804 protein-coding genes, 24 tRNA genes, 2 other RNA genes, 6 pseudogenes and 3 riboswitches (2 of these 839 cut by a window edge) are annotated in these 907,423 nt (G+C 69.6%); of the genes and pseudogenes, 322 read left to right on the top strand and 514 right to left on the bottom strand.

Features of this window, described 5'->3' with window-relative positions:
* From LAJ50_RS12935 to LAJ50_RS12945, 3 genes are all read left to right on the top strand, one after another.
* On the top strand, positions 1-651 hold the 3' portion of the coding sequence (locus tag LAJ50_RS12935; protein ID WP_138651943.1) for a nucleotide sugar dehydrogenase. Its footprint begins 633 nt before the window's first position; the window shows 651 of its 1,284 coding nt (coding positions 634-1,284); its start codon lies beyond the left edge, outside the window; the stop codon is at positions 649-651.
* 35 nt (positions 652-686) lie between these two features.
* Positions 687-1,694 carry an NAD-dependent epimerase gene (locus LAJ50_RS12940; RefSeq protein ID WP_130552974.1) on the top strand — a complete coding sequence of 336 codons (1,008 nt, stop codon included), beginning with the start codon at positions 687-689 and terminating at the stop codon, positions 1,692-1,694.
* Between the two features lie 141 nt (positions 1,695-1,835).
* A tRNA-Arg gene (locus LAJ50_RS12945) sits at positions 1,836-1,912 on the top strand.
* Positions 1,913-2,370: 458 nt separating this feature from the next.
* Here the strand turns inward: LAJ50_RS12945 and LAJ50_RS12950 are convergent.
* From LAJ50_RS12950 to lexA, 6 genes are all read right to left on the bottom strand, one after another.
* Positions 2,371-2,463: transfer RNA gene (locus LAJ50_RS12950), tRNA-Ser, on the bottom strand.
* A gap of 75 nt (positions 2,464-2,538) precedes the next feature.
* Entirely contained in the window at positions 2,539-2,748 is a 210-nt protein-coding gene (gene csrA / locus LAJ50_RS12955) for a carbon storage regulator CsrA (RefSeq protein WP_130552975.1), read from the bottom strand.
* Between the two features lie 143 nt (positions 2,749-2,891).
* Complete coding sequence (gene alaS / locus LAJ50_RS12960) at positions 2,892-5,540, bottom strand: alanine--tRNA ligase (protein WP_130552976.1); 2,649 nt, start codon at positions 5,538-5,540, stop codon at positions 2,892-2,894.
* A gap of 114 nt (positions 5,541-5,654) precedes the next feature.
* Entirely contained in the window at positions 5,655-6,176 is a 522-nt protein-coding gene (recX, locus tag LAJ50_RS12965; RefSeq protein ID WP_138651941.1) for a recombination regulator RecX, read from the bottom strand.
* A gap of 164 nt (positions 6,177-6,340) precedes the next feature.
* Positions 6,341-7,375, bottom strand: coding sequence for a recombinase RecA (gene recA / locus LAJ50_RS12970; RefSeq protein ID WP_130552978.1), 1,035 nt, complete (start codon positions 7,373-7,375; stop codon positions 6,341-6,343).
* A 173-nt stretch (positions 7,376-7,548) separates the two neighbouring features.
* Positions 7,549-8,196 (bottom strand): transcriptional repressor LexA, encoded by a 648-nt coding sequence (gene lexA / locus LAJ50_RS12975; RefSeq protein ID WP_130552979.1) that lies wholly within the window; start codon positions 8,194-8,196, stop codon positions 7,549-7,551.
* Positions 8,197-8,317: 121 nt separating this feature from the next.
* On the opposite strand from lexA, the gene LAJ50_RS12980 reads away from it, so the two are divergent.
* Complete coding sequence (locus LAJ50_RS12980; protein ID WP_138651939.1) at positions 8,318-8,554, top strand: hypothetical protein; 237 nt, start codon at positions 8,318-8,320, stop codon at positions 8,552-8,554.
* A gap of 112 nt (positions 8,555-8,666) precedes the next feature.
* Positions 8,667-8,879, top strand: coding sequence for a helix-turn-helix transcriptional regulator (locus LAJ50_RS12985; RefSeq protein ID WP_130552981.1), 213 nt, complete (start codon positions 8,667-8,669; stop codon positions 8,877-8,879).
* A 3-nt stretch (positions 8,880-8,882) separates the two neighbouring features.
* Here LAJ50_RS12985 and LAJ50_RS12990 read toward each other — a convergent pair whose 3' ends face one another.
* Together LAJ50_RS12990 and LAJ50_RS12995 are read right to left on the bottom strand one after the other, a co-directional pair.
* Entirely contained in the window at positions 8,883-10,550 is a 1,668-nt protein-coding gene (locus tag LAJ50_RS12990) for an AarF/UbiB family protein (RefSeq protein ID WP_138651981.1), read from the bottom strand.
* Between the two features lie 17 nt (positions 10,551-10,567).
* On the bottom strand, positions 10,568-11,059 hold the full coding sequence (locus LAJ50_RS12995) for a nicotinamide-nucleotide amidohydrolase family protein (protein WP_138651937.1): 492 nt from the start codon (positions 11,057-11,059) through the stop codon (positions 10,568-10,570).
* Between the two features lie 174 nt (positions 11,060-11,233).
* On the opposite strand from LAJ50_RS12995, the gene LAJ50_RS13000 reads away from it, so the two are divergent.
* Positions 11,234-13,525, top strand: coding sequence for a glycoside hydrolase family 3 N-terminal domain-containing protein (locus LAJ50_RS13000; RefSeq protein WP_138651935.1), 2,292 nt, complete (start codon positions 11,234-11,236; stop codon positions 13,523-13,525).
* Between the two features lie 170 nt (positions 13,526-13,695).
* Positions 13,696-14,709, top strand: coding sequence for a transporter (locus LAJ50_RS13005; RefSeq protein WP_205961510.1), 1,014 nt, complete (start codon positions 13,696-13,698; stop codon positions 14,707-14,709).
* A gap of 236 nt (positions 14,710-14,945) precedes the next feature.
* Here LAJ50_RS13005 and LAJ50_RS13010 read toward each other — a convergent pair whose 3' ends face one another.
* The 3 genes from LAJ50_RS13010 to LAJ50_RS13020 all read right to left on the bottom strand — a co-directional run bounded on the left by LAJ50_RS13010 (position 14,946) and on the right by LAJ50_RS13020 (position 17,454).
* On the bottom strand, positions 14,946-15,782 hold the full coding sequence (locus tag LAJ50_RS13010; RefSeq protein ID WP_138651931.1) for an aldo/keto reductase: 837 nt from the start codon (positions 15,780-15,782) through the stop codon (positions 14,946-14,948).
* Positions 15,783-15,943: 161 nt separating this feature from the next.
* Positions 15,944-16,333: an OsmC family protein gene (locus LAJ50_RS13015; protein ID WP_130552986.1), complete on the bottom strand. Its 390-nt coding sequence runs from the start codon at positions 16,331-16,333 to the stop codon at positions 15,944-15,946.
* Between the two features lie 143 nt (positions 16,334-16,476).
* Positions 16,477-17,454, bottom strand: coding sequence for a LysR family transcriptional regulator (locus LAJ50_RS13020; protein ID WP_138651929.1), 978 nt, complete (start codon positions 17,452-17,454; stop codon positions 16,477-16,479).
* A 104-nt stretch (positions 17,455-17,558) separates the two neighbouring features.
* Between LAJ50_RS13020 and LAJ50_RS13025 the strand changes: the two genes are divergently transcribed.
* On the top strand, positions 17,559-18,563 hold the full coding sequence (locus LAJ50_RS13025; protein ID WP_224096580.1) for an NAD-dependent epimerase/dehydratase family protein: 1,005 nt from the start codon (positions 17,559-17,561) through the stop codon (positions 18,561-18,563).
* A 449-nt stretch (positions 18,564-19,012) separates the two neighbouring features.
* Positions 19,013-21,607, top strand: a complete 2,595-nt coding sequence (gene mutS / locus LAJ50_RS13030; RefSeq protein WP_138651979.1) for a DNA mismatch repair protein MutS — start codon at positions 19,013-19,015, stop codon at positions 21,605-21,607.
* A gap of 219 nt (positions 21,608-21,826) precedes the next feature.
* Here the strand turns inward: mutS and LAJ50_RS13035 are convergent, their stop codons facing one another.
* Positions 21,827-22,474, bottom strand: a complete 648-nt coding sequence (locus LAJ50_RS13035) for a glutathione S-transferase family protein (RefSeq protein ID WP_138651925.1) — start codon at positions 22,472-22,474, stop codon at positions 21,827-21,829.
* 68 nt (positions 22,475-22,542) lie between these two features.
* Positions 22,543-23,238, bottom strand: a complete 696-nt coding sequence (locus LAJ50_RS13040) for a YafY family protein (protein ID WP_138651923.1) — start codon at positions 23,236-23,238, stop codon at positions 22,543-22,545.
* Between the two features lie 105 nt (positions 23,239-23,343).
* Here LAJ50_RS13040 and LAJ50_RS13045 point away from each other — a divergent pair, with 105 nt between their 5' ends.
* From LAJ50_RS13045 to LAJ50_RS13070, 6 genes are all read left to right on the top strand, one after another.
* Complete coding sequence (locus tag LAJ50_RS13045) at positions 23,344-23,973, top strand: DUF937 domain-containing protein (RefSeq protein WP_138651921.1); 630 nt, start codon at positions 23,344-23,346, stop codon at positions 23,971-23,973.
* Positions 23,974-24,132: 159 nt separating this feature from the next.
* Positions 24,133-26,325, top strand: coding sequence for a catalase/peroxidase HPI (katG, locus tag LAJ50_RS13050; RefSeq protein ID WP_130549621.1), 2,193 nt, complete (start codon positions 24,133-24,135; stop codon positions 26,323-26,325).
* Between the two features lie 243 nt (positions 26,326-26,568).
* The gene (locus LAJ50_RS13055; protein WP_130549622.1) at positions 26,569-27,708 is read left to right on the top strand and encodes a phosphotransferase; all 1,140 of its coding nucleotides are present in this window, start codon (positions 26,569-26,571) and stop codon (positions 27,706-27,708) included.
* A gap of 44 nt (positions 27,709-27,752) precedes the next feature.
* A riboswitch (TPP riboswitch) is annotated at positions 27,753-27,848 on the top strand.
* Between the two features lie 72 nt (positions 27,849-27,920).
* Positions 27,921-30,095 carry a TonB-dependent siderophore receptor gene (locus LAJ50_RS13060; protein WP_138651919.1) on the top strand — a complete coding sequence of 725 codons (2,175 nt, stop codon included), beginning with the start codon at positions 27,921-27,923 and terminating at the stop codon, positions 30,093-30,095.
* Positions 30,092-30,673, top strand: coding sequence for a nicotinamide riboside transporter PnuC (gene pnuC / locus LAJ50_RS13065; RefSeq protein WP_171044550.1), 582 nt, complete (start codon positions 30,092-30,094; stop codon positions 30,671-30,673). The genes LAJ50_RS13060 and pnuC overlap by 4 nt, the downstream gene beginning before the upstream one ends.
* Positions 30,674-30,733: 60 nt before the next feature.
* Complete coding sequence (locus LAJ50_RS13070) at positions 30,734-32,221, top strand: MATE family efflux transporter (protein ID WP_138651917.1); 1,488 nt, start codon at positions 30,734-30,736, stop codon at positions 32,219-32,221.
* Between the two features lie 15 nt (positions 32,222-32,236).
* Here LAJ50_RS13070 and LAJ50_RS13075 read toward each other — a convergent pair whose 3' ends face one another.
* The 10 genes from LAJ50_RS13075 to ffh all read right to left on the bottom strand — a co-directional run bounded on the left by LAJ50_RS13075 (position 32,237) and on the right by ffh (position 39,002).
* Positions 32,237-32,641: an RNA-binding S4 domain-containing protein gene (locus LAJ50_RS13075; RefSeq protein ID WP_138651915.1), complete on the bottom strand. Its 405-nt coding sequence runs from the start codon at positions 32,639-32,641 to the stop codon at positions 32,237-32,239.
* Positions 32,634-32,894 (bottom strand): hypothetical protein, encoded by a 261-nt coding sequence (locus LAJ50_RS13080; protein WP_138651913.1) that lies wholly within the window; start codon positions 32,892-32,894, stop codon positions 32,634-32,636. The genes LAJ50_RS13075 and LAJ50_RS13080 overlap by 8 nt, the downstream gene beginning before the upstream one ends.
* A 62-nt stretch (positions 32,895-32,956) precedes the next feature.
* A complete protein-coding gene (locus LAJ50_RS13085) occupies positions 32,957-33,241 on the bottom strand; it encodes a hypothetical protein (RefSeq protein ID WP_130549628.1) in 285 nt (94 codons plus the stop codon).
* Positions 33,242-33,364: 123 nt separating this feature from the next.
* Entirely contained in the window at positions 33,365-33,769 is a 405-nt protein-coding gene (rplS, locus tag LAJ50_RS13090) for a 50S ribosomal protein L19 (RefSeq protein WP_130519020.1), read from the bottom strand.
* 161 nt (positions 33,770-33,930) lie between these two features.
* Positions 33,931-34,698 carry a tRNA (guanosine(37)-N1)-methyltransferase TrmD gene (gene trmD / locus LAJ50_RS13095; protein WP_138651911.1) on the bottom strand — a complete coding sequence of 256 codons (768 nt, stop codon included), beginning with the start codon at positions 34,696-34,698 and terminating at the stop codon, positions 33,931-33,933.
* A gap of 116 nt (positions 34,699-34,814) precedes the next feature.
* Positions 34,815-35,330, bottom strand: coding sequence for a ribosome maturation factor RimM (gene rimM / locus LAJ50_RS13100; protein ID WP_138651909.1), 516 nt, complete (start codon positions 35,328-35,330; stop codon positions 34,815-34,817).
* Between the two features lie 40 nt (positions 35,331-35,370).
* A complete protein-coding gene (rpsP, locus tag LAJ50_RS13105; protein ID WP_130519026.1) occupies positions 35,371-35,634 on the bottom strand; it encodes a 30S ribosomal protein S16 in 264 nt (87 codons plus the stop codon).
* A 101-nt stretch (positions 35,635-35,735) separates the two neighbouring features.
* Positions 35,736-36,542: an aminotransferase class IV gene (locus LAJ50_RS13110; protein WP_224096319.1), complete on the bottom strand. Its 807-nt coding sequence runs from the start codon at positions 36,540-36,542 to the stop codon at positions 35,736-35,738.
* Complete coding sequence (locus tag LAJ50_RS13115; protein WP_130549631.1) at positions 36,539-37,609, bottom strand: nitronate monooxygenase; 1,071 nt, start codon at positions 37,607-37,609, stop codon at positions 36,539-36,541. Before LAJ50_RS13115 ends, LAJ50_RS13110 begins: the two co-directional genes overlap by 4 nt.
* A 7-nt stretch (positions 37,610-37,616) precedes the next feature.
* Positions 37,617-39,002 carry a signal recognition particle protein gene (gene ffh, locus LAJ50_RS13120; RefSeq protein WP_130549632.1) on the bottom strand — a complete coding sequence of 462 codons (1,386 nt, stop codon included), beginning with the start codon at positions 39,000-39,002 and terminating at the stop codon, positions 37,617-37,619.
* A 130-nt stretch (positions 39,003-39,132) separates the two neighbouring features.
* Here ffh and ccsA point away from each other — a divergent pair, with 130 nt between their 5' ends.
* From ccsA to LAJ50_RS13145, 5 genes are all read left to right on the top strand, one after another.
* Positions 39,133-39,924, top strand: a complete 792-nt coding sequence (gene ccsA, locus LAJ50_RS13125) for a cytochrome c biogenesis protein CcsA (protein ID WP_130549633.1) — start codon at positions 39,133-39,135, stop codon at positions 39,922-39,924.
* A gap of 99 nt (positions 39,925-40,023) precedes the next feature.
* Complete coding sequence (locus tag LAJ50_RS13130) at positions 40,024-40,485, top strand: MarR family transcriptional regulator (protein WP_130549634.1); 462 nt, start codon at positions 40,024-40,026, stop codon at positions 40,483-40,485.
* Positions 40,486-40,487: 2 nt separating this feature from the next.
* A complete protein-coding gene (locus LAJ50_RS13135) occupies positions 40,488-41,972 on the top strand; it encodes an efflux transporter outer membrane subunit (protein ID WP_138651907.1) in 1,485 nt (494 codons plus the stop codon).
* A complete protein-coding gene (locus tag LAJ50_RS13140; RefSeq protein WP_130549636.1) occupies positions 41,969-43,165 on the top strand; it encodes an efflux RND transporter periplasmic adaptor subunit in 1,197 nt (398 codons plus the stop codon). The genes LAJ50_RS13135 and LAJ50_RS13140 overlap by 4 nt, the downstream gene beginning before the upstream one ends.
* 10 nt (positions 43,166-43,175) lie before the next feature.
* Positions 43,176-44,762, top strand: a complete 1,587-nt coding sequence (locus LAJ50_RS13145; RefSeq protein ID WP_130549637.1) for a DHA2 family efflux MFS transporter permease subunit — start codon at positions 43,176-43,178, stop codon at positions 44,760-44,762.
* 191 nt (positions 44,763-44,953) lie between these two features.
* On the opposite strand, the gene LAJ50_RS13150 is transcribed toward LAJ50_RS13145, so the two are convergent.
* Positions 44,954-45,940 carry an alpha/beta hydrolase gene (locus LAJ50_RS13150; RefSeq protein WP_138651905.1) on the bottom strand — a complete coding sequence of 329 codons (987 nt, stop codon included), beginning with the start codon at positions 45,938-45,940 and terminating at the stop codon, positions 44,954-44,956.
* 103 nt (positions 45,941-46,043) lie between these two features.
* On the opposite strand from LAJ50_RS13150, the gene gcvA reads away from it, so the two are divergent.
* Positions 46,044-46,919, top strand: coding sequence for a transcriptional regulator GcvA (gcvA, locus tag LAJ50_RS13155; protein ID WP_205961509.1), 876 nt, complete (start codon positions 46,044-46,046; stop codon positions 46,917-46,919).
* A 13-nt stretch (positions 46,920-46,932) separates the two neighbouring features.
* Here the strand turns inward: gcvA and gorA are convergent, their stop codons facing one another.
* The 3 genes from gorA to LAJ50_RS13170 all read right to left on the bottom strand — a co-directional run bounded on the left by gorA (position 46,933) and on the right by LAJ50_RS13170 (position 50,175).
* Complete coding sequence (gorA, locus tag LAJ50_RS13160) at positions 46,933-48,297, bottom strand: glutathione-disulfide reductase (protein WP_138651903.1); 1,365 nt, start codon at positions 48,295-48,297, stop codon at positions 46,933-46,935.
* A gap of 84 nt (positions 48,298-48,381) precedes the next feature.
* Positions 48,382-49,623, bottom strand: coding sequence for a DUF418 domain-containing protein (locus LAJ50_RS13165; RefSeq protein ID WP_138651901.1), 1,242 nt, complete (start codon positions 49,621-49,623; stop codon positions 48,382-48,384).
* Between the two features lie 72 nt (positions 49,624-49,695).
* Complete coding sequence (locus tag LAJ50_RS13170) at positions 49,696-50,175, bottom strand: peptidylprolyl isomerase (protein ID WP_138651899.1); 480 nt, start codon at positions 50,173-50,175, stop codon at positions 49,696-49,698.
* 118 nt (positions 50,176-50,293) lie between these two features.
* On the opposite strand from LAJ50_RS13170, the gene LAJ50_RS13175 reads away from it, so the two are divergent.
* Together LAJ50_RS13175 and LAJ50_RS13180 are read left to right on the top strand one after the other, a co-directional pair.
* Positions 50,294-50,824 (top strand): C40 family peptidase, encoded by a 531-nt coding sequence (locus LAJ50_RS13175; RefSeq protein ID WP_224096582.1) that lies wholly within the window; start codon positions 50,294-50,296, stop codon positions 50,822-50,824.
* Between the two features lie 424 nt (positions 50,825-51,248).
* Positions 51,249-51,860, top strand: a complete 612-nt coding sequence (locus tag LAJ50_RS13180; protein WP_224096584.1) for a C40 family peptidase — start codon at positions 51,249-51,251, stop codon at positions 51,858-51,860.
* 142 nt (positions 51,861-52,002) lie between these two features.
* Here LAJ50_RS13180 and LAJ50_RS13185 read toward each other — a convergent pair whose 3' ends face one another.
* On the bottom strand, positions 52,003-52,494 hold the full coding sequence (locus LAJ50_RS13185) for a hotdog domain-containing protein (RefSeq protein ID WP_130549643.1): 492 nt from the start codon (positions 52,492-52,494) through the stop codon (positions 52,003-52,005).
* A gap of 150 nt (positions 52,495-52,644) precedes the next feature.
* Between LAJ50_RS13185 and LAJ50_RS13190 the strand changes: the two genes are divergently transcribed.
* On the top strand, positions 52,645-53,049 hold the full coding sequence (locus LAJ50_RS13190; protein ID WP_130549644.1) for a hypothetical protein: 405 nt from the start codon (positions 52,645-52,647) through the stop codon (positions 53,047-53,049).
* 143 nt (positions 53,050-53,192) lie between these two features.
* Here the strand turns inward: LAJ50_RS13190 and LAJ50_RS13195 are convergent, their stop codons facing one another.
* On the bottom strand, positions 53,193-54,515 hold the full coding sequence (locus LAJ50_RS13195) for a dicarboxylate/amino acid:cation symporter (protein WP_130549645.1): 1,323 nt from the start codon (positions 54,513-54,515) through the stop codon (positions 53,193-53,195).
* 198 nt (positions 54,516-54,713) lie between these two features.
* Here LAJ50_RS13195 and LAJ50_RS13200 point away from each other — a divergent pair, with 198 nt between their 5' ends.
* Positions 54,714-56,414, top strand: coding sequence for an alkaline phosphatase (locus tag LAJ50_RS13200; RefSeq protein ID WP_130549646.1), 1,701 nt, complete (start codon positions 54,714-54,716; stop codon positions 56,412-56,414).
* 234 nt (positions 56,415-56,648) lie between these two features.
* On the opposite strand, the gene LAJ50_RS13205 is transcribed toward LAJ50_RS13200, so the two are convergent.
* From LAJ50_RS13205 to LAJ50_RS13250, 9 genes are all read right to left on the bottom strand, one after another.
* Positions 56,649-58,541 (bottom strand): M61 family metallopeptidase, encoded by a 1,893-nt coding sequence (locus LAJ50_RS13205; RefSeq protein ID WP_130549647.1) that lies wholly within the window; start codon positions 58,539-58,541, stop codon positions 56,649-56,651.
* Between the two features lie 159 nt (positions 58,542-58,700).
* Entirely contained in the window at positions 58,701-59,045 is a 345-nt protein-coding gene (cyoD, locus tag LAJ50_RS13210; RefSeq protein WP_130549648.1) for a cytochrome o ubiquinol oxidase subunit IV, read from the bottom strand.
* Entirely contained in the window at positions 59,045-59,668 is a 624-nt protein-coding gene (cyoC, locus tag LAJ50_RS13215) for a cytochrome o ubiquinol oxidase subunit III (protein WP_130519064.1), read from the bottom strand. Before cyoC ends, cyoD begins: the two co-directional genes overlap by 1 nt.
* A gap of 1 nt (position 59,669) precedes the next feature.
* Positions 59,670-61,667: a cytochrome o ubiquinol oxidase subunit I gene (gene cyoB / locus LAJ50_RS13220; RefSeq protein WP_130550318.1), complete on the bottom strand. Its 1,998-nt coding sequence runs from the start codon at positions 61,665-61,667 to the stop codon at positions 59,670-59,672.
* Between the two features lie 2 nt (positions 61,668-61,669).
* A complete protein-coding gene (gene cyoA / locus LAJ50_RS13225) occupies positions 61,670-62,743 on the bottom strand; it encodes a ubiquinol oxidase subunit II (RefSeq protein ID WP_130549649.1) in 1,074 nt (357 codons plus the stop codon).
* Positions 62,744-63,758: 1,015 nt separating this feature from the next.
* Positions 63,759-64,148: a hypothetical protein gene (locus LAJ50_RS13230; RefSeq protein WP_130549650.1), complete on the bottom strand. Its 390-nt coding sequence runs from the start codon at positions 64,146-64,148 to the stop codon at positions 63,759-63,761.
* Between the two features lie 2,126 nt (positions 64,149-66,274).
* A complete protein-coding gene (locus LAJ50_RS13240; protein ID WP_224096586.1) occupies positions 66,275-67,204 on the bottom strand; it encodes an RHS repeat-associated core domain-containing protein in 930 nt (309 codons plus the stop codon).
* A 97-nt stretch (positions 67,205-67,301) separates the two neighbouring features.
* Positions 67,302-72,122, bottom strand: a complete 4,821-nt coding sequence (locus tag LAJ50_RS13245) for an RHS repeat protein (RefSeq protein ID WP_138651895.1) — start codon at positions 72,120-72,122, stop codon at positions 67,302-67,304.
* A gap of 845 nt (positions 72,123-72,967) precedes the next feature.
* Positions 72,968-73,043 (bottom strand) — tRNA-Thr (locus tag LAJ50_RS13250).
* Between the two features lie 166 nt (positions 73,044-73,209).
* Between LAJ50_RS13250 and LAJ50_RS13255 the strand changes: the two genes are divergently transcribed.
* A complete protein-coding gene (locus LAJ50_RS13255) occupies positions 73,210-74,184 on the top strand; it encodes a Dyp-type peroxidase (protein WP_138651893.1) in 975 nt (324 codons plus the stop codon).
* A gap of 9 nt (positions 74,185-74,193) precedes the next feature.
* Here LAJ50_RS13255 and ispH read toward each other — a convergent pair whose 3' ends face one another.
* The 5 genes from ispH to murJ all read right to left on the bottom strand — a co-directional run bounded on the left by ispH (position 74,194) and on the right by murJ (position 81,298).
* Positions 74,194-75,144, bottom strand: a complete 951-nt coding sequence (gene ispH / locus LAJ50_RS13260) for a 4-hydroxy-3-methylbut-2-enyl diphosphate reductase (RefSeq protein WP_138651891.1) — start codon at positions 75,142-75,144, stop codon at positions 74,194-74,196.
* 57 nt (positions 75,145-75,201) lie between these two features.
* The gene (gene lspA / locus LAJ50_RS13265) at positions 75,202-75,744 is read right to left on the bottom strand and encodes a signal peptidase II (RefSeq protein WP_138651889.1); all 543 of its coding nucleotides are present in this window, start codon (positions 75,742-75,744) and stop codon (positions 75,202-75,204) included.
* Positions 75,735-78,566 (bottom strand): isoleucine--tRNA ligase, encoded by a 2,832-nt coding sequence (gene ileS, locus LAJ50_RS13270; protein WP_138651887.1) that lies wholly within the window; start codon positions 78,564-78,566, stop codon positions 75,735-75,737. The genes lspA and ileS overlap by 10 nt, the downstream gene beginning before the upstream one ends.
* 76 nt (positions 78,567-78,642) lie before the next feature.
* Entirely contained in the window at positions 78,643-79,593 is a 951-nt protein-coding gene (locus tag LAJ50_RS13275) for a bifunctional riboflavin kinase/FAD synthetase (protein ID WP_138651885.1), read from the bottom strand.
* A gap of 112 nt (positions 79,594-79,705) precedes the next feature.
* Positions 79,706-81,298: a murein biosynthesis integral membrane protein MurJ gene (gene murJ / locus LAJ50_RS13280; protein ID WP_138651971.1), complete on the bottom strand. Its 1,593-nt coding sequence runs from the start codon at positions 81,296-81,298 to the stop codon at positions 79,706-79,708.
* A gap of 119 nt (positions 81,299-81,417) precedes the next feature.
* Between murJ and rpsT the strand changes: the two genes are divergently transcribed.
* Positions 81,418-81,687: a 30S ribosomal protein S20 gene (gene rpsT / locus LAJ50_RS13285; protein ID WP_130519121.1), complete on the top strand. Its 270-nt coding sequence runs from the start codon at positions 81,418-81,420 to the stop codon at positions 81,685-81,687.
* A gap of 221 nt (positions 81,688-81,908) precedes the next feature.
* Here rpsT and obgE read toward each other — a convergent pair whose 3' ends face one another.
* The 3 genes from obgE to rplU form a co-directional block, all read right to left on the bottom strand.
* Positions 81,909-82,985, bottom strand: coding sequence for a GTPase ObgE (gene obgE / locus LAJ50_RS13290; RefSeq protein WP_130549659.1), 1,077 nt, complete (start codon positions 82,983-82,985; stop codon positions 81,909-81,911).
* A 200-nt stretch (positions 82,986-83,185) separates the two neighbouring features.
* Positions 83,186-83,446, bottom strand: a complete 261-nt coding sequence (gene rpmA, locus LAJ50_RS13295) for a 50S ribosomal protein L27 (protein ID WP_130519125.1) — start codon at positions 83,444-83,446, stop codon at positions 83,186-83,188.
* Between the two features lie 12 nt (positions 83,447-83,458).
* On the bottom strand, positions 83,459-83,782 hold the full coding sequence (gene rplU / locus LAJ50_RS13300; protein ID WP_130519127.1) for a 50S ribosomal protein L21: 324 nt from the start codon (positions 83,780-83,782) through the stop codon (positions 83,459-83,461).
* A gap of 273 nt (positions 83,783-84,055) precedes the next feature.
* Here rplU and uvrA point away from each other — a divergent pair, with 273 nt between their 5' ends.
* The 3 genes from uvrA (at position 84,056) to LAJ50_RS13315 (ending at position 88,307) form a co-directional block, all read left to right on the top strand.
* On the top strand, positions 84,056-87,013 hold the full coding sequence (uvrA, locus tag LAJ50_RS13305) for an excinuclease ABC subunit UvrA (protein ID WP_138651883.1): 2,958 nt from the start codon (positions 84,056-84,058) through the stop codon (positions 87,011-87,013).
* The gene (locus LAJ50_RS13310; protein WP_130549661.1) at positions 87,013-87,441 is read left to right on the top strand and encodes a thioesterase family protein; all 429 of its coding nucleotides are present in this window, start codon (positions 87,013-87,015) and stop codon (positions 87,439-87,441) included. Before uvrA ends, LAJ50_RS13310 begins: the two co-directional genes overlap by 1 nt.
* 74 nt (positions 87,442-87,515) lie before the next feature.
* Positions 87,516-88,307 (top strand): enoyl-CoA hydratase/isomerase family protein, encoded by a 792-nt coding sequence (locus tag LAJ50_RS13315; protein WP_138651881.1) that lies wholly within the window; start codon positions 87,516-87,518, stop codon positions 88,305-88,307.
* Here LAJ50_RS13315 and LAJ50_RS13320 read toward each other — a convergent pair.
* The 3 genes from LAJ50_RS13320 to LAJ50_RS13330 form a co-directional block, all read right to left on the bottom strand.
* On the bottom strand, positions 88,282-89,136 hold the full coding sequence (locus tag LAJ50_RS13320; RefSeq protein WP_138651879.1) for a sulfurtransferase: 855 nt from the start codon (positions 89,134-89,136) through the stop codon (positions 88,282-88,284). The two genes, LAJ50_RS13315 and LAJ50_RS13320, sit on opposite strands and share 26 nt — an antisense overlap.
* Positions 89,133-89,933, bottom strand: coding sequence for a CoA pyrophosphatase (locus LAJ50_RS13325; RefSeq protein ID WP_138651877.1), 801 nt, complete (start codon positions 89,931-89,933; stop codon positions 89,133-89,135). Before LAJ50_RS13325 ends, LAJ50_RS13320 begins: the two co-directional genes overlap by 4 nt.
* Positions 89,934-90,030: 97 nt before the next feature.
* Positions 90,031-90,759 (bottom strand): FKBP-type peptidyl-prolyl cis-trans isomerase N-terminal domain-containing protein, encoded by a 729-nt coding sequence (locus LAJ50_RS13330; RefSeq protein WP_130549665.1) that lies wholly within the window; start codon positions 90,757-90,759, stop codon positions 90,031-90,033.
* 175 nt (positions 90,760-90,934) lie between these two features.
* On the opposite strand from LAJ50_RS13330, the gene LAJ50_RS13335 reads away from it, so the two are divergent.
* Genes LAJ50_RS13335 through nth form a run of 3 tightly spaced genes read left to right on the top strand, consistent with a single transcriptional unit; the run spans position 90,935 to position 92,756 of the window.
* On the top strand, positions 90,935-91,717 hold the full coding sequence (locus tag LAJ50_RS13335) for an enoyl-CoA hydratase-related protein (protein ID WP_138651875.1): 783 nt from the start codon (positions 90,935-90,937) through the stop codon (positions 91,715-91,717).
* Positions 91,717-92,082: a hypothetical protein gene (locus LAJ50_RS13340; RefSeq protein ID WP_138651873.1), complete on the top strand. Its 366-nt coding sequence runs from the start codon at positions 91,717-91,719 to the stop codon at positions 92,080-92,082. The genes LAJ50_RS13335 and LAJ50_RS13340 overlap by 1 nt, the downstream gene beginning before the upstream one ends.
* Complete coding sequence (nth, locus tag LAJ50_RS13345) at positions 92,079-92,756, top strand: endonuclease III (protein ID WP_130549668.1); 678 nt, start codon at positions 92,079-92,081, stop codon at positions 92,754-92,756. The genes LAJ50_RS13340 and nth overlap by 4 nt, the downstream gene beginning before the upstream one ends.
* Positions 92,757-93,362: 606 nt before the next feature.
* On the opposite strand, the gene LAJ50_RS13350 is transcribed toward nth, so the two are convergent.
* Positions 93,363-94,652, bottom strand: coding sequence for a porin (locus LAJ50_RS13350; RefSeq protein ID WP_138651871.1), 1,290 nt, complete (start codon positions 94,650-94,652; stop codon positions 93,363-93,365).
* A gap of 274 nt (positions 94,653-94,926) precedes the next feature.
* On the opposite strand from LAJ50_RS13350, the gene pstS (LAJ50_RS13355) reads away from it, so the two are divergent.
* From pstS (LAJ50_RS13355) to LAJ50_RS13395, 9 genes are all read left to right on the top strand, one after another.
* The gene (gene pstS, locus LAJ50_RS13355) at positions 94,927-95,937 is read left to right on the top strand and encodes a phosphate ABC transporter substrate-binding protein PstS (protein WP_224096588.1); all 1,011 of its coding nucleotides are present in this window, start codon (positions 94,927-94,929) and stop codon (positions 95,935-95,937) included.
* Positions 95,938-96,434: 497 nt separating this feature from the next.
* Positions 96,435-97,535, top strand: a complete 1,101-nt coding sequence (gene pstS / locus LAJ50_RS13360; RefSeq protein ID WP_130549671.1) for a phosphate ABC transporter substrate-binding protein PstS — start codon at positions 96,435-96,437, stop codon at positions 97,533-97,535.
* A 286-nt stretch (positions 97,536-97,821) separates the two neighbouring features.
* Positions 97,822-98,790, top strand: a complete 969-nt coding sequence (pstC, locus tag LAJ50_RS13365; protein ID WP_130549672.1) for a phosphate ABC transporter permease subunit PstC — start codon at positions 97,822-97,824, stop codon at positions 98,788-98,790.
* Positions 98,790-99,641, top strand: a complete 852-nt coding sequence (pstA, locus tag LAJ50_RS13370; RefSeq protein ID WP_138651867.1) for a phosphate ABC transporter permease PstA — start codon at positions 98,790-98,792, stop codon at positions 99,639-99,641. Before pstC ends, pstA begins: the two co-directional genes overlap by 1 nt.
* A 19-nt stretch (positions 99,642-99,660) precedes the next feature.
* Positions 99,661-100,491, top strand: coding sequence for a phosphate ABC transporter ATP-binding protein PstB (gene pstB, locus LAJ50_RS13375; protein ID WP_138651865.1), 831 nt, complete (start codon positions 99,661-99,663; stop codon positions 100,489-100,491).
* A gap of 160 nt (positions 100,492-100,651) precedes the next feature.
* Complete coding sequence (gene phoU / locus LAJ50_RS13380; RefSeq protein ID WP_130549675.1) at positions 100,652-101,383, top strand: phosphate signaling complex protein PhoU; 732 nt, start codon at positions 100,652-100,654, stop codon at positions 101,381-101,383.
* A gap of 104 nt (positions 101,384-101,487) precedes the next feature.
* Positions 101,488-101,808: an RcnB family protein gene (locus LAJ50_RS13385; protein ID WP_138651863.1), complete on the top strand. Its 321-nt coding sequence runs from the start codon at positions 101,488-101,490 to the stop codon at positions 101,806-101,808.
* A gap of 116 nt (positions 101,809-101,924) precedes the next feature.
* Positions 101,925-102,587, top strand: a complete 663-nt coding sequence (gene rnt / locus LAJ50_RS13390; protein ID WP_138651861.1) for a ribonuclease T — start codon at positions 101,925-101,927, stop codon at positions 102,585-102,587.
* Positions 102,584-102,925: a hypothetical protein gene (locus tag LAJ50_RS13395; protein ID WP_138651859.1), complete on the top strand. Its 342-nt coding sequence runs from the start codon at positions 102,584-102,586 to the stop codon at positions 102,923-102,925. The genes rnt and LAJ50_RS13395 overlap by 4 nt, the downstream gene beginning before the upstream one ends.
* A gap of 4 nt (positions 102,926-102,929) precedes the next feature.
* Here the strand turns inward: LAJ50_RS13395 and rhtA are convergent, their stop codons facing one another.
* The gene (gene rhtA, locus LAJ50_RS13400) at positions 102,930-103,820 is read right to left on the bottom strand and encodes a threonine/homoserine exporter RhtA (protein ID WP_224096320.1); all 891 of its coding nucleotides are present in this window, start codon (positions 103,818-103,820) and stop codon (positions 102,930-102,932) included.
* 99 nt (positions 103,821-103,919) lie between these two features.
* Here rhtA and LAJ50_RS13405 point away from each other — a divergent pair, with 99 nt between their 5' ends.
* Together LAJ50_RS13405 and LAJ50_RS13410 are read left to right on the top strand one after the other, a co-directional pair.
* Positions 103,920-104,462 (top strand): XRE family transcriptional regulator, encoded by a 543-nt coding sequence (locus tag LAJ50_RS13405; RefSeq protein WP_138651855.1) that lies wholly within the window; start codon positions 103,920-103,922, stop codon positions 104,460-104,462.
* 47 nt (positions 104,463-104,509) lie between these two features.
* Positions 104,510-105,016, top strand: coding sequence for an O-acetyl-ADP-ribose deacetylase (locus LAJ50_RS13410; RefSeq protein WP_138651853.1), 507 nt, complete (start codon positions 104,510-104,512; stop codon positions 105,014-105,016).
* 219 nt (positions 105,017-105,235) lie between these two features.
* Here LAJ50_RS13410 and LAJ50_RS13415 read toward each other — a convergent pair whose 3' ends face one another.
* From LAJ50_RS13415 to rnr, 4 genes are all read right to left on the bottom strand, one after another.
* A complete protein-coding gene (locus LAJ50_RS13415) occupies positions 105,236-108,241 on the bottom strand; it encodes a diguanylate cyclase (RefSeq protein ID WP_138651851.1) in 3,006 nt (1,001 codons plus the stop codon).
* Between the two features lie 36 nt (positions 108,242-108,277).
* Positions 108,278-109,024, bottom strand: a complete 747-nt coding sequence (gene rlmB / locus LAJ50_RS13420; protein WP_138651849.1) for a 23S rRNA (guanosine(2251)-2'-O)-methyltransferase RlmB — start codon at positions 109,022-109,024, stop codon at positions 108,278-108,280.
* A 142-nt stretch (positions 109,025-109,166) separates the two neighbouring features.
* Positions 109,167-109,616, bottom strand: coding sequence for a GFA family protein (locus LAJ50_RS13425; protein ID WP_138651847.1), 450 nt, complete (start codon positions 109,614-109,616; stop codon positions 109,167-109,169).
* A gap of 16 nt (positions 109,617-109,632) precedes the next feature.
* A complete protein-coding gene (rnr, locus tag LAJ50_RS13430) occupies positions 109,633-112,059 on the bottom strand; it encodes a ribonuclease R (protein WP_224096321.1) in 2,427 nt (808 codons plus the stop codon).
* A gap of 215 nt (positions 112,060-112,274) precedes the next feature.
* Between rnr and LAJ50_RS13435 the strand changes: the two genes are divergently transcribed.
* The 6 genes from LAJ50_RS13435 to LAJ50_RS13460 all read left to right on the top strand — a co-directional run bounded on the left by LAJ50_RS13435 (position 112,275) and on the right by LAJ50_RS13460 (position 118,448).
* A tRNA-Leu gene (locus LAJ50_RS13435) sits at positions 112,275-112,359 on the top strand.
* Between the two features lie 401 nt (positions 112,360-112,760).
* Positions 112,761-112,845, top strand: a tRNA-Leu gene (locus tag LAJ50_RS13440).
* A gap of 157 nt (positions 112,846-113,002) precedes the next feature.
* Positions 113,003-114,829 (top strand): SLC13 family permease, encoded by a 1,827-nt coding sequence (locus LAJ50_RS13445; RefSeq protein WP_138652609.1) that lies wholly within the window; start codon positions 113,003-113,005, stop codon positions 114,827-114,829.
* Between the two features lie 78 nt (positions 114,830-114,907).
* Positions 114,908-117,154: a DNA topoisomerase IV subunit A gene (gene parC, locus LAJ50_RS13450; protein ID WP_138652593.1), complete on the top strand. Its 2,247-nt coding sequence runs from the start codon at positions 114,908-114,910 to the stop codon at positions 117,152-117,154.
* Positions 117,155-117,257: 103 nt separating this feature from the next.
* Positions 117,258-117,791: a DinB family protein gene (locus tag LAJ50_RS13455; RefSeq protein ID WP_138652591.1), complete on the top strand. Its 534-nt coding sequence runs from the start codon at positions 117,258-117,260 to the stop codon at positions 117,789-117,791.
* Complete coding sequence (locus tag LAJ50_RS13460) at positions 117,792-118,448, top strand: thiopurine S-methyltransferase (protein WP_138652589.1); 657 nt, start codon at positions 117,792-117,794, stop codon at positions 118,446-118,448. It abuts the gene before it with no gap.
* A gap of 50 nt (positions 118,449-118,498) precedes the next feature.
* On the opposite strand, the gene LAJ50_RS13465 is transcribed toward LAJ50_RS13460, so the two are convergent.
* The 3 genes from LAJ50_RS13465 to LAJ50_RS13475 all read right to left on the bottom strand — a co-directional run bounded on the left by LAJ50_RS13465 (position 118,499) and on the right by LAJ50_RS13475 (position 120,617).
* Complete coding sequence (locus LAJ50_RS13465) at positions 118,499-119,440, bottom strand: aspartate carbamoyltransferase catalytic subunit (RefSeq protein WP_138652587.1); 942 nt, start codon at positions 119,438-119,440, stop codon at positions 118,499-118,501.
* Between the two features lie 81 nt (positions 119,441-119,521).
* Positions 119,522-119,971, bottom strand: coding sequence for a Holliday junction resolvase RuvX (gene ruvX / locus LAJ50_RS13470; protein ID WP_138652585.1), 450 nt, complete (start codon positions 119,969-119,971; stop codon positions 119,522-119,524).
* 79 nt (positions 119,972-120,050) lie between these two features.
* Positions 120,051-120,617, bottom strand: a complete 567-nt coding sequence (locus tag LAJ50_RS13475) for a YqgE/AlgH family protein (RefSeq protein ID WP_130549691.1) — start codon at positions 120,615-120,617, stop codon at positions 120,051-120,053.
* A 114-nt stretch (positions 120,618-120,731) separates the two neighbouring features.
* On the opposite strand from LAJ50_RS13475, the gene LAJ50_RS13480 reads away from it, so the two are divergent.
* Positions 120,732-121,307 (top strand): type 1 glutamine amidotransferase family protein, encoded by a 576-nt coding sequence (locus LAJ50_RS13480; protein ID WP_138652583.1) that lies wholly within the window; start codon positions 120,732-120,734, stop codon positions 121,305-121,307.
* Positions 121,308-121,337: 30 nt separating this feature from the next.
* On the opposite strand, the gene LAJ50_RS13485 is transcribed toward LAJ50_RS13480, so the two are convergent.
* From LAJ50_RS13485 to LAJ50_RS13495, 3 genes are all read right to left on the bottom strand, one after another.
* Positions 121,338-121,979: a hypothetical protein gene (locus LAJ50_RS13485; protein ID WP_138652581.1), complete on the bottom strand. Its 642-nt coding sequence runs from the start codon at positions 121,977-121,979 to the stop codon at positions 121,338-121,340.
* 124 nt (positions 121,980-122,103) lie between these two features.
* Entirely contained in the window at positions 122,104-122,775 is a 672-nt protein-coding gene (gene msrA, locus LAJ50_RS13490) for a peptide-methionine (S)-S-oxide reductase MsrA (RefSeq protein ID WP_138652579.1), read from the bottom strand.
* Between the two features lie 93 nt (positions 122,776-122,868).
* The gene (locus LAJ50_RS13495; RefSeq protein WP_138652577.1) at positions 122,869-123,135 is read right to left on the bottom strand and encodes a DUF2007 domain-containing protein; all 267 of its coding nucleotides are present in this window, start codon (positions 123,133-123,135) and stop codon (positions 122,869-122,871) included.
* A 306-nt stretch (positions 123,136-123,441) separates the two neighbouring features.
* Between LAJ50_RS13495 and LAJ50_RS13500 the strand changes: the two genes are divergently transcribed.
* The 6 genes from LAJ50_RS13500 to LAJ50_RS13525 all read left to right on the top strand — a co-directional run bounded on the left by LAJ50_RS13500 (position 123,442) and on the right by LAJ50_RS13525 (position 128,764).
* A complete protein-coding gene (locus LAJ50_RS13500; RefSeq protein WP_138652575.1) occupies positions 123,442-125,220 on the top strand; it encodes a glutamine--tRNA ligase/YqeY domain fusion protein in 1,779 nt (592 codons plus the stop codon).
* Positions 125,220-125,675 (top strand): hypothetical protein, encoded by a 456-nt coding sequence (locus LAJ50_RS13505; RefSeq protein WP_138652573.1) that lies wholly within the window; start codon positions 125,220-125,222, stop codon positions 125,673-125,675. The genes LAJ50_RS13500 and LAJ50_RS13505 overlap by 1 nt, the downstream gene beginning before the upstream one ends.
* A complete protein-coding gene (locus LAJ50_RS13510) occupies positions 125,675-126,232 on the top strand; it encodes a nucleoside deaminase (protein ID WP_138652571.1) in 558 nt (185 codons plus the stop codon). The genes LAJ50_RS13505 and LAJ50_RS13510 overlap by 1 nt, the downstream gene beginning before the upstream one ends.
* Before the next feature lie 50 nt (positions 126,233-126,282).
* Positions 126,283-126,792, top strand: coding sequence for a GNAT family N-acetyltransferase (locus tag LAJ50_RS13515; protein WP_224096323.1), 510 nt, complete (start codon positions 126,283-126,285; stop codon positions 126,790-126,792).
* Positions 126,793-126,841: 49 nt separating this feature from the next.
* Complete coding sequence (gene rlmM, locus LAJ50_RS13520; RefSeq protein ID WP_138652567.1) at positions 126,842-127,894, top strand: 23S rRNA (cytidine(2498)-2'-O)-methyltransferase RlmM; 1,053 nt, start codon at positions 126,842-126,844, stop codon at positions 127,892-127,894.
* Between the two features lie 150 nt (positions 127,895-128,044).
* Positions 128,045-128,764 carry a hypothetical protein gene (locus LAJ50_RS13525; protein ID WP_138652565.1) on the top strand — a complete coding sequence of 240 codons (720 nt, stop codon included), beginning with the start codon at positions 128,045-128,047 and terminating at the stop codon, positions 128,762-128,764.
* Positions 128,765-128,879: 115 nt separating this feature from the next.
* Here the strand turns inward: LAJ50_RS13525 and LAJ50_RS13530 are convergent, their stop codons facing one another.
* Both LAJ50_RS13530 and ubiH read right to left on the bottom strand, forming a co-directional pair.
* Positions 128,880-130,058: a UbiH/UbiF family hydroxylase gene (locus LAJ50_RS13530; RefSeq protein WP_138652563.1), complete on the bottom strand. Its 1,179-nt coding sequence runs from the start codon at positions 130,056-130,058 to the stop codon at positions 128,880-128,882.
* Complete coding sequence (ubiH, locus tag LAJ50_RS13535) at positions 130,055-131,263, bottom strand: 2-octaprenyl-6-methoxyphenyl hydroxylase (RefSeq protein ID WP_138652561.1); 1,209 nt, start codon at positions 131,261-131,263, stop codon at positions 130,055-130,057. Before ubiH ends, LAJ50_RS13530 begins: the two co-directional genes overlap by 4 nt.
* Positions 131,264-131,380: 117 nt before the next feature.
* On the opposite strand from ubiH, the gene LAJ50_RS13540 reads away from it, so the two are divergent.
* From LAJ50_RS13540 to LAJ50_RS13580, 9 genes are all read left to right on the top strand, one after another.
* Positions 131,381-132,001 (top strand): hypothetical protein, encoded by a 621-nt coding sequence (locus LAJ50_RS13540; protein WP_138652559.1) that lies wholly within the window; start codon positions 131,381-131,383, stop codon positions 131,999-132,001.
* 17 nt (positions 132,002-132,018) lie between these two features.
* Positions 132,019-132,582: a cob(I)yrinic acid a,c-diamide adenosyltransferase gene (locus tag LAJ50_RS13545; protein ID WP_138652557.1), complete on the top strand. Its 564-nt coding sequence runs from the start codon at positions 132,019-132,021 to the stop codon at positions 132,580-132,582.
* Entirely contained in the window at positions 132,579-133,487 is a 909-nt protein-coding gene (locus LAJ50_RS13550) for a histone deacetylase family protein (protein ID WP_138652555.1), read from the top strand. Before LAJ50_RS13545 ends, LAJ50_RS13550 begins: the two co-directional genes overlap by 4 nt.
* A gap of 114 nt (positions 133,488-133,601) precedes the next feature.
* On the top strand, positions 133,602-136,031 hold the full coding sequence (gene lptD, locus LAJ50_RS13555) for an LPS assembly protein LptD (RefSeq protein WP_138652553.1): 2,430 nt from the start codon (positions 133,602-133,604) through the stop codon (positions 136,029-136,031).
* 8 nt (positions 136,032-136,039) lie between these two features.
* Positions 136,040-137,473, top strand: coding sequence for a peptidylprolyl isomerase (locus LAJ50_RS13560; protein WP_138652551.1), 1,434 nt, complete (start codon positions 136,040-136,042; stop codon positions 137,471-137,473).
* Positions 137,474-137,485: 12 nt separating this feature from the next.
* Positions 137,486-138,466 carry a 4-hydroxythreonine-4-phosphate dehydrogenase PdxA gene (gene pdxA, locus LAJ50_RS13565; protein ID WP_171044573.1) on the top strand — a complete coding sequence of 327 codons (981 nt, stop codon included), beginning with the start codon at positions 137,486-137,488 and terminating at the stop codon, positions 138,464-138,466.
* 232 nt (positions 138,467-138,698) lie between these two features.
* Positions 138,699-139,511 carry a 16S rRNA (adenine(1518)-N(6)/adenine(1519)-N(6))-dimethyltransferase RsmA gene (gene rsmA / locus LAJ50_RS13570; protein ID WP_138652549.1) on the top strand — a complete coding sequence of 271 codons (813 nt, stop codon included), beginning with the start codon at positions 138,699-138,701 and terminating at the stop codon, positions 139,509-139,511.
* 20 nt (positions 139,512-139,531) lie between these two features.
* On the top strand, positions 139,532-139,912 hold the full coding sequence (gene apaG, locus LAJ50_RS13575; protein WP_130549710.1) for a Co2+/Mg2+ efflux protein ApaG: 381 nt from the start codon (positions 139,532-139,534) through the stop codon (positions 139,910-139,912).
* 5 nt (positions 139,913-139,917) lie between these two features.
* A complete protein-coding gene (locus LAJ50_RS13580; RefSeq protein ID WP_138652547.1) occupies positions 139,918-140,763 on the top strand; it encodes a symmetrical bis(5'-nucleosyl)-tetraphosphatase in 846 nt (281 codons plus the stop codon).
* 143 nt (positions 140,764-140,906) lie between these two features.
* On the opposite strand, the gene LAJ50_RS13585 is transcribed toward LAJ50_RS13580, so the two are convergent.
* The 9 genes from LAJ50_RS13585 to LAJ50_RS13625 all read right to left on the bottom strand — a co-directional run bounded on the left by LAJ50_RS13585 (position 140,907) and on the right by LAJ50_RS13625 (position 147,460).
* Complete coding sequence (locus LAJ50_RS13585; RefSeq protein WP_171044572.1) at positions 140,907-141,443, bottom strand: dihydrofolate reductase; 537 nt, start codon at positions 141,441-141,443, stop codon at positions 140,907-140,909.
* Positions 141,440-142,234, bottom strand: a complete 795-nt coding sequence (locus LAJ50_RS13590; protein WP_138652545.1) for a thymidylate synthase — start codon at positions 142,232-142,234, stop codon at positions 141,440-141,442. The genes LAJ50_RS13585 and LAJ50_RS13590 overlap by 4 nt, the downstream gene beginning before the upstream one ends.
* Positions 142,234-143,133, bottom strand: a complete 900-nt coding sequence (lgt, locus tag LAJ50_RS13595; RefSeq protein ID WP_130549713.1) for a prolipoprotein diacylglyceryl transferase — start codon at positions 143,131-143,133, stop codon at positions 142,234-142,236. The genes LAJ50_RS13590 and lgt overlap by 1 nt, the downstream gene beginning before the upstream one ends.
* A 108-nt stretch (positions 143,134-143,241) precedes the next feature.
* Positions 143,242-143,811, bottom strand: coding sequence for a hypothetical protein (locus LAJ50_RS13600; RefSeq protein ID WP_138652543.1), 570 nt, complete (start codon positions 143,809-143,811; stop codon positions 143,242-143,244).
* A 329-nt stretch (positions 143,812-144,140) separates the two neighbouring features.
* Entirely contained in the window at positions 144,141-144,629 is a 489-nt protein-coding gene (locus LAJ50_RS13605; RefSeq protein WP_138652541.1) for a TPM domain-containing protein, read from the bottom strand.
* Positions 144,629-145,531 carry a TPM domain-containing protein gene (locus tag LAJ50_RS13610; RefSeq protein ID WP_138652539.1) on the bottom strand — a complete coding sequence of 301 codons (903 nt, stop codon included), beginning with the start codon at positions 145,529-145,531 and terminating at the stop codon, positions 144,629-144,631. The genes LAJ50_RS13605 and LAJ50_RS13610 overlap by 1 nt, the downstream gene beginning before the upstream one ends.
* A 19-nt stretch (positions 145,532-145,550) precedes the next feature.
* Complete coding sequence (locus LAJ50_RS13615; RefSeq protein ID WP_138652537.1) at positions 145,551-146,207, bottom strand: LemA family protein; 657 nt, start codon at positions 146,205-146,207, stop codon at positions 145,551-145,553.
* 94 nt (positions 146,208-146,301) lie between these two features.
* Positions 146,302-147,039 carry a TerC family protein gene (locus LAJ50_RS13620; RefSeq protein WP_130549718.1) on the bottom strand — a complete coding sequence of 246 codons (738 nt, stop codon included), beginning with the start codon at positions 147,037-147,039 and terminating at the stop codon, positions 146,302-146,304.
* A gap of 16 nt (positions 147,040-147,055) precedes the next feature.
* The gene (locus LAJ50_RS13625) at positions 147,056-147,460 is read right to left on the bottom strand and encodes a diacylglycerol kinase (protein ID WP_130549719.1); all 405 of its coding nucleotides are present in this window, start codon (positions 147,458-147,460) and stop codon (positions 147,056-147,058) included.
* A gap of 432 nt (positions 147,461-147,892) precedes the next feature.
* Here LAJ50_RS13625 and LAJ50_RS13630 point away from each other — a divergent pair, with 432 nt between their 5' ends.
* Entirely contained in the window at positions 147,893-148,471 is a 579-nt protein-coding gene (locus LAJ50_RS13630) for an SGNH/GDSL hydrolase family protein (RefSeq protein WP_130550323.1), read from the top strand.
* Here LAJ50_RS13630 and LAJ50_RS13635 read toward each other — a convergent pair.
* The 7 genes from LAJ50_RS13635 to nudE all read right to left on the bottom strand — a co-directional run bounded on the left by LAJ50_RS13635 (position 148,468) and on the right by nudE (position 154,222).
* Positions 148,468-149,394 (bottom strand): isoaspartyl peptidase/L-asparaginase, encoded by a 927-nt coding sequence (locus LAJ50_RS13635; protein ID WP_224096324.1) that lies wholly within the window; start codon positions 149,392-149,394, stop codon positions 148,468-148,470. The two genes, LAJ50_RS13630 and LAJ50_RS13635, sit on opposite strands and share 4 nt — an antisense overlap.
* 13 nt (positions 149,395-149,407) lie before the next feature.
* Positions 149,408-150,670, bottom strand: a complete 1,263-nt coding sequence (locus LAJ50_RS13640; RefSeq protein WP_138652535.1) for a HAMP domain-containing sensor histidine kinase — start codon at positions 150,668-150,670, stop codon at positions 149,408-149,410.
* A 59-nt stretch (positions 150,671-150,729) separates the two neighbouring features.
* Entirely contained in the window at positions 150,730-151,431 is a 702-nt protein-coding gene (locus LAJ50_RS13645; protein WP_014159900.1) for a response regulator transcription factor, read from the bottom strand.
* 190 nt (positions 151,432-151,621) lie between these two features.
* Complete coding sequence (locus LAJ50_RS13650; protein ID WP_130549720.1) at positions 151,622-151,924, bottom strand: DUF962 domain-containing protein; 303 nt, start codon at positions 151,922-151,924, stop codon at positions 151,622-151,624.
* Between the two features lie 94 nt (positions 151,925-152,018).
* Complete coding sequence (mazG, locus tag LAJ50_RS13655) at positions 152,019-152,843, bottom strand: nucleoside triphosphate pyrophosphohydrolase (RefSeq protein ID WP_138652532.1); 825 nt, start codon at positions 152,841-152,843, stop codon at positions 152,019-152,021.
* A 39-nt stretch (positions 152,844-152,882) separates the two neighbouring features.
* Positions 152,883-153,677, bottom strand: a complete 795-nt coding sequence (gene cysQ / locus LAJ50_RS13660; RefSeq protein ID WP_130549722.1) for a 3'(2'),5'-bisphosphate nucleotidase CysQ — start codon at positions 153,675-153,677, stop codon at positions 152,883-152,885.
* A complete protein-coding gene (nudE, locus tag LAJ50_RS13665; protein ID WP_130549723.1) occupies positions 153,674-154,222 on the bottom strand; it encodes an ADP compounds hydrolase NudE in 549 nt (182 codons plus the stop codon). Before nudE ends, cysQ begins: the two co-directional genes overlap by 4 nt.
* A gap of 118 nt (positions 154,223-154,340) precedes the next feature.
* Between nudE and LAJ50_RS13670 the strand changes: the two genes are divergently transcribed.
* Complete coding sequence (locus tag LAJ50_RS13670) at positions 154,341-155,075, top strand: 16S rRNA (uracil(1498)-N(3))-methyltransferase (protein ID WP_138652530.1); 735 nt, start codon at positions 154,341-154,343, stop codon at positions 155,073-155,075.
* A 498-nt stretch (positions 155,076-155,573) separates the two neighbouring features.
* On the opposite strand, the gene LAJ50_RS13675 is transcribed toward LAJ50_RS13670, so the two are convergent.
* The 7 genes from LAJ50_RS13675 to pilG form a co-directional block, all read right to left on the bottom strand.
* Positions 155,574-155,975 (bottom strand): hypothetical protein, encoded by a 402-nt coding sequence (locus LAJ50_RS13675; RefSeq protein WP_138652528.1) that lies wholly within the window; start codon positions 155,973-155,975, stop codon positions 155,574-155,576.
* 84 nt (positions 155,976-156,059) lie between these two features.
* Positions 156,060-156,530 (bottom strand): chemotaxis protein CheW, encoded by a 471-nt coding sequence (locus LAJ50_RS13680; protein ID WP_130549725.1) that lies wholly within the window; start codon positions 156,528-156,530, stop codon positions 156,060-156,062.
* Between the two features lie 4 nt (positions 156,531-156,534).
* Positions 156,535-158,094, bottom strand: a complete 1,560-nt coding sequence (locus tag LAJ50_RS13685; RefSeq protein ID WP_138652526.1) for a chemotaxis protein CheB — start codon at positions 158,092-158,094, stop codon at positions 156,535-156,537.
* On the bottom strand, positions 158,081-165,430 hold the full coding sequence (locus tag LAJ50_RS13690) for an Hpt domain-containing protein (protein WP_138652524.1): 7,350 nt from the start codon (positions 165,428-165,430) through the stop codon (positions 158,081-158,083). The genes LAJ50_RS13685 and LAJ50_RS13690 overlap by 14 nt, the downstream gene beginning before the upstream one ends.
* 63 nt (positions 165,431-165,493) lie before the next feature.
* Positions 165,494-167,527 (bottom strand): methyl-accepting chemotaxis protein, encoded by a 2,034-nt coding sequence (locus LAJ50_RS13695; RefSeq protein WP_130549728.1) that lies wholly within the window; start codon positions 167,525-167,527, stop codon positions 165,494-165,496.
* A gap of 74 nt (positions 167,528-167,601) precedes the next feature.
* Positions 167,602-168,132, bottom strand: a complete 531-nt coding sequence (locus tag LAJ50_RS13700) for a chemotaxis protein CheW (RefSeq protein ID WP_130550327.1) — start codon at positions 168,130-168,132, stop codon at positions 167,602-167,604.
* 83 nt (positions 168,133-168,215) lie between these two features.
* Positions 168,216-168,617 (bottom strand): twitching motility response regulator PilG, encoded by a 402-nt coding sequence (pilG, locus tag LAJ50_RS13705; protein WP_130519276.1) that lies wholly within the window; start codon positions 168,615-168,617, stop codon positions 168,216-168,218.
* 196 nt (positions 168,618-168,813) lie between these two features.
* Here pilG and gshB point away from each other — a divergent pair, with 196 nt between their 5' ends.
* Positions 168,814-169,764 (top strand): glutathione synthase, encoded by a 951-nt coding sequence (gshB, locus tag LAJ50_RS13710; RefSeq protein ID WP_138652522.1) that lies wholly within the window; start codon positions 168,814-168,816, stop codon positions 169,762-169,764.
* Positions 169,765-169,772: 8 nt separating this feature from the next.
* A complete protein-coding gene (locus LAJ50_RS13715; RefSeq protein ID WP_138652520.1) occupies positions 169,773-170,648 on the top strand; it encodes an energy transducer TonB in 876 nt (291 codons plus the stop codon).
* Between the two features lie 194 nt (positions 170,649-170,842).
* Here LAJ50_RS13715 and tsaB read toward each other — a convergent pair whose 3' ends face one another.
* From tsaB to sucC, 3 genes are all read right to left on the bottom strand, one after another.
* Positions 170,843-171,562 carry a tRNA (adenosine(37)-N6)-threonylcarbamoyltransferase complex dimerization subunit type 1 TsaB gene (tsaB, locus tag LAJ50_RS13720; protein ID WP_138652518.1) on the bottom strand — a complete coding sequence of 240 codons (720 nt, stop codon included), beginning with the start codon at positions 171,560-171,562 and terminating at the stop codon, positions 170,843-170,845.
* Between the two features lie 412 nt (positions 171,563-171,974).
* Entirely contained in the window at positions 171,975-172,850 is an 876-nt protein-coding gene (sucD, locus tag LAJ50_RS13725; RefSeq protein ID WP_130549732.1) for a succinate--CoA ligase subunit alpha, read from the bottom strand.
* Between the two features lie 23 nt (positions 172,851-172,873).
* The gene (gene sucC / locus LAJ50_RS13730; RefSeq protein ID WP_130549733.1) at positions 172,874-174,043 is read right to left on the bottom strand and encodes an ADP-forming succinate--CoA ligase subunit beta; all 1,170 of its coding nucleotides are present in this window, start codon (positions 174,041-174,043) and stop codon (positions 172,874-172,876) included.
* A 185-nt stretch (positions 174,044-174,228) separates the two neighbouring features.
* Between sucC and LAJ50_RS13735 the strand changes: the two genes are divergently transcribed.
* The 7 genes from LAJ50_RS13735 (at position 174,229) to LAJ50_RS13765 (ending at position 184,103) form a co-directional block, all read left to right on the top strand.
* A complete protein-coding gene (locus LAJ50_RS13735) occupies positions 174,229-175,857 on the top strand; it encodes an ATP-binding protein (protein ID WP_130549734.1) in 1,629 nt (542 codons plus the stop codon).
* A gap of 90 nt (positions 175,858-175,947) precedes the next feature.
* The gene (locus tag LAJ50_RS13740) at positions 175,948-177,417 is read left to right on the top strand and encodes a sigma-54 dependent transcriptional regulator (RefSeq protein WP_130549735.1); all 1,470 of its coding nucleotides are present in this window, start codon (positions 175,948-175,950) and stop codon (positions 177,415-177,417) included.
* A 342-nt stretch (positions 177,418-177,759) separates the two neighbouring features.
* Positions 177,760-178,164 (top strand): pilin, encoded by a 405-nt coding sequence (locus LAJ50_RS13745; protein WP_138652516.1) that lies wholly within the window; start codon positions 177,760-177,762, stop codon positions 178,162-178,164.
* A gap of 108 nt (positions 178,165-178,272) precedes the next feature.
* Positions 178,273-179,985 (top strand): hypothetical protein, encoded by a 1,713-nt coding sequence (locus LAJ50_RS13750; RefSeq protein ID WP_138652514.1) that lies wholly within the window; start codon positions 178,273-178,275, stop codon positions 179,983-179,985.
* Positions 179,986-180,049: 64 nt separating this feature from the next.
* Positions 180,050-181,774 carry a type IV-A pilus assembly ATPase PilB gene (gene pilB / locus LAJ50_RS13755; RefSeq protein ID WP_138652512.1) on the top strand — a complete coding sequence of 575 codons (1,725 nt, stop codon included), beginning with the start codon at positions 180,050-180,052 and terminating at the stop codon, positions 181,772-181,774.
* 199 nt (positions 181,775-181,973) lie between these two features.
* Positions 181,974-183,236 carry a type II secretion system F family protein gene (locus tag LAJ50_RS13760; protein ID WP_138652510.1) on the top strand — a complete coding sequence of 421 codons (1,263 nt, stop codon included), beginning with the start codon at positions 181,974-181,976 and terminating at the stop codon, positions 183,234-183,236.
* Between the two features lie 3 nt (positions 183,237-183,239).
* The gene (locus tag LAJ50_RS13765) at positions 183,240-184,103 is read left to right on the top strand and encodes an A24 family peptidase (protein WP_130549744.1); all 864 of its coding nucleotides are present in this window, start codon (positions 183,240-183,242) and stop codon (positions 184,101-184,103) included.
* Between the two features lie 247 nt (positions 184,104-184,350).
* Here the strand turns inward: LAJ50_RS13765 and LAJ50_RS13770 are convergent, their stop codons facing one another.
* From LAJ50_RS13770 to gap, 6 genes are all read right to left on the bottom strand, one after another.
* The gene (locus tag LAJ50_RS13770) at positions 184,351-185,355 is read right to left on the bottom strand and encodes a class I fructose-bisphosphate aldolase (protein ID WP_138652508.1); all 1,005 of its coding nucleotides are present in this window, start codon (positions 185,353-185,355) and stop codon (positions 184,351-184,353) included.
* Between the two features lie 70 nt (positions 185,356-185,425).
* Positions 185,426-186,895 carry a pyruvate kinase gene (gene pyk, locus LAJ50_RS13775; RefSeq protein ID WP_130549746.1) on the bottom strand — a complete coding sequence of 490 codons (1,470 nt, stop codon included), beginning with the start codon at positions 186,893-186,895 and terminating at the stop codon, positions 185,426-185,428.
* 186 nt (positions 186,896-187,081) lie between these two features.
* Entirely contained in the window at positions 187,082-187,744 is a 663-nt protein-coding gene (locus tag LAJ50_RS13780; protein ID WP_130549747.1) for an HAD-IA family hydrolase, read from the bottom strand.
* Positions 187,745-187,825: 81 nt separating this feature from the next.
* Positions 187,826-189,001 carry a phosphoglycerate kinase gene (locus tag LAJ50_RS13785; protein ID WP_130549748.1) on the bottom strand — a complete coding sequence of 392 codons (1,176 nt, stop codon included), beginning with the start codon at positions 188,999-189,001 and terminating at the stop codon, positions 187,826-187,828.
* Positions 189,002-189,343: 342 nt separating this feature from the next.
* Positions 189,344-189,856, bottom strand: coding sequence for a hypothetical protein (locus tag LAJ50_RS13790; RefSeq protein WP_130549749.1), 513 nt, complete (start codon positions 189,854-189,856; stop codon positions 189,344-189,346).
* A 295-nt stretch (positions 189,857-190,151) separates the two neighbouring features.
* Positions 190,152-191,156, bottom strand: coding sequence for a type I glyceraldehyde-3-phosphate dehydrogenase (gene gap, locus LAJ50_RS13795; RefSeq protein WP_130520189.1), 1,005 nt, complete (start codon positions 191,154-191,156; stop codon positions 190,152-190,154).
* A gap of 219 nt (positions 191,157-191,375) precedes the next feature.
* On the opposite strand from gap, the gene LAJ50_RS13800 reads away from it, so the two are divergent.
* The 3 genes from LAJ50_RS13800 (at position 191,376) to LAJ50_RS13810 (ending at position 195,078) form a co-directional block, all read left to right on the top strand.
* Entirely contained in the window at positions 191,376-191,999 is a 624-nt protein-coding gene (locus tag LAJ50_RS13800; RefSeq protein WP_130549751.1) for an OmpW family outer membrane protein, read from the top strand.
* 222 nt (positions 192,000-192,221) lie between these two features.
* Positions 192,222-193,049 carry a S1/P1 nuclease gene (locus LAJ50_RS13805; RefSeq protein WP_224096590.1) on the top strand — a complete coding sequence of 276 codons (828 nt, stop codon included), beginning with the start codon at positions 192,222-192,224 and terminating at the stop codon, positions 193,047-193,049.
* A gap of 496 nt (positions 193,050-193,545) precedes the next feature.
* Positions 193,546-195,078 (top strand): aldehyde dehydrogenase family protein, encoded by a 1,533-nt coding sequence (locus LAJ50_RS13810; RefSeq protein WP_138652506.1) that lies wholly within the window; start codon positions 193,546-193,548, stop codon positions 195,076-195,078.
* A gap of 96 nt (positions 195,079-195,174) precedes the next feature.
* Here LAJ50_RS13810 and galA read toward each other — a convergent pair whose 3' ends face one another.
* The 4 genes and pseudogenes from galA to LAJ50_RS13830 all read right to left on the bottom strand — a co-directional run bounded on the left by galA (position 195,175) and on the right by LAJ50_RS13830 (position 202,741).
* Entirely contained in the window at positions 195,175-197,727 is a 2,553-nt protein-coding gene (galA, locus tag LAJ50_RS13815) for a beta-galactosidase GalA (protein ID WP_138652505.1), read from the bottom strand.
* Positions 197,728-197,744: 17 nt separating this feature from the next.
* Positions 197,745-198,830 (bottom strand): annotated as a pseudogene (locus LAJ50_RS13820) (arabinogalactan endo-1,4-beta-galactosidase); the annotation flags it as partial.
* A 49-nt stretch (positions 198,831-198,879) separates the two neighbouring features.
* Positions 198,880-201,552, bottom strand: coding sequence for a TonB-dependent receptor (locus tag LAJ50_RS13825; RefSeq protein WP_171044571.1), 2,673 nt, complete (start codon positions 201,550-201,552; stop codon positions 198,880-198,882).
* A 271-nt stretch (positions 201,553-201,823) separates the two neighbouring features.
* Positions 201,824-202,741: a LysR substrate-binding domain-containing protein gene (locus tag LAJ50_RS13830; RefSeq protein ID WP_138652503.1), complete on the bottom strand. Its 918-nt coding sequence runs from the start codon at positions 202,739-202,741 to the stop codon at positions 201,824-201,826.
* 285 nt (positions 202,742-203,026) lie between these two features.
* On the opposite strand from LAJ50_RS13830, the gene LAJ50_RS13835 reads away from it, so the two are divergent.
* From LAJ50_RS13835 to LAJ50_RS13890, 12 genes are all read left to right on the top strand, one after another.
* On the top strand, positions 203,027-203,767 hold the full coding sequence (locus LAJ50_RS13835; RefSeq protein WP_138652502.1) for an SDR family oxidoreductase: 741 nt from the start codon (positions 203,027-203,029) through the stop codon (positions 203,765-203,767).
* A gap of 4 nt (positions 203,768-203,771) precedes the next feature.
* Positions 203,772-204,398: a 2-dehydro-3-deoxy-6-phosphogalactonate aldolase gene (locus tag LAJ50_RS13840; protein ID WP_138652501.1), complete on the top strand. Its 627-nt coding sequence runs from the start codon at positions 203,772-203,774 to the stop codon at positions 204,396-204,398.
* Complete coding sequence (gene dgoD / locus LAJ50_RS13845) at positions 204,395-205,543, top strand: galactonate dehydratase (protein ID WP_138652500.1); 1,149 nt, start codon at positions 204,395-204,397, stop codon at positions 205,541-205,543. The genes LAJ50_RS13840 and dgoD overlap by 4 nt, the downstream gene beginning before the upstream one ends.
* Positions 205,544-205,547: 4 nt before the next feature.
* Positions 205,548-206,447 carry an SMP-30/gluconolactonase/LRE family protein gene (locus LAJ50_RS13850; protein WP_138652499.1) on the top strand — a complete coding sequence of 300 codons (900 nt, stop codon included), beginning with the start codon at positions 205,548-205,550 and terminating at the stop codon, positions 206,445-206,447.
* Complete coding sequence (locus tag LAJ50_RS13855) at positions 206,444-207,319, top strand: 2-dehydro-3-deoxygalactonokinase (RefSeq protein ID WP_138652497.1); 876 nt, start codon at positions 206,444-206,446, stop codon at positions 207,317-207,319. Before LAJ50_RS13850 ends, LAJ50_RS13855 begins: the two co-directional genes overlap by 4 nt.
* 83 nt (positions 207,320-207,402) lie before the next feature.
* Positions 207,403-208,965 carry a sodium/sugar symporter gene (locus tag LAJ50_RS13860; RefSeq protein ID WP_138652495.1) on the top strand — a complete coding sequence of 521 codons (1,563 nt, stop codon included), beginning with the start codon at positions 207,403-207,405 and terminating at the stop codon, positions 208,963-208,965.
* Positions 208,966-209,400: 435 nt separating this feature from the next.
* Positions 209,401-210,189, top strand: coding sequence for a class I SAM-dependent methyltransferase (locus tag LAJ50_RS13865; RefSeq protein WP_138652493.1), 789 nt, complete (start codon positions 209,401-209,403; stop codon positions 210,187-210,189).
* Positions 210,186-210,473 carry a DUF4190 domain-containing protein gene (locus LAJ50_RS13870; protein WP_138652491.1) on the top strand — a complete coding sequence of 96 codons (288 nt, stop codon included), beginning with the start codon at positions 210,186-210,188 and terminating at the stop codon, positions 210,471-210,473. Before LAJ50_RS13865 ends, LAJ50_RS13870 begins: the two co-directional genes overlap by 4 nt.
* 17 nt (positions 210,474-210,490) lie before the next feature.
* Positions 210,491-211,546 carry a quinone-dependent dihydroorotate dehydrogenase gene (locus LAJ50_RS13875; protein WP_138652597.1) on the top strand — a complete coding sequence of 352 codons (1,056 nt, stop codon included), beginning with the start codon at positions 210,491-210,493 and terminating at the stop codon, positions 211,544-211,546.
* On the top strand, positions 211,543-212,586 hold the full coding sequence (gene murB / locus LAJ50_RS13880) for a UDP-N-acetylmuramate dehydrogenase (RefSeq protein ID WP_138652489.1): 1,044 nt from the start codon (positions 211,543-211,545) through the stop codon (positions 212,584-212,586). The genes LAJ50_RS13875 and murB overlap by 4 nt, the downstream gene beginning before the upstream one ends.
* Positions 212,586-213,497 (top strand): DMT family transporter, encoded by a 912-nt coding sequence (locus LAJ50_RS13885; RefSeq protein WP_255469359.1) that lies wholly within the window; start codon positions 212,586-212,588, stop codon positions 213,495-213,497. Before murB ends, LAJ50_RS13885 begins: the two co-directional genes overlap by 1 nt.
* Before the next feature lie 19 nt (positions 213,498-213,516).
* On the top strand, positions 213,517-214,206 hold the full coding sequence (locus tag LAJ50_RS13890; protein WP_138652487.1) for an aspartate/glutamate racemase family protein: 690 nt from the start codon (positions 213,517-213,519) through the stop codon (positions 214,204-214,206).
* On the opposite strand, the gene LAJ50_RS13895 is transcribed toward LAJ50_RS13890, so the two are convergent.
* The gene (locus LAJ50_RS13895) at positions 214,207-214,866 is read right to left on the bottom strand and encodes a phosphatase PAP2 family protein (protein WP_224096592.1); all 660 of its coding nucleotides are present in this window, start codon (positions 214,864-214,866) and stop codon (positions 214,207-214,209) included. It lies immediately after the preceding gene.
* Positions 214,867-214,900: 34 nt separating this feature from the next.
* Complete coding sequence (ispG, locus tag LAJ50_RS13900) at positions 214,901-216,187, bottom strand: flavodoxin-dependent (E)-4-hydroxy-3-methylbut-2-enyl-diphosphate synthase (protein WP_165424049.1); 1,287 nt, start codon at positions 216,185-216,187, stop codon at positions 214,901-214,903.
* A gap of 122 nt (positions 216,188-216,309) precedes the next feature.
* On the opposite strand from ispG, the gene xseA reads away from it, so the two are divergent.
* Positions 216,310-217,653, top strand: coding sequence for an exodeoxyribonuclease VII large subunit (xseA, locus tag LAJ50_RS13905; RefSeq protein ID WP_138652485.1), 1,344 nt, complete (start codon positions 216,310-216,312; stop codon positions 217,651-217,653).
* A 199-nt stretch (positions 217,654-217,852) separates the two neighbouring features.
* Here the strand turns inward: xseA and LAJ50_RS13910 are convergent, their stop codons facing one another.
* The gene (locus tag LAJ50_RS13910) at positions 217,853-219,091 is read right to left on the bottom strand and encodes a virulence factor (protein WP_224096325.1); all 1,239 of its coding nucleotides are present in this window, start codon (positions 219,089-219,091) and stop codon (positions 217,853-217,855) included.
* Positions 219,092-219,272: 181 nt separating this feature from the next.
* On the opposite strand from LAJ50_RS13910, the gene LAJ50_RS13915 reads away from it, so the two are divergent.
* Positions 219,273-221,012: a VWA domain-containing protein gene (locus tag LAJ50_RS13915; protein ID WP_138652481.1), complete on the top strand. Its 1,740-nt coding sequence runs from the start codon at positions 219,273-219,275 to the stop codon at positions 221,010-221,012.
* Here the strand turns inward: LAJ50_RS13915 and LAJ50_RS13920 are convergent.
* A complete protein-coding gene (locus LAJ50_RS13920) occupies positions 221,009-223,909 on the bottom strand; it encodes an EAL domain-containing protein (RefSeq protein ID WP_138652479.1) in 2,901 nt (966 codons plus the stop codon). The genes LAJ50_RS13915 and LAJ50_RS13920 overlap by 4 nt on opposite strands.
* A gap of 234 nt (positions 223,910-224,143) precedes the next feature.
* Here LAJ50_RS13920 and LAJ50_RS13925 point away from each other — a divergent pair, with 234 nt between their 5' ends.
* The 9 genes from LAJ50_RS13925 (at position 224,144) to LAJ50_RS13965 (ending at position 231,732) form a co-directional block, all read left to right on the top strand.
* Positions 224,144-224,698 (top strand): RNA polymerase sigma factor, encoded by a 555-nt coding sequence (locus LAJ50_RS13925; RefSeq protein WP_130549772.1) that lies wholly within the window; start codon positions 224,144-224,146, stop codon positions 224,696-224,698.
* Entirely contained in the window at positions 224,695-225,777 is a 1,083-nt protein-coding gene (locus LAJ50_RS13930) for a hypothetical protein (protein WP_224096326.1), read from the top strand. The genes LAJ50_RS13925 and LAJ50_RS13930 overlap by 4 nt, the downstream gene beginning before the upstream one ends.
* Positions 225,774-226,370: a YigZ family protein gene (locus LAJ50_RS13935; RefSeq protein WP_138655184.1), complete on the top strand. Its 597-nt coding sequence runs from the start codon at positions 225,774-225,776 to the stop codon at positions 226,368-226,370. The genes LAJ50_RS13930 and LAJ50_RS13935 overlap by 4 nt, the downstream gene beginning before the upstream one ends.
* A gap of 139 nt (positions 226,371-226,509) precedes the next feature.
* Entirely contained in the window at positions 226,510-228,297 is a 1,788-nt protein-coding gene (locus LAJ50_RS13940; protein WP_138655186.1) for an ABC transporter transmembrane domain-containing protein, read from the top strand.
* Positions 228,298-228,389: 92 nt separating this feature from the next.
* Entirely contained in the window at positions 228,390-228,581 is a 192-nt protein-coding gene (locus LAJ50_RS13945) for a DUF3606 domain-containing protein (RefSeq protein ID WP_130549776.1), read from the top strand.
* Positions 228,581-229,150 carry a histidine phosphatase family protein gene (locus tag LAJ50_RS13950; protein ID WP_171044684.1) on the top strand — a complete coding sequence of 190 codons (570 nt, stop codon included), beginning with the start codon at positions 228,581-228,583 and terminating at the stop codon, positions 229,148-229,150. The genes LAJ50_RS13945 and LAJ50_RS13950 overlap by 1 nt, the downstream gene beginning before the upstream one ends.
* Positions 229,147-229,851, top strand: a complete 705-nt coding sequence (gene nfi, locus LAJ50_RS13955; protein ID WP_138655190.1) for a deoxyribonuclease V — start codon at positions 229,147-229,149, stop codon at positions 229,849-229,851. Before LAJ50_RS13950 ends, nfi begins: the two co-directional genes overlap by 4 nt.
* A gap of 281 nt (positions 229,852-230,132) precedes the next feature.
* Positions 230,133-230,996, top strand: coding sequence for a pirin family protein (locus LAJ50_RS13960; protein ID WP_138655192.1), 864 nt, complete (start codon positions 230,133-230,135; stop codon positions 230,994-230,996).
* Between the two features lie 262 nt (positions 230,997-231,258).
* Complete coding sequence (locus LAJ50_RS13965; RefSeq protein ID WP_138655194.1) at positions 231,259-231,732, top strand: hypothetical protein; 474 nt, start codon at positions 231,259-231,261, stop codon at positions 231,730-231,732.
* A 609-nt stretch (positions 231,733-232,341) separates the two neighbouring features.
* Here LAJ50_RS13965 and LAJ50_RS13970 read toward each other — a convergent pair.
* The 11 genes from LAJ50_RS13970 to rlmD form a co-directional block, all read right to left on the bottom strand.
* Positions 232,342-233,442: an IS1595 family transposase gene (locus tag LAJ50_RS13970; protein WP_138655196.1), complete on the bottom strand. Its 1,101-nt coding sequence runs from the start codon at positions 233,440-233,442 to the stop codon at positions 232,342-232,344.
* 455 nt (positions 233,443-233,897) lie between these two features.
* Positions 233,898-234,290 (bottom strand): hypothetical protein, encoded by a 393-nt coding sequence (locus LAJ50_RS13975; RefSeq protein WP_138655198.1) that lies wholly within the window; start codon positions 234,288-234,290, stop codon positions 233,898-233,900.
* 207 nt (positions 234,291-234,497) lie between these two features.
* Positions 234,498-235,403: a DNA adenine methylase gene (locus tag LAJ50_RS13980; protein ID WP_138655200.1), complete on the bottom strand. Its 906-nt coding sequence runs from the start codon at positions 235,401-235,403 to the stop codon at positions 234,498-234,500.
* Positions 235,404-235,428: 25 nt separating this feature from the next.
* Complete coding sequence (locus LAJ50_RS13985; protein ID WP_138655202.1) at positions 235,429-236,907, bottom strand: ParB/Srx family N-terminal domain-containing protein; 1,479 nt, start codon at positions 236,905-236,907, stop codon at positions 235,429-235,431.
* 334 nt (positions 236,908-237,241) lie between these two features.
* Positions 237,242-238,096 (bottom strand): pirin family protein, encoded by an 855-nt coding sequence (locus LAJ50_RS13990; RefSeq protein WP_138655204.1) that lies wholly within the window; start codon positions 238,094-238,096, stop codon positions 237,242-237,244.
* Positions 238,097-238,696: 600 nt separating this feature from the next.
* Complete coding sequence (locus LAJ50_RS13995; protein ID WP_130520125.1) at positions 238,697-238,903, bottom strand: cold-shock protein; 207 nt, start codon at positions 238,901-238,903, stop codon at positions 238,697-238,699.
* A gap of 92 nt (positions 238,904-238,995) precedes the next feature.
* The gene (locus LAJ50_RS14000; protein ID WP_138655206.1) at positions 238,996-239,742 is read right to left on the bottom strand and encodes an S-methyl-5'-thioinosine phosphorylase; all 747 of its coding nucleotides are present in this window, start codon (positions 239,740-239,742) and stop codon (positions 238,996-238,998) included.
* Complete coding sequence (locus tag LAJ50_RS14005) at positions 239,739-240,305, bottom strand: hypoxanthine-guanine phosphoribosyltransferase (RefSeq protein ID WP_130549783.1); 567 nt, start codon at positions 240,303-240,305, stop codon at positions 239,739-239,741. The genes LAJ50_RS14000 and LAJ50_RS14005 overlap by 4 nt, the downstream gene beginning before the upstream one ends.
* Positions 240,305-241,306, bottom strand: a complete 1,002-nt coding sequence (gene nagZ, locus LAJ50_RS14010; RefSeq protein ID WP_138655208.1) for a beta-N-acetylhexosaminidase — start codon at positions 241,304-241,306, stop codon at positions 240,305-240,307. The genes LAJ50_RS14005 and nagZ overlap by 1 nt, the downstream gene beginning before the upstream one ends.
* Before the next feature lie 114 nt (positions 241,307-241,420).
* Entirely contained in the window at positions 241,421-241,951 is a 531-nt protein-coding gene (locus LAJ50_RS14015) for a CYTH domain-containing protein (RefSeq protein WP_138655210.1), read from the bottom strand.
* A gap of 199 nt (positions 241,952-242,150) precedes the next feature.
* Positions 242,151-243,494 carry a 23S rRNA (uracil(1939)-C(5))-methyltransferase RlmD gene (gene rlmD, locus LAJ50_RS14020; protein WP_138655212.1) on the bottom strand — a complete coding sequence of 448 codons (1,344 nt, stop codon included), beginning with the start codon at positions 243,492-243,494 and terminating at the stop codon, positions 242,151-242,153.
* Positions 243,495-243,586: 92 nt separating this feature from the next.
* Here rlmD and LAJ50_RS14025 point away from each other — a divergent pair, with 92 nt between their 5' ends.
* The gene (locus tag LAJ50_RS14025) at positions 243,587-244,288 is read left to right on the top strand and encodes a response regulator (protein ID WP_171044685.1); all 702 of its coding nucleotides are present in this window, start codon (positions 243,587-243,589) and stop codon (positions 244,286-244,288) included.
* A 128-nt stretch (positions 244,289-244,416) separates the two neighbouring features.
* On the opposite strand, the gene recO is transcribed toward LAJ50_RS14025, so the two are convergent.
* From recO to rpoE, 9 genes are all read right to left on the bottom strand, one after another.
* The gene (gene recO, locus LAJ50_RS14030; RefSeq protein WP_224096327.1) at positions 244,417-245,163 is read right to left on the bottom strand and encodes a DNA repair protein RecO; all 747 of its coding nucleotides are present in this window, start codon (positions 245,161-245,163) and stop codon (positions 244,417-244,419) included.
* A 128-nt stretch (positions 245,164-245,291) separates the two neighbouring features.
* Positions 245,292-246,200, bottom strand: a complete 909-nt coding sequence (era, locus tag LAJ50_RS14035) for a GTPase Era (protein ID WP_130549789.1) — start codon at positions 246,198-246,200, stop codon at positions 245,292-245,294.
* 104 nt (positions 246,201-246,304) lie between these two features.
* Positions 246,305-246,985: a ribonuclease III gene (rnc, locus tag LAJ50_RS14040; protein WP_130549790.1), complete on the bottom strand. Its 681-nt coding sequence runs from the start codon at positions 246,983-246,985 to the stop codon at positions 246,305-246,307.
* Positions 246,972-247,355, bottom strand: a complete 384-nt coding sequence (locus LAJ50_RS14045; RefSeq protein ID WP_130549791.1) for a DUF4845 domain-containing protein — start codon at positions 247,353-247,355, stop codon at positions 246,972-246,974. The genes rnc and LAJ50_RS14045 overlap by 14 nt, the downstream gene beginning before the upstream one ends.
* Positions 247,356-247,385: 30 nt before the next feature.
* On the bottom strand, positions 247,386-248,180 hold the full coding sequence (gene lepB / locus LAJ50_RS14050) for a signal peptidase I (RefSeq protein ID WP_130549792.1): 795 nt from the start codon (positions 248,178-248,180) through the stop codon (positions 247,386-247,388).
* A gap of 109 nt (positions 248,181-248,289) precedes the next feature.
* The gene (lepA, locus tag LAJ50_RS14055) at positions 248,290-250,083 is read right to left on the bottom strand and encodes a translation elongation factor 4 (protein ID WP_138655413.1); all 1,794 of its coding nucleotides are present in this window, start codon (positions 250,081-250,083) and stop codon (positions 248,290-248,292) included.
* A gap of 137 nt (positions 250,084-250,220) precedes the next feature.
* Positions 250,221-251,762 carry a Do family serine endopeptidase gene (locus LAJ50_RS14060; RefSeq protein WP_130549794.1) on the bottom strand — a complete coding sequence of 514 codons (1,542 nt, stop codon included), beginning with the start codon at positions 251,760-251,762 and terminating at the stop codon, positions 250,221-250,223.
* 82 nt (positions 251,763-251,844) lie between these two features.
* A complete protein-coding gene (locus LAJ50_RS14065; protein ID WP_224096328.1) occupies positions 251,845-252,684 on the bottom strand; it encodes a sigma-E factor negative regulatory protein in 840 nt (279 codons plus the stop codon).
* A complete protein-coding gene (rpoE, locus tag LAJ50_RS14070; protein ID WP_130550332.1) occupies positions 252,681-253,298 on the bottom strand; it encodes an RNA polymerase sigma factor RpoE in 618 nt (205 codons plus the stop codon). The genes LAJ50_RS14065 and rpoE overlap by 4 nt, the downstream gene beginning before the upstream one ends.
* Before the next feature lie 233 nt (positions 253,299-253,531).
* On the opposite strand from rpoE, the gene LAJ50_RS14075 reads away from it, so the two are divergent.
* Together LAJ50_RS14075 and LAJ50_RS14080 are read left to right on the top strand one after the other, a co-directional pair.
* Entirely contained in the window at positions 253,532-255,613 is a 2,082-nt protein-coding gene (locus tag LAJ50_RS14075; protein WP_138651446.1) for a 3-hydroxyacyl-CoA dehydrogenase NAD-binding domain-containing protein, read from the top strand.
* A 367-nt stretch (positions 255,614-255,980) separates the two neighbouring features.
* Positions 255,981-256,154 carry a hypothetical protein gene (locus LAJ50_RS14080; protein ID WP_165394575.1) on the top strand — a complete coding sequence of 58 codons (174 nt, stop codon included), beginning with the start codon at positions 255,981-255,983 and terminating at the stop codon, positions 256,152-256,154.
* A 26-nt stretch (positions 256,155-256,180) separates the two neighbouring features.
* On the opposite strand, the gene LAJ50_RS14085 is transcribed toward LAJ50_RS14080, so the two are convergent.
* The 15 genes from LAJ50_RS14085 to LAJ50_RS14155 form a co-directional block, all read right to left on the bottom strand.
* Positions 256,181-256,771 carry a hypothetical protein gene (locus LAJ50_RS14085; protein ID WP_138651447.1) on the bottom strand — a complete coding sequence of 197 codons (591 nt, stop codon included), beginning with the start codon at positions 256,769-256,771 and terminating at the stop codon, positions 256,181-256,183.
* A gap of 32 nt (positions 256,772-256,803) precedes the next feature.
* Positions 256,804-257,151, bottom strand: coding sequence for a PilZ domain-containing protein (locus tag LAJ50_RS14090; RefSeq protein ID WP_130549798.1), 348 nt, complete (start codon positions 257,149-257,151; stop codon positions 256,804-256,806).
* Positions 257,148-258,107, bottom strand: a complete 960-nt coding sequence (locus LAJ50_RS14095; protein WP_130549799.1) for a DNA polymerase III subunit delta' — start codon at positions 258,105-258,107, stop codon at positions 257,148-257,150. The genes LAJ50_RS14090 and LAJ50_RS14095 overlap by 4 nt, the downstream gene beginning before the upstream one ends.
* The gene (gene tmk, locus LAJ50_RS14100; RefSeq protein WP_130549800.1) at positions 258,104-258,751 is read right to left on the bottom strand and encodes a dTMP kinase; all 648 of its coding nucleotides are present in this window, start codon (positions 258,749-258,751) and stop codon (positions 258,104-258,106) included. The genes LAJ50_RS14095 and tmk overlap by 4 nt, the downstream gene beginning before the upstream one ends.
* The gene (mltG, locus tag LAJ50_RS14105) at positions 258,748-259,875 is read right to left on the bottom strand and encodes an endolytic transglycosylase MltG (protein ID WP_138651448.1); all 1,128 of its coding nucleotides are present in this window, start codon (positions 259,873-259,875) and stop codon (positions 258,748-258,750) included. Before mltG ends, tmk begins: the two co-directional genes overlap by 4 nt.
* Positions 259,876-260,013: 138 nt before the next feature.
* Positions 260,014-261,372, bottom strand: a complete 1,359-nt coding sequence (locus LAJ50_RS14110) for an aminodeoxychorismate synthase component I (protein ID WP_130549802.1) — start codon at positions 261,370-261,372, stop codon at positions 260,014-260,016.
* 81 nt (positions 261,373-261,453) lie between these two features.
* Positions 261,454-262,692, bottom strand: a complete 1,239-nt coding sequence (gene fabF, locus LAJ50_RS14115) for a beta-ketoacyl-ACP synthase II (protein WP_130549803.1) — start codon at positions 262,690-262,692, stop codon at positions 261,454-261,456.
* Between the two features lie 128 nt (positions 262,693-262,820).
* Positions 262,821-263,060 (bottom strand): acyl carrier protein, encoded by a 240-nt coding sequence (gene acpP, locus LAJ50_RS14120; RefSeq protein WP_130520084.1) that lies wholly within the window; start codon positions 263,058-263,060, stop codon positions 262,821-262,823.
* A 116-nt stretch (positions 263,061-263,176) separates the two neighbouring features.
* Positions 263,177-263,926, bottom strand: a complete 750-nt coding sequence (gene fabG, locus LAJ50_RS14125) for a 3-oxoacyl-ACP reductase FabG (RefSeq protein ID WP_130549804.1) — start codon at positions 263,924-263,926, stop codon at positions 263,177-263,179.
* On the bottom strand, positions 263,923-264,870 hold the full coding sequence (gene fabD, locus LAJ50_RS14130; protein ID WP_130549805.1) for an ACP S-malonyltransferase: 948 nt from the start codon (positions 264,868-264,870) through the stop codon (positions 263,923-263,925). The genes fabG and fabD overlap by 4 nt, the downstream gene beginning before the upstream one ends.
* A 109-nt stretch (positions 264,871-264,979) precedes the next feature.
* Positions 264,980-265,771, bottom strand: a complete 792-nt coding sequence (locus tag LAJ50_RS14135) for a serine/threonine protein phosphatase (protein ID WP_130549806.1) — start codon at positions 265,769-265,771, stop codon at positions 264,980-264,982.
* 345 nt (positions 265,772-266,116) lie between these two features.
* Positions 266,117-267,112: a beta-ketoacyl-ACP synthase III gene (locus LAJ50_RS14140; RefSeq protein WP_130549807.1), complete on the bottom strand. Its 996-nt coding sequence runs from the start codon at positions 267,110-267,112 to the stop codon at positions 266,117-266,119.
* 85 nt (positions 267,113-267,197) lie between these two features.
* Entirely contained in the window at positions 267,198-267,392 is a 195-nt protein-coding gene (gene rpmF / locus LAJ50_RS14145; RefSeq protein ID WP_130549808.1) for a 50S ribosomal protein L32, read from the bottom strand.
* 45 nt (positions 267,393-267,437) lie between these two features.
* The gene (locus LAJ50_RS14150) at positions 267,438-267,944 is read right to left on the bottom strand and encodes a YceD family protein (RefSeq protein ID WP_138651449.1); all 507 of its coding nucleotides are present in this window, start codon (positions 267,942-267,944) and stop codon (positions 267,438-267,440) included.
* A gap of 156 nt (positions 267,945-268,100) precedes the next feature.
* Positions 268,101-269,966, bottom strand: coding sequence for a glycosyltransferase family 39 protein (locus LAJ50_RS14155; RefSeq protein ID WP_138651450.1), 1,866 nt, complete (start codon positions 269,964-269,966; stop codon positions 268,101-268,103).
* A 41-nt stretch (positions 269,967-270,007) separates the two neighbouring features.
* Between LAJ50_RS14155 and LAJ50_RS14160 the strand changes: the two genes are divergently transcribed.
* Genes LAJ50_RS14160 through LAJ50_RS14175 form a run of 4 tightly spaced genes read left to right on the top strand, consistent with a single transcriptional unit; the run spans position 270,008 to position 274,460 of the window.
* Positions 270,008-270,961 (top strand): MoxR family ATPase, encoded by a 954-nt coding sequence (locus tag LAJ50_RS14160; RefSeq protein ID WP_138651554.1) that lies wholly within the window; start codon positions 270,008-270,010, stop codon positions 270,959-270,961.
* A gap of 42 nt (positions 270,962-271,003) precedes the next feature.
* Positions 271,004-271,927: a DUF58 domain-containing protein gene (locus tag LAJ50_RS14165; protein WP_138651556.1), complete on the top strand. Its 924-nt coding sequence runs from the start codon at positions 271,004-271,006 to the stop codon at positions 271,925-271,927.
* Positions 271,924-273,906 carry a DUF3488 and transglutaminase-like domain-containing protein gene (locus LAJ50_RS14170; protein WP_138651451.1) on the top strand — a complete coding sequence of 661 codons (1,983 nt, stop codon included), beginning with the start codon at positions 271,924-271,926 and terminating at the stop codon, positions 273,904-273,906. The genes LAJ50_RS14165 and LAJ50_RS14170 overlap by 4 nt, the downstream gene beginning before the upstream one ends.
* A 26-nt stretch (positions 273,907-273,932) precedes the next feature.
* Positions 273,933-274,460 (top strand): Slp family lipoprotein, encoded by a 528-nt coding sequence (locus LAJ50_RS14175; RefSeq protein WP_130549813.1) that lies wholly within the window; start codon positions 273,933-273,935, stop codon positions 274,458-274,460.
* Between the two features lie 470 nt (positions 274,461-274,930).
* Here LAJ50_RS14175 and LAJ50_RS14180 read toward each other — a convergent pair whose 3' ends face one another.
* The 4 genes from LAJ50_RS14180 to dnaX form a co-directional block, all read right to left on the bottom strand.
* Positions 274,931-275,287: a histidine triad nucleotide-binding protein gene (locus LAJ50_RS14180; protein WP_138651452.1), complete on the bottom strand. Its 357-nt coding sequence runs from the start codon at positions 275,285-275,287 to the stop codon at positions 274,931-274,933.
* Positions 275,288-275,391: 104 nt separating this feature from the next.
* The gene (recR, locus tag LAJ50_RS14185) at positions 275,392-275,988 is read right to left on the bottom strand and encodes a recombination mediator RecR (RefSeq protein ID WP_138651454.1); all 597 of its coding nucleotides are present in this window, start codon (positions 275,986-275,988) and stop codon (positions 275,392-275,394) included.
* Between the two features lie 89 nt (positions 275,989-276,077).
* The gene (locus LAJ50_RS14190; protein WP_130549816.1) at positions 276,078-276,398 is read right to left on the bottom strand and encodes a YbaB/EbfC family nucleoid-associated protein; all 321 of its coding nucleotides are present in this window, start codon (positions 276,396-276,398) and stop codon (positions 276,078-276,080) included.
* Positions 276,399-276,405: 7 nt separating this feature from the next.
* Positions 276,406-278,274: a DNA polymerase III subunit gamma/tau gene (dnaX, locus tag LAJ50_RS14195; RefSeq protein WP_138651456.1), complete on the bottom strand. Its 1,869-nt coding sequence runs from the start codon at positions 278,272-278,274 to the stop codon at positions 276,406-276,408.
* A 178-nt stretch (positions 278,275-278,452) separates the two neighbouring features.
* Here dnaX and LAJ50_RS14200 point away from each other — a divergent pair.
* Together LAJ50_RS14200 and ffs are read left to right on the top strand one after the other, a co-directional pair.
* Positions 278,453-278,545 (top strand) — tRNA-Ser (locus LAJ50_RS14200).
* 235 nt (positions 278,546-278,780) lie between these two features.
* Positions 278,781-278,877: signal recognition particle sRNA small type (gene ffs / locus LAJ50_RS14205), an RNA gene on the top strand.
* A 150-nt stretch (positions 278,878-279,027) separates the two neighbouring features.
* On the opposite strand, the gene LAJ50_RS14210 is transcribed toward ffs, so the two are convergent.
* The 6 genes from LAJ50_RS14210 to LAJ50_RS14235 all read right to left on the bottom strand — a co-directional run bounded on the left by LAJ50_RS14210 (position 279,028) and on the right by LAJ50_RS14235 (position 282,943).
* Positions 279,028-279,459 carry a molybdenum cofactor biosynthesis protein MoaE gene (locus LAJ50_RS14210; RefSeq protein WP_138651458.1) on the bottom strand — a complete coding sequence of 144 codons (432 nt, stop codon included), beginning with the start codon at positions 279,457-279,459 and terminating at the stop codon, positions 279,028-279,030.
* A gap of 2 nt (positions 279,460-279,461) precedes the next feature.
* A complete protein-coding gene (locus LAJ50_RS14215) occupies positions 279,462-279,704 on the bottom strand; it encodes a MoaD/ThiS family protein (protein WP_138651460.1) in 243 nt (80 codons plus the stop codon).
* The gene (moaC, locus tag LAJ50_RS14220; protein WP_138651462.1) at positions 279,701-280,189 is read right to left on the bottom strand and encodes a cyclic pyranopterin monophosphate synthase MoaC; all 489 of its coding nucleotides are present in this window, start codon (positions 280,187-280,189) and stop codon (positions 279,701-279,703) included. The genes LAJ50_RS14215 and moaC overlap by 4 nt, the downstream gene beginning before the upstream one ends.
* 213 nt (positions 280,190-280,402) lie before the next feature.
* A complete protein-coding gene (gene moaA, locus LAJ50_RS14225) occupies positions 280,403-281,428 on the bottom strand; it encodes a GTP 3',8-cyclase MoaA (protein WP_138651464.1) in 1,026 nt (341 codons plus the stop codon).
* 1 nt (position 281,429) lies between these two features.
* Positions 281,430-282,185 carry an MBL fold metallo-hydrolase gene (locus LAJ50_RS14230; RefSeq protein WP_130549822.1) on the bottom strand — a complete coding sequence of 252 codons (756 nt, stop codon included), beginning with the start codon at positions 282,183-282,185 and terminating at the stop codon, positions 281,430-281,432.
* A gap of 8 nt (positions 282,186-282,193) precedes the next feature.
* Positions 282,194-282,943, bottom strand: a complete 750-nt coding sequence (locus tag LAJ50_RS14235) for a 3-deoxy-D-manno-octulosonic acid kinase (RefSeq protein WP_138651466.1) — start codon at positions 282,941-282,943, stop codon at positions 282,194-282,196.
* An 18-nt stretch (positions 282,944-282,961) separates the two neighbouring features.
* Between LAJ50_RS14235 and LAJ50_RS14240 the strand changes: the two genes are divergently transcribed.
* Positions 282,962-284,005, top strand: a complete 1,044-nt coding sequence (locus tag LAJ50_RS14240) for a glycosyltransferase family 9 protein (RefSeq protein WP_130549824.1) — start codon at positions 282,962-282,964, stop codon at positions 284,003-284,005.
* Between the two features lie 57 nt (positions 284,006-284,062).
* Here LAJ50_RS14240 and LAJ50_RS14245 read toward each other — a convergent pair whose 3' ends face one another.
* A complete protein-coding gene (locus LAJ50_RS14245; RefSeq protein WP_130549825.1) occupies positions 284,063-284,470 on the bottom strand; it encodes a DUF6165 family protein in 408 nt (135 codons plus the stop codon).
* 110 nt (positions 284,471-284,580) lie between these two features.
* Positions 284,581-284,670, bottom strand: a tRNA-Ser gene (locus LAJ50_RS14250).
* A gap of 207 nt (positions 284,671-284,877) precedes the next feature.
* Here LAJ50_RS14250 and LAJ50_RS14255 point away from each other — a divergent pair.
* Entirely contained in the window at positions 284,878-285,582 is a 705-nt protein-coding gene (locus tag LAJ50_RS14255) for a protein phosphatase 2C domain-containing protein (protein ID WP_130549826.1), read from the top strand.
* Between the two features lie 360 nt (positions 285,583-285,942).
* Here LAJ50_RS14255 and dnaQ read toward each other — a convergent pair whose 3' ends face one another.
* Genes dnaQ through LAJ50_RS14275 form a run of 4 tightly spaced genes read right to left on the bottom strand, consistent with a single transcriptional unit; the run spans position 285,943 to position 288,348 of the window.
* The gene (dnaQ, locus tag LAJ50_RS14260; RefSeq protein ID WP_138651468.1) at positions 285,943-286,698 is read right to left on the bottom strand and encodes a DNA polymerase III subunit epsilon; all 756 of its coding nucleotides are present in this window, start codon (positions 286,696-286,698) and stop codon (positions 285,943-285,945) included.
* A 3-nt stretch (positions 286,699-286,701) separates the two neighbouring features.
* Positions 286,702-287,250, bottom strand: coding sequence for a GNAT family N-acetyltransferase (locus LAJ50_RS14265; protein WP_138651470.1), 549 nt, complete (start codon positions 287,248-287,250; stop codon positions 286,702-286,704).
* Positions 287,247-287,696, bottom strand: a complete 450-nt coding sequence (rnhA, locus tag LAJ50_RS14270; RefSeq protein WP_130549829.1) for a ribonuclease HI — start codon at positions 287,694-287,696, stop codon at positions 287,247-287,249. The genes LAJ50_RS14265 and rnhA overlap by 4 nt, the downstream gene beginning before the upstream one ends.
* A gap of 16 nt (positions 287,697-287,712) precedes the next feature.
* Complete coding sequence (locus LAJ50_RS14275) at positions 287,713-288,348, bottom strand: methyltransferase domain-containing protein (protein WP_130549830.1); 636 nt, start codon at positions 288,346-288,348, stop codon at positions 287,713-287,715.
* 47 nt (positions 288,349-288,395) lie between these two features.
* Between LAJ50_RS14275 and gloB the strand changes: the two genes are divergently transcribed.
* Genes gloB through LAJ50_RS14290 form a run of 3 tightly spaced genes read left to right on the top strand, consistent with a single transcriptional unit; the run spans position 288,396 to position 291,208 of the window.
* The gene (gene gloB, locus LAJ50_RS14280) at positions 288,396-289,172 is read left to right on the top strand and encodes a hydroxyacylglutathione hydrolase (RefSeq protein WP_138651472.1); all 777 of its coding nucleotides are present in this window, start codon (positions 288,396-288,398) and stop codon (positions 289,170-289,172) included.
* Positions 289,169-290,356, top strand: coding sequence for a lytic transglycosylase domain-containing protein (locus LAJ50_RS14285; protein ID WP_130549832.1), 1,188 nt, complete (start codon positions 289,169-289,171; stop codon positions 290,354-290,356). Before gloB ends, LAJ50_RS14285 begins: the two co-directional genes overlap by 4 nt.
* A 60-nt stretch (positions 290,357-290,416) precedes the next feature.
* On the top strand, positions 290,417-291,208 hold the full coding sequence (locus tag LAJ50_RS14290; RefSeq protein ID WP_130549833.1) for an enoyl-ACP reductase: 792 nt from the start codon (positions 290,417-290,419) through the stop codon (positions 291,206-291,208).
* 225 nt (positions 291,209-291,433) lie between these two features.
* Here the strand turns inward: LAJ50_RS14290 and LAJ50_RS14295 are convergent, their stop codons facing one another.
* From LAJ50_RS14295 to tig, 9 genes are all read right to left on the bottom strand, one after another.
* Positions 291,434-293,404, bottom strand: coding sequence for a SurA N-terminal domain-containing protein (locus LAJ50_RS14295; protein WP_130549834.1), 1,971 nt, complete (start codon positions 293,402-293,404; stop codon positions 291,434-291,436).
* A 376-nt stretch (positions 293,405-293,780) separates the two neighbouring features.
* Positions 293,781-293,857 (bottom strand) — tRNA-Asp (locus LAJ50_RS14300).
* Between the two features lie 87 nt (positions 293,858-293,944).
* A tRNA-Asp gene (locus tag LAJ50_RS14305) sits at positions 293,945-294,021 on the bottom strand.
* A gap of 27 nt (positions 294,022-294,048) precedes the next feature.
* A tRNA-Val gene (locus tag LAJ50_RS14310) sits at positions 294,049-294,123 on the bottom strand.
* Positions 294,124-294,139: 16 nt separating this feature from the next.
* On the bottom strand, positions 294,140-294,412 hold the full coding sequence (locus LAJ50_RS14315) for an HU family DNA-binding protein (RefSeq protein WP_130549835.1): 273 nt from the start codon (positions 294,410-294,412) through the stop codon (positions 294,140-294,142).
* A 210-nt stretch (positions 294,413-294,622) separates the two neighbouring features.
* Complete coding sequence (gene lon / locus LAJ50_RS14320) at positions 294,623-297,064, bottom strand: endopeptidase La (protein WP_130549836.1); 2,442 nt, start codon at positions 297,062-297,064, stop codon at positions 294,623-294,625.
* Positions 297,065-297,209: 145 nt separating this feature from the next.
* Positions 297,210-298,496: an ATP-dependent Clp protease ATP-binding subunit ClpX gene (clpX, locus tag LAJ50_RS14325; protein WP_130549837.1), complete on the bottom strand. Its 1,287-nt coding sequence runs from the start codon at positions 298,494-298,496 to the stop codon at positions 297,210-297,212.
* A 230-nt stretch (positions 298,497-298,726) separates the two neighbouring features.
* Positions 298,727-299,353 (bottom strand): ATP-dependent Clp endopeptidase proteolytic subunit ClpP, encoded by a 627-nt coding sequence (gene clpP / locus LAJ50_RS14330; RefSeq protein WP_130519989.1) that lies wholly within the window; start codon positions 299,351-299,353, stop codon positions 298,727-298,729.
* A gap of 129 nt (positions 299,354-299,482) precedes the next feature.
* Positions 299,483-300,775, bottom strand: a complete 1,293-nt coding sequence (gene tig / locus LAJ50_RS14335) for a trigger factor (RefSeq protein ID WP_138651474.1) — start codon at positions 300,773-300,775, stop codon at positions 299,483-299,485.
* Between the two features lie 263 nt (positions 300,776-301,038).
* Here tig and LAJ50_RS14340 point away from each other — a divergent pair.
* The 6 genes from LAJ50_RS14340 to LAJ50_RS14365 all read left to right on the top strand — a co-directional run bounded on the left by LAJ50_RS14340 (position 301,039) and on the right by LAJ50_RS14365 (position 302,601).
* Positions 301,039-301,115 (top strand) — tRNA-Pro (locus LAJ50_RS14340).
* A 44-nt stretch (positions 301,116-301,159) separates the two neighbouring features.
* Positions 301,160-301,236, top strand: a tRNA-Arg gene (locus tag LAJ50_RS14345).
* Positions 301,237-301,272: 36 nt separating this feature from the next.
* Positions 301,273-301,349, top strand: a tRNA-His gene (locus LAJ50_RS14350).
* A 74-nt stretch (positions 301,350-301,423) separates the two neighbouring features.
* Positions 301,424-301,499, top strand: a tRNA-Lys gene (locus LAJ50_RS14355).
* 207 nt (positions 301,500-301,706) lie between these two features.
* A tRNA-Leu gene (locus LAJ50_RS14360) sits at positions 301,707-301,792 on the top strand.
* Positions 301,793-301,827: 35 nt separating this feature from the next.
* Positions 301,828-302,601 (top strand): Bax inhibitor-1/YccA family protein, encoded by a 774-nt coding sequence (locus tag LAJ50_RS14365; RefSeq protein WP_138651558.1) that lies wholly within the window; start codon positions 301,828-301,830, stop codon positions 302,599-302,601.
* Between the two features lie 119 nt (positions 302,602-302,720).
* On the opposite strand, the gene LAJ50_RS14370 is transcribed toward LAJ50_RS14365, so the two are convergent.
* The 3 genes from LAJ50_RS14370 to grxC all read right to left on the bottom strand — a co-directional run bounded on the left by LAJ50_RS14370 (position 302,721) and on the right by grxC (position 305,082).
* Positions 302,721-303,728, bottom strand: coding sequence for an isocitrate dehydrogenase (locus LAJ50_RS14370; protein WP_138651476.1), 1,008 nt, complete (start codon positions 303,726-303,728; stop codon positions 302,721-302,723).
* 692 nt (positions 303,729-304,420) lie between these two features.
* Positions 304,421-304,816: a carboxymuconolactone decarboxylase family protein gene (locus tag LAJ50_RS14375; RefSeq protein ID WP_138651478.1), complete on the bottom strand. Its 396-nt coding sequence runs from the start codon at positions 304,814-304,816 to the stop codon at positions 304,421-304,423.
* On the bottom strand, positions 304,813-305,082 hold the full coding sequence (gene grxC / locus LAJ50_RS14380) for a glutaredoxin 3 (protein ID WP_130519979.1): 270 nt from the start codon (positions 305,080-305,082) through the stop codon (positions 304,813-304,815). Before grxC ends, LAJ50_RS14375 begins: the two co-directional genes overlap by 4 nt.
* A 147-nt stretch (positions 305,083-305,229) precedes the next feature.
* Here grxC and LAJ50_RS14385 point away from each other — a divergent pair, with 147 nt between their 5' ends.
* The 8 genes from LAJ50_RS14385 to LAJ50_RS14420 all read left to right on the top strand — a co-directional run bounded on the left by LAJ50_RS14385 (position 305,230) and on the right by LAJ50_RS14420 (position 316,025).
* Positions 305,230-306,894, top strand: a complete 1,665-nt coding sequence (locus LAJ50_RS14385; RefSeq protein WP_224096329.1) for a M48 family metalloprotease — start codon at positions 305,230-305,232, stop codon at positions 306,892-306,894.
* 95 nt (positions 306,895-306,989) lie between these two features.
* The gene (gene phoB, locus LAJ50_RS14390) at positions 306,990-307,679 is read left to right on the top strand and encodes a phosphate regulon transcriptional regulator PhoB (protein WP_130519977.1); all 690 of its coding nucleotides are present in this window, start codon (positions 306,990-306,992) and stop codon (positions 307,677-307,679) included.
* Between the two features lie 133 nt (positions 307,680-307,812).
* Positions 307,813-309,147 carry a phosphate regulon sensor histidine kinase PhoR gene (gene phoR / locus LAJ50_RS14395; RefSeq protein ID WP_138651480.1) on the top strand — a complete coding sequence of 445 codons (1,335 nt, stop codon included), beginning with the start codon at positions 307,813-307,815 and terminating at the stop codon, positions 309,145-309,147.
* Complete coding sequence (gene ppk1 / locus LAJ50_RS14400) at positions 309,144-311,225, top strand: polyphosphate kinase 1 (RefSeq protein WP_138651482.1); 2,082 nt, start codon at positions 309,144-309,146, stop codon at positions 311,223-311,225. The genes phoR and ppk1 overlap by 4 nt, the downstream gene beginning before the upstream one ends.
* 58 nt (positions 311,226-311,283) lie before the next feature.
* Entirely contained in the window at positions 311,284-312,816 is a 1,533-nt protein-coding gene (gene ppx, locus LAJ50_RS14405) for an exopolyphosphatase (protein ID WP_138651484.1), read from the top strand.
* Between the two features lie 182 nt (positions 312,817-312,998).
* Positions 312,999-314,252, top strand: a complete 1,254-nt coding sequence (locus LAJ50_RS14410) for an EAL domain-containing protein (RefSeq protein WP_130549842.1) — start codon at positions 312,999-313,001, stop codon at positions 314,250-314,252.
* Positions 314,253-314,353: 101 nt separating this feature from the next.
* Positions 314,354-315,496 (top strand): glycosyltransferase family 1 protein, encoded by a 1,143-nt coding sequence (locus LAJ50_RS14415; protein WP_138651486.1) that lies wholly within the window; start codon positions 314,354-314,356, stop codon positions 315,494-315,496.
* A complete protein-coding gene (locus LAJ50_RS14420; protein ID WP_138651488.1) occupies positions 315,480-316,025 on the top strand; it encodes a phosphatase PAP2 family protein in 546 nt (181 codons plus the stop codon). The genes LAJ50_RS14415 and LAJ50_RS14420 overlap by 17 nt, the downstream gene beginning before the upstream one ends.
* Positions 316,026-316,041: 16 nt before the next feature.
* Here LAJ50_RS14420 and hflX read toward each other — a convergent pair whose 3' ends face one another.
* From hflX to acnD, 6 genes are all read right to left on the bottom strand, one after another.
* On the bottom strand, positions 316,042-317,400 hold the full coding sequence (gene hflX / locus LAJ50_RS14425; protein WP_130549845.1) for a ribosome rescue GTPase HflX: 1,359 nt from the start codon (positions 317,398-317,400) through the stop codon (positions 316,042-316,044).
* A gap of 142 nt (positions 317,401-317,542) precedes the next feature.
* Positions 317,543-317,827: an RNA chaperone Hfq gene (gene hfq, locus LAJ50_RS14430; RefSeq protein WP_130549846.1), complete on the bottom strand. Its 285-nt coding sequence runs from the start codon at positions 317,825-317,827 to the stop codon at positions 317,543-317,545.
* 149 nt (positions 317,828-317,976) lie between these two features.
* Complete coding sequence (gene miaA, locus LAJ50_RS14435; RefSeq protein ID WP_138651490.1) at positions 317,977-318,933, bottom strand: tRNA (adenosine(37)-N6)-dimethylallyltransferase MiaA; 957 nt, start codon at positions 318,931-318,933, stop codon at positions 317,977-317,979.
* A 175-nt stretch (positions 318,934-319,108) separates the two neighbouring features.
* Complete coding sequence (gene prpF / locus LAJ50_RS14440) at positions 319,109-320,296, bottom strand: 2-methylaconitate cis-trans isomerase PrpF (RefSeq protein ID WP_138651492.1); 1,188 nt, start codon at positions 320,294-320,296, stop codon at positions 319,109-319,111.
* A gap of 38 nt (positions 320,297-320,334) precedes the next feature.
* A complete protein-coding gene (locus tag LAJ50_RS14445) occupies positions 320,335-320,985 on the bottom strand; it encodes a 2'-5' RNA ligase family protein (RefSeq protein ID WP_130549849.1) in 651 nt (216 codons plus the stop codon).
* Positions 320,986-320,989: 4 nt separating this feature from the next.
* Positions 320,990-323,599 carry a Fe/S-dependent 2-methylisocitrate dehydratase AcnD gene (acnD, locus tag LAJ50_RS14450; protein ID WP_138651494.1) on the bottom strand — a complete coding sequence of 870 codons (2,610 nt, stop codon included), beginning with the start codon at positions 323,597-323,599 and terminating at the stop codon, positions 320,990-320,992.
* 205 nt (positions 323,600-323,804) lie between these two features.
* Between acnD and LAJ50_RS14455 the strand changes: the two genes are divergently transcribed.
* From LAJ50_RS14455 to LAJ50_RS14465, 3 genes are all read left to right on the top strand, one after another.
* The gene (locus LAJ50_RS14455; RefSeq protein WP_130549851.1) at positions 323,805-325,490 is read left to right on the top strand and encodes an electron transfer flavoprotein-ubiquinone oxidoreductase; all 1,686 of its coding nucleotides are present in this window, start codon (positions 323,805-323,807) and stop codon (positions 325,488-325,490) included.
* Between the two features lie 160 nt (positions 325,491-325,650).
* A complete protein-coding gene (locus tag LAJ50_RS14460) occupies positions 325,651-326,373 on the top strand; it encodes a glycosyltransferase family 2 protein (RefSeq protein WP_130549852.1) in 723 nt (240 codons plus the stop codon).
* A gap of 2 nt (positions 326,374-326,375) precedes the next feature.
* Positions 326,376-326,717: a lipid-A-disaccharide synthase N-terminal domain-containing protein gene (locus tag LAJ50_RS14465; RefSeq protein WP_130549853.1), complete on the top strand. Its 342-nt coding sequence runs from the start codon at positions 326,376-326,378 to the stop codon at positions 326,715-326,717.
* 1,033 nt (positions 326,718-327,750) lie between these two features.
* On the opposite strand, the gene LAJ50_RS14475 is transcribed toward LAJ50_RS14465, so the two are convergent.
* The 12 genes and pseudogenes from LAJ50_RS14475 to uvrB form a co-directional block, all read right to left on the bottom strand.
* Positions 327,751-328,083: a type IV secretion system protein gene (locus LAJ50_RS14475; protein ID WP_165424053.1), complete on the bottom strand. Its 333-nt coding sequence runs from the start codon at positions 328,081-328,083 to the stop codon at positions 327,751-327,753.
* 169 nt (positions 328,084-328,252) lie between these two features.
* Positions 328,253-328,837 carry a DUF4189 domain-containing protein gene (locus LAJ50_RS14480; protein WP_130549856.1) on the bottom strand — a complete coding sequence of 195 codons (585 nt, stop codon included), beginning with the start codon at positions 328,835-328,837 and terminating at the stop codon, positions 328,253-328,255.
* Between the two features lie 126 nt (positions 328,838-328,963).
* The gene (locus LAJ50_RS14485) at positions 328,964-329,464 is read right to left on the bottom strand and encodes a DUF4189 domain-containing protein (protein ID WP_130549857.1); all 501 of its coding nucleotides are present in this window, start codon (positions 329,462-329,464) and stop codon (positions 328,964-328,966) included.
* 38 nt (positions 329,465-329,502) lie between these two features.
* Positions 329,503-330,579 (bottom strand): type IV secretion system protein, encoded by a 1,077-nt coding sequence (locus LAJ50_RS14490; RefSeq protein ID WP_130549858.1) that lies wholly within the window; start codon positions 330,577-330,579, stop codon positions 329,503-329,505.
* A gap of 59 nt (positions 330,580-330,638) precedes the next feature.
* Positions 330,639-331,376 carry a hypothetical protein gene (locus tag LAJ50_RS14495; protein ID WP_130549859.1) on the bottom strand — a complete coding sequence of 246 codons (738 nt, stop codon included), beginning with the start codon at positions 331,374-331,376 and terminating at the stop codon, positions 330,639-330,641.
* Positions 331,377-331,463: 87 nt separating this feature from the next.
* Positions 331,464-333,932: a VirB4 family type IV secretion/conjugal transfer ATPase gene (locus LAJ50_RS14500; RefSeq protein ID WP_138651496.1), complete on the bottom strand. Its 2,469-nt coding sequence runs from the start codon at positions 333,930-333,932 to the stop codon at positions 331,464-331,466.
* A 63-nt stretch (positions 333,933-333,995) separates the two neighbouring features.
* Positions 333,996-334,244, bottom strand: a pseudogene (locus LAJ50_RS14505) (VirB3 family type IV secretion system protein); the annotation flags it as partial.
* A 55-nt stretch (positions 334,245-334,299) separates the two neighbouring features.
* The gene (locus LAJ50_RS14510; RefSeq protein ID WP_130550338.1) at positions 334,300-334,725 is read right to left on the bottom strand and encodes a hypothetical protein; all 426 of its coding nucleotides are present in this window, start codon (positions 334,723-334,725) and stop codon (positions 334,300-334,302) included.
* Positions 334,726-335,153: 428 nt separating this feature from the next.
* Positions 335,154-336,824 (bottom strand): type IV secretory system conjugative DNA transfer family protein, encoded by a 1,671-nt coding sequence (locus LAJ50_RS14515; RefSeq protein ID WP_171044536.1) that lies wholly within the window; start codon positions 336,822-336,824, stop codon positions 335,154-335,156.
* A 44-nt stretch (positions 336,825-336,868) separates the two neighbouring features.
* Entirely contained in the window at positions 336,869-337,138 is a 270-nt protein-coding gene (locus tag LAJ50_RS14520) for a hypothetical protein (protein ID WP_138651500.1), read from the bottom strand.
* 230 nt (positions 337,139-337,368) lie between these two features.
* A tRNA-Val gene (locus LAJ50_RS14525) sits at positions 337,369-337,443 on the bottom strand.
* A 127-nt stretch (positions 337,444-337,570) separates the two neighbouring features.
* A complete protein-coding gene (uvrB, locus tag LAJ50_RS14530; protein WP_130549866.1) occupies positions 337,571-339,592 on the bottom strand; it encodes an excinuclease ABC subunit UvrB in 2,022 nt (673 codons plus the stop codon).
* Positions 339,593-339,746: 154 nt separating this feature from the next.
* Here uvrB and LAJ50_RS14535 point away from each other — a divergent pair, with 154 nt between their 5' ends.
* Together LAJ50_RS14535 and LAJ50_RS14540 are read left to right on the top strand one after the other, a co-directional pair.
* Positions 339,747-340,298: a Tfp pilus assembly protein FimT/FimU gene (locus tag LAJ50_RS14535; RefSeq protein ID WP_171044537.1), complete on the top strand. Its 552-nt coding sequence runs from the start codon at positions 339,747-339,749 to the stop codon at positions 340,296-340,298.
* 637 nt (positions 340,299-340,935) lie between these two features.
* Positions 340,936-341,301, top strand: a complete 366-nt coding sequence (locus LAJ50_RS14540; RefSeq protein ID WP_130549868.1) for a hypothetical protein — start codon at positions 340,936-340,938, stop codon at positions 341,299-341,301.
* Positions 341,302-341,514: 213 nt separating this feature from the next.
* Here LAJ50_RS14540 and LAJ50_RS14545 read toward each other — a convergent pair.
* The 12 genes from LAJ50_RS14545 to grxD form a co-directional block, all read right to left on the bottom strand.
* Positions 341,515-341,591, bottom strand: a tRNA-Asn gene (locus LAJ50_RS14545).
* A gap of 95 nt (positions 341,592-341,686) precedes the next feature.
* Positions 341,687-342,097 carry a type IV pilin protein gene (locus LAJ50_RS14550; protein WP_305015712.1) on the bottom strand — a complete coding sequence of 137 codons (411 nt, stop codon included), beginning with the start codon at positions 342,095-342,097 and terminating at the stop codon, positions 341,687-341,689.
* Positions 342,094-345,816: a PilC/PilY family type IV pilus protein gene (locus LAJ50_RS14555; protein ID WP_138651504.1), complete on the bottom strand. Its 3,723-nt coding sequence runs from the start codon at positions 345,814-345,816 to the stop codon at positions 342,094-342,096. Before LAJ50_RS14555 ends, LAJ50_RS14550 begins: the two co-directional genes overlap by 4 nt.
* An 8-nt stretch (positions 345,817-345,824) precedes the next feature.
* Positions 345,825-346,328, bottom strand: a complete 504-nt coding sequence (locus LAJ50_RS14560; RefSeq protein WP_130549871.1) for a PilX N-terminal domain-containing pilus assembly protein — start codon at positions 346,326-346,328, stop codon at positions 345,825-345,827.
* 11 nt (positions 346,329-346,339) lie between these two features.
* Entirely contained in the window at positions 346,340-347,503 is a 1,164-nt protein-coding gene (locus tag LAJ50_RS14565; protein WP_224096330.1) for a PilW family protein, read from the bottom strand.
* On the bottom strand, positions 347,500-347,991 hold the full coding sequence (pilV, locus tag LAJ50_RS14570) for a type IV pilus modification protein PilV (RefSeq protein WP_138651506.1): 492 nt from the start codon (positions 347,989-347,991) through the stop codon (positions 347,500-347,502). The genes LAJ50_RS14565 and pilV overlap by 4 nt, the downstream gene beginning before the upstream one ends.
* A complete protein-coding gene (locus LAJ50_RS14575) occupies positions 347,988-348,509 on the bottom strand; it encodes a GspH/FimT family pseudopilin (RefSeq protein WP_130549874.1) in 522 nt (173 codons plus the stop codon). The genes pilV and LAJ50_RS14575 overlap by 4 nt, the downstream gene beginning before the upstream one ends.
* Before the next feature lie 183 nt (positions 348,510-348,692).
* Positions 348,693-350,075 (bottom strand): nucleotide 5'-monophosphate nucleosidase PpnN, encoded by a 1,383-nt coding sequence (gene ppnN, locus LAJ50_RS14585; protein WP_130549875.1) that lies wholly within the window; start codon positions 350,073-350,075, stop codon positions 348,693-348,695.
* A gap of 133 nt (positions 350,076-350,208) precedes the next feature.
* Entirely contained in the window at positions 350,209-353,541 is a 3,333-nt protein-coding gene (locus tag LAJ50_RS14590) for a TonB-dependent receptor (RefSeq protein WP_130549876.1), read from the bottom strand.
* A gap of 375 nt (positions 353,542-353,916) precedes the next feature.
* A complete protein-coding gene (locus LAJ50_RS14595; protein ID WP_130549877.1) occupies positions 353,917-354,516 on the bottom strand; it encodes a MarC family protein in 600 nt (199 codons plus the stop codon).
* The gene (locus LAJ50_RS14600) at positions 354,513-355,259 is read right to left on the bottom strand and encodes an SDR family NAD(P)-dependent oxidoreductase (RefSeq protein ID WP_130549878.1); all 747 of its coding nucleotides are present in this window, start codon (positions 355,257-355,259) and stop codon (positions 354,513-354,515) included. Before LAJ50_RS14600 ends, LAJ50_RS14595 begins: the two co-directional genes overlap by 4 nt.
* Positions 355,256-355,576 carry a Grx4 family monothiol glutaredoxin gene (gene grxD / locus LAJ50_RS14605; protein ID WP_130549879.1) on the bottom strand — a complete coding sequence of 107 codons (321 nt, stop codon included), beginning with the start codon at positions 355,574-355,576 and terminating at the stop codon, positions 355,256-355,258. The genes LAJ50_RS14600 and grxD overlap by 4 nt, the downstream gene beginning before the upstream one ends.
* Before the next feature lie 158 nt (positions 355,577-355,734).
* On the opposite strand from grxD, the gene LAJ50_RS14610 reads away from it, so the two are divergent.
* On the top strand, positions 355,735-356,313 hold the full coding sequence (locus LAJ50_RS14610) for a Fe-Mn family superoxide dismutase (protein WP_130519894.1): 579 nt from the start codon (positions 355,735-355,737) through the stop codon (positions 356,311-356,313).
* A 90-nt stretch (positions 356,314-356,403) separates the two neighbouring features.
* Here the strand turns inward: LAJ50_RS14610 and LAJ50_RS14615 are convergent, their stop codons facing one another.
* Both LAJ50_RS14615 and purE read right to left on the bottom strand, forming a co-directional pair.
* The gene (locus tag LAJ50_RS14615; protein ID WP_130549880.1) at positions 356,404-357,549 is read right to left on the bottom strand and encodes a 5-(carboxyamino)imidazole ribonucleotide synthase; all 1,146 of its coding nucleotides are present in this window, start codon (positions 357,547-357,549) and stop codon (positions 356,404-356,406) included.
* Positions 357,546-358,049 (bottom strand): 5-(carboxyamino)imidazole ribonucleotide mutase, encoded by a 504-nt coding sequence (gene purE / locus LAJ50_RS14620; protein WP_138651508.1) that lies wholly within the window; start codon positions 358,047-358,049, stop codon positions 357,546-357,548. The genes LAJ50_RS14615 and purE overlap by 4 nt, the downstream gene beginning before the upstream one ends.
* Before the next feature lie 58 nt (positions 358,050-358,107).
* Between purE and LAJ50_RS14625 the strand changes: the two genes are divergently transcribed.
* From LAJ50_RS14625 to LAJ50_RS14640, 4 genes are all read left to right on the top strand, one after another.
* A complete protein-coding gene (locus tag LAJ50_RS14625) occupies positions 358,108-358,374 on the top strand; it encodes a Trm112 family protein (RefSeq protein WP_130549882.1) in 267 nt (88 codons plus the stop codon).
* Positions 358,371-359,234: a carboxylating nicotinate-nucleotide diphosphorylase gene (gene nadC, locus LAJ50_RS14630; protein ID WP_138651510.1), complete on the top strand. Its 864-nt coding sequence runs from the start codon at positions 358,371-358,373 to the stop codon at positions 359,232-359,234. Before LAJ50_RS14625 ends, nadC begins: the two co-directional genes overlap by 4 nt.
* Positions 359,235-359,318: 84 nt before the next feature.
* Positions 359,319-360,392, top strand: a complete 1,074-nt coding sequence (locus tag LAJ50_RS14635; protein WP_138651512.1) for a DUF2272 domain-containing protein — start codon at positions 359,319-359,321, stop codon at positions 360,390-360,392.
* 43 nt (positions 360,393-360,435) lie between these two features.
* Complete coding sequence (locus LAJ50_RS14640; RefSeq protein ID WP_130549885.1) at positions 360,436-360,768, top strand: DUF3301 domain-containing protein; 333 nt, start codon at positions 360,436-360,438, stop codon at positions 360,766-360,768.
* A gap of 31 nt (positions 360,769-360,799) precedes the next feature.
* Here the strand turns inward: LAJ50_RS14640 and LAJ50_RS14645 are convergent, their stop codons facing one another.
* The 7 genes from LAJ50_RS14645 to LAJ50_RS14675 form a co-directional block, all read right to left on the bottom strand.
* Positions 360,800-361,039: a hypothetical protein gene (locus LAJ50_RS14645; RefSeq protein ID WP_138651514.1), complete on the bottom strand. Its 240-nt coding sequence runs from the start codon at positions 361,037-361,039 to the stop codon at positions 360,800-360,802.
* A gap of 159 nt (positions 361,040-361,198) precedes the next feature.
* Positions 361,199-361,642 carry a ClpXP protease specificity-enhancing factor gene (locus tag LAJ50_RS14650; RefSeq protein ID WP_130549887.1) on the bottom strand — a complete coding sequence of 148 codons (444 nt, stop codon included), beginning with the start codon at positions 361,640-361,642 and terminating at the stop codon, positions 361,199-361,201.
* Positions 361,643-361,742: 100 nt separating this feature from the next.
* Positions 361,743-362,360, bottom strand: a complete 618-nt coding sequence (locus LAJ50_RS14655) for a glutathione S-transferase N-terminal domain-containing protein (protein WP_130549888.1) — start codon at positions 362,358-362,360, stop codon at positions 361,743-361,745.
* 175 nt (positions 362,361-362,535) lie between these two features.
* A complete protein-coding gene (locus LAJ50_RS14660) occupies positions 362,536-363,282 on the bottom strand; it encodes a cytochrome c1 (protein WP_130549889.1) in 747 nt (248 codons plus the stop codon).
* Positions 363,275-364,540, bottom strand: coding sequence for a cytochrome bc complex cytochrome b subunit (locus LAJ50_RS14665; RefSeq protein WP_138651516.1), 1,266 nt, complete (start codon positions 364,538-364,540; stop codon positions 363,275-363,277). The genes LAJ50_RS14660 and LAJ50_RS14665 overlap by 8 nt, the downstream gene beginning before the upstream one ends.
* Positions 364,540-365,160, bottom strand: coding sequence for a ubiquinol-cytochrome c reductase iron-sulfur subunit (gene petA, locus LAJ50_RS14670; protein WP_130549890.1), 621 nt, complete (start codon positions 365,158-365,160; stop codon positions 364,540-364,542). Before petA ends, LAJ50_RS14665 begins: the two co-directional genes overlap by 1 nt.
* Positions 365,161-365,347: 187 nt before the next feature.
* A complete protein-coding gene (locus tag LAJ50_RS14675; protein WP_138651518.1) occupies positions 365,348-366,271 on the bottom strand; it encodes a lytic transglycosylase domain-containing protein in 924 nt (307 codons plus the stop codon).
* A 199-nt stretch (positions 366,272-366,470) separates the two neighbouring features.
* Here LAJ50_RS14675 and miaB point away from each other — a divergent pair, with 199 nt between their 5' ends.
* A complete protein-coding gene (miaB, locus tag LAJ50_RS14680; protein WP_138651520.1) occupies positions 366,471-367,901 on the top strand; it encodes a tRNA (N6-isopentenyl adenosine(37)-C2)-methylthiotransferase MiaB in 1,431 nt (476 codons plus the stop codon).
* A complete protein-coding gene (locus tag LAJ50_RS14685) occupies positions 367,898-368,716 on the top strand; it encodes a shikimate 5-dehydrogenase (protein WP_130549893.1) in 819 nt (272 codons plus the stop codon). The genes miaB and LAJ50_RS14685 overlap by 4 nt, the downstream gene beginning before the upstream one ends.
* A gap of 1 nt (position 368,717) precedes the next feature.
* On the opposite strand, the gene LAJ50_RS14690 is transcribed toward LAJ50_RS14685, so the two are convergent.
* The gene (locus tag LAJ50_RS14690; RefSeq protein ID WP_138651522.1) at positions 368,718-369,494 is read right to left on the bottom strand and encodes a helix-turn-helix transcriptional regulator; all 777 of its coding nucleotides are present in this window, start codon (positions 369,492-369,494) and stop codon (positions 368,718-368,720) included.
* A 121-nt stretch (positions 369,495-369,615) separates the two neighbouring features.
* Between LAJ50_RS14690 and LAJ50_RS14695 the strand changes: the two genes are divergently transcribed.
* From LAJ50_RS14695 to LAJ50_RS14730, 8 genes are all read left to right on the top strand, one after another.
* A complete protein-coding gene (locus LAJ50_RS14695; protein ID WP_171044538.1) occupies positions 369,616-371,022 on the top strand; it encodes an FAD-binding oxidoreductase in 1,407 nt (468 codons plus the stop codon).
* 10 nt (positions 371,023-371,032) lie between these two features.
* The gene (locus LAJ50_RS14700) at positions 371,033-371,944 is read left to right on the top strand and encodes a class I SAM-dependent methyltransferase (RefSeq protein WP_224096331.1); all 912 of its coding nucleotides are present in this window, start codon (positions 371,033-371,035) and stop codon (positions 371,942-371,944) included.
* A 7-nt stretch (positions 371,945-371,951) separates the two neighbouring features.
* The gene (locus LAJ50_RS14705) at positions 371,952-372,926 is read left to right on the top strand and encodes a PhoH family protein (protein ID WP_130549897.1); all 975 of its coding nucleotides are present in this window, start codon (positions 371,952-371,954) and stop codon (positions 372,924-372,926) included.
* Between the two features lie 12 nt (positions 372,927-372,938).
* Entirely contained in the window at positions 372,939-373,436 is a 498-nt protein-coding gene (gene ybeY / locus LAJ50_RS14710) for an rRNA maturation RNase YbeY (protein WP_138651528.1), read from the top strand.
* Positions 373,433-374,017 carry a hypothetical protein gene (locus LAJ50_RS14715; RefSeq protein WP_224096332.1) on the top strand — a complete coding sequence of 195 codons (585 nt, stop codon included), beginning with the start codon at positions 373,433-373,435 and terminating at the stop codon, positions 374,015-374,017. The genes ybeY and LAJ50_RS14715 overlap by 4 nt, the downstream gene beginning before the upstream one ends.
* A gap of 81 nt (positions 374,018-374,098) precedes the next feature.
* Positions 374,099-374,962, top strand: a complete 864-nt coding sequence (locus LAJ50_RS14720) for a transporter associated domain-containing protein (RefSeq protein WP_130549899.1) — start codon at positions 374,099-374,101, stop codon at positions 374,960-374,962.
* A 17-nt stretch (positions 374,963-374,979) separates the two neighbouring features.
* A complete protein-coding gene (locus tag LAJ50_RS14725) occupies positions 374,980-376,149 on the top strand; it encodes a DUF4105 domain-containing protein (protein WP_343228052.1) in 1,170 nt (389 codons plus the stop codon).
* A 163-nt stretch (positions 376,150-376,312) separates the two neighbouring features.
* On the top strand, positions 376,313-377,242 hold the full coding sequence (locus tag LAJ50_RS14730; RefSeq protein WP_138651532.1) for a peptidylprolyl isomerase: 930 nt from the start codon (positions 376,313-376,315) through the stop codon (positions 377,240-377,242).
* 31 nt (positions 377,243-377,273) lie between these two features.
* Here LAJ50_RS14730 and LAJ50_RS14735 read toward each other — a convergent pair whose 3' ends face one another.
* A complete protein-coding gene (locus LAJ50_RS14735; RefSeq protein ID WP_138651534.1) occupies positions 377,274-378,176 on the bottom strand; it encodes a DMT family transporter in 903 nt (300 codons plus the stop codon).
* A gap of 201 nt (positions 378,177-378,377) precedes the next feature.
* Between LAJ50_RS14735 and LAJ50_RS14740 the strand changes: the two genes are divergently transcribed.
* On the top strand, positions 378,378-379,313 hold the full coding sequence (locus LAJ50_RS14740; protein ID WP_130549902.1) for a LysR substrate-binding domain-containing protein: 936 nt from the start codon (positions 378,378-378,380) through the stop codon (positions 379,311-379,313).
* 41 nt (positions 379,314-379,354) lie between these two features.
* Here LAJ50_RS14740 and LAJ50_RS14745 read toward each other — a convergent pair whose 3' ends face one another.
* From LAJ50_RS14745 to LAJ50_RS14765, 5 genes are all read right to left on the bottom strand, one after another.
* On the bottom strand, positions 379,355-380,575 hold the full coding sequence (locus LAJ50_RS14745) for a bifunctional diguanylate cyclase/phosphodiesterase (RefSeq protein WP_130549903.1): 1,221 nt from the start codon (positions 380,573-380,575) through the stop codon (positions 379,355-379,357).
* 53 nt (positions 380,576-380,628) lie between these two features.
* The gene (locus LAJ50_RS14750; protein ID WP_165424057.1) at positions 380,629-381,903 is read right to left on the bottom strand and encodes an HD-GYP domain-containing protein; all 1,275 of its coding nucleotides are present in this window, start codon (positions 381,901-381,903) and stop codon (positions 380,629-380,631) included.
* A 184-nt stretch (positions 381,904-382,087) separates the two neighbouring features.
* Entirely contained in the window at positions 382,088-383,932 is a 1,845-nt protein-coding gene (locus LAJ50_RS14755; protein ID WP_138651566.1) for an ABC transporter ATP-binding protein, read from the bottom strand.
* 103 nt (positions 383,933-384,035) lie between these two features.
* Positions 384,036-384,515, bottom strand: coding sequence for a ribonuclease E activity regulator RraA (rraA, locus tag LAJ50_RS14760; RefSeq protein WP_138651536.1), 480 nt, complete (start codon positions 384,513-384,515; stop codon positions 384,036-384,038).
* A 22-nt stretch (positions 384,516-384,537) separates the two neighbouring features.
* On the bottom strand, positions 384,538-385,575 hold the full coding sequence (locus LAJ50_RS14765; RefSeq protein ID WP_130549907.1) for a lipid A deacylase LpxR family protein: 1,038 nt from the start codon (positions 385,573-385,575) through the stop codon (positions 384,538-384,540).
* 149 nt (positions 385,576-385,724) lie between these two features.
* Between LAJ50_RS14765 and LAJ50_RS14770 the strand changes: the two genes are divergently transcribed.
* Positions 385,725-386,573, top strand: coding sequence for a DUF72 domain-containing protein (locus tag LAJ50_RS14770; RefSeq protein WP_138651538.1), 849 nt, complete (start codon positions 385,725-385,727; stop codon positions 386,571-386,573).
* Positions 386,574-386,615: 42 nt separating this feature from the next.
* Positions 386,616-387,560 (top strand): DMT family transporter, encoded by a 945-nt coding sequence (locus tag LAJ50_RS14775; protein WP_138651540.1) that lies wholly within the window; start codon positions 386,616-386,618, stop codon positions 387,558-387,560.
* Positions 387,561-387,570: 10 nt separating this feature from the next.
* Here the strand turns inward: LAJ50_RS14775 and LAJ50_RS14780 are convergent, their stop codons facing one another.
* The 4 genes from LAJ50_RS14780 to ubiM form a co-directional block, all read right to left on the bottom strand.
* Complete coding sequence (locus LAJ50_RS14780; protein ID WP_138651542.1) at positions 387,571-388,644, bottom strand: sensor domain-containing diguanylate cyclase; 1,074 nt, start codon at positions 388,642-388,644, stop codon at positions 387,571-387,573.
* A gap of 91 nt (positions 388,645-388,735) precedes the next feature.
* Entirely contained in the window at positions 388,736-389,479 is a 744-nt protein-coding gene (locus LAJ50_RS14785) for a pseudouridine synthase (protein ID WP_138651544.1), read from the bottom strand.
* A 295-nt stretch (positions 389,480-389,774) separates the two neighbouring features.
* Positions 389,775-391,682: a DEAD/DEAH box helicase gene (locus LAJ50_RS14790; RefSeq protein ID WP_138651546.1), complete on the bottom strand. Its 1,908-nt coding sequence runs from the start codon at positions 391,680-391,682 to the stop codon at positions 389,775-389,777.
* Between the two features lie 130 nt (positions 391,683-391,812).
* Positions 391,813-392,967, bottom strand: coding sequence for a 5-demethoxyubiquinol-8 5-hydroxylase UbiM (ubiM, locus tag LAJ50_RS14795; protein ID WP_138651548.1), 1,155 nt, complete (start codon positions 392,965-392,967; stop codon positions 391,813-391,815).
* Positions 392,968-393,124: 157 nt separating this feature from the next.
* On the opposite strand from ubiM, the gene LAJ50_RS14800 reads away from it, so the two are divergent.
* The 3 genes from LAJ50_RS14800 to LAJ50_RS14810 are packed head-to-tail and all read left to right on the top strand — an operon-like array spanning position 393,125 to position 394,579.
* On the top strand, positions 393,125-393,637 hold the full coding sequence (locus LAJ50_RS14800; RefSeq protein WP_224096333.1) for a sigma-70 family RNA polymerase sigma factor: 513 nt from the start codon (positions 393,125-393,127) through the stop codon (positions 393,635-393,637).
* 40 nt (positions 393,638-393,677) lie between these two features.
* Entirely contained in the window at positions 393,678-394,328 is a 651-nt protein-coding gene (locus tag LAJ50_RS14805; RefSeq protein WP_138651550.1) for a hypothetical protein, read from the top strand.
* Positions 394,329-394,354: 26 nt separating this feature from the next.
* Complete coding sequence (locus tag LAJ50_RS14810; RefSeq protein WP_138651552.1) at positions 394,355-394,579, top strand: RNA-binding S4 domain-containing protein; 225 nt, start codon at positions 394,355-394,357, stop codon at positions 394,577-394,579.
* Between the two features lie 17 nt (positions 394,580-394,596).
* On the opposite strand, the gene LAJ50_RS14815 is transcribed toward LAJ50_RS14810, so the two are convergent.
* The 3 genes from LAJ50_RS14815 to LAJ50_RS14825 all read right to left on the bottom strand — a co-directional run bounded on the left by LAJ50_RS14815 (position 394,597) and on the right by LAJ50_RS14825 (position 403,925).
* The gene (locus LAJ50_RS14815) at positions 394,597-394,821 is read right to left on the bottom strand and encodes a hypothetical protein (RefSeq protein ID WP_130549918.1); all 225 of its coding nucleotides are present in this window, start codon (positions 394,819-394,821) and stop codon (positions 394,597-394,599) included.
* The gene (locus tag LAJ50_RS14820) at positions 394,818-403,379 is read right to left on the bottom strand and encodes a glycoside hydrolase family 94 protein (RefSeq protein ID WP_224096601.1); all 8,562 of its coding nucleotides are present in this window, start codon (positions 403,377-403,379) and stop codon (positions 394,818-394,820) included. Before LAJ50_RS14820 ends, LAJ50_RS14815 begins: the two co-directional genes overlap by 4 nt.
* A gap of 366 nt (positions 403,380-403,745) precedes the next feature.
* Positions 403,746-403,925 (bottom strand): CsbD family protein, encoded by a 180-nt coding sequence (locus tag LAJ50_RS14825; protein WP_130549920.1) that lies wholly within the window; start codon positions 403,923-403,925, stop codon positions 403,746-403,748.
* A gap of 190 nt (positions 403,926-404,115) precedes the next feature.
* On the opposite strand from LAJ50_RS14825, the gene LAJ50_RS14830 reads away from it, so the two are divergent.
* From LAJ50_RS14830 to LAJ50_RS14845, 4 genes are all read left to right on the top strand, one after another.
* Complete coding sequence (locus LAJ50_RS14830; RefSeq protein WP_138655142.1) at positions 404,116-405,363, top strand: ectonucleotide pyrophosphatase/phosphodiesterase; 1,248 nt, start codon at positions 404,116-404,118, stop codon at positions 405,361-405,363.
* Between the two features lie 26 nt (positions 405,364-405,389).
* Positions 405,390-406,922 (top strand): DNA-3-methyladenine glycosylase 2, encoded by a 1,533-nt coding sequence (locus tag LAJ50_RS14835; protein WP_224096334.1) that lies wholly within the window; start codon positions 405,390-405,392, stop codon positions 406,920-406,922.
* Complete coding sequence (locus tag LAJ50_RS14840; protein WP_138655140.1) at positions 406,919-407,431, top strand: methylated-DNA--[protein]-cysteine S-methyltransferase; 513 nt, start codon at positions 406,919-406,921, stop codon at positions 407,429-407,431. Before LAJ50_RS14835 ends, LAJ50_RS14840 begins: the two co-directional genes overlap by 4 nt.
* Before the next feature lie 159 nt (positions 407,432-407,590).
* Entirely contained in the window at positions 407,591-407,974 is a 384-nt protein-coding gene (locus LAJ50_RS14845) for a VOC family protein (protein WP_130549924.1), read from the top strand.
* A gap of 477 nt (positions 407,975-408,451) precedes the next feature.
* On the opposite strand, the gene LAJ50_RS14850 is transcribed toward LAJ50_RS14845, so the two are convergent.
* On the bottom strand, positions 408,452-408,619 hold the full coding sequence (locus tag LAJ50_RS14850) for a 30S ribosomal protein THX (protein ID WP_130516098.1): 168 nt from the start codon (positions 408,617-408,619) through the stop codon (positions 408,452-408,454).
* Positions 408,620-408,742: 123 nt separating this feature from the next.
* A complete protein-coding gene (locus LAJ50_RS14855) occupies positions 408,743-409,150 on the bottom strand; it encodes a MerC domain-containing protein (RefSeq protein ID WP_130549925.1) in 408 nt (135 codons plus the stop codon).
* Positions 409,151-409,248: 98 nt separating this feature from the next.
* Here LAJ50_RS14855 and LAJ50_RS14860 point away from each other — a divergent pair, with 98 nt between their 5' ends.
* On the top strand, positions 409,249-411,306 hold the full coding sequence (locus LAJ50_RS14860) for a TonB-dependent receptor (RefSeq protein ID WP_138655138.1): 2,058 nt from the start codon (positions 409,249-409,251) through the stop codon (positions 411,304-411,306).
* A gap of 182 nt (positions 411,307-411,488) precedes the next feature.
* Here LAJ50_RS14860 and LAJ50_RS14865 read toward each other — a convergent pair whose 3' ends face one another.
* The gene (locus LAJ50_RS14865) at positions 411,489-412,262 is read right to left on the bottom strand and encodes a DUF4349 domain-containing protein (protein ID WP_138655136.1); all 774 of its coding nucleotides are present in this window, start codon (positions 412,260-412,262) and stop codon (positions 411,489-411,491) included.
* Positions 412,263-412,438: 176 nt separating this feature from the next.
* On the opposite strand from LAJ50_RS14865, the gene LAJ50_RS14870 reads away from it, so the two are divergent.
* Together LAJ50_RS14870 and LAJ50_RS14875 are read left to right on the top strand one after the other, a co-directional pair.
* A complete protein-coding gene (locus LAJ50_RS14870) occupies positions 412,439-412,879 on the top strand; it encodes a MarR family transcriptional regulator (protein ID WP_130549927.1) in 441 nt (146 codons plus the stop codon).
* Positions 412,876-414,105: an MFS transporter gene (locus LAJ50_RS14875; RefSeq protein ID WP_138655134.1), complete on the top strand. Its 1,230-nt coding sequence runs from the start codon at positions 412,876-412,878 to the stop codon at positions 414,103-414,105. Before LAJ50_RS14870 ends, LAJ50_RS14875 begins: the two co-directional genes overlap by 4 nt.
* A 3-nt stretch (positions 414,106-414,108) precedes the next feature.
* On the opposite strand, the gene LAJ50_RS14880 is transcribed toward LAJ50_RS14875, so the two are convergent.
* The 3 genes from LAJ50_RS14880 to gltX form a co-directional block, all read right to left on the bottom strand.
* Positions 414,109-414,819, bottom strand: coding sequence for a hypothetical protein (locus tag LAJ50_RS14880; protein ID WP_138655132.1), 711 nt, complete (start codon positions 414,817-414,819; stop codon positions 414,109-414,111).
* Between the two features lie 87 nt (positions 414,820-414,906).
* Positions 414,907-415,398, bottom strand: a complete 492-nt coding sequence (locus LAJ50_RS14885; RefSeq protein ID WP_130549930.1) for a transcriptional repressor — start codon at positions 415,396-415,398, stop codon at positions 414,907-414,909.
* 16 nt (positions 415,399-415,414) lie between these two features.
* The gene (gene gltX / locus LAJ50_RS14890; protein WP_138655130.1) at positions 415,415-416,821 is read right to left on the bottom strand and encodes a glutamate--tRNA ligase; all 1,407 of its coding nucleotides are present in this window, start codon (positions 416,819-416,821) and stop codon (positions 415,415-415,417) included.
* An 81-nt stretch (positions 416,822-416,902) separates the two neighbouring features.
* Between gltX and lpxH the strand changes: the two genes are divergently transcribed.
* Complete coding sequence (lpxH, locus tag LAJ50_RS14895) at positions 416,903-417,646, top strand: UDP-2,3-diacylglucosamine diphosphatase (protein ID WP_138655128.1); 744 nt, start codon at positions 416,903-416,905, stop codon at positions 417,644-417,646.
* A 31-nt stretch (positions 417,647-417,677) separates the two neighbouring features.
* On the opposite strand, the gene LAJ50_RS14900 is transcribed toward lpxH, so the two are convergent.
* The 7 genes from LAJ50_RS14900 to LAJ50_RS14930 form a co-directional block, all read right to left on the bottom strand.
* On the bottom strand, positions 417,678-418,499 hold the full coding sequence (locus LAJ50_RS14900) for a ferritin-like domain-containing protein (RefSeq protein ID WP_138655126.1): 822 nt from the start codon (positions 418,497-418,499) through the stop codon (positions 417,678-417,680).
* On the bottom strand, positions 418,496-418,984 hold the full coding sequence (locus tag LAJ50_RS14905; RefSeq protein WP_130549934.1) for a T6SS immunity protein Tdi1 domain-containing protein: 489 nt from the start codon (positions 418,982-418,984) through the stop codon (positions 418,496-418,498). Before LAJ50_RS14905 ends, LAJ50_RS14900 begins: the two co-directional genes overlap by 4 nt.
* Before the next feature lie 18 nt (positions 418,985-419,002).
* The gene (gene purF / locus LAJ50_RS14910; protein WP_130549935.1) at positions 419,003-420,472 is read right to left on the bottom strand and encodes an amidophosphoribosyltransferase; all 1,470 of its coding nucleotides are present in this window, start codon (positions 420,470-420,472) and stop codon (positions 419,003-419,005) included.
* A 42-nt stretch (positions 420,473-420,514) separates the two neighbouring features.
* Entirely contained in the window at positions 420,515-421,291 is a 777-nt protein-coding gene (locus LAJ50_RS14915) for a CvpA family protein (protein WP_130549936.1), read from the bottom strand.
* 103 nt (positions 421,292-421,394) lie between these two features.
* Complete coding sequence (locus LAJ50_RS14920; RefSeq protein ID WP_130549937.1) at positions 421,395-422,405, bottom strand: SPOR domain-containing protein; 1,011 nt, start codon at positions 422,403-422,405, stop codon at positions 421,395-421,397.
* Positions 422,406-422,470: 65 nt separating this feature from the next.
* Positions 422,471-423,745, bottom strand: a complete 1,275-nt coding sequence (gene folC, locus LAJ50_RS14925) for a bifunctional tetrahydrofolate synthase/dihydrofolate synthase (protein WP_130549938.1) — start codon at positions 423,743-423,745, stop codon at positions 422,471-422,473.
* A 73-nt stretch (positions 423,746-423,818) separates the two neighbouring features.
* Positions 423,819-425,876, bottom strand: coding sequence for a phospholipase C, phosphocholine-specific (locus tag LAJ50_RS14930; RefSeq protein ID WP_130549939.1), 2,058 nt, complete (start codon positions 425,874-425,876; stop codon positions 423,819-423,821).
* 163 nt (positions 425,877-426,039) lie between these two features.
* On the opposite strand from LAJ50_RS14930, the gene LAJ50_RS14935 reads away from it, so the two are divergent.
* Together LAJ50_RS14935 and tdh are read left to right on the top strand one after the other, a co-directional pair.
* Complete coding sequence (locus LAJ50_RS14935; RefSeq protein ID WP_130549940.1) at positions 426,040-428,346, top strand: TonB-dependent receptor; 2,307 nt, start codon at positions 426,040-426,042, stop codon at positions 428,344-428,346.
* 106 nt (positions 428,347-428,452) lie between these two features.
* Complete coding sequence (gene tdh, locus LAJ50_RS14940; RefSeq protein ID WP_165424059.1) at positions 428,453-429,487, top strand: L-threonine 3-dehydrogenase; 1,035 nt, start codon at positions 428,453-428,455, stop codon at positions 429,485-429,487.
* A 123-nt stretch (positions 429,488-429,610) separates the two neighbouring features.
* Here tdh and LAJ50_RS14945 read toward each other — a convergent pair whose 3' ends face one another.
* From LAJ50_RS14945 to LAJ50_RS14965, 5 genes and pseudogenes are all read right to left on the bottom strand, one after another.
* Complete coding sequence (locus LAJ50_RS14945) at positions 429,611-430,315, bottom strand: TorF family putative porin (protein WP_130549942.1); 705 nt, start codon at positions 430,313-430,315, stop codon at positions 429,611-429,613.
* Between the two features lie 153 nt (positions 430,316-430,468).
* Positions 430,469-431,512 carry a sulfate/molybdate ABC transporter ATP-binding protein gene (locus LAJ50_RS14950; RefSeq protein ID WP_138652929.1) on the bottom strand — a complete coding sequence of 348 codons (1,044 nt, stop codon included), beginning with the start codon at positions 431,510-431,512 and terminating at the stop codon, positions 430,469-430,471.
* Positions 431,513-431,531: 19 nt separating this feature from the next.
* Positions 431,532-432,422, bottom strand: a pseudogene (gene cysW / locus LAJ50_RS14955) (sulfate ABC transporter permease subunit CysW); the annotation flags it as partial.
* Between the two features lie 20 nt (positions 432,423-432,442).
* The gene (gene cysT / locus LAJ50_RS14960) at positions 432,443-433,303 is read right to left on the bottom strand and encodes a sulfate ABC transporter permease subunit CysT (RefSeq protein ID WP_138652927.1); all 861 of its coding nucleotides are present in this window, start codon (positions 433,301-433,303) and stop codon (positions 432,443-432,445) included.
* Complete coding sequence (locus LAJ50_RS14965) at positions 433,300-434,340, bottom strand: sulfate ABC transporter substrate-binding protein (protein WP_138652925.1); 1,041 nt, start codon at positions 434,338-434,340, stop codon at positions 433,300-433,302. Before LAJ50_RS14965 ends, cysT begins: the two co-directional genes overlap by 4 nt.
* 194 nt (positions 434,341-434,534) lie before the next feature.
* Here LAJ50_RS14965 and kbl point away from each other — a divergent pair, with 194 nt between their 5' ends.
* Positions 434,535-435,743: a glycine C-acetyltransferase gene (gene kbl / locus LAJ50_RS14970; RefSeq protein WP_138652923.1), complete on the top strand. Its 1,209-nt coding sequence runs from the start codon at positions 434,535-434,537 to the stop codon at positions 435,741-435,743.
* 143 nt (positions 435,744-435,886) lie between these two features.
* Here the strand turns inward: kbl and LAJ50_RS14975 are convergent, their stop codons facing one another.
* The 3 genes from LAJ50_RS14975 to LAJ50_RS14985 all read right to left on the bottom strand — a co-directional run bounded on the left by LAJ50_RS14975 (position 435,887) and on the right by LAJ50_RS14985 (position 438,704).
* A complete protein-coding gene (locus LAJ50_RS14975) occupies positions 435,887-436,669 on the bottom strand; it encodes a pseudouridine synthase (protein ID WP_138652921.1) in 783 nt (260 codons plus the stop codon).
* A 46-nt stretch (positions 436,670-436,715) separates the two neighbouring features.
* On the bottom strand, positions 436,716-437,240 hold the full coding sequence (locus tag LAJ50_RS14980; protein WP_138652919.1) for a hypothetical protein: 525 nt from the start codon (positions 437,238-437,240) through the stop codon (positions 436,716-436,718).
* 384 nt (positions 437,241-437,624) lie between these two features.
* Positions 437,625-438,704, bottom strand: coding sequence for an OmpA family protein (locus LAJ50_RS14985; RefSeq protein WP_130549950.1), 1,080 nt, complete (start codon positions 438,702-438,704; stop codon positions 437,625-437,627).
* Between the two features lie 372 nt (positions 438,705-439,076).
* Between LAJ50_RS14985 and LAJ50_RS14990 the strand changes: the two genes are divergently transcribed.
* Entirely contained in the window at positions 439,077-441,134 is a 2,058-nt protein-coding gene (locus LAJ50_RS14990) for an NADPH-dependent 2,4-dienoyl-CoA reductase (protein WP_138652917.1), read from the top strand.
* Between the two features lie 325 nt (positions 441,135-441,459).
* A complete protein-coding gene (locus LAJ50_RS14995; RefSeq protein WP_130549952.1) occupies positions 441,460-441,918 on the top strand; it encodes a cell wall hydrolase in 459 nt (152 codons plus the stop codon).
* Between the two features lie 91 nt (positions 441,919-442,009).
* On the opposite strand, the gene prpC is transcribed toward LAJ50_RS14995, so the two are convergent.
* From prpC to prpB, 3 genes are read right to left on the bottom strand one after another with little or no spacing between them, the layout of a single operon-like run.
* Positions 442,010-443,164, bottom strand: a complete 1,155-nt coding sequence (gene prpC, locus LAJ50_RS15000; RefSeq protein WP_138652915.1) for a 2-methylcitrate synthase — start codon at positions 443,162-443,164, stop codon at positions 442,010-442,012.
* A 38-nt stretch (positions 443,165-443,202) separates the two neighbouring features.
* Entirely contained in the window at positions 443,203-443,808 is a 606-nt protein-coding gene (locus tag LAJ50_RS15005) for a DUF1003 domain-containing protein (RefSeq protein WP_130549954.1), read from the bottom strand.
* Between the two features lie 33 nt (positions 443,809-443,841).
* The gene (gene prpB / locus LAJ50_RS15010; protein ID WP_138652913.1) at positions 443,842-444,729 is read right to left on the bottom strand and encodes a methylisocitrate lyase; all 888 of its coding nucleotides are present in this window, start codon (positions 444,727-444,729) and stop codon (positions 443,842-443,844) included.
* Between the two features lie 112 nt (positions 444,730-444,841).
* On the opposite strand from prpB, the gene LAJ50_RS15015 reads away from it, so the two are divergent.
* Positions 444,842-446,071, top strand: coding sequence for a citrate synthase family protein (locus tag LAJ50_RS15015; RefSeq protein ID WP_138652911.1), 1,230 nt, complete (start codon positions 444,842-444,844; stop codon positions 446,069-446,071).
* Between the two features lie 64 nt (positions 446,072-446,135).
* Here LAJ50_RS15015 and prpE read toward each other — a convergent pair whose 3' ends face one another.
* The 5 genes from prpE to LAJ50_RS15040 form a co-directional block, all read right to left on the bottom strand.
* A complete protein-coding gene (prpE, locus tag LAJ50_RS15020) occupies positions 446,136-448,040 on the bottom strand; it encodes a propionate--CoA ligase (RefSeq protein ID WP_138652909.1) in 1,905 nt (634 codons plus the stop codon).
* A 134-nt stretch (positions 448,041-448,174) separates the two neighbouring features.
* On the bottom strand, positions 448,175-448,915 hold the full coding sequence (locus LAJ50_RS15025; RefSeq protein ID WP_138652907.1) for a hypothetical protein: 741 nt from the start codon (positions 448,913-448,915) through the stop codon (positions 448,175-448,177).
* A gap of 100 nt (positions 448,916-449,015) precedes the next feature.
* Positions 449,016-450,641 carry an acyl-CoA synthetase gene (locus tag LAJ50_RS15030; RefSeq protein ID WP_130549959.1) on the bottom strand — a complete coding sequence of 542 codons (1,626 nt, stop codon included), beginning with the start codon at positions 450,639-450,641 and terminating at the stop codon, positions 449,016-449,018.
* A gap of 169 nt (positions 450,642-450,810) precedes the next feature.
* A complete protein-coding gene (locus tag LAJ50_RS15035) occupies positions 450,811-451,797 on the bottom strand; it encodes a malate dehydrogenase (RefSeq protein WP_130528956.1) in 987 nt (328 codons plus the stop codon).
* Between the two features lie 270 nt (positions 451,798-452,067).
* On the bottom strand, positions 452,068-452,562 hold the full coding sequence (locus tag LAJ50_RS15040; protein ID WP_130549960.1) for a peptidylprolyl isomerase: 495 nt from the start codon (positions 452,560-452,562) through the stop codon (positions 452,068-452,070).
* A 101-nt stretch (positions 452,563-452,663) separates the two neighbouring features.
* On the opposite strand from LAJ50_RS15040, the gene typA reads away from it, so the two are divergent.
* From typA to LAJ50_RS15055, 3 genes are all read left to right on the top strand, one after another.
* Entirely contained in the window at positions 452,664-454,493 is a 1,830-nt protein-coding gene (gene typA, locus LAJ50_RS15045) for a translational GTPase TypA (RefSeq protein ID WP_130516021.1), read from the top strand.
* A gap of 78 nt (positions 454,494-454,571) precedes the next feature.
* Positions 454,572-455,048, top strand: a complete 477-nt coding sequence (locus LAJ50_RS15050) for a DUF2127 domain-containing protein (protein ID WP_130549961.1) — start codon at positions 454,572-454,574, stop codon at positions 455,046-455,048.
* 64 nt (positions 455,049-455,112) lie between these two features.
* Positions 455,113-456,711, top strand: coding sequence for an amidase (locus LAJ50_RS15055; RefSeq protein WP_138652905.1), 1,599 nt, complete (start codon positions 455,113-455,115; stop codon positions 456,709-456,711).
* 15 nt (positions 456,712-456,726) lie between these two features.
* On the opposite strand, the gene LAJ50_RS15060 is transcribed toward LAJ50_RS15055, so the two are convergent.
* Positions 456,727-457,890, bottom strand: coding sequence for a mechanosensitive ion channel family protein (locus LAJ50_RS15060; RefSeq protein WP_130549963.1), 1,164 nt, complete (start codon positions 457,888-457,890; stop codon positions 456,727-456,729).
* Between the two features lie 187 nt (positions 457,891-458,077).
* Positions 458,078-459,469 (bottom strand): 3-deoxy-7-phosphoheptulonate synthase class II, encoded by a 1,392-nt coding sequence (locus LAJ50_RS15065; RefSeq protein WP_130549964.1) that lies wholly within the window; start codon positions 459,467-459,469, stop codon positions 458,078-458,080.
* Positions 459,470-459,667: 198 nt separating this feature from the next.
* Between LAJ50_RS15065 and LAJ50_RS15070 the strand changes: the two genes are divergently transcribed.
* On the top strand, positions 459,668-461,791 hold the full coding sequence (locus LAJ50_RS15070) for a TonB-dependent receptor (RefSeq protein ID WP_138652903.1): 2,124 nt from the start codon (positions 459,668-459,670) through the stop codon (positions 461,789-461,791).
* A 67-nt stretch (positions 461,792-461,858) separates the two neighbouring features.
* Here LAJ50_RS15070 and LAJ50_RS15075 read toward each other — a convergent pair whose 3' ends face one another.
* From LAJ50_RS15075 to LAJ50_RS15295, 45 genes are all read right to left on the bottom strand, one after another.
* Complete coding sequence (locus tag LAJ50_RS15075; protein ID WP_130528946.1) at positions 461,859-462,392, bottom strand: disulfide bond formation protein B; 534 nt, start codon at positions 462,390-462,392, stop codon at positions 461,859-461,861.
* 146 nt (positions 462,393-462,538) lie between these two features.
* The gene (gene rplQ / locus LAJ50_RS15080) at positions 462,539-462,910 is read right to left on the bottom strand and encodes a 50S ribosomal protein L17 (protein WP_130516007.1); all 372 of its coding nucleotides are present in this window, start codon (positions 462,908-462,910) and stop codon (positions 462,539-462,541) included.
* A 271-nt stretch (positions 462,911-463,181) separates the two neighbouring features.
* Entirely contained in the window at positions 463,182-464,180 is a 999-nt protein-coding gene (gene rpoA / locus LAJ50_RS15085; protein WP_130516005.1) for a DNA-directed RNA polymerase subunit alpha, read from the bottom strand.
* Between the two features lie 49 nt (positions 464,181-464,229).
* Positions 464,230-464,859: a 30S ribosomal protein S4 gene (gene rpsD / locus LAJ50_RS15090; RefSeq protein WP_014161359.1), complete on the bottom strand. Its 630-nt coding sequence runs from the start codon at positions 464,857-464,859 to the stop codon at positions 464,230-464,232.
* A gap of 15 nt (positions 464,860-464,874) precedes the next feature.
* Positions 464,875-465,270, bottom strand: coding sequence for a 30S ribosomal protein S11 (rpsK, locus tag LAJ50_RS15095; protein WP_130516003.1), 396 nt, complete (start codon positions 465,268-465,270; stop codon positions 464,875-464,877).
* A gap of 12 nt (positions 465,271-465,282) precedes the next feature.
* Positions 465,283-465,639, bottom strand: coding sequence for a 30S ribosomal protein S13 (gene rpsM, locus LAJ50_RS15100; RefSeq protein ID WP_130516001.1), 357 nt, complete (start codon positions 465,637-465,639; stop codon positions 465,283-465,285).
* 352 nt (positions 465,640-465,991) lie between these two features.
* Positions 465,992-467,335, bottom strand: a complete 1,344-nt coding sequence (gene secY, locus LAJ50_RS15105; RefSeq protein WP_130516000.1) for a preprotein translocase subunit SecY — start codon at positions 467,333-467,335, stop codon at positions 465,992-465,994.
* Positions 467,336-467,342: 7 nt separating this feature from the next.
* Entirely contained in the window at positions 467,343-467,786 is a 444-nt protein-coding gene (gene rplO / locus LAJ50_RS15110) for a 50S ribosomal protein L15 (RefSeq protein ID WP_165394587.1), read from the bottom strand.
* Entirely contained in the window at positions 467,786-467,977 is a 192-nt protein-coding gene (gene rpmD / locus LAJ50_RS15115) for a 50S ribosomal protein L30 (protein ID WP_014161364.1), read from the bottom strand. The genes rplO and rpmD overlap by 1 nt, the downstream gene beginning before the upstream one ends.
* Positions 467,970-468,506, bottom strand: a complete 537-nt coding sequence (gene rpsE, locus LAJ50_RS15120; protein WP_130515996.1) for a 30S ribosomal protein S5 — start codon at positions 468,504-468,506, stop codon at positions 467,970-467,972. Before rpsE ends, rpmD begins: the two co-directional genes overlap by 8 nt.
* A gap of 155 nt (positions 468,507-468,661) precedes the next feature.
* Positions 468,662-469,018, bottom strand: coding sequence for a 50S ribosomal protein L18 (rplR, locus tag LAJ50_RS15125; RefSeq protein WP_138652901.1), 357 nt, complete (start codon positions 469,016-469,018; stop codon positions 468,662-468,664).
* An 80-nt stretch (positions 469,019-469,098) separates the two neighbouring features.
* Entirely contained in the window at positions 469,099-469,626 is a 528-nt protein-coding gene (gene rplF / locus LAJ50_RS15130) for a 50S ribosomal protein L6 (protein ID WP_130549966.1), read from the bottom strand.
* 16 nt (positions 469,627-469,642) lie between these two features.
* Positions 469,643-470,041, bottom strand: a complete 399-nt coding sequence (rpsH, locus tag LAJ50_RS15135) for a 30S ribosomal protein S8 (protein ID WP_130549967.1) — start codon at positions 470,039-470,041, stop codon at positions 469,643-469,645.
* Between the two features lie 186 nt (positions 470,042-470,227).
* Positions 470,228-470,533 (bottom strand): 30S ribosomal protein S14, encoded by a 306-nt coding sequence (gene rpsN / locus LAJ50_RS15140; RefSeq protein WP_130515988.1) that lies wholly within the window; start codon positions 470,531-470,533, stop codon positions 470,228-470,230.
* 14 nt (positions 470,534-470,547) lie between these two features.
* Complete coding sequence (gene rplE / locus LAJ50_RS15145) at positions 470,548-471,090, bottom strand: 50S ribosomal protein L5 (RefSeq protein ID WP_130515986.1); 543 nt, start codon at positions 471,088-471,090, stop codon at positions 470,548-470,550.
* A gap of 11 nt (positions 471,091-471,101) precedes the next feature.
* A complete protein-coding gene (gene rplX / locus LAJ50_RS15150) occupies positions 471,102-471,419 on the bottom strand; it encodes a 50S ribosomal protein L24 (RefSeq protein ID WP_130515984.1) in 318 nt (105 codons plus the stop codon).
* 15 nt (positions 471,420-471,434) lie between these two features.
* Entirely contained in the window at positions 471,435-471,803 is a 369-nt protein-coding gene (gene rplN, locus LAJ50_RS15155; RefSeq protein ID WP_014161372.1) for a 50S ribosomal protein L14, read from the bottom strand.
* 15 nt (positions 471,804-471,818) lie between these two features.
* Positions 471,819-472,085 carry a 30S ribosomal protein S17 gene (gene rpsQ / locus LAJ50_RS15160; RefSeq protein ID WP_130515982.1) on the bottom strand — a complete coding sequence of 89 codons (267 nt, stop codon included), beginning with the start codon at positions 472,083-472,085 and terminating at the stop codon, positions 471,819-471,821.
* Positions 472,086-472,096: 11 nt separating this feature from the next.
* Positions 472,097-472,282, bottom strand: coding sequence for a 50S ribosomal protein L29 (rpmC, locus tag LAJ50_RS15165; protein ID WP_130549969.1), 186 nt, complete (start codon positions 472,280-472,282; stop codon positions 472,097-472,099).
* Positions 472,282-472,695 (bottom strand): 50S ribosomal protein L16, encoded by a 414-nt coding sequence (gene rplP / locus LAJ50_RS15170; RefSeq protein ID WP_130515980.1) that lies wholly within the window; start codon positions 472,693-472,695, stop codon positions 472,282-472,284. Before rplP ends, rpmC begins: the two co-directional genes overlap by 1 nt.
* A 5-nt stretch (positions 472,696-472,700) precedes the next feature.
* Positions 472,701-473,420 (bottom strand): 30S ribosomal protein S3, encoded by a 720-nt coding sequence (rpsC, locus tag LAJ50_RS15175; protein ID WP_130515977.1) that lies wholly within the window; start codon positions 473,418-473,420, stop codon positions 472,701-472,703.
* Between the two features lie 4 nt (positions 473,421-473,424).
* Positions 473,425-473,766, bottom strand: a complete 342-nt coding sequence (gene rplV, locus LAJ50_RS15180; protein WP_130515975.1) for a 50S ribosomal protein L22 — start codon at positions 473,764-473,766, stop codon at positions 473,425-473,427.
* Between the two features lie 12 nt (positions 473,767-473,778).
* A complete protein-coding gene (gene rpsS / locus LAJ50_RS15185) occupies positions 473,779-474,054 on the bottom strand; it encodes a 30S ribosomal protein S19 (RefSeq protein ID WP_130515973.1) in 276 nt (91 codons plus the stop codon).
* Between the two features lie 6 nt (positions 474,055-474,060).
* Complete coding sequence (rplB, locus tag LAJ50_RS15190) at positions 474,061-474,888, bottom strand: 50S ribosomal protein L2 (protein WP_130549971.1); 828 nt, start codon at positions 474,886-474,888, stop codon at positions 474,061-474,063.
* 11 nt (positions 474,889-474,899) lie between these two features.
* Positions 474,900-475,199, bottom strand: a complete 300-nt coding sequence (gene rplW, locus LAJ50_RS15195; RefSeq protein ID WP_130515969.1) for a 50S ribosomal protein L23 — start codon at positions 475,197-475,199, stop codon at positions 474,900-474,902.
* Entirely contained in the window at positions 475,196-475,801 is a 606-nt protein-coding gene (gene rplD / locus LAJ50_RS15200) for a 50S ribosomal protein L4 (protein WP_130523414.1), read from the bottom strand. Before rplD ends, rplW begins: the two co-directional genes overlap by 4 nt.
* An 11-nt stretch (positions 475,802-475,812) precedes the next feature.
* Positions 475,813-476,466 (bottom strand): 50S ribosomal protein L3, encoded by a 654-nt coding sequence (gene rplC / locus LAJ50_RS15205; protein ID WP_130523413.1) that lies wholly within the window; start codon positions 476,464-476,466, stop codon positions 475,813-475,815.
* A gap of 11 nt (positions 476,467-476,477) precedes the next feature.
* On the bottom strand, positions 476,478-476,789 hold the full coding sequence (rpsJ, locus tag LAJ50_RS15210; RefSeq protein ID WP_014161383.1) for a 30S ribosomal protein S10: 312 nt from the start codon (positions 476,787-476,789) through the stop codon (positions 476,478-476,480).
* A 501-nt stretch (positions 476,790-477,290) separates the two neighbouring features.
* Positions 477,291-478,481, bottom strand: coding sequence for an elongation factor Tu (gene tuf / locus LAJ50_RS15215; protein WP_130515940.1), 1,191 nt, complete (start codon positions 478,479-478,481; stop codon positions 477,291-477,293).
* Between the two features lie 53 nt (positions 478,482-478,534).
* Positions 478,535-480,622 carry an elongation factor G gene (fusA, locus tag LAJ50_RS15220; protein WP_130549972.1) on the bottom strand — a complete coding sequence of 696 codons (2,088 nt, stop codon included), beginning with the start codon at positions 480,620-480,622 and terminating at the stop codon, positions 478,535-478,537.
* A gap of 183 nt (positions 480,623-480,805) precedes the next feature.
* Positions 480,806-481,273 (bottom strand): 30S ribosomal protein S7, encoded by a 468-nt coding sequence (rpsG, locus tag LAJ50_RS15225; RefSeq protein ID WP_130515959.1) that lies wholly within the window; start codon positions 481,271-481,273, stop codon positions 480,806-480,808.
* A gap of 11 nt (positions 481,274-481,284) precedes the next feature.
* Positions 481,285-481,659, bottom strand: coding sequence for a 30S ribosomal protein S12 (gene rpsL / locus LAJ50_RS15230; protein WP_130515957.1), 375 nt, complete (start codon positions 481,657-481,659; stop codon positions 481,285-481,287).
* 234 nt (positions 481,660-481,893) lie between these two features.
* Positions 481,894-486,117, bottom strand: coding sequence for a DNA-directed RNA polymerase subunit beta' (gene rpoC, locus LAJ50_RS15235; RefSeq protein ID WP_130549973.1), 4,224 nt, complete (start codon positions 486,115-486,117; stop codon positions 481,894-481,896).
* Between the two features lie 110 nt (positions 486,118-486,227).
* Complete coding sequence (gene rpoB, locus LAJ50_RS15240; RefSeq protein ID WP_130549974.1) at positions 486,228-490,421, bottom strand: DNA-directed RNA polymerase subunit beta; 4,194 nt, start codon at positions 490,419-490,421, stop codon at positions 486,228-486,230.
* Positions 490,422-490,718: 297 nt separating this feature from the next.
* Positions 490,719-491,087, bottom strand: a complete 369-nt coding sequence (gene rplL, locus LAJ50_RS15245; protein WP_130515951.1) for a 50S ribosomal protein L7/L12 — start codon at positions 491,085-491,087, stop codon at positions 490,719-490,721.
* Between the two features lie 42 nt (positions 491,088-491,129).
* Positions 491,130-491,666, bottom strand: coding sequence for a 50S ribosomal protein L10 (rplJ, locus tag LAJ50_RS15250; RefSeq protein WP_130549975.1), 537 nt, complete (start codon positions 491,664-491,666; stop codon positions 491,130-491,132).
* Between the two features lie 408 nt (positions 491,667-492,074).
* A complete protein-coding gene (gene rplA / locus LAJ50_RS15255) occupies positions 492,075-492,773 on the bottom strand; it encodes a 50S ribosomal protein L1 (RefSeq protein WP_130549976.1) in 699 nt (232 codons plus the stop codon).
* A gap of 4 nt (positions 492,774-492,777) precedes the next feature.
* Positions 492,778-493,206 (bottom strand): 50S ribosomal protein L11, encoded by a 429-nt coding sequence (gene rplK / locus LAJ50_RS15260; RefSeq protein ID WP_130515946.1) that lies wholly within the window; start codon positions 493,204-493,206, stop codon positions 492,778-492,780.
* Between the two features lie 204 nt (positions 493,207-493,410).
* Positions 493,411-493,968, bottom strand: coding sequence for a transcription termination/antitermination protein NusG (nusG, locus tag LAJ50_RS15265; protein ID WP_130549977.1), 558 nt, complete (start codon positions 493,966-493,968; stop codon positions 493,411-493,413).
* Positions 493,969-493,981: 13 nt separating this feature from the next.
* A complete protein-coding gene (gene secE / locus LAJ50_RS15270; RefSeq protein ID WP_165424061.1) occupies positions 493,982-494,374 on the bottom strand; it encodes a preprotein translocase subunit SecE in 393 nt (130 codons plus the stop codon).
* 59 nt (positions 494,375-494,433) lie between these two features.
* Positions 494,434-494,509, bottom strand: a tRNA-Trp gene (locus LAJ50_RS15275).
* A 173-nt stretch (positions 494,510-494,682) separates the two neighbouring features.
* On the bottom strand, positions 494,683-495,873 hold the full coding sequence (gene tuf, locus LAJ50_RS15280; RefSeq protein ID WP_130515940.1) for an elongation factor Tu: 1,191 nt from the start codon (positions 495,871-495,873) through the stop codon (positions 494,683-494,685).
* 51 nt (positions 495,874-495,924) lie between these two features.
* Positions 495,925-496,000 (bottom strand) — tRNA-Thr (locus LAJ50_RS15285).
* A gap of 53 nt (positions 496,001-496,053) precedes the next feature.
* Positions 496,054-496,127 (bottom strand) — tRNA-Gly (locus tag LAJ50_RS15290).
* A gap of 29 nt (positions 496,128-496,156) precedes the next feature.
* A tRNA-Tyr gene (locus LAJ50_RS15295) sits at positions 496,157-496,242 on the bottom strand.
* Between the two features lie 307 nt (positions 496,243-496,549).
* Here LAJ50_RS15295 and LAJ50_RS15300 point away from each other — a divergent pair.
* Entirely contained in the window at positions 496,550-497,710 is a 1,161-nt protein-coding gene (locus LAJ50_RS15300) for an isovaleryl-CoA dehydrogenase (protein WP_138652899.1), read from the top strand.
* A 215-nt stretch (positions 497,711-497,925) separates the two neighbouring features.
* Here the strand turns inward: LAJ50_RS15300 and ychF are convergent, their stop codons facing one another.
* The 8 genes from ychF to LAJ50_RS15340 form a co-directional block, all read right to left on the bottom strand.
* Positions 497,926-499,017, bottom strand: a complete 1,092-nt coding sequence (ychF, locus tag LAJ50_RS15305) for a redox-regulated ATPase YchF (protein ID WP_130515936.1) — start codon at positions 499,015-499,017, stop codon at positions 497,926-497,928.
* Between the two features lie 78 nt (positions 499,018-499,095).
* A complete protein-coding gene (gene pth, locus LAJ50_RS15310) occupies positions 499,096-499,677 on the bottom strand; it encodes an aminoacyl-tRNA hydrolase (RefSeq protein WP_130549980.1) in 582 nt (193 codons plus the stop codon).
* Positions 499,678-499,731: 54 nt separating this feature from the next.
* Positions 499,732-500,400 carry a 50S ribosomal protein L25/general stress protein Ctc gene (locus LAJ50_RS15315; protein ID WP_130515932.1) on the bottom strand — a complete coding sequence of 223 codons (669 nt, stop codon included), beginning with the start codon at positions 500,398-500,400 and terminating at the stop codon, positions 499,732-499,734.
* Between the two features lie 165 nt (positions 500,401-500,565).
* Positions 500,566-501,525 carry a ribose-phosphate diphosphokinase gene (locus LAJ50_RS15320; protein ID WP_138652897.1) on the bottom strand — a complete coding sequence of 320 codons (960 nt, stop codon included), beginning with the start codon at positions 501,523-501,525 and terminating at the stop codon, positions 500,566-500,568.
* Between the two features lie 147 nt (positions 501,526-501,672).
* Positions 501,673-501,750, bottom strand: a tRNA-Gln gene (locus tag LAJ50_RS15325).
* Positions 501,751-501,755: 5 nt separating this feature from the next.
* Positions 501,756-502,637: a 4-(cytidine 5'-diphospho)-2-C-methyl-D-erythritol kinase gene (ispE, locus tag LAJ50_RS15330; protein ID WP_130549981.1), complete on the bottom strand. Its 882-nt coding sequence runs from the start codon at positions 502,635-502,637 to the stop codon at positions 501,756-501,758.
* Positions 502,634-503,284 carry a lipoprotein insertase outer membrane protein LolB gene (gene lolB / locus LAJ50_RS15335; RefSeq protein ID WP_130549982.1) on the bottom strand — a complete coding sequence of 217 codons (651 nt, stop codon included), beginning with the start codon at positions 503,282-503,284 and terminating at the stop codon, positions 502,634-502,636. The genes ispE and lolB overlap by 4 nt, the downstream gene beginning before the upstream one ends.
* Positions 503,281-504,966, bottom strand: a complete 1,686-nt coding sequence (locus tag LAJ50_RS15340) for a tetratricopeptide repeat protein (protein ID WP_165424062.1) — start codon at positions 504,964-504,966, stop codon at positions 503,281-503,283. Before LAJ50_RS15340 ends, lolB begins: the two co-directional genes overlap by 4 nt.
* 64 nt (positions 504,967-505,030) lie before the next feature.
* Here LAJ50_RS15340 and hemA point away from each other — a divergent pair, with 64 nt between their 5' ends.
* Positions 505,031-506,311 (top strand): glutamyl-tRNA reductase, encoded by a 1,281-nt coding sequence (hemA, locus tag LAJ50_RS15345; protein ID WP_130549984.1) that lies wholly within the window; start codon positions 505,031-505,033, stop codon positions 506,309-506,311.
* On the top strand, positions 506,289-507,371 hold the full coding sequence (gene prfA / locus LAJ50_RS15350; protein WP_138652895.1) for a peptide chain release factor 1: 1,083 nt from the start codon (positions 506,289-506,291) through the stop codon (positions 507,369-507,371). The genes hemA and prfA overlap by 23 nt, the downstream gene beginning before the upstream one ends.
* Before the next feature lie 429 nt (positions 507,372-507,800).
* Here the strand turns inward: prfA and LAJ50_RS15355 are convergent, their stop codons facing one another.
* Together LAJ50_RS15355 and LAJ50_RS15360 are read right to left on the bottom strand one after the other, a co-directional pair.
* Positions 507,801-508,544 carry a zf-HC2 domain-containing protein gene (locus LAJ50_RS15355; protein ID WP_224096335.1) on the bottom strand — a complete coding sequence of 248 codons (744 nt, stop codon included), beginning with the start codon at positions 508,542-508,544 and terminating at the stop codon, positions 507,801-507,803.
* Positions 508,541-509,053 carry an RNA polymerase sigma factor gene (locus LAJ50_RS15360; protein WP_138655477.1) on the bottom strand — a complete coding sequence of 171 codons (513 nt, stop codon included), beginning with the start codon at positions 509,051-509,053 and terminating at the stop codon, positions 508,541-508,543. The genes LAJ50_RS15355 and LAJ50_RS15360 overlap by 4 nt, the downstream gene beginning before the upstream one ends.
* A 166-nt stretch (positions 509,054-509,219) precedes the next feature.
* On the opposite strand from LAJ50_RS15360, the gene LAJ50_RS15365 reads away from it, so the two are divergent.
* From LAJ50_RS15365 to LAJ50_RS15385, 5 genes are all read left to right on the top strand, one after another.
* Entirely contained in the window at positions 509,220-510,419 is a 1,200-nt protein-coding gene (locus tag LAJ50_RS15365; RefSeq protein ID WP_138655479.1) for a S8 family serine peptidase, read from the top strand.
* 83 nt (positions 510,420-510,502) lie between these two features.
* Positions 510,503-511,387: a hypothetical protein gene (locus LAJ50_RS15370; RefSeq protein ID WP_224096336.1), complete on the top strand. Its 885-nt coding sequence runs from the start codon at positions 510,503-510,505 to the stop codon at positions 511,385-511,387.
* Between the two features lie 108 nt (positions 511,388-511,495).
* Complete coding sequence (moaB, locus tag LAJ50_RS15375; RefSeq protein WP_138651337.1) at positions 511,496-512,014, top strand: molybdenum cofactor biosynthesis protein B; 519 nt, start codon at positions 511,496-511,498, stop codon at positions 512,012-512,014.
* 31 nt (positions 512,015-512,045) lie between these two features.
* Positions 512,046-512,825, top strand: coding sequence for a polyphosphate kinase 2 (ppk2, locus tag LAJ50_RS15380; RefSeq protein ID WP_138651336.1), 780 nt, complete (start codon positions 512,046-512,048; stop codon positions 512,823-512,825).
* A 161-nt stretch (positions 512,826-512,986) separates the two neighbouring features.
* Positions 512,987-514,060, top strand: coding sequence for a glycosyltransferase (locus LAJ50_RS15385; protein ID WP_343227861.1), 1,074 nt, complete (start codon positions 512,987-512,989; stop codon positions 514,058-514,060).
* 18 nt (positions 514,061-514,078) lie between these two features.
* Here LAJ50_RS15385 and yccX read toward each other — a convergent pair whose 3' ends face one another.
* Genes yccX through LAJ50_RS15400 form a run of 3 tightly spaced genes read right to left on the bottom strand, consistent with a single transcriptional unit; the run spans position 514,079 to position 516,206 of the window.
* Positions 514,079-514,351, bottom strand: a complete 273-nt coding sequence (gene yccX, locus LAJ50_RS15390) for an acylphosphatase (protein WP_138651345.1) — start codon at positions 514,349-514,351, stop codon at positions 514,079-514,081.
* Entirely contained in the window at positions 514,348-514,929 is a 582-nt protein-coding gene (locus LAJ50_RS15395; protein ID WP_138651334.1) for a TlpA disulfide reductase family protein, read from the bottom strand. The genes yccX and LAJ50_RS15395 overlap by 4 nt, the downstream gene beginning before the upstream one ends.
* A complete protein-coding gene (locus tag LAJ50_RS15400) occupies positions 514,929-516,206 on the bottom strand; it encodes a YihY family inner membrane protein (RefSeq protein WP_138651333.1) in 1,278 nt (425 codons plus the stop codon). Before LAJ50_RS15400 ends, LAJ50_RS15395 begins: the two co-directional genes overlap by 1 nt.
* A 229-nt stretch (positions 516,207-516,435) precedes the next feature.
* On the opposite strand from LAJ50_RS15400, the gene wrbA reads away from it, so the two are divergent.
* Genes wrbA through LAJ50_RS15415 form a run of 3 tightly spaced genes read left to right on the top strand, consistent with a single transcriptional unit; the run spans position 516,436 to position 517,935 of the window.
* The gene (gene wrbA, locus LAJ50_RS15405) at positions 516,436-517,035 is read left to right on the top strand and encodes an NAD(P)H:quinone oxidoreductase (RefSeq protein ID WP_130549995.1); all 600 of its coding nucleotides are present in this window, start codon (positions 516,436-516,438) and stop codon (positions 517,033-517,035) included.
* On the top strand, positions 517,032-517,394 hold the full coding sequence (locus tag LAJ50_RS15410) for a DUF2069 domain-containing protein (protein ID WP_171044527.1): 363 nt from the start codon (positions 517,032-517,034) through the stop codon (positions 517,392-517,394). The genes wrbA and LAJ50_RS15410 overlap by 4 nt, the downstream gene beginning before the upstream one ends.
* 55 nt (positions 517,395-517,449) lie before the next feature.
* Positions 517,450-517,935: an asparaginase domain-containing protein gene (locus LAJ50_RS15415; protein ID WP_138651343.1), complete on the top strand. Its 486-nt coding sequence runs from the start codon at positions 517,450-517,452 to the stop codon at positions 517,933-517,935.
* A gap of 367 nt (positions 517,936-518,302) precedes the next feature.
* Here LAJ50_RS15415 and LAJ50_RS15420 read toward each other — a convergent pair whose 3' ends face one another.
* From LAJ50_RS15420 to sufT, 3 genes are all read right to left on the bottom strand, one after another.
* Positions 518,303-520,030: a S8 family peptidase gene (locus tag LAJ50_RS15420; RefSeq protein WP_224096603.1), complete on the bottom strand. Its 1,728-nt coding sequence runs from the start codon at positions 520,028-520,030 to the stop codon at positions 518,303-518,305.
* A 489-nt stretch (positions 520,031-520,519) separates the two neighbouring features.
* A complete protein-coding gene (locus LAJ50_RS15425; protein ID WP_138651331.1) occupies positions 520,520-521,614 on the bottom strand; it encodes a branched-chain amino acid aminotransferase in 1,095 nt (364 codons plus the stop codon).
* A gap of 109 nt (positions 521,615-521,723) precedes the next feature.
* Positions 521,724-522,275, bottom strand: a complete 552-nt coding sequence (sufT, locus tag LAJ50_RS15430; protein ID WP_138651330.1) for a putative Fe-S cluster assembly protein SufT — start codon at positions 522,273-522,275, stop codon at positions 521,724-521,726.
* 185 nt (positions 522,276-522,460) lie between these two features.
* On the opposite strand from sufT, the gene LAJ50_RS15435 reads away from it, so the two are divergent.
* Positions 522,461-522,844 carry a hypothetical protein gene (locus LAJ50_RS15435; RefSeq protein ID WP_138651329.1) on the top strand — a complete coding sequence of 128 codons (384 nt, stop codon included), beginning with the start codon at positions 522,461-522,463 and terminating at the stop codon, positions 522,842-522,844.
* A gap of 27 nt (positions 522,845-522,871) precedes the next feature.
* On the opposite strand, the gene LAJ50_RS15440 is transcribed toward LAJ50_RS15435, so the two are convergent.
* On the bottom strand, positions 522,872-524,326 hold the full coding sequence (locus LAJ50_RS15440) for an NAD(P)(+) transhydrogenase (Re/Si-specific) subunit beta (RefSeq protein WP_138651328.1): 1,455 nt from the start codon (positions 524,324-524,326) through the stop codon (positions 522,872-522,874).
* Positions 524,323-524,622 carry an NAD(P) transhydrogenase subunit alpha gene (locus tag LAJ50_RS15445; RefSeq protein WP_130515887.1) on the bottom strand — a complete coding sequence of 100 codons (300 nt, stop codon included), beginning with the start codon at positions 524,620-524,622 and terminating at the stop codon, positions 524,323-524,325. The genes LAJ50_RS15440 and LAJ50_RS15445 overlap by 4 nt, the downstream gene beginning before the upstream one ends.
* A gap of 142 nt (positions 524,623-524,764) precedes the next feature.
* Between LAJ50_RS15445 and LAJ50_RS15450 the strand changes: the two genes are divergently transcribed.
* Genes LAJ50_RS15450 through LAJ50_RS15460 form a run of 3 tightly spaced genes read left to right on the top strand, consistent with a single transcriptional unit; the run spans position 524,765 to position 526,171 of the window.
* The gene (locus LAJ50_RS15450) at positions 524,765-525,337 is read left to right on the top strand and encodes an RNA polymerase sigma factor (RefSeq protein ID WP_138651327.1); all 573 of its coding nucleotides are present in this window, start codon (positions 524,765-524,767) and stop codon (positions 525,335-525,337) included.
* Positions 525,334-525,699: a hypothetical protein gene (locus LAJ50_RS15455; protein WP_130550002.1), complete on the top strand. Its 366-nt coding sequence runs from the start codon at positions 525,334-525,336 to the stop codon at positions 525,697-525,699. The genes LAJ50_RS15450 and LAJ50_RS15455 overlap by 4 nt, the downstream gene beginning before the upstream one ends.
* A gap of 4 nt (positions 525,700-525,703) precedes the next feature.
* Complete coding sequence (locus tag LAJ50_RS15460; protein ID WP_138651326.1) at positions 525,704-526,171, top strand: DUF3106 domain-containing protein; 468 nt, start codon at positions 525,704-525,706, stop codon at positions 526,169-526,171.
* Positions 526,172-526,408: 237 nt separating this feature from the next.
* On the opposite strand, the gene LAJ50_RS15465 is transcribed toward LAJ50_RS15460, so the two are convergent.
* The 3 genes from LAJ50_RS15465 to LAJ50_RS15475 form a co-directional block, all read right to left on the bottom strand.
* Positions 526,409-527,506 carry an NAD(P) transhydrogenase subunit alpha gene (locus tag LAJ50_RS15465; protein WP_138651342.1) on the bottom strand — a complete coding sequence of 366 codons (1,098 nt, stop codon included), beginning with the start codon at positions 527,504-527,506 and terminating at the stop codon, positions 526,409-526,411.
* A gap of 67 nt (positions 527,507-527,573) precedes the next feature.
* Positions 527,574-529,943, bottom strand: a complete 2,370-nt coding sequence (locus LAJ50_RS15470; protein ID WP_138651325.1) for a DUF1631 domain-containing protein — start codon at positions 529,941-529,943, stop codon at positions 527,574-527,576.
* A 135-nt stretch (positions 529,944-530,078) separates the two neighbouring features.
* Positions 530,079-532,307, bottom strand: a complete 2,229-nt coding sequence (locus LAJ50_RS15475) for a DUF1631 family protein (protein ID WP_138651324.1) — start codon at positions 532,305-532,307, stop codon at positions 530,079-530,081.
* Between the two features lie 139 nt (positions 532,308-532,446).
* Between LAJ50_RS15475 and LAJ50_RS15480 the strand changes: the two genes are divergently transcribed.
* The 5 genes from LAJ50_RS15480 (at position 532,447) to LAJ50_RS15500 (ending at position 536,266) form a co-directional block, all read left to right on the top strand.
* Positions 532,447-533,031 (top strand): nitroreductase, encoded by a 585-nt coding sequence (locus LAJ50_RS15480; protein ID WP_130550006.1) that lies wholly within the window; start codon positions 532,447-532,449, stop codon positions 533,029-533,031.
* A 114-nt stretch (positions 533,032-533,145) separates the two neighbouring features.
* The gene (locus LAJ50_RS15485) at positions 533,146-534,039 is read left to right on the top strand and encodes a 5'-3' exonuclease H3TH domain-containing protein (RefSeq protein WP_235872548.1); all 894 of its coding nucleotides are present in this window, start codon (positions 533,146-533,148) and stop codon (positions 534,037-534,039) included.
* Entirely contained in the window at positions 534,036-534,587 is a 552-nt protein-coding gene (locus LAJ50_RS15490) for an NUDIX hydrolase (RefSeq protein WP_130550007.1), read from the top strand. Before LAJ50_RS15485 ends, LAJ50_RS15490 begins: the two co-directional genes overlap by 4 nt.
* Entirely contained in the window at positions 534,580-535,356 is a 777-nt protein-coding gene (locus LAJ50_RS15495; RefSeq protein ID WP_138651323.1) for an N-formylglutamate amidohydrolase, read from the top strand. Before LAJ50_RS15490 ends, LAJ50_RS15495 begins: the two co-directional genes overlap by 8 nt.
* Before the next feature lie 43 nt (positions 535,357-535,399).
* Positions 535,400-536,266 (top strand): transglutaminase family protein, encoded by an 867-nt coding sequence (locus LAJ50_RS15500; RefSeq protein ID WP_138651322.1) that lies wholly within the window; start codon positions 535,400-535,402, stop codon positions 536,264-536,266.
* 13 nt (positions 536,267-536,279) lie between these two features.
* Here LAJ50_RS15500 and pip read toward each other — a convergent pair whose 3' ends face one another.
* Both pip and prmC read right to left on the bottom strand, forming a co-directional pair.
* The gene (gene pip / locus LAJ50_RS15505) at positions 536,280-537,221 is read right to left on the bottom strand and encodes a prolyl aminopeptidase (protein WP_138651321.1); all 942 of its coding nucleotides are present in this window, start codon (positions 537,219-537,221) and stop codon (positions 536,280-536,282) included.
* Positions 537,222-537,261: 40 nt separating this feature from the next.
* Positions 537,262-538,128 carry a peptide chain release factor N(5)-glutamine methyltransferase gene (prmC, locus tag LAJ50_RS15510; RefSeq protein WP_138651320.1) on the bottom strand — a complete coding sequence of 289 codons (867 nt, stop codon included), beginning with the start codon at positions 538,126-538,128 and terminating at the stop codon, positions 537,262-537,264.
* Positions 538,129-538,190: 62 nt separating this feature from the next.
* Between prmC and LAJ50_RS15515 the strand changes: the two genes are divergently transcribed.
* From LAJ50_RS15515 to LAJ50_RS15535, 5 genes are all read left to right on the top strand, one after another.
* Complete coding sequence (locus LAJ50_RS15515; RefSeq protein ID WP_171044526.1) at positions 538,191-539,030, top strand: alpha/beta hydrolase; 840 nt, start codon at positions 538,191-538,193, stop codon at positions 539,028-539,030.
* A 155-nt stretch (positions 539,031-539,185) separates the two neighbouring features.
* Positions 539,186-539,746: an alkyl hydroperoxide reductase subunit C gene (gene ahpC / locus LAJ50_RS15520; protein ID WP_130515863.1), complete on the top strand. Its 561-nt coding sequence runs from the start codon at positions 539,186-539,188 to the stop codon at positions 539,744-539,746.
* A 155-nt stretch (positions 539,747-539,901) separates the two neighbouring features.
* Positions 539,902-541,494: an alkyl hydroperoxide reductase subunit F gene (ahpF, locus tag LAJ50_RS15525; RefSeq protein ID WP_138651318.1), complete on the top strand. Its 1,593-nt coding sequence runs from the start codon at positions 539,902-539,904 to the stop codon at positions 541,492-541,494.
* Positions 541,495-542,158: 664 nt separating this feature from the next.
* Positions 542,159-543,121 carry a LysR substrate-binding domain-containing protein gene (locus tag LAJ50_RS15530; RefSeq protein WP_138651317.1) on the top strand — a complete coding sequence of 321 codons (963 nt, stop codon included), beginning with the start codon at positions 542,159-542,161 and terminating at the stop codon, positions 543,119-543,121.
* A 43-nt stretch (positions 543,122-543,164) separates the two neighbouring features.
* Positions 543,165-544,124 (top strand): transaldolase, encoded by a 960-nt coding sequence (locus tag LAJ50_RS15535; RefSeq protein ID WP_138651316.1) that lies wholly within the window; start codon positions 543,165-543,167, stop codon positions 544,122-544,124.
* A 91-nt stretch (positions 544,125-544,215) separates the two neighbouring features.
* Here the strand turns inward: LAJ50_RS15535 and serB are convergent, their stop codons facing one another.
* The 22 genes from serB to aspS all read right to left on the bottom strand — a co-directional run bounded on the left by serB (position 544,216) and on the right by aspS (position 563,261).
* Positions 544,216-544,929 carry a phosphoserine phosphatase SerB gene (serB, locus tag LAJ50_RS15540; RefSeq protein ID WP_138651315.1) on the bottom strand — a complete coding sequence of 238 codons (714 nt, stop codon included), beginning with the start codon at positions 544,927-544,929 and terminating at the stop codon, positions 544,216-544,218.
* A gap of 64 nt (positions 544,930-544,993) precedes the next feature.
* A complete protein-coding gene (locus tag LAJ50_RS15545) occupies positions 544,994-545,680 on the bottom strand; it encodes a YoaK family protein (protein ID WP_138651314.1) in 687 nt (228 codons plus the stop codon).
* Positions 545,681-545,909: 229 nt separating this feature from the next.
* On the bottom strand, positions 545,910-546,818 hold the full coding sequence (locus LAJ50_RS15550; RefSeq protein WP_171044525.1) for a DUF922 domain-containing protein: 909 nt from the start codon (positions 546,816-546,818) through the stop codon (positions 545,910-545,912).
* Between the two features lie 379 nt (positions 546,819-547,197).
* Positions 547,198-547,273, bottom strand: a tRNA-Lys gene (locus LAJ50_RS15555).
* A 70-nt stretch (positions 547,274-547,343) separates the two neighbouring features.
* On the bottom strand, positions 547,344-548,009 hold the full coding sequence (queC, locus tag LAJ50_RS15560; RefSeq protein ID WP_130550019.1) for a 7-cyano-7-deazaguanine synthase QueC: 666 nt from the start codon (positions 548,007-548,009) through the stop codon (positions 547,344-547,346).
* 85 nt (positions 548,010-548,094) lie between these two features.
* Entirely contained in the window at positions 548,095-548,778 is a 684-nt protein-coding gene (gene queE / locus LAJ50_RS15565; RefSeq protein ID WP_138651312.1) for a 7-carboxy-7-deazaguanine synthase QueE, read from the bottom strand.
* Positions 548,779-548,875: 97 nt separating this feature from the next.
* Positions 548,876-549,706 carry a tol-pal system protein YbgF gene (ybgF, locus tag LAJ50_RS15570; protein WP_138651311.1) on the bottom strand — a complete coding sequence of 277 codons (831 nt, stop codon included), beginning with the start codon at positions 549,704-549,706 and terminating at the stop codon, positions 548,876-548,878.
* A 168-nt stretch (positions 549,707-549,874) separates the two neighbouring features.
* Complete coding sequence (pal, locus tag LAJ50_RS15575) at positions 549,875-550,390, bottom strand: peptidoglycan-associated lipoprotein Pal (protein ID WP_138651310.1); 516 nt, start codon at positions 550,388-550,390, stop codon at positions 549,875-549,877.
* A gap of 90 nt (positions 550,391-550,480) precedes the next feature.
* Complete coding sequence (tolB, locus tag LAJ50_RS15580; RefSeq protein ID WP_130550023.1) at positions 550,481-551,809, bottom strand: Tol-Pal system beta propeller repeat protein TolB; 1,329 nt, start codon at positions 551,807-551,809, stop codon at positions 550,481-550,483.
* Between the two features lie 112 nt (positions 551,810-551,921).
* Positions 551,922-552,953 (bottom strand): cell envelope integrity protein TolA, encoded by a 1,032-nt coding sequence (gene tolA, locus LAJ50_RS15585; protein WP_138651309.1) that lies wholly within the window; start codon positions 552,951-552,953, stop codon positions 551,922-551,924.
* Positions 552,943-553,401: a protein TolR gene (gene tolR / locus LAJ50_RS15590; RefSeq protein ID WP_130550025.1), complete on the bottom strand. Its 459-nt coding sequence runs from the start codon at positions 553,399-553,401 to the stop codon at positions 552,943-552,945. The genes tolA and tolR overlap by 11 nt, the downstream gene beginning before the upstream one ends.
* A gap of 11 nt (positions 553,402-553,412) precedes the next feature.
* On the bottom strand, positions 553,413-554,186 hold the full coding sequence (gene tolQ / locus LAJ50_RS15595; protein WP_130550026.1) for a protein TolQ: 774 nt from the start codon (positions 554,184-554,186) through the stop codon (positions 553,413-553,415).
* 52 nt (positions 554,187-554,238) lie between these two features.
* The gene (gene ybgC, locus LAJ50_RS15600) at positions 554,239-554,688 is read right to left on the bottom strand and encodes a tol-pal system-associated acyl-CoA thioesterase (RefSeq protein ID WP_138651308.1); all 450 of its coding nucleotides are present in this window, start codon (positions 554,686-554,688) and stop codon (positions 554,239-554,241) included.
* A 52-nt stretch (positions 554,689-554,740) separates the two neighbouring features.
* Positions 554,741-555,781, bottom strand: coding sequence for a Holliday junction branch migration DNA helicase RuvB (gene ruvB / locus LAJ50_RS15605; RefSeq protein ID WP_138651307.1), 1,041 nt, complete (start codon positions 555,779-555,781; stop codon positions 554,741-554,743).
* 87 nt (positions 555,782-555,868) lie between these two features.
* Positions 555,869-557,791, bottom strand: a complete 1,923-nt coding sequence (locus tag LAJ50_RS15610; protein WP_130550029.1) for a potassium transporter Kup — start codon at positions 557,789-557,791, stop codon at positions 555,869-555,871.
* A 44-nt stretch (positions 557,792-557,835) separates the two neighbouring features.
* Positions 557,836-558,426 carry a Holliday junction branch migration protein RuvA gene (gene ruvA, locus LAJ50_RS15615; protein ID WP_130550030.1) on the bottom strand — a complete coding sequence of 197 codons (591 nt, stop codon included), beginning with the start codon at positions 558,424-558,426 and terminating at the stop codon, positions 557,836-557,838.
* Complete coding sequence (gene ruvC / locus LAJ50_RS15620) at positions 558,423-558,989, bottom strand: crossover junction endodeoxyribonuclease RuvC (RefSeq protein WP_130550031.1); 567 nt, start codon at positions 558,987-558,989, stop codon at positions 558,423-558,425. The genes ruvA and ruvC overlap by 4 nt, the downstream gene beginning before the upstream one ends.
* Before the next feature lie 115 nt (positions 558,990-559,104).
* Entirely contained in the window at positions 559,105-559,842 is a 738-nt protein-coding gene (locus LAJ50_RS15625) for a YebC/PmpR family DNA-binding transcriptional regulator (RefSeq protein WP_130515824.1), read from the bottom strand.
* A 76-nt stretch (positions 559,843-559,918) separates the two neighbouring features.
* Positions 559,919-560,479: an alpha/beta fold hydrolase gene (locus LAJ50_RS15630; RefSeq protein ID WP_138651306.1), complete on the bottom strand. Its 561-nt coding sequence runs from the start codon at positions 560,477-560,479 to the stop codon at positions 559,919-559,921.
* A gap of 83 nt (positions 560,480-560,562) precedes the next feature.
* Positions 560,563-560,838, bottom strand: a complete 276-nt coding sequence (locus LAJ50_RS15635; RefSeq protein ID WP_130550033.1) for a hypothetical protein — start codon at positions 560,836-560,838, stop codon at positions 560,563-560,565.
* A 63-nt stretch (positions 560,839-560,901) separates the two neighbouring features.
* On the bottom strand, positions 560,902-561,411 hold the full coding sequence (locus tag LAJ50_RS15640) for a GNAT family N-acetyltransferase (RefSeq protein WP_138651305.1): 510 nt from the start codon (positions 561,409-561,411) through the stop codon (positions 560,902-560,904).
* Positions 561,412-561,506: 95 nt separating this feature from the next.
* The gene (gene aspS / locus LAJ50_RS15645; RefSeq protein WP_138651304.1) at positions 561,507-563,261 is read right to left on the bottom strand and encodes an aspartate--tRNA ligase; all 1,755 of its coding nucleotides are present in this window, start codon (positions 563,259-563,261) and stop codon (positions 561,507-561,509) included.
* A gap of 165 nt (positions 563,262-563,426) precedes the next feature.
* Here aspS and LAJ50_RS15650 point away from each other — a divergent pair, with 165 nt between their 5' ends.
* Positions 563,427-564,137, top strand: a complete 711-nt coding sequence (locus LAJ50_RS15650; protein WP_130550036.1) for a DUF3011 domain-containing protein — start codon at positions 563,427-563,429, stop codon at positions 564,135-564,137.
* A gap of 527 nt (positions 564,138-564,664) precedes the next feature.
* On the opposite strand, the gene LAJ50_RS15655 is transcribed toward LAJ50_RS15650, so the two are convergent.
* Positions 564,665-564,961, bottom strand: a complete 297-nt coding sequence (locus LAJ50_RS15655; protein WP_138651303.1) for a zinc ribbon domain-containing protein — start codon at positions 564,959-564,961, stop codon at positions 564,665-564,667.
* Between the two features lie 64 nt (positions 564,962-565,025).
* Positions 565,026-566,327: a cation:proton antiporter gene (locus tag LAJ50_RS15660; RefSeq protein ID WP_138651302.1), complete on the bottom strand. Its 1,302-nt coding sequence runs from the start codon at positions 566,325-566,327 to the stop codon at positions 565,026-565,028.
* 223 nt (positions 566,328-566,550) lie between these two features.
* On the opposite strand from LAJ50_RS15660, the gene LAJ50_RS15665 reads away from it, so the two are divergent.
* Positions 566,551-567,792, top strand: coding sequence for an MFS transporter (locus LAJ50_RS15665; RefSeq protein ID WP_130550039.1), 1,242 nt, complete (start codon positions 566,551-566,553; stop codon positions 567,790-567,792).
* A 61-nt stretch (positions 567,793-567,853) separates the two neighbouring features.
* The gene (gene ggpS, locus LAJ50_RS15670) at positions 567,854-570,145 is read left to right on the top strand and encodes a glucosylglycerol-phosphate synthase (RefSeq protein WP_130550348.1); all 2,292 of its coding nucleotides are present in this window, start codon (positions 567,854-567,856) and stop codon (positions 570,143-570,145) included.
* Positions 570,146-570,342: 197 nt separating this feature from the next.
* Here the strand turns inward: ggpS and LAJ50_RS15675 are convergent, their stop codons facing one another.
* Together LAJ50_RS15675 and LAJ50_RS15680 are read right to left on the bottom strand one after the other, a co-directional pair.
* Entirely contained in the window at positions 570,343-571,671 is a 1,329-nt protein-coding gene (locus LAJ50_RS15675; protein WP_138651301.1) for a DUF6056 family protein, read from the bottom strand.
* Positions 571,668-572,180 (bottom strand): hypothetical protein, encoded by a 513-nt coding sequence (locus LAJ50_RS15680; RefSeq protein WP_130550041.1) that lies wholly within the window; start codon positions 572,178-572,180, stop codon positions 571,668-571,670. The genes LAJ50_RS15675 and LAJ50_RS15680 overlap by 4 nt, the downstream gene beginning before the upstream one ends.
* A 47-nt stretch (positions 572,181-572,227) precedes the next feature.
* On the opposite strand from LAJ50_RS15680, the gene LAJ50_RS15685 reads away from it, so the two are divergent.
* Positions 572,228-574,129 carry an ATP-binding cassette domain-containing protein gene (locus LAJ50_RS15685; protein ID WP_138651300.1) on the top strand — a complete coding sequence of 634 codons (1,902 nt, stop codon included), beginning with the start codon at positions 572,228-572,230 and terminating at the stop codon, positions 574,127-574,129.
* 43 nt (positions 574,130-574,172) lie between these two features.
* On the opposite strand, the gene LAJ50_RS15690 is transcribed toward LAJ50_RS15685, so the two are convergent.
* The 3 genes from LAJ50_RS15690 to LAJ50_RS15700 are packed head-to-tail and all read right to left on the bottom strand — an operon-like array spanning position 574,173 to position 577,695.
* Positions 574,173-576,110 (bottom strand): alpha/beta fold hydrolase, encoded by a 1,938-nt coding sequence (locus LAJ50_RS15690; protein WP_138651299.1) that lies wholly within the window; start codon positions 576,108-576,110, stop codon positions 574,173-574,175.
* The gene (locus LAJ50_RS15695) at positions 576,107-577,120 is read right to left on the bottom strand and encodes a DUF4105 domain-containing protein (RefSeq protein ID WP_138651298.1); all 1,014 of its coding nucleotides are present in this window, start codon (positions 577,118-577,120) and stop codon (positions 576,107-576,109) included. The genes LAJ50_RS15690 and LAJ50_RS15695 overlap by 4 nt, the downstream gene beginning before the upstream one ends.
* Entirely contained in the window at positions 577,120-577,695 is a 576-nt protein-coding gene (locus LAJ50_RS15700) for a TetR/AcrR family transcriptional regulator (protein WP_205961500.1), read from the bottom strand. Before LAJ50_RS15700 ends, LAJ50_RS15695 begins: the two co-directional genes overlap by 1 nt.
* Before the next feature lie 171 nt (positions 577,696-577,866).
* Between LAJ50_RS15700 and LAJ50_RS15705 the strand changes: the two genes are divergently transcribed.
* Positions 577,867-578,694, top strand: a complete 828-nt coding sequence (locus LAJ50_RS15705; protein ID WP_138651296.1) for an aldo/keto reductase — start codon at positions 577,867-577,869, stop codon at positions 578,692-578,694.
* A 246-nt stretch (positions 578,695-578,940) separates the two neighbouring features.
* Here LAJ50_RS15705 and ppc read toward each other — a convergent pair whose 3' ends face one another.
* On the bottom strand, positions 578,941-581,670 hold the full coding sequence (gene ppc, locus LAJ50_RS15710) for a phosphoenolpyruvate carboxylase (protein WP_138651295.1): 2,730 nt from the start codon (positions 581,668-581,670) through the stop codon (positions 578,941-578,943).
* Between the two features lie 99 nt (positions 581,671-581,769).
* A riboswitch (S-adenosyl-L-homocysteine riboswitch) is annotated at positions 581,770-581,860 on the top strand.
* Positions 581,861-581,898: 38 nt separating this feature from the next.
* Between ppc and ahcY the strand changes: the two genes are divergently transcribed.
* The 4 genes from ahcY (at position 581,899) to ybaK (ending at position 584,914) form a co-directional block, all read left to right on the top strand.
* On the top strand, positions 581,899-583,341 hold the full coding sequence (ahcY, locus tag LAJ50_RS15715) for an adenosylhomocysteinase (RefSeq protein WP_138651294.1): 1,443 nt from the start codon (positions 581,899-581,901) through the stop codon (positions 583,339-583,341).
* Between the two features lie 147 nt (positions 583,342-583,488).
* Positions 583,489-583,773 (top strand): DUF1778 domain-containing protein, encoded by a 285-nt coding sequence (locus tag LAJ50_RS15720; RefSeq protein ID WP_130550048.1) that lies wholly within the window; start codon positions 583,489-583,491, stop codon positions 583,771-583,773.
* Position 583,774: 1 nt separating this feature from the next.
* Positions 583,775-584,074: a type II toxin-antitoxin system RelE/ParE family toxin gene (locus tag LAJ50_RS15725; RefSeq protein ID WP_138651293.1), complete on the top strand. Its 300-nt coding sequence runs from the start codon at positions 583,775-583,777 to the stop codon at positions 584,072-584,074.
* A 366-nt stretch (positions 584,075-584,440) separates the two neighbouring features.
* Positions 584,441-584,914, top strand: coding sequence for a Cys-tRNA(Pro) deacylase (ybaK, locus tag LAJ50_RS15730; protein WP_138651292.1), 474 nt, complete (start codon positions 584,441-584,443; stop codon positions 584,912-584,914).
* Between the two features lie 34 nt (positions 584,915-584,948).
* Here the strand turns inward: ybaK and LAJ50_RS15735 are convergent, their stop codons facing one another.
* The 5 genes from LAJ50_RS15735 to LAJ50_RS15755 all read right to left on the bottom strand — a co-directional run bounded on the left by LAJ50_RS15735 (position 584,949) and on the right by LAJ50_RS15755 (position 590,343).
* Complete coding sequence (locus LAJ50_RS15735; protein WP_224096338.1) at positions 584,949-586,373, bottom strand: porin; 1,425 nt, start codon at positions 586,371-586,373, stop codon at positions 584,949-584,951.
* Between the two features lie 116 nt (positions 586,374-586,489).
* Positions 586,490-587,266 (bottom strand): ABC transporter permease, encoded by a 777-nt coding sequence (locus LAJ50_RS15740; RefSeq protein WP_130515792.1) that lies wholly within the window; start codon positions 587,264-587,266, stop codon positions 586,490-586,492.
* Entirely contained in the window at positions 587,250-588,083 is an 834-nt protein-coding gene (locus LAJ50_RS15745; protein WP_130515790.1) for an ABC transporter ATP-binding protein, read from the bottom strand. The genes LAJ50_RS15740 and LAJ50_RS15745 overlap by 17 nt, the downstream gene beginning before the upstream one ends.
* Positions 588,084-588,098: 15 nt before the next feature.
* Positions 588,099-589,175, bottom strand: coding sequence for an ABC transporter substrate-binding protein (locus LAJ50_RS15750; RefSeq protein WP_138651291.1), 1,077 nt, complete (start codon positions 589,173-589,175; stop codon positions 588,099-588,101).
* Between the two features lie 61 nt (positions 589,176-589,236).
* Positions 589,237-590,343: a 4-oxalomesaconate tautomerase gene (locus tag LAJ50_RS15755; RefSeq protein ID WP_138651290.1), complete on the bottom strand. Its 1,107-nt coding sequence runs from the start codon at positions 590,341-590,343 to the stop codon at positions 589,237-589,239.
* Between the two features lie 108 nt (positions 590,344-590,451).
* On the opposite strand from LAJ50_RS15755, the gene LAJ50_RS15760 reads away from it, so the two are divergent.
* Positions 590,452-591,372 carry a LysR family transcriptional regulator gene (locus tag LAJ50_RS15760; protein ID WP_138651289.1) on the top strand — a complete coding sequence of 307 codons (921 nt, stop codon included), beginning with the start codon at positions 590,452-590,454 and terminating at the stop codon, positions 591,370-591,372.
* 646 nt (positions 591,373-592,018) lie between these two features.
* Here the strand turns inward: LAJ50_RS15760 and LAJ50_RS15765 are convergent.
* Complete coding sequence (locus LAJ50_RS15765) at positions 592,019-594,898, bottom strand: TonB-dependent receptor (protein ID WP_224096340.1); 2,880 nt, start codon at positions 594,896-594,898, stop codon at positions 592,019-592,021.
* 141 nt (positions 594,899-595,039) lie between these two features.
* Here LAJ50_RS15765 and LAJ50_RS15770 point away from each other — a divergent pair, with 141 nt between their 5' ends.
* The 6 genes from LAJ50_RS15770 to LAJ50_RS15795 all read left to right on the top strand — a co-directional run bounded on the left by LAJ50_RS15770 (position 595,040) and on the right by LAJ50_RS15795 (position 602,451).
* Positions 595,040-595,822: a DeoR/GlpR family DNA-binding transcription regulator gene (locus LAJ50_RS15770; protein ID WP_130550051.1), complete on the top strand. Its 783-nt coding sequence runs from the start codon at positions 595,040-595,042 to the stop codon at positions 595,820-595,822.
* Positions 595,823-596,042: 220 nt separating this feature from the next.
* Entirely contained in the window at positions 596,043-598,133 is a 2,091-nt protein-coding gene (locus LAJ50_RS15775; RefSeq protein WP_138651288.1) for a glycoside hydrolase family 36 protein, read from the top strand.
* Positions 598,130-599,050, top strand: a complete 921-nt coding sequence (locus tag LAJ50_RS15780) for a DMT family transporter (protein ID WP_138651287.1) — start codon at positions 598,130-598,132, stop codon at positions 599,048-599,050. The genes LAJ50_RS15775 and LAJ50_RS15780 overlap by 4 nt, the downstream gene beginning before the upstream one ends.
* A 16-nt stretch (positions 599,051-599,066) precedes the next feature.
* Complete coding sequence (locus LAJ50_RS15785; RefSeq protein WP_138651286.1) at positions 599,067-600,356, top strand: D-tagatose-bisphosphate aldolase, class II, non-catalytic subunit; 1,290 nt, start codon at positions 599,067-599,069, stop codon at positions 600,354-600,356.
* Positions 600,337-601,500, top strand: coding sequence for an SIS domain-containing protein (locus tag LAJ50_RS15790; protein WP_224096341.1), 1,164 nt, complete (start codon positions 600,337-600,339; stop codon positions 601,498-601,500). The genes LAJ50_RS15785 and LAJ50_RS15790 overlap by 20 nt, the downstream gene beginning before the upstream one ends.
* Positions 601,501-601,503: 3 nt before the next feature.
* A complete protein-coding gene (locus LAJ50_RS15795) occupies positions 601,504-602,451 on the top strand; it encodes a BadF/BadG/BcrA/BcrD ATPase family protein (protein WP_138651284.1) in 948 nt (315 codons plus the stop codon).
* Positions 602,452-602,532: 81 nt separating this feature from the next.
* On the opposite strand, the gene LAJ50_RS15800 is transcribed toward LAJ50_RS15795, so the two are convergent.
* Together LAJ50_RS15800 and LAJ50_RS15805 are read right to left on the bottom strand one after the other, a co-directional pair.
* Positions 602,533-603,090 carry a DUF3228 family protein gene (locus tag LAJ50_RS15800; RefSeq protein WP_130550057.1) on the bottom strand — a complete coding sequence of 186 codons (558 nt, stop codon included), beginning with the start codon at positions 603,088-603,090 and terminating at the stop codon, positions 602,533-602,535.
* 6 nt (positions 603,091-603,096) lie between these two features.
* Positions 603,097-604,020, bottom strand: coding sequence for a M14 family metallocarboxypeptidase (locus LAJ50_RS15805; RefSeq protein ID WP_138651283.1), 924 nt, complete (start codon positions 604,018-604,020; stop codon positions 603,097-603,099).
* 137 nt (positions 604,021-604,157) lie between these two features.
* Here LAJ50_RS15805 and metF point away from each other — a divergent pair, with 137 nt between their 5' ends.
* A complete protein-coding gene (gene metF / locus LAJ50_RS15810; RefSeq protein ID WP_130550059.1) occupies positions 604,158-604,988 on the top strand; it encodes a methylenetetrahydrofolate reductase [NAD(P)H] in 831 nt (276 codons plus the stop codon).
* Positions 604,989-605,254: 266 nt separating this feature from the next.
* Complete coding sequence (locus LAJ50_RS15815; RefSeq protein WP_171044524.1) at positions 605,255-605,863, top strand: hypothetical protein; 609 nt, start codon at positions 605,255-605,257, stop codon at positions 605,861-605,863.
* A 76-nt stretch (positions 605,864-605,939) separates the two neighbouring features.
* On the opposite strand, the gene LAJ50_RS15820 is transcribed toward LAJ50_RS15815, so the two are convergent.
* The 3 genes from LAJ50_RS15820 to rimK all read right to left on the bottom strand — a co-directional run bounded on the left by LAJ50_RS15820 (position 605,940) and on the right by rimK (position 609,051).
* Positions 605,940-607,307, bottom strand: coding sequence for a HAMP domain-containing sensor histidine kinase (locus LAJ50_RS15820; protein WP_130550061.1), 1,368 nt, complete (start codon positions 607,305-607,307; stop codon positions 605,940-605,942).
* A complete protein-coding gene (locus LAJ50_RS15825) occupies positions 607,270-607,947 on the bottom strand; it encodes a response regulator transcription factor (protein ID WP_130515758.1) in 678 nt (225 codons plus the stop codon). The genes LAJ50_RS15820 and LAJ50_RS15825 overlap by 38 nt, the downstream gene beginning before the upstream one ends.
* A 186-nt stretch (positions 607,948-608,133) precedes the next feature.
* Positions 608,134-609,051 (bottom strand): 30S ribosomal protein S6--L-glutamate ligase, encoded by a 918-nt coding sequence (gene rimK / locus LAJ50_RS15830; RefSeq protein ID WP_138651282.1) that lies wholly within the window; start codon positions 609,049-609,051, stop codon positions 608,134-608,136.
* A 408-nt stretch (positions 609,052-609,459) separates the two neighbouring features.
* Between rimK and LAJ50_RS15835 the strand changes: the two genes are divergently transcribed.
* Positions 609,460-609,690 carry a hypothetical protein gene (locus LAJ50_RS15835; protein WP_130550063.1) on the top strand — a complete coding sequence of 77 codons (231 nt, stop codon included), beginning with the start codon at positions 609,460-609,462 and terminating at the stop codon, positions 609,688-609,690.
* A 126-nt stretch (positions 609,691-609,816) separates the two neighbouring features.
* On the opposite strand, the gene LAJ50_RS15840 is transcribed toward LAJ50_RS15835, so the two are convergent.
* Complete coding sequence (locus LAJ50_RS15840; protein ID WP_138651281.1) at positions 609,817-611,337, bottom strand: XVIPCD domain-containing protein; 1,521 nt, start codon at positions 611,335-611,337, stop codon at positions 609,817-609,819.
* 388 nt (positions 611,338-611,725) lie between these two features.
* Between LAJ50_RS15840 and LAJ50_RS15845 the strand changes: the two genes are divergently transcribed.
* The gene (locus LAJ50_RS15845) at positions 611,726-612,337 is read left to right on the top strand and encodes a DUF4142 domain-containing protein (protein WP_138651280.1); all 612 of its coding nucleotides are present in this window, start codon (positions 611,726-611,728) and stop codon (positions 612,335-612,337) included.
* Between the two features lie 141 nt (positions 612,338-612,478).
* On the opposite strand, the gene ligD is transcribed toward LAJ50_RS15845, so the two are convergent.
* The 5 genes from ligD to LAJ50_RS15870 all read right to left on the bottom strand — a co-directional run bounded on the left by ligD (position 612,479) and on the right by LAJ50_RS15870 (position 618,928).
* Positions 612,479-615,058, bottom strand: coding sequence for a DNA ligase D (gene ligD / locus LAJ50_RS15850; protein ID WP_138651279.1), 2,580 nt, complete (start codon positions 615,056-615,058; stop codon positions 612,479-612,481).
* A gap of 15 nt (positions 615,059-615,073) precedes the next feature.
* The gene (locus tag LAJ50_RS15855; RefSeq protein WP_138651278.1) at positions 615,074-615,250 is read right to left on the bottom strand and encodes a DUF3606 domain-containing protein; all 177 of its coding nucleotides are present in this window, start codon (positions 615,248-615,250) and stop codon (positions 615,074-615,076) included.
* A gap of 87 nt (positions 615,251-615,337) precedes the next feature.
* The gene (gene xth / locus LAJ50_RS15860) at positions 615,338-616,129 is read right to left on the bottom strand and encodes an exodeoxyribonuclease III (RefSeq protein WP_138651277.1); all 792 of its coding nucleotides are present in this window, start codon (positions 616,127-616,129) and stop codon (positions 615,338-615,340) included.
* Between the two features lie 823 nt (positions 616,130-616,952).
* A tRNA-Gly gene (locus LAJ50_RS15865) sits at positions 616,953-617,026 on the bottom strand.
* 105 nt (positions 617,027-617,131) lie between these two features.
* On the bottom strand, positions 617,132-618,928 hold the full coding sequence (locus LAJ50_RS15870) for an autotransporter domain-containing protein (protein WP_171044528.1): 1,797 nt from the start codon (positions 618,926-618,928) through the stop codon (positions 617,132-617,134).
* A 404-nt stretch (positions 618,929-619,332) separates the two neighbouring features.
* Between LAJ50_RS15870 and trmB the strand changes: the two genes are divergently transcribed.
* Genes trmB through LAJ50_RS15885 form a run of 3 tightly spaced genes read left to right on the top strand, consistent with a single transcriptional unit; the run spans position 619,333 to position 622,371 of the window.
* Complete coding sequence (gene trmB, locus LAJ50_RS15875; protein WP_138651275.1) at positions 619,333-620,067, top strand: tRNA (guanosine(46)-N7)-methyltransferase TrmB; 735 nt, start codon at positions 619,333-619,335, stop codon at positions 620,065-620,067.
* 36 nt (positions 620,068-620,103) lie between these two features.
* The gene (locus LAJ50_RS15880) at positions 620,104-621,966 is read left to right on the top strand and encodes an SLC13 family permease (protein WP_130550074.1); all 1,863 of its coding nucleotides are present in this window, start codon (positions 620,104-620,106) and stop codon (positions 621,964-621,966) included.
* Between the two features lie 24 nt (positions 621,967-621,990).
* On the top strand, positions 621,991-622,371 hold the full coding sequence (locus LAJ50_RS15885; protein WP_130550075.1) for an ACT domain-containing protein: 381 nt from the start codon (positions 621,991-621,993) through the stop codon (positions 622,369-622,371).
* Between the two features lie 23 nt (positions 622,372-622,394).
* Here LAJ50_RS15885 and LAJ50_RS15890 read toward each other — a convergent pair whose 3' ends face one another.
* Positions 622,395-622,718 carry a Rieske (2Fe-2S) protein gene (locus LAJ50_RS15890; protein ID WP_130550076.1) on the bottom strand — a complete coding sequence of 108 codons (324 nt, stop codon included), beginning with the start codon at positions 622,716-622,718 and terminating at the stop codon, positions 622,395-622,397.
* Positions 622,719-622,800: 82 nt separating this feature from the next.
* Between LAJ50_RS15890 and LAJ50_RS15895 the strand changes: the two genes are divergently transcribed.
* The 4 genes from LAJ50_RS15895 to LAJ50_RS15910 all read left to right on the top strand — a co-directional run bounded on the left by LAJ50_RS15895 (position 622,801) and on the right by LAJ50_RS15910 (position 625,797).
* Complete coding sequence (locus LAJ50_RS15895) at positions 622,801-623,076, top strand: hypothetical protein (protein WP_130523294.1); 276 nt, start codon at positions 622,801-622,803, stop codon at positions 623,074-623,076.
* Between the two features lie 58 nt (positions 623,077-623,134).
* Positions 623,135-623,842 (top strand): fumarylacetoacetate hydrolase family protein, encoded by a 708-nt coding sequence (locus LAJ50_RS15900; protein WP_138651274.1) that lies wholly within the window; start codon positions 623,135-623,137, stop codon positions 623,840-623,842.
* A 67-nt stretch (positions 623,843-623,909) separates the two neighbouring features.
* Positions 623,910-624,314 (top strand): large-conductance mechanosensitive channel protein MscL, encoded by a 405-nt coding sequence (gene mscL / locus LAJ50_RS15905; RefSeq protein ID WP_138651273.1) that lies wholly within the window; start codon positions 623,910-623,912, stop codon positions 624,312-624,314.
* Positions 624,315-624,387: 73 nt separating this feature from the next.
* A complete protein-coding gene (locus LAJ50_RS15910; RefSeq protein WP_138651272.1) occupies positions 624,388-625,797 on the top strand; it encodes a M28 family peptidase in 1,410 nt (469 codons plus the stop codon).
* A gap of 262 nt (positions 625,798-626,059) precedes the next feature.
* On the opposite strand, the gene LAJ50_RS15915 is transcribed toward LAJ50_RS15910, so the two are convergent.
* The 3 genes from LAJ50_RS15915 to cysD form a co-directional block, all read right to left on the bottom strand.
* A complete protein-coding gene (locus LAJ50_RS15915) occupies positions 626,060-626,914 on the bottom strand; it encodes a TrmH family RNA methyltransferase (protein ID WP_138651271.1) in 855 nt (284 codons plus the stop codon).
* Positions 626,915-627,162: 248 nt separating this feature from the next.
* A complete protein-coding gene (gene cysN, locus LAJ50_RS15920; protein WP_138651270.1) occupies positions 627,163-629,148 on the bottom strand; it encodes a sulfate adenylyltransferase subunit CysN in 1,986 nt (661 codons plus the stop codon).
* Positions 629,148-630,059 carry a sulfate adenylyltransferase subunit CysD gene (gene cysD / locus LAJ50_RS15925; RefSeq protein WP_138651269.1) on the bottom strand — a complete coding sequence of 304 codons (912 nt, stop codon included), beginning with the start codon at positions 630,057-630,059 and terminating at the stop codon, positions 629,148-629,150. Before cysD ends, cysN begins: the two co-directional genes overlap by 1 nt.
* Before the next feature lie 191 nt (positions 630,060-630,250).
* On the opposite strand from cysD, the gene LAJ50_RS15930 reads away from it, so the two are divergent.
* The 5 genes from LAJ50_RS15930 to LAJ50_RS15950 all read left to right on the top strand — a co-directional run bounded on the left by LAJ50_RS15930 (position 630,251) and on the right by LAJ50_RS15950 (position 638,142).
* Entirely contained in the window at positions 630,251-632,113 is a 1,863-nt protein-coding gene (locus tag LAJ50_RS15930) for an assimilatory sulfite reductase (NADPH) flavoprotein subunit (RefSeq protein WP_138651268.1), read from the top strand.
* 103 nt (positions 632,114-632,216) lie between these two features.
* Positions 632,217-633,929: an assimilatory sulfite reductase (NADPH) hemoprotein subunit gene (cysI, locus tag LAJ50_RS15935; protein ID WP_138651267.1), complete on the top strand. Its 1,713-nt coding sequence runs from the start codon at positions 632,217-632,219 to the stop codon at positions 633,927-633,929.
* Entirely contained in the window at positions 633,926-634,663 is a 738-nt protein-coding gene (locus LAJ50_RS15940) for a phosphoadenylyl-sulfate reductase (protein WP_138651266.1), read from the top strand. Before cysI ends, LAJ50_RS15940 begins: the two co-directional genes overlap by 4 nt.
* Positions 634,664-635,056: 393 nt before the next feature.
* Complete coding sequence (locus LAJ50_RS15945) at positions 635,057-636,448, top strand: APC family permease (RefSeq protein WP_138651265.1); 1,392 nt, start codon at positions 635,057-635,059, stop codon at positions 636,446-636,448.
* Positions 636,449-636,522: 74 nt separating this feature from the next.
* A complete protein-coding gene (locus LAJ50_RS15950) occupies positions 636,523-638,142 on the top strand; it encodes an AMP-binding protein (RefSeq protein WP_138651264.1) in 1,620 nt (539 codons plus the stop codon).
* Positions 638,143-638,188: 46 nt separating this feature from the next.
* Here LAJ50_RS15950 and LAJ50_RS15955 read toward each other — a convergent pair whose 3' ends face one another.
* The 6 genes from LAJ50_RS15955 to LAJ50_RS15980 form a co-directional block, all read right to left on the bottom strand.
* Complete coding sequence (locus tag LAJ50_RS15955) at positions 638,189-638,539, bottom strand: hypothetical protein (protein WP_138651263.1); 351 nt, start codon at positions 638,537-638,539, stop codon at positions 638,189-638,191.
* Between the two features lie 55 nt (positions 638,540-638,594).
* Complete coding sequence (locus LAJ50_RS15960; protein ID WP_138651262.1) at positions 638,595-639,068, bottom strand: copper chaperone PCu(A)C; 474 nt, start codon at positions 639,066-639,068, stop codon at positions 638,595-638,597.
* Positions 639,069-639,143: 75 nt separating this feature from the next.
* Positions 639,144-640,616, bottom strand: coding sequence for a PepSY domain-containing protein (locus LAJ50_RS15965; RefSeq protein ID WP_138651261.1), 1,473 nt, complete (start codon positions 640,614-640,616; stop codon positions 639,144-639,146).
* Positions 640,616-642,655: a TonB-dependent receptor gene (locus LAJ50_RS15970; protein ID WP_138651260.1), complete on the bottom strand. Its 2,040-nt coding sequence runs from the start codon at positions 642,653-642,655 to the stop codon at positions 640,616-640,618. The genes LAJ50_RS15965 and LAJ50_RS15970 overlap by 1 nt, the downstream gene beginning before the upstream one ends.
* An 80-nt stretch (positions 642,656-642,735) precedes the next feature.
* Positions 642,736-644,844, bottom strand: a complete 2,109-nt coding sequence (locus LAJ50_RS15975; RefSeq protein ID WP_138651259.1) for a TonB-dependent copper receptor — start codon at positions 644,842-644,844, stop codon at positions 642,736-642,738.
* Between the two features lie 63 nt (positions 644,845-644,907).
* Complete coding sequence (locus LAJ50_RS15980; protein ID WP_130550092.1) at positions 644,908-645,378, bottom strand: DUF2946 family protein; 471 nt, start codon at positions 645,376-645,378, stop codon at positions 644,908-644,910.
* Between the two features lie 140 nt (positions 645,379-645,518).
* On the opposite strand from LAJ50_RS15980, the gene LAJ50_RS15985 reads away from it, so the two are divergent.
* Positions 645,519-646,739, top strand: coding sequence for a GAF domain-containing sensor histidine kinase (locus LAJ50_RS15985; protein ID WP_138651258.1), 1,221 nt, complete (start codon positions 645,519-645,521; stop codon positions 646,737-646,739).
* Positions 646,740-646,752: 13 nt separating this feature from the next.
* The gene (locus LAJ50_RS15990) at positions 646,753-647,271 is read left to right on the top strand and encodes a nuclear transport factor 2 family protein (protein WP_138651257.1); all 519 of its coding nucleotides are present in this window, start codon (positions 646,753-646,755) and stop codon (positions 647,269-647,271) included.
* Positions 647,272-647,535: 264 nt separating this feature from the next.
* On the opposite strand, the gene LAJ50_RS15995 is transcribed toward LAJ50_RS15990, so the two are convergent.
* Positions 647,536-648,519 (bottom strand): LysR family transcriptional regulator, encoded by a 984-nt coding sequence (locus LAJ50_RS15995; RefSeq protein ID WP_130515697.1) that lies wholly within the window; start codon positions 648,517-648,519, stop codon positions 647,536-647,538.
* A gap of 161 nt (positions 648,520-648,680) precedes the next feature.
* Between LAJ50_RS15995 and cysG the strand changes: the two genes are divergently transcribed.
* Positions 648,681-650,132 carry a siroheme synthase CysG gene (gene cysG, locus LAJ50_RS16000; RefSeq protein WP_138651256.1) on the top strand — a complete coding sequence of 484 codons (1,452 nt, stop codon included), beginning with the start codon at positions 648,681-648,683 and terminating at the stop codon, positions 650,130-650,132.
* A 33-nt stretch (positions 650,133-650,165) separates the two neighbouring features.
* Positions 650,166-651,125, top strand: a complete 960-nt coding sequence (gene cysK, locus LAJ50_RS16005) for a cysteine synthase A (RefSeq protein ID WP_130550096.1) — start codon at positions 650,166-650,168, stop codon at positions 651,123-651,125.
* A gap of 38 nt (positions 651,126-651,163) precedes the next feature.
* Here cysK and LAJ50_RS16010 read toward each other — a convergent pair whose 3' ends face one another.
* The 7 genes from LAJ50_RS16010 to LAJ50_RS16040 all read right to left on the bottom strand — a co-directional run bounded on the left by LAJ50_RS16010 (position 651,164) and on the right by LAJ50_RS16040 (position 661,436).
* Positions 651,164-652,084, bottom strand: a complete 921-nt coding sequence (locus LAJ50_RS16010) for a glycerophosphodiester phosphodiesterase family protein (RefSeq protein WP_130550097.1) — start codon at positions 652,082-652,084, stop codon at positions 651,164-651,166.
* 4 nt (positions 652,085-652,088) lie between these two features.
* The gene (locus tag LAJ50_RS16015; RefSeq protein WP_138651255.1) at positions 652,089-653,108 is read right to left on the bottom strand and encodes a purine nucleoside permease; all 1,020 of its coding nucleotides are present in this window, start codon (positions 653,106-653,108) and stop codon (positions 652,089-652,091) included.
* A gap of 257 nt (positions 653,109-653,365) precedes the next feature.
* Positions 653,366-655,732 carry a TonB-dependent receptor gene (locus LAJ50_RS16020; protein ID WP_130550099.1) on the bottom strand — a complete coding sequence of 789 codons (2,367 nt, stop codon included), beginning with the start codon at positions 655,730-655,732 and terminating at the stop codon, positions 653,366-653,368.
* A gap of 116 nt (positions 655,733-655,848) precedes the next feature.
* Complete coding sequence (locus LAJ50_RS16025; protein ID WP_138651254.1) at positions 655,849-656,988, bottom strand: nucleoside hydrolase; 1,140 nt, start codon at positions 656,986-656,988, stop codon at positions 655,849-655,851.
* Positions 656,985-658,415: an adenosine deaminase gene (locus LAJ50_RS16030; protein ID WP_205961501.1), complete on the bottom strand. Its 1,431-nt coding sequence runs from the start codon at positions 658,413-658,415 to the stop codon at positions 656,985-656,987. Before LAJ50_RS16030 ends, LAJ50_RS16025 begins: the two co-directional genes overlap by 4 nt.
* A 172-nt stretch (positions 658,416-658,587) precedes the next feature.
* Positions 658,588-659,889: an NCS2 family permease gene (locus tag LAJ50_RS16035; protein ID WP_138651252.1), complete on the bottom strand. Its 1,302-nt coding sequence runs from the start codon at positions 659,887-659,889 to the stop codon at positions 658,588-658,590.
* Positions 659,890-660,416: 527 nt separating this feature from the next.
* Positions 660,417-661,436: a 3',5'-cyclic-nucleotide phosphodiesterase gene (locus LAJ50_RS16040; protein WP_138651251.1), complete on the bottom strand. Its 1,020-nt coding sequence runs from the start codon at positions 661,434-661,436 to the stop codon at positions 660,417-660,419.
* Positions 661,437-661,535: 99 nt separating this feature from the next.
* On the opposite strand from LAJ50_RS16040, the gene LAJ50_RS16045 reads away from it, so the two are divergent.
* Positions 661,536-662,039: an isoprenylcysteine carboxylmethyltransferase family protein gene (locus tag LAJ50_RS16045; protein ID WP_224096604.1), complete on the top strand. Its 504-nt coding sequence runs from the start codon at positions 661,536-661,538 to the stop codon at positions 662,037-662,039.
* 11 nt (positions 662,040-662,050) lie between these two features.
* Complete coding sequence (gene coaE / locus LAJ50_RS16050; RefSeq protein WP_138651250.1) at positions 662,051-662,662, top strand: dephospho-CoA kinase; 612 nt, start codon at positions 662,051-662,053, stop codon at positions 662,660-662,662.
* A gap of 16 nt (positions 662,663-662,678) precedes the next feature.
* Here coaE and LAJ50_RS16055 read toward each other — a convergent pair whose 3' ends face one another.
* Both LAJ50_RS16055 and LAJ50_RS16060 read right to left on the bottom strand, forming a co-directional pair.
* Entirely contained in the window at positions 662,679-663,638 is a 960-nt protein-coding gene (locus LAJ50_RS16055) for a Nudix family hydrolase (RefSeq protein ID WP_224096342.1), read from the bottom strand.
* A 197-nt stretch (positions 663,639-663,835) separates the two neighbouring features.
* Positions 663,836-664,819 (bottom strand): YafY family protein, encoded by a 984-nt coding sequence (locus tag LAJ50_RS16060; RefSeq protein WP_130523262.1) that lies wholly within the window; start codon positions 664,817-664,819, stop codon positions 663,836-663,838.
* 126 nt (positions 664,820-664,945) lie between these two features.
* Between LAJ50_RS16060 and LAJ50_RS16065 the strand changes: the two genes are divergently transcribed.
* Positions 664,946-665,557 carry a hypothetical protein gene (locus tag LAJ50_RS16065; protein WP_138651249.1) on the top strand — a complete coding sequence of 204 codons (612 nt, stop codon included), beginning with the start codon at positions 664,946-664,948 and terminating at the stop codon, positions 665,555-665,557.
* A 159-nt stretch (positions 665,558-665,716) separates the two neighbouring features.
* Positions 665,717-666,469, top strand: coding sequence for a DUF481 domain-containing protein (locus tag LAJ50_RS16070; protein ID WP_130550107.1), 753 nt, complete (start codon positions 665,717-665,719; stop codon positions 666,467-666,469).
* A gap of 445 nt (positions 666,470-666,914) precedes the next feature.
* On the opposite strand, the gene hemC is transcribed toward LAJ50_RS16070, so the two are convergent.
* The 5 genes from hemC to LAJ50_RS16095 form a co-directional block, all read right to left on the bottom strand.
* Complete coding sequence (gene hemC / locus LAJ50_RS16075; protein ID WP_138651248.1) at positions 666,915-667,835, bottom strand: hydroxymethylbilane synthase; 921 nt, start codon at positions 667,833-667,835, stop codon at positions 666,915-666,917.
* A 252-nt stretch (positions 667,836-668,087) separates the two neighbouring features.
* Positions 668,088-668,828, bottom strand: coding sequence for a LytTR family DNA-binding domain-containing protein (locus tag LAJ50_RS16080; RefSeq protein WP_171044698.1), 741 nt, complete (start codon positions 668,826-668,828; stop codon positions 668,088-668,090).
* Positions 668,829-668,835: 7 nt separating this feature from the next.
* The gene (locus LAJ50_RS16085) at positions 668,836-669,888 is read right to left on the bottom strand and encodes a histidine kinase (RefSeq protein ID WP_130550109.1); all 1,053 of its coding nucleotides are present in this window, start codon (positions 669,886-669,888) and stop codon (positions 668,836-668,838) included.
* 3 nt (positions 669,889-669,891) lie between these two features.
* The gene (locus LAJ50_RS16090) at positions 669,892-670,560 is read right to left on the bottom strand and encodes an alpha/beta hydrolase (RefSeq protein ID WP_130550110.1); all 669 of its coding nucleotides are present in this window, start codon (positions 670,558-670,560) and stop codon (positions 669,892-669,894) included.
* A 43-nt stretch (positions 670,561-670,603) separates the two neighbouring features.
* Complete coding sequence (locus LAJ50_RS16095; protein WP_138655372.1) at positions 670,604-670,825, bottom strand: rubredoxin; 222 nt, start codon at positions 670,823-670,825, stop codon at positions 670,604-670,606.
* A gap of 34 nt (positions 670,826-670,859) precedes the next feature.
* Between LAJ50_RS16095 and LAJ50_RS16100 the strand changes: the two genes are divergently transcribed.
* A complete protein-coding gene (locus tag LAJ50_RS16100) occupies positions 670,860-671,483 on the top strand; it encodes a thiamine phosphate synthase (RefSeq protein ID WP_138655374.1) in 624 nt (207 codons plus the stop codon).
* 28 nt (positions 671,484-671,511) lie between these two features.
* Here the strand turns inward: LAJ50_RS16100 and LAJ50_RS16105 are convergent, their stop codons facing one another.
* Together LAJ50_RS16105 and LAJ50_RS16110 are read right to left on the bottom strand one after the other, a co-directional pair.
* The gene (locus LAJ50_RS16105) at positions 671,512-672,777 is read right to left on the bottom strand and encodes a dipeptidase (RefSeq protein WP_224096343.1); all 1,266 of its coding nucleotides are present in this window, start codon (positions 672,775-672,777) and stop codon (positions 671,512-671,514) included.
* A gap of 118 nt (positions 672,778-672,895) precedes the next feature.
* Positions 672,896-676,072: a TonB-dependent receptor gene (locus LAJ50_RS16110; protein ID WP_130550112.1), complete on the bottom strand. Its 3,177-nt coding sequence runs from the start codon at positions 676,070-676,072 to the stop codon at positions 672,896-672,898.
* 312 nt (positions 676,073-676,384) lie between these two features.
* On the opposite strand from LAJ50_RS16110, the gene hemL reads away from it, so the two are divergent.
* Positions 676,385-677,677: a glutamate-1-semialdehyde 2,1-aminomutase gene (gene hemL / locus LAJ50_RS16115; protein ID WP_138655376.1), complete on the top strand. Its 1,293-nt coding sequence runs from the start codon at positions 676,385-676,387 to the stop codon at positions 677,675-677,677.
* Positions 677,678-677,858: 181 nt separating this feature from the next.
* Positions 677,859-680,612: a LuxR C-terminal-related transcriptional regulator gene (locus LAJ50_RS16120; RefSeq protein ID WP_224096607.1), complete on the top strand. Its 2,754-nt coding sequence runs from the start codon at positions 677,859-677,861 to the stop codon at positions 680,610-680,612.
* Between the two features lie 48 nt (positions 680,613-680,660).
* Here the strand turns inward: LAJ50_RS16120 and LAJ50_RS16125 are convergent, their stop codons facing one another.
* From LAJ50_RS16125 to LAJ50_RS16145, 5 genes are all read right to left on the bottom strand, one after another.
* On the bottom strand, positions 680,661-681,884 hold the full coding sequence (locus LAJ50_RS16125; RefSeq protein WP_138655328.1) for a pyridoxal phosphate-dependent aminotransferase: 1,224 nt from the start codon (positions 681,882-681,884) through the stop codon (positions 680,661-680,663).
* A gap of 22 nt (positions 681,885-681,906) precedes the next feature.
* Positions 681,907-682,401: a RidA family protein gene (locus tag LAJ50_RS16130; protein WP_171044694.1), complete on the bottom strand. Its 495-nt coding sequence runs from the start codon at positions 682,399-682,401 to the stop codon at positions 681,907-681,909.
* A 39-nt stretch (positions 682,402-682,440) separates the two neighbouring features.
* Complete coding sequence (locus tag LAJ50_RS16135) at positions 682,441-682,908, bottom strand: cytochrome c (RefSeq protein WP_138655330.1); 468 nt, start codon at positions 682,906-682,908, stop codon at positions 682,441-682,443.
* Positions 682,905-684,491, bottom strand: coding sequence for a flavin monoamine oxidase family protein (locus tag LAJ50_RS16140; protein ID WP_138655340.1), 1,587 nt, complete (start codon positions 684,489-684,491; stop codon positions 682,905-682,907). The genes LAJ50_RS16135 and LAJ50_RS16140 overlap by 4 nt, the downstream gene beginning before the upstream one ends.
* 136 nt (positions 684,492-684,627) lie before the next feature.
* Entirely contained in the window at positions 684,628-687,417 is a 2,790-nt protein-coding gene (locus LAJ50_RS16145) for a TonB-dependent receptor (protein WP_138655332.1), read from the bottom strand.
* 269 nt (positions 687,418-687,686) lie between these two features.
* On the opposite strand from LAJ50_RS16145, the gene LAJ50_RS16150 reads away from it, so the two are divergent.
* The gene (locus LAJ50_RS16150) at positions 687,687-688,349 is read left to right on the top strand and encodes an HAD-IA family hydrolase (RefSeq protein WP_171044693.1); all 663 of its coding nucleotides are present in this window, start codon (positions 687,687-687,689) and stop codon (positions 688,347-688,349) included.
* Between the two features lie 285 nt (positions 688,350-688,634).
* Here the strand turns inward: LAJ50_RS16150 and LAJ50_RS16155 are convergent, their stop codons facing one another.
* Together LAJ50_RS16155 and LAJ50_RS16160 are read right to left on the bottom strand one after the other, a co-directional pair.
* Entirely contained in the window at positions 688,635-689,213 is a 579-nt protein-coding gene (locus LAJ50_RS16155; RefSeq protein WP_138655335.1) for a YceI family protein, read from the bottom strand.
* Positions 689,214-689,293: 80 nt separating this feature from the next.
* Positions 689,294-689,884, bottom strand: a complete 591-nt coding sequence (locus LAJ50_RS16160) for a malonic semialdehyde reductase (RefSeq protein WP_138655336.1) — start codon at positions 689,882-689,884, stop codon at positions 689,294-689,296.
* Between the two features lie 168 nt (positions 689,885-690,052).
* Here LAJ50_RS16160 and LAJ50_RS16165 point away from each other — a divergent pair, with 168 nt between their 5' ends.
* Positions 690,053-691,012 carry a mitochondrial fission ELM1 family protein gene (locus tag LAJ50_RS16165; RefSeq protein ID WP_224096344.1) on the top strand — a complete coding sequence of 320 codons (960 nt, stop codon included), beginning with the start codon at positions 690,053-690,055 and terminating at the stop codon, positions 691,010-691,012.
* Between the two features lie 360 nt (positions 691,013-691,372).
* On the opposite strand, the gene glnE is transcribed toward LAJ50_RS16165, so the two are convergent.
* The 11 genes and pseudogenes from glnE to LAJ50_RS16220 form a co-directional block, all read right to left on the bottom strand.
* On the bottom strand, positions 691,373-694,204 hold the full coding sequence (gene glnE / locus LAJ50_RS16170) for a bifunctional [glutamate--ammonia ligase]-adenylyl-L-tyrosine phosphorylase/[glutamate--ammonia-ligase] adenylyltransferase (RefSeq protein ID WP_138655429.1): 2,832 nt from the start codon (positions 694,202-694,204) through the stop codon (positions 691,373-691,375).
* Positions 694,205-694,309: 105 nt separating this feature from the next.
* Positions 694,310-695,038, bottom strand: coding sequence for a lipoyl(octanoyl) transferase LipB (lipB, locus tag LAJ50_RS16175; protein ID WP_138655431.1), 729 nt, complete (start codon positions 695,036-695,038; stop codon positions 694,310-694,312).
* Positions 695,026-695,304 (bottom strand): DUF493 family protein, encoded by a 279-nt coding sequence (locus LAJ50_RS16180; protein ID WP_130550125.1) that lies wholly within the window; start codon positions 695,302-695,304, stop codon positions 695,026-695,028. Before LAJ50_RS16180 ends, lipB begins: the two co-directional genes overlap by 13 nt.
* A 170-nt stretch (positions 695,305-695,474) precedes the next feature.
* Entirely contained in the window at positions 695,475-696,674 is a 1,200-nt protein-coding gene (locus LAJ50_RS16185; RefSeq protein ID WP_130550126.1) for a D-alanyl-D-alanine carboxypeptidase family protein, read from the bottom strand.
* A 72-nt stretch (positions 696,675-696,746) separates the two neighbouring features.
* Complete coding sequence (locus LAJ50_RS16190; RefSeq protein WP_224096345.1) at positions 696,747-698,186, bottom strand: septal ring lytic transglycosylase RlpA family protein; 1,440 nt, start codon at positions 698,184-698,186, stop codon at positions 696,747-696,749.
* Positions 698,183-699,346 carry a lytic murein transglycosylase B gene (gene mltB, locus LAJ50_RS16195; RefSeq protein WP_138655310.1) on the bottom strand — a complete coding sequence of 388 codons (1,164 nt, stop codon included), beginning with the start codon at positions 699,344-699,346 and terminating at the stop codon, positions 698,183-698,185. The genes LAJ50_RS16190 and mltB overlap by 4 nt, the downstream gene beginning before the upstream one ends.
* 99 nt (positions 699,347-699,445) lie before the next feature.
* The gene (gene rodA / locus LAJ50_RS16200) at positions 699,446-700,561 is read right to left on the bottom strand and encodes a rod shape-determining protein RodA (RefSeq protein WP_138655308.1); all 1,116 of its coding nucleotides are present in this window, start codon (positions 700,559-700,561) and stop codon (positions 699,446-699,448) included.
* A 170-nt stretch (positions 700,562-700,731) separates the two neighbouring features.
* Positions 700,732-702,567: pseudogene (gene mrdA, locus LAJ50_RS16205) on the bottom strand (penicillin-binding protein 2); the annotation flags it as partial.
* Positions 702,568-702,583: 16 nt separating this feature from the next.
* The gene (gene mreD / locus LAJ50_RS16210) at positions 702,584-703,063 is read right to left on the bottom strand and encodes a rod shape-determining protein MreD (RefSeq protein ID WP_130515623.1); all 480 of its coding nucleotides are present in this window, start codon (positions 703,061-703,063) and stop codon (positions 702,584-702,586) included.
* Entirely contained in the window at positions 703,060-704,193 is a 1,134-nt protein-coding gene (gene mreC / locus LAJ50_RS16215) for a rod shape-determining protein MreC (protein ID WP_138655306.1), read from the bottom strand. Before mreC ends, mreD begins: the two co-directional genes overlap by 4 nt.
* A 143-nt stretch (positions 704,194-704,336) precedes the next feature.
* Positions 704,337-705,383 carry a rod shape-determining protein gene (locus tag LAJ50_RS16220; protein WP_130515619.1) on the bottom strand — a complete coding sequence of 349 codons (1,047 nt, stop codon included), beginning with the start codon at positions 705,381-705,383 and terminating at the stop codon, positions 704,337-704,339.
* Positions 705,384-705,684: 301 nt separating this feature from the next.
* Here LAJ50_RS16220 and LAJ50_RS16225 point away from each other — a divergent pair, with 301 nt between their 5' ends.
* Positions 705,685-706,617, top strand: a complete 933-nt coding sequence (locus tag LAJ50_RS16225) for a carbohydrate kinase family protein (RefSeq protein ID WP_130550133.1) — start codon at positions 705,685-705,687, stop codon at positions 706,615-706,617.
* A gap of 528 nt (positions 706,618-707,145) precedes the next feature.
* Here LAJ50_RS16225 and LAJ50_RS16230 read toward each other — a convergent pair.
* Positions 707,146-708,267: a porin gene (locus LAJ50_RS16230; protein WP_171044691.1), complete on the bottom strand. Its 1,122-nt coding sequence runs from the start codon at positions 708,265-708,267 to the stop codon at positions 707,146-707,148.
* A 291-nt stretch (positions 708,268-708,558) separates the two neighbouring features.
* Between LAJ50_RS16230 and LAJ50_RS16235 the strand changes: the two genes are divergently transcribed.
* Positions 708,559-708,729, top strand: a complete 171-nt coding sequence (locus tag LAJ50_RS16235; RefSeq protein WP_171044690.1) for a hypothetical protein — start codon at positions 708,559-708,561, stop codon at positions 708,727-708,729.
* A gap of 35 nt (positions 708,730-708,764) precedes the next feature.
* Here the strand turns inward: LAJ50_RS16235 and LAJ50_RS16240 are convergent, their stop codons facing one another.
* The 4 genes from LAJ50_RS16240 to flgA all read right to left on the bottom strand — a co-directional run bounded on the left by LAJ50_RS16240 (position 708,765) and on the right by flgA (position 711,111).
* Entirely contained in the window at positions 708,765-709,493 is a 729-nt protein-coding gene (locus LAJ50_RS16240; protein WP_130550134.1) for a hypothetical protein, read from the bottom strand.
* A 193-nt stretch (positions 709,494-709,686) separates the two neighbouring features.
* Positions 709,687-710,034, bottom strand: coding sequence for a flagellar protein FlgN (locus LAJ50_RS16245; RefSeq protein ID WP_224096346.1), 348 nt, complete (start codon positions 710,032-710,034; stop codon positions 709,687-709,689).
* Positions 710,035-710,036: 2 nt separating this feature from the next.
* The gene (gene flgM / locus LAJ50_RS16250; RefSeq protein ID WP_171044666.1) at positions 710,037-710,348 is read right to left on the bottom strand and encodes a flagellar biosynthesis anti-sigma factor FlgM; all 312 of its coding nucleotides are present in this window, start codon (positions 710,346-710,348) and stop codon (positions 710,037-710,039) included.
* A 97-nt stretch (positions 710,349-710,445) separates the two neighbouring features.
* Positions 710,446-711,111, bottom strand: a complete 666-nt coding sequence (gene flgA, locus LAJ50_RS16255; protein ID WP_138654808.1) for a flagellar basal body P-ring formation chaperone FlgA — start codon at positions 711,109-711,111, stop codon at positions 710,446-710,448.
* A 588-nt stretch (positions 711,112-711,699) separates the two neighbouring features.
* On the opposite strand from flgA, the gene flgB reads away from it, so the two are divergent.
* The 31 genes from flgB to fliP all read left to right on the top strand — a co-directional run bounded on the left by flgB (position 711,700) and on the right by fliP (position 742,435).
* Positions 711,700-712,074 (top strand): flagellar basal body rod protein FlgB, encoded by a 375-nt coding sequence (flgB, locus tag LAJ50_RS16260; RefSeq protein WP_130550138.1) that lies wholly within the window; start codon positions 711,700-711,702, stop codon positions 712,072-712,074.
* A 13-nt stretch (positions 712,075-712,087) separates the two neighbouring features.
* Entirely contained in the window at positions 712,088-712,495 is a 408-nt protein-coding gene (gene flgC, locus LAJ50_RS16265; RefSeq protein ID WP_130523233.1) for a flagellar basal body rod protein FlgC, read from the top strand.
* A gap of 32 nt (positions 712,496-712,527) precedes the next feature.
* Positions 712,528-713,223, top strand: a complete 696-nt coding sequence (locus LAJ50_RS16270; RefSeq protein WP_130550139.1) for a flagellar hook capping FlgD N-terminal domain-containing protein — start codon at positions 712,528-712,530, stop codon at positions 713,221-713,223.
* A 36-nt stretch (positions 713,224-713,259) separates the two neighbouring features.
* On the top strand, positions 713,260-714,480 hold the full coding sequence (gene flgE / locus LAJ50_RS16275; RefSeq protein ID WP_138654810.1) for a flagellar hook protein FlgE: 1,221 nt from the start codon (positions 713,260-713,262) through the stop codon (positions 714,478-714,480).
* A 208-nt stretch (positions 714,481-714,688) separates the two neighbouring features.
* Entirely contained in the window at positions 714,689-715,435 is a 747-nt protein-coding gene (locus LAJ50_RS16280; RefSeq protein ID WP_138654812.1) for a flagellar basal body rod protein FlgF, read from the top strand.
* A 30-nt stretch (positions 715,436-715,465) separates the two neighbouring features.
* Positions 715,466-716,251: a flagellar basal-body rod protein FlgG gene (flgG, locus tag LAJ50_RS16285; protein WP_130550142.1), complete on the top strand. Its 786-nt coding sequence runs from the start codon at positions 715,466-715,468 to the stop codon at positions 716,249-716,251.
* Positions 716,252-716,259: 8 nt separating this feature from the next.
* Entirely contained in the window at positions 716,260-717,033 is a 774-nt protein-coding gene (locus LAJ50_RS16290) for a flagellar basal body L-ring protein FlgH (RefSeq protein WP_138654814.1), read from the top strand.
* A gap of 11 nt (positions 717,034-717,044) precedes the next feature.
* Positions 717,045-718,157, top strand: a complete 1,113-nt coding sequence (locus LAJ50_RS16295; RefSeq protein ID WP_130550144.1) for a flagellar basal body P-ring protein FlgI — start codon at positions 717,045-717,047, stop codon at positions 718,155-718,157.
* 398 nt (positions 718,158-718,555) lie between these two features.
* A complete protein-coding gene (gene flgJ / locus LAJ50_RS16300; protein WP_138654816.1) occupies positions 718,556-719,719 on the top strand; it encodes a flagellar assembly peptidoglycan hydrolase FlgJ in 1,164 nt (387 codons plus the stop codon).
* A gap of 19 nt (positions 719,720-719,738) precedes the next feature.
* Positions 719,739-721,631 carry a flagellar hook-associated protein FlgK gene (flgK, locus tag LAJ50_RS16305; RefSeq protein WP_138654818.1) on the top strand — a complete coding sequence of 631 codons (1,893 nt, stop codon included), beginning with the start codon at positions 719,739-719,741 and terminating at the stop codon, positions 721,629-721,631.
* Positions 721,632-721,641: 10 nt separating this feature from the next.
* A complete protein-coding gene (flgL, locus tag LAJ50_RS16310; protein WP_138654820.1) occupies positions 721,642-722,844 on the top strand; it encodes a flagellar hook-associated protein FlgL in 1,203 nt (400 codons plus the stop codon).
* Positions 722,845-723,310: 466 nt separating this feature from the next.
* The gene (locus LAJ50_RS16315; protein WP_138654822.1) at positions 723,311-724,447 is read left to right on the top strand and encodes a flagellin; all 1,137 of its coding nucleotides are present in this window, start codon (positions 723,311-723,313) and stop codon (positions 724,445-724,447) included.
* 226 nt (positions 724,448-724,673) lie between these two features.
* Positions 724,674-726,032: a flagellar filament capping protein FliD gene (gene fliD, locus LAJ50_RS16320; RefSeq protein WP_138654824.1), complete on the top strand. Its 1,359-nt coding sequence runs from the start codon at positions 724,674-724,676 to the stop codon at positions 726,030-726,032.
* A 12-nt stretch (positions 726,033-726,044) separates the two neighbouring features.
* Complete coding sequence (fliS, locus tag LAJ50_RS16325) at positions 726,045-726,434, top strand: flagellar export chaperone FliS (protein ID WP_138654826.1); 390 nt, start codon at positions 726,045-726,047, stop codon at positions 726,432-726,434.
* On the top strand, positions 726,434-726,751 hold the full coding sequence (locus LAJ50_RS16330) for a hypothetical protein (protein ID WP_130550152.1): 318 nt from the start codon (positions 726,434-726,436) through the stop codon (positions 726,749-726,751). Before fliS ends, LAJ50_RS16330 begins: the two co-directional genes overlap by 1 nt.
* 89 nt (positions 726,752-726,840) lie before the next feature.
* Positions 726,841-727,422 carry a PilZ domain-containing protein gene (locus LAJ50_RS16335; protein WP_138654828.1) on the top strand — a complete coding sequence of 194 codons (582 nt, stop codon included), beginning with the start codon at positions 726,841-726,843 and terminating at the stop codon, positions 727,420-727,422.
* Positions 727,423-727,524: 102 nt separating this feature from the next.
* Positions 727,525-728,154 carry a response regulator transcription factor gene (locus LAJ50_RS16340; RefSeq protein WP_138654838.1) on the top strand — a complete coding sequence of 210 codons (630 nt, stop codon included), beginning with the start codon at positions 727,525-727,527 and terminating at the stop codon, positions 728,152-728,154.
* A gap of 371 nt (positions 728,155-728,525) precedes the next feature.
* Entirely contained in the window at positions 728,526-729,920 is a 1,395-nt protein-coding gene (gene rpoN, locus LAJ50_RS16345) for an RNA polymerase factor sigma-54 (protein WP_130550154.1), read from the top strand.
* A 1-nt stretch (position 729,921) separates the two neighbouring features.
* On the top strand, positions 729,922-731,424 hold the full coding sequence (locus tag LAJ50_RS16350) for a sigma-54 dependent transcriptional regulator (RefSeq protein WP_138654830.1): 1,503 nt from the start codon (positions 729,922-729,924) through the stop codon (positions 731,422-731,424).
* A gap of 57 nt (positions 731,425-731,481) precedes the next feature.
* A complete protein-coding gene (fliE, locus tag LAJ50_RS16355; protein ID WP_138654832.1) occupies positions 731,482-731,850 on the top strand; it encodes a flagellar hook-basal body complex protein FliE in 369 nt (122 codons plus the stop codon).
* A gap of 118 nt (positions 731,851-731,968) precedes the next feature.
* The gene (gene fliF, locus LAJ50_RS16360; RefSeq protein ID WP_130550157.1) at positions 731,969-733,678 is read left to right on the top strand and encodes a flagellar basal-body MS-ring/collar protein FliF; all 1,710 of its coding nucleotides are present in this window, start codon (positions 731,969-731,971) and stop codon (positions 733,676-733,678) included.
* Positions 733,679-733,691: 13 nt separating this feature from the next.
* A complete protein-coding gene (gene fliG, locus LAJ50_RS16365) occupies positions 733,692-734,675 on the top strand; it encodes a flagellar motor switch protein FliG (RefSeq protein ID WP_165424082.1) in 984 nt (327 codons plus the stop codon).
* 29 nt (positions 734,676-734,704) lie between these two features.
* A complete protein-coding gene (locus tag LAJ50_RS16370; RefSeq protein WP_343228053.1) occupies positions 734,705-735,286 on the top strand; it encodes a FliH/SctL family protein in 582 nt (193 codons plus the stop codon).
* On the top strand, positions 735,283-736,686 hold the full coding sequence (fliI, locus tag LAJ50_RS16375) for a flagellar protein export ATPase FliI (RefSeq protein WP_138654836.1): 1,404 nt from the start codon (positions 735,283-735,285) through the stop codon (positions 736,684-736,686). The genes LAJ50_RS16370 and fliI overlap by 4 nt, the downstream gene beginning before the upstream one ends.
* Positions 736,687-736,728: 42 nt before the next feature.
* A complete protein-coding gene (gene fliJ, locus LAJ50_RS16380) occupies positions 736,729-737,187 on the top strand; it encodes a flagellar export protein FliJ (protein ID WP_130550161.1) in 459 nt (152 codons plus the stop codon).
* Positions 737,184-738,782 (top strand): flagellar hook-length control protein FliK, encoded by a 1,599-nt coding sequence (locus LAJ50_RS16385; RefSeq protein ID WP_224096347.1) that lies wholly within the window; start codon positions 737,184-737,186, stop codon positions 738,780-738,782. Before fliJ ends, LAJ50_RS16385 begins: the two co-directional genes overlap by 4 nt.
* A gap of 324 nt (positions 738,783-739,106) precedes the next feature.
* Complete coding sequence (locus tag LAJ50_RS16390; RefSeq protein ID WP_224096348.1) at positions 739,107-739,619, top strand: flagellar basal body-associated FliL family protein; 513 nt, start codon at positions 739,107-739,109, stop codon at positions 739,617-739,619.
* Positions 739,616-740,623, top strand: coding sequence for a flagellar motor switch protein FliM (fliM, locus tag LAJ50_RS16395; protein WP_171044707.1), 1,008 nt, complete (start codon positions 739,616-739,618; stop codon positions 740,621-740,623). Before LAJ50_RS16390 ends, fliM begins: the two co-directional genes overlap by 4 nt.
* Positions 740,620-740,949 (top strand): flagellar motor switch protein FliN, encoded by a 330-nt coding sequence (gene fliN, locus LAJ50_RS16400; RefSeq protein WP_130515551.1) that lies wholly within the window; start codon positions 740,620-740,622, stop codon positions 740,947-740,949. Before fliM ends, fliN begins: the two co-directional genes overlap by 4 nt.
* Entirely contained in the window at positions 740,946-741,599 is a 654-nt protein-coding gene (gene fliO, locus LAJ50_RS16405) for a flagellar biosynthetic protein FliO (RefSeq protein ID WP_224096349.1), read from the top strand. The genes fliN and fliO overlap by 4 nt, the downstream gene beginning before the upstream one ends.
* A 20-nt stretch (positions 741,600-741,619) precedes the next feature.
* Positions 741,620-742,435, top strand: coding sequence for a flagellar type III secretion system pore protein FliP (gene fliP, locus LAJ50_RS16410; RefSeq protein WP_224096608.1), 816 nt, complete (start codon positions 741,620-741,622; stop codon positions 742,433-742,435).
* Between the two features lie 157 nt (positions 742,436-742,592).
* On the opposite strand, the gene LAJ50_RS16415 is transcribed toward fliP, so the two are convergent.
* Positions 742,593-742,967, bottom strand: coding sequence for a hypothetical protein (locus LAJ50_RS16415; protein WP_171044704.1), 375 nt, complete (start codon positions 742,965-742,967; stop codon positions 742,593-742,595).
* A gap of 1 nt (position 742,968) precedes the next feature.
* Complete coding sequence (locus tag LAJ50_RS16420) at positions 742,969-743,289, bottom strand: endonuclease domain-containing protein (protein ID WP_130550166.1); 321 nt, start codon at positions 743,287-743,289, stop codon at positions 742,969-742,971.
* A gap of 297 nt (positions 743,290-743,586) precedes the next feature.
* On the opposite strand from LAJ50_RS16420, the gene LAJ50_RS16425 reads away from it, so the two are divergent.
* From LAJ50_RS16425 to LAJ50_RS16485, 13 genes are all read left to right on the top strand, one after another.
* Entirely contained in the window at positions 743,587-743,856 is a 270-nt protein-coding gene (locus tag LAJ50_RS16425; RefSeq protein ID WP_130515545.1) for a flagellar biosynthetic protein FliQ, read from the top strand.
* Between the two features lie 19 nt (positions 743,857-743,875).
* Complete coding sequence (gene fliR / locus LAJ50_RS16430) at positions 743,876-744,664, top strand: flagellar biosynthetic protein FliR (RefSeq protein WP_138655419.1); 789 nt, start codon at positions 743,876-743,878, stop codon at positions 744,662-744,664.
* 15 nt (positions 744,665-744,679) lie between these two features.
* A complete protein-coding gene (flhB, locus tag LAJ50_RS16435; protein WP_138655417.1) occupies positions 744,680-745,849 on the top strand; it encodes a flagellar biosynthesis protein FlhB in 1,170 nt (389 codons plus the stop codon).
* 35 nt (positions 745,850-745,884) lie between these two features.
* Positions 745,885-747,927, top strand: coding sequence for a flagellar biosynthesis protein FlhA (flhA, locus tag LAJ50_RS16440; RefSeq protein ID WP_171044705.1), 2,043 nt, complete (start codon positions 745,885-745,887; stop codon positions 747,925-747,927).
* Between the two features lie 263 nt (positions 747,928-748,190).
* The gene (gene flhF, locus LAJ50_RS16445; protein WP_224096350.1) at positions 748,191-749,795 is read left to right on the top strand and encodes a flagellar biosynthesis protein FlhF; all 1,605 of its coding nucleotides are present in this window, start codon (positions 748,191-748,193) and stop codon (positions 749,793-749,795) included.
* Positions 749,782-750,630 carry a MinD/ParA family protein gene (locus tag LAJ50_RS16450; RefSeq protein WP_130550171.1) on the top strand — a complete coding sequence of 283 codons (849 nt, stop codon included), beginning with the start codon at positions 749,782-749,784 and terminating at the stop codon, positions 750,628-750,630. The genes flhF and LAJ50_RS16450 overlap by 14 nt, the downstream gene beginning before the upstream one ends.
* Positions 750,627-751,376 (top strand): RNA polymerase sigma factor FliA, encoded by a 750-nt coding sequence (locus tag LAJ50_RS16455; protein WP_138653434.1) that lies wholly within the window; start codon positions 750,627-750,629, stop codon positions 751,374-751,376. The genes LAJ50_RS16450 and LAJ50_RS16455 overlap by 4 nt, the downstream gene beginning before the upstream one ends.
* A 308-nt stretch (positions 751,377-751,684) precedes the next feature.
* The gene (locus LAJ50_RS16460) at positions 751,685-752,428 is read left to right on the top strand and encodes a flagellar motor protein (protein ID WP_130550173.1); all 744 of its coding nucleotides are present in this window, start codon (positions 751,685-751,687) and stop codon (positions 752,426-752,428) included.
* Positions 752,429-752,454: 26 nt separating this feature from the next.
* Complete coding sequence (gene motD, locus LAJ50_RS16465) at positions 752,455-753,432, top strand: flagellar motor protein MotD (protein ID WP_138653436.1); 978 nt, start codon at positions 752,455-752,457, stop codon at positions 753,430-753,432.
* The gene (locus LAJ50_RS16470; protein WP_130550175.1) at positions 753,432-754,211 is read left to right on the top strand and encodes a ParA family protein; all 780 of its coding nucleotides are present in this window, start codon (positions 753,432-753,434) and stop codon (positions 754,209-754,211) included. Before motD ends, LAJ50_RS16470 begins: the two co-directional genes overlap by 1 nt.
* Positions 754,208-755,647, top strand: coding sequence for a bifunctional diguanylate cyclase/phosphodiesterase (locus LAJ50_RS16475; protein WP_171044606.1), 1,440 nt, complete (start codon positions 754,208-754,210; stop codon positions 755,645-755,647). Before LAJ50_RS16470 ends, LAJ50_RS16475 begins: the two co-directional genes overlap by 4 nt.
* Positions 755,648-755,683: 36 nt before the next feature.
* Positions 755,684-756,340, top strand: coding sequence for a sensor histidine kinase (locus LAJ50_RS16480; RefSeq protein ID WP_138653440.1), 657 nt, complete (start codon positions 755,684-755,686; stop codon positions 756,338-756,340).
* Between the two features lie 102 nt (positions 756,341-756,442).
* Complete coding sequence (locus LAJ50_RS16485) at positions 756,443-757,522, top strand: HDOD domain-containing protein (RefSeq protein ID WP_138653442.1); 1,080 nt, start codon at positions 756,443-756,445, stop codon at positions 757,520-757,522.
* A 318-nt stretch (positions 757,523-757,840) separates the two neighbouring features.
* On the opposite strand, the gene LAJ50_RS16490 is transcribed toward LAJ50_RS16485, so the two are convergent.
* The 3 genes from LAJ50_RS16490 to fucP all read right to left on the bottom strand — a co-directional run bounded on the left by LAJ50_RS16490 (position 757,841) and on the right by fucP (position 762,320).
* The gene (locus LAJ50_RS16490; RefSeq protein ID WP_138653444.1) at positions 757,841-759,862 is read right to left on the bottom strand and encodes a M1 family metallopeptidase; all 2,022 of its coding nucleotides are present in this window, start codon (positions 759,860-759,862) and stop codon (positions 757,841-757,843) included.
* Positions 759,863-760,028: 166 nt separating this feature from the next.
* Positions 760,029-760,790: a bifunctional demethylmenaquinone methyltransferase/2-methoxy-6-polyprenyl-1,4-benzoquinol methylase UbiE gene (gene ubiE / locus LAJ50_RS16495; protein ID WP_138653446.1), complete on the bottom strand. Its 762-nt coding sequence runs from the start codon at positions 760,788-760,790 to the stop codon at positions 760,029-760,031.
* Positions 760,791-761,012: 222 nt separating this feature from the next.
* Positions 761,013-762,320 carry an L-fucose:H+ symporter permease gene (gene fucP / locus LAJ50_RS16500; RefSeq protein ID WP_171044607.1) on the bottom strand — a complete coding sequence of 436 codons (1,308 nt, stop codon included), beginning with the start codon at positions 762,318-762,320 and terminating at the stop codon, positions 761,013-761,015.
* A gap of 128 nt (positions 762,321-762,448) precedes the next feature.
* Between fucP and LAJ50_RS16505 the strand changes: the two genes are divergently transcribed.
* Positions 762,449-762,904, top strand: coding sequence for a nucleoside deaminase (locus LAJ50_RS16505; RefSeq protein WP_138653450.1), 456 nt, complete (start codon positions 762,449-762,451; stop codon positions 762,902-762,904).
* A gap of 159 nt (positions 762,905-763,063) precedes the next feature.
* On the opposite strand, the gene LAJ50_RS16510 is transcribed toward LAJ50_RS16505, so the two are convergent.
* From LAJ50_RS16510 to LAJ50_RS16525, 4 genes are all read right to left on the bottom strand, one after another.
* Positions 763,064-763,489, bottom strand: coding sequence for a hypothetical protein (locus LAJ50_RS16510; protein WP_138653452.1), 426 nt, complete (start codon positions 763,487-763,489; stop codon positions 763,064-763,066).
* Between the two features lie 226 nt (positions 763,490-763,715).
* A complete protein-coding gene (hslU, locus tag LAJ50_RS16515) occupies positions 763,716-765,083 on the bottom strand; it encodes an ATP-dependent protease ATPase subunit HslU (protein ID WP_138653454.1) in 1,368 nt (455 codons plus the stop codon).
* A gap of 102 nt (positions 765,084-765,185) precedes the next feature.
* Positions 765,186-765,737, bottom strand: coding sequence for an ATP-dependent protease subunit HslV (gene hslV, locus LAJ50_RS16520; protein ID WP_130515511.1), 552 nt, complete (start codon positions 765,735-765,737; stop codon positions 765,186-765,188).
* Between the two features lie 100 nt (positions 765,738-765,837).
* Positions 765,838-766,176 (bottom strand): hypothetical protein, encoded by a 339-nt coding sequence (locus LAJ50_RS16525; protein ID WP_138653456.1) that lies wholly within the window; start codon positions 766,174-766,176, stop codon positions 765,838-765,840.
* Between the two features lie 340 nt (positions 766,177-766,516).
* Between LAJ50_RS16525 and LAJ50_RS16530 the strand changes: the two genes are divergently transcribed.
* Entirely contained in the window at positions 766,517-767,743 is a 1,227-nt protein-coding gene (locus LAJ50_RS16530; protein WP_138653458.1) for a M23 family metallopeptidase, read from the top strand.
* Positions 767,744-767,782: 39 nt separating this feature from the next.
* On the opposite strand, the gene xerC is transcribed toward LAJ50_RS16530, so the two are convergent.
* From xerC to LAJ50_RS16575, 9 genes are all read right to left on the bottom strand, one after another.
* Positions 767,783-768,664: a tyrosine recombinase XerC gene (gene xerC, locus LAJ50_RS16535; protein ID WP_138653460.1), complete on the bottom strand. Its 882-nt coding sequence runs from the start codon at positions 768,662-768,664 to the stop codon at positions 767,783-767,785.
* Positions 768,665-768,673: 9 nt separating this feature from the next.
* Complete coding sequence (locus LAJ50_RS16540; RefSeq protein ID WP_138653462.1) at positions 768,674-768,919, bottom strand: hypothetical protein; 246 nt, start codon at positions 768,917-768,919, stop codon at positions 768,674-768,676.
* Between the two features lie 143 nt (positions 768,920-769,062).
* Positions 769,063-769,740, bottom strand: a complete 678-nt coding sequence (locus tag LAJ50_RS16545; protein ID WP_138653464.1) for a DUF484 family protein — start codon at positions 769,738-769,740, stop codon at positions 769,063-769,065.
* A complete protein-coding gene (gene dapF, locus LAJ50_RS16550) occupies positions 769,737-770,588 on the bottom strand; it encodes a diaminopimelate epimerase (RefSeq protein WP_138653466.1) in 852 nt (283 codons plus the stop codon). The genes LAJ50_RS16545 and dapF overlap by 4 nt, the downstream gene beginning before the upstream one ends.
* Positions 770,575-770,823, bottom strand: a complete 249-nt coding sequence (locus LAJ50_RS16555) for a lipoprotein (protein WP_130550190.1) — start codon at positions 770,821-770,823, stop codon at positions 770,575-770,577. Before LAJ50_RS16555 ends, dapF begins: the two co-directional genes overlap by 14 nt.
* A gap of 67 nt (positions 770,824-770,890) precedes the next feature.
* The gene (locus tag LAJ50_RS16560) at positions 770,891-771,316 is read right to left on the bottom strand and encodes a YbaN family protein (RefSeq protein ID WP_224096351.1); all 426 of its coding nucleotides are present in this window, start codon (positions 771,314-771,316) and stop codon (positions 770,891-770,893) included.
* A 142-nt stretch (positions 771,317-771,458) separates the two neighbouring features.
* On the bottom strand, positions 771,459-773,588 hold the full coding sequence (locus LAJ50_RS16565; RefSeq protein WP_171044608.1) for a S9 family peptidase: 2,130 nt from the start codon (positions 773,586-773,588) through the stop codon (positions 771,459-771,461).
* An 87-nt stretch (positions 773,589-773,675) separates the two neighbouring features.
* On the bottom strand, positions 773,676-775,775 hold the full coding sequence (locus LAJ50_RS16570; RefSeq protein ID WP_138653468.1) for a prolyl oligopeptidase family serine peptidase: 2,100 nt from the start codon (positions 775,773-775,775) through the stop codon (positions 773,676-773,678).
* Positions 775,776-775,849: 74 nt separating this feature from the next.
* A complete protein-coding gene (locus tag LAJ50_RS16575) occupies positions 775,850-776,188 on the bottom strand; it encodes a hypothetical protein (RefSeq protein WP_138653470.1) in 339 nt (112 codons plus the stop codon).
* A 115-nt stretch (positions 776,189-776,303) separates the two neighbouring features.
* Between LAJ50_RS16575 and LAJ50_RS16580 the strand changes: the two genes are divergently transcribed.
* Positions 776,304-776,915, top strand: a complete 612-nt coding sequence (locus LAJ50_RS16580; protein ID WP_224096352.1) for a lipocalin family protein — start codon at positions 776,304-776,306, stop codon at positions 776,913-776,915.
* 446 nt (positions 776,916-777,361) lie between these two features.
* Here LAJ50_RS16580 and secA read toward each other — a convergent pair whose 3' ends face one another.
* Both secA and LAJ50_RS16590 read right to left on the bottom strand, forming a co-directional pair.
* Positions 777,362-780,109, bottom strand: coding sequence for a preprotein translocase subunit SecA (secA, locus tag LAJ50_RS16585; RefSeq protein WP_138653472.1), 2,748 nt, complete (start codon positions 780,107-780,109; stop codon positions 777,362-777,364).
* A gap of 169 nt (positions 780,110-780,278) precedes the next feature.
* On the bottom strand, positions 780,279-781,232 hold the full coding sequence (locus tag LAJ50_RS16590) for a M23 family metallopeptidase (protein ID WP_138653474.1): 954 nt from the start codon (positions 781,230-781,232) through the stop codon (positions 780,279-780,281).
* A 9-nt stretch (positions 781,233-781,241) separates the two neighbouring features.
* On the opposite strand from LAJ50_RS16590, the gene LAJ50_RS16595 reads away from it, so the two are divergent.
* Positions 781,242-781,712 (top strand): DUF721 domain-containing protein, encoded by a 471-nt coding sequence (locus LAJ50_RS16595; RefSeq protein WP_171044609.1) that lies wholly within the window; start codon positions 781,242-781,244, stop codon positions 781,710-781,712.
* Between the two features lie 151 nt (positions 781,713-781,863).
* On the opposite strand, the gene lpxC is transcribed toward LAJ50_RS16595, so the two are convergent.
* From lpxC to mraZ, 15 genes are all read right to left on the bottom strand, one after another.
* A complete protein-coding gene (gene lpxC / locus LAJ50_RS16600; RefSeq protein WP_138653478.1) occupies positions 781,864-782,787 on the bottom strand; it encodes a UDP-3-O-acyl-N-acetylglucosamine deacetylase in 924 nt (307 codons plus the stop codon).
* 382 nt (positions 782,788-783,169) lie between these two features.
* Positions 783,170-784,429: a cell division protein FtsZ gene (ftsZ, locus tag LAJ50_RS16605; RefSeq protein ID WP_130550196.1), complete on the bottom strand. Its 1,260-nt coding sequence runs from the start codon at positions 784,427-784,429 to the stop codon at positions 783,170-783,172.
* 131 nt (positions 784,430-784,560) lie between these two features.
* Complete coding sequence (gene ftsA, locus LAJ50_RS16610) at positions 784,561-785,796, bottom strand: cell division protein FtsA (protein WP_130515479.1); 1,236 nt, start codon at positions 785,794-785,796, stop codon at positions 784,561-784,563.
* A complete protein-coding gene (locus LAJ50_RS16615) occupies positions 785,793-786,686 on the bottom strand; it encodes a cell division protein FtsQ/DivIB (RefSeq protein WP_138653480.1) in 894 nt (297 codons plus the stop codon). Before LAJ50_RS16615 ends, ftsA begins: the two co-directional genes overlap by 4 nt.
* A gap of 115 nt (positions 786,687-786,801) precedes the next feature.
* Positions 786,802-787,761, bottom strand: coding sequence for a D-alanine--D-alanine ligase (locus LAJ50_RS16620; protein ID WP_130550198.1), 960 nt, complete (start codon positions 787,759-787,761; stop codon positions 786,802-786,804).
* On the bottom strand, positions 787,758-789,209 hold the full coding sequence (gene murC, locus LAJ50_RS16625) for a UDP-N-acetylmuramate--L-alanine ligase (protein ID WP_130550199.1): 1,452 nt from the start codon (positions 789,207-789,209) through the stop codon (positions 787,758-787,760). The genes LAJ50_RS16620 and murC overlap by 4 nt, the downstream gene beginning before the upstream one ends.
* Complete coding sequence (gene murG / locus LAJ50_RS16630; RefSeq protein ID WP_138653482.1) at positions 789,206-790,279, bottom strand: undecaprenyldiphospho-muramoylpentapeptide beta-N-acetylglucosaminyltransferase; 1,074 nt, start codon at positions 790,277-790,279, stop codon at positions 789,206-789,208. The genes murC and murG overlap by 4 nt, the downstream gene beginning before the upstream one ends.
* On the bottom strand, positions 790,276-791,577 hold the full coding sequence (gene ftsW / locus LAJ50_RS16635; RefSeq protein WP_138653484.1) for a putative lipid II flippase FtsW: 1,302 nt from the start codon (positions 791,575-791,577) through the stop codon (positions 790,276-790,278). The genes murG and ftsW overlap by 4 nt, the downstream gene beginning before the upstream one ends.
* Positions 791,577-792,662, bottom strand: a complete 1,086-nt coding sequence (gene mraY / locus LAJ50_RS16640; RefSeq protein WP_130550202.1) for a phospho-N-acetylmuramoyl-pentapeptide-transferase — start codon at positions 792,660-792,662, stop codon at positions 791,577-791,579. The genes ftsW and mraY overlap by 1 nt, the downstream gene beginning before the upstream one ends.
* Entirely contained in the window at positions 792,652-794,064 is a 1,413-nt protein-coding gene (murF, locus tag LAJ50_RS16645; RefSeq protein WP_138653486.1) for a UDP-N-acetylmuramoyl-tripeptide--D-alanyl-D-alanine ligase, read from the bottom strand. The genes mraY and murF overlap by 11 nt, the downstream gene beginning before the upstream one ends.
* Positions 794,061-795,581, bottom strand: coding sequence for a UDP-N-acetylmuramoyl-L-alanyl-D-glutamate--2,6-diaminopimelate ligase (locus LAJ50_RS16650; RefSeq protein ID WP_130550204.1), 1,521 nt, complete (start codon positions 795,579-795,581; stop codon positions 794,061-794,063). The genes murF and LAJ50_RS16650 overlap by 4 nt, the downstream gene beginning before the upstream one ends.
* Positions 795,578-797,470, bottom strand: coding sequence for a penicillin-binding protein 2 (locus tag LAJ50_RS16655; RefSeq protein WP_130550205.1), 1,893 nt, complete (start codon positions 797,468-797,470; stop codon positions 795,578-795,580). The genes LAJ50_RS16650 and LAJ50_RS16655 overlap by 4 nt, the downstream gene beginning before the upstream one ends.
* The gene (gene ftsL, locus LAJ50_RS16660; RefSeq protein WP_130515460.1) at positions 797,467-797,730 is read right to left on the bottom strand and encodes a cell division protein FtsL; all 264 of its coding nucleotides are present in this window, start codon (positions 797,728-797,730) and stop codon (positions 797,467-797,469) included. Before ftsL ends, LAJ50_RS16655 begins: the two co-directional genes overlap by 4 nt.
* A complete protein-coding gene (gene rsmH / locus LAJ50_RS16665) occupies positions 797,727-798,665 on the bottom strand; it encodes a 16S rRNA (cytosine(1402)-N(4))-methyltransferase RsmH (RefSeq protein WP_130550206.1) in 939 nt (312 codons plus the stop codon). Before rsmH ends, ftsL begins: the two co-directional genes overlap by 4 nt.
* Positions 798,666-798,679: 14 nt before the next feature.
* Positions 798,680-799,126, bottom strand: a complete 447-nt coding sequence (mraZ, locus tag LAJ50_RS16670) for a division/cell wall cluster transcriptional repressor MraZ (RefSeq protein ID WP_130515456.1) — start codon at positions 799,124-799,126, stop codon at positions 798,680-798,682.
* A gap of 328 nt (positions 799,127-799,454) precedes the next feature.
* On the opposite strand from mraZ, the gene LAJ50_RS16675 reads away from it, so the two are divergent.
* Positions 799,455-800,216 carry an NRDE family protein gene (locus tag LAJ50_RS16675; RefSeq protein WP_138653488.1) on the top strand — a complete coding sequence of 254 codons (762 nt, stop codon included), beginning with the start codon at positions 799,455-799,457 and terminating at the stop codon, positions 800,214-800,216.
* Positions 800,217-800,508: 292 nt separating this feature from the next.
* On the opposite strand, the gene rnpB is transcribed toward LAJ50_RS16675, so the two are convergent.
* Positions 800,509-800,873, bottom strand: an RNA gene (gene rnpB, locus LAJ50_RS16680) — RNase P RNA component class A.
* Positions 800,874-800,988: 115 nt separating this feature from the next.
* Positions 800,989-801,807, bottom strand: a complete 819-nt coding sequence (gene rsmI, locus LAJ50_RS16685; RefSeq protein WP_138653490.1) for a 16S rRNA (cytidine(1402)-2'-O)-methyltransferase — start codon at positions 801,805-801,807, stop codon at positions 800,989-800,991.
* A gap of 230 nt (positions 801,808-802,037) precedes the next feature.
* Here rsmI and LAJ50_RS16690 point away from each other — a divergent pair.
* Both LAJ50_RS16690 and LAJ50_RS16695 read left to right on the top strand, forming a co-directional pair.
* A pseudogene (locus tag LAJ50_RS16690) lies at positions 802,038-803,261 on the top strand (penicillin-binding protein activator); the annotation flags it as partial.
* Positions 803,262-803,269: 8 nt separating this feature from the next.
* Positions 803,270-803,656 (top strand): YraN family protein, encoded by a 387-nt coding sequence (locus tag LAJ50_RS16695; protein WP_130550210.1) that lies wholly within the window; start codon positions 803,270-803,272, stop codon positions 803,654-803,656.
* A 29-nt stretch (positions 803,657-803,685) separates the two neighbouring features.
* On the opposite strand, the gene LAJ50_RS16700 is transcribed toward LAJ50_RS16695, so the two are convergent.
* From LAJ50_RS16700 to LAJ50_RS16735, 8 genes are all read right to left on the bottom strand, one after another.
* The gene (locus LAJ50_RS16700) at positions 803,686-805,275 is read right to left on the bottom strand and encodes a CocE/NonD family hydrolase (protein ID WP_130550211.1); all 1,590 of its coding nucleotides are present in this window, start codon (positions 805,273-805,275) and stop codon (positions 803,686-803,688) included.
* A 313-nt stretch (positions 805,276-805,588) separates the two neighbouring features.
* Positions 805,589-806,551: a thiamine-phosphate kinase gene (gene thiL / locus LAJ50_RS16705; protein WP_138653494.1), complete on the bottom strand. Its 963-nt coding sequence runs from the start codon at positions 806,549-806,551 to the stop codon at positions 805,589-805,591.
* Entirely contained in the window at positions 806,548-806,961 is a 414-nt protein-coding gene (locus LAJ50_RS16710; RefSeq protein ID WP_138653496.1) for a DUF2251 domain-containing protein, read from the bottom strand. Before LAJ50_RS16710 ends, thiL begins: the two co-directional genes overlap by 4 nt.
* A gap of 14 nt (positions 806,962-806,975) precedes the next feature.
* Entirely contained in the window at positions 806,976-807,449 is a 474-nt protein-coding gene (gene nusB, locus LAJ50_RS16715) for a transcription antitermination factor NusB (protein ID WP_130530729.1), read from the bottom strand.
* A complete protein-coding gene (gene ribH / locus LAJ50_RS16720) occupies positions 807,446-807,913 on the bottom strand; it encodes a 6,7-dimethyl-8-ribityllumazine synthase (protein WP_130515439.1) in 468 nt (155 codons plus the stop codon). Before ribH ends, nusB begins: the two co-directional genes overlap by 4 nt.
* Positions 807,914-807,967: 54 nt before the next feature.
* Positions 807,968-809,086: a 3,4-dihydroxy-2-butanone-4-phosphate synthase gene (gene ribB / locus LAJ50_RS16725; RefSeq protein WP_138653498.1), complete on the bottom strand. Its 1,119-nt coding sequence runs from the start codon at positions 809,084-809,086 to the stop codon at positions 807,968-807,970.
* On the bottom strand, positions 809,083-809,688 hold the full coding sequence (locus tag LAJ50_RS16730) for a riboflavin synthase (RefSeq protein WP_138653500.1): 606 nt from the start codon (positions 809,686-809,688) through the stop codon (positions 809,083-809,085). Before LAJ50_RS16730 ends, ribB begins: the two co-directional genes overlap by 4 nt.
* Positions 809,689-809,820: 132 nt before the next feature.
* A riboswitch (FMN riboswitch) is annotated at positions 809,821-810,038 on the bottom strand.
* A gap of 189 nt (positions 810,039-810,227) precedes the next feature.
* Positions 810,228-811,136, bottom strand: a complete 909-nt coding sequence (locus LAJ50_RS16735; RefSeq protein WP_138653502.1) for a LysR family transcriptional regulator — start codon at positions 811,134-811,136, stop codon at positions 810,228-810,230.
* 92 nt (positions 811,137-811,228) lie between these two features.
* On the opposite strand from LAJ50_RS16735, the gene LAJ50_RS16740 reads away from it, so the two are divergent.
* Positions 811,229-812,239, top strand: coding sequence for an NAD(P)-dependent alcohol dehydrogenase (locus LAJ50_RS16740; RefSeq protein WP_138653504.1), 1,011 nt, complete (start codon positions 811,229-811,231; stop codon positions 812,237-812,239).
* Between the two features lie 5 nt (positions 812,240-812,244).
* Here the strand turns inward: LAJ50_RS16740 and ribD are convergent, their stop codons facing one another.
* The 5 genes from ribD to LAJ50_RS16765 form a co-directional block, all read right to left on the bottom strand.
* On the bottom strand, positions 812,245-813,339 hold the full coding sequence (ribD, locus tag LAJ50_RS16745) for a bifunctional diaminohydroxyphosphoribosylaminopyrimidine deaminase/5-amino-6-(5-phosphoribosylamino)uracil reductase RibD (protein WP_224096353.1): 1,095 nt from the start codon (positions 813,337-813,339) through the stop codon (positions 812,245-812,247).
* The gene (locus LAJ50_RS16750; protein WP_138655240.1) at positions 813,332-813,808 is read right to left on the bottom strand and encodes a GNAT family N-acetyltransferase; all 477 of its coding nucleotides are present in this window, start codon (positions 813,806-813,808) and stop codon (positions 813,332-813,334) included. The genes ribD and LAJ50_RS16750 overlap by 8 nt, the downstream gene beginning before the upstream one ends.
* An 11-nt stretch (positions 813,809-813,819) precedes the next feature.
* Complete coding sequence (nrdR, locus tag LAJ50_RS16755; protein WP_130515424.1) at positions 813,820-814,353, bottom strand: transcriptional regulator NrdR; 534 nt, start codon at positions 814,351-814,353, stop codon at positions 813,820-813,822.
* A 105-nt stretch (positions 814,354-814,458) separates the two neighbouring features.
* Positions 814,459-815,727, bottom strand: a complete 1,269-nt coding sequence (glyA, locus tag LAJ50_RS16760; protein WP_138655238.1) for a serine hydroxymethyltransferase — start codon at positions 815,725-815,727, stop codon at positions 814,459-814,461.
* A gap of 230 nt (positions 815,728-815,957) precedes the next feature.
* The gene (locus tag LAJ50_RS16765; protein WP_138655236.1) at positions 815,958-816,488 is read right to left on the bottom strand and encodes an RcnB family protein; all 531 of its coding nucleotides are present in this window, start codon (positions 816,486-816,488) and stop codon (positions 815,958-815,960) included.
* A gap of 236 nt (positions 816,489-816,724) precedes the next feature.
* Between LAJ50_RS16765 and ettA the strand changes: the two genes are divergently transcribed.
* Together ettA and LAJ50_RS16775 are read left to right on the top strand one after the other, a co-directional pair.
* Positions 816,725-818,386 carry an energy-dependent translational throttle protein EttA gene (gene ettA, locus LAJ50_RS16770; protein WP_130550220.1) on the top strand — a complete coding sequence of 554 codons (1,662 nt, stop codon included), beginning with the start codon at positions 816,725-816,727 and terminating at the stop codon, positions 818,384-818,386.
* A 421-nt stretch (positions 818,387-818,807) separates the two neighbouring features.
* Positions 818,808-821,225, top strand: coding sequence for a membrane-bound PQQ-dependent dehydrogenase, glucose/quinate/shikimate family (locus tag LAJ50_RS16775; protein ID WP_130550221.1), 2,418 nt, complete (start codon positions 818,808-818,810; stop codon positions 821,223-821,225).
* A gap of 197 nt (positions 821,226-821,422) precedes the next feature.
* Here the strand turns inward: LAJ50_RS16775 and LAJ50_RS16780 are convergent, their stop codons facing one another.
* From LAJ50_RS16780 to LAJ50_RS16890, 23 genes are all read right to left on the bottom strand, one after another.
* Positions 821,423-821,884 carry a DUF2501 domain-containing protein gene (locus tag LAJ50_RS16780; RefSeq protein WP_130550222.1) on the bottom strand — a complete coding sequence of 154 codons (462 nt, stop codon included), beginning with the start codon at positions 821,882-821,884 and terminating at the stop codon, positions 821,423-821,425.
* 88 nt (positions 821,885-821,972) lie between these two features.
* Complete coding sequence (gene def / locus LAJ50_RS16785) at positions 821,973-822,500, bottom strand: peptide deformylase (RefSeq protein ID WP_130550223.1); 528 nt, start codon at positions 822,498-822,500, stop codon at positions 821,973-821,975.
* Positions 822,501-822,578: 78 nt separating this feature from the next.
* A complete protein-coding gene (locus LAJ50_RS16790; protein WP_130550224.1) occupies positions 822,579-824,039 on the bottom strand; it encodes a DUF1501 domain-containing protein in 1,461 nt (486 codons plus the stop codon).
* A 13-nt stretch (positions 824,040-824,052) separates the two neighbouring features.
* Complete coding sequence (locus tag LAJ50_RS16795) at positions 824,053-825,774, bottom strand: DUF1800 domain-containing protein (protein WP_130550225.1); 1,722 nt, start codon at positions 825,772-825,774, stop codon at positions 824,053-824,055.
* A 140-nt stretch (positions 825,775-825,914) separates the two neighbouring features.
* A complete protein-coding gene (gene pncB / locus LAJ50_RS16800) occupies positions 825,915-827,099 on the bottom strand; it encodes a nicotinate phosphoribosyltransferase (RefSeq protein ID WP_130550226.1) in 1,185 nt (394 codons plus the stop codon).
* A gap of 21 nt (positions 827,100-827,120) precedes the next feature.
* Entirely contained in the window at positions 827,121-827,984 is an 864-nt protein-coding gene (locus LAJ50_RS16805) for a glycosyltransferase family 2 protein (protein WP_138655234.1), read from the bottom strand.
* On the bottom strand, positions 827,959-828,804 hold the full coding sequence (locus tag LAJ50_RS16810; protein ID WP_224096354.1) for a glycosyltransferase: 846 nt from the start codon (positions 828,802-828,804) through the stop codon (positions 827,959-827,961). Before LAJ50_RS16810 ends, LAJ50_RS16805 begins: the two co-directional genes overlap by 26 nt.
* Positions 828,801-831,026 (bottom strand): type II secretion system secretin GspD, encoded by a 2,226-nt coding sequence (gene gspD / locus LAJ50_RS16815; protein WP_224096355.1) that lies wholly within the window; start codon positions 831,024-831,026, stop codon positions 828,801-828,803. The genes LAJ50_RS16810 and gspD overlap by 4 nt, the downstream gene beginning before the upstream one ends.
* A 48-nt stretch (positions 831,027-831,074) precedes the next feature.
* Positions 831,075-831,887, bottom strand: coding sequence for a general secretion pathway protein GspN (locus LAJ50_RS16820; protein ID WP_224096356.1), 813 nt, complete (start codon positions 831,885-831,887; stop codon positions 831,075-831,077).
* The gene (gene gspM, locus LAJ50_RS16825) at positions 831,877-832,512 is read right to left on the bottom strand and encodes a type II secretion system protein GspM (RefSeq protein WP_130550231.1); all 636 of its coding nucleotides are present in this window, start codon (positions 832,510-832,512) and stop codon (positions 831,877-831,879) included. Before gspM ends, LAJ50_RS16820 begins: the two co-directional genes overlap by 11 nt.
* Complete coding sequence (locus LAJ50_RS16830) at positions 832,496-833,635, bottom strand: PilN domain-containing protein (protein WP_138654696.1); 1,140 nt, start codon at positions 833,633-833,635, stop codon at positions 832,496-832,498. The genes gspM and LAJ50_RS16830 overlap by 17 nt, the downstream gene beginning before the upstream one ends.
* Positions 833,632-834,504 (bottom strand): type II secretion system protein GspK, encoded by an 873-nt coding sequence (locus LAJ50_RS16835; RefSeq protein WP_138654698.1) that lies wholly within the window; start codon positions 834,502-834,504, stop codon positions 833,632-833,634. The genes LAJ50_RS16830 and LAJ50_RS16835 overlap by 4 nt, the downstream gene beginning before the upstream one ends.
* Complete coding sequence (locus tag LAJ50_RS16840; protein ID WP_130550234.1) at positions 834,501-835,166, bottom strand: general secretion pathway protein GspJ; 666 nt, start codon at positions 835,164-835,166, stop codon at positions 834,501-834,503. The genes LAJ50_RS16835 and LAJ50_RS16840 overlap by 4 nt, the downstream gene beginning before the upstream one ends.
* The gene (locus LAJ50_RS16845; protein WP_138654700.1) at positions 835,163-835,576 is read right to left on the bottom strand and encodes a prepilin-type N-terminal cleavage/methylation domain-containing protein; all 414 of its coding nucleotides are present in this window, start codon (positions 835,574-835,576) and stop codon (positions 835,163-835,165) included. Before LAJ50_RS16845 ends, LAJ50_RS16840 begins: the two co-directional genes overlap by 4 nt.
* Complete coding sequence (locus LAJ50_RS16850; RefSeq protein WP_138654702.1) at positions 835,573-836,064, bottom strand: GspH/FimT family pseudopilin; 492 nt, start codon at positions 836,062-836,064, stop codon at positions 835,573-835,575. The genes LAJ50_RS16845 and LAJ50_RS16850 overlap by 4 nt, the downstream gene beginning before the upstream one ends.
* A gap of 7 nt (positions 836,065-836,071) precedes the next feature.
* A complete protein-coding gene (gene gspG, locus LAJ50_RS16855; RefSeq protein WP_138654704.1) occupies positions 836,072-836,509 on the bottom strand; it encodes a type II secretion system major pseudopilin GspG in 438 nt (145 codons plus the stop codon).
* A gap of 49 nt (positions 836,510-836,558) precedes the next feature.
* A complete protein-coding gene (locus LAJ50_RS16860; protein ID WP_130530655.1) occupies positions 836,559-837,776 on the bottom strand; it encodes a type II secretion system F family protein in 1,218 nt (405 codons plus the stop codon).
* A 96-nt stretch (positions 837,777-837,872) separates the two neighbouring features.
* On the bottom strand, positions 837,873-839,609 hold the full coding sequence (gene gspE, locus LAJ50_RS16865) for a type II secretion system ATPase GspE (protein ID WP_138654706.1): 1,737 nt from the start codon (positions 839,607-839,609) through the stop codon (positions 837,873-837,875).
* A 131-nt stretch (positions 839,610-839,740) separates the two neighbouring features.
* The gene (locus LAJ50_RS16870) at positions 839,741-841,678 is read right to left on the bottom strand and encodes a S8 family peptidase (RefSeq protein WP_138654708.1); all 1,938 of its coding nucleotides are present in this window, start codon (positions 841,676-841,678) and stop codon (positions 839,741-839,743) included.
* 147 nt (positions 841,679-841,825) lie between these two features.
* Positions 841,826-847,372, bottom strand: a complete 5,547-nt coding sequence (locus LAJ50_RS16875) for an ESPR-type extended signal peptide-containing protein (protein WP_138654710.1) — start codon at positions 847,370-847,372, stop codon at positions 841,826-841,828.
* A 395-nt stretch (positions 847,373-847,767) separates the two neighbouring features.
* Positions 847,768-851,817 carry a phosphoribosylformylglycinamidine synthase gene (gene purL, locus LAJ50_RS16880; RefSeq protein WP_138654712.1) on the bottom strand — a complete coding sequence of 1,350 codons (4,050 nt, stop codon included), beginning with the start codon at positions 851,815-851,817 and terminating at the stop codon, positions 847,768-847,770.
* A 190-nt stretch (positions 851,818-852,007) separates the two neighbouring features.
* Entirely contained in the window at positions 852,008-852,832 is an 825-nt protein-coding gene (locus LAJ50_RS16885; protein ID WP_130550242.1) for a thioredoxin fold domain-containing protein, read from the bottom strand.
* 369 nt (positions 852,833-853,201) lie between these two features.
* Entirely contained in the window at positions 853,202-854,269 is a 1,068-nt protein-coding gene (locus LAJ50_RS16890) for a site-specific tyrosine recombinase XerD (RefSeq protein ID WP_138654714.1), read from the bottom strand.
* 95 nt (positions 854,270-854,364) lie between these two features.
* Between LAJ50_RS16890 and LAJ50_RS16895 the strand changes: the two genes are divergently transcribed.
* The gene (locus LAJ50_RS16895) at positions 854,365-854,856 is read left to right on the top strand and encodes an RDD family protein (RefSeq protein ID WP_138654716.1); all 492 of its coding nucleotides are present in this window, start codon (positions 854,365-854,367) and stop codon (positions 854,854-854,856) included.
* A gap of 48 nt (positions 854,857-854,904) precedes the next feature.
* Here the strand turns inward: LAJ50_RS16895 and lptG are convergent, their stop codons facing one another.
* Positions 854,905-856,008 carry an LPS export ABC transporter permease LptG gene (gene lptG, locus LAJ50_RS16900; RefSeq protein WP_130550245.1) on the bottom strand — a complete coding sequence of 368 codons (1,104 nt, stop codon included), beginning with the start codon at positions 856,006-856,008 and terminating at the stop codon, positions 854,905-854,907.
* Positions 856,005-857,087 carry an LPS export ABC transporter permease LptF gene (gene lptF / locus LAJ50_RS16905; RefSeq protein ID WP_130550246.1) on the bottom strand — a complete coding sequence of 361 codons (1,083 nt, stop codon included), beginning with the start codon at positions 857,085-857,087 and terminating at the stop codon, positions 856,005-856,007. The genes lptG and lptF overlap by 4 nt, the downstream gene beginning before the upstream one ends.
* 141 nt (positions 857,088-857,228) lie before the next feature.
* On the opposite strand from lptF, the gene LAJ50_RS16910 reads away from it, so the two are divergent.
* The 4 genes from LAJ50_RS16910 (at position 857,229) to LAJ50_RS16925 (ending at position 863,334) form a co-directional block, all read left to right on the top strand.
* A complete protein-coding gene (locus tag LAJ50_RS16910) occupies positions 857,229-858,722 on the top strand; it encodes a leucyl aminopeptidase (protein WP_138654718.1) in 1,494 nt (497 codons plus the stop codon).
* Between the two features lie 117 nt (positions 858,723-858,839).
* The gene (locus LAJ50_RS16915; protein ID WP_130523125.1) at positions 858,840-859,262 is read left to right on the top strand and encodes a DNA polymerase III subunit chi; all 423 of its coding nucleotides are present in this window, start codon (positions 858,840-858,842) and stop codon (positions 859,260-859,262) included.
* 115 nt (positions 859,263-859,377) lie between these two features.
* Positions 859,378-862,206, top strand: a complete 2,829-nt coding sequence (locus tag LAJ50_RS16920) for a valine--tRNA ligase (protein WP_138654720.1) — start codon at positions 859,378-859,380, stop codon at positions 862,204-862,206.
* Positions 862,207-862,506: 300 nt separating this feature from the next.
* Positions 862,507-863,334 carry an EamA family transporter gene (locus tag LAJ50_RS16925; protein WP_138654722.1) on the top strand — a complete coding sequence of 276 codons (828 nt, stop codon included), beginning with the start codon at positions 862,507-862,509 and terminating at the stop codon, positions 863,332-863,334.
* A 198-nt stretch (positions 863,335-863,532) separates the two neighbouring features.
* On the opposite strand, the gene rimI is transcribed toward LAJ50_RS16925, so the two are convergent.
* The 3 genes from rimI to pssA are packed head-to-tail and all read right to left on the bottom strand — an operon-like array spanning position 863,533 to position 865,252.
* Positions 863,533-863,988 carry a ribosomal protein S18-alanine N-acetyltransferase gene (gene rimI / locus LAJ50_RS16930; protein WP_171044662.1) on the bottom strand — a complete coding sequence of 152 codons (456 nt, stop codon included), beginning with the start codon at positions 863,986-863,988 and terminating at the stop codon, positions 863,533-863,535.
* Positions 863,989-864,029: 41 nt separating this feature from the next.
* The gene (locus tag LAJ50_RS16935) at positions 864,030-864,479 is read right to left on the bottom strand and encodes an alanine acetyltransferase (RefSeq protein WP_224096357.1); all 450 of its coding nucleotides are present in this window, start codon (positions 864,477-864,479) and stop codon (positions 864,030-864,032) included.
* Positions 864,476-865,252 carry a CDP-diacylglycerol--serine O-phosphatidyltransferase gene (gene pssA, locus LAJ50_RS16940; protein WP_130550252.1) on the bottom strand — a complete coding sequence of 259 codons (777 nt, stop codon included), beginning with the start codon at positions 865,250-865,252 and terminating at the stop codon, positions 864,476-864,478. The genes LAJ50_RS16935 and pssA overlap by 4 nt, the downstream gene beginning before the upstream one ends.
* A gap of 140 nt (positions 865,253-865,392) precedes the next feature.
* Between pssA and LAJ50_RS16945 the strand changes: the two genes are divergently transcribed.
* The 4 genes and pseudogenes from LAJ50_RS16945 to LAJ50_RS16960 all read left to right on the top strand — a co-directional run.
* Positions 865,393-865,815 carry a DUF4124 domain-containing protein gene (locus LAJ50_RS16945; RefSeq protein WP_138653333.1) on the top strand — a complete coding sequence of 141 codons (423 nt, stop codon included), beginning with the start codon at positions 865,393-865,395 and terminating at the stop codon, positions 865,813-865,815.
* 129 nt (positions 865,816-865,944) lie between these two features.
* Positions 865,945-866,073: a DUF4124 domain-containing protein gene (locus LAJ50_RS16950; RefSeq protein ID WP_138653335.1), complete on the top strand. Its 129-nt coding sequence runs from the start codon at positions 865,945-865,947 to the stop codon at positions 866,071-866,073.
* 58 nt (positions 866,074-866,131) lie between these two features.
* On the top strand, positions 866,132-867,829 hold the full coding sequence (locus tag LAJ50_RS16955) for a proline--tRNA ligase (protein WP_138653336.1): 1,698 nt from the start codon (positions 866,132-866,134) through the stop codon (positions 867,827-867,829).
* Positions 867,830-867,997: 168 nt separating this feature from the next.
* Positions 867,998-868,357 (top strand): annotated as a pseudogene (locus LAJ50_RS16960) (H-NS histone family protein); the annotation flags it as partial.
* Between the two features lie 86 nt (positions 868,358-868,443).
* Here the strand turns inward: LAJ50_RS16960 and LAJ50_RS16965 are convergent.
* The gene (locus LAJ50_RS16965; RefSeq protein ID WP_130550256.1) at positions 868,444-869,682 is read right to left on the bottom strand and encodes a threonine/serine exporter family protein; all 1,239 of its coding nucleotides are present in this window, start codon (positions 869,680-869,682) and stop codon (positions 868,444-868,446) included.
* Between the two features lie 109 nt (positions 869,683-869,791).
* Between LAJ50_RS16965 and LAJ50_RS16970 the strand changes: the two genes are divergently transcribed.
* From LAJ50_RS16970 to LAJ50_RS16990, 5 genes are all read left to right on the top strand, one after another.
* Complete coding sequence (locus LAJ50_RS16970) at positions 869,792-870,685, top strand: DMT family transporter (RefSeq protein ID WP_138653340.1); 894 nt, start codon at positions 869,792-869,794, stop codon at positions 870,683-870,685.
* On the top strand, positions 870,682-871,800 hold the full coding sequence (locus tag LAJ50_RS16975) for an ABC transporter permease (RefSeq protein WP_130550258.1): 1,119 nt from the start codon (positions 870,682-870,684) through the stop codon (positions 871,798-871,800). The genes LAJ50_RS16970 and LAJ50_RS16975 overlap by 4 nt, the downstream gene beginning before the upstream one ends.
* 68 nt (positions 871,801-871,868) lie before the next feature.
* The gene (locus LAJ50_RS16980; protein ID WP_138653426.1) at positions 871,869-872,621 is read left to right on the top strand and encodes an ABC transporter ATP-binding protein; all 753 of its coding nucleotides are present in this window, start codon (positions 871,869-871,871) and stop codon (positions 872,619-872,621) included.
* 20 nt (positions 872,622-872,641) lie between these two features.
* Positions 872,642-873,568: an MlaD family protein gene (locus LAJ50_RS16985; RefSeq protein ID WP_138653342.1), complete on the top strand. Its 927-nt coding sequence runs from the start codon at positions 872,642-872,644 to the stop codon at positions 873,566-873,568.
* Positions 873,565-874,218 (top strand): ABC-type transport auxiliary lipoprotein family protein, encoded by a 654-nt coding sequence (locus LAJ50_RS16990; RefSeq protein WP_138653344.1) that lies wholly within the window; start codon positions 873,565-873,567, stop codon positions 874,216-874,218. Before LAJ50_RS16985 ends, LAJ50_RS16990 begins: the two co-directional genes overlap by 4 nt.
* A gap of 27 nt (positions 874,219-874,245) precedes the next feature.
* Here LAJ50_RS16990 and LAJ50_RS16995 read toward each other — a convergent pair whose 3' ends face one another.
* Entirely contained in the window at positions 874,246-874,827 is a 582-nt protein-coding gene (locus LAJ50_RS16995) for an alpha-ketoglutarate-dependent dioxygenase AlkB (protein WP_138653346.1), read from the bottom strand.
* 48 nt (positions 874,828-874,875) lie between these two features.
* On the opposite strand from LAJ50_RS16995, the gene LAJ50_RS17000 reads away from it, so the two are divergent.
* Positions 874,876-876,945 carry a glycoside hydrolase family 99-like domain-containing protein gene (locus LAJ50_RS17000; RefSeq protein WP_138653348.1) on the top strand — a complete coding sequence of 690 codons (2,070 nt, stop codon included), beginning with the start codon at positions 874,876-874,878 and terminating at the stop codon, positions 876,943-876,945.
* 17 nt (positions 876,946-876,962) lie between these two features.
* Here LAJ50_RS17000 and LAJ50_RS17005 read toward each other — a convergent pair whose 3' ends face one another.
* From LAJ50_RS17005 to LAJ50_RS17025, 5 genes are all read right to left on the bottom strand, one after another.
* A complete protein-coding gene (locus LAJ50_RS17005; RefSeq protein WP_138653350.1) occupies positions 876,963-877,595 on the bottom strand; it encodes a CoA transferase subunit B in 633 nt (210 codons plus the stop codon).
* The gene (locus tag LAJ50_RS17010) at positions 877,595-878,332 is read right to left on the bottom strand and encodes a CoA transferase subunit A (protein ID WP_138653352.1); all 738 of its coding nucleotides are present in this window, start codon (positions 878,330-878,332) and stop codon (positions 877,595-877,597) included. The genes LAJ50_RS17005 and LAJ50_RS17010 overlap by 1 nt, the downstream gene beginning before the upstream one ends.
* 183 nt (positions 878,333-878,515) lie before the next feature.
* Entirely contained in the window at positions 878,516-879,955 is a 1,440-nt protein-coding gene (locus LAJ50_RS17015; protein WP_171044604.1) for an alginate export family protein, read from the bottom strand.
* 23 nt (positions 879,956-879,978) lie between these two features.
* Positions 879,979-881,394: a UbiD family decarboxylase gene (locus tag LAJ50_RS17020; protein WP_138653356.1), complete on the bottom strand. Its 1,416-nt coding sequence runs from the start codon at positions 881,392-881,394 to the stop codon at positions 879,979-879,981.
* 122 nt (positions 881,395-881,516) lie between these two features.
* On the bottom strand, positions 881,517-882,866 hold the full coding sequence (locus LAJ50_RS17025) for an MFS transporter (RefSeq protein ID WP_138653358.1): 1,350 nt from the start codon (positions 882,864-882,866) through the stop codon (positions 881,517-881,519).
* A gap of 212 nt (positions 882,867-883,078) precedes the next feature.
* Here LAJ50_RS17025 and LAJ50_RS17030 point away from each other — a divergent pair, with 212 nt between their 5' ends.
* From LAJ50_RS17030 to LAJ50_RS17040, 3 genes are all read left to right on the top strand, one after another.
* The gene (locus tag LAJ50_RS17030) at positions 883,079-884,017 is read left to right on the top strand and encodes a LysR family transcriptional regulator (protein ID WP_138653360.1); all 939 of its coding nucleotides are present in this window, start codon (positions 883,079-883,081) and stop codon (positions 884,015-884,017) included.
* A 223-nt stretch (positions 884,018-884,240) separates the two neighbouring features.
* Positions 884,241-885,698: an aldehyde dehydrogenase family protein gene (locus LAJ50_RS17035; protein ID WP_205961531.1), complete on the top strand. Its 1,458-nt coding sequence runs from the start codon at positions 884,241-884,243 to the stop codon at positions 885,696-885,698.
* Positions 885,699-885,721: 23 nt separating this feature from the next.
* Entirely contained in the window at positions 885,722-886,324 is a 603-nt protein-coding gene (locus LAJ50_RS17040; protein ID WP_138653362.1) for a UbiX family flavin prenyltransferase, read from the top strand.
* Between the two features lie 142 nt (positions 886,325-886,466).
* Here LAJ50_RS17040 and LAJ50_RS17045 read toward each other — a convergent pair whose 3' ends face one another.
* The 9 genes from LAJ50_RS17045 to LAJ50_RS17085 all read right to left on the bottom strand — a co-directional run bounded on the left by LAJ50_RS17045 (position 886,467) and on the right by LAJ50_RS17085 (position 899,433).
* On the bottom strand, positions 886,467-888,161 hold the full coding sequence (locus tag LAJ50_RS17045) for a GMC oxidoreductase (RefSeq protein ID WP_138653364.1): 1,695 nt from the start codon (positions 888,159-888,161) through the stop codon (positions 886,467-886,469).
* Positions 888,162-888,278: 117 nt separating this feature from the next.
* Entirely contained in the window at positions 888,279-889,064 is a 786-nt protein-coding gene (locus LAJ50_RS17050) for an enoyl-CoA hydratase/isomerase family protein (RefSeq protein WP_138653366.1), read from the bottom strand.
* A gap of 35 nt (positions 889,065-889,099) precedes the next feature.
* A complete protein-coding gene (locus LAJ50_RS17055) occupies positions 889,100-890,623 on the bottom strand; it encodes an AMP-binding protein (protein WP_138653368.1) in 1,524 nt (507 codons plus the stop codon).
* Entirely contained in the window at positions 890,616-891,128 is a 513-nt protein-coding gene (locus tag LAJ50_RS17060; RefSeq protein WP_138653370.1) for a (2Fe-2S)-binding protein, read from the bottom strand. Before LAJ50_RS17060 ends, LAJ50_RS17055 begins: the two co-directional genes overlap by 8 nt.
* On the bottom strand, positions 891,116-891,943 hold the full coding sequence (locus LAJ50_RS17065; RefSeq protein ID WP_138653372.1) for an FAD binding domain-containing protein: 828 nt from the start codon (positions 891,941-891,943) through the stop codon (positions 891,116-891,118). Before LAJ50_RS17065 ends, LAJ50_RS17060 begins: the two co-directional genes overlap by 13 nt.
* Positions 891,940-894,936 (bottom strand): molybdopterin cofactor-binding domain-containing protein, encoded by a 2,997-nt coding sequence (locus LAJ50_RS17070; protein WP_138653374.1) that lies wholly within the window; start codon positions 894,934-894,936, stop codon positions 891,940-891,942. The genes LAJ50_RS17065 and LAJ50_RS17070 overlap by 4 nt, the downstream gene beginning before the upstream one ends.
* Entirely contained in the window at positions 894,933-896,336 is a 1,404-nt protein-coding gene (locus tag LAJ50_RS17075; RefSeq protein WP_205961532.1) for a sodium:solute symporter family protein, read from the bottom strand. The genes LAJ50_RS17070 and LAJ50_RS17075 overlap by 4 nt, the downstream gene beginning before the upstream one ends.
* A gap of 129 nt (positions 896,337-896,465) precedes the next feature.
* Positions 896,466-897,698 (bottom strand): alpha-hydroxy acid oxidase, encoded by a 1,233-nt coding sequence (locus LAJ50_RS17080; RefSeq protein ID WP_138653376.1) that lies wholly within the window; start codon positions 897,696-897,698, stop codon positions 896,466-896,468.
* A gap of 13 nt (positions 897,699-897,711) precedes the next feature.
* Positions 897,712-899,433 carry a thiamine pyrophosphate-requiring protein gene (locus LAJ50_RS17085; RefSeq protein ID WP_138653378.1) on the bottom strand — a complete coding sequence of 574 codons (1,722 nt, stop codon included), beginning with the start codon at positions 899,431-899,433 and terminating at the stop codon, positions 897,712-897,714.
* Between the two features lie 596 nt (positions 899,434-900,029).
* On the opposite strand from LAJ50_RS17085, the gene LAJ50_RS17090 reads away from it, so the two are divergent.
* On the top strand, positions 900,030-901,376 hold the full coding sequence (locus LAJ50_RS17090; protein WP_138653380.1) for a phosphomannomutase: 1,347 nt from the start codon (positions 900,030-900,032) through the stop codon (positions 901,374-901,376).
* A 67-nt stretch (positions 901,377-901,443) separates the two neighbouring features.
* Here LAJ50_RS17090 and LAJ50_RS17095 read toward each other — a convergent pair whose 3' ends face one another.
* The 5 genes from LAJ50_RS17095 to rfbB all read right to left on the bottom strand — a co-directional run bounded on the left by LAJ50_RS17095 (position 901,444) and on the right by rfbB (position 906,179).
* Entirely contained in the window at positions 901,444-902,610 is a 1,167-nt protein-coding gene (locus LAJ50_RS17095) for a nucleotide sugar dehydrogenase (protein WP_138653382.1), read from the bottom strand.
* 134 nt (positions 902,611-902,744) lie between these two features.
* Positions 902,745-903,638, bottom strand: coding sequence for a dTDP-4-dehydrorhamnose reductase (gene rfbD / locus LAJ50_RS17100; protein WP_138653384.1), 894 nt, complete (start codon positions 903,636-903,638; stop codon positions 902,745-902,747).
* Positions 903,635-904,192, bottom strand: coding sequence for a dTDP-4-dehydrorhamnose 3,5-epimerase (rfbC, locus tag LAJ50_RS17105; protein WP_138653386.1), 558 nt, complete (start codon positions 904,190-904,192; stop codon positions 903,635-903,637). Before rfbC ends, rfbD begins: the two co-directional genes overlap by 4 nt.
* On the bottom strand, positions 904,189-905,097 hold the full coding sequence (gene rfbA, locus LAJ50_RS17110; protein WP_138653388.1) for a glucose-1-phosphate thymidylyltransferase RfbA: 909 nt from the start codon (positions 905,095-905,097) through the stop codon (positions 904,189-904,191). Before rfbA ends, rfbC begins: the two co-directional genes overlap by 4 nt.
* Positions 905,098-905,120: 23 nt before the next feature.
* Entirely contained in the window at positions 905,121-906,179 is a 1,059-nt protein-coding gene (rfbB, locus tag LAJ50_RS17115; protein ID WP_224096358.1) for a dTDP-glucose 4,6-dehydratase, read from the bottom strand.
* Positions 906,180-906,408: 229 nt separating this feature from the next.
* On the opposite strand from rfbB, the gene LAJ50_RS17120 reads away from it, so the two are divergent.
* Entirely contained in the window at positions 906,409-907,155 is a 747-nt protein-coding gene (locus tag LAJ50_RS17120; protein ID WP_130530579.1) for an electron transfer flavoprotein subunit beta/FixA family protein, read from the top strand.
* A 102-nt stretch (positions 907,156-907,257) separates the two neighbouring features.
* Positions 907,258-907,423, top strand: the start of a protein-coding gene (locus LAJ50_RS17125; RefSeq protein ID WP_138653392.1) for an electron transfer flavoprotein subunit alpha/FixB family protein. Its footprint extends 773 nt past the window's final position; 166 of the gene's 939 nt are visible here — the first part of the coding sequence; its start codon is at positions 907,258-907,260; its stop codon lies beyond the right edge, outside the window.

Below are 907,423 nucleotides of genomic sequence, written 5' to 3' on the forward strand. Positions count from 1 at the left end.
ATCGAGAACACCCAGCGCGACGTCAACATCGCCCTGGTCAACGAACTGGCCCTGCTGTTCCATCGCCTGGGGATCGACACCGGCGACGTGCTGGCCGCGGCCGGCACCAAGTGGAACTTCCTCGGCTTCAAGCCCGGCCTGGTCGGCGGCCACTGCATCGGCGTGGACCCGTACTACCTGACCCACAAGGCCCAGCAGGTCGGCCATCACCCGGAGGTGATCCTGGCTGGACGCCGCATCAACGACGGCATGGGCGCGCACGTCGCCCAGCGCACGCTCAAGCTGATGGCCCAGCGCGGCCTGGCCATCGCCGGCGCGCGGGTGCTGGTGCTGGGCCTGGCGTTCAAGCAGGACTGCCCGGACCTGCGCAACACGCGCGTGGTGGACATCGTGGCCGAGCTGGCGCAGTTCGGCATCGTGCCGGACATCCACGACCCCTGGGTCGATGCGCAGCAGGCACACCACGAATACGGCCTGACCCTGCTGGACGCGCCCGCTGCGGCGCACTACGACGCGGTGATCCTGGCGGTGGCGCACCGCGAGTTCATCGCCCTGGGCGCCGAGGGCATCCGCGCGCTGCTGCGTCAGGACGGCGTGCTGTTCGACGTGCAGCGCGTGCTGGACCGCGCGCTGGTCGATGCGCGCCTCTGACGCCCTCCCATGACTCCGAACACGAGATCCACTCCATGAAGATCCTGGTCACCGGCGCGGCCGGTTTCATCGGCGCGCGCCTGAGCGAGCGCCTGCTGGCACGCGGCGACAGCGTGCTGGGCTACGACAACCTCAACGACTACTACGACCCCACCCTCAAGCAGGCGCGCCTGGCGCGCCTGACGGGACAGCCGGGTTTCGAGTTCGTCCATGGCGCGCTGGAAGACAGGCCGGCGCTGGAGGCGGCGTTCGACGCATTCAGGCCCGAGCGCGTGGTCAACCTCGCCGCGCAGGCCGGCGTGCGCTATTCGCTGGTCAATCCGCACGCCTATGTGGAAAGCAATCTGGTCGGTTTCATGAACATCCTGGAGGCCTGCCGCCACCGCGAGGTCGGGCACCTGGTCTACGCCTCGTCCAGTTCGGTCTATGGCGGCAACCGCAAGCTGCCCTTCGCCGTGGAGGACAGCGTCGACCATCCCCTGAGCCTGTACGCGGCCAGCAAGAAGGCCAACGAGCTGATGGCGCACACCTACAGCCATCTCTATCGCCTGCCGACCACGGGCCTGCGCTTCTTCACCGTGTACGGCCCCTGGGGCCGGCCGGACATGGCGCTGTTCCAGTTCACCCGGCGCATCCTGGCCGGTGAGCCGATCGAGCTGTTCAACAACGGCCAGCACACGCGCGACTTCACCTACATCGACGACATCGTCGAAGGCGTGATCCGCACGCTCGACCATGTGCCCGGGCCGGATCCGCACTACGACCCGCTGCAGCCCAACCCCGCCACCTCGGATGCGCCGTACCGGGTCTACAACATCGGCAACAGCGCGCCGGTGCAGCTGCTGGACTACATCGACACCCTGGAACGCGCGCTCGGCGTCAAGGCCGTGCGCAGGCTGCTGCCGCTGCAGCCCGGCGATGTGCCCGATACCTTCGCCGACGTCAGCGCCCTGCAGCGCGACGTGGGCTATGCACCATCCACGACCATCCAGACCGGCATCGCCGCATTCGTAGCGTGGTACCGGGCGTATTACGGGGTCTGAGCGCGGCGGGTCGCGCGGGCCGGCTGCGTGCAGCCTGTTCGCAGGCGGCGCCCAGACGGCCCTGACGGCGGACGCTAGAAAAGTTGAGAAAAAGTGTTGACGCGATGGCCCGAAACCCGAATAATCTCGCTCCTTCGCAGCGCGCCCGTAGCTCAGCTGGATAGAGTACCTGGCTACGAACCAGGCGGTCGGGAGTTCGAATCTCTCCGGGCGCGCCACTACAAAGACAAAAAAGCCAGTGCATTCCACTGGCTTTTTTGTTGCCTGTTTTCTGAGTTTGCGCGCGCGGCCAGCCGGCATTGCGACGATGCGCGGCGCGACGACACGCGCTTCCCTCCTTACTTCGTTTCGTGCGATGTGCGGGGCCACACGTTGCCGTACGCGTGCGGCGGGTGAAGCGAAGCGATGCCTGCGCCTGCCGTCGCATCGTCGGCAGGCGCCAAGCGCGCGGCTTGCGAGTACCGCGCTGTCGGCGCCTCCGGGCGCGCCTCGCCACCCTGTGCACGTCGCGCCATGCGACGCGCATGCGGACTTCCAGCGATGCTGCACGCATCCAACCCATGGCGAACCAGCGCAGCGCATGCGTGGAATCAGCGACCCGGCATGCGCCGGATCGCAAGCCTTCGCGGCCCTGCGCCGCAAACGAAAAACCCGCCTTGCGGCGGGTTTCACGGACTGGCGGAGTGAGAGGGATTCGAACCCTCGATAGAGCTTTTGACCCTATACTCCCTTAGCAGGGGAGCCCCTTCGGCCTCTCGGGCATCACTCCGAACAACGTCGTGCGGTGGCACTGCGCGACGGCCGGCAAGGATACCGGCTGAACGCTTCCACGGCAAACATTCCGTCAGTTGGAGCTGTTGCCCTCGACGCGATCCTCGGCACCGGCATCATCGCCACGCTGGATGCGCTGATAAATCTCCTCACGGTGCACGGCAACGTCCTTGGGCGCGGTGATCCCGATGCGCACCTGGTTGCCTTTCACGCCGAGGACGGTGACTGAGACCGAATCTCCGATCATCAGGGTTTCGCCGACACGGCGAGTCAAGATCAGCATTTCAATTCTCCGTAGGCCGGCTAGCGTATAGCCGGTGGAAGCATTTGGCCCGCGTAGTGCCAAAAACGCTTCCAGATAAGTTCATGGACGTGAAACATGGTAGCGGCCGGTCACCTCCAGCCGCAAGAGAAAAGGCGTCGCGCTCAGGCTGCCAGGCGCTGCGCCACCCAGGTGCTCACCCCGGCCAATGCCGAAGCAAGGGCGGGCCCGTCCTCGCCACCACCCTGGGCCAGGTCCGGGCGACCGCCGCCCTTGCCGCCGATCAGACCGGCGACGTGGCCCAGCAGTTCCCCGGCCTTGACCCGGCCCATTGCGGCGCCGTTCACGCCGGCCACCAGGGCCGCCTTGCCGCCCTCGGTACCTGCCAGCAGGATCACGCTGTCGCCCAGCTGCTGCTTGAGGCGGTCGACCGCATCGCGCAGCGCCTTGGCATCGAACCCCTCCAGGCGGGCGGCCAGGACCTTGATGCCGTCCACCTCGACCGCCTGACCCGCCAGGTCGGCGGTCGCGCCGGAAGCGGCCTTGGCCTTGAGGCTCTCCACCTCGCGCTCCAGCCTGCGCTGGCGCTCGGTGAGCTGGCGGATGCGCTCGACCACCTCGGCCGCACTGCCGCCGAGCAGGCCGGCGGCCTCGGCCAGGCGACGCTCCTCGCCGTCCACGTAGTCCAGCGCGCCCTGCCCGGTCACCGCCTCGATGCGGCGCACGCCGGCGGACACGCCGCTTTCGCTGACGATCTTGAACAGCCCGATGTCGCCGGTGCGCTGCACGTGGGTGCCGCCGCACAGCTCGGTGGAGGTATCGCCCATGCGCAGCACGCGCACGCGCTCGCCGTACTTCTCGCCGAACAGCGCCATCGCGCCGAACTCCAAGGCTTCCTGCATGCCCATGTTGTGGATCTCGGCCTGGTGGTTGGCGCGGACCTCGGCGTTGACCCGGCGTTCGATCTCGGCCAGCTCCGCCGGGGTTACCGGCTGGAAGTGGGAGAAGTCGAAGCGCAGCCGGTCCGGCGCCACCAGCGAGCCCTTCTGCTGCACGTGGGTGCCCAGCAGCGAACGCAGCGCGGCGTGCAGCAGGTGGGTGGCCGAATGGTTGAGGATGGTCGCGCCGCGGCGCTGGGCGTCGATCGCGCCGGCGACGAGATCGCCGACCGCCAGCGCGCCGTGCTCGACCTGGCCCAGGTGACCGTGGAACTGGCCGGCCAGCTTGAGCGTGTCGCTGACGGCGAACGCGCCGCCGGCGCCCTGCAGCCGGCCGGTGTCGCCGACCTGGCCGCCGGACTCGGCATAGAACGGGGTGCGATCCAGCAGCACCAGGCCAGACTGGCCGGCCTCCAGGCGCTGCACCGGACGGCCGTCGTGCAGGAGGGCGACGATCTTGAGGCCATCGGCCTGCAGCTGGTCGTAGCCCAGGAACTCGGTCGGCGTGAGCTGTGCGACCAGGTCGGCCGGCAGCGCGGTGCCGCCGGAGAACTTACCGGCCGCGCGCGCAGTCTGGCGCTGCTGTTCCATCGCCGCCTCGAAGCCGGCCATGTCCACGGCCATGCCGCGCTCGCGGGCGATGTCGGCGGTCAGGTCGACCGGGAAGCCGTAGGTGTCGTACAGGCGGAACGCGTCGGTGCCGGGAATGCTGCCCTGCGCGCGCGCGGCCACGTCCTCGAAGATGCGCATGCCGGCGTCGAGCGTCTCGGCGAAGCGCTCCTCCTCGGCGCGCAGCGCGCGCTCGACGAAGTCCTGCTTCTGCGCCAGCTCCGGATAGGCCTCGCCCATCAGCGCCACCAGGGTCGGCACCAGCTGGCTGAAGAACGGCTGGCGCACGCCCAGCATCCAGCCGTGGCGCAGCGCGCGGCGGATGATCCGGCGCAGCACGTAGCCGCGCCCTTCGTTGGACGGCAGCACGCCGTCCACGATCAGGAACGAACAGGCGCGGATGTGGTCGGCGATCACGCGCAGCGACTTGTTTTCCAGGTCGGCCGTGCCGGTGAGCTCGGCGGCCTTGCGGATCAGCGCCTGGAACAGGTCGATCTCATAGTTGCTGTGCACGTGCTGCAGCACCGCCACCAGCCGCTCCAGGCCCATGCCGGTGTCCACGCACGGCGCCGGCAGCGGCACCAGGGTGCCGTCGGGCTGGCGGTCGAACTGCATGAACACCAGATTCCAGATCTCGATGAAGCGATCACCGTCCTCGTCCGGCGAGCCCGGGGGGCCGCCGGCGATGTGCGCGCCGTGGTCGTAGAAGATCTCGGTGCACGGCCCGCACGGGCCGGTGTCGGCCATCTGCCAGAAGTTGTCAGAGGCGTACGGCGCGCCCTTGTTGTCGCCGATGCGGACGATGCGCTCGGCCGGCACGCCGATCATGTCGTGCCACAGGCCATAGGCCTCGTCGTCGGTGTGGTAGACGGTGACCAGCAGGCGCTCGGCCGGCAGCTTCCAGACCTGGGTCAGCAGCTCCCAGGCCCAGGCGATGGCCTCCTTCTTGAAATAATCACCGAAGGACCAGTTGCCCAGCATCTCGAAGAAGGTGTGGTGGCGCGCGGTGTAGCCGACCGAATCAAGGTCGTTGTGCTTGCCGCCGGCGCGCAGGCAGCGCTGGACGTCGGCCGCGCGCACGTAGCTGCGCTTCTCCGCGCCGAGGAACACGTCCTTGAACTGGACCATGCCCGAATTGGTGAACAGCAGGGTCGGGTCGTTACCCGGCACCAGCGGGGCCGAGGGCACGATGGTGTGGCCCTTGGCGCGGAAGAAATCGAGGAAGTCCTGACGGACCTGGCTGCTGCTGAAAGTGGGGGCGGTCATGTGGGCGCGGGCAATGGGCGAGCGGCTGGCAAAACAGGCCGCGGATCCCCTCTGGATGGATGCGACCTGCCCTGAAACAACCTTGAACCGCAAAGGGTAACAAAGCCGGGCGGCTCAGTCCTCCGGCAGCCCGCGCAGGACGGCGCGCACGGCCTCGCCGTCGAAGCCGCGCCGCAGCAGCAGGTCGGCGGCCTTGCGCTGGACAGACAGGTCCTCCAGCCGTTCCGGGCCGAAGCGGCGGGCGACCAGGTCGCGGGCCAGTTCGCGCCAGTCTCCCTCGAAGCTCGCCAGGGCCTTGTCCACCTGGGCGGCGTCCAGGCCGTGGGTCTCCAGTTCGACCCGGATGTAGCGCGGGCCATAGCCCGTGGCCACCCGGGTGCGGACCAGCGATTCGGCGAAGCGGGCGTCGTCCTGCCACCCCTCCCCGGCCAGGCGCTCGACGGCGGCGCGGGCCTCGTCGGCCTGGACGCCGCGCGCGGCCAGCTTGCGGGTTAGCTCCTTGCGCGAATGCTCGCGACGGACCAGCAGCGACAGGGCACGCTGGACCGGGGTCGGCTCGGGCCGGCGACGGCGCGGCTTGTGGCCCTGCTCCGCCGCGGCCGCGTCGGGAACATCGGGCGCGTCGCGCTCATCCATGGCGGGACACCCGAGCGCTGGCGTCCTGGCCGATCCGGCTCGTCCGAAACGCGGAACGGCGCCGCCCGCAAGGGCAACGCCGCTGTTTTCCGCTTGCCAAGGTCGCCCCGCGCGGGCCGGCGCCGCCACTGACAGCAGCGCCGGCCCGCGAGGAACGGATGCAATCAGGCGTCATCGCCTTCGTCGTTCTCACGGCCGGCAACCTCGGCCGGCTGGAACTTCTCGCGCAGCTCGGCTTCCAGCTTGGCGGCCACCTCCGGGTTCTCGCGCAGGTAGGTGCGGGAGTTGTCCTTGCCCTGGCCGATGCGCTCGGAGCCGTAGCTGTACCAGGCGCCGGCCTTGTCCACGATCTTGGCCTCCACGCCCATGTCGATCAGTTCGCCCTCGCGGCTGATGCCCTCGCCGTACAGGATCTCGGTAACGACCTGCTTGAACGGCGGGGCCATCTTGTTCTTGACGACCTTGATCCGGGTCTGGTTGCCGATGATCTCGTCGCCCTTCTTGATCGCGCCGATGCGGCGGATGTCCAGGCGCACCGAGGCGTAGAACTTCAGCGCGTTGCCGCCGGTGGTGGTTTCCGGGCTCTGGCCGGGCATCATCACGCCGATCTTCATGCGCAGCTGGTTGATGAAGATCACCAGGGTGTTGGAGCGCTTGATGTTGCCGGTCAGCTTGCGCAGGGCCTGGCTCATCAGGCGGGCCTGCAGGCCGGGCAGCTGGTCGCCCATCTCGCCTTCGATTTCGGCCTTGGGGGTCAGGGCGGCGACCGAGTCGATGACCACGATGTCCACCGAACCCGAGCGCACCAGCATGTCGGCGATCTCCAGCGCCTGCTCGCCGGTATCGGGCTGGGACAGCAGCAGGTCGTCGACATTGACGCCCAGCTTGGCCGCGTAGATCGGGTCCAGCGCGTGCTCGGCGTCGATGAAGGCGGCCGTGCCGCCCTGCTTCTGGCACTCGGCGATGGCCTGCAGGGTCAGGGTGGTCTTGCCGGAGGACTCGGGTCCGTAGATCTCGACCACGCGCCCCTTGGGCAGGCCGCCGATGCCCAGGGCGATGTCCAGCATTAGCGAACCGGTCGGGATCACCTCGGTGGCCTCGATGACGCGGTCGCCCATGCGCATCACCGAGCCCTTGCCGAACTGGCGCTCGATCTGGGTCAGGGCCGCGGCCAGGGCGCGCTTCTTGTTCTCGTCCATTGTCAGTGTCCTTGGAAGGTGTGGTGAGGTGATGGGAGCAATCTAGAGCAGGTGGATCGCACGGATTGAGACATCGGCGAGCCGTGCTGCAACGGTGCGCCGTGCGCCTGGCCGGCGGCAGCGGGCGATGCCGCCGTGGCGGGTCGGAAAAGTCCGGCCGGGAAGGTGGGACATCACCGGTTCGGCCGCACCAGGCCGCAATACAGGCCTTCGATGGCGAAGTCCTGGTCCGGACGCACGTCGATGGGTGAGTAGTCCGGGTTGCGCGGCAGCAGGCGGATCGAGTCGCGGCCGATCTTCAGCAGCTTGACGGTGATCTCCTCATCGATGCGCGCCACCACGATCTGGCCGCTGCGCGCCTCGCCGGTGCGGTGCACGCCGATCAGGTCGCCGTCGAAGATGCCCTCATCGCGCATCGAATCGCCCTTGACCTTGAGCAGGTAGTCCGGCGAGGGCGAGAAGAACACCCGGTCCAGCACCACGTAGTCGTGGTGGTCGGCGTCGGCGCCGATCGGCGCGCCGGCCGCGACCCGGCCCAGCACCGGCAGGCGCAGCGCGGAGGCATCGTCGTTGGCCGACGCGAACTGCATCGCGGCCTGGGCCGGCTGCGGCGCGTGCAGCAGACGGATGCCGCGCGCCCGGCCGGGGATGCGCTCGATGGCGCCCGCGGCCTCCAGGGCCTCCAGGTGGTACTGCGCGGCGCGCACGCCCTTGAAGCCCAGGGCGCGGGCGATCTCGGTCTGCGAGGGCGGCATGCCATCGGCCTCGAGCCGCTCGGCGATCAGGGCCAGGATGGTCTGCTGGGTGTCGGTGAGCTCCATGGTTAGTAGTAATACTACTAAGGGAAAACAGGAGCAAGCGGCGTTGACGGATCTGGAGAATAATTTATGTTTTGCATAAATTACTTCTAACGCGCCAACTATCACCCGCAGGAGACAACGCATGAAGCACGTCGCCGGTACCGCTCTGACCGTCTTTTCTACGCTGCTGCTCGGCTTTTACGCCCTGATCCTGCTGCTCGCGCCAGCGAAGGCCTTCGACGGGCCGGAGAGCCGCGTGGTGCTTGTCCACGCCATAGGTCTGGCCGGTCTGGCGCTTGCGGTCATGGCCGCGCGCGAGCTGCGCAGGCAGCGCCACGAGGCGTTGCGTCTGAAAGAAGACAGCGAGGGCTTCGTCTGATGGACGGAGGTCGGCCGTCTCTGCCCGTCATCGCCTGCGTCTGCCTCTACAGCGTCGCGCACCTGATGAAACTGGCCGCGGAAGCCGCCGCCGATGCCCGGGGCATCGTCTGATGCCGATCGTCGTCAACCTCGACGTGATGCTGGCGCGGCGCAAGATGAAGTCCAAGGACCTGGCCGATGCGGTCGGGATCAGCGAGACCAACCTGTCCCTGCTCAAACAGGGCCACGTCAAGGGCGTGCGCTTCGCCACGCTGGAGGCGATCTGCCGGGTGCTGGATTGCCAGCCGGGCGACCTGCTCGAGTATCGCCCCGATCCGGTCTGACGCTCAGCGCCGCCCGCTGCGCACGGTCCAGACCAGCAGCACCACTCCGCACAGGGCCGCGCCGATGAAGCCGGCCAGCCCCAAGGCGGTGCGGAAGTGGCTGGCGATGCCGCCGCTGTGGATGACGATGGAGGAACCGACGATCAGCGAGGCGGTGATGATGCCCATGGTCAGCCGGTTCACCGCGTGGGCGAACTGGTTGCCGAACGGGCGCAGGCTGGTGACCTCCAGCTTGACGTTGCCGCGGCCGTAGCGGCGCAGCAGCCGGCGCAGCTCGCGCGGCAGGTCCTCGAGCAGGTCCAGCGAACCGGCCAGCGCACGCTGGCCGCGGCGCGCCAGCCGGCGCGGGGCGTAGCGGCGCAGCATCGCCCGCTCCAGGAACGGCCGCGCCTGGCCGGCCATGTCGAAGTCCGGGTCCAGCAGCCGGCCCAGGCCCTCCAGCGTCAGGAAGGCCTTGACCATCAGCGCCAGGTCGCCCGGCAGGACCAGGCCGTGCTCGCGCAGCAGCGCCGAGATGCCCAGCAGCATCCGGCCCATGCGCAGGTCCTTGAGCGGCAGGCCGCGGTACTGGTCGATCATCTCGTCGATGTCGGCCTGCAGGCGTTCCTCGTCGACCTCGGCATCGCCGGCCCAGTCGATCAGGATGTCGGCCACGTCCTGCGGCTGCTGGGCCACCATGCCGTAAAGCAGCCGCGCGATCTGCGCCCGGCGCGGGGCGCTGACGTGACCGACCATACCGAAGTCGATCACCGCGATGCGCCCGTCCGGCAGGTAGAACAGGTTGCCCGGGTGCGGATCGGCGTGGAACAGGCCGTCCTCCAGCACCATCTTCATCACGATGTCGGCACCGGTCTGGGCCAGCGTGCGCCGGTCCAGGCCGACAGCTTCGATTCTGGCGATGTTGGCGCCGGGGATGCCGGCGACGAACGCCTGCACGTTCAGGCGTTCACTGGTCCAGGCCCAGTAGACCTTGGGCACGACCATCTGCGGGTGGTCGGCGAAGTTGGCCGCGATGCGCTCGGCGTTGTGGCATTCGGCGGCGAAGTCCAGTTCGTTGCGCAGCGAGGCGGTGAACTGCCGCACCATCTCGCGCGGGCGGTAGCGGCGCAGCTCCGGAGCGCGCGCCTGGACGATCTCGGCCAGCCGCGCCAGCAGGCGCAGGTCGGCCTCGATCGTCTCGCGGATGCCGGGCCGGCGGATCTTGAGGATCACCGCGCTGCCGTCGGCGAGCCAGGCGCGGTGGGTCTGGGCCAGCGAGGCGGCGGCCAGCGCGGTGGTGTCGATGCGGGCGAACACCGCCTCGGGCTCGGCGCCCAGGTCCTCGCGCACCTGCGGGCGGACCAGTTCGAAGTCCAGCGCCGGCACGTTGTTCTGCAGCTGGCCCAGCTCGCGCAGGAACTCCGGCCCCAGCAGGTCCACGCGCGTGGCCAGGATCTGGCCCAGCTTGATGAAGGTCGGCCCCAGCTCCTGCAGCGCCCGGCGCAGGCGCTCGGGCGTGGACATCGTCAGGTATTCCTCGGCGTGCTCCAGGCGCAGCAGGCGGCCGGCCTTCTCCAGTGCGCCGGTCATGCCGATGCGCCGGGCCACGTCGCCGAAGCCGTAGCGCACCAGCACGGTGGCGATTTCCTGGATGCGCCCCAGGTCGCGCACGGTGGACAGGGTTTCCCACAGCGCGCCGTGGGGCTTGTTCACAGCGCCTGTCCCAGCCCGCCCAGCGCCGCGGCCACGGTCTGGCGGCGCACCGCGTCGCGGTCGCCGTCGAAATGGAACACCTGGGCGCGGGCGTAGCCACCGCGGCGTTTCCAGCCGATCCACACCGTGCCCACCGGCTTGTCCTCGCTGCCGCCGCCGGGGCCGGCGATGCCGGTCACCGCCACCGCCACACTGGCGCCGGAATTGACCAGCGCGCCGGACACCATCTCGATCACCGTCTCGCGGCTGACCGCGCCGAAGGTCTCCAGGGTCTGCGGGCGCACGCCCAGCAACGCCTGCTTGGCCTCGTAGCTGTAGGCGGCCATGCCGCAGTCGAACCAGGCCGAGGAGCCGGCGATGTCGGTCATCGCCTTGGCGATCCAGCCGCCGGTGCAGCTCTCGGCGGTGACCAGGCGGTCGCGCTGCTCGTGCAGGCGCTGGCCGACCGCGGTGGCCAGTTGGGTCAGTTCGGCATCGGAAGGCGGCATGGGGCGTCCAGGGTCGGGCAAGTGCACTTCAGTATCCCAGATCATCGGGGGCGGCCTGGCCGCGCGTGACCATCGTGCGATGCCGCGTGCGTTTTTCGTGTAAACGATTACATTTTACCTCCCGACCCGCCACCCACGTGGCCCGAACACACGCTCTGCCCTGGAGGGAGCGGCATGACCCAACACCGAATCACGCGGCGACAGCTGCTTACCGCCGCGGGCGCGGCCACCCTGCTCTCGCAGCTGCCGATGGGCTTCGCGCTGGGCCGCGCGCGCGACGGCGCGAAGGCGCCGGCCTTCATCGACGACCTGATCGGCCGCATGAGCCTGGCCGAAAAGGCCGGACAGCTGACGCTGATGGCTTCGGCCAGCCAGAACGGCGCGGCCGCCGCGGCCAATCCGATCAGCAACACCTCGGCGGTCTCCGCGCAGGTGGCCGCGGTCAAGGCCGGCCAGCTGACCGGCGTGTTCAACAGCTCCAACGTGCTCTGGCACGAGCGCCTGCAGAAGGCCGCCATGCAGAGCCGGCTGAAGATCCCGATGCTGTTCGCCGCCGACGTCATCCACGGCTTCACCACGGTGTTCCCGGTGCCGCTGGGCGAGGCGGCCAGCTTCGAGCCGGAGTTGGCCCGGCGCACCGCGCGCGCGGCGGCGATGGAGGCGGCGGCGGTCGGCATCGACTGGACCTTCGCGCCGATGGTGGACATCGCCCGCGACGCGCGCTGGGGCCGCGGCGTGGAAGGCAGCGGCGAGGACGTGCTGCTGGGCCGGCGCATGGCGCAGGCCCGCGTGCGCGGCTTCCAGGGCGAGCGCGGCCTGGCCGACCCCGAGGCCGTGGTCGCCTGTCCCAAGCACTTCTGCGCCTACGGCGCGGCCGAGGGCGGCCTGGACTACAACACCACCGATGTGTCCGAACGCGTGCTGCGGCAGACCTATTTCCCGCCGTTCCAGGCCGGGTTCGATGCCGGCGCGATGACCACGATGGCCTCGTTCAACGAGATCTCCGGCATCCCGGCCACGGCCAACCACTGGCTGCTGGACGATGTGCTGCGCGGCGAATGGGACTTCACCGGCGTGGTCGTGTCCGACTACACCGGCGATGAGGAACTGATCGCCCATGGCTTCGCCCGCGACGGGCGCGATGCGGCGCGGCTGGCGATCCTGGCCGGCGTGGACATGAGCATGCAGAGCGCGCTCTACCTCAAGCACCTGCCCGCGCTGGTGGAAAGCGGCGAAGTGCCGATGGCGGTGGTCGACCGCTCGGTGCGGCGCGTGCTGATGCTCAAGGCGCAGCTGGGCCTGTTCGACGACCCGTTCCGCCGGATCAAGCCGTCGGCGCCCTCGCGCCAGCGCCTGCCCGAGACGCTGGAGCTGGCGCGCGAGGCCGCGCGCAAGTCGGTGGTGCTGCTGAAGAACGAGCACGATGTGCTGCCGCTGCGCAGCAGCGGCCAGCGCATCGCCCTGATCGGCCCGCTGGCGCAGGACTGGGACAGCACCAAGGGCCCGTGGACGCTGTTCGAGGGCGACGATTCGGGCAGCGACCTGGCCACCGGCATGAAGCAGACGCTGGCCGATCCCTCGCTGCTGCAGGTGGTGGCCGGCTGCGGCTACCAGAAGCCGCTGGCCGGGGGCGTGCAGGAGGCGGTGGCCGCCGCACGCGCGGCCGACGTGGTGGTGATGGCCATCGGCGAGTCGCGCGACGACTCGGGCGAGGCGCGTTCGCGCACCTCGATCACCGTGCCGCAGGTGCAGCAGGACCTGCTCGACGCGGTCGCGGCCACCGGCAAGCCGGTGGTGGTGGTGCTGGGCAACGGCCGCGCGCTGGCGCTGGGCCAGCTGGCGCCCAAGGCGCAGGCGGTGCTGGTGGGCTGGTACCTCGGCTCGAGTTCGGGCCTGGGGCTGTGCGATGTGCTGTTCGGCGCGCATGGGCCGTCGGCGCGCCTGCCGGTCAGCTTCCCGCGCGAGTCCGGCCAGGTGCCGTACTACTACGACCACAAGACCACCGGGCGGCCCGATCCGCAGCCGGAGAAGCTCAGCCCGTTCAAGACGCGCTACATGACCGCGCCCAACTCGGCGCTGTTCCCGTTCGGCCATGGGCTGACCTACGGGCGGATCGAATACGGCGGGCTGGACCTCGGCGATGGCCGGCTGCCCGCCGACGGCGCGCTGACGGTGCGCGCCACGATCAGCAACCGCGGCAGCCGCGCGGCCGAGGAAGTGGTGCAGCTGTACGTGCACGACCGCGTGGCCAGCATCACCCGACCGGTGCAGGAGCTGAAGGACTTCCGCAAGATCCGCCTGGAACCCGGCGCCAGCGCGCAGGTGGAGTTCACCCTGCGCCGCGCCGACCTGCTGTTCGTCGGCCAGGACCTCAAGCCCACGGTCGAGCCGGGCACCTTCGACGTGTGGGTGGCGCCGTCGGCCGAGGTGGATGGGCTGCACGGGACGTTCGAGCTGCTGGGCTGACCGGACAGAGCTTTTCGTGGGAGCCGCCATGGCGGCGATGGCTTTCCCGATAAAGCCCCATCGCCGCCGTGGCGGCTCCCACAAAGCCGGTGCCGGTGTGCCGGTGCTGTCGCATGCGGGACGGTTCGCTGGGCTACGCTTGCCCTTCCCGCCTGCCCTCGCCCGCGCGCATGCCTCAACTCGAGCACTACGGTTCCAACGAAGACGGCTTGATCTGGGGCTACCGGTTCGTGCCCGGCCAGCCGGCCGAGGCGTTCGGCAGCGAGGCCGTTGATGCCTTCCTGGCCGATCCGCAGGCCAGTGCGCGCGGCGAGTTCCTGTGGCTGCATTTCTCGCTGGCCAACCAGGCCTCGCGGCGCTTCCTGGCCAACCGCCTGACCCTGCCGGAAGCCTTCCACGACTCGCTCGGCAGCGGCATGGGCTCGACCCGGCTGGAGCTGGACGAGGGCGCGCTGGTGGCGGTGATCCACGACGTGCTGTTCGATTCCACCTTCGATGCGTCCGAGATCGGCACCACCACGCTGAGCATCGCGCCGCGGCTGGTGGTCAGCGCGCGGCTGCGGCCGCTGCGTTCGGTCGAGCAGCTGCGCACGGCGGTGCGCAACGGCCAGGACTTCCGCTCGCCGGTGGACCTGCTGGCGCATCTGCTGCGCGACCAGGCCAGCGTGCTGGGCGACATCGTGCGCAAGTCGACCGCGCGCGTGGACCAGATCGAGGACCGGCTGCTGGACAACCGCGTGGCCACCGACCGCAAGGAGCTGGGCGCGCTGCGCCGCTCGCTGGTGCGGCTGCAGCGGCTGCTGGCGCCCGAGCCCACCGCCCTGTTCCGGCTGCTCAACCGGCCGCCGGCCTGGATCAGCCGCGAGGACGTGATCGACCTGCAGCAGGCGGCCGAGGAGTTCTCCACCGCCGTGGGCGATTCGGCCTCGCTGGTCGAACGGGTCAAGCTGATCCAGGAGGAACTGGCCGCGCTGGTCAACGAGCAGAGCAGCCGCACGCTGTTCATCCTGACCGTGGTCACCGTGCTGGCGCTGCCGGTGAACCTGATCGCCGGCCTGTTCGGCATGAACGTGGGGGGCGTGCCGCTCGCCACCTCGGCGCACGGCTTCGCCGTGGTGGTGACCGGCCTGGTGCTGCTGACCGCGGTGCTGGCCTGGCTGGCCTTCGGTCGGCGCGCGGATTAGCCGATGCGGCGTTCCCAGCCCGCAACGCGCCTGACACGCGCTAGGCTCCGGCAGGAGCGCCTGACAAGCCCAGGGACCTTGCGAGCGCGACGGACCCGACGAAGGTGACGACCCGCCCAAGCCTCGGAACTCCTTCGGCGGCACGACAGGCGTCTGCCTGGCTTGGCCGCCCTGGCAGGTCATGCCGCACACGCGATCCGCCGGCGCCGACGCGCCGGCCCTGGCTGCCTTCCGCCTCAGAGCATCTCGAGCGCGCGCTTGGCCCGTGGCGGCGGGAAGGCACGGTCCAGGTCGGCCAGGTCCTCTTCGGTGAGCGTGAGCGACACTGCGCCGGCGTTGTCCTCCACATGCGCGCGGCTGGCGGCCTTGGGGATGGCGATGACGCCCGGGCGGCGCAACACCCAGGCCAGCGCGACCTGGAGGTCGCTGGCGCCGTGGCGCCGGGCGATCTTCTGCAGCGCGGCGTGGCCCTTGAGCCGGCCCTGCTCCACCGGGCTGTAGGCCATCGCGGCGATCTGGCGCTGTTCCAGCCACGGCAGCAGGTCGTATTCGGGGCCGCGCCGGGTGAGGTTGTAGAGGATCTGGTCGGTCGCGCAGTGCGTGCCGCCGGCGTCGATGAGTTCCTCCATGTCGTCCACATCGAGGTTGCTCACGCCCCAGTGGCGGATCTTGCCGGCCTGGCGCAGCGCCTGCATCGCATCGACCGTCTCGGCCAGCGGCACCGCGCCGCGCCAGTGCAGGAGGTACAGGTCGATGCGGTCGGTGCCCAGGTGGCGCAGGCTGCGCTCGCAGGCCTGCGGCAGGCGGCCGCGCGAGGCATTCTGCGGATAGGCCTTGCTGACCACGAAGACTTCGTCGCGCCGGCCCTGGATCGCCTCGCCGACCAGGCGCTCGGACGCGCCTTCGCCGTACATCTCGGCGGTATCGATCAGGCGCAGGCCCAGGTCGATGCCGCGCTGCAGGGCCTCGATCTCGGCCTTGCGGCGCGCCGGATCGTCGCCCATGTTCCAGGTGCCCTGGCCCAGGACCGGAACGTCCTGGCCGCCGAGCCGGGTGGTGGGGATGGGGAGCATGGCCGAACACCTGCGCTGCACGACGGGACTTGCCGTGCGGACGACCGTAGCCCCCGGGCGCTCAGCGAGGCGTGAGCGGCATGTGGCCGGAGTGTGCGGAAACGAAGGTCAGACGTCGTCCTTCGCCGTGCGGCATCGGCAGGGCCCCGCGCGCGTCGGGCTCAGGCGCGCGCGCTGGTGATCGTGGCGCCCTCGCGCATCACCAGGGTGACGGGCGTGCGCGCGACCACGTCGAGCAGACGTTCCCACTGCGCATCGCTCAGCGCCGCCGAGGCGTGCAGCGTGCGATGCACGTGCAGCTTGCCGTCGGCGTCGCGCTCGGAGGACAGCTCGGCGCTGAATTCGCCCAGGTCCCAGCCCTTCTTCTGCGCGTACATGCGCAGCGTGATCGCGGTGCAGGCCGCCAGCGAGGCCAGGTACAGGTCGAACGGCGCCATGCCCTGGTCCTGTCCGCCCAGCGCGGCCGGTTCGTCGGCCACCAGCGCGTGGTGACGGGTGGAAATGCGATGAGCGTAGTCGGTGCCGGTGGACTGGATACGGACGTGCGACATGGGGAACTCCTGTGGTTCAAAGGGGCGGTGCTGCCGTCGCATGCTGCGGCGACGAAGTTTCGATGGGGATCAGCGGCAGGAGGCGGATCATCCCGCAGGCTCGGCGCAGGCCCCGACCTGGTCGCACTGCCGGCGCAGCGCGCTCACTGCGACGCGCCCCGCGCCGGCCTTCCTCTGCGCGCTCGCTTGGTCGGCGCCGTGGCGCGCACGCTTGCGCCGACCGCCGGACGCGAGTGCGCGACATGGGCTTCCATGCACGCCACCAGCGCGTCGAAGACCGCCTTGCAGCGTCGGCTGCCGCGCAGGTCGCCGTGCATCGTCACCCAGGTTTCCAGCGGATAGGAAAAGGTGTCGGGCAGCACGCGGACCAGCGGCTCACCGCGCTGCGCCAGCGCCACCTGGCAGATGCCGATCCCGCAGCCGGCCCGGATCATGGCCAGCTGCGCCACGTCGCTGTCGCTGCACAGGGCGAAGGCCTCCCGGTCCAGGAACGGGAACCGCGCCTTGGCCGCGCGCAGGAAAGGCGTTTCGCGATCGAAACCGATCAGGGCGTGCTGCTTCAGTCCGGCGAGCGTGGCCGGCGTCCCGTGCCGTTCGAGATAGTCGGCGTGGGCAAACAGCCCCAGCTCGATGCTGCCGATCCGGCGTGCGACCAGGGCCTGCTGCCGGGGCGGGGTCATGCGGATGGCGACGTCGACCTCGCGCTGCAGCAGGTCCTGCACGCGGTTGGTCGGCACCAGTTCGATCTTCAGCAGCGGATGCGCGTTGCGCAGGCGGGCCAGCGCCGGCGGCAGCACCTCGATCCCGATCACCTCGCTGGCCGAGACGCGCACGGTGCCGCGGATGCCCTCGCCCTGGCTGAGGGCCTCGCGCTCCAGGGCGGCGGCGGTGTTGCGCATGGCCTCGGCGTGCCCCCGCAGCGCGACGGCGGCATCGGTTGGCACCAGGCCGGCCTGCGTACGGGTGAACAGGGTCTGCCCGAAGGCGGTTTCCAGAGCGGTGATGTGCCGGCCGACGGTCGGCTGGGTGATGCCCAGCGCCCGCGCGGCGCCGGACAGCGAGCCTTCCGTCAGGACGGACAGCAGGCTGCGGTAGTGTTCCCATCCGATCTTCTCGGCCATACGAAAATGTATAGCGGATCGATCGCGACCGGCAATTCACAACCATCCGGATCTGGCCGACGCTGGCTGCCTCCCATCGACAGGAAGGAAGCAGCTCCATGGATATCTCCACGAACAAGCGCGCGCTGGTCCTGGGCGCCAGCGGCGGCATCGGGGGCGAAGTCGCCCGCCAGCTGCGCGATGCGGGCTGGCAGGTCCGAGGGCTCAAGCGCGGCCTGGAATCGCTCACCGAGCAGCGTGATGGCATCACGTGGATACGCGGCGATGCGATGGCGCGAAACGATGTCCTGAGCGCGGCGCGCGGCTGCCAGGTCATCGTCCATGCGGTCAATCCGCCGGGCTATCGCCATTGGGGGCAGCGGGTGCTGCCGATGGTGGACAACACCATCGCCGCCGCCATCGCCGAACGCGCCACGATCGTCCTGCCGGGAACGGTCTACAACTACGGCCCCGATGCGTTTCCGCTGATCGCCGAGGAGGCGCCGCAGCATCCGGCCAGCCGCAAGGGCGGCATCCGCGTGCAGATGGAGCAACGTCTGCGCGATGCGACCGCGCAGGGTGCGCGCGCGATCGTGGTGCGCGCGGGCGACTTCTTCGGGCCGCGCGCGGGCAACAGCTGGTTCTCCCAGGGCCTGGTCAAGCCGGGCCAGCCGGTGAAGAAGATCCTGCTGCCTGGCAAGGCGGGCGTGGGCCACCAGTGGGCTTACCTGCCGGATGTGGCGCGCACGATGGTCGCGCTGCTCGATCGACGCGACGCGCTGGCGCCGTTCGCGCGCTTCCACATGACCGGCTACTGGGACGCGGACGGCACGCGGATGGCGCAGGCGATCCGCGCCGTCGCCCGCCGGCATGGCCAGCACCCGGTCGTGTCCGCCTTCCCCTGGTGGCTGACCTGGGCCCTGGCGCCCTTCGTGCCGACCCTGCGCGAGCTGAGGGAGATGCGCTATCTCTGGAACGCGCCGGTCCGCCTGGATGGCCGGCAGCTGGCGGCCGTGCTGGGCGAAGAGCCGCACACGCCGCTGGAGCAGGCCGTGGAAGCGACCCTGGCGGGAATGGGCTGCATTCCGCCGGCTATCGGCATGTCGTCCTCGCCAGCGCACGCGGCCTGACGCACCAGGTGCGCGACGCTGGCCGCTGGTGGCGGCAGTGGTAGAAGGCGCGAGTGGCGCGTGTCGTCGCTCCTGGGCGAGCCGGATGGATCAAGATGCAAGGCCCGCCGTCGGCCCCGGCCGAGCGCCACCGGCAAGGCCCAGTCGTCTTCTCCGCGAAGGTCCCGAACCCCGAAGCTTTGAAACGGAAGATGCCCCGGAACACCCGGTTCCCGTGCGGGGGAACGACGGGTGCGGCCAGCCGTTCTAAACTTGGCGCCAGCGCGTGCGCCGACCAGGCCGCTGCGACAGGCGCATCGCCTGATGCCAGGGGCAGCGCAGCCCCGAGCCCCTTGCTCCGCCGCCGACGGCCCCGCCCGACCTCCCCCACCGAGAACCCGATGTTGCAGTCCACCGATTCAGCAGCCAAACCCAGCAACAGCAAGGGCGCCGTTGAGCACACGCCGCTGATGAAGCAGTTCTTCGCCGCCAAGTCCGAGTATCCGGACCTGCTGCTGTTCTTCCGCATGGGCGATTTCTACGAGCTGTTCTACGACGACGCGCGCAAGGCCGCGCGGCTGCTGGACATCACCCTGACCCAGCGCGGCAGTTCGGGCGGCGCGCCGATCCCGATGGCCGGCGTGCCGGTGCACGCCTACGAGGGCTATCTGGCGCGGCTGGTGGCGCTGGGCGAATCGGTGGCGATCTGCGAGCAGATCGGCGATCCGGCCCTGGCCAAGGGCCTGGTCGAGCGCAAGGTGGTGCGCATCGTCACCCCGGGCACGGTCACCGACGAGGCGCTGCTCAACGAGCGCCGCGACACGCTGCTGATGTCGCTCTCGCGCGGCAAGGCCGGCTACGGGCTGGCGTGGGCGGATCTGGCCGGCGGGCGCTTCCTGGTCAACGAGGTCGAATCCGACGACGCGCTGGAGGCCGAACTCGCCCGCCTGGAGCCGGCCGAACTGCTGGTCCCCGACGAGGAAGGCTGGCCGGCCTTCCTGGCCGGGCGCAGCGGCGTGCGCCGGCGCGCGCCGTGGCTGTTCGACGCCGACAGCGGCCGGCGCCAGCTGCTGCAGTTCTTCAAGCTGCACGACCTGACCGGCTTCGGCATCCAGGACCGGCCGCAGGCCATCGCCGCGGCCGGCGCGCTGCTGGGCTATGTCGAGGAGACGCAGAAGTCGCAGCTGCCGCACCTGAGCGCCATCGCGCTGGAGCCTTGGGCCGAGGCCATCGCCATGAACGCGGCCACGCGCCGCCACCTGGAGCTGGACACGCGCGTGGACGGCGATGTGCGGCACACCCTGCTGGGCATCCTGGACAGCACGGTCACGCCGATGGGCGGGCGCCTGCTGCGGCGCTGGCTGCATCGCCCGCTGCGCGACCGGACGGTGCTGAACCAGCGCCACCATGCGGTCGAGACCCTGATCGAGCGCGGCACCGAAGCCGATCCTTCGACCAGCGCGGGCCAGGCGCTGCGCGAGGCCTTCCGCGCCTTCGGCGATGTCGAGCGCATCCTCACCCGCGTGGCGCTGCGCTCGGCGCGCCCGCGCGACCTGTCCACGCTGCGCAACAGCCTGGCGCTGCTGCCGCGCCTGCGCGCACTGCTGGCGCCGCTGGATTCGCCGCGCCTGGCGATGCTGGCCGCGGCCATGGGCGAACACGATGCCACCGCCCATCTGCTCATCACCGCGGTGGCCGAGCAGCCGCCGCTCAAGCTGACCGATGGCGGCGTGCTGGCCGAAGGCTTCGATGCCGAACTGGACGAACTGCGGCAGCTGTCGACCAACGCCGACCAGTTCCTGATCGACCTGGAGGCGCGCGAGCGCGCCTCCAGCGGCATCGCCACACTGAAGGTCGGCTACAACCGCGTCCACGGCTACTACATCGAGATCAGCAAGGGCCAGGCCGACAAGGCGCCGGTGCACTACACCCGCCGCCAGACGCTGACCAACGCCGAGCGCTACATCACCGAGGAGCTCAAGGCCTTCGAGGACAAGGTGCTTTCCGCGCGCGAACGCGCGCTGGCGCGCGAGCGTGTGCTGTACGAACAGCTGCTGGATGCGCTGTGCGCCGTGCTCGAACCGCTCAAGCGCTGCGCGGCGGCGCTGAGCGAACTGGACGTGCTGTGCGCCTTCGCCGAGCGCGCCCAGGCGCTGGACTGGACCCGGCCCGAACTGCTCGAAGCGCCCTGCCTGCTGATCGAACGCGGCCGCCATCCGGTGGTGGAGGCGGTGCGCAACGAGCCGTTCGAACCCAACGACCTGCGCCTGGACGGCAGCGACACCGCCGCCGCGCGGCGCATGCTGGTCATCACCGGCCCGAACATGGGCGGCAAGAGCACCTACATGCGCCAGAACGCGCTGATCGTGCTGCTGGCGCATATCGGCAGCTTCGTGCCGGCCAGCCGCGCGCAGATCGGGCCGATCGACCGCATCCTCACCCGCATCGGCGCCGGCGACGACCTGGCCCGCGGCCAGTCGACCTTCATGGTGGAAATGGCCGAGACCAGCTACATCCTGCATCACGCCACGCGCCATTCGCTGGTACTGATGGACGAGATCGGCCGCGGCACCTCGACCTACGACGGCCTGGCGCTGGCCGACGCGGTCGCGCGCCATCTGGCCGCGGTCAACCGCTGCTACACGCTATTCGCCACGCACTACTTCGAGCTGACCGCGCTGGCCGACGAGAGCGTCGAAGGCGGGCCCAGCGGCATCGCCAACGTGCATCTGGACGCGATCGAGCACGGCGACTCGCTGGTGTTCATGCATGCGGTCAAGGACGGCGCGGCCAACCGCAGCTTCGGCCTGCAGGTGGCCGCGCTGGCCGGCCTGCCGCGCAGCACGCTGAACCAGGCGCGCCGCCGCCTGGCCGAACTGGAGCGGCGCGGCAGCGACACCCACGCCTCGAAGATGGCGCCGCAGGCGCTGGACGCGCCGCAGCAGTTCGGCCTGTTCGCCGCCGCGCCCTCGGCGGCGCAGGAGGCCCTGGCCGCGCTCGACCCGGACGAGCTCAGCCCCAAGCAGGCGCTGGAGGCGCTGTACCGGCTGAAGGCGCTGCTGTAGCGAGCGCAAGCGGATTCGAGGATCCGCTTGCTTCAGCGCGCAGTCGCGGTGAAAACAGCAGAGCAGCTTGGTGAGACCAAATTGGTGGGAGCCGCCATGGCGGCGATGGGCTTTCCCGGAAAAGCCCCCACCGCCGCCATGGCGGCTTCCACAGTCAAGGAAGTTGCCTGGAAGGCGAGACCGCCACGAACAACATGGCGGTTCCCAGGCGCCAACTGATCAGGCCGCCACGCTCGCGGGCATGTTCGGATTGGGATGCCGGGGGATGAGCGCGTTGTCGAGCTCGCCTGCGCGCAGCGCGGCCGGGCGGTGGACATGGGCCTGGGCGAAGGCGACGAAGGCCGGGCGCGGCTCCAGCTTGCCGATGCGCAAGTAGTAGCCCAGACAGGCGGCCACATACAGATCGGCCGCGGTGAAGCGGTCGCCGGCCAGGTGGGTGCGGCCGTCCACGGCCCGCTCCAACGTCTCGAGCAGCACGCGCTCCTCGCCATAGCCGGCCGTGAACGCCGGCGCCAGCGCGCCGCTGTCCTTCGCGGTCAGGAAGGCCTCGAAGGGGCCGGCCATGAAGAACAGCCAGCGCAGGTAGGCCGCGCGCTCCGGTGTGTCTTCCGGCGGTGCCAGGCGGCGCTCGGGCACCAGTTCGGCCAGGTAGGCGCAGATCGCCGCGTTCTCGGTGACGATGGCCTCGCCGTGGCGCAGCGCAGGCACCTTGCCCATCGGATTGAGCGCGAGGTAGTCGGGCGATTTCATCGGCGCGCCGTAGTCGATGATCCTCGCTTCGTAGGGCAGGCCGGTCTCTTCGATCATCCAGCGGGCCACGCGGCCGCGGGACATCGGGTGGGTGTAGAGGATCAGCGGGTCTTGCATGGCGGCGCTCCGTCGTGGATGGGCCGCCAGTGTCACCAGCCCCTGCTGACAGCCACTGTCAGCAGCGCTCACCCCGCCGCGGGCGCCGGCTTGAGCTGGGCCCGCCAGCGCTTGATCAGCGCGTGGCGCTGGGACGGATAACGCTGCCCGGTGTCCACCAGCCACTGCATGCGATCGGCGCGGAAGTGGCGGAAGTCGCCGCGCAGTTCGCACCAGGCCGCCAGCAGGCGCCGGTCGTCCAGGAAGGCCATCGCGAAGGGCCACAGCGTGCGCTCGCTGTCGCGTCCTTCGCCGTCGCGATAGCACACGCGTACCGCATGCCCGGCGCGGATGGCCAGGCGCAGCGCCGGCAGCCACGGCTCGGGCGGCGGCGGCGTCCACTCCGGGGCGAACAGGCCGCTGGTCTCCACCTCCAGCCGCAGCCGCGCCGGCAGCACGCGGGTGACCCGCTCCATCGCGCGCTGCGCGGCGGCGGCCAGCTCCGGGTCGGCATGCGAGGCGACCCAGCGCGCGCCCAGCACCAGCGCTTCCAGCTCTTCCTCGCCGAAGTTCAGCGACGGCAGCAGGAAGCCGGGCCGCAGCAGATAGCCCACGCCCGGATCGCCGGCGATGTCCGCCCCCTGCCCGCGCAGCGTGGCGATGTCACGGTAGAGCGTGCGCAGGCTGACGCCGAGCGCTTCGGCCAGGCGCGCACCGGCCACCGGGTGGCGGCGGCCGCCGAGGGCGTCGAGCAGGTGCAGCAGGCGCGTGGCACGGGTGGTCATCGCCACCAGCATAGAGGGTGGCGGGCGCCCGTCCGCGGTTTAACCCCGCCGCAATCCGCCATGGGCTAACGTCCCCGCCCCGATCCCCAACGGCGGAGCCGCACGATGACCTCTTCCCTTTCCGGCATGGCCGGTGCCCTGTTCCAGCAGCTGCAGGGCGCGCCCGTGCAGCAGATCTCCGCGCAGCTGGGGACCGCACCGGCCCAGACCCAGAGCGCCATCGCCACCGCGCTGCCGCTGCTGCTGGGCGCGCTCGGCCGCAACGCGCAGCAGCCGCAGGGCGCCGAGGCGCTGCTCGGCGCCCTGCAGCGCGATCATGCCGGCGCGGCCCCGGGCTTCGACCTGGGCGGCCTGCTCGGCTCGGTGCTCGACGGCGGCGCCGGTCCGCGGACCGACGGTGCCGGCATCCTCGGCCACATCTTCGGCGGCAGCGCGCCGACGGCAGCCAGTGGGCTGGGCCAGGCGACCGGCCTGGGCGGCGAGAAGGCCGGCCAGCTGCTGGCGCTGCTGGCGCCGATCGTGATGTCCTACCTGGCCCAGCGTTTTCTCGGCGGTGGCCAGGGCGATGCCTCGCAGCTGGGCCAGGCGCTGGGCCAGGAGCACGCCCAGGTGCAGCAGTCCGGCGGCCTGGCCGGTGGCCTGCTGGGCAAGGTGCTCGACCAGGACGGCAACGGTCAGCTGGACCTGGGCGATCTGATGAAGCTCGGCGGCAGCCTGTTCGGCGGTTCGCGCTGAAGGCGTGCGCCCGGTGGTGAGCCGGGCGGGCGCCGCGCGCCCGCAGCGCGGCGCCTTTCGATAGCGAGCACCTATCAAGATGTTCAGATCTATCGACTATTCATAGTCATCAAGGGCCGATACCGTTGCCGCATCTTTCCACGCAACGAGCCAGCGCCCATGAGCACGCCCAGCGAACACGACACCCCCGCCCCGGTCCAGGCCCCGACGCCCGCGCCGGCCAAGTGCCCGTTCCACGAGGCGCCGCTGCAGGTGGCCGGCGGCGGCACCGGCAACCGCGACTGGTGGCCCAAGCAGCTGCGCGTGGATCTGCTCAACCAGCACTCCAACCGTTCCAATCCGCTGGGCGAATCGTTCGACTACCGCGCCGAGTTCGCCAAGCTCGACTACGGCGCGCTCAAGGCCGACCTGCGCCGCGTGCTGACCGATTCGCAGGCCTGGTGGCCGGCCGACTGGGGCACCTACGCCGGCCTGTTCATCCGCATGGCCTGGCACAGCGCCGGCACCTATCGCATGGTCGACGGCCGCGGCGGCGCCGGGCGCGGCCAGCAGCGTTTCGCCCCACTCAACAGCTGGCCGGACAACGTCAGCCTGGACAAGGCGCGGCGCCTGCTGTGGCCGGTCAAGCGCAGGTACGGCCAGCAGATCTCCTGGGCCGACCTGATGGTGCTGGCCGGCAACGTCGCGCTGGAGAACAGCGGCTTCCGCACCTTCGGCTTCGGCGGCGGGCGCGAGGACGTATGGGAGCCGGACCTGGACGTGAACTGGGGCGATGAGACCACCTGGCTCGCCCACCGCGATCCGGAAAGCCTGGCGCAGAACCCGCTGGCCGCCACCGAGATGGGCCTGATCTACGTCAATCCCGAAGGCCCCAACGCCAGCGGCGATCCGGCCTCGGCCGCGGCCGCCATCCGCGCCACCTTCGGCAACATGGCCATGGACGATGAGGAGATCGTGGCCCTGATTGCCGGCGGCCACACGCTGGGCAAGACCCACGGCGCCGGCGCCGCCGACCACGTCGGCGAGGACCCGGAAGCGGCCGATCTGGAGGCGCAGGGCCTGGGCTGGCACAGCAAGTTCGGCAGCGGCGTGGGCGCCGATGCGATCACCTCCGGCCTGGAGGTGGTGTGGTCGCAGACCCCGACCCAGTGGAGCAACCACTTCTTCGAGAACCTGTTCAAGTTCGACTGGGTGCAGACCCGCAGCCCGGCCGGGGCGATCCAGTTCGAGGCCAAGGATGCGGACGCGCTGATTCCCGACCCGTTCGATCCGTCGAAGAAGCGCAAGCCGACCATGCTGGTCACCGACCTGACGCTGCGCTTCGACCCGGAGTTCGAGAAGATCTCGCGCCGCTTCCTGGGTGATCCGCAGGCCTTCAACGAGGCCTTCGCCCGCGCCTGGTTCAAGCTGACCCACCGCGACATGGGCCCGAAGGCGCGCTACCTCGGCCCGGAAGTGCCCGCCGAAGACCTGATCTGGCAGGACCCGCTGCCGGCACCGAGCCACCAGCCCAGCCCGGCCGACATCGCCGAGCTCAGGCGCCAGATCGCCCAGGCGGGGCTGTCGGTGGGCGAGCTGGTATCGGTGGCCTGGGCCTCGGCCTCGACCTTCCGTGGGGGCGACAAGCGCGGCGGCGCCAACGGCGCGCGCCTGGCCCTGGCCCCGCAGAAGGACTGGGCGGTCAATGCCCGTGCCGTGGCCGCGCTGCCGGCCCTGCAGGCGATCCAGCAGGCCTCCGGCAAGGCTTCGCTGGCCGACGTGATCGTGCTGGCCGGCGCGGTCGGCATCGAGCAGGCCGCCGCCGCGGCCGGCGTCCAGATCGAGGTGCCGTTCACCCCAGGCCGCGTCGATGCGCGCCAGGACCAGACCGACGTGGCTTCCTTCGACGTGATGGAGCCCATCGCCGACGGCTTCCGCAATTACCGGCGCCTGCCCGGCGGTCCCACCACCGAGGCGCTGCTGATCGACAAGGCGCAGCAGCTGACCCTGACCGCGCCGGAGCTGACCGTGCTGATCGGCGGCCTGCGCGTGCTGGGCGCCAACGTGGACGACTGCGCGCACGGCGTGCTGACCGACCGCGTCGGCGTGCTGAGCAACGACTTCTTCGTCCACCTGCTGGACATGGGCACCGAGTGGAAGCCGACGTCCAAGGAGACCTACGAGGGCCGCGACCGCGCCACCGGCGAGATCCAGTGGACGGCCAGCCGCGCCGACCTGGTGTTCGGTTCCAACGCGGTGCTGCGCGCGCTGGCCGAGGTCTATGCCAGCGACGACGCCAGGGAGAAGTTCGTGCACGACTTCGTGGCGGCGTGGACCAAGGTGATGGAGCTGGACCGCTTCGACCTGGAGTAAGTCCCGAGCGCGCAGAGCCGCGACGCTCGGCGCCACGCCTCGATCGCACGACACCGCCCCTCCCCTTTGCGCAACGCGCAAGGGGGAGGCCGGGAGGGGGTGCTCTTCGCGCGAATCCCCCCACCTCGAACGCACGCGCTCGGCGCGGATGGAAACCTCCACCACCGCCTCGAGCCGCAACGACCAGCACCCTCCCCGCCTTGCCGCACAATACCGGGCCGATGCCACGCGCCCGTTCCCGCCATGAGTGATGCCTCCCACCGCGTGCATGGCGTGGGCCCCGAAGACGTCGCGCCGGACTGGCCCGCGCTACGCATCGACGAAATCGACACCGTGCTGGCCGCCTATCCGGCCCTGGCGGCAGGCCCACACCGCATCAGCTGGCACAGCCCGCGGCCGCTGTCGGCCGCCGCGCTGGTGGACACCGCGCGGGGACCGGTCTTCATCAAACGCCATCACCGCAGCGTGCGCAGCGCCGACTGCCTGGAAGAGGAACACCGCTTCATGGCGCACCTGCGCGGCCACGGCGTGCCCGTGGTGGAGGTGTTCACCGATGCGCACGGCCGCACCGCGCATGCGCGCGACGCGTGGACCTACGAAGTGCATCGCGCCGGCATCGGCACCGACCTCTATCGCGAGACCACCTCGTGGACGCCGCTGACCGATCTGGCCCAGGCGCGGCAGCTGGGCGCGATGCTCGCGCGGCTGCACCTGGCCGCGGCCGACTACGCCGCGCCCCAGCGCAGCACGCATCTGCTGGTCGCGCGCGACGACCTGATCCGCGCGGCCGATCCCATCGCCGCGCTGCAGGCGCAGTTCGCGCAGCGTCCGGCGCTGGCCCAATGGCTGCGCGGGCGCGACTGGCAGGCGGACTTCCGGCGCCACCTGCTGCCCTGGCATGCCGGTCTCGCCGAGGGCCTGCGCGGCGAGCCGCGCCTGTGGGCGCACAACGACCTGCACGCCACCAACCTGCTCTGGCAGGCCGACGGCGCCGCGCCGCACATCGGCAGCGTGCTCGATTTCGGCCTGGCCTCGCCGACCGGCGCCCTGTTCGACCTGGCCACTGCCATCGAACGCAACGCCATCGCCTGGCTGTCGCTGGACAGCGGCATGGACGCCGCGCACGTGGACACCGCGCTCGCCCTGCTCGCCGGCTATCGCGAAGTGGCGCCGCTGTCGCCGGGTCGCGTGCGCTTGCTGGCCACGCTGCTGCCGCTGGTGCACCTGGATTTCGCCCTGTCCGAGGTCGAGTACTTCCACGGCATCACCCGTGCGCCGGACAACACGCAGGTGGCCTACGGGACCTTCCTGCTCGGCCATGCCGACTGGTTCGCCAGCGCGCCCGGCCAGGCCCTGCTGCAGGCGCTGCGCGCGGCCGCCTGAATACGCAGGGTGTGCAAATCGCGCGCGGATGGTGTCCAATGCGCACTCTGAAGCGGGGGTGCCCGGCGTTGCCGGGCTGAGAGAGTCCCTTGGAACCTGATCCGGTTTGCACCGGCGTAGGGAGCTTTGAGCAGCACAGCAGGCACGCCCGGCCACGGCGTGCGCGCGTGCGCCGTCGCTTCGTCCTTGAGCCATTGCCTGGTGACGAACCGATGAACCGCCCACGCTCCACCCTGCTGCTGTCCTGCCTGCTGTCCTCCGCCGCGCTGCCGCTGCACGCGCAGCAGCACACCGACGAATCCGCGTCCGCCGCGAAGGCCACCGACCTTGCGACCGTGCAGGTCAAGGGCCAGGCCCAGGCCACGCCGACCAGCCAGTCCAACAGCTTCGGCCCCGGCACCTGGCGCGACACGCCGGCGGCGATCAACGTGCTGACCCGCGCCCTGATCGATGCGCGCCAGCCGCGCAGCCTGAGCGAACTGGCCCACAACGACGCCTCTCTGGGCGACAGCTACGCGGCGACCGGCTATTACCAGGACGTGTCGATCCGCGGCTTCGCGCTCGACCTGGCCACCAGCCTGCGCTTCAACGACCTGTCCATCGCCGGCGAGCAGCGCCTGGCGCTGGAGAACATCGCCCAGGTGGAGATCCTCAAGGGCGAGGCCGGCCTGACCGCCGGGATCATGGCGCCCGGCGGCATCCTCAACTTCGTGGCCAAGCGCCCCGAACGCGTGCAGGAGGTGACCCTGGGCACCGACTCGCATGGCTCGCGCTACACCGCCGTGGACTGGGGCCGCTGGCTGACGCCGAGCTTCGGCCTGCGCTTCAACGCGGCCTGGGAAGACACCCATTCCTACATCGAGCACCTCGACGGCCGGCGCAATTTCTATTCGCTGGCCGCCGACTGGCTGATCGGCGACAAGGGCAAGCTGGAACTGGACGGCAACTACCAGACCAGTTCGCAGCGCTCGGCCTCGGGCTACCAGCTGCTGGGCGGCGCTGCGCTGCCACCGCATCCCAGCGCGACCAAGCTGCTCGGCTACCAGCCCTGGGCGCAGCCGGTGGCGATCCAGACGGCCAACCTCACCGCCCGCTACCGCTACCAGTTCAACGCCGACTGGCAGGGCAGCGTCGCGCTCGGCAACAGCCGCAGCGTGATCGACGACAACGTGGCCTTCGCCTACGGCTGCTTCTATGCGCCGCAGTGCGCCGATGGCAGCGTGCCGGGCAACTACTTCGCGCCCAACGGCGATTACGACGTCTACGACTACCGCAGCCCGGACGACACGCGCCACAACCAGCAGCTGCGCGCACAGCTGCAGGGCAAGTTCCAGACCGGCGCGCTGCAGCACCAGCTGACCGTCGGCGTGGACGGCTATCGGCGCACGGTCGATCGCCGCCAGGATGTGTACGACTACGTCGGCACGGCGAACATCGACCAGGACACGCCGGTGTTCGCGCCCTCGCCCAACATGCCGGGCCCGTCCGCGCGCCGGCTGGACGACAAGCAGCGCGCGGTGTTCGCGCTGGATCGCATCACGCTGGGCGCAGGCTGGCAGTGGCTGGCCGGCGGGCGCTGGGTCCGGCTCACCGAGACGGCCAACGACGATGAGGGCGTGCGCGAGCGCCACACCGAGCTGACCAAGTTCCTGCCGCAGACCGCGCTGCTGTGGCAGGCCAGCCCGCGGCTCAACGCCTACGCCAGCTACAGCGAAGGCCTGTCGCTGGGTCAGGAAGCGCCTTACTGGACCTCCAACGCCGACAGCTTCCTGCCGCCGCTGCAGTCGCGCCAATGGGAGACCGGCGTGAAGTTCGCCGCCAGCGACGCGCTGGACCTGGGCGCGGCGCTGTTCCGCATCCGCCAGCCGTTCCAGTACGCGATGCCCGATGCCAGCGAGGCCGGCTACACCTTCGTCCAGCGCGGCCAGCAGGTGCATACCGGCCTGGAGCTCACCGCCAACGGCAGGCTGACCGAGCAGCTGCGCATCGTCGCCAGCGCCAGCGTGCTGCGCGCGCGCGCCGACGACAGTGGCACGCCCTCGGTCGGCGGCCACCAGCTGATCAACGTGCCCAAGGCGCGCGCCAGCGTGTTCCTCGACTACCAGCTGCAGTCGCTGCCCGCGCTGAGCCTCAACGCCGGCTGGCGCTATGCCGCCGCCAACGTCGCCACCCCCGATGGCGCGCTGCGCGTGCCCGCCTATCACGTGTTCGACGCCGGCCTGCGCCTGCGCAGCCAGATCGGCGGCCAGGCGCTGACCTGGCGGCTGTCGGTGGACAACGTGTTCGACAAGTTCTACTGGCGCGACACCGGCAGCAGCGGCGGCGACTATTACCTGTTCCCCGGCGCGCCGCGGCTGGCGCGGCTGACCGTGACCTGGGCGCTGTGAACATCGACGCGCTGGAATGGATCGGCGCGGCGGTCAGCGTGGCCGCGGTCTGGCTGGCCGCGCGCCGCCACATGCTGGGCTGGCCGGTGGGCCTGGTCTCGGTGGCGCTGTACGCCGGGGTCTTCGTCGAGGCACGGCTGTACTCCGACGCCCTGCTGCAGGTCGCCTTCGCCGGCTTCATCGTCTATGGCTGGCGCCGCTGGAAGGCCAACCTGGACGATGACGGCCTGGTGCGCGTGGCCGCGCTCGCGCCGGGCGCGGCGCTGCGCGACCTGGGGCTGGGCGCGCTCGGCGCGCTGCTGCTGGGCTTCGGCATGCATCGCTACACCGACGCGGCGCTGCCGTGGCTGGACGCGGCGCTGACGGCCTTCAGCCTGGTGGCGCAGTGGTGGCAGGGGCGCCGACACGTGGCCGCGTGGTGGCTGTGGATCGCGCTGGATCTGATCTACGTGGGGCTGTACCTGTTCAAGTCGCTCGAGGTGACCGCGGTGCTGTACCTGGGCTTCGTCGGCCTGGCGGCCATGGGTCTGCGCCAGTGGCGCCGGGCCGCCCGTACCGAGCCGCTGCCGGCGGCTTGACTGACGCGACTGTCAGGCGATGGTAGGGTGCCGGACCCTCGCCGGAGCCTCACCCTCCCAATGCCCGCACCCGCCGCCGCGCCACGTTCGCTGATCGAAGGCCCGATCGGCCGCAACCTGTGGCTGTTCTCGCTGCCGATCCTGGGCGGCAACGTGGCCCAGTCCTTGAACGGCTCGGTCAATGCGGTGTGGATCGGCAAGTTCCTGGGCGAATCGGCGCTGACCGCCACGGCCAACGCCAACAGCATCCTGTTCTTCCTGATCGGCTCGGTGTTCGGCATCGGCATGGCCGCCACCATCCTGATCGGCCAGGCGATCGGCGCGGGCGACATCGCCCGCGCGCGCCGGGTGTTCGGCACCAGCGCGAGCTTCTTCCTGAGCCTGTCGGTGCTGATCGCCTGCGGCGGCGTGTGGACCGCGCGCCATCTGCTGGCGGCAATGGGCACGCCGGCCGATTCGCTGCCGCTGGCCGAAAGCTATCTGCGCGTGATCTTCCTGGCGATGCCGCTGATCTACGCCTTCGCCTTCCTCTCGGCGGCGCTGCGCGGCGCGGGCGATGCCAGGACGCCGTTCCGCTACCTGCTGCTGGCCGTGGCGATGGACTGCGCGCTGGACCCGGTGCTGATGCTCGGCCTGGGGCCATTCCCGAAGCTGGGCATCGCCGGCGCGGCCTGGTCGACGCTGATCACCCAGGCCATCGCGCTGCTGGCCATGCTGCTTTCGCTGCGCCGCCGGCGCCACGCGCTGTGGCTCGGGCGCAAGGACCTGGGCCTGTTCCGCATCGACCCGGCCATCCTCCGGTCGCTGGTCACCAAGGGCGTGCCGATGGGGCTGCAGATGGTGCTGGTGTCGCTGGCGATGATCGCCATGATGACCCTGGTCAACCGCTTCGGCACCGACACCGCCGCCGCCTACGGCGCGGCGCTGCAGACCTGGGCCTATGTGCAGATGCCGGCCATGGCCATCGCCGCGGCGGTGTCCTCGATGGCCGCGCAGAACGTGGGCGCGCAGCGCTGGGATCGCGTCTCGGCGATCGCGCGCACCGGCGTGCTGTTCAACTTCCTGATGACCGGCGCGCTGATCGCGCCGCTGATCCTGCTGGACCACTGGACCTTCGGCCTGTTCCTGGCGCCGGGCAGCGCCGCCTTCGACACGGCGCGCCATCTCAATCACATCGCGATCTGGTCGTTCCTGTTCTTCGGGGTGATGTTCGTGCTGTCCGGCGTGGTGCGTTCGACCGGCGCGGTGATCCCGCCGCTGATCATGCTGGTGATCTCGCTGTGGGGCATCCGCGTGCCGTTCGCTAAACTGCTGCAGCCCACGCTGGGCGCCGATGCGGTGTGGTGGAGTTTCCCGGTCAGCTCGCTGTGCTCGATGCTGATGTCCATCGCCTATTACCGCTGGGGCGGCTGGCGCAAGGCGCGCATGGGCGCGGCCGACACGCGCACCATCGCCGTGCCCTCCGAGGTGCCGGCAACCCCGCCTTCGCCGGTGGCCGACCCGGCCGACCCGGACCGCGCGCCGGACGACATCCTGCAGAAGTCCTGAAGGCTTCGCCCGCGGTCAGAGCGCGTCGATATCGCCCAGCGCCTGGATCAGTCGCCGCGCGCGCTTGTCCGGCTTGCTCTCCGGCGGCCGATAGCCGGTGCGCTCGGCCGCGCGCAGCGCGCGCGCCTCGACGCGCCGCTGCCGCGACGCTTCGGTCTCCTGATACAGCGTCTGCGCGACCGGCGCCGGACCGCGCTGGTCGGACAGCCCGCACACGGCGACCTCGAAGCATTCCTCGCCCCGCTGCACGCGCAGCGCATCGCCCACCCGCACCGTGCGCGAGGGCTTGGCGCGCTGTCCGCCGATCTCCACCTTGCCCAGGGCCACCGCGTCCTTCGCAAGCGCGCGGGTCTTGAAGAAACGCGCGGCCCACAGCCACACGTCCAGGCGCACCGCCTGCGGGGCGACGGGCTCAGTCATGCTTTCCAGAGAAGTCCGGCTTGATCGTCTGACTCGCGCGCGGGCCGGGCTCGATCGAGGTTTCGGGATGACAGGGATCGCGCAGCGTGCTGGCCGACGAGCGCGCCAGCTGGCTGGCCGTGGAGGACGAGGCGACCTGGCATTCGGGCCGGTCGGCCGGACGCAGCGCGGTCGCATCGTCGCGCGCCTGGTGGCTGGCGCAGGCCGACAGCAGCAACAGCGCGGCGGCCAGCGAGGTTCCCTGCAGTTTCATCTTCGTGTTCCTGTGCATGCGTGTTTTCTTCAAGTGCCAGTGAGCGACGCGGTGGGTGAAGCTCACGTGCCCGGCTTGCTGCCGAAGCGGATCTCGGCGTGCGATTCGGTGTCGCGCTGGCAGGCCTGGCTCATGTGCGCATCGCGCACGCCCTGCTCGAACTCCCGGCCATGCTTGCCGTCGCGGATCTTGTCCGGAAACGGCGGCTGGTTGGCGGCGTCGCGCGCCTGCTGCTGGCATTCGTAGGCGAGGCTCGGGCCGTCCAGGCCGTTGGAGCTGGCGCAGCCCGCCAACCCCAGCGCCAGGCCGATGCCGGCGATCCACTTGCTGCTGATACCGCGTGACATTCCATCCTCCTTCCGTGGGCGCGCCTGGCCGCACGGGTGCGTGGCGCCAGAAAACAAGAAACCCGGCACGAGGGCCGGGTTCCGAGCTTAGCGCGGCGCACGCCGCGCGAATGTGCCGAAGGCTTACTCGGCAGCGGCAGCCTGGCGGGCAGCCTTGGCGGCGGCGGCGGCGGCCAGGTCTTCCTTGATGCGGGCGGCCTTGCCCTGCAGACCGCGCAGGTAGTACAGCTTGCCGGCGCGGACCTTGCCGCGGCGCTTGACTTCGACCGAGTCGATGGTCGCGCTGTGGGTCTGGAACACGCGCTCGACGCCGTAGCCGTGCGAGATCTTGCGCACGGTGAAGGCCGAGTTCAGGCCGGCGTTCTTCTTGGCGATGACTACGCCTTCGTAGGCCTGCACGCGCTCGCGGTTGCCTTCCTTCACCTTCACATTGACGACGACGGTGTCACCCTGGCTGAACTGCGGCAGCTCGCGGGAAATCTGGGCGGACTCGAACTCCGCGATGATGGACTTGTTCAACTTGCTCATGGTGGCACCGATTCGATGTTCGGGTGGGTGTGTCGGGTCTCGACAACAAAGGCTGATGCAGTCGCGGAGAAGTCGCTGCACGTTTATCGTGATCTTGCAGCCCGCCCAGGCCGACCGGCCCGCGGGAACTGCGCATTGTAGACGAAGTTTCCGGCGCGTGGCTAGTCGCCCCGCCCCTCTCCTTGGGCGGCGTGCTCGGCCCGGAAGGCCTCCAGCAGCTTGCGATCGGCCTTGGACAGGGCGGCCTCGTCCAGCAGGTCGGGCCGCCGCAGCCAGGTCCGGCCCAGCGACTGCTGCCGGCGCCAGCGGGCGATGGCGGCATGGTTGCCCGAGCGCAGCACCTCGGGCACCTCGCCCCAGGCGTGGCTGGCCGGATGCGTGTAGTGCGGGCAGTCCAGCAGCCCGGCCTCGCCTTCGAAGCTGTCCTGGGCGGCGGACTCGGCGTCGTTGAGCGCCCCATCCTGCAGGCGGGTGACCGCGTCGATCAGCACCGCTGCGGCCAGTTCGCCGCCGGAAAGCACGTAGTCGCCGATGGAGATCTCCTCGTCGACCTCGTGCGCCAGGAAACGCTCGTCCACGCCCTCGTAGCGGCCGCACAGCAGCACCAGCCGCGGCAGCGCGGCCAGGTCGCGCACGCGCGCCTGGGTCAGCGGCCGGCCCTGCGGGGTCAGGTAGATCACCGGCGCGGGCGCGGGATCGGCCTGGCGGACTTCGTCCAGGCAGGCGCGCAGCGGCTCGATCAGCATCACCATGCCAGGACCGCCGCCGAACGGACGGTCGTCCACGCGGCGGTAGTTGCCGGCGGCGTAGTCGCGCGGATTCCAGCCCTGCAAGGCCAGCAGCCCACGCTCGCGCGCACGACCGACCACGCCATAGCCGGCGCTCTGGTCGATGAACTCGGGAAACAGGCTGATGACGTCGATGCGCATGAGCGGGAGGCCAGGAACGCGTGCGGGAAAGCGAGAAACGAAAACGGAGCGGATGGAAACGGATCGAACGAAGCAACCCTAGCCTTTACTCGTTCCTCTTTCCTCTCGGCCCGTTCCTAGAACTCGGGGTCCCAGTCCACGCCCACCACGCCGGCCCCGAAATCCACGCCGGTCACGAAGTCCGGCTGGATGAACGGGATCAGCCGCTCCTTGTCGCCCCGCGCCACCAGCACGTCGTTGGCGCCGGTGGAGAACAGGTGCGAGACGGTGCCGAAGTCGCGGCCGTCGGCGTTGATCACGCGCAGGCCTTCCAGGTCGACCCAGTAGTATTCGTCGGGCTGCGGCGGCGGCAGCGCGCTGCGCGGCACGGCGATCTCCAGCCCGACCATCGCCTCGACCGCGTCGCGGTCCTCGACGCCGGGGAAACCGGCGATCAGGTGCTTGCCCGAAGGCTTGCCGCGCACGCCGGAAATCTCGCGCTCGCGGCCGGCCGCATCGCGCAGGGTCCAGGGCTGGTAGCGGAAGATGGCTTCGCGCGGCTCGGTCCAGGACTCGATCTTGACCTGGCCACGCACGCCGAACGCGCCGACCACCCTGCCCAGCAGGATGCGGCGCGTTGCGTTCTCACTCATTGCAAGAAGACCGGCCGCGCCAGGCGCGGCCGCAGCGCGATCAGGCCGAAGCCTGGGCGTTGGCCTTGGCCGCTTCCTTGTACAGGTTGCGGACCTTGTCGGTCAGCTGGGCGCCGTTGCTCACCCAATGGTCGACGCGGGCGGTGTCCAGCACCACGCGCGGCTCGGCGCCCTGGGCGACCGGGTTGTAGTAACCCAGACGCTCGATGTTGCGACCGTCGCGCGCGCTGCGCACGTCGGTGACGATGATGTGGTAGAAGGGGCGCTTCTTGGCGCCGCCGCGGGTAAGGCGGATCTTGACCATGGTGCTCTCGTGTTGCCCAGTCGCCAGGATGGCGAGGTAAGCCGGCGATTATAGCCGGCTGCGCGCGCCGCGCAAACCCGCCCTCCCCCCGCTACCGGGACTCAGGGCCGAACCCAAGGCTGGGTGTCCAGCGCCCGGGCCAGCAGGGTCAGCAGTTCCGGCGCGGCCGGCAGCGGCCTGCCATCGATCGCGCAGACCGGCGCGCATCTGTTCGCGTTGGCGGTGAAGGCGGCCAGCGTGCCCGCGCGTTCCAGCGTCACATCAACCCGCCGCTGCGGCACGCCCAGTGCGTCCAGGCCCCGCTGCAGCAGGGCTTCGCAGGTGCCGCGCAGCGCCGGGCCCTGCGGCCAAAGCACCTCGCCGCCGTCCCAGAACCCGATGTTCCAGACCGAGCCTTCCACGACGCGCGCGCCCTGCCCTGTCGCTTCGACTAACAGCGCGTCGTCGGCCCCGGCCTGCCGCGCCTGGCGCCGGTAGTGGAACAGCGGCAGCGTGGCGATGTGCTTGATCTGCGGCAGCGGGCGCACGAACGCATAGGACTTCAGGGCCAGCGGCGCGCCCGGCGGCGCCGGCCGCGCATCCCCCACGGAGATCAGCCATTCCGGCGTCACCGGCTTGAGCGGATCGCGGTAGTCGAAGTCGCGCGCGAAGCCGGTGATCCGCACCGAGGCGTCCTCCACCCCGTCGAGCGCCTGCCGCATCTGCGCAAGCAGCGCGGACGCGTCGAACGGGGCGTCGAACAGCGTCGCCTGACCCTCGCGCAGCCGCGCCAGATGCAGATCGAGCCCCTGCAGCGCGCCGCGGCGCGTGCGGAAGGCGGTGAAGTGGCCGTAGTTGGACTGCGCCAGCGGACGCAGGTCATCGTCCGTGGCGGGCCGGCCGGCGATGCTCAGGCGCGGCGTGCTCACAGCAGCGCGTCGGCCTGCGCCCACCAGTCCCGCAGCAGCGCGGCGGCGGGCCTGGCCTGCGCGGCCCAGGCCGACTGCCCGGCCCAGGCCTGCATCGCGTCGAGCCGGTCCTCGGCCACCGCCTGCTTGCGCATCGCCGCGGTCAGGCCGCGCTGCACCGGATAAGGCGCGGGCCGTGGCGCTTCAGGATTTGCCGCCGCGCGGACATAGGCCGTGGCGATCGAACGCCCGAGCCGGCCGGAAAACGCACGCGTCGGCCAGGTGTCCTGAGGCTCGGTCTCGGCCAGGGCCTGCGCCCAGGCCGGCGCGATGGCGGCTTCCGGCGCGCGCAGGAAGGCGGTGCCGACCATCGCCGCGCTCGCGCCCAGCGTCAGCGCGGCGGCCACCCCGCGGCCATCGGCGATGCCGCCGGCTGCGATCACCGGCACCGACAGCGCATCGGCCAGCCGCGGCACCAGCGCGAACAGGCCGACCAGCTGGCGCTCGGCCGCGGCCGGATCGAATGCGCCGCGATGCCCGCCGGCCTCGTAACCCTGGGCGATCACCGCATCGGCGCCGGCGTCCTGTGCGCACTGCGCTTCGGCCAGCGTAGTCGCGGTGGCGAACCAGGCGATGCCGGCACGGCGCAGCGCCTGCACCTGAGCCGGTTCCAGCACCCCCATGATCGTGGACAGCACCTGCGGCCGCGCCGCCAGCACCGCGTCGAACTGTTCGTCGAAATCCGCCGGCCGCGCATCGCCGGCGCTTGCGGGCACCTCCGGCCCCCACCGCGCGAGCAGCGCGCGCACGGCCGCCTCGGCCTGCGCATCGCGCACAGGCGGCGCGTCGGGCACCCACAGATTGACCTGTGCAGGCCCGCCGGAAAGACCACGGAAGTCGTCCATCCAGGCGCCGATGTCCTGCGGCGTGGACAGCACCGCGCCCATCGCGCCCATGCTGCCGGCCTCGGCCAGCGCCGCCGACAGCGGCACCGGGCAGGCGCCGGCCATCGGCGCCAGCAGCACCGGCACGCGCACGCCGAAGCGCGCGCGGAAGTCTTCGGATCGCTGGCGCGCGGCCGAGGCCATCAGCCGATCAGCGGAACGGCATGCCGCCGCGGCCGCCACCGCCCATGGCGCCCATCATGCCGCGCATGCCGCGCATCATGCCCTTCATGCCGCCGCGGCCGAGCTTGCCCATCATCTTTTCCATCTGCGTGAACTGCTTCATCAGCTTGTTCACGTCGGCCGGCTGGGTGCCCGAGCCCTTGGCGATGCGCGCGCGGCGCGAGCCGTTGAGCAGCGCCGGGTTGCGCCGCTCCTTCTTGGTCATCGAATTGATGATGGCGATCATGCGCGGCACTTCCTTGTTGCCGGCGACCTGCGCCTTGAGGTGCTCGGGCACCTGGCCCAGGCCGGGCAGCTTGTCCATCAGCGCGCCGATGCCGCCCATGTTCTGCATCTGCTCGAGCTGGTCGCGCATGTCGTTGAGGTCGAACTTCTTGCCCTTGGCGACCTTCTCGGCCAGCTTCTGCGCCTTGTCCTTGTCGACCTGGCTCTCGACCTGCTCCACCAGCGACAGCACGTCGCCCATGTCCAGGATGCGGCTGGCCACGCGCTCGGGGTGGAACACGTCCAGGCCGTCGGGCTTCTCGCCCACGCCGATGAACTTGATCGGCTTGCCGGTGATGTAGCGCACCGACAGCGCCGCGCCGCCGCGGGCATCGCCGTCGGTCTTGGTCAGCACCACGCCGGTCAGCGGCAGCGCCTCGGAGAAGGCCTTGGCGGTGGTCGCCGCGTCCTGGCCGGTCATCGAATCGACCACGAACAGCGTCTCGACCGGCTTGACCGCGGCGTGCAGCGCCTTGATCTCGGCCATCATCGCCTCGTCGATGGCCAGGCGGCCGGCGGTATCGACGATCAGCACGTCGGTGAAGGACCGGCGCGCGTCCTCGATCGCGGCGCGGACGATGGCCTCGGGCTGCTGCGAGGCCTCGGAGGGGAAGAACGGCACGTCCACCTGCTGGGCCAGCGCCTTGAGCTGCTCGATCGCGGCCGGGCGGTAGACGTCGGCCGAGACCACCATGACCTTCTTCTTGCGCTTTTCCTTCAGGTGCTTGGCGAGCTTGCCCACGGTGGTGGTCTTGCCGGCGCCCTGCAGGCCGGCCATCAGGATCACCGCCGGCGCCGGCACGTTGAGGTTGAGGTCCTGGGCGGTGGAGCCCATCACCGCAGTCAGCTCGTCGCGCACGACCTTGATCAGCGCCTGGCCGGGGGTCAGCGACTTCAGCACTTCCTGGCCGACCGCGCGCACCTTGATGCGCTCGACCAGCGCCTGGACCACCGGCAGGGCGACGTCGGCCTCCAGCAGGGCGATGCGCACCTCGCGGGTGGCCTCGCGGATGTTGTCCTCGGTCAGGCGGCCACGGCCGCGCAGGCGCTCGATGGTGCCGGACAGGCGCTGGGTCAGGGATTCGAACATGGGGGCAACCGGAAGCGGAGGCGAAGCGGGCGCGCAGTATATCCGGGTGGGTTTCGCGCACTCCTCGGCGCGCCGCGCGTTCAACAAGAATGGTTCTCGAAAAGCGGAGCCGCGTGCGACACTGCGCGCCATGGGGTTCGTCCTTCCTTCCTGCGCGCTTTACCTGCTGGCGACCGTGCTGCTGGTGGGCGCTTTCGCGCGCGATGCCAGCGGGCCGAACCGCGGCTGGCGGGTGCCGGCGTTGCTGGCCATCGTCCTGCACGGCGGCTATCACCTGTGGGTGGCCTGGCGCACGCCGGGCGGGCCGGACATGCATTTCTTCTCGGCCCTGTCGCTGGTCAGCCTCGGCATGGCGGCGATGACCGCGCTGGTCGCGCGCGGGCGCATGGCGGCCGTGGGCGTGGTGTCCTTCCCGCTGGCGGCGCTGCTGCTGGCCGTCTACCACGGCTACGGCCACCGCCCCTCCTCGGGGCTGGACTGGCGGCTGCAGCTGCATGCCTGGCTGGCGCTGCTGTCCTACGCCACGCTGGCCGTGGCGGCGCTGCTGGCGATCATGCTGTGGGTGCAGGAACGCGCCCTGCGCCGGCGTGCGTTCCACGCCTGGCTGCGTGCGCTGCCGCCGCTGACCGAGCTGGAGACCCTGCTGTTCCGCACGATCGCGGTGGGCTTCGCGCTGCTGACCGCCACGCTGCTGACCGGGATGATGTTCGTGGAGAACCTCTTCGCCCAGCACCTGGTGCACAAGACCGTGCTGAGCGTGCTGTCCTGGCTGGTGTTCGGCGGCCTGCTGCTGGGCCGCTGGCGGCGCGGCTGGCGTGGCACCACCGCCGTGCGCTGGACCCTGGTGGCCATGGCCCTGCTGTTGCTGGCGTTCTTCGGCAGCAAGGCGGTGCTGGAGCTGATCCTGAAGCGCACCTTATAAGCTGACCGTTCTGTCAGCAGAATGGCGCGCCACGGCATTCCATTGCTGAAACAATATTTGCATTGACAAATATTCCAAGTGTGCGGATCATGCCGCGCCATGAATTCCCCCGCGTCCATCTGCCCGCCCGCGAGCGGGTCCTCGCTCGGCCTGCTGATCCGCCAGACGCGTGATGCGATCTGGCAGGCGATGGAGCGCGAACTGATCGCCGTTGGCCACGACCTGACCTTCAGCCAGTTCGTCACCATCAAGAAGCTGGCCGACGGCATCGCCAGCGTGACCGACCTGGCGCGCGCGGCCGAGGTCCACCCCGGCGCGATGACCCGCCTGCTCGATCGCCTCGAGGCGCGCGGCCTGGTCACGCGCAAGGCCGATCCGGGCGATCGCCGTGCCCTGCACATCCACCTCACCGAGGCCGGCACCGCCATCTGGCAGGACATCAACCTGTGCGGGCAGCGCGTGCTGCAAATCGCGACCCGCGGCATGACCGAAGCCGAGTCCAGCGAACTGATGCGCCTGCTGGAGCAGGCCCGCGACAACCTCACCTCCGAGACCGATTGACCATGTCCACGTCCGTTCCCCCACGCCTGCACGGCAGGCTCGCCGTGGCGCTGACCTGCGCGCTGGTGCTGGCCGGCTGCGCCAGCAGCCACGGCCTGACCACCAGCGGCCAGCCGCTCGACGCAGACACCCTTGGCGCCCGCCAGGTGCTGGGCAGCGATGCCTTCAGCGCCGCCGCCTTCCCGCGCCAGGACTGGTGGAACGCGCTGGGCGACCCGCAGCTGGACGGCCTGATCCGCGAGGCCCTGCAGGGCAGTCCGTCGCTGGCCGCGGCCGACGCGCGCCTGCGCCAGGCCAAGGCCCAGGCCGGGTTGGCCGATGCGCAGCGCAAGCCCACCCTCGACGCCACCGGCGAATACAGCGGCGTGCAGCTGCCCAAGGGCCTGGCCGGCCCGGAGATCGGCGGCGATGTGATGTGGGCCAACGTGCTGATGCTGGACTTCAAGTGGGCACCGGACCTGTGGGGCGGCCAGCGCGCCGCCTACGAGGCCGCCGTCGGCCAGGCGCGCGCCGCCGAGGTCGACGCCCAGGCCGCGCGCCTGACCCTGTCGGCCAACATCGCCCGCACCTACATCTCGCTGTCGCAGGCCTATGAGGCGCTGGACGTGGCGCGCCGCGAGCAGCAGCGCTCGGGCCGCCTGCGCGACCTGAGCCAGCAGCGCGTGGACGCCGGCCTGGACAACAACCTGCAGCTGCGCCAGGCCGAGAGCACCATCGCCGGCGCGCGCCAGCAGGAGCAGGCCGCCCAGCAGCAGATCGACGCCCTGCGCAATGCGCTGGCCGCCCTGCTCGGCAAGGGTCCGGACCGGGGCCTGACCATCGCCCAGCCCAAGCTGCTCGCCGCGCCCGCACCGTCGGTGCCCGGCGTGCTGCCCAGCGAACTGCTCGGCCATCGCGCCGACGTGGTCGCCGCGCGCTGGCGCGTGGAAGCGGCCAACCGCGGCATCGACGCGCGCAAGGCCGCCTTCAAGCCCAGCGTGAACCTGTCGGCGATCGTCGGCCTGGCCTCGGGCAACCTGTCGGACCTGTTCGACAGCGACGCGGTGCTGGGCCTGGGCGGCCCGGCGATCAGCCTGCCGATCTTCGACGGCGGCCGCCTGCGCGCCAACCTGGACAACGCCGACGCCCAGTACGACCTGGCCGTGGCCGGCTACAACGACGCCCTGGTCGGGGCCATGCGCGAGGTCGCCGACGCGGTCCAGTCGGCGCGCTCGCTCGATGCGCAGGTCGCCTCGCTGACCGAGGCGCGCGATGCGGCGCAGAAGGCCTACGACCTGGCCTCCAGCCGCTACGACGCCGGCCTCGGCAGCCAGCTGGACGTGCTCGCCGCGCAGCGACCGCTGCTGCAGCTGGAACAGCAGCTGGCCGACCTCCACGCCCGCCGCTACGTCGCCGTGGTCGATCTCGACCAGGCCCTGGGCGGCGGCCTGCCGCTGACCGCGCCGACTCCCTCTTCCACCAATACCGCCGATACCTCCACGCCATGAACACACAGACTCCCACCGCCCAGGCGGACGCGCAGCCGCCGAAGAAGAGCAACCGCAAGCGCTCCCTGCTCATCCTGCTCCTGGTGATCGTCGTGGCCGGCGCGGGCTGGATCGCCTACGAGCTGCTGTACGGCCGCTGGCACCAGAGCACCGACGACGCCTACGTCGCCGGCAACATCGTCTCGATCGTGCCGCAGACCATGGGCACGGTGGTCAGCATCGACGCCGACAACGGCATGCGCGTCCAGGCCGGCCAGCCGCTGGTGCACCTGGATCCCAACGACGCCCAGGTCAGCTACGACCAGGCCGTGGCCAACCTCGCCGGTACGGTGCGCCAGGTGCGCGGTCTGTACAGCAGCGTGGAGTCCAGCGAATCGGACCTGCGCGCCCGCCAGGTCGCCGTCGATCAGGCGCGCGCCGACGTCAAGCGCCGCGAAGGCCTGGTCGCCACCGGCGCGGTCTCGCGCGAGGAGCTGGCCCACGCCCGCGACATCCTGGCCTCGGCCGAGGCCGCCCTGGGCGGCGCGCGTGGCAACCTGCAGCGCACCCGTGCGCTGGTCGATGCCACCACCGTGTCCAAGACCCCGCAGGTGCAGGCCGCGTCCTCGCAGCTGCGCCAGGCCTACCTCAACCTGCAGCGCACGGCGATCCTCGCGCCGGTCTCGGGCTACGTGGCCCAGCGCCGCGTGCAGCTGGGCCAGCAGGTCCAGCCCGGCACCACGCTGATGACGATCGTGCCGATCGACCAGGTGTGGATCGAAGCCAACTTCAAGGAGACCCAGCTGGGCAAGATGCGCATCGGCCAGCCGGTCGAGGTGCATGCCGACCTGTACGGCGACGACGTCACCTACCAGGGCAAGGTCGACAGCCTGGGCCTGGGCACCGGCAGCGCGTTCTCGCTGCTGCCGGCGCAGAACGCCAGCGGCAACTGGATCAAGATCGTCCAGCGCCTGCCGGTCAAGATCGTGCTCGATCCCAAGCAGCTGCAGTCCCACCCGCTGCGCATCGGCCTGAGCACGGACGTCAACGTGAGCCTGAAGGACCAGAACGGCCCGGTGCTGGCGCCCGCCCGCCAGGCCGACGCCAAGCCGCTGATGAGCACGGCCGCCTACGAGAAGCAGTTGGCCGACGCCAACCAGCTGATCACCTCGATCATCGAGCAGAACCTGCCCGAGTCGGCCAAGACCAACTGAGCACGCCCTGATGTCCACCATCGCCGAAGACGCGGGCGGCGGCGCGCCGGCTACTCCCCAGCCGGCGGCGCAGCCGTTCCGCCCGCCGAACATGGCGCTGACCACGATCGGCCTGGCCCTTGCATCGTTCATGCAGGTGCTGGACACGACCATCGCCAACGTCTCCCTGCCCACCATCTCCGGCAACCTGGGCGCCAGCGCCAACCAGGCCACCTGGGTCATCACCTCGTTCGCGGTGAGCAACGCCATCGCGCTGCCGCTGACCGGCTTCCTGACCCGCAAGTACGGCGAGGTGCGGCTGTTCACCCTGGCCACGCTCGCCTTCGTGGTGGCGTCGTTCCTGTGCGGCATCGCCAACTCGATGGGCCTGCTGGTGGTGGCGCGCGCGCTGCAGGGCTTCGTCGCCGGCCCGATGTACCCGGTGACCCAGGCGCTGCTGATCTCGATCTATCCACCGCACAAGCGCGGCCAGGCCATCGCCCTGCTGGCGATGGTCACGGTGGTCGCGCCGATCGCCGGACCGATCCTGGGCGGCTGGATCACCGACAACTACAGCTGGGAATGGATCTTCTTCATCAACATTCCCATCGGCGTCTTCGCCAGCTTCGTGGTGGGGCGGCAGATGAAGGGGCGGCCCGAACAGCTGCAGTCGCCGAAGATGGACTACATCGGCCTGGCCACGCTGATCCTGGGCGTGGGCGCACTGCAGATCATGCTGGACCTGGGCAACGACGAGGACTGGTTCAACTCCACCAAGATCGTGTGGCTGACCATCGTGGCGGTGATCGCCCTGGCGGTCTTCATCATCTGGGAGCTGACCGAGAAGGATCCGATCGTCAACCTGCGCCTGTTCCGCCATCGCAACTTCACCGCCGGCACGCTGGCGATGGTGCTGGGCTACGCGGCCTTCTTCGCCATCGGCCTGTTGGTGCCGCTGTGGCTGCAGCGCAACCTGGGCTACACCGCGCTGTGGGCGGGCCTGGCGTCCGCACCACTGGGCATCCTGCCCGTGCTGCTGACGCCGTTCGTGGGCAAGTACGCCTCGCGCTTCGACCTGCGGCTGCTGGCCAGCTTCGCGTTCTTCGTCATGGCCTCCACCAGCTTCCTGCGCTCGGGCTTCAACCTGGACGTCAACTTCGGCCGCGTGGCCGAGGTCCAGCTGATCCAGGGCCTGGGCGTGGCGCTGTTCTTCATGCCGGTGTTGACCATTCTGCTCTCGGACCTGGAGCCGCATGAGATCGCCGCGGGATCGGGCCTGGCCACCTTCGTGCGCACGCTGGGCGGCAGCTTCGCCGCCTCGCTGACCACCTGGGCCTGGAACCAGCGCACCACGGTGCACCATGCGCAGCTGACCGAGCACATCAACGCCTACGATCCGGCCATGCAGCAGACCGTGAACCAGCTCGGCCGCGGCGACCTGCAGACCGGCGCGGTGGCGCTGAACCAGATGATCGGCCAGCAGGCCGCGCAGATCGGCTTCAACGAGATCTTCCACCTGCTCGGCATCATCTTCCTGTCGATCATCGTGGTGGTGTGGTTCGCCAGGCCGCCGTTCACGGCCAAGGCCGGTGGCGCCGCCGCGGCCGGCGGCCACTGAGGCACCCACCTTCCGCGCCACAACAAAGGGCCGCAGCGATGCGGCCCTTTGCTTTTGACAGTACGAGCAGGCCCTCCGCCGTCGTTCCCGCGAACGCGGGAACCCAGCGACTTTCGCACGCAAGCAGCCAAGGCACTCGATCCCCGCGTGCGCGGGAATGACAGGCTGTTCTCAGCCGCCCCGCCCCGGGCTCACAGGATCCCGATCTCCTTCAGCCACTGCTCCAGCAGCACCGGCCACATCTTCACTACCGGATGTTGGGACGGGCGCAGCCCGAAGGCGTGCCCGCCCTTGGCGAACAGGTGGACCTCGGCCGGCACGCCGGCCTGCTCCAGCGCGCGCGCATACAGCGTGCTGTTGCAGATGTCGTCGACCGGATCGTCCCAGTCCTGCAGCAGGAAGGTCGGCGTGGTGCGCGCGGTCACCTTGAAGCCCGGGGCGAACTTGCCGTCGCGGCACAGGTGCCCGGGGTAGGCCGCGATCGCGAAATCCGGACGGCTGCTGAGCCTGTCGGCCGCGTCCACCGGCGCATAGCTGGAGGTGAAGATGTTGCTGGCCTGCGCCACCAGATAGCCGCCGGCGGAGAAGCCGATCACGCCGACCTTGGCCGGGTCGATCCGCCACTGCGCCGCATGCGCGCGCACCAGCCGGATGGTGCGCTGCGCGTCCTGCAGCGCGAACGGCGTCCTGGGCGTGACCGCGCAGTTGCAGTCCTTGTCGTAGTGGTGGTTGCCGCCCGGCACCCGGTACTTGGACAGGATGCAGGTCATGCCGCGGGAGGTGATCCAGTCGCAGATCTCGGTGCCTTCCAGGGTGATGGCCAGCATCACGAACCCGCCGCCGGGAAAGACGACCACGGCCGCGCCGGTGTTATGCCCCTTCGGCGGGTAGACCGTCATGGTGGGAACGCTGACGTCGAACACGCCCTGCGACACGTCGCCGCCGAGCGCATCCGGCGTGACGCTGGTCCGCACCCGCTCCGGCTTGCGCGTGGTCTCTTCCGGATCCGGCGCGGCGTGTGGCCAGATCGGCAGCTGCGTCTTGCCATCGGGTGCCTGCCACACCCCGACACGCTCGACGTCCGCCGGGAGCGGATTGGCCGGCGCCGCCAACGCCGCACGACCGGACAGGCCAAAGACAACCGCCGCACACACCACGCCATACAGGATTCGATGCATGTTCCGACGCCTTCCGACTGAGAAAAAGGTCGGCGCTATAGTCTGATCCGCCCTGTACGCGCGCAAAGGATGTTGTCTCTTGGCAGCTTCAAGAAGATCTCATGTGCCCGTGGGCCCATCGGTGTCGTTGAACGCGCTCAAGGCCTTCGAAAGCGCGGCCAGGCACCTGTCGTTCACCGTGGCCGCCGACGAACTCTCGGTCACGCCCGCGGCGATCAGCCATCAGGTCAAGTCGCTCGAGGACCGGCTGGGCGTGCGCCTGTTCCGGCGCACGTCCAGGGGCCTGGTCATCACCGACGAAGGGCTGGCCCTGGTGCCGACCCTGAGCGAGACGTTCGCGCGCCTGGGCCGGCTGCTGGAGCAGTTCGAGCACGGCCACCGACGCGAGGTGCTGACGGTCAGCGTCGTGGGCACCTTCGCCATGGGCTGGTTGCTGCCGCGCCTGCAGGCGTTCGAGGCGCGGCACCCGATGATCGACCTGCGTCTGCTCACCAACAACAACCGCGTGGACGTCGCGGGCGAAAGCCTGGATTTCGCGATCCGCTTCGGCGACGGCGCCTGGCACGGGCTGCAGGCCGAGCGCCTGCTGGACGCACCGCTTTCACCGCTGTGCTCACCGGCGATGGCCGCGCCGCTGCGCACGCCCGCCGACCTGAAGGACCTGCCGCTGCTGCGCTCGTATCGGCCGCAGGACTGGCCGGCCTGGTTCGAGGCCGCCGGTTGCGCGACCGTGCCGCTGCGCGGCCCGGTCTTCGACGCGTCGACACTGATGGCGCAGGCGGCGATCGACGGCCACGGCGTCGCCCTGGTGCCGCCTCGCATGTTCGCGCGTGAGATCGAAAGCGGGCGCCTGGTCCAGCCGTTTCCCATCGCCGTCAGCACCGGCGCGTACTGGCTGACGATGTTGAAGAGCCGTCCCATCGCACCGGCGATGTCGGCCTTCAGGCGATGGCTGCTGGCGGAAGGACCAGGGGCATAGCGCGCCGGGCGCGCTAGCGCAGCAGGACCACTTCCTCGGCGCTGGTGGGATGGATGGCGACGGTGTCGTGCAGATCGTCCAGGGTGGCGCCCAGCTTCACCGCGACCGCGAAGCCCTGCAGGATCTCGTCGGCGTTCTCGCCCATCAGGTGCACGCCGACCACGCGCCGTTCCGGGCCCGCGCACACCAGCCGGAACAGGCTGTGCTGCGGCGCGTCGGCCAACGCATAGAGCATCGGCCGGAAGGTGGTCGAGTAGACCTTGACCGCCTCCTCGCCGAACCTGGCCTGCGCTTCCTTCTCGCTCAGGCCCACGCTGCCCATCGGCGGGTGCGAGAACACCACGCTGGGAATGTTGTCGTAATCCAGCTTCGCCTTGGGCTTGCCACCGAACAGCCGGTCCATCAGCCGCCGCGCGGCGGCGATCGCCACCGGGGTCAGTTCGACGCCGACATCGGTGACATCGCCGATCGCATGGAGGCCCGCCACGTTGGTGTCCTGCCACGCATCGACCTGCACGTAGCCCTCGTCATCGGTGCGCACGCCGACCGCCTCCAGGCCCAGGTCATGGGTATTGGGCGTCCGGCCGGTGGCGAAGATCACGCAGTCGTACTCGCCCGGCATCGGGCCGGTGTCGGTGAGCACGCGCGTGGCCTGGCCGTGGCGTTCCAGCGCGGTCACCTGCATGTCGAAGAACAGGCGGATGCCACCCTGGCGCAGGTTCTCGGCCAACTGGTGGGTCAGGCCGCGGTCGAAGGTTTGCAGCAGGCACGGGCCGCGCACGAACAGTTCGACCTGGCTGCCCAGCGCCTGCAGCACCCCGGCCAGTTCGACGGCGATGTAACCGCCGCCGATGATCGCCACCCGCGGCGGCGCCGAGCACAGGTTGAAGAAGCCGTCCGAATCGATCGCCAGTTCCGCGCCTGGGATGTCCGGCCGCTTCGGATGGCCGCCGGTAGCGATCAGCACATGCCGCGCCTTGAACTCCAGCCCGTCCTCGCAGCGCACCCCGCCCGGCACCAGCCGGCCGCGCGAGGGAATGCGGCTGATGCCGGCCTTGTGCAGCCGGCGACGGTAGCTGTCGTGGATGCCGGCGATATAGCGCTGGCGATGGACCACGAACTCCTGCCAGTCCAGCGGCCCGTGCTCCACCTGGAAGCCCAGATCGCTGGCCATGTCCAGATGCCGGGCGATCTCGGCCGCCAGCCACATCGCCTTCTTCGGCACGCAGCCGACGTTGACGCAGGTGCCGCCCAGTTCGCCCGGTTCCAGCAACGCCACGCTGGCGCCGTACTCGGCCGCGCGGAAGGCGCCGGCCAGCCCCCCGGAGCCGCCGCCGATGACGATCAGATCGAAGGCGCTGTCAGCCGCTGCCTGCATGGATGTTCACTCCGCTCGCTTCTCAATGTGTCCTCGCAGCATGCCCGCGTCCCGGCCCACGAGGGGTGAGGACCGCGCGAGGGATCAATGCCTTGTCCGGCGCGGCGGGCGCGCATAGGTCAACGTGCGCAGCACCCATTCGGCAGGCCCGGCGCGGCCACGCGCGATCCACCATCGGCTCAGCGCCAGCTGCAGCGCGAAAATCACCAGCGCCAGCGGCAACTGCCAGCGCCGCGCCAACCCGAAGGCGCCCAGGCCATAGCCGTAGAAGAGCGCGGTGCACACCAGCGACTGCAGCAGATAGTTGCTCAGCGCCAGGCGGCCGGTCGCGGCCAGCGCCGCGCGCAGGCCGCCGGCCACGGGCCGCGCCTGCAGCCAGCGCAGCGTCCAGGCCACATACCCCAGGCAGATCGGCAGGCTCGCCGCCGAAGCCAGCGCGCTGCCGAGGCAGGTGCGCAGGTCAGCGTGGCCCGGCTCGATCCGTGGTGCCAGCCACACCGCCAGCGCCATCGCCCCAAGGCCCAGCGGCAATGCGACCCAGCGCATCGCCCACAGGGCACGTGCATGCCGCGACGGCGCGGCGATGACCCCGCCCAGCCAGCCGCCCACCAGAAACAGGCCGAAGACCTGCGTCGCGTTGATCGGCAGCGCCAACAGGGTGCTGACGAAGTCGTGCAGCCGTTGGCGCGTGGCGGCGAGGAAGTCGCCATGGGCGTAGGCGTTGACCTGCGCCTGCACATGGGTCTGAACGTTCACCGTCTGGTCGTGCAGGGTCTGCTGCCAGGCAGGATCCTGCGCCAGCGACGCGCCCATCGCCGCGACGCCCAGCAGTGCTCCCGCCGGTGCCAGGAACAGCACCACGCCGATCCACGCCAGCAGGCCACCGAGGGTCTCGCGAAACCCCAGCAGCACCAGCCCGCACAGCGCGTAGGTCACCAGGACGTCGCCGGACCAGACCAGCAGCGCGTGGGCAAGTCCGATCAGCAGCAGGCCCGCGCAGCGCCGCAGCCAGACCGGCGCCAGCGCCCAGCCCTCGCGCTCGGCGCGCGCGGCCAGGCCGGCGAAGCCGGCGCCGAACAGCAGCGAGAACAGCGCGATGAACTTGCCCTGCACCAGCACGTAGATCGCCGCATCCACCCAGCGGTCCGCACCGGACAGCGCGGGGTCCACGCCGGTGCCCATCATCGCCGGCGGGCCGGCGAAGCCCTCCAGGTTCATCAGCAGGATGCCCAGCAGCGCGATCCCGCGCAGCACGTCCATCGCCGGCAGGCGCGCGTCCTCGCCCAGCGGCGCGGGCCGCGTCAGCGCGGTCGGCTCAACGCGCATCGCGTCGATCCAAAACGACGACGGCCCGCATCACGCGGGCCGCCGCCAGGCTCGCCGAGGCAAGCGCATGCATCAGTGCTGGTGACCGCCATCGCCGTGCACGTGGCCGTGCTCGATCTCCTCCGGCGAGGCCTCGCGCACCTCGACGATCTCCACGTCGAAGTGCAGGTCCTTGCCGGCCATCGGGTGGTTGAGGTCGACGTCGACCACGCTCATGCCGACCTTCTGGATGGTCACCGCGCGCGGACCGAAGTTGGTCTGCAGCACGACCTGCTGGCCGGCGGCGAGCTTCTGGCCGCCGAAGTGCTTCTTGGGCACGCGCTGGCTCAGGCCATCGCGGCGCTCGCCGTAGGCATCGGCCGCGGCCACGTCCACGCCGAAGCTTTCGCCGGCTTCCTTGTCCATCATCGCGGCCTCCAGGCCGGGGATGATGTTGCCGTGGCCGACCAGGATGGCCAGCGGCTCGCGGTCCCTGGAGGACTCCAGCGGCTCGGCGCCGACTTCGGACACGGTGTAGTGGAAACGCACGACGCTGTCTTTGGCGATTTTCATTGCAAACTCTGGTGAAGGCCGCGGTGGCGCGGCTGGGGGCGCGGCTTGTCCGCCGCAGGGCGTGCGGACCACAATGGCCGCGATGAAGACCGTCCATTATCCGGGCTCGCCCCGGCGCATGCCAGCCGCCCTGCCCGGACGCGGCCTGGCCGTTGCCGGACTCGCACTGGTCCTGGCCCTGCTGGCCGGCTGCGGCAGCGAGCGCCCGGTGGTCCGGGCCAAGGCGCCGCCACCGCCCCGGGTCTGGTCGGTGCAGCCGGTGGCCGACCCGATGGCGGTCAATTCGGTGGTCATGCGGGCGCTGGGCCTGGTCGGCACGCCCTACCGCTACGGCGGCAACACGCCCGACTCGGGCTTCGACTGCAGCGGATTGGTCAACTACGTCTACCGCGACATGCTCGACCTGCGCCTGCCGCGCACGTCCCGGGAGCTGGCCCAGATCCAGGGTCCTCGGATCGAGGAGACCCGTCTGGCGCCGGCCGACCTGGTGTTCTTCGGCACGCCCGGCAGCGTCAGCCACGTCGGCATCTATGTCGGCGAGGGCCGCTTCGTGCACGCCCCCAGCAGCGGCGGAACGGTCCGCCTGGACTCGCTGGACGGGGTCTACTGGCGGGATCATTACAGTGGCGCGCGCCGGGTTGTTAATTAAGCGTGATTCTTAAAATGTGATGGGTGTCGCAACCACCTCCACGCTCCTGTAACGAACTTTGAACAATTTCACCGGCATCTAACGGCAAACTCCAGTCTCCGCCGCGAACCTTCACCAGCCCGTGACGAACGACGACCTGAAGTTGGGCCAGCCGCTCACCACCCGCAAACTGCGTCGTGGCCCGCTTCCCCTGCTGATCCTGGCTCTGCTTGGCACCGGTGCCGCGCCGCTGGCGATGGCCCAGGAAGCCACCTCTCCTCCCGCCGCGCCGTCCCCGGACGTGGCCACGGTCACCAGCCCGGTGGCCACCACGGTCGCCACCGGCGTACCGACTCCGATCAATACCAACGCCACCGCCGCCGTTCCGGCCGGGCAGCCGATCGCCGCTCCTGCGGCGCCGGCCGTGACCGTCCCGGTCGCGGCGCTGGCCCCGGCGGCCGCCGTGCCGGCCGTGGCCGCCAGCGGTTCGCTGCGCGACAAGGCCACCGAGGCCGCCGCCGCCACCCTCACCGCGCTGCTGCCGCGCCTGGCCGCCAGCGACACGGTGCCGGTCATGGACCGTTCCACCACGCTGGCCGGTGACCTGAGCCGCCTGCTGAGCCACTACAACCTGGCCGGTGCCGCGGCTGCGGCCGGCGGCCAGGCCGATGTCGGCAAGGTGCAGAGCGTCCTGCAGAGCGCCCTGGCCCTGCTCGGCACGCCCTACCGCTGGGGCGGCACCGACCCGGACAGCGGTCTGGATTGCAGCGGCCTGGTGAGCTACGTGTTCCGCACCGCCCTGGGCGTGGACCTGCCGCGCGTCTCGCGCGACATGGCCGCCGATGGCGAGGGCGAACTGATCAGGAACCGCGAGCAGCTGCGCCAGGGCGACCTGGTGTTCTTCGGTGCCCGTGGCCGCGTCAACCACGTCGGCATCTATGTCGGCGAGGGCCGCTTCCTGCATTCGCCCAGCACCGGCAAGGACGTGCGCGTGGATACGCTGACCTCCGGCTACTGGGGCGGTCGCTTCATGCAGGCGCGCCGCGTCTCGCTGTAAGCGCGGACTCAGGGCTGCAACCGAAAGCCGGCGCATGCGCCGGCTTTTTTGTTGTTCGCTCTGATCGAGGGACTTGGCGCGTGCCAGTGCTGCTTCGGACGGGCAACGGTCCGGCGGGCGGTGGCCGCCTATCCCTGAGGGTCTAGGCGTGGAACGCGGCCACGGTCTGCTCGATGTCCTTGCTCAGCTCCATCACCTTGATGGCGTAGTCGGCCAGGCGCTGGTCCGCCTCGCTGGTCGGCGTCCATGGCGGCACGGGGGTCGGCTTGCCCTCGGCCTGATCCATGGCCACGAACACGATCACGCAGTGCGTGCACAGGCGGCTGACCGCCTCGCCTTCGCCCGGCTCCAGGTCGCGCGCGCGCACGTCCACGGCGAAGTGCATGCTGCTGGTGCCGGTGTGGACCAGCTTGGCGGTGACCGTGACCAGGTCGCCGATGCGGATCGGGGCGACGAAGCGGATGCCGCCCACCGCGACGGTGACGCTGTAATGTCCGCTCCAGCCGACGGCCGCGGCATAGCCGACCTGGTCGATCCAGCGCATGACCACCCCGCCGTGGACCTTGCCGCCGTAGTTGACGTCCTTGGGTTCGGCCAGGAAGCGGAAAGTCAGTTCGCGTTGCTCGCCACGCATGGGGTCTCCTGAAGATCGGGCTGGGGCGCGCGCCGCGCCGGGCTGGTCGAGGGGCCGGCGCCGACGCCGGTCGGGCGAGGATAGTCGGTTGCGGGTCGGGCGACTTTCGCGCCATCCTGTTGGCTTCCCGCTCAATGGAATGAACACCGCATGCGCACCTCCCTCGGCCTGCTGTTGGGCATCGTCGTCGCCGCCGCCGTCGTGGCCGGCGGCGGCTATGGCTACCAGCACCTGTACCGCCTGCCCTCCGGCCCGGACTTCTATACGGTCTCCAACCTGGCCGAATACGCCATGGCGGCGCCGCGCGAGGCGCTGGCCTGCCTGATCGGCGGCTTCGCGCTGGCCGGGCTGTTCGGCGGCGCCGTCGCGGCCAAGATCTCCAGCGCCAACCGCAGCGCCCCGGCGATCACGGTGGGTGCGCTGGTGATGGTGGGCGTGATCGCGCTGGCGGTGTTCGTGCCCTTCCCGGCCTGGGTCACGGTGGTCGCGCTGCTGCTGCCGATCCCGATGGCCCTGTTCGCCACGCGCCTGGCCACGCCGCGCCACGAAGTCTGAGCGCAGCACGCGGGGCGCCTGATCGCCTCGATGCGGACGACCAGCGACGCGACGCCGCGAATGCCGAAGCGGCGCACGTGGCGAAAACGCAAAGGGCGCGCTGCCAGGCAGCGCGCCCTTTGCTTTGACGAGGCGTTGGACGGTCAGCGCTGCGGAGCCGACTCCACGCCGACGTTGGTCGGCGCCGCATCGTAGACCTGCTTGTCGAGCAGGCCGGTCTCGCGCGCCACCAGGGTCGGCACCAGCATCTGCCCGGTGACGTTGGTCAGGGTGCGCATCATGTCCAGGATGCGGTCGATGGCGTACAGATAGCCGATGGTCTCCAGCGGCAGGCCCGCGGCGGTCAGCACCACCGTGGCCATCACCACCGCCGTGCCCGGCACGCCGGCGGTGCCGAAGCTTCCGAGCACCGAGGCGATCAGCACGATGAAGTACTGGTTGGCGGACAGCGGCACGCCGGTGTACTGCGAGATGAAGAGCGCGCACAGCGCCGGGTAGATCGCCCCGCAGCCGTCCATCTTGATGCTCGCGCCCAGCGGCACGGCGAAGGCCGCGTAATCCTTGTTCACGCCCAGGTTGTGGGTGATCGAGCGCATCGACACCGGCATGGCGGCGAAACTGGACGAACTGACGAAGGCCACCTGCATGCCCGGCGCGGCGCCACGGAAGAATTTCAGCGGGTTGAGCCCGTGGATCAGCAGCAGGCCGCCGTAGACCACCACGATGTGCAGGATGCAGGCGATGTACAGGGCCAGCACGAAGTTGCCCAGCGGCAGCAGTTTCTCGAAGCCGTAGGCGCCCACCAGCGCGGCGATCAGGCCGAAGGTGCCGATCGGGGTGACCTCCAGCACGAAGCGCGTCACCTGGATCATGATCTCGCTCATCTGCGCGGTGACCTTGCGCGCCTCGGCCACGCGATCGCCCAGCTTGACCATGGCGAAGCCGAGCAGCGCGGCGAAGAAGATCACGGGCAGGATGGAACCGCGGCCCGCCGCCAGCACCGTCTCACCGGCCGCGTTGGTCCGCGTGCCGATGCCGGTCAGGGCGAAGAACGGGTTGGACGGGACCACGTCCAGCAGCACCTTGATCGGGCTGGGCACGTCGCGCGGCTTCCACGCCGAATCGATGGCGATGCTCAGCGCGCCGCTGCCCGGCTGCATGACCGTGCCGACCAGCAGGCCCACGCCCACCGCCAGGCAGGCGGTGACGACGAACCAGCCGAAGGTGCGCGCGCCGAGCGCGGCGATGGACTTCTGCCCGCTCAGCGCCGAGATCGCGTTGATCACCGCGAAGAACACCAGCGGGATGGCGATCATCTTGATCAGGGTGACGTAGAGATCGCCCAGCGGGCCGAACCAGGTCTCCGCGCGCGGCCCGAGCGCCCAGCCGGCCAGCGCGCCGAGCACGAAACCGGCCACCACCCGCTGCCAGAACGGGATCTTCAGCCATGCCTGCACGAGTTTCACGAAAGGGCGCCCCGCCGTCGATGCAAGCACGCACCTTACCGCGCGCCGCCCGCGCATGGCGATGCCCGGCGTGGAACCCGGCGGGCCAGCAGCGGGACAGGTCGGGCCTGCGCCGCGCTGGGACGCCGGTCCGGATCGTCATCTGGCTGTTGTCTGGGCGAGGCAGACTTGGCGGTCGGTCCATTCCAACGTCCCCGCATGCGCCTGTCTCCCCGCCCCGCCCTCGCCCTGACCGCCTCCCTGGGCCTCACCCTGCTCACCGGCTGCGCCAGCAGCGGCGGCGCCAGGCCCGCGACCGCCGTCGCGGCCCCGGACGTGCCGCAGGTCGCCCACCCGCAGGGCGAGACGCCGCAGTGGTGGTATCGCAGCGGCGCCGCGCGCGCGGCGGGCAACGGCGCGATGGCCGGCAAGGCGCGCAACGTGATCCTGTTCCTGGGCGACGGCATGAGCCTGACCACCGTGGCGGCCGCGCGCATCCTGGAAGGCCAGCGCCGCGGCGCTTCCGGCGAGGAGAACGCCCTGAGCTGGGAGACCTTCCCCGCCACCGCCCTGAGCAAGACCTACAACACCGATTCGCAGACGCCCGATTCGGCCGGCACCATGACCGCGATCATGACCGGCGTGAAGTCGCACATGGGCGCCATCGGCGTCAGCGCCGGCACCCGCGGCGACTGCGCCGACAGCTTGAACAAGGGCCTGCTGACCTGGCTGCAGCTGGCCGACAGCGCCGGGCTGGCCACCGGCATCGTCACCACCACGCGCCTCACCCACGCGACCCCGGCGGCGACCTACGCGCACAGCCCCGAGCGCAACTGGGAGAACGACGCCGACCTGCCCGAGGCCGCGCGCCAGGCCGGCTGCACCGACATCGCCCAGCAGCTGCTGACCGACGCGCGCTTCGGCCGCGGTCCGCAGGTGGTGCTGGGCGGCGGACGCAGCCAGTTCCAGAGCGCCACCGAGCGCGACCCGGAGTACGACGACAAGGTTGGCCTGCGCCTGGACGGGCGCGATCTGGTCGATGAGTGGAAACAGGCCCATCCGGGCGGCGCCTACATGTGGAACGCGGGCCAGTTCGAGGCGGCCAAGGACGCGCCGGCCCTGCTTGGCCTGTTCGAGCCGGACCACATGCAGTTCGACCACGACCGCAACCGCGGCGCCCAAGGCGAGCCCAGCCTGGCGCAGATGACCACTGCGGCCATCCAGTCCCTGGCGCGCCAGCCGCAGGGCTTCGCGCTGATGGTCGAAGGCGGCCGCATCGATCACGCCAACCATTACGGCAACGCCTTCCGCGCGCTGGACGAGACCATCGCCCTGTCCGACGCGGTGCGCGCCGCGGTCAGGACCGCGCCGCCGGACACGCTGATCATCGTCACCGCCGACCATTCGCATGCGCTGAACTTCGTCGGCTATCCGGTGCGCGGCAACCCGATCCTGGGCAAGGTGCGCGGCGTCTCCGGCGAGGATGGCGACCGTTCGCAGTACGCGCGCGACGCCAACGGCCAGACCTACACCACGCTCAACTACGCCAACGGTCCGGGCTATCCCGGCGCGAGCAACGCCCAGCCGGCCGGCCCCAAGCGCTTCCCGCACGAGCCCTCGGAGTTCAAGGCCGCGCAGGGCCGCCCGGTGCTCGACGAGGTCAACACCGAGGATCCGGACTACCTGCAGGAAGGCATGATCCCGATGAAGTCCGAGAGCCACGGCGGCGACGATGTCGGCGTCTGGGCCATCGGACCGGGCAGCGAGGCGGTGCACGGCACGATCGAACAGAACACGCTCTACCACCTGATCGTGCAGGCCACGCCCGCGCTGCGTGCGCGCCTGTGCAAGGCGGGGACGTGCAATGCCGATGGCGTGCCGGTGGAACTGCCGGTGGTGGGGGCGTTCGAGGTGAAGTGAGGCGGCGTTTCTTGTTTCGTGGCGTCATGAAGCAAGAGCAGAGCAAGAGCGGAAGGAGCAAAGTCCCTGGATTCCCGCTTTCGCGGGAATGACGACCGGGGAGTGATGCTCTGCTCGCTGCTCCTGCTGCGATCGCGGTTGCTTTTACCAGGCGCCAAAAAGGAAAAGGCCGCTTTCGCGGCCTCTCCTCCGGCTTGGCGCCCGCACCACCCCGGGCGGACGCCAACCCCGGACTCAACGCGCCTCGAGCAGCTTGCTCAAGGTGTCGGTGGTGCCGGCCACGCGTTCCAGCGACGGGTACTGCAGCCCCCCGTGGTAATCGAGCTTGTAGGTGTCGTAACGGTCGAAGTTCTTCACCAGCAGCTCGATCGGCGCCTTGCCCGTCTTGGCCGCGGTCACCGCATCCTTGATCGCGTCGCCGGAATAGGCCTGGCCGTTGACCGCCACGATCGTCATGCCCGGGGCGATGCCGGCCTGGAACGCCGGGCTGTCCCACAGCACATCGCCCACGCCGCCGTCGCTGCCCACCGACAGGCCCAGCGAATAGGTCAGGTTGGTCGACTTGCTGCGGCCCTCGGCGGCCTTGATCGCGGCGCTGGGCTTGTCGCTGAACACCAGCTTCCAGCCGCTGGCCTCGATGCCGCCGGTCAGCGGCTTGCGGCCATCCAGGCGGTCGCGCAGGAACGTGGCCCAGTCGTAGGCCGCCACGCCGTTGAGCGTGGCCACGACCTCGTCGAAGTCGTACGGCTTGACCTGGTAGCTGCCGTTGTCCATGCCGAAGAAGGCCTTGGCGAAATCGTCGATCGACTTCTTGCCCCGGCTCAGCTCGCGCAGCTTGGCGTCGGCCTCCAGCCACACCATCTGGCCACCGGAGTAGTAGTCCTCGCTCAGCTGGTAGCTGCGATAGGCCTGCGGGCGGCGCATGTTGATGGTTGGATCGTTGGTGGTGTCCTGCAGCGGACGCCAGTCCAGGCCCGGCCGGCCGCGGGCGTAGGTCGCCGCGACGCTGGCCAGAGCGTCCATCGTCTGCTCCTTGGACCACAGGCCCGAGCGCGCGGCCAGCACATAGCCGTAAAACTGGGTCTGCCCCTCGTAGACCCACAGCAGGCTGTCGCCCATGGGCACGTTGAAGTTGGGCGTGGCCAGGTCCGCGCCGCGGCGGAACTTGCCGTTCCAGGAGTGGTTGAACTCGTGCGGCAGCAGATCGCGGCCGCCCCAGGTCTCGTCCCACTTGGTGAAGTAGTCCGGGCTGCCGCTGTTCTCGCTGGAGCGATGGTGCTCCAGGCCGATGCCGCCCATCTGGTTGGTCAGCGCCAGCAGGAAGTCGTAGTGGTCGTAATGGTGCGCGCCGTAGAGCTTGTAGGCCTGCTCGACCAGCGCCTTGTGCTTGGCGATCTGCTCGGGCTTGGCCTCAAGCGACTTGGGCGCATCGGCGAACACGTTGAGCTTGACCGGCGTCTCGCCCTGGCTCAGGTCGAACTGCTTGTAGTACTTGCCGGCGAACAGCGGCGAATCCTGCAGCACGTTCCACGGCAGGGTCTTGAACTGCACCGTGTCGCCGGCCTTGCTGGCGGTCTCAGCGGCGGTGGCGTAGGACCAGCCGGCCGGCAGCTTGACGCTGGCCTGCACCGGGATCTGGCGGCTGTAGTAGCCGGCCGGATACAGCACGGTGAGGTTCCACTGCAGGTTGAGCATGGCCGGGGTCATCACCACGCGGCCCTGGTCGCGGCTCAGCGGCGAGAGGTAGTCGAACTCCACCTGCAGCTCGCTCACGCCCTCGGGAATGTTCACCTTGTAGGCGAACACGTCGTACTGGTCGCGCGTCCAGGCCAGCTTCTGGCCGTTGGCGGTGAACTTCAGCCCGGCGACCTTGGCCACCTGCCCGGTCGGGCTGTGGTTGCCGGGGATCCATTCCGGATACAGCAGGGTCAGCTCGCCCGCCTTCACCGGCAGGGTCTCGCGCACCTTGAAGATGCGCCGGCCCAGATCGGTGGCATCCACGTCCACCCGCAGGGTGCCGGGATACGGGATGTCCTGCGGCGCAGGCGTGCTGGACTGCTGGGCCTGCGCGGCGCCGGCGAGCGCGCACAGGACGGCCAGGGCGACAGGCGAGAAAGCGATCTTCATGGAGTCTCCGGGACGGGGAAGGCCAACGCGGCAACCCTCGATGCTATCCCCTGTCGCCCGCCTGACGTTCCTGCCATTGGTCACGGTCGCCGCGTCGGGGCCCACGAAAAAGGCCGCCCGGAGGCGGCCTGTTCGTGACGCGGCGCGACCCGAAGGCCTTCAGTGCATCATGTTCGCGTTCATGTTGTGCAGCACCCACAGCGAACCGACGATCACGATGCCGATCACCACCACCGTGGAGATGAACACCATGGTGTTGCTGCGCTGGGCCGGGGTCAGGTCCATGTGCAGGAAGTACACCAGGTGCACGACGATCTGCGCCGCCGCGCACAGCGCGGCGATGGCGGCGGTGACGCCGGCGGGGAAGAACCCGCTCATCGCCAGGCCGAACGGAATGACCGTCAGGATCACCGCCCAGACGAAGCCGATCAGGTAGGACTTCACGCTGCCGTGGCCGGCCGCCTCGTGGGCGTGGTCGTGGGAAGAATGGACAGGACCGCTCATCACAGGGCTCCCAGCAGATAGACGACGGTGAACACACCGATCCAGATGATGTCCAGGAAGTGCCAGAACAGGCTCAGGCAGGACAGGCGGGTCATGACCCGCGGCGTCAGGCCCTTGGTCAGGACCTGGATCACCAGCACCGCCATCCACAGGATGCCCGCGGTCACGTGCAGACCGTGGGTGGCCACCAGGGTGAAGAACGCCGACAGGAACGCGCTGCGCCCCGGGCCCGCGCCCTCCTCGATCAGGTGGTGGAACTCATAGAGTTCCATCCCCAGGAAGCCGGCGCCGAACAGGAAGGTGATGAACAGCCAGCCCAGCAGCTGGCCCTTGCTGCCCTTGTGCGCGCCGATCATCGCCAGGCCGAAGGTCAGGCTGGAGAACAGCAGCAGGAAGGTCTCGACAAGGACGAACTTCAGGTCGAACAGCTCCTTGGCCGTGGGGCCATCGACCGTGGCGCCGGACAGGACCGCATAGGTGGCGAACAGGCCTGCGAAGATCAGGCAGTCGCTCATCAGGTAGATCCAGAAGCCGAACACCGAATTGGCGCCGGCATCGTGGTGCCCGTGGTCGTGGGCGTGCGCGTCGTGGTGCGCGTGGCTCATGGTGTTGCTCGCGGACATGTCAGAGGGCCCCCGTCTTGGCGGCACGCAGGCGGTCGAGCCGGTCATAGCGCGCGTTCTCGATGCGCGCCACCTCGGCGGCCGGCACGTAGTAGTCGATGTCGTCGTCGAAGGCACGCACCAGGAAGCTGCCGATCATGCCGACCAGGCCGATGATGGCCATCCACCAGATATGCCAGATCATGCCGAAGCCCAGCAGCACGCTGAAGGCACCCATCCACACGCCGATGGCGGTGTTGCGCGGCATGTGGATGTCCTCGAAGTGGGTCGGACGCTGGTAGGCGGTGCCGGCCTCCTTGTCGCGCCAGTGCTGGTCCAGGCCGTTGACCTTGGGCAGGTGGGCGAAGTTGTAGAACGGCGCCGGCGAGGAGGTGGCCCATTCCAGCGTGCGGCCATCCCACGGATCGCCGGTCAGGTCCGGATTTTCCTTGCGCTTGATGATGCTCCAGACGATCTGGACGATGTTCAGGAAGATGCCGCAGGCGATGATCAGCGCACCGCAGGCGGCCACCATCAGCCACGGGGTCCATTCCGGGTTGTTGTAGCTGTTGAGGCGACGGGTCATGCCCAGGAAGCCCAGCACGTACAGCGGCATGAACGCCACGAAGAAGCCCACGATCCAGCACCAGAACGAGGCCTTGCCCAGCTTGTCGATGAGCTTGAAGCCGAACGCCTTGGGGAACCAGTAGGTCAGGCCGCACAGGCAGCCGAACACCACGCCACCGATGATCACATTGTGGAAGTGCGCGATCAGGAACAGCGAGTTGTGCAGCACGAAGGACACCGCCGGGATCGCCATCATCACGCCGGTCATGCCGCCGATGGTGAAGGTGACCATGAAGCCCACCGTCCAGTACATCATCGAGGTCATCTGCAGACGACCGCGGAACATGGTGAACAGCCAGTTGAAGATCTTCACGCCCGTGGGCACCGCGATGATCATCGTGGTGATGCCGAAGAAGGCGTTGACGTTGGCGCCCGAACCCATCGTGAAGAAGTGGTGCAGCCACACGATGAAGGACAGCAGGCCGATGCAGCTGGTGGCCCACACCATCGAGGTGTAGCCGAACAGCGGCTTGCGCGAGAACGTGGACACCACCTCGGAGAACACGCCGAAGCACGGCAGGATCAGGATGTAGACCTCCGGGTGGCCCCAGATCCAGATCAGGTTGATGTACATCATGGCGTTGCCGCCACCGTCGTTGGTGAAGAAGTGCGTGCCCAGGTAGCGGTCGGCGGTGAGCAGCGCCAGGGAGACGGTGAGGAACGGGAACGCGGCGATCATCAGGATGTTGGTGATCAGCGCGGTCCAGGTGAAGATCGGCATGTGCATCATCTTCATGCCCGGCGCGCGCATCTTGAGGATGGTCACCAGGAAGTTGATGCCGGTCAGCGTCGTGCCCAGGCCCGAGATCTGCAGCGCCCAGATGTAGTAGTCGACCCCGACCCCGGGACTGTATTGCAGCCCCGACAGCGGCGGGAACGCCAGCCAGCCGGTCTGGGCGAACTCGCCCACGAACAGCGACAGCATGATCAGCACCACGCCGGCCACGAACAGCCAGAAGCTCAGCGAGTTCAGGAACGGGAATGCCACGTCGCGCGCGCCGATCTGCAGCGGCACCACCAGGTTCATCAGACCGGTGATGAACGGCATGGCCATGAAGAAGATCATGATCACGCCGTGCGCGGTGAAGATCTGATCGTAGTGGTGCGGGGGCAGGACGCCGGCGGCACCGTCATGGGCGAGCGCCTGCTGGGCACGCATCATGATCGCGTCGGAGAAGCCGCGCAGCAGCATGACCAGCGCCACGAAGATGTACATCACACCGATCTTCTTGTGGTCGACCGAGGTCAGCCACTCGCGCCACAACCAGCCCCACTTCTTGTAGTAGGTCATCAGCGCCAGCACGACCAGCCCGCCCAGCGCGACACCGGCGAAGGTCGCGATCAGGATCGGCTCGTGGTACGGGATCGCCTCGAGCGTCAGTTTGCCGAACAACATTAGTGCGTCTCCTGCGGATTCTGCGTCTCACCCGCCGGCGCCTTGGCGTCGTCGTGGTGCATGTGCTCCATGCCGGGCATGGCGTCCATGGACTGCATGTCGTGGCCGTCGTGCGCGTTGCCCGGCGGCGCCTGGTCGCCCGCGTGGGCTTCGGCCTGCTGCGCGGCCTCGGTGCCCGGCTCGGCCGGGTTGTCCATGCCGAGCATCTTGTGCCCGCCCTTGCCGTGCGAGCCCATCATGTACTTGGCGATGATGCCGTTGAACAGCTCCGGCTTGACCGACGCGTAGTAGATCGGCGCCACGTTCTCGCTGGGCTTGGCCAGCTCGGCGTAGCTGGCATCGTCCAGGGCCTTGCCCGAGGCCCTGGCCTTGGCGATCCAGGCCTCGAAGCCGGCCTGATCGGTGGAGATGGCCTTGAAGTGCATGCCCGAGAAGCCCTGGCCGCTGTAGTGCGAGGACAGGCCGCGCAGATCGCCCTGCTCGTTGGCGATCAGGTGCAGCTTGGTCTCCATGCCCGCCATCGAGTAGATCATCGTCCCCAGCTGGGGGATGAAGAACGCGTTCATCACCGAATCGGAGGTGATGCGGAAGTTGAGCGGGGTCTTCTCCGGGAAGGCCATCTCGTTGACGGCCGCCACGTTCTGCTCCGGATAGATGAACAGCCACTTCCAGTCCAGCGACACCGCCTGGATCGTCACCGGCGTCACGTCCGAATCCAGCGGGCGGTACGGATCCAGCGCATGCGAGGAGCGCCACACCAGCACGCCCAGCACCGTGATGATCACGCAAGGGATGGCCCACACCACGATCTCGATCGGCGTGGAGTGGTGCCACTCGGGCTCGTAGCGGTTCTGCTTGGAGGCCCGGTAGCGGTAGGCGAACACCAGCGCCATCACGATGACCGGCACCACCACCAGCAGCATCAGCACCGTGCAGGTGACGAGCAGGTTGCGCTCATCGATGCCGATCTGCCCCTTCGGGTTCAGGATGGCGGACTGGCACCCGCCGAGAAACAGCACACTTGCCAGCAAGACCCATGGACGCAGCCGTCCAGGAAGCTTCAGCAGGGACATGATCTATCCAGTTGCGAGAAGAAATCGGCTACCTAGACGGACGGCCGGAGGCCGGCCGTCCGCAGCGCAGGCCGCGCGTGGGCTGCCGCACAGGCGCCCGGACGCGGGCAGAGCCTGCGCTAGAACCGCACTATCTTATGCTGCCAAGCAACATCAAGGAATCCCTTGGCCGACGCGATCGCGTCAGTGAGCCGCGATCTCGCCGACCCACCTCGTGTGATCCATGTCCCAAGGCGAATGCGGGCTCGGCGCTGGCTTTCGCGACAGGAGCGATGCCACGCCCGTTGGCGTGTCGCGCTGTCGACACAGCGCACAAGAACGCCAAAAAAGAAAGGCCCCGCCAACGCTGCGGCGGGGCCTTGAGAATGACCTTGGTGCCGGAAACAGGAGTCGAACCTGCGACCTATCGCGCGGGGATGTTCCTCCGGATCACCTCATCCTGCCACTCATAGCCTGTTCAGCCGATCGATGTCTGAGGGAGCGCCGACGCAACTACTCATCGCCTCGCTACCGAACTCGTCGCAAGCTCCCGATCTGCGGCTCTGTAGAAGGGGCAAGGCCCAAGTTTACAGAGCCATTTTCGAAAGCGTTTTTTTGGCCTCTTTCCTTACCCACGCCTTGGGATGGCTTTTTAGTAGCTCCACGCGATCGCGAGCCTGCTCAAAGTTTCCACCATCAGTTTTGCTACCTAGGCAGATATACCGCCCATCCAGATCAGTAAACCGATATGGGTCATTGTTGGCTTAAGAGAGATTGCCACCGTTATAGACGGTGTTGCCGTTTTCCTGTAGCTAATAGGAAGAAGCGTTGCCGACAGCGCTCCACGAAACGGTGTAAGAACCCGTACTGCTCGAGCCCGGAGCACTGACGGCAGGCGCGCCCGATGGCGGCGTCGGTATCGTCAACGCGACCGGCGCGCCTGGATCGGATGCCAATCATGTCGCCGAAAAGAGGGGCTTGTTCAGAGGTTTCTTAGCTAACACTTGCGGGACCGTTACCCGGCAAGGGGCATCACTCACTCATGCACTCTTGCATGAACTTCAAAGCTAACTGCTCGCCCGTCACTATCTAGCAACAGGCGGCCTTCGAAGGTGCCTTGTATCTGAGCATAGGGCTGTCCTCTGTTGGCGTACGCAAGCTCTTCCAATAGCAGGGCAGTTGATCTTCTGTATTGAGGCAAGTCTGAGAATACTGCTGCCAACACGTCAGACCCGTCAGGTTCGTCTACTAGATAGGCGCCATGGCGGGTTGATATCAAGTAAGCGTTAATTTTGATGGAGCGGTTAGAACAAGTCTCTTTTCTCTCCTTGACATCTGATGCGGTTGAGCAAACTTCTTTGCCGGAATCAGCCGTCGCGTATCCCGGGAAAAGCGCGGCAAAAATCAATAGAGCTGTTGCCTTCATTCGCATGCTCCTGGCTCTTCGCAAACTGAATTCGTAGATCAGTCTGCGCCTATGAGTATCGCATCAGAGTTGATCTCGCCACCTGGGTTCAATAGCCCATATGGATTGATCCGCGCGCCCTGATAAAAATTCGCCTCAGCCGTATAAACTCTAATCTCACCAGTGTTGATCTCCTCACGCCTGTATGGATCTAGCCGTCACCACCCTTTCGACTCAGCTGCTGCACGCTCCTCGGGGGTACGCCTGTCCCGCGTCGTGAGGTGGCCAAAGGGGTCGGAACCTAAGCGCTCACTGGTCTTCTCGTCGGTCTCGGTGTCCATAGCAGCAGCCTACGGGCCATCGGCGCACTGCTTCATGAAGGCGCACCTCATCTTCATCTCAGAGAGGGTTGCGGCACGGCTTTTTAGGATGTCCGACTCTTATGCAGGACTCTGCATTTTTCACTTAGGATTACAAAAATTTATTTGCTGCAAGACATCCGCCGAAACTCTGCCAGTCAAAGCCTCGGAGCACGACACACATATCAGCTACCACACCTGATCGCTTATAGATTTCTCTTCTATACTTCGATAATTGCCAAGAATTTGGCGAAAGAAGTAAAAAACTGCCAAACCAAGCCCAGCCCCCCACGCCGAAACAATTCCAATGAATACTAACCACTGCAACACCCTGCTACCTGTCAGCAAAGTCAGTAAAACCCAAAACCGCCAAAGACCAGCGAGAGTAATGCTATAGATACGATCAACCAGAACAGTTTCGGCTTTTTTGTCTTACGATCAAAGAGAGTCTTCATTCCTTACTGCCCTCCCGAAGAGGCGGAGTGACCAAGGTCCATGTATATATTTTTCCACCACCGACCCTAGGTAACTACCCACTCCTGGCTTGAATCCAGCGGAAGCACTCCCCCCACTACTCCACTGTACAGCGCCACCAACGTCCAATGGAGTGCCGGTAGCCGTAACCGCTGTCGCCCGAGCGAAGGCCACATTTGACGTGGAAAATCCTGTTTCCAAGGGGCCGTTCTTCAAACCACCTTGAAAGTTCCCCGACGCAACAGCACCACCGCCTACAGACGGACCATCCCTAAGTTAGCTTGAAGATCAATCTGACCGGAGCTTAAATTCGCTACTACTCCCAAATCACCAAGAACAGTCAGTCCCAAAGGAGCTGTATTTGGCCCAATAGGTGTACCTAGCATGCCAGCTATGCCGACACTTACTACCACGTCATGTTGACTAACATAATTTCTCAGGTCCTGCTTGCCACTTTCGAACGCAGCCTTTCCTTCAGCACCAAGTGCCCTATCGAAAGCAACTGTTTTCTCCGCTACAAAGGTTAGCGCCTCAGCTTTTGCTACTTAAACGATTTTTTTGCAAGGCCCGCAGTGATGCAGAATGCCGTCGCCGGCACCTGCATTATCTACAACAGGCTCACCATTTTCCACAACTGCGCCCCGCATCACGACAGCTGGATGGAGGGGGTGACCAGGCAATTTATGTTGATAATTTGCGCGCGGCTGGCGCTCGCGCTGCATCTCTACGTGCCTATAGTGCCGTGTAGCCGCGCACCGCCAACGAAGTGATGGAAGCACAACAAGGCCCGCAGCGCGGCCTTGTGCTTTCGCTTCACAAGCAAGCTCTATGGCACATCTTCGTAGCTAATGTAAGCGCGCCTATTTTGTGCTCGCCCATCTTCTGTCTCGTTACTGCTAATAGGCCTTGCACTACCCAAACCCTTTGGTGCAGACAACCGAGACTTAGATACACCATGATTGAGCAACCAATCTTGCAAAGCTTGTGCTCTGCGTAGCGACAATTCAGAGCACGACAACCCGGAGCATTCTTCTGAGTCTGTAAATCCTAAAACTCTTAAGGGGACATCCGGCGGCATCCTTTTAAGGAGCGCAAGGTCATTCTCCAACGCTTCTTGATCGCGAGGGCCGGCCACCGCTTCCAGCAACGCCTTGCCAGAAGCTGGCTGGCCAGTCTTGAAGTTGACGCCCCAGAAGTCGCCAGGATCAGCAAAATAACCTTCCTTGCTAACGGTAGCAGTAGATTCAAGATGGGACGAGCTTGCGCAAGCCGAGATCGCGGCCACGGCTAGGCAAACAAAGAACGATCGACCTTTCATCGGCAACTCCCCTCGCTCGAACCCGCGCAGGATGACATGACAGAGAAATTCGCTCTCGCATCAACCGCGTTTTCATTTATGCCATCGCCGGGATTCCAAGGTGCCCAAAGATTATTGGCATTCTGAAGAAAGCCCGTTGCCTTCTGGAAATAGGCCTCGGAGCGATACGCCGCCTGCTCTCTTCCGAATCGTTCCAACTTCGATCCTGGAAAGCCTTCTTGTACAATTCGAACCCCATGATCTCCCTCGTGCAGTGCTCTCATAGCAAGCCCGCTTATCAACCCTGACTCTCCAGGACTCTTTTTCCCGATGGCTGTTAAATCAAACTTGACGGTTCCTTTTCCTTCTCTATTTGTATTGATCAGGCCGTAGTCTCCTTTCAAATCACCAAATGAAACTTTGATGTCTGAATTCCCCTTCTCCCCAAAAAAATTCACAGCTGCGCTGAGCTGACCCCTTTGCCCTTCCGTGAGCTTTGAGCTAGTAGAAGCTGCTTTAGCCGCGTCAATTGCTTTGTCAAAGTTCCCACAATCAGTTTTGCTGCCTGAGCAGACATACCGTCCATCTGGATCAGTAAACCGATATGGGTTATTGCTAGCATACCAGTACCGATTGAAGTTGACGCCGGGCTTCGCGTAAGCAGTAACCGGATCGACGGACAGGAACAGTCCGATCATCGGGTCGTAATAGCGCTGCTGCATGTAGTTCATGCCCGTGGCAGCATCCAGGACATGCCCGGTGTATCCAGGGCCATCTGTGTCGGGTCGGTTGAGTAAATCGCCATATGGGGCGTACTCGCTACGCTCAATCACCTGCTGGCTGGCATTCGTGACCGCGATAGGGCTTCCCAACGCATCGGTGTGGATGTACTCGACCGTCTGAGCGTATGCCGGCACTCCAACGCAGGCACACCACAGCGCGAACATGAACCAGAGCAGCCGATTCGCGCCCCAACGGATCCTTGCGAAACTGCCTGTCGAATTACTATTCATTAATACGGATCCTTGACAGCTCGAATTTGATTCAGAACACCGCAGACCATGCCGAGCACCCGGTCGCATTGCAAGCGCGCACGCGGTACGTGGGATTGTTGGAGGGAGGATTGACCCCAACCTTCACCGTGGACGCAGAGGTGTTCGGACCCGAGTAAGTGATGTAACCCTGAAGCTCATAGCTCGTGGCATTGGGAGCCGCATCCCACCAAGCCGTGTATTGCCAGCGTTTCCCGCCGGTATTAGTCAAATCCTGCTGCGTGTTGACAGGTGTTGGTGGGATCAACGCCACTGTGGTTGACGCGCTAGCGCTCCACGGGCCACACCCGACGTTATTGCATGCTCGAGCCGTGTAAGCGTAAGTGCCGTTGCCGCGCCCACCGATTGCTAGGGCGAGATTGCCACCGCTGTAGACGGTGTTGCTGTTTTCCTGCAGCTCATAGGAAGAAGCGTTGCCGACCGCACTCCACGAAACAGTGTAGGACCCGGTGCTGCTCGAGCCGGGAGCGCTGACAGTGGGCGCACCAGATGGCGGGGTCGGGATCGTCACCGCGACCGGCGCACCGGCGCTCCACGGTCCGCACCCGACGTTGTTGCATGCTCGGGCGGTGTAGGTGTAGTTGCCCGTCCCACGACCACTGATGCCAGCCGACAGGTTGCCCCCGCTGTAGACGGTACTCCCGTTCTCCTGTAGCTCATAGGAAGAAGCGTTGCCGACGGCGCTCCACGAAACGGTGTAAGAGCCTGTACTGCTTGAGCCCGGAGCACTGACGGCAGGCGCGCCCGACGGCGGCGTCGGGATCGTCACCGCCACGGTGGCCCCTGCGCTCCACGGCCCGCACCCGGCGCTATTACAGGCACGGGCGGTGTAGGTGTAGTTGCCCGTGCCACGCCCGCTGACCGAGGTCGATAGCCCGCCCCCGCTGTAAAGGCCGTTGCCGTTCTCTTTCACCTCATACGACGTGGCCGTATTCACCGACGTCCAGGAAATGGAATAGGCACCATTGCTGCTGTTCGCGGGCGCGCTGACGGCAGGAGCGGCCGAGGGCGCGCTGGGCAGCGTCACCGCAACGGTGGCTTCGTTGCTCCAGCCGCCGCAGGTACTGCCGGCGCATGCTTGCACCCGATAACTGTAGACACTGGTGCCCTTGCCGCTGGCGCCGTAGCTTGTGGCACTCCCGCTGTAGACCGTGGTCCATGCCCCGGTGCTACCGACCTTTTCCTGCAGGGTGTAGGTGATGGCGTCGGTGACCGCGGTCCAGCTGACCGTATAAACGCCGGTGCCATTCGAGGCGGGCACGCTGGTGGTCGCGGTGCCCACGCTCTGCACGTTAGTGATCCGCGCCACAAGGCTGCCGCCGAGATAGATGTATTCGTATCGGCGATTCGCGCGCTGGTTCTGCTGATAGCGCAGCACGCCGTCCTGGCCATAGAGCGAGTAGATGTTGCCATTTGAGGCGACCGATAACACGCGGCGCCCGCTGGCGTCGTAACGATAGGACTCCTTGTTCGGGACCGAGCGCAGACGATTACCGTAGTCGAAGGCGTAGGTCTGACCGTTCTTGTTGGCCAGGTTGCCTTGCGCGTCGTAGCCCAACCCGATCACCGCGCTGCCGCTTCCGGCGTTGCTGACCGTTTCCAGCTGCTGCCTGGCGTTGTACGCATAGACGTAGTTGGACACCGCCCCGACCTTGAAGGTCTTGAGGTTGTCCAGTGCGTCATAGGTGAACGCAGCCTGGTTGTCGCCGCCGAACATCACCGATTGGGTGGTGGCCAGGCGATCCAGTCCGTCGTAGGTCATGCTGCGGGTCTGGCGGCCGTCCACGTAGTCGGTGACCGCGCTGACGTTGCCGTTCGGGTCGAAACCGTAGGCCATGTCGATGACGGCGCCGCCGCCCGTGTCGGTGCTGCGCGCCGGCATCTGGCGAGCGTTCTGCGCCATGGTGTGGACCACACCATTGCCGTACGTGAACTGCTTGATCGCCCCGTTGGGGTAGTACGACACGCCCGTGGCGTAGGACCCCGCCTGCGTCGGCTGGCCCAGCGCGTTGGGGGCGTAGGACAGGGTCAGCCCGGAGGGATAGGTCTGGGTGGCAAGGTTGCCGTTGGCATCGTATCCGTACCCGATAGATAGCGCCGCGGCCTGGCCCGCCTGCGCCATACCTTCGCCGATGAGCTGGCGACGCGCGTTGTAGGTGTAGGTGTTGATGACACTTTCCGCCCCGCTTCCGGCATTGGCGGTGGTGACTTGGTAAGGCTTACCGTCCGGTGTATATGTCCAGGTCTGATTACCCCGTCCGTCCGGAAAACTCAACGTACTGAGCCGATTCCGAGCGTCGTAGGTACGCCCGACTTTTCGAGCGGAGACAGCCGTGCCGCTACCATCATCACAAGCCTGCGTCGCGGCCAAACCCGCGGCGGTCCAAGCCACGTTTCCAGCCAAGTCATAGCCGACCAGGGTTGCGCCGCTTTCCGGTTCCACGCTGCGACAAAGTTGCTGATAGCCGTTATAGATATAGCTGCGAGTGACGCTGACCGTATTTGAAACATCTCGCCGGGTAATTGCGGTGGGCTTGCCAAAGTCATCACGATTGATCTCAGTGATAGTGCCCTCGGCAGCCTCTATCTTTATAGGAAGATCGTAGCTCGGCTGATCGTAAGCCTTGAATGAGGTGATCTTCACTCCGCCGCGCGGATCGGTAGTGCGCGTCTTGAAACCGCTCAAGTATGCAGTGGTGGCCACCTGGACACTTGGCGTCAGTTCGGTGTCCTGACCTACCGACGTCTCACGTCCCAACGCATCATAAGAAGTCCAGGAGCCAGTGGCCAAGCTATCTGTCGTCCCCGGATAAGAGGCAAAGGTGGTCCTGCCTTCGTGATCGTATGCGAATCGCCGGAAACGCTTGGTGGCAGTCTCATTCCCATTGTCGTATTCCCGGGTCACGATCGGACGCCACAAGCTGTCGTAGTAAGCTACCTTCCGCGCGTTACCAGTCGAAACGGTCTGTCGCCAATGACCGGCCGCCAGTCCGAACTCGGCCATGCCAATCGGTTCAAACACCTGTGTCGTGGGATTCGCTGGTGCACCATCGCTTGGGTAACTGGTCGAGGCCAATCGCCCCGCCCCATCATAAGTAAAGATGTACTGGTAGCCGATTTCATCGGTATGACTGGTAATCCAGCCAGCGTCACTGACGACCGCCGAGCGTCCATTTCCATCAGCGTACCCGACACTTTGCGGGATACCGCGCTTCCAGTTGGAGTAAGTTGTCGTGCGATTATTCGGGTCGGTCACCGTGGAAAGCATTCCACCCGTCCCGTATCCATAGATGCCCGTCAGTCGGCCGAACGCATATGTCTTGGTCAACTGGCCCAGATTGTTGTACTCGCCAGCAGCGACAACCAGTCCGTTCCCCAGATTGGTGACCGAAGCTGGCTGGTCCATCACCCAGATGGAAGGAAGATCCGAATAGATCGTTTTCTCCGTCACAGCAGCGGAAGGGCCACTGCGAGTTACCTGCGAAGGCCGTGCCATCGCATCGAAGGTCGTGGACCACGAAAAAGTGACGCCGTCTTGTTGAATAACCCTTTGTTTGACAGGGTGGTGGCGGCTCGCATAGCCACCGTCGCCTCGAGGCTGGATACTGAAGCCGATGCTTGTCGGATACGGCCCTTCGTCTGGCGCGCCATAGGCCACTGTTTCCGTACGAAGCGCCGCAGTGCCGGATATCGCAGTCTGCGTGGACAGCAGCTGTCCTTCATCGACCTGCCACCGATTGCCATAGACATGCTTGTCCACACTTCCGTCAGGATTGGTGACAGTTGCTGTCCGGACCGATGGTGTCGATGAAGTGCACTTGGGAGCACCGCTGGCGTTGGCCTGTACAGTCGCCGGATCCCAGCAGCCTGCCGTTCCATCGTAGCTGTATGTCCAGTTGTATCCCGCGCTTGGCAAGCCTGGTCCGTTGATACTCTTGGACACCAAGGCCATGACGAACGACTCTTTGGGATAGTACGCACTCGTCGGCGCACCATCCACGTAGAAGCACTCACGCGGCACCCACGTGCGCGACATGCGTACTGCCTGTAGTCCGAACGTGACCACCGCACCACTGGGATGCGTGACGCTTCCGGTGGAAGTTCCACCGCCGTTCGTATTATCGCATTGCCCATTCTGCCCAGGCGTTCTGGAGACCAGGGATTGGAGATTGAACTTCCAGCTACTCTGATCGGGCAGAGTAACCTGACTCAGCGATATGGAAGAGGTATAGGTATAGGTCCATGTTCGCCCTGCACTGCTCGCCGACTGTATCTGATAGCCCGCACTGTCAACGTAGGTAAAGCTTATGGAACGACCATCACTGCTGGTGATGGACTGCAACTGGTTGGGATTGGAAGAATTCCAGTTGTAGGTGACAGAGTTGCCGAATCTATCCGTTACCTGAGTGGGATAAATAATGTACTCATCTCGATACAAAATATACCCATTGATAGCCTGCGGAGTCACTCCGGTTGCCAGCCTGGCAGAAGCGGCCTGCGGAGCCGGCAATGATTTCTTCAGGGCCGAATGGGCACGGGTGACCATGTGGTCAAACCTGTAGTGCGTGCCATCCCGGGTCACGACCTCGAACCCCTCACCCACGGAAGGGTTACTGCCAACGGCGAGGTTGGCGACGCAAGATACCGCCGAACCATCCGCCAAGGTCAAAGGATATGCGCGACCATCGGTCGGCATGGCGCTGGAGGGGTAACTTAAAAGTTCCTGGTCTCCTTTCCCGGGCAGGTAGACGAAAGTCCCCTGCCAGTACTCGGTTGCTGAAAAATCGCCCCCCTGCTGACCGACAGCATCCAAAGGAGCTTCATAGCTGGAACAACGCTTGCCATATACGGACGGAACACCGAACGCCCACTTGCTCCCCTGCGGAAACACTCCGTGAATACTGGGAATGGAGAGATCCCAGTCCCCGAAGAATCCCCGAAACCGTCGACTCCCTGACCCGCGCTCAGCCGGCGGGTAAGTTCGACCGCCAAGCCTGAATTCCCAGGCACTGAAACATCTGTCTGAGTTAGACCGAGCGAACCGCTGTAGAGATTGACCTCGTCACCCACCAGACCAGTGTTTAAGCCCTTTACCTGCGAGGTGGCTGTCACCAGCTTGCCGAACTCTTCAGGGACCGTGACGGTCTGGGCATCGGCTCGCGCCATGACCGCCAGCGCTATCACCCTAGGTAGGAAAGAAAACAACGCTCGAGCGCAACACGACCTGAGGCCGGCACTTTGATTCGCACGCATCGACATCCCCTGTGCTAGGGGCTGCAGCCCCATACCGCTTGTTCCCTAGCAGTTCGAGCCATTAGCCGGCAAAGATGTCAGCCTTGTCAAGTGCGGCCCTCGAAAGTAATGCCGCGGGAGGAGGGGCCATTGAGGCAACTGAGGCCCGTCTGTGAACTACCCCCCCCGGCGCACGCAGTTGTTCATGGCAAGCAGTATGGCCTGCGTCAGTTAGTAGAAGTGGGCATCGGGGGCGGGGGCAGACCGGCGAGCCTGCGTGTGACCGTAAGCGGCTGGGAAGCCGACTTAGGATTGACAGGCGAGCCATGCTCGGATGCGGGTCGTCCACGCCGGGCGTACACCAGAGCGTAAGCCCTTGAAAAGAAAGGCCCCGCCAACGCTGCGGCGGAGCCTTGAGAATGACCTTGGTGCCGGAAACAGGAGTCGAACCTGCGACCTACGCATTACGAATGCGCCGCTCTACCAACTGAGCTATTCCGGCGGGGAGGGCGAATTCTAGGGACCGTGCCGCCTCCGGTCAATTGAGCAGGCGGGCGCGATCCGTCCAGCGGCGCTGCCGGTGCGCGACGCGGCGTGCGGGACGCGGCATCATCGCGCTGGACGCGCCTCGGCGCCCTGCCCCGTCCTCGCCGCCGCAAGGAGCCCCCATGCCTGCCCGCACCACCGCCGCTTCGTCCGACGCCACGCCTGCCGGCGCCGAGCCGCAGGCCATCGACGCGCCGCTGTCCATCGCCGCGACGTTCCTGGTGCTCAACGTCAAGGACACGCCACAGGCGCAGGCGTCCGTGCGGTCCACGCTCGGTGCCACCGGCGACCTGGTCAAGACCATCACCAGCCGCGACCTCAGCCGTGGCTTCACCTGCAATGTCGGCATCGGGTCGCGGGTCTGGGAGGCGCTGACCGGGCTGTCCAAGCCACGCGAGCTGCATCCGTTCAGGGAGATCCGCGGCGCGACCCACACCGCTGTCTCCACGCCGGGCGATCTGCTCTTTCACCTGCGCGCGCCATCGATGGACCTGATCGTGGAGTTCGAAAAGCTGCTGCTGCAATCCTTCGGCGATGCGGTCGAGCCGGTCGATGAAGTCTGTGGTTTCCGTTATTTCGACGGGCGCGATCTGCTCGAGTTCGTCGACGGCACGGCCAACCCGGACGGACTGGCGCTGCCGCAGGCCACGCTGGTGGGCCAGGAGGATCCGGATCACGTCGGGGGCAGCTATGTGGTAATCCAGAAGTACCTGCACGATCTGGACGCCTGGCGCGCGCAGCAGGTGGAGGCGCAGGAGACGATCATCGGACGCAGGAAGTTCGACAACACCGAGTTGCCGGACGCCCCCGCGCCGGCGCAGAAATCGCACAAGACGCTGTGCACGATCAGCGATGACCAGGGCGAGCACGACATCCTGCGCGACAACATGCCCTTCGCCTCGCCGGCGCGCGGGGAGTACGGCACCTACTTCATCGGCTACACGCGTCACCTGTGGGTGATCGAGAAGATGCTCGAGCGCATGTTCATCGGCGACCCGGCGCCGCTGCACGACCGCATCCTGGACTTCTCCACTGCCAAGACCGGGGTGGTGTTCTTCGTGCCGGCACGCGCGGTGCTGGACGCGATGGGCGACTGAAGGCGCCGATCAGTCCACCAGCTGCAGGCGCAGCTCCTTGGGCAGGGCGAAGACCATGCTCTCCGGCTCGCCGGCCAGTTCGCTGACGTCGCTGGCGCCCAGCTCGCGCAGGCGCGCGATCACGCCGTCGATCAGCACGTCCGGCGCCGAGGCGCCGGCGGTCACGCCGACCCGGCGCTTGCCGTCGATCCAGCGCGGATCGATCTCCTGCGCGCCGTCGATCAGGTAGGCCTCCACGCCATCGCGCTGGGCCAGCTCGCGCAGGCGGTTGGAGTTGGAGCTGTTGGGCGAACCGACCACCAGCACCAGGTCGCATTCGCGCGCCAGGTCGCGCACGGCGTCCTGGCGGTTCTGCGTGGCGTAGCAGATGTCGTCGTTCTTCGGCCCCTGCATCGCCGGGAAGCGCGCGCGCAGGGCCTCGATGATGCCGACGGTGTCGTCCACCGACAGCGTGGTCTGGGTGGTATAGGCGAAATTGTCCGGCTGCGCGATCTGCAGCGTGGCGACATCGTCGATGTCCTCCACCAGATAGATGCGGCCGGTGCCGCGTTCGCGGTCCCACTGGCCCATGGTGCCCTCCACCTCGGGGTGGCCGGCGTGGCCGATCAGCACCACGTCGCGTCCGGCGCGGCAGTGGCGCGCCACTTCCAGGTGGACCTTGGTCACCAACGGGCAGGTCGCGTCGAACACCTTCAGCCCGCGCCGGTTCGCCTCGGCGCGGACGGCCTGCGACACGCCGTGGGCGCTGAAGATGACCGTGTTGTTGTCCGGCACCTCGTCGAGCTCCTCGACGAAGATCGCACCGCGACGCTTGAGGTCATCGACCACGAAGCGGTTGTGCACGACCTCATGGCGTACGTAGATCGGCGCGCCCAGGGTTTCGATGGCGCGCTTGACGATCTCGATGGCGCGGTCGACGCCGGCGCAGAAGCCGCGGGGATTGGCGAGCAGGACGTCCATGGGAGGCAGTGTAGAGGAGTGAGGGGGAAGGAAGGCGTAACAGCGGTCCCGTGGACCCTACGGCCTCTCCGTGGCCCGCGCCTCGGCCCCACCCTTCTTGCTCAGCCCGAACAGCGCGATCCCCACCGCCCCGCAGACGATGGCGGAGTCGGCGATGTTGAACGAGGGCCAGTAGTGGTCGCCCACGTACCACTGGATGAAATCGACCACATGGCCGTGCACCAGCCGGTCGATGACATTGCCCAGCGCGCCGCCGATGACCAGGGCGTACGGCAGGGCCATGCGCCAGTCGCTGCGCGGGGTGCGCGACAGCCACCAGCCCAGCAGGCCGCACACGCCCAGCGCCAGCGCGGTGAAGAACCAGATCTGCCAGCCGCCGGCGTTGCTGAGGAAGCTGAAGGCCGCGCCGGTATTGTAGGTGCGGTACCAGTTCCAGAAGCCATTGATCACCTTGACCGCCTGGAACTCCGGCAGGCTGGCCAGCACCCAGGCCTTGGACCACTGGTCCAGCCCGATGACCACGGCCGACAGCAGCAGCCAGATCAGTGCCGAAGGCTGCCGCGTCCCGGAGCCCGGATGCTGCGCTTGGTTCAGAACCATTGCCGGTCCTCCCCCGCGCCATCGACATTGTCTACGCAGCGCCCGCACAGTTCCGGGTGGGCCGCGTAGGCACCGACGTCGGCGCGGCGCTGCCAGCAGCGTACGCACTTGGGCTTGTCGGTCGGCTGGGCGCTGACGAAGAGTTCCTCGGCGCTGGCCTGGCGCACGTTGACATCGCCGCTGATGAACAAGAAGCGCAGCTCATCGGCCAGCGGCTGCCAGCGCGCGGCGGTGGCCGCGTCGGCGGCGATCGCGATCTCCGCATCCAGCGCCGCACCGATCGCGCCGCTGGCGCGCATCGGTTCGAGCACCTTGGCCACCTGCTCGCGCAGGGCCAGCAACGCGTCGAAGTCGGCCTCGCCGAGCTTCGCATCGGATGGCAGCGGCGCCAGGCCGTCGTACCAGGTGGCGAACAACACGTTGCCCAGGCGGTTGCCGGGCAGGTAGCCCCACATCTCGTCGGCGGTGAAGCTCAGGATCGGCGCGATCCAGCGCGCGAAGGCCTCGGCGATGCGGTACATGGCGCTCTGCGCGCTGCGGCGGCCGCGTGAGTCCTCCTGCATCGTGTACAGGCGGTCCTTGGTCACGTCGAGATACAGCGAGCCCAGGTCCACGCTGCAGAAGTTCAGCAGCGCCTGCACGATCGCGGCGAAGTCGTAGCGCGCATAGGCGGCCTTGATCTTCTCCTGCAGCTCGAATGCGCGGTGCACGATCCAGCGGTCCAGCGCGACCATGTCGTCCAGTTCGCGCAGGTGCACGGCCGGGTCGAAGCCATGCAGGTTGCCCAGCAGGAAGCGCGCGGTGTTGCGGATGCGGCGGTAGGCGTCGGCGTTGCGCTTGAGGATCTCCTGCGACAGCGACATCTCGTTGCTGTAGTCGGCGCTGGCGATCCACAGGCGCAGGATGTCCGCGCCCAGGGTCTTCATGATGTCCTGCGGCTCGATGCCGTTGCCCAGCGACTTGGACATCTTGCGGCCGTGCTCGTCCACGGTGAAGCCGTGGGTCAGGCACTGCCGGTACGGCGCGGCCTTGTCGATGGCCACGCCGGTCAGCAGCGAGGACTGGAACCAGCCGCGATGCTGGTCGCTGCCTTCCAGGTACAGGTCGGCCGGCTTGCCGAAGCCGCGCTCCAGCAGCACGCCCTCGTGGGTCACGCCGGAGTCGAACCAGACATCCAGGATGTCGGTGACCTTCTCATAGTCCGCGGCCGCATCGCCGAGCAGTTCTGCCGGATCAAGGTCGTACCAGGCGTCGACGCCGTCCTGCTCCACCTTCAGCGCCACCTGCTCCATCAGCGCGACGCTGTCCGGATGCGGCAGGCCGGTCTCGCGGTGCATGAACAAGGCGATCGGCACGCCCCAGGTGCGCTGGCGCGAGATCGTCCAGTCCGGGCGGCCTTCGACCATGCCGGCGATGCGCGCGCGGCCCCATTCGGGGTACCACTTCACCGTGTCGATGGCCTTCAGCGCGTCGCCACGCAGGTTGGCCTGCTCCATCGAGATGAACCACTGCGGCGTGGCGCGGAACACCACCGGCGTCTTGTGCCGCCAGCAGTGGGGGTAGCTGTGGGTCAGCGGGTGGAAGGCCAGCAGCGCGCCATTGCCGCGCAGGCCTTCGACGATGGCGTCGTTGGCCTTCCAGATGTGCTGGCCGGCCAGGGCCATCTCGCCGAACGGCGGCGTGGACGGCAGGTACACGCCACGGCCATCGACCGGGGTGATCTGCGCGGCGGTGTAGCGATCGATCAGACCGTACTTCAGGCAGACCGCGTAGTCCTCCTGGCCGTGGCCGGGCGCGGTGTGGACCGCGCCGGTGCCGTCCTCGGCCGAGACGTGCTCGCCCAGGATCAGCGGGATGTCGCGCTGGGCGTAGAACGGATGGCCCAGCAGCAGGCCTTCCAGCGCCGCGCCCTTGGCATGGCCGTGCACTACCACCTCGGGCACCCCATAGCGTGCCAGGGCACGCGCGGCCAGCGCCTCGGCCACCACCAGCCAGCGCGGCGCGCCGTCGCGGGCTGGGCCTTCGACCAGCACGTAGTCCAGCTCCGGGCCCAGGCTCACCGCCAGCGAGGCCGGCAGCGTCCACGGCGTGGTGGTCCAGATCGGCACGGCCACCTCGGTGCCGGCCGGCACCTGCGCGCCGAACGCCGCGGCCAGGGCCTGCGGATCGCGCGCGGCATAGGCCACGTCCACCGCCGGCGAGACCTTGTCCTGGTACTCGATCTCGGCCTCGGCCAGCGCCGAACCGCAGTCGAAGCACCAGTGCACCGGCTTGGCGCCGCGCACCAGATGGCCGTTGGCGACGATCTTGGCCAGCGCGCGGATCTCGTCGGCCTCGAAGCGGAAGTTCAGCGTTTTGTACGGGTTGTCCCAGTCGCCGATCACGCCCAGGCGCTTGAAGTCCTTGCGCTGCAGGTCGATCTGCTCCTCGGCGTACTCGCGGCACTTCTGCCGGAACGCGCGCGCGTCCAGCTTGGTGCCCACCTTGCCCCACTTCTTCTCCACCGCGATCTCGATCGGTAGGCCGTGGCAGTCCCAGCCCGGCACGTAGGGCGCATCGAAGCCGTCCAGGTAGCGCGACTTGACGATGATGTCCTTGAGGATCTTGTTGACCGCATGCCCCAGGTGGATCGCGCCATTGGCGTACGGCGGGCCGTCGTGCAGCACGAACAGCGGCCGGCCCTTGGCGTTGGCCCGCAGCTGCGCGTACAGGTCCTGCTCGTACCAGCGCTTGAGCGTGTCCGGCTCGCGCTTGGGCAGGTCCCCGCGCATGGGGAACTCCGTGGCCGGCAGGTGCAGGGTGGCTTTGTAGTCGGTGCTCAAGGGTGAAGAGTCTCTACGGCTGTACGGGTGAAGCCTGCGCGGGGCGGCGCGGGCCTGGATTCAAAACGGATGTCCTTCAGGCCGTGGCCCGCAGGCGTTCGGCGGACAGCAGCTGGCGTGCATGGGCGGCATCGCGCTGCATCTGCTCGGTCAGCGCCTCCAGCCCATCGAACTTTTCCTCGTCACGCAGCTTGGCGACGAATTCCACGCGCAGGTGGCGCCCGTAGAGGTCGCCGCTGAAGTCGAACAGGTGCGCCTCCAGCAGCGGCTCCACGCCCTCCACGGTGGGCCGGGTGCCGAAGCTGGACACCGACGGCCAGGGCCGCTCGGTCAGCCCATGCACCCAGGTCGCGTAGATGCCGCTGAGCGCCGGCGTCTTGGGAAAGCGCAGGTTGGCGGTCGGGAAGCCCAGCGTGCGACCCAGCTGCTTGCCGCGCACGACCCGCCCGCCGATGGCGTAAGGATGTCCGAGCAGGCGCTGTGCGTGGAGGAAATCGCCCTGGCGCAGCGCGGCGCGGATGCGGGTGGAGGACACGCGCTCGCCATCGGCGCAGTGCACCGGCTCGATCTGGCCGGCAGCGAACCCCAGTTCCGCGCCCATGGCCTGCAACAAGGCCACGTCGCCGCCGCGCTTGTGGCCGAAGCGGAACTCCGGCCCGATCCACACCTCGCGCGCGGCCAGGCGCCCGACCAACAGGGTGTGCACGAAATCCTGCGCCGACATCGCGGTCATGCGCCGGTTGAAGCGCAGCAGGCCAATGCGGTCGGCCCCGCCCTGCAGCAGGCCCTCGACCTTGGCCCGCGGCAGGCTCAGGCGCGGCGGCGGATCCTGGGGCTGGAAGAACTCGCGCGGCAGCGGTTCGAAACTCACCGCCACCAGCGGCAGCCCCAGCGCGCGGGCGCGCGCCTGGGCATGGCGCAGCAGCGCACGGTGGCCAAGGTGCAGGCCATCGAAGGCGCCGATGCACACCACGCTGCCACCCGGGGTCAGTACCCCGCCTTCGATGTCACGGAACAGCCTGCTCATCGGGTATCGGACGATCGGGCGGCCACGGGAGGCCGCCGCGGAAATCTCTGGGGAAACCCGTGAAGTATAGCCGCCGGGCGCAGGCGCAAGGCCTCGAAGCCCATCGCACGCGCTAGTGCCCACGCAGGTCGCGCGGGCGCAGGCCCAGCGCGACCTGCACCGCGCCGTAGGTGACCGCGCCGGCGGCGACCAGGCCCAGCAGACCGGCCACGCGCGTCGTCTTGGGCAGCACGGTGAAATCGGGCAGCCAGGACAGGCCGGCGCCGACCACGGCGGCCATCGCCGCGCAGGCCAACACCAGCCGCAGGACGAACCCGCCCCACCCCGCCTTGCGCTGGTACACGCCGGCGCGACGCAGCCAGATCCACAGCAGGCCCAGGTTGATGTAGCTGGCCACCGCGCTGGCGATGCCCAGGGCCAGGTGCAGGCCCGGCGTCCGCGCCAGCGCCTCGGTCACGCCCAGCGCACGCACCTCCGGCGTGACCATCAGCTGGTACAGCAGCGCCAGAAACAGCAGGTTCAGCACCATGTTGGACACCAGGGCCACGATGCCGGCGCGCACCGGCGTGGTCGTGTCCTGGCGCGCGTAGAAGGCCGGCAGCACGATCTTGAGCAGGGCGAAGGCCGGCAGGCCGAAGCTCAGCCCGAACACCGACATGGCCGCCATGTGGGTATCGAAGGCGGTGAACTTGCCGTACTGGAACAGCGTGGCCACCAGCGGCACGCTCAGCAGCATCAGCCCCACCGCCGCCGGCACGGCGATCAGCAGGGTCGTGCGCAGGCCCCAGTCCAGCGCCGCCGAGAACCCGGCGGCGTCGGTCTTGACGTGGTGGCGCGAGAGCGCGGGCAGGATCACCGTGCCCAGCGCCACGCCGAACACGCCCAGCGGCAGCTCCAGGAAGCGGTCGGCCTGGGAGAGCCAGCTCTGCGAGCCGGCGAACAGGAACGAGGCGATCACCGTATCGAGCAGCAGGTTGATCTGCGCCACCGAGGAGCCGAACAGGGTCGGCACCATCAGCCGCAGCACGCGGCGCACGTCCGGATGCGACCAGCCCCAGCGCGGCAGGGTCAGCAGGTCGATCCCGCGCAGCGCCGGCAGCTGGAACAGCAGCTGCAGCGCGCCGGCCGCCAGCACCGCCCAGCCCAGCGCCAGGATCGACATGCCCATCAGCGGCGCCAGCCACAGCGCGCCGGCGATCATGCACAGGTTGAGGATCACCGGCGTCAGCGCCGGGATCGCGAAGCGGTTGAAGCTGTTCAGCGCCCCGCCCGCCAGCGCGGTCAGCGAGACGAACAGCAGGAACGGGAAGGTCAGCCGCAGCAGGTCCACGATCAGGCCGAACTTGACCGCGTCGTCGGCCGAGCCGGGATTGAACACCAGCGCCACCTGCGGGGTGAAGATCAGCCCCAGCGCGGTGACCACCAGCAGCACCCCGCCCAGCGTGCCCGACACGCTGGCCATCAGCGCGCGCAGGTCGGCGTGCGGCCGGGTCTCCTTGACCTCGGTGAACACGGGCACGAAGGCCGTCGAGAACGAGCCTTCGGCGAACAGCCGGCGCAGGAAGTTGGGGATGCGGAACGCCACCCAGAACGCGTCGGTGACCGCATTGGCGCCGAAGCTGGCGGCGATGGCCTGGTCGCGCACAAGTCCCAGCACCCGCGAGATCATGGTCATGCTGCTGAACGACAGCAGCCCCTTCAGCATCTTCGGCGTGCTCACGCCCTACCCCAGCCGCCGTGGTTGACGCAAGTCTTTGAACAGCCCATAATTTCCCGTTCGTTTTTCCGCCCGCCGTCAACCCCAAGTCTTCTCAGGATCCCAACGTGGCCAATATCAAGTCCGCCAAGAAGCGCGCCAAGCAGACCGTCGTGCGCAATGCGCGCAACGTCGCTCAGCGCTCCATGCTGCGCACCGCCGTCAAGAAAGTCATCAAGGCGCTGGACGCCAACGACGCCGCCGGCGCCGAAGCCGCCTTCGCTACCGCCCAGCCGCTGCTGGACCGTTTCAGCTCGCGTGGCCTGATCCACAAGAACAAGGCCGCCCGTCACAAGAGCCGCCTCACCGCGCGCATCAAGGCCCTCAAGGCCGCTTGACGCTCCACTGACGGCAAGGGCAACAGGAAACCCGGCTCCGGCCGGGTTTTTTGTTGCCTGCGCTTGCGCCGTGGTGATCGCATGGACGGCGCGCCGCGCGCCGGCGATCGTCGCGCGGCCCGGCCTGCGGGCGGCAGTAAGCACCGCGCGGGCATCGCCGCCAGCGCGTGAAGCCCTACCGGGAAGGAAGACGCCCAAGGCGGCGCGGTCCGCGTCCGGACTCAGCCGGCGGCGTCGCGGTCTGCGGCCGCTTCCAGCGCCTCTTCGCGCTGACGGTCGAAGAAGGCCATGATCGCCTGCATGATCGGCCAGGTGCCCTCGCGCGAGATCGCCGAGGTCACATACCACGGGCCGGTCCAGCCGAGTTCGTCGATGACCGCCCTGGCGCGCTCGGCGGCCTCGTCCTCGAACATCAGGTCGGCCTTGTTGAGCACCAGCCAGCGCGGCTTTTCCAGCAGCTCCGGGTCGTGCTTGCGCAGCTCGCGCTCGATCGCGCGCACCTGCTCGGCCGGCGAGACGGTCACGCCGGTGTCGGCAAAGGCCTCGTCCACCGGCGCCATGTCCACCAAGTGCAGCAGCAGACGGGTGCGCTGCAGGTGGCGTAGGAACTGCGTGCCCAGCCCGGCGCCCTCGGCCGCGCCCTCGATCAGGCCCGGCACGTCGGCGATGACGAAGCTGCGGTGCGGCTCGACGCTGACCACGCCCAGATTTGGGTACAGCGTGGTGAACGGATAGTCGGCCACCTTCGGCGTGGCCGCCGACACCGCGCGGATCAGCGTGCTCTTGCCGGCATTGGGGAAGCCCAGCAGGCCCACGTCGGCCAGCAGCTTGAGCTCGAGCTTGAGCAGGCGCTCCTCGCCCTCCTCGCCCGGCGTCGCCCGGCGCGGGGCGCGGGTGATCGAGGACTTGAAGTGCATGTTGCCCAGCCCACCCTTGCCGCCGCGCGCCACCAGCAGGCGATCGCCGTGGGTGGTGAGGTCGCCGATGACTTCGTCGGTGCCCACGTTGACCACCATCGTGCCGACCGGCACGGTGATGGTCAGGTCCTCGCCGGCCTTGCCGTACATCTGCCGACCCATGCCGTTCTCGCCGCGCTGGGCGCGGAAGTTCTTCTGGTGGCGGAAGTCGACCAGCGTGTTGAGGTTCTCGTCGGCCTGCAGCCACACGCTGCCGCCATTGCCGCCGTCGCCACCGTCCGGGCCGCCCAGCGGGATGAACTTCTCGCGCCGGAAGCCGACGCAGCCATTGCCGCCATTGCCGGCGATGACCTGGATTTCCGCTTCGTCTACCAACTTCATGGGATTCGGGATTCGCGATTCGGGATTGGGAAGAACCACCGGACGCCGCAGTTTAGCGAGCCCGGCAAAGAACGGAGACAAGGAATCGAAGAACGCAAGGAATCCGCCTTTGCGAATCCCAAATCCCCAATCCCGACATCCCGGCTACAAACGAAAAACCCCGCCGAAGCGGGGCTTTCGCGACGCAGCGACGCGAAGGCTCAGCCCTCGGTCACCACGCTCACGGTGCGACGCTTGGCCGCGCCCTTGACCGAGAAATCGACCTTGCCGTCGACCAGCGCGAACAGCGTGTGGTCGCGGCCCAGGCCGACGCCCGGACCCGGGTGGAACTGCGTGCCGCGCTGGCGGACGATGATGTTGCCGGCTTCGATCGCCTGGCCACCATAGACCTTCACGCCCAGCATCTTCGGGTTGGAGTCGCGGCCGTTGCGCGAAGAACCTACGCCCTTTTTGTGTGCCATGACTTGCGCTCCTTACTTGTTGTCGCCGGAAGCGTTGATTCCGGTGATCTCGATTTCGGTGTAGTGCTGCCGGTGACCCTGGTGCTTCATGTGGTGCTTGCGGCGGCGGAACTTGATGATCTTCACCTTGTCGGCGCGGCCGTGCGACTTGACCGTCGCGGTGACCGTGGCGCCCTTCAGCGCGTCGCCCAGCTTGATGCCGTCGTCGCTGCCGAGCATCAGCAGGGTGTCGAAGGTGATGGCCTTGCCGGCTTCGGCGTCGAGCTTCTCCACGCGCAGGGTCTCGCCCTGCATGACGCGGTATTGCTTGCCGCCCGTGACCAGAACTGCGTACATGGGTGCTTCCTCTTGTGTTGGCTTTTCGTAGTTATTCTCATGCCTGCCGCCCATCGAGGGGCGGACAGAAGCGGAATGATAGCCGGATCAGTGACTTGGAGCAAGTCACCCCATGCCGTGACCGCCGGCGGTCCCCGCGGGTCGTCCGGCCGTCCCGGGCCCTTCCGAAATCCGTCAATTGCCCCCATACAGGGGACTCGCTAGGCTGACCGATTCGCGACGGATCGACACGCGCCGGCGCTCCCCCTCCTGCACAGGCCAGACCCCCCAGGCATGGACAGTATCCGCATCCGCGGCGCTCGCACGCACAACCTCAAGAACATCGATCTCGATCTGCCGCGCGACAAGCTGATCGTGATCACCGGCCTGTCCGGCTCGGGCAAGTCCTCGCTGGCCTTCGACACCATCTACGCCGAAGGCCAGCGCCGCTACGTCGAGTCGCTGTCGGCCTACGCGCGCCAGTTCCTGAGCGTGATGGAAAAGCCGGACGTGGACCACATCGAGGGGCTGTCGCCGGCCATCTCGATCGAGCAGAAGTCCACCTCGCACAACCCGCGCTCGACGGTCGGCACGATCACCGAGATCTACGACTACCTGCGCCTGCTCTACGCGCGCGTGGGCATCCCGCGCTGCCCCGACCACGGCTATCCGCTGGAGGCGCAGACGGTCAGCCAGATGGTCGACCAGGTGCTGACGCTGGATGGCGAGCAGCGCTACATGCTGCTGGCGCCGGTGATCCGCGAGCGCAAGGGCGAGCACGCCCAGGTGTTCGACCAGCTGCGCGCGCAGGGCTTCGTGCGCGTGCGCGTGGACGGCGAGCTGTACGAGATCGACGCGGTGCCGCCGCTGGCGCTGCGCGTCAAGCACACCATCGAGGCGGTGATCGACCGCTTCAAGCCGCGCGAGGACATCAAGCAGCGCCTGTCGGAGAGCTTCGAGACCGCGCTGAAGCTGGGCGACGGCATGGCGGCGGTGATGTCGCTGGATCAGCCGGACGCGCCACCGCAGCTGTTCTCCTCCAAGTACTCCTGCCCGGTGTGCGACTACTCGCTGCCCGAGCTGGAACCGCGCCTGTTCTCGTTCAACTCCCCGGTCGGCGCCTGCCCCAAGTGCGACGGCCTGGGCGTGGCCCAGTTCTTCGACCCGGCGCGGGTCGTGGTGCATCCGGAGCTGTCGCTGGCCGCCGGCGCGGTGCGCGGCTGGGACCGGCGCAACGCCTACTACTTCCAGCTGATCGCCTCGCTGGCCAAGCACTACAAGTTCGACGTCGACGCGCCGTGGATGATCCTGCCGGAGAAGGTCCAGCAGGCGGTGCTGTACGGCAGCGGCGATGAGCTGGTGACTTTCACCTACCTCACCGAGTCGGGCGGGCGCACCCAGCGCAAGCACAAGTTCGAAGGCATCGTGCCCAACCTGGAGCGCCGCTACCGCGAGACCGAATCGCCGGCCGTGCGCGAGGAGCTGGCCAAGTTCATTTCCGAGCAGCCCTGCCCCGAGTGCGGCGGCGCCCGCCTGAACCGCGCGGCGCGCAACGTGTTCGTGGCCGACCGTCCGCTGCCGGAGATCGCCGTGCTGCCGGTGGACCAGGCGCTGGCGTTCTTCCGCGAGCTCAAGCTGGCCGGCTGGCGCGGCGAGATCGCGGTCAAGATCATCAAGGAGATCGCCGAGCGGCTGGGCTTCCTGATCGACGTGGGCCTGGACTACCTGACCCTGGAACGCAAGGCCGACACGCTGTCCGGCGGCGAGGCCCAGCGCATCCGCCTGGCCAGCCAGATCGGCGCCGGCTTGGTCGGCGTGATGTACGTGCTGGACGAGCCGTCCATCGGCCTGCACCAGCGCGACAACGAGCGTCTGCTGGCCACGCTCACGCGGCTGCGCGACCTGGGCAATACGGTGATCGTGGTCGAGCACGACGAGGACGCGATCCGCGCGGCCGACCACGTGCTGGACATTGGTCCGGGCGCGGGCGTGCACGGCGGCGAGATCGTCGGCGAAGGCACGCTGGAGGACCTGCTCAAGGCGCCGCGTTCGCTGACCGGGCAATACCTGTCGGGCAAGCGCCGCATTGAGGTGCCCAAGGCGCGGCACAAGCCCAATCCGAAGATGACGCTCAAGCTCACCGGCGCGCGCGGCAACAACCTCAAGGGCGTGGACCTGGAAATCGCCGCGGGCCTGTTCACCTGCATCACCGGCGTGTCCGGCTCGGGCAAGTCGACGCTGATCAACGACACGCTGTTCACCCTGGCGGCCAACGAGATCAACGGTGCCTCGCACCAGGTCGCGCCCTACGACGAGGTCACCGGGCTGGATCTGTTCGACAAGGTGGTGGACATCGACCAGTCGCCGATCGGGCGCACGCCGCGCTCCAATCCGGCCACCTACACGGGCCTGTTCACGCCGCTGCGCGAACTGTTCGCGCAGGTGCCCGAGGCGCGTGCGCGCGGCTACTCGCCGGGGCGCTTCAGCTTCAACGTGCGCGGCGGGCGCTGCGAGGCCTGCCAGGGCGATGGCCTGATCAAGGTCGAGATGCACTTCCTGCCCGACGTCTACGTGCCTTGCGATGTCTGCCACGGCAAGCGCTACAACCGCGAGACGCTGGAGATCCTCTACAAGGGCTTCAACATCAACGACGTGCTGGAGATGACCGTCGAGGACGCGCTGAAGCTGTTCGAGCCGGTGCCGTCGATCGCGCGCAAGCTGGAGACGCTGATGGACGTGGGCCTGAGCTACGTCAAGCTGGGCCAGAGCGCGACCACCCTGTCCGGCGGCGAGGCGCAGCGCGTGAAGCTGTCCAAGGAACTCTCGCGCCGCGACACCGGACGCACGCTCTACATCCTGGATGAGCCGACCACCGGCCTGCACTTCCACGACATCGAGCACCTGCTGGCGGTGCTGCACAAGCTGCGCGACGACGGCAACACCATCGTGGTGATCGAGCACAACCTGGACGTGATCAAGACCGCCGACCAGATCGTCGACCTCGGCCCAGAGGGCGGCCACCGCGGCGGCACCATCATCGCCACCGGCACGCCGGAGGAAGTGGCGGCCAACCCGGCCTCGCACACCGGCCGCTTCCTGGCGCACCTGCTGCCGGACACCCGGGCCAAGGCCAGCAAGCCGGCGGCGACGGCCAAGGACGAGGTGCTGCCGCCGCGCATGGCCGCCAAGAAGGCGGCCAAGTCCGCGGCCAAGGCCGCCAGGATCCCGAGCAAGAAAAAGGCATCTTCCTGATGAACGAAGCGACCGATACCCCCATCCCGCGCAAGGTCCTGGCGCGCGTGCCGATCTCCGTGCGCTGGCGCGACATGGATGCCTACGGCCACGTCAACAACGCCAAGTACATCTCCTACCTGGAGGAAGCGCGCGTGCGCTGGCTGCACGGCGTCACCGGCGGCCAGACGATGGGCAGCGGCATCTCGCCGGTGGTGGCCAATACCGACGTCAACTATCGCCGCCCGATCGTGTGGCCCAACGACATCGTGGTCGAGCTGTTCGTCGAGCGCCTGGGCAATTCCAGCGTCACCATCGGCCATCGCATCGTGGCGGACAACGACGACACGGTGCTCTACTCCGATGGCCACGTGGTGGTGGTGTGGATCGACACGGCCACCGGCAAGAGCGCGCCGATCCCCGACGCGGTGCGCCAGGCCAGCGTCTGACGCCGAAGCCCTATCCATACCTCGCCGCACGGGCCGCTATCATGCGGGCCCGTTGCATTTCCAGGAGGCGCACGATGTCCGAGCTGGTCCAGGTCCTGTCCCATGGTGCCGTGCGCGAACTGCGGCTGGCGCGGCCGCCGGTCAACGCGCTCGACGATGCGCTGATGCGGGCGCTGCGGCGCGCGCTCGAGGACAGCTTCGCCGATGCCCGGGTCGCCGGCGTGGTGCTGTCGGGCAACGAGCGGGTGTTCAGCGGCGGATTGGACGTGCCGCACCTGATCTCGCACGGACAGGATCGCGACGCGCTGCGCGCGACATGGTCGGCCTTCCTCGGCTTGGCCGGCGTGATCGCCGCCGCGCCCGTGCCGGTCGCCACCGCGCTGACCGGCCACGCGCCGGCCGGCGGCTGCGTGCTGGCGCTGTGCAGCGACTACCGGGTGATGTGCCGCAGCGCTGATGCGGCGCGTCCGCTGCAGATCGGCCTCAACGAGACCCAGGTCGGCCTGGCGGTGCCCGACGGCATCCAGCACCTGATGCGCCGCGTGATCGGCGCCCACCAGGCGAGCCTGCTGGTCGTGCCCGGGGCCATGGTCAGCGCCGAGCATGCGCTGCGCATCGGCCTGGTCGACGCGCTCGCCGACGATGCGCAGGCCACGGTCGAACATGCGGTGCAGTGGCTGCACGGGCTGGCGCGCCTGCCGCAGACGCCGCTGCGCAGGACCCGCGCGATCGCCCGCGCCGACATCATCGCGGCGCTGGAGACGGTGGTGCTGGAGGAGTTCATCGAGCAGTGGTTCGGCCCGGACACCCAGGCCGCCCTGCAGGCGATGGCCGCGCGGCTCAGCAGGTCGCCACCGGCCGCGTAGGGTCGGCGATCCAGCCGCTCCAGGAGCCGGCATAGAGCTTCGGCCCGGGCAGGCCGGCGTGTTCGAACGCCAGCAGCAGATGGCAGGCGGTCACCCCCGAACCGCACATCAGCACCGCATCGCCGGGCGCGTGCGGGCCGAGCAGCGCGAGCAACTCCAGCCGCAGGGCCTGCGGATCGCGGAAGCGGCCGTCGACCAGGTTGTCCTGGAACGGGCGGTTGACCGCGCCGGGGACATGGCCGGCGACGCGATCGACCTGCTCCTGCTGGCCGCTGTAGCGCGCGAAGGCACGCGCGTCGATCAGCCAGCCCGGCGCCTCGGACAGGCGCGCGGCGACCTGGGCGGCATCGACGATGCGCGTGCGGTCGAAGTGGCCCGGATACGGCGGCAGCGATGCCGGCGCGGGCGCCACCTCGGTCTCCGGCAGGCCGGCGGTGCGCCACGCGGACAGGCCACCGTCGAGCACCGCCACCCGCGCATGGCCCAGCAGGCGCAACAGCCACCACAGGCGCGCGGCGGCCATGCCGCCGTCGCCGGCGTCGTAGACCACCACCTGATGCTGGGGCGCGATGCCCCAGCGCCCCAGCGCGGCCTTGAACGCCTCCTCGTCCGGCAGCGGATGCCGGCCCTGCCCGTCCGCGATGCGCGAGAGGTCGGACAGGTCTTCGTTGAGATCGGCGAAGACCGCGTGCGGCAGATGCGACTGCGCGTAGCCGGCGCGGCCGGCGGCCGGGTCGGTCAACACGAAGCGGGCATCGACCAGGCGCAGGTCCGGGTCGTGCAGATGCAGCAGCAGGAGCGTGGGGTCGACCAGGGTGGTCCAGTTCATGCCACTGCCTCCAGGCGTCGGCGCAGGTTGTAGAGGATGGCCGCGGTCGCGCCCCAGATGCGCTGCGCGGCCCAGTCGTATTCCAGCACGGTGCGTGCGCGTCCCTTGAACGACAGCTCCACGCTGCGCAGGTTGCCCGGCGCCATCAGATAGTCCAGCGGCACTTCGAACACCTCGGCGACCTCGCCGGGGTTGGGCACTGGCACGAACGCCGGATCCACCACCGCCACCACCGGCGTGACCAGGAAGCCGCTGACGGTAGCCAGTGGATCGAGCAGGCCCAGCGGCTGCACCTGGTGACGCGCCAAGGCGATCTCCTCCTGGCTCTCGCGCAGGGCGGCGTCGATGGCATCGGCATCGCCCGGGTCCACGCGACCGCCCGGGAAGCTCACCTGGCCGCCGTGGTGGCGCAGATCGTCATGGCGGCGGGTCAGCAGCACGGTCGTGCCGGCGGCGCGCGGCACCAGCCCGGCCAGCACCGCGGCGGCCGCGCTCGGAGCGGTCCTGGGCAGGTCGTCGAGTTCGGCCTGGTTCCAGCCGCGCGTGACCGGCGCCGCGTCCAGCGGATGCAGCGCGCGCTGCAGCTGCGGGTACTCGGGCAACAGCGCGGGAAGATCGGAAGGCATGCGACGCAGCGGCAGACGGTTCATCAAGGCCAGACGCGCATCATCGCCCATCCGCGCCCAGCCGGCGATTTCATCCAGCGTGCGCAGGCAGCCCGCGCACAGCCCGTCGGCGCGCATGCGGCACACGCCGATACACGGCGACAGCAGGCTGGGGGCGGAGGCGGCAGACATGGACGATCGAAGCGGAACGAAGTTTTGGGACGGTTGAAACGACGATGCGCCGGACTGGCCGGCGCATCGTCTGGTCACGCAGCGAATGCGCGAGGGCTTACTTGACGCCGACCAGCTTGACGTCGAACACCACGGCCTGGTTGGGGCCGATCGGCGACTGCGGCGTGTTGCCGTAGGCCTTCTCCGGCGGCAGCACCACTTCCCAGCGCGAGCCGGACGGCATCTGCACCAGCGCATCGCGCAGGCCCGCCAGCGGGATCTCGCTGACCTTCAGGCTGGCCGGCGGCGGCGGGGTGGTCTGGCCCTGCTGCGGGCTGAAGGTATCGACGAAGGTGCGGCCATCGGCCAGCGAACCCTTGTACTGGATGGTCACGGTGCTGGCCTGGGTCGGCTTGGCGCCGCTGCCGGCTTCGACCACGCGGTACTGCACGCCGCCCGGCAGGGACTGCACGCCGGCCTTGGCCTTGTTCTGCGCCAGGAAAGCGTCGGACTTGGTCTTGTTGGCGGCGGCGGCCTGATCGAACGCGGCCTTGGCCTTGGCCATCTGGCGCGCTTCCATCTGCTGCACGGCGGTGCGCAGCTGTTCGACCGGAACCGAGGGCTCCTTCTTGGCATAGCCTTCGTTCAAGGCCTTCTGCACGGTGGCCAGATCGACGGACTCGCCGCTTTCGATCAGGTTACGGCCCAGGTCGTAGCCCAGCGCGTAGCTCAGGGCATTGCGGTCGGGAGCCGGCGTGGAAGCCGGGGCAGTCGAGGTCTGTGCGGCGGCGGTGCCTGCGGCCAGAGTCATGGCCAGCACGCTGGCGGGAAGCAAACGCAACTTCATGTCTTACAAACCTCCGGGGTTCAAGGGTTGGGTCCAGCAAGCACTTGCGGCCCAAATGGACGCGCTAGGATAGCCCCCGCCGGACTTAACGGCCAGTGAGGCATGGGCGCGATTGACCGGCCTGCCCGCGGGAAAGTTCCCGCTTCACCAATTTTTCACGAACTAGGCGTTTTGCATGGCTGAGAACTCCGTTTTGGTCGCCGACGACGGCGCCGTGCGCCGCATCACCGTCCACCGCCCCGACAAGCTCAACGCGCTCGATGCCGCCACCATCGGCGCCCTGACCGAGGTCTTCCAGGCGGCCGATGCCGATCCTGGCGTGCGCGTGGTGGTGCTGACCGGGGCCGGGCCCAAGGCGTTCGTGGCCGGGGCCGACATCGCCGGCATGGCCACGATGGACGCGATGGCCGGGCGCGACTTCGGCCTGCGCGGACAGCGGCTGATGCGCACCATCGAGACCCTGACCAAGCCGGTGATCGCGCGGGTCAACGGCTTCGCCCTGGGGGGCGGGCTGGAGCTGGCGATGGCCTGCCACCTGCGCATCGCGGCCGAGACCGCCAAGGTCGGGCAGCCGGAAATCAACCTGGGCCTGATCCCCGGCTTCGGCGGCACCCAGCGCCTGCTGCGCCTGGCCGGGCGCGCGGCAACGCTGGAGCTGTGCCTGCTGGGCGCGCCGATCAGCGCCGTGCGCGCCCTGGAGCTGGGCATCGTCAACGAGGTGGTGTCGCCCGAGGCGTTGGATGCGCGCGTGGACGCGCTGGCCGCGCAGCTGGCCAACGCCGCGCCGCTGGCGCTGCGCGCGATCCTCGAATCGGTCATCCATGGTGGCGAGTGCGCGCTGGGCGAAGGCCTGCAGTTCGAAGGCGCGCAGTTCGGGCTGATGTTCGCCACCGCCGACATGCGCGAGGGCACCGCCGCCTTCGTGGAGAAGCGCAAGCCGCAGTTCTCGGGGCAGTGATGGGCACGGACGGACACGACTGCGCGCAGCTGCGGGCGCTGGCCGCGCTGTTGGCCGCGGACCGCGTCGATGCCGCGCTCGAGGCCGGACTGATGGAGGTCCATGCCGAGGCCGGCGCCTGCGCGCCGTGCGTCGAGGCGTGGGCGCAGGTGTCCGCGGCGCAGCAGCGTCTGCGCTTCGCCTGGGCCGCGCGGGAGCGCTACCGCGCGCGCGAAGCCCGCCTGGCCCGGCGCGCGGCCGAGCGCCAGGCGCGCCGGATCAAGCCCGCCGCCACCCCGAGCCCGCAGGCGCCCGCCCTGCCCCCCGCCGTAGCCGCCGCCCTGGCCCGGGCCAAGGCGCGCGCCGCCGGAACCCCGCGCACGTGAGCCCCGCCTCGTCACGCCGCTCCCGCACGCTCACGCGCGCGGAGATCGCCGAGCTGTTCTCGCGTCTGGCCGAGCTCAATCCCAACCCGACCACGGAGCTGGAATACACCACGCCGTTCGAGTTGCTGATCGCGGTGATCCTGTCCGCGCAGGCCACCGATGTGGGGGTCAACAAGGCCACGCGCCGGCTGTATCCGGTGGCCAACACGCCACAGGCGATCCTCGCGCTGGGCGAGGAAGGGCTGAAGCGCTACATCTCCACCATCGGCCTGTTCAACGCCAAGGCCAAGAACGTCATCGCCACCTGCCGGATCCTGGTCGAGCAATACGATGGGCAGGTGCCGCGCCAGCGCGAGGCGCTCGAGGCGCTGCCCGGCGTGGGTCGCAAGACGGCCAACGTGGTGCTCAACACGGCGTTCGGCGAATCGACGATGGCGGTGGACACGCATATCTTCCGCGTCGCCAACCGCACCGGCCTGGCGCCGGGCAGGAACGTGCGCGAAGTCGAGGACCGGCTGGTCAAGGTGATCCCGCCGCAGTACCTCTACAACGCGCACCACTGGCTGATCCTGCATGGCCGCTACGTGTGCAAGGCGCGCAAGCCGGACTGTCCGCAGTGCGTGATCCGGGATCTTTGCCGGTTTCCGGACAAGACGGTCGAGCGGCAGGAGTGATCGGCGGGATGAAGAAAGCGGCAGATCTGCCGCTCTCACGCACGCCTTTTTGCTCTTCTCAAAGAGGTTCTCTGCAACTGGCGGAGCGGACGGGACTCGAACCTGCGACCTGGTGCGGGCGTGCGACGCCTGCGCGTTTGGACGTCGGAAGGGCAGCGGGCCGGCGGGCGGCGTCCGCGCCTAGCGAGGCAGGAAGCCGAGCGCCCGAACCAGGGCCGGATGCCCTGATTGAGGGAAGCGCGGACGCCGCCCGCCGGCCCGCTGCCTCGCGCTTTGAGTAAGCAGGCTTCGGTTCGAAGAAGTCCTGATCTTTCTTCTCGCGGAGCGCCGACCCACTCCCCGTGGGAGCCGCCATGGCGGCGATGGGGCTTTCCCGGTAGAGCCCCATCGCCGCCACGGCGGCCCCTACCGGCGCATGAGGCGTGGTCAGGCGCTTCCCGTTCAAGTGCCAGCGATGAAGGAACAACCGAGCCGAGGAGACGCGCCCGGCCGGGTCGAGGCTGGTGAGCGAAGTATCGCTCGCTGCCCCTTGCTCCCTCGAAGGAACAAAAAAAGCGGCGGAGCCTTCGCTCCGCCGCCGGATGCCGTCGATCGAGGTGAAGTCGATCAGAACGACACGTCGCCCCACACGCCGAACTCGCTGGTCTTGGTGTCGATGTTGCGGTCGTTGTCGCGGTGCGTGTTCTTGTAGACGGTGGCCAGCTTGAAGCCCTTGGTCACCGGGAACTCGACGCCGAGGTTGTAGTAGGTCTCTTCCAGGTTCGGATCGACGTCCTTGCTCAGCTTGGCCTTGTCGTAGCGGGCGAACAGGTTGATGCCGCCGTCGGTCAGCGCCACGTTGGCCCAGCCCGAGTAGCCGTCGGCCTTGTCGTCGACCGTGTTGGTGACGGCCCAGTTCTTGGCCTGGAAGTACTCCACGCCGGCGCGGAACCTGGAACCGGCATAGGCGGCCATCGCATCGAAGCGCTTGGCGGTCTGCGGCGGGTCGAAGTTCTGCGTTTCCTTGGCGCGCTCGCCGGTGTAACCGCCGATGGCGATGATCGTCTCCGGCGTCGGCGCGAAGCCCAGGCGGCCTTCCCAGTCCATGCCCTTGCTGCGGCCCGGATTGCGGTAGCCACCGCCACTGACCACCGAGGCGGCGTAGTTGAAGCCGGCGCCCAGGTCGCCGAAGGCGTGCACGCCCCAGTCGGCCGAGGTGCCATAGGACAGGCGGTCGATCAGCGTGTTCTCGACGTAGCGGTAGCCGTAGTACTTCTCCACGAACGGCACCCACGGCATGTCGGCCGCACCGACGCGCACGGTGAAGGCGTCGTCGAACTTGCCCTGCACATAGGCCTTCTTGATGAAGACCTCGACGCTGTCGGCGCGCTTGCCGTCGCCGTTGGCGCTGCCCGGGCCCGGGGTCACCGAGAAGTACTGCGCGTCGGTGGTGATGTTGGCCGACCAGATGTCGTTGAACTTGTGGTCGAAGCTCAGGTAGAAGCGCTTGACGTCGAAGCCGGTACCGGTCGAGTTGGTCTTCACGCCATTGCTCTTCTGGTCGACGCTGGTCAGGTCGAAGAAGATGCGGCCGCCGATCTTGTTGTCGTTGACCAGCTTGGACAGGCTGTCCACCTTGGTGGTGGTGGCGGCCGAGGCCTCGATGGCCTGCGCCTGGACGACGTTGACCTCGGACTGGGCGTCGGACTGCGCTTCCTGCTGGGCGACCTGGGTCTGCAGCTGCTGGATCTGCGACTGCATCGCGGCCAGCTGCGCCTTCAGCGCCTCGATCTCGGTCGCGGTCGAGGACGTCGCGGCGGCGGGCTTGGCCTTCTTGCTCGACTGGGCGTGGGCATAGGGGCTCGACGCCAGGCCGAGGCCGGCGATGACGGCCACGGCAAGGATATGGGAACGCATGGTTCTCTCCGGGTGGTGGGATGCGAGGTCTGTGCCCCTGGTGCTCCCCCGGGGCGACGGCGTGAAGATTCCGCTAAGCCGATGACGCTCACGCGTCACTTCGATGACAGTCGCAAGACACCGCGGCGGATCCCTGTCACGGCAGGGACGTCATCCAGCTGTCACGAATATTTCTTCAAAGCATCATCGAATCGTCCTGCAATGGCGCCCATCGCCGGCAATGCCGCCGGTGCACCACCCGCCAGGAGCTTCCTTCGTGACCCACCTTTCCAAGATCCGCGTACTCGCGGGTGCCGTCGTCGCCACCCTGGCGCTGACCGCCAATCCGGCCTCGGCTGCCGACATCACCGGCGCCGGCGCCTCCTTCATCTATCCGGTGGTGACCAAGTGGTCGGCCGACTACGCCACCGCCACCGGCAACAAGGTCAACTACCAGTCGATCGGTTCGGGCGGCGGCATTGCCCAGATCAAGGCCAACACGGTGGACTTCGGCTCGTCGGACAAGCCGCTGGATCCGGCCGAGCTGTCGGCCTCGGGCCTGGTGCAGTTCCCGTCGGTGATCGGCGGCGTGGTGCCGGTGCTCAACGTGGCCGGCGTCGCCCCGGGCGCGCTGAAGCTGGACGGCGCCACCCTGGCCAACATCTTCCTGGGCAAGATCGCCAAGTGGAACGATCCGGCGATCGCCGCGCTGAACCCGGGCCTGACCCTGCCCGACCAGAAGATCACCATCGTCCACCGCTCCGACGGTTCGGGCACCAGCTTCAACTTCACCAACTACCTGTCAAAGGTCAGCCCCGAGTGGAAGTCCAAGATCGGCGAAGGCACCACCGTGCAGTGGCCGGCCGGCATCGGCGGCAAGGGCAACGAGGGCGTCGCCGCCTACGTCAAGCAGATCAAGGGCGGCGTGGGCTACGTCGAGTACGCCTATGCGCTGCAGAACAAGCTGGCCTACGCGTCGATGCGCAACTCGGCCGGCAAGTTCGTGCTGCCCAGCGATGAGACCTTCTCGGCCGCCGCCTCCAGCGCCGACTGGTCCAAGTCCAAGGACTTCAACCTGGTCATCACCAACGCCCCGGGCGCCGAGGCGTGGCCGATCACCGCGACCAACTTCATCCTGATGCGCAAGTCGCCCAAGAGCGCCGCCAGCGCCAAGGGCGCCAAGGAGTTCTTCAAGTGGGTCTACGCCTCCGGCGACGCCCAGGCCAAGGCACTGGACTATGTGCCGCTGCCCGACGCGCTGGTGCAGCAGATCGAGACCTACTGGTCGACCAACCTGAAGTACTGAGCGGACGCGCGGCCTCCTGCGGCCGCACGACGTTCGATGACGCGGCCCTTTGTGGGCCGCGTTTTTTTGTGCGGGGAGGCACATAACCTCGCCGCAGACGAAGGGGCGCTCGAAGTCACGACCTAGCGACTGAAGGGCGGTGTGCTTTTGCTACTCGCTTCGGTGGCCGGCCCGGGAAAGCCCCGACCCCTCCCCATCCCTCCCTGCGCTGCGCGCAAGGGAAGGGGCACAAACCGAAGCCCTGTGGCCTGGCGCGCGAGGCAGCGGTCCGGCGGGCGGGGGCCGCGCCGAGCGAGGCAGGAAGCCGAGCGCCTTCAGGCAGGGCAGGATGCCCCGATCAAGGGATAAGCGGCTCCCGCCCGCCGGACCGCTGCCCCTCCGAAGCCGGAAAACGTGCCCCGGCCACGGCGTCATGACCCTGTAACAAAAGCATCATCCAATAGCGCCAAGCAGGCCGGATGTTCGTCTGCGCCCTCTTCGCTTCCCTGGAGTTGCCCATGCGTTTCAAGCCGGCCCGCGCGGCCCTGCTGTCCCTGTCCGTTGCCCTGGCCGTCGCGGCCTGCAGCAAGCCCGCCGACCAGGCCAACACCGCCGCCACACCGGGCGCCGACGGCGCTCCCCAGCCGGCCGCGGCCGCGAAGAACCCCAACGCCGCGCAGATCTCCGGCGCCGGCGCGTCCTTCATCTATCCGCTGGTGTCCAAGTGGTCGTCCGACTACGCCGCCAGCACCGGCAACCAGGTCAACTACCAGTCCATCGGCTCCGGCGGCGGCATCGCCCAGATCAAGGCCAAGACCGTGGACTTCGGTTCTTCGGACAAGCCGCTGTCCAGCGAGGAACTGGCGCAGTCGGGCCTGGGGCAGTTCCCCTCCGCCATCGGAGGCGTGGTGCCGGTGGTCAACCTGGACGGCGTGGACGCCGGCAAGCTGCGCCTGACCGGCGAACTGCTGGCCAACATCTTCCTGGGCAAGATCGCCAAGTGGAACGACCCGGCGCTGGTGGCCGTCAATCCGGACCTGAAGCTGCCGGACGCCAAGATCAACCTGGTGCACCGCTCCGATGGTTCGGGCACCAGCTTCAACTTCACCAACTACCTGTCCAAGGTCAGCCCGGAGTGGAAGTCCAAGGTCGGCGAAGGCACCTCGGTGCAGTGGCCCGACGGCGTGGGCGGCAAGGGCAACGAAGGCGTGGCCTCGTACGTGAAGCAGATCAAGAACTCGATCGGCTACGTCGAGCTGGCCTATGCCCTGCAGAGCAACATGCCCTACACCGCCATGCAGAATGCGGCCGGCCAGTGGGTGCAGCCGGATGCGGCCTCCTTCGCCGCCGCGGCCGAGAGCGCGGACTGGGCCAACGCCAAGGACTTCAACCTGGTGATCACCAACGCGCCCGGCGAGAAGGCATGGCCGATCACCGCCACCAACTTCATGCTGATGCACAAGCAGTCGGCCGACGCCAAGCGCAACGCCGACACGCTGGCGTTCTTCAAGTGGGCCTTCGAGCACGGCCAGAAGCAGGCCGAAGACCTCCACTACGTGCCGCTGCCGGCGCCGCTGGTGCAGCAGATCGAGGCGTACTGGACGGCGGAGTTCAAGTGACGCAGCGGCGCGGCTGGGCCATAGGCCCGGCCGCCTTTGCCGCTGCCGGAGGCGGCATGCCGCCTCCATCCACGCGAAAGCGGGAATGACCAGTTGAGAGACGGCTTTCCGCTTCCGCGGCAATGAAGAGTTGAAAGAACACTTGCCCGCTTTCGCGGCAATTGAAGAATTGAAAAGCCGCTTTCCCGCCTCCGCGGCAATCACGAACTGAAAGATTGTGCGTTCACGCTTTCGCGGCAACAACGCCGCGTCGCGTCTCCCGCCCCCCTCCGAGCCCTCATCCTGCATGAACGCAGCAACGCTCCCCCTTCCCGACGGCAACTCGCGCGACGCGCGCGATGCGCGTGCCGACCGCCTGTTCCGCTGGGTGCTGGTCGGCACCGTGGTCTTCGTGCTGGTCGCGCTGGCCAGCGCCGCCCTGTCCATGCTCTGGGGCGGGCGCCACGTGCTGCTCGACCAGGGCTGGCACTTCATCACCTCCACCGACTGGAATCCGGTGGAGAACAAGTACGGCGCACTGGCGCCGATCTACGGCACGCTGGTCACCGCCGTCATCGCCATGATCATCGCCGTGCCGGTGAGCTTCGGCATCGCCTTCTTCCTCACCGAAGTAGCGCCGCGCTGGCTGCGCGGCCCGATCGGTACGGCCATCGAACTGCTGGCCGGCATTCCCTCGATCATCTACGGCATGTGGGGCCTGTTCGTGCTGGTGCCGGTCATGACCGAATACGTCACGCCCTGGCTCAACGACAGCCTCGGCACCCTGCCGGTGGTCGGCGTCCTGTTCCAGGGACCGCCGCTGGGCATCGGCATCCTGACCGCCGGCTTCGTGCTGGCGATCATGGTCATCCCCTTCATCTCCTCGGTGATGCGCGAGGTGTTCCTGACCGTGCCCACGCGCCTGAAGGAATCGGCCTACGCGCTGGGCGCGACCAAGTGGGAGGTGAGCTGGGACATCGTCCTGCCCTACACCCGCTCGGCGGTGATCGGCGGCATTTTCCTGGGATTGGGCCGTGCGCTGGGCGAGACCATGGCCGTGGCCTTCGTGGTCGGCAACAGCGTCAGCCTGTCGGCCTCGCTGCTGATGCCGGGCACCACCATCGCCGCGCTGATCGCCAACGACTTCGGCGAGGCCACCGAGACCTACCGCTCGGCGCTGCTGCTGCTGGGCTTCATCCTGTTCATCGTGACCTTCGCGGTGCTGGCCGCCGCGCGCTTCATGCTGATGCAGCTGTCCCGCCGGGAGGGCAACTGATGTCCAGCGCCGCCATCTATGCGCGCCGCCGCGTGGTCAACGTGCTGGCGATCTTCATCTCCTGCATCACCGCGCTGTTCGGCCTGGCGTTCCTGGCCTGGATCCTGTGGACGCTGGTGGCCAAGGGCATCGCCGGGATCAACCTGGACCTGTTCGTCCAGAACACGCCGCCGCCGATGCAGGAAGGCGGCCTGCGCAACGCCTTCTTCGGCAGCGCGGTGATGTGCGTGCTGGCGATCGTGATCGGCGCGCCGCTGGGCGTGCTGGCCGGCACCTGGCTGGCCGAGTACGGCAACGCGCGCAAGGCCGGCACGGTGGTGCGCTTCGTCAACGACATCCTGCTGTCGGCGCCCTCGATCGTGCTGGGCCTGTTCGTATACGCGATGGTGGTCTCGGTGATCGGCTTCTCGGCGCTGGCCGGTGCGATTTCGCTGGCCTTCATCGTGCTGCCGGTGGTGGTGCGCACCACCGACGAGATGCTGCGCCTGGTGCCGGCGCAGATGCGCGAGGCCGCGCTGTCGCTGGGCATCCCGCAGTGGAAGGTGATCATGCAGGTGCTCTACCGCAGCGCCTCTGCGGGCATCGTCACCGGCATCCTGCTGGCGCTGGCGCGCATTTCCGGCGAGACCGCGCCGCTGCTGTTCACCGCCTTCGGCAACCAGTTCTGGAGCAGCAACATCTTCCGCCCGATGGCCTCGGTGCCGGTGGTGATGAACCAGTTCGCCGGCAGCCCCTACGAAACCTGGCAGACCCTGGCCTGGGCCGGCGCGCTGGTCCTGACCGTGTTCGTCCTGCTTGTCAGCCTCGGCGCGCGCTTCTTCCTGCTGCGCAACCGGATCTCCAATGACTGATCTCTCGATGGATCCCACCATGAACGATGTGCAGCACGCCTCGCCCGCCCCGCGCCTGACCCCGGTCACCACCGAGCGCGGCGCGCTGCCGCCGGCCGAGGTCAAGCTCGAAGCCCGCGGCCTGGACTTCTACTACGGCAACTTCCACGCGCTCAAGGGCATCAACCTGCAGATCCCGGAGAAGCGCGTGACCGCGCTGATCGGTCCCTCGGGCTGCGGCAAGTCCACGCTGCTGCGCATCTTCAACCGCATCTACGCGCTCTATCCCAAGCTGCGCGCCACCGGCGAGGTGCTGCTGGACGGCGAGGACATCCTCTCGCCCAGGTATCCGATGAACCGCCTGCGCAGCAAGGTCGGCATGGTGTTCCAGAAGCCGGTGCCGTTCCCGATGACCATCTTCGAGAACGTCGCCTACGGCATCCGCCACCACGAGAAGCTGTCCAAGGCCGACATGAACGATCGCGTCGAGCAGGCCCTGCGCCAGGGTGCGCTGTGGGACGAGGTGAAGGACAAGCTGGGCCAGAGCGCGCTCGGGCTGTCCGGTGGCCAGCAGCAGCGCCTGTGCATCGCCCGCGCCGTGGCGCTGCGTCCCAGCGTGCTGCTGCTGGACGAGCCGACCTCGGCGCTGGACCCGATCTCCACCAGCCGCATCGAGCAGCTGGTCGAAGAGCTCAAGCAGGACTACACCATCGCCATCGTCACCCACAACATGCAGCAGGCCGCGCGCGTGAGCGACTACACCGCCTTCATGTACCTGGGCGATCTGATCGAACACGATGCCACCTCGATCATCTTCTCGCGTCCGTCCAAGCAGCAGACCGAGGACTACATCACCGGGCGGTTCGGTTGAAGCCAGGAGCGAGACGCGAGGAACGGGTCGACGCGGGGATGTGCCGCCCTCCCGCTGATCCACACGCCCCGTCGCGCTCGCCCCTTCGTCGCGCCCCTCGTTTCTCGTTTTCCGCCGCCCGTTCCTGGCTCCCCACACTCTCCCCTCACTTCCCGCGCCCATGAACAACTTCCCGCACGACCACATCGTCAAGAGCTACGACGAAGAGCAGCGCCGCATCGCGGCCGAGATCCTGCACATGGGCGAGATCGCCGTGGCCCAGCTGGAAGCGGCGCTGGACGTGGTCGAGCGCCGCGACGACCGCGCCGCCGAGCGCATCATCGCCAACGACGAGGCCATCGACACGCTGGAGGACAAGGTCAGCCACGACGTGATGCAGCTGGCCCTGCGCGGTCCGATGGCGCGCGATCTGCGCGTGATCCTGGCCGCGCTGCGCATCCCCAACGACATCGAGCGCATCGGCGACTACGCCTCCAACGTGGCCAAGCGCTCGATGGCGCTGAACATGCTGCCGCCGGTGCCGCACGCCACCGGCCTGCGCTCGCTGGGCCAGCTGGCCGCCGAACTGGTGCGCGATGCCATGGCCGCCTACCGCGACCAGGACGCGCAGCTGGCGCTGGACGTGCGCGACCGCGACGCCGAACTGGACGCGATGTACACCTCGCTGTTCCGCGAACTGCTGACCTACATGATGGAAGACCCGCGCAACATCACCTCGTGCACGCATCTGCTGTTCATGGCCAAGAACCTCGAGCGCATCGGCGACCATGCGACCAACATCGCCGAGAACGTGTGGTTCCTGGTGCAGGGCGATCATCCGCTGCCGCCGCGCGACAAGCGCGACGAGACCTCGACGACCAATATCCCGTCCGGCGGGTTTTCGCAATCCTGACTCCCGAGTGCGGGGCGTAACGAAAATTTTTAGCGTGTTCATATTCGCCAGCGCAGGCTGCACGCGAGCCCGGAGACCCGGGCCCCCCTGCAGAGGAGAACGCCATGAAACGCTTGTCCACCCTCTTCCTGGCCCTGTCGCTGGCGGCGAGCGGCACCGCGATGGCCGCTCCGCAGCATCATGGCGATCGCCATGACGACCGCCGCGGCCCGCCGCCGCCGGCGCACCGTCGTGATGGTCCGCATCACTGGAGCCGTGGCGAGCATCTGCGCCACGATCACCGCGGCGTCTACGTCCGCGACTACCGCATCCACCACCTGCCTCCGCCGCCGCGCGGTCACCAGTGGCGCCGCGTCGACAACGACTATGTGCTGGTGGCCGTGGCCACGGGCATCATCACCAGCGTGATCGCGGCCAGTCACTGACCCGCTGGCCTCATGCGGCGATCGAAACGGACGCGCCGGCGACGGCGCGTCCTTTTTCATGGTCGCGAGCGCCGGGCGCGGGCGGACGCGCGAGGCCGGTCTGCTAGGCTTTCGCGATGCAAGACGCCCCCGTTCCCCCTTCCCCCGCCCCGTCCGCCGCTTCGTTCACGCCCATGGCGCGCCGCTTCCGCGGCTTCCTGCCGGTGGTGGTGGACGTGGAGACCGGCGGCTTCGACTGGAACCGCCACGCGCTGCTGGAAATCGCCGCCGTGCCGCTGGACCTGGACGAGACCGGCCGCTTCGTCCTGGGCGAGACCGCCTGCGTGCACCTGGAGCCGGCGCCGGGGCTGGAGATCGACCCCAAGTCGCTGGAGATCACCGGCATCGTGCTCGACCATCCCTTCCGCCTGGCCAAGCCGGAGAAGGAGGCGCTGGACCACATCTTCGCGCCCGTGCGCGCGGCGGTGAAGAAGCACAACTGCCAGCGCGCGATCCTGGTCGGGCACAACGCGCATTTCGACCTGCATTTCCTCAACGCCGCGGTGGCGCGCACCCAGCACAAGCGCAATCCGTTCCATCCCTTCAGCGTGTTCGACACGGTGACCCTGGGCGGGCTGGCCTACGGGCAGACGGTGCTGGCGCGCGCGGTGCAGGCGGCCGGCATGCACTGGAACGCCGAGGAGGCGCATTCGGCTGTCTACGACGTCGAGCAGACCGCGCGGCTGTTCTGCAACATCGCCAACCAGTGGCCGCGGACGCAAGCCGCGTCCGAATCATGACGCGCGAAGTCCCGCCGCCGGCTGACGCCTCGCTGCAGCCGATCATCGATGTGCTGGACGCCTTGATCCAGGTGCTGGAACAGGACGGCGATACCCACTGGAGCGCGTGGATGCGGCGCGCGAAATCCCGCCTGGCGCAAGGCGACGATCGCGGCGCGGACGACCTGCTTGGTGCCTACGGCGGCATGGGATCGTTCAACGACCTGATCCTCGGCCAGTCGTACCAGGACGGACGCTTTGCCTGGAAACCGGGCTACGCCGACCTCAATGAGCGCTTCGACGCGTTGCGCGGCCGCGCCTGGGAACTGGCGCAAGGGATCCGGCGGCGTCGCGCCTGAGTGCCTAGTCCGGCAGCCGCGCCGCCGGTGGCGGGGTCCGGGCGCCCAGCGTGGCGCCGGCCGAGGCCACGATCACCGCGGCGATCGCCAGCCACTGCAGGCCCGACAGGCGCTCGTGCAGGAAAGCCAGGCCGCACAGCGCGCCGACGGCCGGTTCCAGGCTCATCAGCATGCCGAAGGTGCGCGTGGGCAGACGGGTGAGCGCCATCATCTCCAGCGAATACGGCAGCGCCATCGACAGCAGCGCCACGCCCAGCGCCGCCGGCAGCAGCGCCGGCGCCAGCAGCCCGCTGCCGGCGTGGATCACGCCCCAGGGCACGGCCACCACCGCGGCGATGGACGACCCCAATGCGACCATGCGCGGGCCATGCCCGGCGCCGGCCTTCTGACCGAAGACGATGTACAGCGCCCAGCACACGCCGGCGCCGACCGCGCAAGCCACGCCGAACGGGTCCAGCGCCGCGTCGCGGCCCGGCCACGGCACCAGCAGCGCCAGGCCGAGCGCGGCCAACAGCGCCCACAGCAGATCCAGCGCGCGGCGCGAGCCCAGCAGCGCCAGCGCCAGCGGCCCGGTGAACTCCAGCGCCACCGCCAGGCCCAGCGGCACGGTCTGCAGGGCGAGATAGAACAGGGTGTTCATCGTGCCCAGCGACACGCCGTAGCCGACCAGCATCTTCCACGGCAGCGCGCGCCAGGGCAGCGTCCAGGGCCGGAAGGCGATCCACAGCAGCACCGTGCCGAAGCCGAGCCGCAGCGCGGTCGCGCCGGTGGCGCCGACCGCCGGGAACAGCGTCTTGGCCAGGCTCGCGCCGGCCTGGATGGACACCATCGAGGCCAGCAACAGCAGCACCGGGAACAGCACCGAGGACTTCAGCGAGGGGGACGAGGTGGACACGAAGAGCCTGTAGTGGATGAGCGCGAGCCTGCGCACTATATTGCGCAGGATGGTCAGTCTAATGACGCGCAATATAGTGCGCAACCGGACGGAGTCACGATGAGCGTGCTCGAACATGTGGCCGGCAATCTGCGCCGACTGCGCCAGCAGGCCGGCCTGAGCCAGCAGGCCCTGGCCGAGGCCGCCCAGGTCAGCCGGCGCATGCTGGTGGCGATCGAATCGGGCGATGCCAACGTCAGCCTCAACACCCTGGACCGCTTGGCCGCGTCGCTGGGGGTGCAGTTCGCCGACCTGCTCAAATCCGCGGCGATCGACGACCCGACGCGTGTGGATGCGCTGGCCTGGCGCGGACGCGACCCCGCCTCGCGCGGCGTGATGCTGTCCAGCGTGCCGGCGGGCCATCAGGTCGAACTGTGGCAATGGACGCTGATGCCGGGCGAGCGCTATGCCTCGCAGGCCGATCCGGCCGGCTGGCGCGAGCTGCTGCTGGTGATCGAAGGCACGCTGACGCTGGAGAGCGTCCACGGCCTGCGCCAGTTCGCCGCTGGCGAACACCTGGTGTTCGCCAGCGATGCCGGCGACTACGCCTACCGCAACGACGGCGACGCACCGCTGCGGCTGGTGCGCAACGTGGTGTACTGACGGCCGTCTTCGCATCCAGGCCACGCGCGCCGTGGCAGGCTGCTCCCATGCCCGCTCAACTCCGTGCCCTGCGCGCCGACATCACCACGCTCCAGGTCGATGCCATCGTCAATGCCGCCAACAGCAGCCTGCTCGGCGGTGGCGGTGTCGATGGCGCCATCCATCGCGCCGCCGGGCCGGAACTGGTGGCAGAGTGCCGGCTGCTCGGCGGCTGCCAGACCGGGCAGGCGCGCATCACCGCCGGCTATCGCCTGCCGGCGCGCTACGTGATCCACACCGTCGGGCCGGTCTGGCGCGGCGGCGAGCACGGCGAGGCGGCGCTGCTGGCCGACTGCTACCGCAACAGCCTGCGCCTGGCTGGCGAACGCGGCGTGGCCAGTCTCGCCTTTCCCTGCATCAGCACCGGCATCTACGGCTTCCCGCCGGCGCCTGCGGCGAAGATCGCCGTGGAGACCGTGCGCGCCGAGGCGGTCGCGTATCCAGGCCTGCGCGAGGTGCTGTTCTGCTGCTTCTCGCAGGAGGACCTGGCGCTGTACGAAGCGCTGCTGCGCTGACGCCTGTCACGGCGCGGGCCTGGCACCAGACCGGCAAGACCTGAGCTCGCCAAGCTCGACCCTGAAAGGCATCCACTGCCCTGCGGCCTCGGACCCACACGCCCGACAAGATCTCGTCATTCCCGCGCAAACGGGAATCCAGGGACTTTCGCGCGAGGAGCCCCAGGTCGCTGGGTTCCCGCCTTCGCGGGAATGCCGAGCGCACGCGCCCCCCAGCGCTCAATCGTGCTCGATCCGGTCGCGGCCATTGCGCTTGGCGCGGTACAGCAGGCGGTCGGCGCGCTGGTACAGCGCGGCCGGCGCGGCGTCGCCCGGCTCCAGCATCACCAGGCCGGCGCTGAAGGTGATGGCCAGGCCGGCGACCCCGCCCCAGTCGCGGCGCGCGTGGAACAACCCGCGCAGCCGCTCGCAGGCGCGCGCGGCCTGTTCCAGCGTGGTGTCCGTGAACAGCAGGCAGAACTCCTCGCCGCCGCTGCGCGCGGCCATGTCGGCCTCGCGCTGCTGCGCGGCCAGCAGCCGCCCGACTTCGCGCAGGACCGCATCGCCGACCGTATGCGAGTGCTGGTCGTTGACGCGCTTGAAGTGGTCCACGTCGAGCATCGCCAGGCACAGCGGCTGCCCGCTGCGCCGGGCACGGGCCATTTCCTGCGCCAGCCGCTCCTCGAACGCGCGGCGGTTGGGCAGGCCGGTCAGCATGTCCTCGCGCGCCTGGCGCTCGAAGGCCTCGGCCTGCACGCGCATCTGCTGCAGCAGGTCGGTCTTTTCCTCGTCGGCCTGGCGCAGGCGCTGCGCCTGGGCCTGCAGGTCGCGCGTGCGCGCATCGACCAGCCCGGCCAGGCGCGCGGTGCGATGCCGGTAGCGGTGCATGCGATAGCGGTACAGACCGAACAGGGCCAGCACCAGCAGCGCCGTCGCCGCGAACTGCACATCGTGGCGCTGCCACAGGAGGGGATCGACGGTGAAGCGCAGCACCGCGGGCGGATCGCTCCAGGCGCCGTCCGGATGCGCGGCCGAGACGCGCAAGGTGTAGTCGCCAGGCGGCAGCCGCGCCAGTTCGATGCTGCGCTGGTGGCCGCGGCGCACCCAGTCGCTGTCCAGGCCGTCGAGGCGGGTGCGGTACTCGGTGCGCTCGGGCATCAGATAGCTCAGGCCGACGTAGCTGACCGTCAGGCGCTGGTCGCCGTTGAGCCGCAGCGGCCGCTCGGTGCGCCAGGCCAGGGGCGCGCCGTCGCGCTGGACATCGTCGATCACCACCGGCGGCGCGGGCCGGTCGCGGAACCACTGCATGCGCGCGGGATCGACGATGCTCACGCCGCCGGCCGTGGCGATCCACACCGTGCCGTCGCCGCGCACCACCTCGGTCGGCCCCGAGCTGCCGTTGGCCTGCGAATTGGCCATCCCGTCCATCTCGTTGAAGCTGGTCATCAGCACGCGCGGCTGCAGGCCGTCGGCGACGCGGTCCAGGCTCGCCAGGCTGGTGTACAGCACGCCGCGGTTGCTGGTGATCCACAGGCGACCGGCGTGGTCGGGCTTCAGTTCGAACACCGTGTCCACCGGCACGCCCTGCTCGCGGCCCACGCGCGCCAGGGCGCCGTTGCGCTCGCGATACAGGCCGCGGTCGGTGGCGATCCACATCGCATCGCCCAGGCGGGTGAAGCCGAACACCGTGCGCGCGCCGCCCATGGCGCCCACCGGCAGCGCCCGCACCTGCGTGCCGCGCAGCACCAGCGCGCCTTCCAGCGTGCCCATCCAGACCGCCCCGGGCTCGCTGTGGACCGCGGTGATCAGGCCGCTGGGCAGGCCGGCCACCTGCGGGCGCACCGCGCGTGCGCCGTCGATGTAGGCCAGGCCGCGCTGGGTGGCCAGCCACACCACATCGTCCGCGCCCACGCTGATCGCCCGCACCGTGCCCTGCGGCACGCCCTGCTCGGTGCCGTAGCGCGCGATCGCGCCGTGGACCGGCACGCGGTACACCCCGTCGCTGGCCGTGCCCACCCACAGCGTGCCGTCGCGCTGGCGCGCCAGGCTCAGCACCGAGGGCGGCTTGCCGGTCTGCGTGGGCAGGGCCACGGAGGTCACACGGCGATCGGCCTCGATCCGCTGCAGCCCCAGCGGATGGCCCACCCACATCGCGCCCTCGCCGTCCTCCAGCAGCGCGCGCACGTAGTCCGAGTCCAGGCCGTGGCGCTTGGTGATGTTGGAGAACAGGGTCTCGTGCAGGCGGAACAGGCCGCCGTTGGCGCCGATCCAGAGGCTGCCCTCGGCGTCCTCCTTCAGGCTGGTGATGCGCCCGCCCGGCAGCGGCCAGGCCGAGGTCAGGGTCTCCACGCCGTTGCGGCCGATGCGCAGCACCTCGCCGCTCTCGGTGCCGAGCCACAGCTCGCCGCGCCGGTCCTGCACCATCGAACTGGGGCGCCCGACGCGGGGCAAGACATGGCGCAGCACCAGGCGCTGGCCTTCCATCCGGTACAGATGGTCCTGCGCGACCACCCACAGCGCGCCGTCCGGCGCCAGGTAGGGCCAGGCCGCGCCGGCCGGCAGGCCGGCCTCGCGGGACACGTTGTGCAGGGTGCCGTCCTGATCGCGGCGCAGCAGGCCCTCGGTGCTGCCCACCAGGACGCGGTCCTGGGCATCGATGGCCAGGTGCGCGTAAGCCGTGCGCAGCGGCGAATCCGGCCCCGGCGTCTCATAGCGATAGCGGCCGTCCGGTTCCAGGCAGGCCAGGCCGCGGCCCTCGAACAGCATCCACAGCCGGCCGTGGCGGTCCATGGTCATCGCCGGCAGCAGCACCTCGGGCGCGTCGGCCGGACGCGGCCAGATCTTGAAGGTGCCATCGCTGCCGTAGCGGCTGATGTTGCCGCGCGAATCGCTCAGCCACAGCGCGCCGTCCGGGGCCACGTACAGGGCGCCGATGCCGTTGTCGGCCAGCGCCGGCCGGGTGCCGCGGTCGAAGGTGGTGAAGTCCAGGCCGTTGTAGCGGGTCAGGCCTTCCCAGGTGCCGAACCACAGGTAGCCATCGGGCGTCTGGGCGATGTCGCGGATCGAGTTGTGCGGTAGCCCCTCGCGCGAGGTCCACAGGTCGATGGCGTAGTCGCGCAGCGGCGGCGCCGGTGCGATCGGCGCGGCGGCCGGCACCGGCCCGGCCAGCGCCGAGAGCAGGAGGCCCAGCACGAGCAGCGCCCACGCCCGTGGCCAGCCGGCGCCATGCCGATGCGTCCGCCTCATGCGCCCCCCGCCCGCACGTGGTCCCCCTTGTCCGCCTCAGGCGCCGCGCTGGCGCACGGCCTCGAACAGGGTCACGCCGGTGGCGACCGAGACGTTGAGGCTTTCGATGTCGCCCGGCATCGGGATCTTCACCAGCCCGTCGCAGTGCTCGCGCGTGAGCCGGCGCATGCCGTCGCCCTCGCCGCCGAGCACCAGCGCGACATTGCCGGTCAGGTCCAGTGCGTACAGCGAGTTCTCCGCCTCGCCGGCCAGGCCGTAGATCCACACGCCGGCCTTCTGGATCTCGCGCAGCGTGCGCGCCAGGTTGGTCACGGCGATCACCGGGATGCGGTCGGCGGCACCGGCCGAGGTCTTGCGCACGGTGGCGTTCAGGCCGACCGACTTGTCCTTGGGGATGACCACCGCCGTGACCCCGGCCGCGGCCGCGCTGCGCAGGCAGGCGCCGAGGTTGTGGGGGTCCTGCACGCCGTCGAGCACCAGCAGCAGCGCGCGGCCCTGAGCCCCCTCGATCAGGCCGGGCAGCTCGCCCTCGTCCCAGGTGCGCGCGGCGGCGTAACGCGCGGCCACGCCCTGGTGGCGCACCTGGCCGCCGACGCCGTCCAGCGCCTGGGTGGTGACCCGGCGCACGTCGATGCCCTTGCGGCGCGCGTTCTCCTCGATTTCGATCAGGCGCGCGTTCTTGCTGCCGCCATCGATCAGCACTTCGCGCACGTGGTCGGCGTCGTTGTCGATGGCCGAGGCGACGGCGTTGACGCCGACGATCCATTGGTTCTGTTTGCTCATGGGGGGAACGTCTTGAGGAATCGGCTTGCTTGGGACGGGACGCGGGGCTTGCGGCTCTGGAACGGGGCGATGCGGTGGCGCGATGCAGGGAGGCCATCAGCCCCCGCGTGTACTCCTGGATCCGGATCCCTGGCCCGTCAGGTCAGAGATCGCGGTCAGGATGCTGGAACGAGACGATGCGCGACAGGAACTCCAGCGACTCGGCGTCCTGTTCGGTGCGACGCGTCGGCAGTCCATGCAGCGCATCGACGAACGGCAGCCGACCTTCCACGCCGTACTGGATGCGCGGCGGGAATAGCGCCGGGGTGTCGAACGCGCCGGCCGCCAGCGCCACGCCATCGGGCGCCTCGTAGGTCAGCGGCGTGCCGCACTGGTTGCAGAAGCCGCGTTCCACCAGGTTGGAGGAGGCAAAGCGCGTGGGCTGCCCCCGCGTCCAGGTCAGGGTGGCGCCGCGCGTGGACACCAGCGGCGCGTAATACGCACCGAAGGCCTTCTGGCACATGCGGCAGTGGCAGATCGAGGCGTCCTCCAGCGTGCCGCTGACGTGGAAGCGCACCGCACCGCACTGACACCCGCCGCTGTACTCGCCCATCGCCCGCCGCCCCCGCTCAGTACTTCTGCTTCTTGCGCTTGGCCGGGAACGCGCGCGGCGGCTGCTCGTCCGCGGCGGCCCCGTCCTGGCGCTGCTCCACCAGCCGGAAGTCGATCTTGCGCTCCTCCATGCTGGCCTTCATGACCTGCACCTGGACCGCATCGCCCAGGCGGAACTCCATGCCGCGGCGCTCGCCGGAGAGCGTCTTGCGGATCGGATCGAAGTGGTAATAGTCGTGCGGCAGCTGGGTCACGTGCACCAGGCCGTTGACCTTGGACTGGTTGAGCTCGACGAACAGGCCGAAGCTGGTCACCCCGCTGATCACGCCGTCGAAAATGCCGCCGACGTGCTGTTCCATCCACGCGGCGCGGTAGCGCTCGTCGACCTCGCGCTCGGCCTCGTCGGCGCGGCGCGCGCGTTCGGAGCACTGCAGCGACAGCGCGGCCATCTCGCGCGGGCTGTACTGGAACTTCTCCACCGGCTTGCCGCTGAGCGCGTGCTTGATCGCCCGGTGCACCAGCAGATCCGGGTAGCGGCGGATGGGCGAGGTGAAATGCGCGTACGCATCCAGCGCCAGGCCGAAGTGGCCGGCGTTGTCCGGCGTGTACACCGCCAGGCTCTGGCTGCGCAGCACCACCGACTCCAGCAGCGCCACGTCCGGGCGCTGGCGGATCTTGTGCAGCAGCGCGGTGAAATCGCGCGGCTCGACCTTGCTCCACGGCGGCATGGACAGCTTGAACTCCTTGAGGAACTCCAGCAGGTCGGCGTACTTGGACTCCGGCGGACGCTCGTGCACGCGGTACGGCGCCGGCACGCCCTTGGCCAGCAGATAGCGCGCGGCCTGCACGTTGGCCGCGATCATGCATTCCTCGATCAGCTTGTGCGCGTCGTTGCGCACCTGCATGCCGGCCTGGGTGACCTCGCCCTTGTTGTCCAGGACGAAGCGCACTTCGCTGGTCTCGAACTCGATCGCGCCGCGCTTCTGCCGCGCCTTGGCCAGCAGGCCGTACAGCGCGTGCAGGCGCTGCACGTGCGGCAGGATGGCTGGGCCGATCTGGGCCTGCGCCTCAGCATCGTCCTCGCCCACCGCCTTCCACACCTGGTCGTAGGTCAGGCGCGCGTGCGAGCGCATCACCGCCTCGTAGAACTTCGACTCGGTGACCTCGCCCTCCTTGTTGACCTGCATGTCGCACACGAAGCACATGCGGTCCACGTTGGGATTGAGCGAGCAGATGCCGTTGGACAGGGTCTCCGGCAGCATCGGCACCACGAACCCGGGGAAGTACACCGAGGTCGCGCGCAGCTGCGCCTCCTCGTCCAGCGGCGTGCCGGGACGCACGTAGTGCGACACGTCGGCGATGGCCACCACCAGCCGGTAGCCAGAGCGGTTGCTGATGCGAAGGCCCTTGCGGTTGGACTCGCAGTAGACCGCGTCGTCGAAGTCCTTGGCGTCGGCGCCGTCGATGGTCACCAGCGGCATGTCGCGCAGGTCCACGCGCCCGCCGATCATCGACGGCTCGACCTTCAGCGGCACCGCGGCGGCCTCGTCCAGCACCGCCTGCGGGAATTCGTAGGGCAGCTCGTGGCCGTGGATGGCGGTCTCCACCACCAGCGAGGGGGTGAGCTTGTCGCCGAGCACGGCGATGATCCTGCCGATCGGTTCGCGGCGTCCGTCCGGCGCGTGGGTCAGCTCGCACACCACCAGCTGGCCGTCGCGTGCCTCGCCGCGCGCGTCCGGCGGGATCAGCACGTTGCGCTGCATGCGTTTGTCGTCGGGCACCACGAAGCTCACGCCCGCCTCCAGCGCGAAGCGGCCGATCAGCCGGTTCACCCGGCGCTCGAGCACTTCCACGATCGCACCCTCGCGGCGGCCGCGGCGGTCCATGCCGGTGACGCTGGCCAGGACACGGTCGCCGTGCATGACCTTGCGCATCTCAAACGGGGGCAGGAACAGGTCGTCGCCGCCCGCCTCGGGCCGCAGGAAGCCGAATCCTTCCGGATTGGCGATCACCACGCCCGGCACCAGGTCCATCTGCTCGGCCGGGGCATAGCCGCCACGGCGGTTGAGCAGCAGCTGGCCGTCGCGGACCATCGCATTGAGCCGCTTGCCCAGCGCCTCGAAGCGGTCCGGCGCGGTCAGGTCGAGCTTGGCGGCCACTTCCTCGGCGGTCAGCGGGCCTTCGCTGGCGGCCAGCGTGCCCAGGATCACTTCGCGGCTGGCGATGGGCTGGGCGTAGCGCTCGGCCTCGCGCGCGGCGTGCGGGTCGACGAAGCCGGCCTGGCCCGCGCCCTGCGCGGGCACCACCACGCGCGGACCGCGCGGGCGACGTTCGAAGGGACGCGGGCCGGCATCGCGCTGGCGCTCATCGCCGCCGCCGCGCCGGCCGCCGGACGCGCCCTTGCCCGAGCGCGCCGGGGCGGGCGCGTCTGGCAGTTGTGGCATCCAGGGGGGGAGCGACTTGCCGGCGGGCTTCTTTCCGCCGCCGGAGGCGGTGCGTGATTTGGAAGGCGGAGCCTTGCCCGATGGGGGGTTGCGTCCGCCCGATCCAGTTTTTTTGGTCATGGGTGCATGGTACACCGCCGGCCCGCGCCCACCGGCGCGGTGTGGGCCGTTGCGTTGACAATCCTCGCCGTTCACCGCACCATACGCGCCCCGTTGCCCAGGTGGCGGAATTGGTAGACGCACTAGTTTCAGGTACTAGCGGGTAAAACCGTGGAGGTTCGAGTCCTCTCCTGGGCACCAACGGATCGGCAGGCCACTGCCACACATCAAACCCCGCCAACGCGGGGTTTTTTGTTGCGCTTCTCCTGGGCGGCGAGGGAGCGTGGTGCACTGGCCTTCTGGCTTCGTGGGCAGCGGTCGGGCAGGCGGGCGCGCGTAGTGCTCGCCGAACCCGGTGGAAGCCGGTCAATCGGCCCTACCCTAGAGTCAACCCTGGGTGGCGGACCGAGCCGAGGAGTTGCGCCTGCCCGGGCCCAGGCCGGCTGGCGAAGTGCGCTCACCCGCCCCGCACGCTCATCAAAGCGTCTGCGCTCACGGACTTCGGCGAAGCGACTTTCCGATCTTCCTGCCCACGCGCGTGGCGTGATGCGCCGAACCTGTTGACGCGCCCCCCGCCCTGACCGCAGAATGCGCGCCCCGTTGCCCAGGTGGCGGAATTGGTAGACGCACTAGTTTCAGGTACTAGCGGGTAAAACCGTGGAGGTTCGAGTCCTCTCCTGGGCACCAACGGATCGGCAGGCCACTGCCACACATCAAACCCCGCCAACGCGGGGTTTTTTGTTGCCGTCGCGGCGCGCCGCTTCAGGTCCAGGCGCATACACCGTGCGCATGGAGCCCCGGCTTAAGCTGGCGCGCGCCTTCCTCCCGGAGCCATCGCGTGCCACTGGAACCTCAGCAGCTGCTCTTCCTGGTCATCCTGGCGGTGACGCTGGCGCTGTTCGTCAGCGAGAAGCTGCGCGTGGACCTGGTGGCCATGCTGGCCATGCTGGCCCTGACCCTGACCGGCATCCTCAACCCGCGCGAGGCGCTGTCGGGCTTCTCCAGCGAGCCGGCGATCATCGTGGCGGCGGTCTTCGTGCTCTCGGCGGGCCTGGCCGCGACCGGGATCACCGACCGCATCGGCCAGGCGATCGGCCGGGCCGCCGGCGGCAGCGAGTGGCGCACCATCGCGGTGGTGATGCCGGCCACCGCGGCGCTGGCCGCGTTCTCGCACCATCTGATGGTCACCGCGATGATGCTGCCGATCCTGATGCGGCTGGCGCGCGAGCAGAAGCTGGCGGCGTCGCGCCTGCTGATGCCGATGTCGCTGGCCGCCTCGCTGGGCACCACGCTGACCCTGATCAGCGCGCCGGCCTTCCTGCTGGCCAACGACCTGCTCAAGCGCTCGGGCCAGGACGGGCTGGGGTTCTTCGCCATCACCCCGATCGGCGCGGTGCTGGTGCTGCTGGGCACCGTCTACATGCTGCTGGGCCGCTGGCTGGTGCCCAAGCGCAGCGGCGAGTCCGGCAGCGACAGCTACATGCGCCTGGAGCGCTATTACACCGAGCTGGTGGTGGACGAGGACTCGCCGTGGATCGGCCAGTCCTACGAGGCGTTCCGCACGCACTTCGGCGAGCGCCTGCAGGTGGTGAACTGGCTGCGCCACGGCGTGCGCCGGCCCCGGCAGCGCGCCGACAGCCCGCTGCAGCGCGGCGACGTGCTGCTGGTGCGCGCCTCGCCCGACGAGATCGCCTCGATCAAGGACGAGCCCGGCCTGTCGCTGCATGCGGTGGTCAAGTACGGGGAGCAGCCGCGCGACGATGCGCGCAAGACCGAGCTGCTGGGCGAGGAGCAGCTGGTGCAGGCGGTGGTGGCGCCGCATTCGGAGTTCGTCGGTCGCAGCGTGGCCAGCATCGACTTCCTGCACACCCTGGGCGTGGTGGTGGTCGGCCTGTGGCGCAAGGAGGGCTGGCTGCACGGCGAGCTGTCCGAGGTGGCGCTCGAGGAAGGCGACCTGCTGGTGCTGTGGGGCCGCCAGAACACCTTCGGCAAGCTGGCCCAGCACCATGGCTTCCTGATGCTGATGCCGTTCGAGGCGCACCAGCGCAGCCGCCGGCGCGCGCCGCTGGCCCTGGCGATCATGGTGGCCTCGGTGGCCGCCGCGGCCAGCGGCTGGCTCAGCCCGCAGATCGCCTTCCTGGCCGGCGCGGTGGCCATGGTCGTCACCCGCTGCGTGGGCGTGGACCGCGCCTACGAGGAAATCGATGTGCGCATCTACGTGATGATCGCCGGCGTGATTCCGCTGGGGATGGCGATGGAGAAGACCGGCACGGCCGCCTGGTTCGCCGACATCCTCGGCCGCCATGCCGCGCACTGGAGCGCGCTGACCCTGCTGCTGGTGATGTTCGCCGGCGCCGCGCTGCTGACCCAGATCCTCTCCGACGCGGCCACCACCGTGCTGCTCACGCCCATCGCCCTGGCGATGGCCCAGGCGCTGGGCGAGCCGCAGACGCCGTTCGTGATCTGCATCGCCATGGGCGCGGTGGCCTCGTTCCTGACCCCGATCGGCCACCACGGCAACCTGCTGATCCTCAACCCGGGCCAGTACACCTTCGGCGACTTCCTGCGCGTGGGCGCGCCCCTGACCGCGCTGATCGCCCTGGCCACGGCCTGGATGGCGCGCTGGATGTGGCTGGGCGGGCCGCTGCTGCCGTTCGGCTGGGGTGGCTGAAGGCCGGCGCGCCGTGTCGCGGGCGTTGCGACGGGCGGGGGGCTAAAATCGGCGGGTTCACCTCAACCGCAGTGCCGCATGACCGACGACGCCATCCGCCCCACCTTCCACGGATTCGAACAGATCCCGCTGCGCGAGTACGCCGAGCGCGCCTACCTGGACTACTCGATGTACGTGGTCCTGGACCGTGCCCTGCCCTTCATCGGCGACGGGCTCAAGCCGGTCCAGCGCCGCATCATCTATTCGATGAGCGAGCTCGGCCTGGGCGCCGCCGCCAAGCCGAAGAAGTCGGCGCGCACCGTCGGCGATGTCATCGGCAAGTACCACCCGCACGGCGATTCGGCCTGCTACGAGGCGCTGGTGCTGATGGCCCAGCCGTTCTCCTACCGCTATCCGCTGATCGACGGCCAGGGCAACTTCGGCTCGTCCGACGATCCCAAGTCGTTCGCGGCCATGCGCTACACCGAGTCCAAGCTCACCCCGATCGCCGAGGTGCTGCTGGGCGAGCTGGGCCAGGGCACCACCGACTGGTCGCCCAACTTCGACGGCACCCTGGAGGAACCGACCTGGCTGCCGGCGCGCCTGCCGCACCTGCTGCTCAACGGCACCACCGGCATCGCCGTGGGCATGGCCACCGACGTGCCGCCGCACAACCTCAACGAGATCGTCAGCGCGCTGATCCGCCTGATCGACGACCCCGACGCGACCGTGGCCGACCTGTGCGAGCACGTGCGCGGCCCGGACTACCCGACGACCGCCGAGATCATCACCGCCCCGGCCGACCTGCGCGCGATGTACGAGACCGGCAACGGCAGCGTGCGCGCCCGGGCGACCTTCACCCGCGAGCACGCCAACATCGTGGTGACCGCCCTGCCCTACCAGGTCTCCCCGTCCAAGGTGATCGAGCAGATCGCCGCGCAGATGCGCGCCAAGAAGCTGCCCTGGCTGGAGGACATCCGCGACGAGTCCGACCACGAGAACCCGGTGCGCGTGGTGCTGATCCCGCGCTCCAACCGCGTCGACGCCGACCAGCTGATGGGTCATCTGTTCGCCACCACCGACCTGGAGAAGAGCTACCGGGTCAACCTCAACATCATCGGCCTGGACGGCCGCCCGCAGGTCAAGAACCTCAAGTCGCTGCTGGGCGAATGGCTGGGTTTCCGCTACGACACGGTCACCCGCCGCCTCAAGCACCGCCTGGAGAAGGTCGAGCGCCGCCTGCACCTGCTGGAAGGCCTGCTGATCGCCTTCCTCAACCTGGATGAGGTCATCCGCATCATCCGCAGCGAGGACGAGCCCAAGCCGGCGCTGATCGCGCGCTTCAAGCTGTCCGAGGAACAGGCCGACTACATCCTGGAAACCCGCCTGCGCCAGCTGGCCCGCCTGGAAGAGATGAAGATCCGCGGCGAGCAGGACGAGCTGGCCAAGGAGCGCGAGAAGCTGATGGCCACGCTGGATTCCAAGACCAGGCTCAGGAAGCTGGTCAAGGACGAGCTGCTGGCCGACGCCAAGAAGTTCGGCGACGAGCGCCGCTCGCCGCTGATCGCCCGCCAGGCCGCGCAGGCGCTGGACGAGACCGAGCTGGTCGCCAGCGAGGCGATGACGGTGGTGGTCTCGGAGAAGGGCTGGGTGCGTGCGGCCAAGGGCGGCGACATCGACACCGCCAAGCTGTCCTACCGCGATGGCGACGGCCTGCTGGCGGCGGTGCGCGCGCGCAGCAACCACCAGGTGGCGTTCCTGGATTCGACCGGGCGCGCCTACTCGACCGCGGTGCACACCCTGCCCTCGGCGCGCGGCAACGGCGAACCGCTGACCGGGCGCTTCTCGCCGGCGGCGGGCGCCTCGTTCCAGGCGCTGGCCTCCGGCGAGAACGACACCCGCTTCGTGCTGGCCTCCTCGCACGGCTACGGCTTCGTCACCCGCTTCGAGAACCTCACCAGCCGCAACAAGGCCGGCAAGGCGATGTTCAACCTCACGCCCAACGCCAAGGTGCTGCAGCCGGCGCTGGTGGCCAACCCGGCCACCGACCGCATCGTCGCGGTGACCAGCGCCGGCAACCTGCTGGCGATCGCCGCCAGCGACCTGCCCGAGCTGGACAAGGGCAAGGGCAACAAGCTGATCGACATCCCCAAGGCCAAGCTGGCCACCGAGCGCGTGGTCGCCATCGCCGCCATCGGCCCCGGCGGCACGCTGGCCGTGCACAGCGGCGCGCGCACCATGACCCTGTCGTTCAAGGACCTGGATCTGTACACCGGGACGCGCGCCACGCGCGGGATGCTGCTGCCGCGCGGCTGGCAGAAGGTCGATGGGCTAGATGTCCAGTAGCTCACCGTTCTGGCGCGCAGCGGCGCGTTCCTCGTCGCTGCGACTGACCCTGTTCGCGGCGCGGCAGAAGGGTGATGGGCTGGATGTTCGGTAGCACCCGGTGATGACGCCAGACGCCGCCGTCCTGATGGCCGCCTACAACCGCTGGATGAACCGGCGAATGTACGAAGCCGCAGCGCAGCTGCCGGAGGCGGCGCTGCGCCAGGATCGCGGCGCCTTCTTTGGCTCCATCCAGGCCACGTTCAATCACATCGCCGTGGGCGACACCGTCTGGCTGCACCGCTTCGCGCAGCCGGAGGCGGCTTCGATGCTGCGCGAAGCGCTGCAGCCCTTTCCGCTGCCGACCTCGCTCCGGCAGGAGCTGGCGGATTCCTTCGCCGGGCTGCAGCGCTACCGTGCCGCGCTGGATGCCGTCATCGTGCGGTGGGCCGGCGCGCTCACCAATGCGCAGCTGGAAGGCGAGCTGGTCTATCGCAATACGACCGGCAAGACGTTCAGGCGCTCCTGGCAGCAGCTGGTCCTGCATTTCTTCAACCACCAGACGCATCATCGCGGCCAGGCCAGCACGCTGCTGTTCCAGGCGGGCGTCGACGTGGGCGTGACCGACCTGATCGCGCTGCCGACCGAGGAGCTTTGAATGCAGCCGGACTTCTGGCTTCAGAAATGGCGGGACCACCAGATCGGCTTTCACCAGGACAAGGTGATGCCGCTGCTAGAGAAGCACTGGCCGTCACTGCAGCTGCCTGCCGGCAGCCAGGTGTTCGTGCCGCTGTGCGGCAAGTCGCTGGACCTGGCCTGGCTGGCCGCGCAGGGCCACCGCGTGCTGGGCCTCGAGCTGTCGCCGCTGGCGGTCGCGCAGTTCTTCGCCGAGCACGGGCTGACGCCGCACACGCGCGTCACCCGCTACGGCACCCACTACACCGCCGGCGACATCGAGCTGATCTGTGGCGACGTGTTCGACGTCGATGCCGGGCTGCTGGCCGACTGCGCCGGCGTCTACGACCGCGCCGCGCTGATCGCCCTGCCCGAACCGCTGCGGGCGCGCTACGTGGAGGAGGTCTACGGGCGCCTGCCGGCGCGCTGCCAGGGTCTGCTGATCACCCTGGAATACGCGCAGCACGAGAAGGCCGGTCCGCCGTTCTCGGTCGATGCGGACGAGGTGCAGGCGCGCTATGGCGCGCACTGGACGATCGTTTCGCTGGCGCGGCGCGAGATCCTGGCCTACGAGCCGCGCTTCGCCGCCGAGGGCGTCACTTCGCTGCAGACCGCGGTCTATCAGCTGCGGCGGCGCTGATCGGCCAACCGCTCGTGCCCGCAGGCGCGAGCGGTGCCACTCCGAGGGTCTCAGCCCAGCAGCATCTCCAGCACCGCCATGCGGATGGCCACGCCGTTGCCGACCTGACGCAGGACCAGCGACTGCGGGCCGTCGGCCACCTCGTCGGTGATCTCCACGCCGCGGTTGATCGGGCCCGGATGCAGCACCACCGCCTCGGGCGCGGCCCGCTTCAGGCGCGCGGCGGTCAGGCCGTAGTCGCGGTGGTAGTCCTCCAGCGAGGTCACCAGCCCTTCCTCCATGCGCTCGCGCTGCAGACGCAGCATCATCAGCACATCGGCGCCCTCCAGCGCGGCATCGAAGTCGCCGGTGGTCCCGCAGCCGGCGCACACCTCGCCGCCGGGCAGCAGCGTGTCCGGCGCGCACAGGGTGATGTCGGTGGCGCCGAGCGTGCGCAGCGCATGCAGGTCCGAGCGCGCCACGCGCGAATGCTTGATGTCGCCGACCATCACGATCTTGAGTTTGGAGAAGTCCGGGCCCTTGGCCTGGCGGATGGTCAGCACGTCCAGCAGGCCCTGGGTGGGATGCGCGGCGCGGCCGTCGCCGGCGTTGATCACGGTGGTGCCCTCGTGCGCGTGCGCGGCCAGCATCTGCGCGGCGCCGTCGTCGGGATGACGCACCACGAAGCCACGCACGCCCATCGCCTCCAGGTTGCGTAGGGTGTCCAGCGCGGTCTCGCCCTTGCGCGCCGAGGAGGTCGAGGCGTCGAAGTTCACCACGTCCGCGCCCAGGCGCTGGGCGGCGATCTGGAACGAGCTGCGCGTGCGCGTGGAGGGCTCGAAGAACAGCGTGCACACCGTGCGCCCGACCAGTGTGTCGCGCTTGTGCGTGCGGCCCAGCGCGGTGTCGCGGATCATGCCGGCGCGGTCGAGGATGCGGCACAGCGTGTCCTTCGGCAGGCCCTCCAGGGTCAGCAGGTGCAGCAGGCGTCCGTTGGAATCCAGTTGGCTCATGGTGTGCTCGTGGTGAGGCGAGGGAGCCGCGCGCGCGGCGCGCGGCGGGAAGGAATCAGGCGATCGGCGCCGCGCACGCGCTCAGGGCACATGCGTGGCGTCCTGCGGCGCGGCCAGCCAGCGCTCGACGATGACCGCGGCCGCCACCGCGTCCAGCGCCGCGGCGTCGCGCTTGCGCTTGCGCCCCTGCGCGCGGTCGACCGCGAAGCGTTGCGCGGCCTCGACCGAACTGGAGCGTTCGTCCACCAGCACCACCGGCAGCTGGTAGCGCTGGCGCAGCTCGCGGGCGAAGGCATGGGCACGCTTGCGGATCGGCTGGTCGCCGCCGTCCAGGGTCATCGGGTCGCCGACCACGAAGCCGTCCGGGCGCCATTCACCGCGCAGCTTGTCGATGGCGGGCCAGTCCGGCCCGCCCGGATGCACATCGACCACGGCCAGCGCGCGCGCGCCGGTGCCGAAGGCGCTGCCCACCGCCACGCCGATGCGGCGCGCGCCCACGTCGAAGCCCAGGACCGTGCCGTCGAGCCTCATCGACACACCGGAACGAAGGGGAAAGGCGACACCGCCGGAATCGCGCGGCGCCCTGCGGCACGGTGTCCGGCCGCCGTCTTCATGCGTGTCCGCTGTAATCCGTCATGCGGGTCATGTCCACGCCGATGCGGCCCCCGGCGGCCTGCCAGCGCTGGTCCAGCGGCAGGTCGAACAGCAGCTCGCCATCGGCCGGCGCGGTCAGCCAGCTGTTCTCGCCCAGCTCGAACTCCAGCTGCCCGGCGCCCCAGCCGGCGCAGCCCAGCGCGACCACGGCGTGGGCCGGGCCGGCGCCGCGCGCCATGGCTTCCAGGATGTCGCGCGAGGTGGTCAGGTACAGGCCGGCGCCGATCTGCATGGTCGACTCCCACGCCTCGCCGCCATCATGCAGGACGAAGCCGCGCTCGGGATGCACCGGGCCGCCGTACAGCACCACGCGGTTGCGCAGCGCCTCGTCGGTGGTCTCCAGGTTCATCTGCTGCAGCACCTCGCCCAGCGTGTACTCCGAGGCCCGGTTGACGACCACGCCCATCGCGCCATCGCCGTCGTGCTGGCAGATCAGCGCCACGCTGCGCGCGAAATGCGGATCGTCCAACGCCGGGAGCGCGATCAGCAGCTGGTTGGCCAGGTTGTCGGTCAGCAGGGACATGGCGGTCATTCTAGGGCATCGCCTGTCGGCAGGACGTCCCCGGCGCTGTCACTTGCGCGCCCGCACACGCCTGCCACACTCGGCCCCCAATCCTTTGACGGAGCACGGGCGGCAATGGGCACGATCGCGGTGGTGATGGTCGATGGCGTGGCGGACTGGGAGATCGGCGTGGTCCTGCCGGCGGCGCGGGCCTGGTTCGGCGATACCGTGCTCAGCGCCAGCATCGACGGCAAGCCGGTGACCAGCATCGGCGGCCTGCAGATCGTGCCCCAGTTCGCCCTGTCCGACCTGGCGCCGCTGGAGGCGGACCTGTGGATCCTGCCCGGTTCGGACCAGTGGCAGGCCGGCGAGATCCCCGGCCTGAGCGGCCTGCTGCGCGAGCGCGTGGCCGCCCAGCGACCGGTCGCGGCGATCTGCGGGGCCACCCTGGCCCTGGCCTACGCCGGGCTGCTGGACACGCGGCCGCATACCAGCAATGCGCTGGCCTTCCTGACCGAGCGCCTGGGCCCGGTCTATGCCGGGCAGGCCCACTACCGCGAGGAGAAGGTGGTCAGCGCCGACGGCGTGGTCACTGCGCCAGGCACCAGCCCGGTCAGCTTCGCTACGGCCTGCCTGCGCCTGCTGCATCCCGAGCGCGAGGACGACATCGCCGGCGTGGAGGCGATGTTCGCCGCGGAGTTCGCCGACTGACCTGATCGACAGGCTCAGCGCGGCCCCAAATCAACCGACCACGAAGGTCAGCGCGTGGTCCAGCATGAACATCGCCAGGACCACGAGAAACGGGCTGCGCAGCAACGGCCGCCCATAGGCGAAGCGGGCATGCAGCCAGAAGACGATGATCGCCAGATACAGCGCGATCATCGTGTAGATCACGCCCGCGAAGCCGCCGGCCAGGTGGATCCCCAGCCGCGCCAGACCAGGCTGGGCCACCATCAGCGCGGCAGCGACCACGAAGGCGACGTGCCGGAAGAAGCGGCGCCGGTACAGCAGCGCGAGCGCGTAGAACGCCACGAAGAACGCCGGATCGAACAGGAGGCCCGGTGAAAATCGTCGCCACTGCAGCCAGCCGACGCTGCCCGCGAACAGGACCACCAGCGCGATGGAAGCCCAGCCCAGCCAACGGTGCACGCGCGGCCTGCCCGCCTCGATCAGGAAGGGCTGCACGATCAGCAGCGCAAACCAGGCGACGCAGACGAGCGCGTGGAAGTGGACCGCGGCCGGCACGCCCGCGAAGTCCGGCGCGCGACCGAGATAGCCGAAGAACGGCGTGCCCGGGATACGCGGCGTGAAGCCGGCCAGGACCAGTGCCAGCAAGCCCAGGAAGAAGAAGCCGAGGTGGCGGTACGGGCGGCGCGCGGTCATGACGGAGAACTCGAGGGCTCGATGACACCAACGCCGCCTCGAGGCGGCGCAGGTCAGCCCCGGTTGAGCCGCGTCACCGGCATGGGCGGCCGATGACGCGCACGCGATCCGGCCAGCGGACCGATCAGGCCTCCAGGCCGATCGGGCAGCTCACGCCGGTGCCTCCCAGTCCGCAATAGCCGGCCGGGTTCTTGGCCAGGTACTGCTGGTGGTAGTCCTCGGCGTAGTAGAACGGCGGCGCCGGGTAGACGATCTCGGTGGTGATCTGGCCGTAGCCGGCCTCGCCCAGGCGCTGCTGGTAGGCGTCGCGGCTGGCCAGCGCGGCGTCGTACTGGGCCTGGGTCTCGCAGTAGATCGCCGAGCGGTATTCGGTGCCGCGGTCATTGCCCTGGCGCATGCCCTGGGTGGGATCGTGGTTTTCCCAGAAGGTGCGCAGCACCTCGTCCAGCGACACCTTGGCCGGGTCGAACACCACCCGCACCACCTCGGCGTGGCCGGTCATGCCGGTGCAGCTTTCCTCGTAGGTCGGGTTCGGCGTGAAACCGCCCTGGTAGCCCACCGCGGTGGTGACCACGCCCGGCAGCTGCCAGAACTTGCGTTCGGCGCCCCAGAAGCAGCCCATGCCGAAGCCGATGGTCTCCATGCCCGGGAACTCGCCCTTGAGCGGCTGGCCGTTGACGAAATGCACGTTGCGCAGCGGCAGCGGCGTCTGACGGCCGGGCAGCGCTTCTTCCGCGCGCGGCAGGCGCTGCTTGAACGCACCGATGCCGAGACGGCTGGTGAGGGACTCGAGCATGGGAAACCTCCTTCCAACGGATGGGTGGGGCGCCGCCGCGGCTTGTCATCGCGCCCCGGCGGAGCGCGTCGAAGCAGGATGGGGGGACTGGCCCTAAGCCGGCGACAGGCCCGGATCGGCGAACTCCCCAAAGATGGGGTCGACCGGGGGATCGAGCAAGCCCGCCGCCGCCAGCGCATCGCGCGCCTGCGGCAGGGCCACGTCCGGCACGCAGACGCGCAGCACGCCGAACAGCGGCAGTTCGCCGCCGGCGCCCAGCAGCGATTCGCCGAAGACGAAGGCCGGGATGCCCGCGTCTTCCAGCGCATGCCGCGCCAGGTGGGCATCGAACAGGTTGTTGGCGCGATAGGCCACTTGCATGCGGACCTCCAGCAGGGCTGCGGACTGGCGGCGAGCATACGTCCGGCGCGGCGGTTGGCCCGTCGATGCATCCGCCGCCCGGTGGGAGCCGCCATGGCGGCAATGGGCTTTACCGAAAGTCCTGCCAATCTTCTAGGTAGAGCCTCACCGCCGCCATGGCGGCTCCCACCGGGCCTCCACCCAGCTCACCCAGGGCTCAGACAACGCTTCGCATGGGCGCCCGCAGCGCACGCAGCGCGAGACTTCAGGCAGAGGGCCCGCGGCCGCTTGGGCTAGACTTGGCGTTTGAATCACGTCCTGCCTCCCATGTCCGATACGCCTGCCGCTTCCGCCGATTCCGCGCCCGAAACCCGCGCCCCCGACGCCCAGGCGCCGGCGGAGAAACGCGATTTCATCCGCCAGATCGTGCGCGAGGACCTGGCCCAGGGCCGCCACCAGGGCGTGCGCACGCGCTTCCCGCCCGAACCCAACGGCTATCTGCATATCGGCCACGCCAAGGCCATCTGCCTGGATTTCGGCGTGGCGGCCGAGTTCGGCGGGGTCTGCAACCTGCGCCTGGACGACACCAATCCGGCCAAGGAAGACCCCGAGTTCGTCGCCGCCATCCAGGACGATGTGCGCTGGCTGGGCTTCGACTGGGCCAACCTGCGCCATGCCTCGGACTACTTCGACGTGCTCTACCTGGCCGCCGAGAAGCTGGTCCAGCAGGGCGACGCGTTCGTCTGCGACCTCAGCGCCGAGCAGGTGCGCGAGTACCGCGGCACCCTGACCGAGCCGGGCCGCAACTCGCCCTGGCGCGAGCGCAGCGTGGAGGAGAACCTGGACCTGCTGCGCCGCATGCGCGCCGGCGAGTTCCCCGATGGCGCGCGCACGCTGCGCGCCAAGATCGACATGGCCAGCGGCAACATCAACCTGCGCGACCCGGCGCTGTACCGGATCAAGCACGTCGAGCACCAGAACACCGGCAACGCCTGGCCGATCTACCCCATGTACGACTTCGCCCACTCGCTCAGCGATGCGGTGGAAGGCATCACCCATTCGCTGTGCACGCTGGAGTTCGAGGACCACCGCCCGCTGTACGACTGGTGCGTGGAGAAGGTCGACCTGATCGGCCACCCCGAGCTGCTGCAGCCGCTGCTGGACAAGGGCTTTCCCAAGGAAGCCGACAAGCCGCGCCAGATCGAGTTCTCGCGCCTGAACATCAACTACACGGTGATGAGCAAGCGCAAGCTGACCACGCTGGTCACCGAGGGCCTGGTCGAGGGCTGGGACGATCCACGCATGTACACCCTGCAGGGCCTGCGCCGCCGCGGCTACACCCCGGCGAGCCTGCGCCTGCTGGTCGATCGGGTCGGCATCTCCAAGCAGAACTCGGTGATCGATTTCTCGGTGCTGGAGGGCTGCCTGCGCGACGACCTGGACGCCAGCGCGCCGCGGCGCATGGCGGTGATCGACCCGCTCAGGCTGGTGCTGACCAACCTGCCCGAGGACCACGCCGAGTCGCTGACCTTCGCCAACCACCCCAAGGACGAGGCGGCCGGCACGCGCCTGGTGCCGTTCTCGCGCGAGCTGTGGATCGAGCGCGAGGATTTCGCCGAGGTGCCGCCCAAGGGCTGGAAGCGCCTGGTGCCCGGCGGCGAAGTGCGCCTGCGCGGCGCCGGCATCATCAAGTGCGAGGAGGTCATCAAGGACGGCGAGGGCCGTATCGTCGCGCTGCACGGCACGCTCGATCCCGAGTCGCGTCCGGGCATGGAGGGCGCCAACCGCAAGATCAAGGGCACGATCCACTGGGTCGACGCCAGGGCGGGCGTGGCGGCGGAGATCCGGCTGTTCGATCGCCTGTTCTCGGTGGCCAAGCCGGACGATGAGAGCGAAGGCAAGACCTACCGCGACTACCTCAACCCCGAGTCCAAGCGCGTGGTCGCCGGCTTCGTCGAGCCGGCCGCGGCCCAGGCCGCGCCGGAGCAGTCGTTCCAGTTCGAGCGCACCGGCTACTTCGTCGCCGACCGCCGCGACCACACCCCGGACAAGCCGGTGTTCAACCGCAGCGTGACGCTGCGCGACACCTGGGCGGCGCAGGCCTGATGCGCCCCTGGCGCGCCCTGCTCGCCCCGCTGCTGGCCGCCGTGCTGCTGGCCGGCTGCGCCGCGCCGGCCAATACCCAGGGCGTGCAGCCGTCGCCCGCGACCGACCCGGCGCCTGCGCCGGCCCCCGGTGCGCAGACCGGCTCGAACGCCACGCCCGCGCCTTCGCGCCCCCCCAGCACGCCGGCCAAGGTCCAGACCCAGTGCACGAGCGACGCGCAGTGCGTGGTCAAGAACATCGGCAGCTGCTGCGGCGAACTGCCCGCCTGCGTCAACGTGGACAGCCCCACCGACCCGGCCGCGGTCCAGGCGCAGTGCCAGGCCAGCGGCCGCATGGGCATCTGCGGCTTCCGCCCGATCAGCGCCTGCCAGTGCCAGGCCGGCACCTGCCAGCCGGCGGGCGACGGCGCCGGCAGCCTGACCCCCGCTTCTTCCGCACCGCTGCAGATCCGCTGATGCTTTACGCCCAGGTCCATCTCACCCTGCCCGCCTGGGTCCACGACGCCGTGGACCTGGGTCGCGCCTACGCCGGCGATGCCGACAAGGTGGCGCTGGCCATCACCCTGTCGCGGCTGAACGTCGAGCACGCCAGCGGCGGGCCGTTCGGCGCGGTGGTGTTCGACGGCGACCGCATCGTCGCGGCCGGCGTCAACCGCGTGGTGCCGCACAACACCTCGCTGGCCCATGCCGAGAACATGGCCTACATGCTGGCCCAGCAGCGCACGCAGAGCTTCCGCCTCAATGCGGTCCTGTCCGGCCCGGTCACGCTGGCCACCTCGGCCCAGCCCTGCTGCCAGTGCTTCGGCGCCACGGTGTGGGCCGGCATCGACCGGCTGCTGATCGGCGCGCGCGCCGAGGACGTCGAATCGCTGACCGACTTCGACGAAGGCCCGCTGCCGGCCGACTGGGTCGGCGAGCTGGGCAAGCGCGGCATCGAGGTCGTGCGCGACCTGCACCGCGACGACGCCCGCGCGGTGCTGGCCCACTACGGCCAGCACGGCCCGCAGTACTGAAGACCCCCGCTTCGATGCCCGCGAACGCAGCCGCCCGCGTCCTTTCGGCCGTGACGATCCGCCCCCTGACCGTGGCCGACGCGTCCGCGCTGAAAGCGTGCCGCGTGGCCGGGCTGCAGGAAACACCCGAGGCCTTCCTGTCCACGGCGGCCGAGATCCAGGCCACGCCGCTGGCGCAGTTCGAATCCGAACTGGCCGACGCGGATATCCGCTATGCCGGCGCCTTCGACGGCGAGCGGCTGGTGGGCTTCATGCGCACGGTGCGTTTCTCGCGGCGGGCGCGGCGCCACGTCGCCGAGGTCCGCAGCGTGGTGGTGCGCGCGTCGCATCGCCGCCAGGGCATCGCCGGCCGCCTGCTCTCGCACCTGATCGCACAGGCGCGCGACAGCGGCATCGAGGCGCTGCTGCTGACCGTGGTCGCCGACAACCTGCCGGCCCGCCGCCTGTACGAGCAGGCCGGCTTCGCTGTCTACGGGATCGAACCGTGCGCCGTGCGCCGGGACGGTGTGGATGAGGACCAGCTGCTGATGCGGCTGGCGCTGCAGGCGCCGGGCCCATGAGCGGCCACGCAGCGGTCGGTTCGCAGCCGCGCGCACGCCGGAGGCAGGCATGAAGGCCATCGGCCTGCTGTGCTATTGCCGCCAGGGCTTCGAGCCGGAGCTGGCGGCCGAGCTGACCCAGCGTGCGGCCGAGGCCGGGCTGGCCGGCTATGCCCGTACCCAGCGCAACGAGGGCTATGCGGTCTTCGCCTGCGAGGACGCGGGGCTGGGCCAGGCCCTGCCCTGGCGCACGCTGGTGTTCGCACGCCAGAAGCTGGCGCTGATCGCCGAACTGCGCGGGCTGGACCCGGCCGACCGCATCACGCCGATGCTGGCCGCGCTGGACGGCCTGCCGCGGCTCGGCGATGTGTGGGTCGAGCACCCGGATTCGGACACGGCCAAGCCGCTGGCCGGGCTGGCGCGCAGCTTCGGCAATGCGCTGCGTCCGGCGCTGCGCAAGGCCGGCCTGCTCAGCCCCAGGGAAGACCCGCGGCTGCCGCGCCTGCACGTGCTGTTCGTCGCCGGCGACCACGCGCTGCTGGGCCTGGCCCAGCCCGGCGACGCCGCGCCCTGGCCGCTGGGCATCCCGCGCCTGCGACTGCTGCCCGAGGCGCCGTCGCGCTCGGCGCTGAAGCTGGAGGAAGCCTTCCTGGCCCTGCTCGATGCCGACGAGCGCGCGGCGCTGCTGCGCGCCGGCATGCGCGCGGCCGACCTGGGCGCCGCCCCGGGCGGCTGGACCTGGGTGCTGACCCGCCAGCAGCTGCAGGTCACCAGCATCGACAACGGCCCGCTGCGCCAGCACGTGCTCGAGACCGGCCTGGTCACCCACCTGCGCGCCGACGGCTTCCACTGGAAGCCCGCCCAGCCGCTGGACTGGATGGTCTGCGACATGGTCGAGCAGCCGCGCCGCGTGGCCGAGCGCATGGCCACCTGGCTGCGCGAGGGCTGGTGCCGGCACAGCGTGTTCAACCTCAAGCTGCCGATGAAGAAGCGCTGGGACGAGACGGTGCTGTGCCTGGAGATCCTGCGCACGCAGTCCGGCGGCCTGCGCACCCTGCGCGCCAAGCAGCTGTATCACGACCGTGAGGAGATCACGGTGTTCGCCTCCAAGGGCGAGAAGTGAGCCCAGTCGGGTAGCGGCGGGCGACCTCGCCCGGTCGCGTGGCTTGACGCATTGCCCATTTCGCCCGGCGCCCCATCGCCGGCCGTGACGGTCTCAGCCCCTGCAATCGCCCCATGCGATGCTGGCATCCGTCAAAGGGAGGGCCGCGCCATGCAACCGATCCAGCTCAAGGACCCGGCCGGGTTCGCCGAGGAATTCCTGCGCCTGTCGCTGATGCAGGGCTTCGGCTCGCTGAACAAGCGCGACCTGGAACTGCTGACCTTCGTGCTGCTCGAGCGCGATGGCGCGATCCCGCGCGACAGTTCCAACGCCGCGGCCGCCTTGCAGCTGCGCATCACCGCCACCCGGGTCAAGAGTCTGCGCCGCGACGGCTATGCGCGCTGGCGGGCGCTGGTGCCCGAAGAACCCGACGCGGCCCTGCAGCGGATCGTGGCCACCGTGCTGACCGAGGACAACCTGCGTTCGGGCGCCAAGCACGTCAGCGAACGCGCCAAGAAGGACGGCTTCCTCGCCATCCGCGTCGAGCATCCCGACGATGCGCAGCAGTTCGAGCAGGCGATCCTCGAGGTCGGCGCGCTGCCGGTGTACGAGCGCAACCGCGAGGTGGTGGCGGTGCGCTTCGACACGCTGCTGAAGATCGCCGAGAAGTGGGGCTACCTGCAGCCCGACCCGGCCGCCGTTGCCCGCGAACTGAAGAAGCTGCAGCCGGCCTCGGCCGAGGTGGCCGACCTGCTGCAGAAGGACGTGACCAAGCTGCGCTGGGTCGACGCCCGCAACGCGCTCAACAGCCTGGGCGCCAAGGCCATCGCCTCCACCGCCGAGGGCGGGCTGAAGGGACTGCTGAAGCTGGTGTTCCCGTTCCTGCCGTAAGCACAGCGACGGCGGACGCCAGCGCCTGTGGAGCGGAGCTGGCTCCGCTGCGGCTTTCCATGACCTGGCCGAAGAACAGCGGAGCAAGCTCCGCTCTACAGACCGCGACGCCGCGTTAGAGCCCCGCGGCGCGACGCCACAGCAGATCGGTCAGCGGCGGCAGCCTGCCGGTCAGGCCGAGCAGCGGGCCGCGCGCCAGGGTGGTGTGCAGCTCGTCGGTGGAGAACAGACGGTTGATGCCGTCGAAGGTGTAGGCGGCCACGGTGTTCTCGCTCAGGCGCGTGCGCGCCCAGCGCTGCAGCCGGTGCGCGCCGTCCCACGGCGCCTGGCGCGCCTGCGCCTGGGCCACGCTGTCCAGCAGCCCCGCCACGTCGCGCAGGCCCAGGTTGACGCCCTGCCCGGCCAGCGGATGCACCGCGTGCGCGGCGTCGCCGAGCAGCAGCACGCGGCCCTCGACATACTCGCGCGCCAGCTGCAGGCGCAGCGGGAACGCCGCGCGCGGCGAGTCGACGACCAGCTCGCCCAGGCGCCCGCCGAAGGCCAGGGTCAGCTCGCGCGAGAACGCGGCCTCCTCCAGCGCCAGCACGCGCGCGGCCTCGGCCTGCGGCAATGTCCACACGATCGAACTGCGTCCCTGGGTGCAGGGCAGCACGGCCAGCGGACCGGTCGGCAGGAAGCGCTGCCAGGCGGTGTCCTCGTGCGGGCGTTCGGAGCGGATGTAGCCGACCACGCCCTGCTGGCCATAGTCGTGCCCCTGCGTGCCCAGCCCGGCCAGCTGGCGCAGCGTGGAGGCCGCGCCGTCGGCGGCGATCGCCAGCCGGGCCTCCAGCCGCGCACCGTCGTCCAGCGTCAGGCGCACGCCGGTCGCGTCCTGTTCCATCGCCTCCACCCGCGCCGGGCAGCGCAGCTGCACGCCGGCCGCCGGCAGCGCGGCCCACAGGCGATCGGCCAGCAGGCCGTGTTCGATCAGCCAGCCCAGTTCGCGCCGGCCCAGGCGATCGGCGTCGAACACCAGCTCGCCGCCGCCGGCCGCGTCCCACACGCGCATGCGGCGGTACGGCTGGGCACGCGCCCCACGCACCGCGTCCCACACGCCCAGGCGCTGCAACAGCGCGGCATTGTCCGGGGCGAAGGCGTAGACGCGCAGGTCCGGCGTTTGCGCCGACCACGGCGTCGGCGCCTGGCCCTCGACCAGCACCACGTCCAGCCCGCGCCGGGCCAGACCCAGCGCGCAGGCGGCGCCGACCACGCCGCCGCCGACCACGATCACATCGCTGCGCGCGCGCCGGCTCATGCGCTCGCCTCCCGGCACAGCGCCGGCACGTCGCCGGCGAAGCCCATCGCGCCGCCGACCAGCATCGACTGCACGCCCGGCAGCCGATCGATGGCCAGCAATCCGGCGCTGCGCAGCGGCCGCAGCAGCGGCGCCGCGTTGCTGGTCAGCCGCGCCAGGCCATCGGAGAAGCGCAGCGTGCGCTCGCGATCCGGGCCACGCCGCGCTGCATGGCCGGCCAGCAGCGCCTCCTCGCCCGGGTCGTCGCCTGCGGCGATCAGTTCGGCCAGGGTCAACGCATCGCGCAGGCCCAGGTTGAAGCCCTGCGCGCCCAGCGGATGGATGGTCTGGGCGGCATTGCCCAGCAGCACCGCGCGCGGCGCGACCGTGCGCTGCGCCAGCACGCGCACGATCCGGTAATCGCTGCGCGGCCCGCTGGCGACGAAACGCCCGGCGCGCCAGCCGAACACCGCCTGCACCCGCGCCAGCCACGCCGCCTCGTCCAGCGCGGCCACCGCATCGGCGTCGTCCTCGCGCACGGCATGGATCAGCCCGTAATGGCGATCGCCGCGCGGCAGCAGCGCGGTCGGGCCGTCGTCGGTCAGCCGCTCCCAGGCGCTGCCGTCCGGCGCGCGGCTGGTGCGCACGCGCGCCACGAACAGGCGCTGGCAGTAATCGTGCCGCTGCGCCTCGATGCCCAGTGCCTCGCGCACGCTGCTGGCGCTGCCGTCGGCGCCGACCAGCAGCGGGGTTTCCAGCGCCTGTTCGCCCGCGTCGGTGGCGATGCGCAGCCGGCGCACGCCGTCGGCCATGCCCGCCAGCGCCACGAAGCGCGCCGGCCGGTAGCGGGTCACGTGCGTGCACGCACCCAGGGCCTCTTCCAGGGCCTGGCCGAAATCGCGCGCCACCACCACCTGGCCGAAGGCCTCGCGGCCGTAGTCGGCCGCCTCCAGCAGCACCCGGCCGAAATCGCCGCGGCGGCTGACATGGATGCGGCGGATCGCGCCGGTGGGCGCGTGCAGCCGCGCCATCACGCCCAGCGCGGTCAACGCATTGACCGTGGCGGCGGCGAAGCTGAGATTGCGCTCGTCGAACACCGCCGGCATCTGCCCCGCCGGGGTCGCCTCGATCAGGGCGACATCGCGCCCCAGCCGGTCCAGCGCGATCGCCAGGCTGGCCCCGACCAGGCCGCCGCCGACGATCACCACATCATGTCGTGCACTCATGCGGCCATGATACGGCCCGGTCCGTCACGGACGCTGCAGGCCCGCGCACGCATCCGCGCAGGCCCCATGCGGCGCGAACGCGCGATAGAATCAGCGTTCATGCACCAGACCGCCCCCATGACCCCGCTCCCCACCCGCACCGGCCCGCGCGCGGCCATCCTGGCCGTGCTGGCCGCCGTGATGATCGCCACCCGCCTGCACCTGCCGGCGCTCTCCACCCACATCGGCGCGCTGCCGGACGCCTCCTGGGCGGTGTTCTTCATGGCCGGGTTCTACCTGCGCGGCTGGTCGCGCTGGGCCTTCCCGCTGTTCATGGCCCTGGCCGTGGGCGTGGACTATGCGGTCATCACCGGCCTGGGCCTGGATTTCTGGAAGCACTACTGCGTCTCTGCGGCGTACTGGTGCCTGGTGCCGGCCTACCTGGCGCTGTGGCTCGGCGGCAGCCTGACCGCGCGCGCCGCCGCGCACCTGCGCCAGGAGCGCGCCCTGGGCCTGGCCGTGGTCGCGCTGGTGGCCGCGGTGGCGCTGTGCCACCTGATCAGCCAGGGCAGCTTCTACTGGATCAGCGACAGCGTGCCGCAGCCGACGACGCTGGCCGGCTGGTGGAAGAACTACAGCGACTGGTTCTGGCCCTTCCTGCGCAGCACCGCCATCTACGTGGGCCTGGGCGTGATCGTCCATGCCGGCGTGCAGCAGGTCGTGCGCCTGGCCCGCCCGCGGGACCGCACCGCCGGCTGAGGGCCGGCGTGCCGCGCATGGGACACCGCCTGTCGCGCATCTATACGCGCACCGGGGACGACGGCACCACCGGCCTGGGCGACGGCAGCCGCACCGGCAAGGATTCGGCCCGGGTCACTGCCTACGGCACCGTGGACGAGGCCAATTCGGCCATCGGCGTGGTGCTGGCGGCCCCCGGCGTGGCGCCCGACATCCAGGCGCTGCTGACCACGGTCCAGCATCAGCTGTTCGACCTGGGCGGCGAGCTGTGCATCCCCGGCCATGCCGCCATCGCCGCGGCCGACGTGGACGCGCTGGAGCGGCAGCTGGACCGCTACAACGAGGCGCTGCCGCCGCTGAAGGACTTCATCCTGCCGGCGGGCGGCGAGGCGGCCGCGCGCTGCCACCTGGCCCGCACCATCGTGCGCCGGGCCGAGCGCGAGACCGTGGCGCTGTCGCGCCTGGAGCCGGTGCGGCCCGAGGCGATCGGCTACCTCAACCGGCTCTCGGACCTGTTGTTCGTGCTGGCCCGCGTGCTGGCGCGGGCCGACGGTGCCGGCGAGGTGCTGTGGGACCACCGGCGCCGGCTGCCGGCGCCGTGATCATCCTCACCCACCCGGCCTGCCTGGGCCACGACACCGGCCCGGAGCATCCCGAGCGCCAGGCGCGGCTGGAGGCGGTGCTTGCGGCGCTGCGCCGCGATCACGGCGACCTGGACTGGCGCGAGGCGCCCGCGGCCAAGCTCGGCGACCTGCGCCGGGTGCACACCCCCGAGCACATCCATGCGGTGATGGAACACGACTTCAGCGGGCATGTGATGCTCGACCCGGATACGGTGGTCGGCCCCGGCTCGCGCGCCGCGGCGCTGCGCGCGGCCGGGGCGGTGATCGCCGCGGTCGATGCGGTGATGGACGGCCGCGACCCGGTCGCCTTCTGCCCCGTGCGCCCGCCCGGGCACCACGCCACGGCCAGCGCGGCGATGGGGTTCTGCCTGCTCAACAACATCGCCATCGGCGCGGCCCATGCCTGCGAGCACCACCGGCTGGAGCGGGTGGCGGTGGTGGATTTCGACGTGCATCACGGCAACGGCACCCAGGCCATCTTCCAGGACGACCCGCGCGTGGCCTACTTCAGCAGCCATGAGTCGGGCCTGTTCCCCTACAGCGGGGCGCCATCCGAGCGCGGCGTCGGCAACGTGCTCAACGCCCTGCTGCCGCCGGGCAGCGGCAGCTTCGCCTTCCGCAACCTGTGGGAGGACCGGATGCTGCCGGCGATCGAGGCCTTCCGCCCGCAGCTGCTGATGATCTCGGCCGGCTTCGACGCGCACATGCGCGACCCGCTGGCCGACCTGATGCTGGACACCGAGGATTTCGACTGGATTACCGGGCGCCTGCGCCGGATCGCGGACACCCACGCGTCGGGCCGGATCGTCTCGGCGCTGGAGGGCGGCTACGACCTGGAGGCGCTGGCCGAGTGCGCCAGCGCGCACGTGGCGGCGCTGCGCTGAGGCCCCTGCGGGCCGCCCTGAACCCGAGCCGGACGTTGCCGGCGCGTCTTCATTGCCCCGTCCATCCCGATACGGCAAGCTAACGGCCGTTTTTCGTCCCGGATTCCCCAACGCGTGCGCCGAGCCTTCCGCCTGCTGCCCATTCCGTTCAGCATTGCCTTGGCCCTGCCGGCCATGGCCGCCGACGAAAAACCCGTCAGCTACGCGCTGTGTCCGGTCCAGGATGCGATCCCCGCCTTCGATGGCGCGCCGGCCGCAGTCGCGCCCCAGGACCAGGCCGCCCAGCGCCAGCAGAGCCAGCTGCTGCCCACCGATGTGACCGGCGACACCCTCAACGGCAACAACATCGACGGCACCGCCAACTACCAGGGCAACGTGCGCCTGATCCGCGGCGACCAGTTCCTCAATGCCGACAACCTGTTCCTCAACCAGGACAACGGCACCTACACCGCCGACGGCAACGTGCGCTACCAGGACGCGGGCATCCGCGTCATCGCCAAGCGCGCCAGCGGCAACCAGAACGACGACTCGCACCACATCGAGGACGTGCAGTACCAGCTGATCTCCCGCCGCGGCAACGGCGTGGCGGACACCATCAACATGGTCGGCCCGCAGGGCGAGCTGATCGGCTCGACCTACACCACCTGCGACCCGGAAGACCCGGCGTGGCAGCGCTGGTACCTGCGGTCGCGCGAGATCGACGTCAATACCGACGAGGGCTTCGCCACCGCCCACCACGCGGTGGTGCGCATCGGCAACGTGCCGATCCTGTACGCGCCCTGGTTCAAGTTCCCGATCGACGATCGCCGCCAGACCGGCCTGCTGTTCCCGCGCGTGGGCCTGTCGGGCAAGAACGGCCTGAGCTACGAGCAGCCGATCTACCTCAACCTGGCGCCCAACTACGACTCCACCCTGTACCCGCGCTACATGAGCGACCGCGGCGTGGTGTTCGGCGGCGAGTTCCGCTACATCTACCACGGCGGCGAAGGCAAGCTGGAAGGCGCATGGATGCCCAGCGACGACCTGGTGCGCCGCCGCGAACGCGACTACGCCAACGCCCTGCCCGGCAGCGGCGACGAGAATATCTACAACGATCCGCTGCAGGACAAGAACCGCGGCTTCTTCCGTTTCCGCGGCCATCACGACCTCAACAGCACCTGGCAGGCGCGCGCCGACTTCTCCTGGATCAGCGACTCGCGCTACCTGGAGGACAACGGCGGCATCTCCAACGGCACCAACGGCGGCTACGGCTATGCCACCTCGGCGCTGACCAGCACGGTCGGCGTCTACGGGCGCTCGCAGTACTGGAACGCCGGCGCCGAGACCATCACCTACACCTCGGCCGACTACACGGTCGACAAGTCCACCCTGCCCTACAACAGCCTGCCGCGCCTGTTCTTCAACTACGACCGGCCGGTGCTGGACTGGCTGACGGTGGGCCTGAAGAGCGACCTGAGCCGCTTCGACCACAGCGACAAGGACGGCGGCAGCCGGCTGGACCTCAAGCCTTACCTGTCGGTGCCGTTGCGCGGCGCCTCCTGGTTCATCGAACCGGGCCTGGCCTACCGCTACACCGCCTATCGCCTGGAGCAGGGCCTGGCCGACCAGCTCGGTGGCGACCGCACGCCGACCCGCTCCACGCCGATCACCACGGTGGACGCCGGGCTGTTCTTCGATCGCGACACGCACTGGGGCGACACGCCGTATCTGCAGACGCTGGAGCCGCGGCTGTACTACCTCAACGTGCCCTACCGCAACCAGAACAACCTGCCGCTGTTCGACACCGGCGACATGACCTACAGCTGGGGCCAGCTGTTCCGCGACAACCGCTTCTCCGGCGCCGACCGCCAGACCGACGCCAACCAGCTGACGCTGGCGTTGACCAGCCGCAGCATCCGCCAGACCGACGGCCTGGAGAAGTTCAACATCAGCCTGGGCCAGATCCTCTATTTCGAGGATTCCAACGTGGTGTTGAACCAGAACTCGCAGCCGATCGAGAAGGGCAAGTCGGCCTGGATCGTCGACTCCAACTACATGCCCACCGATCGCTGGACCCTGGGCGCGTCCTACCAGTACGACGCCAAGAACAGCCGCGCGGACCTGATCAGCTTCCGTTCGCGCTACCTGATCGGCAACGACGGCGTGGTCAACCTGTCCTACCGCTATCGCCGCGACCTGCTCAAGCAGGCCGACCTGTCCTTCCTCTACCCGATCAACCCGGTGTGGAGCGTGGTCGGGCGCTACTACTACTCCTTCCAGGACAACAAGTTGCTGGAAGCCATCGGCGGCGTGCAGTGGGACAGCTGCTGCCTGGCCGTGCGCCTGCTGGGCCGCCACTACGTGCGCAATCTGCAGGGCGAGTCCGACAACCAGATCCAGGTGGAGTTCGTGCTCAAGGGCCTGTCCTCGCTGGGCCAGAACACGGACAAGACCTTGCGCCGTGGTATTCTCGGCTATTACCGCGACGACCTTTACCTGGTTCCTCCCAGCGTCGCCGCCCCGGATCTCGACGACAACGACGACACCGGCTCCGATCCGTTCTGAAGACATCCATGACCATTCGATCCCTTTTCGTTGCCGGCCTGCTGGCCGTGACCGTCATCGCGCCGGTGCGCGCTCAGGAATCCCAGCCGCTGGACGGCATCGCCGCCGTGGTCAACGAGGACGTGGTGCTGAAGAGCGAGCTGGACCGCGCCGTGGCCAACGTCCAGGCCCAGTACGCCAGCAATCCCGGCCAGCTGCCGCCGCCTGACGTGCTGCGCCGGCAGGTGCTCGAGCGCCTGGTGCTGGTCAAGCTGCAGGTCGCCCGCGCCCAGGAAAACGGCATCAGCGTCAGCGACGAGGAAGTCAACAGCGCGGTGGCCAGCGTGGCCCAGCAGAACAACACCACGGTCGATGGCCTGCGCCAGCGCCTGGCGGCCGAAGGCCTTTCCTTCGACGAGTTCCGCAGCTCGCTGCGCGACGAGATCACCGTCCAGCGCCTGCGCCAGAGCTACGGCCAGAGCCGCATCCGCGTCAGCGAGGCCGAGGTCGACGCCGCGCTCAAGGCCCAGGCCAACGGCGGCGTGCAGTACCACCTGGCGCACATCCTGATCGGCCTGCCCGAGGGCGCCACCGCCGAGCAGATCGCCACCGGCCAGAAGAAGGCCGAGGGCGTCAAGAGCCTGCTGGACCGCAACGAGATGGACTTCTCGGCCGCGGCCGTGCGCTATTCCGACAGCCCCAACGCGCTGGAAGGCGGCGACCTGGGCTGGCGCAGCCTGGACGAGATCCCGGTGGCCTTCGTCGACACGCTCAAGAACATGCAGGCCGGCCAGGTGGTGGGCCCGATCCGCGGCCCGTCGGGCTTCCAGCTGCTCAAGCTGGTGGAGACCCGCGACGCTTCGCAGGCGCCCAGCCAGATGACCACCGAGTACCACGCCCGCCACATCCTGGTGCGCGTCACGCCGGTGCAGGACGCCGCGGCGGCCAAGGCCAAGATCGACACCCTGCGCGCCCGCATCGCCGGCGGCGCGGACTTCGCCGAGCTGGCCAAGGCCGACTCGGAGGACGCCAACACCAAGAACGACGGCGGCGACCTGGGCTGGTTCACCGCCGACCAGTTCGGCCCCGACTTCGGTCAGCGCCTGACCGCGCTGAAGGACGGCGAGGTCAGCGAACCGTTCCGCACCGAGGCCGGCTGGCACATCGTCCAGCGCGAAGGCACCCGCCAGACCGACGTGACCGATCAGAACCGCCGGGCCCAGGTGCGCGACACCATCGGCCGGCGCAAGCTGGAAGAGGAGTACAACCGCTACCTGCTGGAGCTGCGCGGCGAGGCCTACGTCAGCTTCCGCACCGGCGATGCGGCCATCGACAGCGCCACGCCGGACACGGCGATGAGCGCGCCTGGCGCGGCCGAGGAAGCGGCCAAGGCCGGCAAGAAGCAGCGCGGCGGCGACAACAACGACATGCCCGGCTCGGCCTCGTCCAACCAGATGCCGTAAGGCGTTGACGCGATGATGCGGCCCGACCTGGCGCTCGTCCCCGGCGAGCCGGCCGGGATCGGGCCGGAACTGTGTATCCGGCTGGTCCAGCAGCCGCGCCAGGACTGCCGGCTGGTGGCCTTCGGCGATGCCGACACCCTGCACGCGGCGGCCCGTGCGCTGGCGCTGCCGCTGAAGCTGCTGCCTGCCGACGCGCAGCCCGAGGCGCCCGGTGACCTGGCCTTCGTGCCGGTGCCCAATGCCGTGCCCAGCGCGTTTGGCGCGCCGGATCCGCGCAACGCGGCGGCAGTGATCGATGCCCTGCTCGCCGCGGCCGATGGCTGCATCGCCGGCCGCTTCGCCGGCGTGGTCACCGGCCCGGTGCACAAGGCGGTGATCAACGACGGCGGCATCGCCTACACCGGCACCACCGAGCTGCTCGCCCGCCACGCCGGCCGCGAGGTGGTGATGATGCTCGCCAACCAGATCGTGCGCGTGGCGCTGGTGACCACTCACCTGCCGCTGCGCGCGGTGCCCGATGCGATTACCGAGGCCGCGTTGCGCCACGCCGTGCATACCACCGCGCAGGCGCTGCGCGAGGACTTCGGCATCGCCCGTCCGCGCCTGTGCGTGCTCGGCCTGAACCCGCATGCCGGTGAGGACGGCCACCTCGGCCGCGAGGAACTGGACCTGATCATCCCCACGCTGGAGGCACTGCGTGGCGATGGACTCGACCTCATCGGCCCGCTGCCCGCCGACACGGCGTTCCTGCCCGACAAGCTGACCGGCTTCGACGCGGTGCTGGCGATGTATCACGACCAGGGCCTGCCGGTACTCAAGTACAGCGGCTTCGAGCACGCCGTGAATCTCACCCTGGGCCTGCCCTACCCGCGCGTGGCGGTCGACCACGGCACCGCGCTGCCGCTGGCCGGCAAGGGGGTGGCCGACCCGTCCAGCCTGTTTGCCGCGGTGCGCACCTGCGCGGCCATGGCCGCGCACAGGCGTACACGGTGAGGCCGGCGGCAAGCCCCGGGGAGGAAGCAACTGCCCCCCTGCGGAACGGAGCTTGCTCCGCTGAGGCTTTCCCGACGATCCGACGGATGTAGAGCGGAGCTTGCTCCGCTGGGGCTTTCCCGATGATCGGGCCGGAGCGCAGCGGGGCGAACTTCGCTCTACAGGGATGCCGGAACGTATGCGGCTCCCATGACGAAGAGGATGGCCCGCGTAGGCCGGGTAAACTGTCGCAATGACCGCTACCCCCCACTTCAGTGCACCGGCCAAGAAGTCGCTCGGCCAGCACTTCCTGCACGAGCGGCACTACATCGACCGCATCGTGCAGGCGGTCGACCCCAAGCCCGGCGATACCCTGGTGGAGATCGGCCCGGGCCAGGGCGCGATCACCTTCCCGCTGCTGCGCCGGCATGGCGCGCTGACCGCGATCGAGTTCGACCGCGACCTCATCGCCCCGCTCACCGCCGCCGCGCAGGGCGTGGGCGAACTGACCATCATCCACCGCGATGTCCTGTCGGTCGACTTCACCGAGCTGGCCGCCGGACGCACGCTGCGCCTGGTCGGCAACCTGCCCTACAACCTGTCCTCGCCGATCCTGTTCCATGCGCTGGACCACGCCGCCTCGATCGCCGACATGCACTTCATGCTGCAGAAGGAAGTCGTCGACCGCATGGCGGCGGGCCCCGGCAGCAAGGTCTACGGTCGACTGAGCGTGATGCTGCAGGCCTACTGCGAGGTGACGCCGCTGTTCGTGGTGCCGCCGGGCGCGTTCAGCCCGCCGCCGAAGGTCGACTCGGCGGTGGTGCGCCTCGTGCCCAGGGACCCGGTGCGCATCGAGGTGCGCGACCCCAAGCGCCTGGAAGCGGTCGTCCGCGCGGCCTTCGGCCAGCGCCGCAAGACCTTGCGCAACGCGCTGTCGGGCGTGTGCGAGGTGACGCAGATCGAGGCCGCCGGCATCCGCCCCGATGCGCGCGCCGAACAGGTGGCCGTGCGCGATTTCATCGCGCTGGCCAACCTGCCGCACGGCGAGGCGGCCGAACCGGGCTGAGGCTTGAGTACACTGTGCGCATGAGCAGCAACGATTACGCCATCGATGTCGATGTGGCCACGCGGTTCCTGGAAGAACGCTCGGAGCCTGACAGCGGCCATTACGTCTTCGCCTACACCATCGTGATCCGCAACCGCGGCACGCAGGCGGCGCGCCTGCTCGCGCGCCATTGGGAGATCACCGACGGCAACGGCAGGATCGAACGCGTCGATGGCGAGGGCGTGGTCGGCGAGCAGCCGCGCCTGCGTCCCGGCGAGCTGTTCCAGTACACCTCCGGCGCGGTGCTGGAGACCGACCACGGCACCATGCGCGGTCGCTACGACATGGTGGCCGACGACGGCACGCACTTCGATGCCCCGATCGCGCCGTTCGCGCTGTCGGTGCCGCGTACGCTGCACTAAGCGCCATGGCGGTCTGGGCGATTGGCGACCTGCAGGGCTGTTACGACGCCACGGCACGGCTGCTGGAAAAACTCGACTTCGATCCCGCGCGCGACCGCATCTGGTTCTGCGGTGACCTGGTCAACCGCGGCGGACAGTCGCTGGAGACCCTGCGCCTGGTGTATTCGCTGCGCGACCACTGCGAGGTGGTGCTGGGCAACCACGACCTGTCGCTGCTGGCGATCGGCGCGCGCACCGAAGAGGAACAGCGCAAGGTCAATCCGGACCTGGGCCGGATCGTGCAGGCGCACGACCGCGACACGCTGCTGGAGTGGCTGCGCCACCGCGAGCTGGTGCATGTGGACCGCGAACTGGGCTGGATGATGCTGCACGCCGGCCTGGCCCCGCGCTGGAGCTGCGCCGCGGCCGAGGGCTATGCGCGCGAGGTGGAAAGAGAGCTGCGCGGCCCGGGCTTCCGCAAGCTGATGCGCAGCATGTACGGCGACAAGCCCAACTGGTCCACCGGCCTGGCCGGTCCGGACCGCTGGCGCGCGATCATCAACGTGCTCACCCGCATGCGCTACTGCACGCCGCGCGGGCGCATCGCGATGGAGGAAAAAGGCATGCCGGGCACGCAGGCGCAGGGCCTGTATCCGTGGTTCGACGTGCCGGGCCGCGAGGCCCGCGACCTGAAGATCGTCTGCGGCCACTGGTCGACGCTGGGACTGATGCTCGGCCTGGGCGTGCACGCCATCGATACCGGCGCGGTCTGGGGCGGCAGGCTCACCGCGCTACAGCTGGACACCGACGAACTGCGCGTGGTGCAGGTGCCGGGGCGCGATGTCGATCCGGGCACGGCCCGGCGCGATTAGCGCCGAAGCGTTGTTCCCGCGAAAGCGGAAATCATGGACGTTGACTCGGGAAAGCCGCCAACAGGCGCTGGGTTCCCGCGCGTGCGGGAACGCCGGTAGAGGGTTCTTTGCAGCGGCTTTCGGGTCTGCCGCGACGGCAGAGACTAGGCCTGCCTGACGTAATCCACGAACTCGAACGCCAGCGCGTGGCGCTCGTCGGCCGCATGCGGCTGGCGCGCCGTGACGCGCCACTGCGCTGGATCGAAACGCGGGAAGAACGCCTCGGCGCCCTGCACTTGGGTGTCCACGTGGGTCAGATACAGCGCGTCGGCCAGCGGCAAGGCCAGCGCATACACCTGGCCACCGCCGATCACGCACAGCTCCGCGGCGCCGCGTTCGCGCGCCAGCTCGATCGCCGCTTCCAGCGACTCGACCGCGACCATGCCCGCGAACGGCACCTGCACGCTGCGCGTCAGCACCAGGTTCAACCGCCCCGGCAACGCACGCCCCAGCGACTGCGCGGTCTTGCGCCCCATCAGCACCGGCTTGCCCAGGGTCAGCGCCTTGAAGCGCTTGAGGTCGTCGGGCAGGCGCCACGGCAGATCGTTGTCGCGGCCGATGGCGTTGTGGCGGTCGAGCGCGGCGACGAGCGAGATGCGGGGCCCGGAGGACGCGGGCGCCCCGGACGAGGCCTGCGTCATACCGCCACCGGCGCCTTGATCGCCGGATGCGGGTCGTAGCCGAGGATCTCGATGTCCTCGAAGGTGAAGCCGAACAGATCGGTCACCTCCGGATTCAGATGCAGCCTGGGCAAGGCACGCGGCGTGCGCGTGAGCTGCTCGCGCGCCTGCTCGAAGTGGTTCGAATACAGATGCGCATCGCCCAGCGTGTGTACGAAATCGCCCACGCCCAGGCCGGTGGCCTGGGCCACCATGTGGGTCAGCAGCGCGTAGCTGGCGATGTTGAACGGCACGCCCAGGAAGATGTCGCCGCTGCGCTGGTAGAGCTGGCAGCTGAGCTTGCCGTCGACCACGTAGAACTGGAACAGGCTGTGGCACGGCATCAGCGCCATCTGCGGCAGCTGCGCCACGTTCCAGGCGCTGATCACCAGCCGGCGCGAATCCGGGTTGCGCTTGATCTCCTGCACCAGCCACTGCATCTGGTCGATGGTCTGGCCGTCGGCGCCTTCCCAGCTGCGCCATTGCTTGCCGTAGACCGGGCCGAGGTTGCCATCCTCGTCGGCCCACTCGTCCCAGATGCTGACCTTGTTGTCCTTGAGATAGGCGATGTTGGTGTCGCCCTGCAGGAACCACAGCAGTTCATGGATGATCGAGCGCAGGTGCAGCTTCTTGGTCGTGACCAGCGGGAAGCCTTCGTTCAGATCGAAGCGCATCTGCCAGCCGAACACGCTGCGCGTGCCGGTGCCGGTGCGGTCGGACTTCTCCGCGCCGTGTTCCAGGACGTGGCGCAGCAGGTCGAGGTACTGGCGCATCAGCGGGCCTCCGCGGGCGTGGCCTGCGCCGGCGGGAGCGGCTGCAGCACCGGCGCGCGCCGCGAGCGCCACAGCAGGAACAGGCCCAGCGCCACCAGCGGCAGGCTCAGCAGCTGGCCCATCGTCACCCAGCCGAACGCCAGATAGCCCAGCTGCGCGTCGGGCACGCGCACCAGTTCGACCAGGAAGCGCGAGAGGCCGTAGAGCAGCGCGAACAGCCCGGACACCGCATAGCGATGGCGCGGCCGCATCGAGAACACCCACAGCACCGCGAACATCAGCACGCCTTCGAGCAGCGCCTCGTACAGCTGGGAAGGATGGCGCGCGTAGCGGTCGAGCGCGCCGGCGGCGTACTGCGCCTGCAGCTGCGCCTGGCTCAGATGCTGCTCGTAGAGGGCCGGGTCGGTGGTCGGGAAGATCACGCCCCAGTGCGTGCCGGTGTACTTGCCCCACAGCTCGCCGTTGACGAAGTTGGCCAGGCGCCCCAGGCCCAGGCCCGCCGGCACCAGCGGCGCCAGGAAATCCATGGTGTCGAAGAAGTGCAGCCGGTGCCGGCGCGACCACAGCCAGGCGGCGGTGAGCACGCCGAGCAGGCCGCCGTGGAAGCTCATGCCGCCTTCCCAGACCTTGAAGACCTTCAGCGGGTTGTCCAGGTAGACCGGCAGGTCGTAGAACAGGATGTAGCCCAGTCGCCCGCCCAGCACCACGCCGAGCATCGCGTAGAACATCAGGTCGGAAAAATGCTCCAGGTTCACGCCCGGCAGGCGCCCGGCCTGGACGCGGCGGCGGCCCAGGTACCAGGCGGCGAAGAAGGACAACGCGTAGGCGATGCCGTACCAATGCACATCGACCGGGCCGATGGAGAAGGCGATGGGGTCGAGGTGGTGCAGGAAGATCATGCGTGGCCGACGGCAGACGAAACAGCCGTCATTCTGACCTACACGGCTGGCGCGCGCATGCGGCGCACCGCAACGCGACGATCCGCCGCCAGGCGCGACGGCGGTGGATCAGGGCGCCGAGCTTTCCCCGACCGCCGGCGTCGGCGGGCGCACGCGGAACAGGCGAAGGCCCGCGGCCTGCAGCGCGGCACGGGCCGGTTCGGCCAAGTCCTCCTGGCCCGCCAGCCAGGATTCGACCAGCGTCCGGTCGCTGCGGCAGGCCAGCAGCAGCTCGTGCGCCGGCACCGTGGGGCTGGCCTGGGCGACATCGCGCAGGAAGGCCTGGCGCAACCGCAGCGAGCCACGCAGCGCCAGCACGGTCTGCACCAGCAGGAAGGCGCCGATCCCCCAGGCGGCATCCCCCACCCCGCGCGCCGTGGTCAGCCAGGCGAAGGCCACGCAGGCCAGCGCCCGGACCAGGGTGGCGCGGGTGTTTTCGCCCGGCATCGCCCAGCGCTGGTGGTGCAGGTACTCGAACCAGGTCAGCACCAGCGCGAACGCCGCCAGCGCGTTGCAGCCGGCCAGGACCAGCGCGCTGGACGCCGCCACGGCGATGGCCAGGTCGCGGCGACGCGGCCGCATCGCGGCGGTGTACAGCCTGGGCAGGCGGGCCAACGTGTCGGTCAGAGCTGGGTGCATGGAAACATCCTGGCGCGGCGGGCGGGGCGGCGGACGAGGCCGGCGGCGCGCACGGCGCCTGCCTGGACTTCGCTGCACGGCGCGTGCCGGGAGACGAAGCAGGTCCCTGGATGATGCCGCAGTGCGGCAGTGTCGTGAAGGGCGCGTGATGAATATCGGCGAGCGGCGGGCGTTCCTGTGGTTCGCGTCACAGGATGCTGCTGCGCGGTCCGGGTGGGCCCTTCAAGATCTGCTCCTGCGGGAGCCGCCACGGCGGCGAGCGGCGCTACCGGGAATGCCTCATCGCCGCCATGGTGGCTCCCACCGGGCCAGCGTCACCCTGCAGCCGATCAGAGGATCCGAGGCAGATCCGGCAGTTCGTTGTCGCCGCGCTGCCCGGGCACCGCCGGGAACGCGCGGGCCAGCAGCGCGGAGGCGGCCTGCACCCCGGCAACGACTGCCGCCTCGGGATCGCCCTGGCGCATGCCGGCTTCGATCTGCGCGCAGACCTGGCGCCATTCCTCTGCGCTGACGCGCCCTTCCAGGCCGCGGTCGGCGACGATCTCGATGTGGTGGTCGGCCAGCAGCAGGTAGATCAGCACGCCGTTGTTGGCGGCCGTATCCCAGGTGCGCAGGCGGGCGAAGGCGGCGTGCGCGGCCGCGCGTGCGTCCACGTCTGCCAGCACTGCGCGCAGGTGCAGGCCGGATTCGACGGCGAACATCACCTCGCCACTGTGCAGGCGCTCGCCCTCGGCGATGGCCTGGGCGATGCGCTGCAGGCGCTCGGCCGGGAACAGCCGGTGCGAGGACGGGGGAAACAGGTGCCGGAACCAGCGCATCACCAACTCCCCGAGGCGCCACCGCCTCCGGACGAACCGCCGCCGCCGCTCCAGCCACCGCCGCCGCCGAAGCCGCCCCCTCCACCGAATCCGCCGCCGCCCCAGCCGCCGCCGCCGAGGCCACCGCCCCAACCGCCGAAACCGCCCGGCCCGGCGAAGCGCCCGCCCGAGCCGCCCAGCAGCCCCATCAGCAGGCCGATCACGCCCGCCAGGCCACCGATCAGGACCGACGCCAGCAGCCAGGCCACCGCGCCACCGGCCGCGCCGCCGGCCAGCGCGCGCAGCGGTCGCGGCAGCGCGCGCAGCACGGTGCGGGTGAAGCCGGCCACGATCAGGCCGGCGACCAACGCGAACAGCCAGTCGCCGCCGCCCCGGCGCTCCGCGGCCGGGTGCGAGCTTTCCGGAGCCGGCAGCGGCTCACCGTCGATCAGCTTGACCAGCACCGCGGTGGCGTCGGCCAGGCCGCCGGCGTAGTCGCCCTGGCGGAACTTCGGCGCCAGGTATTCCTGGATGACGCGGTTGGCGATGGCGTCGGGGATGGCGCCCTCCAGGCCGTATCCGGGCTGGATGCGCACGCGCCGATCGTCCTTGGCCACCACCACCAGCACCGCGTCGTCCACGCCCTTGCGGCCCAGCTTCCACTGGTCGAAGACCCGCTGGGTGTACTGCTCGATCGCTTCGGGCTGGGTGGTCGGCACCATCAGCACCTGCAGCTGGGCGCCCTTGCGCTGCTGCAGGTCCAGCGCCTGTTGGCGCAGCGCGCCGGCCTGCTCGGCCGAGAGCGTGCCGGTGGTGTCGATGACCGGCGAATCCAGGGTCGGAATCGCCGCCTCCTGCGCCAGCGCCATCGGCGCCAGCAGCAGGACCAGCAGCAGCGCGGCCAGGCGCGGCAGCGGTTTCATCGCGGAGGGCGGCGGCAGCTTACTGAGCCGGGGTCGTGGCCGGCGGTGGGGTCTGCTGCGGTGCCTGCGACTGGACCGGCGTGCTCGGCGGCGGCTGGCTGAAGTCCACCGTCGGGGCCTGCGAGATCTGCGCCTCGTTGGCGACCGAGAAGTTGGGCTTCTCCTTGGCCCCGGTCACCTTGGCCGTCAGCGCCTGCGGGAACTGGCGGATGTAGGTGTTGTAGTCCTGCACGGCCTGGATGTAGCGGCCGCGGGCCACGGTGATGCGGTTCTCGGTGCCTTCCAGCTGCGCCTGCAGATCGCGGAAGTTCTGGTCGGACTGCAGGGTCGGATAGTTCTCGCTGACCACCAGCAGGCGGCTCAGCGCGCTGCCCAGCTCGCCTTGGGCCTGGGAGAACTGCTGCAGCGAGTTCGCGTCATCGGCGTTGACCTGGATCTGGCCGACCCGGGCGCGGGCGTTGGTGACCTCGGTCAGCACCTGGCGCTCCTGCTGGGCGTAGCCCTGCACGGTGCGCACCAGGTTAGGGATCAGGTCGGCGCGACGCTGGTACTGGTTCAGCACCTCGGACCAGCCGGCCTTCACCGCCTGATCCTTCTGCTGGATGGTGTTGTAGCCGCAGCCGGCCAGCAGCGTCAGGGCCGCGAGCATCAGCAGGGATCGGAAGACGTGGCGCATGGCGTGACTCTCCTGAAGGGTCGACCGGCGGCGCGAGGTGCGCACGCCGCGCATCATGAACAGGCTTTCATTAAAACGCCGTGGCCGGCCGCCGTCAGGCATCGACCCCGTGCGCCTGGGCGCGGCGGCGCATCAGCAGGTTCAGCACCTCGACCAGCGCCGAGAAGCCCATGGCGAAGTACACGTAGGCCTTGGGCACGTGCACGTCCAGGCCGTCCAGCACCAGCACCACGCCGACCAGCACGATGAAGGCCAGCGCCAGCATCTTCACCGTCGGGTTGGCGTCGATGAAGCGGCCCAGCGGATTGGCCGCCAGCAGCATCACCAGCACCGCCAGCACCACCGCCGCCACCATCACCGGGATGTGGCTGGCGAAGCCGACCGCGGTGATCACCGAGTCCAGCGAGAACACGATGTCGATGATCGCGATCTGCGCGATCACCATGCCGAACACCGCCGAGGCCTTGGTGGTGTTGGGGTCGCCATCGTCGCCGCCGGTGATCAGCTCGCGGATCTCGCCGATGCCCTTCACCACCAGGAACACGCCGCCCACGATCAGCACCAGGTCGCGGATGGAGATGCCCATGCCGCCCACCTGGAACAGGTCGCTGCTCATGCGCGACAGGTAGGCCAGCGACACCAGCAGCGCGATGCGCGTGATGCAGGCCACCGCGATGCCCAGCTTGCGCGCCTTCGAGCGCTGGCTCTCCGGCAGGCGGCTGACCGCGATCGAGATGAAGACCAGGTTGTCGATCCCCAGCACGATCTCCAGCGTGCTGAGCGTCAGCAGCGTCAGCCAGGTATTGGGGTCGGCGAGGAAGTCCAAGTTCATGCGCGGGGGAAGCCTTCTAGAGCGAGGGGGAGAACAGCAGCAGCCACAGGCGCGGGCCGGCGATCAGCCCCCAGCACAGCAGCACGTTGAGCATCGTCATCAGCACCGCGGCCGAGCCCATGTCCTTGGCGCGGCCGGCCAGTTCGTGGAACTCGGCGCCGTAGCGCTCGATCACCGCCTCCACGGCGGAATTGAGCAGCTCCACGGCCAGCACCAGCAGCAGCGAGCCGACCAGCAGCGCGCGCTGCACGCCGTCGCCGCCCAGCCACAGCCCCAGCGGGGCCAGCACCACGAACAGCACCACTTCCAGGCGGAAGGAGGACTCGTGCAGCCAGGCCGCGCACAGCCCCTGCCAGGACCAGCGCGCCGCCTTGAGCAGGCGCGCGGGGCCGCGCGGGGTGTGGCCGTACAGGTCGGCCATGGTCAACGCGCGTCCCGCGGGCGGATCGGGGACGACGGAAGCGGCTGGAGCATGGGCCGGATCGGGAGGCAGCGGCGGAAAGTGGCGATTTTGCCATAGCCGGCACACAGGCCGGGGTCGCCCTACGCTGGCGCGCCCGTCGCCCGTTTCCCGGCAAGCCATGCCGATGCTGCAAGGGCGATGCGAGCTGCCGGGGTGGACGGCAGGCCTCGGGCTGGTTCACTGTGCGCCGCTGTTCCGAGTTCCGTGGAGGGTTCTACCGTGTCGATCAAGTCGAGTGCTTCCCTTGTGTTGGCCGCCTGCGTGGCCCTGCTGAGCGCCTGTGCGCAGACGCCGGTCGCCACCGCGCCCGCCCCGGCCGCCGTCGTCGCGCCGGCCGTAGCGCCGGAAGTGGCCAGCGGCGCGGTGTCCAACCCGGCGTGGGCCAAGGACATGGACGCCTTCGCCGCGCAGGACGCGGCCAACCCGCCGCCCAGGCATGCGGTGCTGTTCATCGGCAGTTCCTCGATCCGCATGTGGAGCACGCTGGCCCAGGACTTCGCCGGCACGCCGGTGATCAACCGCGGCTTCGGCGGCTCGGAGGTGCGCGACAGCACCTACTACGCCGACCGCATCGTGGTGCCCTACCAGCCGCGCGAGATCGTGTTCTACGCCGGCGACAACGACCTGGCCGCCGGCCGCAGCGTGCAGCAGGTGGTGCAGGACACCTTCGCCTTCATCGCCCGCGTCCGCCGCGACCTGCCCGGCGTGCCGGTGGTGTACCTGTCGATTAAGCCCAGCCCCTCGCGCGCGCAGCTGCTGCCGCAGATCCGCCAGGCCAACGCGCAGATCGCCGCGCGCGCCGCGCAGCTGCAGGACGTGCACTTCGTCGACGTGTTCACGCCGATGCTCGGCGCCGACGGCCAGCCGCGCCGGGCGCTGTTCCGCGAGGACATGCTGCACATGACGCCCGAGGGATACGCCATCTGGACCCGCGCGCTGAAGCCCTACGTGGAAGGCGGCGCGCGCTAGGCGTCGAAGATCGCCGTGCCGCGCCGGCCGTCGCGATCGATCCAGCCGCGGTACATGCCGCCGGTGTTGAACAGCAACGCCAGCCGGCCCTGCGCATCGACGGCGATCACGCCGCCATCGCCGCCCAGCGCCGGCAACGTGCCGAAGACCACCGCTTCGGCGGCTTCGCCCAGGCTGGCGCCGCCGTGGGCCACGCGCGCCGCGATGTCGTGCGCGGCCGCGCAGCGGATGAAGGCCTCGCCCCAGCCGGTGGCCGAGACCGCGACCCGCTGATCGGCCCAGGTGCCGGCGCCGATCAGCGGCGAATCGCCCACGCGCCCCCAGCGCTTGTTGGTCATCCCGCCGGTGGACGTGGCCGCGGCCAGATGGCCCTGCCGGTCCAGTGCCACCGCGCCGACCGTGCCGAAGTAGCGGCCCGCCGCCGACGCGCCCTCGCCCGCCTCCGCCTGCGCGCGGTGCAGCTGCGCCAGCCGCGATGGTGTGTCGAACCAGGCGTTGTCCACGCGCGCGATCGCGGGCTGGGTGTCGGCGAACTGTTCGGCGCCCTGCCCGGCCAGCAGCACGTGCGGGCTGTGGTCCATCACCGCGCGCGCCAGCCGGACCGGATTGCGCACCGTGCGCACGCCGGCCACCGCGCCGGCGCGGCGGGTGTGGCCTTCCATCAGCGCCGCGTCGAGCTCGTGCTCACCCCGTGCGGTGTAGACCGCGCCATAGCCGGCGTTGAACCACGGCGCCTCCTCCAGCGCGACCACCGCCGCCTGCACGGCGTCCAGCGCGGCGCCGCCGCGTTCGAGCACCGCGGCGCCGGCGTCGAGCGCCTGCTCCAGGGCCGCATGGATGGCCTGCCGCTGCACCGGCGCCATCGCCTCGATCACGCCCGCGCCGCCGTGCACGGCCAGGGCGATGGGCGGATCGTCGGTCACGGCGGCGCGCCCTCTAGAGGAAGCGCACCGTGGCGGTAGTGCCCTGCCCCAGCACGCTGTCCAGCTCGATCTTCCAGCCGAAGCGCTGGCACAGCCGCGAGACGATCGACAGCCCCAGCCCGGCGCTGTGCTGGCGCGCATCGTCGGCGCGGTAGAACGGTTCGAACGCGCGCTGCATCGCGTCGGAGGTCATGCCGATGCCGGTATCGCGCACCACGAAGTGATCGCTCTCCAAGCGCACCTCGATCTGGCCTTCGTCGGTATAGCTGCAGGCGTTGCGCAGCAGGTTGCTGACCACCACGTGCATGACCCGCGGCGGCGCATGCAGGCGCGGCCTGGCGTTGCACACCACGGTCAGGTCGACCGGCTTGCCGATCAGCAGGTCGCGCGCGCTCTCGGCTTCGTCCAGCACCACGTCGACCAGCTCGAAATCCTCGCTCTGCGGCTCGACGTCCGCCTCGCGCGCCAGGATCAGGAAGGCGTCGATCACCGCCTCCATCTCCCGCGCCGAGCGCTGGATCCGCTGCAGCGAGCGCACCGCGCGCGGCGGCAGTTCGCCGGCCAGGGCCAGGTCGGTCGCCACCCGGATCACGGTCAGCGGCGTGCGCAGCTCGTGGCTGGCGTCGCGGGTGAAGTCGCGCTCGCGCGCGACGTGGGCCTCCACGCGCTGGGACAGGCCGTGCAGCGCCTCGGCCAGGCTGCGCGCTTCGCCCTGCACCTCGCGCGGCAGCTTGTCCGAGGCCAGCGCCGAGGTGTCCGGCGCGCGCGGGTCCCATTGCGAGACCTGGCGCGCGAGCCAGGAGGTCGGCGACACCAGCGGCCGGAAGAAGCGGTAGGTCAGATAAGACGCGCCATACAGCGCGCCCAGGCACAGCAGCAGCGGCAGCGCGCCGGACCAGAAGAACAGGCGCTCGGCATCGGTCCCCAGCCAGGCCAGGTAGAGCCGCCCTTGCGGGCGCTCGTCGACCAGCACGACCTCGCTGCCGACGGTGTGCACGCCGGGCGCAAGTTCGCGCAGGGGTTCTGGCAGGGTGAGCTCGGACTGCCCCGGCTGGACCAGGTAGCCGCGCAGGTCATGCGTATTCGGCGGCGGCTGCACCTTGGAGGTGGCGTACAGGTCCCAGTAGTGCGTAGCCTCCTCGTGCAGCATGGTCCGCACCAGGCTGCGCTTGATGACCGCCGAGACGATCAGCACCGACGCGATCACCGCCAGGCTGGCCAGGGCCACCCTGAGGATGAAGGCGATGCGGATGCTATGGGGAAGTTCCTGAGGCACGGCGTGCGTTACGTATCAGGAGAACTGCACACCACCGCGCCGGACGGCGCCTGTGCGCATCAGGCGATGTCGGCGACGCGATAGCCGGCGCTCTGCACGGTGTGCAGCAGCGGCTTGTCGAACGGCTTGTCGATCACCTTGCGCAGGTTGTAGAGGTGGCTGCGCAGGGTGTCCGAATCGGGCAGCCCGTTGCCCCAGATCTCGCGCTCGATTTCCTGGCGGGTCACCACGCGCGGCGACTCGCGCATCAGGATGGTCAGCAGGCGCAGGCCGATCGGCGAGAGCATCAGCTCGGTGCCGCCGCGGGTGACCCGCATGCTGACCGGGTCCAGCACCAGGTCGGCGACCTTGAGCACTTCAGAACCGACTTGGCGGCGCTCGCGGCGGATCAGCGCGCGCAGGCGCGCTTCCAGTTCCTGGATGGCGAAGGGCTTGGTCAGGTAGTCGTCGGCGCCGGTGCCCAGGCCGCTGAGCTTGTCGTCCAGGGTGTCGCGCGCGGTCAGCATCAGCACCGGGGTGGACTTGCGCGCCTCGCTGCGCAGGCGGCGACAGACTTCCAGGCCATCCATGCGCGGCAGCATCAGATCCAGCACCAGCACGTCATAGCTGTTCTCGGTGGCGAGGCGGTAACCGTCCAGGCCGTCGGAGGCGTAGTCGACCTCGAAGCCCTTGCCCTCCAGATACTCGCCGATCATCTCGGAGATGTTGCGGTTGTCCTCGACGACCAGAACCAGGCCCGAGGTTTCCTGTGCGTGACGCATGACGTGATCTCCGAAAAAAGTGCCCAAACTTTCAGGTTTGTGAAGCTATCGGGCGTGGAGTCGACAATGCGTGAAGACGACACGGCGATCACGCGGCGGAACGTGATCGGATGCGGATGCGGTGTCGGGCCACCTCGCGACAGGCGGCAGGCCGCGCGTGCGCCACGAAGACTCAAGCCCTGCCGGCGCGTCAGAGACGCACCCTGCCACGCAGGATATCCACGAACATCACCCAGTCGCCGGCCAGCGAGTAGAACGGGTGGCGGAAGGTCGCAGGCCGATTCTTCTCGAAAAAGAAGTGCCCGATCCAGGCGAACCCGTAGCCGCAGACCAGCGCGCCCAGCGCAAAGCCCCAGCGCCCGGTGCCCAGCGCAAGCGCCAGCAAGGCCAGCACGCCGCAGCTGCCCAGGAAGTGCAGCCGCCGCGAGGTGCGGTTGGCATGCTCGCTCAGATAGAACGGATAGAACTCGCGGAACGAAGCGAAGCGGCGCATGCGGGCGAAGCCTGGGCGTTGGACCTGCAGCAGTGTGCCGCCACGCCGCCGACGCGGTCATGCTGCGCTGCGGCCGTCGCGCTGGGCGGCGGCCTCAGCCCGCGTCGCCGCGCTCGGCGCGCTTGACCTGTTGCCACAGCGCCTCCTGCGCGGCCAGGTCCAGGTCGGCGAAGGCGGCGCCCTGCCCGACGGCGGCCGCCTCCATCGCGCGGAAGCGGCGCTCGAACTTGGCATTGGCGTGGCGCAGCGCGCCGCCGGCGTCCACGCCGGCCTTGCGTGCCAGGGTGAGGCATACGAACAGCACATCGCCGATCTCGTCCTGCAGGCGCGCGACGCGCTGCGGGTCGTCGTCGGCGCGCGCCAGTTCGGCCCGCACCTCGTCGATCTCCTCGTGCAGCTTGTCCAGCACCGGCGCCGGGTCCGGCCAGTCGAAGCCGGTCCGCGCCGCGCGCGCCTGCAGCTTGGTCGCGCGCTGCCACTCGGGCAGGCCGCGCGCGATCCCGGCCAGCGCGGAGGAGTCGGCCTGGCCCTTGGCCGCGCGCTCCTGGCGCTTGATGTCCTCCCAGCGGGCGCTGACCGCCGCGCTGCCGTCCACCTGCGCCTGCGCGAACACGTGCGGGTGGCGCCGCACCAGCTTGTCGCAGATCGTGCGCGCCACGTCCTCGAAGGCGAATGCGCCCTGTTCGTCCGCCATCCGCGCATGGAACACCACCTGCAGCAGCAGGTCGCCCAGTTCGTCCTTCAGATCGTCCAGGTCGCCGCGGTCGATCGCGTCGGCGACCTCGTAGGCCTCCTCGATCGTGTACGGCGCGATGCTGGAGAAGTCCTGCTCCAGGTCCCACGGGCAACCGCCGTCGGGATCGCGCAGCTGCGCCATGATCGACAGCAGGCGTGCGATCTGCGTGCCCGGCTCGGCCATGGGGTCATCTCCTGCGATGTGGGGAAGATCGGCGGCGCGTCAGAGCCAGTCGCGCCACGGCAGCGTGGGGTCGCCCAGCGCCATGAAGTCGCCGTTGAGCAGGCTCTCGCGCCGGTTGTAGCGGAAGGCGCGGCCATCGGGCGCCAGCAGCGCGCCGCCGGCCGCTTCCAGGATGCATTGCCCGGCCGCGGTATCCCATTCGCAGGTCGGGCCGAAGCGCGGGTACACGTCCAGCGCGCCTTCCGCGAGACGGCAGAACTTCAGCGACGAGCCCAGCGGCACCGGTTCGGCGCCCGGCAGCTGGTCGAGCACCGCCTGGGTGCGCGGATCGCGGTGCGAACGGCTGGCGGCCACCCGCAGCGGCGCGCGGGCCGGCTGGCGCGTGCGCAGCTCGCGGTCGGTCTGCCCATCGCGGCGCAGCGCCACCTGCCCGGCCTGCGCGTGCCACAGCGTGCCGGTGACCGGCGCCATGATCACGCCGAACACCGGTTGGTGCGCCTCGATCAGCGCGATGTTGACGGTGAACTCGCCGTTGCGCTTGACGAACTCGCGCGTGCCGTCGAGCGGATCGACCAGCCAGTAGGCGTGCCAGTCCTGGCGCGCGGCCCACGGCGCCTTGGCGCCTTCCTCGCTCAGCAGCGGCAGGTCCGGCGTCAGCCGCGCCAGCCCGTCGGCGATGATCCGGTGCGCGGCCAGGTCGGCGCGCGTCAGCGGGCTGTTGTCGGCCTTGTGCTCGACGGCGAAGTCCTCGGCATAGACCCGCATGATCGCGTCGGAGGCGTCGCGGGCGATGGACAGCACCGCCTCGTGCAGGTCCGCGGTGATGCGGCTCATGCCTGGGTCGCCAGCCACTCGCGGGCGATGAACAGCGCCGCCAGTGATCGGCCTTCGGAAAAGTCCTCACGCAGCATCAGCTGGTCCAGCGCATCGAGCTTCCACGGCACCACTTCAAGTTCCTCGGGTTCATCGCCCGGCAATCGCTCGGGATACAGATCGCGCGCCACCACCAGCCAGGACTGGTGGCTCATGTAGGTTGGAGCCAGGGTCAGGGCGCGCAGCACGTCCAGTTGGCGCGCGCCGTAGCCGGCCTCTTCCTTGAGCTCGCGGTCGGCGGCCTGCAGCGGCGTCTCGCCGGCGTCGATGCGGCCCTTGACCAGCCCCAGTTCGTAACGGTGCATGCCGGCGGCGTACTCGCGCACCAGCAGCACGGTGTCCTTGTCGATCAGCGGCACCACCACCACCGCGCCATGGCCGCGGCTGACCTGGCGGTCGAACACGCGCCGCTCGCCGTTGGAGAACTCCAGGTCCAGCTTTTCCAGGCGCAGCGGGCCGGCCTGGTGCTCGGTCACGCCATGGATCACGGGCAACTTGCGGCTCATGCGGACAGCCTGCTGCCGCGCGCGGCAGCGGTCGATATCATGGGCGCATGCGAGTCGATCATCAGCCGCGAATGCTAGCAGAGCAGGCCTGCGGTGCGCCTGCTGCCAGGGCCACCCCATGCGTTTGACGCGCGTGCATGTCGACGCGGCGCTGGCGCCGGGGCAGGAGGTCGCACTGCCGGAGGACGTCGCTGCGCACCTGGGGCGCGTGCTGCGCCTGCGCGAAGGCGATGCCTGCGTGCTCTTCAACGGCGATGGCCACGACTATCCGGCGCGCCTGGTCGCGCTGGACAAACGCCAGGTGCGGGCCCGCATCGAGGCCGCACAGCCGCTGCGGAACGAATCGCCGCTGCGCATCGTGCTGCTGCAGGGCGTGGCCCGCGGCGAGAAGATGGACCTGATCCTGCAGAAGGCCACCGAACTAGGTGTGGCGCAGATCCTGCCGGTCGACTCCGAGCGCTCGGAGGTCAAGCTTTCCGGCGAACGTCTGCACAAGCGACTGGCGCACTGGCAGGGCGTGGTCGTGGCCGCCTGCGAACAGTCCGGGCGTGCCCGCGTGCCGGAGGTCGCCGCCCCGCAGCCGCTGATCGCCGCCGCCGCGGCCTTGCCCGACGACGCCCTGCGCCTGCTGCTCGATCCGCAGAGCGCACACGTCCTGAGCACGCTGCAGGCCCCGGCCTCGCAGCGGGTGGTGATCGCCATCGGCCCCGAGGGCGGCTGGTCGCCGCGCGACCGCCAGGCGCTGGAGGCCGCCGGCTTCCAGGGTCTGCGTCTGGGCCCGCGCGTGCTGCGCACCGAGACCGCCGGCCTGGCCGCCATCGCCGCGCTGCAGGCGCGGCTGGGGGATTTGTAACGGCAGCCCCATTTGCACGGTCACTTCGAAAGGCCAGGCAAAGCCTGCTGGCCCATCGAAACGGCGAGCCACTGTTTTGTGCGCTTCGACTTTTGCAGCGCTTCGACGGATGCGCGACCGGGGACCACGCCTCGCGCACCCACTTCGAACCGAAGCCCGCGAGCCTGACGCGCGGCAGCGGTCCGGCGGCCGGTGTCCGCTCCAAGCGAGGCAGGAGCCGAGCGCCCGAGTCAGGGCGGGATGCCCTGATCGAGGGATAAGCGGATACCGGCCGCCGGACCGCCGCCCCTCCGAAGCCCAGACGCGCTACGCATGAGGCCCACGCCAGGGATCACCCTCCTCTCTTGCGCTCCGCGCGAAAGTTCCTGGGTTCCCGCGTTCGCGGGAGCGACGGTAAAGATAGTTCAGCGGCTTTACGCTGAGGACGACTTCAGCGGTGTGTTGCGGAGAGACGCCGATCGCGCGCGGTGATGCGAGGAGACGCGCTGGCTCAGGCCGTCAGTGCCACTGCGCCAATTCCTGCGCGGTGATCTTGCCGTCGTGGTTCTTGTCGACCAGGCGGAACTCGCTGTGCAGCGCGTGGTTCTCCGGCACCTCGTCCAGGGTGATGACCCCGTCGCCGTTCTTGTCCAGCTGCTCGATGGTCGCCTGGTAGTCGGCGGCGTTGGCCAGCGTGCTGGACTGGCCCCAGTTGACCGTCACCGGACCCTGCGGGGTCTGCATGGTCATCGTGCGGAACCCCTGCGGCGGCAGTTCGGCGGTGAGCGTATTGGGTGCCGAAGCCGGCGGCGGCGCGACGGTCTGGGCCGGTGTCGCCTCCGGACGGGTCTGCGCCTGGGCGCCCGCGGCCAACAGCGCGAGCGCACCGCTCGAGAGGACGCAGCGCAACGGAGTCTTCATGGACAGCCCCTGTAGGTTCGAACGTGCCAGGCGCACGCTCGCATCGGGCTCGCGAATGAGGCGTGAATCCCGCAGCGCCGGGCCTCAGGCCGGCTCGGCCAGCACCTGCGCCAGCATCGCCTCGATCGCCTCCAGGTCCGGCAGCAGCGCGGCCTCGTCGCCCAGCAGCACACGCATGTGCACGCCATGCGGCAGCGCCTCCTCGCTGGCGTCGGCCAGCAGCCCGTCGCGCGGCACCGAGATCAGGCGCGGGAAGGACTGGGTCAGCAGGCCGATGTAGGGCATCGTCTCGCCGCCGGTCAGCGTCTTGAGCACCACGAACTTGCTGGTGGCGTCCACGCGCTCGCGGCCCAACCCGCCCAGGGCGACCATCGAGAACAGCGGCACCTGCCAGCCGTGCCAGTCGATGGTGCCGGGCAGCCAGTGCGGGGCATCGGCGACCGGCCGCACAGGCACGCGCGCCAGCACCTCGGCCACCGTGGCGTTGGGCAGCAGCACGCGTTCGTCGCCGGTCTGCACCAGGACGCCGCGGATTTCGTCATTGGCTCGTGCCATGGCGTCAGACTCCCAGATGTTGTGCGACGCGGTGGGCCAGTTCCTCCGGGGCCGCGGTCTCGCCGCCTCCGGCTTCCAGTGCGCGCGAGGCCGCCCAGTCGTAGCAGCCCTGCAGCGACTGGCCACCGACTAGGCCCCCGCGCGCTGCCAGCATCAGCGCGGGCTCGGCGTGGGCCGGGGCCGCGCCGCTGAGCAGCAGCACGGCGGTGCGATGCGGCGGCAGGCCGCCCAGCAGCGCCGTGACATCGGTCGGCTCGGCGACGAACTCCACCTTGCCGCCGCGCGCCCGCGCCGACAGGTCGTCGGGGACCACGTAGACCACGCCGGCGCGGGCGACCGCGCCGGCCACCGGCAGGGTCACCGGCAGCGGCGACACCCGCTCGATCTGCCGCAGCAGGTTGTCGTAGCGGCCGCCGTCCAGGCGCAGGTGCACCAGCACCGGCTGCTCCAGGGTGGGCGGCAGTTCGGCCAGCACCCGACGTACCGCATCGGGCCCGCCGATGCCGGCGAACAGCAGCACCGCGCCGGGCACCGCCTCGCTGCCCGGCAGCGAATCGGCCGCGACGCCGTGCGCGGGGTCCAGCGCCTCGAGTTCCAGGTTGAGATCGCCGAAACCCGGGGGCAGCGGTGGCGGCTCGGAGGGCGCGCGCTTGTCCGGCACCGTGACCTGGAAATCCTCGACCAGCGACAGCGTGCCGAACGAAGGCCGCGGCCGCGGCGGCGGCGCCGGCGGTTCGTGCGCGACCGGTGGCGCTTCTACGGCGGGTGCGGCCGGGGCCTGCGGCTCGAGCACGGGCGTGTCCACCAGCGCCTGGCGCTCGGGCGCTTCAGGCGGTGCCCAGTTTTCCAGGTCGATGACGAAGGCGTCGGCCGGCTGCGCGCTGGCGCCTTCGTCCTCGAATTCCAGCGGCGGCAGCGTGGCCTCGCTCGGCACGGCGGGCGGCTGCACGGGCTCGGGCGCGTCCTCCAGGGTCAGGGGCGCGGACCACCGTGGCGAGCTCGCCGTATCCAGACTGTCGTGTGCGTCGCCGCCGGTCTCGAGCGCGGGCGCCGGCGCGTCGAAGCCGGCATCGACCGGCAGCGAGACGGCCTGCCCGGCCGCCTCGTCCAAGTGCGGGTCCAGCGGCGCGTCCTCGTGCAGCTGCGCCGGCGCCGGCGGCCGCCCGGGTTCGGGCGCCTGCGGCGGCTCGATCTCGGCACCAGGCGGCAGCACGTCGCGGTGCCCGTGCAGTTTCGCGTTCAGGTGCCGGGCCCAGCGCTGCGCGTCCCAGCCCTCGCGGGCGCTGGCCAGCGCGGCCTCGTCGTAGATCACGGTCAGGTCCGGATCGGACAGCACCGGGTCCAGCCGCGCCAGCGCGTCCTCGATGGCCGGCTCCAGCGCCACCAGCACCGCCTGCGGGCGGCTGGCGGCCAGGGTGTCGGCATCCAGGCTGTTGGGATCGTCTTCCAGCGCGATCTGCGCGCCGGCGCCGAGCAGCGCGCCGCGCAGCTGCTCGCGGGCGGCGCCCGGACGCGCCAGCAGCACCACGCGCGGCGCGGGCAAGGCGGGCTCAGTCGCGGACACGGGCGATCCCCAGCAGGTCGTAGACGTTGCGCATCAGATCCAGCTCCTGGTACGGCTTGCCCATGTAGCGCTGCACGCCGATCTCCAGCGCGCGCTGGCGGTGCTTGTCGCCGGTACGCGAGGTGATCATCACGATCGGCACGCCGGCGAAGCGCGGGTCGGCGCGCATGGCGGTGGCCAGCTCGTAGCCGTCCATGCGCGGCATCTCGATGTCCAGCAGCATCAGATCGGGCACGCGCTCCTCCAGCCGCTCCAGCGCCTCGATGCCGTCGCGCGCGGTGGCGACCTCGAAGTTGTGCCGCTCCAGCACGCGCCCGGTGACCTTGCGCATGGTCAGCGAATCGTCGACCACCATCACCAGCGGCACGTGGCGCTGCTCGACCTGGGCCGAGGCCGGCACGGCCGAGACCGGCTGGGCGATGTAACGGCGCACCAGCGGCGCGGCGTCCAGGATCACCACCACGCTGCCGTCGCCGGTGATGGTGGCGCCGTAGATGCCCGGGATCGACCCGATCTGCGGGCCCACCGGCTTGACCACGATCTCGCGGTTGCCCAGCACCTGGTCCACCGCCACGGCGGCGCGCAGTTCGCCGGCGCGCACCAGCAGCAGCGGCACCTGCGGCTGGCCCTCGGCCCGGGCCGGGGCCTGGCCGACCAGCGTGCCCAGATCGTGCAGGGCGTACTCCTCGCCACCGTAGACGTAGCTGCCGCTGCCCGATTCGTAGCGATCGCGGCTGATCCGGCCCACGCCGCCCACCGCCGCGACCGGCACGGCGAACTGGGTCTCGCCGATCTGCACGAACACCGCCTGGGTCACCGCCAGGGTCTGCGGCAGGCGCAGGGTGAAGCGCGTGCCCTGGCCACGGGTCGAGTCGATCTCCAGCGAGCCGCCGAGCTGGCGCACCTCGTTGTGGACCACGTCCATGCCCACGCCGCGCCCGGCCAGCTGGCTGACTTCCTCGGCGGTGGAGAAGCCCGGTTCCAGGATCAGCCGCTCCAGATCCACATCGGCGATCTCGGCCCCGGGCTGCAGCATCCCGCGCAGTTCGGCGCGACGGCGGATCGCGGCATGGTCGATGCCGGCGCCGTCGTCGGCCACCTGCAGCACCATTTCCGAACCCTCGCGGCGCAGCACCACGCGCACCGTGCCTTCCTCCGGCTTGCCCGCCGCGCGGCGCGCCTGCGGCGACTCCAGGCCGTGGGCCACGGCGTTGCGCAGCAGGTGTTCCAGCGGCGCGGTCATGCGTTCGAGCACGTTGCGGTCCAGCTCGCCGTGCGCGCCCTCCAGCTGCAGCTGGGCCTGCTTGCCGGTGTCGGCCGCGGCCTGGCGCAGCACCCGGCGCAGGCGCGGCACGCTGCCTTCGAAAGGCACCATGCGTGCGCGCATCAGGCCGTCCTGCAGCTCCGAGCTCACCCGCGACTGCTGGCCGAGCAGGCTGTCGTTCTGCCGCGCCAGTTCGTCCAACACGCTCTGCAGGCCGCTGATGTCGGCGGCCGATTCGGCCAGCGCGCGCGACAGCTGCTGCAGGGTGGAGAAGCGGTCCAGCTCCAGCGGGTCGAACGCGGTTTCGCGCGTGTCCTGCTCGCGCTGGTAGCGGGCGACGATCTGCGCCTCGGTCTCCAGGTCCAGGCGGCGCAGCTGGTCGTGCAGACGGGTATTGGTGCGGTCCAGCTCGGCCATGGCCGCGCGGAAGGCGCCCATCTGCTGTTCCAGGCGGGCGCGGTAGATCGCGACCTCGCCGGCGTGGTTGACGAGCTGGTCGAGCAGGTCGGCGCGCACCCGCACCTGCTCCTGGCCGCTGCCCGGCGAGGTCTGTTCGTCCTCGCCCTGGCCATGCAGGTCCAGCGGCGCCGACAGCGGCGGCAGCTCTGGAATCGGCTGCGGCAGCAGCGCCGGCATGGCCGCCGGCGCCGGCGATTCGGCGACCGGTTCGGTGGAAGCAGGCGGCGGCTCGGGCGCGGCATCGGCCGGCGCCGCCGCGAACGGGGCGGCATCGACGAAGGCCGCGTCACTGGCCGGTTCAGTCGAAGGACTCGCCGCACGCTCGGCCTGCGCCTGACGGATGGCGTTGGCGTAGGACGTGCCCAGCGCCACATCCAGCGCGGCCAGCAGGTCGGCGTCCAGGTAATCGGACGTGGGCGCAGGCGACGGCTCTGCGGGCGCCTCGTCCTTTGCCGGGGGCGGCGTTTCGGCTTCGCTCTCGCGCGCCCGGACCGGCGGCGGCGCGTCGTCGGAACGGACGCTGGTCGCTGCCGGATCCTGTGGCGCCTGGCCGGCATCGTCCTCGAGCGCGAACCCGAAGGCCTCGGCATCCTGGCTGTCCGGCAGCGCTTCGTCGGCCGCCTCCAGCATCTCGGCCGGCTCGGCCGGCAGCGCGCCTTGGTCCTCGGGCGCGAGGCCGAACCCGAACGCCTCGCCTTCCCGATCGGCCGCCGATTCGCCGGCGCCGTCGTCCTGGTGCTGCGCGCGCGCCGCCTCGGCGTCGGCGGCAGGCGTCGCGTCGATCGGAAGCGGCGCATGATCGGGCGCGGTTGCTTCGGGCGTCGCGGCCTGGAGCGGTGCGACGTCGTCGAAGGACACGTCCTCGATCCGCGGTTCTCCGCCCACCGGCGACTCGAATGGCGCGACCTCGGCCGCGCGCGCATCCGTGACCACCTCGCCACGAGCACGGGCGTCGAACTCGGCCACCAACTCCGGCTGCGCGGCGGCGATGCGGTAGGCGGCGGTGCGTTCGAGCATGCCGTGCAGCGCATCGAAACCACGCTCCAGCAGCCCGATCACGCCGCGGTCCACGTCGGCGCGGTGTTCGGCGACCTGCTCCAGCAGCGATTCGATCGCGTGGCCAAGGTCGCCGATCGGCTCGATGCCGGCCATGCGCGCGCCGCCCTTGATGGTGTGCAGGTCGCGCTGCAGTCCGATCACCAGGCTGCGGTCGTCCGGCGCCTGGCGCAGGCGCGCCAGCAGCCCGTCGGAATGGTCGAGCAGGTCGTTGCCTTCCTCGACGAAGATGTCGACCAGATCGCGGTCGAGCACGCTGAAATCCAGCGACTGCGCGGCATCGTCAGCCGCGGATGCCGCCGTCGCAGGCGCATGGGCGACGTCGTGCGACGCGCCGTGTCCGGCGGCGCCGTCCAGGGCCTCGATGTCCTCGGCCTGGCCTTCGGCGAACAGGGCCTCGGGCGCGTAGTCGTCCTGCGCAGCGGTCTCAGCCGGCGACTCGGGCTGCACGTCCACGGGCGCGATCTCCAGCGGCGCGTCTTCGGCGGTCTCGGCCGCGGCTTCCAGCGCCACCGGCCCAGCCTGCACCACCTCGCTGACCTCGGCGACCGGCGGCTCGCCGGCATCGGGTTCCACCGACGCCGCCGGTTCCGACGCCTGCGCGTGTTCGTACCAGGCCATGGCCTCGCTCGCCGCTTCCGGCTCGGTCAGCGCGACATCGCCATCGGCCGGTACGTGGTCGAGGGCCTCCAGCTCTGCCCGCTCCTCCTCGCTTAGGTCGTCCGCGTCGGCCAGCGCCTGCACATCGGCATCGTCGGCGGTGTCCGGCAGATCCTCGAGGGTGAGCAGGTCCGGATCGATCCCCACGTCGCGCTCGGCATGGGCCTCCAGCGAGACGTCGTCGGCCTCGCCTTCGGCCGGCGGCGCGCCGGTGTCGAAGGCGGCCAGCTCCGGCGGCAGCGGCGCTTCGAACGTCGGTACCGGCGGCTCGGCCATCGCCCTGACCGGACGCTCGGCCTGGTAGTCCAGGCGCAGGTCGAACCAGGTCGCATGCCCATCGTCGACCGGCGGCGCGTGCGGCGCCGGCGGTTCGAAGGCGTCCAGCGTCGGCACGAATTCCACGTGCCCGTCGACGAAGCGCGACAGGTCCATGGCGCCGGTGAGTTCGAGATCGCCCGGCACCTCCGGCTTGAGGACGCCGGCGGGCGCCAGCGTCGCATAGGTGGACTGGCCGTGGTCCTCCACCGCGGTCGAGGACAGGCGCTGGGCCGCGGGCAGGCCATCGCGCAGCTCTTCGAGCAGCGCACGCAGCACCATGAACTGCGGGATGCGCGGTTGCGGGCCCTGCAACGCGACGATGGTGGCACGCACGGCCGCGGCGGCCGAGGCCAGGCCTTCCACGCCGGCCGGATCGGCCTGGACCTGGTTGGCCAGCAGGCGCTTGATGTACTGCTCGGCGCGGCCGGTGACCTCGATGATCTCCGGCACATCGGCCATCGCGAAGGCGCCGTTGATGGTGTGGAAGGCGCGCAGCAGCGGCTCGCTCGCCGCGGCGGACTGGGCGTTGCGCGCCTGCGCCAGCCAGGCATCGACCACCTGCAGGTGGTTGGCGACCTCGGTCTCCAGGATCTCGCGCAGCACGCTGTCCACGGTGGCGGGCGTGCCGTCGCTCGAGGCCGCGGGCGGGGCCGCTTCGCTCTCGTCCTGCGCGGCGACTGCCACGGGGGTTTCGCTGGCGGGGGCGGCGGCGTACCAGGCCTCCTCGCCGGCGGCCAGTCGCTCGGCGATCGCCTCGATCCCGGCCAGGTCGGCCTGCACGCCGGCGCGGCCGCGCAGGGCCTCATCCAGCTGGGGCAGCGTGTCGGTCGCCTGCTGCAGCAGCGTCTGCACGGCCGGACTGGGGGGGCGCGAGCCGTCCAGCACGCGGTTGAGCATGTTCTCGATCTTCCACGAGAACTCGCCGAGCAGGCGCGCGCCGACCAGGCGACCGCTGCCCTTGAGCGTATGGAACACGCGCCGGATCGGGCGCAGGCGCTCCAGGTCCTCGGGCTTGGCCAGCCACAGCGGCAGCAGCTGGCGCAGGTTGCCGATCTCCTCGTCGAATTCCTCCAGGAACACGTCGCGGATCTCGTCGTCGATGTCGTGGCCGGACACCTCGAAGCCGGCGGCCAGCGCGGGCGCGTCCGCGGACTGCGCGGGGGCGTGCTGCTGGAGCGCGGAGGCCGGAGACGCGGCGGGCTGTTCGGGCGCAGGCGTCACTGGCGATTGGGCGGACGCGGCCGTATCGGGTTCGTAGGCGAACGCCGGCTGGCTGACCGAGGGCAGCTGCGCTTCCAGCTCCGGATCGGGCCGCAGCGACTCGACCGCCGTGTGATCGTGTTCGAGCAAGCGCTCGTCGGCTTGTCCGGCGCGCTCCGCGGCAAAGGCGTCATCGTCGGAATCGAACGCCGACGCGTCGAGGTCGGCCCCGGCAGGCGCGCGATCGTCGCGTGCCTCCGTCTCCAGTTCCCCATCGGACGGCGGGAACCGCACCTCCTCGTCCGTCGCATCGGTGGGTGCGATGTCGAATTCGCTGGCCACCGGATCGAACGCCGAGGCATCGCTGGCCTGCGGCTCGAACGCCGGCAGCGCGTCGGGGCGCTCGAGCGCCTGGTGCAGTTCCGTATCGATGACTTCCACAGGCGTGGCCTGGTGGCCCTCGAACTCGCTGGCCACCGGGTCGAATGCGGAGGCGTCGCTGGCCTGAGGCTCGAAGTCCGGCAGCGTCGGCGCGCGCTCGATCTCCAGCGGCGCGCCCGCGAACCCTGCTTCGACCACACCCTGCGTCAGGTCATCCGCCTGGCCGGACGGCGTTTGCGCGAGCGGAGCGGCGGCGCCCTGCGCGCCTGCCCCTTCCTGCGCTGGCATGGCCTCCTGTGCCGGGCCCACTGCGGCCGCGGGCGCCGGCAGCGGCCAGTAGCGCAGCGCTTCCAGGCTGGAGCGGGTGATGCCGAGGATCTCCTCGCGGTTGGGGCGATGCTCGCGCAGCGCTTCCAGGTAGTACTCCAGGCTGGCCATCGCGTCGGCCAGCGTGTCCAGCTGCGCCCCGCCCGGCACGCGCCGGCGCTGGATCAGTTCGGTGCCTATGTAGCGGCGCACGCCTTCGACGTAATCGGACGGTTCGTCCAGCTCGAGCATGCGCAGCGCGCCGGCGACCTCGGCCAGCAGGCGCGGCATCGCGTCCAGCTGCGCATGGTCCCACCCGGTCTCGATGAAGGCCACGAACTGCTGCCGCGCCTCGGCGAAATTGCGCATCGCCTCGCCGGCCAGCGCCTCGACCGTGCGTCGCGATTCGGCCGCCTGCGCGTCCGGCGCGCCGCCGGCGTCGCCCAGGTGCGCGACCTGGTCGTCCAAGGAGGCGTCGACGTACAGCAGCGCGCCGGCGATATCCAGCAGCGCGCTCTCGTCCGGCGTGCGCCGGCCCTGGACCAGTTCGGCCAGCGAGTCGCGCTGCTGCAGCACCACGTTGCGCGCCAGGCCCAGGCCCATCATGCCCAGCGTGTCGCCGACGCTGCCCAGCTGCGCCACCTGCGGCGCCAGGTCGGCGATGTCCGCGCCGGTGCGCAGCTGCAGGTCCAGCGCGTCCTTGACCCGCATCAGCTCTTCCTTGACCACGCCGCCGACGGTGTCCAGCAGCGCGCGGTTGCGCCCGCTCAGGCTGCTGCGGGCGTGTTCGATCTCGGCCTGGCTGGGCGAGGCGGCGGACAGGTCGAAGGCGCGGCGCAGGTCTTCCAGCGCCGGATGGCGCGCGTCGGTCTGCGCGACCTGGTAGAGCAGCAGGCGCGTGGGCTCCTGCCCCGGCGCCGCCCCGGGTACCAGGCCCTGGCGCAGCTGCCGCACCGCGCGCAGGACCGCGGCGAAGCCCTGGTGCAGGGCCGGGCTCGGGCGCAGCGCGCCGTCGCGCAGGGCCTCGGCCACGCTGCTGGCCACCCACAGCATGCGTCGGGCCGCGGTGTGCTCGGCCAGACGCTGCAGCGGCATCAGGGCCGCGGCCAGGGCGCTGGCGTCGGTCGGCGCGGCGTCCTGCGGCCAGCCGGCGAAGATGCGTTCGAGATGCTCGCCCGCCTGGGCGAAGCGGGCCTCGCGGGTGCCGGACGGCAGCGGCTCGGTGGCCGGCACGTCCTGCGGCAGCGGGCGGCTGAGATCCGGGGCGAACAGCACGCTCTCGCTCAGGCCGGGCTCGCCGCGCGCGGCGCGGATCTCGTTCAGCAGAGGCAGTAGCACGATCGGAATGTCGCGATGGCCGCTCTGCAGGCGTTCCAGGTAATCGGGCAGCAGCACGGTGCCGCGCATCAGGGTCGCGCAGCCCTCGGCCGGATCGGCGACCTGGCCGTCCTGCAGGGCCTGGGCGAGCTTCTCCAGCTCCTCGGCGACCATCGCCGGCGCATACAGTTCGACCATGTGCAGGGTGCCCTGCACCTGGTGCAGATAGCCCACGCACACGTGCATGCGCGAGACATCCTCCGGATGCTCGGCGAAGGACTCGATCTCCCCGCGCACCAGACGCAGGGTCTGATCCAGCTCGGGCTTGACCCAGCCGAGCACGGCGTGGCTCATCGCCTCCCGCAGCGCGCTCATCGCAGGCCCCGCATGCCGGGGTTGGCCGGGTTGTGGACGATGCTGCTCATGCGTTCAATGTCCTCAGCCCGGCAGCTTGAAGTCGGCCACGGAGCGACGCAAATCGGATGCCAGCTGGGTCAGGTGTCCGATCGATTCGGCGGTCTGCCCGGCGCCCTGCGAGGTCTGCAGGGTGATGCGGCGGATCACGCCCATGGTCTGGGTGATGTCCAGGGCCGCGGTCGACTGCTGCTGGGCGGCGGCGGAGATGTTCTTGATCAGCTCGTTCAGGTCGCTGGACACGCGCTCGATCTCGCCCAGCGCGGTGCCGGCGTCCTCGGCCAGACGCGCGCCGGAGACCACTTCGGAGGTCGTCTGCTCCATCGAGCTGACCGCCTCGTTGGTGTCGGCCTGGATCGCCTGGACCAGCGACTCGATGCGCTTGGTCGCGCCCGAGGTGCGTTCGGCCAGGCGCTGCACTTCGTCGGCCACCACCGCGAAACCGCGTCCGGCCTCGCCGGCGGAGGCCGCCTGCACCGCCGCGTTGAGCGCCAGGATGTTGGTCTGCTCGGAGATGTCGTTGATCAGTTCCACCACCGAGCCGATCTCCTGCGAGGACTCGCCCAGGCGCTTGATGCGCTTGGAGGTCTCCTGGATCTGGTCGCGGATCTGGTCCATGCCGCGGATGGTCTCGCGCACCACGCCCGCGCCCTCGGTGGCGATCAGCACCGAGCGCTGCGCCACCTCGGCCGAATCGGAGGAGTTGCGCGAGACCTCCTCGATGCTCACGGCGATCTCGTTGATGCGGTCCGAGGCGGTGGTGATCTGCTCGGCCTGGTGGTTGGCCGCTTCGGCCAGCTGCAGCGCGGTGGCCTGGGTTTCCTGGGTCGAGGCGGCTACCTGCACCGAGGTGTCGTTGATCGTGGTCACCAGGTTGCGCAGCTCGTCGACCGCATAGTTGATCGCGTCGGCGATGGCGCCGGTCATGTCCTCGGTGACCGAGGCCTTGACCGTCAGGTCGCCCTCGCCCAGCGAGGAGATTTCGTCCAGCAGCCGCATGATCGCCTGCTGGTTGCGGCTGTTGTACTCGACCTGGGTCTGGTAGCGGAGTTCCTGTTCGCGCTGGCGCCCGGCGTAGAGGCTGTAGAGCAGCGCGATCAGCGACAGCACCAGGATCGCGCCGCCGACGATGGTGTACCAGAGATTGGGGAACACGCGCGTGTCGCGCACCGAGCCGAACGCGGAGAACGCGTCGAACAGCTTCTTGCTGTCCTCCAGCATCTTGCCCGAGCCGTCGGTGATCGCCGCGGCCGAGGACTGCGCGGCGAACAGGCTGCGCGCGCTGCCCAGGATCGCGTCCAGGTCGCGCTTCATGCCGGTCCACAGTGTCTGCGACTGCTCCAGCGCCTGCACCGCCGCCGGCACGCGCAGCGGCGCGATGCCCAGTTCCTCGTTGCCGTTGCGCAGGCCCTCGATCACCTGGCCGAACAGCAGCGCATCGCGCGCCAGCGCGTCGCCGGCCATGGTCGCGGTGCTGCCGCCGGCGCGCATTTCGGTGACGTTGCGGGCCATGCGGCCGGCCACCACCACCTGCTGCAGCGCGCTGTAGACCTGCGAGGACGGCGCGCCGCTGGCGGACATGGCGCGCACCACCTCGTTGAGCTGCGCCTGCAGCTGCGGCACCTGCGCGCCGAAGCGGTTGGCGTTGCCGGCCAGCGCCAGCACCGCCGGCTCGGCATTGACGATCTGGCCGGCGCTGGCGTCCAGCGGCTTCCAGGTCGTCAGCAGCTGCTGCAGCGCGCCCTGCACGCCCGGCTCCTGGCCGAAGCGCTCCTGCAGCCCGGCCAGCGTCTTGTTGATCTGGGCGCGGGTGTTCTTGAACGCGGCGTAGGCCGGCGCGTTGCCGCCGACCGCCTCGTTGGCCTGGTTGGCCAGCTGCTGGGACAGCACCTGCAGGTCGGCCGCGCCCGTGGCGGCGCCGGACAGGCGGCTGCCCTGGTAGGTCGACATGGCCGTGTTGGCCGTCACCACCAGGAACGACAGCACCAGCAGGATCGCCCAGAACGTGGTTCCCATGCCGCCCAGCCTGGCCTTGGGCGCTTCCGCGGCAGTACTCATTGCTTCATCCCCGAAAAAACATCAGTGAATGCGCGCACGCCGCCACCCCGGCGACGCCCGCGCCCGGTGCCCCGCTATTGCGCGGCGTGCCGGAACTCCGGCGTCCGCGCCAGCAGCGACAGCGCGAACACCCCCCAATCCTGGCCGTCGCTGGAAAACGCCTGCGAGACGAAATGCCCGAACCGGCCGTCGGCCAGCGCCCCCGGCGCGGTCACTTGGTCGCGGCCGAAGCTGCGCTGCCCGTACAGCTCGTCGATGGTCAAGGCCACGTCGCCGCCGGCCTGGCGCATCACCAGCACGCGCTGGCCCTCATGCAGCACGGTGCGTTCGCCCTGCAGGAACTGCTTCAGGTCGATCACCGGGAACAGGTTGCCGCGCAGATTGCCCACGCCCAGCAGCCACGGCTGCGCGCCGGGCACCGGCGTCACCGGGGGAATCGGCACGATCTCCACCACCTCGTCGAAGCTGGACACCAGCCGGCGCGAGCCGATCCGGTAGGCCACCCCGCGCCACTGGTCCTCCTCGGCACGCGCCTGCGGCAGGGCCACCGCATGGGCCAGGCTGCGGCGCTCGTAGTCGGCCAGGATGTCGAACGGCGTGCGGATCATGCCGGCACCCGCGACAGTGCGACGCCGGAGGCGCGGGCGGCGGGGCGATGGGAAACGGCGTCCATGGCGTTCCCTGCGGCTCAGGCGGCGACGTGGGTGCGGATGGCCTCGAGCAGCTCCTCCCGCGTGAACGGTTTGGTGAGGTACTGCTCGGAGCCGACGATGCGGCCGCGCGCCTTGTCGAACAGGCCGTCCTTGGAGGACAGCATGATCACCGGCGTGCTCTTGAAGACCTGGTTGTTCTTGATAAGCGCGCAGGTCTGATAGCCGTCCAGGCGCGGCATCATGATGTCCACGAAGATGATCTGCGGCTGCTGGTCGGCGATCTTGGCCAGCGCCTCGAAGCCGTCGGTGGCGGTCACCACCTCGCAGCCCTCGCGCTTGAGCAGGGTCTCGGCCGTGCGCCGGATGGTTTTCGAATCGTCGATCACCATCACCCGCAGGCCGTCCAATCCACCGGCCTGGCTATCGTTGTCTGTCATGGCGGAGCATTCCCCTGGCGCGCGACGCTTCATCGGCGGCATCGCTGCGAAGCGCCTTATATCCCACCCGTCCACGCGACCTGTCAAGACGGCGCAGCCGGTGGCGCGCGCTCTGTGACGCCCATTGCAGAACCATGGGCCGCGGCCGGCGCCTGCTACCATCAAGACCCTGTCGCACCCCCTTCCTGTACGCCCCATGCCTCTCGACGTCATCGTGGTGATGGACCCCATCGGGTCGATCAAGATCGCCAAGGACACCACCTTCGCCATGCTGCTCGAGGCCCAGCGGCGCGGCCACCGGCTGCATTACGTCATTCCGGGCGGGCTGTCGCTGCGCGGCGGGGCGGCGCTGGCGCGCACCGCGCCGCTGACCGTGGCCGACGACAAGGCCGGCTGGTTCAGCCTGGGCGCCGAGACCGAGACCGTGTTCGGCCCGGGCCAGGTCGTGCTGATGCGCAAGGACCCGCCGGTCGATCCGGAATACGTCTACGACACCCAGGTGCTGGAGATCGCCCAGCGTGCCGGCGCGCTGGTGGTCAACAACCCGCAGGGCCTGCGCGACTACAACGAGAAGCTGGCCGCCCTGCTGTTCCCGCAGTGCTGCCCGCCCACGCGCGTCAGCCGCAGCGCCGCCGAGCTCAAGGCCTTTGTCCACGAACACGGCCAGGCGGTGCTCAAGCCGCTGGACGGCATGGGCGGGCGCTCGATCTTCCGCACCGGCACCGGCGATCCCAACCTCAACGTGATCCTGGAAACGCTGACCGACGGCGGCCGCAAGCTGGCGCTGGCGCAGCGGTTCATCCCGGACATCAGCGCGGGCGACAAGCGCGTGCTGCTGGTCGACGGCGAGGTCATCGACTACTGCCTGGCGCGCATCCCGCAGGGCGATGAGTTCCGCGGCAACCTGGCCGCCGGCGGCCGCGGCGAGGGCCGCCCGATCAGCGAGCGCGACCGCTGGATCGCCAGCCAGGTCGGCCCGGCGATGAAGGCGCACGGCATGCTGTTCGTCGGCCTGGACGTGATCGGCGACTATCTGACCGAAGTCAACGTCACCAGCCCGACCTGCGTGCGCGAGCTGGACGCCCAGTTCGGCCTGAACATCGCCGGCCAGCTGTTCGACGCGATCGAGCGCAGGCTCGCCGCCTGACCCGCGTCATGCCGTCCGCCGCGCTGCCCGCGCCCCCGCTCGACGAGAACGCCCGGCTCGGCGCCACCCTGGCGCTGTCGGTGCTGATCCACGGCATCGTGCTGCTGGGGCTGGGCTTCGCGCTGGACGACAACGCGCCGGTGGTGCCGACCCTGGACGTGATCCTCAGCCAGACCAGCACGCCGCTGACGCCCAGGCAGGCGGATTTCCTGGCCGCGGCCAGCCAGCAGGGCGGCGGCGATGCGGAGAAGTCGCGGCGGCCGCGGGAAAGCCAGGCCGGCGTGGTGCCGCAGGCCGAGGCCGGCGTCTCGCCGGTGCCGCTGCGCGCGCAGTCCCCGGATGCCGCGCCACCGCCACAGACCCGGGTGGTCACCACCGCCGATTCGGCGCTCACCGTCCCGCCGCAGGAGGCGCATCCGCGCCCGGACCGGCCGGACCTGCCACCGGGCGAGCAGAAGATCGAGCACGACATGGAGATGGCGCGCCTGGCCGCCGAGATCCACCTGCGCTCGGACCTGTACGCCAAGCGGCCCAAGCGCAAGTTCGTCTCGGCCAGCACCCAGGAGTACGCCTGGGCCAACTACCTGCGCGCCTGGGTCGACCGCGCCGAGCGCGTGGGCAACCTCAATTATCCCGACGAGGCGCGCCGCAAGCGCCTGTCCGGGCAGGTGGTGATCTCGGTGGCGGTGCGCCGCAACGGCACCGTCGAGCAGAGCCGGATCATCCAGTCCAGCGGCGTGCCGCTGCTGGATTCGGCCGCCCTGCGCGTGGTCACGCTGGCCGCGCCCTTCCCGCCGCTGCCGGACACCGACGAGCACGTGGACATCCTGCACGTCACCCGGACCTGGGTGTTCCTGCCGGCGGGCGAGCTGCGCGATCAGTAAGCAGCGGAAGACGGGGCCGATGTCGCGGTGCCTGTCGAGGGCACGTGGACTGGCCGGGCGCGGCCCTCCCGAACGTCTGGCGCTGCGACGTCGGCTTGCAAGCCGTCCACCGCAATGGCCGCTCCAAGCGTCGTCATCGCGGCAATCAGGCCTCACCGTTGCCGTAACGCCTCACTCGCGGCGTGGGCACCCGCTCATTTCGCGGCGCCAGCCGCCTTCGCCGCGCGCAGCGCCTGCTGTTCCTCCAGCGTGAGCGCCACGTTGTTGCGCAGATACGCCGGTTCGACCGATTCGGGAGACGGGCGCTCGCCGCGCGCCCAGGCCTGCAGCGCCAGGGTGGCCACGTCGGCGGCATGCGGCAGCGCGCCGGCGTCCACGGCGATGAGCTGGCCCTGCAGGCGCGCGGCAAGCGCGCCGTCGACCGCCGCGAACCCGGTGCCGACGGCCTGCCAACCGCCCTCACCATCGGCCAGGGCCACCCCCTCGGGCGCGCCCACGGTCTCGGCGCCCAGCGCCTCCAACATCTCGCCCTGGCGGCGATAGCAGGCGGCGTAGACCTCGCCCATGCGCGCGTCGATCGCCGCCACTACACGCGTGGCGTCGACGGGGGCGCGCAGCGCCAGGGCCTGCAGCGTCGAGACCGGCAACAGGGGCCGGTCCAGCGCCAGCGCCAGCCCCTGGCCCAGCGCGATCGCCAGGCGCACGCCGGTGAACGCGCCGGGCCCGCGCCCGACGGCGATCGCGTCGAGCTGCGACTTGGCCACCCCCGCCTGGTCCAGCAGCGCCTGCGCCCACGGCAAGGCGAGCTCGGCATGGCGACGCGGCGCGACCTCGAAGCGCTCGATCACCTGCCCGTCGATGGACAGGGCGACCGAACAGGCTTCGGTGGAGGTTTCAAGGGCGAGCAGGCGCATGCGGCGGATCGGAAGCGAAGAGGCAGTGCGCCATTCTGCGCCCTCGAACCGGCTCGGCCAAACGCGCCAGGGTTGACTGCGCCCACGGCCGCTCCCTTCGCTGTCCTGCACGTGCGCGGGCACAGCCCGCGCTTGCTGGGAGAAGTGCGCATTACCGCCGCTCCCGCCAAAGCAGGAACCCAGCGACTTTCGCGCGCAGGAGCCAGAGGCACCGGGTTCCCGCTTTTGCGGGAACGACGATAGAAGGCTTGTCGGCGGCTCCTCGTCTTCTGCAGTGAAGGACGAAGCTAAGCGCCTGATTCAGCAATAGATCCGTCACTTCGAGCCGCCTTTCGCCGCACGAAGGCGCCAAAAACAAAACGGGCCGCCCGAAGGCGACCCGTCGTGTACAGCGCACCGTTGGCGGCGCGGCTTACTTCACCAGCGCGGCAATCGCGGCACCCAGGTCGCCCGGCGAGCGGACGGTCTTGACGCCCGCGGCTTCCATCGCCGCGAACTTGCCTTCGGCCGTGCCCTTGCCGCCGGAGGCGATCGCGCCGGCGTGGCCCATGCGCTTGCCGGCCGGGGCCGAGGCGCCGGCGATGAAGCCCACGACCGGCTTCTTGACGTGCTTGGCGATGTACTCGGCACCGGCCTCCTCGGCGTCGCCGCCGATCTCGCCGACCATGATGATGCCCTCGGTCTGCGGGTCCTCGTTGAACAGCTTGAGGCAGTCGACGAAGTTCAGGCCGTTGATCGGATCGCCGCCGATGCCGATGCAGGTGCTCTGGCCGAGGCCGACCTCGGTGGTCTGCTTGACCGCTTCATAGGTCAGCGTGCCCGAACGCGAGACGATGCCGATCTTGCCCGGCTTGTGGATGTGGCCCGGCATGATGCCGATCTTGCACTCGCCCGGCGTGATGACGCCCGGGCAGTTCGGCCCGATCAGCACGGTGTCCGGGTGCGCGCGGTTGAGCACGTTCTTGACGCGCAGCATGTCCAGCACCGGGATGCCTTCGGTGATGCACACGATGACCTTGATGCCGGCCGCGGCCGCTTCCAGGATCGCGTCGGCCGCGAACGGCGGCGGCACGTAGATCACCGAGGCGTCGGCGCCGGTGGCCTGCACCGCGTCGGCCACGGTGTTGAACACCGGCAGCTCGAGGTGGGTGGTGCCGCCCTTGCCGGGGGTCACGCCGCCGACCACCTGGGTGCCGTAATCGAGCATCTGGGTGGCGTGGAAGGTGCCCTGCTGGCCGGTGAAGCCCTGCACGATCACCTTGGTGTTCTTGTTGATGAGGACAGACATTGGATTTCCTTCGGTGTCGTGGATCAGGCGGCGTTCTTGACGGCTTCAACGACCTTCTTGGCGCCGTCGTTGATGTTGTCGGCCGGGATGATGGCCATGCCGCTGTCGCGCAGCAGCTGCTTGCCTTCCTCCACGTTGGTGCCTTCCAGGCGCACGACCACGGGCACCTTGACGCCCACTTCCTTGACCGCGGCGATGATGCCTTCGGCGATCATGTCGCAGCGCACGATGCCGCCGAAGATGTTGACGAAGATGCCCTGCACCTTGTCCGAGGACAGGATCAGCTTGAAGGCCTCGATCACGCGCTGCTTGTTGGCACCGCCGCCCACGTCGAGGAAGTTGGCCGGCTCGCCGCCGTTGAGCTTGATCACGTCCATGGTGGCCATGGCCAGGCCGGCGCCGTTGACCATGCAGCCGATGTTGCCGTCCATGGTCACGTAGTTGATGTCCAGCTCCGAGGCGATCACCTCGGTCGGGTCTTCCTGGGTCTTGTCGCGCATGGCGACCAGATCCTTGTGGCGGAAGTTGGCGTTGTCGTCGCTATTGAACTTGCCGTCCAGCGCGTACAGGTTGCCATCGTCCAGGATCGCCAGCGGGTTGATCTCGACCAGCGCCAGGTCCTTGTCGTTGAAGATGCGGTACAGGTTGACCATGATGCTGGCCAGCTGGCCGGCCTGCTTGGCGCTCAGGCCCAGCTTGAAGCCGATGTCGCGGCCGTGGTAGCCCTGCACGCCTTCGACGAAGTCGACGTTGAGCGTATGGATCTTGTCCGGCGTCTCCGCCGCGACCTGCTCGATTTCCATGCCGCCTTCGGAGGAGGCGATGTAGGTGATGGTCTTGGTGCCACGGTCGACCAGGACCGACAGGTACAGCTCCTTGACGATCTCGCCGGCGGTGGTCACCAGCACCAGGCCGATCGGCAGCTCGACGCCGGCGGTCTGGTAGGTCGCCATCTTGGTGCCGAGCATCTTGGCCGCGGCCGCCTTCACGTCGTCGGTCGTCTTGCAGAACTTGACGCCACCCGCCTTGCCGCGGCCACCGGCGTGGATCTGGGCCTTGACCATCCAAGGGCCCTGCCCCAGCGACTTGGCCACTTCAACCGCTTCGTCCGGGGTCGCGGCGACCTTGCCGGCCGGGACCGGGATGCCGTATTCGGCAAGCAGTTGTTTTGCCTGGTATTCGTGGAAATTCATGCGTCACCGTATTGATAAGGTCAGTACGCATCGCGCGCGTCGGCGCGCCCCGCGAGAGGGGGCAGCCGGGGCGCCGATGGGCCGCACATTGTCGCCCATGGCCCTGTTGCGACGCAAAAGCGGCGGTTTTGGCGCCGGGCTCCTATACTCGGGTTCGTTCCATCCAGTGGAAGGATTCCTCCAACTTGAGTATCGGGCCCGCCAAGACGCCGACCCTTCCCCTGGCCTCGGTCCCGCGGCGCGAACTCTATTCCCTGGCGCTTTACCGGGTGCTCGAGGCCGGCATCCTGGCCGGCCTCCTGTTCAGCCCGCTCTCGGACATCCTGAGCGGGGACGACATCCAGTCGCCCCTGCTGGTCACCTGCGTCACGGTGTTCTACCTGGCGTTCTCGGTGGCGATGCTGATCTTCGGGCGCAACGAGAAGCACCTGCTGCCGATCGTCACGCTCGGCGTCGGCGTCGACATCACCGTGGCCTGCGTGGTGACCTCCGCCCTGCCCCAGTCCACGCAGGGCGTGGCGATGCTGCTGCTGTTCAATGTCGCCGCCGCCTGCGCCCTGCTGCCCCTGCGCTGGGGCATCGGCGTGGCGGTGGCGGCGACGGCGGCGCACTTCGGCCAGTACTTGGTGGCGGCCTTCGCATTGAATGCGCCGCCGCGACCGGTCGCCGAAGTGGTGATGTTCTGCGTCAGCTACCTCGCCGTGGGCCTGCTGTCGGTCCAGGTCGGCCTGCGCGCGCGCCGCAGCCAGCAGCTGGCCGACGAGCGCGGGGCCGAGGTCGCCAACCTGGTGGAGGTCAATGAACTGATCATCCGCCGCATGCGCACCGGCGTGCTGGTGGTCGACGGCGGCGGGCGCATCCGCCTGTCCAACGAGGCGGCCACCGCGCTGCTCGGCGCGGTGGCCGAGGTGCCCGAGGCCAGCGAAGGCAATCTGCTGCAGAACGTGTCCCCGGAACTGGCCCGGCGCATGCAGCGCTGGCGCAACGGCTGGCAGCAGGAGGAGACGCCGCTGGCGCTGTCGCCCGATCAGCCCGACATCCAGCCCCGCTTCGCCCGCCTGCTGGCCGGCAGCGACCTCTCGCTGGTGTTCCTGGACGACGCCACCGTGGTCTCACGCCGGGCCGAATCGCTGACCCTGGCGGCGCTGGGCCGCTTCTCGGCCAGCCTCGCCCACGAGATCCGCAATCCGCTGGCGGCAATCAACTATGCGGTGCAGCTGCTGGAGGAGTCGCACGAGTTCAACGCCAGCGATCGCCACCTGCTGGGCATCATCCACCAGCAGTGCCAGCGCACCAACGGCATCGTCGAGAGCGTGCTGGGCCTGGCCCGGCGCGAGCGCGCCATCCCCGAACATACCGACCTCAACCTCTTCGCCCGCCAGTTCGTCGACGAGTACCAGCAGTCGATGGCGATCGAGACCGACAGCCTGGAGGCGGTCACCGGCAGGCATCACGTGACCGCCTTGGTCGACCCGCGCCACCTGCACCAGGTCTGCACGGTGCTGGTCCACAACGCCTTCAACTACGGGCGCCTGCCGGGCGAGCCGGCGCGCGTGCGCCTGCGCGTGTTCCAGCTCGACAAGCGCGCCATGATCGACGTGCTCGATCGCGGTCCGGGCATCCCGCCTTCGGTGGCGGCGCAGCTGTTCCGCCCGTTCTTCACCACCTCCGAGCATGGCACCGGGCTGGGCCTGTACATCGCCCAGGAGCTGTGCCGGGCCAACCAGGCGACGCTGGACTATGTTTCGGTACCCGGAGGCGGCAGCTGTTTCCGCATCGCCATGCCCGGCCCCAACGCGTTGCTGGCGAGCTAGAAGGTGAGGTCACTGCGACCTCCCGCCGCGGGCGTCTCGCCCAGCGGCCCGTTCAGCCGGTAGACTGGCAGCGAACCACGCGAGACCACGATGAGCGACCCCCGAAGCGCATTGATCGTCGACGACGAACGCGACATCCGCGAACTGCTGACCCTGACCCTGGGCCGCATGGGCATTCGCATCGACACCGCCGCCAACCTGGGCGAAGCGCGCGAGCTGCTGGCCCGCAACGCCTACGACCTGTGCTTCACCGACATGCGCCTGCCCGATGGCAACGGCATCGAGCTGGTCGGCGAGATCTCGCGGCAGTTCCCCAAGACGCCGGTGGCGATGATCACCGCGTTCGGCAACGTCGAACTGGCGGTGGAGGCGCTCAAGGCGGGTGCCTTCGACTTCGTCAGCAAGCCCGTGGACATCAACGTCCTGCGCGGCCTGGTCAAGCACGCGCTGGAACTCAACAATGCCGAGCGCCCCGCGCCCGCTCCCGCGCCGGCCCAGCACGCCATGCGCCTGCTCGGGCAATCGCCGGCCATGGCCGAGCTGCGCGATACCATCGCCAAGGTCGCGCGCAGCCAGGCGCCGGTCTACATCCTCGGCGAGTCGGGCGTGGGCAAGGAACTGGTGGCCCGCACCATCCACGAGCAGGGCGCGCGCGCGTCCGGACCGTTCGTGCCGGTCAACTGCGGCGCGATTCCAGCCGAACTGATGGAAAGCGAGTTCTTCGGCCACAAGAAAGGCAGCTTCACCGGGGCGCACGCCGACAAGCAGGGCCTGTTCCAGGCGGCCAGCGGTGGCACGCTGTTCCTGGACGAGGTGGCCGAGTTGCCGCTGCCCATGCAGGTCAAGCTGTTGCGCGCCATCCAGGAGAAGGCCGTGCGCCCGGTCGGCGCATCGGGCGAGATCCAGGTCGACGTGCGCATCCTGTCCGCCACGCACAAGGACCTGGGCGAACTGGCCCACGACGGCCGCTTCCGTCATGACCTCTACTACCGCATCAACGTCATCGAACTGCGCGTGCCCCCGCTGCGCGAGCGTACCGGCGACCTGCCGCAACTCACCGGTGCCATCCTCAACCGGCTGGCGGGAAGCCAGGGGCGCCCGGCCCCGCGCCTGACCGCCGCCGCGGCCGATGCGCTGTCGCATTACGCCTTCCCCGGCAATGTCCGCGAGCTGGAGAACATCCTCGAGCGCGCCATGGCCATGGCCGATGAGGACGCCATCGACGCCAGCGACCTGCGCCTGCCCCAGGGCGAGCGCCGGCCGGCCGCGGCAGCGCAGCCTCCCGCGCCATCCGCTGCCCCGCCCCAGGACCACGACCCGTTCCGCCCAGCGCCCGCGCCCCAGTTCGGCCAGGGCCTGCCGCCGCAGCCGGGCGCACCGGCCTCGCACTCACCCAGCGATGCCGAAGGCCCGCTGCCCTCCTACATCGAGCAGATGGAGCGCGCCGCCATCCACAAGGCGCTGGAGGACAACCGCTGGAACAAGACCAAGGCGGCGGCGCAGCTCGGCATCACTTTCCGCGCGCTGCGCTACAAGCTCAAGAAGCTCGGCATCGAATGAGTCGCACGCCTGCCGGCATGGAAGTGAGACTCAGTGTGCGACTTGGACTGAGACTTCACCCAAGTTTTACTCGAAATCCTTTCTCACCCGCCCGGCAAAGTGACGCAGCGCGTCACTTTCCGACGCAACAAGGCACAACCGGATCGAGACTTCCCGGTGAGCTAAGCCGAATCCCGTGTAACTCGCTCGTTTTGCTGGCATAAGGCGGCGGCGAGGTTGGCACGCTTCCTGCTGCAGTCCCCCGGCACGTGGGAATCCACGGCGCCCACGGTCCGCGACATACCAGGGACACGGGGAGACAGTGTCCCTAACCAGTTCCACCACCCTTCGAAGGAATTGCTCATGAAGAAGAACATGCAGGGCTTCACCCTCATCGAACTGATGATCGTGGTCGCCATCATCGCCATCCTGGCCGCCATCGCGCTGCCGGCGTACTCCGATTACACCAAGAAGGCCAAGGTCTCCGAAGTCATTCTCGCGGCTTCCTCTGCTCGTACTGCAGTTGCCGAGTACGCCGCTGGAAACAACACTCTGCCCCCGACCACTTGGGCGCCGGAAGTTCAGTCGTCCAAGTATGTCTCCGGACTTGCATGGAGTGGCGGCAAGATCGTTGCCACCAGTACTGTGCCGGGCGCGACCGGCAACATCACGCTCACCCCGACTCTTAACACGGCAAATTCTCAAGTCACCTGGGTCTGTGATGGCTCTGTTTCTTCCAAGTATCGCCCGGGCACCTGCCAAGGCTGATATGAACTAAGCAAGTTCATAATGCTTCTACAAAAGAGCGGAGGGTTCCTCCGCTCTTTCTTTTTTGGACAACCGATGCGAAGAATATTCAGTAGCAGGAATCTTGTTTTGTCGCTTCTAGCGGCCCTTGCTGCCCTTGCCTGCATTCCGAGAATCGATATCGGAATTTCCACGTTGGATGACGGCTTTTATGCATACGCGGCCGAGTCCATCTTGGATGGAAAACTCATTCACAGGGATTTCTTTTCGCAGTACGTTGGCTATCAGCACTATATTCATGCCCTTTTTTTTCGTCTGTATGGCGAAAATTATCTGACGCTGAGATATCCGTTAATTATCAGCCAGTTCATCTCTTGCCTCGCTGCGGCTCTTATATTCAGACAAAAGCCATTTATAGTTCAGTTGGCAGCCATCACAATCGCGTTGGGATTTGGGGTTCTTTTATTCAAAAACCCAAGTACAAGCTGGAGCTGTGTTGCTCTCGTACTGGTCATCACTGCATTACTTTCTTCGTCTAAGCCCGGCAATCCTTCGCGAAGTAAATTACTTGCATTGGGCTTGCTGCTAGGGCTGGTCTTCGGCATTAGGCATCCTACCGCTATTTTTCTGGGAATGGGCGTGCTGTGCCATCAAACAATATTAACGACGCGTAGCGAGGCTACATTTAAATCAAGTCGAGCAAGCAATGTCGTGCTTACTCTTGGGCTTCTTCTCGCGCTGACTTCACTTTTGGCTTACATGCTTAAAGCCAGCACTGTCGTCGATCTCGCGCCGTGGTTTGTAGCTCCAGTTTCATACATGGTTTATTCCTTAAGTAATGTCAAACGTACTGATTCACACCAAACCCTCGCCAATCTAACGTGGATTGGTGTTGGGTTCATCGCTGCGATCTCACCTTGGCTGATCTCCACCACGGCGCACAACAACTGGAAAGCGACATGGATTGATCTGAGCACAATGCCCACCGACTATTCGTCAATGTTGACCTTCACCACTGCCGATTTCGCCGGTAACATCTTGTTTATCGTCAGCCATCCCCCTAACGCACAAGCCATACTTGGCGCAGCCGTCTCAGCAGTAGGCCTACTTTTTCCTCTCCTGCTAGCGGCATCAATCTGGAGATTGCACAAAAATCCCCGCATCCAAGCTTGGGCACTCTCGCCAGTAAGCATAATGGCTGCCTTCCACACACTGGTGCTAGTCGCATTGGTCTCAAGCCTCTACTTGTCCTACGTTCTTTGCCTCCAATTCTTATCAATCCTAGCGTTGGCCACCCAGATCAAGAATCATAGGGCGCGGAACGCTGCAATTAGCGCATTGATTGCAACTAGTGCCGGCTCATTTGTTTTTCTAACACCACAGTTTGAGCCAGCCGGAAACGTGAGCTACCTTGGCAGTATGCCGAGAACACTATCAAAATGCTGGCTACCACGCTGCGATCTTCGGACTATCGCTGACAATAACATTATTTCCAAAGAAGCTTATGATGCTCTGGAAAAAATCAAACGCCCTGATTCCACGGTCACCGTATTGCCATGGGGATATCACTATGAATTCTCCTACCCCTCTAATTATCGCCCCAAATACCCTGATATAAGACTCCCTCTTTATCGACATGTTCCTGCTGAAATCGCCTTTCAGGACATTCTTAATGAAAGAGATCCTGTAATTTTGATTGAGAAGGTTGCCATGAGGGACGAATCAGTTTATCCGGAGTTCTTGAACTATTTTGCAATCTATTTTGCGAAAGCGTATGACGGGCCAATTTTCATGATTCTGGTCAAGAAAAATCGTTCCCAGCGGGCTAGTCACCAGTCTTAAAAGTATCTGTCATCATTCAAGTTGCTTATTGCTGAAAGTATTCAAAATCTCCGGAGAGACGAAGATGACTCTTGCTCCAGCTCCCAATCTTGTCGGTGTAACGGGCATCGCACGGCGTCTAGTGATGGATGGCGCGATGGATGAAGCAACCGCACGCTCGGTCATGACCGATGCATTCCAAGCGAAGATCCCCTTGTCACAATGGATCCACGAGAAGAAGCTTGTCACTCCATCGCAATTAGCAGCGGCCAACGCCATCGAGTTCGGCATTCCCCTAATCGACGCGTCGTCATTTGACCCCAGCCAGAACGCCTTGAAACTGGTAAGTGAAGAACTGTTGCAAAAGCACCAGGTTCTTCCGATGTTCAAACGCGGCAACAAGCTTTATGTAGGCGTTTCGGACCCTACACGCATGGAGGGGCTGGACGAAATCAAGTTCCACACTAATTTGGTCGTGGAGCCTATCTTGGTAGCCGAGGACCAACTCCGCCGCACTTTAGAGACGTGGACTAATGCTTCCGACTCACTCGCTGGCATGGGTGGCGACGAAGAGGATTTTGGCAGCCTAGACACTGCGGGCGGGGATGAAGAGAGCAGCGACACCGGGATCGACGCCAAAGGCGAGGACACGCCGGTCGTGAAGTTCGTGAACAAGATGTTGGTCGACGCGATTCGCCGCGGCGCCTCGGATATTCATTTCGAGCCTTACGAGACGGACTATCGCGTCCGTCTGCGCATCGACGGCATCCTCAAGACCGTCGCGCGCGCGCCACAGAAGCTTAACCAGCGCATCGCCGCGCGCCTGAAGGTCATGTCGCAGTTGGATATCGCTGAAAAGCGCGTACCGCAGGACGGCCGCATCAAACTCAATCTGTCCAAAACACGTCAGATCGACTTCCGCGTCAGCACCTTGCCGACGCTGTTCGGCGAAAAGGTCGTGCTGCGTATCCTGGATGGCAGCGCAGCCAAACTGGGCATCGACAAGCTGGGCTATGAGCCGGACCAACAAAAGCTGTTCCTCGACGCGATCCACAAGCCGTACGGCATGGTGCTGGTCACCGGTCCGACCGGTTCGGGCAAGACCGTATCGCTGTATACGGCCCTGGGGATCCTCAACGACGACACCCGCAACATCTCCACGGCGGAGGACCCGGTCGAAATCCGCCTGCCCGGCGTCAACCAAGTGCAACAGAACAACAAGCGCGGAATGACATTTGCCGCGGCGCTGCGCTCGTTCCTGCGTCAGGATCCGGATATCATCATGGTCGGCGAAATCCGCGACTTGGAGACGGCCGAGATCGCGGTCAAGGCCGCCCAGACCGGTCACATGGTGCTTTCTACCCTGCATACCAACGACGCGCCGCAGACCATCGCCCGTTTGATGAACATGGGCATCGCCCCGTACAACATCACCTCGTCGGTGACGCTGGTAATAGCCCAGCGCCTGGCACGCCGCCTTTGCCCACGCTGCAAGCGCCCTCACGACATCCCGCCACATGCCCTGCTGTCGGAAGGCTTTACCCAAGCCGATCTTGACGCGGGCCTGACCCTTTACCAGGCGGTTGGCTGCGACGAGTGCACGGAAGGCTACAAGGGGCGCGTAGGTGTCTACCAAGTCATGCCGATGACGGACGAGATTGCCGCGATCGTGCTGGAGGGCGGCGGCGCAATCCAGATCGCCGAGGCCGCCCAGCGTTCCGGCATCCGCGACCTGCGCCAGTCGGCGCTCTGGAAGGCCAAGCAGGGATTGACCAGCCTGGCCGAGATCAATCGCGTCACCAAGGATTGATACTCCTCCTACAGGGGCGCACCGCAAGAGAGCGCGATGAGGCTTTTCAGGCAAAGCCCTCGCATCCACCCTCCGGTGCGCCCCTACCCGAGTGCTTTTCCAAGGGAATCTGACACTTGCACGTTGTTTTGCCAGCGGAACCCGCTAACATGCGAGTCGAGCTACCCGGCATGGGGATGCCGGCAACTGGGGAACCAAGATGGCCGTAAGCCGTTCAGCCGCCAAGAAATCCGTCCCGGTCGCGCGCGATACCAAGCAGCTGGCTGTCTTCGTCTGGGAAGGCACCGACAAGCGCGGCGTGAAGATGAAGGGCGAGCAGGAGGCTCGCAATGCCAATCTGCTCCGTGCGGAGCTGAGAAGTAAGGGCATCTCTCCCACTACGCTCAAGCCAAAGCCCAAGCCGCTCTTCGGGGGGGCCGGCAAGCCAATCAAGCCGTCCGACATCGCTTTTTTCAGCCGCCAGATGGCTACGATGATGAAATCCGGCGTGCCAATTGTGACGTCGTTGGAGATTATTGGCGGCGGACACAAGAATCCGCGCATGAAGAAGATGTTGGATTCGCTGCGCGCCGATATCGAAGGCGGCTCGTCTCTTTCCGAGGCGATCAGCAAGTTTCCTGTACAGTTCGACGAGCTGTATCGCAATCTGGTGCGCGCCGGCGAGGGCGCGGGCGTTCTGGAAACCGTGCTGGACACGGTGGCGAGCTACAAGGAGAACATCGAGGCGTTAAAGGGCAAGATCAAGAAGGCGTTGTTTTATCCCGCGATGACCATCGCGGTCGCGGTTCTGGTGAGCGCAATTCTTTTGATCTTCGTTGTGCCCACCTTTGAAAAGGTCTTCGCCGATTTCGGCGCAGAACTGCCCGCCTTCACAAAGATGATCATCGCCGCCTCGCACATCGCCGTGGACTATTGGTGGCTGGCGATGATCGTAATCGTCGGCGGCGGCATCGCGGCAGTGATGGCCTTCAAGCGTTCACCCAAGTTCCAACACTTCATGGATCGAGTGGTGCTGAAACTACCCGTTATCGGCGCCATCATGCATAACAGCGCGATCGCACGTTTTTCGCGGACGCTAGCGGTCACTTTCCGTGCTGGCGTTCCTCTGGTGGAAGCGCTCGACACGATCGCTGGCGCAACAGGAAACACGGTGTACGAGCACGCGGTTCATCGGATCAAGGACGATGTTTCCGTGGGCTACCCGGTCAATATGGCCATGAAGCAAGTCAATCTCTTTCCTCACATGGTCATCCAGATGACCGCCATTGGCGAGGAGGCGGGAGCGCTCGACACCATGCTGTACAAGGTTGCCGAGTACTACGAGCAAGAAGTCAACAACGCCGTGGATGCGCTCAGCAGCCTGATTGAGCCGATGATCATGGTGGTGTTGGGTATCCTTGTCGGCGGCATGGTCATCGGCATGTACCTGCCCATCTTCAAGCTCGGCGCGGTGGTCGGCTGATCCATGGCGTTTCTTGATCAACACCCCGAGCTGGGGTATCCGGTGGTGGGCGCGCTTGGCCTGATGGTCGGCAGCTTCCTCAATGTGGTGATCCTGCGGCTGCCGCGGCGGCTGGAGTGGCAGTGGCGGCGCGATGCCACCGAGATCCTGGAGCAGCCTGACCTGTACGATCCACCGCCGCCGGGGATCGTGGTCGAGCCTTCGCATTGCCCGCACTGCAAGCACAAGCTGGCGTGGTTCGAGAACATTCCGCTGTTCAGCTGGCTGGCGCTGAGGGGCAAGTGTCGTTACTGCCACGCGCCGATTTCCGTGCAGTATCCGGCGGTCGAGCTGCTGGTCGGGCTGCTGGCGGTCACCTGCGTATGGCGCTTCGGCTTCGGCTGGCAGGGATTCGGGGCGGCGGTGTTGAGCTGCTTCCTGGTCGCGCTGTCGGGGATCGACCTGCGCACACGGCTGCTGCCCGATACGTTGACCTTGCCGCTGATGTGGCTGGGGCTGGTCGCCAGCCTGGAACATCTCTACATCCAGCCCAAGCCCGCGCTGTTGGGCGCGATGGCGGGCTACGTGTCGCTGTGGTCGGTCTGGTGGCTGTTCAAGCAGCTCACCGGCAAGGAGGGCATGGGCCACGGCGACTTCAAGCTGCTGGCGGCGATCGGGGCCTGGGTCGGGTTGCGCGGGATCCTGCCGGTGATCCTGTTCTCGTCGCTGATTGGCGCGGTGGTGGGTGCGGCTTGGCTGGCGACCAAGGGCCGCGATCGTTCGACCCAGATCCCGTTCGGACCTTACCTGGCCGTGGCCGGGTGGGTGGTGTTCTTTTGGGGCGACCAGATCATCGACGGGTATCTGCGGTTGTCGGGGATGCGATAGCGCGACTTGTCCACGTCTTCGATACGAAAACGCCGGCTTGACGCCGGCGTTTTTGTTTGGCGAAGGCTGATGTGCCAGTGACGATGTCAGGGGAGCCATTGGATCCCCACCTGCACGGCGATGATGCCCTGAAGGGAGCAGAGCGCGGCCCGCCTCTGACCACCAGTTTTTGCAGGACGCGGCAGCGAGAGCGCAGTTACCGGCTAACCCAGGAATGGCGATTGTCGCCGCAAGTCACCGCCATGCCCTACCCCTTCCACTTCCCTAGCGCCGCCAGCCCATTCTCCTTCGCGCGCTCCAGCACGATGGCCTGGGCGGCGGAGAAGTTGCCGGTTGGATCCTGGGCCCAGTGGGCCAGCGCGGCCTGTTGCATGGCGCGGCCGTAGGAGAAGCTCAAGGGCCACGGCAGGTTGCCAAGGCGGTTCATCGCGTCCAGATGCGCGGTGGCGTCCTCGTCGGACTGGCCGCCGGAGAGGAAGACGATGCCGGGCAGGATCGCCGGCACGGTGCTCTTCAGGCACATCACGGTCGAGTCGGCGACTTCCTCGACGTCGGCCCGCTCCTCGCAGTCCTGTCCCGGCACGACCATCGAGGCCTTGAGCAGCGTGCCCTCCAGCAGCACGCCCTGATCGTGCAGCGCACCGAACAGCGAGCGCAGCATCGCCTCGGTGACCTCGTAGCAGACCTGAATGTCGTGGTCGCCGTCCATCAGCACTTCCGGCTCGACGATGGCGACCAGGCCCTGCTCCTGGCACAGCGCCGCGTAGCGGGCCAGGGCGTGGGCGTTGACCTCGATGCAGGTGCCGGAGGGGATGTCCTCGCCGATGGTGATCACCGCGCGCCACTTGGCGAAGCGCGCGCCCAGGGCGTAGTAGGCCTTGAGCCGGTCGCGCAGGCCGTCTAGGCCCTCGGTCACCAGTTCACCCGGGCAGCCGGCCAGGGGCGAGGTGCCCTTGTCGACCTTGATGCCGGGGATGAGGCCGTGGCTGGCCATGTACTTGGGGAACGGGGTGCCGTCCTCGGTGCTCTGGCGCAGGGTCTCCTCGAACAGGATCGCGCCGGCGATGTGATCGCTCAGCCGGGGCGTGGTCAGCAGCAGCTCGCGATAGCGGCGGCGGCGCGCCTCGGTGTTCTCGATGCCGACCGCGGCGAAACGCTTGCCGATGGTGGCCGTGGATTCGTCGATGGCGAGGATGCCCTTGCCGGGGGCGACCAGCGCCTGCGCGGTTTCGGCGAGCGATTCGATGCTCATTGGAGCTCCTGGGGAACGCACTGCGAGGGGGCCGCAGTATAGCGGCGCCCCCTCGCCGCCCAGGGGCGGCTTACAGCTCGCCCAGGCCGCTGGCGCGGCCGTCCTCGCCCACTTCCAGCAGGCGCAGGGTATTGGTGGCGCCGTGGGTCTCCATGTGCTCGCCACTGGTGAACACCACGCGGTCGCCCGGCCCCAGGGCGCCGGCCTTGACCAGCATCTGGATGCTCGCGCGGGCGGCCTCGCGCGGCACCATGCCGCGGCTGTCGAAGGCGATGGGATGGACGCCGCGCATCAGCGCCATGCGCCGCCGCGCGCCGCCGTGACGCGAGAAGGCGTACACCGGCACGGTGGAACGGAACCGCGACAGGAAGCCCGCGGTACCGCCGGATTCACTCAGGGCCACCACGCCGCCCAGCTTGATGTGCTCGGACAGGAACATCGTGGCCATCGCGATGGCGTGGTCGGCGCGCTGCAGGTTGCGCTGGGCCGCCTCGAAATCGGTATCCATCGAGAACGAGCGTTCGGCGCCCACGCAGATGCGCGCCATCGCCTCCACCGCGCGCACCGGATAGGTGCCGGCGGCGGTCTCGGCCGAGAGCATCACCGCGTCGGTGCCGTCGATGACCGCATTGGCCACGTCCATGACCTCCGCGCGCGTGGGCAGCGGGCTCTCCACCATCGACTGCAGCATCTGGGTCGCGGTGATGACGACCTTGTTCTGTTCGATCGACTCGCGAATGATCTGCTTCTGCAGCCCCGGCAGCTCGGCGTCGCCGATCTCCACGCCCAGATCGCCGCGCGCGACCATCACCACGTCGCTGGCGCCGACGATCTCCTTCAGGTTCTCGATGGCCTCGGTGCGCTCGATCTTGGACACCAGGAAGGCGTCGCTGCCGTGCTTGCGCGCCAGGCTCCGCGCTTCCTCCATGTCGGCCGCGTTGCGGCAGAAGGAGACGGCGATGAAGTCCACGCCGATGTCGGCGACGATGGCGATCAGCTCGCGGTCGCGGTCGCTCAGCGCGCCCAGCGACAGGCCGCCGCCCTGCTTGTTCAGGCCCTTGCGGTCGGACAGCACGCCGTCGTTGAGCACCTGGGTGACGATGCGCTCGCCTTCCACGGCGGTGACGCGCAGCTGCATCATGCCGTCGTCGAGCAGCAGCACATCGCCGGGCGCCACGTCGCCTGGCAGGCCGAGGTAGCTCACGCCGACCTGGGTCTCGTCGCCGGCCGGCACGCCCTCGCGCGCGACCAGGTCGAAGCGCGCGCCGGTCTTCAGCTGCACCTTGCCCTGCGCGAAGCGCTCGATGCGGATCTTCGGACCCGGCAGATCGGCCAGGATGCCCACCTCCAGGCCCAGCTTGCTGGCGGCGCTGCGCACGGCTTCGGCGCGGTCGCGCTGGGCCGACGGGTCGCCATGGGAAAAGTTGAGACGCACCACGTTCACGCCGGCGCGCAGCAGATCCTCCAGCACGCCGGGCGGATCGGTGGCAGGGCCGAGCGTGGCCAGGATCTTGGTGCGGCGGGCGTTGGATTGGCTCATGTCATAGGTCTCCGTCTTCGCCGTAAACGCTACCACAGGACTGGTGGTGGTCCGCTTCTGCGCTGCAGCAAACATCCACGCCGTCTCGCCCTGCTGCACCGGCGTTGCGCCAACTCCTTGATGCAAAAAGGGCTTTGGATCGGACCGCCAAGAACGCTTGGGACCGAAATGGATTTGTAATGGTATTCAACCGCGCGGCAGCACGACGCCGAGCACGTCAGCCAGCGCCGACGGCGTCCCGACCACCTGCCCGGCGCCGGCCGCGAGCAGTTCGTCGCGTTCGCCGAAGCCCCACAGCACGCCGATGCTGCGCATCGCGTGGGCCGCGGCGCCTTCGATGTCCATGCGGCGGTCGCCGATCATCACGCACTCGCCGGCCTGCCCCTGCAGCCGCGCCAGCGCCTCGGCGATCAGGTCGGGCTTGAAGCGGCGCGTCCCGTCGTCGCTGGCGCCGACGATTTCCTCGAAGGCCGCGCCGAACGGCAATGCACCCAGGATGCGCCGCGCCGCGCGCTCGTTCTTCGAGGTCACCACCGCCAGTCGATGGCCGGCCTGCGCCAGTGCCTCGATCAGCTCAGGAATGCCGGGATATACCGTCAGCTCAGTCCAGCCCAGCGTGTCGTAACGCTGCCGGTAGAGCGCAAGCGCCTGCGTCACCCGCGTCTCGTCGCCGAAGGCGGCCTGGAAGCTGTCGCGCATCGGCGGGCCGATCCATGCGCGCAGCGCCTCGCGCGGCGGCACGGGCTGGCGCAGCGCCTCGAACACATGCGCGATGCCGTTGACGATGCCGGGCTCGGAATCGACCAGCGTGCCGTCCAGGTCGAAGAACAGGGTAGGAAGAAATGCCATGCGGACCTCGTGATGCAAACCAAAGAAGCCCGGCTTTTCAGGGCCGGGCTTTGCAGGAACGGCGCGAACGCGGCGAGGCGATCAGCGGCCGCGCGCTTCCAGCGCCGCGACCGCCGGCAGCGTCTTGCCTTCCAGGAACTCCAGGAACGCGCCGCCGCCGGTGGAGATGTAGGACACGTCCTTGGCGATGCCGTACTTGTCCACGGCCGCGAGCGTGTCGCCGCCGCCGGCGATGGAGAAGGCCGGCGAGGCGGCGATCGCGCGCGCCAGGGTCTCGGTGCCCTTGCCGAAGGCGTCGAACTCGAACACGCCGACCGGGCCGTTCCACACCACGGTGCCGGCCTTGGCGATCAGCGCGGCGTAGGCCTGGGCGGTGTCCGGGCCGATGTCCAGGATCAGGTCATCGGCCTCGACCTTGTCGACCGGCTTCACCGTGGCGGCGGCGTCGGGCAGGAACTGCTTGGCCACCACCACGTCAGTCGGCAGCGGGATCTCGGCGCCGCGCGCCTTGGCGTCGGCGACGATCTGCTTGGCCGTGCCGATCAGGTCCGGCTCGCACAGCGACTTGCCGACGCTGTCGCCCGCCGCGGCGATGAAGGTGTTGGCGATGCCGCCGCCGACGATGAGCTGGTCGACCTTGCCGACCAGGTTGGACAGCAGCTCGAGCTTGGTCGAGACCTTGCTGCCGGCGACGATGGCCAGCAGCGGCTTGGCCGGGTTGTCCAGCGCCTTGCCCAGCGCGTCCAGCTCGGCCATCAGCAGCGGGCCGCCGGCGGCGACCGGCGCGTACTTGATCACGCCATGGGTGGAGGCCTGCGCGCGATGCGCGGTACCGAAGGCATCCATGACGAACACGTCGCACAGCGCGGCGTACTTCTTCGACAGCGCCTCGTCGTCCTTGGCCTCGCCCACGTTCATGCGGCAGTTCTCCAGCAGCACGACCTGGCCGGGCTGGACCTCCACGCCGTCGACCCAGTCGCGCACCAGTTCGACCTTGACGCCCAGCAGGGCGGTCAGGCGCTCGGCCACCGGCGCCAGCGAATCCTCCTCGCTCCAGGTGCCTTCTTTCGGCCGACCCAGGTGCGAGGTGACCATCACCGCGGCACCCTGCTCCAGCGCGGCCTTGAGGGTCGGCACCGAAGCGGTGATGCGCTGCTCGGAGGTGATCTGGCCGTTCTCGATCGGGACGTTGAGATCCTGCCGGATCAGCACGCGCTTGCCGGACAGGTCGAGGTCGCTCATGCGGACGATGGTCATGCTTGGGTCCTGTACAGGGGGAAGATCAGACCCCCATTGTCCGCGCTGTGGGACGGAGCGGCAAACCTGGCGCTCGAATTCCGGAGCGTATCGGGAAGATCGCGTTGGCGATCACCAGGCCCCAGATCGCGAACCAATACTGCGAGGCTTGCTGGACTTGCGCGCCCGTTCAATGGTGGTCAACAACCTGCCCTTGATTCCCGAAGGGACCAGAGATCGATCGACGGACTTCGCCCATCAGGCTCGACCTGGCCGAGCGCGTCTCTTCGGATCGTCGATCCAAACGAAGAACCCCGCGCTTTTGGCGCGGGGCTCGGAGTGCAAGCTGCGGGAGGCCCCGCCTTACTCCATGTCGAACGAGGTCACCACGCCGCCCTGCAGCTGGATGGTCAGCCGCGAGGCACCATCGGACTCGGCCGACGCATCGGCGTCGGTGCCCGCGCGCGCGGACAGCCGGTCGGCGGCGTTGGCGCTGCGCTGCGCGCGATAGCTGTTGGACGCCACCTCGCCGCCGACATTCTTGCCGGTCAGGTCGGAGACATCGCCCAGCACACCACGCAGCGAGCCCACCATCTTGCCGAAGCCCGATCCGGCCGAGGCCGCCGGCTTCTTGGCCGCGCCCTTGACGTAGACGTAGGTCTCCGAGGCACCGCCGGAAGAACTCAGCTTGGCCTTCTTCGAGGTCGGCTCGCCGAAACTCTCCAGGACCTGGGCCTTGGTTGTCTTGCCGGCCACCAGGTGCCCCTGCACGTAATCGATGTCGAAGATGTTCGCCGTCTGCGCCCAGGCGCCCGGAGCCATCAACGCCGCGGCCACCACCACCAGACCGCACCCAAACCACTGCTTGATCTTCATGAAACGCCTACCCCTTGAGTGAAATACGCTTCCCTGCCCCACGGCTTGGACCGCTGGACGATCAGCGGGAGATTCATACCACGACATTCTTTCCGAAAAAAGAGACCCGCACCACCACTTGCGCCCGCCCCCGCGCAGATGGCCCTGGCCGATGGGACGCCATGTCCTCATGACGGCACCAAAACAAAGAAGGCCCGATGGTGCCCTTGCGCTTTTGACGGGCTCGGACTGGAACGACGGACCGAACCCGCCGCTCCCGCCGAGGGCGGGAGCGGCGACATGGGTCTTGAGGCGCTTACTTGCCCGCGACGACCTTGACCATCTCCAGGCACTTGTTGGAATAGCCCCACTCGTTGTCGTACCAGGACACCAGCTTGACGAAGGTGGAGTCCAGGGCGATGCCGGCCTCGGCATCGAACACCGAGGTCCGGGTCTCGCCGCGGAAATCGGTCGCCACCACCTTGTCCTCGGTGTAACCCAGCACGCCCTTCAGCGCGCCCTCGCTCTGGGCCTTCATCTCGGCGCAGATCTCGGCGTAGGTGGCCGGCTTCTCCAGCTCGCAGGTCAGGTCCACCACCGACACGTCGGAGGTCGGCACGCGGAAGCTCATGCCGGTCAGCTTCTTGTTGAGCTCGGGGATCACCACGCCCACGGCCTTGGCCGCGCCGGTGGACGAGGGAATGATGTTCTCCAGGATGCCGCGGCCGCCGCGCCAATCCTTGTTGGACGGGCCGTCGACGGTCTTCTGCGTGGCGGTGGCGGCGTGCACGGTGGTCATCAGGCCGCGCTTGATGCCCCACTTGTCGTTGATCACCTTGGCCAGCGGCGCCAGGCAGTTGGTGGTGCACGAGGCGTTGGAGATGATCGCCTGGCCGGCGTAGGTCTTGTCGTTGACGCCGAAGACGAACATCGGCGTGTCGTCCTTGGACGGCGCGGACAGGATGACCTTCTTGGCGCCGGCGTCCAGGTGCTTCTGCGCACCTTCCTTGGTCAGGAAGATACCGGTGGATTCGATCACCACCTCGGCGCCCACTTCGTCCCACTTCAGCGCGGCCGGGTCACGCTCGGCGGTCAGGCGGATCTTCTTGCCGTTGACGATCAGCGTGGTGCCCTCGACCGAGATGGTGCCCTCGAAGCGGCCGTGCACCGAGTCGTACTGCAGCATGTACGCCAGGTAGTCGGGTTCGAGCAGGTCGTTGATGGCGACGATCTCGATCTCGCCTTCGAAATTCTGCACGGCCGAACGCAGCACATTGCGGCCGATGCGGCCGAAGCCGTTGATGCCTACCTTGATGCTCATTGCTGGAGGACTCCTGTAAGCGGCACGCGGGGGCGCGACGCGGCGGTGAAGGGGTCAGCATTCTAGCAGCGCGCCCCGTTGCCGCCGGGTCGTGGTGTACCGGGCATTTGGAATCGATTCCAAGGCGGCATCGCCCCGCGATTCGCCTTGATCCGGATCAAGGCGCGCGCCCGGACCGGGGCCGAGCATGTGCGCCACACACACCGGAGAGTCATCGTCATGCGCAAGTCCCTCACCCCCTGCCTGATCGCCCTGGCCCTGGGCGGCATCTCGGTCCAGGCCGCCGCCCAGTCGCGCGGCGACTTCACCGTCGGCGTCGGCATCCACCAGGTCAATCCGAAGTCGGACAACGGCAAGCTGGCCGGCGGCGCGCTGCCGGTCAGCGTGGACAGCAGCACCCGCCCCAGCGTCACCGGCGAGTATTTCGTGGCCGACAACCTGGGCATCGAGGTACTGGCCGCCTGGCCGTTCCAGCACGACATCAACATCAAGGGCCTGGGCAAGGTCGGCACCACCAAGCAGCTGCCGCCGGTGGTGTCGCTGCAGTACCACTTCAACCACGCCGGCAAGGTGTCGCCCTTCGTGGGCCTCGGCGTGAACTACACCAAGTTCTTCAGCACCGACGCCAAGGGCGCCCTGGCCGGCAGCGACCTGGACCTGGGCGACTCCTGGGGTCTGGCCGCGCACGCCGGCCTGGACTTCGCGCTGAGCGCGCGCAGCGCCCTGCGCGTGGACGTGCGCTGGGCCGACATCGACACCAAGGTCAAGCTCAACGGGGCCAAGCTGGGCACGGCCAACATCGATCCGATGGTCTACGGCGCCGCCTGGGTCTATCGCTTCTGAGCAGACGCGACGCGCGCGCCCGCGATGGACGTGCGCGCATGCCGGATGGGGACCGGCCGGGATGGCCGGGTGTCCTGCCGCCACGGAAGGCGGTTCTCGGCGCATGACGCGCGGCGACGCTGGCCGTCAGTGCGCGACGCCACGGCGCACGCGTGACATCGAGCCGGCGCCGGCACGCGGGTATCATCCGCGGCTCGTGTGTCGAAAGCCGGATGTCGCGTGTTGAAGATTCCGTTCGTGCGGCCGGTGGCCGCGTTGCTGTCCCTGAGCCTGCTGGCCTGCCCATCCTCCGCCTTCGCCTGGGGCCGCACCGGCCACCGGCTGGTGGCCGAACTGGCAGCGCCCGACCTCACCGCGCAGGCACGCGCGCAGATCGACGCCCTGCTGGCGCTGGAACCCGGCGCGACGCTGCCCGGCATCGCCAGCTGGCCCGACGAACTGCGCGAATCCGACCCGGACCTGGGCAAGCGCACCGCCGCTTGGCACTACGTCAACCTGGGCGAGGACGACTGCCATTACGACCCGCCGCGCGACTGCCGCGACGGCAACTGCTCGGTCGCCGCGCTCACCGTGCAGACCAAGGTACTGGCCGACCGCAACGCGCCGGCGGCCGCGCGCCTGCAGGCGCTGAAGTTCGTCGTGCATCTGGTCGGCGACGCCCACCAGCCGCTGCATGCCGGCTTCGCCCGCGACAAGGGCGGCAATACCGTGCAGGTCAACGTGGATGGCCAGGGCAGCAACCTGCATTCGCTGTGGGACAGCGGCCTGCTGCGCCACACCGGCCTGGACGAGGACGCGCTGCTGGCGCAGATCCGTGCCCTGCCCCGGCCCGCGCCGGGTGCGGGCGCCGGCTTCCCGCCGGACGCGAGCTCATGGGCCGAAGCGTCCTGCCGCATCGTCCGTTCGCCAGGGTTCTACCCGGCCCGGGCCAAGCTGGACCCGGCTTACTTCGCCACCTGGACGCCGGTGGCCGAGCAGCAGCTGCGCCTGGCCGGCGTGCGCCTGGCGGCCGTGCTGAATGCGGCGCTGGGGCAGACCCAGGGCGGCTGACGAAGGCCACCTGTCGCGGCCTGCGACGCGCTGGGCCCTGGACGCAACGGGTGAGGGTTGCTCTCTGCCTCAGCCACTCGGCGCTTCCCGATGATCCCCACCTCCCTCGCGCAGCGCTGGAAGTGGAGGAATGCTTTTCGCGGCGCTCACGGCAACGGCAACAACCAACCCCTCCCCCTCAGTCGCTAGCCGCGACTTCGAGCTCCCCTGCTTCGCCAGAGAGGGGGCAGACCTTGTGGTCGGAGGCGCTGCTGCCCGAACCCCCAATCCCCAATCCCCAATCCCCAATCCCCAATCCCCAATCCGGGGCACCCGTGCCAAAGGCGGAGACGGCGCTGAGCAGCACACCTCGAGCGTTAGCCTGCGGCAGCGAACGCGGCCTATCCCGGCCTGCGCCCCCTGGCCTGGCCCAGGCCTGGCCGAGCGGCCTGCTAAAATTGCCGATCCTGCCGCGCTCCCCCGCCCGCGGCACCTCGCATTCGAACACGGAGCTTCCATGTCTGCTGACCTGCTCAAGGCCCTGGGCCTTGGCCCGACCAATCCCGGCACCTACCTCGGCAACGGCCAGTGGTCCGACACCACCGACGCCGGAGTGCTGGAGTCGGTCAACCCGACTACCAATGCCGTCATCGCCACGGTCCATGCCAGCAGCCAGTCCGATTACGACACCGTGATCGAACGCGCGCAGGCGGCCTTCAAGACCTGGCGCACCACGCCGGCGCCGCGTCGCGGCGAGGCCGTGCGCCTGTGCGGCGAGGCGCTGCGCAAGCACAAGGACCTGCTCGGCTCGCTGGTGGCGCTGGAGATGGGCAAGTCCAAGCCGGAAGGCGATGGCGAGGTGCAGGAGATGATCGACATCGCCGACTTCGCCGTGGGCCAGAGCCGCATGCTCTATGGCTACACCATGCATTCGGAGCGCCCGGGCCATCGGATGTACGAGCAGTACCACCCGATCGGGCTGGTCGGCATCATCAGCGCGTTCAACTTCCCGGTCGCGGTGTGGTCGTGGAACGCCTTCCTGGCCGCCATCTGCGGCGACATCTGCATCTGGAAGCCGTCCAACAAGACTCCGCTGACCGCACTGGCCACGCAGAAGATCTGCAACGACGCGCTGAAGGACGCCGGCTTCCCCGACCTGTTCTTCCTGATCAACGATGCCGGCATCGAACTGTCGCAGCAGCTGGTGGACGACAAGCGCGTGCCGCTGATCAGCTTCACCGGCTCGACCGAGGTCGGCCGCATCGTCGGCGAGCGCGTGGCCCGTCGCATGGGCCGCAGCCTGCTGGAGCTGGGTGGCAACAACGCCATCATCCTGGACGAGACGGCCGACCTGAAGCTGGCCGTGCCGGGCATCGTGTTCGGCGCGGTGGGCACCGCCGGCCAGCGCTGCACCACCACCCGCCGCCTGATCGTGCACGCCTCGATCTACGACACCGTGCTGGCCACGCTGGTCAAGGCGTACAAGCAGGTCGAAGGCAAGATCGGCGATCCGCTGGACGCGGCCAACCTGATGGGCCCGCTCAACAGCAAGGCCGCGGTCGATGCCTTCCTGAAGTCCATCGAGCAGGCCAAGGCCGCCGGCGGCACGGTGGAGACCGGCGGCAAGGCGCTGGAGCGCGAGGGCAACTTCGTCCTGCCGACCATCATCTCGGGCCTGAAGAACTCCGATGCCATCGTCCAGCACGAGACCTTCGCCCCGATCCTGTACGTGATGAAGTACGAGACGCTGGAGGAGGCCATCGACATGCAGAACGGCGTGCCGCAGGGCCTGTCGTCCTCGATCTTCACCAACAGCCTCAAGTCGGCCGAGAAGTTCCTGTCGGCCGCCGGCAGCGACTGCGGCATCGCCAACGTCAACATCGGCACCTCCGGTGCGGAGATCGGCGGCGCGTTCGGCGGCGAGAAGGACACCGGCGGCGGGCGCGAGTCCGGTTCGGATGCGTGGAAGGCCTACATGCGCCGCCAGACCAACACGATCAACTACTCCGATTCGCTGCCGCTGGCGCAGGGCATCAAGTTCGATCTTTAAGGGGCCAACAGTGCACGGAACGGCCTTGGGGCCGATCCGTGCCTGATCTCGCCGTCGCCGTACGGCCGGCGACGGCGCATCTCAGGTCGCGCGCGCCTAGGCAGGCGCGACCAGGACTTCCAGCTCCAGCACCGCACCCCGCAAGCCGGGCGCGCTGGCCTGCAGCCGCAGCCGGCCCGGCGCACGCGCACTCTGCACGATCGCCTGGCACAGGCCGTTGAAGGCGCGGCGCCGCGCGGCCTTGTCGGCCTCGTGGCTGGCCGGGTCGCCGTTGCCGACGCCGATCAGCGCCCCCGCCCCGCTGACCTGGAAACGAACCTCGTCGCTCGCGGTCGGCACCTGCCGGCCCTGCGCGTCGACGATGGCCACTTCGATCATGCCCACGTCCTGGCCGTCGGCCAGCAGGCTGGCGCGCTCGCAGCGCAGCGCGATGGCGGCCTGCGCGCCGGTGGTCTCGCGCCGCTGCACCAGCACCTGCTCGCCGCCGCGATAGCCGCGCGCCTCGATCGCGCCAGGTGCATAGCGCACGCGCCACTCCACGTGGCCGTAGCGCGGCACGCGGCGCCGGCCTTGGCTAACGCCGTTGACCCACAGCTCGACCTCGTCCAGGTTGCTGTGGCACCACACGTCCACCATGCCATTGGCCAAGGCCGGCAGCGCGTCCCAGTTCCAGTGCGGGAACAGGTGCAGCACCGGCGCCTGCGTCCACTGCGCGCGGTAGTACCAGGCGTTGTCCTTGGGGAAGCCGCAGCTGTCGAGCACGCCGAACTGCGAGCCCACGTTGGGCCAGCGGTTGTAGGGCGTCGGCTCGCCGCGATAGTCGAACCCGGTCCAGACGAAGCCGCCGGCGATCCACGGCCGTTCGGCCACGAACGCCCACCACGACTCGGACGTGGACGCCCACCACGGGTGGTCGACGTCGTAGGCGCGCGTATAGCCACGGGCATCGTCGACGAAGTAGTTGCCGCGCACCGACACCGTGCTGGCGGTCTCGCTGCCGTACACCGGCCGCTGCGGATCGCGCGCGTGGAAGGCGTCCATCTGGTTGGTGCGATAGTTGAAGCCGACCACGTCCACCACCTGCCCCACGCCCTCGCCGAAGCCCTTGTCCATGGCGAAGGTAGTCGGCCGGGTCGGATCGAGCCGGCGTACCAGCGCCTGCATCGTGCCGACGATGCGCGCACCGCGCGCGGTGACCATCTGCGGCTCTTCGTTACCCAGCGACCAGGCGATCACGCTGGGCCGGTTGCGGTCGCGCAGCAACAGGCGCTGCAGCTCGTGCATCGCCTCCGGGTCGGAGGACATGCGCCGGGTCTCGGCGATCACCAGCATGCCCAAGCGGTCGCACAGGTCCATCAGCGCCGGGCTGGCCGGGTTGTGCGCCATGCGCCAGGCGTTGCATCCCAGGGCCTTGAGCTGCTGCAGGCGCCAGGCGTGCAAGGCGTCGGGGATGGCCGTGCCCACGCCGGCATGATCGTGGTGGTTGCAGGTGCCCTTGAGCTTGTACGGCGCGCCATTGAGCAGGAAGCCGCGCTGGGCGTCGAAGGCGATGCTGCGCACGCCGAACGCGACCTGGACCGCATCGCGCGCGACGCCCTCCACGCGCAGTTCGGCCAGCAGTTGGTACAGCACCGGCGTCTCGGGCGACCACAGCTGCGGCGCGTCGAAGGCCAGCGCGTGGCGGACCGTGGCCGAATCGCCCGGCGCCACCTGCGCCGCCGGCAGCCGCGCGTTGGCGACCACGCGCCCGTCGGGGGCCAGGACCTGCAGCACCAGCATGCAGGCCTCAGCCTGGTCGCCCGCGTTGTGCAGGGTCGCCTCGACCGCGCAGGCGGCCTGCCCGGCGCGGGGCGTGGCGCGCACCACGATCCCGCCGGCGGGGATGTGCAGCGGATCGGTCCTGCGCAGCCAGACATGGCGGTAGATCCCGGCGCCTTCGTAGAACCAGCCTTCGCCCAGCGTGGCATCCACGCGCACGGCGATCACGTTGCGGGCGCCGTAGTCGACCACATCGGTGATGTCCACCTCGAAGCCGCTATAGCCGCTGGCGTTGGTGCCGACGATATGGCCGTTGCAGAACACGACGCAGTCGCGGAACACCCCGTCGAATTCCAGCACCAGGCGCCGACCCGCATCGCCGGCGGGAATGTCCAGTTCGCGCCGGTACCAGCCGACGCTGGTCTCGGGGTGGTCGCGGCCCACGGGACGATAGCCGTGCGCGGCGGCCGGATCGTCGACGCCGGCGGGCGGTCGGGGATTGGGCACGAAGGGCAGTTCCACCGCCCAGTCGTGCGGCAGCGACAGCGCGCGCCAGCCCGCATCGTCGTAAGCGATCTGCGCCGCATCGGCGGTGTCCTTGCCGGCCTTGGCGTAGGTGCGCTGGTAGGTGCCGAAGTTGAAGTCGCGCGCCGGGTCATCGGCGTGGCCGAAGGCGAAGCGCCAGTCGGCATCCAGGCGGTCGCGCTGACGCGCGCCAGGCGTTGGACGCCCGGCCGGCGCCCGCGGCAATGCGAGTGCCGAGGATGCCTGCGCGACGGCCGCGTCACCGGCGGCGCTCGGTGTCGCCGCCGCGCGGCCCGCCGGCACGGCGACCGCCACGCCACCAGCCATCAGCGCGCGCAGCAGTTCGCGTCGGCTCAACTCGCTCATCGCGGCAGGCGGTAGTCGTGGCGCATGAAGTCGATGCCCGGCAGCAGCGCGTTGCCGTGCCGGAAGTCGAAGAACGTGGCGTTCTCCCAGGACGAGCCGGTGCCCCAGCGCGTCTTGCAGCGGCTGGTGGTCCACTCCGGCGCCCAATAGACCACGCCGCTGCCGTCGTTGTCGGCCACCAGTTGGGTCAGGTCGGTGAGATAACGCAGCTGCCCATCGGGCGTGGCCGGATAGCCTGGGATCAGCGAGTCCTCACCGAGCAGGTTGTGCGATGCGTCGCCCGCTTCCAGCGTCCACGGGTACGCCGTCTCCACCACCACCACGTCCCTGTCCGGATAGGTCTTGCGCAGGCGCGCGATGGTCTGGCCCAGCTGCGCCATCGTCTGCGTGGACCACTTGCGGTAATAGCTGATGCCGATCAGCTCGAAACCGCGCACCCCGGCGCGCTCGGCTGCCGCGAACCAGGGCTCCACGTTCTCCGGCTGGGCAATATGCAGCATCACCCGCGGCCGGATCCTGGAGTGGGCGCCGGCATCGTGGACCGCGCGGATGCCGGCGTTGAACAGGGCCGCGTTGCGCGTCCAGTCGATGCGGTCCTTCTGCTTGTCCCAGACCCGGGAGCTCATCAGCTCGGGATTGGTCTCGTTGCCGACCTGGATCAGCTCGGGCATCAGCCCCTCGCGGTCCAGCGCCATCAGCGTGTCGTAGGTGAAGTTGTAGAGCGTGCGCGCCAGGTCGTCGGTATCGGCGATGTCGGCCCAGGCCTTGGGGATGTACTGCTTGTCGCCGTCGGCCCAGTCGTCGGAGTAGTGCAGGTCCAGCAGCACCTGCATGCCCTGGGCGCGGGCCCGGCGCACGGTCTTCTTCACGTCCGACAGGTCGCTGTAGCGCGTCCAGCGCGCGTCGTTCCACAGCCGCACGCGCACCAGGTTGGCGCCATGGGCGCGGAAGAGCGAGAACACGTCCTCGACCTTGCCGCCCTCGCGGTACTGCACGCCGCAGTCCTCCATCTCGTTGGCGAAGGACAGGTCCGCGCCGAGATAGAACGGGCGCCCGGGCTCATCGGCCCAGCCCGGCAGCGCCACCAGCGACGCGGCCAGCAACGCGGCGCGCAGCCATCCTCTGCTCCGATTGGTCACAGGCGCAGCTCCTTCAGAACCGGAACGTGGCTTCCAGCGAGAAACGCCGGCCGAACAACTGGTAGCCGCCGTCGTCCATGTTGGCCAGGCGATACGGCAGGTTGTCGGTATAGGCGCGCATGGCCTCGTTGGTGAGGTTGCTGACCTGCAGCTTCACGCCCCAGCGCGGATTGAACTGCCAGCCCACGCTGGCATCCCAGGTGCCCATGCTGTCCAGGCGCACCAGGTGGGCGGCGTTCCAGCCGTACACCGTGGTGTAGGGGCTGTGGTAGCTGTAGCCCGCGCGCGCCTCCAGCGTGCCGTTGCTGTACCACAGGTCGGCCGAACCGGTGCGCCGCGCCAGCCCGCTCAGCGGCAGCGGATTGTTGGCCGGCGAGAACTCGTGCAGGTTGGAATCGACGTAGGAGAGGTTGGAATAGATGCCGAAGTTCTCCATCCCCGGGATGAACCAGAACGGCGTCTGGAAGGTCAGCTCGACGCCGTCGATGTAACCGCCGCCGCCGTTGAACGGGCCACTGATCAGGTAGTCGCGGCCGTCAATGGTCTCGTGCTCGGTCTTGTAGCCGATGCTCGAATCGACCCACTTGCGATACACCGCCAGCGCGGCCAGCGCCTCCTTGTGGAAATACCACTCGTAGGACAGGTCGAGCTGGGTGGCGCGGAACGGGTCCAGCCGCGGGTTGCCGCCGCTGCCGGTGAGCTGGCCGCTGACCGTGGCCGGATTGTCCAGGTAACGACCGGTGCGCAGCTCGTCCAGCGGCGGCCGAGCGACCACCTTGGCGGCGGACAGGCGCAGGATCTTGTCGTCGGCGATGAGGAAGTTGACCGTCGCGCTGGGCAGCACGTCGGTGTAGTCCTTGCTCGCGCTGCTGGGCGCGTAGGTGTTGCCATCGACGGTGTCGTAGCCGTCGCTGCGGGTGCGCGTGGCGACCACGCGCACGCCGACATTGCCGGTCACGTCCACGCCCAGCCAGTTGGAGCTGAAGTTGGCCTTGGCGAAGGCTTCCTTGACCCGCTCGCGCACGTTCCAGTGATCCAGCATCTGCTCGGCCAGCGCGGAAGGAGCGAAGCCGCCGAAGCCCAGCCCGGCGATGTCGTCCACGTTGCCGGCATAGACCGGCGGCACGTTCAGGCCGGGAATCTCCAGGGGATGGATCAGACCGGCATAGGCCGAGATCGGCTGGTCGTAGTCCGAGTAGTTGGCCAGCTCGTGGCGGTTGCGCTTGACCCGGTCGGAAACGCGCGCGCCGAACGAGAGCCGGTTGAACGCGCCATCCAGCGGACGGCTGGCATCCAGCGCCAGCGCGACGATGCGGTCGCGCAGGGTCTGCGGCTCGTCGCTGCCGGCGATGCCCCAGGCCGGCGTGGCGCTGCTGGTCGAGATCCAGGGCGCGTGGCCCGGCGCGAAGTCGAAGGACACGCTGTCCGGATTGAGCCCGAACTGCACCGAGCGCCAGCGGTTCTCGCGCTTGGCCTGCGAGGCCGACAGATCGGCGCCGAGGGTCCACACCTCGCCGGTCCACTTGCCGTTGAGGCCGCCGGCGGTGAGCGTCTTGACCTCGTTGTACTTGGCCAGCACCTGGTCCATCTCCAGCGGCGTGCCCCACTGCGAGTTGATCAGCGTGCCGCCGACCACGTTGTGGTCGATCATGTGGATCGACGAGCCCGGCTGGCCGTACGGGTTCCACCACGACCAGATGCTGTCGTCCCAGTTGCGGTACCAGGTCTGCGACTGGTCCTCGTCGATGCGCACCTTGGAATAGAGCGCGTCGGCCTTGAGTTCGAAGTTGCCGCTGCGCCACTGCAGCGCGGCCATCGCGCCGGTGCGTGTCTGGTCGATCAGCTTGAGCTGGTCGGCCGCGCCCCAGGGGGTGTAGTCGCGCGTGCCGTCGCCGTCCACGTCCACCGCGCTGGCGTCGTCGGTATAGCCCCAGCTGCCGATCAGCGCGTTGGCGTTCTTCTGCTTCTGGTAGGTCGCGCCCACGGCGATGGCCAGGTCGTCGTTGATCCGGCGCACCCAGCTGGCGCCGAAGCGGCTGCCCCAGGGGCTGTAGCCGTCCACGTCCTTGCCCTGGTCGTAGAACACCGGCCCAGCGCTGGCCACGAACTGCGGGCCGGTGTAGGTGAGCGGATCGATCGTGGCGATGTCCACGGTGGCGGCGATGCCGCCGGCGATCAGGTCGGCCGAGGGCGTCTTGTAGACCTTGACCGAGGACACGATCTCGGTGGGAAAGATCTCCCAGCGCACCGCGCGGTCCGGCTCGGACGAGGCGATCTCGCGGCCATTGACGGTGCCCATGGTCATCCGCGGGCCCAGGCCGCGCACGGTGGCCAGGCTGGCGTTGCCGCGGTCCAGCGTGGCCGTCACGCCCGGCAGGCGCGCCAGCGCCTCGGCCACGGTGACGTTGGGCATCTGGCCCATGTTGTCGGCCGAGACCACCTCGACCACGTGATCCTCCATCTGCTTGACCGAGACCGCCTTGTCCAGCGCAGCGCGCTGGCCGGTGACGGTCACGGTGTCCAGGCGGGTGATGGCGTCACTGTCCTGGCCGGCGTCCGGCTTGCCGGACGCGTCCTGGGCCAGCGCCTGGCCGCCCAGGATGCCGAGCACGGCGACGGACAGCAGACTGAGGACGAAACGTCCCGACGCGCCGCGATGCAGGGCGCGCATGTGGTGCACTGGCATGATTTGTTCCCTCCCAAGGACAAATTGGCCGAACGAGTTGTGAGCTGGCACGGGGCGCAACTGGCCAGGCCGGCACCGAGCCGCGAGGGCGGTACCGCCGTGCCGATCAGCCGGACCTCAGGTCCGAGGCCTTGCCTGCCACGATCGGCAGGGTCGGTTGGACCCGGCAGGGCCACGATGTGTCTGCGGGGCGGCAGCATAGGAATGGCAGACATGCCGCACAAATGAAATATTCACAGGGAGCTATCTCACCCAGGAATACGTGCGACCCTCACGCCGGCGTGTCGTAAAGCCCCCGCGCCGTTTCGCGCAGCGCCTCAAGGACGCTGGACGCGGCGGGCGAAAGCTGGTGGCCGCGGCGGCGGACGATGCCGAAGTCCTCCATCTGCACATCCATGTCGATCGGCAGCACCGCCAGCTGCCCGGCCTGGACGTGGGCCGCCACCGAGCGCGCCGGCAGCACGGTCAGGAAGTCGCTCTCGGCCAGCAGCGCGGTGATCACCGGCAGGGCCGAGGTCTCGATGACGTTGTCCGGCCAGGGCATGCCGTACTGCATGAACGCCGTGCCCAGCCGCGCGCGCAGCACGCTCTCGCGCGGCGGGACGATCCAGCCGCATCCGGCCAGGTCGGCGTGCGACAGCGGGCGCCCGCTCAGCGGATGGCCGGCGCGGGCGATCACCGCGTGCGGCTCGTCGGCCAGGCGCTCGAACTCCAGCTCATCGCGCAGCTCGGCATCCATGATCCGCCCCACCACGATGTCCAGCTGGCCATCGAGCAGGCGCGAGACCAGCGGCCGGCTGTAGTCCATCTCCACCCGGACCAGGATGCCGGGGAAGGCGCGCTTGACCCGCGCCACCGCCAGCGGCACCAGGTTGGTGCCCGGGTTGACGACCGTGCCCAGCGCCGCCTGCCCCAGCCGCCCCTCGCGCAGCGCGGCGATCTCATCGCCGGCATGGGCCAGCTCGGACAGCGCCGCCCGTGCATGGCGCGCCAGCACCTCGCCGTAGCGGGTCGGTTCGACGCCGCGCGCGTGGCGCTCGAACAGCGGCACGCCCAGCAGGCTCTCCATCTCGGTCAGCAGCTTGGAGGCGGCCGGCTGGGTCATCCGCGTCGCCTCGGCGGCGCGCAGGACCGAGCGTTGCTCGTGCAGATGCTGCAAAAGCAGAAGGTGGCGCGTCTTCAGCAGCATGGTCCAGTCCCCTTTCTCAACCGGCGTCGATGACGCGGACGGTGGCGGACCGTAACGTATTCCGTGGCGAAATAGAACTCTCGAAAAATTTCATTTGCCAGGCATAGCTTGGCTTCCAATAATCAGCGCCGCTCCCACCCCGCGGTCGCGGTGGGAGCGACCATTCCGGTAGCGTCGCGTGAAGACGGCCGCACCGGACCATTCCGTCACGGATCGTGATGAACCGAGGAGGGGTTCCATGACGCATTCGCAGACAGACGCCGGCCCGTTGCCGGCGCCTTGCGCATGAGCGGCCGGCTGTCCGGCAAGCTCGCGCTGGTCACCGGCGCGGCCAGCGGCATCGGCGCGGCCACGGCCGCGCTGTTCGCCGAGCACGGCGCCACGGTGATCGGCCTGGATCGCAACGCGCCGGCCGCGGCCGATGCGCGCCTGGCGCTGGTGCAGGGCGACATCACCGACGGCGCAAGCGTGCAGGCACTCGTCGCCGACGTGCTGGCACGCCACGGCCGCGTCGATGTGCTGGTGAACAACGCGGGCGCGGACGTGTTCTCCGATCCGCTTCAACTGGGCGATGCCGACTGGCAGCGCTGCCTGGACCTCAACCTCAAGGGCGCCTGGAACCTGTGCAAGGCAGTGCTGCCGGCGATGGTCGCCGCCGGCGCCGGCAGCATCGTCAACATCGCCTCGGTGCACGGCCACAAGATCATCCCGCACGCCTTCCCCTACCCGGTCGCCAAGCACGGCCTGATCGGGCTGACCAAGGCGTTGGGCATCGAGTACGCCGCGCGCGGCATCCGGGTGAACTCGATCTCGCCCGGCCTGATCCTGGTGCCGCGCATCGAGGCCTGGTTCGCCCGCGAACCGGGCGCGCGCGAACGCCAGACCGCGCTGCTGCCCCCGGGCCGCATCGGCACGCCGCAGGAGGTGGCCTACACCGCCCTGTTCCTGGCCAGCGACGAGGCCCGCTTCATCAACGCCACCGACATCCTGATCGATGGCGGCCGCTCCCAGCTCTATCACGAGTAAGTCCATGTCCCACGACACGCGCCTGTTCAAGCTGCCGCTGGTCGCGATCCTGCGCGGCATCACGCCGGAAGAGACCGCGACGCATGTCGATGCCCTGGTCGGCGCCGGCTTTGACGCCATCGAGATCCCGCTCAATTCGCCGCGCTGGCAGGACAGCATCGCGCTGGCCCATCGCGAGTACGGCGCGCACGCGCGGATCGGCGCCGGCACCGTGCTGCACAACGAGCAGGTCGATGCGCTGGCCGAGATCGGCGCGCGCTTCATCGTCACGCCCAACACGCGGCCCTCGCTGATCCGCCATGCGGTCGAGTGCGGCATGACGGTGGTGGCCGGCTTCGCCACGGCCAGCGAGGCGTTCGATGCGATCGATGCCGGCGCGCAGATCCTCAAGCTGTTCCCCGCCGCCACCTACGGCGCCGGCCATGTGCGCGCGCTGCGCTCGGTGCTGCCGGCGGCGGTGCCGGTGTACGTGGTCGGCGGCGTCACCCCCGACACGCTGGCCGGCTTCCTCGCCCAGGGCGCGGCCGGGGCCGGCATCGGCGGCGAGCTGTACCGGCCGGGCCAGACGCCCGAGACCACCGCCGCGCACGCGCATGCCTTCGTGCAGGCCTACCAGGACGCTCAGGGATGAAGATCACCCGCTTGACCACCTACCACGCCGCGCCGCGCTGGCTGTTCCTCAAGGTCGAGACCGACGAGGGCATCACCGGCTGGGGCGAACCGGTCATCGAAGGCAAGGCGCGCAGCGTCGAAGCAGCGGTGCACGAGCTGTCGCAGTACGTGGTCGGCCAGGACCCGGCGCGCATCAACGACCTCTGGCAGACCCTGTACCGTGGCGGCTTCTACCGTGGCGGCGCGATCCTAATGAGCGCCATCGCCGGCATCGACCAGGCGCTGTGGGACATCAAGGGCAAGGCGCTGGGCGTGCCGGTGTACCAGCTGCTCGGCGGCCTGGTGCGCGACCGGATGAAGACCTATCGCTGGGTCGGCGGCGACCGCCCGGGCGACATCGTGGCGCAGATGCAGGCCCATCAGGCGCTGGGCTACGACACCTTCAAGCTCAACGGCACCGAGGAGATGCGCCTGATCGACAGCCCGCGCGCGGTCGATGCGGCGGTGGCCAAGATCGCCGGCATCCGCGCGGCGCTGGGCGACACGGTGGACTTCGGCATCGACTTCCACGGCCGCGTCGGCGTGCCGATGGCCAGGACGCTGCTGCGCGAGCTGGAACCCTACCGGCCGCTGTTCGTGGAGGAACCGGTGCTGGCCGAACACTACGAGCACTACGCGCGCCTGGCCGATGCCACCAGCATCCCGCTGGCCGCCGGCGAGCGCATGTACTCGCGCTTCGAGTTCAAGCACGTGCTGGCCCAGGGCGGCCTGGCGATGCTGCAGCCGGACTTGTCGCATGCCGGCGGCATCACCGAATGCCTGAAGATCGCGGCGATGGCCGAGGCCCACGACGTGGCGCTGGCGCCGCACTGCCCGCTCGGCCCGGTCGCGCTGGCCGCGTGCCTGCAGGTGGATCTGGTCTCGCACAACGCGGTGCTGCAGGAACAGAGCATCGGCATCCACTACAACCAGGGCGCCGACCTGCTGGACTATCTGGTCAACAAGGAAGATTTCGCCTGCGTGGACGGCTACATCGCCGCGCTGCCCAGGCCGGGCCTGGGCGTGGAGATCGACGAGGAGCGGCTGGTCCACGCCAACCGCACGCCGCCGGACTGGGCCAACCCGCTGTGGCGCCATGCCGATGGCAGCGTGGCCGAATGGTGAGCCGATGAGCGCCGCGGCCAGCGTCGCCCTGGCGGTGGACAGCCGCTGCACGCACGGCGAAGGCGTGCTGTGGTGCGAACAACGGCAGGCCGTGTTCTGGGTGGACATCAGCGGGCAGCGCCTGTGGCGCCACGACCCGGCCGACGCCCTCACCCGATCCTGGTCGTTGCCCGACCGTCCGGCCTGCCTGGGACTGATGGAAGACGGCCGGCTGCTGGTGGTGATGGCCAAGTCGATCGCCCTGGCCGACCCGGACGCGCCCGCCGGCGCGCTGCCGCTTCAGACGGTGTGCGCGGTCGAGGCCGATCAGCCGCATACGCGCAGCAACGATGGCCGCGCCGACCGCCACGGGAATTTCGTGTTCGGCACCATGGACGAGCATCCCGACAAGGCCGCGCGCGGCGCCTTCTACCAGTTCTCCTTCGCCCATGGCCTGCGCCGGCTGCCGCTGGGCGGGGTCTCGATTCCCAACTCGATCTGCTTCAGCCGCGACGGCCGCACGCTGTACTACTGCGACTCGTTGCAGCCGCGCATCCTGTGCTGCGACTACGATCCGGACCGCGCCTGGACCGGCAGTCCGCGCGTGTTCGCGCAGGTCGATGCCGAGGGGGCCGAACCGGATGGCTCGGTCATCGATGCCGAAGGCCATCTCTGGAACGCGCAGTGGCGCGCCTGGCGCGTGGTGCGCTATGCGCCCGATGGCCGGATCGAACGGATCGTGCCGATGCCGGTCAAGCATCCCACCTGCCCGGCCTTCGGCGGGCCTGATCTGCGGCATCTGTTCGTGATCAGCTCGCGCCTGGACCACACCGCCGAGGAACTGGCGCGCACGCCGCAGGCCGGCGGGCTGTTCGCCTGCGCACCCGGCATCGCGGGCCTGCCCGAAGGCCGGGTGCGCGCATGATCGCCATCGACTGGGGCAGCAGCAGCCTGCGCGCCTGGCGGCTCGACGCGAACGGCGCGATCGTGGACACACGGCGCGCGGATCTGGGCGCGCTCGGCCATGGCGCGGCGACGCCGGCACTGCTGGCCGATGCGCTGCAGGGCTGGGACGACACCGAGCTGCTGCTGTGCGGGATGGTCGGCGCGCGCGGCGGCTGGTCCGAGGCGCCCTACCTGCCCTGCCCGGCCACGCCGGCCGCGCTGGCGCAGGCGCTGCAGGAGATCCCGACCAGGCACACCGTCCTGGAAGGCCGACGCGTGCGCGTGGTGCCAGGCGTGTGCGACGGCGCCGATGCCGTGCCCGACGTCATGCGCGGTGAGGAAACGCAGATCGTGGGCCTGCTGCGACGACAGCCCGACGCGACCCTGGCCTGCCTGCCAGGGACGCACAGCAAGTGGGTGTCGCTGGAAGCCGGTGCGATCGCCGCCGTGCGCACCGCGATGACCGGCGAGTCCTACGCCCTGTACCGCCAGCACAGCATGCTGGCGCGCAGCATGCCGCCAGCGCGGGACCAGGACGCCTTCGATGGCGAGGCGTTCGCCGCCGGCGTGCGCCGCAGCGGCGAGCCGGGCGGGCTGCTGCAGCATCTGTTCGGGCTGCGCACCCTGGGCCTGTTCGACCGGCTGGCGCCGGCACAGGCGCCGTCCTATCTGTCCGGCCTGCTGATCGGCCACGAGGTCCGCGCGCGCATGCCGCTGCCGGCGCCGGTGCACCTGATCGGCAGCCCGGCGCTCGGCGCGCGCTACCGGCGGGCCTTCGACTTGTTGGGAATCGACAGCGTCCCGCACGACGAGGATCTTGCCGCCAGCGGGCTGTACCAGCTGTCCCGATGAAACGTCCCTCCGCCCTGCCTCGCACCGTCCGTCCCGCGCGGGCGGAGGCGCGGCCGGGCGATCCTGCCAGGAACCCCTGAACCATGCGCCTGTCCCCGCTCGACACCTGCATCGTCGTCCTCTATGCGATCTTCATCTTCGCCCTGGCCCAGTGGGTCTCGCGCGAGAAGCGCGGCGGGCAGCGCAGTGCGCAGGACTATTTCCTGGCCAGCCGTGCGCTGCCGTGGTGGGCCATCGGCACCTCGCTGATCGCGGCCAACATCTCGGCCGAGCAGATCATCGGTATGTCCGGCTCGGGCTATGTGATCGGCCTGGGCATCGCCTCCTACGAGTGGATGGCGGCGCTGACGCTGATCATCGTCGGCAAGTTCTTCCTGCCGATCTTCCTGAAGAACGGCATCTACACGATGCCCGAGTTCCTGGAGAAGCGGTACAGCCCGACGGTGCGCACGGTGATGGCGCTGTTCTGGCTGGGCGTGTACGTGTTCGTCAACCTGACCTCGATCCTGTGGCTCGGCGCCACCGCAGTGCATACCGTGGCCGGGGTGGACGTGGACGTGGCGCTGGTGGCGCTGGGCCTGTTCGCCGGCGCGTACGCGCTGTACGGCGGGCTGAAGGCGGTGGCGCTGACGGACTTCGTGCAGGTCTCGCTGCTGGTGCTGGGCGGTCTGCTCATCACCTGGATCGCGCTGGACAAGGTGGCCGACGGAGCGGGCGTGGTCGCCGGCTTCCAAGTCCTGCTGCAGCGGGCGCCGGAGAAGTTCCACATGATCCTGGACCGCTCCAATCCGCACTACAAGGATCTGCCGGGGCTGTCGGTGCTGCTGGGCGGCATGTGGGTGATGAACGTGTCCTACTGGGGCTTCAACCAGTACATCATCCAGCGCGCGCTGGCCGCCAAGAGCCTGGGCGAGGCACAGAAGGGCATCGTGCTGGCGGCGTTCCTGAAGCTGATGATGCCGCTCATCATCGTGGTACCGGGCATCGCGGCGGTGCTGCTGGCGCCGGGCCTGGAGCGTCCGGACGCGGCCTATCCGCATCTGATGAGCCTGCTGCCCAACGGGATCCTCGGCGTGGTGTTCGCGGCGCTGATGGCGGCGGTGATCGCGTCGCTGGGCTCCAAGATCAATTCCATCGCGACCATCTTCACCATGGACGTCTATCGGCCGCTGCGGCGTGGGGCCTCCGAGAAGCAGCTGGTGCGGGTGGGTCGCATCGCCGCGGCGCTGGCGCTGGTGCTGGCCATCTTCTCGGCGCGTCCGCTGCTGGGCAGCTTCGATCAGGCGTTCCAGTACATCCAGGAGTTCACGGGCTTCTTCACCCCTGGCATCTGCGTGATCTTCCTGCTGGGCATGTTCTGGAAGCGCACCACGGCCACGGCGGCCTTGGTGGCCGCGGTGGCCTCGGCGGTGCTGTCGCTGGCGTTGAAGCTGTGGCTGCCTTCGGTGGCCTTCATGGACCGCGTCGGCCTGGTGTTCCTGGCCTGCATCGCGCTGGCGGTGGTGATCTCGCTGGTGCAGCGCGGTGGCCAGAGCCGCTACAACGTGGAATTGGACGACATCGACTACACCACCAGCAAGGGCTTCAATCTGGCCGCGCTGCTGGTGGTGGTGATTCTGATCAGTCTGTACGCCGTGTTCTGGTGAGTCTGCAGCCGAGTGGCTAACGCTTAGACGACGTGCTGGTGTCCGTTCGTCCTGACTGTTGGCATGTGAAGCAGGCCCGGAAGCGGTCCTTCTCCCGGTGGGGATTGCGGCGCCTGAGCTTTTTTGACTTCGGAGGGGCAGCGGTCCGGCGGGCGGCCGCTTGTCCCTCGATCAGGGCAGCCTGCCCTGCCTTAAGGCGCTCGGCTTCCTGCCTCGCTAGGCGCGGCCACCGCCCGCCGGCCCGCTGCCTCGCGAGTTGAGATAGAGGATTTCGGGTCGTAAGCACCCCTGACCGTGTGCGTCAGAACCTGAATCTTCCCGGCTCGAACCCAGTGGGCGAAGTGCAGCCGCCCAGCCCCGCGCCGGCGAAGGGCCTAAAATCTGCGGACCGATCGCAGTCCGGACGTCTCCCGGGCCGGTTACCGGGAGTTCCGCATGTCGCTGGATTCAACCCAACGTTTCACCTCGCGCGTGGCCGACTATGTGCGCTATCGGCCCGATTACCCACCCGCGCTGATCGAGTGGCTGCAGGGGCCGATGGGCGTGGCGCGCGACGCGTCGGTGGCCGACATCGGCGCCGGCACGGGCATTTCCTCCAAGCTGTTTCTCGACGGCGGCCATCCGGTCACCGCGGTGGAGCCCAATGCCGCCATGCGCGCGGCGGCGGTGGAGTGGCTGGGGGGCGATGCGCGCTTTGCCGCGGTGGACGGGACGGCCGAGGCGACCACGCTGGCCGACGCCAGCGTCGGGCTGGTGATCGCGGCGCAGGCGTTCCACTGGTTCGACCAGCAGGCGGTTCGGCGCGAGTGGGCGCGCATCCTGCGGCCCGGGGGGCTGGCGGTGGTGTTCTGGAACTCGCGCCGGCTGACCGGCACGCCGTTCCTGGAAGGCTATGAGCGGCTGCTGCTGGACTACGGCCTGGACTACACCAGCGTGGCCGAACGCTACAGCGACGATGCGGCGATGAGGGCCTGGTTCGGCGGCGGGCTCAGGGGCATGGTGCGCTTCGACCACGGCCAGCGGCTGGATTTCGACGCACTGCGCGGGCGCCTGCTGTCCTCGTCCTACGCGCCGCAGGCCGGCCATCCGCGCCATGCGCCGATGATCGCCGCGCTGCGCGCCCTGTTCGAGGCCACCGCGGTGGACGGGACGGTGTCGTTCGACTACGACACGCGCGCCTTTGCCGGTACCCTTGCCTCACCGCCCGAAGGAGCCGCCGCATGAACGTCGCCGTCGCACGTCCCACCAGCAGCCTGGCCGTGGTCTCGCTGGTGTTCGGCATCCTGGGCTGGAGCCTGCTGCCCACCATCGGCGCGCTCGTGGCGATCATCACCGGCCACATGGCGCGCGCCGAGATCCGCCGCAGCCAGGGCGCGATGGATGGCGACGGCATGGCCGTGGCCGGGCTGGTGCTGGGCTGGCTGCACCTGGTGCTGCTGGTGCTGGGCATCGCGGCGCTGTTCCTGTTCTTCGGCGGCCTCGCTGCGCTGGCGGCGTACGCCAACTGAAGGACCGCATGATTCCGATGTATTCCCTGGCGCGCCCGTTCCTGTTCGCCCTGGACGCCGAGCAGGCGCACGGCGCCGGCCTGCGGGCGCTGGAGCTGGCCTACCGCACCGGCACGCTCGGCCTGGCCACGCGCCAACCCGGGCCGATGCCCACGCGCGTGCTGGGGCTGGACTTCCCCAATCCGGTCGGACTGGCCGCGGGCCTGGACAAGAACGGCGCGCATATCGACGCGCTGCTGGCGCTGGGCTTCGGCTTCGTCGAGGTCGGCACGGTCACCCCGCGCCCGCAGGCCGGCAATCCGCAGCCGCGCATGTTCCGGCTGCCGCAGCACCGGGCGGTGATCAACCGGCTGGGCTTCAACAACGAAGGCGTCGATGCGCTGGTGCGCAACGTGCAGCGCGCGCGCCGCAAGGGCGGCCTGCTGGGCATCAACATCGGCAAGAACAAGGACACGCCCAACGAGTCGGCCGCGCAGGACTACCTGTTCTGCCTGGAACGCGTGTATCCGCTGGCCGACTACATCACCATCAACATCTCCTCGCCCAACACCGCCGGCCTGCGTGAACTGCAGGAAGAGCAGTCCCTGCGCCAGCTCATCGGCACGCTGCGCGAGGCGCAGGAGCGGTTCGGCGCGCAGCACGGCAAGCGCGTGCCGATGCTGGTCAAGGTGGCCCCCGACCTGTCCGACCCGGACATCGACGCGGTCTGCCGCGTCCTGGCCGACCTGTCGGTCGATGGCGTGATCGCCACCAACACCACCATCGACCGCAGCGCGGTGATCGCCCATCCGCACGCCGGCCAGGCCGGTGGGCTGTCCGGCGCGCCGCTGATGGGCCAGTCCACGCTGGTACTGCGGCGCATGCGCACGCGCCTGCCGCAGGAGATCCCGCTGATCGGCGTGGGCGGCATCACCTCCGGGGCCGACGCGGTGGCCAAGATGTCGGCGGGCGCCTCGCTGGTGCAGCTGTATTCGGGCCTGGTCTATCGCGGGCCCTCGCTGGTCCACGAATGCGTGGAAGCCATCCGCCGCCGCCGCGAGCAGCCCAGCGGCGGCCCGGTCGCCCCGGCATGAGCGCATCGCGCTGGCTGCTGACCGAGCACGCCCCGCTCCGTTCCCGCAACACCTTCGGCGTCGCCGCGCAGGCCCGCTACCTGCTGCAGGTGGCCGACCTGGCCGCGCTGCCCGAGGCCCTGGCCCTGCCGGCGGTCCAGGGCCAGCCGCTGCTGCCCATCGGCGCCGGCAGCAACCTGCTGCTGGCCGGCGATCTGGACGGCGTGGCGCTGGGCTTCGACGCGCGGCGCATCGACCTGCTCGACGACGACGAGGCCGGCGTGCGGGTGCGCGCGGAGGCCGGCGTGGTCTGGCACGAGCTGGTGCTGTGGACCCTCGCGCAGGGCGCGTTCGGCCTGGAGAACCTGGCCCTGATCCCCGGCACCGTGGGCGCCTGCGCGATCCAGAACATCGGCGCCTACGGCGTGGAGGTCGGCGAGCACATCGACAGCGTCGAGGCCTGGGATACCCGCGCCGGCGACTGGTGCCGGCTGTCGCGGGCCGAATGCGCCTTCGGCTACCGCGACAGCGTGTTCAAGCGCCAGCCCGGGCGCTGGATCATCACCGCGGTGACCTTCGCCCTGTCGCGCGTGGCGGACCTGCGCCTGGACTACGCGGGGCTGCGCGCCGAGTTGGACGCGATGGGCGTGGCCGAGCCGGGCCCGGCCGAGGTAGCGCAGGCGGTGATCCGCGTGCGCAGCCGCAAGCTGCCCGACCCGGCGGTGCTGGGCAACGCCGGCAGCTTCTTCAAGAACCCGATCGTACCGGCGGCGCTGGCCGAACGGCTGGCGGCCGATTTCCCCGGCCTGCCGGTGTTCCCGGGCGATGCCGCCGACACGCGCAAGCTCCCGGCGGCCTGGCTGATCGAACAGGCCGGCTGGAAGGGCCAGCGCGACGGCGACGCCGGCGTCTCGCCCGACCACGCGCTGGTGCTGGTCAATCACGGCGGCGCCAGCGGCGCGCAGCTGCTGGCGCTGGCACGGCGCATCGCCGCCTCGGTGCAGGCGCGCTTCGGCGTGGCGATCGAACCCGAACCGCGCATCGTCGGCGCGACGTGGTGATCGCCCCGGCGCCGGTCGCGCCGCTGCGCGCGGCGCTGCTGATGCTGGCCAGCACGCTGTCCTTCGGCCTGATGGCCATCAGCATCCGCCTGGCCTCGCAGTCGCTGGGCACCACCGAGATCGCCTTCTTCCGCAACGCCATCGGCCTGGCCGTGCTGCTGCCGATGGTGCTGCGCCCGGGCCGACCGGCGCCGCGTACCGCGCACCTGCCGCGCTATCTGGTGCGCACCCTGATCGGGCTGTGCTCGATGCTGTGCGGCTTCTGGGCGATCGCGCACCTGCCGCTGTCGCAGGCCATCTCGCTGTCGTACTCCACGCCGCTGTTCGTGACCATCGCGGCGGTGTTCTGGCTGGGCGAACGCGTCCACGTGCGGCGCTGGCTGGCGGTGGCCGCGGGCTTCATCGGCGTGCTGGTGATCCTGCGCCCCGGCTCGGCGCAGTTCTCGCCCGGGCTGCTGGTGGCGGTGGCCGCGGCGGTGACCAGCGCGGTGGTGGCGATCCAGATCAAGCAGCTCTCGCGCATCGATCCGCCGGACACGGTAGTGTTCTACACCTACCTGTTCTGGGTGCCGATGTCGCTGCTGCTGGCGCTGGCGCACTGGCGCTGGCCGCAGGGCATCACCTGGCTGTGGCTGCTGGGCTGCGGGGTGTTCGGCACCGGCGGCCAGCTGCTGTGGACGCGCGCGCTGAAGCTGGGCGAGGTCTCGGCGCTGCAGCCGATCAGCTTCATGCAGCTGCCGCTGGTGATCGTGCTGGGCGGCTGGCTGTTCGGCGAACGGCTGGATGGGTGGACGGCGGTCGGCGCCGGCATCATCCTGGCCTCCACGGCCTACATCGCCCAACGCGAGGCCACCCTCGCCCGGCGCGCGGCGACCACCGCCCCGGTCGAGGGCGCCAAGCCTGGCGAATGACCCCACATCAGGAGATCCAATGCAGACCATCGGCCTGATCGGCGGCATGAGCTGGGAATCCACCCTGCCCTACTACCGCCTCATCAACCAGACCGTGCGCGAGGCGCGCGGTGGGCTGCACTCGGCCAAGGTGCTGCTGTACAGCGTGGACTTCCACGAGATCGAAGTGCTGCAGCACGCCGGCGACTGGGACGCGGCCGGCGCGGCGATGGCCGACGCCGCGCGCCGCCTGCAGGCCGGCGGCGCGGACTTCATCGTGCTGTGCACCAACACCATGCACAAGGTCGCCGACGCGATCACCGAAGCCACGCCGCTGCCGTTGCTGCACATCGCCGATGCCACCGCCCAGGCGCTGATCGAGGCCGGCATCGGCCGCGTCGGCCTGCTCGGCACGCGCTTCACCATGGAGCAGGACTTCTACCGCAAGCGGCTGGAAGCGCGCGGGCTGGAGGTGATCGTGCCGTCGGCGCCGGACCGCGACACGGTGCATCGCATCATCTACGACGAACTGTGCCAGGGCGTGATCGACGACGCCTCGCGCGAGGCCTACCGCGAGGTCATGACGCGCCTGGTTGCCGCGGGCGCCGAAGGCATCATCCTGGGCTGCACCGAGATCTCGCTGCTGGTCGGCGAGGCCGACGCCAGCGTGCCGCTGTTCGACACCACCACGCTGCACGCCCGCACCGCGGCGCTGCATGCACTGGACTGATCAGCGCGCCGGCGGTTCGACCTGCGGCGTCTTCCACGGCCGCCGCGCGCCGCGGAACACCGCGGCATAGACACCGACGGTCCAGGCGATCGCCGCGGCCCAGCCGCCCAGGATGTCCGACGGGTAGTGCACGCCGAGGTAGACGCGCGAGGCGCCCACGGCCAGGGCGACCATCGCGCACAGGACCAGCACCGGCCAGCGCCCGCGCGTGCCCCAGGCCAGCAGCACCAGCACCGCCATCAGCGTCATCGAGCCCATCGCATGGCCGCTGGGGAAGCTGAAGGTGTCCTCGGGCGAGATCGATTCCCACAGACTCGGCCGCGCGCGCCCGAACAGCTGCTTGGTGCCCATGTTCAGCAGGGCCGAGCCGACCACGGTCGCGCCGACGAAGGTGGCCTCGCGCCAGCGCCGCGCCAGCAGCAGGCCTGCCACCAGCAGCGCATCGACCAGGATCACGCCCTGGTAGCCGGCCCAGCTGATGCCCAGGAAGGCCTGGTCCAGCCACGGGCCGGACAGCGCCTTGGCGCGCAGCAGGATCGGATCGTCGAAGACGAAGCTTTCGGCCTCGTGCACCTCGTCGCCCAGCTCGGCGAAGCCCCACAGCGGCAGCAGGATCGCCGCGAACAGCAGGCCCATGCGCCAGCCGATGCGCTGCAGGATGCGGGCGACGACGCCCGCGCCGTCGCGGGGACGCTCAGCCCGCACTGGGCGCGTAGTGGCGGTCGACGTACTCGTCGATCAGGGCGACGAACTCGTGCGCGATGTTCTCCCCGCGCAGGGTCACCGCCTTCTCGCCATCGATGAACACCGGCGCCGACGGCGCCTCGCCCGTACCCGGCAGCGAGATGCCGATGTTGGCGTGGCGCGATTCGCCCGGGCCGTTGACCACGCAGCCCATCACCGCCAGGGTCATGTGCTCGGCGCCGGGGCGGGTGATCTTCCATTCGGGCATCTTGCCGCGCACATGTTCCTGCACGACCTTGGCCAGCTCCTGGAAGAACTCCGAAGTGGTGCGTCCGCAGCCCGGGCAGGCGGTGACCATCGGCGTGAACGCGCGCAGGCCGGTGGTCTGCAGCAGTTCCTGGGCGACGATGACTTCCTGCGTGCGCGAGGTGCCGGGCTCGGGTGTGAGCGAGATGCGGATGGTGTCGCCGATGCCTTCCTGCAGCAGCACCGCCAGCGCCGCCGAGGACGCCACGATGCCCTTGGAACCGATGCCGGCCTCGGTCAGGCCCAGGTGCAGGGCGAACTCGCTGCGGCGCGCCAGGTCGCGATAGACGGCGATCAGCTCCTGCACGCCGGAGACCTTGGCCGAGAGCACGATGCGGTCGGCCGGCAGGCCCAGCTCCACCGCGCGGTGGGCCGAGTCCAGCGCCGAACGGATCAGCGCCTCGCGCAGCACCGCGGTGGCCTCCCAGGGCTGGGCGCGCTGGGCGTTCTGGTCCATCAGCGCGGCGGCCAGCGCCTGGTCCAGCGAGCCCCAGTTGGCGCCGATGCGCACCGGCTTGCCGTAGCGGATGGCGAACTCGATCAGCTGGGCGAACTGGGTGTCCTTCTTCTTGCCGAAGCCGACGTTGCCGGGGTTGATGCGGTACTTGGCCAGCGCTTCGGCGCAGGCCGGTTCGCCCGCCAGCAGCTGGTGGCCGTTGTAGTGGAAGTCGCCGATCAGCGGCACCTCGATGCCCATCATCGCCAGCTTGTCGACGATGCGCGGGATGGCGGCGGCGGCCTCGGGCGTGTTCACCGTCAGGCGCACCAGCTCCGAACCGGCCCGCCACAGCTCGGCCACCTGCTTGACGCTGGCGGCCACGTCGGCGGTGTCGGTGTTGGTCATCGACTGCACCACCACCGGCGCGCCGCCGCCCAGCTGCACCTTGCCCACGCGCACGCCATGCGTGGCGCGCCGCGGCTGGCTGCCGGCGGCGATGGGCGTGGGTTCGGACACGGGCAGCGGGGTGGGAATGGCGTTCATGACGCGCATTTTAGCCCGTGCCAGGTGTGGGAGCCGCCACGGCGGCGAGAGGCTTTACCGGGAACGCTTCATCGCCGCCATGGCGGCTCCCACCAACCCACCCACACGGGCGCGGCTACACTGGCGCGCTGATGAACGAACTGCCCGACCGCGACGTCCTGACCCCGTCCCAGCTCAATACCCTGGCCCGCGACCTGCTGGAAGGCAGCTTCCCGGCGATCTGGGTGGAGGCCGAACTGGGCAACGTCACCCGGCCCGCGTCGGGACACCTGTACTTCACCCTGAAGGACGCGCGCGCCCAGGTGCGCTGCGCGATGTTCAAGCCCAAGAGCAGCTGGCTGAAGTTCGTCCCGCGCGAGGGCCTGCGCGTGCTGGCACGCGGGCGGGTCACGCTGTACGAGGCGCGCGGCGAGTACCAGCTGGTGCTGGACCACATGGAGGAGGCCGGCGAAGGCGCGCTGCGGCGGGCGTTCGAGCAGCTCAAGGCGCGGCTGGCGGCAGAGGGCCTGTTCGACCCGGCGCGCAAGCGCGTGCTCCCGGCCTTCCCGCGCCGGCTGGCGGTGATCACCTCGCCCAGCGGCGCGGCGGTCCGCGATGTGATCAGCGTGCTGGGCCGGCGCTTTCCGCTGCTGGAGGTGGAGGTGCTGCCGACCCAGGTGCAGGGCACCGCGGCGGCGGCGCAGATCGCTGCCCTGGTACGCGCCGCCGGCACCAGCGGCCGCTACGACGCGCTGCTGGTCACGCGCGGCGGCGGCTCGATCGAGGACCTGTGGGCATTCAACGACGAGGCGCTGGTGCGCGCGGTGGCCGCCTGCGCGGTGCCGGTGGTGTCGGCGGTCGGCCACGAGACCGACTTCACCCTGTGCGATTTCGCCGCCGACCTGCGCGCGCCCACGCCCTCGGCCGCGGCCGAGCTGCTGGTGCCGTCCATCGCCGACCTGGGCACCCGCCTGCGCGGCCTGGGCCGGCGCCTGCACACCCTGCACGCGCACCGCATGGACCGCGTCCAGCAGCGCGTGGACCGCGCCTGGCTGCGCCTGCAGGCGCAGGGTCCGCAGGCGCGGCTGGCGCTGATGCGCCGCCGCCACGCCGACGCGCTGCGCCACCTGCAGGCGCAGTGGCAGCGGCAGCTGGAGCAGCGCCGGGCGCGGCTGCGCCACGCCGAGGGCGTGCTGCGCGCGCATTCGCCGCAGCGCCGGCTGGCCGCGCTGGCCGAGCGCCTGGCGGCCCTGCAGACGCGCCCGCAGGCGGCCATCGGCCGCCATCTGCAGCGCGAGGCCCTGCGCCTGGCCGGGCTGGCGCGCTCGCTGGAGGCCATCAGCCCGCTGGCGACGGTGGCCCGCGGCTATGCGCTGGTGAGCCGGGAGGACGGCACGCTGGTGCGCAGGGCCACGCAGGTGACGGTGGGCGAGCGGCTGGAGGCGCGGCTGGCCGACGGCACGCTCAGCGTGCAGGTGCTGCCGCCGCGCGACTGAGCGCCGGCCCCCAATCCGTGACGGAATCCGGGTGATCCGGCCGGCGATCGGGCCGGCCCCGGAAGGGGCGTGCGCCTGGCGCCACGCGCACGTCCACGCCGCTGCCGTCGAAGACCATCGACCGGTGCGGGCTTGCAGCAGTCTCGCCAACGAGGGGTGACGCGCAGACCTGGCGCATGGGAGGCCCGCGCCTGGCCGGTTACCGCGCCGGAGATTCGGGCGCGGGGGCGTTGCGCTCGAAATTGGCGCGCAGGCGCTCGACCATCGCCGGGACGTTATGGTCGAAATGATGCCCCCCTGCGGTCTTGGCCACGCGGATGCCGCGCGCGGCCAGCGTCGGGCACAGCGTGTCCTTTTCTTCCTCGCCGTAGACGCACAGCAGCACACCGGGCGGCAGCTTGGCCAGCTCCGGCTCGACCGGCGCATCGTCCGAGGACGGCGTCCCCAGCCAGCCGCCGACCGAGACACGGAACGAGGCCTCGTGCCCCAGGCCGAGCAGCGAGATCGAGCGCACGCTGGCGCGGGTAGCGGGCGGCAGGCGATTGTAGAGGAAGGGCATGGCGTCGGCGCCGAAGGAATAACCGATCAGCTCCACCTCGTCGGCATGCCAGCGCCGGCGGTATTCGTCGATGACCGCCGCCAGGTCCGCGGCGGTCTCCTCCGGCGTGCGCCGCGACCAGAAGTAGCGCAGGCTGTCCCAGCCGATCACCGACACGCCCTGCGCGCGCAGGCCGCTGCTGACGCCCTTGTCGAGGCTGCGCCAGCCGCCGTCGCCGGAGATGAAGATCGCCAGGCGATGGCTGCCGGCGGCGGGCAGTTCGATCAGCGGCAGGCCGCGGAACGCCGGCTCCGGCCGCGGCAGGTGCGACACTACCGCATCGGCCACCGCCTGCGGCCCGGCCTGCTCCAGCACGAAGCCCTGCTCGGCCGAGGACGGCGCCACCGCACAGCCGGCGGGCGCGGCCGCGGCGAGGCCGTTCAACACCGCGCCGACCACGGTCTGCGGCAGCGCGTTGGCCACCGCCAGCCGCGCCAGCGCACCGCCCGTCGCGTCGGCGCCGACCAGCATCGGCGCGAAGTAGGCGTCCACCTCGCCCTGGCGCATCAGGCGCCGGCCCACGCGCTCGACGCTGTTGGCGACCAGCTCGCAATGCTGCGGATCGACGTGGGCCAGCGCCTGGGCGGCGGGCACCAGCGCCACCAGCAGGCCGCGGTCGGCCAGCGACTGCGCCAGCTCCGCCGCCGCGCCGTGCCGTCGCGCGCGCTCGGCCATCACCACCACCACGCCGCGCGGCTTGCCGGCCGGCTCGAAGGTCAGCGCCACGCCGAAGGGCTGGCCCAGGTGGCTGCGGCGCAGGTGCGAGGCCAGTGCCACGCACGCCAGCGCGCTCAACACCAGGGTCAGCAGCGTCCAACGGACCCAGGGGCGGATGCGCATACGGTTCCCGAAGGAAGGAAAAGGTCGCGCAGCCTAGCGCCATGGCGTGGCAAACGCGCACGCCGGCCGTGCGGACGTTTCGTCCCGGTTGAACTGGCCTGGCCGCCGGTCATTCACGACCGCAACCCCATCGCGGCGGTTGGCGCGTTTGCAGGCCCGTCCCTCCCAACGAGTCACCGACATGTCCCGTACGCCACACACCTGCCTGTCCCTGCTGATCGCCGCCACGTTGGCGGCCTGTTCCTCGACGCCCCCCTCGCCTGAAGCGCAGGCGCGCTTCCAGGCCCAGGAGACCGCCAAGGTCGCGGTGGCCGAAGCACCCCTCGTCCAGGCCGAGCGCATGGTCATGCCGGCGCCGCCCGCCCCGCCACCGCCGCCCGCGCCCCAGCGCGGCGCGCGCAGGGCGATGCCGGCCGGGATCATGCCGCCCCTGCCCTCGCCCATACCGCCCCCGCCCGCGGTCAACACCGAGCGCTACGCCCACCAGGACGACAACCCGGTGCGGCGCACCGTCGAGCAGCCGGTGTCGACCTTCTCCATCGACGTGGACACCGGCAGCTACAGCAACGTGCGGCGCATGGTCCGCGCTGGCCAGCGCCCGCCGGCCGACGCGGTGCGCGCCGAGGAATTCATCAACTACTTCGATTACCGGCATCCGGCGCCCGAGCGCCGGGCCGTACCGTTCCGCGTGACCACCGAGCTGGCGCCGGCGCCGTGGAATCCCCGGCGCCAGCTGCTGATGATCGGCATCAAGGGCTACGAACTGCCCAGGCGCGAGCTGCCGCCGTCCAACCTGGTGTTCCTGATCGACACCTCCGGCTCGATGGACGAACCGGACAAGCTGCCGCTGCTCAAGCAGTCGCTGGCGATGCTCGTGCCGCAGCTGCGCGCGCAGGACCGCGTGTCGATCGTGGTCTACGCCGGCTCGGCCGGACTGGTGCTGCCGCCGACCCCGGGCGATGCGCACGCCACGATCCTGGCCGCGCTGGACCGGCTGCAGGCCGGCGGCAGCACCAACGGCGGCGCCGGCATCGCCCTGGCCTATGCCATGGCGCGCCAGGCCTTCATCCCCGGCGGCAGCAACCGCGTCCTGCTGGCCACCGATGGCGACTTCAATGTCGGTACCGTCGATCAGCGCGCGCTGGAGACCCTGGTGGGCGATGCGCGCAGATCGGGAGTGGCGCTGAGCACGCTGGGCTTCGGCCAGGGCAACTACAACGATGCGCTGGCCGAGCGCCTGGCCGACGTCGGCGACGGCCAGCACGCCTACATCGACTCGGACCGCGAGGCGCGCAAGGTGCTGGTGCAACAGCTGCAGGGCACGCTGCTGACCATCGCGCGCGACGTCAAGATCCAGGTGGAGTTCAACCCGGCGGCGGTGGCCGAGTACCGCCTGATCGGCTATGAGAACCGGGCCCTGGCGCGCGAGGACTTCGCCAACGACAAGGTCGATGCCGGCGAGATCGGCGCCGGTCACGAGGTGACCGCGCTGTACGAGCTGACCCCGGCCGGTTCGGACGCGGCGCGCCTGCCGGCGCTGCGCTATGGCGCGCCGGTGAGGCCTTCGGCCGATGCGCGCGAGATCGCCGACCTGCGCCTGCGCTACAAGCGCCCCGGCGAGGACGCCAGCCGCCTGATCGACGCGCCGATCCTGGCCTCCTCGGCCCGGACCCAGGGCAGTGCCTCGCTGCGTTTCGCCAGTGCGGTGGCCGGCTATGCCGACCTGCTGCGCGGCGGCACACGCTTCGACGGCTGGGGCTGGGACCAGGTGATCGCCACCGCGCGCGCGGCCAGCGGGCAGGATCCGGATGGCCTGCGCCACGAGTTCGTCGAACTGGCGACCACCGCCCGCGCGCTGACGACGCCTGCCCAGGGAGACGGCGTGGCCGCCGCGCCCGCGGCGCCGGCCCTGGTGCGTTAAGGCACGCGCTCGCCCAGCACCGGCCCGGGCCGGCCCAGCAGGTAGCCCTGCGCGTAGTTGCAGCCCAGCTCGCGCAGGGCAGCCAGCTGCGGCTCGGTCTCCACGCCTTCGGCGATGGTCTCGATGCCCAGCGTGCCGGCCAGGGCCAGGATCGCCCGCACCAGGGCCAGGCTCCCCTCGCGGTGCTCGGCGCCCAGCCCGGCGATGAAGCTGCGGTCGATCTTCAGCGCCGAGATCGGGAAGCGGTGCAGGTAGGACAGCGCCGAGAAGCCGGTGCCGAAGTCGTCCAGCTGCGCCAGCACGCCGCGCGCGCGCAGCTGCTCGAGCATGCGCAGCGCGCGTGGCGCATCGTCCAGCAGCGCCATCTCGGTGATCTCCACGCGCAGCTGCGCGGGGTCGGCGCGGTGCTGGTCCAGCAGCCGCAGCAGCCGTCCGGCGAAGTCGGGCGAACGGAAGTGCCGCGGCGAGACGTTGACCGAGACGTAGCCTTCCACGCCGGCGGCGATGCGGCCGACCACCTGCTCGTAGAGCAGCCAGTCGATCTGCTCGATCAGGCCGCTGTCCTCGCCCTGGGCCAGGAACTGCCCGGGCAGCAGCAGGCCGCGGCGTTCGTGATGCCAGCGCAGCAGCGCCTCGTTGCCGATCACCGCGCCATCGGACAGGCGCAGGATCGGCTGGAAGTACGGGCTGAAATGCTGGCTGTTGATCGCACGCCGCAGGTCGGCCTCCAGGTCCAGGCTCTGCATGGCGGCCTCGCGCATGCGCTCGTCGAACACCGCGCTGCGCTCGCGCCCTTCGGCCTTGGCTCGGTACATCGCCGCGTCCGCGTCGCGCAGCATGTCCTCGCCGCGCTGGTAGCGCGGGTGCCAGGCGGCGATGCCGATGCTGGCGGCCGGGAACAGCTCGCGTCCGGCGACCCACATCGGCCGGTTCAGCGCCTCCAGCAGGCGCGAGGCGAATTCCACCGCCTCGTGCGCGCCGCGCCGGCAGGCGATGACCATGGCGAACTCGTCGCCGCCCAAGCGCGCGACCAGGTCGCCCTCGCGCACCTGCGAGGTGATGCGGCGGGCCACTTCGATCAGCAGTTCGTCGCCGGCGGCGTGGCCGATCGAGTCGTTGACCAGCTTGAAGCGGTCCAGGTCCATGAACAGCACCGCGAAGTGCTGCCCCGGATTGGTCTGGGCGCGGGCGATCGCGGCGGTCAGGCTTTCCAGCAGGAAGGCGCGGTTGGGCAGCCCGGTGAGCGCGTCGTGCGTGGCCTGGTAGGTCAGACGCTGCTCGGCGCGCAGGCGCTCGCCGATCTGCGCCATCAGCTTGGCGTTGGCCTCGGCCAGTTCGAAGGTGCGCGCCTCCACCCGCGCCTCCAGCTCCAGGTGCGCGGCGCGCAGCGACTCGCGCGCCCGCTGCCGGGCCAGGCCGGCGCCGAAGTGATGGGCGACGAAGGACAGCAGGTTCTGGTCGTGCAGGGTGTAGTGCACCTCGCTCGAATAGCTCTGCACCACCACGCAGCCGCGGGTCTCCCCGCCGTGGTCCAGCGGCACGCCCAGCCAGCTGTACGCCGGCGGGCCGTGCTGGATCACCTGGCCGCTGGCCACCAGCTCGGCCACGTCCTCGGCCTCGGCCAGCAGCGGCTGGCCGGTCCGGATGACGTATTCGGTCAGGCCCTGGATGGCGCGGCGCGAGCGGCGCACCGGATCGTGCTCGTCCACCGAATACGGGAAGTGCAGCGTCTGGCTGTCGTCGTCCAGCAGCGCGATGTAGAAGTTGCGCGCCACGATCAGCTCGTCCACCACCCCGTGCACGGCGGCGTAGAACTCCTCCAGCGAAGTCGAGGTATTGGCCAGGTCGGTGATGCGGAACAGCGCGGCCTGCAGCTTCTCGGCGCGGCGACGCTCCTGGATCTCGGCCTGCAGCTCGCGGTTGGTCTGCCGCAGCTCGTGCGTGCGCGCCTCGATGCGCGCTTCCAGTTCCTCGTGCGCGTGGCGCCGGTCCAGCGCGGTCAGGATGTGCTGGGCCACGTAGCTCAGCAGCGCGCGATCCTCGTCGGTGTAGCTGGCCGGGGTGTCGTAGCTCTGCACCACGATCGCGCCGCACACGCGGTCGTCGCGGCGCATCGGCACGCCCAGCCAGTCCACGCTTTCCGGGCCATGACTGGCGTCCAGCGTCACACCCAGACGCTGGCTCACCGCCGCCGACGGTCCGCGCATCGGCTTGCCATGGTGCAGCAGCGCCAGGGTCACGCTGTTGCGCATCTCGTCCTCGCCGAACTCGCGCTCCGGGTCGGCCACGTACGGGTCGATCAGGTCGGCGAAGTAGAGGAAGCGCAGCGTGCGGCGCACGTCGTCGTAGAGCACGATGTAGCAGTTCTCCGCGTACATCAGCGAGCCGACCACCGCGTGGATGCGGGCCAGCATTTCGTTCATCTCCAGATCGGCGCTGGCCAGGTCGGCGATCTCGTACAGCGCCTGCTGCAGGCGCTTGGACTTCTCCAGCGTGACGATCCGGGCGCGGGCGCGCTCGGCCTCGAGCACGGCGCCGACCAGCGCCTGCGCGGCCGCCTTCCAGGCGCTGACCTGCGCCGGCGTCAGCGGCGCGGCGAGGCTGGCGGCCAGCGACATGCGCGCGTTGCCTTCCAGGTTGGACCAGGCCAGCAGCAGTTCGTCCTCGTTGCGCACCACGTGCTGCGGGTTGTCCCACAGCGCCTGCTCGGCACGCCGGCGCAGCGCGGGGCTGGCGTCCTCGCTGATCGCGCCACCGGCTCCGATCGCCCAGTCCCGCCAGCAGGCCACGACCTGCGACCCCTCGGGCAGCAGGCCGCACAGCACCCGCGCCACGGCGTCGGCCGCCACGGCGCTGGCACCGGCCTGCTGCACGGCAGTGGCGGTCTGGCCAAGCATCTGTTCCCCTCTGTCGCGGCGATTACATCGGAGCCAATGCACACTTCGTGCCAGCTTCTTGCCAGCGGCGTGATGGTGGCGCGACCCCGCTCCGGGCCCCTGGACGTTCGCCCTTCCATGCCTGTGGCCCGAGCGAACGCGCGAGTATACGGATGCCCGCTCCGCCCGCGCGGCCGCGGGGTCCGGCGGCCTGCCGACTTTGAGACGCAGGCCTCAGCCCTTAGGCTAGCCGTGGTGAACGATGCCGCCGAGCCCGCCGACGACGCCCTGATGCTGGCCTACGCCGCCGGCGACGTGCGTGCCTTCGAGCAGCTCTACGCGCGTCATCGCGGACCGCTGTACCGCTTCCTGCTGCGCCAGCTGCGCGATGGCGCGCTGGCCGACGAGCTGTTCCAGGACGTCTGGCAGCGGGTGATCGGCGCGCGCGCCAGCTGGCAGCCGGAGGCGCGCTTCGCCACCTGGCTGTACCGGATCGCCCACAATCGCCTCAACGACCACTGGCGCGCGCTCCGGCACCGCCCGCCGGCGCCGGAGGACGCCGACGCGCGGACCGAACGGGTCGAGGATCCGGACACGCCGGAGCGGCAGCTCAGCGCGTTCGAGTCCCGCCGCGAGTTGCAGCGCGCGCTGGATGCGCTGCCCGACGAACAACGCGAGGTCCTGCTGTTGCGACTGGAACAGGAACTGACCCTGGAGGAGATCGGCCAGATCACCGGCGTGGGCCGCGAGACGGTCAAGTCGCGCCTGCGCTATGCGATGGACAAGCTGCGCACGGGGCTGGGCCGATGAACACGCCGCGCGAACCGCTGACGCCGGAAGAACGCGCCCTGGCCGAGCGCCTGGCCGCCGGCGATGCGCGGCGCGAGCCCGGTCCGGCGCTGGACGCGCGCATCCTGGCCGCGGCTCGCGCGGCCGTGGACGCGACCGCGCCCACGCACGCGGCGGGCCCGTCCCTGCCGCCCGCGCCCCCGGTCGCCCTCGGCGCGTCGCGTGCGCGCCGCCCGCGCCGACGCTGGTCGCTGGGCCTGGGCGTCGCCGCCTCGCTGCTGCTGGCCGTGACCCTGGCCTGGCAGCTGCGCCCGCAGCGCACGTCCCAGATCATTCACGAAGGCCCGGCGCCTGCGTCGACGACCACGCCGCTGCTGGTGCTGCCCACCGCGCCCGAGGCCGCGCCCGCGCCGGCTGAGGCCGAGGCAGACAGCGCGCCGCTTGAGGAAGCACACCCGGCGAACGCCGCGCGAGGCCGGGCCCCGCGCGACATCGCGTCCGTGCCCCCCCTGCCCGCGCCCCTGCCTCCGCCTCCGGAAGCGCCTGCCGTCGTGCCCGCCGAGCCGGCGCGCGTCCAGTCCCCGGAAGCGACCGCGCAGGCCGCGCCCAAGCCGTCGGCCTCCAATCGGGCGCAGGTCGACGCCGATTCGGCCGCGGCCGCGCCGGCGCGGAAGACTGAGCTCTACACGCCGCCTGCCCCGCCCGCCCCGCCCCCGCCGCCGCCGGCTCCCGCGGCCGTGCAGGCGCTGTCGCGCGAGGTCGAGCGCCAGGCCGAAACCGCCGCAGTACAGGAAGACCGCAAGCCCGAGGCCAGGCGCGCCGCGCCGCCGGCCGGCGAGGCCCTGCGCGCGCCCCAGGTCCAGGCCGCCGGAGACATTCCGCAGCCCCGCACCATCGACATGCCGCAGGATCAGGCGCCGCCGGCGCTGGAACGCGCCCTGGCCGAGGATCGCGCCCTGCCGCCGGCGCAATGGCTGCAGCGCATCCGCCGCCATCGCTTCGAGGGCGACGGCGCGCTGGCCCGCGCCAGCCTGGCCGCCTTCGTCCAGGCCCATCCCGAGCAGCGGATCCCCGAGGACCTGCGCGCGCTGCTGCCATGAGCGACACCTTGGCCGCGCCACTGCGGCACGAGCAGTTGGTCAAGCACAGCCGCTTCCTGGTCCAGGCCGGGCCGGTGGCGTCGGCCGACGACGCCATGGCCTTCATCGCCGCGGTCAGCGACGCCGATGCCACCCACAACTGCTGGGCCTGGCGCGTCGGCGAGGCGTTCCGCTCCAGCGACGACGGGGAACCCGGCGGCAGTGCCGGCCGGCCGATCCTGGCGGCGATCGACGGGGCCGGCTTCGACCAGGTCGCGGTGGTGGTCACGCGCTGGTTCGGCGGGATCAAGCTGGGCGTGGGCGGGCTGGTGCGCGCCTACGGCGGCAGCACCGCCAGCGCGCTGCGGCAGGCGCCGCGCGTGCCGCTGGTGGCGATGGCCGGCCTGGAGATCGGCTGCGGCTTCGACGACCTGGGGCATGTGCACGCGGCGCTGCTGGCGTTCGCCGCGCACAAGGACGCCGAGACCTTCGACGCCGCCGGCGCGGTGCTGCAGGTGCAGCTGCCGCTGGATCGCCGCCAGGCGCTGGAAGACGCCCTGCGCGAGGCCACCCGCGGTCGCGTGCGCTGCCGCGGCTCCGCACCGGCGCATTGAAAACCACGCGCGCCACCGCCACCCATGGCAGGATGCGCGCCCGGCCGGCCGCGGCGGCCTGACGCCTTCTCGCCGGCAACCGGCACGCGATCGGCCGGAGCGATCCCGGCGCTCTCTCCCTCACTGGCTGTCCGAACCGATGAACTCCCAAGCCCAGACGCTTCCCGCCACCGGCGCGCCGGCGACGCGCCCCAAGGCCAGGCTGGGCAGCCTGCGCGCGCTGTGGCCGTTCGTGCGCGCCCATCGCGGGCTGTTCGTGAGCTGGCTGATCGCGCTGGCGGTGGCCTCGGCCGCGACGCTGAGCCTGCCGTACGCCTTCCGGCAGATGATCGACCAGGGCTTTTCCAGCGGGGCGAACATCGATCGCGCGTTCCTGGGCCTGTTCGGCGTGGCCGTGGTGCTGGCGCTGGCCAGCGCCGCGCGCTTCTACTTCGTCTCGCTGCTGGGCGAACGCGTGGTGGCCGACCTGCGCCGCCAGCTCTACGCCCACCTGCTGGGCCTGGATGCGCAGTTCCACGACCGCACCCGCAGCGGCGAGCTGGTCTCGCGCCTGTCGGCGGACTCGGAGCTGCTGCGCAGCGTGGTCGGCAGCGCGATGTCGGTCGCGGTGCGCAGCGCGGTCACGGTGATCGGCTCGGTGGTGATGATGTTCATCGCCAGCCCGCACCTGGCCGCGTTCGCGCTGGTCGGCATCCCGGTGGCGGTGGTGCCCATCGTGCTGGGCGCGCGCAGGCTGGGGCGGATCGCGCGCGCCAGCCAGGATCGCGTGGCCGACGCCAACACCCTGGCCGGCGAATCGCTGGGCGCGGTGCGCACGGTGCAGGCGCATGCCCGCGAGCCCTACGAGCAGGCGCGCTTCGAAGCGGCGGTGGACGTCGCGGTGCAGACCGCGCGCAAGCGCATCCGCGCCCAGGCGATGGTCACCGCCGGGGCGATCACCCTGGTGTTCGGCGCGATCACGCTGGTGCTGTGGTCCGGCGCACACGACGTCATCGCCGGGCGCCTGAGCGCCGGCACGCTGGCGCAGTTCGTGCTGTACGCGCTGATCGGCGGCGGTTCGATCGGCTCGCTGGCCGAAGTGTGGAACGAGCTGCAGCGCGCGGCCGGCGGCATGGGCCGCATCGGCGAACTGCTGGACGAATCCGCGCACGTGCGCGCGCCCGCCCAGCCGCTGGCGCTGCCGCGCCCGCTGCGCGGACAGGTGCAGTTCGACCACGTCGCATTCCGCTATCCCACCCGGCCCGATGCGCCGGCGCTGGACGACTTCACCCTGGACATCGCCCCCGGCGAGACCGTGGCCCTGGTCGGCCCGTCCGGCGCGGGCAAGAGCACGGTGCTGTCGATGCTGCTGCGCTTCCACGACGTGAAGGCCGGCGCGATCCGCATCGACGGGCTGGACCTGCGCCAGCTCGACACCGCCGCGCTGCGCGAGCAGATCGCGCTGGTGCCGCAGGCACCGACGATCTTCGCCGCCAGCGCCGCCGAGAACATCCGCTACGGCAGGCTCGAGGCCACCGACGAGCAGGTGCGCGCCGCCGCGGTGGCGGCCGAGGCCGACGGCTTCCTGCGCGAACTGCCCGAGGGCTACGACAGCCAGCTGGGCGAGCGCGGCGCGCGCCTGTCCGGCGGCCAGCAGCAGCGCATCGCGATCGCCCGCGCGCTGCTCAAGGACGCGCCGATCCTGCTGCTGGACGAGGCCACCAGCGCGCTGGACGCACAGAGCGAGCGCGCCGTGCAGAGCGCGCTGGAGCGCCTGATGGCCGGGCGCACCACCCTGGTCATCGCCCATCGCCTGGCCACCGTGCTCAAGGCCGACCGCATCGTGGTGATGGACCGCGGCCGCATCGTCGCCCAGGGCACGCACGAGGCGCTGATGGCCCAGGGCGGACTGTATGCGGAACTGGCGCGGTTGCAGTTCATCGACTGAAGTCACCGTGTGCGGACGCACGGCGCGGCTCACGCGCCTTTACGGTGCGCGTTCGCAGGCTGGTCGCCTGTTTCCCGCACCGCGAGCCCGCCATGAGCCCCGCCGACAATTCCCGCATCCCCAAGGACATCGCCAAGGTCGAGCTGACCGAGGAATGGGAGCTGGCCTACTGGACCCGGCACTTCAACGTCAGCGAACAGGACCTGCGCGCGGCCGTGCAGGAAGCCGGCGACGCCACCGACCAGGTCAAGCGCCACCTCGAATCGCGCCCGCAGAAATCCTGATGCCCGCAGTGCGCACGGTCTCCAGGCGCGCGCGCCTGGGCGCGGCCGCAGGCGGCCTGGTGCTGCTGGCCGGCTGCGGCACGGCGCCGTCCCTGCGCACCGTGACTGCGAGCGCGACGGGGGCGACGTTCCTGCTGGTGGCCAACGCCGACGCCGTCGCCGGCGCGGACGAGGATCCACCGCTGTCTCCCGCAGGAGAGGCGCGCGCCGAACGGCTGGCGCAGGCGTTGGCGGACGCGCCGCTGGTGGCGATCTACACCGATGAGTTCAGGCGCACCCAGCAGACCGCGGCACCTGTGGCCGCGCAGCATCCGCGGGCCGAACGCCTGCGCTACTTCTCGCGGGGACCGGCGCAGGACAGCGCGCGCCAGTGGCGCTCGGCGTACGACCGCGACACGGTGCTGGTCGTGGCCCAGCCCGACACGCTGGCGCCGCTCGCCGACGCCCTGTGCGGATGCACCGTGCGTCCGATGCGCGCCGGGCAGGTCGACCGGCTGCTGCGCATTCACCTGCCCGCGCACGCCGCGGCGCAGGTGCAGGACATGCGCTACGGCGGGCCCGCGCCATGACCTCCTCGGTCTTCGCCGGCTGGGACGGCAGCATCCCCGGCGCGCGCGCGCTGCAGGAGCGGCTGGCCGCAAGCGTGCTGCTGGAGGATCGCGTGCCCGGGGCGCCGCGCACGATCGCCGGCTTCGACGTCGGCTTCGAGGACGAGGGCCGCGTCACGCGTGCCGCGGCGGTGCTGCTGGACGGCGCCACGCTGCAGCTGCTGGCCAGCACCGTGCAGCGCGTGCCGACCTCGATGCCTTACGTGCCGGGCCTGCTGAGCTTCCGCGAACTGCCCGCGCTGGTGCAGGCGCTGGAATCCCTGCCGCAGGTGCCGGACCTGGTCGTGGTCGATGGCCAGGGCATCGCCCATCCGCGCCGGCTGGGCATCGCCGCGCACTTCGGCGTGGTCACCGGCCTGCCCACCCTGGGCGTGGCCAAGCAGGTGCTGTGCGGGCGGTTCGAGCCACCCGGTGCGCAGCCGGGCGATCACACGCCGCTGATCCATCGCGGCGAGCAGATCGGCTGGGCCCTGCGCAGCAAGCTGCGCTGCAATCCGCTGATCGTCTCGCCGGGGTACGGCATGACGATGGACGGCGCGCTGGCCTGGACCCGCGCGCTGCTGCGCGGCTACCGCCTGCCCGAACCCACCCGCCTGGCCGACCGCCTGGCCTCACGGCGCGGCCCGATGCCGGGCGACACACCGCAGCTGCCGCTGGCCTAGCCGCGGCCTCGAACTCCGCGGTTGCCCCTCCCCTTTCGCGCAGCGAAGGGGGAGGCTGGGAGGGGGTGCTTTTGCTGTTGCCTTTCCCGCGAAGAGCACCCGTCCCCATCAGTCGCTAGCCGCGACTTCAAGCTCCCCTGGGCCTGCGGCCAAAGAGGAAGGAGCAGAACACGCGCGTCTACTTTCCACCCGAACTGCAACAATCCGTTGTGCGCGATCGTCAGGCCGCGCGCCCGGCCGGCATGCGATCCTGCCGGCCTTTCGAACCGGAGCCGACGCCCATGACCGCCACCGTCATCGAACCGCGCGTGCACGACCTGGGTGGATTCCAGGTCCGCCGCGCCGTGCCCACCGTGCAGGCGCGCAGCGTGGGACCGTTCGTGTTCGTCGATCACATGGGGCCGGCCGAGTTCGATGCCGGGCACGGCATCGACGTGCGCCCGCATCCGCATATCGGCCTGGCCACGGTCACCTTCCTGTGGGAAGGCGCCATCGGCCATCGCGACACGCTCGGCTCGGACACGATCATCCGTCCCGGCGACGTGAACTGGATGACCGCCGGCCGCGGCATCGCCCATTCCGAGCGCAGCCCGCAGGCCGAGCGGGTGGACCATGCGCCGCTGCACGGCATGCAGACCTGGGTGGCGCTGCCGAAGTCCGACGAGGAAGTCGCGCCGGAGTTCTACCACCATGCCGCCGCCACCCTGCCGCACTGGGACCAGCACGGCGCGCGCCTGCGCGTGATCGCCGGCCGCGCCTGGGGCCGCGAATCGCCGGTGCGCGTGTACTCGGATACGTTCAACGTCGCCCTGGACCTGGCGCCGGAGGCCGAACTGGCCATCGACGACAGCGCGGTCGAGCGCGCGCTCTACATCCTCGACGGCCAGGCGCAGCTGGACGGCAGCGACGTGCCGATGCGCCACCTGATCGTGCTCGAACGCGGCACCCGCCCGGTGCTGCGCGCCAAGACGCCGCTGAAGGCCATGCTGGTGGGCGGCGAGCCGCTCGATGGCCCGCGCCATCTGTGGTGGAACTTCGTGTCCAGCTCCACCGAGCGCATCGAGCAGGCCAAGCAGGACTGGCGCGAGGGCCGCTTCGGCCACATCGCCGGCGATCCGGAGTTCATCCCCCTGCCGGAACGTTGACGCGGCGCACAGTCCCCAAGGCGGCCGCATGCGGCCGGATGAACACGCAGGGCCGGGTTTGGCTTATGTTGCAATGCGATGCCGGCACGCGCCCAGGCGCGGCGGCATCGACTACACGACGCGTCGACCGGGCGGCCCGCACCAGCGTGCGGACGCGCAGGGGAGCTCCAGGGGTGCGCGGCATGGCCCGGGCGAGGCGTTCGTTTTCCATCCACCGCGCATCGCCCTGAAGCGATGCGCCCTGCGCATTGGGGATCGTTCGATGAAAGCCTGCCTTGCCTCCGCCGCCGGCCTGCTGCTGTCGCTGGCCGCCGCCGGCGCGTCCGCCCAGTCCACGGCCAGCCAGTCCACGGCCGCGTGTCCGCAGTTGCCGGCCGGCAGCGGGCTGCGCTGGGAACAGAGCGGCACCGCCGCGCTGGTGATCTGCAAGGCCCTGGACGACGGGGGGCAGCAGGCTTTCGGCGTGATGCTCACCACCAAGGAGCCGGACAAGCCGGCCGGCGCGCGCGAGGAGAAGACCGAGATCGACGGCCGCAAGGCGCGCTGGTACCACACCCGGATCGCCAACCGTCCCGACGCCCAGAACCGCATGGCGGTGATCGAGCTGGGCGACGAGCGCTGGGCGCAGCTGTGGATCGACGCCCCCAGCGAGGCCGCGCTGCAGGCGACGATGGCCACCGTGCGCAACCTGCGGTTCGACCCGGCCTCGATGGCCGACGCGAACCCGCGCCGCTGAGCCACCCCTGCAACAACGAAAAGGCCGCCTAAAGGGCGGCCTTTTCGCGTTGGGACCGCCATGATGGCGCAAACGCCCAATGATGATCTTGGCCCGTATCGATAGCCTTATCGCATGCGGACCAAGACTCCCTCCTCCCTGAAATGGCTTGTTGACCGTCGATCGCGAACCCTCGGCAGCAAGAAAGCGCAGTTACGCAAGGCCAAGGCCTCAATCGATGAGGCCGATCGCCTGAGACAGGTAGCGGCGAGCCTTCAAGCGGATCTGGACAGCATCGACAGAGTGCTATCGATGCATGAGGTTCCGTTGGACCCATCAATGATCGCGCCCAGGAAGACGCCGCAGGGCAGATTGCTGCCCTACGGCAAAGTGACACGGGGGATCTATGCGTGCCTACGAAAAGCTGAAGGCCGATGGTGCTCCACGACTGAGGTCTTGGTTTTTGTCGCACAAAGACAGGGGCTCTCAGTTTGCTCCGAGACCTACGCCCATGCCCGACTGGTCGTGCGTAGGAGGCTGAGAGCCTTGGCATACGCCGGCAAGATTCGCCGGCGGCCAGAGCCAAAACTCCATCTGGAAGCCTATTGGGCGCTAAACCCCAAAACCAGCCTAACGGCGCAGGTCCCGCCACCTGTTCAATAGGATTTCCGACCCTCGGTGGTGACCCTGGTAGTACCCGCGCCACCACCAAGAAAAGCCCGACGTCATGGCCCGGCGGAGAATGTCCTTTAGGAGCATGCTGAGCGGGATACGCCGACTGTCTTCACGCCATGCCATCTCGTTGGCCTTGTCGGCCAGGTAGGTGGGCGTCATCCGATGGGCGACGCCCAACTCGTGACGCCGCTGTCGAGTAAAGAAGGATTCCGCCTGATTTTCATTCACTCCATCAGACCTGACAAACATTCGGCCGTGATTGACTGGTTCGTGGTCGTGCGTCATGCCGAGGGGCGTATAGGCGGGATTCTCGTCGGTCCAGATAATGGCGTCTGGATCGACATACCGATCAACGAGTTCCCGCACGTCCGCTTCGTTTTCTGACAAGGCGACCGCCGTAATGGTTCGTGTCGCGCCCCTGCGGTGCGGTCCTTGTTGCCTGAGCACCATGACCACCCGCTTGTTCCTTCGCTTATCCCAATTCTGCTGGGTCATGCCTGCGGCATGCCATGGCTTCCGGCCTGGCATGGGGCGCCCCGTCAACCTAGCCGCAATCATCCTGTCGTTTCGGCGTCCTCGATGATTGGGCTTGCGAGGTTTGCCTCCGAAATAGCCGCCGTCGATCTCGACAATGCCCTTCAGCGGCGTTTCGTCCTGCGTCCGAAGCAAGGCCTCGCGCAGCTTGCCCAAGGTGACGTGCGCGGCCTTGGGGGAGTAGTCCCCTGAGCGACTGAGCTGCAGTCCTGCAAGCCCTTTGGGCGAAGTTACGTAGTGGAAGAGTGCCGCCAGGATGTGCTTGAGCGACTTCTTGTGGTTGGCGAACGCGGTACGCGAGGTAACTGTGAAATCGGTCCTGCAGGCCTTGCATCGCCATTGCTTCCGCCGCGCGCGCCAGTAATGGACGTCCCACGCCCCGCAAGCAGGACAGCCTTGATGGGTTAGCGAATCCCATCGGGCGAGGACATACATTTGGTGGACCTCATTATCTGACATCGCGTAGATCGCGCCGAGCGTGAGATCGCGATAAGCGGCGCTTCGTAGGTAGTGTTGGCTCATAGTTGGTGTCCGAGAGCCGTTCACGGGACGGCCGGGGCCCTCCGCGAGAACGGAAATCAAAAGACCGGGACAAGCCCCTCCTGCTCACGCCCGCAGGGCATGTTGACTTTGGTCAAAGGAGGGGTGCACTATGGCAAAACAGTCTTCAGCTGCTTGCCACAAGAAGCCCAGATCCCTGCCAGGGGAGCTGGGCTTTGTGCTTTCTGCCCAGATGAAATTGCGGTCACTCAGGTTTGGGCTGATCGATAGGCGTAGTCCTTCGTCGCGTCGAGAGGTGGGGCGCGTCTGCAGGCATTGGCCGGAGGCAAGCAAGAGACGACAGTGGTCGCGTCCGGAATGTACGGTCCGACGCCGCCCGAGTGTCTCAGTCCGCGGAAGGAAATGGAAGCTAAGTTATTGATTTGTATGTGCAAAATGTGTGCATTGTATGTGCATTGCACGTACACGAGCTTAGATCAGTGGTCTCGCACTTCTACGTCCCGATTTGTGAAAATCGTTTCGAGCGTCGCAGGGCTCATCTGGGTTCGTGTCGAACGGGACACCTGCTCCAAGGCAATCTCCATTCTGTAATCGTGGAAGAACCGAACTAGATCATCCTGTGAGACCGTTGCGGTCATCGAATTGCTCTTACCCACCAAGATGTGGACGATCAAGGCTAGCGGCCCTGTAAGCGCATGAAGAACGGCCGGATCGCGGGACCCAAGTTCGCAGTCTAAGACCTCAAGATCACGCGCAATTGAGTTAAGCCAGAAGTCCGAGAGTTGGCTAGGAAGCGCTGCATCAGCCGATTTGGATAAGATTTCTTCCTGCAACCGCTCCAGGTCCGTAGCAGGAAGCTCAGTGGTCATGCCCGCGGCCATCGATAAGGGATTTTAGACGGACGTGACGCTCGGGATCACGCCGACGACAGCTGATTCAATAGTCTCTAGCTTTTCATGGGGTCTTTTCGAGACCCCATGCGACGGGACTCGCCTCCAAGATGATCGTATAAAGCCGCGTCAAGCACTGGACCTTCCGAGCCGAGAGGTGCCACCGACGGTCTACAGATCTTACGTTCAAGCAGTTGCAAACTTTGAACCAAATTCTTCGACAGCCCAGGGACGCCGACAGCGCGATCTCACCCCATCCATGTCTGGAGGCGTAAGCTTGTCACTGAAGAAAACCAATTCATTCCCGACGCGCGCGTGCTCTTGCGCGCTATAGTGAAGTGCCAGATCGGTCGAGCGGAACGGCTTGTAGATTTCGCGAATAAGGTCGTGTGCGTCGTAAGACACTATCCAATGGCAAGGAAGCTTCGCAACCAAGCGGGCGAGCCGGCGATGATCGTCCTCTTCGTAAGCATTTAGATACAGTCCAGGACCTTTATCTACATATGGTGGGTCTAGGTACATCAAAGAACTTTCAGTCGCACGATCGCAATAGGAAGAGACCAGGTCACATGCATCTAAATTGGTGACCGCGATCCGACTCCGCAATTTTCCAATGCGTTCGATACGCCCAATCAAGTCGACCTTGTTCATTCGGGCATCTAAAGACCACTTGCCCGTTTGCTCTTTACCGCCGATCACCCCGCCTTTGAGGATGCCAGATCGGTTCGTTCTATTTAGGAAGAAAGTGGCGAATCCCAAGTCATGCAGGCTCGAAACATCAGAAGACCTGTAAATGGCTTTGCAGTCATACCAAGTCTCCATTGAGCACGGAGTTTCCTCAATTCGTGCGCACAGTCGGTCCGTATGATCTACAGCTTCTCGCCAGAAAGCGAACACTGCGCGGTCTAGATCATTGAGGTGTATCGCCGATACAACGCCTGCTCGCAGCAGCTCAATGGCCAGCCCCGCTCCGCCGCAGAACGGCTCAACATATGTACAGTCATACAAGTTGTTCTGCGCGATTAGGCGCTGGAAGTACTTGTATAACTTGGCTTTTCCGCCCGGATAGCGGAGAGGGGTGACGTTAGGCATCGTGCCAGTTCGTGGAAGTATGCACCTATTGTGCAGGAGCCTCGGGGTGTTGGCCACCGCCTCGACTGACTCGACGCCAAGCCAGTCGTAGCGCCGGTTCGATGGAGTCCCAAGTCGCTCTAACATGGTCTGGCGATAGGCTGACGTAGACATTGTGAGTCGCGTCACTCAATCCTTCGTATACACCCGCGTCTTTCAAGAGTGCGCGACCGATCGCAACTCTATCTGCAGGCTCGTCACTAATGCGAGGCTGCGACATCAGGTCCTGCGCCATAGAGCTGATGTTGTTCGTGAAATTTCCGGTAATGCGAAGCTCAAATCGACTCAGGTAAGTATGTGCTGTCAATTCTAGGAGCGAGCGCACCAAAAACGCACATGCATACGGTGCCTCGGAGACCTTAACCTTCCCCATCAACTCGTCATGGATTCGTCGGCACTTCTGTTGGTTGACCGGAAGTGGGCTTCGACGATCAATTAGATAGTGACGAACTCTTGGCGCCCGCGGGCGGGGTACTGCAGTTCCCCCCGGCAACGGCGTCCCCGTCGGCGGCGGCGGTTGGGGCCTCGGCATTATATTGGGGGTAGGCGTGCCTCCGGGTGATGCAGGCGAAGCGGCTGTGTTCGGCTCGTCATTGATCGAATCGGGATCGTCGTCAACGGCGTCTGCCTCAGTGGTGCCTTCAAATGCCCTGTAGATGGGCTCCAAATACCGAGCGACATCTTCGGTTAACTGGATGGTGCGTGAGGTAATTTCGCCAGAGGCGGTATCGTTTGCGATCCTAGCCCAGCCAAAGAGCGCGCGCGATGGGTTGATGCCCTCGTCATACGCATCCGTAGCTATGCGACCGCCGAACCTAGTGGTGAACTCCGTGCTTCCGGCAGCACGCTCGAAAGTCGAGATTGAAAATTCACTGGAATCGAGTTGGCCTAAAGTTTGCGAGTTGAGCAGCCCATCAACACGAAGGCGTGTTAGCAGCTTAAACGTTCCAGTGTCCTCGAACCTGGCTTGTTGCATCGGCGACCAAGCGCTTCGGCCAGCCCCCTCCAGCGCGCCCGTGTGCTTTAGGCGGATGAACGGGCGAGCTTCCTCTCGTGAATCAGCAAGAGCGACGTCAATTCTTGTTGAAATTTCGTCGATCGCATACTCGTTTCGGAGCGCATGCATCCGACGATTTAATGAAGCCGGCATGCCTATATCATCACGATCAAGCAGAGTGGGCTCGGTAAGTAGCTTGAGAGCTGTTACTCGCCTATTACCATCCAGCACGATGTAGCGCCCTGGAGCCTGCGGGTTAGCGATCACAATTAGCCGCTCGCTAGGATCTATGCTGGCGAGTTCGCAGATACTCTTGGCTAAGACATACACCTTTTCGCCAATGCGCTCGCCGATTCGCTCGGACTGCAGAATTTCCGAAATGGCTTGGGTCTGATGTTGCGCTGGATCGATCCTCGGGTTCCGAAGATCTAGGTCCAGTGTTGCGAGGTCAACAGTCAAGCTCTGCATATGGGCCCCTGGTCCGTCAGTATGTGCCCGCGCTGCAGGCCCCCACAGGTTAACCGATGGGAGTCACCGCTAAAGACGCTGGGAAAGCGGCTCAGCGCCGTTCGATGGCGGGCAGCATGGCGACCTCGGCGGAGAAAAGCGCGCTTGGGCAATCCAGCCTTGCTCGGAGCCTGGCAAGACCGGTGGGCACTCGGATGTTGCTGGTGGAGGGGCGTCGACCTTAAGCGTTTGGACAGCGCGGCTAATTGCGATCGCCAATCCCACAGACTAGGGGCGTTTGCGCCATCAGGGCGCGTTGGGACAGCCGCGCAGGCGGCTTTCCGAGTGGCCCGCTCTAGAAGCGGCCCTCCTGGAAATCGACGAAGGCCTGCATCAGCTCCTGGCGGGTGTTCATGACGAACGGGCCGTGGCGCACCACCGGCTCGCGCAGCGGGCGGCCGGCGACCAGGATCACGCGCGCGCCCTGCGCGCCGGCCTGCAGGACCAGCGACTCCCCGCCGCCGAGCACCGCCAGCGTGCGGCTGGGCAGTTCGCGTGCGCCGTCGCCCTCGCCCACCGTGACCTCGCCTTCGTAGGCATAGGCGAAGGCGTTGTGGCCTGCGGGCAGGGCGTAGGTCCAGCGCGCGCCGGGCGCGAGCGCGATGTCCAGGTACAGCGGGTCGGTCGCCGGCTGCACGATCGGCCCGGTCACTTCGCCGACCGCACCGGCGATCACCTTGACCTCCACGCCGGCCGACGGGGTGGCCACCGGGATGCGCTCGGGGGCGAACTCCTGGTACCTGGGCGCGGTCATCTTGTCCTTGGCCGGCAGGTTGACCCACAGCTGGAAGCCGCGCATGCGGCCGGATTCCTGCTCGGGCATCTCCGAATGCACCAGGCCGCGCCCGGCGGTCATCCACTGCACGCTGCCCGGGGTGAGCAGGCCTTCGTTGCCATGGTTGTCGCGGTGGCGCATGCGCCCGTCGAGCATGTAGGTCACCGTCTCGAAGCCGCGGTGCGGGTGCTCGGGGAAGCCGGCCAGGTAGTCCTCGGCCTTGTCGGTGCCGAACTCGTCCAGCATCAGGAACGGATCCAGGTCCGGCAGTTCGGGCGTGCCGATCACGCGGGTCAGCTTGACCCCGGCGCCGTCGGACGCGGGCATGCCGCGCACGGTACGGACGATGCGGGCCGCATGGGCGGTGTCGTTCATGGCATTACTCCAGAAGGCTTGCGTCTGGCCAGATGATGGCGACGCCGCGCGGCCGACAGTACCGCCACGCCGCGCAACGATCCATTGCGGCTGACGACGGCCGGTGCTGGAGCCTGCCTGAAGGAGTTCTTTGCGACGCGCGGAGAAGCGGGCAAGTCGAAGATACGAACGCTGGCTCGGCGAGCGGACTTCGCCGACCAGCCTCGACCCGGCCGGGCCTGGGCTCCTCGGCTCGGTCCGCCATCCTGGCAGACTCGCCGCCGCGGGCCATCCGTGGCTCGCTCTCCGCCAGGCCCCGGCCGGGTCGAGGCTCTGCGACGGATCGATCGAGACTTCTTTTGACTTTCGGCCCAACGTCTCCGGACGTGATGCGCGCGGCAGCGGTCCGGCGGGCGGTGGCCGCGACGAGCGAGGCAGGACGCCGAGGCCCGAATCAGGGCAGGATGCCCTGATTGAGGGAAAAGCGGCCACCGCCCGCCGGACCGCTGCCCCTCCGAAGTCAACAAACTCACAGACACACCGAGGTTCCTTGATCAGGAGCAGGGCCATAAAAAACCCCGCCGAAGCGGGGTTCAAGAAAACGGTGCGAGTTCGGCTTCTTCAGGTGGCCGGGGTGATGTTGGACGCCTGCGCGCCCTTGGGGCCCTGCGTCACCTCGTAGCTCACGCGCTGGCCTTCCTGCAAGGTGCGGAAGCCTTTGGCGTTGATCGCGGTGTGATGCGCGAAGACATCGGCGCTGCCATCTTCCGGCGCGATGAATCCGAAGCCCTTCGCATCGTTGAACCACTTGACGGTACCGTACGGCATAGCTCTCTGTATCCCCAGATTTGGATCGGTGGTGTTGCGCTGCCAGGTAGCCGCGCGTGTCCGAGTATGCAAAGACGCGCGGAGCTTGACAATCACCCGCGCGCCAGTTCGCCCACCAGCTCGGCCATGCCCGAGGACGCCGCCTCCACGTTGGCCAGCACCTCGGCCATGGTGATCTCCTCGCCGGTGCCGCAGCCGGCGGCCCAGTTGGCCACGATCGCCAGGCAGGCGTAGTCCAGGCCCAGCTCGCGCGCCAGCCCGGCTTCGGGCATGCCGGTCATGCCGACCAGGTCGCAGCCGTCGCGCTTCATGCGCGCGATTTCCGCCTTGGTTTCCAGGCGCGGGCCCTGGGTGGCGCCGTAGCAGCCGCCGTCGACCACCTTGACCCCCGTCACCCGCGCCGCGGCCAGCACCTTGTGGCGCAACATTGGCGTATAGGGATCGCCGAAGTCCACGTGCAGCACCTGGCCGCCCTCCTCGCACAGCGTGGAGATGCGGCCCCAGGTGTAGTCGATGAGCTGGTCCGGGCAGGCCAGCACGCGCGGGCCGAAGCGCTCGGTGATGCCACCGACGGTGTTGAGCGCCAGCACGCGCATGGCGCCCAGCTGCTTGAGCGCGGCCAGATTCGCGCGGTAGTTGACCTTGTGCGGCGGCAGCGAATGGCCCTCGCCATGACGCGCCAGGAAGGCCACGCGCCGGCCCAGCACCGTGCCCACGCGGACCGGACCGGAGGGCGCGCCGTAGGGCGTGTCGACGTGGCGGGTTTCCACGTCGTCCAGCGTGGCCAGCTGGTACACGCCGGTGCCGCCGATGACGGCCAGGTCGATGCGCTGGCTCACGCGCCCTCCTTCATCGCGTAGATGGCCGGCAGGTTGCGCAGGTGCTCGTGCACGTCCATGCCGAAGCCGAACACGTAGCGGTCCGGCACTTCGACGCCGACGTAATCGGCCTTGACCTCGGCCAGCGCGCGGTCGTGGCGCTTGACGGTAAGCGCGGCGATGCGCACGTCGGTGGCACCCTGCTCCAGGCACCACTGGCGCACCGCCAGCAGGGTCAGGCCTTCGTCGAGGATGTCGTCCACCAGCAGCACGCGGCGGCCATACAGCGCGGTGGCCGGGCGATGCTTCCAGACCAGTTCGCCACCCTCGGTCTCGCCGCGGTAGCGCGTGGCGTGCAGGTAGTCGTACTGCAGGTCCAGGCCGCGCAGGCCCAGTTCCAGCGAGAGCTGGCCGGCGAACGGCAGGCCGCCGTGCATGATGGTCAGGAACACCGGCACCTCGCCGGCGTAGTCGCGCGCGATGGCGTCGGCCATCCTGGCGATGGCGGCATCGATGGTCGGGCGATCCACCAGCAGGTCGGCGTTGGCCAGGGCCTGGCGGATGGTCGGAGCGGTGTTGGACATCAGGCGGTTCCCTTGGAGGAGGACAGGCGCGCGAGCGCGGTCTGGTGGCGCGTGTCGGCCAGCAGGCCTTCCCACGCGCGCGGGCCGCGGCCGATCAGCCCGATCAGCGCGGCGGTGTTGAGAGAACGGCCCTCGACGGCGCGCAGCGCCTCGTCGACGACCTCGGGATGGCAGGCCAGCACTACGTCGCAACCGGCGTCCAGGTGCAGCGCCACGCGCCTGGCGACGCCGCCGGCGGCATGCGCGGCGGCCATGGAGATGTCGTCGGAGAACACCACGCCGCGGAAGCCCAGGTCCTCGCGCAGCAGGCGCACCCAGCGCGGCGAATAGCCGGCCGGCTCCGGCGCCACCGCCGGATACACCACATGCGCCATCATCACCGCGTCGGCCCCGGCGTCGATGCCGGCGGCGAAGGGCACCAGGTCCTGCGCCTGCAGCTCGTCCAGCGGGCGCGGATCGGTGGCCACATCGACGTGGGTGTCCTCCAGCACGGTGCCGTGGCCGGGGAAATGCTTGAGCGTGGCCGCCATGTCGGCCGCGTGCATGCCGGCCACGTAGGCGCGGGTGAGCGCGGCTACCACCTGCGGGTCGGCGGCGAAGGCGCGGTCGCCGATGGCGCGGTTGCCGCGGCCCAGGTCGACCACCGGGGCGAAGCTCAGGTCCACGCCGCTGGCGCGCACCTGGCTGGCCATCAGCCAGGCGTGCTCACGCGCCGCTTCCAGCGCGCCGGCCGGATCGGTCGCGTACTGCGCGCCGAAGCTGGCCAGCGGCGGCAGCGCGGCGTAGCCGTCGCGGAAACGCTGCACGCGCCCGCCTTCCTGGTCCACGCACACCAGCAGCGGACGCGGGGCCGCCTGCCGGATCGACGCGCTCAGCGCCGTGACCTGCTCGCGCGAGGCGAAGTTGCGCGCGAACAGGATCACCCCGGCCACCGCATCGTGCTGCAGCCAGTCGCGTTCCCGGGGGGCCAGTTCGGTGCCGGCCAGGCCGATCACGAGCATTGGGTCGAGACTCCGTGGGCCGCGCGGTCGCGCGGGATCGAAAGATTGTCGCAGAAGCACCGGTCCGCTGGCGTCCCGAGGCCCGCGACACGGGGCTTCGGGGCGCGCAGGGGTTCAGCCCGCGGGGGCCGCGGCGGCCTCGCCGGCGCGCTCGGCCGCGCTCCATTGCGCGTAGGGCCGGTCGGCCAGGGCCAGGTTGTAGTAGCGCGGCTGGTCGGTGACCTCCGCGCCGAGCCAGGCGGGACGTTCGAACGGCTCGTCGGCGTGGGCCAGCTCGATCTCGGCCACCACCAGCCCGGCGTTGTCGCCGGCGAACGCGTCGATCTCCCACAGGTGCGCACCCACCTGCACCAGGTGCCGGGTCTTCTCCACGCGCCCGCCCACGCACAGCCGCAGCAGCGCCTGGGCGTCGGCGACGGGGATCGGATACTCGAACTCCTGGCGGGTATGCCCGAGCTGGCGCGACTTGATGTTCAGCGCGGCCGCATCGCCCTCCAGGCGCACCCGCACCGAGGCCAGCTGCGCGCCGCCGGACACCACCGACAGGTCGTTGAGATAGCCCTGCGCCATCGGAATGGCGCGATGCGCCGCCGCGCGCCACCCCTCGTTAGCCAGCAGGAACTTGCGTTCGATTTCGATGCCCATGGCGTTGCCTGTGTGTGGGGGGACAAGGAGGTGCGTCTACTCTTGCCCCCTCCCTTTTGCGCGCAGCGCAAAGGGGAGGGTTGGGGTGGGGTCGCTTTTGCTCTTGCTCGTGCTTGGCCGCGAAGAGCACCGCCTCCCCCCGCAATCGCTAGCCGCGATTTCGAGCTCCCCTTCGCTGCGCGATACGGAGGGAGCGGAGTCACTCCCGCTCGAACAGCGCGATCGACTCCACGTGCGCGGTCTGCGGAAACATGTCCATTGCGCCAGCAGAGACCAGCCTGAAGCCGCATTCGTTGACCAGATAGCCCGCATCGCGCGCCAGCGAGCCGGGATGGCAGCTGACATAGACGATGCGCGAGAACTGTTGCAGCGGCAGCTGCCGCAGCACGTCGATCGCGCCCGAGCGCGGCGGGTCCAGCAGCAGCTTGTCGAAGCCCGCGCGCATCCACGGGGCGTCGCGCTGGTCGGTGGTCAGGTCGGCGGCGAAGAACTGCGCGTTGGACAGGCCATTGCGCTGCGCATTCTCCTGCGCGCGCGCCACCAGCCCGGCCTCGCCCTCCACACCGACCACCTCGCCCACCAGCCGCGCCAGCGGCAGGGTGAAGTTGCCCAGCCCGCAGAACAGGTCCAGCACGCGCTCGCCCGGCTGCGGATCCAGCAGCGCGAAGGCATGCGCGATCATCTTCTCGTTGAGCTTGCCGTTGACCTGGATGAAATCCAGCGGCCGGAACGCCAGCTCGATGTCCCACGGCGCCAGCCGGAAGGACAGCGGCACCTGCGCCGGCCACAGCGGATGCACGGTGTGGTTGCCGCCCGGCTGCAGGAAGATGGCGAAGTCCTGCTCCTGGGCGAAGGCGGTCAGGATGTCCAGGTCGTCCTGCACCAGCGGCGCCAGGTGGCGCACGACCAGGGCGATGGCCGCATCGCCGGCGATGAACTCGATCTGCGGGATGTCCGCGCGCCCGGCCAGGCGGTCGATGCACTGCGCCAGCGCTTCGATTCTGAAGCCGATCTGCGGGATCAGCGTATGGCACTCGCGCAGGTCCGCGACGAAGCGCGGGTCCTGCTCGCGGAAGCCCACCAGGGTCTTGTCCTTCTTTTCCACGCGCCGCACCGAGAAGCGGCCCTTGCGCCGGTAGCCCCAGCTGCCTTCATGCAGCACCGGCAGCACGCTGGCCGGCGCGACATGGCCGATGCGCGTCAGGTTCTCCAGCAGTGTGTGCTGCTTGTAGGCGATCTGCTTGGTCTCTTCCAGGTGCTGCAGCACGCAGCCGCCGCAGGTGCCGAAATGCGGGCAGCGCGGCGTGACGCGGTCGGGCGAGGCCTGGAGCACCTCGAGCGTGCGCGCCTCGTCGAAGTGCTTGCTGCGCGCGGTCTGCTCCACCCGCACGCGCTCACCCGGCAGCGCGCCGGTGACGAACACGGCCTTGCCCGACTCGCCGGGCACGGCCGGGGGGCGGCGGGCCACGCCGCGACCGTCGTGGCTGAGGTCGTGGATGTCCAGTTCGAAGGGGGTCTTGTCGATGCGCGGGGAACGGGCCACGTGGCGATGAGCTGCGTGCGGGGAATCGCGTATTGTCGCAGATGCGCCGGGGCCGACGCCCGGCGCGGCCCGCCGCCGCGAAAGGAGCCCGCATGGCCCCCACCCCCCATATCCTGCTGGTCGAGGACGATCCCACCACCGGCGAGTTCATGCGCGCCGCGCTCGAAACGCTGCCGGCCACGGTGTCCATCGCGCGCAGCCAGGCCGAGGCGCTGCGGGCCGAGGGCCGCTTCGACCTGTGCCTGGTCGACGCCAACCTGCCCGACGGCCGCGGCGATGCCCTACTGGCGCGCCTGCGCGCGCGGCAGCCGGCGCTGCCGGCGCTGGCACATACCGCCGACCCCTCGCCCAGCCTGCACGCCGCGCTGTGCGCCTCGGGCTTCGCCGCGGTGGTGGTCAAGCCAGTCGGCGCGGCCTCCCTGCGCGAGGCGGCGCGCGACGCGCTGCACGCGCGCACGCCGCCGGAGACCGCGACCATCCGCACCTGCAGCGACGAGGTGCCGGTGTGGGACGACGCGGCGGCGCTGGCGGTGCTGGGCGGCAACGTCGAGCATCTGCGGACCCTGCGCGGGCTGTTCCTGCAGGAGCTCGACGCCCAGGCCGCCGCGATCGAGGCCGCCCTGGCCGCCGACGACCTGCCCGGCGCCCACCAGCAGCTGCACCGCCTGCGCGCCAGCAGCGGCTTCGTCGGCGCCGCGCGCCTGCACGCCGCTGCCAAGACCCTGGACGCCAGCCTCCCCGACCGCGCCGCCCAGGCCGAATTCCACGCCGCCTGGCAACAGACGCGCGCCTGAGCGCCGCGGCGCCGAAGCTGCCCTTCTGGAAGCTTCTCGGTGGGAGTTGCTCGGTGGGAGCCGCCATGGCGGCGATGAGGCTTTCCCGGTAAGGCGCCTCGCCGCCATGGCGGCTCCCACCGAGCGAATCAGGGGGCGCCTTCGCCGGCGGTGGGCGTCGCCCGGCGCGGCAGCGCAGCCAGCATGTCCCAGGACTTCAGGCCACGGGCGCCCAGGTGGTGGGCCAGCAGCTGGCGCATCGCCCGGCGCAGGTCGGCCAGGTCGGCCGCCTCGGGCTGGACGTCGGAGGCCAGCGCCAGCAGCGCGCGGCCGCTGGGGGCCGCGGCGCGCTCGCCGCTGCGCTCGCTCAGCAGGCGGCGCGGGCCGTGCTCGGGGTCCAGGCGGTAGCGCGCGGCCGGGTCGACCGGCGCGCCGTCGCCGTCGTGATCGAACACCAGGCCGAAGCCGATCGCCTCGAGCAGGTCGCGCTCGAACCGGCGCAGCGACCACCCCAGCGGTTCGTCGTGGGCCAGGCGCGCGCGCACCCGCGCATAGGCCAGATACAGGTCCGGCAGCGGGTCCTGGCGCGGGGCCAGGCGCAGCACCAGCTCATTGACGTAGAACGCGGCGAGCATCGCATCGCCCTGCAGGCGCGGCGCGGCATCCAGCGCCTCGGCACCGGTCAGCCGCCCCAGCTCGCCGCGCAGCTGCGCTTCGAGCCGTATGTGCTGCAGCGGCTGCAGCGCCGCGCGCAGCACCTGCTTCTTCGGACCCTGCACGCCGCGCGCCACCACGCCCAGCCGCCCGTGGCCGGCGGTCAGCACCTCGACCAGCAGGCTGGTCTCGCGCCAGGGCCGGGCGTGGAGGACGAAGACCGGCTCGGCGATCAGCTGCATGGGGGCAGACGCGCGCGGAGCGACGTCGGCGATGAGCAAAAGCCAGCGACACCCAGGGCGCCTGCAGTCGCGCGACGGGTTGTGCGCCCAGGCGGCTTCTCGCTGCTCACTTCGCTTCGCCCGCTCCCCTACTCGTACCCGAACGCCTTCAGCGCGGTCTCGTCGTCCGACCAGCCCTCGCGCACGCGGACCCAGGTCTCCAGGAACACCTTGCGGTCGAACAGGTGCTCCATCTGCTGGCGCGCCTTGCTGCCGATGTCCTTCAGGCGCGCGCCGCCCTTGCCGATGACGATGGCCTTCTGGCTCTCGCGCTCGACCCAGATCACCGCGCCGATGCGCAGCATGTTGCCGTCCACGGTGAAGTGCTCGATCTCGGTCGTGGTGGCGTACGGCAGTTCGGCGCCGAGCTGGCGCATCAACTGCTCGCGCACCAGTTCGCCGGCCAGGAAGCGCTCGCTGCGGTCGGTGATCTCGTCCTCGCCGTACATCGGCGGCGCTTCGGGCAGCTGCGCCAGGATGTCGCGCACCAGCGCGTCCAGGCCACTCTTCTTCAATGCCGAGATCGGGTGCACCGCGGCGAAGCTGCGGCCCTCGCTCACCTGCGCCAGGAACGGCAGCAGCTCGGACTTGTCCTTGAGCCGGTCGACCTTGTTGATCACCAGCACGACCGGGATCTTGGTGTCGCTGAGCACGTTGTAGGCCAGCGTGTCGGTCTCGTCCCAGCGCCCGGCCTCGATCACCAGCAGGCCGGCATCGACCCCCTCGAGCGCGCCGCGCGCGGCGCGGTTCATGACCCGGCTCATGGCCGAGGCCGAGTACTTGCCCTGCTGCTTGTGCAGGCCGGGCGTATCGACCAGCACGATCTGCCCTTCCGGAAAGGTCGCGATGCCCAGCAGGCGGTGGCGCGTGGTCTGCGGCCGGCTGGAGGTGATCGATACCTTGGCGCCGACCAGCGCGTTGGTCAGGGTGGACTTGCCGACGTTGGGACGGCCGATGACCGCAACGCTGCCGCTACGGTGGGGCTTGGACTCGTTCATGGGGACAGCTTAGGACGTGTGGACGGGGGCGATGTGTACGGAGGTGGCGAACGGGGCGGTCGGCCAACAGAGCGCGGGACCGAACCGCGGGCCGGCGCGGGCGATTACTTGCGCGGCAGCTGGGCGATCACGGCGGCGGCGGCGGCCTGTTCGGCGGCGCGGCGCGAGCCGCCCTCGCCCTCGGCCGACAGCGCGGGGTCGGTCAGCACGCAGCGCACCTGGAAATGGCGCGCGTGCTCCTCGCCGCTCTCGGAGACCAGCTCGTAGCTGGGCAGCGCCTTCTGCCGGCCCTGCAGCCATTCCTGCAGCCGGGTCTTGGGGTCCTTCTCCGGCTTGCCGACCGGCAGCGCGGCCAGGGCCGATTCGAACCAGGGCAGCACGCAGGCGCGGCAGGCCTCGAAGCCGGCATCCAGGTAGATCGCGGCCACGACCGCCTCCAGCGCGTCGGCCAGGATCGAATCGCGGCGATGGCCGCCGGACTTCAGCTCGCCCGGGCCCAGGGTCAGGCGCGCGCCCAGGTCCAGTTCGCGCGCCAGGGTCGCCAGCGAGCCCTCGCGCACCAGCTCGGCGCGCGCGCGGGTCAGCGCGCCCTCGTCGGCCTTGGGCCAGCGCTGGAACAGCGCTTCGGCGATCAGCAGGTTGACGATGCTGTCGCCGAGGAACTCCAGCCGTTCGTTGTGGACCGCGCCGGCGCTGCGATGGGTCAGCGCCTGGGCCAGCAACTGCGCATCGGCGAAGACATGGCCGATGCCCGCACCGCCAGCCGAAGGCTCAGCCTTCGCCACCACCGCTCCGCACGATGTCCTGCGAGGTCTCGAACTTGCCGACGACGTCCAGGTTGCCGACCATCGGCCGGCGCACTTCGTACTGCACGTGCAGGTTCCAGCCGTTGCTGATGCGCTTGAACTTCACGTTCTCCGGCTTGACGTTCTCGGAGTAGTTGATGTCCAGGCGGCGGAAGAACAGGTCCTGCAGCCGCGCCGGATCCATGTCGGCCGAGCCGGACTGTTCGGCCAGGCCCTTGGCCGCGGCCTTGACCGAGTAGAACTCCTGGTACATCGGGAACAGCTTCATGCCGATGTAGGCGGCGAATCCGACCACCGCCAGCGTGATCACAAAACCGATCAGCGTCATGCCGCTCTGGTTGCGCTTCATGTCCTTCCCCTCATCCCCTGTGGAACCGCGTCACTCGATCCGGGTCCCGATGCGGGAGGGATCGAACCCGTTCTTGCAGAACCAGCCCTCGCAGTTGAGCCAGATCACGAACGCCTTGCCGCGCAGGTTGGCTTCGGGCAGGAAGTGCGTGTCCGGCCACAGGCGGCTGTCCTCGCTATTATCACGATTGTCGCCCATCACGAAATAGTGACCCGCCGGCACCGTCCAGGTGCCCTCGCCCACGTAGTGACCCAGGTCTTCGTAGAGGGTGTGGGTCTTGCCCGGCAGGTCTTCCTGCAGCAGGGTCACCCGGTCGCTGCCCGGCGGCAGGCCGCGGCCGGTGTAAGTGCCCAGCGGCTTGTACTGCACCGGCACGCCGTTGATCGCCAACGTGTTGCCGGAGAAGGTGATGGTGTCGCCCGGCAGGCCGACGATGCGCTTGACCCAGTTGTTCTCCGGATCCATCGGCGGCTTGAACACGACCACGTCGCCGCGCTTGGGCTCGCCCAGCGGCAGGAACTTGGTGTTGGTGATCGGCAGGCGCAGGCCGTAGGAGAACTTGTTGACCAGGATGAAGTCGCCGATCAGCAGGTTGGGCATCATCGAGGCCGACGGGATCTTGAACGGCTCGGCCACGAAGCTGCGCAGGATCAGCACGATCGCCAGCACCGGGAAGAACGCCTTGGAGTAATCCACCAGCACCGGCTCTTCGTCCAGCAGGCCGGCCTTGGCGGCGCGGCGCTTGGCCAGGAACAGCTTGTCCAGCAGCCAGATGAAGCCGGTCAGCAGGGTGAGCACGACCAGGATTGTTTCGAACCAGACCATCGCTTGTCCTTATCGCGCGATGCGGCGGGCACCGCGCGTACTTGCACAAAACTAGGGCGGGCCATGCGACCCGCCCCGCCTGCAGCCGGCGCCCGCGCCGGCCTGCCTCTTACTTGCTGTCCACCTGCAGCACGGCCAGGAAGGCCTCCTGCGGGATCTCCACGCGGCCGACCTGCTTCATGCGCTTCTTGCCTTCCTTCTGCTTTTCCAGAAGCTTCTTCTTGCGCGTGATGTCGCCACCATAGCACTTGGCCAGCACGTTCTTGCGCATGGCCTTGACCGTGGAACGGGCGATGATCTGCGCGCCGACGGCGGCCTGGATGGCCACGTCGAACATCTGCCGCGGGATCAGTTCCTTCATCTTCTCGCACAGCTCGCGGCCGCGGCGATCGGCCTGGCTGCGGTGCACGATCAGGCTCAGCGCATCGACCTTGTCGCCGTTGATCAGCGTGTCCAGGCGCACGAACGGGCCGGCCTGGAAGCGCAGGAACGAATAGTCCAGCGAGGCATAGCCGCGCGAGACCGACTTGAGCTTGTCGAAGAAGTCCAGCACCACCTCGGCCATCGGCAGTTCGTAGCTGATCTGCACCTGGCTGGCTAGGTACTGGATGCCGATCTGCACGCCGCGCTTTTCCTCGCACAGCTTGATGATGTTGCCGATATAGGCTTCCGGCGTGAGGATGTTGGCGCGGATGATCGGCTCGCGCACCTCCTCGATCAGGTTGGACTGCGGCAGCTTGGCCGGGTTGTCCAGCGAGATGATGCTGCCGTCGGTCCTGAGCACCTCATAGACCACCGTCGGCGCGGTGCTGATCAGGTCCAGGTCGTACTCGCGCTCCAGGCGCTCCTGCACGATCTCCATGTGCAGCATGCCCAGGAAGCCGCAGCGGAAGCCGAAGCCCATCGCCTCGGAGCTTTCCGGTTCGAAGCGCAGGGCCGCATCGTTCAGGCGCAGCTTCTCCAGCGCCTCGCGCAGGGCCGGATAGTCCTCGGCATTGGTCGGGAACAGGCCGGCGAACACGCGCGGCTGCATCTCCTGGAAGCCCGGCAGCGGCTTGGGCGCGGGGTCCGCGGCCAGGGTCAGCGTGTCGCCGACCGGCGCGCCGTGCACGTCCTTGATCGAGGCGGTGATCCAGCCCACCTCGCCGGCACCCAGCCTGGGCAGCTCCTTGCGCTTAGGCGTGAACACGCCGACCTTGTCCACCTCGTGGGTGCGGCCGGTGGACATCACCAGGATCTTGGACTTCGGGCCGATCTCGCCCTGCATCACGCGCACCAGCGAGACCACGCCCAGGTAGTTGTCGAACCACGAGTCGATGATCAGCGCCTGCAGCTTGTCGGTGTCGCGCGGCTGCGGCGGCGGGATGCGGTGGACGATGGCCTCCAGCACCTGCTCCACGTTCAGGCCGGTCTTGGCGCTGACCGCGACCGCGTCGGTGGCGTCGATGCCGATCACCGCCTCGATCTCGGCCTTGGCCTTCTCGATATCGGCGGTGGGCAGGTCGATCTTGTTGAGCACCGGCACCACTTCCAGGCCCTGCTCGACGGCGGTGTAGCAGTTGGCCACCGACTGCGCTTCCACGCCCTGGGCGGCATCGACCACCAGCAGCGCGCCCTCGCAGGCGGCCAGCGAGCGGCTGACCTCGTAGGAGAAGTCCACGTGGCCAGGGGTGTCGATGAAGTTCAGCTGGTAGGTCTGGCCGTCCTGCGCCTTGTATGGCAGCGAGACGGACTGGGCCTTGATCGTGATGCCGCGCTCGCGCTCGATCGGGTTCGAGTCGAGCACCTGGGCCTCCATCTCACGGGCCTGCAGACCACCGCACAGCTGGATGATGCGGTCGGCCAGGGTGGACTTGCCGTGGTCGACGTGGGCGATGATCGAGAAATTGCGGATGTTCCGCATCGAAGCGGGCGATTCAGGCGGCATGGGGGCGGCGGGCGGGGGCCGTCGAAGGGCAAACGGGGATTATCGCATGGCCGCCGCCGCCCCGCCGTCCGGCCCCGGCACCGGGATCGCCCGGCGCCAGGACCGGGGCGCGCTCAGCGCGCGCCGCCGACGGTGACCGCGACGAACTGGCGCACGCCGCTGCGGCCGCCTTCGACCAGCAGCATCAGCACATCGCCCTTCTTCAGGCCGGCGGTGGCCTTGTTGAAGTCCTCCAAGCTGCCGATGTCGCGGCGGTTGGCCTGGACGATGGCCCAACCGGGCTCCAGGCCGGTGTCCTGGCTGACCGTCGGGCTGACGCCCACGATCACGACCTTGCCGCGGCCGTCGGCCTGCACCGAGAAGCCCAGCTCCTTCGCCGTCAGGGCCGGGGACGCACGGCTGCCACCCTCCTCGTCCTGGGCGCCGGGGCCGCCGCGGCCGCCCATGGCCAGCTTCGGGTCCAGCTCGGTCAGGGTGACGTCGACCTTGCGCGGCGAACCGTCGCGGATGACCGTCAGGGTGACCTTGGTGCCCGGCGGCAGCGGCGCCACGCGCGAGGGCAGATCGGAGTAGTCGGTGATCCTGGCGCCGTTGAACTCGGTGATCACGTCCATCGGCTTGAGGCCGGCCTTGGCCGCGCCGCTGCCCGGGGTCACCTGGGTCACCAGCACGCCGTTGGTGTCGGGCAGCTTGAGCGTCTTGGCCATCGCCTCGCTGATGCGCTGGTTCATGCTCACGCCCAGCATCGCGCGGCTGACCTTGCCGGTCTTCTTCAGCTGGTCGGCGGCGCTGACGGCCAGGTCGATCGGGATCGCGAAGCTGATGCCCATGTAGCCGCCGGACTGGGAGAAGATCTGCGAGTTGATGCCGACCACCTCGCCGGAGGTGTTGAGCAGCGGTCCGCCGGAGTTGCCCGGGTTGATCGCCACGTCGGTCTGGATGAAGCGCACGTAGTTGCTGCCGCCCATGCCCGCCTGGGTGCGCCCGGTGGCGCTGACCACGCCGGCGGTGACCGAGTGATCCAGGCCGAACGGGGAGCCCAGCGCGACCACCCACTGGCCCGGCTTGAGGTTGTTGGACTCGCCCATGCGCAGCGACGGCAGGCCGGTGGCGTCGATCTTCAGCAGCGCCACGTCGTAGCCCTGGTCGGCGCCGACGACCTTGGCCTTGAACTCGCGGCCGTCGGAGAGCTTGACCTTGACGTTCTTGGAACCGTCGACCACGTGGTTGTTGGTCAGGATGTAGCCGTCGGGCGAGATGATGAAGCCCGAGCCCATCGATTCGCCGCGCGGACGGCCACCGCCGCCGCGACCGGGCCCCGGGATCTGCATGCCGGGCCCGAAGATCTGGCGGAAGATCTCCGGGATCTGCGACTGGTCCATGCCCTGGTCGTCGTCATCGTCCTGGGTGAGTTCCTCGTCGGCGCTGCTGTCGTCGCCGCCGATGCTGGCATCGACATTGACCACGCCCGGGGCGACCTGCTCGACCAGCTTGGTGAAGTCCGGCAGGCCGGTGACGATCTGCGGCGCGCTGCTCTGGGCGATGGTGGGCGCCACCGCGGCGGCGCCGCTGCCGCCGCCCTGCTGCGCGCAGGCGGACAGCGGGACGGTGAGGGAAACCAGGCCGATCAGGCCCATGCGGATACGTGGATTCATCGACTGCTCGCCTTTTGCGTCGGAAGAAGAAGTGGGAGGTGTGGCGGCCGTCCGGCACCCCAGGCGCCGGAGGCCGCCGGGATCACGGCTGCGCCGGTGCCGGCTGGGCCGGCGACGCCGGCTCGCTCACGGGCACGCGCGGCTGGAACGGGTAGTACGACGCCTGATCGCCGGTCGCGTAGCCGGTCGCGTAGGCGCCGTTGCCGCGCAGCTGGGACAGGCTGGAGCGCGGCCACGGCCGTGCCGCGGGCTGGCCCAGGTGGCTGCCGGCGAACGGATCCTGCGGGATCGCGGCAGCCGCGGCCGGCGCCGGTGCGTTGACCGCGGCCAGGGCCTGCCGGGTGATCGCCGCGGTCGCGCGCGCGGCCTGCTGGTTGCGCGTGGCGCTGCCCCGGCGGCTGTCCTCGGCCCGGCCCGGCAGGCTGGCCACGGCCAGCGCGGACGAGGCGGCCAGCGCCGAACCGGCATCGGCCGGCGTGCCGGCGGGCGTCGCGCCGCCCTGGGCGGGCGAAGCGGCGGGCGCGCTGGCGCTGGCCAGCGCCGGGGTTTCGGACGAGGCCGCGGGCCGGCCACTCTGCTGCCCGGCCATGAACACCGCCACCAGCGCCACGGCCGCGGCGATCGCACCGCCGCCCCAGCGCAGGACCCGTCCACCGCGGGCCGGGGCCTGGTTGGCCGCCGGCTGCACCGGCTGCGCCGCGATGGCCGCGGCCACGCGGTCGGCGAAGCCCTGCGGCGCCGGCGCCTGGGCCTGACCGCGCAGCACGTCGCCGCACAGCTGCCAGCGTTCCCAGGTGGCGGCCAGGGTCTCGTCGTCGGCCATGCGCTTCATCAGGAAGCGCGCCTGGTCGGGGGCCAGCGCGCCGTCCATCAGCGCGGACATCTGCTGCCGGTAATGCTGCTGGAACTTGTCGTCGATCATCGTTTCTGCTCCCGGGTGGCGCTGCCGGTGTCCAGCAGCGGCCGCAGCTCGGCATCGATGGCGTCGCGGGCGCGGAAGATGCGCGAGCGCACCGTGCCGATCGGACAGCCCATCTTCGTGGCGATCTCCTCGTAGCTCAGGCCCTCGACCTCGCGCAGGGTGATGGCCGTGCGCAGTTCCTCGGGCAAGGCATCGACCGCGCGCATCACCGACTGCTCCAGCTGCTGGCGCATCAGCTCACGCTCGGGCGTGTCGGTGTCGCGCAGCCGCGCGCCGGCGTCGTACTGCTCGGCGTCGGCGGCGTCCACGTCGTCGGTGGGCGGGCGTCGGTTGTGGGCGACCAGATGGTTCTTGGCGGTGTTCACGGCGATCCTGTGCAGCCACGTATAGAACTGCGCGTCACCACGGAAATTCCCCAGCGCGCGATAGGCGCGTATGAAGGTTTCCTGCGCCACGTCCTGGCACTCGCTCCAGTCGTGCACGTAGCGACCGATCAGCGCCAGGATCCGATGCTGATACTTGCGCACCAGCAGATCGAAGGCGGCGCTGTCTCCGCGCTGGACGCGCTTGACCAGCTCGAGATCCAGCTCGATGGGTGGATCAGCGTCGCGCATGCCGGGCCGCACGGAAGTGGGCGCCGTCATGAGCCGGATCCTGTGACCGCGGCGACGCAGAAAAGTTCACCGGCGGCATGGCAGTCCTGCTGCAAGGGGGTCGGAGCGGAAAAATAACGCATCGCGCGTGGCAGGCCTGTCGGCGGTGGAGCCTCGAACGTGGGGATTTGACGCGACCCAGACAAGCTCCCGATCATAACGGTCTTCCCATACTGCAACGGATGGTCCCGCTCATGGCAGCCAGCTTCGATGGGCTTCGATTCAGTCACTGGCGCACGGAGCACCGTCCGGAAGGCGTGGTCGTCCTGTGGCTGGACCGTCAGGACGCCTCGGTCAACGCCTTCTCGCAGGACGTGCTGATCGAGCTGGGCGACATTGTCGAACGCCTGGCCATCGACCCGCCCAAGGGCGTGGTGGTGGCCTCGGCCAAGGCCAGCGGCTTCATCGCCGGCGCCGATCTGAAGGAGTTCCAGGAGTTCGACCGCCGCGGCACGGTCAACGACGCGATCCGGCGTGGCCAGATGGTGTTCCAGAAGCTGTCCGAGCTGCCCTGCCCGACCGTGGCGGCCATCCATGGCTTCTGCATGGGCGGCGGCACCGAGATCTCGCTGGCCTGCCGCTATCGGGTGGCGTCCAACGATGCCTCCACCCGCATAGGCCTGCCCGAGACCAAGCTCGGCATCTTCCCCGGCTGGGGCGGCAGTGCGCGCCTGCCGCGCCTGATCGGCGCGCCGGCGGCGATGGACCTGATGCTCACCGGCCGCACCGTCTCGGCCAGCGCCGCGCGCGGCCTGGGCCTGGTCGACAAGGTCGTGGACAAGGCGGTGCTGATCGACACGGCCGTGTCGCTGGCGCTCAAGGGCACCGTGCGCCCGTTCAAGCAGCGCGCCACCGCGTGGGCCACCAACACCTGGCCGGCGCGCAAGCTGCTGGCGCCGCAGATGGCCAAGCAGGTCGCGCGCAAGGCGCGCAAGGACCAGTACCCGGCGCCCTACGCACTGATCAACGTGTGGGAGCGCAGCGGCGGCCAGGGCATCGGCGCGCGCCTGGACGCCGAGCGCCGCGCGGTGGTCAAGCTGGCCGGCACGCCGACCGCGCGCAACCTGATCCGCATCTTCTTCCTCACCGAGCGCCTCAAGGGGTTGGGGGGCAAGGATGGCGGCGGCATGCCGCTGCCGGGCATCAAGCATGTGCATGTGGTGGGCGCCGGCGTGATGGGCGGCGATATCGCCGCCTGGTCGGCCTATAAAGGCTTCGAGGTCACCCTGCAGGACCGCGAGCAGCGCTTCATCGACCCGGCCATGACCCGCGCCCAGGCGCTGTTCGAGAAGAAGGTCAAGGACCCGGCCAGGCGTCCGGCCGTGGCCGCGCGCCTGAAGGCCGACCTGGCCGGCGCCGGCGTGGCCAGCGCCGACCTGGTGATCGAGGCGATCATCGAGAACCCGGAAGCCAAGCGCGCGCTGTACGAGACCCTGGAACCCAATCTCAAGCCCGACGCGCTGCTGACCACCAATACCTCCTCGATCCCGCTGGTCGAACTGCGCGAGCACATCGACAAGCCGGCGCAGTTCGGTGGCCTGCATTACTTCAACCCGGTGGCGATGATGCCGCTGGTGGAGATCGTGCAGCACGACAGCATCGCACCGGAGACCGTGCAGCGCCTGGCCGCATTCTGCAAGGCGCTGGACAAGTTCCCGGTGCCGGTGGCCGGCACGCCCGGCTTCCTGGTCAACCGCGTGCTGTTCCCGTACATGCTCGAGGCGGCCAACGCCTACGCCGAAGGCATTCCCGGCCCGGTGATCGACAAGGCGGCGGTGAAGTTCGGCATGCCGATGGGCCCGATCGAACTGATCGATACCGTCGGGCTGGACGTGGCCGCCGACGTGGGCAAGGAGCTTTCGCCCTTCCTCGGCCTGCAGGTGCCGGCGGCGCTGGCCACGGTCGAGCCGGACAAGCGCGGCAAGAAGGACGGCCAGGGCCTGTACAAGTGGGAGAACGGACGCGCGGTCAAACCGGAGGTGCCCAAGGACTACCAGGCCCCGGCCGACCTCGAGGACCGCCTGATCCTGCCGCTGCTCAACGAGGCGGTGGCCTGCCTGCACGATGGCGTGGTGGCCGATGCCGACCTGCTCGATGCCGGCGTGATCTTCGGCACGGGCTTCGCCCCGTTCCGCGGCGGCCCGATCCAGCACATCCGCGCCGCCGGCGCCGACGCGCTGCTGGAACGCCTTCGCGCCCTGCAGGCGCGCCATGGCGACCGCTTCGCCCCGCGCCCGGGCTGGGACAACCCGGTGCTGCGCGAGCCGGTGGCGTAAGTCGCGCTACGGCGGTACGTGACTTGGCGACACGCTGTCGGGTAACCGCGGCTTACAAACTCGTCACTCCGGAGGATGCAGGAAGTGCGTGCTGGCGGACGCATGTCTGACCTTCCAGCGCCTCTGGATCAGCGGGACAGCCGTTGGGCTCCCGCCTTCGCGGAACGACGATAGAAGGTTCGCGGCCGGTTTCGCGCGCAAAGCACGCTGCGCGAGGAGCGCGGCGTCAGCGCTCGCCCGGGCAGGCGCGCACGAACCGACTTCATCCGCATCCGATCTCGAGCACACCTGCCGGCGCTGCCGCCCGGCGGCGCGTTGCGGCATCATGGCGCCTCAGCCCTGACGAAAGACCGCGAGCCGATCGCCCATGTTCAATCTGTCCCCACCGACCTCCGGCATGTTCTTCCTCTCGCTGCTGCTCGGCGGCCTGGGCGTGGCGGCCAAGCTGCACTACATCCCGGCGCTGGTGCCGTACGCGTTCTGGCTGGTCTGCGCCGGGCTGGTCGTGCTGCTGATCGGCAACCTGTTCAAGGGGCTGTAGGCGTTACGCCAGCACAAGCCTCTGGCTCAGCAACCCATCGCGATGGGTACATCGAATTCCAGGTCGACCACCCACTCCGCGCCGTCCCAGCGCTGCACCTGCATGCGAAGCAGGCTCGGGGCGACATAGGACGCGCCCTGTCCGGCATGCGAGACGGCCTTGGCCAGCGTGATCCACTTCCCTTCGCCGCCATGGGCCCGCACCGCGGCTAGCAGCTCGGCCTGACCGAACGACGGGAAGCAGCTGGCTTGCTGCGGCGTGGGCGGTGGAATGTCGAAGCGCCCGTCACCCGGGTCGGCGATGGACTGCCAGGCCGTCGTGCAGTGCTTCCAGTCCAGCAGATCCAGATGCGGCCCCTCGTCACCGAGCGCCAGACTCGTTTGGTACTGGAAACGGATCCGGAGCTTCTCGCGCGGCGCATCTTCGCCCTGCTCCACCTCGACCGTGTGCACGCTGCCGCCAAGCTCGGGCTCCAGCGTGTAGCGACGCTGCAAGGGCGGGGCCTGCTTCCAGAGCGCCGCCGGCGCCTGATCCGTCCACACTTCGATGCGGCGAATCTCCGCCTGCGCCGACGGCGACATCGGCAGCGCCAGACAGAGGCAGACCGCCAGCCACACTCCCCGAACTTGCCCGAGGAGCAGGCGCGCACTCACATCGTGTGCGTCGGCTTGTCGGCGTTGAGGGTGCCGGCCAGCAGGGTCTCGATGCGGTTGCGGACCGCGTCGCCCTCGCCGCCTTCGCTGAACTGCACGCCGATGCCGGCGGTGCGGGCGCCCTGCGCGCCGACCGGCGTCACCCAGATCACCTTGCCGGCCACCGGCAGGCGTTCGCTGGATTCGGGCAGGGTCAGCAGCACGAACACCTCGTCGCCGAGGAAGTAGCGCTTGGGCGTGGGCACGAAGATGCCGCCGTTGCGCACGAACGGAATGTAGGCGCTGTACAGCTGGGCCTTGTCCTTCACCATCAGCGACAGGATGCCGCCCTTTGTTGCATTCATCCTCGTCCTCCGTTCGACGCATCACGCGTGCCGCGCCAGGCAAGCAACAGGTCCACGATCGCCAGGTCGGCGCGCACCGTGGTGCGCAGCAGGTCGCGCGTGCGGTTGGCCGCATCGAACCACGCGGCCAGCTTGTTCAATCGCGCCGGATCGGTCAAGGCCGCCTCGGTCGACTGCGTCAGCGCCAGCTCGGCGGCGAAGCGCAGGCGCAGCGCGGCGTGCTCGTCGCCGGCCCAGCGCTGGGCGGTCTCCACCGCCGACACCTGACCGCGCTCGAGCTTGGCCAGGTCGCCGGCGACCTCGCGGCGCAGCGCCATGCCGCCCTCGGCCAGCCACGACAGCGCCAGGCCGGGATGCCCGCGCGCGGCGTCCAGCGCCTCGGCCGCCGCGCCCTGCGGATAGTCCTGCGCCGCCAGCCAGGCCAGCGCCTCCTCGCGCGCCGGCATGCGGATCTCCAGGCGCTGGCAGCGGCTGCGGATGGTGGCCGGCAGGCGCATGGGCTCGGCGCTGAGCAGCCACAGATAGCGGCCGGGCTGGGGCTCCTCCAGGGTCTTGAGCAGGGCGTTCCAGGCCGCGGTGTTGACCGCGTCGGCCGGATCGATGATCGCCACCTGCGCGCGGCCATACTGCGGGGTCAGCGAGAGCTTCTGCGAGAGCTCACGGATCTGGTCGATCACGATCTCGGTGCGCAGCTTGGTGCCATCGCGCGTGGGGATGAAAGACACCCGCTGCAGGTCCGGATGAGTACCGGCATCGATCAGCTGGATATCGCGGTTGTCGCCGTCGGGCGCGCCCGCGCTGAGCACGTACCGCGCCAGGCGCTCGGCGACCGCGCGCTTGCCCACGCCCGCCGGACCGGCCAGCACCAGCGCATGGCCCAGCCGCCCGGCCTGCAGCGCGGCCAGCGCCTGATCGTAGGCGCGCTGCTGCCAGGGTGTGAACGCGGCCGCGCTCATGCCTGCGTGTCCAGCCAGGCCTGCACGGCCTCACGCACGGCGGCCGCCACGTCCTGCGGCGACTGCGCCGCGTCGATCACGCGGAAACGCTGCGGGAAGGCCTGCGCGCGCCGGCGATAGCCTTCGCGTACCCGTTCGAAGAAGTCGTCCTGCTCGCGCTCGATGCGGTCCGGCCACAGGTCGCGGCCGGCGGTGCGCGCGCGGCCCACGCGCACGTCCAGGTCCAGCAGCAGGGTCAGCGCCGGCGCCACATGCACCACGCGCTGCTCCAGGTCTTCCACCAGCGCGCGATCCAGACCGCGCCCATGTACCTGGTAGGCGTAGCTGGAATCGGTGAAGCGGTCGCTCACCACCCAGGCGCCACGCGCCAGCGCCGGAGCGATCACGCGCTGCACGTGCTGGGCGCGCGCGGCGAACATCAGCAGCAGTTCGGCCTCCGGCGCCAGGGCCTCGTCGCCCGGCTGCAGCACGATGTCGCGCATGCGCTCGGCCAGCGGCGTGCCGCCGGGTTCGCGGGTCAGCAGCACCTCGTGTCCGGCCGCCTGCAGGGTCTCGCGGATCGCGCCCAGCGCGCTGGTCTTGCCGGCACCCTCGCCGCCTTCCAGGCTGAGGAAGTGCCGGTGCTCGAGCGGACGCGGGCTCACGGCTGCCTGGCCCGGGCGTCCTGCGCCGGGGCGGCCTGGACATCACCGGGCGCCGGGGCGGCATCCTCCGGCAGCGGCGGGCGACGCAGGCGGTCCAGGTACTGGCGCACGGCCGCGTTGTGCTGGTCCAGCGTGGCCGAGAACACATGCCGTCCGCTGCCATCGCCCAGCGCCACGAAGTACAGCGCATCGCCATCGGCCGGATGCAGCGCGGCGTCCAGCGCCGCGCGGCCGGGCATGGCGATCGGGGTGGGCGTCAGGCCGGTGCGGGTGTAGGTGTTGTACGGCGTGTCGGTGGTGAGGTCGCTGCGGCGGATGTTGCCGTCGTAGCGGCTGCCGATGCCGTAGATCACGGTCGGGTCGGTCTGCAGCTTCATGCCCAGCCGCAGGCGACGCACGAACACGCCGGCGATCCGCGCGCGCTCCTCGGCGATGCCGGTCTCCTTCTCCACGATCGAGGCCAGGACCAGCGCCTGCTCGGGCGAGTCCAGCGGCAGCTCCGGCGCCCGGGTGGCCCACAGCGCCGCCAGCGTCTTGTCCATGGCCTCGTGGGCGCGCTTGAGCACCTCCAGGTCCGAATCCCCGCGCGCGTAGAGATAGGTCTCCGGCAGGAAACGACCCTCCGGATGTTGCCCCGGGTAGCCCAGCCGGGCCATCAACGCCGCATCGTCCAGCTGCGTGGTCTCGTGACGCAGCGGCGTGGCCGCGTTGAGCGCGGCGCGCAGCTGGCGGATGTTCCAGCCTTCCACGATGGTGAAGCGGTACTGGATCGTGCGGCCCGCACGCATGGCCTGCAGCAGCGAACGCGGGGTGGTCACGCCGGGCTCGAGCGCGTACTCGCCGACCTTGAGCTTGCCGGCCGCGTCCAGACGGCGCGCCAGCAGCTGCCATTCGATGTCCGCCCCGGTCGTGATGCCCTGCGCACGCAGGTGCGCCAGCACGCCGCGGAAACTGTCGCCCTGGCGCACCTGCGCGACCTGGTCGGGCTTCAGGCCCGGCAGCGGCTGCGACTGGAAGGCCTGGTAGTGCTGCCAGCCCCACACGCCGACGGCGGCCACGGCCAGCGCCAGCAGCACGACGATGAACACGAGGGCGCGGCAACCGCGCTTGCAACCTGACGCCACGGCGGGATCGGGTGGTGAGAGAAGTGGGCGGCAGGATACCAGCCGGAGAATCGCGTGCAGAGGAACGAGCAGCGAGGGGGAGCCGGCTTCGGTCCCGCCTTCACTCGTTCCTGGTTCCTCCTTCCCGTTCCTGCCGCCTCACTCCTGCCCCAGCGCCAGCAGCATCCCGCGCGCCTTGGCCCGGGTCTCGCCCAGCTCGGCCTGCGGGTCGGAATCGATCACGATGCCGGCGCCGGTGCGGAAGCGCAGCGTGGTGCCGTGGGCGTCTTCGTCCAGCTGCGCGCTGCGGATCAGGATGTTGAGGTCCATGTCGCCATCGCGCCCCAGCCAGCCGAATGCGCCGGTATAGGCTCCGCGCGGGGTCCGTTCCAGCTCGGCGATGATCTGCATGCAGCGCACCTTGGGACACCCGGTGATGGTGCCGCCGGGAAAGGTCGCGGCGATCACCTGCCCCGGCGTGACCCCGGCGCGCAGCCGGCCGCGTACGTTGCTGACGATGTGATGCACGTGGGCGTAGCTTTCCACCGTCATCAGCTCGTCGACCTCGACGCTGCCGGGCGCGCACACGCGGCCCAGGTCGTTGCGCTCCAGGTCGATCAGCATCACGTGCTCGGCGCGTTCCTTGGGATGGCCGACCAGCTCGCGGATGCGCGCGGCATCGTCGTCGCCTGCGAAGCGCGGGCGGGTGCCGGCGATCGGGCGTGTTTCCACCACGCCGTCGCGCACCGACACTAGGCGCTCCGGCGAGGCGCTGACCACGGCGTGTCCGTCGTACTGGAACAGCCCGGCGAACGGCGCCGGATTGCTGGCCCGGAGCCGCGTGTACAGCGCGGCCGGCTCCAGCCGCGGCGCGAACCGCGCCTGCCAGCCGCGCGAGAGATTCACCTGGAACACATCGCCGGCGGCGAGGTAGTCCAGGATGCGGCGCACGCCCTCTGTGAAGCGCTCGGGCGCGTCCTCGTGCAGCGCCTCGGGCGCGTGCCAGACAGGCGCCTGCAGCGTCGCCGCCCGCGCCAGATCCGCGGCGATCAGGTCCAGCAGCGCCTCGCATCCGGGCTCGGCCACGGCCACGCAGCGGCCGCTCGCGCGATCGCGCAATACCGCGCCGGGACACCGCAGCGCCAGGGCCACCGGACCGGCGCCCTCGCCCTGCGGCAAGGCCAGCACCGGCTCGACCTGTGAGGCCAGCTCGTAATCCAGCATCAGCGCCCAGCCGCCGTGGAACGGCCACGGCGAGGCCGCGCGCGCCGTGCGCAGCGGCTGCCACGCGGCATCGAGGAGTTCGAGGAAATCACCCTCCAGCGGCGCGCCGTCCAGCGTGCGGGTCGCGCCATCGCCTTCCAGGCGCAGGCCTTCGCCCGTGCTCGCCAGCAGCAGGTCCCAGCGCCCGTGCACCGTGCCCGAGGCGACCGACTCCATCAGCAGCGGATAGCGCGCCGACGCGCTGCGCTGCAGGGCCAGCAGGTCGGTGTCGCCGGGCAGTTCGTGGATCAGCATGGAGGCATCGTCATCCCGCAACGCACATCGGGAGCGGCCTTGAGGCCGCTCCCGATGCGGGTGTTGCATGGCGCGGCATGCTCAGAGGCGCTTGAACACCAGCGTGCCGTTGGTCCCGCCGAAGCCGAAGCCGTTGGACATGGCCACGTCGATCTTCTTCTCGCGCGCCACGTTGGGCACGTAGTCCAGATCGCAGCCCTCGCCCGGGTTGTCCAGGTTGATGGTCGGCGGGATCACGCCCTCGTGCAGCGCCATCACCGAGAAGATGGCTTCCACGCCGCCGGCGGCGCCGAGCAGGTGACCGGTCATCGACTTGGTCGAGCTGACCATCATCTTGTAGGCGTGATCGCCCATGGCGCGCTTCATCGCCAGGGTCTCGGCCACGTCGCCCAGCGGCGTGGAGGTGCCATGCGCGTTGAGGTAGGCGACCTCTTCCGGGTTCACGCCGGCATCCTTCATCGCCATGGTCATGCAGCGCGCCGGGCCGTCGCCGTCCTCGCTGGGCGCAGTCATGTGCCAGGCGTCCTGGCTGGCGCCGAAGCCGGCCAGCTCGCAGTAGATGCGCGCGCCGCGGGCCTTGGCGTGTTCGTACTCCTCGATCACCAGGATGCCGGCGCCGTCGCCCATGACGAAGCCGTCGCGCTCGGCGTCCCACGGCCGCGAGGCGCGGGTCGGATCGTCGTTGCGGGTGGACATGGCCTTCATCGAACAGAAGCCGGCCATCGAGGTCGGCGAGGAGCCGCGCTCGGCGCCGCCGCAGACCATCACGTCGGCATCGCCGTACTGGATGGTGCGCATGGCCATGCCGATGGAGTGGTTGGCCGTCGCGCACGCCGACACGGCCGAGAAGCCAGGCCCTTTCAGACCCTTCATGATGCTCAGGTGGCCCGGCAGCATGTTGATGATCGTGCTGGGGATGTAGAACGGCGAGACCTTGCGCGCGCCGCCCTCCAGGTACTTCTCGGTCTGCTGCTCGATGCCCAGGATGCCGCCGATGCCCGAACCGACCATCGCGCCGATGCGCTCGGCGTTGGCTTCGGTGACTTCCAGGCCCGAGTCCTGGAGCGCCATCAGCGAGGCCGCCACGCCGTAATGGATGAAGGCATCCATCTTCTTGGCGTCCTTGGGATGGATGAACTGGCTGATGTCCAGATCCCGCACCTCGCCGCAGATGCGGGTGGCGAAGGTCGAGGCATCGAACGAGGTCAGCGGACCGATGCCCGAACGGCCATTCTTGATGCCGTCCCAGCTGGAAACCAGATCGTTGCCCAGCGGCGAGACCATGCCCATGCCGGTAACGACGACGCGACGTCGGCTCATAACGTTCTACTCCGCAATGCTGCAGGCCGGTCCGGAACCGGCGTTGACAGGGGTGTCTGCGCACCTGCGACCAGATGCGCGCGGGGCCGCAAGCGCGGCCCCGGCGTGATGCTTCGCGTCAGCGCCGATCAGGCCTTGACGTGGGCCTTGACGTAGTCGATGGCCTGCTGGACGGAGGTGATCTTCTCGGCCTCTTCGTCCGGAATTTCGCACTCGAACTCTTCTTCCAGCGCCATGACCAGCTCGACGGTGTCCAGCGAGTCGGCGCCCAGATCGTCCACGAACGATGCGTTGGTGGTGACTTCTTCCTCTTTGACGCCAAGCTGTTCGACAACGATCTTCTTGACGCGTTCTTCAATGCTGCTCATGGATTCGCTCCAGACGGAGGTGGGTAGTAAACACGGGATAGTGTAGTGGAAACAGGACGTTACGCGCGTGTGTGCGTATCGCCCCGCGAATCAGCCACTTAGGGCGGATTTCTGCCTTACGGCATGTACATGCCGCCGTTGACGTGCAGGGTTTCGCCGGTGATGTACTTGGCGCCCGGCCCGGCCAGGAAGGCCACGGCGTTGGCGATGTCGGCCGGCTCGCCCAGCTGGCCCAGCGCGATCTGGCCCAGCAGCGCCGCGCGCGCATCCTCGGGCAGGGCCTTGGTCATGTCGGTATCGATGAACCCGGGCGCCACCACATTGACGGTGACCCCGCGCGAGCCGATTTCCTTGGCCAGCGACTTGGAGAAGGCGATGATGCCGGCCTTGGCCGCGGCGTAGTTGGTCTGGCCCGGGTTGCCGGTCACGCCGACCACCGAGGCGATGTTGATGATGCGGCCGCGGCGCGCCTTCATCATGCCGCGCATGACCGCCTTGGAGGTGCGGAACACGCTGGACAGGTTGGTGTCCAGGATCGCGTTCCAGTCCTCGTCCTTCATCCGCATCAACAGGTTGTCGCGGGTGATGCCGGCGTTGTTGACCAGGATCGAGACGGGCCCGAATTCCTTGGCGGTGGCTTCGATCAGCGCCTCGATCGCCTCGGCGTCGGTGACGTCCAGGGTGCGGCCGTGGCCGCCCAGGGTCTCCATGCGCTGGGCGATGGCCTGCGCGCCGGCGTCGGTGGTCGCCGTGCCGATGACGGTGGCGCCCTGCGCGGCCAGCGTGTCGGCGATGGCCGCGCCGATGCCGCGGCTGGCGCCGGTCACCAGGGCGATCTCGCCGGCCAGGGGGAGTGCAGCGTTCATGCGGTCTTCCAGGTCTCGAGCGCCGAAGCGAAGTCGGCCGGGGTGGACAGCGCGCGGCCGTCGAGGGACTTGTCGATGCGCTTGACCAGGCCGGTCAGCACCTTGCCCGGCCCGCATTCGGCGATGCGCGTGGCACCGCCGGCGGCCAGCGCCTGCACGCAATCGGTCCAGCGCACCGGCAGGTACAGCTGGCGCACCAGCGCCTCGGCGATCGACTCGATCGAATCGTGCACCTGGGCATCGACATTCTGCACCACCGGCAGCGCCGGCAGATGCCAGGACAGGCCCTTGATGGTCTCGGCCAGGCGGTTGGCGGCCTCGCGCATCAGCGGGGTGTGCGAGGGCACGCTGACGGCCAGCTTGACCGTCTTGCGGATGCCGCGCGCGTTGAGTTCGGCGATGGCCGCATCGACCGCCTCGGCATCGCCGCCGATCACGATCTGGCCAGGCGAGTTGTAGTTGGCCGGCACCACGACCTTGCTGCCGGAGACCTGCGTGCAGACCTCGGCCACCAGCGCATCCTCGGCGCCGAGCACGGCGGCCATCGCGCCGACGCCGGCCGGCGCGGCCTCCTGCATCAGCTGGCCGCGGATGCGCACCAGGTGCGCGCCGTCCCGCAGCGACAGCGCACCGGCGGCGACCAGCGCGGTGTACTCGCCCAGGCTGTGACCGGCCAGTCGGGCCGGCGTCGGGCCGCCTTCCTTGCGCCACAGGCGCCACACCGCGATGCCCGCGGCCAGCAGGGCCGGCTGGGTGTATTCGGTGCGATTGAGGAGTTCTTCCGGGCCGCCCTGCGAGAGCGCCCACAGGTCCGTGCCGGCGCCGTCGGACGCCTCGTTGAAGGTGTCGCGCACCTGCGGGTGCAGCTCGGCCAGTTCGGCCAGCATGCCAACCGACTGCGATCCCTGGCCGGGAAACACGAAGGCAAGTGAGGTGTCAGTCACGCGCAAGAACGCCCTGCTGGAAAAAACGAGCGGCGATGATAAGCGTGAAAGGCGCGCGCCGTCTGTACTGGGGCGTATGCCGGCGGCCGGCATTGCGCCGATGCGCTGTTCATCCCGCCAGCAGGCGCAGCACGTCCAGGTCGCCGTCGCTGAACCAGTCGATCGCCAGCGTGCAGATGACCAGCACGCTGAAGGTGCTGGCCGCATGCAGCACCAGCAGCGCATGCGCCAGCCGGCGCGACTTGCGTCCCAGTCGGTTGCACACCGCCGCCAGGCGCTGCAGGCGACCGGTGACCCGATGGGTCTGCTGCTGCACGTCGCTGGCATCGCGTGCCATCGCCTCGTGCATCAGCGACTGCAGCGCCTCGGGCCGGTGCTCGTAGTAGCGCGCCACGCCGTAGCCGAACATCAGCCAGTCGCGCGCCTGCGCCTGGGCCAGGCTCATCACTTCCAGCGGGTCTTCCTCGAAATCGATGAAGCCGATGCGCTGCCCGTCGTAGGTCATGTTGCGCGGCAGGGGCTGGCCGAAGTAGGCACCCTCCGCGTGCGCCCGGGCCATGGCCTCAAGCGCCAGGCGCACCAGGCGATCGCATTCGGCGTCGTCGCGCGCCTCGCGCAGCCAGCTGGCCAGCGACCTTCCGTTGTCGCTGAGCACCAGCGAGGCGCGACCGCGCCCGATCACCGCGGGCACATGCACGCGCTGCGCGGCCAGTTCGCCGAGGCGGCGCGCCTCGGTATCCATCGCGACGGCGCCGACGTGGTGCGGCGGCGGCCGCAGCGGATCCATACCGAGCCTGTCGGCGATGAAGTTCAACGCACCCAGCGACAGCAGGCGGCTGCCGCCGTCGCGATAGTGCTTGAGCCAGGCCTGCCGGCCGTCGATCAGGATCGGTTCCACCATGGGGGTTCTCGCGCTCCGGGCCTCCGCCCGACATGTCAGAAACATGTTAAACCCAAGCGTTAGCGCGATTACAGCCCTCCAGTCGCGCGGGTCACGATGCGTTAGGCATGCGAAGGCCCGACGCGCGCCAGGAATCGGACGCACCCACCATGCGGCGCGCGCCGCCTGCTCGACTCACGGGAAGAAAACGGCCTCTCTTTTGATCGCTTGATCTGGCGTGGGAGCGTGCTGGTTTCGGAAGGGCAGCGGCCCGGCCGAGTCGAGGCGGGCGAAGTCCGCCCACCGACCGCACACATCAAAAAAAGAAGGGCCGGAAAAGCGCCGCGACAGACGCGCGGCGCGCTTTCAGAAGCGCAGCAGCACCGAGCCCCAGGTGAAGCCGCCGCCGAAGGCCTCCAGCAGCACCAGCTGATCACGCTGGATGCGGCCGTCGCGCACGGCTTCGTCCAGCGCGATCGGCACCGAGGCCGAGGAGGTATTGCCGGTGCGGTCGACCGTGACCACCACCTGCTCCATCGACATGTCCAGGCGCTTGGCGGTGGCCTCGATGATGCGCAGATTGGCCTGGTGCGGCACCAGCCAGTCCAGGTCGCCCTTGTCGAGCTGGTTGGCCGACAGGGCCTCGTCCACGACCGCGTCCAGCGCCTTGACGGCGTACTTGAACACGTCGTTGCCCTTCATCAGGATGCGCGAACCGTTGTTGGGCTCCTCCGGCTTGAAGCCCGCGGACACCCCGACGGGGTTCCACAGCAGCTCCTTCTTGCTGCCGTCTGCATGCAGATGCGTGCTGAGGATGCCGGTGCTGGCATCGGCCTTGAGCACCACCGCACCGGCGCCGTCGCCGAACAGCACGCAGGTGGTGCGGTCGCTCCAGTCGGTGATGCGGGTCAGGGTCTCGGCGCCGACGACCAGCACCGTGCGCGCATCGCCGGTGCGGATGAACTTGTCGGCCACCGACAGCGCGAAGATGAAGCCCGAGCAGGCCGCGTTGACGTCCAGCGCGGTGCAGCCTTCGGCGCCCAGCTTGGCCTGGATCAGGCAGGCGGTGGAGGGAAACACCAGATCCGGCGTGGTGGTGCCCACCACGATCATGTCCAGCTCGGACGGCGCCACGCCCGCGGCTTCCAGCGCGCGCAGCGCGGCCTGGTGGCCCAGCGTGGCGCTGGTCTCGCCTTCGCCGGCGATGCGCCGCTCACGGATGCCGGTGCGGGTGCGGATCCACTCGTCGCTGGTGTCGACGATCTTGGAAAGGTCGTCGTTGGTCACCACCTTGTCCGGCAGGCAGCTGCCCGTGCCTGCGATACGCGAGTAGATACGACCGTTCGTCACCGGCTGGCTCATCGTGATTCCCGTTGCGCGACCCGCAAGACGGGCCTGAATGATGCGGCGATCGGGCGCGCGTCGTTCCGCACGCGCGCCGTCAGGCTCATTCTTCGTCGACGGCAGCCGACTTGGTCGCGATGACCTTCTTGCCGCGGTAGTAGCCGTCGGCCGTCACGTGGTGGCGGATGTGGGTCTCGCCGGTGGTCGGGTCGGTGGCCAGCTGCTTGGCGGTGAGGGCGTCGTGCGCGCGACGCTGGCCGCGGCGGGACGGGGTGACGCGGGATTTCTGAACTGCCATGGTCTTGCTCCAAACGTGTCTGCGATTCAACCGCCTGCGGGGCGGTCAGTTCTTCTTGAGCGAAGCCAGTCCCGCGAACGGGTTGGCCTTCGCCAGTTCTTCCTGCTGCGGCGGAGCCTCGAGCTCCACCGCGGGCAATTCCGGATTCATCGGCACCGCGGGAACCGCCAGCACCAGCTCGTCCTCCACCAGGTCCAGCGTGCGCAGGATGCCGTCCTCGGGCACCAGCAGCGCTTCCATCTCCGGCGGCAACGCCGCTTCCTCGGCCTCGTCCCGGATCAGGCCGAGCCGCTGCACCATCGACACCGGGAACAGGAACCGCTGCAGGCTGCGCTGGCATTCCAGCGGCAACGCGGCATCGATCGTCAGTTCCACATAGGGCACCTGCAGCGCGTCGCGATCGAACTGCATCGCGAAGCCGACATCGCCCTGCGCATCGGTCAGCAGCCCGTCCAGCCGGCGGAAGGCCGCCAGCGGCACCCTGCCTTCGAGACTGCGCCGCCCGGCCACCATGCGCCAGACATCCAGGGTTTCGGGCACGTGCGCGGACATAAGCCGCAAAATGTTAAAGAGCCGGCCTGGCCATGTCAAATGCGCCGGACCGCCACCCGGCCTGGCCCGCCGATCGCCGCCCTGCTCCGCTCCATCGCGCCCGGGTCCTGGCGGATGGCCGCGGAGCGGCCTGGCCGGGCGGCTGGCGACGCCGCCTCAAGGCTTCCGCAGTCGGATCGGCTGCTCGGACCAGTCCTCCACGCTGCCGTCGCGCCCGTGCAGGCGCAGCCCCAGCCAGTGCTGGCCCGGCGCCAGGCCGCTGGCATCCACCCGCGCGCGGAAGCCCACGTCCGGATGGCGCGGGTCGTTGGAGATCTTCCAGTAGGTCGCCACGCCCGGCGCGGGCAGTCCGTAGTGGGCGCGGGCCACGACCCGGCCGTCGATCAGCACCTCGACCGCCTCCAGCCCGACCCCGTCCTTGAACGCCCACCCCGCCAGGTCGAACACGCGCGGCACGTCCGCGCCGCCCACCGGCGTATCGATCCAGGCCATCGCCGGGGTCACGCACGGCTGCGCGCGGGCGGCCTCCAGTTGCGCCGCATCCCGGCGCGGCAGGCGGAACAGCAGGAAGCGCTGGCGGCCATGGTCGACGTTGATCACCCGGGGTGGCGGCAGCGGCCCGACCTGCGAACACAGGAAGTGGTACTGCACCAGCAGATCCTTGTAGGACACCTCGCTGGCGCCGACCACCAGCAGCTGCGGGGTGGGGCTGGCACCGTCGCTGTGCAGGCCCCACAGGCGCAGCTGCGGCGCGCGGCCGTGCTTGATGTTGAGCGGATGGTCGAGCACCGGGATCGCATCGTCGCCCAGCGCGAAGCCCAGCTCGGCGCCGACCTTGAAGTTGTCGGCCAGCATGCCGGTCGGCTCAGGCGCGCGCGCCAGCTCCTCGCGTACCGCGTCGGCCAGCACGTTCCAGCCGGCGAAGTTGTAGGGATAGAACTTCTGCCCGGCCAGGTCGGCGCGCCAGCGCGGCACCGAGGCGACCAGGTAATAGCCCAGCACGCTGGCCAGGCCCAGCCCGCACAGGATCCAGGTCGCGCGCCGCAGCCACGGCGACCAGGCGCGCAACAGCACCGGCACGGCCAGCAGCAGCGGCAGATAGCCCGGCAGCGGCCAGTGGAAGCTGACGCGTTCGACATCGGCGAAGAAGCCCAGCACGAAGAAGCCGATCGTGGACACCGCGCCGAGCAGGCCGAAGTAGCGCCGCTGCGGTGGCAGCGCGTCGCCCTTGCGCAGCGCGCGGGTCAGCACCGTGAGCAGGGCGAAGAACAGCAGCGGCGTCACCAGTGCCGCCTGCACCAGCAGGAACCACAGCCCGGTCCACTGGAATGTCCAGGGATGGCGTTCGACCAGCTGGAAGCGCAGGCCGGCGTCGGCGTTCTCGATATTCCAGGCGATCAGCGGCGCCCAGGCCGCCACGCCCATGGCCAGCGCCACCCACACGCGCACGTCGCGCAGCACGCGCCGGCCCTCGGGAATCAGCAGCAGCGCGATCAGCCCGGTGCCGATCACGCCGACGAAGCGATAGTGGCTGAGCGCGCCGATGGCCAGGCCGAGCGCGAGCTCGGCCGCGCCGGCCGCATCGATCCGCTGCAGCAGGCGCGCGCCCGCATCCAGGCACAGGACCGTGGCGAAGGCCATCGGCACATCGGGAATGGCCAGGATGCCCAGGCTGCCCGACAGCGGCATCAGCAGCAGCAGGCTGCCCGCACGCCAGCCGGCCACCGCGCTGAACCAGCGCGTGCCGATGCCGACCAGCAGCCACGGCAGCAGCGCCGACAGCAGCAGGAACGGCATGCGGATGGCCAGCACGTGCTGCCCGCCGATGAGTGTGCCCAGGCGCGTCATCCACGCGGTCAGTCCAGGCAGGTCCGAATACGCCGCGGCCAGGTGCCGCCCCTCCTGCCAGTAGAACGCCTCGTCGACGAACAGCGGCAGGCGCGCGGCGATCATGACCTTGATGACAGTCAGGACGATCCACAGCGCCAGGAACGTGCGCTGTGCGCGCGCTTCTTCATTCATATAGCCGCTACACTCGGAAAAAAGGACAACGTGGAGCCATGATGCAGCTCAGGTCTTCAGCACGCCCCATGCTAACCGAGGCCTTGTCGACGGCTCTGCAGCAGGCCCAGGCGCAGGTCAATGGACTGGTGCTGGGCAAGCCGCGCCAGGTGCGCCTGGCCTTCGTCGCCCTGCTGGCCGATGGCCATCTGCTGATCGAGGACCTGCCCGGCCTGGGCAAGACCACGCTGGCGCATGCGCTGGCGGCCACGCTGGGACTGACCTTCCAGCGCGTGCAGTTCACCTCCGACCTGTTGCCCGGCGATGTCCTGGGCGTGTCGATCTACGATGCGCAGGCGCGCCGCTTCCAGTTCCATCCAGGTCCGGTGTTCACCCACGTGCTGCTGGCCGACGAGATCAACCGCGCGCCGCCGCGCACGCAGAGCGCGCTGCTCGAGGCGATGGCCGAACACCAGGTCACGCTGGACAGCACCACGCACCGGCTGGAGGAGCCGTTCTTCGTCATCGCCACGCAGAACCCCGTCGACCTGTCGGGCACCTATCCGCTGCCCGATTCGCAGCTGGACCGTTTCCTGCTGCGCATGGCGCTGGGCTACCCCGAACCCAAGGACGAACGCGCACTGCTGGCCGGCAGCGACCGGCGCGAACTGATCGCCCAGGCGCGTCCGCTGCTGGGCGTGGAGCAGGTGCTCGAACTGCGCGCCGCCGTGTCCCAGGTGCATGCCAGCGATGCACTGCTGGACTACGTGCAGGCTCTGGTGAACCGCAGCCGCCGCCAGCCCGGCGTGCGCGTGGGCCTGTCGCCGCGCGCCGGCCTGGCGCTGCTGCGCGGCGCGCGCGCGCATGCGCTGCTGCTGGGCCGCGACCACGTGATTCCCGAGGACGTCCAGGCCTTGTTCGCCGCCGTGGCCGCGCATCGCCTGGTGCCCGATGCCGAGGGCGCCTCGGCTACCGAGCTGGCCCAGGCCATCGCCCAAGCCGTCGCGGTGGACTGAGGCGTGGCGTTGCTCGCGCGCCTGCGCAGCAAGGCGGCGCTGATGGCTCGGCCGCAGGCGCCCGAGTCGCTCCCGGTCAGCCTCGACCGGCGCCGCGTCTATGTGCTGCCAACCGGCTTCGGCCTGTTCGCCGGCGGCCTGGTCGGCGTCATGCTGCTGGGCGCGCTGAACTACAACAACAACCCGGCCCTGCTGCTGGCGCTGCTGCTGGCCGCGACGCTGATGGCCAGCCTGATGGCCGCGCACCTGCAGCTGTCGGGGCTGCGCGTCGATGCGATCGGCGCCGAGCCCGTGCATGCCGGCCTGCCGCTGCAGTTGCAGCTGGCCGTGTCCGCGCGCGATGCGCGTCCGCGCATCGGCCTGCGCCTGCGCGCCGGCCAGGACGAGGCGCTGGTGCCGGCGCTGCACGAGGGCCAGCAGGTCATCGCCACGCTCGACTATCCGACCGCCACGCGCGGCTGGCTCACGCTGCCGCGCCTGCGCCTGTCCACCACCCAGCCGCTGGGCGTGGCGCGCGCGTGGTCGTGGATCTGGCCTGAGACCACGTTGCTGGTCTATCCGGCCGTGGAAGTCGATGGCCCGCCCCTGCCCGAGCCCGGCGGCGCGTCGCGCCAGACGCGCGTGGACGCGGCCGGCGAGGAGCTGCACCACCTGCGCGCCTATCGTCCCGGAGATGCGCAGCACACCATCTCCTGGAAGCCCTCGGCGCGCCGCGACACGCTGCTGGTGCGCGAGTACGAACGCCCGGTCGGCCGCGAGGTCGTGCTGGACTGGTCCACGCTGGCTGCCCTGCCGCAGGAGGCGCGCATCGCGCGGCTGACGCACTGGATCGAACTGGCCGAACGCCAGGCGCGGCGCACGCGCCTGCTGCTGCCGGGCCAGGCGCCGATCGGGCCAGGTTGCGGACCGGCCCATCGCCACCAGTGCCTGCGCGCGCTGGCGCTGCTGCCCAGGAGCAAGGCGTGATCGGCCGACGCGCGCGTGTCGACTCGCCCGCGCTGGATGGGCGCAGCCGGCTGTGGACGCTGGCCTCGGCCGGCTTTGGCCTGCTGCCGCTGCTGCTGCAACTGCCGGGTGGCACGGCCCTGGCAATCGGGGCGATCGGCGTGCTCAGCGCGGGCGCCTCGTGGAGGCGGCGCATCCCGCTGCCGCTGCGCGTGCTGCTGGCGCTGGCGGCGCTGGTCGCGGTGCTGTGGTCGGCCGGGCCGCGTTTCGGCCGCGACACCGGCTGCGCGCTGCTGGCGGCGATGCTGGCGATCAAGCCGACCGAGACCACCACGCTGCGCGACGGCCGCAGCCTGGTGGGCTTCGCGCTGTTCGCGCCGTTCGCCGCGTTCCTGCTCGACCAAGGGCCGCTGACCATGGCGCTGGGCCTGGTCTCGGTGCTGTGCGCGCTGGTGGCGATGCTGCGCCTGGCCGCGCTGGAATCGGGCCTGCTCGACGCCAGCGGCGCCGGCGCGGTTGGCATCAGCCCGTGGCAGCTCGGCCGGTTGGTGCTGATGGGCCTGCCGCTGGTGCTGCTGACGTTCTGGCTGTTCCCGCGCCTGGGCAGCCCGCTGTGGGGCCTGCCCGACCGCGCGGTCGGCCGGCCCGGCCTGTCCGACGACATGCGGCCGGGCGACTGGATCGACCTGCTGGCCGACGACACGCCGGCCGCGCGCGTGACCTTCTTCGGCGCCACGCCGCCGCCATCGCAGATGTACTGGCGCGGGCCGGTGCTGGACGATTTCGACGGCCGCGTGTGGCGCCGCGGCTGGAGCGGTGGACGCGCACCGGCCGAGGCGCCGCGCCAGGGCCCGCGCTACGACTACCAGCTCGATTACGAGCCGACCGACCGCAGCCAGCTCATCGCGCTGGACCTGCTCGTCGATGCGCCCGAGGGCACGCGGCTGTCGGCCGACTACGAACTGAGCGCGCAGCGCCCGCTGGCCTCGCTGACGCGCTGGCGCATGCAGGGCCAGGCGCCGGCACGCTTCGATGCGCAGATCCCGCCGCAGGCGCTGCAGCGGGATCTGCGCCTGCCGCCGGGGTTGAATCCCCGCACGGTCGCGCTGGGCCGGCAGTGGCGCAGCGAAGCCGGTGCCCATGGCGATGCCGCCATCGTCCAGCGTGCACTGACCTGGATCCGCAAGGACTTCGGCTACACGCTGGACATCCCGCTGCCGGGACGCGACATGGCCGATGAGTTCCTGTTCCAGACCCGGCAGGGGTTCTGCGAGCAGTTCAGTTCCTCCTTCGTGATCCTGATGCGCGCGGCCGGCATCCCGGCGCGGGTGGTCACCGGCTACGTCGGCGGGGTGCGCAATCCGTTCGGCGGCGGCTACTGGATCCTGCGCCGCCAGGACGCCCATGCCTGGGCCGAGGTCTGGCTGCCGCAGCGCGGCTGGGTGCGCGTGGATCCCACCGCCGCGGTGGCGCCGGAGCGCATCTACGACACGCTGGACGACCGTGCCCAGGCCGGTGGAGACGCTGGCGAGGATCTGTTCGGCCTGAGCCGCTACGCGCAGGTCAGTGACTGGCTGCGGCGCGGCTGGAACGACCTGGTGCTGGGCTTCGACGTCGAACGCCAGCGCCGGCTGCTGCAGCCCTTCGGCATCGAGCGCCTGGACGAGGGTCGCCTGGGCCTGCTGTTCGCCATCGCCGGCGGCGGCGCGCTGCTGGGCATGGCCTGGCTGCTGGCGCGCGGCGAACGCGAGCGCGATCCGCTGCTGCGGCAGTGGCATGCGCTGGGACGGCGCTACCGCCGCTTCGACCTGGCGCCCGGCGCCGACGAGCCGGCGCAGCGCTGGGCGCAGCGTGTGGCGAGCGCGCGACGCGACGCCACCGCAGCGCACAAAAACGAGGAACTCATCTCACTCAGCCGGCGTTTCGCACAGGCACGCTACGCTGCCGGTCACGCGGACGTCCGGGCGCTGATACGCGATCTTCGCCGGCACCGTCCGTGACCCATTCCGAGGCCTGTATGAAGCGCATGTCTTTCCTCCGTCCGCTGGCCGTGACCGGCCTTGCGATCGCCCTCGGCGCCTGCGCGACCGCGCCCAAGCCGCTGCAGGGTCAGTTCCCCGGTGTGACGCCGCGCGATGCGGTGGTCGGCGTGCAGACCGGCGCGCAGGTGCGCTGGGGTGGCCGCATCGTCGAGACCAAGCCGGGGGCGAACAGCACCTGCTTCGAGATGATTTCCGCGCCGCTCAGCGCCACCGGCCGTCCGCAGAGCGATACGCCGGATGCGACCGATGGGCGCTTCATCGCCTGCCGCGCGGGCTTCTACGATCCGGCGATCTTCGCCAAGGGCCGTGAGGTGACCTTCGTCGGCCGGGTGTCCGGCACCGAGACCACGCGCATCGGCGAGTACGACTATCGCCTGCCCAAGGTCGACGCCGACGTGGTCTACCTGTGGCCGAAGGTGCGCGAGGTGCAGGTGCGTCCGTATCCGTACTACGACCCGTTCTGGGGTCCGGGCCCGGGCTGGGGCTGGGGTCCGCGCTGGGGCTGGTGGTAAGTCGCCTCAGTTTCGGCGTAGTAGAGAAAGGCCGGCGATTGCCGGCTTTTTCTTTTGAGTTCTTCTGCCTATCAATTGATCGCTGGCGTAGGGCGTCCGGCTTCGGAGGGGCAGCGGTCCGGCGGGCGGGGGCCGCTTATCCCTCAATCAGGGCATGCTGCCCTGATTCGGGCGCTCGGCGTCCTGCCTCGCTAGGCGCGGCCCCCGCCCGCCGGCTCGCTGCCTCGCACGTTGGTTCCGCAAGCTTCGGCTCGAAGAAGTCCCAAGCTTTCCGCTCGCGGAGCCTCAACCCCGCCGGGCCTGGCGGAGAGCGGGCCAGGGATGGCCCGCGGCGGCGAGTCCGGAGGGCGGACCGTACCAAGGGGCCAGCCCGGTCGGGTCGAGGCGGGTCGGCAAAACCCGCTCATGCTTCGCACGCATGTCATCAACGATGGAAGCCGTTCCATCTGCCCGCGGGACGTCGTGCGTCTTCAGCCGCCTAGTGCACCGAAGTGGCCCAGCGCCGCGCCGGCCAGCAGGTGCAGGTGGATGTGATAGACGGTCTGCCCGGCATCGTCGCGGCAGTTCATGACCACGCGATAGCCCTTGCCGGCGAAGCCTTCCTGGCGGGCGTACTGCGCCGCGGCCAGCACCAGCTTGCCCACCAGCGTGGCCTGGTCCGGCGTGAGGTCGTCCAGCGTGGGCACGTGCACCTGCTTGGGAATGAACAGCACGTGCACCGGCGCCTGCGGCGCGATGTCCTTGAAGCCCAGCACATCATCGTCCTCGTAGACGATGGTGGCGGGGATTTCGCGCCGGATGATCTTGCCGAAGATGGTGTCGTTCATTGAATGAGCGCAGTGAAGTCAGAAGTGGGAAGAGCTTAGCGCGATGCGCAAGAAAGGAGCTCCGGCCTCTGCTCACTCCTCACTTCGCTCCACTCAGGCCTGCTTCAACTCATCTCGCTGCGCGAACCGAACGCATGCGACAGCGTGCCGCGATCGACGTACTCCAGTTCGCCGCCCAGCGGCACGCCGTGCGCCAGGCGCATCGGCTTGACGCCTGCCTGCCGCGCCAGCTGGCCCAGGTAGTGCGCGGTGGCCTCGCCTTCGACGGTGGGGTTGGTGGCGATGATCAGTTCGCCGACCTCGCCCTGGGCCAGGCGCTGGGACAGCTGTTCCAGGCCGAGTTCGCGCGGGCCGATGCCATCCAGCGGCGAGAGCCGGCCCTGCAGGATGAAGTACAGACCGCGATAGCCGGTGGCCTGCTCGATGGCCAGCCGGTCGGCCGGGGATTCGACCACGCACAGCTGGTGGCGATCGCGGCTGGGGCTGGCGCAGATGGCGCACAGCGCGCCCTCGGTGAAGTCGCGGCACTGCTGGCAGTGGCCGATGTGCTCCATCGCCTCGGCCAGCGCGGTCGACAGCCGGCGACCGCCGGCGCGATCGCGCTCCAGCAGCTGGTAGGCCATGCGCTGGGCGCTCTTACTGCCCACGCCGGGCAGGACCTTGAGCGCGTCGATGAGCTGTTCGAGCAGCGAGGAAGTCAAAGCAGGAAAGGCCGGAAGTCAGGGGCCAGAGACCAGGGAAGCCGCAGGGGCACGCCGGCCCTTGCTCCCTGCCCTCTGATCCTTGTGCTTCAGAACGGCAGCTTCATGCCGGGCGGCAGCTGCATGCCGGCGGTGGCCGAGCCCATGCGCGCCTTGGATTCGGCGTCGATCTTGTTGGAGGCGTCGTTGAACGCCGCGGCGATCAGGTCCTCCAGCATTTCCGCATCGGACAGCAGGCTCGGGTCGATGCGCACCTTGCGGCACTCCTTGGCGCCGGTCAGCGTCACGCTGACCATGTTGCCGCCGGCGTTGCCGGTGACTTCCAGCTTGGCCAGCTCTTCCTGCGCCTTCTGCAGGTTTTCCTGCATCTTCTGCGCCTGCTGCATGAGTTGGGCGATGTTTCCACGCATGGTCGGGTTACTCGTCGAAAGGGCGGATGGAATCGGGCACCACGCGCGCGCCGTGCTGCTGGATCAGCCGCTGCACGTCGGGGTGGTTCATGAACTGTTCTTCGGCCGAGGCACGGCGCGCGTCCTGCTGGCGCGCATCGCGCATGGCCAGCGTCTCGGCGCCTTCGCCGGCGACCGCGCCGGTGTCGAACACGATCTTCGGCACGCGCCCCAGGGACGCCGACAGCGCATCGGCCAGGTCGCCCACCGAGCGGTCGGTGCGCAGGTAGTCCAGGCCCGGCGCCAGCGACAGGCGCAGCACCGCATCGCCGTAGCTGGCGAAGGCGACATTGGCGGCGAGCTGGCGCGAAGGCCCGCTCAGCTTGGCCGAGGCGACCAGCGCCAGCCAGTGATCGGCATCGGCAATGCCGTCGCCGGACGGAGGCGGCGGTGGCGCGGACGGAGCTCGCGCGGGCGTGGCAGGCGCGGCGCTGGCGTTCGGGGCGGCCTGCACCGGCTCGGCGACGCGGATCTTCTGCGCCGGCACTTCCCAGGGCGGGACGTCGTCCGTGGCCGGTGCTGGCGCTGGCGTGGACGGGGCTTGCGCCGGTGGCACGGCGGCGAACGGCGCTGCCTCCGGTTCGGGCGCCACGGACGGCTTCGGCACGGGCGCGGACACGGGCTCGGCCGGCGCGTGCGGAGCGGTCGCCATTTCCGGCATCAGCGGGGCCGCTGCGGCGCGTCCGCTGTTGGCCTCGTCCCCGGTGCCCGCGGCCGGCTTGGCCGGCGCGGCCGAGGCCGGCGCGACATCGCCCTCGCCCGCCGGGCGGAAGGCCAGCATGCGCAGCAGGCTCATCTCGAACCCGGCGCGCGGGCTCGGCGCCAGGTAGAGATCGCGGCGGCCGTTGAGCGCCATCTGGTACCAGAGCTGGACCACTTCCGGGCGCAGGCGCTGGGCGAAGCCTTCGGCGTCGACGCCCTCGGCCTCGATTGCCACGCCCGGCACCAGCTGGCGCACCTGGATGCGATGCAGCGCCTCGGCGAAGGCCTCCAGCACCCCACCCCAGTCCGGCGAGAACTCGGCCAGCGTGGCGATGGTGGCCATCAGCCGCGCACCGTCGCCATCGGCCAGCGCGTCGAGCAGCGCGCCGACCTGGGTGCGGTCGACCGTGCCCAGCATGGTGCGCACGCCGGCATCGCTCAGCTCGCCCGCGGTATAGGCGATGGCCTGGTCCAGCAGCGACAGGCCGTCGCGCAGCGAACCATCGGCGGCCTTGGCGATCTGGCGCACCGCGCCGTCTTCCGAAGGAATCTGCTCGGCGCCGAGGATCTTGGTGATCTGCCCGCCGATCTGCGCCTCGTCCAGCCGCTTGAGGTTGAACTGCAGGCAGCGGCTGAGCACGGTCACCGGCAGCTTCTGCGGATCGGTGGTGGCCAGCAGGAACTTCACGTGCTCCGGCGGTTCCTCCAGCGTCTTGAGCAACGCATTGAACGCCGCCTTGGACAGCATGTGCACTTCGTCGATCAGGTAGACCTTGAACTTGCCGCGGCTGGGCATGTACTGCGCGTTCTCGATCACCTCGCGCACGTCGTCCACGCCGGTGTTGGAGGCCGCGTCGATCTCCAGCAGGTCGATGTAGCGCCCGGCGTCGATGTCCAGGCAGGCGGCGCACTGGCCGCACGGGTCGGCGCTGGTGCCGGTCTCGCAGTTAAGCGATTTGGCGAAGATGCGCGCGATGGTGGTCTTGCCGACCCCGCGCGTGCCGGTGAACAGGAAGGCGTGGTGGATGCGGCCGCTATCGAGCGCGTTGGACAGCGCACGCACCACGTGCTCCTGACCGACCAGTTCGGCGAAACGCTTCGGGCGCCACTTGCGGGCCAGGACGAGGTAGGACATGTGGTCATTGTGCCGCGCCGGGGGGGGCGTTCCAAGGACGAAACGCGTCGGGCCCTCCGCCGCGTGCCGCGGCGTGAACGGCCCCGCGCGCGGGGCGCTGACCGGGACTCGCAATAAATCCGGCGCACGGCTAGAATCTGCGCCCCTGAGCGCGGCCCCGCGGTCGTGTTCAGGTCCCGGAGAGGTGTCCGAGTGGTTGAAGGAGCACGCCTGGAAAGTGTGTAAGCGTCTAAACCGCGCTTCGGGGGTTCGAATCCCCCTCTCTCCGCCAGTTTGAAAGTGTCGAGATGGCCCAGCCGCGTGAGTTTCGCCGGCGTCTGGGAGGGGGTGAGAACCCCCGGGTTCGACAGGTGGCGCAGCCACCTGCACGGCGAAGCCGCCCGCAGGGCGAGGCATCGAAAGATGCCGAGTGAATCCCCCTCTCTCCGCCAGTTACAGGTCGTCGCCTCCAACGACGACGCAACGCACCCGGGCCGCGCGATGCGCGGCCCGCGTCCATGGTGGCCCCGTCGGCCCCTCGCGACGCTAGGTCGAAAATCCCGCCAGGGCCGGAAGGCAGCAACGGTATCGACTGACGCGGGCGCCGAGGTCAGCCGGCGGGGCCGCCACCTTTTTCAGGCCCTGCCAACTCGCGCAAAGCGAGGCGCGTTCGCGCAGCACACGACCCCATCCACGAAAAGCGGGCTGCGGAAGTCCTGCAAAGTGCGGCGCCTCCTGGGTCAACGTGCGCCGGCACCAGCGCACGAGAGCGCCCTACTCGGCGACCGAAGCCCCCGGATGCAGCCATGCCTGCGCGCCATCGAGGTAGCGCTCCTGCTTCCAGATGGGGACGCGCGCCTTGGTCTCGTCGATGATCCAGCGGCAGGCGGCGAAGGCGCCGTCGCGGTGGCCGGCCGACACGCCGACCCAGACCGCCATCTCGCCCACGGCCAGCTCGCCGACGCGATGCACGCAGCGCGCGTCGACGATGTCGAACCGCGCCAGCGCCTCGTCGAGGATCTTCTCGCCCTCGGCGCGCGCCAGCTCGGCGTAGGCCTCGTAGTGCAGGCCGGAGACGCCCTGGCCGTCGTTGTGGTCGCGCACCCAGCCTTCGAAGCTGGCGAAGGCGCCCGCACGCGCGCTCAGCAGCTGCGTGCGCAGCGGCGCGGGCGCGATCGGCTGGTCGGTGATGTCGAAGCGGGTCATCCTCAGCCTCCGCTGACCGGCGGAATGAAGGCGATCTGCGCGCCTTCGGCGATCGCATCGTCCCAACGCGCGAAGGCGCCGCCCTGGGCCACGCGCAGATGCGCCGGTTCCCAGGCGAAGCCATGGCGCTGCTTCAGTTCGGCATACAGGCCGGCTAGGTCCGAGGCCGTGGTCTGCACGCTCTCGCGCTCCACGCCGGCGGCCTGACGCAGGCTGGCGAAATACAGCACCTGCACGCCGGTCATGCCGACACTCCGAAGTCGCGCTTGCCGCCGTGCTTGCCGAGCAGCCGCGCCGGGCCCAGCACGATGGCGTGCGAGAGCGCCTTGCACATGTCGTAGACCGTCAGCGCCGCGACAGTGGCGCCGGTCATCGCCTCCATCTCCACGCCGGTACGATGGGTGGTGCGCACGCTGCATTCGATGCGCAGCGTGTCGGCGTCGTGCCAGTCGACGGCCAGCCGGCAGCCGTCGATGGGCAGCGGATGGCAGAACGGGATCAGCTCGTGGGTGCGCTTGACCGCCATGGTGCCGGCGATCACCGCGGTCTCGACGATGCCGCCCTTGGCGCTGCGCAACGCATCGTGGCGCAGTTGCGCGGCCACCTCGCGCGGGAACGCCACCAGGCATTCGGCCGTGGCCTGGCGCGCGGTGACGGCCTTGTCCGAGACATCGACCATGGCCGGCTGGCCCGCGGCGTCCAGATGGGTGAGCGTGTGCGGTGCATTCATCGCGCAAGGGTAGTGCAAGTGAGGCTTGGTCGGCGTCTAGGCCGGCCGCCGCTTGCGCCGGTGATGGCAGCGACGGCGCCTGGGGCGGCAACAGGCTCGACGGAGGGCTCGACTGGCAGCGCCTGCGGGCGACCCGGGGCGATGCGAACCTGCGGCCGCTTGGCGCCGGCTCCCGTTGTTCCGGCCGCCAGAACGCCGCGCAGCATCCGCGCGTCAGCCTCCGATCAGGAACATCTCCACGCGCCTGCGCGGCGGCTGGACCGGCTCACCGCGCAGTTCGCTGTAACGGTCGGCGCGGCGCGACCACAGGCCGGCCAGCCGTTCGGCCAGTGGCAGCTCGCCCTGCGCCAGGCTCGGGCGCAGGTCGGTGGAGGCCCCGGAAAACAGGCAGGTATACAGGCGGCCGTCGGCAGACACGCGCGCACGCTGGCAATCGCCGCAGAACGGCGTGCTGACCGAGGACACGAAGCCGATCTCGCCGCCGCCATCGTCGAAGGCGTGGCGCACCGCGACTTCGCCGCGGTAGTGCGCATCCAGCGCATGCAGCGGCCAGCGCGCGTGGATCGCGTCGCGCAGCTCGCGTGAGGTCACCACCTGCGTCGCGCGCCAGTCGTTGCAGGTGCCCACGTCCATGAATTCGATGAAGCGCAGCACGTGGCCGCTGCCACGGAAGTGTTCGACCAGCGGCAGCACCTGGTCCTCGTTGACGCCGCGCTGGACCACGCAGTTGAGCTTGAGGCTGGCGAAACCCGCGGCCTGTGCCGCGTCGATGCCGCGCAGCACCGTGGAAATGTCGCCGCGTCCGCCGGACATCTGCGCGAAGCGCTGTGGGTCCAGCGCGTCCAGGCTGACCGTGATGCGCTGCAGGCCGGCATCACGCAGCGCCTGCGCGTGGCGCGCCAACAGCGCACCGTTGGTGGTCAGCGCCAAGTCGTCGATGCCCGGAATGTTCGCCAGACGCGCGATCAGCAGCGGCAGGTCCTTGCGCAGCAGCGGCTCGCCGCCGGTGATGCGCAGCTTGTTCACGCCCACCCGCGCAAAGCCGCGCACCAGCGTCTCGATCTGGTCGAAGGACAGGCGCGAGGCCGCGTCCAGCCCGTAATCGTCGGGCACCTTGTCGGCCGGCATGCAATAGCCGCAACGGAAGTTGCAGGCCTCGATCACCGACAGGCGCAGGTCGCGCAGCGGCCGGCCGCGCTGGTCCAGCGGCAGTTCCGGCGTGCGTGGCAGGGCGTTCATGTCAGGACGGCAGGGGGCCTGGGATCGGGTCGGGTAACGCTAGCACCTGCCCGGGCAAGGCGACGCGATGGCCGCGCCCGGCCAGGGCGCGCGCGTCCTCGGCGCTGGCGTGGTGGTAGAGCACGCAGCGCGCCAGCAGCGCGCGCGGGTACTCGCGCTCGAGATCCTCGATGCCGCTGTGCGAGGGATTGCCGTGCAGCGCGCAGTCGTGGGCGATCACTTCGCCGGCGTCGGCGTACTGTGCCAGCATCTCCGGGATCGGCCGGGTGTCGCCGGTCCACACCAGCGCGCCGGGCAGGCGCAGGCCGAAGGCCGTCTGCGGCCAGTGGTGGCGCACCGGGAACGCCTCCAGCCGCACCCCGTCGTGCCAGAACGCCTCGCCCACCGGCACCAGGCGGAAGGCGTCCCAGAAGTTCGCCCCACCCTCGGCCAGCACGTTGGGATACTCGGCCACCCGCTGGTGCAGCAGCGGCACGATCGGCGCGGGCACGTACAGCCGCACCTGCCCGCGCCGTGCCGGGTCGAAGTAGGCGCTGCCGAACAGGCGCTCCAACCCGCCGACATGGTCCAGGTGCGTATGGGTGATGAACACCGCCGACGGCGCCTGCCCGTACTGGCGGATGAAGGCGTCCAGGCCCTCGCTGCCGCAGTCGATGGTCAGCCACGGCGCGCCGTCGCGCTCGAGGGTCGCCATCGCCGAGCCCAGCTCGACCGCCGAGGCATTGCCCACGCCCTGGAAACGCAGCGACCAGTTCATGCGGACCCTCAGAAACCCCGTTCCCACGCGCGGTCGTAGGCCTTGCGCAGGCGCGCGAAGTCCTCTTCCACCTGCGGCCGGTCGCGGTCTCCGCGCAGCTTCATCAGCGAGCGCAGCAGCCGCGCCAGGTTGGCCTCGCGCCAGCGCGTGGCCGGGATGCGCAGCACCCCACGGTCGAAATCGATCAGCCAGCCGTGGCCCTGCGCGTCGAACAGGATGTTGTGCGCGTTGAGGTCGGCGTGGTCCAGCCCGGCCCGGTGGAAGCGCGCGATCAGGTGCCCGGTCTCTTCCAGTGGCGCGGCTTGCCCGCCGGCCTGGTAGCGGTCGGCCAGCGAGCGCACATCGGCCAGGCGTTCCATCAGGATCGCCGCGCGGTAGGTCGCGCCCTGGCGCAGGTAGCTGGCCACGAACGGCTGCGGCACCGGCAGGCGCAGGCGGTGCAACGCGCGGGTCAGGCGGAACTCGGCGAAACTGCGCGTGCGGTTGGCGCCGCGCCACAGGTAGCGATCGCTGCTGACGCTGGCCGCCAGGCCGCCGCGCCGGTACTGGCGCAGCAGGCTCTGCCCGAACGGCGCGTCGACGAACCAGGCCCCGCCGCGCCCGCCGCTGTCCACCGGCCGGGCGCGGTCGCCCCAGTGCGCGGGGTTCAGCCATTCGGGCTGCGCTTGCCGCAGGCGCTGGCGGTCGAACAGAATCGCGCCGTCGCCGCGCGCATCGCGGTACGGCATCAGCACTTCCGTCGCGTCAAAAGCGGCCATCGCGCGAGTCTAACAATTTTGTCCAACGCCCCTGAGTCCCTGTGCCTGCTGCGCCTGTCCGCCCTGGGCGATGTCACCCACGTGGTGCCGCTGGTGCGCACGCTGCAGCGCGCCTGGCCGCAGCTGACGCTGGACTGGATCATCGATGGCGGCGGGCGCAAGCTGCTCGACGGCCTGCCGGGGGTGCGCTTCCACGTGTACGACAAGAAGACCGGGCTGGCCGGCATGCGCGCCCTGCGCGCCACCCTGCCCGGCCGCTTCGAGGTGCTGCTGCAGATGCAGGTCGCGCTGCGCGCCAACGTGCTGTCGGCCTTCGTCCCGGCCCGCCGCCGCATCGGCTACGACCGCAGCCGCTCCAAGGACCTGCACGGCCTGTTCGTCAACGAGCGCATCGCCGACCGCCCGGGGATCCATGTGCTGGACGCCATCGGCAGCTTCTGCGAACCGCTGGGCCTGCGCCAGGACGTGGTGACCTGGGACCTGCCGGTCCCGCCCGAGGCCTGGGAGTGGGCGCGCGCGCAATGGCCCGACGATGGCCGGCGCGTGCTGATGATCTCGCCCTGTTCCAGCCACGCGCGCCGCAACTGGTACGCCGATCGTCATGCCGCGCTGGCCGACCACGCCATCGCCCAGGGCTGGCGCGTGGTGCTGTGCGGCGGGCGCAGCGCGCTGGAACGGCAGACCGCCGACGCCATCGCCGCGCAGATGCGCGGGCCGGCGCTGGACCTGGTCGGCAAGGACACGCTCAAGCAGCTGCCCGCGCTGCTGGCCCGCGCCGACCTGGTGGTCACGCCCGACTCGGGGCCGATGCATATCGCCAATGCCATGGGCACCAAGGTGCTGGGCCTGCATGCGGCCAGCAACCCGCTGCGCAGCGGGCCGTACTCGGATGTGCGCTATTGCGTGGACCGCTACGACGATGCCGCGCGGCGCTTCCTGCACAAGCCGGCGAGCGAACTGAAGTGGGGCACCAAGATCGAGTTCGACGAGGTGATGGCGCTGATCACCGTGGACGACGCCATCGCCGCGTTCGAGCGCTACCGCGCCGACACGTCGAACTGAGCCTGGAGAACGAAAGGTCCGCCTTGGCGTTCCTTTCGCTCGCCCTCGCCCGGCGCGTCAGGGCGCGGCGCCGGTGCCGTAGTCCTCGTAGGACTTCTCCTCGACGTAGGCCGAGCCCAGCGCCAGGTTGATGTCCTTCTTGATCCGCGCGCGCGTGTCGTTCTCGAAATACACGCTGCGTGCCAGGCGGATGAACTCCTCGTCGAAGGCCTGCGCCTTCTCCTTGAGCCGGATGTCGTCCTCGATCACCCACAGCCGCTCGTTGACCGCCTTGAGCTCGGCGCGCAGGCGGGCGATGTCCTGCACCGCGGCCGGATGCGCCATCCAGGTCTGCTCCAGCGCCGAGAGCTCCTTGCGCACGTTGGCCAGCTTGGCCGCATCGGTCATGCGCTCGGACTTGATCTGCAGGATCGAGATCTTGTCCAGCAGCTCGCCGAAGGAGACGGGAGTGAGGATTTCGGACATGGCGCACCATCGCGATGAAAGGGCGCCAGTGTACCGGCGCGGCCGGGGGCGCGAGCCGGTGCGCGACGGGCCCAAATGCAGACGGCCCCAACGGGGCCGTCTGCGAAACATGGCGGAGAGGGTGGGATTCGAACCCACGGTACGCTTGCACGTACGCCTGATTTCGAGTCAGGTACATTCGACCACTCTGCCACCTCTCCGGGTGTCGCACCGCCTGGCGGCGGTCCCGGGGTCGATCCGGGGTTGCGCATGATACGGGCCGCGCGGGCCCGGGACAAGCACCGCGCGGAGGGCGCCGCTGGCGCGAACGCGTCCACGACGCCGGCGCATCGTGCGCTTGTCCCCTGTCCGCTTCGACGCGATCATGGCGTTCGTTTTCCAGTACAACCCGGGACGCCAGGCGCCACATGATCGAGTTCGGACACCTCAGCCACGTCGGCCTGCGGCGCGCCCTGAACGAAGACACCTATCACGGCGACAGCGCGCTCGGTCTGTGGCTGGTCGCCGATGGCATGGGCGGGCACGCCTGCGGTGAAGTCGCCAGCGCCCTGGCGCGCGAGACCATCGTGCGCGAGATCCGCGCCGGCACCGCGCTGGGCCAGGCGATCCGCGTGGCCGACGAGGAGATCATCCGCGCCTCGCGCCGGCGCAACGACTCGCTGCCGATGGGCACCACCGTGGTCGCCGCGCGCGTGCAGGGCGACCGCTTCGAAGTGGCCTGGGTCGGCGACAGCCGCGCCTACCTGTGGCGAGATGGCCAGCTGGCCCAGCTCAGCCAGGACCACAGCTACGTGCAGGAACTGATCGCCCAGGGCGCCCTGACCAGCGAGCAGGCGCGCTCGCACCCGCATCGCAACGTGGTCACCCAGGCGCTGGGCGTCACCGACCCGGCGCAGCTCAACGTCGAGACGCTGACCGGCGAGTTCCGCCCCGGCATGCAGCTGCTGCTGTGCAGCGATGGCCTGACCGAGGAAGTGGACGACCGCGGCATCGCCGCGATCCTGCGCCAGGACGACTGCAGCGCGCAGGAAAGCGTAGACGCGCTGATCGCGGCGGCGCTCGACGGCGGCGGCTCGGACAACGTCACCGCGATCCTGGTGCGCTGCAGCTGATCGGGGGCGAAGCAGCAGTGCCGACCGCAGGGCGCTGCTGACTTCGGGCGCCTCGCCGTGGGCGCGGAGCCGGCTCAGGAAGTGCCCTCTCCACCCCACCTGGCAGGCCGCGGCTGCGCATTTCGCGCCGCCCACCCACCTACCCATCGCTGCCATTCCGGCGAACGCGGGAATCCAGGGGCTTTCACCTGCAGCGCTAAAGGCGCTGGATGGTCAGACATGCGTCTGCCAAGGAGCACTTCCCGCTTTCGCGGGAATGACGGAAGCGGTTGGCCCTTCTCAGGGTTTCGCCCTCTCGATGCCGGGGCTTGCAGGCCCGCCTCGGGTCATTCGCGCCGTGCCCGGGCCTCACAGCACCCGTCAGGCGACTGCGGCGGCCTCGGTGTTGGCCGGTGCCGGCGGCGCTTCGACCAGGTCCCACAGGCAGGGCCCGCCCGCCTTGGCGCGGAGCTTCTCCAGGCGCTTGGCATGGGCTTCCAGCTCGCCGGCGGTCGGCAGCACGCGCGCGCGCAGGCCGACGTTGCTGACATCGAAGGCGTAGACCACCGGCGCGGCGTGGCCGCCGGCCTCGTCGAAGCCGCCGAAGCCGATTTCCTCCTGGCCCGAGGTCAGCGCGATGTAGACATCGGCCAGGATCTGCGCATCGAGCAGGCCGCCGTGCAGGTGGCGGTGGGTGTTGTCCACGCCCAGGCGCTTGCACAGCGCGTCGAGCGAGTTGCGCTGGCCCGGGTAACGCTCGCGCGCCATGGCCAGGGTGTCGACCACGGTGCAATAGTCGGTGAAGCGGCCGTACTGCGGGCCGAGCCGCGCCAGCTCACTGTCCAGGAAGCCCACGTCGAACGAGGCGTTGTGGATGATCACCTCGGCGCCGCGCACGTAGTCCAGGAACTCCTCGACGATCTCCTCGAACGCCGGCTTGTCGGCCAGGAACTCCAGCGTCAGCCCGGTCACTTCCTGGGCGCCGGGTTCGAACTCGCAGTCCGGCCTGAGGTACTTGTGGAAGTTGTTGCCGCTGGGGCGGCGCTCGACCAGCTCGACCGCGCCGATCTCGACGACGCGGTTGCCCTTCTTCCATTCCAGGCCGGTGGTTTCGGTGTCCAGGATGATCTGGCGCATGGCCTAGCGGTCCTCGTGCAGCGTGATGGAGAACTGCCGCAGCGGATGGTCCAGGCCGGGCAGCTGGGCCATTGTCTCAAACACGAAGCCCAGGCGGTCCATCACCGTCAGCGAGGCGGTGTTGGTGGGATTGACCAGCGCCAGCACGCGCGGCAGGCGCAGCACGTCGCGCGCGTGATCCAGCACCGCGCGCGCGGCCTCGGTGGCGTAGCCCTTGCCGCGCCCCTCGGGCAGCAGCGCATAGCCCAGGTCCGGCGCGGGCAGACATTCGCGCGTGACCAGGCCGGCCTGGCCGATGTCGCGGCCGCTCGCGGTTTCCACCACCCGGCACAGGCCCAGGCCGTTGGCGGCGCGATACGCCAGCGGCCCGCGCCGCACCGCCTCGCGCGCCGTGGCCAGGTCGCGCACGCCGGCGTCGCGGACCTGGGCGATGAAGTCGGCATCGTTGAGCACCGCCAGCATCAGCGCCGCGTCGCGCTCGCTGTCGGTGGGCAGGTGCAGGGTCAGGCGCGCGCTGCGCAGCTCCGTCTGTCCGGGCGCCGGGGCACTCACGCGGCGGCGCCGTCGCGCACGGCGATGGCGGCATTGCGCGCCAGGATGTCCACGCGCTCATTATCGGCGTCGCCCGAATGGCCCTTCACCCAGCGCCAGTCGATCCGATGGCGCTGCGTGGCGGCGTGCAGGCGCTCCCACAGCTCGCGGTTCTTGACCGCGCCGCCGGCGGCGGTCTTCCACTGCTTGCGGATCCAACCGGGCATCCATTCGGTGATGCCCTGGCGCACGTACTGCGAGTCGGTGATCAGGATCACCTCGCAAGGCTCAGTCAGCGCTTCCAGCGCCATGATCGCGGCCATCAGCTCCATGCGGTTGTTGGTGGTATGCGCCTCGCCGCCGAACAGCTCGCGCTCGATGCGGCCGTAGCGCAGCAGCGCGGCCCAGCCGCCGGGCCCGGGATTGCCCAGGCAGGAGCCGTCGGAATGGATGGTGATCTGTTTCATGGAACTCCGCGCAGGGTCAGGCCGGCACCGCGCCGGGCTGCCATCGCGGCGGCCGGGCGGGCGAGAGGATCAGGTCGGGGCCGCGCTTGTCGGCCTGCAGCAGGCACACCGCCCGCATCATGTCCGGCGCGCGGCCATCGTTGCGCCAGGCTGGCCCCAGCCACTGCGGGGGATGGGCCTCGCAGTCCAGGCCGGCCTGCTGCAGCAGCCGGCGCCAGCGGCCGGGACCGCGCACGGACAGCCCGGTGCGGCGCCAGCGCAGGCGATAGGGGCTGACCGGATTGAGCGCGAACAGCCACAGCCGGCCGCCCGGCTCGAGCACGCGCGCGCATTCGGCCAGCACGCTGCGCGCGCCGTTCTCCGGTACGTGCTGCACCACCACCGCGCTGAAGCTGTCCGAGGCCAGCGGCAGGCTGTGCCCGCAGCGCAGCGGCCCGTCGAAGCCGCCGCCATGGGCCTCCAGCGCCAGCCCGGCGGCGACCACCGACACGCCGGCCCCGGCGCCGGGATGCAGCCACAGCGTGGGCGCGGCGGCCTTGGCGGCCAGCAGGGAGGCAATCGGCGGCTGTTCAGCCGCCAGCAGGCGCTGACCATCCGCAGTCCCGAACCACGCCAGGGGCTCGGGTTGACGTTGGGAGGCGGCGGCAGGCATGGTCGGGGATTGTAGAGGACGCCCCCGCGTCTGCCGACCGATTCACGATGCCAAGCCTCACCGCGCTGCGCGCCTTCGACGACAACTACATCTGGGCGCTGGCCGGCGACGCCGGGCAGGCGCTGATCGTCGACCCGGGCCAGGCCGCGCCGGTGCTGGAGGCCGCCGCGCAAGGCCTGGCGCCCGCCGCGATCCTGCTCACCCATCACCACGACGACCATATCGGCGGGGTGCCCGAACTGATGGCGCGCTGGCCCGGGCTGCCGGTGATCGCCGCCGACGATGACCGCATCGTCACCGCCACCCACCGGGTGCGCGACGGCGAGACCTTCGAGGCCGCGGGCATGGCGTTCCAAGCCCTGTTCGTGCCCGGGCACACCCGCAGCCACGTCGCCTTCCATCGGCTGGCGCCGGGCGGCGAACTGTTCAGCGGCGATACCTTGTTCAGTCTGGGCTGCGGGCGGCTGTTCGAGGGCACGCCGGCGCAGATGCTGGCCTCGCTCGACCGGCTCGCCGGCCTGCCCGGCGACACGCCGGTGTGCTGCGGCCATGAGTACACCGCGAGCAACGCGGCGTTCGCGCTGGCGGTGGACCCGGGCAACGCCGCGCTGCGACAGCGCGCCGACCAGGTCGCCGCCCTGCGCGCCCAGGGCCGGCCGAGCCTGCCGGTCAGCCTGAGCGAGGAACGCGCGACCAACCCGTTCCTGCGCGTGGACGCGGCCGAGGTCGCCCAGGCGGTGGACGCCTGGCTGGGGCATCGGGCCGGCGACCGGGTGGAGACCTTCGCCGGGCTGCGGCGCTGGAAGGACGGCTTCCGCGCGTGAGGCGGGTGGCGGCCGCGTGCCTGCTGGCCCTGGCCAGCGGCATCTTTCCGGGCTGGGCGCAGCAGGCGGCCGACCTGCCACCGGGCGGACCCGCCGGGCCCGCACCAGCCGATGCGGACGCCGAGCCGGTCCAGCAGACCCTGGACGGCGGCGAGATCTTCCGCCAGTTCCGCGAAGGGCTGGCCGAACCCAGCTGTACCGCGCAGGCCAGCGATGCCCAGTACCGCCGCAACTTCGCCCATGCGCCGAGCCGGCTGGCCGATCGCGACGACGACATCCTGCCGCTGTTCGGTTACGTGGTCGGCGCGATGCGTCAGGCCAACCTGCCGACCGAGTACGCGCTGATCCCCTTCGTCGAAAGCGGCTACCACCCCGGCGCCGCCAACGGTTCGGGCCCGGCGGGGCTGTGGCAGTTCGTCTCGCTGACCGCGCGCCACCACGGCGTGCGCATGCGCAAGGGCTACGACGGGCGCCTGTCGCCGGTGGAATCGACCCAGGCCGCGGTGCGCTACCTGAAGACCCTGCACGACATGTTCGGCGGCAACTGGCGCCTGGCGATCATGGCCTACAACGCCGGCGAGAACCGCATCGTGCAGGCGGTGCGCCGCGCGGGCCACGGCACGGCGATGGAACGGCCCACGACGCTGCCCGGGGTCTCGCGCAACACCGTCGCGTACGTGGACAAGCTGCACGCGCTGGCCTGCGTGCTCGAGGACGCGGGGGAGCGCCCGGAATGGCTGGCCTCGCTGGCGCGGCCGGTCGCGCACCTGCAGGCCACGGCGCTGCCGGCGGACTACGGCTCGCTCTCGGCCTGGGCCGCGCGCGAGGGCCGCGATGCCGACCAGATCACCGGGCTCAACCCGGCGGTCTCACGCCTGCGCGGCGGTCTGGGCGGCGAAACCATGTGGGTGCTGGCCGGCCCGCGCAGCGGCGCACCGTCGGTGGCGTCGGACCTGCGCGCGCTTGGCGGTGGCGATGCCGGCCCCGCAAGCCCCGACCCGATGCCCTCCGGCGCCGCGTCCGATCCTCCCGCCACGCACGTGGTCGCGCGCGGCGAGACGCTCTCGGCCATCGCCCGCCGCTACGACGTGCGCACCGCACAGCTGATCCGCTGGAACGCGCTGGGCAAGCGCGCCCTGATCAAACCGGGCATGGTGCTCAAGCTGGCCGATCCGGCGCGCTGAAACCGCATCGCGGCGCGATGGCAGAATGACGCCTCGTTCCAGCCAGTCGCGAGAGGCGCAATGGGGTTCCTGCAAGGCAAACGTGTCCTGATCACCGGCATCGCTTCCGACCGCTCCATCGCCTGGGGCATCGCCGAGGCCATGCATCGCCAGGGCGCCGAACTGGCGTTCACCTACCAGAACGACAAGCTCAAGCCGCGCGTGCTGCAGGCGGCGACCGCCTTCGGCAGCGAGATCGCCCTGCCGCTGGACGTGGCCCACGATGCGCAGATCGACGCCTGCTTCGAGGCGCTGGCCGAACACTGGGACAGCCTGGACGTGCTGGTGCATGCCATCGCCTTCGCGCAGGGCGAGGCCATTGCCGGCGAGTTCCTCGATGGCCTGACGCGGGAGAACTTCGCCGAGGCCCACGACATCTCGGCCTATTCGCTGGCCGCCCTCGCCCACGCGGCACGGCCGCTGATGCGGGGGCAGCAGGGTGCGATCCTCACCCTGAGCTATCTCGGCGCGCAGCGCGCGCTCTACAACTACAACCTGATGGGCGTGGCCAAGGCCAGCCTGGAGGCCACCGTGCGCTATCTGGCGCTCAACCTCGGCCCCGAGGGCACGCGCGTCAACGCCATTTCCGCCGGGCCGATCAAGACGCTGGCCGCCTCTGGCATCGCGGGCTTCCGCAAGACGCTCAGCTATGTCGAGGAGCATGCGCCGCTGCGCCGCAACGTCTCCATCGACGACGTGGGCAACGCGGCGGCGTTCCTGTGTTCGGATCTGGCTGCCGGTATCACCGGCGAGATCACCTATGTCGACGCTGGCTACAACATCCTGGGCATGAGTGGGGTCGACGGCGGCTGAGGCGGGACTAGTCGCGCTTGACGACCTTCATCCGCGGTTAGTGATCGCGGTGCGTGGGTGCGCTGGCTTCGATTGGGCAGCGGTCCGGTGGGCTTTGGCCGCTTTTCCTCGGTCAGGGCATCCTGCAACGATGCGAGCGCTGCGCGTCTACGCCCCGAGACCGGCGCGAACAAAAAAGCCGCGCCTATCAGGCGCGGCTTTCGAAGTCCTGCGACGAAGCGCGGCTTACAGCTTGTCTTCGTGCACCACGACCTTGAACTTGCGGCGCGTGTCCTTGATGTACTGCTGCACGTCGGCGCCGGCGTAGAGCTGGGTGACCTGCTGGCGCAGCTGGTCGCGCTGGGCCTCGGGGAGCTTGCTGGCATCGCCCGGGGTGACCTTGTCCACGGTGAACACCACGAAGCGGCCGTCCTCCAGGCGCGCCTTGCCCGGGGTGACCTTGCCGGCCTCAGGCACCGGCGCGGCGAACAGGGCCTGGCTGCCTTCGCGCGAGGGAATCGGCGTGCCGCGCGGCAGGCCCGGGATCTGTCCGGACTGGTACTGCGCCGCGTCCGCGATGGCCTTCAGGCTCTCGCCCTTCTTCACCCGCGCCAGCACGTCGTCGGCCAGCTTCTCGGCGGCCTTGGCGCTGCGGTCGGCGCGCACGGCGGCGACGACCTGTTCCTTGACCCGGTCCAGCGGCTGGTCGGTCGCGTCGCTGTGGTCGGTTACGCGCACCACCAGCGCATGCGTGTCGTCGATCTTGATCAGCTGGCTGGCCGTGCGGTCGGCGATCTGCTGCTCGTCGAACACCACGCGCAGCACCTGCGGGTTGGCCAGCAGGCCCGGCGCGTCGGCGCGCGAGAACGGACCGGCCTTCTGCACCTGCAGCCCGGCTGCCTGGGCGCCGGCGGTGAGCGAATCGGGATTGTCCAGCGTGGCGGTGACCAGCTTGCCGGCGACGTCGTTGTACTGCTTGGCGTCGGCTTCCTTCTGCGCCTCGGCGGCCAGCTGGGCGCGCACGTCCTCGAAGGGCTTGCCGGACTGGCCCTTGACCTCACGCAGCTTGATCACGTGATAGCCGAACTCGCTCTTGATCGGGCCCACCACCTCGCCCGGCTTGGCGATCCCGAACAGGGCCTGCTCGAACGGGCCGACCATCATCCCCCGCGTGACCCAGCCCAGGTCGCCGCCGTTCTCGGCCGAGCCCGGATCCTGCGAATTGGCCTTGGCCAGCGCGGCGAAGTCGGCGCCCGGCGCCTTGGCCTGTTCGGCCAGCTTGGCGGCCTTGTCCTCGGCCGCCTTCTGCGTGGCCGCATCGGCGCCGGCGGGCACCGAGATCAGGATGTGCGAGGCCAGGCGCTGCTCGGTGGAGAAGCGCGCGGTATCGGCCTCGTAACGCTTGCGCAACTCGGCCTCGTCCACGGCCGGTGCGGGCGGCAGCTTGGACGCGTCGACCTCGACGTATTCCACGCTGACCTGCTCGGGCTTGCGGAAGTCGGCGCGGTGGGCGTCGTACCACTGCTTGGCCTGGGCATCGGTGACCGGTGCCGTGTCCGGGGTCGGCGCCGGCAGGGTGGCCAGGGTCACATCGCGCGTCTCGCCCATCAGCTTGAAGAACTGGTCCATCTGCTGATCGGTGACGAAGCTGCCCAGCGCCAGGCCCTGCGGCACCAGCGAGATGGTCATGTCTTCGCGCAGCTGCTGCTGGTAGGTGGTCGGCGTCAGGCCGTTCTGCTGCAGGATCGTCGCGTAGGTGGCACCGTCGAACTTGCCGCCCTGCTGGAAGCTGGCGTCGGAGGCGATCGCCTCGCGCAGCGCGGCATCGCTCACCGCCACGCCGGCGCGGGTGGCCGCCAGTTCCACGACCTTGCGGTCGATCAGGTCGTCCAGGATCTTGCGCTTGTTGGCGGCCGAGTCGAACTCGCGCGCGTCGAAGGCGTCGCGCAGCTGCGCCTGCTGGCGGCGGCGCGCGTCGCTCACGGCGCGCTGGTAGTCCTGCACGCTGATATCGGCGTGCTGCCACAGCAGCGACAGGGGCGGCCACGACGGTGCCGAGGGCCACCAGGTCGGGGGAGCCTGCACGCGCGCCACGGAGGAATCCGGACCACCGCTCATGTACTCGTTCACGCCCACGAAGGCGAACGGAACGATCAGCAGGCCCATCACCACGGTGGCGATCCAGCCTGAGGTCTTTTCGCGAAGAGTCTGCAGCATCGAGTCGTTAGGTCAGGTTCGGCAAGCCGCGCAGTTTAGCGTGGTTCCACGCGCAATGCCGCCGGCTAGGCCGCGCCCCTGACACGATGCTCAGGCACGGGAAAAGGCTCATCCTGGGATCGGGGGATTACGGCGCTCGGGTGTTTCGGCTTGGGAGGCCAGCGGCCCCGCTTCGGAGGGGCAGCGGGCCGGCGGGCGCCGGCCCGTTGCCTCGCGCGTTACGCCTTAAGACTTCGGGTGGAGAAAAATCCCAATCATCCGTCGAGTAAACGTGCCCGATCGTGCCAAGGCTGGCGAAACGTATTTGCCCGCGCCGCGTGCGGTGAAGCACAAAAGAAAACGCCCGCCGGGGTCGCCGGCGGGCGTTTTGAACAACTGGCGGAGTGGACGGGACTCGAACCCGCGACCTCCGGCGTGACAGGCCAGCATTCTAACCGACTGAACTACCACTCCGCGCTTTGGAACGCTTTGCGAAACTTCTGTGCCTTCTCTCTTTAGGGAAAGCAAAGCCCCCAATCGCTCGGGGGCTTTTGGAACAACTGGCGGAGCGGACGGGACTCGAACCCGCGACCTCCGGCGTGACAGGCCAGCATTCTAACCGACTGAACTACCGCTCCGCGCTTGAAACTCTTGGCTGTGGTGCTTGGTGGGTGCTGAGGGTTTCGAACCCCCGACCCTCTCCGTGTAAAGGAGACGCTCTACCGCTGAGCTAAGCACCCTGGCGAGCTGAGCGGATTAGTTTACAGCGTCCTTCAGAGCCTTGCCAGCCTTGAATGCCGGATTCTTCGAAGCGGCGATTTCGATGTTCTCGCCGGTCTTCGGGTTGCGGCCCGTGCGCGCGGCGCGGCCACGCACCTGGAAGGTGCCGAAGCCCACGATGGTGACCGAGTCGCCGCCCTTCAGCGCGTCGGTGATGCTGGCCACGACGGCGTCGACGGCACGGGTGGAATCAGCCTTGCTCAGGTCGGAACGGCTGGCGACAGCCTCGATCAATTCGGCTTTGTTCATTGAGATACTCCATGTGCGGCATGCAACCGCTGAATGTGTGACCGGCCCGGGGCTTGCGCCACGTCGGGCCGGTTTGGATCCCGCTGCGGACGACCGTTGGGGACGTCCTCGGGTGCGGCTTTTATACCAGCCGCACCCCGGTGCCGCAACCGAAAAACCTAATAACGGCGCGGGTTTCAGCGGGTTTCAAGCTTCATGAACCGCGCGAAGTCAATGCTTGACATCGCGCTGCGGCGCAGGCTTGGCCGCCTGCGGCACCTCCACGCCCTTGTCTCCGCCCGAGCCGCCGACCGGCCCGACCGGGCGTTCCAGCGCCAGGTCCAGCACCTCGTCGATCCACTTGACCGGCACGATCTTCATGCCCTTGAGCACCGACTCGGGGATGTCCGCCAGATCCTTGCGGTTCTCCTCCGGGATGACCACGGTGGTGATGCCGCCGCGCATGGCCGCCAGCAGCTTCTCCTTCAAGCCACCGATCGCCGAGACGCGGCCGCGCAGGGTGATCTCGCCGGTCATCGCCACCTCGGCCTTGACCGGGTTGCGGGTCAGCGTGGACACCAGCGCGGTCACCATGGCGATGCCGGCGCTCGGACCGTCCTTGGGCGTGGCGCCGTCGGGCACGTGCAGATGCACGTCCTGCTTCTGCAGGAACTCGGTATCGATGCCCAAGCTCTCGGCGCGCGAGCGCACCACCGACAGCGCGGCCGAGGCCGATTCCTTCATCACATCGCCGAGCTGACCGGTGAGGGTCATGCCGCCCTTGCCCGGCACCAGCGTCACTTCGATCTGCAGCAGGTCGCCGCCGACCTCGGTCCAGGCCAGGCCGGTGACCAGGCCGATCTCGTTGGCTTCCTCGGCGCGGCCGAAGTCGAAGCGGCGCACGCCCTGGTACTTCTCCAGGTTCTTCTCGGACACCACGATGCGCGCCTGCCCCTTCTTGGTCTTCTTCTCCGGCTGCGGACCGGCCAGCGCGATCTCCTTGACCACCTTGCGGCAGATCTTGGCGATCTCGCGCTCCAGGCTGCGCACGCCGGATTCGCGCGTGTAGTAGCGCACGATGTCGCGCACCGCGCTCTCCTCGATCTTCAGCTCGTCGGGCTTGAGGCCATTGGCCTTGAGCTGCTTGGGCACCAGGTAGCGCTGGGCGATGTTGAGCTTCTCCTCCTCGGTATAGCCGGGGATGCGGATCACTTCCATGCGGTCCAGCAGCGGGCCGGGGATGTTGAGCGAGTTGGAGGTCGCCACGAACATCACGTCCGACAGGTCCAGGTCCACTTCCAGGTAGTGGTCGTTGAAGGTGTGGTTCTGCTCGGGGTCGAGCACTTCCAGCAGGGCCGAGGACGGATCGCCGCGGAAGTCCATCGACATCTTGTCGATCTCGTCCAGCACGAACAGCGGGTTCTTGGTGCCGACCTTGTTGAGGTTCTGCACGATGCGGCCCGGCATCGAGCCGACGTAGGTGCGGCGATGGCCGCGGATCTCGGCCTCGTCGCGCACGCCGCCCAGCGCCATGCGCACGAACTTGCGGTTGGTGGCCTTGGCGATGGACTGGCCCAGCGAGGTCTTGCCCACGCCCGGCGGCCCGACCAGGCACAGGATCGGGCCCTTCATCTGCTTCACGCGCGACTGCACGGCGAGGTACTCGAGGATGCGTTCCTTGACCTTCTCCAGGCCGTAGTGGTCGGCGTCCAGCGTCTCCTGGGCGACCTTGAGGTCCTTGCGCACCTTGGAGCGCTTCTTCCACGGCACGCCCAGGATCCAGTCCAGGTAGTTGCGCACCACCGCGGCCTCGGCCGACATCGGCGACATCTGCTTGAGCTTGTTGAGCTCGTTGCGCGCCTTGGTCTCCACCGCCTTGGGCATGCCGGCGGCGGCGATCTTGCGGGTCAGCTCCTCCAGCTCGTTGGGCGCGTCGTCCAGCTCGCCCAGCTCCTTCTGGATCGCCTTCATCTGCTCGTTGAGGTAGTACTCGCGCTGGGACTTCTCCATCTGCGACTTGACCCGGCCGCGGATGCGCTTCTCCAGCTGCTGCACGTCGATTTCGCCGTCGACGAAACCGACCAGCAGCTCCAGCCGCTCGCCGACCGGAATGGTTTCGAGCAAACGCTGCTTGTCGCTCAGGCGCACGCCCAGGTGCGCGGCGATGGTGTCTGCCAGGCGCCCCGGCTCGTCGATGCCGGCCAGGGTCTGCAACAGCTCCGGCGGCAGCTTGCGGTTGGTCTTGACGTACTGCTCGAACAGGCTCATCAGCGAGCGGGCGACGGCCTCGATCTCGCGCGACTCGGCGGCCTCGTCGGTTTCGATCTCCTCGCCCTGCCCGTACAGCGACTGCTCGCGCTCGACGATCTCGCTGACCGCCACGCGCGCGATGCCCTCGACCAGCACCTTGATCGTGCCGTCGGGCAGCTTCAGCAGCTGCAGCACCTGGGCCAGGGTCCCGATCTGGTAGAGGTCGGCCGCGGTCGGGTCGTCGGTGTCGGCCGACTTCTGCGCGACCAGCAGGATGCGCTTGTCGGCGGCCATGGCCTGCTCCAGCGCGCGCATCGACTTGTCGCGGCCGACGAACAGCGGGATGACCATGTGCGGGAAGACCACCACGTCGCGCAGCGGCAGCACGGGCAGGTCCAGGATCTGGGGTTCGGTACGGGCCATGGGGGCTCCAGGAGAGTGCGGGGAGGCAGGCTTGGAAGCAGTGCGAACACGTGCCGCAAAAATGCCAATGGCCCCGTTATGGGGCCATTGGCTGGGCGATGCAAGCGAGAATCCGGAGCCCTTTCGCGATCAAGGACTTACCCGATCATTCGGCCGATGCAACCTTGGGCGCGACCGGCGGATTCTGGTAGATCAGGTAGGGCTCGGACTTGTGCTCGATCACCGACTCGTCCACCACCACCTTGCCGACGTTTTCCAGCGACGGCAGGTCGTACATGGTGTCCAGCAGCACCGACTCGACGATGGTGCGCAGGCCGCGGGCGCCGGTCTTGCGCTTGAGCGCCTTGCGCGCGATCGCCGACAGCGCGTCGGGGCGGAATTCCAGCTCAACGCCCTCCATGTCGAACAGCCGCTTGAACTGCTTGGTGATGGCGTTCTTCGGTTCGGTCAGGATCTTCACCAGCGCCGGCTCGTCCAGCTCCTCCAGCGTGGCGACCACCGGCAGGCGGCCGACGAACTCGGGGATCAGGCCGAACTTGATCAGGTCCTCCGGCTCGACCTCGGACAGCACCTTGCCGATCTCCGGCTTCTTCTCCGAGGACTTGACCTTGGCGCCGAAGCCGATGCCGCTGGCCTCGGTCGAACGCGCCTGGATGATCTTGTCCAGGCCGGCGAACGCACCACCGCAGATGAACAGGATGTTCTTGGTGTCCACCTGCAGGAATTCCTGCTGCGGGTGCTTGCGGCCGCCCTGCGGCGGGACGCTGGCCACGGTGCCTTCGATCAGCTTCAGCAGCGCCTGCTGAACGCCTTCGCCGGACACGTCGCGGGTGATCGACGGGTTCTCGCTCTTGCGCGAGATCTTGTCGATCTCGTCGATGTAGACGATGCCCTGCTGCGCCTTGTCGACGTCGTAGTCGCACTTCTGCAGCAGCTTCTGGATGATGTTCTCCACGTCCTCGCCGACGTAGCCGGCCTCGGTCAGCGTGGTCGCATCGGCGATGGTGAACGGCACGTTGAGCAGCCGCGCCAGCGTCTCGGCCAGCAGCGTCTTGCCCGAACCGGTCGGCCCGGCCAGCAGGATGTTGGACTTGGCCAGCTCGACGTCGTCGCTCTTCTGCCGGCTCTCGATGCGCTTGTAGTGGTTGTACACGGCCACGGCGAGCGTGCGCTTGGCGCGCTGCTGGCCGATCACGTACTGGTCGAGCACCTCGAGGATCTCGCGCGGCTTGGGCAGCGAGCTGCGCGCCGACTGCGCCTTCTCCTCGAGTTCCTCGCGGATGATGTCGTTGCACAGCTCCACGCATTCATCGCAGATGAACACGCTCGGGCCGGCGATCAGCTTGCGGACCTCGTGCTGGCTCTTTCCGCAGAACGAGCAGTACAGGATTTTGTTGCTCTCGCCGGAACGGCCTTGGCGGTCTTCGCTCATGCTTGTTTTACCCACTCACAGCTGCCCCCGCGGGGGCATTCGATTTCGAGAATAGCACCGGATCGGCGCCGTTGGCGTCTGCCCGGCGCCGCGCCCGGAACGCAGAAATCCGTCTGCAAGTTCCGGGCCCTGGACCGCTCCGGGCGGCTTCGCCTGCGGAAACGACGCGCGCCGGGTCGTTGCCGCCCGGCGCGCGAGGGCCGAAGGATCCCGGCCAGTCGGCCGTTCGTTCAGGCAGACTGGATCGACTCGTCCGGACGGCGCTCCAGCACCTCGTCCACCAGGCCGTAGGCCTTGGAGTCCTGGGCGCTCTTGAAGTTGTCGCGCTCGGTGTCGCGGGCGATGGTCTCCAGCGACTGGCCGGTGTGCTTGGCCAGGATCTCGTTGAGCTTGTGGCGCAGGGTCAGGATCTCGCGGGCATGGATGTCGATGTCCGTGGCCTGGCCCTGGAAGCCGCCCAGCGGCTGGTGGATCATCACGCGCGAGTTCGGCAGCGCGTAACGCTTGCCGGCCGCACCGGCCGCCAGCAGCAGCGCGCCCATCGAGGCCGCCTGGCCGACGCAGATGGTGCTCACGTCCGGCTTGATGTACTGCATGGTGTCGTAGATCGCCATGCCGGCGGTGACCACGCCACCGGGCGAGTTGATGTAGAAGCTGATGTCCTTTTCGGGATTCTCGGCCTCGAGGAACAGCATCTGCGCCACGATCACGTTGGCCACGTGGTCGTCGACCGGCCCGACCAGGAAGATCACGCGCTCCTTGAGCAGGCGGGAATAGATGTCGTAGGCGCGCTCGCCGCGGCTGGTCTGCTCGACCACCATCGGAACGAGGTTCAAGGCCTTGGTCAGGTTATCCATGGAGTGAGGCACCTTGTCGTTGTTGGATCCGTCTCCCCCGCGAAGGGGACACGTGGATTGCGCTGGATCCCGCCTCACCGCACCGGCCGGCGCCCTGGGGCGCCGGACCGATGGCGAAACCGGGGACCGTTACTGCCGGATCGCGTCCTGGAAGGACAGGGCCTGTTCCGTGTGCTGGGCGCGCTCGGCGATCCAGTCGATCACCTGCTCTTCCATCACACGGGACTGCAGCCCAGCCATCATCTGGGGGTCGTTGCGGTACAACTCAATGACCTGCTCGGGCTCCTCGTAGGTGGAGGCGATCAGGCGCATGGTTTCCTGCACGCGCTTGGGGTCCAGGCGCAGTTCGTTGCGGCGGGCGACCTCGCCCACCAGCAGGCCGACCAGCACGCGCTTGCGCGCCGGGTCCAGGAACCCCTGGTAGGCGTCGTCCGGCACCTGCAGGTTCTGGCCCTGGCGGCGGGCCTGCTCGACCTGCTGGGCCAGCATGGAGCGGGCCTCGTTCTCGACCAGGCGCTCGGGCATCTCGACCGAGGCGTAGGCGGCGATCAGCTGCTCACCCACCTCGCGGCGCAGGCGGTTGGCCAGCGCGCCCTTGAGCTCGCGCTCCAAGTTGGTGCGGATATCGGCGCGGAACTGGGCCTCGTCGCCGCTCTTGACGCCGAAGCTCTTGATGAAGTCCTTGTCCACCGGCGGCAGCACCGAGGCGGACACGTCGGTCACCTTCAGGTGCACCTGGACGCTCTTGCCGGCCAGCTGCGGCACGCGCCAGTCGGCCGGGAAGGCGACGGTGATCTCTTTCTCCTCGCCCTTGGCCATGCCGACCAGGGCCTGCTCGATGTCGGCGAACATCACGCCAGAGCCGATCAGGGTCGCACCGGTCTCCACGCCCTCGGCGGGCAGGCGCTCGCCGCCGGCCTGCGACCAGGTCTCCAGCGCGACGCGGTCGCCCTCGGCGGCGGGACGGTCCACCGGCTCGAAGGTGCGGCGCTGCAGGCGCAGGTTCTCGATCATCTGGTCGATGTCGGCGTCGGTCACCTCGGCGGTGTGGCGCACGACGTTAAGCTTGGAGACGTCGATCTCGCCGAAGTCCGGCACCACCTCGAAGGTCGCGACCCACTCCAGCTCGCCCTCGCCGGCCGGCTCCAGACGCGGATTGCCGGCCAGCTGCAGGGCCTGTTCGCGCACCGCCGAGTCGAAGGTCTCGCGCAGCAGCCCGTCCAGAGCCTCGGCGCGCACCTGCTTGCCGAAGCGCTGCTCGATCACCTTGGCCGGCACCTTGCCCGGGCGGAAGCCCTTGATGCGCACGGTGCGGCTGAGCTCGCGCAGGCGGCCGCCGATGTGGTTGTCCAGGCGCTCGGCCGGCAGCGTGAAGCTCATGCGGCGCCCAAGGCTGCCGGTCGATTCGACGGAAACGGTCATCTCACTTAGCTCCTGCAACCGCGACGCAAGGCTGGTCGCGGGTCATCGTTGTTGAAGGTTGAAGGGGTTGCTTCGGACGCGGGCCGCGGATGCCGCGGTCGGGGCCCCTTGCCGAACGCGCTAGTTTCGCCGATCGGGCGCGGTTTGACCACAAATGCGTCCGTGCGCGTTGACAGGTGCACCCCGCATCCAGACAATACGCGTCCTTTCCGGCGGGCAACGTCGGTCAGGGACCGGCGAGTCGCCGGCCCGCACACGGTTTCCGGGGTATAGCGCAGTCTGGTAGCGCGCCTGCTTTGGGAGCAGGATGTCGGGGGTTCGAATCCCTCTACCCCGACCATCCAACGCGGTCCGATCGATGTAGTCCGGATGCGATCCAGCCGGGCGCCCGTAGCTCAACTGGATAGAGCACCGGCCTTCTAAGCCGGCGGTTACAGGTTCGATTCCTGTCGGGCGCGCCAATTCACCGGTGCACGAGGCTGGATGCGGTATCAGTGGTGGCTGTAGCTCAGTTGGTTAGAGTACTGGATTGTGATTCCAGATGTCGGGGGTTCGAGTCCCCTCAGCCACCCCACTTTCGCATCGGCTTTCTTCGACAAGGGTGTTGCACAAACCGAATCATCGCGTATACTGCGCGACCAGTTTTCGGGGCCGTTAGCTCAGTTGGTAGAGCAGTTGACTCTTAATCAATAGGTCCAAGGTTCGAATCCTTGACGGCCCACCAAACAGGAAGGCGTCCAGTGCTCTGGGCGCCTTCTTTCTTTTCCGGGTTCGCACGCCGTCCGCGCCGGCAGGCCGAAATGCAGCGCGCGACCATCGCTCGTCCCGGCCCACCCACCGGCGCATGCATCGCGAAGTCGGCACGCCGACCGCTAACAGCATCGTCAGCGCCGACTGTCTCAATGGACAGGTAGAATGCGCGCGACCTCATGCGAAAGTGGCGGAACTGGTAGACGCACTGGATTTAGGTTCCAGCGGGTAACCCCCGTGCGGGTTCGAGTCCCGCCTTTCGCACCAGCATCATTCGAAATATCGCCCAGGGAGGCAGCATGATCCGCAGCGGCAATCCGGCTCTGAAAGAGTCCACGTTCCTCGACCTCGGCACCGGCGCGGTGGTCACCCGCGACGGCGGGGCGATGACCCTGAACGGCACGGTCAACAAGACCGGCTTCCTGCTGCTGCTCAGCCTGCTGACCGCGGCCTTCGCCTGGAACCAGTCCACCATCACCCTGCCCAACGGCGAGATGGCGGCGGCCGCCGGCGCGGCGGTCTATGTGATCGGCGGCGCGATCGGCGGCTTCGTGCTGGCGCTGGTGACGGTGTTCAAGAAGGAGTGGTCGCCGGTCACCGCGCCGCTGTACGCGCTGGTGGAAGGCTTCTTCCTCGGCTCGGTCTCGGCGCTGTACGAAATGCGCTTCCACGGGGTGGTATTCCAGGCGGTGCTGCTGACCTTCGGCACGCTGTTCGCGCTGCTGATGGCCTATCGCAGCGGGCTGATCAAGGCGACCGAGAACTTCAAGCTGGGCGTGGTCGCGGCCACCGGCGGCATCATGGTGATGTACCTGGTGTCGATGGTGATGCAGCTGTTCGGCATGAACGTGTCCTACCTGCACGGCTCGGGCGTGGTCAGCATCGGCATCAGCCTGGTGGTCGTGGTGGTGGCGGCGTTGAACCTGGTGCTGGACTTCGATTTCATCGAATCCGGCGTGGACGCGGGCGCGCCCAAGTACATGGAGTGGTACGGCGCCTTCGGCCTGATGGTCACGCTGGTGTGGCTGTACGCGGAGTTCCTGCGCCTGCTGTCCAAGCTGCAGTCGCGGAACTGACGGGAATGGGGAATCGGGAGCGGAGAATCGTGAAAGCCCCTCCTCTCGCTCACTGACCGAAGTGCATACGAAAAAAGGGCGCCGTGAGGCGCCCTTTTTCGTTGCGGGGATGGCCAGGCTCAGAGGCGGCTGGCGATGGCCTTGGCGAAGCCCATGGTGTTGCCGGTGCCGCCCAGGTCCGGGGTGACCGAATCCTTGGCCTCCAGCGTGGCCACGATCGCCTTGCGCAGGCGCGTGGCGTTCTCCGGCTGGCCGATATGGTCGAGCAGCTGCGCGGCGGCGAGCAGCAGCGCGCAGGGATTGGCCTTGCCCTGCCCGGCGATGTCCGGCGCCGAGCCGTGCACGGCCTCGAAGATCGCGGCATTGGTGCCGATGTTGGCGCCCGGGGCCAGGCCCAGGCCGCCGACCAGGCCGGCGCACAGGTCCGAGAGGATGTCGCCGAACAGGTTGGTGGTCACGATGATGTCGAACTGCTCCGGACGCATCACCAGCTGCATGCAGGTGTTGTCCACGATCATCTCGTTGCACTCGATGTCGGGGTAGTCCTTGGCCACTTCGCGGCCGACCTTCAGGAACAGGCCCGAGGTCGACTTGATGATGTTGGCCTTGTGCACCAGGGTGACCTTCTTGCGGCCGGTGGCGCGGGCCAGGTCGAAGGCGTAGCGCACGATGCGCTCGGAGCCCTTGCGGGTCACGCGCGCCATCGACACCGCGGTTTCGCCGTCGGCGGAGACTTCCTGGCCCTCGCTCAGGTAGGCGCCCTCGGTGTTCTCGCGCACTGTGATCAGATCCACGCCGCTGCCGAAGCGCGACTTGGTGTTGGGGAAGGAGATCGCCGGACGCACGTTGGCGTACAGGTCGAAGTGGCGACGCATGGTCACGTTGATCGAGGTGAAGCCCTCGCCCACCGGCGTGGTCAGCGGGCTCTTCAGCGCGACCTTGTTCTTCTCGATCGACGCCAAGGTCGAGGCGGGCAGCAGGTCGCCGTGCTTCTCCAGCGCGACCAGGCCGGCGTCGGCTTCTTCATAGGTCAGGCCGGCCTTGAGCGCGTCGAGCACGTACAGGGTGGCTTCCATGATCTCCGGGCCGATGCCGTCGCCGCGGATGACCGTGATGGTTTGCGTCATTGAGGGGGTTCCAAGCTGTGGCGCGCTGCAGGAGTGGCGCGCGGGGTGCTCGCCAGTATGCCGGGTCGGCCGCTTGCCCTCAAATGCAACCATTGGCGTGGATGCCCTAAGTTCCTCTAAATCTTCAGAAAGCCGGCGATCTTGTCGTCAACAATCGTGAAACCATGAGTATGCCGATTCAGGTATGCATTAAGAATGCATACCTGAAGAGCCATGAAAAGTGCCGCCGTGCGCAGGATCGGGTCCTTAGCCGGGGTGCGGTGACGTGAATGCGCTACGCGCGCGGGAGGGGGCTCAAGCCTAAGCCCAGTGACCTGACGCGCGGCAGCGGGCCGGCGCGTGGGGCCGCGCCTGGCGAGGCATAAAGCCGAGCGCCCGAATCAGGGCAGGCTGCCCTGATTGAGGGGAAAGCGGCCCCCGCCCGCCGGACCGCTGCCCTTCCGAAGAACGCTCAAACGCAACGCGATCTCGGGAGCGCGAGAAGAACCTGTTCTTCGTGCTCGGAGCGAAAGTCCCTGGGTTTCCGCATTCGCGGGAACGACGATAGGGGTGTGCCAGGTGCGGCAGATGACCCGACAAAGAGAAAGGTGGACGCCGCCCACCCGACCGCTGCCCCGTTGAAGCCGAACCGCAACCTTTGCGAGCGGCAAGGCCCTCGCACCGAGCGCCCCGACCAGCAAAAGAACCGCCCGTCAGCCGTGATCGTGCGCGGCAGGCGCCGGCGCACCGCCTTCGAGCTGGTCGAGGAAATCCACGGCGCGCCGCAGGTGCGGGATCACGATCGAACCGCCCACCACCAGCCCGACCGAGAAGGTCTCGAAGAACTCCTCGCGGGTCACGCCGACCTCCTTGCACTGGGCCACGTGGTAGCTGATGCAGTCGTCGCAGCGCAGCACCATCGAAGCCACCAGGCCGAGCAGCTCCTTGGTCTTCACGTCCAGCGCGCCGGGCTGGTAGGTCTGCGTATCGAGCGCGAAGAACCGGCGCACGACCTGATTGGGCTCGGCCAGGATGCGCTGGTTCATGCGCTGGCGGAACTCGGTGAAGGCCTGCACGCGGTCGGCCTCGGTCTCCCCGCCCTGGCTCATGCCGCGTCCCCGGCCAGCAGCGGCTCGAGCTTGCCGGCACGGTGCAGCGCCATCATGTCGTCGTAGCCGCCGACGTGGGTCTCGCCGATGAAGATCTGCGGGACGCTGGTGCGCCTGGTGCGCGCCATCATCTTCTCGCGCTCGGCCGGATCGGTGTCGATGCGCACCTCGGTCCAGGTCTGGCCCTTGGACTTTAGGAAGTTCTTGGCGGCCACGCAGTACGGGCAGACGGCGGTGGAATAGAGGGTGATCTGGGGTGCGCTCATGGGGAATTCTCGGCACGTGGGAAGGTCTGAAGACGCATCATGGTGGCATGTCACCGGCGGACCAGAGGGCGCAATGCAACGCTGCGGATTAACCACGGATTCACCCCGGGACACAGGCGCACCGCCATGCTGCGCGGATTTCCGCCGATGCATCGAGGGATCGACCGCGTGCGCCTGACCCTGCTGGCCACCGCCCTGACCATGCTGATCGCCGCACCGCTGGCGTTCGCCCAGGCCGACAGGCTGCCCGACATCGGCTCATCGGCCGGTGAACTGCTCACCCCCGCCCGCCAGCAGCAGTACGGCGCGATGACCCTGCGCGAACTGCGCAACTACGGCTACCTGCTGGACGACCCGCTGATCGACGACTGGCTGGACCGCGTGGGCGGCAAGCTGGCGGCCAACAGCGACCGGCCCTCGCAGCCCTTCACCTTCTTCATGCTCCGCGACCGCCAGATCAACGCGTTCGCCACGCTGGGGGGCTACATCGCGGTCAATTCCGGCCTGGTGCTGACCGCCGAGCGGGAGGACGAAGTGGCGGCGGTGCTCTCGCACGAGATCGCGCACGTCACCCAGCAGCACGTGCTGCGCAGCGTCGAGCGCGCCCAGCGCGACCAGATCCCGATCCTGCTGGGCATGCTGGGCGCGATCATCGCCGCGCAGGCGGCCGGCGGCCATTCCAGCGGCGATGCGACCCAGGCCGCGGTGGTCAGCGGCATGGGGCTGATGCAGCAGCGCCAGATCGACTACACCCGCTCCAACGAGTCCGAGGCCGACCGCATCGGCATCCAGACCCTGGCCCGCGCCGGCTACGACCCCGACGCGATGGCCGGCTTCTTCAGCCGCATGGACCAGGCCATGCGCGCCAACAAGGGCGGCGAGCGCGAGCAGACACCCGACTACCTGCAGACCCACCCGGTCACCAGTTCGCGCATCAGCGAGGCCCACGACCGCGCCGAGCGGATCAAGCGCGAGAAGAACGTCATCACCACGGTCAGCACCCCGGGCGGCAAGATCGTCGAGTCCAGCCCGCGCGAGGGCGAGTACGCCGCCGGCGCGCGCAGCAACAACCCGCTGCTGCCCTTCCAGGTGACCCTGCCGCAGGCCAGCTTCGACAATGGCGCGACCGGGCTGTTCCAGTGGGCCAAGGAGCGCCTGCGCGTGCTCAGCGCCAACACGCCCGACCAGGCCATCCGCGAGTACGAGAGCATCCGCCGCAGCACCGGTGAACTGACCGAGCCCCAGCAGTACGGCCTGGCCCTGGCGCAGCTGCGCAACAACCAGGCCGGCGCCGCGGTGGCCGCCCTGACCCCGCTGCTGCAGCGCTCCCCCGGCAACCAGTGGCTGGGCATCGGCCTGGCCGAGGCCCAGGCCCGGGCCGGCGACGTGCCCGGCGCCAAGGCGCGCTTCAAGGAGCTGATGGCGCGCACGCCCAACAGCCGCGCCGTGGCCCTGGGGTACGCCCAGGTGCTCAACGGCCAGGGCGACCGCGCCGGCGGCCAGCAGGCCCAGGCCGTGCTGCAGCCGCTGCTGGACGCCAGCGCCCAGGACCCGATCTTCCAGCAGGCCTATGCCCGCGCCTGCGAGCTGGCCGGCGACGGGGTCCGGGCCGGCGAGGCCTACGCCCAGGTCGCCTACCTCAACGGCCGCCCCGAGCAGGCCCTGACCCAGCTGACCAACCTGAAGAAGCGCGAGGCGCTGGACTACTACGCCCGGGCCCGCATCGACGCCCGCATCGCCGCCATCACCCCCGAGGTGCTGGCCCTGCGCGATGCCGGGGTCAAGGATCCGGACCTGGACCGCAACCGCTGAGGGGCCGCGGGCGCACAGGCCCGCGGCGGGTGTCACAATCGAGTCACAAAATTGTCGTCTACTGCCGCACGTCCCCAATCGTCCGGCCCCGTCCCGTGCAGAAGCGCATCCTGATCGTCGATGATGAACCCGCCATCCGTGACATGGTGGCCTTCGCCCTGCGCAAGGGCGAGTTCGAGCCGGTGCACGCCGGCGATGCCCGTGAGGCCCAGGGCGCCATCGCCGACAAGGTGCCCGACCTGATCCTGCTGGACTGGATGCTGCCCGGCACCAGCGGCCTGGAGCTGGCGCGCCGCTGGCGCAAGGATGCGCTCACCCGCGAGGTACCGATCATCATGCTGACCGCGCGCGGCGAGGAAAACGACCGCGTCGGCGGCCTGGAAGCGGGCGTGGACGACTACGTGGTCAAGCCGTTCTCCGCGCGCGAACTGCTGGCCCGCATCCGCGCGGTCATGCGCCGCTCGCGCGAGGACGAGGAGGACGGCAGCATCGCCCTGGGCGCGCTGCGCATCGACGGCGCGGCGCACCGGGTGTTCGCCGAGGACACGCCGGTGCCGATCGGCCCGACCGAGTACCGCCTGCTGCACTTCTTCATGACCCATCCCGAGCGCGTCTACACGCGCACCCAGCTGCTCGACCACGTCTGGGGTGGCAGCGTCTATGTGGAGGAGCGCACCGTGGACGTCCACATCCGCCGCCTGCGCAAGACGCTCGAACCGCACGGCGTGGACAACATGGTGCAGACCGTGCGCGGCTCGGGCTATCGCTTCTCGGTCTCCACTTGAGGCCAGGAACGAGCGCCGAGGACCGAGGATCGCGTTGGCCGCTGCGCGGCCAGGACGTGCCAGCTTTCGCTCGCTCCTCGTTCCTCTTGGTTCGTTCCTCGTCCTGTCACGCGTTCTGACTCACAATCCCCACATGCCTCAGCACCTGCGCTCGGCCTGGAACCGCACCCTGTTCCGCCTCGCCACCCTGCTCCTGATCGTCGCGGTCGTCGGCTGGCTGGCGGGCGCGTTCTGGCCGGTGCTGGCGGTCGGCGCGCTGTGCGTGGTGGCCTGGCAGTTCCTGCGCCTGCGGGCGGTGCTGCGCCGGCTGACGGCACGCGCGCGGATCAAGCCGGCCGAAGGCGACGGCGTGTGGAACGAGCTGGACCGCCTGCTGCACCGTGGCCAGGTCGAGATGCGCACGCGCAAGCGGCGCCTGCTGGCGATGCTGCGCGCCTACCGCGCCGCGGCGGCCGCGCTGCCGGACGCGGTGGTGGTGATCGACCGCAACAGCCAGCGCGTGCAGTGGTTCAACAAGGCCGGCACCACGCTGCTGGGCCTGCGCCATCCGGCCGATCTGCATGCGCCGGTGGTCGATCGCCTGCAGCCGCTGCCGATGGCGCACTGGCTGAGCGCCGGGCGCAACGCCGAGCCGATGCTCGACGCCGCATCTCCGGTCAACCCGGACCTGCGCCTGAACCTGCGCCTGATCCCCTACTCGGACCAATACTGGCTGCTGGTGGCGCGCGATGTCAGCAAGCTCAACCGGCTGGAGGAGATGCGTCGCGACTTCGTGGCCAACGTCAGCCACGAGCTGCGCACGCCGCTGACCGTGGTGCACGGCTACCTGGACATGCTCGACGCCGACGAGATGCCCGAGTGGAAGCCGATCCTGGACGAGATGCAGAAGCAGTCCGCGCGCATGACCCAGCTGGTCGAGGACCTGCTGACGCTCTCGCGCCTGGAAGTGCAGGACAGCCTGGCCGACGACGCCATCGCCATGGCCCCGATGCTGGCCACGCTGCGGCGCGAGGCCGAGGCGCTCAGCCGCGGCCGCCAGACCGTGGTGGTGGAAGACAGCGGCGACATCGACCTGCGCGGCTCCAACAAGGAACTGCACAGCGCCTTCTCCAACCTGGTCAGCAACGCGGTGCGCTACACCCCGGCCGGCGGCACGATCACCATCAGCCTGGCCCATGAGGGCGCCGGCGCGGTGCTGAGCGTGCGCGACACCGGCTACGGCATCCCCGCCGCGCACCTGCCGCGCGTCACCGAGCGCTTCTACCGCGTGTCCACCAGCCGCTCGCGCGAGAGCGGCGGCACCGGCCTGGGCCTGTCCATCGTCAAGCACGTGCTGAACCTGCACCAGGCGCGGCTGGAGATCGAGAGCGCCGTCGGCCAGGGCAGCACCTTCTCGGTCCACTTCGGCCCGGCGCGCGTGCAGCCGCGCGAAACCGCCTTCCCCTTTCCGCAGAGCCTGCCCGCATGATCGCCGCCGTCGAGCCGAACCTTGAAGTCGCAGATCCGCTGCGCGATGCGTCGCTGTACTTCAACCGCGAGCTGTCGCAGCTGGACTTCAATTTCCGCGTGCTGGCCCAGGCGCTGGACGGGAACGTGCCGCTGCTAGAGCGGCTGCGCTTCCTGTGCATCAGCTGCACCAACCTGGACGAGTTCTTCGAGATCCGCGCCGCCACCGTGCGCCACGCGCAGGACTTCGGCCTGCCGCCGGGGCCCGACGGCCTGACGCCGGCCGCGGTGCTGGCGCGCATCCACGACCGCGCCGCCGAGCTGGTCGATGCCCAGTACAAGTGCTGGAACCAGGTGCTGCGCCCGGCGCTGAACGAGGCCGGCGTGCGCGTGCTCAGCCAGTCGGTGTGGAACGCGCGCCAGAAGCGCTGGCTGCGCGCCTACTTCCGCAACGAGATCATGCCGGTGCTCTCGCCGCTGGGCCTGGACCCCTCGCACCCGTTCCCGCGCATCCTCAACAAGTCGCTCAACATCGTGGTGGTGCTCAAGGGCAAGGACGCGTTCGGCCGCGCCGGCCACATGGCCATCGTGCGTGCGCCGCGCTCGCTGTCGCGCATCATCCACCTGCCCCAGCGCGTGTCCGGCGGCGAGCACGACTTCGTGCTGCTCTCCAGCGTGCTGTCGGCGTTCGTGGACGACCTGTTCCCGGGCATGGAGGTCAAGGGCGCCTACCAGTTCCGCGTCACCCGCAACTCCGAGCTGGTGGTCGACGAGGAGGACGTGGAGAACCTGGCCCTGGCCCTGCGCGATGAGCTGGCCGGCCGCGGCTACCGCCCGGCGGTGCGCCTGGAGATCGCCCACGACTGCCCCAAGGCCATCGTCAACACGCTGCTGGAGAACTTCAGCCTGACCGAGAACGCGGTCTACCGCATCGACGGCGCGGTCAATCTCAACCGCGTGATCCAGGTTTACGACCTGGTGCAGCGCCCTGAGCTGAAGTACCCGCCCTTCACCCCGCGCCAGCTGCGCGATGGCGATGCGATGTTCGAGACGGTGGCCGACGGCGACGTGCTGCTGAGCCATCCCTTCGATGCCTTCACCCCGGTGCTGGAGCTGCTCAAGCAGGCCGCCACCGATCCCAACGTGCTGGCGATCAAGCAGACGCTGTACCGCACCGGCAAGGACTCGGCCATCGTCGATGCGCTGGTGCTGGCCGCGCGTAACGGCAAGGACGTCACCGTCGTGGTGGAACTGCGCGCGCGCTTCGACGAGGAGGCCAACCTGGGCCAGGCCGACCGCCTGCAGGCCGCCGGCGTGCAGGTGGTGTACGGCGTGGTCGGCTTCAAGACCCACGCCAAGATGCTGCTGATCGTGCGCCGCGAGGGCCGCAAGCTGCGCCGCTACGTTCACCTGGGCACCGGCAACTACCACGCCGGCACCGCGCGCGCCTACACCGACCTGGGGCTGATCACCGCCAACCAGGACATCGGCAACGACGTGCACCTGCTGTTCCAGCAGCTCTCCGGGCTGGCGCCGACCACCAAGCTCAAGCTGCTGCTGCAGTCGCCCTTCACCCTGCACCCGGGGATGATCAAGAAGATCGAGCGCGAGGCGCGCTTCGCCCGCGCCGGGCGGCCGGCGCGGATCATCATCAAGGTCAACGCGATCAACGAGCCGCGCGTGATCCGCGCGCTGTACGCCGCCTCGCAGGCCGGCGTGCAGATCGACCTGATCGTGCGCGGCGCCTGCACCGTGCGCCCGGGCGTGCCGGGCGTGTCGGAGAACATCCGGGTGCGCTCGATCGTCGGGCGCTTCCTGGAGCACAGCCGCGTGTACTGGTTCGGCAACGACGGCGATCCGGAGCTGTACTGCGCCAGCGCCGACTGGCTTGAGCGCAATCTGCTCAACCGGGTCGAGGCCTGCTTCCCGATCCTGGACGAGAAGCTGTCCGCGCGCGTGTTCCGCGACCATCTGCAGAACTACCTGGACGACAACACCAACGCCTGGGAGCTGGATACCAACGGGGTCTACCACAAGCTCTCGCCCGGTCCGGACCAGGCGCCGCATTCGGCGCAGGGCACGCTGCTGGCCAAGCTCTGAGGCCGTGCCCGCCGGTCCAGGCACGGACGAGGGAGCGGCTTCGGCTACCATGCGCGCCATGCCTTTCACGCTCCTCGAGACCCTTTCCAGCCCGCTGCAGGACAACGACCAGCTGGCCGCCGTGGACCTGGGGTCCAACAGCTTCCACATGGTCGTGGCCCGCTACACCCAGGGCCAGCTGCGCGTGATCGATCGCCTGCGCGAGACCGTGCGCATGGCCGACGGCCTGGACGCGCGCGGCGGACTGTCGCAGGAGGCTCACCAGCGCGCGATCGACTGCCTGTCGCGCTTCGGCCAGCGCATCCGCGAGCTGCCCGCCTCGCGCGTGCGCGCGCTGGCGACCAACACCGTGCGCCGGCTGGCGCTGCCGCAGAGCTTCCTGGTGCCGGCCGAGGCCGCGCTCGGCCACGCCATCGAAGTGGTATCCGGCCGCGAGGAGGCGCGCCTGATCTACCTGGGCGTGGCCCAGGCGCAGCCACCGAAGCCGGGTACGCGCCGGCTGGTGATCGACATCGGCGGGGGCTCCACGGAATTCATCATCGGCAGCGGCCTGCAGCCGCTGGAGCGCGAGAGCGTCCAGGTCGGCTGCATCGCCAGCACGCGGCGCTTCTTCCCCGGCGGCAAGCTCTCGCGCAAGCGCTGGATGTCGGCCCTGACCGAGATCACCGCCGAGCTGCAGCAGTTCGCCCAGCAGTACCGCGCGCTGGGCTGGCAGGAGGCGATCGGTTCGTCGGGCACGGCCAAGGCCATCGGCGACATCTGCGCGGCCATGAAGCTCACCAAGGGCGCGATCACCGCCGAGGCCCTGCCCCAGGTGCGCGACCGCCTGCTGCAGGCCGAACGCGTGGACCAGATCGACCTGCCGAGCCTGAGCAAGGACCGCCAGCCGATCATCGCCGGCGGCGTGCTGGTGATGGAGGCGGCGTTCCAGGCGCTGGGCATCGACCGGATGATGGTCAGCAAGGCGGCCATGCGCGAAGGCATCCTGTACGACATGCTCGGCCGCCGCGGCAGCGACGACCCGCGCGAGCTGTCGGTGGCCACGATGATGCAGCGCTACGGCGTGGACACCGAGCAGGCCGACCGCGTGGATGCCACGGCGCAGCGGCTGTTCGAGCAGGTCGCCAAGGTCTGGGACCTGGGCGAGGACGACGCCCGCCTGCTGCACTGGGCCGCCCGCCTGCACGAGATCGGCCAGGCCGTCGCGCACAGCCAGTACCACGTGCACGGCGCCTACCTGCTGGAGCATTCGGATATCGCCGGCTTCTCGCGCCAGGAACAGCTGATGCTGGCCGCGTTGGTGCGCACGCACCGCCGCGGCATTCCCAAGACGGCCTTCGACGCGCTGCCGGACCGCCGCATCCCGGCGGTCCGGCGCCTGGCGGCGCTGCTGCGCCTGGCGGTGCTGCTGCACCGGGCGCACGACGCCACGCCCATTCCGACCCTGGAACTGACCGCGGACGGCGATACGCTGCGCCTGCTCCTGGACAAGCAGTGGATCGACGCCCGCCCCCTGCTGCGCGCGGACCTGATCGGCGAATCGGACGATATGCCCGGCCTGGGCGTGGCCTTCAAGCCCTTCGTCACCTGACCGCCGCGATCGTCGCCCCACCCGGCGCGTCTCCTGTACAGCGATTCTGACCGACTTGCGCCCGGCGCTGGTCGCTTGTAACAGCGGCCAATGTTACGTTTGGCTGAACTAAACAGGCAGGACCGCGCTGGTGTCGACGTTCCTGTGCCTGGCATCGGCGATGTCCACGGAGGGCCTGCTGCATGGTGCACGACAAGTCGGAAGACCTCATCCAACGGGTGCTGACGCAGATCACGTCGGCGTCGATCTCGATCGACCGCAACATCGAGAAGATCCTGGGCGTGCTGCGCGACCACCTGCAGATGGACGTGGCCTTCGTGTCCGAATTCGGCTCGCGCGATCGCATCTTCCGCCACGTCATCAACCCGGTGGGACGCGTGGTCATCAATCGCGGCGACACCATGTCCATGGACGCCGGCTACTGCCCGCGCGTAGTTGATGGCCGGCTGCCGTCGCTGATTCCCGACACTGCCCGCGTCCCCGAGGCGATGCGGCTCTCGGAAACGACGGACATCCCGATCGGCTCGCACCTGAGCGTGCCGATCCAGCTCTCCGATGGCAGCGTCTATGGCACATTCTGCTGTTTCGGCTTCGCGCCCAAGCCCACGCTGGACGAGCGCGATCTGCACGTGATGCGCGCCCTGGCCCAGCTGGTCGCGCTGCAGGTCGAAGGGGATCTGGATGCGGTGCGCCACCACAACGAGAAGCTCGCGCGCATCAGCGACGTGCTGGAAATGGGCCAGCCGCGCGCCGTCTATCAGCCCATCTACCGGCTGCACGATCGCGCCCTGATCGGCGTCGAATGCCTGTCGCGCTTCGACATGGAGCCCAAGCGCTCGCCCGACGCGTGGTTCAACGAGGCCAAGGAGATCGGCCTGGGCATGCGCCTGGAGATCAACGCCATGCTGACCGCGCTGGATGGCCTGCGCGACATGCCCGGCGATTTTTATGTCTCGGTCAACATTTCGCCGCAGACCCTGGTCGCCCAGGACATCCTGGACTACCTGGATGTGATCGAAGCCGACAGGCTGGTGCTGGAGCTGACCGAGCATGCGCTGGTGGACGACTACCCGCCGCTGCAGGTGATCATCGAGCGCCTGCGCGCGGCCGGCGTGCGCTTCGCGGTGGACGACGCCGGCGCCGGCTACTCCAGCATGCGCCACATCCTCACCCTGCACCCGGACATCATCAAGATGGACATCAGCCTGACGCGCGAGATCGACCGCGACCGCGCGCGCCAGGCGATGGCCGCGGCGATCGTCGGCTTCGGCCGCCAGACCGGTAGCCATATCACCGCCGAAGGCGTCGAGACACGCGAGGAACTGGAGGCGCTGCAGTCGCTCGGCGTCGACCAGGGCCAGGGCTACTACCTGTCCCATCCGCTGGGGCAGGACGACCTGCGCACCCTGCTGCGCCCCGATACCGCCCTCCCCTGATCCGCGCCCGCGACCCGTCGTGGCTTTCATGCAACTGACATCGCGCTGACATCGGCGCTGCATCCACGCCTCCCACCCTGTGTCAAACCCGGGAGGCGCCCATGCGCTACGCGATCGTCACCGAGACCTATCCGCCGGAAGTCAACGGCGTGGCCCTGACCGTGCAGGGCCTGGAAGACGGCCTGCGCCAGCGCGGCCACCACGTCAGCGTGGTGCGCCCGCGCCAGGAGGGAACCGGCGACGCCTCCCCGGACACCCTACTGGTGCGTGGCGCGGGCCTGCCGCGCTATCCCGGCCTGCGCTTCGGCCTGCCGGCGCCGCTGCAGCTGAAGGAGCACTTCCGCGCCTTCGCCCCCGACGCGATCTACGTGGCCACCGAGGGCCCGCTGGGCTGGTCGGCGCTGCACGCCGCCCGGCGCCTGGGCATCCCGGTGGCGACCGGCTTCCACACGCGCTTCGACCACTACATGGGCGACTACGGGCTGCCCTGGCTGCAGCCGGTCGCGCTGGGCTGGATGCGCCGTTTCCACAACCGCGGCAACGCCACGCTGGTGCCGACCCACGAACTGGCGCAGTGGCTGCAGCACCAGGGCTTCGGCAAGGTCAAGCGCCTGGCGCGCGCGGTGGATACCGGCCAGTTCCATCCGGAATTCCGCAGCGACGCGCTGCGCGCGCTGTGGGGCGCGGGCGAGGCCACGCCGGTACTGCTGTCGGTGGGGCGCATCGCCGCCGAGAAGAACCTGGGCCTGGCGGTCGAGGCCTTCCGCGCCCTGCAGGCGCGCGTGCCGCAGGCGCGCATGGTCTGGGTGGGCGATGGCCCGGAACGCGCGGCGCTGCAGCAGGCCCATCCGGATTTCGTGTTCTGCGGCGTGCAGCGCGGCGCCGAGCTGGCGCGGCACTACGCCAGCGCCGATCTGTTCGTGTTCCCCAGCCGCAGCGAGACCTTCGGCAACGTGACCCTGGAAGCCATGGCCAGCGGCCTGGCGACGGTGGCATTCGACTCCGGCGCAGCGCGCGAGCATCTGCGCAGCGGCCTGCACGGCGCGGCGGTCGCCGAGGACGCGCAGTTCGTGGCATCGGTGCTGGAACTGGGCGGCGACGTACAGCGGCTGCGCGCGATGGGCGCCGCGGCGCATCAGGCGGTGCAGGCATTGCAGCCGGCCCAGGTCGCCGCTGACTTCGATGCCCTGCTGGCAGGGCTGGCCCATCCCCGCGAGGAGCCCGCCGATGCGCTCGCCGTCTGAACTCTCACTGCCGCGCGAAGCCCACGTGTGCCTGCTGGCCAACCGCCTGGGCCGCCGCAGCGATGTGCGGCGCTTCTTCGCCATCGTCAGCCGCCTGGGCGACGGCGTGTTCTGGTACGCGCTGATGGGCGCGCTGATCGTGTTCGACGGCTGGCACGGCCTGGCCGCGGCGGCGCACCTGGCGGCGACCGGCGCGATCGCGCTGGTGCTGTACAAGGGCCTCAAGCGCTGGACCCGGCGGCCGCGGCCGTTCGCGTCGGATGTGCGCATCCAGGCCTGGGTGGCGCCGCTGGACGAGTTCTCCTTCCCCTCCGGCCACACCCTGCATGCGGTGGCCTTCACCCTGGTGGCGCTGGCGCATTACCCGGCGCTGGCGCCGCTGCTGCTGCCCTTCACCGCCTGCGTGGCGACCTCGCGCGTGGTGCTGGGCCTGCACTATCCCAGCGATGTGCTGGCGGCCACCGCGATCGGCATCGGCCTGGCCGCGCTGGCGCTGTGGGTGGTGCCGGGGGTCAGCCTGTTCGCCTGAGGGCGCCGCGCCAGGCTCAGGCTTCCCACTGCTCCACTTCCACCGCAGGCAGCAGCGGACGCAGGGCCTCGCCACCGGGCTGGGAAAGCAGCTTCTGCGCGTCGCTGCGCGCCATGTCCAGGGTCAGGCGCCAGCCGGCTTCTTCGTGGGCCTCGCCGCGCACGGCCTCCAGATCGAACAGGCGGGCACGCAGCCGGCCGGCGCTGGACGGCAGCAGCACTTCGCCGCGGATGCGTTCCAGGCCCAGGCGCTGGGCGAGCGCGTCCTGCAGCAGGTCCAGGCCGACGCCGTCGCGGGCGCTGATCCACACCCGCTCGCGCGCCAGGCCGAGCGTGCCGGGCTCGGTCGTCTCGTCAGGCGCGCCCTCGGGCGCGTCGTGGCGCGGCTGTGCGCCCTCGATGCGGTCGATCTTGTTGAACACCAGCAGCTGCGGGATGTCGCCGGCGCCGATCTCGTTCAACACCAGGTCGACCTGGGCCATGCGCTCCTCGCGCAGCGGATCGGCCGCGTCGACCACGTGCAGCAACAGGTCGGCCTCGCGCGCCTCGGACAGGGTGGAACGGAAGGCGGCGACCAGCTCGTGCGGCAGATCGCGCACGAAGCCGACCGTGTCGGCCAGCACCACCGCGCCGCCGGCCAGGTTCACCCGGCGCACGGTGGGATCCAGCGTGGCGAACAGCTGGTCGGCCGCATACGCCTCCGCGCCGGTCAGCGCGTTGAACAGAGTCGACTTGCCGGCGTTGGTATAGCCGACCAGCGCCACCCGCGGCAGTTCGCTGCGCACGCGCGCCCGGCGCATCTGGGTGTGCTGCACCTCGACCTTTTCCAGCCGCTTCTGCAGCTGGTCCACGCGCTTCTGCAGCAGGCGGCGGTCGGTTTCCAGCTGGGTCTCACCCGGGCCGCGCAGGCCGATGGAGCCGCCGCGCTGGCGCTCCAGGTGAGTCCAGCCGCGCACCAGGCGCGTGGCGATGTGCTTGAGCTGGGCCAGCTCGACCTGCAGCTTGCCTTCGTGGCTGCGCGCGCGCTGGGCGAAGATGTCCAGGATCAGCCCGGTGCGGTCCAGCACGCGGCGCTCCAGGGCCTTTTCCAGGTTGCGCTCCTGGCCCGGGGTCAGGGCGTGGTTGACCAGGATCAGGTCGGCGCCGGTCGCGTCGGCCGCGGCCTTGACCTCCTCCAGCTTGCCGCTGCCGATGAAGGTCGAGGGGCTGGGGCGGTCGGCGCGGGCGGTGACGAGCGCGGCGATGGTCGCGCCGGCCGAGCGCGCCAGCTCGGTGAACTCCTCGGCGGCGTCCTCGTCACTGGAGGCGGCGGCGGTTCCCCCGCGCACCGGCTGGATCAGCAGGGCGTGTTCGCCCCGGCGGGAACGTTCGAACAACTCGGTCGGCATCGGTCACGGCAATCACGGACAAGGTCCACAGGATGGTGGCGACCATGCCCGGCTTCAACCGCCGGCGGGCGCCCGCGGCGCCCGTTCCGACCAATGGACGCCCGACGCTGATGCGGGCGACAAGGGGGGATTACTCGTCTTCGGGATCGTCCGAGGCCGGTTCAGCACCGTCCGCGCCCGGCTGGACGTAGCCACCGCCCGGCCCCACGCGCACGTTGCGCGCCGGCACCACGGTGGAGATGGCGTGCTTGTAGACCATCTGGCTGACGGTGTTGCGCAGCAGGACCACGAACTGGTCGAACGACTCGATCGTGCCCTGCAGCTTGATGCCGTTGACCAGGTAGACCGAGACCGGAACCCGCTCGCGCCGCAGCGCGTTGAGGAAAGGATCCTGCAGGGATTGCCCCTTGGACATGCGAATGCTCCCGCCCATTCTTTCGATGGGACTGTTCTTGTAATGGGCCGGCGCGGTGACTGCTCCCCGAACCGCGGCCGGTCAACCGATATTACACAAGGCCGGCGGATTGACCAGACGCCGCGTCGCGGTTTTCGCCAGCCGTCGCCTCAATGGCCCAGAAACAGCGCCAGCGCGTCTTCCAGCCCGGCACGCTGGGTCGCGGGATCGAACCAGCGCAGGTCCGGTCGTGCACGCAGCCAGGTGAACTGGCGCTTGGCCAGCTGCCGGGTGGCGGCGATGGCGCGGGTGCGGAAGTCTTCCGCGTTGCCCTGCCCGTCCAGGAACTCCCAGGCCTGGCGGTAGCCGACCGCGCGCACCGCCGGCAGGTCCAGCGGCGCCGGGGCGGCCTGCATCTGCGGCAGCGCCCGCAGCGCGCGCACTTCATCGAGGAATCCGGCCGCGAGCATGCTGTCGAAGCGCTGCGCGATGCGCGCATGCAGCACCGCCCGGTCGGCCGGCGCCAGCGCCAGTCTGAGCAGGCGCACGGGCAGGCGCGCGCCGCCGCGACCTTCGGCCTGCCAGGCGCTGATCGGCTTGCCGCTGAGGCGGTAGACCTCCAGCGCGCGCTGGATGCGCTGCGGATCGGTCGGCTTGATCCTGGCCGCTGCCTGCGGATCGACCTGCGCCAGCTGCGCGTGCAGTGCGGGCCAGCCTTGGGCGGTGGCCTCGGCGGCGATGGCGGCCCGCAGCGCGGAATCGGCCTGCGGCATGGCGGCCAGGCCTTCGGTCAACGCCTGGAAGTACAGGCCGGTACCGCCCGCCAGGATCGGGATGCGGCCGCGCGTGAGGATGGCGTCGATGGCGGCGCGCGCATCGAGCGCGAACTCAGCGGCCGAATACGTCTGCCAGGGATCGCGCACGTCGATCAGGTGATGCGGCACCCGCCCCTGCTCCTCGGCGCTGGGCTTGGCCGCGCCGATGTCCAGGCCGCGATAGACCAGGGCCGAATCGATGCTGACGATCTCCCCCCCCAGCCGCTGCGCCCAGTCCAGCGCCAGCGCGGACTTGCCCGAGGCGGTGGGCCCGAGCAGGGCGATGGCAGGCGGCGGCAGCAGGTTCGACATGCGCGACAGTCTGCGGGGTGTCGGGCGAGGGGTCCATTGCGCCAGGGGCGGGCTTAGTCGGCGCTTGGCGATCGACCTCTCTCTGAAGCCCATGAACGCGAGCCGGGAAGGTTTCCCGGGAAAGCCCATCGCCGCCATGGCGGCTGCCACAGGAGCGGGTTTCGGCCTCAGGCCGTCAGAAACTGTCGCCGGGGACCCGGACCCAGCCTTCCATCAGCACGCGTGCGCTGCGGCTCATGAGGGCCTTGGTGACCTGCCACTGGCCATCGACCTGCTGTGCCTCGGCGCCCACGCGCAGCGTGCCGGAGGGGTGACCGAAGCGCACCGCGCTGCGCGGCCCGCCGCCGGCGGCGAGGTTGACCAGCGTGCCCGGAATCGCCGCCGCCGTGCCGATGGCCACCGCGGCGGTGCCCATCATCGCGTGGTGCAGCTTGCCCATCGACATCGCACGCACCCGCAGGTCGATCTCGCGTGCCTCCACGGTCCTGCCGCTGGAGGCGATGTAGGTGTCGGCCGGCGCGACGAAGGCCAGCTTGGGTGTGTGCTGCCGCCGGGCCGCCTCGTCCAGCGTCCGGATCAGGCCCATGCGCAGCGCGCCGTGGGCGCGGATGGTCTCCAGCCGTGCCAGGGCCGCGGCGTCTTCGTTGATCGCGCCCTGCAACTCGCTGCCCGTGTAACCCAGCGCCGCGGCGTCGAGGAAGATCGTCGGGATGCCGGCATTGATCAGCGTGGCCTGGAAACTGCCCACCCCCGGCACCTCCAGCGTGTCGACCACATGCCCGGTGGGGAACATCGCGCCCCCCTCCTCGCCATCGTCGGCCGGGTCGAGGAACTCCAGCTGCACCTCGGCCGCCGGGAAGGTCACGCCATCGAGTTCGAAGTCACCGGTCTCCTGCACCTGCCCGTCGGTGATGGGCACGTGGGCGACGATGGTCTTGCCGATGTTGGCCTGCCAGATGCGCACCGTGCACAGGCCATCGCGCGGCACCTTCGCCGGATCGATCAGGCCGGAGGCGATGGCGAACGGCCCCACCGCCGCCGACAGGTTGCCGCAGTTGCCCGACCAGTCCACGAAGGCGCTGTCGATGGACACCTGGCCGAACAGATAGTCCACGTCGTGATCGGCGTGCGCGCTGCGCGAGACGATCACCGCCTTGCTGGTGCTGGACGTCGCGCCGCCCATGCCGTCGATCTGCTTGCCGTACGGATCGGGGCTGCCGATCACCCGCAGCAGCAGCGCGTCGCGCGCCGCGCCGGGCGCCTGCGCGCGCTCGGGCAGGTCCTGCAGGCGGAAGAAGACGCCCTTGGACGTGCCGCCGCGCAGGTAGGTGGCGGGGATCCGGATCTGCGGTACGTAGGACATGCGAACTTCCTCGGAGCGTGCGCGCGGCACGCATTGCGTCAGAAAAGCGGGGCCTGCCGGGCCTGCGGCGCGGCGGGCGCCAGCGCCCAGCGCGACAGGGTGCGATAGCGGTAGGGATCGCCGCTGCCGACGGCCAGCTCGAAACTCTCGATCGGCCAGTCGATGGCGCGGATCGGCTTGGTGCGCTGGCGTCTGGCCTCGACGTCGTAGCGGTAGCTCAGCGTCACGTGCGGGCGGTGGCCCTTGCGACCAGTCAACAGGCCTTGGTCGGCGATGGCCAGCTTCAGCGCGAGCAGCAGTGCCTTCAATGCATCGACCGGCTGCGAACAGCACAGCTCGATATTGGCGCTGGCGCGCGCATTGGGGCTCACCCGCAGTTGGTCCAGCGACAGCAGGAAACCGTGCGCCCGCACGGCCTCGCCTGCCTGCAGCAGCAGCGTGCGCGTCTGCGGCGAATCGATGAAGCGGTCCGACAGCGTCTGGTGCCAGTTGACCAGCGGAAACATCGCCAGCCCGGTGGCGGCCTGGATGCCCTGCTCGCGCGTGGAGGCATCGAACACCTCGCGCATGGCCGCATCGGGCCGGGCGATGAACAGCAGGCGATCGCCGCCCATCTCGGCGTGCCACAGCCGGTCCAGCAGTTGGCCCGGCGGCGGCGTGGTCGACTGCGGTCGCAGGGTGGTCAGCACGCGATCAGGCCGCCTTGGACGACTCGAGGAAGTCCTGGGCGAAGCGCTGCAGCACGCCACCGGCCTCGTAGATGGATACCTCTTCATCCGAGTCCAGCCGGCAGCGCACCGGCGCCTGTTCGGGGCCGCCATCCTTGCGGTGGATCACCAGGGTCAGCGTGGCGCCCGGCGCGCGCTGGCCGACGACATCGAAGGTCTCGGTGCCGTCCAGACGCAGGATGCGCCGGTCGGTGCCAGGCAGGAACTCCAGCGGCAGCACGCCCATGCCGATCAGGTTGGTGCGGTGGATGCGCTCGAAGCCCTCGGCCACGATCGCCTCGACGCCCGCCAAGCGCACGCCCTTGGCGGCCCAGTCGCGCGAACTGCCCTGCCCGTAGTCGGCGCCGGCGATGATGATCAGCGGCTGGCCGCGCTGCATGTAGGTCTCGATGGCTTCCCACATGCGCACGACCTGGCCATCGGGTTCGATCCGCGCCAGCGAGCCCTGCGTCTCCACGCCGTCGATCACCGCCATCTCGTTGAGCAGCTTGGGGTTGGCGAAGGTCGCGCGCTGGGCGGTGAGATGGTCGCCACGATGGGTGGCGTAGGAGTTGAAGTCCTCCTCCGGCACGCCCATGCGCGCCAGGTATTCCCCGGCCGCGCTGCTGGCCAGGATGGCGTTGGATGGCGAGAGATGGTCGGTGGTGATGTTGTCGCCCAGCAGCGCCAGCGGGCGCATGCCGCGCAGCGTGCGCGCGCCGGCCAGCGCGCCCTCCCAGTACGGCGGACGGCGGATGTAGGTGCTCATCGGCCGCCAGTCGTAGAGCGGGCTGATCTTCTGCCCGTGTTCGACGCGCACGTCGAACATCGGCCCGTAGACCTTGCGGAACTGCTCGGGCTTGACGCTGGCCCTGACCACCGCGTCCACCTCCGCGTCCGAAGGCCACAGGTCCTTGAGCGTGATCGGCTGGCCGTCGGCGTCGAAGCCCAGCGCATCCTTCTCGATGTCGAAGCGCACCGTGCCAGCGATGGCATAGGCGATCACCAGTGCCGGCGAGGCCAGGAAGGCCTGCTTGGCATAAGGATGGATGCGGCCGTCGAAGTTGCGGTTACCGCTGAGCACCGCGGTGGCGTAGAGGTCGCGCTCGATGATCTCCTGCTGGATCTTCGGATCCAGCGCGCCGCTCATGCCGTTGCAGGTGGTGCAGGCGAAGGCGACGATGCCGAAGCCCAGCCGCTCCAGCTCGGGCAGCAGTCCCGACTCCTCCAGATACAGCTGCACTGCCTTGGAACCGGGCGCCAGCGAGGTCTTGACCCACGGCTTGCGCGTCAGTCCGCGCGCGTTGGCATTGCGTGCCAGCAGCGCGGCGGCGATCACGTTGCGCGGATTGGAGGTGTTAGTGCAGCTGGTGATCGCCGCGATGATCACCGCGCCATCGGGCATCAGGCCGTTGGCCTCCTCCGCGCGCGCCTTGTCCAGGTCCACGGCGATGCCGCGCTCGGCCAGCGCGCGGGTGGGCAGGCGCCGGTGCGGGTTGGAGGGGCCGGCCAGGGTGCGATCGACCGTGGACAGATCGAACTGGAGCACGCGCTCGTACTGCGCGCTCGCCAGGTCATCGACCCAGATGCCGGCGGTGCGCGCGTAGGTCTCGACCAGCCGCACCTGCGCCTCTTCGCGGCCGGTCAGGCGCAGGTAGTCCAGGGTCTGGTCGTCGATGTGGAACAGCGCGGCGGTGGCGCCGTACTCGGGGCACATGTTGGAGATGGTCGCGCGGTCGCCGATGCTCAGCGTCGCCGCACCCGCGCCGTAGAACTCCAGGTAGGCGCCGACCACCTTCTGCTTGCGCAGGAACTCGGTCAGGGCCAGCACGATGTCGGTGCAGGTGATGCCCTCGCCCGGGCGGCCGGTCAGCTCGACCCCGACGATGTCGGGCAGGCGCATCCACGAGGCGCGGCCCAGCATCACGTTCTCCGCCTCCAACCCGCCCACGCCGACGGCGATCACGCCCAGCGCGTCCACGTGCGGGGTATGGCTGTCGGTGCCCACGCAGGTATCGGGGAAGGCCACGCCGTCGCGGGTGTAGATCACCGGCGACATCTTCTCCAGGTTGATCTGATGCATGATCCCGTTGCCCGGGCCGATCACCTCGATGTTGCGGAACGCCTTGGCCGTCCAGTCGATGAAGTCGAAGCGGTCGGCGTTGCGGCGGTCCTCGATGGCGCGGTTCTTGGCGAACGCCTGCGGATCGGTCCCGCCGCATTCCACCGCCAGCGAGTGGTCCACGATCAGCTGCACCGGCACCACGGGATTGACCTGCGCCGGGTCGCCGCCCTGCTCGGCGATGGCATCGCGCAGCCCGGCCAGATCCACTAGCGCCGTCTGCCCCAGGATGTCGTGACAGACCACGCGCACCGGGAACCAGGGGAAATCCAGATCGCGCCGGCGCTCGATCAGCTGGCCCAGGTAGGCCGGCAGCTGCGCCGGATCGGCGCAGCGCACCAGGTTCTCCGCATGGACCCGCGCGGTGTACGGCAGCCCCGCCCAGGCGCCCGGCGCGAGCGCCTCGACCGCGGCGCGGGCGTCGAAGTAGTCCAGCGAGGTGCCGGGGAGCGGGACGCGGTAAGCGGTATTCATGGCGGGATCCTGCGATCAGATCTGGCGAGCGACGAGCGGCGCGGAAGCGGGCCGCGCCAGGGCGCAATCTGGCACCGCACGATGCATTGATCAATCTTGAGCGGCAGAATCAATATATCTGCGCGGACCCGCGTGAATTCAAACGCGCGTTTGGCTTCGCTATGATGGCGCCCCCTTCGCCATGCCCCACGATGGAGCACAGCCGATGACCCCCGACGCGCTACTCGCCCAGTACGGGCCCCGCGAATCGATGGAATACGACGTGGTGGTGGTCGGTGCGGGCCCGGGCGGCCTGGCCACCGCGATCCGGCTCAAGCAGCTGGCTGCCGAGGCCGGTCGCGACGTGTCGGTGTGCGTGCTGGAGAAGGGCTCCGAGCCCGGCGCCCACATCCTGTCCGGCGCGATCATGGACCCGCGCGCGCTGACCGAGCTGTTCCCCGACTGGAAGGAAAAGGGCGCCCCGCTCAAGCAGCCGGTGACCGAGGACCAGTTCCTGTTCCTCAGCGACACCGGCGCCAGGGCGACCCCGCATGCGCTGCTGCCCGAGTGCTTCCACAACCAGGGCAACTACATCATCAGCCTCGGCGCCCTGACGCGCTGGCTCAGCGCCCAGGCCGAAGGGCTGGGCGTGGAGATCTTCCCGGGCTTCGCCGCCACCGAGATCCTCTACACCGACGCCGGTGCGGTGAAAGGTGTGGCCACCGGCAACATGGGCCTGGGCAAGGACGGCGAGCCCACGGCCGAGTTCCAGCTGGGCATGGAGCTGCACGCCAAGTACACGATCTTCGCCGAGGGCTCGCGCGGCCAGCTCGGCCGCCAACTGCTGGCCAAGTTCTCGCTGGACGCCGGCAAGGATCCGCAGGCCTATGGGCTGGGCATCAAGGAGCTCTGGCAGATCGACCCGGCCAAGCACACGCCCGGCCTGGTGGTCCACACCGCCGGCTGGCCGCTGGACGCGGACACCTATGGCGGCTCGTTCCTGTACCACGCCGAGGACGACAAGGTCGCCATCGGCCTGGTGGTGGGGCTGGACTACAAGAACCCCTGGCTGAGCCCGTTCGAGGAGTTCCAGCGCTTCAAGACCCATCCGGCGATCCGCAAGTATCTCGAAGGCGGCAAGCGCATCGGCTACGGCGCCCGTTCGATCACTGCCGGCGGCCTGATGTCGCTGCCCAAGCTGGTCTTCCCCGGCGGCGCGCTGGTCGGCTGCGAGGCCGGCACGCTCAACGCCAGTCGCATCAAGGGCAGCCACGCGGCGATCAAGACCGGCATGCTGGCCGCCGAGGCCGCGTTCGCTGCGCTGGGCGAAGGCCGCAGCGGCGATGAACTGAGCGCCTACCCGGCGGCCTTCGAGGCCAGCTGGCTGTACGCCGAGCTGCAGCAGTCCAAGAACTTCAAGCAGTGGTTCAAGAAGGGCCGCACGCTGGCCACGCTGATGACCGGCATCGAGCAGTGGCTGCTGCCCAGGCTGGGCATCCGCAACCCGCCGTGGACGCTGCGCCACAGCACGCCGGACCATGCCTGCCTGGAGCCGGCCAACCAGCACCAGAAGATCGCCTACCCCAAGCCGGACGGCCAGCTGACCTTCGACCGGCTGTCCTCGGTGTTCCTGTCCAGCACCAACCACGACGAGGACCAGCCGGCGCACCTGACGCTGAAGGATCCGGCCGTGCCGGTGGAGATCAACCTGGCGACCTATGCGGGCCCCGAGGCGCGCTATTGCCCGGCCGGCGTCTACGAGTTCGTCGCCGCCGACGGCGGCGGCCAGCGCCTGCAGATCAACGCCCAGAACTGCGTGCACTGCAAGACCTGCGACATCAAGGATCCGACCCAGAACATCGTCTGGGTCGCCCCGCAGGGCGGCGGCGGGCCGAACTACGCGGGCATGTAGGCCCGCTTTCACCGCAAGGCACCGGCGGATGCGCCAGCCGCGCCTCCGACCGGATTCCGACAGGGCGCTACGGTCTACTGCGTCCGGCCGGCCCGGCACGCGATGCGCGCGGGCGCGGTTCCAGTCGTCCCCTGCCGGCAAAACCCCGATAATGCGCGCCATGCAGAATCCCGCCCTGTCCGTCGTCGTCCCCGTCTTCAACGAGCGCGACAACACCGCCCCTCTGGTCCACGAGATCCTCGCCGCCCTGCGCGGCGTGGTGCCGTTCGAGATCCTCTACGTCGACGACCACTCGCGCGACGACACCTTGGCCACCCTGCAGGCGCTCAAGGTGCAGGTGCCCGAGCTGCGCGTGCTGCAGCACCAGACCCAGAGCGGACAGAGCACGGCCATCCGCACCGGCGTCAAGGCCGCGCGCGCGCCGTGGATCGCCACGCTCGATGGCGATGGCCAGAACGACCCGGCCGATCTGCCCAAACTGCTGCGCGAGCGCGACGCCGGCGATCCGCAGGTCAAGCTCTACGCCGGCTGGCGCGTGAACCGCCAGGACAGCGGCAGCAAGCGATGGGCGTCCCGCTACGCCAACGCCATCCGCGTCCGCATGCTGCACGACGACACCCCGGACACCGGCTGCGGGACCAAATTGTTCGAGCGCGAGGCCTTCCTCGACCTGCCCTACTTCGACCACATGCACCGCTACCTGCCGGCGTTGATGCAGCGCGCCGGGTGGAAGACCGTCAGCGTGCCGGTCAACCATCGCCCGCGCGGCGCGGGCGTGTCCAAGTACAACAACCTGCAGCGCGCCCTGGTCGGCATCCGCGACCTGCGCGGCGTGGCTTGGCTGATCGCGCGCAGCAAGCGCACCGCGGTCAAGGAACTCTAGGCATGGAAATCCACTGGCTGGACCAGCCGATCCAGGCCCTGTTCTGGACCGGCATCCATATCACCGGATGGAAACTCATCGGCTACACCGGCGCGTTGATGTTCGGCGGCCGCTGGCTGGTGCAGTTCATCGCGTCCAAGCGCGCCGGCAAGCCGGTGATCCCGCGGCTGTTCTGGTACATGAGCGTCGTCGGCAGCCTGATGACGCTGGCCTACTTCATCTTTTCCGCCAAGCAGGACTCGGTGGGCGTCCTGCAGAATCTGTTTCCCGCCTTCACCGCGCTCTACAGCCTGCATCTGGATATCAGGCACCGCGGCTGGAAGCGCGATCGCGCCACCCACTAGTCGCGGTGGTTCTACTCCCTGTCCCTAGGCATGGTGCAGTTCGAGTAAACCACCTTGCACGACGCATTGGGTTCGCTCTTCCCCCTCGCAATACCTTGTGGGGACATTGAGGCACGCGGCCTTCAGGCCAGGCAAAATTTCCTCAATAGCTCTGGTAATAGGGCTCACTGCATTCGGCCACTACAACCTGACAAGTGTGCCCGGCGTTATCCTTCTGACATCCTGACATCGCCAACTCGCTCGCCCGTTCAACACTGCCCGCAGCCGACGTCATGGAGACGCCCTGCTCCCGACCCTGTGCGATCGCCACACACTGGTTAAAGTAGGTAAAGGTACTCCGACAATCTCCTCCACCCTTTTGCTTGCACGCCGCGACGGCCGCCGCGATGGCTTCCTTCTTGGAAGCAAATCCTTTGGCTGTAACGCCAGCTGGGGGGTTAAGGGAAGTCGCAACCGCACCCCACGTTCTCTGCCAGTACCCACCTGGACGTGACGCTGCATTACCGGAGGCATTCACTCCCGGACCAGGCGCGCAGCCTTGCCACCCTGGACCGCTTTGCGGGAAATATCCAGGCGGACAATTCCCTTCAGCGTGGACATATTCGATCGGCAAGGCGAAAAGAATAGCAGCCAACAAGAATTTATTCATTTCGATTCCCGAAGTAGGCAGCCCAGCACCGACTTTAAACTCTTCCATCCTTCGTGAGATTAACAGCCTCTGGCGCAACGGAAGAGTACCCAGTGTTAGGAGGAAGTATGTTCCGCGACCCGGCAGAACTTTCCCCAAGAACCCTGGGCGGCGGCAAGCCTGGCGTCTGACTCATGCGCGCCTGATTCGAAGTAGCAGGATTGCTCGTCGCGGAGCCCGGCCCGATCTGCGAATAGGAAGAGAACTGCCCCAGCATGCCGTTGATGAAACTTGCCGCCATTGGGGGGCCGGTAATGATCAGCATCGTCAGGATGAGACCGAGCCCCCCGTCTGGATGGCGATGGTTCTCATGCCATCCGAGTTGTCGGCAAGCGCGCTTCCTAGCTAGAACGACGCGGCGACCGCAAGCATCATCTCGGTGGCGATGATCAGGACGACATACAACACCGCCAGGGCGAACATCGTGCCGACGCCGTAGAAGAGCCACTTCTGGAACAGCCCCTTGGTCACATCGAACAGCAGGCACATGATGAAGAAAGGCCCGAAACCGATGAACATCGCCATCGCGAGCTTGTTCAACGTGATCATCGTGCCTCCGGCCAAAGCCGGACCGCCTGCACCGAAGGCGGCAGTCGCCTCGATCAGGATCTGATCGGAAGTCGCATCGCCATGCCCGCTTCCATCACGCCCTTTCTCCACCGCGGCAATGGCGCCCAAGGACAGCTAGGTTGGCTGTCCATGATGTGATACATGCTGTCGATGTCGTCATTGCTGCCAGTCACCGCACCGTACACAACCTTGCCCAGTCCATCGGTCAGGCTGGAATAGAGTGTCGTCGTACTCCAGCCCAGCTGGTGGCGACATCGATGATCAGAGTCGCGCGTGGCTAATCCCTGTAAATGGGCATAGAACAATCCGAGTACGTTACTTTGCACGACGCGCTGGACCCGTTTTTCTCGCGGCAATGCTTGATTCCCACTTCGCCGGCGAGCTCGATCGATTCGGCTGCCTGAATGTAATTAGAGGCGCCAAGGACATCGGGATCGATCACCGCCACGCATTGGTTGAAGTAGGTAAAGGAAACAACGCAGGAACGTCCCCCGCGCTCCGCACAAGCCTCAAGCGCCTGTTGCTCGGCGGCCCGCTTGGACAACGCGCCTTTTGACACGCCACCAATCAAGTTGGGGCTGTCAGCGATTGCGCCCCAGGTCTTATCCCAATGACCAACGATCTTAACGATGGTTTTCCCCGAACCGGATCCGGATTGAGGAAGATCGGGCTGGCACAACACAGAGCCCGCCGCGACACCGCCGGGACAGCGCGTCTGAGCACCTGCACCAGACACCGCCAGGCCCAGCGCAGCGACTAGACCCAGCAACAAAGTCAGAAGACGCGAGCACACCATTGGCCCGCCCGGCATCTCCCAACCGGTTGGTGGCACCGAACGCACACCCTCGCTCGTTGTCGGCATAGCGATTATCCAAGCACTAGCTGGATTCCAAAGCGCTGAGGATCACGCGCAGAATTGCGGTGGGAATGTCGCCGTCAACCGCGACCTGATAAGGCATCAAGCTCGAAAACGCATAATCAAAAATCCTTAGTAAGGACGATAGACCGGCTCAGTGCATTCCGACACCACAACCGCGCACACCTGACCTGGATTCTTATCTTTACACCCGGCCATCGCCAACTCACTGGCATGTTTGATGCTTTCTGCAGCGACTCTGTTTTCAATTCCGCCGGTTGGGATTTGAGCAATCGCCAAGCATCGGTTGAAGTAGCTATAGGTACCTTCGCAGTCCTTGCCCCCCTTCTTCCTGCACTCCGCCACCGCCGCTTCCATCGCCTCTTGCTCGGAGAAGAATCCGGTGACCGTTGCGCCGAGAGGAGGATTGGACGAGTTGGCGATCGCGCCCCAAGTCTTCTTCCAAAAACCGTCGGGAACTGCAATTTCAGCCTGGGCCGAGTTGATCGCCGGACCGGGCGCGCATCCCTGCCACCCGGCGCCTCCCTGCGGAAAATAGCCAGGAGGGCATCGACCCTCTGCGTAAACGGACTGAGCCGCCAGCAAAAGAAGGAACGAAAGAAACTGCTTCATAGACTTGAATCCTAGTACCCGTTCTCAACCGCGTGCTCTCACCTGCCTGCTAGACCCACTGACTCCGGCTTGGTCGCAGTTCCCGGCAGATACGACGTGCCAGGCCGATAGTTATCTGGAGTGGCGCCGCCCCTCGCAGGCGGCGGGAGGCCAGGGGTCTGGTGCATGCGCGCCTGATTCGAAGTAGCAGGATTGCTCGTCGCGGAGCCCGGCCCGATCTGCGAGTAGGAAGAGAACTGCCCCAGCATGCCGTTGAAGAAACTGGCCGCCATTGGGGGGCCGGTAATGATCAGCATCGTCAGGATGAGACCGAGCCCCCCCGTCTGGATGGCGATGGTTCTCATGCCATCCGAGTTGTCGGCAAGCGCGCTTCCTAGCCAGAACGACGCGGCGACCGCAAGCATCATCTCGGTGGCGATGATCAGGACGACATACAACACCGCCAGCGCGAACATCGTGCCGACGCCGTAGAAGAGCCACTTCTGGAACAGCCCCTTGGTCACATCGAACAGCAGGCACATGATGAAGAAGGGCCCGAAACCGATGAACATCGCCATCGCGAGCTTGTTCAACGTGATCATCGTGCCTCCGGCCAAAGCCGGACCGCCTGCACCGAAGGCGGCAGTCGCCTCGATCAGGATCTGATCGGAAGTCGCATCGCCATGCCCACTTCCATCACGCCCCTTCTCCACCGCGGCGATGGCGCCCAAGGCCGCCGTGGTGACAGCCAGGTTGGCGTCCATGATGTGATACATGCTGTCGATGTCGTCGTTGCTGCCAGTTACCGCACCGTACACAACCTTGCCCAGTCCATCGGTCAGGCTGGAATAGAGTGTCGTGGTATTCCCAGCCCAGCCGGTGGCGACACCGATGATCAGCATCGCGCGCAGGGAATCTCCCACCAGGCCCATCATCGACTCGCGCGATCTACCGGAGACGACGCGCCAGCCCTGCCAGAAGATCCAGATGGTCAGGATGGACAAGGCGGTGACGCCCAGGATCTGTGCGAACTCACCGAGCACCCGACCCTGGAAATCATCGAGTCGCTCCCGCAAATAGGTCTGTATCCGTTCATAGAAATACAGATTGGCCAAGCCGGAAATATCAATTGGCACCGCTTTCTCCTACGTGCCGCTGAAGCCAAGACGCGTTCCAGATTCGCCCTGGCAGAGCGTCAGAATGAACCGATCAAGTTGCCGACTGTGGGCGCAAGCTGCAGCGCAGCCTCCAGTATTGCCGCCGAAGCGAGCGCCCCCGCGGGATTGCTCTTATCTCCGTTCGACAGCTTCTTGGCGTAGTCCGCCAGGCGCGCGCGTTGCGCCGACAGGTAGCGATCGTAGCTCGCGATGGTTAGCTTGTAGTTCGACTCATCGATCTGGAGCTGGGCCTGAAGGGCCAGCAGACGATTGGTATTCGACTGGATCTGCCCCATCTCATGCTCCCCGCCGGACTCGATGTTCTGACGCTCCTGCAGGATCGCCTTGAGCTCCTGCTGCCGGTCACGCATCAAGGACAGCATATCGATCATGTAATTCTGCAGCCGTGACTCGCGCTCCACGATGTCCTTGCAAACGGGCTGTTGCAGCGACTGCTTGGGGTTGCTCGACTGCTCTGGGCAGCGGTCCGCGAGGATCTTATTGAGGCTTTCCGAAGTGATCTTCGCAACCTCACGCTGGCCGGAGATGTCCTGCTGACCATTGCCGCCGCTGCTGTCATCGAACTGCAGCGTCAGGCTCTTATGCGTGTCCGGGTTGTAGGTCTCTCCGGTGACGTTGGACTGCTTGTAGATCTTGTCCAGGCGATTGTTGATGTCAGTCTGAAGATCGCTGATCCCCTGATGGGTCTGCTCGTCCGTGACTTCCCATTGCGCGAACGCGGGCGCCCACGCCGCAAGCAGGAACGCAGCCAGCATCAATCTGGCCGTGATCGAGTTCGCGCCGAGATGAAGTATGCGATGAAATTGAGTTCTCATATGATTCCTAACGTCTGGGCCGAAACGTCAGCGCCCTGCCGCAGCGCTGGTTTCCCGGCGGGGGGAGTTAAGGGATCTCGCCTTACCCGAACCCTTACGATCCTTGTAGAACTGCTCGAGCCACTCTTCTGGCGCAAGGTCGGCTGAAGGCTTCTCAAGCTCGATCGAACGCTGCGCCAGCACCTGATGCATGATCTCGATGTTGTCGGTGGAGGCCGAGATCACCGAGAGCGCGTCATCGAGGCCACGCAGATTCAGCTGGCACACCACCGAGCCGTGGCCCTGTTTTACCAAGAAGCAGCGCGAGCGCTCGTCGAGGCTGACGACGACCTGGTACTCGGCCTCGGTCAGCTTGAGACCCTCGATGTAATCCTCCCGGCTCGCGTTCGGATTCGGCAGCAGGATCAGGGTGGCGGTCTGCTCGATCAGCGCCGCGGAGATGTCGCTGGCCAGCGCGTCCTCGGGGCTTTGCGTGGCGAAGATGCCCAGGCCATTCTGCTTTCGGATGGTCTTCTGCTTGTTCTTCGCGAACTCCTTCAGCCCGCCCTTTCCGTCCAGGATCTTCCAGAACTCGTCCATGACATAGATCAGCGGACGACCGTCGATCAGTTCCTCCAGGCGGTGCAGGAGATAGTTGATGACCGGCGCGCGGACTTCCGGATTGTCGATGATGTCGGTGTAATCGAAGCCGATGATGTTGGCCTTCTGCAGGTCGATCGTGTCCACCGGATTGTCGAACACCCAGCCGAGCGAGTTGCCCGCCGTCCACTTGCGGATGCGCGCGTACAGGCCGTCGTCGCCCATGTTGGGCAGGCTCTTCTGGAAGTTGGTCATCGTCCGCAGGTGCAACGGCGTGTCCAGGATGTTCTCGACCGCCCGGAAGATGTCCTCCTCCTCGCGCGCGGTGTAGGCGATCTTGCCGGCCAGCACCTTGATCAGGTCGGCCAGGAACTGGACGTTGGCCTCGTTGCGCTCGCACTGGAACGGGTTGAACCCGGTCGGCTGGCCATTCTCCAGCGCCAGATAGTTGCCGCCACACGCACGCACGAAGATCTCCGCACCGCGATCCTTGTCGAAGAAGAAGATCGTCGGCGACGGCGTGTACTTCTGCACCTGGCTCAGCAGGAAGTTGATCAGCGCCGTCTTGCCGGTACCCGACTTGCCGATGACCATGGTGTTGGCGATGGCCTTCTCGCCGAACGAGTTTTCCGCCGGGTGCGTGGCATGGAAGTTGAAGTAGTAGGGCTGCCCGTTGGTGGTCTGCAGCGTGGTGATGCATTCGCCCCAGGGATTGTTGTCCTTCTTGCCGGTCGCGAAGTTGTGCAGCGGCGAGAGGCCCAGGAAATTCAGCGAACTGATGTTGGCCGGCCGCGTCCGATACTTCCAGTTGGCCGGCAGCTGCGAATAGAACGAGGCGGTGACCGCCAGGTCTTCCTTGGCCGAGACGAAACCCGCATTGGACAGCTCGGCTCGCGCGGTGGCCACGTTCTGCTGCAGCTGCGTCTGGCTGTCGGCGTAGAGCGCCATCACGAAGTGATACTCGCCAAGCACGAAGTTGCCCGAGGACAGCTGGTCCATGGCGTGGTCGAGCTCGGCGATCTGGCTGACGGCCTTGTCGCCCGAGGAAATCATCATGCCCTTCGTACGGTCGAGCACCTTCAATGCGTCGTGCCGGCCCATCGGGCTGAAGGAGTGTGTGATGACGTACTCGAAGTCCAGGTACTTCAGGCCGTTGAGGATTCCCGGAAAGGTCCCGTCCGGATACTCCTTCACATTGAGGATCGCGCCGTAGTGCTTCTCGCCGTTGGGCGTGGCGATGATGTAATCGCCGGTCTTGGCCGAGAACAGGTGCTTGCTGACGGGCAGATAGTCCTTGATCGACGCTCCCAGCACCGGAACCGGCTCGGTCAGGCGATTGAGGACGTAACCCAGGAACTCCAGCGTCTCGGAGAACACGATGCCGTTGCGCGCCTCGTAGACACCCAGGCGATACGGCGAGTAATCCTTGAGCACCGCCTCGACGTTGCCGGCCAGTTCCAGGACCTTGGCCACGGCCTGCTCTTCCATCGTCCGCAGCCGTTCCAGATCACCGGTCTTTTCCACGAAGGCCTTGCCGGCGACGATCGGGCGATAGAGCAACGTCAGATACATCTCGTTGCGCATCACCTTCTGGCTGGACAGGCTCTCGAAGTAGTCGTCCGACAGTTGCTGGTTGAACTTCTGCGCGAAGGTGCTGCGCTGCTTGATGCTGCCACGGCGACGCACGTCATGGACCCAGAACGCCACGTTCACGAAGTCCGGCGCGCGCAGGGTCTGCAACATCCGGTTGAACGTGTTGTGCCGATGCTCCAGCTCCCATTCCTCGCGCCCGACGAACGGCAAGCCGCCCAGATGCCAGGTCAGCAGGTAGTCGCCGCCCGTGGTCTTGACCACGGACGGCGCGACATGGCTCGAGTAGGGAATGAACTCGCTGACGGGCGAATCGGGATTGAACATAGGACCTTCCTGGTTACTGCAACTGCCAGGCGCCGATCGGTGCCTGGCACAAACTTGAACTGCCTACTCTCGTTCGGCAGGCTTCTTTCGATAGGGGTTTGGCGAGAACACCCAAAGCCCATCGTTGTGCCGGATGTTCCGGGTCCGCATGCGGAACTGCAGACGCAGCCCCATCAAGCGGAAAATCATCTCGTCGCGCTTGGCCATCTGTCGCATCACGAAGATCACCACAGGCAAGGCCAGCAGCCAGAGCAGGTTGCCGCTGTACATCGCGAAAAGCAGCGTGCCGCCTGCCCCGATGAAGAACGGGACTGCGCCTGTCAGGGGTTGATGATGCCGGCGCCCATCGACGCCGACGTGGGGAATCTCAAGGCTTGGAGGGCGCGGCAGACGCCGGCGCGATCGTTGGCGCAGGCGCGGGTGCGGCGGATGTCGAGGTCACTGTGATCCTGTTGCCCACCACCGAGACCGCGATGCCGCGCGCGCCATACGCGCTGGTCAGCTGCGCCGCCGCGTCGCGGATATCGGTGGTATCGATCTGCGAGACCGGGCCGTACAGCGTGAAATCCGATCCGAAGCGGTAGTCCAGCTGCATGCCGCTGTCCTTGGCCCAGCGGGTGAGCATGGTCTTCAGGGTGCCGTCCATGGGCGAAGCCTGGAAGATGTAGGTGCTCGACAGGGGGATCTCGATCGGCGTTTCGGAATAGTTGTTGATCGGCCGCCACTTGCCGCCGAAGTCGGGTGCCGGCGTGGTGCCGCACCCGGCGAGCACGACGCTCGACAGGGCAAGCATCGAGGAAAATTTGACGATGTTCCGCTGCAACACGGCAACTCCTGTAAGGGGATCCGGGCGATGCGCACGCGAACGACGCGCCATCGGCATGCCGGAATGACGATCTAACGTTGGGAATACCCGAAGAAGAAAAGGCGACGCGCCTGATCGATGCGATCAAAGTGTCCGCGTGGCTCGACCAGCCTGTTGATGTGGCCTTCGCGTGCCACGCAGCGCGCATCAAGCGCTGAAGAATCTCCTGACATCCTTTGTCCACCCCCTTGCTTACAACGCCGTCGACGCCGAAACGCCACGGCCACTACCACCCGGAAGGACTCCGCTCCAGGTGCCCCATGTCATAAAGCTAACGTGCCCCTCTGGAGGCCGTCAAGCATTCAGCAGAGCGTCATCAACCCTTCACTCGATGTGCACGCCGCGTGTGTCATGGATCAAATTGTGATGCGTTCCACATCAATTTTGTCCATCAGTCGTGATGTGAAGTAGCGGTCCTTGTAGTACTTGATCTTCTCGCACTTCACCGGGTGCGCGATGCCCTCGTACAGGAAAACCTCCTGGTCGAATCCCATCGCCTTGAGTTCCTGCGGCAGCATCAGCGCGCGCCGCTCCTCGGAAATGCTGCGGGTGACCTCGCGTCCGCGGGTGATGTTGCGGCGCTTGAAGGTGGTATAGCCCAGCATCTCCGAATAGTCGTTGGCGTCCTGCTGCTCGCGCGGCGCATAGATGATCTGCAACGCGTGATTGGTGATGATGGTGCGCGAGACATCCTTGCCGTAGGTCGCGTCCAGCTGCGCCATGGACTGGATGATCGGCAGCAGGCGAATGTTGTAACCCGCCATGTACGACACGGCCGAGGCGATGATGTCGACCTTGCCGATCGCGGTGAACTCATCCATCAACAGCAGGCACTGGTACTTGAGCTCGGGATTGCTCTGCGGCAGCTCGCGGGTGTTGAGGTTGATGATCTGGCTGAAGAACAGATTGACGATGAGCCGGCTCTCGGCCAGCTTGTTGGGCTGGATGCCGACGTAGATGCTCATCTTCTTCTTGCGCAGATCGGTGAGCAGGAAGTCGTCGCCGGAGGTCGCCGCGTCCAGCACGGGATTGATCCAGGCGTTCAGCGGCTCCTTCAGCGTGCCCATGATCGAGGCGAAGGTGTCGTCCGCCTGCGAGAGCAGATTGGAGAACGCCGAGCGCGCGTTGTCGCTGAGGAACTTGCGCGAGGCCAGCCCGCGCAGATAGGCCTTCAGATCGGTGCCGTCGCCCGAGGACAGGCGATAGATGCGCCCCAGCGTCGGCGCGCCCGAGGAGAACGGAAAGCCCGTGGCGATCTCGTCGTCGTGATTCTCGAACAGGAACAGCGCGAAGGCCATGAACGCATTGCGCGCCTGGCTGACCCAGAACTTCTGCTCGTCGGCACCGTCCGGATACAGCATGGCCGCGATGCTCATCAGGTCCGATACGCGGAAGGCCGGATCGCTTGAGACGTAGGTCAGCGGATTCCAGCGATGGGTGCGACGGTCCTCGGCGAAGGGATTGAAGAGGTAGACCTCATGTCCTTGCGACTTGCGCCAGCCACTGGTCAGGTCGAAGTTCTCCTGCTTGATGTCCAGCACCACGACCGACTCGGCGTAATCGAGCAGGTTGGGAATCACGATGCCCACACCCTTGCCCGACCGCGTCGGCGCGGCCAGGATCACGAACTGCTGCCCAGGCAGGCGCACCAGCTTGCCGCCGAACCTGCCGACGATGATGCCGGTGTTCGAAGGCTGCAGCATCTTGTGCTTGTTCAGGTCGCCGGCGTTGGCGAAGCGCGCATCGCCGTGCAGCGACGGCTTCTTCTGCTTGAACAGCAGGGCCAGGATCAGGATGTAGACGATCAGCACGCCGCCGAAGCCGATCCAGCCGGCCGCCTTAATCTTGCCGGCATACGGCCCGTAGCGCGGATCACCCAGCGCCTGGACGTATTCGATGTAGGTATTCCAGTGCAGCGGCGCATGCACCTTGAGCAGCGCCATGGTCACATAGCCGGACAGATACAGCCCTGCCACCGCGGCCAGCGCCGTCAGTGCGACGGCGAATCCAAGTTTCCCCTTGCTCAAGCACTCCTCCTTGAAGCCGGCGCGAGCGCGCGCGGCGCGAATGGTCAACGGATCAACCGGGCCGTCTTGGGCCGCACCGACTTGCGGCGGCGCGGACGCGCATCGTCGGCGCGGATCGGCTGCTCGTCCTCGATGAGTTGTTCCATGTACAGGCGCGCCTGCTCCAGCGAGGCTTCCTCGCGCAGCTTGGCGCCCGAGTCGGTCACCACGGCGTAGCCGATGACCTCGTCCGGCGCATAGGCCGGATCCGCGTCGCGCGTGAGGGCGACCACCTGATAGCCGTTCTTCTGCAGGAGCGTATGCCGGTATTCCATCCCTGGCGTTCCTCTCGAGACGTAGGACACCGCGATCCTAAGCGATCCAGGCTTGCCGCGGCCACCTTGGCCGGCGATGAGGCACAGGACCGGCTCCAGCTGGGCCGGACCTGCGCTCGGCGGTCCTGGTGAATCGACCGGTCGCAGCCCTGCGAAGGCGAATTCAGACATGAAAAAACCGGGCCCTGCCCGGTCTGATTCATCTTCACCCGCCTGCCCGATGCAGGAGGTGGTGGGCGGTACAGGGTTCGAACCTGTGACCCCTACCATGTCAAGGTAGTGCTCTACCGCTGAGCTAACCGCCCGTTGCGACATCCCGTCGCCGCGCCCTCGGTGCGAGGGGCGCGCATCATAACATCACCCGCGCGCCGCGTGAACAGCCAGCCGCGGCTTTTTCATGGGGTCCGGCCCCGCCCCGGCCTGTGGCCCGCTTCACACGGTCAGACTCACCGACTTGAGCTTCTGGATCTCGTCGCGCAGGCGGGCCGCGTCCTCGAACTCCAGATCGCGCGCGTGCTGGTACATGCGCGCTTCCAGGGTCTTGAGACGGGCCGCGATCTGCTGCGGGCTGAGCGCGCCATAGTCCTCGGCCGGTTCGGCGACCTTGCGCCCCTTGCCGCGCTTGGGCGCATCCTCGTTGGCGGCCTCGCGCGCGCCCTCCAGGATGTCCACGATGGGTCTGGCCACCGACCTGGGCACGATGCCGTGCTCGGCGTTGTACTCCTCCTGCTTGGCGCGGCGGCGGTCGGTTTCGTCGATGGCCGCCTTCATCGACGGCGTGATCCGGTCCGCGTACAGGATCGCCTTGCCGCGCAGGTTGCGCGCGGCACGGCCGATGGTCTGGATCAACGAACCGGTGGAGCGCAGGAAGCCCTCCTTGTCCGCATCCAGGATCGCCACCAGCGACACCTCGGGCATGTCCAGGCCCTCACGCAGCAGGTTGATGCCCACCAGCACGTCGAACTTGCCCAGGCGCAGGTCGCGGATGATCTCCACCCGCTCGACGGTGTCCACGTCCGAGTGCAGATAGCGCACCTTGATGCCGTGCTCGCCCAGGTACTCGGTCAGGTTTTCGGCCATGCGCTTGGTCAGCGTCGTCACCAGCACGCGGTCGCCCATCGCGATGCGATCGTTGATCTGGGACAGCAGGTCGTCGACCTGCGTGCCGACCGGCCGGATCTCCACCTCCGGATCGGTCAGACCGGTCGGGCGCACCACCAGCTCGGTGATCTCGCCGTCGGATTCGCGCAGCTCGTACGGCCCCGGCGTGGCCGAGACATAGATGCTGCGCGGCGAACGCGCCTCCCACTCCTCGAAGCGCAGCGGGCGGTTGTCCAGCGCGGAAGGCAGGCGGAAGCCGAACTCCACCAGCGTCTCCTTGCGCGAACGGTCGCCCTTGTACATCGCGCCGATCTGGGGAATGGTCACGTGCGATTCGTCGATGACCAGCAACGCATCGGCCGGCAGGTAGTCGAACAAGGTCGGCGGCGGCTCGCCCGGCGCCTTCCCGGTGAGGTGCCGCGAGTAGTTCTCGATGCCGCTGCAGAAGCCCACCTCGGCCATCATCTCCAGGTCGAACTGGGTGCGCTGCGCCAGGCGCTGCGCCTCGACCAGCTTATTCTGCTGGTACAGCTGCTCCAGCCGCTCCTTCAGCTCGATCTTGATCGTGTCGACCGCGCTGAGCGTGCGCTCGCGCGTGGTGGCGTAGTGGGTCTTCGGGTAGACGGTGTAGCGCGGCACCTTGCGGATGGTCTCGCCGGTGAGCGGGTCGAACAAGGTCAATCCTTCGATCTCGCCATCGAACAGTTCGATGCGCAGCGCCTCGACATCGTTTTCCGCCGGATGCACGTCGATCACCTCGCCACGCACGCGGAAGGCGCCGCGCTGCAGTTCGTACTCGTTGCGGGTGTACTGCAGATCGGTGAGGTGGCGGATCAGCTGGCGCTGGTCGATGTGTTCGCCGCGCGAGAGGATCAGGCGTAGCGACAGGTAGTCCTCGGGCGCGCCGAGGCCGTAGATCGCCGAGACCGTGGCCACCACCAGCGCGTCGCGCCGCGACAGCAGCGTCTTGGTCGCCGCCAGGCGCATCTGCTCGATGTGCTCGTTGATCGAGCTGTCCTTCTCGATGAAGGTATCCGAGGACGGGACGTAGGCCTCGGGCTGGTAGTAGTCGTAGTAGCTCACGAAGTACTCCACCGCGTTGTGCGGGAAGAACGACTTGAACTCGCCGTACAGCTGCGCCGCCAGCGTCTTGTTGGGCGCCATCACCAGCGTAGGCTTCTGGATGCGCTCGATCACATTGGCGATGGTGTAGGTCTTGCCGGAACCGGTCACGCCCAGCAGCGTCTGCTTGGCCAGACCCGCCTCGAAATTCTCGGTCAGGCGTTCGATGGCCAGCGGCTGGTCGCCCGAAGGCGAATACGGGGAAACGAGCTGGAAGCGTTCTTCACTCATGGTCACGCCTTCGAAGTCAAAAAAAGTATAGCGCCGGGTGTGGTGAGCCCCGGATGCAGACATTTCCTACCGATCAATGCGCCGAGCACCGATGCCGACGGGCGCCGGCGGAAGCCAGGCTAGATGCACCCCACTCCGGACAAGGAATGCCCCGATGGACGCCCACCCGCTCCGCAAGCACAGCCCGCACGCCCGTGGTTTCACCCTGGTCGAATCGCTCGTGGTCATGGCCGTGGCCAGCATTGGCCTGGCGGTCGGCGTGCCGTCCTACAACGCTCTGATGCGCCACCAGCGCGAAGCCGCCACGACCAACCTGCTCAGCTCTTTCCTGGCCTCCGCGCGCAGCACCGCGATCAGCTATCGCATCCCGACGGTGGTCTGCCCGTCGCTGGACAAGAAGGAATGTCGGGACGACAGCGACTGGACACAAGGCTGGATCATGTTTTTCGACCCGGACGGCAACCGGCGCCCCGACCTGCCCGAGGATCTGCTGCGCGTCGAATGGGCCCCAAGCGACCCCGACCTGCGGATCATCTCCACCGACGGCCGCCCCAAGATCACCTTCCTGGCCAATGGCAGCGCCGCCGGCACCAACCTGACCATCCGGCTGTGCCGTGGCGCCACGTCCAACGCGGCGGTGATCGTCAACCAGAGCGGCCGCACGCGCGTCGAGAAGCCACGGACGTCGAAAGGCTGCGCAAGCTGAACAGTTGGCCGCAACCATCCCGCACCTTCCTCCCTTGTCGCCAACCCGTTCAGCGGAAAACAAAGACTCTACGTCGACCAACGACACGCTCAGCAAAGCTGCGATCAGATAGCACCTTAAACCCCCCGCAGCGCGCAGAAGCCACGGTCCGCGTCAACGTGGGCCGTGTCTTGCATCTTGGCGCCCTAAGTTTGACGCAAGTAACGCCAACTCCGAAGATTCCAAACAAACATAGGCAGAGCTTTTATCTCGAATTGCTTGCCACAACCGCCCGCTTCGCACCATGCCCGTCCTTGCGCGCTGACAGGCAGCTGCAGACGCTTCGTTCATAAGCGTCACCCTACGGCTTGTGACTCAACTGCACTTTGTTCTGATCCACCCAACGTCTTCAGCGGTCGAGGCCGAACGGCGAAGCGGGAACTGGCAGGTCTCCTGATGGATACCGCCCGCGCCAGGGCGCGCCGGAGATGAGCAGTCTCAAGCAGCGCGACGCCTGCGGTGATAATGTCGCCTATGACACCTGCGCCTGAAGCCGCTTTCACCGCAACAAAGCGCCGCGCCGGAACAGATGACCCAGATCGGAGTTGTAGTGAAACCCACGCCCCAAGGGAATTGGGGCATCACAAGGAGAATGTCAGTGAAAGCAATGATTTTGGTTGCCGGGCTGTTGGGCATTGGGATGATGGTCAGCGCAGAGAAGGCCGAGGCCGCGGTCCAGTACAGCCGCACGATTCTTTACTTCGACTCCAGCGAGAACCTGATCGGTCAAAGCATCCTGTACTGCAGCAACCAGGCAGAGCATCAGGGGACGACGTCTGGTCCTGTGCGTGTCACGATCACCTACTCGTGTGAGACTTACGAGACCAACTCCCTGAGCTACTCCGGGGCGTCGGCCGGCCTGCGCAGTGCGTTCTGCGACACCTGGGGACAGGGGATGTGCGACTCGGGCCCTTGGCGGAACAGTGACCTGACCAGTCCCTGGTCGGGCGGCTTCTACCAATAACTTGTTGGGATAGGGCCGGCATATGTCGGCCCTATCACCGCTACCGTCACAGTCAAGCCGCATGTTGGTCACCGCAGACCCGGACGGCGGCAAGGTGGACGCTACTGGGCCATGAGTCCAAGATGCCAGCAGCCCGCAGCACCGCAGACAACCCTCAATCCACGCCCAAGCACGAAAAGGGCCGCTATCGCGGCCCTAAGTGCTTGAATCTTTTGGCGCCCGAAGTTGGACTCGAACCAACGACCCCCTGATTAACAGTCAAGTGCTCTAACCGGCTGAGCTATTCGGGCGGGGGAGCGCATTCTAGCGGCCGGGTCCGTCTGATGCAACCGGATGCTGGCATCAAACGTTCGGGCCGACGTGCTTCTTTTGCAGCTGCCTCGGCTTACCAGCAGCTGGCAAGCGTTCCAGCCGAGTTCGTCTTGACCCCTGCCTGATTGATGCTCAGGTTCCCGCATTTGTCCGAGGTCTGCGGACCTTTCGCAGTTGCCGTGATCAGGAATGTGGCCTGGGCCTGGTTGGAGAGCGCCAGGGTGTAGTACGCGGTGCCACCCTCACGCGGGGACTGCGTAGTCGGCAGGGTGAAGTTCGCATAGGTGTTGTTCACCGTATGGAAACGCTCGGCGAGCTGGGCGTACTCCAGCAGGTCGGCCTTGGCCTGGGCGCGGCGTGCCTTGCGCACGTAGTCCTGGTAGGACGGATAGGCGATCGCGGCGAGGATCGCGACCACGGCGACGACGATCATCAGTTCGACCAAGGTAAAGCCAGACAAAAGTCTGCTGCCACGCATACTCATCGGATCTGTCTCCAAGACTGACGCCCACAGGGCCTGGGCACATACAAGGGATCGGCGCCCGCGACCTGGACGACCATGGAACAGCGTGCTCCCAACGCATCCTTTTGTTCGTCCGCCGTCGGCTTCGCGCTACTCAACGGGGCGACGCGCGCCGTGGACATGACAGCCACGTCCTTGACAGGCGAGGAGCCGCTCGTCGTCAGCGTCAAGGCTCCGGTCCCCGTCCCCGGGGTCGAACCAGTCGGTGACCCGACCCGGACCACCGACAGCCCGGCGCCGCCCGACAAACCGTTCAATCCATATAGCCGGTTGATGCCCTCGCCCGCGCAGGAGCCATTGCTCTCAGGCGAGTACGTGGGGAAGTACACCAGGCCGCTGTCCACCCGCGGATAGCCGACGAAACGTTCGCCGGACGGCGCGACGACCCCGCCGCTGGTGATGCCCAGGTCCATGAACCAGCCACGCTTGCCCGCGGGCACCACGTTCGAAGTGACGGTCCGCGTCGTGCCGGCGGCCTGTTTGGTCTCGGCGGTGATGCTCTGCTGCTGCAGGTCCGAGCGCCCGCTGATGCTGGACCCTGAATCGAGGATGCCGTAGAGCGTCTGGATCTGCTTGTCGCTCTTGTCGTCCTCGAAGGAAAAACTACCCGTCCCGAAGTACAGCATGACACCGCCGCCCGCTCCGGAGGCGGCATCGAAGCCGCCCATGATGGGCTGACGCACACCGCTGGGATCGGTCGCCACGAACAGCGGCGTGGTCGGAACCGAATTGTTGCGCAGGTCGAACTTCCACACCGCGCCGTTCTGGTCGCCCGCGTAGACGGTGTCGGCATAGCCATCGCGTCCGGCGGTCGCGCTGGTGCCCACGTAACGGTCCAGCACCACCACGTTGCCAAGCCCGTTGGCGATGGCGTCACGCCCGGCTTCCTTCGCCACGATCGTGGTGGTCGCACCCGTCTCCATGTCCACGACGAACAACACCGCACGGTTGCTTACGCTGTTATAGCCGTTACCGAAGATGGCCTTCCATCGGACTGTTCCGTCGGCGGCCTTGACCGGAACCACCACAGGTTTGCCAAGCACGTAACCGATGTTGTTCTTGATGTTGGTGGTGCTGACACTGTCGTTGACCTCCCAGAGCACGCTGGCCGCGCCGACACTGGAGGGGCTGGTCACATTGAGGGCGAACACGCCACGCCCACCAGCGCCCAGCGCTCCGACGGCCACCGTCTTCCAGGTCGATCCCCAGTAGGCATCGGACACCACCGACGGGCCGTCGACGAAGAAGGTGTGGCGGAAGGCCTGGTTGTTCTTGTCGTCGGCGTTGTAGGGAAACAGCAGATTGCCCATATGGCCAACCGAGGCCGAAGGTGCATAGGCAAACAGCTCGGCCCCGGTCTTGCCGTCGAATCCGTGGTAGAAGCCATCGTTGGCCCCGACATACACCATTGGACGATTGAGGGTCTTCTTGGTTTCCAGGTACGCGCTGTAGCTGGTCGCGTATGGATAGGTGGAACCACCGTTGGCCTGGATATCGCGCAGGGAGTTCGCGTATCCATAGTCATCGGTCGCCGCACTGATGACGGGCGTGGAGTTGACCAGATCGCCAAGGCGGGTGCTGCGCGTGCGCAAGGGTGTGGACGCATCCTTCTCAAGCGTCTGATCGCCACGCAGATAGTCCACCGCCTGGTCCAGCGTCACCTTGAGTTTACTGTCGGGCCCGACGATGCCATTGCCCGAACCGCTGGCGGAGCAGCGCGTCAACGCATCGGAGCAGAGCACCGAGGCGTCCGCGATGTTTGCGCTGGTAAAGGCCATCACCGCCGGCTTCACCGCGCCCGCGGTCCTGCCGAACAGGAGATTGCGCGAGGCCGCGGCCGGAATCTTGCCGGCGTCTGTGGCCTCCCAGAGCTTGCTGTAGGAGATCGCGCCGGTCAGGATGTCACTGGAGACCGACTGGGCCGTCAGCGTGCTGTACCAGTCCGTGCTGTTGTTGGTGGATGTATAGGCAGGGACCACCGTCAACGAGCCGGCGCCGATGCGCGCGCCCGTCAGACCAATGCTCCCTGATGGTGTGGTGCCGGCGCCCACGGACGCCAGGATGCGGCGCATGGCTTCCGAGATTTCCGCAGGCGACTGGGCATTGATGAATTCGCCACGGGTATTAAGCGCGGCATGCCAGATGTCATCGACGTTGGCGGGCTGCAGGTTCATGGAGCCCGTGGCGGACCACGTGGGAGGATACTTGTAGGGGTCCGCCGTCGACGCGGCATTGACCCCGTACACCTTGCCCACGGCACCGAGCGTGATCCCGTAGAAGTTGACGTGCTGGTTCTTGTTGCAGTCGAGCTTCAGGTCCGGATTGGCGCCGCTGCACGCGTCCGGCACCGGCACCTGACCAGGCACCAGATCAGGGCGGATGTTGTTCTCGTACGACCAGCTCGCGAAATCGGCGATGGTGTCTTTCGACGGGCTTCCGTTCAGTGGGACGGGCAGCGAGCCATCGACGTCACCCACGCCGATGCTCCCGCCACCGGTGTAACTGTCATTGGTATACCCGTCCGTGAAGAGCATGGAGGCGTTCTTCTGGCAGGAGAGTTGGACCGGCGCCCCGATGTCCTTCCGGCGGAACTGGTCGCCCATGAAGCGGACCGCCTGGCGCAACGGCGTGCCGGAATTGCCGGTCAGCGCGCGCATGTTGGAATAGAGCGTCTGGCGGTCGCCAGCGACGTTCAGATCGAACATCGTCACCGCATTGCGCTTGTTGATCGTGAAGTAGCCCACGCGCATGTCTTTCACTTCCGCAATGGACTGGGTCATCGCGGCAATCGTGGCGCGGTTACGGTTGCCGTGATACGTCCACCAGTTGGCGAAGTTCTGGACCGCCGTCGCGCCGCCGGTCGTGAAATTGCCTTCGAGGTATTCGTACTTGTAGAGATTGCTTCCCCCCGGGCCGGCGCCGGTGATCAGGACACGCTTGCTCAGGTTGAATCCAGGCGGCGGCGTCGCGTTCTCACTCAGATAGACGACCGCGGGGTAGTAGCGCAGCCTGATATTGCAGTTCGACGCGAGCGTCAGATTCGAAGAAAGCGTGATCCATTCATTGGTCGGCGCACCGACGCCTGGCGTCGGTGTATTGCTACACCTGTCGCTGTTGAGATAGGTCGTTCCTTCAAAAAGGGTCATGCCGGCGGTGTAGGCAATGGCGCCCGAGTCAATCGTCTTGGTGAAGTCGAACGTGGTGCCGGAGTTGGACCTGACATCCTCCTTGGCCGCCGTAGGACTGGAGTTGGCCTCGTAGCTTCCGTCGGAAGTCTGCCAAGGCAGATAAGTGACCGCCGGATTGAAATAAGCTCGGTTGTACTCCGGATCGCGTGCCGCCCCATACTGGTCGGCCCTGGGCACGCCGCTGCTCACCGCCTTGCTATAGCAAGTACCGGAGCCCAACGGCGTTCCGTCCGCGGCGAAGAAGCTCTTGGTGCTGTTGTTCCAGCATCCGGCGCCGGACGATGTGGCGAACAACAGTTCGTCGGTGATCATCGAGCCCGAATCGTCGACGCCCATGATGAAAGCGGGTTTGATGTTCGTCTCGATGTTCAGCGGCGACTGGGAGAGCGTGCCCGCGCCCTGCGCCGCGAAGACCGAATAGGCGACGTATCCGGCGCCCCCGGCCAGGGCCAGGAGGAGACAGGAGGACAGTAGTAGGCGACGGTGCTTCATGTCGGGCCTCAAGGGCGGAAGATGGTGTCGACGGCGGCGTCGGCCGACGGCGCGGTATCCACGTCGGTGGCGTAAGCGCTGATTTGATAGACGGGGTTGGGATCTTCGCTTTCCGGCCGACCGCCCATCGCCAGGCTGGTGTTGCCGGAGATGCAGCGCCCGATCGATCGCACCTTGGTGCTGTCCGCGGGCGAGTTGTTCATGGAGCGCTGGTACGCCCAGCTGGTGGCGTCAAACCCGGTATCGCAGACCAGGTCCACCGTCACCGCGTCGCAGGTGGTGGACGACCGGTTGACCTGGGCCTCGACATAGCATTCGGCCTGGCGGGCCCTGGCTTCGGCGTTCTGGAAGGCCGTATTGCTGTTGCGGTAGTTGGCCGACATCTTTTCCTGCAGACCGGAGACCTGCATGCCGACCACGCCGAGCAGCGCCAGCAGAATCAGCATGATCAGTGCGACGTACAGCACCGCGCCGTGCTGGGAGGAAGGCGAAGAAAGAGAAACGGATCGCATCGGCTTGACCTTCAGTTTCCGTAGAGTCGGTTGCGCAGGGCGACGACGGACTCGTAGGAAGAGCGATATCGCCCGTCATTGGGCGCGGTGAAACTCGTGCCCAGTGCCGTGAGAGAACCCTGTGTCCGCTGTGCGGAGTTCGCCACTTCCGCACTACTGGCGATGACGCCGATGCGCACCTGCTCCACGCGGCGCCACGCATTCTCATTGGCAACCGCCGGACCCAAGGTGTTCGCCGTGGCCAGGACGCCGACGTTGCCGGTCAACGAGCTGACGTCGACCGATTGGTCCTGGCCGTAGATCAGCTGGATGCTGTCGATGCCTTCGACCAGCTCCTCCGTCGTCGTCTTAACCGCAGCGCCGTTGACGTCAGTACCGAAGCGGGTCCTGTAGAGCGACGAGACCGGCGCACCCTGACGGGTGGCCACGTAATACACCATCGATTCGGCTCTGTAGAGCGTGGCCTGGCCCGAAGGGGTGGCCGTGTAATGACCAACGAAGTCGGGGATGCCGGTTCGCACGCCATCGGAGTTGGTGGTCGTCACCGTGCCAGCGCCGGAGTCGGTCGCGCTGGCCTGGAAGACATCCGCATAGGAGCAGTCCCCCACGCCGAACAGGGCGGGACTGCCCACACCGTCGCCCGTCAACGCGCCCCAGTTCGCCGCGAGCACGGTGAGCTGAGCGGGGCCGACGACGGTCACCGGAGCGCCGCTCCCATAGAAAAAGCGCATCACGATGATGTCGCTGCCGGGCTTCGGATTGAGCCCCGACAGGTATGCGGGCAACCCTGGCTGCCAGCCCGCCGTCGGCGTCGCCAGGTTCACCGTATCGGCCGGGCCGGAGCCGTTGGCCTCATAACCCTGAAGGGAAATGGCGAAATTGAGGGGGTTGTCGCCGCCGGTCACGTAGGAGGTCAACAGGCCCGGCGTCTGCAGTCGCGCCTGATCGTTGACGCAGCCGTAGTGGCCGACCATGCGCACATCGCGCTGCAGATAATCCATGGCGAAGCGGCCGTTCTCCTGCACCCGGGCCATGCCCTGCGAGAGCTGGTAGGCATTGCGCGAGGCCGAGAACACCTGGATCACCCCAAGCATCAGGATCGAACCGATCAGCAGCGCGATCATCAGTTCGATCAGGGACAGGCCCAGGGCATGCTTTCGTGTGGAGGCATTCACAGGCGGCTGCTCATCGTGACGTTGCCCGTCTGGAAAACACCCGTGGTGCGGCTCGCATCCTTTTCCCAGCGCTGGTCGTTCCAGTTGAGAGACACCGTGGCCACGCCGTTGGCATAGGTCACCACGGCCGAAGAGCCGTCACCCAGTGTTGCGCGCGCCCGGCACTGCCAGAGCGCGATACTGTCGGAGACGCTGATCGCCGTGCCCGAGGCTGGATAGTCGCAGGTGGTGCCGGTCGCGGTCGAGGTATAGCTGGCGGCGGTGTACTGGGCGACGAGCAACCGATTCGAGCGCATCTGGTCGAGCAACTCGTACACGAGGTTGGTGGCCTGGGTGCGCTGGTTCGAGCTTTCGCTGAAACGCACGCTCATGGTCTGCATCATGGCCAGCCCGAGCAGGCCGAATCCCAGGATCAGGATCGCGACCATCACTTCCAGCAGGGTGAAACCGCCGGCGTGGCGTCCGCCGATTGGCTTGTGATGGTTCATGGGCACGTGACCTGCTCGCGAGTGACCTGGCCGCTGGGGTTGACCGTCAGGACGTTCCTCAGCCTCTGGCCGGACGGACACGGATCGGAAGACACCGTCAGCACCGTCCCTCCGGTCAGCGCCGTGTTCGAGGCGTCGCGCCCGGTTGCCCGGCCACGCGCATCGAAATTGATCTGATTGGCCTCGCCGCCGGTGATCGTGATGTTCGCAGGCTTGCTGGAATAGCTCACGATCGGCTCAGTGCCGTCGAGGTTGCCGTTGCGATCGACGTCCTGCCAGACCAGCCAGCCATCGGCCCAGTTGCCGCTGCAGGAGGTGGCGTTGGAGCTCGGGCAGAGCCCGGCGGCACGCGACTTGATGGCCTCGGTCCGGGCCAGGGAGATCGCGGCCAGCAGCTGGTTGCTCGCGGTCGCCACCCGCGTGGAACGGATGGTGTTCTGGAAGCTCGGAAACGCGATCGCCGCCAGGATCGCCAGCACGGCGAGCGTCACCATCAGTTCCAGCAGCGTAAAGCCCATCGTGTGCGAGCGTCTGCCCATTCCCGGTCCCATCCCCATTTCGGCAGATGCAGGGTACGGGGACGACCGCCGTCCGCCCAGCGCGGCACGATGGGCGGTCGGTTCAGGGAGACGAACGACGCGACGGCCCGCCCCCGGCCACGTCCACGCGAGGCCAAAAGGCGATCCGGCCCCGCGCGACGGTCAGGTCACCACCCGATAGCAGGGCTTGTAGTCGCCGGCGATCTTCATGCGGCGCTGGGCGACGAAGGCCTGCAACAGGTCGTCCAGGGCGGCCATGATCTGCGGGTCGCCATGGATCTCGAACGGCCCGAACTCCTCGATCCGGCGCATGCCGTCCTCCTTCACGTTGCCGGCGACGATGCCCGAGAAGGCGCGACGCAGGTCGGCGGCGATGGCATGCGGGGCGCGGCCGTGATGCAGGTCCAGCTGGGCCATGGCCTCATGGGTGGGCGCGAACGGCTGCTGGAAGGCCAGCGGAATATCGATCGACCAGTTGAAGTAGTACGCATCGCGCGCCTCCTTGCGGTGCTCGCGCACCTGGGCGATGCCGGCTTTCATCGCCTGCGCCACCGCCACCGGATCGCCGATGATGATCTGGTAGCGCGAGGCAGCGGCCTCGCCGAGGGTCAGGCGGATGAAGGTATCGATCTGCTCGAAGTACGGCGCGGCCACCACGGGCCCGGTCAGCACGAGCGGGAATGGCAGGTGTGCGTTCTCCTCGCGCAGCAGGATGCCCAGCAGGTAGAGGATCTCCTCTGCCGTGCCGACACCGCCGGGGAAGACGATGATGCCGTGGCCGATGCGGACGAAGGCCTCCAGGCGCTTCTCAATGTCCGGCATGATCACCAGGTGGTTGACGATCGGATTGGGCGACTCGGCGGCGATGATCCCCGGCTCGGTCACGCCGATGTAGCGGACCTGCTTCTGTCGCTGCTTAGCATGGGCGATGGTGGCGCCCTTCATCGGGCCCTTCATCGCGCCCGGGCCGCATCCGGTACAGATGTCCATGCCGCGCAGGCCCAGCTCGTAGCCCACTTCCTTAGTGTAGAGGTACTCCTCGCGCGAGATCGAGTGGCCGCCCCAGCACACCACCAGGTTGGGCTCCTGCGGCTTGATGATGCGTGCGTTGCGCAGCTGGCCGAACACCGCGTCGGTGATGCCGGCCGAGGTCTCCAGGGTGCTCGCGTACTCCTCGCCCAGCTCGATGGCCATGTAGGCCAGGTCGCGCACCACGGCAAACAGCAGCTCGGCCACGCCGCGGATGATCTCGCCATCGACGAAGGCCATCGCCGGCGCGTTGAGCAGCTCGATGCGCACACCGCGGTCGCGCTGCAGCACCTGAATGTCGAAGTCGGGGTAGAGATCGCGCGCGGCGCGCGGGTCGTCGGAGGCACTGCCGCTGGTCAGCACCGCCAGCGCGCAGCGGCGCAGCAGCTCGTGCATGCCGCCGGCCGAGGCGTCGCGCAGACGCGCCACTTCGGTGCGCGACAGGATGTCCAGCCCGCCGCGCGGATAGATGCGGGTGCTCACGACCGGCAGCGCCCGGGTTTCCACTTCACTCATTGCATGTTCCTGCTTGTTCGTCTGTCTTGTCCAAGGACTTTAGCGCAGCGGACCAGCGGCGGGTATGTCGCGCCCGCGCACAGCAAAACGGCCGGGTTGCCCCAGCCGTTCTGATCCTGCGTCCGCTACCCGATCAGAAGGTGTAGCGCAGCGTCAGCAGGGCGGCCCAGCGCTGCGAGGGCGTGAAGCTCTCGTTGACCGGCAACGAGGTCGGCTGGTAGACGCCGTTCTTGACCTGGCTGCTGATGTCGTAGATGTACTTGCCCGTCGCCGCGTCCACGCCCGCGTAGTTGGCCAGCACGCGCTCCAGCGGGAAGCTGGCGCGCTTCTCCACGCCCCAGTCGCGGTTGAGCATGTTGAGGAAGTTGAAGATATCCAGGCGCACCACCGCCTTGTGACCTTCCATGAAGCCCGGGATCTCCTGGCTGAAGGACACATCGAGCTGGTTCACCCAGGGCGCACGGCCACTGTTGCGGTCGAAAATCCGCCCCTTGCGCGAGGACAGTTCCGGCTGGTTGCCCACGTACTCCCAGAACGATGCGGCGGCGGCGCGCGATGCGGCATTGGCCCACACCACATCGCTCGGGCCGGAGGGAATGTAGGCCAGGTCGCGGCTGTAGGAGTCGCCGTTGACATCGTTGCCGAAGATCCAACTGTACGGCGCGCCGTCATGGCCGTCGTAGAACGCGCTGATCGTGGTCGCGTTATCGCCGAACAGGTTCTTGGACCAGGTGAGTTGGGCGATGACGCGGTTGGGAATCGAGTAGTTGGAGGTCGCCTCGTAGTCAGCGTTCGGGTCGATCCAGTCGCGGTTCTGGAAGCTACTGTTGGCGACGCTGGAGGTGCCCGGGTTGACCTCGGTCACACGCGAGTAGGTGTAACCGACCATCCAGCTCCAGTTGTCCTGGAACGGCCGGCGTAGGGAGACGGTGAAGCTGTCCGACTTGCCCTTGTCGGTGTTGGTCAGATAGATCACCTGCTGACCGAAGGACGGGTTGGCGTTCCAGCGCGTGGTGTTGGCGCTGGCCGGCGCCTGGTTCGGGAAGCGCGCGTAGCTGGAGCGGCCATCCGGCAGCACGCCGGTCGGCGTACCGAGGTTGAGGTTCTGGTACAGGATGCCCTTGACCACATCCAGGTGCTGGTATTCGGTGGTGAAGACGATGCCGCTCCACGGGAGCTCGTGATCCAGGCCCAGGGTGTACTTGGCGACGGTCGGCAGCTTGAAGTCCGGATCGACCACGCTGACGTTCATCGACGAGCTGCCCAAACCAGGCGGCAGCACCGTGGTCCCGGGAACGTTCTGGTTGTACGGGTCGGTGCTGAAGGCCGGATCGGTCGCGGTCTTGCGACGGTTGATGTCGTAGCTGGTGACCTGGATACCGGTGTTCGAGTAAGGATTGGACAGCCAGACCGCCGGCGTGTTGGAAACGAACAGACCCGCGCCGCCGCGCAGCTGCGTCGGCCGCTCGGTATCGAAGTCGTAGTTGAACGAGAAGCGCGGCTGGAGGCGATTGTTGCCGTCGATCGTGCCCTGATTGGTGAAGCCGTAGCCGCCGGTGGCGGCATTGGGATTGGCTGCGTTGGCACGCAGTCCGCAGTTGCCGAAGTTCCCCAGGGTGCCCGGGTCGGCGGCGAAGCAGGGGTTGTACATCGGCTCAGGGCTGACCTTGGGCATGTCGTAGCGCAGGCCGAACTGCAGCGAGAGTCGGTCGGTCGCCTGCCAGGTGTCCTGCAGGAACAGGCCGTAGTTCTTCTGGGTGAATTGGGCCGAGACATCATCCAGGCTCAACGTCCCCGACGGCACGCTCAGACGGTAGCGGCTGTAGGTGCCGGAATTGAAGTCGGCGATCGAACTGAACTCGTAGGAGCCCATGTAGTTCTGAAGGAACAGGTTGTAGACCTCGTCCTTGCGGAAATCGGCGCCGAACTTGAGGGTGTGGGCGTCAAGGAACAGGTTGCCGACGAAGGCGGCGTTCCAACTCTTGACCTGCAGGGCGTTGGCCTGGCTGGAGAATTCCGTGCCAAGTTCGATGCTCGGGCCGCTGGTGGCGCCGTTGGCCGCCGGGGTTCGAATGACGATGTCCGGCTGGAAGCCGCCGGTGATGGGGCCGCGGTCCTGCTTGAATTCGTTGTAGCCGACCGAGGTCTCGGTCGTGAAGCTGTCGGACCAGTCGTCGTAGGCGATCAGGGCATAGCTGGTGTTCTTCTTGTCCAGGCCGTAGTAGTTGCTGGACAGGGTCAGCTTGGGATTTGAGCCGGTGATGGTGCCAGCGGTGAGGATCGGCTCGAATTCCTTGGTCTGGCTGACGCGCAACGCCACGCGATGGGCGTCGTTGATGTTCCAGTCGAGCTTGACGAGCCCGCGCTTGCTCTCGATATCGGCGGTGTATCCGCTGTAGTTGCCCGGGGTCAGACCCTTGGCGGTCGCGGCGGCGATCACCGCGTCGACGTCAGCCTGGGTCACGCCGGGAACCTTGAAGTTGGCGTTGGAGTCGCTGGGGCCGTAAACCGAGCCGGCACCGGTCTTCTCCTCCTTCTCATAGGAGGCGAAGAAGAACAGCTTGTCCTTGATGATCGGGCCGCTGAAGGTCCCGCCCTTAACCACGTCCTTGCTGTAGCCGGTCCACTTGGTCTTGCCGGTGGTGGCGTCCTTGCCGATCATGTCGTCGGCGTTCTGGAAGGTGTAGTAGGCCGAACCGTGGAACTCGTTCGAGCCGCTCTTGGTCACCGCGTTGACCTGCGCGCCGACGCAGCGGCTGGTCACGTCGTAGTCGGTGGTCTTCAGGTCGTAGCTTTCGATCGCGTCCTGGGAGATCGGGGTGCCCTTGGTCGGCAGGCCGTTGTCGTTCAGGCCGTAGGGGTCGCCGGCCTGGATGGTGTCGATGGTGATGCAGTTGTAGCGGAAGTTCTGGCCCATCGCCGAGAACGCGCCGCGATCGCGGTCGGTCACCACGATGCGCGGATCGGCACGCACGATGTTCTGGATCGAGCGGTCCGGGGACGGCATCCGGTCCATATCGGCGCGGGTCAGATTGGTGCCGATTCCCTTGTTGTCCGCATTGAACGTGGCCGCGTTGCGGCTGGCGGTCACCGCCACGGCGCCCAGCGTGGTGGCCGTGTCGGACCCGATCTGCGCGTTGACGGTGGAGACCTGGTTCAGGCCCAGATAGACGCCCTCCTCGGTCTTGGTGCCTTCGCCGGGCTTGGTGATGGTGATGGTGTACGGGCCACCCACGCGCAGGCCACGGGCGGTGTAGCGGCCGGCGGCATCGGTGGTGGCACGGCTGACCGTTCCGGATTCCACGTGGGTGATGGTCACCTCGGCGCCGGCGACCGGCGCACCGCCGGAACCGACGACCTGGCCGCCGACGCCGGCGGACGTGGTCTGCGCCATGGCCGGCGCAGCGGCCAGCGCGGCCAGCAGGCCCAGGGCAAGTTTGGAAGTCCGGATACGATGCTGTGTCATTGCGCTGCCTCGAAAGTTTTTGGCGGTCATAAGAAAAATCGTGCCGGCCGGCCATGCTGTGGCATGGCTCTCATGGACTTGCTTGGAAGATGTGGCCCCTGGAACGCGCGACAGGCACGGCGGCCGCGCGTTAACGACAGGTTAACACGGTAAAGGCGAGATGTGACCGGATCGTGACGACTTTTGCGCGACGCGGCATCGGCACGGGCGCGAGGGCGAAATTCCTTACCATTCAATCACCTGAACGGTCTTTCTGCGGCTGCATGCGCTTGTTGTCGTCACTTAAATGACATCTTCGGGGCATTGAGCGCCCCCGCCCCGGCTTGGGCGGAGCATGGGGTACGCCGGGCTGGCGCCCGCCAGACGCGCGGGGCCTCAGCCGCCGCGCAGGGCACCCAGATAGGTGCCGATGCCATCCAGCAGCATCTGCACGGAGATGGCCACCAGCAGCATGCCCATCAGCCGCTCGATCGCGGTCAGCGCGCGCATGCCCAGCCACTTGTAGACCAGCGTGGCCGAGAACAGGATCGCCGCCGTCGCCAGCCAGGCCAGCCCCAGGGCCAGGCTCCAGCCGAGCAGGCGCTCGGGTTCGTTGCTGCCCATCAGCATCACCGCGGCCATGCCGGAGGGCCCGGCCACCAGCGGGATGGCCAGCGGCACGATGAACGGCTCGCCGCCGGGGATCTCGCCCATCAGGCCTTCGGGCCGCGGGAAGATCATGCGGATGCCGATCAGGAACAGCACGATCCCGCCGGCGATCTGCACCGACTCCTGGCGCAGGTGCATCAACTCCAAAAAGTACTTGCCGCCCCACAGGAACCCCATCAGCACGACCAGCGCGATCAGCAGCTCGCGGGCCAGCACGATGCGCTGACGCTTGGGCGGCAGCGGCCGCAGCACCGACAGGAACACCGGGATGTTGCCCAGCGGGTCCAGGATCAGGAACAGCAGCAGCGCTGCGGACAGGATGGTCATGCCAGGGGATTCCAGACCAGACCGCGCCGCTCGGCGCCGTCTGGAGAAAGCAGGGTCACGCAGTGCGAGGCGTACTGGTCGGCATCGGCCAGCGCCGGATCGGTGTCCTCGGCGTAGGCCCGGGCCCGCAGCATGGTGCGCATCGGCCCGGGCTGCAGCGCGCTGACCCGCACCGGCGTGCTGGCCAGTTCGGCATGCAGCATCTGCACCAGGCAGGCCAGCCCGTGCTGGGCCACGCCGTAGCCGCCCCAGTAGGCGTGGCCGACGCGGCGCGGGTTGTCCAGGGTGAACACCAGCGCGCTGTCCGGCGCGCGCCGCAGCAGCGGCAGGCAGGCCTGGCTCAGCCACCAGGCGGCGGTGAGGTTGACGTGGAGGGCGCGTGCGAAGACCGCGGGGTCGGTGTGCTCCAGCGGGGTCAGGCCGCGGAACTCGGCCGCGCAGTGCAGCACCCCGTCGAGACGGCCGAGGCTGGCCTCGATGCGCTGGGCCAGTTCGGCATAGTCGTCCGGCGCGGCGCCTTCTAGGTCGAGCGGATAGAGCAGCGGCTCGGGGCCCAGCTGCGCGCAGGCGTCGTAGACGCGGCCAAGCTTGGCCGGCCGGCGACCCAGCAGCACCAGGGTGGCGCCGGCCTGCGCGCAGGCGCGCGCACTGGCCTCGCCCAGGCCGCCATGCGCGCCGCTGATCAGCACCACGCGCCCTGCCAGGGACTGCGCCGGACGCACGGGCACCTGGAGCAGTGTCACCGCGGCATGGCCTCGGCGACGATGCGTTCCAGTTCGCCCGATTCCTGCAGCTCCAGGGTGATGTCGCAGCCGCCGATCAGTTCGCCATGGATGAACAGCTGCGGGAAGGTCGGCCAGTTGGAGAAACGGGGCAGGTTGGCGCGGATCTCGGGCTCTTCCAGCACGTTGATCGCGCGCAGGTCCGCCGCGCCGGCCGACAGCAGCGCCTGGACCGCGCGGCTGGAGAAACCGCACATCGGATACTCCGGCGTGCCCTTCATGAAGAGCACCATCGGATGGCGGTCCAGCTCCGCCTGGATACGTTCCAGCACCGGCATGTTGCGTTCTCCTGCGTTGCCGCACGCCCTTGACGGCATGCGCACCCTCGTCGAGTAAACTGCGCGGCGCTTTCCATCGCCGCTGGTCGGACGCAATTGTAAGCCCTGCGCCCCCGCCCCCGGCATCTGCCAGACACGCCAAGCCAAGAGGAACCGCCATGGCCATCGAGCTCCCCGCCCTGCCCTACGACCGCACCGCACTGGAACCGCACATCTCCGGCGAGACCATCGATTTCCACTACGGCAAGCATCACAAGGCCTATGTGGACAACCTCAACAAGCTGATCGAGGGGACCGAGTTCGCCGACCAGCCGCTGGAGAGCATCATCAAGAAGTCCCAGGGTGGCGTGTTCAACAACGCCGCGCAGGTGTGGAACCACACCTTCTACTGGAACTGCCTGTCGCCCAACGGCGGCGGCGCGCCCAGCGGCAAGCTGGCCGAGCTGATCAACGCGGCCTTCGGCGATTTCGAGAAGTTCAAGGAAGAGTTCACCAAGACCGCCATCGGCACCTTCGGCTCGGGCTGGGGCTGGCTGGTGCAGAAGAAGGACGGCAGCGTCGGCCTGGTGAGCACCTCCAACGCCGCCACCCCGCTGACCGGCGAGGACACCCCGCTGCTGACCATCGATGTGTGGGAGCACGCTTACTACATCGACTACCGCAACGCGCGTCCGAAGTACGTCGAGTCGTTCTGGTCGCTGGTCAACTGGGATTTCGTAGCCAAGAACCTGGCCTGATCCTTCGCTGGATGGACGAAAAAGGCCGGGGATTCCCGGCCTTTTTCATGGGCGTGTCCAGCGGCGGCCGGGACGCGGGAGGCGATCGTCTCAGCCGCGCGCCAGGCGCTCCAGCACTGGCTGCACCTGGGCCTGGCGCGACAGCGCCTCACCCGCGGCGGTCAAGGCCGTGGACAGCGCCTGTGCGCTATCGGCCCGCAGCGTGGCGTGGCCGACCTTGCGGCCCTCACGCGGCGACTTGCCGTAGTCGTGCCAGTGGCCGCCAGGCTGTGCGAGCACGCCGTTGGCGTCGGGCATCTGCCCGAGCCAGTTGAGCATGCAGGCATGTCCGCGCATGGCCGGCTCGCCCAGCGGCAGGCCCAGCACCGCCCGCAGGTGCGCCTCGAACTGCGAGACCTCCGCGCCTTCGATGGTCCAGTGGCCGGAGTTGTGCACGCGCGGGGCCATCTCGTTGGCCAGCAGTGTCTCGCCCTGGCAGAACAGCTCCAGCGCGAACACCCCGACATAGTCCAGGCGTTCGGCGACGCGGCGGGCATAGTCGACCGCCTGCGCCTGCAGGGCTTGGCTGGCCTGCGCCGGCGCCAGGCTGGCCGACAGCACGCCGTCGACATGCCAGTTCTGGGTCAGCGGGAAGGCCTTGAACTCGCCATCGCGGCCGCGCACGGCCACCACCGACACCTCGCGGTCGAAGGCGACAAAGCCCTCGACGATCAGCCCCACGGTGCCGGCCTGGGCGCCCAGCGCATCCCACGCGGCCTGCGCGTCGGCCGGCGACTTGACCCGGAACTGGCCCTTGCCGTCGTAGCCGAAGCGCCGCGTCTTGAGGATGCAGGGCGTGCCGATCTGCGCCAGCGCGGCCTCCAGCCCCTCGCGCGAGTCGACCGCCGCGAATGCCGGCACGGGGATGCCCAGCTCGCCGAACAGCGTCTTCTCCGACAGCCGGTCCTGCGCCACGCCCAGCGCCTGCGGATTGGGATACACCGGCACCCGCTCGGCCAGCCACTGCGCACTGGCGGCCGGTACGTTCTCGAAATCGAAGGTCACCACATCGACCTTCGACGCGAACTGCGCCAGCGCCGCCTCGTCGTCGAACGCGCCGACCTGCAGCGGTGCGCACTGGCCGGCGCAGGACTCGGCCGACGGGTCCAAAACGAGGAACTTCAGCCCGAGCGGCACGCCCGCCAGCGCCAGCATGCGGGCCAGTTGCCCGCCGCCCAGGATGCCGACCGTGCTCATCGCCGGGGGTCGTCCTGGTCCATCACATCCTGCGTCTGCCTGGCCCGGAAGGCGTCCAGCGCCTGCGCCACGGCCGGCGCTTCCGGCGCCAGCATCGCCGCGGCGAACAGCGCCGCATTGGCCGCGCCGGCGTTGCCGATGGCGAAGGTCGCCACCGGAATGCCGGCGGGCATCTGCACGATGGACAGCAGCGAATCCATCCCGTTCAGGGCCTTGGACTGCACCGGCACGCCCAGGACCGGCACGGCCGTCTTGGAGGCCAGCATGCCTGGCAGGTGCGCCGCGCCGCCGGCGCCGGCGATGATCGCGCGCAGCCCGCGCGCGGCGGCATGCTCGGCATAGGAGAACAGCACGTCGGGCGTGCGGTGGGCCGAGACGACCTTCACTTCATAGGGCACGCCCAGCGCGTCGAGCTTCTGCGCGGCGTGCTGCATGGTCTCCCAATCCGAACGCGAGCCCATCACGATGCCCACGCGCGGCGCTGCCAGATCGTCGGTCATTGGCCCTGCCCTGCGACAAAACGATATTCTAGCGATCTTGTTCGCCAACGGACCTTCCATGGACCGCAAACTGCTCGATCTGCTGTGCTGCCCCGTCTCGCGCCAACCGTTGGGCCCGCTCGAGGCCCGCGGCGTGGAGGCGCTGAACCGCGCCATCGCGGCCGGCGCGCTCAAGCGCGTGGACGGCAGCGCCCAGGCCGAACCGCTCAGGGAAGCCCTGGTCACGCGCGATCGCAAGACCGTCTACCGCGTCGAGGACGGCATCCCGGTTCTGTTGCCCGAGGAAGGCATCGCCACCGTCCAGGTCGCCGACTTCCCGGCGTGAGCGCCGGCGCGCCACTGCCGCCGCCGCAGGCGGTGGTCCTGGACGATGTGCGCCGCGCCCTGGCCGAGGACCTCGGCGCGGGCGATGTCACCGCCGCGCTGCTGCCGGACACCGACGATGTCGCCTATCTGCTGTGCAAGCAGGACGCGGTGATCTGCGGCCGGCCGTGGTTCGACGCTTGCCATCGCCAGCTCGATCCGCAGGTCTCCATCGACTGGCGCGTGGCAGAGGGCCAGCGCGTGGCCGCCAGCACCGTGCTGGCCACCCTGCGCGGGCGCTCGCGCACCCTGGTCAGCGCCGAACGCACCTCGCTCAACTTCCTGCAGACCCTGAGCGGCACGGCGACGATCACCGCGACCTTCGTCGAGGCGGTGCGCGGGACCGGCGCGCGCATCCTGGACACGCGCAAGACCGTGCCGGGCCTGCGCCTGGCGCAGAAGTACGCCGTGCGCTGCGGCGGCGGCGACAACCACCGCATCGGCCTGTTCGACATGGTGATGCTCAAGGAGAACCACGTGCGCGCCGCCGGCGGCATCGCCGCGGCCATGCGCGCGGCCCGCGCCCTGCACCCGCAGCTGCCGCTGGTGGTCGAGGTCGAGTCGCTGGACGAGCTGCGCCAGGCGCTGGAACTGCCCTGCACCCGGATCATGCTCGACGACTTCAGCCCCGAGCAGCGCCGCGAAGCCGTGCGCATCGCCGCCGGCCGCGTGCCGCTTGAGGTCTCCGGCATGGTCGATCTGGACAGCGTGCGCGCCGTGGCGCAGGACGGCGTGGACTGCATCTCGATCGGCGCGCTGACCAAGCATGTGCACGCCGTGGACCTGTCGCTGAAGCTGGGTCCGCCACCGCACAGCACCTGATCGGCGTGCGGTTTCACGCGTCATGGCCTGCGATTCTGCCAGCGTACGTATTGAGAACCCACCTCCATCAAGGATCCGCCGACGATGCCGTTTCGCTGGACGCGCGCCCTGGCCCTGCTGCTGTTGGGCATCGGCACCCGGGCGCACGCGATCGAGGTCTGCGATGCGCCGCCGCGTTTCGGCCTCAGCCAGACCGCCGTCGCCATCGTCCGCACCGCCTGCGAGGAGCACCGGCAGTGGATGCGTCCCTTCATCGACCGTCAGGGTCGACTGGCCTCGCTGCGCGTCACCGAGGCCGAGAGCGGCAACCTGGCCGACCATGGCCTGGTCCCCTGGCAGCGCGTGGCCAGCTACTGGCGCGAGAGCGGCACCCTGTCCCAGGTCGCCGGCGAACCCGGTGCCGCCAGCTGCTGGGCGTCGCCGGGAAACCGCTTCACGGATAATGACTGCCGCGCGTTCCTGATCGATACGCCGTGGTCGGCGGCCTTCGTGTCCTGGGTCATGACGCGGGCCGGGGTGCCGGGCTTTACCCGATCGCCGCGCCATATCGATTACATCCGCGCGGCCTTCCTGGATGGCGCCAGTGGCGGCCCCTACCGCTTCACCGATCCGGCGACGGAAAAGCCCGCGCCCGGCGACCTGCTGTGCTTTATCCGCAATCGCCGGCAGGTGATGGGCTTTGCCGGACTCAACGCCGCCCTGGCCGCGCGCGCGGGCGTCCCGAACGAGTCCCACTGCGACATCGTGGTGGCGGCCAATGTCGGCGGCGACCGCACCCTGCACCTGATCGGCGGCAACGTGCTCAACGCGGTGACCATGCGCCAGCTGGACCTGGATCGCAGTGGCCATGTGGTCCTGCCGCTGCCGCGCGTGACGGGCGAGGACGGCGCCGACACGAGCGGCCCGGGCGTGGAATGCACGCCCGCGCAGCCGGACCAGTGCAACTTCAATCGCCAGGACTGGGCGGTCCTGCTGAAGCTGCAGGCGACCGACCCGGTGCCCGCCGCACCTGCCCCGCCGCCCTCCCTCGACACGCAGTCCACACCTGCGCTCCCCCCTGCGCCCCAGGCGTCCGGCCAGGGGCCGGCCAACGGCGCTGCGCCCGCGCCGGCATTGCCGGGCGGCGCGCCGGCACCGCCCTTGAAAACCGGCGAATGATCCACGACTGCCGCGCCGGCCCGCGCACGGCTAGAGTCGCACCATGACCCCGATCCTCATCCTGATCCTCGGCGCGGCCGTGTTCTTCTGGTGGAACGCCTCGCGCGCCGCGGTCGAACGCGCCACCGAGGTCGGACGCAACGCCTGCGAGGCGGCCGGCGTGCTGTGGCTGGACCAGAGCGTGCAGGCCACGGGCGTGCGGCTGCGGCGCGGTGAGGACGGCAGGCTGGGACTGGAGCGCGGCTTCCGCTTCGAGTATTCGCGTGACGGCATCGAGCGTCACACCGGCCGGATGGTGCTGCACGGCCAGCGGCTGGTGTCCTTCGTCGGGCCCACGCGCGCGGACAACACGGCGCAGTTCCCCACCCTGCACTGAGGCAGGACCGCCGCCGCGGACGAGGTGGACCTCAGCGGCCGCGCGGCGGCTCGCCCTTGAGCACGCAGACCAGCACCAGCAGCGCCGTGGCCACGACGAAGACGGTCACGTGGGCCAGCGCGTGATGCCCGTGGGGGAACAGCACGCTCGCACCGACCACCACACCCAGATACAGGACCATCGTCAGCCAGCCCTGCCAGCGGCACGGCAGGCCCCAGCCGAAGCCGAAGCGCTTGGCGGGGAACCAGTAGTCTGACTGCGGATCGGGCATGGCGGCGTTTCCCAGCGACAGCGGTGCAGGTTTGGAACGATTCGCGGCCCCGTCGTTCCCGCGAAAGCGGGAATCCAGCGCCTTGGGTTGGCCTTGCCGCGTAAAGTCGCTGGGTTCCCGCTTTCGCGGGAACGTCGGTCGAGACTTTGTCGGCGCCCTTTACTTCACCACGCGCAGGTGCGGGCGCTTGGCCGGCGGCGGGGTCGGATCGTCCGGGGCCGCGCCATCGGGCGAAGGCGGTTCGTCATCGTCGTGCGGACCTTGCCCGGCGGCGATGTCCTCGGGCAGCGCCATGCCCTGGCCGGTTTCGCGCGCGTAGATCGCCAGCACCGCCGAGATCGGCACGTTGACCGGATAGCTCACCCCGCCGAAGCGGGCGCTGAAACTGACGGTCAGGTTGTCGATCACCAAGTGCGCGACGGCGCGCTGGGCGATGTTGAGCACCACCCTGCCTTCCTTGACCGCACTGGAAGGCACCTGCACCCCGGCCTGGGTCGCATCGACCAGCAGGTGCGGGGTCATGTCGTTGTCGGCGATCCACTCGGCCAGCGCCCGCAGCAGATACGGGCGATGGCTGGTCATCGGGGGCACGTCTTCAGTCATGCCCGCAGTTTAGCCAAGTGCGGGGAGAGAGGGGGAGAAGGCGGCGGCGCAAGCGCCCCCTGCTTATCCGCGCCTCAGCGCCCCACGCTTACCGCTGCCCTCAGGCCGGCAGATCGCGCAGCTTCTTTTCCTGCTCGGTCAGGCTGCGCACGAAGCCCGGATTGCGGAAGATGCGGTTGCCGTAGTCCTCGATCGCCTTGCCGTCCTTGGGCAGGCCGACGTCCAGCGACTGCAGGCGCCAGATGATCGGGGCCATGGCGCAGTCGGCCAGGCTCATTTCCGGGTTGAGGAAGAACTTGCTGGCCTTGAACAGCGGCACCGAGGCGGTCAGCAGCTCCTTCAGGCGCTTGCGGCCGGCATCGGCCTGGGCCTTGTTGCCGAGCTGGATCGCCTGCACCTGCGGCACCCAGTCCACCTCGATGCGCAGCATCGCCAGGCGCAGGCGCGCGCGCGAGAGCGGATCGACCGGCATCAGCGGCGGGTGCGGGTAGCGCTCGTCCAGGTACTCGCTGACCACCGAGGCGGCGTACAGCGTCAGGTCGCGTTCGACCAGGGTTGGCACCGAGTGATAAGGGTTGAGATCGATCAGGTCCTCGGGTGGATTCTGCGGATCGACCGGCACCAGGTCGTAGCTGACGCCTTTGGCGGCAAGCACCAGCCGCACGCGATGGCACAGCACGTCATCGACGGAGGAGAACAGCGTCAGGGTATTTCGCATGCGGGCACTCGTCACCTTATCGGGCTCATCCAGCGACCGGCGTCCGCCGGCCACGCCTGTGTCTGCCAGGCTCCCTGCCTGGGCATCGCGTCGCGGCGTGCCGCGAGACGCGATGAACGTGAACATAGCAGGCAGCCGCGGATTTGCGCACCCCTGCTGGAGGTCATGACCCCGCTTAATGAACGTCCTTCCAGAACTCCTTCTTCAGCAGGAAGGCCAGGAAGGTCAGCGCCGCCAGGAACAGGATCACCCACACGCCCAGGCTCTGGCGCTTGAGGGCGGCCGGCTCGCCGGCGTATTCCAGGAAGTTGGTGATGTCACGCACGGTGCGGTCGAACTCGGCCGGGCTCTCGGTGCCGGGCGAGGCCAGCTCCAGGGCTTCGACCGGCTTTTCCTTGGTCTGCGGGTCTTCCGGGCCGAACTTGGCGTGCTGCAGGCCCTGCAGCTCCCACAGCGGGTTGGGCATGGAGGCGTTGGGGAACAGCTTGTTGTTCCAGCCCAGCGGCCGGCTCTCGTCCAGGTAGAAGGACTTGAGATAGGTATAGACCCAGTCCGGGCCGCGCACGCGCGCGATCAGGCTCAGGTCCGGCGGCATCTTGCCGAACCACTTGGTCGCCCCGTCGTGCGGCATGGCCACCTGCACCTGCTGTCCCACCGGCGCGCCGGTGAAATTGAGGTTGGCCGTCACCTGGTCCTCGGTCAGGCCCAGGTCCTCGGCCATGCGCGAATAGCGCAGGTACTTGAGCGAATGACAGCCCGAGCAGTAGCCCATGAACAGCTTGGCGCCGCGCTGCAGCGAGGCCTTGTCGCTCAGGTCGTTGCCCGCCTGCAGCGTCGCGCCGCCCTCGGCGGCCAGCAGCGAGGTGCTCAGCAGCAGGCCGGCGGCGAAGGCCGCCAGCCGCGGGAGAAGGCGCTTAGTCATGCGTGCTCACCCGGTCGGGCACCGGCTTGGTGCGTTCAAGGCCGAAGAACGTGTACACCCACAGGAAGATGAAGAAGCCGAAATAGCAGCAGGTCAGCACCCGGCCGATGTAGGTCTCGGTGATGTCCGTGCCGGGGCCCGACCCGATCTTGCCCAGGTAGACGAAGCTGAAGGCGAAGATGCCCAGCGCGATCTTGTAGGCCAGGCCGCGGTAGCGGATCGAGCGCACCTTGCCGCGGTCCAGCCAGGGCACGGTGAAAAGGATGGCGATGGCCGAGAACATCACCAGCACGCCGCCGAGCTTGTTGGGCACCACGCGCAACATCGCGTAGTACGGCGTGTAGTACCAGACCGGCTTGATGTGCTCGGGCGTCACCAGGCGGTTGGCCTCGGTGAAATTGTCGTGCTCGAGGAACAGGCCACCGAAGGCCGGCGCGAAGAAAATGATGAACGCGCCGATCACCAGCAGGAAGCCCACGCCGACTAGGTCCTTGACCGTGTAGTACGGGTGGAACGGGATCGTGTCGATCGGCGCGGTCCTGCTCCAGCGGTTGCCCTTGGGCCCGTGCTTGGTGTCCACGCCCTGCGGGTTGTTGGAGCCGACCTCGTGCAGCGCGCCCAGGTGCAGCACCACCAGCAGCAGCAGCACCAGCGGCAGCGCGATCACGTGCAGGGCGAAGAAGCGGTTGAGCGTGGCGTCGCTGGGCAGGTAGTCGCCCATGATCCACTCGGTCAGGCCCTGCCCGATCACCGGGATCGCGCCGAACAGCGAGATGATCACCTTGGCGCCCCAGAACGACATCTGGCCCCAGGGCAGCACATAGCCCATGAAGGCCTCGGCCATCAGCACCAGGTAGATCAGCATCCCCAGGATCCATACCAGCTCGCGCGGCTTCTGGTAGCTGCCGTACATCAGCCCGCGGAACATGTGCAGGTAGACCACGATGAAGAACAGCGAGGCGCCGGTGGAATGCATGTACCGGATCAGCCAGCCCCACTCGACGTCGCGCATGATGTACTCGACCGAGGCGAAGGCCTCGGCCGCGCTGGTCTTGTAGTTCATCGTCAGGAAGATGCCGGTGACGATCTGGTTGGCCAGGATCAACAGGGCCAGCGAGCCCATGTAGTACCAGAAGTTGAAGTTCTTCGGCGCGTAGTACTCGCTCATGTGCTTGCGGTACATGGGCATCAGCCCGGGCGCCCGCGCCGTGACCCAGTCGAAGACCCCGTTGGCCGCGCGCGTGATGACGTTGGACATCAGGCAGCTCCTTTCGGATCGACGCCGATGATGATGGTGTTGTCGTCCTGGTAGTGGTGCGGCGGCACCAGCAGGTTGATCGGCGCCGGCACGCCCTGGAACACGCGTCCGGACATGTCGAAGCGCGACTTGTGGCAGGGACAGAAGTAGCCGCCCTTCCACTGCGGGTCGAACGGTTCGGGCCGGATCTCGGCGATGATCTCGGGCGAGCAGCCCAGGTGCGTGCACAGGCCGACCAGCACCGAGATCTCCGGCTTGATCGAGCGCAGCTCAGGGTTGCCCTTCAGCACGTAGGCCGGCTGCTGGTCCTTGTTCTCGCTCTTGGGATCGCGCAGGCGATCGTCCAGGCTCGGCAGCGCGTCCAGGATCGCCTTGGAGCGCTTGACCACCCAGATCGGCTGGCCGCGCCATTCCAGCACCATGCGCTGGCCTTCCTGCAACCCGGTGATGTCGGCGGTCACCGGTGCGCCGGCCAGCTTGGCCCGTGCGCTTGGATTCCATGACTTGATGAACGGGACGGCCAGAAAACCCGCACCCACGGCACCGACGACTGCGGTGGTGGCCGTCAGGAACCGGCGGCGCCCCGCATCCACGGGCATTGTGACCTCGTCGTTGGCCATCCCTTACTCCGCGAAAACATCTTGAGGTAGCTGTCTGGCTGCCAGTGATGGGGCCGGTCGAACGGCCTCATCGCAAGAGCGGGTCGGAGTCTAACTGAATAAAAAATTTCGTCACAACAATCCCTTTCCCATCAATCAGTTGGAAAAGGAACACCGGCCGATTCCGGTACTGCAACGCAACATCCGTTCAGCGAAGGCCGACCGTCCCAAGGTTGGCGCGGTAGCGCTCGGCCAGCACGCCCACCCGCTGCACGTAGCGCTGGGTCTCGGCATAGGGCGGCACGCCGCCGTTGCGGTCCACCGCGCCCTCGCCGGCGTTGTAGCCGGCCGCGGCCAGGGTCAGATTGCCCTGGTAGCGCTTGAGCAGCCAGGCCAGGTACTGGACGCCGCCGCGGATGTTCTGCGTGGCGTTGTACGCATCGTCCACGCCGAACCGACGCGCGGTGGCCGGCATCAGCTGCATCAGCCCCATCGCGCCGGCGCGCGAGAGCGCCAGCGGGTTGTAGGAGGATTCGGCGTGAATGATCGCGCGCACGATCGCCTCTTCCACGCCGAACTCGCGCGCGGCCGCGGCGATCTCACTCGAATAGGCGACCGTGTTCAGCCGCACCGCGCCGAAGTTGAGAGTGGGATTGCCGCAGGCGTAGCAGGTCTCGATGAAGCTGTAGTGGATGGTGCGGACCTCGGCGCTGGCCAGCCCGCGCGGACGCGCGCTGGTGTAGTTGCGCACCCCGTCCTTGACGAAGGAATACACCTGGCCGCTGACCACCCGTCGCGAAGGCGCGGCGGGCGGTCTGAGCGCGACCGGAGCAGCCGGCGGTGGCGCGGCCGGCACGATGGCGGTGGAACGCCGCGGCTCGCCACTGGCCGGTACAGGACTCGGGACGGGGGCAGGAAGCGAGGTGGGCCTGGATGCCGGCGCGCTGGCCTGGGCGCGGCGCGCCGGCTCGGGCCGGTACTGGCTCACCACGGTGCAGGTGGCACCGGACATGCGCTTGCTGACATAGGCCGGGACGCCGTCGGCGCCGACGCACTTGTACAGCGTGCCGGCGCTGGCCGGCAGCGCGACCAGCGTGGCAGCGATCATCCCCAGTCGCAGCAGCCCCCTCATGGCCGCGAGTGTCCCAGCTTATCAAGGACTTAACAAGCATTCGGCGCGGGATTCACGGGGTCGGCCAACTGCCGCGAAGGCGTGCTTTCGGTGCCTGGAGAGCACCGCCTTGGCCGCGGCCAGCACCCGGAGGCCCGGCACCGGCCGCCAAGCCGCTAAACTAGCCGGCTTCCCCGCCCACCCGACTGGATTAAGCGCCATGACCGGGACGCCAGACGTCACTCCGCCCACCCCGGGCGACACCTCGCTCGTACCCCTGCCCTTCGTCGCCGCCAGGCCGACCGAAGTCCGCGGCAAGCTGTACATCAAGACCCACGGTTGCCAGATGAACGAGTACGACTCGGCGAAGATGGCCGACGTGCTCGCCCAGGCCGAAGGGCTGGAGCTGACCGACCGGCCCGAAGAGGCCGACGTCATCCTGGTCAACACCTGCTCGATCCGCGAGAAGGCGCAGGAGAAGGTCTTCAGCCAGCTGGGCCGGTGGAAGGACTTCAAGACCGGCGGCCGCGAGGTCATCATCGGCGTCGGCGGCTGCGTGGCGTCCCAGGAGGGCGAGGCCATCGTCAAGCGCGCGCCTTATGTGGATCTGGTGTTCGGCCCGCAGACCCTGCATCGCCTGCCCGAGCTGATCCGCGCGCGGCGCGAGCAGAACCGCCCGCAGGTGGACATCAGCTTCCCGGAGATCGAGAAGTTCGATGCCCTGCCCGAACCGCGGGCCGAAGGCCCCAGCGCGTTCGTGTCGATCATGGAGGGCTGCAGCAAGTACTGCAGCTTCTGCGTGGTGCCCTACACCCGCGGCACGGAAGTGAGCCGGCCCTTCGAGGACGTGCTGGTCGAGGTGGCGCAGCTGGCCGCCCAGGGCGTGCGCGAGATCAACCTGCTCGGCCAGAACGTCAACGCCTATCGCGGGCCGTATGGCGAGGGCGAGATCGCGGATCTGGGCATGCTGATCCGCACCATCGCCCAGATCGAGGGCGTGGGCCGCATCCGCTTCACCACCTCCCATCCCCTGGAGTTCTCCGACACGCTGATCGACGCCTACCGCGACGTGCCGCAGCTGGCCAACTACCTGCACCTGCCGGTGCAGGCGGGCAGCGACCGCATCCTCAGCGCGATGAAGCGCGGCTACACCGCGCTGGAGTTCAAGTCCAAGATCCGCAAGCTGCGCGCGGTGCGGCCGGACATCTCGATCAGCTCGGACTTCATCGTCGGCTTTCCCGGCGAGACCGATGCGGACTTCGAGAAGACCATGAAGCTGATCGAGGACGTCGGCTTCGACCAAAGCTTCTCCTTCATCTATTCGCGCCGTCCCGGCACGCCGGCGGCCGACCTGGCCGACGACACGCCCAGCCAGACCAAGCACGCGCGGCTGGAGCGCCTGCAGGCGCGCATCAACGCCTTCGCCGCGGAGATCTCGCAGAAGATGGTCGGCAGCGTGCAGACCGTGCTGGTCGAGGGCCCGTCGAAGAAGAACCCCAACGAGCTCACCGGCAAGACCGAGAACATGCGCTCGGTGAACTTCCCCGCGCCGCAGCGCCTGATCGGCCAATTCGTCGATGTGCTGATCACCGAGGCGCTGGCCAACTCGCTGCGCGGGCGCGTGGTCACCGACACGGAGCAGGCCGCATGACCGGGCGCATCAGCCGCGACACCCAGCTGTGCATGTCGCTGTCCGGGCGGCCGGGCAACTTCGGCACGCGCTTCCAGAACTATCTCTACGACGCGCTGGGCCTGGATTACCTGTACAAGGCGTTCACCACGACCGACCTGGACGGCGCGATCGCGGGCATCCGCGCGCTGGGCATCCGGGGCTGTGCGGTGTCGATGCCGTTCAAGGAAGCGGTGATCCCGCTGCTGGACGGGCTGGAGCCTTCGGCCCAGGCGATCGATTCGGTCAACACCATCCTCAACACCGACGGCGTGCTGCGCGGTTACAACACCGACTACACCGCGGTGGCCACCCTGATCGCCGACAGCGGCCTGGCGCCGGACACGCCGGTCGCGCTGCGCGGCAGCGGCGGCATGGCCAAGGCCACTGCCTGTGCGCTGCGCGACCGCGGTTTCACCCGGGGCTGGGTGGTGGCGCGCAACGCGGTGGCCGGTCAGCGTCTGGCGCGTACCGCCGGCTGGCAGTGGTCCGAGGACATGCGTGGCGTGGCGGCCGGCCTGCTGGTCAACGTCACCCCGATCGGCATGGAGGGCAGTTCCGACGCGCAGGCGCTGGCCTTTACCGAAGAGGAGGTCGCCGCGGCGCAGCTGGTGTTCGACGTGGTCGCCATCCCGGTGGAGACGCCGCTGATCCGGCTGGCGCGGTCGCTGGGCAAGCCGGTGATCACCGGCGGCCAGGTGATCGTGCTGCAGGCGGTCGAGCAGTTCGTCCTCTACACCGGCGTGCGGCCCGAGCCCGAACTGATCGCCCGCGCCGCCGCGCACGCGCTCGCCTGATCTAACGCCGCGTGCGCCTGCGCGGATCGTGTGCGGGCGTGGCGGCTGCGGTGCGCAGGCTCTCGGCCAGCGAGAAGACCCATGGCCGCAGCGCGACCAGCATGCCGACGCTGCGGCGCCGCTCTGACGGCAGGCTGACGTCCAGTTCCGCCGCCTCCTTGAAGTCGGCCACCAGCTTGTCCACCTTGCGCCGCAACGTGGCGACCGAGGCCTCGCCGAGTTCGCGGATTTCCAGCGCGAAATGCGCCTCGGCCGCGGCGAAGTCGTCCCGGAGGAACTCATGACTGGCCATCTGCAGGTAGCGCGCACGCACCGGCCCGTCGTCGCGCCATGAGAAGTCGCGCGGAACGCGCAGGCGCACATGGTTGCCGGGCAGCAGTTCCAGCAGGCGCAGGCGGTCCAGCTGCGCCAGCAGCCGCACCAGTTCGGGCGGCTTGAGGCCGTAGCCCTCGCCGATCGCCGCGGTGCGCCAGCCCTGGCACAGCAGGTGGAAGACGGTCATCAGCCGCGGCTCGGCCGCCAGCGCCTGCTCCTGGTGCAGGGTGAGGTGGCGGCGCGATTCGCGCGTGCCGCGGGCGCTGCGCGCCAGTTCGAAGAAGTCGATGTCCAGCGCGTCGCAGATCTGCTCCAGGCGGGCCAGGTCCATGCGGCCGCTGGACAGCACGCGCTTGATCGTCGGCTCGGACACGCCAAGCGCGGCGGCCAGGTCGGCATAGCGCCAGCCGCGTTCCCTGAGCAGGCGCTTGAGCGCGACGAGCAGGCGTTCGCGGTCGGCCATGGCGGTCTTCGGCTCCTCACATGCGGGTGTCAGGGATCATATTCCGATACTTCAGCGACCGCGATTGCGGATGGCGATCCCCGGCGGCGACGTTAGGCGCTCCTCCACCGAAGTGACGCGTATGTCCGCCCTGCCCGCCCCGGCCTGTCCGCCCGCCGAACGGCTCAACGATGTCCATGCCCGACTCAACCCCACCCGCGCACGCGTGCTCCGGCCCGGCTCGGTGGACCAGGCCTGCGATGCGATCCGCGCCAGCGCGCGCGCCGGCTTGCCGCTGATCGCCGCCGGCGCGCGCCATGCGATGGGCGGGCAGCAGTTCCTCGCCGACGGCCACGTGCTCGACACCGCGGCCCTGGATCGTGTCGTCGCCTTCGACCCGGTGCGCGGGCTGGTCACGGTCGAAGCCGGCATCCGCTGGCCCGCCTTGCTGGCCTGGCTGGCGGCGTGCCCGGACAACACCGCCGGCTGGACGATCCGCCAGAAGCAGACCGGTGCCGATGGTTTCAGCCTGGGCGGCGCGCTGGCCGCCAACATCCATGGGCGCGGGCTGTGCCTGGCGCCGTTCGTGGAGGACGTGGAGGCCCTGGTGCTGGTCGATGCGCAGGGCCAGCGCCTGCAGGCCAGCCGCGGCGAGCGGCCCGAGCTGTTCGCGCTGGTGGCGGGCGGCTACGGGCTGTTCGGCCTGGTGGTGCAGCTGACGCTGCGCCTGACGCGCCGGCAGACGTTGCGACGCCAGGTGTCGCTGGCCCGCGTCGGCGGCGTGCAGCGCGCATTCGAGGACGCGATCGCGCAAGGCTGCACGTATGGCGATTTCCAGTTTTCGATCGATCCGCGCAGCGAGGATTTCCTCGATCTGGGCGTGCTGTCCTGCTATCGCCCCGTCGATGGCGCCGAACCCGACACGCCGCGCCACCTGCAGGCCGAGGACTTCGGCCGGCTGCTGGTGCTGGCCCACCACGCGCCCTCGTGCGCGTTCCAGGAATACGCCGAGTTCTATCTGGCCACCGATGGCCAGCACTACGCTAGCGATGCGCAGCAGACCGGCGTCTATCTGGAGGACTACCACACCGCGGTCGATCGCAGCCTGGGCCACTGCGGCTCGGAGATGATCACCGAGCTGTACGTGCCGCGCGGCGCGCTGGCGCGGTTCATGGGCCGTGCCGCCGACAGCCTGCGTCGCCACCAGGCCGAGCCGGTCTACGGCACCGTGCGCCTGATCGAGCGCGAGGCGACCAGCCTGCTGGCGTGGGCGCGACAGGACTGGGCGTGCGTGGTGTTCAACCTGCACGTGCAGCATGGCCCGGCGGGCGTGCAGACCGCGGCGGTGGCCTTCCGCGCGCTGATCGACGATGCGCTGTGGTTCGGCGGCAGCTACTACCTGACCTATCACCGCTGGGCCACGCGCGAGCAGGTGCGGGCGGCGCATCCGCGCTTCGCCGAATTCCTGCGCGCCAAGCGTGCGCTCGATCCGTATGGCCGCTGGCAGAGCGACTGGTATCGCCACCACGCCGCGCTGGTGACCGGCTGACATGGCCGGCATGTCCACCGCGATGCTGCTGGCCGCCGCCGCGGTGCGTCAGGCGCATACGGATCGCACGCCGGAAGCGCAGCGCAACGCCGCGATCGCCCGCGCCTGCCTGCAGCGCGCGGGCGAAAGCGCGGAGCGCCTGCTCCGGGCGGTCGACGGCCGCCTCGGGCGCGGCCTGCTGGGCCTGCTGGAAGCCGCCTGCGTGCCCGGCATCGGCGCGCACTACGCCTGGCGCAAGCGTCGGATCCGGCAGTGGGCGCGACAGGCCTGCGCCGACGGCGTGCGCCAGGTCCTGATCCTGGGCGCCGGCTTCGACGGGCTGGCGCAGACGCTGCTGGATGCGGCACCGGCGGCGCGCGTGTTCGAGGTCGACCGGCCCGCGACCCTGGCCGTCAAGCGCGCCGCGCTGGCGGCGCTCGGCCTGGACGATGCGCGTCTGCAGCTGTGTCCGGGCGAACTCGGCGCGCTGCCGCTGGCGCGCTGGCTGCGCGGGCTGCCCGGCTTCGCGCCCGAGCTACCGACGCTGGTCATTGCCGAAGGCGTGTTCATGTACCTGCCGCTGGACACGGTGCAGACGCTGCTGCGGCAGCTTGCCCGCGCATTGCCGGACGCGGACCTGATCGCCACCGCGATGGACCTGCGCCGCGACGGCACGCCCGGCTTCGCCCGGCAGCGTCCCTGGGTGCGTCGATGGCTGCAATGGCGTGGCGAACCCTTCCGCTGGGGCGCGAGCCGCCAGGCCCTGCCGCTGCTGCTGGGCCAGGGCGGCGTGCGGCTGGGCGATGTCGCCGCCCCCGACGATGGGGAAGATCCCGATCCGGCACCGGGAGAATGGCTGTTCCACGGGTGTTTGTCGCATCCGGATCACCCTGTTCCGGCGGGCCGCACACATGCCCCGCTCATGGCCGCCGCGCTACCCTAGGCGGTCTATGACGACACATCATCACGATTTCACCCTCGATCCCTACGACACCGAGCAGCTGGCCAACCTGTCCGGCCCGTTCGATGCGCACCTGCGCCAGATCGAACTGAAGCTGGGCGTGGAGATCTCCAACCGCGGCAACGTGTTCCGCGTGCAGGGCCCGGACCGTGCCGTCGCCGCGACCGAGCAGCTGCTGCAGGCGCTGTACGCGGAAGCGGCGACGGAGACCTTCGATGCCGACGCGATCCATCTGCGGCTCAACGAAGCCAACCTCGAGCAGGTCGCCGCCGGCGGCTACGCGCCGCAGGACGTGGCGATCAAGGTCAAGCGCGGCACCGTGCGCGGGCGCGGCCCCAACCAGGCCGCCTATCTGCACGCCATCGCCACCCACGACATCAACTTCGGCATCGGCCCGGCCGGCACCGGCAAGACCTTCCTGGCCGTGGCCATGGCGGTGGAGGCGCTGAACGAGGCGCGCGTGCAGCGGCTGGTGCTGGTGCGCCCGGCGGTGGAGGCCGGCGAGAAGCTCGGCTTCCTGCCCGGCGACCTGAGCCAGAAGGTGGATCCCTACCTGCGCCCGCTCTACGACGCCCTGTACGAGATGCTGGGCGTGGAGAAGGTCGCCAAGCTGCTGGAGAAGAACGTCATCGAGATCGCGCCGCTGGCCTACATGCGCGGGCGCACGCTCAACGATGCCTTCGTGATCCTGGACGAGGCGCAGAACACCACCGTCGAGCAGATGAAGATGTTCCTGACCCGCATCGGCTTCGGCAGCACCGCGGTGGTGACCGGCGACCTCAGCCAGACCGACCTGCCCAAGCACATCCGCTCCGGGCTCAAGGACGCGCTGGAGGTGCTGCGCGGCGTGGACGGGATCTCCTTCAGCTTCTTCGGCGCGCGCGATGTGGTGCGGCATCCGCTGGTGGCGCGCATCGTGCGGGCTTACGATGCGCGCGACGACAAGGCCGCCGATCCGGCGTGAGTTGAAACCGACATGACCCAGGGTCCGATCCATCTGCAGGTCGCGGTCAGCTATGCGCTGCCGCGCGCCGGCCTTCCGTCCGCGGTGAGTTTCCGCAAGTGGGTCGCCGCGGCGCTGAAGGGCCGCATCCGCGATGCCGACCTGGCTATCCGCCTGGTCGATGCGAAGGAAGGCCGTGCGCTCAACCGCCACTATCGCGGCAAGGACTACGCGACCAACGTGCTGTCCTTCCCGGGCGAGCTGGACGAGACGATCAAGCTGCCCAAGGGCGTGACCATGCCGCTGCTGGGCGACCTGGTGATCTGCGCGCCGGTGGTGGCGCGCGAGGCGCGGGAGCAGGACAAGGCGCTGCTGGCGCACTACGCGCACCTGACCGTGCACGGCACCCTGCACCTGCTGGGCTGGGACCACGAGGACGACAAGGAAGCCGAGGCGATGGAGCGGCTGGAGCGGGAGATCCTGGCCGAACTGGGCATCGACGATCCCTACGCGGCGGATGGCGCCGCATGAGCCGGCGCGCGCTCGCCTTCGCGCTGCTGCTGTGCGCACCGTTCGCCCCGACGCGCGTGCGCGCGACCGAGGCCGCCCCCATCGCCAAACCCGACCTGGCCGCGCTGATCGAATGCCGCAAGGACGTGCCCGACTTCCTGGCGCTGTCCCCGGCGCTGTCCGATCCGCTGAAGGCCGTGGCACTGGGCTGGAAGCCGCTGCCGCAGGTCAACCAGTTCATGACCGAGTTCCAGCTGGCCGCGCCGATCACCGTCTTCGGCCATGCCACCGACCGGATCGCCTTCGCCGGCGACAGCATCATGGCGATCCTGGACCTGCCCGATCCGCGCCCGCTCGCCCACCAGCTGCAGCTGGAGACCGGGCTCGACACGCCGCAGAAGGCCATCTTCGGCAAGCAGCTGCGGGCCACCGAACGCACCGACCCGGCCAGCGGCCAGACCCTGATCCAGGCGATCATCCTCAACGTCTCCAATGTCGCCAGCCACCCGGGCAAGACCCTGGCCGGCTGCAGCTACAACCTGGATACCGAAGGGCCCGATCCGGCCCCGCCGGCGCCGGCCGCGCAGGCCCAGGCCCCCTGAAGGCAGCGTCAAACGGCCGTCCAAAACGTTCTGCTAGACTGCCGGCCACGCCCGCGATCGCCGGGTGCCGTCCACCCCCCAATGTCAGAAGACGACAGTACTACCGCGTCGGAAATCCCTGAAAAACGACGCAGCTGGCTGGAACGCCTGAGCCAGGCGTTCTCCGGCGAGCCGGAATCCCGCGAAGACCTGCTCGCGCTGCTGCGCGACGCGCAGCACAACGGCCTGCTCGAGGCCGATACCGTGACGATGATGGAAGGCGCCATGTCGGTGGCCGAACTCACCGTGGGCGATGTGATGGTCTCGCGTTCGCAGATGGTCTCCCTGGCGGTGGATACGCCGTTCCTGCAGCTGATGCAGCAGGTGGTCGAGTCCGGCCACTCGCGCTTCCCGGTGCACGGCGACAACAAGGACGAGATCCTGGGCATCCTGCTGGCCAAGGACCTGCTGCGCGGCGTGGTCGCCGACAACGGGCCGGGCACGGTGCGCGAGCTGCTGCGCCCGGCGGTGCTGATCCCCGAATCGAAGAAGCTCAACCTGCTGCTCAAGGAGTTCCGCCTCTCGCGCAACCACATGGCGCTGGTGGTGGACGAGTACGGCGGCGTGGCCGGCCTGGTCACCATCGAGGACGTGCTGGAGCAGATCGTCGGCGAGATCGACGACGAGCACGACGAGGCCGAGGACGAGGCCTCGCGCATCGCCGCGCAGGCCGATGGCCAGTACGTGGTCGATGCGCTCACCCCGATCGAGGACTTCAACGAGCGCTTCGGCGCCGATTTCCCCGATGACGAGTACGACACCGTCGGCGGCCTGGTCACCGACGCCATCGGCCATCTGCCCGAGACCGGCGAGGAGCTGACGCTGGGGCGCTTCGCCTTCCGCGTGGCCAAGGCCGATGCGCGCCGCGTGCACGCCTTCCACGTCGGCGTGCTGTCCGAGGGCTGAGCTTGAAGAGGACCGGCCTGCTCGCGCGCGTGCTGTGCGCGCTCGTCTTCGCGCTGCTGGCCTGCGCGGCGCCGGCCGCGCCGCGCATCGGCGTGATGACCATGCAGCCGGGGGAGGTGTTCTTCGAGCGCTTCGGCCATGACGCACTGGTGGTGGCCGACCCGCAGACCGGCCAGGCCACCTCGTACAACTTCGGCTTCTTCGACCCGGACGAACCGGGCTTCGTGCGTCGTTTCATCGACGGCAAGATGCTGTACTACCTGGTGGCGCTGCCGCTGCAGGAGGACCTGCAGAGCTACCGCGCCGAAGGCCGCGGCGTGTCGATCCAGTGGCTGGACCTGACGCCGCAGCAGGCGCAGGCGCTGGCCGATTCGCTGGCCTGGCGCGCGCGCCCGGAGAACGCGCGCTATCCCTACGACTACTTCAACAGCAACTGTGCCACCCAGGTGCGCGATGCGCTGGATGCGGCCATGGGCGGCACGCTGAAGAAGCAGCTGGCCGGCCGCTCGCGCGGCAACACCTACCGCAGCGAGTCGGTGCGCCTGGCCTCGCCGGCGTGGTGGATGTGGATCGGCTTCGACCTCGGCTTCGGCCCATATGCCGACCGCCAGCTCTCGCGCTGGGACGAGGCCTTCGTGCCGATGCGCCTGGCCGATGCGCTGGCCCAGGTGAAGAACACCCAGGGCCGCCCGCTGGTGCAGTCGACCCAGCAGCTGCTGCCGCACCGCATCGCGCCCGAACCGCCGGAGGCCGCGCGCGTCTGGTGGCCCTGGCTGCTGGCCGGCGTGCTGGTGGCCTTCGCGCTGGTGTGGCTGGGCGCGCGCGCGCGGCGCGTGGTCGGCGGCGTGGCGCTGGTGTTCTGGCTGGTGTGCACGCTGGCCGGCGCGCTGATGCTGTTCATCTGGTTCGGCAGTGGCCATGTGGCGGGCTGGGCCAACCGCAATCTGCTGCTGCTCGATCCGCTGTGCGTGCTGCTGCTGCCGGCGGCGGTGCAGGTCCTGCGTGGCCGCGCGCTGGCCGCCTGGTCGCGCTGGCTGCTGCGCCTGGTGGCGGCGCTGTCGATGCTGGCGTGGATGCTGCACTGGTTCCCGTTCAACGTGCAGGCCAACATCGCCTGGGTCGCGCTCCTGGTGCCGGTGCACCTGGCGCTTGCCTACGTACTGACCGTGCAGCGCGCGACGCGCTGAGCCGGACCTTGCCCGCATGCCCCTGCGGCACGGCGGGCGGGCGCATGATGGACCCGATCTGCCTGCCCCGCTCCCGCGTGGCTGCGCGAGTCGCTTGCCTGCCGCTGGCGTGGCGCAGGGTGCCCGGTCAGAATCGGGCATCCTTCCACGCCACGAGTCGCCCATGCCCGCTTCCACCCGTCTCACCGCCGCGCTGCTGATCGCGTTGTTGCCTGCCGTGGCCGCGGGCGCGGACGCGCCGGCGAAGAAGCCCTATCGCAGCGGGCAGCAGATCCTCGACGCGTCGCCGGCCAGCGACTGGCGCACGCTGGATCCGGCGCGCACGCTCTACCTGGAACTGGCCACCGGCCGGGTGGTGATCGAACTGGCGCCGGCGTTCGCGCCCGAGCACGTCGCCAACATCAGCACGCTGGCCCACGAGCACTTCTGGGACGGCACCAGCATCTACCGCTCGCAGGACAACTTCGTGGTGCAGTTCGGCGACGTCGATGGCGAGGATCCGGCCAAGGCCAAGTCGCTGGGCAGTGCGAAGACGCATCTGCCGGCCGAGTTCCACCGCAGCGCCAAGGGCCTGGCGTTCCAGGCCCTGCCCGACAGCGACGGCTGGGCCCGGCAGGTCGGCTTCGTCGACGGGTTTCCGGCCGCGCGCGACGGTGCCGACGGCAAGGCCTGGCTGGCACACTGCTACGGCACGCTGGGCGCGGGCCGCAACAACGCCGACGACAGCAGCATCGGCGCCGAGCTGTACGTGGTCATCGGCCAGTCGCCGCGCCAGCTGGACGACAACATCACCGTGGTCGGCCGCGTGGTGAAGGGCATGGAGCTGCTGAGCACGATCCGGCGCGGCCCGGACCCGATGGGCTTCTACACCGACCCGGCGCAACGCACGCCGATCAGGTCGATCCGCCTGGCCAGCGAGGTGCCCGCCGCCGAGCGCACGCCGCTGGAGCTGCTGCGCACCGACAGCCAGACCTTCCACGATGTGGTCGAGGCCAAGCGCAACCGCGTGGACGATTTCTACAAGCGTCCGGCCGGGCATATCGACCTGTGCAACGTGCCGCTGCCGGTGCGTACGCCGGGAAGTCAGAAGTAGGCGGAGGGGCGCAAGGGGTCAGAGCCCGCGCTCAGCGTCTGGCGGCACGCTGGCTGGCCGCCACGCTGCCCAGGATCAGCACCGCCGCCAGCAGCATCGTCCAGGTCAGCGGCTCGCCCAGGATGGCCCAGGCCAGCAGCGCGCCGAACACCGGGATGAGATAGGTCACCGTGGACGCGCGCCCCGGACCGATGCGCTGGATCAGGCGGTAGTACACGCGGTAGGCCAGGCCGGTGCACACGATGCCCAGCGCACCGGCGCAGGCCCAGGCCACGCTGGGCACCGGCGCCGCGGGCCAGTGCGTCGCCGCCAGCGGCGAGAGCAGCAGGGCGGCGCAGCCCAGCGTCGCCGCCGCCGAGCTGGCCGGCGGCAGGTCGGCCATCTGCCGCTTCACCAGGTTGTAGCCGATGCCGTACAGCAGCGAAGCGGTGGCGCCGGCCAGCGCCGCCGGGCCCACGCTCAGGCCGCCGGCCTTGCCGGTGGCCAGCACCAGCACGCCGATGAAGCCGACCAGCAGGGCAACCGAGCGGCGCGTGCCGATCCGCTCGCCGAAGAACAGGAACGCGATCAGCGCGGTGAACAGCACGGTCATCGCGTTGGTGATGGCGCCGATCGCCGCCGGCGCGTGCTGCGCGCCCCAGGCGAACAGCAGGAAGGGCAGCGCCGAGTTCAGCACCCCGATGCCGGCCAGCACCGGCCAGCGCCTAGCGGGGAACCGCGCCCGGTCGCGCCACAGGAACGGCAGCAACACCAGCGCGCCCAGGCACAAACGCAGCTCGACCAGGGCGTAGGGCCCGAAATGCGGCGCGGCCACGCGCATGAACAGGAACGAGCTACCCCAGATCACGCCCAGCACGATCAGTTCGATAGGCGTGCGCCAGTCGCGGGCGGTGTCGGTGGGCGGGCAGGCGGCCGAAGGCGAGGCATGGGACATGGCGCGGTTCCACGTGAGGATCAGGAGGGAGCGAGAGCGGACCGGCAACGCCCGCCGGCAGGCGTCGCCAGCCTGCGGGATGCGGCGGCGGCGCGCTGGCCGGTTCCGGACATCGCAGCGTCATTGCATGGTCGGGCGCCCGGCCTGCCCCTACAAGCGCGTAGTATCGGCGCCTGCCACAAATCTGGTTTGTGTCTTGCCATGCACCTGCGCCCGACCCTGCTGCCCTCGCTGGGCGTGTTCGCCGCCGCCGCCCGCCACCAGAACCTGGCGCATGCCGCCGAGGAGCTGCACCTGACCGCGAGCGCGGTCAGTCATCACGTGCGCAAGCTCGAGGCGCTGCTGGGCGTGAGCCTGTTCCAGCGCCATGCGCGCGGGGTCAAGCTGACCCCGGAGGGCCGCCAGCTGGCCGACGCCGCCACCGCCGCGCTGGCCGACGTGGCCGCGGTCGCCGGCGCGCTGCATCCGCAGTCCGAGGTGGTGCCGCTGAAGGTGACCACGCTGCATTCGCTGGCCTACTGCTGGCTGCTGCCGCGCCTGCCCCGCTTCTGCGCCGCCTACCCGCGGGTGCGGGTGGAACTGGATTCCAGTCCGGCGATGGCGCGCTTCGACGACAACGGCCCGGAGATCGGCATCCGCTACGGCAGCGGCGACTGGCCCGGCATCACCGCGCACCACCTGATGGACGACGAGCTGTTCCCGGTCGCCTCGCCTGCGCTCCACGGCCTGCGCGAGGTGTCCACGCCAGCGCAGATCGCGCAGCTACCGCTGCTGGCCGACCTCGGGCTGCAGGGCTGGCGCGAGTGGTTCCGCGAGGTCGGCGTGCACGGCGCGCAGCTGCCGATCGCGCACGTCTTCAGCGACAGCACCGATGTGATGCGCGCGGCGGTCTACGGCCTGGGCGCGGCGCTGGCTCGCAAGCACATCGCCCTGCCCTACCTGCAGCGCTACGAACTGGTGCGCCTGCCCGGCCCGGCCATCCGCGCGCGCTTCGCCTACTACGCCGTGCATGCCACCCATCGCACGCTGTCGCCGGCCGCGCGGCTGTTCATGGACTGGCTCAAGGAGCAGGCCAAGGACACGCGCACGCCGATGCCGGCGGTGCCGGACGAACTGCTCGGTCGCGCACCGGGCTGAGGGCGCCGCATCGGCGGCCGGCGCCGGCGCGCGGGAGGCCCTCAGCCGACGAACTGCGCCAGCGCCTCTTCAGCCGGTGCCGGCCGACCCGGGTAGTAGCCCTGCCCCAGGTCGCAGCCGAGCTCGCGCAGGCGGGCCCACACCGCCGAGCTCTCGATGCCTTCGGCCACCACCACCGCCTCCATGCTGTGGCCCATGTTGACGATCGACTCCACCAGCCGGCACATGCGCCGGCTTTCGATGATGTCGCGCACGAAGCTCATGTCGATCTTCAGCTCGTCCACATGGAAATGGCGGAAGTAGGACAGCGAGGAATAGCCCACGCCGAAATCGTCCACGGCGATGCGCAGGCCCATCGCGCGCAGCCGGGTGAGCGCCTGGCCGATCTGCTGCGGGTTGTCGACGAAGGCGGTCTCGGTGACTTCCAGCACCACCTGGGCGGGGTTGACGTTCCAGATGCGCAGGGCCGAGTCCATCTGCTCGACGAAGCCCCCCGCGGTCAGCGCGATCGGCGAGACGTTCAGCGCGCACTGCAGGCCCGGGTTTCCCGCGAACACCGGCGCGCAGTGGCGCAGCGTGGCGTTGACGCTCCAGCGGGTCAGGCCGTCGATCAGGCCGGTCTGCTCGGCGGCGATGACGAACAGGTCCGGCGGCACCGGGCCCAGCACCGGGTCCTGCCAGCGCGCCAGCGATTCGAAGCCTTTCAGCGCCCCGCTCTCGAGGGCGAAGATCGGCTGCAGGTAGACCTTCAGTTCGTTGTGCTGGATCGCGCGATGCAGGTCCTCGTAGCCGACGCTGGCCCGCACCTGTCCCGCGTACAGCGCATGGTGCTCGGGCAGGTGGGCGGCGCTGGCGCAGGCCGCGTCGGCGCGCCGGCACAGCATCTCGGCGTCGGCCGCGTCGGCGGCCATGGCCACGCCGACCGCCACGGTGACCCGCGAGGGGCGGCCACCGGCCTCCAGCGGATAGCGGAAGGCGCGTGCGATCTTGCCCGCCGCCAGCATGGCCAGGTGCTGGTCGCGCACGCCGGGCAGCAGCACGGCGAAATCGCACTCGCCGATGCGCAGCTGCACGTCGGCATCGCGCAGGCAGTTGCCCAGGCGCACGGCGAAGGCGTCGACCAGGGCGTCGCTGGCGCCGTAGCCGAACACCGCCTCGTACTCGCGCAGCCGCTGCATGCGCACCAGCAGCAGCGCGCCGCCGGCAGCGGGCCCGGGCGCGTGGCGCGCGATGGCGTCGAACAGAAGGTCGCGATTGAGCATGCCGGTGTCCTACCGCCCTGGCTGGCGCGACGCGGTGCCGGCCTGCGCACCGGTCACAGATAGAGTTCCTTGGGATCGAGCCCGTAGCTGCCCGGCTTGAGCCCCTTGCGGATGCTGATCTGCCGGTTGTCGTGCGCGCTCCAGGTCTCGCGCAGGTCCAGCGGCGCGAAGCTTTCCCGGCGCTGCTTGTCGGCATCGGTCAGCAGCATCACTTCGGGGAACAGGCGGCGGACCGGGTTCTGCGCCACCACGATGGCCACCTCGCCGGTGGACAGCTCCACCAGGCTACCGGTGGGGTAGACGCCCAGGCACTGGACGAACTGTTCGACCAGGTCGGGCTGGTAGGCCGTACCGCGCTGCTTGTAGAGCGCCTGCATCGCCTCGTAGCGTGACAGCGGCTCGCGGTAGGGCCGCAGGCTGGTCATCGCGTCGAACGAATCGACGATCGCCGCGATCCGCCCGAACAGCGGGATCTGCGCGCCGGTCAGCCCGGCGGGATAGCCCGAGCCGTCCTCGCGCTCGTGATGGGTCAGGATCATCTCGCGCACGACCGCGTTGGAGGCGCCGGAGGCGTCGTACAAACGCAGGCTGTGGCCCAGGTGGCTACGCAGCAGCTCCAGCTGCGCCGGCTCCAGTTCACCATCGTGCTCCAGCAGCGCCTCGGGCAGCGCGGTCTTGCCGATGTCCAGCAGCAGCCCGGCCGTGGCCAGGTCGTGCAGGGCCTCGTCCGGGAAGCCCAGGTGGCGGCCGAAGGCGGCCATGAAGCCGCAGCAGTTCACCGCGTGGCTGTAGGTGTAGCCGTCGTGGTGGCGCAGCGTTTCCAGCCAGAAGAACGCGTCGGGATTGCGCACGATGCTGTCCACCACCGGCGTCACCGCCTCCTCGACCGCCTCCACGTCCAGCCGCCCGCCGTTGCGCAGCTCGGAAATGATGCCGCCGGCGGCGCGGTCCACCGCCTCCAGTGCCTCGCTGGCGCGCGGCACCTCGTCCTGGACGCGCGCGAGGATCGGACGCGGATTGGCGCGCAGCGCGGCCAGATCGGGAATCACATAAGGCTTGCGCCGCGGCGCCGGCGGGGGCGGCGGATCCGCGGTCACCATGGGCGCGGCCGCCGGCTTGCGCAGGGCGGCATGCACGAAGGTCTCGCTCTTGGCCACATCGACGGTGACGCTGGCGCAGTACTTGGCCAGCTCGGCGATGTCGGCCGGGTTCTCGATCAGGAACCCCTCGAGCATGTACGGCGTGCCGAGCCAGTCGCGGTCGAGCCGGCTGACGTACATTCCCGGGCGCAGCTCGCCCACCTGCAGTTCGCGTTCCTCGATCCACATCCGTTGATGCCTGCCCCTCGCAGTACTCGCAGCATTCGCAGCCTTCGCAGTCCCTGCGGTCCCTGCAGTCGCATCACGCATCATGCAACCCCTCTCCCTGCACGCATCATCCCTAGACGCCGCCGGTCTTTCAAGAAAGACAGACTGAGCAGCCTAACGGCGCGCGCGCGTCTTTCTTTAGCCGCTAGCGCGGGGCCGGCGGATCGGCGGCGACGAACCCCCCGGTCTGCCGCTGCCACAGGCGCGCATACAGGCCGCCCCGGGCCAGCAGCTGGGCGTGGGTCCCCGTCTCCACGATCCGGCCCGCGTCCATCACCACCAGCCGGTCCATCCGGGCGATGGTGGACAGCCGATGCGCAATGGCGATGACGGTCTTGCCCCCCATCAGCGCGTCCAGGCTGTCCTGGATCGCCGCCTCGACCTCCGAATCCAGCGCCGAGGTGGCCTCGTCCAGCAGCAGGATCGGCGCGTCCTTCAGCAGCACCCGGGCGATCGCGATGCGCTGGCGCTGGCCGCCGGAGAGCTTGACCCCGCGCTCGCCCACGTGCGCCGCCAGGCCGGTGTGCCCCTCCCCGTCCACCAGCGCGTCGATGAAGCCCTCGGCACGCGCCTGGGCGATGGCGGCCGCCACCTGTTCGGGCGTCGCGTCGGGACGGCCGTAACGCAGGTTGTCCAGGATCGAGCGGTGCAGCAGCGAGGTGTCCTGGGTGACCACGCCGATCTGGCCGCGCAGGCTGGCCTGGGTGACGCCGGCGATGTCCTGACCGTCGATCAGGATGCGCCCGGCCTCCAGGTCGTACAGGCGCAGCAGCACGTTGACCAGGGTCGACTTGCCGGCGCCGGACGGGCCGACCAGGCCGATCTTCTCGCCGGGGGCCACGGTCAGGTCGAGGCCGGCGATCACCCCGCCGCGCTTGCCGTAGTGGAAGTGGATGTCCTCGAAGCGCACTTCGCCCGCGGTGATCCGCAGCGGCTGCGCGCCGGGCCGGTCGGTCAGGGTGTGCGGCTGGGCGATGGTTTCCATGCCGTCCTGGACCGTGCCGATGTCCTCGAACAGGCCATTGACCACCCACATGATCCAGCCGGACATGTTCTCGATGCGGATCACCAGGCCCGTGGACAGGGCGATGGCGCCGACGGTGATCGCCCCGCGCTGCCACAGCCACAGGCCCAGGCCGGCGGTGCCCGCGATCATCAGGCCGTTGAGCACGGCGATGACCACGTCCATCGAGGTGGTCATGCGGGTCATGCGCTGCACGCTGCCCAGGTTCTCGCGCACCGCCTCGGCGACATAGTCGTCCTCGCGCTGCGGGTGCGGGAACAGCTTGAGCGTGGCGATGTTGGTGTAGCCGTCCACCACCCGGCCCATCAGCCTGGACCTGGATTCGGAGGCGCGCCAGGAGCGCTCCTTCACCCGCGGCACGAAGTAGGCCAGCGCGGCCACGTAGGCCAGCAGCCAGGCGATCAGCGGCAGCATCAGCCGCCAGTCCGACTGCGCGAACAACACCAGCGCGCTGCCGGTGTAGACCGCCACGTACCACAGCGCATCGATCATCTGGGTGGCCGACTCGCGCAGCGAGGCGCCGGTCTGCATGATCCGGTTGGCGATGCGCCCGGCGTAGTCGTTCTGGAAGAAGGACAGGCTCTGCCGCACCACGTGCCGATGCTGCTGCCAACGGATGCGCGCGGTCAGCGCCGGGGTCACCGACTGGTGCATCAGCAGGTCGCCCAGCGCCATCAGCAGCGGCCGCAGCAGCAGCGCCACGGCCGCCATGCCCAGCAGCTGCGGGCCATGGCGCTCGAAGAAGCCGGCCGCCGTTTCGTCCTTGGCCAGGTCCACCAGCTTGCCGAGGAAATCGAACAGGGCCACTTCCACCAGCGCCACCGCGAAGCCGACCACGAACATGGCCGCGAGCACCCAGCCGCCCGGCCGCAGGTAGTGCAGGTAGAAGCGCAGCAGCCCGCGCGGCGGCATCGCCTCGTCGGGACGGCCGAACACGTCGATCAGCGATTCGAACCAGCGGAACATCATGGCAGCAGGCGAGTCTAGAGGAGTGCGGCGTGAGCCACCGCGAAGGCCAGGGCGGCGCCGCCCCTGCCCGCTCCTCAATCCTCTGCGCCGGCGTGCGGACTCAGGTCAGCGCATGCTCGGCCACGATCACGCCGTTGGCGTCGGCGTACAGCCACTGCCCGGGCACGAAGGACACCCCGGCGAAGCGCACCGGCACATCGACCTCGCCCAGGCCGCGCTTCTCGGTCTTCATCGGCACGGCCGCCAGCGCCTTGATGCCCAGCGGCAGATTGGCCAGCACTTCCACGTCGCGCACGCAGCCATGCACCAGCACGCCGGACCAGCCGTTGGCCACGGCCTTCTCGGCCAGCATGTCGCCCAGCATCGCGTGGCGCAGCGAGCCGCCGGCCTCGATCACCAGCACCTTGCCGGTGCCGGCCTGTTCGACCTGCTCGCGCACGCGCGAATTGTCCTCCGGGCAGCGCAGGGTGACGATCGCGCCGCTGAAGGCCGCCGCGCCGCCGAAGTCGCGGAACAATGGCTCGGCCACCTGCACCTCGGGATGGGCGTCGCACAGTTCGGGCGTACTCCACTGGGGCATGGCGTTCTCCGCTGGGGCCGGATTACAGCGCGCGGCTGATGGTGAAGCTGCCGAACACCGGCGGCTCGCTCTGGCCGTCGAACTCGCGGCTGGAATGGTAGCGCGCCACGGCGAACTTCCAGCGCCCCTTCATGACCGCCACGCCGTAGCCGACGTAGCCCACCACATCGCGCTTGTCCACGCTGTGGCTGTCCTTCCAGGTGTTGCCGTCCAGGGTGATGTCACGCAGCACCCAGCGCACGTCGGTGGTCAGGAAGGCGTGGAAGCGCCATTCCCCACCCGGACGGGTCTGGCTGGCCGGGGCGGTGTTCTCGCCCGCCGGGCGCAGCGGGGTGCTGCCGAAGTCGTCGGGCAGGTGGCGGCCGAAGCGCAGCTCGGCCCCGCCGTTGGCGAAGGTCTGGAAGTTGCCCAGCGCCGCGCCGTAGTGCGTGATCGCATCCCAGGTCCACAGCCCCGAGCCCCAGGCGAAGCGATGCATGCGCTCATGGCGCAGCAGGAACAGCGGCTCGTCGCGCAGCTGGTTGTCCCAGCCTCGGAACTTCTTGTCGCTGAGCACCCGGTGCACCGCCTCCTGGATCTGCTTGCCGCGCGCCGACGGCCCCACCCAGCCCAGGCCGATCTGCGTGGTCTGCAGCGCGTCGCCCTTGCGCGCGTTGTAGCCAAAGGTGGCCATCAGCACGCCGGCATAGGGCCGGTCGTCCGGGATCAGGTCGCTGCGGGTGTTGTCCTTGGGCGTGTACAGCGCCTGGCCGATGTTGAAGACCATGTTCTGCTCATCGAAGCCCTCGGGCTGGATCGCGCTGAGGTAGCGATTGACCAGGCGCGCCATCCGCGGCAGGCACGGATCGTCCTGGTAGTCCTTCAGGTTGGCCGAGACCCAGCTCAGTTCGACGCCGCTGGTATAGCCCTGGTCCTGGTGATCGCCGCCGAACAGGTCGTTGTCGACGCGGAGGCTGACGGCCTTGGGAATGTCGGTGCGGGTGGGACACTGCTCCGACGTGGCCGCCTGCGCGCTGCCGCTCGCCGTGGCCGCGATCAGCAGCCAGCCTGCCTTTGACATGGGATTCCCGCGTGAAAGTTGAGTGCAGAGAATCATGAACGGATCAGTATTGAAATTGGTGTGAAGGCTTGGCACGCAGCGTCGCGGCCATCGGTCTTCCCGACCACCCCGGCTATGCTGGCAGGCCTTCGTCCTTCCGGAGTCCCGTGATGGCCCGCCGCCCCTCCGCCCCGGCCGACGCCGACCTGTTCGCCCCGCGCGTGGCCTCCAAAGGGATCCGGGTCGGCATCGGCGGCTGGGTGTTCGCGCCGTGGCGCGACAACTTCTATCCCGCCGGGCTGGTCCAGCGGCGCGAGCTGGAATACGCCAGCGCCCGCCTGAGCGCGATCGAGATCAACGGCACCTACTACGGCACCCAGCAGCCGGCCACCTATGCCAAGTGGCGCGATGCCACGCCCGAGGGCTTCGTGTTCTCGGCCAAGGCGCCCAAGCGCATCACCCAGTCGCGCAAGCTGACCGGCACGCGCGCCCAGGTGGAGGATTTCATCGGCGGCATCAGCGAACTGGGCGACAAGCTCGGCCCGCTGGTCTGGCAGTTCGAGGCCGGGCGCAGGATCGATGGCGAGCAGTTCGAAGGCTTCCTCGACCTGCTGCCGAAGAAGGCCGGCAAGCGCGCGCTGCGGCACGTGCTGGACGTGCGCGATCCGGACTTCATCACGCCGGACTTCCTGGCCCTGGTCCGCGCGCACGGCATGGGCACGGTGTTCTCCGAATCCACCGAGTATCCCTCCTTCGCCGATATCACCGGCGACTTCGTCTATGCGCGCCTGATGGCCAGCCGCAGCGACGAACCCACCGGCTACCCCGCCGCCGAACTGGACGCCTGGGCGCGCCGCGCGCGCGCCTGGCGCGCGGGCGAGGACCCCGAAGACCTGCCGCACGTGGGCCCGACACCGGCGCCCAAGCGGCCGCGCGAGGTCTTCGTGTTCTTCATCTCCGCGGCCAAGGAGCGCAATCCGGCCGCCGCCATGGCCCTGCTGGAACGGTTGCGCGAATAATCGTTTTCGCCATGGCGGGGCGGCACGGCGATAATCGCGGCCATGCCCATGTCCGTCCGCCGCAAGGCCCACCTGCAAGTGCACCTGTGCGTGCTGCTGTGGGGATTCACCGCCATCCTCGGCAAGCTCATCACCCTGCCCGCACTGCCGCTGGTGTGGTGGCGCATGCTGCTGGTGGTGCTCGCCCTGGCGCTGCTGCCCGCGGTCTGGCGCGGCCTGCGCACGATGCCGGTGCGGCGGCGCTGGGCCTATGCCGGCATCGGCGCGCTGGTGGCGCTGCACTGGCTGACCTTCTATGGCGCGATCAAGCTGGCCAACGCCTCGGTCGCGGCGACCTGCATCGCGCTGGCGCCGGCGTTCACCGCGATGATCGAGCCGTGGGTGACGCGGCGGCCGTTCGACGCGCGCGAGCTGTTCTTCGGCATCGCCACCCTGCCCGGCGTGGCGATGGTGGTCGGTGGCGTGCCGCACGAGATGCGCGCCGGCATCGTGGTCGGCGCGCTGTCGGCACTGCTGGTGGCGGTGTTCGGCTCGCTCAACAAGCGCATGGTCGAAGGCGGCGAACCGTTGACGGTCACCGCCCTGGAACTGGGTGCCGGCACCGTGCTGCTGACCGCGCTGGCGCCGCTGATGGCGCTGGTGCCCGGCTTCGGCGGCGCACTGCTGATCCTGCCCAGCCTGCACGACGCGGTGCTGCTGGTGGTGCTGTCGCTGGCCTGCACGCTGCTGCCCTTCGCCCTGGCGCTTGTGGCCCTGCGCCAGGTCAGCGCCTACGGCATGCAGCTGGCGACCAACCTGGAGCCGGTCTACGCGATCCTGCTGGCCATCGTGCTGCTGGGCGAGCAGCGCGAACTCACGCCGATGTTCTACGGCGGCGTGGCGATCATCCTGGTCGCGGTCTTCGCCCATCCGGTGGTGGCCCGACGCAAACCGGCGGCGCATCCGGAGCTGCTGGCGACCGCCGAGGCCAAGAGCGTGGCCGACTGAGCGCGCCCGGCTAGGGCGCCAGCACCACGCGGTCGCGGCCGCCGCGCTTGGCCGCATACAGCGCCTGATCGGCGCGGCGGAAGGCGTCCTCGGCCGTATCGTCGCGGCGCCGGCATTCGGCCACGCCGATGCTCACCGTCACCGGCAGGTCGACCGGCAGCGAGGTGGCCGCGGTGCGCAGGAACTCGCACTGCGCCCGCGCCTGCTCGCCGGTGCTGTCCGGGAACAGGATCACGAACTCCTCCCCGCCATAGCGCGCGGCCATGCCGTCGGCGCTGTGCGCGCGCAGGGTGTCGGCCAGCGCCACCAGCACTTCATCGCCCGTGGCGTGACCATGCACGTCGTTGATCACCTTGAAGTGATCCACGTCGACCACCGCGACGCTGACGCCCTTGCCCCATCCGGCCGCGTGTTGCTCCAGCGCCATGTCCAGGGCCATGGTCAGCGCGCGGCGGTTGGGCAGGCCGGTCAGCGGATCGGTGCGGGTCTGCGCGGCCAGGTCGGCGTTCTGGACTTCCAGCTCGTCCTGATACTGGCGCAGCTGCTGCTCGTACCAGTCGCGCTCGGCCATCTGCGTGGCCAGCGCGCTGGAGATGCGCCGCAGCTCCAGCAGATACATCACCTGGCGCGCCAGCGCGCGCAGCGCCTCGGCCTGCCCGGGGCTGAGCGTGCGCGGCTTGCTGTCCAGCACGCACAGCGCGCCCAGCGCCTGGCCATCGGGTGTCACCAGCGGCGCGCCGGCGTAGAAGCGCACGCCCAGCGCGCCGGTCACCAGGGGGTTGTCGAGGAAGCGCGCATCGGTGCTCGCATCGCGCACCACCGTCGTTTCCTCGGGCGCCAGGATGGCGTGGCCGCAGAAGGAAATATCGCGCCCGGTCTGCCGTGCCTCCAGTCCCTTGCGCGACTTGAACCACTGGCGATCCTCGTCGATCAGGCTGATCGCCGCGATCGGCGCATCGCAGATGCGCGCGGCGATGGTGACCAGATCGTCGTAGGCCTGTTCGCTCTCGCTGTCCAAGATGTGATAGCGCGCCAGGACGGCCTGGCGCCTGGCTTCGTCGTGCGGATGCGGGGGACTTGGCATCCGGCGAACTTAGCCAGCGACCGTTCGTCGGACCAATCGAGGAAAGCTAAAACCAGGCACCCTGTCACAGGGCGAACTCAGAAACGCGTGCTCACCATTGCGTCAGATCGGGCAGCAGGCCGCGCAGCTCGGCGTCGGTGAGGTTGCGCCAGCGCCCGGGCTTGAGCGGGCCCAGCTTGACGTTGTCGATCCGCACCCGGCGCAACTGGGTGACGCGGTAGCCGAAGGCCGCGGCCATCAGCCGGATCTGCCGGTTCAGCCCCTGGGTGAGCACGATGCGGAAGCCGAACTTGGCGATGCGCCCGGTGCGGCACGGCAGGGTCATCTGGTCGTGGATGCGCACGCCCTTGGCCATGCCGCGCAGGAACTCCTCGGTCACCGGCTTGTTGACCTCGACCAGGTACTCCTTCTCGTGGCGGTTCTCCGCGCGCAGGATCTGGTTGACGATGTCGCCGTTGCTGGTCATCAGGATCAGCCCCTCGGAGTCCTTGTCCAGCCGCCCGATCGGGAAGATGCGCTGCTCGTGGCCGACGAAGTCGACGATGTTGCCTTTGACGCTGGACTCGGTCGTGCAGGTGATGCCGACCGGCTTGTTCAGCGCGATGTAGACGTGGCGACGCCCGCTCGACCTGGACACGGTCCGCGCGCGCAGCGGCTGCCCATCGATCAGGACCACATCGTCGGGCCCCACCACCGCGCCCGTGCCGGCCGGATGCCCGTTGACCGTCACCCGCCGCTCCCCGATCAGCCGATCGGCCTCACGCCGCGAGCAGAAGCCGGTCTCGGCGATGTGCTTGTTGAGGCGGGTGGGGGTGGGGGGGGCGGGGTCGGTCATGGTTCGGGATTCGGGATTCGGGATTCGGGATTCGGGATTCGGGATTCGGGATTGGGGATTCGGGATTGGGGATTCGGGATTGGGGATTGGGGATTGGGGATTGGGGATTGGCAGCGTCGCGTCAGATCGCGTGATCCGCCCCCTCCCTTGCGCGCAGCGCAGGGGAGGGCTGGGGAGGGGTTAGCTGTTGCTGTTGCTCTTGCTGTTGCGGTTGCCCTTTAACCCAAGCATCGCGCGGAGCGCCGAAAGCGCCCGTTCCGGCCCTCCTGCGCTGCGCGCAAGGGAGGCTCGAAGCTCACTCCTTCGGCGGGCCCTTGCGGTGCGGCCTGGGCGCCGGCTTGAAGCCGGGCTTGCCGCCTGGGCGCGGCTTGGGCGCGCCGGGCCGGGCGGACGCGGGGCGGTAGCCGCGCGGGGCCTCGTCGCCGGCGTCCTCGCCGACCTTGTGGATCTTCAGCTGCTGGCCCGACACCCAGACCTTCTTCAGATGGGTCAGGGTCTCGCGCGGCATGCCTTCGGGCAGATCCAGGATCGAATAGTCATCCTGGATGTCGATGCGGCCGATGTAGCGGCTCTCCAGCCCGGCCTCGTTGGCGATGGCGCCGACGATGTTGGCCGGCTTGACGCCATGGGCGTGGCCGACCTCGATGCGATAGCGCTCCATGCCGACTTCGGCCTCGCCGGCCGGCGCGCGGCGCGGGCGTTCGGTCGCGACGTCGTCGAAGGAGGCGCGCGCCGGGCGCTCGGGGCGCGGGCGTTCGCCCGGCTCGAAGCGCGCCGGACGCTCGGGGCGCTCGGGACGCGGGGCACGCTCGTAGCGTTCGCTGCGTTCCGCACGCGGGGCGCGCTCGGCACGCTCGGCGCGCGGCGTGCGGTCGGCCGAGAGCAGCAGCGGCGTGTCGCCCTGCAGCAGGCGCGCCAGCGCGGCGGCGATGTCCACCGCCGGCACGTTGTGCTCGCGCTCGTAGGTCTCGATCAGCGCGCGGTACTCGCCCGCCTCGCCGGTGGCCAGGGTGTCGGTGATGCGCGCCAGGAACCGCGCCACGCGGCGGTCGTTGACCGCCTCGACCGTGGGCAGCTGCATCTCGGTGATCGGCTGGCGCGTGGCGCGCTCGATCGCGCGCAGCATCGACTTCTCGCGCGGGGTGACGAACAGGATCGCCTCGCCGCTGCGTCCGGCGCGGCCGGTGCGGCCGATGCGGTGGACGTAGCTCTCGGTGTCGTAGGGAATGTCGTAGTTCAGCACGTGGCTGATGCGCTCCACGTCCAGCCCGCGCGCGGCCACGTCGGTGGCCACCAGGATGTCCAGCTTGCCGTCCTTGAGCTGGGCGATGGTCTTCTCGCGCTGCGCCTGCTGCATGTCGCCGTTGATGGCCGCGGCGGCCAAGCCGCGGGCCTGCAGCTTCTCGGCCAGTTCCTCGGTGCCGGCCTTGGTGCGGGCGAAGATGATCATCGCATCGAAGGTCTCGGCCTCCAGGATGCGGGTCAGCGCGTCGAGCTTGTGCAGGCCCGAGACGAACCAGTAGCGCTGGCTGATGTTGGCCGAGGTGGTGGTCTTGGACGCAATGGTGACTTCGACCGGATCGTTCAGATAGGTCTGGGCGATGCGGCGGATCTGCGCCGGCATGGTCGCCGAGAACAACGCCACCTGGCGCGTGGCCGGGGTCTTCTGCAGCACGGTCTCGACGTCGTCGATGAAGCCCATGCGCAGCATCTCGTCGGCCTCGTCCAGCACCAGCGTGGTCAGGCCGGACAGGTCCAGCGACCCGCGCTCCAGGTGATCGATCACCCGGCCCGGGGTGCCCACCACCACGTGCACGCCGCGCTTGAGCGCCTGCAGCTGCGGGTAGTAGCTCTGGCCGCCGTAGATCGGCAGCACATGGAAGCCGGGGATCTTCGCGGCGTACTTGTGGAAGGCCTCGGCGACCTGGATGGCCAGTTCGCGCGTGGGCGCCAGCACCAGCACCTGCGGCTTGCCGGCGGACGGGTCCAGGTTGGACAGCACCGGCAGGGCGAACGCCGCGGTCTTGCCGGTCCCGGTCTGCGCGGTGCCCAGCACATCGCGACCGGCCAGCATCGCCGGGATGGTGGCGGCCTGGATGGGCGAAGGCGACTCGTAGCCGACGGCGACCAGGGCGGCCTGGACCGGCGCGGACAGGCCGAGGGCGGAGAACGGCACCGCGGGTGCGGCGGTTTCGGAAGACATGATGCAGCTCGCTTGAAGACGCGTAACGGCCGCCTATTGTGCGCCCTGGCGGCCCGACGCGCCTTGAATGCCGCCGCCGCCGCCCCCGGCGCGGCCTATTCCGGTCGATTTCCCGGCCGCCGGCGGCGCGTCAGCGCTGCAGATGCTGCTGCAGCGCGTGCCGGAAGGGCGTCACCGCCGCGACCAGGCGCAGCGCGCCCCCGCGCAGCAGGCGCGCGGCCGGGCGCTCGTCCGTGTACAGCCGCGCCACCAGCTGGGTGGCCGCGTACAGCGGCCAGGTTGCGCGCCGGTGGGCGCGGGCATAGGCCTGCAACGGCGCCAGCGCGCCGGCGTCGTCCTGGCCGTCCAGCGCCTGGGCCAGGCGCCCCACCCCGCCCAGTCCGAAGTTGAAGCCGTGCGCGGTCACCGGGTGCATGCCCACGGCCGCGTCGCCGGCCAGGGCGAAGCGGGCGCCGGCCAAGCGCCGGGCATAGGTGGACACCAGCGGATAGACGTGGCGGGTGCTGAACAGGCGCATCGCGCCCAGGCGGCCCTCGCACAGGCGCGTGACCTCGGCCGAGAACGCGTCCTCGTCCAGGCGCAGCATCGCCGCGGCCCGCTGCGGGGTGAGGGTCAGCACCAGCGAGGACACATCGCCGGTCAGCGGCAGCAGCGCCAAGGTCGCCCCGTAGGCGAACCACTCCAGCGCCACGCCCTGATCGGCCTGTTCGTGGGCGACATGGCAGACCAGCATGCTGCGGCCCAGTTCGTGCAGCTCGGCGCCGACCCCCAGCTGCCGGCGCAGCGCCGACAGGCGCCCGTCGGCGGCCACCAGCAGCTCGGCGTGCAGGGCCAGGCCGTCCTCCAGCGTGGCCTCGACCTGGTCGGGATGGCGGCGCAGGCCAGCCACGCCGGCACTGTCGAGCAGGGTCACGCCGGGATGCGCCAGCGCGGCCTCGCACGCCGCCCGCCGCAGGCGGTGGTTGGCCACCAGCCACCCCAGCGGCGCGTCCTGGCCGCGCTCCGCGCCGATATCCAGCGCGAACGGCGAGACGCCGTCCTGCACCCGTGCCTGGCGCAGCGGCGAGATCGTCTCCGCGTCCAGCCTCGGCCAGACCGAGAGCGCCTCCAGCAGCTGTCGCGACGCGTGGGTCAGGGCGATCTCGCGCCCGTCGAAGGCCGGCGCTTCCAGGGCGGCGCGCGGATGGCGGTCGACCACCGCGACGCGGCGCCCCTGTTCGGCCAGCGCGCGCGCCAGGCACAGCCCGACCGGTCCCGCCCCGCCAATGACCACGTCGAACCGCATGTCGCACCCGCCAAGATGAGAATGGCTCGCATCCTAGCGGCGGCCCGCGCGCGCCGCATTGATCTGGCGCAAGGCCGGCTGTGACAACCGTGCCGCCTGGCCGAATCATCCGGGCATCGACGCACAATCTCCGGCATCCCCCATGGAAGAGCTCGCAATGCCCTCGGCCCCCGCGCAGGACCACACGACCCAGGCGCGCTTCCAGTCCCTGCTGGAAGCCCATCGCGGCATCGTGCTCAAGGTCGCGGCCAGCTATGCCTTCCATCCCGAGGACCGGGCCGAGCTGGCGCAGGAGATCGCCGCGCAGCTGTGGCGCGCGTTCGCCCAGTACGACCCGGCGCGGCCGTTCTCGACCTGGATGTACCGGATCGCGCTGAACGTGGCGATCTCGCAGGTGCGCACGACCGCGCTGCGCCAGCGCCATGCCGCGCCGCTGGACGAGGACCTGCACGACCTGGCCGACCCGAACGCGGCCGACCCCGAGCGCGACCAGCAGCTGCGCCTGCTGCGCGGCTTCATGGCCCGTCAGCCACCGCTGGAGCGCGCCCTGCTGGTGCTGTACCTGGAAGACCGCCCCACGCGCGAGATCGCCGAGATCCTGGGCCTGACCCAGACCAATGTCACCACCAAGATCGCCCGGCTCAAGCAGCGCATCCGCGCCGAACTCTGACCCCTTCCGCTTTCCTCCCTCCCGACCTGGGAATTCCCACATGGACCACATCATGGAACCCGACGAACTCAAGGCCGCCTGGCAGACCCTGGGCCGCCGCATCGAACATTCCGACACGCTGACCCGGCAGCTGCTGCGCGAACGCAGGCTGGACCGGGTGCGCGGCAACCTGCGCTGGATGTACGCGGGCAAGATCGCGCAGATCCTGTTCGGCGACGCGCTGATCTACTTCGGCATCACCACCGGCCTCAAGCACCTGGCCACGCCGCACCTGCTGGCCTGCAGCGTGTTCATGCTGGCCTATGGCGTGCTGACCCTGGTGCTGGCCGGGCTGACGCTGAGCCGGATCTCGAACATCGATTACGCCGCGCCGGTGCTGGACATCCAGCGACGCGCGTTGGGCCTGGTGCGCCTGCAGACCCTGGCCAACCGCTGGCTGGGGCTGCCGTGGTGGTTCCTGTGGATCGCCATCTTCGCCCTGGAAATGAAGGCGAACCTGGGCGTGGACCTGTTCACCACCGCACCGGCCTTCCTCTGGGCCAGCGCGGCGGTCGGCGCGGTCGGCCTGGTGGCGAGCCTGGCGTACCTGCGCCGTCGCGACGCCCGCCTGGGCGAGGGGCACGATGCGCCGCGCCGCCTGCGCGACGCCAGGCGCACGCTGGAGGAACTGCAGGCCTTCGAACGCGAATGAGCGCCTCGGCCCGCTAGACTGCGCGCATGCAGATCCTCGAATTCGATCTCGACGGCGAATACGTCGAACTCCACATCCTGCTCAAGCTGTGCGGCCTGGTCGACAGCGGCGGCATGGGCAAGCAAGTGGTCGCCAGCGGCGTGGTCAGCGTCGATGGCGTGCAGGAACTGCGCAAGACCGCCAAGATCCGCGCCGGCCAGGTGGTGCGCGTGGACGATGAGGTCGAGATCCGGGTGATGGATCCGGCCTGAGCCCAGCGGCGCGGCGCTCAGGCCTGTCTTTCGCTCCCGGGACCGTGGCGCGCGAGGATGACGCGGATGCGGCTCCGCGCGTGCTCCACATCCTCGGGCGCGGCCTGGGACACGATGTCCGCGCACAGCGCATCGAACTGCTTGCGGAAGATGCGCGGCTCGCGCAGGTGCGTGACCCATTCGGCCACGTCGCGTTCCAGCCGATCCAGCGCGGCGTCCAGCGCCTGGCGTGTCAGGGTCATGGCGAACCTCCCGGCAGATCGATCTGCACCTGGTGGACCGCGCCATCGTCGTGCAGCGACAGACGGTTGTCCGGCTGGCGCACGCCGTCCACCGAGAGCGACGGTGCGACCACCTCCCCGTAACGCACCGTGATGGCGTAGGTGGCCTGGCCGGCCGCGTACTGCAGGCTGAAGGTCTTCCAGCCGGCCGGCACGCGCGGCTCCAGCAGCAGCGTGTCGCCCTGGCGCTTGAGGCCCAGCAGCGATTCGAGCAGCAGCCGGTACATCCAGCCCGCCGAGCCGGTGTACCAGGTCCAGCCGCCGCTGCCGGCGTGGTCGCCCACGGCATAGACATCGGCCGCCATGACATAGGGTTCGACCCGGTAGCGCGCCACGCCCTGCGCGTCGCGCGCGTGGTGGATGGGATTGATCATCTCCAGCAACTGCCAGGCGCGTTCGACCAGGCCCAGTTCGGCGAAGGCCATCACCGTCCACACCGCGGCGTGGGTGTACTGGCCGCCGTTCTCGCGCACGCCGGGCACATAGCCGCGGATGTAGCCCGGATCGGGACCGTGACGGTCGAACGGCGGATCCAGCAGCTGGATGAGCCCCGCCTCGGGCTTGACCAGATGCGCGTCCAGCGCGGCCATCGCCTGCTGCACGCGTTGGGCCTGGCCGGCGCCGGACAGCACCGCCCAGCTCTGCGAGATCGAATCGATCCGGCATTCCTGCGCCTGCGCCGAGCCCAGTGGCGTGCCGTCGTCGAACCACGCGCGCCGGTACCAGCCGCCGTCCCAGGCGTGCTCCTCGATGCGCGCGGCCAGCGTATCGGCCTGCGCCTGGCACCAGTCCGCGAACGCGGTCTCCCCGCGCCGCCGCGCCACCGGGACGAAGGCCTTGAGCACGTGGATCAGGAAGAAGCCCAGCCACACGCTCTCGCCGCGCCCGTGCTCGCCGACCTTGTTCATGCCGTCGTTCCAGTCGCCGGTGCCCATCAGCGGCAGGCCGCGCTCGCCGAGCAGGCGACAGCCGCGGCGCAGCGCCAGCACGCAGTGCTCGTACAGGCTGGCATCGCCGGCCGAGACCACCGGCAGGTCGTAGTAGGACTCCTCGTCATCGTTGACCGGGCGGCCCTCGACGAAGCGCGCGCGCGCCTCCAGCACGCCCCAGTCCTGGGTGACGTCCAGATAGCGGCAGGTCGCCAGCGGCAGCCACAGGTAGTCGTCCGAGCAGCGCGTGCGCACGCCGCGCCCGGTCGGCGGATGCCACCAGTGCATGGCATCGCCCTGCGGGAACTGCTGCGCGGCGGCGCGCAGCAGGTGCTCGCGCGCGACCTGCGGCAGGGCGTGGACCATGGCCATGCAGTCCTGCAGCTGGTCGCGGAAGCCCCAGGCGCCGCCGGACTGGTAGAAGCCGCTGCGGCCGAAGTAGCGGCTGGCGATCACCTGATAGAGCAGCCAGCCGTTGGCCAGCAGGTCGAAGGCCGGGTCGGGCGTCTTCACCCGGATGCCGCCCAGCACGCCGCGCCAGTGGATGCGCACGCGGTCCAGCGCATCGTGCGCCGCACCGGCGCCGCGGGTGCGCCGCGCCAGTTCGAGCGCGGCGCCGACATCGGCCGCCATGCCCAGCCGGAAGGTGGTCTCGAAGCTGCTGCCGGCCTCCAGCGCGATCGGCACCTGCAGCGCGGCGCAGGCGTCCAGCGCGGGGCCGAAGCGGCCCGACAGCCCCTCGCGGCGCAGCCCCGCCGGCGCGGCCAGGCTGCCGTTGCGGCCGAGGAACTCGAGCCGGTCGGCGGTGAACTGGCGCAGCAGCGTGCCGTCCTCGGGATTGACCCCGGCATCGACGTCGAAGAACGCGCAGCGCCCCTCGAAATCGCCGTTGAACGGATTGCGCGCGGTGAGCACGCCGCTGGCCAGGTCCACGTCGGTGATCAGATGCATCTGCGAGCGGCTGCGCAGGTCGGCCAGCACCCATTCGACATAACCGGTGGCGCTGAGCCGGCGCGCGCGATCGGACAGGTTGCGCAGCCTGAGCACGCTGTACTTCACCGCCAGTTCGGCGTCCACGTACAGCCACAGCTCGCTGTGGATGCCGTCCTCGACATGCTCGAACACGCTGTAGCCGAAGCCATGGCGCACCCGGTACGCGCCGCTGCCCGGGCACGGCAGCGGCGTCGGCGACCACAGATGGCCGCTGTCCTCGTCGCGCAGGTAGAACGCCTCGCCGCTGCTGTCGCACACCGGGTCGTTGTCCCAGGGCGTGAGGCGGTATTCGTGCGCGTTCTCGCCCCAGCTGTAGCCGGCGCCGGATTCGGTCACCACCGCGCCCAGCACCGGGTTGGCCAGCAGGTTGCTCCACGGAGCCGGCGTCGGCCGGCCGGGCGCCACGGTGATCACGTACTCGCGGCCATCGGCGCTGAAACCGCCGGTGCCGTTGTCGAACTGCAGCGGCCCGCCCTGCAGCGGCTCGAACGGCCAGGGATCCTCGTCGGCCGGATCGGTCTGCAGCGCGGGCGGCAGCCCGGCGACCGCGTCCTCACCGGCCCGCCAGGCGGCCGGCCGCGGCGGCGGCGCCGGCAGCGGTGCGGGCGGCTCGCGCTCCAGCACCGGCAGCCGGTCGACCTGTTCGGCCAGTGTGCCGGCGCGGTCGGTCAGCACTACGCGCGCCACCGACAGCAGCAGCACGCGGTCCTCCTGGCCCAGCTGCTGCGCGGCGCGCACGAAGATGCCGCCGCGCCGCTCCAGGACCTCGGCGCGCTGGTCGCGCGCCAGCAGCGCCAGGATCTGCTCCTGCAGCTGCTGGCGATAGCCGGCCTGGCTCTCGTTCCAGATCACCAGGTCGGTCTCCAGGCCCTTCAGGCGCCAGTACTGGTGCGCCTGCACGACCTGTTCGACCAGCGGCAGGTGGTCCACGTCGGAGACCTGCAGCAGCACGATGGGCAGGTCGCCGGAGATCGCCTGCGACCACAGCGCCGGCTGGGCGCGACGGTTCTGGCGCAGGGTGTCGGCATCGGCGCGCAGCACCGGGTCCGGCTGCAGCACCAGCGCGGCCAGGCGCTCGTAGACCTGCACATCGGCCTCGTGCGCGTTGATCTGGCGGTGCACGACCTGGCTGTGGGTCCAGGCCAGATCGAACACGCGGTCGGCCAGGCGCCGGTCGCGGTACTTCTCGATCAGCGCATCGCAGGCGCTCTCGTCCTCGCCCACGCCGGTGACCAGGTCGAGCAGGGCCTGCTGACCGGGCTGCAGCGTGATGCGCACGCGGATGGCGACGATCGGGTCGAGCACCGAGCCTTCGCTGTTGTCCAGCGCCAGGCGTTCCATCGCCAGCGGCCGCGCCGCGCTGCGCCCGCGGCCGATGAAGCGGGCGCGGTCGGTCTCGTAGGAGATCTGTTCGATATCGCAGTCGTGCGCGGCCACCAGATGCAGCAGTTGCGGCGGCCGCTCGCCGGCCTCGCGCGCGCGGCGCCGGCAGACGATGGCCTGCTTGGCGGCCAGGATGCGGGTCTGCACGAACAGGTTGCCGAACGCCGGGTGCGCCTCGTCCGCGCGCGGCGCCTGCAGCACGACCTCGGCATAGGTCGTCACCTCGACCGTGCGCGGATGGCGCGCGCGGTTCTTCAGGCGCAGGCGCCGCAGTTCGATGTCGTCCTCGGCCGACACCGCGATCTCCAGGTGGCTGTCGATGCCGCGATGGCGCACGCGGAACTCGGCCTTGGCCTGGGAGAAGATCGCCTCGAAGTGCTGGGTGCGCACGCAGGTGGGCTGGTAGGCCGCCGACCAGTACTCGCCCGATTCGGCATCGCGCAGATAGCAGAAGCTGCCGTAGGCATCGCGCGTGGGGTCCTCGCGCCAGCGCGTGAGCGCGGTGCCTTCCAGGCGCGCATAGCCGCCGCCGGCGACGGTGAGCATGGCGTGGTAGCGCCCGTTGGACAGCAGCTGCACCTCCGGGCGCGGGCCGTCGGGATCGCGCAGGATGCGCAGCTGCGGCCCGGCCGCGGCCGCGGCGCCGTCGGCGGGGCCGGGCGTTTCGGATTCGTGCGCCGGCACCACGCCGGCGACGGGCATGCGCTCCTGCAGCAGCAGCAGCGCCGCGCGCAGGGCCGGATCGGCGGCGAAGCGCTTCTGCATCGGCTGCTCGACGAGCAGGTAGTCCAGCGACAGCAGTGCCATGCCCTGGTGGTGGGCCATGTACGAGCGGATCACCACGTGGCGCTCGCCGCGCGGCAGGCGCTCGGCGGTGTAGTCCACCGCCTCGTACATGCCGAACGCGCCGGAGAACCCCTGCGCCGCCATCGTCCGCAGGTTCTCCAGGGCCGCGGGCGGATCGACCATCAGCGCCATCACCGTGGCGTAGGGCGCGATCACCGCGTCCTGCGCCAGGCCGCGCTTGAGCCCCAGCCCCGGCACGCCGAAGGCGCGGTACTGGTAGTTCATGTTCACGTCCACGGCGTTGTAGCCGGACTCGGACACGCCCCACGGGATCTGGCGCGCCTGGCCGTACTCGATCTGCGCCTGGATCACGCCGCGCGCGGTCTGGTCGAGCAGCGAGCCGGGATAGCTGGGCATCACCAGCTGCGGCATCAGGTACTCGAACATCGAGCCGCTCCAGGACACCAGCACCGGCTCGCCGCCGCCCTCGGTCAGCAGCCGGCCGAGCGCGAACCAGCTCTCCTGCGGCAGCTGGCCCTGGGCGATGGCCACGAAGCAGCCCAGCCGCGCCTCGGAGGCCAGCAGGTCGTAGAAGCCGGCGTCCAGGCGGCTCTCGTCGACGTTGTAGCCGATCGACAGCATCCGCTGCGCCGGGTCGTAGAGGAAGCGGTAGTCCTGCTCGGCGTGCCGGGCCGCCAGTTCGGCCAGCGCTTCCAGCGCCTCCAGCTGGCGCGCCGCGAGGCCGCCGGGCTCGGCGTCGGCGAGTGAGCGCAGCGTGGCCTGCGCGCCGTCTTCGCCGGTCGGCGTGGTGCTCGCCTGTTCCAGCATCGCCAGCGCGGACTGGCAGGCCTCCAGCAGCCGCGCCGGCCAGTCGATGGGCGCATGCGGCAACGCGGCCTGCGTGGCCGCCGCATCCAGCGCCTGCGCGCGCTCGAGCAGCGTGCGCGTCAGCGCCAGCCGTTGCGGCGCAGGCAGTGCCGCATCCGCGCACAGCGGCTGCAGCGCGTCGGCGACGGCCCGCAGCGGGGCGGCCAGTGCCTCGCCCAGGCCGGCGCGCCGGGCGTCGTCTTCCAGCACGCCCAGGGTGTCGGCCAGGCCGTCGAAGGTCTTGGGCGCCAGCAGCGGCGCGTCGGCCAGCTGCAGCAGGCCCTGGCGCAGGGTCAGCAGGTGGCCGGTGAGGTTGCCGCTGTCCACGGTGGAGACATAGCGCGGCGCCAGCGGGCGCAGCGTGTCGGTCGCATACCAGTTGTACAGGTGGCCGCGGTGGCGTTCGAGCCGGCCCAGCGTGTCCAGCGTGCCGCGCACGCGCGCCAGCACGCCGGGTAGCTGCAGGTAGCCCAGGTCCCAGGCCGACAGGTTGGCCAGCAGCGACAGGCCGATGTTGGTCGGCGAGGTGCGCCTGGCCAGCACCTGCGCCGGATGTTCCTGCAGGTTGTCCGGCGGCAGCCAGTGTTCCTGCGGACCGACCCAGGTCTCGAAGAACGCCCAGGTACGCCGCGCCAGCTGGCCGAGGAAGCGACGCTGTTCGTCGCCCAGATGGGTCGAGGCCGGCGGCGGGCGCCGGCTCAGCCAGCCCATCAGCCAGGGCGAGGCCGCCCACAACGCAAGGCATGGCACGGCCGCCGGCAGCGCCCCTGGCTGCAGCAGGGCCACGGCGACCAGCACGACCGCGGCGAATGCCGTGACCGGCCACATCAGCGCCACTTCCGGCATCTCGCCGCGCACGCTGCGCTCGACATCGCGCGAGACGTTCCACTGCAGCAGGTGCCGGCGCGAAACGGCCAGCCGCCACAGCGTGCGCACGATCGCCAGCGCGTTGCTGCCGGCCTGGTGCGGCAGGCAGGCGAAGGTCACCGCCGCCCGGCGCAGCTCGCGCAGCGTGCGCGTGCGCAGCAGCGACAGGTGCGCATCCAGCGGCAGTTCGCCGGGGCCGGCCAGCGCATCGCGCAGCGCCGCCAGCAGCGGCGGCAGCCACCACGGGCACAGCAGCCACAGCGTCCAGACCAGCGGCGCGGGCACCACGCACCAGCCGGCCACCAGCAGCGTCAGCACGGCGATCGGCACCAGGCTGCGGCGCAGGTTGTCGGCCAGCTTGCCGCGCGAGAGCCACGACAGCGGGCTGCGCTCCCAGCCGTGCGCGGTGGGCACGCGCGGCAGCAGCCACGGCAGCAGCTGCCAGTCGCCACGGACCCAGCGCTGGCGACGCTTGGCATCGGCGAAGTAGCGCTCGGGATAGTCCTCGTACAGGCGCACCTGACTGACCAGGCCGGCGCGCGCGTAGCAGCCTTCCAGCAGGTCGTGGCTGAGGATGGCGTCGTCGGGCATGCGCCCGGCCAGCACCTGCTCGAAGGCCTCGACCTCGTAGATGCCCTTGCCGACGAAGGAGCCTTCGGCGAACAGGTCCTGGTACACGTCGGAGATGGTGCGCGTATACGGGTCGATGCCCGCCTCGCTGCCGAACATGCGCGCATAGCGCGAACGCAGCGCCATCGCGCTGCCCAGGCCCGGTTGCAGGATGCCGTAGCCGCGCACGACCTTGCGCGTGGCCGCATCGACCAGCGGCCGGTTGAGCGGATGGGCCATGGTGCCCACCAGCGCGCGCGCCGATTCCAGCGGCAGCTGGGTGTCGGCATCCAGGGTGATCACGTAGCGCACGCCGCGCAGCACCTCGGCGCGCCCGACGATGCAGCTGAACGGCGCGGCGTCGCCCTCGCGCAGCAGCGCGTTGAGCGCGGCCAGCTTGCCGCGCTTGCGCTCCAGGCCCATCCAGCGGCCCTCGCGCGCGTTCCACTGGCGCGGGCGATGGAACAGATAGAACAGCTCCCCTTCGGCCGCATCGCGGCCCTGTCCGTGGCGCGCGTTGAGCGCGGCGATGCGCGCCTGGGCGTGGGCCAGCACCGGGGCGTCCTGCGGCAGATGTTCCTGGGCGGCATCGGCGAAGTCGGTCAGCAGGCCGAAGTGCAGATGCGGCCCGCGGTTGGCCAGGAAACGCACCTCCAGGGCATCGACCAGTTCATCGACCGCCTCGGTGTCGGGGATCATCGAGGGCACCACCACCAGCGTGCGCGCCTGCGCCGGGATGCCGGACTGGTAGTCCAGGCTGGGCAGCGGATGCGGCGTCACCAGGTTGCTCGCGGTCCAGTTGACCAGGGCCACGCCGAGTTCGCTGAAGGCCAGCAGCGCCAGCACCGCCGCGCCGGCCACCCAGCCCCACGCCGGCAGCGGCTGGACCAGCGTGCTGGCCAGCAGGCCGGCGGCGAACAGCGCGGCGAACACCGCGATGGGCCCGGCATAGGCGATCAACGGCACCGGCCGCGCGTCGGGCAGCAGCCGGCGCCAGCCGCGCCCGGCCAGGGCGCGGGCGATCTCGCGCGCGCCATCGCCCAGCAGCCACCAGCCGACGTGGCCGCGGCCCGCGGGCGCGTCGGCCGCAGCCGCGCGGGCGCGTTCGAGCACCATCGCGGCGATCTCGCCTTCCGGCCGCCCCGCGCGCCGGGCCATGGTCTCGACCACGCGCCGGTACTGGTCGCGGCTGGCGAAGTCCATGGCCGGATAGGTGCCGTCCGGGTCCTGGCGCAGCAGGTGTTCGATCACGCTGCAGCGCTCGACGAAGCCGCGCCAGTCCAGGCTGGTGATGAAGCGCAGGCTCACGATGCTGTTGCGGATCGAGGCCTGGGCGGCGGCCTGGCGGATGCTTTCGCGCTGGACCACGGCGTCGAGCGAACGCCCGCTCTCGGCCACCCACTGCTCCAGCCAGTCGATCGGCATGTGGGTGGCGAAATTGCCGCCACGCAGGTGCCGCAGCAGCTCGGACACGAACGCCCCGCGCACCGGCGGCTGCGAGCGCAGCATGTCGGCCAGCACCAGCACCACGTCCTTGGGCGCGCGCTGGGCCGCTTCGGCCATGCGTCTGGCCCAGGCCTGGGCCAGGCGGTGGTCGCCGACATCGCGGGTGATGCGCGCGGCGATGCGGCGCAGGTTCTCGATCACGGCCAGGCGCAGCATGATCGGCACCGCCCACAGCTCGCCGATGCTCAGCGCCTGCTCCTGCTGGTAGCCGCCGACCAGGCGCTCCAGGGTGTGCGCGTCGACCTGGCCGTCGCCATGCGACACCGCCTGCATAGCCAGGTCATAGACCCGCGGCAGGCCGGCCGAGCGCCCGCTGGCCAGCGCCGGCAGCGCGCGGCTGTAGCCGCTGGGCAGGTGGCGGCGCGCCAGCCGCACCTGCTCGTCGATCAGGTAGTAGTTGTCCAGCAGCCATTCACCGGCCGGCACCATCGGGAGCTTGTCGCGGGCGAAGGCATCCAGGGCCTGGACCGCGCCTTCCAGCACGGCGCCGTTCTCGGCCAGCCGCGTCAGCATCCGTTCCGGGCCCTGGCCGGCCTGCAGCGTGTGCTGCTGGGCCAGGCGCCGTCCCAGCTGTTCCATCTGCGCGGCGTTCAACAGCTGGGCGCGCAGCGGCGGCTCGGGCGTGGCGCTGCGGACGGCGGTGTCGTGGCGGCCGCGCCGCCATGCGACCAGCAACCGCCTCAAGATCCTCCTGCTTTGCCGCCTCCACCCTGCACGCATATGACGTCCCGTTGAACGGTTGGAAGAAAGACGCGCGCTCCCTGCAGGGCGGCGGTACGCAACCGCTGCCTGGAAGAGACCCAGCGCCTTCCGGAGATCTTCGGACCCCGCGCCACACCTGGAGCGGGGACCAAACGAACAGGCCGGAGCGAACGCTCCGGCCTGTCAGCTGATACGCCAGCACGCGTGATCGCCCCGTGGCGGACGCGTCGGTCCTGCCAGCCCTCAGTGCTTGGGGCGCCTGGACGCGTCGGCCGCCTTGCCGACTTCCTGCTGGACCTTGCCGGCATTCTTCTCCAGCTTGCCGGCCGCTTCCTTGGTCCTGTTGCCGGTCAGCTTGCCGGCGGCTTCCTTCAGGCCGCCCTTGACCTGGTGCTTGGCCCCTTCCACGCGATTCTTGTCCATCGTGCGTACTCGCTCGAGCTCGCCACACATGTGGCGCAGACCGTGTAGACCCGGCAGCGCAATGCAGGAGTGAAAGCGGCGCGTGGACGCCTTCACGCGCATCGATGCATCGGCGTGCCACCCCGGTCTGCCGTGCGCCGGTCATGGCTTTCTGCCAAGCTCGAAGACCTCTTTCTGATTCGTGTCCCGCATGGTTTCGTCTGTTTTCCGGAGCGCGTGGCTGGCCGTCCTGGTGCTGCTGTCGGCCTGCGCCTCCGCGCCGGTCCAGCCCGCACGCCCCGACCCGGTCCTGCTGATCTCCATCGACGCGCTGCGCGCCAGTTACCTCGGCCGGGGCGACACCCCGCGACTGGACGCGCTGGCGCGCGACGGCGTGCGTGCGCAGTGGATGACGCCCTCCTATCCGGCGCTGACCTTTCCCAACCACTACACCCTGGTCACCGGCCAGCGCCCGGACCACCACGGCGTGATCCACAACTCGATGCGCGAGGACGGCCTGGGCGAATTCAAGGTCGCCGACACCCAGTCCACCGCGGATGCGCGCTGGTGGAGCGAAGCCATGCCGATCTGGGTCACCGCCGAACAGCACGGCCTGAAGACCGCGATCTGGGCCTGGCCCGGCAGCAGCGCGCCGATCGGCGGCGTGCGGCCCAACGAATACCGCCTGTTCGACACCGCCATCCCGGCCGCCGCCCGCGCCGCCGACGTGGCCGGCTGGCTGACCGGGCCGGCCCAGGCGCGCCCGGCGCTGGCCGCGCTGTACATGGAAGACGTGGACGAGGAAGGCCACAACCATGGCCCCGATTCGCCGCAGGTGCGCGCGGCCCTGCGCCGCGTGGACGCGGCGGTGGGCGCGCTGCTGGACACGCTGCGGGCGCACGGCCAGCTGGAGCGCACCAACATCGTGATCGTCTCCGACCATGGCATGGCCACCGTCGCGCCCGAGCATGTGGTCGCGGTGGAGGACATGGTCAGCAAGCAGGAGGCGGTGGTCGTGTCGGTCGGCCAGGTGATCGGCGTGCAGCCCAATTCGGGCTTCGAAGCCGCGGTCGAAGCGCGCCTGCTCGGCCGCCACGCGCCCTACACCTGCTGGCGCAAGGGCGAACTGCCGGCGCGCTGGCATTACGGCAGCAATGCGCGCATCCCGCCGATCGTGTGCCAGATGGACGAGGGCTGGGACGCCCTGCCGGCCGAACAGGCCGCGCGCCGACGCACGCTCGGCCACGACCGCGGCTCGCACGGCTACGACCCGGCGCTGGAGTCGATGCGCGCCATCTTCATCGCCCACGGCCCGGCGTTCCGGCGCGGGGTGGTGCTGCCGGCATTCGACAACGTCGACGTCTATCCGCTGCTGGCGCGGCTGCTGGAGATCCCGCCGCAGCCGAACGACGGCACGCTGGCGCCGCTGCAGGCCGGGCTGCGGACGCCCGCGCATTGATGTCCGAAAACGGCCAGTAGGGCGGCATGGCCGGTGCTAGCCTGCCGGCCATGTCCTCGCCCCTGCCCGATGCCGCCCTGTGCGAACGCGCCCGCCTGAGCCGCGATGCGCGCTTCGACGGGCTGTTCTTCACCGCAGTGTCCAGCACCGGCATCTATTGCCGCCCGGTGTGCCCGGCGCCGGTGCCGCGGCGCGAGAACGTCAGCTACTTTCCCTCGGCCGCCGCGGCCGAGGCCGCCGGCTACCGCCCCTGCCTGCGCTGCCGGCCCGAGCTGTCGCCCGAGCACGGCGCCTGGCGCCGCGGCGACGACGCGGTGGCGCGTGCACTCAAGCTGATCGACGCCGGCCTGCTCGCCGACGCGCCGCTCTCGACGCTGGCGCAGCGCCTGGCCCTGAGCGAACGCCAGCTGCGGCGCCTGTTCGCCGATCGCCTGGGCACCTCGCCCCTGGGCGTGCACGCCACGCGCCGGCTGCTGTTCGCCAAGCAGCTGCTGACCGAGACCGCGCTGCCGATCACCGATGTGGCCATGGCCGCCGGCTTCGGCAGCCTGCGGCGCTTCAACACCGTGTTCAAGGAGGCCTATCGCATGGCCCCGCGCGAGCTGCGCAAGCGCGAGGCGCCGGCGGCCGCCGACGAGACCCTGGTGCTGCGCCTGGGCTATCGCCCGCCGTACGACTTCGGCGCGATGCTCGACTTCCTGCGCGGGCGCGCGCTGCCGGGCGTGGAGCACGTCGATGCGCTCTCCTACGCGCGCGTGGTCGGTCCGATCGAGGCGCCCGGCTGGCTGCGCGTCAGCGCCTGGCCGCGTGGCGAACACGCGCTGCGGCTGGAACTGCGGCGGATCGCGCCGGCGCGGATGCTGGGCGTGGTCGCGCGGCTGCGGCGCATGTTCGATCTGGATGCCGACCCGCAGGCGATCGCCGCGGCGCTGAGCCACGATGCGCGCCTGGCGCCGCTACTCGAACGCCGGCCCGGCCTGCGCATTCCCAGCGGCTGGGATGGCTTCGAGATCGCGGTCCGCGCGGTGATCGGCCAGCAGGTCAGCGTGGCCGCCGCGCGCACCTTCACCGCCCGGCTGGCGCAGGCCTTCGGCGCACCGCTGCCCGAGCCGCTGCGCAGCGAGACCCACACGCATCTTTTCCCCACGCCCGAGGCCCTGGCCGATGCCGATCTCACCGCGATCGGCCTGACCCAAGCCCGCGCGGCCACGGTGCGCACCGTGGCCCAGGCGGTGCTGGACGGGCGCGTGGACTTCCGCCCGGACGCGCCGCTGGACGACTTCGTCGCGCGCTGGGTCGCGCTGCCGGGCATCGGCCCGTGGACCGCGCACTACCTGGCGCTGCGCGGGCTCGGCCATCCCGACGCCTTCCCGGCCGAGGACCTCGTGCTGCAGCGGGCACTGCCCAACGACGGCACGCGCCTGAGCGCGCGTGCACTGGCCGCGCATGCGCAGGCCTGGCGGCCTTGGCGCGGCTACGCCGTGCTGCACCTGTGGAAGGACGCCATGCCGGCCACGCCCCTCCGATCGCCCGAACGCCCTGCCAAGGACCTGCCATGACCATCTTCGAACGCCACTTCCCCAGCCCGGTCGGCCCGCTGCGCGTGGCCGCCAGCGATGCCGGCCTGCACGGCATCGAGTTCCCGGAGAACCGGCACCCGGTCAAGCGCCTGGAAACCTGGGAACCGGGCGACCATCCGCTCCTGCGCGAGGCGCAGGCGCAGCTCGACGCCTATTTCGCCGGCCGCCTGCAGGCCTTCGACCTGCCCCTGGCCCCGCATGGCACCGCCTTCCAGCGCGAGGTCTGGCTGGCGCTGGCGCAGATCCCCTTCGGTCAGACCTGGAGCTATGCGCGGCTGGCCCAGCGCGTCGGCCGCCCCGGCGCCAGCCGCGCGGTCGGCGCGGCCAACGGCCGCAATCCGCTGCCGATCGTGCTGCCCTGCCATCGCGTCATCGGCGCCGACGGCACCCTGACCGGCTTCGGCGGCGGCCTGCCGACCAAGCAGTTCCTGCTGGAACTGGAAGGCGCGCTGCCGTCCGCGCCGATGCGCGCGTCGCTGTTCAACTGACCCAGCGCGCGCCACCTGCGCGGGCGCGCGGCCCGTGGCGGCGCGCATCGCGCTAGGATGCGCGCTGCCTGCGGACACCGCTCCGTCCCTTGCGCGCATGCCAGCCCTCCGGGCACCGCCCCGTCCCTGGCCGCTGCGCGATCGCGTTGGAGTTCAACCATGTCCGTCACACCCGCATCCCCGCACGCCATCGGCTTCGGCCGGATCGCGCCGACCCTGCCCGTCACCGACATCGAGCGGGCGCTGGCGTTCTACGTCGGCGTCCTGGGCTTCGCCAAGACCTTCGAGAACGGCACCCCGGTGGGCTTCGTGATCCTCAAGAAGGACGCGGCGGAGCTGCACCTTTCCCTGGACCGGTCGCACAAGCCGGACCCGCGCAACCTGGCGCATCTGCTGGTCGACGACGCGGCCGCGCTCTACGCGCATCTGCAGCAGGCCAGCACGCGCATCATCAAGGCGCTGCGCGACGCGGACTACGGCCTGCGCGGCTTCGTCTTCGCCGATCCGGATGGCAACCGCATCGACGTCGGCCAGCGGCTTTAGCGTCTGAAGCAGGCAGGAAAGAAGCCGCTCTGGCGCATCAAGGGATCTTGGCGCGTGCGCGTGCTCTGACTTCGGAAGGGCAGCGATCCGGCGGGCAATGGCCGCTTATCCCTCAATCAGGGCATCCTGCCCTGATTCGGGCGCTCGGCGTCCTGCCTCGCTTGGCGCGGCCATTGCCCGCCAGACCGCTGCCGCGCGCGTCAAGATCAAGACTTCGTTTCAGAAGTAGTCCAGATCCATCTGCAGGGGGCCTCTGCCGGTTGGGTGCGGCCCCTGTGCCCGTGGGAGCCGCCATGGCGGCGATAGGGCTCGTCCGGCGGTGCTGGAGCGCGGTGGAGCTTTAACGGGAAAGCCCCATCGCCGCCCCGGCGGCTCCCACCGAAGCTTTACCGACCTCGCACTCCAACGGAGAGCCCAAAAGAAAACGCGGCGCCAGAGGCGCCGCGTTCCTGTTTGCAGAGCGATGGGAGGCGGCGATCAGCCGGCCTTGGCCACCGTCTTCTTCGCCACGGCCTTCTTGGCCGGCGACTTGGCGACCGACTTGGCGGTCACCGGCGCGGCGACGGCGGCGCCGTGCTTGCGCGAATTGCCATAGCTGGCGTTGTAGCGCTTGCCCTTGGCGGTTTTGCGATCACCCTTGCCCATCTGCGTACTCCTCGTGTTGGTGGCCCGCCGGTTGATGCGGGTGCGCCGCCGGCGTGAAGGCCGGCGCGCAGGGCCGGAGAGGCTACCACAGCGCCGCGTGGCACCACAGGGCCGCCCTGGCCTTCAGTGCGCGCAGCGCGCGTCGTGGACGTGGCCGTGGTTCAGGCGCAGGTTCACCAGGTGCGCCACGCCCACCAGCGTGCCGCCGAAGGTCATGGCCACCGCATGCGGCACCAGGCTGTGATGCAGCGGCGGGTACAGCACCGCGATCCACAGCACCGCCAGTCCCACCAGCAACAGGCCCAGCGCGCGCAGCACCCGGTGCCGGCGATAGCCCGCGGCCAGGCTGAAGACGCCCAGCAGCGAGGCGAACACCACGAAGATCCGCTCGAAGCCCTCGCCCAGCCAGGCCGACAGCCCCAGCGCCGGCAGCAGCGCGATCAACAGCGGCAGCACCGCGCAATGCACGGCGCAGACCAGGGAGCCGGTGGCGCCGATGCGGTCCAGCCAGGAACGGAAGGGAGAGCTCATGGGGTCGAGTATGACTTTCGGGCCAGGCACCGAGTTGATGTCGATATATTATAACGTTAATGTTTCCTGATGACCTCCCTCCCCAGAAGTTGCCATTTATGACGCGATCTTCCTTCCGCAGCGCCGGTGTGGCCGCGCTGTCACGCGCCCCCCTCGCCACCGCCCTCGGCCTGGCCCTGATCGGCTTCGGCGCCCACGCCCAGGAGGCGACCACCGCCCCGTCCAGCGACAGCCGCCACGGCCGCGCCGAGCACCTGCATGCCAAGGACCTGGACGCGATCAAGGTGACCGCCGACCCGTTCCGCAGCGCTGCCGACGACCTGAGCCAGCCGGTCAACGTGCTGGCCGGCGAGAAACTCGACGAGGCGCGCGCCGCCAGCCTGGGCGAGACCCTGCAGGGCATCCCGGGCGTGCAGTCGTCCAACTTCGGTCCCGGCGTGGGCCGGCCGATCATGCGCGGCCTGGACGGCCCGCGCGTGGCGGTGATGTCCGACGGCATGATCACCCAGGACGTGTCCACGGTGAGCCAGGACCATTCCCCGGCGATCGAGCCGTTCCTGGCCGACCAGATCGAGGTGCTCAAGGGCCCGTCCACCCTGCTCTACGGCAATGGCGCCATCGGCGGCGCGGTCAACGTGGTCGACGGCCGCATCGCCGAGACGCCGGTGCAGGGCGTCAGCGGCCGCGCGGAAACGCGCGTGGACTTCGGCGACAAGGACGGGCAGACCAGCATGGCGCGCATCGACGCCGGCAACGGCGGCCTGTCGATCCACGCCGACGGCGTGTACCGCAACGCCAAGGACTACGACACGCCCAAGGGGCCGCAGGCCAACACCTTCCAGGACACCAAGACCGGCTCGTTCGGCGCGTCGTTGTCGGGTGACTGGGGCTTCCTCGGCGCCTCGGTCTCGCGCTTCAACGACAGCTACGGCAACCCCGGCGAGCCGGGCGACCTGGCGCAGGGCGAGCGCGGCGTGCACCTGGAGCTGCACCAGGACCGCTTCGACGTGAAGGGCGGCCTCAACGATCCCTGGGGCGCCGGAAGCGGCCTGCGCTACAGCTTCTCGCACACGCGCTACGACCACACCGAGTTCGAGGGCGAGGAAGTCGGCACCAGTTTCTTCAAGCGCGCCAACGAGGGCCGCGTGGAAGCGACCTTCAGCGCCGACAGCGGCTGGCAGAGCGCGATCGGCCTGCAGGGCACCGACAGCACCTTCCGCGCCGTGGGCGAGGAATCCTTCGTGCCCAAGACCGACACCAAGTCGGTCGGCCTGTTCGCGGTGACCAAGAACGCCTGGGGCCGCTTCTCCACCGAGCTGGGCGCGCGCATCGACCGGGTCAAGTACGAGACCGACACCGGCCTGTCGCCCGACTTCAAGCCGACCAGCTTCTCGGCCAGCTTCGGCTTCGGCCTGGCCGAAGGCTGGCGCCTGACCGCCAACCTGGACCACTCCGAGCGCGCGCCGGTGGAAGAGGAGCTGTTCGCCGATGGCCCGCACATCGCCACGCTGGCCTACGAGATCGGCGATGCGACCCTGGACAAGGAAAAGGCCAACCAGGCCGAGCTGGGCCTGCAGTACAGCAACGACTGGATGGAGGCCAAGCTCTCGGCCTACTACAACCGCTACGACAACTTCATCTACGTGGCCGATACCGGCGGCCAGTGGTACCACGAGGAGGACGACGACTACCTGCCGATCCGCCAGTGGACCCAGGCCGATGCGACCTTCCACGGCTTCGAGGGCGAGGCCGACTTCCACCTGGCCAAGTCCGACACTGCCGGCGACTGGGATCTGCACGTGTTCGGCGACACCGTGCGCGCGCGCCTCAACGATGGCGGCAACGTGCCGCGCATCCCGCCGGGCCGCTTCGGTGCGCAGCTGCGCTGGCAGGCCACCAACTGGCGCGCCTCGCTGGGCGCCACGCGCTACATGAAGCAGGACAAGCTGGGCGCCAACGAGACCGAGACCGCCGGCTACACGATGGTCGATGCCCACCTGGCCTATCACATCGACACCGGCTCGACCGCCTGGGAAGTGTTCCTGGACGGCAACAACCTGCTCGACCGCGATGCGCGCGTGCACACCTCCTTCCTCAAGGACGACGTGATGCTGCCCGGTCGCAACGGCACCTTCGGCGTGCGCGTGTTCTTCTGATCCAACCCGGGCGCGTTCTTCCCGATGGGAAGGGCGCGCCGTCCAGGCCGACCCCGCGCGCGGCGCGTTTGCTCTCTCCCGCGCCGCCGCACGGGACTGCGGGCCGGAAGACCTCCCCTGTCTTCCGGCCCGCTTTTTTTTTTGCGCATCATGCGTGGCGCCGAAGGCGCTTGGTCACCCCGTCAGGGCTTGCGCTGCCCGCGGCGCGTCATGCGGCGCCACAGCGCCCACCAGAGCAGGGCCAGCGGAAACGCCAGGATCAGGAAGGGCAGGCAATAGGCCAGACCCGGCAGGGCCGCACCGATCCCCTCCTTCAGGCCAGCGACCATGTCCTCCCCCAGGTCGCCAAGCGCACCGCGGCCGTCGTGCCGCGGATCGGCGAAGTCGAACGCGACCAGGTTGGTGTCCAGCCGCATTTGCTGGGTCGCCGCCGTCGCCTCGAGCATGCGGCGCTTCTCGGCAAGGCCCGCCTGCTCCCGACTCAGCGCGATCAGGTCGGCGACCGCGAGATCCTTGCGCGCCGCCAGCGCGTCCAGTCGCCGGGCGTAGTCCTCGAGCTGGGCGCGGTCGCGCTGGGTTTCCTGGACGGCCTTGCCGATGTCCTCGGCCTGGGTGCGGCGCGACGCGATCCTGCCGCCCTGCCCGGCCAGGGCGGTCATGCGTTCGACGCCGCCCGGAACGATGCGCAGCGTCAGCGCGCCGCCATGTCGGGACTGCACGATGGACAGCACATTGCAGGCCCCGAACGCCGACGCGGTACAGGCCTTGCGCAGCGCGGCGATCCGCGTTGGCACCTGCTCTTGCTCCAGCTCGATCGAGAGCGTGTGCTCGTAGGCCAGCATCGCGCCGGACCCGCCCTGCTCTCCGACGACAGGGGGCGGCGCACCCGCCTGCTGCTGCGCGCAGCCCATCATCGTCGCGACCATCGCCAGCAGCGCGATCCGCCATCCCCGCATGCCCCTGCTCCCTCCCGGATTTGGCCGCACGATGCCACGAACCCGAGTCGCGCGACAGCGCGGCACCGCGAAGCCGGCGACCGACCCGCACGTGGAATCCGGCATTGCGGAGGGCCGGATTTCAAATAGGTGCATATGCATGCATCATGCGGACAGCCACCCGCTGGAGCCACGCCATGTCCCTGTCCCCGGACGCCGCCTGTACCTGCTTCCGGCTGCGCCGCGCCGCGCGGCAGGCCTCGCAGCTCTACGACCGCGCCCTGGCGGCGATCGGCCTGAGTCTCAACGAATACTCCATCCTGCGCCGCGCGCAGAAAGGCACGCGCACGCTGGGCGAACTGGCCGAGGTCTGCGGCATGGACCGCAGCACCCTCACCCGCAACCTCAAGCCGCTGCTCGCCGCGGGCCTGCTGCGCGAAGCGCGCGGCGACGATGCGCGCCAGCGCCTGATCCAGCTCACCCCCAAGGGGGCGCGCGCCATCGCCCAGGCGATCCCGCGATGGCAACAGGCCCAGGCGCAGATGACCGCGCTGTTCGGCGCCGGCCCCATGCAGCGCCTCAACGCCGACCTGGATGCCCTGCATGCCGCGCTGCGCCCGCTGCGGGAGGCCGCATGAACGCCGCCGCCCCGCGCACGCCCTGGCTGCTGCTGGCCATCGCCTCGGCGATGCTGCTGCTGACCATGGGCGTGCGCCAGACCACCGGCCTGTTCGTCAAACCCATCGCCGCCAGCACCGGCATCGGCATCGCCTCGATCAGCTTCGCACTGGCGATCGGGCAGCTGGTGTGGGGCGCCGTACAACCGGTGTTCGGCGCGATCGCCGACCGCCATGGCCCGGCGCGGGTGCTGGTGTTCGGCGGCCTGCTGATGGCCGCCGGCTGCGCGCTGACGCCGTTCATGACCAGCCAGGGAGGCCTGATCCTCAGCCTGGGACTCATGGCCGCGGCCGGCGCGGGGGCCGGCAGCTTCTCGATCCTGATCGGCGCCACCGCCCAGCACATCCCGGCGGCCAAGCGCTCGTTCGCGTCCGGCGTCATCAATGCGGGCGGGTCGCTGGGGCAGTTCCTCTTCGCGCCGCTGGTGACGCTGGGCATCAGCGTGGCCGGCTGGTCGGCCGCGATGTTCGGCCTGGCCCTGGCCTCGCTGCTGACGCTGCCCCTGATCGCGCCGCTGCTGAGGCCGCGCCGCGACGACCCGGCCGCCGCCATCGCGCAGGCCGCCGAGGCCGCGCATCTGACCCTGCGCGAACAGCTGCGGCTGGCCCTGCAGGACCGCAGCTACTGGCTGCTGCATCTGGGCTTCTTCACCTGCGGCGTGCACATCGCCTTCCTGGTCACGCACCTGCCGGGCGAAGTGGCGCTGTGCGGCCTCTCGCCGGGCGTGGCCGGCACCTCGATCGCGCTGATCGGCCTGTTCAACGTCGCCGGCAGCCTGACCGCCGGCGCACTCGGCCAGCGCATACCGATGAAATACGTGCTGGCCGCGATGTACGGCAGCCGCGCCCTGCTGATCGCGCTGTATCTCCTCTCCCCGCCCACGCCGATGACCTTCTACATTTTCGCCGCGGCGCTGGGCTTCACCTGGCTGGCGACCGTGCCGCCCACGGCGGGCATCATCGGCAAGCGCTTCGGGCCGCGCTACCTGGGCACGCTGTTCGGCCTGACGCTGCTGTCGCACCAGATCGGCGGCTTCTTCGGCGCCTGGCTTGGAGGGGTGGCGCTGGAGCGCTCGGGGAGCTATCTGTGGATGTGGTACGCGGACATGGCGCTGGCGATCGTGGCGGCCGTGGCGAACCTGCCGATCCGGGAGCGGGCGTTGGAGGCGCGACCCGCAGCAGCCTGAGGCTTACCCGGCAAGGCCAGCCATGTACGCGCAGATCGCCTGCCAAGCCGGCCAGTGGGCGATCAGCTCGAAACCCGCATCCTGCACCACCAGCACGATCAGCAGCAGCGGATACGGCGGGCGCAGCGGGCCCTCGCGCATGTCGCGCGCGATCAGCACCAGCACGACCAGCGCGCTGAGCGCCATGGCGCTGTGGAATGCCGCCTCGAACGAATGGATGCCCGGCACGAAGAACCCGAGCGCGCGCGCGAGCGCCGGCGGCAGGACCAGCACGGCGGTGGACGCCATGTAGCGCGCATGCAGGGGTTTGTGCCGGCGATGGCGGATGGCCATGGCGTAGCAGAACGCGAAATAGCCCAGTGCGATCAGGTCAACGAACGTCAGCCGCGGCGCGAACGCCTTCTGGAACGGATTGGTCCCGGCCAGCGCGTCGCACAGCAGCGCCACGCCACTGATCAGGAACAGCGGCACCAGCACCAGCGACGACCAGCCCAGGGTGCGGTGCAGCGCGTAACGTCGCGTGCGCGCCAGCAGGCCCTGCGCGATCAGCAGCAGGATCCAGGCCACGGCCAGGCCGCCGTGCACATGGCGCAGCAGGCCGGCCTCGGCCAGGCGGGAAAAGTAGGTGGGATAGAACCCGACCAGTGCGGTCAGCAGCACCAGGCCGAAGTAGTAGGGCGTGTTGTCGTGCGAACGGGCACCGACCAGGCGCATCGCGATCTTCCATCAGTGGGAATACCGGGATGAACGCACCCTCGGACCGGTTACGGCCAGGGCGCGGCGGCGCTCGGCGCCTGCGGATCAGGCCTGCGCGCAGCGCGCGCACAGTCCATGCACTTCCAGCGTCTGCGCCTGCGGCTGGAACCCCAGCGCCTTGGCCCGCGCCTCCAGCTGGTCGACCACCACCCGGTCCTCCAGCTCCACCGCCGAATGGCAGCGGTCGCAGATCAGGAAGGGCACCGAATGGGCCGCGCTGTTGGGATGGTGGCAGGCGACGAAGGCGTTGACCGACTCGAGCTTGTGCACGAAGCCGTTGGCCATCAGGAAATCCAGCGCGCGATACACCGTGGGCGGGGCGTCGGCGCCCACACCCTTGGAGGCGCGCACCAGGTCGAGCAGTTCGTAGGCCTTGATCGGCTTGCCCGCCTCGGCGATCAGGCGCAGCACGCGCGCCCGGATCGGGGTCAGGCGCAGGCCGCGCTCGCCGCAGGCGTGCTCGACCGCGTCGACGAAACCCTCGGCGTTGTGCACGTGATGGTGTGGCGCGATGCAGGCGGGCTCGGCGGCGGCCATGGGGCGACTCCTTCGATCAGGCGGCTTGCGCGGTCTTGATAAGCGCCGCGTCGATGCGTTTCAAGGCCTGCTCGCGGCCGGCCAGGTAAACGGTATGGGAAATGTCCGGGCTGACCTGGGTGCCGGTGATGGCCACCCGCAGCGGCTGGGCGACCTTGCCCATGCCCAGGTCCAGGGCGGCGGCGGCCTCGTGCAGCGCGGCGGACACCGCGTCGACCTGCCACTCGTCCAGCGCCGCCAGCAGTTCGCGCGCCTTGGCCAGCGGCGCGGCGGCGGCGGGCTTGAGGTGCTTGGCCACGGCGGCCTCGTCGTACTCGGTCAGCGGCTGGTACCAGACCACGGCCTTCTCGGCCATTTCCTTCAGGGTCTGCACGCGCTCGCGCAGGGCGATCACCACGTCCACCGGCGCCGGGCCCGCGGCGAGGTTCACGCCCAGCTTCTCCAGCTGGTAGACCAGCTGCGGGGCGATGGTCTCCGGCGCGTCGGTCTTGAGGTAGTGCTGGTTGACCCAGCCCAGCTTGGCCATGTCCAGGCGCGCGGCCTTGGAATTGACGTCCTTGACGTCGAACAGGTCGATCAGCGCCTGGCGCGAGAACAGCTCCTGGTCGCCATGCGACCAGCCCAGGCGCGCGAGGTAGTTGATCAGCGCGTGCGGCAGGTAGCCGGCGTCCTTGTACTGCATCACGTCGGCCGCGCCGGTGCGCTTGGACAGCTTGGCGCCCTGCTCGTCCAGGATCATCGGCATGTGCGCGAACTTCGGCACCGGCGCGCCCAGCGCCTGGTAGATGTTGATCTGGCGCGGGGTGTTGTTGATGTGGTCGTCGCCGCGGATGACCTCGGTGATGCCCATGTCCCAGTCGTCCACCACGACGGCGAAGTTGTAGGTCGGGTAGCCGTCCGGGCGGAAGATCACCATGTCGTCCAGCTCGGCATTGGCGATCTCGATGCGGCCCTTGATCAGGTCGTCGAACACCACGCTGCCCTCGAGCGGGTTCTTGAAGCGGATCACGCGGTTGGGGTCGTCGCGCTGCGGCAGGCCGGCCTCGCGCGCGGCGCCGTTGTAGCGCGGCTTCTCCTGGCGCGCCATGGCGGCCTCGCGCATGGCGTCCAGTTCCTCGCGCGTCTCGTAAGCGTAGTAGGCCTTGCCCTGCGCCAGCAGCTGTTCGGCCACTTCTCGGTAGCGGGCCAGGCGCTGGGTCTGGTAGATCGGGCCCTGGTCGTAGTCCAGGCCCAGCCAGTCCATCGCCTCCAGGATCGCGTCGATGGCGGCCTGGGTGCTGCGTTCGCGGTCGGTGTCCTCGATGCGCAGGACGAACTCGCCGCCGCGATGGCGCGCCTCCAGCCAGCAGTACAGCGCGGTGCGCGCGCCGCCGATGTGCAGATAGCCGGTGGGACTGGGAGCGAAGCGGGTACGGCAGGTCATGAAGAGCCCAGGAGAACGTGCGGACGCGGGAGGGCCACCATTTTACCCGGCGCCGCGCGGCCGGGCCGGTATCATGCGCCGATGACCACGCTGTTCATCTCCGACCTGCACCTGGACGCCAGCCGTCCGGCCATCACCGACCTGTTCCTGCGGTTCCTGCGCCACGAGGCGCTGCAGGCCGAGGCGCTTTACATCCTGGGCGACCTGTTCGAGGCCTGGGTGGGCGACGACGATCCTTCCGAACTGGCCACGCAGGTCGCCCAGGGGCTGCGCGCGGTCAGCGAGGCGGGCGTGCCGGTGTTCTTCATCCACGGCAACCGCGACTTCCTGCTGGGCCAGGACTACGCCGAGCGCTGCGGCATGCGCCTGCTGCCCGACCCGGCGGTGGTCGAACTCTACGGCGAGCCGGTGCTGCTGCTGCACGGCGACCTGCTGTGCACCTCGGACGTGGCCTACCAGCAGGTGCGCGCGCAGACCCGCAACCCGGCCTGGCAGGCGCACATGCTGGCCCAGCCGCTGGCCGCGCGCATCGCCTTCGCCGCGCAGGCGCGCGCGGCCAGCGCCGCGCATCAGGGCGGGATGAAGGGCGACAGCGCCAAGTTCGAGACGCTGACCGACGTCACCCCGGCCGAGGTCGAGACCAGCTTCGTGCGCTACGGGCTGACGCGGATGATCCACGGCCACACCCACCGCCCGGCCGTGCACGAGCTCATCGTCGACGGCAAGGCCTGCACCCGCATCGTGCTGGGCGACTGGTACGAGCAGGGCTCGGTGCTGCGGGTGACGCCGCACGGCTACGACCTGCAGTCGCTGCCGGTGCAATAGAGGCGCCGCTTGGGGCAGCTCAGGCCCGGGCTCAGGGCGCCTCCAGCGCCGCCAGTTCGTCCTCGTCGAAGCCGGCCTGCAGGCGCGCTTCCAGATTGAACGGCCCGCGCAGGTAGCCGCCGGCGTACTGCCGCAGCAGTTCGCGGAACCGCGCGCGCGGCTCGACGCCTTCGCGCGCGCAGTACCAGCGGTACCAGCGCGAGCCGGCCGCCACGTGCGCCACTTCCTCGCGCAGGATCAGCTCCAGGATCTCCACGGTCTGGGCATCGCCCAGCGAACGCAGCTTGGCGATCATGCCCGGGGTGACATCCAGCCCGCGCGCCTCCAGCACGCGCGGCACCAGGGCCATGCGCGCCAGGCCGTCGTGGGCGGTCTTCTCGCACATCTCCCACAGGCCGTGATGCGCGTCGAAGTCGCCGTAGTCGTAGCCCAGCGCCTGCAACCGCGCGCGCAGCAGCATGAAGTGGCGCGACTCGTCGTGCGCCACGCCCACCCAGTCCGCGTAGAACGCCGGCGGCAGGCCGCGGAAGCGGTAGACCGCGTCCCAGCCCAGGTCGATGGCATTGAGTTCGATATGGGCGATGGCGTGGACGAAGGCCGCGCGCCCCTCCCCGCTGCCCAGGCCGCGCTTGGGGACCTCGCGCGGATGCACCAGCCGCGGTCGCGGCGGGCGGCCGGGCATGCGGATCGGGTCGGGCGGCGGCGCGTGGCCGGGGATGGGCAGCGCACCGCGCGCGAACGCGGCCGCGTAGCGCTGGGTCAGGGCGACCTTCTCGGCCGGATCGGCCGCGTCCAGGCATTGGCGCGCGGCGTCGAACAGGTCGCGCGCGGGGCCCAACACCGCCGCGCTCATTCGAGCGCGATGGAAATGTCGTCGATGGCCACGCCCGGCGGCAGCGACGCGACCTGCGCGTGCAGCTGCCCGGACAGCGACAGGTACGTCGCCAGGTCGGTCGGCTCCAGCGCCTCGCTGGTGCGCGCACCGCCCAGCACCGGCGGCACGCGGAAACTCCACACCTGGCCCGGGGCCAGCGCCTCGCCGGCGCGCAGCCGCGGCGCGACCAGGTCAAAGCGGAAGCAGTGCGCGACGAACTCCGCATCGCCCAGCCGCTGCAGGAACTCGGGCAGATCGTCGGCGACCTTCTCCAGCACGCCATCGACGCAGTCGAGGAAATGCACGGCCTGTTCCCGACCGGCCTGCACGAACGCATCGCCCGCCACGCCGACCATCAGCGGCCGCGTGTCGCCGCCGGTCAGCCAGTCCCAGTCGGCCAGCAGCGTGGCGCGGTCGACGTCATCGCCCAGCGCCACGCACAGGTCTTCCAGGGTGATCGCCATCGCGACGCGGCCGCGCGATCAGACCGCGCGGCGCTTGCGCTTGGCTTCGTCCGAACGCAGCTGCTGGATGCGCTCGAAGTAGCCCGGCTCGATGCCGGTGACATAGTCGCCGTCGAAGCACGAGGAATCGAAGCGCTTGAGCTGCGGGTTGCCCTCGCGCACCGCCGTTTCCAGGTCGTCCAGGTCCTGGTAGATCAGCCAGTCGCAGCCGAGGAATTCCTGGATCTCCTGTTCGGTACGGCCGTGGGCCACCAGCTCCTCGGCGGCGGGCATGTCGATGCCGTAGATGTTGGGATGGCGCACCGGCGGCGCGGCGCTGGCCAGGTAGACCTTGCGCGCACCGGCGTCGCGCGCCATCTGCACGATCTGGCGGCTGGTGGTGCCGCGCACGATCGAATCGTCCACCAGCAGCACCACACGGTTGCGGAACTCCAGGTGGATCGGGTTGAGCTTGCGGCGCACGGACTTGGTGCGCTCGCCCTGCCCCGGCATGATGAAGGTGCGGCCGACGTAGCGGTTCTTGACGAAGCCCTCGCGGTACTTCACGCCCAGCACGTTGGAGATCTCCAGCGCCGCGTCGCGCGAGGTGTCGGGGATCGGGATGATGGTGTCGATGTCGTGATCGGGCCGCAGGCGCAGGATCTTCTCGCCCAGCTTCATGCCCATGCGCATGCGCGCCTTGTGCACCGAGACGTTGTCGATCATCGAATCGGGTCGGGCGAAGTACACGTACTCGAAGATGCACGGCGCGTGCTCGGTGCTGGTCGCGCAGACCTCGGAGAACAGTTCGCCGCGCGCGGTGACCACCAGCGCCTCGCCCGGGCGCACGTCGCGCACGCGCGCGAAGCCCAGGATATCCAGCACCGCCGATTCGGAGGCCACGATGTATTCGTCGCCCTCCACGCTCTCGCGCTTGCCCAGCACCAGCGGACGGATGCCGTGCGGGTCGCGGAAGGCCACCAGCCCCAGGCCCAGCACCACGCTGACCACCGCGTAGCCGCCGCGGCAGCGCCGGTGCACGCCGGCCACCGCGCGGATCGCCGCCTCGGGGGTGAGCATGCGCTGGGCGTCCAGCTCGTGGGCGAACACGTTCAGCAGCACCTCGCTGTCCGAATCGGTGTTGATGTTGCGGCGATCGGCCTCGAACACCTGCTGGCGCAGGGCCTCGGTGTTGGTCAGGTTGCCGTTGTGCGCCAGGGCGATGCCGTAGGGCGAGTTGACGTAGAACGGCTGCGCCTCGTCCATGCCTTCCGAGCCGGCGGTCGGGTAGCGGCAGTGGGCGATGCCCACGCGCCCTTCCAGCACCGCCATGCGCTTCTCGTCGAACACGTCGCGCACCAGGCCGTTGGCCTTCTGCACGCGTAGGCGGGTGCCGTTGGCCGTGGCGATGCCGGCCGCATCCTGGCCGCGGTGCTGCAGTACTGTCAGGCCGTCATAGAGCTGGCCAGCGACGTTCTGGGTACCGACGATTCCGACGATGCCGCACATGGGGATTCTCCGCTCGGGTTGCTGCGAGGTGACTTGGCGAAACTAGCGCGGCCGTTCCTGGCCTTTGGGCGTAGGCACGACCCGCGCCGGGTCGCGTTCGTTGGGATGCACCTGGGCCGGATCGCCCGCCGCAGGGTCTTCAAGGGGCTGGGGCAAGCGGCCTGGATCGCGTCCGCCATTGCCCTTCAGAGCCTCGGACACCGTCTGCCCGAGTTGCGGCAGCTGCGCGGCCGCCTGCTGGAACTTGTCGTTGAGGGCACCATTATCGCCTGACAAGGCCGGATTGTTGAGATCCAGGTTGCGCAACCGGTCCACGTTCATGTCCCGCAGATCGGGCATCGTCGGCATCTGCGGCACGGACAGTTCCGGCAGCTGGCCGCGCATCCAGGCCGCGCCGGGCTCGATCAGGGGCATCAGGTGCGACTGTCGCCAGGCCGCCTCGCGCGGCAGCGGCGTGAAGGACAGCAGCAGCACCAGCACGCAGGCGAAGAATCCGCCGCGCACCAGCCCCAGGCCGCCGCCGGCCAGGCGGTCCACGCCGGACAGCCGGGTATTGCGCACCGAGGCCTTGATCACCATGCCGATCAGCGCCACCACGATCATCACGCCGACGAAGGTCAGCGCGTAGCCGCCCAGGTAGTCGGTCATCCCCGGCGCGCCGCCACCGGCGAACTGGCGCGCGGCGCGGTCGCCGAACAGGAAGGCCGCCAGGCCCGCCAGCAGCCAGGACAGGGTGCCGACCACGATCCCGACGAAGCCGCGCAGCAGGCCCAGCAGGGTGGACACCACGATGACCGTGCCCAGGACCAGGTCGATCACGGGCGGCTCCCCGGGCGTCGACGCCCGGCGGAGGTGGAGAGGTTGGCGCGCATCGGGGTCATCGGTCCTCCTTCCCTGGACGAGCCGGCGTCAGAGCGTGCGATCAGGGATGCGGGCGGACGATGCCGGTCAGGCCATTGCGCGCGGCGACCTGCGCCTTGAGCTGGTCGGCCTCGGCCCGGGTGGAGACCGGTCCGACCCGCACCCGGAACAGCCGCCCGCCGTCGGTGGAGACCGGCTCGACGAAGGCGCTGAAGCCGTTGCCGCGCAGCTTGTCGCGCAGGCTGTTGGCATCGGCCTCCTTGCCGAACGCGCCGACCTGCACGGCGAAGCCCACGCCGGTGGCGGCCGGCTTGGGCACCGCGGCGACCGGCGGCTTGGAGGCGACCGGCGCGGCCGGCTTGGCCGGGGTCGGCTTGGCGGCCGGTTCAGGCTTGGCCGCGGGCGCGGGCTTGGCCGGCGGCGGGGTCTCGGAGGCCAGCTGGGCGGCATCGGGATTGGGTACGGCCGGGGTGGCGGCCGGCGGCGTGGACGCCGCGGGCGCGGTGGCCGGCGAGTTGCTGCCGGCATCCAGCGCGATCACCTCGGCCTTGACGTCGCTGCGCACCTTGACCGCGGCCAGGCGCGCGATCTCGGCCTGCGCGCGGTCGGCATACGGCCCCACGCGCACGCGCCAGGCCGGCTTGCCGCCAATGGTGGCCTCCTGGCGGAAGGCCTCGAGCCCGGACTGGCGCAGGCGGTCGATGACCACGTCGGCGTCGGCCTGGCTGGCATAGGCGCCGAAGGTCACCGCATAGTCGCCGCCCGCGGTGGCCAGCGGCAGGCCCTGGGCGTTGGTCGCCGGCTTGGGCGCGTCGGCCGGGGTCAGGGTCTCGGTGGCCGGCTTGGCCTGGGCGGGCATGCCGGTGGCGCCGTTGGCGCCCGGCTGGCCGGGCGTCACCAGCGGCAGGTCGCGGGTCTCGAACTGGCCGTCCGGCGCCTTGGGCACATCGGTGGAGACATCCGAGACGCCGCTGTCGCTGGCGGGGCCCTTGATCAGCATGGGCAGGAAAATGACGGCCAGGGCGACCAGGACGACGGCGCCGATGATGCGGTTTCTCAAAGCGGTATCCATCGTCGCGGGCGACGGCTTTGGTGATGAGGTGGCGAATTATAAGCGCGCCGGCGGCGGCGCTCTCCTCATGCGCCTGAATCCAGCACCGCCAGCGCCTCGGCCACGGTGTGGAACGAGCCGAACACCAGCACGCGCTCGCCCGGCGCGGCGGCCTGCAGGGCGGCGCCCAGCGCGTCGGCGATGCCGGCGAAGCGCTCGCCCCCCGCCGCCTGGGTGCCGGCCAGGCGCGCGGCGAGCGCGTCGGCGTCCTGCCCGCGCGGCGTGCCCGGCTCCAGCCCGGCCAGGAACCAGCGGGCGATGCGCCCCGCCAGCGCCGTGGCCACGCCCGCCGCGTCCTTGTCCGACAGCGCGGCGTAGACCGCCAGCGTGCGCGCCGGATACCGGTTCAGGAACGCGGCCAGTTCGCGCGCGGCCTGCGGGTTGTGGCCCACGTCCAGGCGGATCTCGATGCCCTCGCGCTCCAGCCGCTGCAGGCGCCCTGACACGCGCGCCTGGGCGATGCCGGCCGCGAAGGCGCTGGCCGGCAGCTCCTCGGGCAGCGCGCGCAGCGCGGCGATCGCGGTGGCGGCGTTGGCGCGCTGGACCGGGGCGTCCAGCGGCGGCGTGGGCAGCAGCAGTTCGGTCCCGACCTCGCGCCAGCGCCACTGGCCATCCCCGGCCGCCTCGTGGAAGAAGTCGTTGCCCAGCTGGATCACCGCCGCGCCGATGGCGTAGGCGTGGCCGAGCACGCTGGACGGCGCGGTGACCTCGCCCAAGACCAGCGGCGTCCACGGCCGGGCGATGCCGGCCTTCTCCTTGCCGATGGCCTCGCGGTCGGCGCCCAGCCAGTCGGTGTGGTCGATGTCCACGGTGGTGATCACCGCCACGTCGGGGTCGATCACGTTGACCGCGTCCAGCCGGCCGCCCAGGCCGACTTCCAGCACGGCCAGGTCCAGCCCGGCGCGCTGGAACAGCCACAGCGCCGCCAGCGTGCCGTATTCGAAATAAGTCAGCGGGGTCCGGCCGCGCGCGGCCTCGACCGCCTCGAACCCCTCCACCAGCGCCGCGTCGTCGGCCTCCACGCCGTCGATGCGCACCCGCTCGTTGTAGCGCCGCAGATGCGGCGAGGTGTAGGCGCCGACCTTCCAGCCGCCGGCACGGGCGATGGCCTCGGTGAAGGCCACGGTCGAGCCCTTGCCGTTGGTGCCGCCGACCGTGACGACCTGGCGCGCCGGCTTGCCCAGGCCCATCGCCTCGGCCACCGCGCGCACGCGCTCCAGGCCCAGTTCGATGGCGCTGGGATGCTGGGCCTGGATGTAGGTGAGCCAATCGGCCAGGGAACGGGAGGTGGGGGCAGACATCGGGCGGTGCGGGCGTTGGCGGGGCGCCATTGTGACCGCACCCCGCCCGCGCCGCGAAGCGCGCCCGCCGCGTTCAGCTCGCCCGCCCGATCGCCGGGTCGCTGCGGCTGGAACGACCGGTTTCCAGGTGCCCGGCCAGGCGGCGGCGGAACGCGCTGCCCGGCTGGGTGAGTTCCAGGTCGTACCAGTGGTCGGCCTGGGCCACCTCGACGCGCACGGTCTGTCGCTCACCGGGGCGCAAGCTGATCCTGCGCGGCGCCGGGTCGGCGTAGTCCAGCGCGCGCAGCTGCAGCGCGACCAGCGCGCGCGTGGGATTGGACAGCTGCAGCACCAGCGTCTCGCCGTCCTGCGTCGCCTCGACCGCCGGCGCGGCATGGCCCTCGCCGGCGAACTCGCGCAGGAAGCCGTTCGGGCCGTGCACCGCCAGCGCGTAGGCGCCGGCCGGCAGCGCGTGCGGCGCGTCCTCCAGCGTGCGGCCCGGCAGCACCGTGTAGTACCAGGGCCCGGCCGCGCCGCCCTCGGCGTAGACGTTGAACACCGCCGCCGCCTGCCCGTCGTTGACGAAGACCAGGCGCAGTCCATCCTCGCCCTGGCGCGCATGCACCTGCAGCGCGTACGGCAGGGCGCGCGCCGGACGCTGGCCGGGTTCCTGCTTCGGCTGCGCGCCCGGCACCGGCACCACGGGCGCGGGCTGGCGCGCGGCGGCCTGCATGCGCTGAAGGTAGTCGGCGGTGGACGGCAGGGCCGAGAGCGCCGAGTCGTCGGGCGTGGCGAAGTCGAACACGCTGGTCAGATCGCCGGCCACCGCGCGCCGCCACGGGCTGATGTTCGGCTCGGCCACGCCGAAGCGCGCTTCCAGCAGGCGCAGCACCGAGGTGTGGTCGAACAACTGCGAATCGACCCAGCCCCCGCGCGTCCACGGCGAGACCACCGTCATCGGCACGCGCACGCCCAGGCCGACCGGCGTGCCCCTGTAGCTTTCGCCGCGCACATCGACCTGGCTGGCGCCCATGCGCGCATCCAGCGCCGGCAGCGGCGCGGGCACGTGGTCGAAGAAGCCGTCGTTCTCGTCGTAGTTGATGATCAGGCAGGTCCGCGCCCAGACCTCGGGCACCGCGGTGAGCGCATCGAGGATGCGCGAGGCCAGCGATTCGCCATGCGCCGGCGTGGCCTCGGGGTGCTCGCTGTACGGATACGGCGCGACGATCCACGACACCTGCGGCAGCCTGCCGTCACGCACGTCGGCGGCGAAGGCATCGACCAGGTGCTGGGCGGTGCTGTGCTGCGCATTGCCGGCATCGGAACCGGGCACGATCCCGCGCCCGCGCCGGTACAGCGGGTCGCGCACGTCCATGGCGCGGAAGCGCGCGAACGAGGACAGCGGGTTGTCGCCGTAGTTGTCGTACTCCTGGTAGACGCGCCAGTCGATGCCGGCTTCCTGCAGGCGTTCGGCATAGGTGGTCCAGCGCAGGCCGGTGAAGTCGGCCCGGTCGCGCTTCATGTCCGCGGTCCAGTTGCCGTCGTCGGCGTTGTCCACCGCCTGGGCGCCGTCGTTGCCCGCGGTCAATCCGCTGCTGCCGGTGAACAGGTACATGCGGTTGGGATTGGTCGGCCCGTGCAGCGAGCAGAAATAGCCATCGCACACGGTGAAGGCATCGGCCAGCGCGTGATAGAACGGGATGTCGTCGCGCTGCAGATGCCCCATGCTCAGCGCGCCCTTGTACGGCACCCAGCAGTCGTAGTGCTGCCAGCGCGCCGCGTCCTGCCCCGGCGCGCCCTTCCAGTTGTGGTCCAGGCTCTTCATCACCGCCGCGCTGGTGGCGCGCGTGTCCAGGTGGAAGGGCAGCACCGGCGCGCCGCCGTCCTGGCGCTGCTGCCACACCGGCGCGCCGTCGCGCAGCCGCAGCGGGCGCGGGTCATCGAAGCCGCGCACCCCGCGCAGCGTGCCGAAGTAGTGATCGAACGCGCGGTTCTCCTGCATCAGGATCACCACGTGCTCCATGTCGGCCAGCGTGCCGCTGCGCACCTGCGCCGGCAGCGCCAGCGCGCGGCCGATAGAAGCGGGCAGCACACCGGCGGCGGTCAGGGCCGACAGACGCTGCAGGAAATCGCGACGCGAAAGCTTGTGCATGCCAACCTGCTCGAAACGAAAGATTGCCCGGCGCGGCGCCGGCGCACAGCGGTATACGCCAGATGTTTGTCAGACGCACGACAGGCCATGGGTCATCGGAACGTCATCGCGGCTTCATGAAGCGATGACACCGTTCCGCCGCCTCCCCTTACGGCTGTCACCGATGTCACTTTCGATTCCCTCGCCGCGCCGCAGCGCCCTGGCGCTCGCCCTGCTCTGCTCCCTCTCCGGCCTGGCCCGGGCCGCCGACCCGCCGGCGGGCGTCGCCGAGGCGGCCCCGGCCGATGCCAAGCAGCTCGACGCGGTCTCGGTGGTCGCCCGCGGGGCGACGCGCCAGGTGCAGCGCGTCAACCAGCAGGACATCGAACGCCTGCCCGCCGGCAGCAGCGCGCTGAAGGCGATCGACAAGCTGCCCGGCGTACAGTTCCAGTCGGCCGACGCCACCGGCGCCTACGAGTGGTCCACCGCGATCTATCTGCACGGCTTCGACCAGAGCCGCCTGGGCTTCACCCTGGACGGCGTGCCGCTGGGCAACATGAGCTACGGCGTCACCAACGGCCTGTCCATCACCCGCGCCATCCTCTCCGAGAACATCGCCGCGGTCGAACTGGCGCAGGGCGCCGGCGCCCTGGGCACCGCCTCCAACAGCAACCTCGGCGGCACGCTGCAGTTCTACTCGGCCGACCCGGAGACCGAGTTCGGCGGCCGCTTCTCCCAGACCGTCGGCGACCGCAACGCCAGCCGCACCTATGCGCGCCTGGACACCGGCGAGCACAACGGCCTGTCGGCCTACGTGGCCTATGCCGACTCGGACATGGACAAGTGGAAGGGCGACGGCAGCCAGCGCTACGAGCAGTTCAACGCCAAGGCGCTGTACGCCTGGGGCGAGGGCAACCGCGTGAGCCTGTTCGTGGACAAGTCGCGGCGCAAGGAACAGGACTACATGGACCTGTCCCTGACCAGCCGGAAGGTGCTGGGCTGGGACTACGACTACCTGGTGCCGGACTGGACCACCGCCGCGCAGATGGCGCGCGCCTATCAGGGCACCGGTGCCTACGCCGGGGTGGCCAACGGCTACCCGGCCTCGCTGGCCGGCCTGCCGGCCGACTACGACTGGCTGGACGCGACCTACTACTGGGGCGCCGGCCTGCGCGCCGACACCCTGGCCGCGCTGGCCGGCAGCTTCGTCTTCGGCCCCGCCGTCTCGCTGGATGTGACCGGCTACTACCACGGCGACCGTGGCGAGGGGCAATGGGTCACGCCCTACGTGCCGACCTCGGCCAGCGTGCCGCTGTCCATGCGCACCACCGACTACGGCCTTGACCGCTTCGGCGGCACCGCCGCGCTGAAGTTCAACATCGGCATCAACGAGATCGAGCTCGGCGGCTGGGCCGAGAACGCGCAGAACACCCAGGAGCGCAACTACTTCCAGCTGGGTGGGCCGTTCACTTCCATGTTCAACTTCTACGAGGCCGGCGACCCGTTCTACCGCCAGTTCCTGCAGAAGTACCAGACCCGCACGCGCATGGCCTACGCGCAGGACACGCTGCGCCTGCTCGACGACCGGCTGAGCCTCAACTTCGGCGCCAAGGCGGTGAGCACGCAGATCCAGGCGCGCTCGCTGGTGCCCAGCAACAGCTATGCGCAGGGCACGATCAAGGCCGACGACCACTTCCTGCCGCAGGTCGGCATCAGCTACAAGCTCGACGAGGCGCAGGACATCTACGCCTCCTACAGCAAGAACATCGCTGCCTTCGGCTACAGCCCGTTCGCCACCAACCAGGCCACGTTCGACCAGCTCAAGAACACCCTCGACCCGGAGCAGTCTCAGACCGTGCAGGCCGGCTGGCGTACCCATGGCGAGCGCTACGAGGCCTCGGTCGGCGCCTACTACACGCGCTTCTCCAACCGCCTGCTGACCATCTCCCCGTGCAGCGCCATCCAGACCTGCTCGGCGATCCTGAGCAACGTCGGCGAGGTGGACAGCTCCGGCGTCGACCTGGCCCTGGTGTGGAAGCCGATCGACGGGCTGAGCTGGCTCAACACGCTGTCCTGGAACCGCTCCAAGTACCAGGACGACTACCTCAACAACGGCGTGGTGGCGACCCAGGGCAAGCAGGTCGTCGGCCTGCCGGAATGGATGTTCTCCTCGAGCCTGTCCTGGCGGCAGGACGGCTGGCACGCCTCGATCGACGGCAAGTACACCGACAAGCGCTACCTCACCTACCTCAACGACTCCAGCGTGCCCGGCTACTGGCTGTTCAACGCCGGCGGCGGCTACGACTTCGGCCGGGTGGGCGCACTGTCGCGCCTGGACGTCTCGGTCAACGTGACCAACCTGGCCGACAAGCGCTACTTCGCCACCACCGGCACCAACGGCTATGTCGCCTCCGACCCGGACGGCTACAACCAGACCCTGATGGCCGGCGCCCCGCGCCAGGTGTTCTTCACGGTCGACGCGCGCTTCTGATCGCGCCAGCCCTGTAGCACCGGCCGCGGCCCGGCGTGGATGAAAGGTCCACGCCGGGCCGCGGCTTATAATCGCCGCCTTCTTTGGTCTTGGGTTGCAACGCACCATGGCGGACACGATGAAAGCGCTGGTCAAGCGCGAAGCGGGCAAGGGCATCTGGATGGAACAGGTCGCCAAGCCCACGCCCGGCCCCAACGAGGTGCTGATCAAGCTGGAGAAGACCGCCATCTGCGGCACCGACCTGCACATCTACCTGTGGGACGAGTGGAGCCAGCGCACCATCAAGCCGGGCCTGACCATCGGCCACGAATTCGTCGGCCGCATCGCGCAGCTGGGCTCGGCGGTGACCGGCTACCAGGTCGGCCAGCGCGTCTCGGCCGAGGGCCACATCGTCTGCGGTCACTGCCGCAACTGCCGCGGCGGGCGCCCGCACCTGTGCCCGAACACGGTCGGCATCGGCGTCAACGTCAACGGCGCCTTCGCCGAGTACATGGTGATGCCGGCCTCCAACCTGTGGCCGATCCCCGACCAGATTCCCTCCGAGCTGGCCGCGTTCTTCGACCCGTACGGCAACGCGGCGCACTGCGCGCTGGAGTTCGACGTGATCGGCGAGGACGTGCTGATCACCGGCGCCGGCCCGATCGGCATCATCGCCGCCGGCATCTGCAAGCACATCGGCGCGCGCAACGTGGTGGTCACCGACGTCAACGACTTCCGCTTGAAGCTGGCCGCCGACATGGGCGCCACGCGCGTGGTCAACGTCGCCAACACTTCGCTCAAGGACGTGATGGCCGACCTGCACATGGAAGGCTTCGACGTCGGCCTGGAGATGAGCGGCAACCCACGCGCGTTCAACGACATGCTCGACTGCATGTACCACGGCGGCAAGATCGCCATGCTCGGCATCATGCCGCGTGGCGCCGGCGCCGACTGGGACAAGCTCATCTTCAAGGGCCTGACCGTGCAGGGCATCTACGGCCGCAAGATGTACGAGACCTGGTACAAGATGACCCAGCTGGTGCTGAGCGGCTTCCCGCTGGGCAAGGTGCTGACCCACCAGCTGCCGATCGACGACTTCCAGAAGGGCTTCGACCTGATGGAGGAAGGCAAGGCCGGCAAGGTCGTGCTGAGCTGGAACTGAGTCCGCCGCAGGGACCCGCCTCGAAGGCGCCGCAAGGCGCCTTTCGTTTGCATGTGCCGCTGCGCCTGGAAAGCAGACAGGGCGCCTTGCGGCGCCCTGCTGCTGGATCGAGCCGGCAGAACCTCAGTTGGCCACGGTGACGCTGACCACGAAGCGGCTGTCCGCGATATGGCCGTAGGCATCGCGGCCATCGCCGTCGGTGCCGATGTAGGCCGCGGTCAGCGTCGCCGGGCCGAAGGCCTTGGACAGACTCACCGACCAGTCCTTGTAGTCGCGACCGACGCTGCCGTCCTCGAACTCGGTCACGCCGCCGGTGGCGGCCACGCTGAAATCGTGCGGAAGGCCCCAGCTCACACCGCCCTGGTAGTACCAGCTGTCGGTGTCTGAATTGAAGATGTTGTCGGTATAGGCCACCAACGCGGTGAAGTGGGAGGCGATGGTGGCCTTGGTGATGAACTCGTTGTAGTTGCCCGAACCGGCGCCCGGGTAGTTGTAGCGGTTGATCATGAAGTCCAGGTTGAGCCAGTCGCTCGCATCGACGTTGTAGCCGACGAACGCATCGACCTCGTAATCCGGGTCGCCCTTGCCGAAGTCCACGTTCGATGCCCACGTGCCGACATACAGACCGATCGGGCTGTGGTAGGTCAGGCCGGGCTGGAAGGCCGGGCCGACGTCGGTCTGCGACAGTCCGCGGAAGCGGTAGTCGGTCGTGGCGGTGAGCGACCACTTCCAGGAAGAGGCGGGCTCCGCCGCCTCCTGGGCAAAGGCAACCAACGGCAATCCGGCCAGGGCCAAGGCCAGGGCAATACGCAGCTTCTTCGACTTCATGGGACGCTCCTGAGGGGTAGGGCGGAGGTTTGTCGGATCAGTCAAACGTGCGACATGCGATGCAACGGGATTTTCACTCCTTTTTAACCAGCCCGATAGTGCGTCGCACCATCCACCCCCGTCAATCCCTGGCCAAGGACCCCGCCGAGGCCTTCATTCGCCGGCGAAAACGCCCCATCGCGTCGGCACTAGACCGATCCTCTCGCCGACCCGTGCGCTTCCGGTAGCGGCCGGCAGCTCCAGCTCGAGCAGCGCGCCGTCGTCGATGCGGGCATGGACGCGCTGCCGCGGTCCACTGCGCTGCACGCTCTCCACCTGCGCCAGCCAGCCGCCCTGCCCCGGCGCGACCGGCTGCAGGTCCTGTGGACGCACGAACAGCGCCACCGCCCCGTCGGGCAGCGCATCGCCTTGCGGCGCCGGCAGTTCCAGCCCGCCCACCCGCAGCGCGCCGCCGTCCTTGCGCCCTGACAGGCGGTTGGCCTCGCCGACGAAGCCGTAGACGAAGGCCGAGGCGGGCTGGTCGTAGATCTGCGCCGGCGTGCCGACCTGTTCGATCCGGCCCCTGTTGAGGATGGCCACGCGGTCGGCCAGTTCCAGCGCCTCCTCCTGATCGTGGGTGACGAACACCGTGGTCACCCCGGTCGCCTCGTGCACCTGCCGCAGCCAACGGCGCAGGTCGCGGCGCACCTTGGCGTCGAGCGCGCCGAAGGGCTCGTCCAGCAGCAGCATCTTGGGCTCGATCGCCAGCGCGCGGGCCAGCGCCACGCGCTGGCGCTGGCCACCGGAGAGCTGGGTGGGATAGCGCCCGCCCAGGCCTTCCAGCTGCACCAGCGAAAGCAGTTCGCGCACCCGCGCGGCGATCCTGGCCTTCGGCCAGCGCGCGCCGCCGCGGCGGACCTTGAGGCCGAAGGCGATGTTCTCCTCCACCCGCATGTGCTTGAACAGCGCGTAGTGCTGGAACACCACGCCCACCTGGCGCTGCTGTACCGGCAGCATCGAGGCGTCCTGGCCGTCGAACAGCACGCGCCCGCCGTCGGCATGCTCCAGCCCGGCGATCACCCGCAGCAGCGTGGTCTTGCCCGAGCCCGACGGGCCCAGCAGCGCCAGCAGCTCGCCCGGACGGATGTCCAGATCGATCGCGTCCAGCGCGGCGAAGGCGCCGAAGCGCTTGGAGAGGTGTTCGACGGTGATGCCCATGGGTGTCGCGGACCTTGAATCAGTGTCGGTGGCGGGCCGCCAGCGCCTCGCCGTGGCGCCATTCCAGCCAGGCCTTGAGCGCCAGGGTGACCAGCGCGCTCAGCGCCAGCAGCGAAGCGGCGGCGAACGCCGCGCTGTAGGCGTACTCGTTGTAGAGGATTTCCACGTGCAGCGGCAAGGTATTGGTGCGTCCGCGGATGTGCCCGGACACCACCGAAACGGCGCCGAACTCGCCCATCGCCCGCGCCGCGCACAGCAGCACGCCATACAGCAGTGCCCAGCGGATGTTGGGCACCGTCACCCGCCAGAAGGTCTGCCAGCCGCTGGCGCCCAGCGTGAGCGCGGCCAGTTCCTCGTCGCTGCCCTGCTGCTCCATCAGCGGCATCAGCTCGCGGGCGATGAAGGGGAAGGTGACGAAGGTCGTGGCCAGCACGATGCCCGGCAGCGCGAACACGATCTTCGGCAGCTGGATCAGCGTCTCGCCCAGCAGCGGCAGCTGCACGCGCCAGCCCTCGTCGATCAGCGGCCAGGCCCAGCCCTGGCGGCCGAAGATCAGCATGAACACCAGGCCGGCCACCACCGGCGAGACGGCGAACGGCAGGTCGATCAGGCTGACCAGGATGCGCTTGCCGGGGAAGCGGTGCTTGCTGACCGCCCAGGCCGCGGCGACGCCGAAGACCAGGTTCAGCGGCACCACGATCGCGGTCACCACCAGGGTCAGCCGGATCGCCGCCAGCGCGTCCGGATCGGTGATCGCCTTGAGGAAGGTCGCCAGGCCGCTGCGCAGCGCTTCGGTGAACACCAGCACCAGCGGCAGCAGCAGGAAGGACAGCAGGAACAGCAGCGCCAGTCCGACCAGCGTCCACCGCACCCAGGCCGGCTCGGTGGTGGGCGCGCGCAGGACGCGCCGTGGCGCGGGCACGGCTGCCATCAGGCCGCGACCTTGAGGCCGCGGCGCGCCAGCCGCGCCTGCAGCGTGTTGATCACCAGCAGCATGGCGAAGGACAGCAGCAGCATCGCCGCGGCGATCGCGGTGGCGCCGGCATAGTCGAACTCCTCCAGCTTGATGGTGATCAGCAGTGGCGCGATCTCCGACACGCCCGGCAGGTTGCCGGCGATGAAGATCACCGAGCCGTACTCGCCCACCCCGCGCGCGAACGCCAGCGCGAAGCCCGACAGCACCGCCGGCCAGACCGTGGGCAGCACCACCTGGACGACGGTGCGCAGGCGTCCGGCGCCGAGGCTGGCGGCGGCCTCCTCCAGTTCGGATTCGACCTCGGCCAGGACCGGCTCGACCACGCGCACCACGAACGGCAGCCCGATGAACACCAGGGCCACGGTGATCCCCAGCGGGGTGTAGGCGACCTTGAGGCCGCCGGCCTCCAGCCAGCGGCCGATCCAGCCGGTCGGGCCATAGAGCTGGGTCAGGGCGATGCCGGCCACCGCCGTGGGCAGTGCGAAGGGCAGGTCCACGATGGCATCGAACAGGCGCTTGCCCGGAAAGTCGTAGCGCACGAACACCCAGGCCACCAGCGTGCCGGCGACAGCGTTGAACGCCGCTGCCGCCAGCGCGGTGGTGAAGCTCACACGCAGCGCGGCCAGCACGCGCGGGTCGGTCCACACCGCCCACAGTCCGTGCCAGCCCAGTCCCGCCGACTTGATGAACAGACCCGCCAGCGGCAGCAGCACGATCAGCCCGAGCCACAGCAGCGTGGTGCCCAGGCTGAGGCCGAAGCCGGGAATCACCCGTCTTCGGCGCCGGTGCGACGCGGCAGGAACGGCGACGCTCAAGGCCGCTGCTTTCCCGCCAGCATCTTGTCGAACTCGCCGCCGTCGGCGAAGTGCGTGGCCTGCGCCTTGGCCCAGCCGCCGAACACCTGGTCCACCGTCACCAGCTGCACCTTGGGGAAGCGTGCGATGTCGGCCGGATCGGCGAACTCGGGATGGCGCGGGCGGTAGAAGTTGTGGGCGATGATCTTCTGCGCCTCCGGCGTGTACAGGAACTCCAGGAAGCCCTGCGCCTCGGCGCGCGTGCCGTGCTTGTCCACGTTCTTGTCCACCAGCGCCACCGGCGGCTCGGCCAGGATCGACAGCTTGGGCACCACGATGTCGAACTTGTCCTTGCCCAGCTCCTCCTGCGACAGGAAGGCCTCGTTCTCCCAGGCCAGCAGCACATCGCCGATGCCGCGCTGGACGAAGGTGGTCGTGGCCCCGCGCGCGCCGGTGTCCAGCACCGGCACGTTGTTGTACAGCGCGGTCACCATGCGCCGGGTCTTGACCTCGTCGCCCTTGAAGATGTGCAGGCCATAGGCCCAGGCGGCCAGATAGTTCCAGCGCGCCCCGCCGGAGGTCTTGGGATTGGGCGTGATCACCTGCACGCCGGGCTTGAGCAGGTCGGGCCAGTCCTTGATCTGCTTCGGATTGCCCTTGCGCACCAGGAAGACGATGGTCGAGGTGTAGGGCGCGCTGTTGTCCGGCAGGCGCTTCTGCCAGTCGGTCGGCAGCAGCTTGGCCTGGCTGGCGATCGAGTCGATGTCGTAGGCCAGCGCCAGGGTGACCACGTCGGCCTCCAGGCCATCGATCACCGCGCGCGCCTGCTTGCCGGAGCCGCCGTGCGAGCTCTCCACGCTGACCGACTCGCCGTGCTTGGCCTTCCAGTCCTGGGTGAACGCGGCGGAGAGCGACCGGTAGAGCTCGCGCGTGGGGTCATAGGACACGTTGAGCAGCTGCTTCTGCTGGGCCATGGCCGCCGCGGCCACGGTCAGCAGGCACGACGCCAAGACCAGCGCGAACAGGCGGATCAGGCGACGGGTGCGGGTGGGGGTCATGGCGGATTCCTTGCGTAATGGACAGCGAGCGGGGCTGCATTCAGGAATGCTTATGCTGCCCAGGCATGAATGTGCCACGAAATAATGAAAGCGCGCGTGCTTATCGCCAACGGGAATCAGCCTGAACCGGAGACCGGCCACAGCGGGGGCGATGCGTAAAATGCGCCCTCCGTTCCCGCCCCAGGCCCGCCGCGATGACCGATGCCCTCCCCGCCCCGACCCACCGCTACGCCGAGGAGCTGGACGGCATCCGCGAGGCCGGGCTGTTCAAGTCCGAGCGCATCATCACCGGCCCCCAGGCGGCGCAGATCACCCTGGCCGACGGACGCCAGGTGCTGAACTTCTGCGCCAACAATTACCTGGGCCTGGCCGACCATCCGGACATCATCGCCGCGGCCAAGCAGGCGCTGGACACGCACGGCTTCGGCATGGCCTCGGTGCGCTTCATCTGCGGCACCCAGGACCTGCACAAGCAGCTCGAGCAGACCATCGCACGCTTCTTCGGCAAGCAGGACACCATCCTGTACGCGGCCTGCTTCGACGCCAACGGCGGCCTGTTCGAGCCGCTGCTGGGCGAGGACGACGCGATCATCTCCGACGCGCTCAACCACGCCTCGATCATCGACGGCGTGCGCCTGTGCAAGGCCAAGCGCTTCCGCTACGCCAACTGCGACATGGCCGACCTCGAAGCGCAGCTGCAGGCCGCCGACGCCGCCGGCTGCCGGACCAAGCTGATCACCACCGATGGCGTGTTCTCGATGGACGGCTTCATCGCCCCGCTCGACGAGATCACCGCCCTGGCCGCCAAGTACGGCGCGCTGGTCCACATCGACGAATGCCACGCCACCGGCTTCCTGGGCCAGACCGGGCGCGGCTCGGCCGAGGTCAAGGGCGTGCTGGACCGGATCGACATCATCACCGGCACGCTGGGCAAGGCGATGGGCGGCGCGCTGGGCGGCTTCACCACCGCCAGCGCCGAGGTGATCGAACTGCTGCGCCAGCGCTCGCGTCCCTACCTGTTCTCCAACTCGCTGCCGCCGCACGTGGTGGCCGCAGGGATCAAGGCCTTCGACATGCTGGACGCCGCCGGCGACCTGCGCACGCAGCTGCGCGAGAACACCGCCTACTTCCGCGAGAAGATGACCGCCGCCGGTTTCGACCTGAAGCCCGGCGTGCATCCGATCAGCCCGGTGATGCTCTACGACGCGCCGCTGGCGCAGCGCTTCGCCGAACGCCTGCTGGAAGAAGGCATCTACGCGATCGGCTTCTTCTTCCCGGTGGTGCCCAAGGGACAGGCCCGCATCCGCACCCAGATCAGCGCCGCGCATACCCGTGAACACCTGGACCAGGCCATCGACGCGTTCACGCGCATCGGCCAGGAGCTTGGCGTGTTGAAGGGCTGATTCCTTCGCCGCCGACCAGACCGATGGCGCGCCGGGCTGGTGCGCCCACCTAGGGCGCTCGGTACGCACCGGCGCCCGGTTCGCTTTGCGAAGGAAGCGTGCATCGAGGCCGCCCGCACTGGCGTCCGCGCGCCGCGGCCGCGTCAGGATCCGGGGCCCCTCCCCGGACTGACGGCGTTGGAAGGCGGCGCGAGCGCGCTCACTTCCTGTGGCGTCAGTTCACGCCAGGCGCCCTTGGCCAGTTTTCCCAACGGCAGCTCGCCGACCGCCACGCGTACCAGCCGCAGCGTGGACAGGCCGAACGCCTCGAGCAGCCGCCGGATCTGGCGGTTGCGCCCCTCGTCCAGCGTGATCTCCAGCCAGGCATTGCGCCCGCCGCTGCGCAGCAGCTGCGCGCGGGCGGCACGCAGGTGTTCGCCGTCGACCGGCACGCCCTGCTCCAGCCGCGCCAGCAGCGCGGCATCGGGAATCGCGTCAACCTGCACGTGATAGGTCTTGCTCGGCCCCGTCGCGGGATCGGTGATCGCCGCGGCCCAGGCCGGATCGTTGCTCAACAGCAGCAGGCCCTCGCTGGCCTTGTCCAGCCGACCCACCGGCGCCAGCCACGGCAGATCCGCGCCATCCAGGCAGCGATAGACCGTGTCGCGCCCCTGCTCGTCGCGCGCCGTGGTAACCAGGCCGCGCGGCTTGTTGAGCATCAGGTAGCGGCGTTCGGCGCCCGCGTCCGGCTGCCCATCGACCTCGATCCGCGAACGGCCGGCAACGGTCGGAAACTCGGGATCGCGCACCACGCGCCCGTCGACGCGCACTCTTCCGGCCGCGATCCAGCGCGCCGCCTCGGTACGCGAGCACAGGCCCAGCTTGGACAGCGCGCGCGCCAGGCCATGCCGCGGCGCATCGCCGCGAACCGGTTTGCGGGTGGCCATGGAGTGCGCCCTCCGAGCCGTCGACGCACGCGCCGACGCGGCCGCCTTACTGCTTGTCGGCGGCCGGCACCACGGCAGCGGGCGTGGCCGCGGCGGGGGCCACCGGCGCATCACCCGGGACGGCGACCGCGGCGGCCGGCTTGGCCTTGACCACGCGCACGCCGCGCGACTTCATCCATGCATCGAATTCATCGGCCGTCATGCGCTTGCCGCCCTGGTTCATGTCGAAGCGCCAGGGCGAGTTGTCGTACTGGGTCTTGGGCTTGTAAGCGGCGGGATCGTTGGCCTTCACCGCCGGCGTGGCCATGGCCAGTTCGCGGCAGCCATCGACCTTCATCCGCAGCAGCACGCGATCGACCGACTGCGCCTCGTCGTAGGACTGCGCCAGCACGCCACTGGGCGCGCCCAGGCTGGTGGTGTTGGCGAACAGTTCCACGGCCACCGGCGAGAGGATGGTCGTGCGCTGCGGCAGCGGCTGCGGCACCACGCCGTTGCAGTCCTGGGCCGCTTCAGCGTGTGCGAACGGGGCAACGGCGAGCAGGGAGACGACCGCAACGAGGGATGCGCGCATAGGGACTTCGCAAGGGAAAAAAGAGGGTTGCGGGAGTTTATGCAGGCCGCGTGCGCGCAATCAACCGTTACGCGATGTTTTCCGCGCAAATGACTGAAAGAAAAGACTGAATACGATGGCGAAGCGAATCCGTGCGACTGAAGTGCATGCTGCGCCAGCGCTCGGAAGCTTGAACGCGTCGATGGGATGGGTGCTGGCCGGTGAGCTTGCTCCGTGCGGCGGCTTCTACCCGCCACGCGCGACTCATCGGCTCGGACGGCCCCGCTGACGGAAACGCCGCGACGCCTCGATAGCGGGAAAAGAAAAAGCCCGGCACAAGGCCGGGCTCTTCTTCACTGCTGAAGGTGGCTGCGGATTCCCGCAGCCAACCCCTGAGCGGCCAGATCAGTTCTGGACGTTCAGCTCGGTGCGACGGTTCTTCGCACGACCCTCGGCGGTGTCGTTGGTGTCGATCGGGCGGGTCTCGCCGTAGCCGATCGGGCCCACCAGACGCGAGGAGGACACGCCATTGCTGGTCAGGTAGTCGTACACGGCCTTGGCGCGACGCTCCGACAGCTTCTGGTTGTACTGCTCGGTACCGACCGAGTCGGTGTGGCCGGCGACTTCGACGCGCAGATCCGGGTAGCGGTTCAGGATCTGAACGGCCTCGGACAGGATCGCCACGGCGTCCGGACGCAGGGTCGACTTGTCGAAGTCGAAGTTCACGCCCTTCAGGTCGATGGTGACCGGAGCCGGGCAGCCGTCCGGACCGATGGTCTGGCCAGCCTGCGAACCGGGGCACTTGTCGTCGCAGTTGTTGACGCCGTCACCGTCGTCATCCAGATCGGCGCAGGTCTGAGCCGGCGGCGGCGGCGGCGGCGGGGCGACCGGCTCGGCCTTGGTGCCCAGCGGGATCACGACGCCGACCGAAGCCAGCACGTCACCGAACCACGACTCGTCCGGAGCGCGGTGGCTCTGGTCGTTGAAGTCGCCACGGTAGGCCACTTCGGCGCGCACGGCGACGCGGCTGTCGAAGGTGGTCTGCAGGCCGACGCCGACCTTGGCGGCGAAGTTGCCGTCCTTGTTCTTGGCCGGGGAATCCGGGTTCGGGAAGTTGTCGTACTCCTCTTCCGAGCGCTGGTAGCCCAGCCCCATCAGGACGTACGGGTTCCAGCCGCGGCCTTCCTGGATGAAGTGGCGACGCAGGTCGAACGAGATGCCGTACTGCGACCAGTTCAGGTTGTCTTCCGGATCCAGGCTCGGGTTCTGGTAGTTCAGCTCACCGTCCAGCGACCAGTTCGGGCTGATGAACTTGCCCAGGCCCAGGGTGGCGAACGGAGCGTCGTCGGTCTTGCGATCGCTGTCCTGCAGGTTGTAGCCGACCGAACCGGTCAGATACCAGCGGTCATCAAACTCCTGAGCCGAAGCGGCCTGCGCCACGCTCAGTCCGGCCAGCATCGCGGCGCAGAGAAGTTTCTTGTTCATTTGCGACTCCTTGAGAGTTCAGGTTTTTGAAAACCGACTGCGTGGGCGTGGGGGGTTCCCGAGCCTTACGGCATTCAGTCCAATGTTTAAACGACATGGGTAGCCGTCAACACCGGCGCAGATTATGCAGGGGCTTGTGAAGACGACGTTAACAGCAGCCTAACAAGTGGATCTGCGCCCTGCAGTGCGCGGGGCACGTTATACGGGCGCCAAAGCGCAGACGATGTGAAAAGCGTGCGCCAAACTTGTGTCCGAATCGTTCATTGCCTTCGGTTCAGGTGAAGCCGCCGTTGGATTTGCGTCAGCGCCTCTTGTCCGGCGCAGCGCCTTGCGGCATGGTGCGCGCACTCTTCCATACGCAAGCGTATTGACATGCCCAGCCAAGCGCCGAGCCAGGCCGATCCGACCCAAGCCTCCCACGCCTATCCGCATCTGCTGGCGCCCCTAGATCTCGGCTTCACCCAGCTGCGCAACCGGGTACTGATGGGCTCGATGCACACCGGCCTGGAAGACCGCGCGGCCGACTTCCCCAAGCTGGCCGCGTACGTGGCCGAACGGGCGCAGGGCGAAGTCGGGCTGATCGTGACCGGCGGCTTCGCGCCCAATCTGGTCGGCTGGCTCAAGCCGTTCGGCGGCAAGCTGTCCTGGCCCTGGGAAGCACGCCCGCACCGTCAGGTCACCCAGGCCGCGCACGCCCATGGCGCGAAGATCTGCCTGCAGCTGCTCCACGCCGGGCGCTACGCCTACCATCCCTTCTCGGTGGCGCCCTCGCGGATCAAGGCGCCGATCAATCCCTTCACACCGCGCGCCCTGAGCGCGCGCGGCGTCGAGCGCCAGATCGACGCCTACGCCCATGCCGCGCGCCTGGCCCGCCAGGCCGGCTACGACGGCGTGGAGGTGATGGGCTCGGAGGGGTATCTGATCAACCAGTTCACCGCCGCGCGCACCAATCATCGCAGCGACGCCTGGGGCGGCGATGCCGAACGCCGGATGCGCTTCGCGGTGGAGATCGTGCGACGCGTGCGTGAGGCCTGCGGGCCGGACTTCATCATCATCTACCGCCTCTCGCTGGTGGATCTGGTCGAAGGCGGCAACGCCTGGCCCGAGATCGCCGCGCAGGCGCGCGCGGTACAGGCGGCGGGGGCGACGCTGATCAACTCGGGCATCGGCTGGCACGAGGCGCGCGTGCCGACCATCGTCACCTCGGTGCCGCGCGCGGCCTTCGCCGAGGTCACCGCCAAGCTCAAGGGCGAGGTGTCGGTGCCGGTGATCGCCACCAACCGCATCAACATGCCGCAGGTGGCCGAGGACCTCCTGGCGGCGGGCAAGGCCGACATGGTGTCGCTGGCGCGCCCACTGCTGGCCGACCCGCACTGGGTGCGCAAGGCGCGCACGGGCGATGCGAACCGGATCAATACCTGCATCGCCTGCAACCAGGCCTGCCTGGACCACGTCTTCCAGAACAAGCGCGCCAGTTGCCTGGTCAATCCGCGCGCGTGCGCCGAGACCGAACTGGTCTACCGCAGGACGCAGACCCCGCGCCGCATCGCGGTGGTCGGTGCGGGCCCGGCGGGCCTGGCCTGCGCCACCGTGGCGGCCGAGCGCGGGCACCAGGTGAGCCTGTTCGAAAGCGGCAGCGAGATCGGCGGCCAGTTCAACTACGCCAAGCGCATCCCGGGCAAGGAGGAATTCCACGAGACGCTGCGCTACTTCCGCCAGCGCCTGGAAGACACCGGCGTCGAGTTGCGCCTGGACACGATGGCCGACGTGGACACGCTCAAGGGCTTCGATGCGGTGGTGCTGGCCACGGGCATCACGCCGCGCACGGTGCAGATGCCGGGCGCCGATCATCCCAAGGTGATCAGCTATGTGGACGTGCTCTCCGGGCGCGTGCAGGTCGGCGCGCGCGCGGCGTTGATCGGCGCCGGCGGCATCGGCTTCGACGTGGCCGAGTATCTGGTCGAACACGGTGCGTCGCCGAGCACCGATCCCAAGCGCTGGATGGCGCAATGGGGCGTGGACGCACGCTTCGAAGCGCCGGGCAGTCTGGTCAAGCCGAATCCCGAACCGCCGGCACGCGAGGTGTGGCTGCTGCAGCGCACGCCGGGGCGACCCGGTGCGCGCCTGGGCAAGACTTCGGGCTGGGTGCATCGCGCCACGCTGAAAGCCAAGCAGGTGCGCATGCTCGGCGGCGTGGAGTATCTGGGCGTGGACGACGAGGGCCTGCATCTCCGCGTGGACGGATCCGAGCAGACGCTGCCGGTCGACCATGTGGTGATCTGCGCAGGTCAGGAACCGCGACGCGAGTTGTTCGATCTGCTGCAGGCGCAAGGCATCACGCCGCATCTGATCGGCGGTGCGGATGTCGCGGCCGAACTGGATGCCAAGCGTGCGATCGATCAGGCCAGTCGTCTGGCCGCAACGCTCTGAAGGCATGCAATGCGAGCGATGTAAACGTGCTGCATCGCGACATCAACATCGCACTGCCATGAGACGCTGACTGCCGTAGTCAGCGTCGTGATGCAAGCGCCGATATTCAGTTGACGTTTTGAATTCGGCCCGTACCTTGCGCCGACTTTCCGACCCGCCGCCCAGTTCAGGCGGGTCTTGTCTGGCCAACCTTTCATTCAAGGCCAGCACCCGGGTAGCCCGTGAGATGGCTGCCTCCCCATGACGCCCAACCGCTGTGCCGGCCGTCTTCCCCAGTTTCGTGGGACGACCCCTTCGCATGCGGCCAAACGGAGCAAGGAGTTCGATGAAACTGGCCTGGATCTTATGGCTGTCGTCGCATGTGATGCCGCAGCCGGCCGCCGATTCGCTATGTCTGTCCACCACCGTCTATCTCGAGGCGCGGGACCAGAGCATGCGTGGACAAGAAGCCGTTGCGGAAGTCGCGCTGCGACGCCGCGACAGCGGGCTGTGGGGCAACTCGCTGTGCGAGGTCGTCACCGCACGGCATCAGTTCGCCCCCGGCATCGTGCCCAGTTCCACGCGCCTGCAGAACGGCGGCGCATGGTCGCGCTCGGTCTCGGTCGCGCTGGATTCGGAACGCAACTGGGCGCTGCCGCGCGGCGCGCGGCGCGAGATCGTCCCCGGTGCCAGCCACTTCGCCGCGCACGAGCTGGTCGCGCCCAGCTGGGCCAATGCCTACACCGTGGCGACCATCGGCGATCACACTTTCTATCGCGTGCAGTCGCTCAAGCCGCGCTCGTGATGCAGCGGCCACCGTCGGTGGTCCGCGGACAAGCAAGAAGGGCCGGCAATGCCGGCCCTTCTTGTTTACGACATGATCTGGATGGTCTCGATCAGCCGCGCTTGGCCAACGGCACGAACTCCAGGTCCTCAGGCCCGGTGTAGTTGGCGCTGGGGCGGATGATCTTGCCGTCGATGCGCTGCTCGATCACGTGCGCGCTCCAGCCCGCGGTGCGCGCGATGACGAACAGCGGCGTGAACATCGCCGTCGGCACGCCCATCATGTGATAGCTGACCGCACTGAACCAATCCAGGTTGGGGAACATCTTCTTGATGTCCCACATCACCGTCTCCAGGCGCTCGGCGATGTCGTACATCTTGGTGCTGCCCTGCGCCTTGGACAGATCGTGGGCGACCTGCTTGATCACCTTGTTGCGCGGATCGCTGACCGTGTAGACCGGGTGGCCGAAGCCGATCACCACTTCCTTGCGCTCGACGCGCGCCTTGATGTCGGCCTCGGCCTCGTCGGGCTTGTCGTAGCGCTTCTGCACTTCGAAGGCCACTTCGTTGGCGCCACCGTGCTTAGGCCCGCGCAGCGCGCCGATGCCGCCGCAGATGGCGCTGTACATGTCGCTGCCGGTGCCGGCGATGACTCGGCAGGTGAAGGTGGAGGCATTGAACTCGTGCTCGGCGTAGAGCACCAGCGAGGTATGCATGGCTTCGACCCATTCCTTGCGCGGCTCCACGCCATGCAGCAGGTGCAGGAAGTGGCCGCCGATCGAATCGTCATCGGTCTCCACATCGATGGCGCGGCCGTTGTGGCTCCAGTGGTACCAGTACAGCAGCATCGAGCCCAGGCAGGCCATCAGCCTGTCGGCGATGTCGCGCGCGCCTGGATGGTTGTGGTCGTCCTTCTCCGGCAGCACGCAGCCCAGCACCGACACGCCCGTGCGCATGACATCCATCGGATGGGCCGAGGCGGGCAGCTCCTCCAGCGCGGCCTTGACCGCGGCGGGCAGGCCGCGCAGCGATTTCAGCTTGGCCTTGTAACCGCGCAGCTCGTCGCGCGTGGGCAGCTTGCCGTGCACCAGCAGGTAGGCGACTTCCTCGAACTCGCTCTTGGCCAGGTCCAGGATGTCGTAGCCGCGGTAGTGCAGGTCGTTGCCGGTGCGACCGACGGTGCACAGCGCGGTGTTGCCCGCTGGCGTGCCGGACAGGGCGACGGATTTCTTCGGCTTGAAGCCGGGGGCGGTGGTTTGCTCGGACACGGTGTTTCCTCCCGATGTTGGGCTTTGACGTGAGGTGTTCAGGACGATGCGGCCGGCGGCGCGTCGCGCTGGGCCAGCAGCTGCTGCAGCATCTCGATCTGGCGGTTCTGCAGTTCGACCAGCGTGGCCCAGTCCTGTTCGCGCAGCTGGTTGAGCTTCTCGTGCACCTGCAGGATTTCCAGTTCGGATTTGACGTTGACCTGGTAGTCGTTCTCCGCGCGCAGACGGTCGGAGGCGGCCTGGCGGTTCTGGCTCATCATGATGATCGGCGCCTGGATCGCGGCCAGGCACGACAGGCACAGGTTGAGCAGGATGTAGGGATAGGGATCGAACGCCCTGGCCAGCACGAAGCTGTTGATCCCCATCCACACCGCCAGGAACACGCCGAAGGCGATGATGAAGCTCCAGCTGCCGCCGACCTCGGCCACGCGGTCGGCCACGCGCTCGCCCAGGCTACGGTTCTGATTGAACTCGCGCGCCACGTTGCGCGCGACCTGGCGCTTGGCGATGAAGCGCTCGACGATCGCGCGCTCCTCACCCTGCAGCTTGTCCAGTTCGGTCTGCAGCAGGTGGCGCGCGGTTTCGCGCCGGTCGATGCGGGTACGACGCTGGCGTTCGGCGGCGGGCGGGCGCGGGATGTTCATGGGCAGGCGGGGATCAGCTCGGTGGGAGCCCGATCATGCGCGCTTGCCGGCGAACAGCGCATCCAGCTTGTGCTCGAAGGCGTGGTAGCCGATGCGTTCGTACAGCTCCTCGCGGGTCTGCATGGTGTCCAGCACCGCCTGCTGCGAGCCGTCCTGGCGGATCGCCTGGTAGACGCGCTCGGCGGCCTTGTTGGCGGCGCGGAAGGCCGAGAGCGGGAACAGCTGGATCGCCACGCCGACGCTGGCCAGTTCCTCGCGGGTGAACAACGGCGTGGCACCGAACTCGGTGATGTTGGCCAGCACCGGCACCTTCACCGCCTCAACGAAGCGCCGATAGGTGTCCAGGTCATAGGCGGCCTCGGCGAAGATGCCGTCGGCGCCGGCCTCCACGCAGGCGATGGCGCGTTCGATCGCCGCATCCACGCCCTCGGCCTGGATGGCGTCGGTGCGCGCGATCAGGAAGAAGTCCGGATCGGTCTTGGCGTCGGCCGCGGCCTTGACCCGGTCGGCCATCTCGCCCTGGCTGACGATCTCCTTGCCCGGGCGGTGACCGCAGCGCTTGGCGCCGACCTGGTCCTCGATGTGGCAGGCGGCCGCGCCGGCCTTGATCAGCGACTTGATGCTGCGCTCGATGTTGAACGCGCTGGCGCCGAAGCCGGTGTCGATGTCCACCAGCAGCGGCAGCTCGCACACATCGGTGATGCGGCGGGTGTCGATGAGCACGTCCTCCAGGGTGTTGATCCCCAGGTCCGGCAGGCCCAGCGAGCCGGCGGCGACGCCGCCGCCGGACAGATAGAGCGCCTTGTAGCCGGCGCGCCTGGCCAGCAGGGCGTGGTTGGCATTGATCGCGCCGATCACCTGCAGCGGGGACTCGGCGGCCAGGGCGGCGCGGAAGCGGGCGCCGGGGCTGGAAGTGGACATGGCGGACTCCTGGATCGGGATGGAGGCGCGGCGCGGGGGCGCTCGCGGGACGACGCGCAATCTGGCACCCTGCGATGCATTGATCAATCTTGATCGCACAAATCAACCTGTCATGGACCATGACCTGATTCCGGCCGCCACGGCCTGCGAGCTGCTCGGCATCACCAGCGCCACGCTGTACGCCTATGTCAGCCGCGGCCTGCTGGAATCGCGTCCCGGCCCGGACCATCGCAGCCGCATGTACCGGCGCCAGGACGTGGAACGGCTGGCGCAGAACAAGCGTGCCGGTCGCGGCGCGGCGCGCGGCGCGGCACAGAGCCTGGATCGCGGCCTGCCCGTCCTGGAGACGGGCATTTCACTGATCCAGGCCGACGGCCCCTACTACCGGGGCCGCTCGGCGGTGGCCGCCGTGCGCGCGGGCGCGACGCTGGAACAGACCGCGCGGCTGCTGTGGGACAGCGGCGGCCACGATCCTTTCGCCGCGCCGCCTCCGCCCTGGTCACCGACCGTGGCGCGGCTGGCGCTGGACCAGGGCCTGCCGCCGCTGGAGCGCACCCTGGCCTGCATGCCGCTGCTGGCGCTGGAGGTGCGGCATTCGTTCAACCTGGCACCGGCGGTGCGCTTCGACGTCGCCGCGCAGCTGCTGCGGCAGAACGCGGCGCTGCTGATCGGCCGGCAGCCCGCGCCCGAGCCCGTGCACCTGCAGCTGGCTCAGGCCTGGGTGCCGGGCGATGCGGACTTCGCCGAACTGGTCCGCGCCGCGCTGGTGCTGTGCGCCGACCACGAACTGAATGTCTCGGCCTTCGCCGCGCGCGTGGTGGCCTCCACCGGCGCGCACCTGCACGCCACGGTGTGCAGTGGACTGGCCGCGCTGTCCGGCCCGCGCCATGGTGGCGCGACCGCGCGTGCCTATGCGCTGCTGCAGGCCGGTGCCTACGAAGTGGCGGCGCGCTGGGCGCGCGGCGACGACCTGCCCGGCTTCGGCCATGCGATGTATCCGCATGGCGATCCGCGCGCGGCCGAGCTGCTGACGATGCTGCGCGCTCGCCGCGCCGATTGCCCGCGCCTGGCGCAGCTGGAGGCGCTCATCGCCCGTGCCGAAGAGGCCAGCGGCCTGCGTCCCAACGTCGATCTGATGCTGGCCGCGCTCTGCTTCCTCTACGACCTGCCGGCCTCACCCGCCCTGGTGCTGTTCGCCAGCGGTCGGCTCGCCGGCTGGCTGGCGCACGCGCTGGAGCAGCAGACCCTGGGCAAGTTGATCCGCCCGCGTGCGCGGTACGTGGGGCTGCCGCCGGAGGAGCCAGGAACGGGTGGAAAGCAGCGAGAAACGAGGAACGGGTAGAAAGAGAAGCGCAAGCGCGGCTCGCCGCGCCCACTCGCTCCTCTCCACCCGCTCCTGACGCGGCTCAACTCCCCGCGTCCGGTCCACGCGACAGCGCGCGGCGCACTTCCTCCAACGCATTGGGATCGTCCAGCGTGGACAGATCGCCCGGGTCGGCTCCCTGAGCCAGGGCCTGGATCGAGCGCCGCAGCAGCTTGCCCGAGCGCGTCTTGGGCAGCGCGTTGACGATGTACACCCGCGCCGGCCGCGCGACCGCGCCCAGATCGGTCTCCACGATCCTGCGCATGCCATCGGCCGCGCTGTTGCGGGCGGCGGCTTCGTCGGTGGCCTGGCGCAGGGTCGCGAACACGATCGGCACCTGACCCTTCACCTCGTCCGCCACGCCCACCACCGCCGCCTCGGCCACCGCACCGAAGCCGGATACCGATTCCTCGATCTCGCGCGTGCCCAGCCGGTGCCCGGCCACGTTGATCACATCGTCGGTGCGGCCGAGGATGAAGGTATAGCCGTCCTCGTCGCGGATCGCCCAGTCCAGCGAGCTGTACAGCAGTTCCTTGAAATGGCTGAAGTAGCTGTCGAGGAAACGCTGGTCGTCGTTCCAGATCGTGCTCATGCAGCCCGGCGGCAGCGGCGGCTGCATGACCAGCACACCCTTCTGGTTGGGGGCGACTTCCTCGCCGGTGGCCTCGTCGATGACCTTCATGCGGTAGCCGAGGTTGGGGAACCCCGGTGAGCCGAAGCGGACCGGCTTCATGTCCACGCCCGGCAGCACGCACAGCGCGGGCCAGCCCGTCTCGGTCTGCCAATAGTTGTCGATCACCGGCTTGCGCAGCGCGTCGGTGATCCAGTGCGCGGTGGGCTCGTCCAGCGGCTCGCCGGCGAGGAATAGGTACTTCAGCTCGGACAGATCGTGGCGCCGGATGAAGTCGACATCGTGCTTCTTCAGCACGCGGATCGCGGTCGGCGAGGAGAACATCGTGCGCACGCCGTACTGCTCGCACAGCGCCCACCAGATGCCCGGGTCGGGATGGGTGGGCAGGCCTTCGTACAGCAGCGAGGTGCAGCCGCCGATCAGGGGCCCATAGACGTTGTAGGAGTGCCCCACCGCCCAGCCCACGTCCGAGGTGGAGAACATCACCTGCCCCGGCGCGCAGTCGAAGATGGTGCGCATCGATTGCGCCATCGCCACCGCATAGCCGCCGACATCGCGCTGCACGCCCTTGGGCTTGCCCGTGGTGCCGGAGGTGTAGAGCAGATAGCTCGGCTCGTTGGACTCCAGCCATTCCACTGGCACCTGCGTCTGGCCGACCTGCGCGCGCAGGGTGGCGTAGTCCTCGTCGCGGCCGGGCACCTTGGGTTCGGCCGGATCGAGATCGCGCGAGACGATCAGCACCTTGGGCGGGGCGAACCTGGCCTCGGCGCAGGCCGCATCGATCATCGGCTTGTACGGAATCACCTTGCCGCCGCGGATGCCCGCGTCCGCGGCGATCAGCAGCTTGGGCCTGGCGTCATCGATGCGCAGGGCCAGGTTGTGCGCGGCGAAGCCGCCGAACACCACCGAGTGGATCGCGCCGATGCGCGCGCAGGCGAGCATGGCGAACACCGCCTCGGCCATGTTGGGCATGTACACCACCACCCGGTCGCCGCGGCCGACGCCCAGCTGCCTGAGCACCGCGGCGAAGGCGTTCACCTCGGCGTGCAGCTGCCGGTAGGTGATCTCGCGGGTGACGTTGGTCTCGGTGGACACGGCCACCAGCGCCAGCTGGTCCGGGCGCGTCTCCAGATGGCGATCGACGGCGTTGTAGCAGAGGTTGGTCTGCCCGCCGACGAACCACCTGCGGAACGGCGGATTGGAATAATCCAGGATCTGCCGCGGCGGGACATGCCAGTGGATGGCCTTGGCCTCCTCCGCCCAGAACGCCTCCGGCTCCTCGACCGAACGGCGGTACACCTCTTCGTACGATGACATCCACGCCCCTCCCGAGAGCCGATGCCCGGGAGCATAGAGGGCGTCCGCGCGCCCGGCCGTTGGACCATGGTCGATGCTTGGACCATGGTCGAAGCCGGGCCGCGGCGGCGCCTCAGCCGTCGAGCTCTCTTGGCCTACTTCCCGGCAGCCTCGAGCTCGCCGACGGTGACGTGCCCCTTCCATCCGTCAAAATACTTGTCCGAATAGACCCGGATCGCGCGTACGACTGCGTCTTCGGAGGCCGAGGTACATGCTTCCGGCGTTCCGTTCCCTTGGGCCTCCAGCCCCTCGATCCGCGTAATTCCCACGCCATTGACGCCGCTGAAGCACCAACCCGTCCCGTAGGCCGGATTGCTGGTGATCTCCTTGAGGTTGCGGTTCAAGCGCCGGTCCGCCCGAAGCGCGGCGAACGCATCCCCGTAGCGTGGCTGCAACTGCTGCCGGAGCAAAGTCGCGCGCTCCTTCTCGGCGGGGGAAACCTTGGACAGTGCCGACTGATAAAGCGCCACCGCGTCCGGCTCCTTGCGCTCGGCGGCGAGCGCCAGCCAGGCCAGCCCCAGCGGTCGATCCTGCGGCACGTGGTCCCCATTGAAGTACGCAGTCCCCAACGCCCGCTGCGCGAACTTGTTGCCCCACCCCGCGGACAGCCTGAACATCTCTTCGGCCTGTTGATACTTGTCCTCAAGCCAGTAGCGCTTGGCCAAGCAGAAGTTGAACTCGCCCGGCAGCACGCGGAACATCAGCTCGCCGCAGGACGGATTGACGCGTCCATCGGTCGAGGCCACCCGGGCCGCCTCCTCGGACATGGTCTCCTCGTCCTGCGTGGACGCCTTCTGCTGTGCCTGCGCGGCCAGCGGCATCCATGACAGGGTCAAGGCCGCCAGCAAGTTCAGGGCAGCCCTCGCACACCGCATTCCAACGTCCATTGCGCACTCCTTCGCTGTGGTGGACCGATCATGCCAGAACGAGGCGCCGCTAGAGCTCCCGCGCCCGGTCGCGCAGCACGAATTTCTGCACCTTGCCGGTGGCCGTGCGCGGCAGTTCGCCGAAAACGAAGGCGCGCGGCACCTTGTAGCCGGCCAGGTGCGTGCGGCAATGCTGCTGCAGGGCGTCCACGTCCACTGGGGCCGCGTCCGACTTGAGTTCAACGAAGGCGCACGGCGTCTCGCCCCACTTCTGGTCTGGCCGCGCCACCACGGCCGCGGCCATGACCGAGGGATGCCGGCACAGCGCGTCCTCGACCTCGATGGAGGAAATGTTCTCGCCGCCGGAGATGATCACGTCCTTGGAACGGTCGCGGATCTTGGCGTAGCCATCGGGATACACGACGGCCAGGTCGCCGGTGTGGAACCAGCCGCCCTCGAACGCCCGCGCCGTGGCATCGGGATTCTTCAGGTAGCCCTTCATGGTGATGTTGCCGCGGTACATGATCTCCCCGACCGTCGTACCGTCCCACGGCACCGGCGCCAGCGTCTCCGGGTCGAGCACCTGCATGTCCTCCTGCAGCAGGCAGGCCACGCCCTGGCGACTGTTGAGCTCGGCGCGCGCAGCGATGTCCAGCGACTCCCATTCCGGCCGCGGGATGCACAGCGACGCCGGCCCGTAGACTTCGGTCAGGCCGTAGACGTGGGTGATGTGGAAGCCCATGCGCTCCATGCCCTCGATCACCGCCGCCGGCGGCGCGGCGCCGGCGATCTGCGCGCGGACGCCGCCGATGCCCTGCTTCCATGCCTCGGGCGCGGCCACCAGCGCGCTGTGGATGATCGGCGCGCCGCAGTAATGGGTGACGCCGTGCTCGCGCATCAGCTCGAACACGCGCCTGGCATCGAACCTGCGCAGGCACACCTGCAGGCCGGCCACCGCCGCCATCGTCCAGGGGAAGCACCAGCCGTTGCAGTGGAACATCGGCAGCGTCCACAGGTACACCGGATGCTGCGGCATCGACCAGTCGATGATGTTGGCCACCGCATTCAGGTACGCGCCGCGGTGGTGGTAGACCACGCCCTTGGGATCGCCGGTGGTGCCGGAGGTGTAGTTGAGCGAGATCGCCTCCCACTCGTCGTCCGGCAGCCTCATCCCGAACTCGGCATCACCGCCCGCGAGGAACGCCTCGTACTCGATCTCGCCGAGGAACGCGCCTGTGTCCACCTCCGCATCGTCCACGTCGATCACGCGCGGCTTGTGGCGGCACAGTTCCAGCGCCTGGGCGATCACCGGCGCGAATTCCCGATCGGTGAACAGCACCTTGGCCTGCGCGTGATCGAACATGAAGGCCAACGTCGCCGCGTCCAGGCGCGTATTGAGCGTGTTGAGCACCGCGCCGAGCATGGCCGGGCCGTAATGCAGCTCGAACATCGCCGGCGTGTTGGGCAGCATCGCCGCCACCGTGTCGCCCCTGCCCACGCCCCAGCGCTGCAGCGCGCTGGCCAGGCGCCGGCAGCGCGCGTCCTCATCGGCCCAGGTCAGTCGGCGCTCGCCATGGACCAGGGCCACGCGCTGTGGATGCACCTGCGCGGCCTTGCGCAGGAAGGTCAGCGGCGAGAGTGCGGTGAAGTTGGCCGGGTTACGCTCCAGCCCGGCGGCATAGGCCTGCTGCGACATGACACCTCCCTGGTGGCGGAAGCGCCAGCGTAGCGACGCAATCCGGGCGGCGCGGCTCGACCTTGGTCGAAGCCCAAGGCATGTCACGAACGATGACCGACGCGCCCCCAAAGCAGAACGCCGGACCTCACGGCCCGGCGTTCGCGTCACACATGTCCTGCGCGGCGGATCAACCCAGCAGGTGGGCCACGCCGCTGCGCTCTTCTTCCAGCTCGGCCAGGGTCTTGTCGATGTACTTCTGGCTGAAGTCGTCGATCGGCAGGTCCTTGACCAGGGTGTACTCGCCGTTCTGGGTGGTCACCGGGAAGCCGAAGATCACGCCTTCCGGGATGCCGTAGGAGCCGTCGGAGGGCACGCCCATGGTCACCCACTTGCCGTTGCTGCCCAGCGCCCAGTCGCGCACGTGGTCGATGGCGGCGTTGGCGGCCGAGGCGGCCGAGGACGAACCGCGCGCCTCGATGATCGCCGCGCCGCGCTTGCCCACGGTCGGAATGAAGGTGTTGGCGTTCCATTCCTGGTCGTTGATCGCCTCGCCGATCGAGGCGCCGTCGGCGGTGGCGAAGCGGTAGTCCGGGTACATGGTCGGGCTGTGGTTGCCCCACACCACCAGCTTCTCCATGCCGGCCACCGGCTTGCCGAGCTTGAGCGAGAGCTGGCTCAGGGCGCGGTTGTGGTCCAGGCGCAGCATCGCGGTGAAGTTCTTCGCCGGCAGGTCCGGGGCGGACTTCATGGCGATGTAGGCGTTGGTGTTGGCCGGGTTGCCGACCACCAGCACCTTCACGTTGCGCGAGGCGACCTTGTTCAGCGCGGCGCCCTGGGCGGTGAAGATCTTGGCGTTCTCCAGCAGCAGGTCCTTGCGCTCCATGCCCGGGCCGCGCGGACGGGCGCCGACCAGCAGGGCGTAATCGGCGTCCTTGAAGGCCACTTCCGGGTCATCGGTGCCGACCATGCCGGCCAGCAGCGGGAAGGCGCAGTCCTCCAGCTCCATCATCACGCCCTTCAGCGCGGCCTGGGCCTTCTCCATCGGCAGCTCGAGCAGCTGCAGGATGACCGGCTGGTCCTTGCCCAGCATCTCGCCGGAGGCGATGCGGAACAGCAGGGCGTAGCCGATCTGGCCGGCGGCACCGGTGACGGCGACTCGGACGGGTTGTTTCATGGTGTGGATTCCTCGTGCATCGGATGGCGGGTGCGATGCCCGCCTGATGGGATAGGCGCTAGACGCGCCAGGCGGATGGAGGGGTCACGGAGGCCGACGTCACGATCCCGCAGGCATCCAGCGGATGGCAGCGCGAAATCGGCATGGACGGCGGGCTCCTGGTGGCGCCGCCTCGATTGTGCGGCGCGGAATTTTAGCACGCGTCCCCGGCGCGACCGCGTTCGACCAATGGTCTACCTGCGGGCCCGCCGAGGGGCGGGCGGGTCGCGTTCAGGCGGCCAGGTGCTTGTTCCACTCGGCCACGCGGTCGGCCTTGGCGGCCAGGACGGCGTCGGCGTCGCCCTCGATCACCACCGACTCGATGGTATCGCCCTGCTTGACCGCATCGACGGCCTCCAGGCCCGAGACGACCTTGCCGAACACGGTGTGCTTGCCGTCCAGCCACGGGGTGGCCACGTGGGTGATGAAGAACTGGCTGCCGTTGGTGTTGGGACCGGCGTTGGCCATGGACAGCACGCCGCGCTCGTGGCGCACGCCGTTGCTGGTCTCGTCCTCGAAACGGTAGCCCGGGCCGCCGCGGCCGGAGCCTTCCGGGCAGCCGCCCTGGATCATGAAATCGGGGATGACGCGGTGGAAGTTCAGCCCGTCGTAGAAGCCGCGCTTGGCCAGGTTGACGAAATTGGCCACGGTCAGCGGCGCCTTGTCCGGGTACAGCTCGACCTGGATCGGGCCGCGGGAGGTGTTGAAGGTGGCGGTCAGGGACATCGTGGAACTCCTTGGGAGCAGGCAGCCCGGTTGTGGGCGGTAACCGGCTATAATACGCGCTTCCCTCCCCATCCCTGCGCGCACCGCCGCGCCCGTGCCGCATGTCCATTGAAAACCTTCGCAACATCGCCATCGTCGCCCACGTCGACCATGGCAAGACCACCCTCGTCGACTGCCTGCTGAAGCAGTCCGGCACCTTTTCCGAGCGTGCCGTCATCGCCGAGCGCGTGATGGACAGCAACGACCAGGAAAAGGAGCGCGGCATCACCATCCTGGCCAAGAACACGGCCATCAAGTGGAACGGCAACCGCATCAACATCGTCGATACCCCCGGCCACGCCGACTTCGGCGGCGAGGTCGAGCGCGTACTGTCGATGGTGGACACCGTGCTGATCCTGGTCGATGCGATGGACGGCCCGATGCCGCAGACCCGCTTCGTGACCCAGAAGGCCTTCGCGATGGGCTTCAAGCCGATCGTGGTGGTCAACAAGATCGACCGCCCCGGCGCGCGCCCGGAGTGGGTCGTGGAGCAGGTGTGGGACCTGTTCGACCGCCTGGGCGCCACGCCCGAGCAGATGGACTTCCCGATCGTCTACGCCTCGGCGCTGAACGGCTACGCCTCGCTGGACGAGAACGCCCGCGACGGCGACATGACCCCGCTGTACGAGGCGATCATGCAGCACGCGCCCAAGCCGGAGGTCGACCCGGAAGGCCCGTTCCAGATGCGCATCAGCCAGCTGGACTACAACAACTTCGTCGGCGTGATCGGCATCGGCCGCATCCAGCGCGGCACGCTGCGCAAGAACATGCCGGTGGCCGTGATCGACCGCGAGGGCAAGAAGCGCCAGGGCAAGGTGCTGCAGGTGCTCGGCTTCCTGGGCCTTGAGCGCATCGAGCAGGAGACCGCCGAGGCCGGCGACATCGTGGCCATCTCCGGCATCCAGGAGCTGACCATCTCCGACACCGTCACCGCCCTGGAGGCGCCCGAGGCGCTGCCGGCGCTGACCGTGGACGAGCCGACCATCTCGATGACCTTCCAGGTCAACAACTCGCCCTTCGCCGGCAACAAGGACCTGTCCGGCGGCAAGTTCCTGACCAGCCGCCAGCTCAAGGACCGCCTGGAGCGCGAGACCGTGCACAACGTGGCGCTGAAGGTCGAGCAGCTGGAGGACGCGGACAAGTTCCTGGTCTCCGGCCGTGGCGAACTGCACCTGTCGGTGCTGATTGAGAACATGCGCCGCGAAGGCTACGAGTTGGCCGTCTCGCGCCCGGAGGTCATCATCAAGGAGATCGACGGCCAGCAGATGGAGCCGATCGAGCAGTTGGTGGTGGACGTGGAAGAGATCCACCAGGGCGGCGTGATGGAGAAGCTGGGCGTGCGCAAGGGCCAGCTGAAGAACATGGAGCCCGACGGCAAGGGCCGCGTGCGCCTGGACTATGAAATCCCGGCGCGCGGCCTGATCGGCTTCCAGAACGAGTTCAAGACCCTGACCCAGGGCTCGGGCCTGCTGTTCCACGTGTTCGACCACTACGGTCCCAAGGAACAGGGCGCCATCGCCAAGCGTCCCAACGGCGTGATGATCGCCAATGCGCCCGGCGCCACGCCGGCCTACTCGCTGGGCCCGCTACAGGAGCGCGGCAAGCTGTTCGCCGCCGAGGGCGACAACGTCTACGAAGGCCAGCTGATCGGCATCCACTCCAAGGACAACGACCTGACGGTCAACGCGATCAAGACCAAGCCGCTGACCAATATGCGCGCCTCGGGCAAGGACGACGCCATCCAGCTGACCCCGGCGATCAAGTTCACCCTGGAGCAGGCCCTGGACTTCATCGACGACGACGAGCTGGTGGAGATCACCCCGAAGGAGATCCGCCTGCGCAAGAAGCACCTGACCGAAAGCGAGCGCAAGAAGGCCTCGCGCGCGGCGTAAGGCGGTCTGTGCAAGCTGGCGCGGGTGGCGGCCCACGGGTCGCCGCCCGCGCACCAACCGGCGTATCCTTCCGGCCCGATGCCTCATACCCAACGTCCCTACGATCCGGATCCGCACGCGCATCCGGGCCTGCATGCGCTGGCGTTGTTCGAACTGGCCAAGGGCCTGCTGGCCCTGATCGCCGCGGCCAGCCTGGAAGTCCTGGGGCCCGACCCGATCCGGCGCGCGGTGTACTGGCTGATCGAGCGCTTCCATCTGGACCCGGCGCACGGCGCCCTGCCCTCGCTGCTCAAGCAGATCGACCCCAAGGCGGTGCACCTGGCCGTGGCCGTGGTCGCCATCTACGCGCTCTGGCGGTTGGTGGAATCCTGGGGCCTGTGGCGGGCCAAGGCGTGGGCCTCGTGGCTGGGCTGCGTGGGCACGGCGGTCTACCTGCCCTTCGACATGTACGCGCTGTTCCGGCATCCGGCCTGGCATACGGCCGTGGTGGTGTTGATCAACGTGATCGTGGTGGCCGTGCTGGCCCGCGACCTGATCCGCCGCCGGCGCCACTGAGCCGCTTGCGGCGCCCGCGCCGCTGCGTTTAGCCTGCGACGATCCGCATGAGGGGATCGAACCGATGCACGCCTGCAGGCTTGCGCTGACGCTGTCGTGCCTGGCCGCGCTGGCCGGCTGCACCGCCCCGGCATCCGCCCCGCCCAAGGCCGCGCAACCGGCCCAGTTCCGCTACGCCGAACTGACCATCGCCCAGCTGCAGGAGCAGATGCAGCGCGGCGCGCTGGACAGCCGCACCCTGACCCGCGCCTACCTGGACCGCATCGCCCAGGTCGACCGCGCCGGGCCGCACCTCAACGCCGTGATCCAGCTCAACCCCGAGGCGATGACCGAGGCGGCGCTGCGCGACCGCGAGCGCGCCGGCGGCACCGTGCGCGGCCCGCTGCAGGGCATCCCGATCCTGCTCAAGGACAACATCGACGCCACGCCGATGGCCACTACCGCCGGCTCGCTGGCGCTGCGCGATTTCCGCCCGAAGGCCGACGCCTTCCTGGTCAAGCGCCTGCGCGAGGCCGGCGCGGTGATCCTGGGCAAGACCAACCTGTCGGAGTGGGCCAACTTCCGGTCCAGCGACTCGATCTCCGGCTGGAGCGCGGTCGGCGGCCAGACCCACAACCCCTATGTGCTGGACCGCAATCCCTGCGGCTCCAGCGCCGGCAGCGGCGTGGCCGCCTCGGCCAACCTGGCCGCGGCGACGGTCGGCACCGAGACCGACGGCAGCATCATCTGCCCGGCGGCGGTCAACGGCGCGGTGGGGCTGAAGCCCACCGTCGGCCTGGTCAGCCGCGACGGCATCGTGCCGATCTCCTGGAGCCAGGACACCGCCGGGCCGATCACCCGCACGGTGTCCGATGCCGCGATCCTGCTTGCGGCGATGGCCGGGCGCGACAGCGCCGATGCCAGCACCGGGTACGCCACGCTCAATGCGCCGCTGGACTATGTCGCGCGCCTGCGGCCCGGCGCGCTCAAGGGCGCACGCATCGGCGTGGTCCGCAGCAGTTTCAAGTTCGGCCCCGACGTGGCCAAGGCGATGGAGGGCGCGGTCGCGACCCTGCGCGCGGCCGGCGCGACCGTGGTCGATGCCGAGATTCTCACCGCCGGCCAGTGGGACCAGGACGAGCTGCTGGTGCTCAAGACTGAGTTCAAGAACGGCCTGGCGCGTTACTTCGCGACCAAGGGCGCGCCGGTGGACTCGCTGCAGCAGCTGATCGGCTTCAACCAGCAGCATGCTCGCGAGGAGCTGGCACTGTTCGGGCAGGACCTGTTCGAGCAGTCCGCGGCGATGGGCGGCCTGAACGACCCGGCCTACATCCAGGCCCGTTCGCGCATCAAGCGCCTGGCCGGTCCGGAGGGCATCGATGCGGCGCTCAAGGCGCAGCACCTGGACGCCCTGGTCGCCGCGGCGACCGGCCCGGCCTGGCGCACCGACCCGGCGTTCAAGGATCCCTTCCCCGGCGCCGGCTATGGCGCGGCGGCGGTGGCCGGCTATCCCAGCCTGACCGTGCCGATGGGCGACAGCCGCGGGCTGCCGTTGGGCCTGCTGTTCATGGGCACCGCCTGGAGCGAGGCCAAGCTGATCGGGTTGGGCTACGACTACGAACAGCGCACCCAGGCGCGCGTGCCGCCGACGTATCGCGCCACGCTGGAACCGCGCACGCCCTGAGGGCGGCGGGGCGGCTCAGCGCGACGGCGGCGGCACCGGATCCGGTGCGTCGGGCGAGACCGGCGGCGGGCCGTCCTCGGCGCCGGGCGAAGAGGTCTGGCGCGCGCTGGGCAGCACCTGCGGCGTGTCGGGCGGGGTCTGTTCGCGGGTGAGCATGTTGCGCTGGCGCGGCAGCGCGTCGGGATACTCGCGCGCCAGGTAGTCCAGCACGCGCTCACGCACCACGCAGCGCAGGTCGAAGGCATCGCCGGAGCTGCGCGCGCTGACCAGCAGGCGCACCTGCATGGCGGTCTCGGAGGTCTCGGTGACCTGGGCAATGCAGACCCGGCCGTCCCAGCGCGGGTCCTCGCGGCACACGCGCTCGGTTTCGGCGCGCACGGCGGCCATCGGGGTGCGGTAGTCCAGCCACAGGAACACCGTGCCGAGCATGTCGGCGCTGCGCCGGGTCCAGTTCTGGAACGGGTTCTCGATGAACCAAGTCAGTGGCACCACCATCCGCCGCTGGTCCCAGATGTGCACCACCACGAACGAGCTGGTGATCTCCTCGATGCGGCCCCATTCGCCCTCGACGATGACCACGTCGTCCAGGCGGATCGGCTGGGTCAGCGCGATCTGCAGGCCCGCGATCAGGTTGCCGAACACCGGCTTGGCCGCGATGCCCGCCACCAGGCCCAGGATGCCGGCCGAGGCCAGCAGCGTGCGGCCGAGCTGGCGCACCTCGTCGAACTGCAGCAGCACCACCGAGACGCCGACCAGGATCACCGCGCCGGAGGCCACCCGCCCCAGCACCCGCGCCTGGGTATGGATGGTGCGCGCGTGCAGGTTGTCGGCCACATCGATGCGGTTGTCGCGCAGGATCGCCGCCACCACGCCGGCCACCACGCGCACCACCAGCCATGTCACGCAGCCAACGATGCCGATATGCAGCAGCTGCTTGATCAGCACCAGCTGCGCATCCTTCAGCGGCGTGGCCTCCAGCCCGGCGCGCAGGAACACCAGCGGCAGCACGAACGCCAGCGGCAGGCTGAGGATGCGGGTGATGCGCGCGCGCCGGAAATCCTTGCCGCGCGAGCGCCGCTCCAGCCAGGCGAACAATCCCCAGGCGAGCACGCCCAGCGCCAGGGAAATTCCCAGCGGGATCACGTACTCGCGTGCGGTCATCCAGTGCAGGTCGGCCATCCCCACCGGAGACTGCCAAAGCGCGCGTCGAGGGCGTGTGGGCACGCGCCGCGGACGACAGGGCGAACCGTGCACTCGGCGCGACGCCCCGGATGGCGAACGAAGGCAAAGCGCGGCCTTGCAGCCGTCAGCACCTTCTCGACCTTCGTTCCCGCGAAGGCGGAGGCGGCGATGTCCTTGAGCCGTCTTAGCCCACCGTTGCCTGCAGCTGCCGCTGCTTGCGCACGATCGACATGGCGATCTCCAGCGACTGCTCGTAGTTCAGGCGCGGATCGACGGTCGAGCGATACGCGCGCTCCAGGTCGATGTCGGTCAGCTCGCGCGCGCCGCCGGTGCATTCGGTGACGTCCTCGCCTGTCAGCTCCAGGTGGACACCGCCCAGGCGCGTGCCCGCCGCGGCATGCAGGTCGAAAGCCTGCTCGACCTCGCCGCGGATGTTGTCGAAGCGGCGCGTCTTGAAGCCGTTGCTGGTCGACTCGGTATTGCCATGCATCGCATCGCAGATCCACAGCACGCGGCGGCCGTCGCGCTTGACCGCCTCCAGCAGCGGCGGAAGCCTGTCGGCGATCTGCGCCGCGCCCATGCGGTGGATGAAGGTCAGCCGGCCCGGCTCGTCGTCCGGGTTGAGAATGTCCATCAGTTCCAGCAGCTGATCGGGCTTGACCGACGGACCGACTTTTACCGCGATCGGATTGCGCACCCCGCGCAGGTATTCCACATGCGCCCCGTCGACCGCCGCGGTGCGCATGCCGATCCAGGGATAGTGCGTGGACAGGTTGAACCAGCCGTGCTGGCGCGGCACCTCGCGGGTCAGCGCCTGCTCGTAGGGCAGCAGCAGCGCCTCATGCGAGGTGTAGAAGTCGATGCGGTTGAGGTTGTGCACCTCGGCGCCGGCGAGGGTCTCCATGAAGCGCACCGCGCCGCCGATGTCGGACACCATCTGCTGGTACTCGTTGGCCAGCGGCGAATAGCCGACCCAGCTGAGGTTCCAGTACTCGGGGTGGTGCAGGTCGGCGAAGCCGCCGTCGATCAGCGCCCGCACGAAGTTCATCGTCATGGCCGAGCGCGAGTGAGCGCGGATCATGCGCTGCGGATCGGGGATGCGCGCGGCGGCGGTGAATTCCGGCCCGTTGACCAGGTCGCCGCGGTAGCTCGGCAGGGTGATCTCGCCGCGGGTCTCCATGTCGGTCGAGCGCGGCTTGGCGTACTGCCCGGCGAAGCGCCCGACGCGCACCACCGGCAGCTGCAGGCCGTGCACCAGCACCAGGCTCATCTGCAGCAGCACCTTCAGCCGGTTGGAGATCAGGCCGGACTCGCAGTCGGAGAAGCTCTCGGCGCAGTCGCCGCCCTGCAGCACGAAGCGCTTGCCCTCCTGCGCCTCGGCCAGCTGCTTCTTCAGCGCGAAGATCTCCCAGGAGGTCACCAGCGGTGGCAACTTGCCGAGTTCCTCGACCGCGCGGGCCAGGGCGTCGGCATCGGGATAGGTCGGCAGCTGCATCGCCGGCCGCGTGCGCCAGCTGTCGGGACGCCAGTCGCCGGAGGTGGCAGAGAAAGGAACGGCGGGGGCTGCGGCGGACATGCGGGGCTCCAGGAGGAAGCCGACATGATCGCAGAGCGGGGGCCAGGGGCGCACTTCCTGACGATTCCGACAGTTTTCTGAGGTCTCTAAACCCCGGGAAACGCGGCAACGGACCCCATGACTTTCGGCCTAGGCGCGACAAGCCCGACAGGAGGACCGTTACTTCATAACATTTCCCCAACGGCCCCACGCCCCGCCATGAAGACCCCGAACCTGCTCGCCTCCGCCATCGCCCTGGCCCTGGCGACCACGCCCCTGCTCGCCCTGGCCGATGACGCCCCCACCGATGCCACCGTGGACCTGGACGTGGTCAAGGTCCACGCCAAGCTGGATGCGGCGCGCAACGCGCTCTCCCCGGACATCGGCAGCAGCCAGTTCACCATCAGCGCCGCCGACATCGACCGGCTGCCGCTTGGGGCCTCGACCCCGATAAACCAAGTGCTGCTGCAGGCGCCGGGGGTCGTCCAGGACTCCTACGGCGGCGTCCACGTGCGCGGCGACCACGCCAATCTGCAGTACCGCATCAACGGCGTGATCCTGCCCGAGTCGATCTCCGGCTTCGGCCAGAGCCTGGACCCGCGCACCGTGTCCAGCATCCGCCTGCTCGACGGCGCGCTGCCGGCGCAGTTCGGCGACCGGACCGCGGCGGTGGTCGACATCACCACCAAGAGCGGCCAGGCGCTCGGCAACGGCGGCAGCGTCGGGGTGACCGCAGGCTCGTTCGGCACCTTCAATCCCTCGCTGGCCTGGTGGGGCAGCCAGGGCCGCTGGAGCTGGTTCGTGACCGGCGACTACGACCAGAACAAGATCGGCCTGGAGAACCCCACCAACAGCCGCACGCCCGACCACGACAAGACCCACCAGGGCAAGGCCTTCGCCGACCTGACCTATCTGGTCAACGAGGACACGCGCCTGAGCGTGATGGCCGGCTATGCCAACAACCGCTTCCAGGTGCCCAACAACCCGGGCCAGACCCCGGCCTTCGACAACCAGGGCCAAACCGACTTCGATTCCAGCGCGCTGGACGAGCGCCAGCGCGAGAACACCCGCTTCGCCACCGTCGCGCTGCAGGGCCTGGTCGGCGACAGCGCCTACCAGGTCTCGCTGGGCCAGCGTTACAGCAGCGTGGCCTTCGATCCGGACGTCACCGGCGACCTGATCTTCGACGGCGTCGCCTCGCAGGTCGATCGCGGCAACCGCGCCAACGTGCTGCAGGCCGATGTCTCCACCCCGCTGGGCGCGTCGCATACCTTGCGCTACGGCCTGTACGGCGACTTCGAACACGCCACCGCCAGCAACAACAGCTGGGTGTTCCCGGCCGACGCCGACGGCCACCAGACCAGCAACATCCCCGAACTGATCGGCGACAGCAGCCGCTTCCACGCCAGCACCACCGCGCTCTACCTGCAGGACGAATGGAAGCTCGGCGAGGACTGGACCGTGAACTACGGCCTGCGCGCCGACCGTTACAAGGCCTTCGGACGCAGCGAGAGCCAGCTCAGCCCGCGCATCGGCGCGATCTGGCAGGCCACCGACAGCACCACCCTGCACGCCGGCTACGCCCGCTACTTCACCCCGCCGGCCAGCGAACTGATCTCCGCCGGCGATATCGCCCTGTTCGATGGCACCACCAACCAGCAGGTCGCCGCCGGCGCGCAGGTGCCGCTCAGCGAACGCAGCGATTACTACGACCTGGGCATCTCCCAGCAGGTCGGCGACCACCTGACCCTGGGCCTGGACGCCTACGACCGCCTGGCCGACCGCCTGCAGGACGAGGGCCAGTTCGGCGCCGCCTACATCTATTCGACCTTCAACTACCGCTACGGCCACGTCCACGGCCTGGAGTTCTCGGCCGACTACGACAACGGCCCGGTGAGCGCCTACTTCAACGCGGCCTACAGCCGGGCGATGGGCAAGCAGGTCATGACCGGCGCCTACAACTTCGACCCCGACGCCCTGGCCTATGTGGCGGAGAACTGGATCCACCTGGACCACGACCAGAAGCTCACCTCGTCGGGCGGCATCAACTACAGCTTCGCCGGCCACAACCGGGTGGGCGCCAACTACCTCTACGGCAGCGGCCTGCGCACCGATACGCCGACGGTGCCGAATGGCGCGGCGCTGCCGTCCTACTTCCAGCTCAACCTGAGCGCGGGGCACGACTTCGAGGCCGACACCGCGCATCCGCTGCATGTGCAGGTCGCCGCAGTGAACGCGCTGGATCGCAGCTACCAGCTGCGCGACGGCGGCGGCATCGGCGTGTTCGCGCCGCAATGGGCGCCGCGGCGCGGCGTGTTCCTCAGCGTGCAGCAGGACTTCTGAGGCGACCTGCGCCGCGTCCAGGCTGCGGACCGGTCGACGCGCGCGACCGGTCCGAAGCCAGGTGCGCTCAGGACGGGCGCAGCTCGCGCAGCAGCGTGCGCTTGCGCCGGCGGAAGGCGGCCATCAGCAGCCACAGCGTCAGCACCACGAACCACAGCAGGCTCCACTCGGGCATCGACAGGCCCAGCAGACGCCAGGTGACCTCGGCGCACTCGCCCGACCCGGTCAGTACCTGGCGCAGCACGTCGCCCAGCGGGAAGGCCTCCATCATGTAGGCCAGGTCGGGGCCGCACGCCGGCACCTTGTCGGCCGGCAGATGCTGCAGCCACACGTGGCGACCGGCGATGCCGATGCCGATCAGCGCCGGCACCAGCCCCAGCAGGCCGTAGACGATGCGCCCGCCGCGGCTGCGCGGCCCGTGCAGGCCGCCGATCAGGAACACCAGGCCCAACAGCGCGAACGCGCCTCGCTGGAAGCTGCACAGCGGACACGGGATCTGGTGCTGGTAGTACTGGGTGTACAGCGCGGCGCCCAGCAATCCGACGCATACGAGGAAACCGGCCAGGAACTGCGCGCGGAAGGACCAACGGAAAGGATTCATGGGCAGCGGCAACAGGGAAGTGCCCGCATTATCGCCACCCCGCGCGCCCGGGGCCAAATCCGCCCCCTCCGCACGACCCGCGCCCAAAACGCAAAACCCCGGCCAGGAGCCGGGGTCTGCGGGTGACGCGTGCGGGACTGGGTCGATTACTCGGCCGCTTCCGGACGATCGACCAGTTCCACGTAAGCCATCGGCGCGTTGTCGCCAGCGCGGAAGCCGCACTTGAGGATGCGCAGGTAGCCGCCCGGACGCGACTGGTAGCGCGGGCCCAGGGTGGTGAACAGGGTGCCGACCGCTTCCTTGTCGCGCAGACGCGCGAAGGCCAGGCGGCGGTTGGCCACGCCATCGACCTTGGCTAGGGTGATCAGCGGCTCGGCGACGCGACGCAGTTCCTTGGCCTTGGGCAGGGTGGTCTTGATCAGGCCGTGCTTGATCAGCGAGGCGGCCATGTTGGAGAACATCGCGGCGCGATGCGAGCTGGTGCGGCTGAACTTGCGGCCGGCTTTCTGGTGACGCATGAGGTGGATTCCTGATGAATGGTGCGGCTGTTGAGGTTCGCTGTCGCCTTCGTGGCGTTGTTGCCTGGACTGCGGTTGGTCCTGATCCGGTCATCCTGTCCGGACATCGCGCGGGCCTTTGCGGCCCGTCGTCGAGGTGTTGCGGGTAAAGCGGTATCGCTGGACTTACTCTGGTGAAGCATCGAGCCGGGACGGATCGCCCGCCCCGGCCCGGCGCAGCGCGCCGGGCGTTCGCCCAAGCGCGCGGCAGTGCCGCGCAAGCGGCTTGGGCTTACCCCATCATCCCGTGCTGCGAGACACCGGCCGGCGGCCAGTTCTCCAGCTTCATGCCGAGCGACAGGCCGCGCTGGGCCAGGACTTCCTTGATCTCGGTCAGCGACTTCTTGCCGAGGTTCGGGGTCTTGAGCAGCTCCACTTCGGTCTTCTGGATCAGATCGCCGATGTAGTAGATGCTCTCGGCCTTGAGGCAGTTGGCCGAACGCACGGTCAGCTCCAGGTCGTCGATCGGGCGCAGCAGCACCGGATCCACGCCGCCGGTCTGCTGCTTCGGCGCGCCGCGGTCGCGGTGCGTGAAGTCGCCGAACACCGACAGCTGGTCGCTCAGGATGTCGGCGGCGGTGCGCACGGCTTCCTCGGCGTCGATCGTGCCGTTGGTCTCGATGTCCAGGACCAGCTTGTCCAGATCGGTGCGCTGTTCGACGCGAGCGGACTCGACGGCGTAGGCGACGCGACGGACCGGCGAGAACGAGGCGTCCAGCACCAGGCGGCCGATGGCGCGGTTCTCTTCGTCCGGACGACGGCGGGCGGCGGCCGGCTGATAGCCGAAGCCGCGCTCGATCTTCAGGCGCAGGTTGACCGCGATGTCCTTGGTCAGGTGCGCGATCACGTGGTCGGGATTGAGGATCTCGACGTTGTGGTCGGTCTTGATGTCGCCGGCGGTGACCACGCCCGGGCCCTGCTTGGTCAGGCTCAGGGTGGCGTTGTCGCCGGTGTGGATGCGGATGGCCACATCCTTGAGGTTCAGCAGGACTTCCAGCACGTCTTCCTGCAGACCCTCGATGGTGCTGTACTCGTGCAGCACGCCGTCGATCTCGACCTCGGTGATCGCGAAGCCGGGGATGGACGACAGCAGCACGCGGCGCAGCGCATTGCCCAGCGTATGGCCGTAGCCACGCTCCAGCGGTTCGATGACCACCTTGGCGCGGTTGTCGGTCAGGCGCTCGATCTGCGGGCCGCGGGGGCGCAGCACTTGCTGAGTGATACCCGTCATGTTGCTTTGTCTCCTGCAAACCCCCGCCAGGGCGGGGGTGCGTGTGTGATTACTTCGAGTACAGCTCGACGATCAGCGCTTCGTTGATGTCGGCGGGCAGGTCCGAACGGACCGGCACGGCCTTGAACACGCCGGCGAACTTCTTCGAATCCACCTCGACCCAGGACGGGCTCAGGTCCAGCTGCTCGGCCACGGTCAGGGATTCCTGCACGCGCAGCTGCTTCTGGGCCTTCTCCGACAGCTCGATCGCGTCGCCGGCCTTGACCTGGTAGGAAGGCAGGTTGACCGACTTGCCGTTGACCAGCACGCCGCGGTGCGAGACCAGCTGGCGGGCGGCCGGACGGGTGACCGCGAAACCCATGCGGTAGATCACGTTGTCCAGGCGGGTTTCCAGCAGCTGCAGCAGGTTCTCGCCGGTGTTGCCCTTCTTGGTCGAGGCCTTCTTGTAGTAGTTGCGGAACTGGCGCTCCAGCAGACCGTAGATACGCTTGACCTTCTGCTTCTCGCGCAGCTGGGTGGCGTAGTCGGACAGCTTGCCCTTGCGGGCGGTGGCACCGTGCTGGCCGGGCTTCTGCTCCAGCTTGCACTTGGAGTCCAGCGCGCGCGCCGGGCTCTTGAGGGACAGGTCTGCACCTTCGCGACGGGCGAGTTTGCAGGTAGGACCGATATAACGAGCCATTTCTAATCGCTCCCTTTAGACGCGACGCTTCTTCGGCGGACGGCACCCGTTGTGCGGGATAGGCGTCACGTCGATGATGTTGGTGATCTTGTAGCCGACGTTGTTGAGCGAACGCACGGCCGACTCACGGCCCGGACCCGGACCCTTGATGCGGACTTCCAGCGACTTCAGGCCGTAGTCCAGCGCGGCGCGGCCGGCCTTCTCGGCGGCGACCTGCGCAGCGAACGGGGTGGACTTGCGCGAACCGCGGAAGCCCGCACCGCCCGACGTGGCCCACGAGAGCGCATTGCCCTGGCGGTCGGTGATGGTGACGATGGTGTTGTTGAACGAAGCATGGACGTGGGCGACGCCGTCGGTGACGACGCGCTTGATCTTCTTCTTCGGTGCCTTGGCGGCGGACGGCTTTGCCATGATGTGCGCCCCTTACTTCTTGATGGCTTTACGCGGACCCTTGCGGGTACGGGCGTTGGTACGGGTGCGCTGACCACGCAGCGGCAGGCCGCGACGATGGCGCAGGCCGCGGTAGCAGCCCAGGTCCATCAGGCGCTTGATCGCCATGCCGACTTCGCGACGCAGGTCGCCCTCGACGATGTACTTGCCGACCTCGGCGCGCAGGCGCTCGACTTCCGGCTCGGACAGGTCGCGGATCTTGGTGGTCACCGTCACGCCTGCGGCTTCGCAGACCTTCTTGGACCGGGTACGGCCAATGCCGTAAATGCTCTGCAGCCCCACCCAGACGTGCTTCTGGGCAGGCAGGTTGACACCTGCAATACGCGCCATGACGCGATTCTCCAAACTGTTTGATGGCCGGCTGCACGCCCTCCGTGAACACGGATTGACGGCATATGGCGTAGGGAACTGGAAATTGTACCAAGGTCTCGGGTTGCTTGGAAGTCCATGGAACCTGGGGAGGTTCCACGGACCCGGCATGGGGAGTGTGCCCATGCTCCGGCGCCGGAAGCCGCTTACCGGACGGACCCGAGGATCCGCCGGTGCCCGCGCTACTCTGGCGCAGGGACGAGCCGCTTCACACTCGCGCGCGAGACCGCCGCACGAGCCGCCCATTTTGAAAGTCCGGCCGCTGGCCGGGCTTGGTGGCGGATGGGACCGCCGAGATTACGACCCGCCGAGGTCAGCCGCGCGACAGGCCGCGGTTGCCGCCCTTCAGGTTGGCCTTCTTCAACAGGCTTTCGTACTGGTGGGACATCAGGTGCGCCTGGATCTGCGCGATGAAGTCCATCACGACCACCACCACGATCAGCAGCGAGGTGCCGCCGAAGTAGAACGAGGTGCCCAGCTGCGTACGCATCACTTCCGGCAGCAGACACACCGCCACCAGATACAGCGAACCGGCGGCCGTCAGGCGGGTCAGCACGCCGTCGACGTAGTCGGCGGTGGCCTTGCCGGGACGGATGCCCGGGATCAGCGCGCCGGACTTCTTCAGGTTCTCGGCGGTTTCCTGCGAGTTGAAGACCAGCGCGGTGTAGAAGAACGCGAAGCCGATGATCATCGCCGCGAACACGATCATGTGCAGCGGCTCGCCCGGCGACAGCGCCTGGGAGATGCGCTGCAGGGTCACCGCCATCGGCGACTGGCCAGACCACATCGCCAGCGTGGCCGGGAAGGCCAGGATGGACGAGGCGAAGATCGGCGGGATCACGCCGGCCATGTTGAGCTTGAGCGGCAGGAACGAGGTCTGGTTCATGTACGCGTTGCGACCGCCCTGGCGGCGCGCGTAGTTGACCGTGATCCGGCGTTGCCCGCGCTCGACGAACACCACGAACCAGGTGAACGCGAACACCACCACCGCCACGATGATCAGCGCGATGGGGCTCATCGTGCCGTCGTTGACGGCGCCGAAGGTGTGGATCACCGCGGCCGGCAGGCCGGCGACGATGCCCGAGAAGATGATCAGCGACACACCGTTGCCGATGCCGCGCTCGGTGACCTGCTCGCCGACCCACATCAGGAAGATGGTGCCCGCGGTGAGCGCCACGATCGCGGTGACCACGAAGCCCAGGCCCGGGGCGTACACCACCGGCGCGCCGCCCGGCGCGGTTTGATGCTGCAGCGCCAGCGCGATGCTGCCGCCCTGCACCACCGCCAGCAGCACCGCGCCGATGCGCGAGTACTGGGTGATCTTGCGACGGCCGGACTCGCCCTCCTTCTGCAGCGCCTTGAGCGCCGGGAAGATGTGGGCACCCAGCTGGATGACGATGGACGCCGAGATATACGGCATCACGTTCAGCGCGAAGATGCTGAAACGGTGCAGGGCGCCGCCCGAGAACATGTTGAACATGTCCACGATGCCGCCGCCCTGCGCCTGCATCAGCGCGAGCATCGCATCCGGGTTGACGCCCGGAACCGGAACGAAGCAACCGATCCGGTAGACGACCAGGGCACCCAGCACGAACAGCAGACGCTGCCGCAGCTCGGTGAATTTGCCCAGACCACCCGCGATGCCCTGCTGCGCCATGCCGTGCTTACTCCTGGATGCTGCCGCCGGCAGCTTCGATGGCCGCCTTCGCGCCCGCCGTGGCCTGCACGCCCTTGAGCGTGAACGCCTTGGTCAACTCGCCCTTCTTCACGATCTTGGCGCGCTTGGCGGTGCTGGGCACCAGCTTGGCAGCGCGCAGGGCCGCGAAATCGATCTCGCCGGCTTCCAGACGGTCCAGCTGATAGGACAGCACCTCGGCGGTGTCCTTCTTCAGCTTGGAGCGGAAACCGACCTTCGGCAGACGCTTGATCAGCGGCATCTGGCCGCCTTCGAACTTCGCCTTGATCTTGCCCTTACCAGCGCGGGCGAACGAACCCTTGTGGCCGCGGCCGGCGGTCTTGCCCAGGCCCGAACCGATGCCGCGACCGACGCGCTTGCGCTCGGTGCGGGCGCCTTCTGCAGGCGACAGAGTGTTGAGACGCATGTTGATTACTCCTCGACGCGGACGAGGTAGTGAACCTTGGCGATCAGGCCGCGCACCTGCGGGCTGTCCTTGAGTTCACGCACATCGTTGAGCTTGTTCAGGCCCAGCGCCTTCACCGACAGGCGGTGACGCGACTGGGAACCACGCAGGCCGCGCACCAGGCGCACCTTGACGGTCTTGTTGGACTCATTAGCCATGGGTGAGTTCCTCCACCGACTTGCCGCGCTTGGCCGCGATGCGGGCCGGCGACTGCATGTCTTCCAGGCCGCGCAGCGTGGCGCGCACCAGGTTGATCGGGTTACGCGAACCAACGGCCTTGGCCAGCACGTTCTTCACGCCCACCGCTTCCAGCACGGCGCGCATGGCGCCACCGGCGATGACACCGGTACCTTCCGAGGCCGGCTGCATGAACACCCGGGCCGCGCCGTGGCCGGCCTTGACCGGGTGCCACAGGGTGCCGTTGTTCAGGTCGACGTTGAGCATGCCCTTGCGCGCGTACTCCATCGACTTCTGGATCGCCACCGGGACTTCGCGGGCCTTGCCGTAGCCGAAACCGATGCGGCCGTTGCCGTCGCCCACCACCGTCAGCGCGGTGAAGGTGAACTGGCGACCACCCTTGACCGTCTTGCTGACGCGGTTGACCGCGATCAGCTTCTCGATCATGCCATCGTCGACTTTCTCTTCGCGGTTGCGATCGCGCCCGCGCGAGCGTTGTTCTTCTGCCATGTTGTTGATTCCTGTTGAGAGGGTCTGTACGGCTTGGCCGCTTATGGTTGTGGTCTACCGCAGTGGAGCGTGGCGCGGCTGCAGAAGAGCCGCGGCGCCCGGCGCAATCCGCGCCGGCAGAGGTTGCGTGGGGATGGACCCCACGCGGTTCAAGCTTAGAACTGCAGGCCGCCTTCGCGCGCGGCATCGGCCAGCGCCTTGACGCGGCCGTGGTAGCGGTAGCCCGAGCGGTCGAAGGCGACCTTCTCGACGCCAGCGGCCTTGGCGCGCTCGGCGATCAGCTTGCCGACCTTGGCGGCGGCGTCGCTGTTCTTGCCGTTCTTCAGGCCTTCCTTGACGTCGGCCTGCAGGGTGTTGGCCGAAGCCAGCACCTTGGAGCCGTCGGCAGTGAAGATCTGCGCGTACAGGTGCTGGCCGGTGCGCAGGACGCTCAGGCGCGGCACACCCAGGCTGCGGATGTGAGCGCGGGTCGACTTGGCGCGGCGCAGGCGGGCGGTGTTCTTGATGCTCATGTTCAGTGACCTCGTGGAAGCGGATCGGCGTTGAGCCAGCGGGGAGGCAGCAGCGAGATGCCCTCGCCTCCCGACTGCCGTTAAGCCTTCTTGGCTTCCTTGCGGATGATGGTTTCGTCGGAGTACTTCACGCCCTTGCCCTTGTAGGGCTCCGGCGGACGGAATCCGCGGATCTTGGCGGCGACTTCACCGACGCGCTGCTTGTCGGCGCCCTGCACCAGGATCTCGGTCTGGGTCGGGGCGGCCAGCGTGATGCCTTCCGGCGCCTTGAACACGATCGGGTGGGAGAAACCCAGCGACAGGTTCAGGTCCTTGCCGGACATCGCGGCGCGGTAACCCACGCCAACCAGCTCGAGCTTGCGCTCGAAACCATCGGACACGCCCTTGACCATGTTGGCCAGGATCGCGCGGATGGTGCCGGTGATGGCGTCGTGGTCCAGCGTGGACGGCGACAGGTTCACGGTGCCGTTCTCGACGGCGATGTTCACGCCTTCCGGCTGGGCGATCGTCAGGGTGCCCTTGGGGCCCTTGACGGTCACGGTGCCGTTGGCGTTGTTCAGTTCGGTGCCCTTGGGCAGGGCGATCGGCTTCTTGGCGACGCGGGACATGTGAGAACTCCTTCCCTTAGGCCACGAAGCACAGGACTTCACCACCCACGCCGGCCGCACGGGCCTGCGCGTCGGTCATGATGCCCTTCGACGTGGAGATGATGGCAACGCCCAGGCCGTTGAGGACCTTGGGCAGTTCGTCCTTGCCGCGGTACTGGCGCAGGCCCGAGCGCGACACACGCTTGAGCGTGTCGATGACCGGCTTGCCTTCGAAGTACTTCAGGACGATCTCGAGCTCGGCCTTGTTGTTCTCGGTCTTGGTGACGCGAGAATCGGCGATGTAGCCCTCGGACTTCAGGACGCCGGCGATGGCGACCTTGATGTTGGACGACGGCATCTTCACCGTCTGCTTGCCGACGGCAGCCGCATTCTTGATGCGGACCAGCATGTCGGCGATGGGATCAGTCATGCTCATGTGCGATTCCTATGAGTAGCACCGATATCCGCTTTCGCGAAAATCTCGTGTTGTGGGTGGCGCGGGCCTGATGGCCTGAGCCCTTGCGCGGAAGATCATTCCGCACCAAAGCCCGGCGCCCGTCGGGCCGCCAGGCTCTAGTGGTGAAAATCCGGGGAGCGGATTCTACACCACTCCCCGGCCGTGTTACCAGCTGGCCTTGCGCAGGCCGGGCACGTCGCCACGCATGGTGGCTTCGCGCAGCTTGTTGCGGGCCAGGCCGAACTTGCTGTACACGGCGCGCGGGCGGCCGGACAGCTCGCAACGGGTGCGGAAGCGGCTGGGCGAGGAGTCGCGCGGCAGCTTCTGCAGCTTGGTCGAGGCCTCGATCTTCTCGTCGTAGGACGCGTCCTGGCTGGAGATGATCTTCTTCAGTGCTTCGCGCTTGGCCGCGTACTTCTTGGCCAGCTTCGCCCGCTTCAGGTCGCGGTTGACCATGGAGGTCTTTGCCATGTCTTGTCCTCGACTTAGTTGCGGAACGGGAACTTGAACGCCTCGAGCAGCGCCTTGGCTTCGGCGTCGGTCTTGGCGGTGGTCGTGATGGCGATATCCATGCCGCGGACCGCGTCGACCTGGTCGAAGTCGATTTCCGGGAAGATGATCTGTTCCTTCACGCCCATGTTGTAGTTGCCGCGGCCGTCGAACGAACGGCCGGACACGCCACGGAAGTCGCGCACGCGCGGCAGCGAGATGCTGATCAGGCGGTCCAGGAACTCGTACATGTGGGCGCGACGCAGGGTCACCTTGCAGCCGATCGGCCAACCGTCACGGATCTTGAAGGACGCGACCGAGACGCGCGACTTCGTCGTGACCGGCTTCTGGCCGGAGATCTTGGCCAGGTCGGCGACGGCGTTCTCCAGGATCTTCTTGTTGGTCGCAGCCTCACCCACACCCATGTTGATGGTGATCTTGGTGAGCCTGGGGACCTCCATGGGGTTGGAGTAGCCGAACTTCTTGGTCAAGGCCGGGACGACCTCTTCCTTGTAGATTTTTTCGAGACGAGTGGTCATGACCTCATTCCTCAGGCGTCGAGCGCCTCACCGCTGGAGCGGAACACACGCAGTTTGCGTCCATCCTCCAGCACCTTGAAGCCAACGCGCTCGCCCTTGCCGGAAGCGGCATTGAACAAGGCGACGTTGGAGATATGGATCGAGGCTTCGCGCTCGACGACGCCGCCGGCGACACCCGCCTGCGGGTTCGGCTTGGTGTGGCGCTTGACGATGTTCACGTTGGACACGACCACACGGTCGCCATCCACACGCAGCACGTCGCCCTGCTTGCCCTTGTCCTTGCCGGTGATGACGACCACCTGGTCGCCCTTCTTGATACGGTTAGCCATTGTGATTTCCTCCGCTCACAGCACTTCGGGTGCGAGCGAGACGATCTTCATGAACTTCTCGGAGCGCAGTTCGCGGGTCACCGGTCCGAAGATACGGGTGCCGATCGGCTCCTGCTTGTTGTTCAGCAGGACGGCGGCGTTGCCGTCGAAGCGGATCAGCGAACCGTCGGCGCGACGCACACCCTTGCGGGTACGCACGACCACGGCGTCATAGACCTCGCCCTTCTTGACCTTGCCACGCGGGATCGCGTCCTTGACGGTCACCTTGATGATGTCGCCGATGCCGGCGTAACGGCGCTTGGAGCCGCCCAGCACCTTGATGCACATCAGCTCCTTGGCACCGGAGTTGTCGGCCGCATCGAGATAGCTCTGCATCTGGATCATGATTCAGGACTCCTCTTATTCGGCCGCGCGGGCGACGATCTCGACCACGCGCCAGTTCTTGGTCTTGGACAGCGGCGCGATCTCCACCACGCGGACCAGGTCGCCTTCGTTGCAGGCGTTGTCGGCGTCGTGGGCGTGCAGCTTGGTCGAGCGCTTGATGTACTTGCCGTACAGGGCGTGCTTGACCTGACGCTCGACCAGGATGGTGACCGTCTTGTCCATCTTGTTGCTGACGACACGACCTTCGATCGTGCGCTGCGTTTTCTGTTCGTTATCACTCATGTCGGCGGTCCTTACTTCTTGCTGCCGAGCAGGGTCTTGACGCGAGCGATCTCGCGGCGGACCCGGCGGGTGTCGTGGGTCTTCGGCAGCTGGCCGGTCGCCTTCTGCATGCGCAGGGAGAACTGCTCCTTGCGCAGCTCGCCCAGGTGGGCGTTCAGCTCGTCGGCAGACTTCTCACGGAGTTCCTTGATAGCCATTAGCGCACCGTCCGGGTCACGAAAGTGGTGGTGACCGAGAGCTTGGCGGCGGCCAGGCGGAACGCCTCGCGTGCCGTTGCCTCGTCCACGCCCTCGATTTCATAGATCATGCGGCCCGGCTGGATCTGGGCCACCCAGTACTCCACGTTGCCCTTACCGGAGCCCATGCGGACCTCGATCGGCTTCTTGGTGATGGGCTTGTCGGGGAACACGCGGATCCACATCTTGCCGCCGCGCTTGACGTAGCGGCTGATGGAACGGCGCGCGGCCTCGATCTGGCGCGCGGTCAGCTGACCGTGCGCGGTGGCCTTCAGGCCGTACTCGCCGAACGAGACGAGGTTTCCGCTCCAGCTCAGGCCTTCGTTACGGCCCTTGTGCATCTTGCGGTATTTGGTTCGCTTGGGTTGCAACATTGCCGTTACCTCGCGTCACGATCGCGGGACGGGCGCGACGGACGTTCGCTGCGCTCGGGGCGCGCGTCGTCCTGCTTCTCCTGACCCACCTGGCTGAAGTCGAACACTTCGCCCTTGTAGACCCACACCTTGATGCCGATGATGCCGTAGGTGGTCTTCGCCTCGGCAAAGCCGTAGTCGATGTCGGCGCGCAGGGTGTGCAGCGGCACACGGCCTTCGCGGTACCACTCGGAACGGGCGATCTCGGCGCCGTTCAGACGGCCGGCGACGTTCACCTTGATGCCCAGGGCACCCAGGCGGATCGCGTTGCCGACCGCGCGCTTCATCGCACGGCGGAACATGATGCGGCGCTCCAGCTGCTGGGCGATGGACTCGGCGACCAGCTGGGCGTCCAGCTCGGGCTTACGCACCTCGGTGACGTTGATGTGCGCCGGGACGCCCATCAGATCGCTCACTTCCTTGCGCAGCTTCTCGATGTCCTCACCGCGCTTGCCGATCACCACGCCCGGGCGGGCGGTGTGGATCGTCACGCGGGCGGTCTTGGCCGGACGCTCGATCAGGATCTTGCTGATCCCGGCCTGGGCCAGCTTCTTGCGGAGCATCTCGCGGACCTTGAGGTCAGCGGCCAGGTAGCTGGCGTACTCGCGCTTGTTGGCGTACCACTTGGAATTCCAGTCCTTGGCGATGCCCAGGCGAATACCGGTCGGATGTACTTTATGGCCCATAGTCTTATTTGCCCTTGCCTTCGCCAACCACCACAGTGATATGGCTGGTGCGCTTGAGGATGCGCGTGCCGCGGCCCTTGGCGCGGGCCATGAAACGCTTCAGCGTCGGGCCCTCGTCGACCATGATGGTCTGGACCTTCAGCTCGTCGACGTCGGCGCCCTGGTTGTTCTCGGCGTTGGCGATCGCCGACTCCACCACCTTCTTGATCAGGTGGGCGGCCTTCTTGTCCGAGAACTTCAGCAGATTGACGGCGCGCTCGGCCGACAGGCCACGCACCTGGTCGGCGACCAGGCGGGCCTTCTGCGGGGAGATGCGCGCGGTGCGCAGGATGGCTTTCGCTTCCATTGTCATCTCTCCTTACTTCTTGCCGCCGGCTTTCTTGTCGCCACCGTGACCCTTGAAGGTCCGGGTGACGGCAAACTCGCCGAGCTTGTGGCCGACCATGTTCTCGTTGACCAGCACCGGAACGTGGTTCTTGCCGTTGTGCACGGCGATGGTGAAACCCACCATCTCCGGCAGAATCATGGAGCGACGCGACCAGGTCTTGATCGGGCGCTTGCTACCGGCCGCAGCCTCCACCTTCTTGACCAGGTGGTGATCGACGAACGGGCCTTTCTTGAGTGAACGTGCCATGGTCGATTAGCCCCTACGATCGCGGACGATGAATTGCTGCGTGCGCTTGTTATGGCGCGTCTTGTAACCCTTGGTCGGCACGCCCCACGGGGTGACCGGGTGCGGGTTGCCCTGGCCGGCCTTGGCCTCACCACCGCCGTGCGGATGGTCGACCGGGTTCATGGCCGCACCGCGAACGGTTGGACGCACGCCGCGCCAACGCTTGGCACCGGCCTTGCCCAGCTTCTCGAGGCTGTGCTCGTCGTTGCCGACTTCGCCGATCGTGGCGCAGCACTCGGCCGGAACCTTGCGCATCTCGCCCGAACGCAGGCGCAGCGTGGCGAAGCCCTGCTCACGCGCGACCAGCTGGACCGAGGCGCCGGCGGCGCGGGCGATCTGGGCGCCCTTGCCGACCTTCAGCTCGATGCAGTGCACCGTGGTGCCGACCGGGATGTTCAGAAGCGGCAGGGTGTTGCCGGTGCGGATCGGGGCGTCGCGGCCCGCGATCACCTGGTCGCCGGCCTTCAGGCCCTTGGGCGCGATGATGTAGCGGCGCTCACCGTCGACGTAGCACAGCAGCGCGATGTGCGCGGTGCGATTCGGGTCGTACTCGATGCGCTCGACGCGGGCGGGAATGCCGACCTTGTCGCGCTTGAAGTCGATGATGCGGTAATGCTGCTTGTGGCCACCACCGATATGACGGGTGGTGATGCGACCGTGGTGGTTGCGACCGCCGGACTTGCTCTGCTTCTCCAGGAGCGGAGCGTGCGGAGCACCCTTGTGCAGGTCGGGCGTCACCACGCGCACGGCCGAACGGCGGCCGGCGGAAGTGGGTTTGAATTTCATCAATGGCATGTGGGTCTACCTCAGGCCGTGGCCGACACGTCGATGGCCTGGCCGTCGGCCAGACGCACATACGCCTTGCGCCAGTCGCCGCGACGGCCACCGCGGTTACGGAAGGACTTGTTCTTGCCCTTGACGTTGACCACGTTGACGGCCTCGACCTTGACGTCGAACAGCTGCTCGACCGCGGCCTTGACATCGGCCTTGGTGGCGTCGTTCGAGACTTCGAAGACGTACTGGTTGCTTACTTCCTGCAGACGTGCAGTCTTTTCGGACACGCGCGGGGCGCGCAGCACGCTGAAGATTTTCTCGTTGCTGATCATGCCAGCCACTCCTCGATCTTCTTCACCGCATCGGCGGTGATCACGACAGTGTCGGCACCGACCAGCGACGCCGGATCCAGCGCCTGCACGTCGCGCACTTCCACGTAGGGAAGGTTGCGAGCGGACAGATACAGGTGCTCCGAAGCATCCTCGGTGACGATCAGCGGACGCTTGCCGACGTTCAGTTCCTTGAGCTTGGAGACCAGGCCCTTGGTGCTGGAGGCATCGACGTTGAAGGCGTCGACGACGGTCAGGCGGTCCTGGCGAGCCAGCTCGCTCAGGATGGCCTTCATCGCGGCGCGATACATCTTGCGGTTGACCTTCTGGTCGAAGCTACGCGGCTTGGCCGCGAAGGTCACGCCGCCGCCGACGAAGATCGGGGCCGTCAGGGCGCCATGACGCGCGCCGCCGCCCTTCTGCTTCTTCGACTTCTTGGTGGTGCCGTTGACTTCCGCACGGGTCTTCTGGGCCTTGGTGCCCGCACGACCGGCGTTGCGGTAGGCGACGACGACCTGGTGCACCAGGTCCTGACTGAATTCGCGACCGAACACTTCGTCGGAGACCGACAGTTTGTTGGCGCTGCCGTTGATGGCGAGTTCCATGTTGGTTCTCCTTATGCCTTGCTCGCCGGACGCACGATCACGTCGCCACCCGGCGCACCCGGCACGGCGCCGCGGACGGCGATCAGGCCGCGCTCGGCGTCCACGCGGACGACTTCCAGGTTCTGCGTGCTCTGCTGCACGGCGCCCATGTGGCCGGACATCTTCTTGCCCGGGAACACACGGCCGGGGGTCTGACGCTGGCCCAGCGAACCCGGCGCGCGATGCGACAGCGAGTTACCGTGGGTGGCGTCGCCCATGCGGAAGTTCCAGCGCTTGATCGTGCCCTGGAAGCCCTTGCCCTTGGTCACGCCCTGGACGTCGACCTTCTGGCCCACTTCAAAGATGTCGGCCTTGATCTCGCCGCCGACGCTGAAGTCACCGATCTTGTCGGCTTCCACGCGCAGCTCCCACAGGCCGCGACCGGCTTCGACCTTGGCCTTGGCCAGGTGACCGGCGACCGGCTTGGTGATCAGCGCAGCGCGACGCGAACCCACGGCGACCTGCACGGCGCTGTAGCCGTCAGTCTCGGAGGTCTTGATCTGGGTGATGCGGTTCGGGGTGGCTTCGATCAGGGTGACCGGGATGGACTTGCCATCTTCGGTGAACACCCGGGTCATGCCGGCCTTGCGGCCAACGATGCCCAACGAATATTTCTTCGCAGTCATGGTCGGTGCCTTTAGGTCAGCTTGATCTGGACGTCAACGCCAGCCGCCAGCTCGAGCTTCATCAGCGCGTCGACGGTCTTGTCGTTGGGATCGACGATGTCCAGCACGCGCTTGTGCGTACGGGTCTCGTACTGGTCGCGCGCGTCCTTGTCGGCGTGCGGCGACACCAGGATGGTGTAGCGTTCAATCTTGGTCGGCAGCGGGATCGGGCCGCGCACCTGCGCGCCGGTCCGCTTGGCCGTTTCGACGATCTCGCTCGCCGAGCGATCGATCAGGCGATGATCGTAGGCCTTGAGCCTGATACGGATCTTCTGGTCCGCCATGACGGTTTCCTGTGTTGAAAGAGCGACGGGCGCGGCCTCTGGGATGCCTTGCCCCGGTAATGGTCCACAAGCTTTTTTCTCGAAGTCCCTGCGCCTTGAGTCACCCCTTGCCGGGGGACGCGCCGGGGCCGCGAGGGCCCGGGAATCTTCCTGAAAAACAAGGCAGACCGATGAACGGCCTGCCCAGACGAAAGAGTATAGAACGCGTCAACTGCGCCCGTCAACAGCCCGGACGCATGGCGACGCGAAAAGTCGCCTTTTCGCGCCACCGGTTCACACGTTCAACGTCCTTATCTGGCGAACACGAGGCGCTTCCTGCACCTCTTTTCGCGGTAGGCCGGCCACACCTCCCAGGGAGGGGCCGGCGGGTATTGCGGTGTTGACCTGGTCCCGGACTGGCCGGGGCGTGCAGTCTACTTCATCGGAGCGGTGGATCCCCGCTTTCGCGGGGATGACGTTCCGGCAAAGGCGCCCGCGCTTGCGCGCGAGCGCGCCATCACATCACTTGATGATCTTGGCCACCACGCCGGCGCCGACGGTACGGCCGCCCTCGCGGATCGCGAAGCGCAGGCCTTCGTCCATCGCCACCGGGTTGATCAGCGTGACCTTCATCTTCACGTTGTCGCCCGGCATCACCATCTCGGTGCCTTCCGGCAGCTCGATCGCACCGGTGATGTCGGTGGTGCGGAAGTAGAACTGCGGACGGTAGCCCTTGAAGAACGGCGTGTGACGGCCACCCTCGTCCTTGGACAGCACGTACACCTCGGCCTCGAACTCGGTGTGCGGGGTGATCGAACCCGGCTTGGCCAGCACCTGGCCGCGCTCCACGTCGTCACGCTTGGTGCCGCGCAGCAGCAGGCCCGCGTTGTCGCCCGCCTGGCCCTGGTCCAGCAGCTTGCGGAACATTTCCACGCCGGTCACGGTCGTCTTCTGGGTCGGACGGATACCGACGATCTCGATTTCCTCGCCCACCTTGATCACGCCGCGCTCGATACGGCCGGTCACCACGGTGCCGCGGCCCGAGATCGAGAACACGTCTTCCACCGGCATCAGGAACGCCTTGTCGACGTCACGCTCCGGGGTCGGGATCCAGGTGTCCAGCGCCTCGACCAGCTTCAGGATCGCCGGCACGCCGATCTCCGACTGGTCGCCTTCCAGCGCCAGACGGGCCGAACCGTGGATGATCGGGGTGTCGTCGCCCGGGAACTCGTACTTGCTCAGCAGTTCGCGGACTTCCATCTCCACCAGCTCCAGCAGCTCGGCGTCGTCCACCATGTCGGCCTTGTTCAGGAACACGACGATGTACGGCACGCCCACCTGGCGCGAGAGCAGGATGTGCTCGCGGGTCTGCGGCATCGGGCCGTCAGCGGCCGAGCACACCAGGATCGCACCGTCCATCTGGGCGGCGCCGGTGATCATGTTCTTCACGTAGTCGGCGTGGCCCGGGCAGTCCACGTGCGCGTAGTGGCGGCTCGGCGATTCGTATTCCACGTGCGCCGTGGAAATCGTGATGCCGCGCGCCTTCTCTTCCGGCGCCGCGTCGATCGCGTCGTAGGCCTTGAACTCGCCGCCGAAACGCTCCGCGCCCACCTTGGTCAGCGCCGCCGTCAGCGTCGTCTTGCCATGGTCAACGTGACCGATCGTGCCCACGTTCACGTGCGGCTTGGTGCGCTCGAACTTACCCTTTGCCATTGTCGTAATCCTTCAAAAGTTGTGTCAGTTGGAATGCGGTGCGGAGCGGTCGATTACTTTTTGGTGACTGCTTCGGCGATGTTGGCCGGCGCTTCGGCGTAGTGGTCGAACTCCATCGAGAAGGTCGCGCGACCCTGCGACATCGAGCGCAGCGTGGTGGCGTAGCCGAACATCTCGCCCAGCGGCACCATGGCGTTGATGACCTTGCCCGACGGGCTTTCGTCCTGGCCCTGCAGGATGCCGCGACGACGGCTCACGTCGCCCATCACGTCACCCAGGTAATCCTCGGGCGTGACGATCTCGACCTTCATCATCGGCTCGAGCAGGACCGGCGAAGCCTTGGAGAAGGCCTCCTTGAACGCCATCGAGCCGGCGACCTTGAACGCCATTTCGTTGGAGTCCACGTCGTGGAACGAACCGTCGACGGCCTTGACCGCGACGTCCACCACCGGGAAGCCGGCCAGCGGACCATTGCGCATGGCCTCTTCGATGCCCTTGCCCGCGGCGGCGACGTATTCCTTCGGCACCACGCCACCGACGATCGCGCTCTCGTAGCTGAAGCCCGCGCCACGCTCGGCCGGCTCCATCTCGATCACGATGTGGCCGTACTGGCCGCGACCGCCCGACTGGCGCACGAACTTGCCGTCCTGCTTGACGCCCTTGCGGATCGTCTCGCGGTAGGCCACCTGCGGCTTGCCGACGTTGGCTTCAACGTTGAACTCGCGCTTCATGCGGTCGACGATGATTTCCAGGTGCAGCTCGCCCATGCCGGCGATGATGGTCTGGCCGGATTCCTCGTCGGTCCGCACGCGGAACGAGGGATCTTCCTGCGCCAGGCGACCCAGCGCCAGGCCCATCTTCTCCTGGTCGGACTTGGTCTTCGGCTCGACCGCCATCGAGATCACCGGCTCCGGGAACGTCATGCGCTCCAGGGTGATGATCTTGTCCTGCGCGCACAGCGTGTCGCCGGTGGTGACGTCCTTCAGACCCACCGCCGCGGCGATGTCGCCCGCGCGCACTTCCTTGATCTCCTCGCGGTTGTTGGAGTGCATCTGCAGGATGCGGCCCACGCGCTCCTTCTTCGACTTGACCGGGTTGTAGACCTGGTCGCCGGAGTTGAGCACGCCCGAGTAGACGCGGAAGAAGGTCAGCGAGCCCACGAACGGGTCGGTCATGATCTTGAACGCCAGCGCCGAGAAGGGCTCGTTGTCGCCCGCCTTGCGGCTGTCTTCCTGCTCGTTCTCGTCGATGCCCTGCACCGGCGGACGATCCACCGGCGACGGCAGCAGCTGGATCACGCCGTCGAGCATGGCCTGCACGCCCTTGTTCTTGAAGGCGGTGCCGCAGTAGACCGGCACGATCTCCACGCGCAGGGTGCGCTCGCGCAGACCGCTCAGGATCTCGGCCTCGGACAGGTCGCCCTCGTTGAGGTACTTGTCCATCAGCTCTTCGCTGGCCTCGGCCGCGGCCTCGACCATGAAGCTGCGGGCCTCGTCGGCCTTGGACTTCAGCTCGGCGGGGATGTCGCGGTACTCGAACACGGTGCCCTGCGAGGCGGTATCCCAGTGGATCGCCTTCATCTTGACCAGGTCGATCACGCCCTCGAAGCCGTCCTCGGCGCCGATCGGCACCTGCATCGGCACGGCGTACGCGCCCAGGCGGGCCTTGAGCTGGTCCACGACCTTGTCGAAGTTGGCGCCGGTGCGGTCCATCTTGTTGACGAACGCCAGACGCGGCACGGCGTACTTGTTGGCCTGACGCCACACGGTCTCGGACTGCGGCTGCACGCCGCCGACGGCGCACAGCACGAACACCGCGCCGTCGAGCACGCGCAGCGAACGCTCGACTTCGATGGTGAAGTCGACGTGGCCGGGGGTGTCGATGATGTTGAAGCGGTGCTGCGGCATGGACTTGTCCATACCCGTCCAGAACGCCGTGGTGGCGGCGGACGTGATGGTGATGCCGCGCTCCTGCTCCTGCTCCATCCAGTCCATCGTGGCGGCGCCATCGTGCACCTCACCGATCTTGTGGCTGACACCGGTGTAGAACAGGATGCGCTCCGACGTGGTGGTCTTGCCCGCGTCGATGTGGGCCATGATGCCGAAGTTGCGGTAACGCTCGATGGGAGTGGTGCGAGCCACGAGGAGTCTCTCTTTTTGATGAAAAGAACGTCGCGCCATGGGCGCGGACGGGAGCGATGATCACGGGTCCTAAAGACCGAATGCCGCCCGGGGGCGGCTTTCGCTGTCGTGCGCGATGATCAGCGCGTTGTGTGGCGCCTAAATGGCGCCTGGGGCCCGAAGATTCAAGGCCCCGGCATTGCCTTACCAGCGATAGTGCGCGAAGGCCTTGTTGGCTTCGGCCATGCGGTGGGTTTCTTCACGCTTCTTGATGGCGCCGCCACGGTTCTCGGAGGCGTCGATCAGTTCGGCGGCCAGCTTGCGCGGCATGGTGTTCTCGCCACGCTTGCGCGCCGACTCGATCAGCCAGCGCATGGCCAGGGCCAGGCGGCGCGAGGCGCGCACTTCGACCGGCACCTGATAGGTGGCACCACCGACGCGGCGCGACTTGACCTCGACGGCCGGCGCGACGTTGTCCAGCGCCTTCTCGACCAGCTCGAGGGCGTTGGGATTCTTTTCGCCGATGACGTCCATGGCGCCGTAGACGATCTTCTCGGCCACGGACTTCTTGCCGCTCAGCATCACCATGTTGATGAAGCGGGCGATGGTGTGGCTGCCGTGCTTGGGATCGGGCAGAACGGTGCGCTGCGGCGCGGAACCTTTACGAGACATGTCTTATTCCCTTAGCTCTTCGGACGCTTGGCGCCGTACTTGGAACGGGCCTGGCGGCGCTTGGCGACGCCGGCGGCATCGAGCGAACCGCGCACGGTGTGGTAACGCACGCCCGGCAGGTCCTTGACGCGACCGCCGCGGATCAGCACCACCGAGTGCTCCTGCAGGTTGTGCCCTTCGCCACCGATGTAGCTGATGACTTCTTCCTGGTTGGTCAGGCGCACCTTGGCCACCTTGCGCAGCGCCGAGTTCGGCTTCTTGGGCGTGGTGGTGTAGACGCGCGTGCAGACGCCGCGGCGCTGCGGACAGTTGTCGAGTGCCGGCGAGGCGCTCTTGTAGGTCGTCGCCTGCCGCGGCTTGCGGACCAGCTGGTTGATCGTTGCCATCTTTGGATTCTTTGGATGAAGGCCGTGACGCCGGGCCTTTTGCGTGAAAACGACGGCAGGCCGTAGATGCGGCCTGCCGAGACAGGAGAGTATAGCTGGCAGCGGAATTTGTCGTCAACCGACGAATCCCTCAACTGCCGTCTGGCCGGTCCCAGGCCGGGATACGGGGCGCATCCTGCACCCCCTTCCGCTTGGTCGGGCCGGCCCCGCGGGGCCGGCCCGTCTTGCTTAGGCTTACTGCTCGGTGCTGCTTTCCGACTCGGCTTCGCCACCTTCGGCCACGGCCTCGGCGGTCACCGGCCCGGACAGGGCGGCCATCTCCGACTCGGTCAGGCCCGAGGCGTTGCGGCGGCGCTGGCTGTGGTAGGTCAGGCCGGTGCCGGCCGGGATCAGACGGCCGACGATCACGTTCTCCTTCAGGCCACGCAGGCTGTCGCGGGTGCCGCGCACGGCCGCCTCGGTCAGCACGCGGGTGGTCTCCTGGAAGGAGGCCGCGGAGATGAACGACTCGGTCGCCAGCGAGGCCTTGGTGATGCCCAGCAGGACCGGCTCGTACTGCGCGGGCAGCTCGTTGCGGGCCACCAGCTTGGCGTTCTCCTCGATCACGCGCTGCTTCTCGACCTGCTCGCCCGCCAGGAACTTGCTGTTGCCCGCGTCGGTGATCTCCACCTTGCGCAGCATCTGGCGGGTGATCACCTCGATGTGCTTGTCGTTGATCTTCACGCCCTGCAGGCGGTAGACGTCCTGGATTTCCTTGACCAGGTACGCGGCCAGCGGCTCGACCCCCAGCAGGCGCAGGATGTCCTGCGGGCTCGGCTCGCCGTCCACGATGGTCTCGCCCTTGGCCACGTGCTCGCCTTCGAACACGATGATCTGGCGGAACTTGGGAATCAGCTCCTCGTGCTCGTTGCCGTCGGTGTCCTTGATGATCAGGCGCTGCTTGCCCTTGGTGTCCTTGCCGAAGCTGATCACGCCCGAGCGCTCGGCCAGGATCGCCGGATCCTTGGGCTTGCGCGCCTCGAACAGGTCGGCCACGCGCGGCAGACCACCGGTGATGTCGCGGGTCTTGGACGCTTCCTGCGGCACCTTGGTGACCACGTCGCCCACGCCGACGGCGGCGCCGTCCTGCAGGTTGACCACCGAACGCGGCGGCAGCAGGTACTGGGCCGGCATGTCGGTGCCGGGGATCGACAGATCCTTGCCGTCCTTGTCGACGATGCGCACCAGCGGACGCAGGTCCTTGCCCTGCGAGCCACGACGCTTGGGATCGGTGATCTCACGCGAGGCCAGACCGGTCAGTTCGTCGGTCTTCTCGATGACGGTGATGCCGTCGACGAAGTCCACGAAGCGCACGAAACCGGCCACTTCCGACACGATCGGGTGGTTATGCGGATCCCAGTTGGCCACGGTCTGGCCGGCCTTGACCGCATCGCCGTCCTTGACGGTGATGGTGGCGCCGTAGGGCAGCTTGTAGCGCTCGCGCTCGCGGCCGTGGGCGTCCAGCACCGACAGTTCGCCCGAACGCGACACCGCCACCAGCGAACCGTTGGCGTGCTCGACCGACTTGAGGTTGTTGAACTTGACCGAACCGGTGGTCTTGACCGTGATGTTGTCCACGGCGGCAGCACGCGAAGCGGCACCACCGATGTGGAACGTGCGCATGGTCAGCTGCGTGCCGGGCTCGCCGATCGACTGGGCGGCGATGACGCCGACCGCTTCGCCGATGTTGACGATGTGGCCACGGGCCAGGTCGCGGCCATAGCAGTGCGAGCACACGCCGAAGTCCGAGGCGCAGGTGATGGTCGAACGGACCTTCACCATCTGCACGCCGGCATCTTCCAGCTTCTGCACCCAAGCCTCGTCCAGCAGCGTGTTGCGGGTGACGATCGGATCCTCGTCGTTGCCGGGCAGGAACACGTCCTCGGCCACGATGCGGCCCAGCACGCGGTCCTTCAGCGGCTCGACCACGTCGCCGCCTTCCACGATCGGGGTCATGGTCAGGCCTTCGGTGGTGCCGCAATCGACCTCGGTGATCACCACGTCCTGCGCCACGTCGACCAGGCGACGGGTCAGGTAACCGGAGTTGGCGGTCTTCAGCGCGGTATCGGCCAGGCCCTTGCGGGCGCCGTGGGTGGAGTTGAAGTACTCCTGCACGTTCAGGCCTTCGCGGAAGTTCGCCTTGATCGGCGTCTCGATGATCGAACCATCCGGACGCGCCATCAGGCCGCGCATGCCGGCCAGCTGGCGGATCTGCGCCTGACTACCACGCGCGCCGGAGTCGGCCATGATGTACAGCGAGTTCATCGACTTCTCGTTGATGGTCTCGCCCTTGGCGTTGAGCACCTTGTCGGTACCGATGGTGTCCATCATCGCCTTGGCGATGCGCTCGTTGGTGCGCGACCAGATGTCCACGACCTTGTTGTAGCGCTCGCCGGCGGTGACCAGACCGGACTGGTACTGCTCCTGGATCTCCAGCACTTCCTGCTCGGCCTCGCCCAGGATGCCCTTCTTCTCGTCCGGGATGACCATGTCGTCGATGCCGATCGACACGCCCGCGCGGGTGGCGTAGGCGAAGCCGGTGTACATCAGCTTGTCGGCGAACACGACCGTGTCCTTCAGGCCCAGCTGACGGTAGCTGGAGTTGATCAGACGCGAGATGTTCTTCTTGGTCAGGTCGGTGTTGGCCAGCGCGAACGGCAGGCCGTCGGGCAGGATCTCGGCCAGCAGCGCGCGCCCGACCGTGGTGTCCACGATCGAGGTCTTCTTGCTGCGGCTGCCGTCATCGGCGATCACCGTCTCGGTGATGCGCACCTTGACCTTGGCGTGCAGCTCGACCACGCGGTTGTCGTAGGCGCGCTTGACCTCGGCGATGTTGGCGAACGCCATGCCCTCGCCCGCCTTGTTCTCCAGGGCGCGGGTCATGTAGTACAGACCCAGCACCACGTCCTGCGAGGGCACGATGATCGGCTCGCCGTTGGCCGGGGAGAGGATGTTGTTGGACGACATCATCAGCGCGCGCGCTTCCAGCTGGGCTTCCAGCGAAAGCGGCACGTGCACGGCCATCTGGTCGCCGTCGAAGTCGGCGTTGAACGCGGTGCAGACCAGCGGGTGCAGCTGGATGGCCTTGCCCTCGATCAGTACCGGCTCGAACGCCTGGATGCCCAGGCGGTGCAGGGTCGGGGCGCGGTTCAGCAGCACCGGGTGCTCACGGATGACTTCTTCCAGGATGTCCCAGACCTCGCCTTCCTCGCGCTCGACCAGCTTCTTGGCGGCCTTGATCGTGGTGGCCAGGCCGCGACGCTGCAGCTTGGCGAACACGAACGGCTTGAACAGCTCCAGCGCCATCTTCTTGGGCAGGCCGCACTGGTGCAGCTTGAGGTACGGACCGACCACGATGACCGAACGGCCCGAGTAGTCCACGCGCTTGCCGAGCAGGTTCTGGCGGAACCGGCCCTGCTTGCCCTTGATCATGTCGGCCAGCGACTTCAGCGGACGCTTGTTGGTGCCGGTGATGGCGCGACCGCGACGGCCGTTGTCCATCAGCGCGTCGACCGATTCCTGCAGCATGCGCTTTTCGTTGCGCACGATGATGTCCGGCGCGTTGAGCTCCAACAGGCGGCGCAGGCGGTTGTTGCGGTTGATGACGCGGCGGTACAGGTCGTTCAGGTCGGAGGTCGCGAAGCGGCCACCGTCCAGGGGCACCAGCGGGCGCAGGTCCGGCGGCAGCACCGGCAGCACGGTCATGACCATCCACTCCGGACGGTTGCCGGACTCCAGGAAGGCCTCGACCAGCTTGATGCGCTTGGTCAGACGCTTGAGCTTGGTCTCCGAACCGGTGCTGGCGATTTCCTCGCGCAGTTTGACCATCTCGGCCTGCAGGTCGATATGGCGCAGCAGTTCGAACACGGCCTCGGCGCCCATGGCGGCGTCGAAGTCATCGCCATGCTCCTGGCGCGCGGTCAGGTACTGCTCTTCGGTCAGCAGCTGGCGGCTTTCCAGCGGGGTCAGGCCCGGCTCGGTCACCACGTAGGCTTCGAAGTACAGCACGCGCTCGATGTCGCGCAGGGTCATGTCCAGCATCAGGCCGATGCGCGAGGGCAGCGACTTGAGGAACCAGATGTGCGCGACCGGCGAGGCCAGATCGATGTGGCCCATGCGCTCGCGGCGCACCTTGGCCAGGGTCACCTCGGTGCCGCACTTCTCGCAGACCACGCCGCGGTGCTTCATGCGCTTGTACTTGCCGCACAGGCACTCGTAGTCCTTGATCGGTCCGAAGATGGCGGCGCAGAACAGGCCGTCACGCTCGGGCTTGAAGGTCCGGTAGTTGATGGTTTCCGGCTTCTTCACTTCGCCGAAGGACCAGGAGCGGATCAGATCCGGCGACGCCAGCGCGATCTTGATCGCGTCGAAGTCCAGGGTCTGGCGCTGCTGGTTGAAGAGGTTGAGCAGGTCTTTCATGAGTTTCTCCGGGATTCGGAATTCGAGATTGGGGATTCGTCAGAGCGAGGATCCGGGAGCGCGGGAGCGGCTTGCGCCACTCCCCGATCCCGAATCTCCAATCCCGAACCTCAGTTGTCTTCCAGCTCCATGTTGATGGCCAGCGAGCGGATTTCCTTCACCAGGACGTTGAAGGACTCCGGCATGCCCGCGACCATCTCGTGTTCGCCATCGACGATGTTCTTGTACATCTGGTTGCGGCCCTGCACGTCGTCCGACTTGACGGTCAGCATTTCCTGCAGGGTGTGCGCCGCGCCGTAGGCCTCCAGCGCCCAGACTTCCATTTCGCCGAAGCGCTGGCCGCCGAACTGCGCCTTGCCGCCCAGCGGCTGCTGGGTGACCAGCGAGTACGGGCCGGTGGAACGGGCGTGCATCTTGTCGTCGACCAGGTGGTTCAGCTTCAGGTAGTGCATGTAGCCGACCGTGGTCTTGCGATCGAACGCCTCGCCGGTGCGGCCGTCGTACAGCTGCATCTGCGTCTTGCTGGCGTTGAAGCCGAGCAGTTCGGTCTCCGCATCGCCGTCCGGATAGGCCAGGTTGAGCATCTCGCGCAGCTCGTCCTCGTGGGCGCCGTCGAACACCGGGGTGGCCATCGGCACGCCGTCGGTGAGGTTCTGCGCCAGGCCGATCAGCTCGTCATCGCTGAACTGGTCCAGGTCCACACGATCGCCGGCCAGGGCCTTGTCGTGGTTGTAGACCTTGGCCAGGAACGCGCGCAGCTCGCTGACCGCGCGCTGCTGCTCCAGCATCGTCTGGATGCGCTTGCCCAGGCCCTTGGCGGCCCAGCCCAGGTGCACCTCGAGGATCTGGCCGATGTTCATGCGCGAGGGCACGCCCAGCGGGTTCAGCACGATGTCCACGGTCTGGCCATTGGCCATGTACGGCATGTCCTCGACCGGCACCACGTTGGAGACCACGCCCTTGTTGCCGTGACGGCCGGCCATCTTGTCGCCCGGCTGGATGCGGCGCTTCACGGCCAGGAACACCTTGACCATCTTCAGCACGCCCGGCGCGAGGTCGTCGCCCTGGGTGATCTTGCCGCGCTTGTCGGCGAAGCGACGCTCGAACTCCTTCTCGTGCGCCTGGACCTGCTTCTGCGCACGCTCGATGGCGTCGGCCGCGTCGTCATCCTTCATGCGGATGGCGAACCAGTCGGCCTTCTTCAGGCCGTCCAGGTAGGCGTCGGTGATGGTGTCGCCCTTCTTCAGGCCGGCACCGCCGTTGGCCACCTTGCCGACCAGCTGCGAGCGCAGGCGGGCGAAGATCGCGTTCTCCAGGATGCGGAACTGGTCGTCGAAGTCCTTCTTGACGCGCTTGATCTCGGAATCCTCGATCTGGCGCGCGCGCTTGTCCTTCTCGATGCCGTCGCGGGTGAACACCTGCACGTCGATGACCACGCCATCCATGCCCGGGGGCACGCGCAGCGAGCTGTCCTTCACGTCCGAGGCCTTCTCGCCGAAGATCGCGCGCAGCAGCTTCTCTTCCGGGGTCAGCTGGCTCTCGCCCTTCGGCGTGACCTTGCCCACCAGGATGTCGCCGGCGCGCACCTCGGCGCCGATGTACACCACGCCGGACTCGTCGAGGCGGTTCAGCGCGCTCTCCGAGACGTTCGGGATGTCGGCCGAGATTTCCTCCGGCCCCAGCTTGGTGTCGCGCGCCTGGACGGTCAGTTCCTCGATGTGGATCGTGGTGTAGCGATCCTCTTCCACCACGCGCTCGGAGAGCAGGATGGAGTCCTCGAAGTTGTAGCCGTTCCACGGCATGAACGCGATCAGCATGTTCTGGCCCAGGGCCAGTTCGCCGATGTCGGTGGACGGACCGTCGGCCAGCACGTCGCCGCGCGCCACCACGTCGCCCACATTCACCAGCGGACGCTGGTTGATGCAGGTGTTCTGGTTGGAGCGGGTGTACTTGATCAGGTTGTAGATATCCACGCCGGCATCGTGCTCGCCGGAGATCTCGTCCTCGTTGATCTTGACCACGATGCGGGCCGCGTCGATCTGCACCACCTCACCGCCGCGACGGGCGTTGACCGTCACGCCCGAGTCGCGCGCCACGGCGCGCTCGATGCCGGTGCCGACCAGCGGCTTCTGCGCACGCAGCGTCGGCACGGCCTGGCGCTGCATGTTGGCGCCCATCAGCGCGCGGTTGGCGTCGTCGTGCTCCAGGAACGGCACCAGCGCCGCGGCGATGGAGACGGTCTGCATGGGCGAGACGTCCATGAAGTCCACGTCCGACGGCGGCTTGAGCAGCGACTCGCCCTGGAAGCGGCACGGCACGAACTGCTCGGTCAGCTGGTTCTTGGCATCGCTGAGCGCATTGGCCTGGGCGATGACGTACTCGTTCTCCTCGATCGCCGACAGGTACTCGATCTCGTCGGTGATGCGGCCGTCCACGACCTTGCGGTACGGCGTCTCGAGGAAGCCGTAGGCGTTGGTGCGGGCATACACCGCCAGCGAGTTGATCAGGCCGATGTTCGGGCCTTCCGGCGTCTCGATGGTGCAGACGCGGCCGTAGTGAGTCGGGTGCACGTCGCGCACTTCGAAGCCGGCGCGCTCGCGGGTCAGGCCGCCCGGGCCCAGCGCCGAGACGCGACGCTTGTGCGTGACTTCCGACAGCGGGTTGTTCTGGTCCATGAACTGGGACAGCTGCGAGGAGCCGAAGAACTCCTTGATCGCGGCGGCCACCGGCTTGGCGTTGATCAGCTCCTGCGGGGTCAGGCCTTCGGACTCGGCCATCGACAGGCGCTCCTTGACCGCGCGCTCGACGCGGACCAGGCCCACGCGGAACACGTTCTCGGCCATTTCGCCGACCGAACGCACGCGACGGTTGCCCAGGTGATCGATGTCGTCGACCCCACCGCGGCCGTTGCGGATCTCGGTCAGGACCGAGATCACGTCCAGGATGTCCGAGCTCTGGCCGTTGGTGGCGACCAGGCGCTTGGATTCCTCGTCGTTGCGCACGCTGAAGTACTTGTGGTCGTACAGCACCGACTCACCGGTGGTTTCCTTGCGGCCCACGCGGCGGTTGAACTTCATCCGGCCCACGGCCGACAGGTCGTAGCGCTCGAAGGTGAAGAACAGGTTGTGGAACAGGTTCTGCGCGGCGTCCTTGGTCGGCGGCTCGCCCGGACGCATCATGCGGTAGATCTCGACCAGGGCCTCGAGCTGGGTCTTGGTCGGGTCGATGCGCAGGGTGTTGGACAGGTACGGGCCACGATCCAGATCGTTCACCCACAGCGTGCCCACGACCTCGACGCCGGCCTTGCGGAAGGCGGCCAGCTGGTCGTCGGTGATCTCGTCGTTGGCGTTGGCCAGCAGTTCGCCGGTCGAGGCATCGACCACGTCGTGCGACAGGATGCGACCCACCAGGTACTCGTCGGGCACGGCCAGCGCGGCGATGCCCGAGGCCTCCAGCTGCTTGACGTGACGCGCGGTGATGCGCTTGCCGGCCTCGACGATGACCTTGTCGCCATCGGCCAGGTCGAAGTTCAGGGTCTCGCCGCGCAGGCGCTCGGGCACCAGCTCAAGCTGCACGCCTTCCTTCGGGTCGATGTGGAAGGTGTTGATCTCGAAGAAGTGGTTGAGCATCTCCTCGTTGGAGTAGCCCAGCGCGCGCAGCAGGATCGACACCGGCAGCTTGCGGCGGCGGTCGATACGGGTGAACAGCGCGTCCTTCGGGTCGAACTCGAAGTCCAGCCAGGAGCCGCGGTAAGGGATGATGCGGGCGCTGTACAGCAGCTTGCCCGAGCTGTGGGTCTTGCCGCGGTCGTGGTCGAAGAACACGCCCGGCGAGCGATGCAGCTGGGAGACGATGACGCGCTCGGTGCCGTTGACGATGAAGGTGCCGTTGTCGGTCATGAGCGGGATCTCGCCCAGATAGACCTCCTGCTCCTTCACGTACTTGATGGCCTTGGTCGAGGACTCGCGGTCGTAGATGACCAGGCGCACGGTCACGCGCAGCGGCGCGCCGTAGCTCATGCCACGCTGACGGCACTCGCGCTCGTCGAACGCCGGCTCGCCCAGCTTGTAGCCGACGTATTCCAGCGCGGCGTTGCCGGAGTAGCTGGAGATCGGGAACACGGACTTGAGCGCGGCGTGCAGGCCACGGTCCTCGCGCTTGGCGGCGTCAACGTGCTCCTGCAGGAACTCGCGGTAGGAATCGACCTGGATGGCGAGCAGGAACGGGACCTCGAGGATCGACCGCTGCTTGCCGAAGTCCTTGCGGATGCGCTTCTTTTCGGTGAACGAGTATGTCGTCGACATGGGACATTGCCTCTGGCATCGGGGGACCACGCATGCGCGGTACCCGGGGGAACATTCTTTCGAATGGGAAGAACTGTCAGTTGGAAGTCGCTGGTATTGCCGGCACCAGCACGCCATCTCCCGCTACTTCCAACTACCAACTCGTGGATTTTCTCGCCGCGATGCGGCGGAACAACGAACGGCCAGCTGTGTTGCCAACTGCGTGTTGCGGACTGCTTTTTCAACAACGACCGAAGGCCAGGGGCTTTCGCCCCCGGCCTTTGGGTGTCGCCGATGGAACTAGGCGACGAATTGCAATTACTTCACTTCGACGGTCGCGCCAGCGGCCTCGAGGTCCTTCTTCATCTTCTCGGCATCTTCCTTCGAGACGCCTTCCTTCAGGACGCCACCGGCCTCGGTGAGGTCCTTGGCTTCCTTCAGGCCCAGGCCGGTGATGGCGCGGACGGCCTTGATGACGTCGACCTTCTTGGCGCCGGCGTCCTTCAGGATGATGTTGAACTCGGTCTGCTCTTCGACGGCGGCGGCCGGGCCAGCGGCGGCGGCAACGGCAACCGGGGCGGCGGCGGAGACGCCAAACTTGTCTTCGATCGCCTTGACCAGCTCCATGATCTCCATGAGGGTCTTTTCAGCGATGGCGTCGACGATCTGCTCGGTGGACAGGGACATTGTGTTTACCTTCGGTCAAATTTCTGGAATGGGATACGGGAATCAGGCCGTTTCAGCCGGGGCTTCCGCCTCGGCCGGCGCTGCATCGCCACCGCCCTGCTGATCGGCCACGGCCTTGATGGCGCGGGCGAACATCGTGACGGGTTCGGCCAGGACGCGGGCCAGCATGGCCAGGGCCTGATCGCGGGTCGGCAGCGAAGCCAGCACGTCGACGTGGCTGGCCGGATACAGCTGGCCGCCCACGGCCACAACCTTGGGCTGCAGCTTGTCGTTGGACTTGGCGAATTCCTTGATCAGGCGACCGGCAGCGCCGGGCTCCTCGGTCGAGAACGCGTACAGCAGCGGACCGACCAGCGAGTCCTTGGCGCACTCGTATTCGGTACCTTCGACAGCACGGGCGGCCAAGGTGTTCTTGACCACGCGCAGGTACACGCCGGACTCGCGCGCCTGCTTGCGCATCGCGGTCATCTGGGAAACCGTGGTGCCTGCGTACTCGGCGGCGATCAAGGAGTGCGCCTTGGCGGCGACGTCTGCCAGCTCGGCGACAACTTCTTGCTTCTGGGACAGATTGAGAGCCATTAATCACTCCTCATTGTGAACTCCGCTCACGGCTCCTGCCGCTTGCGGTCCAGGGCAGCGTCCGTCCTGGACGCCGGGGACGCCTTCGCGTCCCACTGGTGGCCTTATCAACTGGCCTGCGCGAAGCAAGACCAGAAACCGATGAAGGCGGCACCATCTGCGCGGGCTGGCACCAGGCCAATCAAGCAGTCCCGCTAGCGCCGACGCCGAATCCCTGCCAGGACCGAGCTTCCCTGCCCGTCGTCGGAGCGCGCTGACCGCACCTGCGGTCTTTGACGGCTTTCTGCGGCTCGCACCGCAGATCGCCCCCAAACGCGGGAACACATGGCGGGGATCGAGAAACGAGTGGCCGGCGCTTTTGCTTTGCCTTGACTCGTCGCCCTGCCCCGCTACGCGCTCCCGTCTTTCTTACTTCAGATTCAGCGAGGACTGGTCCACGGTCACGCCGGGGCCCATGGTCGAGCTGATCGAGATCTTCTGCAGGTACTGACCCTTGGCGGTCGAGGGCTTGGCCTTGACCAGGTCGGCCAGCAGGGCCTGCAGGTTGTTCTTCAGGGCTTCGTCCTCGAAGGAGGCCTTGCCGATGGTGCAGTGGATGATGCCGGCCTTGTCGGTGCGGTAGCGCACCTGACCCGACTTGGCGTTCTTCACCGCTTCGGCCGGGTTCGGCGAGACGGTGCCGACCTTCGGGTTCGGCATCAGGCCGCGCGGGCCCAGGACCTGACCCAGCTTGCCGACCACGCGCATCGCGTCCGGGGTGGCGATGACCACGTCGTAGTTCAGATCGCCGGCCTGCATCTTCTCGGCCAGATCGTCCATGCCGACGGCTTCGGCGCCAGCGGCCAGGGCCTCGTCGGCCTTGGCGCCGGCCGGCGCGAACACCGCCACGCGCACCGACTTGCCGGTACCGGCCGGCAGCACGGTCGAACCGCGCACCTGCTGGTCGGACTTCTTGGCATCCACGCCCAGACGCACGGCCACGTCGATCGACTCGACGAACTTGGCCTTGGCGGCGGTCTTGAGGATGTTCACGGCCTCTTCGAAGGCATACGCCTTGCCCGGGGTCACGGCGGCCAGGATGGCCTTCTGTCGCTTGTTCATTGCCATGTCGTTAGCCCTCGACCGTCAGACCCATGGAACGGGCCGAGCCCGCAATCGTGCGCACCGCCGCGTCCAGGTCGGCCGCGGTCAGATCGGGTTCCTTCGCCTTGGCGATGTCCTCGAGCTGCTTGCGGGTGACCTTGCCCACCTTCTCGGTGTTGGGGCGCTTGGAGCCGGACTGGATGCCGACGGCCTTCTTCAGCAGCACCGAAGCCGGGGTCGACTTGGTCACGAAGGTGAACGTGCGGTCCGAATAGGCCGTGATGATGACCGGGGTCGGCAGACCCGGCTCGAGCTTGGAGGTCGCCGCGTTGAACGCCTTGCAGAACTCCATGATGTTCAGGCCGCGCTGACCCAGCGCAGGACCGACCGGCGGCGAGGGGTTGGCCTGGCCGGCCTTCACCTGCAGCTTGATGTAACCGACAACTTTCTTTGCCATTTCAATGCTCTCCGGGTGCTAGCGCCTTGGATCAGGCTCCCCATCGGATCGGGAAAATCACGCGTCCCGACATCGCGTATCTCGTTCGCGACAAAGGCCGCCATCGAGGGCGGCCATTGCGGTTGCCCGGCTCGACCGGACAAGGGAGCCGCGCACTATAGCAGGTTTTCGGCCGTCCGGCGCAAGTGGCGCCGGCGGCGGGGCTCAGGCCTTCTCGACCTGGCCGAATTCCAGCTCCACCGGGGTGGAGCGGCCGAAGATGAGCACCGCCACGCGCAGGCGGCTCTTCTCGTAATTGACTTCCTCGACCACGCCGTTGAAGTCGTTGAACGGGCCGTCGACCACGCGGACCATCTCGCCCGGCTCGAACAGCACCTTCGGGCGCGGCTTCTCGACGCCTTCCTGAACACGGTCCAGGATGGCGGCGGCCTCTTCGTCGCGGATCGGCAGGGGACGATCGGCGGTACCGCCGATGAAGCCCAGGACCTTGCTGGTGTCCTTCACCAGATGCCAGGACTCGTTGTCCATGCGCGGGATGCCGGCCTCGTCGTGGGTCTCGATCTGGACCAGCACATAGCCCGGGAAGAACTTGCGCTCGGAACGGCGCTTCTGGCCCGAACGCATCTCCACCACTTCCTCGGTGGGCACCAGCACGTCGCCGAAGCGATCCTGCATGCCGTCGCGCACGATGCGATCGCGCAGCGCCTGTGCCACCGACTTCTCGAAGCCCGAATAGGCGTGTACCACGTACCAACGCTTCACTGTCGAAATCTCCTCAACGACCCATCGTGAACAGTTTTTCGACCAGCCACTGAATGGCGAAGTCGAAGCCAGCCAGGATCAGGCTGAGGATCACCACCACCACCATCACCACCCAGGTCATGCGCAGCGACTCCTGACGGGTCGGCCACACCACCTTGCGCAGCTCGAAGCGCGACTCGGACAGGAATTCCACCGTGTCCTTGCCCTTGGCCGTGGCGACGAACACCGCCGCGCCGGCGACCAGGCCGACGATCACGATCAGGGCGCGCAGCGGGGTGGGCCACTGGCCAGCAGACCACCACCACACCACCAGGCCGGCAACGACCAATGCCCCGGCCGCCACGTACTTGGCGATATCGCCCGCGGACGTGGTCGGCGCCTTGGATGGTTGGATCTTGCTGTTCATTCGGGTTGGATGTGCCGCCTTGCACTGCACCGCCTGCATCGGCGGGACGATCTGGACAGTGGCACGCCAGGAGGGACTCGAACCCCCAACCTGCGGTTTTGGAGACCGCTGCTCTGCCAATTGAGCTACTGGCGTATGAACTGTAAAGGCACCGGCGAACCGAAAGACTCGCCCGTGCCGATGCGTGGACTCCCGCGGGTGCGGGACTGATAGCTTGGTGCGTCTATGCCGACTCGCTGGATCCCCGCTTTCGCGGGGATGACGTTCCGGCAAAGGCGCTCGCGCTTGCGCGCGAGCGCGCCGTCACATCACTTGATGATCTTGGCCACCACGCCGGCGCCGACGGTACGGCCGCCTTCACGGATCGCGAAGCGCAGGCCTTCGTCCATCGCCACCGGGTTGATCAGCGTGACCTTCATCTTCACGTTGTCGCCCGGCATCACCATCTCGGTGCCTTCCGGCAGCTCGATCGCACCGGTGATGTCGGTGGTGCGGAAGTAGAACTGCGGACGGTAGCCCTTGAAGAACGGCGTGTGACGGCCACCTTCGTCCTTGGACAGCACGTACACCTCGGCCTCGAACTCGGTGTGCGGGGTGATCGAACCCGGCTTGGCCAGCACCTGGCCGCGCTCCACGTCGTCACGCTTGGTGCCGCGCAGCAGCAGGCCCGCGTTGTCGCCCGCCTGGCCCTGGTCCAGCAGCTTGCGGAACATTTCCACGCCGGTCACGGTCGTCTTCTGGGTCGGACGGATACCGACGATCTCGATTTCCTCGCCCACCTTGATCACGCCGCGCTCGATACGGCCGGTCACCACGGTGCCGCGGCCCGAGATCGAGAACACGTCTTCCACCGGCATCAGGAACGCCTTGTCGACGTCACGCTCCGGGGTCGGGATCCAGGTGTCCAGCGCCTCGACCAGCTTCAGGATCGCCGGCACGCCGATCTCCGACTGGTCGCCTTCCAGCGCCAGACGGGCCGAACCGTGGATGATCGGGGTGTCGTCGCCCGGGAACTCGTACTTGCTCAGCAGTTCGCGGACTTCCATCTCCACCAGCTCCAGCAGCTCGGCGTCGTCCACCATGTCGGCCTTGTTCAGGAACACGACGATGTACGGCACGCCCACCTGGCGCGAGAGCAGGATGTGCTCGCGGGTCTGCGGCATCGGGCCGTCAGCGGCCGAGCACACCAGGATCGCACCGTCCATCTGGGCGGCGCCGGTGATCATGTTCTTCACGTAGTCGGCGTGGCCCGGGCAGTCCACGTGCGCGTAGTGGCGGCTCGGCGATTCGTATTCCACGTGCGCCGTGGAAATCGTGATGCCGCGCGCCTTCTCTTCCGGCGCCGCGTCGATCGCGTCGTAGGCCTTGAACTCGCCGCCGAAACGCTCCGCGCCCACCTTGGTCAGCGCCGCCGTCAGCGTCGTCTTGCCATGGTCAACGTGACCGATCGTGCCCACGTTCACGTGCGGCTTGGTGCGCTCGAACTTACCCTTTGCCATGGCTGCTTCTTCTCGGATCGTTAGATAAGAGGGTGAAACGTACTGCTTGGATGGTGCTCACGAAAGGAATCGAACCTTCGACCTCCTCCTTACCAAGGAGGTGCTCTACCGACTGAGCTACGTGAGCGTGAAACCTGTGGCAGCTGCGGACCATCTGGCGACGACGGAGCGGCAGTTCAATGGAGCGGGAGACGGGAATCGAACCCGCACCATCAGCTTGGAAGGCTGAGGTTCTACCGTTGAACTACTCCCGCGCCGGGATACCGCAACTGCTCGAACTTCTTGGTGGAGGGAGGTGGATTCGAACCACCGAAGGCGTAAGCCAGCAGATTTACAGTCTGCCCCCGTTGGCCGCTTGGGTATCCCTCCGGATGACGCTTGGGTCCGGCCTTTCGGGCCGGGGTGAAACAGCCGGTGATTCTGGCGTGGGATCGATGTGCTGTCAACGACTGCGCGAGGATCCGGCCCGATTCACCGATGCGCCTGGAGCGGGCGCACGCTCGCCTGCGAGGGCGAGCCCTGCGGCGGCCTGCCGCGGGGGCGCGCATTGTGGCAGGCAATGGCCGCCACGGGAAGCACCATGTTGCCCTGCGGCGTGCCATCACGGGCGGTCGTCTTCAGCCTGTATGGTGCGCAGCGCGTCGAATCGTGGCGTGGCGCCTGACTTCGGAGACTCATGACACAGGATTTCAGCTTCGAGCTTGGCGAGGACATCGACCAGCTCCGCGACGCCGTGCGCACGTTTTCCAGCGAGGTGATCGCCCCGCTGGCCGACCAGGCCGACCGCGACAACGCCTTTCCCAACGCGCTGTGGCCGCAGCTAGGGCAGATGGGCCTGCTCGGCCTGACCGTGGAGGAGGAATACGGCGGCACGGCGCTGGGCTACCTGGCGCACGTGGTGGCCATGGAGGAGATCTCGCGCGCGTGCTCGGCCATCGGCCTGTCCTACGGCGCGCACTCCAACCTGTGCGTCAACCAGCTGCGCAAGAACGGCGACGCCGCGCAGAAGGCGCGCTACCTGCCCAAGCTCGTCAGCGGCGAGCACATCGGCGCGCTGGCGATGAGCGAGGCCGGGGCCGGCTCGGACGTGGTCAGCATGAAGCTGCGCGCGGACCGGCGCGGCGACCGCTACCTGCTCAACGGCACCAAGATGTGGATCACCAACGGGCCCGACGCGCACACGCTGGTGGTGTACGCCAAGACCGATCCGGCGGCCGGGGCGCGCGGCATCACGGCGTTCATCGTCGAACGCGGGTTCAAGGGCTTCTCGACCGCGCAGAAGCTGGACAAGCTGGGCATGCGCGGGTCGAACACCTGCGAGCTGGTGTTCGAGGACTGCGAAGTGCCGGAGGAGAACATCCTGGGCGGCCTGGGCCAGGGCGTGAAGGTGCTGATGTCCGGCCTGGACTACGAGCGCATCGTGCTCTCCGGCGGCCCGCTGGGGATCATGGCCGCGTGCCTGGACACGGTCCTGCCCTACGTCCGCCAGCGGCGGCAGTTCGGCCGGCCGATCGGCGAGTTCGAACTGATGCAGGGCAAGCTGGCCGACATGTACGTGGGCTTCAACGCCTGCCGTGCCTACGTGTACGCGGTGGCCCGCGCCTGCGACCGCGGCCGCAGCACGCGCAAGGACGCGGCCGGGGCGATCCTCTACAGCGCCGAGAAGGCCACCTGGATGGCCGGACAGGCGATCCAGGCGCTGGGCGGCAACGGCTACATCAACGAGTACCCGACCGGGCGGCTGTGGCGCGACGCCAAGCTGTACGAGATCGGCGCGGGCACCTCGGAGATCCGGCGCATGCTGATCGGGCGTGAGCTGGTGGGGAGCTCGGATTGAGCGGTCCGGACGGATCCGGGAAAGGATGACGCCTGCCGCGTCGGCGGAGCCCAGCGCCCTTGGCTCACTGCGCAAAGTCGCCGGGTTCCCGCGTTCGCGGGAACGACGACAGGAGGCCTGTCCGCGACTCCCAGGGGCATGCAACGAAAAGGCCGCGCAGTGCGCGACCTTTTCATGACGGCTGGCAATGGCGACCCACCCGGCCGCGCGAGGCTTCAGACGTTGAAGCGGAAGTGCAGGATGTCGCCCTCCTGCACCTTGTACTCCTTGCCTTCCAGGCGCAGGCGCCCGGCTTCCTTGGCCCCGGCCTCGCCCTTGTACTTGATGAAATCGTCGTAGGCGATGGTCTCGGCGCGGATGAAGCCCTTCTCGAAGTCGGTGTGGATCACCGCCGCCGCCTTGGGCGCCGTCGAGCCGGCCTTGACCGTCCACGCGCGCACTTCCTGCACGCCGGCGGTGAAGTAGGTCTGCAGGCCGAGCAGCTGGTAGGCGGCGCGGATCACGCGGTTCAGGCCGGGCTCTTCCAGGCCCAGGTCGGCCAGGAAGGCGTCGCGGTCGGCGTCCTCCAGCTGCGAGAGCTCCTCCTCGATCGCCGCCGACACCGGCACCACCTGGGCGCCCTCGGCCTGCGCACGGGCGCGCACGGCGTCCAGGTGCGGGTTGTTCTCGAAGCCGTCCTCCAGCACGTTGGCGATGTACATCACCGGCTTGAGGGTCAGCAGGAACAGGTCGCGCACCAGCGCCTTCTCCTCCTCGTCCAGGCCGGCCGCACGACCGGGCTTGCCGTCGTCCAGCGCCTTGCGCAGCTTCTCCAGCACCGGCTTGCGCGCGATCATCTCCTTGTCGCCGCCCTTGGCGCCGCGCTCGGCGCGGTTGAGCGCCTTCTCCACGCTGTCCAGGTCGGCCAGCGCCAGCTCGGTATCGATGGTCTCGATGTCCGAGATCGGATCGACCTTGTTGTTCACGTGGATGATGTCGCCATGCTCGAAGCAGCGCACCACGTGGGTGATCGCATCGACCTCGCGGATGTGCGCCAGGAACTTGTTGCCCAGCCCTTCACCGCTGGCCGCACCGGCGACCAGGCCGGCGATGTCGACGAACTCCACCGCCGTGGGCACGACCCGCTGCGGCTTGACGATCTCGGCCAGCGCGCCCAGGCGCGGATCCGGCACCGGCACCACGCCCACGTTGGGCTCGATGGTGCAGAACGGGAAGTTGGCCGCGGCGATGCCCGCCTTGGTCAACGCGTTGAAGAGGGTCGACTTGCCGACGTTCGGCAGGCCGACGATGCCGCATTTGATGCCCATATGTGTATCCGGGAATGGAGAATCGGGAATAGGGAATTGGAAAGCCTAGCCGCCTTTCCATTCCCCATTCCCCATTCCCTACTTGCCCTGCGTATGCAACCGCTTCATCGCCTCGTTGAAATCGCCGGCCACCGCCAGCGGCAGCACGTCCAGCGCGTCGTCGATCGCACGGCCGATCAGGATTTCGTCGTCCGCGCCCGGTCGGCCCAGCACCCAGCCGGTGACCTTGTCCTTGTGGCCGGGATGGCCGATGCCGATGCGCAAACGGCCGAAGCGCGCATGGCCCAGCAGCCTGATGGTGTCGCGCAGGCCGTTCTGCCCGCCGTGGCCGCCGTCGAACTTCAGGCGTGCGACGCCGGGCGGCAGGTCCAGTTCGTCGTGGACCAGCAGCGCCTGCTCGGGCTCGAGCTTCCAGAAGCGCAGGGCCGCCACCACCGCCTTGCCCGATAGATTCATGTAGGTGGCCGGCTTGAGCAGGCGCACCGTCTGCCCGCCCACGGTGACCTGGGCCGTCTCGCCGAACAGCTTGGCGTCCACGGCGAAGCGCGCGCCCAGCTGCATCGCGAGGGTGTCGACAAAACGGAACCCGGCGTTGTGCCGGGTCCGCAGGTGTTCGGGTCCGGGATTGCCCAGCCCGACGATGAGACGCACGCCTTCCATCGAAGGTTCGCCGAACCGCCGGGACGCGCCGCTGGCGCGCCCCGGCGCGTCCGGTTACTCGGCGTCCTTGGCTTCGCTGTCGTCGGCGACCTTGGCGGCCGGCACGTCGGCCGACGCCTCGCCCTCGGCGGACTCGTCCTCGACCTTGACGTACTTGGCGGTGACCACGGCCACGTCGTGCTCGGCGCCCAGCTTCAGCTCCGGCAGTTCCACGCCCTTGGGCAGCTTGAGCTGCGAGAGGTGGATCACGTCGCCGACGGCCAGGTTGGACAGGTCCAGCTCGATGAACTCGGGCAGGTCGCCCGGCAGGCACTCGACCACGACTTCGTTGAGCTCGTGGGCGACCACGACGTCGGCGGCCTTGCCGGCCGGCGAGGTGTCCTGGCCCAGGAAGTGCAGCGGCACGGCGGTGCGGATGGACTCCTTGTCGTTCACGCGCTGGAAGTCCAGGTGCATGATCTGCTGCTTGTACGGATGGCGCTGCATGTCACGCAGCAGCACCTTCTGCACGTCGCCGTTGAGGCTCAGCGAGAGGATCGAGGAGTAGAACCAGTCGTGCTGGCTGGCCAGCCAGACGTCGTTGTGGCTCAGCTGGATGCTGACCGGCTTGAGGTCGCCACCGTAGACGATGGCGGGGACGCTACCGGCGTGACGCAGGCGGCGGCTCGCACCCTTCCCCCCGTCCTCGCGGCGCTCCACCTTGATTTCATGTGTCGTTGCCATGGGTTTTCACTTCTTTGCTTGAGTTAAGCCACCTCGCGGTGGCGATGCGACTCTCCCGCGACCAGGAGAGTCGTTGGAAGGCCGGGATTCGGCATTCGGGATTGGGGATTCGCCAAGCGCGCTAACGCCTTGCGAATCACCAATGCCCAATCCCCAATCCCGACCTCAATCCACGTACAGCGAGCTGACCGATTCGCCGAAGGCGATGCGGCGGATGGTCTCGGCCAGCATGCTGGCCACCGACAGCTGGCGGATCTTGCTGCAGCCCTTGGCCGCATCCGACAGCGGGATGGTGTCGGTGACCACCAGCTCGTCCAGCACCGACTTGTCGAGGTTGTCCACGGCCGGGCCGGACAGCACCGGATGGGTGCAGTAGGCGGCGACCTTGGTTGCGCCCCGGTCCTTCAGCGCGGCCGCGGCGGCGCACAGGGTGCCGGCGGTGTCGACGATGTCGTCGACCATCACGCACTCCTTGCCCTCGACGTCGCCGATGATGTTCATCACCGTGGACACGTTGGCGCGCGGACGGCGCTTGTCGATGATCGCCAGCTCCGCGTCGTCCAGGCGCTTGGCCACCGCGCGGGCGCGGACCACGCCACCCACGTCCGGCGAGACCACCATCATCTTGTCGGTGCCGTAGGCGCGCCAGATGTCGGCCAGCAGCAGCGGCGAGGCGTAGACGTTGTCCACCGGGATGTCGAAGAAGCCCTGGATCTGGTCGGCGTGCAGGTCCACGGTCAGCACGCGGTCGGCATTGACCGCGCTGAACATCTTGGCGGCGACCTTGGCGGTGATCGGCACGCGCGAGGAGCGCAGGCGGCGATCCTGGCGCGAGTAGCCGAAGTACGGCACCACCGCGGTGACGCTGGCGGCGCTGGCGCGCTTGAGCGCGTCGATGATCACCAGCAGCTCCATCAGGTTCTCGGCGCTGGGCGCGCAGGTCGGCTGGATCACGAACACCTCCTGCCGGCGCACGTTCTCCTCGATCTCCACCTGCACCTCGCCGTCGGAGAAGCGCGAGACCATCGCCTTGCCCGGACGCACGCCCAGTTCGCGGCAGATGCTGTGGGCCAGCGGCTTGTTGGCGTTGCCGGAAAAGACCAGCAGGCTGCGATCGTCTTGCATGGGAATCTCGTGGGGCAGCGGCGTGGAGGCGGAAGGGGACGGCGGTGCGCGACCTCCGGGCTGCAGACACTGCAGACCGATGACCGCCTTGCGCGCCCCGGGTCGGACTCAACCCGGCGCGGGCAGCGCGCGCATGCTTCAGGACATTGGCTGGGGCGGTAGGATTCGAACCTACGAAATGCCGGGATCAAAACCCGGTGCCTTAGGCCTCTTGGCGACGCCCCAGTGGATCAGTCCTTGCGTGCGCTCCCGTCCAGGGCGTCCAGCAGGGGCGAACGCGCCGCCCCGGCCACCACCCAGCCGCGCAGTTCGCTCGGCAGCAAGGCCAGTCCGGCCTGGGCGGCCTGAAGGCTTGCGAACTCCACGAAACAGCCGCTGCCCGTCCCCGTCAGTCGTGGCGTCCCGATGCGCGAGAGCGTGGCGAACACCGCCTCGATGGCAGGTTCGCGACGACGCAGCACCGGCTCGAACACGTTGTCGGGCACGGATCCGGAAAGGAAGTCCGCTATTTTCACGGGTGCGGCATGGCGCGTCAAATCCGGGGAGGCGAACAGGACCGGCGTGGCCACGTGCAGGCCGGGGTCGACCAGCACGTACCAGGCCGGCGGCAGCGCGATGGGGGTCAGGCGCTCGCCGACGCCCTCGGCCCAGGCGTTGCGCCCGCGCACGAAGATCGGCACGTCCGCGCCCAGCGTCAGGCCCAGCGCGGCCAGCGCGTCCTCGCCCAGCGCCGTGCCCCACAGGTGGTCCAGCACGCGCAGGACGGTGGCGGCATCGGACGAACCGCCGCCGAAGCCACCGCCTGCCGGGATGCGCTTTTCGACGCGGATATCCGCACCAAGAGCGACGTTGGCGCGCGTTTGCAGCAACTTAGCGGCGCGGATCAGCAGGTCGTCGGCCTCCGCCACGCCCGGCACCGAGTCGCCGACGCGGGCGATCACCCCGTCCTGCCGCAGCCGGATGCCGACCGTGTCGCCCCAGTCCAGCAGCCGGAAGGCGCTCTGCAGCTCGTGGTAGCCGTCCGGGCGCCGGCCGGTGATGCGCAGACACAGGTTCAGCTTGGCCGGCGCCGGCCACCAGGACCAGTCGCCGGCCGCAGTCGCCTGGCTCATGGCGTGGGGCCTGCCGCCTGCCAGGTGTCGACGATCAGGCGCACGCGCGCGTCGCCGCGCTGGGCCTCGATCCGCGCCGGCAGCGCTGGCGTGCCGTCCGCCGCCGGCGGCTGCCAGGCGGTGAAGTCGATGGTCCAGCCGCCTTGCCGCAGCTGCGACAGCTGGCCGTCGGTGCCATAGGCGAGCTGGGCCGGCGCCAGCGTCGGCGCGGCCTGGCCGCGGATCCAGTAGGCCAGCGCCTGTACCGGAATCTCCCAGCCGGTGGTCTCCAGCAGCAGCTGGTCGGCATCGGCGCCCTGGCGCGGGCCGCCGTCGACGCCCTCCAGCCGTACCTGCCCGGCGCTGCCGACCAGGCGCCAGGTCTGGCGCGTGACCGGAGCAGCGAGCGACACGTCGAACGCGTCGCCGCGCTGGGTCCAGTCGATGCGGCCGCTGCCGCCCTTGTCAGCGCGGCGGATCGCCACCCGCCCGGTCATCGACCAGTCGCGGTGCGTGGCCAACCAGGCCTCGCGCGCGGCCTGGGCCTCGGCCGCGATGCCCGCGTCGACGGGCGCCGGCGCCGGCCCACGCGCGCCAGGGCCGGCGGCGCAGCCGGCCAGCAGCAGGGCGCCGCACAGCGCGGCGATGGACAGGATGCGAAAGCTCATGCGCCGGTCTTCTCCAGCGCGCGCTGCAGCGAGCGGTTGTCCGGATCCAGCTTGCGCGCCTCGTCGAACAGCTTGCGCGCCTCCTCGTGCTGGCCCTTCTCCCACAGCAGCTGGCCCAGGTGGGCGGCGATCTCGGGATCCTTCATCAGCGTGTAGGCGCGGCGCAGCTGCACCAGCGCCTCGTCCTTGCGGCCCAGGCGATAGAGCACCCAGCCGTAGCTGTCGATGATCGCCGCCTCATCCGGCGCCGCGGCGCGGGCGCGGTCGATCAGTTCCAGCGCTTCCTTGTAGCGGTCGGTACGGTCGGCCAGGGTGTAGCCCAGCGCGTTGAGCGCGGCGGTGTTGGTCGGGTCGGTGACCAGCACGCGGCGCAGGTCCGCCTCGGCGCGGTCGATGCGGTCGCGCCGCTCCCAGGCCAAGCCACGCGCATAGAGCAGGTTGTTGTCGTCGGGATAGGCGGCCAGGCCACGGGCCAGGGCGTCCAGTTCGCCGGCATCGTCGTCGTGCTTCTGGCGCAGCTCGGCCTCCAGCAGGTAGGCGTCGCGGCGGGCGGATTCATCGATGGCCGCGTCGGCCTGCATCGCATGGACGCGGGCGAAGGCCTCGTCGGTGCGACCGAGCTGGTCGAGCGTGCCGATCGCGCGCAGGCGCGCCTCGATCGCGTGCTCGCCGGCGTCGACGCCCTCATACCAGCCCAGCGCGTCCTGCGGGCGCTTGAGGTACTCGGCGATCTGGCCCAGCAGCAGGCGCTGGGCCGGATCCTGGGCCTCGCTGGCCGAGGCCTTGGCCTCGTCGTAGAGCGCGGCCAGGCCGGCATCGTCCTGGGCCTTGGCCAGCAGCGAGGCGCGCAGACCGAAGCTGCGGGTGTCCTGCGGCCCCTTGGCCAGCGCGGCGGCGGCCAGCCCGGGCGAACCCAGGCTGTCGTACTCGGCGGCCACGCCCAGGCGCACCGACGGGTCCAGGTTGGCCTGGCCCTGCAGGTCGACCAGCACCTGGCGGGCCTGGTCGAACTTGCCGGCCTGGCGCAGCTGGCTGGCATGCAGCAGGGCCACCCGCGGATTGACCGGGAAGCGCTTGACCACCTCGCCGACGATGCGTTCGGCCAGCGCCGGCTGGTCCAGCGACTGGGCCAGGCCGCCGAAGGCCAGCCAGGCGGTGAGTTCGTTGGGCAGCGCCTTGTCGTCCAGCAGCTGGCCGAGCAGGCGCCCGGCCAGGGCCGGATCGCGCCCGCCGCTGCCCAGCACGGTCAGGGCATAGCGCCAGCCCTGCGGATCCTTGTCGCGCAGCAGCGATTCGAGCTGGCGCCGGGCCTCGCGTTCGCGCCCGGCGCGCAGCGACACGGTGGCCTGGGCCGCGCGCATGGCCAGCGAACTGGGCGCGCGCTGCTGCCACAGCGCCAGCGCCTGCGCGGCACGCGCGTCGTCGTTGGCCAGCAGGGCGATACGGGTGGCCAGTTCGGCCAGGCCGACGTCGTGGCCGGCCTGGGCGGCCTGCAGGTACCAGCGCGCGGCCTCGGGCAGCTTGCCGGCCTGCAGGGCGAACTCGCCGGCCATGACCGGCTCGAGCAGCGCGCCGGTCGTCCCGCCTGGCGGGACGGACTCCTTGGCGAGCACCGCGGCGGAGGATGCGAATCCGGCAACGAACAGCAGCAACGGCGGGACGAAACGCATCTTTGCGGGCATTAGGAGGAACCGGGCCGTAAAATGGCGGGCAACAACACGCCAGCAGCTTAGCGCAAGCCCCGAAATGACGTTGTGGGTCCTTGGACTGAATCACCAGACCGCGCCGGTCACCCTGCGCGAACGGGTGGCCTTTGCCGGCGAGGCGCTGCCGGCGGCGCTGGACGCGCTGCGTGCCCTGCCGCAGGTCAGCGAGGCCGCGCTGCTGTCCACCTGCAACCGGACCGAGCTTTACGCCGTAGCCGACGACGCGACGCCGCTGGTGCAGTGGCTGGCCGCGCACGGCGAGGGGCTGGACACCTATCTGTACCGCCACCGCGACGCCGACGCCGTGCGCCACCTGTTCCGCGTGGCCACCGGGCTGGATTCCATGGTGCTGGGCGAGCCGCAGATCCTGGGCCAGGTGAAGGACGCCTGGGCGCTGGCGCGCGAGCATCACGCGCTGGGCAACGGCCTGGACCGGCTGTTCCAGCAGGCCTTCGCCGTGGCCAAGCGCGCGCGCACCGACACCCGGGTCGGCGCCAACCCGGTATCGGTGGCCTCCACCGCGGTGCGGCTGGCGCAAAACTCCTTCGCCCGCCTGAGCGACTCGACGGTGCTGCTGGTCGGCGCCGGCGAGACCATCGAGCTGGCCGCCCGGCATCTGAGCGAGGGCAAGGTACGGCGTCTGCTGATCGCCAACCGCACCCTGGCCCATGCCCAGGCGCTGGCCAGCCAGCACGGCGGCTATGCCCTGCCCCTGGACGAACTGGACCGGCACCTGGCCGAGGCCGACGTGGTGTTCTCCGCGACCGCCGCGCGCGAGCCGGTGATCAACCGCGCGCAGGTCGCCCAGGCGCTGACGCGGCGCCGGCACAAGCCGATGATGCTGTTCGACCTGGCCGTGCCGCGCGACATCGAGGCCAGCGTGGCCGACCTGGCCGACGCCTATCTCTATACGGTCGACGACCTGGAGCGCGCGGTCGAGGAAAACCGCCGCAGCCGCCGCCAGGCCGCCGACGAGGCCGAGGCCATCATCGACCTGCAGGTGGCGCGCTTCGTCGAGACCCTGCAGGCCGCCCCGCGTCAGGAACCGCTCAAGCGCCTGCGCGCCTACGGCGAGACCACCCGCCGCGACGCGCTGGAGAAGGCCCAGGCGCAGCTGGCCAACGGCCGCGATCCGGCCCAGGTGCTGGAGCAGCTGGCCCACACCCTGACCAATCGCCTGCTGCACCCGCCGACCGCCGCCCTGCGCGAAGCGGCGCTGCGCGGCGACACCGAACTCACCCGCGCCGCCGAACGGCTGTTCCCGGCCAAGGCCCCCTACTCCCACGCCACGTTGCCCGATGACGCCGACCCTGCGCCGTAAGCTGGAGGCGCTGGCCGAGCGTCGCGAAGAACTCGAACGCCTGCTCGCGGACCCGTCCGTCGTCGCCGACACCACGCGCTTCCGCGACCTCTCGCGCGAGTTCGCCCAGCTGGCGCCGCTGGCCAGCGCGCTGGACGCCGAGGCCCGCGCCAAGGCCGACCTGGTCGCCGCCGAGGCGCTGCGCGCCGACCCGGAGATGCGCGAGCTGGCCGAGGAGGAAATCGCCACCGCCCAGGCACGCCTGGCCGAGCTGGAGGACGAACTGCTGGCCCTGCTGGTCCCGCGCGATCCGCGCGACGAGGGCAACCTGTTCCTGGAGGTGCGCGCCGGCACCGGCGGCGATGAGGCAGCGATCTTCGCCGGCGACCTGTTCCGCATGTACGCGCGCTACGCCGAGCGCCAGGGCTGGAAGGTGGAAGTGGAATCCGACAGCCCCGGCGAGCACGGCGGCTACAAGGAGGTGGTGGCGCGCATCGTCGGCCGCGGCGCGTACTCCCGGCTGAAGTTCGAATCGGGCACCCATCGCGTGCAGCGCGTGCCGGCGACCGAATCGCAGGGCCGCATCCATACCTCCGCGGCGACGGTGGCGATCATCCCCGAGGCCGACGAGGTCGAGGAGATCGTGATCAACCCGGCCGACCTGAAGGTGGACACCTTCCGCTCCTCCGGCGCCGGCGGCCAGCACGTCAACAAGACCGATTCGGCGATCCGCATCACCCACGTGCCGACCGGCGTAGTGGTCGAGTGCCAGACCGAGCGCAGCCAGCACGCCAACCGCGACAAGGCGATGAAGCGGCTCAAGGCCCAGCTGCTGGACGCCGAACGCAGCCGGCAGGCCGCGGCCGAGGCGCAGACGCGCAAGCTGCAGGTCGGCAGCGGCGACCGCAGCCAGCGCATCCGCACCTACAACTTTCCGCAGGGCCGCATCACCGACCACCGCGTCGAGGGCCTGACCCTGTACGACCTGCCCAACATCATCGAAGGCAGCCTGGACGAACTGATCGGCCGGCTGGCGCACGAGCATCAGGCAGACGAGCTGGCGCGGTTGGCCGAGGGCTGAGCCAAGCGCAGCGCGCCGGCGCGCCTACTGGTTTGGATCAGGCGGTCATTTTGGTAGACGCGTATCGGGTCGAGGAACGACGCGGCAGGCTGAAGACCCAGAGCCGCGGAGAGAACCCGCGCCATCCATGCACTCGCGGACATCGATCGAACCGTCATTCCCGCGAAGGCGGGAATCCATGGACGTGAAGCCTCAGATCGAAGGACCTCGGACCAGAGGATGGCCGCCCCAGGCAGGACACCACCAGCCGTCGTTTCCGCGAACGCGGGAACCTAGCTTTGAGTTTCCCGCGCCAACGCCCATGGGTTCCCGCGTTCGCGGGAACGACGGTAGAGGGGCCGTGGGGTTTGAAAGAGGAAACCGACTGCGCAGTGCACGCTTCCAGGAAGCGACAGCTCGCCTGACCTGTTCCGCCAGCTAATCCGGCACTCAGCGCCAGCCCGCCTTGCGCGCAGCTTGCTCGCCACCGGCATCCAGCGCATCGCCGTCGATCCGTGCATCCACCGCGTCGAGCACCGCCGGCGGCAGCGGCGAGGCCGCCTGCCTCAGTTCGCCCTGCGCGTGCTCGGCGTCGCGCGCCAGCACCGGCAGCGACCAGCCCTGGGCGCCGCGGCAGGCCAGGCCCGCGGTCCTGGCCGACGCGACGCGGAAGGCGCGGCAGTACTGTCCGTCCTGGTCGCGGAAGCTCAAGGCGATCCGAACCTTGCCCACGTGGTCGGCGGAGAGCTGATCATCCAGCGCGGCGGCCAGCGCGCCCCGCGCCTGCAGGCCGTCGGCGCCCTGGACCCAATCCGCATCACCGGCACCGCGCAGCCAGGGCAGCGCGACCACCGCCAGCACGACGCCGGCGGCCAGTGCGCCCAGATGCGTCCACAGCGTGCGCGCCCGCCTGCGCGGCGGGAACGCCACCACGTTGCCCGCCGCTGGAGTCGTCGGCTCGGCCGACGCATCGGGCGCCGCATCGCCCAGCACCAGACGCACCAGCGCGTCGGGCGCCGCTTCCTCGACCGCCGCCGCGTGCGCGGTGCGCAGGCGCGCGTCCAGGCGCCGCTGGCGCGCGATGCGCGCGGCCAGCTCGGGGTCGCGCGCCAGCGCCGCGTCGACCTGCGCGGCCTCCTGCGCGTCCAGCTCGCCGTCCAGGTAGGCCATCAGGGTGGCGTCGTCGAAGTTCATGTCGCGTCTCCAGGTTCGTCGCCCAGCAGGGCCTGCAACGCCTCGCGCCCGCGCGCCAGCCGGCTGGTCAGGGTGCCGATCGGGATCTCCAGCACCTGCGCGGCCTCGCGGTAGGCCAGGCCTTCCACCAGCACCAGCGCGATGGCGCTGCGCTGTTCCTCCGGCAGGCGCGCCATCGCCGCCTCCACCGACAGGCGCACCGCGTGCGCCCCGACCGCGTCCTCGCCGACCTGTTCGCCCAGTGCGGCGTCGGCGAACACCTCCTGGCCGCGCTGGCGCGCACGCACCTCGTCGATCCAGGCGTTGCGCACGATGCGGTACAGCCAGGGATCCAGCGGCTGGGCCGGATCCCACTGCGAGGCGCGCGCCAGCGCGCGCTCGGCAGCGACCTGCAGCAGGTCGTCGGCATCGTGCGGCGTGCCCGCCAGGTTGCGTGCGTAGCGGCGCAGTTTGGGCAGCCGCTCGCACAGCGCCTGACGGAAGGGCAGGCTCGCCGCGTCGTGCTTCATGCTTGATATACGATCGGGAAGCCAGATTGCTTCCATGAGCCGCGCACCATTTTTCCTCCCGCCACGGCGCACCCGGCGCGGCGCGATCCTAGCGCGAACGGCCGCGCTTGCGGCGCTGCTGGCATTCGCGCCGGTCGCGGGGGCGCAGCTGCAGCCGCTTCCGCCCATGCAGCAGGCTGTCTCACCGGTTACCCGGACGCTGGGGCAGGTCGTCGACCCGCTGATGCGCGACGCCACCACCCTGGCCGACCGCACCTTCACCCAGGCACGCCAGCTCGGCCAGCGCCGACTGCTGCGCGAGCATCGCGACGTGCTCGATACGGACCCCAACGACAACGTGGTGATCCGCAGCCAGGTCCTGGCGCTGGCGCCGACCCCCGAGGCGCTGGAACGCGCGCGCCAGGCCGGCTTCACCGTCGAGGCGCCGCGCCGCCTCGACGGGCTGGACCTGGAGGTCGTGCCGCTGCGCGCTCCGGCCGGTCAGTCCACGCGCCGGGCGGTCGAGGCGCTGCGCGCACTCGATCCGGCCGGCAGCTACGACTACGACCATCTCTATGCCAGCAGCGGCGCGGCCGAGGCGGCCAGTGGCGCTGCGGCGACGTCCGCCGCCGGGGCGGCCACGCCCTGGCGCGTCGGCCTGGTCGACAGCGGGGTGGATGCGGGCCATCCCGCGCTGAAAGGTGCGCAGGTGCAGCGCTGGGGCTGTGAAGACCAGCCGCATCCAGACCTGCACGGCACCGCGGTGGCCTCGCTGCTGGTCGGCGATGGCCAGCGCGCGCAGCCCGGCGTGCAGCTGTTCGCCGCCGATGTGTACTGCGGTGCGCCGACCGGCGGCAACGCACTGGAGGTCGCCCAGGCCCTCGCCTGGCTGGCCCGGCAACAGGTCCGCGTGGTCAATCTGAGCCTGGTTGGCCCGGACAATGCGCTGCTCAAGCGCGCGGTGGCCTCGGCCATCGGTCGCGGCATGGTCGTGGTCGCCGCGGTCGGCAACGACGGGCCGGCGGCGGCGCCGCTGTTCCCTTCGGCCTATCCGCAGGTGATCGGCGTGACCGCGGTCGATCCGCGCGATCGCGTCCTGCCGGAGGCCGGGCGCGGCCCGCAGGTGGACCTGGCCGCGGTCGGCGCGCAGGTCGAGGCCGCCGCGCCGGGCGGCAGGTTCGAACGCATGCGCGGCACCTCGTTCGCCGCCCCGCGCGTGGCCGCGCTGGCTGCGCAGGCCCTGGCCACGCATCCGGACGAGGATGCCGATGCCCTGCTTTCCGCGCTGGCGGCGCATGCGCGCGACCTCGGCAAGCCGGGCCCGGACCCGGTCTACGGCCGCGGGCTGGTCCCGGGCACGCCGGATGAACAGGCGGCAACACGTTAGGAGCGTCGGGAAGAAACTTCCTTGCCGGGCCGTAGTGCTTCCTGAAGGCAGCGGATTTCCCGCGCCAACGAGGGAGACCTCTCATGCGTCACAACACTCTGACGTGGGCCACGGCCGCCATCATCGCGCTGGCCAGCACCGGTGCATCGGCTCAGGTCCTGGGCGGCCTGGGTGGGCAGGTGGGCGGCGCCATCGGCGGCGCCGGCAACCTTGGCGGTCAGATCGGCGGCGTCGGCGGGCCCGTGAACGGCATCGGCAACACCATCGACAGCACCCGCGGCATGGCCGGCGACCGCCTGCAGCAGACGCGCAACCGCGCCGAGCGCGCCACCCAGCGCGCCCAGCAGCGCGCGTCGGACACCGCCGCGTCGGTGCGCGATCAGGCGCAGTCGGTCGGCGGCCAGACGCAGGCGCTGGGCAGCGCCGCCGGTTCGGCCGCATCGCTGACCAGTGACGCGAGCGGCACCGGCAACGCCGCCGCCAGCGCCTCGAACGGCGACCTGAGCGGTGCGCTCAACGGGGCCGGCAACGCGGCTGGCTCGGCCAGCGTCGACACCAGCGGTGTGGCCAGCGCCGCCGAGTCCAGCGCGGCGCAGGCCGCCGGCTCGGCCCGCGCCGGCGCCAGCCAGGCCGCGCAGGGCGTGCGCAACACCGCCGACCGCGTGCGCAATGGCGCGCAGGCCGCCGCGACCCGCGCCCAGAGCGGGGTGCAGGGCGCCGCCAGCCAGGTCGGCAGCGCCGCCTCGCAGGCCAGTGACAGCGCCGCGTCGACCAGCGCCAACGGCTCGGCCTCGGGCAACGCCAACGGCAGCGGCGCGCTGGGCAACAGCCTGGGCAACAGCACCAGCAACGCCGCCGCCTCCGGCAATACCAGCGGCAACGCCAGCGGCAGCGCCTCGCGCGATGGCGTGAACGCCTCGGTCGGCGGCTCGGCCAACGGGTCGGCCAACGCCAGCACCCAGCCGTAAGCGTCAGCTGCGGTCCGCACCGGCGCCGGCTTCCTTCGGGAGGCCGGCGCCTTTCGTTTGTACGCAGCCTTCGTTGAAGCCTCACCGCTCAGCGCTTAGGCTGGCGCGATGAGCCATGCCGACACCCTGATCCCCCTGCGCCTGTGCGTGCTGACCGTCTCCGACACCCGGACCCTGGCCAACGACAGCTCCGGCGATTATCTGGTCCAGGCCGCCACCGACGCCGGCCACCTGCTGCACGGGCGCACGCTGGTGAAGGACGACATCTACCGCATGCGCGCCATCGTCTCGGCCTGGATCGCCGATGACGAGGTGGACGGCGTGCTGATCACCGGCGGCACCGGCTTCACCGGACGCGATTCCACGCCCGAGGCGATCGCGCCACTGCTGGACAAGCAGATGCCCGGATTCGGCGAGTTGTTCCGCGCGGTCAGCGTGGACGAGATCGGCACCTCGTCGCTGCAGTCGCGCGCCTTCGCCGGGCTGGCCAACCAGACCTTCGTGTTCTGCCTGCCCGGGTCGACCTCGGCCTGCCGCACGGCCTGGGAGAAGATCGTCTCGGCCCAGCTCGACGCCCGCACCCGCCCCTGCAACCTGGCGACCCTGCGGCCACGGCTGAAGGAATAAGCTCGGCCGCCACGCCCGCGCCAGGATCTCCATGAGCAAGAAACTCAAGCGCAAGGATTACGAGGCGCAGCTCGCGCCGCTGCAGCTGCAGCTGGTCAACCTCTCGCGCTGGCTGCTGCACACCGGCAAGCGCGTGGTGGTGCTCTTCGAGGGCCGCGACACCGCCGGCAAGGGCGGGGCCATCGACGCGATCCGCGAACACCTCAATCCGCGGCAGTGCAAGGTCGTGGCGCTACCCAAGCCGTCCGATCGCGAAGCCACGCAGTGGTACTTCCAGCGCTACGTGCAGCAGCTGCCGGCCGGCGGCGAGATCGTGCTGATGGACCGCAGCTGGTACAACCGCGCCGGTGTGGAGCGGGTCATGGGCTTCTGCACGCCGGACCAGTACACCGCCTTCCTGCAGCAGGTGCCGATTTTCGAACGGCTGCTGATCGACGACGGCATCCTGCTGTTCAAGTACTGGCTGACCGTGGACCAGGCCCAGCAGGAAGCGCGCTTCGCCGAGCGCTTGGAAGACCCGCTCAAGCGCTGGAAGCTCTCCCCGGTGGATCTGGAGGCGCGCAAGCAGTACGCGGCCTACACCGAGGCCCGCGAGGCCATGCTGGCTGCTACCCATACTCACCACGCGCCGTGGACTCTGGTGGACTTCAACGACCAGCGCCGCGGGCGCATCACCCTGATCCGCGACCTGCTCTCGCGCCTGCCCGACACCACGGTGGCGCCCGCCAGGCTGAACATGAAGCCCCTGCACGGCAAGCTGCTGACCGAGACCTTCCAGCTGCTCAAGCCGATCCCGGACACCAGCGCCTGAAGCTGAACAGCGGTAGCGCCCCGGCGCGGACTGGCGCCGGGCAGATCGCCCCGCGGACTGAATACGCGGTGACAAGTGTTGGCGCCGACCCCGTGACGGAAGGCCTAAAACCTTTCATCATGTGTTCATCACGGCACCTGTGCCCGTGCCGGACGTCATTCATGGCTCTTTTCGCTCCTGTCTCCGCCCAGCCCGACCTCTCACCGCGCGTTCGCCTGATCACCCGTGACAACGGTGTGGGGCTGCGCCGCGACCTGACGATCATGTCCAGGGCCCTGTCCGGCGCGCAGATCGGCAGCCAGGCGCTGGCCTTCGGCGGCTCGCGCCTGGGCAACCACCTGCGCCAGGCGCGGACCCGGCTGGGCGCGCTGGCGACCGGCCGCATCGAGACCCAGGTATTCCTGGAGCGCATCTACCGGAGCTGTCTGCCGGCCGCCCGCCGCAACCTGCTGGTGCCCAACCCGGAGTGGATGCTGGACAAGTGGCTGCCGCTGCTGCCGCGGTTCGAAGGGGTGCTGTGCAAGACCCGCCACGCCGAACGCGTCTTCGGCGCGCTGGGCTGCGATACCCGCTATATCGGCTTCACCAGTGAGGACCGTTTCGATGCCGGCGTGGTGCGCCGGCGCGCCTTTCTGCACGTGGCCGGGCGCAGCACCGCCAAGGGCACCGAGGCGGTGGTCCAGGCCTGGCTGCGCCATCCGGAGTGGCCCACGCTGACGGTGGTGCAGTCGCGCGACGTGCCCAGGATCGTGGCGCCCAACATCGACCATCGGCTGGACTACCTGGACGATGCGCAGCTGCGCCAGCTGCAGAACGCGCACGCCTTCCACCTGTGCCCGTCGGAGGCAGAAGGCTTCGGCCATTACCTGGTCGAGGCGCTGAGCACCGGCGCGGTGGTCATCACCACCGACGGCGAGCCGATGAACGAGCTGGTCACGCCCGAACGCGGCCTGCTGCTGCAGCCCTCCGCGCAGCGGGCGATGGCGCTGGGCACGCGCTACCGCGTGGACGCCGAGGCGATCGAAGAGGTGGTCGAGCGCGCGCTGTCGCTCAGCCTGCAGGCCTGCGCGGCACTGGGCGAAGCGGCACGGACCTTCTTCCTGGACAACGACGCGGCCTTTCCCCACCGCCTGGCCCTGGCGCTGCAGCCCTCGCTGGATGCCGGCACGCCGGTGCCGCGCCGCGGACTGGCCCGGCTGGCGACCGCCCTGCTGCCGCACCACGGCCCGGGCTGAGCCCCGCCGCGGCGGTCGTCAGCCGATGCCGAAACCCGGCGCGACCGTCCCCTGCCAGTCCGCGCGCTCCAGCGCATCGACCTGCGCCGGCGCCGGACCCCGCGTCAGCCAAATGGCCAGCGTCTCCACGGCGGCGGGCTCGCCACGCGCCACGACTTCGACCCGGCCATCGGCCAGATTGCGGGCGTACCCGTCCAGCCCCAGCGCCCGGGCCTGCTCGCGGGTGGACGCGCGGAAGCCCACGCCCTGCACCCGTCCACCGACCAGGAACCGGGCGGCGATGACGCTCAGGACCTGGCCGCCGCGCCGGCGTCCACGGCCTGTTCGATCTCCTGCGGGGTGACCGGCCCGAGGAAGCGCTTGGCGACCTTGCCCTGCGGGTCGAGCAGATAGGTCGTCGGCAGGCCGGCGGGCGGCTCGAACGCCGCGGGCGGGTGGTCCATCGACACCTGCGCGATCGGATAGGCGACCGGGTGCTGCTTGAGGAAGGCCACCAGCGCGTCGGGCGCGATGTCGTCGAAGGCCAGGCCGACCACGTCGATGTCCTGGCGGCGCTGGTCCAGCTCGGACAGCGCCGGCATTTCGGCCAGGCACGGATGGCACCAGGTCGCCCAGAAGTTCACCACCACCCAGTGGCCGCGATGCGCGGCCAGATCCAGGGTGCTGCCGTCGGTGGCCGTGAGCTTCAGCGCGATCGGACCACCGGCGGGGGCAGCAGGAACGGCTGGAGGAGACGGTGCGGCGGCCCGCTCGGCCACGACGGCCGGCGAGGAAGCCGCAGGCGCGGACGCGCGCTCGCACCCGGCCAGCATCAGCAGCGCAGCGCAGGCCAGGGACAGCGGCAGGACGCGGGAAGGGAACGAAGACATCAGGGGGTCGACTCCGGCGGGTTGCGGTAGATCGTGCTGGCCGGATGCTGCAGCAGCTCGCGCACGGGCAGGCGGACGCGGTCCAGCGCTTCGCGCGCGACCACGCCCAGCGCGTCGTCCTGGCAGGGCAGCGCCACATCGGCGATGGGAATGCGTAGCTGGCAGGCCTCGTAGAGTTCGGCCAGCGAGGTGTCGTCCAGGTCGCGGGCCAGGAGCCACTGGCCGTCGTCCGTGCAGCGCAGCAGGTTGATCCGCGACAGGTGGCCGATCAGCTCCTGCACCAGCGAATCGGTCAGCATCGGTTCGAGCTTCATGATCTGGTTGTCGCTCAGCCCGTGGCCGTCGCGCCGCGCCTCGACCAGGCGCCCGAGCAGGCGCAGCAGGCCGTAGATCTCGAACCCCTCCGGCAGGCGCATGGCCCGTGGCTGATAGCGGAAGGCCGCCATCGACGAGGCCAGCGAGGCGCCGAGCAGGATCGAACTCCAGCTCAAGTAAATCCACAGCATCAGGATCGGCGCCACCGCCACCGTGCCATAGATGCGGGTGTAGGAGTTGAAGCTGGCCAGGTACAGGCCCATGCCCCACTTGATCGCCTCCAGCCCCACCGTGGCCAGCAGCGCGCCGGCGAAGGCGTAGCGCCAATGGATCGAGCGGTGCGGCACCACCCGGTAGATCGCGGCGATGGCGCACAGCTCGATCAGCACCGGCGCCAGCGACAGGGCCAGCGAGGCCACCTGGCGCCCTTCGGCCGTCCGGAACAGGGGCAGCGCGAACACCTTGGCGGTGATGGCCAACGAGGCGGCCGACAGCAGCGCGCCCAGCGTCAGCACCGTCCAGTACATGACGAAGCGCCCCAGCCGCGGGCGCGTGCCCGACACGCGCCAGATGCGGTTGAACGCGGCCTCGACGCTGTTGAGCGTGATCAGCAGCGAGATCACCAGGGCGATCACGCCGGCCACGGTCAGATCGCGCGCCGCCGCGGCGAACTCCTTCAGATAGCCCTGCGCCGAGCGCGCCGCGCTGGGCACGAAATTGGAGAACACGTAGTCGCTGAGCGTATCGCTCCACTGGCGGAAGCCGGGGAACGCGGCCAGCACGCCGAACACCACCATTGCCAGCGGCACCAGCGCGAACATGGTCGTATAGGCCAGCGCCGCGGCGGTCTGGAACAGGCGATCGTCCCAGAAGCGTCCCAGCAGGAAGCGCGCGAACGCCGTCAGCCGCGCCCGGTCGCGCACGTGCTCGTTCCAGCGATGCAGGGTGGAGGCCAGGGACATCGGGGCCAAGCCTAACCGAAGTGGCGTGGGCAGCCGTGCTGGCGGGCATCCTCCGCCGCCGCTGTCACGAGGGAACTCAGGCCTGCCCGCTCCTCCGACAACGGCGGCGACAACCGCTTCCGCGGCGCCGCCGGAAGCTCGACGCCGCCCTCGCACCTGCCCGCGGCCGCGACAAGCCGGCCTGCCAGCGCCGATACTGGCGCCCCCTTGCCGCTGGACGCCCCCGCCGATGCCCGAGATCCTGGTCCTCTACTACAGCCGCGGCGGTTCGGTCGCGCGCCTGGCGCGGCAGATCGCGCGCGGCGTCGGCGAGGTCGAGGGCATGCGCGCGCGCCTGCGCACCGTGCCGCCGGTGGCGGTGGTGACCGAGCGCAGCGCCCCGCCGGTTCCGGACGAAGGCGCGCCCTACGTCGACAAGCAGGACCTGGCCGACTGCGCCGGGCTGGCGATCGGCAGCCCGACCCGCTTCGGCAACATGGCCGCGCCGATGAAGTTCTTCTTCGATTCGCTGGGCGCCGAATGGGCCAGCGGCACGCTGGTGGGCAAGCCGGCGGCGGTGTTCACCTCCACCGCGAGCCTGCATGGCGGCCAGGAAGCGACGCTGCTGAGCATGCAGCTTCCGCTGCTGCACCACGGCTGCCTGATCGCCGGCATTCCGTTCACCGAGCCGCAGCTGAGCACCACGCGCACCGGCGGCACGCCTTACGGCGCCAGCCATGTGGCCGGCGGCGAGGACGATCCGCAGCCCAGCGAGGAAGAGGCCGCGCTGGCGCGTGCGCTGGGCCGGCGCCTGGCCGACATCGCGCGTCGGCTGCAGGCCACGGCATGAGCGGCATGCGCACCCCGCGTCCGCTGCTGGCGCTGATGCTGCTGGCGCTGTCGGCGCTGTTCGGCTGGTGGTTCCGCGACGACCGCCATGTGCTGGCCACGCTGCTGGTGTTCACCGCGCCACCGCTGGTGCTGGCCATCGGCGCCCGCCTGGGCTCGCGGCTGGCGGTGTTCTGGTCGGGGGTGCTGGCGCTGGGCTGGTTCAGCCACGGCGTGATGACGGCCTGGTCGCATCCGGAGGTGCGGCTGTACGGCTGGATCGAACTGTTGCTGGCCCTGGCCATCGTGCTGGCTTCCAGCTGGCCCGGCCTGCGCGCGCGGCTTGCCCGCAAGCCGAAGACCGGCGGCGACCCACGTTAAAATCGCCTCCATCGCTCTCTGCCTGGACCACGCCGTGAATGCTCTTTCCTCGCCCATGGACGATCTGCTGGTCGTCACCACCGGCGGCACCATCGACAAGATCTATTTCGACGACAAGTCCGACTACCAGGTCGGCGAGCCGCAGATCGGTCGCATCCTCAAGGAGCTGGGCGTGGCGTTCCGCTTCACGGTGATCCCGATCATCCGCAAGGATTCGCTGCACATCACCGACGCCGACCGCGAGCTGCTGCGCGCCACCATCGCCGCGCAGTCCGCGCGCCATGTGCTGATCACCCATGGCACCGACTCGATGGTGCAGACCGCGCAGGCGCTGGCCTCGCTGGAGGACCGCGTGATCGTGCTCACCGGTGCGCTCAACCCGGCCGGCTTCCGCGGCTCGGACGCCGAGTTCAACATCGGCTGCGCGGTCGGCGCGGTGCAGTCGGCGCCCGAAGGCGTGTGGATCGCCATGAACGGCCGCATCTGGAACCCGCGCCATGTGCGCAAGAACGTGGCCGCCAACCGCTTCGAATCGGCCTGAGACACAGGCGGCTAACGGAATTTCCCAGCGGAATTCCGGAAAGAGGTCTGGTCCTGATCGAGTGAGCTGCGGCCTGAGCGATCGGCTTCGGAAGGGCAGCGATTCGGCGTAAAGGGTCGCTTTTCCCTCGGTGAGGGCATCCTGCCCTGGCCCAAGGCGCGGCCCTTCCTGCCGGCCTGCTGCCTCGCGCGTCATGTTTTGAGGCTTCTGCTCGAAAGAAGCCCTGATCACAATTCCGCTAAGAATAAAAAAACCTGCCGGGCATCCCTGCGCCGGCGGGTCGTTCGTTGCGCGCGTCCTTACGGCGCAGGGCGGGCGTCCTTTACCCCGCGCAATCCTTGCGCGACCCTGCGAACCTGGTGACGGATTACGGGGTGTAAGTCCCGGTCAGCTTCACGCCCGAATAGGTCGAGTAGGCCTTGACCCGCACGTAGTAGGTGCCGGTCTGCGGCGTGGCGAAGCTGCAGGTCTCCGAATTGCCCGACTTGTACGGCCGGCAGGCGTAGGTCGAATCGGTCGGGGCGCTGCCGAAGCGCACGTACAGGTCCGCATCGCCGGTGCCGCCGCTGATGGCGAAGCTGAGGTTGGTGGCGCCGGCCGGCACGTTGAGCGTGTAGTTCACCGAATTGCCGGTGCTGGCCGCCAGGCCGGTCACCGCCACGCCGTTGGTGAGCGTCGAACCGCCGCCACCGCCCGTGCTGCCACCGGCCTTGGCCGCGTCCACCGCCGCGCGCGCCTGCAGGATGCCGGTACCGATCGACTGCGAGGGCGTGGACGGGAAAGCCCGCGCCGTGTTCTTGAGGATCGTCTCCACCTGCGCCGGGGTCAGCGCCGGGTTGGCCACCGACTGCATCAGCGCCACCACGGCCGCCACGTGCGGGGTGGCCATCGAGGTGCCGCTATAGGAGGCGTAGGTCTCCGAACCCGGCGAGGTGGTGCCGGAGTTGAGCGTGGAGAGGATGCCCGAGCCCGGCGCGGCGATGTCCACCAGCGAGCCGTAGTTGGAATAGCTGGCCCGCGCCCCGGTGCTGGTGGTCGCGCCGACGGCGATGACGTTGTTGCAGTTGGCCGGGCTGGCGTTGGAGACGTTGGTGTTGTCGTTGCCGGCGGCGATCACCAGCGTGGTGCCGCGCGAGACCGCGCCGTTGATCGCGCTCTGCGTGGTCGTGCCGCAGGCGCCGCTGCCGCCCAGGCTGAGGTTGATCACCTCGGCCGGGTTCTGGTTGGCGGGCACGCCGCTGACCGTGCCGCCGGAGGCCCAGACGATCGCGTCTGCGATGTCCGAATCGAAGCCGCCGCACTTGCCCAGCACGCGCACCGGCACGACCTTGGCGCCGTAGGCGATGCCGGCCACGCCCTTGCTGTTGTTGGTGACCGCGGCGATGGTGCCGGCCACGTGGGTACCGTGCCAGCTGCTGTTCTGCGCCGACTGCGGGACCGGGCGGCCCGACGAATCGGTGCCGCACTCACCGGCGGCCATCCAGTCGCCAGGATCGCTGGGATCCGAATCGCGGCCGTTGCCGTCGTTGCCGATGGTCGTGCCACCCGGCAGGGTATAGGCGGTGATGAAGTCGTAGCCCGGCAGGATGTTGGCGCTGAGATCCGAGTGCGAGGTGATGCCCGTATCCAGCACCGCCACGACCGCGCCTGCGCCGTTGGTCACGTCCCAGGCGGTGGTGGCGTACATGCCGCCGGTACCGGTGCCCAGGTCCCACTGTTCGCTGAAACGGGTGTCGTTGGGCGTCAGCGTGGGGCGGTTGAGCTTGTCCACTTCCACGTAATCCACGTCGGGATCCGCGGCCAGCTGGCGCATCAGCGTCTCCGCGTCCGCGCGGTCCAGCTTGCGGCTGGCCACCAGGACGTCGGAGCCCACCGCGGTGCGGCGCAGGTGCCGCAGACCCAGGGCGGCCGCTCCCTGCGCCGAGGGCACGGCGCGCGCGACGCTGCTCAGGGACTGGGTCAGCGACGTATCGCTGGTCGCCTTGGTGCTGCCGTCGCGGTACTTGACGATGAAGCGCTGGAATCCTTGCTGCTCGGTCGACTGCAGGCCGCTGAGGTTGACCCGGCCCTGGGCCATGGCCGGGGTGATGGCCATCGCGGACAGCGCGATGGCGGTGGCGGCGGTCAAGGCACGCAGCTGCAGACGACGCTTGAACGGAACATCGGACATCGTGAATTCCTTTTTCGCTTGGGATGACCGCGCCTCGGCGCGGGGAAGAACCGGCGATGACCCACGGCCACATCATCGGGGGCTGTTGGGGCGGACTGCGGCGTGCGTGATCTCCGGAAACCGGTCGCCTCGGCGGCGAACCTGACCGAAACCTAACCGAGCCGGATGTGACGCGAGATGGCGTCAGCGTCGTTCTGTGACCGATTGCGTCATGAAAAAAACTCATTTAGCGCCCTGGCGAAACCATCAGGATGCGATCGGTTGCCTTCGAAACCTGTCCTGTACTGTCCCTTCATGGTCATAACGGGTCATCCAGGTCGCCATCCGGGACACCGGATGACCACAAACGACAACGCCCGGCGCGGGGCCGGGCGTTCGGTGTCGCTTGGTGCGACGGGACGAGGCGGCGCGCGCTCAGCCGTCCAGGCGCACCAGCCAGCCGTGGCGGTCGGGCAGACGGCCGTACTGGATGTCGGTCAGCTCCTTGCGCAGCGACATGGTGACCTCGCCGGCCGGCGCGTCGGGGCTGCCGACCGCGAAACCCTCGCCCTTCAGCTCGCCGATCGGGGTGACCACCGCGGCGGTGCCGCAGGCGAAGACCTCGGAGATCGTGCCGTCGGCCACCCCCTGCTTCCATTCGTCGATGGAGACCTTGCGCTCCTCGACCTGCAGGCCGCGGTCGCGCGCCAGCTGCAGGATGGATTCGCGGGTGATGCCTTCCAGGATGCTGCCGGACAGCGCCGGGGTGACCAGGCGTCCGTCGCTGAACACCAGGAACACGTTCATGCCGCCGAGTTCCTCGACGTACTTGCCCTCGACCGGGTCCAGGAACAGCACCTGCGAGCAGCCCTGCGCCTGGGCGATGGTCTGCGGCAGCAGCGAAGCGGCGTAGTTGCCGCCGCACTTGGCCGCGCCGGTGCCGCCCTTGCCGGCGCGCGCGTAGTCGGTGGACAGCCAGATCGACACCGGCGCCACGCCCTTGGTGAAGTACGGGCCGGCCGGGCTGGCGATGACGTAATAGGACGCCTTCTGCGCCGCGCGCACGCCCAGGAAGGCCTCGTCGGCGATCATGAAGGGGCGAAAGTACAGGCTGGTCTCCGGCGCCGAGGGCACCCAGGCGCCGTCGACGGCGATCAGCTGGCGCAGCGACTCGACGAACAGCTCCACCGGCAGCTCCGGCAGCGCCAGACGCTTGGCCGAGCGCTGCAGGCGCGCGCCGTTGGCCTGCGGGCGGAAGGTCCAGATCGAGCCATCGGCGTGGCGATAGGCCTTGATGCCCTCGAAGATCTCCTGGCCGTAGTGCAGCACCGAGGCGGCCGGATCCAGCGACAGCGGGCCGTAGGGCTGCACGCGGGCGTCGTGCCAGCCGTCGGCGCGCGTCCAGCGGATGGCGACCATGTGGTCGGTGAAGTGGTTGCCGAAGCCCGGTGCGGCGAGGATCGCCTGGCGATCGGCATCGCTGAGCGCGGCGGCGGAGGGCTGGACGGTGAAAGCCTGGGACGAAGACATGGACCGCGACCTTGCTGGAGGACAAAACCCGGCAAGGATAGCGCCGCGCGCGCGGCGATTCACCCGACGCGACCACACGCAACCAATGCGCCGGCCCCGGCACGGCGCCTTACAGCATGCCGGTTTCCAGGCGCGCGGCCTCGGACATCATCGTGCGGTTCCACGGCGGGTCGAACACCAGCTCGACATCGGCCTCGGTGATGGTGGGGATCATCTCCAGCTTGCTGCGGACATCGTCGACCAGGATCTCGCCCATGCCGCAGCCGGGCGCGGTCAGGGTCATCTTGACGCCCACCTCGCGCTGCCCGCCTTCGCGATGGCGCAGGTCGACCTCGTAGACCAGACCCAGATCGACGATGTTGAACGGGATCTCCGGATCGAAGCAGGTGCGCAGCTGGCGCCAGACCAGCTGCTCGACCTGCTCGTCGCTGGCGTTTTCGTCCAGTTCCAGCGGCTCGGGCGGCTCCTTGCCCAGTGCATCGGCGTCCTTGCCCGCGATGCGGAACAGGTTGCCTTCGACGAAGACGGTGTAGCTGCCGCCCAGGGCCTGGGTGATGTACCCGTAGGTGCCGGCCGGCAGCGTCACCGACTCGCCCGCGGGCACCATGACGGCGGCGCAATCGCGCTCGAACTGGACCGGTTCGCTGCTGCTGGAATACATGCGGGGAAGATGGGGACGCGAGGCGGCAAGGCAAGCGCGCATTCTACCCGGCGCTTGGCCCGGCCACGGCGCCCCGGCATGCGCCACAGCGTTGCGGACCAGTCGCGCCGGCCGGGACGGGTATCCTTGTCCGATTGCCCTGCGCACCGCTGCCGATGCCCGCCCCGTCCGTCCGTTTCCCTCCGTTGACCGCCCTGCTCGTCTTCGCGCTGCTGGCCCTGCTGCAATCGCTGATGTGGATTGGCCAGGCCGCCTGGCTGGACCGCCAGTGCGGCTGGATGGCGCTGCTGCCGGCGCTGACCGCGGCCTGGGTGCTGCGCGCCGGTGGCATGGCACCGGGCTGGACGCGCGGGCTGTGGGCAGGCCTGCTGACCCTGCTGACCATGGCCTGGGCCAACTGGGGCATCGTGGTGCTGCAGGTAGGCGTGATGATGGGCGTGACGCCGCAGGAATCGGCCGGCAAGCTCGGCGCGCACCTGGCCTGGACCCTGATCACGCTGGCCACCACGCCGCTGGACTGGGCGCTGATGGCGCTGGCGGTGATCGTGGCCGTGGTGCTGGCGCGCTAGGCCGGGCAGGCCGCATGCGCTGGCGGCTCAGTGGCCGCCGTCGAGCGCCTTGAGTTCGCTCACCAGCGAGCTGGCCATCTCAGCGCCGTCGCCGTAGAGCATGCGCGTGTTGTCGGCGTAGAACAGCGCGTTCTCGATGCCGGCGAAGCCGGTGCCCTTGCCGCGCTTGATCACGATGACGTTCCGGGACTCGACCACGTCCAGGATCGGCATGCCGTAGATCGGGCTGGCCGGATCGGTCTTGGCGACCGGATTGACCACATCGTTGGCCCCGATCACCAGCGACACGTCGGTATTGGGAAACTCGGGGTTGATGTCGTCCATGTCGGCGATCAGGTCGTAGGGCACGCCTGCCTCGGCCAGCAGCACGTTCATGTGCCCGGGCATGCGCCCGGCGACCGGATGGATGGCGAACTTCACCTTCACCCCGCGCGCGATCAGGCGCTGGGCCAGTTCCCAGATCTTGTGCTGGGCCTGGGCCACGGCCATGCCGTAGCCGGGCACGATCACCACGCGCTCGGCGTAGGCCATCATCGCCGCCACGTCGCCGGCCTCGATCGGCTTCTGCGTGCCGCTGATCTCGGCCGCCGCACCGCCCCCGCCGAAGTTGGAGAACAGCACGCCGCTGACCGGGCGGTTCATCGCCTTGGCCATCAGCCGGGTGAGCAGGATGCCGGCCGCGCCGACCATCATGCCGGCGATGATCAGCGCCTCGTTGCCGAGCACATAGCCCTCGAAGGACACCGCCAGGCCGGTGAACGCGTTGTACAGCGAGATCACCACCGGCATGTCCGCCCCGCCGATGGGCAGGGTCATCAGCACGCCCAGCGCCAGCGCGGCCACGAAGAAGGCCACGATCGCCAGCGGCGACAGCGACACCGCCGCCCACACGCCCAGCGCGACCACGGCCAGCGCCACGCCCAGGTTGAACAGCTGCTGGCCCGGAAAGGTCACGCGCCGGTCCAGGCGCCCGTCCAGCTTGGCCCAGGCGATCACCGAGCCGGTCAGCGACACCGCGCCGATGGCCGAGCCGATCACCGCCAGCGCCAGCGTGGTCGCCCCGGGCGCCCGGGCGGCGAGCTGGGCCACGGCGGCCTCGCTCCAGTTGGACGTGTCGCGATGGACGATGAAGGCGTAGCGCAGCAGCTCGACCGCGCCGATGGCCGCGGCCGAGCCGCCGCCCATGCCGTTGTACAGCGCCACCATCTGCGGCATGTCGGTGATGGCCACCTTCCTGGCCGAGACCCAGGCCGCGCCGACGCCGATCGCCATCGCCAGCACGATCAGCGCGAGGTTGTGCAGGCCTGGCAGGAAGAACGTGGCGGCGGTGGCCAGCAGCATGCCCGCGCCGGCCCAGCGGATGCCGCTGCGCGCGGTCACCGGCGAGGCCATGCGCTGCAGGCCCAGCAGGAACAGCGTGGCCGCCACCAGGTAGCTGGCGCTGACCAGCCAGTCCAGCAGCTGCATGGTGGTCGGGCTCACGGCGCGTCCCCGGGCTTGCGGCTGGGCTTGAACATGTCCAGCATCCGCTCGGTCACCACGTAGCCGCCGGCGGCGTTGCCAGCGCCCAGCAGCACCGCGACGAAGCCCAGCGCCTTCTCCAGCGTGGTATCGGCATGGCCCAGCACCACCATCGCGCCGATCAGCACGATGCCGTGGATGAAGTTGGAACCGGACATCAGCGGCGTGTGCAGGATCACCGGCACGCGCGAGATGATGACGTGGCCGGCGATGGCCGCCAGCATGAAGATGTACAGCGCAACGAAGCCGTCGATCATGGAACCGCGCTCCTTCCGGACAGGCCCGGCAACGACCGGGGCGGGCGCATCATAACCGCGACCTGACCGGGGCCGCCGCGCCCGTCAACCGCACCACGCGGCGCGCGTTTGCTCCGGTAACCGTGCTGCGTTGGCTATCCTCGTGCTGGTGAGTCCCCTGCTCCCCGATCCACCCGACGTCCAATCGCCCGCGCCCGCCGAGCCCCCGGCGTCGCTGGAGGCGTTCCTGGGCGGCATCTCCACCCGCGCCTTCCGCTTCGCCGAAGCGGGCCTGCGCAGCCGCGAGGACGCGCTGGACGCGGTGCAGGATGCGATGATCAAGATGCTGACCTATGCCGACAGACCCGCCGCCGAGTGGACGCCGCTGTTCTGGAGCATCCTGCGCAGGCGCATCATCGACCTGCAGCGGCGCGGCCGCTTCCGCCTGCGCTGGATGGTGCCGGCCAGCGAGCGCAGCGAGGAGTCGTTCATCGACTGGGCCGATCCGCACGCCGGCCCGGCCGACGCGCACGACCAGCGCGAAGGCTATGCGCGCCTGGTCCAGGCCCTGCGCGGCCTGCCGGCCAGGCAGCGCGAGGCCTTCACCCTGCGCGTGCTGGAGGAGCTGGACGTGGCCCAGACCGCGCGCGCGATGGGCTGCTCGGAAGGCTCGGTCAAGACCCACCTGTCGCGCGCGCGCGACGCGTTGCAGAAACAGCTGGAGGAGTTCCGATGAACGCCCCGTCCGACTTCGACCGCCGCATGCGCCAACGCCATGCCGCCGCGCTGCAGGCGCTGTCGCCGCAGACGCTGGCGCGGCTGCGCGATGCGCGCCATGGCGCGGCCCGCGCGCACCGGCCACGCGGCTATGCGTGGCTGGGCGCCAGCGCGCTGGCCGCGGTCCTGGCGGTGGTCGCCGCCGCGCGGCTGATGCCGCCCTCGTCCCAGACCGCATCGTCCGGCGCCACCCAGGTGCTGGCGGTGCAGGCCACACTCCCCTCCGATGCCACCGACACCCAGCTCAGCACCGCCGATGTGCTGGACCAGAACCCGGACCTGTACGTCTGGCTAGGGGCCTCGGACACCACGATGGAATGACGCCATGCGCCGTTTTGCCTCCCCGATCCTGCTGTTGCTGCTCGCCGTCTGCTCCACCACGGCCGCGGCGCAGGACCGTCGCCCGCCGCCACCGCCTCCGCACGACCACGGTCCGCAGCAGGACTGGCCCGCCTGGGACCAGCTCACCGCGCAGCAGCGCGACGTGCTGGTGTCGCAGCTGCGCGATCGCTGGAACGACGACCCGGCTCGGCGCGGCCGGATGATGGACCACGCCCAGCGCTGGCAGCGCATGAGCCCGCAGCAGCGCGACCAGGCCAAGCGCGGCATGGAACGCTACGAGCGCATGAGCCCGGAGCAGCGCGACCAGGCCCGCGCCCTGTTCGACCACATGCGCACCCTGCCCCCGGCCCAGCGCAAGCAGCTGCGCGACCAGTGGGACGCCATGACCCCGCAGCAGCGACAGGACTGGGTCCGCGCCCACCCGCCACTGCCGGAAGACGATCCGGATTGACGGTGTGCGCCGTTCTGGCGGGCGCGTTGGCCCGTTGCTGCGGTGGATTTCCGGGTCAAGCCTCATCGCCGGCATGCCGGCTCCCACAGCCGAACTGCCGCAGGCGCTTGCGGATCACGTGGCCGCTGCTCCTGTGGGAGACGCCTTCTGGCATTTGGGCCAACGGCGGCGAGGGTTTGACTGAAAAGCGCTGAAGCGGCCTTGCCTGCCCTGTGTCGCCCGGTCCCGCGCTCGCTTTCAGGCCGTCACGGCCTCCGCCTGCCACCGGGTCTTGGCCAGCAGCTCGTCGTCCCAGTCGAACGACAGGGCATCGCCCTTCAGAAACAGCGCCACGAAGTTGTAGACGTTGCGCGCGTACATCTCGCTGGCGTGCACGGCGCCCAGGCTGGCCAGGTTGAGCGGCCCGGCGATGGTCACCCCGCCTTCGGTGGTCACGGTCTGGCCGGGCTGGGTCAGTTCGCAGTTGCCGCCGGTCTCGGCGGCGAGATCGACGATCACGCTGCCCGGTCGCATGCCCGCCACCATCGCGGCGCTGACGATCGTCGGCGCCGGGCGCCCTGGCACCGCGGCGGTGCAGACCAGGGTGTCCACGCCCTTGAGATGCTCGGCCAGGCGGCGCTGCTGTTCGGCGCGCTCCTCATCGGTGAGCTGGCGCGCATAGCCGCCCTCGCCGGCGGCGCTCACGCCCAGGTCGAGGAACTTGCCGCCCAGCGATTCGATCTGCTCGCGCGTCTCCGGGCGCACGTCGAAGCCTTCCACCTGGGCGCCCAGCCGGCGCGCGGTGGCGATCGCCTGCAGCCCGGCCACGCCGGCGCCGACGATCAGCACCTTCGAGGGCCGGATGGTGCCGGCCGCGGTGGTCAGCATCGGGAAGAAGCGCGGCGTCAGTTCGGCCGCGATCAGCACCGCCTTGTAGCCGGCCATGCCGGCCTGCGAGCTCAGCACGTCCATGGCCTGGGCGCGCGTGGTCCGCGGCAGCCGCTCCAAGGGGAAGGCCACCACGCCTGCGCGCTGCAGGGCCTGGGCGCGGTCCGGATCGGCCTGCGGATGCAGGATGCCCACCAGCACGGTGCCGGCCGGCCAGGCGGCGATGGCCTGCGCCGAGGGGCACTGCACGCACAGCACCAGCCCGCCGGTGGGCGGCGTTGCGGCATCCACGACGGTCGCGCCGGCCTCGCGATAGGCCTGGTCGGAGAACCCGGCCGCGGCCCCGGCGCCGGACTCGACCTGCACCGCCGCACCGGCGGCCACGAGCTTCTTCACGGTCTCCGGGACGGCGGCCACGCGCCGTTCGCCCGCTGCCGTTTCCCGCACCACCCGCACCTCGACCGTCATCCCGGTTGCGCCTGCCATCGAAGGAGCCGCGATGCTAGCAAAGCGTCGCGCGGCTGGTGGCCAGGCCTCAACTCTGGCCGGGCTGGCGCAGCACCTCGTCCAGGCGGTCGATCACGCCCTGCATGGCGCTGTCGAAGGCGTCCTCGTGCCGGTGCCGGCGCAGGCGGCCCAGCCGCACCATCACCGCCAGTTCCTCGGGCGAGGCCACGCAGAAGCGCACGCCACGGCGGTTGACGAACAGCAGCCGCGCCGAGATCGGGCTGACCCAGGACAGCTTGCCGGCCTGGACCTTGTTGTCCTTGTCGATGAAGTCCAGCCAGGTGCCGATCGGCAGCCCCCGGAAATGCTCGGCGTCGGCGCTGTCGAACTCCAGCGCGTCGGTGCCGCCGACCAGGGCCAGGCTGGGCGACTGCGCGGCGGCGGCCTGCGCGGCCGGCTCGGCCACCGGCGGCAGGTCGGGCAGCGCGCGCTCCAGGTCCGGGCGCGAGACCGACACCGCCTGCAGCGTGTCGTGCAGCGCATCGATCGCCGCACCGGCGGCCTCGCCGCCCATGCCCACGCTGCTGAACACCTTGATCAGTCCGTGCCGCCATTCGGACAGCCACGGCTTGCCGACCACCTGCGCCTGCGCCTCGGCCAACTCGTGCAGCACGCCATCGGCCAGGGCCAGCGCGCTGGCCGCCATCTGGCTGTCCTCGCCCTCGCGCAGCAGCGCCATGGTCAGATGGTGCGCCCAGGGCTGGCGCAGGAAGTCCTCGATGGCCTGCGGCACGCGCCGGCCTTCCAGGCGCTTGCCCAGCTCGACCGCCGCGCGCGCCCGCGCCGCCTCCAGCCGCTCCTGGCCGCGCTGCAGCTCGGTCGCGCGGCGTTCGGCGATCTCGATGCGGCGCTTGTGCTGGCCGAGGAAGTCGCGGAACTCCTCCTCGAGGGTCTGGAAGATCGCCAGGTTCTCGTTGAACTCGGTCACCAGCCGGTCGACCACTTCCTCGACCTTGGCCAGCAGCGTGCGGTCGGCCTGCGACTCGCCGGTGTTGCCCTCGCAGGCCTCGGCCAGCACGTTGAGCAGCCGCCGCGCCGGATGGGTCTTCTGCACGAACATGCGCCGGTCCAGCAGGGCGACCTTGACGAAGGGCACCACCAGCTTGCCCATCAGCTCGCGCGAATGGGTTTCCAGGTCGCGCTCGTCGAGCATCACGTCGAACAGCATGCCGACCAGGTCGATCGCGTCCTCGTCCACCGGCGACAGGCGGGTGGCGCCCGGCTCCATGCCCAGGCGCGAGGCGTTCTCGATGACCTCGTTCTTCAGGCGCTGGGCCAGCGATTCATTGCTGCTGCCCGTCGCCACGTGCTGCAGCGTGTCGCTGGGCGTGGACTGCAGCATGGACAGCACCGAGAGCATCTCGCGCTTGGACAGTGAACGGCTGTCCACCCCCTCCACGCCGGGGCCGCGCCCCTCGCCCGGCGCGGCATCGCCGACACGCTGGCTGCGCGATTCCTGCAACAGGTGGTGCAGGGCCTCCAGCAGGACGCCCTGCGCGCCCGGCGCCAGCGGCGCCTGAGCGCCCGTCCAGGCGCCGTAGCCCTCGTTGCCGCCGCCCTCGCCGGACCAGCGCTGCGGCGATCCCATGCGTTCGCTGAAGCGCGCCATCCAGGCCGGCAGCGCGTCGTCGTCGTTGACCGCAGTCTGGCCCTCGGCGTCGGCCTGACGCAGCTCCACCGATTCCAGGCCCGGGATCGCCGGCGGGGGCGATGGCGGGCGCGGCGTCGGCCTGCGTGCCGCCCCGGGCTGCTCGGTGGCCACCCCGGCCTGGGCCAGCAGCAGATCCAGCGTGTCGTAGATGCGGCCCAGCTGCGGGACCAGTTCGCGCTCGCCCAGCTTGAGCACGGTCAGGCGCACCTCCAGGGCGAAATCGCAGGGCGCGAACGCCTCGTGCAGGGCCACGCCGATGTGTTCGGCACCGATCGGGTTGTGCTCGGCGTCCAGCGCCTCGACCCCGGCGATCAGCGCCAGGCGCCGGTCCAGGCGCTGCAGCACCTGGCGGCAGTCGCGACCGACCACGCTGGCCAGGTTGCGCGCGGCCAGACGCGATTCCAGTTCGGTCTCCGACAGCAGGCTCAGGCCGGTGACGTTGGCGTCGGTCAGCGCCGTGTCGACCGACAGCGGCTTGCCCTCCTCCAGCGCGCGCCAGGCCTTTTCCAGGTGATCGCGGAAGCGGGCGACCGAGGGTTCGCGCTGGCGGCGCAGTTCGCGCATACCGTCCAGGAAGGCCATCTGCGCCGGACCGGCGCGCTCGGCGCGGTCGAACAGAGCATCGTCGAACCGCCCCAGCGCGTCGCCGAAGGCCGCGGTCAGGGCAGGCAGCACCGTCCGTCGGGCCTGCTCGAGCAGACGCGGACTGCGTCCCAGGCCGTGCTGGAAATCGGCGTAAGAAGACATACGGGCATCGTGTCCGTGGGGTCAGACTTGGGGGAATGCGGTCCCCGACCGCAGGCTCATCCTAGTGTGAGCCCGAGGCATGAACCGTGACGAAACTCCCACTGCCTTGCCCGCCAAAAACAAAGACTTAGCGTTTCAGCCTTCCAGCTGGTCGATCGCGCCCTGCATGGCGCTGTAGAAGGCGTCCTCGTGCCGGTGCATGCGCACGCGGTCCAGCTGCGCCAGGGCCGACAGTTCGTCGGCAGAGGCCACGCACATGCGGCTGCCGCTGCGGTCCACGAACATCAGCCGCGCCGAGATCGGGCTGATCCAGCTCAGCTTGCCCGCGCGCACGCTGCCGTCGCGCGAGACGAAGTCCAGCCAGGTGCCCATCGGCAGCTGGCGGAAGTAATCGGCAGTGACCTCGTCCACCTCGGTCAGTGCGTGCGGCTCCTCCCAGGCGGCCGGCGCGGGCGCCTCGGGCTGGGCGATGAGCGGCGGGCGTGGCAGGGGCGGCAACTCGGACAGCGTGGCCGCGTCCTGGCGGGCCTGGCCCGAGAGCGCCTCGCGCAGCGCCGCGCGCGCGGCGTCGGCGTCGGCCTGGCTCAGGCCCAGGTTGTCCAGCAGCTTGCTCAGCGCCGGCTGCAGCTGCTCCAGCCAGGGGCGGGCCTGGTCGTGGACGCGGGCCAGGTCCAGTTCCTCCAGCAGCGCGTCGGCCAGCGCCAGCGCCTGGGCCAGGTCGTCCGCGCCGCTCTCTCCGCGCAGTGCGGTCATGGCGACGTAGGGCGACCAGTAGCGGGTCATGAAATCGCCGATCGCCGGCGGCAGCGTGCGCCCCTGCAGGCGCGCGGCGGCGGCGCCGTCGGCGAAGCGGCGCGCCTGCTCGCGGCGCTCCTGGGCGCGATGCAGCTCGGTGGCGCGGCGCTCGGCGATCTCGACCCGGCGCTTGTAGCTGGCGAAGGCGCTGCCGAAGGATTGCAGCCAGCCGGCGAAGACCTCGGTGTGTTCGGCGAAATCGTGCTGGATGGCCTCCACCGTGCGATCGAACTCCACGCGCAGCGCCTTCTCGGCCGCGTCGTCGCCGCTCAGGGACTCGGCCGCATCGGCCAGCAGGTTCAGCAGGCGGCGCGGCGGGTCGTTCTCGCGCAGGAACAGGTCCGGGCTCAGCAGCGCGACCTTGGCGTAGGGCACCAGCAGCAGCTGCATGTCCTGGCGCAGCGCCCCATGCAGGTTGCATTCGTCGAGCATCACCTCGAACAGCATCGCCACCAGGTCCAGCATGTCCTCGTCGACCGGATCCAGGCGCACGCGCGCCGGGTCGATGCCCAGCTTGGCCCCGGTGGTACGGATGTCGTCCTTGAGCTGGTCCTTCAGCCGGCCCGCGCGCGGGCCCGGGGGCGGCTCCTCGGGCATGGACTGCAGCAGCGAGAGCACCGAGAGCAGTTCGCGCTGGGACAGCGCCCGGCGGGGGTCAGGGGCCGCCGCCGGTTGCTCGAACTCGCGCGTGCGCTGCAGCAGGGCATGCAGGTCCGCCGGCAGGATCTCCTGCACGGCGCGGGCGTGCTCGTTGCCGGCCGGGGTGACGCCGACCGTGGCCGGCGGCTGCCACTGCGCGAAGAAGCGCGCGATCCAGTCCGGCGCCTGCTCGCCCTCGACCCCGACGTCGGCGAGCAGCCGCGCGCTGGGGATCCGCCGGCGCGAACGCGGTTGCAGCAGCGCGCGCTCGGAGGCCTGCACCACCTGCATCAGGCGCTGCTCCAGGCCGGTGTACAGCGCACCGAGGCGCGACTGCAGCTCTTCCTCGCAGATGCGGATGATCTCCAGGCGCGCGGCCGGGGCCAGGGTCAGTTCGTCGAAGGCGTCGAACACGCCGGCGCCCAGGTGGTGCGGCCCGAACGGCAGGGTGTCGTCGCTGAGCTTGATGCCGCCGGCGAGCAGGCCGACGTAGCGGTTCACCCGCATCAGCTCGGTCCGCCAGCGCGCGGCGATGGCATCGGCCATGCGCCGGATCGCCAGGCGCACCTCCATGTCCTGGTAGCTGAGCAGGCTCAGGCGCGCGGCGCCGTCGCGTTCCAGGTCGGCCTCGGCCAGCTTGTATTCGACCGACAGCGGCCGGCCCAGTTCGAGCAGCTGCCAGGCGTTGACCAGATGGCTGCGGAAACGCGACAGGCTGTGCTCGCGGCGGCGACGGACTTCCTGCCTGGCCTCGATCAGATCGATCTGCGACTGCCCGCCACTGCCGGCCTGCGCGTCCAGCCGCGCCGGCAGCACGTCCATGACCGACTGGAAAATCTCGCCCAGCGGCACGACGGCCAGCAGCCGCACGTGCTCCAGCAGCGCCGCATTGCGGTCGCGCCTGGTGTCCTGGGTGAAACCGTTCACCATGCCCCGATCCCACGCCCCCCGTCGGTATCAACAAGTCTCTTGAATATCTCCTGGCCGGATGACCACGAGACCAGCGCCGCCTGCGCCGGCCGACCTGTCCCACACTCAAAAACCATGCCAAGCCGCTAAACTTCAGCCTATGCCGACCCCAGAACTGCTGCAAGCGCTCGACCAACGCCGTTCAGTTCCCTCACGGCAACTGCAGGCCCCCGGGCCGGACGCGCCCACCCTGCTCCGCATGCTGGAAAGCGCCAGCCGCGTGCCCGACCACGGCAAGCTGGTGCCATGGCGGTTCATCCGCATCGAGGGCGCGGCGCGCGCGGCGATGAGCGCGCTGCTGGTGTCCCGCACCCGGCAGAAGGATCCGCAGGCCTCCGAGTCGGCGCTGGAGAAGGAGCGCGGGCGGTTTGCTTACGCGCCTGTCATCGTCACCGTGGTGGCCCGGCTGCAGCCCGGCCACAAGGTGCCGCTGGAGGAGCAGTGGCTGACCGCCGGCAGCGTGTGCTTCGCGCTGCTGCAGGCCGCGCAGGCCTACGGCTTCGGCGCGCAATGGCTGACCGGCTGGGCGGCGAGCGATCCGGTGGTCTGCACCGAACTGGGCCTGGGCCCGGACGAGCGTATCGCCGGTTTCATCCACATCGGCACCGCGGCGATCGAGGTGCCCGAGCGCGAGCGCCCCGACGCGGCCGCGCTGCTCACCGACTGGACCGGCGGGCATGCCTAGGCCGCATCCGGCCTGCGTTCGGTCTTGCCGGGTCAGGCCTGGCGGAGCCGATACGTGCTGAAGGACCTGTACCTGGTCGATGCCAGCCTGTACGTGTTCCGGGCCTGGCATTCGATGCCCGACCAGTTCCGCGACGCCGATGGCTGGCCGACCAACGCCGTGCATGGCTTCGCGCGCTTCCTGCTGGAGCTGGGCGAGCGCCAGCGCCCGACGCATATCGCGGTGGCCTTCGACGAGGCGCTGGACAGCTGCTTCCGCCATGGCCTGTATCCGGCCTACAAGGGCAACCGCGAGCCGGCGCCGCCGGAGCTGCGCCGCCAGTTCGCGCACTGCAAGGCGCTGTGCGCGGCGCTGGGCTTCAACGTGCTGGCCCACACCGAGTACGAGGCCGACGACCTGATCGGCAGCGCCCTGCACGCGGCGCGGCCACTGGGCTTCCGCGGGGTGATCGTCTCGGCCGACAAGGACCTCTCGCAGCTGCTGACCGATGGCGACGAGCAGTGGGACTTCGCCCGCGGCGTGCGCTGGAGCGCGGCCGGGGTCAAGGCCCGCCATGGCGTGGAGGCCCACCAGATCGCCGACTACCTGGCGCTGTGCGGCGATGCCATCGACAACATCCCTGGCGTCAGCGGCGTCGGCGCCAAGACCGCGGCGATCCTGCTGGCGCATTTCGGCAGCCTGGACGCGCTGCTGGCGCGCTGCGAGGAGGTCGCCTTCCTGCGTATGCGCGGCGCCGCCCAGATCGCCACGCGCCTGCGCGAGCAGCGCGAACATGCGCTGCTGTGGCGCCAGCTGACCACCATCGCGCTGGATGCACCGCTGGACGGCATCATGCCCGGGTTCGCGCGCGCGCCGGCCGATGGCCAGCTGCTCGATGCGCTGTGCGAGGCGCTGCGCTTTGGTCCCACCCTGCGCCGGCGCCTGCGCGCCGCGTCGGGGCTGGAACAGCCGTGGACGCCACCGCACGATGACGCGCCCCATTTCCCCTCCTACGAGCCGGCCACATGAGTTCCAAGACCGAACCCGCAGAAGTGATGTACGACGGCAAATACCTGCGCCTGCTCCGGCGCGGCACCTGGGAGTACGCCGAGCGCGCCCACGCCGGCGGACTGGCGGCGATCATCATCGCCGTCACGCCGGAGGACAAGATCGTCTTCGTCGAGCAGTTCCGCGTGCCGCTGCAGGCCAGCACCATCGAGATGCCCGCCGGCCTGGTCGGCGACATTCACGCCGGCGAGTCGATCGAGGTCTCGGCCATCCGCGAGCTGGAGGAAGAGACCGGCTGGACCGCCGAGCACGCCGAGGTGCTGCTGATCGGGCCGGTGTCCTCGGGCTCGACCAACGAGCGCATCGCCTTCGTGCTCGCCACCGGCCTGCGCCGCGTCGGCGCCGGCGGCGGCGACGAGGACGAGAACATCACCGTGCATGAGGTTCCGCGCGCCCAGGCGGCGGCCTGGCTGGTAAGCAAGCTCGGCGAGGGTTACGAGCTCGACGCCAAGCTCTGGGCCGGCCTGTGGATGATCGAGCACCACCTGGACGGCACCCCGCGTGGCTGAGCCGACCCTGCTCGGACCGCAGGATCCGCCTCCCTTCACCGTGCTCGGCGAGCACGGCCTCTCGCCCTACCTGCTCATCGCCGACCACGCCGGTCAGGCGGTGCCGGCGGCGCTGGACCACCTGGGCCTGCCGCAGGCCGAGCTGGACCGCCACATCGGCTGGGACATCGGCATCGCCGGCACCACCCGCGCGCTGGCCGCGCTGCTGGACGCCACCGCGATCCTGCAGACCTATTCGCGCCTGGTGATCGACTGCAACCGGCCGCTGGAGGCGACCGGCTCGATCGCCGCGGTCAGCGACGGCACCGACATCGCCGCCAACGTCGCCGCCAATGCGCAGCAGCGCGCGCAGCGGGCCGCGGAGATATTCCAGCCCTACCACGACGCGATCCGCGCCCGGCTCGATGCGCGCGCCGCGCGCGGGCAGCCGACGATCCTGATCGCGATGCACAGCTTCACCCCGGTGTTCGCCGGCATCGTGCGGCCCTGGCACGCCGGCGTGCTGTACCACCGCGATGCGCGCCTGGCCCATGCCCTCAAGCCATTGCTCGAAGCCGAAGGCCTGACCGTCGGCGACAACGAGCCCTACGCGGTCAGCGACGCCACCGATTACGCCATCCCGGTGCACGGCGAGGCGCGCGGACTGGCGCATCTGGAACTGGAGATCCGCCAGGACCTGATCGCTACGCCAGAGGGCCAGCAGGCGTGGGCGCAGCGGCTGGCGCGCCTGTTCACCCGGCTGGCGCCGGATTTCACGCCACGGCCCTGAAAATCCCGCTATATGGATGGCTCTCTCCCCGACGCCATCCCACATGCTCATCCGCCTGGGTTACGAAATCGCCTTCCGGCTGCCGCAGCCCACCCCGATGCTGGTGACGCTGAACATCCACGACAGCCGGCGCACCGACATCGTCATCGGCCAGGAGCTGCGCGCCCTGCCGGGCGTGCCGATGCGCCAATACCACGACAGCTTCGGCAACACCTGCACGCGCCTGCTGGCGCCGGAGGGGCTGTTCACCCTCTACGCCGACGCGGTGGTGCAGGACCACGGTCAGCCTGACGCGGTCGTGCCGGACGCGCGCGAGGTGCCGGTGGACGAACTGCCCGACGACACCCTGCTGTTCCTGCTGGGCAGCCGCTACTGCGAGACCGACCAGCTGGTGACCATGGCCTGGGACCTGTTCGGCGCCACGCCGCCGGGCTGGGTCCGCGTGCAGGCGATCTGCGACTACGTGCACAACGCGATCCAGTTCGGCTACCAGCACGCGCGCGCCACCAAGGGCGCGGTCGAGGCGCTGCAGGAAGGTCGCGGCGTGTGCCGCGATTTCGCGCACTCGGCCATCGCCCTGTGCCGCTGCATGAACATCCCGGCGCGCTACTGCACCGGCTACCTGGGCGACATCGGCATCCCGCCGGTGGACGCGCCGATGGATTTCTCGGCCTGGTTCGAGGCCTACCTGGACGGGCGTTGGTACACCTTCGACGCGCGCCACAACACCCCGCGCATCGGCCGTGTGCTGATCGCCCGTGGTCGCGACGCGGCCGACGCGGCGATCAGCAACAGCTTCGGCTTCAACACGCTGGAGAAGTTCGAGGTCTGGACCGACGAGACCGACGACCCGACCCTGTCTCCGCGCGTGCCGGTGCCGCCCATGCCGCTGGGCTACGCGCTCACCTGAGCGCGCGGCCGGTTCAGGCGAAGCGGTCGGTGGCGCGCACCAGCGCGTCGATGTTCTCTTCCTCGAAGGCCGAATGGCCCGAGGTCGGCGTGATCTCCAGGCTCGCCTTCGGCCAGGCCTGGTGCAGATCCCAGGCGTTCTGGATCGGGCAGACCACGTCGTAGCGGCCGTGCACGATCACGCCGGGGATGTCGGCGATGCGGTGCGCGTCGCGCAGCAGTTGGTCCTCGACCTCGAAGAAGCCGCCGTTGACGAAGTAGTGGTTCTCGATGCGGGCGAAGGCCAGCGCGAACTCCGCGTCCTCGTGCCCGCTGACGAAGTCCTCGTCCACGCGCAGGAAGCTGGTCGCGCCTTCCCACACCGACCAGGCGCGCGCGGCGGCCAGGCGCGTGGCCGCATCGTCGCTGGTCAACCGGCGATGGAAGGCCGAGATCAGGTCGGCGCGCTCCACTTCCGGGATCGCGGCGATGTAGTGCTGCCAGGCATCGGGGAACAGGCGGTTGGCGCCTTCCTGGTAGAACCATTCCAGCTCCCAGCGCCGCAGCATGAAGATGCCGCGCAGCACCAGCTCGGTGACGCGCTGCGGATGGGTCTGCGCATAGGCCAGCGCCAGGGTCGAGCCCCAGCTGCCGCCGAACACCTGCCACGCCTCGATGCCCAGGTGTTCACGCAGTTTCTCGATGTCGGCCACCAGGTCCCAGGTGGTGTTGTCCACCAGATCGGCGTGCGGCCGCGAGCGACCGGAGCCGCGCTGGTCGAACAGCACGATGCGGTACCTGGTCGGATCATGGAACTGGCGCATCTTCGGGCTGCAGCCACCGCCCGGCCCGCCGTGCAGCAGCACCACCGGCTTGCCCTGCGGATTGCCGCACTGCTCGAAATAGAGCGTATGGCGCGCGTCGACCTGGAGTTCGCCGGTGTCGAAGGGTTCGATGGCGGGATAGAGCTGGCGCATGGACGGCCTGGAAGTCGGGAAAAACGGACGGCAGTTTACGTCAGGCCTGTTGCGGCTCGCCGCGCCACCGGCCCAGGCTCACCCGGTCGCGGTGTTCCAGATCCTGTTCCGTGCGCGCCTCGTCGAAGCCCACCTCACGCAGCAGCGCGCGCACCGCGTCGCCCTGGTCGAAGCCATGTTCCAGCAGCAGCCAGCCCCCCGGGCGCAGGTGCGCAGGCGCCTGGGCGACGATGCGGCGAATGTCGGCCAGGCCATCGGCGCCGGAGGCCAGCGCGCTGGCCGGCTCGAAGCGCAGGTCGCCGCGCGTCAGGTGCGCATCGCCGGCCTCGATGTAGGGCGGGTTGCTGGCGATCAGGTCGAAGCGCTCGCCGGCCAGCGGCGCCAGCCAGTCGCCGTGGACGAAGCGCACCTGGCCCAGGCCGTGCTCGCGCGCGTTGGCCTGGGCGATCTCGAGCGCGGCGGCGCTGGCGTCGGTGGCGACCACCTGCGCCAGCGGTCGTTCGCTGGCGATGGCCAGGGCGATCGCGCCGCTGCCAGTGCCGAGATCGGCGATCCGCGTAGGCGTGTCGGCGGGCAGGCGCTCCAGGGCCAGTTCGACCAGGCGCTCGGTCTCGGCGCGCGGAATCAGCGTGGCGGGGCTGACCCGCAGGTCCAGCGTCCAGAAGCCGCGCCGACCGGTGATGTAGGCGATCGGCTCGCCGCTCGCACGCCGCGCCAGCAGCGCGGCGTAAGTATCGTGCACGGCGGGGTCGGCAGGGTCGGAACCATGCGCGAAGAGCCAGGCGCGATCGCGGCCCAGGGCGTGGAGCAGCAGCAGTTCGGCCTCGAAGCGCGACGCGTCGCCGCCCAGCTGCGTGGCGCCCTGCCGCAGCAACGCGTCCAGGCGTTCGGGTGACTGGGTTTTCATGGACGTCATGGTAGCCGGTGCATCGTGCGCCCTTCCCCGCCACCACTGCCGGAGCCGATCCCTTGAAGCCCTCCCGTCTGCTGCGCCTGGGCCTGGGCGCGCTGAGCGCGCTGACCCTGAGCGCCTGCCAGAGCCTGGCGTTCGGCGTCGCCAACCATGGCCTGGCACGGCCGGATGCCAGCGCCGTCTATGACCCGGCGCACCAGCTCTCGCTGGACGTGTATCGCCCCGCCGCCGCGGTCCGGAACGCGCCGGTGCTGGTCTACTTCTATGGCGGCAGCTGGCAGCACGGCGCCCGCGCCCACTATCGCTTCGTCGGCCGGCGGCTGGCCTCGACCGGCGCGGTGGTGATGGTGGCCGACTACCGGCTGGCGCCGGAGACGATCTTCCCCGGCTTCGTCGAGGACGGCGCGCGCGCCGTGGCCTGGGCGCGCGCGCATGCGGCCGATTACGGCGCCGATCCGGCGCGGGTGTTCATCGGCGGCCATTCGGCCGGGGCGCAGATCGCCGCCCTGCTGGGCACCGATGCGCACTACCTCGCCGATCAGGGGGTGCCACGGTCGGCGATCGCGGGGGTGATCGGACTGGCGGGGCCATACGATTTCCGGATCAGCGGGGAGCTCACCGAGGTCTTCGGGCCACCGGAGCGCTGGCCGCAGGCGCAGCCGATCGGCTTCGTCGATGGCGATGAGCCGCCATTCCTGCTGGTCAGCGGACGCAGGGACACCGAGGTCGAACCGCGCCAGACCCGGGATCTGGCGGACCGCCTGCGTGCGGCTGGCGGGCGCGTGGAGGTGCTGTGGCTGCCGGGCGGCCACCTGGCGCCGCTGATCGACCTGTACGCGCACCATCGGCACCCGGCCTTGTTGGCGCGGATCCGGGATTTCCTGCGCGGGCCGTGACCGAACTGAAACGCGGCGCGGCCTAGGATGGGGTCCGCGCCCATCGATTGACCGTGGCTATCTATGCAATCCCATCCATCGATTTGAGATATCAACCGGCGGTGCGTAGGATGCCCCCATCGCCTCCACCCCTCCTCAGCAAAAGGAAGAAAACGATGTCCGTCATCAACACCGAAATCCTGCCGTTCAAGGCCACCGCCTACAAGGACGGCGAGTTCATCGAAGTCTCCGATGCCGACCTGAAGGGCAAGTGGTCCGTCGTCGTGTTCTACCCGGCCGACTTCACCTTCGTCTGCCCGACCGAGCTGGAAGACCTGGCCGACCATTACGCCGAGTTCCAGAAGCTGGGCGTCGAGGTCTACTCGGTGTCCACCGACACCCATTTCTCGCACAAGGCCTGGCACGACACCTCGGCGGCGATCGGCAAGATCAAGTACGCCATGATCGGCGACCCGACCCACCAGATCTCGAAGAACTTCGACGTGCTGCGCCCGGCGGGCCTGGCCGACCGCGGCACCTTCATCATCGACCCGCAGGGCGTGATCCAGTCGGTGGAAATCACCGCCGAGGGCATCGGCCGCGAAGCCGGCGACACGCTGCGCAAGGTCAAGGCCGCCCTGTACGTGGCCTCGCACCCGGGTGAGGTCTGCCCGGCCAAGTGGAAGGAAGGCGCCAAGACCCTGGCCCCGTCGCTGGACCTGGTCGGCAAGATCTAAGCCGCCCCACTGCTGCCACGCCGCCCCGCCCGACGCGGGGCGGCGCAGGCGGCAAACCGGAGCCCGCGCATGGCGGCCTGCGGTTTGTCCCCTGAATTCTCGTCTGCCCGCCCCGGGCCGGACGGTCCTTTGCCGCCCTTTGAAGGAGAAGCGCCATGTTGGACGACACCCTCAAGACCCAACTCAAGGCCTACCTGGAGCGCCTGACGCGCCCGGTGGAGCTGATCGCCTCGGTGGATGACTCGGCCACCTCCAAGGAGATGCTCGAGCTGCTGAGCGACATCGTGCTGCTCTCCGACCAGGTCTCGCTGGTCGAGCACCGCGATGCCGACGTGCACACGCCTTCCTTCGCCCTCAACTCGCCGGGCCAGGACATCCACCTGCGCTTCGCGGGTCTGCCGATGGGCCATGAGTTCACCTCGCTGGTGCTCGCGCTGCTGCAGGTCGGCGGCTATCCGTCCAAGGCCTCGCTGGAGACCATCGAGCAGGTGCAGGGACTGGAAGGCGACTACAAGTTCGAGACCTACTTCTCGCAGAGCTGCCAGAACTGCCCGGACGTGGTCCAGGCCCTGAACCTGATGGCAGTGCTCAACCCCAGGATCCAGCACGTGGCCATCGACGGCGCGGTGTTCCCCGACGAGGTGGAACAGCGGCAGGTCATGTCGGTGCCGACCGTGTACCTCAATGGTGAAACCTTCGGCCAGGGTCGCATGAACCTGGAAGAGATCGTCGGGCGTCTGGACGCTGGTGCGGCCAAGCGCGATGCCAAGAAGATCTCGGCCAAGGCGCCCTATGAGGTCCTCGTGGTCGGCGGTGGCCCGGCGGGCTCGGCCGCGGCGATCTACGCCGCGCGCAAGGGCATCCGCACGGGCGTGGCCGCCGAGCGCTTCGGTGGCCAGGTGCTGGACACCATGGCGATCGAGAACTTCATCTCCGTGCAGGAGACCGAAGGTCCGAAGATGGCCGCGGCGCTGGAGGCCCACGTGCGTCAGTACGAGGTCGACATCATGAACCTGCAGCGCGCCGAGAAGCTGATCCCGGCCGGGCCCGACGGCCTGATCGAGGTGCAGCTGGCCAACGGCGCCTCGCTCAGGAGCAGGACGGTGATCCTGTCCACCGGGGCGCGCTGGCGGCAGATGAACGTGCCGGGCGAGAACGAGTACCGCAACAAGGGCGTGGCCTACTGCCCGCACTGCGACGGTCCGCTGTTCAAGGGCAAGCGCGTGGCGGTGATCGGCGGCGGCAATTCGGGCGTCGAGGCGGCCATCGATCTGGCGGGCATCGTCAAGCACGTCACGCTGATCGAGTTCGACCACAAGCTGCGTGCCGACGAGGTCCTGCAGCGCAAGCTGCGCAGTCTGCCCAACGTGGACATCATCGTCTCGGCGCTGTCCACCGAGGTGCACGGCGACGGCAACAAGGTGACCGGTCTGTCCTACACCGATCGCACCAACGAGGCCAAGCACACGCTGGAGCTGGAAGGCATCTTCGTGCAGATCGGTCTGCTGCCCAACACCGAGTGGCTCAAGGACACCGTGGCGCTGTCGCCGCGCGGGGAGATCATCGTCGACGAACGCGGCGCGACCAACGTGCCGGGCGTGTTCGCCGCCGGCGATGCCACCACCGTGCCGTACAAGCAGATCGTGATCGCGATGGGCGAAGGCTCCAAGGCCGCGCTGAGCGCCTTCGACCACCTGATCCGCCATAGCGCCCCGGCGCAGGAGCCGGCGGCCGCCAAGGCTGCCTGATCGGTCCACGCGAAAAGCTATGAACGACGCCCGCCGGCAAAACCGGCGGGCGTTTTTTTTGTTTTGCGCGGTTGAGGGATGGCGGCTGAGTGCGGCGGCTTCGGATGGGCAGCGGGCCGGCGGGCAGGGGCCGCTTTTCCCTCGATCAGGGCATCCTGCCCTGACTCGGGCGCTCAGCGTCCTGCTTCGCTAGGCGCGGCCCCTGCCCGCCGGCCCGCTGCCTCGCGCGTGTTGGTCCATGCCTTCGGGTCGAAAAAGTCCCGATCCATCCGTAGCGGACCTCTAGCGGTAGGGCGCGGACCCCAGATCATCGTGGGAGCCGCCATAGCGGCGATAGGGCTTTACCATCAACGTTTCAGCGCTGTTCAAGCGTTGCCGGCCGAGCCCATCGCCGCCATGGCGGCTCCCACCGAAGCGTGAGGCGCGGTCAATCCTTTCCCATCGCGGCGTTGGCGGACCGAGCCGAGGAGCCGTGCCCGACCGGGTCGAGGCTGGTCGGCCAAGTCCGCTCACCGACCTCGACCGCGCTACCAACTCTTTCAAGTTACCCGCACCGGCGAGGAACCGGTGCCGGGGGTTCAGCCTGCGTCGATTGATCGGGCGAGGCAAAAGGCGTTGAATGCATCGACGGCGCCGATGACAGCGCCAGACGAGTCTCCAAGCCGTGAACCTGCGTGACCTCAAGTACCTGGTCGCCCTCGCCGACCACATGCATTTCGGCCGCGCCGCGGCGGCCAGCTTCGTCAGCCAGCCCACCCTGTCCACGCAGATCAAGAAGCTGGAGGACGAGCTGGGCGTGTCGCTGGTCGAGCGTGCGCCGCGCAAGGTCATGCTGACCCCGGCCGGCCGCGACGCGGCCGAGCGCGCGCGCCGGATCGTGGCCGAGGTCGAGCAGATGAAGGAATCGGCGCGCCGCAGCCAGGACCCCGAGGCCGGCACCGTGCGCCTGGGGATCTTCCCCACGCTCGGCCCCTACCTGCTGCCGCACGTGGTGCCCGCCATCCGCGCGCGCTTCCCGCAGCTGGAGCTGCTGCTGGTGGAGGAGAAGAGCGACGTGCTGCTGCAGCGGCTGCGCGAGGGCAAGCTCGACGCCGGCCTGCTGGCGCTGCCGGTGGACGAGGACCAGCTGCACGTGGAGTTCCTGTTCGAGGAGCCCTTCGTGCTGGCCGTGCCCGAGGGGCATCCGCTGGCCGCGCGCGACTCGCTGACCCTGGACGAACTGTCCGACCAGAAGCTGCTGCTGCTCGAGGACGGCCACTGCCTGCGCGAGCAGGCGCTGGAGGTGTGCCGGCTCTCGGGCGCCAACGAGAAGTCCGAGTTCCGCGCCACCAGCCTGGAAACGCTGCGCCAGATGGTCGCGGCCGACGTCGGCGTGACCCTGCTGCCGACACTGGCGGTCAAGCCGCCGGTGGCGCGCTCGGACAACATCCATCTGCTGGGTTTCAGTGATTCCCATCCCAGCCGGCGCATTGCCATGGTGTGGCGCAAGAGCTCGGCGATGTCCAGTTTCCTGATGCAGCTGGCGCAGGTCTTCAAGGACCTGTCGCCGGCGCTGCTGGATCCCTTCGCGCTCTTCGCCCCGCCGCCGGGCCGTGCCGACTCCACGGCCCGGCAACGACGCGCGTGAGACCCTTGCCCCATCCCTCTTTTTCAACCTGATGGATCACCCCATGAGTGCCCCAAGCAAACTGCAGCAGCTGCGCGAACTGTCCGTGGTCGTGGCCGACACCGGCGACTTCGACGCGATCAAGCGCCTCAAGCCGGTGGACTGCACCACCAACCCGACCCTGGTGAAGAAGGCGCTGGATCTGCCGGTGTATGCCGACCTGATCGATGAGCAGATCGCCTGGGCGCGCGGCCAGGTCGAGGTCACCGATGCGCTGGTCGCCGAAGTCGCCGATCGCCTCACCGTCGGCGTGGGCACCAAGCTCTCCGGCCTGATCGAGGGCCGTGTATCGACCGAGGTCGACGCCGACCTGGCCTACGACACCGCGGCCAGCGTGGCCAAGGCGAAGAAGTTCATCGCCATGTACGCCGACAACGGCGTGCCCAAGGATCGCGTGCTGATCAAGCTCGCCTCGACCTGGGAAGGCGTGGAAGCCTGCCGCCAGCTGCAGGCCGAAGGCATCGACTGCAACTGCACGCTGATCTTCAATCCGACCCAGGCGCTGGCCTGCGCCGAGGCCGACGCGTTCCTGATCTCGCCGTTCGTGGGCCGCATCCTGGACTGGTACAAGGCCCACGGCCAGGCGCCGGCCAGCATCGACGAGGACCAGGGCGTGGTGTTCGTGCGCGGCGTCTACGACACCTTCAAGCGCCGCGGCATCAAGACCGTGGTGATGGGCGCCTCGTTCCGCTCGACCGAGCAGATCGAGGCCCTGGCCGGCTGCGACCGCCTGACCATCTCGCCGGACCTGCTGGACAAGCTCGATGCCGACCACGGCGAGCTACCGCGCAAGCTGACGCCCGCCAAGGCCGAAGGCGGTAGCCACACGCCGGTGGATGCGGCCAGGTTCAAGGCCGACGTCGAAGCCGACCCGATGGCCAAGGAGAAGCTGGCCGACGGCATCCGCATCTTCGCCGAAGACCTCAAGAGCCTGCGCAAGACCATCGCCGACCGCCTGGCTTGATCGGTTGACGCGTCCTTCCCCCGACGGCGGGGGAAGGACCGCGGCCAGGGCATGTTCCGCGCCCGCCGCGAATACCGCGTCCTCGATCGCGCTACCGCAGCACGTCCAGCAGCCGCTCCAGGCCGCCCACCTCGATCGAGACATCCGCCACCTCGCGCACGCGTGGCTTGGCGTGGAAGGCCACCGACAGGCCCGCGGCCTGCATCATCGGAATGTCGTTGGAGCCATCTCCCACCGCGATCGTACGCGCCGGGTCGACGCCCAGCAGCGAGGCCACGTCCAGCAGCGTCGCGCGCTTGACCGCCCCATCGCAGACATCGCCCCAGGCCTGGGGCAGCACGCGTCCGGTCAGCATGCCGTCGGCCACCTCCAGCAGGTTGGAGCGGACGAAGTCCAGCCCCAGCCGCGCGCGCAGGCGCTCGGCGAAGAAAGTGAAACCCCCGGACACCAGCAGCGTCTTCAGCCCCGCGTCCCGGCATGCCTCGAGGAGCCGCTCGGCGCCCGGCGTCAGCCGCAGGCGCGTGTCGTAGACCTCCTGCAGCGCGCCCTCGGGCACGCCCCTGAGCAGCGCCACGCGGCGCAGCAGACTTTCGCGGAAGTCGGCGATCTCCCCGCGCATCGTCGCCTCGGTGATCGCGGCGACCTGCTCCTTCAGCCCGGCCACCGCGGCGATCTCATCGATGCACTCGATGGTGATCAGGGTCGAATCCATGTCCAGCGCGATCAGGCCGAAGTGCGCCAGCGGCGGCAGCGGCGTGGCGTGGCGCAGTCGCAGGCCATCGGCGGGTGCTTGGAAATCGGTCATGGACGGACAGGCCGCGGATCGCAGGGCCTGCAAGCGTAAAGACCCCGGCCGCGCCCGGATAGGGCTAGGCGCGCTCTTCCGCGGACGCGCCCGCCACCACGCGCCGCGCATAGACCGCGTACCCGCCGGCGAGCGCCAGGCAGATCAGCGCCGGCGCGATCAGCACCGTATACGACCAGCGGTGGAAGCCGAGCGCGCCGGCCAGGCCGCCGACCAAGAAGCCGGAGATGACCGTCACGCACAGCGACAGCCGGCGCCACGGCAGCGGCATGCGCCGCAGCCCGTGGCCGATGGCCAGCCCCAGGTCGGTGAACATGCCGGAGACGTGCGTGGTGCGCACCACCGCGCCGCTGTAGGTGGTGGCCATCGCGTTCTGCAGGCCGCAGGCGCAGGCCGCCAGCCACAGGCCCCACACCGAGGCGCGCGTCATCAGCGGCACCGACGCCAGCAGCAGGCAGGCCTCCAGCACCAGCACCAAGCCGTAGCGCCGCCCCAGCTGCAGGGCGACATCGCCGATCAGCGCCCCGCTGAGCGCACTGCCGGCGACGAAGAAGAACGCACCGCCGGCCAGCTGCGCCACGCCCGGCAGATCCAGCGAAGCCGCGCGCGCGCCCATCTCCGAGGTGATGCCGGTCATGTGGCTCACGCCCTGGTGGCCGAACCCCAGCAGCGCCACGACATTGACGATGCCGGCGGTGAAGGCCATGACCCAGGCACCGGACCAGACCCAGCGCGGCAGTTTGGAAATCATCGAAGGGCGCCAGTGGCTCGCGGACGCGGCAAGCGTCGCGCCGCCGCGCGACGGCTGTCAACGCCGCTGCCGGCGAGACCCGGTGACGTCACCCCGGGAACAGCGGGAAGCGGGGCTGCGACGGCGGCCATGGGGCCGAGAAGCCGACTCGCATCCACTTTGCGGTGAGCCAGGATTCGTGAGGTTCGCCTGGCCCTTTGCGCGGCTGTCTTCAGCGCGAACGCAACAGCTAACGCCGACGGGATCCAGCCGTGATGCGTCCTGCGACGACGGCTGCCGGCGCGAGCGCGCACACCCAAGCCAGAAGGAAAACCAGCACCGCAGGCCCGCCCACACTTCCGCGCTCCATCACCAGCATGGCCAACGGCGGAAGCAGTGCGGTGGCGAAGATGCAGGCGCCCGCGACGATGTCGTCCTGCAGTCCCGGGCCCTTCCGGGCTCGTTCGGCCCCCGTCTGCCTGCGCGCCATGAACGCCCAGAGGTAGCAGGCTCCGATGCCATACGCGACGAAGAACGCCGCCCACGCCAGCGACTTGCCCGCCCGCGGGTTCGACAGCCCTCGTTCCACTGCGGAATCCGGCCTCGCCCATGAAAGCTTCAGGTGCCCATCGACCTTGTCGAAATCCGCTTGCGCTTTGCGCAGCTGCGCGACGATCGCCTCACCCTGACGCTTGGCCATCCGCTCGGCAGTCGAGCATGAAGAGGCCTGGATGCGCTCGACCGAGTCCGCCAGCTGGCGCGCATAGCGGCGGGCGATCGCCACATGGTGCTCCTCGTGGACCTGCACCCGATGCTGGAAATCGCGCCAGAACTCCCGGGTTGCCACTGACGCCCTGGGATCAGGCGTCCAGACAGGCAGTGCGACCGAGATGCCGATCCCCACCCGCGCCTGCATGATGCGGCACCCTTCGGACGACTGACGCAGAACATAATCGAGCCGCATCTTCGCGCGCGTCAGGCCAGCGAGTGTTTCTTCGGCCGGCCCGTCGTCCTTTCCCAGCTGGGCCTTGGCCCGCTTGCTCCACGCCGCCATGGAGGCAAGGATCTCGTGGCCATCGCGCCCGGTCACGGTATAGGTGGAGTCCTTGCGGTTCTCCTGGACCGTGCCGGCGTATGCGCTGGTGGTCAGGGCGAGCATGACCACGACAGCAAGACGCCATCCGGCGCGTCGCAACATCCCTGAGCACATCGGCAGTTCCTTGTCTGTCCCCGTCGATGAGCCTAACCCATCCACCTCCCGACAGATCTTCTAGGACCCTGCCGGGCAGTGGCTGATCTCGCAAAGCGTCGACCGGTCGCGAGGGCAACAGAGTCCACGTCGCCAGGTGACATCGACTGGCCTCCGCAGAGTGGAAACAGGGACAGGGATCGACGAACCCGACCGTTTCAAGCCGATTGCCGTTCTGGCGAAACGCGTCGCTTCAGGCGCGTCTTTACCGCTGCGTAATCGGGAAGGCGGGCATCACGGCGCGATCGCCGTGCTTCCTGGAAGTTCACCGGACGCCGAGGTCCTGCGATGGTGGGCCGTGAAGGATTCGAACCTTCGACCAAAAGATTAAAAGTCTTCTGCTCTACCGACTGAGCTAACGGCCCGGACACGCGGCCCGGCGTTGCGCCGGGGCCGGCCATTCTACCGGAATGGGCTGGCGATGCGACCCGCGCCTCAGGCGTAGCGCGTGGGATCGGGCACGCCGGCATCGGCGAAGCCCGCCGCGCGCAGGCGGCAGGCGTCGCAGTGCCCGCAGGCGGCTCCGCTGGCATCGGCGTTGTAGCAGGACACGGTGGCACCGAAGTCCACGCCCAGGCGCACGCCCTCGCGCACGATGTCGGCCTTGCTCATGAACTGCAGCGGCGCATGCACGCGCAGGCCGGCCCCTTCCACGCCCGCCTTGGTCGCCAGGTTGGCCAGCGTCTGGAAGGCGGAGATGAACTCGGGCCGGCAGTCCGGATAGCCGGAGTAGTCCACCGCGTTGACGCCGCAGAAGATATCGGCCGCGCCGAGCACTTCGGCCCAGCCCAGGGCCACGGACAGCATGATGGTGTTGCGCGCCGGCACATAGGTGACCGGGATGCCTTCGCCACCGGCCTGCGGCACCTCGATGTCGTCGGTCAGCGCCGAGCCGCCGATGCTGCGCAGGTCGACGTGGACGACCTTGTGCGCGGCGGCGCCGAGCTGCTGCGCCACGCGCGCGGCGGCGTCGAGTTCGGAGGTGTGGCGCTGTCCGTACTGCACGCTCAGCGCGTGCGTGCGGAGACCCTGTTCGCGGGCGATGGCCAGGACGACGGCCGAATCCATGCCCCCGGAGAGGAGGACGACTGCATTTTTCATGTGGGGTGTTCTTCTTGCCGGCGAGACAGGCCGGGGAGCGCATAGCCTACCGCCCGGCCGCCGGGCCGGCACCCGCGGCGACGGCTCAGCGGCCGGGCTCGTCGTTCCACAGCAGCTTGTGCAGCTGCATCTGGAAGCGCACCGGCAGGCGATCCTCGACGATCCAGTCGGCCAACGCGCGCGGGCTCACCTGGTCCTTGGACGGGGAGAACAGCACGGCGCAACGCTGGTCCAGCGCGTGCTCGCGCACCACCTGGCGCGCCCATTCGTAGTCGGCGCGGCTGCACAGCACGAACTTGACCTGGTCGCGCGCGGTCAGCAGCGGCAGGTTGTCCCAGCGGTTGCGGTGTTCCTCGGCCGACCCCGGCGTCTTGATGTCCACCACGCGCGATACGCGCGGATCGACCTGCGACACGTCCAGCGCGCCGGAGGTCTCCAGCGAAACGTCGTAGCCGGCATCGCACAGCCGCGCGAGCAGGCCGATGCAGCGCTTCTGCGCCAGCGGCTCGCCGCCGGTCACGCAGACATGGCGCACGCCGGCGCGCGCGACCTCGGCCAGGATGTCCTCGATCTCCCACCAGGTGCCGCCGTGGAAGGCGTAGGCGGTGTCGCAGTACTGGCAGCGCAGCGGGCAGCCGGTCAGGCGCACGAACACCGTCGGCCAGCCGGCTGCGTCGGCCTCGCCCTGCAGCGAGACGAAGATCTCGGTGATCTTCAGCCGGTCCTGCGGCGATTGTTCGATATGGCTGGGGACGGCGGCGGCGTTCATTGCGGGACTCTCTTGAAACGGCTGCGCCACCGCAGACCTCGCGGTGGCGTTCTGGCGTGTCGCGTGCCGCGCGGGGCTTGCGGCCCTGCGCGGGGGTTCAGCGGATCTGACCGACCTGGATCGAGTGCAGGCGATCGTCGGCGGTGCGGGCCACGTCGCTGCCCGGGTACTGCTGGATCACCTGCTGCAGCGTGGTCTGGGCCTCGTTGACCTTGCCCAGCCCGTACTGCGCCAGGCCCAGCTTGAGCAGCGCGCCCGGCGCCTTGTCGTGGGTGGGATAGCGCGAGAGCAGCGCACGGAACTGGTCGGCGGCCATCTGGTAGTTCTGGGTGACGTAGTAGCTCTCGCCCAGCCAGTACAGCGCGTTGGGCGCATAGACACCGCTGGGATACAGCTGCAGGAAGCTGGTGAACAGGTTGGCCGCGTCGGCGTAGTCGCCCTTCTTCAGCGCGTCGAAGGCCACGCCGTAAGCGGTGCGCTCGTCGCCGGCCTGGGCCATCGCGCCGGCGTCGCCATGGACGGCGGGCGGGGCCTCGGTGGTCGCGGCCGCTGCGGCCGCTGCGGCCGGCGCAGCGTTGGCGGCACCCGCCGCGGGTGCCGGCGGCGGCGTTCCGGCGGCCGCGCCGCCGCCCCCGTTCTCCAAGCGACCGATACGGCCGTCCAGGTCGAGGTACTGGTCGCGCGCGCGCTGCTTGAGCTGCTCGTTCTCGTTCTGCAGCTGCTCGACGGTGCCGCGCAGGCTGGCCAGATCCTGGCGCAGCTGGGTGATCTGGTTGAGCAGGTCGGTATTGGCCTGCGTGTTGTTGGCACGGACCTCCAGCGCGGCGACGCGGTCGGCCAGGCTGGCCTTCTGCGCGAAGGCGGCAGGCGCGGTGCCCAGCGACAGCAGCAGGGCCGGCAGGAGAAGACGGAATCGGATGGGACGCATGGCGCTCACGTGACGAGGGTTGCGGTTCGGACGGCCGGAGCATTGAACCATGGCCGTCCAACGAAAAGGGCCGGTGCCGGCCGGGGCAGACAGGTTGTGTCCTGTTGCCCCGCCCCGGTCACCGGCCCCGATGGACCACCGCGAACGGTGGCCCGGGTCGAACGTCGCTTACTTCGCGGTGTACACGATCTCGACGCGACGGTTCTTGGCCCAGCACTCCTCGGTCGACTCGGTGCAGACCGGACGCTCTTCGCCGTAGCTCACGACCGACAGCTGGCTGCCCGAACCACCGGCGGCCTGCAGGGCGGAGGAGACCGCGTTGCCGCGACGCTCGCCCAGGCCCATGTTGTACTCACGCGAACCGCGCTCGTCGGTGTTGCCTTCCAGGTTGATGCGGGCCGACGGACGATCGTTGAGGTACTTGGCGTGGCACGCCATGATCGCCTGGAACTCCGGCTTGACGGCGTCCTGGTCCAGATCGAAGTACACCACGCGCTGGCGCAGGCAGGCGTCGGTATCCAGATCGCTCGGGCCGTAGGCGCCGGCGTTGGTGGTCGGCTGGGTCATAGCCGGCGGCGGCTCGACGGCCGGCGCCGGCGGCTGGGTCTTGGTGTTCTTCTTACAACCGGCCAGAACGGCCACGGACATCAGGGACAAAGCAACGACGCGGAGAGTGGTGTTCATTTGGGTTCCTTAACGCGGATCCGGGGTGGTGGATGCAAAAACGCGGGTTAGTTTAACGCAATGTTAAACCGGCGGAACGACCCTTTCGCATTATTTTTGCGGGGTCTGGTTCCGGTACGGCGACCATGCCGGCTCACGCACATCGCCCTGGGCCAGCACCAGGCGCTGGCGGACACGGCCATCGGCGGACACGGCGTACAGCACCCCCCGACCGCCCTCGCGTGCGGCATACAGGATCATCGAGGCGTTGGGGGCAAAGCTCGGCGACTCATCGAGCGAACCGGGCGAAAGCGTGGTCCAGCGCGGCGAGCCGGTGCTGGAATCCATCATGGCGATCCGGTAGGTGCTGCCCGAGCCCTGGGCCACGGCGATCTTCTTGTCGTCGTAGGACACGGTCGGGGTCGCGTTGTAGTTGCCCTCGAAGGTCACGCGCGTGGCGCCGCCGCCGCTGGCCGAGGCCTTGTAGATCTGCGGGCGGCCGCCGCGGTCGGAGGTGAAGTAGATCGAGCTGCCGTCGGCGCTCCAGGTCGGCTCGGTGTCGATGCCGTACTGGTTGGTGATCTGGGTCAGCGCCTTGCTGCCCAGGTCCATCACGTAGATCTCCGGGTTGCCGCTGCGCGAGAGCGTCAGCGCCAGCCGGCGGCCGTCGGGCGAGAACGCCGGCGCGCCGTTGATGCCGCGGAAGCTGGCGACCAGCTCGCGCGCGCCGGTGGTGATGTCCTGGATGTAGATCGAGGAGTTGCCGCGCTCGAAGCTGACGTAGGCCAGCTTGCGGCCGTCCGGGCTCCAGGCCGGCGACAGCAGCGGCTCGGCCGAGCGCACGATGGTCTGCGGGTTGAAGCCGTCCGAGTCGGCGACCATCAGCGCGTAGCGCGCGTTGGCGCCCAGGCCGGTCTGGGTGACATAGGCGATGCGGGTCCAGAAGGCGCCGCGGATGCCGGTGATCTTCTCGTAGATCGCGTCGGCCATCTGGTGGGCGACATCGCGCATGGCGTTGGCGCGGCCGGTCATGGCCAGGCCGAGCAGGCGCTCCTGCTTGGCCACGTCGAACAGCTCGTACTCGACGCGGTAGGCGCCGTTGCCGCCGTCCAGCACGCGGCCGACGACGATGTAGTCCTGCTTGAGCGCGCGCCAGGTCGGGTACTGGATCTCCGAGCCGCGGGTGGGCTTCTCGACGATGCTGGCCGCCGGCAGCGTGCGGAAGGCGCCCGAGCGGTCCAGGTCGGCGCTGACGACCTGGGAGACGTCGGTGGTCGGCGCCGCGCCCGAGCCCTGGTAGGGCATGGGCACGATGGTGATCGGCAGGGCGGACGGATTGCCGCCGACGATGTTGATCTCCAGGCCCTGGCTCTGCGCGAAGGCGGCTGCAGGCAGGAACAGGGCCACGACAAGGGCGAAGTACCGCGCGAGTTTCTTCATGAAGGCTGGGCTTGTGCGAAAAAGGCCGGCTAGGGATAGCAGCCGACGGGTGAACATTTTCGCAATCATGAACGCCAAGGCGATGTGAACCACCGCCCGGCGCCGCCCGCGATCAGCGGTCCTGCGCCTCGAAGTTGAAGATCAGGCGGCGGTTGAACACCGGCTCGAAGCCGCGGTACGGCAGCGGCTGGGCCTTGAGCACGGCCGCCTCGATCGAACGCTGGCCGGCCGGGTCCATCGGGCAACCCGGCTGCACCTCCGCTGAGATCACCTCGCCGCCGGGCAGCTGGGTCACCAGGACCTTGCACCGGGTGCCCACCGCGACCGAGTCCGGCCGGGTCCACTGGTTCATGACCGCGCTCTGGATCGCCGCCTGGTACTTGGCCAGCAGGCCCGGATCGGTGCCGTTCTGGCCCGGCGAGGAGTTGGAGGCGGCGGCCTGCGACGAGGAGGCCTGCGTGGCCTGCTGCTGCGAGGCCTGGCGCGCGCGCGCGTCGGCCAGCTGGCGCAGCTTCTGCTCGGCCAGCTGGGCCTGCTTGTCGGCCTGGGCGCGCTGGGCGCGGATGGCGGCCAGCTTCTTCTGCCGATCGTCCTCTTCCTGCTGCGCGGCCAGGCGCTGGAGGCGCTCTGCTTCTTCCTGCTTCTTGCGCTCGGTCAGGTCGATCTGCTCCTGGCGGCGCTTGGCTTCCTGCTCCTTCTCGGCCTTCTCCTGGGCGATGGCCAGGCGACTGGCCTCCTCCTGGTTGACCTGCTGCGGGTCGGGCACGCGCTCCTGGGCCTGCTGCTGACGCGGCACCGGCGAATCCTGCGGCTTGGGCTCGGGCACCGGCTGCGGCGGCGGCACAGTGTCCTCGTCGGCCACCGGCTGCGGCATGGGCGTGGGCGGCGTCGGCTTGGGCTCGACCTTGGCCGACTCGCGCACGGCCTGCTGCGCGGCGCGCATGTCGGCGGCGGACAGGTCCAGCGAAGCCTCGATCGCGGGCGAGCCGGCGGCGGCCTCGGCCTGGTCCTGGTTCCAGTGGAAATAGGAGGAAACGATGATCAGCGCCAGCAGCAGCAGGTGCACGCCCACGGCCAGCGCGACCGCCGTGCCGGGGCGGTCGCGCGGGTCGTGGCGATCCAGATGCGTGGCCTCAGCGTGCATTGCCGCCCGTGCCGCCGGGTTGCGAGACCAGTCCCACCTTCTTAACGCCGGACTCGGACAGCAGCGCGGTGGCGGTGATCACCTTCTGGTAGTCGGCGTCGCCAGGCGCGGCGAGCATCACGCTGATCTTGTCCTCACCCTGCTCGGCCACCATCGCCTTCAGGCGCGCGGAGATCTCCTCGGGCGAATAGGCCTGCAGCTTGTCGTCCTTGGTGACCTTGAGGAAGTAGTTGCCGTCCTTGTCCACGGTCATGATGATCGGATCGCTCTTGCTCTCCACCGACCGGGCGTGGGACTTGGGCAGTTCCACGTTGACCGCCAGGGTCAGCATCGGCGCGGTCACCATGAAGATGATCAGCAGCACCAGCATCACGTCGATGTAGGGCACGACGTTGATCTCGGATTTCAGCTTGCGCCGCTTGCGGCTGCGCGAAATGGCCGACTGCATGGACGCCTCCCTCAGGCTTCGCCGGTCTGGCGCTGCAGGATCGAGCTGAACTCGTCGGCGAAGGTCTCATAGCGCACCGAGATGCGCTCGACGCGGGTGGTGAAGCGGTTGTAGGCCCACACCGCCGGGATGGCCACGAACAGGCCGATCGCGGTGGCGAACAGCGCCTCGGAAATGCCCGGCGCGACGGCGGCGATGCCGGCCTGCTCACCGCTGTTGAGCATGTCGTGCATGGTCACCATGATGCCGAACACGGTGCCCACCAGGCCCACGTACGGCGCGGTCGAACCGATGTTGGCCAGCAGCTCCAGGTTGCGCTCCAGCGCATCGATCTCGCGCGCGTAGGCGGTGCGCATGGCGCGCTGGGCGCCCTCCAACTGCACGCGTCCGTCGGTGTGGCGCTTGTCGCGCAGGCGGGCGAACTCGCGGAAGCCCGCCTCGAAGATCGCCTCCAGGCCGGTGACCACGCGGCCGCGGTCTGTGGCCGCCGCGTACAGCTTGCCCAGATCGGCGCCGGACCAGAACCGGCCCTCGAACTCGTCGGCATCGCGGTTGGCGCGCTTGAACACGCCGGCCTTGCGGAAAATGATGATCCAGCTCACCAGCGAGCCGGTCAGCAGCAGCAGCACGATCACCTTGACCGGCAGGCTGGCCTTGAGCAGCAGCTCGAAGTAGTTGATGGAGCTGTGGGCGGCCTGCGCGGTGGCCTGGGCAGCCGCGGTGGCGGCCTCCGGCGGCAGGGTCTCGGTCACGGCGTCCTGCAGCGCCAGGAGCAATCCAATCATCCGTTGTTTCCTCGGGGGTTCTACGCTTTAAAGAAGGGGGAGCGGCAAAGGGTCAGGCGGGCACTTCCAACAGCTTGAATTCCTGGTACAGCGCCTCGTCCAGGCCGACCGGGCGGAAGGCCGAGGCGGAGACCGCGGCGATCTTCACCTGCGCAGCCAGCAGCCGTTCCTCGCCGCGCCAGATCGCCTGGTCGAACACGATGCTGGCGCGCCGCGCCTGGCGCACCTGCACGGTCACGGTGAGCAGGTCGTCCAGCCGCGCGGGCCTGAGGAAGTCCAGCTGCATGCCACGCACCACGAACACCAGGTCGTGCTCGCGGCGCAGCTGCTCCTGCATCTGGCCCCGCGCGCGCATCCATTCACTGCGCGCGCGCTCGAGGAAGGCCACGTACTGCGCGTGGTAGACCACCCCACCCGCGTCGGTATCTTCCCAGTAGACCCTTGTCGGAATACTGAACGGTTGCCCATCGGGGACAGCCTGGGCGGGGGATTCAACAGTCATCGGGTGCTCCGGAGCGCTGCGGGGCGCGGGACTCGGCGGGCCTTGCGGGGCATCAGAACAGGGCCTCGGAGTCCGGAAACGGCAGCCCGGCGTCGCGCCTGGGCTGCAGCCCCAGGTGCGAATAGGCCTTGGCCGTGGCCATGCGCCCGCGCGCGGTCCGCACCAGGAAGCCCTGCTGGATCAGATAGGGCTCGATCACGTCTTCCAGCGTGCCGCGCTCCTCGGACAGGGCCGCGGCCAGCGACTCGACGCCGACCGGGCCGCCGTCGAAGCTCTCCACGATGGTGTGCAGCAGGCGCCGGTCGAGCTCGTCGAAGCCTTCCGGATCGACCTTGAGCATGGCCATGGCCGCGTCGGCGGTCTCCCGGCTGATCTGGCCGCCAGCCTTGACCTGGGCGTAGTCGCGCACGCGCCGCAGCAGGCGGTTGGCGATGCGCGGCGTGCCGCGCGAGCGGCGCGCGATCTCGCCCGCGCCCTCGGGCTCGCAGGGAATGCCCATGATCTGCGCCGAGCGGCGCACGATCCGGGTCAGCTCGGCGGTGTCGTAGAACTGCAGGCGCTGGACGATGCCGAAGCGGTCGCGCAGCGGCGCGGTCAGCAGGCCGGCGCGGGTGGTTGCGCCGATCAGGGTGAACGGCGGCAGGTCGATCTTGATCGAACGCGCGGCCGGGCCCTCGCCGATCATGATGTCCAGCTGGAAATCCTCCATCGCCGGATACAGCACTTCCTCCACCACCGGCGAGAGACGATGGATCTCGTCGATGAACAGCACATCGTGCGGCTGCAGGTTGGTCAGCAGCGCGGCCAGGTCGCCGGCCTTCTCGATCACCGGGCCCGAGGTCGTGCGCAGGCTGACGCCCAGCTCGTTGGCGATGACGTGGCTCAGCGTGGTCTTGCCCAGGCCCGGCGGCCCGAAGATCAGCACATGGTCCAGCGCCTCGCCGCGCCCCTTGGCGGCCTGGATATAGATGTCCAGCTGCTCGCGCACCGGCTGCTGGCCCAGGTAGTCGGCCAGGCGCTTGGGCCGGATCGAGGCCTCCAGGGCGTCGTCCTCGCGGGTGGCGTCGGCGGCGATGATGCGGTCCTGGGTCATGCGGCTATGGTACGGGCAGGAGTGCGGCGTGAGGGGATGCGAGCCCGCTTTGGCGCGTGCTCACTGCGCCTGGCCCACGCCTCGCCCTCAGATCTCCACCTGCGCCCCCAGCTCCACCAGCCGGTTGCCGGGGATGCGGAAGAAGTTGGTGGCCGGGGCGGCGTTGCGGTGCATAGCGGCGAACAGCTTGTCGCGCCAGACCGGCATGCCGCGGTGGGCGCTGGCCACGATGTTCTCGCGGCTGGCGAAGAAGGTGGTGTCCATCGGGTCGAAGTACGGCCCGCCCTGGTCGCAGCTGCGCATCAGCGCCAGCGGCACGTCCGGGGTCTCCATGAAGCCGAACTTGACGATGACGCGGTAGAACTCGTCGCCGATCTCCTCGACCTTCATGCGCTTGTCGGCCGGCGCATAAGGCAACGGCAGGGTGTACACGGTCAGGAAGACGTTGCGCTCGTGCAGGACCTTGTTGTGCTTGAGGTTGTGCAGCAGCGCGTGCGGCACCATGCCGGTCTGGGCGGTCAGGAACACCGCCGTGCCCGGCACGCGCGCCGGCGGGGCCAGCATCAGCCCGGGCAGGAAGCTGTCCAGCGCGATGCCGTCCTTGCGGATCTCCGCGCCCAGCAGCTCGCGCCCGCGCCGCCAGGTGCGCAGCAGGGTGAACACCACCAGGCCCAGCGCCAGCGGGAACCACGCGCCGTCGAAGAACTTGGCGCCGTTGGCGATGACGAAGCCGACATCGACGATGAAGAACACCACGCACAGCGGCAGCACCCAGGTGCGCCACTTCGGCCACAGCGCGCGCGCCACCAGCGCCAGCAGCATGGTGTCGATCATCATCGTGGCCGACACCGAGATGCCGTAGGCGGTGGCCAGCGCGGTGGAACTGCCGAAGGCCAGCACCACGGCCAGCACCGCCAGCATCATCATCCAGTTCACGCCCGGCACGTAGATCTGGCCGATGGTGTCGTGCGAGGTGTGCTTGACCGTCATGCGCGGGATGTAGCCCAGCTGCATCGCCTGGCGCGCCACCGAGAAGGCGCCGCTGATGACCGCCTGCGAGGCGATGATGGCGGCCATGGTGGCCAGCACGATCATGGGGTACAGCGCCCAGTCCGGCACCGCCTCGTAGAACGGGTTGTTGACCGCGGCCGGGTCCTGCAGCACCAGCGCGCCCTGGCCCAAATAGTTGAGCATCAGGCACGGCAGCACCAGGATGTACCAGGCGTAGCGGATCGGCTGGGCGCCGAAGTGGCCCATGTCCGCGTACAGCGCCTCGCCACCGGTCACCGCCAGCACCACCGCGCCCAGGATCAGCACCGAGTGCCAGCCGTGGGTCAGGAAGAAGTTCACCGCCCAGAACGGGTTGAACGCCTTGAGCACCTCGGGCGCATCGACGATGTTGTAGATGCCGATCGCCGCCAGGGACAGGAACCACACCGTGGTGATCGGCCCGAAGATCTTGCCGACCTTCTCGGTGCCGAAGCGCTGGGCCATGAACACCAGGATCAGGATGACCACCGTGATCGGCACGATCCAGTGGTCCAGCGCCGGCGCCGCCACCTCCAGGCCCTCGACCGCGCCCAGCACCGAGATGGCGGGGGTGATCACGCCGTCGCCGAAGAACAGCGAGGCGCCGAAGATGCCGAGGATGCCGACCACGTAGGCCGACCGCGAGCCCTTGGGCAGGGTGCGCTGGGCCAGGGTCATCAGCGCCATGATCCCGCCCTCGCCGTCGTTGTCGGCGCGCATGATGATGGTGACGTACTTGACCGTCACGGTGATCACCAGCGCCCAGAACACCAGCGACAGGATCCCTAGGATGGTGTCGTGGTTGCCGACTAGGCCGAAATGCGGCGAGAAGGCTTCCTTGAGCGTGTACAGCGGGCTGGTGCCGATGTCGCCGAACACCACGCCGATGGCGCCCAGCACCAGGCCGGGCATGCCCTGGTTGCCGTGGCCGTGGTGGGCGGGCGCGTTGCTGGTCGAGGTCGTGGCGGGGGGCGAGGACATGCGGCGCTAGCCTACTGCTGAAAAAGTGAGGATGTCCTGCACGCTCAGCGCAGGGCCGAACGCAGCGCCTTGCGGATGATCTGCGCCGCGTCGTCGCCGGCGGCGGCCGCGTCGCGGGCCATGCGCTGGGCCTCTGCCGGCTTGTAGCCGAGCTGCTGCAGGGCGATGACTGCCTCGGACTGCGGATCGGCCGGCGCGCTCATCGGCGTGATGACATCGCCGCCGGTCAGCGCCGCGGCGCGGTCGCGCAGTTCCACCACCATGCGCTCGGCGGTCTTCTTGCCGATGCCGGGGATGCGGGTGAGCGCGGTGACGTCGCCGGCCTGCACCAGCCGGGCGAACTCGTCCACGCTGACGCCGGAGAGGATGGCCAGGGCGATCTTGGCGCCGATGCCGGTGACCTTCTGCACGTCGCGGAACAACCGGCGCTCGCCCTCGCGCAGGAAGCCGTACAGCGAGACGCTGTCCTCCTTCTGCGCGTAATGGGTGAACAGCGTGACCTCGCGACCCAGCTCGGGCAGGTCGTAGATGGTGCTCATCGGCGCCTCCAGCTCGTAGCCGACGCCGCCGCCGACCTCGATCACCAGCCAGGGCGGGGACTTGGCGATGAGGATGCCGCGCAGGCGCCCGATCATTTCCGGCTCCAGGCCACGCGCGCGTCCACGCCCATGCGCGCGGCGGTGGCGCGCACGTGGGCATGGGTGATGGCCACCGCCAGCGCGTCGGCGGCGTCGGCCTGCAGCTTGCCTTTCAGGTTGAGCATGATCGCGACCATGTGCTGGATCTGTTCCTTCTCGGCGCTGCCCCGACCGACCAGCGCCAGCTTGATTTCCTTCGGCGCGTACTCGTGCACCGGCAGGTCGCGCAGGACCACGGCGCTGATCGCCGCGCCGCGCGCCTGGCCCAGCTTGAGCGCCGAGTCGGCACTCTTGCCGACGAACACCTGCTCGATCGCCACCTCGTGCGGCTGCCAGGCGTCCACCAGCTCGGCCAGTCCCAGCAGCAGGCGCTTGAGCCGCAGCGGGAATCCGCCCTCGCCCAGCAGCACCAGCGGCCCGTTGTAGACATGGACCGCCCGCCCGGCGGCATCCACATCGATGATGCCGATGCCGGTGCGCTGCGAGCCCGGGTCGATGCCGAGGATGCGCACGCAGCCCGGGCTTGGGCTGCGCAGCTGCGGCACCGGCGCCTCGTCCATCACGGCCTGCGCCTGCCCTGCAGGCGTCCGGTCGGACCGCGCCGATGCGCCGTGGCGAACTCCCCGTCCCGATCCCCGAGTCCCGCTGCCTGTGCGCGTCCCCGGCGGCACAGGCTCAGCTTCCCTCGCCCAGCGCGGCCTGATCGGCGTTGGAATAGACGTTCTGCACGTCGTCCAGATCCTCGAGCATGGCCAGCAGCTTGGACACCTGCTGGGCGGTCTCGCCGTCCACCGCCACGTCGTTGTCGGCGCGGAAGGTGACCTCGGCATAGCCCGGGGTGAAGCCGGCGGCGGCGAGCGCCTGCCGGACCTCCTCGAACCCTTCCGGCGTGGTCAGCACGTCGATCGCGCCGTCCTCCGGGTAGACCACCACGTCCTCGGCGCCGGCCTCGATGGCCGCCTCGGTCAGCGCGTCCTCGTCCAGGCCGCCGTCGAAGCTCAGCACGCCGAGCTTCTTGAACATGAAGGCCACCGAGCCCTCGGTGCCCATGTTGCCGCCGCACTTGGCGAAGGCATGGCGCACGTCGGCCACGGTGCGCACGCGGTTGTCGGTCAGGCAGTCCACGATCACGGCCACGCCGCCGGGCGCGTAACCCTCGTAGCGGATGGTCTCGTACTCGACGCCTTCCAGCTCGCCGGTGGCCTTCTTGATCGCGCGCTCCATGACGTCCTTGGTCATGTTGGCCGCCAGGCCCTTGTCCATGGCCGTGCGCAGCGCGGGATTGTTGGCCGGATCGCCGCCGCCGGGGCCGCGCGCGGCCACGCTGATCTCGCGGATGATCTTGGTGAACACCTTGCCGCGCTTGGCGTCCATGGCGTTCTTGCGGGCTTCGATCGAAGGGCCTCGACCCATGACACACTTCCGTTGGCTGAACTTGAGACGAAGCGGCAATTTTACTCCAAGCCGCGCGCCCTGCCGCCCCGCGCCCTCAGCGGCGGAACCGCCCGTGGCGCAGGAAGGCCACCACCTGGCGCGCGGCCTGCGGCGAGAACGGCAGGCCGGTGTGGCTGGCACGCACGCAGCAGTGGTCGACCAGGCCGGACAGGCGGGTCTCGGCCAGGGCCACGGTGCCGTCGGAGGTCTCGTCCATGCCCGCCAGCAGGCGGCCGACGCCGCGCGGCACGTCGCCGGCGATCATCCCGACCTCGGTGGGGCCGCTCCAGGGCGGGCAGCCCCGGTCCAGCAGCAGCGCGCTGCGGCCGAGCACCCCGCCCCAGCCGCGTTGCGCCAGGGCCTGCGCGGTCTGGCTGCCGGACAGCGGCGAGCCCAGGCAGACCAGGCGCGGCACCGGCAGGCCTGGATGCCGGCGCAGGGTCTCCAGCGCGATCAGGCCGCCCAGGCTATGCCCGACCAGATGGGTCGGGCGCCCCTGGCGCAGGCGCTCGGCCAGGCGCGCGATGGCCACCTGCGGGCCGCCGGTGACGCTGGGATAGCCGAAGGGTTCGGCGGCGAAGCCCGCCTGCCGCAGCCGCCAGGCCAGCGGCCGCATCCACAGCGGCGCATGCCAGATGCCATGCAGCAGCAGTACCGGGGGCAGCGGCGCCGACAGCGCGGCGCGGGCGTCGGCGTGACTCAGTCGCAGGTCACCGCGGTGATCCGGTCCTGGGCATCGACGTGCACGGTGACGCGGTCCATGCCGATGTCCGCGGAGGTCTCGCCCGCGCCGAGGGTGCGGATGCGCGTGGCGCGGCTCTCGGCCTGGATGCGGTCCAGCACGCCCTGCTCGGCCACCCGGCCGATGGCCCAGCTGCCCGACGCGGAGGTGCACCGCATCATCTTCTCCCCACCGCAGCCGGCCAGCAGCGCGCAGCCCAGGGACAGTCCCAACAGGGCACGATTTCCTCGCATCGAAGCTTCCTCCATGACGTAAGCCCAGAGCATGACCCAAGCGCGGGCCGCGCTCAACCGCGCTCAGGCGGGGCGACGCAGGATGAATTCGTCGTCCAGGACGTTGCCCACGGCGAACTGGTACTCGCCCACCTTGGCGAACCCGTGCCGCGCGTAGAAGCGCTGCGCACCGAAGTTCTGCGACCACACGCCGACCCATAGCGGGCGCGGCCCGTCGCGCAGCAGCCAGTCCACCGTCGCCTGGAACAGCCGGGTGCCGATGCCGGCGTTCTGCTGCCCCTGCAGCAGATAGAGGCGCTTGAGCTCGCCATCGCCGGGCTGCACGCCCGGATGCGGCAGGCCGCACGGACCGGCGGCCGAATGCCCGATCGCCTGGCCGTCGTGCTCGGCCAGGAAGATCGCGTAGTCCGGATGCGCCAGCACGATCCGCATGCGCTCCAGCGCGTAGGCCTCGTCGAGGAAATCGCGCAGGTCGCGCGCCGGGTACAGATGCCCGAAGGTCTGCACGAAGGTGCGCTCGGCCAGCGCCGAGAGCGCCGGGGCATCGTCGAGGGTGGCGCGGCGGATCAGCATGAGGCTAGGCCCGAGCCGGAAGGAACGAGGACCGCGTGGAGAAGCAGGGGCGAAGGCCGGTCACGGCAGCGCCCTGTACCCGCGCCTCGTCCTCATCACGCGTTGCTCTTCTCGCGCACCTGCACGTGCACCTCGGCCAGCTGCGCGTCCGGGATCGGCGAGGGCGCGTCGGTCATCAGGTCCTGCGCGCCGGTGGTCTTGGGGAAGGGAATGACGTCACGGATCGATTCGGTGCCGGCCATCAGCGCGGCGATGCGGTCGATGCCGAAGGCGATGCCGCCGTGCGGCGGGGCGCCGTAGTTGAGCGCGTCGAGCAGGAAGCCGAACTTGGCGCGCGCTTCTTCCGCGCCGATGCCGAGCAGTTCGAACACCGCGCTCTGCATCTCCGGGCGGTGGATACGGATCGAACCGCCGCCGATCTCGTTGCCGTTGAGCACCATGTCGTAGCCGCGCGAGACCGCGGTCCTGGCGTGGGCACGCAGGTCCTCGATCGAATCCACCGCCGGCGCGGTGAACGGATGGTGCAGGGCCACGTAGCGCTGCGCCTCCTCGTCCCACTCGAACATCGGGAAGTCGGTGACCCACAGCGGGCGCCAGCCGTCCTGGATCAGGCCGAAGTCCTTGCCGGCCTTCAGGCGCACCGCGCCCATGAAGTCCGAGACCTTGCCGTAGGCACCGGCGCCGAAGAACACCAGGTCGCCCTTGCCCGCGCCGACATGCGCGATGAGCGCGGCGAACTTGTCCTCGGCGAAAAACTTGGCGATCGGCGAGGTGATCTCGCCGCTCTCGCCGATCTTGACGTAGGCCAGGCCCTTGCTGCCGTACTTGGCCGCATGCGCGGCGTACTCGTCGATCTGCTTGCGCGACAGCGTCGCGCCGCCGGGGATGCGCAGCGCGGCGACGCGGCCGTCGGCGTCGTTGGCCGGCCCGGTGAACACCGCGAACTCGCTGTCCTTGACCAGCTCGGCCACATCGACCAGCTCCAGGTCGATGCGCAGGTCCGGCTTGTCCGAGCCGTAGCGGCGCATCGCCTCGGCCCAGGTCATGCGCGGGAACTGCGCGTCCAGCTCGACGTCCACGACCTCCTTGAAGATCGCGCGGATCATCTCCTCGACGAAGTCCTGCACATCGCGCTCGCGCACGAAGGCGAACTCCATGTCCAGCTGGGTGAACTCCAGCTGGCGGTCGGCGCGCAGCGCCTCGTCGCGGAAGCAGCGCGCGATCTGGTAGTAGCGGTCGAAGCCGGCCACCATCAGGATCTGCTTGAACAGCTGCGGGCTCTGCGGCAGCGCGTAGAACTCGCCCGGGTGCATGCGCGCCGGCACCAGGAAGTCGCGCGCGCCTTCCGGCGTGGCCTTGGTCAGGATCGGGGTCTCGATGTCCTGGAAGCCGCGCGCGTCCAGGTGGCGGCGCAGGGCCTGCACCAGCCTGATGCGGGTGCGCTGCATGCGCTGCATCTCCGGACGGCGCAGGTCGAGATAGCGGTACTTCAGGCGGGTGTCCTCGCCCGGGTTCTCGTGCGCGTGGAACGGCAGCGGCGCGGCCTTGTTGAGCACGGTGATCTTCGAGGCGATCACTTCGACCTTGCCGGTCCTGAGCTTGTCGTTGACCGCATGGCGCGCGCGGACCACGCCCTCGACCTGCAGCACGTCCTCGTAGCCCAGCGAGGCGGCCACGGCGAACACCTCGGCGTTGTCCAGTTCGACCGTGACCTGGACGATGCCCTCGTGGTCGCGCAGGTCGATGAAGCACACCCCGCCCTGGTTGCGGGCCACGTCGGTCCAGCCGGCCAGGGTGACGGTTTGGCCGATCAGGGTCTCGTCGACCAGGCCGCAGAAGTGGGTACGCATGTGAGGAAACTCCGGGCAGGCCGCACGCCGCGGCCGGGAAAGCCGGCTATTTTGCGGCCCGCGCCGGGGCGCGGCAAATGCGGGCCCAACGGCCCGCGCCAGCTGACGGGACGGCGCCCGGGCCGCGTGTATAGTCCGGCCCACTCGACCACCCGGAGCCGTGCCATGTTGCGACTGTTTGCGGTGCTGCTGTTTGCCTCAGGCGTGTATGCGGCCGCGCCGGCCCATGCCCAGGATTCAGTCACCTGCGAGAGCCAGAACAACCGCTACCGCGAATGCCGGGGCCTGGACGGCCGCGTCCGGCTGGACCGCGCCCTGTCAGACGCGCCCTGCATCGAGGGCCGAACCTGGGGCTCGCGTGGCGGGATGATCTGGGTCGACCGCGGCTGCCGCGGCCGCTTCGTGTCCGTCCGCGGCGGCGGCTGGGGCGACCGCCCGGGCTCGGGCCGGACCGTGCGCTGCGAAAGCACCGACAACCGCACCCGCGAATGCGCCGCCGGCTTCCGCGGCCGCGCCGTGCTGGTGCGCCAGCTGTCCGACAGCCGTTGCGTGGAGGGCCGCAGCTGGGGCCAGCGCGGCGGCAACCTCTGGGTCAGCCAGGGCTGCCGCGGCGAGTTCGCAGAAGGCCGCGGCGGCGGCTGGGGCGGCGGCCCGCCGGACGGCCCGGGCTGGGGCAACGCCAATCCCAACTACACCGTGACCTGCTCCAGCAGCGACAACCGCCGCAGCAGCTGCGGCTGGGACCGCCGCAACGGCCGTCCGGTGATCGTCAAGCAGCTCTCCAGCAGCCCCTGCATCGAAGGCAGGACCTGGGCCTGGCGCGGCGACCAGATCTGGGTCGACGAAGGCTGCCGCGCCCGCTTCGGCGCGCGCTGATCGCCTTCAGGGTCGATCCGGCCGCGCCCGCAAGCGTGGCAGGCATCGCAGAGAGGCCGGGCTGACGCCCGGCCTCTTTTTTGCTCTGCGCCATTCGCCCGAAGGCCTGACCAGCGAAACGGACTTCGCCAAGCAGCCGCGACCGGCCAGACACGGTCTCTCGGCTCGGCGGTGCCTAGAAAGCCGACGCTTGAATGAGAAAGGCCTGACTGCGCCATCGCCGCTGCGGACCGTCCAGGATCGCTCTCTACCCAACCGGCCAGATCGAGGCCAGCTGAGGGAATCAGGACTCCTTCCGATCTTCGACCCGAAGTCCTACGACATCACGCGCGCGGCAGCGGGCCGGCGGGCGGTGGCCGCGCCCAGCGAGGCAGCACGCCGAGCGCCCGAATCAGGGCAGGACGCCCTGATCGAGGGGTAAGCGGCCGCCGCCCGCCGGCCTGCTGCCCACACGAAGCCAGAGCGCGCTCGCCGGGCTCCGACGATCAAGGGAAGAAGCTCTTGCGGCAAAGCAGGCAGGCGATCGATCAATCGCCGCTGGAAGGCGTAGCAGGCTTGGCTTCGCTGGCCGCCGGCTTGGACTCGCTGCTGCTGGACGTGCTGCTGCCCGCCCCCTCGACCAGATTGCGCTTCTTGTCGCCGTCCTTCTTGAAATCGGTCTCGTACCAGCCGCCGCCGGCCAGGCGGAACGCCGGCGCCGTCACCTGGCGCCTGACGGTCTGCGCGCCGCATTGCGGGCAGGTGTCCGGGTCGGGGTCGGAGAGCTTCTGCAGCTTGTCGAAGCTGTGGCCACAGGTGGTGCACTGGTAGGCGTAGATCGGCATGGCGATGACAGGGTTGGCGTTGGCGGATTGCGGGCGCCAACGGTGGGGGCTGGAGGGCGCCGAATCAAGCGGTCCGGTCGGTGCGATCGGCATCCTCGGGCAGCGGACCCGAATCCTGCGCCGGTGGCACGGCCGCGCGCACCCGCTCCTGGTGGAACTCCGAGGCGCCCGGCGCCAGCAGCGTGGCCGCCGCCCCGCCGGCCGCCGGCGCATAGCGCTCCGGCGCGGTTTCCACCGGATCCACGTCGAACGGCGTGCGGAACACCAGCGAGGGCAGCAGCGTGGTCAGCGTCGCATACAGCAACAGCCCGCCGAACAGCGCGTCGGGGATGGCGAAGCGCTCGCGCAGCACCCCGGCCAACACCAGCGTGAAGATCAGCGTCGGCGCCAGCGCCGTGCCGATGCGCAGGCCGGTGCGCAGCGACTCGCCGAAGGTCAGCCTGCGCTGCAGCGCCAGCAGCCCGACCCGCAGCGGCAGCACCACCGCCGTCAGCGCCAGGCCCACGCCCAGCGCGCCCAGGCTCAGCGCGCCGGCGGGCACCTTGGTGCCTGAGTAGAAGAAATAGAACGGCACAAAGAAGCTGGCGAACAGGCGCACCGCGTGCAGGTTGTCGTGCGAGGCCAGCGTCGGCATGCGCTGGCGCAGCAGCCGCGCCACCAGGCCGGTGACGAAGGCGCCGACCAGATCGTGCACGCCGATCAGGTGGGTCACGTAGGCGGCGATCACGCCGACCATCACCAGTAGCGAGAACTCCGCGCCGGGCGAATGCGGCAGCACCCAGCGTCCCAGCGCGATGAACAGCAGCGGCAGGCCGACCAGCATGGCTAACAGGGCCAGCGTGGACCCCAGCATCTCCAGCGGCGGGCTGGCCGACTGCAGCACCACGAACAGCACCGCCAGCGCCAGCAGTTCGCCGGCGATGGCCTTGTTGGTCACCCAGAACTGCTCCTTGGTGTCCAGCCCCAGCCGCCCCAGCGTGTCGATGATGAAGCCGGTGGAAGGCGTCAGCAGGGCCAGCGCCAGCAGCGCGGCCGCCTGCCAGGACAGCCCCGCATAGCGCCAGGCCAGCCACGCCACCGCGGCCAGGCTGGCCGAGCGCGCCAGCAGATGGATCACCAGCTGCTTCCAGCCCTTGCGCAGCGCCTTGGGGTCCACCTCCAGGCCGGCGAACAGGAACAGCGAGGAGATGCCCAGCGAGGCCATCAGCGCCACCACCCCGTCCTCGACCGGCTTGCCGATGACCAGCGCGGCGACCACGCCGAAGGCCAGGCAGGTCAGCGGCGCGGGCAGCTTGAACTGCTGCAGGAACCGCGGAATGACCAGCAGCCCGAAGATCAGCAGCAGATAGATCAGTTCTCGGCTCACGACGGTCCTTTCATGGGGGTTGGACGAACATGCGCAGCATGCTGCAATGCAGCATGCCTGTCCGGGGAGATCCGGCCAAGACAGGACCGGGGCGCCCCCGGCCTGCGGCCAAGCGGCACAGGGCGGATGGGCGGTCGCGCACCTTACGCAACTTTCCCCAAAATAATCAATATGTTATGATGATGAAGGTGACCCGCTTCCCCTTCCCCAGAAGGTCGCGCTGATGCTGCGGCTGTTCACCCTGCTGCTGGGCGTGGCCCTGCTGCTGACCGGCGCCGGGCTGCTCGGCACCCTGCTGGCGGTGCGCGGCGCGCAGGCCGGCTTCGACGACCGCACGCTGGGTCTGGTGATGTCGTGCTACTTCGCCGGGTACTTCTTCGGCACCTTCGTCGGCCCGCCGCTGATCGGCCGCATCGGCCATATCCGCGCCTTCGCCTTCTTCACCGCGCTGGCGGCCATCGCCGTGCTGCTGCACCCGATCTGGGTCGATCCATGGGCCTGGGGCCTGCTGCGCCTGGTCACCGGCGTGGCGCTGGTCGGGCTGTACACCACCATCGAGAGCTGGCTCAACGCCGAGCCCAACCCGGGCACCCGGGCGCGGGTGTTCTCGGTCTACATGATGGTCAACCTGTCGGCGCTGGCCCTGGGGCAGGTGCTGCTGGGCTGGGGCGGCATGGCGATGGCCACGCTGTTCTCGCTGACCGCGATCCTGCTGTGCGCCTCGGTGATGCCGGTGGCGGCCACGCGCCTGCAGCAGCCCGAGGTGCCGCCGATCCAGCGCTTCAGCCTGCGCCGGCTGTACGCGCTGGCGCCGGCGGCCACGGTCGGCGCGGCGCTGTCGGGCCTGGCAATGGGCGGCTTCTGGGGCCTGTCGCCGGTGTACGCCGGCCGCATCGGTCTGGACACGCGCGGCGTGGCGCTGTTCATGCTGGCCGCGATCGCCGGCGGCGCGCTGCTGCAGGTGCCGATCGGCCGCATCAGCGACGGCCGCGACCGCCGCCTGGCGCTGGCGCTGGCTTCGCTGGCCGCCGCCGGCGTGGCCCTGGCGATGCTGCTGCCGGCGGTGCAGGCCGACCGGCGCCTGCTGTTCGGGCTGTTCTTCCTGTTCGGCGGGCTGAGCTTCTCGCTGTACCCCTTCGCGGTGGCGCACATGCTGGACTACCTGCCGCGCGAGCACCTGCTGTCGGGCTGTTCGAGCCTGCTGCTGGTCAACGGCGTCGGCTCGGCCATCGGCCCGGCGTTGGCCGGCGGGGCGATGCAGCGTCTTGGCCCGTCCGCACTGCCGATCTACTTCGCGGTGATGCTGATCGCGCTGGCGGCCTACCTGTTCGCCCGCCTGCGCTTCCACCGCGACCGCACCTTTGCCGCGCCGTTCCGCCCGATGCTGCGCACCACGCCCGCCGCGCTGGAACTGATGCCGGAAACCGAACCCCCTACCCAACCCCAAGAGGACCGTTTTGACTGATCCGACCCAGCCCATCCGCAACACCTCACCCCGCTCCACCCAGGCCCGGCCCGATCCGCGCCTGATCCTGGCCACCGACCTGGACGGCACCTTCCTGGCCGGCAGCGCCGAGCAGCGCCACCGCCTGTACCGCCTGGTCGACCAGCATCCCGAGATCTGCCTGATCTTCATCACCGGGCGCGGCCTGGAAGCGGTGATGCCGCTGCTCACCGACCCCGCGATTCCCCGCCCCGACTATGTGGTGTGCGACGTGGGCGCCACCGTGGTCGACGGCCACACCCTGCAACCCCTGCAGCCGCTGCAGTCGAAGATCGACGGCCGCTGGCCCGGCGAATACACCGTGGCCGACGCGATGCGCGCCTTCCCCGACCTGGTCCGCCAGGACGTGCCACAGGAACGCCGCTGCTCCTATTACTGCGATCCGGCCACGCTGGCGCCGATCCGCGCCGAGCTGGAGGCCGCCGCGCACGCGCTGGGCTGCTCGGTGCTGTACTCGGCCGACCGCTACCTGGACATCCTGCCGCCGGATACCGACAAGGGCCGCACGCTCAAGGCGCTGGCCCGGCAGCTCAAGCTGCCCAGCGAGCGCGTGCTGGTGGCCGGCGACACGCTCAATGATCTGTCGATGTACATGGCCGGCTTCCGCGGCGTGTGCGTGGGCGATTCGGAGGCGGCGCTGATCGAGGCCACCGGCGCGCTGTCCGACGTGCTGCACGCCAAGGCGCCCGGCTGCGGCGGCATCCTGGAGGCCATCGCCCACTTCCGGCTGCTCGACAAGGACGACCCGTGGCTGCCGGTGGCGCGCACCGCGCCGACCGGCAAGGCGCAGCTGCTGATGGTCTACCACCGCCTGCCCTACGAGGAGGTGGTGGAAGACGGCGAGCTGGTGCGCCGCCAGCCCAGATCGCCCAACGGCATCATTCCCTCGCTGCTGGGATTCTTCCAGGGCGGGCAGACCGGCTCGTGGGTGGCCTGGAGCATCGACGATCCCAAGCAGGGCCCGTTCCAGACCCACACCTCGGTCGATGCGCGCTATCCCAACCTCACCGCCGCGCGCGTGCCGCTGAGCAAGACCGAGGTGGACATCTTCTACAAACGCTTCAGCAAGGAAGCCTTCTGGCCGATGCTGCACGTGTTCTGGGAGCGCGCGCGCTTCCGCGAGGACGACTGGAAGGTGTTCCTCAAGGTCAACCGCAAGTTCGCCGAGGCCACCGCGACCGAGGCCGCCGAAGGGGCGACGGTGTGGATCCACGACTACAACCTGTGGATGGTGCCGGCCTACCTGCGCGAGATGCGTTCGGATCTGAAGATCGCCTTCTTCCACCACACCTACTTCCCCTCGGCCGATGTGTTCAACGTGGTGCCGTGGCGGCGCGAGATCATCGGCAGCCTGCTGTCCTGCGATTACGTGGGCTTCCACATCCCGCGCCAGGTGGAGAACTTCGTCGACGTGGTGCGCGGGGTGGCGCCGGTCGAGCGCGTGCGCACCGAGAGCTGCGCGCCGCGCTTCCTCACCTACGGCTGCGCGGTGGGCCTGGACACGATGACCACGCGCCTGCGCGTGGCCGGCCGCGAGGTGGCGCTGGGCGCGCACCCGGTCGGCACCGACCTGCGCCGCATCAACCAGGTGCTGGCCAACCCGGAGGTGCGCAACAACATCTTCAAGCTGCGCCGCGAGATCGGCGCGCGCAAGCTGGTGCTCTCGGTCGAACGCCTGGACTACACCAAGGGCACGCTGGCCAAGCTGGAGGCGTTCGAGCGCCTGCTCGAATCGCATCCGCAGCTGCACAACAAGGTCACGCTGCTGATGATCTGCGTGCCGGCGGCCAAGGAGATGACGGTCTACCGCCAGCTGCAGAACGCGATCGAGCAGGCGGTCGGCCGCATCAATGGCCGCTTCGCGCGGATGGACTGGACGCCGGTGCGCTTCTTCGCCCAGGCCTTCCCGTTCGAGGAGGTGGTGGCGCACTACGCCGCCGCGCAGGTGATGTGGATCACGCCACTGCGCGACGGGCTGAACCTGGTGGCCAAGGAGTTCGTCGCCGCCCAGGGCATCGAGGGCGGCAACGGCGTGCTGGTGCTGAGCGAGTTCGCCGGCGCGGCGGCCGAGTTGAAGGGTGCGGTGCTGACCAATCCGCACGACCAGGCCGACCTGACCGCGGCCCTGTCGCAGGCCCTGCGCATGCCCGAGGACGAGGCCGCCGGCCGCCTGCGCCAGCTCAACGACATCGTCGAGTACTACGACGTGGACCGCTGGGGCCGCGACTTCCTGGCGGCGGTGCGCGACTTCACCCCGGCATCGGCCGAGGTGCACGCGCTGGCGGCGGCGCCGAAGCGGGCCGCCCGCGCCTGACCCGCCACGGCCGGCGCCCTGCCCGGGCGCCGGCCGTTTCCTTAGGGGGCCGGCGCTGTCGGCGCCTGGGCGCAAAGGACCAGGCCACGATGATCGAGGGCGCCGGCGGCGAGCTGAACCGGCTGGACTCGATACCGTTCGCCGTGCCGGCGTTCCTCCCCCGCGGCGTTACGCGTTCAACGCGGGCTGATAGGCGCTCAGACGAACGCGGCCATCGTCACGCGCCAGCTGGCCAGCAGCACCACCAGCACCAGCAGGCCGCCGCGCACGCGCGGGCCGTAGTCCAGCCCGATGCGGTCGAGCTGGCGCAGGCCGACCACCACCAGCGCCAGCAGGCACAGGAAGGCGATGCGCTGGCCGGACAGATAGGCCGTGGGCGAGAAGCCCATCATCCCCAGCGACGCCAGGCCCAGCAGCAGCAGGCCGAGCATGCGCACGGCCTCGCGCCCCTCGCGCCAGAAGCCGCAGGCCGTGGCGATGACCACGCAGCCAACGGTGAACGCCGACCATGCGCTCAGCGCGTACAGCCGCGCATTCCACACCGCCTCGCCATCCAGGCGCAGCGGCAGGGCGTGCTGCAGCGGCTCGCCCGGCACGTGCGGAAGAAACAGCAGCATCTGCAGCAGCGAGATCGCCAGCACGCCCGCCAGCACGGCCTTGAGCCAGCGCGCCAGCGGCGCGCGCCACAGCAGCACCAGGGCCAGCACGGTGACGGTGCCGAACAGATAATTGCGCGGGTCGGTCATGGCACGCTCGATCAACCCTAAGCCGATGCGCAGCTTCTCCAGCACGTCCAGGTCGGCGAAGTTGGGAAAGCGCATGCCGGTCTCCTCGCGGAACCGTTCGACATTGCCCGGCGCGCTGAGCGCGAAGGCCGCGTTGGCGCACAGCAGCACCAGCTGCGCCCAGTCCCAGCCCCGCGCACGGCGCTGCCGCGCGCGCCACGCGCACAGCCCGAGCGTCAGCGGCACCAGGACCAGCGCCAGCTGATCGCAGTACGCCGCCAGTGCCGCGGCCAGACACGCGGCAAGCCGCGCCGGCCAGCGATGCGGGCCCTCCTCGACCAACGGCACCAGACTCCACACGCCCAGCGCCACCGGCCACAGATAGTTGAGCGAGCCGGTCAGCCACCAGCACGCCTCGTAGATCGCCTGCGGCGTCATCAGCATCACCAGCGCGAACACTACCCCCGTCGCGCCCGGCCACGACCAGCGCGTGCCGGGCCGCGCCAGCCGCGCCAGGCCCACGCAGAGCAGCGCCATCACCACCGCGTTGCAGGCGCGCCACAGCCCGGGCGCATGGACGATGGTCACCAGCAGCGCCTCGATCGGCAGCCGCCCGGTCCAGGTGTGGTAGCGGTGCACCAGGTAGTCGCGCAGCGTGTAGGTGTCCAGCATGCCGGCGAAGTAGCTGTCGTCGGCCACCCGTGCCGAGCTGATGCCGAAGGCGTGGATCGAGACGATGGACGCCAGCATCCAGGCCACGCCCAGCCATGCCCAGCGCAAGTGCAGACGGGGCGTGCTCACGGCGACAGCCCCGCGCAGTCCAGCGGCAGCAGCGCGTGGCGATCGCCGGCGCGCCAGTCCAGCAACAGCCGCGCGCCCTGCAGCGGAACCCCGGCCACGCGCAGGTTCAGCGAGGCACCGAAGCCGGGGGCGTAGTACGTCCGCTTCTCGCCGGTGCGCGCCTTCAGCAACGGGGCCAGCTGTGGCCGTGCCTGCCAGGCGGTGTCCAGCGCGCGCAGGCGGCCATCGGCCAGGCGCAGCACCACGCGGTTGCCGCCGATCGGCCAGCCATGGCCCTTGCGGATGGCCCAGCCCTGCACCCGCAGATGCTCGTCATCGACCACGCAGCGCTCGGTCGCGTACAGGAACGCTCCCGGGGCCGGCGTCGCCACCGCGGCCCCGGCCACCACGGGCGCGGCGTTGTCGCGCCGGAACAGCAGCGCATAGAACGCGGCGAATCCCAGCGCACAGGCCACCAGCCCGATCCCCGCCCAGCGCGACAGCGCGCGCCCCTGCTCCACCGCCGCCATGCCGTCGTGCCCGCTGCCCGTGCCAGATGCCCGGCTACAATGGTCGCATGTCCCTCCTGCAACTTTCCCGCGTCGACTACAGCGTCGGCGGCCCGCTGCTGCTCGAACAGGTCGAGCTGTCCATCGAACCCCACGAGCGCGTGTGCATCGTCGGCCGCAACGGCGCCGGCAAGTCCACGCTGATGAAGCTGATCGCCGGCGAGCTGCAGGCCGACGACGGCGAGGTGCGCCTGCAGTCGGGCACCGTGGTCGCGCGCATGGCCCAGGAAGTGCCGCCGGACACCGCCGGCAGCATCTTCGATGTGGTCGCCCAGGGCCTGGGCGCGCTTGGCCGGATGCTGGCCGACTACCACCACGCCGTGCACGAGGGCGACATGGACGCGATGGGCCGCGCCCAGGCGCAGATCGAGGCCCACAACGCCTGGGACCTGGACCGCCGCGTGCAGGCCACGCTGGACCGGCTGGAGCTGGACGGCGAAGCGGACTTCGCCGGCCTGTCCGGCGGCATGAAGCGGCGCGTGCTGCTGGCCCAGGCGCTGGTGCGCCAGCCGGACATCCTGCTGCTGGACGAGCCGACCAACCACCTGGACATCGAGGCCATCGACTGGCTGGAAGGCTTCCTCAAGTCGTTCGAGGGCAGCCTGATCTTCATCACCCACGATCGCAGCTTCCTGCGCAACCTGGCCACGCGCATCGTCGAGATCGACCGCGGCCAGGTCACCAGCTGGCCGGGCGACTACGACAACTACCTGCGCCGCCGCGAGGAGCGCCTGCGCGCGCAGGCGCAGGAGAACGCCCGCTTCGACAAGCTGCTGGCCCAGGAGGAAGTCTGGATCCGCCAGGGCATCAAGGCCCGCCGCACCCGCAACGAGGGTCGCGTGACCGCGCTCAAGGCCATGCGCCGCGAACGCGCCGCGCGCCGCGAGCTGCAGGGCAACGTGCGCATGGAGACCTCCAACGCGCAGGCCTCGGGCAAGAAGGTCATCAGCGCCGAACACATCACCCAGGCCTACGCCGGGCGCACGCTGCTGGACGATGTCGCGGTGACGATTATGCGCGGCGACCGGGTCGGCATCATCGGCCCCAACGGCTCGGGCAAGTCGACGCTGCTGAAGATCCTGCTGGGCGAACTGGCGCCGCAGCAGGGCTCGGTCGAGCTGGGCACCAACCTGCAGATCGCCTACTTCGACCAGCACCGCAGCCAGCTGGACGAATCGCGCAACGCGCTGGAGAACGTCGCCCAGGGCACCGACTTCGTCGAGATCAACGGCAGCCGCAAGCACATCATCGGCTACCTGCAGGACTTCCTGTTCTCGCCCGAACGCGCGCGCGCGCCGATCACGCGCCTGTCCGGCGGCGAGCGCAACCGCCTGCTGCTGGCCAAGCTGTTCGCCCAGCCCTCCAACCTGCTGGTGATGGACGAACCGACCAACGACCTGGACGTGGAGACGCTGGAGCTGCTGGAAGAACTGCTGGCCGAGTACAAGGGCACGCTGCTGCTGGTCAGCCACGACCGCGACTTCATCGACAACGTGGTCACCAGCACGCTGGTGCTGGAAGGCGAGGGCCGCGTCGGTGACTACGTCGGCGGCTACAACGACTGGCTGCGCCAGCGCCCACGCGGCCGTGCCGGCTTCGACAGCCAGGCCCGGCAGACCGACCGCACCGTCACCGAGCAGGTGGTCGCGGCCAACGCCGCGGCCGCGTCGGCCACGCCCGCCGCGGCACCGAAGAAGAAACTCGGTTTCAAGGAGCAGCGCGAACTGGAACAGCTGCCGGCCCGCATCGAGCAGCTGGAAGCCGACATCGAGGCGCGCACCGCGGCGATGTCCGGCCCGGCCTTCTTCCAGCAGGACAGCGCGACCATCGTGGCCGAGAACGAGGCCCTGGCCAGCCTGCAGGCCGAGCTGGAGCGCGCCTACGCCCGCTGGAGCGAACTGGACGGCTGAGCGGCGGCGCCGCCACGGCCAGGGATCCCGGAGTCGCGGCGCCTCACTTCGGGGCGTCCGCCTCCAGCGCCATCTGCGCATGCAGGATCCGGCGGATCTCGAGGATGGCCTGCGCGGTCTCCTGCACGCTATGCCCGGAGGTGATCACCTGCTCGGATTCGGCCCCGGCCAGGTGGGCGCTGCGATAGGGCACCAGCCCATCGTCCGAATCGGCCAGCGCGAGCGCCGGGTCGCGGCGGGCGATGATGGTGTTGTAGCGCACCTGCGGCGAGATCGGCAGATCGGCCGCGGCGCGCACGAAGGGGTCCGTATCGCGCAGGTTGTCGATGCTGTTGGGCAGTACGGCCTTGTGCGGCTTGCCCTGCGCATCCTGATCGGCCAGGTCCTGCATCACCTCACCGAACCGGTTCAACAGCGTCGCGGGCAGCCGCACCAGGCGACCGACCAGCCGCGCCAGGCGACCATCCGCCATCGGCGTTCCGCGCTGCGGGGCGGCGATGAAGATCGCGCGGTCGACCTCGGGCAGCGGCTGGAACTGCAGCATCGGCTGCAGCCGTTCGCGCACGCGCCGGCCGCGGTCGCCCTCGAGCTTGCGGTCGGCCAACAGCGCGTTCCACAGCGTGTCGCCGGACGAGGAGACCAGCAGGCGCGCCAGCACTCCGCCCATGCTGTGGCCGATCACCACCATCTGCGAGGAGACCGGCGCCTGTCTGGCCGGATCGAAATGGTCCAGGGTCTGCTCGACCAGGGCCTGGATCTGCTGCCGGTTCCAGGCGATCGGCATGTTGGTCGGGTAATAGACCTGCCAGATCTGGTAATGCTGGCGCAGCGCCTCGTCGCCCATGATTTCATTGGCCAGGTTGACCCAGGCCTCCGGGCTGGAGGCCAGCCCGTGCAACATCAGGATGATGCGCCGCTGCGGGTCGAACGGCTGCATCAGGTACAGATGCGGCCGGTCGAGGCCATCGCCGCGACCGAGCATCGAGCGCAGCGATTGCCGCGCGAATCCGGAGTGCGCCAGCCACAGGCCATAGGCCGCGGTGAAGTTGCCGGCCAGCGGCACGCGCTGGCCGTGCAGCTCGATCGCGTTCTGCCGATACGGGTCGTACGGCACGATCGCCACCTGATGCCCCTGCAGCACCTGCGCCAGGGTCTGGCCCTCGAAGCGCATCAGCACGGTGGCCGGCGCATACGGCATCTCACTGAAGTCGTGGGACGGGCCCTGCCCCTGGCCGCTCGCCGCGCCAGCGCCCGCCGTCAGATCGCCGACGTCGGTCCGTGACACCTCGGCCACCAGTTCGGCGCCGAATCCGTCGCGGCGATAGGTGCTGCGCACGCCATCGAAGTGCAGGGTCGCGGCCTGGGTCAGGCTCGCCGGCCGGGTCGCGTCGCCCGGCAGGCGGAATCCTTCCATCTCCGTGCGCAACCGCCAGTCGCCGATCGCCAGCACGTCGGTGCCCAGTCCGGTCGTGGGATCGGTCTGCGCGGTCCAGCGCGCGTACATCGCCTCGCTGACCCGCGCCACCGCATAGTTGTAGTAGTCACGGACCTGGGTCTGGCGGTTCTCGAAAGCGCGCTCGCCGGGCGTGCGACCGGTGAAGAACAGATAGGCGTAGGCGCGCCGGGCCGCCTCCAGCCATGCGCCGATCGCCGCATCCTCCAGCGGCTGGCGCTTGCTGGCCGCGATGGCCTTCGCGCTCCAGAGCTCGGCCTGGGTCGCCAGGCGACGTTCGTCGCCCAGCCCGTCGATGCCGTCGAGCTGCGTCGAGCAGGCGGTCACGTCCGCCAGGCAGGCCTTGGGCGCGATGCCGGCGACCTGCAGCGACTCTTGGCTCGCCTCGCTGAGGCGATCGGTGCTGAGGATGTCGCCGCGCGTCTGCGCCAGATAGTCCTCGGGACCGCGCGTCTGCACCTTGACCATCGCGCAGCCGGACAACAGTGCCAGCAGCAGCGGAAGCAGGAGCCGCCAGCGGGCATTCATGGCGCTGTTCCTTTGCCCGGCATGCCGGCCCGGATGCGGCCGGAGAAATCCGCGGCGTCGCCCGCCGCGCGCGCACGCGTGGTGATGTGGCCCAGCCGCTTCAGCGTGGCGAAGTCGTAGCCAGGCAGCAGGCCATGCTGGTCGTAGACGTACTCCGCCAGATAGCCGGACAGCAGCAGGCGCCAGTCCAGCGGCAGCCCGGCATCGATCGACCGCGCCAGATGGAACACGATGGTGGTGCAGTTGCTGGTGAGCGTGTTGTAGAAGCGCGGCGCACGATCCAGTTCCTGCGCGGTGCGCACATAGCCCAGGAACAGGCGCCGCAGTGCGTCCGGAGGAACCGCCAGCCGATACAGATACATGTCCTCGCCGCGCACGTTGGTGCGCACGCGCAGGATGTCGCGCTCGTCGGCGGCGACCAGGGTCTGCTCGAACTTGCGGAAGAAGCCGCCCAGCGCCGAGAACGATTCGCCGCGCTGCTTGCGGATCTCCAGCGAGAAGACCACCCGCGACCCATCGTCGAAGCCGAAGGACACCAGCGTGTGCGCGATGGCCGGGCCCATCCAGTACGACAGCGCCAGATCGGCGCTGACCAGATGGTCCAGGTCGTACTCACGCGTCTCCCACCGCGGGGTGTAGTCGTCGTCGCTGCGCCAGTCGAAGTCGCGCACGTTGCGCAGGATCACCCGATGGCCATGCACCTGCGCCTGCAGGCGCCGGGCGACATCGTCGGCCCAGTCCCGATCCTGACGCGGCTGCAGCGCGCACCACCAGGCAAGCAGCGCGACGAAGGCGAGCGCGAACGCGCCGAACGCACGCCATCGCCGCGGGCGCCGCCACAGGCTCCACAGCGCCAGCGCCGCCGCGCCGAGCCAGACCGCGATAACCGTCCAGCGCAGTGGCGGCGCGAGATCGAACAGGAAATGGATCGCCAGCGCGCCCCACGCGGCCGCGACGACAACAAGCACCCGCAACGCCCAACGCCCGGCCCATCGCAGCAGCCGCGCCATCAGCGCCGTCCTCCGCCCGCGGCGACCGGCGCACGCAAGGCCTGCAGCAGCAGGTCGGCCGAGCGGCGCGCCAGCCGCTTGCGTTCGGCCTCGTCGCGGCCGCGCAGGCAACTCCCGAGCATGTCCACCACCAGCATCAGTTGCTCCTCGTCCACGTCGGGCCGGTAGCGTGCGGCCGCGATCCCCCGCTGCAGCAGCGGCATGAAGATCTCCGGCACCCGGCGCTCCCCGCGCGACATGGCCGCGTCGCTGCGCGCCATCGCCCGCCAGAAGTCCACCAACGGTGCGCACACCGCGACGTGTTCGGCGGCATCGTGCAGCAGCACCCCGAAGGCGTCGTCGCGGTCCGCCAGATCGTGGGCGCGGCGTTCCAGCGCGTCGAAGGCACGGTCCAGCAGCGCCATTAGCAGCGCCACTCGATCGGGGAAGTTGCGGTAGAGCGTGGCGCGACCGAGACCGGCGCGCTCCACCACCAGTTCAAGCGGGGCGTTGACGCCGTGCTCGCAGAACACTTCGTCGGCGGCATCGAGGATCTGCCTGCGGCGCAGCGCGGCATCGGAGCTTCTGGGGGCCATAAGCGCATTATCGGACATTTTTGTCCGATTTCATCTGCCCCGCGCTGGACGCTCACGTCAGGGCTGCGCGCATCCCGCCGCGACGACACCTCGGCCCCTCCCTTGCCGGAACCTCAACACCGCTGCCACTAGACTCCGGGATCCATTTCCACCGCAATCGGATGCACGCCCATGTCCAACGTCCCCTCCCTTGAAATGCTCGATGGCCGCACGATTCCGCAGTTCGGCCTGGGCGTGTGGCAGACGCCGGCCGACGAGACCGCGAACGTGGTCAGCGAGGCCTTCCGGCTGGGCTACCGGCATATCGACACCGCTGCGATCTACAAGAACGAAGAAGGCGTCGGCCAGGCCATCGCCACCTCGGGCCTGCCGCGCGACGAACTGTTCATCACCACCAAGCTGTGGAACGAGGACCAGGGCTACGACAGTGCGCTCAAGGCGCTGGACACCAGCCTGGAGAAGCTGCAGCTGGACTATGTCGACCTGTACCTGATCCATTGGCCCTGCCCGGCCAAGGGCAAGTTCATCGACAGCTGGAAGGCGCTGATCGCCGCGCGCGACGCCGGCAAGGTCAAGTCCATCGGCGTATCCAACTTCCGCGTCGAGGACATCGAGCACATCGCCGCCGCGACCGGCGTGCTGCCGGTGGTCAACCAGATCGAGCTGCATCCGCTGCTGCAGCAGAAGTCGCTGCGCGACTACGGCCAGACCCATGGCATCCTGACCGAGGCCTGGAGCCCGCTGGCCCAGGGCGGCGAGCTGCTCGACAACCCCATCCTCAAGGACATCGCCGCGCGCCATGGCAAGACCGCTGCGCAGGTGATCCTGCGCTGGCACATCCAGCGGGGCAACATCGTGTTCCCCAAGTCGGCCACCCCGGCGCGGATCAAGGAGAACATCGACGTGTTCGACTTCAAGCTCGGCCTGGACGACATGGCCGCCATCGCCAGCCTGGATGCCGGCAAGCGGCGCGGGCCGGATCCGGCGGAGCTCAACTGAGGCGAAGGATCGGCGGGATGACTCCCGCCGATTCTTTAACTGCCTCGGATCTTCATGCTCATTGAATGACAGACAGCCCTTTGGGAGCCGCCCTTGTGGCCTTTTCGGCCAATGGCGGCGATGGGCCCTGCCGGTAACGCCTCATCGCCGCCATGGCGGCTCCCAAGAGGCCGTCCCGCGGCCTGGACGGACGTCCATGAATCGCCGCGTTCGCGGGGATGACGAACCGCGCGCGGCCTGCGCGGCTCAGCCGGTGTTCTGCAAGCCCTGCGAAACACCGTTGACGCTGGCCACCAGGGCGCGCAGCAGGGCGTCGTCCTCGCGCCCGGCGGCGCGCCAGCGCTTGAGCAGGTCCACCTGCAGCAGGCTCATCGGATCGACGTAGGGGTTGCGCAGGCGGATGGACAGGTCCAGGCGCTGGTCGTGCTGGAGCAGGCTGGTATTGCCGGTCAGCCGCAGCAGCCAGTGGCGCGTGCGTTCGTGCTCGGCCTGAATGCGCGGGAAGAACTGCGCGTGCAGGTCGCCGGAGAGCTGCGAGAACAGCGCCGCGATATCCAGGTCGCCCTTGGCCAGCACCATGGCGATGTCGTCCAGGAAGGTGCGCACGAACGGCCAGTCGCGTCCCATCTCGCGCACCGCCTCCTCGCCGAACTGCTCCACCGCCGCGGCCAGGCCGCTGCCCACGCCGTACCAGCCGGGGATGGTGGCGCGCGCCTGGCTCCAGGCGAACACCCAGGGGATCGCGCGCAGATTGCTCAGCGCCGCGTCCTGGCCCAGCCGGCGCGAGGGACGCGAGCCCAGGGTCATGCGCTCGATCACGTCGATCGGCGTGGCGGTGCGGAAATAATCCATGAAGCCCTGGGCGCCGACGAAGTCGCGGTAAGCCTCGGTGCTGGCGCGCGCGACGGTGTCCATGAGCGTGCGCCAGTGCGCCTCGCGCGGCTCGGGCGGACGCGGGCGGATGCTCGACACCAGCACCGCGCCCAGCGACTGCTCCAGCGAGCGCAGCGCCAGCGCGCGGATGCCGTACTTGCGGTGGATCACCTCGCCCTGCTCGGTCACGCGCAGGCGGCCATCGACGCTGCCGCGCGGCGAGGCATCGACCGCGCGTGTGGTTTTGCCGCCGCCGCGGCTGATCGAACCGCCGCGACCGTGGAAGAAGGTCAGCTTGATGCCCAGCTCGTGCGCGGCTTCGAGCAGTTCGACCTGGCCGCGCTGCAGCCCCCAGCGCGAGGCCGCGGTACCGCCGTCCTTGCCGCTGTCCGAATAGCCCAGCATCACCATCTGCGTATCGCCGCGTGCCGCCAGGTGCTGGCGGTAGACCGGGTCGGCGACCAGGTCGCGCAGCACCTCCGGCCCATGGCGCAGATCGTCCACGGTCTCGAACAGCGGCGCGATGTCCAGCGGCACCTGGCCGCTCTCGTCCACCAGCCCGCCGCGGCGGGCCAGGGCCAGCACGGTCAGCACGTCGGCGCGGCTGTGCGCCATCGAGATGATGTAGGCGCCCAGCGCATCGGCGCCGTGCAGCCGGCGCGCCTCGCCCAGCGCGGCGAAGACGGCGTCCAGGCGTGGGTTGCCCTCCTCCTCGCTGGCCGGCAGGGCCTCGGTGCCGGCGGCATACGGCCCCAGCAGCGCGGCGCGGGCGGCCGCGTCCAACGCGTCCCAGTCGCCCTGGCCCAGCGCGGCGGCGACCGCGCGGCCGTGCACGCTGGATTCCTGGCGCACGTCCAGTCGCGCCAGATGGAAGCCGAAGGTGCGCACGCGCCACTGCAGGCGGCGCACCGCGAACCAGCCCGCGTGCAGGCCCCGGTGCGCCGCCAGGCTGTCCAGGATCAGCTGGATGTCGGCGGCGAACTCCTCCGGCGCGGCATACGCGCCGGGCGCATCGTCCAGCGTCGCCCGCAGCCGCGCGCGCATCAGGTCGTTGAGCAGGCGATAGGGCATGTCGCCATGGCGCGGACGCGAGCGCGCCGCGGCCTGCGGCAGCTGCGCCTGGTACTGCGCCAGCCGCGCGAGCAGGGCCTCGCTCACCGGCACCAGCGTGGTCGACTGGCTCAGCAGGCTGGCCAGCTGCCACAGCTCCTTCAGATAGCGCTCCAGCACCACTGCGCGCTGGGCGCGCAGGGTGTCGGCGATGGTGGTGGCATCGACGTTGGGATTGCCGTCCATGTCCCCGCCGACCCAGGTACCGAAACGCAGCACGCGCGGCAGGTCCGGCGCGCTGCCGTAGACCTCGGTGAAGGCATGCTCAAGCGATTCGTAGAACACCGGCACCACGCGGTACAGCACCTGGGTCAGGTAGAAGCCCACGTGCTCGCGCTCGTCGGCCACCGTCGGCCGCACCGGCGAGGAATCGGCGGTCTGCCAGGCCGCGGTCAGCGCCATGCGGAAACGCGCCGCCTCGCTGGCCGCCTCGCCCGGCGTCTGCGCGCCGTCCAGGCCGGCCACCAGCGCGGCCACCATCAGCTGTTCCTTCTCCAGCAACGCGCGGCGCACCGCTTCGGTCGGATGGGCGGTGAACACCGGCTCCAGGTCCAGCCGCGCCAGCCAGGCGGTGGCCTCTTCCAGGCTCACGCCCTGCGCCTTGAGCCTGAGCAGGCTGGCGTGCAGCCCTTCCGGCTGCGGCGCGTCGCCCTGGCGCTGGTAGTCGCGGCGGCGGCGGATGCGGTGCACCCGCTCGGCGATGTTGACCACCTGGAAGTAGGCGCTGAAGGCACGGATCAGTGCCTCGGCCTCCTCGGCGGACATGCCGGCCAGGGCCGCGGCCAGGCCTTCGGTGTCCTCGCCCTTCTGGCGGCGGGCGATGGCGAAGGTCCGGATGCGCTCGACCTGGGCGAGGAATTCGTCGGACACCTGCTCGGCCAGCATGTCGCCGACCAGCGCGCCGAGCCGTCGCACATCGTCGCGCAGCGGCAGGTCCGGCGCGGCGAACTCGGAGATCGCAGACGATGCCGACAAGGTTGCAGATGAATTCATCGCGGTCGCGCCAGATGCCAAGCGTGGAGGGGACGCCAAGCCTACTGCAAAGGCGGGCGCGTTCATCGCCGTCCGCGCGCGCGGCGATATACTGCGCACTTCGCCGAGGGGCGCTGCGACCCAGGCCGTGCAAGAGCACGCGCCACGGGCCAGGCTCGGTGATCCACCTGTGCAACGGCGCCCGGCAACCGCGAGCTTTCCACGCCCGCCCTTGACCGGAGCAACACCATGAATGCGCAACTGAAGACCTTCTCGACCGAAGGCGACTACAAGGTCGCCGACATCTCCCTGGCCGACTGGGGCCGCAAGGAACTGGACATCGCCGAGCACGAGATGCCGGGCCTGATGTCGATCCGCCGCAAATATCAGGCCACCGCGCCGCTCAAGGGCGTGCGCGTGACCGGTTCGCTGCACATGACCATCCAGACGGCGGTGCTGATCGAGACGCTCAAGGACATCGGCGCCGACGTGCGCTGGGCCTCGTGCAACATCTTCTCGACCCAGGACCACGCCGCCGCCGCGATCGCCGCGACCGGCACGCCGGTGTTCGCCTGGAAGGGCGAGACGCTGGAGGAATACTGGGACTGCACGCTGGACGCGCTGACCTTCACCCTGCCCGACGGCACCCTGACAGGCCCGGAGCTGGTGGTGGACGACGGCGGCGACGTGACGCTGCTGATCCACAAGGGTTACGAGCTGGAGAACGGCAGCAAGTGGGTCGACGAGCCGGCCTCCTCGCACGAGGAGCAGGTGATCAAGAACCTGCTCAAGCGCGTGGCCAGCGAGCGCCCGGGCTACTGGACGCGCGTGGTCGCCGACTGGAAGGGCGTGTCCGAAGAGACCACCACCGGCGTGCACCGCCTCTACCAGATCGCCGAGGCCGGCAAGCTGCTGGTGCCGGCGATCAACGTCAACGACTCGGTCACCAAGTCCAAGTTCGACAACCTCTACGGCTGTCGCGAATCGCTGGCCGATGGCCTCAAGCGCGCCATGGACGTCATGCTGGCCGGCAAGGTCGCCGTGGTCTGCGGCTACGGCGATGTGGGCAAGGGCTCGGCGCATTCGCTGCGCGCCTACGGCGCCCGCGTGATCGTCACCGAGATCGATCCGATCTGCGCCCTGCAGGCGGCGATGGAAGGCTTCGAGGTCAACACCGTCGAAGACACCCTGGGCCAGGCCGACATCTACGTCACCACCACCGGCAACAAGGACATCATCACCCTCGAGCACATGAAGGCCATGAAGGACCAGGCCATCGTGTGCAACATCGGCCACTTCGACAACGAGATCCAGGTCGATGCGCTGTACGCCTCGGGCGCGGTGAAGACCAACATCAAGCCGCAGGTGGACAAGTTCACCTTCGCCAACGGCAACAGCATCTTCCTGCTGGCCGAAGGCCGCCTGGTCAACCTGGGCTGCGCCACCGGCCACCCGAGCTTCGTGATGTCCAACAGCTTCGCCAACCAGACCCTGGCGCAGATCGACCTGTGGGCCAACAAGGACGTGTACGAGAAGACCGTCTACCGCCTGCCCAAGCAGCTGGACGAGGAAGTCGCGCGCCTGCACCTGGACAAGATCGGCGTGAAGCTGACCAAGCTCACCACGCAGCAGGCCGACTACCTCGGCGTGCCGGTGGAAGGCCCGTACAAGCCGGATCACTACCGCTACTGATCGACGCAGCGGTCGTCGCGTGATCACGAACGGGCGCCGCGAGGCGCCCGTTCGCATTTGGCGGCTGGGCAGCGCGCTCGCCCGACCCGGGTCGCCTGTAGCACGCCTGTGCTACATTGCCGCAAGGTCACCGCCGGAAGCCCTCCCATGAGCACCACGACCATCCGCCTGCCGGACGCGCTCAAGGCCCGCATCGCGAAAGCCGCCGAAGCCGCGGGCACCACGTCGCACAACTTCATCCTGGAAGCCATCGCCGAGAAGACCGAGCAGGCCGAGCGGCGCGCCGACTTCCTGGCGGAGGCAGATCAGCGCTGGGCCGAGTTCCTGGAAACGGGTGAAAGCATTCCCTGGGAGGAGATGCGCCGCTATCTGATGGGCCGAATCCAAGGCAAGGACATGCCGCGTCCGGTCGCCCGCAAACTCGCGAAATGACATGGCGCACGTGGAGTTCCTGCCCCGCGTGTACCAGGACCTGCAGCGCATCGTCAGCCATCTGGAACAGCACGAGGTCGAGCACGTCCCGGACCGCCTGGGCGAGCTTGTCAGTGCGTTCGACGTGCTCACGGACAACCCCTTGATCGGCCGCCCCATCCACGGGGATTTGAGGGAGCTGGTGATCGGGCGCAGCGCCCGTGGCTACGTCGCGCTGTACCAGTACGCAGCCGCCTTGGAGACCGTGTTCGTCCTCGGAGTTCGCGCACAGCGCGAATCGGGTTACCCAAGCGATGCGTGAAACCGGGTCTGACGAACGCCGCTTTCATCGCGTCGCGCAACCTAGGCCTCGACATGGCGGAGTGCACACAGGTCCACGACTGGATTCTCTGCCCTGGCCGGCGAACGAACCAGAACTCTCTTCGACCCGAAGCCATAGGACTTAACGCGCGAAGCAGCGGTCCGGCGGGCGGTGGCCGCGACGAGCGAGGCAGGATGCCGAGCGCCCGAATCAGGGCAGGATGCCCTGATTGAGGGAAAAGCGGCCACCGCCCGCCGGACCGCTGCCCTTCCGAAGTGAACCGCAACACGCACACACCGCGTTCCCTCGATCAAGCGAGAAGAGCCGCTTCGAAAAAACCGGCCCGCCATCATCGACAATGCGCCCATGACGCCCGCCATCGCCCTGCTCAAGCGCGAGAAGATCACCCACACCGTGCACAGCTACGCGCACGACCCCAAGGCCGATTCCTACGGGGGCGAGGCGGTGGAGAAGCTGGGCCTGGACCCCGCTCAGGTGTTCAAGACCCTACTGGCGAGCAGCGAGACCCATGAACTGCTGGTGGCGATCGTGCCCGTGGCGGGGCAGCTCGACCTCAAGGCCCTGGCGGAAGCCGCCGGCTGCAAGCGCTGCGAGATGGCCGGCGTCGACGAAGCGCAGCGCGCCACCGGCTACCTGGTCGGCGGCATCAGCCCCCTCGCACAGAAGAAGCGCCTGCGCAGCTTCCTCGACGCCAGCGCACAGGCGCTGCCCCGCCTGCACGTCAGCGCCGGACGGCGCGGCCTGGAAGTCGAACTGGCCCCCGCCGACCTGCTGCGCCTGACCGGCGGCCGCTACGCCCCGATCGGCAGGCCGCGTTGAGCGAGCCGCGCCGCCGAAGCGAGCGCACGCCGCCTCAGAACGCCACCTGGAAGCGCGTGTTGAACGTATAACCTTCGTCCTGCCCCCGATAGGCGCCGCTGCGGTTGTCGGTCTGCCAGAAGACCGCATCGAGCATGACGCGCGCATAGTCGTTGAGGTACCAGTTGGTGCCCACCGTCCAGGCATGCCCGGTCCCGCCCGTGGGCAGCTCGTCGTAGTCCACATCCTCGTAGCGCGCGCGCAGCTCCCAGGCCCCGCGCCCGCCCGACGTGACCGGATCCTGCACCTTGACCTTGCCCCAGGTGCCGCTCTTGGCCGTATAGGCCGGGCTGGCCCCGGACAGGAACACACCGCCGGACACCGTCCAGGCCGAATGATCCACGTCGTAGCGGCCCGCACTGCCCACCCCGCCGATGCGGCGCGTGCCCCACTCGCCGCTCACCCAGCCCGGCCCGAAGAAACCCGCCGCTTCCACGCCATAGGCCGTGCCACGCTCGGCACCGGCCAGCGCGCCCGGCGCGATCTTGACCAGATCGTTGAAGTGGCCCGAGATCGCCGAGCTGCGCAGCACACCGGTGGCCCCGGCAGGAATGTCCTCGTGGAACGCCCACGCCCCCAGATGCACCGTGGCGGCCTCGCTCAGCAGCGGGTTCCAGTGCGCGCGCGCGGCTACGGTCAGGCTGTCGTTGTCCTCGCCGGCGTTGTTGAGATCGTTGCCCGCCACCGACAGGCTGGCGTGCCAGCCCTGCCCGAACACCCGCTCGGTCAGCCCCACGCCGAACAGGCCGCGCTGGGGCAGGATCAGCGTGCCGACCACGTTGCGATCGGCGAACGGCGTGTTGGTCGTGCTGCTGGAACCATCCAGGCCGCGGTCGTTGAGCCGGTTGCCGATGCTCAGCTCGGCCTGGGTGCCGAACAGGCGGTGATCGACGCTGGCGTAGACCGACTTCCAGGCCACCTCGTTGTCGGCGAAGTCGCCCTCCACCACATAGCCCAGCCGGCCATAGCTGCCCTCGGCGCCCAGGCGCACCGAGCGGATCTCGGTGCCGGAGATGTTGCGGTCGGCGAAGTCCGAGCCGCCCGTGCTGGAGGCGTCCACGAACAACCGACCGCGCGGCCGGAAGGTGAAGCTGCCATCGGCGTTGGAGAACTGCGGCGCGCCCTTGGACCAGCTGACCTTGGGCGCCTTGGACTGGGCGGCCTCGACCTTGGCCACGCGCGCCTCCAGCGCCGGGTCCGCGGCGGCCGGCGCCGGTGCGACCGCCGCGGTGCTCGTGCTGCCGCCGCCTTCGACCGCCTTCAGGCGCGCCTCCAGTTGCTCGATCTTCAGGGCCTGCGCCTGCACCAGGCGGGTGAGTTCTGCCTGGCTCAGCGCCTGCGCGCCGGCCTGGCCGGTGGTCAGCAACAGGCCGATCGCCACCGTCAGCGCTGCCTTGGGCAGCACGTGGATTCGCATCATGGGAAAGCTCTCTCTCGGGCACGGCGACGCAGGCGCGTCGGCGGCCACACGGGGATGGTGCGGGGGATGGGTCCAGCGCGGTGCCGGCTAGAGCGCCGGCACCGTGACGCGTGCGATCAGCTGGTCGCGCCCTGCTGGGCGTTGGGACGCCAGGTGATCACGCGGTTCTCGACGATGTCGAGCAAGGCATCGATGATCAGCACGAAGGCGGCCAGGATGATGATGCCGGCGAACACGCCGACCGCATTGAAATTGCCTTCGGCCTGCGCGATCAGATAGCCCAGGCCCGCCGAGGCGCCCAGATACTCGCCGATGATCGCGCCGACCACCGCGAAGCCCACCGAGGTGCGCAGCGAGGACAGGATCCAGCTGGCCGCCGCCGGGAAGTACACATGCCGCAGCAGATCCCCGCGCCCGGCGCCGAGGATGCGCGCATTGGCCAGCACGGTGGGATTGACCTCGCGCACGCCCTGCATCGCGTTGAAGAAGGTGGTGAAGAACACCAGCGTCACCGCCAGCGCCACCTTCGACCACAGCCCCAGGCCCAGCCACAGCACGAAGATCGGCGCCAGCACCACGCGCGGGATCGCGTTGAAGCCCTTGATGAACGGGTCCAGGATCCGCGCCGACCGCCGGCTCAGCCCCAGCCACACACCACCGGCCACGCCCAGCGCGGTGCCGATCAGATAGCCCAGCGCGGTCTCGGTCAGGGTGATGTAGACGTGCTGGTAGAACGAGGTGTCCGACAGCCAGGTCCACATCTGCCGCGCGATGCCCGACGGCGCCGGGAAGAAGAATGGATCGATCAGCCCGCTGGCCACGCCGGCTTCCCAGCCGCCGAACAGCACGACGATCAGGACGATCTGGATCAGTTTGTCAGTCTTGGCGTGCATAGCTCTTCTCCACTTCGCCGCGCAGGCAGGCCCAGATGTCGCGGTACAGGTCGGTGAATCGTTGATCCAGCTTGATCTCGGCCACGTTGCGCGGGCGCTCCAGGTCGACATCGAAGCTGCGCACCACGCGGCTGGCCGGCCCCGCTGAGAGCACCACGACGCGGTCGCCCAGCGCGATGGCCTCTTCCAGGTCGTGGGTGATCAGCACGACCGAGCGGCGGTCTTCCTGCCACAGCCGCAGCAGCTCGTTCTGCATCAGGTGGCGGGTGTGGATGTCGAGCGCGGAGAACGGCTCGTCCATCAGGATCACCTTGGGCTCGACGATCAGCGCCTGCGCCATCTGCACGCGCTTGCGCTGGCCGCCGGAGAGCTGGTGCGGATACCGATGCTCGAAGCCGGACAGGCCCACCTTGGCCAGCCAGGCGCGCGCGCGTTCCTCGCGCTCCTTGGCCGCCATGCCGCGGAAGCGCAGGCCGAGCTCGACGTTCTGCAGCGCGGTCTTCCACGGCAGCAGCGCGTCCTGCTGGAACAGGTAGCCCACCGACTTCTGCACGCCCTTGACCGGCACGCCGTCGATCGTGATGCCGCCGCTGGCCGGCGTCAGCAGGCCGGCCACCGCGTTGAGCACGGTGCTCTTGCCGCAGCCGGTCGGCCCGACGATGGCGACGAACTCGCCGTTGCCCACCTGCAGGTCGACCTCGCGCACCGCGGTGAAGTCGCCGAAGGACATGGTCACCTTGTCGATGGCGACCATGGTCTCGGCGGGATGGAACTGGGGTGCGCCATTGAGGCTGCGCACACTGGCGTTGAGCGCCATCAGGGAATCCTCCGGTTATTGCCTGGCCGCGACGGTGGCCGATGCGCCACCTCCGGCGGCCAGGGCACGATCGACGAACGCGTTGGTATAGGTCTTGGACAGGTCCACCTTGGCCTGGGCCACGCCGTCGTTGAACTCGCTCAGGACGGTCAGCGGCGTGGTCAGGTCCTCGGGCACGAAGCGCCCGTCGCGGGTGAAGATGGCGCGCGCGTTCTCCACCGCCTTGGCGTAGGTGGCGCGGTCGCCGGAGACGTAGCTGTCCGGCAGCGCGGCCACGATCTGCTCGCCGCTGTGATCGGCGATGAAGGCCAGCGCACGCTGCTCGGCCCGCACGATCTTCTCCACCGCCTGCGGCCGCTGCTGCAGGAACGCCGACTGCGCGTACAGCACCGAGGTCGGGTACAGCCCGCCGTAGACCTGGCGCGCGCCGGCGTCGCTGCGCGCATCGATCAGGATCTTGCCGACCTTGCGTTCGGCGATCAGCGTGGCGGCCGGATCGTAGTTGACCAGCAGGTCGACCTTGCCCTGTTCCAGCGCGGCCACCGCGGCGGCGCCGGAGCCCACGCCGATCAGCGACACGGCCGTCTCGGGAATCTTGTTGCGCGCCAGGTAGTGGCGGACGAAGAAGTCCGACGAGGAACCCGGCGCGGTGATGCCGACCTTCATGCCCTGGATCGTCTGCGGCCTGGCCGGATCGAAGGTGCCGTCGTTGCGCCCGGCCAGCACCAGACCCGAATTTCGCGAGAGCAGGATGAAGGCGGTGACGTCCTTGCGCTTGGCCTGCATCTGGATGGTGTGGTCGTAGAAGCCCACCGCCACATCGGTCGAACCGGCGACCAGCGCCTGCAGCACCTTCGAGCCGCCTTGGGCGAAGTTCTCGGTCTTGACCTGGAGGCCTTCGTCCTTGAAGTAGCCCTGGGCATCGGCCACGAAGAACGGCAGGTTGTTGAGATTGTAGGAGCCGACGCTGATGCGCACCGGCGCATCGTCGGCGCCCGGCGCGGCGCCGGAGGCGTGGCTGGCGTCCTTGCCGCAGGCGGACAGGACGAGGGCGGCGGCGACCAGGGTGGCCGCCATGAGTGGCTTGTACATCGATCCCTCCCAGGATGTATGCGATGCGAAACGTGGACCGGGTCGGACCCGGCGAATCAGGTCATGCCGCTGAGGTCCATTCGGCAGCGACGGAAGTGCGTGGCGAGGGGGCGAACACCCGGCCTTCGAACAGACGCCGCGCGGTCCGCACGACGCTGGCGACGACCGCGTCGCTGCCCGCGGCGCGGCTGAGCCCGACGGCCAGGCTGCCACTGGGATGCTCAAGGGTAATCGTGGTCGGCAGCGGCAGATATCCCACCATGGTGTGGGCCAGCGTGCCCTCGGTGACCACCGCCGTGGCCAGCCCCACCGCACCGGTGATGGCCAGCGCGGTGTGGCACTGATGCGGCATGAAGTAGCGGACCTGCAGGTGGCCGCCGTGCTGCGGCGCAGCAAGCAGCACCGGTTTGGGAATCACGCGGTCGGCGGCGTCGGCGATGCCCATGCGTCGCCCTGCCTCGACGCGGATGGACTCGATCCGGGTCAGCAGCGCGGCATCGGCGTTGAGGCGGGCCGGCGTCTCGTCGCCGCGCAGGCCCAGCGCCTCGGCGCGGATCAGCACCAGCGGCATGGCGCAGTCGACCAGGCTCACCTCGACCTCGTCGATCCACTCGCTGGCGCGCCCGCTCGGCAGCAGCTTGCCGGTGCGCGCGCCAGCGGCATCCAGGAAAGCCAGCGAGATCGGCGCGGCGGTGCCGGGCGCGCCGGCGATGCGGGTATCGCCCAGATAGGCCACCTGGCCGTTGGGCGTCTCCACCGTGGCCACGATCACCTTGCCGGTGTTGACGTTGTGGATGCGCACCTGGGTGCGCGGATGCCGCGCCGGCACCAGGCCGCGCTCGATCGCATACGGCCCCACCGCCGCCAGCATGTTGCCGCAGTTGGGCGCGGTATCGACCACGCGCTGGTCCACGCGCACCTGGGCGAACAGGTAATCGACATCGGCGTCGGCGCGGCTGGCGCGATCGATGATCGCGACCTTGCTGGTCAGCGCGTTGCCGCCGCCGATGCCGTCGATCTGCAGCGGATGGCCCGAGCCCATCACCTCCAGCAGCAGGCGGTCGCGCTCGGCCGCATCGGCAGGCAGGTCCGAGGCGAGGAAGAACGGCCCCTTGGAGGTGCCGCCGCGCATCAGGACACAGGGAACGCTGAGCAGGTCGTTGGACATGGGCGTGGTAGATTCATACCAGTTCCGGATTAATGATCCGGTGTGATGCGATCCTGGCATGGCCACGATTGATCTGTGAATTGCTATTTTTCGGTAGATTGATCCGATATGAGCATGAATTGCGAAATCCTGGACCTGCGCGCCTTCCTGCTGGTGGCCGAGTCGCGCAGCTTCCACCGCGCGGCCGAGACCCTGCACGTCTCCCAGCCCGCCCTGAGCCGGCGCATCCAGAAACTCGAGCAGGCGATCGGCTCGCCGCTGCTCGAGCGCACCACGCGCAGCGTGTCCACCACGGCCGTGGGCGAGAACCTGCTGCCGCTGGTGCGACGCATGCTGGAGGAGTTCGACGGCTCGCTGTTCGCCCAACGCGGCGATCACGTCGGCCGCCAGATCACCATCGCCTGCCTGCCCACCGCGGCGTTCTACTTCCTGCCCAGCGTGATGGCGCGCTTCCATGCCGAGCACCCCAACGTGCGCTTCCGCATCCTCGACGTGCCGGCCACCGAGGGATTGCAGGCGGTGGAGCGCGGCGAGGTCGAGTTCGGTATCAACTTCATGGGCGCCTCCGATCCCAACCTGAGCTTCGAGGTGCTGGTGGAGGATCCCTTCGTGCTCGCCTGCCGGCGCGATCACCCGCTGGCCAAGAAGCGCAAGATCGCCTGGAGCGACCTGGAGAAGCACCAGCTGATCACCGTGCATCGCACCAGCGGCAACCGCACCCTGCTCGACGGCGCGCTCGCACGCGAGAACCTGAAGCTGCGCTGGTTCTACGAGGTCACCCACCTGTCGACCTCGCTGGGCATGGTCGAGGCCGGCATCGGCGTGTCGGTGCTGCCGCGCATGGCCACGCCGCAGGGCGAACACCCCACCCTGGTCACGCGCCCGATCGACAGCCCGGTGGTCTCGCGCACCATCGGCATCGTGCGCCGGAACAACGCGGCGCTCTCGCCGATGGCCGAGCGCTTCCTGCAGATGCTGCAGAAGCAGTGGAAGCCCGGCGCGCGCACGACCGAGCGCACGCGCGGCTAGCGCAGCACGCGCAACGCAAACAGCAAGGTTCTTCGCCGAAGTGGGAGGGCGTGGCCCGATCGATGCGATGCGATGCAGACGGGCAAAAGCACACTTTGCCGACCAGCCTCGCCCCTGCCAGGCGCGGCTCCTCGGCTCGGTCCACCCATGACCGACTTTCGGGTTGACCGTGCCTCGTATTTCCGGTGGAGCCGCCATGGCGGCTCCCACAGGATTGGGCTGGCACGCTTCGCAAGGACGAATCACAGCCTCGCGCCGTCGTCGGTGCTCTGCCCCCACCCTTTCGCCGCAGGCGAAGGGGTGGGGGCCTCAAGTCGATGCCCTTCCGACACTGATCGCGCTGTGCGCATGGGCAAGGGTCTAGAACGCCCCCCCCCCCGCAAACCGAAGTCCTGTGACCTGACGCGCGAGGCAGCGGTCCGGCGGGCGGTGGTCACGCCTAGCGAGGCATGATGCCGAGCGCCCGAATCAGGGCACGGTGCCCTGATTGAGGGATAAGCGGCCACCGCCCGCTGGACCGCTGCCCCTCCGAAGCCAGGACGTTGTCTCTCCGAAGCCGCAACGCACCAAGCGCTCTCAATCCAGAGCAGCACCAACAGAAAAGGCCTCTTGCGAGGCCTTTTCCGTGAGCCAGAGCGCGCGGCGATCAGAACCGCATCGTCAGGCCCAGGGTCAGGCTGCGGCCGTAGCGGTAGTAGCTGTTGAGCAGCAGCGGATTGCCGTTGATGCTGGTGGTCTGCTCTTCGTCGAGCAGGTTGTTGCCCTCGAGCGAGACGGTGAACATGTCGTTGATGTTGTAGGTGATGTGCGCCGTCATCCAGGTGATCGGATCGGCCTTCTCGTTGTAGCCGGCGCCCAGCACGTTGACCGCGCTGACGAAGCCGTCGGTGTGGTCGGCGGTCACACCCAGGTCCCACGGGCCCCTCTCGTACATCAGGCTGACCGAGTAGACCGACGGCGCGATGCCCTCCAGCGGACGCTTCTCGCCATCGACCCAGCTCTCGGACCAGTTGCGCGTGTACTGCGCGCGGAAGCCCAGGCCGCTGTCCCAGAAGTGCTGCAGGCCCGCCTCGATGCCGTGCACCTTGGCGTAGTCGCCGTTGATCGGGCGCATGACGTTGAACAGCGTCGGGCCCGGCGATACCACGTTGCCGTTGGCATCGGTGATGCCGCCCACCCCGATGTCCTGCCCAGTCTCCCAGCTGGTGGTGATCTGGTTGTCGATGCGCTTGTAGAACACCGCCAGGTTGGCGATGGAGTGCTCGGAGAAGTACCACTCCAGCGAGGCATCGCCCTGCTTGGCGCTGTATGGCTTCAGGTCGACGTTGCCGCCGTAGACCTGGGTGAACTCGCCCCAGGACACGCTCTGCGTGGTGCTGGTCGGCGCCAGCTGCTCCACCGACGGTCGCGCCATGGTCTTGGCCGCGCCCAGGCGCAGCTGCAGGTCGTCGCTGAAGTGCCAGACGAAGTTGGCGGCCGGCAGCACGTAGGTGTAGCTGCCCTTCTGGCTGATGCCGGTCGGATCGGCGTAGGTCGCGGTGTAGTTGAACGCCCCGTTCTCGGTGATGCTGGTGATCTTGGCGTCCCAGGCCTGCGAGGTGGTATTGGTCGAGACCACGCGCACGCCGACATTGCCGCTCCAGCGTTCGCCGGACAGGTCGGCCTGCACGTAGAACGAAGCGGTCTTCTCGCTGACGCGGTAGCTTTCCAGCGGATTCCACTGCGGCGCGGCGTTGGCGTAATCGTAGGCGCTGCCGTCCGGACGCACTCCCTTGTAGGCGGCCAGGGCGGCCTCGTAGGCCGGCACGTCGAAGGCGATGAAGCTGCGCGGGAAGCGCGACTTCACGCCGCTCATGAAGTTCGGCAGCGAGTACACCGAGAGCAGGTCGCCCCCCAGGGCCCCCACGTCGATCGCGTTGTCGCCGGAGTAGTAGTCGGCGCCGCCGGTGAGCGTGTTGGTGATCAGGTCGCGCGACTTGCGGCGGTCGGTCAGGCTCACGCCGAACTTCAGATGATCCACATGCCCGGCGCCGACGAACAGGTCGCCGCCGACCGTGCCGCCGGTGATGCGGTCCTCGATGTTGTCGCCGGCCAGCTCGTTGTAGTGGGTGACGAAGTCGTTGGCGCCGAACTCGCCCCTGGCCAGCCCGCTGGCCCAGTCGCGGCCGTCGGTCAGCGACGTGGTGACGTTGGGAATGCCCGATGGATTGAGCGAGATGGTGGTGGTGTTGGGCTGGTTGAGGCGCAGCACCACATAGCTGTCCTGGCCGCCGGAGTGACGCCGCGAGGTGGAGCGGTAGACATCGCCGGTCACGGTGAAGTCGTCGCTGACCTTCCACTGCGCGTTGGCGCCGTAGAGCGCGGTGTCGACCACGCGGTACTCGGTCTTGTTGAGCAGCTCGGGGTTGAGACGCAGCTCGGGATCGGGGTTGTCCAGGGTCAGGCCGGTGACGATGCCGTTCTGCACGGTCACGTTCGACCAGCGGCCCGGCGAGAACAGCGGGTAATAGGACTGCTGGTAGCCGACCTGCGGCGAGTCGAGCTTGGTCTTGAGGCCATCGAGGGTCAGCCGGAAGCTGTCGCTGGGCCGCCACTCGAACTTGCCGGAGAACGCCGTGCGCTTCTTGTCCTCCAGGATCGAGCCGACGCGGAACTGGCCCGGCGCGATCAGGCCGTACTCGTCCGGATCCAGCTCGCCGTTGTTGTTGAGATCGATGTTGCCGCCCCACGCGTTGCCGCCCCAGGACGGATCGTTCGGATCGGGATTGCGGGTCCAGCCGCCGTCGTTGCCGGCGGTGTCGGTGCGGTCCTTGCGGCGCGCCGAGACCACGCCCAGGATCACGCCCATCGTGTCGTCGGCGAAGGTGTTGCTGTAGACGCCGGAGAACTTGCGGCCGTTGAGATCGGACATCTGGTTGCGATCGCCCTCGATGCGCACCACGCCGTGCTGGCCGGGCTGATCGAACGGGCTGGCCGAGCGCAGATTGACCAGGCCGCCGATCGCGCCCTCGGTGTTGGCCGCCTCGGCGCCCTTGATGACATCCGCGCCGCTGATCACGTCGGCCGGCAGGACGTCGTAGGCGAAGTCGCGCCCTTCGCCGTCGGTGGCCAGGATGCGACCGTTGAACGTGGTCAGGGTGTACTCCGGGCCCAGGCCGCGCACGCTGACCTTCTGGCCCTCGCCGCCGGCGGTGCGGCTGATCGACACGCCGGTGATGTGGCTGAGCGAATCGGCGACGTTGTTGTCCGGGAACTTGCCCAGCTCCAGCGCGGTGATCGAGTCCTGCACCGTGGTCGCGTCGCGCTTGAGGTCGTTGGAGCGCGTCAGCGCGGCGCGCACGCCCTTGACCTGGACGGCCTGCAGATCGGTGGCGTCCTGCGCGTCGGCCGGGGCCGCTTCCTGCACCTGCGGCCCGCCCGCCGCCGGCGCCGGGGCGGCCTCCTGCGACCAGGCCGTGGCCGGCATCAGCAGGGCGAGGGCGATTCCATGACACAGACGGCGGCGCTGCAGAGGGACGGCTTTCACGGCGATCTCCTGGAAGGAAGGCGGGCGGGGCCTGGCTGGTGAAGCAACGAAACCGAGCCTAAATCATGTTTCGTTTTGTATCAATAGCGAAATTTAACGAAATGCCCGTATACTCTGAACCGTTTGCCCCAGGAGTCCCCCGTGCCACCCGTCACCCGCGATACCAGCCAGCGCCGCCTGCAGATCAGCGAACTCGTGCGCCAGCACGGCAGCGTGCAGGTCACCGCGCTGGCGCGGCGGTTCGGCGTCAGCATGCAGACCGTGCGCAAGGACCTGCGCTACCTGGAGGAGCGCGGCGTCATGGCGCGCGCCTACGGCGGCGCGATCGACAGCAGCGTGGTCGGCAACACCGTCGTCGAGCCGCACTACGAAACGAAACGCACCGCGCACCTGGACGAGAAGCGCCGCATCGGCGCGCGCGCGGCCGCCCTGGTGAAGCCCGGCGACACGATCGCCATCGATTCGGGCACGACCGCGATCCAGCTGGCCGAGGCGCTGCCGGACATCGAGATCACCGTGGTCACCAACGACTTCGGCGTGCTGTCCTCGCTGGCGCCCAAGCCCAGCATCAACATCGTGATGCTGGGCGGCGAGCTGCGCCGCAGGAACATGGCCTTCTATGGCGGGCTGACCGTCGAGGCGCTGGACGCCCTGCACGTGGACAAGCTGTTCCTGGGCGTCGACGGCTTCGACCTGGAGCGGGGCATCACCACCCATTACGAGCCCGAGGCCATGCTCAACCGCAAGATGGTCGAAACCGCGCGCATGGTGGTGGCGATCACCGACAGCTCCAAGTTCGGCAAGGTCTGCCTGCACCGGATCATCCCGGTGTCCGGACTCAACGCGCTGATCACCGAGGCCGGCGCGCCGGAGGACATTACCGCCGCCTGCCAAGCGCTGGGCGTGGACGTGCTGCGCGCCTGACCGCGGACCGGGCCTTGCCGCTGCAGCGGCAAGACCTCCCTTCCCCAACGAGATCCCATTGCGCTCCCGCTGCGGCGCCCCTGAGTCGCGCGCCCACCGGTAGTCATGCCGCCCTACTGGCATCGAAACGAAACTTTTTGGCGAGACATCGCAACAAAACGCTTGCATCGAGGCGCGTCACGCACGCAGAATGGCTGGCATCGTCACCGGACCAGCCCGCATGTCGCCGATCGGACGCCGCACCGCCCTGAAGTTCATCGCCGGCAGCGTGGCTGGCGGCATGACCTGGAGCGCGATGCCGTGGGCGCGGGCGGCGACCGTCGCGCCGAGCACGGACCAGGAGATCGGCGACGCGGCGCTGGGCATCGCCTTCGACCGCCGCATGCGCACCCGCCTGTCGGCATGGGGCCAGCCGCTGACCGGCTGGGCGTCCAGCGAGGCGCTGCTGCTGGAGGGCGGCGAGCTCGCCGATTTCCGCCTCAGTGGCCAGCAGGCCCATGACCTGGACGATCCGCGCCACGGGCGTGGCCGCCAGGTGGTGTTCACCGGTCGCGCCGCGCAGGGCGTGGAGAAGCAGGTCGCGGTGAGCCGCTTCGATGCCCTGCCCGGTCTGGCGGTGGTGCAGGTGCGCTATCGCAACCTCGGCGATGCGCCGTTGAACGTGACCGGCTGGCGCAGCAGTGCGTATGCGCTGGGCGATGCGCCCGGCGGCTTCTGGAGCTTCTCCGGGTCCACCCACACCGATCGCCGCGACTGGGTGCAGCCGCTCGGCGAGGACTTCGATCAGCGCAACAGTCTGGCGATGGATTCCTCCGACTACGGTGGCGGCACGCCGGTAGCCAACCTGTGGCGCCGCGATGTCGGCCTGGCGGTCGGTCATGTCGAGCCGGTGCCACGGCCACTGGCCATGCCGGTCAGGCGCACCGCGACCGGCGCATCGATCGCCATCGAGGGCCAGCAGCCGATCACCCTGGCGCCCGGCGCCGAGCTGGTCACCGAGCGCACCTTCCTGGCCGTGCATCGCGGCGACTTCTACGCCCCGCTGCAGCAGTACCGCCAGTTCATGGCGGCCGAGGGCATCGAGGGCCCGCGCCCGCCGGACTCGGCCTTCGCGCCGATCTGGTGCGCCTGGGGCTATGAGCGCGACTTCACCGTCAAACAGGTCCTGGACACGCTGCCCAAGGCGCAGGCGCTGGGCTTCGAATGGGCGGTGCTGGACGATGGCTGGCAGACCAACGAGGGCGACTGGAAGATCGACCTGAAGAAGTTCCCGCGCGGCGACGCGGACATGCGCGCCTTCACCGCGCAGGTGCGCCAGCACGGCATGCGTCCGCGCCTGTGGCTGGCGCCGCTGGCCGCCGATCCTGGCAGCGACGTGCTGCACGACCACGTCGACATGCTGCTGCTGGACAAGACCGGCGCCTTCCAGACCGTGACCTGGTGGAACGCGCTGACCCAGTGCCCGGCCTATCAGCCGGTGATCGACTTCTACGTGGCGCTGGTGAAGAAGATCATCGGCGACTGGGGCTTCGAGGGCATCAAGCTGGACGGCCAGCACCTCAATGCGGTGGCGCCCTGCTACAACCCGGCGCACCGCCACGCCCGGCCGGAGGACTCGGTCGAAGGCCTGGCCAGGTTCTGGCAGGCGATCTACCAGGCCGCGCACGAGGCCAATCCCGAGGCGGTGGTGGAACTGTGCCCGTGCGGGACCGCGTTCGCCTTCCACAACCTGCCGGCCACCGACCAGTACCCGGCCTCCGATCCGCTGTCCTCCTGGCAGGTACGCAGCAAGGGCAAGTCGATCAAGGCGCTGATGGGTCATCGCGGCAGCTATGCCGGCGACCATGTGGAGCTGTCGGACCAGCACGACGACTTCGCCTCCACCGTCGGCATCGGCGCGGTGATCTCGACCAAGTTCACCTGGCCCAGGGACACCGAGCATCCGGCCGAGCCGCTGCCGCCGGGCGGCTTCGTGCTGACGCCCGAGCGCGAGGCGCTGTGGCGCAAGTGGGTCGACCTGTACAAGGCGCACATGCTGCCCAAGGGCGAGTACCTGGGCACGCTCTACGACATCGGCTTCGACCGGCCCGAGACCCACGTCATCGCCAAGGACGGAGCGCAGTACTACACCTTCTACGCGCCGCGCTTCGATGGGCAGGTGGAACTGCGCGGCCTGGCCGCGGGCCGCTGGAAGGTGCGCGACCTGTTCAACGCGCGCGAGCTGGGCGTGGTCCAGGGGCCGACGGCGACGCTGCCGGCGTCGTTCGAACGCTTCCTGTTCCTGCAAGCCACGCCGGAGGCTTCCGCATGAGCGCCGTGCTCGCCGCGAGTGCGCCGCGCCGGCGCCCCTGGCTGGCCTATGCGCTGGTCACCGTCGTGCTGTGGGGCGTGTGGGGCGCGCTGTCGCCGCTGTCGGCCGCGCACGGATTCCCCGACACGCTGGTCTACGTGGTGTGGGCGCTGACCATGGTCCCGCCGGCGCTTTACATCCTGTGGCGCGGCGGCTGGCGGCTGGAACGCTCGCCCAGGGCCATCGCCTACGGCCTGACCATCGGCCTGCTCGGCGCGGGCGGGCAGATGCTGCTGTTCCACACGCTGACCATCGGGCCGGCGTACTTCGTGTTCCCGATCATCTCGCTCTCGCCGGTGGTGACCATCGCGCTGTCCTTCGTGCTGCTGCGCGAGCGCACCGGCTGGCAGGGCACGCTGGGCATCGTGCTGGCGCTGGTCGCGCTGCCGATGCTGGACCTGTCCTTCGGCCGCGGCGCGGGCGCGGGGCTGGGCTGGTTCGTGCAGTCGCTGCTGATCATGCTGGCCTGGGGCGTGCAGGCGTTCTTCATGAAGCTGGCCAACGACAGCGTGCGCGCCGACAGCATCTTCGCCTACATGACCCTCGGCGCGCTGCTGCTGGCGCCGGTCGCGCTGTGGATGACCGACTTCAGCCAGCCCATCAACACCGGCCCAAGCGGTCCCTGGCTGGCCGCCGGCATCCAGGTGCTCAACGCCATCGGCGCGCTGACGCTGGTGTTCGCGTTCCGCTACGGCAAGGCGATGGTGGTCGCGCCCTTGAGCAACGCCGGCGCGCCCCTGGTCACCGCGGCGCTGGCGCTGCTGTTCGCCGGCGTGGTGCCCGGCCCGCTGAAGGCCGCCGGTCTGGTGCTGGCGCTGATCGCCTCGCTGCTGCTGGTGCTCGAACCCGAGCGCCCCGCCGCCGCTCCCCTTTCCTGATCTGGATCATTCCCCCGTGCAAGCTCTGCTCGACCTCATCGCGCGCCACACCTCGGGACACGCCGTCGGCGTGACCTCGATCTGCTCGGCGCACCCCCTCGTCATCGAGGCCTCGCTGCACCATGCCCGGCGCACCGGCCAGGCGCTGGTGCTGTTCGAAGCCACCTGCAACCAGGTCAACCAGGACGGCGGCTACACCGGCATGACGCCGGCCGATTTCGTCGCCTTCGTGCACGGCATCGCGCAGCGCGTGGGCTTCGATGCGTCGCGCATCGCGCTGGGCGGCGATCACCTGGGGCCGAACCCGTGGACGATGCTGGCGGCCTCCACGGCGATGGACAAGGCCGAGGTGATGGTCGCGGCCTACGTGGCGGCGGGTTTCCGCAAGATCCACCTGGACTGCTCGATGGCCTGCGCGGGCGATCCGACGCCGCTGCCGGAAGCGGAGATCGTGCGTCGTGCCGTGCGCCTGGCGCGCGCGGCCGAAGCCGCCTGGCAGCAGGCCGGCGGCGAGGCGCCGGTCTACGTGATCGGCACCGAAGTCCCGGTGCCCGGCGGCGCCACCGAAGCCATCGAAGGCCTGGCCGTGACCACGCCGGACGCGGCGCTGGCCACGATCGACGCCCATCGCATCGCCTTCGTCGAGGCCGGTCTCGAAGACGCCTGGCAGCGTGTGATCGCCTCGGTCGTACAGCCGGGCGTGGAGTTCGACCACCACAGCGTCATCGACTACGCCCCCGACCGGGCGGTCGCGCTGAGCCGCTCGATCACCGCCGTGTCACACATGGTGTTCGAGGCGCATTCGACCGACTACCAGACCCGCCAGGCGCTGGCCGCGCTGGTACGCGACCACTTCGCGATCCTCAAGGTGGGCCCGGGCCTGACCTTCGCCCTGCGCGAGGCGCTGTGGGCGCTGGATGCCATCGAACGCGAATGGATCGCCCCCGCCCGGCAGGCGCGCCTGCGCGAGGTCGTGCTGCAGCGCCTGCACGCCGAGCCCGGCCACTGGCGCCGCTACTACCACGGCGCCGGCCACGCGCTGGAGATCGACCTGCAGTACAGCCTGTCCGACCGCATCCGCTACTACTGGCCCGATGCGCGCATCGAACGGGCGCGCCGGCAGCTGTTCGACAACCTGCGCGAGACCCCGCCGCCGATCTCGCTGGTCAGCCAGTTCCTCCCCCTCGCCTTGCACGCCCTCCGCAACGGAACCGCGACGCTCGACCCGCAGTCCCTGGCCATGGCCCACGTCAGTGCCGTTCTCGATGAGTACCACCATGCATGCCATGACCAAGACCGTTCCTGAGCTCCTCGGCGTGCCCGAGGCCGAGCTGGAGGCCGCCCAGGCCATCTGGACGGCGCGCGAGATCGCCCAGCAGCCAAGGATGCTGCGTCGTACCCACGCGCTGATCGCCGGCCTGCATGCGCAACTGCAGGCCTTCATCGCGCCGATCGCCCACGACCCGGCCGCACGCGTGATCCTCACCGGCGCGGGCACCTCGGCCTACATCGGCCAGTGCCTGGCGCCGCTGCTGGACCGCGCGCTGGCCGCGCGCGTGGACGCGGTGCCGACCACCGACCTGGTGTGCGCGCCGCGGCTGTACCTGGATCCGGCGCAGCCGCTGCTGCTGATCTCCTTTGGTCGCTCGGGCAACAGCCCGGAGAGCATCGCCGCGGTCGAACTGGCCGAGTCGCTGGTGCGCGACGTGCGCCACCTGGTGGTGACCTGCAACGCCCAGGGCAGGCTGGCCAGCGCGCCGGTCGGGCAGGCCATGACCGTGACGCTGCCGGAAGAAACGCACGACACGAGCTTCGCGATGACCTCGTCCTTCAGCTGCATGCTCTACGCCGCCCTGGCCACGCTGCTGCCGGCCGGCGCGCTGGACGCGCGCGTCGCGCCGATCGCGCAGGCGACCGAGGCGGTGATCCAGGACGCGCTGCCGCTGCTGCAGACCCTGGCCAACGCACGCCACGACCGCGTCGTGTATCTGGGCAGCGGGCTGTTCCAGGGCCTGGCGCGCGAGGCCACGCTCAAGCTGGGCGAACTGACCAACGGCGCGGTGGCCACCTGCCACGACTCGCCGCTGGGCTTCCGCCACGGCCCCAAGACCTTCGTCACCAGCGGGACGCTGGTGATGGTCTTCGTCTCGAACGATCCCTACACCCGCCGCTACGACCACGACCTGATCGACGAACTGCGCCGCGACGGCGTGGCCGCGCGCGTGATCGAGATCTCCGCCCGGCCGCGCGGCGACGATGCCGACACGCTGGCCGTGCCGGGCCTGGCGCTGGCCGCCGACGTGGACCTGCTGTGGCCCTACGTGGCCGCTGCGCAGATCTATGCTTTCCTGCATGCGCGCGTGCGTGGCGTCACGCCGGACAACCCCAACCCGGCCGGCATCGTCAACCGCGTCGTGCAGGGCGTGCGGCTGTACGCACTGGAAGCCTGAGCGATGCCTGCGCAGGCGTTGTATCTGGGCGTCGATGGCGGCGGCACCAAGACGCGCTTCGCGCTGATCGATGCCGCCGGCACGCTGCTGGCGCAGACCCAGCTGGGCACCGCCTACTACCCGCAGGTCGGGCTGGACGGTGTACGCCGCATGCTGGATGAAGGCATCGCTACGCTGCTGGCGCCGCTGGGGCTTAGCCGCGAGGACATCGCGCAGGCGTTCTTCGGCCTGCCGGCCTACGGCGAGGACAGCCGCGCCACGGCCGCCCTGCAGCTCATCCCCGGCCAGGTGCTGGGACACCGCCGCTACGCCTGCGACAACGACATGGTGTGCGGCTGGGCGGGCTCGCTGGCGTGCGCGGACGGCATCAACATCATCGCCGGCACCGGCTCGATGGGCTATGGACGACGCGGTGCGGCCGCGGCGCGGTCCGGCGGCTGGGGCGAGGCGTTCGGCGACGAGGGCTCGGCCCACTGGATCGCCACACAGGGGCTCAACGCCTTCTCGCGCATGAGCGATGGCCGCCTGCCGCGCGGCCCCCTGCACGCGATCCTGCGCGCGCACTTCGGCCTGGAGGAAGACCTGGACCTCTGCGGGCATGTCTACGGCGAGGGCGTCGGCACGCGCGGCGACATCGCGCGTCTGTCGGTGCAGGTGGCGCAGGCCGCCGGTGAAGGCGATGCGGTGGCGATCGCGATCTTCCAGCGCGCCGGCGAGGAACTGGCACAGATCGCCCAGGCCCTGCGCGGGCTGCTCGGCTTCGAGCCGGGCGAGCCGGTCCCGCTGTCCTACTCCGGCGGCGCCTTCAGCGCCGGCGCGCTGCTGATGCAGCCCTTCCAGGCGGCCCTGGCCAGGGTCAGCACGGACTTCGCCCTGCGCACCCCGCTCCATCCACCGCACTACGGCGCCGCGCTCTACGCGCGACTGCTGGCGGGGACGGCGCCGCGCTGAGCCTGGCCGTCCCCCGCTACGCGCCGCAGGACGGCCTGCGCCGTCTCGTCTTTCAAGGAAACGCGGCGTCCTCGGAACGCCTCACGGCCGCCAGTTCGCGTTGCGCTCCCAGAACGCCACCGCGCGCCGATACGCCTCGCGGTCCAATGGCACGCCGGAACCGCCCTCCTCCACGCCCAGCGCATTGCGCAGCATGGTGATCGGGGCCATCGGGATCTCCTCCGGCTCGGCGGTGTAGAGGCAGCCGACCACGCCCCAGTCCGCGTCGATGGCCTCGCCCTCCCTGGCCAGCTGTGCGCGGCTGTAGAGGATCGGCAGCAGGTACTCGGCGCGCGGGGCCTGCACGCCCTCGAACCAGCGCACCAGCACCGGCAGCTCGGCCGAGGTGCGCGCCTCGTAGGCCGAACGCAGCAGATGCCGGTTGTCCACGGTGATCGGCACGGTCAGGCAGCGGGTCGAGGTCCAGTTGCGGTGCACGTGCAGCTTGCAGAACGGCGCATAGCCATCGAGCACGCGCAGCGGCGGGTGTTGGTTGAGATAGGCCTCGAAGCCCTCGGCGGTGCAGTCCTGGATGGTGTTGCCGCGCGGCGTGCGCGGGAACAGCCGCGCACGCGCGAACGGGGTCAGCACGATCGACATCGCGCCTCAGCCCCGCTGCGCCAGCGCGTAGTCGATCGCCGCGCGGATCGCCGCCACCTGGGCGTCGTTGCACTGCTGCGGCGTGGCGCGCGGGCTGTCGGGATAGACCTCGGTGGTGGTGCGGTAGGGCGCGTCGGTGATCCCCGCGCACAGGCCCAGCGCCTTGCAGTCGTACTCGATCACGCCCGGGGCGACCACCGGCGATCCGATCAGGGTGCCGTCCGGATCGGCCGGCGCGATGTGGGTCACCTTGGCCACGGCGGCGTTGACCGCCTGCTGGAAGGCCGGTGCCGGCGCGGCGCTGTCGGCGCACAGGTAGAAACCATCGGGAATGGTGCCCGGGACATAGGGCTTGCCGTCGCGCGCGGCCAGCGCGGGGCGGAATTCGCTCTCGTCGCTGTCGGTGGTCTCGTGCAGGTCGATGTGCATGACGATGCCCTCGCGCAGCGGCGCGACCAGGGCCAGCAGCGCGGCCGCTTCGGCCGCCGGGCTGTGCGCGCGGAAGTTGCGGTTGGGGTCCAGCGCGTCGGGGTTCCAGCGGTGGATGCGCTCATAGCCCCAGGGGCTCACGCATGGCACCACCAGCAGGTTGGCGCGGCCGGCGTAGCTAGCCGCATGCTGTTCGAGGAACTGCAGCGCGCCCTGCACGCCGCTGGTCTCGTAGCCGTGCACGCCGCCGGTGACCAGCATCGTCGGCAGCGCCGGGTCCCAGGCACGGCTGCGCACCGCGAACAGGTCGTACTGGTCCGCGCCGTAGTCCAGATGGCCGTACGACACGACTTCGAAGCGCGTACGCAGCGGTTCGATCCGGGCCAGCACTTCGTCGGCATAGCCGCGCCTGCGGGTCTGGGCGGCGCGCCACTGCGCCTTTTCGGCCGCGCCCCAGGGGCGGCCCGGCGTGCCGATGGAGACAGACGTGGACACGGTCATGCGATGAACACCTGGCTGGCGAAAGAGGCGCCGGACTGTAGCACCCGGCTGCCGGAGGGATGGACGCCGCGGCAGGGCTCCATGCATCCATCGCGATGAAGCGATAAGATGCCGCACCCGCCGCCCAACGCCCCGCCATGACGCCGATCAGCTTCGAGTTCTACCCGCCCAAGACCGACGAGCAGCGGGCGCAGCTGAATCGCACGGCCGAGCGGCTGGCGCGCTACGCGCCGGAGTACGTGTCGTGCACCTTCGGCGCCGGCGGCTCGACCCTGAGCTATACCGCCGAGACGGTGCGTCACCTCAAGCAGCACCACGGCTTCGACGCCGCGCCGCACCTGTCCTGCGTGGGCGGCAGCCGCGAGGAGATCCGCGAACTGCTCAAGCTCTATCGCGCCATCGGCTGCCGGCGCATCGTCGCCCTGCGCGGCGACCTGCCCTCGGGCATGGGCCATGCCGGCGACCTGCGCTATGCGTCCGAACTGATCGCCTTCATCCGCGCCGAGCACGGCGATGCGTTCCAGCTGGAAGTCGGCGCCTATCCGGAAACCCATCCGCAGGCCAGCGACGCGCTGTCGGACCTGAAGCACTTCAAGGCCAAGGTCGACGCCGGCGCCGATGCGGCCATCACCCAGTATTTCTACAACGCCGATGCCTACTTCGGCTTCGTCGAGGCGGTGCGCCGGCTGGGGGTGGAAATCCCGATCATTCCCGGGATCATGCCGATCGCCAACTTCGCCCAGCTGCGGCGCTTCTCCGAGCAGTGCGGGGCGGAGATCCCGCGCTGGATCGCCAAGCGCATGGCGGCCTTCGGCGACGACGCGGCGGCGGTGAAGGACTTCGGCGCCGACGTGGTCGCCCAGCTGTGCCAGCGCCTGATCGACGGCGGCGCGCCGTCGCTGCACTTCTACACGCTCAACCTGGCCAAGCCTACGCAGACGGTGCTGCAGCGGTTGGGGATTCGCTGAGAACGCGCGAATGCGTATTCCCTAGGAACGCGGTGCTCCTGCAGAAGCCGGGAGCTGGGGTGTTTTTCCTTCGCGCTGGGAAGTCGCTGGGTTCCCAGGTTCGCGGGAACGACGGCAAGGGTCGTCCGGCGGCTTCAGGCCGTCTGTCCCGTGGCAGCCTTCTGTCCACGGCGGGATGGGCTGCACAGGTCGGGCCACATCGCCGGCAGGCCGGTGCCCACCCTCGTCATGGACTTCAGCTTGGCTGGGGTAGGCTGCGCCCCTCCATGCGCGCGCCCGTCCCGCTCCTGCTGCTGACCCTGGCTCTCGCGCTGGCCGCGCTGGCGTGGTCGCCTGCGACGCGGGCCCAGGCGATCCATCGCTGCACCGACGCCAGCGGGGTAAGCGTGTTCACCGATCGCCGCTGCGAGGACCTGGGCGCGGCCAGTCGAGTGCCGGTGCCGCTGCCTTCCACCGCGGGCGAGGCCGGCGACGCCCCATCCCGCACCCACCTGGGCTGCCCACGCAAGCTGTCCGACCTGGTCCAGCGCATCGGCGCGGCCGTCGCCGCCAAGGACGCCAACGACCTGGCCGCGCTCTATCAGTGGAACGGGATCTCCGACGCCTCGGCCAATCGCCTGCTCGACCGCATGGAAGCCATCGTGCGCAGGCCGCTGCTGGACATCACCCCGGTGCTGCCGGCGCCCGACCCGGTGGTCGAGGCCGACGGCACCATCACCGACGCCAACACCGACGGCTTCTATCCGCAGGCCACCTTGCCGCAGCGCCGGCGCCCGGTCGGCCTGCGCCTGCAGCAGACCCTGTCCAACGGCACGCCCACCTCGACGGTAATGGGTATCCGCCGCAGCTACGACTGCTTCTGGATCTCGCTCTGACCGGCCATGCCCGCGAATGCGGGCCTCCATGGTCGGAAGTGCCGCGAACGGCTCAGGAAAGCCTTGGTCGCGGCCTTCAGGCCGGATGGAACCGCAGCGTGGCCACCACGCCGCGCTCGGCGCCGGGGCGCACGCTGACCTGCCAGCCGTAGAGATCGCACAGGCGGCTGACGATGGACAGGCCGATGCCGCCGCCCTGCGAATGCCCGGCGTGGGTGCCGCGATAGCCGCGGTCGAACAGCCGCGCCGCGTCCTCCTCGCTCAGGCCCGGACCGGAGTCGATCACCTCGACCGCATCGTTGAGCACGCGCACCCGTACCGTGCCCTCCTGGGTGTACTTGACCGCATTGCCGACCAGATTGCCCAGCGCCACCGACAGCGCCGCCTCCGGCGCGTCGATGACCAGGTCCTGGTTGCCTTCGAGCATCAGCTCCAGCGGCTTGCCGCCGATCTGCGCGCGGTGCGAATCCAGCAGCTGCTCGGCGACCTTGGCCACGTTGCTGGTGCCCTGCCCGCGCTCGTTGCGCGAGAGCAGCAGCAGCGAACCGATCAGGTCCGAACACGCCTGCTCGGCGCGCTGGATGCGCAGCAGGCGTGCCTGGATCTTGGGTTCCAGGTCGGGCTTGCCCAGCAGCAGCTCGGTCGCGCCGCGGATCACCGCCAGCGGCGTGCGCAGCTCATGGCTGACGTCGGCGTTGAACTCGCGGTCGCGCTGCACGACCTCGGTCAGGCGGTTGGAATAATCGTCCAGCGCGCGCGCCAGTTCGCCCACCTCGTCCTCGGGGAACAGCGGCCCCAGCTGGGTCGGGTTGCTGCTGCCGCGGTAGGCGCGCAGGCGGTTGGCCAGTTCGGACACCGGGCTCATCACTCGCGAGGCCGCCCACCAGCCGATCAGCAGCGAGACCAGGGTGAACACCAGCACCGTGGCGTACAGCGTGCGCTTGAACTGCACCTCGCCCAGCGCGACCTGGCCCATGTCGTAGGCAATGAAGAACCAGGCATTGGGCGTCTTGCGCACGCCGAGTTTGTAGGCGAACGGCTTGCCATCCGGATCGGTGCCCGACATCGGGTGGATGCCGTCGTCGAGCTTCTCCCAATCGGGGAAATCGCGGCGCAGGCTGTCGAGCTTGTCGGGGCGATAGACGAAGCCCTTCATCTGCTGGACCGGGATGTCCAGGTTGCGCCCGCCGCTGGCCACGTAGCTGCGCCAGGACGCTTCCATGTTGCGGTTCATCACGTCCTCGACCAGCTGGTTCTCCACGCGCTGGCGGGCCAGGATCGAGGCATAGGCGAACAGCACCGTCAGGCACAGGCCCAGCAGGGCGAAGGACCAGACGATGCGGGTGCGCAGCCGGCGGCGGAACTTGCGCGCCCGCGCCGCGGCCGGCCGCGCGGTCGCGTGGCCCTCAGGCTTCGGGAGCGGCGATGCGGTAACCGATGCCATGGCGGGTCTGGATGAGCGGGACTTCGAACGGCTTGTCGACCACCGCGCGCAGGCCATGGATGTGCACGCGCAGCGAATCCGAGTCGGGCAGCTCCTCGCCCCACACGCGCGTCTCCAGCTCCTGGCGGGTGACCACGGCCGGCGAGGCCTCCATCAGCGCCTGCAGGATCTTCAGCGCGGTCGGATTGAGCTGCAGCAGCTTGCCCTGGCGGCGCACTTCCAGCGTGTCCAGGTTGTATTCCAGGTCGCCCACGTCGAGCACGCGGGTCTGCACGCCCTTGCCGCGGCGCGAGAGCGCGTTGAGGCGCACTTCCACTTCCTGCAGGGCGAAGGGCTTGATCAGGTAGTCGTCGGCGCCCGAGTCGAAGCCGGCCAGCTTGTTGTCCAGGCTGTCGCGCGCGGTGAGCATCAGCACCGGGGTCTGCTTGCGCGCCTCGTTGCGCAGCTTGCGGCAGACCTCCAGGCCATCCATGCCCGGCAGGTTGAGGTCGAGCACGATGGCGTCGAAGTCGTGGACCACGGCCAGGTGCAGGCCGGTCACGCCGTCGGCGGCGAAGTCCACGGTGTGGCCGCGATCCTCGAGGTAGTCCCCCAGGTTGGCGGCGATGTCGCTGTTGTCTTCGATGACGAGGATGCGCATGTCAGCAGGTCTCCTGCGGCCGGGCGGCCGGGACGGCGCCAGCACGGCGCATCGGGAATGGGAAGGTCATGGGAATCCTTGGGTTGTTGCTGTGCGGGCCAAGCCGCTGCGGGCCGGCCTGTTCAGCCTTCCGCGCGGGACGGGGCGATTCTGTCACACCGCCGGTGAGCCTCCCTGCATGGCCGTTCACGTTCGGCCGGCGGAGCGGCGCGCGGCCGGTGCGTCCCGTTTGACCGCGCCGGCGGCCACCAGTTCCACCACCGCCCCGGCGATGTCCACGCCGGAGACCTGCTCGATGCCCTCCAGCCCCGGGGTGGAGTTGACCTCCAGCACCAGCGGGCCGCGCGCCGAGCGGATCAGGTCCACCCCGGCCACCCCCAGCCCCAGGACCGCGGCGGCGCGCACGGCCACGGCCGCCTCCTCGTCGCTGGCGACGGCCGGATAGGCCTCGCCGCCGCGATGCAGGTTGGAGCGGAAGTCGCCCTCCGGCGCCTGCCGGCGCATGGCGGCCACCACCCGGTCGCCGACCACGAAGCAGCGCAGGTCCGCGCCCTTGGCCTCCTCGACGAACTCCTGCACCACGAAGCTGGCATACAGCCCGCGCAGCGCCTCGACCACCGAGCGCGAGGCCGAGGGCTTCTCGGTCAGCATCACTCCGGCGCCCTGCGCGCCCTCGTTGAGCTTGATCACATGCGGCGGCGGGCCCAGCAGCGCCAGCAGGTCGGCGGTATCGTCGGGGTTGTCGCCGAACACCGTGGCCGGCAGGTCGATCCCGTGGGCGGCCAGCAGCTGGTGCGCGCGCAGCTTGTCGCGCGCGCGCAGGATCGCATCGGAGGGATTGGGCGAATGGCAGCCCATCAGCTCGAACTGGCGCAGCACCGCGGTGGCGTAGCGGGTGACCGACGCGCCGATGCGCGGAATCACCGCGTCGAACCCCGACAGCGTGGCGCCCTTGTAGCGCAGGTCGAAACGGCCGCGGTCGATGCGCATGTAGCAGCGCAGCGGATCGAGCACGCGCACGGTATGCCCGCGCTGGCGCCCGGCCTCGACCAGGCGCTTGGTCGAGTACAGCCGCGTGTTGCGGGAGAGGATCGCCAGTTTCATGCGGCCGCGCGCAGGGATGAAAACGGCGCACAGCATGACACGGCCCGATGGCCGGTCATGCCGCGCGTCGCTGCGGCCTCGTTCGACGGCACAGTCGACCTTGAAGATCGACGTCTGCAGTGCCAGGCGGCGTTGGACCGCAGCGCGCCGGCCAGGGCCGCCATCCCCACCGGTGATCCGGTCGGCTACGGGCCAGGCCGCAAAGCGAAAAAGAGGGGGCCACGGGACGCGCGCCTGATGCCGCCTGGACCCTGCGACACGCCGCGTCGATGAGGCCTGCGCGGCGGACAAGCGACCGGTCTTCGTCGCGAACATGATGCGCCGCGTCCGCATGCGGCTGAGCCCGGAGGGGTTGCGAGCCGTCATGGCAGGTCCGAGTATTGGCCTCGCCCTTCGCCGCCCCGCCCCATGCCAAGCAAGCCGCCGACACCGTTGCCGTCCCGCCAGTCCTCAGCCGAGTATCCGGATCAGGCGCTGATCCGGGCCGCGATCGCCGAGGCACACCGGCGCATCAAACGCATGCTGTCCGCGCACTTCAATGACTTCACGGACAAGCAGCAGCGTCAGGTTCGGGCCTTGCTGGGCGTGGCGTCCACTCCGGCCCGCAAGGCAACGCCGAGGCGCAAACCGCGGACCTAGGTCGTCCGGCCCGGCCAGTCCAAGGCCCTCCCATCGGCCCGGGCCCCTCATCCATCCGCGCTGATGCCCAGGTGCGGAAGGCCGAGAATCAACTCCGCAGATGTTCCTCTGCACGCGTGCACGATCCTACTGATGCGCCGTTCTCTGCAGCGCCTGCGCTTGCGACTGATGCGGGGCCGACAGGGCGTCAGCCGCCGCCGTACTGAATGCCATGGGCGTCAGGGCTCCCTCGGTCACGGACACCTGCGCCCGCCCCAGCACGGCGCCCCGATTCTCGGCGGCACACAGCAGGGTGCCTTCGGGCCCGCCTTTGTCGACCATATCGATCCTGCTCATGCCTTGCCGTTTGGACTCCACCGCCAACGCCGCTGCCAGATTCTCGCGATATTCCTGGGTCGGAAGCACCTGCCGATTCGGATCCAGGAGGTCGATCTGGCGCATGACCTTGTCGAATCGATGATGGTCGGGATGATGCGGGTCGGAAAGCTGCATAACCGGCCCGGTCGCCGCGCGAGGATCCTGGAAGTCGATCGCGCCGCCGGCCTTGAGTCGCGAATACACCTCCATCTTGTACTGGTCCCTTCCGACGAACTCCTTGATCGCGTCGGAAAGTGCCTGCTTGTCGGCCGGACCCATCGCGCCCGTCGCCAAGAAGTGCCTGAACTCACCGGGCCGCTCCGGCTCCTCTTTCAGCGCCTCCTGATACTGGCCCTGACCATTGAGCTCGAACTCGTGAGAGGCATTGGCGGCGCGGCTGACCAGGCGCAGATTGCTGGTCTCGTTGAAAGCATCGAGCACATCCGCCTTCTTCAAGCCCTGGCCGCCCGCGTGCTTGGGTAGCTCCTTGAGGAGTGCCTCGAACGCAATGGCATGATCGATGTCGAACGAGTCGCGGGTACAGAGCTGCTTGGTGACGGCACACTCGAAGAGCGGCACCTTCATGGTGTCGAAAGGCGCGACCGGGCGGACCACCGACGCTTCACCCCGGTAAGCGTCGCGCAAGGCGCTTTCGAACCACTTGCCCTGGACAGCGGTATCGAAGGAAAGGTCCTTGCGCGTCATTGCCGGCGTCCAATCCGCCTCAAGCGTGGCGGCCCGCCGCTTCGCGCCATCGGTTTCCGGATCGAAGGAAGCCCGGGCCGCGGATGGATCGAAGCCGAAGCGCGCTTCGCACCAGGCGCGCCATTCGGCGGACTGGGGGCCATGTTGATCATGGACGCGATCCGCCGCGTCGCGCGCGCGGTTGACCGCTGCCGGCAGCAATCGGAGATTGCTCACATCGTTGTAGCCCATCTGGGCCTCGGCCAGGCTGTGCACGTCCAGCGCCTTGAGATGATCCTTCCACTGCACGATGTGGTCGATGTCCAACGCCTCGGGCGTATGCCAGCTTCCTTCTCTCTCGCTGTAATACAGCATCACCGGGCGATGTCCGGGCAGCGTGGCAGGCGTCGGGCTCATGTGCACCCTCGCCCAGTCGTTCCGCATGAATTCTTCGGTGGAACTGTAGAAACCCAGGCCGATGCGCGAGGCGTCCGGATCCCACGCTGCCTGCTGCAATGCGGCCCCATGTTGCGGCGGCTTCAGCCCTTCCCAATCCACGAGCTCGACCTGCTGTCCGCTCTGGAGCGTGTGCTTTGAAGCGCCCATGACCCTCTCCTTTTGTGGGATTCCTTTCCGGAGCATATAGCGCCCGAAGCACATCAATGGGCGGAAGACCCAGGCCTCCGCGTCTCAAAATGTGACTGGACGCTCGAACTGCCGTCGGTCGTCCACGTTCGCTTACACCCGGAGAGACGCTTGGGTGGCGGGCCATCGAGGCGGAGCGCCCGCGCGCAGCGCGATCGCGCGATACGCCTCGACGACGTGCCGGGTCAACGGGGACCGGCGTTGTCGTTCTCCGCGGCGCGGCGCCGCTCCGGCCATCGTCACAGCCACTGGCTGACGTTCAGGCCCTGAGAAGGGGCGGCGACGCCATGCTGCATGGGGCGGTAACGCTCCCGGGAATAGCGTCGATTCTCAACTCGGGAGACATCCTATGCGCGTCACCTTGCTCAGCACCCTCGTCGTCGCCGCCTTGGCGGCTTGCTCCAACGCAGATAAACCCGGCACGCCAGACACTACAACCGGACCTGATGCCAGCCAGCAGACGAACAACGAACCAAGACAAGGCGATGGCACGGCTGCGACAGACCTGCAGAAAACCGCCGCCAGCCCGCTCTCCGATGGCGACTCGGAGGCCCTGGGGGTTCTTTCCGCGATCAATCAGCACGAGATTGCGGCGGGCCAGCAGGCGCAGAGCCGGCAACTGCCACCCAAGGTCGCCGCCTACGCGGCGATGATGGTCAAGGACCACTCCGAGAACGACGAACAGATCCAGCAGCTGGGACCGCCGCGCGACTCGGCACCCGCCACGGCGCAGAAGACCAAGGGCGAAGCGGAACTTGCCGCGTTGGGCGAGCACAAAGCCGATTACGCCAAGGCCTACGTGGAGGCGATGGTGAAAGGCCATACCGAGGCGCTCAAGGCCATCGACGACAAGCTCCTGCCTCTGGCGAAGTCGTCGGAGGTAAAACTTCACCTCGAAAAAACGCGTGCCGCTGTGGCCCAGCACCTCGAAGAAGCCAAAGCGCTTCAGTCGTCCAGCTGATCCACGCATGGGGCGCCAGTCCGTTGGCTGGCGCTCCAATGGCTTGCGAAGACAAGCCCATCGGCCCGTCGCCCTGCCGCGGCGGGGACGGGTCGCACAACGCCTTGGGCGCCTGCCCATCGCTGCCTTCTTACTGAGTCTTCAGTCCCGTTCAGCCCACCGCGCCAGGTTCTGCTGGATGGTATCGATGCCCTCCCAAGGATCCTTGCGGCGGCGTTTCAACTTCGCCGGCACGTCCTTGATGGTGAAGGCATTGGCCCGCGTGAGCTTGGGCAACTCGCTCCACGGGATCGGCATCGCGACCGGCGCACCGGGGCGCGCGCGCAGCGAATAGGAGGCCACGGCTGTCGCCCCGCGCCCGTTGCGCAGGTAGTCCACGAAGATCCGCTTGTTGCGCAGGCGCTTGGTGGCGGTGGCCAGGAACCGGTGTGGCTCCGACTGGGACAGTGCGTCGGCGAAGCCCTTGGCAAAACGCTTGGTCAGATCCCAGTCGCATCCCGGGTTCAGTGGCACCACGACGTGGAGGCCCTTGCCGCCCGATACGCGCAGGAAGGATTCCAACTCCAGCTGGGCCAGGAGCTTGCGGATGTCCGTGGCCGCCTTTTTGACCTCCTCGAAGGGCACGTCCGGCCCCGGGTCCAGGTCGAACACCACCCGGTCGGCGCGATCCGGCTCCTCGGCGCGACTGCCCCAGGGGTGGAATTCCAGGGCGTTGAACTGAACGAGTTCCAGCAGGCTCGCCGCATCGCGCACCACCAGATAGTGGGCATTGATGCCGCTGTCCTCTTTCAGCCGGACCGAATCGACCAGTTCTAACCCGGCGGTGTGGTGCTTCTGGAAGAAGCAGGGCCGACCGGTGCCGGCGGGGCAACGGATGATCGACAAGGGCCGGTCGATGACCTCCGGCAGCAGGTGCGGCATCACCGCTTCGTAGTAGTCCCAGACCTGCTGTTTGGTGATCTTGTCCTCGGGGAAGAGCACCTTGCCGGGCGACGAGAGCTTGGGCGATGCGCGCTCGGCCGGCGCGCGCTTCTTGCTGGGCTTGTGGGCGCTGGTTGCCTTGGTGGCGCGTTTCGTCCCCTTGGCCGGGACCGCCGGCGTGGCCGCCTCCTCGGTCGGTCCGCGATCTGAATCCATCAGGTCCGCCACGTCCTTGTCGCGGCGCACCGTTTTCAGCGAGGCCTGGCGCAACAGCTGCTGCCCGCCAACGCCGCGGTAGAAGACTTCCACGACGAAGCGCGGCGCAAACCAGGTGGCTGCGCGCAGGTCGGTGTCGTTGGTCGGCACGTGCGCGGTGGGCGTCTTGCTCCCGGCCTTGCCGATCAGCTGGGTCAGTTCCTTGATCAGCGCATCGTTGAAGCCGGATCCGACCCGGCCGACGTAGAGCCACCCATGCTTGGGATCGGGCTTGGCCAGCAGCAGGGAACCAAAGCCTGTTCGGCTCCCCTTCGGCGCGGTGTAGCCGACCACGGCGAACTCTTCCGAGGCCAACTGCTTGGTCTTCTTCCAATCCTCGCTCCGGCCCGGGTGGTAGGCCCGGTCCGCGCGCTTGGAGATGATGCCTTCGAAGTGGCGCTCGCCGGCCAGCCGATACGCCGCCTCCCCGTCTCCCACGACGTGGGAGCTGAAAGCCAGGTGCCCCGCAGGGCCTGTGTCCAGCAGTTCCTTGAGCAGCGCCTTGCGCTCCAGCAACGGCGCGTCGGCGACGTCCACCCCGTCGAGGTGCAGCACGTCGAACAGCGCGTAGGCGAGCGCGCCCTGGCGCTCGCCGGACAAGGTGGCTTGGAGGAGGTTGAAGTCCTCCTTCGTGCCGCTGCCTGCGATGAGCTCGCCGTCCAGCGCGCCGGATCGAAGGCCCAACGCGGCCACCGCGTCCCTGATCTCGGGGATCTTGGCCGTCCACTCCAGCGCGTTGCGGGACCAGAGGCGCACCTGGCCGTCAGCGATCGTGGCCAGGATTCGGTAGCCGTCCCATTTGATTTCGTGGACCCACTGGTCTCCCTTGGGCGGCGACTCGCCCAGCTTGGCCAGCTGGAGCTCGAAGGGGCCATCAGGGGCCTTCGCCTGCTTGGCGTTGGACAGCGCCGCGGCCTTCTTCGCCCAATCCTTTCGACGGCCCTTCTTCGGCGCTGCAACGGCCTTGAGGCCCTTCTTGCGCTCTTTGCCACTGCCGGCCCGTTTCAGATCGGCGGCAGGGGCTTGGGTCACGTCCCCGAGCAGGTCGTCGGCTTCCACCGTGCCGGCGAAGGCGTCGTCGTCCTTGAAGAGCAGCCACTGCGGCTGCCTGGCGGGCTTGCCCGAGCGCACCAGGTGCCAGCCGCCCTTGAGCTTGGTGCCAAACAGTTCGAAGCGCAGGTGGCCCTTGGCCAGCTGCGCCTCGGGATCTCCAGAAGTCGCCCAAACCCCATGATCGAATTGGGCGACGTGACCACCGCCGTACTCGCCCTTGGGGATCTCCCCTTCAAACGTGGCGTAGTCCACAGGGTGGTCTTCCACCTCCACGGCCATCCGTTTGACCTTGGGGTCGTAGCTGGGCCCCTTGGGCACGGCCCAGCTTTTGAGGGCGTCGCCGACCTGAAGCCGGAAGTCGTAATGCCGCCGGCTGGCGTGGTGGAGCTGGACCACGAAGATGGCCCGCTGCCCCTGCGGCAGCGCCTTCCCGGGCTCGGGTTCCTTGGTCTTGTCGAAGCTCCGCTTCCGACGGTATTCGGTCAGCGACATGCCGGAAACCCCGGCTTACTTGCCCAGGTACTTGCGCACCGCCGCCGAAGTTGGGCCGACCGCCTTCACTGCCTCGCGCAGCTTGTCGGCGGACACGCCGAGGGTCTTGGTCCAATACTGCAGCTCATAGTCCTCATTGACGTTGATGCGGTCGCGGTCAGGGGATCCGGTGTTCTTCTTGTCGTCGCTCATCTCGTCCTCCAAGCGGGTTGGATTGGGGCCTGAAAATCGGCGTCGGCCCAAGACGGTTGTAGCGCCGGCTTCGTCTGCCGGATGTGATCAGACCCTCACGGTCACCCAGGTCGGGGCGTGATCGCTCGCGTGTTCTTCCAGGCGGACCCATTGATCCACCCCCGCCTCGACCAAGCCCCCGGCCAGGACGGGATTGAGCAGGAGGTGGTCGATGCGCAGGCCCCGGTCCCGCTCGGCGTGCTGTCGGAAGTGGTCCCAGAATGTATAGATCCGCTCTTCACCGAAGGCTTCGCGCAGGGCATCCGTCCACCCCTGCGCGACCAGGCGGTCAAATGCCTGCCGGGACTCGGGCTGCATCAGGGCATTCTTCTTCCACGACTTCGGGTCGTAAACGTCGAGATCGGTGGGAATGACATTGAAATCGCCCATCAGGGCCACCGGATGCGGCAAGGCCACCAGGGTCTTCGCGTGCCGTTCCAGCCGCTTCATCCAGGCCAGCTTGTAGTCGAACTTCGGCCCCGGCTGCGGGTTGCCGTTGGGCAGATACAGGCCGGCCACCACCACGCCGTGAACGGCCGCTTCGATGTAACGGCTCTGCTTGTCGCTCGGATCCCCCGGCAAGCCGCGGCGGCTCTCGACGGGTTGCGCCTGCCTGCCCAGCAACGCCACACCGTTCCAGGACTGCTGCCCGTGCCAGATCGCCCCGTAGCCCGCCGCCTCAAGCGCCTGGGCAGGGAACGCTGCGTCGGTTGCCTTCAGTTCCTGAAGCGCGACCACGTCGGGCTTGGCTTCCTCCAACCAGTGGAGCAAGTTCGCCAACCGGGTGTTGATGCCGTTGACGTTGAACGTCGCCAGTTTCAGGGTCCTTCGTTTTGGCATCGCTATTCCCGCAGGCTTGCCAGCTTGCCGTCGGCGGTGAAGCCACGGACCTGTCCGCTATGGCTGGCGCGGGACAACCCGCTGTCAGGGTGCGGCTGCATTGAGGCCCCGAAGCAGCGGCGCACGGCACAAAAGCCCGTTCTCCGGGACGCGTTGCGCGCGTCATCTAGATCGCACATGTGCGCAATCTCCCAATGAACAGTCAATGGCGAATTCGGAGACCCTGTATATACCGCCGCTTCTTCCTGCGCCCTGACATCACGCTCACAGACAATCCCTGTGCCTTGCCGGATCAGACCTCTAGCCTATTTCTCCAGCCACGATACTTCGCGCTCATGCCTCGGAATTCAGGCCCAATGGTCGCGCGCTCACGCTGCCAGCAGACAGCATCCAGGCATGCGCGGGCGTGAGCGACCTTGATGGTTGAGCCGGGAATGTCGCTCGTCACCGTAAGGAAGATGCGCAGCGGATAGCGGCTCTGGGCGATGGTGTCAGCCGCCAACGGCTATCGGCGGCGCGCTGAGCGTTCGAGCAACTTCCCGGCGTCGAACGAGGAGGCGAGTGCCACGGTCATGCTGACGGCGACTAGGCGCGCATGGCCGCCCCGACGAGCGCCCAAGGCGAACAATGAAGCGCGAGCCGACCGGGCCTCGCAGATCAGCAGGAACCAAGAAGCGAACGACAAGCCCCGATGGACGCGTCAGGAGATAGGGCTTGGGCACGAACGATACTTCAGACGATACCTTTGAAGTGGGTATCGCTTACGGATGTCGCCGCAAAAATTCCCTTTGAAATCAATTGCATGAGGCGCGATCAAGGGAACTGGAGCGGGTGAAGGGAATCGAACCCTCGTCAGTAGCTTGGGAAGCTACAGCTCTACCATTGAGCTACACCCGCGTCGGGTGGGCAGTCTATGCGCTGGCCGGCGGCCGGCGCAACGCCATCAGGCGATGCGCCGCCCGGCGCGGAGCCGGGCGGCGCGGTCCGGCGGGACCTGATGGATCAGAAGCTGCCGCCCAGGCTGACGAACACGCCCGAGTCGTTGGCGCCGCTCTGGCCGATGGTGCTGCGCGCGCCGAAGTCGGCGTTGAGGCCGGCGACGTGGCCGCGGGCGCCGACCACGACCACACCGTAGTCCTGGTCGAAGTCCACGCCCGGCACCGCGTAGCGCATCGCGCCGGGAATGGACTGCAGCGAGGCCCAGGCCTGCGCGGGGCTGTCCTCGAACTCGCGGTTGTAGGTCGCCTGCGCGTACGGGGTCCAGGTCGGCGAGATGTCGAAGCTGGCGCGCCAGCCGGCGCTGCCGATCAGCGAGTCGAACTTCTGGTTGGGGAAGGACAGCGCGGTCGAGGACAGGTTGTTCTCGTCGTAGCCGTCGACCTTGATCGTCTGCGAGACCAGGCCCAGCACCGGGCCGGTGTGCCAGCGGCCTTCCTGGTTGAAGTCGAAGCCGGCGTTGATCGCCGCGGTGAAGTTGCTGCCGTCCGGCGAGCCTTCCTGCTTGCGCGTGGCCGTGCCCAGCTGGATCTGGCGGGTCACATCGAAGCTCAGCCAGGTGTAGCTCAACTGCGCGTTGACCCAGGCGCCGCGCCCGGCCCACTGCGCGAAGACACCGGCGGTGGTGTCTTCCTGGTCGAACTTGCCGCTGGAATGGCCGAAGTCCTGCTTGCCCTTGCCGTAGCCGGCGAAGGCGCCCAGGGTCCAGCCGTCCTGTGCCCAATCGACGCCGAACAGCCCGGCCGGCGTGGTGCCGTCATACAGGTCGCCGTCCTGCTGGCGCTGGCGGTCGGCCCGCAGGTCGCCCCACCAGCTCCAGCCCTGGGCCTGGCCGGTGGTATCGGCGTGCATGGACACGCGCTCGGCGCGCGAATAGCCCATCACCGAGGCCGAATGCGGCAGCACGGCGATCTGGCGCGGGCCTTCCAGCACCGACAGCGCGTACTGGCCGAGCAGCTGGTGCGCGGCGGTGCTCGGATGCACGCCGTCGGCGAACACGTAATCGGTGTTGGCGGTCGGGGTAACGTAGTTGAGCGGGCTGCAGGTCACCGAGGACATCGCGCCGCAGGCCGTGCCGGTGGCATTGGTGAAGCCGTACGCGGTCGGGTTGCTGGTGACCTCGTCGATCAGGGTGAAGGTGTCCAGCGGAATCACGCGCAGGCCAGAGGCGGCCAGGCCGTTGAACAGCGCGGTGTTGTAGCCCGTGGCCAGCTGCGTACCGGCGGCCGAAGTGGCCGCGCCGCCCGCGAGGAACTGCGGGGTCTTGCCCAGGTCCGGAATCGTCGGCACCAGCACGTACTGCGCGCCGGCCGCCTGCAGCCGGCCGATCACGCCCACCTGCGCGGTCACCGCCGAGCCGATGATGGCCTGGGCCTGCGCCGGGGCCTGGGCCGCGGCGAACAGGTCGTTGGCGCCGCCCCAGACGGTGTACAGCGCCTTGGCATCGGCCACGCCACCGGTGGCGGTCAGATAACTGTTCACCTGCGAGACGATCGACGGCGCCGGACCCAGCGCGGTGTTGACCGTGGCGTTGACCCGCGCGCCACCCACGGCGTAATTGGTGCCGCCCTGGTTATCGCTGGCCGCGTTGGTGCCGTAGAAGTCGGCCACGTACTCGCCCCAGACCAGGCCCGGGTTGGTGGTGAAACGGCCGACGATCGCCGCCGAGGGGCCGGCGACCTGGATCAGGGCCGGGCGGAAGTGACCCGAGTCGGTCAGGCTGTCGCCGAAGAACACGGTCTGCGAATAGGCCGGCTGCTCGGCCTGCGCCGGGACAGCGAACGCGGCCAGCGCGACGACCACCGCTGCGGACAGGGTGGACAGGGAACGGGGTGCGGACATGCGATCCTCCAACGGATCAGAAGAAGAACAAGAGTGCGGTGGCCGCCATACGGCGGCGCACTGGCGGCAATGGTTCATCGTGCGCTGCGGCAACTCACGCTGCACTGCGGCATGCGCGTCGCCACGGAATGACAGGAAGCCGGCACGCGACGACAAGGGAGGTCACGGCCGTGACCCCGGGAGCGCGCGGATGCCGGGCCTAGGGTCGCTCGAGCCCACGCGCCATTGTCTGGAAGCGCATCCGCGATCCTGACAGCGAGTTGGGCGATAATTCGTCTCATGTCGTCCCTCTCCCACCTCTTCACGCCGGCCGGCACCGCGCTGCCCGGCCGCCGCACCCGCCCTGCGGCAGGACCGATCGGCCGATGACCGATCCGTTCTCCAGCCCCGGCGCCAAGGCCCCGGCCAAGCCGTTCACCGTCACCGAAGGCCGTCGCGAGATCCGCAGCTTCGTGCTGCGCCAGGGGCGCTTCACCGAGGCCCAGCAGCGCGCGTTCGACGTGCAGTGGCCGCGCTTCGGCCTGGACTACACCGGCCAGCTGCGCGATTTCGACGCGGTGTTCGGCCGCGCCGCGCCGCGGGTGGTGGAGATCGGCACCGGCAACGGCGATGCGCTGCGCTTCGCGGCCCGGCAGGACCCGTCGCGCGACTATCTCGGCATCGAGGTGCATGCCCCAGGCGTGGGCCGGCTGCTCAATGCGCTGGAGGCCGACGGCAGCGACCACGTGCGCGTCTACCACCACGATGCGGTGGAAGTGCTGCGCAACGAGGTCGCCGACGGCAGCCTGGACGAGGTGCGCATCTACTTCCCCGACCCCTGGCACAAGAAGCGCCACAACAAGCGCCGGCTGGTCCAGCCCGAATTCGCCGCGCTGCTGGTGCGCAAGCTGGCGCCCGGCGGCCGCCTGCACTGCGCCACCGACTGGGAGGCCTACGCCGAGCATATGTGGGACGTGCTCGACGCCACCCCCGGCCTGCGCAACCGCGCCGGCGCGCGCGGCAGCGTGCCGCGCCCGGACTGGCGCCCGCAGACCCATTTCGAGACCCGCGGGCAGAAGCTCGGCCACGGCGTCTGGGACCTGCTCTATGACCGCTGCTGACGAACCGCCCTCGCCCGCCGGAGCACGCGCCGCGTAATGGACACCGGCCTGACGCTGACCAACGACATGCGCCTGGTGCTGGGGCTGGTCGGCTTCGTCATGGTGATGTTCCTGTTCGAGCGCATCCGTGCCGATGTGGTCGCGCTGGTGGTGCTGGTGGTGCTGGGCCTGACCGGCCTGGTCGCGCCGGAGGAGATCTTCGGCGGCTTCTCCGGCAACGCGGTGATGAGCATCATCGCCACCACCATCCTCGGCGCGGGCCTGGAGCGCACCGGCGCGCTGAACCGGCTGGCGTCCTGGCTGCTGCGGCGCGGACATGGGGTGGAACAGCGGCTGCTGCTGCTGACCACGGCCATTGCGGGGCTCAACTCCTCGTTCATGCAGAACCCCTCGGTGATGGCGCTGTACCTGCCGGTAGCAGCGCGCCTGTCCTCGCGCACCACGCTCAACCTGCAGCGCCTGCTGCTGCCGATCGCCTCGGCCATCGTGATGGGCGGCGCGCTGACCATGGTCGGCAATTCGCCGCTGATCCTGCTCAACGACCTGATGATCTCGGCCAACAACAACCTGCCCTCGGGCATGGCCACGCTGGAGCCGCTGCGCATGTTCGCGCCGCTGCCGATCGGCGTGGCCCTGGTGTTGGCCTCGCTGGCGTACTTCCGCTTCTACGGCGATGCCAAGCTGCAGCGCGAGACCACGCCCTCGGCCACCGCCGCGCCGGCCCGCACCGAGAGCTATTTCGCCAGCACCTACGGCATCGAGGGCGAGGTGTTCGAGCTGACCGTCAGCGCCGACAGCGCGCTGGTCGGCATGACCCTGGGGGAGGCCGAGGCCCTGCACGGCGCCCCGCTGATGCTGGCCCTTCAGACCGGCACCGACACGCGCCTGGCGCCGCCCGCGGACATGCGCATCTGGGTCGGCAGCGTGCTGGGCGCGATGGGCAAGCGCGCCGAGGTGGCCGACTTCGCGCAGAACCAGTTCCTGCGCATGTCCTCGCGCCTGCGCCACTTCGGCGACCTGTTCAATCCCAGCCGCGCCGGCATCTCCGAGGCGGTGATCCCGCCGACCTCGCGCTTCATCGGCAAGACCGCCGCCGAGCTGGCGCTGCGCAAGCAGGCTGGGATCAGCCTGCTGGCAATCAACCGCGACAAGAAGGTGCTGCGCGAGGACGTGCGCAAGGTGCCGCTGCGCGCCGGCGACATGCTGGTGTTCCACAGCATCTGGCAGGACCTGGCCGCCGCGGCCAAGGGCGGCGACTTCGTGGTGGTCACCGACTATCCCAAGGGCGAGCAGCGCCCGCACAAGTTCAAGATCGCCATGGCGATTTTCGCCCTGACCATCATCATCGCGCTGACCTCGCACATCCCGGTGGCGCTGATCCTGATGACCGGCGTGGCCGGCATGCTGCTGACCGGCGTGCTGCGCATGGACGAGGCCTATGCGGCGATCAACTGGAAGACCGTGTTCCTGATGGCCGGGCTGATCCCGCTGGGCTGGGCGATGGACTCCAGCGGCGCGGCGGCCTGGGTCGCCGGCCACACCATCGAGCGCCTGCCCGACGGCCTGCCGGTGTGGGTGCTGGAGATCGCCATCGCGCTGCTGACCACGGCCTTCTCGCTGGTGATCAGCCATGTCGGCGCGACCATCGTGATGGTGCCCATCGCCATCAGCCTGGCGCTGGCGGCCGGCGGCAACCCGACCTCGTTCGCGTTGATCACCGCGCTGTCGGCGTCCAACAACCTGATGACCGCCTCCAACCCGGTGATCTCCATGGTCACCGGCCCGGCCAACTACACCGCGCGGCAGATGTGGCGCGTGGGCGGGCCGATGTCGCTGATCTATACCTGCGTGGTGGTGGCGATGGTCAACCTGATGTCGTGGTGGGCGACCCGTGCCTGAGTGCGGTCGCCCGGAGCGCGCGCCATGGCGCTGACGCTGCGCCTGCTGGGGTTGACCTCCGCGGTGTGCCGCCTGCCGGCCGGCGCCGCCCTGCCGGACTGGTGCGCGCCGGCCGCGCAGACGCACATCAGCTGGACCGACGAGGAACTGTCCATCGTCTGCGAAGAGGGCCGCGTCCCGGAGGATGTGCAGTGCGAGCGCGGCTGGCGCACGCTGATGCTGCACGGGCCGTTCGCCTTCGAACTCACCGGCATCCTGGCCCAGGTGCTGCAGCCGTTGGCGCAGGCCGGCGTCGGCATCTTCGCCGTCTCGACCTTCGACACCGACTACGTGCTGGTCAAGCAGTCGCAGCTGGAGGCGGCCATCGCGGCCCTGCGCGCGGCCGGGCACACCGTGCTGGACTAGGCCCTGTCCGATCCCGGGCGGTGCTAGGCCAGCACCACCTGCCCGTCGCGCACCTGCACCGGCACCTGGCTCAACGCCTCGCCGCGGCACGGCCCGGACAGACATTGACCACCTTGTAATTCGAACGTGGCCCCGTGCGCCGCGCACACCAGATGGCCCTGCTTGGTCAGCAGGAACTTGCCCGGCGCCCAGTCCAGGCGCCGGCCCGCGTGCGGGCAGACGTTGCGCCAGGCCCGCACCTGCGGCCCCTGGCGGACCAACAGCAGCGATTCGGCGCCGCCTTCGAGCGCGGCTTCCACCTCGACGGGCTGGCCGTCAGCGAGACTGTCGAAAGGAATCGGATCCATGGGGACTTAACGAAGGTTTCACACGTCTGGCGGGCGGCTCGCCATACTGGCATCCGTTCGCCACACATTCTGTCACGAGCCCATGATCCGCACCTTCTCCTTCGACTCCCAGCGTCTGCGCAACGCGTTCGCGCCGCGCAAGCCCCGGCATCCGCTGCTGCGCGTGGTCGTCGGCCTGCTGGGGCTGGCGGTGCTGGCGGTGCTGGTGTTCTTCGGCCTGTTCGTCGGCGCGGCCATGCTGGCCGCCGGCATGGCCTATCGCCTGCTGCGCCCGCGGGCGCGGACCCACGCGCAGCAGCGCGTGGTTGAAGGCGAATACCAGGTCGTGCGCAAGCAGGCGCTGCCCCTCTCGCACTAAGGGCGCGTCAAGCGCCTTACACTCGCGTTCCTCTTTAGCGTGATCGAGGAACGCCCAGATGTCCGATGTGATTCCCGCGCCCGAGCAGGCGCGCGTGCCGGTGCGCGGCGGTGGCACCTTCCCGGTGCACCGCATCTACTGCGTCGGCCGCAACTTCGCCGACCATGCGCGCGAGATGGGCGCCACCGCGCCGGCCTCGAAGGCCGAACGCGGCCAGCCGGTCTTCTTCTCCAAGCCGGCCGATGCCATCGTCACTGGCGATCGCACCATCCCCTACCCGCCCGGCACGGCCGACCTGCACCATGAGGTCGAGCTGGTCGTCGCGCTGGGCCAGGACGCGCCGGCCGGCGTGCTCGAAGGCGAGGCCGGCAACGCGCTGATCTACGGCTATGCCGTGGGCCTGGACCTGACCCGTCGCGACCTGCAGGCCGCGGCCAAGAAGGCCGGCCTGCCCTGGGACACCGGCAAGGGCTTCGACCACTCGGCGCCGATCAGCGAGATCGTGCCGGCCGCGCAGGCCGGGGACCTGCAGGACGCGGTGATCGCGCTGACCGTCAACGATCAGGTGCGCCAGCGCGGCACGCTGCACGACATGATCTGGAACGTGCCGGAGATCCTGCACGAGCTCTCCAGGCTCTATGCGCTCAAGGCGGGCGACCTGGTGTTCATGGGGACGCCGTCCGGCGTGGGCGCGCTGCAGCGGGGCGACCGCTTCGTGGCCACGCTCGATGGCGTGGGCGAACTGCGCGGCACGATCGGCGTTTGACTCCGCGCGCACGTTGGGTCCGGTAACGTTGCCGGACCTTCCCCCGAGCCTTCAGGAGAGACGAGAGATGGGCATGCTCAGCGAATTCAAGACCTTCGCCATGCGCGGCAACGTGGTGGACCTGGCGGTCGGTGTGGTGATCGGTGCGGCCTTCGGCAAGATCGTCACCTCGCTGGTGGACAAGATCATCATGCCGCCCATCGGCCTGCTGATCGGCGGCATCGATTTCTCCCGGCTCGCCTGGGTGCTCAAGCCGGCCACCGTCGGCGCGGACGGCAAGGAGATCCCGGCGGTGGTGATCGGCTACGGTGATTTCCTCAATACGCTGGTGCAGTTCATCATCGTGGCGTTCGCGATCTTCCTGGTGGTCAAGGCGATCAACCGTCTGGCGCCGAAGAAGGAAGCCGCGCCGGCCGCGACGCCGGAAGACGTGCTGCTGCTGCGCGAGATCCGCGACTCGCTGAAGAAGTAATCCCCGGGCGGCCGCGAGCGAGGCAAGCCGCGGCTGTTAAGCTCGCGGCTTCCCCACTCGCGAGCCTGCCTGCATGCGTCGTTCGATCCTGTCCTGCGCCCTGTTGCTGTGCGCCGCGCTCCCGCTGCACGCCGCCAGCCCGACCACGATCCCCGACGCCGCGCTCAAGCGCGCCGATGCCCTGCGCCAGCAGGCGCTGGCCGACGACACCGGCTGGAAAGTCGTCGAATCGCTGACCACCGAAGTCGGGCCGCGCCTGGCCGGCAGCGAGGCCGATGCGCGTGCGGTGGCGTGGGCGCAGGCCAAGTTCAAGCAGCTCGGCTTCGACAAGGTCTGGACCGAGCCGGTGACCTTCCCCAAGTGGGAGCGCCGCGGCGAACACGCGCAGGTGCTGGGCGCCAACGCGCAGCCGCTGCTGGTGACCGCGCTGGGCGGCAGCGCCGGCGGCACGGTCGAAGGCGAGATCGTGCGCTTCGCCGACCTGGACGCGCTGCAGGCCGCGCCGGCCGGATCACTGGCGGGCAAGATCGCCTTCGTCGACTTCCAGATGCACAAGAAGCAGGACGGCGGCGACTACCGCTATGGCGGTGGCATCCGCGGGCGTGGCCCGTCGGAGGCGATCAAGAAGGGCGCGGTCGGCTTCCTGATGCGCTCGGCCGGCACCACGCCGCATCGCGTGGTCAATACCGGCATCACCCGCTACGAGGACGGGTTGACGCCGATCCCGGCGGCGGCGGTGTCGATTCCCGACGCCGACCAGCTGGCGCGCCTGGTCGCGCGCGGCCCGGTCAAGGTGCGCCTGGCGCTGGACTGCGGCTGGGACGGCCAGGCCACCAGCTACAACGTGATCGGCCAGATCACCGGGCGCAGCAAGCCCGGCGAAATCGTGCTGACCGGCGGGCATCTGGATTCGTGGGATCTGGGCACGGGCGCCATCGACGATGCGGCCGGCATCGGCATCTCCATGGCGGCCGCCAGGCTCGCCGGCCAGCTGCGCCCGGCGCGCACGCTTCGCGTGGTCGCCTTCGCCAACGAGGAGCAGGGCCTGTACGGCGGCCGCGCCTACGCGCAGGCGCACGCCAAGGAGATCGCCCAGCACGTCATCGCCGCCGAGAGCGACTTCGGCGCCGGGCACATCTATGGCTTCAGCAGCAATGCCGATGCGCATGCCAAGGGCGCGATCGAGACGATCGCCGCCGCGCTCAAGCCGCTGGACGTGGCTTACCTGCCGGGCCAGGGCGATCCGGAATCGGACATCGGCCCCATGGCCCAGCTCGGCATGCGCTGGGCGTGGCTGGGCCATGACGGCACCGACTACTTCGACCTGCACCACAACGCGGACGACACGCTGGACAAGATCGATCCGAAGGTCCTGGCGCAGAACGTGGCCGCCTATGCGGTGTTCCTGTACCTGGCGGCGGAAGCGAAGGGCGATTTCGGCAGTGCGCCGGTGCCGGCGGGAGCGAACAAGGAAGCGCACTGAGTCTCGGGTTCGCTACTTGCCGTAGCGCTCGACTGCGCACACCCAAAGCCGCCGCCGATAGCCCCCTACCGGCATTCCCGCGCACGCGGGAACCCATGGACGTTCGCTTTTCCGGCAAGCAGCGCTATTCCCCGCAAACGCGAGGACGAGCGATAGACCCTGTGGGAGCCGCCATGACGGCTCCCACCAAGCATCATCGAAGTCGATCAGCACTAAACACGCCTGACGGCATACGCCCTACTACCGCCTGCCCAACCGCGTATCAACCGCCTCGCGCGTGCCCGCTTGCCCACTGCGCCAGCAGCACCGCGGTGGCGGCGGCGACGTTGAGGCTCTCCACGCGGCCGGTGCCGGGGATGGACAGGGCCAGATCGCAGGCCTTGGCCAGGCCGCGGTCCATGCCTTCGCCTTCGGCGCCCATCACGTAGACCAGCCGCTGCGGCAGCCGCGCGGCGAACAGGTCGTCACCGCCATGCACCAGCGTGGCGGCCAGGCCGAAGCCTGCGGCGCGCAGCGGCGCGAACGCATCCGCCGCCGCACCGGCCTGCACCAGCGTCACCGCTTCGGCGCCGCCTTCGGCCACGCGCGCGGCGGCGCCGGACAGGGCCAGCGGCGAATCCTGCGGCAGCAGCACGCCGGCCACGCCGAAGTGCGCGGCCGAGCGCAGGATCGCGCCGAAGTTGTGTGGGTTGCCCACCCCGTCCAGCCACAGCGCCAGCGCCGGGCCGGCGGGCAGTGCCGCGAGCCAGTCCGTCAACGACAGCGGCGCGCGCCGCAGCACATCGGCCACGACGCCCTCGTGGTGGCTGCTGGCGGCGAGCTTGTCCAGGTCGCCCTCCTCGACCACGCGGTAGCCCACGCGGTTGGCCACGCACCAGGCCAGGATCGGCTTGAGCGCCGGCACGCGCGCCTGGGTCAGATAGAGCTTGCGCAGGGCCTCGGGCCGCGCGCCAAACAGCGCGCGCACCGCGTTGAGGCCGTACAGGCGCACCTCCTCGCCGCGCCGCGCGGGGCGCGCATGCGGCTGCGGCGCCTCGTGTGGCGCCCGCTCGGCATCGCGCGCCGTGCGGGCGACCGGCGGGCGGCGCGGGGGCAGCTTCTGCCAGGGACCGGTCATGCGGGCACCGGTGGGAAAGAGGAGAACGACGATTTCATGGGGCGTCCGCCGGGGCACGGCGGTGGCTGCAGATGGATGCGTACCTTACCCGAAGCGTTGGCCGGGCCTGCTTTTCGCGGCGCGGGGTGCCTGGTGGCTTCAGGCCGCTGTTCTTGCACGCTTCAAGCCCGCCGTGGCTACACAGGCGAAGAGGTGGGTCGCCTGCGGAAGCCCATCGCCGCTATCGCGGCTGCCACCCCGACCCTCGGTCAGCCCAGGCCGAGGTGGACCAGGACGCGCTCGGCCATCTGGTCGGTGGATTCCTCGGCGGCGTGCAGGTGCAGTTCCGGTGCCTCGGGGGCCTCGTAGGGCGAGTCGATGCCGGTGAAGTTGGGGATCTTGCCGGCGCGCGCCTTGGCGTACAGGCCCTTGACGTCGCGCGCCTCGGCCACGGCCAGCGGCACATCGACGAACACCTCGACGAACTCGCCCGGCGCGAAGCGTTCGCGCGCCATGCGCCGCTCGGCGCGGAACGGCGAGATGAAGCTCACCAGCACGATCAGCCCGGCGTCGGCCATCAGCCGCGCGACCTCGGCCACGCGCCGGATGTTCTCCACGCGGTCCTCGTCGGTGAAGCCCAGGTCGCGATTCAGGCCATGGCGCACGTTGTCGCCGTCGAGCAGGAAGGTGTGGTGGCCCGAGGCGTGCAGCCGCTTCTCGACGCGGTTGGCGATGGTGGACTTGCCGGCGCCGGACAGGCCGGTGAACCACAGCACGCGCGGGGTCTGGCCCTTGATCCGCGCCCGCGCGGCCTTGTCCACGTCCAGATGCTGCCAGTGCACGTTGCCGGCGCGGCGCAGGGCGAAGTCCAGCGTACCCGCGCCGACGGTGGCGTTGGTCTGGCGATCGATCAGGATGAAGCCGCCCAGCGCGCGGTTGCGCGCATACGGCTCGAAGGCGATCGGCGCGTCCAGCGACAGGTTGCACACGCCGACTTCATTGAGTTCCAGGCGCTTGGCGGCCAGCGCCTCCTGGGTGTTCACGTCGATGCGGTGCTTGATCTCGCTGACGCTGGCCGGCACGGTGCGCGCGCCGATCTGCAGCCAGTACGGGCGGCCCGGCAGCAGCGGCGCATCGTCCATCCACAGCAGGTGCGCGGCGAACTGGTCGGATACCTCCGGCGGATCGCCGGCGGCGGCGATCACGTCGCCGCGGCTGATGTCGATCTCGTCGGCCAGGGTCAACGTCACCGCCTGCCCGGCGCGGGCCAATGCCACATCGCCATTGGCGTCCAGCACCCTGGCCACGGTCGAACGGCGCGCCGAGGGCAGCACCACCACCGCCTCGCCCGGGCGCACCTCACCGGCGGCGATGGTGCCGGCGAAGCCGCGGAAGTTCGCGTTCGGGCGGTTGACGTACTGCACCGGCAGGCGCAGGCCGAGCGTCTCCGTCGCGTCGTCCAGGGTCAGCGTGTCCAGGTGTTCGAGCAGGCTGGGTCCGGCATACCAGGGCGTGCGCGACGAGCGGCTGGACAGGTTGTCGCCTTCCAGCGCCGAGAGCGGGATCGCCTGCACCTGCGCGATGCCCAGCTGCGCGGCCAGCGCCTGGTAGTCGCGCGCGATGGCGTCGAACACGGCCTGGTCGAAGTCGACCAGATCCATCTTGTTCACCGCCAGCACCACGTGCCGCAGGCCCAGCAGCGAGACGATGTAGCTGTGCCGGCGCGTCTGGGTCTGCAGGCCCTTGCGCGCATCGACCAGCACCACGGCCACGTCGGCGGTGGAGGCGCCGGTGGCCATGTTGCGCGTGTACTGCGCGTGGCCGGGGCAGTCGGCCACGATGTACTTGCGCCGCTCGGTATCGAAGTAGCGGTAGGCCACGTCGATGGTGATGCCCTGCTCGCGCTCGGCGGCCAGGCCGTCGAGCAGCAGCGCATAGTCGATGCGCGCGCCCTGCGTGCCGTGGCGGCGGCTGTCGCTTTCCAGCGCGGCCAGCTGGTCGTCGAACAACCGCTTGCTGTCGTGCAGCAGGCGCCCGATCAGCGTGCTCTTGCCATCGTCCACGCTGCCGCAGGTGATGAAGCGCAGCAGCGGCTTGGATTCGTGCTGCCGCAGGTAGGCTTTGACGGCTGCGCCGTCGGGATTGGGGATTCGGGATTCGGGATTGGCAACGGCGCTTCCTCCCTTTGCCGCATCCGCCGGCAGGCCCCGCTTCTGCGAATCCCCAATCCCCAATCCCGAATCCCTGCCTTCCATCAGAAATACCCTTCCAGCTTCTTCTGCTCCATCGACGCGCCCGGGTCCTGGTCGATCACGCGGCCCTGGCGTTCGGAGCTGGTGGCCACCAGCATCTCGGCGATGATCTTCTCCAGGGTGTCGGCCTGCGACTCGATCGCGCCGGTCAGCGGGTAGCAGCCCAGCGTGCGGAAGCGCACCGACTTCAGCTGCGGCACTTCGCCCTCGCGCAGCGGCAGGCGTTCGTCGTCGACCATGATCAGCGCCCCGTCGCGTTCAACGACCGGGCGCTCGGCGGCGAAGTACAGCGGCACCACCGGGATGCGCTCGCGGTAGATGTAGAGCCAGATGTCCAGCTCGGTCCAGTTGCTCAAGGGGAAGGCGCGTACGCTCTCGCCGGGGTGAATGCGGGCGTTGTAGAGGTTCCACAGCTCGGGGCGCTGGTGCTTGGGATCCCAGCGGTGCCTGTCGTTGCGGAAAGAGAACACGCGTTCCTTGGCCCGCGCCTTCTCCTCGTCGCGACGCGCGCCGCCGATGGCCGCGTCGAACCTGTGCTGGTCCAGCGCCTGCTTCAGGCCCTGGGTCTTCATGATGTCGGTATGGACCGTGGCGCCGTGGCTGAACGGACCGACGTTCTGCGCCACGCCATCCGGGTTGATGTGCACGCGCAGCTCGACGCCGGTCTCGGCGGCGCGACGGTCGCGGAAGGCGATCATCTCGCGGAACTTCCAGCGCGTGTCCACGTGCAGCAGCGGGATCGGCGGCACCGCCGGGGCGAAGGCCTTGAGCAGCAGGTGCAGCAGCACCGAGGAATCCTTGCCGACCGAATACAGCATCACCGGGTTGCGGAACGCGGCGGCCACCTCGCGCAGGATGTGGAGGCTCTCGGCCTCCAGGCGGTCGAGATGGGACAGGGTGGGCACAGCGCTCATCGGCTCGGATGGAGAGGAACGGGGCCCGGACGCAGCGGGGACCGGGCTCGGACGGTGGGGCGGCAGTATTGGCACCGCTTATTCCCGGACGAAATAAGCACGGAGCATAAGCCCATAACCCTGCATCCTTTCAGCCATGTGACGGCGGCGCCTAGCATCGAGGCTCCCACACGCCGCTCTACGGAATCGCGATGTCCGCTGTACCCCCCGCGCTGGCTGCCGGCCCCTTGCCCGACGACCGCAAGGCGCTGCTGGCACGGGTGGTCGATGGCCTGGACAGCGCCTCGCTGTGGTGGCTGTCCGGCTTCACCGCCGGCCTGGCCCAGGCCGCGCACCCGGCGCCCCACCTGGCCCTGCTGCAGGGCGCGGCCGCCAGCGCGGCGGCGCCCGCTACGGGGACAGGCGAGCGGGCCACCGTGCTGTACGGCAGCCAGACCGGCAATGCCAAGCGCGCCGCCGAGGCCCTGGCCGCCGCGCTGGAAGGCGCCGGCCTGGCCGTGCGCCTGGTGCGCACCGACGCCTATGCCACGCGCGAACTGGCCGCCGAGCGCCTGCTCTACCTGGTGATCAGCACCCAGGGCGAGGGCGATCCGCCGGACGATGCGATCGGATTCAGCGAATTCCTACTCGGCCGCCGCGCGCCCAGGCTGCCGGAGCTGAAGTTCGCCGTGCTTGGCCTGGGCGACTCGAGCTATGCCGACTTCTGCGGCATCTCCCGGCGCCTGGACGCGCGCCTGGCCGAGCTGGGCGCCATCCGCCTGCTGCCGGCCGGCGAGGCCGACCTGGACATCGACACCGTCGCCCAGCCCTGGCGCGAGCAGGCCCTGGAGCAGGCCCGCAAGGTCCTCAAGACCGCCCCGGCCGCGCCCAGCGCCAAGGTCACCCCGCTCCGCCCGGCGCCGGCGGCCCAGGCGGTCTCGCCCAGCGCGCCGTTCCAGGCCGAGGTGCTGGCCAACCAGCCCATCGCCGGCCGCGACTTCAAGGGCCCGGCCTTCGGCCGCCACGGCGCGCCGGACAAGCAGGTGCGCCACATCGAGCTGTCGCTGGAAGGCAGCGGCCTGAGCTACGAGCCCGGCGATGCGCTGGGCATCGTGCACCGCAATCCCGACGCGCTGGTCGAGCCCCTGCTGGCGGCGCTCAAGCTGGACGGCGACGCCGCCCACCATGTCGATGGCACCCAGCGCAGCGTGCGCGAGTGGCTGGCCGGGCATCGTGAGCTGAGCAAGCTCTCGCGCCCGTTCCTGGCCGCGCACGCGCGCCTGGCCGGCGCGCGCGAGCTGGAAGACCTGCTCGCCCCCGGCAACGCCGACCTCTCCGCCCTGCTCTCCAGCCACCAGGTGATCGACGTGCTGCGCCGCTGGCCGGTGGACTGGAACGTGGGCGAGTTGCTGGCCGCGCTGCGGCCGCTGGCGCCGCGCCTGTATTCCATCGCCTCCAGCCGCAAGCGCGTGGGCGAGGAGGTCCACCTGACCGTGGACGTGCTGGGCTACCACGCGCACGGCCACGCGCACAGCGGCTCGGCCAGCGGCTTCCTGGCCGGGCTGGCCGAAGGCGACCGCGCGCCGGTCTACATCGAAGCCAACGACCGCTTCCGCGTGCCGGCGGACGGCGCGCGCGACATCCTCATGGTCGGCCCCGGCACCGGCGTGGCGCCGTTCCGCGCCTTCGTGCAGGAGCGGGCCGAGACCGGTGCGAGCGGCCGCAACTGGCTGTTCTTCGGCGCGCAGCACTTCAACAGCGGTTTCCTCTACCAGAGCGAATGGCAGGACGCGCTCAAGCGCGGCGAGCTGGACCGGCTGGACCTGGCGTTCTCGCGCGACCAGGCCGACAAGCTGTACGTGCAGCACCGGCTGCGCGAACGCGGCCGCGAGGTCTTCGACTGGCTGCAGTCCGGCGCGCACTTCTACGTGTGCGGCTCGATCGCCATGGGCAAGGACGTGCACGCCGCCCTGAGCGACATCGTCGCCGAACACGGCGCCCTGGACGCCGATGCCGCGCACGACTACCTCACCACGCTGCAGACGGAGGGGCGGTATGCGCGCGATGTCTATTAGGACGGGGACTGGGGATTCGGGATTGGGGATGCGATGTCCGCAGCCGCCCGCTCGCCCTTGCCTTTGCCAATCCCCAATCCCCAATCCCGAATCCCCAATCCCCATGCATTCAGTAGAAGACATCAAGGCCGAGAGCCGCCGCCTGCGCGGCAGCCTGCTCGAGAGCCTGGCCGACCCGGTCACCGGCGCGCTGCGCGAGGACGACCAGACGCTGATCAAGTACCACGGCAGCTATCAGCAGGACGACCGCGACCTGCGCGACGAGCGCCGGCGGCAGAAGCTCGAGCCCGCCTACCAGTTCATGATCCGCACGCGCACTCCGGGCGGGGTCATCACCCCGGCGCAGTGGCTGAAGCTGGACGCCATCGCCACCCGCTACGGCAACCACTCGCTGCGCGTGACCACGCGCCAGGCCTTCCAGTTCCATGGCGTCATCAAGCGCGAGCTGAAGGCTACGATGCAGGCCATCAACGCCGCGCTGATCGACACGCTGGCCGCCTGCGGCGACGTCAACCGCAACGTGCAGGTCGCGGCCAACCCGCTGCTGTCCGAGGCGCATGCCACCCTGTACGCCGATGCGGCGGCGACCTCCGAGCGCCTGCTGCCCAACACCCGCGCCTACTACGAGATCTGGCTGGACGAGGAGAAGGTGGCCGGCGCAGGCGAGGAGGCCGAGCCGATCTACGGCGACAAGTACCTGCCGCGCAAGTTCAAGATCGGCTTCGCGCTGCCGCCGATCAACGATGTCGATGTATTCGCCAACGATCTGGGCTTCATCGGTGTGACCGATGAAGCCGGCCGGATCGTCGGCTACAACGTCAGCCTGGGCGGCGGCATGGGTGCGACCCATGGCGATCCGGAGACCTGGCCACGGGTGGCCGACGTGGCCGGCTTCATCCCGCGCGAGCGGCTGCTGGACGTGGCGACCGCCGTGGTCACCACCCAGCGCGATTACGGCAACCGCGCGGTGCGCAAGCGCGCGCGCTTCAAGTACACCATCGACGACCACGGCCTGGACTTCATCAAGGCGCAGATCGAGCAGCGTGCCGGCATCGCCTTCGCGCCGGCGCGGCCATTCGCGTTCGAGCACAACGGCGATCGCTACGGCTGGACCCAGGGCGGCGACGGCCGCTGGCATCTGACCCTGTCGCTGGGCGCTGGGCGCATCGCCGATGTCGGCGCCGCCACCCAGCTCACCGGGCTGCGCGAGATCGCGCTGCGGCTGCAGGACGCGGGTGCCGGCGAGTTGCGCATGACCTCCAACCAGAACCTGGTCATCTCCAATCTCGACGACGCGCTGAAGGCGGAGGTGGACGCGCTGGTGTCGGCCCATGGCCTGGACGCCGGCAACGCGCTGCCGACCGCGCTCGCGCGCAAGGCCATGGCCTGCGTCGCCCTGCCCACCTGTGGCCTGGCCATGGCCGAAGCCGAGCGCTATCTGCCCGACTTCACCGGCAAGCTGCAGCCGCTGCTGGAGAAGCACGGCCTGGCCCAGGCACCGATCGTGCTGCGCATCTCCGGCTGCCCGAACGGCTGCTCGCGGCCGTACCTGGCCGAGATCGCCCTGGTCGGCAAGGCGCCGGGCCGCTACAACCTGATGCTGGGCGGCGATCATCGCGGCCAGCGCCTCAACACGCTGTACCGCGAGAACATCACCGAGGAGGAGATCCTCGGCGCGCTCGACCCCTTGTTCGGCCGCTATGCCGCCGAACGCGACGACGCCGAAGGCTTCGGCGACTTCCTCCATCGCGCCGGCGAGATCGGCCTGCCGCCCTATCCCACCCATCGTGCCATTCCCGTGGAGCTGCACGCATGACCGCCCTGCCCGCCAACGACGATCCGCACCTGGACTCCGGTTCGCCCGCCATCGACCTGGACGCGGCCAACGCCGCACTCGAGGCGATGGACGCGCCGGCGCGCGTGGCCTGGGCGCTGGCCCATGGCCCAGCGCAGGCAGCGCTGTCCTCCAGCTTCGGCGCGCAGTCGGCCGTGGCCCTGCACCTGCTGACCCAGCAGCTGCCGGACATCCCGGTGATCCTGGTGGACACCGGGTATCTGTTCCCGGAGACCTACCGCTTCGCCGATGCGCTGATCGAGCGGCTCAAGCTCAACATCCAGATCTTCCGCCCGCTGGTCAGCCGCGCCTGGATGGAGGCGCGCCACGGCCGCCTGTGGGAACAGGGCGTGGTCGGTATCGAGCAGTACAACAACCTGCGCAAGGTCGAGCCGATGCGCCGGGCGCTGGACGAGCTGGACGTGGGCACCTGGTTCACCGGCCTGCGCCGCCAGCAGTCGACCAGCCGCGCCGCCACGCCGATCGTGCAGCTGCGCGGTGCGCGCTGGAAGGTCAGCCCGATCGCCGACTGGACCGACCGCGACGTGTGGCAGTACATGAAGCAGCACGACCTGCCCTATCACCCGCTGTGGGAAGAGGGCTACGTGTCCATCGGCGACTTCCACACCACCCGCCGCTGGGAACCCGGCATGCGCGAGGAAGACACCCGCTTCTTCGGCCTCAAGCGCGAGTGCGGGATCCACGAGGACATCTGAGCGCTGTGCGCTTCCACCCACTCCCTTTGGCCGCGGGCCAACGGAAATTCGAAGTCGCGGCTAGCGACTGAGGGGGAGGGGTCGCTCTTCGCGAGGAAGGCAAAAGCAGAAGCCCCCCCCTCCCAGCCTCCCCCTTCGCTGCGCGAAAGCGGAGGGGCTGAGCGCTTGGTGGGAGCCGCCATGGCGGCGATGGGGCTTCACCGGTAGAGCCCCTCGCCGCCATGGCGGCTCCCACGACAGCGCCGACCAGCGCCAGCGCTTGCTGCGCCACATCCTGCGGGCGCAGCTGTGCCACTGGCCTTGGACCCGGGCGATGCGCTAGAACTGTCGGACCGGCCCCGGAGGGAGGCTGGCCCCGCCACGCGCGCCCGCGCCTACCGCCTCCCGCCCGCCATGACCGACGTCGCCTCCGATTCCCACGACCAGGCCCTGGCCCGCCTGGGCTACCGGCCCGAGCTGCGCCGCAGGCTCGGCCTGGACGATCTGCTGGTCTACGGCCTGGTGTGCATGGTGCCGACCGCGCCGTTCGCCATCTTCGGCGGGGTGTTCGACGTCAGCCACGGCATGGTGCCGCTGGTCTACCTGGTGGGCTTCGGCGCGATGCTGTTCACCGCGCTGAGCTACCAGCAGATGGCGCAGGCCTTTCCGGTCGCCGGGTCGGTCTACGCCTACGTGGGGCGCGGCCTGCATGAGAGCGCCGGGTTCCTGGCCGGCTGGGCGATCCTGCTGGACTATCTGCTCGTCCCCACCCTGCTCTACGTGATCGGCGCCAACGCCATGGCCAGCGTGTTTCCCGGCCTCCCGCAGCAGGCCTGGATCGTGTTCTTCGTCGTGCTCAACACGGCGGTGAACCTGCGCCGCGTGGAGACCACGGCGCGCGCCAACCTGGTGTTCCTGGGCGTGCAGCTGGTGGTGCTGGCGGTGTTCGCCGTGCTGGCGGCGCTGGCGATCCAGCGCGGCGCCTACGGGGCGCACTGGAGCCTGCGCCCGCTGTACGACCCGGCCGCGTTCTCGCTGCCGATGCTGTTCGGCGCGCTGTCGATGGCGGTGCTGTCCTTCCTCGGCTTCGATGCGATCTCCACGCTGACCGAGGAGAGCCGCGGCGGCGCGCGCGCGGTCGGCCGCGCCACCGTGGTGTCGCTGGCGATGGTGGCGGCGCTGTTCGTGCTGCAGACCTGGCTGGCGGCGCTGCTGCTGCCCGAGCTGCGCCGCTTCCCCGACGAAGCGGCGTCCAACAACGCCTTCTTCGAGGTCGGCCGGCGCGTGGCCGGGCCGTGGATGCAGATCGTGATCGCGCTGACCGTGGCCGTCGGCGCGGCGCTGGCCAACGCGCTGGTGTCGCAGGCGGCGACCTCGCGACTGCTGTTCGCGATGGCGCGCGACGGCCAGCTGCCGCGCTTCCTGCGCAAGGTGCATGCAGGCAGCGGCGTGCCGCGCCGGGCGATCCTGCTGGTGGCGGGCCTGAGCCTGGTGCTGGGGCTGCTGTTCCTGGGCAAGATCGCGCTGCTGGCCACGGTGTGCAACTTCGGTGCGTTGACGGCCTTCGCGCTGCTGCACGTGGCGGTGGCCTGGCATTTCCGCCGGTCCGGACGCTGGCTGATGCATGGGGTGGTGCCGCTGGTTGGCGGGCTGATCCTGCTGTACGTGCTCTACAACGCCGACCGCCTGGCGCAGATCGGTGGCCTGGCCTGGCTGGCGGCCGGGGTGGTGGTGGCGCTGGTGCTGCGCCGGCGCGGGCGTTCGCTGCAGTTGGCCTTGGACCGGACTTCGCCGCCCGGGTCCTGAGGCGCCGCGGCGCGGCGTCATGGCCGCGACCGACGCGCTAGAGTTGGGCCCCATCGCCCGACACGACGCACCGCATGGACCGCCCGATCCGCGACTACTTCGAACACGTCCGCACGCTCGACTTCGTGCCGACGCCGGGGCCGCGCAACGCCTGGCAGACCTGCGTCGGCGCGCACCTGGGCGCGCAGCGCGAGGCGCTGTGCTGGGTGGACACCGAGCGCGTGGTACGGCGCTATACCTTCGAACAGCTCGACGCCTGGTCGGCGCAGTTCGCCCAATGGCTGCGCGCGCACGGAACCGGACCGGGACAGGTGGTGGCCGGGCTGCTGCCGCGGCGGCTGGAGCTGCTGATCGTCGTGCTGGGCACCTGGCGCGCCGGCGCGGTCTACCAGCCGCTGTTCACGGCGTTCGGGCCCAAGGCGCTGGAACACCGGCTGGCGGCCAGCGGCGCTCGGCTGGTGGTGTGCTCGGCCGAGCAGCGCCCCAAGCTGGATGAGGTGACCGACGCGCCACCCATCCTGACGCTGGGCAGCGGCGACGACGAAGACTTCTGGGCCGCACTGGAAGGCCAGCCGCAGGCCTTCGCCCCCGTCCCGCGCCGGCGCGAGGACCCGTGCATGATCATGTTCACCTCGGGCACCACCGGTGCGGCCAAGGCGCTGCGCGTGCCGCTGCACGCACTCGATGCCATCGCCACCTACATGCGCGACGCGGTGGACCTGCGGCCCGATGACGTGCTGTGGAACATCGCCGACCCCGGCTGGGCCTACGGGCTGTACTACGGCATCGCCGGGCCGCTGGCGCTGGGCCATTCGGTGACCTTCCACGAGGGCCCGTTCACCGTGGACAGCTGCTACCGCACCCTCGCCGAGCTGGGCGTGACCAACCTGATGGGCGCGCCCACCGCCTATCGCATGCTGATGGCGGCCGGCGATGCCGCCGCCGCGCCGGTCAAGGGCCGGCTGCGCGTGGTCAGCAGTGCCGGCGAGCCGCTCAATCCCGAGGTGATCCGCTGGTTCGACCAGGCGCTGGGCACGGTCATCCACGATCACTACGGTCAGACCGAGACCGGCATGACCCTGTGCAACCACCACGCGCTGGCCCATCCGGTGCAGCCGGGCAGCGCCGGTTTTCCGTTGCCCGGCTATCGCCTGGAGGTGCTGGACGAGCACGGCCAGCCGCAGCCGGTCGGCGTGCCGGGGATGCTGGCGGTGCACGTCGAGGACTCGCCGGCGCTGTTCTTCCGCGGCTACGAGAACGCCGAGACGCAGCCGTTCAAGGACGGCTGGTACCTCACCGGCGACACGGTCGAGCGCAACGCCGATGGCTCCATCGCCTTCGTCGGCCGCAGCGACGATGTGATCACCTCCAGCGGCTACCGGATCGGGCCGTTCGACGTGGAGAGCTGTCTGCTCGAGCATCCCGACGTGGTCGAGGCCGCGGCGGTGGGCAAACCGGATCCGGAGCGCTTCGAACGGGTCAAGGCCTACGTGGTGCTGCGCGCGGGCGCCGCCGGCGACGACGCGCTGGCCGCCTCGCTGGCCCAGCACGTCAAGACGCGGCTGTCGGCGCACGCCTACCCGCGCGAGATCGCCTTCGTCGCCGACCTGCCGAAGACGCCCAGCGGCAAGATCCAGCGCTTCCTGCTGCGCAACCAGGCGCGGGCGGAAGCCGAGGCGGCGTCATCGGCGTGAGGCGCGCGAGGCGCGAGACACCGTTGCCCAACGCCCGGACCAGCCGCTAGTCGTCAACCACCACCACCGGCGTCAGCGGCACCTTCTCGCCACAGGCCAGGCACTTGCGATAACGATGACCGTGCTTGTGGCGGGGCCGCGAAAGCAGTCCGCCGCACGGGCAGCGTCCCTGCTCCATGCCCCGCAGCCACAGGTACAGGCGCCAGCTGGCCAGCGACGCCCAGACCAGCCCCAGCGCCATGCCGGTAAGGGCCAGCAGCGAGCCGATCTGGCGTGCCGCGGCGGCCCCGATCAGCGCCTCCTGGTGCTCGACCACGAACGACAACACCCAGCCGGCGGCCACCAGCACCGGCGCCGGTGCATACAGCCGCGCCACCATCCGCGAAAATCGCCTCATCCCGCCCCCTGTCCGTCGCGACGCGATCCGCGCCGCCATCGGCGAGCTTATCCGCTCACATATGCATGCCGTGCATGTCCGCCGCCGGGGCCGTCGCATCGATCGGCCGCACCTGCAGCCGCACCGTCTGCGCCGGCGCGCGGGCGAAGCGCAGGACCACCTCGATCGCCTGTCCGGCGAGCAGCGGCTGGCGCGGACCGATCAGCATCAGGTGCGCGCCCGAGGGCGCCAGCGCCACCGTCGCGCCCGCCGGCAGGTCCAGCCCGTCGAGCCGGCGCATGCGCATCACGCCGCCGTCCATGCGGCTCTCGTGGATCTCCACCCGCGCCGCCATCGGCGAACTCACCAACAGCAGCCGGTCGGCCTCGGCGCCCGCGTTGACCAGGGTCAGGTAACCGGCGGCGCTGGGCGCCTGCGGCGGCGTGGCCCGCGTCCACGCCTCCCGCACCTGGATGGTCGAGCTCGAACCGGCCGCCTGCGCCAGCGTGGCCAGCAGCAGCATCGCCGCGGTGATGATGGTCTTGCCCATAAGCCTTGCCCTCTCCTTCAAGGTTGAACGACGTCTTGCCCGTGGCCAACGCGCCGGCCGCCGCCGGCTGTTATCTCATGCGCGCCGCAGCCGCTGGCGAGGCTGCACCCAGCCCAGGTCCACCGCGAGCATCACCAGCCACGAGACGCCCACCAGCGGGAACAGCACCCCGCCCACCGCCAGCATGCCCGCCACGACCTTCAGCGTCCGCGGCCGCGCCGGCAGCGGCGGCACGCCCAGCCCGCCGCGCGGACGCCGCTTCCACCACATCACCGTGGCGCTGAGGCACAGCGCCAGCGTGCAGGCGCAGGCCAGCACCAGCAGCACCCGATTGGCATTGCCGAACTCGTCGCCCATGTGCACGTTGATGCCCCACTCCAGCGCCTTGGCCACCGGGCCGTAGTCGGCGTAGCGCATGTCCAGCAGCGTCCGGCCGCTGTACTGGTCCAGGTGAATCACCCGCTGCTGGTCCAGCACGCCGTTGTAGAGCGAGGCGGTGTAGACCCCGCGCGCACCCTGCGGCATCGACACGCTGTAGCCGGCGCCGATCCCGCGCGCGTCGAACGCCGCCACGGCGCGATCCAGCCCGATCGCGCCCGGCTGCGCCGCGCTGGCGTGGCCGGCACCATGCCCGGCGTGCTCCATGCCGGGCATGTCGGCCATGGCCGCGTGGGCGGCCGACTGCGGCACGCGCGCCTGCTGCAGCGACCAGGCTTGGTCGGCGCTGTCGGCCACGCGCGCCTGCGACATGGGCAACTGCACGCGTAGGCCGGCCGGATAGCCGAAGTTGTGGCCGTTGACCAGCTTGTTGACCTGCGCGCCCCATAGCCATGACCAGGGCATGCCCGACAGGGCCAGGAACAGCACCGCCGCCCCCGCGCATATGCCGACCACCGCATGAAGGTCGCGCCAGAACAGGCGCTGCGACGGCCTGCCACGCACCGTGAGCACGCCGCCCAGCTTGCGTCCGTGCTCAGGGAGGGCCGGACGCTTGCTGGGGATGCGCACGATGCGGCGCGGCCACCACAGGTAGACGCCGGTCACCACCAGCACGATGGCCCAGCCCGCGGCCAGTTCCACCAGCGCGCTCGCCCGGCCGCCGAGCAGGTCCAGGCTGTGCAGGCGGCGCAGCGTCCAGCCGAAGGTGCCGCGATCGGCCAGGCTGCCCAGCACGCGCGCGTGCACCGGATCGACGTACACCACCCGACGCGCGCCGCCGGCGGTCGCGATGCCGACCTCCGCCGAGGCATCGGCGCTGGCCGGCGTGGTGTAGCGGAACACCTGACCCGGCTGCGCGGCCAGGGCGGCCTGCACGATGCGCTGCGGCGTGGCCACCCGCTCGCCGGGCGCCGCCGGCGCGACCACCAGCAGGTGGTGATGCACCAGCCGGTCCAGCGGCTTGTGGTAGACAAAGCCCGCTCCGGTCAGCGCCAGCCAGGCCAGCAGCGGCAGCACCAGCAGGCCGGCGTAGAAGTGCCACCGCCAGATGGCGCGATAGAGGGTGCCGGCTATCGGTGCGTGCAACGGCGCAGCTGCCACGGTGGCCATCAGAAGCTCCAGTTCCAGCTGGCGTACAGCCCGCGCCCGTCGCCGGGCGAGAAGCCGTACACGCCGCCGTCGTACCAGGCGTAGACGTAGAAGCGATCGGTGAGGTTCTTCAGCTGCAGCGAAAACGCGTTGCGCGCATCCAGCGTCCAGCTGGCGCCGAGGTTGGCCAGGGCATAGCCGCCGTAGCGACCCAGCGTGTTGGTGCGTTCGAGATGGTAATCGCCCTGGCCGTTACCCCAGGCGCTGAGCCTGAGCCGCTCCCCGACCTGCCAGTCCACACCGGCCGAGGCCAGCCAGTGCGGCACGTTCTCGATGTCGCGTCCCTCGGTCTGCAGCACGTCGGGGGCGGCACGCGCCACCGTCGCCCTCTGCCGCGAGTAGGCCAGCCATGCGTTCCAGCGCGCGTCCGGCCGCAGGTTCACCTGCGCGTCCCAGCCGTGGCGGAAGGTGCGCCCGACATTGACCACGTCGCTGCCGGTCCCGATCGCGCCCAGCACCGTGGCGACCTCGCCGTCGGCGCGCTGCTCCCAGTACGCCACGCGTCCGCTCAGCCATGCGAGCGGCACGAACTTCAGCCCCGCTTCCCAGCCGGTGTTGAGGGACGGGCCCAGGTCGTGGACCGTGGTGCGGTAGGCGCCATCGCCGGCGCCGATCTGGAAGCTGCGCCCCCAGTTGGCGTAGGCGGTCCAGGCATCGCCGAGCGCGTAGGACGCGCTGACCTTGGGCTGGCGGATCGTGCCGTAGCCATAGGCGTCGTAGCGTCGCCCGGTGAGGCGATCGTCCAGGTGGCCATCGACCCGGTCGATGCGATAGGCCGGCACCAGCTTCAAGCCCGCCAGCGGCTGCAGGACGGCCTGCACGTAGGCGCCGTGGGTTCGCAGCGTGTAGTCCCAGTCGCGCGTGCGCGCCAGGCGCTGACGCGCGGCGGTGCGCCAGCGCCGCGCGGTGTTGTCCTGCCATTGCGCGTCCACGCCGGTCTCCACGGCCAGCACGCGGCCCGGCGTCCAGGTGGCCGTGGCGATAGCGCCGCGCTGGGTCTCGTCGTTGTCGCGCTCCTGCTGGCTGCCGGCCTGGGAGAAGCGCACGTAGCGCGCATTGGTGTAGCGGTTGACGTAGGCCTTGCCGCTCCAGGTCCAGTCGCTGCCGATCAGGCCATCCAGATGCAGCGCGGTCTGCGTGGTCTGGCGCTCGCCGGCATCGGCCGCCGCATAGGCCACCGCATCGCGCGGCGCCACACGCGCCTGCAGATAGGTGGGGAAGTAGCCGGGCTCCTGCGCATGGTTGTGGTAGTAGCGCGTGGTGAGCAGCGCGCTCCAGTCGCCCTCGGGCGCGTTGAAGCCCCACTTGCCGGCGAAGTTGCGTTTGACGGCCCTGGCATGGTCGCGATACCCCTCCGAATCGCGCCAGCCGAGGAAGTAGTTCTGCGTCCACGGCCCGGTCTCGAAGCCCTTGGACAGCTGCACCTCGCGCGTGCCGAAGCTGCCGGCGGTGACGCTCAGATGCCCCTCGTCGCCGCCCACGCGCGTGACCAGGTTCACGTCGCCGGCGATGGCGTTGAGTCCGTAGCGCGCATCGTTGGTGCCGCGCACGACGTCGATGGCGGCGATGTCCCCCGACATCACCGAGTCCAGGTAAGGCATGGCGCCGGCGTTGTCGTTGCTGGGGATGCCGTCGATCAGCAGCTTGACCGCGTTGATGCGCCCTTCGCCGTTGAACCCGCGGAAGGAGAACCGGCCGGCCTCGGTGCCCATGCGGAACGGCGTCAGCTGCATGCCCGGCACCTTGGCGAACAGCTCCCAGCTGTTGTCCACGTGCTGGTCCTGGACCTGATCGGCGCCGATCACATCGACCGAACTGAGCACCTTGCGCGCGGGCAAGGCACCGCGCTGCCGTGCATGGGCCTCGACCTTGCCCAGGGTCAGCACGGCGTCGGCGTCATCGGGGCGGGCCGCCTGCGCGGCGGCGGGCGGCGCGGACAGCGCGCAGGCCGACAGGGCCAGGCCGACCGTCGTGGAAAGACGCGAGGGAAAACATTTCATTCTTCGATCCTTCTGGATTCGCGCGACGCGGGCAGGCCCGCGCCGCTGGAGCGCGCCGCCGACGGGCGGCCGCGCGCTGCTCAGTACCTGAAGCCCAGCCGCACCCAGGCGGTGCGGCCGGGCTCGTGGATGCGCACCGGATCGGCGGGGAAGCCGAAGTCCGCGCTGCCGGACAGGTTGAGGTGCTCGGCGTAGTCGCGGTCGAACACGTTGTCCACGCCGGCGGTGAGCTGCCAGGCGTCGCTGAAGCGATAGCCGGCGTTGAGCGCGAGGGTGGCGAAGCCCGCGCTCGGCCCCAGGTCGCGCCCGACGACATTGCCCTGGCCCTCGCTGACCCGGTCCTGGCGCGCGACCGCGCGCAGCAGCGCGCCGGCCGACCAGCGCCGGCCTTCCCAGGAGGCGGTCACACGCGCTTCCAGCGGCGGCATCTGCGGCAGCGCGCGGCCGTCGCTGCGGTTCGCGCCCCAGGCCCAGGCCAGGGTGCCGCCGAGCTTCCAGCCGTCGGCCGGGCGCAGTTCGAGGCCGGCCTCGGCGCCATGGATGTCGGCGTCGACGTTGCCCACCTGCGAGCTGGGCCCCATCATCCCGCCCGCGCTGTAGGTGAACAGCAGATAGTCGTCGATGCGGCCCACATAGGCCGAGACCCAGGCATCCACGCGCACGCTCCTGTACTGCGCGCCGATGTCCAGCTGCGTGGTCTTCTCCGGCCGCAGCGCGGCGAAGGCGTTGACCGCGCCCACGGGCCCGCGGTCGGCGGAGAACAGTTCCCAGTAGTCGGGCATGCGCTCGACATGGCCCAGCCCGGCATACCAGGTCAGCGGCAGATCGCCCGCATCGGCCTCGAAGCGGGCGAAGCCCGAGGTCAGCGTCTGCCGACGGATCTGGCCGAAGGTCGGGCTGGGCATCGCACCGCCCATGCCCATCCCTGATCCCGGGCCATCGTCCATCGCCATGCCGCTGGCCTGCGCGCGCAGATCCTTGACCGACGCCCGGTCCAGGCGCGCGCCGACGATCACCCGCTGCGTCTTGCTTAGATGCAGGGTCAGTTCGGAGAACACGCCTTGGTTGCCCAGATTGGCATCGCGCTGCCAGGCCTCGTAAGGCATGCGGTCCATCGCGTTGCGGCTGCGGTGGCGACTGGCCTGCCAGTCCACACCGGCCACCAGACCGGCACGATCCCAGGCCCATTCCGAGGCGATCCGTCCGCCGCTGGTGCGGCGGTCGACGTTGGCCGCCATCGGCATCGGCATGGCCGAGTGGGGGTTGGGCGTGCGCAGGCTGTAGTTGTCCATGATGTGGTCGGCATCGTTGGCGTAGACGCTGGCCTTGATCGACTCCCAGGCGCCGGGCAGGTCGGTCTGCTCGAAGCGCGCGCCAACGCTGGTGCGGCGGAACTGGCGCCCGTCCATGCCGCGCCCGGCATAGCGCGCCAGGCCATCGCCGACGCCGGCGTTGACCTCCAGCACCGTGTCGGGATCGGGCGTCCAGCCGATGGCCGCGTCGGTGTTCCACTTGCGCCACTTCGAGGGCACCACGTCGCCGGCGCCGTCCTTGTAGTCGTCCGACGCCGAACGGCTGGCGGTCACCCGCGCATAGCCGTGCGTGTCGCCGCCGGTCACGGCCAGGTTCTGGTCGTTGCGGCTACGCGAACCGCCCAGCGCGCTGCCCTGGGCCTGCAGCGTGGGCCGCTCGAAGTGCGGCGTGTCGCGCTCGAAGCGCACCGTGCCGGCCGAGGCGCCCGGCCCCCACAGCACGGTCTGCGGGCCCTTGACGATGGTCAGGCGGTCGTAGGTCTCCGGCGAGACATAGCTCAGCGGATTGTCCATGCGCGCCGGGCAGGCGCCGGGCAGGGCGCCGTCGTTGGTCAGCACGTTCAGGCGCGAACCGAACATCCCGCGCAGCACCGGGTCGCCATTGGTGCCGCCGTTGCGGATGGCGGTGAAGCCGGGAATGGTCTTGAGGTAATCGGCGCCATCGCTGGCCGGCACCGGCTGGCGCGGCAGCCGCGGATCGGTGGTCCAGGTCAGCGGCGTGGACGGCCGCACGGCGGTGACCACCAGCGGCGCGAAGGTGTGGGCGTCGTCGGCCGGATCGACATCGGCGGCCAACACGCAAGGGGACGACAGGACGCACGCCAGCGCGCACGCCAGGCGCGACGGCACGGCCGTCGCGGAGCGGGAGACAGACATCGGGGCACTCCAGGCAACACGGATCGCCACCCGCGCAGGCCAGGCCCGCGCGGATGGGTCGGATCAGGCGACCAGGGTGTGCGGAGGACCGCGCGCGGCGTGGGCCGGCCAGGGCAGGGCCTGGCGCGGCGGGGCCCGGTGTTCGGGCAACAGCGAGGGCGCCGCCTGCAGCAGCGGCAGCAACAGCAGGATCAGGACGAAGGGCAGCAGCCGCGCGGCCAGCAGGCAGTAGTCGCAGGCCATGCCGTCATGGTGATCGGCCGGCATGCCGTCGGGCGCGGCGTGCCCCATGGCGGCCATGTCCATCGCCAGGCCCGGCGCGTGGTCGCCGTGGCCGGCCGGCTGCGACGCGGCGCCGGCCAGGTCGACCAGGCGCAGACCGCCGCTGGTGCACAGCGCGGCCAGCGCGCGCAGCGGCTCGGCCTGGTCCTGTCCCTGCAGCCAGCGGCTGACCACCGGCGCCACGACCATCAGCAGCGCGCCCAGCAGGGCAAGCCGATGCATCAGTCCGAGGAAGCGGCGGTGGCGCAGCATGGCCCGCATTCTAGTGGGTGCCGCGCCGGTGCGCGCAGGCACGCGGATGTGTAGAGGCCTTCACGGGTGCGGCGCGACGGCGGCCTACTCTTGCGCGCTGCGCCGCGGCGCAGCGCGCCCGCCAGGAAACCTTCCTCCGCATGTCAGCCGTCATCCCGCCCCCGCGCGACACATCGCCCCTCGATTGCGCCGCGTCCACCGCGCCGCTTGCGGTCAACGAGACCCTGCGGCTGGAGACGCTGCACGCCTACGCGATCCTGGACACCCCGCGCGAGGCCGCCTTCGACGACATCACCAGCCTGGCCGCGCTGATCTGCAATGCGCCGATGGCGCTGATCAGCCTGGTCGACGCCGACCGCCAGTGGTTCAAGAGCGAGGTCGGCATGGGCGCGCAGCAGACCCCGCTGCACTCGTCCATCTGCGCCCACGCGATCCTGGAGGACGAGGTGCTGGTGGTCGAGGACACGCTGGCCGAGCCGCGCTTCGCCTGCAATCCGCTGGTCAGCGGCGAGCCCTACCTGCGCTTCTACGCCGGCGCGGTGCTGCGCAGCTCCGACGGCCTGCCGCTGGGCTCGCTGTGCGTGCTGGACACCATGCCCCGCACCATCGCACCGCGCCAGCTCGAGGCCCTGCAGGCGCTCGCGCGCCAGACCATGGCCCTGATGGAACTGCGCCGCACCCTGGCCCTGGCGCAGGAAGCCAACCATTACCGCGCCCGGCTGATGGCCATCGCCGGCCACGACCTCAAGGCGCCGCTGCGCAGCGCCGGCTACGCGCTGGAAAAGCTGCGCCGCACCCTGCCCGGCGATGCCCCCGCCCTGCCCGCGCTGGACGACGCGCGCGCCGCACTGGGTCAGATCGGCCGCGGCTTCGACCAGCTGGCCAGCCTGGCGATCGCCGGCGGCGATGACGCCCGCCCCGACCTGATCGACCTGCCGCTGCAGGACGTGATCGACGACATCCTGGCCACCTGGCGCCGCCCGGCGCAGCAGCGCGGCCTGCGCCTGCGCAACGTGCCCACCGCCCTGCGCGTGCGCAGCCACCGCACCCTGCTGTCCACGCTGCTGGGCAACCTGCTCGGCAACGCGGTCAAGTACACGGACACCGGTTCGGTGCTGATCGGCTGCCGCCGCCTGGGCGACCGCGTGTCGGTCGAGGTGCTCGACACCGGCGTGGGCATGGACGCGCACGACGCGCGCGAGATCTTCAGCGCCTTCCGCCAGGCCGATCCGCATGGCGAGGGACTGGGCCTGGGACTGTGGATCGTCAGCCGGACCGCGCAGACCCTGGGGTATCCGGTGGAGGTGCAGACGCGCAAGGGGCGCGGGAGCCGCTTTCGGGTCGTGTTGCCGCTGGCCTGAGACGAGGTTCCAGATGGTCCGCCTGCATGCTCCTCGCCGCCCTGCCCTGGCCGCCGCGTTCCTCGGCCTTGCACTGACGACCGCATCGCTCTGGGGCCAGACCCCGGGGCTCACCGCGTCGGCAACTCCGCGAGCGCTTCCGGATGTCGCGCTGCCACCGGAGCTGGATCGCGTGCTTCGCGACTACGAGCGCGCATGGCGCGCGGGCGATGCCGCGGCGCTCGCCAGACTGTTCACCGAGGACGGATTCGTTCTGCAGAGCAACCGCCCGCCCGCTCGGGGCTGGCGCGACATCGAGGCGGCCTATGCCGGGCAAGGCGGCAGTCCGCTGCGCCTGCGCGCGCTCGCCTTCGCCGCGGAGGGAACGACCGGCTACATCATCGGCGCCTACGGCTATGGCGATGCGCCTGGCGACACGGGCAAGTTCACGCTGACCCTGCGCCGGGCGGCCGGTGGACCGTGGCGGATCTTCTCGGACATGGACAACGCGGGTGCGGCGCCGCCCGGGAGCCGGCCCGATACGGCGCCGTGAACGGTCCGTCGGAAGGGCTGGAGATGCGCGCTCCCTGACCGTCCGTGCATCGCCACGCCGAGGAAGAACACGCTCTGGCGACCTGCCCCCGCCCGAAAGGAAATCCGCCAACGCCACGCCACCTTGCGTGCCATCGCGCGCGCCTGGCCCCTCGCCGTGCCTTGCGGGGACCCGAGCGCGACAGCACGGGCGAAGAGTGAAGTCCCTGGAGTCCCGCTTTCGCGGGAATGACGACCTGGAGGTAGCGCGCGCCCGCGCGGCCCCTCAGCTGGTGATGGTCTGGGTCAACGCTTCCCACGTCGGCGGCACCGGCCAATCCGCCTCGCGGTTGCCGTCCATCACCTGCCGCAGGTCGCGCTTGTCGATCTGCGGCGCCAGCACATGCACCAGATCCAGGGCGTAGTCGCGCAGCACCCGCTCGCGCGGGAGCACCGCCCAGGCGATGCACTCGCTGATCTCCGGCGGCGCCGGCCAGGCGCGCAGGTCGGCGTCGCCGGCGTTGACCGCCATCTCGGCCAGCAGGCCCACGCCCATGCCGGTACGCACGTAGGTCTTGATCAGGTCCGCATCCAGCGCGGTGAGCGCGATGTTGGGCTCCAGGCCGGCCTGCACGAAGGCGCGCTGCAGCGACGAGCCGGGCCGGGTGGAGGATTCGTAGCTGATCAGCGGCTGGCCGGAGAGCGCGGCCAGATCGGGCGCGGCGCCCTTGCGGTCCAGCGCGTGCCCGCGCGGCACCACCACCAGGCGGCGCCAGCGGTACAGCGGCACCGCCAGGCCGGCCGCCGGCGTATCGCCGGAGGTGCTGATCACTGCCATGTCGGCATCGCCCTGGCCCAGCAGGTCCAGCGCGTCGGCCTCGGCGGCCTGCTGCAGGTGCACGCTGACCTGCGGATAGGCGCGCTTGATCTGCGCCACCGCGTGCGGCAGCACGAAGCGCGACTGGGTGTGGGTGGTGGCCAGCACCAGCTGGCCCTGGCTCTCGCGACGCTGGTTGGCCGCGTAGGTGCGGATGTTGTTGGCCTCGGACAGCACGGCGCGCGCGCGCTGGATGACTTCCACGCCGGCCGGCGTCACCGATTCAAGACTGCGGCCCTTGCGCACGAACAGCAGGAAGCCCAGCTCGTCCTCCAGCTGCTTGAGCTGCTTGGACAGGCCCGGCTGGGTGGCGTGCACGCGCGCGGCCGCCAGGGTGATGTTGAAGTCGGCGTCGGCGATGGCGACCAGATAGCGGAGCTGGGTCAGGGTCATCTGCGGAAGATCGCTGGCAAGGTACGGCGCGTGGGGAGATGAATGTACGTGTTCCGGCCGGCAGCGCTTATAACGTAGGGTTATCTGAACGCAGCGGCAAGTCATTTCCGATGGTCATAAGCGGCGCGTAGCGTCGTGCTCCTCTCGACCCGGACCCGCCCGTGAGCGCTGCGCTGTTTCCCCTGTTCGCCGACCTGCGTGGCCGCGCCGTCCGCGTGGTCGGCGGCGGTGCGGTGGCCGAGCGCAAGGTCGAGGCCCTGCTCCATGCCGGCGCCCTCCCCCACGTGGGCGCACCGACGCTGACCCCGCGCCTGGCGCAATGGGCCGAGCAGGCGCGCATCGCCTGGCAGCCAGGCAGCTTCAGGCCGGACTGGCTGGACGGGATGTGGCTGGTGATCGCGGCCACCGACGAGGGCGAGGTCAACCGGGCCGTCGCCGCCGAAGCCGCATCGCGCCGCTTGCTCGCCAACGTGGTCGACGACGCCGAGCTGTCCAGCTTCCAGGTGCCGGCCCTGGTCGAGCGCGGCGCCCTGCAGATCGCCATTTCCAGCGGCGGCCATGCGCCGATGGTGGCGCGCCACATCCGCCGGCAGCTGGAGACGCTGCTGGACGACTCCTGGGGGTCGCTGGTTGCCCTGCTCGGCCGGCAGCGCGCCCGCATCCGCGCCCGCTTCCCCGAGATGGGCGCGCGCCGCCGCTTCTTCGAGCAGCTGCTCGCCGGCGCCGTCCCGCGCCTGCTGCGCCAGCGCCAGGACGCGGCCGCCGAGACCGAGCTGCAGCGCGTGCTGTCCAGCGCCGCCCAGGCCCCCGCCGGCACCGTCACGCTGGTCGGCGCCGGCCCGGGCGATGCCGGCCTGCTCACGCTCAACGCGCTGCGCGCGATGAACGAGGCCGACGTGATCCTGCACGACCGCCTGGTCAGCGCCGAGGTGCTGGCGATGGCGCGTCGCGACGCCACCCGCATCGAGGTCGGCAAGTCCGCCCAGGGCCACAGCACGCACCAGGACCAGATCCACGCGCTGATGCTCGAGCACGCCCGCGCCGGACGGCGCGTGGTGCGGCTCAAGGGCGGCGATCCGTTCGTGTTCGGCCGCGGCGGCGAGGAGCTGGAATTCCTCAAGGCCCACGGCATCGCCTTCGAGGTGGTGCCGGGCATCACCGCCGCGCTGGCCTGCGCGGCGTATTCGGGCATCCCGCTGACCCACCGCGACCATGCGCAAGGCCTGCGCCTGGTGACCGCGCACTGCCGCGACTCCCTGGATACGCTGGACTGGCAGGCGCTGGCGCAGGAACGCCAGACCCTGGCGGTCTACATGGGCGTGGCCGGGCTGGAAGCCTTCCGCGAGCGCCTCATCGCCCACGGGCGCGCCGCCGCCACGCCGTTCGCGCTGGTCGAGAACGGCTCGCGCCGCACGCAGCGCGTGATCACCGGCACCCTGGCCGACCTGCCCGAGACCGCGCGCCACCACCAGGTGCGCTCGCCGGCTTTGCTGATCCTGGGCGAGGTCGCCGCGCTGGCGCACACGCTGCACTGGCACGGCGATGCGCCACTGCCGGCGCCCGCACCACATTCCGACAACACCGACGCGCCCACGCTGTCGCGCGCCGCCTGATCCCACGCTTCGCAACGAAAGAGACCTCTTCGCATGGCCATCTACGACAACATCCTGGATACCATCGGCCGCACCCCGGTGGTCAAGCTCCATCGCCTCGCGCCGGCGCACGCCACCGTGTATGCGAAGGTCGAGTCGTTCAATCCCGGCGGCTCGGTCAAGGACCGCCTGGCCTTGGCGATCATCCTCGACGCCGAGGCCCGCGGCCTGATCAAGCCCGGCGACACCGTGGTCGAGGCCACCTCGGGCAACACCGGCGTGGCGCTGGCGATGGTCTGCGCGGCGCGCGGCTACAAGTTCGTGGCCACGATGGTGGAGACCTTCTCCATCGAGCGCCGCAAGCTGATGCGCGCCTACGGCGCCAAGGTCATCCTCACCCCGGCCGCCGAGCGCGGCAGCGGCATGGTGCGCAAGGCCAGGGAACTGGCCGAGCAGCACGGCTGGTTCCTGGCCAGCCAGTTCGCCAATCCGGCCAACCCGGCCTATCACCGCAACACCACCGGGCCCGAGATCCTGCGCGACTTCGCCGGCCAGCGCCTGGACTTCTTCGTCACCGGCTGGGGCACCGGCGGCACCCTGACTGGCGTGGGCGAAGTGCTCAAGGTCGCGCGCCCGGACACCAGGATCATCGCCACCGAGCCGGCCGGCGCGGCGCTGCTGAAGGGCGATGAGTGGAAGCCGCACAAGATCCAGGGCTGGACCCCGGACTTCGTGCCGGAAGTGCTCAACCGCGAGGTCTACGACGAGCTGTACACCGTCACCGACGAGCGCGCGATCGAGACCTCGCGCCGGCTGGCGGCCGAGGAAGGCATCTTCGTCGGCATCTCCGCCGGCGCCACCCTGGCCACCGCGCTGGAAGTGGCCGAGAAGGCCGTGCCGGGCTCGGTGATCCTGGCGATGCTGCCGGACACCGGCGAGCGCTACTTCTCCACGCCGCTGTTCGCCGACATCAACGAAGGCAGCGACGACGACTGGCTGGCCGGGCTGCCCTGAGCCCGGCGCTCAGCGTCAGGAATGCACGAACGGGCCGCTCAATGCGGCCCGTTGTCCGTGGTCGGCACGTAGGCCTTGAGCGTCTGCGCCGCGCACTTGGGATGGTTGGTCACCAGCACGTCGGCGTAGTGGGCATCGATGTAGTCGACGTAGGCCTTGCAGCCCTGCTTGGCGACCTTGGCGTTCAAGGCCGCGTTGTCCTCGGCCTCGCCGTCGATCACGTCGGTCACCAGCACCGCGCCGGCGGTCTTGGCGTAGCCGAAGACCTTGTTCTTCGAATCCTGCGGCACGTACATCGCCAGCGGCCGGCCAGCGGCGATGCGCTTGTAGTAGTTCGCGTCGGACTGGGTCTTGATCAGCACCGCCACCAGGGCGCCGTCGGCGTTGGCCAGCGCCTCGGCGGCCGCGCCGCGCTCGAAGGTCAGCAGGATCACGCGGTTCTGCAGCTTGCGCTCGCGCAGCAGCGGCGCGAGCGTGGCGACCCGGGTGTTCTTCAGGTCGATCATCAGGATCACGTCGGGCACACCGGCGGCCCAGTCCAGGACCTTGGTCAGGCGCGGCAGCGCCTCGTCGGTCGGCTTGCCGTGACCGTCCTTGAGCCTGACCGCGTCCAGCGCCTGGCTGGTCTGCGCCTTGATCGGGCCGGTGCCGGTGGTGGTGCGGTCCAGGGTGTCGTCGTGCAGCAGGTAGAGCACGCCGTCCTGGCTGGCGGCCAGGTCCATCTCCACGCCGATCTGGTGGTTGGCCACCTGCTGCATCTGCACCAGGCTGTTCTCGGCGCCGTCGGCGCTAGCGCGGCCGCGATGGGCCACGATCAGCGGGCGCTGGCTCAGCCGCATCTGCGGCACCTCGGCGCCCTGGCGGCGGCTCTGCGCCAGCGCGGGCGCGGCCATCAGCAGGGCCAGCACGGTCAGCGACAGGGCGCGCAGGGGACGGGGGGATGCGAGGTTGGCAGGCATGGTGTCACTCCTTCGGCACGCCGTGCGACCACGCCTCCCAGTGCGTCAGGATGGCCTCGGTCAACGCATGCCCGACTCGGTAGGCGTTGTGGGTCGATGGCAGGAAGCCACCGGACTTGGCCGACAGCGAGACGCCCACGTCCTGTCCTGGCGCCTCGCGGTCGAAATTGGAGGCCGTGCGCAGCAGGGCGATGCGGTCGAACTGCAGCCTGCCCGCCTCGGCTCCCCGCTTGAGCGCGGTCAGGGTGGCATTGTCCTCCATCTGGGTGATGCAGTAGCGACCGCGCCCGCCGGTGGTCAGCTGCACGTAAGCCTCCATCGCCGCGGCGATGAGGCTGCCGTGCCAGTAGGTGTCGCTGGTCAGGCTGTCGCAGATGCTCACCGCCGGCGCGGCGCGCGCGGCCGGCTGCGGATACTGCAGGCGATAGGCCGCGGCCGCGTCGCTGTCTTCCAGCGCCACGCCGGCGCTCAGGGCGTAGGCCTTCCGCAGCAGGGTCTCGTCGAGCTGGAACACCTCGGTCCCGGTGCGGTGCTCGACCTGCTGCCCGGGCGCGTTGGCGCCGAGCATCAGCAGGTTGGACGACCAGCCGGCCGGCTGCTGGCGCGGGTCGACCGCGCGCATCAGCCCGCCATCGATGGCCAAGCGGGCCCAGTGCGCCGAGCCCAGCGTGCCCTGCTCCGGCGCGACGCCGCCGATGCCGGCGATCAGGACATAGGTGCGGCGCAGGTCGAAGCGCGGCGAGGCCACCAGCGCGGCGACCGAACTGGCCGCATTGGCCAGGCCCATGTCGGTGGTCATCAGGCACAGCCCGGCGGGCGTGCAGTCCACGGTCGGATACCTGGGCGACAGGCCCGGCACGGGCACCTGCGTCTGGAAGCGCTCGGCCTCGCGCCAGGGCGCTGCCTCCGGCGCGAACATGGTGATCACCAGCACCTTGGGCGCCAGCGGCTTCTGCGCGAACGCCGGCGTGGCGCACAGGCAAAGCAGCGCCGGCAGCAGGAACTTGCTCAGGGAACGGAACATGCGGGCTCCGGTGTGAGGGATGACGGGAAGGACGCCCGGACCGCACAAGCGGCTCCGAACGTCAAAAGTGGACGCGACAGCCTCATGCGCGGCCACCGCGTGGGGCAATCAGCAGATGTCGGGCGCGTGGGATGGCCCCGCGCCAAGCCTACCGCCCCGCACGCGGGGCGACAGACGCGAGGTCCGCGGGGCCAGGCCCCGCGGACGATGGCGCGCGCAGCGCGGACCCTCGTCCGCGGCCGCGCGATCCGGCGGTGTTACAGGTCGAACGAACCGCCCACCGTCACCATGAAGGTGCGGTCCTGCAGCAGCTGGTAGGTATCGGTGCCGACCGAGCGGTAGGTCGTCACGCTGGAGGCCCAGGTGAAGGCCTTGCGGTTGGCCACGTTCCACAGGTTGACCTTGATGTAGGGCTTCTTCAGCCAGCCCGCATCGGCGAAGTTCCATCCGCCATTGAGGTTGATCGTGGTGTAGCCGCCGGCATGGGCGCGGTTTTCCCAGTCGGCGTAGATGCCGCCCAGGACATTGGCGTTGGCGCTGGCCCAGAACGGCCCCTGGTCGTAGTTCACCGCGACGTAGCCCACGTTCTTGGGCGCGTTGATCATGGTCTTGCCGTCGGTGTCGTAGGTGACGCCGGCCACGGTCAGGTCGCTCTTCATCTCCGACTTGTTGTAGGCGTAGGAGGCGTAGGCGGACCAGTTGTCGTCGAACTTGTAGCTGACCTCGCCATTGATGCCGGTCACGTCGACCTTGTCCAGCGTGGTGTAGACCGAGGCCTTGCTGACCGGGTCGGTGCCGCTGACCTGCTTGTCCTTGAACTTGCTGCTGTAGATGTCGACCATCGCGCTGACCTGGTCGCCGTAGAAGCGCCAGCCCAGGTCGGCCGTCCAGGAGGACTCGGGCTTGGGCTTGATCGTGCCGCTGGGCTGGGCCAGCGCCGCGGCCGCGGCCTTGCTGTAGAAGTAGTTCAGCGCGGCGGTGTTGATCGGGGCGCGATAGGCCTGGCCGATGCCGAAGTAGAACTGGTTGCGCTCGTCGAGCTGGAACTTGACGCCGCCGGTCGGGGTGAACTTGTTGTACTTGGCCTCGCCCTCGCCGGTCACCTCGCCCAGGCTGGTACCGGTGGTCGCGATGCCCGAGTCCGGCAGATTGGTGTACCAGCCCTTGCGGTTGACCCAGGTGTAGGCGCCGCCCAGCGTCACGGTCCACTGGTCGTTGGGCGTCCAGGTGTTGGTCGCGAACAGGCGCTTGGTGTCGGTGATCGAGTAGGAACGGTAGGTCTGCAGGGCGCTGCCGTTGGGATAGGTCAGCATGTCCTCGTTGTCCTGGCCCCACAGGTTGGACGGGTCGCCGTCGATGCTGGTGGGCATCAGGTTGCGGCTCTGCTGGTTGCGCGGACGCTCGTAGAGCGCGCCGAACTCCAGGCTGTCGTTGAGGCCGAAGTCCTGCTTGAACTTGACGTGGATACCGGGGCGGTAGGTGTCGGAGGTGAACATCTGATAGACCGGCACATTGGTATCGCGCGTGTCGCCGTCCTTGTTGGCGTCGATGCCGCCGTAGGCCGATTCGTTCTGGGTGGTCCCGCTGCCGCCACCGCCGTAGCCGTAGACCATGTACGGCACCACCGACAGGTGCAGCGAGTCGGTCAGGGTGAACTCGCCGTCCAGGCTGGCGATCCAGCTGCGGAACGGGTTGGTCTGCATCCAGGCGTAGGCGCCGGGCGCGGCCGGGTTGTAGTTGCCGTCGTAGCCGAAGTGGTAGTTCTGGTGGGCCTGGGCCTTGGTGACGTTGCGGTAGTTGTTCTTGAACTCGCGGTTGTACTGCAGCGAGCCGGTGATCGAGTTGTCCTCGTCGATGGTCCACACCGACTTGGCGTCGACCTTGGTCACCAGCGACTTGCCGGTGCCGCGCCATAGGCTGGTCTCGTTGTTGGAGTAGGAGATCCACGAGCGCAGCGGGCCGGTGTCGCCGGTGTTGTAGCGCAGGAAGGTGCGGTGGTAGCCGTTGCTGCCCGCGCTCTGGCTGAAATCCAGGCCGGCTTGCGCCGTCGGGTCGACGGTCACCCAGGCGATGTTGCCGCCGGCCGCGCCGATCACCGGCGAGGTCACGCTGGGATAGCCCTGCTCGACGGTGATGTCGCCCATGTTCTCGGTATCGCCGTACTCGGTGGCGTACATCTTGTAGTTGCCCGAGTCGTTGATCGGCACGCCGTTGACGGTCACGCCCACCTCATCGGGCGGATAGCCGCGCACGGAGAACTGGCCATCGTTGAGGCCGGTCACGTCGTTGGTGGCCGAGGTCGCGCCCGGGATGCTGGACAGCATCTGGGTGAAGTTGGCGCCGGGCGCGGCCTTGAGGATGGCCTCGCGGCCGATGGTGGACACGGCCTTGGGCGCGTCCTGGACCTGCATGTTGCCGCCGCCCAGCGACAGCGAGGTGCCGGTGACCTTGACCGCGTCGAGCTGGCGCGCGCGCTGGGTGGCGTTGGAATTGGTGGTATTGGAGGTGGTGGTGACGCTGCTGCGCTGCCCTGCGTCGGTGCCGGTGGCGTCCTGGGCGAAGGCGGCGCCGGCGGTCGCGTACAACGCGGCCGTGACGGCAAGGGAAAGGAGCGCTTTGTTCATGTGGGGATTGCCTGTGTGGGTGAGGGTTCGAGCCAGGACATCGCCGCGCCGGCGCACGCACGCGCCGGCTGGCGTCCGGGCCGCGTCCGTGGCCCGACCGCTTGCAACTCCGGAAATCAGGGCACGGCCGTGCCGACCGCGCGCGGCTGGGGCCGGGTGAGCAGGCGCGTCATCAGCGCCTCGAACCGCGGCACATCAATGCTGCGCACGACGGTCTGGCGCTGTTCGCCCAGGCCCGGCGCGTACGGCGGGCTCCAGGACAGGATGTCGCCATAGCCGGCGCCACGGTCGAGGTTGGTATCGACCATCAGTTCGTCGGATGCGGTGATCAGCGAGGGGTCCAGCCACACCGCCACGGCCAGTTCGTCCCACAGCGGGAAGCCGGTCTGGCGCGAGGCCAGCGCGCGGGCGATCGGCGTGTCGGCCGCGCGCATGCGCCCCAGGAGGTCCGGGGTGACCTCGGTGGCGGTGGACGGGTCGACCGGCACCATCACGATCTTCTTCCACGGCGCGCGCATGACGATGCTGGCGGCCTCGGGATCGAAGCGGATGTTGAACTCGCGCCGCGGCGTGTTGACGAACTCGCGCGCGAACTGCCGCGCCGCCTCGCTGTCGCGGGTCTGCCTGGGCTCCAGGCTGCCGCCCATGTAGACCAGTTCCTTGGCCAGGCTGGCGAACTGCGGGTCCAGGCGCTGGGCCAGCGCCAGGTTGGTCAGCGGCCCGGTGGCGAGGATGGTCACCTGCCCCGGATGCGCGCGCACCATGCGCAGCAGGAACAGCGCCGCCGGTTCATCGCTGGCCTTGACCACGCTGGGATTGCCGAGCTTCAGATCGCGCACCACCTCGGGGCCGTGGTAATCCGGATCGGCCTGGAAGTTGTCCTCGACCCAGTGCTTCATCCACACGCCCTTCCACACCAGCCTGCCGTACAGCGCTTCCCAGCGCTCGGTCTGCGCTTCGGTGTTGACCAGCGGATCGATCGCGCCCTGCACCGCCGGCACCTCGGGATGGCCGGTGATCTCCAGCATGCGCCGCGCATGCGCGGTGGCCTGGGTGGCCCAGGCGTTGCCGCTGACCGTGGTGATGCCCAGCACCTCCACGTCGGGCGCCTGCAGCGCCATCACCTGCGCCGGGGCGAAGCCGTCCAGGTCGTCGTCGAGGATCACCAGCCGCTTCTGTCCCGCCCACGCCGACGCACTCGCGGCCAGCGACAGCAGCAGCGCGCCGCGCGCCAACACGCGTGCGAGGCGGCTCATCGGCGCGCCTCGGCCAGCTGCTGGGTTTCGAAGGCGACGAAGTCGCGCTCCAGCTGCCACTGCAGACGCGCCTTCTCGCTGCCCTCGAGCAGCGCCTTGCAGCGCGCCGCCTCGCTGCCGGACGCCAGCGAGGCGGCGCAAGCGGCCGCAGGCGTGCGGCCATCCGCATCCCACAGGCTCTGGCCCGGCGCGAAGGAATAGGTCAGCCCGTTGCGCGCAACCTGCTTGAGCGTGGCGTAATCCAGGCCCTGCTCGGCCACGGCGCGCTGGTATTCGTGGGTCATGTCGCTGCGCGAGACGCCCTCGTCGTCCGTGGACAGCACCACCGGCACGCCCGCGGCCAGGTACATCGGCAGCGGATGGTCGCTGCCCTTGACCCCGAGGATCACGTCGTTGCTGGTCAGGTTGATCTCCACCGCCACGTGCTGGGCCTTCATCTGCCGCAGCAGTCCGGCGGCATCGTCCTCGTAGCCGATGTCCACGCCGTGGCCGATGCGCCTGGCACCGGCGGCCACCGCATCGCGGATGTGGAAGCGCAGGTCCGCCGGCGGCACCAGGCCCAGGCTGAGTTCGCCCGCGTGCAGGGTCAGCGGCACTTGCGGGTAGCGCGCGGACAGCAGCTTGAACATCGCCATGTGCAGGCGGTAGTCGCGCAGCGCGACCGGGTTGTCCTCCGGCGCGACGATGTTGACCCCGGCGTAGCGCTGCGGATCGGCCTGCACCACCGCATAGCCCATCAGCATCTGTCCGAACACCACCGGCGCCGGCAGCGTGCGCAGCGCGTACGGCACGTAGCGATAGCGCACGCCGCAGCCGATGCTGGCATCGGCCTGCCCGCAGCGCAGCAGCTGGGCCACGCGCGCATCGAGCGCGGCGGTGTCGGCCCTGGCCGCCTCGACCAGGGCCGGCAGCTGCGCCTGCAGCGGCGCCAGGTTTGCGGCCAGGTCGTCGGTGTTCCATTCCAGCGCGCCGGCGCGCTTGCCGAGCTCGGCCGACTGCGCGGGATTGGCGATCAGTTCGACGTAGCTCACGCGGTCGCGGGCGGCCTGCTCCAGCGTCGCGGCGATCGCGTCGGGGCGCCGCGCCTGCGAACTGCCGAAGCGGCCGAAGGTGCTGAAGAACTGGTCGTGTCCCGAGGCCGCCGCGTTGCCCTGCACGAAGTTGCGCATCGACAGCGCATCGACCGTGGCGGAGAAGAACGCCGCATCGCGCGCGGCCAGGCCGCGTGCCGGCACCGCGCCCTCGCCGCACGGCGGCGGCAGCAGCTGATGGGTATCGCGGGCGATGCAGCCCTGGTCCTCGTCGGCCCAGCGCAGGAAATCCTCGGCGTAGTTGCTGCCACCCACATGGTTGTGCAGGTCCGCGCCCTTGGGCATGGCCTGCAGGAAGGCGCGCAGCTGCGGGCCGTTGCCCGCCACGCGCTGCATCAGCGCGGCCACCTTCGCCTCGCGCGCAGCGGCCGCGCCGCCGCCATCGGCCGCCCAGGCCTGGCCGACCAGCGCCACACAGGCGATCACGCCCCAGATTGTTCGACTTCCCACCACGTGCACGACTCCCCTTGCCAAAACGTCTTGCGAAATCCCCACCGCCCGCGTCGCGCTACAGCGCGTAACGCAGCACGAACAGCGCCGCGACCACCCAGGTCGCCACGTGCACGCCGCGCCAGCGCCCGGTGCCGAGCTTGAGCAGTGCATAGCTGACGAAGCCCAGCGCCAGGCCGTTGGCGATGGAATAGGTGAAGGGCATGCCCAGCGCCGCCAGGCTGGCCGGCATGGCCTCGGTGACATCGCTCCAGTCCAGGTGGACCAGCTCGCGCAGCATCAGCCCGGCCACGTAGATCAGCGCCGGCGCGGTCGCATAGGCCGGCACCATCGCGGCCAGCGGCGAGAACAGCAGCGCCAGCAGGAACAGCGCCGCCACCGTCAGCGCGGTCAACCCGGTGCGGCCGCCGGCCTGCACGCCGGCGGCGCTTTCCACGTAGGCGGTGGTGCTGGAGGTGCCCAGCAGCGAGCCGGCCAGGATCGCGGTGCTGTCGGCCACCAGCGCGCGGTCGAAGCGCCTGCGCTGGTCCGGGCGATCCAGCAGCCCGGCGCGCTGGGCCACGCCGGCCAGCGTGCCGGTGGCGTCGAACATCTCCACCAGCAGGAACACCAGCAGCACGTGCAGCAGCGCGGCCACGCCGCCGTGCTGGCTCAGCGCGCCGGCGATGTCCAGTTTCAGGAAGGTCGGCGCCAGGCTCGGCGGCCACGCCATCAGCCCGGCGTAATGCACCTTGCCCAGGGCCAGGCCGGCGGCGGTCACCACCAGGATGCCGATCAGGATCGCCCCGCGCACCCGCAGCGCGTCCAGGATGCCGATCAGCATCAGCCCGGCCAGCGCCAGCAGCGGCTCGGCCTGGTGCAGGTCGCCCAGGGTCACCAGCGTGGCAGGGCTGTCCACCACCAGGCCCGCGCCCTGCAGGCCGATGAAGGCCAGGAACAGGCCGATGCCTGCGGCGATGCCGCTGCGCAGCGACAGCGGGATGCCATCGACCAGCCAGCGCCGCGCGCCGGTCAGGGTCAGCAGCACGAACAGGCAGCCGGACAGGAACACCAGCCCCAGCGCCTGCGGCCAGGGGTAGCCCATCGTGCCGACCACGGTGAAGGCGAAGAACGCGTTGAGTCCCATGCCGGGCGCCAGGCCGATCGGCCAGTTGGCCAGCAGCCCCATCAGCGCCGATCCCAGCGCCGCGGCCAGGCAGGTGGCGACGAACACCGCGCCCTTGTCCATGCCCGCCGCGCCGAGGATGTCCGGGTTGACGAAGACGATGTAGGCCATCGTCAGGAAGGTCGTGGCCCCGGCCAGCAGTTCGGTGCGCACCGTGCTGCCGTTGCCGGCCAGATCGAAGCCGCGGCCCCTCATCGGCGGGCGCCCCGTGCGGGAGCGGGCGACGAGGCAATGGCGGCGGGCTGCAATCGGGGCATGAGCGGTCCGGTGGCGGAGGGTGTGCGGCTTGGGCGGCATCGCGACGCGGACGCTGCACGGCGCGGATCACGGCACGGGCGGTATTCCCGCGCTGGACCCGGCGCGCGGCCGGCCAGCCGATGCTGCAGAGCAACACGATCTTTTCACACGGAACTTACAGATTTGCAAGCCATCGAACGTCACGGTGTGTGACCGATGGGCGATATTTCCGCCTTATCTGGAGCGGCGGGTGGGGTCGCCCCTGCCGCGAGGGCCGAAGGTCGGCGCCTCTCTCGCATCCGGCGAAAGTCCCTGGATCCCGCGTTCGCGGGAATGACGGGAGGGAGTTCTTCGCGGCTTCCCCGGCTGCTTCCATGCCGCAGGATCCGCCCCCTCCCTTCGCGCGGCGAAGGGAAGGGCTGGGGAGGGGTTGGCTTTCAGGCTTGGGGCTGCGGGCGAACCCTGAGCGCCAGCCTCCCGCCCCCTCAGGGCAGCGGCAGCGTCTGCCCCTGGTCCGGCAACACGAACGCGACGCCCTGGCGGTTGCCCGCCTCCAGCTCGGCCCGCACCAGCGCGCGCGGATCGCGCCCCCGCACCAGGCTCGGCTTGATGTGTCCCACCAGCACCGGCAGTCCCTTCAGCGGCGCGGAGCCCCCGGCCGCGGCGGCCAGCGCGTCCAGCTCGCGCAGCAGCCAGGCCGGGGTGAGATGGCCGAATAGCTGCGCATCGGGCACGTCGTCCGGGAACGAGGCCTCGATCAGCATCCCCTTGAGCGCGTGCCGGCGCACCAGCGGCGCCAGCACCTGCCAGATGTCCGCCAGCCGATGCTGGCCGCCGGACAGCGCATCGGGCCCGGTATCGCCGAAGTAGGCGAAGTAGGCATCGCCGCTGCGCACCAGCAGCATAGTCGAGGTCAGGCGGTCGTGCCAGAGCGGATAGGCGCAGGCCGACAGCGCGGTGCCGGGCACATCGAACCACTGCCCCGGCACGGCCTCGGTCAGTGCGTAGCGGCCCAGCGCCGGCGCCGGCCCGCGGTCGGCGAAGTTGGGCCAGGCCTGCCAGTTGAAGTAGTCGGCGCTCAGCGTCTCCAGCGTCGGCGCCAGCCCGTAGATCGGCTTGTGGCCGGCGTCGTCGGTGGCCGCGACCAGCAGCCCGCCGACATGGTCCAGATGCGCATGGCTGACGAAGGTGCCGGCGATCAGGTTGCGCAGGACATTCCCCTGCGGCGTGAGCCCGGCGGCCGGCAACGCATCGGCGAACGCACCCTGCCGCAGCGCGCGGGCGATGCCCGGCAGCACGGTGCCGGCATCCAGCGCCAGATAGCGCGTGTCGCCCTTGGCGCGGATCAGATAGGACGACAGGTTGCCCTCGTCCAGCCCGCCCTCGACCCCAAGCGCCACCAGCTCGAATCCCGCGTCCTTCGGCGCGGCCAGCGCGAGGCTGGCCGGCAGTACCAGCGCCAGCAGGCCAATGCGGAAGAGCGTACGAAGACGGGCGATGGACATCGGCAAACCCTGGCAGGTGGGGCGGCCAGTCTACGGGCGCTTTCCCGCAGGCCGCGGGCTAAGATGTCGCCCCGGACACAAGGACGATCACGCGGCGTGCTGGAAGAACACACCCTGGAAGGCGCTGCGCGCCCCTCGAACACGCCGCTGCTGGTCCGCCTGACCTCGCCGGTGCACTTCCTGCTCGCCTTCGGTGTCGCCGCGCTGGCCCAGCGCGTGTTGGCCCTGCCGCTGCCGCAGGATGGCGCATTGCTCGCGATGCAGTGGGCGGGCTCGCTGCTGGCCCTGGCCGCGCTGGGCCTGTCGCTGTGGTGCTTCGCGCTGTTCGCCACGCGCCGCACCACCCTCCTGCCCGGCAGCCAGCCCTCGTCCCTGGTGGAGCGCGGACCCTACCGCCTCACCCGCAACCCGATGTACGTCAGCCTGCTGGGCAGCTATGTCGGCCTGGCTGGCTATCTGGTCGTGCCCTGGGCACTGGTCCTGCTGCCGCTGCCGTGGCTGGCGCTGCAGCGGGTGGTGATCCCGTTCGAGGAAGCGCGCCTGCGCGCCGAGTTCGGCGGCGCCTACGAGCGCTACTGCGCGCGCGTGCGGCGCTGGCTGTAGCCTTTGCCGCCATGAGCCAGACCTGCATCGGCCTCACCGGCGGCATCGCCTCGGGCAAGAGCGCGCTCGAACGCGCCTTCACCGCGCGCGGCATCGTGGTGGCCGACGCCGACCGCATCGCGCGCGAGGTGGTCGAACCCGGCACGCCGGCGCTGGCCGCCATCGTGGCGCAGTTCGGCGCGGAGGTGCTCGACGCGCAGGCCGGGCTGGACCGCGCGGCGATGCGCCGGCGCGTGTTCGAGGACGACGGCGCGCGCCAGGCGCTGGAAGCCATCGTCCATCCGGCCGTGCGCGCGGCGCTGGAGGCGCGGTGCCGCGCCGCCGCCAGTCCCTATGCGGTGGCGATGATCCCGCTGCTGGCCGAAGGCGGCGGCCGCGAGCGCTACCCGTGGCTGCAACGCATCTGCGTGGTCACCGCGCCGCTGGCGGTGCGCATGGCGCGGCTGCTGTCGCGCGACGGCATCGATCAGGCGCTGGCGCAGCGCATGATCGATGCCCAGGCCAGCGACGCCCAGCGCCTGGCCATCGCCGACGACATCGTGCGCAACGACGGCAGCCTGGAGGACATCGACCGGGCCGTGGCCGAACTGGACGCGCGCTACCGCCTGCTCGCCGGCGCCTGAGCGCCGCACAAGGAATTCAGCCCGAGGGCCACAGCCCGCGCAGGGCGGCGATGCCCTGCGCGCCGTGCTGGTGCGCCTGCGTCATGTCGTCCACGCCGAGCCCGCCGGTGGCGTAGATCGGCAGCGAGACCAGCTCGCGCAGGGAGGCGAAGGCGTCCCAGTCCAGCGCGGGCGTCATGTCGGTGGCGCGTATGGGGCCCAGGGTGACGAAGTCGCAGCCCAGCGCCTCGGCGCGCCGCAGATGCTCGGCCGTCCGGCACGAGGCGGCCAGGCGCACGCTCGCGGCCACCGGGCGCGCGTCGATGCGCATCAGCTGTTCGGTGCGCAGGTGCAGGCCCACACCCAGATCGCGCGCCAGCTTGGCCGCGCCCTCCAGCAGCACCTCGGCGCCGGCGGCGCGGCACCTGGCCACGGCGGCGGCGGCCAGGGTCGGCCAACCCGCATCGGCCTCCAGACTGCGCGCGCGCAGCCGCACGCGGCGGATGCCGCCGGCCAGCGCGGCCTCCAGGCCGGCCAGCCAGGCGTCGGCGTCGGCGCCGGGCTCGGGCGTGACCAGATAGCGGTCCGGCTGCTGCAGCACCGCCACCACCGGCTTGTCGGCGGCCGGCATCGGATAGCGCTGCAGCTTGTCCTGCGCCACCCAGGCCAGGGCCTGGCCCTCGACGCCGCGCGGCACGCCCTTCCACGTGGTCACCCGGCGCACATCCAGCAACAGGCGCTTGTCCGGATACAGGTGCGGCACGCGCATGATCGGCGCGCCGACCTGCACGGTGATGCCCAGCTCTTCCTGCAGCTCGCGCACCAGCGTTTCCTCGGTGGACTCGCCCGGCTCGCGCTTGCCGCCGGGGAACTCCCACAGCCCGGCCAGATCGCGCCCGTCGCCGCGCCGGGCCAGCAGCAGGCGGCCGCGCGCATCGGTGATGGCGGCGGCCACGACATGGATGAAGCGCAGCGGTGCGGGCTCGGTGGTGGACACGGGCGGTGCGGGATCGTCAGGGGGAGGGTGCGCACTCGGACCCGGCAGCCGCCAACCGCGCGGCCACCGCACCGATCATGCGGGAACGCCCCCATGGTACCGGACGAGCGGCCGTGGGCGCCGCCCTAGTGGCGATGGGGCTTTACTGGGAGAGCCTCATCGCCGCCATGGCGGCTCCCACATTGCCCCCGCAACGCTCAGTGCTTGTCCGGCACGCGCTCGTAATTGGACAGGGCCAGTTCGAGCAGGGCCTTGGCCTGTTCGCGCAGCACCGGCGGGGCGACGATCTCGGCATCCGAGCCGTAGTGCAGCACGTCCATCAGCAGCTCGCGCGAGGCGCTGTAGGGCACCTTCAACTCGTAGCGGCCGTCGGGCAGGAAACGGCCCTCCTGACGCGCATGCCACTGCTCGTCGGCGACCCAGCGCGCGGCCTTGGGGCTGAACACGATCGTCGCCCAGCCCTTGGGCTCGCCGGAGAAAATGCCGTAGCTGGAGGCCAGGTGCTGGCTCAGCTCGTCCTTGCCCATTTCCACCGCCGCCTCGTCCAGCGCGCGGGCGTTGCTGATGCGGTCCACCGCGAAGCTGCGCAGCGCTTCGCGGCCGTGGTCCCAGGCGTCCAGGTACCAGTTGTCGCGGTAGTGGGTGATGCGCTGGGGCGAGACCACGCGGCGGGTGCGCTCGTCGGTGGAACGGGCGCGGTACTCGAAGCTCAGCTGGCGTCGCTCCAGCACGGTGCTGGCCACGCAGCGGAAGGCGGCCTCGTCCAGGCGCCGGCCGCGGTGCGGGATCACCCGCACGCGTTCGACCGGCCAGCGCTGGGCGCCGGCGTGGTCGGCCAGCAGGCCTTCCAGGCGCTTCTGCAGCGGCGCCAGCGCGCCGGCCAGCACCCCGCCGCCGGTGCGCAGCAGCAGCTGCTGCGAGGCGACCAGCGCGTAGAGCTCGTCGGAGCTGAGCCACAGCCCCGGCAGCTCGAAGCGGTCGCTCTGCCCGGCCGCATAGCGGAAGCCGGCCTCGCCGTCGCCTTCCACCGGGGCCATCAGCGCATCGCGCAGATAGGCCAGGTCGCGGTAGACGGTGGCGCGCGAGCACCCCAGCTCGTCCTGCAGGCGCTTGACGGTGACCGGGTAGCGCGCGCCCTTGAGGATGCGATGCAGCGCGGTGATGCGTTCGATCTTGTCCATGCGGCCGATTATGGCCGAGCATGGCATCAAGAAAGCGACGCAGGCGCGCTTCAGCCGCCCGCGCGCAGTCTGGCGGCGACGGCCTCGAGTCCCCGCCCTGCCCCACCGCCGGAGTCCGCAAGTCCCATGTTTCGTCCCGCCGTCCCCGTCCTGGCCTGCCTGCTGCTGGCCGCCTGCGGCCGATCGCCGCAACCGGCCACCGCCTCCGCGCAGGCCGCCGGCACGCCGCTGCAACAGGTCACCGCGTCGATGCAGGCCTTCCAGGACGCGCGCAGTTTCCACGCCGAGATGCACCTGCAGGGCGCGCGCGAGGCCCACGACACGCTGGATTTCGTCGCCCCGGACCGCTACCGCCTGCAGATGCCCATCGGCACCCAGGTAATCGTCGGCGACGTGCTGTACCTGCAGTCGCAGGGCCGCACCGAGAAGCTGCGGTTGCCGGAAGGCATGGTGGCGCAGTGGCGCGATCCGATGCGCGTGCGCGAGAGCCGCGGCCAGCTGCGCGTGCGCGAGGCCGGCGTCAGCCAGATCGACGGCGTGCAGGCGCGGCAGTACGAAGTGACCAACGGCCCGGCGCAGGCGCCGGTGCAGTTCACCTACTGGATCGGCCCGGACGGCCTGCCGCTGCAGCTGCGCCACAGCGGCCTCTCCCAGCAACAGCCCTACACCATGACCGTGCGCTACAGCCGCTTCAACGACCCGGCCATCGTCATCGATACGCCGGTGTCCACGCCCTGAGGGCCTCGCCCGCCCCGGTTTGCCTAGCGTCTGTCGCCGGCCGCGGCAAGCCCGCGCATTACGTTGACATTCAACGTCGCGAAAAGACACTTTCGCGCCGAGGGCCGGGGATACCGGCCTTTTTGCTATCCGCGCGTCCCACCCCACACGGAGATCCCCATGCCCCGACGCCTTTCCTGCGCCCTGTTGCTCGCCCTCGCGGCGCCGCTGCCCGCCCTGGCCGGTAATCTGGTCGACACGCCCAGCCTGGCCAAGATCGACAACAACACCGGCTGGACCGGCAACGGCGAACTGGGCCTGGCCATCTCCAAGGGCAACACCGACAACGAGACCTTCGTCGGCAAGGCCAACCTGGCCTACAGCGACGACACCTGGAAGCACGCCTTCGGCGTGGCCGGCCAGTACGCCAAGGACGATGGCGAGGAGACCGCGCGCCGCTACGAGCTGTTCGGCACCAGCGGCCGCCGCCTGAGCGAGCGCAGCTACATCTGGGGCTCGGTGCGCAACGAGCGCGACCACTACACCAGCTACGAGTACCAGTGGACCACCGCCATCGGTTACGGCTACGAGGCGATCAAGAACGACACCCAGCACCTGACCTTCGAGATCGGTCCGGGTTACCGCTGGTCCAAGGACCAGGGCGTGCAGGTCCACCACAACGAGACCATCGGCCGCGGCATGATCGACTACGGCTACAAGCTGACGTCGAACACCTCGCTGGTGGACACCCTGCTGGTCGAATCGGGCAGCGACAACACCTTCATCAAGAACCTGTTCGGCCTGCAGGTGGCGATGTCCGAACGCCTGGCGCTGAAGGCCGGGCTGGAGACGCGCCACAACACCGAGGTCGATCCGGACACCAAGAAGACCGACAACCTGACCACGGTCAACATCGTCTACAACTTCAAGTAAGCCGCGCACCGTCGCGATCAAGGCCCCCGCCGCGGCGACATGGCGGGGGCTTTTTGCGTTGAAGCCCGGGTGCATCGAAGACGCGGGACACCCCTCCCGTCATTCCCGCGAACGCGGGAGGCGTTTCTCGGCAGACCATGTCTGACCATCCAGCGCCTTCGGCCCTCGCAGCAAAGCCGCTGGGTTCCCGCTCGCGCGGGAACGACGCTTAGAGGCTTGCCCGCGTCCCAGCACTGCCAACTCAAAGCTCGCCATCCCGCGAACGCGGGGATCCATGGACGTCCATGCAGGTCGCGCAACGTCCTTGGGGGCTCGCTTTCGCCGGAACGACGATGCCTGCTGGGCGTGCTCGAGGGACGCGCTAGCCCCTTGTTCTCGAACCACGATGCTGCCGGTGGTCGACGCAGCGCAGAGTCGACCTGGCACCGACGAGCACCCGGACGCTTCAGGCATCCAGCTCCGCCAGCAGCGCATCGGCGCCGTTGGCCAGCAGCGCCTGGGCGACCTGGTGGCCGAGGTTCTCGGGCGTGAGATCGGCCGATGCGGCTTCGGCGTGCACCAGCGTGCCGGCCTGCGCCGAGCCCACCAGGCCGCGCAGGCGCATGCCGCTGGCCGATTCCTCGGCGAACGCGCCGACCGGCACGTGGCAGCTGCCGTGCAGGGCGCGGTTCATGGCGCGCTCGGCCTCCACGCAGCGGCGCGTGGGCACATGGTCCAGGGCGGCGAACAGCGCCAGCACCCGCGGTGCGTCGCCGCGGCATTCGACCGCGATGGCGCCCTGCGCCGGCGCCGGCAGCCACTCCGGCGCGGCCAGGCGCGCGGCAATGCGCTTATCGAAGCCCAGCCGCAGCAGGCCGGCGCAGGCCAGGATGATGGCGTCGTAGCTGCCGGCGTCGAGCCTGGCCAGGCGGGTGTTGATGTTGCCGCGCAGATCGACGAGTTCCAGGTCCGGCCGCAGCGCGCGCAGCTGCGCCTGGCGCCGCAGCGAGGACGTTCCCACGCGCGCACCGTGCGGCAGCGCGTCCAATCGCCGATAGGCGTTGGAGACGAAGGCATCGGCCGGATCGGCGCGCTCCAGGATGGCCGGCAGCACGAACGGGCCGTCCAGTTCCATCGGCACGTCCTTGAGCGAATGCACTGCACAGTCGGCGCGGTCGTCGAGCATGGCCAGCTCCAGCTCCTTCAGGAACAGGCCCTTGCCGCCGATCGCCGCCAGCGAGCGGTCCAGCACCTCGTCGCCGCGCGTGCTCAGGGGCACCAGTTCGACGTCCAGGCCCGGATGGGCCAGGCGCAGCTGGTGGGCGACGTGTTCGCTCTGCCAAAGGGCGAGCGCGCTCTTGCGGGTGGCGATGCGCAGCGATCTCATCTGGGCATTATCGCCGCAAGTGGGGATTGGGGATTGGGGATTGGGGATTGGGGATTGGGGATTGGGGATTGGGGATTGGGGATTGGGGATTGGGGATTGGGGATTGGGGATTGGGGATTGGGGATTGGGGATTGGGGATTGGGGATTGAGGATTGAGGATTGGGGATTGCCGTTGTTTTCGCGGCCGCAAGGATGGCGCGCACAGGCGGATCGCTTTTCGCTGATCCAGCCCCGTGACCCCTCGCCCCACGCCTACAGCGACTTGACCGTCTCGCGCAGGCCGGGCACGCAGCGACGGCTGACCTCCAGCGGCGCCGCCGCATGGCGCAGCACGGCCTGGACCTTGCCGTCGTCGACCCGGCGCAGCTCCATCAGCTCGTGGCGGGCGACCAGGCAGTTGCGGTGGATGCGCACGAAGCGGCTGGCGAATTCTTCCTCCAGCGACTTGAGCGATTCCTCGATCAGATCCTCGCCGCGCGCGTGGTGCACCACCACGTACTTCTCCTCGGCCTGCAGATAGTGGATGTCGTCCAGCGGGATTAGCCGCAGGCTGCCGCGCAGGCGCGCGCACAGATGCGTGCGCGCCTGCCGCTGCGCGGCGCTGGGCGCCGGCGCGCTGCTGCGGCCGGCGACGAAGGTGCGCGCGCGCTCCAGCGCCGAGGCCAGCCGCTCGACGCGGACCGGCTTCATCAGGTAGTCGATCGCGGCCGCCTCGAACGCCGACAGCGCGTGCGCGTCGTAGGCGGTGCAGAACACCACCGCCGGACGCGGATCGAACGCGGCCAGATGACGTGCCGCCTCCAGGCCATCGACGCCGGGCATGGAGATGTCCAGCAGCACCAGATCCGGGCGCAGCTCGGCCACGGCCTGCAGCGTGGCCAGCCCATCGCCGACTTCGGCCACCACCTCGGTGCCGGGCTGCTCGGCCAGCAGCGTGCGCAGGCGCTCGCGGGCCAGCGGTTCGTCGTCTGCGATCACCACCGTCAGGGGCATGCGCACCTCAGGTCAGGGGAATGGCGAGCTCGCAGGCATAGTAGCCCTGCGCCCAGAAGCCCGTCACCCGCGCGCCGGGCCCGAAGCGATACGCCAGGCGATGGGCGATGTTGCGCTGGGCGTGGCCGGCGCCGCGTCCCACCGCCGGCACCGGCACGCTGCCGGGCTCGGGCGCGGGATTGCGCACGACGATGCGCAGCGTCCTGTGCTCCACGCCCAGGGCGATGTCGATGGTGCCGCCCTGCGGCAGGCGCGAGACGCCGTGCAGCACGGCGTTCTCCACCATCGGCTGCAGCACCAGGCGCGGCAATACCAGGTCCCAGGGCAGCGGCTCGGTGCGCTCCCAGCGCACGGACAGGCGCTCCCCCAGGCGCAGCGATTCGATCGACAGATAGCGTTCGGCCAGTTCGACTTCCTGGGCCAGGGTCGAGTTGTCCTCGCCGGCGCCCAGCGCGGCGCGGAACAGATCGGACAGGTCCAGCACCGCGCGTTCGGCCACCTGCGGCGCGCTGTGCAGCAGGCCGGCGATGAGGTTCATGCTGTTGAACAGGAAATGCGGGCGGATGCGCGCCTGCAGCGCGTCGGCCTCGGCGCGCGCGCTGGCCTGCACCTGTGCGGCCCAGCGGTCGCTGACGTAGAAGTAGCGCAGCGCCAGCGCGCCGATCAGCACCACCATTCCCGCGCTGCCCAGGGTGAAGCGCCAGAAGCCCACCGCCAGTGCGCCGTCAGGCAGGCCGATGGTGGAATACAGCACCGCCAGCGCGCTGGCCGACAGCAGTCCCACCACGCCGGCCACGGCCAGCGCCACGACCGCGCCCAGCCGCGGCGGCAGGCGCGTCAGCTGCGGACGCAGCAGGCACAGCAGCGCCGTCGCCGCGATCGCCTGCCACAGCGCGAAGGCACTGATCGAGGCGAAGTGCTGGATGCTCCACGCGCCGCTGCGGTCCGGCGCCAGCGCCAGCACGACGACCACCAGTTCGGCCAGGCCCAGGATGACCGTCAGCCGCGGCAGCGTGCACAGCTCGGGCAACCACCCCTGCGCGGCGGGCGCGGTCGCCATGCTTCAGCCGAAGCGCCGCGACATCCAGTCGCCGAGGTCGCGGATTTCCTCCGCGCTGACCGAATGCGGCATCGGATAGTCGTGCCAGTCCACCTGGAAGCCGGCGGCGGTGAGCGCCTGCGCGCTGCGCTGGCCGAAGGCCGGCAGCACCACCGGGTCGGACGTGCCATGGCCCATGAAGATCGGCTGGGCCTTGGCGGCGTCGCTGGCGAATTCAGGCAGCTGGTCCGCGCCCGGCAGGTAGGTGGACAGCGCGATCAGGCCGGCCAGCGGCACGCGTCGGCGCACGCCGGCCGCCAGCGTGATCGCCCCTCCCTGCGAGAACCCGGCCAGCAGCACGTTGGCGGGCGCGATGCCGCGTTCGCCCTCGCGCGCCAGCAGCGCCTCGACCTGGTCGATGGACTGCGCCACGCCGGCGGCGTCGGCGCGGGTGGCGAAATCCATCCCCGCGATGTCGTACCAGGCGCGCATGCGCAGGCCGTTGTTGATCGTGACCGGCCGCACCGGCGCATGCGGGAACACGAAGCGCAGCGCCGGCCAGCCCGGGCGCACCAGTTCGGGCACGATCGGCGCGAAGTCGTTGCCGTCGGCGCCCAGGCCATGCAGCCACAGCACGCTCCAGGTCGGCTGGGGGCCGGTCTGCAGTTCGACGGCGTCGAGGAATTCGGTCATGGGTCTTCTCGTTGCGGGGGGGGCGCCGGGAAGCGCCGGAGCTTCAGTCCAGCTCGACCATCTCGAAATCGTCCTTGGTCACGCCGCAGTCGGGGCAGGTCCAGGTGTCCGGCACGTCCTCCCAGCGCGTGCCCGGCGCGATGCCCTCCTCGGGCAGGCCTTCGGCCTCGCGGTAGATGAATCCGCAGACCACGCACATCCAGTTGCGGTAGGTGGTGGCGTCGTGCTCGGGCATCGGATAATCGCAGTTCCTTGGGCGCCCCATTGTCACACAGCCGCCCGCGCGCACCGGAGTCGCCATGCCTGCTTTCCTTCCCCGTGGCCTGTACCTGCTCACCCCCGACCTGGACGATGACGCGCTGCTGCTGGCGCGCGTGCGCCCGCTGCTGGACAGCGGCGCGGTCACCTGGCTGCAGTACCGCAACAAATCGGTGGGCGATACCCAGCGCGCCCGCCAGGCCGCGGCCCTGCTGCCGCTATGCCGGGCCGCGGGCGTGCCGCTGATCATCAATGACGATGCCGCGCTGGCGGTCGAACTCGGCGCGGCCGGCCTTCACCGAGAGGATGCCACCACGCCGCTGGCCGAACTGCGCGCCACGCTCGGCCCGGACGCACTGCTCGGCGCCTCGTGCTACGACCAGCCGGCGCTGGCCTACGAGGCCGTGGAGGAAGGCGCCAGCTATGTCAGCTTCGGCGCGTTCTTCGCCAGCCGCAGCAAGCCCGGCCCGAACCGCGCGACCACGGCGGTGTTCGACGCCAGCGCCGGCCTGGGCGTGCCGCGCGTGGCGATCGGCGGGCTAACTTCCGACAACGCCGGGCCGATCGTCGCCGCCGGCGCCGACCTGGTGGCGACGATCGGCGGCGTGTTCGATGCGCCCGATCCGGTGGCCACGGCGCGCGCGCTGCGGGCGCTGTTCGACTAGCGCCCGCGCGGTCGCCGCGGCCGGCCGCTCAATCGAGCGCGGCCTTGACCGCGGCCGGGTCGGCCAGCGACTGCACCGTCTCGATCAGGCGCACGGTGTTGCCGCCGAGGATGGCGCGGACCTGCTCGTCCTTGTAGCCGGCGTCCAGCAGCGCCTGCACCACCTTGGGCAGCGCGGTGATGTCCTCGTAGCCGGCCACGCCACCGCCGCCATCCCAGTCCGCGCCCAGGCCGACGTGCTGCCAGCCGGCCACCTCGATGATGTGCAGCAGGTGGCGCATGTAGTCGTCGAAGCTGGCCTTCTTGATCTTGTACTTGGCGTCCAGGGCGGCGATCTGCGCCATCGCCTGCTTGCGCGCGTCGGCATCGAGCCCGCGCCGACCGCCGAAGGACTGGTAGATCTTGCCCAGCTCGGCGCGGTACTCCGGGGTGGCCCCGGTGTCGATGAGGTAGCCGCCCAGCGAATTGACCTGGATCACGCCGCCGTGCGCGGCCAGCACCTTCAGGCGCTTGTCGTCCAGGTTGCGCGGATGCGGGTACACATCCCAAGCGCCGCTGTGGGACAGGATGATCGGCGCCTTGGACAGGGCGATCATCTGGTCGAACACCTCCGGCGAGGCATGCGAGTGGTCCAGGATGATGCCGAGCTTGTTGGCCTCGACGATCATCTGCCGGCCCTTCTCGGTCAGGCCCTCGCGCGCGGTCACCACGCCCGGCGCGGTGCCGGCCGAATCGGCGAAGTCGTTGTGGCTGCCGTGCACCAGCGAGAGCATGCGCAGGCCGGCCTTGTAGTAGTAGCTCAGCAGCGTGGGATCGTGCGAGAGCGGATAGGCGTTCTCCATGCTGATGTAGACCGACTTCTTGCCCTCGGCCTTGATCCGCGCCGCATCGCCGGCCACGGTGGCCAGCGCGAACTTGTCGGGGTTGGCCGCGACCATCTCGCGGATCTCGCCCAGCCGCTTGAGGCCGAAGTCGCGCGCCTTGAGCTTGCTCATCTCGTCCAGCGGGCCCTGTCCGGTGTAGACCACCCAGAAGCCGCCGTCCAGGCCGCCCTCGACCATGCGCGGGTAGTCGATCTGGCTGCCGTCGCCCTGGAAGGAATGCCGGTCGGTGATCTTCCAGCCCGGCTGGCCGAACAGCGCCGGCGTATCCAGATGCGTATCCAGGTTGATCGCGCTGGCCTGCAGCGCGCGCGCCTTGTCCGAGACCACCACGTCCTTGGCCAGCGCCTGGCCGGGCAGGCCCGCGCACGCCAGCAGCGCGACGACCAGCACCTTGTTCTTCATGACACCCATGACCCACTCCTCGTTATGCGTTCGAACAGGACGACGCCGCGGACCTGCCGCGGCGCCGTGCTCCACTTGATATCTGCCAGGCGCCCGCCCCGGTGGCCGGGGCGGACGTGACAGCGGCTTACCAATCGTAGCTGGCGGTCAGGCGGGCGTAGCGCGGGGTCTGGTAGACCACGTTCTGGCCGTACAGCGGGTTGACCGACCCATCGGGCAGCTGCGAGAACGGATAGACCGTGATCGCCTTCTGCGCGTTGAGCAGGTTGAACACGTTGAGGCTGACGGCCAGCTTGCCGTCGGCGAACACCGGCTTCCAGGTCAGGCCCAGGTCGAACTGGTTGATCCACGGCAGGCGGCCGTGCGAGCCGGGAGGCGAAGGCTCGCCCTTGCCGGTCGCGGGGTTGTAGCAGTAGTGATAGGGGCCACCGGTGACCGCGCTGCCGCCGTAACCGGCCGGATCGGTGCCGGTGTAGTCCGTGCCGTAGTAATTGCCCAGGCAGTGCTTCGGCGCGCCGGAGATCATGCTCAGGTTGCCCGAGACGCCCCATTCGTCGGTCAGCTGGTAGTAGCCGTACAGCTTGATCTGGTGACGGTGATCGTTGGACTGATCGCCGTTGACGTGCTCCATCAGCGCCGCGTGGTCCCAGCTCTGCGTGGTCGAGACGGCCGCCTGGCCCTGGTAGCTGCCCAGGGCGCCGCCGGAGCGGAACAGATCCGAACGCAGCTGGCCTTCGGTGGTGCCGTAGCTATGCGACCACACGTAGTTGAACTTGGTGTACCACTTGCCGTCGAAGGGGCGCTCCAGGTTGAACTCCAGCGCACCGTAGTCGCGCTTCAGCTCGGGGAAACCGGCCGCCTGGCGGGTCACCGTCACCTGGCGCAGGTTGCCGCTGGTGTCGTAGACGTTCCAGACATTGGTCTTGCCCGGGTTGATCAGTTCGGCACCGGCGGTGCGGGTCCAGTCGATCGCGACGCCCTGTGCGGCGGCGGACTGCACCAGTCCGCGGTTGTCGGTATCGAAGTTCTGGTCGTCGATGGCGTCGTTGAGACGACGATAGGTGGCACGCACGCCGTAGACCCAGCCGATGCTCAGCTCCTGGGTGAAGCCCAGGATCGCCTCATCCTGGTTCTCGCCCTTGATGTCCTTGACCACCGCGGCGCTCGGATCCGAGGCGCGGCCGAAGCGCGAGTTGGCCGACACCGCCGGACCCAGCGACCTGGACAGGATCGGCGTGCCGTCGGGGTTGATGCCGCTGTAGGTGAAGTACTCGTTCTTCGACACGTTGGCGGTGAACAGGCCCACGGCCGACAGCGGCAGGCCCAGGTAGTAGCGGCCGACGTTGCCGAAGATCTTCAGGCTCGAATCGCCGTGCACGTCCCAGCTGAAGCCCACGCGCGGGGACCAGGCGTCGACGCTGATGTAGGGCACGTGGCTGATCGGGACGTAGTTGGTGAATTCGTCCTTGCGCAGGCCCAGGCTCAGCAGCAGGTTGTCGGTCACCTGCCACTTGTCTTCCAGGTAGTACGCCTTCTGGTCGGCGTCGTAGGAGTTCAGGCCGGTGGTGGTGTCCTTGGTGACGTAGTAGCCGGAGGCGCCGTAGACCGGGTCGACCAGGCCGGGGCTCGGCGCGCCCTTGCCGCCGGCCTCATTGGCCGACTGGCTGATCAGGCCGCCGGTGTTCAGGCCATAGGGATCGCTGGTGCGGCCGTAGGTCCAGGCATAGCCGGGGCCGGAGGCGTAGGTGCCGATGTTGGTGGCCTTCAGCTTCTGGTTGTCGATGCCGGCGGTGATCGCGTGATCGGCGATGCGCCACTCCACGCTCAGGCGCAGGTTGCGCTTCTCGTACTCGCGGTCCGGCGCGGTGATCGAGGTCTGCTTCTGCGCACCGACGATGGGGGTGCCACCGGTGTAGGCCGGATTCTGCAGCGCCACGCTGTTGATCACCGGGCCGTTGCCCGGATCGTAGTTGTAGTAGCTGATCTCGTCGGGCGTGTTCATCTGGCCGTACAGCGCACTGACGGTGACGTTGTCGCCGAAGTAGCCGGTGTACTTGCCCAGATACAGGCGCGGACCGGCATCGTTGGTGTTTTCCTTGGTGTAGAACGCGCCCTTGGTGCGGTCGAGGTAGTTGTAGCGGTAGACGTCGCCGTTGGTCTTGTACTTGTCGCTGGCGCCGGTGAGTTCCAGCAAGTGGTTGTCGGTGATGTACCAGTTCAACTTGCCGTACAGGCGATTCTGCCGGTACTCGTACTCGGTCAGGCCGCCGACGTTGCCGTTGTCGGCGTCGCGGTTGCTGAGGATGCGGGTGCCATGGGAGTCGACGCGCTCGCCGGCCAGGAAGAAGAACAGCTTGTCCTGGATGATCGGGCCGCCGACGTAGGCGCTGTAGGTCTCCGAGGTCGCCTTGGTCTCGCTGAGCGGCTGGTAGAGGCCATTGGCCGAGCGCGCATAGCGGTAGGCGGTGTTGTTGACCGTCGAGGTCTGGCTGTCCGGACGCCAGTAGATGTCCTTCTGGCTGGCCTTGAAAGCCTCGGGCTCGAACACCGCCGAGGCGCCGAACTTCCACTCGTTGGTGCCGCTCTTGCCGACCTGGTTGATCACGCCGCCGTTGGAGCGGCCGTACTGGGCGCCGTAGCCGCCGGTGAAGATCTCCTGCTGGTCGATCGCGCCGTAGGGCAGCGTCAGGCCGCCGAGGTTGTTGGCGGTCGAGGTGGTGTTGAACCCGTTGAGGTAATACGCGTTCTCCGACGCGGCCGAACCGCCGAAGCTCGGCAGCGAGCCGCCCAGCGGGCCGTTGTCGAAGCCGCCGCTGTTGACCACCACGCCCGGCGCCAGCAGCGCGATGGCCTCGGCGTTGCGGCCCAGCGGCAGCTGCTGCAGCTGCTCGGCGGTGACCACCGTGCGCGTGTCGACGCTGGAGACGTCGATCGGCGACATGCTCATCGCCGAGACCTTGACCGCGCCCAGCGTGGTGGCCGAGCCGCCGCCACCGGCCGACAGGCCGACCTCGGTACCGGCGCCGACCAGGATGCCGACGTTCTCGCGCGTGTCGACCGTCTGGCCGTCGTGCTTGAGGGTGACGGTGTAGCTGCCCAGCGGCAGGTTGCCCAGCGTGTAGCGGCCGCCCTCGACCGGTACTTCGCGCGAGAAGCCACTGCTGCTCTGGACCAGGACCGTATCACCGGCCTCGGCGCCCTGGACGGTACCGAAGATGCGGCCGGTGGTGGACTGGGCGTAGGTGCTGCCTGCGGCCAGCGTCAGGGCGAGCGCCAGGGCGCTGCGGCGGAGGATGCGCTTCATGTTGGTGTGGTTTCCCCGGTGGTTCTGTGGTCGATGCACAGCGCCACCCCCATGCGGCGCTGCGTCATACACAGTGGGAGCTGCATCCCGCAGATGGCGAATGATGCTTCGCCATGACCTTATGCCCACCCCTGTGTGTCAGCCGATGCTATGCGGCGACATGGCGCCACGCCGGGTCTACGGCGGGTAGGGTTCATCCGTCCGGGTAGTCGGGGCCGGGTTGGCCCCGCCAGGCCGTAGCCACGACAATGGGCGCCCGCGTTTCCATCGCTTTCCGATGAAACCGCCCCGCCCCACCAGGATCCCGACCCGATGAACCACGACCGCTCCCACGCCCTGTTCGCCCGCGCCCGCCAGCTGATTCCCGGTGGCGTGAACTCGCCGGTGCGGGCGTTCAAATCGGTCGGTGGCGAGCCGTTCTTCGTCCAGCGCGCCGACGGTCCCTACCTGTACGACGTCGATGGCAACCGCTACATCGATTACGTCGGCTCATGGGGGCCGATGATCGTCGGCCACAACCATCCCCACGTGCGCGAGGCGGTGGCCAGGGCGATCGGCGACGGCCTGTCCTTCGGCGCGCCCTGCCCGGCCGAGGTGACCATGGCCGAGACCATCACCCGCCTGGTGCCGGCCTGCGAGATGGTGCGCATGGTCAACTCCGGCACCGAAGCCACGCTGTCGGCGATCCGCCTGGCGCGCGGCGCGACCGGGCGCGGCCGCATCGTCAAGTTCGAGGGCTGCTACCACGGCCACGGCGACTCGTTCCTGGTCAAGGCCGGCAGCGGCATGCTGACCCTGGGCGTGCCGACGTCGCCGGGCGTGCCGTCCGCCTTGAGCGAACTCACCAGCACGCTGAGCTACAACGACTTCGAGGGCGCGAGCGCGCTGTTCGATGCGTGCGGCGCGGAGATCGCCGCGGTAATCATCGAGCCGGTGGTCGGCAACGCCAACTGCATCCCGCCGCGCCCGGGCTACCTGCAGCACCTGCGCGACCTGTGCACCCGGCACGGCGCGCTGCTGATCTTCGATGAGGTGATGACCGGCTTCCGCGTCGCCCTCGGCGGCGCGCAGGCGCTGTACGGCATCACCCCGGACCTGACCACCTTCGGCAAGATCATCGGCGGCGGCATGCCGGTGGGCGCCTACGGCGGCCGCGCCGACCTGATGCAGCAGATCGCACCGGCCGGGCCCATCTACCAGGCCGGCACGCTCTCCGGCAATCCGGTGGCGATGGCCGCGGGCCTGGCGATGCTGGAACTGATCCAGGCGCCGGGCTTCCACGAGCGGCTGACCGCGGCCACCACGCGCCTGTGCGAAGGCCTGCGCGCGGCCGCGCGCGAGGCCGGCGTGGCGGTGACCACCAACCAGGTCGGCGCGATGTTCGGGCTGTTCTTCACCGATGCCCAGGTGGAAACCTACGCCCAGGCCACGGCCTGCGATGTGGCCGCGTTCAACCGCTTCTTCCAGGCGATGCTCGAACGCGGCGTGTTCCTGGCGCCCTCGGCCTACGAGGCGGGCTTCGTCTCCAGCGCACATGACGATGCGGTCATCCAGGCCACGCTGGAGGCGGCACGGGCGGCGTTCGGGGCGATCTCCGCACGCTGAACGGGCCGGCGTCGAGGCGCGACGCTTGGCAAGCGCATCACATAACTTTAATGTCAGGCACAGGATGTCCAGCGGAAGGGCATGGGCGGGGGCCCACGCGCAGCCAGGTCTGAACGACCGGGCTGTCACACCACGCGGAACGGCCTGGACGAGGCCGCCGCTGCGGAGATCCGTCGTGCCCATCGCCAAACCCGTTGCCCTGGTCGGACGTCGTCCACCCGCCACCCGCGAACCCGGTTCCACCGGGGACTGGGTGCTTCCGGACAAGCTCGAGCCACCGCGCCTGCATCTGGACGCGGTCCGCCGCGACCGCCTGCTGACGCACCTGGATGCGGGCATCGGCGTGCCGTTGACCCTGCTGCTGGCGCCGCCGGGCTTCGGCAAGACCACCCTGCTGGCGCAGTGGCATGCACACCTGCTTGAAGGCGGCGCCGTCGATGCGGCCTGGCTGTCGCTGGACGAGGACGATGCCGAGCCTGGCCGCCTGCTGGCCTACCTGGGCCTGGCGCTGGGCGTCACCGCCGGCGAGGCCGGCGCCACCCCGCTGGGCGGCCTGCACTGGCGCGAGCTGGATCTGGCCGCGCTGCGCACCGCGCTGCTGCGCGCCATCCGCTGCACGCAGCGCCCGCTGGTGCTGGTGCTGGACGATTACGATCGCGCCGCCTGCCCCCGCAACGACGAACTGATCACCCTGCTGGTCGAACACGGCGGCCCGCACCTGCACGTGCTGCTGGCGACCCGGCGCGCGCCGGCGCTGCCGCTGGCGCGGCTGGCCGTGCGCGGCGCGCTGCAGCGCATCGACGCGGCGCAGCTGGCCATGAGCGGTGGCGAGACCCGCGCCCTGCTCGGCGCGCAGGCCAGCGACGAGGACGCCAAGCGCCTGCGCGGCAAGACCGAAGGCTGGCCGGTGGCCGTGCGCCTGGCCGCGGCGTGGCTGGCCGGCGGCCAGGCGCGCGGCGAGGACATCGCGCGCTTCACCGGCCGCTCCGCGGGGCTGGCAGCCTACCTGGCCGAACAGGTGGTCAGCGACCTGGACGAAGAGCTGCGGGACTTCCTGCTCGAGACCTCGGGCCTGGCGCGCTTCAACGCGCCCCTGGCCGATGCGGTGCGCCAGCGTCAGGACAGCGGCCAGCTGCTGGACCGGCTCGGCCATTTCCACGGCCTGCTGGTGCCGCTGGACGACGACCACGCCTGGTTCCGCTACCACCCGCTGTTCGCCGAATTCCTGCACCTGCAGCTCGAGCGCCGCTCGCCGGCGCTGGGGCTGACCCTGCACCGGCGCGCCGCGCTGTGGTGCGCCGCGCACGGCCAGCTGGCCGAAGCGGTGCGTCACGCCCTGGGCGCGCACGAGGTGACGCTGGCGGCCGACTGCATCGCGCGCGCGGGCACCTGGCAGCTGCTGCTCTCCCATGGCGTCGCCGCCACGCGCGCGCTGCTGCGCCAGTTCGATCCGCGCACCGTGCGCGAGACGCCGGCGCTCAATCTCACCCAGGCCTACCTGCACCTGCGCGTGGGCGAGTTCGGCCACGCGCAGACGCTGCTGGAGCGGTTCCGCAGCTTTCCCGACGAAGTGCGCGCGCCGCTGGAACGCGACTACACCGTGGTGGTCGCGCTGCTGCGCGACCTGATGGACCAGATCTGTCCGCAGCCGCGCGGCGTGGCGCAGCTGGCCGCGCAGGCGCAGGCGCTGGACCAGGAAGACCACCTCGGCCGCGGCACCCTGCTGTGCATCTGCGCGACCACCGCGCTGGGCCGCGGCCAGTTCGCCCAGGCCGAGCAGCTGGCGCGCGAGGGCGCGCTGGCCTTCGAACAGGACCACACCCAGATCGCGGTGGGCTACGCCCTGACCCACCTGGGCCAGAGCTATTTCTATCGTGGCGCGCTGGACCAGGCCGAGGCGGTCTATGCCCGCGCCCTGCAGCTGGCGCAGTCGCATCAGGGCAGCGACGCCGTGCTGGTGGCGGCGTGCCGCTGCCTGATCGCCCAGCTGCTGCTCGAACGCGGGCGCCACGACGAGGCCGCCGACCAGCTCGACGGCGCGCTGGACGTGCTGGAAGCCGGCGACGGCTGGGTCGACGTGTACATCGCCGGCTTCGGCACCGCGCTGGCGCTGGCGCGGCAGCGCGATCGCAGTGGCCGTACCGCCTGTGCGCTGCTCGATCGCCTCGATGCGCTGGCGGCGCGCCGCCATCTCACGCGCCTGGCCGATCTTTCGGCGGCCTGGCGCGTGGACGTGCAGCTGGACCTGCCCGCCGACCACGCGCTGGACGCCGCCCTGGCCCGGAGCGGCGGCGAGATGGCCCTGCAGCATGCGCTGAGCAACGCCCATACCTGGCGCCAGGCGCAGGCGCTGGGCCTGGCGCTGGCGCGCTGGCATGCCGAAGCCGGGCGCAGCGGGCGCGCGCTGGCCCTGCTGCAGGCGCTGGACGCCGCCGCCTGCGAGCGCGAGGACGCGCACCATCGCGACCGCGTGCGCGTGCGCATGGCGCTGGTGCGCCAGCAGCGCGGCGAATTGCAGCAGGCCCTGCCCGCGCTGTCGGCGGCGCTGGACCGCATTGCCGCCACGCGCGCCTGGCAGGTCGCGCTGGAGCCAGGCCTGCCGGTCAAGGCCCTGCTGCGCGTGGCGCGCCAGCACGACCCCGAGGCCGTCGCCGGCACCACCCGCGCCCTGACCATCCAGACCCTGCTGGACAAGCTGTCCTGCGAGGACGCGCTGGCAGTGCAGCTGTTCAGCGAGCGCGAGCTGGAAGTCCTGCAGGAGCTGGCCAGCGGCCTGTCCAACAAACAGATCGCCCGACGCCTCTCGCTGTCGGAGAACACGGTGAAGTTCCACCTGAAGAACCTCTACCGCAAGCTGGAGGCCGGCACGCGCGAAGCCGCCCTGGGCAACGCCCTGCAGCGCGGGCTGATCGGCGCGGCCGGCAGCCCGGAGTAACGCGAAGGGCCGGCGCGCGACGCGCCGGCCCTGGCTTCAACGCAATGATCAGACCAGGGTCAGGCTGCCGTCGCGGCGTTCGTCGCGCAGCATCGCGGTCTTGACCTCCAGCGGACCCATCTGCCCGGCCATGACCTTGGCGAAGGCATCCTTGAAGCGCGCCATTTCCTCAGGCGTGCCCACGGTGATGCGCGACCAGGTCGGCCACACCGCCCAGGCGCGGCCGACGAAGACGCCGTAGGTCGCCATGGCCTTCATGAACTCCGGCGCCGGGCGCTTGACGTCGACCATGAAGCAGTTGCTTTCCGACGTCGTGCAGGGATAGCCCTGCGCGGTCAGCCAGGTGGTGACTTCGTCGCGCAGCACGGTGTTGGCGTTGCGCCGCTGCGGCACCAGCTGCGGATCGCGCAGGCTGGCCAGGCCGGCGGCCGCGGCGGTCACCGGCAGCGAGTTGAAGCCGTAATAGGTCAGCTTGGCCAGCAGGTCGGGACGGGCGGCCGCATAGCCCAGGCGGATGCCGGCCATGCCGTAGAGTTTGGAGAAGGTGCGCAGCACCACCACGTCCTCGCCCTTGGCGACCAGATCCACGCCGCTGACCGCGCTGGGCGAGAGGTGGATGTAGGCCTCGTCCAGCACCAGGATGCTGCCCTTGGGCTTGTTGGCCAGCGCGTACTCGATGTCCTTGCGGGTGGTGATCGAGCCGGTGGGATTGTTGGGATTGCAGATGTAGAGCATGCCGGCGCCGGCGTCGGCCGCGCACATGGCCTGGACGTCGTGGCTGTAGTCCTTGCGCAGGGGGATCTTGTGCACCGGCGCCTTGATCGCTTCGGCGACGCCCCAGGCCTGCTCGAAGGTGGGATTGGCGGTGACCAGCGCCGCGCCCGGCGAAGTGAAGGCCATCACCGTGTACTGCAGCGGCGGCGTCGAGCCGGCGTAGGGCACGATGTTTTCCGGCTTGAGGCCGAGCTGGCTGGCCAGTTCGCCGACCAGTTCGGTCTGCAGGTCACCCAGGTAGCGCCCGCCCTGCGGCGCGATGCCGTCGATGGCCTTCAGCGCCGCCGGACTGGGGCCGTAGGGGTTCTCGTTGGCGTTGATGTAGACCGGCGCCAGGCCGGCGGCCGCCGAGGCCGCCGGGTCGATCTTCAGGCGCTTGCGCGACTGATTCTGGGCCAGGGCCAGGCCGGACAGAGACAGCAGGGGCGCGCCGACGCCCGCACCGGCGGCCAGGGCGGAACCACGCAGGAAACCACGACGGGAGAGCGGCTGCTTCATGGGGGAAGTTCCTCGGTCAGGATCAGGGACGGACGGCGACGACTTCGATCTCGATGCGCATGCCCGGGTTGCCCAGGGCCGCGATCTGGAAGGCCGAGCGCGCCGGCAGGTTCATCTGCTTGGCGTCCTTGCCGAAGAACTGGGTGTAGCCCTCCATGAAGCCCTTGAAGTCCATCTTGCCGCCGTTCTCCGGGCCGCCGACCAGGAAGGCCTGCATCTTGACCACGTCCTTCATGCCCAGGCCCATGCCTTCGAGCTGCTGCTTGATCTGGGTGAGCACGCTGATGGTCTGGGTCTTGGTGTCGCCGAAGGCCTCCATCGAGTCCTTGGGCGCGGCCGGATCGGCCACGGCCGGCACCTTGCCGCTGAGGTAGATGGTGGTCTTGCCGGCCGGGATCTCCACGGCCGAGGCGATCGGGAAGTCGCTGCCGGGAATGGCATAGCGCTTGACGTCGGCGGCGTGCGCCGAAAGCGCCAGCGGCGCGGCCAGCAGGAACAGGGACAGGCGGCGGGACAGGGTCATGGTGGCTCCTGGGATCTTCATGGAAAAGGGATGTCAGTCGTCTTGGTCGGCCGCGGCCGTGGGCGCCAGCGAGGCGCGCAGCGCCTTGACGTCGGCCTCGCTCACCGCATCGCTGTACTGGTTGCCGAAATGGGTGCGCACGTAGGTGGTGACCTGCGCGACCTGGCCGTCGCTGAGCATAGGACCGAAGCCCGGCATGGCGCCATGGCCGTTCAAGACCATCATCTCCACGTACGGCGCCGCGCCCAGCTTGGGATTGCCCGCCAGCGCGGGGTACTCACCCGCACCACGCGCGCCCTGCCCGGCCGGCATGTGGCAGCCGGCGCAGATGGTGGCGTACACCTGGGCGCCATCGGCATGCGAGAAGTCGCGCGTCTGCATCAGCCCGGTGGCGTCGGAGGTCTGCGCATGCGCGCCCGGCGCCCACAGGGCCGGCAGCGCCAGCGCGGAAGCGGCCAGCGTCAGCGCGCCGCCGAAGCGGTACCACGTGCGGCGGCTCATGCCTGTCCTCCGGTCGCCATCACCTTGGCGTGCAGGCGGCCGATGACATCGTGCGCGGACAGGACCGCGCCCTCCTGCCACGCCGGGATGTAGGAGATGTGCTCGCCGGCCATGGCGATGCGGCCGTCGATCTGCGTGGCCGCGGCGTAGTGCCTGGCGCGCAGCGCTTCGTCCCACTGGCCGAAGCAGCCGTGGTTGCCGGGCACGCGATGCCAGGCCACCGACACGCCGTTGTCGAACTCGGCCGGGTACTGCGGATGGATCTGGCTGCCGAAGGCGACCGCGCGGCGCACGCGCTCGGCCGGGCTGTGCGAGGTGAAGTCGTACGCGTCCAGGCCCCAGATGTAGGCGCCCAGCAGCACGCCCTTGCCCGCGGCGTGGAAGCCGGTGCTGGGATAGCTGATGTTGGTGATCGGCAGGTTGGTGTAGCTGATGCCGCCGTAGATGTTGTCGTCCTCTTCCCAGAAGCGGCGCTTGAACTGCAGGCCGACCTTGACCGAGGAGGCGTACGGCAGGTTCGTGATCGCCTCGGTCATCGCCGGGCCGACCTTGACCGGGATGCGGCTGAGCACCGAGAAGGGAATCGTGCAGATGCACCAGTCGGCCTTGACCACCTGCTTGCTGCCCGGCGCGCCGGTGTCCTCGTAGGTGACGCTGACGCCGTGGTCGTCCTGGTCGATGTCCACGACCTTGGCGTTGTACTGGATCACGCCGGGCCCCAGCTCGCGCGCGAAGGCCTTGCCGACCATGTCCATGCCGCCGACCGGCTGGAACATCGCGGTCTGCATTTCGATGTTCTTGCCGGCCGCCAGCTGGTTCCACAGGTGGGAGCCCAGCACGTCCTGCAGCGACATCGGCTTGGAGAACTCCGGCTTGCCCGACACGCCGCCGCCGGGGTACTTGGCGAAGCCGCGGCGCATGCTGCTGGTGTCGCTGGTGGTGTAGGCGAAGTTCCTGTCCAGCGCGCCCCAGCTGCGCAGCGATTCGAGCAGCAGCTCCTGGTCCTCCTTGGTGACCAGCTTGTCCAGCGCGCCCTGGCGGGTGACCTTGGCGAGCAGCTCGGAGACATTGCCCTGGTAGTCCGCGTCGATCTCGCGGAAGCGCTGCGGCTTGCCGCCGAAGGCATTGGTGTTGTGCAGGTAGGCGTTGTAGTTGACCTGGACGAAGGACTCCAGCGCCACGCCGAACTGCTTGCAGTAGGCCAGCATCGCGCGGTGATGGTGCGGGATGCGCCACGGGCCGGGATTGATGTACAGGCCCGGGTCGAAGCCGCAGTGCTGGGTTTCGCCGCCCAGCTCGGTGTAGGTGTCGCCGCCGCGCAGGGTCCAGTTGCGACCGCCGGGACGGGCGTTGTACTCGAGGATCTTGACCTTGTAGCCGGCCTTGCGCAGCTCGTAGGCCGCGCTCATGCCGGCCAGGCCCGCGCCCAGGATCAGCACGCTGGCGCCCTTGGGATTGCCCTGCAGCTTGACCGGACCCTTGTAGCCCGAGTCGGCGGCGTAACCAAGACTGGTCATCGCCTGGTACATCATCGTGCCGCCGGCGGCCAGGCCGATGCGGCCCAGCAGCTGTCGGCGGGTCATGCCGTTACGAACACTGTCTTGCATGTCTGACTCGTCTGCGTGGCCGCGGGGGCGGCCTGTTTCGTGGAAGCGCGAGCACGGCCCGCGCAAGGCGCCGCCGCTGCGCACCGGAAGGTGCGCAGCGGCGGCGGTTGGATCAGAAGCGGTAGGTGAGCTTGGCGTAGTAGCGCGCGCCGAAGTAGCCGATCGGGCTGCCGCTGAAGCCGGCGTAGTTGCTGCTGGCGATGTACTGGTTGTTGCCGTTCTGGTAGTTGGCCACGTCGTAGTCCCACACCGCCGACGGGATCTTGTCGGGATACTTGTTGAACACGTTGTCGCCGCCCACGCTCAGCGACCAGCTGTCGTTGGGCTTGAAGCTCAGGTCGAAGCCGGTGGTGGCCATCGTGCCGATCTTGAGCTTGTAGTAGTCGCCGCCGCCCAGGGTGACCACGTCCAGCTGGTCGGCCAGGCTCTCGTAGCCGGCCAGGCTGTTGACCTGGGTCTGCGGGCCATAGATCGACTCGCGCAGGGTGAGGGTGAACTTCTGCCAGTTGAAGGTCGCCGCCAGGTTGACGCGGAACTTCGGGCTGGCGTGCTCGATGTCGTAGATGTTGGCCTCGGTGAACAGCGGGATGCTCTCGAAGCCCGGCACGCGGCCGGCGCGGGTCACCTCGGTCTTGTTGTAGTTGGCGGCCAGCAGCCAGTCGATCGAGCCCCAGGACAGGTCGCTGGTGTAGTTGGTCACCCAGTCCACGCCGGTGGTCTTGGTGTCCAGCACGTTGCTGAGGAAGCTCAGGTTGATGTTGGCGCGCGCGGTCTGGTCGAAGCTGCCGCCCGGCGCGGACGGATCGTTGGCGTTGCTGATGAAGCCGCCGGCGACCAGGGCGTCGCCCAGGATCTGGTTGTAGTTGTCGTCCGGCACGCCGTCGCCGTCGGTGTCGGCCGGATCGGGCAGGTCGGCGTTCCAGCTGCCGGTGGTGCGGCCGGTGCGCGTGGCCGCCGACTGCGCCTGCGAATAGGCGAAGGAGCCCATGTAGGTGCGGTCGGAGATCTTGATCTGGTAGGCGTCCAGGGTCGAGGTCAGGTTGGGCAGCGGCGAGAACACCAGACCCAGCGAGAGGTTCTTGCTGGTCTCCGGCTTCAGGCCGTTGCCGACCGAGGCGCCGGCCAGGGTGGCGGTCGCGCCGGTGGGGCTGACCTGGATGGCGGTGTAGTAGTTCTCGCCCATGTTCGGCGCGCGGAAGCCGGTGCTGGCCGTGCCGCGGATGGCGAAGGTGTCGGAGAAGTCGTAGCGGGTGGTGAACTTGCCGATCGCCTTGCTGCCGAAGTCGCTGTACTTCTCGTAGCGGCCGGCGATGTCGACCAGCCAGGCATCGGCCGGGTACAGGATCACGTCGGCGAACACCGCCTGGCTGTGGCGCGAGTAGTCGCCGGCCGACAGCGGGTTGTAGCCGGGGAAGGACGAGGCGCCGGCGCCGTAGTACGAGGCCGGCTCGCCGGCCTCGATGCCGTACTCGTCGCGGCGGTAGTTCAGGCCGGCGTTCAGGGTCAGCGGGCCGCCGCTCAGGCCGATGTCGAAGTCCTTGGTGACGCTGGCGTTGGTGTCCCACTGGGTGGTGTAGAAGGTGCCGTCGTAGAAGTTCTCCGGCGAACTGCCGGTGTCCTGCCAGAGCGAGAAGTTCATCGAGTTGACGGTGTAGACGTCCATCTCGTTGCGGCCGTACTCGGTCGACACGTCCCACATCCAGCCATCGGCGAAATCGCCCTTCAGGCCGAAGGTCATGTCGTAGTCCTTCTCCTCCGAACGCTCGGACGGATTGAAGCCGTAGGCGTACTTGTGCTTGACCTCGCCGGTCACCGGATCGGTGTAGCCACCGTCCTGCGAGGGACGGCGGTAGTTCTCCTCGGACTGGGCGGTCTTCTTGCCGTAGCTGCCGAAGGCGTAGAACTCCAGGCCGTCGCCGAAGTCGTAGCCGGCGTTGAACATGGCGATCTTGCGATGCACCTCGGGTGGGTTCAGCCATGCGTTGAGGCCGGGGAAGCGCTTGTTGAGCAGCGCGCCCTGGTCGTTGGCCAGGCGGCTGAGCAGGTCGGAGCGGCCGTTGGCGGTCGCGTAGGCGCGACACGCGTCCTGGTTGAGCAGGCAGTTGGCGTAGCTGGGGTTGGAGAAGCGGTAGACCGACTCGCGGTTCTCGGCCTCCACGCTGATGCTGACGAAGCCGTTGTCGCCGCCCAGGCCGATGTTGCCGCCCCACGAATCGGTGCCGCCACCGCCGTCGGAGTACCCCGCGTAGCCGGCGTCGAACTCGCCGCCGGAGGAGTTCTTCTTCAGGATGATGTTGATCACGCCGGCGATGGCGTCCGAGCCGTACAGCGCCGCGGCGCCATCGGTCAGCACTTCGACGTGGTCGATCGCGGACTGCGGGATGAAGGACAGGTCGGTCGCCATCTCGCCGCTGCCGGCCACGCCGAAGTTGGAGGTGACGTGGCGGCGCTTGCCGTTGACCAGCACCAGGGTGTGGTTGGCGGTCAGGCCGCGCATCGAGGCGGTCAGGGTCTGGCTGGCCATGTCGCCACCGACCTGCGAGGCGTTGTACGAGGGGACCTGATTGGCGATGGCGTTCATCAGGTCCGGCGCGGCGGTCTTGGACAGCGCCTCGGCGCTGACCAGCTGGATCGGCGCCGGGCTGTCGGTCACGGCCATGTTGGCCTTGCGCGTGCCGGTGGAGATGACGCTGACGGCGTCCAGGGTCTTGGCCTGGGGTTCGGCCGGGGTCTCGTCGGCGGCCGGGGCCGGTGCGGGCGCAGGCAGGTCCGCGGCGCTGGCCGCCTGGACCGCCAGGCCCAGCAGCATGGCGGAGGACAGGCCGCGCAGGCCCGCGCGGGAGGGGGCCAGGGAGGCGGCGACGGCGACGGCGAGGGAATGGCGGGTGAAGCGACTGCGCATGACCGATACTCCTTGCAAGGCGGGAATAGGTAAAGCGAGGTGGGGGGGGCGCAGGGCGGCGCGACGGCCCCCTTGACCGTGCGGCATGCCGGAAGGCGACGCCCTGCGTTGAAACGAAGCTAACCTCAGCTGTCACCCTGGCCATCCCTCGCGACGGGTGAGTGGCGCCTTGGCGGGTAGGCCAGGACAGGAAATGGGACAACCGTGGCCCACCCACCCGGGGCGGCTATGCTCCGCAGCTCCCCTTCCCTGACCTGTTCATGTCGCCGATGCCGCAATCCCTTTCCCAGGCCGTGCCCGCGACCCGCCCCTCGCGCCAGCCCGGGCTGGTGCTGTTCGACCTGGACGACGTGCTGGCCCGCTACGACCGCCGCCTGCGCCTGTGCGAGCTGGCGCGCCGCAGCGGCACCACGCCGGCGGCGGTGCAGGCGGCGCTGTTCGATTCGGGGCTGGAGCACGAGTCGGACGTCGGCCTGTGGCGGCCGGCCGAGTACGCCGACGAGCTCTCGCGTCGGCTCGGCGCGCGCCTGTCGCTGGAGGACTGCATTGCCGCGCGCGCGGTGGCCACGCCGGCCGATCCGGCGATGGTGGCGCTGGCCGGCGCGGTGGCGCGCCGGGCGGCGGTGGCGATCTTCACCAACAACGGGCCGTTCCTGACCCTGCATCTGGCGCGCATCTGTCCGCCGCTGTTCCCGCTGTTCGAGGGTCGCGTCGTGGGCGCGGGCGATGTCGGCATCGCCAAGCCTTCACCGGAGGCCTACTTGCGCGCGCTCGCCCTGCTGGATGCGACGCCGGCGCAGACGCTGTTCATCGACGACCGCGACGAGAACGTCAGCGGCGCGCGCGCGGCCGGGCTGGACGCGCTGGGCTTCACCAGTGCCGCCACGCTGCGGCGCGCGCTGGCGCTGTACGGTCTGGAAACCGGCGCCTGAAAGAGATCCTGTGAAGCTGTCCGCTCCATGTGGGAGCCGGCTGTACGCTCGCGGAGCCTCGACCTGCTGGGCGTGCGGAGAGCGGGCCTTAGGATGGCCCGCGCTGCGAGTCCGCCCTAGAGGGCGCATCGAGCCGAGGAGCCGCGCCCGGCCGGGTCGAGGCTGCTCCGTAAAATGGAATCTCCGACTCGCGCTGCGCGAAGCGCCCCAAAAGAAAAAGCCGCTGGGACATGCCCAGCGGCTTTCGTGCTTGCGCAAGACGCGGCCAGGGCGGCCGCGCGGGGCTTACTTGGCCTTGGCCGCGTCTGCCTCGGTGGTGATGTGCAGCTTGACCTCGTCGCTGACCATCGGCGCGTAGTTGCCCACGCCGAAGTCCGAACGCTTGACCGTGGCGGTGGCGTCGAAGCCGATCGACTGCACCTTCTTCATCGCATGCTCGCCGACCTTGTTGAGGGTCACGTCCAGCACGACCGGCTTGGTGATGCCCTTGATGGTCAAATCGCCGGTGACCTTGAGCTTGTCCTTGCCGGTCGACTGCACCTTGGTGGACTTGAACGTGGCGGTGGGGAACTTGGCCGCGTCGAAGAAGTCGCTGCCGGCCAGGTGCTCGTTCAACTTCGGCACGAAGCTCTCCAGGCCCGACAGCGGCAGCGTCACCTGGACGCTGGAAGCGGCGACGTTGGCCGGGTCGTAGGTCAGCGAGCCATCGACGTTGCCGAAGTGGGCGCTGGGGTTGGAGAAGCCGAAGTGGTTCCAGGTGGCGATCACGTCGGTATGGCCCGGATCGAGCTTGTAGGTGGTCGGGGCGGCGAAGGCCGGGGCGACCAGGGCCGACAGGGCGGCGGCGAGCAGGAACTTGCGCATGCGGTGAACTCCTTGGGTGATGTGGCGCTAAGGGAACAGCGGTGGCGTTGCCGCCGGGTGAATCGCGAACGGCCGTCGCATCAGGCGATGCGGGCGGCCTCCTCGAACGAAAGCCGCGGCAGGCGCGGGTGCAGCGCGGACGCATCGCCGTAGCCCAGATTGACCAGGAAGCTGGCGCGGACCGGCGTGCCGTCGAAGAAGGCCGCATCGACCTTGCTCGCGTCGAAGCCGGACATCGGGCCGGCATCCAGGCCCAGCGCACGCGCGGCCATGATCAGATAGGCGCCCTGCAGCACTGCGCTGAGCTGGGCCGGTTCGCGGCGCGCTTCCTGCGGGCCGTCGAACCAGGCCTTGGCGTCGACATGCGGGAACAGCTTGGGCAGCTGCTCGTGGAAATCCAGGTCGTAGGCCACGATCGCCGTGACCGGCGCGGCCATGGTCTTGTCGACGTTGCCCGGCGCCAGGGCCGGCTTGAGCTTTTCCTTGGCCTCGGGCGAGCGGACGAACAGGAAGCGCGCCGGGGTGCTGTTGGCGCCCGTCGGGCCCCACTTGAGCAGGTCGTAGAGCGCGTGCAGCGTCTCGTCCGTCACCGGCTTGTCGGTGAAGGCGCTGTAGGTCCGCGCGCTGCGGAACAGCTGGTCGAGCGCGGCGGCATCGAGGGACTGCGACATCGGAACAACTCCGTCAGGGCCATGGGGATGCGCCGAACCAGCGCGACAACCGGCCGCAGTGTAGGGTGCGACCACCCCGGCGGCACCAAGGCCATCCGCAACGGATTGTTTTGGGTTGCGGCACAAATCCCCTCCTGACCCCTTTGTCGGTTTCGTCGAACGTTGCCCATGACGCCAGCGCATCTCTGGACTCTCACCGACGGCCATGCCGGCAACGTGCGTCAGGCCGACGCGCTGGCACGGGCCCTGGGCATGCCCGCCCAGGCCTGGACGCTGCAGCCGCGCGCGCCATGGAAGGCGCTGGCGCCACGCCGGCTCCCGGGCGCGGCGCGGGCGTTCGGACCCGGCTTCGCGCAGGCCCTGGCCACGCCGCCGCGGCTGGCGATCGGCTGCGGGCGCCAGGCCGCGCTGGCCACGCGGCTGCTGCGCGCGCGCGGCGCCCAGGCCGTACAGATCCTGGACCCACGCCTGGCACCGAAGTATTGGGACCTGGTGATCGCGCCGGCGCACGACGGCCTGCGCGCGGCCAACGTGCTGACCCTGCTGGGCAGCCTGCACCCGGTCGATGCGGCCTGGCTGGCGCAGGCGCGCGCGGCGTTCCCTGCCCTGGGCGCGCTGCCCGGCCCGCGCACCGCGCTGCTGATCGGCGGCCCCAGCGCGCATGCACGGCTGGACCTGGACGACCTGGCCACCATCTTCGCCACGCTCGATGCCGCGCTGCACGCGCACGGCGGCACGGTGATGGCCACCGTGTCGCGGCGCACGCCGCCGGCGCTGGTCGAGGCGGTGCGCCGTCGCTACGCCGGCGCGCCGCACCGGGTGTGGACCGGCGCGCAGGACGGGCCCAACCCCTACGCCGGCCTGCTCGCCTTCGCCGACCGCATCGTCTGCACCGCCGACTCGGTCAACATGCTGTCCGAGGCCTGCGCCACCTCTGCGCCGGTATTCGTGCATGCGCCGCAGCGCGTGGCCGGCCGGCCGGCGCGCTTCCTCGCCGCGCTGCAGGCCCGTGGCCGCATCGCGGCACTGGACGAGGAGCTCGCGCCGTTTCCCGTCACCCCGCTGCGCGAGACCGCGCGGATCGCCGCGCTGGTGCGCGAGCGGTTGGGTGTGGGGAATGAGGCTTGAGGTGAGATCCACAGCGCGCAGCAGGAGGATCCAAACGGGCCGGGCCCGCGCCGTGCTTTGCTCGGTGGGTGCCGCCATGGCGGCGACAGGGCTCTCCCGGTAAAGCCCATCGCCGCCATGGCGGCTCCCACAGGAGGACCTGCGTCGCTCAGCAGCCGCTGCGTTCTGCGGCAGCGACTGGGCCGCTTCGCTCAGGCCACGTCTGGCAAGTTGAGGCGCGCGCACTCAACCGGACCGTCGTTCCCGCAAATGCGGGAACCCAGGGACTCTCGCGCGGAGCAGCACAGGCACGGGACTGTCGGACATGCGTCCGCCGAACAGCCCTTCCCGCATGCGCGGGATGACCGAATCCTTGGGCTTTCAGACGTCCTTCCCTGGGGCGAACGCCAAGCCATGGGCCCGACAGGCCGCCGTCACCGCCTGCCGCGCGTGCTCCAGCGCTGGCGTCGGCGCGGTCAGGCGCGGGCGGCGGTCCAGCGTGCACGACAGGCCGGCGGCGAGCAGGGTGGCATGGGCCTCCAGCAGCGCCGCGCGCTCGCCGGCTTCGAGCAGCCCGGCCTCGGCCAGCGCGGCGATCAGGTCGCGCGTGTTGCGTGCGGCGAGCACGGCCGGATGCGCGGCGGCATGTTCGAGCACGCGTGCCTGCAGCAGGAACTCCAGGTCCACCAGCCCGCCGGCGCCCTGCTTGAGATCGAAGCGCCCCGGGCCGCTGCGGTCCAGCTCGGCGCGCATGCGTGCGCGCATGTGGACCACGTCCTGACGCAGCACCGCGGCCTCGCGCGCGCGGCCGAGCGTGTCGGCGCGGATGCGCTCGAAGGCCTGCAGCAGCGCGGCGTCGCCGACGACCGGACGCGCGCGCACCAGCGCCTGATGCTCCCAGGTCCAGGCGCGCTGGCGCTGGTAGTCCGCGTAGCTGGCGCGCGAGGTCACCAGCAGGCCCTTGGCGCCGTCCGGGCGCAGGCGCACGTCCACCGCGTACAGGCGGCCGGCGCCGGTCATGGTTTCCAGCAGGGCGACGACCTTCTGCGCCACGCGGGCGTAGTAGCGCCCCGGCTCCAGCGCGCGCACGCTCCCCGCCTGCGCGGGCTCGGAGAGCGCATCGGCCGGCGCGTCGTAGAGGAACACCAGGTCCAGGTCCGAGCCGAAGCCCATCTCCAACCCGCCCAGGCTGCCGTAGCCGACCAGCCCGAACTGGCCGCCCGGCACCCGGCCGTGGGCCTGTTCGACCGAAGCGCGCGCCATCGCCAGCACCTGCACGCACACCGCATCGGCCAGCCACGCCAGCTGCCGCGCCGAATCGTGCGGCGGCTGACGCGCGTCCAGCGCCGCCAGCGCGATGCGGAAGCTGAAGGCCAGGCGCGTTTCGTTGAGACGGCGCAGCGCCTGCTCCGGGTCGGCGTGCTGGCCCGCGGCGGCGCAGGCGGCCTGCATCGCGGCGCGATCGGGCAAGGGCCCAGCGGCGCGCGCGTCGAGCAGTTCGTCCAGCAGCAGCGGGTACTGGGCCACGCGTTCGGCCAGCCAGGCGCTGCGCGCGACCACGTCGACCAGGCGCGCCAGCGCGCTGGGCACCTCGTCCAGCAGCGCCAGATAGCTGGTGCGGCGCAGGATCGACTGCAGCAGCGCCAGGCAGCGCTGCAGCGCCGCGTCGGGCAGGTCGGAGGCGGCCGCGGCCTGCAGCATGGCCGGCAGCACGCGCTCCAGCCGCGCCCGCGCACTGTCGGACAGGTGCGCCACGCCCGGAGAGGCGAGGAAGTCCTGCAGCCGCGACGCCGACTGCGCGGCATCGGCGAAGCCGGCCTCCTCCAGCGCCTGCGTCGCGTTGGCGCCCTCGAGCATGCGCTGGAACGGCGCCAGCGCCGAGGCGTCCTCGGTATCGGCCGGCGCGGCCATCAGCGGGGCGAAGGCCGCGCCGACCACCGCGCGCTGCGCGGCCAGCGCCGCACGCAGCGCCTCGCTGTCGGCATGGCCCAGCCCGCGCGCGATGCGCAGCGCGTCCTGCGGGTCGTCGGGCAGCACGTGGGTCTGCGCATCGCGCAGCATCTGCAGGCGGTTCTCCAGCACGCGCAGGAAGCGGTAGGCCTGACCCAGCGCGATGCCGGTTTCCGGCGCGAGCAGACGCGCCTCCACCAGGGCCTGCAAGGCCGCGCGCAGGCCGCGCTGGCGCAGGCGCGCATCGCGGCCGCCGTGCACCAGCTGCAGCGCCTGGGCCAGGAACTCGATCTCGCGGATGCCGCCCGGCCCGCGCTTGATGTCGTCGGCCAGTTCGCGGCGCGCGACCTCGGCGGTGATCATCGCCTTCATCGCGCGCAGGCCATCGAGCGCGGTGAAGTCCAGGTAGCGCCGGTACACGAACGGCTGCAGCGTGCGCAGCCAGGCCTCGCCCGCCGCGACATCGCCGGCCACCGCGCGCGCCTTGAGCCAGGCGTAGCGCTCCCAGTCGCGGCCTTCGGTCTGGAAGTAGCGGTCCATCGCCGCGAACGACAGCGCCACCCGCCCGGCGCTGCCGTAGGGCCGCAGGCGCAGGTCGACGCGGTGGCTGAAGCCCTCGGCGGTGGTCTCGTCCAGCAGCCGGGCCAGCCGCTGTCCCAGGCGGGAGAAGTACTCCTCGGCCGCCAGCGCACGCGGCTTCCCCGCCTGCGCGGAGAATGGTTCTGACTCGCCGCCGCCGGCGAAGGCGTAGACCAGGTCGATGTCGGAGGAGAAATTCAGCTCGCCACCGCCGAGCTTGCCCAGGCCGAAGACCACCAGCCGCACCCGCTGGCCCTGGGCATCGCGCACCACGCCGTGGCGCTGGGCGAACTCGTCCTCCAGCGCATCCAGCGCGGCATGCAGGCAGGCCTCGGCCAGCGCCGTGCTGCCGGCCAGGACCTCGTCGACCTCGGCGCCCTCGACCACGTCGCGCCAGACCAGCCGGGTGGATTCGGCCGCGCGGAAGCGCCGCAGCAGCGCCGGCCACTGCGCGGCCGGCGCCTGCCGCAGGTCCGGCGGCGCGAAGGCGGTGGCGGCATCGTCGAGCAGCTCGTCCAGCAGCGCCGGCTGCCGGCACAGCGTGTCGATGGCGAAATCGCTGACCAGCGCCAGCGCTTCGACCGCGGCCCGCGCCTGCGGCTGTTCCAGGGTGGCCTCGAGCTCGGGCGCCGCGGCGATCAGGCGGCGCAGGGACGCGGCGACATGGGCTTGCACATCGATCATGGGCGGCAAGTGTGCATCAGCCCGTGTGGTGCATGGCGCTCACGATGCCCCGTGGGAGCCGCCATGGCGGCTTCCACAAGGGTGGCTTTCCCTAGGACGTATGCGCTAGGCCGCGTGCGGCGCGGGGACACCGGGCGGCAGTCCGTCGGCGCGGGTCAGCGCCAGCCCGAACAGCGCGGCGATCTTCTCCAGCAGCACCGCCTCCACCGCCGCCAGCGACGACGGGCCGCCCAGGTCCGACAGGGCCACGGTCTGCAGACCCTCGTAGCCGCAGGGATTGATCCGGTGGAACGGCTCCAGGTCCATGGCGATGTTGAAGCTCAGGCCGTGGAAGGTGCAGCCGCGGCGCACGCGGATGCCGAGCGCGCCGATCTTGGCGCCGGCCACGTACACCCCGGGTGCGCCGTCCTTGCGCTCGGCGTGGATGTTCCATTCGGCGCAGGTGTCGATGATCGCCTGCTCGATGCGGCACACGTAGTCGCGCACGCCGATCTTCAGCCGCTTCAGGTCCAGCAGCGGGTAGAGCACGATCTGGCCGGGGCCGTGGTAGGTCACCTGGCCGCCACGGTCCACGTGCAGCACCGGGATCCCGCCCGGGGCGAGCACGTGCTCGGGCCTGCCGGCCTGGCCCAGGGTGAACACCGGGTCGTGCTCGACCAGCCACAGTTCGTCGGGCGTGGTCTCATCGCGCGCGTCGGTGAAGGCCTGCATCGCGCGCCACACCGGTTCGTACGGCTGCCGCCCCAGGTCACGCACGGTCGCCGGCAGCCGCGCGCGGGCGGCGATGGCCGCGTCGCCGCGCGGGTCGGGGCAGGACGCGGCTAGAGCGTCCACTTCACTTCCGGGTGGCCCCGCAGCGCCATGTGCGCCGCGTCGTACTGCTCGCGCGACTCGGCGCGGAAGGCGATGCGCACCGAGACGTACTTGCCGTTGGCCGAGTGTTTCCAGCTCACGCGCTCTTCGAGCACGTCCACGCCGGCGCCGGCCAGCAGGCGCGGCAGTTCGCGCTCCAGTTCGATGCCGGCCCGGCCCATCGCGCTGAGCTCGAAGGTGCCGGGGAACTGGAAGCCGTGTTCGGGATTGTCCGAGGTGATGTCCATCGGCGGATTATCGGGTCGGACCCGCGCAAACCCAAGTCCACCGTGGCCCACACGCGAAGAAGCCGGCTTGCGCCGGCTTCTCCTTCCAATCTGGCTCCCGCGCAAGCGGGAACCCATCGACCTTGGCGCAGGGACGCCCAGTGGCGCCCGCACGCGCAGCACGGCCTTGGTCAGACCGATTCCCACCACATCCAGAACGCATCCCACAGCCGGCGGAAGAAGCCACCCTCCTCGACCGCGTTCACCGCCACCAGCGGCGCCTGGGCGATGACCTTGCCATCCAGGCTCACCTTGACCGTGCCGATCTGCTGACCCTGCTTGATCGGGGCCACCAGCTGCTTGGGCACGTCCATCGACGGCTTGAGCTGCTCGTAGCGTCCGCGCGGCACGCCCACCAGCAGCGGCGCGGCCACGCCCAGCTGCACCTCGCGCTGCGCGCCCTTCCACACCTTCTGCGTGGCCAGCACCTTGCCCGGTTCGTACAGGCGATGGGTCTCGAAGAAGCGGAAGCCCCAGTTGAGCAGGGCCAGCGAATCGGTGGCGCGCTGCTTCTCCGACACGTCGCCCATGATCACGGTGATCAGGCGCTGGTCGCCGCGCTTGGCCGAATTCATGATGCAGTAGCCGGCCTGCGAGGTGTGCCCGGTCTTGATGCCGTCCACGCTCGGGTCGCGCCACAGCAGCAGGTTGCGGTTGGGCTGGGTGATGCCGTTGACCGTCAGTTCCTTGATGCTGTTGTAGGCGTAGGTGTCCGGGTAATCGCGGATCAGCGCGCGGCCCAGCAGGGCCATGTCGTAGGCGCTGGAGTAATGGCCTTCGGCGGCCAGGCCATGCACGTCGACGAAGTGGGTGTCCTTCATGCCGATGCGCTGGGCGTAGGCGTTCATCAGCTCGACGAAGGCCTCCGCGCTGCCGGCGGTGTGCTCGGCCAGGGCGATGGCCGCGTCGTTGCCCGACTGCACCACCATGCCCTTTTCCATGTCCTCCAGGCGCGCGGTCTGGTTGACCGGGAAGCCGCTGTAGCTGCCGTCGGTGCCGGCGCCGCCCTCGCGCCAGGCGCGCTCGCTCATCATCACCTGGTCGTCGCGTTTGATCTTGCCGGCCTTCAGCTCGGCGGCGAGGACGTAGGAGGTCATCACCTTGGTCATGCTGGCCGGGGCCAGGTGCTCATGGATGTTGTTGCCGGCCAGCACCTGGCCACTGGCCGCGTCCATCACGATCCAGGCCTTGGCCACGGCCGGCGCCGGCGCGTCGGGGATCTTGATGTCCGGCGGCGGCGCGGTGACGGCGTCGGAGGGCGGCGGCGTCTGGGCGATGGCCGCGCCGAAGGCGACGGTCGCCAGCGCAGCGAAGGCGAAACGGAACTTCATGGAGGACTTACCTTTGCAAAAGCGAAGACGGGAAAGGGGACGCCGACCGCGACCCGCGCGGCGGCGTGCGGATCACTCGCGCACGACCTGCGGCCGCGCGAAGCCCAGCCCGGCGATGCGCGCGGCCAGGGCGTCGGCACCGTCATTGTCCGCTGCACCGACCCGCACGCGCCACAGGGTGCGGCCGCCGGCGATGACATCGCTCAGGGTGGCGGTGGGGATGCCGGCCGCTACCAGCCGGGCCAGGGCGCGCTCGGCGTTGTCGCGGCTGGCGAAACTGGCGACCTGCAGCAGCACGGCCATGGCCGTCTGCCCGTAGGTGCCCGAGCCCGTGCCGGAGGCGGCCTGGGCGACCGGCCGCGACGGCGCCGGCACCGGGCGCGCGGCCGGGGCCGCTTCCGCCGCGCCCTTGCCTGCGACGGCGACGGGCGTGGCCGCGGCGACCGCGGTGGCCGGCGTGGCCGCCGGGGCGCCGGGCCTGCCGGTGGCCACGTGCACGCCCTGACTCTTCATCCACGCCTCGAACCGGTCGGCGCTGGCCGGCTCGCGGGTGTTGGGAATGACGTGGTAGCGCAGTGAAGGATCGCTCGGCGCCGCCTTGGTGCCCACCGGCGCGGCGCGGGCCGCGGCCACCGTGGCCGCCGCACTGGCGACAGGCACCGGGGCAGGCGTCGCCGCCGCGGTCCGCGACGCCGCCGGCAGGCCGCCGACCAGCTGGTCCATGGCCGAGGGCTTGACCGCGGCCGGCTTGCCGGTGGCGATGGTGGTGGGCACGCCGGTCGCCACAGTGGTGGCCACCGGCCTGCGCACCGTGTTGCGGCTGGCCAGCAGCGCCGGCAGCTTGGGGTCGTCCGGGTGCAGCGCCTTGACCTCGACCCGGCCGGTGCCGCGCCCGGTGATGCCCAGCTTGACCGCCGCGGCGTAGCTGAGGTCGATCACGCGGCCATCGTGGAACGGCCCGCGGTCGTTGACGCGCACGATCACGTTCTTGCCGTTGTCCAGGTTGGTCACCAGGGCGAAGCTGGGCAGCGGCAGCGTCTTGTGCGCGGCGGTGAACTGGTACATGTCGTAGACCTCGTGATTGGAGGTCTTGCGGCCATGGAACTTCTGCCCGTAGTACGAGGCCAGGCCGGTCTCTTCGTAATCGGCGGCGGTGTCGAGCACCGTGTAGTTCTTGCCCAGCACGCTGTAGGGCGACTTGTTGCCGTAGTCCGACAGCGGCTCGGCGGCGATGGTCGGCTCGGCGATGCAGTCCACGTCGGGCACTTCGGTGGGCGTGCTGTCGGACACGCCGGGCTTGTACAGCCCGCCGGCGGTGTAGTCGCCGCGCGTGGACGGATCCTCGACCGCCGGGGCGTAACGCCCCAGGCAGCCGGCGGCGACCGCGGCCGGGGCCTTCTCGCCCTTGGGGACGATGATGGTGGCCTCGCCCGGCTTGGCGCCCTTGCTGCGCGGCGCGCTGCTGCACGCCGCCAGGGTCGCCACCAGCGCCAGGAGCAGCCAGGTCCTCATGCCGGCGGCAGCGGGCGGCCGGCGATCGCTTCGGAAAGTTGCCATACGGCCATCGCGTACATTTTGGAGTTGTTGTATCGGGTAATGGCGTAGTAGTTGCGGAAGCCCAGCCAGTACTGCGGGCCGCTGCTGGTGGACAGCGTCACCGGCGTGGCGGTCTCGCCGGCCGGCACCGGCGCCAGCGGGGTGTAGCCGCGCGTGGCCAGCTCGCCCAGCGTCCAGGTTGGGGTCCAGTCGTCGGGGTTGAACTCGACCGCGCCCGGCGCCAGCCTGGCCTGCACCGCCACCGGGCCGCCGCGCTCCCAGCCGTAGGCGCCGCCCTTCTTGACGAAGTAGTTGGCCACCGAGGCGAAGACATCGTCCAGGTCGGTCAGCAGGTCGATGCGGCCATCGCCGTCGCCGTCCACGCCGAAGTCGCGATAGCTGGAGGGCATGAACTGCCCCAGCCCCATCGCCCCGGCGTAGCTGCCGGTGAGCGTGGACAGGTCCAGCCGCTGCTCCTTGGCCAGCGCGAACAGCTGCGCCAGCTCGTCGCGGAAGAACAGCTCACGACGGGCCTCGTACTGGGCCCGGTCGGGATTGCCGCTGCGCGGATAGCGGAAGGCCAGCGTGTACAGCGCGTCGATCACCGGCGTCTTGCCGGTGTAGCCGCCGTAGCTGGTTTCCACGCCCAGGATCGCCACGATGATCTCGGCCGGCACGCCGGTGCGCTGCTCGACGCGGCTCAGCTGCGCGCGATGCTCGGCCAGGAAGGCCTGCCCGGCGCTGATGCGCGAGGCGGTGATGAAGCGCGGCCGGTACTCGTTCCAGCCGATGGTGCGCTCGGCCGGCTTGGACATCAGCTTGATCGTGTCCTCGCGCCAGTTGGCGCGGGCCAGCGTGGCCTCGATGAAGGCCGGATCCAGGCTGAAGCGCGCAGCGGTGTCGCGGATGAAGTTGGCCCGCGCGACCTCGAACGGCACCGGCGTCAGGTCCACGGTCGGCGCGTCGGTGCGGCGCTCGACCGAGGTCTCGGCCGGCGCGGGGCCGGTCGGCGCCGGCAGGGCCGGCGTCGAGCGCGGCTGCTGGGCGGTCTGTTTCGGCGGGGTCGAAGGCCTTGGCTGGGTCGCACAGGCGACCAGGCCGAGCGTGAACAGGCAGGCAAGTGCGCGTCGGATCATCGGCGCCGAGATTAGCATGCGATAACGGGAAATGAACCCTGTCTTGTCAGTCACTTGCCCGATTTTGTTCATGTGCCGTCGCGCGATCGCGACGGGCGTCTAGCGGTTCACGGGCCGGTGCGAGCGCACTGCCATCACCAGTCCCAGGCCGGCCAGCAGCGACACCGCCGAGGTGCCGCCGTAGCTCATCAGCGGCATCGGCACGCCCACCACCGGCAGCAGGCCGGAGATCATGCCGCCGTTGACCAGCACGTAGACGAAGAACGCCAGTCCCAGCGAGCCGGCCAGCACGCGCGAGTAGGTATCGCGCGCCTGCATGGCGATCCACAGGCAGCGCCCGACGATCACCAGATACAGCGTCAGCAGCGTGGCCACGCCGATCCAGCCGAACTCCTCGCTCAGCACCGAGAAGGCGAAGTCGGTGGTCTGCTCGGGGATGAAGTTCAGATGCGACTGGCTGCCCAGGCCCCAGCCCTTGCCGGTCAGTCCGCCCGAGCCGATGGCGATCTTGGACTGGATGATGTTCCAGCCCGCGCCCAGCGCATCGCTCTCGGGGTTGAGGAACATCATGATGCGGTCCTTCTGGTAGGGCCGCAGCAAGAAGAACCAGGCCACCGGCGCGGCGCTGGCCACGCCGGCCACGCCGATGCCGACCCACCACCACGGCAGGCCCGCCAGCAGCAGGGCGAAGGCGCCGGAGGCGGCGATCAGCACGCCGGTGCCGAAGTCCGGCTGCAGCATGATCAGGCCGGTCGGCACGCCGATGATCACCGCGGCGACCAGCACCGCGGAGATGCGCGGCGGCAGCGGCACGCGGTACAGGTACCAGGCCACCATCATCGGCATGGTGATCTTCAGCAGCTCGGCCGGCTGCAGGTAGAACACCTTCAGGTCCAGCCACTGGCGCCCGTACTTGCCGGTGCCCAGCACGAACACCGCCAGCAGCGGCAGCATGGACAGCGCATAGATCAGCGGCGTCCAGGCGCGCAGGCGCGGCATCTGCACGCGCGAGAGCGCCCACATCGCGCCGGCGCCGATGACGAAGCGCATGCCCTGGGCGATCACCAGATGGGTGCCGCCGGTCGCGCCGCCGGCGCTCTTCATCACCGCCAGGCCGAAGCACATCACCCCGGCCAGGGCCAGGCACAGCACCCAGTCCAGGCTGCGCGCGAAGCGCCAGGCCAGATCGCCCAGGTAGCGCAGCAGCCCGGTCACGGCGCGGCCTGTGGTTCGCGCGGGGCTTCGGCCGGCACTGGCGCCGCGGCCGGGGCCGGCGGCGGGGTCGGCCCGGGCGCGCCCGGAATCTCGGACGGGGCCGGCGGCGCGGCGCCGGTGTCCGTGCCGTCCTCGGGCACGACGATGTCCGGCGCGTCCGGCGTGTCGCCCGGCATCTTGCCCAGCAGCCAGGCGTCGAAGATCTTGCGCGCGATCGGCGCGGCGGTGCTGGCGCCGTAGCCGCCGCCCTCCACCGCGATGGCCAGGGCGATGGTCGGCGCCTGGGCCGGGGCGAAGCCCTCGAACAGCGAGCGGTGACGCAGGTGCATGGGCAGGCTGCGCGGATCGACCGCGGCCAATCCCTTGCGGCTGACCACCTGCGCGGTGCCGGTCTTGCCGGCCATCTGGTACGGCGCGCCGACGGCGATGGCATAGCCGCTGCCGCCCGGGCGCATGGTGTCCATCATGCCCTCGCGTACCCACTGCAAATTGTCCGGGCGATCGCTGATCGGCTTGGTCGGACCGGGCGCGATCGGCTGCCAGGGCTGGTCGAAGCCGTTGCGCGTGTCCATCACCAGGCGCGGGGTGCGCAGCTGGCCGTCGGCCACGCCGGAGATGGCGCGCACCAGCTGCAGCGGGGTGACCTTCCAGTCGCCCTGGCCGATGGCGATGTTGACCGTGTCGCCGGGATACCAGGCCTCCTTGCGGCTCTTCATCTTGTAGGCCGGCGACGGCACGATGCCGCCGATCTCGCCGGCCAGGTCGATGCCGGTCGGCGCGCCGAAGCCGTACTTGGTCATGTACGCGTCGACCTGGGTGATGCCCATGTCCACGGCCAGCTTGTAGTAGTAGGTGTTGACCGACTGGGCGATGGACTTGCGCAGGTCGGTCCAGCCGTGGCCGCCGCGATGCGAGTCGCCCCAGCCGCGGCTGACGCCGGGCAGGTAGAACATGCCGGTGGACAGGATCCTGTCCTGCGGCTTGCGCGTGCCGCTGTCCAGCCCGGCCAGGCCCATCAGCGGCTTGATGGTCGAGCCCGGCGCCACGCCGCCCAGCACCAGCCGGTTGAACTGGGGACGCGAGGGGTTCTCGTTGAGCGCCTTGAAGTCGCGGGTCGAGATGCCGTTGACGAACAGGTTGGTGTCGTAGCTGGGCAGGCTGACCATGCCCAGGATCTGCCCGGTGCGCGGGTCCATCGCCACCGCCGCGCCCTCGTACTGGCCGAAGGCCTCGGTCATGGCCTGCTGCAGCTTGATGTCGATGGACAGCTTCAGGTCGGTGCCGGCCTGGGCCGGGACCCGGCCGACCACGCCCAGCGCGCGGCCTTCCACGTTGGTCTCGACCTTCTCGTAGCCGACCCTGCCGCGCAGCTGCGGCTCGTAATAGCGCTCCAGGCCGGTCTTGCCGACGTGGGTCAGGGCCGAGTTGCCCTCCCCCAGCTGCGCCAGGTCGGCCTCGTCCACGCGCCCGACGTAGCCGATGATGTGCGCCAGCAGCGGTCCGTAGGGGTAATGGCGGGTCAGGTAGGGCACCACTTCCACGCCCGGGAAGCGCCAGCGGTCCACCGCCAGCGCGGCGATCTCCTCCTCGCTCAGCTTGGGCTTGATGGTGATGCCGCGAAACCCCCGGCTGACCTTGCGCACGGCCAGGAAGTGCTGGACCTCCTCCGGGTCCAGCGCCACCACCTTGCCCAGCGCGTCGAGCCACTGCGCCGGATCGCCGGCCTGGTCGGGCACCACGTCCAGGCGGAAGGCCGGGATGTTCTCGGCCAGCAGCACGCCGTTGCGGTCGTAGATGCTGCCGCGCGCCGGCACCACCGGGCGCAGCTTGATGCGGTTGGCCTCCGAGCGCGTGGCGTACTCGGCGTGATCGAGCACCTGCAGTTTGAAGTACCACGCGCCGAGCCCGGCCAGGCAGACGAACACGCCCAGGAAGCCCAGCACCGCGCGCCGGCGGAACTGGTCGGCCTCGGCATGGGCGTTCTTGAGCGGGCGGCGACGGGACATGGTCGGGGCTGTCCGGTCAGGAACGCCGGCCCAGGCGCAGCGCGTCGAGCAGCACGAACACCGGCGGCCACAGCGCCATGCCGATCAGCGGGGCCCACCAGTAGGCCCAGGGCAGCAGCGGCTCGCCGATGGCCAGGTGGATCGCGCTGGCGACGATGCGGTCGTTGAGCAGCAGGCCGCCCAGCGCCAGGGCCTGCTGCGAGAGCGGGAAGAACCGCAGCCGCGCGCGGAAGCGCTGCAGGATGAAGGCCATCACCACCAGGCGCAGCGCCTGTTCGCCCAGCAGGCCGCCGAAGCTGATGTCGGCGATCAGCCCGACCACGAAGACGAAGCCCAGCCCCACCCGCTCGGGCTCCTCGATCACCCAGTAGGCCAGCACGAGCGCCAGCCAGTACGGCCGCAGCGGCTGCAGCAGCGGCGGCAGCGGCAGCAGGGCCAGCAGCAGCGCGACCAGCACGCTCACCGGCAGCACCCAGCCTTTGCGCTGGCGGCTCATGGGCGGGGCTCCTGCGGGGAGGAGGGAGCCGGAGACCGGGGACCAGGGGCCGGGATCGGGGAGCGGGAACCGGCAGCCGGGGCGGAAGCGGAGGCGCCGGGAGCTGGGGCTACGGGCTGGGCACGAGGCGCCGGGGGAGTGGCGGAAGCGGCGGATGCGGGCTGCGACGCGGTCGCCCCTGCCACGCCACCACCGCTGCTCTTCCCGCCGGCGTTGCCTTTCCCGGGCTCCTGGCCTGCGGCCGCAGCCTCCTCCTCCGGCATCCCGACCTCCGGCACCGCCGGCACGGCCGCCGCGGCCTTGAGCAGCAGGACGTTGCGCCCGCGGTCCAGGTGCGCGGCCGGGCGCAGGTCACCCACCAGGAAGGTGCGGCTGTCGTCGGCGTGCAGGTCGGCCACGGTGCCGACCGGGAAGCCGGGCGGGAAGCGTCCGCCCAGGCCGGAGGTCACCACCACGTCGCCGTCCTTGATGTCGGCGTTGAGCGGCACGTTGACCAGCTGCAGTTGGTCGCTGCGGCCGTTGCCGGAGGCCAGCAAGCGCACGCCGCTGCGCTGGACCATCACCGGCACGGCGTGGTCCGGATCGGTCAGCAGCAGCACGGTGGAATAGGTCGGCATCACCTGCACGATCTGGCCGAGCAGGCCGCCGGCGTCGATCACCGGCTGGCCCACGTGCACGCCGTCGCGGCTGCCGGCGTCGATCACCAGGCGCTGCCGGGTCGGGTCAAGGTCGATGTTGAGCACCGCGGCCAGCTGCACGTCCAGGCCGCGGTTGCCGGCCGCGCCGAGCAGGGCGCGCAGCTGGGCGTTGTCGGCCACCGCCGCGCTCAGCCGGGTCAGGCGCGCGTTGGAGATCAGCAGCTCGTCGCGCAGGCGGCGGTTTTCATCGGTCAGTTGGCCGAGCGTGGCCGCATCATCCTGCAGGCGCGCGCCCAGCTTGCCGGGCAGCCCGGCCACCCACCACAGCGGTTGCGCGGCCAGGCCCAGCTGCTGCCGGGCCTGCGCCAGCCAGCCGCCGCGGTGGTCCAGGATCACCAGCGCCACGCCCAGCGCCAGGTACGCCAGAAGCCGCAGCGAGCTGGCGATCTCGCCGGGACGGGGGGCTACGGGAGGGCCGGCGTAGGAAGGCATGAACTCGGCAGGGGCCAGGGGTCGGAGGCCAGGGATCAGGAAGCAGCGAACGCGGGCGGCACCGACGGCGCACACACCGGAGACGGACGATCAGGCGCCTTGCACTGGCCTGTGGTCCTTGGGCTCCGGTCCCTGCGCTGCCCTCATTCCGGCGCGAAGAACTCGTTGCCGTGCATGTCCACCAGCTCCAGCGCGCGGCCGCCGCCGCGGGCCACGCAGGTCAGCGGATCGTCGGCGACCTGCACGTGCAGGCCGGTTTCCTCGGAGATCAGCTTGTCCAGGTCGCGCAGCAGGGCGCCGCCGCCGGTCAGCACGATGCCGCGCTCGGCCACGTCGGCGCACAGCTCCGGCGGGGTCTGCTCCAGGGCCAGCTTGACCGCGCTGACGATGCCCGACAGCGGCTCGTGCAGGGCCTCGAGGACCTCGTTGGAGTTGATCCGGATCATCTTCGGCACGCCCTCGGCCAGGTTGCGGCCGGAGATCTCCATCTCCTCCACCACCGGCGGCGGGTAGGCGCAGCCCAGTTCGACCTTGATCCGCTCGGCGGTGGCCTCGCCGATCAGCATGCCGTGGTTGCGGCGCACGTAATTGGTGATCGACTCGTCGAACTTGTCGCCGCCGATGCGCACCGACTGCGAGTAGACGATGCCGTTGAGCGAGATCACCGCCACCTCGGTGGTGCCGCCGCCGATGTCGATGACCATCGAGCCGCGCGCCTCGGTCACCGGCAGGCCGGCGCCGATCGCCGCGGCCATCGGCTCCTCGATCAGGTAGACGTCGCGGGCGCCGGCCTCCTCGGCCGATTCCTTGATCGCGCGGCGCTCGACCTGGGTGCTGCCGGCCGGCACGCACACCAGCACGCGCGGCGAGGGGCGCAGCACGCGCGACTTGTGCACCTTCTTGATGAAGTACTTGAGCATCGCCTCGGTGTAGGTGAAGTCGGCGATGACGCCGTCCTTCATCGGGCGGATGGTGGTGATGTGGCCGGGGGTGCGGCCCAGCATCTGCTTGGCCTCCGAGCCGACCGCGGCGACCGAGCGGGTGCCGCCGATGGCGCGGTCCTGGCGCACGGCGACCACCGAAGGTTCGTTGAGCACGATGCCCTGGCCGCGCACGTAGATCAGGGTGTTGGCCGTGCCCAGGTCGATGGACAGGTCGTTGGAGAACATGCCGCGCAGCTTTTTGAACATCGGGGGACCAGATCCTTCGAAAGGAATGCGAATGCCCGTCGCGCCGCTGGCGAAAAAATGGGCAAAAAAGAGGTCGGCTAGCCTAGCAATCCCCCCTGCGCCATACAAGGAAAATCGCTGGCTGAACAAGGCGCTTGCGGCCTTGCGCGGCCGGCGACGTCACGCGCGTCTGGCTCTGCCCGGCCCCAGGCGATACCCTTGTCGGCGTTTGCCGCCCCGGTCGGGTCGGTCCCCCTTACCCGAGCCTGCCGCGTGCGACCCGCGCCGGCGGGCCGCGCCAACGCCAGCCAGACACGAGCCAATGTCCGCACTGATCTGTGGTTCCCTCGCCTACGACACCATCATGGTGTTCCCGGACCAGTTCAAGAACCACATCCTGCCGGACAAGGTGCACATCCTGAACGTGTCCTTCCTGGTCCCGCGCATGCGCCGCGAGTTCGGCGGCTGCGCCGGCAACATCGCCTACAACCTGCATCTGCTGGGCGGCAAGCCGCTGCCGATGGGCACGGTGGGCCAGGACTTCGGGCCGTACCGGGAGCACTTCGAGTCGCTCGGGATCGACCTGTCCTGCGTCAAGGTGATCGATGAGCTGTTCACGCCGCAGGCCTTCATCACCACCGACCACGACAACAACCAGATCACCGCCTTCCATCCGGGGGCGATGATGCGGTCCTACGAGAACCACGTGAAGGACGTGCCCGGGGTGACCATCGGGCTGGTCGGGCCGGACGGGCGCGAGGGCATGCTGCAGAACTCGCAGGAGTTCGCCGAGGGCGGGGTGCGCTTCATCTTCGATCCGGGCCAGGCGATGCCGCTGTTCAACGGCGAGGAACTGCGCACCTTCATCGAGCAGGCCAACTACGTGGTCGTCAACGACTACGAGTCCAACCTGCTGCAGGAGCGCACGGGCTGGAACGAGCAGGACATCGTCTCGCGGGTGGAGGCCTACATCACCACGCAGGGCCCCAAGGGGGCGCTGGTGCACACGCCGGGCAAGACCTACGACATTCCGCCGGCGCACGAGCGCCGGGTGGTGGATCCGACCGGCTGCGGGGATGCGTTCCGCGCGGGGCTGATCTTCGGCATCGAGCGCGGCTGCGACTGGCTGACCATCGGCCGCATGGGCAATCTGATGGGGGCGCTCAAGGTCGAGCATCCGGGCACGCAGAACCAGCGCTTCGACTTCGACGAGTTCAACGACCAGTTCAAGCAGCAGTTCGGCTACGCGCTGTAAGGCGGCTGGCTGCGGCTTGGGTGTGAAGGGGGCGGCCTTTGGGCCGCCTTTGTTTTGCGCTTCTGCCGGTTCTGGGATCGCGGCGGTTGCGAGCGCTCTGGCCTCGGACGGGCAGTGGTCCGGCGGGTGGGGCCGATTTTCCCTCGGCTGGGTCGGGCCGCCCCGCCTTCTGTGCCCTCTCGTTCCCGCGAATGCGAAACCCAAGGACTTTCGTCCGGTGCACCAAGAGCAGGTTCTTTCGCGGTCGTGGACCGCATTGCAGTGGAGCATCCTGGCTTCGGAAGGGCAGCTGTCCGGCGGGCGGTGGCCGCTTTTCCCTCCATCAGGGCATCCTGCCCTGAGTCGGGCGCTCGGCGTCCTGCCTCGCTTGGCGCGGCCACCGCCCGCCGGACCGCTGCCGCGCGCGTCTGGTCACAGGGCTTCGTTTTGCGCAGAAGTTCGGAACCCTCGCCGTCCGCGATTGGGTAACAAAAAAAGCGGGCCCGAGGGCCCGCTTTCTTCCACATCGAAGGACGCGGCGCTTCGCGCTTAGAACATCACCTGCGCGCGCACTTCGAAGGCGTTGGGGTCGACTTCCACGCCGGCGCGGCGGCTGTAGGCCTTGATGTAATTGGCCTGCACCTTGAAGTGCTTGGAGTAGTAGTAGTTGGCGCCCACGGTCCAGTCGTGCTGGTAGCCGCCCTGGATGCCGGCGTCGTTGAGGTCCAGGTCGCTGTAGCGCAGCAGCAGTTCCACGGCGCCGGCGGGGTTCTTGGGCACGACGTTGCCGAGCGTGCCGTTGTACGGGCGCGACTCGCCGGTGACGATCCAGCTGCCGTAGACGGTGTTGCCCTGCGCGCGGAAGTCGCTGTAGCCATCGCGCGCGACCTGCTCCTCCAGGTGCTCGGCCAGCACGGTGAACGGGCCGGCGATGCGGATGAACTCCAGGCCGCCGCGTTCGATGTGGGTGGTGCCCGGCAGGGCGCCGCTGTCGATCAGGCGCGTGTCGGTCAGGCCGGCCTCGATCTTGGTGCGCACGCGGGTGGAGGTGGCGTCCGGGTTCTCGACCGAGTAGCCCACGCCGAGGTGGATGACATCGCCCTCGGCCTTGTGCGGGGTCCAGGCGAAGTGCCCGGCCATGGTCGTGCCGGAGTTGGTGCCTTCCATCGTCGCGCCGGACAGCGCCTGCAGCTGCACGTTCCAGGTCTTGCGGGTCAGCGACCACTCCACGCCGGTGCGCCGGCCTTCGTAGATGGCCTGGGTGGCCAGCGGCGCCTCCAGGAACGAGATGGTGCGCGAGGCGCCGACCGAATCCAGGCCGATCGGGGTCTTGAAGTAGCCCACGCGGATGGCGCCGTAGTCCTTGCCGAACCAGGCCTTGGTCTGGAACCGCGCGGCCACGTCCAGCCACAGGTGCGACTGGTAGTCGTACTGGGCGCCGATCTCGAACACGCCGTCGAGCTTGTAGAACGCGCCGAACTCCTTGCGCCGCATGTCGTCGGCGTTCTCGAAGCGCGCGTCGTCGCCGCTGAAGTGGTTCTGGTCGTAGGCGAAGTTGCCGGTGATGCCCAGCTGCCCGCCGTTGTCGAACTTGTAGCTGGTCGGCCAGTCCGCCGCGCTCGCAGCGCCCGCGGCGCACAGAAGACCTGCGGTGAGCAGTGTCCGCTTCATGTTCTCTCCCGATGTGCTTGTGCATGCCCGAGCGCGGCTTCGGCCGCGTGGCATGCGGGTGTGACGGCTTTGTCAGCCAGATGACGTGTGCAGGACTTTAGTCGCCCGCGCCCGCCGGGCTGTATAGCCCAATCGTCGAAAGCGCGGGTGGCGGGCAGACCGCAGGCCGGCGACATCGCCTCGCGAGGCCTGCGCATCGGGCGGCGGCGTGACGGGGACGGGGTGAGGTGGCGAGGTCATCGCCAGGCACGCGGATCAATGGGCGGCTCCCGGGCGGATCGAGGCCGGCCAGTGCATCACGCCGTGCGTGGCGCGGTGATAAGCATCGACCATGAGCAGATGCCGCAGGCGCATCAGCGCCCCAGGGAACTCGCTGCCTTGAACGCCGATGTCCGCGAAGACCCCAAGACCGTCATTCCGGCGAACGCGGGAATGACGGCTGCGCGGATGGCTTGCTTCTGACGCCGGATCCCAGATCCGCGCGGACGAGCCATCGCCTACTTCCCGCCCCACCCCGGCATCTGCGCGGTGTCCAGGCCGCCGGTCTCGAACTCCGCCGTGCGCGTGCCGCCGGCCTTGACCGGAAACTCGATCTTCAGCGTGCGCGCCTGCGCGGCCAGCTTCCACAGGCCCTTGTAGTCCTCGATGAACATGGCGATCGCCTCGTCGGTATCCGGGCGCCAGGCGTCCATCGTCCGGGGCTTGCCGTCATCCACGCTGACCTTGACCTTGCAGCCCTTCAGGCACGGGAAGTCGCCCGCCTTGAGCACCAGATAGGCACTGCGCTTCCACTCGGGGTGGTCGCGGAACACCAGCTGCACGTCCTGCTTGCGGCCGCTGCCGTCGGTGTCCAGCGGGTCGCGGCTCATGATCGAGGCCGAGACCTGCGCGCCCTTGCCGATCATCACCTGGTTGTAGTTCCAGAGGTTGGCCAGGCGGCGCTGCTCGCGCGCGACGTCGGCCTTGGCCTTGGCCTCGTCGTAGTGCGCCTGGATCCTCTGCGCGGCCGGCGTGTCGGGATACTGCTGCAGCAGGGCGCTTCCATGGGCGCGGGCCAGGTCCCAGTTCTGCGCGGTATAGGCCTCGTCGAACTGGGCGGCCAGCGCGTCGGCGGCCTTGGTCTGCGCGGCGGCCTGCTGGGCGGCCTGTTCGCGGCGCTGCGCTTCCTGATCGGTGCAGCCCGCCAGGGCGATGGCGCACAGGGCGACGGACAGGACGGCTTTCATCACGGGCAACTCCTCGAAGGCGGGGCGGGATCGGGCCCGGCCGGCGCGCGTGGAGGGTTGCTGGAACGGGTGGGAGGATCCGTCGCGAGCGAAGCCGGCCGGCGCGTGGCGGAGCGCACGGCGCACAGCCTACAGGGCGTCGGCACGCATGCCGAGCCTCTCGGGCCCGCCGGCGGGCGGCAGGCCCGACCGCTCAGACCACGGCGAGGCTGCGGCCCTGGGCGCGCGTGCCGGCCAGGCCGGCGGCGTTGTAGGTGCCGGTGGATTCGACGCGGCCGAGGTGGCGCAGGGCCCAGTCGACCTCGCGCCGGCGGCGCGCCAGCAGCACGCCGTTGGCCTGGTTGAGCCGGCGCAGCTCGTCCAGCCGCGCGGCCGCGGCGGCCGGCGGCGGATGGGCCTCGGCCTGGCGCAGCGCGCGCACCTTGGCCTCGGTGGAGGCCAGCAGGGCCATCACGTCGTTGTCCAGCAGCGCGCGGCGCTCTTCCTGCAGCGCCTGCTCCAGTGCGCCCAACGGGCCGTGTTCCAGCGTGGCGGTGCTCATGGTCAGCCCCCCAGCTCGCGGTCCAGGTCCAGCATGCGCGAGGCGATGGCCTGCGCGTCGATCGTGTAGCGGCCCTGGGCGATGGCGTTCTTGAGCGCGTTGACGCGGCCCATGTCGATGTTCGCCGGTGCCGATCCCAGTTCACGTGCCATGGTCTTGAGTCCTTCCGCGTCGCCGGTCAGGCTGAGACGGTCGGGCTCGGCCGCGGCGGAAATGGGTTCGTTGCGCGCGCCACCGACCCGCGTGGCCGCCAGGGTGGCGGCGACGGTGGCGGCCTGTGCGGCCGGCGGCAATCCGTCGATCTTGTAGCTCATGGGGCACTCCTGAAGTGCTTCAGTCGAACCCGGTAACGGCGCCCCCGGGGGGAACTTGAGACCTGGGTGACAATTTTTGTCATGTGCCCGTTCAGCTTCACTGGACCACATCCACTTCGCCGGGGACCAGCGAGACGCGGCCGCGCACCACCTTGTTGGAGGCGCTGTTCTGCACGGCCACGCGCTGGCCGGCCTGGGCGTTGCCCAGGGCCACGCCGGGCATGCGGATCTCGGCCCCGCCCACCCGCGAGACCAGCACCACCGGGTCGCCGCGGCGCAGCGGCTGGCCCTGCTGCAGGTCGCCGGCGGTGACGATGTCGCCGGCCGACAGCGCGCGGGCGGCGATGGCGCCGGCCAGCTGCTCGGGGCTGGCGAAGGTCGCGCCTTCGGTGGTGCCCAGGTCGCGGCGCTGGACGACCAGGTTGGCGTTGGCCACCGGATCGCCCGGACGCACCGGGCCGCCGGCCACGACCACGTCGGCCTCGCGGCGCACGGTCACCGGGACGAAGAGCTTCCAGCCCGGCGCGTCGTCGCAGCGGACCTGGGCCATGCGCGTGCCCTGGGCCACGGCCTGCAGCGGCCGGGTGCAGGCCACCAGCCGCAGCGCGTTGTCCAGGCGCGCCTCGCCCTGCGCCTGCGGGCCGCCGACCGCCTGCAGCGCCGCGGCGCGCACGGCGTCGAGCGACTGCAGATCGGCGGCACGGCCGGTGCCGGGCGCCAGCGCGGCCAGGGACAGGACGACGGAAGCGAGGCATCGGTTCATGCCCGGGCGGGTGCAAGTCCTGTGCCGGGGGGTGCCATGCCCTTTCAGTCCTCGGGATCGCCCCCTCCCTTTCGCGAAGCGAAGGGGAGCTCGAAGTCGCGGCCAGCGACTGAGGGGGAGGGGTGCTTTTGATTTTTCTGGATGGGCGAGAGGTGGCAACGGCAACGGCAACAACAACAACAAATTCAAAAGCCAACCCCACCAGCGATAGTGCGCGAAGGCCTTGTTGGCTTCTCACCAGCCCTCCCCTGCTTCGCAAGGGAGGGGGCCAGGCAGCATCGCCAGGGAGGGAGAGCAGCGCCGCATCGCGAGGCGCGCGCGAGGGGGCTGAGCGGCGCGAACTGCGCAGTGCGTCGCAGGTGCCGGATTTTTGGCAAGGCGGTCGCGAGCACGGCGCCCGATCCAGCGCTCGCCGACGTGCGACCGTGCCGAGCGCGCTGTCGCCCCAAACCCCAGTTAGTGCTCGCGCGCGTAAGTGGGCAAGCACCCGCGTGCAGAAGCCGTCGGCATCCCGACACCCGCGCCCGCGCGGCGGCCGTGGCACGCCGCTTGCCTTGCCCTGGACGTACATCCGTCCCGGAGCGTCCCATGTCCGACTTCCTCGGTATCCACGGCACTGCGCTGGCCCTGCGCGAGCAGCGGCTGCAGCTGCTGGCCTCGAACATCGCCAACGCCGACACGCCGGGCTACCAGGCGCAGGACCTGGACTTCAACGCGGCCCTGGGCGCGGCCCTGCAGGCCCCGGCCGGCGCCAATGCGCTGGAGGGCGGCAACGCCATCGGCCAGGCCGGCGCGGCGGCGCACTTCTACCGCCCCTCCAGCCAGCCCAGCCTGGACGGCAACACCGTGGATGGCGATCGCGAGAACGCCGCCTACGCCCAGGCCACGCTGGAGTACCGGGCCTCGCTGTCGTTCATCGAATCCAAGGTGCGGTCGATGCTGACCGCCATCACCGGCCAGTAAGCGAGGTCCCGCCATGAGCAACCTGCCCATCTTCGACGTCGCCGGTTCGGCGATGAACGCCCAGTCGGTGCGGCTGAGCACGGTCGCCTCCAACCTGGCCAACGCCGACTCGGTCTCCGGCGATCCGAACAGCGTGTTCCGCGCCAAGCAGCCGGTGTTCACCACCGAACAGGTGGGCAACAACCCGGCGCTGGTAGGCGTGCGCACCGCCGCCGTGCAGGACTCCAACGCCGCGCCGATCAAGCGCTACGAACCAGGCAATCCGCTGGCGGACGGCAACGGCTACGTCTACGCGCCGGACATCGATCCGGTGGCGCAGATGGTCGACCTGATCTCGGCCACGCGCAGCTACCAGGCCAACGTGGAGGTCTTCAACAGCGCCAAGGACACGGCCACCGCCACCTTGAACATGGGCCGCTAAGGCGCCCTCCCCTTCGGATCACACCCACGCCCATGGTCACCACCGCCTCCAGCACCGACACCCTCAGCGCCCTGGGCCTGAGCACCGCCGCCAAGAACGCCAGTGGCAAGAACGCCTCGACCGGCGCGCTGGGCCAGGCCGACTTCCTCAAGCTGATGACCGAACAGCTCAAGCACCAGGATCCGCTCAAGCCGCTGGACAGCCAACAGTTCCTGGGCCAGCTGGCGCAGTTCTCCACGGTGCAGGGCATCGAAGGCATGCAGACGGCGATGGGCTCGATGGCCAGCGTCATGGAGTCCGACCAGACCCTGCGCGCGGCCTCGCTGGTCGGCCACGATGCGATGGTCACCGCCTCCTCGGTCGCGCACACCGCCGGGGCCTCGCTGGACGGCGAGATCACCGCCGCCACCGCCGGCCCGGTCACCCTGCAGGTCACCGATGCCAACGGCAACGTGGTGCGCACCCTGCAGGTCGAGGCGGCGGCGTCCGGCGCCACCGCGTTCCACTGGGACGGCCTGACCGACGGTGGCACGGCCGCCGGCACCGGCACCTACACCCTCAAGGCGGTGACCGGCGCGGTGGCCGCCGCCGACATGAAATCCGCCACGTCCCTGGACATCGGGGTGATGGCGCACGTGGACAGCGTCTCGATCGAGTCCACCGGACTGACCCTGAACCTGGCGGGGGTGGGCGGCTTCCCGCTGTCCTCGATCCGCCGCGTCAGCTGATCCCTCTCACCGTCACGCCTCCACGGAGAACCTTCCATGAGCTTCCGCATTTCCCTGAGCGGCATGAACGCCGCCTCGTCCGACCTGAACGTCGTCTCCAACAACATCGCCAACACCAACACCACCGGCTTCAAGAGCAGCCGCGCCGAGTTCGGCGACGTGTTCGCCGCCTCGGTCTACGGCGTGTCCAGCAACGCCACCGGCGCCGGCGCGCGCCTGCAGCGGGTGGCCCAGCAGTTCACCCAGGGCAACATCGACTTCACCGGCAACTCGCTGGACATGGCGGTCTCCGGCCAGGGCTTCTTCACCCTGTCCGACAACGGCAGCACGGTCTATTCGCGCGCCGGCAACTTCAGCACCGACGCCAGCGGCTATGTGGTCAATCCCTCCGGACAGCGCCTGCAGGTGTTCGCGCCCAACGAGGACGGCACCAGCTTCAACACCGGCAAGCTCAGCGATCTGCAGCTGGCCACCGGCGATGCGCCGCCCAAGGTCACCTCGAAGATCCAGGCCAGCGTGACCCTGCCGGGCAACGCCAGCGTGCCGACCAACAGCCCGTTCAACGCCGCCGACCCGACCACCTACAACCAGACGACCTCGTTGACGGTATACGACTCGCTGGGCGCCGCGCACAGCCAGTCGCTGTACTTCACCAAGACCGCCAACCCCAACGAGTGGACGGTGCAGACCCAGATCGACGGGGTCAGCGTGGGCGGGCCGCAGACGGTGACCTACAACTCCGCCGGCGCCCTGGTCAGCCCGACCAACGGCGTGCTGACCCTGCCGGCCTACACTCCGCAGGGCGGCGCCGGAGCGATGGCGCTGAGCCTGGACCTGAGCAAGTCCGCCCAGTACGGGCAGAAGTTCGCCGTGTCGGCGCTGAACCAGGACGGCTACGGCACCGGCAGCCTGTCGGGCATCTCGGTGTCGTCCGAGGGCGTGGTCCAGGCCAGCTACTCCAACGGCGTGACCAAGGCGATCGGCCAGGTCGCCCTGAGCAGCTTCGCCAGCCCGCAGGGCCTGCAGCAGAAGGGGGACAACGCCTTCGCCGAGACCTTCGCCTCGGGCCAGGCGGTGCGCGGCGCGGCCGGCACCTCGGATTTCGGCCTGGTCCAGGGCGGCGCGCTGGAAGCCTCCAACGTCGACCAGACCGCCGAGTTGGTCAGCATGATCAGCGCCCAGCGCAACTTCCAGGCCAACGCGCAGATGATCCAGACCCAGGATCAGATCACGCAGACGATCATCAACCTGCGGTAATCGCCCCGCCCGCTCCCTCGCAAGGCAGGGAGGGGGCCAAAAGCCAAAGCGAAGCGCCGGCCCTGTGCCGGCGCTGTCGCTTCGGCGGCTGCAAGCCGTGTCGGGATGACGTCTTGCTGCGTCCCGCTTGCGGATCGCGCTTCCCGCCCACTCCTCTCAACTCACTGCTCGCTCCTCACCCCCGGCACACCGCTTGCATGCTCCGGGCATGGACAGAGCCCTCTACATCGCCATGACCGGCGCCAGCGCGACGCTCAAGTCGCAGGCGACCGTGTCCCACAACCTGGCCAATGCGCAGACCGTGGGTTTCCAGGCCACGCTGGACGCGACCCAGGCGATGCCGGTGACCGGCAACGGGCTGGCCTCGCGCGTGGCCACCGCCCAGCGCCTGGTCGGCGTCTCCGATGCCAGCGGTTCGCTCAGCACGACCGGCAACGGCATGGACGTGGCGCTCGACCCGGGCCACTGGTTCGCCGTGCAGGACAGGAACGGCGGCACCGCCTACACCCGCGCCGGCGACCTGAAGATCACCCAGAACGGCCTGCTCACCACGTCCTCGGGGCTGCAGCTGCTCGATGCCGGCGGCGCGCCGATGGTGATCCCGCCCAACGACGGCATGGACATCGGCGCCGACGGCACGATCTCGGTGATTCCGCAGGGCTCGCCCGCCTCGTCGATGACCCAGATCGGCCGCCTGCAGGTGGTGCAGACCGGCACCTCCAACCTGACCCGCGGCGAGGATGGGCTGATGCGCCAGGCGCCGGGTGCGCCGGCCCCAACGCCGGCGGCCGGCGCGGTGCTGTCCACCGGCGTGCTGGAGAACAGCAATGTCGATGCCACCGGTTCGCTGGTGTCGATGATCGAGCTGGCGCGCCAGTTCGAGATGCAGGTACGCGTCTTGCACAGCGGAGACGAGACCGCGCAGAGCGCCAATTCCCTGCTGCGTTCGAGCTGACCTCGTTCCTTCCCGTAACGGAGCACTGCCATGACCCAGGCGCTTTGGATCGCCAAGACCGGCCTCGACGCGCAGCAGACGCGCATGGCGGTCATCTCCAACAACCTCGCCAACATCAACACGACCGGCTTCAAGCGCGATCGTGCCAACTTCGAGGACCTGCTGTACCAGACCCAGCGCCAGCCCGGCGGTGCGACCTCCGAGCAGACGATGCTGCCTTCGGGCATGTCCACCGGCACCGGCGTGCGCGTGGCGACCACGGCCAAGTCCTTCACCCAGGGCAACCTGAGCCAGACGGGCAACGCGCTGGACGTGGCGATCAACGGCCGCGGGTTCTTCGAGGTGCTGCTGCCCGATGGCTCGTCGGCCTATACCCGCGACGGCGCCTTCCAGGTCAACGCCGAGAACGAGCTGGTGACCAACGAGGGCTATCCGGTGCAGCCGGGCCTGCAGATCCCCGAGGGCGCGCAGAGCATCACCATCGGCAGCGACGGCACCGTGAGCGTGCAGCTGGCCGGCCAGGCCGCGGCCACGCAGGTGGGCCAGCTGACCGTCACCGATTTCGTCAATCCGGCCGGCCTGCAGTCCAAGGGCGGCAACCTGTACACCGAGACCGGCGCCTCCGGTCCGGCCCAGACCGGCACGCCGGGCGAGAACGGCGCCGGCCTGCTGATCCAGGGCTCGCTGGAAGGCTCCAACGTCAACAGCGTCGAGGAGCTGGTGTCGATGATCGAGACCCAGCGCGCCTACGAAACCAACGCCAAGGCCATCAGCACCGTCGATTCGATGCTGGGCTTCCTCAACCAGAACCTGTGACCGCCGCCATGCGTGTGCTCCTGTCCATCGCCCTCGCCTCCGCCCTCGGCGCGCTTACCGGCTGCGCCACGGTGGTCGGCGACGTGCGTCCCTTCTCCGACCAGCTGGCGCCGCAGCAGGGGCTGGACAAGAACACCCTGCTGGGCCGTTCGCCGGGCCAGTACACCCAGCTGCCCTCGCCGCAGCCGGGCTACGCGCAGCCGGCGCCGGGCGATGGGGGGGGGTCGATCTTCGCCACGGCCGCCGACGGCAGCGGCAACCGCGGCATCCGCCTGTTCCAGGACAACAAGGCGCGCGAGGTCGGCGACCTGCTGACGATCGTGCTGGTGGAGAGCACCAGCGCCAAGTCCAACGCCAAGACCGGCATCAGCAAGAACGACAGCATCGCCATGGGCGCGCCGACCATCCTAGGCCAGAGCGTGACCTACAACGGCAAGAACATCCTGCAGGCCGAAGTGGACGCCAAGCGCGGCTTCAACGGCGCCGGCGACACCCAGCAGAGCAATTCGCTGGACGGCGACATCACCGTGACCGTGGTCCAGCGCCTGGGCAACGGCAACCTGCGCGTGGCCGGCGAGAAGCAGGTGCGCCTGAACCAGGGCGACGAGCTTGTGCAGGTGCAGGGCATCGTGCGCGTGGCCGACATCGGCCCGGACAACCGCATCACCTCCGACCGCGTGGGCGATGCCCGCATCGTGTACGGCGGCCGTGGCGCCGTGGCGCGTTCCAACGCCATGGGCTGGCTGAGCCGCTTCTTCAATTCCGCCGCCGCGCCCTACTGAGTAACGCCGCCATGCGTGCTTCGAATTCCCGTCTCGTCACCGCCGTGCTGGCCCTGGCCGCGCTCATCGCCGCCCCGGCCCAGGCCGAGCGCATCAAGGACCTGGCCCAGGTGGCCGGGGTGCGCGGCAACCAGCTGGTCGGCTACGGCCTGGTCGTGGGCCTGGACGGCAGCGGCGACCGCACCAGCCAGACGCCCTTCACCGTGCAGAGCCTGAAGACCATGCTCGACCAGCTGGGCGTGACCCTGCCGCCGGGCACCAATCCGCAGCTGAAGAACGTCGCCGCGGTGGCCATCCAGGCCGAGCTGCCGCCGTTCGCCAAGCCGGGCCAGACCATCGATGTGACCGTGTCCTCGATCGGCAACGCCGGCTCGCTGCGCGGCGGTGCGCTGCTGATGGCGCCGCTGCGTGGTGCCGACGGCCAGATCTACGCGATGGCCCAGGGCACGCTGGTGGTCAGCGGCTTCGGCGCCTCGGGCAAGGACGGCTCGAAGATCTCGGTCAATGCGCCCAACGGCGGCTCGATTCCCAACGGCGCCACGGTCGAACGTCCCGCGCCCGGCGGCGGCGCCGACAACGGCCTGGTCACCCTGAACCTGCACGAGGCCGACTTCACCACCGCCTCGCGCATCGTCGATGCGGTCAACCGCACCTTCGGCAACGGCCGCGCGCAGGCGGTGGATCCGGTGACCATCCAGATCGCCGCCCCGCCCGGCAACCGCATCGGCTTCATGGCCCAGCTCGAATCGCTGGACGTCAGCCCCGGCGCGGCCGCGGCCAAGGTGGTGGTCAACGCGCGCACCGGCACGGTGGTCATGGGCGGCAACATCGCCGTGCTGCCGGCGGCGGTCTCGCATGGATCGCTGACCGTGTCGATCAGCGAGAGCAACCTGGTCAGCCAGCCCGAACCCTTCTCGCGCGGCGGCCAGACCGCGGTGGTGCCGCAGTCCACCATCAGCGCCACCGCCGAGGGCGGCAAGATGTTCATGTTCCAGGGCGGCACCTCGCTGGAATCCATCGTCCGCGCGGTCAACGCCGTCGGCGCCGCGCCCGGCGACCTGGTGGCGATCCTCGAAGCGCTGAAGCGCGCCGGCGCGCTGCGGGCGGAGTTGGAGATCATTTAAGGGGTGAGGGGCCAGGCCCAAGTGGCGGCAAGTCGATGCCGCGGATTGAAGTGCCGGCATTCGCGGTCCACGCGCCCAAAGCGACGCTTCCGCCCCCTCCCTTTCGCGCAGCGAAGGGGAGGGGGCGGAAGCGTCGCTTTTTCGCTGATGCAACAGCAACAGCAAAAGCAAAAGCCAACCCCTCCCCAGCCCTCCCCTGCTTCGCAAGGGAGGGAGCAGACCCCGAGGTCGGAGACGCCGCTGCCCGAATCCCGAATCCCGAATCCCGAATCCCGAATCCCGAATCCCGAATCCCGATTCCCGGCTCCAAAAACCCCGCCGACCTTTTGACACCCCACGGCACAGCTCTTGCCTAGCAAGGAACGACACCGCTCTTCCGGCCCGCCCGACCTACCGCCATGACCCTGCAGCTGCCCGGCACCACTGCACTGCCCCTGACGAAGTCGCATACCGCTTCGCCCGAGCAGATCAAGAAGGCCTCGAAGGAACTGGAAACCCAGTTCGCCTCGATGCTGGTCAAGTCCATGCGCGGCACCACCGGCGGCGATCCGCTGGCCGGCGGCGACACCACCTACCGCGACATGTACGACCAGCAGCTGGCCAAGGAGCTCACCAAGGGCCGCGGCCTGGGGCTGCAGGCGGTGATCGAGAAGCAGCTGAGCCGCGACAACGGCGGCAGCGCGGCGGGCCAGGCACTCGATACGACCCTGCCGTCGGCGCGCGCCACGCAGGGCGCGCCGATGCGGCTGGACACGGCCACGCGTGCCAGCGCCTTTCCCCTGTCCGGCGTGCTGCCGCTGCGCGCGCCCAATGCGTCCTCCGGCACGGCGCCGGTGGCCGGCGCCGGTGGCCTGTCGCTGGCGGCCTCGCATGCCGGGGTATCGCTGCAGGCGCTGCCGGCCACGGCGATGCCGCTGCCGCCGCCGGTCGACGAGGACTGCAAGTTGGATTGCAGCAGTCCCGAGGCCTTCGTCCAGTCGATCTGGCCGCATGCGCAGAAGGCCGCGCAGGCGCTGGGCGTGCCGGCCAAGGCGCTGGTCGCCCAGGCGGCGCTGGAGACCGGCTGGGGCCGGCGCCTGGCGGGCAAGGGCGGGGTCACCTCGAACAACCTGTTCGGCATCAAGGCCGGCGCCAGCTGGGACGGCGACAGCGTCAACGTCGCCACCACCGAATACAGCAACGGCGTGCGCCGCTCCGAGCGCGCCAACTTCCGCGCCTATGGTTCGGCCGCGGAGAGCTTCGCCGACTACACCCGCCTGCTGGGCAACGAACGCTACGCCGGCGCGCGCGGCACCGGCCAGGACACGCACCGCTTCGCCACCGCGCTGCAGCGCGCCGGCTACGCCACCGACCCGCACTACGCCTCCAAGCTGACCGCCATCGCCAACGGCGCCACGATCAACCGCGCGCTGGCCAGCCTGCCCGGCAATGCGCTGGGGGCCTACGGCAACGATGCGCGGCTGGCCTCGGCCGCGCCGGCCGGTTCCACCGCCAATGCCGGCGTGGGCAGCTCGGTGTTCGCCGCGCTGGGCGACCGCTACCGCGCCGTGGCGCGCTACTGACTCCTGACAGGACCGCGCGATGACCAGTCTGCTCTCCACCGGTAGCTCGGCCCTGATGGCCTTCCAGCGCGCGCTGGGCACCGTCAGCAACAACGTCGCCAACGCCACCACCGAGGGCTACAGCCGCCAGCGGGTGAGCCTGGCCGCGCGCGTGGGCAACAACATCGCCGCCGGCGTGGGCAACAGCGGCCAGGGCGTGGACGTGGCCTCGCTGCAACGCCTGGCCGACGGGCTGGTGTTCGCCCGCCAGATCGACAGCAGTGGCGAGGTCGGGCGACTGACCAGCCTCTCGTCGATGGCCGGGCGGATCGACTCGCTGCTGTCCGACTCGGCCACCGGCCTGTCCACGCCGATGTCGGCCTTCTTCGACGCCGCGCGCGGGGTGTCCAGCGATCCGACCAGCACCAGCGCGCGCGAGGCGATGCTGGCCGCCGCCAGGTCGCTGGCCGGGCGCTTCAGCTCGCTCGACGGCCAGCTGTCGACCATCGACGAGGAGACCGATGCCAGCCTGTCCAACAAGATCGACCAGGCCAACCAGCTGGCCAAGGAGATCGCCGACCTCAACAAGTCCATCTCCTCGGCCGGCGCCAACGCCTCGGCCGAACTGCTCGACGCGCGCGACCTGCGCGTGACCAAGCTGGCCGGGCTGGTCGGCGCCACCACGGTCAAGCAGACCGATGGCTCGCTCAGCGTGTTCACCACCGGCGGCCAGCCGCTGGTGGTCGGCGCCAAGGCCAGCGCGCTGACCGCGATGCAGGACCCGGACCGGCCCGACCGCCTGCAGGTCGGCCTGGACACCGGCAACGGGACACCGGTGCGGCTGCCCGACGCCTCGGTCTCGGGCGAACTGGGCGGGCTGCTGCAGTTCCGCAGCGGCGTGCTCGACCCGGCGCGCGCCGAACTCGGCCGCCTGGCCACCGGCCTGGCGGTGGCCTTCAACCAGGCCCAGGCCAGCGGCGTGGACTACAACGGCCAGGTCGGCGCGGCGCTGTTCAAGCTGGCCGCGCCCGGGGTGACGGCGAACACGGCCAACACCGGCTCGGCGGGGCTGAGCGCCACGATCCGCGATGTGTCCCAGCTCACCGGCAGCGACATCGTGCTGCGCTACAGCGGCAGCGGCTGGACCGCCCAGCGCGCCGACACCGGCGCGGTGGTGCCGATGAGCGGCGACGGCTCGGCCGGCAACCCGTTCGTGGTGCAGGGCGTCTCGCTGGTGCTGTCCGGCACCGCGGCCGAGGGCGACAAGTTCACCGTGCGGCCGACCACCGGCGCGGCCGGCAGCCTGGCGGTGGCGATCAGCGATCCGAGCGGCATCGCCGCGGCCGGCGCCATCAGCGCCAGCGCCGCCACCGGCAACCTGGGCAAGGCCACGGTGGCCAGCACCGCGGTGACCAGTCCAGGCGCCTTCGCCTCCTTCAGCGGCGCCCACATCGAGTTCATCGACGACACCACCTACACCATCAACGGTGGCAGTCCGCAGACCTATGCCGGCGGCGCGATCGCCGACCCGGCCGGCGGCTGGTCGATCACGCTCAAGGGCACGCCCACCGCGGGCGACAGCTTCAGCCTGGCGCCCACGCCGGCACGCTCGTCCAGCAATGCCAACGCCCAGCTGTTCTCGACCCTGGACACCACCCAGACGCTCAGCGGCGGCACCCAGTCGCTGACGATGGTCATGAGCCAGCTCACCGCCAAGGCCGGCAGCGAGGCCAGCCACGCGCAGATGAGCCTGGAGGCGCAGCAGGCCATCGATTCGCAGGTCAGCGCCGAGCGCGAATCGGTCAGCGGCGTCAACCTCGATGAGGAGGCGGCCGACATGATGAAGTTCCAGCAGGCCTACCAGGCCGCCGCGCAGGTGATCAAGACCGCCGACACCCTCTTCCAGACCCTGCTGTCCGCCGTGGCGCGCTAGGAGACGTCCCATGACCCTTCGTCTTTCCACCAACGGCATCCACCAGCAGAGCCTGGCAGCGATGCTGGCCCAGCAGTCCAAGGTCTCGCGCACGCAGCTGGAGCTGACCACGCAGAAGAAGCTGATCACCGCCGCCGACGATCCGGCCGGCATGGCCCAGGCCCAGCGCCTGGACCACGCGCTGTCCACGCTGGACCAGCAGGACAAGGACGCGGCGCTGCTCGAACACCGGCTGCGCTCGCAGGAGCAGGCGCTCAGCGATGTCGGCACGCAGCTGGACCGCGCGCGCGAGCTGACCATCCAGGCCAACAGCGCGGCCGCCTCGGACAGCGACCGCGCCTCCATCGCCGACGAGCTGCGCCAGATCCGCGCCGCCATCCTGGCCATCGCCAACCGCGACGACGGCACCGGCAAGCAGCTGTTCGCCGGCGCGCGCGACGGCGTGATCCCCTTCGCGCAGGACGCCAGCGGCCAGGTCACCTACGTCGGCGACGACGGCCAGAACCAGGTCGAGGTGGCGCCCAACCTCAAGGTGGCGGGGACCGATCCGGGCAGCGACCTGTTCCTGCGGGTGCGCACCGGCGACGGCATCAGCGCCGCGACCGTCGGCGCCGGCAACACCGGCAGCGGCGTGCTGGGCAGCAGCTCGGTGATCGACAGCAGCGTCTGGAACGGGCAGTCGGTCACGGTGAAGTTCACCGCGGCCGACAGCTACCAGATCCTGGACGGCAGCGGCGCGGTCGTCTCCACCGGCACCTACACCGCCGGCAGCGCGATCAGCGGCGGCGGCATCCAGATGACCCTCACCGGCGCGCCCGCGGCCGGCGACACCTTCACCCTGGGCAAGGCGCCCAACCGCGACATCTTCAGCACGCTGGACAGCCTGGCCACGGCGCTGGAGACGCCGGCGACGACCGACGCGCAGAAGGCCGCGCGCAGCAACGCGCTCAACGGCGCGCTGGGCGACCTGACCACCGCGCAGGACCACTTCCTGCTGTCGCGCTCGCAGACCGGTTCGCGCCTGGCCGCGCTGGACGACGCCACCGACGCGCGCAGCGCCTATGGCATCAGCCTGCAGACCACCCTCTCCAACCTGCGCGACGTCGACCCGGCCGAGGCGGCCAGCCGGCTCTCGCTGCAGCAGGTGGCGCTGGAGGCGGCGCAGAAGACGATGCTCGCGGTGCAAAGCAAGTCACTGTTCGATTTGATGTAGGTCACAGAAAGCGACTGCCGTCCGGCTTCCTGGCGGGAGCCGCCACGGCGGCGGTGGGCTGTCACGTTCACGCCCCATCGCCGCCATGGCGGCTCCCGCGAAGGCCCACGCCACCACGTGCTCTCGCAACAGAATCTTCGATCCAACGAGCGCGGAAAACAGCGCAAAACAAGCGGTTTTTTGATCCGGACTCAAGTCCGCGCCGGTGTCGCCGTTACCGGGCCCGAGCGCGTTGGTGTCGCGGCATGACCCACATGGCACGTCCGCTTCGCGCAGCTGGTTGCACCCGTGTTTGGCAAGTCGCCTCGGGAAGGATGGTCGGTTTTCTTTCGACCCGGGGCTAAAGGCGGCGCCGACCGCGCCGATAACCCTATCAGCAGCGGAGAGGGCCAATCCCGGCCACACCCTGCGGAACCGGCCCCAACCCTCTCAGTCGCCGCCGGACCCATCAACTAGGAGACTTCTCATGTCGTCTGTCATCAACACCAACACCATGTCGTTGAATGCCCAGCGCAACCTGTCCGCGTCCAGCAACGACCTGGCCACCTCGCTGCAGCGTCTGTCCTCGGGCCTGCGCATCAACAGCGCCAAGGACGACGCGGCCGGCCTGGCCATCAGCCAGCGCATGACCTCGCAGATCCGCGGCCTGGACCAGGCGGCCCGCAACGCCAACGACGGCATCTCGCTGGCGCAGACCGCCGAAGGCGCGCTGAGCACCATCGGCGACAACCTGCAGCGCATCCGCGAACTGGCCGTGCAGGCCTCCAACTCAACCAACTCGCAGGACGACCGTGACGCCCTGAACCTGGAAGTGACCCAGCTGAAGGACGAAATCCAGCGCGTCGCCTCGCAGACCAAGTTCAACGGCCAGGCGCTGCTGAACAACACCAACAGCTTCAGCTTCCAGGTCGGCGCCGACGCGGGCCAGACCATCTCCATCACCGGCGTCAACGCGCAGGTCTCGTCGCTGGGCGGCAGCTACACCCGCGCCGCGACCGCGGTGGCCTCCTCCGGCCTGACCGGCTTCGCCACGGCCATCGCCGCCGGCGGCGTGACCATCAACGGCGTGGACATCGGCGCCATCAGCGCCGCTGGCAGCGCCCAGGAACGCGCCAGCCAGCTGGTCGAGGCCATCAACCGCGTGTCCAGCCAGAGCGGCGTGGGCGCGTCCTACGACGCCGCTTCGGGCCAGGTCTCGCTGGCCGGCAACGCCATCGTGGTCGCCGGCTCGGTCAACGACGCCACCATCGCCGGCATCGCCAACGGCACCGTGGCCACGGTCACCACCACCGGTATCGCCAGCTCCAACGTGAGCAGCTTCACCGCCGCCCAGGCCACGATCGGTCAGATCGACAACGCCCTGAAGGCCGTCAACACCGCGCGCGCCAGCCTGGGTGCGGTGCAGAACCGCTTCAGCTCGGTGGTGACGAACCTGTCGACCACCTCGGAGAACCTGTCGGCCGCCCGCAGCCGCATCCAGGACACCGACTACGCCAAGGAATCGGCTGCGCTGACCCGCAACCAGATCCTGCAGCAGGCCGGTACCGCGATGCTGGCCCAGGCCAACCAGTCCTCGCAGTCGGTGCTGAAGCTGATCTCGTAATCCGGTCCCACAGGCGCGGCCTCGCTTGGAGGCCGCGTCCTGTTCCAAGCCCACCCGGCGCGGCAGGCCGCGTGGGCTTGGAACAGGACGACACCCGGCGACACCCATCGCCCGGCGGCGCTGCTCCACACCTCGCCTTCGTCCGTCCTTTCCCGCTTCAAGAGGTCCGCGCCATGCGCAACGCCAACACGCTGCCCGAGGACCCGCGCCGCACCGAGGCCGTCGCATGACCACCGTCGGCAGCACGTCCAGCGCCTCGGGGATCGATCCGGCCACGATGGCCTCGCAGCTGGTGGCCGCCGAGCGCGCGCCGACCGACACGCGATACGCCGCCACCGAAACCAAGATCAATGCCCAGGTCTCGGCCGTGGCCACGCTGCGCTCGGCGTTCTCATCGCTGACCCTGGCGATGAACGCCCTGAACAGCAAGAGCACGACGGCGGCGCGCGCGGTCAGCCTGGGCTCGACGACCGCCGGCTTCACGGCCACCGCCTCGGCCGGCGCCGCCACCGGCAACTACGCGGTCGAGGTGATTTCGCTGGCGAGCGCGCAGAAGCTGGCCTCGCCGGCCTTCGCCTCGCGCGATACCGCGGTCGGCACCGGCACCCTGTCCATCGGCTACGGCAGCACCCAGCTGTCGGTGGACGTCACTGCCGCCAACAACAGCCTGGTCGGCATCCGCGACGCGATCAACAAGGCCGCGGGCGGCAAGGGCGTGGCCGCCAGCATCGTGACCGGCGACGATGGCGCCCACCTGGTGCTGACCTCGCTCGACGGCGGCACGGCCAACGCCATCAGCGTCTCGGCCAGCGGCGACAACGGCAGCCTGGCGGCGCTGACCTATGGCGCCGGCGCCAGCGGCGGGATGACCGAGCTCACCGCCGCCGCCGACGCCCAGATCAAGGTCGACGGCGTCCTCAAGAAGAGCGCCAGCAACACGGTCACCGGGCTGATCGACGGGGTGACCTTCAACCTCTCGGCCGCAAGCCCGGGCACGACGGTGCAGATGACCATCGCCAACGACAGCGCGGCGCAGTTCGCCGCGGTCAAGAACTTCGCCGACAAGTACAACGCGGCCATGGCGGCGATCGCATCGACCACCAGCTACGACGTCGCCACCAAGACCGCCGCCGCGCTCAATGGCGATGCCATGGTGCGCGGGACGACCCGGCAGCTGCGCGACATCCTCTCCGGCAACGTGGTCGACCTGAAGGCGATGGGCATCAGCATCGCCAAGGACGGCACGCTGTCGCTGTCCCAGTCCGACTTCACCGCCGCGATGAGCAAGGACGGCTCGGCCCTGACCCGGGTCTTCGGCAGCGGTTCGGACACGATGGTGGGCAAGCTGACCACCGTGCTGAAGGGGCTGACCGACAGCGGCGGCCTGCTGGATTCGCGCAATGACAGTCTCAGCATCCAGACCAAGAAGCTCGATGCGCAGAAGGACGCCCTGGACACGCGCATGGCCGCGGCCGAGGCGCGCTACAAGGCGCAGTTCACCGCGCTGGACGCGATGATGACCAGGCTGCAGAGCACCAGCGACTTTTTGACCCAGCAGCTGAAGAAAAGCAGCAGCGACGACTAACCGAGCCTTGCCATGAACGCCCGCAGCCTTGCCAACCAGTACAAGCAGACCGGCGCCAGCAGCGCGACGCTGGACGCCAGCCCGCACCAGCTGATCGCGATCATGCTGTCGACCGCGCGCGAGCGCATCCGCCTGGCCATCGCCTCGCTCGAGCGCGGCGACGTCACCCGCAAGGCGCATGCGATCACCGACACCTGCGCCATCATCGGCGGGCTCAACGGGTCGTTGAACATGGAAGCGGGCGGCGAGATCGCCAGCGGCCTGGCCGCGCTGTACGACTACTGCCAGCGCCGCCTGCTGGCCGCCAACCTCAACAACGACCTGGCCCCGCTGCAGGAAGTGGACGACCTGCTGGGCGAGATCGAGGCCGCCTGGCGCCAGATCGCGCCGCAGGGCGTGTGATGGCGACCGGGCAGCCGTCCGCGCAGGCCCTGGCGCACCTGCCCGCCCTGCCGGTCGAGCAGATCCGGGACGCGCTCCAGTGCGAGCGCTGGGCGGCGGCCGACGAGCTGCTGAGCGCCTACCAGCACCAGCTGGTGCTGGCGCTGTCCAAGATCGACCTGAAGACCGCCGACCGCGGTCCGTGGCTGGCCCTGCTGGCCGACTACCAGCTGCTGATGGACGAACTGCGCGCCGGCCGCGATGCCGCCGCCGCCGAACTGGCCCGTCTCGACGCCGGCCGCCGCGGCGCCAACGCCTGGATGCGGGCGCTGAAGTAATCCGCGCGCCCGGCCGCGCGGCGACGCCCTGCCGCACCGCACACACGACTTGCGGCATCCTGCCGGCCTTCGTCCTTCGAGTCCGTGCGATGACCGATCCCGTGCCCATGACGCCCGAGCAGGCCCGCGCGCTGCTGTTCGGCGAGATCCTGACGCTGGAGGAAACCCGCGCCGCGGCCTTCCTGCCGCAGGCGCTGGCGCCGGCGACGGTCGAGGGCATGCTCGCCCAGGCCGAATCGCTGCTGCGCGCGCTGGCGGTGATCGACGATGGCGTCGGCCGCGGCGACGATCCGGACCAGCCGCCCGATCCGGCGCTGCTGCGCCTGGAGGCCAAGCTGGATCTGCTGACGCTGCTGGTGGCCGACCTGGCCGGCTGCCAGGCCGCGCAGGATGCGCCGCGCGCCCTGCGCTGGTCGGCGCGCGGCGTCGAACTGGTGCTGGACCAGGCCGTGCAACCCGGTACGCAGGGCAGCCTGCGCGTGCGCGCCTCGGACTGGCTGCCCTCGCCGCTGGTGCTGCCCGCCCAGGTGCTCGCCAGCGTGCCCGAAGCGGCCGCCACGCGCGCGTGGCTGGCCTTCTCGCCAGGGTCGCCTGCGCTCGAGGCGGCGCTGGAACGCCACGTGTTCCGCATCCACCGGCGTGACATCGCGCAACGTCGTCGCGCGACCTAAGCATACTTTCCATGTGACGCAAGCCCTTTTCAGTCGCGACGCGGTTCGTTAAGGTCGCACCGGCAGGGGACACGTCACGGAACAAGAAGGAACCGCCACGTGCTGCGCGTGCTGATTTGCGATGACCATGCGCTGGTGCGGGCCGGCGTGCGTCGCCTGCTGGAAACCATGGAGGGCGTCGAGGTCGCCGGCGAGGCGGCCAACGCCGACGAGGCGGTGATCCGCGCCAAGCAGCTGCTGCCGCATGTGGTCGTGCTCGACCTGTCGCTGCGCGGCCGCAGCGGCTTCGACGCGCTGGCCGAACTGCGCAAGACCTGCCCCGACGCGGCCATCGTGGTCCTGTCCATGCACGAGGATGTGCTGCACGTGCGCGAAGCGCTCACGCGCGGCGCGCTGGGCTATGTGGTCAAGGATTCCTCGCCGGCGGAACTGGAGATCGCGCTGCGCGCGGCGGCGGCCGGCCGCACCTTCCTCAGCCCGCAGGTGTCCGCGCCGCAGCTGCGCGGCTATCGCGCGCCGCGCGAGCCGGGCGATGTCGAAAGCCTGCCGCGCCGGCAGCGCGAGATCCTCGATGCGCTCGGCGCCGGGCGCACCACCAAGCAGATCGCCGCCGACCTCAACATCAGCGTCAAGACGGTGGAGACCCATCGCGCGCGGATCATGGAAGCGCTGGGCTGCCGCAACGCCAGCGAACTGCTGCGCGTGGCCATGCGCCATCACGATCGTCCCTGACCCCGCGCCGGAAGACCGTCACCACGCCGTGGCATGGCGCGTGCCGACACGACCGGACGCCCGGTATCCGGGGGTGGCGCGACCGCTTTCCGGCGCCACGCGCGCCCGGCGCCTTCGCCGGTGTCGGCACATGGCGCACGGCACGCCAAAAAGCCGGCTTGTGATCCAGGTCGCACGTGACGCAACGGGTCACCTTTCTACGTTCAGCTGGCTTTCACGTCATATTTACGACGCAAAGTCGGGGATGCCCCTACAACACGACAGGTTTACCCTGAATCCCTACAGGGTTTGCCCCGATTCGGAAGCCGGCGCGTCAATTCCACGATAGCTCCACACACCGGCGCTGGGCCGGGTGACACGGAGAGATCAACGTGAAAGGCACCCTGACCGCCAAGATGGCGCAAGGCGTCAACCTGACGCCGCAACTGCTCCAGTCGATCCGCCTGCTGCAGCTCACCAGCCAGCAGCTGGAGCTGGAGTTGGCCCAGACGCTGGAGCGCAATCCCCTGCTGGAAACCGACGAGGCCGAGGCCGAGGCACAGACGCTCGAGGCCGATGACGCGGCCCAGCTGGAAGCGGCCGCGTGGGACGAGCTGCCCGAGCCCGCGTTCATGGCCGGCCTGTCCGGCAACACCGGCGGCGCCCTGGACGAGGACGCGACCGCGCGCATCGCCGCAGGCGAGTCCTCGGACATGCGCGTGCGCCTGCTGACCCTGCTGGCGATCAGCTGGGACGCCGCCGACCTGGCCATGGCCGCGTGGTGGCTGGACCGCTGCGACGATCGCGGCTACCTGGAGCAGCCGCTGGACGCGCTGCTGGCCGAGGGCGCGCTGCAGTTCGAACTCGACGCCCTGCAGCTGGTGCGCCAGCGCCTGCTGCACGGCGAATGGGCCGGCATGGCCGCGGCCGATCCGGCCGAGTGCCTGCGCGCGCAGCTGCGCACGCTGGCCGACAGCCCGGCCCGCACCCTGGCCGCGCGCATCCTGGCCGATCACCTGGACCTGCTGGCCGCGCACGACGACGCCGCGCTGGCGGCCGCCACCGGCAGCAGCGTGGACGACGTGCGCGCGGCCGTGGCCCTGGTCCTGACGCTGCGCGCGCATCCGGTCGAGGCGCCGGCCGCGACCGAGGACAGCCACATCCTGCCGGACGTGGTGGCCTGGTTCGCCGGCGGCGCCTGGCGCGTGGCGCTGGGCCGCTACACCACCCCGCGCGTGCGCATCAGCGCCCACTGCGAGCGCGCCCTGGCCGGCAACGGCGGCGAGAACGCCGCGCTGCGCGGCCTGCTGGACGAGGCGCGCTGGCTGGTGCGCGGCCTGAACATGCGCAACGACACCCTGCTGCGCACCGCCCAGCTGCTGGTCGAGCGCCAGCGCGGGTTCCTGGAGCAGGGCGAGGAAGCCATCCTGCCGCTGACCCTGCGCGAGGTGGCCGACGCCATCGGGGTGCACGAGTCCACCGTCTCGCGCATCGTCGCCGGCAAGTACCTGCAGACCCCGCGCGGCACGATCGAACTCAAGCGCCTGTTCGCCGTGCGCCTGGAAGGCGCCGATGTCTCCGGCAGCGCGGTGCGCGCCATGGTCAAGCGCCTGATCGAGGAGGAGCCGCGCACCGCGCCGCTGGCCGACGAGGTCATCGCCAGCCTGCTGGCCCGCCAAGGCGTGCGCATCGCGCGCCGCACCGTCGCCAAGTATCGCGATCAGCTGGCCATCGGCCCGGCCAAGGCCCGCCAGCTCTCCCGTCCTTCCATTTCGGTTGCCGCCTGACATGAACACCGCCCGCATTCTCGTCATCGACCAGGACATGGACCGCGCCGAGCGCGTGGCCACGCTGCTGGAATTCATGGACTACACCCCGCGCATCGTCGCCGAGGTGGCCGACCTGGACCTGGGCCGCGCGCGTCCCAACGACTGGATGGCCGTGATCGTCGGCGAGGTCGCACCGGCCGAGCTGGTCACCTTCACCACCTGGCTGGCGACCCAGCCGCTGCACCCGCCGGTGCTGGAGCTGCCGGGCCACGCGCCGGACGCGGCGTGGCGCGCGCCGCTGCACCGCCAGACGGTGTGGCCGCTGGACTTCCCGGTGCGCCGCACCCAGCTGCAGGACGCGCTGTCCAAGGCCGCGGTCAAGCACGCCGAGGCCGAGGCCCGCGTCGGCCGCGCCCAGTCCGGCCCGACCGGGCGCAGCGCCGCGGCGATCGAACTCAACCGCATGATCGACCAGGTCGCCCCGCACGACACCACCGTGCTGATCCTGGGCGAATCGGGCACCGGCAAGGAAGTGGCCGCGCGCGCCCTGCACGACCGCTCGGCGCGCCGCGACAAGCCGTTCGTGGCGGTCAACTGCGGCGCGATCCCGGCCGACCTGCTGGAGAGCGAGCTGTTCGGTCACGAGAAGGGCTCCTTCACCGGCGCGCTGACCCAGCGCAAGGGCCGCTTCGAAATGGCCGAGGGCGGCACGCTGCTGCTGGACGAGATCGGCGACATGTCCCTGCCGATGCAGGTCAAGCTGCTGCGCGTGCTGCAGGAGCGCTGCTTCGAGCGCGTCGGCGGCACGGCCACCATCAAGTGCGACGTGCGCGTGATCGCCGCCACCCACCGCGACCTGGAAGCGCGCATCGGCACCGGCCAGTTCCGCGAGGACCTGTTCTACCGCCTCAACGTGTTCCCGATCGAGATGCCGGCGCTGCGCGAGCGCATCGAGGACCTGCCCGAGCTCGTCGATGCCATCACCCGCCAGCTGCGCGACAACGGCCGCGGCCATGTCGCGCTGTCCGACGAGGCCATCGCCACCCTGGCCCGGCACCGCTGGCCCGGCAACGTGCGCGAGCTGTCCAACCTGATCGAGCGCCTGTCGGTGCTGCATCCCAATGGCACCGTGCGCGCGGCCGACCTGCCGGCGCGCTACCGCGGCGCCGCGCTGGGCGAAGGCCTGGAGGACGCCCCGGCGCTGCGACAGATCGCCCAGCCGCAGAAGGCCGTGGTCGCGCCGATGAATCCCGTCCCGGTCGCGGCGGTCGCGGCCGCGCCGACGCCGGCCACCGCCGCGCCGGCCAGCGATGCCGTGCTGCCGGCCGCGGGCATCGACCTGCGCCACCACATGGCCAGCATCGAGCTGGACCTGATCCGCGCCGCGCTGGCCCAGGCCGGCGGCGTGGTCGCCCACGCCGCGCCGCTGCTCGGCCTGCGCCGCACCACGCTGGTGGAGAAGCTGCGCAAGTACGGCATCGACCGCGAGGCCGAAGGCGTCGCGGTGGCGGCGGGTTTCTGACTTGGGCATGGCACGCGTCTTGCCTGAACCCGTCAAGAACCCAACGGCAACACGGCCATGACCGACGCCATCTCCTCGATCCTGTCCCAGATCCGCGCGCACGAACTGCGCACGCGCGAAGGCGTGAGCAACGCCATCGACGTCAACGGCCTGGGCAACGTCGGCGGCGTGGCGGGAGGCAACGCGGTCGACCCGGCCAGCAGCGGTGGATTTGGCCAGCTGCTGTCCAAGGCCATCGACAACGTCAGCGCGACCCAGGCCAACGCCAGCGCCATGCAGACCGCCTTCGAACTGGGCGATCCGCGCGCCGACCTGGCCCGCACGATGGTCGCCATGCAGCAGTCGCAGGTCGCCTTCCGCGCCACGGTCGAAGTCCGCAACCGCCTGGTCCAGGCCTACCAGGACGTGATGAACATGCCCGTGTAGCGCCTGCGCGCCCGGCGCCTGGTTTCGTGCAAGACCGCATTCGCTTCCCCGTCCGACCCGCGATCCGCGCCTCCTGATCCTCTGACCTTCGACTCCTGACCTGCGGCCCCAGACACCCATGAGCGCCACCGCCCTTCCCAAAGCCGCCAATGCGCTGCGCGACCTCGGTCGCTTTCAGGACATCCCGGTGGTCCGCCAGCTGGCGGTGTTCATCCTGGCCGCGGCGGCCATCGCGCTGGGGCTGTGGCTGTTCTTCTGGACGCAGAAGCCGGACTACGTGACCGTGCAGGCCGGGCTGGACGCCAAGTCCACCGCACAGGCGTCCGACGCGCTGCGCACCGCGCAGATCCCGTACAAGCTCGACGCCGCCACCGGCGCGCTGACCGTCCCAGCCGACCAGGCCGGCGCGGCGCGCATGACCATGGCCAGCGCCGGCATCACCAGCAGCGGCCCGGCCGGGTTCGAGTCGCTGCAGGGCGACCAGGGCTTCGGCACCAGCCAGTTCGTCGAGAGCGCGCGCTACCAGCACGCGATGGAGATCGAGCTGGCGCGCACCATCGCCCAGCTGCGCCCCGTGCGCGAGGCGCGCGTGCACCTGGCCATGCCCAAGCCCTCGGCCTTCACCCGCCAGAACGAGCCGGCCAGCGCCTCGGTGGTGCTGCAGCTGGGCGCCGGGCAGACCCTGGAGCAGAACCAGATCGACGCGATCGAGCGCCTGGTCGCCTCGTCGGTGCCCGACCTGTCGCCCGAGCACGTGACCGTGGTCGACCAGTTCGGCCGCCTGCTCTCGCAGGACGATCCGGACAGCGCCGAGGCGGTCAACGCCAAGCAGTTCGAACAGCAGCGCCGCCAGGAAGCGCTCTACGTCCAGCGCATCGAGGAACTGCTGGCGCCGATGACCGGCCCGGGCCGGGTCAGCGCCAAGGTCAGCGTGGACATGGACTTCGCCCAAACCGAACAGGCCAGCGAGACCTACGGCCCGCAGCCGGCGATCGTGCGCAGCGAGCAGCTGAGCGAGTCGGGCAACCTGTCGGCCTCCAACGCCAACGCCCAGGGCGTGCCGGGCAGCGCCAGCAACACGCCCAACGCCGCCAACACGGCCGCGCCCGCCAATGCCGCCAACCCGGCCAATGGCGCCGCGCCGCAGCAGGCCAACGCCAACGCCGGCAACAACTCGGGCACGCGCAGCACGGTGCGCAACTACGAGATCGACCGCACCCTGACCCACACCCGCCAGGCGACGCCCCGCATCCGCCGGGTCACCGCCGCGGTGCTGGTGGACAACGTGCCGGCCGGCAGCGCCACCGCCGGCAAGCCGGCCGCCACCCGCGCGCTCAACGATGGCGAACTCAAGCGCATCGAGACGCTGGTGCAGCAGGCCATCGGCTACGACCAGCAGCGCGGCGACGTGGTTTCGGTGGTCAACGCCCCGTTCGCGCCGGCCGCGGTGGAGACGCCGCAGGATGCGCTGCCGATGTGGCAGGACCCGCGTGCGCTCAACATCGCGCGCATGGCGCTGGGCGGACTGGCGGTGCTGGGGCTGATCTTCTTCGTGCTGCGCCCGGCCTTCCGCGCGATGCTCTCGCCGCGCGTGCCGGTCGGCAATGCGCTGGTGCCGGCCGGCGGCCAGGTCATGCCCACCGTCACCGCCGAGATGGTCGACGACGACGAAGTCCCGGTGAAGCTCTCGCCGGCCTATTCGCCCAAGCCGGTGCTGCCGCCGGGCCCGGGCTTCGAACAGAAGCTGCAGACCGCGCGCGAAGTGGCCAGCACCGATCCCAGGCGCGTGGCCCAGGTCGTGCGCGAGATGGTGAACTCCGATGGCTGATCAGGATCAACCGCTGACCGGCACCCAGCGCGCGGCGGTGGTGCTGCTGTCGCTGGGCGAGGCCCAGGCCGCCGAGGTGCTCAAGCACATGGAGGCCAAGGAAGTGCAGAAGCTCGGCGTGGCCATGGCCAGCGTCGGCGACATCCCGCATTCGCTGGTGCAGCAGGTGATCGTGCGCTTCGTCGATACCCTGGAGCAGCCGGCCAAGATCGGCGACGGCGCCGACGAATACGTGCGCGCGGTGCTGATGCAGGCCTTGGGCGAAGAGCGCGCCAGCGGCCTGATCGACCGCATCCTGTCCGGGCGCAACACGCCGGGCCTGGAAGCGCTGAAGTGGATGGAGCCCAAGGCCATCGCCCAGCTGGTGCGCAACGAGCACCCGCAGATCATCGCCATCGTCATGGCGCATCTGGAAGGCGACCAGGCCGCCGAGGTGCTCAAGCACATCCCGGCCGAGCTGCATGGCGACCTGCTGGTGCGCATCGCCACGCTGGACGGCATCCCGCCGCACGCGCTGGCCGAGCTCAACGACGTCATGGCGCGCCAGTTCAGCGGCAGCCAGGGCAAGCCCTCGGCCATCGGCGGGGCCAAGGTGGCCGCCAACATCCTCAACTTCGTCGAAGCCGGCCAGGACGAGACCCTGCTCAAGGCCATCGCCGCGGTCGACGACGGGCTGGGCACGGAGATCCGCGACCTGATGTTCGTGTTCGACAACCTCGCCGGCCTGGACGACCGCACCATGCAGGCGATCCTGCGCGAGGTCTCCACCGACAAGCTCGCCCTGGCCATGCGCGGCGCCGACACGCGCGTGCGCGAGAAGATCACCAAGAACATGTCCCAGCGCGCGGCCGAGATCCTGCTCGACGATATGGAAGCGCGCGGCCCGGTGCGCCTGGCCGAGGTGGAGGCCGCGCAGAAGGACATCCTGGACCAGGTGCGCAAGATGGCCGAGGCCGGTGACATCTCCATCAGCAGCCGCAGCGAGGCGCTGGTGTGATCGACGCCTTCGCCCCGGCCGCCGACGCGGTGCGCTGGACCGCCCCGGGTCTGGGGCCGCGCCGCGACCAGCCCGAGCCGCCCAGGCCGCCGACCGCCGCGGAGATCGACCAGATCCGCAGCGACGCCCAGGCCGAAGGCCACGCCGCCGGCTATGCGGCGGGGCTGGCGGCGGGACAGGCCGAGATCCAGCGCCGCATCGCCCAGATCCAGGCCGTGCTCGACGGCTTCACCCGGCCGCTGGCGCGCCTGGACGGTGAAGTGGCCGATGCGCTGGCCGACCTCGCCACGCGCATCGCCGGCGTGCTGGTCGGCCGCGCCTATGCCGCCGACCCCAGCCTGCTGGCCGACCTGGTGCGCGAGGCGATCGACGCGGTCGGCAGCGGCAGCCGCGAACTGGAACTGCGCCTGCACCCGGACGACTTCGGCGTGCTGGCTCCGCACCTGGCGGGCCTGAGCGGCGTGCGCCTGACCGCCGACGCCGGCCTGGGTCGCGGCGAGCTGCGCCTCAACAGCGAGGGCGTGCGCATCGACGGCACGCTTCATGCACGGCTGCAGTCGGTGCTGGAGGCCACCCTGGCTTCCGGCGAAGGACATGCGCCCACGCCATGAACGCCCTGCCCCACGACGCCGTGACCGATGGCCTGCAAGGCGCGCGCAACCTGCGCCTGGCGCAGCGGCTGCGCGGCGCCGATCCGTCCAGTGCGGCGATGGGCCTGGTCCGCGAGGGCGTGCTGCGCCGCGCCGTGGGCCTGACGCTGGAGGCCTCCGGTTGCAGTGCGCCGATGGGCTCGCGCTGCCGCGTGGCCACCTCGGGCGGACGCTGGGTGGATGCCGAGGTGGTCGGCTTCTCCGGCGAGCGCACCTTCCTGATGCCGACCGGCGACCTGCAGGGCCTGCTGCCCAATGCGCGCGTCATCGCCACCCGCACACAGGGCGAAGTCGCGGTGGGCGAAGGGCTGCTGGGCCGGGTGATCGATAACGACGGCGCGCCGCTGGACGGCAAGGGCCCGATCCGCGCCGAAGGCTACGTGGCGCTCGCCGGCGTGCCGATCAATCCGCTCTCGCGCCAGCCCATCGAGGAGTCGCTCGATGTCGGCGTGCGCGCCATCAACGCCATGCTGCCCATCGGCCGCGGCCAGCGCGTGGGCCTGTTCGCCGGCTCGGGCGTGGGCAAGTCCACGCTGCTGGGCATGATGACCCGCTACACCTCGGCCGACGTCATCGTCGTGGGCCTGATCGGCGAACGCGGCCGCGAAGTGCGCGACTTCGTCGAGGCCACCCTCGGCGAGGAAGGCCTGCGCCGCGCGGTGGTGGTCGCCGCCCCGGCCGACCGCCCGCCGCTGGCGCGCCTGCACGGCGCGCTGCGCGCCACCGCGATCGCCGAGTGGTATCGCGACCAGGGCCTGCACGTGCTGCTGCTGATGGATTCGCTGACCCGTTTCGCCCAGGCCCAGCGCGAGATCGGCCTGTCGGTCGGCGAGCCGCCGACCACGCGCGGCTACCCGCCCAGCGTGTTCGCCAAGCTGCCGGCGCTGGTCGAACGCGCCGGCATGGGCGCCGACGGGCGCGGCTCGATCACCGCCTTCTACACGGTGCTGACCGAGGGCGACGACCAGCAGGAGCCGATCGCCGATGCCTCGCGCGCGATCCTGGACGGCCACATCGTGCTGACCCGCCGCATCGCCGACGCCGGCCAGTATCCGGCCATCGACATCGAGCAGTCGGTCAGCCGCGTGATGCAGGACATCACCGACACGCCCTGGCGCGAGCACATCCGCAAGCTCAAGCGGCTGATGGCCGCCTACTCGGCCCAGCGCGACCTGATCGCCATCGGCGCCTACCAGCGCGGCAGCGATCCCAACGTCGACGAGGCGATGGCGCGCTGGCCGGCGATCCAGAACTTCCTCGGCCAGGACGTGCGCGAAGCCTCCGACGTGCAGGCCAGCCGCCAGTCGCTGCACCGCCTGCTGGACGACACGCCCGGCCAGCCGTTCCCGCTCAAGCAGTAACCGTTCGCCCCCTTCAGCACTCCACGCAAGAGAACTCCCCCCATGCGCTCCCAACGCCTCGAACCGCTGATCAAGGTCACCCAACAGCGTCAGGACGAAGCCGCCCGCTCGGTGGCCGAGCGCGAGCGCATCGTGCGCGAGCAGCAGGAGCGCCTGGACGCGTTGCGCCGCTATGCCGAGGAGTACGCCGCCTCCCCGGCCAACGCCACCATGTCGCCGGCGCTGCTGGTCAACCGCGTCGCCTTCCGCGAACGGCTCAACGCGGCGGTCGTGCAGCAGGCCGGCATCGTCAACCAGAGCCAGCAGGTCAGCGACGTCGAGCGCGCGCGTCTGCTGCTGGCCAGCCGCGAGACCCTGGTGCTGGAGAAGCTGGCCGACAGCTACCGCGCCCAGGAGGCGCAGGTGCAGCAGTCCAAGGCCCAGCGCGAACTGGACGAGATCGGCAACCGCGGCGTCGCCGCCCGTGCCGCCACGCTGGCGGTCGAAGGAGAAGGCGCGTGATCGCCAGCGCCGCGGCCCTGCTTTCGGGTGCGGGCAAGGCCTCGTCCGGCGCGTCGGGCGTGCCGTCCGCTTCGACCGGAGCGTCCGCCGATGGCCGCAGCTACGCCGATTTCGCCGCGAGCGCCGCCAGCACCGCGACCGCCAGCGCCGCGCCCCCTGCCGGCGCAAACGCCGCCGCGCAGAGCGCACCGGCCAGCGCTCCTTCCACGCAGTCCACCGCCACCACGAGCGCGGCCGCGCCCGCGACCGGCGGCGCCACGCCGCCTGCCGGCGGGAGCGACCCGATGCAATCCAGTCCTTCCAATGCCGCGCCTTCGCAGCCTGCCCCCCAGGCCGGCACGGCCGCGATCGCCGCCGCGTCGCGGCAGATCCGCCGCGACGCGGACGCCGACCCGGTCCCGTCCGAGGCGACGCTGTCGCTGCAGGCCGCGCTGACGCCGCAGACGACAGAGGCCGCGGCCGCCCCCCTCACCACGGCCGTCGCCACCAGCAAGGACGACGCCCAGTCCGCGCCCGCGCCCGCCAGCGATCCCCAGCAGCTGCTGGCGCTGCTGGCCGGCAGCCTGGCCATCACCGCGCCAGCCCAGCCGGTCGCCCACCCGGCCGCGCTGCCGGCCGCGGACGCCAGCGTCACCGGAGCGGCCAAGGGCACGAGCGCCGCGCTGATCGCCGGCAATGCCGTCGGCGCCGGCGCCATGCCGGGCACCGCCGCGTCCACGGATCCGGCGAAGCCCTCGGCCACGCAGCCCGCTGACGCCCCGCCGTCGCTGGTCGACAGCCCGGCCATCACCCTGCCTGCGCCATCGCTCACCGACGCCGCCACGCTGCCGACGACCGACGCCAGCGCTCCCGGCACGGGCAAGGGCGCGACCGCCGCGTTGATCGCCGGCAGCGCCGCCGGCGCCCTGCAGCAGGCCCCGGGCCTGGTCTCGACGGGTGCGCTGGCCGCCTTGCTCGATCCCAAGGCCGCCGCCAATGCGGCGCCGGCCGACGCGCTCAAGCTGGCGGTCGGCGCCACGCTGGAGCGCGAGGGCGGCAACGGCTTCGCATTGCCGGACGGCAAGGACGACAAGCCGGGCACCGTGGCGTTCGCCGGCCTTGTGACCGCCGCGCCGACCCTGGACCGACCGCTCACCGCCAGTGCCGTCGCCGCCACGCCGCTGGCCCTGCCGGCGCACCTGGACGACGGCTTCGGCGACGGCCTCGGCACCCGCATCGCGTGGATGGCCGAGCAGAAGCTGGGCCACGCCGAGATCCGCCTCAACCCGGAACATGCCGGCCCGATCGACGTGCGCATCCAGCTGGACGGCACCCAGGTCAATGCCACCTTCCACAGCGCCAACGCCGATGTGCGCCAGGCGCTGGAAGCCAGCCTGCCGCGCCTGCGCGACCTGCTCGGCCAGCAGGGCCTGCAGCTGGGCAATGCCGACATCGGCCAGCGCCAGCAGTCGGGCCAGCAGCAGGACCAGGCCGCGCCGCGCTCGCAGGGGCAGACGTTCGGTAGCGACGCCTTCGGCAACGGGCGCGCGACCGCACAGGCTTCGGTCGCCCCGGCGGTTGTGCGCAGCCGTGGGCTACTCGACGAGTACGCCTGACCGCTGCGCGTAGGCATCGCCACGACACCGGCGGATCAAAGCGGCGGCTTCCGTCGATAGGGCAAGCCAGTGCCTTGGCCCTTCGCAAGTAGAGGCACTGGGTTCCCGCCTTCGCGGGAACGACGGTGGAAGTTTCATGCGAGGCGCCAAGCGCGTCGGCGCCGGCCGATCGATGAGCGCGAGCCCATGGCCGCGACGGAATTCCGCCGCCAACGAGGCGCGTCGGACATTCCCGCAGGCTCGCCTGGGCAGCTCACGCACGGCACGCGGCTTGCATCACGACGGGGTGAGTTCCCCCCTTTCGTCGATACCGGAGTGGTTCCCGTGGCTTCCAAACCCGCAGCAGCGGCCGATGCGCCCAAGAAGAAGAGCAAGCTGCCCTTGATCATCGGCGCCCTGGTGCTGCTGGGCGCTGGCGTGGCGGGCGGCTGGTTCTTCCAGCAGCGCGCCGGGGGCGGCCACGCGGCCGCCGACGCCGCACCCGCGGGCGAGCACGGGGCGGCCGCCAAGGCCAAGGCCGGCGCGACCTACTTCGCGCTTGATCCGGCCTTCGTGGTCAACCTGGCCGATACCGATGCCACCCGCTATCTGCAGGCCGACGTGCAGGTGATGACGCGCGACCCGGAGACGCTCAAGGCGCTGCAGGACCAGGCCCCCGCGATCCGCAACCGTCTGCTGCTGCTGTTCGGCCAGCAGACCGCCGCCGGCCTGGCCCAGCGCAGCGGCAAGGAGCGCCTGCAGGACGCCGCCCTGGTCGAGGTCAAGAAGGTACTGGCCGGCGAAGGCGGCCCCAACAAGCCCGAAGCGGTGCTGTTCACCAGCCTGGTCGTGCAGTGATGAGCAACGATCTGCTGTCCCAGGACGAGATCGACGCGCTGCTGCACGGCGTGGACAGCGGCGCGGTCGGCACCGGCCAGGCCGCCGCGCCGGGCGAGGTGCGGCTGTACGACTTCAAGCAGGCCGGCCGCGCGATCCGCGGCCGCCTGCCGGGGCTGGACGCGCTCAACGAGCGTTTCGTGCGCAACTTCAGGACCGGCCTGTTCAACCTGCTGCGCCGCGCGCCTGAGCTGACCTACCGCGGCACCGCCGTGGTGCGCTTCGACGAATACGCCAACGCCCTGCCGATGCCGGCCAGCGTCACCCGCGTGCACATGGCCCCGCTCAAGGGCCATGCGCTGGCGGTGTACGAACCGCGCCTGGTCTTCAGCGTGGTGGAGAACTTCTTCGGCGGCGCCGGACGCCTGCCGGCGCGCATCGACAACCGCGCCTTCACCCCGACCGAGCAGCGCGTGATCCAGCTGATGCTCAAGCAGACCCTGGCCGACCTGGCCGAGGCCTGGACGCCGCTGGCCCCGGTGGCGCTGTCCATCGTGCCGCCCGATCCCGACCTGGCCACCGCCGACCTGATGGACGGCCGCGACCACATCGCGGTCAGCCGCTTCTCGGTGGCGCTGGAAGGCGGCAGCGGCGACCTGCACATCGCCATGCCCTACAAGATGCTCGAGCCGGTGCGCGAGCAGCTGGAGGCGACCAGCAAGCGGCCCAAGGCGGAGGCCGACGCCGGCTGGACGCGCGCGCTGCGCGCCGGCCTGCAGGACGCCGACCTGGAGCTGAGCCTGTCCATCGCCCACCGCCAGATCAGCCTGCGCGATCTCTCGCGCCTGCGCGTGGGCGACATCATCCCCATCGAGCTGGCACGCCCCGTGCATCTGGAAGTCGAACGCACGCCGATGTTCGCCGGCGAATTCGGCGTCCACAACGGCTTCAACGCCTTCAAGGTCACGCAGGTGCAGTTCCCGCGCGTGCCCTCCTCCAACGATTCCCCCGAGTCCAGCCCATGAGTACCGATCCCGCCGCGCCCGCCGCCTTCGATTCCCTCACCGCCGAACCCGGCGCGGTGGCGGGCGACCTGAACCTGGACGTCATCCTGGACGTGCCGGTGCAGCTGTCGCTGGAAGTCGGCCGCACCCGCATCCCGATCCGCAACCTGCTGCAGCTCACCGCCGGGTCGGTGGTGGAACTGGAACGCGCCGCCGGCGAACCGATGGACGTCTACGTCAACGGCACCCTCATCGCGCAGGGCGAGGTCGTGGTGGTCAACGACCGCTTCGGCGTGCGCCTGACCGACGTGGTCAGCCCGGCCGAACGCATCAAGAGGCTCAAGTGAGCGCGACGGCGTCCGCATCGGCGCTGCTGGCGGCGCCGGACGCGGTCGTCGCCCCCGCCGACACGCTGCCGGCATCGGCCGCCGCCAGTCCGCAGAGCGAAGGCCATGCGCCGGCGAGTCCGGCGCCGGCGGCGGCCACCAGCGTCCCGGCCTCTTCTGCGCCGGCAACGGCCAACCAGTCGTCCGCCGCCGCGCTGCCGGCCAACGTCGAGGCCGGGGCCGCGGCCACCGCGCAGCCGGTCAAACAGTTCACCGTGCCCGGCCGCCCCGCCGCGCAGGCCACCACCACCCAGATCGGCGCGCCCGCGGGCACTCCGGCCGGCGGCGCGGGCGTGGGCAGCATCGGCGGCGCGGTGCTCGCCCTGGTCCTGGTGGTCGGCCTGATCCTGGTGCTGGGATGGCTGGCCAAGCGCATGCCCGGCATCGGCGGCGCCAGCAATCCGGCGCTGAAGGTGGTCGGTTCGCTGTCGCTGAGCCCGCGCGAGCGCGTGGTGGTCGTGGCGGTCGGCGACACCCAGCTGGTGCTGGGCACCGGCGCCGGCGGCACGCGCGTGCTGCACCAGCTCGACACCCCGCTGCCGATTCCCCAACCCAAAGCGCCGCCTGCCTTCGCCCAGGTGCTGGCGCAGCACTTCGGTAAGAAATCATGAGCCGTTCGCGTTCGCGCCTGATGTCGCTGCTGGCCCTGCTGCTCCTGGGTCTGGCGCTGGCCGGCGGCGCCCTGGCCCAGCAGGCCGCCGCGCCCGCGGCGCCGGCCCCCGCCCCCGCCGCTTCGCAGAACAACCTGCCCAGCGTCACCGACCTGGCCGGCCAATCGCTGCCGCAGGTCAACGTCGGCCAGGTCGGCGGCGAAAAGGTCAGCATGCCGCTCCAGGTGCTGCTGCTGATGACCAGCATCACGCTGCTGCCGGCGGCGCTGCTGGGCATGACCGCCTTCACACGCGTCATCATCGTGCTGGGCCTGCTGCGCCAGGCGCTGGGCACCGGCCAGACGCCCTCCAACCAGGTGCTGCTGGCGCTGGCCCTGTTCCTGACCTTCATGATCATGACGCCGGTGTTCGACGCGTCCTGGACCCACGGCATCGCGCCGTACCTGGACAAGACGATGGACTTCAAGACCGCCTGGGGCGCGGCGATCGAGCCGTTCCGCGGCTTCATGCTGGCCCAGGTGCGGCAGAACGACCTGATGACCTTCGCCACCCTCTCGCACACCGGGCCGTATGCCAACCCGCAGGACGTGCCATTCGGCGTGCTGGCCGCGTCGTTCCTGACCAGCGAACTGAAGACCGCGTTCGAGATCGCCTTCCTGATCTACATCCCGTTCGTGATCATCGACCTGGTGGTGGCCAGCGTGCTGATGTCGATGGGCATGATGATGCTCTCGCCGATGCTGATCTCGGCCCCGTTCAAGATCCTGCTGTTCGTGCTGGTCGATGGCTGGGTGCTGGTGGTGGGATCGCTGGCGTCCAGCTTCAATCCGTTTTGATGGGGTTGAAGCAAGGGCTTTAGCAGTCATCCGTTCGGATGATCGGGTTCTGTTTCCTTGCCTTATTCGTTCTGATCAGGGGCCGCACCGGGCTGACCCGGTGGGTTGGGACTTCAGCTTGTTCTGAAGGCTCCCCGCGAAGAGCGACCCCTCCCCCTCAGCCGCTAGCCGCGACTTCAAGCTCCCCTTGTCCTACGGCCAAAGGGAGAGGGCAAAAGCGAGCCAAGCGCTTCTCCGCGACGGCAAGATCAAGCGATCTATCGCCGCCCGCATGACCGGCTCCCTCCCTTTCGCGAAGCGAAGGGGAGGGCTGGGGAGGGGTTACGCTGTTGCTGTTGCTGTTGCTGTTGCTGTTGCTGTTGCTGTTGCCGTTGCCGTTGCCGTTGCTGTTGCCGTTGCTGTTGCCGTTGCTGTCGCCGTTGCTGTTGCCGTTGCTGTTGCCGTTGCTGCTGCCGTTGCTGCTGCCGTTGCTGCTGCCGTTGCTGTCGCCGTTGCTGTCGCCGTTGCTGTTGCCGTTGCTGTTGCCACCCACATCAGCCCCCCAACCCCAGCGCCCGCAGGATGTCCTCCAGCACCGCGTCGGTCCGCTGCAGCACGTCGTCGTTCCAGTAGCGCACTACGCGATAGCCCGCCGCATTGAGCGCCCGCGTCCTCGCCGCATCGGCCTTCAGCTGTTGGGCGTGCTGCCCGCCGTCGAGTTCGATAACCAGCCCCATCGCCGGCGCCGCGAAATCGGCGATGTAGCCGGCGATCGGCATCTGGCGCCTGAACTTCACTCCGGCCAGTCGCCCACCGCGCACGCGTTGCCAGAGGCGGTGTTCGGCCTCGGTCGGCGTGTGGCGCGGGGCATCCATGCCTGAGCTCCTTCGTTGGTCATTACAGATTAATGCGACGTAGGAACAGCAAAAAAGCGGAAATGCGGAAAAGCTCACCCCTCCCCAGCCCTCCCCTTCGCTCGCGAAAGGGAGGGGGCCAGTTCATGCGCGATGTAAGGATGGCTGGGCTGCGCTCTTGCCCCTCTCTTTGGCCGCAGGCCAAGGGGAGGGCCGGGGAGGGGTTAGCTTTTGCTCCTGCTTTCCAGGCACGCGCCTTGCAGTCTTGTCGGCATTCGCCGGAAACCCGGCGCCGCACGCGCTTCGCCCGACACGGCCATGACCCCCGAAACCGCCCTCACCGAAATCTCCCGCGGCCTGGAAATCGCCCTGGTCCTGGGCGCACCGCCGCTGCTGATGGTGCTGGTGGTCGGCGTGGTCGTGGGCATCGTGCAGGCGGCCACGCAGATCAACGAGGCCACCATCGCCTTCGTGGTCAAGGCGCTGGCGCTGGTGGCCACGCTGGCGATCGCCGGCAACTTCCTGCTGGGGCGGTTGACCGCCTTCACCATCGACCTGTTCCACCGCATCCCGCAGCTGATCGGCTGACGGCGTCAGGCACGCGACGATGGATGCCGTCACCCTGACCACGTCCACCGGCGTGGACCTGTTCGGCCTGCTGGCCACGGTGCTGTGGCATGCGCTGCGCATCGGCGCGGCGTTCCAGGTGCTGCCGGTGATCGGCGGACGCACGCTGCCGGCGCGGGTGCGCCTGATCCTGGTGCTGGCGCTGTCGGCCACGCTGTCCACCGTGCTGCCCGCCGCGCCGCCGCTGGCGATCGATTCGGCCACGGTGCTCTCCGTGCTGCGCGAGTCCACCGTCGGCATCGCGATCGGGCTGGTGCTGCGCCTGGCCTTCGAGGCCGGGCAGCTGGCCGGCGAACTGGTCTCCCAGGGCATGGGCCTGTCGTTCGCGACCCTGGCCGACCCGCTGTCCGGCGCGTCCTCGCCGGTGCTCTCGCAGTGGTTCTTCCTGGTGTTCTCGCTGCTGTTCTTCACCTTCGACGGCCACCTGGCGCTGATCAGCCTGCTGGCCGGCAGCTATTCCAGCCTGCCCATCGGCGCGGCCCTGCCCGACACCCATGCGGTGCTGTCGGCGGTGCCGGATTTCTTCGGCGCCGCGCTGCGCGCCGGGGTGCTGCTGGCGCTGCCGGTGATCATGGCGCTGCTGGCGGTGAACATCGCCTTCGGCGTGCTCTCGCGCGCGGCCCAGCAGCTCAACCCCATGCAGATCGGTCTGCCGGTCTCGCTGCTGGTCGGCCTGGTGCTGCTGATGCTGTTGGCACGCCAGCTGCAGGCGCCGGTGCAGGCGCTGTTCGACCAGGCCTTCGCCGCCGCCCGCGCGATCACGGGCTGACCAGGACGCCAGACGATGAGCGAAGACCAGGAAGACCGCACCGAATTACCCACCGAAAAACGCCTGCGCGAGGCCCGCGAGAAGGGCAACGTCCCGCGCTCGCGCGAGCTGGCCAACGTGGCGGTGCTGGGCTGCGCGGTGATCGCGCTCAAGGTCAGCGCCGGCCACATCGGCGCGGTCAGCCGCGACTGGATGCGCGGGGCGCTGCAGCTGGACCGGGCCATGCTCGACGCGCCCGAACGCCTGCTGCCGCACGCCGCCTCGCTGGCCGTGGCGCTGTTCAAGCCGATGCTGCCGCTGCTGGCCGCCGCGCTGGCCGCCTGCCTGATCGCGCCGGCGATCATGGGCAGCCTGCGCTTCACCAGCCAGGCGCTCAAGCCGGATTTAAGCCGGCTCAACCCGATGGCCGGCATCGGCCGCATGTGGGGCAAGGAAAGCCTGGCCGAGCTGCTGCGCTCGCTGCTGCGCGTGGGCCTGATCGGCGGCATCGGGACCTGGATGGTCTACCGCGCCTTCAAGGCGCTGCTGGGCATGCCGCAGGCCTCGCTGGAGCAGTCGGTGGCCGGCGGCGTGCAGATGGCCATGACCACCCTGCTGGCGATGATCGGCGCGCTGGGCGCGCTGGCCCTGCTGGACGTGCCCTGGCAGCACTACCAGCACCGGGCGCGGCTGAAGATGACCAAGCAGGAGATCAAGGACGAGTTCAAGGAGGCCGAGGGCAACCAGGAGGTCAAGGCGCGCGTGCGCCAGGTCGCCATGCAGATGTCCAAGCGTCGGATGATGGAGGCGGTGCCATCGGCCGACGTGATCCTGATGAACCCCACCCACTACGCGGTGGCGCTCAAATACAAGGCCGACGCCGGCATGCGCGCGCCGGTGGTGGTGGCCAAGGGCGTGGACGAGACCGCCATGGCGATCCGCGACCTGGCCGAGGCGCACCGCATCGCCGTGGTCGAGGCGCCGCCGCTGGCACGCGCCTTGTACAGGCAGGCCCAGGTCGATCAGGAAATCCCGGTGAAGCTCTACGCCGCCGTTGCCCAGGTGCTGTCTTACGTCTACCAGCTGCGCGCCTGGGCGCCGGGCCGTGGCCCGATGCCCGCGCTGGCGCCCATCGATGCCGGTCCCGAAGGCGCGGTGGACTACGACCCCCACGCCGGGGAGATCGCCAAGGAACCGTCGCCGTGAGCGCGCAGCCGGGTCGGTTCTCCGTCGATGGGCTGATGGGCGCGGTGCGCTCGGGCGCGGCCGCGCCGCTGGTGGTGGTGGCCATGCTGGCCATGGTCATCGTGCCGCTGGCGCCGTTCGTGCTGGACGGGCTGTTCACGATCAACATCGCCCTGTCGCTGGTGGTGCTGCTGGCGGTGGTCTACGTGCGCCGCCCGCTGGAGTTCTCGATCTTCCCCAGCGTGCTGCTGCTGGTCACCCTGCTGCGCCTGGCGCTCAACGTCGCCTCCACCCGCGTCGTGCTGCTGCACGGCCACAAGGGCCCGGGCGCGGCAGGCCATGTGATCGAGTCCTTCGGCCAGTTCGTGATCGGCGGCAGCTTCGCGGTGGGCATCGTGGTGTTCGCGATCCTGACCATCGTCAACTTCGTGGTGGTGACCAAGGGCGCCGGGCGCATCTCCGAGGTGTCGGCGCGCTTCATCCTCGACGCGCTGCCCGGCAAGCAGATGGCCATCGACGCCGACCTCAACGCCGGCCTGCTGACCCGCGAGGAGGCCAAGGCCCGCCGCCAGGAAGTGCGCGAGGAGGCCGACTTCTACGGCTCGATGGACGGCGCCAGCAAGTTCGTGCGCGGCGACGCCATCGCCGGCATCCTGATCCTGGCGATCAACATCATCGGCGGCCTGCTGATCGGCGTGCTCCAGCACGACATGTCCTTCGCCGACGCGCTGCGCACCTACACCCTGCTGGCCATCGGCGACGGCCTGGTCGCCCAGCTGCCGGCGCTGCTGATCGCCACCGCCGTGGCGATGCTGGTCACCCGCTCCACCGGCGAGCAGGACATGGGCGCCACGGTGTCCAGGCAGGTCTTCGGGCATCAGCGCGCGCTGACCATCGCGGCGCTGCTGCTGGGCCTGATCGGCGTCATCCCGGGCATGCCCAACGTGCCGTTCCTGATCCTGGCGGCCGTGCTGGGCTATGCGGCCTGGCGGCTGCACAAGCGTCGCCTGGCCGCGCCGCAGGAAGACGCCGCGGCCGCTGCCGCGGCCGCCACGCCGGCCAGCAATGCCGAGCTGAGCTGGGACGAGATCCGCCCGGTCGAGCCGCTGGCCCTGGAAGTGGGCTACAAGCTGATCGCGCTGGTGGACAAGAACCAGGGCGGCGAACTGCTGGCGCGCCTGAAGGGCGTGCGCCGCAAGCTGACCCAGGACCTGGGCTTCCTGATTCCCGCCGTGCACGTGCGCGACAACCTGGAGCTGGCCCCGGGCCAGTACCGCGTGCTGGTCCACGGCGTGCCGCTGGCCACCGGCGACATCCATCCCGACCGCGAGCTGGCGCTGGACCCGGGCCGCGTGTTCGGCGCGCTGGACGGCATCCCCGGCAAGGACCCGGCCTTCGGCCTGGATTCGACCTGGATCCTGCCCGCCCAGCGCGCGCATGCCGAGTCGCTGGGCTATACCGTGGTCGACGCAGCCACCGTGGTGGCCACCCACTTGTCGCACCTGATCCGCGAGCGTGCCGCCGAACTGCTGGGCCTGGAAGAGGTGCAGCAGCTGCTGGCCACGCTGGGCCGCGGCGGCAACGCCAAGCTGGTCGAGGACCTCACGCCCAAGCTGCTGCCGCTGTCGGTGGTGGCCAAGGTGCTGCAGTCGCTGCTGGCCGACAAGGTGCCCCTGCGCCAGATCCGCCAGATCGTCGAGACCCTGCTCGAGCACGCCGTGCACACCCAGGACCCGGCGCAGCTGACCGCCGCGGTGCGCGTGGCGCTGGGCCGCTTCATCGTCCAGGAGCTCAACGGCATGGCCGACGAACTGCCGGTGTTCACCCTGGCCCCGCAGCTGGAGCGGGTGATGCAGGACTCGGTCAGCGGCCAGGGCGGCGCCCTGGAGCCCGGCCTGGCCGAGCGCATCCACCAGAACCTGAGCCAGTGCGTGACCCAGCAGGAAAGCAAGGGCGAACCGGCCGTGCTGCTGGTCCCCGGCAACGTGCGCGCCGCCATCGCCCGCCTGGTCCGCCACAGCGTGCCTTCGCTGTCGGTGCTGGCCTACTCGGAGGTGCCGGAGGACAAGCGTCTCAGGTTGGTCGGGGCGGTGGGTTGAAGGAGCCGGGATTCGGGATTGGGGATTCGGGATTCGGCGGCATCTCTGACGCGCGCATGACGTGCCTCGTCTCTTGAGCGGCTGGAGCAAGCCAAGCCTGTAAAAGCAAACGCCACGACCTGCCCCAATCCCCAATCCCCAATCCCCAATCCCCAATCCCCAATCCCGAATCCCCAATCCCCGCCCCACCCACGGCACAACTCCTGCATGAGTCCATCCAAGCGCGATGCCGGAGGGCCGGCAGCGCCGGAGACCACCGCCCGATGAACATCAAGAGTTTCGTTGCCAGCGACATGCGCACCGCGCTGCGGATGATCCGCGACGCGCAGGGCCCCGACGCGGTGATCCTGTCCAGCCGGCCGGTGGCCGGCGGCATCGAAGTGGTCTCGGCCACCGGGTACGACCAGGCCGCGCTGGCCCGCGCCATGCGCGCGGTGGGCGCGGATCCGGCCGACGCCAGCCCGGCCGCGCTGTCGGCGCTGGCCCAGCAGCAGCTGCCCGCCGGGATCCCGGCATCCGTCGGAATCCCGGCACCGGCTGCGCCCCTCCCGCCGGTCGCCGCGGCCCCGCAGCCGCCGGCCGCGCAGTCCGATCCGGCCGCCGCCTTCGCCGCGGCGTTGCACCAGGCCCGCCCCGAAGCCAGCGGCTCCGACTCGCTGCTGGCCCGCGCCCGCGCCCGTCTGCGCGGACAGCCGGCCGAACCCGCGCCGACCGCCGCGCCGGCGCCGGAGCGCCCCGCCGCCCCCGAAGCCACCGCCCAGGTCGACGTGCAGGACTTCGCCGCCGCCCTGCGCGCGCGCCTGGCCGAGAGCGAGGCCCAGGCCACCGTCACCCTGGACATGACCCGCCCCGCGCAGCCGATCAACGCGGCGCCCGTGGCCCCGGCCGCCGCTGCGCGCGTCGAGGCGCCGGTCGAACCCGCCCGCCCCGCCCTGTCGGTGGTGCCCGGCGTCGAGATGGACCCCGCCATCGTCGCCATGCGCGAGGAGATGGCCCGCATGCGCGCGCTGATGGAGGCGCAGATGGAGCAGCTCGCGCTCGAGCGCCTGCGCGGTTCGCCGGCACGCGCGGCCGCCTTCGACGCCCTGACCGGCTACGGCTGCGAACAGGCCCTGGCCCAGGCCGTGGCCCTGCGCGTGGATCCGTCGCTGCCGCTGGCCGAGGTCGGCGCGGCGATGCTGGCCGAACTGGCCGACAGCCTCACCGTCTGCGCCAGCGAGACCATCGACGAAGGCGGCGTGATCGCCCTGGTCGGCCCGACCGGCGCCGGCAAGACCACCACCGCGGCCAAGCTGGCCGCGCGCTTCGCCGCCCGCCACCGCGCCCGCGACGTGGCCCTGATCACCACCGACTGCGAGCGCCCCGGCGCGCACGAGCAGCTGCAGGCCTACGGCCGCCGGCTCGGCATCACCGTGTGCGAGGCGCGCGGCATCGGCGGCCTGCAGCTGGCGCTGGAGCAGCTGGCCGACTATCCGCTGGTGCTGGTGGACACCACCGGCTACGCGCCGACCGACCGCGCACTGTTCAACCAGATCCTGTGGCTGCGCGCGACCACCAAGGTGCGCAGCCTGCTGGTGCTGCCGGCCAACGGCCATGCCCAGGACATGGGCGAGGTCATCCGCCGCTATCGCCCGGCCGCGCCGGAAGGGCTGATCCTGACCAAGCTGGACGAGACCGGCTACCTGGGCAGCGCCCTGTCGGTGGCCGCGCGCACCGCCATGCCCATCGCCTACACCACCAACGGCCAGCGCATCGACAGCGACATCGACGCCGCCGACGCCGCCGCCATCGCCCAGGCGATGGAAAGCGCGCGCCGCAGCAGCGATGTGGCCACCCACGGCATCGAGACCCGCCATGCAGTCGCCTGATCCGCGCGCCCCGCGCATGCCCCGCGTCATCGCCGTGGCCAGCGGCAAGGGCGGCGTGGGCAAGACCACGACCTCGATCAACCTGGCCGCGGCCATGGTCAACGCCGGCCAGCGCACGCTGCTGCTGGACACCGACCTGGGGCTGGCCAACGCCGATGTGATGCTGGGGCTGTCCCCACGCTTCACCCTGTCCGACGTGTTCGCCGGCAAGTGCACGCTGGCCGACACGCTGCTGGAAGGCCCGGGTGGCCTGCTGGTGGTGCCGGCCGCCTCGGGCAAGCAGCACATGGCCCAGCTGTCGCCGGCCGAGCACACTGGCCTGATCCACGCCTTCTCCGAGCTGGACGTGCCGCTGGACGTGATGGTGATCGACAACGCCGCCGGCATCGCCGATGGCGTCCTGACCTTCTGCCAGGCCGCGCACGACGTGGTGGTGGTGGTCTGCGACGAGCCGGCCTCGATGACCGACGCCTATGCGCTGATCAAGGTCCTGGGCCGCGACCGCGGCGTGCGCCGCGTGCACGTGCTGGCCAACCAGGTCGGCGATGCCACCGAGGGCCCGGCGCTGTTCGCCAAGCTCGAGCGCGTGGTCAGCCGCTTCCTGGACATCACCCTGAACTACCTCGGCGCGGTCCCGCGCGACGAATGGCTGCGCCGCGCCGTGCAGCGCCAGGAGACGGTGGTCGACGCCTTCCCCTCGGCGCCCTCGGCCATCGCCTTCCGCGACATCGCCCGCCGCGCGCGGCAGTGGCAGCAGCCCACCGCGCCGCGCGGCCACGTCGAGTTCTTCCTTGAACGCCTGGTCGGCCAGCCCGCCGAAGGGAGCCCGGCATGAACCTCATGGCCACCGCCCAGTACCGCGCCCATCAGCAGGGCTCGCCCGCGGAGATCGTCGAGCGTCACGGCGAACTGGTGCGCCGCATCGCCCACCATCTGGCCGCGCGCCTGCCGGCCAGCGTGGAGATCGACGACCTGGTCCAGGCCGGCATGCTGGGCCTGATCGACGCGGCCCGGAACTACCAGAACGACCAGGGCGCGACCTTCGAGACCTACGCCTCCATCCGCATCCGCGGCGCGATGATCGACGAGATGCGCAGGGGCGACTGGACCCCGCGCTCGGTGCACCGCAGCTATCGCGAGATGGTGTCCGCCGTGCGCCAGGTCGAGCAGGCGACCGGCCGCGCGGCCACCGCCGCGCAGGTGGCCGCGGTCATGCAGATCCCGCTGGACGAGTACCACCACCTGGTCGAGGACGCCGCCCGCGGCCAGATCACCAGCCTGGATGCGCACATCGACGAACACGACGGCGAGGCCCGCCTGGCCAGCGCCGACGGCGCCACCCCCGCCCGCGCCTTCGAGCAGGGCGCCTTCCGCGAGGCGCTGGCCGAGGCCATCGCCGGCCTGCCCGAGCGCGAGGCGCTGGTGCTCTCGCTGTACTACGAGCAGGAACTCAACCTGCGCGAGATCGGTGCGGTCCTGTCGGTCAGCGAATCGCGCGTCTGCCAGATCCACGGCCAGGCCGTGATCCGCCTGCGCGCCCGCCTGGGCGAATGGAAGCGCGAACCGGCGGAGATCGACTGAGGGGCCCCGCTCGGCGGGACGCTGAAGCCAAAAGCTGGAAAGCACCCCTCCTCGCCCTCCCCTTCGCTGCGCGAAAGAAGAGACGCGGGCTCCACCCACATCCAGGAACCGGGCACTTGATCACGCCGCGACAGTGATCCATCCCGAACCCGCCCGCTAAGCCTGGCGCGGATCTTGCAACCTGTTTCCATTGCGCGACGCATCCGCAGTGCGAAAGCGCGAGTCCCCGGCTCGCGCGTCGTCCCGCGTGTGCGGCCGCGCGCGAAACCCCCACTTCAGGAATCCGGCGCGCGGCCGTCATACAGATCATGGACAAGCTCAGCCTCGTTGGTGCCATTCTCGCGCTGGTCGCGCTGCTGCTCGGCAGCGTGCTCAAGGGCGCCGGCATCGAAAGCCTGTGGTCGCCGGCCGCGTTCGTGATCGTGGTCATCGGCACCTTCGCCGCGATCATGCTGCAGACCCACATGTCCACCTTCCTGCTGGCATTCAAGCTGGTCAAATGGGTGTTCATGCCGCCCTCGCAGGATCGCGCCGGGGTGCTGGCCAAGATCGTCGAGTGGTCCAACACCGCGCGCAAGCAGGGCCTGCTGGGCCTGGAGGCGCAGGTCAAGGAGCAGGACGACGCCTTCATCAAGAAGGGCCTGCAGATGGTGGTCGACGGCATCGAGCCCGAGTCGATCCGTAACGTGCTGGAAACCGACATGCATCACCAGCAGACCCGCGACACCGCCGCAGCCAAGGTGTTCGAGGGCATGGGCATCTACGCGCCGACCCTGGGCATCATCGGCGCGGTGCTGGGCCTGATCGCGGTGATGAAGAACCTGGCCGACCCGTCCAAGCTCGGCCATGGCATCGGCGCGGCGTTCACCGCTACCATCTACGGCATCGGCATGGCCAACCTGATGTTCCTGCCGGTGGCCGCCAAGCTCAAGGCCCTGATCGCCGAACAGAACGAATCGCGTGAGATGATCCTGGAAGGGCTGATCGCCATCGCCCAGGGCGAGAACCCACGCAACATCGAATCCCGCCTCTCCGTCTACGTCGCGCACTAGATCAAGGACAAGGACGACCTCCCGCCATGGCGCGCAAGCACCAGCACGAAGACCACGTCAACCATGAGGCCTGGGCGATCCCCATGGGCGATCTCATGACGTTGCTGCTGGCCTTCTTCGTGGTGATGTACGCGATCTCCTCGGTCAACGAGGGCAAGTTCCGCGCGGTGTCAGACGCGCTCAACGCCGAGTTCGGCGGCCCGCCGCGCTCGGTCTCGCCGGTCCAGCTGGGCAGGCACCAGCTGCTGGGATCCTCCTTCGACCGGCCCTCGCTGGCGACCTCGGCCGCGCGCATCGGCCCGGCCCCGGCCAGCCAGCTGATGCAGGCCAAGATGCGACAGGCGCTGGACGCCCCGCGCTACGGCCAGTCCACCGTCGGCATGACCCCGACCGCGTTCAACGCCGCGGCCGGCCAGGGCGCGGGCCCGGGCGGGCTGGGCGGCGGCCAGCTGGGCGCGGTGGGCGAGAACATCCAGGCCGTGCTCTCCGACCTGGTGGCCAAGCACCAGGTCACCGTGCGCCGCGGCGAGAACTATCTGGAAGTGGAGATTCAGAGCGACATCCTGTTCTCCAGCGGCGTGGCCACGCCCAATGCCGTGGCCGCGGTCACCGTCCAGCGCGTGGCCGAGGTGCTGCGCGACGTGCCCAATGCGGTGCGCGTGGAGGGCTATACCGATGACCAGCCCATCGCCACGGCGCAGTTCGCCTCCAACTGGGAGCTGTCGGCCGCGCGCGCGGCCAGCGTGGTCCACGTGCTGACCCAGACCGGCGTGTCGCCGGCGCGGCTGGCAGTGGTGGGCTACGGGCAGTTCCAGCCCATCGCCGACAACACTACCGCCCAGGGCCGCAATGCCAATCGCCGCGTGGTGCTGGTGATCCTGGCCGCGCCCAACGGCGGCCGCCCGCGTGGGCCGGATTCGGTCAGCCCCGACATGTTGCAGACCCCGCCGTCCACGCCGGTGGCGGTCACCCCGCTGCCCGCCAACGTGGAGGCCGCCGGTTGATGCAGACCTGGGCGATCGCCAACCAGAAGGGCGGCGTGGGCAAGACCACGACCACCCTGTGCCTGGCGCGCTGCCTGGCGCAGGCGGGCCGGCACGTGCTGATCGTGGACATGGATCCGCACGCCTCGATGACGCGCGCGTTCAATGTTCCGCGCCACCCGGTGCCCAGCGGAACCCACGAACTGTTCGGCCCCGGCGCACCCACGGCCGATGCGCTGGCCCGCACCACGCCCATCGACGGCCTGCGCCTGCTCGCCGCGCAGCCCGCGCTGGCCACGCTGGAACGCCGCAGCGCCAGCCAGCCGGGCCTGGGCATGGCGCTGCAGCGCGCGCTGGCCGGCGTGGTCGACCTGTACGACGCCGTGCTGCTCGACTGCCCGCCCACGCTGGGCCTGCTGATGGTCAACGCGCTGGCCGCGGCCGACGCGCTGATCGTGCCGACCCAGACCGATCCGCTGGCCCTGCACGGCCTGGCCGACATGCTGCATACCGCCGAGATGGTCGAGACCTCGCGCCGCCGGCCGCTGCCGCGGTTCGTGCTGCCCACGCTGTACGACGGCCGCACCACCCTGGGCACGCAGAGCCTGGAGCTGATGCACGGGCTGTACGCCGGGCGCGTGTGGCCGCAGGCCATCCCGATGGACGCCCGCCTGCGCGATGCCCGCGCGCTGGCCTCGGCCGCGCCCATGACCGGTCCCGGCGCCGACGCCTACCGCCAGGCGCTGGCCTGGCTGCAGAGCCAGCCGCCGCTGTCGGCCGCCCAGAGCCAGGCCGCGTGAACCGCTCGCCCTTCGAAGATCCGATCGCCGGCTACGTCGATGCCCTGCTCGACGATCCGGCGCGCGAGCGCGCCCGCACCGAGGAGGATCCGGTCACCGGCCTGCCCACGCGCAACGGCCTGCTGGTCGCGCTGGACGAGCGCCGCAGCCAGGGCGTGCCCACGGCGGTGGCGGTGCTGGGCCTGGACAACTTCCGCTCGGTCATCGTGACCCTGGGCCACGCCACCGCCGACACGGTGCTGCAGGTGGTGGCCGCGCGCCTGCTGGCGCGTCTGCCCGACGACGTGTTCCTGGCGCGGCTGGAGGGCGACGAGTTCGCGCTGTGCTTCCCCAGCGCGCGGCAGAAGCCGGTGGAGGCCACGCTCAACGCGCTGCTGCTGGACCTGGCGCAACCGTGCGAGGTCGACCTGCACCGCGTGCACCTGGACGCCTGCATCGGCGTGGCGATGGACGGCGAGACCGAACCGGCCCCGCCGCCGGCGCCGGCCGACGAGATCGCGGCGGTCGACGACTCGCCCGAACTGCCCGATGCGCTGGAGCTGGTCACCCGCGCGCAGCTGGCCATGCACTACGCCAAGCGCACCCGCGGGCGTTCGCTGCGGCGCTTCGAGCCGAGCATGCGCACCGAGGCCATCGACCGGCGCAAGCTGGACCTGGAACTGCGCCGCGCCCACCGCGACGGCGAGTTCGAGCTGCACTACCAGCCGCAGATCGAACTCAAGTCCGGCCGCGTGTCCGGCGCCGAGGCCCTGCTGCGCTGGCGCCATCCCGAACGCGGCCTGCTGATGCCCGCCGAGTTCCTCAACGCGCTGGCCATCAGCGGCATCGCCACCACGGTGGGCTGGTGGGTGCTGGAACGGGCCTGCAGGGACGCGGTCAGCTGGCCGCTGATGGACGGCCGCCCGCTGGCGGTGAGCGTGAACCTGTTCCCCGTGCAATTCGCCCACGAGGACCTGCTCAAGGAAGTGGACAACGCCCTGGCCGTCAGCGGCCTGGCGCCGGCGCGGCTGGAGCTGGAACTGACCGAGATCATCGCGCTCAGCGACGATGGCAACGCCGCCAACACGCTGCAGCAGCTGCGCCGGCGCGGGCTGCGCGTGGCCTACGACGACTTCGGCACGGGTTACGCCTCGCTATCCACGCTGCACCACCTGGCGGTGGACCGGGTCAAGATCGATCGCGGCTTCGTGCGCGACGTGATGCAGGATCGTGGCGATGCCGCGATCGTGCGTTCGATCCTGCTGATCGCGCGCAACTTCGACCTACAGGTCACCGCCGAGGGCGTGGAGACCGATACCCAGGCCGAGTTCCTGCGCGCGCTGGGCTGCAACGAGGTGCAGGGCTACCTGTACTCGCCGGCGTTGCCGCGGGTGGACTTCGACGCCTGGCTGGACCGCTACCAGCGCAGCCGCAGCCTGCCCGACGACCGACGCTGACCCGCCGCGGCGGGAATCGACGCTACGCTGGCGCACATGCACGATCCCGCCCAAGACCCCGCCTTCCGCGACGCCCTGATCGCCGTGCAGGATGCCGAGCGCGCACGCATCGCCGGCGAACTGCACGACGAACTCGGCCAGCTGCTCACCTCGCTGCGCCTGAGCCTGGCCGAACTCTCCGCCAGCCTGGCCTCGCCCGAGCAGCAGGATCTGGCCTGCGATCTCGAGGCGCTCTCGGCCCAGGCCCTGCACGTCGTGCGCGGCATGAGCCACGCCCTGCACCCCCCCCTGCTGCAGCGCGCCGGCCTGGCCGCCGCGCTGGAGGCGATGTGCGAGCGCCAGGATGCGCGCGGCGCGGTGCGCTGCACGCTGCAGGTGCCGGCCGGACTGCCGCGCCTGCCCGACGCGCTGGAGCTGGCCGTGTACCGCATCGCCCAGGAAGCGCTGGGCAATGCCCTGCGCCATGCCCGCGCCACGCAGATCGAAGTGAGCCTGCTGGTCCGCGCCCGCACGCTGCAGCTGACCGTGCGCGACGACGGCGCCGGCTACGACGTGGACGCTCCGGCGGGCTTCGGCCGGCGCGGCATGCAGGCCCGCGCGGCCCAGCATGCCGGCCAGCTGCACGAGCGCTCGGACGCGCAGGGCACCTGCGTACGCGCGAGCTTCCCGCTGGATGAGATACCGGCCGCATGATCCGGCTCATGGCGCCGACCGAAGGCGTCCCAACGCCGCGATCGAGATGAATCGCGTTGCTATGATGCGGCCATCGCATCGCAAGACGTCCTGAGAGGCCCCGTGCACATCGTCGTGGCTGGTGAAACCAGCGAACAGGCAGCGCAACTCCAGATCCACCTGGCCGCCCGTGGCCGCGACTGGGGCGTGAGCTGGCTGCAGCTGGGCGACGGCCCCACCCCGCATCTGGACGCGCTGGCGCCCGATGCGCTGGTGTGCTTCTCCGGCACCGGCTGGAACCGCTGCAACCTGATGATGCACGAACTGCGCGAGCGCTTTCCGCTGGCCGCGCGCGTGGTCCTGGTACCCGACCCGCAGGGCGAGGAGATGATGCAGGCCCTGGACGCGGCCCATCGCGTGCTGCCCGAGCCCTTCGATCCGGTCGCGCTGATCGACGCCATCGACGACATCGTCGAACTGCGCTCGCTGCTGGACGACGCCCGGGTCAAGCAGGCCATCGAACAGTCCGGCCCGCTGCCGGCCGCGCCCAAGCAGTACCTCAGCCTGAGCCGCCTGCTGCGCGACGACAGCACCCAGGCCGCCGATCTGGTGGAGGTGGTCACGCAGGATCCGGCCCTGGCCGCGCGCGTGCTGCGCCTGAGCAACTCGGCCTACTACTCCGGCGGGCGCGAGATCAGCGACCTGCGCATGGCGGTGGTGCGCCTGGGCCAGGACGCGCTGCGCCGGCTGGTGCTGGCCAGCGAAGTGTTTTCCTCCGGCCCCGGCGTGGACGAAGTCCGCGAGCGCGCATTGCGCATCTCGCGCCTGGCCGACCAGATCCTGCCCGAGGCCGGCACCGGCGTGGCCGCCACGGCCGGCCTGCTGTCCCAGGTCGGCCGGCTGCTGCCGCCGCTGGAACTGCACGAGCCCGACGGCCCGACGCTGCTGCCGCACAGCGTCGCCGGCGCCTACCTGCTGGGCCTGTGGGGCCTGCCGGCGACGATGATCGAAGCGGTGGCCTGGCACCAGGCGCCCGCGCGGGCCGGCACTCTGTTCTGGGTCGCCGGCGCCGTGCACGTGGCCGCCGCGCTGATCGACGGCAGCGAGGTCGACACCGCCTACCTGAGCCGCGTGCGCAGGCTGCACGACCTGCCGCGCTGGCGCGCCATGGCCGACGCCGAACAGGCGCTGGCCCAGGCCTGACCGCCGCCCCTCAGTCGCCGATCGCGACTTCGAGTTCCCTTTTCCTGGAGTCGAGGGCAGCGAGCTGAAGCGCCCGGCTCACTGGCAAGACGCAGGCATCGCCCCTCCCCTTTTAGCGAAGAGGGGAGGCTGGGAGGTGCTTTTGCTTTTGACGTTCCTGCGAAGAGCGCCCCTCCCCTTCGGACGCTAGTCGCGATTTCGAGCGCCCCTTGACCTACGGCCAAGGGCAGGGGACGAAGCAAGTGGCCTGAGAAATGGCTGGCGGGGCCTTCTCGCCTGCGGCTGGCGCAGGGCGAGGTTCAACGACCCGAACAACGCTTACTGCGCCGGCGGCGTGCTCGCGGCCGGCGTCGAAGCTGCCGGCTCGGCTTCCGGTGCCGGCGTCGAGACAGGCGCAGAGGCCGGCACCGCCGCTGCCTGACCCGCCTTGTCCAGCATCGCCTCCACCGAACCGGTGGTGATCGGGTGGTAGCCCGGCTTGGCCTTGGCGAACACCTCGCGGGCGAACTGCAGCCCCTCGGGCGTCTTCACCAGTTCGGCGTAGATCGGCATGATCAGCTTGCGCCGGCCGACGCGGCCGATGAACTCGCCCGCCGCCGGCCACACGTCGTGATCGCCGCTGCGGATGGCCAGCGGATACCAGCGCATGGCGATCTCGCCGTTCGGCGTGCCGGTGAAGTGGTAGGCCGCATCGAGCTGCTTGAGCTTGTCCACCGGCTGGGTCTGGCCCAACCCTTCGATGAAGTGCACCCACTGCTGGGTCACCCAGTCGCCGGTGACCTGCTTGTTGGGCAGCGCGCCGCTGCCCAGCCAGGCGATGCGCGCGGTGTCCACCAGCGCGAAGCCGCGCGACTGCGCGCGCGTGGCGAAGGCGGGAATGCCCGGCTGTGCCAGCCACGCATCCAGCTCGGCCTGGGTGACCGCATTGGGATTCTTCGGCAGCAGATGCTGCTTCATGTAGGCGACGAACTGGTCGGTGGTCGCGCTCTGGAAGGCGTGGTCGTTGAACCAGCCGCGCAGGAACGGATCGAACACCGCGCGGCCGAAGCGCTGCTCCAGGAACTGCAGGAACCAGGCGCCCTTGACGTAGGCGACCTGGCTCAGCGCCTCGTCCGGATCGGTCTCGCCCAGCGGCGGCAGGGCCAGTGCCTGCTGCGCCGGGGTCATGCCCTTGAGCTCGTTGAGCAGATCGGTCTGGTCGATCTGGCGCTCCATCTCGGCCATTTCCTGGCCATAGACCGCCTCGGTGATGCGGCCCTGCACGTAGGTGGTGAAACCCTCGTTGAGCCAGATGTCCTTCCACGAGGCGTTGGTCACCAGGTTGCCCGACCAGCTGTGCGCCAGCTCATGGGCCACCAGCGAGACCAGCGACTTGTCGCCGACGATCACCGTGGGCGTGGCGAAGGTCAGCGTCGGGTTCTCCATGCCACCGAACGGGAACGAGGGCGGCAGCACCAGGATATCGTAGCGGCCCCAGCGGTACGGGCCGTACAGATCCTCGGTGGTGGTGATCATCTTCTCGGTGTCGGCGAACTCGGCCGCGGCCTTGTCGGCCATGGCCGGCTCGGCCCAGATGCCGGCGCGGTCGGAGAGCTTGCGGAACACCAGGTCGCCGGCGGCGATGGCCAGCAGGTAGGAAGGGATCGGCTTGTTCTGCACGAAGAAGTAATCGCCATCGCGCACGGCCGCCGGGTCGTTGCCCGCGCTCATCAGCACCATCACGTCGGGCCGGCTGGTCACGTGCGCGGTGTAGGTGAAGCGCACGCCCGGCGTGTCCTGCAGCGGCACCCAGCTGCGCGCGTGGATCGCCTGGGACTGGCTGAACATGAAGGGCAGCTGCTTGCCCTCGGTCATCGACGGCGCCAGCCACTGCAGGCCCGAGGCGTCGGGCGAGGTGTGGTAGGTCACGCGGACCACCGGATTGCGCTGCGGCGCCTGGATCGTCAGCTTGCTGCCGAAGGTCTTGTCGGCATCGGCCAGCGCGTACTGCAGCGGCGCGAAGGTCTTGCCGTCGGCACCGGCGCCCTCGACCTTCTCGATGGTGAGTGCGCGCGTGTCGAGGACAAGCTCAGTCGCCTTTGGATCCTTCCAGTCCAGCCGATAGGTGGCGGTGCCGCCGATCTGCTTGGTGTCGAAGTCCAGCTTGACGTCCAGCGCCAGGTCCTTGATGACGACCTTCTCGGGCTGGGCGTAGGAACTCTCGTCGTGGCGACGGTCGGGCTTGGACACGGCGGCGGCCTTGGGCGTGGCGGTGGGCGCGGTCTCGGACGTGGCCGATTCCTTCGAGCAGGCCGACAGCAGCAGGGCCGCGCAGGACAGGGTGAACAACACAGAGCGCATCGGGGGAATCAGCCGGTCTGGAACGGGAACCGGCATTCTAGCCGCTGCATCCGGCGCTGCCCGCGCCGATCCCCACAACGCGCGACGCCCGGCACGGGCCGGGCGTCGGGTCTGGAGCCTGGGTCTCGCCGTCGTCGGCGGCGAGGTCAGGCTTCGGTTGGAAGCCTCAGACCTTGTAGCCGTCGTGGATGGCGACGATACCGGCGGACAGGTTGGTGTAGCGGGCGCGGGCGAAGCCGGCCTCGGTCATCATCGCCTTGAGCTGGTCCTGCGGCGGATGCTTGCGGATCGATTCGGCCAGGTACTGGTAGCTGTCGGCGTCGCCGGCGAACAGCTTGCCCAGCTTGGGCAGCACCTTGAACGAATGGAAGTCGTACAGCGGCCGGAACCACTCGGGCTTGACCTCGGAGAATTCCAGCACGCGCGCCTGGCCGCCGACCTTGAGCACGCGATGCATCTCGCGCAGCGCCGCGTCCTTGTCGGTCACGTTGCGCAGGCCGAAGGCGATGGTCACCAGGTTGAAGCTGTTGTCCGGGAACGGCAGCGCCTCGGCGTTGAGCTGCACGTACTCCAGCCCCGACACCAGGCCGCGGTTGGTCAGCCGGTCGCGGCCGACGGTGAGCATGCCGGCATTGATGTCGCCCAGCACGATGCTGCCGGTCTTGCCGACGCGCTCCTTGAGCAGCGCGGCGATGTCGCCGGTGCCGCCGGCCAGGTCCAGCACGCGGTCGCCGGGCTTCACCTGCGCGGTGGCGGCGAAGTAGCGCTTCCAGATCCGATGAATGCCCAGGCTCATCAGGTCGTTCATCAGGTCGTACTTGCCGGCCACCGAGGTGAAGACCTCGCCGACCAGCTTCTGCTTGTCGCGGGCGGCGACGTCACGGAAGCCGAAGTGGGTGGTGCCGGAGGTATAGGGGGATTCGCTCATGCCCGCGATTATCGCACCGACCGGCGCGCGATGGCGTCGAGACCCCGCACGCCGCCCCAAACGCAAAAGGCGCACCGAAGTGCGCCCTTGAATCTGCTCCCTCGCCAGCCTTTTGCCCCCTCCCTTTCGCGCAGCGAAGGGGAGGGATGGGGAGGGGTGCTCTTCGCACTACGCTAAACGACCTCGAGCCCCTCCCCCCTTCGCCAGAGAGTCAATCCGCCCTCAGCGCTGCACCCCGGCCACCGGCACCGGCTCGCGCACCTTCGACCCGGTGATGCCGTAGTAGGCGATGTACAGATAGCACACCAGCGGCAGCACGAAGGCGTGGTGCAGACCGATGTGGTCGGCCAGGAAGCCCATCAGCAGCGGCAGCACCGCGCCGCCGACGATGGCCATGATCAGCAGCGAGGAGGCGCGGTTGGTCAGCGGCCCCAGCTTGGCCATGCCCAGCGTGAAGATGGTCGGGAACATGATCGAGTTGAACAGGCCGATGGCCACGACCGCGTAGACCGCCGTCATGCCCGTGCTGGCCAGGGTAACCAGCAGCAGCACCGTGGCCACGCCGGCGAACACCGCCAGCAGCTTGCCCGCGTCGATGCGTACCAGCAGCGCCGAGCCGACGAAGCGGCCGACCATCGCGCCGGTCCAGTAGGCCGACACGTAGTTGGTGGCCGCCTTCTCGGTCATCGCGCCGATGTCGGGCATGGCCAGGAAGTTGACCAGATAGCTGCCGATGGACACCTCGGCACCGACATAGAAGAACAGGCCCAGCACGCCCAGCAGCACGTGGCGATGGCGCAGCGGCTCGAAGATGCCGTAGTGGCGCCCGTCGCCCTGCTCGTTCTCCTCCGACAGCTTGGGCAGGCGGAAGGCGAAGATGAAGACCGCCAGCGCGAACAGCGCGATCGCCAGGCCCAGGTACGGCATCTGCACCGAGCTGGCCTCGGCGGTGCGATAGGCGAGCGCGTCGGCCTGCGACATCGCGGCCACCTGCTCGGGCGTCTTCGGGTCGGCCGCCAGGATCAGCAGGCCGCCGAACAGCGGCGCGATCGCCGTGCCCAGCGAGTTGAACGCCTGCGACAGGTTCAGACGGCTGGACGCGGTCTTCTCCGGCCCCAGCAGCGCCACATAGGGGTTGGCCGCCACCTGCAACACGGTGATGCCGGTGGCCAGCACGAACAGCGCGAACAGGAACAGCGGATAGCTGTGCGCCCCGGCCGCCGGCCAGAACAGCAGTGCGCCGACACCGGCCACCGCCAGCCCACAGACGATGCCGCCCTTGTAGCCCAGCGCGGCCACCACGCGGCCGGCCGGCAGCGACATCAGGAAGTACGCGCCGAAGAAGGTGAACTGCACCAGCGCGGCCTGGGTGAAGTTCAGCGTGAACACCGACTTCAGATGCGGCACCAGGATGTCGTTGAGGCAGGTCAGGAAGCCCCACATGAAGAAGATGATCGTCACCACCGCCATGGCCAGCTTGGGGGTCGATCGCGCCACCGAGGTCGAGGTGGGCGTGGGGCTGGCATGCATCATGGACAATCCTGGATTGGGGTGGTCGGCGACGGCGCAGAGTATTCCATGTCGCCCGTCCAGCTCCTGTTGCGATGCAATATCCTTTGGTCTAACGGCGATGTCCTCGCCCCTGCTGGAGCCTCTGCATGATCGCCACGCCCGACTATTCCGCCCTGCTGCGCACGGCCATCGACGAGGCCCGCGCCGGCCTGGCCGAAGGCGGCATTCCCATCGGTGCGGCGCTCTATCACGGCGACGGCCGCCTGCTCGGCTGCGGCCACAACCGCCGCGTGCAGGAGGGCGATCCGTCCGTGCACGGCGAGACCGACGCCTTCCGCAAGGCCGGCCGCCAGCGCAGCTACCGCGACACGATCATGGTCACCACCCTGGCGCCGTGCTGGTACTGCTCTGGCCTGGTGCGCCAGTTCGGCATCGGCACGGTGGTGGTGGGCGAATCGCGCACCTTCCAGGGCGGCATCGACTGGCTGCGCGAGTCGGGCGTAAAGGTGATCGACCTGGACGATCAGGAATGCGTCGACCTGCTCGGCGGCTTCATCGCCGCCCATCCCGAGGTGTGGAACGAAGACATCGGTGAGGACTGAGGCGACTCATTGCCGTTCCCCCGTCGTCGCCGCGAACGCGGGCCTTACCACGCAACCCGACCTCGTCGCTCCCGCGAACGCGGGAACCCAGGGACTTTGCTCTCCCACCCCCGTGCACGATCGCCCAACGGCCGCGACCGTCACTGCGCCTGGCCGCACTCAGCGCGGCTCGATATGGAACGCGCCGAAGGCCACGCCCAGGTCCCAGCCCTTGCCGGTGCCGGCCAGCGACAGCGAGACCTCGCCCTTGGTCATCACCTGCGCCTTGCTGGATTTCTCCACGCCGGCATGCGCCTCGGCGGTGGCATAGCCGCCCAGCAGCTCGCGGATGTCGCGCACCTCGGTGAACTCACCGCGCCCATGGATGCTGGACTTGCCCACCGTCAGCCCGCCGCCCTTGGCGCTGACCTTCACCGCCATGCGCTGGCCGTTGTCGCAGGTGATCTCGCCGGTGCCATGGGAGGTCTTGTAGAACACCGACCAGCCGGACATCTGGAAGCTCAGGTGGCAGGTGGTGCGCGCCTGGGCGGGCGCGGCGAAGGCGGCCAGCGCAAGCACCGACACGAGCACGAGTGGACGCAGCATGACGCACCTCGATGACGGGAAAGACAGGCGCAGCGTATGCCGCGCATCCGGAACGGACCGACAACGCGCTCCGCGCCAGGCGGGAGCCGCCATGGCGGCAATGGGGCCTTACCGGGAAAGCCTCATCGCCGCCATGGCGGCTCCCACGTGAGAGTTCGCGATCGAAGTCACCACACGACGAAGGCGCCCGCAGGCGCCTTCGTCATCTCAACCACGCCGCCATCCGTCAGAGGATGTAACGGCTCAGGTCGGGGTCCTGCACCAGTTCGCCCAGGTACTTGTCGACGTAGGCGCGGTCGACCGTCACCGCCTCGCCGTCGCGATCCGGCGCCTCGTAGCTGAGCGTGTCCAGCAGCCGCTCGAGCACGGTGTGCAGGCGGCGCGCGCCGATGTTCTCCTGGCGCTCGTTGACCTGGAAGGCGATCTCGGCCAGGCGCTCCACCGCGTCGGGCTCGAAGGCCAGCGTCACGCCCTCGGTCTGCATCAGCTGCACGTACTGCCGGGTCAGCGCGGCCTTGGGCTCGGTGAGGATGCGCACGAAGTCCTCCTTGCTCAGCGCGCCCAGCTCCACCCGGATCGGGAAGCGGCCCTGCAGCTCGGGGATCAGGTCGCTAGGCTTGGCCAGGTGGAACGCGCCGGAGGCGATGAACAGGATGTGGTCGGTCTTGACCGTGCCGTACTTGGTGGAGACGTTGCTGCCTTCCACCAGCGGCAGCAGGTCGCGCTGCACGCCCTCGCGGCTGACATCGCCGCCGCCGACGTTCTCGCCGCGCTTGGCGACCTTGTCGATCTCGTCGATGAAGACGATGCCGTGCTGTTCGCAGGCCTCGATCGCCGCGGCGCGCACGTCGTCCTCGTTGACCAGCTTGGCCGCCTCTTCCTCGATCAGCTGCGGGCGCGCGGCCTTGATGGTCACCGTGCGCTTGTGGGTCTTGGCCGCGCCCAGGCTGGAGAACATCTGCTTGAGCTGCTGGCCCATCTCCTCCATGCCCGGCGGGGTCATGATGTCCACGCCGCCGACGCTGGCGGCCAGCTCCAGCTCGATCTCCTTGTCGTCCAGCTCGCCCTTGCGCAGCATCCTGCGGAACTTGGCGCGGGTGTCGCTGTCCTGCGCGGACGGCTCGCTGGACACCACCGCCGGGTCGAAGCCGATGCCGCCGCTGCGCCTGGGCAGCAGCGCATCGAGGAGGCGATCCTCGGCGCGCTCCTCGGCCTGGGTGCGCACCCGGGCCTTGGCCTGTTCGCGATACAGCTTGACCGCGGTGTCGGCCAGGTCGCGGATGATCTGCTCGACGTCCTTGCCCACATAGCCGACCTCCGTGAAGCGCGTGGCCTCGACCTTCACGAACGGCGCATTGGCCAGCGTCGCCAGGCGCCGCGCGATCTCGGTCTTGCCCACGCCGGTGGGGCCGATCATCAGGATGTTCTTCGGCATGACCTCGTTGCGCAGCTCCGGCTCGAGCTGCGCGCGGCGCCAGCGGTTGCGCAGCGCGATGGCCACCGCGCGCTTGGCCGCTTGCTGGCCGACGATGTGCCGGTCCAACTCCTGCACGATCTCGCGCGGGGTCATGGTGGAGTTATTCGCTTCGCTCATGGTGGGAATCGGGAATGGGAAATGGGGGAATGGGTTGGTCAAGAGCAGGGCCATCTGGGCACGGGAAACCGCCTCTGCGATTCCCCATTCCCAACGCCCCGTTCACAGCTCTTCGACCACCACGTTGCGGTTGGTATAGATGCAGATGTCGCCGGCAATGTTGAGCGCCTCAACCGCGATGGCCTTGGCCTCCAGTTCGGTGTGCGCCAGCAGCGCGCGCGCGGCCGACAGGGCATAGGAGCCGCCGGAGCCGATAGCGATGATGCCGTCCTCCGGCTCGATCACATCGCCGGTGCCGCTGATGATCAGCGAGGTGTCCTTGTCGGCCACCGCCAGCAGGGCTTCGAGCTTTCCGTAGCGGCGCTCGGTGCGCCAGTCGCGCGCCATCTCGACTGCGGCGCGCTGCAGCTGGCCGTGCTTCTCCAGCTTGGCCTCGAACAGCTCGAACAGGGTGAAGGCATCGGCCGCGGCACCGGCGAAGCCGGCCAGCACGTGGCCGTCGCGGCCCAGCCGCCGCACCTTGCGCGCATTGCCCTTCATCACCGTGTGGCCGAGCGTGACCTGGCCGTCGCCGGCGATGGCGACGTGGCCGTTGCGGCGCACCGACAGGATGGTGGTGGCGTGGAAGACGTTGGGGTTCTGACTGGGGTCCATGGCAGGCTCCGGAATGCTCCAGAGCAGATGGGGCGCCCAGCGCGGGTCTTCAACCCGCCCTCCGCGCCTGGGCCCAACGCCCAGGCGCGGCGGATCATGCTTACTTCTTCGCCGGGCCCTGCTGCAGCGCCTTCAGGCGCTCGCACATCTGCTTGCCGCCATCGGGCGCGGACTTGATCCTGGCGACGCCCGCGTTAAAGCCGGCGTCGTACAAGGCATCGAAGCCGCTCGAATCGGCGCCCTTGCCGTAGATCGCCGCGCGCGACTGCTCCTTGCGCGTCTTGGCCTGTTCCGGGGTGATGTTGCCGCACTGCTGCGCCAATCCGTTGAGCTGCGCACCGTTCTTGATGATGGCGTCGCGGGTGGCGGCCGCGTCCTGGGCCATGGCGGGCGCGGCGATGGCCAGCGACAGCGTCAACGCAGAAAGGATGTGCCTCATGCAACGACTCCTGGTCCTGTTGAAGGAGCCGCATCCTTGCCCGCCCAAGCTGAACCTTGACCAGACTGTCAGCCAGCAATACGCGGGTGTCATGCTCCTGCCATGCCGGCGGATGCGCGCCTTCGCGGATCCTGCCCATATCCCGGGGACGACTTTGCCTTCGCGGCGGATAAACACGCTCGTGGTGTCGTGGAACACGCACGGGTCCGGCGTGCGTCGATACGGCTCTCCGGAGCGGGGCCCTTGCGGGGCCTTGCCAGCGCCCGACTCCGTTTCACCACGGGTCAGCCTGCGCAGGACGCGGAGACCTTGCTAAGGTGCCTGGCATGGCAGCGCTCACATGCCTTCGCCCTGGATGATCATGCCTGCCATCAAACCCTTGCGTTCGCCGACGCGTCGCGCCCCTGGCAAGGCCGGCTTCTGGCTCGTGTTGGCGGCGCTGAACCTGCTCCGGCCCGCCGACGTCAATGCCGAGCGTGCCCTGGCGCCGGTCGAGGTGCGCACGCCGTGCGCGCCGAGTCCGGTGGTAGGTGACGATGGCCGCACGCACCTGGCGTACGAACTGCATGTGACCAACTATTACCGCGACACCGGCGTGTTGCGGCTGCAGCGCATCGAGGTCTTCGCCGGCGAGGAGACCACGCCGCTCACGAGCCTGACCGGCCGGGATCTGGTCCAGGCCGTGCAGCCCCGGACTGCCGACGAGGATGCCACCCAGGTTCTCGTCGCTGCGGGCATGCGCGCGGTCGCGTTCCTGTGGCTGACCCTGCCCGATGGCCGGCAGACGCCACGCGTGCTGCGCCATCGGCTCGTCTTCGTCGACGACAAGGGCCGGACCTCGCTGGTCGATGGCGCGTCTGTGGAGGTGGGCACGACCTCACCGCTCGTGCTGGGCCCGCCGCTGCCACCGGGACTGTGGCTGGCCAGCGAAGGACCGGGCAACGCGCAATCGCATCACTGGGGCAGCCTGGTCGCGGTCAATGGCCAGCTCACCATTCCACAACGCTATGCCATCGATGTGTTCGGCCTCGACGCGAACGGCCGCGCCCTGCGCGATGGTGCGGTCGACTTCAGCAGGAGCCGGCGCGAGGACTGGATCGGCTACGGCGCGCAGGTCCTGGCCGTGGCCGACGGCGTGGTGCGCGATGTCCATGACGGCGCCCCGGAGCATGCGCCCCTGGAAGCGCAGGCCGAGCCCGATTCGCTGACCGCGCAGGGCCTGTACGGCAACTACGTGGTGCTTCAGATCGCGCCGAAGGTGTTCGTCCACTACGCCCATCTGCAACCCGGCAGCGTGGCGGTCACCGTGGGACAGCGGCTGCATCGCGGGCAGGTGCTCGGGCGCCTGGGGCAGTCGGGTAATTCCAACGGGCCCCACCTGCACTTCCACGTCTCCGACGCGGCGACGTTCGAAGGCTCGGAAGGCTTGCCGTTCGTGTTCGACAGTAATCGGTCTCCGGGCCACTGGTCGCTCACCCAGGCGATCGACCCGAAGGCAAAGTTCAGCCCGGATCGCAACCCCCATTCCGGACAGATGCCACTGGATGGCGAAGTGCTCGGCTTCTAGGCCACGCAGCGCGTGCCGGAATCGGCCCGGCGCGCCGGATCAGACCTTGCGCTTGGCGCGCGGATGCGCGCCGTCGTAGACCTTGGCCAGGTGCTGGAAGTCCAGGTGCGTATAGATCTGCGTGGTGGCGATGTCGGCATGGCCGAGCAGTTCCTGCACGCCGCGCAGGTCGCCGGAGGATTCGAGGATATGGCTGGCGAAGCTGTGCCGCAGCATGTGCGGATGCACGTGCTTGAACAGCCCCTGCCGCTGCGCCAGCTGCTGGATGCGCAGCTGCACGGCGCGCTGGGAGATCGTGCCGCCGCCGCGGCCGGGGAACACCGGCGCGGCGTCCTCGGCCGGCTTTTCCTCGCGCCAGGCCGCCAGCGCGGCGCGCGCGTGCGAGCCCACCGGCACGATGCGCTGCTTGCGGCCCTTGCCCAGCACGGTGACCACGCCGGCGGCCAGGTCCAGGTCGGACCAGCGCAGCGCGCACAGTTCGCTCAGGCGCAGCCCGGAGGAATAGAACAGTTCCAGCAGTGCGCGATCGCGTAGGCCCAGCGGCGCATCGGTCGGCACCTCGACCAGGCGCACGGCCTCGTCTGCGTCGAGCACCTTGGGCAGCTTGCGCGGCGCCTTGGGCGCGCGCAGCCCGGCCACCGGACTGGCGGCGATGCGGCCATGCTTGAGCAGCCACAGATAGAAGCTGCGGCAGGCCGACAGCCGGCGCTGCAGGCTGGTCGCCGCCAGCCCCTGGCGATGGCCGGCGGCGATGAAGGCCCGCAGCTGATCGGCCTGCAGCGCCTCGACCGGCGTGCCGTCCTGCGCCTGCGCGGCCCACTGGGTCAGCGCCGTCAGGTCGCGGCGATAGGCGTCCAGCGTATGCGCGGAGACCTGGCGCTCGACGCGCAGGTGATCGAGGAAGGCCTCAACGGCGGACATGCCGCGGCCTCACTGCTGTATCCGATGGCGCAGCATGCGCTGCACCAGCCGCAGGTAGCGCGCCGGGGCCCTGGGCAGCAGCGCCATCACCACCGACAGCAGCAGCACCGCGGTGACCACCACGGGCACCAGCAGCGCATCGACGTACGTCCAGCCGGTGCTCATCGCGGCGCCGATCGCGAACAGGCCGCGCGTGTGCGAGAGCTGCTCGCTGGAACAGCGCATGGCCGAGACCTGGGCGATCACCAGCAGCACGCAGGTCGGCCGCGAGCGCGACGCCCCAGGTGCCCTGAGACACCGGATGCCGCCGCGCGTACACGCCGGTGGCCAACAGCGGCCATAGCCGGAAGATCGCCATGGACAGCATGACCCAGGCGCGGAAGAACATCGCCCTCGCCCTAGGCGTCGAAGCGTTTCAAGGCGGTGGTCAGCGCCTCGCCCATCATGCGCAGGAACAGCGTGCCCATGCCGGGATAGAAGCGGTTTCCGTCGCGGCTGCCCACGGCCACCAGGCCTACGCCGGGCAGCGGCAGCAGCGCCGAGGAGCCGATCTCCTCGGCCTGGGCGGCGTAGAGCAGCGTGTTCTTCTGCGGCTGCAGGCGCCCGCATAGCGGCTCGCCATCGGCCAGGCAGTCGCGGAACGGGACCAGGTGCGAGCTGCCCTCGGCGATCGACTGCAGCCAGGGCGCATCGGCCAGCGACTCCGGCAACGGGGCGAAGATCACGATCCGCACCAGGTCGCCCTGGAAATCCTCTTCCAGCGAGGCCGCCATCGCCGCCAGCGTGTCGGCGACACTGGACTGGCGCATCAGCGCCAGGGTCAGCTGGTGCACGCGCACGGCCAGGCGCTCGTTCTCCAGCGCATTGGCCGACAGCTCCCCCAGGCGGCGCGAGAGCTCGCGGTTCTTGTCGCGCAGCACCTCCAGCTGGTAGCTGGCCAGCGAGGCGGCCGGGCCCTTCTCGCGCGGCACCACCAGGGTCTGGGCCAGGTCCGGGAACTGCTGCAGGAAGCCGGGATGCCGGCGCAGCCAGGCGGCCACCTCGTGGCTGCCAAGTTTCTCGTGGGTCTCGCTCATTGCGTCCATTCCCCTTCGAACACGAATGTCGCCGGCCCGGACATCACCACCTCGGCGGCATCGTCGGGCCAGTCGATCTGCAGGTCGCCGCCGGGCAGCGACACGGTGACGCTACGCTCGACCAGGCCGGCGCGCATCAGCACCACCGCCGCCGCGCAGGCGCCGCTGCCGCAGGCCAGGGTTTCGCCGACGCCGCGCTCGAGCACGCGCAGCGCGATGCGCTGGCGGCTGATCACCTGGGCGAAGCCGACGTTGACCGATTCGGGAAACGCCGCGCTGGTCTGCAGCGCCGGCCCCAGCACGCTCACCGGCGCGCTGGCCACATCGGCCACCTGCACCACCGCATGCGGATTGCCCATCGACACCGCGCCGAACACCACCGGCGCGCCGTCGACCTGCACCGAATAGCTCGGCTGCTCGCTGTCGAACCCGGCCAGTGGCACCTGCGCGGGCTGCCAGTGCGGCATGCCCATGGCCACGGCGAAGCCGGCCTCGGTGCGCTGCACGCGATGGGTACCGGCGGGGCTGTCCATCTGGAAGGGCGCCTCGGCCTTGGCCAGGCCGGCGCGCACCAGCCAGGCGGCGATGCAGCGCGCGCCGTTGCCGCACTGGCCCGAGAGCGAGCCGTCGGCGTTCCAGATCCGGTACGAGGCGACCGAGCCCTCGGCCCGCGGCGCCTCGATGGTCAGCAGCTGGTCGCAGCCCACCCCGCGATGCCGGTCGGCCAGCTGCGCGGCCAGGGCCGCGTCCGGCGCCGGGCGGCCGCCGCGCAGGTCGAGCACGACGAAGTCGTTGCCCGCCCCATGCATCTTGGAGAACCGCAGCGGCGCGGCGTCAGTGCTCGCCATCGCCACCGCCCTGGTCGACGGCCTTGCTGGCGGCGTCGTCCTGCGGGTTTGGCGCGGAGGTAGGCGCCTGCGGCTTGACCTGCACCGGCGGCGCGCCGGTCTGGGTCTTGGGGGCGGGAGCGGGCTGCTGCACCGGCGTCGGCCGTTCCGGCAGCACCAGCGGACCCTTGTTGCCACAGGCGGACAGCGCCAGCAGCGCGGCGCTCGACAGCGCCAGTCGCGATACGGTCTTCATGGGGTCGAGTATAGCGAGTGCCGGCGCACAACCGCCCGCATGCGGCGGGGCGCCGATCAGCGTCGCGTCATGGCGCGGCCGGGGGCTCGGGCCGCTGCCACATCCACAGCACCACCGCCGACAGGCAGGCCACCGGAATGGCCGACAGCCACCAGTGCGCCGGCGTCAGCCAGGCCATCGCGGTCACGGTGAATGCGGCGCTGGCCAGCATGGTCCAGCTCGCCAGCCACTTGGCCCGGCGCGGGATCGCCCCGTGCGCCTGCCAGTCGTGGATCAGCGGGCCGAAGTGCCGGTGCGCCAGCAGGGCGCGGTGCAGGCGCTCGGACCCGCGCGAGGCGGCGAAGGCCGCGATCAGGATGAACACCGTGGTCGGCATCACCGGCAGGAACAACCCGATCACGCCCAGCAGCAGGCTGGTCCAGGCCAGCAGCCACCAGGCCCAGCGAAAGCGGCTGGGGGGCGGCGTCAGTTCCGGCGGCAGGGGCGTGTCCACCTGCGTATTGTCGCCCGCCGCGCGTGTAGGCGGCATCGCGAAAGGCGCACGCTGCGTTGCAGGCCACGCCGATGTTCCCGGCTGGCGGGAACATCGGCTGCGGAAACAACCGGACCGGAGCGATCCTCCGCCCGGGCGGCCCTCAGTCGGCCTTGGCCACGCCCAGCTGGTCGAGCATGAAGGCGTAGTACTCGGCCATTTCCTGGTAGCGGCGGAAACGGCCGGACTTGCCGCCATGCCCGGCTTCCATGTTGATGCGGAACACCACCGGCAGCGTGCCGGTGTCCAGGTCGCGCAGGCGGGCCACGTACTTGGCCGGCTCCCAGTACTGCACCTGCGAGTCCCACAGCCCGGTGCCGACGAACATCGCCGGGTAGGCGCGCTTCTTCAGGTTGTCGTAGGGCGAGTAGGTGACGATGTAGTCGTAGAACTCGCGCTTCTCCGGGTTGCCCCACTCGTCGTATTCGTTGGTGGTCAGCGGGATGCTCGGGTCGAGCATGGTGGTGACCACGTCCACGAACGGCACCTGCGAGATGATCACGCGGTAGTCGTCCGGCGCCATGTTGGTGATCGCGCCCATCAGCAGGCCGCCGGCGCTGCCGCCCATCGCCGCGACGCGGTCCTTGGCCGCGTAACCCTGCTTGACCAGCGCCTCGGTGACGTCGATGAAGTCGGTGAAGGTGTTCTTCTTCTTGAGCAGCTTGCCGTTGTCGTACCAGGCCCGGCCCATCTCCTCGCCGCCGCGGATGTGGGCGATGGCGTAGACCATGCCGCGATCGAGCAGGCTCACCACCGGCCCGGAGAAGCCAGGATCCATCGACATCCCGTAGCTGCCGTAGCCGTACTGCAGCAGCGCGGCAGTGCCGTCCTTCTTGAAGCCCTTCTTGTAGACCAGCGACACCGGCACCTTGGTGCCGTCGCGCGCGGTCACCCACAGCCGCTCGGTGGTGTACTTGGCGGGGTCATAGCCCAGCACCGGCTGCTGCTTGAGCAAGCGGCGCTCGCCGGTGATGGTGTTGAGCTCGTAGGTCGTGGCCGGCGTGGTCAGCGAGGTATAGCTGTAGCGCAGCCACGGCGTGTCGTGCTCGGGATTGGCGTCCAGGCCCATCGAATAGGCCGGCTCGTCGGCCTGGACATAGGAGGACTTGCCGTCCTTGCCCAGCAGCCGGATGCGCTCCAGCCCTTCCGAGCGCTCGCCGATCGCGGTGAAGCCGTCGAACAGCTCGAAGCCGTCGATGTAGACGCTGTCGCTGTGCGCGATCCAGTCCTTCCAGTCCTTGCGCGCGGTGGCGCCGTCGGCCGCGGTCACGATCTTGAAGTTGGTCGCGCCGTCGGCATTGGTGCGGATCACCCAGCGGCCATCGAAATGGTCGGCGTCGTATTCCACATCGCGCGCACGCGGCGCCAGCACGGTGAAGGCCTGCGGATCGGCCGCCGGCGCGTAGCGCTCCTCGCTGGAGACCGTGCTGTGCACGCCGATGGTGATGTACTTGTCGTCGCGGGTGCGGCCCAGGCCCATATAGAAGCTGTCGTCGTGCTCCTCATAGACCAGCGGGTCCTGCGCCACCGGCGTGCCCAGCACGTGCTTCTTCACGCGCACGGTCAGCAGCGTCTCCGGGTCGTTCTCGACGTAGAACAGGGTCTTGTTGTCGTCGGCCCAGACCACGTCGGGCGACACGCCCAGGATCTCGTCCGGCAGCACCTGGCCGGTGCTCAGGTCCTTGAAGCGGATCGTGTACTGGCGCCGGCCGACCGCATCGTCGGCATAGGCCAGCAGACGGTTGTCCTGGCTGACATCCCAGGTGCCGACGCTGTAATAGCCCTTGCCGTCGGCCAGCGCGTTGACGTCCAGCATCACCTCTTCCGGCGCCTCCATGCTGCCCTTGCGGCGGGCGTGCACGGGATAGTCCTTGCCGGTCTCGAAACGCGTGTAGTACCAGTAGCCGCGCTCGCGGTACGGCACCGACGCATCGTCCTGCTTGATGCGCGCGACGATCTCCTTGTAGAGCGTGCCCTGCAGCGGCTTGAGCGGCGCCAGCACCGCATCGGCGTAGGCGTTCTCGGCCTTGAGGTAGTCGAGCATCTGCGGGTTGGCTCGCTTGTCGTCGCGCAGCCAGTAGTACTCGTCCTGGCGCTGCGCGCCGAACGGCGCGGTGACCACATGCGGCTTCTTGGCCGCGTCCGGCGGCGTGGCCTGGGTGGCGGCGAGGGTCGAGGGAATGGAAGTGCTCATCAGCAGGGTCGCGGCCAGCAGGGCGGGAAGGGGCTTCATGGATAGGTCCGTCTGGATCGGGTTGCAAGGGCCGGACGCAGACGCCGCGCATCCCGCGGCACCCGCGCAGTGCGGCGGCGACTCATTTCACTTGCTCAGCTGTTCCCACAGGAAGGTGTAGGCCAACGCGTTCATGTGCGCGGACTGGGCGTTGTTGGCCGCGCCGCCGTGGCCGCCCTCGATATTTTCGTAGTAGCGCACGTTCTTGCCGGCGTCGAGCATCCTGGCCGCCATCTTTCGCGCGTGACCGGGATGGACGCGGTCGTCGCGGGTGGAGGTCAGGAACAGCGTCGGCGGGTAGTCCTTGCTGGCGTCGAACAGGTGATACGGCGAGAAGGTCTTGATGTAGTCCCAGTCGGCCGTGTCCGGGTTGCCGTACTCGGCCATCCACGAGGCGCCGGCCAGCAGATGGCTGTAGCGCTTCATGTCCAGCAGCGGCACCTGCACCACGATCGCGCCGAACAGCTGCGGATACTGGGTCAGCATGTTGCCCATCAGCAGGCCGCCGTTGCTGCCGCCCATCGCGCCCAGGTGGGCGGGCGAGGTGATCCTGCGCGCGGCCAGGTCCTGGGCCACCGCGGCGAAGTCCTCGTAGGCCTTGTGCCGGTTGGCCTTGAGCGCGGCCTGGTGCCAGCGCGGGCCGTATTCGCCGCCGCCGCGGATGTTGGCCACCGCGTACACGCCGCCCCTCTCCAGCCAGCCCTTGCCGATGCCGCCGGAATAGCCGGGCGTCATCGAGATCTCGAAGCCGCCATAGCCGTACAGCAGGGTCGGCGCGCGGCCGTCGTACTTCAGGTCCTTGGGCCGCACCAGGAAGTACGGCACGCGCGTGCCGTCCTTGGAGGTCGCGAAGTGCTGCTCGATCACATCGCGCGAGGCGTCGAAGAAGGTCGGCATCGTCTTCAACGGCGTCAGCGCGGCCGTCGGCGCGTTGGCGTCGGCCAGCATCAGCGTGGTCGGCGTCAGGTAGTCGGTGACGGTCAGCCACAGCGCGTCGGAGTCGTCGCCGTCCACGGCGCTGGCGCTGATCGCGCCGAAGGCCGAGTCGCCCACCTTCAGCGGCGTGGACACCCACTTGCCCTCGGTGTGGGTCAGTACGCTGAGGCGGTTCTTGACGTCCTGCATGACATTGAGGACGACGTGGTGGCGGGTGAAGGTGACCCCGGCCAGCGAGGTCGTGTCGGTCGGCTCGAACAGCACCTCGAAGTCGCGCTTGCCGGCCATGAAGTCGTCGAAGCGCGCGACCAGCAGCGAGCCGGCCTTGTAGGTCTTGCCGCCGACGGTCCACGGCTCGCGCAGTTCCAGCGCCAGCCATTCGCGCTGCACGGTCTTCTGCGCCGAGTTGGGCGCATCGATCTTGGTCAGCGTTCCATCCTTGCTACGCAGATACAGCTCGTCGTTGTAGAAGGCGATGGTGCGGGTGACGAAGTCGCGCTCGAAGCCCGGCGTGGCGTCATGCGCGGCGGCGATGTACATGTCCTCCGGCTTGCCCTCGTAGACGAGCTTGGCCGAGGCCAGCGGCGTGCCGCGCTTCCATTCCTTGACGATGCGCGGATAGCCCGAAGTGGTCAGGCTGCCGTCGCCGAAGTCGGTGTAGACATAGACGGTGTCGGCATCGATCCAGCCCAGCCCGCCCTTGGCCGCCGGCCGGTAGAAGCCGTCCTTGACCCAGGTCTTGGTGGTCAGGTCGAACTCGCGGGTCACGTCGGCATCCGAGCCGCCGCGCGAGAGCGCGATCAGGCAGCGGGTGTAGTCGGGCTTGCGGCATTCGGCGCCGTGCCAGACCCAGGTCTCGTGCTCGGCGGCGTTGAGCGCATCGAGGTCCAGCACGGTTTCCCAGGTGGGATTGGGCTTGCGGTACTCGGCCAGCGTGGTGCGGCGCCAGACGCCGCGGGCGTGGTCCTTGTCCTTCCACAGGTTGTAGTAGTAGTCACCGATCTTGCTGACGTAGGGGATCTTGGCGTCAGAGTCCAGGATCGCGCGGATCTGCCCTTCCAGCTGCTTGAACTGCGGCGTGCCGGCCAGCTGCGCCTCGGTGACGGCGTTGTGCTCCTTGACCCAGGCCAGCGGCCGGGCGCCCTCGACCTCTTCCATCCACTGGTAGGGGTCGTTGTCCACGGGGGTCTCCTGGGCATGGGCGCTGGCGGCGGCAAGGCCTGCGACCAGGGCGAGGGCGAATCGGTTCAAGGCGGGCTCCGTACGAGGCATTGCAGCCGCCGCACGCTAGCACAGCCCTCGCGGTGCCCTGCCCGTGCCGAAGGTCAGGCCACGCGGGCGGGCGAGCGGCTGCGTGACCCGATGGTCATCGAACGGCGCCGGCGCGCCTGCTGACCGCCGCGCCGACGCCGCGGCGCGAGTTCCGTGGCGGCCTGGGCCGGCGCGGGCCAGGACGGCAGGCGGAAGCGGTGCAGCGACCACCAGGCCACCAGCGGCAGGCCGGCCAGCCACAGCGGCGTCCAGCCCAGCGCCTCGGTCGATCCGCGCGCGCCCGGCAGCAGGACCACCAGGGCCAGACCGGTCAGCGCGATCGTGCGCAGGGTCAGCTCCAGGCGCGGATCGGCGTGGGAAGCGGTGCGGGCAGCGTGCGAAACGTAGGCCATGGCGGTGCATCCGGTCGGGTGTGGAAGCGCAGGCTGCCCGCGCCCCTTCTCACCGGTTGCGACCGCCGCGCGGGCGAACGCGGCCTTGACGCCGGCCGGCCTAGCCTGCTCGCCGATGCCCGCCCTGCCGACCATCGCCTCGCCCCGGAAGCGCCGCCACCTGCTGGCCCTGGCGCTGCTGCCCCTGATCGCCGCCTGCGGGACCGTGCCCATGCCGACCACAAGTACCGACGCCGCTCCGCCGATCGACCTGCCGCGCTTCATGGGCGCCTGGCACGTGATCGCCCATGTGCCCTATTTCGGCGAGCGCGGCCATGTCGCCAGCCGCGACGAGTACCGGCTCAAGCCGGGCGGCGGCATCGCCGTGCATTACGTCTATCAGGAAGGCTTCGGCGAGCCGGTCAAGACCCTGGATTCGCGCGCCACGGTCAAGGCCGGCACCGGCAACCGGCGCTGGACCACCTGGTTCTTCGGCGTGATCCCGACCAAGTACCGCATCCTGGAGACCGCGCCGGACTACTCCTGGGCGCTGGTCGACTATCCGGGCCGCGACCTGGCCTGGATCTTCTCGCGCACCGCTGACCTGCCCGATGCGCAGTACGCCGAGCTGGTGGCCCGGATGCGCGCCCACGGCGTGGACACGGGCAAGCTGGTGCGCGTGCCGCAGCTGGCCGAACAGGAAGGCCAGCCGGGCTTCGCCCCGGCGAAAAAGCCGCAGACGCGCTAGCCGTTCACAGCGCAACAAAAAGATTATCTGTTGGAGCGCGGGCCGAGCGCGGACCGCGCCAGTGCATGCACTCAACCGACAGCGTCGACCCTGCCGCGTGCGCGCTCTGGCGCGGCATCCGTCCAGGGCGCGATGGGATTAGAGAGCGCCAACAGCTCCCTATGTTTCGGTGGAGCCGGCCATGGCGGCGATGGGGCTCTCCCGGGAAAGCCTCATCGCCGCCATGGCGGCTCCCACCGTGATCCGGTCGGCACCCCGCGAGGCACGCGAGACGTCCTTCGACTTTCGAGTAGAGGCCTGCTGACGCGCCGCTCGCGGCAGCGGGCGGCGGGCGGTGAACGCCCGAGGCCGCAGCACACACGCTCCCAGGCCAGTCGATCGGGTGAAGCACAAAAAAAGCCCGGAGCTCATCCGGGCTTTTCGTCTTTCAACGCGTGCTCAACCGCTCAGCTCAGCTGGCCGTGGCAGTGCTTGTACTTCTTGCCGCTGCCGCAGGGGCAGGGATCGTTGCGGCCGACCTTGGGCTCGTCGCGGAACACCGTGGCTGGCGCGGCGGCCGCGGCCGCCTGTGCGGCCTGCACCTGCGCGGCTTCCTCGTCGGCGCCATAACCACCGGTGGGCGCATGCTGGAACTGCATGGCGCGCTGCTGGGCCTCGGCGATGCGGCGCTCCTGGGCTTCCAGCTCGGCCACTTCCTCCTCGCTGCGGATGCGCAGGCGCGCCAGGATGGTGATCACCTCGCGCTTGACGCCTTCCAGCATCTCGGAGAACAGCTCGAAGGCCTCCTTCTTGTACTCCTGCTTGGGCTGCTTCTGCGCGTAGCCGCGCAGGTGGATGCCCTGGCGCAGATAGTCCATGCGCGCCAGGTGCTCCTTCCAGCCCTTGTCGAGCACGGTCAGCATCACGTGCTTCTCCAGCGCACGCATGGTCTCGGCGCCGATCTGTTCTTCCTTCTGCACGAAGTGCGCGTCCATCGCCTCCTGTACCAGCGCCTCGATGCGCTCGGCGTCCAGTTCCTCGAACTGGGTCGGCCACTGCGTCACCGGCAGGTCCAGCCCGGCCTCGGCGGCCAGCTCGGCCTGCAGGCCGGCCAGGTCCCACTGCTCGTCGACCGAATTGGCCGGCACATGGCGCGCGACCAGGTCGGCGACCACGTCGCCGCGGATGCCCTCGATGTTCTCCTTCACCGACTCGGCGTCCAGCAGCTCGTCGCGCTGGGCGTAGATGACCTTGCGCTGGTCGTTGTTGACGTCGTCGAAGTCCAGCAGGTTCTTGCGGATGTCGAAGTTGTGCGCCTCGACCTTGCGCTGGGCCTTCTCGATCTGGCGGCTGACGAGGCGATCCTCGATCACGTCGTCCTCCTTCATGCCGATCAGCTTCATCGCCTTCTGCACCCAGTCGCTGGCGAAGATGCGCATCAGGTTGTCTTCGAGCGACAGGTAGAAGCGCGAGGACCCCGGGTCGCCCTGGCGGCCGGAGCGGCCGCGCAGCTGGTTGTCGATGCGGCGGCTCTCGTGGCGCTCGGTGCCCACGATGTGCAGGCCGCCGGCTTCCTTGACCTGCTCGTGGCGGGTCTTCCACTCCGAACGCACGCGGGCGATCTCCAGCTCCGAGGCGTCCTCGCCCAGCGCGGCCAGTTCGGCCTCCAGCGAGCCGCCCAGCACGATGTCGGTGCCGCGGCCGGCCATGTTGGTGGCGATGGTCACCGCGCCGGGGCGGCCGGCGTTGGCGACGATCGAGGCCTCGCGCTCGTGCTGCTTGGCGTTGAGCACCTCGTGCGGGACCTTGTTCTTGCGCAGGTGCTCGGAGAGCATCTCCGAGGTCTCGATCGAGGTGGTGCCCACCAGCACCGGCTGGCCGCGCTTGTAGCAGTCCTGGATGTCGGCCAGCACCGCGTTGAACTTGCCCTTGCGGTTGAGGAACACCTGGTCCGGCGAATCCTTGCGGATGGTCGGCCGGTGGGTCGGGATCACGATCACTTCCAGGCCGTAGATGCTCTGGAACTCGTAGGCCTCGGTGTCCGCCGTACCGGTCATGCCGGCCAGCTTGTTGTACATGCGGAACAGGTTCTGGAAGGTGATCGAGGCCAGCGTCTGGTTCTCGCGCTGCACCTGCACCCCTTCCTTGGCCTCGACCGCCTGGTGCAGGCCGTCGGACCAGCGCCGGCCCACCAGCGTGCGGCCGGTGAACTCGTCGACGATCACCACCTCGCCGTCGCGCACGATGTAGTCCACGTCGCGCTGGTAGATGGCATGGGCGCGCAGGGCGGCGTTGAGGTGGTGGACCACGCCCAGGTTCTGCGGCGAGTACAGGCCATCGTCCTCGTCGTCCTTCAGGATGCCGGCCTGGCGCAGCAGGTCCTCGGCGTGGGTCTGGCCGGCCTCGGACAGGTGCACCTGCTTGGACTTCTCATCGACCCAGTAGTCGCCCTCGCCTTCCTCGCTCTCCTGCTTGATCAGCGCCGGCACGATGCGGTTGACGCGCACGTACAGCTCCGGCGAATCGTCGGCCGGGCCGGAGATGATCAGCGGCGTGCGCGCCTCGTCGATCAGGATCGAGTCGACCTCGTCGACGATGGCGAAGTTGAGCTGGCGCTGGTAGCGGTCCTCGCGCGCCATGGCCATGTTGTCGCGCAGGTAGTCGAAGCCGAACTCGTTGTTGGTGCCGTAGGTGATGTCGCTGGCGTAGGCGGCGCGCTTGTCGCCGTGCGGCATGCCCGGGTAGACCACGCCCACGCTCAGGCCCAGCCAGTTGTACAGCTTGCCCATCTGCGCCGCGTCGCGGCGGGCCAGGTAGTCGTTGACCGTGACCACGTGCACGCCCTTGCCTTCCAGCGCGTTGAGGTACACGGCCAGGGTCGCGACCAGGGTCTTGCCCTCGCCGGTGCGCATCTCGGCGATCTTGCCCAGGTGCAGCACCATGCCGCCGACCAGCTGCACGTCGTAGTGGCGCAGGCCCAGGACGCGGCGCGAGGCCTCGCGGCACACGGCGAAGGCCTCGGGCAGGATCTTGTCCAGCGCCTCGCCCTCGGCGACGCGCTTCTGGAATTCGGGGGTCTTGGCCTTCAGTTCCTCGTCGCTGAGCTTCTGCAGCTCCGGTTCCAGCGCATTGATGCGCACCACCAGGCGATCGAGCTGTTTGAGCAGGCGTTCGTTACGGCTGCCGAAGACGCGGGTGAGCAAGCTGTTGATCATGAAGAAGAACCGGAATGGGAAGGAGCGTCGGCACCACCGCTGGCCTCTTTGCTTCCCCAAGGCCGGATGCCGAAAAACACGACGCGGGCGCAAGGCGCCCCGTCACGAGAACACGACATTGTAGCTTGGGGCGCCGCTGATCGAATCAAGGCGCCCCGCGGGCGGCGTCTCAGCCGCGGCCGCGCACGCCCACCGGGGTGGGGCCCTGGCCCAGGAACTTGCTCGGGTTCACCACCTGGCCGTCCTGCCAGACCTCGAAATGCACGTGGGCGCCGGTCGAACGCCCGGTCGAGCCCGCCTTGGCCACTTCCTGACCCGCGCGCACCAGGTCGCCCGGCTTCACCACCACGCGCGAGTTGTGCGCGTAGCGGGTCACATAGCCGTTGCCGTGGTCGATGTCGACCACGTTGCCGTAGCCGCTCTTGACCCCGGCGAAGCTGACCACGCCGTCGGCCACGGCCATGACCGGATCGCCGACGTTGGCCTTGAAGTCGATGCCCTTGTGGCGCTCGCCGCCGCCGCCGAACGGATCGGCGCGGCCGCCGAAGCCGGAGGTGATGTAGGTATTGGCCAGCGGCATGCGCGAGGGCGTGGCGTTGCGGTCCAGCTGGCGGTTGAACAGCAGCGATTCGAGCACCGACAGCTGCTGGCCGGAGGCGTCGAACTTGGCCCCCAGCGCGTCCAGGCCCTGCGCCAGCTCGCGCGGCGGCATGTCGCTGACCGCGCCTTCCGGGCCGCCCACGCCGACCGGCTCGTTGAAGTCGAACTCGCCGTCGTCCAGCTTGCCCATCTGGGTCAGCCGCTCGCCCAGTGCGTTGAGGCGGTTGGCCTGGGCCTGCAGCTCGCCCAGGCGCGCGGACATGGCGTTGATCTCCTGCTGCGCGCCGCGCTTGACCTGCTCGAGCTCGGCCTGCTGGTGGGCCGTCTTGGCCTGCAGGTAGGACACCTGCGCCAGGCCGAAGGCGCTGCGCGCGGCCAGGCCGGCCAGCAGGCCGACGGCGAGCAGGATGCCGGCGCTGGCCAGCGGGCGGGCGTGGCTGAAACGGCGCGCCTGGATGGTGCGCAGCGCCAGGTGATGGCGTGCCCAGGAGCGCGTATTGTGAAGAACGTTGTTGAAGCTCATGGAATGTCGATGTCTCAAGCCAAGTCCCAGTCGCGTCGGCCGGCGGCGCCGGTGCCGGCCCTGGAGGCCGCGCTGGCGTCGGCGGCGGCCGATCCGCTGCGTCATGCCATCCGGCTCGACGCGCTGGAACAGCAACTGCGCCCCTGTCTGCCCCCGGCGCTGGCCGCGCACTGCCGGCTGGCCAATGTGACGGGGGACCGTCTGGTCTTCGTGGTGGATTCGCCGGTCTGGAACGCCAAGCTCCGCCTGGCCTCCGCACACCTGGTCGAAGTCGCCCGCTCCCTCGGTCTTGGGATCAACTCCGTGATCGCCCGGACTTCGCTGCAACCCTTGTTCCAGGCCGACACGACGGGCCAGGCCGCCGGCACGGGCTCCCCGGTCGCGCGTGCCGCCCTGCGCGAGGCGATGGAGATGCTGGAGGCGTCTCCCGCGCCAGGCGCGGGTGAAACAGCAGGGCCGCGTCCCAGGTCCAAACGTTAAGACCGGGTGGAAGGCCGGCAGGCATCGTACCGGCCCGGGATGGGCCAGTCGTTAGCTGGAAGTTAGAAAAGAGTTAACCGTCGCCTGTTCAGGCGATTGATTCACGGTTCGGCGAATCGTCTGGTCGGGCCTATCCGACGGGCGCCGGCGCTCAGTGCGCCAGCGCGGGCGTGGCGGCGTAATGGATCGGCGGCGGCGGCTCGGTGGCTTCGGGGCCGAAGGACACCTCTTCCCAGGCGTCGGTCTGGGCGATCAGCGCGCGCACCAGGGTGTTGTTGAGCGCGTGGCCGGACTTGTAGCCCTCGTACTTGCCCAGGATCGCGTGCCCGGCCAGGTAGAGATCGCCGATGGCGTCCAGGATCTTGTGGCGCACGAACTCGTCGGCGTAGCGCAGGCCGTCGTCGTTGAGCACGCGGAACTCGTCCAGCACGATCGCGTTGTCCATCGAGCCGCCCAGGCCCAGGTTGCGCTCGCGCATGTACTCCAGATCGCGCATGAAGCCGAAGGTGCGCGCCCGCGCGACCTCGCGGATGTAGCCGCCGGTGGAGAAGTCCACCTCGGCGCGCGACTGCGAGGCCGGGATCATGGGATGGTCGAACTTGACCGTGAAGCCCAGCTTGAAGCCGTCGTAGGGCTCGAACCGCGCGATCTTGTCGCCGTCGCGCACTTCCACCGGCTTGGTCACGCGGATGAAGCGCTTGGGCACGTTCTGCTCGACGATGCCGGCGGACTGCAGCAGGAACACGAACGGGCTGGCCGAACCGTCCATGATCGGCAGTTCCGCCGCGGACAGTTCGACATAGATGTTGTCGATGCCCAGGCCGGCCAGGGCCGACATCAGGTGTTCGACGGTCTGGACCTTGGCCGGGCCGCAGCTCAGGCCCGTGCACAGCGTGGTCTCGGTGACCAGCGAGGCATCGCCCGGAATCTCCACCACTGGATCAAGATCGACGCGACGGAACACCACGCCGGTGTTCGGGGCCGCCGGGCGCAGGGTCATGAAGACCTTGTTGCCGCTGTGCAGGCCCACGCCGGTGGCGCGGATCACGTTCTTGAGGGTGCGCTGGGGGATCATCGGGAGCTCGCACGCAAAATGTCAACAATTCGTGATGATACCACCCGGGTCTGAACCTGAATGGAAGCGTGTCACGGCACGGACATCGCGTCCGACGGGGCGGCGCGCATCCTCACCGTGAAAAGCCCGCCGGACCGGGCTCGCCGGCCCGGCGGGAAAATCACTTGGACACGTCACGGTTCACTACGATTGCGCCCGCCCGACGCGTCACGGCGAACTTCGCCGGTCCGCGCGAGGCGGGGTGAAGCGGTGGATCAGTCGGCCTGGCGGCGCAGGGTGAGCGGCTTGCTTTGCGAGGCACTGCCTCGCAAGCCGCGAACGCCCGGCCAGGGAGGGCCGGGCCGGCGTAGCCGTGCTCATCCTGTTCCGCCATGGATGGCCTTCAGTCGGCCTGGCGGCGCAGAAAAGCAGGGATGTCCAGGTAGTTGTCCGGCAGCTCGGCCGCCGCGGCCGCGCCGCCGATGCTCGGCTCCGCGCCCGCGTTGCGGCGCAGACCCAGGCCCTGGGTGGCGCCCATCACCGGGTCGATCTTGCCGGTGGTCGCGGCGTTGGGCAGCGGCACCGCGTCGACCGGCAGGCCGGTGGTGGCATCGCGCACCAGCTTGATCGGCGCACGCACCGTCTCGCGCGGCTGGTAGCCGCCGCCCAGGTCGCTGCCGCGCACCGGCTGACGGGCGACGGTGCGGTTCAGGCCGGTGGCGACCACGGTCACGCGGACTTCGTCCTGCATGTTCGGGTCGAGCACGGTGCCCACCACCACGGTGGCGTCCTCCGAAGCGAAGCCCTCCACGGTGCGGCCGACCTCGTCGAACTCGGCCATGGTGAAGTCCGGACCGGCGGTGATGTTGACCAGGATGCCGTTGGCGCCGGACAGGTTGACGTCGTCCAGCAGCGGGTTCTGGATCGCGGCCTCGGCGGCGGCCTGGGCGCGGTCGTCGCCGCGGGCGGCGCCGGTGCCCATCATGGCCAGGCCCATCTCGCTCATCACGGTGCGCACGTCGGCGAAGTCGACGTTGATCAGGCCCGGACGGACGATCAGGTCGGCGATGCCCTGCACGGCGCCCAGCAGCACGTCGTTGGCGGCGCGGAAGGCCTGGATCATCGTGGCGTTGCGGCCCAGCACGGTGATCAGCTTCTCGTTGGGGATGGTGATCAGCGAGTCGCAGTGGGTGGAGAGTTCCTCGATGCCCTTCAGCGCGACCTGCATGCGGCGGCGGCCCTCGAACGGGAACGGCTTGGTGACCACGGCCACCGTCAGGATGCCCATCTCCTTGGCCAGCTGCGCCACGACCGGCGCGGCGCCGGTGCCGGTGCCGCCGCCCATGCCGGCGGTGATGAACACCATGTCCGCGCCGGTCAGCGCCTCGATGATGCGGTCGCGGTCTTCCAGCGCGGCCTGGCGGCCGACTTCCGGGTTGGCGCCCGCGCCCAGGCCCTTGGTGACGTTGCCGCCGAGCTGCAGCTGCTGCTTGGCGCCGCAGTTCTTGATCGCCTGCGAGTCGGTGTTGGCGGTGATGAACTCCACGCCGTCCACGCTGCTGGCCACCATGTGCGCCACGGCGTTGCCGCCGCCGCCGCCCACGCCGATGACCTTGATCACCGCGTTGGGAGCCATCGTTTCAACCAGTTCGAAATGTGCCATGTCCGTTGTCCTCATCTTTGTGTGGGTATGTCTTTTGAATACAGCTGGGTGACGCTCAAATCCCGTTGTCCCTGCCCTCGCCTCACGCCGGCGCGCCCTCGCGTCGGCGTCGTGCCTCTTGCCGCGTCGAATCAGAATTCGCCGCGGTACCAGTTCTGCAGTTTCTTGAACAGGCTGCCGGCCTTGCCCGTGGGCAGCGACGGCCGGCGCGGATGCTCGATCTGGCTGCCCATCAGCAGCAGGCCCACGCCGGTGGCGTGGACCGGGTTGCCGACCACTTCGCCCAGGCCGGTGACGTGCTGGGGGATGCCGATGCGCACCGGCATCTGCAGCATCTCCTCGGCCAGCTCGACCACGCCTTCCATCTTCGAGGCACCGCCGGTGAGCACCATGCCGGCGCGCACCAGCTCCTCGAAGCCGGAGCGGCGCAGCTCGGCCTGGACCATCTCGAAGATCTCCTCGTAGCGGCCCTGCACCGCCTGCGCCAGCGAATGGCGCGGCATGCGCCGCGGCGGACGATCGCCCACGGACGGCACCTGGATCGACTCCTCGGCGGTGGCCAGCTGGGCCAGCGCGCAGGCGTAGCGCACCTTGATCTGCTCGGCTTCCGGGGTCGGCGTGCGCAGCATGTGCGCGATGTCGTTGGTGACGTGGTCGCCGGCGATCGGCAGCGAGGCGGTGTGGCAGATCGCGCCGTGCACGAACACCGCCAGGTCGGTGGTGCCGGCGCCCATGTCGACCAGGACCACGCCCAGCTCGCGCTCGTCGGCGGTGAGCACCGCCACCGATGAGCCCAGCGAGGACAGGATCAGGTCGTCGATCTGCAGGCCGCAGCGCTGCACGCACTTGGAGATGTTGGCCGCGGCCGACTGCGCACAGACCACCAGGTGCGCGTCCACTTCCAGGCGCACGCCGGTCATGCCGACCGGATTGCGGATGCCTTCCTGCGAGTTGTCCAGCTTGTACTCGCGCGGAATGGCATGAAGGATCTTCTGGTCGGCCGGGATGGCCACGGCCTTGGCGGCGTCGAGCACGCGGTCCAGGTCGGCCCAGGTCACCTCGCCGTCGCGGATTGGCACGATGCCGGGCGAGTTCTTGCACTGCACGTGGGCGCCGGAGATCGAGGCGTAGACGCTGCGGATCTCGCAACCGGCCATCAGCTCGGCTTCCTCCACCGCGCGCTGGATCGACTGCACGGTCGATTCGATATCGACCACCACGCCGCGCTTGAGCCCGCGCGACTCATGGCTGCCGATGCCGATCACCTCGATCGGGTTGCCCGGGGAATATTCGCCGACCAGCGCGGTCACCTTGGAGGTGCCGATGTCCAGTCCGACGATCAGGGATTTGTCGCCCTTGCGGTTCATGAGGTTGTACTGGGAAGAGGATTGAAAGCGGAGGTCGGGGCCAGCAGCGCGCGCATGCGCTGGATCGATGCCGGCAGGCGCAGGGCGAACGTCCTTGCATCGCGCACAGCGCGCATGGCCTGGGCATCCACGGCAGGCGGCAGCGGACTGGCCGGAGGGGTTGCGCCCGCGTCCCTGCTTGCCGGGCCCGGGGCCCTGTCGGCGCCCCAGGTCAGGGCGAAGCCGTTGGTGTAGCGCAGGTCCACGCTGGCCAGCTGGCGCGGGTCGCCGAGCAGGCGCGGCAGCAGGCGCACGAAGCGCTGCAGGCGCGGACGGGCGTCGGCGCGACCGATCACCACATTCAGGCCATTGCCGAGGGTCAGCGACCAGCTGCCGCGCGCGTCCATCGCCAGCGCGTCCACCTTCAGCCCCAGCGGCGCGAACAGCTGGGTCGACTCGTTGTACAGGGACACCACCTCGGCCACCTGGCTCTCCGGACCGCCGAGCTGCGGCAGCGCGCTGGCGTCGACGTTCCTGGGCAGCGGGAACAGCGCGCCGTCCACCGATAGCAGCTTGTCGCTGCCCCAGCGGGCGAACGGCTTGTGCTCGATCACGGTCACTTCCAGCACGTCCGGCCAGCGCTTGCGCACCTGCGCGCGCTCGACCCAGGGCAGCCGCTCGACCGCGCGCTGCGCATCGCTCAGTTGCACGGCGAAGTAGCCGCGTGCCGCATACGGCAGCACCACCGCGCGCAGCTGCGCCGGATCGACGCGGTGCAGCTCGCCGCCGACGCGCAGCCGCTTCAGCGGCCAGCGTTCGGCGCCGATCCAGCCGTTGAACACGGCCACGACCGGTAGGGCGACCAGCGCCAGCGCCAGGATCCAGGTCAGCACGCGCAGGGCGTTGCTCATGGGCGCGCTCCGCGCGCGGGATTCGGGATTCGGGATTGGGGATGGGAAACGGCCGCGGCGACGCATGCGGCGCCGCTGTCGACCCATCCCCAATCCCGAATCCCGAATCCCGGCTTCATACCGTCTGCTCCAGGATCCGCCAGCACAGGTCCTCGAACCCCAGCCCGGCCTGGCGCGCGGCCTTGGGCACCAGCGAGTGGCTGGTCATGCCCGGCGCGGTGTTGACCTCCAGCAGGAACAGCGCGCCGCTGGCGGCGTCGCGCATGACGTCCACGCGGCCCCAGCCGCCGCAGCCGGCGGCGTTGAAGGCGGCCAGCGCGATGCGCCGGATCTCGTCCTCGGCCTGTCCCTCCAGACCGGGGCACAGGTACTGGGTGTCCTCAGCGATGTACTTGGCGTTGTAGTCGTACCAGGCGCCCTTGGGCACGATGCGGATCGAGGGCAGCGCGGTCTGGCCGAGGATGCCGACGGTCAGCTCGTCGCCGACCACCAGCTGCTCCATGAGCAGCTCACCGTCGTAGCGCGCGGCCAGCGCCACCGCCTCGTCCAGCTGCGCGTCCTCGAACACGCGGGTGACGCCGACGCTGGAGCCTTCGTTGGCGGGCTTGACGATCACCGGCAGGCCCAGCTCCGCGGCCGCGGCGTGCACGGCGGCCGCATCGGCCGTCGCCGCAAGGCGCACGTAGCGCGGGGTCGGCAGACCCAGCGACAGCCACACCTGCTTGGTGCGCACCTTGTCCATGCTCAACGCCGAGCCGAGCACGTCCGAGCCGGTGTAGGGCACGCCGAAGGCGGTCATCAGCCCCTGGACCACGCCGTCCTCACCGCCGCCGTTGTGGCCGTGCAGGACGTTGAACACTCGATCGCAGCCCCCCTGCGCCAGCAGCGCGGCCAGCGCGGGGATGCCGTCGACCGCGAACGCATCCACGCCGCGCGCGGTGAGCGCCTCGAGCACGTTGGCGCCGGAGTTCAGCGACACCTCGCGCTCGCTGGAGGTGCCGCCCATCAGCACCGCGACGCGACCGAATGCGGCCGCATCCGAGATGCGCGAGGACGGAAGCGAGGTCGCGCTCATGCCTGGCCTCCCGGGGCGAAGCCCTGCGCGGCGATCTGCTGGGCGACCGCGCCGATGTCGCCGGCGCCCATCATCAGCAGCAGGTCGCCATCGGTCAGCACGTCGGGCAGCACGGTGGCCAGGTCGGCCACGCGGCTGACCACCACCGGCTCGTTGCGGCCGCGCGCGCGGATGGCGCGCGCCAGCGACTTGGCGTCGGCCCCGGCGATCGGCGCCTCGCCGGCCGGATAGACCTCGCTCAGCACCAGTGCATCGACCTCGCTCAGCACCGCGGCGAAGGCGTCGAACTGATCGCGGGTGCGGCTGTAGCGGTGCGGCTGGAACGCGACGACCAGACGCTTGTCCGGCCAGCCGCCGCGCGCGGCGGCGAACACCGCGGCCAGTTCCTTCGGATGGTGGCCGTAGTCGTCGATCAGCTGCACGGTCGCGCCGCGCCCGGTGTCGATGGCGCCCAGGTCGTTGAAGCGCCGGCCGATGCCGGAGAAGTTGGCCAGGGCGCGCGCGATCGTGCCCGGCTGCACGCCCAGCTGCCAGCCCACCGCGGCGGCGGCCAGGGCGTTGAGCACGTTGTGCTTGCCCGGCAGCGCCAGGGTCACGCCAACCGAGACGTCCTCGGGCAGGCACAGGGTGAAGCGCATGCGCCCGGCCTCCTGCACCACGTTCTCGGCGCGGATGTCGGCGCCGTCGGACAGGCCGTAGGTCATCACGTGGCGCGGCGTCTCGGCGGCCAGCGCGGCCACTTCCGGATCGTCGACGCACAGCACGGCCAGGCCGTAGAACGGCAGGCGCTGCAGGAATTCGGCGAAGGCCGCCTGCACGCGCGCGAAGTCGTTGCCGTAGTTCTCCAGATGATCGGCATCGATGTTGGTGATGACCGCGATCAGCGGGTTCAGGCGCAGGAAGCTGCCGTCGCTCTCGTCGGCCTCGGCCACCAGCCACTGGCCATCGCCGAGCTTGGCGTTGGCGCCGGCCGAGAGCAGCTGGCCGCCGATGACATAGGTCGGGTCCAGGCCGCCCTCGCTGAGCACCGCGGCGGTGAGCGAGGTGGTGGTGGTCTTGCCGTGCGTGCCGGCCACGGCGATGCCGCGACGGAAGCGCATCAGTTCGGCCAGCATCATCGCGCGCGGCACGATCGGGATGCGCTGGCTGCGCGCCTCCATCAGCTCGGGGTTGTCGGCCTTGATCGCGCTGGAGACGACCACGCAGTCGGTGCCCAGCACGTTGGAGGCGTTGTGGCCGCGCATCACGCGCGCGCCGAGCGAGGCCAGGCGCCGGGTCGCCGCGTTCTCCGAGGCGTCCGAACCGGAGACCTCGTAGCCCAGCGTGCACAGCACCTCGGCGATGCCGCTCATGCCCGAGCCGCCGATGCCGACGAAATGCACGCGGCGAAAGGCCTGGGCCAGGTTGCCGGTGTTCTGCAGCCGGCGTTCACGCGCCGCGGAAATCATGCGGCTTCCTCCAAGATGATGTCTGCGATGCGTTCGGCCGCATCGATGCGGGCCAGCCCGCGCGCGGCGATGGCCATGTCCAGCCGGCGCTGCGGGTCGGCCGAGAGCACGGCCAGCACCCGCTGCAGGTGCACGCTCAAGCTGTCGTCCTGCTTGAGCAGCACGGCGGCGCCGTGTTCGACCAGGTACTGCGCGTTGCGGGTCTGGTGGTCGTCCACCGCCGCGGCGAAGGGCACCAGCACGCTGCCGACGCCGGCGGCGCACAGCTCGGCCAGGGTCGAGGCGCCCGCGCGGCAGACCACCAGGTCGGCCCAGGCATAGGCCTGCGCCATGTCGGCGATGAAGCTCTCCACGCTGGCGCTCACGCCGGCCTGCGCATAGGCCGCGTCGGCCTCGGCGCGCAGCTTCTCGCCGCACTGATGGCGCACCTGCGCGTCCAGCTTCAGCGCGGCCAGCGCCTGCGGCACGGCGGTGTTGAGCGCGCGCGCGCCCTGGCTGCCGCCCAGCACCAGCAGGCGCAGCGGGCCTTCGCGACCGACCAGGCGCTCGCGCGGCGGGGCGATGGCGGCGATCTCCTCGCGCACCGGGTTGCCGACGGCTTCCTCGCGCACGGCGAAGCTGCCGGGGAAGCCGGTCAGCACGCGCCGCGCCACCTTGGACAGCAGCTTGTTGGTCATGCCCGGCGCGCGGTTCTGTTCGTGCACCAGCAGCGGCCGGCCCTGCAGCCGGGCGGCCACGCCGCCCGGGCCGGCCGCATAGCCGCCGAAACTGATCACCGCGCGCGGCGCGCGCCGGCGCAGCACACCGGCGGCGGCCATGACCGCCGCGGCGATGCGCAGGGGCGCGCCGAACAGCGCCGCCGCGCCCTTGCCGCGCAGGCCCTTGACCGCGATGGTGTCCAGCGCGATGTCGTGCTGCGGCACCAGGCGCGTCTCCATCTGCCCGTCGGCGCCCAGCCAGGTGACCGGCACGCCGCGCGCACGCAGCACCTTGGCCACGGCCAGCGCGGGGAAAATGTGGCCGCCGGTGCCGCCGGCCAGGATCATCACGGGGGCGTTGCCTGCCGTCATCCGATGCGCTCGAAGGTGGGTTCGATGCGCTGCGGGCGCGCGTTGCCGCGCGCGGCGGCCTTGGCCGGTGCCGGCGCCTCGGGTTCGGCGTCGCGCGCGGGCCTGGAGGCCGGCGTCTTGGGATCGGCGACGACCACGGTCTCACCGCGGGTCAGGGCGATGTGCTTCTCGGCGCGGCTGAGTTCGTAGGACACGCGCAGCAGCAGGCCCATCGCCGCGCAGGTCATCAGCACCGACGAACCACCGGAGGAGATCAGCGGCAGGGTCAGGCCCTTGGTCGGCAGCAGGCCCAGGTTGACGCCGATCGAAACGAAGGCCTGCATGCCGATCCACAGCGCGATGCCGAAGGCGATGTAGCCGGCGAAATGGCGGTTGCGGCCCACGCAGCGGTAGCCGACGTACAGCGCGCGGCCGACCAGCAGCGCGTACAGGCCGATGATGGCGCACACGCCGAGGAAGCCGAGCTCCTCGCCGATCACCGAGAAGATGAAGTCGGTATGCGCCTCGGGCAGGTAGTTGAGCTTCTGCACCGAGCTGCCCAGGCCCACGCCGGTCCATTCGCCGCGGCCGATGGCCATCAGCGCGTTGGACAGCTGGTAGCCCGAGCCCAGCTGGTCCTTCCACGGATCCAGGAAGGAGGTCACGCGGCGCATGCGGTAGGGCTCGAACACCACCAGCGCCACCAGCGCCGGCAGCAGCGCCAGCACCGGCATGGTCATGCGCGGCAGGTTGGCGCCGCCCAGGATCAGCATGCCGGCGGTGATGCCCAGCAGCAGCGTGGACGAGCCGAAGTCCGGCTGCAGCAGCAGCAGCGCGATCAGCACCAGCACCACGCCAATGGCCTTGATCAGCGCGCCCCAGGTCGCGTTGACCTCGTCGCGGAAGCGCACCAGGTAGCTGGCGAGCCAGACGATGTAGAGCACCTTGACCGCCTCGACCGTCTGGAAGCGGGTGAACCCCAGGTTGATCCAGCGCCGCGCGCCGTTGACCGTGCTGCCCAGCCCCGGCACGAACACCACCACCAGCAGCGCGAAGCAGCCCAGCAGCAGCAGCTGGTTGTACTTCTCGATGGACTTGAGCTCCATGCGCATGGCGGTGATGGCCAGGCCCACGCCCAGCGCCAGGAACACCACGTGGCGGCTCAGGTAGTAGTACGGCGTGGCCGCCATGGCGATCGAGGCCGAAGCCACCATCACCACGCCGATCGCCGCCAGCGCCGCGGCGGCCGCCACCAGCCAGAAGTCGTACTGGCCCCCGATCGATTCCAGGCGCATGGCCTGCTTGCGGAAGTCGTTCATCAGCGCACCTTCAACGTGGCCAGGCCGACAAGGACCAGGATCACCGAGATGATCCAGAACCGGACGATGACGCGCGGCTCGGGCCAGCCCTTGAGTTCGAAGTGGTGATGGATGGGCGCCATGCGGAACACGCGCTTGCCGGTGAGCTTGAAGCTGGCGACCTGGATCATCACCGAGAGCGTCTCGACGACGAAGATGCCGCCCATCACCACCAGCACCAGTTCCTGGCGCACGATCACCGCGATGGTGCCGAGCACCGCACCGAGCGCAAGCGCGCCGATGTCGCCCATGAACACCATCGCCGGGTAGGTGTTGAACCACAGAAAGCCCAGGCCCGCGCCGGCGATGGCCGCGCAGATGATGACCAGTTCGCCCGCGCCCGGGACCTGCGGGATCTGCAGGTAGTTGGAGAACACCACGTTGCCCGAGGCGTAGGCGAACACCGCCAGCGCGCAGGCCACCAGCACGGTCGGCATGATCGCCAGCCCGTCCAGGCCGTCGGTGAGGTTGACCGCGTTGGAGAAGCCCACGATCCAGAAGTAGGCGATGGTGACGAAGCCCACCCCGGCCAGCGGCAGCGCCACGGCCTTGAACAGCGGGATGTAGAACGTGGTCGCCGCCGCCACGTCGGCGGTGTGCCACAGGAAGATGCCCGCGGCCAGGCCGAAGATCGACTGCAGCAGGTATTTCCAGCGCGACTTCAGGCCGTTGGGATCGCGGCGCACGATCTTGATCCAGTCGTCGTACCAGCCGATCGCGCCGAAGGCCACCATCACCGCCAGCACCAGCCACACGTACCGGTTGCGCAGGTCGCCCCACAGCAGCGTGGCCATCAGCACGGTCATCAGGATCAGCGCGCCGCCCATGGTCGGCGTGCCGGCCTTGGAGAAATGCGTCTGCGGGCCGTCGCTGCGGATCGGCTGGCCGCCCTTGAACTGCGCCAGCCGGCGGATCACTGCCGGACCCATCCACAGCGACAGGAACAGCGCGGTCAACGCCGCCAGGATCGCGCGCAGGGTCAGGTAGTTGAAGATCGCGAAGACCGAGTCCAGTTGCCTCAGCCAGCGGGCCAGTTCAAGCAGCATGCGCGGTGCCTCCCGTGGATTGCGCGGGCGCGGCGGGAAGCAGCGCGGTGACGATGCGGTCCATCGCGCTGCCGCGCGAGCCTTTGACCAGGATCACGGGACGCGAGGCCGGCGAAGCGGGACCGGACGCGGACGCGTCCAGCTCCGCGGCCAGCGCCTCGGCCAGCGCGGCGTGCGTGTCGAACACGCGCGCGCCCTCGCCGAAGGCCGCGGCGGCGTGGGCGCTCAGTTCGCCCAGCGCGTACAGGCGGGCGATGCCGGCCTGCCTGGCCTGGGCGCCGGCGGCGGCGTGCAGCGCCGCGCCTTCCGGGCCGAGTTCACGCATGTCGCCCAGCACCAGCCAGCCGTTTCTGGTGGTGGCGGCCAGCGTGTCGATCGCGGCGGCCAGCGAACCGGGGTTGGCGTTGTAGCTGTCGTCGATGAGCATCGCGCCCGAGGGCAGCGTATGCGAGACCTGGCGGCCGGCGACCGGGCGCGCGGCCTGCAGGCCTTCGACGATGGTGGCCAGCGCCACGCCGCAGCCCAGCGCCAGGCCGGTGGCGGCCAGGGCGTTGCGCACGTTGTGGCGGCCCGGCAGCGGCAGGCGCACCTGCGCTTCGCCCTGCGGGGTGATCAGGGTGAAGCGCGAGCCTTCGGCGTCGGTGACGATGTCGCGCGCGCGGATCTCGGCGCTGCCTTCCAGGCCGAAGCGCAGCACGCGCCGGCCCGAGGCCAGCCCGGCGAAGTATTCGACGAAGGCATCGTCGGCGTTGATCACCGCCACGCCCGTGTCGGGCAGCGCGCTGTAGATCGCGCCCTTGGTCCGGGCGACGCCGAGCAGGCTGCCCATGCGTTCCAGATGCGCGGGGGCGATGTTGTTGACCAGCGACACGTCGGGGCGGGCGATGTCGGTCAGGTAGGCGATGTCGCCCGGCTTGCCGGCGCCCATCTCGTAGACGGCGTACTCGGCCGCGTCCGGGGCCTCGATCACCGCCAGCGGCAGGCCGATCTCGTTGTTGCGGTTGCCCGGCGTCGACCAGGTCTGGCCGGCGCGCTCGAGGATGGCCAGCACCAGCGCCTTGACGCTGGTCTTGCCGTTGCTGCCGGTGATGGCCACCACCTTGCCCGCGCGATCGCGCTGCAGGCCGGCGGCGAGGCGCGCCAGCGCCTGCTGCGTGTCGGCCACCACCACCTGCGGCAGCGCGCTGTCCACGGCGTGATCCACCAGCAGGGCGCCGGCGCCCTGCGCGGCGGCCTGGGCGATGAAGTCGTGGCCGTCGAAGCGTTCACCGCGCAGGGCCACGTACAGGCTGCCCGGGCGCAGCGCGCGGGTGTCGTTGGACACCGCGGCCACGGTGACGTCCTCGCCGTGCAGCTCGCCACCGGCCAGGTGCGCGATCAGCGACAGGGGCAGGCGGTTCATCGCCGCGCCTCCAGGTCCTGGTCCAGGGCCATGCGGCCCTCCAGCGCGGCGCGCGCCTGCACGGTGTCGTCGAAGGGATGCCTGACGCCGTGGATTTCCTGGTAGGGCTCATGCCCCTTGCCGGCGATCAGCACGATGTCGCCGGCCTGTGCCTGGCCCACGGCCTGGGCGATGGCGCGCGCGCGATCGCGCTGCACCTCGAAGGTCGCGCCCTGCGGGTCGAAGCCGGCGATGATGTCGGCGACGATGGCATCGCCATCCTCGCTGCGCGGATTGTCGTCGGTGACGATCACCGCATCGGCGTGTTCCTGCGCGATGCGCGCCATCTGCGGCCGCTTGCCGCGATCACGGTCGCCGCCGCAGCCGAACACGCAGATCAGGCGCCCTTCGAGGTGGCCGCGCAGGCTGGTCAAGGCCTGCTGCAGCGCGTCCGGGGTGTGCGCGTAATCGATCACCACCAGCGGCTGACCATCGACGCCGCCAAGGCGGTTCATGCGGCCATGGATCGGCTGCAGCTGCGCCAGCACCTGGGCGATGCGCGCTGGCGCGACATCGGTGGCATGCAGCACGCCGGCCACCGCCAGCAGGTTGTCCACGTTGAAGCGGCCCAGCAGCGGCGAGCGCACCGGGTGCACGGCCTCGCCGATCGCCAGCGTGAAGCCGATGCCGGCCGCATCCAGCACGACATCGCGCGCCTGCACGGCGGCCTGCGCCGCGCCAAGCGCGCTGACGCCGACCAGCTGCACCCCGTCGGCCAGCTTGCCCGGCAGGGTCGCGCCGAAAGCATCGTCCAGGTTAACCACCGCGGCCCGCAGGCCGGCGCGCTGGAACAGCCGCGCCTTGGCCGCGCCATAGCCTTCCATGGTGCCGTGGTAGTCCAGATGATCGCGGGTGAGGTTGGTGAACACCGCCACGTCGAAGGCGACCGCGTCCACGCGGGTCTGCACCAGCGCGTGCGAACTGACTTCCATCGCCACCGCCTGCGCGCCGGCCTCGTGCAGCTGCGCCAGCAGCGCGTGGGTCTGCAGCACCAGCGGCGTGGTGAACCCGGTCGGCTGCACCTGCCCGTACAGTCCGGCGCCGAGCGTGCCGATGCTGCCGCCGGTGACGCCGAGCAGTTGCCAGGCCTGGCCGAGCAGCTGCACGAAGGAGGTCTTGCCGTTGGTACCGGTCACCCCGACCACGGTCATCTGCCGCGAGGGGTGGCCGTAGAAGGTGTCGGCCATCGTGCCCAGCCGATGACGCAGGCCGGGCACCGCGATCGCATCGGCCGGGGCCGGCAGCGTTTCGGGCGCCGGCGGTTCGAACAGGATCGCCGCCGCACCAGCGGCGCGCGCCTGCTCGACGAAGCCCAGCCCGTGCCAGGTCGAGGGGCTGTTGTCGACCGGCCCGATGGCCACGAAGGCATCGCCCGGCCGCACGCTGCGGCTGTCCTGGGTGAGCCCGTGCACGATCAGGCCCGCCGGGACGGCGGGCACGTCGGGCAGCAGCGCGGACAGGGCCATGGCGCGGCTCATTCCAGGCTCCTGGGCAGCGCCGGCTCGGCCTTGGCCTGGATCGGCGCGGGCAACGGCTTGGGCAGCGCGGCGACGGTCGGCGGACGCTTGGGCGCCTGCGCGGCGCGCTTGGCCTCGTCCTTGGCCTGCGCGGCCAGCCAGCTGTCGATGTCGTCCGGCGGCACGTCCATCAGGCGCAGCGCGTCTTCCATCACGTTGTGGAACACCGGCGCGGACACCAGGCCGCCGTAGTACTTGCCGGCCTGCGGGTCGCGGATCACGGTGACCATGACGAAGCGCGGATTGGTCGCCGGCACCAGCCCGGCGAACAGCGCGGTGTAGTGGCCCGAGGCGTAGCTGCCGCCCGAGGCGATGCGCGCGGTACCGGTCTTGCCGGCCACGTGATAGCCCGGCACGGCCGCATCCTTGGCGCCGCCCTGGGTGACCACGGTCTCCATCATGGCGATGACCTGCTTGGTCACCTCCCGGGGCACGACCTGCACGCTGTTCTCGCTGCGCATGCCCTTGATGAAGGTCGGGGTGACCAGCATGCCGCCGTTGCCGATGGTCGCGTAGGCACGGGCGATCTGCAGCGGCGACACGTTCAGGCCATAGCCGTAGGCCATGGTGGTCTTGGTGGTGCCGTACCAGCCGGGGCTGCCCGGCGAAGGCACCGTGCCGGTGGCCTCGCCCGGGAAGCCGCTATGCGGCTTGCTGCCGTATCCGAAGGCCTTGACCGTGTTGTAGAAGGTCTGGTCCGAAATCTTGTCGGCGATCTTGGCCGCGCCGATGTTGGAGCTGTGCGTGATCACCCCGCCCACGGTCAGCACGCCGTTGTTGCGCGGCACGTCGCGGATGGTGAAGCCGCCCTTGAGCGCCATGTAGCCCGGGTTGGTGTCGATCAGCGTGCTCGGCGTGACCACGCCCGCCGCCAGCGCGGTGGAGATGGTGATGGGCTTCATCGTCGAGCCCGGCTCGACCAGGTCGGTGACCGCGCGGTTGCGGTGCGCGTCCGGCTTGCCCAGATCCTGCGCGTTGGGGTTGAACGTGGGCAGGTTGACCATGGCCAGCACCTCGCCGGTGGCCACGTCCAGGATCACCACCGAGCCGCCGGCGGCCTGGTTGTCGTCGATCGCGCGGCGCAGTTCGCGCGCGGCGATGTACTGGATGCGGCGGTCCACGCTCAGGGTCAGGTCGTTGCCCGGCTGCGCCGGGCGCACCAGGTCGATGTTCTCCACGATGTGGCCGGCCTGGTCGCGGATGACCTTCTTCAGGCCAGGCTTGCCGCGCAGCCAGTCGTCGAAGGCCAGCTCCAGGCCTTCCTGGCCGCGGTCGTCGATGTTGGTGAAGCCCAGGATGTGGGCCATCACCTCGCCCTGCGGGTAGAAGCGCTTGTACTCGCGCTGCGAGTACACGCCGGGCACGCCGTGGGCCAGGATCGCCTTGGCCGCATCGGGGTTGATGCGGCGCTTGAGATACATGAACTCCTTGTCCGCCTTCTGGCTGACGCGGCGGGTCAGGCTCTCCAGCGGCTCGCCCAGCGCCTGGGCCAGCTCGGGCAGGCGGTCGGGCGACTTGAGCAGTTCGCGCGGATCGCACCACACCGACTCCACCGGCGAGGACACGGCCAGCGGCTCGCCGTTGCGGTCGGTGATCATGCCGCGCGAGGTCGGGATGGCCAGTTCGCGGGTGAACCGTGCGTCGCCTTCCTTCTGGTAGAAGTCGCTGTTGATCAGCTGCACGTAGGCGGCGCGGCCGACCAGGCTGACCGAGCACAGCACCAGCGCGCCGCCGACCAGCAGCAGGCGGTTGCGCAGGTCGTAGCGCGCGCGGTTGCGGTTGCGCGGCAGCGCGCCCTTGCGCTCGCCGTTGCGCTTGATCACGCGCTCGATGGCCTCGCGCAGGCTCATGGGCGGATCACCACCACGTCGGCCGATTCGGGCGACTTCATCCCCAGGCGCTCGCGCGCGATGCGCTCGACGCGGTTGCTCTCGCCGACGGTGGCCTGCTCCAGCTGCAGCCGGCCGAACTCGATGTTCAGCTCGTCGCGCGCCTTGTCCAGCTGGTTGAGCTGGACGAACAGCACGCGGTGCTGGTGACGCGCGTATACCACCGCGATGGCGGTGGCGATGTTGGCCACGATCACGACGATGAGCAGCAGGCGGGTCATGCGACCTGCCCCAGCTTCTCGGCCACGCGCAGCACCGCGCTGCGGGCGCGCGGGTTGGTGGCGGTTTCCTCGGCGTCGGCGCGGGCCGCGTCCTGGATGATCTTCAGCGTGGGCGTGAAGTCCTGCGCCACCGGCAGGCGGCGGTTGCCGGCCGGCGCCTTGGCATAGCCGGCGATGAAGCGCTTGACGATGCGGTCTTCCAGCGAATGGAAGCTGATCACCGCCAGCCGGCCGCCGACCTTCAGCCGCGACAGCGCCGCGTCCAGGCCCAGCTCCAGGTCGGCCAGCTCGCGGTTGATGTGGATGCGGATGGCCTGGAAGCTGCGCGTGGCCGGGTGGATCTTGTCCTTGCCGCGCGGCATCACGCTGGCGATCAGCTCGGCCAGCTGCGCGGTGCGGGTCAGCGGGGCCTCGCCGCGGCGCGCGACGATGGCGCGGGCGATGCGCCGGCTCATGCGCTCCTCGCCGTACTGCCACAGCACGTCGGCGATCTCGGGCTCTTCTGCGCGCGCCAGCCACTGCGCGGCGCTCTCGCCCGCGTCAGGATCCATGCGCATGTCCAGCGGACCGTCCTTGCCGAAGGAGAAGCCGCGCTCGGCCACGTCCAGCTGCGGCGAGGACACGCCCAGGTCCAGCAGCACGCCATCCAGGCCGTCGGCCGTGGCGTCCCACTGCGCCAGCTCGGCGAAGCTGCCGCGATAGATCGACACGCGCGCGTCGCCGTCGAACACGGCGTGCGCATGGGCGATCGCGTCTGGGTCCTTGTCCATCAGCAGCAGTCGGCCTCCCGGGCCGAGTCGTTGCAGCACGCCGCGCGCATGGCCGCCGCGGCCGAGCGTGCCGTCCAGATACGTTCCGTCCACCTTCACCCGCAGCCCTTCCATGCACTGGGCGAACATCACCGGGAGGTGGCCGGGCTGCGCGTCGGGGCGCATCCGGGCACCTGCCGTCACAGCCTGAGCTCGAGCAGCTCCTCGCCCAGATCCTCGTCAGACAGGGTCTGCTGGATCTGCGCGCGGTGCGCCTGCTCGCTCCATAGTTCGAACTTGTCGCCCATGCCCAACAGCACGGCCTTCTTCTCGATGCCGACCGCGGCGCGATGGCTCGGCGGCACGGTCACCCGGCCATTGCCGTCCAGCTCGAGGAACGCGGCCGAACCCACCAGCTTCTGCTGCAGGGTGCGCACGGTGCGCTTGGTGTTGGGCATGGCCATCACCTCGTCGCGCACGCGCTCCCAGGCCGTGGCGTCGTACAGCCACAGGCAGCCGGCCTCGAAGGGGTTGTAGGTGAGCACCAGGCGGTTGCCGCACGCGCGCGCGACCTGGTCGCGGTAGGCGGTGGGAACCGCCAACCTGCCCTTGTCGTCCACTGTGATGGCGGTTTCGCCCTGGAACACGTCCCCTCTACCTCGACTTCAGCACTGCGGCGGTCATTGAACCACGAAAAACCACAGAAACCCCGGATTTCCCGCTTGTGCCCACATTAGCATCGGGCAAGGGGTTGTCAACAACTCGCACGCAGGAAAATCACTATCCGGATCAATGGCTTGCAAAGAACTTCAGAGACTTGTTCAAGCCTTATCCACAAGTTGCTGTTTCGTCTCAAATTTTGAGATTGGACCGGGATTCAGGGCTGTGCAGGGGATGTGAAGTGACCCCTGTCACGGCAATGCCCGGAAGGCGTCCGCACGCGCGCACTGCGCAGACTCGGCCGACAATGGGCGCATGTGCCTTGTCGCGATCGCCTGGAAAACCCACCCCCGCTGGCGCCTGGTCCTGGCCGGCAACCGCGACGAATTCCATGCTCGCCCCACCGCTGCGCTGGCGCCCTGGGCCGACCGGCCCGGCGTGGTGGCCGGGCGCGACCTGCGGTCCGGCGGCAGCTGGGCCGGCGTCGGGCCGCAGGGACGGATGGCGGTGGTGACCAATGTCCGCGACCCGCGACTGACCGCCCCGCCCGGCGCCCCGTCGCGCGGTGCGCTGGTGGCCGACTTCCTGGCCGGACCAGCGCCCGCGGCGGAGACGGCCGACGCCCTGCACGCCCGCGCCGCGGCGTTCGCGCCCTTCAACCTGCTGCTGGCCGACGCGGTCGACTGCCGCTACGTGGGCAACTGGCCCGGCCCGCGGGCGCGCACCGTGCCGCCGGGCGTGCACGGCGTGTCCAACGGCCCGTTCGACGACCCCTGGCCCAAGACCCGGCGCCTGTGCGCCGCCCTGGCCGAGTGGCTGGGCGGCCCGGCCGAGGACCCGGCGGCGCTGTGGGCCGCCCTGGCCGACCGCAGCCTCGCCCCGGACGACCAGTTACCCGACACCGGCATCGAGCTGGACCTGGAGCGCCGCCTGTCCGCCCCCTTCATCGCCGACCCACGCTACGGCACCCGCGCCAGCACCCTGATCGCCCTCGACCACGCCGGCCGCGGCTGGATCGCTGAGCGGCGTTTCGGTCCTGAGGGGGTTTCTGCCGGGGAGACCAGGCTGGAGATCTGAGGGATTCGGGATTCGGGATTCGGGATTCGGGATTCGGGATTCGGGATTGGGGATTGGGGATTGGGGATTGGGGATTGGGGATTGGGGATTGGGATGCGGAGGATTGCTTTGACGGGTGTTCCGTGACGAGCGCGCACGGGCACCGACGGACCCAGTGAAAGCCGTCGAAGCAGAGCCCCCTTTGGTAAAGGGGGCGCGGCGAAGCCGCGGGGATTTGGCACGATGGCCTGGGGCCCGCGTTTCGCATCGCGAAACGTGGGGGCTTCATCGCGTATCGCGCGATGAAGCCAGGTGGCGGAGCCGGCCTGTAAGCCGGGTTCTGTCGTGGACAGTCATTCCTCTAGGCGCATCGTCACCGATACGCTCAAGCAACCTACCCGGACCCGACGCGGGCCGCGTCATGAGGTCCCTATTCGGTCTTGCTCCCGGTGGGGTTTACCGTGCCGGTCCGTTGCCGGACTCGCGGTGCGCTCTTACCGCACCATTTCACCCTTACCTGATCCCTTGCGGGCCATCGGCGGTTTGCTTTCTGTTGCACTGGCCGTCGGCTCGCGCCGCCCAGGCGTTACCTGGCACCGTGCCCTGTGGAGCCCGGACTTTCCTCGGCGCCCGCTTCCATCGAAATGGAGCGGACGACGCGACTGTCCGGCCGGCTCCGCCGTCGCGGATTGTCGCATGCCGGCAGGAGCCAAGGGAAAAAACCAAGAATCCGTCGGCGCGAACAGCCTCTACGCCTTCCGCGCCTCCCGTTCCGCCGCGCCCGTTCCTCGCCTCAAGCCCCGTACAACGCCTTGCGCGGCGCGCCGGTGATCTCGGCGGCGAGCTTGGCGGCGGTCGAGGGCGGCAGGTGGGCCTTGAGCAGGGCGTGCACGCGGTGGCCTTCGGCGAGCTGGGCGTCGGCATCGTCGCCGGCGCCCTGCACCATCACCACGAACTCGCCCTTGCGCTGGTTGTCGTCGGCCTGCACCTGCGCCAGCAGCGTGCCGAGGCTGCCGTCGAGCACGGTCTCGAACAGCTTGGTCAGCTCGCGCGCCAGGGCGGCGGGACGCGCCGCGCCGAAGGCCTCGGCCAGGTCGGCCAGCGACTCGGCGATGCGGTGCGAGGATTCGTAGAACACCAGCGTGCGCGGCTCGCCGGCCAGCGCGCGCAGCGCGTCGCGCCGGGCGCTGGCCTTGGCCGGCAGGAAGCCTTCGAAGACGAAGCGGTCGCTCGGCAGGCCGGCCACGCTCAGCGCGGCGATCGCCGCGCAGGCGCCCGGCACCGGGCTGACCCGCACGCCGGCCGCGCGCGCGGCGCGCACCAGCCGATAGCCGGGATCGGACACCAGCGGCGTGCCCGCATCGGAGACCAGCGCCAGCGACTGCCCTTCCAGCAGACGCGCGACGATGCGCGCGGCCATCGCCTCCTCGTTGTGTTCGTGCAGGGCCAGCAGCGGCGTGGACACGCCGAAATGCGCCAGCAGCTGGCCGGTGCGGCGGGTGTCCTCGGCACAGATGGCGTCGACCGTGCGCAGGGTCTCCAGCGCGCGCGGCGTGAGATCGGCGAGGTTGCCGATCGGCGTGGCGACGACATGGAGGGTGGGCTGGGCCATGGACAGGCACTCATCTGGCAAAGGGTAGAATCCTAGCCCGTTCCTCCAGACCCGGCCCCGCACTGCCCATGCATACGCGCACCGCCCTGCTGTTCGCCCCGGCCCTGCTCGGCCTGCTCCTGGTCGGCTGCGCCACCACGCAGGTGGCCCCGAGCGCGGGCACCGCCACGCGCGCGGAGCAGAATGCGGCCTTCGTCCAGGCCCAGCAGCTGGCCGCCCAGCGCCCCGGCCTGAGCGGCCAGGCGCTGAGCGAGAACACCCGGCGCATCCAGGCGCTGCTGGCCGAGCTGGACAACGTCACGCTGACCCGCGAAGCCACCGCGCTGCCCCCGGGCGACCCGCTCTACCCGCTGGCCGGCAACGCGCTGCTGGAGCGCAAGCTGCCGCTGCCGCGCCCGTTCGACCATGGCAGCCAATGGAACTTCGACGCCAACGGCCGCCCGCCGGCGGACCGCGACGGCTACCGCCCGCCGCAGAAACTGGCCGTGCTGCTGCCGCTGTCCGGCCCGCTGAGCGCCGCGGCCGCGCCGGTGCGCGATGGCCTGCTGGCCGGGTACTACGGCGAGCATCGCCGTCGTCCCGAGATCCGCTTCTACGACACCGCCAGCAGCCCGGTGGATGCCACCAATGCCTACGCGCGCGCGGTGGCCGACGGCGCCGAGCTGGTGGTCGGCCCGCTGGGGCGCGAGCAGGTCGACGCGCTGTTCCGCCAGGGCAACCTGAAAGTGCCGGTGCTGGCGCTCAACCGCGGCGAACTGGAACCGCCGCAGGGCGCGGCCAGCTTCTCGCTGGCGCCGGAGGCCGAAGGCGTGAGCGTGGCCGATTACCTGCTCAAGCTTGAACGCAAGCGCGTGCTGATCGTCGGCGGCAGCGACGAGAGCAGCCGGCGCGCGGCGGACGCCTTCGGCAAGCGCTTCAGCGAGGGGGGCGGCGTGGTCGCCGACGTGCTGACCGTGGGCGATGCGCCCGCCGACCTGTCCGCGCCGCTGGCCACGGCCGCGGGCAAGAACATCGATGCGATCTTCCTGGCCGTGCGCGGCTCGACCGCGCGCGCGCTGACCCCGCAGCTGGCGCTGGCCGGGCTGGGCGGCAAGACCCGCGTGGGCACCTCGCTGCTGGTGCAGGGCACCGGCAAGCCGGAGGAGGACAACGTGCTGGATGGGGTGATCTATCCGACCGAGACCTGGTCGGCCAACGGCGTCACCGGCCTGCCCTCGGCTACGACCGTGGCGGCCACGCTGCCGACCGCCCGCGGCGGCGCGGCGCGGCTGTTCGCCTTCGGCTACGACGCCTGGCAGCTGTCGGCCTACCTGCCGCGCCTGGTCGGCAACGCCAACGCCGACGTGCGCGGGGCGACCGGCACGCTGACCCTGGACGGCTTCGGCACCGTGCTGCGCGCACCGTCCTGGGCGACCTTCCGCGGCGGCGTACCGGTGCCGATCGCCGGCGGCTGAGCGCGGCGATGGCCGAGCGCCAGGCACGCGGTGCGACGGCCGAAGCCGCGGCCCGCGCGCTGCTGGAGCGCGACGGCCTGCGCCTGGTCGCCGCCAATGTCCGATTCCGCGGCGGCGAACTGGATCTGGTGATGCACGACGCGGCCGCGCGCGGCGGCGCCTGCCTGGTATTCGTGGAGGTGCGCTACCGCGGCGCGAGCGCGTTCGGCGGCGGCGCGGCGTCTGTCGATTCGGCCAAGCGCCGCAAGCTGGTCCACGCCGCCCAGCTGTATCTGGCCCAGCATCCGCGCTGGGCCAGCCTGCCGTGCCGCTTCGACGTGGTCGAAGCGCACGGCGATCCCGCCAACCCCCAGCTCACCTGGCTGCGCGACGCCTTCCGCGCCGACGAAGCCTAAGGCCTGCCGTCGACCCCGGGCAGGCCACCTCAGCGCAGCGGCACGCTCAGGCGCGACGGCGCCGAAGCCGGCGAACCGAACGCCACGCTGCCGCCGACATCGGTGGCATCGGTGTAGCGCGGGTCGAGCGTGTCCACGACCAGCACCAGGCGGCTGCCCGCCGGAATCTCGGCGGCCGCCGCTTCCAGGCCGATCTCCAGCGTACGCGCCTGGCCCGGCACCGCGTCGCGCAGGCTGTAGGGCTTGTAGCTGAGCAGCGTGCCGGTGCCCAGGGCGTCCATGCGGTAGAGGTAGGCCACCAGGGTCACATGCGACTGGCTGGGCGTGACCGTCACGCGCAGGCTCGGCGCCCCGGCCAGCACGCGGCTGCGGTCCAGCACCGGCCCGGACCACACCGCGCCGCCGACGCGGCTGACCAGCGGGATCGAGGTCTGCGCCGACTGCCCGAACGCCTGCAGCAGGCCGCTGAGCAGCACCACGCCCGAATCGGCCAGGGTCGGGATGCCGGTCAGGATGGAGGCGCTCCAGCCGGTCGCATCGCCGCTGGACAGGGTGCCGGTCGGCCGCAGCAGGCCCGTGGGCCGTCCCAGCCCATAGACCACCGGGTCGGTCTGCACCTGCGCCCAGCTGGCGTAGTCCAGCGTGCGCCCGCCGATGCTGGTCAGTCGCACCGAGCCGCGCCCGTCCACGCCGTTGGCCTGGCCCTTGAGAAAATGGTCGAACCAGGCGACCGCCTCGTCGTAGACCGCGTTGGGCAGACCCAGCGCGCCCGGCAGTTCGGCCGTGGCGTGGTCGCCCTGGCTGAAGACCAGGCGCCGCGGCCCGGTGAGCTGGTTGTAGAAGGCCACGTACTGACTGGGCGGGAACAGGCCATCGTTGAACGCATTGGCCAGCAGCACCGCCGTGCCGTTGCGGTTGATCTGCGCCACCTCATGCACCGCGCCGCGGCTGGCCGCCTGAGGCAGGAAGCCGTTCACCGCACCATCGAAGTCGCCCACGGCCACCTTCGCGGAGATCGTCTGCAGGTCCGAGCCGGGGCGGCCGGTCAGGTTGCCGGTGGCGGCCAGCATCAGCACCGCCTGCTGGCTGACGGTCCGGTTGGCGTAGAGCGAGGCCTCCAGATCCGCCCAGCCGCTGAGCGCGGCCACCGCCTTGATGCGCGGGTCGCGCGCGGCGGCCAGCAGGCTGGTGCCGGCGCCGTAGGAGATGCCCGAGGCGCCGATACGCGCCGGGTCGGCCGGGGTATGCGCCAGCGCCCAGTCGATCACCGAACTCACGTCCTCCACCGTGGCCGGCCCGGCCACGTCGATCTGCCCGGTCGAGTCCCAGAAGCCGCGCGAGGTGTAGCTCACCACCACATAGCCCTGGCTCGCCATCTGCGTGGCGCGGCCGACGTATTCCAGGTTCGGCAGCGACCAGCTCGCCGGCATCACCACCAGCGGGAACGGCCCACTGCCCTGCCCGGTCGGCACCAGCACCATGGCGCCCAGCTCGGTGCCATCGAAACTGGCGATGCGCTCATAGGTCTTGTTGAAGCCGCCCGCCCACGCGGTGGTCGAGCAAAGACCCAGTACCAGCACGACCACCAACACCCCATACCGCCGCGCGAACCTGTGCATGCAACGCCCTCCCAGGCAAGGGCCGGGCCGCGCGAGCACGGGCCGGCCGTGGTGTGTGAACGCCACCCCGCTGGAGCGGCCTCGACACCGTACTTGCGCGTATGGAGGCCGCCAAGCTGCAACGCAGCACGCGGCGGGCCGGTGCAGGAGCCGGCAAGGTGAGAGCCAGCACGGTGAGAGCTGGCAGGGGGAAGCCAGCTGGAGCGCTGGCTCGGTGGGAGCCGCCGCCATGGCGGCGATAGGGCGTTACCGGAAGAGCCTCATCGCCGCCATGGCGGCTCCCACCGAGCAAGAAGCGTGCGTCCCGCGGACTTCAGCCGAAGTGGTCGTAGCCCACGCGCGGCGCCTGCCAGGGCGCGCCGGCGGCGTCGAGGGCCTGCACGCCCTGCCCCGAGACGATGCGGCCGATGCGCGCGCCGGGCACGCCGGCAAAATCCAGGGCGGCCTGCACCTCATCGGCGCGCTGCGGCGCGGCGGTGAAGCACAGCTCGTAATCGTCGCCGCCGCCGGCCTGCCAGGCCCAGCGCAGCTGCGGGCGGAAGCCCGCCAGGGCGCGCGAGACGGGCAGCTGTTCCAGCTGCACCTGCGCGCCAACGCCGCTGCGCCGGCACAGATGGCCCAGGTCGGCCAGCAGCCCGTCGGAGATATCGACGCAGGCGCTGGCCACGCCCAGCAGGCCGCGCCCGGCTTCCACCCGCGGCGTGGGCCGGTCCAGGCGCGCGCGCAGGGCGCGGTCGACGGCGGCGCCGGAGAGCAGCGCCTGCAGTGCCGCCGCCGCATCGCCCGGGGTGCCGGTCACCCAGATCTCGTCACCCACCCGCGCGCCGTCGCGGCGCAGCGCATGGCCGGCCTCGACCTGGCCCATCGCCGTGATCGACACCGACAGCGGCCCGCGCGTGGTGTCGCCGCCGACCAGGGCGATGCCGTGGCGCGCGGCCAGGTCGCAGAAGCCATCGAGGAAGCCCTCGATCCAGGCCGGATCGGCCTGCGGCAAGGACAGCGACAGCGTGCACCACGCGGGTCTGGCGCCCATCGCGGCGAGATCGGAGAGATTCACCGCCAGTGCCTTCCAGCCCAGGTCGGCGGGCGCCACGTCGGGGAAAAAATGCACGCCGGCATTGAGCGTGTCGGCCGTGACCACCAGCTCCGTGCCCGGCGGCATCGCCAGCAGCGCAGCATCGTCGCCGATCCCCAGCACCACGTCGCCGCGCGTGCCGGCGCGCGCATGGATGCGCGCGATCAGGCCGAACTCGGATCCGGCCGGCGGAGCGGTCAAGCGAACAACCCCTCGACCTCGTCGCTCCAGGCCGGACGCGTCCACCCGGACGCGCGCGCAGGTGCCGGGAATTCACTGCGGCAATAGCCGCGCTTGCCCCGGAAATCGAATGCGGCCTGCGCTTGGTCGTTGATGAACAGCACCGCCTTGGCGTCGTCGCGCGACCAGCCGATCTTCACTTCCACAGGGACGTGGCGATCCACCACGTCCTCGACGTTGTAGACATGCAGCGCATCGACGATCTCCCACAACGCCAGCGCGGTGTTCCAGCGGTGCGCGTAGAGATACCCGGTTTCGCCATCGTCCTCGAACACGACCGAGAAGGGCTGCTCCACCGCCGCATCGGACAGGAAGACGCCGCCACCGACGTTGACCGTTTCCCTGGCCTCCACGAACACGTTGAATGCCATGGAACGGGCCCGGCTTACTTGCTCGCGCGCGGATGCTTGGCCTCGGCCGGGCGCCACTCGAGCGCGGCGCGGTCCAGCACCCCGTTGACGTAGGTGTGGCCGTGTTCGGAACCGAAGCGCTTGGCGGTCTCGATGGCCTCGTTGATCACCACCCGGTACGGCACGTCGATGCGGTGGCGCAGCTCGTAGGCGGCGATGCGCAGCACCGCGCGCTCGATCTGGTCGACCTCGGCCACGTTGCGGTCCAGGTGCGGCAGCAGGGCCTGGTCGAGTTCGGCGTGGTGGGCCATGACGCCGCGCACCAGGTCCTCGAAGTACTCCAGGTCGGCCACTTCGTGGGCCTGTTCGTGGGCGAACTGGGCGATCACCGCCTGCGTGGTGCCGCCGGCCAGCTGCCAGGCGTAGATCGCCTGCAGCGCACGCCGGCGCGCACGCGCGCGCAGCACCGGATCGACCCCATCGCCGCGACGCGGACCGGGACGGCTCATGCCAGCTTCTCCAGCAGATTGACCATTTCCACCGCGGCCAGGGCCACTTCCTCGCCCTTGTTGCCGTGGCTGCCGCCGGCACGCGCCTCGGCGTCCTCGGCCACCTCGACCGCCAGCACGCCGTTGAGCACCGGCAGGCGGTAGTCCAGCTGCACGCGCATCAGCCCCTCGGCGCAGCCGTCGGCGACGTGTTCGTAATGGCGGGTGTCGCCGCGGATCACGCAGCCCAGGGCCATGATGGCCGCGTGCCCACCGCCGGCCGCCAGACGCGCGGCCACCACCGGGATTTCCCACGCGCCCGGCACGCGGATCACGTCGATCGCGTCCTCGGCGACGCCGTTACCGGCCAGTTCCTTGCGCGCGCCGGCCACCAGCGCGTCGGTGATGCGCGCGTTCCAGCGGCTGGCGATGATCGCGTAACGCGCACCGCCGACCGTGCGCAGGTCGCCTTCGTAGTGGGTCATGGGAATCGTGCGGATCGAGGGTCGCACAGTTTATCAGGCGCGGGCAGGCCGGCTTCAGCCGCGGGCGGGCGGCGGGACTTCCACCGTCTCCACGATCTCCAGCCCATACCCCGCCAGGCCGACCTGGCGGCGCGGGGTGCCCAGCACGCGCAGCTTGCCCAGCCCCAGATCGGCCAGGATCTGGGCGCCGGCCCCGTTGCGCCGCCATTGGCCCACGTCCTTGTCCTTGCCCGGCGCGCGCGGCGCGGGCTGTTGCAGCAGGCGCGCCAGCAGGGCGTCGGAATCGCGCGGGGCCGACAGCACCACCATCACGCCCTGGCCCTCGGCGGCGATCGCGCGCAGGGCGTCGGTCGCGGCCACGCCGAAGTCCTCGCGCCGCCAGTGCAGCAGGTCGGCCAGCGGGTTCTCCACCTGCACGCGCACCAGCGTCGGCACCTCGGCCCGCGGCGCGCCCTTGACCAGGGCGAAGTGCAGCTCGCGGGCGATGCGGTCGCGGTAGGTGACCAGGCGGAACGGGCCGAACTCGGTGTCGATCTCGCGCTCGTCCACGCGCTCGACGGTGTGCTCGGTCGCCAGGCGGTAGGCGATCAGGTCGGCGATCGAGCCCATCTTCAGCCCATGCTCGCGCGCGAACACCTCCAGCTGCGGGCGGCGCGCCATGCTGCCATCGGCATTGAGGATCTCCACCAGCACGCCGGCCGGCTCCAGGCCGGCCAGCATGGCCAGGTCCACGCCGGCCTCGGTGTGGCCGGCGCGCGTGAGTACGCCGCCGGGCTGGGCGATCAGCGGGAAGATGTGGCCCGGCTGGTGCAGGTCCGCCGGCTTGGCATCGGGCTTGACCGCGGTGCGGATGGTATGGGCGCGGTCGTAGGCCGAGATGCCGGTGGTGACGCCTTCGGCGGCCTCGATGCTGACGGTGAAGTTGGTCTGGAACTGCGCGGTGTTGGCCTGGACCATCGGCGCCAGGCCCAGCTGCGCGGCGCGCTCGCGGGTCAGCGGCAGGCACACCAGGCCGCGGCCGTGGGTGACCATGAAGTTGATGTCCGCGGGCTTGACCAGCTCGGCGGCCATGATCAGGTCGCCTTCGTTCTCGCGGTCCTCGTCGTCGACGATGACCACCATGCGGCCCTGGCGGATGTCTTCCAGGATCTCGGGGATCGGCGCGAAGTTCACAGCGCGGCTCCGCGTTCGCCCAGCAGGCGTTCGACGTAGCGCGCGACCAGGTCGATCTCCAGATTCACCGCATCGCCCACGCCGGTCTGCGCGAAGCGCGTATGCGCCACGGTGTGCGGGATGAGCGCCACCTCGAAGCCTTCCGCGTCGACCTCGTTGACGGTCAGGCTCACGCCATCGACGCAGATCGAGCCCTTCCTGGCGATGTACTTGAGCAGCGCGGCCGGCGCCGCAAAGCGCCAGCGCTGCGCGCGTGCGTCCTCGTGCACCGACAGCACCCGGCCCAGGCCATCGACATGGCCGCTGACCAGATGGCCGCCGAGGCGATCGGTCGGGCGCATCGCGCGCTCCAGGTTCAGCGTCGCGCCGACCGGCAGCTGGCCGAGCGTGGTCAGCGACAGCGTCTCGGTCGAGGCATCGGCCTGGAAGCTGGTCGCGTCGAAGGCGATCACGGTCAGGCAGACGCCGTTGACGGCGATGCTCTCGCCCAGCTGCACCGCGTCGAACGGCAGCGTGCCGACCTCGAAGCTGAAGCGGGTATCGCCACCGATGGGGGTGGCCGCGGCCAGGCGGCCGACGCCTTCGATGATGCCGGTGAACATCAGCGCACCTCCTGCGACAGGAGGGCGGGAATGCACGCAGTACTCTGATTCATGATCAACGTTTCTCGCAAAGTCGAAAGCGAAAAACGCCACAAGGCCATGACCCGCGCGCAGCCCAAGGGCCGCGATGCGGGTCGTCTTCTTTCATCCGGACTTTCTGGCGCGGCAAGGCTGCGCCAACCGTCGGCTCCGGCATCGGACCGGATCTGCTGACCCGTGGCAGGCGTGCAGTCCGCAATGATGAGAGACGCGCTCTCGAGCGGGACCCGCCAACCCCAGCGCTCGCGGGCTCATGCGCCAGTGGCGCATCTACCGCCGGTGGGGAATCTCACCCCGCCCTGAAGACGTTCTTTGAGGATGCCGGCGAACCGGCGCGCGCAGTATAGCGCCGTGGCCGTCCGCCCCGGCGGCACGCAGCGTGCCGATGACAACGCAGGCGCCGTGAAGATCCCGCTCGACCCGCGTGCGGGCGCCCTGGACTACCTGTGCGGGCACTCGCCGCTCACCGAGCGTGGCCGGCGCCAGCGCAGGCCGGGTGCTCAGTCGGCCATGGCGGCGACCAGCGCATCGATTAGCAGGCGCAGCGCCGGCTGGCGGTCCGCGCCCGGCAGCCACAGCAGATGCACCGGCGAGTCGCTCACCGGCCAGTCAGTCAGCACCGGCACCAGCCGGCCCTGCGCGATCAGTGCATCGGACATGTAGTCCGCCTGCAGGGTGATGCCCACGCCGGCCAGCGCCGCATCGCGCGCGGCCTGCGCATCGTTGCAGGTCATGACCGGCGTGATGCGGACCGAGCGACGTTGGCGCTGGCGGTGGAACTGCCACAGCGTGCCGGTGCGCAGACCATTGAACGCGATGCATCGGTGAACCCGGAGATCGGACGGCTCCAGCAGCGCGGGCGCGCTCGCCAGATAGTCCGGCGAGGCGCACAGGTAACGGTGCATCGTGCCCACGCGCCGGGACACCAGCCGCGCGTCGTCGAGGCGACCGACGCGCACGGCCAGATCGACCTTGCCGGCGACCAGGTCGACGAAGGCGTCGTCGTAGGCGACGTCGAGCGTGATCCCGGGATGGGCGCGCATGAAGTCGGCCAGCAGGGGCGCCAGACGATAGCGGCCGTAGCTGGCAGGCACCTGCAGGCGCAGGTGGCCGCCGGCGCCCCGCGACTGCGGGTACAGGGCAAGCGCCATCTCGGCCAGCGCCGCCTCCAGACGCTGGTACTGCGCCAGCAGCCGCACGCCGTGCTCGGTCAACACCATGCGTCGGGTCGTGCGCAGGAACAGCCGGCTCCCGACGCTGTCCTCCAGCGCGGCGATGCGCCGGCTGAGCACCGACGGCGTGCAACCGACCTCGCGCGCGGCGCGGGAGAAATTCAGCGTGCGCGCGGCGGCGGCGAAGCTGCGCAGCACGCGCAGCTGGGCTGGCGCCAGGGTGGTCGATTCGTTCATTGAGTGAACATGATAAATGCCTTGCGCAGGGATTCTCGCCTTGGTCGCACAGGCATACGGTGCGACCTCCTTTCCACCATCGAGTCCTTCGCATGCGCCAGTACCTGCTCACCGCCTTCGGCCTGGACCAGCTGCAGATCGCCCAGGCCCCCGACCCGCGCCCGGGCCCGCACGAGGTGCTGGTCCGGCTCGAAGCCGCTTCGCTCAACTACCGCGACCTGCTGATGGTCACCGGCCAGCTGTATCGCAACGTGCAGCTGCCGATCGTGCCGATCTCCGATGGCGCGGGGACGGCGCTCGAGGTGGGCCAGGCAGTCACCCGCTTCAAACCCGGCGACCGGGTGACGACCTTCTACAAGTCGCGCTGGCTGGCCGGAGGGATGCGTCCGGAATGGGAGGGCGCCGATCTTGGCGGCCCCTGCCCGGGCGTCCTGCGCGAGCTGGCCTGTTTCGATGCCTATTCGCTGGCGCCCGCCCCCGCCGGGCTGTCCAGCGTCCAGGCGGCCACGCTGCCGATCGCCGCGCTCACCGCCTGGCAGACGCTGGAACAGGCGCGCATCACCGCCGGGCAGACCGTGCTGGTACTGGGTACCGGCGGCGTGTCGCTGTTCGCCCTGCAGCTGGCCAAGGCCAGGGGCGCACGCGTGATCGTGCTCTCCTCCAGCGACGAAAAACTCGCCCGTGCCGCGCGCCTGGGCGCCGACGCGGGCATCAACTACACCGCGCATCCGCAATGGGCTGCGCGCGTGCGCGAACTGACCGGCGGCCACGGCGTGGACGCGGTGGTCGAAACGGTCGGCGCAAGCACGCTGGCGCAATCGATCCAGGCCACGCGCATGCACGGTTTCGTCGGGGTGATCGGCTTCATGGGCGGCACCCAGGCCACGCTGGCGCTGACCGACGTGATCCTGAAGCGGCTACGCGTCCAGGGCATCTCGGTCGCATCGCTGGAGGCCCACGAGCGCATGGTCGCCGCCATCGAGGCCATCGGGCTGGAGCCTGTCATCGACGAGGTGTACGGCTTCGAGCAAGCGGGCCAGGCCTTGCAGGCCTTGGCCTCGGGCGGTCACTTCGGCAAGCTGGCGATCGACTTCGCCCGCTGAGACGCTCAGGGCGTATCCGGTCGCAGCAGCAGGCGCAGATCGGCGCCGACCTGGCGCCGGTCGACCACGCGCAGGCGATGCTGCTCGGCCAGGCTGGCCAGGCCCAGGTGCAGCAGCGGCCGGGCCGCGTCGCCGAGCAGGGTCGGGGCCTGGTAGAGCAGCAGCTCGTCGACCAGGCCGGCGGCCAGCAGCGCACCGGACAGGGTGGCGCCGGCCTCGACCTGGACCTCGTTGATCCGGTGCTGGGCCAGCACCGTCAGCACCGCGCGCAGGTCCAGGCGGCCTTCGTGCAGCGGGACTCCCTGGTAGTGCACGTGGCCGTGGTCGGCCACGCGCGGGGCCTGCGGGCCGTGCAGGTAGAGCGTGGGCGCATCGCCTTCCTGCACGCGGGTGTGCGCCAGGCTGGCCAGCGTGGCGTCGAGCACCACGCGCAGCGGCGCCAAGAAGGGCTGGTCTTCCTCCGGCCGCGCGGTCAGCGCGGGGTCGTCGGCGATGACCGTGCGCGCGCCGGTCAACAGCGCGCCGGACCGCGCGCGCCAGCGCTGCACGTCGGCGCGCGCGGCCGCGCCGGTGATCCACTTGGACTCGCCGCTGGCCATCGCGGTGCGGCCGTCGATGCTGGCGCCCAGCTTGACCCGCAGCCACGGCCGCCCGCGCACCACGTGCGAGAGGAAGCCACGGTTGAGCTCGCGCGCCTGGGCTTCGAGCAGACCGACCTGCACCGCGATGCCGGCGGCCTGCAGCCTGCCGAAGCCCGCGCCGTCGACCTGGGCGAAAGGATCGCGCATGGCCGCGACCACGCGCGCCACGCCGGCCGCGATCAGCGCATCGGCGCAGGGCGGCGTGCGGCCGTGGTGGGCGCAGGGCTCCAGGGTGACGTACGCGGTGGCCCCGCGCGCGCGCTGCCCGGCGGCGCGCAGCGCGAACACCTCGGCATGCGGCTCGCCGGCGCGCTGATGGAAGCCCTCGCCCACCACCTCGCCGTCGTGCGCGATCACGCAGCCGACCATGGGATTGGGCTTGGTGGTCCACGCGCCGCGCTGGGCCAGGCGCAGGGCGCGGGCCATGTGGGCGTGGTCGGTGGCGGAGAACTCAGACATGGATCGATCCCGGTTCGATGGCCATCACCACCACCTGCAGCGCGCCGAGCGGCAGATGGTCGAGGCGTGTCCAGCCCAGCCGCGCGTAGTACGGCACGCGCGCCGGCTCACAGTACAGATGCAGACGCGCGACGCCCAGCGCGGCGGCGGCGGCCACGCAGTGCCGCACCAGCGCCGCGCCCACGCCCCGCGCACGCGCGGCCGGGCGCACGTACAGCGAGGCCAGCCAGGGCGTGTACGCGGCCAGACGCGGATCGTCCTCGGCCAGCAGGCTGACCGAACCGAGCCAGTCGGCGCCGTCCAGCGCCAGCCAGGTGGCGGGAATGGCCTCGGGCGCGACATGCGTGGCCAGTTCGTCGCGGGCCTGTTCGAAAGTCCAATCCGGAAGCAGTGCGCCGAAGGCGTGTACGTGCGCACGCGCCAGCCCATCCAGGTGCTGCGGGTACTGGCATAGCGGCGCGATCCGCATGGCCGCGGCGGTCAGCGCTTCTTGTTCTTGTCGCCGGCCTTGCCGAACGGCAGCACCTCGCCGCCCAGCAGCGGCAGCTGGCCTTCGCCGGGCAGGTCGCGCTCGAGCCGGTCCAGTTCCTCGCGGAAGTCGGCCACATCCTCGAAGCTGCGGTACACCGAGGCGTAGCGCACGAAGGCCACGTGGTCGAGCTTGCGCAGCTCGGCCATGACGAACTCGCCGACCCGGCGCGAGGGCAGCTCGCGCTCGGTGGTGCGGCGCAGCTGCTGGATCACCGCGCGCACCGCCGCCTCGACCTGTTCCTCGGAGACCGCGCGCTTGTGCAGCGCGCGGTCGAAGCTCTGGCGCAGCTTGCGCGCATCGAACGGATCGCGCCGGCCATCGGACTTGATGATCGCCGGCAGGCGCAGCTCGATGGTTTCCAGCGTGGAGAACCGCTCGCCGCAGGCCTCGCACTCACGCCGCCGGCGGATGGTCGCCCCATCCTCGGACACGCGCGAATCGATCACGCGGGTGTCGCTGTTCTGGCAGAAGGGGCAGTGCATCAGGTGCCGGGATTGGGGATTCGGGATTCGGGATTGGGAAAGGCAACGGCTTCAGGAAACGAGCTTACGCCCGATCCCGAATCTCCAATCCCGGATCCCGCCTTCTCAGCCATACACCGGGAACTTCCTGCACTGCGCCGTCACCGCCTCGCGCACGCGGGCGATCACGGCCTCGTCGTTCGGGGCGTCCAGCACGTCGGCGATCCAGCCGGCCAGTTCGACCGTATCGGCCTCCTGATAGCCGCGCGTGGTGATGGCCGGGGTGCCCAGGCGCAGGCCCGAGGTCACGAACGGCGAGCGCGGGTCGCCCGGCACCGAGTTCTTGTTCACCGTGATGTGGGCCTTGCCCAGCGCGGCCTCCGCATCCTTGCCGGACACGTCCTTGCCGATCATGTCCACCAGCATCAGGTGGTTCTCGGTGCCGCCGGAGACGATCTTGTAGCCGCGCGCGATCAGCGTGCCGGCCATCGCCTGGGCGTTCTTCACCACCTGCTGCTGGTAGGCCTTGAAGCCCGGCTCCAGCGCTTCCTTGAAGGCCACCGCCTTGGCCGCGATCACATGCATCAGCGGGCCACCCTGGATGCCGGGGAACACGATGGACTGCAGCTTCTTGGACAGGTCCTCGAGCTTGTCGCCCGCGCCGGCGGCGCTGGCCAGGATGATGCCGCCGCGCGGGCCGCGCAGGGTCTTGTGCGTGGTCGAGGTGACCACGTGCGCATGCGGCAGCGGGGTCGGATACACGCCGGCGGCGACCAGCCCGGCCACGTGCGCCATGTCCACGAAGAACCAGGCGCCGACCTTGTCGGCGATGGCGCGGAAGCGCGCCCAGTCCACCACCTGCGAGTAGGCCGAGAAACCGGCCACGACCATCTTCGGCTTGTGTTCCAGGGCCAGGCGCTCGACCTCGTCGTAATCGATCAGGCCGGCCTCATCCACGCCGTACTGCACGGCATTGAACAGCTTGCCGGAGGCGTTGACCTTGGCGCCGTGGGTCAGGTGGCCGCCGTGGGCCAGCGACATGCCCAGGATGGTGTCGCCCGGCTGCAGCAGCGCGAAGTACACGGCCTGGTTGGCCTGCGAACCGCTGTGCGGCTGCACGTTGGCGTAGTCGGCGCCGAAGAGCTGCTTGAGCCGGTCGATGGCCAGCTGCTCGGCGACGTCCACGTATTCGCAGCCGCCGTAATAGCGCTTGCCCGGATAGCCTTCGGCGTACTTGTTGGTCAGCTGGCTGCCCTGCGCCTCCATCACCGCCGGGCTGGTGTAGTTCTCGCTGGCGATCAGTTCGACGTGATCTTCCTGGCGGCGGACCTCATGGGCGATGGCCTGGGCCAGCTCGGGATCGTAGCTTTCGATGCGGACGTCGCGCGGGAACATCGGGTCTCCAGGGGCAAGGCGGGCAGGCGAAGCGGGGCCCGGATTGTAAGCCCCCGGGGCCCCCGAGGCCATGTCGCCCAGGGCTTGCGGCGCAGGCGCCCGCGGGACGGAGGCCACGCGGGCATGGCCTGGGCGAGCGCTGGTCATGCCTCATCGCCGGGATGCCGCGCCCACGAAAAAGGGCGCGCCGCCTGGGCGCGCCCTCTTGTTGCTTCCCTGCGGCCGACGGCTCAGCGGTTCAGCAGCAGGTCGGTGATGATGCCCGTGGCGATCGCCACCATGATCAGATTGCCGCGATCGTCGCGGATCCAGTGGTAGCCCGGCGGCGGGCGGCGCACGCCGTAATACCCGTAGTCGGTCACCACGATCGGCCGGCCGCTGTAGTAGTTCACATAGCGGTAGCCGCGCTCATAGCCGTACGGGCGGTAGTACGCGACCGGGGGCGGCGGCGGGCGGTAATACGCCGGCGGCGGCGGCGGGCCCGGACGGTAGTAGCCACCGCGGTAGTAGTTCCGCTCGACCACCACCGGCGGGCGGCTGTAGCGGCCGTCGCGATACCCATCGCGATAGGCATCGCGGCGGTCGTGACGATCGCGGCGCTCGTCGTGGCGATCTGCCCAGCCGCGCGGACCAGGGCCGGGGCCAGCGCCCGGGCCGTGGCCCGGCGGGCCGTGGCGCCAGTCGCCCGCCATCGCCGGCGCGGCCGCCAGCGACATGGCCAGGACGGGAATGCTCAGCAGGGTCAGGATCGTGCGCTTCATGAGGGGTCTCCAGTGCTTCAAGGCACGATGCGATGATGCGCCAGGCCGGTGAACGGAATCTGGCTGGAAACGGCTACAAATCCCGCCGTTCACGACGCCTCACACCCCCTGTTCATTTTCGGTCGGCGAGGCGCGCCCAGGGCCTGGCCGCTATACTGCGTGCATCCCTTTCCACGCCTGTGTCGCGCGCCAGAGTCCCGGCGTGTCGGCGCGGCTGCGTCCTCGCCGGAGACCCCATGTCGCAGTACATCTACACCATGAATCGCGTGTCCAAGGTGGTCCCGCCCAAGCGGCAGATCATCAAGGACATCTCGCTGAGCTTCTTCCCGGGCGCCAAGATCGGCCTGCTGGGCCTCAACGGCGCCGGCAAGTCGACCGTGCTCAAGATCATGGCCGGCGTGGACACCGATTTCGAGGGCGAGGCGCGGCCGCAGCCCGGCATCAAGGTCGGCTACCTGGCCCAGGAGCCCGAGCTCAATCCGGAGCACACCGTGCGCCAAGCGGTCGAGGAAGGCGTGGGCGAGGTCCTGCAGGCCCAGGCCGCGCTGGATGCCGTGTACGCGGCCTATGCCGAGGAAGGCGCCGATTTCGACGCGCTGGCCAAGGAACAGGAGCGCCTGGAGGCGATCCTGGCCGCGGGCGATGCCGCCACGCTGGAGCAGCAGCTGGACATCGCCGCCGACGCGCTGCGCCTGCCGCCGTGGGAGGCCGTCGTCGGCAAGCTCTCCGGCGGTGAGAAGCGCCGCGTGGCCCTGTGCCGCCTGCTGCTGCAGAAGCCGGACATGCTGCTGCTCGACGAACCGACCAACCATCTCGACGCCGAGTCGGTGGAATGGCTGGAGCAGTTCCTGGCGCGCTACACCGGCACCGTGGTGGCCGTCACCCACGATCGCTACTTCCTGGACAACGCCGCCGAGTGGATCCTCGAACTGGACCGCGGCCGCGGCATCCCGTGGAAGGGCAACTACACCGACTGGCTGGTGCAGAAGGAAGAGCGCCTGAAGCAGGAAGAGAACCAGGAAAAGGCCCGCCAGAAGGCGATCCAGAAGGAACTGGAATGGTCGCGGCAGAACGCCAAGGGCGGCCGCTCCAAGGGCAAGGCGCGCCTGGCGCGGCTGGAGGAGCTGCAGTCGGTCGACTACCAGAAGCGCAACGAGACCAACGAGATCTTCATCCCGCCGGGCGAGCGCCTGGGCAACATGGTGATGGAGTTCAAGCACGTCTCCAAGAAGTTCGGCGACCGCCTGCTGATCGACGACCTCAGCTTCCTGGTGCCGCCGGGCGCCATCGTCGGCATCATCGGCCCCAACGGCGCCGGCAAGTCGACGCTGTTCAAGATGATCACCGGGCAGGTCAAGCCGGACTCGGGCGAGATCGTGGTCGGCCCGACCGTGCAGCTGTCCTACGTGGACCAGAGCCGCGATGCGCTGGAAGGCAACCACAACGTCTTCCAGGAAATCTCCGGCGGCCTGGACATCCTCAACATCAACGGCGTGGAGATCCAGTCGCGCGCCTACATCGGCCGCTTCAACTTCAAGGGCCAGGATCAGCAGAAGCTGGTCGGCTCGCTGTCCGGCGGTGAGCGCGGCCGCCTGCACATGGCCAAGACCCTGCTGCAGGGCGGCAACGTGCTGCTGCTCGACGAACCGTCCAACGACCTGGACATCGAGACCCTGCGCGCGCTGGAAGACGCACTGCTGGAGTTCCCGGGCAACACCTTCGTGATCAGCCACGATCGCTGGTTCCTGGACCGCATCGCCACCCACATCCTCGCCTTCGAGGGCGACTCGCACGTGGAGTTCTTCCAGGGCAACTACCGCGAGTACGAGGAAGACAAGAAGCGCCGCCTCGGCGACGACGCCGGCCCCAAGCGCCTGCGCTACAAGGCCTTGAAGTAATCGACGCGCCCGCGGCCGCCAGGCGGCCGCGGGCCTGGCGGGCGTGTCGTCCGCGCGTCGCCGCGAGCCGCGGCGCGACGCGTCCGAGCGCGGCCCATCGGGCTTCTTGCCCACCCGACAGACTTTGACTTCAACCGTGGCCGCGGCCCTCGCCGGCTGCGGCTTCCGGCTGCGCGCATGACGCGCTGAAGTGGAACTTCGCGTCGCAACTGTCGAAAAATTCACGGCCCGCTCGCATGGCCCTTTCCTAGAATCCCGCCGCACGCCAAGACGTGCGGTCCTGCATTCCGTGCGTCGCTGCGTGCGACGGAGAAGGCAGATGCGGCTCGTGGACGACGCAGCCTGGCCCCCTTCGGAACCACCTCGGGGCAGGCGTCAGCGAGTGAAAAACCATGGCCTGGTCCATGATCTGGAGTGATGCATGAATACTGCCGCGGCCCGCCCCGGGCTCCCCCTCTGGCAGAAGATCGTCGCCGTCGTCGTCGCCGTCTCCGGCCTGATCCTGGCCGTTGCCGGCGCCTACCTGTTGTCGCTGGGCGGCACCTGGTACTACCTGGTCAACGGCGTGCTGATGCTGGTCAGCGGCATCCTGCTGTTCGCCGGCCGGCTGTGGGGCGCCAAGCTCTATGGCGTGGTATTCCTGCTGGCGCTGGTGATGACGCTGGTCGAATCGGCCACCCGCCTGTGGGGCTGGGTGCCGCGCATGGGCTACATCACCCTGCTGGGCTTCTTCGTCGCGCTGATGGTGCCGCGCCTGTCGGCCGGCCGGCTGCGCAGGCACGGTTATCTGGCGGCGGCGGGCTGCGTCGTGTTCGCGGCGATCGCCTTCGCCCTGGTGTTCCGCACCCAGTACGTCGAACACGGCGATGACGCGCCGCGGACGCCGCTGGTGGCCGGCGACAGTGCCAAGGCACGCGCCGCCCAGGCCGACAGCGAATGGGCCGCCTACGGCCGCGACACCGACGCCACCCGCTATTCGCCGGCCGCGCAGATCACCCCGGAGAACGTGGGCAAGCTCAAGGTCGCCTGGACCTATCACACCGGCGATCTGCCGCCAGCGGGCAAGACCAACAAGTGGGGCGCGCAGAACACGCCGCAGATGATCGGCGACGGGCTGTACGTGTGCTCGGCGACCAACAACGTCTCCAAGCTCGACCCCGCCACCGGCAAGGAGATCTGGAAGTTCGTCTCCGGGGTCAAGTACGAGAACGTGCCCTACACCGCCGCCTGCCGCGGCGTGACCTACTTCGTCTCCAGCGCGGTGCCGGAGGGCCAGAGCTGCCACGCGCGCATCATCGTGGCCACGCTGGACATGCGCCTGATCGAACTGGACGCCGCCAGCGGCCAGCCCTGCGCGCAGTTCGGCAGCGACGGCACGGTCAACCTGCTGACCGGCATGGGCAAGTCGGTGCCGGGCCAGCTGGCGGTGACCTCGCCGCCGGTGGTGGTCAACGGCACCATCTCGCTCAACCACCAGGTGCTGGACAACCAGCGCCGCTGGGCGCCCTCGGGCGTGATCCGCGGCTATGACGCGGAGACCGGCGCGTTCAAGTGGGCCTGGGACGTCAACCATCCCGGGACGGTGTGGCACCAGGAGCCAGGCCCGGGCCAGGAATACAGCCGCGGCACGCCCAACTCCTGGGGCGCGATGGCCGGCGACAACACGCTCAACCTGATCTACGTCCCCACCGGCAATTCGGCCGCCGACTACTACGACCAGCTGCGCACCCCGGCCGAGAACGCCGTGGCGTCCTCGATCGTGGCACTGGATGCGACCACCGGTGAGCAGAAGTGGGTGTTCCAGACCGTACACAAGGACACCTGGGACTACGACATCGGCTCGCAGCCCACGCTGCTGGACTTCCCCGACCACAGCGGTACCCCGGTGCCGGCGATGATCATCCCGACCAAGCGCGGCCAGCTGTTCGTGGTCGATCGTCGCAACGGCAAGCCGCTGCTGCCGGTGGAGGAACGCCCGGCCGACACCAAGGCCACCGTGCCCGGCGAGAGCCGCGCCAGCACGCAGCCGTGGTCGACCGGGATGCCGCGCCTGGGCATGCCGGACCTGAAGGAATCGACCATGTGGGGCATGACGCCGTTCGACCAGCTGTATTGCCGCGTCAAGTTCCGCCAGGCCCATTACACCGGCGAGTTCACCGCGCCGCAGCTCAAGCAGCCGTGGATCGTCTTCCCCGGCTACAACGGCGGCAGCGACTGGGGCAGCGTGGCCTACGACCCGGCCCGCGGCATCCTGGTGGCCAACTGGAACGTCACCCCGATGTACGAGCACTACATCCCGCGCAAGCAGGCCGATGCGCAGGACCTGTACTCGATCGACGACCCGCGCTACAAGCCCGGCAAGGGCGGCGCCGAAGGCCCAGGCGCGATGGAGGACACGCCGTATGCGATCTCGGTGTCGGCCTTCATGGTTCCGGGCTTGAAGACGCTGTGCAACGAGCCGCCCTACGGCATGATCACCGCGATCAACCTGCACGACCAGAAGGTGATCTGGCAGCAGCCGCTGGGCACCGCGCGCGCCAACGGCCCGCTCGGCCTGCCCACCGGCCTGCCGATCCAGATCGGCACGCCCAACAACGGTGGCCCGGCGATCACCGCCGGTGGGCTGGTGTTCGTCGCGGCGGCCACGGACAACCTGCTGCGCGCCATCGACCTGAAGACCGGCAAGGTGCTGTGGACTTCGGTGCTGCCCGGCGGCGGCCAGGCCACGCCGATGACCTACACGGTCAACGGCAAGCAGTACGTGGTGCAGATGGCCGGCGGCCACCACTTCATGGAGACCCCGATCAGCGACGCGCTGGTGGCTTACACCCTGCCGTGATGGACGTAGCCAGCGCCCTCGATCGGGGCGCTGGCTGTTTGCACGAGCTTGGCGATCAGAAAACCAAAGGCCGCCTCCGGAGACTCCGCAGGCGGCCTTCGCTTTTTGTGGGAGCCGCCATGGCGGCGACGGGCGCTACCGGCAAAGCCCCATCGCCGCCATGGCGGCTCCCACCACCTTTCAAACCATGGTGCCCTTCAGATCAGCTTGGTGGCGTTGTTCAGCACGTAGTCGCAGGCCTTGTCCTTGAGCTTGCCCGAGACCGCGTCCAGGTTGAACGACTGCCCACCCTCGCCCTTGAGCACACCCATCAGGCCGCGCTGGTAGTCCGGCGACTGCTCGGGCTTCTGCGCCCCGCCCAGGCCGTACCTGGACAGCAGCTTGTCCTTGACGCCGCTGACCGCGTCGGCGCTGAGGTACTTGCGCTGCACGCAGTACTGCAGCACGCCCGCCGCATTGCCGGCGGTGTTGCCACCGATCGCCGGCAGCGACAGCCCGCCGAGCGCCCCCAGCCCACCGGCCGCCTCGCCGCCGGCCGGCGCGGCCTGGCCGGTGTGCTGCTTGAGCAGCTGCTTGAAGTCCTGCGCCTGCGCAGCGCCAGCCAAAGCCAGCGCGCCCAGCATCAGCGCGACCTTGAGGGAACGGGGCGTCGTGTGCATGACCAACCTTCGCAAGATCCGTGGACAGGCCCGCGGGCTAGCAGCGCGGCGTTAATGCCGCGCCTTGCCGCGCGCGGCGTGCGCCGGCTCACTTGCCCTCGCCGATCTGCGGGAACAGCACGTCGGTGAACCCGAACGTGGAGAAATCCCTGATCCGCGACGGATACAGGATGCCGTCCAGGTGGTCGACCTCGTGCTGGATCACGCGCGCATGGAAGCCTTCGGCCACCTGCTCCACGCGCTGGCCGCCCGCGTTCCAGCCACTGACGCGGATGCGCCGATGGCGCGGGATCATCGCGCGCAGGCCGGGGATGGACAGACAGCCTTCCCAACCGTCTTCCAACTCCTCGGTGAGCGGCTCGATGACCGGATTGAACAGCGCCGTACGCGGCACCGCCGGCGCGTCGGGATAGCGCGCGTTGTGCTCGAAGCCGTACACGATCACGCGCTTGCTCACCGCCACCTGCGGCGCGGCCAGGCCGACGCCGCCGGCCTCGTCCATGGTCTGGAACATGTCATCGACCAGGTCGCGCAGCTCGCCGGTGGCGAAGTGCTCGACCGGCTCGGCCCGGGCCAGCAGCACGGGGGCCCCCATGCGGACGATGTTGCGGATCATCGGGACGACTCCTGCGACTTCGGAAGCCCCGAGCTTAAGCCCGGCCCGACCGACCCGCACCTGGCGCGTGGCGCCGGGTCAGGCCAGGAAGCCCAGCGTCGGGCTGGCGAAGTTGCCAAGCCCGGGAAAGATCGCCGCCAGATCCGAGCTCCCCACGCCCATCCACTGCGCGAAGGTGGCGCCGAACTGGTTGGTGGACGTGGTCGGGATCATGCGGCCGCGATCGACCGCCTGGTCGCCGTTCAACTCCAGGATCGGATAGCTGCCGAACACCCGGCCGCCGGCCAGCGGACCGCCGGACGACTGCGGACCGCCCATCATCAGCTGCACGCCGCCCCAGGCATGGTCGGTGCCGTTGCCGTTGCTGTTGAGCGTGCGGGCGAAGTCGCTGTTGGTGAAGGTGACCACCTCGTTGAGCGCGCCGATCTCCGCCAGCGCGTTGCGGAAGGCGAACAGCGCGTCGGAGACCTGCCCCAGCAGGCGCGGCTGGCCGCTGGCGATCATCTGCCCGTCGTGGGTATCGAAGCCGCCCATGCTGGCGAAATAGATCTGCCGGCTCTGCGCCAGCGCGCTGGTGCGCGCGGCCTTGATCGAGCGGGCGATCATGCGCAGCTGCGATCCCAGTCCGTTGCCGGTCGGGAACACGGTGGCGATGTCGCCGCCGTTGTTCGCGTCCAGCGCGGTGCGCATGGTGCTGCCGATCAGCATCGCGCTCTCGCCCTGCAGCGCGTACTGGTCCTGCATCAGCGGCGTATAGCGGTGCTTGACCAGCGCGGCTAGCGCCTCGCGGCGGATGCGGTCGGGGGTCGAGTTGACGTTCTCGAAGTTGCGCAGCGCCGCCGGGCCGCCGGTGGACATCACATAGGGCGAGATCGAGGTGCCGGTCTGGAACAGGTTGTTGCCGGCCAGCGAGATGGTCGGCGGCAGCGCGGTGAAGCCGCCGCTGTTGGCGCCCTTGATGCGCTCGCCCAGGGTACCGCCCCAGCCGACGTTGGAACTGCGCAGCTCCGACTCGCCGCGCATCCACAGCGCCTGCTGGTCGTTGTGCGAGAACAGGTTGTAGGGCAGGCGCTTGGCCTTGGCGGTGTATTCGGCCTTGGTGGTCGGCTGCACCAGCGTGCCGACGTTGGCCATGAACGCCAGTTCGCGGTTGTCGAACAGGGTCTTCATGCCGGCGCAGGCCGGGTGCAGGCCCCAGGCCTTGCCCGCGGTGTCGGTGACCTTGAGCAGCGCGTCGCGGGCGATGCCCAGGCCCTGGCTGTTGGCGGCCGGGTCGTACACGCCGCCGCGGCTCTTGAGGTAGACGTCGTACTCGGTCTGCACATGCGGGATGAGCATGTTGAACGAGTCGTTGCCGCCGAACAGGAAGATGCACACCAGCGCGCGGTAGTTGCCGGTGCCCACCGCGGTGGAACTCTGCGCCAGCGCGCGGCCGACCAGCTCGAACTGCGGCAGGGTCGCGGCAACGGCACCGCCGGCCAGCATCAGCTGCAGCGAGCGCAGGAAGGTCCGGCGGTCCTGGTTGACCTGTCGAGACATGTTCGTGCGGCTCCTATCGCTGGATCACGAAATCGGGGGAGGCCAGCGCCAGCTGGACCAGGGACTGCACCCGCTCGGCGCTGCTGCGCTTCTCGGTCTGCAGCTTGTTGAGCATGTCGATCATCGTGGCGCGGGTGTCGGTGGACAGGTTGCCGGCGAACAGCAGCGCGGAGATCTCATCGACCATGCCGGCGTGGTTGCCGGCATCGGCCAGCGCCTGCAGGCTGGTGGCATCGAGCACCGGCGCGTTGGTCCGCGCGGTCGGCGCGGCGGTCTTCAGGTTGCCGCAGGCGGCGTTGCACACCTCGTTGAAGGTGCTGACGAAGCTGGAGTCGTTGAGCAGGTCGAACTCCGGCGCATAGAGGCCGTCGACGCCATCGGCGGCCTGCAGGCGCGCGTCGGGCGAGAAGAAGTTGAACACCGACGGCGAGCGCAGCGAGTCCTGCCCCAGCGAGACGCTGAAGTCGTAGGACGCGCCGAAGGAGAACGCGTACTGGCCGTCGTCGCGCGGCACGTACTTGGCGTCGAACGCGCGCCAGAGCGTGGTCAGCTGGATCAGCGGCTCGCGCAGCTTGCCGTAGCTGGTGTCGCTGGCCGCCGGCGCGGTGCGCGCCTCGGTATCCATCAGGATCGCCTTGAGCACCTTGCCCAGGTTGCCGTTGGAACTGCTCCATACCTTGGTCACGCGGCCCACGTAGGCCGGGCTGGGATTGCTGGTGACGAAGCGCTGGATCAGCTGGCGGCTGATGAACGGCGCGGTGTTGGCGTGGGTGGCCAGCGCGTCCAGCGCCTTGGCCAGCGTCTTGGTGCAGTCGTTGCCCTCGGCGATGACGATGCCGTTGAAGATGGTCTTGGGCTGGTCGTCGTGGTAGTCGGGCACGCAGGTCATCGGCCTGGCGTCGTTGTCCGGCAGGCCCTTGTAGAAGGTGTCCTTGGTCGCGCCGTTGATCGACCAGCCGGTGAACACCCGGGCCATCGCGCTCACCACCGCCTGGTCGTAGGTGGGGATGGTGTTGCCGGAGGCATCGGTCTTGGCGGTGAAGTCGGCGTTGCGCTGGACCAGGCCGATGGAGAACAGCTGCATCACCTCGCGCGCATAGTTCTCGTCGGGGACGATGGTCACCGTCAGGCCCTGGCCGTTGCGGTAGCTGGTGGCCTTGCGGTTGCGGATGTGGCTCAGATAGGTGCCCATCGCCGGGTGCAGGGTCACCTTCTCCAGCAGGTCGCGATAGCTGCCGAACGCATTGCCGTCCAGCATGTCCTGGTAGTTGGCGATGCGGCCGAAGTTGGCCGTGTTGTAGTCGCGGTCGGAGACCACGAAGATCTCGCTGAGCGCGAAGCCCATGCGCAGGCGCAGCTGGTCCTTGGCGGTGACCGCCTGCCACAGCCAGTAGTTGCGGCGCTCGGCGTAGCTCAGGCTGGCCACCGGGATGGACAGGATGTGCGGCTCCATCAGCGTGGGCGCCGTCTTCGAGGCGTCGAGCTGTTCGTCGATCCAGGCGCCATAGCCGATCTGGCGCACGCGGGCGATGTCGGCCTTGGTCGGGCCGAAGGTCGCCTGGGTCAGGAAGCGCGCCGCCTCCGCATCGGTGGTCGGCTTGTCGCTGGGCGTGGTCGGGGTGGTGACCGGCGTGGAGGGCGAGGACGAGGCCGAAGACGAGCCTCCGCCCCCGCCGCCGCAGCCAGCCAGAAGGAGCAGCAGCCACAGCGTGGCGGCCGCGCGTACAAGCGTCATGTCGAAGACCCCGGCGCCGCCCCTGATCCGCCCCGATGGCGGATGATCGCCGTCGGCAGCGGCGTCAAGACGGAGTGAAGATCACGCCAGGTGAGGTGTCAAGCGCGTCACGCATTCACCAGGCAAAAGCCTGCCGCAGGTCACAGATCCTGCTCCGGGGGCAGCCCGAACACCTGACGCAGATAGCGCACATAGCCCGGGTCGTCGCACATGCTCTTGCCCGGCGAGTCGGAGAGCTTGGCCACCGGCTGGCCATTGCAGCGGGTCATCTTGATGACGATGTTCAGGGGCTTGGGCCCCAGGTCGTTGGTGAGGTTGGTGCCGATGCCGAAGGCCAGGCGGCAGCGTCCCTTGAAGTGCGCGTACAGCTGCGCCACCCGCTCCACATCCAGGCCGTCGCTGAACACCAGCGTCTTGGCGCGCGGATCGGCGCGGTTGGCGGCCAGGTGCGCCAGCATCCGCTCGCCCCAGCGCAGCGGATCGCCCGAGTCGTGGCGCATGCCGTCGAAGAGCTTGCAGAAGTACATGTCGTAGTCGCGCAGGAAGGCATCGGTGCCCACCACATCGCTCAGGGCGATGCCCAGGTCGCCGCGGTACTCGCGCGCCCAGGCCTCCAGCGCGGCGGCCTGCGAGTCGCGCAGGCGCGGGCCCAGCGCCTGGAACGCCTGCAGCCACTCGTGCGCCATCGTTCCCAGCGGCGTCATGCCGTACTGGCGGGCGAAGTGGACGTTGCTGGTGCCGACGAACTGCGCGCCCAGCCCGTCGCGCAGCTGCGGCAGCAGGCGCGCGTGCCAGGCGCGCGAATAGCGTCGGCGCGTGCCGTAGTCGGCGATGGCGCAGCCGTCCGCGTCGGGGATGGCGCGCAGGCGCGCGAGCTTGGCCTGCAACCGGCGCTCGCCCTCGTCCAGATCGCCCTGGCCGAGCGCCTCGAAGTACACCTCGTTGATGATCGCCAGCAGCGGCACCTCGAACAGGATCGTGTGCAGCCACGGCCCCTCGATCTCCAGCACGATCTCGCCCGGGACCTCGTCGGAGGCGCGCAGGGTGATGTACTTGCGGTCGAAGTGGAACAGGCCGAGGAAGTCGACGAAATCCGGTTTGACGAAGCGCAGCGCGCGCAGGTAGTCCAGCTCATCGGGGGTGAAGCGCAGGGTGCACAGCGCATCGATCTCTTCCCAGATGCGGTCCAGGTGCCTGGCCAGGTCGATGCCCGGCGTGCGGCACTTGAAGCGGTACTGCACCTGCGCGGCGGGATGCTGATGCAGCACCGCCTGCATCATCGTGAACTTGTACAGGTCGGTGTCGAGCAGCGAGCGGATGATCATGCGGCGATTATGCGCGTCAGGTCAGGCCGCCCGCACGAGCCGGCGACCCGCGGCCACGACGAAGTGCGCCCAGATCGCCGCCCATACGCCCACGCGCACCGGCCACGGCCGCCGCGGCGCTTCGAAGCGGCGGAAGTAGCGCCACAGGCCGCGATGCTTGTGCCATTCGACGAACAGCGGTCGCGAGCGGCTGGACACGCCGCGCACGTGCAGCACCCGCACGTCGTTGGCCACGGCCACCGTGGCGCCGGCCGCGCGCGCGCGCCGGCATAGGTCCAGGTCCTCGGCGTGCAGCCGGTAGCCTTCGTCCAGGCCGCCCACGGCCTCGAACAACGTGCGCGGCATCAGCATCAGCGCGCCGGACACGGCCTGCACCGGCTGCACCGCCAGCGTGGCGTCCATCGGCACGGCCAGCTGCGCGCCGCGTCCGGGACTGCGCAGCATCCGCGCGAAGTCCGGGTCGCGCCGGCGCGCGGCATCGTCGCGCGCGCCGTCCTCGCCGACCAGGTCGGCGCCGAGCAGCGCCGTGCCCAGCGCCTGCGCATGCGCCCGCAGACGCACCAGGGTGTCGGCCTCGACCATCAGGTCGGGATTGACGAAGGCCAGCCACGGCGCGTCCGAATCGCGCGCGCCCTGGTTGCAGCCGACCGAGAAGCCGGGGTTGTCGGGGTTGCCGATGAAGTGCACGCGCGGATCGCGTGCGGCGTGGCGCTGGACGATTTCCAGCGTGCCGTCGTCGGAGGCGTTGTCGGCCACGCGGATCTGCGCCACGTCCCGCGCGGCGCGCAGCCGGGCCAGGCAGGCATCGATGGTCGATGCGCTGCGGTGGGTCACCACGATGGCGGCGATGCCGCCGGCCTCAGCCGAAGAGTTCGCGTTGCTCATCGGTCCCCGCCTGCTCGTAGCAGGCCTGCAGGCGCTCGCGCAGCGCGCGCAGCGGGTCGTCCATCAGGAAGCGGGCCACGCGCGGATTCCAGTCGGGCCAGCGCCCGGCCAGCGCGTCCATGTCGCCCTCGTCCGGGCCGCCCTCGCCGCCGCGCGCGACGAACGCCGTCTCGCACAGCACGTTGCGCCAGCCCAGCCCGGACAGGCGCAGCGACAGGTCGATCAGCGCGGCATACCAGCTGCCGTAGCTGTCCAGGTCCAGCCCGCCGGCGCGCGCACGCGCGCGGCCGCGCAGGGCCACCGCATGGCTGACCGCGGCCGGCAGTTCCGGATAGGTCGCCGGCAGCGCGGCGCAGGCGCGCGCGGTGCGTTGCGGGTCGGCCGGCGGCGGGGCGATCTCGCCCACGCGCGGCCAGGCGGCCGCCTCGCCGGCGTTGCACCACGGCGTGGCGGTGGCGATGGAGGCATCGCCGGCCAGGCAGGCGGCCAGCTGGTTCAACCAGCCCGGCAGCGGCCGGGCGTCGGGCGCCAGCACCACCACGTCCAGCCCGGCGCAGGCGCGCAGCATTTCGTCCAGGTGCGCGACCTCGCCAAGCGGGTACGGACGCCGCGTGTAGTCGGCCTTCAGGCGCGTGCGCGCTAGCCAGCGCTCGATCAGCGCCTGACCGCGCGGGCCGGCCTGGGCGTTGTCGGCCAGCCAGACCTGCGTGCCCGCAGGCGTGCCGTCCTCGAGCGCGCCCAGGCAGGCGTCCAGTGCCTGGTCGTCCACGCCGACCGGCAGCAGCACGATCGGCAGGGGTGCGGCGCCGTGCGGGCTCACTTGCCCTTCGGCGGGTGCAGCGGTTCCATGGCGCGGAACTTCTGGCTGTATTCGTCGGTGAGGTTCCGCGCTTCGGCCGGGTTGCGCACGATGGTCGGGGTGATCAGGACGATGACTTCGTTGCGGCCCGTCTTCTGGCCCTTCTGCCCGAACAGCGCTCCCAGGACAGGAATCCGGCTCAGATAAGGCACGCCGGACGAACTGTCGGTCACCGAGTCGGTGATCAGGCCGGCCAGCATGATGGTCTGGCCACTCTGCACCGCCGCCTCGGTCTTCACGAAGCGGGTGTTGATCGGCACGTTGCAGGCGCTGACGCTGGGATCGCAGTTGGAGGGCGAGGCGCCGGGCGAGCTGACCTCCTGCGCGATCTCCATGAACACCGTGCCGTCCTTGGTCACGCGCGGGCGGACCTTGAGGATCACGCCGGTGTCCAGGTACTGCACCTGGCTGTAGGTCTGCGAGTTCAGGCCGGTGTTGACCGAGTAGGAATTGACCGGGATCTGCTCGCCCACCTTCAGCTCGGCCTGGGCGTTGTTGCGCACGAACACCGAAGGGGTCTGCAGCAGGCGCAGGTTGGTGACCTTGTCCAGCGCGCTCAGCACCGCCGCGGCGTTGTTGCCCAGGAAGGTCCAAGTCAGGCCGTTGGTGTTGGTGATGCTACGGCCCCAGACGTTGTTGACGATTCCGCCATTGGAGTCGGGCAACAGGCCGCCTTGCTCGAAATACCAGTTCACGCCATAGCTCAGATCGCCACTGAGCGCCACCTCGGCCACCTGTGCCTCGATATGCACCTGCATCGGCATCACGTCCAGCTTCTCGATCACGTCCTTGATCGAACGCCAGGCGTTGCCGTTGGCGCGCACCAGCAGCGAGTTGGTCTCCTCCACCGCGGCCACGCCGACCTTGCTGCCCTCCACTTCCAGGGTGACGTTGCCGTTGCCTTCCTGATGCGCATTGAGCGACACATCGCCCGAACCCGAGCCGCCGCGTCCGCTGCTACCGCCCAGCCCCGAGCTGCTGCCGAAGCTGCTCGATCCATCGTCGCTGCGGCTGCCGTCCTGGTTGCCGCCGAACTGCAGCGTGCTGCCGCTGCCGTCCATGCCGCTGGAGGTCAGCGAGGTGCCGATCGCCCCCGGCGCCAGCGAGCTGGTGCCCGCGCCGCCGCGCCCGCTGCCGCCGCCGAAGACTTCGGACAGGCGCTGGGCCAGGTCGCGCGCCTTGATGTACTTGAGCTCGTAGGAGAACAGGCGCGGGGTATCGCCGGCGTTGTCGATGCGTTCGAGCCAGTCGCGGATCTGGTCCAGGTAGACCGCCTGCGGGGTGATCACCATCACCGCGTTGGCGCCCTCCAGCGGCATGAAGCGGAACATGCCGGCGCTGGGCGTCTTGCTGTTCTCGCCGAACACCTTCTCCAGGTCGGCCACGACCTTGCTCGCCTGCCCGGTCTCCAGCGGGAACACGCCCACCGACATGCCGGAGAGCCAGTCCACGTCGAAGATCTGCACCGTGCGCAGGTAGTTTTCCAGCTCGCTGCGCGAGCCGCTCAGGGTGATCAGGTTGCGGGTCGGATCGGTGCCGATGACCGCGTTGGGCCGCGCGTACGGCTCCAGGATCTTCTTCATCTCGTTGGCACCGATGAAGCGCAGCGGCACCACGCGCACCTCGTAGCCACGCGCATCGCCGGCCGCGCCCGAGCGCGGCGCCACGGTGCCGGCCAGCGCCTGGTCGGCCGGGACGATGTTGTAGCGGCCGTCGCTGTAGACCATGCGTGCGTTGTTCCAGCCCAGCACCTGCTCCAGCAGCGACAGCGCCTGCGCCGGCGACACCGCGCGCGGCGTGGCCAGGGTCACCGTGCCCTGCACGCCGGGCGCGATGACGTAGTTCTGGCCCAGCATGTCGCCCAGGATCGCCTTGACCACCGCCTGCAGCGACTCGCCCTCGAAGTTGAACATTGCCCCGCCGCCGGTGGCCCCGCGCAGCGCCGGCGGCGGCGCGGCCGCGGCGCTGCGGTTGATCACCTGGCCGGTGCCGCGCCGGATCTGCGCCTGCGGGCCGGCCTGCGGTTCCTCGGGCGAGGTCATGGGCGAGGTCTGCGCCGCGCCGGCGGTCGCGCCCGGATTGGCCAGGTTGCCCTGGCGCTGCACGTTCGGCACCGGCGCGGTGGCGCAGCCGGCCAGCAGGCCGAGCAGGAGACTGAGCGGGAGGACGAAGCGTGACGTCATGTCTTCACTCTATGGATCGTTCGATGCGATGGACAGGGGCATGGCGCGCTAGTTGCCGGACGGCGCGCCGCCGCCCTGCTCGCGCAGCTGGCGGCGGCGGGCTTCGATGCGTTCGCGGATGGCCTGCATCTGCTGCTCGGGGGTGACCGGCGCTTCGGCTGGCGCCTGCTGCGCGGGGGTGCCGGCCGCAGCGGCGGCGCTGGCGCTGGCCTGGGCGGCGTTGCGGGCCGGGTTCTGCGCCTGCGCGCTCGGCGCTGGCGACACCGGCGCGGCGCGGGGCGGCTGCGCGGCCTGCATCCCCGCCGGCGGCGGCCGGCCGCCGGTGGTCAGCGCGGTCGGCGGCTGCCCGCCCTGGCCGTCGAACACCCGCAGCGCCAGCGTGCGCTGGCCCTCCGGGCCATCGAACACCGCCTGCCGCGGCTCCAGTTCGGTCAGGTGCCAGGCCGGCGCGCCGGCCGGCGCCTCGCCGACCCGGACCCGCACGGCCGATTCCGGGCCGCCGTCGCCGGGCTTCTGCAGGATCGCCAGGCGCAGCGACGGGGTGATCATGACGCTGGTCAGCACGTAGTCGAAGCCGGTGTTGGCCGCCTGCTCACCCTGGCCTTCGAGGAAGAAGGGATGCGGCTGCCGGTCCGGCGCGAACACCGGCCGCTGGCCGATGGCCGCGTACTGGTCGGCCGGCCCCAAGCGCTCGGGCACCTGCGCCGGCAGCGCCGGCAGGCGCTGCGCCAGCGCCGGATCGTCGGCCAGCGGCGCGATCGCGCTGCCCATGCCGCCCAGGGCCAGCAGCCAGGCCAACAGCGCCCAGCCGGCGACGACCAGCAGCAGCCAAGTGCGCGCACCGAGGGCATCACTGCGCACGCGCACCTCCCGCCGACGGTACCGCCGCCTGCGCGGCCGGCCTGAGATAGCCGTACAGGTCGAAGCTGACGTTGAGCCCGGCGTTCTGCTCCTCCACGCCGGGCGCGCGCAGGTTGAAGGTCTGCGCCAGGATGTTGAGGTTGTCCACGAACAGGCGCGGGCTGCCCGATTCCAGCGCGTGCAGCACCGCGGCGGTCTGTTCGACGCCGCAGCGCAGGGTGACCTGCACGGTGACCCGGGTGAAACGCTCGGTCCCCTGCTGCGGGACCGGCGAGCGGTTGGTGATCGCACAGCTGCGGTTGCCCGGGCTGGCCTGGGCGACGACGGTTTCCAGGCGCTGGGTCAGCGCGGCGGTGGCCAGTTCGGCGGTGGGCTCGGCGAGGAAGCCGGGCCGGTTGCCGAGCGCGGCCTGCGCGGCGGCGAGCTGGCGGGCGACCTGCGGGCGCTGGGCCAGCTGGGTGCGCACGCGCAGCTCGCGCTCGCGCGCCGCGTCGATGCGCGCATCGAGCGCGCGCATCGGCACGGTCCACCACGGATGCACCAGCACCAGGTAGGCCAGCGCCAGCGCGGCCAGCAGCAGCCCCAGGGCCAGCCAGCGGTCCTGGCGTTCACTCCTGGCGCGCATCGGGTCTCCTGGCGGCGGACGCCGGCGGCGTGGCGCCGGCCAGCTGGGCGGTCATGCTGAAGCGGTCCAGGCGCGTGCGCCGGTCCTGCTGCAGGGCGCCGGTCAGCGCCGGCGAGGTCCACAGCGCCGAGCCCTCCAGCTGCTTGACCAGGCTCGGCGCCTCCGAACTCAAGCCGATCAGCAGCAGGCGATCGCCCTCGATGGAGACCTTCTCCAGATAGGTGTTGTCGGGCAGGCGGCGGGTGAGCTCGTCGAGGATCTCGATCGTGGTCGGGCGCGCGGCGCGCTGACGCTGCAGGAAGCCCGCGCCCTCGACCAGGTCCACCAGCTGCTGGCGCTGCGCGGCGACGCCGCGCGCCTGCGCGGCGCTGCGCTCGACCTGGGCGGTGAAGGCATCGGCGGCGGCCTGGCGGTTGGCCAGCACCTGCCAGCCGGCGAGGACCACGAACACCCCCGCGGCCAGCGCGGCGATCAGGTTCCAGCGCCGCGCTGGGCTGGCCCGACGCACGCGCAGCGCCGGCGGCAGCAGGTTCACGCCCAGCGGCTGGCCGGCCTCGTCGGCCACGTCCAGGCCGGCCAGGCCGGCGGCGACCGAACCCAATTCCTCCAGCGCGCGGTCCACGGCCTGGCGCCGCACCACCACCAGCTCGGCCTCGATCTGGCCGTCGCCGCGGCGGGCGACGATGCGTGCGTCGTAGTACACCGATTCGGCGGTGAACGGGGTCTGCCGGTCGATCTCGAACCCGACCACCTCGCGCAGCCGCTCGGCCGCCGCGGCCGGCAGCAGCAGCGGCCGCCGCAGCACGCGCACGGCCGGCAGCAGGCCCCAGCGCGGCAGCCCGCCCATGCGCGGATGCAGCACGGCATCCAGTTCGGCCGAGGACAATGGCAGCGGCAGCTCGGCCAGCGCCTCCGACCCGTCCAGCCCGGCGCGCAGCAGCTGCGCCTGGCCGTCGCGCGGGACCAGCAGCAGGCGCTCGGCGGCCAGGCCGAACAGGCGACGCCAGCGCGGCGGCAGCCAGCTGGCCAGCGCATCGCGCCACCAGGTGAGGAAGCCGCTGGCGGCGCCGACGGAGCGACCCAGGGCCGGCAGCACCGGGGCGGCTGCGCGTGGTGTCGTCATCGGGGTTCCCAACCTTCCTCCCAGCGCAGCGTGGTGTACACGGCCCCGGGCGTGGGGCCACCGCCCGTGCGCAGCACCGCCCGCAGGACCGCCTGGCGGCCGTCGGGGAGCTGGGCACGACTCTCGATACTATACGTGCCGGTGCCGCGCCCGACCTGCGGCGCGCCCACCTGCTGCTGCGCCTCGCGCTGCTGCTGGACCAGGTCCGCATTCAATCCCAGCGCGGTGAGCACCGGGCCCTGGGCAAAGGCGGGGTCGGGCTGGGCGCGGCCGTACAGGGTCAGGTAGGGCTTGATCCGCGCGTAGACCTCCGGCGTCCAGCCCAGCACCTGTTCGACCTCGGCCACGGTCTCGAACGGCGCGTCCTTGGCGCCATAGGGCAGGCCGGCCTCGGCGTAGTCCCCGTCTTCGGCACCGCCGACCGGCTGGCGTAGCGAATCGGCATCGCGCCAGTCCACCACCGCGCCGGCCAGCTGCTGCGCGCGGGCCTGCTCGACGCCGGTGGCGATCAGCACGCTGGCCAGGGTCTGGGCGTCGACCTGGTTGAGATCGACCTTGCCGCTCTCATCGGTGATGCGTACCAGCACCTGGCTGCCGGCATAGCGCCAGCGGTAGGGGCGCCCGTCCGGAATCCAGCGGCTGCGCGGATCCTGGTCGTCCACGCGCTGCATGGCGTACTCCAGGCCGGCGCGGGCGACTTCGCGGGCCACGCTGCCCTCGGCGACCACCCGGCCCTGCAGCGCCTCCACCCGCGCGGCGAGGGCGAAGGCGCCGATCAGCGCGGTCAGCAGGGCGATCAACCACACCACCAGCAGCAGGGCGACGCCGCGCTGGGCGGCGGGCGGACGCGGCGGGCGGGCGCGGCTCACGGCGTGACCTCATGGGTGCTGCCGCTGCCTTGGGCCAGGGTGACGACCATGTCCGGCCAGCGCGGTCCGTCGGCCGGCACGATCTCGATGGACACCTGCACCGGCAGCGCCTCGACCTGGGTCCAGCCGTCCTGCCAGGGCCCCAGCCCGCCGTTGTCCGGCAGCAGGCCGCGGTAGCGGAAGCGCACCGACTTGAGCCGGTCGGCCAGCAGCTCCGGCGGGCGCGGCGTGCCGGATTCGTCGATGGTCTGGCCAGCCTGGACCATCTTCAGGTCCACCTGCAGGCGGCTGCCGTCTTCGGTGGCGGACACGTCGTGCAGGTAGGGCCCGCCGCGTCCCAGGTAGTCGGGCAGGTCGGCGACGAAGCGCATGCGCGTGCCGGTGCCGGCGAAGCGATAGGCCAAGCCGCGCTCGGGATCGCGCGCGAAGGCGATGGCCTGGGCCGAGGCCAGGTGGCTGCGCAGGAAGCCCTGCACCGCGCGGATGCGTTCGTTGCGCGCCGCGGTGGCCTCGCCGCGGTGGACCAGGCCGGTGGCCGCGCGCAGCGTGGCGAAGCCCACCGCCAGGCCCGCGGCCAGCAGCAGCGTGGCCAGCAGGATTTCCAGCAGGGTGAAGCCGGCGGCGCGACGCGGCGCGACCGGGGCGCGGGCCGTGCGCCTCATGTGCCCGGCGTGCCTTGCGCCGCGGCCAGACGCAGGCTGCGCCATTTCAGAGCCTCGCTTTCGCCCTCGCCCCAGCGCACGGTCAGGCGCACTTCGAGCAGGCGCGTGGCGGCCGGGTCGATCAGGCCGTCGGCGGACCGCCCCGGATCGGTCCAGGGCGCGACCTCCAGGCGCCAGTGATAGCGGCCATCGTCCAGTGCGCCGTCCTGTTCGCCGGGCTGCAGCGGCGCGCCCGCGCCGACCTGGGCCAGCAGGCTCTGCGCATGCAGCGCCGCGCGTCCGGCCAGGTTGGCGCGCTGGATCTGCCGCGAGGCGCCGGTCAGTGCGCCCAGCAGCAGGGTCAGCGCCAGCGCCAGCAGGCCGAAGGCGACCACCACCTCGATCAGCGTGAAGCCGCGCTGGCGCCTCATGGCGCGCCTCCGGCCTGGCCATCCACGCGCACCTCGCCGGTCAGCCAGGCCACGCTGAGCCGGCGCGTGGCCTGGCCCGCGACCAGTTCGAGCTGGCCGCCGGTGGACGCGCCATCGGGATAGAACACGATCGCGCCCTGCCCCGGTTGCGCGGCGGCCTGGCGCGCGCCGTAGAAGCGCACGCCCAGCTGTTCGGGCAGGCGGCCTTCGCGCTTGCCCGGCGCGCTGTAGCGATGCGCGGCCGGATCGATGGTGAAGCGCTGCGGCTGGCCGGTGGCGATGGCCTGGGCGCGGGTGAAGCGCAGCTGCGCGGCCATCTCGCGCGTGGCCCCGCGCAGGCGCAGGCCCTGCAGGCCGCCGCTCATGGCCACGGCGGTCAGCGTGCCGATCAGGGCGATCAGCGCGATCACCACCAGCACTTCGATCAGCGTGAAGCCCGCCGGCCGGCGCCGGACGCGGCCCTTGCCGGGGCGGGCGCGGCCGCGCATGGACCGCTCAGGGCGAGTAGGCGATATCGGCGTTGACGCTGTCGCCGCCGGGCTGCCCGTCCTTGCCCAGGCTGACCAGGTCGAACGACCCCTGCTGGCCCGGCACCGAGTACTGGTAGGCGTGGTTCCACGGATCCTTCAGCTCGCTCTCCTTGGCATACGGGCCCAGCCAGCCGGAGGCGCCGGCCGGTGCGGTCACCAGGTCGGACAACGAGGCCGGCAGGTGGCCGGTGTCCATCTCGAACTGCTGCACCTTCTCGGCCACGGTCTGCACCTGCGCCTTGGCCAGATTGACCTTGGCCCGGTCGGCATTGCCCAGGATGCGGCTGGCGGCGAAGGCGACGATGCCGCCGATCAGGATCACCACCACGATGATTTCCATCAGGGTGAAGCCGGCCTGGGCGCTGCGGGCGGGCGGAGGCGTCAGGGAGCGTGCATTGCGCATGAGAGGTCTTCCATTCCGTGTTGCGAAGTCGGGGAAAGCAGCGTGCGGGTCAGTTGATCGCACCGGCCAGATCGTACAGCGGCACCAGCACGGCGATGATGACCGCGCCCACCACCGCGGCCAGCACCAGGGTCACCGCCGGCACCAGCGCGGCCAGCATGCGGTCCAGCGCCTGCGCCGTCTGCGCCTCGAAGGTATCGGCGGTCTTGAGCAGCATCGCATCCAGCGCGCCGGATTCCTCGCCCACCTGCATCATCTGCAGCGCCAGCCGCGGGAAGCGCTTGCCAGCGCCCAGCGCGGTGGACAGCGCGCGGCCGTTCTTGACCGCATCGGCGGCGCCCTCCACGTCGGCGGCCAGCGCGCGGTTGCCCAGCACGTTGCGCGCGATGCCGAGCGCGCCCAGCAGCGGCACGCCGTTGCGCAGCAGCGTGCCCAGCGTGCGCGCCAGGCGCGCGGTTTCCAGCCGCGCGATCAGCGGGCCGATGAGCTTGCGCTGCAGGATCCAGCCATCGAAGCGATCGCGGAAGGCGGTGTCGCGCCGCTTGCGGTCGATCCACAGCAGCGCCAGCGCCGGCAGCACGATGAAGGCCAGCCACCAGCCGGCGACGAACTGCCCCACCGCCAGCACGATGCGCGTGAACCACGGCAGGGTGACGTCCAGGCTCTCGTACATCTGCGAGAACTGCGGCACCACATAGCCCAGCAGGAACAGCATCGCCAGCCCGACCACCACCATCAGGATGGCCGGATAGATCAGCGCGTTGATCACCCGGCCCTTGAGCGCGCGGCTGCGCTCCAGGTAGTCGGCCAGGCGCTGCAGCGTGTCGTGCAGCGTGCCGCCGGCCTCGCCGGCGCGCACCATGTTGATGTACAGGCGCGAGAACGTGCCGTGCTGGCGCTCCAGCGCGGTGGACAGCGGCGCACCGCCGCGCACCGCCTCGCGGATGTCGGCCACGGTGTGGCGCGCCTTGTCCTCGTCCGGCAGCTCCAGCAGGATCGTCAGCGCCCGGTCCAGCGGCTGCCCGGCGCCCAGCAGGGTCGCCAGCTGCTGGGTGAACAGCACCAGCCGCTGCCCGCCGAAGGCATTGGGCTGCAGCAGCAGCTTGAACGATCCCAGCCCGCCGCCCTCGGACGCCAGCCGCGCCTCCATCGGCAGATGCCCCTGCTCCTGCAGCCGCGCCACCACCTCGGCCTCGCTGGCCGCCTCCATCTGCGCCTCCAGCACCTCGCCGCGCGCGTTGAGCGCCTTGTAGCGATACAGGGGCATCAGGCAAAGCTCGGAAAGACGCAGCCGTCAGCCGTCATTTCCGCGAACGCGGGAATGATGGAAGCGCCGCCGTGGTCCGGAAGCACCCGCGCGGCCTCACGCATCCTCGGTCACCCGCAGGACTTCCTCGATGGTGGTCATGCCGGCCAGGGCCTTGGCGATGCCGTCCTCGTACATGCTGCGCATGCCGGCGCTGCGGGCCAGGGTCTCCAGTTCGCCCATGCCGGCGTGGCGCATCACCGCCGCGCGCAGGGCGTCGTCCATCACCAGGAACTCGGTGATGGTGGTGCGGCCCAGGTAGCCGGTCGGCGCGATGGCCGATCCGCGCGGGCGGTACAGGAAGATCTCGCCCTCGGACTGGTAGCGGCGCAGGTTGAAACGCGTGATCTCCTCCGGCGTGGCCGGATAACGCTCGGCGTGCTGCGGCTCCAGCCGGCGCACCAGGCGCTGGGCCAGGATGCCGTTGACCGTGGAGGTCAGCAGGTAGTCCTCCACGCCCATGTCGAGCATGCGGGTGATGCCGCCGGCGGCATTGTTGGTATGCAGTGTGGACAGCACCAGGTGACCGGTGAGCGCGGACTGGATGGCGATGCGCGCGGTTTCCAGGTCGCGCATTTCGCCGATCATGATGATGTCCGGGTCCTGGCGCACGATGCTGCGCAGGGCGCTGGCGAAGTCCAGGCCGATCTGCGGCTTGGCCTGGATCTGGTTGATGCCCTCGATCTGGTACTCGACCGGGTCCTCGACCGTGATGATCTTGACGTCTTCGGTGTTGAGCTGGCTCAGCGCGGTGTACAGCGTGGTGGTCTTGCCCGAACCGGTGGGACCGGTCACCAGCAGGATGCCGTGCGGCTGCTGCAGCACGCGCAGGAACTGCGGCAGGAAGTCCTCGGTGAAGCCCAGCCGCTGGAAGTCGAACACGACCGTCTCGCGGTCCAGCAGACGCATCACCACGCTCTCGCCGTGCGCGGTCGGCACGGTGGAAACGCGCAGGTCCAGTTCCTTGCCCTGCACGCGCAGCTGGATGCGGCCGTCCTGCGGCAGGCGCCGCTCGGCGATGTTGAGCCGGGCCATGATCTTGATGCGGCTGATCACCGCCGCGGTGAGGTTGGCCGGCGGGCTCTCGCCCTCCTCCAGCACGCCGTCGACGCGGTAGCGCACCTTCAGGCGGTTCTCGAACGGTTCGATGTGGATGTCCGAGGCGCGCAGTTCGACCGCGCGCTGGATCACCAGGTTGACCAGGCGGATCACCGGCGCTTCGGAGGCCAGGTCGCGCAGGTGCTCGACATCGTCCAGCTCGCCGCTGGCCTCGCCGTCGGCGGTCTCGACGATGGCGCCCATGGCGCTGCGGCCCTGACCGTGCCAGCGCTCGATGGTGTCGTCGATCTCCGAGCGCAGCCCGACCACCGCACGCACCGGCCCGCCGATGGCCATCTGCACCGCATCCACGGCGTAGGGGTCGCACGGGTCGGCGACCCACAGCGACAGCGCGCCGTCGGCCTCGCCCAGCGGGCAGACGTGGAACTGCTTGAGGAAGCGCAGCGACAGCGCCACGTCCTCGGGCAGTTCCGGCGGCACATCCGGCAACTGTTTGGCCGACAGCAGCGTCAGGCCCAGCACCTCGGCGCTGGTCTCGGCATGGTCGCGTTCGGACACCAGGCCCAGCCGCAGCAGCAGGGCCAGCACATGGCCGCCGGTCTCCTCCTGCAGGCGCCGCGCGCGGCCCAGGTCGGCCTCCTTCAGCTTGCCCTTGGACAGCAGGGCCGCGACCACGCGTTCGTCGGCCGATGGGGAAAGGCGGGGTTCCAGAGCGGTGGCGGGGACAGCGTTCACTTACGACCCTTGCGCAGCGTGTGCCGCAACTCTAACAGCGGCCCGCGACGCGGCGGCAGGGGCGCGGCGTGCCGCGCCCCCGCATGCGGCACAGCGCCGGGGCCCAAGCCCCGACGCTGTGCCGTCCGCCGTTACTGCCGCGCCGAGAGCGTGGCGCCGGCGTAGGCGCCGGTGCCCACCACCTTGAGGTAGTACGTCCCGGCCTTGGGCGCGGTGAAGCGCACGGTCTCGTTGTTGCCGGCACGGGTGGACTTGGCGTCGAAGTCGCTGCTGGTCGGCGCCTCGCCGAAGCTGGCGTACAGCGACAGGTTGCCGGTTCCCCCCAAGGTGATGAACGACAGCGTCTTGCCCGCCGCGGCCTCGAAGCTGTACAGCGTCTCGCTGCCCGCGGTGCCCGAGATGGTGACACCGACCTTGTTGGTCAGCGGCGTGGCCTGCGGGCCGCAGGTCTCGGTCTGCGGATCGCACGGGGTGGCGATGGCTTCCTTCACCGCGGCCGCGGCATCGACGATGCCCGCGCCGATGGGCCGGTTGGCGACCGGGGCCACCGTCGGCGCATGGGCGGTGCGCTGCAGCAGGGCGACCACTTCCGTGGGCGTGAGCAGCGGCAGGCCGGCATCCAGGCGCGCGCCCTGCACCAGCGCCACCACGCCGCTGACGTGCGGGGCGGCCTGCGAGGTGCCGGCGTAGCCGCCGTAATCGCTGTCGTTGTCCACCGGCGTGGTGGTGCCCGAGTTGAGCGCCTGCCAGACGAAGCCATCGTTGCCCGGCGTGCCGGAGGTGCCATCGTTGGGATACACGCCGCCGCCGGGCGCGGCGATCTCCACGCTGGTGCCGTAGTTGGAGTAATAGGCGCGGCGGCTGGTGATGCCGGTGGAGGCCACGGTGATCACGCCCGGGCAGCTGGCCGGCGAATAGCCCGCCGCATCGGCATTGCTGTTGCCGGCCGAAACCACCACCGTGGCGCCCAGCGCGTTGGCCTGGGCCACGGCCTGGCCGGTGACGTCGCTGGCGGTGCACACGCCGCTGCCGCCCAGGCTGAGGTTGATGACCTGCGCCGGATGGGCGTTGGCCGGCACGCCATCGACGCTGCCGCCGGCGGCCCAGATGATCGCGTCGGCGATGTCGCTGTCGTAGCCGCCGCAGTGGCCCAGCACGCGCACGGGCAGGATCTTCGCGCTGTAGGCGACGCCGGCCATGCCGGCGGCGTTGTTGGTCAGCTCGGCGCCGGCGGTGCCGGCCACGTGGGTGCCGTGCCAGGTGCTGTCCTCGGGCGGGTTGTCGGCGTTGGTGCATGCGCTCAGCCACGGCTCCTCGGTGGTCCAGTCGCCGGTGTCCCAGCCGCCGGGCGCGCGACCGTCGGCGTCGCGGCCGGAGATCAGCTTGTCGGTGATGAAGTCGTAGCCGTCGCCGGCCAGTTCGGTGTTGAGGTCGACGTGGCGGGTGATGCCGGTATCGAGCACGGCGATGACGATGCCGTTGCCGTCGGCCAGGTCCCAGGCGTTGTTGACGTTGGCGCCACCGTTGTTGGCGTTGCCGTTCTGGGTGGCCGTGCCATCGGGCGCCTTCAGGTGCCACTGGTACTTGGCGTAATAGGTGTCGTTGGGCGTGAAGGTGGCCGCTGCGGCCGCGGCCGGGGCGCGGATGTCGCGCACCGGGCGGCGCAGCAGGTCGGGCTGCACGCGCAGCACGGCGGGGTCGGCGGCGAGCTGGCGCATGAAGGCCTCGGCCTCGACGCGATCGAGCTTGCGCGAGGTCTTGACCAGTTCGGCGCCGGTGGCCAGCCGGCGCAGATGGCTGGCGGTGGCGATGCGGCCCGAGGCGTTCAGTCCGGCGCGCGACAGCGCGGTGGTGGCGCGCGAGGCGATGTTCGACGCGCTGGGCGTGGTGGCGGTGCTGCCGTCGCGGTAGGTGATGATGAAGCGGCCGATCTTCTGGTCGGCATCCGCGGCGGCGCCCGGTGCGGGCAGACGCGTGGTCTGGGTCGGGGTGGCCGCGTGGCCGGCCGTGCTGGCGGCAAGCGCGAGCACCAGAGCCGGAAGGAGGATGCCGCGAGGTGTGCTGGTCATTGCTGTTCGTCCCTTTGCGCAAGTGAAGGTGTCAGCCCGGCGCCTGGCGGGCCGGGTTCGGTGACGCATCTGCGCCGCGCCGGCGGCGGCCGGGCGGCGTTCCATCCCTGCACGAGCCGGCGCGACGGCGGCGGCCCGTGTGTCGCCTTACCAGCCGAAGCCGGCGCCCACGCCCACCGAGCGTTCGTCGCCGCTGAAGGCGCCGCCGACGGTGATCGTGGCCCGCTCGCTGAGCGCGCGCTGGTAGCCCACCGACAGCGCGTTCTCGCCGCCCTGGAAGCCCACGCCCACGCCCACGCGGTTCTCGGTGTGGATGCCGGCGGCACTGGTGGCCATGTTGAGCATCGCCGCGTTCATCGCCCCCTGGCGGTCGATACGGCGGTCCTGCTCGGCGAAGCGGCGGTCCACGCCCTGCTTGTAGCCGTCCAGGTCCTGGTTCCAGGCGTTGAACTTGGCGTCGGTATAGCTGTTGGCGCTGCTCAGCGTCTGCGTGGCGGTGTTGTCGGTATAGGCCTTGGCGGTGGCCACCGACTGCGCGTCGCCGGCCTGCACCTGGCCGACGTTGGCCGCATCGCTGGCTTGCGTGCCGGCGGCCACGTTGGTGACCTGGCGCTGGTTGCCGGCACTGCCCACCGAGACGGTGTTGGCGCGGTCGTTGGTCGATCCCTGACCCAGCGCCACGGCGTTCTCCGCGCTCACGCTGCTGCCCTGGCCCACGGCCGTGCCGCTGGCCGCGGTGACCGAGGTGCCTTCGCCCACCGCGACCGCGTTGGTCGCCTCGGCGGCGATGGTGGCATTGGCGCCGACCGCGGTGCTGCCGTCGGCGTTGACCCGGGCGTTGCTGCCGATGGCCGTGTCGCCAGGGCCGGCGGCATAGGCGGCGCCGCCGATCGCGGTGCCGCTGTCGGCGTTGGCCTGGGCCGCGTTGCCGAGCGTGGTGGATGCCGGCGTGGTCGCCGCGGCGGTCGCGGTGGTGGCGACCGGCGTGGCGCTGTCGCTCGCCGCGGTGCGCAGCGTCTCGGTGGACGCTTCTTCCGTTGTCTGCTCGACGCTGGCCGGGGCGGCGGCGCTGAGCGTCCTGCGCGAGGCGGTGGCGACCTTGCTGGCGCTGGCCGTGCCGCTGCGCGCGTCGAGCTCGGTCACCTTCGAATCCAGCGCGGCCAGCGCATCGCCCACGCTGTTGTAGCCATCGCCCTGGACGATGAAGGTCGGCGTGGTCAGCCCGCCGAGCGGGCCGACCGAGGCGCCGCCACCGAGGTAGCGCGCATAGGCCTGCAGCGACTGGTAGAGCTGGCCGCCGGTGACCGCCTCGGTGCTGCCTTCTGCCAGCAGGCCCTGGCTGAGGTTGACGATGCGGCGCGTGGCCGGGCCGCCGCGGCCGTTGCCGCTGCCCAGCGACACGGTGTCGGCCTCGTAGGTGCGCGAGCCCGCGCCCAGCGCCACCGAGTTGGCGCCGGTCGCGCCGGCGTTGGCACCCAGCGCCACGCCGTTGCTCGCGCTCTGGCGCACGAAGGCGTTGTAGCCCACGGTCACGCCGTTGGCGCCCAGCGTGCTGGACTGCAGGCCGACCGAAGTGGCGTTGACCGCGCTGGCCTTGCTCGCCGCGCCCACCGCGATGGCACCGGCACCGCTGGCCGCGCTGCCCGCGCCCAGCGCCACGCTGCGATTGCCAGCGGCGCTCGCCCCCGACCCGGCCGCGGTGGCATCGCTGCCGCCGGCGCTGGCCAGGCCCTTGCCGGAGAACTGGAAGCCCGCGCTGGTGCCCTCGGCCGAGGCCGCCACCGCGTCGAGCTGGGACTTGTTCACCGCATCGGTGTCCTCGGTGCCCGCGGCGACGTTGGTGATCTGGCGCTCGGTGCCGGCATCGCCGACCGAGACCGTGTTGTTGCGCGTGGCCTTGGAGTTGGCGCCCAACGCCACGCTGTTGTCGCCGAACGCGGTGGCGTAGTAACCGATCGCCGTGCTCGCCTCGCCGCTGGCCCAGGTCTCGGCGCCCAGCGCGGTGGACAGCGCCGAAGGCGCATAGGCGAAGTAACCCACCGCGGTGCTCTCCAGCCCGTCGGCCTCGCTGAGCACGCCGCTGGCCAGGCTGTAGTCGCCCGCGGCGATCGCGCCGGCGCCGAAGGCGCTGGACGATTCACCGCTGGCCTGGGTCGAGACGAACAGGCCCAGCCCCGGAATCAGATCGGCCACGCCGCCAACCGCGGTCGAACTGGTGCCCACCGCCGCACTCGAGGTGCCCACCGCGGTGGTGTAGTCGCCGATCGCATTGGCCACCGCGCCCACCGCCGTGGCCTGCGCGCCGGCCGCGTAGGCGCCCACGCCGTTGGCGGTGGCGGCGAAGCCGGAGGCATCGGCGCTGGCGCCCAGCGCGGTGCCGCCCACGCTGGCGCTGGTCGCGCCGGTGCTGACCGGCGCGCCGTCGACGGTGATCAGCGGATCGCCGTTCTCGTCCACCGCCACGCCGCCCACGGCCACGCTCGCAGGTCCGGTGGCCTGCGCGTTGTTGCCGAAGGCCGCCGCGTTCTGGCCCGCGGCCACCGCGTTGAAGCCCACCGCCGTGGCGTTCTGCGCGCTGGCATTGGCGCCCGAACCGAAGGCCGAGGCGCCGTTGCCGATCGCATTGCTCGCCTCGCCCGCGGCCACCGCGTTGTCGCCTTCCACATAGGCACCGGCATCGCTGTCGGCGCTGCCGCTGGCCTGGAAGTACTTGCTGGTGGTCTGCGCGGTGGCGGCGACCTGGTCCAGCTGCGCCTTGTTCACCGCATCGGTGGCTTCGGTGCCCGCCGCGACGTTGGTGACCTGGCGCTCGGCACCGGCATCGCCGACCGAGACGCTGTTGTCGCGCGCGGCCACCGCGCCGGCGCCCAGCGCCACGGCGTTGTTGCCGGTGGCCTCGCTGCCGGCGCCGAGTGCGATGGCGCTCTCGTTGTCGGCCAGCGCATTGGTGCCGATGGCGATGCTGTTGATCGTGTTGCCCAGCGCCTGGTAGCCCAGGCCGATGCTGTAGTCGCCGTAGCCGAACGCGCCGCGCCCGATCGCGGTGGCGCTGGCGCCCGGGGCCCAGCTGTTGAAGCCGATCGAGGTCGCGCCGCTGCCGCTGGCCCAGGCGCCGGTGCCGAACGCCGAGGTGTTGAGCCCGGTCGCCCACGCGCCCTGGCCGAAGGCCGAGGCGCCTTCTGCCGTGGCCCAGGCATAGGCGCCGACCGCGGTGGCGTAGTCCTGGCTGGCCCAGGCACTGTCGCCGAAGGCCACCGCATAGCCGCCGACCGCGCGCGCCTTGTAGCCGCCGGCGGTGCTGTGTTCGCCCAGCGCCTGCGCGCCGTAGCCGAACGCCGAGGACACCGTGCCGGTGGCCTGCGCGCCGGCGCCGACGGCGGTGGCGTCCTGGGTGGCGTTGGCGCCGACCAGCACAGGCTTGCCGTCGGCGTCCTCGATCGGGCTGTTGTACTGATCGAAGGCCTGGCCCATGCCGCCGACCGCGACGCTGCCCTCGCCCACCGCCGCGCTGTTGTGGCCGATGGCCGTGGCCTGGTTGCCCGCCGCGCCGGCGCCCGCGCCGTAGGCCGACGCGCCGGTGCCCAGCGCGTTGGCGGCCTCGCCCGCGGCGACCGCATCGTCGCCGTCTACGTAGGCGCCGGCATCGCTACCGGTGCTGCCGCTGGCCTGGAAGTACTTGCTGGTTGTGTTGGCGGTGGTGGCGACTTCGTCCAGCTGCGCCTTGTTGACCGCATCGGTGGCTTCGGTGCCGGCCGCCACGTTGACGACCTGACGCTCGGCGCCGGCGTCGCCGACCGAGACCGTGCCGGCGCGCGAGGCCACCGAATCGGCGCCCAGCGCCACGCTGTTCTCCGCCTCGGCGAAGGCGTTGGCGCCGATCGCCGCGCTGCTGGCGCCATCGGCATAGCTGTTGTGCCCCAGCGCGGTGCTGTATTCCCCGGTGGCCCAGGCGCCGTTGCCGAACGCGGCGCTGCCGGTGCCGCTGGCGCGGGTGCTGATCAGGCCGAAGAAGGTGCTGCCACCGACCGCGGTCGCCTCCTCGCCGAGGGCCTGGCTGCTCTCGCCCACCGCGGTGGAACTGCCACCCTGCGCGGCGGCGCCTGCGCCCAGCGCGGTCGCGTTGACGCCGACGGCATCGGCGCCATAGCCGAAGGCGGAGGCGAAGTCCCCGCCTGCGCTCGAGAAGCCGCCGTTGGCCGTGGCGGCCAGCCCGGCCGCGCTGCTGCTGAAACCGCTCGCCGTGGCCTGCAGACCGGCGGCCGTGGCGGCGGCACCGGTGGCGGTGCTGAACGCGCCGCTGGCCTGCGCACCGGCGCCCAGCGCGCTGGCGCCCACCGCGCTGGCGCTGGTGGTCTGATCGAGCAGCACCTCGCCGGTGTCAGGATCGGCATAGGTCAGCGTGCCGCCGACCGCGGTGGCCGAATCGGCGGTGGCCGTGGCGTTGAAGCCGCTGGCCGTCGCGTTGACGCCGGCCGCGTTGGCACCGCCGCCGATCGCCGACGCGCCGTTGCCGATCGCATTGGCGGCCTCGCCCGCGGCCACGGCGTTGTCGCCTTCGACGTAGGCACCGGCGTCGCTGTCGGCGCTGCCGCTGGCCTGGAAGAACTTGCTGGTCGTGTTGGCGGTGGCGGCGACTTCGTCCAGCTGCGCCTTGTTGACCGCGTCGGTGGCGTCGGTGCCGGCGGCGACGTTGACCACCTGGCGCTCGGCACCGGCATCGCCCACCGACACGGTGTTCTCGCGCTGCGCCACCGAGCCGGCGCCCAGCGCCACGCTGTTGCCGGCGGCGCTGTGCGCGCCGAAGCCGAGCGCGGTGCTGTCGCCGGCTTCCGCCCACGCGCCCGCGCCCAGCGCGCTGGCGCCTTGCGCATCGGCCGAGCTCAGATACCCCAGCGCGGTGCCGTAGTCGCCGTTGGCCCAGGCGCCGTTGCCGAACGCCGCACCGCCTTCGCCCAGCGCCTGCGTCTGGTAGATCCCGCCCAGCGCCGAACCGCCCACGGCGGTGCTCTCCTCACCGCCGGCGATGGAGAACTCGCCCACCGCGGTGGCGCTGGTGCCGCTGGCCTGCGCCGCCACGCCCACGCTGGTGGCGTAGTCGCCGGTGGCGATGGATTCGGCGCCGAGTGCGGTCGCACCGGTGCCGGTGGCGGCGGACAGGAAACCGGCGGCGGTCGATTCGAGGCCACTGGCCAGGCTCTCCGCGCCGTGCGCGGTGGCGCCATCGGCGGTGGCCGCGCTGTAGTAGCCGCTGGCGGTGGACTCCACGCCGGAGGCCTCGCTCAGCGCCCCCAGGGCCACGCCGCCATCGCCGCTGGCGAGCGCGGCCGCGCCGTTGGCGGTCGATTGCGCGCCGCTGGCCTCGCTCTGGAAGCCCACCGCGGTGGACGCATCGCCCGAGGCATCGGCGCCGCAGCCGATGGCGATGCCGTTCTGGCCGTCGGCGCGGGCCACGCGCGTGGCGCCATCGGCGCAGTCGGCCGTCTGCGGCGAGATGGCGGTGCTGGCCGTGCCGGAGGCCACGCCACCGCCCACCGCTTGCGCCAGCGCACTGTGCGCGGCGAACACCGCCACCGCGGCGACCGCGGCCCGCAGCATGCGCGCGCCCTTGCCCTTGCCGTGGCGCGAGGCCAGTTCCGAGGCCACCACGACCTGCCCGCGACGGGCATCCCACAGCTTGCAGAAGATGCGATTCATGCGTTCCTTTCCTTGGCGTTAGGTTGTTGCGGGCAAGAGTTCCCCGTCGGCGCGCGAAGGGCTTCGCGCACACGGTCACAGCGGTAACGGGTCTCTCTCTCGTTGAACGGCGACGGTCCGCCTTGCGGGGGATTTAATGACGGACCGAACGCATGGACTTGCGTCATGCGTCTGGATCGATAGTCCGCGAGTCAATTTCTTGACGTCAAGTGCCGTTCATGGATTGCAACGCCATGCGAAGAAGGCGCAAAACAAGTCATTTCAACGACTTCATGCCGAGATGGCCTGCGCAAATTCCGACAACGAATATCGCGTAACGGAACAGGAATCACACAAAGCACGACGCCCATCGCGAGCGATGGGCGTCGATGTGTGCGGCGCAGTGTCGCGAGGCTTCAGCCGCACCACACCCGCGCATTGCGGAACATGCGCAGCCACGGCGCGTCGTCCGCCCAGCCGGCCGGCGACCAGCTCAGGTTGACCGTACGCGGCGTGCGTTCCGGATGCGGCATCAGGATGGTGGCGCGACCATCGCTGCTGGTCAGGCCGGTGATGCCCTCGGGCGAGCCGTTGGGATTGGTCGGATAGCGCGTGGCCACCTGGCCATCGCCATCGACATAGCGCAGCGATACGCGCGCGGCGGCCAGGTCCACCGCCGACTCGAACTCGGCACGGCCCTCGCCATGGGCCACGGCCACCGGAATGCGCGAACCGGCCATGCCACGGAAGAACACCGACGGCGATTCCACCACCTCCAGCAGCGCGGTGCGGGCCTCGAACTGCTCGCTGCGGTTGCGCAGGAACCGCGGCCAGTGCTCGGCGCCGGGGATGATGTCCTTGAGCTGGCTCAGCATCTGGCAGCCGTTGCACACGCCCAGCGAGAAGGTCTCCGGGCGCGCGAAGAACGCGGCGAACTGCGCGCGCAATGCCGGACGTTCCAGGATCGAGGTCGCCCAGCCGCGGCCGGCGCCGAGCACGTCGCCGTAGCTGAAGCCACCGCACGCGGCCAGGCCGGTGAAGCGCTCCAGCGACACGCGCCCCTCGATCAGATCGCTCATGTGCACGTCGAACGCCTCGAAGCCGGCACGTTCGAAGGCGTTGGCCATCTCGATCTGGCCGTTGACGCCCTGTTCGCGCAGGATCGCGACCTTCGGCCGCGCCCCGGTCGCGATGAACGGCGCGGCCACGTCCTCGGCCGGATCGAACACCAGCTTTGGCTTCAGGCCCGGCTCGGCGAAGGTGCGCGCGGTGTGGCGCTCCTCGTCCGCGCTCTCCGGGTTGTCGCGCAGGCGCTGCATGGCGTGGGTCACCGACCACCACGCGTCGAACAGTTCCTCCCAGCGCCACTCGGCCAGCGGCTGGCCGGCCTGGGTGACGCGCACGCTCGGCGCGGTGGTGGGCCTGGCGATGCGCTGGGCGCATTCGGTCAGCGCATGACGCTCGACCAGGTCGGCGAAGGCGGCACGGTCTTCGGCGGCGATCTGCACGATGGCGCCGAGTTCCTCGTTGAACAGTGCGCGAAAGGCGTCCTCGCCCCAGGCATCCAGGGCGATGTCCACGCCCAGATGCGCGGCGAAGGCCATCTCGCACAGCGCGGCGAAGGCACCGCCGTCGCTGCGGTCGTGATAGGCCAGCAGCAGCCCGGCCGTACGCGCCTCGCGCACCATCTCGAAGAAGTTGCGCAGCAGCTCGGGGTTGTCCAGGTCCGGCACATCGCCGCCGAAGGCGGGTAGCGCCTCGTCGCCGGCGAACACCTGCGCCAGCACCGAACCGCCCAGGCGCTGCTTGCCGCCGCCCAGCCCGATCAGCCACAGCTCGGTGTCCGGCGCGCGCGACAGCAGCGGGGTGAGCTGCGTGCGCGCATCGTCGACCGGCGCGAAGGCGGAGATGACCAGGGAAACGGGCGAAACGCTTTTCAGCGTTTGGCCGGGAATGGGGAATGGAGAATGGGGAGTGGGCGAAGCAGAAGCGTCGGCAACCGCGGCGACCGCCGCTTCCCGATTCCCGACTCCCGATTCCCCATTCCCAGCCGTCCACACCGCCTGCATCGACAGTGAATCCTTGCCCACCGGGATGCTCAGGCCCAGCTGCGGACACAGCTCCATGCCCACCGCGCGCACGGCGTCGAACAGCAGCGCGTCCTCGCCGGCGTGGTTGGCCGCGGCCATCCAGTTGGCCGACAGCTTGACGTGTTCCAGCGCCGGCACCGGCGCGGCGCACAGGTTGGTGATCGCCTCGCCCACGGCCATGCGCGCCGAGGCGGCGGCATCCAGCAGCGCCAGGGGCGCGCGCTCGCCGATGGACATCGCCTCGCCGGCGAAGGTGTCGAAGCCGGCCAGCGTGATCGCGCAGTCGGCCAGCGGCAGCTGCCAGGGGCCGATCATCTGCTCGCGCGCGGTCAGGCCGCCGACGCTGCGATCGCCGATGGTCACCAGGAAGCTCTTGGACGCCACCGACGGATGCGCCAGCACGCGCAGCCCCGCCTCGCGCAGCTCCAGCCCCTCGGTCTTCAGCTCGGGCCAGCGCGCCGGCGCCGGATGCGCCGTCTCGCGATGCATCTTCGGCGCTTTGCCGAAGAGCACGTCCATTGGCAGATCGATGGGGTGCGGGGATTGGGGATTGGGGATTGGAGATTGGTCAGAAGCGGAGGCGGCGGGCTTGCCGATCCCCAATCCCGAATCCCGAATCCCGGCGCCGAGGACGCCATATCCCACAACGAGCCGCTCCTCCGCGGTCGCCACACCGACCGCGGCAAAAGGACAGCGCTCGCGCTCGCAGATCGCGGCGAACTCGGCCAGGCGCGCCTGCGGCACGCCCAGCACGTAGCGCTCCTGCGATTCGTTGCACCACAGCTCCAGCGGCGAGAGCGAGGGGTCGTCGCTGGGCACCTTGTCCAGGTCGATGATGCCGCCCACGCCCGAGTCGTGCAGCAGTTCGGGGATGGCGTTGGACAGGCCGCCGGCGCCGACGTCGTGGAACCAGCGGATCGGATTGTCCGCGCCCAGCGCCACGCAGCGGTCGATCACTTCCTGGCAGCGGCGCTCCATCTCCGGGTTGTCGCGCTGCACGCTGGCGAAATCCAGGTCCTCGGCGCTGTCGCCGGAGGCGACCGAACTGGCCGCGCCGCCGCCCAGGCCGATCAGCATCGCCGGGCCACCGAGCACGATCACCGCATCGCCCGGCTGCAGGGTCTTCTTCTCGACCTGGCAGCGGTCGATCGCGCCCAGGCCGCCGGCGAGCATGATCGGCTTGTCGTAGGCGCGGGTCAGGCCTTCGCCCTCGGGCAGCTCGAAGCTGCGGAAATAGCCCAGCAGGTTGGGCCGGCCGAACTCGTTGTTGAACGCCGCCCCGCCCAGCGGGCCGTCGAGCATGATCTCCAGCGCCGGGGCCATGCGCGGGTTGAGCGCGCGCGGCGCCTCCCACGGCTGCGGCAGCGTCGGGATGCGCAGGTGCGAGACGCTGAAGCCGGTCAGGCCGGCCTTGGGCTTGCCGCCGCGCCCGGTCGCGCCCTCGTCGCGGATCTCGCCGCCGGCGCCGGTCGAGGCGCCGGGGAACGGTGCGATCGCGGTGGGATGGTTGTGGGTCTCGACCTTGATCTGGAACGCGCTGGGCAGCACCGCCTCGCTGCGGTAGCGGCCGGTGGCCGGATCGGGCCGGTAGCGCGCCGCCGGCAGGCCCTCGACCACCGCGGCGTTGTCGCTGTAGGCCGACAGCGTGTACTGCGGGGTCTGCTGGTGGGTGTGCTTGATCATCTTGAACAGCGAGCGCTCCTGGGCGCGGCCGTCGATGGTCCAGCTGGCGTTGAAGATCTTGTGCCGGCAGTGCTCGGAATTGGCCTGCGCGAACATCATCAGTTCGACGTCGGACGGGTCGCGCCCCAGCGCCGCGTAGCGCGCGCGCAGGTAGTCGATCTCGTCCTGGGCCAGGGCCAGCCCGAGGCGCGCGTTGGCCGCTTCCAGGCCGTCCAGCGGCACCCGCGCCAGCTCACCGCGCGGCGGCGCCTCGAACAGCGCGCCGGCCTGTTCGACGCCGGCCAGCAGCGACTGGGTCATCGGGTCGTGCAGCAGCTTGTCCAGCGCCGCGCGGGCGGCCGCATCGTCCGGCCAGCCGGCCAGGTCCACGCGCGTGCCGCGCTCGACCCGGTGCACGGCGATGCCGGCGCCGCGCAGCAGTTCGGTGGCCTTGCTCGACCAGGGCGAGCGCGTGCCCAGGCGCGGCACGACCAGGCGGCTGGTGGCCCCGTCCTCGCGCGCGGCTGGCGTGTCGCCGGCCTGCAGGATGCGGCGCAGCGCCTCCAGGTCCGGCGCGGTGCCGGGCTGCGGATCGATGAAGTAGACCTGCCAGGTGCCCAGGAGGCGGACCTGGGGGGCGACGGACTGCAGGCGGGATTCGAGCCGCGCGCGGCGGAACTGCGACAAGGCCGGCTGGCCTTCGAGGACGATCATGTCCGGGAACCGTGGGAGCCGTGGAGCGGGGCCGCCCATTGTACCGGCGGGAGGCACCGCCATGGCGGCGAGGGGCTTTCCCGGCAGTGCCCCAGCGCCCAATCGAGCGCGGGAGCCGCCATGGCGGCGATAGGGCTTTACCGGTAGAGCCCCATCGCCGCGATGGCGGCTCCCACGTTTCAGACCGCTGTTACGGCATGCCGGCGCTCTTGGCCTTGGCCGCGTCGGCGGCCGCCAGCTTGTCCAGCGCCGCGCGCATCTCCGCCGGCGGCAGGTAGCCCCCGATCTGGTTGCCGTCCGGGGCGAACACGGCCGGGGTGCCGTTGACCCCCAGGCGCTGGCCGACGTTGTATTCCATGGTCACCGGGTTGGTGCAGTCGCGCGCGGCGACCTGGCCGCTGGCCTTGGCCTCGGTCAGGGCCTTGCGGCGATCGGCCGCGCACCAGACCGAGATCATGTCCTTGTGGTCCTGGCTGCCCAGGCCCATGCGCGGCCAGGCCAGGTACTCCACCGCGATGCCCTGCTTGTTGTAGTCGGCGATCTGGCTGTGCAGCTTGCGGCAGTAGCCGCATTCGATGTCGGTGAACACGCTGACGGTGTACTTGGGATTGGCCGGCGCGAACACGATGCGATCGGCCTGCTTGACCGACTTGAGCAGGTTCTGGCGATACTGGGCCAGCGCGTCGCTGCCCTGCATCAGGTCCTTGCGCTGGGCCACGTCGATCACGTTGCCCTGCACCAGGTACTTGCCGTCGTCGCTGACGTAGACCAGCTGGCCGGCGGCGATCACCTCGCGGAAGCCCGGCAGCGGGGCCTTGCCGACATAGTCCACGTCGACCTGCGGATTGAGCTGCTTGAGCGCGGCGCGCACCCGGGCTTCGACCGGGTCGTTGCTGGCCGGCGCGGCCGCGGCGGGCTTGGCGGGCTTGGCGGTGTCGGCGGCGGACTGCGGCGGCTTGGCGCAGGCGGTCAGGCTCAGGCCGGTCAGCAGGACGAGGGGGACAAGACGGCGCATCGGGGGACTTCCTGGTTCGGGGCCGGCGGCCGCGGGCGGCGCTCGGCGCGGGGCCCCGCCAGGCGGGGCATCGGACCCCGGATTCTCGCACAGGCCGGCTGAAGGGCCCGGGCAGCGGCGCTCCACCCCAGGAGCGGCATGCGCAGCTCTACGCTGTGGGAGCGCCTATCCGGCCGCGGGGAGCCGGCAGGCCCCTGCCCGGCTCGGTGGGACCCGCCATGGCGGCGAGGGGCTTCACCGGGAAGGCCTCATCGCCGCCATGGCGGCTCCCACAGAACCGCCCTCGTGGCGCCGGCTGATTCCATGCGGCCCTCCATGGCGAGTCGGGCCGCGCGACGACGCCCCGGACCGGCCATCCCGGCCGGGTGTTCACCCCCTCGGGTGGTGCTTCGCGTGCAGCTGCTGCAGGTGCTGGCGGGCGACCAGGGTGTAGATCTGGGTGGTGGACAACGAACTGTGGCCCAGCATCAGCTGCAGCGAGCGCAGGTCGGCGCCGCGGTTGAGCAGGTGGGTGGCGAAGCTGTGGCGCAGGCCGTGCGGGCTGACCCTGGCGGCGTCGATCCCAGCCACGGCCGCGTAGCGCTTCACCAGGCCCCAGAACGCCTGCCGGCTCAGCGGCTCGCCGGCCGCGTCGATGAACAGCGGCGTGCGCCCGTCGCCCCGCGCCGCGCCGCGCTTGCCTGCCAGCTGTGCGCGCGCGCCGTCGAGATAGCGCTGCAGCCAGTGCTGGGATTCCTCGCCCAGCGGCACCATCCGCTCCTTGCTGCCCTTGCCCAGCACGCGCAGCGCGCCCTGGCGCAGGTTGACGCCGGCGTCGGCCAGGCCGACCAGTTCGCTCACGCGAAGGCCGCAGGCGTACATCAGCTCCAGCATCGCGCGATCGCGCAGGCCCAGCGGGGTGTCCACGTCCGGTGCGGCCAGCAGCGCGTCGATCTGGCTCTCCGACAGCGCCTTGGGCAGCGCGCGCGGCAGCTTGGGCGGGTCGAGCAGCGCGGTCGGGTCATCCGCGCGTTCGCCGCGGCGCACCAGCTGGCCGTAGAACGCCCGCAGGCACGAGAGCAGGCGCGCATTGCTGCGGGGCGAATAGCCCTGGCGCGTGCGCCAGGCCAGGTAGTCGAAGATCAGGGCACGATCGGCGCTCGCCAGCACGTTGTCCGTGCCGGCCCTCCCTGGCGCAACGGCGCCGGCTTGCGGAGCGTCCGCCCCGGCCATCCCTGGCTGGGCGCTCGCCGGCGCGCGGGCCAGTGGCGCGCCAGCGCGCCAGCCCGCCCAGCGGGCGAAGCCCTGCAGGTCGCGCCGGTAGCTGTCGAGCGTGGCCCGGGCCAGTCCGCCCTCGGCCCAGATGGCGTCGAGGAAACGGTCGATCTGGCGCTGGTCGGCCTCGCCGCAGGGCGGCAGTTCGGCGACCTGCTGGCGGCGTTCGGCGGGCGTACTCATGCCCGCAAGGGTAGCGCCTGCCATCGCGGCGGCGGGCCCGGCGGCAGAGGGCATGGCGGTGCGCGCCGGCCCGGGCGCGCTCTATGCTGGCGGCCATGTCCGCCGAACCCGACGCCGCCCCGCTCGCCCTGCCCGCGCCCCGCCGTGCCGACGTCGGCCGGCGGCTGCTGGCCCTGTTCTACGACGCGTGGCCGGCGCTGGCGCTGTGGTTCGCGGTGGCCGCGGCCTTCACCGCCGGCTACACCTACCTGGGCCACCACGCCGCGCGCCAGAACATCGCCCCCTTCAGCGCGCTGCAATGGCTGTTGTGGCTGTGCTGCTGGCTGGTGACCGGGCTGTACGCCACGCTGAGCTGGCGTCGCGGGGGCCAGACCCTGGGCATGCGGCCATGGAAGATCGCGGTGACCGGCGTGTCCGCCGCGCGCCCGACCTGGGGCGCGCTGTGGCTGCGCTACTGCGTGGGCACGCTGTCGCTGCTGTGCGCCGGCCTGGGCTTCTGGTGGGCCTGGATCGATCGCGAGCGCCTGACCTGGCACGACCGGGCCAGCGGCACGCGCGTGGTGAGGCGAGGAGCGGGGAGTGAGTGATCGGCGGGAAGAAACGCGCGGCGCGAGGCTTCCGCTCACGCCCGATTCTCAGCTGCTGCGCCGCCTGAACAGCCAGTACGAGATCACCAGCATCAGCACCGGCGTGGCGGTATAGGCCAGGCGGTAATCCAGGCGCAGCGCGGTGCCCATGCGCCCGAACAACAGCTGCAGCAGCCAGAACGCCAGCGCGAACATGATGCCCAGGAACAGGCGCTTGCCCATGCCGCCGCTGCGCAGGCTGCCGAAGGCGAACGGGATCGCCGCCAGGCACAGCGCCAGCACGTTGATCGGATAGAACCAGCGGCCCCAGTAGACCTCTTCGTAATCGCGCGCATCCAGGCTGTTGCGGGTGCGGTAGTCGATGCTGCGCGACAGGTCGGCGGCGGACATGTAGCGCGGCTGCCCCAGCGTGGCCGCCAGCGCGGCCGGATCGAGCTTGGAGGGCCAGTTCTCCTGCGGCAGCTTGTCCTGCTGCACCGAGCGCGCGCCCAGAGTGGTGCGGGTGACGTCCCTGAGCAGCCAGCTGTCGGTGACGTGGATCGCGTTGGCCGCGTGGGTGATCGAGGCCAGGCGGCCGTCGGGATCGAGCTGGTACAGGCGCACGTCCTGCAGCTGCAGCTGCGAGTTGCCGTCGGCGCCTGACACCAGGTCGCCGCTGCGCGCGCTGAGGAAGGTGTCGCCCTCACGCGCCCACAGCCCGGCGTACATGCCACGCGCCACATTGCCGAACTTGGCCGCCGCCTTGAGGTTGTCGGCCTGGGTCTGGCCCCAGGCGCCGGCGGTCTCCATGCATACCACCATGCCGCCGGTGAGGATTGCCAGGGTCACCGCCACCGACAGGCTCAGCCGGCGCCGCGACAGGCCCAGCGCGCGCAGCGCGGTCAACTCGGAACTGGCGGCCAGCTGGCCCAGGCCCATCAGCGCCCCGATCACCGCGGCGGTCGGGAACAGGGTGTAGGCCCGGCGCGGCACCGTGTACAGGGTGAAGGCGATCGCATGGGCGAAGGTGAAGTTGCCGCGCCCGACATCGCGCAGCTGGCCGGAGATGCCGTTGGTCACGTCCAGGCCGAGCAGCACCGCCCAGACCAGCAGCACGGTGCCCAGCACCACCTTGCCCACGTAGAGATCATGGATGCGCGGGGCGAACCTCATGCGCGCGCTCCCTTCGGGCGGGAAAGCCGGCCGTCACGCAGGTAGGCCCAGACGCCCAGCGCCAGCAGCGGCAGGCTCAGCCACCACAGTCCGAGCGCGCCGGGCAGCTTGCCGGTGGCCAGCCACTGGCTGCCGTTGATCATCATCAGGAACGCCACCAGGTAGCCGAGGAAGCCCAGCATCACCCGTCCGTAGCGCGACTGGCGCGGCGCGCTGCGCGCCAGCGGCAGGGTCAGCAGGGCGAAGGCCAGGCACAGCAGCGGCGGGGTGATGCGGCTCTGCAGCTGGGCGTTGGCCTCGGGGCGCGCGTCGCCGAGCAGCTGGCCGGTGGTCAGCAGTTCGGGATCGTCCTGGGCCTTCTTGTCGCTGCCGTCGGGCAGGGCGACCTCGTTGCTGGCATAGCGCATCAGGCGGTAGTCCTTGCCCTCGCCCGCCGGGCCTTCCACCCGGTAGCCGTCCTCCAGCTTCAGGAAGCGCGAGGTCTCGCCCTCGAAATACATCCGCCCGGACTTGGCGGTGACCACGTCCAGCCGGTCGCCCTTCTGGCGCTGCATGAACACCTTGGCCAGGCGCGTGCCGTCGCTGGACATGCCGTTGACGTAGACCACCCCGCCGTCGCTGAGCACGGTGAACTGGCCCGGCTCCAGCCCGGCCAGGATCAGCGAGCGGTTGGCGTTGTCGATCATCGCCTGGCTGGTGCGCAGGGACAGGGGGCCGGCCCACAGCGAGACCGCCGCCACGATCGCCACGATCGGCACCACCAGCAGCAGCAGCGGGCGCAGCAGGCGCCGCGGGCCCACCCCGATCGAGGTCAGCACCGCCATTTCCGAGTCGCGGTACAGGCGGGCGATGGCCAGCATCAGGCCCAGCATCAGCGCCAGGGACAGGATCAGCGGCAGGAACTGCACCGTGGCCAGCCCCAGCTGGGACAGCAGCAGGCCGGCCGGCAGCTTGCCGTTGGCCACATCGCCCAGCACGTCGACCAGCAGCCCGCCCATGCTCACGATCAGCAGCACCATCAGCGCGGCCAGGAAGCTCTGGGTGAACTCGGAGAACAGGTAGCGGTCCAGCTTCGGCATCGGATGGGGTTGCCTTACAATTGCAGGTTCGAATGCCGGTGCGCGCACGCGCGGACCGAGTCGGCGCCGGGGCATCCAGCATCGCGGCGGCCGGCGATTGTACGTAACTGCTGGTGAAACCGACTCGACGGAAATTGCGCAATGGCCCTGGAATTCACCCTGAACCACGACACCCCCACCACCGCCGCCGTGGATTGCGTGGTCGTGGGCGTGTATGCGGACAAGACCCTGAGCCCGTCCGCGGCCGCCATTGACGCCGCCAGCCAGGGTCGCCTGGCCGCGCTGGCCCAGCGCGGCGACGCCCCGGGCCGCAGCGGCAAGATCACCGCGCTCTACGACCTGCCCGGCGTGAAGGCCCCGCGCGTGCTGCTGGTCGGCCTGGGCGAGCCGGCCAAGTTCAACGTGCCGACCTACCTCAAGGCGCTGACCGAGGCCGCCCGCGCGCTCAAGGACGGCGCGGCCGTCTCCGCGCTGGTGACCCTGACCGAGCTGGAGGTCCCGGGGCGCGACGCCGCCTGGGCGATCCGCCAGGCCGTGGCCGCCACCGAGCACGCGACCTACCGCTACACCGCCACCCTGGGCAAGAAGAAGCCGGACCCGCAGGCGCTGGCCCAGGTCGCCTTCCTCGGCAGCGACGACACCGCGCTGGCCCAGGGCATCGCCATCGCCAACGGCGTGAAGTTCACCCGCGAGCTGGGCAACCTGCCGCCGAACGTCTGCACCCCGGCCTACCTGGCCCAGCAGGCGCAGGACTTCGCCGCCGGGCACGCGGGCGCCGAGGCCGAGATCCTCGACGATGCCGCCATGGAGGCCCTGGGCATGGGCTCGCTGCTGGCCGTGGCCCGCGGCTCGGCCAACCGCCCGCGCCTGATCGTGCTCAAGTGGAACGGCGCGGCCGATGCGTCGGCCAAGCCCTACGTGCTGGTCGGCAAGGGCATCACCTTCGACACCGGCGGCGTCAACCTGAAGACCCAGGGCGGCATCGAAGAGATGAAGTACGACATGTGCGGCGGCGCCACGGTGCTGGGCACGTTCGTGGCGGCGGTCGGCCTGAAGCTGCCGCTGAACCTGGTGGTGGTGGTGCCGGCGGTGGAGAACGCGATCGACGGCAACGCCTATCGCCCCTCGGACGTCATCACCTCCATGTCCGGCCGCACCATCGAGGTCGGCAACACCGACGCGGAAGGCCGCCTGATCCTGTGCGACGCGCTGACCTATGCCGAGCGCTTCAAGCCCGAGGCCCTGGTCGACGTGGCCACGCTCACCGGCGCCTGCATGGTCGCGCTGGGCCGCCATGCCGCCGGCCTGATGAGCAAGCACGACGACCTGAGCGAGGAACTGCTCAGCGCCGGTGAGCACGTCTACGACCGCGCCTGGCGCCTGCCGCTGTGGGACGAGTACCAGTCCCAGCTGGAGTCCACCTTCGCCGACGTCTACAACATCGGCGGCCGCTGGGGCGGCGCGATCACCGCCGGCTGCTTCCTGGCGCGCTTCACCGAAGGCCAGCGCTGGGCGCACCTGGACATCGCCGGCGTGGCCAACGACGAGGGCAAGCGCGGCATGGCCACCGGCCGCCCGGTGAACCTGCTGGCGCAGTGGCTGCTGGACCGCGCCTCGGGCACGGCCGGGAACTGAGAAACGGGGATTGGGAATGGTGAGACGCCCGAGTCCCGATCCCTCCACGGCGCGCGGCCACCTTGCCGCGCACCGCTCCTTCGATTCCCGCCTCCCCACTGCCCATTCCCAGCCCCCATGCGCGCCGACTTCTACCTGATCGCCAAGCCGCGCTTCCTCGAGGCGCCGCTGAACCTGGTCTGCGAACTGGCCAAGCGCGCCTACGCCTCCAACCAGCCCACGCTGATCCTGGCGCGCGACGCGGCCCAGGCCGAGGAGCTGGACGAGCTGCTGTGGGCCTTCGAGGACGATGCCTACGTACCGCACCAGATCGCCGGCACCGACGAGGACGACGACATCACCCCGGTGCTGATCGCCGCGCCGGAGCTGGACGCCGCGCCGCGCCCGCTGGTGATCAACCTGCGCGATGCCGCCTACGCCGGCGCCTGCGAGCGCGTGCTGGAGGTCGTCCCGGCCGACCCGGCCGCGCGCGAGCCGCTGCGCGAACGCTGGCGCCAGTACCAGGCGCGCGGGTTCGCGCTCAACAAGCACGATATGTGATGAAGCCGGCAACCGGGATGGAGCACCGGGATTCTTGATCCCGCTTCACCGGCCGCGGCGGACGCCGCCCCCGCGCCTTGTCGATTCCCCATTTCCGATTCCCGATGTCCCGCCTATGACCACCCTCGCCTCCAGCTACGACCCGAAAGCCTTCGAAGCGCGCCTGTACGCGCAGTGGGAAGCCGACGGCGCGTTCAAGCCCTCCGGCACCGGCACGCCGTACACCATCCTGCTGCCGCCGCCCAACGTCACCGGCACGCTGCACATGGGCCACGCGTTCCAGCAGACGCTGATGGACGCGCTGGTGCGCTACCACCGCATGCGCGGCTTCGACGCGCTGTGGCAGGTGGGCACCGACCACGCCGGCATCGCCACCGAGATGGTGGTCAGCCGCAACCTGGCGCTGGAGGGCAAGGGCGAAACGCGCGATTCGCTGGGCCGCGAGGGCTTCATCGCCAAGGTCTGGGAATGGAAGCAGCAGTCCGGCGACACCATCGAGCGCCAGATGCGCCGGCTCGGCACCTCGGCCGACTGGTCGCGCAGCACCTTCACCATGGACCCGCAGCCCTCGGCGGCGGTGACCGAGGCCTTCGTGCGCTGGTACGAGCAGGGCCTGATCTACCGCGGCCAGCGCCTGGTCAACTGGGACCCGGTGCTGAAGACGGCGATCTCCGACCTGGAGGTGGAGAACGTCGAGGAAGACGGCTTTTTGTGGTCGATCCGCTATCCGCTGGCCGATGGCGCCACCTACGAGCACGTCGAGGTGGACGCCGACGGCCAGGAGACCCTGCGCGAGTTCCGCGACTACCTGGTGGTGGCCACCACGCGCCCGGAGACCATGCTCGGCGATACGGCGGTGATGATCCATCCGGAGGATCCGCGCTACGCCGGGCTGATCGGCAAGGCGGTGGCGCTGCCGCTGAGCGAGCGCACCATCCCGGTGATCGGCGACGACTACGTGGATCGCGACTTCGGCACCGGCGTGGTCAAGGTGACCCCGGCGCACGACTTCAACGACTACCAGGTCGGCGTGCGCCACGCGCTGCCGATGATCAACCTGTTTACGCCCACCGCCGCGCTCAACGAGAACGCGCCGCACAAGTACCAGGGCCTGGACCGTTACGCCGCGCGCAAGGCGGTGCTGGCCGACCTGGAGGCGCTCGGCCTGCTGGTGGAGACCAAGCCGCACAAGCTGCAGGTGCCGCGCGGCGACCGCACCGGCCAGGTGATCGAGCCCTACCTGACCGACCAGTGGTTCGTGAGGATGGACGGGCTGGCCAAGCGCGGCCTGGAACTGGTCGAATCCGGCCAGATCCGCTTTGTCCCGCCGAACTGGATCAACACCTACCGCCACTGGATGGAGAACATCCAGGACTGGTGCATCAGCCGCCAGCTGTGGTGGGGCCATCGCATCCCGGCGTGGTTCGACGCGGCCGGCAAGTACTACGTGGGCCGCGACGAGGCGCAGGTGCGCGCCGAGCACGACCTGGGCGACGAGGTGGTGCTGACCCAGGACAGCGACGTGCTGGAGACCTGGTTCTCCTCGCAGCTGTGGCCGTTCTCCACGCTGGGCTGGCCCGAAGAGCAGGCGATGGAGCAGCGCGGCTTCGATCGCTACCTGCCCTCGGACGTGCTGGTCACGGGCTTCGACATCATCTTCTTCTGGGTGGCGCGCATGGTCATGGCCACCGACAGTTTCACCGGCAGGATTCCGTTCCGCGACGTCTACATGACCGGCCTGATCCGCGACGCGCAGGGCCAGAAGATGTCCAAGTCCAAGGGCAACGTGCTCGACCCGCTGGACATCATCGACGGCATCGCGCTGGAGGATCTGGTCGCCAAGCGCACCAGCGGGCTGATGCAGCCGCGCCTGGCCGAGAAGATCGAGAAGGCCACGCGCAAGGAGTTCCCCGACGGCATCGCCGCCCACGGCGCCGATGCGCTGCGCTTCACCATCGCCGCGCTGGCCACGCACGGACGCGACATCAAGTTCGACCTGGGCCGCGCGGAGGGCTACAAGAACTTCTGCAACAAGCTGTGGAACGCCACGCGCTTCGTGCTGATGAACACCGAGGGCGCGCAGTTCGCCGGCGCCCCGCAGCCGGTCACCGACGCGGAAAAGTGGATCCTGGCCGGCCTGGCGCGCGTGTCCGGCGAGGCCGCCGAGCACTTCGCCAGCTACCGCTTCGACCTGCTGGCGCAGTGCCTGTACGAGTTCGCCTGGAACCAGTTCTGCGACTGGTTCGTCGAGCTGGCCAAGCCCGCGCTGAGCGGCGCGGCGGACGCGGCCGCCGCCGACAGCACCCGCCACACCCTGCTCTATGTGCTCGAGCAGCTGCTGCGCCTGCTGCATCCGCTGGCGCCGTTCGTCACCGAGGAGCTGTGGCAGCAGGTCGCCCCGCGCGTGGGCGTGGCCGGCCGCACCATCTCGCTGCAGGCCTATCCCATCGCGCAGGCGCTTGCCGCGTCCGGCTACGCCGGTGCCGAGGCCGACGTGGAATGGCTGAAGGCCATCATCAGCGCCCTGCGCCGCGTGCGCAGCGAGCTGCAGGTCTCCCCGGGCAAGAGCGTGCGTCTGCTGCTGCAGGCCGGCGACGCGCAGGACCGCGCGCGCGTGGCGCGCTTCGACTCGCAGCTGCGCTTCCTGCTCCGGCTCGAGTCGATCGACTGGCTGGACGGCGCCGATGCGCCGGCCTCGGCCGCCGCGGTGGTGGGCGAGTTGCGCCTGCTGGTGCCGCTGGAAGGCCTGGTCGACCTGGACGCCGAGCGCGCGCGCCTGGACAAGGAGATCGCCCGGGTCGCCGGCGAGCGCGAGAAGAGCGAGGCCAAGCTGGCCAAGTTCAGCGACAAGGTGCCGGCGGCAGTGGTCGAACAGGAGCGCGTGCGCCTGGCCGACTGGACCGCGCAGCTGACGGCCCTGCAGGAGCAGCGCGCCAAGCTGTGATCCTGCGGCGGCGCCTTGCGGGAGTCTGGTGCGAGCCTGCCGATCGCTTGAAGCGGGCCTGCTAGCGGCTTGAGGTAAGCCTGCTAGCTGCTTGATGTGGGCCTGCTGATTGCTTGATGCGAGGCTGCCGATAGCTCGAGGTGAGCCTGCTGATAGCTCGAGATGAGGCTGGTGGTAGCTTGGTGGGAGCCGGCATGCCGGCGATAGGGCTTTCCCGGTAAAGCCTCATCGCCGGCATGCCGGCTCCCACCCAGCCTCACCTCACCCAGCCTCACTCCCATCTCCGCTTCAGGCCTGCCCATGCCGCTTAGCGTCTTCTGCCTGGTGCTGTTCGCCGCGCTGATGCATGCGGGCTGGAACGCCCTCGTCAAGGGCGCGCCGGACAAGCTGCTGACCACCGTGCTGGTGTCCGGCTTCGCCGCGCTGATCGCGGCCTGCGCGCTGCCCTTCCTGCCCGCGCCGGCCGCGGCGAGCTGGCCGTTCCTGTTGGTCTCGCCTCTGCTGCAGGCGCTGTACTTCGCCCTGGTGGCGCGCTGCTATCACGTGGCCGACATGAGCCAGGCGTATCCGCTGATGCGCGGCGCCGCACCGCTGCTGGTGGCCGTCGTCGGCGTGCTGTGGCTGGGCGAACATCCCGCACCGCGCGCCTGGCTGGGCATCGCAGTGGTGTGCGCCGGGGTGCTGGCGATGGCGCTGGGCAGCGGTCGCCTGCACCACGCCGCCCTGCCCCTGCTCAATGCCGCGGTGATCGCAGGCTACACGCTGCTGGATGCCGCCGGCGCGCGCCGTTCCGCCCATCCCCTGAGCTATACGCTGTGGCTGTTCGCGCTGACCGCCCTGCCGCTGCTGGCCTGGGCGCTGCTGGCGCGGCGCATGGCCTTTCTCGCCTACCTGCGCGGCAACGTCGCGCGCGGCCTGGCGGGCGGGATAGGCACGCTGCTGTCCTACAGCCTGGCGCTGTGGGCGATGACCCGCGCACCGGTCGCGCTGGTGGCGGCCCTGCGCGAAAGCGCGATCGTGTTCGGCCTGGGCATCTCGGTGCTGCTGCTCAAGGAGCGCCCGCCGCGGGCGCGCCTGCTCGCCGCGGGTGTGATCGCGCTGGGTGTGGCGATGCTGCGGCTGGCTTGAGCAAGCCGGCATGGCACCAAGGATTTTGTGGGAGCAACGGTCTCTCAGATCGAGTCGCAGCCTTCTTGTAGAGCGGAGCTTTTGGCCTTTTTGGCCAATGGCGGCGATGGGGCTTTACCGGTAGAGCCTCATTGCCGCCATGGCGGCTCCCAGGAATCATTTCCGCTTTCGATCAGCCGCGCGACACAGAGGCACCGCCTACAGCGGCGGCATGCGGTCGATCTCGCCGTCGATCAGTTCGATCGCCATGACGATGGCGTCCTCGCGCCCGTCCCTGGCCGGGTAGTAGCGCGGGCGGCGGCCGATCTCGTTGAAGCCTTCGCTGTGATACAGCGCGATGGCATGCGGGTTGGACGGGCGCACTTCCAGGAACACCCGCTCGGCGCGGCGCTCGCGCGCGCCCTGCACCAGCGCGCGCAGCAGCTGGCGACCCAGGCCGCGGCCCTGGCGCTCGGGCGCCACGCAGACATTGAGGATGTGCGCCTCGTCGGCGGCCAGGCTGATCACGCCATAGCCGATGGCCAGACCGTGCTCGACCAGCAACCAGGCCGGATAGCCGGCCGCCAGGCAGTCGCGGAAGATGCCGCGCGTCCACGGGAAGGGATAGGCGCGCTGCTCGATCGCCATGACCGCGTCCAGATCCGCCTCGCGCATCGGCCGCAGGCTGGCGGCGCCGGAGTCGGACTGGACCGCGCTCACGGCGGGCCCTTGCGGCGCAGCGCGCGCAGCTGCGGCCACAGCGCCCGCTTGGCCGCCGCGTTGCCACGCAGGCTCGCGCTGTCCGGCCAGGCGGCCATGATCGCCGCGGCCTCGGGCGTGTTGGGGTTCAGGCCGGAGGCGCGCAGCAGTTCGATCCGCAGGCGGTCCGGCAGCAGCGATCCGCGCGCCGGCGGACGGCGCGGCGCGACCGGAGCGCTGTCGGTGGCCATGGCGGGCGGCGGACGGCGCGGCGGCGTGGAGGGCGCAGGCGGCGGGGCCGCCTCGCGCGTGGGCTGCGTCGGCGGACGGCGCACGGGCGCGGCCGGCGCGTCCAAGGCCGGCGCCCCCGCCGCGACCAGTTGGCCCGGCACCCACACGGTATGGCCGAGCGCGCGCAGCCAGGCGTGCTGCTCGCCGGTCCACAGCGGGCTGCCGGCTTCGCTCACGCCGCCGGCTCCCGGCGCCCCCGGCGTTGCAGCGCCCACATCACCGGCCCCGACAGCGCGTACAGCACGCCGATCACGCACAGCGTCCGCGGCAGGTCGACCACCAGGATGGCGATCACCACCGGCACCAGCACCACCAGCAGGAACGGGATCCGGTCGGCCTTGGCGCCGCCCTTGCCGCTGCCCTTGAAGCTCCAGAAGCGGATGCGGCTGACCATCAGCAGCGCCGCCACGATGGTCACGCCCAGCGCCACGTAACGCAGCTGCTCGCCGGTCCAGTCCAGCTTGCCGTCGGCGAAGGCCCACACGAAGGACATCATCAGCCCCGCGGCCGCCGGGCTGGCCAGGCCGACGAACCAGCGCTTGTCGACCGTGCCGACCTGGGTATTGAACCGCGCCAGGCGCAGCGCCGCGCAGGCCGCGTAGAGGAAGGCCACCGCCCAGCCGACCCGGCCGATGATCTCCCCGTCCAGCTTCAGCGCCGACAGCGACCAGTGGTACATCACCAGCGCCGGGGCCATGCCGAAGCTGACCAGGTCGGCGAGCGAGTCGTACTGCACGCCGAACTCGCTGCTGGTACCGGTCAGGCGCGCCACGCGGCCATCGATGCCGTCCATCAGCGCGGCGACGAACACGGCGATCGCCGCGGAAACGAACTCGCCATTGGAGGCGGCGATGATCGCGTAGAAGCCGGAGAACAGACCGGCGGTGGTGAACAGGTTCGGCAGCAGATACATGCCGCGCGCGCGGGTGGGCTGGGGAAGCGGGTCCATCCCCACAGTTTAGAGGGTGTCATGCGCTTTGCGATGGGCCGCCCGGGCCGTCGCACCGCCGTTGCGGCGCTTGCCACTGCGGTCCGGGGGTGCTGCAATCGCCGCCATCCCCCGCCCGCCCCGCCCTCCCGGAGCCCGCCATGCGTCTGCCCACCTGCCTGATCCTGTCGGCCCTGCTGGCGGCGCCGCTGGCCCACGCCCAGAGCATGTACCAGTGGAAGGACGCCCAGGGCGTGACCCACTACTCGGACACGCCACCGCCCAAGAGCAACCTGCAGGGCCGGCAGATCAACCCGGCCGACGCCATGGCGCGCGGCGAGGCCCCGGCCAGCGCCAAGGCGGCCCCGGCCGAGAATGCGCAGTGCACCACCGCGCGCCTGAACCAGCGCATCCTGTCCAACAACACCCCGGTGCGTCAGGCCGGCGCCGACGGCAAGCCGGGCGCGCTCCTGACCGACAGCGAGCGCGCCAGCCAGCGCGAGCTGGCCGAAGCGGCGGTCAAGGCCTACTGCACGCCGAGCGCCGCCAAGGCCGAGGGCAGCGCCCGCCCGCCGGGCGCCTGAGCGGCGATGCGGGTCGTCTGGGCGGTCCTGGCGCTGCTGCTGCTCGGCGGCGGCCTGGCCTGGTGATTCGGCCACCCGGCACGCCACGTCTCCAGGGCGGAGGAAGCGCGCGGCGCGCCGCCGCCTTCGCTGTACCGCTGGCACGACGCCGACGGCGTGCTGCACATCACCGATCGTCCGCCGCCGGCCGGCACGGCTTACGAACGCATCCCGCTGGACCGCGACAGCGGCGCCAGCCGCGTGACCGCGCCGCGCTGATCGGCGCGCACGCCGCGCAGCTGGCAAAATGGCGGCTTTCCGCCAGCGATACCTCACGATGCGCCTGTCGCAGTTCCACCTCCGCACCACCAAGGAAACCCCCAACGACGCCGAGCTGGTCAGCCACCAGCTGATGCTGCGCGCGGGCATGATCCGCAAGCTGGCCTCGGGCCTGTACACCTGGTCGCCGCTGGGCCTGCGCGTGCTGCGCAAGGTCGAGGCGATCGTGCGGGAGGAAATGGACCGCGCCGGGGCGATCGAGCTGCTGATGCCGACCATCCAGCCGCGCGAGCTGTGGGAGGAGTCCGGGCGCTGGGCCAAGTTCGGCCCGCAGCTGCTGAAGATCAAGGACCGCAAGGAGCAGGAGTTCTGCTACGCCCCCACCGCCGAGGAAGTGATCACCGACTTCGCCCGTAACGAGCTGTCCAGCTACAAGCAGCTGCCGGTGAACTTCTACCAGATCCAGACCAAGTTCCGCGACGAGATCCGGCCGCGTTTCGGCGTGATGCGTTCGCGCGAGTTCCTGATGAAGGATGCGTATTCCTTCCATCTGCATGCCGACGATCTGGTGCGCGAGTACCGCAACATGCATGCGGCCTATACGCGCATCTTCACGCGGCTGGGGCTGGAGTTCCGCGCGGTGCTGGCCGACTCCGGCGCCATCGGCGGCGATGCCTCGCAGGAGTTCCACGTGCTGGCCGGCTCGGGCGAGGACGCGCTGGCCTTCTCCACGGCCTCGGATTACGCGGCCAATGTCGAGGCCGCCGTCGCGGCCGAGCCCGCGCCGCGCCCGGCCGGGTCCGAGGCACTGCGCCGCGTCGACACGCCCACGCAGAAGACCTGCGAGGAGGTGGCCGCGCTGCTGGGCATCGCGCTGCAGCGCACGGTCAAGTCGATCGCCACCATGACCGATGACGGCTTCGTGCTGGCGCTGGTGCGCGGCGACCACGAGGTCAACGAGATCAAGCTGGGCAAGGTCGCCGGCATGGCCGGCTATCGCATGGCCACCGAGGCGGAGATTCTCGAACACCTCGGCAGCCAGCCCGGCTTCCTCGGTCCGGTCAAGCCGGCCAGGGCCATCCGCGTGATCGCCGACCGCGAGGTGGCCGCGCTGGCCGACTTCGTCGTCGGCGCCAACGAGGCCGGCTTCCATATCGCCGGGGTCAACTGGGGCCGCGACCTGCCCGAGCCCGACGCGGTGGCCGACATCCGCAACGTGGTCGAGGGCGACCTGGCCGCCGACGGCGGGCAGATCAAGCTCGCGCGCGGCATCGAGGTCGGCCACATCTTCCAGCTCGGCAAGCAGTACGCCCAGGCCCTGGGCGCCACCGTGCTGGACGAGACCGGCAAGGCGGCGGTGATGTCGATGGGCTGCTACGGCATCGGCGTCTCGCGCATCGTCGCCGCGGCGATCGAACAGAACCACGACGCCAACGGCATCATCTGGCCGACCGCGATGGCGCCCTGGCAGGTGGCCGTGTGCATGATCAACCCGAAGGGCGATGCCGCGGTGACCGAGGCGGCGCAGTCGCTGCTGGGCGAGCTGCAGGCGGCCGGCTTCGACGCCGTGCTCGACGACCGCGGCCTGCGCCCCGGCGCGATGTTCGCCGACATCGAACTGATCGGCATCCCGCACCGGGTGGTGGTCTCCGAGCGCGGCGTGGCCGCCGGCACCTTCGAATACCGCGCGCGCCGCGCCGAGGCGGCCGAAAACCTGGACAAGGCCGCCCTGCTCGAACGCCTGCGCGCGGGTTGATCGGCGCGGGAATCTCCCGCCATGGAATCGACAAGGCCGGCGCATGCCGGCTTTGTCATATTGACGAATAATAAAAAACATTTGTCATCGATAACCCGATTGGATTAGGATCGGTCCGCTTTCGCCAAGGATGGGCATGGTTATCCCTTCCCTTTCCGGAGTTATTCGATGTCGATTGATCTGTCCGGCCTGTCGGCCAAAGAACTGGCCTCGCTGATCAGCCAGGCCCAGAAACGCCAGACCGTGATTTCCAAGCGCACGCCGATCACCAAGGTACGTGCCCGTATTCTGAAGTTCGCCAAGGCCGAGGGTTACACCATCGAGGAACTGTTCGGCGGCGGCAGCGCCGCGCCGACCCGGGGCAAGGCCGCCAAGAAGGCCCCGACCGCCGGGCGCAAGCTGGGCAAGGTCGCGCCGAAGTACCGCAACCCGGCCAACAGCAAGGAAACCTGGACCGGCCGCGGCAAGCAGCCGCGCTGGCTGGCCGCGCTGGTGGCCAGCGGCAAGAAGGTCGAGGATTTCCTGATCAAGTCCGGCAAGAAATAATCCGGGCGTCAGTGGCATAAACAAAAACGCCGGCATGCCGGCGTTTTTGTTTTCATGCGCGGCACGCGCTATAGCGCCTTGCGCGCGGAAACCAGCAGATTGCCGAACAGCAGGCCGGCCACCAGCGCCATCAGGATCTGCAGCACCACCAGCAGGGTCGAATCCGGGCTGCTCTCGCCGCTGGCCAGGTTCATCAGCACGCGCAGGCTGGCGCTGCCCGGGACCAGCATGATGATGCCGGGCAGCCGGATCAGCGCGCCGGGCCGGTTGTAATAGCGCGCGAACGCATTGCCCAGCGCGGTCATGACCAGCGCCGACAGGAACAGCCCGACCTCGCTGCCCCAGGCTTTGCCGGCATAGCGCGAGATCAAATAGCCGCAGATCGCAGCGCCCATCACCCACAGATAATCGCGGCGATGGGCCTTGAACAGCACCGCGAAGGCGAAGGCGCTGATCACCAGTGCGCCCCATTCCACCCAGTCCGGCTGCGGCCGCAGCGCGCGCACCTCCGGGTACAGGCCCAGCATCTGCGCCAGGGTGACGGCGATGATGCTGCCCACGGTCAGCTTGATCACCGTGGTGACCGCGCCGGCGAAGCGCGCCGTGCCCGAGACCCAGTGCTGGCTGGTGAGCTCGTTGAAGGCGTTGGTCAGGCTCATGCCCGGCAGCAGCACGACCAGCGCGGTGATGATCACCGAGTTGAGGTTCAGCGGACCGACCAGGTTGGAGATCAGGATCGCCACCAGGCCGGCCACCAGCGAGGCGATGGCATCGCTGGCCTCGCGCAGCTGCGGGCGCCGGTCGGTCAGCTGGGACACCACGCCGATCAGCAGGCCGATCAGCGTGGCGGTGCCGATGTCCAGCCACGGCAGCCGCCACAGCCCGGCCACGCCGCCGGCGGCCAGGCCATAGGCCAGGATCTGCATCAGGCGGAAACCGCGGGTGGGTAGCTGGTCCAGCGCCCGCAATGCGGCATGGCCCTCGGCCAGGCTCATCTGGCCGCCGGCCACCGCGTCGGCGATGCGGTCGGCCTCGCTGAGCTTGTACAGATCGTTCTCGCCCGGCGCCAGGCGGATCACGCGGGTGGTGTCGCTGGCCCCCAGCGCACGCTTGGGATCGCTGAAGCTCAGGATCATGCCGGTCGGGTTGGACCAGGGCTCGCAGTCCAGCCCCAGCTGCGCCGACAGGGCCAGGATGCTGCCCTCCAGGCGCTGGGCGGTGGTGCCGTAGCGATGCAGGCGCGCGGCGATCTCGCAGACAAAGGCGATGCGCTGGGCGTAGGTGGCGGGCGCGGGAGGACGGGACATCGACACGGCTTCGGGAGTTGACGCCTAGTGTAGGCGGGGGCGCGCGTTCTCCTACACTGATGGGCTGCTCCTTTCGCGACCGCGTGCCCATGCCGCTTCCCTGCTTGCCATGAACATCGGTCTGGGCGAAGCCATGGCGCTGGGCAGCGCGGCGACCTGGGCGTTCGGGGTGATCCTGGCCCGGCAGCTGGGTCGTGCCCTGCCGCCGCCGACGCTGAACCTGTTCAAGAACGGCCTGGTGCTGCTGGCGCTGACGCCGCTGGCGCTGGTCTCCACCCATGGCCAGCTGCCCAGCCTGGGCACCGGTGCGCTGCTGCTGACGCTGGCCAGCGGGATCATGGGCATCGCCGTGGCCGACACGCTGTACTTCCGCGCGCTCAACGAACTGGGCGCCGGGCGCATGGGCGTGGTCGGCAACCTCTACAGCCCGCTGGTGCTGCTGATGGGCTATGCGTTTCTGGGCGAGCGGCTGGGCCCGTGGCAGTGGCTGGGTTTCGCGCTGGTGGCGGGCGGCGTGCTGCTGATCGCGCGGCCGTCGGCACAGTGGCAGACCCCGCCGACCCATGCGCTGCGCGGGGTGCTGATCGGTGCGGCGTCGATCGCGCTCATGGCCGTGTCGATCGTGATGCTCAAGCGCGTGCTGGAGGCGCACTCGCTGCTGTGGATCACCCTGCTGCGCTTGCTCGGCGCCGTGGCCGGCCTGCTGGTCCTGGCGGCGTGGCCGCGCACGCGCGTGCATTTCCGCTTCGATCCCGGCCCGGTGCCGTGGGGCCGGCTGGTGCTGGCGGCGCTGTGCGGACAGGGCCTGTCGATGGTGCTGTGGCTGGGCGGCTACAAGTACGCGCCGGCGGCGGTGGCGGCGATCCTCAACGAGTCGGCCTCTGTCTTTTTGGTCATCCTGGGCGCGCTGTGGCTGCGCGAACCGCTGGACCGGCGGGCCCTGGTCGGCGTGACCCTGACCTTCACCGGCATAGCCTGTATGCTCGCCGCCAGACCGCCATGACCACGCCCGCCCCGACACAGCCCGAGGTCCGCATCGACCCGGCCGAGCCCACGCGGGCCCGGTTGCTGGGCAACTGGACGCTGGCCTGTGCCCTGGACGTGGGGCGCCAGCTCACCGCGATCCCCGCCGAGGCGCAGACGCTGGATGCCACCGGGGTGTCGCGGCTGGATTCGGCCGGCGTACTGGCGCTGCTGCGCTACGCCAGCCGCAACCAGCTTCCGCTCGAGAACCTCCTGTTCCGCCAGGACCACCAGGCGCTGGTGTCCAGCATCGAGGACGTGGTCGACGACCGGCCCAGGAAGAAGCGCGACTACGGCTTCCTGGCCGCGCTGGCGCGCCTGGGCTACCAGGTCCAGCAGAACGGCCGGGCGATCATGTCACTGGTCAGCTTCACCGGCGAGAACCTGGTCAAGCTGATGCGCATCGTGCACGAGCCGCACCGCCTGCGCCTGACGTCCACCGTGCACCACATGGAACAGGTCGGCCTGGACGCGGTGCCGCTGGTGGCGCTGCTGTCCTATCTGGTCGGCGCGGTGATCGCGTTCCTGGGCTCGACGATCCTGCGCGACTTCGGCGCGCAGATCTACGTGGTCGAGCTGGTCTCGATCGCCACCCTGCGCGAGCTGGCGCCGCTGATGACCGCGATCGTGGTGGCCGGCCGCACCGCCAGTTCGTTCACCGCCCAGATCGGCGCGATGAAGAGCCGCGAAGAGGTCGATGCGATCCGCACCCTCGGCCTGGACCCGATCGACCTGCTGGTGATCCCGCGACTGCTCGCGCTGCTGTTCACCCTGCCGCTGCTGACTTTCGTGGCGATGATGGCCGGCCTGGCCGGCGGCGTGACGGTCGGCGCCTTCGACCTCAACATCCCGCCGCAGATGTATCTGGCGCGCCTGCACGACACGATCGAACTGCGGCACATGCTGGTGGGGCTGGTGAAGGTGCCGGTGTTCGCCATGGTGATCGGCCTGATCGGCTGCCTGGAAGGCATGCAGGTACAGGGCACGGCGCAGTCGGTGGGCGAGCGCACCACCTCCAGTGTGGTGCAGACGATCTCGCTGGTGATCGTGATCGACGCCTTCGCCGCGCTGTGGTTCATGCAGGTGGGCTGGTGAACGCGCTCGCCGCCACGCCCGCGCCTGACGATGCGCAACAGGACGGGCAGGACGAGACCGACGCGGTCATCCGCGTGCGCGGGCTGGTCAACCGTTTCGGCGCGCAGACTGTGCACGACGGGCTGGACCTGACCGTGCGGCGCGGCGAGATCATCGGCATCGTCGGCGGCTCGGGCACCGGCAAGTCGGTGCTGATGCGCAGCATCCTGGGGCTGCAGATCCCCGAGGCGGGCCAGATCGAGGTGCTGGGCGAGGACGCGCGCCACGGCGGCCGCGCCGCGCGCCAGCGCATCGAGCGCAATACCGGCGTGCTGTTCCAGGATGGCGCGCTGTTCTCCTCGCTGACCGTGGGCGAGAACGTGCAGGTGCCGCTGAAGGAACACCACCCCGAGCTGCCCGAGACCTTCCGCTACGAGCTGGCCCTGCTGAAGGTGAAGCTGGCCGGCCTGCCGGCCGACACGGTCAACAAGCTGCCCTCGCAGCTGTCCGGCGGCATGCGCAAGCGCGCCGGCATCGCCCGCGCGCTGGCGCTGGACCCGCCGCTGCTGTTCCTGGACGAGCCCACCGCCGGCCTGGATCCGATCGGCGCGGCCGCATTCGACACGCTGATCAAGACCCTGCAGGAAGCCCTGGGCCTGACCGTGTTCATCATCACCCACGACCTGGACACCCTGTACGCTATCTGCGACCGCGTGGCGGTGCTGGCGGACAGGAAGGTGGTGGTCAATGCGCCACTGTCCGAGGTCGAGCGGTTCGACCATCCGTGGGTGCAGGAGTACTTCCACGGGCCGCGCGCCCGGGCCGCGCGCGATGCGCGTTAACGACTAGCGGAGCACCGGATTTGGAGACCAAGGCCAATTACGTCCTGATCGGCGCCTTCACCATCATCGTGGGGATCGGCCTGCTGCTGTTCGGGCTGTGGGCGGCCAAGTACTCGTCCGAGCGCAGCTTCCAGGCCTATCAGGTGGTGTTCCGCGAGGCCGTCACCGGCCTGAGCGTGGGCAGCCCGGTGCAGTACAACGGCATCGCGGTCGGCTCGATCACCAAGCTCTCGCTGGCGCCCAACGACCCCAGCCAGGTCATCGCCCAGCTGCGGCTGGATTCCAGTACCCCGGTCAAGACCGACACCACCGCCAAGCTGGCCATTACCAGCCTGACCGGCCCCTCGATCATCCAGCTCAGCGGCGGCTCGCCGCAGTCGCGCGCCCTGACCGACGTGGACAAGCGCGACGTGCCGGTGATCCGCACCAGCCCCTCGGCGCTGCAGAACATCACCGACACGGCCAACCGCATCGTCGAGAAGCTCGACCAGGTGCTCAGCGACAAGAACGTGGCGGCCATCTCCTCCACGCTGCAGAACCTGCAGTCGATCAGCGGCGACATCTCCAACCGCGAGGCCGGCGTGCAGGCGCTGCTGGTGTCCGCGCGCGACGCGGCGCAGAACCTGGACCGCACCCTGACCACCGCCAACGGCACGCTCAGCGACCTGGACCGCCACGTGGTGCAGCAGCTGCCGGCCACGCTGGCCAAGCTGGACGCGGCCCTGGCCAAGCTCGACTCGGCCGCAGGCAACGCCGACGCGATCCTCGGCGAGAACCGCCAGGCCATCAACAGCTTCGCCAACGACGGCCTGGGCCAGCTCGGGCCCACGCTGGGCGAGCTGCGCGGCCTGATCCGCGACCTGCGCCAGGTCAGCGACCGGCTGGAAGGCAACCCCGCGCGCTACCTGCTTGGCCGCGACGCACCCAAGGAGTTCGAACCCAAATGAAGGCGCCGCTGCTGTTCCTGACACTGGCCTCGACCCTGGTCCTGGCGGGCTGCTCGTCCCTGCTGGGCGGCGGCGCCCGCACGCCGACCACCATCTACGCACCGCCGGTGCAGGTGACGCCCGATCCGGCCTGGCCGCAGGTGGCGGCCTCGATCGTGGTGACCAAGCCGACCGCGCCGCGCCTGCTCGACAGCGCGCGCATCGCCGTGCGCCCGAGCCCGGACGAACTGCAGGTCTACAAGGGCGCCGCCTGGGCGCAGAGCGCCACCAGCATGCTGGAGGATGCGGTGCTGCGCGCCCTCGAGGACAGCCGCAAGACCGCCGGCGTGGGCAGCGCCGAATCCGGCATCCACGGCACCTACAAGCTGCTACTGGACGTGCGCCGCTTCGAAGCGGACTACGCCGGCGGCGCCACGCCGGCGGCCACGCTGGTGGTCAATGCCAAGCTGGTGCGCAACCTCGACCAGAGCGTGCTCGCCTCGCGCACCTTCAGCGTCGCCCAGCCGGCCGCCGGCACCGACATCGCCCAGGTGGTGCCCGCCTTCGACCAGGCGCTGGCGCAGCTCACCGGCCAGATCGCCGGCTGGACGCTGACCACCGCCGCCGCGCAGCCGGCCACGCCGCCGCGCGCCGCCCCGCAGATCCGCTGAAAGCGCCCGCCGCGTCCCGCGCGGCCTTCAACGTCGCAGCGGCTGGATGTGGCGGAAGGTGAGGTTGAGGCGCGGCCCCACCGGCTTGGCGGTGCGCGGCAGCGCATGCTGCCAGTCGCGCTGGCAGGCCCCGCGCATCACCAGCAGGCTACCCGGCTCGAGCACCAGCGCCTGCTTGACCGCATGGTCGTCGCGCCGGCGCAGCACGAAGCGCCGCGCCGCCCCCAGGCTGAGCGAGGCGATCACCGGCTCGGCGCCCAGTTCCGGCTCGTCGTCGCTGTGCCAGCCCATCGCATCGCGCCCATCGCGGTACAGGTTGGCCAGCACACTGTTGAACGGCACGCCCAGCTCCCCGCGCAGGCGATCGCGCAGCGCCGCCAGCGCTTCCGTCCACGGATGCGGCGCGAAGGTCTGCCCCGAATACCGGTACACCGCCTGCGCATCGCCGATCCAGCAGCTCAGCCGCGGCGAATCCACCCAGCGCCCGAACAGGCGGATGCGGTGGATGGACCAGGGAAGGGTTTCGCTCAGCTGCTGCTGCAGTGCCCACGCGTCATCGGGAGCGAGCCAGTGCGCGCGCAGTGCCAGCATCGCGTCGTTGCGTGTCATCCCAAGCCTGCGGGTGCCTGCCAGCGTCGATTCTGGGATCATTTGAGCATGAGTATTTCATCATCCGGCGACGCGCGCTCCAGACTATTCATCTTTCTGCGCGCGGTTTTTCGCCGCCTACCGCTTTCGACGCATTCGCGCGACGTATTGCGCAACCGGTTCCTGGAACGTTTCCCACGCATCCGGCCAGAGTTACCTCGTGCACATGCGGCCGCGGTCGGGACAGGGGTGCCGCTTCGAGCCCCGGGTTCGTCGGATCAACCTGCCATTGGCCATGTTCCGCAACGCTCGGGCGCCATGCCCGAGGCGCGCCCAGCCCGCTTGGTCGCTTTTTATCTTCCGCAGTTCCATCCCATTCCAGAGAACGACAGATGGTGGGGCACGGGCTTTACAGAATGGCGCAACACAGCTCGCGCGCTTCCGCAGTTCGAAGGTCATTCCCAACCGCGCGTGCCAGCAGATCTCGGCTACTACGATCTACGCAGTGCACAGGTGCTGCGCGCGCAGGCAGCGCTCGCCCAGTCCTATGGCATTGAAGGATTCTGCAGCTACTTCTACTGGTTTGCGGGCCACGTCCTGCTGGAGGCGCCACTGCGCAACTGGCTGGAACACGAGGATATCGCGCTGCCGCTGTGCCTGTGTTGGGCCAACGAGAACTGGACTCGCACCTGGAGCGGACGCGGACAGGACGTATTGATTGGCCAACGGCACAGTGCCGCGGACGACCTGGCCTTCATCGCCTACATCGCCCCCTACCTTCGCGACCCGCGCTACCTACGCATCGACGGGAGGCCGATGCTGCTGGTGTATCGCCCTGGCCTGTTGCCCGACGCGGCCGCCACCGCCGAGCGCTGGCGCCACTGGTGTCGGGAAAATGGCGTCGGCGAGCTGCATTTGGCCTACGTACAATCGTTCGAGCGCCCCACGCCGGAGAGTATCGGCTTCGATGCCGCAGTGGAGTTTCCTCCGAACCTGACCAGTTTGCCGACACTCGCGCCGGCCCAGACGCTGCTCAATCCCGACTATGCGGGCGAGATCCTCGACTGGCGCGTGCTAGCACGCAATGCCATCGATCGCGATGAGCCAGGATACCTGCTTTATCCAGGCGTCAACCCTGGTTGGGACAACGAACCCCGCCGCCCGAGCCGGGGGAGAAGCTTGTTGCACGCCTCGCCGCGCGGTTATCGCGACTGGCTGCGCCGCGCGATCCAGCGCGTCCAGTCGCGACCGGCTTCGCAACGCCTGGTCTTCGTCAACGCATGGAACGAATGGGCAGAGGGCGCAGTGCTGGAGCCGGACGCAAGGCTGGGCCACGCTTGGCTTGATGCCACCCGCCAGGCCCTGCATCCTGCGAAGTCATCCTCGCCATCCCCTGTCGCGATCATCCACGCGTTCTATCCGGAAGTACTCCGGGAAATTCTGGAGGCCTTGCTGGCTTCCACGCTGCAATGGAGGGTCATCGTCACAACTTCCGCGGAGAAGCTGGATGCGGTGAATGCCGTGATCGCGTCCAGCGCCATGGGCTGCGAAGTGCGTGTGTACGAGAACCGGGGCCGTGACATCCTGCCCTTCCTCCATGTGGCAGACGCCTTACTCAATGAAGGCGTGGACGTCGTGCTCAAACTGCACACCAAGCGCTCTGTCCACCGACGGGACGGGGCGCAATGGCGACAGGAAGTGATCGATCGGCTGACAAGTCCCGCGCGAGCCTCGATTATCCTTGACGCCTACCGGAAGAATCCTCGATTAGGCCTGGTCGCGCCGGAAGGGCACACACCACGGCTTTCGTTTTACTGGGGCGCCAATGCCGACAGCGTGGCCAGGCTGGCGAGCGTGATCGGAATTCCACCCGTCGACGTCGAAGAGGATCGCTTCATCGCCGGCTCAATGTTCTGGACCAGGCTTGAGGCACTTCGCCCGCTGCTTGATGCGCATCTCGATACTTGGAGATTCGAGCGCGAAGTGGGTCAGGTTGATGGAACAACGGCGCATGCCATCGAGCGACTGACCATCGTGGTGGCCAAAGCGGCCGGATACGCCACGCTGACGGCATCGACCGTGGCCGGTGATCATGAACCCGACCCGGACGCCCATTACAGCTACGCTCAACCCAGCTGATGCAGCCCGGGCGCGGTTCACCTGATGTCGAAACGCGCGCCGGTCTTCTCCGCGATCTCCTCGCGGCTCACCCCATCGGCCAGCTCCACCAGCTTCAGCCCCTCGGCGGTGACGTCGAACACGCCCAGGTCGGTGATGATGCGGTCGACCACGGCCACGCCGGTCAGGGGCAGGTCGCACTCGGGCAGCAGCTTGTGGCTGCCGTCCTTGGCCACGTGCTCCATCAGCACCACCACGCGCTTGACGCCGGCGACCAGGTCCATCGCCCCGCCCATGCCCTTGACCATCTTGCCGGGCACCATCCAGTTGGCCAGGTCGCCCCGCTCGCTGACCTGCATCGCGCCCAGGATGGCCAGGTCGATGTGGCCGCCGCGGATCATGGCGAACGAGTCGTGGCTGCCGAAGAAGCTGGCGCCCGGCCGCGCGGTCACGGTCTGCTTGCCGGCGTTGATCAGGTCGGCATCCACCTCGTCCTCGCTCGGGAACGGGCCGATGCCCAGCAGACCGTTCTCGGACTGCAGCCACACGTCCACGCCCTCGGGAATGTAGTTGGCCACCAGCGTGGGCAGACCAATGCCGAGGTTGACGTACATGCCGTCGGCCAGCTCCTGCGCGGCGCGCGCGGCCATCTGTTCGCGGGTCCAGGCCATCACTTGTCTCCTGCGGCACGCACGGTGCGCTGTTCGATGCGCTTCTCAGGATGCGCGTTCAGGACCAGGCGGTCGACGTAGATGCCCGGCAGGTGCACCTGGTCGGGATCGAAGCTGCCGACCTCGACGATCTCCTCGACCTCGGCCACGCACACCTGCCCGGCCATGGCGCAGGCGGGGTTGAAGTTGCGCGCGGTCTTGCGGAACAGCAGGTTGCCGGCGGTGTCGGCCTTCCAGGCCTTGATCAGGGCCACGTCGGCGCGCAGCGCGGTCTCCAGCACGTAGTGCTTGCCGTCGAACTCCCGGGTCTCCTTGCCCTGCGCGATCACGGTGCCGTAGCCGGTGGCGGTGAAGAACGCCGGGATGCCCGCGCCGCCGGCGCGCAGGCGCTCGGCCAGCGTGCCCTGCGGGTTGAATTCCAGCTCCAGTTCGCCGGACAGGAACTGCCGCTCGAACTCCTTGTTCTCGCCCACGTAGGACGAAATCATCTTGCGGATCTGGCGCGTCGCCAGCAGCTGCCCCAGGCCGAAGCCGTCGACGCCGGCGTTGTTGGAGATCACGGTGAGGTCACGCACGCCAGTGTCGCGCAGCGCGGCGATCAGCGCCTCGGGGATACCGCACAGGCCGAAGCCGCCGACGGCCAGGGTCTGGCCGTCCGCCACCACACCATCGAGCGCCGCCTGCGCGCTCTCATACACCTTGCCGCGCGTCGGGGGCGCTGAAGACGTCGGGGCCATCGCGATATCCGTCGGTAGAGAGGGCTGAAATTCTAGCGGACTCTCCCCTCCCGCTGCCTACTGCACCTTCGTCCGTGCGCCACGGCGCGGCAAACGGCCTCGCCACCGCGGGGCGGCCGATGCCGCGCAACATCGAGATGGCCTCCGGCCGGCCTGATCGCCGCAGGCCCGGGACGCGCGCCCTCAGAAGCGGAACGTCATGAACCCACCGAAGAACGTGGCGTCGCCGTAACCGGCATCCTCCATCGCCGCCGCGGCCAGGAAGCGCTCGGCGCGGGCGGTGAACGCCACATAGCGGCTGACCTTCCACGTGGCGTTGAGTCGCAGCAGGTCGCCGATGCGCTTGCCGTCGGTCCGCTGCGTGCCGGCATAGGCGGTCCCGGCGCCGCTGTAGATGGCGTCATCGGTGTTCTGGCGCCACATGCGCTGGTACTGCAGCTGCACGCTGGTGGTCCTGCCCGGCGCGAACTGGAACATCGGCGCGAAGGCCATGTAGTTGGTACTGCCGAACCAGGTCGCCCAGCTGTGGTACGGCCCGCTGCCGAACAGGATGGAGCTGTTGCGGAGCGTGCCGCTGCCGTAGGCGCCGCCGCCGGAGCTGAGATCGGCATGGAAGCCGACCTGCGGCGCCCAACCGGAGCCGGACAGTTTCCAGGTGAAGATCGAGTACGCCGAGTAGGCGCGCAGGTCGCGGTCGCCGAAGTCGCCGGTCTGATACATCGCGGCGGTGTCGAAGGTCAGGGCGCCCTGGGTGCCCCAGAAATGGACGCCGAAGTAGTCGCGCGTTTCCCTGGCGACCTTGCCGCCCCAGGCCTTGTTGTCGTCGCGGGCATGGAACCAGAACGGCTCCAGGTACAGCCCGCTGCCCGCCAGCCGGAAGCCGGCCAGTGCGCCGCTGAAGCGCCTGCTCGACAGCGTGCCATCGTCGAAGTAGCCGCCCTGCTGATCGACGTAGCGGTAATCGAACACGTCCAGCCGCGCGTCCGCGCCGATCGCCCACGCACGCACGCCGTCGAAGGTCACGCGTGTGTTGGAGTTCTCGCGCGTGGTGGCCAGCCACTGCGGGCCATCCTGGAAATCCTGGCGACCCACGCGCATGCCGACCTCGGCATCGGCCCACTTGCCGGTCAGGTCGACGAAAGCCTGCTGCAGGAACGCGTCGTCGCGCTGCGACGCCGGGAAGCTGGTGACGTTGCGGCCGTCGTAACCGCCGTGCGCCAGCTCGGTGAACGCACGGACGTGCTCACCCACGTGCAGGTCCGCGCCGAGGAAGGCGCGATACAGCCACGGCGACTGCGAGGCCGCGCCCTCGCGCAGGCCGATGGCGCTGTAATAGTCGCCGCGGAAGCGCTGCTCCATGCTCACGCTCAGATAGGTGTCGCCACTTTCGTTGAACGGGATGTACTTGAGCCCGTCGAACAGCCCGGTGCGCTTGGCAGGATCGCGCAGCGCGGTCCAGTCCTCCACATAGCGCGACATCCAGCTGTCGGCGCCGGTCTTGCCGCCCCATCCCTGCGCGGCCAGCGGATAGCCGGCGTCCTGGCTGGCCATCTGCGCCTGCGCGGCGGGGATGCCCGCAGACAGGGCCATGGTGACCAGGACGGCGATCTTGCACTTGCGCATGGCGCGCCCCCTCCCGAAGGTGTTCATGCGACGCGGTCGGCTGTGCCGCGCCAGTCCTGGCGGCCGGTGATCAGGGCCTGCAGGTCCAGCGTGTCCTCACCGGGAATGCGGATGCGCTTGTACTTCATCTCCGGCGCATCGACCGGGATGGTGGCGTCCAGTCCCATCTTGGCGCCCACGCCATCGTCGGTGGACGGATCGAGCTTGGAGCCCTGGCTGTTGCCGATCACCACCAGATCGCGATCGGCCTGGAAGCGCGTGGCCACCGCCCACTCGACTTCCTGCGGGTCATGGATGTCCACGTCGGTGTCGACCACCACCACATGCTTGATGTCGTAGTGCGCGGCGAACGCGCCGAGGATGACGTTCTTGCCCTCGCCGTTCTGGCGCTTGTCCAGCTTGACGTACAGGTGATAGCGGCCGACGCCGCCCAGCGCCAGATGCACATCGCGCACCCCGGGAAAGCTGCGCTGCAGCTCGTTGAGGATCGTGGCCTCGCGCGGGATCGCGCCCAGCAGCAGATGTTCCAGGCCGCCGCCGACGATGGTGTGGAACACCGCATCGCGGCGATGGGTGATCGCATCGACCTCGATCACGTGACGACGCGCGCGCTCGCCATAGTACTGCGGGAACTCGCCGAACGGCCCTTCCTCCTCGCGCTCCTCGGCCAGCAGCCGGCCCTCGATGACGATCTCGGCCTGCGCCGGCACGCGCACCTCGTTGGTGGTGCACTTGACCACCTCCAGCGCCTGGCCGTGCAGGGCCCCGGCGATCTCCAGTTCGTCATGGTCCACCGGCACGATCGCCTGCGAGGACAGCAGCGTGGCCGGGTCCACGCCGATGGCGATGGCCATCTGCAGCGGCTTGCCGTCCTTCTCGGCCATGCGGTAGTAGTGGTCGGTGTGGCGCGGCAGCAGCAACACGCCGATGCGGTTCTTGCCGCTGATCTGGCAGCGGTGGATGGCGACGTTCTGGATGCCGGTTTCCGGGCTGCGCGAGATCAGCAGGCCGGCGGTGATGTAGGCGCCGCTGTCGTGTTCGTTGTGGGTGGGAATCGGCAGCTGCCTGAGCAGATCGATCTCGGTGTGCACCACTTCCTGTGCGGGGGCATCGCCGACTTCCCTCCACGGAATCGGGTTGGACGCGGCATGCTGGAAGCGCGCCAGCAACTCGTCCTGCGCCACGCCCAGGGCTTCGGCCATCCAGCCGCGGTCGGACACGATGCCGGAGATCACCGGAATCGCATGCTCACCGTCGGGCCTGGGAAAGAACGTGGCCTGGCGCCCGTCCAGCTTGTGCGCGACCGCCGCGATCTCGTGCCGCAGCCTGAGCCCGTCGCGGGCCACGGCCAGTTCGCCGCGCGCGGACAGGCGGTCCAGCCACTGGCGCAGCGACAGCGCACCGTGCGTGTTGCTGGATCTTGGATTGGAATCAGCCATGGTTGCCTCCATCGGTCAGCCGCACGCCAGGAGCTGCGCGCGTCGTGTGGGAACACCGGCACGTGCCGGCAAGGAGTCGCGAACGGACCGCACGGCGCGATGCCGGGGCGATCGCGCGCGGTCTAAAGCGTCCTGCCGCGCGTCTCGGGGATGACCACCGCGCCGATCAGGTAGATCAGGCCGATCGCACCGGTGAACACCGCCAGCACCGTGGGGATCTGCGCGGGCGTGGCGCTGGCCAGGGACACGAAGGTCGGCATGGTTCCGCCGAGGGCGAAGCCGATGTTCCAGCTCAGGCCGGTGCCGCTGGCGCGCAGATCGGTGGAGAAGCGCTCGTTGAGAAAGATCATGATCGGCGCGATCGCCGCGCCGCCGATCAGCGAGATCGCCACCGCGTACAACAGCACCGTGTCGACCGAACCGGCCGCACCGCTCACGCCATGGAACAGCAGCGGCAGGCCGACCAGCGCGGCCAGGCCGGCGACGATGAAACTCGGCTTGCGCCCGACCTTGTCGCTGAGCCAGCCGAAGAACAGCGCGCTGACGATCACCGCCACCGAGCCCCACATCAGGATGTGCGAGCTCTCCCCATGCGGCACCTTGGCCACCAGGTTGAGCAGGGTCGGCAGATAGCCCGAAGTCAGGTAATAGGTCGCGCCGCCGCCGAAGGTGATCAGCAGGTTGACCAGCATGACCTTGCGGTACTCGCGACCGAACACGCGCCGCAGCGGCGAGACCTTGGGCGCGGCGGCCACCTTGCCGCTGGCCTTGGCCTCCTGCAGCTGCTTCCAGACCGGCGATTCCTCGAGGAACTTGAACATGATCAGGCCAAAGGCCGTGCTGATCAGGCCGGTGAAGAACATGAAGCGCCAGCCCCACTGGTCGAACTGCGCATCGGGGAAGATGCCCGACAGCACGAAGTAGGCGAAGGAGGCCATCAGCGCGCCGATGCCGGCACCGGCGCCGCCGACCAGGCCCGACACCAGGCCGCGATACCGCGGCGGGATCGACTCGGTGCCGATGGTGTGGGTGGAGGCGACAATGCCGCCGACGAACAGGCCCTGCACCACGCGCAGCACCAGGAACAGCACCGGCGCCAGGAGGCCGACCTGCTCGATGGTCGGCAGCACGCCGAAGGCCGCGGTGGCCAGGCCGACGCCGACCATCGCCACCATCAGCGCCAGCTTGCGCCCCTTGCGATCCGCGTAGGCACCGAAGATGGCCGAACCCAGCGGGCGCACCAGCAGCGCCACCGCGAACGAGGCATAGACCGCCGCCAGCGACAGGGTGGGCGTGTGCGAGGGGAAGAACAGCCGGCCGACGATCGGGGCGACATAGAGCAGCAGGAACAGGTCGAACAGATCCAGCGCCCACCCGAAAGTGGAGGCGAAGGCCGCAAGCAGCACCTTGCGCGGTGGAATGGGCGCAGCCGCCCCCGTCGCCCCGCCTGGCGAGGTCGTGGTTCCGCTCATGTTTCCCCTCCTCGGAAATGGATGAACGTTGCTTGCGTTGTGGCCGAGCGCGGCGAAGCCGCATCGGCGTCGCGCCTGGCGACGATGGCCAGCCCGACGCGCGCACCCCGGAAGGGGCAACGGCCGCAGCCTCGCCCAGGCAGTCGATAATTCCAAATAATGAATTTAGATATGATCCATCAGATTTTCTGACCTCATTCCCGGAGGGGGCGATGGACCTGCGACAGATCAACTACTTCCTGGCGCTGTACGAAGAGGGCAGCGTCACGCGCGCGGCGCAGCGCATGAACGTGGTCCAGCCCGCGCTGTCGATGCAGATCGCCAAGCTGGAGCGCGAGCTGGAGCAGAAGCTGTTCGAACGCACGCCCAAGCGCATGGTGCCGACCGCCGCCGGCCGCACGCTGCACCGGCTGGTGACGCCGATCCAGCGCGACCTGGCCGCGGCGATGACGCACATGGCCAACCTGTCGGGCACGGTGTCCGGCGAGGTCTCCATCGGCGTGCTGTCCTCGGTCACGCGCAGCGTGATTCCCGGCGTGCTGATGGCCTACTCGGCCGACTATCCCGACGTGCGGATCTCCATCGCCGATGGCTACTCGCAGACCTTCATCGAATGGGTCAACGCCGGCCGCCTGGACGTGGCGGTGATCAACCGGCCGGCGCGCCGCCTGGGGCTGGAGATGATCCCGCTGCTGGAGGAGGAGATGGTGCTGGTCGGCGCGCGCGGCAACGCTCCGCCGAAGATCCGCTCGCTCGGCGATGTGGCCGCGCTGAAGCTGGTGCTGCCGTCCAAGCGCCACGGCCTGCGCGCCGAGCTGGAGCGCCACATGGCCGGGCTCACCGTCGAACTGGAACCGCAGCTGGAGATCGACTCGACCGACTCGATCGCCGACCTGGTCGCGCGCAGCGACTGGTTCACCGTGCTGCCCAGCATCGCCGTGCACCGGCAGCTGCTGGATGGCTCGCTGACGGGCTACTCGATCGGCCGCTCGCGCATCACCCGCCATCTGGTCGTCATCCACCAGGCGCGGCATCCGCTGGGGCCGGCGGCGATGCTGCTGGTCGAGCGCCTGCGGGAGGCGCTGCACGACACGCGCGAGGCCCTGGACCCGATCCTCATCAGATCCTCTGATAAAAAAAATAAAGACTGATTATTAGACTTGATGCCGAGCCCGCGCTAGCGTCGCCCTCGGGAGTGGCGCGCCGTCCGCGGGCGCGCCGCCGCCGAGCCCCGATTTCCTCCGGGCGCGGCGATCGGGAGGCGCGGTGGGATGCAGCGCGCTCGGCGCGGCCGCGGGCCGGTGCCGTCCCGCGCGGGAGGTCCCGCCACAGACGCGTCCGGATCGTCGTGCGCCATGCACCCAGGACGCTTCCGTGACCCGTTCCCCCGCCATGCACTGGATCGACGGCAAGGCCGTCGGCACCGCCTTCCTTCCCAGCCAGGACCCGGCCAACGGCCAGGTCCTCGGCGAGTACGCCGATGGTGGCGCCGCCGAGGCGCAGGCCGCCATCGACGCGGCGCGCCACGCCTTCGACCAGGGCGCCTGGGCCGCCTCGCCGCGCCTGCGCCAGCGCGTGCTGCTGGACTGGGCCGCCGCCCTGCAGGCACGCGCGGGCGAACTGGCCGAACTGCTGACGCTCGAGAACGGCAAAGTCATCGCGCAGTCGCGCGGCGAGGTGGCCGGCGCGATCTCCGAGATCGAGTACTACGCCGGCCTGGCGCGCCACATTCCCGGCCACGTGCTGGAGCCCGAGCCCGGCGTGCTGTCCACCGTGCTGCGCGAGCCGGCCGGCGTGGCCGGCATCATCGTGCCGTGGAACGCGCCGGCGGTGCTGCTGGTGCGCGCGCTCGGCCCGGCGCTGGCCGCCGGCTGCACGGTGGTGGTCAAGCCCGCCGCGCAGACCACCCTGTTCAACGCCGCGATCCTGGCCCCGCTGCTGCGGCATCCGCAGCTGCCGGCCGGCGTGGTCAACGTCTTCAGCGAGGCCGGCAGCGCGGGCGCTTCGCTGCTGGCCACCTCGCACGCGGTGGACGTGATCTGCTTCACCGGCTCGACCGCGGTGGGCAAGACCATCATGCGCAACGCCGCCGACAGCATGAAGAAGCTCTCGCTCGAGCTCGGTGGCAACTCGGCCTGCCTGGTGTTCCCGGATGCGGACCTGGATGCGGTCGCGCCGAAGCTGGCCGCGGCCGCGACCATCCTCTCCGGCCAGCAGTGCACCGCGGCGCGGCGCGTGCTGGTGCACCAGAGCAGGCTCTCGGAGATGAAGCAGGCCCTGACCGGTGCGCTGGAGGCCCTGCGCCTGGGTCCCGGCATCGACCCGGCCTCGCAGATCGGCCCGCTGATCGACCGGCGTTCGCGCGATGCGGTGGCCGCCCAGGTCGCCCAGGCCTGCGAGGAGGCCGACCAGGTGCTGCTGCGCGGCGGCGTGCCCGAAGGCGCGCTGGCCGAAGGCGCGTTCTTCAAGCCCGCGCTGGTGTATCACCGCGACAGCGGCGCCGGCTTCGTCCAGGACGAGATCTTCGGCCCGTTCCTGGTGCTGGAGTCGTTCGAGGACGAGGCCGAGGCCATCGCGCGGGCCAACCACACCGTGTTCGGCCTGTCGGCCAGCGTGTGGACGCACGACGGTGCGCGCGCCCTGCGCGTGGCGCGTGCCCTGCGCAACGGCACGGTGTGGATCAACGAGCACAACCGGCTGCTGGCCGAGGTGGAGACCGGCGGCTATCGCCAGAGCGGCCTGGGCCGTCTGCATGGCTACGACGCCCTGGCCGACTTCACCGAAATCAAGCACATCTACCAGGCGCCCGGCGTGGCCGGCGCCACGCCGTGATGGCCGACTCAGGAGACAAGCCGATGCGCGCAGACCCGCAGCAGAACCCGCCGCTCATCGTCGGCATCTCCGGCGCCAGTGGCGTGATCTACGGTGTGCGCCTGCTGCAGATGCTCAAGGCGCTGCGGATCCCTTCGCATCTGGTGATGTCCAGGTCCGCCGAGATCACCATCGCCCACGAGACCGACCTGAAGATCGCCGAGGTCAAGGCGCTGGCCACGCAGGTCCATGCGCACCAGGACATCGCCGCCGCGATCTCCTCCGGCTCGTTCCGCACGCGCGGCATGATCGTCGCCCCCTGCTCGATGCGCTCGATGTCCGAGATCGCCACCGGCGTGACCTCCAGCCTGCTCACCCGCGCCGCCGACGTGGTGCTGAAGGAGCGCCGCCGGCTGGTGCTGATGGTGCGCGAGACGCCGCTGCACACCGGCCACCTGCGCAGCATGACCCAGCTCTCGGAGATGGGGGCGATCATCGCGCCGCCGGTGCCGGCCTTCTATGCCCGCCCCGACTCGATCGATGCGATGGTCGACCATACGGTGGGACGGGTGCTGGATCTGTTCGAGATCGAGACCGGGACGGTGAAGCGGTGGCGGCAGGGGGTGGATGCGGAGGCGGAGCGGTAGGTCTGCGGCCAGCGCTTCCGGGTGGGTGAGGAGGCGCGTGTCCGTTGAAGCGCGGCGCAGGCGAAGAGCGAAGGCGCAGGATTCCCGCGTTCGCGGGAATGACGAGCTGGGGTTCTGCTTCGGCCTTGTGTGTTCTTCGGCCTCACACGTTCCTGCGCATGCCATCCGCGATCTTCTCCGCGATCATGATCGTGGGGATGTTCGTGTTGGCCGAGGGCAGGCGCGGCATCACCGACGCGTCGGCGACATAGAGGCTGTCCACCCCGATCACCTTGCCGCTCGGATCCACGACCGCATCCGGATCGTCCGCGCGGCCCAGGCGACAGGTGCCGCTCGCGTGCCACACGCCGAACACATTGGCGCGCACGAACGCCTCCAGCCGCGCGTCGTCGCTCAGCACCGACTCGAGTGAACGCCCTCCGTTCATCACCCGCCGCAGCACCTGCTGGCGCAGCGACGCCGGCACGTCCAGCAGCGCGCCCAGTACGCCGGTCAGCAGCGCGTTGCGGCGCGTGACCGCGCTGAGTTTCTTGATCGCCGGGGTGAAGCCGGCCGGGAACAGGTCATCGATGTTCGGATTGAGGGCCTCGCACACGACCAGCCGCACCAGTTGGCGCACGCCGTGCATCATCCGCCGCAGGTCGGCCGGCGCGGAGAGCAGGTTGAGATCGACCTTCGGATAATCGTCGGGCGAGGCCGAGACCAGCTGCACGCGCCCCTGCGACAGCGGCTGGTTGCACCACAGGAAGAACAGGCTCAGGCGCTGACCCAGCGCGTGCCAGCCGGCGCGCGCCGAGGCGGTGAGGTACATGTCCGATGCGCTGCCGCCTTCGATGCCCGAGCTGTAGCGCATGGCCACGAAGCTGGCGCGGCGATAGCTGGCCGGCAGGCGCAGGGCGCGCGGCAGATACTGGCACAGCGTCAGCGACGGATGATCGCGCAGGTTGCGGCCCACACCGGGGCGGTGGGCGACGACCGGGATGCCGAGCGCGGCCAGCGCCTGGCCGTCACCGATGCCTGCGCGCATCAGCAGCGCCGGCGACTGCAGCGCACCGGCGGTCAGGCTCACGCGCCCGGCCCGCGCCTCCTCGCGCACGCCGTCGCGCTCCAGCTCGACCCCGACCACGCGCTGGCCCTCGAACTTCAGGCCGACCACGCGCGTGCCGGCGCGGATCTCCAGATTGCGTCGCGCCCGCACGCCGGCATCGAGGTAGCCGATCGCGCTGGACACGCGCCGGTCGTGCTGGTTGGAGAACGCCGGCGGGAACAGCCCGTCCTCGAAGTCGCCGTTCTGGTCCAGCCGCATGGACAGACCGCTTGCCGACAGCGCCTGCGCCACCGCGGCGGCATACGGCGGAAACGCCTGCGGCCGGATGCGGCGGATCGGGATCGGGCCGTCGTGACCGTGCAACGGGCCGTCGCAGTCGAGGTCGCGCTCGAGCTTGCGGAAGTACGGCAGCACGCCGTGCCAGTTCCAACCCTCGGCACCCAGCGCGGCCCAGGCGTCGTAGTCGCGTGGCAGGCCGCGATTGGCCGCCTGCACGTTGATCGACGACCCGCCGCCCATCACCCGCGCCTGCTCGTAGGCGCGCGACAGCACGCGCCCATCGGCAGCGTGCGTGGTCGCGGCCGACAGCCCCGGCCAGAGGTAGCGCTCGCCGTGGAACAGCGCCATCGGATAGCTGTCCAGCAGCGCCGCGGGCACCTGGCCCGGCGGCGTATCGATGCCGGCCTCGACCAGCAGCACGCGACGGGCGGGGTGGGCGGAGAGCCGGTTGGCCAGCACGCAGCCGGCCGAGCCACCGCCCACGATCACGTCATCGAACACTTGCGTCATTTCCCCACCCTACGCGGCCGGCGCCCGGGGCACCGGTCGAAAAAGAACCACGCGACGCACGCACGTGACGACCGCCGGCACGACGCGCCTGCGGCCAGCACCGGTGCGTGGCCGCGCTCAGCTGCCCCGGAAGTTCGGCTTGCGCTTGGCGTGGAAGGCCTCGACGCCCTCACGGAAGTCGTCCGAGCTGCGCAGGCGGCTGTAGCAATGACCTTCCAGCTCGATGGCGATGGACAGCGAGGCATCCTCGGTGTCGTTGAGCAGCTTCTTGGCGGTGCGCTGGGCCAGCGGCGAGAAGCCGATCAGTTCCTTGACCAGCGCATCGGTGGCCGCTTCCAGGTCGCCGTCGGCGACCAGCTCGGTGGCGATGCCCCAGTCGTAGGCCTGCTGCGCCTTGATGCGCCTGGAGCGCATGACGATGTCCTTGGTGCGGGTGATGCCGACGATCTTCTGCAGGCGCGCCGACCCGCCCGAGCCCGGGATCTGGCCGAGCTTCTGCTCCGGCAGCGCGTATTCGACGGTCTCGGAGACGATGCGGAAATCGCAGGCCAGCGAGATCTCGAAGCCCACGCCGAAGGTGTAGCCGCGATTGGCGGCGATGACCGGCTTGCCGGCGCGCGCCGGGGCGGCGATGTTCCAGGCCAGGTGCGAGACATGCTCCGGCGAGGCCTCCAGGAAACCCATGATGTAGCCGCCGGAGGAGAAGTGCTCCCCCTCGGCGCGCAACACGATCACGCGCACGCGCTCGTCGGCGTCGAGCCGTTCGAACGCCAGGCGCAGCGCGTCGCGCTGGTCCATGCTGATGGTGTTGAACGGCGCGCGGTCCAGCACGATGTCGCCGCGCTGCGCGTCGGGGTCGACTTCGATGCGGAAGCCGTCGAGGGTTTCGATGGTCTTGGACATGGGGTTCTGCCTCGTGGGTAGGGGGGAAGTGGAACTCAAGGAGCCGGGACGTATTCGCCCGCGGTGAGCTTGCGGCGCAGCAGCTTGCCGACCGGCGACTTGGGGATGTCCTGCACGAACACGAAGTTGCGCGGGCGCTTGAAGTTGGCCAGCTTGGAGTCGCGGCACCAGGCGTCGAGCTCTTCCGTGGTGACCGGCGCGCTGGCCTTGATGAAGGCAGTAACCACACTGCCCCAGCGCTCGTCGGGCAGGCCGACCACGGCCACCTCATCGACCTTGGGATGCAGCGAGAGATGGCTCTCGATCTCCACCGGCGAGACGTTCTCGCCGCCGGAAATGATCATGTCGTCGACGCGGCCGGTGACGAACAGGTCGCCCTCCTCGTCCACATAGCCGGTATCGCCGGTGAAGTACCAGCCGTTGCGCAGCGCCTTGGCGTCTGCGTCCGGGCGGCGCCAGTAGCCTTCGAAGGCCTCGTCGCCGGCCAGCAGCGCGATGATCTGGCCTTCCTCGTTGACCGCGGCGCGCTCCTCGCCCGTGCTCGCCTCCAGCTTGACCACGCGGACCATCTGATTGATGCCCGAGCGTCCGGCGCTGCCCGGCTTGCCGGCCGCGTCGTCCTCGATGGTGAAGGTGTAGACCTCGGAGGAGCCGTAATGGTTGACGAACAGGTCCGGATTGAACGCCTCGTCGAGCTTCTTGAGCAGGCCATCGGTCATCGACGCGCCCGCATAGCCGAGCTTGCGCACCGAGGACACATCCGTCCCAGCGAAGTCCGGGTGGTGGACCACGTCGTGGTACAGCGTGGGCACCAGATAGAGGTTGTCGATCTTCTCCTGGGCGATCAGCGCCAGCGCGCGGGCCGCGTCGAACTTGGGCAGGCAGACGAACACGCCGTTGATGATCGCGCTGGCCAGCAGCGAGCGCACGCCCATCGTGTGGTACAGCGGCATCACCCCCAGGGTGCGCTCGCCGTTGCCGTAGCGGTTCTGCGCGACATGGGCGATGGCCGCGGCGCGCTCGGCGCGGTGGCGGCGCGGCACGCCCTTGGGCTTGGAGGTGGTGCCCGAGGTGTAGAGCATCAGCGACCAGTCCTCGGCCGTGGCCCGTGGCGTGGCCGGCGGCGCGTCCGTGGCCAGCCAGCTGGCGAAGCGCTGCGCGCCGGGACGGTCGATGTCCAGGGTCACGTGCAGCACCGATTCGTCCAGGCCGGCGGCGGCGATCGACCTGGAGGGCGCGTCCTCGTACACGATCACGCGCGCCTCGGCGTCGTGCACGCAGAAGCCCACATCCTCGGCGGTGGCGCGCCAGTTGAGCGGGGTCAGGATCACGCCGGCGAACTGGCAGGCCCAGTGCAGCGTGGCCGCCTCCCAGCGGTTGCGCAGCACGCTGACCACATGGTCGCCGTGGCGCACGCCGGCGGCTTCCAGCGCGGCGACGACCGAGGAGATGGCCCGGTACCAGGCCGCGTAGGTCAGGCGCGTGTCGCCATCGACGATGGCCAGGGCTTTGGGGTCGCGTTCGACGCTGGCCAGGAAACTGGTGCCGAGATCAAGCATGTGCGCGTTCCTCTTTCAACCGCTGCTGCGCGTGCAGGGCGGCCTTGATGATGGTGGCGTAGCCGGTGCACCGGCACAGATGGCCGGAGAGCATCTCCTTGAGTTCGTCCTCGCTGGCGTCGGGCGATGCGCGCAGGAAGCCGTCCAGCGACATCAGGATCCCGGGCGTGCAGAAGCCGCACTGCAGGCCGTGGTGCGCGCGGAAGGCCTCCTGCAGCACGCCCAGCGTGTGGCCACCGTCGGGCGAGAGCCCTTCGACGGTCTGTACCTGCGCGCCGTCGCTCTGCACGGCCAGCGCCAGGCACGAACGCGCCGGCACGCCGTCGATCAGCACGGTGCAGGCGCCGCACACGCCGTGTTCGCAGCCCACATGGGTGCCGGTGGCGCCCAGCTCGTGGCGCAGGAAGTCGGACAACAGCGTGCGCGGCTCGGCCAGCCCCTCGACCCGGCGGCCGTTGAGCGTGAGGCTGACGGTGTGGCGCAGGCTGGCGATCAGTTTCGGCATCGCAGGGCCTCCTCGATGGTCTCGCGGCCCAGGCGGCGCACCAGCTCACGGCGATAGCGCGCCGTGGCGTGCAGATCGTCGCGGGCGTCCAGGTCCCAGGCGTACTGGTTGAGGGCGTCGTCGAAGTCCGACGCGCCCGGCAGCGGCAGTTCGCGCACGGTGGGGACGTCGGCCACACCGCCCACGCCAAGGCGCACGGAATGTTCGGTGGCGACCGCGGCGCAGGCGACGATGGCGAAATCGCCATGCCGGCGCCCCACTTCGCGGAAGGCATAGCCGACGCCCGGTTGCGCGGCGGGGAAGGTGACCGACTCGATCAGCTCGGTGTCGCCGCGCGCGGTGGCCATCATGCCGACGAAGAACTCCGCGGCCGGGATGGAGCGCGCCTTCCTGCGCTGGCGCAGCTGCAGCGTGCCGCCCAGGGTGAGCAGGCACAGCGGCTGCTCGGCGCTGGGATCTGCATGGGCGATCGAGCCGACCACGGTGCCGCGGTTACGCGTCTGCGCATGGCCGACCCAGGGCAGCGCCCTGGCCAGCAGCGGCAGGCGCGGATCGCGTGCGGTCCATTCCAGCAGCGCCGCCTGGCGCACGCCGGCGCCGATGCGGATGCCGGCGGCGGTGGCCTCGATCCTGGCCAGCGATTCGACATGCATGACGTCCACCAGCAGCGCCGGCTTGGCCAGGCGCATGCTCAGCATCGGCACCAGCGACTGGCCGCCGGCGATGATGCGCGCCTGGTCGCCGTGCTCGTGCAGCTGGGCCAGCACGTCCTCGCGCGATTCGGCGCGGAGGTAGTCGAACGGCGCCGGCTTCACAGGCCCACTCCGAACCTGCGCAGCACGCGCTTGAACCATCCGGCGATACCGCCGCTGCCGCCGCCGGCCTTCGTGGCCAGGCCGTCGAACAGCTGGCCGATCACCACCTTGGCCGCGCCGTCCAGCAGGCGCCCGCCGATCGAGGCGACCTTGCCGCCGATGACGACTTCGTAGCGGTAGTGGATCTCGGTCTCGCCCGGCGACGGTTCCTTCAGGGTCACCGCGCCGCTGCCGTTGCCGAAGCCCAGCGCACCGGTGGTGGTGCCCTTGAGGGTGAGCGATTCGGGCTCGTCGAGGTCGTGCAGGCCGACCCTGGCCTTGTAGCGGCCCTTGACCGGGCCGATGCCGAGCGTGACGTCGGCGGTGAACTCGGTCGGCGAGGGCCGCTCGATGCCGTGCGCGCCGGGGATCACCGAGGCCAGCGTGTCCGGATCCAGCAGCATGTCCCACACCCGCTGGCGCGGCGCGGCGACCCTGGCCACGCCCTCGCCGGTGAGCTTGCGCTCGCCCGGCTTGGCCGGCGGCGCGGCCTTTTTGGCCAACGGGCGCGAGGGCGGGGTTTCATCGCCGTGCAGATGCAGCGCCAGGCGCGCGGGCAGCAGCGGCAGTTCGACATCGGCGATCGACAGCGCGTCGGCCACCGCATTGGCCAGGCATACCGGCGTGGACATGCAGTTGCCCTCGCCCACGCCCTTGGCGCCCAGCGGCGTGTACGGCGAGGGCGTCTCGTGATGCAGGATCAGCGGCGGGACCACTTCCATCGCGGTCGGCACCAGGTAGTCGGCGAAGGTGCCGGACAGGAAGCTGCCATCGGCGCCGTAGCTGTGCTCCTCGTACAGCGCCGCGCCCAGCGCATGCGCGTAGCCGCCGTTGACCTGTCCTTCGACCATGCCCGGATGCAGGATGCGGCCGCAGTCGTGCATGGTCACGTACTTGTCGATGCGTACCTGCGCGGTGTCGCGGTCGATCTCCACGCCGCAGAAGTCGAAGATGAAGCCGTGGCACAGCGAGCTGTTGACCCCATCCTGCGCATCAGGCGCGGTGAGCTGCGGCGGCGTCCAGAACGCAGTCTCGCGGATCGCATGGTCCACCTCGTCCGGCAGCGTGCCCGGTGCCCAATGGCTGGATGAGGCCACGCGCGCGAAGGGCAGCGGCCTGGCATCGCCGCCCTTGTGCCGCAGCGTGCCGTCGACGAATTCGATCTGCTGCCATTCGCAGCCGAGCTGGGCGGCTGCGATCCTGGCCAGCTTCTCGCGCAGGCGCATTGCGGCGATGTGCGCCGCGCCTGCGACCGCGGCGGCGAAGCGGCTGGAATAGTTGCCCGAGGCGATCGACCAGGCATCGCGCGCGGTGTCCATCTCGGTCACCACGCGGATGTCGCGCGGGGTCAGGCCGAAGGCATCGGCCACCACCTGCGCGAGCACCGTGCGATGGCCCTGCCCCTGCGGCACCGAGGCCGCGTGCACGCTGACCGAGCCGACCGCGTCGATCTGGATGGTCGCGGTGGCCTGGGCGCCGTTCTTCGGCCCGGCCTTGGCGCGCTGCTCGGGCGTGAGCACCGCGGTGATGTAGCCCATGTTGGACACGCTGGGCTCGACCGCGGCGGTGAAGCCGATGCCGTAGTGGCGGCCTTCGGCGCGCGCGGCATCGCGGCGTGCGATCAGCTCGGCCAGGCCGCCCTCCTCGACCGCACGGTCCACCGCGGTGCGGTAGTCGCCCGAATCCAGCAGCGCCCCGGTGGCGGTGCGATACGGGAACGCCTCGGCCGGCACCAGGTTGCGGCGGATGACCTCGAGCGGATCGAGGCCGAGTTCGATGGCGATGCGCTGCATCAGCCGTTCCAGCGCGAAGTACACCTGCGGACCGCCGAAGCCGCGGTTCAGGCCGGTCGGCATCTTGTTGGTCAGCACCACGCGGTTGCGGATCGACACGTGCGCGATCGCGTAGGCGCCGGTCATGTTGCCGTGCATGCGGTACAGCGTGGCCGGCTCCGGCGCACGCAGGTGCGCGCCGCAGTCCTCCAGCTGGTCCCAGGCCAGCGCGCGCACGCGGCCATCGGCGTCGACCGCCGCCGCCAGCGTCGTGTCGCGGTTGGTCGCGCAGACCGAGGCCGACAGGTGTTCCAGCCGGTCCTCGACCCACTTCACCGGGCACTGGGCCACGCGCGCGGCGGCGGCGATCAGCACGATGTAGGGAAAGATGCCCTGCTTGATGCCATAGCTGCCGCCGGACTCGGGCGGCGTGCGCAGGCGCAGGCGGTTGCCCGGCACCTTCAGCGCCCGCGAGATCACCGCGTGGATGCTGAAAGGGCCCTGGAAGTTGGCCAGCACGTCGTAGCCGTCGATGCCCGGGTCGTACTCGGCCAGCACGCCATAGCATTCGATCGGCGTGCAGCTGTTGCGCGGATAGCGCACGTCCACCGACACGCGATGGGCGGCCTGTGCGAAGGCGGTCTCAGGATCGCCGTAGCGGAAGGACCGCTCGCTGGCGATATTGCCGCCCAGGCCCTCGTGCAGCACCGGCGCATCGGGTGCGATGGCCAGCTGCGGATCGACCACCGCGTCCAGCGCCTCGTACTCGACCTCGATCAGCTCCATCGCGTCCTCGGCCAGGTAGCGGTCGCGCGCCACCACGACCGCGACCGGCTCGCCGACATAGCGCACGCGATCGGTGGCGATGGGCCAGCATTCGATCGGCGCCTTGACGCCGACCACCAGGCTGGTGGTCAGCCGCTGGATGTCAGCCCCCGTCAGCACCGCACAGACGCCCGGCAGGGCCCGCGCCTTGTCGACATCCACGCGCAACACGCGCGCATGGCCATGCGGCGAGCGCAGGATCGCCGCATGCTGGGTGCGCGGCGGCGTGCCGAGATCGTCGAAGTAGCGGCCGCGCCCGCTCAGCAGGGCGGCGTCTTCCACGCGCGGCAGGGACCGGCCGGTCCACTGACCGGGCGCCAGCGCTTCATCGTGCGAGAGGGTGTCGGCCTGCGTCATCGTGTTCCGTGTTCCAGCTTCACGCCCGCCGCCACCCGGCCCTTGTCGCGGAAGGGATGGCTGAGGGCCATGACCACCAGGGGAATCGCCAGGGCGACATAGGCGTTGTCGATGCCGAACGGATTGCCGGCCAGATACCAGCCGATGGTCACGAACAGCGACAGCACGATGCTGGCCAGCGCACCGCGCGGCGAACCGAAGCGCGGCGCATAGAAGGCGATCAGCAGCAGGACCGCCAGCGTGGCGCGCAGCGACTTGGCCAGGAAGGTGACGTTGAGCACCTCGGTGGAGGCCACCGCCAGCGGGATCGGGATCAGCCCGACCACGATCGTGGCGATGCGCACGAAACGCAGCGCGCTGGCCTCGTCGGTCTTGTCGCGCTGGAAGAACCGCGCGTAGAAGTCCTTGTAGATCAGCGTGGCCGTGCCCATGCTCAGCGCCGAAATCGTGCCGAACAGCGATCCGGCCAGACCCGCCACCACCAGGCCGGCCATGAAGTCGTTCATCGACGCGACCAGGGTCGGGAAGGCCTGCAGCGCGTTGATGTTGGGGAACAGCAGCACGCAACACATGCCGACGATCGCCGCGGCGATGCCGAAGGGCACGATCAGCAGGGCCGAATAGAAGCTGGCCGCGCGTGCGCGCCGGCCGTCGGGCACGGTCGCGATTGCCTGCACTACGTACTGGGTGGCCAGCACCGCGCCGACCCCGGCCACCATCCACGCGCCGATCTGGCCCCAGCCCACGCCGGTCAAGCTGAACATGCTGGCCGGCAGCTGCGCGTGCAGCTGCTCGTAGCCGCCGACCCTGGACAGGGCATAACCCAGCGCGATGGCGATGCCCAGGTACTTGACCATCGCGTGCAGCACGTTGGTGTAGATCACAGAGCGCATGCCGCCCAGGCTGACGTACAGCACCCCGATCACGCCGACGATCACGATCGCCAGGGTGCGGTCGATCTTGAGCAGCCCGGCCAGCACCGCCCCGCCGCTGGTGTAGACCGAGATCGCCACGATCTGCAGGGCGAAGATCATGATCACCGAGGTCGCAAAGCGCACCGGCTCCCCGTAGGTGCGCGCCATCGCGCCGGAGATGGTGTTCTCCTGCATGTCCTTGAAGCGCCGGGCCATCAGGAAGGCGAACAGGACGAAGCCCACGCCGAGCGCGGCCAAATTCCAGGCCGAGGAAATGCCCTGCTTGTAGGCGGCCTGCGCGGTGCCCACGCTGGCGGTGGTGCCGATGAACTCGCTCATCAGCAGGAAGCCGATGAGGATCGCCGGGAAGTTGCTGCCGCCACTGGTGAAGCTGTGCGCGGTCTTGGCATAGCGCCGTGCCCAGAAACTGATCGCGGCCAGCGCCAGCATGTAGCCGCCGACGATGGCGATGAGGGTGAGGTTCATGCGCGCGCTCCGGGCGAGGTGGCCGGGTGCGGCGCGTGGTGTCGGTTCTGCTTGTTCATCGACCTGCCCCTCCCAGGGCGCGTGGTGACGCTGCGGATCGCGTGGATGGTGGTAAGCGAAGACATCGGATCAGGAGTTGGCCGCGCGGCCTCCTGCGCGGGCTTCTTCGGGCGTGCGCACGCCGGCCTGGGCCAGCGCGATCCTGAATTCCTCTTGGAACAGCGCGGCCACGTGCGCCGCGCCGGCCGGACCGGCGGCGCCGTGACCCCACAGGAAGGCGCGGCCGGCCAGCGCGGCGTGGGCACCGCAGCGCAGCGCGCGCAGTACGTCCACGCCATGACGCAGACCGCCGTCGACCAGGACCGTGGCGTGCTGGCCGATGCGTTCGACGATGGCCGGCAACGCCTCCAGCGCGGCCGGTGAGGCGTCGAACTGGCGGCCGCCGTGGTTGGACACCAGCACGCCGTCCATGCCGATCGACAGCGCGGTCTGGGCGTCGTCCGGATGCAGCACGCCCTTGACCACCATGGCGTGCGGCCAGGCGTCGCGGATGCGCACCAGCGCGTCCCAGGTCATCGGGCCGGCCATCTGCTGGAAGACATAGGTCGCCAGCTGCTGGACGCTTGGCGCCTGGCCCACGTAGGGCAGGAAGTTGCCGAAGCGCGGCTGGCCGTGGCGCAGCAGGTCCAGCGCCCAGCGCGGCGCGCGCAGCACGTCCAGTACGGTGCGCGGGCGCGGCTTGAACGGCACCACCAGTCCGTTGCGCACGTCACCCGAGCGCTTGGCCCGCACCGGCACGTCCAGTGTCACCACCAGCACCCTGGCGCCTGCGCGCGCCGCGCGCCGGACCAGGTCGAGCGAGACGCGGTGATCGTCCGCGGGCACGGCGTAGAGCTGGAACCAGAACACGTCCGGCGCGATCCGGCCGATGCGTTCGATGGTCGAGTTGCCCACCGAGGAATAGACGTAGGGCACCCGCGCGGCCTGCGCGGCCGCGGCCAGCGATTCGTCCGCGCCGGCGCGCAGCAGGCCGGCCAGGCCCATCGGCGCCACGCCCAGCGGCATGGCGTAGCGCTGCCCGAACAGGGTCACGCCGGGGTCGACGTTGCGCACGTCCAGGCCATAGCGCGGCACGATCTGGCAGGCGTCCAGCGCGGCGCGATTGCGACGCAGGCATACGTCGTCGCCCAGGCCGCCGGCGACGAAGTCGCGCGCGAAGCGCGGCGCGCGCCGGCCCGCGGCGCGCTCCAGGTCGTCGATGGTGGGATAGCGACGACGCAGCGCGGCGGCCGCGCCGCTCAGGCCGCCGGTGCCCCAGCCGCGCACAGGGGACGTGTCCGCTTCGCGCATCCGGGACGACATCGCGATGGCCGGCTCAGTACTCACAGATCACGTTGACCAGCGCCTGGCGCCCGCCACGGACCGCGGCCACCGCCTGCGCCAAGGCCGCCGGCAGATCGTCGGCGCGCTCCACGCGCAGGCCCAGGCCGCCGCTGGCTTCCACGGCATGCTCGAAGCGCGGCGAAGGCGAGAGCTCGGCCAGCATGCGGTGCGCGTCGCCGGCGGCATGGCCATCGCGGTACATCGCCTTGGTCGAGTTGCGCACGGCGCCGTACAGCGCATTGTTGAAGACCACCGTCAGCACCGGCAGCGCGTGCGCCTCGCCGACCCAGTGACAGGCGGTGGGATTGGCGAACATGTAGGCGCCATCGCCCAGCGTGGCCACCACCAGCCTGTCCGGCGCGGCCAGCTTGGCGCCCAGCGCCGCGCCCAGGCCCCAGCCCAGTCCGCCGGCGGGACTCAGGCCGAAGTAGGTGTTGGGCCGGGTCTGCGGGCACTGCGGCTGGCGCAGCGGATACTCGTTGACGATGATCGCGTCCTCGCCGACGGCCTCGGCGATGCAGGCGCTGATCCATTCCGGGGTGATCGCGCCCTCCGGCCTGGCCGCTGCCTGCGCCCACTGGGCGCGTAGCGCGTCGGTGCGTCGGACGCAGGCCTCGGTGCGCGCCTGCACGACCTGGGACGCGATGCCGCCGGCTTCGTCCAGCGCCTGCGTCAGGGCCTGCAGCAGCGCCGCGGTCGTGCCGGACAGCGCCAGATCGGTGCGGAAGCTGCGCATCGGATAGCGCACGTAGGCGGGATCCTCCCCCAGGTGCGCGACGCGGCAATCGGCCGGCGGCGCCTGCACCGCGGGCACCCAGGGCACATCGCAGTCCAGCGCCAGGATCAGGTCGGCCTGGGCCACCAGCGGCGCCGGGTCGTAGCCGGCGAACAGCGGATGCTCGGCCGAGATGTTCTGGAAGCGCGGGTGAAACACCGTCACCGGGATGCCGAAGCGCTCGGCGAAGGCCGACAGCGCGGCGAAGCCGGCCTCGGTGCGGCCGGCGCTGGCGGTCACGATCAGCGGACGCTGCGCCTGGCGCAGCCAGCCGGCCAGCGTGGCGATGTCATCCGGATCAGGGCGCGGGGCGGCCGGCGGCTTCAGCGGCTGCGGCGCGACCGCGTGCGCGCCGACCGCCTCGGCCAGCACATCGCGCGGCAGGGTCACGTAGGTCGGGCCGCGCGGCGAGGTCATCGCCACCTGCAGCGCGCGCTGCACGATCTCGCCAGCCTGCTCGGGCAGATGCAGTTCGTAGTCCCACTTGACCGCTTCGCGGATCATGCCGGCCTGGTCGAACATCTCCTGCGCCCAGTGGATGTAGCGCGTGCGCGTGCCGTGGCGGCCTCGTTCGGAGTACGGCGAACGCCCGGCGAACAGCAGCACCGGCGTCTGGTCGCGGCTGGCATCGAGCGCGGCGTTGATGGTGTTGGCCGTGCCGACATTGACGTGGACCATCACCGCCTGCGGCTGGCCATCGATCATGTAGCTGCCGTGCGCCATGGCGACCGCGACGTTCTCGTGCGGAATGACCATCGGCCGGGGGCTGGGCGTGCCTTCCCGCATCGCACGGGCGAAGGCCTCGGCGATCGGCGGGAAATCGGTGCCGCCATTGGCGAAGAAGTAGCGCACGCCGGCCCTGGCCAGGGCCTGGACGAACAGGTCGGCGGCACTGTCGACGCGCGACCGTGCTTCCGCCTTCGCGGTTCCGTCGGACATCACACCCTCCCGGTGTCGGCGCACGCCTGGCGCGCCTGTGGTGGTGCCTCGGCGGTCGCGAACGATCGCGGCGCCGGGCGATTGCGACCGACTCTACAAAGTGCGACTCGATCAGAACAAGTAATGATTAATTATTGAATCCATCATCATCGATGATGTCGCTGCGGGCCGCCGATGCGATTCGCGCCAGACCGCGCACAGGAAGGCCAGGATGCGCCCATGGCGATTTCTCCGCACTCGTTATTGCGGCGGCCGAGGTTCACGCGGCGCTGGCCGGTGGGCCACGAGCCGGCTGGCGCGAACACGCTGGTGCTTCCGCACCGGTCGCTGGGCTGCGTCCGCTGTGATGCATCTCTCAACCGCAGCCCTGCGCGGCCATATGGCGGCCCACGCCTGCGGCCGAGCCGGCGCCTGGCCGCCATCGCCGCGCACGCAACGAGGTCTCAGGACTCATCCGTCGTCCCGTCGGCCGCGTGCCCGCGGCCCTGCAGAACGTCCGGCCACGGACGACGCGTCGCCCTGGCTGGCACCACGCGTCCTTTCCTTTCGGCCCGTTACACTCCCCGCCCCCCAAATCTTCTCAAGGACTCCCGCCCATGGCGCTACCCGCATTCAAGGCCTACGACATCCGCGGTCGCGTGCCCGACGAGTTGGACGAGGACCTGGCCCGCCGCATCGGCGTGGCGCTGGCCGACATGCTGGACGCAGGGCCGGTGGTGCTGGGCCATGACGTGCGCCTGACCAGCGCCGGGCTGCAGGACGCGCTGTCCGCGGGCCTGCGCGCGAAGGGCCGCGAGGTGATCGACATCGGCCTGTGCGGCACCGAGGAAGTCTATTTCCAGACCGATCACCTCAAGGCCGCCGGCGGCGTGATGGTCACCGCCAGCCACAACCCGATGGACTACAACGGCATGAAGCTGGTGCGCGAGCAGGCCCGCCCGATCAGTTCGGACACCGGCCTGTTCGACATCCGCGACAAGGCCGAGGCCGACACCGCGCCGGCCACCGCGCCGACCGCCAGGGAAGAACACCGCCCGGACAAGTCGGCCTACATCCAGCACCTGCTGAGCTACATCAAGCCCGACGCGCTCAAGCCGCTCAAGGTGGTGGTGAACGCCGGCAACGGCGGCGCCGGCGCCATCGTCGACCTGCTCGCCCCGCACCTGCCGCTCGAGTTCATCCGCATCCATCACGAGCCCGACGGCCACTTCCCCAACGGCATCCCCAACCCGCTGCTGCCGGAGAACCGCGCCGCCACCGCCGATGCGGTCAAGCAGCACGGCGCCGACTTCGGCATCGCCTGGGACGGCGACTTCGACCGCTGCTTCTTCTTCGACGAGCACGGCCAGTTCATCGAGGGCTATTACCTGGTCGGCCTGCTGGCCCAGGCGATCCTGAAGAAGCAGCCCGGCGGCAAGGTCGTCCACGACCCGCGCCTGACCTGGAACACCGTCGAGATGGTCGAGGCCGCCGGCGGCGTGCCGGTGCTGTGCAAGAGCGGACACGCCTTCATCAAGGAGAAGATGCGCGCCGAGAACGCCGTGTACGGCGGCGAGATGAGCGCCCACCACTACTTCCGCGAATTCGCCTACGCCGACTCGGGCATGATCCCGTGGCTGCTGATCGCCGAGCTGGTGTCCACCTCGGGCCGCTCGCTGGGCGACTGGGTCGCCGACCGCGTCGCCAAGTTCCCGTGCAGCGGCGAGATCAACTTCAAGGTCAGCGACGCCAAGGCCGCCGTGCAGCGCGTGATGGACCACTACGCCGACCTCAAGCCGCAGCTGGACTACACCGACGGCACCAGCGCCGACTTCGGCGACTGGCGCGTCAACATCCGCAGCTCCAACACCGAGCCGCTGCTGCGCCTGAACGTGGAAACCCGCGGCGACGCCGTACTGCTGAAGCAGAAGACCGACGAGATCTCTGCGCTGCTGCAGGGGTGAAACACCGGGCGTGAGAAGTGAGCGGCATGCGCCGCTCACTTCTTACGCTGCCGCGCCGATCCTTGACCTAGTTGTCGCCGAACAGGTCGCGCGTATAGACCTTGTCGGCGACATCGTCCAGCGCAGGCGCCATGCGATTGCTGATGATCACGTCGGCCTCGCGCTTGAACGCGTCCAGATCGTTGACCACGCGCGAGCGGAAGAACTCGGCCTCGCTCAGCGTGGGCTCGTACACGATCACCTCCACACCCTTGGCCTTGAGCCGCTTCATCACGCCCTGAATGCTGGACGCGCGGAAGTTGTCCGAGCCGGCCTTCATGATCAGCCGGTAGATGCCGACCACGCGCGGCTTGCGCTTGAGCACGTCGGCGGCGATGAAGTCCTTGCGCGTGGTGTTGGAGTCGACGATGGCGCGGATCAGGTTCTGCGGCACGCTCTGGTAGTTGGCCAGCAGCTGCTTGGTGTCCTTGGGCAGGCAGTAGCCGCCATAGCCGAAGGATGGATTGTTGTAGTGCGAGCCGATGCGCGGATCCAGGCAGATGCCTTCGATGATCTGCCGGCTGTCCAGGCCATGGGTCACCGCATACGTGTCCAGCTCGTTGAAGTAGGACACGCGCATGGCCAGATAGGTATTGGCGAACAGTTTGATCGCCTCGGCCTCGGTCGGCTCGGTGAACAGCACCGGCACGTCCTGCTTGAGCGCGCCTTCCTTGAGCAGACCGGCGAACACCTCCGCGCGCGGCGAGCGCTCGCCGACGATGATCCGCGAGGGATACAGGTTGTCGTACAGCGCCTTGCCTTCGCGCAGGAACTCGGGCGAGAACAGGATGTTGTCCGTCCCGAACTGCTGGCGCACCTTCTCGGTATAGCCCACCGGCACGGTCGACTTGATCACCATGGTCGCGGCCGGGTTGATCTTGAGCACCTGGGCGATCACCGCCTCGATCGAGCGGGTGTTGAAGTAGTTGGTATCGGGGTCGTAGTCGGTCGGCGTGGCGATGATGACGAACTGCGCGTCGGTGTAGGCCTCGACCGGATCAAGGGTCGCCTTGAAGTTCAGTCCGCCCTGCGCCAGCGCGGCTTCCAGTTCGGCATCGACGATGGGCGAGCGGCCCTGATTGATCAGCTCGACCTTGGACGGCACGATGTCCAGCGCCACCACCTCATGGTGCCGCGCCAGCAACACGCCATTGGACAGGCCAACATAGCCGGTACCGGCCACCGCAATCTTCATGAATCGCAACCTCGTGGGGGATGGAAGCCCGCCTACGATACGACACGGCGCCATAACCGCCGATGGCTTGGGTCCACGAATACGGTCTGTTTTCGGAGGCCGCGGCGCAAAGCGCCGCAGCCGTCACGAAAGCCTCAGGCCAGTTCGGCGATGACCCGGTCGAGCGCGGCTTCCCACGACGGCAGGTCAATGCCGAAATCGTGGCGCAAGGTTGTCGTGTCCAGGCAGGAGTAGGCCGGGCGGCGCGCCGGGGTCGGATACGCGGAGGTCGGGATCGCCACCACCCGTGGCGCGCGCGGCAGCAGGCCGGCCGCCACGGCGCGCGCGAAGATCGCCTCGGCAAAGCCATGCCAGCTGGTCTGGCCCACCGCGGTCAGATGCCAGGTGCCCGAAGCCTTCGATTCCTGCCGCAGCACCTGCGCGGTGACATCGGCGATCAGCGCCGCCGAGGTGGGCGTGCCGATCTGGTCGGCCACCACCCGCAGCTCATCGCGCTGCGCGCCGACGCGCAGCATGGTCAGCAGGAAGTTCTTGCCATGCGAGGCGTAGACCCAGGCGGTGCGGAAGATCAGGTGCTGCCCGCCGGCGGCGCGGATCGCTTCCTCTCCCGCCAGCTTGCTGGCCCCGTACACACCCAGTGGCGCGGTCGGTGCATCGACAGCGTAAGGCACGGTGCCCTGACCATCGAACACGTAGTCGGTCGAGTAGTGCACCAGCGGCACGCCATGCGCGGCGCACCAGCGCGCCAAGGCGCCGGGCGACTCCGCATTGGCGCGAAACGCCGCATCGCGATCCTCCTCGGCCTTGTCGACGGCCGTGTACGCCGCGGCGTTGACCACGACGACCGGCGCAACGCGATCCAGCAGCGCCGGCAGGCTGCCGGGCCGATCGAAATCGGCGACTTCGCATGCCGCACCGTCTTCCAGCGTGCCGCTGCGCGTAGTGCAGACCACTTCGCCCAGCGGCGCCAGCGCACGGCGCAGCTCACGGCCGACCTGGCCGTTGGCGCCCAGCAGCAGGATCGTCACGGCGTGTAGACCGGCAGCCGCGCCTGCGGTACGTCGGCGAGCAGCGGGGCGGCTGCGTCCTTGTCGGACAGGTTCGGCGAGCCGATCGGCCAGTCGATGCCGATGGCCGGATCGTCCCAGCGCACGCCCGCGTCGGCAGCCTTGTCGTAGACGTTGGTGCACATGTAGCTGAAGAGTGCGCGTTCGGAGAGCACGGCAAAGCCGTGCGCGAAGCCCTCCGGGATCCAGAACTGGCGTTTGTTCTGCGCGCTCAGCACCACGGCGGCCCATTGGCCAAACGTGGGCGAGCCATGGCGCACATCGACGGCCACGTCGTAAACCTCGCCTTCCAGCACGCTGACCAGCTTGCCCTGCGGATTGGGCCACTGGTAGTGCAGGCCGCGCAGCACGCCCTTGGAAGAGGAGGAAACATTGCTCTGCACGAAGCGGTCGGGCAGACCGAGCTCGCCATAGCGCGCGGCGTTCCAGGTTTCCATGAAGAAGCCGCGCTCATCGCCGAACACGGCCGGCTCGATGATGGTGCAGCCCGGAAGAGACGACTCGATCAGTTTCAAACCACTTCTCCTCGGACGGCCAGCTCATGCAGATAGCGGCCGTAGTCGTTTTTCAGCAACGGCGCCGCCAGGCGTTCCAGCTGCGCGGCGTCGATCCAGCCGTTTCCGAACGCGATCTCCTCCGGGCAGCAGACCTGCAGGCCCTGCCGCTGCTGGATGGTCTCGATGAAGTTGGAAGCCTCGTGCAAGGACTTGTGCGTGCCGGTGTCCAGCCAGGCGTAGCCGCGGCCCAGCGCTTCCAGGTGCAGCTGCCCGGCCTCCAGATAGCGGCGATTGAGGTCGGTGATCTCAAGCTCGCCACGCGGCGAGGGCTTCAGCGACGCCGCATGTTCGGGCGCGTGGCCGTCGTAGAAGTACAGCCCCGTCACCGCGTAGTGGGAGCGCGGCTTGGTCGGCTTCTCCTCGATGTCGATCACCTTGCCGCTGGCATCGAATTCGGCCACGCCGTAGCGCTCCGGGTCGTTGACCCAATAGCCGAACACCGTTGCGCCTTCACGGCGCGCGTCCGCGCGCCTGAGTGTCTCGGTCAGGCCATGGCCGTGGAAGATGTTGTCGCCCAGTACCAGGCAGCTCGGCTTGCCGCCCACGAAGTCGCGGCCGATCGTATAGGCCTGGGCCAGGCCATCGGGACTGGGCTGGACGGCGTACTGGATCTCCATGCCCCACTGCGCCCCATCACCCAGCAGCTGCTGGAACAGCGCCTGCTCGTGCGGGGTGTTGATGACCAGCACTTCCCGGATGCCCGCCAGCATCAGCACGCTCAGCGGGTAGTAGATCATCGGCTTGTCGTACACCGGCAGCAGCTGCTTGCTGACGCCCTTAGTGATCGGATACAGCCGCGTGCCCGAGCCGCCGGCGAGGATGATGCCGCGACGCGCATCCTTCGCGACGGACCTCGCATCCATGCGCGGACTCCTCAGCGAAGTGGTCATTGCACACCTCCGATGCGCTCGAGCCGGTAGCTGCCGTCGAGCACGCCGTTGACCCAGTCCTGATTGGCCAGGTACCAGTCCACCGTCTGCGCAATGCCTTGCTCGAAGGTGTGGCGCGGTTCCCAGCCCAGCTCGTTCTTCAGCTTCGAAGCGTCGATCGCGTAGCGGCGATCATGGCCCGGTCGATCCGTGACATGGGTGATCTGACTGCTGCGCGGCTGGCCGTCCTCGCGCGGTCGGCGCTGATCCAGCAGCGCGCAGATGGCCTTGACGACCTCGATGTTCTGCTTTTCCGAGTTGCCGCCGACGTTATAGGTCTCGCCCACGCGTCCCTTGGCCAGGACCGTCCGGATCGCCTCGCAGTGATCGGACACGAACAGCCAGTCGCGCACCTGCTTGCCATCGCCGTACACCGGCAGCGGCTCGCCGGCCAGCGCCTTGGCGATCACCAGGGGGATGAGCTTCTCGGGGAAGTGATACGGGCCGTAGTTGTTGGAGCAGTTGGTGGTCAGCACCGGCAGCCCATAGGTATGGTGAAACGCACGCACCAGGTGGTCGGAGGCCGCCTTGGACGCCGAATAGGGCGAGTTGGGCGCATACGGCGTTTCTTCCGTGAACTTGCCGGTCTCGCCCAGCGTGCCGTAGACCTCGTCGGTGGACACATGCAGGAAGCGGAACGCCTCAGCGCGCGTGGCCGGCAGGCCCTTCCAGTAGTCGCGCACGGCTTCCAGCAGACCGAGCGTGCCCACCACATTGGTCTGGATGAACGCACCGGGCCCGTCGATGGAGCGGTCGACATGGCTCTCGGCCGCGAAGTTCAGTACCGCATCGGGCTGATGCTCCGCCAGCAGCGCAGACACCAGCGCGCCATCGCCGATATCGCCGCGGACGAACACGTGGCCCGGGTTGCCCTCCAGCGAGGCCAGGGTCCGGAGATTGCCGGCATAGGTCAGCGCGTCGAGGTTGACGACCTTGCCCCCCCTGGCAACCGCCTCGAGGACGAAGTTCCCGCCGATGAAACCCGCTCCTCCGGTGACCAACCACGTCTGTCCCACTGATGTCTCCTGATCATGCATGAGGGCCACCTTTGGCGGCAGCGCGAAAGGATAGAGCGTGTCGGGCATGCTCCGTGAACAGGACGGTCATCGAGACCGGACTTCGGCGCCTGCGAACCATACGCTGTCGCACGGTCACGCTCGCCCGGCTAGAATCGCAAATCAAGCCCCGCGCCAGCCGACGCGGCCGGGCCATCCGCATCCCGTGTCAGAAGGACTCGCTTTCACGATGAAGATTCTCGTCGCCTACAAGCGCGTGGTGGACTACAACGTGCGCATCCAGGTCAAGCCGGACAACTCCGGCGTGGTGACCGAGGGCGTCAAGCTCTCCCCCAACCCCTTCGATGAGATCGCCCTGGAGGAGGCCTTGCGCCTGCGCGACAAGGGCGTGGCCACCGAAGTGGTCGTGGCGACCATCGCCCCGGCCGACGCGGCCGCGCACCTGCGCAACGGCCTGGCCATGGGCGCCAACCGCGCCGTGCACGTGGTCGCCGACGGCCCGGTCTCGCCGCTGACCGCGGCGCGCACCCTGCTCAAGCTGATCGAGAAGGAGCAGCCGGACGTGGTGATCCTGGGCAAGCAGGCCATCGATGACGACGCCAGCCAGACCGGCCAGATGCTGGCCACGCTGTGGGGCCGCCCGCAGGCCACCTTCGCCTCCAAGGTCGAGATCGCCGACGGCAAGGCCACGGTGACCCGCGAGGTCGATGCCGGCCTGGAAACGCTGGAAGTCGACCTGCCGGCCGTGATCACCACCGACCTGCGCCTCAACGAGCCGCGCTTCATCAAGCTGCCGGACATCATGAAGGCCAAGTCCAAGCCGTTGGAGACCCTCCCTTTCGCCGACCTCGGCGTGGAAGCGGGCGCGGAGCTGAAGGTGACCCACTACGCCGCCCCGCCCAAGCGCAGCCGTGGCGTGATGGTCAAGGATGCCGCCGAACTGGTCGCCGCACTGAAGCAGAAGGGCCTGCTCTAAGGCTGTCTGTCGTTTCCGCGAACGCGGGAACACAGAGCCTTTCGCCGCCCATCCCCCCATGGATTCCCGCCGCGGCGGGAATGACGAAACAGGAATCCGCACATGTCCAAAGTCCTCGTCATCGCCGAACACCTGGACGGCGTGCTCAACGCCTCCACCGCCAAGACCGTCAGTGCCGCCGCCGCGCTCAAGCCCGAGGCGCTCGACGTGGCCGTGCTAGCCGCCGATCCGACCGCCGTCGCCGAGGCCGCGGCCAGGATCGCCGGCG

It is taken from the genome of Pseudoxanthomonas sp. X-1 (genome assembly GCF_020042665.1).
Lineage (GTDB): Bacteria > Pseudomonadota > Gammaproteobacteria > Xanthomonadales > Xanthomonadaceae > Pseudoxanthomonas_A > Pseudoxanthomonas_A spadix_A.

Excerpts from the sequence above, each read along its gene's own strand:
- LAJ50_RS12940 (WP_130552974.1), top strand. The coding sequence starts at position 687 with ATGAAGATCCTGGTCACCGGCGCGGCCGGTTTCATCGGCGCGCGCCTG.
- csrA (WP_130552975.1), bottom strand. The coding sequence starts at position 2,748 with ATGCTGATCTTGACTCGCCGTGTCGGCGAAACCCTGATGATCGGAGAT.
- alaS (WP_130552976.1), bottom strand. The coding sequence starts at position 5,540 with ATGACCGCCCCCACTTTCAGCAGCAGCCAGGTCCGTCAGGACTTCCTC.
- recX (WP_138651941.1), bottom strand. The coding sequence starts at position 6,176 with ATGGATGAGCGCGACGCGCCCGATGTTCCCGACGCGGCCGCGGCGGAG.
- recA (WP_130552978.1), bottom strand. The coding sequence starts at position 7,375 with ATGGACGAGAACAAGAAGCGCGCCCTGGCCGCGGCCCTGACCCAGATC.
- lexA (WP_130552979.1), bottom strand. The coding sequence starts at position 8,196 with ATGGAGCTCACCGACACCCAGCAGACCATCCTGGCCCTGATCGCCGAG.
- LAJ50_RS12980 (WP_138651939.1), top strand. The coding sequence starts at position 8,318 with ATGAAGCACGTCGCCGGTACCGCTCTGACCGTCTTTTCTACGCTGCTG.
- LAJ50_RS12985 (WP_130552981.1), top strand. The coding sequence starts at position 8,667 with ATGCCGATCGTCGTCAACCTCGACGTGATGCTGGCGCGGCGCAAGATG.
- LAJ50_RS12995 (WP_138651937.1), bottom strand. The coding sequence starts at position 11,059 with ATGCCGCCTTCCGATGCCGAACTGACCCAACTGGCCACCGCGGTCGGC.
- LAJ50_RS13000 (WP_138651935.1), top strand. The coding sequence starts at position 11,234 with ATGACCCAACACCGAATCACGCGGCGACAGCTGCTTACCGCCGCGGGC.
- LAJ50_RS13005 (WP_205961510.1), top strand. The coding sequence starts at position 13,696 with ATGCCTCAACTCGAGCACTACGGTTCCAACGAAGACGGCTTGATCTGG.
- LAJ50_RS13010 (WP_138651931.1), bottom strand. The coding sequence starts at position 15,782 with ATGCTCCCCATCCCCACCACCCGGCTCGGCGGCCAGGACGTTCCGGTC.
- LAJ50_RS13015 (WP_130552986.1), bottom strand. The coding sequence starts at position 16,333 with ATGTCGCACGTCCGTATCCAGTCCACCGGCACCGACTACGCTCATCGC.
- LAJ50_RS13020 (WP_138651929.1), bottom strand. The coding sequence starts at position 17,454 with ATGGCCGAGAAGATCGGATGGGAACACTACCGCAGCCTGCTGTCCGTC.
- mutS (WP_138651979.1), top strand. The coding sequence starts at position 19,013 with ATGAAGCAGTTCTTCGCCGCCAAGTCCGAGTATCCGGACCTGCTGCTG.
- LAJ50_RS13035 (WP_138651925.1), bottom strand. The coding sequence starts at position 22,474 with ATGCAAGACCCGCTGATCCTCTACACCCACCCGATGTCCCGCGGCCGC.
- LAJ50_RS13040 (WP_138651923.1), bottom strand. The coding sequence starts at position 23,238 with ATGACCACCCGTGCCACGCGCCTGCTGCACCTGCTCGACGCCCTCGGC.
- LAJ50_RS13045 (WP_138651921.1), top strand. The coding sequence starts at position 23,344 with ATGACCTCTTCCCTTTCCGGCATGGCCGGTGCCCTGTTCCAGCAGCTG.
- katG (WP_130549621.1), top strand. The coding sequence starts at position 24,133 with ATGAGCACGCCCAGCGAACACGACACCCCCGCCCCGGTCCAGGCCCCG.
- LAJ50_RS13055 (WP_130549622.1), top strand. The coding sequence starts at position 26,569 with ATGAGTGATGCCTCCCACCGCGTGCATGGCGTGGGCCCCGAAGACGTC.
- LAJ50_RS13060 (WP_138651919.1), top strand. The coding sequence starts at position 27,921 with ATGAACCGCCCACGCTCCACCCTGCTGCTGTCCTGCCTGCTGTCCTCC.
- LAJ50_RS13070 (WP_138651917.1), top strand. The coding sequence starts at position 30,734 with ATGCCCGCACCCGCCGCCGCGCCACGTTCGCTGATCGAAGGCCCGATC.
- LAJ50_RS13075 (WP_138651915.1), bottom strand. The coding sequence starts at position 32,641 with ATGACTGAGCCCGTCGCCCCGCAGGCGGTGCGCCTGGACGTGTGGCTG.
- LAJ50_RS13080 (WP_138651913.1), bottom strand. The coding sequence starts at position 32,894 with ATGAAACTGCAGGGAACCTCGCTGGCCGCCGCGCTGTTGCTGCTGTCG.
- LAJ50_RS13085 (WP_130549628.1), bottom strand. The coding sequence starts at position 33,241 with ATGTCACGCGGTATCAGCAGCAAGTGGATCGCCGGCATCGGCCTGGCG.
- rplS (WP_130519020.1), bottom strand. The coding sequence starts at position 33,769 with ATGAGCAAGTTGAACAAGTCCATCATCGCGGAGTTCGAGTCCGCCCAG.
- trmD (WP_138651911.1), bottom strand. The coding sequence starts at position 34,698 with ATGCGCATCGACGTCATCAGCCTGTTTCCCGAGTTCATCGACCAGAGC.
- rimM (WP_138651909.1), bottom strand. The coding sequence starts at position 35,330 with ATGAGTGAGAACGCAACGCGCCGCATCCTGCTGGGCAGGGTGGTCGGC.
- rpsP (WP_130519026.1), bottom strand. The coding sequence starts at position 35,634 with ATGGTCAAGATCCGCCTTACCCGCGGCGGCGCCAAGAAGCGCCCCTTC.
- LAJ50_RS13115 (WP_130549631.1), bottom strand. The coding sequence starts at position 37,609 with ATGGCCTCGGCCGCGCGCCAGCGATCCGAAGACTTCCGCGCGCGCTTC.
- ffh (WP_130549632.1), bottom strand. The coding sequence starts at position 39,002 with ATGTTCGAATCCCTGACCCAGCGCCTGTCCGGCACCATCGAGCGCCTG.
- ccsA (WP_130549633.1), top strand. The coding sequence starts at position 39,133 with ATGGGGTTCGTCCTTCCTTCCTGCGCGCTTTACCTGCTGGCGACCGTG.
- LAJ50_RS13130 (WP_130549634.1), top strand. The coding sequence starts at position 40,024 with ATGAATTCCCCCGCGTCCATCTGCCCGCCCGCGAGCGGGTCCTCGCTC.
- LAJ50_RS13135 (WP_138651907.1), top strand. The coding sequence starts at position 40,488 with ATGTCCACGTCCGTTCCCCCACGCCTGCACGGCAGGCTCGCCGTGGCG.
- LAJ50_RS13140 (WP_130549636.1), top strand. The coding sequence starts at position 41,969 with ATGAACACACAGACTCCCACCGCCCAGGCGGACGCGCAGCCGCCGAAG.
- LAJ50_RS13145 (WP_130549637.1), top strand. The coding sequence starts at position 43,176 with ATGTCCACCATCGCCGAAGACGCGGGCGGCGGCGCGCCGGCTACTCCC.
- LAJ50_RS13150 (WP_138651905.1), bottom strand. The coding sequence starts at position 45,940 with ATGCATCGAATCCTGTATGGCGTGGTGTGTGCGGCGGTTGTCTTTGGC.
- gorA (WP_138651903.1), bottom strand. The coding sequence starts at position 48,297 with ATGCAGGCAGCGGCTGACAGCGCCTTCGATCTGATCGTCATCGGCGGC.
- LAJ50_RS13165 (WP_138651901.1), bottom strand. The coding sequence starts at position 49,623 with ATGCGCGTTGAGCCGACCGCGCTGACGCGGCCCGCGCCGCTGGGCGAG.
- LAJ50_RS13170 (WP_138651899.1), bottom strand. The coding sequence starts at position 50,175 with ATGAAAATCGCCAAAGACAGCGTCGTGCGTTTCCACTACACCGTGTCC.
- LAJ50_RS13175 (WP_224096582.1), top strand. The coding sequence starts at position 50,294 with ATGCCAGCCGCCCTGCCCGGACGCGGCCTGGCCGTTGCCGGACTCGCA.
- LAJ50_RS13185 (WP_130549643.1), bottom strand. The coding sequence starts at position 52,494 with ATGCGTGGCGAGCAACGCGAACTGACTTTCCGCTTCCTGGCCGAACCC.
- LAJ50_RS13190 (WP_130549644.1), top strand. The coding sequence starts at position 52,645 with ATGCGCACCTCCCTCGGCCTGCTGTTGGGCATCGTCGTCGCCGCCGCC.
- LAJ50_RS13200 (WP_130549646.1), top strand. The coding sequence starts at position 54,714 with ATGCGCCTGTCTCCCCGCCCCGCCCTCGCCCTGACCGCCTCCCTGGGC.
- LAJ50_RS13205 (WP_130549647.1), bottom strand. The coding sequence starts at position 58,541 with ATGAAGATCGCTTTCTCGCCTGTCGCCCTGGCCGTCCTGTGCGCGCTC.
- cyoD (WP_130549648.1), bottom strand. The coding sequence starts at position 59,045 with ATGAGCGGTCCTGTCCATTCTTCCCACGACCACGCCCACGAGGCGGCC.
- cyoC (WP_130519064.1), bottom strand. The coding sequence starts at position 59,668 with ATGTCCGCGAGCAACACCATGAGCCACGCGCACCACGACGCGCACGCC.
- cyoA (WP_130549649.1), bottom strand. The coding sequence starts at position 62,743 with ATGTCCCTGCTGAAGCTTCCTGGACGGCTGCGTCCATGGGTCTTGCTG.
- LAJ50_RS13230 (WP_130549650.1), bottom strand. The coding sequence starts at position 64,148 with ATGAAGGCAACAGCTCTATTGATTTTTGCCGCGCTTTTCCCGGGATAC.
- LAJ50_RS13240 (WP_224096586.1), bottom strand. The coding sequence starts at position 67,204 with ATGTTCGCGCTGTGGTGTGCCTGCGTTGGAGTGCCGGCATACGCTCAG.
- LAJ50_RS13255 (WP_138651893.1), top strand. The coding sequence starts at position 73,210 with ATGCCTGCCCGCACCACCGCCGCTTCGTCCGACGCCACGCCTGCCGGC.
- ispH (WP_138651891.1), bottom strand. The coding sequence starts at position 75,144 with ATGGACGTCCTGCTCGCCAATCCCCGCGGCTTCTGCGCCGGCGTCGAC.
- lspA (WP_138651889.1), bottom strand. The coding sequence starts at position 75,744 with ATGGTTCTGAACCAAGCGCAGCATCCGGGCTCCGGGACGCGGCAGCCT.
- LAJ50_RS13275 (WP_138651885.1), bottom strand. The coding sequence starts at position 79,593 with ATGAGCAGGCTGTTCCGTGACATCGAAGGCGGGGTACTGACCCCGGGT.
- murJ (WP_138651971.1), bottom strand. The coding sequence starts at position 81,298 with ATGCTGAAGGGGCTGCTGTCGTTCAGCAGCATGACCATGATCTCGCGG.
- obgE (WP_130549659.1), bottom strand. The coding sequence starts at position 82,985 with ATGAAGTTGGTAGACGAAGCGGAAATCCAGGTCATCGCCGGCAATGGC.
- rpmA (WP_130519125.1), bottom strand. The coding sequence starts at position 83,446 with ATGGCACACAAAAAGGGCGTAGGTTCTTCGCGCAACGGCCGCGACTCC.
- rplU (WP_130519127.1), bottom strand. The coding sequence starts at position 83,782 with ATGTACGCAGTTCTGGTCACGGGCGGCAAGCAATACCGCGTCATGCAG.
- uvrA (WP_138651883.1), top strand. The coding sequence starts at position 84,056 with ATGGACAGTATCCGCATCCGCGGCGCTCGCACGCACAACCTCAAGAAC.
- LAJ50_RS13310 (WP_130549661.1), top strand. The coding sequence starts at position 87,013 with ATGAACGAAGCGACCGATACCCCCATCCCGCGCAAGGTCCTGGCGCGC.
- LAJ50_RS13315 (WP_138651881.1), top strand. The coding sequence starts at position 87,516 with ATGTCCGAGCTGGTCCAGGTCCTGTCCCATGGTGCCGTGCGCGAACTG.
- LAJ50_RS13320 (WP_138651879.1), bottom strand. The coding sequence starts at position 89,136 with ATGAACTGGACCACCCTGGTCGACCCCACGCTCCTGCTGCTGCATCTG.
- LAJ50_RS13325 (WP_138651877.1), bottom strand. The coding sequence starts at position 89,933 with ATGTCTGCCGCCTCCGCCCCCAGCCTGCTGTCGCCGTGTATCGGCGTG.
- LAJ50_RS13330 (WP_130549665.1), bottom strand. The coding sequence starts at position 90,759 with ATGAAGTTGCGTTTGCTTCCCGCCAGCGTGCTGGCCATGACTCTGGCC.
- LAJ50_RS13335 (WP_138651875.1), top strand. The coding sequence starts at position 90,935 with ATGGCTGAGAACTCCGTTTTGGTCGCCGACGACGGCGCCGTGCGCCGC.
- LAJ50_RS13340 (WP_138651873.1), top strand. The coding sequence starts at position 91,717 with ATGGGCACGGACGGACACGACTGCGCGCAGCTGCGGGCGCTGGCCGCG.
- LAJ50_RS13350 (WP_138651871.1), bottom strand. The coding sequence starts at position 94,652 with ATGCGTTCCCATATCCTTGCCGTGGCCGTCATCGCCGGCCTCGGCCTG.
- pstS (WP_130549671.1), top strand. The coding sequence starts at position 96,435 with ATGCGTTTCAAGCCGGCCCGCGCGGCCCTGCTGTCCCTGTCCGTTGCC.
- pstC (WP_130549672.1), top strand. The coding sequence starts at position 97,822 with ATGAACGCAGCAACGCTCCCCCTTCCCGACGGCAACTCGCGCGACGCG.
- pstA (WP_138651867.1), top strand. The coding sequence starts at position 98,790 with ATGTCCAGCGCCGCCATCTATGCGCGCCGCCGCGTGGTCAACGTGCTG.
- pstB (WP_138651865.1), top strand. The coding sequence starts at position 99,661 with ATGAACGATGTGCAGCACGCCTCGCCCGCCCCGCGCCTGACCCCGGTC.
- phoU (WP_130549675.1), top strand. The coding sequence starts at position 100,652 with ATGAACAACTTCCCGCACGACCACATCGTCAAGAGCTACGACGAAGAG.
- LAJ50_RS13385 (WP_138651863.1), top strand. The coding sequence starts at position 101,488 with ATGAAACGCTTGTCCACCCTCTTCCTGGCCCTGTCGCTGGCGGCGAGC.
- rnt (WP_138651861.1), top strand. The coding sequence starts at position 101,925 with ATGCAAGACGCCCCCGTTCCCCCTTCCCCCGCCCCGTCCGCCGCTTCG.
- LAJ50_RS13395 (WP_138651859.1), top strand. The coding sequence starts at position 102,584 with ATGACGCGCGAAGTCCCGCCGCCGGCTGACGCCTCGCTGCAGCCGATC.
- LAJ50_RS13405 (WP_138651855.1), top strand. The coding sequence starts at position 103,920 with ATGAGCGTGCTCGAACATGTGGCCGGCAATCTGCGCCGACTGCGCCAG.
- LAJ50_RS13410 (WP_138651853.1), top strand. The coding sequence starts at position 104,510 with ATGCCCGCTCAACTCCGTGCCCTGCGCGCCGACATCACCACGCTCCAG.
- LAJ50_RS13415 (WP_138651851.1), bottom strand. The coding sequence starts at position 108,241 with ATGAGGCGGACGCATCGGCATGGCGCCGGCTGGCCACGGGCGTGGGCG.
- rlmB (WP_138651849.1), bottom strand. The coding sequence starts at position 109,024 with ATGAGCAAACAGAACCAATGGATCGTCGGCGTCAACGCCGTCGCCTCG.
- LAJ50_RS13425 (WP_138651847.1), bottom strand. The coding sequence starts at position 109,616 with ATGGGCGAGTACAGCGGCGGGTGTCAGTGCGGTGCGGTGCGCTTCCAC.
- rnr (WP_224096321.1), bottom strand. The coding sequence starts at position 112,059 with ATGCCACAACTGCCAGACGCGCCCGCCCCGGCGCGCTCGGGCAAGGGC.
- parC (WP_138652593.1), top strand. The coding sequence starts at position 114,908 with ATGACCGACGACGCCATCCGCCCCACCTTCCACGGATTCGAACAGATC.
- LAJ50_RS13455 (WP_138652591.1), top strand. The coding sequence starts at position 117,258 with ATGACGCCAGACGCCGCCGTCCTGATGGCCGCCTACAACCGCTGGATG.
- LAJ50_RS13460 (WP_138652589.1), top strand. The coding sequence starts at position 117,792 with ATGCAGCCGGACTTCTGGCTTCAGAAATGGCGGGACCACCAGATCGGC.
- LAJ50_RS13465 (WP_138652587.1), bottom strand. The coding sequence starts at position 119,440 with ATGAGCCAACTGGATTCCAACGGACGCCTGCTGCACCTGCTGACCCTG.
- ruvX (WP_138652585.1), bottom strand. The coding sequence starts at position 119,971 with ATGAGGCTCGACGGCACGGTCCTGGGCTTCGACGTGGGCGCGCGCCGC.
- LAJ50_RS13475 (WP_130549691.1), bottom strand. The coding sequence starts at position 120,617 with ATGTCCCTGCTGACCGACAACCTGGCCAACCAGCTGCTGATCGCGCTC.
- LAJ50_RS13480 (WP_138652583.1), top strand. The coding sequence starts at position 120,732 with ATGGGCACGATCGCGGTGGTGATGGTCGATGGCGTGGCGGACTGGGAG.
- LAJ50_RS13485 (WP_138652581.1), bottom strand. The coding sequence starts at position 121,979 with ATGACCGCGCGCCGCCCGTACCGCCACCTCGGCTTCTTCTTCCTGGGC.
- msrA (WP_138652579.1), bottom strand. The coding sequence starts at position 122,775 with ATGCTCGAGTCCCTCACCAGCCGTCTCGGCATCGGTGCGTTCAAGCAG.
- LAJ50_RS13495 (WP_138652577.1), bottom strand. The coding sequence starts at position 123,135 with ATGCAAGTGGCCTATCGCGCCAACAACCTGTTCGATGCCCACCTGGCG.
- LAJ50_RS13500 (WP_138652575.1), top strand. The coding sequence starts at position 123,442 with ATGTCCGATACGCCTGCCGCTTCCGCCGATTCCGCGCCCGAAACCCGC.
- LAJ50_RS13505 (WP_138652573.1), top strand. The coding sequence starts at position 125,220 with ATGCGCCCCTGGCGCGCCCTGCTCGCCCCGCTGCTGGCCGCCGTGCTG.
- LAJ50_RS13510 (WP_138652571.1), top strand. The coding sequence starts at position 125,675 with ATGCTTTACGCCCAGGTCCATCTCACCCTGCCCGCCTGGGTCCACGAC.
- rlmM (WP_138652567.1), top strand. The coding sequence starts at position 126,842 with ATGAAGGCCATCGGCCTGCTGTGCTATTGCCGCCAGGGCTTCGAGCCG.
- LAJ50_RS13525 (WP_138652565.1), top strand. The coding sequence starts at position 128,045 with ATGCAACCGATCCAGCTCAAGGACCCGGCCGGGTTCGCCGAGGAATTC.
- LAJ50_RS13530 (WP_138652563.1), bottom strand. The coding sequence starts at position 130,058 with ATGAGCCGGCGCGCGCGCAGCGATGTGATCGTGGTCGGCGGCGGCGTG.
- ubiH (WP_138652561.1), bottom strand. The coding sequence starts at position 131,263 with ATGAGTGCACGACATGATGTGGTGATCGTCGGCGGCGGCCTGGTCGGG.
- LAJ50_RS13540 (WP_138652559.1), top strand. The coding sequence starts at position 131,381 with ATGACCCCGCTCCCCACCCGCACCGGCCCGCGCGCGGCCATCCTGGCC.
- LAJ50_RS13545 (WP_138652557.1), top strand. The coding sequence starts at position 132,019 with ATGGGACACCGCCTGTCGCGCATCTATACGCGCACCGGGGACGACGGC.
- LAJ50_RS13560 (WP_138652551.1), top strand. The coding sequence starts at position 136,040 with ATGACCATTCGATCCCTTTTCGTTGCCGGCCTGCTGGCCGTGACCGTC.
- pdxA (WP_171044573.1), top strand. The coding sequence starts at position 137,486 with ATGATGCGGCCCGACCTGGCGCTCGTCCCCGGCGAGCCGGCCGGGATC.
- rsmA (WP_138652549.1), top strand. The coding sequence starts at position 138,699 with ATGACCGCTACCCCCCACTTCAGTGCACCGGCCAAGAAGTCGCTCGGC.
- apaG (WP_130549710.1), top strand. The coding sequence starts at position 139,532 with ATGAGCAGCAACGATTACGCCATCGATGTCGATGTGGCCACGCGGTTC.
- LAJ50_RS13580 (WP_138652547.1), top strand. The coding sequence starts at position 139,918 with ATGGCGGTCTGGGCGATTGGCGACCTGCAGGGCTGTTACGACGCCACG.
- LAJ50_RS13585 (WP_171044572.1), bottom strand. The coding sequence starts at position 141,443 with ATGACGCAGGCCTCGTCCGGGGCGCCCGCGTCCTCCGGGCCCCGCATC.
- LAJ50_RS13590 (WP_138652545.1), bottom strand. The coding sequence starts at position 142,234 with ATGCGCCAGTACCTCGACCTGCTGCGCCACGTCCTGGAACACGGCGCG.
- lgt (WP_130549713.1), bottom strand. The coding sequence starts at position 143,133 with ATGATCTTCCTGCACCACCTCGACCCCATCGCCTTCTCCATCGGCCCG.
- LAJ50_RS13600 (WP_138652543.1), bottom strand. The coding sequence starts at position 143,811 with ATGCACCCAGCTCTGACCGACACGTTGGCCCGCCTGCCCAGGCTGTAC.
- LAJ50_RS13605 (WP_138652541.1), bottom strand. The coding sequence starts at position 144,629 with ATGCGCTGGTTCCGGCACCTGTTTCCCCCGTCCTCGCACCGGCTGTTC.
- LAJ50_RS13610 (WP_138652539.1), bottom strand. The coding sequence starts at position 145,531 with ATGAAACCGCTGCCGCGCCTGGCCGCGCTGCTGCTGGTCCTGCTGCTG.
- LAJ50_RS13615 (WP_138652537.1), bottom strand. The coding sequence starts at position 146,207 with ATGCGCCACGTCTTCCGATCCCTGCTGATGCTCGCGGCCCTGACGCTG.
- LAJ50_RS13620 (WP_130549718.1), bottom strand. The coding sequence starts at position 147,039 with ATGAACTTGGACTTCCTCGCCGACCCCAATACCTGGCTGACGCTGCTG.
- LAJ50_RS13625 (WP_130549719.1), bottom strand. The coding sequence starts at position 147,460 with ATGGCCGACCTGTACGGCCACACCCCGCGCGGCCCCGCGCGCCTGCTC.
- LAJ50_RS13630 (WP_130550323.1), top strand. The coding sequence starts at position 147,893 with ATGGACGCCTTCGCCGCGCAGGACGCGGCCAACCCGCCGCCCAGGCAT.
- LAJ50_RS13645 (WP_014159900.1), bottom strand. The coding sequence starts at position 151,431 with ATGCGTCACGCACAGGAAACCTCGGGCCTGGTTCTGGTCGTCGAGGAC.
- LAJ50_RS13650 (WP_130549720.1), bottom strand. The coding sequence starts at position 151,924 with ATGCGCCGCTTCGCTTCGTTCCGCGAGTTCTATCCGTTCTATCTGAGC.
- mazG (WP_138652532.1), bottom strand. The coding sequence starts at position 152,843 with ATGGCCGAGCCGGGCACGCAGATCGCACGCCTGCTGTCGATCATGGCG.
- cysQ (WP_130549722.1), bottom strand. The coding sequence starts at position 153,677 with ATGAGCCGCATCACCGCGGACCTGCACGAGGCGGTGCTGTCCATCGCC.
- nudE (WP_130549723.1), bottom strand. The coding sequence starts at position 154,222 with ATGAGCCGCAAGTTGCCCGTGATCCATGGCGTGACCGAGCACCAGGCC.
- LAJ50_RS13670 (WP_138652530.1), top strand. The coding sequence starts at position 154,341 with ATGCGTTTGACGCGCGTGCATGTCGACGCGGCGCTGGCGCCGGGGCAG.
- LAJ50_RS13675 (WP_138652528.1), bottom strand. The coding sequence starts at position 155,975 with ATGAAGACTCCGTTGCGCTGCGTCCTCTCGAGCGGTGCGCTCGCGCTG.
- LAJ50_RS13680 (WP_130549725.1), bottom strand. The coding sequence starts at position 156,530 with ATGGCACGAGCCAATGACGAAATCCGCGGCGTCCTGGTGCAGACCGGC.
- LAJ50_RS13690 (WP_138652524.1), bottom strand. The coding sequence starts at position 165,430 with ATGAGCGCGCTGCGGGAGGCGATGAGCCACGCCGTGCTCGGCTGGGTC.
- LAJ50_RS13695 (WP_130549728.1), bottom strand. The coding sequence starts at position 167,527 with ATGAGTACTGCCGCGGAAGCGCCCAAGGCCAGGCTGGGCGGCATGGGA.
- pilG (WP_130519276.1), bottom strand. The coding sequence starts at position 168,617 with ATGACAGACAACGATAGCCAGGCCGGTGGATTGGACGGCCTGCGGGTG.
- gshB (WP_138652522.1), top strand. The coding sequence starts at position 168,814 with ATGCCTCTCGACGTCATCGTGGTGATGGACCCCATCGGGTCGATCAAG.
- LAJ50_RS13715 (WP_138652520.1), top strand. The coding sequence starts at position 169,773 with ATGCCGTCCGCCGCGCTGCCCGCGCCCCCGCTCGACGAGAACGCCCGG.
- tsaB (WP_138652518.1), bottom strand. The coding sequence starts at position 171,562 with ATGCGCCTGCTCGCCCTTGAAACCTCCACCGAAGCCTGTTCGGTCGCC.
- sucD (WP_130549732.1), bottom strand. The coding sequence starts at position 172,850 with ATGTCTGTCCTCATCAACAAGAACACCAAGGTGATCGTGCAGGGCTTC.
- sucC (WP_130549733.1), bottom strand. The coding sequence starts at position 174,043 with ATGAATTTCCACGAATACCAGGCAAAACAACTGCTTGCCGAATACGGC.
- LAJ50_RS13740 (WP_130549735.1), top strand. The coding sequence starts at position 175,948 with ATGAGCGACCCCCGAAGCGCATTGATCGTCGACGACGAACGCGACATC.
- LAJ50_RS13745 (WP_138652516.1), top strand. The coding sequence starts at position 177,760 with ATGAAGAAGAACATGCAGGGCTTCACCCTCATCGAACTGATGATCGTG.
- pilB (WP_138652512.1), top strand. The coding sequence starts at position 180,050 with ATGACTCTTGCTCCAGCTCCCAATCTTGTCGGTGTAACGGGCATCGCA.
- LAJ50_RS13760 (WP_138652510.1), top strand. The coding sequence starts at position 181,974 with ATGGCCGTAAGCCGTTCAGCCGCCAAGAAATCCGTCCCGGTCGCGCGC.
- LAJ50_RS13765 (WP_130549744.1), top strand. The coding sequence starts at position 183,240 with ATGGCGTTTCTTGATCAACACCCCGAGCTGGGGTATCCGGTGGTGGGC.
- LAJ50_RS13770 (WP_138652508.1), bottom strand. The coding sequence starts at position 185,355 with ATGAGCATCGAATCGCTCGCCGAAACCGCGCAGGCGCTGGTCGCCCCC.
- pyk (WP_130549746.1), bottom strand. The coding sequence starts at position 186,895 with ATGAGCCAATCCAACGCCCGCCGCACCAAGATCCTGGCCACGCTCGGC.
- LAJ50_RS13780 (WP_130549747.1), bottom strand. The coding sequence starts at position 187,744 with ATGGCATTTCTTCCTACCCTGTTCTTCGACCTGGACGGCACGCTGGTC.
- LAJ50_RS13785 (WP_130549748.1), bottom strand. The coding sequence starts at position 189,001 with ATGACCATCGTCCGCATGAGCGACCTCGACCTGTCCGGCAAGCGCGTG.
- LAJ50_RS13790 (WP_130549749.1), bottom strand. The coding sequence starts at position 189,856 with ATGAAGATCAAGCAGTGGTTTGGGTGCGGTCTGGTGGTGGTGGCCGCG.
- gap (WP_130520189.1), bottom strand. The coding sequence starts at position 191,156 with ATGAGCATCAAGGTAGGCATCAACGGCTTCGGCCGCATCGGCCGCAAT.
- LAJ50_RS13800 (WP_130549751.1), top strand. The coding sequence starts at position 191,376 with ATGCGCAAGTCCCTCACCCCCTGCCTGATCGCCCTGGCCCTGGGCGGC.
- LAJ50_RS13810 (WP_138652506.1), top strand. The coding sequence starts at position 193,546 with ATGTCTGCTGACCTGCTCAAGGCCCTGGGCCTTGGCCCGACCAATCCC.
- galA (WP_138652505.1), bottom strand. The coding sequence starts at position 197,727 with ATGAGCGAGTTGAGCCGACGCGAACTGCTGCGCGCGCTGATGGCTGGT.
- LAJ50_RS13825 (WP_171044571.1), bottom strand. The coding sequence starts at position 201,552 with ATGCCAGTGCACCACATGCGCGCCCTGCATCGCGGCGCGTCGGGACGT.
- LAJ50_RS13830 (WP_138652503.1), bottom strand. The coding sequence starts at position 202,741 with ATGCTGCTGAAGACGCGCCACCTTCTGCTTTTGCAGCATCTGCACGAG.
- LAJ50_RS13835 (WP_138652502.1), top strand. The coding sequence starts at position 203,027 with ATGAGCGGCCGGCTGTCCGGCAAGCTCGCGCTGGTCACCGGCGCGGCC.
- LAJ50_RS13840 (WP_138652501.1), top strand. The coding sequence starts at position 203,772 with ATGTCCCACGACACGCGCCTGTTCAAGCTGCCGCTGGTCGCGATCCTG.
- dgoD (WP_138652500.1), top strand. The coding sequence starts at position 204,395 with ATGAAGATCACCCGCTTGACCACCTACCACGCCGCGCCGCGCTGGCTG.
- LAJ50_RS13850 (WP_138652499.1), top strand. The coding sequence starts at position 205,548 with ATGAGCGCCGCGGCCAGCGTCGCCCTGGCGGTGGACAGCCGCTGCACG.
- LAJ50_RS13855 (WP_138652497.1), top strand. The coding sequence starts at position 206,444 with ATGATCGCCATCGACTGGGGCAGCAGCAGCCTGCGCGCCTGGCGGCTC.
- LAJ50_RS13860 (WP_138652495.1), top strand. The coding sequence starts at position 207,403 with ATGCGCCTGTCCCCGCTCGACACCTGCATCGTCGTCCTCTATGCGATC.
- LAJ50_RS13865 (WP_138652493.1), top strand. The coding sequence starts at position 209,401 with ATGTCGCTGGATTCAACCCAACGTTTCACCTCGCGCGTGGCCGACTAT.
- LAJ50_RS13870 (WP_138652491.1), top strand. The coding sequence starts at position 210,186 with ATGAACGTCGCCGTCGCACGTCCCACCAGCAGCCTGGCCGTGGTCTCG.
- LAJ50_RS13875 (WP_138652597.1), top strand. The coding sequence starts at position 210,491 with ATGTATTCCCTGGCGCGCCCGTTCCTGTTCGCCCTGGACGCCGAGCAG.
- murB (WP_138652489.1), top strand. The coding sequence starts at position 211,543 with ATGAGCGCATCGCGCTGGCTGCTGACCGAGCACGCCCCGCTCCGTTCC.
- LAJ50_RS13890 (WP_138652487.1), top strand. The coding sequence starts at position 213,517 with ATGCAGACCATCGGCCTGATCGGCGGCATGAGCTGGGAATCCACCCTG.
- ispG (WP_165424049.1), bottom strand. The coding sequence starts at position 216,187 with ATGCGCGTCATGAACGCCATTCCCACCCCGCTGCCCGTGTCCGAACCC.
- xseA (WP_138652485.1), top strand. The coding sequence starts at position 216,310 with ATGAACGAACTGCCCGACCGCGACGTCCTGACCCCGTCCCAGCTCAAT.
- LAJ50_RS13910 (WP_224096325.1), bottom strand. The coding sequence starts at position 219,091 with ATGCGCATCCGCCCCTGGGTCCGTTGGACGCTGCTGACCCTGGTGTTG.
- LAJ50_RS13915 (WP_138652481.1), top strand. The coding sequence starts at position 219,273 with ATGTCCCGTACGCCACACACCTGCCTGTCCCTGCTGATCGCCGCCACG.
- LAJ50_RS13920 (WP_138652479.1), bottom strand. The coding sequence starts at position 223,909 with ATGCTTGGCCAGACCGCCACTGCCGTGCAGCAGGCCGGTGCCAGCGCC.
- LAJ50_RS13930 (WP_224096326.1), top strand. The coding sequence starts at position 224,695 with ATGAACACGCCGCGCGAACCGCTGACGCCGGAAGAACGCGCCCTGGCC.
- LAJ50_RS13935 (WP_138655184.1), top strand. The coding sequence starts at position 225,774 with ATGAGCGACACCTTGGCCGCGCCACTGCGGCACGAGCAGTTGGTCAAG.
- LAJ50_RS13940 (WP_138655186.1), top strand. The coding sequence starts at position 226,510 with ATGAACTCCCAAGCCCAGACGCTTCCCGCCACCGGCGCGCCGGCGACG.
- LAJ50_RS13945 (WP_130549776.1), top strand. The coding sequence starts at position 228,390 with ATGAGCCCCGCCGACAATTCCCGCATCCCCAAGGACATCGCCAAGGTC.
- LAJ50_RS13950 (WP_171044684.1), top strand. The coding sequence starts at position 228,581 with ATGCCCGCAGTGCGCACGGTCTCCAGGCGCGCGCGCCTGGGCGCGGCC.
- nfi (WP_138655190.1), top strand. The coding sequence starts at position 229,147 with ATGACCTCCTCGGTCTTCGCCGGCTGGGACGGCAGCATCCCCGGCGCG.
- LAJ50_RS13960 (WP_138655192.1), top strand. The coding sequence starts at position 230,133 with ATGACCGCCACCGTCATCGAACCGCGCGTGCACGACCTGGGTGGATTC.
- LAJ50_RS13965 (WP_138655194.1), top strand. The coding sequence starts at position 231,259 with ATGAAAGCCTGCCTTGCCTCCGCCGCCGGCCTGCTGCTGTCGCTGGCC.
- LAJ50_RS13970 (WP_138655196.1), bottom strand. The coding sequence starts at position 233,442 with ATGAGCCAACACTACCTACGAAGCGCCGCTTATCGCGATCTCACGCTC.
- LAJ50_RS13975 (WP_138655198.1), bottom strand. The coding sequence starts at position 234,290 with ATGACCACTGAGCTTCCTGCTACGGACCTGGAGCGGTTGCAGGAAGAA.
- LAJ50_RS13980 (WP_138655200.1), bottom strand. The coding sequence starts at position 235,403 with ATGCCTAACGTCACCCCTCTCCGCTATCCGGGCGGAAAAGCCAAGTTA.
- LAJ50_RS13985 (WP_138655202.1), bottom strand. The coding sequence starts at position 236,907 with ATGCAGAGCTTGACTGTTGACCTCGCAACACTGGACCTAGATCTTCGG.
- LAJ50_RS13990 (WP_138655204.1), bottom strand. The coding sequence starts at position 238,096 with ATGAACGACACCGCCCATGCGGCCCGCATCGTCCGTACCGTGCGCGGC.
- LAJ50_RS13995 (WP_130520125.1), bottom strand. The coding sequence starts at position 238,903 with ATGCCGTACGGTACCGTCAAGTGGTTCAACGATGCGAAGGGCTTCGGA.
- LAJ50_RS14005 (WP_130549783.1), bottom strand. The coding sequence starts at position 240,305 with ATGTCCAACACCGCTCCGACCATCCGCCAGGCCCTGGCCAACGCCGAC.
- nagZ (WP_138655208.1), bottom strand. The coding sequence starts at position 241,306 with ATGCTCGTGATCGGCCTGGCCGGCACCGAACTGGCCCCCCGGGAACGC.
- LAJ50_RS14015 (WP_138655210.1), bottom strand. The coding sequence starts at position 241,951 with ATGGGCATCGAAATCGAACGCAAGTTCCTGCTGGCTAACGAGGGGTGG.
- LAJ50_RS14025 (WP_171044685.1), top strand. The coding sequence starts at position 243,587 with ATGGCCCCCACCCCCCATATCCTGCTGGTCGAGGACGATCCCACCACC.
- recO (WP_224096327.1), bottom strand. The coding sequence starts at position 245,163 with ATGCAGCTGATCGCCGAGCCGGTCTTCGTCCTCCACGCCCGGCCCTGG.
- era (WP_130549789.1), bottom strand. The coding sequence starts at position 246,200 with ATGAACGAGTCCAAGCCCCACCGTAGCGGCAGCGTTGCGGTCATCGGC.
- LAJ50_RS14045 (WP_130549791.1), bottom strand. The coding sequence starts at position 247,355 with ATGAAGCGCAACCAGAGCGGCATGACGCTGATCGGTTTTGTGATCACG.
- lepB (WP_130549792.1), bottom strand. The coding sequence starts at position 248,180 with ATGGTCTGGTTCGAAACAATCCTGGTCGTGCTCACCCTGCTGACCGGC.
- lepA (WP_138655413.1), bottom strand. The coding sequence starts at position 250,083 with ATGCGGAACATCCGCAATTTCTCGATCATCGCCCACGTCGACCACGGC.
- LAJ50_RS14060 (WP_130549794.1), bottom strand. The coding sequence starts at position 251,762 with ATGAATCCACGTATCCGCATGGGCCTGATCGGCCTGGTTTCCCTCACC.
- LAJ50_RS14065 (WP_224096328.1), bottom strand. The coding sequence starts at position 252,684 with ATGATCGACGACAAGTTCCAGCAGCATTACCGGCAGCAGATGTCCGCG.
- rpoE (WP_130550332.1), bottom strand. The coding sequence starts at position 253,298 with ATGCGCGACGCTGATCCACCCATCGAGCTGGATCTCGAGCTGGTCAAG.
- LAJ50_RS14075 (WP_138651446.1), top strand. The coding sequence starts at position 253,532 with ATGGCAGCCAGCTTCGATGGGCTTCGATTCAGTCACTGGCGCACGGAG.
- LAJ50_RS14080 (WP_165394575.1), top strand. The coding sequence starts at position 255,981 with ATGTTCAATCTGTCCCCACCGACCTCCGGCATGTTCTTCCTCTCGCTG.
- LAJ50_RS14090 (WP_130549798.1), bottom strand. The coding sequence starts at position 257,151 with ATGAATGCAACAAAGGGCGGCATCCTGTCGCTGATGGTGAAGGACAAG.
- LAJ50_RS14095 (WP_130549799.1), bottom strand. The coding sequence starts at position 258,107 with ATGAGCGCGGCCGCGTTCACACCCTGGCAGCAGCGCGCCTACGATCAG.
- LAJ50_RS14110 (WP_130549802.1), bottom strand. The coding sequence starts at position 261,372 with ATGCTGATCCACGAACTGCCCGGCGACACCGACCTGCTGGCCCTGCAG.
- fabF (WP_130549803.1), bottom strand. The coding sequence starts at position 262,692 with ATGAGCCGACGTCGCGTCGTCGTTACCGGCATGGGCATGGTCTCGCCG.
- acpP (WP_130520084.1), bottom strand. The coding sequence starts at position 263,060 with ATGAGCAGCATTGAAGAACGCGTCAAGAAGATCGTTGTCGAACAGCTT.
- fabG (WP_130549804.1), bottom strand. The coding sequence starts at position 263,926 with ATGAACGCTGCACTCCCCCTGGCCGGCGAGATCGCCCTGGTGACCGGC.
- LAJ50_RS14135 (WP_130549806.1), bottom strand. The coding sequence starts at position 265,771 with ATGGTGGAACCGATCCTGATCGACGGCCGGCAGGCCTGGCTCAAGCAC.
- LAJ50_RS14140 (WP_130549807.1), bottom strand. The coding sequence starts at position 267,112 with ATGAGCCAGCCGGTGACGAACGGTCGTATCTACTCGCGTATCGCAGGC.
- rpmF (WP_130549808.1), bottom strand. The coding sequence starts at position 267,392 with ATGGCAGTTCAGAAATCCCGCGTCACCCCGTCCCGCCGCGGCCAGCGT.
- LAJ50_RS14150 (WP_138651449.1), bottom strand. The coding sequence starts at position 267,944 with ATGTCCGCGCACGTGCCCGAAACCCTGGATGTCTGGCGCATGGTGGCC.
- LAJ50_RS14155 (WP_138651450.1), bottom strand. The coding sequence starts at position 269,966 with ATGAATGAAGAAGCGCGCGCACAGCGCACGTTCCTGGCGCTGTGGATC.
- LAJ50_RS14160 (WP_138651554.1), top strand. The coding sequence starts at position 270,008 with ATGCAGCTCAGGTCTTCAGCACGCCCCATGCTAACCGAGGCCTTGTCG.
- LAJ50_RS14165 (WP_138651556.1), top strand. The coding sequence starts at position 271,004 with ATGGCTCGGCCGCAGGCGCCCGAGTCGCTCCCGGTCAGCCTCGACCGG.
- LAJ50_RS14175 (WP_130549813.1), top strand. The coding sequence starts at position 273,933 with ATGTCTTTCCTCCGTCCGCTGGCCGTGACCGGCCTTGCGATCGCCCTC.
- LAJ50_RS14180 (WP_138651452.1), bottom strand. The coding sequence starts at position 275,287 with ATGAACGACACCATCTTCGGCAAGATCATCCGGCGCGAAATCCCCGCC.
- LAJ50_RS14190 (WP_130549816.1), bottom strand. The coding sequence starts at position 276,398 with ATGCGTGGAAACATCGCCCAACTCATGCAGCAGGCGCAGAAGATGCAG.
- dnaX (WP_138651456.1), bottom strand. The coding sequence starts at position 278,274 with ATGTCCTACCTCGTCCTGGCCCGCAAGTGGCGCCCGAAGCGTTTCGCC.
- LAJ50_RS14210 (WP_138651458.1), bottom strand. The coding sequence starts at position 279,459 with ATGACCCGCTTCGACATCACCGACCAGCCGATCGCGCCCGCGCCGCTG.
- LAJ50_RS14215 (WP_138651460.1), bottom strand. The coding sequence starts at position 279,704 with ATGACCGGCGTGCAGGTGCTGTATTTCGCCAGCCTGCGTCAGGCCGCC.
- moaC (WP_138651462.1), bottom strand. The coding sequence starts at position 280,189 with ATGAATGCACCGCACACGCTCACCCATCTGGACGCCGCGGGCCAGCCG.
- moaA (WP_138651464.1), bottom strand. The coding sequence starts at position 281,428 with ATGAACGCCCTGCCACGCACGCCGGAACTGCCGCTGGACCAGCGCGGC.
- LAJ50_RS14230 (WP_130549822.1), bottom strand. The coding sequence starts at position 282,185 with ATGAACTGGTCGCTGCGTTTCCAGGGCGTGGGCAATGCCTCGGCGGTC.
- LAJ50_RS14235 (WP_138651466.1), bottom strand. The coding sequence starts at position 282,943 with ATGGCCGCTTTTGACGCGACGGAAGTGCTGATGCCGTACCGCGATGCG.
- LAJ50_RS14245 (WP_130549825.1), bottom strand. The coding sequence starts at position 284,470 with ATGTCCGAAATCCTCACTCCCGTCTCCTTCGGCGAGCTGCTGGACAAG.
- LAJ50_RS14255 (WP_130549826.1), top strand. The coding sequence starts at position 284,878 with ATGATCGAGTTCGGACACCTCAGCCACGTCGGCCTGCGGCGCGCCCTG.
- dnaQ (WP_138651468.1), bottom strand. The coding sequence starts at position 286,698 with ATGCGCCAGATCATCCTGGACACCGAAACCACCGGCCTGGAATGGAAG.
- rnhA (WP_130549829.1), bottom strand. The coding sequence starts at position 287,696 with ATGAAACAGATCACCATCCATTCCGACGGCTCCTGCCTGGGCAATCCC.
- LAJ50_RS14275 (WP_130549830.1), bottom strand. The coding sequence starts at position 288,348 with ATGCCTGCCGCCGCCTCCCAACGTCAACCCGAGCCCCTGGCGTGGTTC.
- gloB (WP_138651472.1), top strand. The coding sequence starts at position 288,396 with ATGCCAAGCCTCACCGCGCTGCGCGCCTTCGACGACAACTACATCTGG.
- LAJ50_RS14290 (WP_130549833.1), top strand. The coding sequence starts at position 290,417 with ATGGGGTTCCTGCAAGGCAAACGTGTCCTGATCACCGGCATCGCTTCC.
- LAJ50_RS14295 (WP_130549834.1), bottom strand. The coding sequence starts at position 293,404 with ATGCTGCAGACTCTTCGCGAAAAGACCTCAGGCTGGATCGCCACCGTG.
- LAJ50_RS14315 (WP_130549835.1), bottom strand. The coding sequence starts at position 294,412 with ATGAACAAAGCCGAATTGATCGAGGCTGTCGCCAGCCGTTCCGACCTG.
- lon (WP_130549836.1), bottom strand. The coding sequence starts at position 297,064 with ATGGCCCGTACCGAACCCCAGATCCTGGACCTGCCCGTGCTGCCGCTG.
- clpX (WP_130549837.1), bottom strand. The coding sequence starts at position 298,496 with ATGAGCGAAGACCGCCAAGGCCGTTCCGGCGAGAGCAACAAAATCCTG.
- clpP (WP_130519989.1), bottom strand. The coding sequence starts at position 299,353 with ATGGATAACCTGACCAAGGCCTTGAACCTCGTTCCGATGGTGGTCGAG.
- tig (WP_138651474.1), bottom strand. The coding sequence starts at position 300,775 with ATGACCGTTTCCGTCGAATCGACCGGCAGCCTTGGGCGCCGCATGAGC.
- LAJ50_RS14370 (WP_138651476.1), bottom strand. The coding sequence starts at position 303,728 with ATGACGCAAACCATCACGGTCATCCGCGGCGACGGCATCGGCCCGGAG.
- LAJ50_RS14375 (WP_138651478.1), bottom strand. The coding sequence starts at position 304,816 with ATGAGCCAGGGCGGGGAGACCGAGGCCGACCGCGTGCAGGCCTTCACC.
- grxC (WP_130519979.1), bottom strand. The coding sequence starts at position 305,082 with ATGAGCGCACCCCAGATCACCCTCTATTCCACCGCCGTCTGCCCGTAC.
- LAJ50_RS14385 (WP_224096329.1), top strand. The coding sequence starts at position 305,230 with ATGCATCGAGGGATCGACCGCGTGCGCCTGACCCTGCTGGCCACCGCC.
- phoR (WP_138651480.1), top strand. The coding sequence starts at position 307,813 with ATGCCTCAGCACCTGCGCTCGGCCTGGAACCGCACCCTGTTCCGCCTC.
- ppk1 (WP_138651482.1), top strand. The coding sequence starts at position 309,144 with ATGATCGCCGCCGTCGAGCCGAACCTTGAAGTCGCAGATCCGCTGCGC.
- ppx (WP_138651484.1), top strand. The coding sequence starts at position 311,284 with ATGCCTTTCACGCTCCTCGAGACCCTTTCCAGCCCGCTGCAGGACAAC.
- LAJ50_RS14410 (WP_130549842.1), top strand. The coding sequence starts at position 312,999 with ATGGTGCACGACAAGTCGGAAGACCTCATCCAACGGGTGCTGACGCAG.
- LAJ50_RS14415 (WP_138651486.1), top strand. The coding sequence starts at position 314,354 with ATGCGCTACGCGATCGTCACCGAGACCTATCCGCCGGAAGTCAACGGC.
- LAJ50_RS14420 (WP_138651488.1), top strand. The coding sequence starts at position 315,480 with ATGCGCTCGCCGTCTGAACTCTCACTGCCGCGCGAAGCCCACGTGTGC.
- hfq (WP_130549846.1), bottom strand. The coding sequence starts at position 317,827 with ATGTCCAAGGGGCAATCCCTGCAGGATCCTTTCCTCAACGCGCTGCGG.
- miaA (WP_138651490.1), bottom strand. The coding sequence starts at position 318,933 with ATGTCGAACCTGCTGCCGCCGCCTGCCATCGCCCTGCTCGGGCCCACC.
- prpF (WP_138651492.1), bottom strand. The coding sequence starts at position 320,296 with ATGTCCTACGTACCGCAGATCCGGATCCCCGCCACCTACCTGCGCGGC.
- acnD (WP_138651494.1), bottom strand. The coding sequence starts at position 323,599 with ATGAATACCGCTTACCGCGTCCCGCTCCCCGGCACCTCGCTGGACTAC.
- LAJ50_RS14455 (WP_130549851.1), top strand. The coding sequence starts at position 323,805 with ATGACCCCCGACGCGCTACTCGCCCAGTACGGGCCCCGCGAATCGATG.
- LAJ50_RS14460 (WP_130549852.1), top strand. The coding sequence starts at position 325,651 with ATGCAGAATCCCGCCCTGTCCGTCGTCGTCCCCGTCTTCAACGAGCGC.
- LAJ50_RS14465 (WP_130549853.1), top strand. The coding sequence starts at position 326,376 with ATGGAAATCCACTGGCTGGACCAGCCGATCCAGGCCCTGTTCTGGACC.
- LAJ50_RS14480 (WP_130549856.1), bottom strand. The coding sequence starts at position 328,837 with ATGCCGACAACGAGCGAGGGTGTGCGTTCGGTGCCACCAACCGGTTGG.
- LAJ50_RS14485 (WP_130549857.1), bottom strand. The coding sequence starts at position 329,464 with ATGAAGCAGTTTCTTTCGTTCCTTCTTTTGCTGGCGGCTCAGTCCGTT.
- LAJ50_RS14495 (WP_130549859.1), bottom strand. The coding sequence starts at position 331,376 with ATGCTGGCTGCGTTCCTGCTTGCGGCGTGGGCGCCCGCGTTCGCGCAA.
- LAJ50_RS14500 (WP_138651496.1), bottom strand. The coding sequence starts at position 333,932 with ATGTTCAATCCCGATTCGCCCGTCAGCGAGTTCATTCCCTACTCGAGC.
- LAJ50_RS14510 (WP_130550338.1), bottom strand. The coding sequence starts at position 334,725 with ATGCTTGCCCTGTCGAGCGTCGTGCTCGCCGGGTGCGGCACCACGCCG.
- LAJ50_RS14520 (WP_138651500.1), bottom strand. The coding sequence starts at position 337,138 with ATGGAATACCGGCATACGCTCCTGCAGAAGAACGGCTATCAGGTGGTC.
- uvrB (WP_130549866.1), bottom strand. The coding sequence starts at position 339,592 with ATGAGTGAAGAACGCTTCCAGCTCGTTTCCCCGTATTCGCCTTCGGGC.
- LAJ50_RS14535 (WP_171044537.1), top strand. The coding sequence starts at position 339,747 with ATGGACGCCCACCCGCTCCGCAAGCACAGCCCGCACGCCCGTGGTTTC.
- LAJ50_RS14550 (WP_305015712.1), bottom strand. The coding sequence starts at position 342,097 with ATGAGTATGCGTGGCAGCAGACTTTTGTCTGGCTTTACCTTGGTCGAA.
- LAJ50_RS14555 (WP_138651504.1), bottom strand. The coding sequence starts at position 345,816 with ATGAAGCACCGTCGCCTACTACTGTCCTCCTGTCTCCTCCTGGCCCTG.
- LAJ50_RS14560 (WP_130549871.1), bottom strand. The coding sequence starts at position 346,328 with ATGCGATCCGTTTCTCTTTCTTCGCCTTCCTCCCAGCACGGCGCGGTG.
- pilV (WP_138651506.1), bottom strand. The coding sequence starts at position 347,991 with ATGAACCATCACAAGCCAATCGGCGGACGCCACGCCGGCGGTTTCACC.
- LAJ50_RS14575 (WP_130549874.1), bottom strand. The coding sequence starts at position 348,509 with ATGGGCTTTACGCTGCTGGAACTGATGGTGACGCTCGCCGTGCTGGCG.
- ppnN (WP_130549875.1), bottom strand. The coding sequence starts at position 350,075 with ATGAGTGAAGTGGAAACCCGGGCGCTGCCGGTCGTGAGCACCCGCATC.
- LAJ50_RS14590 (WP_130549876.1), bottom strand. The coding sequence starts at position 353,541 with ATGACACAGCATCGTATCCGGACTTCCAAACTTGCCCTGGGCCTGCTG.
- LAJ50_RS14595 (WP_130549877.1), bottom strand. The coding sequence starts at position 354,516 with ATGACCATCCTGTCCGCAGCGCTGCTGCTGTTCCTGATCCTGGACCCG.
- grxD (WP_130549879.1), bottom strand. The coding sequence starts at position 355,576 with ATGCCGGTGCTGGAACGTATCCAGGCGGAGCTGGACCGCCATCCGATG.
- LAJ50_RS14610 (WP_130519894.1), top strand. The coding sequence starts at position 355,735 with ATGGCCATCGAGCTCCCCGCCCTGCCCTACGACCGCACCGCACTGGAA.
- LAJ50_RS14615 (WP_130549880.1), bottom strand. The coding sequence starts at position 357,549 with ATGAGCACGGTCGGCATCCTGGGCGGCGGGCAACTGGCCCGCATGCTG.
- purE (WP_138651508.1), bottom strand. The coding sequence starts at position 358,049 with ATGACCGACGATCTGGCAGCGCCGCGCGTGGGCATCGTGATGGGCTCG.
- LAJ50_RS14625 (WP_130549882.1), top strand. The coding sequence starts at position 358,108 with ATGGACCGCAAACTGCTCGATCTGCTGTGCTGCCCCGTCTCGCGCCAA.
- LAJ50_RS14635 (WP_138651512.1), top strand. The coding sequence starts at position 359,319 with ATGCCGTTTCGCTGGACGCGCGCCCTGGCCCTGCTGCTGTTGGGCATC.
- LAJ50_RS14640 (WP_130549885.1), top strand. The coding sequence starts at position 360,436 with ATGACCCCGATCCTCATCCTGATCCTCGGCGCGGCCGTGTTCTTCTGG.
- LAJ50_RS14645 (WP_138651514.1), bottom strand. The coding sequence starts at position 361,039 with ATGCCCGATCCGCAGTCAGACTACTGGTTCCCCGCCAAGCGCTTCGGC.
- LAJ50_RS14650 (WP_130549887.1), bottom strand. The coding sequence starts at position 361,642 with ATGACTGAAGACGTGCCCCCGATGACCAGCCATCGCCCGTATCTGCTG.
- LAJ50_RS14655 (WP_130549888.1), bottom strand. The coding sequence starts at position 362,360 with ATGCGAAATACCCTGACGCTGTTCTCCTCCGTCGATGACGTGCTGTGC.
- LAJ50_RS14660 (WP_130549889.1), bottom strand. The coding sequence starts at position 363,282 with ATGACTAAGCGCCTTCTCCCGCGGCTGGCGGCCTTCGCCGCCGGCCTG.
- LAJ50_RS14665 (WP_138651516.1), bottom strand. The coding sequence starts at position 364,540 with ATGTCCAACGTCATCACGCGCGCGGCCAACGGGGTCTTCGACTGGGTC.
- petA (WP_130549890.1), bottom strand. The coding sequence starts at position 365,160 with ATGGCCAACGACGAGGTCACAATGCCCGTGGATGCGGGGCGCCGCCGG.
- LAJ50_RS14675 (WP_138651518.1), bottom strand. The coding sequence starts at position 366,271 with ATGAGGGGGCTGCTGCGACTGGGGATGATCGCTGCCACGCTGGTCGCG.
- miaB (WP_138651520.1), top strand. The coding sequence starts at position 366,471 with ATGACCGGGACGCCAGACGTCACTCCGCCCACCCCGGGCGACACCTCG.
- LAJ50_RS14685 (WP_130549893.1), top strand. The coding sequence starts at position 367,898 with ATGACCGGGCGCATCAGCCGCGACACCCAGCTGTGCATGTCGCTGTCC.
- LAJ50_RS14690 (WP_138651522.1), bottom strand. The coding sequence starts at position 369,494 with ATGGCCGACCGCGAACGCCTGCTCGTCGCGCTCAAGCGCCTGCTCAGG.
- LAJ50_RS14695 (WP_171044538.1), top strand. The coding sequence starts at position 369,616 with ATGTCCGCCCTGCCCGCCCCGGCCTGTCCGCCCGCCGAACGGCTCAAC.
- LAJ50_RS14700 (WP_224096331.1), top strand. The coding sequence starts at position 371,033 with ATGTCCACCGCGATGCTGCTGGCCGCCGCCGCGGTGCGTCAGGCGCAT.
- LAJ50_RS14705 (WP_130549897.1), top strand. The coding sequence starts at position 371,952 with ATGACGACACATCATCACGATTTCACCCTCGATCCCTACGACACCGAG.
- ybeY (WP_138651528.1), top strand. The coding sequence starts at position 372,939 with ATGACCCAGGGTCCGATCCATCTGCAGGTCGCGGTCAGCTATGCGCTG.
- LAJ50_RS14715 (WP_224096332.1), top strand. The coding sequence starts at position 373,433 with ATGAGCCGGCGCGCGCTCGCCTTCGCGCTGCTGCTGTGCGCACCGTTC.
- LAJ50_RS14720 (WP_130549899.1), top strand. The coding sequence starts at position 374,099 with ATGTCAGAAGACGACAGTACTACCGCGTCGGAAATCCCTGAAAAACGA.
- LAJ50_RS14730 (WP_138651532.1), top strand. The coding sequence starts at position 376,313 with ATGCCCGCTTCCACCCGTCTCACCGCCGCGCTGCTGATCGCGTTGTTG.
- LAJ50_RS14735 (WP_138651534.1), bottom strand. The coding sequence starts at position 378,176 with ATGTCCCATGCCTCGCCTTCGGCCGCCTGCCCGCCCACCGACACCGCC.
- LAJ50_RS14740 (WP_130549902.1), top strand. The coding sequence starts at position 378,378 with ATGCACCTGCGCCCGACCCTGCTGCCCTCGCTGGGCGTGTTCGCCGCC.
- LAJ50_RS14745 (WP_130549903.1), bottom strand. The coding sequence starts at position 380,575 with ATGCTCAATCGCGACCTTCTGTTCGACGCCATCGCGCGCCACGCGCCC.
- LAJ50_RS14750 (WP_165424057.1), bottom strand. The coding sequence starts at position 381,903 with ATGTGGATCGAGGAACGCGAACTGCAGGTGGGCGAGCTGCGCCCGGGA.
- LAJ50_RS14755 (WP_138651566.1), bottom strand. The coding sequence starts at position 383,932 with ATGTTCCGCTGGTTCGAATCGCTGATCGACGTGTTCGGCCGTCCCGAC.
- rraA (WP_138651536.1), bottom strand. The coding sequence starts at position 384,515 with ATGCCCCAGTGGAGTACGCCCGAACTGTGCGACGCCCATCCCGAGGTG.
- LAJ50_RS14765 (WP_130549907.1), bottom strand. The coding sequence starts at position 385,575 with ATGTCAAAGGCAGGCTGGCTGCTGATCGCGGCCACGGCGAGCGGCAGC.
- LAJ50_RS14770 (WP_138651538.1), top strand. The coding sequence starts at position 385,725 with ATGGCCCGCCGCCCCTCCGCCCCGGCCGACGCCGACCTGTTCGCCCCG.
- LAJ50_RS14775 (WP_138651540.1), top strand. The coding sequence starts at position 386,616 with ATGCCCATGTCCGTCCGCCGCAAGGCCCACCTGCAAGTGCACCTGTGC.
- LAJ50_RS14780 (WP_138651542.1), bottom strand. The coding sequence starts at position 388,644 with ATGCCAAGTCCCCCGCATCCGCACGACGAAGCCAGGCGCCAGGCCGTC.
- LAJ50_RS14785 (WP_138651544.1), bottom strand. The coding sequence starts at position 389,479 with ATGACCGACCCCGCCCCCCCCACCCCCACCCGCCTCAACAAGCACATC.
- LAJ50_RS14790 (WP_138651546.1), bottom strand. The coding sequence starts at position 391,682 with ATGTCTTCCGAAACCGCCGCACCCGCGGTGCCGTTCTCCGCCCTCGGC.
- ubiM (WP_138651548.1), bottom strand. The coding sequence starts at position 392,967 with ATGCGGTTCGACGTGGTCATTGGCGGGGCGGGACCGGTCGGGCTGTGC.
- LAJ50_RS14800 (WP_224096333.1), top strand. The coding sequence starts at position 393,125 with ATGCCCTCGGCCCCCGCGCAGGACCACACGACCCAGGCGCGCTTCCAG.
- LAJ50_RS14805 (WP_138651550.1), top strand. The coding sequence starts at position 393,678 with ATGGACCACATCATGGAACCCGACGAACTCAAGGCCGCCTGGCAGACC.
- LAJ50_RS14810 (WP_138651552.1), top strand. The coding sequence starts at position 394,355 with ATGCAGATCCTCGAATTCGATCTCGACGGCGAATACGTCGAACTCCAC.
- LAJ50_RS14815 (WP_130549918.1), bottom strand. The coding sequence starts at position 394,821 with ATGACCCTGACACGCCAGGCGCTGGACGCCGCGCTGGATCGGCTGGAA.
- LAJ50_RS14820 (WP_224096601.1), bottom strand. The coding sequence starts at position 403,379 with ATGGAACAGCTGGGACGGCGCCTGGCCCAGCAGCACACGCTGCAGGCC.
- LAJ50_RS14825 (WP_130549920.1), bottom strand. The coding sequence starts at position 403,925 with ATGGACAAGAATCGCGTGGAAGGGGCCAAGCACCAGGTCAAGGGCGGC.
- LAJ50_RS14830 (WP_138655142.1), top strand. The coding sequence starts at position 404,116 with ATGGTTTCGTCTGTTTTCCGGAGCGCGTGGCTGGCCGTCCTGGTGCTG.
- LAJ50_RS14835 (WP_224096334.1), top strand. The coding sequence starts at position 405,390 with ATGGCCGGTGCTAGCCTGCCGGCCATGTCCTCGCCCCTGCCCGATGCC.
- LAJ50_RS14840 (WP_138655140.1), top strand. The coding sequence starts at position 406,919 with ATGACCATCTTCGAACGCCACTTCCCCAGCCCGGTCGGCCCGCTGCGC.
- LAJ50_RS14845 (WP_130549924.1), top strand. The coding sequence starts at position 407,591 with ATGTCCGTCACACCCGCATCCCCGCACGCCATCGGCTTCGGCCGGATC.
- LAJ50_RS14850 (WP_130516098.1), bottom strand. The coding sequence starts at position 408,619 with ATGGGCAAGGGTGATCGCAAAACCGCCAAGGGCAAGCGCTACAACGCC.
- LAJ50_RS14855 (WP_130549925.1), bottom strand. The coding sequence starts at position 409,150 with ATGAGCTCTCCCTTCCGTTCCTGGCTGGACCGCATCGGCGCCACCGGC.
- LAJ50_RS14860 (WP_138655138.1), top strand. The coding sequence starts at position 409,249 with ATGACGCGATCTTCCTTCCGCAGCGCCGGTGTGGCCGCGCTGTCACGC.
- LAJ50_RS14865 (WP_138655136.1), bottom strand. The coding sequence starts at position 412,262 with ATGCGGGGATGGCGGATCGCGCTGCTGGCGATGGTCGCGACGATGATG.
- LAJ50_RS14870 (WP_130549927.1), top strand. The coding sequence starts at position 412,439 with ATGTCCCTGTCCCCGGACGCCGCCTGTACCTGCTTCCGGCTGCGCCGC.
- LAJ50_RS14875 (WP_138655134.1), top strand. The coding sequence starts at position 412,876 with ATGAACGCCGCCGCCCCGCGCACGCCCTGGCTGCTGCTGGCCATCGCC.
- LAJ50_RS14880 (WP_138655132.1), bottom strand. The coding sequence starts at position 414,819 with ATGCGCCTGGTCGGTGCCCGTTCGCACGACAACACGCCCTACTACTTC.
- LAJ50_RS14885 (WP_130549930.1), bottom strand. The coding sequence starts at position 415,398 with ATGGCCGCCGCCGAGCCCGCCTGCATCGCGCCACACCATCACGTGCAC.
- gltX (WP_138655130.1), bottom strand. The coding sequence starts at position 416,821 with ATGACCTGCCGTACCCGCTTCGCTCCCAGTCCCACCGGCTATCTGCAC.
- lpxH (WP_138655128.1), top strand. The coding sequence starts at position 416,903 with ATGACCACGCTGTTCATCTCCGACCTGCACCTGGACGCCAGCCGTCCG.
- LAJ50_RS14900 (WP_138655126.1), bottom strand. The coding sequence starts at position 418,499 with ATGAGCGCGGCGGTGTTGGGCCCCGCGCGCGACCTGTTCGACGCCGCG.
- LAJ50_RS14905 (WP_130549934.1), bottom strand. The coding sequence starts at position 418,984 with ATGGCGATCACCCTGGAAGACCTGTGCGTGGCGCTGGGCGATGACGTC.
- purF (WP_130549935.1), bottom strand. The coding sequence starts at position 420,472 with ATGTGCGGCATCGTCGGAATCGTCGGTACCCAGAACGTCGCTGGCCAG.
- LAJ50_RS14920 (WP_130549937.1), bottom strand. The coding sequence starts at position 422,405 with ATGGATACCGCTTTGAGAAACCGCATCATCGGCGCCGTCGTCCTGGTC.
- folC (WP_130549938.1), bottom strand. The coding sequence starts at position 423,745 with ATGTCTGCCCCCACCTCCCGTTCCCTGGCCGATTGGCTCACCTACATC.
- LAJ50_RS14930 (WP_130549939.1), bottom strand. The coding sequence starts at position 425,876 with ATGCACAAGCTTTCGCGTCGCGATTTCCTGCAGCGTCTGTCGGCCCTG.
- LAJ50_RS14935 (WP_130549940.1), top strand. The coding sequence starts at position 426,040 with ATGTCACTTTCGATTCCCTCGCCGCGCCGCAGCGCCCTGGCGCTCGCC.
- tdh (WP_165424059.1), top strand. The coding sequence starts at position 428,453 with ATGGCGGACACGATGAAAGCGCTGGTCAAGCGCGAAGCGGGCAAGGGC.
- LAJ50_RS14945 (WP_130549942.1), bottom strand. The coding sequence starts at position 430,315 with ATGAAGTCGAAGAAGCTGCGTATTGCCCTGGCCTTGGCCCTGGCCGGA.
- LAJ50_RS14950 (WP_138652929.1), bottom strand. The coding sequence starts at position 431,512 with ATGGGCATCACCGTCGAACACCTCTCCAAGCGCTTCGGCGCCTTCGCC.
- LAJ50_RS14965 (WP_138652925.1), bottom strand. The coding sequence starts at position 434,340 with ATGACCCCCACCCGCACCCGTCGCCTGATCCGCCTGTTCGCGCTGGTC.
- kbl (WP_138652923.1), top strand. The coding sequence starts at position 434,535 with ATGACCGATGCCCTCCCCGCCCCGACCCACCGCTACGCCGAGGAGCTG.
- LAJ50_RS14975 (WP_138652921.1), bottom strand. The coding sequence starts at position 436,669 with ATGGCCACCCGCAAACCGGTTCGCGGCGATGCGCCGCGGCATGGCCTG.
- LAJ50_RS14980 (WP_138652919.1), bottom strand. The coding sequence starts at position 437,240 with ATGCGCGCATCCCTCGTTGCGGTCGTCTCCCTGCTCGCCGTTGCCCCG.
- LAJ50_RS14985 (WP_130549950.1), bottom strand. The coding sequence starts at position 438,704 with ATGAACAAGAAACTTCTCTGCGCCGCGATGCTGGCCGGACTGAGCGTG.
- LAJ50_RS14990 (WP_138652917.1), top strand. The coding sequence starts at position 439,077 with ATGCCCAGCCAAGCGCCGAGCCAGGCCGATCCGACCCAAGCCTCCCAC.
- LAJ50_RS14995 (WP_130549952.1), top strand. The coding sequence starts at position 441,460 with ATGAAACTGGCCTGGATCTTATGGCTGTCGTCGCATGTGATGCCGCAG.
- LAJ50_RS15005 (WP_130549954.1), bottom strand. The coding sequence starts at position 443,808 with ATGAACATCCCGCGCCCGCCCGCCGCCGAACGCCAGCGTCGTACCCGC.
- prpB (WP_138652913.1), bottom strand. The coding sequence starts at position 444,729 with ATGTCCACTTCCAGCCCCGGCGCCCGCTTCCGCGCCGCCCTGGCCGCC.
- LAJ50_RS15015 (WP_138652911.1), top strand. The coding sequence starts at position 444,842 with ATGGACCATGACCTGATTCCGGCCGCCACGGCCTGCGAGCTGCTCGGC.
- prpE (WP_138652909.1), bottom strand. The coding sequence starts at position 448,040 with ATGTCATCGTACGAAGAGGTGTACCGCCGTTCGGTCGAGGAGCCGGAG.
- LAJ50_RS15030 (WP_130549959.1), bottom strand. The coding sequence starts at position 450,641 with ATGTCGCAGCAGGCCTATGCCGCCGGGCTGGAGCGTAACCCGGCCAAC.
- LAJ50_RS15035 (WP_130528956.1), bottom strand. The coding sequence starts at position 451,797 with ATGAAACAACCCGTCCGAGTCGCCGTCACCGGTGCCGCCGGCCAGATC.
- LAJ50_RS15040 (WP_130549960.1), bottom strand. The coding sequence starts at position 452,562 with ATGTCCCTGACCGCCACCTTCAACACCTCCCGCGGCCCGATCCAGGTC.
- typA (WP_130516021.1), top strand. The coding sequence starts at position 452,664 with ATGTCCATTGAAAACCTTCGCAACATCGCCATCGTCGCCCACGTCGAC.
- LAJ50_RS15050 (WP_130549961.1), top strand. The coding sequence starts at position 454,572 with ATGCCTCATACCCAACGTCCCTACGATCCGGATCCGCACGCGCATCCG.
- LAJ50_RS15055 (WP_138652905.1), top strand. The coding sequence starts at position 455,113 with ATGCACGCCTGCAGGCTTGCGCTGACGCTGTCGTGCCTGGCCGCGCTG.
- LAJ50_RS15060 (WP_130549963.1), bottom strand. The coding sequence starts at position 457,890 with ATGGCCGACCTGCACTGGATGACCGCACGCGAGTACGTGATCCCGCTG.
- LAJ50_RS15065 (WP_130549964.1), bottom strand. The coding sequence starts at position 459,469 with ATGTCCGCCGCAGCCCCCGCCGTTCCTTTCTCTGCCACCTCCGGCGAC.
- LAJ50_RS15070 (WP_138652903.1), top strand. The coding sequence starts at position 459,668 with ATGAAGACCCCGAACCTGCTCGCCTCCGCCATCGCCCTGGCCCTGGCG.
- LAJ50_RS15075 (WP_130528946.1), bottom strand. The coding sequence starts at position 462,392 with ATGAATCCTTTCCGTTGGTCCTTCCGCGCGCAGTTCCTGGCCGGTTTC.
- rplQ (WP_130516007.1), bottom strand. The coding sequence starts at position 462,910 with ATGCGTCACCAGAAAGCCGGCCGCAAGTTCAGCCGCACCAGCTCGCAT.
- rpoA (WP_130516005.1), bottom strand. The coding sequence starts at position 464,180 with ATGACGGGTATCACTCAGCAAGTGCTGCGCCCCCGCGGCCCGCAGATC.
- rpsD (WP_014161359.1), bottom strand. The coding sequence starts at position 464,859 with ATGGCTCGTTATATCGGTCCTACCTGCAAACTCGCCCGTCGCGAAGGT.
- rpsK (WP_130516003.1), bottom strand. The coding sequence starts at position 465,270 with ATGGCAAAGCCGTCCGCCGCCAAGGCACCGAAGAAGAAGATCAAGCGC.
- rpsM (WP_130516001.1), bottom strand. The coding sequence starts at position 465,639 with ATGGCGCGTATTGCAGGTGTCAACCTGCCTGCCCAGAAGCACGTCTGG.
- secY (WP_130516000.1), bottom strand. The coding sequence starts at position 467,335 with ATGGCGCAGCAGGGCATCGCGGGTGGTCTGGGCAAATTCACCGAGCTG.
- rpmD (WP_014161364.1), bottom strand. The coding sequence starts at position 467,977 with ATGGCTAATGAGTCCAACAAGACCGTCAAGGTGCGCCTGGTGCGCGGC.
- rpsE (WP_130515996.1), bottom strand. The coding sequence starts at position 468,506 with ATGGCAGAAGAACAACGCTCGCGCGGGCGCGATCGCAACCGCGAAGAG.
- rplR (WP_138652901.1), bottom strand. The coding sequence starts at position 469,018 with ATGAGCATCAAGAACACCGCCCGCCTGCGCCGCGCCAAGTCGACCCGC.
- rplF (WP_130549966.1), bottom strand. The coding sequence starts at position 469,626 with ATGTCCCGCGTCGCCAAGAAGCCGATCGCCCTGCCCAAGGGCACCGAA.
- rpsH (WP_130549967.1), bottom strand. The coding sequence starts at position 470,041 with ATGAGCATGACTGATCCCATCGCCGACATGCTGGTCCGCATCAAGAAT.
- rpsN (WP_130515988.1), bottom strand. The coding sequence starts at position 470,533 with ATGGCAAAGACCTCCATGGTCAACCGCGACCTGAAGCGGGCGAAGCTG.
- rplE (WP_130515986.1), bottom strand. The coding sequence starts at position 471,090 with ATGACCACTCGTCTCGAAAAAATCTACAAGGAAGAGGTCGTCCCGGCC.
- rplX (WP_130515984.1), bottom strand. The coding sequence starts at position 471,419 with ATGGCTAACCGTATCAAGAAGGGCGACCAGGTGGTCGTCATCACCGGC.
- rplN (WP_014161372.1), bottom strand. The coding sequence starts at position 471,803 with ATGATCCAGATGCAGAGCTATCTCGATGCGGCCGACAACTCCGGTGCC.
- rpsQ (WP_130515982.1), bottom strand. The coding sequence starts at position 472,085 with ATGAGTGATAACGAACAGAAAACGCAGCGCACGATCGAAGGTCGTGTC.
- rpmC (WP_130549969.1), bottom strand. The coding sequence starts at position 472,282 with ATGGCTATCAAGGAACTCCGTGAGAAGTCTGCCGACGAGCTGAACGCC.
- rplP (WP_130515980.1), bottom strand. The coding sequence starts at position 472,695 with ATGTTGCAACCCAAGCGAACCAAATACCGCAAGATGCACAAGGGCCGT.
- rpsC (WP_130515977.1), bottom strand. The coding sequence starts at position 473,420 with ATGGGCCATAAAGTACATCCGACCGGTATTCGCCTGGGCATCGCCAAG.
- rplV (WP_130515975.1), bottom strand. The coding sequence starts at position 473,766 with ATGGAAGCGAAAGCCATCCTGCGCACCGCGCGCATCTCCCCGCAGAAG.
- rpsS (WP_130515973.1), bottom strand. The coding sequence starts at position 474,054 with ATGGCACGTTCACTCAAGAAAGGCCCGTTCGTCGATCACCACCTGGTC.
- rplB (WP_130549971.1), bottom strand. The coding sequence starts at position 474,888 with ATGCCATTGATGAAATTCAAACCCACTTCCGCCGGCCGCCGTTCGGCC.
- rplW (WP_130515969.1), bottom strand. The coding sequence starts at position 475,199 with ATGATCAGCAACGAGAAAATCTTCAGCGTGCTGCGCGCCCCGCGCGTG.
- rplD (WP_130523414.1), bottom strand. The coding sequence starts at position 475,801 with ATGGAACTCGCCATCAACGGCAGCGCCAACAAACTGTCGGTCTCCGAC.
- rplC (WP_130523413.1), bottom strand. The coding sequence starts at position 476,466 with ATGACTGCGAAGAAATATTCGTTGGGCATCGTTGGCCGCAAGGCCGGC.
- rpsJ (WP_014161383.1), bottom strand. The coding sequence starts at position 476,789 with ATGGCGGACCAGAAGATCCGTATCAGGCTCAAGGCCTACGATCATCGC.
- tuf (WP_130515940.1), bottom strand. The coding sequence starts at position 478,481 with ATGGCAAAGGGTAAGTTCGAGCGCACCAAGCCGCACGTGAACGTGGGC.
- rpsG (WP_130515959.1), bottom strand. The coding sequence starts at position 481,273 with ATGTCTCGTAAAGGTTCCGCGCCGCAGCGCACCGTTCTGCCCGATCCC.
- rpsL (WP_130515957.1), bottom strand. The coding sequence starts at position 481,659 with ATGGCAACGATCAACCAGCTGGTCCGCAAGCCGCGGCAGGCGACGACC.
- rpoC (WP_130549973.1), bottom strand. The coding sequence starts at position 486,117 with ATGAAAGACCTGCTCAACCTCTTCAACCAGCAGCGCCAGACCCTGGAC.
- rpoB (WP_130549974.1), bottom strand. The coding sequence starts at position 490,421 with ATGTCGACGACATACTCGTTCACCGAAAAGAAGCGCATCCGCAAGGAC.
- rplL (WP_130515951.1), bottom strand. The coding sequence starts at position 491,087 with ATGTCCCTGTCCACCGAGCAGATCGTCGACGCCATCGCTGAAAAGACC.
- rplJ (WP_130549975.1), bottom strand. The coding sequence starts at position 491,666 with ATGGCTCTCAATCTGTCCCAGAAGCAAGAAGTTGTCGCCGAGCTGGCA.
- rplA (WP_130549976.1), bottom strand. The coding sequence starts at position 492,773 with ATGGCAATGAACAAGCGACAGAAGGCCATCCTGGCCGCCGTGACCCCG.
- rplK (WP_130515946.1), bottom strand. The coding sequence starts at position 493,206 with ATGGCAAAGAAAGTTGTCGGTTACATCAAGCTGCAGGTGAAGGCCGGC.
- secE (WP_165424061.1), bottom strand. The coding sequence starts at position 494,374 with ATGAACAGCAAGATCCAACCATCCAAGGCGCCGACCACGTCCGCGGGC.
- tuf (WP_130515940.1), bottom strand. The coding sequence starts at position 495,873 with ATGGCAAAGGGTAAGTTCGAGCGCACCAAGCCGCACGTGAACGTGGGC.
- LAJ50_RS15300 (WP_138652899.1), top strand. The coding sequence starts at position 496,550 with ATGACACAGGATTTCAGCTTCGAGCTTGGCGAGGACATCGACCAGCTC.
- ychF (WP_130515936.1), bottom strand. The coding sequence starts at position 499,017 with ATGGGCATCAAATGCGGCATCGTCGGCCTGCCGAACGTCGGCAAGTCG.
- pth (WP_130549980.1), bottom strand. The coding sequence starts at position 499,677 with ATGGAAGGCGTGCGTCTCATCGTCGGGCTGGGCAATCCCGGACCCGAA.
- LAJ50_RS15315 (WP_130515932.1), bottom strand. The coding sequence starts at position 500,400 with ATGGCAACGACACATGAAATCAAGGTGGAGCGCCGCGAGGACGGGGGG.
- LAJ50_RS15320 (WP_138652897.1), bottom strand. The coding sequence starts at position 501,525 with ATGCAAGACGATCGCAGCCTGCTGGTCTTTTCCGGCAACGCCAACAAG.
- ispE (WP_130549981.1), bottom strand. The coding sequence starts at position 502,637 with ATGAGCCAGGCGACTGCGGCCGGCGACTGGTCCTGGTGGCCGGCGCCG.
- lolB (WP_130549982.1), bottom strand. The coding sequence starts at position 503,284 with ATGAGCTTTCGCATCCTGTCCATCGCCGCGCTGTGCGGCGCCCTGCTG.
- LAJ50_RS15340 (WP_165424062.1), bottom strand. The coding sequence starts at position 504,966 with ATGCCCGCAAAGATGCGTTTCGTCCCGCCGTTGCTGCTGTTCGTTGCC.
- hemA (WP_130549984.1), top strand. The coding sequence starts at position 505,031 with ATGACGTTGTGGGTCCTTGGACTGAATCACCAGACCGCGCCGGTCACC.
- prfA (WP_138652895.1), top strand. The coding sequence starts at position 506,289 with ATGACGCCGACCCTGCGCCGTAAGCTGGAGGCGCTGGCCGAGCGTCGC.
- LAJ50_RS15355 (WP_224096335.1), bottom strand. The coding sequence starts at position 508,544 with ATGAACTTCGACGACGCCACCCTGATGGCCTACCTGGACGGCGAGCTG.
- LAJ50_RS15360 (WP_138655477.1), bottom strand. The coding sequence starts at position 509,053 with ATGAAGCACGACGCGGCGAGCCTGCCCTTCCGTCAGGCGCTGTGCGAG.
- LAJ50_RS15365 (WP_138655479.1), top strand. The coding sequence starts at position 509,220 with ATGCAGCAGGCTGTCTCACCGGTTACCCGGACGCTGGGGCAGGTCGTC.
- LAJ50_RS15370 (WP_224096336.1), top strand. The coding sequence starts at position 510,503 with ATGCGTCACAACACTCTGACGTGGGCCACGGCCGCCATCATCGCGCTG.
- moaB (WP_138651337.1), top strand. The coding sequence starts at position 511,496 with ATGAGCCATGCCGACACCCTGATCCCCCTGCGCCTGTGCGTGCTGACC.
- ppk2 (WP_138651336.1), top strand. The coding sequence starts at position 512,046 with ATGAGCAAGAAACTCAAGCGCAAGGATTACGAGGCGCAGCTCGCGCCG.
- LAJ50_RS15385 (WP_343227861.1), top strand. The coding sequence starts at position 512,987 with ATGGCTCTTTTCGCTCCTGTCTCCGCCCAGCCCGACCTCTCACCGCGC.
- LAJ50_RS15395 (WP_138651334.1), bottom strand. The coding sequence starts at position 514,929 with ATGTCTTCGTTCCCTTCCCGCGTCCTGCCGCTGTCCCTGGCCTGCGCT.
- LAJ50_RS15400 (WP_138651333.1), bottom strand. The coding sequence starts at position 516,206 with ATGTCCCTGGCCTCCACCCTGCATCGCTGGAACGAGCACGTGCGCGAC.
- wrbA (WP_130549995.1), top strand. The coding sequence starts at position 516,436 with ATGCCCGAGATCCTGGTCCTCTACTACAGCCGCGGCGGTTCGGTCGCG.
- LAJ50_RS15410 (WP_171044527.1), top strand. The coding sequence starts at position 517,032 with ATGAGCGGCATGCGCACCCCGCGTCCGCTGCTGGCGCTGATGCTGCTG.
- LAJ50_RS15415 (WP_138651343.1), top strand. The coding sequence starts at position 517,450 with ATGGACGATCTGCTGGTCGTCACCACCGGCGGCACCATCGACAAGATC.
- LAJ50_RS15420 (WP_224096603.1), bottom strand. The coding sequence starts at position 520,030 with ATGGCCATCACCCCGGCCATGGCCCAGGGCCGGGTCAACCTCAGCGGC.
- LAJ50_RS15425 (WP_138651331.1), bottom strand. The coding sequence starts at position 521,614 with ATGTCTTCGTCCCAGGCTTTCACCGTCCAGCCCTCCGCCGCCGCGCTC.
- sufT (WP_138651330.1), bottom strand. The coding sequence starts at position 522,275 with ATGTATTCCAGCAGCAGCGAACCGGTCCAGTTCGAGCGCGATTGCGCC.
- LAJ50_RS15445 (WP_130515887.1), bottom strand. The coding sequence starts at position 524,622 with ATGATCGACGGCTTCGTTGCGCTGTACATCTTCATGCTGGCGGCCATC.
- LAJ50_RS15455 (WP_130550002.1), top strand. The coding sequence starts at position 525,334 with ATGAACGCCCCGTCCGACTTCGACCGCCGCATGCGCCAACGCCATGCC.
- LAJ50_RS15460 (WP_138651326.1), top strand. The coding sequence starts at position 525,704 with ATGCGCCGTTTTGCCTCCCCGATCCTGCTGTTGCTGCTCGCCGTCTGC.
- LAJ50_RS15465 (WP_138651342.1), bottom strand. The coding sequence starts at position 527,506 with ATGACGGTCGAGGTGCGGGTGGTGCGGGAAACGGCAGCGGGCGAACGG.
- LAJ50_RS15470 (WP_138651325.1), bottom strand. The coding sequence starts at position 529,943 with ATGTCTTCTTACGCCGATTTCCAGCACGGCCTGGGACGCAGTCCGCGT.
- LAJ50_RS15475 (WP_138651324.1), bottom strand. The coding sequence starts at position 532,307 with ATGGTGAACGGTTTCACCCAGGACACCAGGCGCGACCGCAATGCGGCG.
- LAJ50_RS15480 (WP_130550006.1), top strand. The coding sequence starts at position 532,447 with ATGCCGACCCCAGAACTGCTGCAAGCGCTCGACCAACGCCGTTCAGTT.
- LAJ50_RS15485 (WP_235872548.1), top strand. The coding sequence starts at position 533,146 with ATGCCCGACCAGTTCCGCGACGCCGATGGCTGGCCGACCAACGCCGTG.
- LAJ50_RS15490 (WP_130550007.1), top strand. The coding sequence starts at position 534,036 with ATGAGTTCCAAGACCGAACCCGCAGAAGTGATGTACGACGGCAAATAC.
- LAJ50_RS15500 (WP_138651322.1), top strand. The coding sequence starts at position 535,400 with ATGCTCATCCGCCTGGGTTACGAAATCGCCTTCCGGCTGCCGCAGCCC.
- pip (WP_138651321.1), bottom strand. The coding sequence starts at position 537,221 with ATGCGCCAGCTCTATCCCGCCATCGAACCCTTCGACACCGGCGAACTC.
- prmC (WP_138651320.1), bottom strand. The coding sequence starts at position 538,128 with ATGAAAACCCAGTCACCCGAACGCCTGGACGCGTTGCTGCGGCAGGGC.
- ahpC (WP_130515863.1), top strand. The coding sequence starts at position 539,186 with ATGTCCGTCATCAACACCGAAATCCTGCCGTTCAAGGCCACCGCCTAC.
- ahpF (WP_138651318.1), top strand. The coding sequence starts at position 539,902 with ATGTTGGACGACACCCTCAAGACCCAACTCAAGGCCTACCTGGAGCGC.
- LAJ50_RS15535 (WP_138651316.1), top strand. The coding sequence starts at position 543,165 with ATGAGTGCCCCAAGCAAACTGCAGCAGCTGCGCGAACTGTCCGTGGTC.
- serB (WP_138651315.1), bottom strand. The coding sequence starts at position 544,929 with ATGACCGATTTCCAAGCACCCGCCGATGGCCTGCGACTGCGCCACGCC.
- LAJ50_RS15545 (WP_138651314.1), bottom strand. The coding sequence starts at position 545,680 with ATGATTTCCAAACTGCCGCGCTGGGTCTGGTCCGGTGCCTGGGTCATG.
- LAJ50_RS15550 (WP_171044525.1), bottom strand. The coding sequence starts at position 546,818 with ATGCTCGCCCTGACCACCAGCGCATACGCCGGCACGGTCCAGGAGAAC.
- queC (WP_130550019.1), bottom strand. The coding sequence starts at position 548,009 with ATGAAAAATGCAGTCGTCCTCCTCTCCGGGGGCATGGATTCGGCCGTC.
- queE (WP_138651312.1), bottom strand. The coding sequence starts at position 548,778 with ATGAACGCCGCCGCCGTCCCCAGCCATATCGAACAATCGCCGCAGGAC.
- ybgF (WP_138651311.1), bottom strand. The coding sequence starts at position 549,706 with ATGCGTCCCATCCGATTCCGTCTTCTCCTGCCGGCCCTGCTGCTGTCG.
- pal (WP_138651310.1), bottom strand. The coding sequence starts at position 550,390 with ATGAACACCACTCTCCGCGTCGTTGCTTTGTCCCTGATGTCCGTGGCC.
- tolB (WP_130550023.1), bottom strand. The coding sequence starts at position 551,809 with ATGAAGAAACTCGCGCGGTACTTCGCCCTTGTCGTGGCCCTGTTCCTG.
- tolA (WP_138651309.1), bottom strand. The coding sequence starts at position 552,953 with ATGCACGCTGAGGCCACGCATCTGGATCGCCACGACCCGCGCGACCGC.
- tolR (WP_130550025.1), bottom strand. The coding sequence starts at position 553,401 with ATGCAGTCGGCCATTTCGCGCAGCCGCAAGCGGCGCAAGCTGAAATCC.
- tolQ (WP_130550026.1), bottom strand. The coding sequence starts at position 554,186 with ATGATTGGATTGCTCCTGGCGCTGCAGGACGCCGTGACCGAGACCCTG.
- ybgC (WP_138651308.1), bottom strand. The coding sequence starts at position 554,688 with ATGACTGTTGAATCCCCCGCCCAGGCTGTCCCCGATGGGCAACCGTTC.
- ruvB (WP_138651307.1), bottom strand. The coding sequence starts at position 555,781 with ATGACCCAGGACCGCATCATCGCCGCCGACGCCACCCGCGAGGACGAC.
- LAJ50_RS15610 (WP_130550029.1), bottom strand. The coding sequence starts at position 557,791 with ATGTCCTCGCCCCCCGCCACGACCTCGACCAGCAACGCGCCCGCCCAC.
- ruvA (WP_130550030.1), bottom strand. The coding sequence starts at position 558,426 with ATGATCGGGCGCCTGCGCGGCATCCTCATCGCCAAGTCCCCGCCCTGG.
- ruvC (WP_130550031.1), bottom strand. The coding sequence starts at position 558,989 with ATGGACGAGGCGCCGGTGCCGCAGCTGCGCAGCCCAAGCCCGGGCTGC.
- LAJ50_RS15625 (WP_130515824.1), bottom strand. The coding sequence starts at position 559,842 with ATGGGTCGAGGCCCTTCGATCGAAGCCCGCAAGAACGCCATGGACGCC.
- LAJ50_RS15630 (WP_138651306.1), bottom strand. The coding sequence starts at position 560,479 with ATGCGGCCGCTGGCCTGGCGGCTGCGGCAGGCGGGCTTCGCCGCCGAA.
- LAJ50_RS15635 (WP_130550033.1), bottom strand. The coding sequence starts at position 560,838 with ATGCGAGGAAATCGTGCCCTGTTGGGACTGTCCCTGGGCTGCGCGCTG.
- LAJ50_RS15640 (WP_138651305.1), bottom strand. The coding sequence starts at position 561,411 with ATGCTGATCCGCCGCGCCACCCTCGACGATGCCCCGGCGCTCTCGGCG.
- aspS (WP_138651304.1), bottom strand. The coding sequence starts at position 563,261 with ATGCGTACCCACTTCTGCGGCCTGGTCGACGAGACCCTGATCGGCCAA.
- LAJ50_RS15650 (WP_130550036.1), top strand. The coding sequence starts at position 563,427 with ATGTTGCGACTGTTTGCGGTGCTGCTGTTTGCCTCAGGCGTGTATGCG.
- LAJ50_RS15655 (WP_138651303.1), bottom strand. The coding sequence starts at position 564,961 with ATGCCGATCTACGCCTACCAGTGCACCACCTGTGGCCACAGCTTCGAC.
- LAJ50_RS15665 (WP_130550039.1), top strand. The coding sequence starts at position 566,551 with ATGCTGCGGCTGTTCACCCTGCTGCTGGGCGTGGCCCTGCTGCTGACC.
- LAJ50_RS15680 (WP_130550041.1), bottom strand. The coding sequence starts at position 572,180 with ATGGCGGCGGTGGAGCAGGGGCGCGCGCTGTCGCGCTGGGCGGGGATC.
- LAJ50_RS15685 (WP_138651300.1), top strand. The coding sequence starts at position 572,228 with ATGTCCCTCCTGCAACTTTCCCGCGTCGACTACAGCGTCGGCGGCCCG.
- LAJ50_RS15690 (WP_138651299.1), bottom strand. The coding sequence starts at position 576,110 with ATGAATGCCCGCTGGCGGCTCCTGCTTCCGCTGCTGCTGGCACTGTTG.
- LAJ50_RS15695 (WP_138651298.1), bottom strand. The coding sequence starts at position 577,120 with ATGGCGCGGCTGCTGCGATGGGCCGGGCGTTGGGCGTTGCGGGTGCTT.
- LAJ50_RS15700 (WP_205961500.1), bottom strand. The coding sequence starts at position 577,695 with ATGGCCCCCAGAAGCTCCGATGCCGCGCTGCGCCGCAGGCAGATCCTC.
- LAJ50_RS15705 (WP_138651296.1), top strand. The coding sequence starts at position 577,867 with ATGTCCAACGTCCCCTCCCTTGAAATGCTCGATGGCCGCACGATTCCG.
- ppc (WP_138651295.1), bottom strand. The coding sequence starts at position 581,670 with ATGAATTCATCTGCAACCTTGTCGGCATCGTCTGCGATCTCCGAGTTC.
- ahcY (WP_138651294.1), top strand. The coding sequence starts at position 581,899 with ATGAATGCGCAACTGAAGACCTTCTCGACCGAAGGCGACTACAAGGTC.
- LAJ50_RS15720 (WP_130550048.1), top strand. The coding sequence starts at position 583,489 with ATGAGCACCACGACCATCCGCCTGCCGGACGCGCTCAAGGCCCGCATC.
- LAJ50_RS15725 (WP_138651293.1), top strand. The coding sequence starts at position 583,775 with ATGGCGCACGTGGAGTTCCTGCCCCGCGTGTACCAGGACCTGCAGCGC.
- ybaK (WP_138651292.1), top strand. The coding sequence starts at position 584,441 with ATGACGCCCGCCATCGCCCTGCTCAAGCGCGAGAAGATCACCCACACC.
- LAJ50_RS15735 (WP_224096338.1), bottom strand. The coding sequence starts at position 586,373 with ATGATGCGAATCCACGTGCTGCCCAAGGCAGCGCTGACGGTGGCGATC.
- LAJ50_RS15740 (WP_130515792.1), bottom strand. The coding sequence starts at position 587,266 with ATGCACGCCAAGACTGACAAACTGATCCAGATCGTCCTGATCGTCGTG.
- LAJ50_RS15745 (WP_130515790.1), bottom strand. The coding sequence starts at position 588,083 with ATGGCGCTCAACGCCAGTGTGCGCAGCCTCAATGGCGCACCCCAGTTC.
- LAJ50_RS15750 (WP_138651291.1), bottom strand. The coding sequence starts at position 589,175 with ATGTACAAGCCACTCATGGCGGCCACCCTGGTCGCCGCCGCCCTCGTC.
- LAJ50_RS15755 (WP_138651290.1), bottom strand. The coding sequence starts at position 590,343 with ATGTCCAACGACCTGCTCAGCGTTCCCTGTGTCCTGATGCGCGGCGGC.
- LAJ50_RS15760 (WP_138651289.1), top strand. The coding sequence starts at position 590,452 with ATGAGCATGAATTGCGAAATCCTGGACCTGCGCGCCTTCCTGCTGGTG.
- LAJ50_RS15775 (WP_138651288.1), top strand. The coding sequence starts at position 596,043 with ATGTCGCCGATCGGACGCCGCACCGCCCTGAAGTTCATCGCCGGCAGC.
- LAJ50_RS15780 (WP_138651287.1), top strand. The coding sequence starts at position 598,130 with ATGAGCGCCGTGCTCGCCGCGAGTGCGCCGCGCCGGCGCCCCTGGCTG.
- LAJ50_RS15790 (WP_224096341.1), top strand. The coding sequence starts at position 600,337 with ATGACCAAGACCGTTCCTGAGCTCCTCGGCGTGCCCGAGGCCGAGCTG.
- LAJ50_RS15795 (WP_138651284.1), top strand. The coding sequence starts at position 601,504 with ATGCCTGCGCAGGCGTTGTATCTGGGCGTCGATGGCGGCGGCACCAAG.
- LAJ50_RS15800 (WP_130550057.1), bottom strand. The coding sequence starts at position 603,090 with ATGTCGATCGTGCTGACCCCGTTCGCGCGTGCGCGGCTGTTCCCGCGC.
- LAJ50_RS15805 (WP_138651283.1), bottom strand. The coding sequence starts at position 604,020 with ATGACCGTGTCCACGTCTGTCTCCATCGGCACGCCGGGCCGCCCCTGG.
- metF (WP_130550059.1), top strand. The coding sequence starts at position 604,158 with ATGACGCCGATCAGCTTCGAGTTCTACCCGCCCAAGACCGACGAGCAG.
- LAJ50_RS15815 (WP_171044524.1), top strand. The coding sequence starts at position 605,255 with ATGCGCGCGCCCGTCCCGCTCCTGCTGCTGACCCTGGCTCTCGCGCTG.
- LAJ50_RS15820 (WP_130550061.1), bottom strand. The coding sequence starts at position 607,307 with ATGGCATCGGTTACCGCATCGCCGCTCCCGAAGCCTGAGGGCCACGCG.
- LAJ50_RS15825 (WP_130515758.1), bottom strand. The coding sequence starts at position 607,947 with ATGCGCATCCTCGTCATCGAAGACAACAGCGACATCGCCGCCAACCTG.
- rimK (WP_138651282.1), bottom strand. The coding sequence starts at position 609,051 with ATGAAACTGGCGATCCTCTCCCGCAACACGCGGCTGTACTCGACCAAG.
- LAJ50_RS15835 (WP_130550063.1), top strand. The coding sequence starts at position 609,460 with ATGCCAAGCAAGCCGCCGACACCGTTGCCGTCCCGCCAGTCCTCAGCC.
- LAJ50_RS15840 (WP_138651281.1), bottom strand. The coding sequence starts at position 611,337 with ATGGGCGCTTCAAAGCACACGCTCCAGAGCGGACAGCAGGTCGAGCTC.
- LAJ50_RS15845 (WP_138651280.1), top strand. The coding sequence starts at position 611,726 with ATGCGCGTCACCTTGCTCAGCACCCTCGTCGTCGCCGCCTTGGCGGCT.
- ligD (WP_138651279.1), bottom strand. The coding sequence starts at position 615,058 with ATGTCGCTGACCGAATACCGTCGGAAGCGGAGCTTCGACAAGACCAAG.
- LAJ50_RS15855 (WP_138651278.1), bottom strand. The coding sequence starts at position 615,250 with ATGAGCGACGACAAGAAGAACACCGGATCCCCTGACCGCGACCGCATC.
- xth (WP_138651277.1), bottom strand. The coding sequence starts at position 616,129 with ATGCCAAAACGAAGGACCCTGAAACTGGCGACGTTCAACGTCAACGGC.
- trmB (WP_138651275.1), top strand. The coding sequence starts at position 619,333 with ATGACCGATCCGTTCTCCAGCCCCGGCGCCAAGGCCCCGGCCAAGCCG.
- LAJ50_RS15880 (WP_130550074.1), top strand. The coding sequence starts at position 620,104 with ATGGACACCGGCCTGACGCTGACCAACGACATGCGCCTGGTGCTGGGG.
- LAJ50_RS15885 (WP_130550075.1), top strand. The coding sequence starts at position 621,991 with ATGGCGCTGACGCTGCGCCTGCTGGGGTTGACCTCCGCGGTGTGCCGC.
- LAJ50_RS15890 (WP_130550076.1), bottom strand. The coding sequence starts at position 622,718 with ATGGATCCGATTCCTTTCGACAGTCTCGCTGACGGCCAGCCCGTCGAG.
- LAJ50_RS15895 (WP_130523294.1), top strand. The coding sequence starts at position 622,801 with ATGATCCGCACCTTCTCCTTCGACTCCCAGCGTCTGCGCAACGCGTTC.
- LAJ50_RS15900 (WP_138651274.1), top strand. The coding sequence starts at position 623,135 with ATGTCCGATGTGATTCCCGCGCCCGAGCAGGCGCGCGTGCCGGTGCGC.
- mscL (WP_138651273.1), top strand. The coding sequence starts at position 623,910 with ATGGGCATGCTCAGCGAATTCAAGACCTTCGCCATGCGCGGCAACGTG.
- LAJ50_RS15910 (WP_138651272.1), top strand. The coding sequence starts at position 624,388 with ATGCGTCGTTCGATCCTGTCCTGCGCCCTGTTGCTGTGCGCCGCGCTC.
- LAJ50_RS15915 (WP_138651271.1), bottom strand. The coding sequence starts at position 626,914 with ATGACCGGTCCCTGGCAGAAGCTGCCCCCGCGCCGCCCGCCGGTCGCC.
- cysN (WP_138651270.1), bottom strand. The coding sequence starts at position 629,148 with ATGGAAGGCAGGGATTCGGGATTGGGGATTGGGGATTCGCAGAAGCGG.
- cysD (WP_138651269.1), bottom strand. The coding sequence starts at position 630,059 with ATGAGCGCTGTGCCCACCCTGTCCCATCTCGACCGCCTGGAGGCCGAG.
- LAJ50_RS15930 (WP_138651268.1), top strand. The coding sequence starts at position 630,251 with ATGTCCGCTGTACCCCCCGCGCTGGCTGCCGGCCCCTTGCCCGACGAC.
- cysI (WP_138651267.1), top strand. The coding sequence starts at position 632,217 with ATGCATTCAGTAGAAGACATCAAGGCCGAGAGCCGCCGCCTGCGCGGC.
- LAJ50_RS15940 (WP_138651266.1), top strand. The coding sequence starts at position 633,926 with ATGACCGCCCTGCCCGCCAACGACGATCCGCACCTGGACTCCGGTTCG.
- LAJ50_RS15945 (WP_138651265.1), top strand. The coding sequence starts at position 635,057 with ATGACCGACGTCGCCTCCGATTCCCACGACCAGGCCCTGGCCCGCCTG.
- LAJ50_RS15950 (WP_138651264.1), top strand. The coding sequence starts at position 636,523 with ATGGACCGCCCGATCCGCGACTACTTCGAACACGTCCGCACGCTCGAC.
- LAJ50_RS15955 (WP_138651263.1), bottom strand. The coding sequence starts at position 638,539 with ATGAGGCGATTTTCGCGGATGGTGGCGCGGCTGTATGCACCGGCGCCG.
- LAJ50_RS15960 (WP_138651262.1), bottom strand. The coding sequence starts at position 639,068 with ATGGGCAAGACCATCATCACCGCGGCGATGCTGCTGCTGGCCACGCTG.
- LAJ50_RS15965 (WP_138651261.1), bottom strand. The coding sequence starts at position 640,616 with ATGGCCACCGTGGCAGCTGCGCCGTTGCACGCACCGATAGCCGGCACC.
- LAJ50_RS15970 (WP_138651260.1), bottom strand. The coding sequence starts at position 642,655 with ATGAAATGTTTTCCCTCGCGTCTTTCCACGACGGTCGGCCTGGCCCTG.
- LAJ50_RS15975 (WP_138651259.1), bottom strand. The coding sequence starts at position 644,844 with ATGTCTGTCTCCCGCTCCGCGACGGCCGTGCCGTCGCGCCTGGCGTGC.
- LAJ50_RS15980 (WP_130550092.1), bottom strand. The coding sequence starts at position 645,378 with ATGCTGCGCCACCGCCGCTTCCTCGGACTGATGCATCGGCTTGCCCTG.
- LAJ50_RS15985 (WP_138651258.1), top strand. The coding sequence starts at position 645,519 with ATGTCAGCCGTCATCCCGCCCCCGCGCGACACATCGCCCCTCGATTGC.
- LAJ50_RS15990 (WP_138651257.1), top strand. The coding sequence starts at position 646,753 with ATGGTCCGCCTGCATGCTCCTCGCCGCCCTGCCCTGGCCGCCGCGTTC.
- LAJ50_RS15995 (WP_130515697.1), bottom strand. The coding sequence starts at position 648,519 with ATGACCCTGACCCAGCTCCGCTATCTGGTCGCCATCGCCGACGCCGAC.
- cysK (WP_130550096.1), top strand. The coding sequence starts at position 650,166 with ATGGCCATCTACGACAACATCCTGGATACCATCGGCCGCACCCCGGTG.
- LAJ50_RS16010 (WP_130550097.1), bottom strand. The coding sequence starts at position 652,084 with ATGCCTGCCAACCTCGCATCCCCCCGTCCCCTGCGCGCCCTGTCGCTG.
- LAJ50_RS16015 (WP_138651255.1), bottom strand. The coding sequence starts at position 653,108 with ATGTTCCGTTCCCTGAGCAAGTTCCTGCTGCCGGCGCTGCTTTGCCTG.
- LAJ50_RS16020 (WP_130550099.1), bottom strand. The coding sequence starts at position 655,732 with ATGAACAAAGCGCTCCTTTCCCTTGCCGTCACGGCCGCGTTGTACGCG.
- LAJ50_RS16025 (WP_138651254.1), bottom strand. The coding sequence starts at position 656,988 with ATGAGCCGCCTCGCACGCGTGTTGGCGCGCGGCGCGCTGCTGCTGTCG.
- LAJ50_RS16030 (WP_205961501.1), bottom strand. The coding sequence starts at position 658,415 with ATGCAGCGCGTGGCGGGCAACGGCCCGCAGCTGCGCGCCTTCCTGCAG.
- LAJ50_RS16035 (WP_138651252.1), bottom strand. The coding sequence starts at position 659,889 with ATGAGGGGCCGCGGCTTCGATCTGGCCGGCAACGGCAGCACGGTGCGC.
- LAJ50_RS16040 (WP_138651251.1), bottom strand. The coding sequence starts at position 661,436 with ATGTCCATCGCCCGTCTTCGTACGCTCTTCCGCATTGGCCTGCTGGCG.
- coaE (WP_138651250.1), top strand. The coding sequence starts at position 662,051 with ATGAGCCAGACCTGCATCGGCCTCACCGGCGGCATCGCCTCGGGCAAG.
- LAJ50_RS16060 (WP_130523262.1), bottom strand. The coding sequence starts at position 664,819 with ATGGACAAGATCGAACGCATCACCGCGCTGCATCGCATCCTCAAGGGC.
- LAJ50_RS16065 (WP_138651249.1), top strand. The coding sequence starts at position 664,946 with ATGTTTCGTCCCGCCGTCCCCGTCCTGGCCTGCCTGCTGCTGGCCGCC.
- LAJ50_RS16070 (WP_130550107.1), top strand. The coding sequence starts at position 665,717 with ATGCCCCGACGCCTTTCCTGCGCCCTGTTGCTCGCCCTCGCGGCGCCG.
- hemC (WP_138651248.1), bottom strand. The coding sequence starts at position 667,835 with ATGAGATCGCTGCGCATCGCCACCCGCAAGAGCGCGCTCGCCCTTTGG.
- LAJ50_RS16080 (WP_171044698.1), bottom strand. The coding sequence starts at position 668,828 with ATGCCCCTGACGGTGGTGATCGCAGACGACGAACCGCTGGCCCGCGAG.
- LAJ50_RS16085 (WP_130550109.1), bottom strand. The coding sequence starts at position 669,888 with ATGGCGACCGCGCCCGCCGCGCAGGGGTGGTTGCCCGAGCTGTGCACG.
- LAJ50_RS16090 (WP_130550110.1), bottom strand. The coding sequence starts at position 670,560 with ATGACCGAATTCCTCGACGCCGTCGAACTGCAGACCGGCCCCCAGCCG.
- LAJ50_RS16095 (WP_138655372.1), bottom strand. The coding sequence starts at position 670,825 with ATGGGGCGCCCAAGGAACTGCGATTATCCGATGCCCGAGCACGACGCC.
- LAJ50_RS16100 (WP_138655374.1), top strand. The coding sequence starts at position 670,860 with ATGCCTGCTTTCCTTCCCCGTGGCCTGTACCTGCTCACCCCCGACCTG.
- LAJ50_RS16105 (WP_224096343.1), bottom strand. The coding sequence starts at position 672,777 with ATGGGTGTCATGAAGAACAAGGTGCTGGTCGTCGCGCTGCTGGCGTGC.
- LAJ50_RS16110 (WP_130550112.1), bottom strand. The coding sequence starts at position 676,072 with ATGAAGCGCATCCTCCGCCGCAGCGCCCTGGCGCTCGCCCTGACGCTG.
- hemL (WP_138655376.1), top strand. The coding sequence starts at position 676,385 with ATGAACCACGACCGCTCCCACGCCCTGTTCGCCCGCGCCCGCCAGCTG.
- LAJ50_RS16125 (WP_138655328.1), bottom strand. The coding sequence starts at position 681,884 with ATGAAGCAGCCGCTCTCCCGTCGTGGTTTCCTGCGTGGTTCCGCCCTG.
- LAJ50_RS16135 (WP_138655330.1), bottom strand. The coding sequence starts at position 682,908 with ATGAGCCGCCGCACGTGGTACCGCTTCGGCGGCGCGCTGACGCTGGCC.
- LAJ50_RS16140 (WP_138655340.1), bottom strand. The coding sequence starts at position 684,491 with ATGACCCGCCGACAGCTGCTGGGCCGCATCGGCCTGGCCGCCGGCGGC.
- LAJ50_RS16145 (WP_138655332.1), bottom strand. The coding sequence starts at position 687,417 with ATGCGCAGTCGCTTCACCCGCCATTCCCTCGCCGTCGCCGTCGCCGCC.
- LAJ50_RS16150 (WP_171044693.1), top strand. The coding sequence starts at position 687,687 with ATGCCGCAATCCCTTTCCCAGGCCGTGCCCGCGACCCGCCCCTCGCGC.
- LAJ50_RS16155 (WP_138655335.1), bottom strand. The coding sequence starts at position 689,213 with ATGCGCAAGTTCCTGCTCGCCGCCGCCCTGTCGGCCCTGGTCGCCCCG.
- LAJ50_RS16160 (WP_138655336.1), bottom strand. The coding sequence starts at position 689,884 with ATGTCGCAGTCCCTCGATGCCGCCGCGCTCGACCAGCTGTTCCGCAGC.
- LAJ50_RS16165 (WP_224096344.1), top strand. The coding sequence starts at position 690,053 with ATGACGCCAGCGCATCTCTGGACTCTCACCGACGGCCATGCCGGCAAC.
- glnE (WP_138655429.1), bottom strand. The coding sequence starts at position 694,204 with ATGATCGATGTGCAAGCCCATGTCGCCGCGTCCCTGCGCCGCCTGATC.
- LAJ50_RS16180 (WP_130550125.1), bottom strand. The coding sequence starts at position 695,304 with ATGGACATCACCTCGGACAATCCCGAACACGGCTTCCAGTTCCCCGGC.
- LAJ50_RS16185 (WP_130550126.1), bottom strand. The coding sequence starts at position 696,674 with ATGAAGTTCCGTTTCGCCTTCGCTGCGCTGGCGACCGTCGCCTTCGGC.
- LAJ50_RS16190 (WP_224096345.1), bottom strand. The coding sequence starts at position 698,186 with ATGAGGACCTGGCTGCTCCTGGCGCTGGTGGCGACCCTGGCGGCGTGC.
- mltB (WP_138655310.1), bottom strand. The coding sequence starts at position 699,346 with ATGATCCGACGCGCACTTGCCTGCCTGTTCACGCTCGGCCTGGTCGCC.
- mreD (WP_130515623.1), bottom strand. The coding sequence starts at position 703,063 with ATGAGCCGCCAGCGCAAAGGCTGGGTGCTGCCGGTGAGCGTGCTGGTC.
- mreC (WP_138655306.1), bottom strand. The coding sequence starts at position 704,193 with ATGCCTTCCTACGCCGGCCCTCCCGTAGCCCCCCGTCCCGGCGAGATC.
- LAJ50_RS16220 (WP_130515619.1), bottom strand. The coding sequence starts at position 705,383 with ATGTTCAAAAAGCTGCGCGGCATGTTCTCCAACGACCTGTCCATCGAC.
- LAJ50_RS16225 (WP_130550133.1), top strand. The coding sequence starts at position 705,685 with ATGTCCGCACTGATCTGTGGTTCCCTCGCCTACGACACCATCATGGTG.
- LAJ50_RS16230 (WP_171044691.1), bottom strand. The coding sequence starts at position 708,267 with ATGAAGCGGACACTGCTCACCGCAGGTCTTCTGTGCGCCGCGGGCGCT.
- LAJ50_RS16240 (WP_130550134.1), bottom strand. The coding sequence starts at position 709,493 with ATGAAAGCCGTCCTGTCCGTCGCCCTGTGCGCCATCGCCCTGGCGGGC.
- LAJ50_RS16245 (WP_224096346.1), bottom strand. The coding sequence starts at position 710,034 with ATGAGCACCGCCACGCTGGAACACGGCCCGTTGGGCGCACTGGAGCAG.
- flgM (WP_171044666.1), bottom strand. The coding sequence starts at position 710,348 with ATGAGCTACAAGATCGACGGATTGCCGCCGGCCGCACAGGCCGCCACC.
- flgA (WP_138654808.1), bottom strand. The coding sequence starts at position 711,111 with ATGAACCGATGCCTCGCTTCCGTCGTCCTGTCCCTGGCCGCGCTGGCG.
- flgB (WP_130550138.1), top strand. The coding sequence starts at position 711,700 with ATGTCCGACTTCCTCGGTATCCACGGCACTGCGCTGGCCCTGCGCGAG.
- flgC (WP_130523233.1), top strand. The coding sequence starts at position 712,088 with ATGAGCAACCTGCCCATCTTCGACGTCGCCGGTTCGGCGATGAACGCC.
- LAJ50_RS16270 (WP_130550139.1), top strand. The coding sequence starts at position 712,528 with ATGGTCACCACCGCCTCCAGCACCGACACCCTCAGCGCCCTGGGCCTG.
- flgE (WP_138654810.1), top strand. The coding sequence starts at position 713,260 with ATGAGCTTCCGCATTTCCCTGAGCGGCATGAACGCCGCCTCGTCCGAC.
- LAJ50_RS16280 (WP_138654812.1), top strand. The coding sequence starts at position 714,689 with ATGGACAGAGCCCTCTACATCGCCATGACCGGCGCCAGCGCGACGCTC.
- flgG (WP_130550142.1), top strand. The coding sequence starts at position 715,466 with ATGACCCAGGCGCTTTGGATCGCCAAGACCGGCCTCGACGCGCAGCAG.
- LAJ50_RS16290 (WP_138654814.1), top strand. The coding sequence starts at position 716,260 with ATGCGTGTGCTCCTGTCCATCGCCCTCGCCTCCGCCCTCGGCGCGCTT.
- LAJ50_RS16295 (WP_130550144.1), top strand. The coding sequence starts at position 717,045 with ATGCGTGCTTCGAATTCCCGTCTCGTCACCGCCGTGCTGGCCCTGGCC.
- flgJ (WP_138654816.1), top strand. The coding sequence starts at position 718,556 with ATGACCCTGCAGCTGCCCGGCACCACTGCACTGCCCCTGACGAAGTCG.
- flgK (WP_138654818.1), top strand. The coding sequence starts at position 719,739 with ATGACCAGTCTGCTCTCCACCGGTAGCTCGGCCCTGATGGCCTTCCAG.
- flgL (WP_138654820.1), top strand. The coding sequence starts at position 721,642 with ATGACCCTTCGTCTTTCCACCAACGGCATCCACCAGCAGAGCCTGGCA.
- LAJ50_RS16315 (WP_138654822.1), top strand. The coding sequence starts at position 723,311 with ATGTCGTCTGTCATCAACACCAACACCATGTCGTTGAATGCCCAGCGC.
- fliD (WP_138654824.1), top strand. The coding sequence starts at position 724,674 with ATGACCACCGTCGGCAGCACGTCCAGCGCCTCGGGGATCGATCCGGCC.
- fliS (WP_138654826.1), top strand. The coding sequence starts at position 726,045 with ATGAACGCCCGCAGCCTTGCCAACCAGTACAAGCAGACCGGCGCCAGC.
- LAJ50_RS16330 (WP_130550152.1), top strand. The coding sequence starts at position 726,434 with ATGGCGACCGGGCAGCCGTCCGCGCAGGCCCTGGCGCACCTGCCCGCC.
- LAJ50_RS16335 (WP_138654828.1), top strand. The coding sequence starts at position 726,841 with ATGACCGATCCCGTGCCCATGACGCCCGAGCAGGCCCGCGCGCTGCTG.
- LAJ50_RS16350 (WP_138654830.1), top strand. The coding sequence starts at position 729,922 with ATGAACACCGCCCGCATTCTCGTCATCGACCAGGACATGGACCGCGCC.
- fliE (WP_138654832.1), top strand. The coding sequence starts at position 731,482 with ATGACCGACGCCATCTCCTCGATCCTGTCCCAGATCCGCGCGCACGAA.
- fliF (WP_130550157.1), top strand. The coding sequence starts at position 731,969 with ATGAGCGCCACCGCCCTTCCCAAAGCCGCCAATGCGCTGCGCGACCTC.
- fliI (WP_138654836.1), top strand. The coding sequence starts at position 735,283 with ATGAACGCCCTGCCCCACGACGCCGTGACCGATGGCCTGCAAGGCGCG.
- fliJ (WP_130550161.1), top strand. The coding sequence starts at position 736,729 with ATGCGCTCCCAACGCCTCGAACCGCTGATCAAGGTCACCCAACAGCGT.
- fliN (WP_130515551.1), top strand. The coding sequence starts at position 740,620 with ATGAGTACCGATCCCGCCGCGCCCGCCGCCTTCGATTCCCTCACCGCC.
- fliP (WP_224096608.1), top strand. The coding sequence starts at position 741,620 with ATGTCGCTGCTGGCCCTGCTGCTCCTGGGTCTGGCGCTGGCCGGCGGC.
- LAJ50_RS16420 (WP_130550166.1), bottom strand. The coding sequence starts at position 743,289 with ATGGATGCCCCGCGCCACACGCCGACCGAGGCCGAACACCGCCTCTGG.
- LAJ50_RS16425 (WP_130515545.1), top strand. The coding sequence starts at position 743,587 with ATGACCCCCGAAACCGCCCTCACCGAAATCTCCCGCGGCCTGGAAATC.
- fliR (WP_138655419.1), top strand. The coding sequence starts at position 743,876 with ATGGATGCCGTCACCCTGACCACGTCCACCGGCGTGGACCTGTTCGGC.
- flhB (WP_138655417.1), top strand. The coding sequence starts at position 744,680 with ATGAGCGAAGACCAGGAAGACCGCACCGAATTACCCACCGAAAAACGC.
- flhA (WP_171044705.1), top strand. The coding sequence starts at position 745,885 with ATGGGCGCGGTGCGCTCGGGCGCGGCCGCGCCGCTGGTGGTGGTGGCC.
- flhF (WP_224096350.1), top strand. The coding sequence starts at position 748,191 with ATGAACATCAAGAGTTTCGTTGCCAGCGACATGCGCACCGCGCTGCGG.
- LAJ50_RS16450 (WP_130550171.1), top strand. The coding sequence starts at position 749,782 with ATGCAGTCGCCTGATCCGCGCGCCCCGCGCATGCCCCGCGTCATCGCC.
- LAJ50_RS16455 (WP_138653434.1), top strand. The coding sequence starts at position 750,627 with ATGAACCTCATGGCCACCGCCCAGTACCGCGCCCATCAGCAGGGCTCG.
- LAJ50_RS16460 (WP_130550173.1), top strand. The coding sequence starts at position 751,685 with ATGGACAAGCTCAGCCTCGTTGGTGCCATTCTCGCGCTGGTCGCGCTG.
- motD (WP_138653436.1), top strand. The coding sequence starts at position 752,455 with ATGGCGCGCAAGCACCAGCACGAAGACCACGTCAACCATGAGGCCTGG.
- LAJ50_RS16470 (WP_130550175.1), top strand. The coding sequence starts at position 753,432 with ATGCAGACCTGGGCGATCGCCAACCAGAAGGGCGGCGTGGGCAAGACC.
- LAJ50_RS16480 (WP_138653440.1), top strand. The coding sequence starts at position 755,684 with ATGCACGATCCCGCCCAAGACCCCGCCTTCCGCGACGCCCTGATCGCC.
- LAJ50_RS16490 (WP_138653444.1), bottom strand. The coding sequence starts at position 759,862 with ATGCGCTCTGTGTTGTTCACCCTGTCCTGCGCGGCCCTGCTGCTGTCG.
- ubiE (WP_138653446.1), bottom strand. The coding sequence starts at position 760,790 with ATGAGCGAATCCCCCTATACCTCCGGCACCACCCACTTCGGCTTCCGT.
- fucP (WP_171044607.1), bottom strand. The coding sequence starts at position 762,320 with ATGCATGCCAGCCCCACGCCCACCTCGACCTCGGTGGCGCGATCGACC.
- LAJ50_RS16505 (WP_138653450.1), top strand. The coding sequence starts at position 762,449 with ATGATCGCCACGCCCGACTATTCCGCCCTGCTGCGCACGGCCATCGAC.
- LAJ50_RS16510 (WP_138653452.1), bottom strand. The coding sequence starts at position 763,489 with ATGCTGCGTCCACTCGTGCTCGTGTCGGTGCTTGCGCTGGCCGCCTTC.
- hslU (WP_138653454.1), bottom strand. The coding sequence starts at position 765,083 with ATGAGCGAAGCGAATAACTCCACCATGACCCCGCGCGAGATCGTGCAG.
- hslV (WP_130515511.1), bottom strand. The coding sequence starts at position 765,737 with ATGGACCCCAGTCAGAACCCCAACGTCTTCCACGCCACCACCATCCTG.
- LAJ50_RS16525 (WP_138653456.1), bottom strand. The coding sequence starts at position 766,176 with ATGAGGCACATCCTTTCTGCGTTGACGCTGTCGCTGGCCATCGCCGCG.
- LAJ50_RS16530 (WP_138653458.1), top strand. The coding sequence starts at position 766,517 with ATGCCTTCGCCCTGGATGATCATGCCTGCCATCAAACCCTTGCGTTCG.
- xerC (WP_138653460.1), bottom strand. The coding sequence starts at position 768,664 with ATGTCCGCCGTTGAGGCCTTCCTCGATCACCTGCGCGTCGAGCGCCAG.
- LAJ50_RS16545 (WP_138653464.1), bottom strand. The coding sequence starts at position 769,740 with ATGAGCGAGACCCACGAGAAACTTGGCAGCCACGAGGTGGCCGCCTGG.
- dapF (WP_138653466.1), bottom strand. The coding sequence starts at position 770,588 with ATGGCGAGCACTGACGCCGCGCCGCTGCGGTTCTCCAAGATGCATGGG.
- LAJ50_RS16555 (WP_130550190.1), bottom strand. The coding sequence starts at position 770,823 with ATGAAGACCGTATCGCGACTGGCGCTGTCGAGCGCCGCGCTGCTGGCG.
- LAJ50_RS16565 (WP_171044608.1), bottom strand. The coding sequence starts at position 773,588 with ATGAAGCCCCTTCCCGCCCTGCTGGCCGCGACCCTGCTGATGAGCACT.
- LAJ50_RS16575 (WP_138653470.1), bottom strand. The coding sequence starts at position 776,188 with ATGGCCTACGTTTCGCACGCTGCCCGCACCGCTTCCCACGCCGATCCG.
- LAJ50_RS16580 (WP_224096352.1), top strand. The coding sequence starts at position 776,304 with ATGCCCGCCCTGCCGACCATCGCCTCGCCCCGGAAGCGCCGCCACCTG.
- secA (WP_138653472.1), bottom strand. The coding sequence starts at position 780,109 with ATGATCAACAGCTTGCTCACCCGCGTCTTCGGCAGCCGTAACGAACGC.
- LAJ50_RS16590 (WP_138653474.1), bottom strand. The coding sequence starts at position 781,232 with ATGAGCTTCAACAACGTTCTTCACAATACGCGCTCCTGGGCACGCCAT.
- LAJ50_RS16595 (WP_171044609.1), top strand. The coding sequence starts at position 781,242 with ATGTCTCAAGCCAAGTCCCAGTCGCGTCGGCCGGCGGCGCCGGTGCCG.
- lpxC (WP_138653478.1), bottom strand. The coding sequence starts at position 782,787 with ATGATCCCCCAGCGCACCCTCAAGAACGTGATCCGCGCCACCGGCGTG.
- ftsZ (WP_130550196.1), bottom strand. The coding sequence starts at position 784,429 with ATGGCACATTTCGAACTGGTTGAAACGATGGCTCCCAACGCGGTGATC.
- ftsA (WP_130515479.1), bottom strand. The coding sequence starts at position 785,796 with ATGAACCGCAAGGGCGACAAATCCCTGATCGTCGGACTGGACATCGGC.
- LAJ50_RS16615 (WP_138653480.1), bottom strand. The coding sequence starts at position 786,686 with ATGAGCAACGCCCTGCGCGTGCTGACCTGGATCCTGGCGCTGGCGCTG.
- LAJ50_RS16620 (WP_130550198.1), bottom strand. The coding sequence starts at position 787,761 with ATGAGCGCGACCTCGCTTCCGTCCTCGCGCATCTCGGATGCGGCCGCA.
- murC (WP_130550199.1), bottom strand. The coding sequence starts at position 789,209 with ATGATTTCCGCGGCGCGTGAACGCCGGCTGCAGAACACCGGCAACCTG.
- murG (WP_138653482.1), bottom strand. The coding sequence starts at position 790,279 with ATGACGGCAGGCAACGCCCCCGTGATGATCCTGGCCGGCGGCACCGGC.
- ftsW (WP_138653484.1), bottom strand. The coding sequence starts at position 791,577 with ATGAACGACTTCCGCAAGCAGGCCATGCGCCTGGAATCGATCGGGGGC.
- mraY (WP_130550202.1), bottom strand. The coding sequence starts at position 792,662 with ATGCTGCTTGAACTGGCCCGCTGGCTGAGGCAACTGGACTCGGTCTTC.
- murF (WP_138653486.1), bottom strand. The coding sequence starts at position 794,064 with ATGAACCGCCTGCCCCTGTCGCTGATCGCGCACCTGGCCGGTGGCGAG.
- LAJ50_RS16650 (WP_130550204.1), bottom strand. The coding sequence starts at position 795,581 with ATGAGCCGCGCCATGGCCCTGTCCGCGCTGCTGCCCGACGTGCCCGCC.
- LAJ50_RS16655 (WP_130550205.1), bottom strand. The coding sequence starts at position 797,470 with ATGAGCCTGCGCGAGGCCATCGAGCGCGTGATCAAGCGCAACGGCGAG.
- ftsL (WP_130515460.1), bottom strand. The coding sequence starts at position 797,730 with ATGACCCGCCTGCTGCTCATCGTCGTGATCGTGGCCAACATCGCCACC.
- rsmH (WP_130550206.1), bottom strand. The coding sequence starts at position 798,665 with ATGCGCCCCGACGCGCAGCCCGGCCACCTCCCGGTGATGTTCGCCCAG.
- LAJ50_RS16675 (WP_138653488.1), top strand. The coding sequence starts at position 799,455 with ATGTGCCTTGTCGCGATCGCCTGGAAAACCCACCCCCGCTGGCGCCTG.
- rsmI (WP_138653490.1), bottom strand. The coding sequence starts at position 801,807 with ATGGCCCAGCCCACCCTCCATGTCGTCGCCACGCCGATCGGCAACCTC.
- LAJ50_RS16695 (WP_130550210.1), top strand. The coding sequence starts at position 803,270 with ATGGCCGAGCGCCAGGCACGCGGTGCGACGGCCGAAGCCGCGGCCCGC.
- LAJ50_RS16700 (WP_130550211.1), bottom strand. The coding sequence starts at position 805,275 with ATGCACAGGTTCGCGCGGCGGTATGGGGTGTTGGTGGTCGTGCTGGTA.
- LAJ50_RS16710 (WP_138653496.1), bottom strand. The coding sequence starts at position 806,961 with ATGGCATTCAACGTGTTCGTGGAGGCCAGGGAAACGGTCAACGTCGGT.
- nusB (WP_130530729.1), bottom strand. The coding sequence starts at position 807,449 with ATGAGCCGTCCCGGTCCGCGTCGCGGCGATGGGGTCGATCCGGTGCTG.
- ribH (WP_130515439.1), bottom strand. The coding sequence starts at position 807,913 with ATGACCCACTACGAAGGCGACCTGCGCACGGTCGGCGGTGCGCGTTAC.
- LAJ50_RS16730 (WP_138653500.1), bottom strand. The coding sequence starts at position 809,688 with ATGTTCACCGGCATCATCGAAGGCGTCGGCCGCCTGGCCGCGGCCACC.
- LAJ50_RS16735 (WP_138653502.1), bottom strand. The coding sequence starts at position 811,136 with ATGAACGAATCGACCACCCTGGCGCCAGCCCAGCTGCGCGTGCTGCGC.
- LAJ50_RS16740 (WP_138653504.1), top strand. The coding sequence starts at position 811,229 with ATGCGCCAGTACCTGCTCACCGCCTTCGGCCTGGACCAGCTGCAGATC.
- ribD (WP_224096353.1), bottom strand. The coding sequence starts at position 813,339 with ATGTCTGAGTTCTCCGCCACCGACCACGCCCACATGGCCCGCGCCCTG.
- LAJ50_RS16750 (WP_138655240.1), bottom strand. The coding sequence starts at position 813,808 with ATGCGGATCGCGCCGCTATGCCAGTACCCGCAGCACCTGGATGGGCTG.
- nrdR (WP_130515424.1), bottom strand. The coding sequence starts at position 814,353 with ATGCACTGCCCCTTCTGCCAGAACAGCGACACCCGCGTGATCGATTCG.
- glyA (WP_138655238.1), bottom strand. The coding sequence starts at position 815,727 with ATGTTCCCGCGCGACGTCCGCATCGAAAGCTACGATCCCGAGCTGGCC.
- LAJ50_RS16765 (WP_138655236.1), bottom strand. The coding sequence starts at position 816,488 with ATGAAGCGCACGATCCTGACCCTGCTGAGCATTCCCGTCCTGGCCATG.
- ettA (WP_130550220.1), top strand. The coding sequence starts at position 816,725 with ATGTCGCAGTACATCTACACCATGAATCGCGTGTCCAAGGTGGTCCCG.
- LAJ50_RS16775 (WP_130550221.1), top strand. The coding sequence starts at position 818,808 with ATGAATACTGCCGCGGCCCGCCCCGGGCTCCCCCTCTGGCAGAAGATC.
- LAJ50_RS16780 (WP_130550222.1), bottom strand. The coding sequence starts at position 821,884 with ATGCACACGACGCCCCGTTCCCTCAAGGTCGCGCTGATGCTGGGCGCG.
- def (WP_130550223.1), bottom strand. The coding sequence starts at position 822,500 with ATGATCCGCAACATCGTCCGCATGGGGGCCCCCGTGCTGCTGGCCCGG.
- LAJ50_RS16790 (WP_130550224.1), bottom strand. The coding sequence starts at position 824,039 with ATGTCTCGACAGGTCAACCAGGACCGCCGGACCTTCCTGCGCTCGCTG.
- LAJ50_RS16795 (WP_130550225.1), bottom strand. The coding sequence starts at position 825,774 with ATGACGCTTGTACGCGCGGCCGCCACGCTGTGGCTGCTGCTCCTTCTG.
- pncB (WP_130550226.1), bottom strand. The coding sequence starts at position 827,099 with ATGATCATCCGCTCGCTGCTCGACACCGACCTGTACAAGTTCACGATG.
- LAJ50_RS16805 (WP_138655234.1), bottom strand. The coding sequence starts at position 827,984 with ATGAGCAACGCGAACTCTTCGGCTGAGGCCGGCGGCATCGCCGCCATC.
- gspD (WP_224096355.1), bottom strand. The coding sequence starts at position 831,026 with ATGACGTCACGCTTCGTCCTCCCGCTCAGTCTCCTGCTCGGCCTGCTG.
- gspM (WP_130550231.1), bottom strand. The coding sequence starts at position 832,512 with ATGCGCGCCAGGAGTGAACGCCAGGACCGCTGGCTGGCCCTGGGGCTG.
- LAJ50_RS16830 (WP_138654696.1), bottom strand. The coding sequence starts at position 833,635 with ATGACGACACCACGCGCAGCCGCCCCGGTGCTGCCGGCCCTGGGTCGC.
- LAJ50_RS16840 (WP_130550234.1), bottom strand. The coding sequence starts at position 835,166 with ATGAGGCGCACGGCCCGCGCCCCGGTCGCGCCGCGTCGCGCCGCCGGC.
- LAJ50_RS16845 (WP_138654700.1), bottom strand. The coding sequence starts at position 835,576 with ATGAGGCGCCAGCGCGGCTTCACGCTGATCGAGGTGGTGGTCGCCTTC.
- LAJ50_RS16850 (WP_138654702.1), bottom strand. The coding sequence starts at position 836,064 with ATGCGCGGCCGCGCCCGCCCCGGCAAGGGCCGCGTCCGGCGCCGGCCG.
- gspG (WP_138654704.1), bottom strand. The coding sequence starts at position 836,509 with ATGCGCAATGCACGCTCCCTGACGCCTCCGCCCGCCCGCAGCGCCCAG.
- LAJ50_RS16860 (WP_130530655.1), bottom strand. The coding sequence starts at position 837,776 with ATGCCCCTGTATCGCTACAAGGCGCTCAACGCGCGCGGCGAGGTGCTG.
- LAJ50_RS16870 (WP_138654708.1), bottom strand. The coding sequence starts at position 841,678 with ATGACCAGCACACCTCGCGGCATCCTCCTTCCGGCTCTGGTGCTCGCG.
- LAJ50_RS16875 (WP_138654710.1), bottom strand. The coding sequence starts at position 847,372 with ATGAATCGCATCTTCTGCAAGCTGTGGGATGCCCGTCGCGGGCAGGTC.
- purL (WP_138654712.1), bottom strand. The coding sequence starts at position 851,817 with ATGATCGTCCTCGAAGGCCAGCCGGCCTTGTCGCAGTTCCGCCGCGCG.
- LAJ50_RS16885 (WP_130550242.1), bottom strand. The coding sequence starts at position 852,832 with ATGCGCCGTCTTGTCCCCCTCGTCCTGCTGACCGGCCTGAGCCTGACC.
- LAJ50_RS16890 (WP_138654714.1), bottom strand. The coding sequence starts at position 854,269 with ATGAGTACGCCCGCCGAACGCCGCCAGCAGGTCGCCGAACTGCCGCCC.
- LAJ50_RS16895 (WP_138654716.1), top strand. The coding sequence starts at position 854,365 with ATGTCCGCCGAACCCGACGCCGCCCCGCTCGCCCTGCCCGCGCCCCGC.
- lptG (WP_130550245.1), bottom strand. The coding sequence starts at position 856,008 with ATGAGGTTCGCCCCGCGCATCCATGATCTCTACGTGGGCAAGGTGGTG.
- lptF (WP_130550246.1), bottom strand. The coding sequence starts at position 857,087 with ATGCCGAAGCTGGACCGCTACCTGTTCTCCGAGTTCACCCAGAGCTTC.
- LAJ50_RS16910 (WP_138654718.1), top strand. The coding sequence starts at position 857,229 with ATGGCCCTGGAATTCACCCTGAACCACGACACCCCCACCACCGCCGCC.
- LAJ50_RS16915 (WP_130523125.1), top strand. The coding sequence starts at position 858,840 with ATGCGCGCCGACTTCTACCTGATCGCCAAGCCGCGCTTCCTCGAGGCG.
- LAJ50_RS16920 (WP_138654720.1), top strand. The coding sequence starts at position 859,378 with ATGACCACCCTCGCCTCCAGCTACGACCCGAAAGCCTTCGAAGCGCGC.
- LAJ50_RS16925 (WP_138654722.1), top strand. The coding sequence starts at position 862,507 with ATGCCGCTTAGCGTCTTCTGCCTGGTGCTGTTCGCCGCGCTGATGCAT.
- rimI (WP_171044662.1), bottom strand. The coding sequence starts at position 863,988 with ATGCGCGAGGCGGATCTGGACGCGGTCATGGCGATCGAGCAGCGCGCC.
- pssA (WP_130550252.1), bottom strand. The coding sequence starts at position 865,252 with ATGGACCCGCTTCCCCAGCCCACCCGCGCGCGCGGCATGTATCTGCTG.
- LAJ50_RS16945 (WP_138653333.1), top strand. The coding sequence starts at position 865,393 with ATGCGTCTGCCCACCTGCCTGATCCTGTCGGCCCTGCTGGCGGCGCCG.
- LAJ50_RS16955 (WP_138653336.1), top strand. The coding sequence starts at position 866,132 with ATGCGCCTGTCGCAGTTCCACCTCCGCACCACCAAGGAAACCCCCAAC.
- LAJ50_RS16965 (WP_130550256.1), bottom strand. The coding sequence starts at position 869,682 with ATGTCCCGTCCTCCCGCGCCCGCCACCTACGCCCAGCGCATCGCCTTT.
- LAJ50_RS16970 (WP_138653340.1), top strand. The coding sequence starts at position 869,792 with ATGAACATCGGTCTGGGCGAAGCCATGGCGCTGGGCAGCGCGGCGACC.
- LAJ50_RS16975 (WP_130550258.1), top strand. The coding sequence starts at position 870,682 with ATGACCACGCCCGCCCCGACACAGCCCGAGGTCCGCATCGACCCGGCC.
- LAJ50_RS16990 (WP_138653344.1), top strand. The coding sequence starts at position 873,565 with ATGAAGGCGCCGCTGCTGTTCCTGACACTGGCCTCGACCCTGGTCCTG.
- LAJ50_RS16995 (WP_138653346.1), bottom strand. The coding sequence starts at position 874,827 with ATGACACGCAACGACGCGATGCTGGCACTGCGCGCGCACTGGCTCGCT.
- LAJ50_RS17000 (WP_138653348.1), top strand. The coding sequence starts at position 874,876 with ATGAGTATTTCATCATCCGGCGACGCGCGCTCCAGACTATTCATCTTT.
- LAJ50_RS17005 (WP_138653350.1), bottom strand. The coding sequence starts at position 877,595 with ATGGCCTGGACCCGCGAACAGATGGCCGCGCGCGCCGCGCAGGAGCTG.
- LAJ50_RS17010 (WP_138653352.1), bottom strand. The coding sequence starts at position 878,332 with ATGGCCCCGACGTCTTCAGCGCCCCCGACGCGCGGCAAGGTGTATGAG.
- LAJ50_RS17015 (WP_171044604.1), bottom strand. The coding sequence starts at position 879,955 with ATGCGCAAGTGCAAGATCGCCGTCCTGGTCACCATGGCCCTGTCTGCG.
- LAJ50_RS17020 (WP_138653356.1), bottom strand. The coding sequence starts at position 881,394 with ATGGCTGATTCCAATCCAAGATCCAGCAACACGCACGGTGCGCTGTCG.
- LAJ50_RS17025 (WP_138653358.1), bottom strand. The coding sequence starts at position 882,866 with ATGAGCGGAACCACGACCTCGCCAGGCGGGGCGACGGGGGCGGCTGCG.
- LAJ50_RS17030 (WP_138653360.1), top strand. The coding sequence starts at position 883,079 with ATGGACCTGCGACAGATCAACTACTTCCTGGCGCTGTACGAAGAGGGC.
- LAJ50_RS17040 (WP_138653362.1), top strand. The coding sequence starts at position 885,722 with ATGCGCGCAGACCCGCAGCAGAACCCGCCGCTCATCGTCGGCATCTCC.
- LAJ50_RS17045 (WP_138653364.1), bottom strand. The coding sequence starts at position 888,161 with ATGACGCAAGTGTTCGATGACGTGATCGTGGGCGGTGGCTCGGCCGGC.
- LAJ50_RS17050 (WP_138653366.1), bottom strand. The coding sequence starts at position 889,064 with ATGTCCAAGACCATCGAAACCCTCGACGGCTTCCGCATCGAAGTCGAC.
- LAJ50_RS17055 (WP_138653368.1), bottom strand. The coding sequence starts at position 890,623 with ATGCTTGATCTCGGCACCAGTTTCCTGGCCAGCGTCGAACGCGACCCC.
- LAJ50_RS17060 (WP_138653370.1), bottom strand. The coding sequence starts at position 891,128 with ATGCCGAAACTGATCGCCAGCCTGCGCCACACCGTCAGCCTCACGCTC.
- LAJ50_RS17070 (WP_138653374.1), bottom strand. The coding sequence starts at position 894,936 with ATGACGCAGGCCGACACCCTCTCGCACGATGAAGCGCTGGCGCCCGGT.
- LAJ50_RS17075 (WP_205961532.1), bottom strand. The coding sequence starts at position 896,336 with ATGAACCTCACCCTCATCGCCATCGTCGGCGGCTACATGCTGGCGCTG.
- LAJ50_RS17080 (WP_138653376.1), bottom strand. The coding sequence starts at position 897,698 with ATGTCGTCCCGGATGCGCGAAGCGGACACGTCCCCTGTGCGCGGCTGG.
- LAJ50_RS17085 (WP_138653378.1), bottom strand. The coding sequence starts at position 899,433 with ATGTCCGACGGAACCGCGAAGGCGGAAGCACGGTCGCGCGTCGACAGT.
- LAJ50_RS17090 (WP_138653380.1), top strand. The coding sequence starts at position 900,030 with ATGGCGCTACCCGCATTCAAGGCCTACGACATCCGCGGTCGCGTGCCC.
- LAJ50_RS17095 (WP_138653382.1), bottom strand. The coding sequence starts at position 902,610 with ATGAAGATTGCGGTGGCCGGTACCGGCTATGTTGGCCTGTCCAATGGC.
- rfbA (WP_138653388.1), bottom strand. The coding sequence starts at position 905,097 with ATGGATGCGAGGTCCGTCGCGAAGGATGCGCGTCGCGGCATCATCCTC.
- LAJ50_RS17120 (WP_130530579.1), top strand. The coding sequence starts at position 906,409 with ATGAAGATTCTCGTCGCCTACAAGCGCGTGGTGGACTACAACGTGCGC.